Annotated in this window: 806 protein-coding genes, 6 tRNA genes, 3 rRNA genes, 3 other RNA genes and 2 pseudogenes (2 of these 820 cut by a window edge); 440 read left to right on the forward strand and 380 right to left on the reverse strand. The window is 38.0% G+C overall.

The window, feature by feature from the left end; genetic code table 11:
- Both T8I65_RS04305 and htpG read right to left on the reverse strand, forming a co-directional pair.
- Positions 1-455, reverse strand: the 5' portion of a protein-coding gene (locus T8I65_RS04305) for a DUF6503 family protein (RefSeq protein ID WP_322302181.1). Its footprint begins 358 nt before the window's first position; the window shows 455 of its 813 coding nt (coding positions 1-455); its start codon is at positions 453-455; the stop codon falls past the left edge of the window.
- A gap of 71 nt (positions 456-526) precedes the next feature.
- Complete coding sequence (htpG, locus tag T8I65_RS04310; RefSeq protein ID WP_322302182.1) at positions 527-2,413, reverse strand: molecular chaperone HtpG; 1,887 nt, start codon at positions 2,411-2,413, stop codon at positions 527-529.
- 211 nt (positions 2,414-2,624) lie between these two features.
- Between htpG and T8I65_RS04315 the strand changes: the two genes are divergently transcribed.
- A complete protein-coding gene (locus tag T8I65_RS04315; RefSeq protein WP_322302183.1) occupies positions 2,625-3,296 on the forward strand; it encodes a TetR family transcriptional regulator C-terminal domain-containing protein in 672 nt (223 codons plus the stop codon).
- A gap of 10 nt (positions 3,297-3,306) precedes the next feature.
- The gene (locus tag T8I65_RS04320) at positions 3,307-4,614 is read left to right on the forward strand and encodes an AarF/ABC1/UbiB kinase family protein (protein WP_322302184.1); all 1,308 of its coding nucleotides are present in this window, start codon (positions 3,307-3,309) and stop codon (positions 4,612-4,614) included.
- 123 nt (positions 4,615-4,737) lie between these two features.
- Here the strand turns inward: T8I65_RS04320 and T8I65_RS04325 are convergent, their stop codons facing one another.
- Positions 4,738-7,194: a prolyl oligopeptidase family serine peptidase gene (locus T8I65_RS04325; RefSeq protein WP_322302185.1), complete on the reverse strand. Its 2,457-nt coding sequence runs from the start codon at positions 7,192-7,194 to the stop codon at positions 4,738-4,740.
- 135 nt (positions 7,195-7,329) lie between these two features.
- On the opposite strand from T8I65_RS04325, the gene T8I65_RS04330 reads away from it, so the two are divergent.
- Entirely contained in the window at positions 7,330-8,340 is a 1,011-nt protein-coding gene (locus tag T8I65_RS04330) for a beta-ketoacyl-ACP synthase III (protein ID WP_322302186.1), read from the forward strand.
- Positions 8,341-8,387: 47 nt separating this feature from the next.
- On the opposite strand, the gene T8I65_RS04335 is transcribed toward T8I65_RS04330, so the two are convergent.
- The 3 genes from T8I65_RS04335 to T8I65_RS04345 all read right to left on the reverse strand — a co-directional run bounded on the left by T8I65_RS04335 (position 8,388) and on the right by T8I65_RS04345 (position 9,609).
- Positions 8,388-8,585, reverse strand: coding sequence for a hypothetical protein (locus T8I65_RS04335; RefSeq protein WP_298246414.1), 198 nt, complete (start codon positions 8,583-8,585; stop codon positions 8,388-8,390).
- Positions 8,578-8,820, reverse strand: a complete 243-nt coding sequence (locus T8I65_RS04340; RefSeq protein ID WP_141877120.1) for a putative signal transducing protein — start codon at positions 8,818-8,820, stop codon at positions 8,578-8,580. Before T8I65_RS04340 ends, T8I65_RS04335 begins: the two co-directional genes overlap by 8 nt.
- Positions 8,821-8,886: 66 nt before the next feature.
- Positions 8,887-9,609, reverse strand: coding sequence for a hypothetical protein (locus tag T8I65_RS04345; RefSeq protein ID WP_322302187.1), 723 nt, complete (start codon positions 9,607-9,609; stop codon positions 8,887-8,889).
- A 192-nt stretch (positions 9,610-9,801) separates the two neighbouring features.
- Between T8I65_RS04345 and T8I65_RS04350 the strand changes: the two genes are divergently transcribed.
- Both T8I65_RS04350 and T8I65_RS04355 read left to right on the forward strand, forming a co-directional pair.
- Positions 9,802-10,362 (forward strand): fasciclin domain-containing protein, encoded by a 561-nt coding sequence (locus T8I65_RS04350; protein WP_322302188.1) that lies wholly within the window; start codon positions 9,802-9,804, stop codon positions 10,360-10,362.
- Positions 10,363-10,492: 130 nt separating this feature from the next.
- Positions 10,493-11,071, forward strand: coding sequence for a DUF4136 domain-containing protein (locus T8I65_RS04355; RefSeq protein ID WP_322302189.1), 579 nt, complete (start codon positions 10,493-10,495; stop codon positions 11,069-11,071).
- 74 nt (positions 11,072-11,145) lie between these two features.
- Here the strand turns inward: T8I65_RS04355 and pheT are convergent, their stop codons facing one another.
- From pheT to recG, 3 genes are all read right to left on the reverse strand, one after another.
- Positions 11,146-13,578, reverse strand: coding sequence for a phenylalanine--tRNA ligase subunit beta (pheT, locus tag T8I65_RS04360; RefSeq protein ID WP_322302190.1), 2,433 nt, complete (start codon positions 13,576-13,578; stop codon positions 11,146-11,148).
- Positions 13,579-13,710: 132 nt separating this feature from the next.
- A complete protein-coding gene (locus T8I65_RS04365; RefSeq protein ID WP_322302191.1) occupies positions 13,711-14,616 on the reverse strand; it encodes a hypothetical protein in 906 nt (301 codons plus the stop codon).
- Between the two features lie 143 nt (positions 14,617-14,759).
- Positions 14,760-16,859 carry an ATP-dependent DNA helicase RecG gene (gene recG / locus T8I65_RS04370; protein WP_322302192.1) on the reverse strand — a complete coding sequence of 700 codons (2,100 nt, stop codon included), beginning with the start codon at positions 16,857-16,859 and terminating at the stop codon, positions 14,760-14,762.
- A 161-nt stretch (positions 16,860-17,020) separates the two neighbouring features.
- Here recG and T8I65_RS04375 point away from each other — a divergent pair, with 161 nt between their 5' ends.
- Genes T8I65_RS04375 through T8I65_RS04385 form a run of 3 tightly spaced genes read left to right on the forward strand, consistent with a single transcriptional unit; the run spans position 17,021 to position 20,926 of the window.
- Entirely contained in the window at positions 17,021-19,099 is a 2,079-nt protein-coding gene (locus T8I65_RS04375) for a M1 family metallopeptidase (RefSeq protein ID WP_322302193.1), read from the forward strand.
- A gap of 1 nt (position 19,100) precedes the next feature.
- On the forward strand, positions 19,101-20,003 hold the full coding sequence (locus T8I65_RS04380; protein ID WP_322302194.1) for a patatin-like phospholipase family protein: 903 nt from the start codon (positions 19,101-19,103) through the stop codon (positions 20,001-20,003).
- Positions 20,003-20,926, forward strand: a complete 924-nt coding sequence (locus T8I65_RS04385) for a patatin-like phospholipase family protein (RefSeq protein WP_322302195.1) — start codon at positions 20,003-20,005, stop codon at positions 20,924-20,926. The genes T8I65_RS04380 and T8I65_RS04385 overlap by 1 nt, the downstream gene beginning before the upstream one ends.
- On the opposite strand, the gene T8I65_RS04390 is transcribed toward T8I65_RS04385, so the two are convergent.
- From T8I65_RS04390 to T8I65_RS04405, 4 genes are read right to left on the reverse strand one after another with little or no spacing between them, the layout of a single operon-like run.
- A complete protein-coding gene (locus T8I65_RS04390) occupies positions 20,910-21,431 on the reverse strand; it encodes a hypothetical protein (protein ID WP_322302196.1) in 522 nt (173 codons plus the stop codon). The genes T8I65_RS04385 and T8I65_RS04390 overlap by 17 nt on opposite strands.
- Positions 21,432-21,436: 5 nt before the next feature.
- Positions 21,437-23,032: an FMN-binding glutamate synthase family protein gene (locus tag T8I65_RS04395; RefSeq protein WP_322302197.1), complete on the reverse strand. Its 1,596-nt coding sequence runs from the start codon at positions 23,030-23,032 to the stop codon at positions 21,437-21,439.
- Complete coding sequence (locus tag T8I65_RS04400) at positions 23,032-24,306, reverse strand: amidohydrolase (protein ID WP_322302198.1); 1,275 nt, start codon at positions 24,304-24,306, stop codon at positions 23,032-23,034. The genes T8I65_RS04395 and T8I65_RS04400 overlap by 1 nt, the downstream gene beginning before the upstream one ends.
- 10 nt (positions 24,307-24,316) lie before the next feature.
- Entirely contained in the window at positions 24,317-24,853 is a 537-nt protein-coding gene (locus T8I65_RS04405; protein ID WP_322302199.1) for a DsrE family protein, read from the reverse strand.
- A 153-nt stretch (positions 24,854-25,006) separates the two neighbouring features.
- Between T8I65_RS04405 and T8I65_RS04410 the strand changes: the two genes are divergently transcribed.
- The 4 genes from T8I65_RS04410 (at position 25,007) to T8I65_RS04425 (ending at position 29,390) form a co-directional block, all read left to right on the forward strand.
- Entirely contained in the window at positions 25,007-27,328 is a 2,322-nt protein-coding gene (locus tag T8I65_RS04410) for an ATP-dependent helicase (RefSeq protein ID WP_322302200.1), read from the forward strand.
- A 234-nt stretch (positions 27,329-27,562) separates the two neighbouring features.
- Entirely contained in the window at positions 27,563-27,775 is a 213-nt protein-coding gene (locus tag T8I65_RS04415; RefSeq protein WP_141877135.1) for a DUF2945 domain-containing protein, read from the forward strand.
- A gap of 55 nt (positions 27,776-27,830) precedes the next feature.
- Complete coding sequence (locus T8I65_RS04420; protein WP_295179459.1) at positions 27,831-28,451, forward strand: L-threonylcarbamoyladenylate synthase; 621 nt, start codon at positions 27,831-27,833, stop codon at positions 28,449-28,451.
- Positions 28,452-28,553: 102 nt separating this feature from the next.
- Entirely contained in the window at positions 28,554-29,390 is an 837-nt protein-coding gene (locus T8I65_RS04425) for an alpha/beta fold hydrolase (protein WP_141877137.1), read from the forward strand.
- Positions 29,391-29,438: 48 nt separating this feature from the next.
- On the opposite strand, the gene T8I65_RS04430 is transcribed toward T8I65_RS04425, so the two are convergent.
- The 4 genes from T8I65_RS04430 to T8I65_RS04445 form a co-directional block, all read right to left on the reverse strand.
- On the reverse strand, positions 29,439-30,488 hold the full coding sequence (locus tag T8I65_RS04430; protein WP_322302201.1) for a hypothetical protein: 1,050 nt from the start codon (positions 30,486-30,488) through the stop codon (positions 29,439-29,441).
- Positions 30,489-30,618: 130 nt separating this feature from the next.
- Positions 30,619-31,464 (reverse strand): OmpA/MotB family protein, encoded by an 846-nt coding sequence (locus T8I65_RS04435; RefSeq protein WP_141877139.1) that lies wholly within the window; start codon positions 31,462-31,464, stop codon positions 30,619-30,621.
- A 90-nt stretch (positions 31,465-31,554) separates the two neighbouring features.
- Positions 31,555-32,553 carry a glycosyltransferase family 2 protein gene (locus T8I65_RS04440; RefSeq protein ID WP_322302202.1) on the reverse strand — a complete coding sequence of 333 codons (999 nt, stop codon included), beginning with the start codon at positions 32,551-32,553 and terminating at the stop codon, positions 31,555-31,557.
- Positions 32,550-32,999: a type I restriction enzyme HsdR N-terminal domain-containing protein gene (locus tag T8I65_RS04445; RefSeq protein ID WP_322302203.1), complete on the reverse strand. Its 450-nt coding sequence runs from the start codon at positions 32,997-32,999 to the stop codon at positions 32,550-32,552. The genes T8I65_RS04440 and T8I65_RS04445 overlap by 4 nt, the downstream gene beginning before the upstream one ends.
- 83 nt (positions 33,000-33,082) lie before the next feature.
- Between T8I65_RS04445 and holA the strand changes: the two genes are divergently transcribed.
- The 8 genes from holA to T8I65_RS04485 all read left to right on the forward strand — a co-directional run bounded on the left by holA (position 33,083) and on the right by T8I65_RS04485 (position 40,759).
- Positions 33,083-34,087: a DNA polymerase III subunit delta gene (gene holA, locus T8I65_RS04450; RefSeq protein WP_322302204.1), complete on the forward strand. Its 1,005-nt coding sequence runs from the start codon at positions 33,083-33,085 to the stop codon at positions 34,085-34,087.
- Positions 34,088-34,990, forward strand: a complete 903-nt coding sequence (menA, locus tag T8I65_RS04455) for a 1,4-dihydroxy-2-naphthoate octaprenyltransferase (RefSeq protein ID WP_322302205.1) — start codon at positions 34,088-34,090, stop codon at positions 34,988-34,990.
- A gap of 87 nt (positions 34,991-35,077) precedes the next feature.
- Positions 35,078-35,758, forward strand: coding sequence for a metal-dependent hydrolase (locus T8I65_RS04460; protein ID WP_322302206.1), 681 nt, complete (start codon positions 35,078-35,080; stop codon positions 35,756-35,758).
- Between the two features lie 2 nt (positions 35,759-35,760).
- Positions 35,761-36,795 (forward strand): o-succinylbenzoate synthase, encoded by a 1,035-nt coding sequence (locus tag T8I65_RS04465; RefSeq protein WP_322302207.1) that lies wholly within the window; start codon positions 35,761-35,763, stop codon positions 36,793-36,795.
- Positions 36,796-36,802: 7 nt separating this feature from the next.
- A complete protein-coding gene (locus T8I65_RS04470; protein ID WP_322302208.1) occupies positions 36,803-37,717 on the forward strand; it encodes a CPBP family intramembrane glutamic endopeptidase in 915 nt (304 codons plus the stop codon).
- Between the two features lie 69 nt (positions 37,718-37,786).
- The gene (locus tag T8I65_RS04475; protein ID WP_322302209.1) at positions 37,787-38,881 is read left to right on the forward strand and encodes an AMP-binding protein; all 1,095 of its coding nucleotides are present in this window, start codon (positions 37,787-37,789) and stop codon (positions 38,879-38,881) included.
- Between the two features lie 3 nt (positions 38,882-38,884).
- Positions 38,885-39,415, forward strand: a complete 531-nt coding sequence (locus T8I65_RS04480) for a CIA30 family protein (RefSeq protein WP_322302210.1) — start codon at positions 38,885-38,887, stop codon at positions 39,413-39,415.
- A gap of 24 nt (positions 39,416-39,439) precedes the next feature.
- Positions 39,440-40,759 (forward strand): M24 family metallopeptidase, encoded by a 1,320-nt coding sequence (locus T8I65_RS04485; protein WP_322302211.1) that lies wholly within the window; start codon positions 39,440-39,442, stop codon positions 40,757-40,759.
- Between the two features lie 28 nt (positions 40,760-40,787).
- On the opposite strand, the gene T8I65_RS04490 is transcribed toward T8I65_RS04485, so the two are convergent.
- Genes T8I65_RS04490 through T8I65_RS04500 form a run of 3 tightly spaced genes read right to left on the reverse strand, consistent with a single transcriptional unit; the run spans position 40,788 to position 44,930 of the window.
- Entirely contained in the window at positions 40,788-42,434 is a 1,647-nt protein-coding gene (locus tag T8I65_RS04490) for a M1 family metallopeptidase (protein WP_322302212.1), read from the reverse strand.
- A complete protein-coding gene (locus T8I65_RS04495) occupies positions 42,424-43,296 on the reverse strand; it encodes a hypothetical protein (protein ID WP_322302213.1) in 873 nt (290 codons plus the stop codon). Before T8I65_RS04495 ends, T8I65_RS04490 begins: the two co-directional genes overlap by 11 nt.
- Positions 43,297-43,301: 5 nt before the next feature.
- Positions 43,302-44,930 (reverse strand): acyl-CoA carboxylase subunit beta, encoded by a 1,629-nt coding sequence (locus tag T8I65_RS04500; RefSeq protein ID WP_322302214.1) that lies wholly within the window; start codon positions 44,928-44,930, stop codon positions 43,302-43,304.
- A gap of 180 nt (positions 44,931-45,110) precedes the next feature.
- Here T8I65_RS04500 and T8I65_RS04505 point away from each other — a divergent pair, with 180 nt between their 5' ends.
- From T8I65_RS04505 to ettA, 3 genes are read left to right on the forward strand one after another with little or no spacing between them, the layout of a single operon-like run.
- On the forward strand, positions 45,111-45,290 hold the full coding sequence (locus T8I65_RS04505) for a CAL67264 family membrane protein (RefSeq protein WP_141877153.1): 180 nt from the start codon (positions 45,111-45,113) through the stop codon (positions 45,288-45,290).
- Between the two features lies 1 nt (position 45,291).
- Complete coding sequence (locus tag T8I65_RS04510; RefSeq protein ID WP_322302215.1) at positions 45,292-45,768, forward strand: DinB family protein; 477 nt, start codon at positions 45,292-45,294, stop codon at positions 45,766-45,768.
- A gap of 60 nt (positions 45,769-45,828) precedes the next feature.
- Positions 45,829-47,520 (forward strand): energy-dependent translational throttle protein EttA, encoded by a 1,692-nt coding sequence (ettA, locus tag T8I65_RS04515; RefSeq protein ID WP_322302216.1) that lies wholly within the window; start codon positions 45,829-45,831, stop codon positions 47,518-47,520.
- 79 nt (positions 47,521-47,599) lie between these two features.
- On the opposite strand, the gene T8I65_RS04520 is transcribed toward ettA, so the two are convergent.
- Together T8I65_RS04520 and T8I65_RS04525 are read right to left on the reverse strand one after the other, a co-directional pair.
- Positions 47,600-47,836, reverse strand: coding sequence for a DUF1456 family protein (locus T8I65_RS04520; protein ID WP_295181959.1), 237 nt, complete (start codon positions 47,834-47,836; stop codon positions 47,600-47,602).
- A gap of 2 nt (positions 47,837-47,838) precedes the next feature.
- A complete protein-coding gene (locus T8I65_RS04525) occupies positions 47,839-49,131 on the reverse strand; it encodes a DUF2254 domain-containing protein (RefSeq protein ID WP_322302217.1) in 1,293 nt (430 codons plus the stop codon).
- Positions 49,132-49,324: 193 nt separating this feature from the next.
- Here T8I65_RS04525 and T8I65_RS04530 point away from each other — a divergent pair, with 193 nt between their 5' ends.
- Complete coding sequence (locus tag T8I65_RS04530) at positions 49,325-49,768, forward strand: Hsp20/alpha crystallin family protein (protein ID WP_322302218.1); 444 nt, start codon at positions 49,325-49,327, stop codon at positions 49,766-49,768.
- A gap of 52 nt (positions 49,769-49,820) precedes the next feature.
- Here T8I65_RS04530 and T8I65_RS04535 read toward each other — a convergent pair whose 3' ends face one another.
- The 6 genes from T8I65_RS04535 to T8I65_RS04560 form a co-directional block, all read right to left on the reverse strand.
- Positions 49,821-51,041: a hypothetical protein gene (locus tag T8I65_RS04535; protein ID WP_322302219.1), complete on the reverse strand. Its 1,221-nt coding sequence runs from the start codon at positions 51,039-51,041 to the stop codon at positions 49,821-49,823.
- A 92-nt stretch (positions 51,042-51,133) separates the two neighbouring features.
- Positions 51,134-53,137 carry an excinuclease ABC subunit UvrB gene (gene uvrB / locus T8I65_RS04540; protein ID WP_322302220.1) on the reverse strand — a complete coding sequence of 668 codons (2,004 nt, stop codon included), beginning with the start codon at positions 53,135-53,137 and terminating at the stop codon, positions 51,134-51,136.
- 70 nt (positions 53,138-53,207) lie between these two features.
- The gene (locus T8I65_RS04545) at positions 53,208-54,857 is read right to left on the reverse strand and encodes a T9SS type B sorting domain-containing protein (protein ID WP_322302221.1); all 1,650 of its coding nucleotides are present in this window, start codon (positions 54,855-54,857) and stop codon (positions 53,208-53,210) included.
- Positions 54,814-57,570 (reverse strand): T9SS type B sorting domain-containing protein, encoded by a 2,757-nt coding sequence (locus T8I65_RS04550; protein ID WP_322302222.1) that lies wholly within the window; start codon positions 57,568-57,570, stop codon positions 54,814-54,816. Before T8I65_RS04550 ends, T8I65_RS04545 begins: the two co-directional genes overlap by 44 nt.
- A gap of 25 nt (positions 57,571-57,595) precedes the next feature.
- Complete coding sequence (locus T8I65_RS04555; protein ID WP_322302223.1) at positions 57,596-58,432, reverse strand: ABC transporter permease; 837 nt, start codon at positions 58,430-58,432, stop codon at positions 57,596-57,598.
- Positions 58,432-59,337 carry an ABC transporter ATP-binding protein gene (locus T8I65_RS04560; protein WP_322302224.1) on the reverse strand — a complete coding sequence of 302 codons (906 nt, stop codon included), beginning with the start codon at positions 59,335-59,337 and terminating at the stop codon, positions 58,432-58,434. The genes T8I65_RS04555 and T8I65_RS04560 overlap by 1 nt, the downstream gene beginning before the upstream one ends.
- Before the next feature lie 94 nt (positions 59,338-59,431).
- Here T8I65_RS04560 and T8I65_RS04565 point away from each other — a divergent pair, with 94 nt between their 5' ends.
- The gene (locus T8I65_RS04565) at positions 59,432-60,496 is read left to right on the forward strand and encodes a hypothetical protein (protein ID WP_322302225.1); all 1,065 of its coding nucleotides are present in this window, start codon (positions 59,432-59,434) and stop codon (positions 60,494-60,496) included.
- A 45-nt stretch (positions 60,497-60,541) separates the two neighbouring features.
- Here the strand turns inward: T8I65_RS04565 and T8I65_RS04570 are convergent, their stop codons facing one another.
- Genes T8I65_RS04570 through T8I65_RS04595 form a run of 6 tightly spaced genes read right to left on the reverse strand, consistent with a single transcriptional unit; the run spans position 60,542 to position 66,347 of the window.
- A complete protein-coding gene (locus T8I65_RS04570) occupies positions 60,542-61,600 on the reverse strand; it encodes a nucleoid-associated protein (protein ID WP_322302226.1) in 1,059 nt (352 codons plus the stop codon).
- Between the two features lie 51 nt (positions 61,601-61,651).
- Entirely contained in the window at positions 61,652-62,170 is a 519-nt protein-coding gene (locus T8I65_RS04575) for an IS1096 element passenger TnpR family protein (RefSeq protein WP_322302227.1), read from the reverse strand.
- A gap of 24 nt (positions 62,171-62,194) precedes the next feature.
- On the reverse strand, positions 62,195-63,220 hold the full coding sequence (locus tag T8I65_RS04580; protein WP_322302228.1) for a COX15/CtaA family protein: 1,026 nt from the start codon (positions 63,218-63,220) through the stop codon (positions 62,195-62,197).
- 19 nt (positions 63,221-63,239) lie between these two features.
- Complete coding sequence (locus T8I65_RS04585) at positions 63,240-64,676, reverse strand: CCA tRNA nucleotidyltransferase (protein WP_322302229.1); 1,437 nt, start codon at positions 64,674-64,676, stop codon at positions 63,240-63,242.
- Positions 64,677-64,678: 2 nt separating this feature from the next.
- Entirely contained in the window at positions 64,679-65,248 is a 570-nt protein-coding gene (locus tag T8I65_RS04590; RefSeq protein ID WP_141877170.1) for an L-threonylcarbamoyladenylate synthase, read from the reverse strand.
- Positions 65,223-66,347 carry a glycosyltransferase family 4 protein gene (locus tag T8I65_RS04595; RefSeq protein ID WP_322302230.1) on the reverse strand — a complete coding sequence of 375 codons (1,125 nt, stop codon included), beginning with the start codon at positions 66,345-66,347 and terminating at the stop codon, positions 65,223-65,225. Before T8I65_RS04595 ends, T8I65_RS04590 begins: the two co-directional genes overlap by 26 nt.
- A gap of 90 nt (positions 66,348-66,437) precedes the next feature.
- Between T8I65_RS04595 and T8I65_RS04600 the strand changes: the two genes are divergently transcribed.
- From T8I65_RS04600 to T8I65_RS04610, 3 genes are read left to right on the forward strand one after another with little or no spacing between them, the layout of a single operon-like run.
- Positions 66,438-67,559: a glycosyltransferase family 4 protein gene (locus T8I65_RS04600; RefSeq protein ID WP_322302231.1), complete on the forward strand. Its 1,122-nt coding sequence runs from the start codon at positions 66,438-66,440 to the stop codon at positions 67,557-67,559.
- The gene (locus tag T8I65_RS04605) at positions 67,556-68,353 is read left to right on the forward strand and encodes a glycosyltransferase family 2 protein (protein WP_322302232.1); all 798 of its coding nucleotides are present in this window, start codon (positions 67,556-67,558) and stop codon (positions 68,351-68,353) included. The genes T8I65_RS04600 and T8I65_RS04605 overlap by 4 nt, the downstream gene beginning before the upstream one ends.
- Entirely contained in the window at positions 68,350-69,105 is a 756-nt protein-coding gene (locus tag T8I65_RS04610; RefSeq protein WP_322302233.1) for a lipopolysaccharide kinase InaA family protein, read from the forward strand. Before T8I65_RS04605 ends, T8I65_RS04610 begins: the two co-directional genes overlap by 4 nt.
- On the opposite strand, the gene T8I65_RS04615 is transcribed toward T8I65_RS04610, so the two are convergent.
- Genes T8I65_RS04615 through T8I65_RS04625 form a run of 3 tightly spaced genes read right to left on the reverse strand, consistent with a single transcriptional unit; the run spans position 69,102 to position 72,054 of the window.
- Complete coding sequence (locus T8I65_RS04615; RefSeq protein WP_322302234.1) at positions 69,102-70,172, reverse strand: CDP-glycerol glycerophosphotransferase; 1,071 nt, start codon at positions 70,170-70,172, stop codon at positions 69,102-69,104. The two genes, T8I65_RS04610 and T8I65_RS04615, sit on opposite strands and share 4 nt — an antisense overlap.
- Before the next feature lie 2 nt (positions 70,173-70,174).
- Positions 70,175-71,203, reverse strand: coding sequence for a glycosyltransferase family 9 protein (locus tag T8I65_RS04620; protein WP_322302235.1), 1,029 nt, complete (start codon positions 71,201-71,203; stop codon positions 70,175-70,177).
- 35 nt (positions 71,204-71,238) lie between these two features.
- Positions 71,239-72,054 carry a 2,3,4,5-tetrahydropyridine-2,6-dicarboxylate N-succinyltransferase gene (locus tag T8I65_RS04625; protein WP_322302236.1) on the reverse strand — a complete coding sequence of 272 codons (816 nt, stop codon included), beginning with the start codon at positions 72,052-72,054 and terminating at the stop codon, positions 71,239-71,241.
- 86 nt (positions 72,055-72,140) lie between these two features.
- On the opposite strand from T8I65_RS04625, the gene ruvX reads away from it, so the two are divergent.
- The 3 genes from ruvX to T8I65_RS04640 are packed head-to-tail and all read left to right on the forward strand — an operon-like array spanning position 72,141 to position 73,665.
- Positions 72,141-72,548, forward strand: coding sequence for a Holliday junction resolvase RuvX (gene ruvX, locus T8I65_RS04630; protein WP_322302237.1), 408 nt, complete (start codon positions 72,141-72,143; stop codon positions 72,546-72,548).
- A 43-nt stretch (positions 72,549-72,591) separates the two neighbouring features.
- Positions 72,592-73,182, forward strand: coding sequence for a peptide deformylase (gene def / locus T8I65_RS04635; RefSeq protein ID WP_322302238.1), 591 nt, complete (start codon positions 72,592-72,594; stop codon positions 73,180-73,182).
- 57 nt (positions 73,183-73,239) lie between these two features.
- On the forward strand, positions 73,240-73,665 hold the full coding sequence (locus tag T8I65_RS04640; protein WP_322302239.1) for a DUF5606 domain-containing protein: 426 nt from the start codon (positions 73,240-73,242) through the stop codon (positions 73,663-73,665).
- Between the two features lie 100 nt (positions 73,666-73,765).
- Here T8I65_RS04640 and T8I65_RS04645 read toward each other — a convergent pair whose 3' ends face one another.
- Together T8I65_RS04645 and smpB are read right to left on the reverse strand one after the other, a co-directional pair.
- A complete protein-coding gene (locus T8I65_RS04645) occupies positions 73,766-76,231 on the reverse strand; it encodes a DUF5686 and carboxypeptidase regulatory-like domain-containing protein (protein WP_322302240.1) in 2,466 nt (821 codons plus the stop codon).
- A gap of 45 nt (positions 76,232-76,276) precedes the next feature.
- On the reverse strand, positions 76,277-76,732 hold the full coding sequence (gene smpB, locus T8I65_RS04650; protein ID WP_322302241.1) for an SsrA-binding protein SmpB: 456 nt from the start codon (positions 76,730-76,732) through the stop codon (positions 76,277-76,279).
- 109 nt (positions 76,733-76,841) lie between these two features.
- Between smpB and T8I65_RS04655 the strand changes: the two genes are divergently transcribed.
- Positions 76,842-77,594, forward strand: a complete 753-nt coding sequence (locus T8I65_RS04655; protein ID WP_322302242.1) for a DUF6503 family protein — start codon at positions 76,842-76,844, stop codon at positions 77,592-77,594.
- On the opposite strand, the gene T8I65_RS04660 is transcribed toward T8I65_RS04655, so the two are convergent.
- A complete protein-coding gene (locus T8I65_RS04660) occupies positions 77,587-78,111 on the reverse strand; it encodes a phosphoglycerate mutase family protein (protein ID WP_322302243.1) in 525 nt (174 codons plus the stop codon). The genes T8I65_RS04655 and T8I65_RS04660 overlap by 8 nt on opposite strands.
- Positions 78,112-78,136: 25 nt before the next feature.
- Positions 78,137-79,234, reverse strand: coding sequence for an esterase-like activity of phytase family protein (locus T8I65_RS04665; RefSeq protein WP_322302244.1), 1,098 nt, complete (start codon positions 79,232-79,234; stop codon positions 78,137-78,139).
- Between the two features lie 114 nt (positions 79,235-79,348).
- Here T8I65_RS04665 and T8I65_RS04670 point away from each other — a divergent pair, with 114 nt between their 5' ends.
- Complete coding sequence (locus T8I65_RS04670; protein WP_322302245.1) at positions 79,349-79,534, forward strand: CsbD family protein; 186 nt, start codon at positions 79,349-79,351, stop codon at positions 79,532-79,534.
- Between the two features lie 52 nt (positions 79,535-79,586).
- Here the strand turns inward: T8I65_RS04670 and clpB are convergent, their stop codons facing one another.
- Positions 79,587-82,190 (reverse strand): ATP-dependent chaperone ClpB, encoded by a 2,604-nt coding sequence (clpB, locus tag T8I65_RS04675; protein ID WP_322302246.1) that lies wholly within the window; start codon positions 82,188-82,190, stop codon positions 79,587-79,589.
- Positions 82,191-82,359: 169 nt separating this feature from the next.
- Between clpB and ytxJ the strand changes: the two genes are divergently transcribed.
- Positions 82,360-82,758, forward strand: coding sequence for a bacillithiol system redox-active protein YtxJ (gene ytxJ / locus T8I65_RS04680; RefSeq protein WP_322302247.1), 399 nt, complete (start codon positions 82,360-82,362; stop codon positions 82,756-82,758).
- A gap of 72 nt (positions 82,759-82,830) precedes the next feature.
- On the opposite strand, the gene fahA is transcribed toward ytxJ, so the two are convergent.
- Positions 82,831-84,120 carry a fumarylacetoacetase gene (gene fahA / locus T8I65_RS04685; protein WP_322302248.1) on the reverse strand — a complete coding sequence of 430 codons (1,290 nt, stop codon included), beginning with the start codon at positions 84,118-84,120 and terminating at the stop codon, positions 82,831-82,833.
- 110 nt (positions 84,121-84,230) lie between these two features.
- Here fahA and glyA point away from each other — a divergent pair, with 110 nt between their 5' ends.
- Positions 84,231-85,505 carry a serine hydroxymethyltransferase gene (gene glyA, locus T8I65_RS04690; protein WP_322302249.1) on the forward strand — a complete coding sequence of 425 codons (1,275 nt, stop codon included), beginning with the start codon at positions 84,231-84,233 and terminating at the stop codon, positions 85,503-85,505.
- Between the two features lie 54 nt (positions 85,506-85,559).
- On the opposite strand, the gene T8I65_RS04695 is transcribed toward glyA, so the two are convergent.
- From T8I65_RS04695 to T8I65_RS04710, 4 genes are all read right to left on the reverse strand, one after another.
- Positions 85,560-85,697: a DoxX family protein gene (locus tag T8I65_RS04695; RefSeq protein ID WP_322302250.1), complete on the reverse strand. Its 138-nt coding sequence runs from the start codon at positions 85,695-85,697 to the stop codon at positions 85,560-85,562.
- Positions 85,698-85,754: 57 nt separating this feature from the next.
- On the reverse strand, positions 85,755-85,940 hold the full coding sequence (locus tag T8I65_RS04700) for a hypothetical protein (RefSeq protein ID WP_322302251.1): 186 nt from the start codon (positions 85,938-85,940) through the stop codon (positions 85,755-85,757).
- A 92-nt stretch (positions 85,941-86,032) separates the two neighbouring features.
- Positions 86,033-86,434, reverse strand: a complete 402-nt coding sequence (locus T8I65_RS04705; protein ID WP_322302252.1) for an acyl-CoA thioesterase — start codon at positions 86,432-86,434, stop codon at positions 86,033-86,035.
- Positions 86,434-87,498 (reverse strand): glutaminyl-peptide cyclotransferase, encoded by a 1,065-nt coding sequence (locus T8I65_RS04710; RefSeq protein WP_322302253.1) that lies wholly within the window; start codon positions 87,496-87,498, stop codon positions 86,434-86,436. The genes T8I65_RS04705 and T8I65_RS04710 overlap by 1 nt, the downstream gene beginning before the upstream one ends.
- An 87-nt stretch (positions 87,499-87,585) precedes the next feature.
- Between T8I65_RS04710 and ffs the strand changes: the two genes are divergently transcribed.
- From ffs to fsa, 3 genes are all read left to right on the forward strand, one after another.
- Positions 87,586-87,684: signal recognition particle sRNA small type (ffs, locus tag T8I65_RS04715), an RNA gene on the forward strand.
- Positions 87,685-87,728: 44 nt separating this feature from the next.
- Positions 87,729-88,550 (forward strand): SDR family oxidoreductase, encoded by an 822-nt coding sequence (locus T8I65_RS04720; RefSeq protein ID WP_322302254.1) that lies wholly within the window; start codon positions 87,729-87,731, stop codon positions 88,548-88,550.
- A gap of 48 nt (positions 88,551-88,598) precedes the next feature.
- A complete protein-coding gene (gene fsa / locus T8I65_RS04725; protein ID WP_322302255.1) occupies positions 88,599-89,255 on the forward strand; it encodes a fructose-6-phosphate aldolase in 657 nt (218 codons plus the stop codon).
- Positions 89,256-89,300: 45 nt separating this feature from the next.
- Here the strand turns inward: fsa and T8I65_RS04730 are convergent, their stop codons facing one another.
- Complete coding sequence (locus T8I65_RS04730; RefSeq protein WP_322302256.1) at positions 89,301-90,713, reverse strand: hypothetical protein; 1,413 nt, start codon at positions 90,711-90,713, stop codon at positions 89,301-89,303.
- A 167-nt stretch (positions 90,714-90,880) separates the two neighbouring features.
- Here T8I65_RS04730 and T8I65_RS04735 point away from each other — a divergent pair, with 167 nt between their 5' ends.
- Entirely contained in the window at positions 90,881-92,506 is a 1,626-nt protein-coding gene (locus tag T8I65_RS04735; RefSeq protein WP_322302257.1) for an ABC-F family ATP-binding cassette domain-containing protein, read from the forward strand.
- Positions 92,507-92,572: 66 nt separating this feature from the next.
- Here T8I65_RS04735 and T8I65_RS04740 read toward each other — a convergent pair whose 3' ends face one another.
- Entirely contained in the window at positions 92,573-94,930 is a 2,358-nt protein-coding gene (locus T8I65_RS04740; protein ID WP_322302258.1) for a TonB-dependent receptor domain-containing protein, read from the reverse strand.
- A gap of 292 nt (positions 94,931-95,222) precedes the next feature.
- Between T8I65_RS04740 and T8I65_RS04745 the strand changes: the two genes are divergently transcribed.
- The gene (locus T8I65_RS04745; RefSeq protein WP_322302259.1) at positions 95,223-95,585 is read left to right on the forward strand and encodes a CoA-binding protein; all 363 of its coding nucleotides are present in this window, start codon (positions 95,223-95,225) and stop codon (positions 95,583-95,585) included.
- On the opposite strand, the gene T8I65_RS04750 is transcribed toward T8I65_RS04745, so the two are convergent.
- Entirely contained in the window at positions 95,562-97,001 is a 1,440-nt protein-coding gene (locus T8I65_RS04750; RefSeq protein WP_322302260.1) for a sodium:solute symporter, read from the reverse strand. The genes T8I65_RS04745 and T8I65_RS04750 overlap by 24 nt on opposite strands.
- A 77-nt stretch (positions 97,002-97,078) precedes the next feature.
- Here T8I65_RS04750 and recR point away from each other — a divergent pair, with 77 nt between their 5' ends.
- The 17 genes from recR (at position 97,079) to T8I65_RS04835 (ending at position 110,444) form a co-directional block, all read left to right on the forward strand.
- Positions 97,079-97,696, forward strand: a complete 618-nt coding sequence (recR, locus tag T8I65_RS04755) for a recombination mediator RecR (protein WP_322302261.1) — start codon at positions 97,079-97,081, stop codon at positions 97,694-97,696.
- A 217-nt stretch (positions 97,697-97,913) separates the two neighbouring features.
- Positions 97,914-99,242 (forward strand): dihydrolipoamide acetyltransferase family protein, encoded by a 1,329-nt coding sequence (locus tag T8I65_RS04760; RefSeq protein ID WP_322302262.1) that lies wholly within the window; start codon positions 97,914-97,916, stop codon positions 99,240-99,242.
- Positions 99,243-99,356: 114 nt separating this feature from the next.
- Positions 99,357-100,133 (forward strand): 3'-5' exonuclease, encoded by a 777-nt coding sequence (locus T8I65_RS04765; protein ID WP_322302263.1) that lies wholly within the window; start codon positions 99,357-99,359, stop codon positions 100,131-100,133.
- Positions 100,134-101,084, forward strand: coding sequence for a carboxypeptidase-like regulatory domain-containing protein (locus tag T8I65_RS04770; RefSeq protein ID WP_322302264.1), 951 nt, complete (start codon positions 100,134-100,136; stop codon positions 101,082-101,084). It abuts the gene before it with no gap.
- Between the two features lies 1 nt (position 101,085).
- Complete coding sequence (locus tag T8I65_RS04775) at positions 101,086-101,967, forward strand: carboxypeptidase-like regulatory domain-containing protein (protein WP_322302265.1); 882 nt, start codon at positions 101,086-101,088, stop codon at positions 101,965-101,967.
- 1 nt (position 101,968) lies between these two features.
- Entirely contained in the window at positions 101,969-102,583 is a 615-nt protein-coding gene (locus tag T8I65_RS04780) for a fumarylacetoacetate hydrolase family protein (protein WP_322302266.1), read from the forward strand.
- A gap of 6 nt (positions 102,584-102,589) precedes the next feature.
- Entirely contained in the window at positions 102,590-102,931 is a 342-nt protein-coding gene (locus tag T8I65_RS04785) for an Hpt domain-containing protein (RefSeq protein ID WP_322302267.1), read from the forward strand.
- The gene (locus T8I65_RS04790) at positions 102,928-104,187 is read left to right on the forward strand and encodes a competence/damage-inducible protein A (RefSeq protein WP_322302268.1); all 1,260 of its coding nucleotides are present in this window, start codon (positions 102,928-102,930) and stop codon (positions 104,185-104,187) included. The genes T8I65_RS04785 and T8I65_RS04790 overlap by 4 nt, the downstream gene beginning before the upstream one ends.
- 227 nt (positions 104,188-104,414) lie before the next feature.
- The gene (rpmB, locus tag T8I65_RS04795; protein WP_026915534.1) at positions 104,415-104,654 is read left to right on the forward strand and encodes a 50S ribosomal protein L28; all 240 of its coding nucleotides are present in this window, start codon (positions 104,415-104,417) and stop codon (positions 104,652-104,654) included.
- Between the two features lie 29 nt (positions 104,655-104,683).
- Positions 104,684-104,866, forward strand: a complete 183-nt coding sequence (gene rpmG / locus T8I65_RS04800) for a 50S ribosomal protein L33 (protein WP_057480125.1) — start codon at positions 104,684-104,686, stop codon at positions 104,864-104,866.
- 7 nt (positions 104,867-104,873) lie between these two features.
- Complete coding sequence (locus tag T8I65_RS04805) at positions 104,874-105,023, forward strand: DUF4295 domain-containing protein (protein WP_084509775.1); 150 nt, start codon at positions 104,874-104,876, stop codon at positions 105,021-105,023.
- Between the two features lie 140 nt (positions 105,024-105,163).
- Complete coding sequence (ftsY, locus tag T8I65_RS04810; RefSeq protein WP_322302269.1) at positions 105,164-106,117, forward strand: signal recognition particle-docking protein FtsY; 954 nt, start codon at positions 105,164-105,166, stop codon at positions 106,115-106,117.
- Positions 106,117-107,751 (forward strand): amidase family protein, encoded by a 1,635-nt coding sequence (locus T8I65_RS04815; protein WP_322302270.1) that lies wholly within the window; start codon positions 106,117-106,119, stop codon positions 107,749-107,751. Before ftsY ends, T8I65_RS04815 begins: the two co-directional genes overlap by 1 nt.
- Complete coding sequence (locus T8I65_RS04820) at positions 107,744-108,025, forward strand: hypothetical protein (RefSeq protein WP_299153575.1); 282 nt, start codon at positions 107,744-107,746, stop codon at positions 108,023-108,025. Before T8I65_RS04815 ends, T8I65_RS04820 begins: the two co-directional genes overlap by 8 nt.
- Before the next feature lie 200 nt (positions 108,026-108,225).
- Complete coding sequence (gene rimO, locus T8I65_RS04825) at positions 108,226-109,578, forward strand: 30S ribosomal protein S12 methylthiotransferase RimO (protein ID WP_322302271.1); 1,353 nt, start codon at positions 108,226-108,228, stop codon at positions 109,576-109,578.
- A 15-nt stretch (positions 109,579-109,593) separates the two neighbouring features.
- Positions 109,594-110,007, forward strand: coding sequence for a hypothetical protein (locus tag T8I65_RS04830; protein WP_322302272.1), 414 nt, complete (start codon positions 109,594-109,596; stop codon positions 110,005-110,007).
- Positions 110,007-110,444, forward strand: a complete 438-nt coding sequence (locus tag T8I65_RS04835; RefSeq protein ID WP_322302273.1) for a hypothetical protein — start codon at positions 110,007-110,009, stop codon at positions 110,442-110,444. Before T8I65_RS04830 ends, T8I65_RS04835 begins: the two co-directional genes overlap by 1 nt.
- 223 nt (positions 110,445-110,667) lie before the next feature.
- On the opposite strand, the gene T8I65_RS04840 is transcribed toward T8I65_RS04835, so the two are convergent.
- The 3 genes from T8I65_RS04840 to T8I65_RS04850 are packed head-to-tail and all read right to left on the reverse strand — an operon-like array spanning position 110,668 to position 116,816.
- The gene (locus T8I65_RS04840; protein ID WP_416173207.1) at positions 110,668-113,502 is read right to left on the reverse strand and encodes a M16 family metallopeptidase; all 2,835 of its coding nucleotides are present in this window, start codon (positions 113,500-113,502) and stop codon (positions 110,668-110,670) included.
- Positions 113,492-115,975: a M14 family metallopeptidase gene (locus tag T8I65_RS04845; protein WP_322302274.1), complete on the reverse strand. Its 2,484-nt coding sequence runs from the start codon at positions 115,973-115,975 to the stop codon at positions 113,492-113,494. The genes T8I65_RS04840 and T8I65_RS04845 overlap by 11 nt, the downstream gene beginning before the upstream one ends.
- Positions 115,976-116,030: 55 nt before the next feature.
- Positions 116,031-116,816, reverse strand: a complete 786-nt coding sequence (locus T8I65_RS04850) for a dienelactone hydrolase family protein (RefSeq protein ID WP_322302275.1) — start codon at positions 116,814-116,816, stop codon at positions 116,031-116,033.
- Positions 116,817-116,956: 140 nt separating this feature from the next.
- Between T8I65_RS04850 and bshC the strand changes: the two genes are divergently transcribed.
- Entirely contained in the window at positions 116,957-118,573 is a 1,617-nt protein-coding gene (gene bshC / locus T8I65_RS04855; protein ID WP_322302780.1) for a bacillithiol biosynthesis cysteine-adding enzyme BshC, read from the forward strand.
- A gap of 1 nt (position 118,574) precedes the next feature.
- Positions 118,575-119,939, forward strand: coding sequence for a pyridoxal phosphate-dependent decarboxylase family protein (locus T8I65_RS04860; protein WP_322302781.1), 1,365 nt, complete (start codon positions 118,575-118,577; stop codon positions 119,937-119,939).
- A 3-nt stretch (positions 119,940-119,942) separates the two neighbouring features.
- Here the strand turns inward: T8I65_RS04860 and T8I65_RS04865 are convergent, their stop codons facing one another.
- Positions 119,943-120,668: an SIMPL domain-containing protein gene (locus T8I65_RS04865; RefSeq protein WP_322302276.1), complete on the reverse strand. Its 726-nt coding sequence runs from the start codon at positions 120,666-120,668 to the stop codon at positions 119,943-119,945.
- A gap of 86 nt (positions 120,669-120,754) precedes the next feature.
- Here T8I65_RS04865 and guaA point away from each other — a divergent pair, with 86 nt between their 5' ends.
- The 4 genes from guaA to T8I65_RS04885 are packed head-to-tail and all read left to right on the forward strand — an operon-like array spanning position 120,755 to position 125,260.
- Positions 120,755-122,284: a glutamine-hydrolyzing GMP synthase gene (guaA, locus tag T8I65_RS04870; RefSeq protein WP_322302277.1), complete on the forward strand. Its 1,530-nt coding sequence runs from the start codon at positions 120,755-120,757 to the stop codon at positions 122,282-122,284.
- 21 nt (positions 122,285-122,305) lie between these two features.
- On the forward strand, positions 122,306-124,330 hold the full coding sequence (locus T8I65_RS04875) for a LysM peptidoglycan-binding domain-containing protein (RefSeq protein ID WP_322302278.1): 2,025 nt from the start codon (positions 122,306-122,308) through the stop codon (positions 124,328-124,330).
- On the forward strand, positions 124,320-124,721 hold the full coding sequence (locus tag T8I65_RS04880; RefSeq protein WP_322302279.1) for an OsmC family protein: 402 nt from the start codon (positions 124,320-124,322) through the stop codon (positions 124,719-124,721). Before T8I65_RS04875 ends, T8I65_RS04880 begins: the two co-directional genes overlap by 11 nt.
- Positions 124,718-125,260: a DUF922 domain-containing protein gene (locus T8I65_RS04885; RefSeq protein ID WP_322302280.1), complete on the forward strand. Its 543-nt coding sequence runs from the start codon at positions 124,718-124,720 to the stop codon at positions 125,258-125,260. Before T8I65_RS04880 ends, T8I65_RS04885 begins: the two co-directional genes overlap by 4 nt.
- On the opposite strand, the gene T8I65_RS04890 is transcribed toward T8I65_RS04885, so the two are convergent.
- The 4 genes from T8I65_RS04890 to T8I65_RS04905 form a co-directional block, all read right to left on the reverse strand.
- Complete coding sequence (locus T8I65_RS04890; RefSeq protein ID WP_322302281.1) at positions 125,257-126,207, reverse strand: nitronate monooxygenase; 951 nt, start codon at positions 126,205-126,207, stop codon at positions 125,257-125,259. The genes T8I65_RS04885 and T8I65_RS04890 overlap by 4 nt on opposite strands.
- Positions 126,207-127,787 carry a S8 family serine peptidase gene (locus T8I65_RS04895; protein ID WP_322302282.1) on the reverse strand — a complete coding sequence of 527 codons (1,581 nt, stop codon included), beginning with the start codon at positions 127,785-127,787 and terminating at the stop codon, positions 126,207-126,209. Before T8I65_RS04895 ends, T8I65_RS04890 begins: the two co-directional genes overlap by 1 nt.
- A gap of 25 nt (positions 127,788-127,812) precedes the next feature.
- Entirely contained in the window at positions 127,813-129,000 is a 1,188-nt protein-coding gene (gene mnmA, locus T8I65_RS04900; RefSeq protein ID WP_322302283.1) for a tRNA 2-thiouridine(34) synthase MnmA, read from the reverse strand.
- 111 nt (positions 129,001-129,111) lie between these two features.
- Entirely contained in the window at positions 129,112-129,507 is a 396-nt protein-coding gene (locus T8I65_RS04905; RefSeq protein ID WP_322302284.1) for a lipocalin family protein, read from the reverse strand.
- A 186-nt stretch (positions 129,508-129,693) separates the two neighbouring features.
- Here T8I65_RS04905 and T8I65_RS04910 point away from each other — a divergent pair, with 186 nt between their 5' ends.
- A complete protein-coding gene (locus T8I65_RS04910; protein WP_322302285.1) occupies positions 129,694-130,704 on the forward strand; it encodes a fasciclin domain-containing protein in 1,011 nt (336 codons plus the stop codon).
- Positions 130,705-130,776: 72 nt separating this feature from the next.
- On the opposite strand, the gene yidC is transcribed toward T8I65_RS04910, so the two are convergent.
- The 6 genes from yidC to T8I65_RS04940 form a co-directional block, all read right to left on the reverse strand.
- A complete protein-coding gene (gene yidC / locus T8I65_RS04915) occupies positions 130,777-132,630 on the reverse strand; it encodes a membrane protein insertase YidC (protein ID WP_322302286.1) in 1,854 nt (617 codons plus the stop codon).
- Positions 132,631-132,675: 45 nt separating this feature from the next.
- Positions 132,676-134,316 (reverse strand): CTP synthase, encoded by a 1,641-nt coding sequence (locus tag T8I65_RS04920; RefSeq protein ID WP_322302287.1) that lies wholly within the window; start codon positions 134,314-134,316, stop codon positions 132,676-132,678.
- 111 nt (positions 134,317-134,427) lie between these two features.
- On the reverse strand, positions 134,428-134,619 hold the full coding sequence (locus tag T8I65_RS04925; protein WP_416173211.1) for a DUF3820 family protein: 192 nt from the start codon (positions 134,617-134,619) through the stop codon (positions 134,428-134,430).
- Positions 134,620-134,664: 45 nt separating this feature from the next.
- Positions 134,665-135,033: a response regulator gene (locus tag T8I65_RS04930; protein ID WP_322302289.1), complete on the reverse strand. Its 369-nt coding sequence runs from the start codon at positions 135,031-135,033 to the stop codon at positions 134,665-134,667.
- Positions 135,030-135,899: a histidine kinase gene (locus T8I65_RS04935; protein ID WP_322302290.1), complete on the reverse strand. Its 870-nt coding sequence runs from the start codon at positions 135,897-135,899 to the stop codon at positions 135,030-135,032. Before T8I65_RS04935 ends, T8I65_RS04930 begins: the two co-directional genes overlap by 4 nt.
- Before the next feature lie 15 nt (positions 135,900-135,914).
- Entirely contained in the window at positions 135,915-136,502 is a 588-nt protein-coding gene (locus T8I65_RS04940) for a carboxymuconolactone decarboxylase family protein (RefSeq protein WP_299153624.1), read from the reverse strand.
- A 227-nt stretch (positions 136,503-136,729) separates the two neighbouring features.
- On the opposite strand from T8I65_RS04940, the gene T8I65_RS04945 reads away from it, so the two are divergent.
- Positions 136,730-138,265, forward strand: coding sequence for a GH3 family domain-containing protein (locus tag T8I65_RS04945; protein WP_322302291.1), 1,536 nt, complete (start codon positions 136,730-136,732; stop codon positions 138,263-138,265).
- Here the strand turns inward: T8I65_RS04945 and T8I65_RS04950 are convergent.
- From T8I65_RS04950 to T8I65_RS05005, 12 genes are all read right to left on the reverse strand, one after another.
- Positions 138,262-138,843 carry a hypothetical protein gene (locus tag T8I65_RS04950; protein ID WP_295182579.1) on the reverse strand — a complete coding sequence of 194 codons (582 nt, stop codon included), beginning with the start codon at positions 138,841-138,843 and terminating at the stop codon, positions 138,262-138,264. The genes T8I65_RS04945 and T8I65_RS04950 overlap by 4 nt on opposite strands.
- A gap of 221 nt (positions 138,844-139,064) precedes the next feature.
- Positions 139,065-139,523, reverse strand: coding sequence for a DUF4168 domain-containing protein (locus T8I65_RS04955; protein ID WP_322302293.1), 459 nt, complete (start codon positions 139,521-139,523; stop codon positions 139,065-139,067).
- Positions 139,524-139,658: 135 nt separating this feature from the next.
- A complete protein-coding gene (locus T8I65_RS04960) occupies positions 139,659-140,108 on the reverse strand; it encodes a DUF1801 domain-containing protein (protein WP_322302294.1) in 450 nt (149 codons plus the stop codon).
- Between the two features lie 38 nt (positions 140,109-140,146).
- A complete protein-coding gene (locus tag T8I65_RS04965; RefSeq protein ID WP_322302295.1) occupies positions 140,147-141,331 on the reverse strand; it encodes an MFS transporter in 1,185 nt (394 codons plus the stop codon).
- 60 nt (positions 141,332-141,391) lie between these two features.
- Complete coding sequence (locus T8I65_RS04970; RefSeq protein WP_322302296.1) at positions 141,392-143,296, reverse strand: alpha/beta fold hydrolase; 1,905 nt, start codon at positions 143,294-143,296, stop codon at positions 141,392-141,394.
- A gap of 83 nt (positions 143,297-143,379) precedes the next feature.
- On the reverse strand, positions 143,380-143,739 hold the full coding sequence (locus T8I65_RS04975; RefSeq protein WP_322302297.1) for a cupin domain-containing protein: 360 nt from the start codon (positions 143,737-143,739) through the stop codon (positions 143,380-143,382).
- Between the two features lies 1 nt (position 143,740).
- Complete coding sequence (locus tag T8I65_RS04980; RefSeq protein WP_322302298.1) at positions 143,741-144,553, reverse strand: alpha/beta hydrolase; 813 nt, start codon at positions 144,551-144,553, stop codon at positions 143,741-143,743.
- A gap of 41 nt (positions 144,554-144,594) precedes the next feature.
- On the reverse strand, positions 144,595-145,875 hold the full coding sequence (locus T8I65_RS04985; protein ID WP_322302299.1) for a hypothetical protein: 1,281 nt from the start codon (positions 145,873-145,875) through the stop codon (positions 144,595-144,597).
- A gap of 136 nt (positions 145,876-146,011) precedes the next feature.
- Complete coding sequence (gene arsB, locus T8I65_RS04990; protein ID WP_322302300.1) at positions 146,012-147,064, reverse strand: ACR3 family arsenite efflux transporter; 1,053 nt, start codon at positions 147,062-147,064, stop codon at positions 146,012-146,014.
- Positions 147,057-147,671 carry a protein-tyrosine-phosphatase gene (locus T8I65_RS04995; RefSeq protein ID WP_322302301.1) on the reverse strand — a complete coding sequence of 205 codons (615 nt, stop codon included), beginning with the start codon at positions 147,669-147,671 and terminating at the stop codon, positions 147,057-147,059. The genes arsB and T8I65_RS04995 overlap by 8 nt, the downstream gene beginning before the upstream one ends.
- 9 nt (positions 147,672-147,680) lie before the next feature.
- Positions 147,681-148,145, reverse strand: a complete 465-nt coding sequence (locus tag T8I65_RS05000) for a DUF6428 family protein (RefSeq protein ID WP_322302302.1) — start codon at positions 148,143-148,145, stop codon at positions 147,681-147,683.
- A gap of 46 nt (positions 148,146-148,191) precedes the next feature.
- Entirely contained in the window at positions 148,192-148,527 is a 336-nt protein-coding gene (locus T8I65_RS05005) for a metalloregulator ArsR/SmtB family transcription factor (RefSeq protein WP_322302303.1), read from the reverse strand.
- A gap of 231 nt (positions 148,528-148,758) precedes the next feature.
- On the opposite strand from T8I65_RS05005, the gene T8I65_RS05010 reads away from it, so the two are divergent.
- Positions 148,759-149,697, forward strand: a complete 939-nt coding sequence (locus T8I65_RS05010; protein ID WP_322302304.1) for a L,D-transpeptidase — start codon at positions 148,759-148,761, stop codon at positions 149,695-149,697.
- 39 nt (positions 149,698-149,736) lie between these two features.
- Positions 149,737-150,495: a hypothetical protein gene (locus T8I65_RS05015; RefSeq protein WP_322302305.1), complete on the forward strand. Its 759-nt coding sequence runs from the start codon at positions 149,737-149,739 to the stop codon at positions 150,493-150,495.
- Here the strand turns inward: T8I65_RS05015 and T8I65_RS05020 are convergent.
- The gene (locus T8I65_RS05020; RefSeq protein WP_322302306.1) at positions 150,488-151,285 is read right to left on the reverse strand and encodes an HAD family hydrolase; all 798 of its coding nucleotides are present in this window, start codon (positions 151,283-151,285) and stop codon (positions 150,488-150,490) included. The genes T8I65_RS05015 and T8I65_RS05020 overlap by 8 nt on opposite strands.
- A 195-nt stretch (positions 151,286-151,480) precedes the next feature.
- On the opposite strand from T8I65_RS05020, the gene T8I65_RS05025 reads away from it, so the two are divergent.
- Positions 151,481-153,919 carry a TonB-dependent receptor gene (locus T8I65_RS05025; protein WP_322302307.1) on the forward strand — a complete coding sequence of 813 codons (2,439 nt, stop codon included), beginning with the start codon at positions 151,481-151,483 and terminating at the stop codon, positions 153,917-153,919.
- Between the two features lie 52 nt (positions 153,920-153,971).
- Positions 153,972-155,093 (forward strand): PepSY-associated TM helix domain-containing protein, encoded by a 1,122-nt coding sequence (locus T8I65_RS05030; RefSeq protein ID WP_322302308.1) that lies wholly within the window; start codon positions 153,972-153,974, stop codon positions 155,091-155,093.
- Positions 155,094-155,098: 5 nt separating this feature from the next.
- Here T8I65_RS05030 and T8I65_RS05035 read toward each other — a convergent pair whose 3' ends face one another.
- On the reverse strand, positions 155,099-155,455 hold the full coding sequence (locus T8I65_RS05035) for a phage holin family protein (protein WP_141877250.1): 357 nt from the start codon (positions 155,453-155,455) through the stop codon (positions 155,099-155,101).
- A 51-nt stretch (positions 155,456-155,506) separates the two neighbouring features.
- Positions 155,507-156,151: a SanA/YdcF family protein gene (locus T8I65_RS05040; protein ID WP_322302309.1), complete on the reverse strand. Its 645-nt coding sequence runs from the start codon at positions 156,149-156,151 to the stop codon at positions 155,507-155,509.
- Between the two features lie 120 nt (positions 156,152-156,271).
- Between T8I65_RS05040 and T8I65_RS05045 the strand changes: the two genes are divergently transcribed.
- Positions 156,272-156,904: an NAD(P)H-dependent oxidoreductase gene (locus T8I65_RS05045; protein WP_322302310.1), complete on the forward strand. Its 633-nt coding sequence runs from the start codon at positions 156,272-156,274 to the stop codon at positions 156,902-156,904.
- On the opposite strand, the gene ribB is transcribed toward T8I65_RS05045, so the two are convergent.
- The 11 genes from ribB to T8I65_RS05100 all read right to left on the reverse strand — a co-directional run bounded on the left by ribB (position 156,901) and on the right by T8I65_RS05100 (position 168,520).
- Entirely contained in the window at positions 156,901-158,049 is a 1,149-nt protein-coding gene (gene ribB / locus T8I65_RS05050; protein WP_322302311.1) for a 3,4-dihydroxy-2-butanone-4-phosphate synthase, read from the reverse strand. The genes T8I65_RS05045 and ribB overlap by 4 nt on opposite strands.
- A 31-nt stretch (positions 158,050-158,080) precedes the next feature.
- Complete coding sequence (locus tag T8I65_RS05055) at positions 158,081-159,526, reverse strand: LptF/LptG family permease (RefSeq protein ID WP_322302312.1); 1,446 nt, start codon at positions 159,524-159,526, stop codon at positions 158,081-158,083.
- A gap of 1 nt (position 159,527) precedes the next feature.
- Positions 159,528-160,169 carry an outer membrane lipoprotein carrier protein LolA gene (locus T8I65_RS05060; protein WP_322302313.1) on the reverse strand — a complete coding sequence of 214 codons (642 nt, stop codon included), beginning with the start codon at positions 160,167-160,169 and terminating at the stop codon, positions 159,528-159,530.
- A gap of 10 nt (positions 160,170-160,179) precedes the next feature.
- Positions 160,180-162,561 carry a DNA translocase FtsK gene (locus T8I65_RS05065; protein ID WP_322302314.1) on the reverse strand — a complete coding sequence of 794 codons (2,382 nt, stop codon included), beginning with the start codon at positions 162,559-162,561 and terminating at the stop codon, positions 160,180-160,182.
- 702 nt (positions 162,562-163,263) lie between these two features.
- The gene (locus T8I65_RS05070; protein ID WP_322302315.1) at positions 163,264-163,629 is read right to left on the reverse strand and encodes a diacylglycerol kinase family protein; all 366 of its coding nucleotides are present in this window, start codon (positions 163,627-163,629) and stop codon (positions 163,264-163,266) included.
- Positions 163,629-164,129 (reverse strand): thiol peroxidase, encoded by a 501-nt coding sequence (gene tpx / locus T8I65_RS05075; RefSeq protein WP_322302316.1) that lies wholly within the window; start codon positions 164,127-164,129, stop codon positions 163,629-163,631. Before tpx ends, T8I65_RS05070 begins: the two co-directional genes overlap by 1 nt.
- A 125-nt stretch (positions 164,130-164,254) precedes the next feature.
- On the reverse strand, positions 164,255-164,503 hold the full coding sequence (locus tag T8I65_RS05080; RefSeq protein ID WP_141877260.1) for a DUF6952 family protein: 249 nt from the start codon (positions 164,501-164,503) through the stop codon (positions 164,255-164,257).
- Positions 164,484-164,798: a thioredoxin family protein gene (locus tag T8I65_RS05085; RefSeq protein ID WP_322302317.1), complete on the reverse strand. Its 315-nt coding sequence runs from the start codon at positions 164,796-164,798 to the stop codon at positions 164,484-164,486. Before T8I65_RS05085 ends, T8I65_RS05080 begins: the two co-directional genes overlap by 20 nt.
- A gap of 37 nt (positions 164,799-164,835) precedes the next feature.
- Positions 164,836-165,474 (reverse strand): peroxiredoxin, encoded by a 639-nt coding sequence (locus T8I65_RS05090; protein WP_141877262.1) that lies wholly within the window; start codon positions 165,472-165,474, stop codon positions 164,836-164,838.
- A gap of 202 nt (positions 165,475-165,676) precedes the next feature.
- Positions 165,677-167,149 carry a Na+/H+ antiporter NhaC gene (nhaC, locus tag T8I65_RS05095; protein WP_322302318.1) on the reverse strand — a complete coding sequence of 491 codons (1,473 nt, stop codon included), beginning with the start codon at positions 167,147-167,149 and terminating at the stop codon, positions 165,677-165,679.
- A 156-nt stretch (positions 167,150-167,305) separates the two neighbouring features.
- Positions 167,306-168,520 carry an aminotransferase class I/II-fold pyridoxal phosphate-dependent enzyme gene (locus tag T8I65_RS05100; protein WP_322302319.1) on the reverse strand — a complete coding sequence of 405 codons (1,215 nt, stop codon included), beginning with the start codon at positions 168,518-168,520 and terminating at the stop codon, positions 167,306-167,308.
- 177 nt (positions 168,521-168,697) lie between these two features.
- On the opposite strand from T8I65_RS05100, the gene T8I65_RS05105 reads away from it, so the two are divergent.
- The 4 genes from T8I65_RS05105 to T8I65_RS05120 all read left to right on the forward strand — a co-directional run bounded on the left by T8I65_RS05105 (position 168,698) and on the right by T8I65_RS05120 (position 172,052).
- The gene (locus T8I65_RS05105) at positions 168,698-169,156 is read left to right on the forward strand and encodes an Lrp/AsnC family transcriptional regulator (RefSeq protein WP_322302320.1); all 459 of its coding nucleotides are present in this window, start codon (positions 168,698-168,700) and stop codon (positions 169,154-169,156) included.
- Between the two features lie 101 nt (positions 169,157-169,257).
- Entirely contained in the window at positions 169,258-170,661 is a 1,404-nt protein-coding gene (lpdA, locus tag T8I65_RS05110) for a dihydrolipoyl dehydrogenase (protein ID WP_322302321.1), read from the forward strand.
- A gap of 70 nt (positions 170,662-170,731) precedes the next feature.
- Positions 170,732-171,727 carry a hypothetical protein gene (locus T8I65_RS05115; protein ID WP_322302322.1) on the forward strand — a complete coding sequence of 332 codons (996 nt, stop codon included), beginning with the start codon at positions 170,732-170,734 and terminating at the stop codon, positions 171,725-171,727.
- A gap of 91 nt (positions 171,728-171,818) precedes the next feature.
- Positions 171,819-172,052, forward strand: coding sequence for a hypothetical protein (locus T8I65_RS05120; RefSeq protein ID WP_322302323.1), 234 nt, complete (start codon positions 171,819-171,821; stop codon positions 172,050-172,052).
- Positions 172,053-172,329: 277 nt separating this feature from the next.
- On the opposite strand, the gene T8I65_RS05125 is transcribed toward T8I65_RS05120, so the two are convergent.
- Positions 172,330-173,673 carry a DEAD/DEAH box helicase gene (locus tag T8I65_RS05125; protein ID WP_322302324.1) on the reverse strand — a complete coding sequence of 448 codons (1,344 nt, stop codon included), beginning with the start codon at positions 173,671-173,673 and terminating at the stop codon, positions 172,330-172,332.
- A gap of 60 nt (positions 173,674-173,733) precedes the next feature.
- The gene (locus tag T8I65_RS05130; protein ID WP_322302325.1) at positions 173,734-174,618 is read right to left on the reverse strand and encodes an aldose 1-epimerase family protein; all 885 of its coding nucleotides are present in this window, start codon (positions 174,616-174,618) and stop codon (positions 173,734-173,736) included.
- Positions 174,619-174,701: 83 nt separating this feature from the next.
- Between T8I65_RS05130 and T8I65_RS05135 the strand changes: the two genes are divergently transcribed.
- The 7 genes from T8I65_RS05135 to T8I65_RS05165 all read left to right on the forward strand — a co-directional run bounded on the left by T8I65_RS05135 (position 174,702) and on the right by T8I65_RS05165 (position 184,357).
- On the forward strand, positions 174,702-175,238 hold the full coding sequence (locus T8I65_RS05135; RefSeq protein WP_322302326.1) for an NAD(P)H-dependent oxidoreductase: 537 nt from the start codon (positions 174,702-174,704) through the stop codon (positions 175,236-175,238).
- On the forward strand, positions 175,239-176,531 hold the full coding sequence (gene pabB / locus T8I65_RS05140) for an aminodeoxychorismate synthase component I (RefSeq protein ID WP_322302327.1): 1,293 nt from the start codon (positions 175,239-175,241) through the stop codon (positions 176,529-176,531).
- 42 nt (positions 176,532-176,573) lie between these two features.
- Positions 176,574-177,887, forward strand: coding sequence for a tRNA lysidine(34) synthetase TilS (gene tilS / locus T8I65_RS05145; RefSeq protein ID WP_322302328.1), 1,314 nt, complete (start codon positions 176,574-176,576; stop codon positions 177,885-177,887).
- 102 nt (positions 177,888-177,989) lie between these two features.
- Positions 177,990-179,843 carry a CocE/NonD family hydrolase gene (locus tag T8I65_RS05150; RefSeq protein WP_322302329.1) on the forward strand — a complete coding sequence of 618 codons (1,854 nt, stop codon included), beginning with the start codon at positions 177,990-177,992 and terminating at the stop codon, positions 179,841-179,843.
- 8 nt (positions 179,844-179,851) lie between these two features.
- Positions 179,852-181,666 (forward strand): DUF885 domain-containing protein, encoded by a 1,815-nt coding sequence (locus T8I65_RS05155; RefSeq protein ID WP_322302330.1) that lies wholly within the window; start codon positions 179,852-179,854, stop codon positions 181,664-181,666.
- Positions 181,667-181,668: 2 nt separating this feature from the next.
- A complete protein-coding gene (locus T8I65_RS05160) occupies positions 181,669-182,670 on the forward strand; it encodes an aldose epimerase family protein (RefSeq protein ID WP_322302331.1) in 1,002 nt (333 codons plus the stop codon).
- A 37-nt stretch (positions 182,671-182,707) separates the two neighbouring features.
- The gene (locus T8I65_RS05165) at positions 182,708-184,357 is read left to right on the forward strand and encodes a solute:sodium symporter family transporter (protein ID WP_322302332.1); all 1,650 of its coding nucleotides are present in this window, start codon (positions 182,708-182,710) and stop codon (positions 184,355-184,357) included.
- A gap of 80 nt (positions 184,358-184,437) precedes the next feature.
- On the opposite strand, the gene T8I65_RS05170 is transcribed toward T8I65_RS05165, so the two are convergent.
- Together T8I65_RS05170 and galK are read right to left on the reverse strand one after the other, a co-directional pair.
- The gene (locus tag T8I65_RS05170) at positions 184,438-185,478 is read right to left on the reverse strand and encodes a UDP-glucose--hexose-1-phosphate uridylyltransferase (protein ID WP_322302333.1); all 1,041 of its coding nucleotides are present in this window, start codon (positions 185,476-185,478) and stop codon (positions 184,438-184,440) included.
- Positions 185,471-186,646 carry a galactokinase gene (gene galK, locus T8I65_RS05175; protein WP_322302334.1) on the reverse strand — a complete coding sequence of 392 codons (1,176 nt, stop codon included), beginning with the start codon at positions 186,644-186,646 and terminating at the stop codon, positions 185,471-185,473. Before galK ends, T8I65_RS05170 begins: the two co-directional genes overlap by 8 nt.
- A gap of 71 nt (positions 186,647-186,717) precedes the next feature.
- Here galK and T8I65_RS05180 point away from each other — a divergent pair, with 71 nt between their 5' ends.
- The 3 genes from T8I65_RS05180 (at position 186,718) to T8I65_RS05190 (ending at position 190,984) form a co-directional block, all read left to right on the forward strand.
- Positions 186,718-187,446, forward strand: coding sequence for an NUDIX hydrolase (locus tag T8I65_RS05180; protein ID WP_322302335.1), 729 nt, complete (start codon positions 186,718-186,720; stop codon positions 187,444-187,446).
- Positions 187,447-187,516: 70 nt separating this feature from the next.
- Positions 187,517-188,404: a hydroxypyruvate isomerase family protein gene (locus T8I65_RS05185; RefSeq protein WP_322302336.1), complete on the forward strand. Its 888-nt coding sequence runs from the start codon at positions 187,517-187,519 to the stop codon at positions 188,402-188,404.
- A 12-nt stretch (positions 188,405-188,416) separates the two neighbouring features.
- Entirely contained in the window at positions 188,417-190,984 is a 2,568-nt protein-coding gene (locus tag T8I65_RS05190) for a hypothetical protein (protein WP_322302337.1), read from the forward strand.
- Positions 190,985-191,057: 73 nt separating this feature from the next.
- Here T8I65_RS05190 and T8I65_RS05195 read toward each other — a convergent pair whose 3' ends face one another.
- The 5 genes from T8I65_RS05195 to T8I65_RS05215 form a co-directional block, all read right to left on the reverse strand.
- Entirely contained in the window at positions 191,058-193,613 is a 2,556-nt protein-coding gene (locus T8I65_RS05195) for an adenosylcobalamin-dependent ribonucleoside-diphosphate reductase (RefSeq protein ID WP_322302338.1), read from the reverse strand.
- 366 nt (positions 193,614-193,979) lie between these two features.
- Positions 193,980-195,434: an alpha-amylase gene (locus T8I65_RS05200; protein WP_322302339.1), complete on the reverse strand. Its 1,455-nt coding sequence runs from the start codon at positions 195,432-195,434 to the stop codon at positions 193,980-193,982.
- A 64-nt stretch (positions 195,435-195,498) separates the two neighbouring features.
- Positions 195,499-196,656, reverse strand: coding sequence for a SusE domain-containing protein (locus T8I65_RS05205; RefSeq protein WP_322302340.1), 1,158 nt, complete (start codon positions 196,654-196,656; stop codon positions 195,499-195,501).
- Positions 196,657-196,674: 18 nt separating this feature from the next.
- Entirely contained in the window at positions 196,675-198,285 is a 1,611-nt protein-coding gene (locus tag T8I65_RS05210; protein WP_322302341.1) for a RagB/SusD family nutrient uptake outer membrane protein, read from the reverse strand.
- Between the two features lie 26 nt (positions 198,286-198,311).
- Positions 198,312-201,239, reverse strand: coding sequence for a SusC/RagA family TonB-linked outer membrane protein (locus T8I65_RS05215; protein ID WP_322302342.1), 2,928 nt, complete (start codon positions 201,237-201,239; stop codon positions 198,312-198,314).
- A 222-nt stretch (positions 201,240-201,461) separates the two neighbouring features.
- On the opposite strand from T8I65_RS05215, the gene T8I65_RS05220 reads away from it, so the two are divergent.
- The 34 genes from T8I65_RS05220 (at position 201,462) to argH (ending at position 241,043) form a co-directional block, all read left to right on the forward strand.
- Positions 201,462-202,490, forward strand: a complete 1,029-nt coding sequence (locus tag T8I65_RS05220; protein WP_322302343.1) for a LacI family DNA-binding transcriptional regulator — start codon at positions 201,462-201,464, stop codon at positions 202,488-202,490.
- 128 nt (positions 202,491-202,618) lie between these two features.
- A complete protein-coding gene (locus T8I65_RS05225) occupies positions 202,619-204,052 on the forward strand; it encodes an MFS transporter (RefSeq protein WP_322302344.1) in 1,434 nt (477 codons plus the stop codon).
- On the forward strand, positions 204,039-204,719 hold the full coding sequence (gene pgmB, locus T8I65_RS05230; RefSeq protein WP_322302345.1) for a beta-phosphoglucomutase: 681 nt from the start codon (positions 204,039-204,041) through the stop codon (positions 204,717-204,719). The genes T8I65_RS05225 and pgmB overlap by 14 nt, the downstream gene beginning before the upstream one ends.
- The gene (locus tag T8I65_RS05235; protein WP_322302346.1) at positions 204,719-207,025 is read left to right on the forward strand and encodes a glycoside hydrolase family 65 protein; all 2,307 of its coding nucleotides are present in this window, start codon (positions 204,719-204,721) and stop codon (positions 207,023-207,025) included. Before pgmB ends, T8I65_RS05235 begins: the two co-directional genes overlap by 1 nt.
- 48 nt (positions 207,026-207,073) lie before the next feature.
- Positions 207,074-208,942 (forward strand): glycoside hydrolase family 13 protein, encoded by a 1,869-nt coding sequence (locus tag T8I65_RS05240; protein ID WP_322302347.1) that lies wholly within the window; start codon positions 207,074-207,076, stop codon positions 208,940-208,942.
- A gap of 5 nt (positions 208,943-208,947) precedes the next feature.
- Entirely contained in the window at positions 208,948-210,393 is a 1,446-nt protein-coding gene (locus T8I65_RS05245; protein WP_322302348.1) for an alpha-amylase family glycosyl hydrolase, read from the forward strand.
- A gap of 125 nt (positions 210,394-210,518) precedes the next feature.
- Positions 210,519-211,505: a 6-phosphofructokinase gene (pfkA, locus tag T8I65_RS05250; protein WP_322302349.1), complete on the forward strand. Its 987-nt coding sequence runs from the start codon at positions 210,519-210,521 to the stop codon at positions 211,503-211,505.
- A 16-nt stretch (positions 211,506-211,521) separates the two neighbouring features.
- Positions 211,522-212,520, forward strand: coding sequence for a type I glyceraldehyde-3-phosphate dehydrogenase (gap, locus tag T8I65_RS05255; RefSeq protein ID WP_141877294.1), 999 nt, complete (start codon positions 211,522-211,524; stop codon positions 212,518-212,520).
- A gap of 78 nt (positions 212,521-212,598) precedes the next feature.
- A complete protein-coding gene (locus tag T8I65_RS05260) occupies positions 212,599-213,456 on the forward strand; it encodes a BadF/BadG/BcrA/BcrD ATPase family protein (protein ID WP_322302350.1) in 858 nt (285 codons plus the stop codon).
- A gap of 153 nt (positions 213,457-213,609) precedes the next feature.
- On the forward strand, positions 213,610-215,148 hold the full coding sequence (locus T8I65_RS05265; protein ID WP_322302351.1) for a YifB family Mg chelatase-like AAA ATPase: 1,539 nt from the start codon (positions 213,610-213,612) through the stop codon (positions 215,146-215,148).
- A 113-nt stretch (positions 215,149-215,261) separates the two neighbouring features.
- Positions 215,262-216,422 carry a DUF2891 domain-containing protein gene (locus T8I65_RS05270; protein ID WP_322302352.1) on the forward strand — a complete coding sequence of 387 codons (1,161 nt, stop codon included), beginning with the start codon at positions 215,262-215,264 and terminating at the stop codon, positions 216,420-216,422.
- Entirely contained in the window at positions 216,419-217,639 is a 1,221-nt protein-coding gene (locus T8I65_RS05275) for an Nramp family divalent metal transporter (protein WP_322302353.1), read from the forward strand. Before T8I65_RS05270 ends, T8I65_RS05275 begins: the two co-directional genes overlap by 4 nt.
- Positions 217,636-218,376, forward strand: a complete 741-nt coding sequence (gene pxpA / locus T8I65_RS05280; protein WP_322302354.1) for a 5-oxoprolinase subunit PxpA — start codon at positions 217,636-217,638, stop codon at positions 218,374-218,376. The genes T8I65_RS05275 and pxpA overlap by 4 nt, the downstream gene beginning before the upstream one ends.
- Positions 218,377-218,378: 2 nt before the next feature.
- Positions 218,379-219,110 carry a 5-oxoprolinase subunit PxpB gene (gene pxpB, locus T8I65_RS05285; RefSeq protein ID WP_322302355.1) on the forward strand — a complete coding sequence of 244 codons (732 nt, stop codon included), beginning with the start codon at positions 218,379-218,381 and terminating at the stop codon, positions 219,108-219,110.
- Entirely contained in the window at positions 219,103-219,957 is an 855-nt protein-coding gene (locus T8I65_RS05290; protein WP_322302356.1) for a biotin-dependent carboxyltransferase family protein, read from the forward strand. Before pxpB ends, T8I65_RS05290 begins: the two co-directional genes overlap by 8 nt.
- Before the next feature lie 250 nt (positions 219,958-220,207).
- Positions 220,208-220,600, forward strand: a complete 393-nt coding sequence (locus T8I65_RS05295) for a hypothetical protein (protein WP_322302357.1) — start codon at positions 220,208-220,210, stop codon at positions 220,598-220,600.
- A gap of 8 nt (positions 220,601-220,608) precedes the next feature.
- Positions 220,609-221,346 (forward strand): hypothetical protein, encoded by a 738-nt coding sequence (locus T8I65_RS05300; protein ID WP_322302358.1) that lies wholly within the window; start codon positions 220,609-220,611, stop codon positions 221,344-221,346.
- A 59-nt stretch (positions 221,347-221,405) separates the two neighbouring features.
- Positions 221,406-222,194 (forward strand): sensor histidine kinase, encoded by a 789-nt coding sequence (locus T8I65_RS05305; RefSeq protein ID WP_322302359.1) that lies wholly within the window; start codon positions 221,406-221,408, stop codon positions 222,192-222,194.
- On the forward strand, positions 222,187-222,819 hold the full coding sequence (locus tag T8I65_RS05310; RefSeq protein ID WP_322302360.1) for a response regulator transcription factor: 633 nt from the start codon (positions 222,187-222,189) through the stop codon (positions 222,817-222,819). Before T8I65_RS05305 ends, T8I65_RS05310 begins: the two co-directional genes overlap by 8 nt.
- A gap of 90 nt (positions 222,820-222,909) precedes the next feature.
- Positions 222,910-224,433, forward strand: a complete 1,524-nt coding sequence (locus T8I65_RS05315; protein ID WP_322302361.1) for a bifunctional GNAT family N-acetyltransferase/carbon-nitrogen hydrolase family protein — start codon at positions 222,910-222,912, stop codon at positions 224,431-224,433.
- A gap of 357 nt (positions 224,434-224,790) precedes the next feature.
- Entirely contained in the window at positions 224,791-226,464 is a 1,674-nt protein-coding gene (gene ilvD / locus T8I65_RS05320) for a dihydroxy-acid dehydratase (protein WP_322302362.1), read from the forward strand.
- A gap of 12 nt (positions 226,465-226,476) precedes the next feature.
- Positions 226,477-228,210 carry a biosynthetic-type acetolactate synthase large subunit gene (gene ilvB, locus T8I65_RS05325; protein ID WP_322302363.1) on the forward strand — a complete coding sequence of 578 codons (1,734 nt, stop codon included), beginning with the start codon at positions 226,477-226,479 and terminating at the stop codon, positions 228,208-228,210.
- Positions 228,210-228,749, forward strand: coding sequence for an acetolactate synthase small subunit (gene ilvN / locus T8I65_RS05330; protein ID WP_322302364.1), 540 nt, complete (start codon positions 228,210-228,212; stop codon positions 228,747-228,749). Before ilvB ends, ilvN begins: the two co-directional genes overlap by 1 nt.
- Positions 228,746-230,221, forward strand: coding sequence for a ketol-acid reductoisomerase (ilvC, locus tag T8I65_RS05335; protein WP_322302365.1), 1,476 nt, complete (start codon positions 228,746-228,748; stop codon positions 230,219-230,221). Before ilvN ends, ilvC begins: the two co-directional genes overlap by 4 nt.
- A complete protein-coding gene (gene ilvA / locus T8I65_RS05340) occupies positions 230,221-231,495 on the forward strand; it encodes a threonine ammonia-lyase IlvA (RefSeq protein ID WP_322302366.1) in 1,275 nt (424 codons plus the stop codon). Before ilvC ends, ilvA begins: the two co-directional genes overlap by 1 nt.
- A gap of 335 nt (positions 231,496-231,830) precedes the next feature.
- Entirely contained in the window at positions 231,831-232,463 is a 633-nt protein-coding gene (locus T8I65_RS05345) for a GNAT family N-acetyltransferase (protein WP_322302367.1), read from the forward strand.
- Positions 232,464-232,571: 108 nt separating this feature from the next.
- The gene (argG, locus tag T8I65_RS05350; RefSeq protein WP_322302368.1) at positions 232,572-233,759 is read left to right on the forward strand and encodes an argininosuccinate synthase; all 1,188 of its coding nucleotides are present in this window, start codon (positions 232,572-232,574) and stop codon (positions 233,757-233,759) included.
- Positions 233,756-234,721, forward strand: a complete 966-nt coding sequence (gene argC / locus T8I65_RS05355; RefSeq protein WP_322302369.1) for an N-acetyl-gamma-glutamyl-phosphate reductase — start codon at positions 233,756-233,758, stop codon at positions 234,719-234,721. The genes argG and argC overlap by 4 nt, the downstream gene beginning before the upstream one ends.
- A gap of 58 nt (positions 234,722-234,779) precedes the next feature.
- Positions 234,780-235,574 carry a pyrroline-5-carboxylate reductase gene (gene proC, locus T8I65_RS05360; protein WP_322302370.1) on the forward strand — a complete coding sequence of 265 codons (795 nt, stop codon included), beginning with the start codon at positions 234,780-234,782 and terminating at the stop codon, positions 235,572-235,574.
- 2 nt (positions 235,575-235,576) lie between these two features.
- Complete coding sequence (locus tag T8I65_RS05365) at positions 235,577-236,731, forward strand: aspartate aminotransferase family protein (RefSeq protein ID WP_322302371.1); 1,155 nt, start codon at positions 235,577-235,579, stop codon at positions 236,729-236,731.
- A 64-nt stretch (positions 236,732-236,795) separates the two neighbouring features.
- A complete protein-coding gene (locus tag T8I65_RS05370; protein ID WP_322302372.1) occupies positions 236,796-237,743 on the forward strand; it encodes an N-acetylornithine carbamoyltransferase in 948 nt (315 codons plus the stop codon).
- Positions 237,731-238,531: an acetylglutamate kinase gene (argB, locus tag T8I65_RS05375; RefSeq protein ID WP_322302373.1), complete on the forward strand. Its 801-nt coding sequence runs from the start codon at positions 237,731-237,733 to the stop codon at positions 238,529-238,531. Before T8I65_RS05370 ends, argB begins: the two co-directional genes overlap by 13 nt.
- Complete coding sequence (locus tag T8I65_RS05380) at positions 238,531-239,601, forward strand: M20 family metallo-hydrolase (protein ID WP_322302374.1); 1,071 nt, start codon at positions 238,531-238,533, stop codon at positions 239,599-239,601. Before argB ends, T8I65_RS05380 begins: the two co-directional genes overlap by 1 nt.
- A 164-nt stretch (positions 239,602-239,765) precedes the next feature.
- Complete coding sequence (gene argH / locus T8I65_RS05385) at positions 239,766-241,043, forward strand: argininosuccinate lyase (RefSeq protein WP_322302375.1); 1,278 nt, start codon at positions 239,766-239,768, stop codon at positions 241,041-241,043.
- Between the two features lie 64 nt (positions 241,044-241,107).
- Here argH and leuB read toward each other — a convergent pair whose 3' ends face one another.
- The 4 genes from leuB to T8I65_RS05405 are packed head-to-tail and all read right to left on the reverse strand — an operon-like array spanning position 241,108 to position 245,411.
- Positions 241,108-242,223 carry a 3-isopropylmalate dehydrogenase gene (gene leuB, locus T8I65_RS05390; protein WP_322302376.1) on the reverse strand — a complete coding sequence of 372 codons (1,116 nt, stop codon included), beginning with the start codon at positions 242,221-242,223 and terminating at the stop codon, positions 241,108-241,110.
- Positions 242,224-242,232: 9 nt separating this feature from the next.
- Entirely contained in the window at positions 242,233-242,850 is a 618-nt protein-coding gene (gene leuD / locus T8I65_RS05395) for a 3-isopropylmalate dehydratase small subunit (protein WP_322302377.1), read from the reverse strand.
- Entirely contained in the window at positions 242,850-244,232 is a 1,383-nt protein-coding gene (gene leuC, locus T8I65_RS05400) for a 3-isopropylmalate dehydratase large subunit (protein ID WP_322302378.1), read from the reverse strand. Before leuC ends, leuD begins: the two co-directional genes overlap by 1 nt.
- A gap of 6 nt (positions 244,233-244,238) precedes the next feature.
- A complete protein-coding gene (locus tag T8I65_RS05405; RefSeq protein WP_322302379.1) occupies positions 244,239-245,411 on the reverse strand; it encodes a 2-isopropylmalate synthase in 1,173 nt (390 codons plus the stop codon).
- A gap of 148 nt (positions 245,412-245,559) precedes the next feature.
- On the opposite strand from T8I65_RS05405, the gene T8I65_RS05410 reads away from it, so the two are divergent.
- Together T8I65_RS05410 and T8I65_RS05415 are read left to right on the forward strand one after the other, a co-directional pair.
- Positions 245,560-247,104, forward strand: a complete 1,545-nt coding sequence (locus tag T8I65_RS05410) for a hypothetical protein (protein WP_322302380.1) — start codon at positions 245,560-245,562, stop codon at positions 247,102-247,104.
- 8 nt (positions 247,105-247,112) lie between these two features.
- On the forward strand, positions 247,113-247,988 hold the full coding sequence (locus T8I65_RS05415; RefSeq protein ID WP_322302381.1) for a DMT family transporter: 876 nt from the start codon (positions 247,113-247,115) through the stop codon (positions 247,986-247,988).
- A 58-nt stretch (positions 247,989-248,046) separates the two neighbouring features.
- On the opposite strand, the gene T8I65_RS05420 is transcribed toward T8I65_RS05415, so the two are convergent.
- The 3 genes from T8I65_RS05420 to panB all read right to left on the reverse strand — a co-directional run bounded on the left by T8I65_RS05420 (position 248,047) and on the right by panB (position 250,527).
- Entirely contained in the window at positions 248,047-248,892 is an 846-nt protein-coding gene (locus T8I65_RS05420) for a neutral zinc metallopeptidase (RefSeq protein ID WP_322302382.1), read from the reverse strand.
- 50 nt (positions 248,893-248,942) lie between these two features.
- Entirely contained in the window at positions 248,943-249,647 is a 705-nt protein-coding gene (locus T8I65_RS05425; protein WP_322302383.1) for an RNA pseudouridine synthase, read from the reverse strand.
- Positions 249,648-249,708: 61 nt separating this feature from the next.
- Positions 249,709-250,527, reverse strand: a complete 819-nt coding sequence (gene panB, locus T8I65_RS05430) for a 3-methyl-2-oxobutanoate hydroxymethyltransferase (RefSeq protein WP_322302384.1) — start codon at positions 250,525-250,527, stop codon at positions 249,709-249,711.
- A 65-nt stretch (positions 250,528-250,592) separates the two neighbouring features.
- Between panB and T8I65_RS05435 the strand changes: the two genes are divergently transcribed.
- Positions 250,593-251,039, forward strand: coding sequence for a nuclear transport factor 2 family protein (locus tag T8I65_RS05435; protein WP_322302385.1), 447 nt, complete (start codon positions 250,593-250,595; stop codon positions 251,037-251,039).
- On the opposite strand, the gene T8I65_RS05440 is transcribed toward T8I65_RS05435, so the two are convergent.
- From T8I65_RS05440 to T8I65_RS05450, 3 genes are all read right to left on the reverse strand, one after another.
- Positions 251,036-252,061, reverse strand: a complete 1,026-nt coding sequence (locus T8I65_RS05440) for a formylglycine-generating enzyme family protein (RefSeq protein WP_322302386.1) — start codon at positions 252,059-252,061, stop codon at positions 251,036-251,038. The genes T8I65_RS05435 and T8I65_RS05440 overlap by 4 nt on opposite strands.
- A 91-nt stretch (positions 252,062-252,152) precedes the next feature.
- Positions 252,153-253,157, reverse strand: a complete 1,005-nt coding sequence (locus tag T8I65_RS05445; RefSeq protein WP_322302387.1) for an alcohol dehydrogenase — start codon at positions 253,155-253,157, stop codon at positions 252,153-252,155.
- Positions 253,158-253,218: 61 nt separating this feature from the next.
- Positions 253,219-253,905 carry a type II CAAX prenyl endopeptidase Rce1 family protein gene (locus T8I65_RS05450; RefSeq protein WP_322302388.1) on the reverse strand — a complete coding sequence of 229 codons (687 nt, stop codon included), beginning with the start codon at positions 253,903-253,905 and terminating at the stop codon, positions 253,219-253,221.
- Between the two features lie 169 nt (positions 253,906-254,074).
- On the opposite strand from T8I65_RS05450, the gene T8I65_RS05455 reads away from it, so the two are divergent.
- Positions 254,075-255,697, forward strand: a complete 1,623-nt coding sequence (locus T8I65_RS05455; RefSeq protein WP_322302389.1) for a dihydroxyacetone kinase subunit DhaK — start codon at positions 254,075-254,077, stop codon at positions 255,695-255,697.
- Positions 255,698-255,757: 60 nt separating this feature from the next.
- Here T8I65_RS05455 and T8I65_RS05460 read toward each other — a convergent pair whose 3' ends face one another.
- Complete coding sequence (locus tag T8I65_RS05460) at positions 255,758-257,191, reverse strand: L-serine ammonia-lyase (protein WP_322302390.1); 1,434 nt, start codon at positions 257,189-257,191, stop codon at positions 255,758-255,760.
- Positions 257,192-257,408: 217 nt separating this feature from the next.
- Here T8I65_RS05460 and dnaK point away from each other — a divergent pair, with 217 nt between their 5' ends.
- The 3 genes from dnaK to T8I65_RS05475 all read left to right on the forward strand — a co-directional run bounded on the left by dnaK (position 257,409) and on the right by T8I65_RS05475 (position 263,110).
- Positions 257,409-259,340 carry a molecular chaperone DnaK gene (gene dnaK, locus T8I65_RS05465; protein WP_141877334.1) on the forward strand — a complete coding sequence of 644 codons (1,932 nt, stop codon included), beginning with the start codon at positions 257,409-257,411 and terminating at the stop codon, positions 259,338-259,340.
- A 316-nt stretch (positions 259,341-259,656) separates the two neighbouring features.
- A complete protein-coding gene (locus T8I65_RS05470; RefSeq protein WP_322302391.1) occupies positions 259,657-261,216 on the forward strand; it encodes a hypothetical protein in 1,560 nt (519 codons plus the stop codon).
- Between the two features lie 61 nt (positions 261,217-261,277).
- Entirely contained in the window at positions 261,278-263,110 is a 1,833-nt protein-coding gene (locus T8I65_RS05475; protein ID WP_322302392.1) for a cytochrome-c peroxidase, read from the forward strand.
- On the opposite strand, the gene T8I65_RS05480 is transcribed toward T8I65_RS05475, so the two are convergent.
- Positions 263,102-264,349, reverse strand: a complete 1,248-nt coding sequence (locus tag T8I65_RS05480) for an Nramp family divalent metal transporter (RefSeq protein WP_322302393.1) — start codon at positions 264,347-264,349, stop codon at positions 263,102-263,104. The two genes, T8I65_RS05475 and T8I65_RS05480, sit on opposite strands and share 9 nt — an antisense overlap.
- Complete coding sequence (locus T8I65_RS05485) at positions 264,349-264,990, reverse strand: esterase (RefSeq protein ID WP_322302394.1); 642 nt, start codon at positions 264,988-264,990, stop codon at positions 264,349-264,351. The genes T8I65_RS05480 and T8I65_RS05485 overlap by 1 nt, the downstream gene beginning before the upstream one ends.
- A gap of 48 nt (positions 264,991-265,038) precedes the next feature.
- Between T8I65_RS05485 and T8I65_RS05490 the strand changes: the two genes are divergently transcribed.
- The 5 genes from T8I65_RS05490 to T8I65_RS05510 all read left to right on the forward strand — a co-directional run bounded on the left by T8I65_RS05490 (position 265,039) and on the right by T8I65_RS05510 (position 269,750).
- Positions 265,039-265,461 (forward strand): PaaI family thioesterase, encoded by a 423-nt coding sequence (locus tag T8I65_RS05490; RefSeq protein ID WP_141877339.1) that lies wholly within the window; start codon positions 265,039-265,041, stop codon positions 265,459-265,461.
- Positions 265,458-266,603 (forward strand): chorismate-binding protein, encoded by a 1,146-nt coding sequence (locus T8I65_RS05495; RefSeq protein WP_322302395.1) that lies wholly within the window; start codon positions 265,458-265,460, stop codon positions 266,601-266,603. Before T8I65_RS05490 ends, T8I65_RS05495 begins: the two co-directional genes overlap by 4 nt.
- 50 nt (positions 266,604-266,653) lie before the next feature.
- Positions 266,654-268,387: a 2-succinyl-5-enolpyruvyl-6-hydroxy-3-cyclohexene-1-carboxylic-acid synthase gene (menD, locus tag T8I65_RS05500; RefSeq protein WP_322302396.1), complete on the forward strand. Its 1,734-nt coding sequence runs from the start codon at positions 266,654-266,656 to the stop codon at positions 268,385-268,387.
- Positions 268,388-268,455: 68 nt separating this feature from the next.
- Complete coding sequence (locus T8I65_RS05505) at positions 268,456-268,800, forward strand: DUF2853 family protein (protein WP_322302397.1); 345 nt, start codon at positions 268,456-268,458, stop codon at positions 268,798-268,800.
- A gap of 101 nt (positions 268,801-268,901) precedes the next feature.
- Positions 268,902-269,750 carry a S1 RNA-binding domain-containing protein gene (locus tag T8I65_RS05510; RefSeq protein WP_322302398.1) on the forward strand — a complete coding sequence of 283 codons (849 nt, stop codon included), beginning with the start codon at positions 268,902-268,904 and terminating at the stop codon, positions 269,748-269,750.
- Here the strand turns inward: T8I65_RS05510 and T8I65_RS05515 are convergent.
- Entirely contained in the window at positions 269,744-270,199 is a 456-nt protein-coding gene (locus T8I65_RS05515) for a hypothetical protein (protein WP_322302399.1), read from the reverse strand. The two genes, T8I65_RS05510 and T8I65_RS05515, sit on opposite strands and share 7 nt — an antisense overlap.
- Before the next feature lie 132 nt (positions 270,200-270,331).
- Between T8I65_RS05515 and T8I65_RS05520 the strand changes: the two genes are divergently transcribed.
- From T8I65_RS05520 to T8I65_RS05535, 4 genes are all read left to right on the forward strand, one after another.
- Entirely contained in the window at positions 270,332-270,739 is a 408-nt protein-coding gene (locus T8I65_RS05520; protein ID WP_322302400.1) for a DUF2059 domain-containing protein, read from the forward strand.
- A 100-nt stretch (positions 270,740-270,839) separates the two neighbouring features.
- Complete coding sequence (locus T8I65_RS05525; protein ID WP_322302401.1) at positions 270,840-271,679, forward strand: 1,4-dihydroxy-2-naphthoyl-CoA synthase; 840 nt, start codon at positions 270,840-270,842, stop codon at positions 271,677-271,679.
- A 63-nt stretch (positions 271,680-271,742) separates the two neighbouring features.
- Positions 271,743-272,303 carry a hypothetical protein gene (locus T8I65_RS05530; protein ID WP_322302402.1) on the forward strand — a complete coding sequence of 187 codons (561 nt, stop codon included), beginning with the start codon at positions 271,743-271,745 and terminating at the stop codon, positions 272,301-272,303.
- A gap of 82 nt (positions 272,304-272,385) precedes the next feature.
- Positions 272,386-272,970, forward strand: a complete 585-nt coding sequence (locus T8I65_RS05535) for a hypothetical protein (protein ID WP_322302403.1) — start codon at positions 272,386-272,388, stop codon at positions 272,968-272,970.
- Between the two features lie 76 nt (positions 272,971-273,046).
- Here the strand turns inward: T8I65_RS05535 and T8I65_RS05540 are convergent, their stop codons facing one another.
- From T8I65_RS05540 to uvrA (T8I65_RS05560), 5 genes are all read right to left on the reverse strand, one after another.
- Positions 273,047-273,922: an alpha/beta hydrolase gene (locus tag T8I65_RS05540; RefSeq protein WP_322302404.1), complete on the reverse strand. Its 876-nt coding sequence runs from the start codon at positions 273,920-273,922 to the stop codon at positions 273,047-273,049.
- Positions 273,923-274,057: 135 nt separating this feature from the next.
- Positions 274,058-276,457: an alpha-ketoacid dehydrogenase subunit alpha/beta gene (locus T8I65_RS05545; RefSeq protein ID WP_322302405.1), complete on the reverse strand. Its 2,400-nt coding sequence runs from the start codon at positions 276,455-276,457 to the stop codon at positions 274,058-274,060.
- A 189-nt stretch (positions 276,458-276,646) separates the two neighbouring features.
- Positions 276,647-279,460, reverse strand: a complete 2,814-nt coding sequence (locus T8I65_RS05550; protein WP_322302406.1) for a metalloprotease — start codon at positions 279,458-279,460, stop codon at positions 276,647-276,649.
- 76 nt (positions 279,461-279,536) lie between these two features.
- On the reverse strand, positions 279,537-280,226 hold the full coding sequence (locus T8I65_RS05555; RefSeq protein WP_026915679.1) for a TIGR00730 family Rossman fold protein: 690 nt from the start codon (positions 280,224-280,226) through the stop codon (positions 279,537-279,539).
- A gap of 9 nt (positions 280,227-280,235) precedes the next feature.
- The gene (gene uvrA / locus T8I65_RS05560; RefSeq protein ID WP_322302407.1) at positions 280,236-283,067 is read right to left on the reverse strand and encodes an excinuclease ABC subunit UvrA; all 2,832 of its coding nucleotides are present in this window, start codon (positions 283,065-283,067) and stop codon (positions 280,236-280,238) included.
- 384 nt (positions 283,068-283,451) lie between these two features.
- Here uvrA (T8I65_RS05560) and T8I65_RS05565 point away from each other — a divergent pair, with 384 nt between their 5' ends.
- From T8I65_RS05565 to T8I65_RS05600, 8 genes are all read left to right on the forward strand, one after another.
- Positions 283,452-284,456, forward strand: coding sequence for a response regulator transcription factor (locus tag T8I65_RS05565; RefSeq protein ID WP_322302408.1), 1,005 nt, complete (start codon positions 283,452-283,454; stop codon positions 284,454-284,456).
- Between the two features lie 394 nt (positions 284,457-284,850).
- Complete coding sequence (locus T8I65_RS05570; protein ID WP_322302409.1) at positions 284,851-286,356, forward strand: hypothetical protein; 1,506 nt, start codon at positions 284,851-284,853, stop codon at positions 286,354-286,356.
- A gap of 64 nt (positions 286,357-286,420) precedes the next feature.
- Entirely contained in the window at positions 286,421-288,274 is a 1,854-nt protein-coding gene (locus T8I65_RS05575) for a hypothetical protein (protein ID WP_322302410.1), read from the forward strand.
- Positions 288,275-288,370: 96 nt separating this feature from the next.
- Positions 288,371-289,351, forward strand: coding sequence for a hypothetical protein (locus T8I65_RS05580; RefSeq protein ID WP_322302411.1), 981 nt, complete (start codon positions 288,371-288,373; stop codon positions 289,349-289,351).
- A 58-nt stretch (positions 289,352-289,409) separates the two neighbouring features.
- Positions 289,410-291,386: a thrombospondin type 3 repeat-containing protein gene (locus T8I65_RS05585; protein ID WP_322302412.1), complete on the forward strand. Its 1,977-nt coding sequence runs from the start codon at positions 289,410-289,412 to the stop codon at positions 291,384-291,386.
- A 438-nt stretch (positions 291,387-291,824) separates the two neighbouring features.
- Entirely contained in the window at positions 291,825-292,868 is a 1,044-nt protein-coding gene (locus T8I65_RS05590; RefSeq protein ID WP_322302413.1) for a M12 family metallopeptidase, read from the forward strand.
- Positions 292,869-293,303: 435 nt separating this feature from the next.
- Positions 293,304-294,779 (forward strand): hypothetical protein, encoded by a 1,476-nt coding sequence (locus T8I65_RS05595; protein WP_322302414.1) that lies wholly within the window; start codon positions 293,304-293,306, stop codon positions 294,777-294,779.
- Positions 294,780-294,937: 158 nt separating this feature from the next.
- Positions 294,938-296,635 carry a hypothetical protein gene (locus T8I65_RS05600; protein WP_322302415.1) on the forward strand — a complete coding sequence of 566 codons (1,698 nt, stop codon included), beginning with the start codon at positions 294,938-294,940 and terminating at the stop codon, positions 296,633-296,635.
- A 186-nt stretch (positions 296,636-296,821) separates the two neighbouring features.
- On the opposite strand, the gene T8I65_RS05605 is transcribed toward T8I65_RS05600, so the two are convergent.
- Positions 296,822-297,406 carry an ACP phosphodiesterase gene (locus tag T8I65_RS05605; RefSeq protein ID WP_322302416.1) on the reverse strand — a complete coding sequence of 195 codons (585 nt, stop codon included), beginning with the start codon at positions 297,404-297,406 and terminating at the stop codon, positions 296,822-296,824.
- Positions 297,407-297,531: 125 nt separating this feature from the next.
- Between T8I65_RS05605 and glmM the strand changes: the two genes are divergently transcribed.
- Positions 297,532-298,917, forward strand: coding sequence for a phosphoglucosamine mutase (glmM, locus tag T8I65_RS05610; protein WP_322302417.1), 1,386 nt, complete (start codon positions 297,532-297,534; stop codon positions 298,915-298,917).
- Here glmM and T8I65_RS05615 read toward each other — a convergent pair.
- Positions 298,914-299,819, reverse strand: coding sequence for a lysophospholipid acyltransferase family protein (locus T8I65_RS05615; RefSeq protein WP_322302418.1), 906 nt, complete (start codon positions 299,817-299,819; stop codon positions 298,914-298,916). The two genes, glmM and T8I65_RS05615, sit on opposite strands and share 4 nt — an antisense overlap.
- Positions 299,820-299,871: 52 nt before the next feature.
- On the opposite strand from T8I65_RS05615, the gene T8I65_RS05620 reads away from it, so the two are divergent.
- Positions 299,872-300,525, forward strand: coding sequence for a rhomboid family intramembrane serine protease (locus tag T8I65_RS05620; RefSeq protein ID WP_141877362.1), 654 nt, complete (start codon positions 299,872-299,874; stop codon positions 300,523-300,525).
- 6 nt (positions 300,526-300,531) lie between these two features.
- Here T8I65_RS05620 and T8I65_RS05625 read toward each other — a convergent pair whose 3' ends face one another.
- A complete protein-coding gene (locus tag T8I65_RS05625) occupies positions 300,532-301,653 on the reverse strand; it encodes a TlpA disulfide reductase family protein (protein WP_322302419.1) in 1,122 nt (373 codons plus the stop codon).
- Between the two features lie 135 nt (positions 301,654-301,788).
- Here T8I65_RS05625 and T8I65_RS05630 point away from each other — a divergent pair, with 135 nt between their 5' ends.
- Positions 301,789-304,152 carry a GAF domain-containing protein gene (locus tag T8I65_RS05630; RefSeq protein ID WP_322302420.1) on the forward strand — a complete coding sequence of 788 codons (2,364 nt, stop codon included), beginning with the start codon at positions 301,789-301,791 and terminating at the stop codon, positions 304,150-304,152.
- Here the strand turns inward: T8I65_RS05630 and T8I65_RS05635 are convergent.
- A complete protein-coding gene (locus tag T8I65_RS05635; RefSeq protein WP_322302421.1) occupies positions 304,144-305,328 on the reverse strand; it encodes a Pycsar system effector family protein in 1,185 nt (394 codons plus the stop codon). The two genes, T8I65_RS05630 and T8I65_RS05635, sit on opposite strands and share 9 nt — an antisense overlap.
- A gap of 56 nt (positions 305,329-305,384) precedes the next feature.
- On the opposite strand from T8I65_RS05635, the gene T8I65_RS05640 reads away from it, so the two are divergent.
- Positions 305,385-309,101, forward strand: coding sequence for a metallophosphoesterase (locus T8I65_RS05640; RefSeq protein WP_322302422.1), 3,717 nt, complete (start codon positions 305,385-305,387; stop codon positions 309,099-309,101).
- A 65-nt stretch (positions 309,102-309,166) separates the two neighbouring features.
- On the opposite strand, the gene T8I65_RS05645 is transcribed toward T8I65_RS05640, so the two are convergent.
- From T8I65_RS05645 to T8I65_RS05655, 3 genes are all read right to left on the reverse strand, one after another.
- A complete protein-coding gene (locus T8I65_RS05645) occupies positions 309,167-310,042 on the reverse strand; it encodes a mechanosensitive ion channel family protein (protein ID WP_322302423.1) in 876 nt (291 codons plus the stop codon).
- 12 nt (positions 310,043-310,054) lie between these two features.
- Positions 310,055-310,552, reverse strand: coding sequence for a Dps family protein (locus T8I65_RS05650; protein ID WP_322302424.1), 498 nt, complete (start codon positions 310,550-310,552; stop codon positions 310,055-310,057).
- A gap of 95 nt (positions 310,553-310,647) precedes the next feature.
- Positions 310,648-310,968, reverse strand: a complete 321-nt coding sequence (locus T8I65_RS05655) for a phosphoribosylpyrophosphate synthetase (protein WP_322302425.1) — start codon at positions 310,966-310,968, stop codon at positions 310,648-310,650.
- Positions 310,969-311,297: 329 nt separating this feature from the next.
- Here T8I65_RS05655 and T8I65_RS05660 point away from each other — a divergent pair, with 329 nt between their 5' ends.
- From T8I65_RS05660 to T8I65_RS05795, 28 genes are all read left to right on the forward strand, one after another.
- Positions 311,298-312,302 carry a LacI family DNA-binding transcriptional regulator gene (locus T8I65_RS05660; RefSeq protein ID WP_322302426.1) on the forward strand — a complete coding sequence of 335 codons (1,005 nt, stop codon included), beginning with the start codon at positions 311,298-311,300 and terminating at the stop codon, positions 312,300-312,302.
- An 82-nt stretch (positions 312,303-312,384) separates the two neighbouring features.
- The gene (locus T8I65_RS05665) at positions 312,385-313,383 is read left to right on the forward strand and encodes an SDR family oxidoreductase (RefSeq protein WP_416173208.1); all 999 of its coding nucleotides are present in this window, start codon (positions 312,385-312,387) and stop codon (positions 313,381-313,383) included.
- A gap of 24 nt (positions 313,384-313,407) precedes the next feature.
- Positions 313,408-314,136 (forward strand): GNAT family N-acetyltransferase, encoded by a 729-nt coding sequence (locus T8I65_RS05670; RefSeq protein WP_322302427.1) that lies wholly within the window; start codon positions 313,408-313,410, stop codon positions 314,134-314,136.
- Positions 314,129-315,409 (forward strand): nucleotide sugar dehydrogenase, encoded by a 1,281-nt coding sequence (locus T8I65_RS05675; protein ID WP_322302428.1) that lies wholly within the window; start codon positions 314,129-314,131, stop codon positions 315,407-315,409. The genes T8I65_RS05670 and T8I65_RS05675 overlap by 8 nt, the downstream gene beginning before the upstream one ends.
- 3 nt (positions 315,410-315,412) lie before the next feature.
- A complete protein-coding gene (locus T8I65_RS05680) occupies positions 315,413-316,807 on the forward strand; it encodes a nucleotide sugar dehydrogenase (RefSeq protein ID WP_322302429.1) in 1,395 nt (464 codons plus the stop codon).
- Between the two features lie 9 nt (positions 316,808-316,816).
- A complete protein-coding gene (gene rfbB / locus T8I65_RS05685) occupies positions 316,817-317,860 on the forward strand; it encodes a dTDP-glucose 4,6-dehydratase (protein WP_322302430.1) in 1,044 nt (347 codons plus the stop codon).
- Between the two features lie 5 nt (positions 317,861-317,865).
- Positions 317,866-318,738 (forward strand): glucose-1-phosphate thymidylyltransferase RfbA, encoded by an 873-nt coding sequence (rfbA, locus tag T8I65_RS05690; protein WP_322302431.1) that lies wholly within the window; start codon positions 317,866-317,868, stop codon positions 318,736-318,738.
- A 17-nt stretch (positions 318,739-318,755) separates the two neighbouring features.
- Entirely contained in the window at positions 318,756-320,174 is a 1,419-nt protein-coding gene (locus T8I65_RS05695) for an NDP-hexose 2,3-dehydratase family protein (RefSeq protein ID WP_322302432.1), read from the forward strand.
- Complete coding sequence (locus T8I65_RS05700; protein ID WP_322302433.1) at positions 320,171-321,160, forward strand: Gfo/Idh/MocA family oxidoreductase; 990 nt, start codon at positions 320,171-320,173, stop codon at positions 321,158-321,160. Before T8I65_RS05695 ends, T8I65_RS05700 begins: the two co-directional genes overlap by 4 nt.
- Complete coding sequence (locus T8I65_RS05705) at positions 321,153-322,253, forward strand: DegT/DnrJ/EryC1/StrS family aminotransferase (RefSeq protein WP_322302434.1); 1,101 nt, start codon at positions 321,153-321,155, stop codon at positions 322,251-322,253. Before T8I65_RS05700 ends, T8I65_RS05705 begins: the two co-directional genes overlap by 8 nt.
- Before the next feature lie 2 nt (positions 322,254-322,255).
- The gene (locus T8I65_RS05710) at positions 322,256-322,990 is read left to right on the forward strand and encodes a dTDP-4-amino-4,6-dideoxyglucose formyltransferase (protein ID WP_322302435.1); all 735 of its coding nucleotides are present in this window, start codon (positions 322,256-322,258) and stop codon (positions 322,988-322,990) included.
- 1 nt (position 322,991) lies between these two features.
- The gene (locus tag T8I65_RS05715; RefSeq protein WP_322302436.1) at positions 322,992-323,843 is read left to right on the forward strand and encodes a glycosyltransferase; all 852 of its coding nucleotides are present in this window, start codon (positions 322,992-322,994) and stop codon (positions 323,841-323,843) included.
- A 49-nt stretch (positions 323,844-323,892) separates the two neighbouring features.
- The gene (locus T8I65_RS05720; RefSeq protein WP_322302437.1) at positions 323,893-324,708 is read left to right on the forward strand and encodes a glycosyltransferase family 2 protein; all 816 of its coding nucleotides are present in this window, start codon (positions 323,893-323,895) and stop codon (positions 324,706-324,708) included.
- Between the two features lie 72 nt (positions 324,709-324,780).
- Entirely contained in the window at positions 324,781-326,571 is a 1,791-nt protein-coding gene (locus T8I65_RS05725; RefSeq protein ID WP_322302438.1) for an ABC transporter ATP-binding protein, read from the forward strand.
- Between the two features lie 214 nt (positions 326,572-326,785).
- A complete protein-coding gene (gene pseB / locus T8I65_RS05730; RefSeq protein ID WP_322302439.1) occupies positions 326,786-327,802 on the forward strand; it encodes a UDP-N-acetylglucosamine 4,6-dehydratase (inverting) in 1,017 nt (338 codons plus the stop codon).
- A gap of 1 nt (position 327,803) precedes the next feature.
- Complete coding sequence (gene pseC, locus T8I65_RS05735) at positions 327,804-328,997, forward strand: UDP-4-amino-4,6-dideoxy-N-acetyl-beta-L-altrosamine transaminase (protein ID WP_322302440.1); 1,194 nt, start codon at positions 327,804-327,806, stop codon at positions 328,995-328,997.
- Positions 328,987-329,820: an aldo/keto reductase gene (locus T8I65_RS05740; RefSeq protein WP_322302441.1), complete on the forward strand. Its 834-nt coding sequence runs from the start codon at positions 328,987-328,989 to the stop codon at positions 329,818-329,820. The genes pseC and T8I65_RS05740 overlap by 11 nt, the downstream gene beginning before the upstream one ends.
- On the forward strand, positions 329,805-330,701 hold the full coding sequence (locus tag T8I65_RS05745; protein WP_322302442.1) for a Gfo/Idh/MocA family oxidoreductase: 897 nt from the start codon (positions 329,805-329,807) through the stop codon (positions 330,699-330,701). The genes T8I65_RS05740 and T8I65_RS05745 overlap by 16 nt, the downstream gene beginning before the upstream one ends.
- On the forward strand, positions 330,698-331,456 hold the full coding sequence (locus T8I65_RS05750; protein ID WP_322302443.1) for an SDR family oxidoreductase: 759 nt from the start codon (positions 330,698-330,700) through the stop codon (positions 331,454-331,456). Before T8I65_RS05745 ends, T8I65_RS05750 begins: the two co-directional genes overlap by 4 nt.
- Positions 331,441-332,154, forward strand: coding sequence for an acylneuraminate cytidylyltransferase family protein (locus T8I65_RS05755; protein ID WP_322302444.1), 714 nt, complete (start codon positions 331,441-331,443; stop codon positions 332,152-332,154). The genes T8I65_RS05750 and T8I65_RS05755 overlap by 16 nt, the downstream gene beginning before the upstream one ends.
- Complete coding sequence (pseG, locus tag T8I65_RS05760; RefSeq protein WP_322302445.1) at positions 332,144-333,139, forward strand: UDP-2,4-diacetamido-2,4,6-trideoxy-beta-L-altropyranose hydrolase; 996 nt, start codon at positions 332,144-332,146, stop codon at positions 333,137-333,139. Before T8I65_RS05755 ends, pseG begins: the two co-directional genes overlap by 11 nt.
- Positions 333,132-333,683 (forward strand): UDP-4-amino-4,6-dideoxy-N-acetyl-beta-L-altrosamine N-acetyltransferase, encoded by a 552-nt coding sequence (gene pseH / locus T8I65_RS05765; protein ID WP_322302446.1) that lies wholly within the window; start codon positions 333,132-333,134, stop codon positions 333,681-333,683. Before pseG ends, pseH begins: the two co-directional genes overlap by 8 nt.
- Before the next feature lie 15 nt (positions 333,684-333,698).
- Positions 333,699-334,106 carry a MaoC family dehydratase gene (locus T8I65_RS05770; RefSeq protein ID WP_322302447.1) on the forward strand — a complete coding sequence of 136 codons (408 nt, stop codon included), beginning with the start codon at positions 333,699-333,701 and terminating at the stop codon, positions 334,104-334,106.
- 28 nt (positions 334,107-334,134) lie between these two features.
- A complete protein-coding gene (locus T8I65_RS05775; protein WP_322302448.1) occupies positions 334,135-334,557 on the forward strand; it encodes a GNAT family N-acetyltransferase in 423 nt (140 codons plus the stop codon).
- Positions 334,554-335,234 carry a formyltransferase family protein gene (locus T8I65_RS05780; protein ID WP_322302449.1) on the forward strand — a complete coding sequence of 227 codons (681 nt, stop codon included), beginning with the start codon at positions 334,554-334,556 and terminating at the stop codon, positions 335,232-335,234. The genes T8I65_RS05775 and T8I65_RS05780 overlap by 4 nt, the downstream gene beginning before the upstream one ends.
- Positions 335,212-335,922: a PIG-L family deacetylase gene (locus T8I65_RS05785; RefSeq protein WP_322302450.1), complete on the forward strand. Its 711-nt coding sequence runs from the start codon at positions 335,212-335,214 to the stop codon at positions 335,920-335,922. The genes T8I65_RS05780 and T8I65_RS05785 overlap by 23 nt, the downstream gene beginning before the upstream one ends.
- A gap of 48 nt (positions 335,923-335,970) precedes the next feature.
- Positions 335,971-337,011, forward strand: coding sequence for a pseudaminic acid synthase (gene pseI / locus T8I65_RS05790; protein ID WP_322302451.1), 1,041 nt, complete (start codon positions 335,971-335,973; stop codon positions 337,009-337,011).
- A gap of 9 nt (positions 337,012-337,020) precedes the next feature.
- Positions 337,021-338,196 (forward strand): hypothetical protein, encoded by a 1,176-nt coding sequence (locus tag T8I65_RS05795; protein WP_322302452.1) that lies wholly within the window; start codon positions 337,021-337,023, stop codon positions 338,194-338,196.
- 1,553 nt (positions 338,197-339,749) lie between these two features.
- On the opposite strand, the gene T8I65_RS05800 is transcribed toward T8I65_RS05795, so the two are convergent.
- The 3 genes from T8I65_RS05800 to T8I65_RS05810 form a co-directional block, all read right to left on the reverse strand.
- Entirely contained in the window at positions 339,750-340,703 is a 954-nt protein-coding gene (locus T8I65_RS05800; protein ID WP_322302453.1) for a hypothetical protein, read from the reverse strand.
- A gap of 252 nt (positions 340,704-340,955) precedes the next feature.
- Positions 340,956-342,674 (reverse strand): asparagine synthase-related protein, encoded by a 1,719-nt coding sequence (locus T8I65_RS05805; protein ID WP_322302454.1) that lies wholly within the window; start codon positions 342,672-342,674, stop codon positions 340,956-340,958.
- Between the two features lie 66 nt (positions 342,675-342,740).
- Entirely contained in the window at positions 342,741-344,465 is a 1,725-nt protein-coding gene (locus T8I65_RS05810) for an asparagine synthase-related protein (RefSeq protein ID WP_322302455.1), read from the reverse strand.
- Between the two features lie 229 nt (positions 344,466-344,694).
- Between T8I65_RS05810 and T8I65_RS05815 the strand changes: the two genes are divergently transcribed.
- The 16 genes from T8I65_RS05815 (at position 344,695) to T8I65_RS05890 (ending at position 364,115) form a co-directional block, all read left to right on the forward strand.
- On the forward strand, positions 344,695-345,570 hold the full coding sequence (locus tag T8I65_RS05815) for a polysaccharide deacetylase family protein (RefSeq protein WP_322302456.1): 876 nt from the start codon (positions 344,695-344,697) through the stop codon (positions 345,568-345,570).
- Between the two features lie 4 nt (positions 345,571-345,574).
- Complete coding sequence (locus T8I65_RS05820; protein ID WP_322302457.1) at positions 345,575-346,450, forward strand: GNAT family N-acetyltransferase; 876 nt, start codon at positions 345,575-345,577, stop codon at positions 346,448-346,450.
- Between the two features lie 25 nt (positions 346,451-346,475).
- Positions 346,476-347,603 (forward strand): glycosyltransferase family 4 protein, encoded by a 1,128-nt coding sequence (locus T8I65_RS05825; RefSeq protein WP_322302458.1) that lies wholly within the window; start codon positions 346,476-346,478, stop codon positions 347,601-347,603.
- Positions 347,600-348,721, forward strand: coding sequence for a glycosyltransferase family 4 protein (locus T8I65_RS05830; RefSeq protein ID WP_322302459.1), 1,122 nt, complete (start codon positions 347,600-347,602; stop codon positions 348,719-348,721). The genes T8I65_RS05825 and T8I65_RS05830 overlap by 4 nt, the downstream gene beginning before the upstream one ends.
- A 115-nt stretch (positions 348,722-348,836) precedes the next feature.
- Complete coding sequence (locus T8I65_RS05835) at positions 348,837-349,955, forward strand: glycosyltransferase (protein WP_322302460.1); 1,119 nt, start codon at positions 348,837-348,839, stop codon at positions 349,953-349,955.
- A gap of 194 nt (positions 349,956-350,149) precedes the next feature.
- Positions 350,150-351,091, forward strand: a complete 942-nt coding sequence (locus T8I65_RS05840) for a GNAT family N-acetyltransferase (RefSeq protein WP_322302461.1) — start codon at positions 350,150-350,152, stop codon at positions 351,089-351,091.
- Positions 351,092-351,176: 85 nt separating this feature from the next.
- Positions 351,177-352,295 (forward strand): hypothetical protein, encoded by a 1,119-nt coding sequence (locus tag T8I65_RS05845; protein ID WP_322302462.1) that lies wholly within the window; start codon positions 351,177-351,179, stop codon positions 352,293-352,295.
- A gap of 259 nt (positions 352,296-352,554) precedes the next feature.
- Positions 352,555-353,448, forward strand: a complete 894-nt coding sequence (locus T8I65_RS05850) for a polysaccharide deacetylase family protein (protein ID WP_322302463.1) — start codon at positions 352,555-352,557, stop codon at positions 353,446-353,448.
- 49 nt (positions 353,449-353,497) lie between these two features.
- The gene (asnB, locus tag T8I65_RS05855; RefSeq protein ID WP_322302464.1) at positions 353,498-355,399 is read left to right on the forward strand and encodes an asparagine synthase (glutamine-hydrolyzing); all 1,902 of its coding nucleotides are present in this window, start codon (positions 353,498-353,500) and stop codon (positions 355,397-355,399) included.
- A 1-nt stretch (position 355,400) separates the two neighbouring features.
- Positions 355,401-356,564 carry a glycosyltransferase family 4 protein gene (locus T8I65_RS05860; protein ID WP_322302465.1) on the forward strand — a complete coding sequence of 388 codons (1,164 nt, stop codon included), beginning with the start codon at positions 355,401-355,403 and terminating at the stop codon, positions 356,562-356,564.
- A gap of 37 nt (positions 356,565-356,601) precedes the next feature.
- Entirely contained in the window at positions 356,602-357,207 is a 606-nt protein-coding gene (locus tag T8I65_RS05865) for a sugar transferase (protein ID WP_322302466.1), read from the forward strand.
- Positions 357,207-357,815 carry an acetyltransferase gene (locus tag T8I65_RS05870; protein ID WP_322302467.1) on the forward strand — a complete coding sequence of 203 codons (609 nt, stop codon included), beginning with the start codon at positions 357,207-357,209 and terminating at the stop codon, positions 357,813-357,815. The genes T8I65_RS05865 and T8I65_RS05870 overlap by 1 nt, the downstream gene beginning before the upstream one ends.
- A 1-nt stretch (position 357,816) precedes the next feature.
- Positions 357,817-358,962 carry a DegT/DnrJ/EryC1/StrS family aminotransferase gene (locus T8I65_RS05875; protein ID WP_322302468.1) on the forward strand — a complete coding sequence of 382 codons (1,146 nt, stop codon included), beginning with the start codon at positions 357,817-357,819 and terminating at the stop codon, positions 358,960-358,962.
- 3 nt (positions 358,963-358,965) lie between these two features.
- Positions 358,966-360,939 carry a polysaccharide biosynthesis protein gene (locus T8I65_RS05880; RefSeq protein WP_416173209.1) on the forward strand — a complete coding sequence of 658 codons (1,974 nt, stop codon included), beginning with the start codon at positions 358,966-358,968 and terminating at the stop codon, positions 360,937-360,939.
- Entirely contained in the window at positions 360,939-361,706 is a 768-nt protein-coding gene (locus tag T8I65_RS05885) for a polysaccharide biosynthesis/export family protein (RefSeq protein WP_322302469.1), read from the forward strand. The genes T8I65_RS05880 and T8I65_RS05885 overlap by 1 nt, the downstream gene beginning before the upstream one ends.
- A complete protein-coding gene (locus tag T8I65_RS05890; protein WP_322302470.1) occupies positions 361,707-364,115 on the forward strand; it encodes a GumC family protein in 2,409 nt (802 codons plus the stop codon).
- On the opposite strand, the gene T8I65_RS05895 is transcribed toward T8I65_RS05890, so the two are convergent.
- Positions 364,116-364,850, reverse strand: coding sequence for a tyrosine-protein phosphatase (locus T8I65_RS05895; protein WP_322302471.1), 735 nt, complete (start codon positions 364,848-364,850; stop codon positions 364,116-364,118).
- A gap of 71 nt (positions 364,851-364,921) precedes the next feature.
- On the opposite strand from T8I65_RS05895, the gene T8I65_RS05900 reads away from it, so the two are divergent.
- From T8I65_RS05900 to T8I65_RS05910, 3 genes are read left to right on the forward strand one after another with little or no spacing between them, the layout of a single operon-like run.
- A complete protein-coding gene (locus T8I65_RS05900) occupies positions 364,922-366,280 on the forward strand; it encodes a capsule assembly Wzi family protein (RefSeq protein ID WP_322302472.1) in 1,359 nt (452 codons plus the stop codon).
- A 52-nt stretch (positions 366,281-366,332) separates the two neighbouring features.
- Positions 366,333-369,272: a PAS domain S-box protein gene (locus T8I65_RS05905; RefSeq protein ID WP_322302473.1), complete on the forward strand. Its 2,940-nt coding sequence runs from the start codon at positions 366,333-366,335 to the stop codon at positions 369,270-369,272.
- Between the two features lie 24 nt (positions 369,273-369,296).
- Positions 369,297-369,701: a response regulator gene (locus tag T8I65_RS05910; protein ID WP_322302474.1), complete on the forward strand. Its 405-nt coding sequence runs from the start codon at positions 369,297-369,299 to the stop codon at positions 369,699-369,701.
- Here the strand turns inward: T8I65_RS05910 and T8I65_RS05915 are convergent.
- A complete protein-coding gene (locus T8I65_RS05915) occupies positions 369,670-370,782 on the reverse strand; it encodes an endonuclease/exonuclease/phosphatase family protein (protein ID WP_322302475.1) in 1,113 nt (370 codons plus the stop codon). The genes T8I65_RS05910 and T8I65_RS05915 overlap by 32 nt on opposite strands.
- 377 nt (positions 370,783-371,159) lie before the next feature.
- Here T8I65_RS05915 and T8I65_RS05920 point away from each other — a divergent pair, with 377 nt between their 5' ends.
- The 5 genes from T8I65_RS05920 to thrC all read left to right on the forward strand — a co-directional run bounded on the left by T8I65_RS05920 (position 371,160) and on the right by thrC (position 378,741).
- Complete coding sequence (locus T8I65_RS05920) at positions 371,160-372,287, forward strand: hypothetical protein (protein ID WP_322302476.1); 1,128 nt, start codon at positions 371,160-371,162, stop codon at positions 372,285-372,287.
- A 4-nt stretch (positions 372,288-372,291) separates the two neighbouring features.
- Positions 372,292-373,755, forward strand: coding sequence for a magnesium chelatase (locus tag T8I65_RS05925; RefSeq protein WP_322302784.1), 1,464 nt, complete (start codon positions 372,292-372,294; stop codon positions 373,753-373,755).
- Positions 373,756-374,075: 320 nt separating this feature from the next.
- Positions 374,076-376,523 (forward strand): bifunctional aspartate kinase/homoserine dehydrogenase I, encoded by a 2,448-nt coding sequence (gene thrA, locus T8I65_RS05930; RefSeq protein WP_322302477.1) that lies wholly within the window; start codon positions 374,076-374,078, stop codon positions 376,521-376,523.
- Positions 376,524-376,525: 2 nt separating this feature from the next.
- Positions 376,526-377,446, forward strand: a complete 921-nt coding sequence (locus tag T8I65_RS05935) for a homoserine kinase (protein ID WP_322302478.1) — start codon at positions 376,526-376,528, stop codon at positions 377,444-377,446.
- Positions 377,443-378,741 (forward strand): threonine synthase, encoded by a 1,299-nt coding sequence (gene thrC, locus T8I65_RS05940; protein WP_322302479.1) that lies wholly within the window; start codon positions 377,443-377,445, stop codon positions 378,739-378,741. Before T8I65_RS05935 ends, thrC begins: the two co-directional genes overlap by 4 nt.
- Positions 378,742-378,763: 22 nt before the next feature.
- On the opposite strand, the gene T8I65_RS05945 is transcribed toward thrC, so the two are convergent.
- The 7 genes from T8I65_RS05945 to proC (T8I65_RS05975) form a co-directional block, all read right to left on the reverse strand.
- Positions 378,764-379,255 carry a hypothetical protein gene (locus T8I65_RS05945; protein WP_322302480.1) on the reverse strand — a complete coding sequence of 164 codons (492 nt, stop codon included), beginning with the start codon at positions 379,253-379,255 and terminating at the stop codon, positions 378,764-378,766.
- A 55-nt stretch (positions 379,256-379,310) separates the two neighbouring features.
- Positions 379,311-380,801: a S10 family peptidase gene (locus T8I65_RS05950; RefSeq protein WP_322302481.1), complete on the reverse strand. Its 1,491-nt coding sequence runs from the start codon at positions 380,799-380,801 to the stop codon at positions 379,311-379,313.
- A 37-nt stretch (positions 380,802-380,838) separates the two neighbouring features.
- Positions 380,839-382,845: a cation:proton antiporter gene (locus tag T8I65_RS05955; protein WP_322302482.1), complete on the reverse strand. Its 2,007-nt coding sequence runs from the start codon at positions 382,843-382,845 to the stop codon at positions 380,839-380,841.
- 113 nt (positions 382,846-382,958) lie between these two features.
- Positions 382,959-384,827, reverse strand: a complete 1,869-nt coding sequence (locus T8I65_RS05960) for a peptidase M61 (protein ID WP_322302483.1) — start codon at positions 384,825-384,827, stop codon at positions 382,959-382,961.
- A gap of 198 nt (positions 384,828-385,025) precedes the next feature.
- A complete protein-coding gene (locus tag T8I65_RS05965) occupies positions 385,026-386,225 on the reverse strand; it encodes a glutamate-5-semialdehyde dehydrogenase (RefSeq protein ID WP_322302484.1) in 1,200 nt (399 codons plus the stop codon).
- A gap of 34 nt (positions 386,226-386,259) precedes the next feature.
- The gene (gene proB / locus T8I65_RS05970) at positions 386,260-387,033 is read right to left on the reverse strand and encodes a glutamate 5-kinase (protein ID WP_322302485.1); all 774 of its coding nucleotides are present in this window, start codon (positions 387,031-387,033) and stop codon (positions 386,260-386,262) included.
- Positions 387,034-387,068: 35 nt separating this feature from the next.
- Entirely contained in the window at positions 387,069-387,875 is an 807-nt protein-coding gene (gene proC, locus T8I65_RS05975) for a pyrroline-5-carboxylate reductase (protein ID WP_322302486.1), read from the reverse strand.
- Between the two features lie 602 nt (positions 387,876-388,477).
- Between proC (T8I65_RS05975) and T8I65_RS05980 the strand changes: the two genes are divergently transcribed.
- From T8I65_RS05980 to ggt, 5 genes are all read left to right on the forward strand, one after another.
- Complete coding sequence (locus T8I65_RS05980) at positions 388,478-392,137, forward strand: CheR family methyltransferase (RefSeq protein WP_322302487.1); 3,660 nt, start codon at positions 388,478-388,480, stop codon at positions 392,135-392,137.
- A gap of 8 nt (positions 392,138-392,145) precedes the next feature.
- Positions 392,146-394,359, forward strand: coding sequence for an ATP-binding protein (locus tag T8I65_RS05985; protein WP_322302488.1), 2,214 nt, complete (start codon positions 392,146-392,148; stop codon positions 394,357-394,359).
- Positions 394,360-394,420: 61 nt separating this feature from the next.
- The gene (locus tag T8I65_RS05990; protein ID WP_322302489.1) at positions 394,421-394,981 is read left to right on the forward strand and encodes a response regulator; all 561 of its coding nucleotides are present in this window, start codon (positions 394,421-394,423) and stop codon (positions 394,979-394,981) included.
- On the forward strand, positions 394,953-395,519 hold the full coding sequence (locus T8I65_RS05995; RefSeq protein ID WP_322302490.1) for a biliverdin-producing heme oxygenase: 567 nt from the start codon (positions 394,953-394,955) through the stop codon (positions 395,517-395,519). The genes T8I65_RS05990 and T8I65_RS05995 overlap by 29 nt, the downstream gene beginning before the upstream one ends.
- Before the next feature lie 38 nt (positions 395,520-395,557).
- Positions 395,558-397,264: a gamma-glutamyltransferase gene (gene ggt, locus T8I65_RS06000; protein WP_322302491.1), complete on the forward strand. Its 1,707-nt coding sequence runs from the start codon at positions 395,558-395,560 to the stop codon at positions 397,262-397,264.
- Here ggt and T8I65_RS06005 read toward each other — a convergent pair.
- Positions 397,261-397,845 carry a pseudouridine synthase gene (locus tag T8I65_RS06005; protein WP_322302492.1) on the reverse strand — a complete coding sequence of 195 codons (585 nt, stop codon included), beginning with the start codon at positions 397,843-397,845 and terminating at the stop codon, positions 397,261-397,263. The genes ggt and T8I65_RS06005 overlap by 4 nt on opposite strands.
- 95 nt (positions 397,846-397,940) lie before the next feature.
- Here T8I65_RS06005 and wrbA point away from each other — a divergent pair, with 95 nt between their 5' ends.
- Positions 397,941-398,552: an NAD(P)H:quinone oxidoreductase gene (gene wrbA, locus T8I65_RS06010; RefSeq protein ID WP_322302493.1), complete on the forward strand. Its 612-nt coding sequence runs from the start codon at positions 397,941-397,943 to the stop codon at positions 398,550-398,552.
- Between the two features lie 87 nt (positions 398,553-398,639).
- Here the strand turns inward: wrbA and T8I65_RS06015 are convergent, their stop codons facing one another.
- From T8I65_RS06015 to T8I65_RS06030, 4 genes are all read right to left on the reverse strand, one after another.
- Positions 398,640-400,796 carry a M3 family metallopeptidase gene (locus tag T8I65_RS06015; protein WP_322302494.1) on the reverse strand — a complete coding sequence of 719 codons (2,157 nt, stop codon included), beginning with the start codon at positions 400,794-400,796 and terminating at the stop codon, positions 398,640-398,642.
- Positions 400,797-400,879: 83 nt separating this feature from the next.
- Positions 400,880-401,899, reverse strand: coding sequence for an AraC family transcriptional regulator (locus T8I65_RS06020; RefSeq protein WP_322302495.1), 1,020 nt, complete (start codon positions 401,897-401,899; stop codon positions 400,880-400,882).
- A gap of 108 nt (positions 401,900-402,007) precedes the next feature.
- Positions 402,008-404,551, reverse strand: coding sequence for an ABC transporter permease (locus tag T8I65_RS06025; protein ID WP_322302496.1), 2,544 nt, complete (start codon positions 404,549-404,551; stop codon positions 402,008-402,010).
- A gap of 1 nt (position 404,552) precedes the next feature.
- Positions 404,553-405,236 (reverse strand): ABC transporter ATP-binding protein, encoded by a 684-nt coding sequence (locus tag T8I65_RS06030; protein WP_322302497.1) that lies wholly within the window; start codon positions 405,234-405,236, stop codon positions 404,553-404,555.
- A 52-nt stretch (positions 405,237-405,288) separates the two neighbouring features.
- Between T8I65_RS06030 and T8I65_RS06035 the strand changes: the two genes are divergently transcribed.
- Positions 405,289-405,996, forward strand: a complete 708-nt coding sequence (locus T8I65_RS06035) for an arylesterase (protein WP_322302498.1) — start codon at positions 405,289-405,291, stop codon at positions 405,994-405,996.
- On the opposite strand, the gene T8I65_RS06040 is transcribed toward T8I65_RS06035, so the two are convergent.
- Both T8I65_RS06040 and T8I65_RS06045 read right to left on the reverse strand, forming a co-directional pair.
- Positions 405,973-406,359 carry a hypothetical protein gene (locus T8I65_RS06040; protein ID WP_322302499.1) on the reverse strand — a complete coding sequence of 129 codons (387 nt, stop codon included), beginning with the start codon at positions 406,357-406,359 and terminating at the stop codon, positions 405,973-405,975. The two genes, T8I65_RS06035 and T8I65_RS06040, sit on opposite strands and share 24 nt — an antisense overlap.
- A complete protein-coding gene (locus T8I65_RS06045; RefSeq protein WP_322302500.1) occupies positions 406,356-406,898 on the reverse strand; it encodes a hypothetical protein in 543 nt (180 codons plus the stop codon). Before T8I65_RS06045 ends, T8I65_RS06040 begins: the two co-directional genes overlap by 4 nt.
- 393 nt (positions 406,899-407,291) lie before the next feature.
- Between T8I65_RS06045 and T8I65_RS06050 the strand changes: the two genes are divergently transcribed.
- Positions 407,292-407,516 (forward strand): CDGSH iron-sulfur domain-containing protein, encoded by a 225-nt coding sequence (locus tag T8I65_RS06050; protein ID WP_322302501.1) that lies wholly within the window; start codon positions 407,292-407,294, stop codon positions 407,514-407,516.
- A gap of 48 nt (positions 407,517-407,564) precedes the next feature.
- Here the strand turns inward: T8I65_RS06050 and T8I65_RS06055 are convergent, their stop codons facing one another.
- Complete coding sequence (locus T8I65_RS06055) at positions 407,565-408,242, reverse strand: type 1 glutamine amidotransferase domain-containing protein (protein ID WP_322302502.1); 678 nt, start codon at positions 408,240-408,242, stop codon at positions 407,565-407,567.
- A gap of 216 nt (positions 408,243-408,458) precedes the next feature.
- Here T8I65_RS06055 and T8I65_RS06060 point away from each other — a divergent pair, with 216 nt between their 5' ends.
- The 20 genes from T8I65_RS06060 (at position 408,459) to T8I65_RS06155 (ending at position 429,364) form a co-directional block, all read left to right on the forward strand.
- The gene (locus tag T8I65_RS06060; RefSeq protein ID WP_322302503.1) at positions 408,459-408,923 is read left to right on the forward strand and encodes a (2Fe-2S)-binding protein; all 465 of its coding nucleotides are present in this window, start codon (positions 408,459-408,461) and stop codon (positions 408,921-408,923) included.
- A 21-nt stretch (positions 408,924-408,944) separates the two neighbouring features.
- On the forward strand, positions 408,945-411,209 hold the full coding sequence (locus T8I65_RS06065) for a xanthine dehydrogenase family protein molybdopterin-binding subunit (protein ID WP_322302504.1): 2,265 nt from the start codon (positions 408,945-408,947) through the stop codon (positions 411,207-411,209).
- Between the two features lie 5 nt (positions 411,210-411,214).
- Positions 411,215-411,553 carry a winged helix-turn-helix domain-containing protein gene (locus T8I65_RS06070; RefSeq protein WP_322302505.1) on the forward strand — a complete coding sequence of 113 codons (339 nt, stop codon included), beginning with the start codon at positions 411,215-411,217 and terminating at the stop codon, positions 411,551-411,553.
- Positions 411,554-411,633: 80 nt separating this feature from the next.
- Positions 411,634-412,785, forward strand: a complete 1,152-nt coding sequence (locus tag T8I65_RS06075) for a cysteine desulfurase family protein (protein ID WP_322302506.1) — start codon at positions 411,634-411,636, stop codon at positions 412,783-412,785.
- Positions 412,782-413,921 carry an XdhC family protein gene (locus T8I65_RS06080; protein ID WP_322302507.1) on the forward strand — a complete coding sequence of 380 codons (1,140 nt, stop codon included), beginning with the start codon at positions 412,782-412,784 and terminating at the stop codon, positions 413,919-413,921. The genes T8I65_RS06075 and T8I65_RS06080 overlap by 4 nt, the downstream gene beginning before the upstream one ends.
- A gap of 2 nt (positions 413,922-413,923) precedes the next feature.
- A complete protein-coding gene (locus tag T8I65_RS06085; RefSeq protein WP_322302508.1) occupies positions 413,924-414,538 on the forward strand; it encodes a nucleotidyltransferase family protein in 615 nt (204 codons plus the stop codon).
- A complete protein-coding gene (locus T8I65_RS06090; RefSeq protein ID WP_322302509.1) occupies positions 414,528-414,764 on the forward strand; it encodes a MoaD/ThiS family protein in 237 nt (78 codons plus the stop codon). The genes T8I65_RS06085 and T8I65_RS06090 overlap by 11 nt, the downstream gene beginning before the upstream one ends.
- Positions 414,761-415,771 (forward strand): HesA/MoeB/ThiF family protein, encoded by a 1,011-nt coding sequence (locus tag T8I65_RS06095; RefSeq protein WP_322302510.1) that lies wholly within the window; start codon positions 414,761-414,763, stop codon positions 415,769-415,771. Before T8I65_RS06090 ends, T8I65_RS06095 begins: the two co-directional genes overlap by 4 nt.
- Positions 415,764-416,207, forward strand: a complete 444-nt coding sequence (locus T8I65_RS06100) for a molybdenum cofactor biosynthesis protein MoaE (RefSeq protein WP_322302511.1) — start codon at positions 415,764-415,766, stop codon at positions 416,205-416,207. The genes T8I65_RS06095 and T8I65_RS06100 overlap by 8 nt, the downstream gene beginning before the upstream one ends.
- Positions 416,207-417,103 carry a bifunctional molybdenum cofactor biosynthesis protein MoaC/MoaB gene (gene moaCB, locus T8I65_RS06105; RefSeq protein ID WP_322302512.1) on the forward strand — a complete coding sequence of 299 codons (897 nt, stop codon included), beginning with the start codon at positions 416,207-416,209 and terminating at the stop codon, positions 417,101-417,103. The genes T8I65_RS06100 and moaCB overlap by 1 nt, the downstream gene beginning before the upstream one ends.
- The gene (gene moaA / locus T8I65_RS06110; protein ID WP_322302513.1) at positions 417,096-418,088 is read left to right on the forward strand and encodes a GTP 3',8-cyclase MoaA; all 993 of its coding nucleotides are present in this window, start codon (positions 417,096-417,098) and stop codon (positions 418,086-418,088) included. Before moaCB ends, moaA begins: the two co-directional genes overlap by 8 nt.
- Positions 418,088-419,254: a molybdopterin molybdotransferase MoeA gene (locus T8I65_RS06115; RefSeq protein ID WP_322302514.1), complete on the forward strand. Its 1,167-nt coding sequence runs from the start codon at positions 418,088-418,090 to the stop codon at positions 419,252-419,254. The genes moaA and T8I65_RS06115 overlap by 1 nt, the downstream gene beginning before the upstream one ends.
- A 1-nt stretch (position 419,255) precedes the next feature.
- The gene (locus T8I65_RS06120; RefSeq protein WP_322302515.1) at positions 419,256-420,011 is read left to right on the forward strand and encodes a sulfite exporter TauE/SafE family protein; all 756 of its coding nucleotides are present in this window, start codon (positions 419,256-419,258) and stop codon (positions 420,009-420,011) included.
- A gap of 140 nt (positions 420,012-420,151) precedes the next feature.
- Positions 420,152-420,952 (forward strand): 2Fe-2S iron-sulfur cluster-binding protein, encoded by an 801-nt coding sequence (locus T8I65_RS06125; protein WP_322302516.1) that lies wholly within the window; start codon positions 420,152-420,154, stop codon positions 420,950-420,952.
- A gap of 12 nt (positions 420,953-420,964) precedes the next feature.
- Positions 420,965-421,951, forward strand: coding sequence for a xanthine dehydrogenase family protein subunit M (locus T8I65_RS06130; RefSeq protein ID WP_322302517.1), 987 nt, complete (start codon positions 420,965-420,967; stop codon positions 421,949-421,951).
- Between the two features lie 21 nt (positions 421,952-421,972).
- Positions 421,973-424,153 (forward strand): xanthine dehydrogenase family protein molybdopterin-binding subunit, encoded by a 2,181-nt coding sequence (locus T8I65_RS06135; protein WP_322302518.1) that lies wholly within the window; start codon positions 421,973-421,975, stop codon positions 424,151-424,153.
- A 124-nt stretch (positions 424,154-424,277) separates the two neighbouring features.
- Positions 424,278-424,964 (forward strand): TetR/AcrR family transcriptional regulator, encoded by a 687-nt coding sequence (locus tag T8I65_RS06140; protein WP_322302519.1) that lies wholly within the window; start codon positions 424,278-424,280, stop codon positions 424,962-424,964.
- Positions 424,957-426,621 carry a peptidase domain-containing ABC transporter gene (locus tag T8I65_RS06145; RefSeq protein WP_322302520.1) on the forward strand — a complete coding sequence of 555 codons (1,665 nt, stop codon included), beginning with the start codon at positions 424,957-424,959 and terminating at the stop codon, positions 426,619-426,621. The genes T8I65_RS06140 and T8I65_RS06145 overlap by 8 nt, the downstream gene beginning before the upstream one ends.
- Positions 426,622-426,626: 5 nt before the next feature.
- A complete protein-coding gene (locus tag T8I65_RS06150) occupies positions 426,627-427,979 on the forward strand; it encodes an HlyD family secretion protein (RefSeq protein ID WP_322302521.1) in 1,353 nt (450 codons plus the stop codon).
- Positions 427,976-429,364 (forward strand): TolC family protein, encoded by a 1,389-nt coding sequence (locus tag T8I65_RS06155; RefSeq protein WP_322302522.1) that lies wholly within the window; start codon positions 427,976-427,978, stop codon positions 429,362-429,364. Before T8I65_RS06150 ends, T8I65_RS06155 begins: the two co-directional genes overlap by 4 nt.
- Positions 429,365-429,419: 55 nt before the next feature.
- On the opposite strand, the gene T8I65_RS06160 is transcribed toward T8I65_RS06155, so the two are convergent.
- From T8I65_RS06160 to T8I65_RS06170, 3 genes are read right to left on the reverse strand one after another with little or no spacing between them, the layout of a single operon-like run.
- Positions 429,420-429,872 (reverse strand): isoprenylcysteine carboxylmethyltransferase family protein, encoded by a 453-nt coding sequence (locus T8I65_RS06160; RefSeq protein ID WP_322302523.1) that lies wholly within the window; start codon positions 429,870-429,872, stop codon positions 429,420-429,422.
- Between the two features lie 4 nt (positions 429,873-429,876).
- Positions 429,877-430,590, reverse strand: coding sequence for a DUF2490 domain-containing protein (locus T8I65_RS06165; RefSeq protein ID WP_322302524.1), 714 nt, complete (start codon positions 430,588-430,590; stop codon positions 429,877-429,879).
- 9 nt (positions 430,591-430,599) lie between these two features.
- On the reverse strand, positions 430,600-430,770 hold the full coding sequence (locus T8I65_RS06170; RefSeq protein WP_322302525.1) for a rhodanese-like domain-containing protein: 171 nt from the start codon (positions 430,768-430,770) through the stop codon (positions 430,600-430,602).
- Positions 430,771-431,034: 264 nt separating this feature from the next.
- On the opposite strand from T8I65_RS06170, the gene T8I65_RS06175 reads away from it, so the two are divergent.
- Positions 431,035-431,622, forward strand: a complete 588-nt coding sequence (locus tag T8I65_RS06175) for a class I SAM-dependent methyltransferase (protein WP_322302526.1) — start codon at positions 431,035-431,037, stop codon at positions 431,620-431,622.
- Between the two features lie 41 nt (positions 431,623-431,663).
- On the opposite strand, the gene T8I65_RS06180 is transcribed toward T8I65_RS06175, so the two are convergent.
- A complete protein-coding gene (locus tag T8I65_RS06180) occupies positions 431,664-433,067 on the reverse strand; it encodes an MBL fold metallo-hydrolase (protein ID WP_322302527.1) in 1,404 nt (467 codons plus the stop codon).
- A 183-nt stretch (positions 433,068-433,250) separates the two neighbouring features.
- On the opposite strand from T8I65_RS06180, the gene T8I65_RS06185 reads away from it, so the two are divergent.
- Entirely contained in the window at positions 433,251-433,523 is a 273-nt protein-coding gene (locus T8I65_RS06185; RefSeq protein ID WP_322302528.1) for a hypothetical protein, read from the forward strand.
- Between the two features lie 49 nt (positions 433,524-433,572).
- On the opposite strand, the gene T8I65_RS06190 is transcribed toward T8I65_RS06185, so the two are convergent.
- The 7 genes from T8I65_RS06190 to T8I65_RS06220 form a co-directional block, all read right to left on the reverse strand.
- Complete coding sequence (locus T8I65_RS06190; RefSeq protein WP_322302529.1) at positions 433,573-436,788, reverse strand: TonB-dependent receptor; 3,216 nt, start codon at positions 436,786-436,788, stop codon at positions 433,573-433,575.
- Between the two features lie 190 nt (positions 436,789-436,978).
- The gene (locus T8I65_RS06195) at positions 436,979-437,635 is read right to left on the reverse strand and encodes a phosphoribosylanthranilate isomerase (protein ID WP_322302530.1); all 657 of its coding nucleotides are present in this window, start codon (positions 437,633-437,635) and stop codon (positions 436,979-436,981) included.
- Positions 437,636-437,758: 123 nt separating this feature from the next.
- Positions 437,759-438,325, reverse strand: a complete 567-nt coding sequence (locus tag T8I65_RS06200) for a carboxymuconolactone decarboxylase family protein (RefSeq protein ID WP_322302531.1) — start codon at positions 438,323-438,325, stop codon at positions 437,759-437,761.
- A gap of 66 nt (positions 438,326-438,391) precedes the next feature.
- Entirely contained in the window at positions 438,392-438,955 is a 564-nt protein-coding gene (locus tag T8I65_RS06205) for a TetR/AcrR family transcriptional regulator (protein ID WP_322302532.1), read from the reverse strand.
- 182 nt (positions 438,956-439,137) lie between these two features.
- On the reverse strand, positions 439,138-439,614 hold the full coding sequence (locus T8I65_RS06210) for an ASCH domain-containing protein (protein ID WP_322302533.1): 477 nt from the start codon (positions 439,612-439,614) through the stop codon (positions 439,138-439,140).
- Positions 439,615-439,710: 96 nt separating this feature from the next.
- Entirely contained in the window at positions 439,711-440,454 is a 744-nt protein-coding gene (locus T8I65_RS06215; RefSeq protein WP_322302534.1) for a DUF3891 family protein, read from the reverse strand.
- Positions 440,451-441,467, reverse strand: a complete 1,017-nt coding sequence (locus T8I65_RS06220; RefSeq protein WP_322302535.1) for an AraC family transcriptional regulator — start codon at positions 441,465-441,467, stop codon at positions 440,451-440,453. The genes T8I65_RS06215 and T8I65_RS06220 overlap by 4 nt, the downstream gene beginning before the upstream one ends.
- A gap of 189 nt (positions 441,468-441,656) precedes the next feature.
- Here T8I65_RS06220 and T8I65_RS06225 point away from each other — a divergent pair, with 189 nt between their 5' ends.
- The 7 genes from T8I65_RS06225 to T8I65_RS06255 are packed head-to-tail and all read left to right on the forward strand — an operon-like array spanning position 441,657 to position 447,581.
- Entirely contained in the window at positions 441,657-443,111 is a 1,455-nt protein-coding gene (locus tag T8I65_RS06225) for a glycosyltransferase family 2 protein (protein WP_322302536.1), read from the forward strand.
- Positions 443,086-444,147, forward strand: a complete 1,062-nt coding sequence (locus tag T8I65_RS06230) for a glycosyltransferase (RefSeq protein WP_322302537.1) — start codon at positions 443,086-443,088, stop codon at positions 444,145-444,147. Before T8I65_RS06225 ends, T8I65_RS06230 begins: the two co-directional genes overlap by 26 nt.
- Positions 444,144-445,202, forward strand: coding sequence for a glycosyltransferase (locus tag T8I65_RS06235; RefSeq protein WP_322302538.1), 1,059 nt, complete (start codon positions 444,144-444,146; stop codon positions 445,200-445,202). Before T8I65_RS06230 ends, T8I65_RS06235 begins: the two co-directional genes overlap by 4 nt.
- The gene (locus T8I65_RS06240; protein WP_322302539.1) at positions 445,192-446,061 is read left to right on the forward strand and encodes a glycosyltransferase family 2 protein; all 870 of its coding nucleotides are present in this window, start codon (positions 445,192-445,194) and stop codon (positions 446,059-446,061) included. The genes T8I65_RS06235 and T8I65_RS06240 overlap by 11 nt, the downstream gene beginning before the upstream one ends.
- A 15-nt stretch (positions 446,062-446,076) precedes the next feature.
- Complete coding sequence (gene gntA, locus T8I65_RS06245; RefSeq protein ID WP_322302540.1) at positions 446,077-446,715, forward strand: guanitoxin biosynthesis heme-dependent pre-guanitoxin N-hydroxylase GntA; 639 nt, start codon at positions 446,077-446,079, stop codon at positions 446,713-446,715.
- Between the two features lie 10 nt (positions 446,716-446,725).
- Positions 446,726-447,319, forward strand: coding sequence for a hypothetical protein (locus T8I65_RS06250; protein ID WP_322302541.1), 594 nt, complete (start codon positions 446,726-446,728; stop codon positions 447,317-447,319).
- 1 nt (position 447,320) lies between these two features.
- Positions 447,321-447,581, forward strand: a complete 261-nt coding sequence (locus T8I65_RS06255) for a hypothetical protein (RefSeq protein WP_322302542.1) — start codon at positions 447,321-447,323, stop codon at positions 447,579-447,581.
- 49 nt (positions 447,582-447,630) lie between these two features.
- On the opposite strand, the gene T8I65_RS06260 is transcribed toward T8I65_RS06255, so the two are convergent.
- The 8 genes from T8I65_RS06260 to T8I65_RS06295 all read right to left on the reverse strand — a co-directional run bounded on the left by T8I65_RS06260 (position 447,631) and on the right by T8I65_RS06295 (position 455,622).
- A complete protein-coding gene (locus T8I65_RS06260; protein WP_322302543.1) occupies positions 447,631-448,674 on the reverse strand; it encodes an L-dopachrome tautomerase-related protein in 1,044 nt (347 codons plus the stop codon).
- A gap of 64 nt (positions 448,675-448,738) precedes the next feature.
- The gene (locus T8I65_RS06265) at positions 448,739-449,371 is read right to left on the reverse strand and encodes an SDR family oxidoreductase (protein WP_322302544.1); all 633 of its coding nucleotides are present in this window, start codon (positions 449,369-449,371) and stop codon (positions 448,739-448,741) included.
- 34 nt (positions 449,372-449,405) lie between these two features.
- Entirely contained in the window at positions 449,406-450,407 is a 1,002-nt protein-coding gene (locus T8I65_RS06270) for an NADP-dependent oxidoreductase (protein ID WP_322302545.1), read from the reverse strand.
- Positions 450,408-450,412: 5 nt separating this feature from the next.
- On the reverse strand, positions 450,413-450,838 hold the full coding sequence (locus tag T8I65_RS06275; RefSeq protein WP_322302546.1) for a MarR family winged helix-turn-helix transcriptional regulator: 426 nt from the start codon (positions 450,836-450,838) through the stop codon (positions 450,413-450,415).
- 59 nt (positions 450,839-450,897) lie between these two features.
- Positions 450,898-451,317: a DoxX family membrane protein gene (locus tag T8I65_RS06280; RefSeq protein WP_322302547.1), complete on the reverse strand. Its 420-nt coding sequence runs from the start codon at positions 451,315-451,317 to the stop codon at positions 450,898-450,900.
- 131 nt (positions 451,318-451,448) lie between these two features.
- Entirely contained in the window at positions 451,449-451,970 is a 522-nt protein-coding gene (locus T8I65_RS06285; protein ID WP_322302548.1) for a DUF421 domain-containing protein, read from the reverse strand.
- A 91-nt stretch (positions 451,971-452,061) separates the two neighbouring features.
- Positions 452,062-454,188 (reverse strand): catalase, encoded by a 2,127-nt coding sequence (locus T8I65_RS06290; RefSeq protein ID WP_322302549.1) that lies wholly within the window; start codon positions 454,186-454,188, stop codon positions 452,062-452,064.
- 216 nt (positions 454,189-454,404) lie between these two features.
- Positions 454,405-455,622, reverse strand: a complete 1,218-nt coding sequence (locus tag T8I65_RS06295; RefSeq protein WP_322302550.1) for a GAF domain-containing sensor histidine kinase — start codon at positions 455,620-455,622, stop codon at positions 454,405-454,407.
- 240 nt (positions 455,623-455,862) lie between these two features.
- On the opposite strand from T8I65_RS06295, the gene T8I65_RS06300 reads away from it, so the two are divergent.
- Positions 455,863-460,353 (forward strand): ATP-binding cassette domain-containing protein, encoded by a 4,491-nt coding sequence (locus T8I65_RS06300; RefSeq protein WP_322302551.1) that lies wholly within the window; start codon positions 455,863-455,865, stop codon positions 460,351-460,353.
- A 72-nt stretch (positions 460,354-460,425) separates the two neighbouring features.
- Here the strand turns inward: T8I65_RS06300 and T8I65_RS06305 are convergent, their stop codons facing one another.
- The 12 genes from T8I65_RS06305 to T8I65_RS06360 all read right to left on the reverse strand — a co-directional run bounded on the left by T8I65_RS06305 (position 460,426) and on the right by T8I65_RS06360 (position 479,123).
- Positions 460,426-462,270: a cystathionine beta-synthase gene (locus T8I65_RS06305; protein ID WP_322302552.1), complete on the reverse strand. Its 1,845-nt coding sequence runs from the start codon at positions 462,268-462,270 to the stop codon at positions 460,426-460,428.
- A gap of 348 nt (positions 462,271-462,618) precedes the next feature.
- A complete protein-coding gene (locus T8I65_RS06310) occupies positions 462,619-465,600 on the reverse strand; it encodes a histidine kinase (protein WP_322302553.1) in 2,982 nt (993 codons plus the stop codon).
- On the reverse strand, positions 465,578-466,327 hold the full coding sequence (locus T8I65_RS06315) for a LytTR family DNA-binding domain-containing protein (RefSeq protein WP_322302554.1): 750 nt from the start codon (positions 466,325-466,327) through the stop codon (positions 465,578-465,580). Before T8I65_RS06315 ends, T8I65_RS06310 begins: the two co-directional genes overlap by 23 nt.
- A 155-nt stretch (positions 466,328-466,482) precedes the next feature.
- A complete protein-coding gene (locus T8I65_RS06320) occupies positions 466,483-467,844 on the reverse strand; it encodes a hypothetical protein (protein ID WP_322302555.1) in 1,362 nt (453 codons plus the stop codon).
- Positions 467,845-467,861: 17 nt separating this feature from the next.
- Positions 467,862-470,270, reverse strand: a complete 2,409-nt coding sequence (locus tag T8I65_RS06325) for a TonB-dependent receptor (protein ID WP_322302556.1) — start codon at positions 470,268-470,270, stop codon at positions 467,862-467,864.
- A 475-nt stretch (positions 470,271-470,745) separates the two neighbouring features.
- Positions 470,746-471,411, reverse strand: coding sequence for a DNA-binding response regulator (locus T8I65_RS06330; protein ID WP_322302557.1), 666 nt, complete (start codon positions 471,409-471,411; stop codon positions 470,746-470,748).
- Positions 471,412-471,418: 7 nt separating this feature from the next.
- Positions 471,419-473,338 carry a tetratricopeptide repeat-containing sensor histidine kinase gene (locus T8I65_RS06335; RefSeq protein WP_322302558.1) on the reverse strand — a complete coding sequence of 640 codons (1,920 nt, stop codon included), beginning with the start codon at positions 473,336-473,338 and terminating at the stop codon, positions 471,419-471,421.
- Positions 473,339-473,611: 273 nt separating this feature from the next.
- Positions 473,612-474,532: a YitT family protein gene (locus T8I65_RS06340; protein WP_322302559.1), complete on the reverse strand. Its 921-nt coding sequence runs from the start codon at positions 474,530-474,532 to the stop codon at positions 473,612-473,614.
- A 29-nt stretch (positions 474,533-474,561) separates the two neighbouring features.
- Positions 474,562-474,744 (reverse strand): Lacal_2735 family protein, encoded by a 183-nt coding sequence (locus T8I65_RS06345; RefSeq protein ID WP_322302560.1) that lies wholly within the window; start codon positions 474,742-474,744, stop codon positions 474,562-474,564.
- Between the two features lie 114 nt (positions 474,745-474,858).
- Positions 474,859-475,980, reverse strand: coding sequence for a dimethylsulfonioproprionate lyase family protein (locus tag T8I65_RS06350; RefSeq protein ID WP_322302561.1), 1,122 nt, complete (start codon positions 475,978-475,980; stop codon positions 474,859-474,861).
- A gap of 473 nt (positions 475,981-476,453) precedes the next feature.
- Positions 476,454-478,754, reverse strand: coding sequence for an FdhF/YdeP family oxidoreductase (locus T8I65_RS06355; RefSeq protein WP_322302562.1), 2,301 nt, complete (start codon positions 478,752-478,754; stop codon positions 476,454-476,456).
- Complete coding sequence (locus T8I65_RS06360) at positions 478,755-479,123, reverse strand: DUF7009 family protein (RefSeq protein ID WP_322302563.1); 369 nt, start codon at positions 479,121-479,123, stop codon at positions 478,755-478,757. It abuts the gene before it with no gap.
- Between the two features lie 288 nt (positions 479,124-479,411).
- Here T8I65_RS06360 and mobA point away from each other — a divergent pair, with 288 nt between their 5' ends.
- On the forward strand, positions 479,412-480,002 hold the full coding sequence (gene mobA, locus T8I65_RS06365; protein WP_322302564.1) for a molybdenum cofactor guanylyltransferase: 591 nt from the start codon (positions 479,412-479,414) through the stop codon (positions 480,000-480,002).
- Between the two features lie 326 nt (positions 480,003-480,328).
- On the opposite strand, the gene T8I65_RS06370 is transcribed toward mobA, so the two are convergent.
- From T8I65_RS06370 to T8I65_RS06400, 7 genes are all read right to left on the reverse strand, one after another.
- The gene (locus T8I65_RS06370; RefSeq protein ID WP_322302565.1) at positions 480,329-481,189 is read right to left on the reverse strand and encodes a hypothetical protein; all 861 of its coding nucleotides are present in this window, start codon (positions 481,187-481,189) and stop codon (positions 480,329-480,331) included.
- A 3-nt stretch (positions 481,190-481,192) separates the two neighbouring features.
- Positions 481,193-484,873, reverse strand: coding sequence for an ATP-binding protein (locus tag T8I65_RS06375; RefSeq protein WP_322302566.1), 3,681 nt, complete (start codon positions 484,871-484,873; stop codon positions 481,193-481,195).
- Positions 484,857-485,432 (reverse strand): condensin complex protein MksE, encoded by a 576-nt coding sequence (locus tag T8I65_RS06380; RefSeq protein WP_322302567.1) that lies wholly within the window; start codon positions 485,430-485,432, stop codon positions 484,857-484,859. The genes T8I65_RS06375 and T8I65_RS06380 overlap by 17 nt, the downstream gene beginning before the upstream one ends.
- Positions 485,433-486,587, reverse strand: a complete 1,155-nt coding sequence (locus T8I65_RS06385) for a hypothetical protein (RefSeq protein ID WP_322302568.1) — start codon at positions 486,585-486,587, stop codon at positions 485,433-485,435.
- A 434-nt stretch (positions 486,588-487,021) separates the two neighbouring features.
- The gene (locus tag T8I65_RS06390) at positions 487,022-488,005 is read right to left on the reverse strand and encodes a HipA domain-containing protein (RefSeq protein ID WP_322302569.1); all 984 of its coding nucleotides are present in this window, start codon (positions 488,003-488,005) and stop codon (positions 487,022-487,024) included.
- On the reverse strand, positions 488,002-488,334 hold the full coding sequence (locus T8I65_RS06395; RefSeq protein ID WP_322302570.1) for a HipA N-terminal domain-containing protein: 333 nt from the start codon (positions 488,332-488,334) through the stop codon (positions 488,002-488,004). The genes T8I65_RS06390 and T8I65_RS06395 overlap by 4 nt, the downstream gene beginning before the upstream one ends.
- A 7-nt stretch (positions 488,335-488,341) precedes the next feature.
- Complete coding sequence (locus T8I65_RS06400) at positions 488,342-488,551, reverse strand: helix-turn-helix domain-containing protein (protein WP_322302571.1); 210 nt, start codon at positions 488,549-488,551, stop codon at positions 488,342-488,344.
- 533 nt (positions 488,552-489,084) lie between these two features.
- On the opposite strand from T8I65_RS06400, the gene T8I65_RS06405 reads away from it, so the two are divergent.
- Complete coding sequence (locus T8I65_RS06405) at positions 489,085-492,942, forward strand: SIR2 family protein (protein ID WP_322302572.1); 3,858 nt, start codon at positions 489,085-489,087, stop codon at positions 492,940-492,942.
- Between the two features lie 417 nt (positions 492,943-493,359).
- Positions 493,360-497,151, forward strand: a complete 3,792-nt coding sequence (locus T8I65_RS06410; RefSeq protein ID WP_322302573.1) for a hypothetical protein — start codon at positions 493,360-493,362, stop codon at positions 497,149-497,151.
- 159 nt (positions 497,152-497,310) lie between these two features.
- Here T8I65_RS06410 and T8I65_RS06415 read toward each other — a convergent pair whose 3' ends face one another.
- The 4 genes from T8I65_RS06415 to T8I65_RS06430 form a co-directional block, all read right to left on the reverse strand.
- Complete coding sequence (locus tag T8I65_RS06415; RefSeq protein WP_322302574.1) at positions 497,311-497,898, reverse strand: hypothetical protein; 588 nt, start codon at positions 497,896-497,898, stop codon at positions 497,311-497,313.
- Entirely contained in the window at positions 497,899-499,818 is a 1,920-nt protein-coding gene (locus tag T8I65_RS06420) for a DUF4365 domain-containing protein (RefSeq protein WP_322302575.1), read from the reverse strand.
- Positions 499,819-503,061: an Eco57I restriction-modification methylase domain-containing protein gene (locus tag T8I65_RS06425; RefSeq protein ID WP_322302576.1), complete on the reverse strand. Its 3,243-nt coding sequence runs from the start codon at positions 503,059-503,061 to the stop codon at positions 499,819-499,821.
- Positions 503,062-503,200: 139 nt separating this feature from the next.
- Complete coding sequence (locus tag T8I65_RS06430; protein WP_322302577.1) at positions 503,201-503,611, reverse strand: hypothetical protein; 411 nt, start codon at positions 503,609-503,611, stop codon at positions 503,201-503,203.
- 110 nt (positions 503,612-503,721) lie between these two features.
- On the opposite strand from T8I65_RS06430, the gene T8I65_RS06435 reads away from it, so the two are divergent.
- From T8I65_RS06435 to T8I65_RS06450, 4 genes are all read left to right on the forward strand, one after another.
- Positions 503,722-503,901, forward strand: coding sequence for a hypothetical protein (locus T8I65_RS06435; protein WP_219552130.1), 180 nt, complete (start codon positions 503,722-503,724; stop codon positions 503,899-503,901).
- Positions 503,902-503,982: 81 nt separating this feature from the next.
- Positions 503,983-504,765, forward strand: coding sequence for a sigma-70 family RNA polymerase sigma factor (locus tag T8I65_RS06440; RefSeq protein ID WP_322302578.1), 783 nt, complete (start codon positions 503,983-503,985; stop codon positions 504,763-504,765).
- Between the two features lies 1 nt (position 504,766).
- Positions 504,767-505,864 (forward strand): transposase, encoded by a 1,098-nt coding sequence (locus T8I65_RS06445; RefSeq protein ID WP_322302579.1) that lies wholly within the window; start codon positions 504,767-504,769, stop codon positions 505,862-505,864.
- 174 nt (positions 505,865-506,038) lie between these two features.
- Positions 506,039-506,341, forward strand: coding sequence for a hypothetical protein (locus tag T8I65_RS06450; protein WP_322302580.1), 303 nt, complete (start codon positions 506,039-506,041; stop codon positions 506,339-506,341).
- Between the two features lie 155 nt (positions 506,342-506,496).
- On the opposite strand, the gene T8I65_RS06455 is transcribed toward T8I65_RS06450, so the two are convergent.
- The gene (locus T8I65_RS06455) at positions 506,497-507,624 is read right to left on the reverse strand and encodes a hypothetical protein (RefSeq protein WP_322302581.1); all 1,128 of its coding nucleotides are present in this window, start codon (positions 507,622-507,624) and stop codon (positions 506,497-506,499) included.
- A 59-nt stretch (positions 507,625-507,683) separates the two neighbouring features.
- Between T8I65_RS06455 and T8I65_RS06460 the strand changes: the two genes are divergently transcribed.
- Positions 507,684-508,715 carry a hypothetical protein gene (locus tag T8I65_RS06460; protein WP_322302582.1) on the forward strand — a complete coding sequence of 344 codons (1,032 nt, stop codon included), beginning with the start codon at positions 507,684-507,686 and terminating at the stop codon, positions 508,713-508,715.
- A 203-nt stretch (positions 508,716-508,918) separates the two neighbouring features.
- Here T8I65_RS06460 and T8I65_RS06465 read toward each other — a convergent pair whose 3' ends face one another.
- The 11 genes from T8I65_RS06465 to T8I65_RS06515 are packed head-to-tail and all read right to left on the reverse strand — an operon-like array spanning position 508,919 to position 528,330.
- Entirely contained in the window at positions 508,919-510,337 is a 1,419-nt protein-coding gene (locus tag T8I65_RS06465; protein WP_322302583.1) for a TolC family protein, read from the reverse strand.
- Between the two features lie 10 nt (positions 510,338-510,347).
- The gene (locus tag T8I65_RS06470; RefSeq protein WP_322302584.1) at positions 510,348-511,013 is read right to left on the reverse strand and encodes an ABC transporter ATP-binding protein; all 666 of its coding nucleotides are present in this window, start codon (positions 511,011-511,013) and stop codon (positions 510,348-510,350) included.
- Positions 511,014-511,024: 11 nt separating this feature from the next.
- A complete protein-coding gene (locus tag T8I65_RS06475) occupies positions 511,025-513,409 on the reverse strand; it encodes an ABC transporter permease (RefSeq protein WP_322302585.1) in 2,385 nt (794 codons plus the stop codon).
- 19 nt (positions 513,410-513,428) lie between these two features.
- Positions 513,429-514,193: a head GIN domain-containing protein gene (locus T8I65_RS06480; RefSeq protein WP_298247317.1), complete on the reverse strand. Its 765-nt coding sequence runs from the start codon at positions 514,191-514,193 to the stop codon at positions 513,429-513,431.
- 11 nt (positions 514,194-514,204) lie between these two features.
- Positions 514,205-516,616, reverse strand: a complete 2,412-nt coding sequence (locus T8I65_RS06485) for an ABC transporter permease (protein ID WP_322302586.1) — start codon at positions 516,614-516,616, stop codon at positions 514,205-514,207.
- An 18-nt stretch (positions 516,617-516,634) separates the two neighbouring features.
- Complete coding sequence (locus tag T8I65_RS06490) at positions 516,635-519,022, reverse strand: ABC transporter permease (protein ID WP_322302587.1); 2,388 nt, start codon at positions 519,020-519,022, stop codon at positions 516,635-516,637.
- A gap of 2 nt (positions 519,023-519,024) precedes the next feature.
- Positions 519,025-521,442 (reverse strand): FtsX-like permease family protein, encoded by a 2,418-nt coding sequence (locus tag T8I65_RS06495; RefSeq protein WP_322302588.1) that lies wholly within the window; start codon positions 521,440-521,442, stop codon positions 519,025-519,027.
- Positions 521,443-521,444: 2 nt separating this feature from the next.
- Positions 521,445-523,865, reverse strand: a complete 2,421-nt coding sequence (locus tag T8I65_RS06500; protein WP_322302589.1) for an ABC transporter permease — start codon at positions 523,863-523,865, stop codon at positions 521,445-521,447.
- A 20-nt stretch (positions 523,866-523,885) separates the two neighbouring features.
- Complete coding sequence (locus T8I65_RS06505; protein WP_322302590.1) at positions 523,886-526,318, reverse strand: ABC transporter permease; 2,433 nt, start codon at positions 526,316-526,318, stop codon at positions 523,886-523,888.
- 26 nt (positions 526,319-526,344) lie between these two features.
- Positions 526,345-527,022, reverse strand: a complete 678-nt coding sequence (locus tag T8I65_RS06510; protein ID WP_298247311.1) for an ABC transporter ATP-binding protein — start codon at positions 527,020-527,022, stop codon at positions 526,345-526,347.
- 57 nt (positions 527,023-527,079) lie between these two features.
- A complete protein-coding gene (locus tag T8I65_RS06515) occupies positions 527,080-528,330 on the reverse strand; it encodes an efflux RND transporter periplasmic adaptor subunit (RefSeq protein WP_322302591.1) in 1,251 nt (416 codons plus the stop codon).
- 205 nt (positions 528,331-528,535) lie between these two features.
- Between T8I65_RS06515 and T8I65_RS06520 the strand changes: the two genes are divergently transcribed.
- Both T8I65_RS06520 and T8I65_RS06525 read left to right on the forward strand, forming a co-directional pair.
- Entirely contained in the window at positions 528,536-529,882 is a 1,347-nt protein-coding gene (locus T8I65_RS06520; protein WP_322302592.1) for a sigma-54 dependent transcriptional regulator, read from the forward strand.
- Positions 529,872-531,215 carry a HAMP domain-containing sensor histidine kinase gene (locus tag T8I65_RS06525; RefSeq protein WP_322302593.1) on the forward strand — a complete coding sequence of 448 codons (1,344 nt, stop codon included), beginning with the start codon at positions 529,872-529,874 and terminating at the stop codon, positions 531,213-531,215. Before T8I65_RS06520 ends, T8I65_RS06525 begins: the two co-directional genes overlap by 11 nt.
- A gap of 233 nt (positions 531,216-531,448) precedes the next feature.
- Here T8I65_RS06525 and T8I65_RS06530 read toward each other — a convergent pair whose 3' ends face one another.
- The 6 genes from T8I65_RS06530 to T8I65_RS06555 form a co-directional block, all read right to left on the reverse strand.
- Positions 531,449-531,757, reverse strand: a complete 309-nt coding sequence (locus T8I65_RS06530) for a DUF6730 family protein (RefSeq protein WP_322302594.1) — start codon at positions 531,755-531,757, stop codon at positions 531,449-531,451.
- Positions 531,758-531,765: 8 nt separating this feature from the next.
- Positions 531,766-532,635, reverse strand: a complete 870-nt coding sequence (locus tag T8I65_RS06535) for a relaxase/mobilization nuclease domain-containing protein (RefSeq protein ID WP_322302595.1) — start codon at positions 532,633-532,635, stop codon at positions 531,766-531,768.
- Positions 532,632-533,123, reverse strand: a complete 492-nt coding sequence (mbpA, locus tag T8I65_RS06540; RefSeq protein ID WP_322302596.1) for a mobilization protein MbpA — start codon at positions 533,121-533,123, stop codon at positions 532,632-532,634. Before mbpA ends, T8I65_RS06535 begins: the two co-directional genes overlap by 4 nt.
- Complete coding sequence (locus T8I65_RS06545) at positions 533,107-533,973, reverse strand: toprim domain-containing protein (protein WP_322302597.1); 867 nt, start codon at positions 533,971-533,973, stop codon at positions 533,107-533,109. Before T8I65_RS06545 ends, mbpA begins: the two co-directional genes overlap by 17 nt.
- Positions 533,974-534,162: 189 nt before the next feature.
- Complete coding sequence (locus T8I65_RS06550; RefSeq protein WP_322302598.1) at positions 534,163-535,353, reverse strand: VapE domain-containing protein; 1,191 nt, start codon at positions 535,351-535,353, stop codon at positions 534,163-534,165.
- 11 nt (positions 535,354-535,364) lie between these two features.
- Complete coding sequence (locus T8I65_RS06555) at positions 535,365-535,655, reverse strand: helix-turn-helix domain-containing protein (RefSeq protein WP_298247303.1); 291 nt, start codon at positions 535,653-535,655, stop codon at positions 535,365-535,367.
- Between the two features lie 259 nt (positions 535,656-535,914).
- Here T8I65_RS06555 and T8I65_RS06560 point away from each other — a divergent pair, with 259 nt between their 5' ends.
- Both T8I65_RS06560 and T8I65_RS06565 read left to right on the forward strand, forming a co-directional pair.
- Positions 535,915-536,202: a helix-turn-helix transcriptional regulator gene (locus T8I65_RS06560; protein WP_322302599.1), complete on the forward strand. Its 288-nt coding sequence runs from the start codon at positions 535,915-535,917 to the stop codon at positions 536,200-536,202.
- A 3-nt stretch (positions 536,203-536,205) separates the two neighbouring features.
- The gene (locus T8I65_RS06565; protein ID WP_322302600.1) at positions 536,206-537,462 is read left to right on the forward strand and encodes a HipA domain-containing protein; all 1,257 of its coding nucleotides are present in this window, start codon (positions 536,206-536,208) and stop codon (positions 537,460-537,462) included.
- A gap of 717 nt (positions 537,463-538,179) precedes the next feature.
- Here the strand turns inward: T8I65_RS06565 and T8I65_RS06570 are convergent.
- Both T8I65_RS06570 and mnmE read right to left on the reverse strand, forming a co-directional pair.
- Positions 538,180-539,322: a site-specific integrase gene (locus T8I65_RS06570; RefSeq protein WP_322302601.1), complete on the reverse strand. Its 1,143-nt coding sequence runs from the start codon at positions 539,320-539,322 to the stop codon at positions 538,180-538,182.
- Positions 539,323-539,545: 223 nt separating this feature from the next.
- The gene (mnmE, locus tag T8I65_RS06575; protein WP_322302602.1) at positions 539,546-540,958 is read right to left on the reverse strand and encodes a tRNA uridine-5-carboxymethylaminomethyl(34) synthesis GTPase MnmE; all 1,413 of its coding nucleotides are present in this window, start codon (positions 540,956-540,958) and stop codon (positions 539,546-539,548) included.
- A 106-nt stretch (positions 540,959-541,064) separates the two neighbouring features.
- Here mnmE and T8I65_RS06580 point away from each other — a divergent pair, with 106 nt between their 5' ends.
- Positions 541,065-541,403, forward strand: coding sequence for a DUF4870 domain-containing protein (locus tag T8I65_RS06580; protein ID WP_322302603.1), 339 nt, complete (start codon positions 541,065-541,067; stop codon positions 541,401-541,403).
- A 71-nt stretch (positions 541,404-541,474) separates the two neighbouring features.
- Here the strand turns inward: T8I65_RS06580 and dnaN are convergent, their stop codons facing one another.
- The 5 genes from dnaN to T8I65_RS06605 form a co-directional block, all read right to left on the reverse strand.
- The gene (gene dnaN, locus T8I65_RS06585) at positions 541,475-542,593 is read right to left on the reverse strand and encodes a DNA polymerase III subunit beta (RefSeq protein ID WP_322302604.1); all 1,119 of its coding nucleotides are present in this window, start codon (positions 542,591-542,593) and stop codon (positions 541,475-541,477) included.
- Positions 542,594-542,795: 202 nt separating this feature from the next.
- Complete coding sequence (gldG, locus tag T8I65_RS06590) at positions 542,796-544,463, reverse strand: gliding motility-associated ABC transporter substrate-binding protein GldG (RefSeq protein WP_322302605.1); 1,668 nt, start codon at positions 544,461-544,463, stop codon at positions 542,796-542,798.
- Entirely contained in the window at positions 544,460-545,197 is a 738-nt protein-coding gene (gldF, locus tag T8I65_RS06595; protein WP_322302606.1) for a gliding motility-associated ABC transporter permease subunit GldF, read from the reverse strand. Before gldF ends, gldG begins: the two co-directional genes overlap by 4 nt.
- A complete protein-coding gene (locus tag T8I65_RS06600) occupies positions 545,198-545,494 on the reverse strand; it encodes an antibiotic biosynthesis monooxygenase family protein (RefSeq protein ID WP_322302607.1) in 297 nt (98 codons plus the stop codon). It abuts the gene before it with no gap.
- Positions 545,495-546,328: an SAM-dependent chlorinase/fluorinase gene (locus T8I65_RS06605; RefSeq protein WP_322302608.1), complete on the reverse strand. Its 834-nt coding sequence runs from the start codon at positions 546,326-546,328 to the stop codon at positions 545,495-545,497.
- A 208-nt stretch (positions 546,329-546,536) separates the two neighbouring features.
- Here T8I65_RS06605 and T8I65_RS06610 point away from each other — a divergent pair, with 208 nt between their 5' ends.
- The 6 genes from T8I65_RS06610 to T8I65_RS06635 all read left to right on the forward strand — a co-directional run bounded on the left by T8I65_RS06610 (position 546,537) and on the right by T8I65_RS06635 (position 552,595).
- A complete protein-coding gene (locus tag T8I65_RS06610) occupies positions 546,537-547,490 on the forward strand; it encodes a PhoH family protein (protein WP_322302609.1) in 954 nt (317 codons plus the stop codon).
- Between the two features lie 11 nt (positions 547,491-547,501).
- Positions 547,502-548,461: a phosphoribosylaminoimidazolesuccinocarboxamide synthase gene (locus T8I65_RS06615; protein ID WP_322302610.1), complete on the forward strand. Its 960-nt coding sequence runs from the start codon at positions 547,502-547,504 to the stop codon at positions 548,459-548,461.
- A gap of 144 nt (positions 548,462-548,605) precedes the next feature.
- Positions 548,606-550,516: an acetate--CoA ligase gene (acs, locus tag T8I65_RS06620; protein WP_322302611.1), complete on the forward strand. Its 1,911-nt coding sequence runs from the start codon at positions 548,606-548,608 to the stop codon at positions 550,514-550,516.
- Between the two features lie 52 nt (positions 550,517-550,568).
- A complete protein-coding gene (locus T8I65_RS06625) occupies positions 550,569-551,225 on the forward strand; it encodes a hypothetical protein (RefSeq protein WP_322302612.1) in 657 nt (218 codons plus the stop codon).
- Between the two features lie 37 nt (positions 551,226-551,262).
- Positions 551,263-551,910 carry a hypothetical protein gene (locus T8I65_RS06630; RefSeq protein WP_322302613.1) on the forward strand — a complete coding sequence of 216 codons (648 nt, stop codon included), beginning with the start codon at positions 551,263-551,265 and terminating at the stop codon, positions 551,908-551,910.
- Positions 551,911-551,932: 22 nt separating this feature from the next.
- Entirely contained in the window at positions 551,933-552,595 is a 663-nt protein-coding gene (locus tag T8I65_RS06635) for a hypothetical protein (protein WP_322302614.1), read from the forward strand.
- 70 nt (positions 552,596-552,665) lie between these two features.
- Here the strand turns inward: T8I65_RS06635 and T8I65_RS06640 are convergent, their stop codons facing one another.
- The 4 genes from T8I65_RS06640 to T8I65_RS06655 all read right to left on the reverse strand — a co-directional run bounded on the left by T8I65_RS06640 (position 552,666) and on the right by T8I65_RS06655 (position 557,598).
- The gene (locus T8I65_RS06640) at positions 552,666-553,340 is read right to left on the reverse strand and encodes a 3'-5' exonuclease (protein WP_322302615.1); all 675 of its coding nucleotides are present in this window, start codon (positions 553,338-553,340) and stop codon (positions 552,666-552,668) included.
- Positions 553,337-555,259 (reverse strand): DUF294 nucleotidyltransferase-like domain-containing protein, encoded by a 1,923-nt coding sequence (locus T8I65_RS06645; RefSeq protein WP_322302616.1) that lies wholly within the window; start codon positions 555,257-555,259, stop codon positions 553,337-553,339. The genes T8I65_RS06640 and T8I65_RS06645 overlap by 4 nt, the downstream gene beginning before the upstream one ends.
- Before the next feature lie 40 nt (positions 555,260-555,299).
- Complete coding sequence (locus T8I65_RS06650) at positions 555,300-556,382, reverse strand: DNA topoisomerase IB (protein ID WP_322302617.1); 1,083 nt, start codon at positions 556,380-556,382, stop codon at positions 555,300-555,302.
- Positions 556,383-556,509: 127 nt separating this feature from the next.
- Entirely contained in the window at positions 556,510-557,598 is a 1,089-nt protein-coding gene (locus T8I65_RS06655) for a M42 family metallopeptidase (RefSeq protein WP_322302618.1), read from the reverse strand.
- 69 nt (positions 557,599-557,667) lie between these two features.
- Here T8I65_RS06655 and T8I65_RS06660 point away from each other — a divergent pair, with 69 nt between their 5' ends.
- The 11 genes from T8I65_RS06660 to T8I65_RS06710 all read left to right on the forward strand — a co-directional run bounded on the left by T8I65_RS06660 (position 557,668) and on the right by T8I65_RS06710 (position 569,112).
- Positions 557,668-558,429, forward strand: coding sequence for a DUF4294 domain-containing protein (locus T8I65_RS06660; RefSeq protein ID WP_416173210.1), 762 nt, complete (start codon positions 557,668-557,670; stop codon positions 558,427-558,429).
- A 771-nt stretch (positions 558,430-559,200) separates the two neighbouring features.
- A 16S ribosomal RNA gene (locus T8I65_RS06665) occupies positions 559,201-560,730 on the forward strand.
- 99 nt (positions 560,731-560,829) lie between these two features.
- Positions 560,830-560,903: transfer RNA gene (locus T8I65_RS06670), tRNA-Ile, on the forward strand.
- Positions 560,904-561,025: 122 nt separating this feature from the next.
- A tRNA-Ala gene (locus T8I65_RS06675) sits at positions 561,026-561,099 on the forward strand.
- A gap of 233 nt (positions 561,100-561,332) precedes the next feature.
- A 23S ribosomal RNA gene (locus tag T8I65_RS06680) occupies positions 561,333-564,167 on the forward strand.
- 162 nt (positions 564,168-564,329) lie between these two features.
- Positions 564,330-564,439, forward strand: a 5S ribosomal RNA gene (rrf, locus tag T8I65_RS06685).
- The 16S, 23S and 5S rRNA genes sit together here with 2 tRNA genes alongside, the layout of an rRNA operon.
- 223 nt (positions 564,440-564,662) lie before the next feature.
- The gene (locus T8I65_RS06690) at positions 564,663-565,196 is read left to right on the forward strand and encodes a DUF6252 family protein (protein WP_322302619.1); all 534 of its coding nucleotides are present in this window, start codon (positions 564,663-564,665) and stop codon (positions 565,194-565,196) included.
- 6 nt (positions 565,197-565,202) lie between these two features.
- Positions 565,203-566,261, forward strand: a complete 1,059-nt coding sequence (locus T8I65_RS06695; RefSeq protein WP_322302620.1) for a hypothetical protein — start codon at positions 565,203-565,205, stop codon at positions 566,259-566,261.
- 314 nt (positions 566,262-566,575) lie between these two features.
- Positions 566,576-567,976, forward strand: coding sequence for a tetratricopeptide repeat protein (locus T8I65_RS06700; RefSeq protein WP_322302621.1), 1,401 nt, complete (start codon positions 566,576-566,578; stop codon positions 567,974-567,976).
- A complete protein-coding gene (locus T8I65_RS06705) occupies positions 567,977-568,342 on the forward strand; it encodes a sensor histidine kinase (protein WP_322302622.1) in 366 nt (121 codons plus the stop codon).
- Positions 568,343-568,455: 113 nt separating this feature from the next.
- On the forward strand, positions 568,456-569,112 hold the full coding sequence (locus tag T8I65_RS06710; protein WP_322302623.1) for a response regulator transcription factor: 657 nt from the start codon (positions 568,456-568,458) through the stop codon (positions 569,110-569,112).
- Positions 569,113-569,131: 19 nt separating this feature from the next.
- On the opposite strand, the gene T8I65_RS06715 is transcribed toward T8I65_RS06710, so the two are convergent.
- The 3 genes from T8I65_RS06715 to T8I65_RS06725 all read right to left on the reverse strand — a co-directional run bounded on the left by T8I65_RS06715 (position 569,132) and on the right by T8I65_RS06725 (position 571,614).
- Positions 569,132-570,379: an IS256 family transposase gene (locus tag T8I65_RS06715; RefSeq protein ID WP_322300584.1), complete on the reverse strand. Its 1,248-nt coding sequence runs from the start codon at positions 570,377-570,379 to the stop codon at positions 569,132-569,134.
- A gap of 121 nt (positions 570,380-570,500) precedes the next feature.
- Positions 570,501-570,929, reverse strand: a complete 429-nt coding sequence (locus tag T8I65_RS06720; RefSeq protein ID WP_322302624.1) for a DUF4268 domain-containing protein — start codon at positions 570,927-570,929, stop codon at positions 570,501-570,503.
- Position 570,930: 1 nt separating this feature from the next.
- The gene (locus tag T8I65_RS06725) at positions 570,931-571,614 is read right to left on the reverse strand and encodes a ZIP family metal transporter (RefSeq protein ID WP_322302625.1); all 684 of its coding nucleotides are present in this window, start codon (positions 571,612-571,614) and stop codon (positions 570,931-570,933) included.
- Between the two features lie 107 nt (positions 571,615-571,721).
- Here T8I65_RS06725 and T8I65_RS06730 point away from each other — a divergent pair, with 107 nt between their 5' ends.
- Complete coding sequence (locus T8I65_RS06730; RefSeq protein ID WP_322302626.1) at positions 571,722-572,879, forward strand: THUMP domain-containing class I SAM-dependent RNA methyltransferase; 1,158 nt, start codon at positions 571,722-571,724, stop codon at positions 572,877-572,879.
- Here T8I65_RS06730 and T8I65_RS06735 read toward each other — a convergent pair.
- Genes T8I65_RS06735 through rlmD form a run of 3 tightly spaced genes read right to left on the reverse strand, consistent with a single transcriptional unit; the run spans position 572,876 to position 575,540 of the window.
- Positions 572,876-573,580: a DUF6048 family protein gene (locus T8I65_RS06735; protein ID WP_322302627.1), complete on the reverse strand. Its 705-nt coding sequence runs from the start codon at positions 573,578-573,580 to the stop codon at positions 572,876-572,878. The genes T8I65_RS06730 and T8I65_RS06735 overlap by 4 nt on opposite strands.
- Positions 573,561-574,127 (reverse strand): DUF6452 family protein, encoded by a 567-nt coding sequence (locus T8I65_RS06740; RefSeq protein ID WP_322302628.1) that lies wholly within the window; start codon positions 574,125-574,127, stop codon positions 573,561-573,563. The genes T8I65_RS06735 and T8I65_RS06740 overlap by 20 nt, the downstream gene beginning before the upstream one ends.
- A 3-nt stretch (positions 574,128-574,130) precedes the next feature.
- Positions 574,131-575,540: a 23S rRNA (uracil(1939)-C(5))-methyltransferase RlmD gene (rlmD, locus tag T8I65_RS06745; protein ID WP_322302629.1), complete on the reverse strand. Its 1,410-nt coding sequence runs from the start codon at positions 575,538-575,540 to the stop codon at positions 574,131-574,133.
- A 174-nt stretch (positions 575,541-575,714) separates the two neighbouring features.
- On the opposite strand from rlmD, the gene rocD reads away from it, so the two are divergent.
- Positions 575,715-576,998: an ornithine--oxo-acid transaminase gene (gene rocD, locus T8I65_RS06750; protein ID WP_322302630.1), complete on the forward strand. Its 1,284-nt coding sequence runs from the start codon at positions 575,715-575,717 to the stop codon at positions 576,996-576,998.
- Between the two features lie 67 nt (positions 576,999-577,065).
- Here rocD and T8I65_RS06755 read toward each other — a convergent pair whose 3' ends face one another.
- The 3 genes from T8I65_RS06755 to T8I65_RS06765 are packed head-to-tail and all read right to left on the reverse strand — an operon-like array spanning position 577,066 to position 579,532.
- The gene (locus T8I65_RS06755; protein WP_295182344.1) at positions 577,066-577,392 is read right to left on the reverse strand and encodes a CCC motif membrane protein; all 327 of its coding nucleotides are present in this window, start codon (positions 577,390-577,392) and stop codon (positions 577,066-577,068) included.
- Between the two features lie 17 nt (positions 577,393-577,409).
- Positions 577,410-577,703, reverse strand: coding sequence for a DUF2752 domain-containing protein (locus T8I65_RS06760; RefSeq protein WP_322302631.1), 294 nt, complete (start codon positions 577,701-577,703; stop codon positions 577,410-577,412).
- Entirely contained in the window at positions 577,700-579,532 is a 1,833-nt protein-coding gene (locus T8I65_RS06765) for a T9SS type A sorting domain-containing protein (RefSeq protein ID WP_322302632.1), read from the reverse strand. Before T8I65_RS06765 ends, T8I65_RS06760 begins: the two co-directional genes overlap by 4 nt.
- A gap of 77 nt (positions 579,533-579,609) precedes the next feature.
- On the opposite strand from T8I65_RS06765, the gene T8I65_RS06770 reads away from it, so the two are divergent.
- Complete coding sequence (locus T8I65_RS06770) at positions 579,610-579,810, forward strand: hypothetical protein (RefSeq protein WP_322302633.1); 201 nt, start codon at positions 579,610-579,612, stop codon at positions 579,808-579,810.
- The gene (locus T8I65_RS06775) at positions 579,807-580,355 is read left to right on the forward strand and encodes a Smr/MutS family protein (protein WP_322302634.1); all 549 of its coding nucleotides are present in this window, start codon (positions 579,807-579,809) and stop codon (positions 580,353-580,355) included. The genes T8I65_RS06770 and T8I65_RS06775 overlap by 4 nt, the downstream gene beginning before the upstream one ends.
- Here the strand turns inward: T8I65_RS06775 and T8I65_RS06780 are convergent.
- A complete protein-coding gene (locus tag T8I65_RS06780; RefSeq protein ID WP_322302635.1) occupies positions 580,352-581,392 on the reverse strand; it encodes a hypothetical protein in 1,041 nt (346 codons plus the stop codon). The genes T8I65_RS06775 and T8I65_RS06780 overlap by 4 nt on opposite strands.
- An 87-nt stretch (positions 581,393-581,479) precedes the next feature.
- On the opposite strand from T8I65_RS06780, the gene T8I65_RS06785 reads away from it, so the two are divergent.
- Positions 581,480-582,628, forward strand: coding sequence for a cysteine desulfurase family protein (locus T8I65_RS06785; RefSeq protein WP_322302636.1), 1,149 nt, complete (start codon positions 581,480-581,482; stop codon positions 582,626-582,628).
- A 64-nt stretch (positions 582,629-582,692) separates the two neighbouring features.
- Here the strand turns inward: T8I65_RS06785 and T8I65_RS06790 are convergent, their stop codons facing one another.
- Positions 582,693-584,381 carry a M23 family metallopeptidase gene (locus T8I65_RS06790; protein WP_322302637.1) on the reverse strand — a complete coding sequence of 563 codons (1,689 nt, stop codon included), beginning with the start codon at positions 584,379-584,381 and terminating at the stop codon, positions 582,693-582,695.
- Between the two features lie 185 nt (positions 584,382-584,566).
- Between T8I65_RS06790 and T8I65_RS06795 the strand changes: the two genes are divergently transcribed.
- The 4 genes from T8I65_RS06795 (at position 584,567) to rny (ending at position 586,942) form a co-directional block, all read left to right on the forward strand.
- On the forward strand, positions 584,567-584,857 hold the full coding sequence (locus T8I65_RS06795) for a hypothetical protein (protein ID WP_322302638.1): 291 nt from the start codon (positions 584,567-584,569) through the stop codon (positions 584,855-584,857).
- A gap of 6 nt (positions 584,858-584,863) precedes the next feature.
- A complete protein-coding gene (locus tag T8I65_RS06800) occupies positions 584,864-585,157 on the forward strand; it encodes a cell division protein ZapA (RefSeq protein ID WP_141877545.1) in 294 nt (97 codons plus the stop codon).
- Positions 585,158-585,208: 51 nt separating this feature from the next.
- Positions 585,209-585,327: non-coding RNA, 6S RNA (gene ssrS / locus T8I65_RS06805), on the forward strand.
- 52 nt (positions 585,328-585,379) lie between these two features.
- Entirely contained in the window at positions 585,380-586,942 is a 1,563-nt protein-coding gene (rny, locus tag T8I65_RS06810) for a ribonuclease Y (protein WP_322302639.1), read from the forward strand.
- Between the two features lie 69 nt (positions 586,943-587,011).
- Here rny and T8I65_RS06815 read toward each other — a convergent pair whose 3' ends face one another.
- The gene (locus tag T8I65_RS06815) at positions 587,012-587,959 is read right to left on the reverse strand and encodes an aldo/keto reductase (protein ID WP_322302640.1); all 948 of its coding nucleotides are present in this window, start codon (positions 587,957-587,959) and stop codon (positions 587,012-587,014) included.
- Positions 587,960-588,036: 77 nt separating this feature from the next.
- A complete protein-coding gene (gene xerD / locus T8I65_RS06820) occupies positions 588,037-588,933 on the reverse strand; it encodes a site-specific tyrosine recombinase XerD (protein ID WP_322302641.1) in 897 nt (298 codons plus the stop codon).
- A gap of 110 nt (positions 588,934-589,043) precedes the next feature.
- Between xerD and T8I65_RS06825 the strand changes: the two genes are divergently transcribed.
- The 6 genes from T8I65_RS06825 (at position 589,044) to T8I65_RS06850 (ending at position 592,822) form a co-directional block, all read left to right on the forward strand.
- A complete protein-coding gene (locus T8I65_RS06825; RefSeq protein ID WP_416173212.1) occupies positions 589,044-589,649 on the forward strand; it encodes a porin family protein in 606 nt (201 codons plus the stop codon).
- Between the two features lie 131 nt (positions 589,650-589,780).
- Positions 589,781-590,314: a porin family protein gene (locus T8I65_RS06830; RefSeq protein ID WP_322302643.1), complete on the forward strand. Its 534-nt coding sequence runs from the start codon at positions 589,781-589,783 to the stop codon at positions 590,312-590,314.
- A gap of 138 nt (positions 590,315-590,452) precedes the next feature.
- Positions 590,453-590,986 carry a porin family protein gene (locus T8I65_RS06835; RefSeq protein WP_322302644.1) on the forward strand — a complete coding sequence of 178 codons (534 nt, stop codon included), beginning with the start codon at positions 590,453-590,455 and terminating at the stop codon, positions 590,984-590,986.
- 119 nt (positions 590,987-591,105) lie between these two features.
- Positions 591,106-591,630, forward strand: coding sequence for a hypothetical protein (locus T8I65_RS06840; protein WP_322302645.1), 525 nt, complete (start codon positions 591,106-591,108; stop codon positions 591,628-591,630).
- A gap of 51 nt (positions 591,631-591,681) precedes the next feature.
- Positions 591,682-592,107: a type II 3-dehydroquinate dehydratase gene (aroQ, locus tag T8I65_RS06845; protein ID WP_322302646.1), complete on the forward strand. Its 426-nt coding sequence runs from the start codon at positions 591,682-591,684 to the stop codon at positions 592,105-592,107.
- On the forward strand, positions 592,100-592,822 hold the full coding sequence (locus T8I65_RS06850; protein ID WP_322302647.1) for a diphthine--ammonia ligase: 723 nt from the start codon (positions 592,100-592,102) through the stop codon (positions 592,820-592,822). Before aroQ ends, T8I65_RS06850 begins: the two co-directional genes overlap by 8 nt.
- A gap of 160 nt (positions 592,823-592,982) precedes the next feature.
- Here the strand turns inward: T8I65_RS06850 and lpdA (T8I65_RS06855) are convergent, their stop codons facing one another.
- The 5 genes from lpdA (T8I65_RS06855) to T8I65_RS06875 all read right to left on the reverse strand — a co-directional run bounded on the left by lpdA (T8I65_RS06855) (position 592,983) and on the right by T8I65_RS06875 (position 596,863).
- The gene (lpdA, locus tag T8I65_RS06855; RefSeq protein ID WP_322302648.1) at positions 592,983-594,374 is read right to left on the reverse strand and encodes a dihydrolipoyl dehydrogenase; all 1,392 of its coding nucleotides are present in this window, start codon (positions 594,372-594,374) and stop codon (positions 592,983-592,985) included.
- 147 nt (positions 594,375-594,521) lie between these two features.
- A complete protein-coding gene (locus T8I65_RS06860) occupies positions 594,522-595,061 on the reverse strand; it encodes a hypothetical protein (RefSeq protein ID WP_298248212.1) in 540 nt (179 codons plus the stop codon).
- A 16-nt stretch (positions 595,062-595,077) separates the two neighbouring features.
- A complete protein-coding gene (gene msrB, locus T8I65_RS06865; protein WP_322302649.1) occupies positions 595,078-595,470 on the reverse strand; it encodes a peptide-methionine (R)-S-oxide reductase MsrB in 393 nt (130 codons plus the stop codon).
- Between the two features lie 4 nt (positions 595,471-595,474).
- The gene (msrB, locus tag T8I65_RS06870; RefSeq protein ID WP_322302650.1) at positions 595,475-595,963 is read right to left on the reverse strand and encodes a peptide-methionine (R)-S-oxide reductase MsrB; all 489 of its coding nucleotides are present in this window, start codon (positions 595,961-595,963) and stop codon (positions 595,475-595,477) included.
- 27 nt (positions 595,964-595,990) lie between these two features.
- Entirely contained in the window at positions 595,991-596,863 is an 873-nt protein-coding gene (locus T8I65_RS06875; RefSeq protein WP_322302651.1) for an alpha/beta hydrolase, read from the reverse strand.
- Between the two features lie 186 nt (positions 596,864-597,049).
- Between T8I65_RS06875 and T8I65_RS06880 the strand changes: the two genes are divergently transcribed.
- On the forward strand, positions 597,050-597,871 hold the full coding sequence (locus T8I65_RS06880; RefSeq protein ID WP_322302652.1) for a M48 family metallopeptidase: 822 nt from the start codon (positions 597,050-597,052) through the stop codon (positions 597,869-597,871).
- A gap of 61 nt (positions 597,872-597,932) precedes the next feature.
- Positions 597,933-599,255, forward strand: coding sequence for an MFS transporter (locus T8I65_RS06885; RefSeq protein ID WP_322302653.1), 1,323 nt, complete (start codon positions 597,933-597,935; stop codon positions 599,253-599,255).
- A 49-nt stretch (positions 599,256-599,304) separates the two neighbouring features.
- On the opposite strand, the gene T8I65_RS06890 is transcribed toward T8I65_RS06885, so the two are convergent.
- The 4 genes from T8I65_RS06890 to T8I65_RS06905 are packed head-to-tail and all read right to left on the reverse strand — an operon-like array spanning position 599,305 to position 602,247.
- Positions 599,305-600,027, reverse strand: coding sequence for a head GIN domain-containing protein (locus T8I65_RS06890; protein ID WP_322302654.1), 723 nt, complete (start codon positions 600,025-600,027; stop codon positions 599,305-599,307).
- Between the two features lie 25 nt (positions 600,028-600,052).
- Positions 600,053-601,174: a hypothetical protein gene (locus T8I65_RS06895; protein WP_322302655.1), complete on the reverse strand. Its 1,122-nt coding sequence runs from the start codon at positions 601,172-601,174 to the stop codon at positions 600,053-600,055.
- A complete protein-coding gene (locus T8I65_RS06900; RefSeq protein ID WP_322302656.1) occupies positions 601,155-601,703 on the reverse strand; it encodes a DUF4179 domain-containing protein in 549 nt (182 codons plus the stop codon). Before T8I65_RS06900 ends, T8I65_RS06895 begins: the two co-directional genes overlap by 20 nt.
- Positions 601,693-602,247: an RNA polymerase sigma factor gene (locus T8I65_RS06905; protein ID WP_322302657.1), complete on the reverse strand. Its 555-nt coding sequence runs from the start codon at positions 602,245-602,247 to the stop codon at positions 601,693-601,695. Before T8I65_RS06905 ends, T8I65_RS06900 begins: the two co-directional genes overlap by 11 nt.
- A 210-nt stretch (positions 602,248-602,457) precedes the next feature.
- Here T8I65_RS06905 and lon point away from each other — a divergent pair, with 210 nt between their 5' ends.
- The 3 genes from lon (at position 602,458) to rpsA (ending at position 607,757) form a co-directional block, all read left to right on the forward strand.
- Positions 602,458-604,908 (forward strand): endopeptidase La, encoded by a 2,451-nt coding sequence (lon, locus tag T8I65_RS06910; RefSeq protein WP_322302658.1) that lies wholly within the window; start codon positions 602,458-602,460, stop codon positions 604,906-604,908.
- 90 nt (positions 604,909-604,998) lie between these two features.
- The gene (cmk, locus tag T8I65_RS06915; protein WP_322302659.1) at positions 604,999-605,697 is read left to right on the forward strand and encodes a (d)CMP kinase; all 699 of its coding nucleotides are present in this window, start codon (positions 604,999-605,001) and stop codon (positions 605,695-605,697) included.
- 209 nt (positions 605,698-605,906) lie between these two features.
- On the forward strand, positions 605,907-607,757 hold the full coding sequence (gene rpsA, locus T8I65_RS06920; RefSeq protein ID WP_322302660.1) for a 30S ribosomal protein S1: 1,851 nt from the start codon (positions 605,907-605,909) through the stop codon (positions 607,755-607,757).
- 78 nt (positions 607,758-607,835) lie between these two features.
- Here the strand turns inward: rpsA and T8I65_RS06925 are convergent, their stop codons facing one another.
- From T8I65_RS06925 to T8I65_RS06940, 4 genes are all read right to left on the reverse strand, one after another.
- The gene (locus tag T8I65_RS06925; RefSeq protein WP_322302661.1) at positions 607,836-609,119 is read right to left on the reverse strand and encodes a hypothetical protein; all 1,284 of its coding nucleotides are present in this window, start codon (positions 609,117-609,119) and stop codon (positions 607,836-607,838) included.
- Positions 609,120-609,412: 293 nt separating this feature from the next.
- Positions 609,413-610,219: a hypothetical protein gene (locus tag T8I65_RS06930; RefSeq protein WP_322302662.1), complete on the reverse strand. Its 807-nt coding sequence runs from the start codon at positions 610,217-610,219 to the stop codon at positions 609,413-609,415.
- Positions 610,220-610,359: 140 nt separating this feature from the next.
- Positions 610,360-610,791, reverse strand: a complete 432-nt coding sequence (locus T8I65_RS06935) for a response regulator (protein WP_322302663.1) — start codon at positions 610,789-610,791, stop codon at positions 610,360-610,362.
- The gene (locus T8I65_RS06940; RefSeq protein ID WP_322302664.1) at positions 610,778-613,498 is read right to left on the reverse strand and encodes a PAS domain S-box protein; all 2,721 of its coding nucleotides are present in this window, start codon (positions 613,496-613,498) and stop codon (positions 610,778-610,780) included. Before T8I65_RS06940 ends, T8I65_RS06935 begins: the two co-directional genes overlap by 14 nt.
- 254 nt (positions 613,499-613,752) lie before the next feature.
- Between T8I65_RS06940 and T8I65_RS06945 the strand changes: the two genes are divergently transcribed.
- The 6 genes from T8I65_RS06945 to T8I65_RS06970 all read left to right on the forward strand — a co-directional run bounded on the left by T8I65_RS06945 (position 613,753) and on the right by T8I65_RS06970 (position 618,278).
- Entirely contained in the window at positions 613,753-614,754 is a 1,002-nt protein-coding gene (locus T8I65_RS06945; RefSeq protein WP_322302665.1) for an alpha/beta hydrolase, read from the forward strand.
- 96 nt (positions 614,755-614,850) lie between these two features.
- Positions 614,851-615,405: a bifunctional pyr operon transcriptional regulator/uracil phosphoribosyltransferase PyrR gene (gene pyrR / locus T8I65_RS06950; protein WP_322302666.1), complete on the forward strand. Its 555-nt coding sequence runs from the start codon at positions 614,851-614,853 to the stop codon at positions 615,403-615,405.
- The gene (locus T8I65_RS06955; protein ID WP_322302667.1) at positions 615,398-616,330 is read left to right on the forward strand and encodes an aspartate carbamoyltransferase catalytic subunit; all 933 of its coding nucleotides are present in this window, start codon (positions 615,398-615,400) and stop codon (positions 616,328-616,330) included. The genes pyrR and T8I65_RS06955 overlap by 8 nt, the downstream gene beginning before the upstream one ends.
- 8 nt (positions 616,331-616,338) lie before the next feature.
- Positions 616,339-616,671, forward strand: coding sequence for a ribonuclease Z (locus T8I65_RS06960; RefSeq protein ID WP_322302668.1), 333 nt, complete (start codon positions 616,339-616,341; stop codon positions 616,669-616,671).
- 3 nt (positions 616,672-616,674) lie between these two features.
- Positions 616,675-617,598, forward strand: a complete 924-nt coding sequence (locus tag T8I65_RS06965; RefSeq protein WP_322302669.1) for a ribonuclease Z — start codon at positions 616,675-616,677, stop codon at positions 617,596-617,598.
- 173 nt (positions 617,599-617,771) lie between these two features.
- On the forward strand, positions 617,772-618,278 hold the full coding sequence (locus T8I65_RS06970) for a CAP domain-containing protein (protein ID WP_322302670.1): 507 nt from the start codon (positions 617,772-617,774) through the stop codon (positions 618,276-618,278).
- A gap of 99 nt (positions 618,279-618,377) precedes the next feature.
- On the opposite strand, the gene T8I65_RS06975 is transcribed toward T8I65_RS06970, so the two are convergent.
- From T8I65_RS06975 to T8I65_RS06990, 4 genes are all read right to left on the reverse strand, one after another.
- A complete protein-coding gene (locus T8I65_RS06975; RefSeq protein ID WP_322302671.1) occupies positions 618,378-619,856 on the reverse strand; it encodes a S41 family peptidase in 1,479 nt (492 codons plus the stop codon).
- Between the two features lie 395 nt (positions 619,857-620,251).
- Positions 620,252-622,126, reverse strand: coding sequence for an OmpA family protein (locus T8I65_RS06980; RefSeq protein WP_322302672.1), 1,875 nt, complete (start codon positions 622,124-622,126; stop codon positions 620,252-620,254).
- 16 nt (positions 622,127-622,142) lie between these two features.
- A complete protein-coding gene (locus tag T8I65_RS06985) occupies positions 622,143-623,039 on the reverse strand; it encodes a type IX secretion system membrane protein PorP/SprF (RefSeq protein WP_322302673.1) in 897 nt (298 codons plus the stop codon).
- A 12-nt stretch (positions 623,040-623,051) separates the two neighbouring features.
- A complete protein-coding gene (locus T8I65_RS06990; RefSeq protein ID WP_322302674.1) occupies positions 623,052-631,517 on the reverse strand; it encodes an HYR domain-containing protein in 8,466 nt (2,821 codons plus the stop codon).
- Positions 631,518-632,120: 603 nt separating this feature from the next.
- Here T8I65_RS06990 and pdxH point away from each other — a divergent pair.
- Genes pdxH through T8I65_RS07010 form a run of 4 tightly spaced genes read left to right on the forward strand, consistent with a single transcriptional unit; the run spans position 632,121 to position 636,261 of the window.
- Positions 632,121-632,765 carry a pyridoxamine 5'-phosphate oxidase gene (gene pdxH / locus T8I65_RS06995; RefSeq protein ID WP_322302675.1) on the forward strand — a complete coding sequence of 215 codons (645 nt, stop codon included), beginning with the start codon at positions 632,121-632,123 and terminating at the stop codon, positions 632,763-632,765.
- Between the two features lie 3 nt (positions 632,766-632,768).
- A complete protein-coding gene (locus T8I65_RS07000) occupies positions 632,769-633,254 on the forward strand; it encodes a SixA phosphatase family protein (protein ID WP_322302676.1) in 486 nt (161 codons plus the stop codon).
- Between the two features lie 5 nt (positions 633,255-633,259).
- The gene (gene ppk1 / locus T8I65_RS07005; RefSeq protein ID WP_322302677.1) at positions 633,260-635,362 is read left to right on the forward strand and encodes a polyphosphate kinase 1; all 2,103 of its coding nucleotides are present in this window, start codon (positions 633,260-633,262) and stop codon (positions 635,360-635,362) included.
- Entirely contained in the window at positions 635,359-636,261 is a 903-nt protein-coding gene (locus T8I65_RS07010) for an exopolyphosphatase (protein WP_322302678.1), read from the forward strand. Before ppk1 (T8I65_RS07005) ends, T8I65_RS07010 begins: the two co-directional genes overlap by 4 nt.
- On the opposite strand, the gene T8I65_RS07015 is transcribed toward T8I65_RS07010, so the two are convergent.
- Together T8I65_RS07015 and T8I65_RS07020 are read right to left on the reverse strand one after the other, a co-directional pair.
- The gene (locus T8I65_RS07015) at positions 636,258-636,842 is read right to left on the reverse strand and encodes a tRNA-(ms[2]io[6]A)-hydroxylase (protein ID WP_322302679.1); all 585 of its coding nucleotides are present in this window, start codon (positions 636,840-636,842) and stop codon (positions 636,258-636,260) included. The genes T8I65_RS07010 and T8I65_RS07015 overlap by 4 nt on opposite strands.
- A gap of 2 nt (positions 636,843-636,844) precedes the next feature.
- Positions 636,845-638,755: a DNA polymerase III subunit gamma/tau gene (locus tag T8I65_RS07020; RefSeq protein WP_322302680.1), complete on the reverse strand. Its 1,911-nt coding sequence runs from the start codon at positions 638,753-638,755 to the stop codon at positions 636,845-636,847.
- Between the two features lie 113 nt (positions 638,756-638,868).
- Here T8I65_RS07020 and rnpB point away from each other — a divergent pair.
- Positions 638,869-639,184: RNase P RNA component class A (rnpB, locus tag T8I65_RS07025), an RNA gene on the forward strand.
- An 83-nt stretch (positions 639,185-639,267) separates the two neighbouring features.
- Here rnpB and T8I65_RS07030 read toward each other — a convergent pair.
- The 5 genes and pseudogenes from T8I65_RS07030 to T8I65_RS07050 form a co-directional block, all read right to left on the reverse strand.
- Positions 639,268-640,032 (reverse strand): annotated as a pseudogene (locus T8I65_RS07030) (glycoside hydrolase family 16 protein); the annotation flags it as partial.
- A complete protein-coding gene (locus T8I65_RS07035) occupies positions 640,001-640,390 on the reverse strand; it encodes a hypothetical protein (RefSeq protein ID WP_322302681.1) in 390 nt (129 codons plus the stop codon). The pseudogene T8I65_RS07030 and the gene T8I65_RS07035, both read right to left, overlap by 32 nt.
- Positions 640,391-640,406: 16 nt before the next feature.
- Positions 640,407-640,940: an RsmD family RNA methyltransferase gene (locus T8I65_RS07040; RefSeq protein WP_322302682.1), complete on the reverse strand. Its 534-nt coding sequence runs from the start codon at positions 640,938-640,940 to the stop codon at positions 640,407-640,409.
- Positions 640,937-641,779 carry a DUF3822 family protein gene (locus tag T8I65_RS07045; RefSeq protein WP_322302683.1) on the reverse strand — a complete coding sequence of 281 codons (843 nt, stop codon included), beginning with the start codon at positions 641,777-641,779 and terminating at the stop codon, positions 640,937-640,939. Before T8I65_RS07045 ends, T8I65_RS07040 begins: the two co-directional genes overlap by 4 nt.
- A complete protein-coding gene (locus T8I65_RS07050; RefSeq protein WP_322302684.1) occupies positions 641,739-642,401 on the reverse strand; it encodes a hypothetical protein in 663 nt (220 codons plus the stop codon). Before T8I65_RS07050 ends, T8I65_RS07045 begins: the two co-directional genes overlap by 41 nt.
- Positions 642,402-642,524: 123 nt before the next feature.
- Here T8I65_RS07050 and T8I65_RS07055 point away from each other — a divergent pair, with 123 nt between their 5' ends.
- Both T8I65_RS07055 and kdsB read left to right on the forward strand, forming a co-directional pair.
- The gene (locus T8I65_RS07055; RefSeq protein ID WP_322302786.1) at positions 642,525-643,961 is read left to right on the forward strand and encodes an ATP-dependent DNA helicase; all 1,437 of its coding nucleotides are present in this window, start codon (positions 642,525-642,527) and stop codon (positions 643,959-643,961) included.
- Positions 643,962-643,988: 27 nt separating this feature from the next.
- Positions 643,989-644,741, forward strand: coding sequence for a 3-deoxy-manno-octulosonate cytidylyltransferase (gene kdsB, locus T8I65_RS07060; RefSeq protein ID WP_322302685.1), 753 nt, complete (start codon positions 643,989-643,991; stop codon positions 644,739-644,741).
- On the opposite strand, the gene T8I65_RS07065 is transcribed toward kdsB, so the two are convergent.
- The 3 genes from T8I65_RS07065 to T8I65_RS07075 are packed head-to-tail and all read right to left on the reverse strand — an operon-like array spanning position 644,731 to position 647,248.
- Positions 644,731-646,035 carry a deoxyribodipyrimidine photo-lyase gene (locus T8I65_RS07065; RefSeq protein WP_322302686.1) on the reverse strand — a complete coding sequence of 435 codons (1,305 nt, stop codon included), beginning with the start codon at positions 646,033-646,035 and terminating at the stop codon, positions 644,731-644,733. The genes kdsB and T8I65_RS07065 overlap by 11 nt on opposite strands.
- On the reverse strand, positions 646,035-646,733 hold the full coding sequence (locus tag T8I65_RS07070; protein WP_322302687.1) for an SDR family oxidoreductase: 699 nt from the start codon (positions 646,731-646,733) through the stop codon (positions 646,035-646,037). The genes T8I65_RS07065 and T8I65_RS07070 overlap by 1 nt, the downstream gene beginning before the upstream one ends.
- A gap of 5 nt (positions 646,734-646,738) precedes the next feature.
- Positions 646,739-647,248, reverse strand: coding sequence for an SRPBCC family protein (locus T8I65_RS07075; RefSeq protein ID WP_322302688.1), 510 nt, complete (start codon positions 647,246-647,248; stop codon positions 646,739-646,741).
- Positions 647,249-647,410: 162 nt separating this feature from the next.
- On the opposite strand from T8I65_RS07075, the gene T8I65_RS07080 reads away from it, so the two are divergent.
- On the forward strand, positions 647,411-648,256 hold the full coding sequence (locus T8I65_RS07080; RefSeq protein ID WP_322302689.1) for a DUF2911 domain-containing protein: 846 nt from the start codon (positions 647,411-647,413) through the stop codon (positions 648,254-648,256).
- A gap of 51 nt (positions 648,257-648,307) precedes the next feature.
- On the opposite strand, the gene T8I65_RS07085 is transcribed toward T8I65_RS07080, so the two are convergent.
- The 9 genes from T8I65_RS07085 to T8I65_RS07125 form a co-directional block, all read right to left on the reverse strand.
- Positions 648,308-649,279, reverse strand: a complete 972-nt coding sequence (locus T8I65_RS07085) for a Gfo/Idh/MocA family oxidoreductase (protein ID WP_322302690.1) — start codon at positions 649,277-649,279, stop codon at positions 648,308-648,310.
- The gene (locus T8I65_RS07090) at positions 649,276-650,976 is read right to left on the reverse strand and encodes a sodium:solute symporter (protein ID WP_322302691.1); all 1,701 of its coding nucleotides are present in this window, start codon (positions 650,974-650,976) and stop codon (positions 649,276-649,278) included. Before T8I65_RS07090 ends, T8I65_RS07085 begins: the two co-directional genes overlap by 4 nt.
- Before the next feature lie 108 nt (positions 650,977-651,084).
- The gene (locus tag T8I65_RS07095; RefSeq protein ID WP_322302692.1) at positions 651,085-653,574 is read right to left on the reverse strand and encodes a PIG-L family deacetylase; all 2,490 of its coding nucleotides are present in this window, start codon (positions 653,572-653,574) and stop codon (positions 651,085-651,087) included.
- A 68-nt stretch (positions 653,575-653,642) separates the two neighbouring features.
- Positions 653,643-654,182, reverse strand: a complete 540-nt coding sequence (locus T8I65_RS07100; protein ID WP_322302693.1) for a mechanosensitive ion channel domain-containing protein — start codon at positions 654,180-654,182, stop codon at positions 653,643-653,645.
- Positions 654,182-655,069 carry a septum formation inhibitor Maf gene (locus T8I65_RS07105; RefSeq protein ID WP_322302694.1) on the reverse strand — a complete coding sequence of 296 codons (888 nt, stop codon included), beginning with the start codon at positions 655,067-655,069 and terminating at the stop codon, positions 654,182-654,184. Before T8I65_RS07105 ends, T8I65_RS07100 begins: the two co-directional genes overlap by 1 nt.
- Positions 655,070-655,084: 15 nt before the next feature.
- Positions 655,085-655,681: a Maf family nucleotide pyrophosphatase gene (locus T8I65_RS07110; RefSeq protein WP_322302695.1), complete on the reverse strand. Its 597-nt coding sequence runs from the start codon at positions 655,679-655,681 to the stop codon at positions 655,085-655,087.
- Between the two features lie 2 nt (positions 655,682-655,683).
- Complete coding sequence (locus tag T8I65_RS07115) at positions 655,684-656,598, reverse strand: geranylgeranylglycerol-phosphate geranylgeranyltransferase (protein ID WP_322302696.1); 915 nt, start codon at positions 656,596-656,598, stop codon at positions 655,684-655,686.
- Positions 656,599-657,114, reverse strand: a complete 516-nt coding sequence (locus T8I65_RS07120) for a KdsC family phosphatase (protein WP_298247003.1) — start codon at positions 657,112-657,114, stop codon at positions 656,599-656,601.
- Positions 657,098-657,859: a Rossmann-like and DUF2520 domain-containing protein gene (locus T8I65_RS07125; protein WP_322302697.1), complete on the reverse strand. Its 762-nt coding sequence runs from the start codon at positions 657,857-657,859 to the stop codon at positions 657,098-657,100. Before T8I65_RS07125 ends, T8I65_RS07120 begins: the two co-directional genes overlap by 17 nt.
- Before the next feature lie 126 nt (positions 657,860-657,985).
- Between T8I65_RS07125 and ccsA the strand changes: the two genes are divergently transcribed.
- Positions 657,986-661,147, forward strand: coding sequence for a cytochrome c biogenesis protein CcsA (ccsA, locus tag T8I65_RS07130; RefSeq protein ID WP_322302698.1), 3,162 nt, complete (start codon positions 657,986-657,988; stop codon positions 661,145-661,147).
- A 76-nt stretch (positions 661,148-661,223) separates the two neighbouring features.
- On the opposite strand, the gene fumC is transcribed toward ccsA, so the two are convergent.
- Positions 661,224-662,621, reverse strand: coding sequence for a class II fumarate hydratase (fumC, locus tag T8I65_RS07135; protein WP_322302699.1), 1,398 nt, complete (start codon positions 662,619-662,621; stop codon positions 661,224-661,226).
- A 277-nt stretch (positions 662,622-662,898) separates the two neighbouring features.
- On the opposite strand from fumC, the gene T8I65_RS07140 reads away from it, so the two are divergent.
- Positions 662,899-663,408, forward strand: a complete 510-nt coding sequence (locus T8I65_RS07140) for a hypothetical protein (RefSeq protein ID WP_322302700.1) — start codon at positions 662,899-662,901, stop codon at positions 663,406-663,408.
- 123 nt (positions 663,409-663,531) lie between these two features.
- Positions 663,532-663,708, forward strand: a complete 177-nt coding sequence (locus T8I65_RS07145) for a hypothetical protein (RefSeq protein ID WP_026916335.1) — start codon at positions 663,532-663,534, stop codon at positions 663,706-663,708.
- A gap of 52 nt (positions 663,709-663,760) precedes the next feature.
- On the opposite strand, the gene T8I65_RS07150 is transcribed toward T8I65_RS07145, so the two are convergent.
- The 4 genes from T8I65_RS07150 to prfB all read right to left on the reverse strand — a co-directional run bounded on the left by T8I65_RS07150 (position 663,761) and on the right by prfB (position 668,248).
- Positions 663,761-666,262, reverse strand: coding sequence for a TonB-dependent receptor domain-containing protein (locus tag T8I65_RS07150; protein ID WP_322302701.1), 2,502 nt, complete (start codon positions 666,260-666,262; stop codon positions 663,761-663,763).
- A gap of 111 nt (positions 666,263-666,373) precedes the next feature.
- Positions 666,374-666,742 carry a hypothetical protein gene (locus tag T8I65_RS07155; protein ID WP_322302702.1) on the reverse strand — a complete coding sequence of 123 codons (369 nt, stop codon included), beginning with the start codon at positions 666,740-666,742 and terminating at the stop codon, positions 666,374-666,376.
- Positions 666,743-666,753: 11 nt separating this feature from the next.
- Entirely contained in the window at positions 666,754-667,098 is a 345-nt protein-coding gene (gene arsC, locus T8I65_RS07160) for an arsenate reductase (glutaredoxin) (RefSeq protein ID WP_322302703.1), read from the reverse strand.
- A gap of 51 nt (positions 667,099-667,149) precedes the next feature.
- Positions 667,150-668,248, reverse strand: a protein-coding gene (gene prfB / locus T8I65_RS07165; protein WP_322302704.1) for a peptide chain release factor 2 whose coding sequence is annotated in 2 segments (ribosomal slippage) — positions 667,150-668,184 and positions 668,186-668,248 — 1,098 coding nt in all. Because the reading frame shifts where the segments join, the coding sequence is not laid out codon by codon here.
- A gap of 95 nt (positions 668,249-668,343) precedes the next feature.
- On the opposite strand from prfB, the gene T8I65_RS07170 reads away from it, so the two are divergent.
- The 3 genes from T8I65_RS07170 (at position 668,344) to T8I65_RS07180 (ending at position 672,552) form a co-directional block, all read left to right on the forward strand.
- Entirely contained in the window at positions 668,344-670,731 is a 2,388-nt protein-coding gene (locus T8I65_RS07170) for a zinc-dependent metalloprotease (protein WP_322302705.1), read from the forward strand.
- A 197-nt stretch (positions 670,732-670,928) separates the two neighbouring features.
- The gene (locus tag T8I65_RS07175) at positions 670,929-671,957 is read left to right on the forward strand and encodes a GntG family PLP-dependent aldolase (RefSeq protein WP_322302706.1); all 1,029 of its coding nucleotides are present in this window, start codon (positions 670,929-670,931) and stop codon (positions 671,955-671,957) included.
- 79 nt (positions 671,958-672,036) lie between these two features.
- A complete protein-coding gene (locus T8I65_RS07180; RefSeq protein ID WP_141877618.1) occupies positions 672,037-672,552 on the forward strand; it encodes a redoxin domain-containing protein in 516 nt (171 codons plus the stop codon).
- A gap of 45 nt (positions 672,553-672,597) precedes the next feature.
- Here the strand turns inward: T8I65_RS07180 and T8I65_RS07185 are convergent, their stop codons facing one another.
- On the reverse strand, positions 672,598-672,921 hold the full coding sequence (locus T8I65_RS07185) for a YbaB/EbfC family nucleoid-associated protein (protein WP_322302707.1): 324 nt from the start codon (positions 672,919-672,921) through the stop codon (positions 672,598-672,600).
- Positions 672,922-672,985: 64 nt separating this feature from the next.
- Here T8I65_RS07185 and T8I65_RS07190 point away from each other — a divergent pair, with 64 nt between their 5' ends.
- From T8I65_RS07190 to T8I65_RS07200, 3 genes are all read left to right on the forward strand, one after another.
- Positions 672,986-675,112 carry a S9 family peptidase gene (locus T8I65_RS07190; RefSeq protein ID WP_322302708.1) on the forward strand — a complete coding sequence of 709 codons (2,127 nt, stop codon included), beginning with the start codon at positions 672,986-672,988 and terminating at the stop codon, positions 675,110-675,112.
- 70 nt (positions 675,113-675,182) lie between these two features.
- On the forward strand, positions 675,183-676,223 hold the full coding sequence (locus tag T8I65_RS07195; protein WP_322302709.1) for a cysteine synthase family protein: 1,041 nt from the start codon (positions 675,183-675,185) through the stop codon (positions 676,221-676,223).
- A gap of 138 nt (positions 676,224-676,361) precedes the next feature.
- Positions 676,362-677,624 (forward strand): aminotransferase class I/II-fold pyridoxal phosphate-dependent enzyme, encoded by a 1,263-nt coding sequence (locus tag T8I65_RS07200; protein ID WP_322302710.1) that lies wholly within the window; start codon positions 676,362-676,364, stop codon positions 677,622-677,624.
- Between the two features lie 45 nt (positions 677,625-677,669).
- Here T8I65_RS07200 and T8I65_RS07205 read toward each other — a convergent pair whose 3' ends face one another.
- Positions 677,670-678,635, reverse strand: a complete 966-nt coding sequence (locus T8I65_RS07205) for a transporter (protein ID WP_322302711.1) — start codon at positions 678,633-678,635, stop codon at positions 677,670-677,672.
- A gap of 106 nt (positions 678,636-678,741) precedes the next feature.
- Between T8I65_RS07205 and T8I65_RS07210 the strand changes: the two genes are divergently transcribed.
- The 4 genes from T8I65_RS07210 (at position 678,742) to T8I65_RS07225 (ending at position 684,275) form a co-directional block, all read left to right on the forward strand.
- Positions 678,742-679,035, forward strand: coding sequence for a DUF4834 family protein (locus T8I65_RS07210; RefSeq protein ID WP_322302712.1), 294 nt, complete (start codon positions 678,742-678,744; stop codon positions 679,033-679,035).
- Positions 679,036-679,099: 64 nt separating this feature from the next.
- The gene (locus T8I65_RS07215; protein WP_322302713.1) at positions 679,100-681,529 is read left to right on the forward strand and encodes a YfhO family protein; all 2,430 of its coding nucleotides are present in this window, start codon (positions 679,100-679,102) and stop codon (positions 681,527-681,529) included.
- Between the two features lie 8 nt (positions 681,530-681,537).
- Positions 681,538-682,818 (forward strand): glycosyltransferase family 4 protein, encoded by a 1,281-nt coding sequence (locus T8I65_RS07220; RefSeq protein ID WP_322302714.1) that lies wholly within the window; start codon positions 681,538-681,540, stop codon positions 682,816-682,818.
- Positions 682,818-684,275, forward strand: a complete 1,458-nt coding sequence (locus T8I65_RS07225; RefSeq protein ID WP_322302715.1) for a polysaccharide biosynthesis C-terminal domain-containing protein — start codon at positions 682,818-682,820, stop codon at positions 684,273-684,275. Before T8I65_RS07220 ends, T8I65_RS07225 begins: the two co-directional genes overlap by 1 nt.
- Before the next feature lie 82 nt (positions 684,276-684,357).
- On the opposite strand, the gene T8I65_RS07230 is transcribed toward T8I65_RS07225, so the two are convergent.
- Complete coding sequence (locus T8I65_RS07230) at positions 684,358-685,584, reverse strand: hypothetical protein (RefSeq protein WP_322302716.1); 1,227 nt, start codon at positions 685,582-685,584, stop codon at positions 684,358-684,360.
- A 132-nt stretch (positions 685,585-685,716) separates the two neighbouring features.
- The gene (gene uvrA, locus T8I65_RS07235) at positions 685,717-688,506 is read right to left on the reverse strand and encodes an excinuclease ABC subunit UvrA (RefSeq protein WP_322302717.1); all 2,790 of its coding nucleotides are present in this window, start codon (positions 688,504-688,506) and stop codon (positions 685,717-685,719) included.
- Between the two features lie 223 nt (positions 688,507-688,729).
- On the opposite strand from uvrA (T8I65_RS07235), the gene T8I65_RS07240 reads away from it, so the two are divergent.
- The gene (locus T8I65_RS07240; RefSeq protein ID WP_322302718.1) at positions 688,730-689,314 is read left to right on the forward strand and encodes an RNA polymerase sigma factor; all 585 of its coding nucleotides are present in this window, start codon (positions 688,730-688,732) and stop codon (positions 689,312-689,314) included.
- Between the two features lie 58 nt (positions 689,315-689,372).
- The gene (locus T8I65_RS07245) at positions 689,373-689,525 is read left to right on the forward strand and encodes a hypothetical protein (protein WP_322302719.1); all 153 of its coding nucleotides are present in this window, start codon (positions 689,373-689,375) and stop codon (positions 689,523-689,525) included.
- A gap of 27 nt (positions 689,526-689,552) precedes the next feature.
- On the opposite strand, the gene T8I65_RS07250 is transcribed toward T8I65_RS07245, so the two are convergent.
- Complete coding sequence (locus T8I65_RS07250) at positions 689,553-690,212, reverse strand: endonuclease III (protein WP_322302720.1); 660 nt, start codon at positions 690,210-690,212, stop codon at positions 689,553-689,555.
- Between the two features lie 31 nt (positions 690,213-690,243).
- Here T8I65_RS07250 and bcp point away from each other — a divergent pair, with 31 nt between their 5' ends.
- The gene (gene bcp / locus T8I65_RS07255; RefSeq protein ID WP_322302721.1) at positions 690,244-690,696 is read left to right on the forward strand and encodes a thioredoxin-dependent thiol peroxidase; all 453 of its coding nucleotides are present in this window, start codon (positions 690,244-690,246) and stop codon (positions 690,694-690,696) included.
- Between the two features lie 17 nt (positions 690,697-690,713).
- Here bcp and T8I65_RS07260 read toward each other — a convergent pair whose 3' ends face one another.
- The 6 genes from T8I65_RS07260 to T8I65_RS07285 form a co-directional block, all read right to left on the reverse strand.
- The gene (locus tag T8I65_RS07260) at positions 690,714-691,094 is read right to left on the reverse strand and encodes a hypothetical protein (RefSeq protein ID WP_322302722.1); all 381 of its coding nucleotides are present in this window, start codon (positions 691,092-691,094) and stop codon (positions 690,714-690,716) included.
- Between the two features lie 3 nt (positions 691,095-691,097).
- Positions 691,098-692,300, reverse strand: a complete 1,203-nt coding sequence (locus T8I65_RS07265; protein WP_322302723.1) for an alanine dehydrogenase — start codon at positions 692,298-692,300, stop codon at positions 691,098-691,100.
- A gap of 55 nt (positions 692,301-692,355) precedes the next feature.
- Entirely contained in the window at positions 692,356-692,670 is a 315-nt protein-coding gene (locus T8I65_RS07270; RefSeq protein WP_322302724.1) for a hypothetical protein, read from the reverse strand.
- A 229-nt stretch (positions 692,671-692,899) separates the two neighbouring features.
- Positions 692,900-693,046, reverse strand: a complete 147-nt coding sequence (locus T8I65_RS07275) for a hypothetical protein (protein WP_322302725.1) — start codon at positions 693,044-693,046, stop codon at positions 692,900-692,902.
- A 279-nt stretch (positions 693,047-693,325) separates the two neighbouring features.
- On the reverse strand, positions 693,326-693,730 hold the full coding sequence (tsaE, locus tag T8I65_RS07280) for a tRNA (adenosine(37)-N6)-threonylcarbamoyltransferase complex ATPase subunit type 1 TsaE (RefSeq protein ID WP_322302726.1): 405 nt from the start codon (positions 693,728-693,730) through the stop codon (positions 693,326-693,328).
- Between the two features lie 129 nt (positions 693,731-693,859).
- Positions 693,860-695,410, reverse strand: coding sequence for a PglZ domain-containing protein (locus tag T8I65_RS07285; protein WP_322302787.1), 1,551 nt, complete (start codon positions 695,408-695,410; stop codon positions 693,860-693,862).
- Between the two features lie 108 nt (positions 695,411-695,518).
- Here T8I65_RS07285 and T8I65_RS07290 point away from each other — a divergent pair, with 108 nt between their 5' ends.
- The 8 genes from T8I65_RS07290 to T8I65_RS07325 all read left to right on the forward strand — a co-directional run bounded on the left by T8I65_RS07290 (position 695,519) and on the right by T8I65_RS07325 (position 702,358).
- Positions 695,519-696,748 (forward strand): HD domain-containing protein, encoded by a 1,230-nt coding sequence (locus tag T8I65_RS07290; RefSeq protein WP_322302727.1) that lies wholly within the window; start codon positions 695,519-695,521, stop codon positions 696,746-696,748.
- Positions 696,749-696,772: 24 nt separating this feature from the next.
- On the forward strand, positions 696,773-697,798 hold the full coding sequence (lpxD, locus tag T8I65_RS07295; protein WP_141877639.1) for a UDP-3-O-(3-hydroxymyristoyl)glucosamine N-acyltransferase: 1,026 nt from the start codon (positions 696,773-696,775) through the stop codon (positions 697,796-697,798).
- Entirely contained in the window at positions 697,791-699,188 is a 1,398-nt protein-coding gene (locus T8I65_RS07300; protein ID WP_322302728.1) for a bifunctional UDP-3-O-[3-hydroxymyristoyl] N-acetylglucosamine deacetylase/3-hydroxyacyl-ACP dehydratase, read from the forward strand. The genes lpxD and T8I65_RS07300 overlap by 8 nt, the downstream gene beginning before the upstream one ends.
- 5 nt (positions 699,189-699,193) lie before the next feature.
- Positions 699,194-699,979, forward strand: coding sequence for an acyl-ACP--UDP-N-acetylglucosamine O-acyltransferase (gene lpxA / locus T8I65_RS07305; RefSeq protein ID WP_141877641.1), 786 nt, complete (start codon positions 699,194-699,196; stop codon positions 699,977-699,979).
- 6 nt (positions 699,980-699,985) lie between these two features.
- Positions 699,986-700,552, forward strand: coding sequence for an elongation factor P (efp, locus tag T8I65_RS07310; RefSeq protein WP_298247039.1), 567 nt, complete (start codon positions 699,986-699,988; stop codon positions 700,550-700,552).
- A 3-nt stretch (positions 700,553-700,555) separates the two neighbouring features.
- Entirely contained in the window at positions 700,556-701,485 is a 930-nt protein-coding gene (locus T8I65_RS07315; RefSeq protein ID WP_322302729.1) for a UDP-3-O-(3-hydroxymyristoyl)glucosamine N-acyltransferase, read from the forward strand.
- Between the two features lie 5 nt (positions 701,486-701,490).
- Positions 701,491-701,886: a nuclear transport factor 2 family protein gene (locus T8I65_RS07320; protein WP_322302730.1), complete on the forward strand. Its 396-nt coding sequence runs from the start codon at positions 701,491-701,493 to the stop codon at positions 701,884-701,886.
- 106 nt (positions 701,887-701,992) lie between these two features.
- On the forward strand, positions 701,993-702,358 hold the full coding sequence (locus T8I65_RS07325; protein ID WP_322302731.1) for a BlaI/MecI/CopY family transcriptional regulator: 366 nt from the start codon (positions 701,993-701,995) through the stop codon (positions 702,356-702,358).
- A gap of 146 nt (positions 702,359-702,504) precedes the next feature.
- Here T8I65_RS07325 and T8I65_RS15745 read toward each other — a convergent pair whose 3' ends face one another.
- A complete protein-coding gene (locus T8I65_RS15745) occupies positions 702,505-702,588 on the reverse strand; it encodes a hypothetical protein (protein ID WP_416173213.1) in 84 nt (27 codons plus the stop codon).
- 107 nt (positions 702,589-702,695) lie between these two features.
- On the opposite strand from T8I65_RS15745, the gene T8I65_RS07330 reads away from it, so the two are divergent.
- The 15 genes from T8I65_RS07330 to T8I65_RS07400 all read left to right on the forward strand — a co-directional run bounded on the left by T8I65_RS07330 (position 702,696) and on the right by T8I65_RS07400 (position 719,004).
- A complete protein-coding gene (locus T8I65_RS07330; protein WP_416173214.1) occupies positions 702,696-704,339 on the forward strand; it encodes a M56 family metallopeptidase in 1,644 nt (547 codons plus the stop codon).
- Positions 704,340-704,490: 151 nt separating this feature from the next.
- Positions 704,491-705,366: a succinate--CoA ligase subunit alpha gene (gene sucD, locus T8I65_RS07335; protein WP_141877647.1), complete on the forward strand. Its 876-nt coding sequence runs from the start codon at positions 704,491-704,493 to the stop codon at positions 705,364-705,366.
- Between the two features lie 110 nt (positions 705,367-705,476).
- On the forward strand, positions 705,477-706,223 hold the full coding sequence (fabG, locus tag T8I65_RS07340; RefSeq protein WP_026916300.1) for a 3-oxoacyl-[acyl-carrier-protein] reductase: 747 nt from the start codon (positions 705,477-705,479) through the stop codon (positions 706,221-706,223).
- Positions 706,224-706,235: 12 nt separating this feature from the next.
- Complete coding sequence (locus T8I65_RS07345) at positions 706,236-706,436, forward strand: hypothetical protein (protein WP_322302733.1); 201 nt, start codon at positions 706,236-706,238, stop codon at positions 706,434-706,436.
- Between the two features lie 98 nt (positions 706,437-706,534).
- A complete protein-coding gene (locus T8I65_RS07350; RefSeq protein ID WP_322302734.1) occupies positions 706,535-708,571 on the forward strand; it encodes a hypothetical protein in 2,037 nt (678 codons plus the stop codon).
- Positions 708,572-708,585: 14 nt separating this feature from the next.
- Positions 708,586-709,401 carry a prohibitin family protein gene (locus T8I65_RS07355; RefSeq protein ID WP_141877650.1) on the forward strand — a complete coding sequence of 272 codons (816 nt, stop codon included), beginning with the start codon at positions 708,586-708,588 and terminating at the stop codon, positions 709,399-709,401.
- A gap of 210 nt (positions 709,402-709,611) precedes the next feature.
- Complete coding sequence (gene hisG, locus T8I65_RS07360) at positions 709,612-710,475, forward strand: ATP phosphoribosyltransferase (RefSeq protein WP_322302735.1); 864 nt, start codon at positions 709,612-709,614, stop codon at positions 710,473-710,475.
- Between the two features lie 9 nt (positions 710,476-710,484).
- On the forward strand, positions 710,485-711,771 hold the full coding sequence (hisD, locus tag T8I65_RS07365; protein WP_322302788.1) for a histidinol dehydrogenase: 1,287 nt from the start codon (positions 710,485-710,487) through the stop codon (positions 711,769-711,771).
- The gene (gene hisC, locus T8I65_RS07370; protein ID WP_322302736.1) at positions 711,771-712,817 is read left to right on the forward strand and encodes a histidinol-phosphate transaminase; all 1,047 of its coding nucleotides are present in this window, start codon (positions 711,771-711,773) and stop codon (positions 712,815-712,817) included. The genes hisD and hisC overlap by 1 nt, the downstream gene beginning before the upstream one ends.
- Positions 712,814-713,953, forward strand: a complete 1,140-nt coding sequence (gene hisB, locus T8I65_RS07375) for a bifunctional histidinol-phosphatase/imidazoleglycerol-phosphate dehydratase HisB (RefSeq protein WP_322302737.1) — start codon at positions 712,814-712,816, stop codon at positions 713,951-713,953. The genes hisC and hisB overlap by 4 nt, the downstream gene beginning before the upstream one ends.
- Positions 713,953-714,534: an imidazole glycerol phosphate synthase subunit HisH gene (hisH, locus tag T8I65_RS07380; RefSeq protein WP_322302738.1), complete on the forward strand. Its 582-nt coding sequence runs from the start codon at positions 713,953-713,955 to the stop codon at positions 714,532-714,534. The genes hisB and hisH overlap by 1 nt, the downstream gene beginning before the upstream one ends.
- A 1-nt stretch (position 714,535) precedes the next feature.
- Positions 714,536-715,264, forward strand: coding sequence for a 1-(5-phosphoribosyl)-5-[(5-phosphoribosylamino)methylideneamino]imidazole-4-carboxamide isomerase (gene hisA / locus T8I65_RS07385; protein ID WP_322302739.1), 729 nt, complete (start codon positions 714,536-714,538; stop codon positions 715,262-715,264).
- Between the two features lie 51 nt (positions 715,265-715,315).
- Positions 715,316-716,071, forward strand: a complete 756-nt coding sequence (gene hisF, locus T8I65_RS07390) for an imidazole glycerol phosphate synthase subunit HisF (protein WP_322302740.1) — start codon at positions 715,316-715,318, stop codon at positions 716,069-716,071.
- Positions 716,072-716,075: 4 nt separating this feature from the next.
- Positions 716,076-716,696: a bifunctional phosphoribosyl-AMP cyclohydrolase/phosphoribosyl-ATP diphosphatase HisIE gene (hisIE, locus tag T8I65_RS07395; protein ID WP_141877657.1), complete on the forward strand. Its 621-nt coding sequence runs from the start codon at positions 716,076-716,078 to the stop codon at positions 716,694-716,696.
- Positions 716,697-716,715: 19 nt separating this feature from the next.
- Entirely contained in the window at positions 716,716-719,004 is a 2,289-nt protein-coding gene (locus tag T8I65_RS07400) for a choice-of-anchor L domain-containing protein (protein WP_322302741.1), read from the forward strand.
- 28 nt (positions 719,005-719,032) lie between these two features.
- Here T8I65_RS07400 and T8I65_RS07405 read toward each other — a convergent pair whose 3' ends face one another.
- The 8 genes from T8I65_RS07405 to T8I65_RS07440 form a co-directional block, all read right to left on the reverse strand.
- Entirely contained in the window at positions 719,033-719,884 is an 852-nt protein-coding gene (locus T8I65_RS07405) for a pirin family protein (protein ID WP_322302742.1), read from the reverse strand.
- A gap of 6 nt (positions 719,885-719,890) precedes the next feature.
- Positions 719,891-720,631 (reverse strand): NYN domain-containing protein, encoded by a 741-nt coding sequence (locus tag T8I65_RS07410; RefSeq protein WP_322302743.1) that lies wholly within the window; start codon positions 720,629-720,631, stop codon positions 719,891-719,893.
- A gap of 107 nt (positions 720,632-720,738) precedes the next feature.
- A complete protein-coding gene (locus T8I65_RS07415) occupies positions 720,739-721,893 on the reverse strand; it encodes a hypothetical protein (RefSeq protein WP_322302744.1) in 1,155 nt (384 codons plus the stop codon).
- 114 nt (positions 721,894-722,007) lie between these two features.
- On the reverse strand, positions 722,008-722,886 hold the full coding sequence (locus T8I65_RS07420; protein WP_322302745.1) for a cation diffusion facilitator family transporter: 879 nt from the start codon (positions 722,884-722,886) through the stop codon (positions 722,008-722,010).
- Positions 722,887-722,921: 35 nt separating this feature from the next.
- Positions 722,922-723,686: a sulfite exporter TauE/SafE family protein gene (locus T8I65_RS07425; RefSeq protein ID WP_322302746.1), complete on the reverse strand. Its 765-nt coding sequence runs from the start codon at positions 723,684-723,686 to the stop codon at positions 722,922-722,924.
- Positions 723,683-724,501 (reverse strand): DUF1853 family protein, encoded by an 819-nt coding sequence (locus T8I65_RS07430; RefSeq protein ID WP_322302747.1) that lies wholly within the window; start codon positions 724,499-724,501, stop codon positions 723,683-723,685. The genes T8I65_RS07425 and T8I65_RS07430 overlap by 4 nt, the downstream gene beginning before the upstream one ends.
- An 11-nt stretch (positions 724,502-724,512) precedes the next feature.
- Complete coding sequence (locus T8I65_RS07435) at positions 724,513-724,998, reverse strand: GyrI-like domain-containing protein (RefSeq protein WP_322302748.1); 486 nt, start codon at positions 724,996-724,998, stop codon at positions 724,513-724,515.
- Positions 724,999-725,001: 3 nt separating this feature from the next.
- Positions 725,002-727,170, reverse strand: a complete 2,169-nt coding sequence (locus tag T8I65_RS07440) for a S9 family peptidase (protein WP_322302749.1) — start codon at positions 727,168-727,170, stop codon at positions 725,002-725,004.
- Positions 727,171-727,418: 248 nt separating this feature from the next.
- On the opposite strand from T8I65_RS07440, the gene truA reads away from it, so the two are divergent.
- Positions 727,419-728,207, forward strand: coding sequence for a tRNA pseudouridine(38-40) synthase TruA (gene truA, locus T8I65_RS07445; protein WP_322302750.1), 789 nt, complete (start codon positions 727,419-727,421; stop codon positions 728,205-728,207).
- 7 nt (positions 728,208-728,214) lie between these two features.
- On the opposite strand, the gene recQ is transcribed toward truA, so the two are convergent.
- Positions 728,215-730,320 (reverse strand): DNA helicase RecQ, encoded by a 2,106-nt coding sequence (recQ, locus tag T8I65_RS07450; protein ID WP_322302751.1) that lies wholly within the window; start codon positions 730,318-730,320, stop codon positions 728,215-728,217.
- A 137-nt stretch (positions 730,321-730,457) separates the two neighbouring features.
- On the opposite strand from recQ, the gene corA reads away from it, so the two are divergent.
- Both corA and T8I65_RS07460 read left to right on the forward strand, forming a co-directional pair.
- A complete protein-coding gene (gene corA, locus T8I65_RS07455) occupies positions 730,458-731,537 on the forward strand; it encodes a magnesium/cobalt transporter CorA (protein ID WP_322302752.1) in 1,080 nt (359 codons plus the stop codon).
- A complete protein-coding gene (locus T8I65_RS07460) occupies positions 731,528-732,685 on the forward strand; it encodes a lactonase family protein (protein ID WP_322302753.1) in 1,158 nt (385 codons plus the stop codon). Before corA ends, T8I65_RS07460 begins: the two co-directional genes overlap by 10 nt.
- A gap of 28 nt (positions 732,686-732,713) precedes the next feature.
- Here the strand turns inward: T8I65_RS07460 and T8I65_RS07465 are convergent, their stop codons facing one another.
- The 4 genes from T8I65_RS07465 to T8I65_RS07480 all read right to left on the reverse strand — a co-directional run bounded on the left by T8I65_RS07465 (position 732,714) and on the right by T8I65_RS07480 (position 736,821).
- Entirely contained in the window at positions 732,714-733,625 is a 912-nt protein-coding gene (locus T8I65_RS07465) for a succinylglutamate desuccinylase/aspartoacylase domain-containing protein (protein ID WP_322302754.1), read from the reverse strand.
- A gap of 4 nt (positions 733,626-733,629) precedes the next feature.
- Positions 733,630-734,676: a glutathione synthetase gene (locus T8I65_RS07470; RefSeq protein ID WP_322302755.1), complete on the reverse strand. Its 1,047-nt coding sequence runs from the start codon at positions 734,674-734,676 to the stop codon at positions 733,630-733,632.
- Positions 734,673-736,523: a flavohemoglobin expression-modulating QEGLA motif protein gene (locus tag T8I65_RS07475; protein ID WP_322302756.1), complete on the reverse strand. Its 1,851-nt coding sequence runs from the start codon at positions 736,521-736,523 to the stop codon at positions 734,673-734,675. The genes T8I65_RS07470 and T8I65_RS07475 overlap by 4 nt, the downstream gene beginning before the upstream one ends.
- 220 nt (positions 736,524-736,743) lie before the next feature.
- Positions 736,744-736,821: transfer RNA gene (locus T8I65_RS07480), tRNA-Arg, on the reverse strand.
- A gap of 124 nt (positions 736,822-736,945) precedes the next feature.
- Here T8I65_RS07480 and T8I65_RS07485 point away from each other — a divergent pair.
- The 15 genes from T8I65_RS07485 to T8I65_RS07555 all read left to right on the forward strand — a co-directional run bounded on the left by T8I65_RS07485 (position 736,946) and on the right by T8I65_RS07555 (position 753,015).
- On the forward strand, positions 736,946-738,202 hold the full coding sequence (locus T8I65_RS07485; RefSeq protein WP_322302757.1) for a site-specific integrase: 1,257 nt from the start codon (positions 736,946-736,948) through the stop codon (positions 738,200-738,202).
- A gap of 325 nt (positions 738,203-738,527) precedes the next feature.
- A complete protein-coding gene (locus T8I65_RS07490; protein WP_322302758.1) occupies positions 738,528-740,705 on the forward strand; it encodes a peptidase domain-containing ABC transporter in 2,178 nt (725 codons plus the stop codon).
- An 89-nt stretch (positions 740,706-740,794) separates the two neighbouring features.
- Complete coding sequence (locus tag T8I65_RS07495; protein WP_322302759.1) at positions 740,795-742,006, forward strand: HlyD family secretion protein; 1,212 nt, start codon at positions 740,795-740,797, stop codon at positions 742,004-742,006.
- A gap of 10 nt (positions 742,007-742,016) precedes the next feature.
- Positions 742,017-743,720, forward strand: a complete 1,704-nt coding sequence (locus tag T8I65_RS07500; protein ID WP_322302760.1) for a helix-turn-helix domain-containing protein — start codon at positions 742,017-742,019, stop codon at positions 743,718-743,720.
- 101 nt (positions 743,721-743,821) lie between these two features.
- Positions 743,822-743,950: a hypothetical protein gene (locus tag T8I65_RS07505; protein WP_279347017.1), complete on the forward strand. Its 129-nt coding sequence runs from the start codon at positions 743,822-743,824 to the stop codon at positions 743,948-743,950.
- A 63-nt stretch (positions 743,951-744,013) separates the two neighbouring features.
- Positions 744,014-746,182: a prolyl oligopeptidase family serine peptidase gene (locus T8I65_RS07510; protein WP_251740828.1), complete on the forward strand. Its 2,169-nt coding sequence runs from the start codon at positions 744,014-744,016 to the stop codon at positions 746,180-746,182.
- Between the two features lie 150 nt (positions 746,183-746,332).
- Positions 746,333-747,154: an RteC domain-containing protein gene (locus tag T8I65_RS07515; RefSeq protein ID WP_251740829.1), complete on the forward strand. Its 822-nt coding sequence runs from the start codon at positions 746,333-746,335 to the stop codon at positions 747,152-747,154.
- 251 nt (positions 747,155-747,405) lie between these two features.
- Positions 747,406-747,681 carry a helix-turn-helix domain-containing protein gene (locus tag T8I65_RS07520; RefSeq protein WP_251740830.1) on the forward strand — a complete coding sequence of 92 codons (276 nt, stop codon included), beginning with the start codon at positions 747,406-747,408 and terminating at the stop codon, positions 747,679-747,681.
- Positions 747,682-747,768: 87 nt separating this feature from the next.
- The gene (locus T8I65_RS07525; protein ID WP_322302761.1) at positions 747,769-748,332 is read left to right on the forward strand and encodes a hypothetical protein; all 564 of its coding nucleotides are present in this window, start codon (positions 747,769-747,771) and stop codon (positions 748,330-748,332) included.
- Positions 748,316-748,972: an ATPase gene (locus tag T8I65_RS07530; RefSeq protein WP_322302762.1), complete on the forward strand. Its 657-nt coding sequence runs from the start codon at positions 748,316-748,318 to the stop codon at positions 748,970-748,972. Before T8I65_RS07525 ends, T8I65_RS07530 begins: the two co-directional genes overlap by 17 nt.
- Complete coding sequence (locus T8I65_RS07535) at positions 748,969-750,096, forward strand: hypothetical protein (protein WP_322302763.1); 1,128 nt, start codon at positions 748,969-748,971, stop codon at positions 750,094-750,096. The genes T8I65_RS07530 and T8I65_RS07535 overlap by 4 nt, the downstream gene beginning before the upstream one ends.
- A 266-nt stretch (positions 750,097-750,362) precedes the next feature.
- Entirely contained in the window at positions 750,363-750,632 is a 270-nt protein-coding gene (gene tnpA, locus T8I65_RS07540; protein ID WP_251740834.1) for an IS66 family insertion sequence element accessory protein TnpA, read from the forward strand.
- Positions 750,632-750,985, forward strand: a complete 354-nt coding sequence (gene tnpB, locus T8I65_RS07545; RefSeq protein ID WP_251740835.1) for an IS66 family insertion sequence element accessory protein TnpB — start codon at positions 750,632-750,634, stop codon at positions 750,983-750,985. Before tnpA ends, tnpB begins: the two co-directional genes overlap by 1 nt.
- Positions 750,986-751,027: 42 nt before the next feature.
- Positions 751,028-752,506, forward strand: coding sequence for an IS66 family transposase (gene tnpC / locus T8I65_RS07550; protein WP_322302764.1), 1,479 nt, complete (start codon positions 751,028-751,030; stop codon positions 752,504-752,506).
- Between the two features lie 11 nt (positions 752,507-752,517).
- Positions 752,518-753,015: a DUF6398 domain-containing protein gene (locus T8I65_RS07555; RefSeq protein ID WP_251740837.1), complete on the forward strand. Its 498-nt coding sequence runs from the start codon at positions 752,518-752,520 to the stop codon at positions 753,013-753,015.
- Positions 753,016-753,028: 13 nt separating this feature from the next.
- Here the strand turns inward: T8I65_RS07555 and T8I65_RS07560 are convergent, their stop codons facing one another.
- From T8I65_RS07560 to T8I65_RS07645, 18 genes are all read right to left on the reverse strand, one after another.
- Positions 753,029-753,301, reverse strand: coding sequence for a hypothetical protein (locus T8I65_RS07560; protein ID WP_251740838.1), 273 nt, complete (start codon positions 753,299-753,301; stop codon positions 753,029-753,031).
- 54 nt (positions 753,302-753,355) lie between these two features.
- A complete protein-coding gene (locus T8I65_RS07565; protein ID WP_251740839.1) occupies positions 753,356-753,811 on the reverse strand; it encodes a PaaI family thioesterase in 456 nt (151 codons plus the stop codon).
- Between the two features lie 11 nt (positions 753,812-753,822).
- A complete protein-coding gene (locus tag T8I65_RS07570) occupies positions 753,823-754,314 on the reverse strand; it encodes a luciferase family protein (RefSeq protein WP_127137575.1) in 492 nt (163 codons plus the stop codon).
- 119 nt (positions 754,315-754,433) lie between these two features.
- A complete protein-coding gene (locus tag T8I65_RS07575) occupies positions 754,434-755,330 on the reverse strand; it encodes a dioxygenase (RefSeq protein ID WP_262319377.1) in 897 nt (298 codons plus the stop codon).
- Positions 755,331-755,349: 19 nt separating this feature from the next.
- A complete protein-coding gene (locus T8I65_RS07580) occupies positions 755,350-755,733 on the reverse strand; it encodes a DoxX family protein (RefSeq protein ID WP_251740841.1) in 384 nt (127 codons plus the stop codon).
- Between the two features lie 18 nt (positions 755,734-755,751).
- On the reverse strand, positions 755,752-756,177 hold the full coding sequence (locus tag T8I65_RS07585; RefSeq protein WP_251740842.1) for a DUF6526 family protein: 426 nt from the start codon (positions 756,175-756,177) through the stop codon (positions 755,752-755,754).
- A gap of 34 nt (positions 756,178-756,211) precedes the next feature.
- Positions 756,212-756,667 (reverse strand): MarR family winged helix-turn-helix transcriptional regulator, encoded by a 456-nt coding sequence (locus tag T8I65_RS07590; protein ID WP_127137567.1) that lies wholly within the window; start codon positions 756,665-756,667, stop codon positions 756,212-756,214.
- 2 nt (positions 756,668-756,669) lie between these two features.
- On the reverse strand, positions 756,670-757,149 hold the full coding sequence (locus T8I65_RS07595; protein ID WP_251740843.1) for a glutathione peroxidase: 480 nt from the start codon (positions 757,147-757,149) through the stop codon (positions 756,670-756,672).
- A 5-nt stretch (positions 757,150-757,154) separates the two neighbouring features.
- Positions 757,155-757,991: a dienelactone hydrolase family protein gene (locus tag T8I65_RS07600; RefSeq protein WP_251740844.1), complete on the reverse strand. Its 837-nt coding sequence runs from the start codon at positions 757,989-757,991 to the stop codon at positions 757,155-757,157.
- Positions 757,992-758,010: 19 nt separating this feature from the next.
- The gene (locus T8I65_RS07605; protein WP_251740845.1) at positions 758,011-759,042 is read right to left on the reverse strand and encodes an aldo/keto reductase; all 1,032 of its coding nucleotides are present in this window, start codon (positions 759,040-759,042) and stop codon (positions 758,011-758,013) included.
- Between the two features lie 264 nt (positions 759,043-759,306).
- Positions 759,307-759,624 carry a type II toxin-antitoxin system RelE/ParE family toxin gene (locus tag T8I65_RS07610; protein WP_251740846.1) on the reverse strand — a complete coding sequence of 106 codons (318 nt, stop codon included), beginning with the start codon at positions 759,622-759,624 and terminating at the stop codon, positions 759,307-759,309.
- Positions 759,615-759,857, reverse strand: coding sequence for a hypothetical protein (locus tag T8I65_RS07615; RefSeq protein WP_251740847.1), 243 nt, complete (start codon positions 759,855-759,857; stop codon positions 759,615-759,617). The genes T8I65_RS07610 and T8I65_RS07615 overlap by 10 nt, the downstream gene beginning before the upstream one ends.
- Positions 759,858-759,966: 109 nt before the next feature.
- Complete coding sequence (locus T8I65_RS07620) at positions 759,967-760,782, reverse strand: IS3 family transposase (protein ID WP_251740848.1); 816 nt, start codon at positions 760,780-760,782, stop codon at positions 759,967-759,969.
- A 35-nt stretch (positions 760,783-760,817) separates the two neighbouring features.
- Positions 760,818-761,141: a transposase gene (locus tag T8I65_RS07625; RefSeq protein WP_251740849.1), complete on the reverse strand. Its 324-nt coding sequence runs from the start codon at positions 761,139-761,141 to the stop codon at positions 760,818-760,820.
- A gap of 917 nt (positions 761,142-762,058) precedes the next feature.
- Entirely contained in the window at positions 762,059-762,742 is a 684-nt protein-coding gene (locus T8I65_RS07630) for a uracil-DNA glycosylase family protein (protein ID WP_322302765.1), read from the reverse strand.
- 5 nt (positions 762,743-762,747) lie between these two features.
- A complete protein-coding gene (locus tag T8I65_RS07635) occupies positions 762,748-763,839 on the reverse strand; it encodes a YcjF family protein (protein ID WP_322302766.1) in 1,092 nt (363 codons plus the stop codon).
- 197 nt (positions 763,840-764,036) lie between these two features.
- Positions 764,037-764,813 carry a competence protein CoiA gene (locus T8I65_RS07640; RefSeq protein ID WP_322302767.1) on the reverse strand — a complete coding sequence of 259 codons (777 nt, stop codon included), beginning with the start codon at positions 764,811-764,813 and terminating at the stop codon, positions 764,037-764,039.
- Between the two features lie 653 nt (positions 764,814-765,466).
- Entirely contained in the window at positions 765,467-766,108 is a 642-nt protein-coding gene (locus T8I65_RS07645; RefSeq protein ID WP_251740850.1) for an N-acetylmuramoyl-L-alanine amidase family protein, read from the reverse strand.
- A gap of 195 nt (positions 766,109-766,303) precedes the next feature.
- On the opposite strand from T8I65_RS07645, the gene T8I65_RS07650 reads away from it, so the two are divergent.
- The 8 genes from T8I65_RS07650 (at position 766,304) to T8I65_RS07685 (ending at position 773,484) form a co-directional block, all read left to right on the forward strand.
- Positions 766,304-766,591 carry a hypothetical protein gene (locus T8I65_RS07650; RefSeq protein ID WP_251740851.1) on the forward strand — a complete coding sequence of 96 codons (288 nt, stop codon included), beginning with the start codon at positions 766,304-766,306 and terminating at the stop codon, positions 766,589-766,591.
- Between the two features lie 270 nt (positions 766,592-766,861).
- Positions 766,862-769,285, forward strand: coding sequence for a TraG family conjugative transposon ATPase (locus tag T8I65_RS07655; RefSeq protein WP_322302768.1), 2,424 nt, complete (start codon positions 766,862-766,864; stop codon positions 769,283-769,285).
- The gene (locus T8I65_RS07660) at positions 769,269-769,850 is read left to right on the forward strand and encodes a conjugal transfer protein (RefSeq protein WP_251740854.1); all 582 of its coding nucleotides are present in this window, start codon (positions 769,269-769,271) and stop codon (positions 769,848-769,850) included. Before T8I65_RS07655 ends, T8I65_RS07660 begins: the two co-directional genes overlap by 17 nt.
- A 6-nt stretch (positions 769,851-769,856) precedes the next feature.
- Entirely contained in the window at positions 769,857-770,693 is an 837-nt protein-coding gene (locus tag T8I65_RS07665) for a hypothetical protein (protein WP_251740855.1), read from the forward strand.
- Positions 770,693-771,316, forward strand: a complete 624-nt coding sequence (locus tag T8I65_RS07670; protein ID WP_251740856.1) for a conjugal transfer protein TraK — start codon at positions 770,693-770,695, stop codon at positions 771,314-771,316. The genes T8I65_RS07665 and T8I65_RS07670 overlap by 1 nt, the downstream gene beginning before the upstream one ends.
- The gene (gene traM, locus T8I65_RS07675; protein WP_251740857.1) at positions 771,297-772,220 is read left to right on the forward strand and encodes a conjugative transposon protein TraM; all 924 of its coding nucleotides are present in this window, start codon (positions 771,297-771,299) and stop codon (positions 772,218-772,220) included. The genes T8I65_RS07670 and traM overlap by 20 nt, the downstream gene beginning before the upstream one ends.
- A gap of 12 nt (positions 772,221-772,232) precedes the next feature.
- Entirely contained in the window at positions 772,233-773,120 is an 888-nt protein-coding gene (locus T8I65_RS07680; RefSeq protein WP_322302769.1) for a DUF4138 domain-containing protein, read from the forward strand.
- Position 773,121: 1 nt separating this feature from the next.
- Entirely contained in the window at positions 773,122-773,484 is a 363-nt protein-coding gene (locus T8I65_RS07685; RefSeq protein WP_251740859.1) for a hypothetical protein, read from the forward strand.
- A 9-nt stretch (positions 773,485-773,493) separates the two neighbouring features.
- Here the strand turns inward: T8I65_RS07685 and T8I65_RS07690 are convergent.
- The 7 genes and pseudogenes from T8I65_RS07690 to T8I65_RS07720 all read right to left on the reverse strand — a co-directional run bounded on the left by T8I65_RS07690 (position 773,494) and on the right by T8I65_RS07720 (position 783,206).
- Positions 773,494-774,111 (reverse strand): annotated as a pseudogene (locus T8I65_RS07690) (SOS response-associated peptidase).
- A gap of 160 nt (positions 774,112-774,271) precedes the next feature.
- Positions 774,272-775,867, reverse strand: a complete 1,596-nt coding sequence (locus tag T8I65_RS07695; RefSeq protein ID WP_322302770.1) for an ATP-binding protein — start codon at positions 775,865-775,867, stop codon at positions 774,272-774,274.
- Entirely contained in the window at positions 775,867-777,867 is a 2,001-nt protein-coding gene (locus tag T8I65_RS07700; RefSeq protein WP_322300144.1) for an AAA family ATPase, read from the reverse strand. The genes T8I65_RS07695 and T8I65_RS07700 overlap by 1 nt, the downstream gene beginning before the upstream one ends.
- Positions 777,868-777,871: 4 nt before the next feature.
- The gene (locus tag T8I65_RS07705) at positions 777,872-778,087 is read right to left on the reverse strand and encodes a DNA modification system-associated small protein (RefSeq protein WP_322300145.1); all 216 of its coding nucleotides are present in this window, start codon (positions 778,085-778,087) and stop codon (positions 777,872-777,874) included.
- 3 nt (positions 778,088-778,090) lie between these two features.
- Positions 778,091-780,385, reverse strand: coding sequence for a DEAD/DEAH box helicase (locus T8I65_RS07710; protein WP_322300146.1), 2,295 nt, complete (start codon positions 780,383-780,385; stop codon positions 778,091-778,093).
- 3 nt (positions 780,386-780,388) lie between these two features.
- Positions 780,389-782,236, reverse strand: a complete 1,848-nt coding sequence (locus tag T8I65_RS07715) for a site-specific DNA-methyltransferase (protein WP_322300147.1) — start codon at positions 782,234-782,236, stop codon at positions 780,389-780,391.
- A 634-nt stretch (positions 782,237-782,870) separates the two neighbouring features.
- The gene (locus tag T8I65_RS07720) at positions 782,871-783,206 is read right to left on the reverse strand and encodes a hypothetical protein (RefSeq protein ID WP_322300148.1); all 336 of its coding nucleotides are present in this window, start codon (positions 783,204-783,206) and stop codon (positions 782,871-782,873) included.
- 151 nt (positions 783,207-783,357) lie between these two features.
- Here T8I65_RS07720 and T8I65_RS07725 point away from each other — a divergent pair, with 151 nt between their 5' ends.
- Positions 783,358-783,780 (forward strand): hypothetical protein, encoded by a 423-nt coding sequence (locus T8I65_RS07725; protein WP_322300149.1) that lies wholly within the window; start codon positions 783,358-783,360, stop codon positions 783,778-783,780.
- A 1-nt stretch (position 783,781) separates the two neighbouring features.
- Here T8I65_RS07725 and T8I65_RS07730 read toward each other — a convergent pair whose 3' ends face one another.
- The 9 genes from T8I65_RS07730 to T8I65_RS07770 all read right to left on the reverse strand — a co-directional run bounded on the left by T8I65_RS07730 (position 783,782) and on the right by T8I65_RS07770 (position 791,186).
- Complete coding sequence (locus tag T8I65_RS07730) at positions 783,782-785,041, reverse strand: Y-family DNA polymerase (RefSeq protein WP_322300150.1); 1,260 nt, start codon at positions 785,039-785,041, stop codon at positions 783,782-783,784.
- Positions 785,041-785,460, reverse strand: coding sequence for a translesion error-prone DNA polymerase V autoproteolytic subunit (locus tag T8I65_RS07735; RefSeq protein WP_322300151.1), 420 nt, complete (start codon positions 785,458-785,460; stop codon positions 785,041-785,043). Before T8I65_RS07735 ends, T8I65_RS07730 begins: the two co-directional genes overlap by 1 nt.
- 66 nt (positions 785,461-785,526) lie before the next feature.
- Complete coding sequence (locus tag T8I65_RS07740) at positions 785,527-787,137, reverse strand: type IV secretory system conjugative DNA transfer family protein (RefSeq protein ID WP_322300152.1); 1,611 nt, start codon at positions 787,135-787,137, stop codon at positions 785,527-785,529.
- Between the two features lie 11 nt (positions 787,138-787,148).
- The gene (gene mobB, locus T8I65_RS07745; RefSeq protein ID WP_322300153.1) at positions 787,149-788,189 is read right to left on the reverse strand and encodes a MobB family relaxase; all 1,041 of its coding nucleotides are present in this window, start codon (positions 788,187-788,189) and stop codon (positions 787,149-787,151) included.
- Between the two features lie 6 nt (positions 788,190-788,195).
- On the reverse strand, positions 788,196-788,546 hold the full coding sequence (locus T8I65_RS07750) for a BfmA/BtgA family mobilization protein (RefSeq protein WP_322300154.1): 351 nt from the start codon (positions 788,544-788,546) through the stop codon (positions 788,196-788,198).
- A gap of 390 nt (positions 788,547-788,936) precedes the next feature.
- On the reverse strand, positions 788,937-789,386 hold the full coding sequence (locus T8I65_RS07755; protein ID WP_322300155.1) for a JAB domain-containing protein: 450 nt from the start codon (positions 789,384-789,386) through the stop codon (positions 788,937-788,939).
- 76 nt (positions 789,387-789,462) lie between these two features.
- Positions 789,463-789,816, reverse strand: coding sequence for a single-stranded DNA-binding protein (locus T8I65_RS07760; RefSeq protein WP_322300156.1), 354 nt, complete (start codon positions 789,814-789,816; stop codon positions 789,463-789,465).
- 833 nt (positions 789,817-790,649) lie between these two features.
- Positions 790,650-790,726, reverse strand: a tRNA-Arg gene (locus tag T8I65_RS07765).
- A 205-nt stretch (positions 790,727-790,931) separates the two neighbouring features.
- Positions 790,932-791,186 (reverse strand): hypothetical protein, encoded by a 255-nt coding sequence (locus T8I65_RS07770; RefSeq protein ID WP_322300157.1) that lies wholly within the window; start codon positions 791,184-791,186, stop codon positions 790,932-790,934.
- 266 nt (positions 791,187-791,452) lie between these two features.
- Between T8I65_RS07770 and T8I65_RS07775 the strand changes: the two genes are divergently transcribed.
- The 3 genes from T8I65_RS07775 to T8I65_RS07785 are packed head-to-tail and all read left to right on the forward strand — an operon-like array spanning position 791,453 to position 794,664.
- Complete coding sequence (locus T8I65_RS07775; protein WP_322300158.1) at positions 791,453-792,079, forward strand: lipid-A-disaccharide synthase N-terminal domain-containing protein; 627 nt, start codon at positions 791,453-791,455, stop codon at positions 792,077-792,079.
- Positions 792,063-793,679: a glycosyltransferase family 39 protein gene (locus tag T8I65_RS07780; RefSeq protein ID WP_322300159.1), complete on the forward strand. Its 1,617-nt coding sequence runs from the start codon at positions 792,063-792,065 to the stop codon at positions 793,677-793,679. The genes T8I65_RS07775 and T8I65_RS07780 overlap by 17 nt, the downstream gene beginning before the upstream one ends.
- A gap of 13 nt (positions 793,680-793,692) precedes the next feature.
- The gene (locus tag T8I65_RS07785; protein ID WP_322300160.1) at positions 793,693-794,664 is read left to right on the forward strand and encodes a type I phosphomannose isomerase catalytic subunit; all 972 of its coding nucleotides are present in this window, start codon (positions 793,693-793,695) and stop codon (positions 794,662-794,664) included.
- Between the two features lie 21 nt (positions 794,665-794,685).
- Here the strand turns inward: T8I65_RS07785 and mgrA are convergent, their stop codons facing one another.
- Together mgrA and T8I65_RS07795 are read right to left on the reverse strand one after the other, a co-directional pair.
- Complete coding sequence (gene mgrA, locus T8I65_RS07790) at positions 794,686-795,681, reverse strand: L-glyceraldehyde 3-phosphate reductase (protein WP_322300161.1); 996 nt, start codon at positions 795,679-795,681, stop codon at positions 794,686-794,688.
- A gap of 60 nt (positions 795,682-795,741) precedes the next feature.
- The gene (locus T8I65_RS07795) at positions 795,742-796,200 is read right to left on the reverse strand and encodes a hypothetical protein (RefSeq protein WP_322300162.1); all 459 of its coding nucleotides are present in this window, start codon (positions 796,198-796,200) and stop codon (positions 795,742-795,744) included.
- Between the two features lie 307 nt (positions 796,201-796,507).
- Here T8I65_RS07795 and T8I65_RS07800 point away from each other — a divergent pair, with 307 nt between their 5' ends.
- Both T8I65_RS07800 and T8I65_RS07805 read left to right on the forward strand, forming a co-directional pair.
- The gene (locus T8I65_RS07800; protein WP_322300163.1) at positions 796,508-796,735 is read left to right on the forward strand and encodes a hypothetical protein; all 228 of its coding nucleotides are present in this window, start codon (positions 796,508-796,510) and stop codon (positions 796,733-796,735) included.
- 137 nt (positions 796,736-796,872) lie between these two features.
- Positions 796,873-797,658 (forward strand): DUF1206 domain-containing protein, encoded by a 786-nt coding sequence (locus T8I65_RS07805; protein ID WP_322300164.1) that lies wholly within the window; start codon positions 796,873-796,875, stop codon positions 797,656-797,658.
- A 196-nt stretch (positions 797,659-797,854) separates the two neighbouring features.
- Here the strand turns inward: T8I65_RS07805 and T8I65_RS07810 are convergent, their stop codons facing one another.
- The 4 genes from T8I65_RS07810 to T8I65_RS07825 all read right to left on the reverse strand — a co-directional run bounded on the left by T8I65_RS07810 (position 797,855) and on the right by T8I65_RS07825 (position 800,251).
- Positions 797,855-798,292, reverse strand: coding sequence for a DUF1801 domain-containing protein (locus T8I65_RS07810; protein WP_322300165.1), 438 nt, complete (start codon positions 798,290-798,292; stop codon positions 797,855-797,857).
- Between the two features lie 279 nt (positions 798,293-798,571).
- A tRNA-Pro gene (locus T8I65_RS07815) sits at positions 798,572-798,646 on the reverse strand.
- Positions 798,647-798,773: 127 nt separating this feature from the next.
- Positions 798,774-798,858: transfer RNA gene (locus tag T8I65_RS07820), tRNA-Ser, on the reverse strand.
- Positions 798,859-799,015: 157 nt separating this feature from the next.
- Entirely contained in the window at positions 799,016-800,251 is a 1,236-nt protein-coding gene (locus T8I65_RS07825) for an NAD(P)/FAD-dependent oxidoreductase (RefSeq protein WP_322300166.1), read from the reverse strand.
- A 359-nt stretch (positions 800,252-800,610) separates the two neighbouring features.
- Here T8I65_RS07825 and T8I65_RS07830 point away from each other — a divergent pair, with 359 nt between their 5' ends.
- The 17 genes from T8I65_RS07830 (at position 800,611) to T8I65_RS07910 (ending at position 817,734) form a co-directional block, all read left to right on the forward strand.
- The gene (locus T8I65_RS07830; protein WP_322302789.1) at positions 800,611-802,146 is read left to right on the forward strand and encodes an aromatic amino acid ammonia-lyase; all 1,536 of its coding nucleotides are present in this window, start codon (positions 800,611-800,613) and stop codon (positions 802,144-802,146) included.
- Positions 802,139-802,879, forward strand: a complete 741-nt coding sequence (fabG, locus tag T8I65_RS07835; protein WP_322300167.1) for a 3-oxoacyl-ACP reductase FabG — start codon at positions 802,139-802,141, stop codon at positions 802,877-802,879. The genes T8I65_RS07830 and fabG (T8I65_RS07835) overlap by 8 nt, the downstream gene beginning before the upstream one ends.
- Before the next feature lie 2 nt (positions 802,880-802,881).
- Complete coding sequence (locus T8I65_RS07840) at positions 802,882-803,760, forward strand: lipid A biosynthesis acyltransferase (RefSeq protein WP_322300168.1); 879 nt, start codon at positions 802,882-802,884, stop codon at positions 803,758-803,760.
- Positions 803,761-803,762: 2 nt separating this feature from the next.
- Positions 803,763-804,212, forward strand: a complete 450-nt coding sequence (locus T8I65_RS07845; RefSeq protein ID WP_322300169.1) for a hypothetical protein — start codon at positions 803,763-803,765, stop codon at positions 804,210-804,212.
- Positions 804,212-804,625 (forward strand): thioesterase family protein, encoded by a 414-nt coding sequence (locus tag T8I65_RS07850; protein WP_322300170.1) that lies wholly within the window; start codon positions 804,212-804,214, stop codon positions 804,623-804,625. Before T8I65_RS07845 ends, T8I65_RS07850 begins: the two co-directional genes overlap by 1 nt.
- A 1-nt stretch (position 804,626) precedes the next feature.
- Entirely contained in the window at positions 804,627-805,772 is a 1,146-nt protein-coding gene (locus tag T8I65_RS07855; protein ID WP_322300171.1) for a beta-ketoacyl synthase N-terminal-like domain-containing protein, read from the forward strand.
- A complete protein-coding gene (locus tag T8I65_RS07860; RefSeq protein ID WP_322300172.1) occupies positions 805,765-806,367 on the forward strand; it encodes a 3-oxoacyl-ACP synthase in 603 nt (200 codons plus the stop codon). Before T8I65_RS07855 ends, T8I65_RS07860 begins: the two co-directional genes overlap by 8 nt.
- Entirely contained in the window at positions 806,360-806,617 is a 258-nt protein-coding gene (locus tag T8I65_RS07865; protein WP_322300173.1) for a phosphopantetheine-binding protein, read from the forward strand. The genes T8I65_RS07860 and T8I65_RS07865 overlap by 8 nt, the downstream gene beginning before the upstream one ends.
- 3 nt (positions 806,618-806,620) lie before the next feature.
- Positions 806,621-807,802, forward strand: coding sequence for a beta-ketoacyl-[acyl-carrier-protein] synthase family protein (locus T8I65_RS07870; RefSeq protein WP_322300174.1), 1,182 nt, complete (start codon positions 806,621-806,623; stop codon positions 807,800-807,802).
- Positions 807,795-808,862 carry a beta-ketoacyl synthase chain length factor gene (locus T8I65_RS07875; protein ID WP_322300175.1) on the forward strand — a complete coding sequence of 356 codons (1,068 nt, stop codon included), beginning with the start codon at positions 807,795-807,797 and terminating at the stop codon, positions 808,860-808,862. Before T8I65_RS07870 ends, T8I65_RS07875 begins: the two co-directional genes overlap by 8 nt.
- Positions 808,852-809,616 (forward strand): polysaccharide deacetylase family protein, encoded by a 765-nt coding sequence (locus T8I65_RS07880; protein ID WP_322300176.1) that lies wholly within the window; start codon positions 808,852-808,854, stop codon positions 809,614-809,616. The genes T8I65_RS07875 and T8I65_RS07880 overlap by 11 nt, the downstream gene beginning before the upstream one ends.
- Positions 809,603-810,229 (forward strand): outer membrane lipoprotein carrier protein LolA, encoded by a 627-nt coding sequence (locus T8I65_RS07885; protein ID WP_322300177.1) that lies wholly within the window; start codon positions 809,603-809,605, stop codon positions 810,227-810,229. The genes T8I65_RS07880 and T8I65_RS07885 overlap by 14 nt, the downstream gene beginning before the upstream one ends.
- A gap of 6 nt (positions 810,230-810,235) precedes the next feature.
- A complete protein-coding gene (locus T8I65_RS07890) occupies positions 810,236-810,595 on the forward strand; it encodes a hydroxymyristoyl-ACP dehydratase (protein ID WP_322300178.1) in 360 nt (119 codons plus the stop codon).
- Positions 810,596-810,667: 72 nt separating this feature from the next.
- Positions 810,668-811,864, forward strand: a complete 1,197-nt coding sequence (locus T8I65_RS07895; protein ID WP_322300179.1) for a DUF2062 domain-containing protein — start codon at positions 810,668-810,670, stop codon at positions 811,862-811,864.
- On the forward strand, positions 811,864-814,815 hold the full coding sequence (locus T8I65_RS07900) for an MMPL family transporter (protein ID WP_322300180.1): 2,952 nt from the start codon (positions 811,864-811,866) through the stop codon (positions 814,813-814,815). Before T8I65_RS07895 ends, T8I65_RS07900 begins: the two co-directional genes overlap by 1 nt.
- The gene (locus T8I65_RS07905; protein WP_322300181.1) at positions 814,816-816,474 is read left to right on the forward strand and encodes a C45 family autoproteolytic acyltransferase/hydolase; all 1,659 of its coding nucleotides are present in this window, start codon (positions 814,816-814,818) and stop codon (positions 816,472-816,474) included. It begins immediately after the preceding gene.
- Positions 816,475-816,480: 6 nt separating this feature from the next.
- Positions 816,481-817,734, forward strand: a complete 1,254-nt coding sequence (locus T8I65_RS07910) for a phenylacetate--CoA ligase family protein (protein ID WP_322300182.1) — start codon at positions 816,481-816,483, stop codon at positions 817,732-817,734.
- On the opposite strand, the gene T8I65_RS07915 is transcribed toward T8I65_RS07910, so the two are convergent.
- The 6 genes from T8I65_RS07915 to tsaD are packed head-to-tail and all read right to left on the reverse strand — an operon-like array spanning position 817,726 to position 822,923.
- Positions 817,726-818,919, reverse strand: a complete 1,194-nt coding sequence (locus T8I65_RS07915) for a class I SAM-dependent methyltransferase (RefSeq protein ID WP_322300183.1) — start codon at positions 818,917-818,919, stop codon at positions 817,726-817,728. The two genes, T8I65_RS07910 and T8I65_RS07915, sit on opposite strands and share 9 nt — an antisense overlap.
- 4 nt (positions 818,920-818,923) lie before the next feature.
- Positions 818,924-820,012 (reverse strand): AI-2E family transporter, encoded by a 1,089-nt coding sequence (locus T8I65_RS07920; RefSeq protein ID WP_322300184.1) that lies wholly within the window; start codon positions 820,010-820,012, stop codon positions 818,924-818,926.
- A gap of 23 nt (positions 820,013-820,035) precedes the next feature.
- Positions 820,036-820,539 carry a TrmH family RNA methyltransferase gene (locus T8I65_RS07925; RefSeq protein WP_322300185.1) on the reverse strand — a complete coding sequence of 168 codons (504 nt, stop codon included), beginning with the start codon at positions 820,537-820,539 and terminating at the stop codon, positions 820,036-820,038.
- A 2-nt stretch (positions 820,540-820,541) separates the two neighbouring features.
- On the reverse strand, positions 820,542-821,189 hold the full coding sequence (locus T8I65_RS07930; RefSeq protein WP_322300186.1) for a DUF4159 domain-containing protein: 648 nt from the start codon (positions 821,187-821,189) through the stop codon (positions 820,542-820,544).
- Positions 821,186-821,899 carry a 16S rRNA (uracil(1498)-N(3))-methyltransferase gene (locus T8I65_RS07935; protein ID WP_322300187.1) on the reverse strand — a complete coding sequence of 238 codons (714 nt, stop codon included), beginning with the start codon at positions 821,897-821,899 and terminating at the stop codon, positions 821,186-821,188. The genes T8I65_RS07930 and T8I65_RS07935 overlap by 4 nt, the downstream gene beginning before the upstream one ends.
- Before the next feature lies 1 nt (position 821,900).
- Entirely contained in the window at positions 821,901-822,923 is a 1,023-nt protein-coding gene (tsaD, locus tag T8I65_RS07940; RefSeq protein ID WP_322300188.1) for a tRNA (adenosine(37)-N6)-threonylcarbamoyltransferase complex transferase subunit TsaD, read from the reverse strand.
- A 130-nt stretch (positions 822,924-823,053) separates the two neighbouring features.
- Between tsaD and T8I65_RS15750 the strand changes: the two genes are divergently transcribed.
- From T8I65_RS15750 to T8I65_RS07955, 3 genes are all read left to right on the forward strand, one after another.
- Positions 823,054-827,343, forward strand: coding sequence for a translocation/assembly module TamB domain-containing protein (locus T8I65_RS15750; RefSeq protein ID WP_416173195.1), 4,290 nt, complete (start codon positions 823,054-823,056; stop codon positions 827,341-827,343).
- Between the two features lie 182 nt (positions 827,344-827,525).
- The gene (gene pfkA / locus T8I65_RS07950; RefSeq protein WP_322300189.1) at positions 827,526-828,512 is read left to right on the forward strand and encodes a 6-phosphofructokinase; all 987 of its coding nucleotides are present in this window, start codon (positions 827,526-827,528) and stop codon (positions 828,510-828,512) included.
- Complete coding sequence (locus T8I65_RS07955; RefSeq protein WP_322300190.1) at positions 828,512-828,877, forward strand: methylglyoxal synthase; 366 nt, start codon at positions 828,512-828,514, stop codon at positions 828,875-828,877. Before pfkA (T8I65_RS07950) ends, T8I65_RS07955 begins: the two co-directional genes overlap by 1 nt.
- Here the strand turns inward: T8I65_RS07955 and T8I65_RS07960 are convergent, their stop codons facing one another.
- Both T8I65_RS07960 and T8I65_RS07965 read right to left on the reverse strand, forming a co-directional pair.
- Positions 828,878-829,261, reverse strand: a complete 384-nt coding sequence (locus T8I65_RS07960; protein WP_322300191.1) for a RidA family protein — start codon at positions 829,259-829,261, stop codon at positions 828,878-828,880.
- A 10-nt stretch (positions 829,262-829,271) separates the two neighbouring features.
- On the reverse strand, positions 829,272-831,920 hold the full coding sequence (locus T8I65_RS07965; protein WP_322300192.1) for a putative LPS assembly protein LptD: 2,649 nt from the start codon (positions 831,918-831,920) through the stop codon (positions 829,272-829,274).
- A gap of 186 nt (positions 831,921-832,106) precedes the next feature.
- Here T8I65_RS07965 and T8I65_RS07970 point away from each other — a divergent pair, with 186 nt between their 5' ends.
- From T8I65_RS07970 to bshA, 7 genes are all read left to right on the forward strand, one after another.
- Positions 832,107-833,231: an N-acetylmuramoyl-L-alanine amidase gene (locus T8I65_RS07970; protein ID WP_322300193.1), complete on the forward strand. Its 1,125-nt coding sequence runs from the start codon at positions 832,107-832,109 to the stop codon at positions 833,229-833,231.
- Positions 833,232-833,287: 56 nt separating this feature from the next.
- Positions 833,288-834,241 (forward strand): MlaD family protein, encoded by a 954-nt coding sequence (locus tag T8I65_RS07975; RefSeq protein ID WP_322300194.1) that lies wholly within the window; start codon positions 833,288-833,290, stop codon positions 834,239-834,241.
- Positions 834,242-834,248: 7 nt separating this feature from the next.
- The gene (locus T8I65_RS07980; RefSeq protein WP_322300195.1) at positions 834,249-835,589 is read left to right on the forward strand and encodes a (Fe-S)-binding protein; all 1,341 of its coding nucleotides are present in this window, start codon (positions 834,249-834,251) and stop codon (positions 835,587-835,589) included.
- 29 nt (positions 835,590-835,618) lie between these two features.
- Positions 835,619-836,410, forward strand: a complete 792-nt coding sequence (locus T8I65_RS07985) for a (Fe-S)-binding protein (protein ID WP_141877711.1) — start codon at positions 835,619-835,621, stop codon at positions 836,408-836,410.
- Positions 836,411-836,490: 80 nt separating this feature from the next.
- Entirely contained in the window at positions 836,491-836,976 is a 486-nt protein-coding gene (locus tag T8I65_RS07990) for an ABC transporter ATPase (protein WP_322300196.1), read from the forward strand.
- Positions 836,976-839,903 carry a glycoside hydrolase family 3 N-terminal domain-containing protein gene (locus T8I65_RS07995; protein ID WP_322300197.1) on the forward strand — a complete coding sequence of 976 codons (2,928 nt, stop codon included), beginning with the start codon at positions 836,976-836,978 and terminating at the stop codon, positions 839,901-839,903. Before T8I65_RS07990 ends, T8I65_RS07995 begins: the two co-directional genes overlap by 1 nt.
- Before the next feature lie 3 nt (positions 839,904-839,906).
- Entirely contained in the window at positions 839,907-841,037 is a 1,131-nt protein-coding gene (bshA, locus tag T8I65_RS08000; RefSeq protein WP_322300198.1) for an N-acetyl-alpha-D-glucosaminyl L-malate synthase BshA, read from the forward strand.
- 45 nt (positions 841,038-841,082) lie between these two features.
- Here the strand turns inward: bshA and T8I65_RS08005 are convergent, their stop codons facing one another.
- The gene (locus T8I65_RS08005) at positions 841,083-841,580 is read right to left on the reverse strand and encodes a hypothetical protein (RefSeq protein WP_322300199.1); all 498 of its coding nucleotides are present in this window, start codon (positions 841,578-841,580) and stop codon (positions 841,083-841,085) included.
- A 134-nt stretch (positions 841,581-841,714) separates the two neighbouring features.
- On the opposite strand from T8I65_RS08005, the gene T8I65_RS08010 reads away from it, so the two are divergent.
- The 5 genes from T8I65_RS08010 (at position 841,715) to T8I65_RS08030 (ending at position 849,619) form a co-directional block, all read left to right on the forward strand.
- The gene (locus tag T8I65_RS08010) at positions 841,715-844,636 is read left to right on the forward strand and encodes an FAD-binding and (Fe-S)-binding domain-containing protein (RefSeq protein WP_322300200.1); all 2,922 of its coding nucleotides are present in this window, start codon (positions 841,715-841,717) and stop codon (positions 844,634-844,636) included.
- 108 nt (positions 844,637-844,744) lie between these two features.
- Positions 844,745-846,703: an ATP-binding protein gene (locus tag T8I65_RS08015; protein ID WP_322300201.1), complete on the forward strand. Its 1,959-nt coding sequence runs from the start codon at positions 844,745-844,747 to the stop codon at positions 846,701-846,703.
- Between the two features lie 4 nt (positions 846,704-846,707).
- A complete protein-coding gene (locus tag T8I65_RS08020; protein WP_322300202.1) occupies positions 846,708-847,094 on the forward strand; it encodes a response regulator in 387 nt (128 codons plus the stop codon).
- 122 nt (positions 847,095-847,216) lie between these two features.
- On the forward strand, positions 847,217-848,281 hold the full coding sequence (gene aroC / locus T8I65_RS08025; protein ID WP_322300203.1) for a chorismate synthase: 1,065 nt from the start codon (positions 847,217-847,219) through the stop codon (positions 848,279-848,281).
- An 18-nt stretch (positions 848,282-848,299) separates the two neighbouring features.
- Positions 848,300-849,619, forward strand: a complete 1,320-nt coding sequence (locus T8I65_RS08030) for a dicarboxylate/amino acid:cation symporter (RefSeq protein WP_322300204.1) — start codon at positions 848,300-848,302, stop codon at positions 849,617-849,619.
- On the opposite strand, the gene T8I65_RS08035 is transcribed toward T8I65_RS08030, so the two are convergent.
- A complete protein-coding gene (locus tag T8I65_RS08035) occupies positions 849,616-850,029 on the reverse strand; it encodes a thiol-disulfide oxidoreductase DCC family protein (RefSeq protein ID WP_322300205.1) in 414 nt (137 codons plus the stop codon). The genes T8I65_RS08030 and T8I65_RS08035 overlap by 4 nt on opposite strands.
- 2 nt (positions 850,030-850,031) lie before the next feature.
- Positions 850,032-852,218, reverse strand: a complete 2,187-nt coding sequence (locus tag T8I65_RS08040) for an endonuclease MutS2 (protein WP_322300206.1) — start codon at positions 852,216-852,218, stop codon at positions 850,032-850,034.
- A gap of 47 nt (positions 852,219-852,265) precedes the next feature.
- Here T8I65_RS08040 and ung point away from each other — a divergent pair, with 47 nt between their 5' ends.
- Entirely contained in the window at positions 852,266-852,931 is a 666-nt protein-coding gene (gene ung, locus T8I65_RS08045) for a uracil-DNA glycosylase (protein ID WP_322300207.1), read from the forward strand.
- 19 nt (positions 852,932-852,950) lie between these two features.
- Here ung and T8I65_RS08050 read toward each other — a convergent pair whose 3' ends face one another.
- The 7 genes from T8I65_RS08050 to T8I65_RS08080 form a co-directional block, all read right to left on the reverse strand.
- A complete protein-coding gene (locus T8I65_RS08050) occupies positions 852,951-853,517 on the reverse strand; it encodes a hypothetical protein (protein ID WP_322300208.1) in 567 nt (188 codons plus the stop codon).
- 12 nt (positions 853,518-853,529) lie between these two features.
- The gene (locus tag T8I65_RS08055) at positions 853,530-854,390 is read right to left on the reverse strand and encodes a substrate-binding domain-containing protein (RefSeq protein ID WP_322300209.1); all 861 of its coding nucleotides are present in this window, start codon (positions 854,388-854,390) and stop codon (positions 853,530-853,532) included.
- Positions 854,383-856,440 (reverse strand): polyphosphate kinase 1, encoded by a 2,058-nt coding sequence (ppk1, locus tag T8I65_RS08060; RefSeq protein ID WP_322300210.1) that lies wholly within the window; start codon positions 856,438-856,440, stop codon positions 854,383-854,385. The genes T8I65_RS08055 and ppk1 (T8I65_RS08060) overlap by 8 nt, the downstream gene beginning before the upstream one ends.
- Before the next feature lie 73 nt (positions 856,441-856,513).
- Entirely contained in the window at positions 856,514-857,383 is an 870-nt protein-coding gene (locus tag T8I65_RS08065) for a nucleoside phosphorylase (protein ID WP_322300211.1), read from the reverse strand.
- 1 nt (position 857,384) lies between these two features.
- Entirely contained in the window at positions 857,385-858,314 is a 930-nt protein-coding gene (locus T8I65_RS08070) for a DUF1835 domain-containing protein (protein WP_322300212.1), read from the reverse strand.
- A 27-nt stretch (positions 858,315-858,341) separates the two neighbouring features.
- Entirely contained in the window at positions 858,342-858,698 is a 357-nt protein-coding gene (locus T8I65_RS08075) for a translation initiation factor (protein WP_322300213.1), read from the reverse strand.
- Between the two features lie 3 nt (positions 858,699-858,701).
- Positions 858,702-859,652: an isopenicillin N synthase family dioxygenase gene (locus T8I65_RS08080; RefSeq protein ID WP_322302791.1), complete on the reverse strand. Its 951-nt coding sequence runs from the start codon at positions 859,650-859,652 to the stop codon at positions 858,702-858,704.
- Positions 859,653-859,777: 125 nt separating this feature from the next.
- Here T8I65_RS08080 and T8I65_RS08085 point away from each other — a divergent pair, with 125 nt between their 5' ends.
- From T8I65_RS08085 to T8I65_RS08150, 14 genes are all read left to right on the forward strand, one after another.
- Complete coding sequence (locus T8I65_RS08085) at positions 859,778-861,784, forward strand: dehydrogenase E1 component subunit alpha/beta (RefSeq protein ID WP_322300214.1); 2,007 nt, start codon at positions 859,778-859,780, stop codon at positions 861,782-861,784.
- A 130-nt stretch (positions 861,785-861,914) separates the two neighbouring features.
- Positions 861,915-862,076 (forward strand): DUF1328 domain-containing protein, encoded by a 162-nt coding sequence (locus T8I65_RS08090; RefSeq protein WP_026916217.1) that lies wholly within the window; start codon positions 861,915-861,917, stop codon positions 862,074-862,076.
- Positions 862,077-862,157: 81 nt separating this feature from the next.
- The gene (locus T8I65_RS08095; RefSeq protein ID WP_322300215.1) at positions 862,158-862,640 is read left to right on the forward strand and encodes a lipocalin family protein; all 483 of its coding nucleotides are present in this window, start codon (positions 862,158-862,160) and stop codon (positions 862,638-862,640) included.
- A 14-nt stretch (positions 862,641-862,654) separates the two neighbouring features.
- Positions 862,655-863,359 carry an OmpA family protein gene (locus T8I65_RS08100; protein WP_322300216.1) on the forward strand — a complete coding sequence of 235 codons (705 nt, stop codon included), beginning with the start codon at positions 862,655-862,657 and terminating at the stop codon, positions 863,357-863,359.
- A 76-nt stretch (positions 863,360-863,435) separates the two neighbouring features.
- The gene (locus T8I65_RS08105; RefSeq protein ID WP_322300217.1) at positions 863,436-864,560 is read left to right on the forward strand and encodes an NAD(P)/FAD-dependent oxidoreductase; all 1,125 of its coding nucleotides are present in this window, start codon (positions 863,436-863,438) and stop codon (positions 864,558-864,560) included.
- Positions 864,553-865,260, forward strand: coding sequence for a methyltransferase domain-containing protein (locus T8I65_RS08110; protein ID WP_322300218.1), 708 nt, complete (start codon positions 864,553-864,555; stop codon positions 865,258-865,260). The genes T8I65_RS08105 and T8I65_RS08110 overlap by 8 nt, the downstream gene beginning before the upstream one ends.
- A 4-nt stretch (positions 865,261-865,264) precedes the next feature.
- On the forward strand, positions 865,265-866,317 hold the full coding sequence (locus tag T8I65_RS08115; protein ID WP_322300219.1) for a type III polyketide synthase: 1,053 nt from the start codon (positions 865,265-865,267) through the stop codon (positions 866,315-866,317).
- The gene (locus T8I65_RS08120; protein ID WP_322300220.1) at positions 866,311-867,105 is read left to right on the forward strand and encodes an SDR family oxidoreductase; all 795 of its coding nucleotides are present in this window, start codon (positions 866,311-866,313) and stop codon (positions 867,103-867,105) included. The genes T8I65_RS08115 and T8I65_RS08120 overlap by 7 nt, the downstream gene beginning before the upstream one ends.
- Positions 867,106-867,116: 11 nt before the next feature.
- Complete coding sequence (locus T8I65_RS08125; protein ID WP_322300221.1) at positions 867,117-867,563, forward strand: 3-hydroxyacyl-ACP dehydratase FabZ family protein; 447 nt, start codon at positions 867,117-867,119, stop codon at positions 867,561-867,563.
- Entirely contained in the window at positions 867,560-868,834 is a 1,275-nt protein-coding gene (locus T8I65_RS08130; protein WP_322300222.1) for a beta-ketoacyl-[acyl-carrier-protein] synthase family protein, read from the forward strand. The genes T8I65_RS08125 and T8I65_RS08130 overlap by 4 nt, the downstream gene beginning before the upstream one ends.
- A 3-nt stretch (positions 868,835-868,837) precedes the next feature.
- Positions 868,838-869,089: an acyl carrier protein gene (locus T8I65_RS08135; RefSeq protein ID WP_322300223.1), complete on the forward strand. Its 252-nt coding sequence runs from the start codon at positions 868,838-868,840 to the stop codon at positions 869,087-869,089.
- Positions 869,086-869,637: a 4'-phosphopantetheinyl transferase superfamily protein gene (locus tag T8I65_RS08140; protein WP_322300224.1), complete on the forward strand. Its 552-nt coding sequence runs from the start codon at positions 869,086-869,088 to the stop codon at positions 869,635-869,637. Before T8I65_RS08135 ends, T8I65_RS08140 begins: the two co-directional genes overlap by 4 nt.
- An 81-nt stretch (positions 869,638-869,718) precedes the next feature.
- Positions 869,719-870,435, forward strand: coding sequence for a hypothetical protein (locus T8I65_RS08145; protein ID WP_322300225.1), 717 nt, complete (start codon positions 869,719-869,721; stop codon positions 870,433-870,435).
- A 342-nt stretch (positions 870,436-870,777) separates the two neighbouring features.
- Entirely contained in the window at positions 870,778-872,763 is a 1,986-nt protein-coding gene (locus T8I65_RS08150) for an aconitate hydratase (protein WP_322300226.1), read from the forward strand.
- Between the two features lie 65 nt (positions 872,764-872,828).
- Here T8I65_RS08150 and T8I65_RS08155 read toward each other — a convergent pair whose 3' ends face one another.
- Complete coding sequence (locus T8I65_RS08155; RefSeq protein WP_026916205.1) at positions 872,829-873,128, reverse strand: HPF/RaiA family ribosome-associated protein; 300 nt, start codon at positions 873,126-873,128, stop codon at positions 872,829-872,831.
- A 190-nt stretch (positions 873,129-873,318) separates the two neighbouring features.
- Between T8I65_RS08155 and T8I65_RS08160 the strand changes: the two genes are divergently transcribed.
- The 5 genes from T8I65_RS08160 to T8I65_RS08180 all read left to right on the forward strand — a co-directional run bounded on the left by T8I65_RS08160 (position 873,319) and on the right by T8I65_RS08180 (position 875,822).
- Positions 873,319-873,774, forward strand: coding sequence for a nucleoside deaminase (locus T8I65_RS08160; RefSeq protein ID WP_322300227.1), 456 nt, complete (start codon positions 873,319-873,321; stop codon positions 873,772-873,774).
- A gap of 27 nt (positions 873,775-873,801) precedes the next feature.
- The gene (locus tag T8I65_RS08165) at positions 873,802-874,656 is read left to right on the forward strand and encodes a formate/nitrite transporter family protein (protein ID WP_322300228.1); all 855 of its coding nucleotides are present in this window, start codon (positions 873,802-873,804) and stop codon (positions 874,654-874,656) included.
- A gap of 68 nt (positions 874,657-874,724) precedes the next feature.
- Positions 874,725-874,928 (forward strand): hypothetical protein, encoded by a 204-nt coding sequence (locus tag T8I65_RS08170; protein WP_322300229.1) that lies wholly within the window; start codon positions 874,725-874,727, stop codon positions 874,926-874,928.
- Positions 874,925-875,416, forward strand: a complete 492-nt coding sequence (locus T8I65_RS08175) for a DUF4251 domain-containing protein (RefSeq protein WP_322300230.1) — start codon at positions 874,925-874,927, stop codon at positions 875,414-875,416. The genes T8I65_RS08170 and T8I65_RS08175 overlap by 4 nt, the downstream gene beginning before the upstream one ends.
- A 46-nt stretch (positions 875,417-875,462) precedes the next feature.
- Positions 875,463-875,822, forward strand: a complete 360-nt coding sequence (locus tag T8I65_RS08180; RefSeq protein WP_322300231.1) for a DoxX family protein — start codon at positions 875,463-875,465, stop codon at positions 875,820-875,822.
- Positions 875,823-875,824: 2 nt separating this feature from the next.
- Here the strand turns inward: T8I65_RS08180 and T8I65_RS08185 are convergent, their stop codons facing one another.
- Positions 875,825-876,304, reverse strand: a complete 480-nt coding sequence (locus tag T8I65_RS08185; RefSeq protein WP_322300232.1) for a peptide-methionine (S)-S-oxide reductase — start codon at positions 876,302-876,304, stop codon at positions 875,825-875,827.
- Positions 876,305-876,366: 62 nt separating this feature from the next.
- Between T8I65_RS08185 and T8I65_RS08190 the strand changes: the two genes are divergently transcribed.
- Entirely contained in the window at positions 876,367-876,987 is a 621-nt protein-coding gene (locus tag T8I65_RS08190; protein WP_322300233.1) for an SOS response-associated peptidase, read from the forward strand.
- Here the strand turns inward: T8I65_RS08190 and T8I65_RS08195 are convergent.
- The 11 genes from T8I65_RS08195 to T8I65_RS08245 all read right to left on the reverse strand — a co-directional run bounded on the left by T8I65_RS08195 (position 876,984) and on the right by T8I65_RS08245 (position 888,882).
- Positions 876,984-878,018 carry an MBL fold metallo-hydrolase gene (locus T8I65_RS08195; protein WP_322300234.1) on the reverse strand — a complete coding sequence of 345 codons (1,035 nt, stop codon included), beginning with the start codon at positions 878,016-878,018 and terminating at the stop codon, positions 876,984-876,986. The genes T8I65_RS08190 and T8I65_RS08195 overlap by 4 nt on opposite strands.
- Positions 878,019-878,020: 2 nt before the next feature.
- Positions 878,021-878,458 carry a PepSY-like domain-containing protein gene (locus T8I65_RS08200; RefSeq protein ID WP_322300235.1) on the reverse strand — a complete coding sequence of 146 codons (438 nt, stop codon included), beginning with the start codon at positions 878,456-878,458 and terminating at the stop codon, positions 878,021-878,023.
- Positions 878,459-878,523: 65 nt separating this feature from the next.
- Positions 878,524-878,922, reverse strand: a complete 399-nt coding sequence (locus tag T8I65_RS08205; protein WP_322300236.1) for a response regulator — start codon at positions 878,920-878,922, stop codon at positions 878,524-878,526.
- Positions 878,923-879,057: 135 nt separating this feature from the next.
- Positions 879,058-881,946, reverse strand: coding sequence for a PAS domain S-box protein (locus tag T8I65_RS08210; protein WP_322300237.1), 2,889 nt, complete (start codon positions 881,944-881,946; stop codon positions 879,058-879,060).
- Between the two features lie 229 nt (positions 881,947-882,175).
- Positions 882,176-885,010 (reverse strand): pitrilysin family protein, encoded by a 2,835-nt coding sequence (locus T8I65_RS08215; RefSeq protein WP_322300238.1) that lies wholly within the window; start codon positions 885,008-885,010, stop codon positions 882,176-882,178.
- A gap of 46 nt (positions 885,011-885,056) precedes the next feature.
- A complete protein-coding gene (locus T8I65_RS08220) occupies positions 885,057-886,115 on the reverse strand; it encodes an AI-2E family transporter (RefSeq protein WP_322300239.1) in 1,059 nt (352 codons plus the stop codon).
- A 147-nt stretch (positions 886,116-886,262) separates the two neighbouring features.
- Positions 886,263-886,457 carry a cold-shock protein gene (locus T8I65_RS08225; protein WP_141877756.1) on the reverse strand — a complete coding sequence of 65 codons (195 nt, stop codon included), beginning with the start codon at positions 886,455-886,457 and terminating at the stop codon, positions 886,263-886,265.
- Positions 886,458-886,554: 97 nt separating this feature from the next.
- On the reverse strand, positions 886,555-886,749 hold the full coding sequence (locus T8I65_RS08230) for a cold-shock protein (protein WP_141877758.1): 195 nt from the start codon (positions 886,747-886,749) through the stop codon (positions 886,555-886,557).
- 100 nt (positions 886,750-886,849) lie between these two features.
- Complete coding sequence (locus tag T8I65_RS08235; protein WP_141877758.1) at positions 886,850-887,044, reverse strand: cold-shock protein; 195 nt, start codon at positions 887,042-887,044, stop codon at positions 886,850-886,852.
- 65 nt (positions 887,045-887,109) lie between these two features.
- Positions 887,110-888,072: an acyl-CoA desaturase gene (locus T8I65_RS08240; protein WP_322300240.1), complete on the reverse strand. Its 963-nt coding sequence runs from the start codon at positions 888,070-888,072 to the stop codon at positions 887,110-887,112.
- A 348-nt stretch (positions 888,073-888,420) separates the two neighbouring features.
- Positions 888,421-888,882: a cold-shock protein gene (locus tag T8I65_RS08245; RefSeq protein ID WP_141877760.1), complete on the reverse strand. Its 462-nt coding sequence runs from the start codon at positions 888,880-888,882 to the stop codon at positions 888,421-888,423.
- Between the two features lie 325 nt (positions 888,883-889,207).
- Here T8I65_RS08245 and T8I65_RS08250 point away from each other — a divergent pair, with 325 nt between their 5' ends.
- Positions 889,208-890,218: a zinc-binding alcohol dehydrogenase family protein gene (locus T8I65_RS08250; protein WP_322300241.1), complete on the forward strand. Its 1,011-nt coding sequence runs from the start codon at positions 889,208-889,210 to the stop codon at positions 890,216-890,218.
- 60 nt (positions 890,219-890,278) lie between these two features.
- Here the strand turns inward: T8I65_RS08250 and T8I65_RS08255 are convergent, their stop codons facing one another.
- From T8I65_RS08255 to T8I65_RS08265, 3 genes are all read right to left on the reverse strand, one after another.
- Positions 890,279-890,851 (reverse strand): Crp/Fnr family transcriptional regulator, encoded by a 573-nt coding sequence (locus tag T8I65_RS08255; RefSeq protein ID WP_322300242.1) that lies wholly within the window; start codon positions 890,849-890,851, stop codon positions 890,279-890,281.
- A gap of 101 nt (positions 890,852-890,952) precedes the next feature.
- Positions 890,953-891,156 (reverse strand): dodecin family protein, encoded by a 204-nt coding sequence (locus T8I65_RS08260; RefSeq protein ID WP_141877763.1) that lies wholly within the window; start codon positions 891,154-891,156, stop codon positions 890,953-890,955.
- Between the two features lie 159 nt (positions 891,157-891,315).
- The gene (locus tag T8I65_RS08265) at positions 891,316-891,933 is read right to left on the reverse strand and encodes a hypothetical protein (RefSeq protein WP_322300243.1); all 618 of its coding nucleotides are present in this window, start codon (positions 891,931-891,933) and stop codon (positions 891,316-891,318) included.
- 144 nt (positions 891,934-892,077) lie between these two features.
- On the opposite strand from T8I65_RS08265, the gene upp reads away from it, so the two are divergent.
- On the forward strand, positions 892,078-892,737 hold the full coding sequence (gene upp, locus T8I65_RS08270) for a uracil phosphoribosyltransferase (RefSeq protein WP_322300244.1): 660 nt from the start codon (positions 892,078-892,080) through the stop codon (positions 892,735-892,737).
- Here upp and T8I65_RS08275 read toward each other — a convergent pair.
- A complete protein-coding gene (locus T8I65_RS08275; RefSeq protein ID WP_322300245.1) occupies positions 892,734-895,007 on the reverse strand; it encodes a BamA/TamA family outer membrane protein in 2,274 nt (757 codons plus the stop codon). The two genes, upp and T8I65_RS08275, sit on opposite strands and share 4 nt — an antisense overlap.
- On the reverse strand, positions 894,997-900,030 hold the full coding sequence (locus T8I65_RS08280; RefSeq protein WP_322300246.1) for a translocation/assembly module TamB domain-containing protein: 5,034 nt from the start codon (positions 900,028-900,030) through the stop codon (positions 894,997-894,999). The genes T8I65_RS08275 and T8I65_RS08280 overlap by 11 nt, the downstream gene beginning before the upstream one ends.
- 417 nt (positions 900,031-900,447) lie before the next feature.
- Here T8I65_RS08280 and T8I65_RS08285 point away from each other — a divergent pair, with 417 nt between their 5' ends.
- The 9 genes from T8I65_RS08285 to T8I65_RS08325 all read left to right on the forward strand — a co-directional run bounded on the left by T8I65_RS08285 (position 900,448) and on the right by T8I65_RS08325 (position 910,353).
- Positions 900,448-901,296 carry an OmpA/MotB family protein gene (locus tag T8I65_RS08285; RefSeq protein ID WP_322300247.1) on the forward strand — a complete coding sequence of 283 codons (849 nt, stop codon included), beginning with the start codon at positions 900,448-900,450 and terminating at the stop codon, positions 901,294-901,296.
- A 127-nt stretch (positions 901,297-901,423) separates the two neighbouring features.
- Positions 901,424-901,747, forward strand: a complete 324-nt coding sequence (locus T8I65_RS08290) for a hypothetical protein (protein WP_322300248.1) — start codon at positions 901,424-901,426, stop codon at positions 901,745-901,747.
- Between the two features lie 200 nt (positions 901,748-901,947).
- A complete protein-coding gene (locus tag T8I65_RS08295; protein ID WP_322300249.1) occupies positions 901,948-902,457 on the forward strand; it encodes a DUF4402 domain-containing protein in 510 nt (169 codons plus the stop codon).
- Positions 902,458-902,659: 202 nt separating this feature from the next.
- Positions 902,660-903,142: a DUF4402 domain-containing protein gene (locus T8I65_RS08300; RefSeq protein ID WP_322300250.1), complete on the forward strand. Its 483-nt coding sequence runs from the start codon at positions 902,660-902,662 to the stop codon at positions 903,140-903,142.
- Positions 903,143-903,228: 86 nt separating this feature from the next.
- A complete protein-coding gene (locus T8I65_RS08305) occupies positions 903,229-903,726 on the forward strand; it encodes a DUF4402 domain-containing protein (RefSeq protein WP_322300251.1) in 498 nt (165 codons plus the stop codon).
- A 25-nt stretch (positions 903,727-903,751) separates the two neighbouring features.
- Positions 903,752-904,564: a molecular chaperone gene (locus T8I65_RS08310; RefSeq protein ID WP_322300252.1), complete on the forward strand. Its 813-nt coding sequence runs from the start codon at positions 903,752-903,754 to the stop codon at positions 904,562-904,564.
- Positions 904,551-907,250, forward strand: a complete 2,700-nt coding sequence (locus T8I65_RS08315) for a T9SS type A sorting domain-containing protein (RefSeq protein WP_322300253.1) — start codon at positions 904,551-904,553, stop codon at positions 907,248-907,250. Before T8I65_RS08310 ends, T8I65_RS08315 begins: the two co-directional genes overlap by 14 nt.
- A gap of 4 nt (positions 907,251-907,254) precedes the next feature.
- Positions 907,255-907,755: a DUF4402 domain-containing protein gene (locus tag T8I65_RS08320; protein WP_322300254.1), complete on the forward strand. Its 501-nt coding sequence runs from the start codon at positions 907,255-907,257 to the stop codon at positions 907,753-907,755.
- 15 nt (positions 907,756-907,770) lie between these two features.
- A complete protein-coding gene (locus T8I65_RS08325; RefSeq protein ID WP_322300255.1) occupies positions 907,771-910,353 on the forward strand; it encodes a hypothetical protein in 2,583 nt (860 codons plus the stop codon).
- 2 nt (positions 910,354-910,355) lie between these two features.
- Here the strand turns inward: T8I65_RS08325 and T8I65_RS08330 are convergent, their stop codons facing one another.
- Positions 910,356-910,856: a GreA/GreB family elongation factor gene (locus T8I65_RS08330; protein ID WP_322300256.1), complete on the reverse strand. Its 501-nt coding sequence runs from the start codon at positions 910,854-910,856 to the stop codon at positions 910,356-910,358.
- Between the two features lie 131 nt (positions 910,857-910,987).
- Here T8I65_RS08330 and T8I65_RS08335 point away from each other — a divergent pair, with 131 nt between their 5' ends.
- Both T8I65_RS08335 and T8I65_RS08340 read left to right on the forward strand, forming a co-directional pair.
- Positions 910,988-912,799 (forward strand): SLC13 family permease, encoded by a 1,812-nt coding sequence (locus T8I65_RS08335; protein WP_322300257.1) that lies wholly within the window; start codon positions 910,988-910,990, stop codon positions 912,797-912,799.
- 24 nt (positions 912,800-912,823) lie between these two features.
- The gene (locus tag T8I65_RS08340) at positions 912,824-914,047 is read left to right on the forward strand and encodes a glycosyltransferase (protein ID WP_322300258.1); all 1,224 of its coding nucleotides are present in this window, start codon (positions 912,824-912,826) and stop codon (positions 914,045-914,047) included.
- Between the two features lie 76 nt (positions 914,048-914,123).
- Here T8I65_RS08340 and T8I65_RS08345 read toward each other — a convergent pair whose 3' ends face one another.
- Positions 914,124-915,458, reverse strand: a complete 1,335-nt coding sequence (locus tag T8I65_RS08345; protein ID WP_322300259.1) for an aspartate kinase — start codon at positions 915,456-915,458, stop codon at positions 914,124-914,126.
- 101 nt (positions 915,459-915,559) lie between these two features.
- On the opposite strand from T8I65_RS08345, the gene T8I65_RS08350 reads away from it, so the two are divergent.
- Positions 915,560-916,204, forward strand: a complete 645-nt coding sequence (locus T8I65_RS08350; protein ID WP_295179869.1) for a hypothetical protein — start codon at positions 915,560-915,562, stop codon at positions 916,202-916,204.
- 2 nt (positions 916,205-916,206) lie between these two features.
- Here the strand turns inward: T8I65_RS08350 and T8I65_RS08355 are convergent, their stop codons facing one another.
- The 4 genes from T8I65_RS08355 to T8I65_RS08370 all read right to left on the reverse strand — a co-directional run bounded on the left by T8I65_RS08355 (position 916,207) and on the right by T8I65_RS08370 (position 919,556).
- Complete coding sequence (locus tag T8I65_RS08355) at positions 916,207-916,359, reverse strand: hypothetical protein (protein ID WP_322300260.1); 153 nt, start codon at positions 916,357-916,359, stop codon at positions 916,207-916,209.
- A gap of 163 nt (positions 916,360-916,522) precedes the next feature.
- Positions 916,523-917,599: a transporter substrate-binding domain-containing protein gene (locus T8I65_RS08360; RefSeq protein WP_322300261.1), complete on the reverse strand. Its 1,077-nt coding sequence runs from the start codon at positions 917,597-917,599 to the stop codon at positions 916,523-916,525.
- Positions 917,600-917,633: 34 nt separating this feature from the next.
- A complete protein-coding gene (locus tag T8I65_RS08365; RefSeq protein WP_322300262.1) occupies positions 917,634-918,041 on the reverse strand; it encodes a hypothetical protein in 408 nt (135 codons plus the stop codon).
- Between the two features lie 48 nt (positions 918,042-918,089).
- Positions 918,090-919,556 carry a Gfo/Idh/MocA family oxidoreductase gene (locus T8I65_RS08370; RefSeq protein ID WP_322300263.1) on the reverse strand — a complete coding sequence of 489 codons (1,467 nt, stop codon included), beginning with the start codon at positions 919,554-919,556 and terminating at the stop codon, positions 918,090-918,092.
- Between the two features lie 199 nt (positions 919,557-919,755).
- Here T8I65_RS08370 and T8I65_RS08375 point away from each other — a divergent pair, with 199 nt between their 5' ends.
- Both T8I65_RS08375 and T8I65_RS08380 read left to right on the forward strand, forming a co-directional pair.
- Positions 919,756-920,187 (forward strand): FKBP-type peptidyl-prolyl cis-trans isomerase, encoded by a 432-nt coding sequence (locus T8I65_RS08375; RefSeq protein ID WP_295179859.1) that lies wholly within the window; start codon positions 919,756-919,758, stop codon positions 920,185-920,187.
- A gap of 143 nt (positions 920,188-920,330) precedes the next feature.
- Complete coding sequence (locus tag T8I65_RS08380) at positions 920,331-920,741, forward strand: OsmC family protein (RefSeq protein ID WP_322300264.1); 411 nt, start codon at positions 920,331-920,333, stop codon at positions 920,739-920,741.
- 32 nt (positions 920,742-920,773) lie between these two features.
- Here the strand turns inward: T8I65_RS08380 and T8I65_RS08385 are convergent, their stop codons facing one another.
- The 3 genes in view from T8I65_RS08385 to T8I65_RS08395 are tightly spaced (at most 2 nt apart) and all read right to left on the reverse strand, a layout consistent with a single transcriptional unit that may run on beyond the window.
- Positions 920,774-921,463 (reverse strand): N-formylglutamate amidohydrolase, encoded by a 690-nt coding sequence (locus tag T8I65_RS08385; RefSeq protein WP_322300265.1) that lies wholly within the window; start codon positions 921,461-921,463, stop codon positions 920,774-920,776.
- Positions 921,460-922,680, reverse strand: a complete 1,221-nt coding sequence (locus T8I65_RS08390) for a carboxylate-amine ligase (protein ID WP_322300266.1) — start codon at positions 922,678-922,680, stop codon at positions 921,460-921,462. The genes T8I65_RS08385 and T8I65_RS08390 overlap by 4 nt, the downstream gene beginning before the upstream one ends.
- Before the next feature lie 2 nt (positions 922,681-922,682).
- Positions 922,683-922,746, reverse strand: the 3' end of a protein-coding gene (locus T8I65_RS08395; RefSeq protein ID WP_322300267.1) for a RimK family protein. 1,388 nt of this gene lie beyond the right edge of the window; only the last 64 of its 1,452 coding nucleotides appear in the window; its start codon lies off the right edge, out of view; it ends in the stop codon at positions 922,683-922,685.

Below are 922,746 nucleotides of genomic sequence, written 5' to 3' on the forward strand. Positions count from 1 at the left end.
TCAAGCTTACGCTGACTTGATTCTTCCCAAACGGTACCTGGATCTGTAAGTTTAAAAGGCATTGCAAAGAAATATTGCCAGGTGAAAATATCAAAACGAGCGCCATCTGTAGGACTGGAATCTGGTGAAATAGCTACTTCACTTCCATCAAATACGATGGTAGAACCATTATTTTTCTCGATTCTGATCCCACTTGAGTTGGTATTCATAGCCAGTTTTGCATTCAGTCTTTCTGAACCTCCAAAATTAAGCTGAATATCAAAGGAAACGGCTTCCTGCATTTTAAAGGCAGATTTGTTGTGAGCCTCTTCTATATTTTCAGAAAAACTTAAAACCTGCGGAGGTCCGGCGCCATCTCCAATGCCATTATCAGGTTCCACGGGTATTTTTTCTTCGGAAGAATTCTTACAGCTTACGATGCTGACAATTAAGAATAGAACGATCAATTTCTTCATGGTATTTAATTTACTGGTTAATAAAAAAAGCCGCTGTAATTCAGCGGCTTTGTTAGTCGGAAGTAAAGTGATTACTTTACCATATCGAAACTTCTTTTAATAAAATCAGTGAGTTCTTCACCTTTCAAAAGATTTTGAGATAATCTTGCCAGGTCAAGCGATTGCTTGATCAAGCGTTGTTGTTTTTTCTCAGTTTTGGTGTTTAGAATAGTATTTATCAACTCGTGGTTGGTGTTAACAACAAGGTTATACATTTCAGGCATATTGCCCATTCCAAACATACCGCCACCACCGGTTTGCTGCATCTCTTTCATTCTACGCATAAATTCCGGTTGCGTAATGATCAATGGCGCTGCAGTGCTATCCATCGCTTCCATCTGGATCGTATACTTGTCCGCAGGAATTACTTTTTCGAAATCACCTTTAAGCTGTTCCTTTTCTTCATCAGATAATTTTGAGATCTTCTCATCATCTGTCTTAATAAGGTTATCTACATGATCTGAATCTACTCTTACAAAAGAAATATTTTCATGAGAGGTTTCAAGCTTTTGAAGCAGGTGAGAGACGATAGGGCTATCCAGCATTAGTACTTTGTAGCCTTTATCCTTAGCTGCCTGGATATAACTATGTTGCTCATCTTTGTTAGAAGCATATAGAACCACCAGTTTATCATCCTTATCGGTTTGATTGTCCTTAATCGCTTCCTTGAGTTCTTCAAAAGTGAAGAATTCGTTTTCTGTTGTTGGATACAACGCGAATTTATCAGCTTTTTCAAAGAATTTATCTTCTGAAAGCATTCCGTATTCGATCACGATCTTAATATCATTCCATTTTTTCTCGAAATCCTCTCGATTGTTGTTGAATAAGCTTTTCAGTTTATCTGCAACTTTACGTGTGATATAACTCGATATTTTCTTAACAGCACCGTCAGCCTGTAAATAGGATCTTGATACGTTAAGTGGAATATCTGGAGAGTCAATCACTCCACGAAGCATCGTAAGGAATTCCGGTACGATACCTTCTACATTATCGGTTACATAAACCTGGTTCTGGTATAACTGGATTTTATCCTTCTGGATATTCATATCCTGAGCCATTCTAGGGAAATAAAGTATCCCTGTCAGGTTGAAAGGATAGTCAACATTTAAGTGAATATGAAATAATGGATCTTCGAATTGCATTGGATACAATTCCTTATAGAAACCATTATAGTCTTTTTCCTCTAAATCTGTTGGTTGCTTTGTCCAAGCAGGATTTGGATTGTTGATAATATTATCAACGGTTTTTGTTTCCGGCTTGGCATCCTCTTTAGCATCTTCAGGGAGTGGTAAGGTTTCTTCCTTAGTACCAAACTTAATTGGTATAGGCATAAACTTATTATATTTTACCAAAAGTTCCTGGATTCTATTCTCTTCCAGAAATTCTTTATCCTCATCGTTAATATGAAGGATCACTTCAGTCCCGTGAGTGGATTTTTTAGCATCTTCAAGTGTGAACTCTGTAGTACCTTCACAAATCCAGTGAGCCGCAGGTTCATCTTTATGAGACTTAGTTAGGATCTCTACTTTGTTCGCTACCATAAAAGCAGAATAGAAACCAAGACCAAAATGGCCTATTATTCCACTGTCTTTTGCAGAGTCTTTGTATTTGTCAAGAAACTCTTCAGCTCCAGAAAAGGCAACTTCATTGATATATTTCTTAACCTCTTCTTTCGTCATCCCAATACCCTGATCAATAATATGCAGCGTATTGTTTTCCTCGTTAACTTTTACTTCTATCGTAGGATTGCCGTATTCAACGTTAGCTTCACCTAGACTACTAAGGTGCTTTAATTTTAAAGTCGCATCGGTTGCATTTGAGATCAGCTCCCTTAAAAAGATTTCATGATCACTGTATAAAAACTTTTTAATAAGCGGAAATATGTTTTCAACAGACACATTTATTTTTCCGGTTGCCATATAATTTGATTTAAAATTTTGTTCGGTTTGAGAGATTCAAAAAAAATACCAATAATGCTTTGCTGTCAAACTGACACCCTATGTAATGAAACATGTAAAAATACGTCTAAGCCATTGTATTTAGCTGAATGAGAACTTTTAACAAAGTTTTGTTTATCGAATAGCCTAAATACTTAAACAAAGTAGTATCTTTGAAAAAGAAATAAGAATTATGGCAAAGGCAACAGGAAATAGTAAGGTGAAGAAGAAGCCAAGTGAGGACAAGTTAATAGCAATTTACATGGATTACGTACTTGTGAATGAAAGTACTCCGAGAAGTGTATATAAGTTTGCGAAGGAAAATGATATAACCGAACAGGAGTTTTACGAATTCTTCGGAAGTTTTGATGGTTTAAGAAAGAAGATCTGGGATAAGTTTTTTGATAATACTCTATCTGTCATGGAGAAGTCACCAGATTATCACTCCTTCAGTAATCGTGAAAAGCTACTCACATTTTTCTATACATTCTTTGAAGTTTTAACTGCAAACAGAAGTTACGTACTCTACGCACTTAGTGAGCATAAGGATCGAATGAAAAACCTTGAACAACTTAAAGGTTTACGTAGGAAGATGCGCAGTCTCGCCAAGGAATTAATTTCTGATGGTAATAGTGAAAAATCGTTTAAACTATTCGAGCAGAGTGAAAGCATTTTTAGCGAAGGAGTATGGGTTCAATTCTTATTCCTGCTAAAATTCTGGATAGAGGATAATTCCTCATCTTTTGAAAGTACAGACGTCGCAATCGAAAAATCTGTACATACCGTATTTGATCTATTCGATAACACTCCTTTGGAGCGTGTGGTAGACTTCGGAAAGTTCTTATGGAAAGAACGAATGGCCTAATTAAAAGAATATGAAAACTATAGATAAAATTCCGACAGGCAAAATAGGCCGTACCAGCAAACTGGTTCAGACCGGTGTTAAGATTGGTGGGAATTACATCAAATATTACGGCAAAAAGGCATTCAATTCTGAACTAACACGTGATGAGTTGGATGAGGATAACGCTACAGATATTTATGACGGACTTAAAAGTTTAAAGGGAAGCGCTTTAAAGGTAGCTCAAATGCTATCCATGGAGAAGAATTTACTTCCCGGTGCATACGTAGAAAAGTTTAGTCTGGCGCAATTCAGCGTGCCGCCCCTTTCAGCTCCATTAGTTAGAAAAACTTTTAAGAAATATAACGGAGCATATCCGGAAGAACTATATGATACTTTTGCAACCCAGTCGGTTAATGCCGCCAGTATCGGTCAGGTACATAAGGCGACAAAAGATGGGAAAAAACTTGCTGTGAAAATCCAATATCCGGGGGTTGCAGATAGTATCAGTTCAGATCTTGCGATGGTAAAACCAATTGCTCTAAAGATGTTCAACCTTTCAGCAAAGGATTCTGAAAAGTATTTTAAGGAAGTTGAAGGAAAACTTTTGGAAGAAACTGATTATATTCTGGAAGTGAAGCAAAGTAAGCATATTTCCAAGGCGGCTGCTCACATTCCTAATATCAAATTTCCGAAGTATTATGAAGATCTTTCCAGTGAAAGAATCATTACTATGGACTGGATGAATGGAATGCATCTTAGTGAGTTCTCAAAACAGAATATATCACAGGAGCTTGCAGACAAAGTAGGACAGGCACTTTGGGATTTTTATATGTTCCAGATTCACGGACTTCAGATGGTACATGCAGATCCACATCCGGGAAATTTCATGGTGGATTCTGAGAATAACCTGATCGCCATTGATTTTGGTTGTATCAAGCAAATTCCAGATGATTTTTATACTCCTTATTTCTCAATGACAGATCGTAATAATCTTGATAATTCAGATTATTTCCACGGAAGATTATTGGAACTGGAAATTCTTCAGGAAAAGGATACAGATAAGGAGAGAAAGTTTTTCTCTGAAATGTTTTACGAGATGTTTGCGATGTTTTCAACTCCGTATCAATCTGAAGTATTCGATTTTACTGATAAAGAATTCTGGGATAATCTTTCCCAGCTAAGCGAAAAATATTCTAAAGACCCAGAATTACGTCGTATGAATGGAAATCGAGGAAGTAGGCATTTCCTTTATATGAGCAGAACATTCTTCGGTTTATATAATTTGTTACATGATCTCAAAGCTAAAGTTGAGGTTAATAAGTTTAGAGGACTCCTCTAATGGTTGATTTATTGGTTAGGTTGAAGAGAGCGTAGTTGTTGGTTGCAGCTGCGCTTTCTTTTTTGGTACTAAAAAAGCCCCCGGTCTATCCCGGGGGCTTTTTATTCCGAAGAGAAAAAAATATTAATTCCCAGCTTCCTGCTGTTCAGTATTAGATTCAATTTCTCTATTCTTCACATATTTTTCCAGCCATTGATCCTGTTCCCATAATACGTGCAGTACAGATTCCTTTGCGCTATAACCATGACTTTCCTTAGGTAACATCACCAATCTTGCAGTTGCTCCTAATCCTTTAAGTGCATTAAAATAACGCTCACTTTGCATTGGATAAGTTCCTGAGTTATTATCTGCTTCCCCATGGATCATCAATAACGGAGTATCCATTTTTTCTGCATGCATAAAAGGAGACATGGTATTATAAATTTCCGGAGCTTCCCAGTAATTTCTTTCTTCACTTTGAAACCCAAAAGGGGTAAGGGTACGATTGTAAGCACCACTTCGAGCGATTCCTGCAGCAAAAAGATCTGAATGAGAAAGCAGGTTAGCAGTCATAAAAGCGCCATAACTGTGTCCGCCAACGGCTACTCGATCACGATCTACAAATCCTCTTTCATCCACAGCATCTATAGCCGCTTTCGCATTTGCTACCAATTGCTTTCTGAAAGTATCATTAGGTTCTTCATCACCTTCTCCTACAATTGGGAACGATGCATCATCAAGCACTACATAACCTCTGTTCACCCAATAAACCGGTGAACCGTAATAAGGATAAGTAAAATCATTAGCATTGGAAGTGTTCTGAGAAGCTGAATTTTTGTCCTTGAATTCTCGTGGATATGCCCACATGAACATAGGGAGTTTTTCCGGATTAGACATATCATAACCGGCAGGAAGATATAGAGTGGCATTTAGTTCCAGACCGTCATCTCTCTTATAAGTGATGACTTCTTTATGAACGTCTTCCAGGGATTTGAAAGGATTCTTGAAATTGGTGATCTGGGTGAGTTTATTCTTAGAATCTATATCCCGTATAAAGTAATTCGGGTACTCGGTAGAAGATTCAATACGAACCAGTATCTCACCTTTATCAATGTCCAGTGCTTCCACAAGGCTTTCTTTTTGATCTTTTAGTTCAGATTGGTAAATACGTTCAGTTTCTCCAGAACTTAGATCAATTTTGTCCACGAATGGAAATTGTCCATCCTCTGTAAAACCTGAACCCATTAGAAAAGCTTCATCTTTATCAAGTTCAAGAACAGAACGTCCCCATTTATTTTTGGACATTACGAATCTTCCTGGATCGCTGTATACATCCTGATAATTTCTGTCAAAAATGATTTCCGGCTTCTGGGAGGCATTAGATGGATCAAAAACATAAGTTTTCGTATTCCTGGTATTCCACCAGTAATCGTTCGCTAAGGCAATATCATCATCGCCCCAGGTGATTCCGCTTGCACGATTCTTAAGTTTGATGAGTGATTTCCCTTCACCTTTAAATGGCGCTTCAACCTGAAAATATTCATCTCTGTATTCAACTTCTTTTTCAGGATCTCCACCATCAAGAGCCACAACATAAGTTAAGGTTGCTGGACGATCACTTCTCCAGCTCCAATCTCGTTTGCCTTCTCTTTCGGCCATAAAACCTTTTGGCAGATCCTCAATGAGCGGTACTTCATTGATCATATTTACCAGTTGCCCATTCTTATCGTATATACTTGTTTCTGAAGGGAATCTGTAATATGGAACCAGGTATGAAAATGGTTTTTTTAAATGTGTAACCATTACATATTCTCCATCTGGCGAGAACGAAATATCAGAATACATTTTGGGAGCCATCCATGACGAAACTGTACCATCCAGATTTACTTTCATGATCTCAGATCTGGCTAATTGTTCGAAATTATATTCATCATTAGGATTCTTCAGTAGATCCTGATAAGTTCTGTTCTGTGCCTCTTTTCCATCGCTAACCGAAATTGTTGGACCCGAGGGAACCGAAGTTTCGGTATCGATTAGTGCTTTTCTATCTTCAGGAAGGGTAGTGACCAGAATAGCAGAATTATCTCTAAACCAGTTCACGGTGCTGCGCATATTCGCATTAAGATTGGCCTCGGTAAGCTTTCTTGCAGCAGCATTTTCAATATCGAGTACCCAAAGTTCTACTCCAGTATCTGTAGTATGGGTAAATGCCATCATACTTTCATCTGGTGACCAGGAGAAATTGGTAAGACGAGGGTTTTCCGGAAGTCCGTTTACTTGTACCGGTTCTTTTGCTTTTACAGATTTAACTTTGAAGTTATTGTAATAACGCGCCCTGCTATTAATATTGGTCACGGGATTTATTCTCAAACCACCCAGGCGTAATTCTTCTTCGCTTAGTTCAGCTATACTTTTAAATTGATCCCGGTAGAGGAAGATCATCATTTCTGCATCACTATCTATTAGTGTGGAAGGTGCCAGGGGAACATCGATAAGTTCAAGGATTTCCTGCGGTGGTTTCTGGTAGTCCAGGTTTTCCTGACCAGCCATTCCATTAAGGAACAGAAAGGATCCCGCCAGACATAACAAAAGTCGGTTCATAATGTGAATTTTAGATTTGAATTTAAATGATTACAAGCTCAATTGTAGTGTTAATGTTTCTTATATTGCGCGTCGGAATTTTCGCAAATTCATTAAATTTAATAAGAATTATTTTTAATATCATAATTTTTACCCATGTATCAAACAAAAATTGCAGGATTAGGAAAATATGTACCGGAAAATATTGTCACGAACGATGATCTTTCGAAACTGATGGATACGAACGATGAGTGGATCACCGAGCGTACCGGAATTAAAGAAAGAAGACACATCAAGAAAGGAGATGGCAACACTACTGCAAGCATGGGAGTGAAAGCTGCCAAAATTGCCATTGAAAGAGCTGGAATCTCAAAAGACGATATAGACCTTATTGTATTCGCAACATTAAGTCCAGATTACTATTTTCCTGGGTGTGGAGTTCAGGTTCAGGAAATGCTGGAGATAGATACCTGTCCTGCCCTGGATGTTCGTAACCAGTGTAGCGGTTTTATTTACGCAGTTTCAGTAGCAGATCAATTCATCAAGACGGGAATGTACAAGAACGTACTGGTAATTGGTAGTGAGAACCATAGTGGTGGTCTTGATTTTACCACCAGAGGACGATCGGTTTCAGTTATTTTTGGTGATGGGGCAGGAGCAGCCGTTCTCACGAGAAGTGATCACAACGGGCAGGGAATTCTTTCCACACATTTACATTCTGAAGGGAAACATGCACTTGAATTGTCACTAAAGGGACCAAGTACTAATCACTGGGTACCAGAGATCATAGCAGAGAATCCACAAGGAGATGATATTCCTTACTATCCATATATGAATGGGCAATTCGTGTTTAAAAATGCGATCCAGAGATTTTCAGAAGTGATCAATGAAGGGCTTAATGAAAACGGACTTTCAATTTCAGATATTGATATGCTTATTCCGCACCAGGCGAATTTGAGAATTTCTCAATTCGTTCAGCAGAAGTTTAAGCTGGCAGATGATAAGGTTTATAATAATATTCAGAAATATGGAAATACCACTGCGGCTTCTATTCCCATTGCTCTTACTGAAGCCTGGGAACAGGGTAAAGTAAAAGAAGGAGATACCGTGGTGCTGGCTGCTTTTGGAAGTGGTTTCACCTGGGGAAGTGCGATTATTAAATGGTAGTAAAAAAATTGAAGTAAAAAAGACCGCCAATTGCCGGTCTTTTTTACTTAAACACCTTTATAGTATTTATATAGATCGTAAATTCCGAAGAGAATAAATCCCGCGGCGATCGCAGTTCCAAAATTATCGGTTTCTATCGCAGTTAGTTTTTGATAGAGTCTAAAGCTTCCGTAGCAAATAAAGACGATCCCGAGGATAAGATTCCATTTATTACGTTGAGGTCTTTCTTCAAGTTCATTATTCATTATCGAAGTCATTTGGGAATGTAGACTTAGCGATTTTCAAAGCTTCGTCGAAATCTTTTTCAAAAACGAATAATAATACCATTCCGTGTGTGGAACCAAAACCAGCAAGTCTGGCCGACTCTACATCGTTTCTCATTCTCGAGTGGATATTGCTTTCGCCAAAAAGTTCCTGCAGGTATTGCACATTTGTTTCCGGTCCGGTATAGACTCTTTTATATTCTTCTGAAGTACTCATATTTTACAAGATAAGATTACAAAATACGAATATACCGAAGTATTCGGCTACCTCATCAAAATTTAATTAAGCGTTGAAATATTTACTGTCCCAAATTTCTGTACTAAAGTTTTTCCCCATTTTGAAACCATAGAAAATAGAGATACCGGCAAACCATTTGAAGATAAAAAAGAATATCATGAAAAACTGAGTAGTAGATTGCTGCGGACTAAATAAACCGTCGGGAACTAAAAGTGCGGTAAGAAAGCTGGTGATAAGTAATAGCGCAAGAAAATTCTCAAGAGTTTTAAATGGCCACATGAATAGTCTTCTTAAAGGATGGAGATCATTTCCCCATTTATGAATCAGGTAATAATAATCATTCCCCATTGGAGCGAATAATAATGGATCATCAGCATTCTTCAGTTTAAATAACTTGGAAGGAGCAATGATCTTAAAACCTTTTAAAGTAGTGTCATGTTCATTCTCCAGACTTTTGATCCTGGTGATCGCTTCGTACGGAATTTCAGATTTAAACAGTCCGGAATCCAGGAATCTAAGTCTGTAAATCACACATAACTTATAAATATCATCTTTGTGATAAATTCGGTTTGATTCCAACAGGTCGAAATTAAGATCATTCGATTCCTCGTGTATTTCCTGGAGATTTTTATGAATAGTTTCTTCACGGAAGTTGTCCTGCATCAGGATCTCTCGAACCTCATCCATGATCAACTGCTCATCGATACGTTTACTCCGTGTTTTATTTAATTGATGCTGTAGATTCGTGCGGGATATTTTCAACTTCATGTTCATAGTCTTTAAGCTGGACTAAATTAATTATTAAGCTCAAGACTAACAACGACTTACTGCATTCTTTGTGCTAATAATCAAAACTTTAGGAGATGTTCTATCTTGTTAAAAGAATCCCAATTGCCTTCAATTTAAAAACCGTTGAAGCAGCCTACGCGTAACTTAGATACATAATCAAAACAAATAGTTATGAAAAAGTTACAATTACTAAGTTTACTAAGTTTTTTATTCATCGCGACTAGCGGTATTGCTCAAAATTCAAAGAACACTAAAATGGTTGGAGGAGCTGAAATGTACCCAACTAAGAATATCGTACAAAATGCGGTTAATAGTAAAGATCATACAACTCTGGTTGCTGCGGTAAAGGCTGCTGAACTGGTAGAGGTATTGAGCAGTGATGGACCATTTACAGTATTTGCTCCAACAAACAAGGCTTTTGAAGCACTTCCAGAAGGAACAGTAGAGACTTTGCTAAAAGAAGAAAACAAAAGTAAATTACAGTCAGTTTTGACATACCATGTTCTTGCAGGAGACTTTAAAGCTGCAGACATCGTAAATGCTATCAAAAAAGGAAACGGAAAAGCAACTTTCAAAACAGTAAGTGGTGCAGATATCACTGCTATGATGGATGGAAAGAATGTAAAGGTTAAAGATGCTGCTGGTAATGTTGCTACTGTAACAATTGCAGATGTAAATCAATCAAACGGAGTGATCCATGTAATTGATACGGTTCTTTTACCAACAAAATAATTCAGAATTTCTGAAATTGTGAAAAAGCGGCTGTTAGCCGCTTTTTTCAGTTAAATAAACGTCAAACCGGGTCTGTAATTTTACTATTCTGTTGTTTCCGGTTACATTCAGAACTACTAAAAAAAAAGCTATGAAAAATTTGAAAACATTTCTCGTTATAAGCATTGTGGCACTTACTCTTGGTTCTTGCGGAAGTAGTGCTCCAACTGCAAAAGACGATCTAAAACAATTAAAATCTTACGACACTTATGCATTCCTGGCGAATAAGGATACGATCTTAAATCGTAAACTGGATAATAAGGCGATCAATTCAACGATCGTTGCGACCATCAATGCGAACATGAAAGAAGAAGGCTTTAGTCTTGATAAGCTACAACCTGATGTTCTCGTATATGTTCACCCAATGTTCGATGAAAAGGTAGCCGTAAATGCAAATCCTGTTTATACCAATTATCCATATTATAAGCCGGGATTCTTTATTGGGTCTTATTACGAAGATTACCTGTACGAAAACTATTTTACGGTACAAAGAATTAGTGGTTCCAGAGTGAAGCAGGTGCCGTATCGTGAGCGCTCGATCGTGATCGATCTAATTGATCGAAGAACGAACGAGATCTTATGGAGAGGAACTTCCGAAGAGACTATTGAAACTAAGAGAATGGATCGTGAGATTCGTGAATATGTGGATGAGATCTTTAAGGATCTGTAATTTCACGATGATTTAAAGCAAAAAAAACCGTACTCGATGTACGGTTTTTTTGTTTTAATACTACATAGCGAATATTAGCGTAATTCTGCTTTTAATTCCTTTTCAAATCTATACTGAAGCTTACTCATCATCTTATCTACTTGCTTATCTGTAAGCGTTTTGTTCTCGTCCTGGAATACAAAGCTTACTGCGTAACTTTTCTTGCCTTCCGGAAGGTTCTCACCTTCGTAAACATCAAAAAGGCTAACGTCTTTCAATAATTTCTTTTCCGTTTGTTTTGCGATTTGATCGATCTCATCGTAAGTCACAGAATTATCAAGAAGCAAAGCAAAATCTCTTCGCATGCTAGGATACTTCGGAATAGCACTAAACTTATTCTGATGTTGTTTAGCAGCTTCTATGATTTCATCCCAGTTAAAATCTGCGTAAACCACTTCCTGATCTATATCAAATTTCTTCAGAATTGACCTTTTAACCACACCAAAGTCTACCAGTTTCGATTTCTTCGTACTCATCTGAAGGCTTTCAGAAAATACCGAGCTTTTACCGGTTTTGGTTTTAAGCGTATTCAAAATTCCTAATTTTTGAAAAATCGACTCGATCACCCCTTTCAGGTAAAAGAAGTTTCCAGCCGGGAAATTCGGAGAATTCCAGGTCTCAGAAGTTCTGTTACCAGACATGAACAACGAAAGATGTTTCTTTTCTTCCCTGCCACTTACAAAGGAATGGTATGTCTTTCCAAATTCGAAAATGCGAAGGTTAGCTCGTTTTCGGTTTAGATTGTAACTAATAGCTTCCAGCCCTGAAAAAAGCATGGTTTGTCTCAAAACTGAAAGATCCTGACTTAGAGGATTTAACATTTTCACCTGGTACTCATCTTTAGCATCATCGCTAAAGTCATTATAAGCCGGCGTTGTGAGGGAGTTAGCCATGGTTTCATAGAATCCCTGTCCTATAAGCTGCTGAGCGATAAGATTCTGAATCTTATAATCCTCATATTTAGAAGTGTTCGCTACAGATAGGCTTAGTTTATCGCCAAATTTGATATTATTGTAACCATAAACTCTAAGGATCTCCTCGATCACATCTGACTCTCTCTGCACATCCACACGATAAGAAGGGATCGTAAGACCCATCCCGGTTTCTGTAACATTATTCACTCTGATCTCAAGAGAAGCAAGAATAGATTTTATAGTTTCTTCCTCAAGATTTTCACCAATAAGTTTGTTAACCTTCTCAAAGGTTAGAAAAACCTGGAAGTCTTCGATCTTTTTGAAATAAAGATCATCAATATCGCTGGTGATCTCACCTCCGGAAATTTCCTTAATTAGCAGTGCAGCTCTTTTTAAAGCATATTCTACTGAATTGATGTCAATTCCTCTTTCAAACCTAAAGGAAGCATCGGTATTGATCGCGTGTCTTTTTGCGGTTTTTCGAACGCTTACAGGGTTGAAATACGCACTTTCAAGAAATATTTGTGTAGTACCTTCGGTCACTCCGCTTCCAAGTCCGCCAAATACTCCGGCGATACAAAGAGGCTTTTCAGCATCACAGATCATAAGGTCTTCAGCATGTAATTCGCGTTCGACTTCATCTAATGTTGTGAATTTAGTTCCTGCCTCAACGGTTTTAACATTGATCTCGTTACCTGCGATCTTACCGGCATCGAACGCGTGTAGGGGCTGTCCCAGTTCATGCATTACATAATTGGTGGCATCTACAATATTGTTCTTTGGAGTAAGTCCAATCGCTTTCAATCTATTCTGAAGCCACTTCGGGGATTCACCAACCTTTACATCAGATATCGTTACTCCGCAATATCTAGGAGCAAGATTAGAATCATCTACTTTTATCTGGATCTTTAAACTTCTGTTATCAACATGAAAACTACTAACTGAAGGGGTGATGAGTTCAAGAAATTTACCCTGTTGCTGGTAGCCTGCTTTTAAATCCCGGGCAACGCCCCAGTGACTCATTGCATCTGCACGGTTAGGGGTTAGGCCAATTTCAAAAACTTCGTCGTTCTCTACCTCAAAAAGCTCAGCAACCGGAGTTCCGGGATCCAGCTCATTATCCATCACCATAATACCTTCGTGACTCTGGCCTAAACCAAGTTCTTTTTCAGAACAGATCATTCCGTAGCTTTCTTCACCACGAATTTTTCCTTTTTTGATCTCCCAGCTTTCACCTTTTTCATCATATAGTACTGTACCAATAGTGGCTACCGGAACTTTTTGTCCTGCTGCGATATTTGGAGCACCACAAACGATCTGTACTTCTTCACCATTTCCAAGATTCATCCTGGTGAGGTTCAACCTGTCTGCATTTGGATGAGCTTCACAGCTTAAAACGTGACCAACTACAACGCCGGCCATACCTCCTTTTACACTTTGAAAAGTATCAATACCTTCTACTTCCAGACCAAGATCTGTAAGAAGTTCTCCGGTAGTCACTGCATTTTCAGGTAGTTTGATAAACTGTTTTAGCCAGTTATATGAAATCTTCATGGATTAGTCTTTTTCAGCCAGCAAAGATAGTATTACAGATGGTTTTGTCATAATCTAGAATCCTATTTTGTAGACCACAAAAAACAAAGGAGACCATTAGTGTCTCCTTTGTAGTTTTGATATTGAAAATCTTTAATCTTTACGGGTGAGATTCATGGTTCTGGATTTGTTCCATCCACCTTCGGTCTCTTCATAAACTGCCCATTTAACGGAGCCGTCTTCTTTAGAAATATCGTGCTTGAATCTAAGCTGCTGATTGCTTTCATCTAGATAACTCTCTACGATCTCGTATTGATCTGGTCCCATTTCCTTTACTTTCATTTTTGAATTTGAAATTCCTTCAGGCGCATTTCTTCGCATAAAGACCACATCAAATTCATCTTCCAGTGGATTGTATACCATGACTCTTTTACAACACGGCTTATTATCACCTGTATCATGATCCACAACCAGCATGGAACCGGCCTCATCAAAAGAAATACGGTTCGAACTATTGGTCGTGTTCATAACTTCACCATTCTGGTAAACCTGGGTTTCATTATTCCAGTTTCCAATTAGAAAATTAAGTTGTTCGTCCCTGTTTTCGATAATAGCAATCTTAGCCAGACCTGCTTCCATGATCAAATCATCCTGTTCATGATCATGCTTTTCAGCAATAGCAAGAGACTTTTCTATGTATTTAACTGCTTCATCTTTTTTATCCATTTCCAGTAAAACATCAGAAAAGGAATCATAAGGATTGGCTTCCTGTGGATATTCATCGATCTGAGCCTGGAATAACATTTTTGCGGCTTCCAGATCATTTTCTTCCTGCATCAATCTGTATGCTAGGATATTCAGAGGTTCAGCCATGCCTTCGTAAGCGGTATTTGGATTGTTCTTCTGGTAGTTCTCCAAAACAGCTTTTGCACCCTGGTTCTTATAGACCTGGTAAAGTTCATCTACACTTGACTGCGCCTGATCCTGCGCATTCATACTAAGAATTAGAAAGAATAATAATGTTCCAATTCCCCATTTAAGTTTAAAATTTCTGCCCATGATATATTGAATTTTATGGTTATACCGAAGCTATAAAGGGCATTCTAAATTACAGAATAGGTTGAGGCTATTTCCCGGGGGTAAGTCTTCTAAAGATAAATAAAAATTTAATCAATTGATTGTCAGTAGCTAATAAGATTCGGTTAGCTAATGTAATTCCAGATCGTTTTGTTCTTGACCAGGCGTGAATAGGCGTTTTTCACAGTGCTGTTTTTTTCATTCTCAAGGTTTGGATCTTCTTTGAGCAACCTGTTGGCATAAAATCTGGCTGATTGCAGAATTGCATTATCCTTCACGATATCTGCGATCTTTAAATTAAGAACCCCGCTTTGCTGAGTTCCCATAAGATCACCAGGACCTCTTAGCTTCAGGTCAACTTCAGCGATCTCAAAACCATCGTTGGTAGAAGTCATTGTTTCCAATCTCGTTTTACTATCGTTGGAAAGTTTATGACCCGTCATAAGAATGCAAAAACTCTGTTCAGCACCACGACCAACACGTCCTCTTAACTGGTGCAACTGCGAAAGACCAAATCTTTCAGCACTTTCTATGATCATCACACTGGCGTTAGGAACATTTACGCCTACTTCGATTACGGTAGTGGCAACCATAATATCTGTTTGACCTATTACAAAACGATCCATTTCAAAGTCCTTGTCGGCAGGTTTCATCTGGCCGTGAACAATAGAGATCTGGTTGTCTGGAAATTCTCTGGCGATACTTTCATAGCCATCCATAAGATCCTTATAATCCATTTTTTCAGATTCCTGTATAAGCGGATATACGATATAAACCTGGCGGCCTTTCTGAATTTCATCCCGAATAAAAGCAAAAACCTTTAAGCGATTGCTATCATAACGCTGAACGGTTTTAATAGGTTTACGACCAGGAGGTAATTCATCAATGACCGAAATATCCAGATCTCCATACAGACTCATAGCCAGAGTACGCGGAATTGGAGTTGCAGTCATCACCAGAACATGAGGTGGAATATGGTTCTTCTTCCATAGCTTGGCTCTTTGGGCCACTCCAAAACGATGTTGTTCATCGATCACGGCAAGACCAAGATTCTTAAATTTTACTTTGTCTTCAAGAAGAGCATGGGTGCCAATGAGAATATGTATCTCTCCAGATTCCAGTTGTTCATGGATTTCCCGGCGCTCCCTGGTTTTGGTTGATCCGGTAAGCAATCGAATATTCAATTTTAGTTCTATACAAAGTTCTACTAAACCATGATAATGCTGAATAGAGAGAATTTCTGTAGGAGCCATTAAACATGCCTGGAAATTATTATCGAGCGCAAGGAGCATGGACATCAGGGCAACAATGGTTTTACCGGAACCTACATCTCCCTGTAATAGCCTGTTCATCTGGGCGCCGCTTCCCATATCTCCTCGAATTTCCTTGACCACACGTTTTTGAGCATTGGTAAGTTCGAACGGTAAATGATTACTGTAAAAGTCGTTGAAAATATGACCTACTTTGTCAAAATTGAAACCCTTGATCTTTTGTTTATGCATGAGGTTTCTGCGCAGTAATTGCAGTTGCACATAAAAAAGCTCCTCGAATTTAAGTCTGAACTGCGCTTTTGCCAATAGCTCCTGGTTCTTCGGAAAATGAATATTGAATAGCGATTCTGCTTTTCCCAGAAGTTTTAGTTCTTCCAGTAATTCCGGATTCAGACTTTCAGAAAATTTCATCCCGGTTTGTTGCAGCACTTCCTGCATCAATTTCATGATCACTCTATTAGTAACTCCTTTCTTCTGAAGTAATTCAGTAGAAGGATATACCGGTTGCATGGCGACCCTTAAATTCCTCTTATAATCTGATACCAGTTCAAGCTCCGGATGTGGCATACTGAACATCCCACTGTAAAAATTTGTTTTTCCGAAGATGACATAAGGCGTATTCAATTTGATGTTTTCCCTTATCCATTTATGGCCTCTAAACCAGACCAGCTCCATTCTTCCGGTGTCATCAACAAAGTCGGCTACAAGGCGTTTGCCTTTCTTCTGTTCAACCATTTTTAGATGGACGATCTTACCAACAATTTGTACTTCAGAAGAATTTTGCTGCAGTTGTGCGACCTTATAGAAACCTGTTTTATCTATATAACGATTAGGGAAAAAATTGATGAGGTCTCGATAGGTGCTGATGTTGAGTTCCTTCTTAAAAAGATCGGCCCGGTTGGGACCAACTCCTTTAAGATACTCAATAGGGGTTTGCAGCAGGTTCTGGATCATAAAAACGAAGATATTAAATACGTTTGATTTACATGGGCGGTGGTGTAGAAACTCGTTTTAATCTTCAGGAATATCTCATAACAGCTTCAATTTTTTGTAATTTGCACAAGATATTTTTATTCTGAATGCGATATTTAACTGCACTTTTTTTAATTCTGAACATGTCCCTTATACATGCTCAGAAGATTCGTGATCACCAGGTAGAACGATTTGATTTTCAGAAAGTGGATGCTCACCTTAACATTGATCCGGCTCGACAAAAGATCGAGGGAGAAGTTCTGTATTCGATAGATGTGCTTTATCCTGATGATAGCTTGTTTATAAACGGGAAGGATATGCAATTCGAAAATGTACAGCTGGATGGTCAAAGCATTGATTTTTCAGTAGATACAGAAGGAATTTATATTCTTCATGACTTCAAGGTGAACGATAGTATTTCCCTGTCACTTGATTATGAGGTAACACCAAAAAAAGCTGTCTATTTCATCAATTGGAATGATGCTGATATTGCCGAAGAAGAAAGGCAGGTTTGGACGCAGGGCCAGGGAAAATACACTTCCAGCTGGTTGCCAAGTGTCGATGATATGAATGAGAAAGCAGAATTTGACCTTTCTTTTGAATTCCCCGTTTCCTACGAACTCATTGCTAATGGTGAAAATATCAGCAATGAAATTATAAACGATTCCGTTAGACTGTGGAAATTCAATATGGAAGAACCTATGAGTTCTTACCTGGTTGGTTTCGCAGCAGGTAAATATCAATCCAAAACCAACACTTCAACTTCAGGAATTGAGATCCAGAATTATTATCTCCCGCAGGATTCTTTGCTTCTGGAGCCAACTTACAGGCATTCTGCGGAAATCATGGAATTCTTTGAACAGGAAATTGGTATAGCGTATCCATGGAGTAATTATAAGCAGATTCCCGTAAGAGATTTTCTGTATGCTGGAATGGAGAATACAGGAACTACTATTTTTTCTGAATCTCTTATGGTGGATTCCATTGGTTATCATGATCAAAACTATGTGAATGTAAATGCGCATGAGCTGGCTCATCAATGGTTCGGAAATCTGGTTACCGAGAAAAGTGGAAAACATCACTGGTTGCACGAAGGATTTGCCACTTACTATGCATTGTTAGCTGAGAAAGAAATTTTTGGAGAGGATTATTTTTACTGGAAATTATACCAGTCGGCAGAGGTTTTAAAGGAATTAAGCGATTCAGGAAAAGGACAGAAATTATTGTCTTCAACTGGGAGCTCCAGTACTTATTATCAAAAAGGAGCCTGGGCATTACATATTCTAAGAGAAAAAGTTGGTGAGGAAGCTTTTAGAAAGGGCATAAAAAGTTACCTCGAAACTTATGCTTTTAAGAATGTGGAAACCGATAATTTTCTTGCGGAAATGGAACTTGCTTCGGGAATGGACCTTACTCAGTACAAAACTGACTGGTTAGAACAGTCAGCTTTTAAAGCTAACCAATCGCTGAATGTTTTAAGAGAATCAGAATTTATGAAATCTTACCTTGAGCTTGCTGCCTTACGAGAAACTCCGCTAGAAACAAAATTTGGATATCTGGATAAAATCCTGGATTTCCCTGTAAATGATTATTTAGGGCAGGAGGTTGTCTATCAGCTTGCCGGAGAAAATTCAGATTTAGGCAGAAGCTTATATATAAAAGCATTTGAATCTAACAACCTATATGTAAGACAGGCGATTGCTACCAGTATGCAAACAATTCCGCAGCAACTGCAATCCAACTTTGAAAGTTTATTAGATGATGAATCTTATCTCACCATCGAAAAAGCATTGTTCAAATTATGGGAAAGATTTCCGCAGAAAAAAGCAGAATATCTGGAGAAATCCAGGAATATTGACGGATTCTATAATAAGAATGTACGTATGCTTTGGCTAACCTTGAGCCTGGTAACTTCCGAATTCGAGCCGGAAAAAACTTCTGAATATTTTGAGGAATTATCTGGATACACAAACCCATCATATCCTTTTGAAGTAAGGGAAAATGCTTTTGGATATCTATACCAGTTAGGAACTTTTAATGAAACTAGTTTGCAGAGCCTGTTAAGGGCAACAGATCATCATGCTTACCGGTTTCGGGATTTTGCAAGACAATTGCTTGATGAATTGATCGCAAATGAGGAATATCGAGAGAAATTGATAAATGTGTCTTCAGCCTTAGAGGAGAAACATAGTAGATATTTGAACTCTAAAATTTCAGGTTAGGATGAGAGCACTCGTAATTTCAGGAGGAGGAAGCAAGGGAGCTTTTGCCGGCGGAGTTGCGCAGTATCTTACTGAAGATCTAGGCCGCGATTATGATCTATTTATAGGGACGTCTACTGGAAGTTTGCTCCTTTCTCATATGGCTTTGCATAAAGCAGAGAAAGTTAAAAAGGCTTTTACCAGCGTCAATCAATCCAGTATTTTTAGTAGCAGACCATTCCTCATCAAAAAGAAGCATGGGCAGGAAACCATCACGATCAATCACTTTAATGTTATTCTGAATTTTCTAAAAGGAAGCAAAACCTTCGGTGATAGTTTAAATCTCAAAACCCTGCTTCAGAAGACTTTTACAAAAGAAGAATTTAAGCAACTGAAGGATAGCAATAAGGAAGTCGTGGTTACAGTTTCTAATCTCTCTCTGAATGAGGTGGAGTATAAGAGTATCAAGGACTACGATTACGATGCATTTATAGACTGGATCTGGATTTCCTGCAATTACACGCCATTTATGAGTTTGGTCACCAAAAATGGATGTGAGTATGCCGATGGTGGACTGGGAAGCATGGTGCCAATTGAGGAAGCGATTAAGCGAGGTGCGACAGAGGTGGATGCGATCATTCTTCAAACTGAAGTAACTTATTTTAACAGGATGCCTTCAAAGAACGTATTTTCGCTTATTACCAATCTTTTCGCATTTATGCTGGACAGGATCGAAACTCAGAATATCAGGATTGGGAAATTTTCTGCCGCGAATAAGGATTGTATTATCAATTTTTATTATACTCCAAGCGTTCTAACTACGAATTCTCTTATTTTTGATAAGGAGAAAATGAGGGAATGGTGGGAGAGTGGCTATGAGTTTGCCAAATACAGAAATGAAGAAATTAACGAAATTGAACCTTAATGCGTGCACTGGTTATATCTGGAGGAGGAAGTAAAGGCGCCTTTGCCGGCGGCGTTGCCCAACATCTAATTCAGGAACAAAAAAGAAGGTATGATCTTTTTCTAGGAACCAGTACCGGCAGTTTGCTTATTCCACACCTGGCCGCAGGAAACATCCAGAAAGTTTACGATATCTATACAAATGTCACGCAGAGAACGATCTTTAGCGTCAATCCTTTCGTAATCAAGAAAAAAGATGGTCGGGAATATGTGACGATCAATTACCTGAATACCGTCTGGCAATTTATAAGACAGCGCCGAACCTTTGGGGAAAGCAAAGCTTTACGGAGAAGCATTCGAAAGAACTTTTCTCAGCAGGATTTCAACGAGCTTAAATCCAACATTAAAGATGTGGTCGTAACGGTGTCTAATCTATCCAAGAACAGGGTGGAATATAAATCTATTCACGATTTCGAGTACGACGATTTTTGCGACTGGATCTGGATAAGTTGTAATTATATACCTTTTATGAGTCTCGCGACTAAAGATGGCTTTGAATATGCAGACGGTGGTCTTGGATGTGTGGTTCCAATCAGAGAGGCCATTAAACGCGGAGCAACAGAAGTAGATGCGATCATTCTGGAAGCTGAAAACATGGAATACAATAAAGTTCTAGGTAAGAATCCTTTTTCATTAATGGTCAACCTCTTCGGTTTCTTGTTGGACCAGGTCGAATATCATGATATCGTGGAAGGAAAACTTGCCGCGATGAATAAAAAGGTAAAGCTGAATATCTACTATACACCAACCAAGCTAACAGAAAATTCTCTTGTTTTCAACAAAGAAGATATGACCGACTGGTGGCAACAGGGTTTTGAATATGCCGAAAAGAAAGAGATGGAGCGTAAAGCTGCGAAATCTTCGTGGTTTAAGCTAGGTTTCTAACTTCCTGTTTGATAAAACCTAATGCAGCCTCGGTAGGTGCTTGTTTTTCCATCGTTGCCTCAAGAATAATTTTTCTAAGATCATCTGGATTCGATACGGTTTCTTTATCTGAAGCATTTCTGATCATGCTAATCATCGCATTTTTTGATGTTCTTATATAGTCCCAGCATTCGTTGCTAACATAGATTTGCTGCGCTAGATTATGCTCGAATTCCTGTTCAATATTAGCTATTAATAAACTTGTATAAGCCGAAACATCTTCAGCTACAGGCTCAACCCGAAATAGTAATTTACTTGGAGATATTCTTTCCAGAAATAAGGTAAGTCTTTCGTATGCCTGTAATCTTATGGGTAGCGAAGTTTTCTGTTTTTCTCTAAGCAGTAAAAACCTTCTACGATTTTCCTCATTACTGGAATAGGTGTGAAAAAAATAAAAACTTACCAAACCCACGATCGCTGCGGGGAGAATTCCATAGATCAATTGAAAAACATCAAATTCGTTCATAAGTATTAATGTATAGCGTCTTCAGTTATTTGTAGCGATTTTAAATCAAGGTTACCACCCAAGTGTGGACATGTCACTAATTCTGGTACAGACTGGAAATTTACTTTATCCTTAGTATATCCAAAAGTAGATTCTAATGTATTTGAAAGATTCTTATCACTTAAGTTGATCTCGATATCGTTGGTAGTGAATTGTGCGGGATGTTCATGACCACAAGCATGAGTAATTTGAAGCAGCTCTTTTCTGAATTTTACAAAGTAGAAATTGGTACGCATGGATTTATCTGCAATATCAATACCTCTTTGCAGCCATTTATTCTGAGTTGCAATTCCGGTAGGACAGGTATTAGTATGACAGCTTTGAGCTTGTATACAGCCAATGCTCATCATCGCTTCCCGGCCAACGTTGATACAATCTGCACCTAAAGCAAAGGCCATAGCAGCTTTTGCAGGGAATCCGAGTTTACCAGCCGCTACAAAAACGACCCTATTGGTAAGTTCATATTCCTGAAAGATCTTGTAAACATCACTAAAACCATAGATCCATGGTACTGAAACATGATCTGCGAAACTTGGTGGCGCAGCACCAGTACCGCCTTCACCGCCATCTATGGTAATAAAATCGGGTCCGTGATTTTTAGATTTCATGATGCCGGCAAGTGTATGCCAGTCATCAAGATTTCCAATTGCAGCCTTAATTCCTACCGGAAGTCCTGTAGCCGCTGCAATTTCCTCAAGAAATATAATCATATCTTCAAGGTTGCCAAATGCCGAATGGTAAGCCGGTGATAGAACATCCTTCCCCATTGGAACTCCACGAATTTCTGAAATCTCCTGTGAGATCTTTTTTGCTGGAAGAACACCTCCTTTTCCAGGTTTTGCTCCCTGAGATAATTTAAGTTCGATCGCTCTAACTTGTGGATTTTCCTGTACTAGTTTGACTAGTTTGGACATGTCGAAATTCCCCTGTTCATCTCTGGTTCCAAAATATCCGGTTCCTATCTGGAAAACAACATCTGCCCCTTTTTTGTGGTAAGGAGATAATCCGCCTTCACCAGTATTGTGATAAGCTCCTGAAAGTTTACAACCTTCGTTCAAAGACTCTATAGCCTTTGCTGAAAGTGAACCATAACTCATTGCTGATACATTAATTATTGAAGCCGGTCTAAATGGTCTTTTCCGCTTATTGTAGGTTCCCATTGCTTTCGCGCAGGGGATTAATCCGGAGTTTTTCTGGTTTGGATGCCCTGCAGGTAATTTATAAGGTAGAATGGAATTTTTTACAAAAATATAGTGCGAAGAATACATGTCCTGGTCTGTACCGAATCCTTCATAATTATTTTCATTTTTTGCTGAAGCGTATATCCAGCCTCGTTCACGCCGGTTAAAGGGTAATTCTTTCCTGTTATTGGCTACTAGATATTGCCGTATTTCAGGTCCAATGCTTTCCAGGAAGTAGCGTAGGTGTCCAACCACCGGAAAATTGTGCTTTATAGTATGTTTCCGATTAAAGAGAACATCATTAATTGCGATGATTATTAATATGAGTAGTATCCATCCCCACCATGGAATAGACGATAAGAAGCTTAAAATTTGATCCATTAGGAATTGCTTAAAAAATCAAGAGTTAATTGTGTCATTATCTTTACACCAAGTAAAAGTCCGCTTTCATCAATATAGAAGTCGGGAGTATGATGTCTTGTAGGTTCGGCATTTTCAGGCATTCCACCTAAAAAGAAGTAAAATCCTGGGACTTTTTCCTGAAAATATGAAAAATCTTCTCCACCGGTGGTTGCCTTCATTAAATTTACGTTCTCTTTTCCGGCAACATTTTCAAGAGTGGGAAGCATCTGTTGGGTCAGGGCTACATCATTAAATGTGATCGCGGTATTATTCTGAATATCGATCGTGGCAGAACCACCGTATGCCTTGGCAATTGCCGGTACGAGTTCGCGCATTCTGGACAGGATCACTTTTTTGTTTCTTGGATCTAAAGTTCTAACGGTACCAATTAGTTCGGCGGTCTCAGGAATAATATTAAATCGCACACCGCTGGTGATCTTTCCAACTGTGATCACAGAAGCCGACTCAGTTAAATCTGCATTTCTGCTGATGATCGTTTGCAGGCCATCAATGATTTTGGCAGAGATTAAAATTGGATCCACACCACTCCATGGAGCTGAACCATGCGCTTGTTTACCCTGAACATTGATCACAAATCTTTCCACTGCTGCCATGGTACCTTCAGGTTTATACTTGATAGTTCCCACTGGAGTAGCAGCGTTAATATGCAATCCAAAAATGGCATCAACTTCAGGATTGTCAAGAACACCTTCTTTGATCATTAGCGCAGCTCCACCTTCCTCACCTGGTGGTGGTCCCTCTTCAGCAGGTTGGAAAATAAATTTTACAGTGCCATTAATTTTATCTTTATGCTTTGAAAGAATTTCAGCAACACCCATAAGAATTGCGGTATGAGTATCATGCCCGCAAGCATGCATAACGCCTGTTTGAGAACCTAAGAATTCTATAGTTTTGGTTGACTTAAATTCCAGATCATTTTTTTCTGTTACCGGGAGCGCATCGATATCTGCTCTAAGAGCCAGGGTTTTACCAGGCTTGTCACCTTTTAAAATTCCTACGACTCCGGTTTTTGCGATTCCAGTAGTAGTTTCGATACCAAGTGACTCCAGATGTGCTGCTATCTTTTTAGCGGTCTCGAATTCACGATTGGATAATTCCGGGTTTTCGTGAAGATCTCTTCGCCAATCGATCACCTGATCTTCTATATTCTGAAAATCAGCTTCAGGAATATTCTGCTGCGCCTGAAGGCCAAGTGTTGCCAGAAGAATGCTTAGAGTAATTATATATTTCATATTAGAAAGTTTAGAATTTGATCAATTGATAATCATCTGCCTGAAGCTGTAAAAGTGCTGTCATTGCTGAAAGTGCATACTTAATATCTTTATGGACATTTTCAGGATCTACATTATGATGTGCTGCGCTCTGGCCGCATACGATAAGTTCTACTCCGGCATTTGCCAGTGCTGTAAATAGCGGAGTATTCGGATTTTTTTCAGTTCCAGGATAAGCCTCGGAATACGAAGTATCATCGAGAACATCTTTAGTAGCTGAACCATGAAAGACCAGAGCAAGGTGCATATTTTCAGGATCTACTCCAGCTTTTTCATGCATATTCAAAAATCGAGCAGCTGTTTCTACCAGTTTATTGACTTCAGCAGGATCGAAATTCCTATCGATATCAAATACTACTTTGTATACCAGATTGGTATCTACTTTAAATTCGGCATGAGGAACAGTAATGGTTTTGCCGTATTCAGGAATAACATTTCCAGCTTCAAATTGCTGGGCAATAGATAGATTTACCCAAAGGATAGTAAATAGCAAGATCAATTTCTTCATGGAAGTAGGATGCAATAATGTTGAATTTTTAAAGATATTAAAATATCGTGCAATGGTTCAGAAGACTTCCTTAATGTTTAAAAATCGGTTCGATACGGGTTTAGTTTTTTGAGCATTTTAGTTACCTTTCAGCATTAATAAAATGGAGAAGATTTGGAAGCTTACTTAGCTGAATTAAATGATGCACAAAGGGCCCCGGTGCTGCAGAAAGACGGACCAATGATTGTTATTGCCGGTGCGGGATCTGGTAAAACAAGGGTGTTAACCTACAGGATCGCTTACCTGATGAATCAGGGCGTAGATGCGTTCAATATTCTTTCGTTAACCTTTACCAACAAGGCAGCACGAGAGATGAAGCAGCGTATTTCCAAGATCGTTGGAAGTAGTGAAGCTAAGAATCTCTGGATGGGAACTTTCCACTCGGTTTTTGCTAAAATGCTGAGGTTCGAGGCAGATAAACTTGGATACCCTTCAAATTTTACCATTTACGATACTCAGGATTCTCATTCTGTGATACGAGCGATCATAAAAGATATGCGTCTGGACAAGGATGTGTATAAATACAAGCAGGTTTATAACCGAATTTCTTCTTATAAGAACAGTCTTATCACGGTAAAGGCCTATTTCCAGAATCAGGAATTGCAGGAAGCCGATGCCATGTCCAAAAAGCCAAGATTGGGTGAGATCTACCAGCAATATGTGGATCGCTGTTTCAAGGCGGGCGCGATGGACTTTGATGATCTGCTTCTAAAAACGAATGAATTACTGAACAGGTTTCCGGATGTCCTGCATAAATACCAGAGTAGATTTAAATACATTCTGGTGGATGAGTACCAGGATACCAATCATTCTCAGTATTTGATCGTAAGAGCACTTTCAGATAAATTTCAGAATATATGTGTGGTAGGTGATGATGCGCAGAGTATCTATGCATTTAGGGGTGCCAATATTAACAATATTCTGAATTTCCAGAAGGATTATGACAATGTACAGATGTACAGGCTTGAGCAGAATTACAGGTCTACCCGAAACATTGTACATGCTGCCAACTCAATTATTGATAAGAATAAGACCAAGCTGGATAAGATCGTATGGACTGCGAATGATGACGGGCCAAAGATCGTTGTGAACAGATTACTTACAGATGGCGAAGAGGGGCGTTACGTTGCTAGTTCTATCTTTGAGAACAAAATGCAACAACAGCTTAATAATGGTGATTTCGCCATCCTTTACAGAACCAATGCACAGAGTAGGGCGATGGAAGACGCACTACGAAAGAGAGATATTCCATATAGAATTTATGGCGGACTTTCATTCTACCAGCGAAAAGAGATCAAGGATGTACTCTCTTATCTCAGACTTATACTGAATAATAAGGATGAAGAAGCTCTTAAAAGAGTGATCAATTATCCAGCACGAGGAATTGGCCAGACCACAATGGACCGACTTTCTGTAACCGCCAATCAGCATAACAGGTCAATTTTTGAAGTTATTCAGAATCTGGATAAACTTGATCTTAAGATCAATCGTGGAACGCAGACTAAACTGGAAAATTTTGTAAATATGATCCAGAGTTTTGCCATTTCTAACGAAACTATGGACGCTTTCCAAATTGCTGAAATGGTGACCAAGAAGACGGGGCTGGTTCAGGAACTTAAAAAAGATGGTACACCTGAAGGAATTGCCAGAATTGAAAATATAGAGGAATTACTTAATGGTATCAGGGATTTCGTTGAAGGCCAGCGAGAGATCGCAGACGCAACTGGTTCTCTATCAGAATTTCTTGAAGACGTAGCACTTGCTACAGATCTTGATAATGATACCGGGGATGATGATCGTGTTGCTTTAATGACCATTCACCTGGCCAAAGGGCTGGAATTTCCTTATGTATATATCGTCGGAATGGAAGAAGATCTTTTTCCATCCGGGATGAGTATGAATACCAGAAGCGAACTTGAAGAAGAACGCCGATTGTTCTATGTAGCTATAACCAGGGCCGAGAAGCAGGCATATCTTACCTACACACTTTCCAGGTATCGTTGGGGTAAACTTGTAGATGCCGAGCCTAGTAGATTTATTGAAGAAATCGACGAGCAATACCTTGAAACTTTAGTGCCACAGGACGATTATAAGTACAAGCCTTTGATAGATACAGATATCTTTGGGGACGATGTGGATAAGAGCAAATTAAGACAAAGCAAACCCAGAACAGGTACTCCACCTCCAGCTCATAAACCTTCAGAAGAACAGTTGCGTAAACTTAGAAAACTAAGACCAGCTGCGAAAGAACCGGAGAAAGCTATGAACACTTTGAATCTTTCCGCAGGGGATGAAGTGGAACATATGCGTTTTGGAAAAGGTAAAGTTCTTAAACTTGAGGGTGTTGGCCAGGATCGAAAAGCTGAAATCGAATTTGAACAGGGCGGTATCAAGAATTTACTCTTACGTTTTGCCAAGCTGAAAATTCTTTCTTAAAAATTCCTAGGATTACTGTAGAAAATACATATATTAGCTCAGAGTCGTATTAATCCCTACATTTTTACAACTCCAAAAACCAAATAAAAAACAACGTTTTTATAGAGACCTGCTTTTAGGTCTCTTTTTTTATGCCTGTTCAGGAATACGTTAATCTTCCTCTAAAACACTGTTAGCGATTTATTTAAATTTCTTCAGAAGATTGTTCTATCAACTATCTTGAAAAAAAAAGTTATGATTAAAGAAGGAAGTAAAGTAAAATGGGAATGGGGAAATGGAACTGCGGAAGGAAAAGTGCAAAGTACATTTACCAAGAAAGTGACCCGAACGATCGATGGAAATGAAGTGACCCGCGACGGAGAAGAAGGCAACAAAGCATTGTATATCGAACAGGAAGATGGTAGCAACGTGCTTAAACTTGAAAGCGAAGTTAAAAAGGCGGACTAAATCATTCCAATTACGCGGAATATCTTAATTTTAAGAAGATCAAAAACATACTAATATGGCTGAACTTCTAAGAATTTACGATGAAAATCCCGCACCAAAACATATAAATAAGGTAGTAGAAGTCCTTAAAAAAGGAGGACTTATCATTTATCCTACAGATACTATTTATGGTTTGGGATGTGATATTACCAATAACAGTGCACTAGAAAAGATTGCCAGGATCAAGAACGTTAAACTGGAGAAAGCTAATTTTTCCTTTGTTTGCGAAGATCTTAGCAATCTTTCTGATTATGTGAAGCAAATCGACACAACTACCTTTAAGATACTTAAACGATGTCTACCGGGACCGTACACTTTTATACTCCCTGGTGGAAACAATCTCCCAAGTGTTTTCAAAAAGAAAAAAACAGTCGGGATCAGGGTTCCAGATAATTCCATTTGCCAGGCGATTGTCAAAGCTCTTGGAAACCCAATAATTTCAACCTCAATTCGGGATGAAGATGAGGTGTTGGAATATAGTACAGATCCAGAATTGATTCGGGAGAAATGGGACAACCTGGTGGATTTGGTGATCGATGGTGGTTACGGCGATAATGTTGCTTCAACCGTAATTGACCTTACAACGCCAGAACCGGAAGTAATCCGGGAAGGGAAAGGTTCCCTTGAAATCATGTAAAATTTTAGGATTTCCCAAACTTTCTAGTTAATTCGCTATTAAAGCTTGTTCAGGGTTTTTCAAACTCGGTATGAGATAGTAACTTAAAAGAAAAATTAAATTATGAGTACATTAGAAACTACAACTGAAGTTAAGGGGCAACCTATTAATTTATATTATGAAGACTATGGTGAAGGTAAACCGGTAATTTTAATTCACGGTTGGCCATTAAGTCATAGAATGTGGGAATACCAAATAGAATCTATCGTTGAGGCAGGATTTAGATGTATTGCCTACGATCGTAGAGGTTTTGGAGCAAGTGATAAGCCTTGGACTGGATATGATTATGATTCGCTGGCGAAGGATTTAAATGATCTAATTACTAAATTAGACCTTACAGATGCTACGATTGTCGGTTTTTCAATGGGTGGAGGGGAAGTAGCCCGCTATATCGCAAACTACGGAACTTCTAAATTGAGTAAAGCAGCATTAATTTCGGCGGTGCCACCATTTATGCTGAAGACTGATGATAATCCTGATGGTTTGGATGCAGAGACATTTGAAGGTTTTAAAAAGAATCTTAGAAAAGATCGTCCCGGATTTTTATCAGAATTTGGAGACCAATTCCTGAATTTCGAAGACAATTCAGATCGAATTAGTGAAGATATGGCGCACTATTACTGGTCTATAGGATGTCAGGCATCACCGAATGCCACGTTGGAATGTGTAGACTCTTTCGGAAAAACAGATTTTAGAGAAGATCTGAAGAAATTTGATATTCCTACGCTAGTTGTTCATGGTACCGCAGATCAAGTAGTACCTATTGAAATGTCTGGAAAAAAGAGTGCTGAAATGATAGCAAATAGTGAATACCACGAGGTGATGGATGCTCCTCACGGTCTTGTTCTGACTCACACTGCAGAGTTTAACAGATTACTCGTAGATTTTCTTAAGAAGTAATCTGTAATTAACTTAATGAATGAAGCCCTCTAGCGAGGGCTTTTTTTATTACATAGATTCTAAAAACGCCTTATGTATTTCTGAAGGCTTTCCTGGTTTTCCTTTCTTTTTCTCAGAGAACGCCAGTTCGAAACCGCTTTGGGCTGCTTTTAATCTTTGAGCAGGTGTTCCATGATGACCTGGGCTTTCAGTAAAACAATCTCCAGAATTATAGCTCATGTCGAAAAATGATTCGAGTCGCTTCCAATTATAAGTTGCACCTCTTTTATGTCCTAGAAAATAAGCTGCTGCAAAATCGGCTTCTAATTCTAGCAAAAGCTCAGAATTTTTTGTGTAGTCATTCTCCCATTGTAGGTTGTACTCGAATTGGGCCTGGTGCCACCATTCGTGAGCGAGGAGTCCGCTAAAGGCTATTTCTCCGGGAATTCCTGATTCTTCCAATAATTCCAATATACCATCACTTATGACAAGAAGACCATTTGATCTTGTAAATGCATTGAGGGCGAAGAAGGTATTTTCTGGGATCTGGCTACTATTCTGATAAGCTTCAATGATTTGCAAAGCTTTAATTCTCGCTTCTGTAGCATTACGAATGCTACGATCAAAACTTTCGATCATATCTGCTAATTGCTGAGGATCTTCCAATGTTGCGGTATGCTGTCCATTTAAATAAATCTGCCGGTCAAGCTGCCAGAACTTCTGAAGTTCTCGCACTCGCTTAACTTCTAGACGATTGTATTGTCCATCGCTGCCATAATAGTTTGGACCTATGTAATGAGTAACATACTTTCTGTGAAGGTCTCTTAAATAGAAGACCATCTCAACATCAAAATATGGATCTTGAATTAAACTCTCGAAATTCTTCTGAAGTAGATTTTGAAACGAAGTAATTTCGCATGAGCTATTCTTAGCTGGTAGATTTACACTTTCAGATAAAGAGAAAGAACTGAGATCAATTTCCTGAATTTCAAACTCAGCTGAAGTATAATTGTTATCTGTTGATTCGGTCCGAGTTTCAATAGACTCAGAGGAGCAGGATACCTGGAACAGGTAGAGGCCTAGAAAAAGTATTCCACTACTAATTTTGAGTGCTTTCATAATTAGTGATTTAGAGAGTAGGGAATACTACTAAAATAATATAAAACGTTGAATATCAGATGTTAAATCTGATAAATAAAAAAAGCCTCTGCAATGCAGAGGCTTTGATATATAGAAAAAAGGTTTCTTATTAGTTAGACTGAGAACTAGCTTTCTCCATTCCATCTTCGATCATACTGTAGAATTGATCAAGTTTAGGAAGAACAACAATTCTTGTTCTACGGTTCTTAGCACGACCTTCAGCAGTTTCGTTGCTTGCAAGTGGTACATAGTAAGATCTACCTGCAGCAGTCATACGCGCTGGCTCAACACCAAACTCATCCTGAAGAACACGTACTACAGAAGTTGCACGTTTCACACTTAGATCCCAGTTATCTTCGAACATAGAAGTGCTAATAGCTTTGTCATCTGTATGACCTTCTACCATAAATTCGATATTTGGCTTGTTGTTTACAACAGTAGCTACTTTACCAAGAACTTCTTTCGCACGAGATGTTACGTTGTAACGACCACTATCGAAAAGTAATTTGTCTGAAATAGATACGTAAACAACACCTTTCTCAACATTGATCTCGATATCCTCATCGTTTAAGTTACCAAGAGCTCCTTTAAGACTGGTTACAAGAGCAAGAGTTACAGAATCTTTCTTGTTCATTGCATCTTGCATAGAACGAATTGCAAGGTCTTTTTCTTTAATACTTTCTAAAGAACGTTCCATGTTCTCAGCTTCTTTCTTAGAAAGAGTTGCCAAGTTCCCAACGTTGTTCAATAAAGCAGCATTTGTATTATTTAAGTTTGCAACCTGGCTATTTAGACGCTCTTTTTCATCAAGACAGGAGTTCAATTTTACTGTAGCAGTATTTAATTGATCCTGAGTTTCACGTTGTTTTGTTTCAAGTTCATTGTATTTTTTCTGTGAAACACATGAAGATAGCAAAAGGGCCGCAGTAGCCGACATTAGCATGATTTTTTTCATAACTAGTTTCTTAAATTTTAAATTGTTTAGAGGCCAAAAATATCAAAAAAATAGCAAGGTGGAAAGCTATTTTAACATTTCCTTTCTATATTATTTTTCTAGTTCACCATAGCGTGCCTTTCTAAGGATAAAATGTTGATACACAATAGAACGCAATTTATAATATCGCTCAATTTTAAATTGATCGGGACGCTTTTTTCTAATCTTGTTAAATGATGAATAGAAGCTGCCATGAGCTTTTAAAATTGCCGTAAAATGATCCACTTTTCCTTCGCTTAAAAACTTTAGAGCAGCAACTCCGTCAAGGATCATTCTTCCGAATAATATTGGGAGTAAATCTGTCGATTTAAGGTTTTTCAGCAGTAAAAAAAGACCATTTCTAAAATTATAATAGGTTTTTTTGGGATCCATACTTGATAAGGTCGCTCCACCTACGTGGTAAACGACAGAATCTGCTGTATATTTTATGCGATATCCCATATTCTGAATTCTCCAGCAAAGATCTATTTCTTCCTGGTGAGCGAAGAAGTCTTCGTCAAGTCCGCCAGCTTCCTGGTAAACTGAATTCCTAATGGCAAAGCAGGCACCTGAAGCCCAGAATATTTCATGGTTATCATCATACTGTCCTTTATCTTCCTCCATTTTCTGAAAGATCCTTCCCCGGCAGAAAGGATATCCAAATTGATCAAGATAACCACCGGCTGCACCGGCATATTCAAAATGATCCTTTTTCTTGTAATCCAGTATCTTTGGCTGAATTGCCGCTACATCTGCTTCTCTCTGAAAGATTTCCAGTATTGGAACAAGCCAGTTGCGGGTCACCTCCACATCACTATTTAGTAAAATGATAATTTCTTCGGAAACCGACTTTAAAGCCTCGTTATATCCACCAGCATAACCATTATTCGATTTATTCTGAATAATATTTACCTCTGGGAAGCTGATCTTTAATACCGCTACAGATTCATCTGTAGAATTATTATCGGCTACGTAAATTTGCGCCTCTTCAGAATTTGTAATAACCGAAGGCAGGAATTTTTTCAACAGATCTTTCCCGTTCCAGTTGAGGATAACTACAGCTATATTCATGCTCGTTGATATTCCGGTAATTCGGTTAGAAAAATATAAGTTTCCTTTTCATAATCCATCTGGCAAAAGTAATGTTCGATTCCATTAGTTACCATCAAATAATTTGCCTTTAAGCTCAGGTTATACCTGGCGATCTGGTCGAACGTGTCCTGGGTGATTTTAATTTTTGGTGCTTTACATTCCACGATAATATGGATATTCCCTTTTGGCTCGAACACAACCACATCATACCTTTTGGTGAGACCGGCGATCTTTATTTGCTTTTCAACATTGATAAGACTTACCGGATAATTTTTCTCTTTTTCCAGAAACTTCACAGTATGCTGACGTACCCATTCTTCAGGTGTAAGGATGATAAACTTTTTCCGTAGATCGTCAAAAACAGCTACTTTATTTTGATTATTTTTGAACCGAAATGAGTAGGATGGAAAATTCAGCTTCTGCATTTTTCAAAAGTAATGAAGATTATTCAGTGATAAAATATCACCTTCAGTTTTCCATCAATTCATAAATCGCCGTAAACTCCTCTATGGACGAAGCCAGAAAAATTGTAAACGAGATTAAGCAAGGTGATATTAAACCTATCTATTTCCTGATGGGTGAGGAAACCTTTTATATAGACGGAATTTCAAATTATATCGCAGACAATCTTCTTTCCGAGGAAGAAAAGGGTTTTAATCAAATGACCCTCTACGGAAGAGATACGAACATCGAGGAAATCGTGAGCAATGCCAAGCGGTATCCAATGATGGCTGAAAGGCAGGTAATTATTGTAAAAGAAGCTCAGGATCTTTCCAGAACGATCGAAAAACTGGCAGATTACGCTGAAAATCCTCAGCCTACCACAGTATTGGTGATGTGCTATAAATATAAAAGGATCGATAAACGCCGGAAGCTGCATAAAACCATTGCGAAAACTGGTCTTATTTTCGAAAGTAAACGACTTTATGAGAACCAAGTGGGGGACTGGATCATGAAGACCATGAAAAGTCGGGGATATTCAATTTCTCCAAAGGCCTCTCAAATGCTGGTTGAATTCCTGGGAACAGATCTCGGGAAGATCGATAATGAACTTCAAAAGCTTCAGCTTATTTGCAAAAAGGAAACGCTTATTAGTCCGGAGATTATTGAAGAAAATATAGGGATTAGCAAAGATTTCAACAATTTCGAATTGCGTAAAGCGATTGGAGAAAGAGATAATTTAAAGGCGCATAGAATAATCAATTATTTTGCTCAGAATCCTAAAGACAATCCACTGGTAGTGACCATTAGTCTGCTATTTTCCTATTTTTCTCAGATCCTGCAATACCATGGCCTTAATGACAAATCCAAAGGAGCAGTTTCCAAACAATTAAAAATAAGTCCCTATTTTGTGGGTGATTATATCACCGCCGCGAGAAACTTTCCAATGAAAAAAGTAAGTAAGGTGATTAGCGATTTGCATGAAACTGATGTGAAAAGTAAAGGTGTAGGCGCTGCCAATGTTTCACAGGGAGATCTTCTTAAAGAACTTCTTGTAAAAATCATGAATTAAATGAGCAAATTTTCAACCTGGGTTGGTGCGGCAAGGCTGAGAACACTTCCATTATCTATATCAGGGATAATTGTAGGAAGTAGTATCGCTGCACAACAGGGCCAGTTCAACCTCGCAATTTTTAGTCTCGCTCTGGGAACTACTCTTGGATTACAGATCCTTTCTAACTTTGCTAATGATTATGGTGACGGGGTAAAAGGAACCGACAATGAGGACCGGATTGGTCCCATGCGTGCCTTACAAAGCGGGATCATTACTCAGAAGGAAATGCTTAATGCGATGGTTATTACCGCGGTTGCAACTTTTATACTTGCTGTATTACTGATCTATGCTTCTTTCGAAGACAAAAACTGGATCGCTGCGCTGGTGTTTTTAATATTGGGAATAGGTGCTATCGTCGCTGCGATCAAATACACGGTCGGAAATTCGGCTTACGGATATCGCGGTAGAGGGGATATTTTTGTTTTTATATTTTTTGGATTGGTTGCCGTCTATGGTAGTTACTTTTTATATACACATGATCATAACTTTGTAAGCTTCTTTCCGGCAGTAGCTATTGGTTTTTTAAGTGTCGCGGTTCTCAACCTTAATAATCTTAGGGATAGAATTTCAGATGCGAAAGCTGGTAAAAATACGCTGGTTGTGAAATTGGGAGAGCGAAAGGCGAAGAATTACCATTACCTGTTAATTATTGGAGCTTTGTTCTTTATGTTGATCTATTCAGCAATGGTTTCCAGGGAACTGGATGATTTTATGTATCTGCTAGGTTTTATTCCGCTTATCTTTCATTTGATGCGTGTGGATAAGAATGACAACCCTAAAGATCTGGATCCCGAGTTAAAGATAGTGGCGCTTTCCACATTTGGAATCTCAATTCTATTTGCGCTAGGACTTGTGCTCTAAGGTTTAAGTTTAACAAAACTATATAGCCTACTAATTATAGGAATTTAGCCGAATCCTTATTTTTATAAAAACCGAAAAACTCATTTTATGAAAATTACATTTTACGGACAGAATTCGCTCGCTCTCGAGATTGGAAATAAACACATCATCGTGGATCCTTTTATTACCGGAAACGATCTTTCCAAGGATAAAGTAGATATTAAAGAATTAAAGGCTGATTACATTTTGCTAACCCATGCGCACGAAGATCATGTGCTGGATGCTGAAGCGATCGCTAAAAATACGGGCGCCAAGATTGTGAGTAACTACGAGATCGCTAATCATTATGGAGATAAAGGCTTTGAGGTACATCCCATGAACCATGGTGGTAGCTGGGATTTTGACTTCGGAAGAGTTAAATATGTGAATGCTTTGCATACCAGTTCATTTCCTGATGGCAAGTATGGAGGACAACCCGGCGGTTTTGTGATCGAAACTGATAGCGGGAATATTTATATCGCCGGTGACACAGCTTTGACGCTCGACATGAAATTGATACCCATGAGAACTAAAATTGATCTTGCTGTTCTTCCAATTGGCGACAACTTTACCATGGGTGTAGAAGATGCCATCCTCGCCAGTGATTTCATCGAATGTAATCGTATCCTTGGATGTCACTATGATACCTTCGGTTTTATTGAAATTGACCATGATGATGCTAAAAAGAAATTTGCAGATAAGGGTAAAGATCTTCTACTGCTCGATATTGGTGAATCTGTTGAAGTATAATTATGAAAGCTTCTTACAAACGATACCTTTTAAATTTCAAACGCCCCAGTGGAACTTCCCGGGGCGTTCTTACTGAAAAAGAAACGTGGTTTCTGAAGGTCGAGGATAATGATAAATACGGTATAGGTGAATGCGGAATTCTAAGATCATTGAGTTATGATGATCGTCCAGATTACGAGGATAAACTTCATTGGGTTTGTGAAAATATCAACCTGGGAAAGGAAATGCTATGGGAAGAATTACGCGAATTCCCCAGTATCCAGTTCGGAGTTGAAATGGCGTTTCGCAGCCTCGATTCAAGCACTCCTTTCGAATTATTTCCTTCGGAATTTACTCAGGGAAAGGATCATATTCCAATAAACGGACTCATCTGGATGGGTGACAAGGAGTTCATGAAAAAACAAATTTCAGAAAAAATCGAACAGGGTTTTCGTTGTATTAAACTGAAAATTGGGGCGATAGATTTTGAAACTGAAATTGAATTACTGAAATCTATTCGGGAAAATTTTTCGGCAGAATCCATGGAGTTAAGAGTAGATGCAAACGGAGCTTTTCATCCAGCTGAAGCCTTGCAGAAATTAGAGCGGCTTTCAAAATTCGACCTTCATAGTATTGAACAGCCCATAAAGCAAGGCCAAATACCGGAAATGACCAATTTATGCTCAAAGACGCCAATTCCAATTGCACTCGATGAAGAATTGATAGGAGTCAGAGATGTAACAGAAAAGGCTAAACTGATACAAACTATACAACCACAATATGCCATTTACAAACCAAGTTTGATTGGTGGAATGCAAGGCACTCAGGAATGGATCGATATCTGTGAAGCTAACCAGGTGAAATGGTGGATCACCAGCGCGCTGGAGAGCAATGTAGGACTCAATGCAATTGCGCAATGGACTTACACGCTGAATACAGATCTTCCCCAAGGTTTGGGAACGGGTGGTTTGTATACAAATAACTTTACCAGTCCGTTGCTGGTGCAGGATGGTAAAATTCAATATGATCCTCAGGTAAACTGGGATTTTAAATTTTAAGTAAACTATGTTTATAGCGCAAGCGTTCAAATACGAATATTCTTTCTGGAGATATCTGGTGATTCCGATTCTGTTTTTTGGGTTAATGTCCCTTAATTATGTAGCGGTTGAAATGCTGGATCTAGATGTGAATGAAATGATGCGGCAACAAATTGAAAGTAAAGGTTCCAATAGGGTCCTTTTCGAGAATTTACTGTCATTTCTTGTGTTTCTTGCCGGGCTGTTACTTTGGGTCAAATATGTTCATAAACAACCAATTAAAACCCTGACCACCAGTCGGGAAAAAGTGGACTGGAGTAGATTCTGGTTTGCCTTTGCCCTAGTTGCCGTATTCAACATTGGAATTACTGTTCTGGATTATTATTCGAATCCGCAGGATTATGTCTTTAATTTTCAATGGGAACCCTTTTTATACCTTCTGTTGATCTCAGTCTTTCTGATTCCTATTCAAACGAGTTTTGAGGAATATTTCTTCAGAGGCTATTTGATGCAGGGGATAGGTGTGCTTGCTAAAAACAGATGGATCCCTTTGGTGCTTACTTCTGTGATTTTTGGTGGCTTGCATTATTTTAATCCTGAAGTAACCAAACTGGGTAACATTATTATGATCTATTATATTGGAACTGGTTTTATGCTTGGGATCATGACCTTGATGGATGAGGGAATGGAGCTTGCTTTAGGATTTCATGCTGCGAATAATTTAATAACAGCCTTACTTGTTACTGCCGACTGGACTGCATTCCAGACGAATTCTATCTTAAAGGATGTCTCAGAACCTTCTGCAGGCTGGGACGTGTTGATTCCTGTCTTGATCATATACCCGATCTTCCTTTTCATCTTTGCCAGGAAATATAAATGGAATAACTGGTCTGAAAAACTCTTCGGAAGAGTGAAAAGACCTGAAAATGTAACAATTACTTAGGATATTCAGGAATTTAATTGCAAATTCTTAACTTTAAGTAATCGGTGAATGTCCAACTTAGCTTGAAGTATGAATAATAATTACAAGATTCCTGAAACTCACCCTGACTTTAGGTTGAATAAACGGCACTTCACAAATGCCGAATTGAAGCATATCGCTTATAGTTATATCAAGGAAGGTGAGCCGTTTGAACAGCAAATTGGTAATTTCCTGCTAGATTGGTTAAAACCGACAGATTATATTGAAGTACATACTTCCGGGTCTACGGGAAAACCTAAAAAGATCAGGCTTACCAAGGAGCACATGATCAACTCTGCACTAGCGACTTCAAAATTCTTTAAACTTCCTAATCACACCAAAGCATTGTTGTGTCTTCCTGTAGATTATATAGCGGGGAAAATGATGCTGGTAAGAGCAATGTTTTTAGGTTGGGACCTGGATTCGGTTCCACCATCATCAAATCCCTTCGATCAGTTATTCAAGGTCTATGATTTTTCAGCCATGACTCCTTTTCAGCTGGATAATTCTATAGGAAGGCTTCACCTGGTGAAAAAACTTATCATAGGTGGTGGAGCAGTTTCACCGAGGTTACGAAAAATGCTGGTGGATATAGATACCCGGATTTACGAAACCTACGGAATGACGGAAACCTGTAGTCATATAGCCGCAAAACGTTTAAATCCTACGAAGAAGAAAGTATCAAAAGCCTTTAAATTATTACCAAATGTAAGTATTACTAAAGACGACCGCGATTGTCTTGTGATCAAAGCTCCAAAAGTACTGGACGAGGAAATCGTTACCAACGACGTTGTAGAGATCATTACCTATAAAAAATTTATCTGGAAAGGGAGATATGATAATGTGATCAATTCCGGAGGAATAAAGATCTTTCCTGAAGAAATAGAACGTAAGATCAATAAGAAACTGGATCATCGATTCTTTATCACTTCAATGCCAGACGATGCTCTGGGTGAAAAAGTTATCATGTTCGTGGAAGATGATTTTTCCGAAGAAAGAATAACTGAGCTTAGGGAAATGGTGGACAACATGAAATCGCTTGGGAAATATGAGAAACCAAGAAAGATCTATTTGATCGCTAAATTCGAAGAAACTCCGAACGGTAAGATTCACCGTGAAAATACAGCTAAAAGTAAAGTGGCTTAAATTATGATTAGAATTACTCTTATCATTATAATCCTGTTCAGTGTGAATGAAAAACTAATTTTCGATTTTAATTCTGATACCAAAATCAGTAACTGGGTGGTAGTGGAAGATCGCGTCATGGGTGGTAGATCCAATGCAGAGATTCATCTTACCGATGAAGGCCATGCTAAATTTATTGGTAATGTTTCGCTTGAAAACAATGGAGGTTTTGCTTCAGTACGACATCGATTAAATGTTGAAGGAGTAAAGAATTTCAGTAAAGCAGTGATAAGGCTTAAAGGCGATGGTAAGAATTATCAATTCCGACTCAAGAACAAATTGAATGATCGTCACTCCTATATACAGGAATTCTCTACTAATGGTGAATGGCAGGAAATTGAGTTTGATTTAGCAAAAATGTACCCTGGGTTTCGAGGTAGAAAATTAGATATCCCCAACTGGGACCATGATATCATACAGGAAATCACCTTTCTTATTGGCAATAAAAAAAATGAAGAATTCAGTTTATTAATAGATTATATTCGACTGAAATAAATCCATTCCCATCATCTTATACTTATGCGTTATTTACTAGGTTTTATACTTTGTATGCTCACTTTTAGTGCTCATACCCAAATACTTTCAGAAAAAGATCGCGCCTCTGTTCGCGATGAGATACTTGCGGAGCGATTTGATAAGCTTCTGCCTGACTTGATGGATCGAGCTGAAATTGATATGTGGGTGATCATTTCAAGAGAATATAATGAAGACCCTGTGATGAAAACCATGCTACCCTCAACCTGGCTAAATGCGAGAAGACGAACCATGCTGGTTTTTTCCAGAAAGGGAGATTCTATAGAAAAACTTGCGGTCGCCCGTTATAATATTGGCGATGCCATCAAGTCTGCCTGGGACAAGGAGAAGCAGCCCGATCAATGGAAAGCTCTCGCAGATATCATTAGCTCACGAAATCCAGAAAAGATCGGGATCAATATTTCTGATAATTATGGTCTTGCAGACGGATTGGTTAAAACCGACTATGAGGAACTTCTAAAAAGTTTACCGGAAGAATATCATTCGAGGTTGATTTCTGCGGAAGATCTTGCCGTAGGTTGGATAGAAACCCGAACTCTTAAAGAGATGCTTCTATTTAGTTCACTTGTGGAACTTACGCATGAAGTCATTGAAGAAGCTTTTAGTACTAAAGTAATAGAGCCGGGAGTGACTACTACAGATGATGTGGTTTGGTGGTTACGACAAAAAGTGACCGATCTGGGACTGGAAACCTGGTTTCATCCAACTGTGGATATTCAGAGGAGCAACGAGCAACTTGTAGATCATATCACTGCATTCTCTGATGAAAATGGAAGCGATATTATTCTGAAAGGGGACTTGCTTCATTGTGACTTCGGAATTTCATATTTAGGTTTGAATACCGATTGCCAGCAAATGGCTTATGTTCTTCAGGATACCGAAACTGAAGCTCCACAATTCTTACAGAAAGCCCTGGCAAAAGGAAACAGGTTACAGGATATTCTAACTGAAAATTTTAATACTGGCAGAACAGGAAATGAAATTCTGGCTGCGAGTCTTGAAAAGGCAAAAGCTGAAGGTTTAAAACCATCGATCTATACACATCCACTTGGGCTTTACGGGCATTCTGCGGGACCAACGATTGGCATGTGGGATCAACAGGGTGGAGTTCCCGGAACTGGGGACTATCCACTATATGAGGACACGGCCTATGCAATTGAATTAAATACTGAAGTGAACATCCCCGAATGGGATAAGGATATAAGAATTATGCTGGAAGAGGCAGGGTTCTGGGGGAAAGAAGGCTTTCGATATGTGAATAAGAGACAGACATCTTTAATCTTGATCGATCCCTCTGCGGAATAAAAAAAAGCAGCTTTTCAGCTGCTTTTTTTTATTTAATTTTCTCTACCTGAACATAGAATTCCAACTCGTTCAGTGTGATTTCATCCAGTTCTTCACCGGTTTCCATACGTTGCCATTCGGAAGTTGCATCCAGTCTAATCTCCTCTTCATCTATAAAAATATCTACAGGCATGCTGAAATCAATGACTTCTGCTTTCCATTGATACTGGAAGTGATCATCGCCCTGCTTTAGTTGTAGTACCGGTAATGCCGAATGTCGCAAATATTGATCGAAAACCGGTTTCAAATCCACATTGGTAGCTTTATCGAAAAAGGCCTCAGTATCTTCTGTAGTAATGGTTTTATGTCTGTAAGTGCTCGTATAGTCGCGCAACGTGTTCCACCATAGTTCGTCATCATCGTAAATACTTCTAATCATATTCAGAAGATTTGCACCTTTAAAATACATGTCTCCGGAACCTTCAGAATTGACGCCATAGTCTCCAATAATTGTGTTGTTGTTACTGACTCCTCGTCTTGTCCCTTTCAGGTATTCCTGAGCTTTATCTTTACCCCAGCGGCATTCTACATAAATAGATTCAGTATAACTGGTAAAGCCTTCCTGTATCCACATATCTGCAATATCCTTAGCGGTGATGCTATTCCCATACCATTCGTGACCAGATTCGTGGATGATAATGTAATCCCAAAGTAGTCCAATTCCCGTTCCGGATAGATCATTTCCAAGGTAACCTTTCATATACTCGTTCCCATAAGCCACAGCCGACTGGTGTTCCATTCCTAAATAAGGAGTTTCTACGAGTTTAAATCCATCTTCTTCAAAAGGATAAGGACCCATTTTTTCATAGAAACAAGCCATCATATCCTGCACCTCTTCGAATTGGTTTTTTGCTTTATCGAGGTTGTAAGGCAGGACATAATAATCCAGATTAAGGTTTTTAAATTTATCAGAGAAATGAGTATAGTTCCCAATATTGATCATGATATTGTAATTGTTAATGGGACTTTTTACTACCCATTTCCACTTCGTGTATCCATCATTCAACTCCTCTTTTCCTAGAAATCTTCCGTTGGAGACATTCATGAGTCCGTTTGGTACCGCAATATCAATTTGAGCAGCATCCGGTTCATCGCTTTGATGGTCCTTGTTAGGATACCAGAGACTTGCGCCGGTACCTTGCACTGCAACTCCAACCCATGGGTTTCCGTCTTCATCGGTATCCCAGATAAAACCTCCATCCCAGGGTGCGTTCTTAGCTACAATAGGATTTCCGCGGTAATAAAATTTAATAGAGTCTGAAGTTCCCTCATTTAAGGCTTCATCAAAATTTACAAATACCGCGTTGTACTTACGGGTGAACTCCAGTTTTGTATTTTGATGTATAATAGAGTCTATTTGCATGTTCTCGAATAGATCCAATTGCATCACTGGTAGAGAGCCAAGAACTTTAAAATGAATAGTATTACTACCTGCAATTGATTGTGCGTCTGTATTCACTTTAAGATCCAGGTGATATTTTGTAACATCATAATTGGATCTTTCAGGTCGCAACGAGCCTCTTAAAGTATCAGCTTCAGTATAAGTAGTATGATTTGAACCAACTACCTGAGCCTCCAGGTTCATTGATAAGAACAATGAGACCAGCAAGCCGACAAATAATAATTTATTCTGCATGGATAACAAATAATTGAGCATTAGGATCCTCTTCCAGTTTCTCCTGCATGCTATTGGTTAATTCGGTAAAACTTTTCAAAGACTGACCTTTGCAAACACCATACGAGTAATGATACTTCAATAGTTCCAGATCTTCTTCAGATAATCTTCTATAGGAGCTACAAGCAGATAATATACTTTCACAGTTGAGATCCTTACTGGAAGCGAAATATCCCAGGGATTTGAAAAAATGGTATTTCAGTAGATTTTCTTTCAGAAGATTATTGGTAACCACTGCAGTATTCACTTTTAATGAAGCTTTATAGATCTGACTTTTGCCATTCCAGCTGACATAGTAACCACTTTTATTACCAATTCGAGGTTCATGTTCTGTCTTGTGATCTTCGTTCAAATAATAGACAATATAATTGCTCTTCTCCCGAATAAAATTCCGACTAATTTTGAGAGAGTCAACCTCGCTGGATAGTTTTTCAGCAAAATTCATTAGAAATCTCACATCATCTTCAGGTACGCTTTTATCAAAGTAGATACGAATATCATCTTTCCAGTAGCGCATCAACCTTGAAGAATCAACCTTATTTTCTGTATCGTATACCACCGCTTTGTAGGTGTTAAGAAAAGCCGGATCTTTAGGTTCGTAGCGGACCTGTTTCTTATCGCGAAAAGGATCATAGTCCATTGGCACCTGAACCATGGAATCACCATTTATATAGCGAACATCTACAGTATCAGGAATAGATTTGAACTGTGAGAGATATACTGTTTTAGGAATATATTTCCTTGAACGTCTCAGGCCAATCGTGTCCTGAGCGTATCCCTGGCAGACCATCATTATGATCAAAAGAATTATCAGTTTCTTCATAGAAATCAGGTTTGGATAACACCCATATTGAAATCTTTCTCAATCGGGGCGTGGTCTGCAGCTTCTATTCCCATCGAGATCCATTTCCGGGTATCTTTAGGTTCTATTACTGCATCTGTCCATAGTCTGGCTGCTGCGTAGTATGCTGAAGTTTGTTCATCATACTTCGCTTTAAGCTTTTCGAAAACTTCCTTTTCTTTTGCTTCATCTACCTTTTCACCTTTCTTCGCCAAAGAAGCGGTTTCGATTTGTGCCAGTACTTTTGCAGCCTGAGTTCCTCCCATCACCGCAAGTTCTGCACTTGGCCATGCAGCGATCAACCTTGGATCATAAGCTTTCCCGCACATTGCGTAATTTCCAGCTCCATAGGAATTTCCTAAAATAATAGTAAATTTTGGTACTACCGAATTACTTACAGCATTTACCATTTTTGCACCATCTTTAATGATCCCGCCGTGCTCACTTTTACTTCCAACCATAAAACCGGTCACGTCCTGAAGAAAGACCAGCGGAATTTTCTTTTGGTTGCAATTTGCGATAAAGCGTGTTGCCTTGTCTGCGGAATCTGAGTAGATCACTCCGCCAAACTGCATTTCGCCTTTTTTCGTCTTTACGATCTTACGCTGATTCGCTACGATACCAACAGCCCAACCATCAATACGAGCATAACCGGTAATGATCGTCTGGCCATAGCCTTCTTTATATTCTTCAAATTCAGAATTATCAACCAATCTTTCTATGATCTTATGCATATCGTATTGATCACTTCTTTTCTTCGGAAGAATTCCGTAAATCTCATCTGGATCTTCTTTAGGTTTTACAGACTTTTTGTGGCTAAAACCAGCTCTGTCAAAATCCCCAATCTTATCCATGATATTCTGAATCTTGGTAAGAGCATCTTTATCATCTTTCGCTTTGTAATCTGTTACTCCGCTAATTTCTGAATGAGTTGTAGCTCCGCCAAGAGTTTCATTATCGATACTTTCACCTATGGCAGCTTTTACAAGATAACTTCCGGCAAGAAAGATACTACCTGTTTTTTCTACGATAATCGCCTCATCACTCATAATTGGAAGATAAGCTCCACCAGCGACACAGCTACCCATTACGGCGGCGATCTGGGTAATTCCCATACTGCTCATTACCGCATTGTTTCTGAAGATTCTTCCGAAGTGTTCTTTATCAGGGAATATTTCATCCTGCATTGGAAGAAAAACTCCTGCGCTATCCACCAGGTAGATAATTGGAAGTCGGTTTTCAATAGCAATCTCCTGTGCTCTAAGATTCTTTTTTCCTGTTATAGGAAACCATGCACCGGCTTTTACGGTAGCATCGTTTGCCACCACGATACATTGTTTCCCAGAAACATGACCAATCTTCACTACAACACCACCTCCAGGGCAGCCACCGTGTTCTTCGTACATTCCTTCACCGGCGAATGCACCGATCTCTATAGCTTTTTCAGCATCATCAAGTAGGAAATTGATGCGCTCTCTCGCAGTCATTTTGCCTTTCGCATGATGCTTTTCTATTCTTTTCTCTCCACCACCTAATTTTACCTTGGCAAGTTTCTGTCTTAATGTGGAAACCAGTAACTTGTTATGATCTTCATTCTTATTGAAGTTGATATCCATTATTTTGAATTTATTACAGGAATTTGATTATTTTAATGTGATTAATTCGAAATTAATCTCCTTTCTGAATAATTTTTAAGAATTCTCACTCAGAAATGACTTTTGCTAAAATACAAAAAGACTACAATTCTTCAGATTAATTGCGCTAATTATAATTACAAGGACACTAAAATCGCATCTATGGCAATGAACAAAAACACCATCTTCGCATGGGCCTCTTTTCTCACCTTTTTAGTTGGTGCAGCATTAGTATTATTAGGAGTATTAAAATATAAGGAATATGCCATCGGATTTTCGGTTACCGGGATAGGGTTCTTCTTTATTTCATGGGTGTTTAATGCTTTAAAGGGTCGTATATAATATGGATGTAGATGTTGTAAAGAAGCAAATAGCGATACATCTGGATGGCGGAAAAGCATTTATGCCAATTCAGAATTTGATCACGGAAATCCCCTTTGGAAAAATAGGAATACGACCTCACAATTTGCCTTATTCTATTTACGAATTGTTTTATCACATTGTATTTGCACAAAAAGATATTCTGGATTATTCTAATAGTAAAGATTATTCAGCAGCTAACTGGCCTAAGGATTACTGGCCTGAAAAGCAAAAGCCGGATAATGAAGAGGAATGGGAAGACCTTAAGAATCAGTTCTTTCAGGATAGAGAGAGCTTAAAAAGCTTTTTTACTTCTGAAGAAAATGCCCTGGATGATGTTGTCCTGAATTCAACGGAACATACAATTATAAGACAGATTATGCTGGTAATTGAACATAATGCTTACCATACTGGACAATTACTTTTGTTATGCAGATTATTGGAAATCCATGATAATTGATTTCTCTGAAAATTTCAGGATATTTGCACTCGCAATCAATTGAAAATTAATTACAAAAATATGTCAGACGATAAAAAAGTGATCTTTTCGATGTCTGGTGTGACCAAAACCTTTCCGAAGGCAAACACACCGGTATTGAAAAATATCTATTTAAGTTTCTTTTATGGCGCTAAGATCGGGATTCTTGGTCTTAACGGTTCGGGTAAATCTACCCTGATGAATATTATTGCCGGGAAGGATACGAACTTCCAGGGTGATGTGGTGTTCTCTCCTAATTATACGGTTGGAATGCTGGAACAGGAACCAGAACTTGATGATGAGAAAACGGTGCTGGAGGTTGTAAAAGAAGGTGCTGCGGAAACTGTAGCAATCCTTGATGAATACAACAAGATCAATGATATGTTCGGTTTACCGGAAGTTTATGAGGATGCAGATAAGATGCAGAAACTTATGGATAAGCAGGCGGAACTTCAGGATAAGATCGATGCCAGCAATGCCTGGGAACTTGATACCAAACTGGAAATCGCGATGGATGCTTTGAGAACTCCAGAGCCAGATAAAAAGATCGGAGTACTTTCAGGAGGAGAGAGAAGAAGAGTTGCTCTATGTAGATTACTACTTCAAGAACCAGATGTCCTTTTACTTGATGAGCCTACCAACCACCTTGATGCAGAATCTGTACACTGGCTGGAGCATCACCTGCAACAATATAAGGGTACTGTGATCGCGGTAACTCACGATAGGTATTTCCTTGATAATGTAGCTGGATGGATCCTGGAACTTGACAGGGGAGAAGGTATTCCATGGAAAGGAAACTACTCTTCCTGGTTAGATCAAAAATCTAAACGTCTTGCTCAGGAGCAGAAACAAGCAAGTAAAAGACAGAAAACCCTTGAGCGAGAGCTTGAATGGTCAAGAATGAGTCCGAAAGGAAGACAGTCCAAGCAGAAGGCGAGATTGAAGAATTACGATAAACTTCTTAGTCAGGATCAGAAGCAAATGGATGAAAAGCTGGAGATCTACATTCCAAACGGACCACGATTGGGAACAAATGTGATCGAGGCTAAGGGTGTAAGTAAAGCTTTTGGAGATAAACTTCTTTATGAAGACCTGAACTTCCAGTTGCCACAGGCAGGAATTGTTGGGATTATTGGGCCAAACGGTGCAGGTAAAACCACGATATTCAAAATGATCATGGGAGAGGAAGCTCCAGATAAAGGATCTTTCAAGGTAGGTGAAACTGCCCAGATCGCTTACGTTGATCAAAGCCATTCCAATATAGACCCTGAAAAGACCATCTGGCAAAACTTTAGTGATGAACAAGAGTTGATCATGATGGGCGGTCGCCAGGTTAATTCAAGAGCTTATTTGAGCAGGTTTAACTTTAGCGGTAGCGAACAGAATAAGAAAGTGAACATGCTTTCTGGAGGAGAAAGAAACAGGTTGCACCTGGCCATGACTTTAAAAGAAGAAGGAAACGTTCTGCTTCTGGATGAGCCTACCAACGACCTTGATGTAAACACGCTTCGTGCTTTGGAAGAAGGTCTGGATAACTTCGCTGGATGTGCTGTAGTAATCTCTCACGACCGTTGGTTCCTGGATAGGATATGTACGCATATTCTGGCATTCGAAGGAGATTCGCAGGTATACTTCTTTGAAGGTAGCTTCTCAGATTATGAAGAGAATAAGAAAAAGCGTTTGGGCGGTGATCTTATGCCGAAACGTATCAAATACAAAAAACTGGTTCGCTAAGAATTAGATTTTTCACAATTAAAAAGAGGAGTTGAAATTTGTTTCAACTCTTCTTTTTAATTTTTTATAAAGTCTAAAGCTACTTCTTCTTCGGCATTGGGCCGCGTAAGTGAATGATGAGGCCATCTAGAAAGTTCCGAAGGAATTGATCTCCACATTCCACATATTTATCATGATCTTCTCTTCTGAAGATCGCTCCAAGTTCACTTTTACTCACCTTGAAATCCACGAGTTCACAAATCTTAACGATATCATCATTAGTAAGTTTGTGAGCAACTCTTAGTTTCTTAAAAATATCATTGTTTGTTAGCGCCATGCTTATGTTGTTTGTAAATTAAAACGTTTCACCAGATTCGTAATAGTGTTAATATCCACTTCATTCTGAATAGAACTTCTGGCGTCTATAAGTATATTCTCAGCCTCCTTTCGCAGGCATTCAGAATATTCATTGTTATGTTTTACCTGTTTTTCAAGATAATAGAACATTAGAAGTAATTTCTGCACCAAAGTTATATCATGTTTGCAATATGTACGAATCGAGGCCATGATATTATACAAAAGATCTTCAAAATCGATCGTGTTTATTTTAATGTAAGCTTCTTCATCTCTAAAAATATAGCTCGTATCTCTTTTTTGCATTCTCAAGGCAAGGAGTTCAGTAAGATAATCGATCCCATTGATCGCAGTACCTGGATCATTAATTCCTGGAGACATTGCTTTTACAATGATCTCGGTCATTTGTTTGAAAGCAAGGGTATAATTATCGGCCACCAGTTCCTCTCTCGAAAAATTGAAGTTAGATAATATCAACTTTACGATCTTCTCGTCAACTTCCTTGCTGACTCTAAACAGCGGAATACCGCTAAGAACAAATATACCTTTGACCGGTAAAATATGAATCTTTACATCATGTTCTATGCATATATCCACGAGATTGGTAAATGAAATATTTTGAAGATACCCGCTTTGTTCGCTATGATAATTTTTCCAGTTCTCTGTCTCCGGAAATTCAATTTCCTTAAATTTTTGTTTGTCTACAAGTTCCTGTAGCCGGTCTTTAGCCACCCGGTATATATTCTGAAGGATATTGCTAATCTGAATACTTTGCGAAATATTATGAATAAAATAAATGAAAGAATAAAAGCATACCACCGTTTGAAGAATTCCTAGCAGCACAGCTACCCCGGGTAATTGATACTCATCTCCGGTTGGTTGTATAGCAAATAGTACGAATATGCAGTAAAGGATCGTAAATAAGAAGATTCCGAGGATTATCTGATGCCGTTTGTCACTAATCAATCCCGGTAGTAATCTGGGTGTAAAATTACTGGAGGCGTTACTGAGTAGTAACATGACCATAGAGAAACTGAAAACCATCATCGAAATAAGTCCGGAAATCAGAGAACTCAGGATGGTCATGGCAGTATCACCATTATCGATTACAAGTTGAGGAATATTTTCTACGAGGTATTTGGATATTCCGCGATTTTCCAGATACAGCATGAAGAAAGCGAAATTGAAACCAAAAAATGCTAACAATGTAGGGTAGAAGGCAATCTTGCTTTCCAGTACATTAAAGAAAGAAAGAGTACGATTATAAAGTTGCTTCATACAATTGAGATTGAGCATAAAATTAAGCAATCATTGATTAGCAGTCGGATTTTTGGTAGAAAATGGTTAAGAGAGACATTATGACATGTTTTAAATGAATAAAAACGACAAAAAGGCATGTTTTTCTTGATGGTACCGGAATTGCTATTCCTTTTATGAAATTAAAATGATTAATAATCTAAAACATAAAACTATGAGTCTTATTAAGCGAAATGAAACAGGTTGGTTGCCATCAGTTATTGATGATATGTTCAAAAATGACTGGCTTGGTGGAACTACGAATGTGAACAGTATTGGAACCAGTATTCCGGCAGTAAATATCAGAGAAACTGAGGACAGTTTTTCTGTTGAAGTTGCTGCTCCAGGAAAAGTGAAAGAGGATTTTAATATAGAACTTGATAATGATGTTCTAACTATTTCTTCGGAAGCTAAAAAGGAGGCTGAGAAATCTGAAGAGCAGGGTAGATTTACTAGAAGAGAATTTAGCTACAGTAATTTTAGAAGAGCTTTTAGTCTTCCAGATTCTGTAGATAGCAGCAAAATATCCGCAACCTATAAAAATGGTGTTCTGGAAATTGCTCTTCCGAAGAAAGAAGAAGCGAAAGTACAGGCTAAAAGGTTGATCGATATTTCGTAACCAATGGTAGTTTGATTAGTTAAAGTTGAAGAGCGCTCTACGGAGCGCTTTTTTACTGACTTAAAAGTATCCACCTGTTTCCCGCACTCTGAATTGTAAAGATCTGTCCAGACTTGATGCTAGGAACTTTGGCGTTTGTTCTTGGATCGAATAGGTCATCACCTCCTGTAAACTGGAAAAACTTTTCAGAATTTCCAGGCCAGTTGATAAGACGTAATATTCGTCCTTTATTTGAAGCAGATGCAGGCATGATCAATCCGGTAACCTGATTATTAATTCTCAGGGTTCCTACGTCATCAGTTATTGCATAGTCGGCTACAGCACTGGTTGTAGAGCTGTAATTTTCGAAGCCAGCATTGGTCCAACTTACCTGTCCGTTTGCATTGATAGACATTACCTGACCTTCTGTACCTCTATTCAAAGGCAGTACATATTCAGTTTCCGGACTGGTTCCTATTCCTATTCGTCCGTTAAAGTAGCCGGCGTACACATTGCTGTTTGCATCTCCGGTAGCAATACTGTAAATCCCGAAAATATTTCCCACGCCCTGAATGGATCCAATTTCAGAATAGATCCCGTAGTTATTACTTCTCGCTCCAAAAGTTCTTCCAACGCGGTTGTATATTCCGTAGATATCATTCGTGCCGGTATTCTGATAGGTTTCGTTGAATATTCCATAATGAATCCCAAGACCCACACCACCAACATTGTTTTTAATTCCATATTTGTTACCGTTGGTAGCGCTTCTATTGTCACTAAGAATTCCGTAAGTGGTAAGGTTATCTGTAGCGGAGTTCGCGTTATCTACCTCAAGACCTTTTTTAAGCCCGGTATCTTTGCCCGAAGCGATGGCAATTTGCAATCTTGAGGAAATCTGATCTGTACCAATACCCATGCTGGCTTCGCGAAATATGGGTTCTGTAATATTATTCGGGGAGACAGTCGTTCCGGTTTTATAGAAGTTTGCTGTATTAGTTTCTGCAGCGATCGCTTTCCATTTCTTTTCCATAGCATTCCAGAAATAGAATCCTTCTGGAAAACCGCTAACGCTTTTACTTAAAAATACCAGCATTCCATGTTGCTCTTCCGAAGGTAAAACAATTGGAAATTTCGCAATTCTTGGTATTAAGATACCATCAATACTTGCTGGATCTGCAGTGTTAGTCGCCACAATATCCAACTGTGCTTTAGGCTCTGAGGTTCCAATTCCTACCTGTGCCTCGAGTTGAGACATCATCATACCCATTAAAAACAGGCATATAATTTTTTTCATGAACAAACAATTTAGCTTGCCATAGAAGTGGATCTAGGGACGAATTGGGTGATCCAAATATATACGAATAATCAACACTGCAACTATTTATTTTAGTCGCTATCGTTAATTTTTCCCTGGAGTATTTTGATTTCATCTCTCAACTTGGCGGCCTGCATAAAATCCAGTTCCTTTGCAGCCGTTTCCATAGCTTTTCGCTTCTCCCGAACTTTCTTTTCCATCTGTGGCTTGGTGAGATATTCGGCTTCAGCTTCAGCAGCTTTTAAGTCGGTGTGTTCCTCGTCACCATAAATATCCAGTTTTTGCTTAACCAGGGCACTGTCAAATTTCTTATTTAGTTTAGTAGGAGTAATGTTGTGTTCCTTGTTATAATCCATCTGCTTCCGGCGACGATACTCAGTCTGGTCGATCGTTTGCTGCATACTATCTGTTATTTTATCTGCATACAGAATAGCTCGTCCATCCACATGTCGGGCAGCTCTACCAATGGTCTGAGTTAAAGATCGGTTACTTCTCAAAAAACCTTCTTTATCTGCATCGATGATCGCAACCAGGGAAACTTCTGGTAAATCCAGGCCTTCACGCAGTAGGTTTACACCTATAAGAACGTCAAAGATTCCGCGTCGAAGATCCTGCATGATCTCTACGCGTTCCAACGTATCAACATCAGAATGTATATAGCGACAGCGTACATCGATGCGCGTCAGATATTTCGCCAGCTCTTCCGCCATCCTTTTAGTAAGCGTAGTAACCAGGGTTCTTTCATCTCTTTCTACTCGAACATGAATCTCTTCAATTAGATCATCGATCTGGTTTAAACTTGGACGCACTTCCACAATGGGATCAAGCAAACCTGTAGGTCTAATAACCTGTTCCACATACACTCCTTCACTTTTCTGAAGTTCATAATCTGCTGGAGTCGCACTTACATAGATTACCTGATTCTGCAGGGCTTCAAATTCCTCGAATTTCAATGGTCGGTTGTCCATCGCAGCCGGGAGTCGGAATCCATAATCAACCAGGGTCTCTTTTCTAGAGCGGTCACCACCATACATGGCGTGAACCTGCGGAATGGTTACGTGACTTTCGTCTACGATCATTAAGTAATCATCTGGAAAATAATCCAGCAAACAGAAAGGTCTGGTACCGGGAAGACGTCCATCCAAATAGCGAGAGTAATTCTCAATACCCGAGCAATAGCCAAGTTCCCGTATCATTTCAAGATCGAAATTCGTTCTTTCATCCAGTCTTTTTGCCTCTAGAGTTTTACCAATATCAGAGAAGTATTCAACCTGCTTCACCAGGTCATCCTGAATTTGATGGATCGCACCTTTTAAAACATCAGGTGAGGTCACGAACATATTCGCAGGATAAATATTCAATCGTTGATATTTCTCGATAACATCATTAGTTCCTGGATCGAAGGCTTCGATCTCCTCAATTTCATCTCCAAAGAAGTGGATTCTGAAAGCACTATCGGCATAACTTGGAAACACGTCTACCGTATCACCTTTTATTCTGAAATTTCCATGTGAAAATTCAGCCTCTGTTCTGGAATAGAGCGACTGCACCAGGCTATGCAAAAATTTGGTTCTGCTAATTTCCATATCTCGTTCTATGGAAACCACGTTCTTTTTGAATTCAACAGGATTACCAATCCCGTAAAGACACGAAACTGAAGCAACCACGATCACATCGCGTCTTCCGCTTAGAAGAGAAGAAGTGGTGCTTAAACGTAACTTTTCGATCTCCTCGTTGATGGAAAGATCTTTTTCTATGTAGGTTCCGGAAGTGGGTATAAAAGCTTCTGGCTGGTAATAATCATAATAACTCACGAAATACTCTACAGCATTCTCCGGGAAGAACTGCTTGAATTCTGAATATAGCTGGGCGGCAAGGGTTTTGTTATGTGCCAGCACGAGCGTCGGCTTTTGCACCTCTTCAATAACATTGGCGACCGTAAAGGTTTTACCAGAACCGGTTACTCCCAGTAACGTCTGGAACTGTTCGTCTTTATTGATCCCGCTAACGAGTTGTTTGATAGCATTGGGCTGATCTCCCGTAGGTTTATAATCAGATTTTATATCGAATTTCATGAGGCAGTCTTCCTTTTTCCTAGCCCGACGAAATTAAACAATTACAGAGCTTTATTCAAGTTTTTGGCATTTACCTAACAAGTGAGAAATGCCCCTTAAATTCCTGTCCAGTTTGTAATAAGACGCGAAACCAGTAGTCATCTGCTGGCATAGGCTTGCCATCAAATGTGCCGTCCCAGCCTTTGCCTGCCGCAGTTAGTTTTGAAATTAATTTTCCGTAGCGGTCAAATATGCTAATCTTATTGGAGGCAGCCGTTTCGCTGCTAATACCATTTAACTGCCAGGTATCATTGATCCCATCCTGATTTGGTGTAAAAAAGTTATCATACCCAATGATAGCAATTTGGGTTTTGATAATAGCGCACTGCTTCAGGTCACGGATGTAAAGATCCTGAAAACCAGAAGTTACATTCTCAAAAGTAGTACTCGTTTGAAAAGGACCATCTTCGCTTCCTATAGAATATTCATATGCTTCTGTGTTCGGCAAACTTATTTCAACAGTATTACTATTAGAATTGATAACAGGCTGAACGAGGGAAAAGCTTTCCACATTGGGAGGTTCATTTAGAATAAGTTCTATTCTGGTAATATTAAAGCAATCTGGACTCCCTGCTTCGGAAGTTCTTGCAAACAGGCTCTCTGCTCCGGCTGAAGTATACAAACTTGAAATAGCGTTGGAATTTTCCCGGGCGGCATTTTCCGAAATGAAAAAGACTATATTGTGAGCTCCATTGATTCCATTCAGGATTTCGTTATAAAGATCGCTTAACTCAAAATCAGCGAGATTATCCTTGTCCAGATCGCATTGCTCAAATTCTAAATTTTGAGCAACCAGAGGTCCATCATTGATGGTCAGGGTGAAGTCTGTGATCTTGGAACAACCGGTAAGATCATTTTCGATTCGGGCAAATATGGGTCTACTTGGGACGTCACTTGTATAAATATCGCTCAATGCATTGATACCATCAGTAGCATCGGCAATGGTCTCATGGTAAGTTAGTGTAGTACTATTCTGAATATTAATAACTGGTGTATTCTGGCTAAGATCGAAAATCGCGCTGCCATTTGCGTTACAGGTTTCCAGATCTATGCCTTCATTATATTGCGGACCATCAGGAAAAGGAAATCCGCCGGTAGTAGCTGTTCCTGTCCATTCCAGTTCAAACGGACTGTTTCCCACAGGTCTGTCTATCACGATAAAATAAGTTTCCCCGGGCTGTACATCTAGATTTGCAACAAAGCTATCACCATCTGGTCCAGGTCCTTCGCTTGTTTCTGTCGATCTGGGGTTTAAACCGGTGAAATTGGATGCTAAACCTGCGGCATTAGGATTTGTGGTAGAACAGCGAATAGCGTTTCCAAGGTTGTTACAGCTGGCATTTGGGCCAAAAATAAAGAAATCGTAATCTACATTAATATCGCTGCTGGTAGGTTTTAAATTGAAGCCCAATGATCCTGCTTTGGTGATTTCGATCTCCAGCCAGAGAGAGTTAGTTTCCTGGCTTGCACAATGGTTGGTGCCATTGAGTTCCTGGGTACCTATACCATCTGCATTGCTGGATATCCTGCCATCACCACAAATTTTAATCGCTCCACTACAATCACTTGCAGGATTCTGAGCGCTTGAAAGTGCTGAGAAGAAGAGGAAGAGAATTAATAATCTTAATAATTTCATGTTATTCTCTAATAAGGGAGAAATGTCCTTTAAAAATTTTACCATTTTCGAGGCTTACTTCAAACCAGTAATCATCTGCCGGCATTGGTCTGCTATTGAAGTTACCATCCCAGCCCTTAGTTTCTTTAGGAAGCATGGCTAGAATCTTCCCATACCGATCATAAATTATAATCTTCTGAAATTTGAATCCGGGTTCAGAAATATCGTAAGGTCTCCAAAGATCATTCGAACCATCATTGTTTGGAGTGAAAAACGGCGGATGTCCATATAAAGTAACCTGCATTTCGCCTGTTGCACATCCCATACTGTTCTTTATATAAATAGTATGTTGTCCTCCAGGAACTCCTCGAAATTCCGGATTGGATTGATAGGGTCCGTTCTTATTGTCCAGGGCGTACACCGTATTATCGTCGGTTGAATTGGTGAAAATTAAGAGATCATTTTCGCTGCCGTTATTGGAAATCTCTATTTCAGAAATTTCAGGAGCTTCAAATTTTTCAACATTAAAATTGATAGATCTTCCGCAGCCAGATTCCTTTAATGTGAGGCTTAAAGAATAGCTGCCAGAATCGTTTACCTCAATGGTTCTGCCAGTTTCGCCGGTACTCCATAAGTAATCGAATTCATCAGGATTGGCAAGATCAAGATCATTACCAAGAATTACCGGGAAATCTGCTGCGCAACCATTCAGGTTCATCAGAGATTGAACTGCCGGGAAACCGGTCATTTCCAAATCTATACTGCCAAATCCATAGCAAATATTATCTGCATCTGCCCTAATATATAAGGTTTTTGGACTCGTAACATAATTATCAGGCAATGTATTAGTGCCAAGAATCGCATCATCTTCAGAAGTATGAAAGCTCAGCCGAACATCAGGGTTTAAGTCAAGATCGGTCATGGCATTTTCAGCAATGGTACCCAAATTATATTCAGCGGTCCCATCTCCCAGATCACAGCCTGTAGCTGTTTCCAGTGATAGATCCACACTTTCGGTAGTTTGGAGCCTGAAACTTTCTATATCGTAACACTCACTTCCGAAGCCACTAATTTTCACAAAAACCTCTTCATTAGGAGCGTTGTTCCGGTAAATGTTATCCAGGGTAAGTTCGTTGTTCATATCGGCAATAGCATCTGCCTCACTTCCGTAGAAAAATAGTTGAATACCCGTTTGGCCCTGTGATAACTCTTCCTTCGCAAGCTGAAGATTAAAAGTTGCAATCCCATCTGTTGGATCTGAATCCTGGACATCACATTGTTTCAGGATAAAATCTGATGGAACATTGGGAATCTCAAAAATAGTCACTTCTTCACAAACCGGGTCCTGAAGAATTCCATTGATGATCCCTGTAAGACTCACCGTATAAGTTCCTGTGGCACTGTAGGTGTGCATAGGTGCTGAGGCAGTTGAGGTGGCACCATCTCCAAATTCCCATATAAAGGCATCATATTTCGAAGCATCTCCTGCGGTAAATTCTGTAGTCTGTCCCAGGCAGATATTCTCATACTCAAAATTATTATTGAAGAGAGACTGCACAAATGGGGGCAGACCGAGCCTAACAACTTTGGGAGAAATATCTAAACTGTTATGTCGGTAATTTACGTTTACAGCGTCTTCTTCGGGTTCATTGATCACAGACATCAGGTTCCATCTAACGAAGCCACCATCAGTAGAGTAGCCAGCACGATATATCTTGCCATTGGGCGCTAATTGTAAGGCTCCAGCAACATTTCTGGAGGAATTTATCAAGGAAGCGGAAGAAGCAATATCTGTAGCTTCGAGATCAAATTGATATAACTCACCATTTTGTAACACATCTTCTGTATTATAATTATTGGAAGTTGCATAGAGTTTAGTGGATTCCGGAGAAAATTCTATGCCGTAAGGATAGGCATTGGCCAGGAGCAATTTTTCATTGGAAACTCTACCGCTAAGATCATTAAAATCGTATAGAAATACCTTTCCGGTTTTCTTAGCACCTCCCGACCGCGGACTCCCAATGCTGGTTCCACTATAAGCCGCAGCCAGGTAATTTCCATTTGGAGAGATCTTCATATAACCCGGAGCTGTAACGTTTAGATCCTGTTCGTTGATCCTGGGAGGGAAATTGTTATTGATAGTGGAAATGACTGCGTTCGTATTTACTCCTGCGGAACTTACTCTAAATGAGTAGAATTTATTAGTAAACTGAGTGACCACCCAGTACGAAACACAATCTCCCGCGATCACTGCGGAAATCTTTTCAGAACTTTTGAATTCTTTTTCTACTGGATCTGAAGGATCGTAGGTAACCAGGTGAGTATTCTTTGTACCAGCAATAATACCGCCATTTCCATTGTCAAGACTCATGTCTACTTCAGAAAAATGAACACCTTCAATAGGATCATTAGTTACCCGAAAGTAATCTGGTTTATCCACGGTAAAAATATAATAGAACCCGGGATTTGCAGGCTTTGGAACAATGATCGCCGATTGCGTACTGGAAACATTTCCTTTAAGATCACTCCCATTTAACATTACCTGATGATTGCGATTGTAAACCGTTGAACCATCAGTATAAAAAAGAAGATTTCCGTTTCTGTCTGAGATACTTGCAGAACCTTCGATAGTGTTCAGAACACCGTTAGTAAGCGGAACCGCCTCGCCTGAAGTAAAGGATAATCCAGCGCCTACACCAAAATACCAGTTTGCTGCTTCCTGCTGGCCGCACATGAGTGTCGGCAGCAGGAATATGGCAAGGATGATTTTCAACTTCATACTAACGTAAAGCTATAAAATAAGTCTATAAATCACGCTTCTTAAGTAGAAATAATGAAAGGTATACAAATATGAAAACCCAGGCGATCACGATGAGTAACTGGTACCAGTGGATGCCATAATCTTTATCCAATTCTCCGCCAATCTGGTTGGCCGCTGTTTGTACTGCATTCAACCTGGAAAATGGTTCTAAAACAAGATTGCTCATGGATTCCAGAGGGAAAAACTGCATAATATTGGTTGCAATATCGGTTCCTTTAAAGACCTTGAAATTAAGAACGGCGTACACGATTCCTTCAAAAATTGCCCATACTACCAGGAATCCCAGGGCGAATGCAGATCTTTTGATCAGTATTCCAAGAAACATACAGAATGCAAAGAACCCGGTAAGTTTAACAAAGTAAGCCAGCAGATATTCCAGGTCTGAAACTACTATTGAAAATTCAGTAAAATCTGAAAAGGAGTACCCAAGGATAATGGTTACTAAAAAAAGGAAGATCGTAGATATTCCTGAAAACACCAGTACTGTTAGAAATTTGGAAAGAATGAATTCCTTTTTGCTCAATCCATCAATTAAATTCTGTTTGATCGTACGGTTGCTGTATTCGTTCGACATCATGGAAACGATGACGATCGCAAGAAAGATCTTCAGCAGGGCAGCGATATAACTATTAAAATGCCATATGTAAGGAAAATTGAAAATTCCCTGGTCTGCAACTCTAAACTGTATCTGGCCAATATTGAACTCAATAGAAGCGATAAGCGCAATAAATGTGATGAGTATAAAATAAGTGATAATCAGGATCCTGGCAGATCTGCTATATCGTAATTTATTGTATTCTATTTCGAGTAAACGTAACATTATGCTTCGGCGGTTTGATTGGTTAATTGAAGGAATTGTTCTTCCAGGCTTTCTTTACGCTTTATCAAAAACGATAAGGACAATCCCTGGTCAAATAAATACCGGTTGATCTCTTCTGCTTCCATTGGTTCGTCGAGGAAAGCGGTAAGCGTTCCTTCTTTGTCGGTGATCTTACCAATTTTTGGATGCCTTTCGAGCAATTCCTGAAGTCTTATCATGTTGCCGGCCTTTAGTTCAAAGAATCCGTGACTGCTAACGATTTCGTCAACGGGACCGCTATATAGTTTTACGCCTTTCCGAATAATAACTACATGAGAACAGACCTTTTCTACTTCATCAAGTAAATGTGATGCCAGCAAAATGGTAGTTCCACCAGAGGCGATCTTTCTTATGATCTCCCTAATCTGGTGAATTCCCTGTGGATCGAGTCCGTTTGTAGGTTCATCCAGAATTAGGATTTCAGGATCGTTGAGAAGCGCCGAAGCGATCGCCAGACGTTGTTTCATACCCAGTGAAAATGTTTTGAACTTACTGTCTTTTCTATCAAGCAAGCCAACGATCTCCAGTTTTTCCTCGACCTTGGCTTTGTTAGTGCCTTTGATCTTGCAAACCAGTGCCAGATTTTGTGCCGCAGTCATATAAGGATAAAAGTTAGGATGCTCTATAATGGCCCCCACCTTTTTCAAAGCATTATGAGTAGAGGTATTGCCATCGAACCAGCGAAAATCGCCCGATGTTTTATTAACGACATTGAGAACCATTCCAAGGGTTGTGGATTTACCGCTTCCGTTAGGTCCAAGTATACCGTAAACGTTACCTTTTTCAATGCTGAAACTCAGGTTGTCCACGGCGGTCATTCCGCCAAATTTTTTGGTGAGATTGTTTAGTGTTAGTATTGTTTCCAAGATTGATGAATTGTTTGATATGTGTTGACGAAGTTAGACTTTTGTTACAAGTTTTAGCATATTAAGCTTATTTTTGAGCAAAACGAGGGATTTTATGGAAGAAAAACTGATGTCACAAAAGAAGCCGGCGTTCCCCGTGAACGAACGCTTTAACCGTTATCTTCAGAAATATAACCGTAATACCAAGATTCCAGTTTTTTATGATGATCTCCTCAGGTTTTCAGGTTCTGTAGTGGTGTATGACCAGCACGATGAGGATACGTTCTGGGTACGTTGTTATTATCCTGAATTTGAGCGTGTAGAGATCGATAACAGTCTTAAAAAAGTATATACCATCCTACACTCCGATGGTAGTGATGATTCTCTTAATTATCTGAATGTCGATGCGATCGATTATTGCACCTTTGGAAATTCAAAACCCTTCAGAATAAAGGTTCGGAATATTCTGAATGATAGTTTCACCTATTTCTATGTGAAAAAAGCTGATGCTTCTAGGTTATACGGACTCGAATTCGAGCACTTACTTTCTCCACACAGGATTAATTTTCTGGTTTACAAAGACACCCTGATTGAAGAGCATATTGCGGGAATTCCCGGCGATGTATTTATTGAAGATCATTTGCCAAAATGTGATCTTCGGGCAAAAACCCAGATCGCCAAGCAATTCGTAAAGTTCAATGAGCGCTGTACTGTACGATTATTAGGTGATATGAGATCTTATAATTATGTGGTGATCCCAACTCATGATTTCGACCATGTAGAGTATCAGATTCGCGCAATCGATTTTGATCAGCAGTGTTTCGAGGGTAACTTGAAAGTATACCGTCCCCAGTTTTTTAAAGAGAACTTCCAGATGGTACAATTGGTTTCAGACAAACTTGAGAACTCATCTATAGAACAATACAGAAAAGAAGAGCGTTCCTTGCTGGCTAAAAGAATGATCAATACGCAGAGCAGGTATAAAGAGCTCATTCGTTGCATGATCAATGATCATGTGTCTACCAAGGATAATGTGAAAATGCTTAGAAATCAACTGTATGCCTTCTCTAAGGATATGAAGTTTAAAAGGGCAAGTACCATGGGACAGATCCTGCGAACCGCGCTGGATTTCGTGAGAAGAAATTATGAAAATGTAAATACTCAGCGTATGCTGGATTAAAAAAAGCGGTGAAAAATTCACCGCTTTTTTTGAGTCTTTATTATTCTATTTCTTTTCCTCTTTGTTGAAGTAAACGAGGTAATAATACATCTGCTTATCTTCATCCCATCCTTTTTCCACGAATTTTTCAGCCGACTCTGCGCTTACAAAATCCATTTTGATCTGGATGTTTGTGTCCAAGGTGATCACGTTTTTGATCTTCTTACGTGCATCTGTTACCGCTTTGTTCGCGATGGGGAAGTTAGTAAGATCTTCAACTTTATATTTCGGAGCTTTTTCAGTTTTATAATTCTGAAATTCGGGGATAAGATCTGGATTATCGATCACAGAATTGATATAATTTGACTCCTCGAAGTCATCGTTCTTAGCGAAGTAATCCATACTTCGGTTCATGAACATTACTTCCTGTTTTTTATCTTCCGCAGGCAAGACCACGTCCTTGGCAAAATTCTTGGCAAAGTTCAGGTAGTTCTTGGTGAAGTAATTCTCATCTGCCAGCACATCCACACCTAAAAAGTTTTCCAGCCAGTATTTCGTGTCATAGCGATTGGAATCAACAGAAAGAATTTTAAAACCTTCTGCCTGGTTGCTATTGAAGATTATAGCGCCTTTATCCAGTTTCTGTAAATTCACTCCCTGCTGCACGACCATTTCCAAATTGCTCTGGCTTTGTTCAAATTGCAGGAAATCGTGCTTCAACTCAGATTTAAAGATGCCAATAGCCGGCACTTTCACATTATCCAATTGCATTCCTTCAAAGTAAACGACATAAACTTCACCGCTTTTAATATGCGGATGAGTAGATTGTTCATAAAGCAGGGTTGCTATCTTCTTGGAATATTCATGGGTGTTATAAGGATCGTTAAAGATCTTGTTGGAAAGATCGTATAATTCGTTGAACTCAATATCGGTTTCATGATGAAAACGATAATATGATTCCTCTTTTTCGCGAAAAGGCTTCAGGAAATACTCCTTGATAAGAGGTTTGATCTCATCATCAAGTTTGAAGGTAGAAGCGGAAAGAAAGATATTTTCACCGCGATTCTTATTTCCAACCCTATGGATAGATAGCGATTCTATCTGCGCATTAAAAAGATTGATCATATATTTCTGAAGTTATTTTAAAAGTTAGTTTTCTTTCTGAAGTAATGCTACTTAATTCCAGTTCTCATCGAACTCGAAATCATCGTATCCATCGGTTCCGTAACTATCACCAAAACCGTCGTCATCTGGTGAGCCATCTTCATTTTCACCTGTAAATTCCTTTTCCGGAGCATCATCAGGGATCTGTCCATGAACATACATGAGGTTTGGATAATCTGTACCTTCTTCAGCTTCTGCAATTTGAGCAAGCTCTACAAAGAAAGTCCACATTTTCAGAAAATCATACACGTAGATAAGCTTTGTTTCCTTTTCAGAAAGAACACTATCCAGCGTTGTCTCATTCATCAATTTGATAGAAGTATCATTTCCACTCATATCGAACTGGTGAATTTCTTCACCCTGGTTCCATTCCTTGTCACTTATGTAAAAAGAAGCCATTTCAGTTCCGTCGAATCCAAAAGACTGAACGATAGTGTTATGGAGATCTTCCAGTGTGCTGTCATGTAACATTTCGATGTCTCTGAAAACATCTTCCTTAGCATCTAAAATTACACGAAATCTATATATCATATCTCAAAAAATTGGAGGGCAAAGTTACGTTTTTTTAATCTTTTCAGGCGCATAAATAGTCTCCATTAACAGGTAGAATTGAACACCAAATAGGAGGGAGGCTATCACCAGGTGAAGTGGTTGTGACAAAAAGGGGAAGTCGAAATTATACATGGCGACTCCAGTTGCAACTTCCAGTAAAATAAAGGCGATTACCCAATTCACCCGTGACTGGAATAAGTTATTCTGGCGATTTTTCCACCATAAGAATACATTCAAAAGCAGCACTATTATAGAGAAAGATCTGTGAATATAAAAAGTAAGATTCGGGTCGGCCAGCCATAATTCTTCAGTATTATAGCCGAAATTTCGAACCTGCTCATCTACAAATTGTCGAACCTGTGTGCCCATCACCACCTGTATGAGCGTTAGGATCACAGCGACAACTAGAAGATTTTGAAACGTATTGGTTTTAAATTTTCCTGAAGTGTGCTCCCGGCTTATATATAAAAGGTATAGCAAAACGGCGACGATCACCAGGGCCATTACCATATGAATAGTGATCTTGGCCGGTGCCAGTACCGAATATACCACTGTAGCTCCAAGCCATGCCTGGAATCCCATCATAAATACGCTAAGCCAGGATAGGATCGTGATCCTTTTACTTTTTCTGAATTTTTTAAACGACAGTATTGCCATGATCAGGACGGCAATTCCTGCTAGAGCTCCTACAAGCCGATTGATATATTCTACCCACGTATGAGTTGGGTTGAAAATGGCATAGTCATGCTTTTCATAGCTTTCCCAGTTATTCGAATTATAGTTTTCTGCTGAAGTAAAATCTGAAACGGCAACCTTTAAGGTTTCATCTACGATGATCACCTGTCCTTCTTTATAAGCTCTGTTCGGCTGAAATTTAATTTCTGAAACTTCAGAAGGAGGGATGTAGTATCCAAAGCATTTTGGCCAGTCAGGACAGCCCATGCCTGAGCCGGTCATTCTAACCACGGCGCCGGCAACTATTACAAGATAAACCAGGATTAACGAGATTTTGACCCAATTTCTATACATAGCAATATTTATTTAAAGCCTAACTTTTTTCCGCAACGCTCAATCCGAGTTTGTTACCCATCTTCAGCATAAAATCCATGGCAGCGTCACGCTCATTCGGAATTTCACCTTCAAGGATCGCCTCTTTAATGGCATCCTTAATTTGTCCAACTTCACGACTAGGAGTGATCCCAAATGTGCTCATAATTTCTTCGCCACTTACTGGTGGCTGGAAATTCCTAACATGATCTCGTTCTTCCACTTCTTCGATCTTTTGCCGAACCAGTTGAAAGTTGTTATGATATTTTCTGAAGCGTTTGGGATTTTTGGTCGTGATATCGGCCTCACAAAGGGTCATAAGGTCTTCTATGTGATCACCGGCATCAAAGATAAGTCGTCGCACGGCAGAATCGGTCACATGATCGTCTGCTACCGCAATAGGTCTCGAACTCATCAACACCATTTTCTGGACGAACTTCATTTTCTCATTTAAGGGAAGTCGCAACCGCTTAAATAATTTGAAGACCATTTTCGCGCCCACAAACTCGTGACCGTGAAAGGTCCATCCAATTTTCTTATGAAATTTCTTGGTTGGAGCTTTTCCAATATCATGTAGTAATGCGGCCCAGCGCAACCAAAGATCATCGGTATTCTTTGCAATATTGTCTACAACTTCCAGAGTATGCCAGAAATTGTCTTTATGGGTCTGTCCTTCTACTTCATCAATCCCCTGTAAAGCGGTAAGCTCAGGTAAGATCTTAGCCAGAAGGTCAGCTTTAAATAATAGTGATAGACCTTTGGAAGGTTTTTTACTCAACAGGATCTTGTTAAGCTCATCCATGATGCGCTCTTTTGAAATGATCTTGATCCTTTTATTATTTCTTTTAATTGCTGAAAGTGATTCTGCTTCGATCATAAAATTAAGCTGCGAAGCGAATCTAATGGCGCGATACATTCGAAGTGGATCGTCTGAATAGGTGATATCAGGATCTAAAGGTGTTCTAATGATCCTGTCCTGAAGATCTTTATAACCATTAAAAGGATCGAGCAGGTCTCCAAAACCATTTGCATTCAGTTTTAAAGCCAGTGCGTTGATGGTAAAATCACGCCTGTTCTGATCATCTTCCAGGGTTCCGTTTTCTACGATTGGTTTGCGACTATCCTTGCGATAACTTTCTTTCCTCGCACCCACGAATTCGATCTCCATATCATTAGCTCGAAGCATGGCCGTGCCAAAATTCTGAAAAACCTGAACCTTGGGCTTGTTTGGTAATAGATCTGAAACCTTTTGTGCAAGTTCGATTCCGCTGCCAACTGCTACGATATCAATATCTTTAGGTTCACCGCGCTCAAGAATATGGTCACGTACAAATCCACCAATCACATAGGCGTCGACTTCAAGCTCATCTGCAGCCTGGGAAATAACAGAAAAAATTTTATGATGTAAAGCTTTGCTGTAATTATGGTATTTCGGCATCTTTATTTGCGTATCACACTCACCTGCCCATCGTTACTTAACTTGATAATTGCTGATGGTTTTAGCGATTTTTTTGAACGCTGCAAATTTACTACATAGTCTACACCTTTTAAAATTTGAGGTGTGATTTGATCAAAGGATTGTGGTGTAGGCTGGCCGCTGACATTCGCCGAGGTAGATACCAATGGACGTTTTAATTTTTTAATAAGGTCTGAGCAAAAGGTGTCTCTTACTACGCGAATTCCAAGAGATTCATCATCGCTTACCAGGTTTTCTGCAATATGTACTGGCTTGTCATAAATGATAGTCGTAGGTTTCTTTGCATACTTCAAAATATCGTAGGCAGTTTCAGGCACATCTTCCACATATTGTTCCAGCATTTTGAAATTTGAAACCAGGCAAATTAGTGCTTTAGATTCTTCTCTTTTCTTGAGCTGAAATATCTTGTCCACTGCATTCGCATTCGTAGCATCACAACCTATTCCCCAAACTGTATCGGTTGGATAAAGTATGATACCACCTTTTTTTAAAACATCTATGCAATTTCTAACTTCCTGTTCCATTTTTTCCATAAAGCACTTCTTTATATTGAGCCAGTGTGTTGGCCGCCATTCTTTCGGTTGTATAATTTTCAAGGAGTCGCTGGTATGAAATCTTTGTAAACTTTTGTTGTAACGACCTATCCTGGGACAAAAGTACTAATTTATTGGCCAGGCTCACCCCATCATGCGGTCTACTTAGAAAACCATTTTCTCCATTCGTAATTATTTCTGGAATGCCACCAACTTCCGTAGCGACCACAGGAACCTTATAATAGAAGCTTTCATAAATAAATTGCGGAATACCTTCACTTTGGGAGGTCATCAAAGAAATATCGAATTGAGGAATGAGCACTGAAGCATCGGGTATAAATCCTGAAATATGACAATATTTCTCGAGTCCTTTTTCTTTTATTCTTTTCAGATAATTCACAGTACGATCGGTTTTGCTACCAATAACGAGGAAATGATAATTAGTAAGTCCCATATTATTGACAATATGATCTATTGTATTCACCCAGGTTTCAAGGTTTTTTGCTCGAATATGATTAGCGATAGTTCCTACCAGTATCGCATTCTGCGGAATATCATATTTCGGCCTTAATAAGATCTCGCTTTTGTTTTCCTTCGGAGCGCTTGTACCGTGATATACCGTAACCAGTTTTTCCTGATTCATTACCTTTTCTGAAGTGATCTGCCGGGTAATATCAGACACGCACAGAATTTTTTTGATCTGGGCATGGTTATATTTATACAGCGTTCTTTTCCGATCCTTTATAGGAAACGATGTTTTTTTACTAAGAATATAGGGTGGTAGACTTGCTGAAAGATACGTCGCCATGATCGAAAGAGTAAGTGCCGTAGTATCGTGAATATGTATCAGGTCGATCTTATGTTTTTTGCAAAGCAATATGATTTTCCAAACGAATCGCAGGTCTACTTTCGTGGATAGCGGGGCAGGACAGACTTCAATACTTTCCCGTTTTAAACGCTTGAGAAGTTCTGATCCTCTACAGCATAAAACTAAATGATTTACCGAATCCATTTCCTTGCAAAGATTCAGAATATGATTTTCTCCACCTCCCCATCGGCTGGCGGTAGAAATATGCAGTATTCTGGGCTCTTTTCTCAAGTAGGCGAAGTTAGCAACAACAAACTTAAAAAGTATGATAATTTTGGCCTTAAGCAGCAATAATTATCTTTGCGTTAAATGTTCAAGTAAATGAGGGTACTACATGTTTCGGGTGCAAGATCCTGGGGAGGTAATGAGCAACAGCTTATGTATCTTATGGATGAGCTTCCAGGCTTCAACGTAACTCAAAAGCTATTCTGTTTTAAGAATACACGATTAGAGGAAGAAGCATCTAAAAAGGATGTAGAGATACTATCTGTGCCGTACTGTAAGCCCTATTCTTCGGAATATAGGAATGAACTAAACAGGATCGTTGAGGAAAACAAGATCGATATCATTCATTTACATACCAGTGATGCAGTCACCGGATACGTGGTAACAGATCTTCTGAAGAAGTTAAAGACCAGAACCTTATTTGCCCGTAAAGGTATTCGAGGTAAGAAAACCAGCTTACTTAGTAAGTACAAATACAATTACCGGAATATCGATACCATATTATGCATCTCTGAATATGTGAAAACTCACTTCGGAAAGATCTTAAGCGATCGAAACAAAGAAAAGTTAGTAGTCGTTTATAACGGGATTAAAGTACAGGATTCCAGACCGGAACCAGATTTTCAGCTTAGGGAAAAATATAAGATTCCAGATGATGTATTTTTGCTGGGGAGTATAGCGAATCATACTGCTGCCAAAGATCTGGGTGTTCTCATAGAAACCATTAACAAGATCGTCCATGAGCACGGCATCAAAGATATCCGACTTGTACAAATGGGTGATTTTTCCAAACTGACTCCCGGTTTTAAATCGATGATTGCTGAAAGGAAACTGGAAGAGTTTATCATCATGACCGACTTTCAAAAGAACGCCTTTTCATTTTTCCCGCAATTTGATACGTTTGTCGTCACTTCAGAGCGAGAAGGAGGGCCATCATCTCTAGTAGAAGCGCTCTATTATAAAGCACCTATTGTAAGTACAAGGGTAGGAGTGGTAGATGAGGTAATTGAAGATGGTGTGAATGGATATACTGTGCCAATTAAAAGTCCGGGATTGATGGCTGAAAAAATATTAAAAATTAAAAATAATCCAGCGTTAAAAACTCAGTTCGCAGATAAGTCTTACAGGATTTTTCTTCAGAAATTTACAGCTGAACGTTACGGGGAGGCTACCTTTGCGGTCTATAAAGATATGATGCAAAAAGAACTACGTCGATGAAAACAGCCCTGCTTGTTTCAACATATAACTGGCCTGAAGCCCTCTTGCTTATTTTTAAAAGTATTGAAAACCAATCGGTTGCTCCAGATGAGGTTCTAATTGCAGATGATGGTTCTGCTGAAGAAACTACAAAATTGATCAACGAATTTAAAAAGCAGAGTAACTTAAAAATACATCACTTCTGGCATGAAGACAGAGGCTTTCGTAAATCTGAGGCTTTGAACAAAGCTATTGCAGGTAGTAAATCAGATTATATCGTACAGATAGATGGAGATTGTATCATGCATCCTGATTTCATTAAAGATCACCTTGCGATCGCTGAGAAGAAGGTGTTTTTATTTGGATCCAGAGTTAACATTACGAAGGATTTGAAACCAAAAGTACTTGAGGATAAGATCATAGATTTTCATTTTTTAAGTGCTGGTATCAAAAAAAGAGGACGCACGATCAGAATTCCTTATTTGCGGAACAGGAATGTGAAAAGTCTTGATTTCAGCAATAAGGTTCGTGGTTGCAACTTATCATTCTGGCGTTCAGATTTCCTCGAAGTCAATGGGTATAACGAAGATATTTCTGGCTGGGGAAGAGAGGATTCCGAACTTGTTTTAAGAATGCTCAATGCAGGAATAGCTGGGAAAAGATTGAAATATGGAGGAATTATATATCATATTTACCATCCTGAAGCATCTAAAGATCAATTGGGATCTAATAATGAAATTCAGCAGGCGACCATTAGTCAGAAAAAACAAAAGTGTGAAAACGGAGTTTCAAAATATTTAATTTCTTCAGAATGAAAGCTGTTTTCTCAAAAAACTACCAGCAACAATCTGGTTTTATAAGGCAATGCATTGAGAACTTTAATTCTACAGGTAAGGTTCTGGCTGAAGGGCGTAATGAAATACGGATCTTTGAAAAGGATGCTCAGCAATTCAATATTAAATCCTTCAGGATCCCCAATACTGTAAACAAGATCGCTTATAAGTTTTTTAGAAAGTCAAAGGCACAACGATCATTCGAGTATGCCAGTATTCTTGAAGAAAAAGGAATAGGAACGCCGGCTCCGGTGGCTTATTTTGAAAATCCTACGTCTATATTCTTTCGCGAAAGTTTTTATGTGTGCAAGCATTTGCAAGCGCATCTTACCTTCAGAGAACTGGTGACCGATCCTGATTTTCCAGATCACGAAAATATCCTGAGAGCTTTTACCAGATTCACTTATGATCTGCATCAAAAGAATATTCAATTCCTGGATCATTCGCCTGGCAACACATTGATTATTAAGACTGGAACATCTTACGAATTTTTCCTGGTCGACCTTAATCGCATGAATTTTAAAAAGCTGGATTTTGAAGAAAGAATGCAGAATTTTTCGCGTTTAACTCCTAAGGAGGAGATGGTAAAGATTATGGCTGATGAATATTCAAAATTGATCAGAATTCCAAAAGCTGAAGTTTTTGAAAGAATGTGGTTTCATACGGAGCAGTTTCAGCATAAATTTCAAAGAAAAAAGGCACTGAAGAAGAAATTAAAATTCTGGAAGCGCTAATCTTTTGGTGTGTATGGCATTTCGCGATAGGATCTTAGACTAAAATAATTAAGCTGTCTTCTAATCTTGAAGCGTCTAACGAGATTTAATGGTTTCAATTTAAATTTCTTTTTGTCTTCATGTAGAAAATTGATGCAGGCATCAATCACTCTGCCGCTTGACTCTCCATCGAAATATGGGTGCGTAAAGTTTACATAATCTTCAATTGCCTTGGCTAGAATCTCTGATGGATTAAAAGCATGTTCGATGGCACTTTTGATGCCCGAAGCATCGGTAATATCAATAAGGTGTGATGATGGTTTATTGTTTCTGAAGGTTACTACCGGCTTTTTTTGCAGCATAAATTCGGTAATGGCAGAGGTGGTATCAGAAAACATTATATCTGCCTGGCGAAACAGTGGTATGATATCTGGAGTTTCTATATACTCAAAATCTGTATGCTGTATAGATTTAATTTTTGCAATTTTATCTGCTGCCATCTTTGGATGTAAGACAACCAGAAATTTGTACTTCCCGGTTTTTGATATTCTTTCCAATTCATTAATTACAGTCTCATGATACGTCCAGCTATATTTAGGCGAAAAAGTAGAAGAAACAAGAATGGTTGGCTTTCGGCGTGGCTGTTCAGGTATTTGAAATAATGGATCGACCTTGGACCAGCCAGTTTCCTGAACCTGGAAATGAGGTTTAGTTTTCTGAATTTCCTTGAAAATACTGGTTGTTGAAGGTCCCTGTGTACAGTACAGGTCGAAAAATCCGCGAATTCTGAAATGGCCTTTTTTAAAACTGTGTTTATTGGCCAAAAATCCATGAAAAATTTGAACTTTTAAACCGGGAATAAAATCGGCCACAACATCTGTAATAGTTAAAACAATATGAGGTTCGTAGGATATCACTTTCCTGATATCCAAAAGAAGATCACCAGCTTCCGGAAAAAACTTTTTTGGTTCGTCCAATTCTGAAAACCATTTTACTTCAAAACCTCTTTTTCTAATTTCATTTTGTAGCGGTTCACCGATGGGTAGAGCGTACGTGTGACTTATATAGATAAGGAAGCGATATCTCATGTTTAATTGAATTTAATAAAAACCTTTAATTTAGACAATACAAAATCTGGCTTGAATTCTTTATAAAGAATGGAAGATTCTTTGTTTATTGTTTTGGAAGCTTTTCCAGCGAAGAGCTTAGGTCTAAAATCGCGTAAATGAACGCTATAATTGCGGTCACCTTCAAAACTGGACCAGGCTGCTTTAGTAACCTGGGGTGAGAAGATAGCGAAGGTTGGAATGTCAAGAGCTTTCGCCATATTGATTGCTCCACCTTCATTACCAATTAGTGCGGTGCATTGTGAGCACAATGCAAGAAATTCCCTTAAACTTTTACCGAAAATATCTGGTCTGGAGACTTCTTTTGCTTTTTCTGAAAGTAAATCTATAACACTATCTACCTGCGCTTTTTGTGAAGGAATGTAGTTGTATAATAGCGTACAATCTTTTTCAGATGCAATGAAATTCAATACTTCAGCCATATAGTTTTCAGGATATGTCTTATTATAACTACTTCCCAGAATAGAGATCATATAAATTGGCCTGGTCGTATCAACTTTTTGGGTTGATAAATAATTCTGCGCCCAATTGATTTCTTCAGTAGTGAGATAGACTTTAGGTTTAATAGGAGACAAATCCTTTATACCTAAAGGATGCAATAACTTTAACCTGTTTTCTATGGCTAAGCCTGCTGAAGACTGAGGTCTGGAATCATATTTTATAACGTGAAGCAATAGAGGTTTAGTGTACCATTTTTCGATGCCGATTCTGATTTTTGCACCGGTCGCATATGCAAGCAAAGCTGAATAAGGTTTGGAATATGCATCGATCACGATATCATAATCAGTCTTTTTAAGCCTATTTCCAAATTTTAATAAGCCCGCGAACCCCTGATGCTTTTCAGGTTCGAAATTTATAATATTTGAGATATCAGGATTGTTCTCTACAACGGGCGTGGTATGCTTGTAAATTAGATAATCCAGCTGAGCGGTCGGGTACTCTTTCCGAAGTGCCTCAAATAAGATTGAGGACATAAGTACGTCCCCAATCATTTTCATCTGTATTACAAGTATCTTCAAACCTATTGCTAAACTGCCACGTTATACTCACGTAGAGCATCATTCAATGATGTTTTCTTGTTCGTGGATTCTTTTCGTTTCCCAATAATAAGGGCGCACGGCACCTGGTATTCACCTGCAGGGAATTTTTTGGTGTAACTTCCAGGGATCACTACAGATCTCGCCGGAACATAGCCTTTAAATTCTTTTGGTTCATCGCCGGTTACATCAATGATCTTGGTAGATGCTGTAAGTACCACATTTGCACCAAGTACTGCTTCTTTTTCCACACGAATTCCTTCTACCACAATGCTTCGGGATCCAAGAAATGCATTATCCTCTATGATTACTGGCGCTGCCTGAAGTGGTTCCAGAACTCCGCCAATACCAACACCACCACTTAAATGAACATTCTTACCAATTTGAGCACAGCTTCCAACGGTCGCCCAGGTATCTACCATGGTACCTTCATCCACATAAGAACCGATATTTACATAACTTGGCATTAGAATAACGCCAGATGAAATGTAAGCACCATGTCTTGCTACAGCATTAGGTACAACTCTAATTCCTTTTTCTTTATATCCTTTTTTCAAAGGCATTTTATCATGATATTCGAATATACCGGCTTCCAGAGTTTCCATTTTCTGGATCGGGAAGTAAAGTACCACTGCTTTTTTAACCCATTCATTCACCTGCCAGCCATCTGTTACCGGTTCAGCAGTTCTAAGCTCTCCCTTGTCTAGAAGGTCGATTACCTTACGGATAGCATCTGTAGTTTCAGTATCTTTTAGAAGGTCACGGTTTCCCCATGCCTTTTCAATTGTAGCTTTCAACTGGTCCATTTTGTAATTTTTTTCAAATATAACAGCTATCAGTCAATATTTATGGACAAACCAATATAAACCTTACCTTTGCCTAAATTTTGAAGATGGGCAGAATTTTAGCGCTTGATTATGGTACTAAACGAACGGGAGTCGCCGTTACAGATGAATTGAAAATGATCGCATCTGGTCTTAAAACGGTAGAAACACCTGAGCTGCTGAATTTTCTGAACACCTATTTTGAGAACGAGAATGTAGAAAGAGTTTTAGTAGGTGAACCAAAACGAATGAATGATATGCCTTCTGAAAGCGAAGTACATATCCAGGAGTTCCTGAAGAAGTTTACTGAAAAGTTTCCAGAGATGCCTCTGGAGCGGGTTGACGAAAGATTCACCAGCAAGATGGCGGTTCAAACCATGATCGATAGCGGACTGAAAAAGAAAAAGCGGAGAGATAAAGCACTCGTGGATGAAATTAGTGCCACGATCATTCTTCAAACCTGGCTTTATAAATAGAACAATGACGGCTTTGAAAATAGAAAGTCGAAAAATATATAGAATGATTTTACCAATTGTAGCTTACGGGGATCCCGTTCTAAAGAAAAAAGCTAAAAATATTGACAAGGATTATCCAAAACTGGAAGCTCTGATCGATAATATGTGGGATACCATGTACAATGCTTATGGTGTTGGACTTGCAGCTCCTCAAATAGGTCTTCCTGTTCGAATCTTTATGATCGATCCAGCTCCTTTCGCCGAAGATGACGACTTAAGTGATTCTGAAAAAGATGAATTGAAAGATCTTCGTAAAGTTTTTATCAACCCGGAGATCACAGAAGAAAGCGGTGAAGAATGGGCTTTTAGCGAAGGTTGCCTTAGTATTCCAGACGTTCGGGAGGATGTGTTTCGTCAACCCGATATAACTATCGAATATTATGACGAAAACTGGGAAAAGCATGTCGAGCAGTATAGCGGTTTAGCTGCAAGGGTCATTCAGCATGAATATGACCATATTGAAGGTGTACTGTTTACAGATAAGCTTTCTAGTTTAAAGAAAAGATTGATTAAGAGTAAATTAGGCAATATCTCGAAGGGAAAGATCAACGTAGATTACAAAATGCGTTTTCCGAATGCGAAAAAAGCCCGTTAAAGGCTTTGATAATTAAGTCTGGGACTTGATATTTGCCAACCTAAATTTAAAAAGACTATGGGATTAGATAAAATTCTTGCTATTTCGGGAAAACCGGGACTTTATGAGCTTACCGCGCAAACAAGAGGCGGCTTTGTTGCTAAATCTATGCTAGACGGCAAGAAAATTGCCGTAAACATGCGTCACAACGTAAGTATTCTTAGCGAGATCGCAATCTATACCTACACAGAAGAGATTCCGTTAGGTGAGGTTTTTCAAAAGATTAGTGAAAAAGAGAATGGAGAAAAAACGATAAATCACAAGGTTTCCAAAAATGAAATGGAAGCATTCTTTTCGGAAATTCTTCCTGATTATGACGAAGATCGTGTGTACGCCAGTGATATGAAAAAGATCATCCAGTGGTATAATCTTTTAGTGGAGAATGGAATGACCAGCTTTGCGAAAGAAGATAAAGCTGAAAAAAATACAGACGAAGAGGAATAGTTTCTTCCGAATTGATATTAAAAAAAAAGGCTGAAATCATCGATTTCAGCCTTTTTTTTGTTTTAAATAATCCTGAAGTATGTGATACAGGTATTTCAGTTTAGAACTTCAAACCAAAGATAAAAGCGCCCTCTCGCTGACCGTTAAAATCTGAAATCACATAGTCCAGTCTTAAAAAACGGTATTTTCCGAAGCCAATATTATCGAGACCTATAGAATATTCAGAATAAGGAGCTCTGTTGTCTGTCGTTAAGCGATGTGCACCCAGAATAAGGTTATAGTTCAATTTATTGATAAGCGGAATCTTGCCCAGGAACCAACCCTGAAAATCATGTTCCGCATGAAATTCAGCATAATTCTCATTAGTGCTAAAATTATAGTAAGGCATCAGGTTAAAGGCTCCCACGTAACTGCCGAAACCAATTCGTGTCTGGTTCGCATTAAAATGCTGGTAGTCTACCAGGCTAATACCTTCCGCATTACTGAATAGTCCGCCGTTGGCCATATATTGAAAAGTCCCTTTATTGCCAATTTTCACGCTTTGTTCTACTCTGGCCTTAAACTGATTATAATTGAACTGCTCCTCGCTTGCTCCAAATCCGCTTTCCCATGAAATATTCAATTTTGGATACTTGTTCTCATATACATTATATCTCCCATTAGGATAGCTCATATATTTCTGACCAAAGCGTATTCCGAAATCCAATCTGGACTTAAAAAGATGATGATCCTCAAATAAACTCGTTCCAAAGCTGTTTGCCTGTAGAGGATTGTTAGAAGTGTATTCCCGATCCTCCCAGTCGATAATCACATGATCTGTAGAATTTGATAGAGCCGTTCTGTCTTCCCATCCCAGTTCGCCAAAGATTCTTAAACCTGGAAAGATATCCCTGCCGTATGCAGCTTTAGCAAAGCTTCTTTCAAAAAGCTTCATATAGTTTCTTTCGAAAAATATCGTCGTGATACTATTCAGCAATGGGGAAATAGGTTCGTTTGCATTGATCTGCGCGCTTTCCACACCTCCGGAAAGTCTCAAAAAATCCTTGCTGTAATTATTGAACTTTTTCTCAAAACCACCGTTTAAGCGCAATCTGTCTTCACTTAGTCCATAATCTATATCTGTAAAGACTCTCCAGTAGTTCTCCTGATCCTCGCCGGTACGTTGTGTGTAATTCACTGTAATATCAGTATTCCAGCCCTGTACCGTATTAAAACCTATTCCTGATACTGGAGCACTAAAACTAAAGGATCTGTTCTTCCAGCTATTTCTATAACTATATCCAAAAAGCACATCGGTTATTCCAAATTGATTTCTTTCGGTATCTACAGAATCCTGGTATTTTTTGGTACTGCGAACTTCCTGGATGCTGTCTTTTTTTACATAATCATTAATTTCTTCTGAAGTAAGGGGTACGGGACGTACTTTTTCCCAGAAAACGGAATCCTTTTCGTTCGCATTCTGTGAATAGCTTAAGATCTCTTTTCCGAAGCTGTTTTTAGAAAAACCAGGATCGAAATCATAATCGCTGTAGACTGCCGTAAACCTTCCGTTCCCGCCAAATCCAAAGATCTTAAAACTGAAATCCACGCTTTGGGAGATCTGGATAAAGAGCTTGTTTTCTTCAGAATATTTGAAATTCTGCTTAAATACTATTTCTTCGATTGGCGCAACCTGTATGGCGGTACCGGTAGTGGTAAGATCGATGCCATAAATTTGCCAGAGGTCTTCCACGATATAGACAAAACCAGAGAATACACGGTCCTGTTTACGCTTTGGAGTGACTTTGATCTTATTAATCAGATTGCCCCGGTCATCAAAAAAAGTACCTGCCAGCTTGTAGCGATAATAGTTAAATCCATAATCTGCTAACGGAGAAACCATTTCGCTGTTTAAATTAATGGTGTTCTCGTAAAAAGAATAATAAGCTTCCTGGGCCGAGTTGAGGCTAAAACCATTGTCATCTCCAGAAACCTTGGAAGCAATGATATTTTCCTTAAAGTCATCTGGTTTTTGGAATGAGATCTTGGAGATGGTTTCACTTAAGTAAACGATTCCGCTTCTGGTGGAATCGAGTCCGCCGCCAAGATCACCAATTTCCTGGCCCATAATTTTCTCAGGAGCATTTTCAATTCTCCATAACCCCCTGGAATAAAAATCGGCAGTAAAACTTTCCAGTCGGTTTGAATTTTGCTTTCTATTTTCAATCGCTAGCCGCATGATCCTGTTGGCTGGATTCTCATCATTTTGTATGGTAACTTCATCCAGATTGGTGCTCTCTGAGCTCAACCGTATATTGAGTTCGTAAGGAAATTGGGTGATATTGACCTTTTTCTTCTGAGTTTTAAATCCAAGGAATTGAAATACGATCACGTATTCACCAGTTTCCTTCAGTTTAAGTTCATACAGGCCTTCATTGTTGGAAGTCGTTCCGATATTACCAGATTCTGTGTAGATGTTCACATAAGGTAGAGGCTCATTATCTTCCGAATAAATTTTACCGGTAATTTGAGCAGAAAGGCTGGAAAATGCCACAAAAAGGCAGAGTCCAAGTAGTTGTTTTAGCATGAGGTAGTTTTCAGATGCTAAATAAACGCAAAAAGTTGCAGTAAATTATTTGTAGTCCTTCTGAATTCTATCCAGGCGTCTTTTATTATCACGATCTTTAATCGTATCCCGCTTATCGTAAAGCTTTTTACCCTTTGCCAGTGCGATCTGTAGCTTTGCCAACCCGCGATCGTTAATGAACATTTTTAGAGGAATTATGGTCAATCCCGAATTGGTCACTTCTTTTTCCAGTTTACGTAATTCTCTTTTTTGTAATAAAAGTTTACGTTCACTTTTTGGATTATGATTAAAATGAGTGGCATGAGAATATTCCTCCACATGCATATTGATCACAAATAGCTCGTGATTATTAAATTCACAAAAACTCTCTGCGATGTTCGCTTTCCCTTCACGAATTGCTTTAATCTCGGTACCCGCAAGCTTGATCCCGGCGGTATACTTATCCAGAAATTCATAATTGAACTTCGCTTTTCGATTCTTGATGCTTACAGAATTCTTCATAGGTCACAAAAATACAAGCTTTAAGCTAAAAACATACTAAAGCAATTTTAAAATTAGCGGTGAGGAAGCTGATCAAAGTTTATTATCTTTGCGAACTCAAAATTCTACTATGAAACGTTTGCTTCCAGCCTTAATTTCTCTATTTATAATTAGCTGTGCAGAAAAAGAAAATACATTGACGGCAGATGAGATCGTTCAGAATGCTATAGAAAGATCTGGCGGCAAATTATACGAAATGGCGGAGATCGACTATACTTTTCGTGGTAAAGAATACAAGAGCTATAGAAAGGGTGGTGAGTTTAGCTATACTCGAATCATGACAGATACCTCAGGAAATAGAGTGGTAGATGTTCTAGATAACGATGGGCTGAATCGAATGATTAATGATAGTAATGTTGTGGTCCATGATTCTTTAATGCTGCCAATCGGCAATTCCATTAACTCAGTCAACTATTTCGTGCATTTACCTTACGGACTAATGGCTGAAGCCGCCAACAGGCAGTTAATAGGAAAGGATACCATCGCAGGAAGGGAATATTATGAGATCAAAGTCACTTTTTCTGAAAATGGAGGAGGAACAGATCATGAGGATGAATATATGTACTGGATCGATACTCAAAATTTTGAAGTAGACTACCTAGCCTATAATTTTGAAGTGAATGATGGTGGTGTAAGATTCCGGAAAGCTTTTAACCACAGGGTGATCGAAGGAATTAGCTTTGTAGATTACGAGAATTATGAATATAAAGATATTGAAGTTCAGCTAACTAAACTGGATAGTCTTTACCAGGAACGCGAGCTGGATCTCCTATCCATTATAGAGACAAAAAATATTCGGGTAAAACTGGATAGTATTAATTAATGTAAAGTACCTGGTCTAGAATTTCTTTATTCGGAAGTATTTGCACAATAAATAAAGCTCCATTCTCGGTATCATCAATATTTGCATATTTTTCCTCGCCAAGGATATCATTTACGAACTGCGGAGTCGTGTTACTATGTCCTACCACCAAAACGCGCTTTCCATGCGTTCTTTTCCTGAATTCTTCATCAAATCCATTGCTGGCATTATAGTTTTCGATCGACAATTGCTTACTACCTGCAATTGGAGCGCCTGTTTGCAAGGTGCGTTTATAATTTGTACTCAAAACTATATCAAGGGGTATATCCTTTAAAACTTCAGCCCAGCGTTGTGCCCTTTTCAAACCTTCCGCAGTTAGGTTTGGATCTTTTTCATTTTTATTGCTGCGATCTTTTTCAGCATGTCTTATGAAATAGTAGGTAGTTGTCTCCTGTATAGTATTGTTTTCAATATTTTCTTCGGAATAGATTCCACAAAGAAGAATGAACGGAAGTACTATCTTAAGAATTGTAGACATAGGAAAGATTTTTTAGGATTGTAAATTACTCTGAAATATTTATTTCCATGAGAATAAATTGATTCAACTGCCTAACGAAAGAATTAAAATTATTGTCGGCTACCAGGACCAAACTGCGTTTTCCGTTTTCCAGTTCCGGTCCAAAACACATGCCCTCGATATTATCAACAATCCCATCGGTTAGCTGATCTTCTACAGACTTAAAGTTGAAAATAAGCTTCTTTTTTGCCGTTTGATACTTAGCCTTTCGAAGCGAATTCTCGTTTAGGGTATTAGTAGCTTTGCTTGCATCTACATCAAAGATTTTCACCGTGTTCCCGTGGGAACCATAACCGGCAGAATAGGAGCGTTCCATCACCAGAAATCGATCTTGAGTATATTCAAGGATCTCTGTGATTCCGTTCAGCGCAAAATAATTAATAGGCAGCTTCGCGATTCCTTCCAGTGGATAGACAAATTGAGAAACCGGATTTCCGGTTTCAGTATCAAATTTGGTGATCCTGGAGTGGGAACGTGAAGGAAAGATCTTTGGTTTCGAAGAGTCCTTTTCTAATGGTAATTCTGTAGCGACCCAAACTCCAGATCCATCGACGCTTCTGGTAATACCTTCAAAAACTCCGTTATTTCTCGGTTTTTGCTCGTTTTTAGATCGAAAATGTTCTGGAATACTATAAGATCGGAGGATTTCCCCTTGAGCATTAGTTTCATATATTCCAGGATCTCGTCTATCTGAGATCAAACCTTCGCTGACTATGAGAAAGCCGTTATTTCTTGGATCATAGCGCAGACCTTCAAGATCTAATACTACTTTCGAATATTCTTTAGGCCTGCTAATCTTTATAAGATCAGTAATCGCGATATTTTCGATTTTAGAGTTGGCTAATTCGATATCGGCCTGGTAAATTCTTGGATTGGATGCCTGATCGCTGATCAGGTAAAATTTTCCGTTTGCGTAGTCTATTCCCGAGAGTCCACCAATTTTTGTGTCTTCAAATTCCAGGTTTTCATCGATTACAAATTCATCCAGATAATTAAGACTTACCTGATCATTCTCTATTCTGGAGGTGACGGCGCAGCTGCTAAAAATTAAAATTGAAAAGAGAGAAAGTAGTCGAAGTTTCATAGTGAGTTTTGGCGAAATCAAAAATAACAAATCCTTAAGACAAAAATAGGACTTCCTTGGGATGCTAAGGCCTATGCTATGAATACATTTATGTATTAACCAAAATCAATCGTTATGAATGAAGATCAAAGAGAAGGAAAATGGAAACAGATCAAAGGACAATTCAAACAAAAGTATGGAGATCTAACCGATGATGATACTACGTATTCCGAAGGGAAATTTGATGAGATGTTAGGTCGTATGCAGGAAAAAACTGGAAAGTCTAAGGAGGAATTGAAGAATGAAATTGATAAGTGGTAGATTGAATAGTTGAAGAAAAAAAAGGCGGTAGAAATACCGCCTTTTTTTTTGATTAATTTTCTGAAAGTTCTTCCTGGTTTCTAAACACCAGTTCTTCGTTGAATTCATCCAGAAGAATGATACTGTCTGTGCTAATATTGCCAGATAGGATTTCCTTGGATAGTTTATTAAGTACTTCTCTTTGCACTACTCTTTTCACGGGTCGGGCACCAAATTGTGGATCAAAACCTTTCGCAGCGAGATAATCAAGTGCTTCATCTGTAGCATCCAAAACTATATGTTGCTTTGCGAGCATTTTCTTTACGCCTTTCAATTGCAAGCTCACAATCTGCCTGATGTCTTTTCGAGTAAGCGGACTAAACATTACAATATCATCGATCCTGTTCAGGAATTCTGGTCTAACAGTTTGCTTCAGCAATCCAAGTACATCCACTTTAGCAGATTCCATCGCTGCATCTACATCCTTGATAGCTTCAAATCTCTCCTGGATGATCTGGCTCCCCATATTGGAAGTCATCACAATGATGGTGTTCTTGAAGTCTGCAACACGGCCTTTGTTATCTGTAAGTCTACCTTCATCCAGAACCTGAAGTAAAATATTGAAAGTATCAGGATGCGCCTTTTCGATCTCATCTAGTAAGACTACAGAATATGGTTTTCTTCGCACTGCTTCAGTAAGTTGTCCACCTTCATCATATCCAACATATCCCGGAGGTGCCCCAACTAATCTGCTAACCGAATGTCTTTCCTGGTATTCACTCATGTCGATCCTGGTCATCGCAGATTCGTCGTCGAACAGGTATTCCGCAAGCGCCTTGGCCAGCTCTGTTTTACCAACTCCGGTTGTTCCCAGGAACAGGAAAGATCCAATTGGTCTGTTTTGATCCTGAAGTCCGGCACGACTACGGCGAACTGCATCGCTAACGGCGATGATCGCTTCATCCTGTCCAACCACACGCTTATGAAGGTCATCTTCTAATTTGAGTAATTTTTCACGATCGCTTTGAAGCATTTTAGTCACCGGAATTCCGGTCCACTTCGCAACTACTTCCGCGATATCTTCATTGGTAACTTCTTCCTGGATCAATGATTTCTCACTTTGATTTTCAGCAACGTTCTGTTGTAGCTTTTCTAGCTTCTCCTGCGCTTCCTTGATCTTTCCGTAGCGAATTTCAGCTACTTTACCATAATCACCTTCCCGCTCAGCTTTTTCAGCTTCCAGCTTGAAATTTTCAATATCAGATTTTAGTGTTTGAATATTGTCCACTACATCTTTTTCGCTCATCCACCTGGCGTGAAGATCATTTCTTTCTTCTTTAAGATTTGCGAGATCTGCTCTCAGCGTTTTAAGTTTCACTTCATCTTTCTCACGCTTAATTGCCTCGATCTCGATCTCCAGCTGCATGATCTTTCTATCCAGTACATCAAGTTCTTCCGGCTTGGAGTTGATCTCCATACGTAATTTAGAAGCAGCTTCATCCATTAGGTCAATAGCCTTGTCTGGAAGGAACCTGTTCGTGATATAGCGCTGAGATAATTCCACCGCAGCGATGATCGCTTCATCCTTAATTCGAACCTTATGGTGAGTCTCGTATTTTTCCTTGATCCCACGTAATATGGAGATCGCGCTTTCAATGTCTGGCTCTTCTACGTATACCTTTTGAAATCTTCGTTCCAGCGCTTTGTCTTTCTCGAAGTATTTCTGGTATTCATCAAGAGTAGTAGCACCAATTGCTCTTAGTTCACCTCGAGCGAGAGCCGGTTTAAGAATGTTGGCAGCATCCATGGCACCCTGACCACCACCTGCACCTACAAGCGTATGTATTTCATCAATAAATAATACAATGTTGCCATCGCTGGAAGTCACTTCCTTTATCACCGCTTTAAGTCTTTCCTCAAATTCACCCTTATATTTTGCACCCGCAATAAGCGCTCCCATATCCAGGGAGTAAATGAGTTTATTCTTAAGGTTTTCGGGGACATCACCATCTACAATTCTATGCGCAAGTCCTTCTGCTATCGCCGTTTTTCCAGTTCCTGGTTCCCCAACCAGCATTGGATTGTTCTTGGTTCTTCGAGATAGGATCTGTAGAATTCTACGAATTTCCTCGTCCCGACCAATCACAGGATCCAGCTTTCCTTCCTCAGCAAATTTGTTGAGGTTTCTTGCGTACTTATCTAAAGATTGATAGGTTTCTTCAGCACTTTGAGAAGTTACTTTGTCTCCTTGTCTCAATTCATCAATCGCAGCTTTTAAGCCTTTCTCGGTAGCTCCCTGATCTTTTAGCATTTGAGCAACTTTACTGGAAGATTTGAAGATAGCAAGAATCAAATGCTCAATAGAAACATATTCATCTTCCATCTTTTTGGCAATGCTGGTAGCTTCATTCACAGTCTTCCCCGCATCCCTGGATAGCATGATATCTCCGCCACTTACCTTCGGAAAGCTCTCCAGACTTTTTTCCAGTATCTGCCCGAAGAGAGAAATATTAATATTTAGTTTTTTCAGTAGAAATGGAGTTACGTTTTCGTCGACCATAGTGATCGCTTTGAAAAGGTGTTCATTTTCTATCTGTTGGTGGCCCAATTCCTGAGCAAGCTGCTGAGCTTGCTGGATAGCCTCTTGTGATTTTATAGTAAAATTATTGAAGTTCATCTTAAATGTTTTTCAGAGTAGGTCAATCAATATACCAAATTCGAAAACCGACATTAAGGCAGTTCAAATACAGATATTAGCGACAAAAAGGCAGTTTGACTAAAATAAAATTAACCTGAATTTGATTTTATTAAAATTAGATAGATTTACTTTTGTAAAAAAGAAGATTATGGGATTATTCGATAAAGTATTTGGTGGAGAAAAAGGCACTTCTGAAAAGAAAGAGAACAATGTGCCCTGGAATCCACTTACTGAAATTTCTCAATTAGATGAGTTGGAAAAACTATCAGAAAATAAGACTGTTGCTATCTTTAAGCATTCTACAACTTGTGGTATAAGCAGGATGGTTTTAAAGAACTTCGAAGCAGAATATGAGCAGCAATTAAATGACTCTGTAGATCTATATTTTCTTGACTTAAAAGCTCACCGGGATATTTCCAATGGAATCGCAGATAAATTTTCTGTAAGACATGAGAGTCCGCAAATGGTGGTGTTAAAGAACAGGGAAGTAGTACATCATTCTTCTCACCAGGCAATTTCAGTAGATAAATTAAAAGAGCTGGCTTAGTAAGAGCTCACTATATAATTAAAAAGCCCGAAGATTTATCTTCGGGCTTTTCTTATGATATAAGATTTTATCTTATTTTTTCTTTGGTTCGTAGACCGGTAACAGTTTACTGCGAACTTCACCAAATCCAATTCTGGAAGTTTCGTTCTGGCAATATCCTCGCATGATTACTGTATCATGATCTTCTACAAATTTACGTTCTGAACCGTCCTTTAGTTTGATTGGTTTACTGCCACTCCAGGATAGTTCCAGCATAGATCCGAAAGAATCTTCAGACGTTCCTGAAATAGTTCCAGAAGCCATCATATCACCGGAATTCACAGGGCATCCATTAACCGTGTGATGTGCCAGTTGCTGACTCATATTCCAGTATAGATACTTAAAGTTCGATTTTGATAAGGAATTCTCCTCGCCACCTTCTGGTTGCAGGGAAACTTCAAGATTAATATCAAAACTCTTTTCTCCGGAGTATTTTAAATATGGTAATAATTCTTTTTCAGGTTCCGGGCTCGCTGTTCTAAATGGCTCTAAAGCGTCCATAGTAACGATCCACGGTGAGATGGAAGATGCAAAGTTCTTAGCTAGAAACGGTCCCAAAGGAACGTATTCCCACTTCTGGATGTCTCTCGCGCTCCAGTCGTTGAACAAGACCATCCCAAAGATGTATTCTTCAGCTTCATCAACAGGAATTGGTTCTCCAAGGTGATTCGCATCTGTTGTAATAAAAGCCATTTCCAATTCAAAATCCACTCGTTGTGATGGACCAAATACAGGTTCGTCTGAATCTGCTGGTTTTGTTTGTCCCTGTGGTCTGTGTACAGGAATTTCCGAAGGAATAATAGAAGAACTTCTTCCATGGTATCCAACGGGAATATGCAGCCAGTTTGGAAGCAGTGCATTGTCTGGATCACGGAACATAGTACCAATGTTGGTCGCATGTTCTTTAGAACTGTAGAAATCGGTATAATCACCTACCTGTACAGGCATTTGCATTTCAATTTCATCCAGTGTGAATAGAACAGTATTTCTGTGGTCCTGGTTATCCTTCAGCTTAGCGTTCTCAGCGTCGAAAATATCAGCAATTCGGTTTCTAACCAGTCTCCAGGTTTTCTTTCCGTCAGAAATAAAATCATTTAGAGTATCCTGCAGGAATATATCGTCTGTCAACGGTATACCTTCAAAATATCCCAGTTGATGCAGAGCACCAAGGTCTATAGCGTAATCACCAATTCTGGTTCCAATGGTGATGATATCATCACGAGTAAGGAACACTCCAAACGGAATATTTTGAATAGGGAAATCGGTATCGCCAGGAATATCCAACCAGGTTTTTCTATTTGGATCATTAGCGGTAATTGACATAAAAAATGTTGGTTTTTTGTTAAAATCTAGTTGTCTCAAATATATTATTTTCCTGTAATTAACCGAATGTATTTCTTACTTTTACCGAATATTTAACTTAAAAATTTGTGATGCAAAAAGACACCCAGATATTTGATTTAATTGCGAAGGAAAAGGATCGCCAGTTGAATGGTTTGGAACTAATTGCGAGTGAAAATTTTGTAAGTGACGCCGTGCTGGAAGCAGCAGGATCTGTACTTACAAATAAGTATGCTGAAGGCTATCCGGGAAAGAGATATTATGGTGGCTGTGAGATCGTAGATCAGGTAGAGCAACTTGCTATCGACAGATTAAAAGAATTGTTCAATGCTGAATATGCCAACGTGCAACCACATTCTGGTTCACAAGCAAATACGGCAGTTTTCCATGCCTGTTTAAAACCCGGAGACAAGTTTCTTGGTTTTGATCTTTCACATGGTGGGCATTTAACGCATGGTTCTCCTGTGAATTTCTCCGGAAAATTATATGATCCTGTATTTTACGGGGTAGATAAGGAAAGCGGTTTGATCGATTATGATGCCGTTGCTGAAATTGCGAAGAAGGAGAAGCCGAAAATGATCATTGCAGGAGCATCTGCTTACAGTCGTGAAATAGATTATAAAAGATTCAGGGAAATAGCTGATAGTGTTAATGCAATTCTACTTGCAGATATCGCACACCCAGCTGGATTAATCGCCAAAGGTTTGATCTCAGACCCTATAGAGCATTGTCATATTGTGACTTCTACCACGCATAAGACTCTTCGTGGTCCCCGTGGAGGGATTATTATGATGGGGAAAGATTTCGACAATCCTTTTGGAGAGAAGCTTAAAAATGGAAATCTAAAGAAAATGTCGGCTTTACTGAATTCCGGGATCTTTCCAGGAAACCAGGGTGGACCTTTAGAGCATATCATTGCTGCGAAAGCGATCGCTTTTGGAGAGGCTCTTACAGATGAATTTCTTCATTATACAGTACAGGTAAAGAAAAATGCAAAAGAGCTGGCTAAAGCTTTCGTGGGTAAGGACTACCAAGTAATTTCAGGAGGGACAGATAATCATATGATGCTTATCGATCTTAGAAATAAAGGTGTAAGTGGTAAGGAAGCAGAAGAGGCACTTAGTAAAGCAGATATTACCGTGAATAAAAATATGGTGCCTTTCGATGATAAATCACCTTTTGTAACCTCAGGAATTAGAATTGGAACTCCGGCAGTGACCACACGTGGTCTTGTAGAGCAGGATATGCTAAAGATCGTTGAGTTTATCGATAGAGTCATCACTAATATTGAGAGTGATGAAGAATTGGCTAAAGTTAAAAGCGAAGTAAATACAATGATGAAAGATCTTCCATTATTTAAAATGTAAGATCTTTTAGATTCAGATAAAGTAAAAGCCATTCGAGAGAATGGCTTTTTATGTTTATAGAAAATATATGGCGATACACATGAGCAGAACAATGATCGCAGGTATATTTTTACTTAAAGGATCGCTAATCTTAAGGTGCATTATGATTGCGCCCAACATCATTATAGCTAGCCCAATCGCTGCAGGATCCACTAGGTATTCCAGGGAGATACCTGTAAGTAAGGCTATGGCCAGTGTAATCTTTATAAATCATACAATGTATACCATTACTTCAGGCAGGCCATAAGCTTGAAACTCTTCCTTCATATTCCCGGCATTACCACCCCTGTAACTGGTTTTGCTATTGAATCTAAGTAGCCAGACATTAAGAATTCCGAATCCAACTATTATTTGTAATATTATTTTTACGATCTCCATGATATTATTTTTCAGCAATATAGAGATGTTTATCTATAAATAGAAAAGTTTAAACAAAGTTTAAGAAGGAATAAAGTTAATTGACAAGAAAATTAACCTTTTATCAGCGTTTACTGGAATATCTGCTTGAGCTCATCAGAAATGCGCTGTGGTTTTTTTGTTCTTTGATCTAGTAAACACCAGGTAGTTTTGGCTTTCGCCAGTAGTTTTCCGGAATCATTATTTTTGATCACTACTTCCCGTATGGAAGTTACATGTGTAGTGTCAATAATTCTTGTTTCCAGCAGGATTTCATCATTGAGAAGAGCTTCCATCTTATAATCGATCTCATGTCTTACCACAACCCATGCTAGCCCTGCTTTCTGCTCTTCGGAAGCGCGGGACTCCCAATGCTCTTGTGCTACATCCTGAATCCATTGCACATAACGCACGTTGTTGACATGCTGCTGATCGTCTAGATCATCTTCTGAAACAGTAATGTATTTTTGATATATTTCGGAGTTTACAGACATTATTTCTCCATGATTTTTACTTCAAACAACGTATCCCATTTTTTACCGGTTACATAAAGTTTTCCGGTAGCAGCATTGTAAGCGATCCCGTTAAGAACATCGTTATTTGGATCTAAAGAATCTTTATTGCCCAGTTTATCCTGTAGTCCTTTAAAGTTAATAATACCTTCAATGGCTCCATTTTCAGGATTGATCATTGCAACACTGGGAAATTGATATGTGTTTGCGTAGATAAGTCCATCCACCCATTCCAGCTCATTGAATTTTGACTTAATAGCAGTATTGGTAGTTGGCTGGATATAACTTTTTTCGGCCAGGGTTTCAGGATCAAGGATCCAGATTTTCTCAGACCCATCACTTTTGAATATTTTTTCCTCGTTGTTACATAAACCCCATCCTTCCTTACTGGAATTGTACGCAAATGTGCCTTGTCTTTCGAAGGTGTTTGGATCATAGATAAATCCCTGACCTTCCTTCCAGGTTAATAACAGTAAACGGTCGTCCAAAATTGTAATTCCTTCAGCGAAATATTCATCTTCCAGGCTTATCTCTTTATACACTTCACCAGTTTCCAATTCGGTTTTGCGCAATTTTGATTTGCCGTACTGTCCAACGCTTTCGTAAAGAGTATCATTATGAAATTCAAGTCCCTGCGTGTACGCGTCAGTTTGATGTGGATACGTATTAACGATCTCGTAGGTGTAAACTTTCGGAGCGTTTGCGCTCATTATTTTTATGGACTTCTGAAGAGTGTCTTTTGTCGAATCATAATACACCACAGCAATAAGTTCTTGGTTTCCCAGTAAAACTGAATTTAGTTCAATTGACAGGTCTGAAGTGTTGCCAGTTGCAAGACGCTTTGTGCCTATAAAATAAGCGACCGAATCAAAACTTTTATTTTCCTTGCCTGTAATACTCGCTTTTAGAGTTTCGTTCTGGCTGAATTCCTTCTTCTTTTCAGAAATATTCAGAGAAAAATCAGATTTTTTATTTCCATTATTGCTTCCGCAGGAAAAAATAAATATGCTTAAAATAAAGAGTAACAGGAAGTTAAATTTTTTCATGTCAAAATAGGCTTGAATACTGAGCTAAATTAACCAATTCAGGATAAAAAAAGCTTGCGAAAAGTTACAAAGATTGTATATTTGCACCGGCAAGTCCCACACAACCAGCTCCTGCTGAATCCCCCAGGGCGGGAACGCAGCAAGGGTAGGCGGTCGTAGCGGTGTGATGTGGGTCGCTTGCCATTTTTTGTTTCTACAAAGTCCTAAAATTTATTGCATATTTGTGCGGTATGAAAAAGGGGAATTCTTCAGAAAAAATCGTACTTATCACCGGCGCTTCCTCAGGAATTGGTAAGTCAATCGCAAATTATCTTAGTCGGCAAAATTTCAAAGTTTATGGAACCTCACGTTCGCCTCAGAAATCTACGGATGAAAGCTTTACATTTTTACAATTAGATGTAACCAGGGAAGATACTATTAAGCTGGCTGTTGAAGATGTTATCGCCAGAGAAGGCAGGCTGGATATTCTGATCAATAATGCAGGAGTCGGTATTACCGGACCTTTGGAAGAGACTCCGGAAGATGAGATCAAGAAGGCTTTTGAGACCAATTACTACGGTCCGCTTAGAATGATCAAAAATGTACTGCCTTATATGCGTGATCGCAAATCTGGTCTTATTATTAATGTTACCAGTATTGCTGGTTATATGGGATTGCCATATCGTGGAATATACTCTGCAACTAAAGGTGCTCTTGAAATCACTGCTGAGGCTTACCGAATGGAAATTGCTCAGTTTGGAATTACAATGACCAATGTAGCGCCTGGAGATTTTGCTACTAATATTGCTTCTGGAAGATATCATGCCCCCGTTTTACCAACTTCACCTTATAAGAAAGTATATGGTGAAACACTTGATCTTATGAATCAACATGTTAGTGCAGGGCAGGATCCGCAACTAATGGCAAAGGCTATCCTCAAGATTATTAAGGATCCAGAGCCAAAAGTGCACTATCGGGTAGGCGAAATGTTGCAAAAAGTGTCTATCAAGCTAAAGGCATTACTGCCAGACAAACTTTACGAGAAGATGCTTATGAAGCATTATAAATTGTAATTTTGAGGAGCTTTTAAAATTAAACAACACAATTAATTCTATACAACTATGAAATTTTTTATTGATACAGCGAATCTGGATCAAATCAAAGAAGCACAGGCTTTAGGTGTGCTGGATGGTGTAACAACCAATCCATCGCTAATGGCGAAGGAAGGTATTACCGGGAAGGACAATATTATCGAGCATTACAAAAAGATCTGTGAGCTAGTAGATGGAGATGTTAGTGCAGAAGTTATTTCAACCGATCTTGATGGAATGATCAAGGAAGGTGAGGAGTTGGCAAAACTACACGACCAGATAGTGGTGAAGATCCCAATGATTAAAGAAGGTGTAAAAGCATTAAAATACTTTAGTGACCAGGGAATTAAGACAAATTGTACGCTGGTATTTTCAGCAGGGCAGGCGCTTTTAGCTGCAAAAGCTGGAGCTACTTATGTTTCTCCATTTATTGGAAGGCTTGATGATATCTCAACAGATGGTTTGAATCTTATTGCAGATATCAGACTTATATATGATAATTATGGATTTGAAACTCAGATCCTGGCAGCTTCAGTAAGACACACCATGCATGTACTGGAATGTGCGAAAATTGGAGCAGATGTTATGACTGGACCTATTTCTTCTATTGAAGGCTTATTAAAGCATCCTTTGACCGACATTGGTCTTGAAAAATTCCTAGCAGATTATAACAAGGGAAATAAGTAAGACTAGATTAAATATTATAAAAGGCTGCCGAGAGGTGGCCTTTTTTTATTGGGCAATGAATTTTTCTAATTCTTCCTCAAAATCGGAATTGCCAAATTGAATATCGCCTTTAACGATAATAGCGTCTTTATTCACGAAGAATAATTTATTTAAATATCTACGATTGGAATCTTTGGTAATCTGTCTTCGCGCTATCTGATATTCAAAAGATTTATCATAGCCAAAGGTCTCCAGTGTTCTAAGCCATTCTTCCCGCTCGTTGATGTCTACATTCACCCCTATAAAGTCCACTTGCGGATACTTATCTCTTAACGAACTAATAATATTATGTTGCCAGCGATGATGCGCAGGAGCATAAAGAGACCAGGCATAGGTGACTGTAGGTTTGTTGATTATTTCACCATATTTCAACTCTTTCCCTGAAGTGTTGACAGCCCATAGATCTGCAAGTGATTGGCCATTTAAATAAACTTTTTGAATTTCAGCAAGGTCACGAGCTTCTTCGATATGTGTGTACTCTATATCCTTTAGTAATTGTAATATGGAGTCTATCCTACTAACTTTTTCAGAATTAACGATCGCGAGCGTAGCAAGTCTGTCTAAAAATTCATTTTTCAGTGATTCAATATTAGAAAGAGAATCAATTAAGATCATTCTTCTTTCAATATTCTTATAGGAATTGATATTATAGCAATCCTTGTGTTCGTTATGCGTTCTCGTACAGTATTCGATCGCTTTTGATCTCAGGTAGTCATCAATAAAATTTGTATACACGTAATAATCCTGTAGTTCACGATTATTAAAATCTATCTCCTTACGGTAATTATTGAAGTCTTCTGGAATCTGGTCTCTGTAATCTCTACGATATTTATTGATTAGAAAAGTATATCGTTCTCTAAGATCAAAATATTCGTAATCTATACTTGCTCGAGCCACTTCAAGGAATTCTTCTGAAAATTCCCTGTCTTCTGAAAGTGTATTCAGCTTATTAATTCTTTGCTGCCTGATGGAATCAGTAATTCGGGCAAATTCTGAAGGTGCTATCTTGTAGTAAGTAAGAATAAGGTCATTATTCTGCTCATTCTTAAGAAACATGTCCAGCAGAAAATTACTTTTCTCAGCACCGGCGCCGCTAAAATTCAAAGACTCATCGAAAGAAAGTGTATTCAGGTAAATTAGAACACTGTCACCAGGCTCCATATACATGATCTGGCTTTCAGGAGGATGGTTAAAAGTGTAAATTCCAGCTTCCAGTTTAGGATAATTCTTTCCAAACTGATTCTTTGCATCCAGAAATAAGGTGTCTATGATCTTGTTCTCTTTTGAGATCACCACAAAGTCAGTTTCAGGGTTATTGATCTGACCGCCGAGATAAATTGTACCATTCTCATTGGAATCATTTGTACATCCACTGAAAATAAGCGCGCAACAAAGTGAAAGAAAATAAAAGTATTTCATTCCGTGTATTGGTATGAAGCTTTTCGGTCACTTCATTTTTTAACAAATATATTCTGTGCACCTGCGGAGCTGTGTTAAGTGTGCGTTAAAACGTATTTTTAAAACGTTAATCTTTCTTAGTAAGCTCCATAATAGCTACTTTTGCAAAAAATTAATTTTTATAGTTTATGCTTTCAGTATCAAACCTTTCTGTACAGTTTGGAAAAAGAGTTTTGTTTGACGAGGTGAATACTACTTTCACCCAGGGAAACTGTTACGGAATCATTGGTGCCAACGGTGCCGGTAAATCTACTTTTTTAAAGATATTATCTGGTAAATCTGAACCTACTTCCGGTCATGTTCATTTGGAACCAGGGAAGAGAATGTCTGTTCTGGAACAAGATCACAACGTATACGATGATTACCCGGTACTGGAAACAGTAATGCGTGGTAATAAGCCTCTATTTGCAGTGAAAACTGAAATGGATGCTTTATATGCCGATTATTCTGATGAAAATGCAGATAGAATTGGTGAATTACAGGTTTCTTTTGAAGAAATGGATGGATGGAACGCTGAGAGTAATGCGGCTTCCATGCTTTCGAATCTTGGGATCAAGACAGATATGCATTATGCACAAATGAAGGATCTTGATGGTACACAAAAGGTACGTGTACTTTTAGCACAGGCACTTTTTGGAAGTCCTGATGTGCTGATCATGGATGAGCCCACCAACGACCTGGATTATGAGACGATCACATGGTTGGAAAATTTTCTTGCGAACTATGATAATACGGTGATCGTGGTTTCTCATGACCGTCACTTCCTTGATTCGGTTTGTACGCATATTTCTGATATTGACTTCGGAAAAATCAATCACTTCTCAGGAAACTATACTTTCTGGTACGAGTCTTCCCAACTTGCAGCAAGACAGAGAGCACAGCAGAATAAAAAATCTGAAGAAAAGAAGAAGGAACTTCAGGAGTTTATACAGCGATTTTCTGCCAACGTGGCGAAGAGTAAGCAGGCTACTTCCAGAAAGAAAATGATCGATAAGCTTAATATTGATGAGATCAAGCCTTCCAGTAGAAGATATCCTGCTATCATTTTCGAAAGAGAGCGTGAAGCTGGAGATCAAATCCTGAATATTGAAGGTTTAGAAGCTAGTCTAGAAGGAGAAACTCTTTTCAGGAATATTAATATCAACCTTGCGAAAGGAGATAAAGTAGTGATTTACTCTAAGGACTCCAGAGCTACTTCAGCCTTCTACGAGATCATCAATGGAAAACAGGATGCTGTTGCAGGGAAATTCCAGTGGGGTGTGACCACTTCTCAAAGCTATTTACCAGCAGATAATTCAGAATATTTTGAATCAGATCTTACATTGGTAGACTGGTTGAGACAATGGGTGAAAACAGAAGAAGAGCGAGAAGAAGTTTATATACGTGGATTCCTTGGAAAGATGTTATTTAGTGGTGAAGAAGCCCTGAAAACCTGCAAAGTTCTTTCTGGAGGAGAAAAAGTGAGATGTATGTTGAGTAGAATGATGATGATAAGAGCAAACGTTCTTATGCTTGATGAGCCTACAAACCACCTTGACCTGGAATCTATTACTGCTTTTAATAACTCACTTAAGAACTTTAAAGGTACGGTGATGTTTACAACGCACGATCATGAATTTGCACAAACACTTGCAAACCGTGTGATCGAATTGACTCCTGGCGGAGTTATTGACAGGTATCTAAGTTTTGATGAATATATGAACGACAAAACTATTAAAGAACAACGAGAGAAAATGTATGCGGTAAAAGCTTAATACAATTCGAACATGTAGAAAAAGCCTGAAGAAATCCTTCAGGCTTTTTTGTTGGCTATAACAATTTTAAAACATCCCGCCACCGTCATTATCCTTATCTCGATCCTTACGCTGTAGGCTACGGTTCTTTCCACCGCCAAATCTATAAGAGACTCCCAGGTATACGGTTTGAGTTTCTCCTTTAAATCGTCCAACCTGATCAAAAGGTCTGCCGGCCAGGATATTGAATTCCTGAGTGTCAAAAACATCATTGAAATTGAGACTTACAGTAGCACGGTTATCATCGAGGAAGTTGTAACGGGCTCCAAGATTCATAAAATACATATGGTCGATGTCGTATTGAAGTGATTTCATTTTGCTTCGGTAGAAACCAAAAGCAGAGAAGGAAAGAGTCTCTGTGGCTTTGAAATTATGGCTGGTTCTAAAAGTGAAGGCGGTATTGTCTATTTCAGCAAATTCAGTTCCTACCAGTCCGCTAAAGGTTTGTTCATAAAGCTCAAAACCGGAGTTGGTACTCCACCATTTTGTAAATTTGTAGTTACTCGAGAATTCTAAACCATACATATCTGCATCTCCAGAATTCTGAAAAGTTAGAAACAGAGAGCCAGGTTCATTATCAAGCTCCGTGAAAATCTGATTAATTTCATCTACCGTTCTTCGGAAGAAAACACCTGCGCTAAGGCTTCCCTTGCGTTCAATTTTACGTGTATAATTAAACTCGAATGAATTGGTAAATTGTGGATCCAGCTCAGGATTCCCGGCAACAATAAGTCTTGGAGACGATACTTCCCTAATTGGATTGATCTGGCTGAAACCTGGTCTGTCGACTCTCCTACTATAACTTAAATTGTAGGTGTTCTTTTCATCTGGAGTAAAGTTTAAGAAGCCTGTAGGGTAGACCGTGAGATAGTCATCTTCATAGACACGTTCACCCTGAAAATCTGCTGTCACCTGGTAGCTCTCCAGTCTGGCACCAACCTGGTAACTCCATTTTTCAAAGTTCTGGCCAAAAGTGGAATATAAACTCAGGATATCACGATCATAGATATAATCGGCATTTGTAAACTGCGGATTGGTAGTGTTATAATCATTTTCAGTTTCTAGTAACCTGGCTTCTGCACCAAGTTCCAGGCGGGAAACATCATTTAAAGGATTGGTATAGTCAATATTGGAAATAAAATTTCTTCGGTCTTCAAATACCCGATCGATATATGGAATTAATTGAAGATCATTCTGGGCGAAATTAATATCTGCAACTTCATCTCCGTTATAATTATTGAAATCTGCTTCAAACTGAATCTCATGACCATCTTTTTCAAAATTGTGATCATATAGAAAATTATAGCTGGCATTGCTGTTATCGTAATTTACGTCCAGAAACTGGCGAAAGTTTCTTGACGCCCCATTAAAATCTGTAAAACTCAAAGCGCCAATTGGTCCGCCGTCATAAAGGTTCTGATTGGTATAAATACTGAAGGTATTATTGTCATCGAGATAGAAGTCAACGCCGATTTTGTACAAATAAGAATTATTTCGGTTTTCAACTTCAAACTCCTGTAGACTTTGAGATTCGGGAAGAAATATAGTTCCGCCGTTTTCGCGATCTCCAAAATTGCTTCCCAAGTTTCCGAAGAAATTGAATTTGCCATTACGATAATTCATGTCGAGTGACCCATTAAATCTTAGGTTTTCACCGTAGGTAAGACCGGTATTTAAATTGCCGTTAAAGCCATTAGTTGCATTTTTATGCAGTACAATATTAATTATTCCACTCATGCCTTCGGGATTGTATTTTGCTGAAGGATTTGTGATAAGCTCTATACTTTTAATGGAGGTGGAGGGAATTTGCTTTAGTAGTTGTGCAGGATCCATGTTAGTAGGCTTGCCGTCCACCAGAATTCGCACGTTGGAATTCCCGCGAAGAGAAATATTTCCATCCTGGTCTACATTCACAGATGGTATATTTACCATAATTTCTGAAGCACTGGCACCAGTTGTCATAAGATCTTTCCCGATATTAATGACTTTGCGATCCACTCGCTGTTCGATGGTAGTCCTTTCAGCAACTACTAGAGTTTCATCGAGCATGGCCACATCGGGTTCCAGGTAAAGAACCCCGATTTCGATATTGGTTCTTCGCTGTTCGATCACAATGTCTCTACGGAAAGTCTTGTAGCCTATGAATTGCACCTTTAATTCATAGGTTCCGGCCTTAAGATTTTCTACGATAAAGCTGCCGTCTTCAGCTGAAGTAATACCGGTGACAAGTTCACCTTCAGCATTATTAATGATAATCGTGGCATAAGGGATCGCTTCCTGGAGTTCGGCATCCATGATAGTTCCTGAGACATTTCCATTGGGATCGGTTTTAGCACTTGCAATTGATAAAAAGCTTAAAAATAAGCATAGAATTAACTGTTTCATTTTTTGATTGATTAGATGATTAATTATAACATATTACCTTGCAATGCATAATAGATGAAGCTATGTATTACAAAATGTGATGATACTACCTATAAGACGACTAAAAAATTCTCTTGTTACAATTATTTAAAAATAACCTGCGTTCATCAAGAAGATCAACGCAGGTTTGTGATATCATGGTCATTAACACTAACCATCATAATTAAATCGATGATACCACAAAGGGCGCTCCTCAATTTAAAGACTGATCTATCTAGAGATTGTTACAGTAAAATTTATTTACTTTACCATTATGAAGAAGAAAACACTGGTTCTGGGTGCTTCCTTAAAACCCAATAGATATTCCCATCTCGCCATTAACAGACTTGTGAAATTTAAACAACCTACTGTGGCAATTGGTCTTAGAGAAGGAACGGTAGATGGTGTAAAGATCCATACAGAAATGGAAGATTTTGAAGACATCGATACCGTTACCCTATATCTTAATGCGAAAAGACAGGAACAGTATTACGATTATATCATATCACTGAATCCAAAAAGAGTGATTTTCAACCCTGGAACTGAAAACCCGGAGCTATACACATTGCTTCGGAAGAATAATATCTACTTCGAAAATGCCTGTACGCTGGTACTACTTTCTTCTCAGCAATATTAAGCCTAAGAAAGTTAGAAAACCATTCAGAATCAGGATAAAGAATCCAAATTCGAATCCAAACCAGGTAAGACTGTTTACGCTGATGATGTAGGAAAGAACCGGAGCAAGAATGGCAATTGGCGGCACTAGTTTATCTTTTACCTGCCACTTCGTAAAAAGTCCAAACGCATACAGACCAAGTAATGGCCCATAAGTGTAACCAGCGAACTGAAACAATTTGTTGATCACACTTTTATCAGCGATCGCATATTTAAAGGCAAGCATCACCAGGACTAATAATATGGAGATCGCAATATGAATTTGCTTTCTTATCCTAATCTGTTTCTTCTCATCATATTTTTTTTCAATATCCAGGATATCGATACTAAAGGATGTTGTCAGACTAGTAAGAGCGCTGTCAGCACTGGAATAGGCGGCAGCGATAAGTCCCAGGATAAAGAAAACTGCTACGGCAAAACCAAGATTACCGCTGGCAGCTATCGCCGGAAATAATTCATCCTTCGTTTCGGTAATACCATTAAGATCGGCATAATCGGTTAAAAGTACTCCTAATGCCAGAAACAGGAAGTTTACGAAAACCAATACAATGGTAAACCAGAACATATTTTTCTGCGCATCTTTCAGGCTTCTGCAGGTAAGGTTTTTCTGCATCATATCCTGATCCAGACCAGTCATGACGATAGCGATGAACGCCCCGGAAAGGAACTGTTTTACAAAGTGATCTTTGCTTTTCCAATCGTCGAAGAAGAAGATCTGGGAATGCTCACTTTCTGCTAAATAATTCATAAGATTTGCTACAGAGAACCCGAGATCTTCAGAAATAAAATAGATGGTAATCCCCAGTGCTAGCAGCATAAAGAAGGTTTGCAGGGTATCTGTCCAGACGATGGTCTTAATCCCACTTTTAAAGGTATACAGCCAGATAAGCAGGATGGTGATAGAAACCGTGATGTAATATGGAACACCTAAAGCATCAAATACGATAAGCTGTAGCACATTCGCCACCAGGAAAAGCCTGAAACTTGCACCAACAACACGGCTTAGCAGGAAAAAAGAAGCGCCTGTTTTATACGAAGCATTCCCAAATCGGGTATCTAGGTAAGTATATATGGAGGTAAGGTTAAGCTTATAATAAAGTGGAAGTAAAGCCTGCCCAATCACCGCGTATCCAACGGTATATCCAAGTACGACCTGGAAGTAACTAAAAGAGTCGGTTTCAACGGTGCCGGGGATGGAGATAAAGGTGATCCCACTCAGCGAAGCACCAATCATTCCGAAAGCTACCAGATACCAGGGAGCCTGTTTATTCGCTTTAAAAAATTCAGCATTACTGCCTCCTCTTCCAGTGAAGTAGGAAATAAGAATAAGTACTGCAAAATAGGCGGCGATTAGAATAAGTACCTGGTATGGTTGCATAATTTTTCTTTAAAGCGGGCAATTTACAAATTAAGCTGAAGCTAATTTCATACGGCAAAAAAATCATAAATTCGCGTATGGATTTTTCATCAAAATTACTGGAACAGGCAGTAGACGAAATGTCTCAGTTGCCGGGAATAGGAAAGCGAACAGCGCTAAGACTGGTACTTCATTTACTGAAACAACCGGAGGAGCAGACCTCCAGGCTGTCAAAATCCCTGCTCGATCTACGCGAGAATATTAAGCTTTGTAGTAATTGCTTCAACATTAGCGATACCGAGCTTTGTGAGATCTGTGCGAATCCTAACCGCGTTTCAGAAATTGTATGTGTGGTCGAAGATATTCGCGACGTGATGGCTATTGAGAATACCGGACAGTATCGGGGGCATTATCATGTACTTGGAGGAAAAATAAGTCCTATGGATGGGATTGGACCTTCGCAGTTAACAATAAAAGATTTGATTGAAAAGGTTCGAGAGGGGAAGATCGAGGAGATCATATTCGCCTTGAGCAGCACGCTTGAAGGTGATACAACGAATTTCTATATTTTCAAGCAACTGGAAGGAACCGGAATCAAAACCTCTACGATCGCCAGAGGAATTTCTGTAGGAGATGAGCTGGAATATGCAGATGAGGTGACCTTAGGAAGAAGTATAACGAATAGAATTCCCTTTGAAAATAGCCTGAAAAGCTAGAACTGGCGTAGAAACTAATAATAACATGAAGCATAAATTTATGCGAATCTTTTTCAATTACGTTGTTGAAATTGTAATTTTAGCGGGAGTTTGATAAGTATACTTGTTTGAAAGAATGTCAGTATAATTCAATTTTATTGATTTTTTAATACTTAATAAGTGTTAATTTGATTAAATTCGCAACCTGAATAATAAAAATCGCATCTGATTTAACGATATGGCAAAATTTGAATTGAAGTTACCTAAAATGGGTGAAAGTGTTGCAGAAGCAACCATAACAAGCTGGCTTAAGGAAGTTGGAGATGCTATTGAAATGGATGAGCCGGTACTTGAGATCGCTACAGACAAAGTTGATAGTGAAGTCCCTTCAGAAGTCGACGGGACCCTTGTGGAAAAACTTTTCGAAGCTGATGATGTGGTAAAAGTAGGTCAGGTGATCGCTATTATCGAAACCGATGGTGATGAGGATTCTTCTTCAGAAGAACAAGAGGAAGAAGCAGCTCCGGCTGAAGTAGCAGAAGTTTCTAAATCTGTTGAAACTGCCAAAGAAACTGCTTCCGCAGAAACTAGCGTAGATTATTCAGATTCTGATAAATTCTATTCTCCACTAGTAAAGAATATCGCGAAGGAAGAAGGGATTTCACTTTCTGAACTTGATTCTATAAATGGAACCGGAAAAGATTCGCGAGTTACCAAAAATGATATTTTAGAGTACGTAGAGAACAGAAAAAAAGGCGGAAATGCAGCAGTGACGGAGTCAGCTCCTAAAGCTGCCGAATCTAAAGATCTTGAGCAGAAAGTATCCAGCCAACCAGAACCTGTAGTTAGCGGGGAGGATGAGATCGTCGAGATGAGCAGAATGGGTAAAATGATCGCTCATCATATGGTGGACAGCGTTCAGAAATCTGCACATGTACAGTCATTTATTGAAGTAGATGTTACAAATATCTGGAACTGGAGAAATAAGCATAAAAATGAATTTCAGAAGAAAGAAGGAGAGAAACTAACTTTCACTCCAATCTTTATGGAAGCTGTGGCAAAAGCAATTCGCGATTTCCCAATGGTGAATATTTCTGTGAACGAAGATGCTACTAAAATTATCAAGAAGAAAAATATTAATCTTGGAATGGCTGCGGCGCTTCCAGATGGTAATTTGATCGTTCCAGTGATCAAAAATGCAGACAGGCTCAATCTTGTTGGAATGGCGAAGGCGGTAAATGACCTGGCTAATCGTGCAAGACAAAATAAATTGAAACCAGATGATATCCAGGGAGGTACTTATACGGTAACCAATGTTGGTACTTTTGGAAGTATTATGGGAACTCCCATTATCAACCAGCCACAAGTAGGAATTCTTGCTCTTGGTGCAATTCGTAAAATGCCAGCGGTGATAGAAACGCCTGATGGTGATTTTATTGGAATACGATACAAGATGATACTTTCTCACAGTTATGATCACCGTGTGGTGAACGGCGCCCTTGGAGGTCAGTTCGTTCAGCGTGTGGCTCAATACCTTGAGGGATTCGACAAGGATCGCGAAATTTAGATCCTGAATAATATTTGAAAAGCCGGACGTTGTTCCGGCTTTTTTTTATTTAAAACAGTTCGGGTTTTGTGGCCCGGCATCAAATTATACTATTTTTACAAAAATAATTCGACGATGGAACTTAAACTTACCAGGCCTATTTGCTTTTTTGATCTCGAAACTACGGGAACTAATATTTCCAAAGACCGTATTGTGGAAATGGCAATACTCAAAGTCTACCCAAACGGTAATAAAGAAAGCTATACCTGGCTGGTAAATCCAGAATGTGAGATTCCAAAAGAGGTGATCGCAATTCATGGCATCGATAATGAAAAAGTGGCGAATGAGCCAACCTTCCAGCAACTGGCAACGAAAGTTCATGATCTTATCAAAGGATGTGATCTTGCCGGCTATAACTCCAATAGATTTGATATACCATTACTGGCTGAGGAATTGCTTCGTGCGGGAATTGATTTTGAGATGAAGAATGTTGTTGCCGTAGATGTTCAAACGATCTTCCATAAAAAAGAACAGCGTACTTTATCTGCTGCTTACCAGTTTTACTGCGGAAAAGAACTTGAAGGCGCACATGGCGCAGAAGCAGATACCGAAGCGACCTACGAAGTATTAAAATCTCAGTTGGATCGATACAACGATCTTGAAAATGATATGAAATGGCTGGCAGATTTCAGCTCCCGCAAGAAGTTTGCAGATTTCGCCGGATTCATAAGTTTCGATAAAAAAGGAAGAGAAGTGTTTTCTTTCGGGAAGTATCGCGGGAAGCAGGTAGAGCAGGTGCTTGAGGATGAACCGGGATATTTTGGCTGGATGCAAAATGCAGATTTTCCACTTTACACTAAGAAAGTGCTTACGGCTATCAAATTGAGAAAGCTAAATACCAAACTATCCTGATTGAAAACTTCTGCTTTACTCTTTAACTTTTTTCTATTTACTGCCATTGGTGTAGCGCAAAACTTAAGAATAGCGGGAAGAGTAATAGATAGTGCTACTAGCCAACCCCTGCCTTACGCACATATCATGTTTGAGAATTACAGGCTTGGAACCAGCACTGATGAACAGGGCATGTTTGCATTCAATGTTGCAGACAGCCTGAAGAATGAAATGCTCATTTTTACTCATGTTGGCTACGAGCAGGAATTACTGAAAATCTCTGATCTGGAAAAGCAGCGATTGGTACCAATGAACGCACTTACCGAAGGTCTGGGAGAGTTGATGATCACACCTGTTCAGGATAATAGGTATTTTACTTACAGGCCTGATTGGCGCTTTGAAACTGTTGGGATTGGAAATATGAATGCTGCGCTTTATCCTTCCACCATAGCGCGTTATTACCCAAAACCTGAAAAGTTTGATGCAGCTGCTTTTATAAAAGAGATCACCGTTTATTTTTATGCTACGGAAGAGCAAAAAGGTTTAAGTCCGAAATTTCGTATTCATTTGTATAATGTAAACGAAAACGGACTTCCAGGAAAGGATATCACCCAGAACATCGTTGTCACCAAACCAGTAGGTAAAAATAAGGTTGATGTCGAATTGCTTAACCAGAAAATTCAGATTCCTGAAGAGGGTTTTTATATAGGTCTGGAACATCTTTTCATTAAGGAGAACGAGTATTTCGAAGTGAAGGATTACTATATCAATAATGAGCTAGTAGCAGAAGATTATAGAAATAAGCGTTATGGACCAGTTTATAAAGGTGTGTTCACTCCTGAAGAATCCAACTTTAAAGTATACTTTTTCGAACCCGGAGGCTGGGTGGATATTAGAACCTGGGATATTACGTATGATGACAGGGAAGGTAAATATGTAATTCCTGAATTTAAAATCAAAATCACCAATTAGTATGAGAAGGTTCTACACCATTTTGGTTTTGCTGGTTATAGCTATTTCTTCAAATGCTCAAGATGGAATAATTGATGGAGTAGTGGTCGATTCTGTTACCAAAGAGGCTTTGGCGTTTGCTAATATCTATGTGTTAAATACCACTCTGGGAACTACAAGCAATGAAAATGGTTATTTTCAGCTTAAGGAACCTAATGCAGGCCAGAATCTTCGCTTTGGATATGTGGGTTACAATTCAAAAGATATCACCTATGTCAATAAACAGTTGGATACTATATTTCTTTCCTCAAATAAGGAAGAGCTAAACGAAGTAGTTGTTCAGGCTCCTTCACAAGATAAAACCATTAAAATAAACGGCTCAAAATCAAAAGGTAAGTTAGGAATCTCAAATTCAGGAGATGATGAAGGAGCTCACATATTTTTACGCTATTTCCCTAAGCCATCTGAATTTAGAGATAAAGCGGCTTACCTGAATTCTGCAGAATTCTTTCTTTTTAAAGGTATAGGTGGTGTCAAACGTAATTATATTTTCCGGATCCGAATCATGAGACTTACTGAAGATGATGAACCAGGTTATGATCTAATTGATAATATTACTTTAACGGGAAGGCCTGGATCAAAGATTCTTGTAGATCTTGAGCGAGAAAGAATTCTAATTCCTGAGAATGGGTTTCTGATAGGGGTGGAAGGCTTGCAGATTGATCAGAATTATATAAGAACTTCTAAGTTGCTTCTTGAAAATGGTAAGTATAAAGAATTAAAAAGGTACGGTCCTACATTTAAGGTCGTAGAATCAAAAGATCCGGTTTACTACCTAAGTAGAGGAGAATGGAAAAAAATGCAAATGCCGGTACCGGCAATGAACCTTATAATCACCAATTAGCATGAAAATTATTTGCGTAGGTAGAAATTATACAGATCATATTTCAGAATTGAAAAATGAGAAGCCAGAGGAGCCTGTGTTATTTCAAAAGCCCGATACTTCGATCTTATTGAAAAAGCAGCCATTTTTTATCCCAGATTTTTCTAATGATATTCATTATGAAGTAGAGGTTTTGGTGAAGATCAAGAAAATAGGGAAACATATTCAGGAGAAATTTGCACACAAATATTATGACGAAATAGGACTGGGAATTGACTTCACGGCCAGGGATCTTCAAAATAAATTAAAAGAAAAAGGACTGCCCTGGGAGAAATCCAAAGCTTTTGATGGTGCTGCTGTGATCTCAGACAAGTGGTTGCAAAAAGAGGAACTACCTGCGGTAGATGCACTCAATTTCAGGCTCGAAAAAAATGAAGCAGTAGTACAATCTTCATCAACCGCTCATATGCTTTGGAAAATTGATGAATTAATTGCTTATATTTCGTCGTATTTCACCCTTAAAATTGGTGATATCATCTTTACAGGAACACCTGCCGGAGTAGGAAATGTCGCTACAGACGACAGATTAACAGGTTACCTGGAGAATCAACAAATGTTTTCTATCAAAGTAAAATAATTTTAAATGAGTAACTATAATCTTGACGACGTTAAGGAAATGGCTGGCGGCGATGAAGAATTTTTATTAGTAGTAGTCCAGACTTTTCTTGAGGAAATTCCGCCAGATGTCGCTGCGATGAATGAAGCCATTGATAATGATAATCCTTCCCTGGCTTACCAGTATGCTCATAAAATGAAACCGAACCTACAAATGTTTGGTCTAAATCTGATGGAGCAGATTAAAGTAATTGAAGCCTGGTCTAAGCATGGTCAAAGAAAAGATGAGGTGCCTCAAGCTTCAGAAATTATCACTAAGAAGGTTGACGTTGCTACAGAAGCTTTAAAAAGAGATTTTAATTTAGGATGAAAGCTGAAATCGTAACCATTGGTGATGAGATCCTAATTGGACAGATCGTGGATACAAACTCGGTTTATATTTCCAAGCAACTTAATAAAATTGGGGTAAGCGTTCACCAGATCACTTCTATCCAGGATAATCGCGAACATATTTTGCAAACCTTAGAGGAGGCTTCGTCCCGAGCAGATATCATAATTATAACTGGTGGGTTAGGCCCAACTAAAGATGATATTACTAAGAAATGTCTCTGCGAATTTTTTGATGATAATCTTGTAAAAAACGACAAAGTTCTCCATCATATTGAAGAGCTTTTTGAGAAATATATAGACACTCCAATTTCAGACCTAAACCGGGAGCAGGCGATGTTGCCGTCCAAGGCAATTGCATTGCATAACGAATATGGAACCGCTGCAGGAATGTGGTTTAAAAAAGGTGATCAGGTCTTTGTGTCTATGCCGGGCGTGCCATATGAAATGCGCGGACTCATGGAGCACGAGATCATCCCACGAATAATGTCTGAATTTTCCAGACCGGTTATTCTTCATAAAACCGTTATTACCCTGGGGCTTGGAGAAAGCGCAATCGCCGAGCGTATAGAGGCCTGGGAGGATCAATTACCTGCACATATTAAGCTTGCTTATTTACCTAATCTGGGTAGAGTGAGACTCAGGCTTAGTGCACGAGGAACAGATCATAAGGAGTTGGAAGCTGCCATTGATGAACAGATTCTTGAATTGCGTAAGCTCGTTGGGGAGATCATGTATGGTTTTGAGGATGATGATCCAGTGGAAATGGTCATTGCAAAGTTGCTTGAAAAGAATAACTGGACGCTTTCTACTGCGGAAAGTTGTACAGGAGGTCGACTTGCTTCCAGGTTTACAGAAGCGCCAGGTTCCTCGAAGACTTTTAAAGGAAGCATGGTATGTTATGCAACCCAATCTAAAATTGATCTGCTCGATGTTCCGGAAAAGCTAATAAAAGAAAAGTCTGTCGTAAGTGCTGAAGTTGCCAAAGCTATGGCAGAAGGTGCTCGTAAAAAGTTTGATACAGATATTGCGGTGTCTACTACAGGCAATGCCGGACCTGAAAAAGGTGATAGCAATGCAGAAGTCGGTACTGTTTTTATTGGACTGGCTACTCCCGGGGAAACACATGCATTTGAATTCATGTTTAGCAATCACCGGGAGAAGGTGATAGGTAAAACAGTGAACAAAAGCCTACAGATCTTACTTGAACAAATACTAAAACTTCAGGCTACAGATTGAAACTCAATCTAATATCTTAAACTTTTTTAAAAATTGGTATTTGATCCTTTGATCATTATCATTAAAAAAATGTATTTTTGCATCCGCTCAGGCTCAATGGCGGTACTTAACGGCGATTCAAGAAGAATATTTTCGGAGTAAAATATTTTTTTTCATTTTGTTGTCTGTTAGGTAAAAAAATCGTTAATTTGCAGCCTGTTTTGAAATAACGAGAAAAGTATAGAGCAATGTCAAGAGTTTGTGAACTTACCGGGAAAAAAGCAATGGTTGGGAATAATGTTTCTCACGCCATGAACAAGACTAAACGTAAATTTAACGCCAATCTGGTTAAAAAACGTTTTTTCCTTCCTGAAGAAGATAGATGGATCACTTTAAAAGTGTGTACATCTGCATTAAAAGATATCAATAAAAAAGGCATTTCTGCCGTAATTAAGGAAGCTAAAGCAAAAGGATTTCTTCAGAAATAATCCCAAGCAGCACCTAAAAATATTTCACAATGGCAAAGAAAGGTAACAGAGTTCAGGTAATTCTAGAGTGTACAGAGCATAAAGCAACTGGACAACCAGGTACTTCAAGATATATTACTACAAAAAATAAGAAAAATACACCGGATAGAATGGAGTTGAAGAAATTCAATCCTATTCTTAAGAAAATGACGGTTCATAAAGAAATTAAATAATTGAGTCATGGCAAAGAAATCAGTAGCATCTATTCAAACAGGATCTAAAAGATTAACCAAAGCAATAAAAATGGTTAAATCTGAGAAAACCGGTGCCTACACATTTGTAGAACAAATCATGGCTCCGGAAGACGTTAACGACTTCTTGAAGAAGTAAGTATCGCTCACAAACGATTTTAAATAATCATAAAAAGCCGTCCTGGATTTATTCTGGACGGCTTTTTCTTTTTATGTATCTTTATTGCCGATAAAAAGGGGCTGAATGGCTTCTTTTACATATTAACCTGCCAGAATAAAATGAGTTTATTTAAAAAGATATTTTCTAAAGAGAAAAAAGAAAACCTTGACAAGGGACTGGAAAAATCCAAAGCCAGTTTTTTTGATAAAATGAGCAAGGCAGTTGCCGGAAAGACCAAAGTTGATGAAGAGGTTTTGGACGATCTGGAAAATGTACTTGTAAGTAGCGATGTGGGAGTTGCAACTACCATTAAGATCATTAATAGAATTGAAGAGCGCGTTGCCCGGGATAAATACCTTGGTACAGATGAGCTGAATAAAATTCTACGTGAAGAGATCGCAGCATTACTTTCTGAAACTAACAAGGGTGAAGGTTCGGAAATTAGCCTTCCTGAAGGGAAAAGGCCATATGTAATTATGGTAGTAGGTGTAAATGGTGTTGGTAAAACCACTACTATTGGGAAACTTGCCAATCAATTCAAGAATTCAGGAAAAAAGGTAGTACTCGGAGCTGCAGATACTTTTCGCGCCGCCGCTATAGACCAGTTACAAATCTGGGCTGATCGTACAGATGTACCAATCATTAAGCAGAAAATGGGAAGTGATCCCGCTTCAGTTGCATTTGATACCGTGCAAAGCGCTGTGAAGCTGGGTGCAGATGTGGTTCTTATTGATACTGCCGGAAGATTGCATAACAAGGTGAACCTGATGAAGGAACTTACCAAGATCAAAAGAGTAATGCAAAAAACCATTCCAGAGGCACCTCACGAGGTGATGCTGGTGTTGGATGGTTCTACCGGGCAGAATGCTTTTGAGCAGGCTAAGCAGTTTACTGCGGCTACAGAGGTAACTTCACTTGCTGTTACTAAATTGGATGGTACGGCGAAAGGTGGTGTGGTGATCGGGATTAGTGATCAATTTCAAATTCCTGTAAAATATATTGGAGTAGGAGAAAGAGTGGAGGATTTGCAGGTTTTCAATAAATATGAATTTGTAGACTCATTCTTTAAATAATGAAACAATTATTTCTCCTTTTAGTGCTGGGAACTCTGCTGACTTCCTGTAAAAATGATCCACAAAATTCAGAAGAAGTTCAAAACGCTGAAGATTCTACTTCGGTTTCTTCGGAAGAGCGGGAATTTAAAGTTCTGGATTCAGAATATATTACGGCAGACAGTTTATGGGTGCCATTTGAAAAAGATTTAGATGAATTTACTTCCGAAGTTTATGAGGAAGTAAAAGCTTTGGTTTTTGAAAAATCTATTCCGGAAATTCAGGAATCTATAGCCGCAGGAAAACTCACTTACGAAGAACTATCTTTGTTTTATTTAACCAGAATCAGAGAATATGACCGTGAAAACGAGCTTTCTCTAAATTCGGTGATTTCTCTGAATCCTGATCTTATTACTGAAGCAAGGAAAAAAGATGAGCAACTGAAGAACTCAAACAACAATCATCCTATTTACGGGATTCCGGTACTACTGAAGGATAATATCAATACGAAGGCTATGCCAACTACGGCTGGTGCTGAAGCCTTGAAAGGTAATCAAACGGGTGATGCGTTTATAGTGGAGCGACTTAAAAAGAATGGTGCACTTATACTAGGCAAGGCCAATCTCAGTGAATGGGCTTATTTCTTCTGTGGTGAGTGTCCAAGCGGATATTCGGCAGTTGGAGGACAAACCCTGAATCCTTATGGTAGGAAAATTCATGATACTGGCGGATCAAGTTCTGGTAGCGGAGTAGCGGTAGCTGCCAATCTCGCTCCTGTAGCAGTGGGTTCTGAAACTTCCGGTTCTATCTTATCACCATCAAGCTCAAACTCCATCGTAGGATTAAAGCCTACAATTGGTTTGTTGAGCCGCGGCGGAATTGTACCAATTTCAAGCACTTTGGATACTCCAGGTCCTATGACCCGATCTGTGATCGATAATGCGATCTTACTTTCTGCTATGACCGGAGTCGATTCAGAAGATCCTGCTTCTTCTGCAGCAAAACAACTCTCGAATCTTTACAAGGATCTTAAAAACTCCAGTCTTAAAGGAAAACGATTTGGAGTGATCAAAAGTTTAAAGTCAGATTCACTGTACATGAGGGCACTGGCTGATCTTGAAAAAGCCGGCGCGACTATTATAGAATATGAAGCGGAAGAGATCGATCTTCCAAATTTTTTAAGATTACTGAACCTGGATATGCAAAAAGATCTTCCAGAATATTTTCAGAAATATGGTGGAGAAGTTGATTTCAAAAATGTTCAGGATGTTGTGGATTACAATGCCATGGATTCAGTACAAAGAGCTCCTTACGGGCAGGCTTTATTTCTGGGAATCTTAAAGGATTCAGCCAGTACAGAGGAATTTGCAGCGATCAAGGATACTTTAAAAACCAACGGTACGCGATTCCTGAGCAAACCAATCAAAGAGCATAATCTGGATGCGATTATCTCTATTAATAATTATCATGCTGGTTATGCTGCGGTAGCGAAATATCCGGCGATCACGGTTCCTATGGGATACACTGAAGAAAATCAGCCAATGGGAGTAACCTTTATAAGTGAACCTTTTTCAGAAAAGCAATTGCTGGAATTTGCATACGCATTTGAAAAGACTTCCAAACGTAGAAAAACACCGAAGGATTACAATGAGTGAAAAAGCAGACAGATACCTGGTCCTGATTTCCAAAATCATATTTTTTTACAGCATCTTCTTCGTAGTGATGAAAGTTATTTCGATGTTTCAGGGGGCTTGGGTGATTCCAAATTTAATTTTATCTCTGCCCTATCTAGTTTTTGGACTGGTTGGCGGTTATATGGTAAAATATAACAAGTATCACTGGGCATATGTAATTGCCGGAGTTATCTTAATAAGTATCGTACGCTATTACGAAGTAGAGTGGATGCTTCAGCTTCAGGAACGTTTTTGATAGTCAAAGCACTAAATCAATATTTTCTACTCTGGATCTTAGCAGAAAGTTTAGGCCTGCACTCGCGACCTATAGAAACCTGAATTAATCCCAATTAGTTTATTCAGCTTAAAATTAGGTGTATAAATTTTACACCTTATCTTTGCACCCGCTTAGATTTCTGGATTCAGATCTGTTAAGCATTTAGAAAGCAATATATTATGAGGACGAAATCGCTTAAAAAGAATAGAATTAATGTAGTAACTCTGGGTTGTAGCAAGAATGTTTACGATTCAGAAGTTTTGATGGGGCAGCTTCAGGCGAATGATAAAGATGTGGTTCATGAAGGCGAAGGTAATATCGTAGTGATAAATACCTGTGGTTTTATTGATAACGCAAAGGAACAGTCCGTTAATACAATTCTGGAATTCGTTGAGAAAAAGCAGGAAGGTTCTGTAGACAAAGTGTTTGTAACCGGATGTTTAAGTGAGCGTTACAAACCAGATCTTCAGAAGGAAATTCCAGACGTGGACCAATATTTTGGAACTACTGAACTGCCAGGATTGCTTTCAGCTCTGGAAGCCGATTACAAACATGAACTTATTGGCGAGCGTCTAACTACTACACCAAAAAATTACGCATATCTAAAGATTGCTGAAGGTTGTGACCGTCCATGTTCATTTTGTGCTATTCCATTAATGCGTGGTGGACATAAGTCGACACCAATCGAAAACCTTGTGATAGAGGCAGAGAAACTTGCTGCGAACGGAGTCAAAGAACTTATTTTGATCGCTCAGGATCTTACCTATTACGGTCTGGATCTATATAAAAAGAGAAATCTGGCGGAATTGCTCGAGAATCTCGTAAAGGTTGAAGGTATTGAGTGGATTCGTTTGCATTATGCTTTTCCAACGGGGTTCCCAATGGATGTTTTGGATGTAATGAACCGAGAACCTAAAGTTTGTAATTATCTTGACATTCCTCTACAGCATATTAATGATGAACTTCTGAAGTCCATGCGACGAGGAACTACTCATGATAAAACCACTAATTTGCTTAAGAAATTTAGAGCAACTGTTCCAGAAATGGCGATTAGAACTACACTAATCGTTGGTTATCCAGGTGAAACTGAAGAAAATTTCCAGGAATTGAAAGAATGGGTCCAGGAAATGCGTTTTGAAAGACTTGGATGTTTTACTTATTCTCATGAAGAGAACACTCATGCATTTAATCTTGTAGACGATGTTCCTCAGGAAGTGAAGCAGGGGCGTGCAAACGAGATCATGGAAATTCAGTCACAGATCTCTTGGGAACTTAATCAGCAAAAGATCGGGAAGATTCTTAACGTCATCATAGACAGAAAAGAAGGCAATTACTTTATTGGTAGAACTGAAGCAGATTCCCCAGATGTTGATAATGAGGTTTTGATAGATGCCACGACAGTATATTTGAAGACCGGTGATTTTTACGAAGTTGAAATTACAGATGCCGCCGACTTTGATCTTTACGCAAAGCCAATCAACGTAGAAACCAAGAAGCCTGTTCGTAAAGAACTTAAGATCCGCACAGTCTAATTTAAAAACCTAGATTTGAATAAAATAGAGAAAACTCCACATTTTCTTAGAGGGAATATGCCATATTTTCTTGGTGGTTTCTATGTCCTTATGGGTATCGCGGCATACTTCAGTATAGGTGATTCATTTTATCTTTCTTATTTACCATTAGGAATTATAGCCGCTGTAGTTGGTTATTTCCGAAGAGAGAATAGAAAGGAATTTATCAAGTGGGACAGTAAGAAGATCGTGCTTCAGGATCAAATCAATGGTAAGAAATCGTATTCCTGGACAGCGGTGGATGACTTTATAATTAGTGAAGAAAACCTGCTCATCAAATCTGGCCCTGCTGATGGTGTTTATTTCGAGATCAGAGAATTTTCACAAACCGATATAGCGAAACTAAGATCTGCCTATCCCGAATTTGCAAACCTAAAACACTCCGCCTGATGCAGCGTATAAGCAGGAAGCTAAGTTTTTTTAGAAGGAATCAGTTTCTGTTATTTGGTGTTTTCTGGACTTTAATGAGCATTTTTTACCTACTCTCTCAATTACTAGTAGAGGAAGACGGTACTTTCAACTATTATATGAGTTTTGGATATTTTGTAATTGGGCTGCTCTATTTTTATCAAAACTACCGATATGGACACAAAAAAGGAGAGTTTATAGAGTGGAACGATACTGTGCTAAATTACCAGCAAAACTTCGGAAAATTTTATTCTTTTAAGTTAAACAGCCTTATCAATATTACAGTAACCCGAGAGAATTTAATTATCAAGGCTCAAAATGCGCAAGGCACTATGGCTTCGCTTAAGGGATATTCTGAAGAAGATATAGCTAAACTAAGGGGAAATTTGATAGTATGTAGCCAGTTTTCTTCGCTGTGAAAATAAAACTGAATCAGATAATTAATGATCATTTTCGGAGTAAAAAAGCAGAGGGCATTTTATTCAATTATCTCTTCGATCTGAAAGTAAGAAAAAGAGACCATCGGCAGATATTTTGCTATAGATAACTCCATGTGCTGTTATTCTAAAATTCCTGACGATTACCATAAAAAAGGCAGGAACTCTCGTTCCTGCCTTTTTTATAATCATATCTTATTATCTACTATTCGTCCTCATTAAGCAAAACTGGATCACCATATCCAAGATCCTTCAGTTTCTCTAACTGAGTTTCAGCATCACCAACAATAAGGAAATACATTTTTTTAGGATCAATATATTTCTTCGCCAGCTCCTGAATATCCATCACCGTCATTTCCTCTACCTGCTGCTGTTGTTCAGCAAGATAATCGTCGTTATAATCATAATCGCTAATTTCTTTGAGCATATTTAGTTTTGCGCCCAGAGTTTCAAATTTCCTGGTGCTGCTTTTAGTCATATAGCTTTTAGTAACCTCAAGATCATCCTGAGTAAAAGTATCGGCATAATCTGTAAGAATGTCGCGGATCAATTCAGTTGCTTCATAAGTTATATTGGATCGAACCCCACTGGAAATAAGGAAAGGGCCAATGTAAGATCTATCTTCGAACCTGGAACGAATTCCATAGGTATAGCCTTTTCCTTCTCTAAGTTCCTGCGTAAGCCTGGATGCGAAACTTCCACCACCAAGCCTGTAATTCATCACCTCTGCTGCATAAAAATCCTTATCACTAGCGCTTAATGCCGGAGCACCGAATGTTAGAACAGATTGTTTCGCACCCGGAACATCATAAAAGTAAATCTGAGATTTTTCAGGTGCTTCAAATTCTGGAATCTCCGGGAAATCTACAGTTTTTGGAGGCCAGGAAGCCGAAATTGCTTTTAGTGAATTCTTCGCCTTTTCGAGATCCAGATCACCTACTACAAGATAGGTAGCGTTTAAGGGTGAAAGATTTTCAGAATAATAAGCTTTTAGATCGTTCAGCGTGATATTCTCCACACTTTCTGTAGTTCCCATTTCATTCATGGAAAGAATACTGTTTTCACCATACACAAGTTTTCGAAATTCATTCGAAGCAATATTGTTAGGATCTCCTTCCTGCTGTTTGATCCTGCTAAGGGTTTGTTGTTTAATAAGTTCGAACTCTGACTCATCCCAACGTGGTTGAAGCAGCATCTCATCTACAAGTTTCATCGTCTCGGCGTAATTCTTTGCCAGTGTATTTCCAGTGATACTAATTTTCTCTTCCGAAGAACTTACATAGATACGCGCTCCCAAAAGTTCGATTGCTTCCTCCAGCTCTGCCGGAGTTTTTTTAGCGGTACCACGATTCATCAAGTTCGCCAGAAGATTTGCTACTCCTGCTTTATCTTTTGTTTCCAGTAACTGTCCGCTTTTGATTTCAAGACTAAATTGTACTAGGGGCACTTCTTTATTGGTAATACCCATCACTTTTAGTCCGCTTGGCATTGTCGTTTTCCAGATCTCCGGAATTTCCAGTTCAGGTTTTGCTGAATATGGAGGTTCAATGCTGCGATCAAAGCTAGAGGCTGTTTTTGGATAATCTACAGCCTGTGATGCATCGAAATCTTCTTCAGCTCCTTCCACGATCTTTTCTTCTACCACTTCAGCTTTTTCTGAATTTTCCAGAGCAAGATCCAATTGATCTTTTGGAACAAAACTGGTGGCAACATAATGCTGATCTTTTATATATTTTCTGAAGACTCTCATAACATCTTCCGAAGAAACCGCCAGTAATTTTTCGATCTCTTTGTTGATGAAATTGGGATCATTTGCAAAGATATCATACTGTGCTAATTGAAAACCTTTGCCAAGAACACTTGAAATGGAGTTATAGAAATTTGTCTCCAAACCGGCTTTAATTCTCTTAAGATCTTTCTGCGGGATGCCATTTTTATCGAATTCGGCAAGTCCTTCCTCGATTACAGACTGAACAGAGTCAAGGTCCTTTCCGTCATATGCCCGAACCTGAAGCATTAACTGCCCCGAAAGTTCAGAAGTGTAATTGAACATACTCACATTACCAGAAAGTTTGGCTTCTTCCACAATCTTCTTATACAAAGGAGCATTTTTACCATCAGCCAGGTAGCTGGTCAATATTTCCAATGCAAAGCTATCTGGATGGTACGAGTATACTGAAGGCCAGGCTAGTGTAAGCTCAGGCAGTTTCGCGAAATTGTCTTCGTGATATAATTTTTTAGTGTTATCGAGACTAACAAGCTGTTTTTCCTGTTCTTCGATCTTCTCTCCACGCGGGATCTCATCAAAGTATTTGTGGACCCATTCCTTTGCCTGGTCTTTATCAAAATCACCTGCGATGGTCAGGGTTACATTGTTAGGAGTATACCATTTATTATAAAAATCCTTTACATCCAGCAAGGTGGCGTTCTGAAGATCATCCAGACTTCCAATCACCTGCCAGTTATAGGGATGATCTTCTGGATACAGGTTTTTGTCGATCACATAAAAAGTATGTCCATAAGGCCTGTTATCTACTCCCTGGCGCTTTTCATTTTTAACAACCTGCTTTTCCTTGGCAAGAACCGGTTCTGTAACCGTATTGATAAAGTATCCAAGTTTGTCTGCTTCTGCCCAGATCATTTTTTCCAACGCATCTTTTGGTACGGTCTGGAAATAATTGGTGCGATCACGACTTGTAGAGCCATTGGCACCGCTACCACCAATTCTGGCGGAGAGTTTGTCCAGTCCACCTTTTCCAAGGTTCTCAGATTCCAGAAACAGAAGATGTTCAAATAAATGTGCAAATCCTGTTCTGCCTTCTTTTTCCCGGGCACTACCCACGTGAGCGGTAAGAGCTACTGCTACGACAGGGTCTGATTTATCTTCGTGCAGTATCACCTTTAGTCCATTTTCAAGGGTGAAAGTTTCGAAGTCCACCGAAAACTGATTCGTTCCTCCCTGGGCAAAAACCATGGTATTCGCCACCAGAAAAAAGCATAAAGCAGATAAAAATTGTCTCATTTTCATATTAGTAATCATATCCTCTATTATTTGTTAGGAATAATGCATTGGTGAAAAATAACTTTCCGTTTTCCCAGAAAGCTCTGAATAGTGGATTGTCCACCATATAAATAATAATACCTCTACCTATGTTTTCTTCACCGAAAATAAGTGAGTTCTCAAGCTTTTTCTGAGCTTCGCTACCGGCAAATCCTGAAACGACTTCAGGTTGCTGAATGTAAGCCACGTTAGAGCCTGAATTTAGAAGCTCATAACTATCACCGCTAAGTTTTAAGCTGAAGTAAGTATCGTCATACCCAAATGCCAATGGGTGACTTGGATCTACCGAAGTTTTTACGATACTACCGGTGATCATATTCTTCACATATTCTCTTTCTCGCTGTGTATAGGGAATAAGTTTATCGGCAGTTTTTAGTGTATCCTTTTTAGATTCTTTTGCTTCGATCCCAAAACTGTCTTTACCTGCAAATGCAGAAACAGCATCCCCAATCGCAATGATCTTTCCACCACCACGAACCCAGTTCTCAAGCATTTTTAAAGTATCCTCATCAAGAAAACTGGAGTAATTCCCTGAAGGTATCACCAGCACATTTAGTTCGTCCAGTATACTGGAAGAAAGATTACCCGTTTCCAATGGAATTACCGGATACTTCAAATCCTGTTCGAAAAAGTACCAGATCTCTCCAAAATTAAGCGAAGAAACCTGCTCACCTCTAAGGAGTCCAACTTTTTGCTTATTAATGATCTTTATATTACCTGAACCAAAATCGGGTCCTTTATCTGAAAAACCTGTATTAGTGGCTACGAGTTTTCGTTGCATGTTATTGGCGATCTCTACCACCTTCTGCTGAAAATTTTCAATAGCTGAATTATCACTTTTAGAAATGATAAGGCTGCCGGGATTAAAATCTGCTCCGGAATTTCTAAATTGTTTTTCGCTGAATCGAACCTTGATGTCATTTCTAATAAGTTCAGCCAGAAATCTCGCATCCTCCATGCTATTCCATTTTGAAAGGAATGCTGTAGCTTTAGCGTTCGCTGTATTTTGCTTGAAAGTTTCAGGATTATTAGGATTACCATCAATGGTTTTAGAACTGGCAACGGTCTCCAGTCCGTAAGCATAAGGCAAGCTCCAGGCGGTAATATCATACGTAAGAGAATCCACAAGTTTGGCTTTAGGTTCGAAAAGCACTTTGATCATTTTCGATTTTGGCTGATTCGCAGATACCAATAACGTTTTTTCAGAAGATTCAAGATTTCCACTTTTTGAATCCTGATAAGAATAACCTTTAATATTTCCTGAATTGGCAAAACTATATTTGATCTCGTGCCTGTCAAGCAGATCAGTTAAAGCGTTGATCTTATCCTTTTCGCCATTCATTGCATAGGTTTTAAATTCTGAATTACCTTCTGTAAAAAAATCTGCAAATTCTGAAACCAGTTCAGTAGCATTTTCTGAAGCCATTTCCACCGTGGAAATTCCAGTAGTAAAATGATGTTCAATGCGATCTTTTAAAGTTAGAATATAACCTTCGTTGGTTTGAACCCCCAAACCAGCACGACCATGACCAGCCTGTTCGTAGGTCATCCCAATGGCACCCATATAGGTTGGATACGTATCTCCGTAGCTTGGGTATAGCAGGTCAAATTGTTCTCCTGTAAAATATAACCAGCCATTATCATCGAAATATTTCGCATGATTTTTTCCAATTCTTGTCTGAAAATCACGCTGAAAGTCGGTAATGATCTCATGAAATGGTTCAGCAGCAGGAGCGAAATAATAAGGGTCGTTGATATCCTGTTCGTGGAAATCTACATGGATATGCGGCATCCATTGATTGTAAATCTTCAAACGTTGTCTTGTTTCTACCTGCGTTGCCCAGGCCCAGTCACGATTTAAATCAAAAAGATAATGATTAGGTCTTCCTCCGGGCCATGGCTCGTCATGCTCAGCAGAAAACTGACTAGTATTATAAGGAGTTGCTTTTACCTGGTTGTACCAGTTTGCATAACGGTCACGACCATCGGGATTGACACAAGGGTCAATGATTACCACTGTATTTTCCAGAAGTTCTCTCTTTACGGTAACCAGTTCATATAGAGTTTTCATTGCAGCCTCGGTACTGGAGGCTTCGTTACCATGTACATTGTAGCTTAGCCATACGATCGCTTTATCAGAAGTTTCATTAGCATCGGTTAGCCCGGCATTCGCAAAATGCTTCCGCTTGATGGACTCCATGTCCTGTATATTTTCTTCCGAAGAAATAATGGCATAAGTAAGTGGTCGACGTTCGTTGGTAAGGCCGTACTGCTGGTAATTTACCAGATCAGAATTTTCAGCTACATGCTCAAAATAGTCCACGACATTTGCGTGCCTGCTAAACTGAGAGCCCAATTCGTAACCAAGAAACTGCGACGGACTTTGAACCTCCTGTCCAGTTATTGTTGTAGTAATTACAATGAGAAAGAATAAAAAGAATCTGATTTTCAAAATTTTAGATTTTCAAAAGTGAATGCATCCAAAATTAAGTAAAAAAAGTCGCGATTTAATCCCAAACTTCATCCTGTAGCCAACTAGCAGCATTTTGCAGATATGGAACATAATTACAAGACTCATAATGCGTTAGACCAGGAGCTACTTCCAAAGTGACATTTGTGCCAGCCTCCTTGGTTGCAGCAACCCATTCCTGAGTTTCAGCAACAGCAAATAATTCGTCGTTCTCCCCATGAATAACATAGAGTGGAGTTTCTATGGTCCTAACACTGCCGTTAGAACTGAAAGTACTGTAACTGCTGGCCATTGGGATAGATGCAGTAAAGATTTCCGGATAAACTTCAGCATAGAACCAGCTGCCATTTCCACCATTACTGTAACCTGTTACCACGGTTTTATTTCTGTCAACATTCAAATATTTCTGAGTTAGATACATAAGACCGATAACGAGATCCTGGTTAAAAGCGCTGTTCCAAAGCTGCGTTCCTCCATTAGGACTTACAATAATTGGATCCAAGGCGGCGAATCCAGGCTCGGCATAACAGGCAGTGTTTTTATGAGCATTTGCATTTCCGCTTGCTGCACCATGAAGAGTTAGCACAAGAGGTCTTTCAGAAGACGAAGCATTTTCCGGGATGATCACTCTAAAATTCCATGAACTCCCGTTAAGGTTTTCCAGCGATACGTCGTTAATCCCTGGTTGCAGGTTCAAGGTCTGAAAATCTGCTTCAAGATCTTCAATGCTTCTGCGATCTGGTGTTGGAGCGTCATCATCACTCGAACATGATGTGAATGAAAATGTGATTAACAATACGAAAATTAGTCGTTTCAAGATCATGAGCTCCTGTTTTTGATTGATAACCGGAATTTATGAATTTTATAGATGTTAAGTTAATTGTAAAGAATAAATATGCGGCTGGTCTCGATTTAGTTTCCTTCCTAAAAGGTTTTATCTTTACGGCAATTATAAACAGGTTGATGTCTACAGATCATATAGCTTATCCCGATACCAATTATTTTACGCCATTAATCCTGGATTATCTTTCAGAAAAGGAAAGTCTTGGACATTTGTATCATCGTTTTCCTAAAATTGAAAATTTCAGGGCTCAGATCGATGAAAAATCCAAATCTTATAACAATTCTATTCGTAAGGATCTGGTGGAAGTTCTAAAAGAGCAGTATTCAGGTCTTAAAGTTTCTGAGATGACATCTGGCAACATCGATCTTTTATCTTCAGAAAAGACATTTACAGTGGTCACTGGTCATCAGCTTAATCTATTTACGGGTCCGCTTTATTTTCTTTATAAGATAGTTTCCACGATCAATCTTACCAGGAAGTTAAAAGAAAAACATCCGGAAAATAATTTTGTACCGGTATACTGGATGGCTACAGAGGATCATGATTTTGAAGAGATCAATTTCTTTAATCTACACGGAAAAAAATTCAAATGGAATAATGCCGAAAAGCGGGCAGGAGCGACTGCTGTTGGTAAGCTTTCTACGGAAGGGCTTGAGGAAGTTTTTAAGCTTTTTTCTGCTGAGATTGGTGGAGGAACTAATGCCGAAGAATTGAAGGAAATGTTCCAGAAAGCATATTTGGAGCACAATAACCTGACCGATGCCACGCGCTATCTGGCGAACAGGTTATTTGGCAAAGAAGGTCTGGTCATCATAGCAGCTGGAGATTCCCGATTAAAAAAGCATTTTTCCAGCCATATTAAGAATGAATTACTTGAGGAGTCTTCCTCAAAAGCGTCGCAAACTGCCATAGATTCTCTGGCAGAATTGGACTATAAAGTACAGGTAAATCCGCGAGATATCAATTTATTTTATCTTAACGAGGAGATCAGGGAACGTATCGTTAAAAGAGATGCTCGGTATTATGTTTATGAAACAGAGATAAGCTGGAGCAAAGAAGAAATACTTGCAGAAGTAGATGCACACCCGGAACGTTTTAGTCCAAATGTCATGATGCGACCACTCTACCAGGAAGTGCTGCTTCCAAATCTTTGCTATATAGGTGGAGGAGGCGAACTTGCTTACTGGTTGCAGCTAAAGAATTATTTTGAAGCTGAAGATGTGGTTTTTCCAATGTTATTACTTCGGAATTCAGCATTACTGCAAACTGCTAAACAAAATGCCAAACGCAGAAAACTCGATATTTCACTGAAGGAATTATTTCTGAAACAACATGAACTGATCAATCGCAAGGTTCGGAAAATCAGTAATATCAACATTGATTTTTCAGAACAGAAAGAGCATTTGATTCAGCAATTTCAACAAATGTATGAGCTGGCTGAGAAAACCGATAAATCTTTTATTGGTGCAGTAAAAGCGCAGGAAGTAAAGCAGCTTAAAGGTCTTGACAATCTCGAAAACCGGCTCCTGCAAGCTCAAAGAAGAAAACTAAAGGATGAAGTAGAGCGAATCGCCGCGCTGCAGAATGATCTATTTCCAAACAGAAGTTTGCAGGAGCGGCAAACAAATTTCTCTGAATATTACGATGAATACGGTCAGGAACTTATCGAGCGCCTTTTAGCAGAATTAGATCCTTTAGACGCAAACTTTAAAATTATCACTTTTGGAAAAGAATAGAATGCATACCATAGATATGGATCTGGTTGAAATGACGCTGGATGTTATGAAGTATGCCATTGATCGTATATCTAATGTAACTCCGGAACTTGGCGCACCGAAGAAGGAGGAAGAACTTTTAAGGTTGGTTGGAGAAACTATAACTCCGGAAGGTATTGGAGGTGAAAGTGCATTCCAGTTATTTAAGAACGTACTGGTCAAAGCAACGGTACCTATCGATCATCCAAGGCATCTGGCGTTTGTCCCTGCCGCACCAACCAGGGCTGCGATCATGTTTGACCTGGTGACTTCAGCTTCCAGTATTCATGGTTCTTACTGGATGGAAGGAGCCGGTGGTATTTTTTGTGAAAACCAGGCGATGAAATGGCTGGTAAGTTTAACCGGTCTACCGGAAACTGCCTTTGGTGTATTTACAAGTGGTGGTACAGCTGCAAATCTTTCAGCATTAGTTACCGCAAGAGAGGAGTGGAGAGAACAAAGGCCAGCTCACGCCAGAGAGAGAGCACTTTTGATCACTTCAACAGGAGCGCATTCTTCAATAAAATCCATGGCAAAAGTAATGGATGCAGATGTTCACCTGGTGAAGTCAGATGAAGAATTTTTATCGGGAACTGCACTTCAGAAGGAATTGGAAAATTTAAGTGAACAGGATAGAAACAGACTTTTCGCCGTGGTAGCAACGGGTGGAACAACCAATGCCGGGATCATAGATGATCTGGAAGGAGTGGTAAATATATGTGCCGAAGAAAATATCTGGTTACATGTAGATTGTGCTTATGGAGGTGGAGCGCTGGCTGCAGACTCGGTTAGACATTTGTTTAAAGGCATCGAGGAGGCAGACAGTATTACTATAGATCCTCATAAATGGCTGTTTTCACCTTACGATTGTGGCGCGGTGATCTACAAGAACCTGGAACTAGCGAAAAAAGCACATTCTCAAAAAGGCGCATATCTAGAAATATTTAAGGACGAGGGAGCACAAGGATTCAATCCTGCAGATTACCAGATCCAGCTTACCCGTAGATTACGCGGGATGCCATTATGGTTTTCACTGGCGATGCATGGTACTAACAAGTATAAAGAGGCCATCGAACGAGGGATAGAACTTGCAAATATTGCCGCTTCCAAAGTGGAACAGAATGATTTGCTTGAACTGGTACGTCCAGCAAGTTTATCTGTAGTCTTATTTAAAAGAAAAGGATGGTCTGCGGAAGATTACCGTGACTGGACCTACAAAAATCACAATTCAGGATTTGCATTGGTCACGCCGTCTCTGTGGAAGGATGAAAGCGTGGTTAGATTCTGCTTTATTAACCCTGATACTACTGAAGATGATATTGAGCAGATATTGGCTACTTTAGACTAATTGCTAATCTATTTCATATTCAAGCCGCATTGTTATCGATGCGGTTTTGTTTTTATCTGCCGTGTTATATGCACCACTCCAGCTAAAATCCTCGCCGCTATTCTGGCCGGTGATCTGAAACACACCCATATTGGCATTTTTTAGATCGCCTAGATTTTCTCCGGTGTTCGCTGCGATTTTCTCTGCACGTAGTCTGGCATCCTCCGTAGCTTTAGAGATCATTTCAATTTTGAGATCGGCTATTTTGGTATAGTAATACCTGGGAGGAGAGGAATTGAACTGGACGCCTTTATTTAGTAATTCTGTGATCTCACGTGACACATTTTCGATGAGCTCTACATTGCTACTTTCAATTTTCACAGGTTGGGTTAGTTCGTAACCCTTGAAAATACTACCCACATAATTACCATTTTGATACTGATTCTCTTGCTGCTCATTAGTTTGAACCGAGTTAAAGACAATGTTCTCATCCTTGATCCCTTTTCCTATGAGATAGGATCTGACAATATTTTTATCCTGATCAAGTTGATTATAAGCCGCTTCCAAATTTGGAGAATTTCTGCTGAATCTACCTTCCCACACTATCAGATCTGAAACAAAGTTTTCACTACCCGAACCCGTCACCGAAATGATACCATCGGGATTCGCTCTGGAAACGTAAGCATCACCCAGAAAATAGGCTGCAACCATGATCGCAATGGCAAAAATTATAGCACTTAAATATTTCATATTTGGCAGAGTCTTAATGCATTTTAAATATAGAAATTTTCCATCTTCCTTTGCCGGCTTTTTTACCTAAATTCCTATTTTTGCGCATGCAAAACAACGTACTCATCCTAGACTTTGGTTCGCAGTATACACAGCTTATCGCAAGGCGTGTTAGGGAACTGAACATTTACTGCGAGATCTATCCATACTCGAAAATTCCAGAAGATTTATCAGGTTTTAAAGCGGTTATCCTTTCAGGAAGTCCATTTTCTGTAAGAGCAGAAGATGCCCCGCATCCAGATCTTTCACAGATTAGAGGTAAATTGCCTATGCTGGCAGTTTGCTATGGAGCTCAATATCTTGCTCACTTTTTCGGTGGAAAAGTAGAACCTTCAGATACCAGGGAATTTGGAAGAGCGAATCTTTCAGTGATTAAGGATGCAGAATTGTTGTTTGAAGATATCAAAGAGAATTCACAGGTTTGGATGAGTCACAGTGATTCTATTATAAACCTTCCTGAAAATGCGGTTAGACTGGCGAGTACTTCAGATGTGCTGAATGCAGCTTACAGAATTGAAGGGGAAGAGACTTACGCAATCCAGTTTCATCCAGAAGTTTATCATTCCACAGATGGTAAACAATTACTGGAGAACTTTCTTGTAAAGATCGCTGGTACTGAGCAAAGCTGGACGCCTGGCGCTTTTGTTGATCTAACAATTTCAGAATTAAAGGAGAAAATTGGAGAAGACAAGGTAGTTCTGGGTCTTAGTGGAGGTGTGGATTCTACGGTTGCTGCCGTATTATTACACCAGGCTATTGGCAAAAACCTGTACTGTATTTTCGTTAATAATGGTCTTCTTCGGAAGAACGAATTCGAAAGTGTACTGGACCAGTACAAGGACATGGGGCTCAATGTAAAGGGAGTGGATGCTTCGGCACGATTTCTGGATGCATTGAAAGGTCTATCAGATCCTGAAGAAAAGAGAAAAGCGATCGGGAATACTTTTATTGAAGTTTTCGATGATGAAGCTCACGAGATCAAGGATGTTGTTTACCTGGCACAGGGAACTATCTATCCAGATGTGATCGAGTCGGTTTCAGTTAATGGCCCTTCAGTAACGATCAAGTCACATCATAATGTAGGAGGATTACCCGATTTTATGAAGCTGAAAGTGGTAGAGCCACTAAGAATGCTATTTAAAGATGAGGTAAGAAGAGTAGGAAAGGAACTCGGAATCGATAAGGTATTACTGGGCAGACATCCATTTCCAGGTCCGGGACTTGCGATTAGAATTCTTGGTGATATAACGGTAGAAAAAGTGCGAATACTTCAGGAAGTAGATCATATCTTTATACAGGGACTAAGAGACTGGATGTTGTATGACAAAGTTTGGCAGGCAGGAGCGATCTTACTACCCATACAGTCGGTAGGAGTCATGGGTGACGAAAGGACTTATGAACAGGTTGTAGCATTGAGAGCTGTGGAATCCACAGATGGTATGACTGCAGACTGGGTGAATTTACCTTACGAGTTCTTGCAAAAGACTTCGAATACAATAATTAACCGGGTGAAAGGCGTTAATAGAGTAGTCTATGATATTAGCTCCAAACCACCTGCAACTATAGAGTGGGAATAAAATCTCAAAAAAGATAAAAGAATGAAGTACCTATTTGTGTTATGTTTCCTTTTCCAGGTGATAAGTATGTCTGCAAACGCGCAGTCGTACAAATATCATACTGTGAAAAAAGGTGAAACTGTGTTTAGTATCTCCCAGTCTTACAGTATTGATGAGGAGGATATTTATAAATACAACCCGGAAGCAAAGAACGGGATAGGGATCGATGAGAAACTCGTTATTCCAATTTCTGAAAATAAAACTGAAGTATCTACAAATACAGAAACTTCAGCTACATCTGTATCTTTTAAAGAACACCAGGTAAAGAAAAAGGAGACGCTTTATAGTCTTTCCAAGGAATACGGCGTTAGTATCGATAATATTAAAAGGTATAATAAGCAGTTATATTCCAAGGAGCTCCAGATAGGCGAAACCATTCAAATTCCTGTGGGTAATATTCCTGCCCAAAATGTGGTGGTAACGAATACTCCGCAACCAGCATCACAAAATCAGTCAAAAGAAGCTCCGGTCGAGAAACCTGTAAATACTAAAGTTTCCAGTAGTTCGCAAAACTTCAAGACAAGAGAGCATATTGTACTTCCGCAGGAAACCAAATATGGGATTGCGAGAAAGTATGGGATGACACTTAAGGAGCTGGACGAGATGAATCCTAAAGTAGAAATATTACAGCCTGGAATGATGATTCGCGTTGGTACTGCTGTATTGGATGAGGAACCGGTGATCATTACGGATGATCGTTTTCGGTTTTATGAAGTGAAACCGCAGGAAACACTTTACAGACTGTCTAAAAAGTTTGAGGTATCTCAGGATTCTTTGATTAGATTGAATCCTGCACTAACTGAAGGATTGAAATTCGGGATGGTCCTTAAGGTTCCAAAAAAGGATGGAAATTCTGGAGATGATGAGAATGACCAGTATACTGGTATGGAAGCAGGTTCGCAGTCTAAAGTAGATCTAAAATCTTTTATCAATAATCGCGATACTAGGGAGATCGCTTTAATGTTGCCATTTCATCTCGACAAGATTGATGCCGATTCAATTCCTACCTACCGTAACGCTATTCTCAATGAAAGAGTGATACGAATTTCTCTTGATTTCCATAGTGGTGTTCTAATGGCTGTTGAGAAAGCGAAAAGCATGGGGATTTCTACAAAACTTAAGGTTTATGACACCAGAAGAAACACGGATGAAGCCTCAAACATTCTTAGAACCAATAACTTCGATAATGTAGATGCTGTAATAGGTCCGCTAATTCAGGATGTAACAGAAACTGTAGCTGGAGCGTTGGAGAACAGGAACATTCCTGTAATCAATCCGCTTAGTAATCGTAGTATGAAGGGCTACGGAAATTTATTCCAGTCCAGACCAAGCGAGGAATTCCTAAGATCTAAAATGGTCGACTATATCGCTAGAAACGCGACTGGAAAAAATGTTATTGTTATTGCCGACTCAAAATCTTACGCCATCAAAAATGAATTGATGAGTGCGGTACCTTCAGCGAGAACAGTAAACCCATCAGATAATTTTATTTCCGAAGCAAAACTGGCAGAAGTAATGTCTTCAGGAGAAAATTGGGTGATTCTGGAGTCTGAAAATATGAACCTTATAAGTAGTGTTGCTGCTGCTTTAAATAGGTTAACAAGAAATAATAAGATCACGTTACTTACTACCAATAAGAATAATGGTTATGAGAGCGATGTGATCTCCAACAATCATCTTGGAAAATTGAAACTTCATTATCCTTCAGTAGATAAAGAATTTGATACCCAGCAGGATGATGAGTTTGTAAAAGACTACGCTAAGAAATTCAAAGTTCAGCCAAATCAGTACGCGATGCGTGGATATGATCTAACAATGGATATCTTATTAAGACTGGCTTCTGCGGAAGATCTATACGAAAGCTTCGAAAAATACCCAGGTTATACAGAATATTATGAGAGCAAATTTCATTATTTGATGAAGCCCGAAGGTGGATACATCAATGATGCGATCTATATTTTAAACCTGAATGAAGATCTAACTATAACTGAAGCAAATGACCTCTAAAGTTACATACCTCGGAAATTTAAGAACAGAAGCTGAACATTTACAAAGTGGATCTAAAATGATCACCGATGCTCCTGTGGACAATCATGGAAAAGGGGAAGCTTTTTCCCCAACAGATACGGTGGCAACGGCACTTGCTTCCTGTATGCTTACGATTATGGGTATTAAAGCCAGTGATCATCAAATGGAAATTAAAGGTACTACCGCTGAGGTTACCAAGGTGATGACCGATAAGCCTCGAAGGATTTCGAAAATTGAGATCAATATAGTTGTAAAGGGAAGCTTTGGTGAAAAGGAGAGGAAGATCCTGGAGAACGCGGCACTTACGTGCCCGGTCTATCATAGTTTGCATGCAGATATCGAAAAGCCGGTAAATTTCAAGTATTCGTGAGGAAATTTCTTCTCGCCTTATTTCTCTTCGGAATTGTCCAGATAGGTTGTTCCCAGGAAAAAAGAAAAATTGAATGGGCAAGTATAGATCGTCTTAGCTGGCAAAATTTTGAGGCTTCTCCAGATTATTCTATAGATTTTTCTGCAAATACGAATTCCGGGATGAGCTATTCCTGGAATTATAGTACAAGGACTGGAAAACCTGAGCTTACCCATGAAGTGAAGAGTAATTTTTATCCGGATCTAAGCTGGGTAAAGGATGTGAATAATCCAGCATACTTACTCGCTCACGAACAACTGCATTTTGATATAACCGAATTACATGCCCGCAAACTGAGAAAGCGACTTGCTGAATATGAAATAGGCAGAAGGATACGACAGGATCTTAAAAGACTTTATAACATCACTGAAGCCGAAAGGGTCGCCATGCAGAATCGTTTTGATAAAGAGACTTCACATAGTGAAAATAAGGAAGCAGAGTACCATTGGAGAAAATTTGTGGCTTCTCAATTAGCGGAATATGAAGTTTACGCGCTTTAAAATTGTTGGGAAGCGACTTTAGTTTCTTCAAATTCAGAAATCATTTCCTTTACGATTTCAGCTGCAGGTTTGATCTCGTTGATCAATCCAGAAACCTGGCCTATTTCAAGTTCACCTTCTTCCAGATCGCCTTCATACATCCCTTTCTTTGCTCTGGCTCTTCCGAGTAATTTGGTAAGATCTTCTTTGCTTGGAGATTTTGTGTAAAGTTCCTGAACATCTTCAAAAAACTTATTTTTTAGTAATCTTACTGGTGCAAGTTCTTTAAGGGTAAGTACAGTGTCACCTTCTTTCGCTTTCACTACCATTTCCTTGAAATTCTGGTGAGAACTTGCCTCAGGAGTTGCAACGAACCTGCTTCCAACCTGTACAGCATCAGCTCCCAGCACCATTGCTGCAAACATTCCTTTTCCATTGCCAATTCCTCCAGCTGCTATTAGCGGTATATCGATCTTTTCACGAACCATAGGAATCAATGTAAAAGTGGTGGTTTCGTCACGACCATTATGACCACCAGCTTCGAATCCTTCAGCAACAATAGCATCTACACCAGCTTCTTGAGATTTTACAGCAAATTTCACACTGCTTACTACATGTACCACTTTAATCCCATAACTTTGTAAGTGAGAGGTCCAGGTCTTAGGATTCCCGGCAGATGTAAATACGATCTTAACGCCCTCATCAATGATTATTTCCATAATCTTATCAATATCAGGATAGAGCATAGGTACGTTTACCGCAAAAGGTTGTTTGGTAGCCATTTTACATTTCTGAATATGCTCCTTAAGGATCTCAGGATACATAGAGCCTGCCCCAATAATACCAAGTCCTCCGGCATTCGAAACGGCACTGGCTAATTTCCAGCCGCTTGCCCAGATCATTCCAGCCTGTATCAATGGATATTCAATCTCGAAAAGTTCAGTGATTCTATTGTGCTTAAAACTCATTACTTTTTGATAATAAGAAATTTTTCAGTCGTGTTTTCAGATTCAAACATAGCAATATAAATTCCACGAGAAAAGCCGGAAAGATTAATTTCTGAAGAAACGCTGCGTTCGCTTAAGACCATTTTCCCGGCTGTATTGAAAATCTGTATATTATAATTGGTTTCTGGTCCGGCAAATTTCAGAAAATCTTCTACTGGATTTTGATATAAAATTAATTCCGAAGAATTAGGTGCTACAGGATTTGCGTTGGTTGAAAAGTCTGAAATTCCATAACCCAGAAAATTATTGGTAGAATTGCTAAGATGTCCAATATCTCTAATTAATTGCATCACCTCGAAATTTGTCCATTCCGGGTTTAATTGCCAGAAGCATGCAATAGCTCCTGCCATGATCGGACTGGAAAATGATGTGCCATTCACGCCAACGAGCCTATCATCTTCGTTAATTGCTGCGACCTCAATAGCCTGAGCGACCACATCTGGTTTAATTCTCCCGTCTGCTGTAGGTCCAATAGAACTAAATGGCGCATAATTACCTGAAGGATCAACTCCGCCAATGGCCAGGACATTTGCATCTGCAGGAGCACTAATGATTCTAAAATAATCCTCGTCTCCACGGTTGCCCGCTGAAGTGACCACAAGCATTCCTTTTTGCATAGCCATATTAGCTCCTCTTGAAATAAAACTTGTCTGCCCATCCATATCATTCGGAGCATAACTATAAGCCTGGTTATCATATAAAGTGTATCCCAGGGAAGTATTAATGATATCGACGCCCAGACTATCAGCTTTCTCAGCTGCTTCCACCCAATAGGCTTCCTCAACTGGAGTCTCGGTAGCAGCAACTTCGGTAACAAAAAGATAATAAGCAGCATCTGGCGCAGTGCCTATATAAAGATTCTCTCTAAAAGCAGCCATGGTAGAAAGTACCAGCGTCCCATGACTATCCAGAGTGTTTGCGGAATAATCCTCTGAGCGATTCGTAAAATCATATCCACCCAGTAAATTGTTGTTGTTCCTTAGGTTCTGAAATGATAAGAGCGAATTCACATTTGGAAAACCAGAGTCCATCACGGCGATGATCATTCCATTTCCTGTTAGATCCTGCTTATGTAAATTCTGAAGATTAAGCATTCTAACCTGGTTAGCGGTTGAAGCATAATTGAAGTCTATTTCTGATTCAAGCTTATTCTCGTTGCTTTTCTGCGGAATGCTTTGACTCCTGTTAGATAGCTCTTCAAGGAACTGGACATTGGCAACATGATCTAAACTTTCTAAAACCTCAATAGCATTTCGTTCACCTATAACATAAACGCAATTAAACCATTTGGATTTAGCCTTAATTTCGAAACCAGATCTTGTTTTAAGATCGCTAATAAAAGGTTCATGAACCGGAACATCAAGAAAGTCAATAGTCGTACCTCTCAATAATTTACGTTCGTAAGCCCTTTGAGAAAAAAGATTTGCGGGAGTTTCGAGTGCTTCAACTGCATTAGGTTTGTTTGTAAAATAAACAAAAGCGTGTTCCTGCGCTAAAGCACAACTGGAAATAAAAAAGACAAGTAGGAATATTTTTTTCATAGCAAACTGCCGGCAGACAAGTAAGTTACGAAATTACCCCAGAACCCAGCAGTTCATCTTTGCTATACCAGGCTACAAACTGACCTTCAGTGATCGAAGCTTGTGGTGTTTCAAAAACCACATACATTCCATTATCAGTTTGATGTAAAACTGCTTCCTGCAAAGGCTGGCGGTATCGAATACGAGCTTTAACTTTCATCTCTTTTCCATTTCCTATAGCCAGGTCCTTGCGAACCCAGTGCACTTCATCGTTTGAAATGAACAAAGCCTGCCTGTAAATCCCGGGATGGTTCTTGCCCTGTCCCGTATAGATCACATTTTCGGTCACATCGGTATCGATCACGAATAAAGGTTCCGGAGTACCACCTACAGCCAGACCTTTTCGTTGTCCTTTTGTGAAATAATGTGCACCTTGATGATTTCCTACAACTTTGCCCTGATCTTTGCGATAATTGTATTTTTTAGATAGAAACTGCAGTTCCTCTTTTTTAGATGAAAAACTTAATTCTTCCTCGTTGTAAATATCATCTTCGGAAGAAACCTCTACGATAACCCCTTCTTTCGGTTTTAATTTCTGCTGGAGAAAGTCTGGAAGTCTTACTTTACCGATAAAGCAAAGTCCCTGAGAATCTTTTTTATCAGCAGTTACCAGATCCTGTTCTGAAGCGATCTTTCTTACTTCAGATTTCTGAAGTTCTCCAATAGGGAAGAGGGTTTTAGAAAGCTGATCCTGAGTTAACTGACATAGAAAGTAAGACTGATCTTTATTAGAATCCATTCCAGACATAAGCTGGTATATGGTTTCACCATCCTTTTCAAATTCAGATTTTCGGCAGTAATGCCCGGTAGCCACGTAGTCTGCACCCAGAGACATAGCTATCTTCATAAAAACATCGAACTTAATTTCGCGATTACAAAGTACATCTGGATTCGGAGTTCTACCTTTTTCGTATTCGTTAAACATATAGTCAACGATACGTTCCTTGTATTGTTCGCTAAGATCTACGGTTTGAAAAGGGATACCTAGTTTTTCTGCCACCAGCATTGCATCATTACTATCATCCAGCCAGGGGCATTCATCTGAAATGGTCACTGTATCATCATGCCAGTTCTTCATAAAAAGACCGATCACTTCATATCCTTGCTCTTTCAATAGGTATGCTGAAACACTGGAATCTACACCTCCGGACAAACCAACCACTACTTTTTTCATAGGTATCGTAACTTTTCTTTGACTTATATAAAAGTCGGATAAGAAGCCGCAAAATTACGAAATAAAAAAGGGTAGCGAAAGCTACCCTTTTCAATAAAATTTTGGTGCGGATTATTTTTCAAAAGTAAGCGATGAAGTTGGAAGATCATTTGGGGTAAACGTAAAACGATTACCATCAAAAGATACATTACCAGTAAGTTCTCCAAATCCCGGTACCGTGAAGGTATACTGGGAACCGGAGGAATTACTCCAGTCTCCACTAGAAGATTCAGATTCACATTCGCCACTGACATTCGTAAAAAATTCTGAGTCAGCAGTGTTATCGGCCTTAAAGCTAAGATATGACTGGCTGGAACATTCATTAATTGATAACCCAGGGACATTATTAGCTTCGACAAGAAACCATGTTCCCAGGATCGATTCGTCGTTATCCACTCCTGCATCATCGTCATCACTACAGGAAGCAAGGATTCCTGTGAATAGTAATAATATTAAAATCTTCTTCATAAATAGGTATTTAGGTTTCTCAAATATAAACAAAGTTTATTCGAATTCATGGATTGATATAATCTGTAAGTGTTTGAATATCTTAAAACTAAACGTTTAATGAAATTTAACAAAGATTAAACAGAGTTATGGGAAATTCAGTAGTAGATTTATGTGATCAAAAATTTTAACTAAAATTCAAATGATATGAATTCAATTCTCAAAAACTCAAAAATTAGTATTCTATTGCTGGCAATCTGCTTCAGTTTTACAGCATGTGATCAAGACGATGACTTCATGACTTCAGATGATGTCATGGAAACTCCAGACCCAACAGATGATGTGGTAGAATCCAACACCATAGCAGATTTTGTGGTTGCTAATGAAAATTATTCTTCACTTTTAGCCGCTTTAGAGGCTACAGGATTGACCTCTACGTTTACAGGTGACGATGTTTACACGGTGTTTGCTCCAGATAATGATGCTTTTGCCGCTTTCCTTGATGAAAATGGATTCAATGCTCTGGAAGATGTACCAACAGATGTTCTTACTCAGGTTCTATTGAACCATGTACAAATGGGGGAGATCAGGTCTTCAGATCTATCTACCGGATATATAGAAAGTATGTCTACAGCTGGACCTGACGGTGAAAATTTAAGTATGTATATCAATACTGAAAATGGTGTGGTTATTAATGGTGTAAGTACTGTTGAAACCGCAGATGTTGAAGTGGATAATGGAGTGATACACGCTGTAAGCGATGTGATTGGATTACCTAATGTGGTAACTTTTGCACTTGCAGATCCTACTTTTGATACCTTAGTGGCTGCATTGACTAGAGAAGATTCTTATACATTTGTGTCTACTCTGCAAGCTGCGGATTCTCCAGCTCCTTTTACTGTCTTTGCCCCTACAAATTCAGCTTTTGGAGATCTTTTGACTGAACTTGAGCTTGAGGAACTTGGAGATCTGGATGCTGAAACGCTGGCTACAGTGCTTAGCTACCATGTTCTAATAGATATGAATGTAACGTCAGATGAGCTTGAAGATGGTATCGTAGTAACTTCACTTCAAGGTGAGGATTTCACTATAAATCTTGGTGATGCTGCAACCATTACTGATGCAAACGGAAGAACCTCAACGATCATCGCTACAGATGTTCAGGCTACAAATGGAGTGATCCATGCAATTGATACTGTTATCTTACCTACGCTATAACAGAGACTCAGAACAAATAAAAAAGCCTCCGCATTTGCGGAGGCTTTTTTATTGAATATTTCTCAGAAGTAATTATTTACCCTTTTGTTTCTTTTGCTGCTCTTCAGCCTGCTCCATCATTTCCTGGAACTTTCGGGTGAACTTATTCTGTTTTTTAGGTTTTTTCTTGTTTTCCTGGATCTTCGCATGAATCTTATCTTCGTCTACGATCACATATTTGATCACTAACATGATCCCAATCGTAATAAGGTTCGAAGTAAAGTAATACAAGGAAAGTCCACTCGCATAGTTGTTGAAGAATACCAACATAAACAATGGAGATAGGTACATGAGGAACTTCATATTAGGCATTCCCGGCTGTTGATTCGCCTGCATGCTTTGCCCGGTAGTCATCATCATATAGATAAAGATAGCTACAGAGGCAAGTATCGGGAACAAACTTACATGATCACCATAGAATGGGATATGGAAAGGTAGTTCTGCGATCACATCATAGCTGGAAAGATCATCTGCCCATAAGAAGCTTTTCTGTCTAAGCTGAAATGCACTTGGGAAGAACTGGAACAAGGCGTAGAACACCGGTATTTGCATAAGCGCTGGCAAACATCCACTCATAGGACTGGCGCCTGCTTTGCTATACAGCTTCATGGTTTCCTGCTGCTTTTTCATCGCATTATCCTTGTACTTCTCATTCAGCTCATTGATCTCAGGTCTTAAGATCTTCATCTTAGCCTGAGATAAATAAGATTTGTAAGTCACGGGAGAAAGAACAATTCTAACCACGATCGTCATGGCAATAATCGCCAGACCGTAACTTGGAAGAACGCCTCCTAAAAATGCAAAGAATGGAATGAATAGATATTTGTTGATCCATCCAAAAATTCCCCAACCTAGCGGAATAATTTCATCCAAATTTCTATCATAATCATTCAGGATCTTGTAATCTGAAGGACCATAATACCAGTTCATATTGTAGTTAAGTTCACCAGCCTTTAGTTCCAAAGGAATGCTGGAAGCAAAGGTCTTGGTGTAAACAGTATCGATTTCTTCATCTTCAACAAGATTCTCTACTTCGAAACTTGCAGTTGTAAATGGTGTGTCTGTTAGTAAAATAGAGGAGAAGAAGTGTTGTCTATAAGCGATATAACTTATGTCCTCATCATCGTCATCACCATCACTTAAACTGTCATCATCACCACCATCATATTCCCAGATAAGATCAGTGTACCTGTTCTCATAAGAAATACTCTTCGCATGACGGTATCCTTTCAATTTCCAGTCAAGCACAGGTGTTGCTGAAGAATTCAATACACCGGTTAGTCCTTCGGAACGTACGCTGAAATCCAGCATATATTCTCCAGGTCTCATTGCGTATCGGTATTCCAGGTACTCATCTTCTGAAACCTTTAGTTTCATAGATAAGATCTGGTTTCCATTGTTTTCAGTTAACTCAGGTTCAAAATATAGATCTTCCGTATTAAGAGTTCTTCCATCAGTAGTATTTAAACTCATGTTCATGGAAGCATTCCCATCCTTAATAAGGTATACTGGAATCGAATCGAAGGTCTTGAAATTCTTCAGTCTTGCTTCTTCGATGTAACCACCTTTATTAGAAACTCTTAGTTCCAGCAGGTCATTTTCTATCGTCGTAGAACCTCCTTTTGCTGAAGACAGTGTTTCAGAATATCCAAAAGCACCCAAACGTTTTTGAGCATTTACAAGAGCGGTCGAGTCGCTTGCTGGTGTGGCTGTGTTTTCTTCGAACTCAGGAGTTGTTTCTTGATCTCTATTGATGTTTTCTTCCGTAGTAACTTCATCTACGCTCTCCGTTTCGTCTGGAGTGTTGTTGTAAAGCATCCAGAGAAGGATACCACCAATTAAAATAAATCCAATGATGGATTGGACGTCAATTTTCTTTTCTTCCATTACTTAGTATTGCTTAATCTACCCAGTCAAATAAACGACCAGTTTCTATTTCTGCGCCATTTTGGCACTTTGTCTCTTTTCTGAATATTCTAATGCAGCTTTTACAAAAGAGACAAACAGTGGGTGTGGACTAGCCACGGTACTCTTATATTCGGGGTGATATTGAACACCAACAAACCATGGATGGTCTGCGAGTTCAATCACTTCCACCAGTTTTGTTTCTGGATTTATACCGGTACTTAGCATTCCTGCATTTTCCAGTTGTTCCTTATATTGATTGTTGTATTCGTAGCGATGACGATGTCTTTCTGAAATCATGTCTTTCCCGTAAGCGTCATGAATTACAGACTTCTTACTCAGTTCACAATCCCACGCACCAAGTCTCATCGTACCACCTTTGTGTGTAACTTCTTTTTGATCTGCCATAAGATCGATTACCGGATGCTTGGTCTCAGGATCCATTTCAGAAGAATTCGCACCTTTTAATTTAAGTACGTTTCTGGCAAACTCGATGACAGCCATTTGCATTCCAAGACAGATCCCTAGAAATGGTAAATTGTTTTCACGAGCATATCTCACCGCATCGATCTTTCCTTCGATACCACGTTCTCCAAATCCTGGTGCAACCAGAACTCCGTCAAGATGACTTATTTTATTGTGGATCGTACTGTCGTTTATAAATTCTGAATGAATGTATTCTACCTTCACCGAAACTTCGTTCTCGGCTCCAGCATGAATAAAAGATTCAAGTATAGATTTATAAGAATCCTGAAGTTCAACGTATTTTCCAATCAGTCCAATATGCACTTCAGCTTTCGGATTCTTATGTCTTTTCAAGAATTGATTCCAGCGATCAAGGTTAGGAGTAGAGTCGGTAGGGAGATCCAGTTTTTTCATAGTTACTGTATCCAGACCTTCCTTAAGCATCATGTTTGGCACATCATAGATTGTTCTTGCATCGATACTTTGTATCACAGCTTCCTGTCTCACATTACAAAAGATAGCCAGCTTTCTTCTTATATCATCTGATAGTTCATGCTCGGTTCTACATACCAGAATATCGGCTTTGATACCGCTTTCCATCAAAGTTTTTACACTATGCTGAGTTGGTTTGGTTTTCAATTCTCCTGCAGCAGAAAGATATGGAACAAGAGTAAGGTGAATTACCAGAGCATTATCATCACCGAGCTCCCATTTTAGCTGTCTTACTGCTTCAATATATGGCAGGGACTCAATATCACCTACAGTTCCTCCAATCTCAGTGATCACAATATCGTATTCACCATTCTTTCCAAGAATTTGTATCCTCTCCTTGATCTCATTGGTGATATGAGGAACTACCTGTACTGTTTTTCCTAAAAATTCACCACGTCTCTCTTTTTCGATGACGCTCTGATAAATTCTTCCGGTAGTTACATTATTTGCCTGTGAGGTATTTACATTGAGAAAACGCTCGTAATGGCCTAGATCAAGATCTGTCTCAGCTCCATCTTCAGTCACATAACATTCTCCGTGCTCGTAAGGATTTAAAGTTCCAGGATCTACATTTATATATGGATCCAGCTTCTGAATAGTTGTTCTAAAACCCCTAGCCTGTAATAATTTCGCCAGAGACGCGGCAATAATTCCTTTTCCAAGAGAGGAAGATACACCGCCTGTGACGAATATATACTTGGTATTGGCCATTTTAAGTCGTGTTTGTTGTGTTGTTATTCAGGGCGCTAAATTACAAAGAAGAATAGAAAAACCGCTTACTTTGAAGTTCTAATCTTAAGAGGTTTTTAACAGGAGAAGATCCTATTTTCTAAGCCGGGGATAGCGCATTCGAATTTGTCTCAAGAGACCCTCGAGACTATTAACTTTCAGTTCATAAACCTGTTGCATCTGGTCTCCAAGTTTTCCCTGTGGAAATCCTTTTTGTCTAAACCATACATAATATGGTTCGGGGATATCTGAAAGATAGACACCTTTATATTTGCCAAAATGCATCTGGGCATAGGCTAATTCCAATAATTTTTGAGGATCTGGTTGCAATCAGGAAGCTTTTAAAAGTCCCGAAAGTTCGGAAAACTTCTGCTTATTCATGGGCTTCACCATATATTTAATTACTGCCGGATAATCCTTAGCCTTATCTACATCGATCTTACTGGTGCTTGAAGTAAGAATGATGATACGGTGCCTGCAATTCCTGCTTTGTAACATTTCCAGAAACTCCCAGCCGTTCATTTCTGGCATATTGAGATCAAGAAAAATTATTGCATCACTGTCTTCAGATACAAACTCGATAGCTTCACACGGGTTCGTAAAATCTTTTACAGTACCTTGATATCCCTCGATTTCAAGAAGTTTCTTGGTAATAAAATTCGAAATTGGCTGGTCATCTACCAGGTAGATCTTACTCATAATTCTTCAGCTTTTAAAGCCACTATTTCTTTAGATGCCATATCTACCACTTCTTTTAAAACCACATCCAGTTCGTTCACGGTCGATTCAAGTTTTGGCATCATTTCAATTTTAAATGTTTCGGTATCCACTAGTTCTGCCAGCTGCACTATGCCTTGTATTCTTGATAAAGGCTCACGAACGTTGTGGGCGTTAAGTGCAGAAATATGAAGTAGCTTCTTATTTTTTGTAGCAATAGATTCGGTTCGTTTATTAATGGTCTGCTGTTGATTTTTTACGATCGTTTCGATTTGCTCATTCTTAAGCTTAATGGTCTCATAAGCTTCGGTTAGATTTTTATTCTGAATAGCGAGCTGCTTCTTAAGATAGATCTCGTTGAACTTGGATTGTATGCAATCAACTACGAGCTTCAGAATATCAATATCTCCTACCGAAAAGGTCATATGTTGATCGGCTAACAGTGATACGATCACCTTTGAGTCAGTCTTATCAAATGCCCATCCCCAGAGTACCGGATCAAATAGATCTGATCTTTCTATCTTATTCTTCAGGAGTTTTTCTGGAATACTTCCGGTAAGTAACGGAATGCCCGTTTCTTTAAGATCTCTCTCGTAAGGAAATATCTCGGTTTCCGATTCAAAATCATACCAGATGTTACCAGAGAACTGTTCAACGATGAAATTATCTTTTTCCCGAATAATACACATCCTTAAGATCCTGAAATTAATAAGATACTTCAGGTTTGTCTTACAAACATTGGCGATCTCTTCCAGGTTCGAACAACGATTTATGCCGTTGGCGAACTTAGAGTATGCTTCATAAGTGATCCTGTAAAGCTGGGAAGTATTACTGCTAATGTCCTGCATCGTAAAAGGAAACCCTTATTCCGGAGTTTCTAAAAGTTCGTTATCGATCTTTATTCCAGATACATCTGCAATCGTATTCAGCATGTTTACCAGGTCTGCCTGAGCCATAAGCTCCTGGATTTCTCTCTTTGTAAAACCTGCTTTTTCCAGACTATTAAAATCTTCATCAGAAATATCTGAATGATTTAAAGCTGCTTTGGTAACGATCTGTACAGCGGTTCGGTAACTTACCGGCATCGACGGACTATTGATATGTTGTGTAGCTTTAAAACCTTCATCTTCTGAGATCATACTACTCATACTATCTGCAAAGATGCCGTGTGCATGAGAACAATAATTGCAACCTCTTTCTTTCGAAACGTTGTAAATGATCAATTGCTTTAATACGTTAGGAACTTCACCTTCCATAAGCGTATTCTTTAATTTGCTCCAGTTCCCTTTAAGTAGAGTCGCATTATCGCCCTGGCATTTAAACCAGTTTAAAACGAAGGGAAGTTGTAAGGTTTTTTTAGTATCGTCGTAAATTGTTTGAACTTCCGGAGAAGCTTCATCGTAGGAAACCATTCTATAACGAGACTGGTTCTGGGGTAAAGTTTGATTCATGTAGTTGTAATGGCTATAATTATACTTCGGACTGTAAATATTACAGTTATTTTTTGCATTTCATCGATGTTCGAATGCATTTAACTTTTTCCTCTAAAAATACTTACTAATATAAAAAAATAAGTAAGATAAAGCCTACAATATTACTGAGTTAAATATTTTGTAATCTTTAGCCTGTGAGCTATTGTATTTTTAGTTTTGATCAGATTAAAAACTACTTACAGAAAATGGCAATATTCGGTTCTATAATCAAGAGTTTAATTGATATAAAAGATTCTTTTACTACAGAAGGTGATGCTAATACCGAGCAACTGGATGTTTTAAAAAGTCTGTTGGATAAGGCAAAAGATACGGCCTTTGGAAAACATTATAAATTTGCAGAAATCCTTAAGGCAGAAGATGTGGAAAAGAAATTTGCACAGAGAGTACCTTATTTTGATTATAACAAGATCGATAAAGAATGGTGGCATTTATACCACGAAGGCGAAACAGATGTTACCTGGCCTGGTACACCACCATATTTTGCTTTAAGTTCTGGAACTACTGGTAAAACCAGCAAAAGAATCCCGGTGACTGAGGATATGGTTGATTCCATTCGGAATGCCGGAATACAACAGGTGAGTGCTCTTAGCCATTTTGATCTTCCAGCAGATTTCTTCGAAAAAGAAATCATGATGTTGGGAAGCTCAACAGACCTGCAAAAAGAAGGAGATCACGAGGAAGGGGAGATTAGTGGTATTAGTGCCAGTAATATTCCATTCTGGTTCAGAGGTTATTATAAGCCAGGCGTAGAGATCGCTAAGATCGACGAGTGGGACGAACGTGTGAAGAAGATAGCAGAAACCGCAAAGGAGTGGGATATAGGAGCATTAAGCGGGATTCCATCATGGATGGAACTCATGCTAAAAGAAGTTATTAAATATCATAATGTTGACAATATCCACGAGATCTGGCCTAATCTACAGGTCTATACTTCAGGTGGAGTTGCATTTGAACCATACGAAAAAAGTTTTAATGCGTTACTTGGGAAACCGGTACAGGTTATTGATACTTATCTGGCTTCCGAAGGATTTTTGGCGTTTCAGCAAAGACCGAATACGCATTCAATGAAGTTGATCACCAATAATGGGATTTATTTTGAGTTCGTACCGTTCAAGCCAGATTATATTAATCAGGATGGTTCACTAACCGATGATGCGCCGGTAATTTCTATAGACGATGTAGAAGAGGAAGTTGATTACGTATTATTGATCTCGACCGTGAGTGGAGCCTGGAGATACATTATTGGTGATACTATCAAGTTTACAGATAAGGAAAAGCATGAGATCAGGATTACCGGGAGAACGAAATTTTTCCTGAATGTGGTAGGATCTCAACTTTCAGTAAATAAAATGAACGATGCTGTTCAGGAACTTGAAGAAGAGTATGATATCAGGATCCCGGAGTATGTAGTTTCAGCTAAGCGAGGAGAAGACAACGAATATTATCATTACTGGTATTTAGGAACAGAGGATCCTGCAGATGCAGATAAATTATCTAAGAGTCTGGATAACGCCTTGAAAAATGCCAATAAGAATTACAAGGTAGCACGTGGAAAAGCCCTGAAAGGTGTTCGTGTTCAAACTATAGATCCTAATACTTTCCATGAATGGAACGCGGCTAATAAGAAAAAAGGTGGTCAGGTTAAAATGGAAAAAGTAATGAATGAAGAGAAGTTCGCTGAATGGGAAAAATTCCTTGAAGATCTCAAATCGAAGAACTAGTCGATAACTTCTTCGTGAATTTCATCAATTAGTACCATGATCTCTTCCTGAGATAGATATAAATCCTGGATCCTGCTCTTATAGCTTTCACTAAGCTTAGAGTGATTCAGGATAAAATCTTTAGTAGCAATAATATTCTGTCCTAAACCGTGATTCACGGCATACGTATCTGCGGCTCTTTCAGCTTCACGAATGTAGTTATTAGAGGTCACGTAGCGAATTCCAAACCATAACATGTCTATGGCAGATCGATCGCGATAGTCCATCACATGACCAAGTTCATGACCAAGCCAACCTATTAAAACTTCAGAAGGGACGTCCTTTACGCTAAAGGTCTCATCTTCGATCTTGAATTTTTCATTTATATAAATAACATAGCTTCTATTCTTCCTGTTTTTGAAGAATCCGCTCAACTTTGGCTGAGCCTGCATAAATGACTTTTTTATGTTCTTTTTGAACTTAAATTCAATTGGGGTGTCTTTAAGTTCCGGGTAATGAGAGAGCGCTACGTAGGTTTCACGCCATATATTATCTGGTACAATCTTATTGCTATACTCTAAACTGTCCTTTTGATGCATGTTCGATTTCTGCTGGGCATTGCACCACGTAAACATCATCATGATTATGATAATACTGAATCTGCTTTTTTGTAGGCTTGCCATAGTTATTTAATATTTTTAAAATTACAACAAAATTGATGCCTCTGGAACATTCGAATTTTAAAATAGCCTTAAATGTTTCGATCACAGGCAAAAAAAAAGTGGGCACAGCCCACTTTTCTATTTTCAGAAACTATAAATTAGCCCTGTAGTGCCTTCTGTAATCTTTGTTGAAGTTCAGGATCTTTTTGTAGTGCCATCACCAATTGTTGGTAACGTTCCTTACTAAGATCACTTTCACCGATTAATTTCTCCATTCTCTGCTGAAACTGTGGTTGGATCTCTTCCAGTTCTGCAACTACGATCTTGTACTGTTTTGATTCAGCTTCAGTTGTTTCAACCTCTTTATTTGGATCCATATTCGCCTGATGGATTTCATTGAATCGTTGAAGATCCAGTTCCTGTTCCTGGACAACCTGTATCATCTCTTGTTGAGCTTCCTGATTTACCATTCTCATTTTTTGAAAAACTTCAGCAAATTCAGTTAATTCAGAATCGGTTACCTCTATTTGTTGTTGTGGTAGTGGTGCATTTTGAGCATTCACCGTTGCTGTTCCCAATGCGAAGATCATCGCAATTCCACCTAATATCTTTTTCATAAATCTTTTATTTTATATTTAAGCTCGTGAACTTACAGTATTCAGTAAAGCTCACCAATTCTTTAAGAAAGATGATGAAATACTTAAGACAGGTTTAACTGCAGTGACTCAAATCTGTTAAACCTTATACGTCTTTCAACGATTTTGATAGAGTGTGATCCATTCTTCAACAGAGATTCTGGTCATAAGCTCACCGATAAGATGATAAGGAATTTGCTTAATATTCTTAAAACGAACACAACTTTTTCCCATATCAGGTTTTTTTCCAGTAATACTTTTATAGCTCTCTATAAACCAATTTCTCAACTCAGCATCTGCATAAATACCTGAATGATATAGCACAAGGTAATTTTTTTGATTAGCAAGATGGGCAAAGGGGAGTGGTAGCTTAGGATCACAATGATATCCTTCCGGAAATATAGAATGAGGTACCACGTAACCTATCATTTTATAATTCATAGTTTCCTCAAAGCCTTTTGGTAGATTCTCCAAAATTGTCTTTCTCAAATTTTGAAGTGCTTCTCTTCTTTCTGCTGGGACTTCGGAAATATACTGCTCTGGAGTATTGGCTTCAATTTGCATCATCTTATTTTCTTAAATATAAGAAATGCCGTTGATTCCTTTTATAAACTTTTGCTGCTGAAGTTTTTAATATAAAGAACTCCCAGAATAGGACCTGCAGCGAGTATCAGGAAGATATATTGCTGCTGAAAAAAGTCCTGACTAAAATCAACAATTTGAATACTTACAATAGTGATCGCATATCCTATAGAGTTGACTAATGTAAGTGCAGTTCCCCGACCTTCAGCAGGAGCAGATCTAGCGATAAGTGTTGAAAACAAGGGAGAATCGGCAATTACCATCACACCCCAGAATATCAGAAAAATAATAAAGAACACTTCCGAAGCAAATAATATTAGCAACGGAGAAATGAAGCAACATATCCCTGAAAAGGTCAATGCTGTTCTGGCAACTCGGGCCACCCCGAATCTCTCAGATAAAATACCACTAATAGCACAGGCCACCGCTCCAGAACCAATTATGAGAAAACTATAAAGAGGAATATTCGAGATACTATCAGGATGAAAATGATTGTAAATTTTCAACATAAGAGGGATAAAAGCCCAAAAGGCGTAGAGTTCCCACATATGACCAAAATATCCAAATGCAGAGCTTCGAAAATTTGAATTTCTGAAAAGGTTTAGAATATCTGGTGAATTTTTTACCTGATGAGGTTTTCGAAATGGTCCATCGGGCACCAAAATCTTGAGGAGAAGTCCGCCCAGAAGCGCCAATGTGCTAGTGCTAATAATAACCATATTCCAGCTTAACTCAACAATTTCGTTGGTAGCTTTTAATAAATGCGGAAAACCAGTACCCAGAACCAGCGCACCCACCAGAAAGCCCAGAGATCTGCCCAATCCTTTCTCGAAGTGATCTGAAGCTATTTTCATCCCAACCGGATAGATACCCGCCAGGGAGAATCCTACCAGAAACCTAAGAATCATAAGACTATACAGGTTGTTCTCTTCCAGGATCGTGGAGAGATTGAAAATTGAGCCGAAAATGGCACAGAGAAAAAATACCTGGGTAGGAGAGAACTTATCTGAAATGCTTAAAAAAGCAAATAATAAGGTCCCGAGAATAAATCCAGATTGTACTGCAGAGGTAAGTAAGCTTAGAGCATTGGAAGATAACTTAAAAACTAAAATTAGTTCTGGCATTACCGCATTACCCGCGAACCATAATGAGGTACAGCAAAATTGAGCAAATACAATAACAGGTAATATCCGGGAAGGTACTTTCAAAAATGTGTTGTTTTCTTACTGGATATAACCTGTTTCATTGCATTTAGCTAAGTAGCTAAATTAATCTTTTAATACATTATCGGGCGTCGTTACATCCTCGTCTTTTAAATACTTGTCTAAAAAAGCAAGAATTTGCCGGTAGCCTTTGATCTCATTTTCTTTTTTAATGAAGCCGTGACCTTCATCTGGGAAGACCATATATTCCACAGGAACATCGTTCGCTTTTACTGCCTCCACGATTTCATCAGATTCAACCTGCAGTACTCTTGGGTCATTGGCGCCCTGTAAAACCATAATCGGGTTCTTTATATTTTCAGCATGGAACAGAGGAGAGATCTTTTTAAGTCTTATGGAATCTTTTGTAGTAGGATCGCCTAATTCATCATACAGTGCTTTCCTAAAAGATTCCCAATACGGCGGAATAGATTTTAATGTTCTCAGCCAGTTGGTGACCCCAAAAATATTCACACCTACTTCAAATTCATCTGGCTCGAAGGTCATTGCAGCCATTGTCATATAACCTCCATAACTCCCGCCAATGATTCCAATCTGGTCTTCATTGATATAATCCTGGGATGCCAGCCATTTCTTTCCATAGATCACATCCTGAAGATCTTTTTCTCCATGATTTTTGTCATCCATTTTATAAAAGCTAGCTCCATAACCACTACTGCCCCGGTTGTTTACGGCGAGCACAGCGTACCCATGATTCACTAAATATTGTAAAAGAGCAAAATACCCTACACGGGATTGTCCACCTGGTCCACCATGTACCCATACCAGGGCCGGTTTTTTATTATCTGCAGTAGCATTGAGAGGTTTGTAATAGATCGCTGGTATTTCTAAACCATCAAAGGACTTATACCTTACCACCTCAGCCGAAACCAGGTCGACTGGATCTATTTCCGGATTTAAAGTGCTGGTTAATTTTTTAATTTCCTTAGTCTGAATATTGTAAACGTAAATATTATTTGGGGTTTTAGAAGTTCCAACCGTAAGTCTTAATAGCTTTTCACTATCAGAAAAATTTGCAGCCACTATATTGCCATCCTCAATCTCTGGTAATTCCAGTGGAGTCTGGCTGGCATTTTCCCATAATAGTAATTTATTTGTCCCGTCTTCGTTAATAGCGATCACTCTATAAGTGTCATTTTCACTCAAACTGCTGTACATTACATCCCAGTTCGTTTCGTAAATTACATCAGACTTCTGGGTATCCAGATCATATGCCATTAATCGGCTAAATTCACCGCCGTGATTGGTTGTATAGTAGAGCTCTGTCTCGTCTTTGTTAAAACCCGTACCACTATAATAAAATCCCGGTTTGGATATTTCAGTTAGTTCCTCCGTCTCTGTATTTAGTAAGAATAATTGATTTTCGCTGGTTGTGATCTCATTGGATAATACAAGGTATTTTCCTGAAGCTGATATATCAGAAACCATATAACCTTTCTCATTCTTATAGAGCATTTTTGGTTCCCAACTGCCAATTTCCATGGTATATACGTCAAAATATTGCGCGTCTCGCTTGTTTGAAAGATAATACAGGGCAGAATCAGTATCGTTCCAGCCACCGAACTCGGCTTTTTCATTTTCTCCCGGAGTCAGTTCCTTAGAGGTTCCATCGGATTTTAATAAGTATAAATGGTTAATTTCATTCCCTCCTTTATCTGCGGAATATAATATGTCTCCTGAGCCTGGTACATAATCCACCGCAAATAAAGATTCGTTTTCAGAATTAGTGACAGCGGTCTTGCTTCCATCTGAAATATCTATTTCATATAGATTAAATATTCCCGACTCATCACTGCTTATCAGGATTTTGGATTCATCTGGAGAGAAACTACCACCCGTAACACGAGTGTTTTCATAGAATTGCTCAATACTGTATTCTGTAGGTTCTTGCTGAGCATGTACACTTAGTATGGCAGCAATAAAAATAATAAGGAAACTGGTCGATTTCATTTTTTTGCGAATTAGTTAGACATTGTGTTGGTTATCAGACTAATATACGAAAATTGGAACTTCAAATACGAGGTTGTTCAGAACTATAAATGTTTCTGATTGTTATTGGTGAGTTCGTGTTCTTCATTCCCGGTATGTTTGGTCGCTGCCGGTTCAAATAGCATTACCTGAACTTCATTTTCAGCGATGGGCTTATGCTCAACGCCCTTTGGAACAATGATGAACTCACCAGGATTGAGGGTGACAGAGCTATCCCGAAATTCGATCTTTAGCACTCCTGAAATGACCCAGAATAATTCGTCCTCTTCATCATGGGTATGCCAGATAAACTCACCTTTGAGCTTAGCTAGTTTAACCTGCTGACCATTTAATTCCCCAACGATTCTGGGATTCCAGTGATCCTGGAACTGGTCTAATTTTTCCTGAATATTGACTTTTTTCATTTTATTCAATTGGTTCTATCAGCCATTGGTAGGCTTCGCTGAAATTCTCTCTCCACAACTTCTCATTATGTTCTCCGTCTTCGACTAATTTTACAATTAAGTTTTGGGGTTCAAAACCTTTTGAAATTAGAAGGTCTTGCATAGTATTCACTTCCTCGACCATGGAATCTGACTCTCTTTTCCCTGCAAGTATATAAAACTTCTGATCGTTTGTAATTTCTGAATTTTTTACTTTTTCATAGATCTGTTCACTAAACCAGAAACTGGGCGAGAAGACACCTATTTTACTGAAGACTTCAGGATATTCAAATGCGGCATAGAAGCTAATTAGTCCACCGAGCGATGAACCAAAAATTCCTGTATTTGCTTGATCTGCCAGGGTACGATAGCTTGCATCTATATGCGGTTTAAGAGTATATCTTATAAAATCAACATAATTCTTCCCATTCCCACCGCCGTATTTTTCGTTTGGATAAGGAGTAAGTTCTGAAATTCTTTTGTCCCCACCATGTTCAATGGCTACAATGATCGCTTTTTCCGAATGAGTTTCGTCCAGGAATTCATCAACATTCCATTCACCAGCATAAGCGGTAGAATCGTCAAAAACATTCTGTGCATCGTGCATATAAATGACTGGATATTTCTGCTCATCCAAATCATAATTTGCAGGAAGATAGATCCATATCTTTTTATAGCTATTTAATTGGGGTGCCTCTATCTCAAATGTTTTTACATTTTTAGAAAGTGTACTCTGGGCCATTAGTAGCGTAGGGCAGAAGAAGCTTAATAAAATGATGGAAAAGAGATTTCTCAATGAATGATGTATTAATAAATATCAAAAATACATTTTAAGATCTAATTCTCAAGATCGCAGTCAAAGCAGGCAAGTTGGGAAGAACTTAGTTCGAGATCTTCAGATCCTTTTAAAGCTTCACTCAGTTTCCCCTGTTCTTTTATTTGCTGAAAGAATTGCATAGCATATTCCTGAAGCTTATTCCTGCGGCTTTTTAGTTTTTCGGTGATTTCTTTTTCGTTGAGCTTTCTGATTTGTTCTGGCCAGGCTTCAAACGCATTAGCTATTATTTCATCGCTCAAACTTTTCTGAAGTTCATTCGCTTGCTTTATGAACATATCTTCCGAAGTATTGGAGAGGAAATAGCGGTCGAAGGGATAAACCAGGCCGGGCATATGATCGATCTCTTTCTCAAATGGTCGAACCAGTGGCTCAACATTTTTATTTGTAATTATGGAAGGTAGCAAACCAGAAATGTTAAAAAATGCATTGTCTCTATCGCCGGCAACTGGTGTTGCGATATTTCCCCGATCAGATTTCTGGATTACCCAGCCCCACTGCTCAGCGTGACGATCCCAGTCACCTATGAGTAAATCGAATAATCTTACTTTTATCAAAGCATCTTGATCAACTAAGATCTTTGCTTTTGATTCAAATTTTAATTTCTGAAGGTCTTTGGTTTCAATAATTTCTGAAACATTTTTCAGTGAAGTCCAATTGCCTTTGCTTTCGGTTTCATATTCAAGAAGGAACAGTCGGTTGCCAAATTTCTTATTAAAATCACCCAGTACTCCTTGCTTAGGGATAAAGACCATTCTGGGATGTGTATGTAGAATGTCAAGTTTCTGAGCTAACTCTGCTACGAGGATCGCCGCGTAGGGATGTTGTGCAGATATGCCATCTACAATAATATTCTCAAGGCCAAGATCTTCTGCGATTTCAGGAATAATTTTCTCAGGATCTTTGGTGACACTACGCAAGGTATAAATGATATCATTCTTCGAGCGTAATTTTAAGGAATGCGTTTGTTTACCTCCGCCTTCTTTGATGATTTCAATGCCACCGTAGAGGGTATCCAGAAAAACAATTGGAAATTTCACTTTTTCAGACCAGGCATCGCGATAGTTACTTCCCTGCACTAAATCCTTTAGAAGATTAGCTTCATATAAAGTGCTTGGAGCGATTAAAACCGAATCATGGTTTCTGAAATTTGTTCTTTGAAGCTCTTCCAGATTAGAAATAGTGCAGGTCTCAAAAGTTTTCTGGCTGCTGGAAACAGATAGGTAGATCAAACCAATGAGGATGATGACTACTCCCAAAAAAATAATTAAAACCTTCTTCATACTGCTTTCAGCTTAATAAAATAAAACTAAGGTTTTCAACCCGTAATATTTCAGCTAAAAGCGTTATAAAATTGGTAAATTCTATCAATTTGCTATGTTATTTCCACAGAGCTAAACTCATCAGCCCTTAAGATCTTCAGGCATGCTTAACTGCGGTATCCCTGTAAAATCTCTTCTTCAACCAGAAAGAAACCTGAACCAGTAAAATTAGGGCTGGCACTTCTACAAGCGGACCAATGACTCCTGCAAATGCCTGACCGCTATTTAAACCAAATACTGCAATGGCAACCGCGATCGCCAGTTCGAAATTATTTCCAGCTGCCGTAAAAGCAACAGAAGCATTCCTTTCGTAGCTGGCTCCAAGCAATTTACTTGCGAAAAAGCTGATCAAAAACATAAGGCAGAAATAAATAAGTAGCGGAACCGAGATGAGTAAGACATCAAATGGAATTTCAACAATTAAACTACCCTTCAGCGAAAACATCAAAACGATGGTGAAAAGTAAGGCAATTAAGGTTATAGGTGAAATTGCTGGGATAAAACTGTTTTCATACCAGGATTCCCCTTTTAGACGCACCAGAATAATTCGGCTTAAGATACCTAACACGAAGGGTATTCCAAGGTAAATTAAAACACTTTCTGCAACGCTTTCAATAGAAATATCTACAATGGCAGAATCGAATCCGAAGAAAGGGGGAAGCCAGGTAATAAACACCCATGCATAAAAACTGTACGCGAAAACCTGGAAAATACTATTCAGCGCTACCAGGGCTGCTCCGTATTCACTACTACCTTCAGCGAGGTCATTCCATACCAACACCATTGCGATACACCTGGCAAGTCCTATTAATATAAGTCCGATCATATATTCCGGATGATCGTGCAAAAAGGTAATGGCAAGGAAAAACATCAAAAAGGGCCCGATGATCCAGTTAAGTACCAGAGACAGCGTCAAAATTTTTACATTTTTAAATACTTTGGGCAGGAGCCTGTACTTCACTTTCGCTAGTGGAGGGTACATCATAAGGATGAGTCCAACGGCCAGTAACCAGTTTGTAGACCCGGAACTCATTGCATTAATTTGCTCTGGAATCGCAGGGATTATATTGCCCAGGATCACACCAATAGCCATAGCAAGAAAGATCCACAGCGTTAGGTTTTTATCAAGAAAGTTTAGTTTTTTAGCCATTGGAGTTCGCTTTTTTAAAGGCATATAACATTTCAGAACCTATCTGGTCACTTCGTTCCATATATTTCTCTGCCATTTCAACTGTATCATCAAAGCTCTTGGGATCTTCGTAGTTCAAGGGTATTCTGGATTCTGCACCAACTATGAACGGGCAATTCTCATCTGCATGGCTGCAGGTCATTACCGCAGCAAAGTTCTTCGTCGGGTTCTTTTCATCGTCAAATACCTTTGAATAAAAAGTATTCGAACTCACACCAGTATCCACCGTGATCTTTGGATTGTTGCCAGATTTCTCATCAATTCTAAAACCAGATGTACTCAAAGTTGAAATGGCCTGCGGGAAGAAAGCAGTAGCTTCTGTTCCGCCGGAATAGCACCTGGCTGGCACTTCATAATAATCTGATGCCGCCATAGCCCATGCTTGCGCCAGCTGACTTCTTCGGGAATTATGTGTACAGATGAAATTGAGTTTTAATGCCTCTTTTGAATTGATTTTATTAGAAATAAATTCAACTAAAGGTTGAAGCACCTTCATTCTCTCTTCGGAAATTGATAATTTTTCAAGTTCCTTGATCTTTGAAGTAAGTTCTGGAAATATATTGTTCATAACGATTAATTAACAGCAACCTGAATTTGGAGAGCATTGTTGCTCCGATACGTTTGCTAATTTTACTTTTGGTTTGGATTCTGGAATTCCACAATTATCTTTTGCCAGGCAGTCGGTTTGCGTATTTAAGAGAAGGAATTTTTCTCCGTCAAAATCAAGGTGATATTTATTAATGCTTTCGCCCTGATATTCCACTTCGATTTCAACATCCTGAAGGTTAAGTTTGTCCTCAGCAATAGAAATGATTTGCATTAATTTATCAGGATGCAATTGGTGATCGTAATCATCTGCTTCCCAAAGCTGAAATGATATTTTACGCTCATTTCTCATTACGCCACCACAATCGATAAAATTCTTACGAATACTTCCAACTTCAGTCACGTGGAAGTGAGAAGGTACAAGCTCACCTCCTGGTAGTTTAAAATAAAGTCGGCTTAAGTTCTTAAGTTCTTTTTTAAATTCTGATAAAAGCATAGTCTTCAGTTTATCGTAATATTACGATGTTAATATTTAAATTTTTTTAGCAGCAATCCTTCGGTTCGGGAGTCTTTAAACCATCAAATAATACATTCAGTAATTGCTGAATTTTGTACCAGTTGGCCGTATCTATACAATAACTAACAGACACTCCTTCAATGGATCCCTGAATAATTCCGGCATTTTTCAGCTCACGTAAGTGCTGACTTATTGTAGCCTGGGCGAGACCAAGTTCGTTCACCAGATCTCCGTTAATACACCTATCAGATTTCAGAAGAAATTGAAGAATAGCAATTCTTGCAGGATGAGCCAGTACTTTGGCATAGCATGCAAGTTCATTCTGTTCTTTAGAAAATAGATCGGTCTTCGTAACTCCCATTCGATATAATTATATTGCAATATTACGATGAATAAATAACTACACCAACATTAATTGAAATCTTTCCAGACATTTTGAAATATGCTCTAAATCTTAAAATATTAGGAATACTTATATAGAAATGCTCTTAAAATTGGTTAATTATCATAAAGCCAACAAAGCCTTAACTCAGGATTAGCAGTAGATACGCGTGTTCAAATGTATTTTCGTTTAAAACTAACTACAATTACAATGAACAGTTCAATCACACCTTTTCGTTATTTAAGTCTACTAGCCGGAATTTTGTTGTTCTCCTGTAATTCCAATTCACAAATTCAGGAACCAGTAAAGGAAGAGCAATCTCAGGAATTGAGTATGAAAAATCCCGTTATCAAAAGGGAAGCGAAAATTTTCCGAAAGGAAGTGAAATACATCGTGGATTCATTAAAATCTCGTGAGACTATAGATAGTTTGCTTAGTAATTATAACGACGACGAACTGAAAACAGTTCTTGCCATAAATCGTATCGAAAAAAATAAACTACGTCCTAACCGCCCACTCGTAATTCCAGAATGTGCTGCGGAAGAATTCAACAATTATAGTCCGTTTCCTGAAGATCTTCAAGAATTGCATTGTATTCCAAAGACAGTTTTGATTAACAAAAGAGTCCAGGCATTTGCGCTTTACGAAAATGGCGAATTAGTTAAATGGGGACCGGTAAGTACCGGGAAGGGTTCAACTCAAACTCCGGCAGGACTTAACTACGGGAATTATAAGGCGAAAAGAAAAGTAAGTACAGTAGATGCTTCATGGATACTTCCATATTATTTCAATTTTATGAATTTTGAGGGTGTTGGTGTGCACCAGTATGCACTTCCAGGATATCCAGCAAGTCATGGATGTGTAAGATTATACATGGATGACGCCAAGTATATTTTTGATTGGGCTAGCATGTGGGAGCTGGAAAATTCAGACATAGAATACAACGGAACGCCTTTTATGGTATTTGGAGAATATGACCATTCCGCCAACAAACCATGGTTAGACCTCAAACAAAATATGAAAGCGAATGATCTTACTCAGGATGAACTGAATACGATCAGGGAATATGTAATTGATTACCAGGAAGATCCAAAGAACTATCACAATATTGTTTCGAAAACGAAGGATGCTGAATTAGCCGATGCATAAAACTTAGTTTTCTTAAATTAGCCGGTAAAGATCATTACTATGTATAGCAATAATTTTTACCGGTTTTTTTGGGCGCTTATATTTTCTGTTTCTGCTATTAGTTCTGCCCAGGAGGTAGAAATTATGGTAAGAGCACAGGCTGGCGATGCAAAATTTATAGGTTCTTCTATTGGTGGAGCTAAAATTCTAATCATGGATGCTCTAACCAATGAAATTCTTGCGGAAGGCATAACAAAAGGAAGCACCGGTAATACTGCAAAGATCATGAAGCAGGCTCAAATAAGAAGGAAGCGAATTACCGATGATCAAACTGCAGGTTTTAACGCTAAGGTTCAGATAGCAGAACCAAGATTTGTAACTATAGAAGCTTACGCACCCTGGAACAAGAAGCAGGCTCGTGTAAAATCAAGTACGCAATTATGGCTGCTTCCTGGTAAAGATATCACCGGGGAAGGTATCATCCTGAAAATACCAGGATTCGTAGTGGATATTGTTACGCCTCAAACACACCAATCCTATTCCAGTTCAGAAATTAAATTTCAGGCAAATATTGTAATGATGTGTGGTTGTCCCATTACCAAAGGAGGTCTATGGGACGCGAACCAGTATGAAGTGAACGCAATCTTAAAAAGTGAGAACATGGATACCAAAACCGTAAAAATGGAACAGGAGGGAGGTTCCAGTAATTTCTTGGGAAAAGCTAATTTAGAAAAAGGTTCGTACGAATTAATCATCCAGGCATTTGATCCTGTTACAGGAAATACCGGGGTAGATCGTACTAATTTTATGGTTAACTAAAACTTGCGAGTCCCAGATCTGAGATCGTTCTAAGCACGCCATGCTCATTATTGTCATGACTGGTAATGAACTTACTGGCCTCTTTAACTTCAGGATGAGCATTTTTCATAGCGTAACTATGAGCTGAAACTTTCATCATTTCGAGGTCATTCAGATAATCTCCAAATACCAAAGTTTCTTCTTCAGTAAAATTCATTTCCTTTTGAATTCCTTTGATAGCATTTCCTTTATTTGCATTTAGCGCTGTGATATCTATGAATATCTTTGCGGCGATCGCAACCTTGAAACGGTCTGTATAATCGACAAAATGTGGATAGGTATTATCTTCAACTCCATTGAAATTGCAGTACGTAACTTTCAGATAGGTATCATCCACTTCCGTAAGATCTTCCACAACTTTCAAACGTTCATAAAACTGAGAAATATGATCAATGAATTTCTTGTCACTCGTTTCTATATAAGCTGAATCTTTTCCGCAGAGCACAACGTAGGTATCTTCCAGTTTTCGGCCCATCTCTATAAAATTAATGGCAGCGTTCTTTTCTATGGGATTCACATAGAGTTCTTTACCCTTAAATGATACATAAGTTCCATTCTCTGCGAAGAACATGGTGCGATGCTTAATCCTTTCAAATTTGCTTTCCAGATTATAAAACTGTCGGCCGCTGGCAATGGAAAATTGTATTCCCTTAGCACTCAATTCTTCCTCCATTCTCCAGAAGTCAGGATGAATCTCGTGCTGGTCATTTAGGAGGGTGCCATCAACGTCGGTTACTATAAACTTAATCATATCTGCAAATTTAGAAGCTGCGAAAATACTATAATCAATTTGGGCGGACTTTAATATTATATTAATTCTGAAGACTTTCAGAATCAAATATTTAGAATATTTTATTTAAAATTGTTCTAAATAAGGTTTTTAAATTCGGAATGACGTAGTATGTTTGTGTCACTATTTATATCAAGTCTAAATAAAATTAAACAGATGAATCATAAATTACTACTACTAGTTATCTTTTTCGGTTACACCGCATTAGCTCAGAATTCTGGAAATATCAAGGGAAAGGTTACTAATTTAAAAGGGGAGGCGATTTCTCCAGCGAATGTAGATGTTCAGGGTACAGGAATGGGAACAGAAACAAATCGAGAAGGTGCTTATATAATCGAAGGCGTTCCTGATGGTAATTATCTTCTAAGAGTGTCTTATGTTGGATATGAGCCAAAAGAAATCGCAATTACAATTCAGCCGGGCAAAACGACCAGTCTTCCCAATATTGTATTGAGATCTAGTGAAGAACAGCTGGAGGAAGTAATAATCCAGGGAAATGGGAACTCAAATAAATATGATCGTGCTAAAAGCGCATACGTTTCAAAATTACCATTAAAGAATATTGAGAATCCCCAGGTTTATGACAATATAACTGCAGAATTACTTGAGGAGCAAATCGTTACAAATTTTGATGATGCTTTAAAAAATAGTTCGGGAATAACCAAATTATGGGAATCTACAGGTAGAGGTGGAGATGGCGCAGGGTATTATTCACTTCGAGGTTTTCCTGTACAGCCAACTATGGTTAATGGCTTGCCAGCTCTTACCAATGGCAGTCCGGATCCCGCAAATATTGAAAACATCGAAGTGATAAAAGGGCCTTCCGGGACTTTGTATGGGAGCAGTCTTATTTCCTACGGAGGCTTGATCAATATCACCACAAAAAAGCCATATGATTATTTCGGCGGAAATATTAATTATACGCTAGGTAGCTATGGACTCAACCGGGTGGCAGCAGATGTAAATACACCATTAGATGAAGATGGAGATGTAGCTCTACGAATTAACACTGCATATCATACTCAAAATTCTTTTCAGGATGCCGGGTTTTCAAAATCTTTTTTCTTCGCGCCATCTTTATGTTACCAAGTAAACGACAGACTATCTTTTTTAATCAATACTGAATTTTATAGTGGCGAGTCAACTAATCCTACCATGCTTTTTGTAGATAGGGGAGCACCTTTGACAGTAACTAATATTGAAGAATTAGGTTATAACTCGAATAGGTCTTACACCAGTAACGATCTAACTTTAAAAAATCCTACTTATAGCCTACAGGGTCAGATGAATTATATATTGTCAGAGAACTGGACTTCTCAAACTGCTGTTTCTCGTGGAAGTTCAAAGTCTGAAGGCTATTATTCATATCTCTACGAAACCACCAGATTTTACGAAGGTTTGGATGAAGGAGTAGTGTTTACGCGGTATATGAATAATCAGAATTCCACAACTCTGACTACAGACTTTCAGCAGAATTTTATTGGTGATTTTGAGATCTTCGGAATGAGAAACAGAATGGTAGCGGGCTTGGACTATTTTCAACGCGAAACCATAGATAATGGAACCGGTTATGTGGGCAACGGAAATATTTATATTGGAAATGCGAGTCTTCAAAATGTGAACGAGAGCGTTTTTGGTATTACTGAGCAAGCGAATTATATCACAATTGGAGATAGTGGTATCCTTTCCACAGCGGCAGTTGACGGTCTATTGGTCAATACAAATCGAAATAATAATATTGTAAAGGAGGATATCTATAGTGCTTATGTGTCGAATGTAATAAATATTACTCCGGCTTTATCTGCCATGGCTAGTTTACGAATAGACCAGTTTGAAAACGACAGTAATAGCCAAACGGCGCTTTCACCAAAATTCGGAGTGGTTTATCAGCCAATTATAGACCGGGTTTCCATATTTGCCAATTATATGGATGGTTTTAGTAACGTAGCACCTTCAGAAGTTATTAATCAGGATACAGGTGAAACAAACAGAATAGCTTTTGATCCTGAACATGCCACTCAATTCGAAATTGGAACCAAGCTGAACCTTTTCAACGATAAACTTTTTGCAACCCTGAGTTACTATGATATTCAGGTTGAAAACATTGTATTAGGAAATGGTATTAATGTGAATCAGGATGGAACTCAATATAGTCGTGGTTTTGAAGCCAGAATAACTGCAAGTCCAGTAGATGGGCTAAATGTTATAGCAGGCTTTAGTCATAACGATAGTGAAGTCACTGAAGCTTCAGAAAATGATGATTTCCTCGGAAGAAGACCGGAATCTGCCGGACCTGAGACTCTGGCTAACCTTTGGGCAAGTTATAGATTTACTTCCGGTATAACTGAAGGATTTGGTTTTGGATTAGGAGGTAACTACGCCAGTTATAACATGATTTTTAATCGTAATACTGCGGGAATATTTACGCTTCCATCTTATACAGTAATAAATGCAGCTGTTTTCTACGACGTGGATAAATTTTTAATTAACCTGAAATTAAATAATCTAACGAATGATGATTATTTTAATGGGTGGTCTACTATAAATCCGCAGGCACCTAGAAATTTCGCCGCAGCACTTACTTACAGATTTTAGAATTGATTTAGCCTGAGATCGCCAATGTGGCGATCTCCTTTTTTGGAACATTATGAAGAAAAAACAAAGAAAAAATACACTTAGGAAATGGGCTGGCAGGATTCATCTCTGGTTAGGTCTGTTAACAGGCATCATTGTATTTATAGTCGCGATTACCGGATGTATCTATGTATTTCATGACGAAATTAAAGATACTATCTACGACTACCGCTTTGTAGAACAGCAGCAGAGTGGATATTTGCCACCTTCAGAAATTAAAGAGATCGTACAGTCGAAATATCCCGGAACTACAGATGATTTTGTGCTCTATGCCGGGCAGGACAGGCCAGTTGCGGTGTACGGAGTATATGAAGAAACCCCATATTACTATTACTTAAATCCATATACTGGTGAATGGTTATATTCTCAGGATTTTACGAAGGATTTTTTCGAGATCGTAAAGGCATTGCACATGTATCTTTTGTTACCTGAAGAAATTGGCCGACAGGTGGTAGGTATTTCAACTTTGATATTTATTCTGATGATGATCACGGGAGTTATACTTTGGTGGCCAAAGAAGCTTAAGAATTTAAGAAAGAGTCTGAAAATAAAATGGAATGCTCGTTGGAGAAGAGTGAATTATGACCTGCATAATATCAGCGGATTCTATCTTCATATTCTTGCTATTGTGGTAGCGATTACTGGTTTATACTTTTCCTATGATTGGGTAAAAGATGGACTTTATTTTGTGGGAAATCTCGGGGAAGATGTAGAAAGCGATCATCATATCGAAAATATCGTTCAGAAACCCCGAATTTTAGAGGAGCCTATAGATATAGCTTTTGTTGAAACTCAAGAGAAAGCGCCTGGACATGAAATGTATTTTGTGTGGACAGAGGGTGATCATCATCCCGTAGTTACCGGTGCCTATACCGAGTCCCTGGACTACGACCATCAATCTAACTATTATTTCCATCCACAAACTGCTGAATTACTTCAGGAACAGCCATATGAATCTAAAAGTACTGGTTTAAAGCTACAGGAAATGAGTTATGGTATTCATACAGGTCAGTATTTTGGAATAACCGGGAAGATCATCGCCTTTATCCTGAGCATTTTTGTCGCAAGCTTACCTGTTACAGGATTTATAGTGTGGTGGGGAAGAAAAAACCGGGTGAAGCATCTCACCCGGTGATATTTTTAAAATAAGAGTGCATCTACAATCGCTCCTACAATTGCGATAAGGATCGCTAACCATAAGCTTGGTAGAAAACCTTCAGTTTTGAAATCTGAAGTTAATTTGTCTGCTATTTCTATTACGATTGCATAGGCGACCACACGGGTTATAAAGCCCAGTCCAAGGAAGTAGAAAATTCCGAGAGTAGCAATATTCAATACGGCGGTAAGTAACCAGCTCAATAGGAAGCTTAATACTCCAATGATCAATGCAACAATTAGTGCAGATTTAAAGCCATTAAGATGAACCTTACTCAGGAATTTCGCAGCGATGAGCAGGACAACTGCATCCAGCACGATATGGATGATCCATTGTAACATAGTTTTGGTTTTATAGTTAGTTACTACGAATATACTTAAAAAAGCTTCAGATCAATCTACAGAAGAATCGAGCCTGTATTCCATCGTACTTGGTTCTTTATTGGTCAAGACCTCCCAGAGAGCCTTGACATTTGCAAGTTTTTCTCTTTGCTTCAGCCTGTATTCGGTTTGGTAAGCACGTTGATCTGCCGTAAAACCAAAGTAATTGAATCCCAACTGACCTGAAATGAAAAGAGCCCTGGGTAAATGGAATTTCTGGGTAACCACAGTAGCATTCTCTATATTAAAAAGTTTTCCCGCCCTGTACATGCTGTCATAAGTATCCAATCCTGCGTGATCTGAAGTGATCTGGTTTTGAGGAATACCTCTTTCTCTGAGGTAAGCGACCATGGCAGCGATCTCATTATAATCTTCGGTTCGATGGTCACCGGTGACGTGGAAATTTTTGACCTTATTACTGCGATATAATTTAATAGCAGTATCTACGCGGTCCTGTAAGATTGGAGATAGTTTACCATCAGAATGAACACTTGCACCCAGGATAATTACTGTCTCTCGAGGTGGTATTTTGGAAATATCAGAATAAATGTCTTCCGAAGTGTGTCTCAAGAAAATGGCTTCAATACCAAGGATGGTAAAAATGATAAGCACAATTCCAATGACAGAGAATAAGATGAATTTTTTAAGTTTTTTCATTTCTCTGGATGAATATAGGGTCGAAGATAGCCATAAATAATTGGATGTATCAGATTAATCGATAGCTAACGTAAATGTTCTTTTCATCATTGTGTACCTTTGTATTTCAAGATCATAATTATGAGTAATCTAAAAGCGCTGAACTGGCGTTATGCCACTAAAAAGTTTGATGATTCCAGAATTCTTTCCGAAGAAAAACTGGAGATCTTAAAACATGCATTTAATCTCACTGCCACTTCATATGGATTACAACCATTAAAAATGCTTGTAATTAGCAATAAAGAGACTCAACAGCAGCTTACAGAATTCTCCATGAATCAGCAGCAGGTAAGTACCGCTTCTCATGTACTGGTGATTTGTACTGAAAAGAATGTGGATGAAAAGTTTATATCGGGATACTTCCAACGTGTCAAGAATTTGAGAGACACACCAGATGAGGTTTTACAGCCTTTTCATAATTTTCTGGTAGATGACTTTAAGAATAAAGCGATCGAAGAAATTGAAGCCTGGGCGCGTAATCAGGCATACCTGGCTTTAGGAACACTATTAACCGTATGCGCTACTGAAGAAATAGACGCCTGTCCCATGGAAGGTTTTGAGCCTGCAAAATATGACGATTTCCTAAAACTTGGCGATAGAAACCTGCAGTCGGTACTTGTGCTTCCTGTTGGATATCGTGCTAAGGATGATTTCTTTTCAGAATTAAAAAAGGTGCGTCGCCCATTGGACGAAGTGATCATCGAAATGGATTAATACTCTACGTATTCTTTGATCTCCAGACCGTAACCAATCATTCCAACTCTTTTAGTCTGCTGGGAATTGGACAACAATCTGATCTTATGAATCTCAAGGTCATGTAGGATCTGAGCTCCAATTCCAAAATCCTTATTGTCCATTTTCACTGGAGGCGCTTTAATTTCTCCTTGTTTCTGACTTTCTTTTAATTCTGTTATACGAAATAAAAGGTTTGGAGATGGGTTAGCCGGATTGATAAAAACGATGGCTCCACGTCCTTCATCATTGATCGCCTTAAACATTCCATCCAGTTTTTTATCTGCATTATTGGTCAGAGTTCCAAGGATATCATTGTTTACCATGGTAGAATTCACTCGCACAAGAATGTCTTCATCGGTTTTCCATGAACCCTTGGTCAATGCTATATGAACCTGTGAATTGGTAGTTTGCTTGTAAGCGCGAAGCCTGAATTTACCAAATCTTGTATCAAGTTCAAAATCTTCCTTTTTCTCAATTAGACTGTCATGCTGCATTCTATAAGCGACAAGATCTTCAATAGAAACGATCTTTAAATCAAACTTTTTAGCGACTTCCAGCAGCTGAGGTAACCGCGCCATGGTTCCATCTTCATTCATGATTTCCACGATGACTCCGGCAGGTTCGAAACCAGCAAGTCTTGCAAAGTCGATCGCTGCTTCTGTATGACCTGTTCTACGTAAAACTCCACCTTCTTTGGCTTTCAGCGGAAAAATATGTCCTGGTCTATTAAGATCCTGAGGTTTTGTTTCGGGATCTATCAGGCTTTTGATGGTTTGAGCTCTGTCTGAAGCTGAAATACCCGTAGTAACACCTTTTCCTCTCAGGTCAACCGAAATTGTAAAAGCGGTTTCCATAGGATCGGTATTGTTACCAACCATCATTTCCAGTTTAAGATCATTACATTTTGGCTCGGTCAAAGGAGCGCAAATGAGTCCGCGGCCATGAGTAGCCATGAAATTGATCATTTCTGGAGTAACCATTTCTGCAGCGGCAAGAAAATCACCTTCATTTTCTCGGTCAATATCATCTACTACAATGATCACCTTTCCGGCGCGAATATCATCAATAGCTTCCTGAATGGTATCTAGTTTGACCTGATACTGGTTATTTCCTACCTCTGCCATAGTTCCAATTTTATGGCTGCAAAGATATTTATTATGATTTACTTTTGTTCCGAATCGCTCCGGCTTTTTTGAAGAGTTTTTTTATGGGATCTGTAAGACTGTCAAAGACAAGTAATCCTTGATCTGTCGTTGCTCTGTAAGTGAGAAAAACACCAAGTGGAAGCATGATCCAGGTAGGCAGCCATGTAGCCACAAACGCAGGAACACTTCCATTTTCTGCTGAATTCTTCGTGAATATCCCAATAAAGTGATAGGTAAGAAACAGTAGGATCGCAACCACGATAGGTAAACCAATTCCGCCTTTCCTGATAATAGCCCCAAGTGGAGCGCCTACAAAGAACAGTACGATACAGGCAATTCCAAGAGCATATTTTTCATGTAAAGCGATTTCGAATTTATTGATCTGTTTTATATTATTTTTAAACTCTTGCTTCTGCATTCCAAGATGGGCAATAGCGCTGTTCACAGTTCCCAAAGCCAGGTTAGAAATTTGTGCTGCGTCGTAAGTATTGTAATGGGTTAGAATACTTTCATCTGTAGAAACGATGGTATCTTTTGGTTTTAAATTATTCTGAACATTCACGATCCCGGAGCGGTCGTACATATTAGATTTAAGACTAGCCAATTTGGTGTTGTAGTTCACTGAAAATGAATCTATACTTTCGCTCAATTCTGAAATCTTCAACATTCCGTGGGTGGAATTATAGTTTTGATCCTCCAGATCCACATTATTAAAATTCGAGAGATCAATATTGATGATATATTCATCAAAATACGTCTTTGTAAATGGTTTTCTTTTCCTCTTTTGATAGTCTGAAGGTGTTACTTCATCATAGTAGTTCCCTTCCTTCAGAATAAGTGAGAGTACATCAGAATTAGTACTTCCAACCAGTTCGCCTTCCCTCGCTTTGATCACCGTAGTATTGCCACCATTTTTCTCCTTCTGATGAATAATCACATCGGTAAGAAACTGATCATTCTCACCACTTTTTTCTTCTACCTTAATATTAAAGGTTCCAATGTCATTAAAGATTCCTTCAGAAATAGCCATGGCCGGCTTTAACTGGGCAATATTCTTCCGAAGATTGATAGATTTAAACTCTGCTGCGGGAATGACATTATTGGCGAAAAAGAAAGCTGTAAGACTTACCAAAACTATAAAAACAGTAAGGCTACGCATTGCACGACCCAGGGAAATACCTGAAGACTTCATGGCAGCAAATTCATAATTTTCAGCAAAAGAACCGAAAGTCATGATGGAAGTAAGCAGGATTGTAAGTGGTAATACTAAAGGCACCAGCTTGGGGGAGAAGTAAAGTAAAAATTTCAGGATTACTTCTGTATCCAAATCTTTACCAGCAAGTTCACCTATGTACAGCCATATCGTTTGGAGTACAAAGATGAACATCAGTATTATAAAGACCGAGAAAAATGTTTTTAAAAAGCTGGTAAGTATGTACCGGTCGAGTATCTTCAATTTAGTCTAATCTATTGATATAAAAGTCGCTGTATCTAGCTTCGTTAAAGGTAAATAGATTTTTTGCAAGTGGTTGATCTGTCTTGAAACTTTTCACTGTGATCGTCACTTTAGTCCCATTCTCCTGGGTCTGGATCATATTGTAAATATGCTTGGTTTGAGTATCGATCCCAAGGAGAATGTTTTTGATCTCAGCTTTGCTATCCTTTGGTGTAAGTTTTACATACTGGATCTCTCTGCCTTTTACATTCTGGGTGATATCCATTTTGTAGTTATACCCATTTTGATAAAATGTGAACATTTTCGAAGGTGTGATACTGTTGCTATCTTCCTCAACATAATTGGAAATGTTAATCTCCTCGTCTTCTGGAATGATGGTATAGATCTTTTTCCCGTCAAACATCTGCGTGGTCCCCATTAAATTCAACAGGTATTTATCCCCGTCAATACTAACATCTCCGCGAGTTTCCTGGCTTACATTCTCAGCTTCGTTTTCAAGTGAATACTTGAATTCTATGACCATATTGTCATAATTCTTCACCTTTGCTGAAACTTCATTTAGTAATTTCTGAGCTTTTGATGCTTCCTGCGCCTGTACTCCAAAACTGAGTATAGCTGCCAAAATAAATACTAATCTTTTCATTCTAATTTTTTTAGTCTGGTTTTTCATTTAATAGTTGATCGAGCGCTACCATATCTGTAATTAAAACCTGTCTTGCCTTACTTCCTTCAAATGGACCAACGATGCCAGCGGCTTCCAGTTGATCTATTATTCTACCTGCACGGTTATAACCAAGTTTTAATTTACGCTGAAGCAAAGAAGCCGAGCCCTGCTGGGCAGTTACGATCACTTCGGCAGCCTCACGAAACAGCTTGTCTCGCTCGCTCACATCTATATCAAGTCCTGTGCCACTTTCCTCGCTTTCATATGCAGGAAGTTGGTGTGCTTCAGGGTAAGCTTTTTGCGATCCAATGAACTCGGTGATCTTGTCTACCTCCGGAGTGTCCACAAATGCACACTGCAGTCTTTTCAACTCATTTCCCTGTGTAAATAACATATCTCCACGACCAATTAGTTGGTCTGCTCCCTGGCTGTCCAGAATAGTTCGGGAATCGATCTTGGACGTTACTCTAAAAGCGACTCTGGCCGGGAAGTTTGCCTTAATGATACCGGTAATAACGTTTACCGAAGGTCTTTGTGTTGCGATGATCAAATGAATTCCAATGGCACGTGCAAGCTGAGCCAGTCTGGCGATAGGAGTTTCAACTTCCTTCCCGGCCGTCATGATCAAATCTGCAAATTCATCTACTACTAAAACGATATACGGCAGGAATTTATGTCCGTCATTTGGATTTAACTTTCTTGCCTTAAACTTCGTATTGTATTCTTTTAAGTTACGGCACATGGCATCCTTTAAAAGATTGTATCGATCATCCATTTCGATACACAAAGAATTCAGGGTGTTGATCACCTTTGTATTATCGGTGATGATCGCTTCACCATCATCCGGTAATTTTGCCAGGTAGTGGCGCTCTATTTTGTTGAATAAGGTAAGCTCCACTTTTTTAGGATCCACGAGTACAAATTTTACTTCTGCCGGATGCTTTGAATAAAGTAGGGAAGTAAGAATTGCATTTAAACCAACAGATTTACCCTGTCCGGTAGCACCAGCCATTAGCATATGCGGCATTTTCGCCAGGTCAACTACAAAAGTCTCATTACTTATAGTTTTTCCCAAAGCAAGCGGTAACTCCATTTCTGCCTTCTGAAATTTAGGCGAAGCGATCACCGAGCGCATGGATACTATGCTGGCATTTTTATTTGGTACCTCAATACCAATGGTTCCTTTACCTGGAATTGGAGCAATGATCCTGATGCCAAGTGCAGAAAGCGAAAGAGCAATATCATCCTCAAGATTCTTGATTTTGGAAATACGAATCCCGGCTTCAGGGACGATCTCATATAAAGTTACTGTTGGACCAACGGTTGCTTTGATCTGCGCAATTTCGATTTTATAGTTCTTTAGCGTATCGACAATACGATTCTTGTTTTCCTCCAGTTCTTCCTGGTTGATCGTGATAGTGCCGCCATAATCCTTAAGTAATTCGATCGTTGGGAATTTATAATTCTTCAGCTCAAGGGTTGGGTCAAATTCACCAAAATCCTTTACCAGTTTTTGACTCAGGTTATCTTCTTCTTCCTCTTCAGGAGCAGCTTCAACTTCCATAGCCACATTATCCTCTTCTACCGGAGCTTTGACTTCCATCTTCGGAATAGCTTCCGGGCTGGTCTTTTTCTCAGGTTTCTTTTCTGGTTTACTGCTTAGGTCAACTTCTGCAGGTTTTTCTTCATCTTTTGGTGTGACTACTTCTTTTTTCCATTCGAGTTCTTCATCAGTTTCTGAAACATTTGCCTGATGCTTTTGCATCGCAGTCTGAAGTTCCTGTTTTCCTGTATTAAGGTAAGATCCAACCAATTCAGGAGTAATCTTTAGTCGAATTGCGAGGTAAGCAATTAGAAGAAATAGCATTAATAGAATGCTTCCGAAGAAACCCAGATAATCCTGTAAAAAATCATTGGTTTCATATCCGATTCTACCTCCCAGAAGTGCATTCTTTTCAGCAAAATAACCAAGAACTATGGAGATCCAGACCATCACGAGTATTCCCCAGAACCAGTATTTTCTCAAATTGGAGATTTTAAATCCTAAGAATAAATAGATGCCACTTAGCAGTATTAAAAATGCGATGGAGAAAGAGGCTAGTCCGAAGCCTTTGTAGACAAAAAAGTCACTTACAGATGCACCAAATTTACTCAACCAGTTCCTGGCTTCCACGTCACGATTCCCCAGTTCCTGAAGTACACTCTGATCTGCCTGCCAGTTAAAAAGAAAGGAAATAAAGGCAACTATAAGTCCCAGACCAAATAGCATAAGAAAACTTCCAAGCACTACTTTTTGCTGCCTGTTGAGGCTCAAAGATAGTTTACTGGTTTTTTTAGTGGTTTTCCTGGTCTTAGGTTTCTTTTTGGCCATAGGTAGGTTGACGATTTTCGGCAAAAATACAAATTAGCCTTATCCAAATTAAGGAAAAAAAACTTCATTTTTCAAAGTTGCCTCGATTACTAGTCGTAAACGACTGGTTTTACTATTTATTCTTTAAGTAGGGTAGGAGTGCTGCTATAAATTTATCGAAAGCTTCTATACGTGGTAAGTGTCCGGTATCTGGAATTTCCACCAATTTCGCTTTCGGGATTTTTTGCGGTTATTTCCCCGAGCTGATATTATAATTCCATACTTGCTTCCCAGGTTTTTATCTAAGGCTGTTCGATCTTCGGTTCATATGATTAATAATGTTGGCATTTGTAGATCCTTAAATTCATATACCACAGGTTGGGTAAGAATCATTTCATAGGCTTTCCGAATCCTGTCTGGTCTGGAACCAGCACATTAAATCCTGATTTTTGAAGAGTATCTATGGTAGTCAGCCAGTATGCGCCGTTGAAATTCTTGCTATGTAATAAGGTCGCAGTTTCACCAATATGATTCTCCGTCTCTATCTACATATTGGCGATTGTAAAGGTGCTTTTCTGAATATGAAGCTTAAGAAAATCTACGTCACAAGAATATTCGTAATTCTCCAAATCCATGTCCAGTTCCTATAATTCCTGAGTTGTAAAAATCAAAATGGTACACAGGCAGAGACTATATAACAGACACTGCTTCCTTAGTAAGAAATTAAGTGGTTATATATGGAATATAAATAAATCCGGCGATGACGATTGCAATGATTGCAGCGATAAAAACAGCACCTGCAGCAATGTCTTTAATATGTCCAATCTTATTATGAAAGTCGGGATGTACAAAGTCTGCCATTGCTTCTATGGCTGAATTCAATCCTTCTGCAGACATGACCATTCCGATTGCTACAAATTGAAACATCCATTCTGTTCTGGTAATATCAAAATACCATCCCGCGATGCAGACCAGAATTGAAATGACAAACTGCACCTGAATGCTGGCTTCGTAGCGAAGCAGCAGTAGTGCACCTTTTAAGGCGTATCCTCCTCCTCTGATTCTCTTTCCGAGGAAAGTGTTTTTCATTATAACAGGGTTTTCAGCGCAGCAAGATAGTCTGGTTCATCCTCAATTTTAGGTACTTGCTGGGAATGTATCACTTTAGCATCTTCATCAAGAACAACCACTGCACGAGATAGCAAACCTTCAAAAGGTCCATCAAGAATTTCAACACCATAATCTTTACCGAAGTTTCTATCACGAAAATCTGATAAGTTTACTACCTGGTTCAATTCTTCATCACTTACAAATCTTTGTTGAGCAAAAGGTAAATCCCTGGAAATACAAAGTATCACCGTATCCTTTAATTCTGATGCTCTTTTATTAAAATTACGAACAGAAGTCGCACAAACTCCTGTATCTATACTTGGGAAGATATTAAGAATAACTCTCTTTCCTTTATAATCATCGAGGGTTCCAATCGAAAGATCAGATTTAATTAACTCAAAATGAGGAGCTTTCTCGCCAAGTGCTGGAAGCGAGCCGTACGTAGTTACCGATTCTCCACCAAGTTCAATCTTTGCCATTTCTATACATATATTAGATTGCTAAATTTATAGGATTGTCTTTCGGTTATTACTAAAATTATCATAAAACAACAAAGGCCATTCCACAATGAAACAGCCTTTGTTATTTGAATTGTCAGAAAAGATTATTTGTCTATAGACCCTAACACTTTTTTGACGAAATTATTAGCAGCATCTCTTTCAGGAGTACCGTCTTCTATCATTTTATGCACTTCTACAGCCCCACAAAGATTGGTAAGTAATTCTCCAATCACGTCCATTTCTTCTTCAGAAACTGAACGGTGCTCAGTAAAACTTTCAAGAACATCAATAGTACTTTCAAGTTTGTTAACTTCGTTGTTTCGCTGTAAATGCTTAATTACTGGTAACTTCATCTACTAAGCTTTTTAATTGGTCAAACTTGTTAGTTTGAACCTGATTCTTAAAACTTCCATTTTTAAAAGTTGCAAACGTTGGAAGGTTATCAACTTTCGCCAGTTTTCTTGATTCCGGATACTTTTCAGCATCTACAAGAATAAACTGTGCATTTTCATGCTCTGCAGATAACTTTTTGAATTTTGGCTTCATTAGACGACAGTTTCCACACCATCCCGCCATGTACTGTACAACAACAGTATCATTATCGTTTACAATCTCGCTTAAATTATCCTGATCTAATTCCTTAATCATAGCAATTTTTTTAATGTTATTAATTCAGGGGTACTTCTTAGTTAAGGCTTAAGTATGAAGCAACACCTTCGCGGTCTGCATTCATTCCTTCTTTACCTTCTTCCCAGTTCGCTGGACAAACCTCACCTTTTTCCTGTACGTGCGTATAAGCATCGATCAATCTTAGGAATTCGTTTACGTTTCTTCCAAGTGGCATATGGTTCACACCTTCATGGAAAATTGTTCCTTCCTCATCAATAAGGTAAGTTGCTCTATAAGTCACATTATCACCTTCAAGAGTTACAGCACCTGTTTCATCATCATAAGTTTCGCTCATGATATCAAGAATATCAAGTCTTGAACTTAGGTTACGGTTGCTGTCTGCAAGAATTGGGTACGTTACACCTTCAATTCCACCATTATCCTTAGGAGTGTTCAACCAGGCAAAGTGAACTTCAGGAGTATCACAAGATGCTCCAACTACCATTACATTTCTCTTTTCGAACTCAGCCATTGCATTTTGAAATGCATGTAGCTCTGTAGGACATACGAAAGTAAAGTCTTTTGGGTACCAGAATAAAAGAACTTTCTTGTTGTTCTTCTGAGCTTCTTCCAAAATATTCAGTTTGAAAGTATCACCCATTTCGTTCATCGCGTCTACACTAAGATTTGGAAATTTTTTTCCTACTAAAGCCATAATATTATATCTTTTAAAATTAAAAATGTTCTTTTTCTACGGTGCAAAAGTATCATCTTCACTGCGTTTTCAGGACATTTCAAATTTTATGATTTTATCACACAATAGAGTATGTCTATGCACTATAAAATCAACGATAGCGGTACTCTATAATCATCAAATGCTCAGAAATTTAGCATTTAAGTTAAGATTTTGTCAATGATTACTTGGTAGAAATTTTTCTGATTTTAAGTCCGATGGCAGCGAAAAGAAGGGTCATAAACGGACTCAGATAATTAAAGAATGCGTAACCGGCATAGGAAAGCACAGGAACACCCAAAACTCCACTATGATAAGCTCCACAAGTATTCCATGGAATAAGTACAGAAGTTACTGTTCCAGAATCTTCAAGGCTACGGCTAAGATTTTCCGGTGCAAGACCTTTATCCTTATAAGCTTTTGCAAACATTTTTCCCGGTACTACAATAGCCAGGTATTGGTCTGAAGCGGTAACGTTCAAAGCAAGACAACTAAATACGGTACTTGCAAACAACCCAAAGGTGGTATGGAAAAGATTTAGAAGAGCTTTGCTAATTCTGGATAGGGCCCCAATTGCTTCCATAATTCCACCAAATACCATGGCGCAAATGATTAGCCAGATAGTTCCTAGCATTCCCTGCATTCCGCTGGAAGCAAACAGGTCATTAAGAGTTTCAGAATCGGTTTCTACAGCAGTGTCTACCGTAATGGCATTCATGAGCCCTTTATATCCACTTATAAAATTGAGTTCATTCATTCCACTTACTGCCAGTACAATGTCTGGTTGTACAATAAGAGCGGCAACCGCTCCGGCAAGAGTTCCAACCAGCAAGGCTATAAGCGGGGATGTTTTTTTAACGATCAGAAATATTACAATCACCGGTACAATGAATAACCATGGCGTAATGGTAAAGCTTTTTTCAATGGACGCCAGTATTGCTGAAGTATCTGTAGTTCCACTTGTATCCAGATTAAGTCCAATAATTATAAAAGCGATAAGGGTAATTGTGATCGTAGGCACTGTGGTTAATGCCATGTATTTTATGTGCGTAAAAAGATCTGTTCCCGCCATGGCCGGAGCAAGATTCGTAGTATCACTTAAAGGAGACATTTTGTCCCCAAAATAGGCTCCGGAAAGAATTGCACCCGCCGTCATGCCCAATCCAATTCCTAGCGCATCAGCGATCCCGATCAGGGCAATACCAACGGTAGCTGAAGTTGTCCAGCTACTCCCCGTAGCTACGGAGATCACAGAACATATAACCACACAGGCAGCCAGAAAAATCGTAGGATTTAGAATTAATAGTCCGTAATAGATCATGGTAGGAATAATTCCGCTTATAAGCCAGGTTCCTGCGAGAGCTCCGACCATTAAAAGTATAAGGATCGCTCCGGAAGTGCTTTGAATATTGCCTGCAACTTCATCGACCATGGTATCAAACTTTACCTTATTGAAGTAACCAACGATCGCAGCAACAGCTCCTCCAAGTAATAGAATGAACTGGTTAGAACCTCCAAGAGCATCATCGCCAAAAACGAAAACATTGAATGCTAGCATAGCAACAAGAATAAGTACCGGAATTAACGCTTCCCAGATACTTAATTCCTTATTCTCAATTACAGGTTCATTTTGAGGATTTGCAGCAGAGTTTTCCATTCAGGAGATTCTATTTTTATGGCATAAATAAAGCCTTAGGGTATTCTGAAAATCGTCAGATTTACCTTAAGGCTTGAAAATTTATAACCGGTCGTTAATATTGTTCATTTTTTTATGAACGTAATTTTACGACATTCGGCTTAATCCTGCAAAATTTTAGACCATTTCAGCACACAGGATGCCGACTTCTTCCATACAGGCTTTCATCATTTGGTAAGTTCTTGCGATATCATTATCCAACCCTATGGAAAATCGAATTAAACCATCACTTAATCCCATTTCTTTCTGCTCTTCTTCAGGAATTTCCGAAGAGGTTGAAGTTCCAGGTGCGCTGAACAGGGTTTTGTAAAATCCTAAACTTACAGCAAGATAGCCAAGGTTTCTTTCCTGCATAAGTTCCATTAATTCATTGGCTTTGTCCAGTGAACCAACATCTAGGGTCAACATTCCACCAAAACCATAAGATTCGTTCATCATGTTTTTAAAAGTTTCATGTCCTGGATGGGATTCCAACCCCGGGTACACGGTTTTCAATCCATCTTCCTGAAATTTAAGAGCCAGGAACATCGCATTGTGACTATGTTGCTTCATGCGAATGTGCAGGGTTCGTAAATTCTTCAGAATAGAGGCAGCACGCAGACTATCCATAGTAGGTCCTAGTAGCATAGCAGCGCCATCATTCACATTTCTAAGGTCATTTATAAATTCCGTAGTGCCACAAACGACTCCGCCAACAGTATCACTGCTACCGTTGATAAATTTGGTTAAACTATGAATTACCACATCTGCACCTAGTTTAATCGGACTAACAGAAAGTGGTGAGAATGTATTGTCAACTACCAGTTTGGAATTAGAACCTTTTGAAATTTTAGCCAGTGCTTCAAGATCTGCGATCTCCAACAAAGGATTGCTAACACTCTCGCAGTAGATCACTTTTGTATTCTTCTGAAGCGTATTCTGCACCAATTCAGGTTTCGTGATATCTACAAATGTGGTTTCAATTCCAAACTTGGGAGCGAAATTCTTCAGAAATGCATAAGTACCGCCATAAACGGTTCTGCTACAAACAATATGGTCACCGGCATTGCAAAGCTGCATGAGCACCGATGTGATCGCGCCCATCCCGGAAGCAGAAACGTTAGCAGATTCTGTTCCTTCCATTGCCGCAAGTGCTTCCCCCAGATAAAGATTGGATGGAGAGGAATGCCGGGAATATAAGTAACATCCTTCAGCATTACCTTCAAAGGTATCAAACATGGTTTTAGCAGTAAGGAAAGTGTAAGTTGAAGAATCGGATATAGAAGGGTTAACACCTCCAAATTCTCCAAAATATTGTAATTCCTGAATGCGATCTGCTGGTTTGTATTTCATAATTTCTGAATTTATATATCCAAATTTCATTCAAAACCGCTCAAGAACAAGCAACATGTCTTTCAATAGAATATAAAACTATATATTATTTATATTTCAGATTATATATCTAATTTAGAGCCACAATAATATTTTTTACCGTAAAATTATAAGTTCAGAATTCCTTAAAACAAGCGTATGAAAATTGATGAGCTGGATAAAAGAATATTGAAGCATCTTCAGGAGGATAGCAAAAAGACGAATAAGGAGATCGCGAATGACCTGAAACTTTCAGTTACTGCAATTTACGAACGTATTAAAAAGCTGGAACGTGATGGAGTCATATCGAAATATGTTGCATTAGTAAATCCGGAAAGTGTCGGCAAGGGTTTTATGGTTCTTTGTCAGATCAAACTGATTCAGCATAAAAAAGACATACTTACAAAATTCGAAAAGGATATCACCAGTCTGCCCGAAGTTATTGAATGTTTACATGTGAGCGGAGACTATGATTATATTTTAAAAGTGTTGGTAAAAGACATGCACGAATATCGTGAATTTATGGTCGCTAAGCTTACCAGCCTGGATCATATTGGGAGTACAAAAAGCGTCTTTACGATCAATAAAGTGAAGCAAAGCACGATCATTAATCTGTAAATCTTAAAATTTTATTAGGACTCTCAGGTGCATTGGTCATTGTAGAGAATAGTCGTACTTTTGTATTCAATTTGTTCAAAAATTAGTAAAAACATACAATTATGAGTACATATGATGTTGCAGTTATAGGATCGGGACCAGGTGGATACGTTGCTGCGATTCGCTGCGCACAACTTGGGATGAAAACTGCGATCATAGAGAAATATTCCACACTCGGTGGGACCTGTTTAAACGTAGGTTGTATTCCAAGTAAGGCTCTACTTGATTCCTCTCATCACTTTGAGGATGCGATCAAACATTTTGAAGACCATGGTATCGAAATTCCGGGAGAGGTAAAACTTAACCTGGAAAAAATGATGGATAGAAAATCATCTGTTGTTCAGCAAACCTGCGACGGAGTGAAATTTTTGATGGACAAGAACAAGATCGATGTTTATGAAGGTGTAGGTTCTTTTGAGGATAAGACTCACATCAAGATCGAAGGTGAAGGAGATGCCAAAACTATAGAAGCTAAGAAAATCATCATTGCTACAGGTTCTAAGCCGGCAAGTCTTCCTTTTATTAAACTGGATAAGGAAAGGGTGATCACTTCTACGGAAGCGCTTAAACTTAAAGAAGTTCCTAAGCATATGATCGTAATTGGTGGTGGTGTGATCGGGCTTGAACTTGGGCAGGTTTATCGCCGTCTGGGAGCTGAAGTAACTGTTGTTGAATATTTAGATCGCATCATTCCTACTATGGATAGTGCGCTTTCCAAAGAGCTTCAAAAAGTTCTAAAGAAGCAGGGAATCAAATTCCATGTAAGTACCAAAGTGAAGTCTGTGGAGAGAAACGGTGACGAGATCACCATAAAGGCAGATGACAAAAAGGATAAAGAAATCGAGATAAAAGGAGATTACTGCCTTGTTTCTGTAGGTAGAAAACCTTTTACAAATGGTTTGAACGCAGATGCTGCAGGAGTTGATCTTGATGATAAAGGTAGAGTGAAGGTAAACGAGCATTTACAAACCAATGTAGATAATATCTATGCAATTGGAGATGTGGTGCGCGGTGCTATGCTTGCTCATAAAGCTGAAGAAGAAGGAACTATGGTTGCCGAATTGATCGCGGGTCAAAAACCTCATATAGATTATAACCTGATTCCGGGAGTAGTTTACACATGGCCTGAAGTTGCTTCAGTTGGCAAAACTGAAGAGCAATTGAAGGAAATGGGAGTGAAGTATAAGGAAGGTAAATTTCCAATGCGAGCACTAGGACGATCAAGAGCCAGTGGAGATATTGACGGACTTATTAAGATCCTTGCTGATGAAAAGACCGATGAGGTTCTTGGAGTGCACATGATTGGCGCAAGAACTGCAGATCTTATTGCTGAAGCGGTTACAGCTATGGAATTCAGAGCTTCTGCTGAAGATATCGCGCGAATGAGTCATGCTCACCCGACTTATGCCGAAGCTGTTAAGGAAGCTGCTCTTGCCGCTACTGAAAACAGAGCTTTGCATATCTAGAAGAAGATAAATTACAATATATTTTTAAGCCCGGACGTTATGATGTCCGGGCTTTTTTTATATTGGTCAAATGAAGTTCCAATTATTTTATCTTCTATTAGTATCCCAGTTCATAAGCTTCGGTCAGTTTTCGGCGAAAGAGATAGAAAAAGGCTATAAATTCTATAATTCTCATAATGGAATTTTTCAAAATAACACGAAATTTACCATAAACCCCAATCAAATTGAGAATGTTTGCTATTACATAAATCTAGACTCGATCTTAGCTAACTTTAAATCATTTAGTCCCGATAACTTCGATAAATTAGATATTGTTTTTTCCGAAGATCAGGTAAACACTTTGAATAGAAAACTTCAACAAATAGTCAAAGTAGAACTTGATCCTGAAAAACTTGATTCGCGGTATATCATAGGAGAATTTGCTGTAACAAATGAATCATTTCCAGTTTTTCAAAAATCTATTGATGGTGTGGAATATGCCTTTATATATCAAAGTAATCTAACGGTGCCTGAATATTCCAGATTGTTGATATACGAAGAGAGAGATGAAGATTGGGTTGTTTTAGGCTTTGGTCAGTTACCTTTATTTGACAAGGAGGGAATGAGGGAAAGAATTCAAAAATTTCCAGAGGAGTACCAGGTGATCAACAGTATTTTATTAGGAACAAGGGATCTAATTCAGCTTGAGTTCGTTGAAATTGACAGGATTAGTAATGGGTATTCTGCAGAATCTTTTCAAATACCAGACAATATCAAAAATAAACTGGATAAGGATGATCTTAGAAAGATGATGAATTTTCTTAATAATGCCGAAACTGGTAAGATGGATATTGCCCACTTATTTGATGGTCTGAAAGTATTTCCAGAATCCGAAATTGATAATTGCGGGAAAACTATAATTCGATTAAGTAGACCTTATTTATTTGAAGTGGAGGGTGAGAAATATGCTTTAATATATTCTTCTATTATATCTTCACCGCTAAACTCGGGAGCTAGTATTAAGCTACTTAAAAAAAGTAATGGACTTTACGAATTGATTGCATCACCTATGCTTTGGGTAAGTTAGTCTATTCAATGTCCTCATTCGAGCAGCAATTAATCTAACTAAAGCCGGGCACAAATTCCGAAAGAACATTTCACTTATTAATCAATTGGCATTGATCGCATTAGTGATTGGACTCTTTACGCAATTTGTTGGCCTGATACAGATCTTTGATGCTTTTGAGTCTCTTGATAACGTGAACCCGGCAATATTTGCAGCAGGACTTAAAGTGAGTTTACTTGCTCCATTATTCGGTGGATTTACCTTTTTGTTTGGTAGGATCTCCAGTTTTATTCTCAACTGGATCCGAAAGTCTGATCTCGATGCCAACACGACCCAAACTTACTAGCTCTTATCAATTATCATTATGCGAACAGCCATAACCCTGAAGGATAACAACGTGCAGCAAATTTTATGGCGCTTTATTATTTTTCATTTTCGTAGAGAAACATTCACTACATTTAACCGTTAATTCTAATTTTAGAAATCATGGCAAAAGAAAAATCACCTTCAAAGAATTCAGCTAAGAAAGAACCTGTACTGAGTTTAAAAGAAAAGAGAGCAGCGAAGGCAGCAAAGAAGAAAAACAGATCATAAACATAAAGGAGCGCAAATGCGCTCCTTTTTTATTTTTTCCATCTCCGGTTGGCGTTCTTGTCACCACGGGTTTTTGGTTTCTTATATTTCTTGGCAATTTCCCGGCGATAACTACCTCCAAGATTTACCTTTTTGTTCTTGTCCTTTTTCTCGTGAAAGGCAGGTCCTGCTTCCTGATCATCTGAATGCGGATTATAAATCTCTATGGATCTTGGCTTTTCTTCCTCGATCAATTCTGTAGAAATTTCAACAGCCTCCGGGATCGAATGTTCCGGAATTTGCATATCCATCAGGGTTTCGATCTTTTCGTAATTTTCGGCTTCAGCTTCGGTCTTGAAAATGATCGCAACACCTTTCTTTTCTGCCCGACCGGTACGACCAATACGGTGCATATAGTTTTCAGGATAATGCGGAGTGTCAAGGTTGATCACGTGTGATACATTCTCGATATCCAGACCACGAGCCATGACATCTGTAGAGATCATGATACGCGTACGACCTTCAGCAAATTCCTGCAGACTGTTAAGTCGGTAATTCTGACTTTTCCCTGTATGAACCATACTTACCTGATGCCTGAATTCGGCATTAAGAATATCGTATAGTTTATCAGCAAAACGCTTGTCGGTCGTGAAAATAAGCACTTTTTTATATTCATCCTCATCGGTGAACAGCTCTTTAAAAAGATTTGCCTTTGTGTTGAAGTTAGGAACTTTATAAGCTCGCTGCTCTATATTTTCAAGAGGTGTACCACTTACGGCAACAGATATTTTCTCGGGAGTTTTGAAGTTTGCGTCGATCATCGCTTCAACGGTTTCGGTCATAGTTGCCGAAAACATGATGCTCTGCCTGTTCTGCGGAAGCAATTCGAGGATATTATTCACCTGGAACTTAAAACCAAGATCCAGCATCACATCTACTTCATCGATCACGAATTTCTGAATGGATTTTAACTGAACAGCTCTGCGCAGCACAAGATCATACAATCGTCGTGGAGTTGCTACCAGGATGTCCTGTCCCTGCATTAAATCCTGGTGTTGCGTATTAATGTTCACGCCACCATAGATTCCTGAAATTCGAACATTAATATACTTTGCGATCTTTTCTATCTCTTCAACAACCTGAACAACAAGTTCACGTGTTGGCACAAGAATTAAGATCCTGGGGTTTTTTTGTTCCGAATATTTGAGCATTCTCAACATTGGAAGCAAATAGGCAAAGGTCTTACCAGTACCCGTTTGTGCGATCCCAACAACATCCCTTCCAGACATGATCGATGAAAACGCCTGTTCCTGGATTGGAGTAGGTGTCTGGAAATTAAGATCTTCCAGTGCATTACGCAATGGAGTGTTAAGGTTTAGATCCTGAAAGCTCAAAGTATAAGTTTTTATTTTTGCAAAGGTACTGCTTAACGTGCTAACCTGCACATTTATATACTAGTAAATGCGAATCTGGTAACTAGCCTTAAAATCATCATTCACATTCAGCACCTCATTCCCGGCTTTTTCTTTGAAATTTTTACTGGCATCTGCAAGATCTGTATAGCCAAGCCATGGTTCTATGCAAACATAAGCTGCGTTTGGCTTAGCCCAGATCCCAAGGTCCTTAAAATCTTCAAATTCAACTCCCAAAATAGCACCTTCAGTTTTGCTATGTAGATCAACTTTTTTTGATTTGATACTTCGGAAGATCAAAGCGTCTTTATCAAAGAGATCTGGTCTAAGCTGAAGGTTCTGCTCATTTTCAAGTATCACTTCCGAATTCTCACCAAGTAAACCGTTTTCATCAAGGATCTCTGTCGTAAGGTTTAGTTTCTGGTCAAACTGAAGAGAAAAATCCTCAATTTTTTCATCTTCAGAATAGAGAATATTGAAGGCAGGATGACCTCCAAGTGAAAAATATAAAGGCTTTTCATCAAGATTAACAATATGATGCTTTACTTCCAATTGCTTATCCTTCAGAATAAAGTAGATCCTGAAGGTAAATTTAAATGGATACATCTTCAAAGTTTCTTCAGAATAAAGAAGCTCGAAAACAAGCTGATCTTCAGTTTTCTCTTTTAGTCCTATCTGGTCGTTATGCCGAATAATCCCATGTTTGGGTAAACTATAAGTTGCGCCTTCAAATTGATATTCCCCATCTTTCAGCATTCCAATAATTGGAAAAAGATTAGGCGCATGACTTCCCCAAACATCTGGATTTGCCTGCCAGATATGTTCTCTTCCAGATTTTTTATTCAGAATACTGCAAAGCTCGGCGCCAGTTTCCAGAACTCCGATCTTTAGATGTTCATTCTCTATATAATGAGTGGTTTTGTCCATAAATTTTATCTCAGTTGCTCTCTTACCAGATTTTTAAACGAAAAGCTAAGATAAATTTTCAGTAATTTTAGAGAAAATCAAACATGAAAAAGATTCTCGCATTCGCCGGTTCTAACAGTAGTACTTCCATAAATCAAAGACTTCTGAATCATATCACAGGACGTATCCAGGGGCATGAAATTAAAATACTTCAATTAACCGGTTTTCCTTTACCAGTTTATGATGAAGATATCGAAAAGGAATCGGGAATTCCAATGAACGCAAAGATCATTCACAATCATATTCTTGATCACGATGCCCTGATCATTGCCGTGAATGAGCATAATGGGACTGCTTCTGCATTTTTTAAGAATATCATTGACTGGTTATCCCGGAATCAAAAAAACTTTCTTGAAGGGAAAAAGATCCTTTTGGTAAGTACTTCTCCAGGTAAACGCGGAGCCAAAGGTTCTCTGGATTATTGGAGTGATATCTTCGGAAGATTTGGCGGCGATGTGATCGAAAGCTTTAGTTTTCCATCTTTCCAGGATAATTTTGAAGATGCTAAGGTGACAAACGAAGTGCTGGATATGGGAATTGAAGATGTGCTTACTACCTTTGCGCATCAAATCGAAGCTTAATTGAGAACAAAAAGATCTTTTGCCGTACAGGATATGGCAGATTTCAAGGAGAAATTACTCACCTGGGGAAACAGTTTTCCGGATATCGTATGGCTGGATAGTAATCTGGATTCTTCGGAAAATACCGAATTTGAAGCAGTACTTGCTGTAGAAGCATTTACCGCTATCAAAACCGATTATCAAAATGCCTTCGATAAACTGAAGGAATACCAGCAAACTACTAAGGACTGGATTTTTGGTTATTTAAGCTATGACCTAAAAAATGACGTAGAGCGACTAAAATCTTCTAATTACGACGGACTTCAATTTCCGGATCTTTACTTTTTTCAGCCTCAAAAACTAGTATTTTTAAAAGATAATATAGCCGATTTTATATACCTGAGAATGGTAGATGACGAAATTGAAACTGATTTTGAAGAGCTTCAGAAGCTTAAGCTCAAAACTGAAAAATCTGAAGGAAAAATAGTAATACAATCCAGAATTACTAAGGAGGAGTACCTTGAAAAGGTGGGAGGAATGCTGGAGCATATTCATCGCGGAGATATTTATGAAGCGAATTTATGCCAGGAATTCTTCAGTGAAAATGTGGATCTGGATGCATTTTCTATTTACCAAAGTCTTAATGAGATCTCAACACCTCCTTTCGCTGCATTCCTGAGACTTGAAAATATCAATTTGGTTTCGGCTTCTCCGGAGCGATATCTGCGGAAAAAAGGTGATCAATTGCTTACTCAGCCAATTAAAGGAACTGCGAGAAGATCTGCTGATCCTGAGGAGGATAAGGAAATAGCTCTTAATCTGGCGCGGGATCCAAAGGAAATGTCAGAAAACGTTATGATCGTGGATCTTGTTAGAAATGATCTTTCCAGGATCGCTGAAAAAGGTTCAGTAAAAGTGGATGAACTATGTAAAGTTTATTCTTTTAAACAGGTGCATCAAATGATTTCTTCAGTCACCGCTACGATCGCCAAAGGCATTGAACCGGTTGAGTCTTTACGAACCAGTTTCCCCATGGGAAGCATGACCGGAGCACCCAAAATTTCAGCAATGAAAATCATAGAGAAGCTGGAAAGTACTAAACGGGGACTCTATAGCGGCGCCGTGGGTTATTTCTCTCCAGAAGGTGATTTTGATTTCAACGTGGTGATTCGCAGTATTCTTTATAATTCTACAAATAAGTATCTGTCATTTTCAGTAGGAGGAGCAATTACTGCAAAATCGAATCCTGAAAAAGAATATGAAGAATGTCTGTTGAAATCCAGGGCATTACGTGAAGTTCTGGAGAACCTTTAAGCAGCTTTTCATTAAATTCAGGCTTTGTATATTTGAGTAGATATGGAAAAAGCCTTCAAAAAGATCATCAAAGAAGAATACCCTTTTCTTTGCACCAATAAGTTGTTGATCGCCGTAAGCGGTGGTGTGGATAGTATTGTTCTGGCACATCTATGTAAGATGTCAAAAATGGAGTTTTCCATCGCACATTGTAATTTCAATCTTAGAGGAGAAGAAAGTGATGCAGATGAAGCATTTGTGAAAGAACTTGCAGAAAAAATGGAAGTCCCATTTTTCACTCAAAGTTTCAATACGCTGAAGTTTGCTGAAAATGCTGGTATCTCTATTCAAATGGCTGCCCGGGAATTGCGTTACAACTGGTTTGAGGAACTTTCAAATTCCATGGAGTTTGATTACACCTTAACTGCACATCATGCGAATGATAATCTTGAGACTTTTTTGATCAATCTAATTCGTGGTACCGGCCCGGAAGGTTTGCAGGGTATAAAAGATAAACATCATCAACTTATAAGACCACTAATCAATTTTTCCAGGTCTGAGATCGAGGAATTTGCCAATACTGAAAGCTTGAAATGGCGGGAGGATTCCAGCAATGCTTCAGATAAATATATGAGAAACCGTATAAGACATCACATGGTGCCACTTATGCAGGAACTTAATCCGCAATTGCTCGAAAGTTTTGCGAAAACTCAGCAACACTTGAACGAAAGCATGGAGCTGGTAGAGGACTATATGAGTCTGCTTTATCCAAAGATCATCAGCCGGGACGTATTTGGATATGCCCTGGATATTGCCTTTTTAAAGAAAGTGCCTAATTCGAAGCAGGTACTTTATCAGCTGCTCAAATCATTTGGATTTACCGAGTGGAACGATGTTCATGATCTTATGGATGCACAGACAGGTAAAATGGTGCTTTCAGATACTCACAGGCTTATTAAGGATAGGAATAGATTATTGCTGACTGAAATTCAGGATGAGTCGATCAACATGGAATATCAACTTGAAAAAGGGGAGGAGTTCGTAATGATCCCTGAATTTGGAACTCTGCATTTGACCGAAGTTGAAAAATTTGACAAGTCCGCAACCTACAGTATTTTTGTTCCTATTCGAAAACTTAAATTTCCTTTGCTGATCAGGAAATGGAAAGAGGGTGATTTCTTTGTTCCCTTCGGAATGAAAGGTAAAAAGAAGCTGAGTGATTATTTTAAAGATGAAAAATTCAGTTTACCACAAAAGGAGCAAACCTGGCTACTGTTTTCCGGAGAAGATCTTGTCTGGATTATCAACCAACGTGCAGATAATCGCTTTTCCGTAGAAAAAGGAGATCGGGAAATCCTTAAAATCAGCTTCAGCTAAGAGAATTGACATATTTAATACGTACAAGCTCTTGTTTTTCCTGAATTCCTTCAGGAATACTTACCTAATTTCTATCTTTAGACGCTTTATAAAAATATTCGAATGAAAATATTCAATACTTCCCTGTTTTCAGTATTACTTCTATTTATACTGAATCCCTTAAGTGCTCAAAATGAGACAGATTACGATGTCAAAGCCCATTATGATAAAATGGAAGTGGACATTCCCATGCGAGACGGTGTCAAACTCCACACTACGATCTACACTCCAAAAGATACGTCATCTGAATATCCAATGTTGATGCAGCGAACTCCCTATAGTTCCCGGCCTTATGGTGAAGATCAGTTCAGATCCAAAATCGGTCCTAATGAAATTATGATGAAAGAAGGGAATATCATTGTTTACCAGGATGTACGCGGTAGATGGATGAGTGAAGGGAAATATGATAATATGCGTGCATTTATTCCGAATAAAAAAGGGAAAGAGGTAGATGAAGCCAGCGATACTTACGATACGATAGAATGGCTGATCAATAATGTGGAAAATAACAATGGAAAAGTTGGAACCTGGGGAATTTCTTATCCAGGATTTTATAGTACGTATTCACTTTTGAGTGGGCATCCAGCTCTTAAGGCAGCATCTCCTCAAGCAAGCATCGGTGATTTCTTCTTTGATGATTTTCACCATAACGGTGCTTACTTGCTGAGCTACTGGAGAGCTACGGCGGTTTTTGGATATCAGAAAGATACTCCTGTAGATACCAGCTGGTATGACTTTCCAGAATTGAAAACTCAGGATCAATACCAGTTTTTTATGGATGCGGGTCCTTTGAGCAATCTCGATGAATATTATAAAGAAGATAACGAGTTCTGGCAACAATTAAAAGAACATCCAAATTATGATGAGTTCTGGCAAAAACGAGGGATCGTACAGCATATGAAAGATATAAAGCCGGCGGTTATGATCGTGGGCGGACTATTTGATGCGGAAGATCTGTACGGACCTTTCAATATTTACAAAAGCATAGAAGAAAATAGTGATAATCATAATATGATTGTTTTTGGTCCCTGGAGTCATGGTGACTGGGCTAGGGAATCTGGAAGACAATCTGTTGGGAACGTCTATTTTGGTGATAGTATATCCACTCACTTTCAAAGAGATTATGAAACCGAATTTTTTAATCATTTTCTGAAGAAAAAAACTAAGGATGCTTTGAGGTTGCCTGAAGCACATATTTATGATACAGGAGCTCGCGAATGGAACGATTACGCTGAATGGCCGCCGAAGAATACTATGGAAAAAACCTGGTATCTGGGAGCTAAAGAGAAATTATCAGAGACTACTTCAGATCACGAAGAAACATTTGTGAGTGATCCGGCGAAACCAGTTTCTTATAATAATGAGATCAAAATGGTCTTTACTCCAAGGGAATATATGTCTGGAGATCAGCGTTTCGCAGCTAGGAGACCAGACGTTCTGGTATTTGAAACTGAAGTCCTGGAAGAAGACATGAAAATGACCGGACCCATTGAAGCGATGCTGAAAGTGGCGACAACGGGAACTTCAGCAGACTGGGTTGTGAAATTGGTGGATGTTTATCCTGAAGATGCAGAGAACTACGAAGAAACCATGCCTCATCTTAAAATGAGCAATTATCATATGATGGTTCGTAGTGAGGTGATGCGCGGCAGATTCAGAAATAGTTTTGAGAACCCGGAAGCATTTGAGCCTAATAAAAAAACCGATGTAAGTCTTACGTTGCAGGGCGTGAATCATACCTTCAAAAAAGGACATAAAGTACAAATCCAGATTCAGAGTACATGGTTTCCACTCATCGATCGAAATCCACAGACCTATGTTGATAATATCTTTGAAGCTGAAGAGGAAGATTTTCAGAAACAAACACATACGATCTATGGAGATTCAGCCATTAAATTTTCAGTTTTAGAAGAATAAATCTTAGAATGAAAAAATCAGTTTACCTATTACTATTCGGAATTTTGCTAAGCTCATGTGGTAATGAAAAGCAAAATTCAGATTACTCTGAAGAGGAGCAGCAAAACGCTTCCGAAGAAATGAACGCTTACTTTGCGCGTGAGTTTGAAAAAGAAGTTCAGGAATCTCCAGAGACCCAGACCCGAAGAGGGTTGAAGACAAATTATGATCAATGGGATGATTATTCCAATCTCAAATATGCGGAAGATCTTGAGCAGGCGCGCGAACGTATGGATTATCTGGATCAGGTAGATGTAGCGGCTCTGGATGAAGATACCAGGTTGAGCTACGATCTGTATCGCAGGCAGGTTCAAAATGAGATCGATGATTATGATTTCAGGTTCTACAATTATCCTATTGAACAAATGCACGGACTTCATGCAGAACTTCCTGCTTTTTTAATCAATATGCATCGCATAGATTCCATTGGAGACGCCAGGGCTTATATTGCCAGACTGGAAGGACTTGAGAAAGTGATGAAAGATGTGATCGAACAGTTACAGCTTAGAGAGCAGAACGGAATTATTCCGCCTAAATTCGTTTTCGACAGAACACTTGACGCTTCAAGGAATATTATCAAAGGAAAGCCATTTTCGAAGTCGGCTAATGCAAGTGCCTTATTGGAAGACTTCACCACGAAGATCGATCAATTAAATCTGGAAGATGCAGAGCGAACAAAACTGGTCAATGCTGCGGAAGAGGCACTGGTAGATCATGTTCAGCCGGCTTACCAGAGTTTGATAGATCATTTGGAGAATCAGCAGTTGCGCGCTACTGAAGAAGCGGGTGTATGGAAATTCCCAAAAGGGGAGGAGTTTTATGAACTTGCTTTAAAAAGAGTAACTACCACAAATCTTTCCGCAGAAGAAATTCACCAGATAGGATTAAGTGAAGTAGCTCGAATTCATTCAGAAATGGAGAAGATCATGGAACAAACAGGTTTTGAAGGTAGTCTTCAGGATTTCTTTGATTTCATGAAAAACGATGAGCAATTTTATTTTGCAGATACGGAAGAAGGTAAAGAACAATATCTTGCAGAGGCTAAACAGGTCATTAGTACTATGAAAACAAGGCTTCCGGAGTTGTTTAATACCATGCCTGAAGCAGATATCGTTGTAAAAGCGGTAGAACCTTTTAGAGAAAAGAGTGCTGGTAAAGCTTTCTACCAACAACCCGCTTTGGACGGCTCCCGCCCCGGAACTTATTATGCGAATCTTTATGATATGAAAGCGATGCCCAAATACGAAATGGAAGCACTTGCTTACCACGAAGGAATTCCAGGCCATCATATGCAGATCGCTATTGCCCAGGAACTTGATTCTATACCAGATTTTAGAAAATTCAGCTTTTACACTGCTTACGTGGAAGGTTGGGGATTATACAGTGAATATATTCCGAAGGAAATTGGATTCTATAAAGATCCGTATTCAGATTTTGGCCGGCTTGCAATGGAACTATGGAGATCCTGCAGGCTGGTAGTAGATACCGGGATTCATGCAAAAAAATGGACAAGGCAGGAAGGTATAGATTATTATCGTGAAAATACACCAGCCGCTGAGAGTGCCTGCGTTAAAATGGTAGAACGACATATCGTAATGCCAGGGCAGGCGACGGCTTATAAAATTGGGATGAATAAGATCCTGGAACTTAGAGAAAAGGCAAAAACTGAACTGGGAGAAGAGTTTGATATCCGTGAATTTCACGATGTTGTATTAACAGATGGTGCTTTACCGCTTACGATTCTGGAGACTAAAGTGAACAACTGGGTACAGAGCAAAAAATAAGTATGTTGAAAACAGTACAGGAAGAAGATCTAAAGATCATCGAGTTAGAAAATGGGCAGCAGAGCAAGCTAAAGATTTTGAACCTTGGAGCGACATTGTTTAGCTTTAGTATAAAAGACAAGAGTGACAAGCCGGTAGAAGTTGTTGCAGGTCCTGCTAAGATCGCAGATTATATTAGTGAAACTTACTGGGAGCACAATAAATGTTTTGGAGCCAGTATTGGTCGTTTTGCGGGAAGAATTGCTGAAGGGGAATTCAGCATTGGAGAGGAAGATTTTAAGCTGGAGGAGAATTTAGACAATGCGCATTTACATGGAGGAGCAAATGGTTTTCAAACGAAAATCTGGGAAATCAAAAAGATCACAGAAGCACCGAATCCTTCGGTAAAAATGACTTACGTAAGTAAGCATATGGAAGAAGGTTACCCTGGCGAAGTCAAAGTTGAGGCGACTTACACTCTGACTGAGGATAATCATGTGAAGCTTTCCTACCGCGCCAAAACAGATAGAAATACGATCATTAACCTTACCAATCATACCTACTTCAATTTGAATGGTGGAGGAAGTATTAGTGATCATTTTATGCAGGTTAATGCTTCCAAGATCCTGGAACTGGATGAAAATAACCTACCGACTGGAAATTTGACAAAACTCAGGGATCATCCTAAGGACTATCGCGAGAATAAATTGCTTGGCAACAGGGAACTCGATGATGTTTATGTACTGGATGTGATGGAAAATGAAGTGCAGGCACAATTATTCGCTCCGCTCACCGGGATCAAGCTAAAAGTGATGAGCAATCAGCCCGTTGTAGTCATCTACTCTCCGGAAAGTCTTCCGGCAGATATGGTGTATCTTAATAAGCTGGATGAAAATTTTCCAGCGGTCGCGATCGAAGCACAAAATTATCCTGATGCTCCCAATTTCAGAAACTTCCCTAGCAGTCTGCTAAAACCGGGTGAAGTCTATGAAAACAACATCGTTTTTGCTTTTTCTGTGAAATAATAATTCTATATTTATCCGAAGATTTTAAGAAAAGATTATGATAGGAATTTTATCCTTCGTTGGATTTACAGCACTCGTAGCTATTATCGCATATTTCGCAACCAGAAGAACTGATGAGTCCACCAGTGATGGTTATTTCTTAGGTGGTAGGAGTCTGACTGCCGGCGTAATAGCAGGTTCGTTATTACTAACAAATCTCTCTACCGAACAGATCGTAGGATTGAATGGAAGTTCATATGCCAATGGTTTATCGGTGATGGCCTGGGAAACTCTTGCCGCTATCGCGATCGTTGTTACCGCGATTTTTTTACTACCAAGATATTTAAAAGGAGGTCTCACAACGGTTCCGCAGTTTCTGGCTGAACGATATGATGTTACCACTAAAACACTTACTTCAGCCCTATTTCTTACAGGTTATGTAGTTGTCTTACTACCAATTATTCTCTATTCTGGATCTGTAGCGATTAGCGGGATGTTTGACGTTCCTACTCTTTTAGGAGTTTCAGATGATGCAGCTATAAAGATCTGCGTTTGGGGAATTGGAATTATTGGTTCTATTTATGCTGTTTTTGGCGGATTGAAAGCAGTCGCCGTCTCTGATAGTATAAACGCAATCGGACTATTAATTGGAGGGATTCTGGTACCTATCTTTGGACTTGTGATCATTGGAGATGGTAGTTTTCTTGAAGGTATCACAACGCTAACAGAAACTAATCCTGAGAAATTCCAGTCCATGGGAGATGAGACCAGCCCGGTTCCTTTCCATACTCTTTTTACAGGAATGATGCTGGTACAACTATTTTATTGGGGGACTAATCAACAGATCATTCAACGTGCTCTGGCTGCTAAAAACCTGAAGGAAGGACAGAAAGGTTTAATGCTGGCTTCTTTCATCAAAATCCTTGGGCCGCTAATTGTGGTTCTTCCCGGTATCATCGCTTTCCATATTTTTGGTGCAGATCTTGAAAATGGAGATGAAGCATATCCACTTTTGGTGAATAGAGTATTACCAGGTTATTTGATTGGATTCTTTGCAGCTGTTATTTTTGGTGCTATTCTAAGTTCCTTTAATAGTGTACTGAATAGTTCGGTAACCCTCTTCGGAATCGATATTTATAAGCAACATATAAATAAGGATGCTAATGAGAAAACCATAGTTCGTTATGGTAAAATCTTCGGAATAGTGCTTGCCGTTGCTGCAATGTTCATCGCTCCTTTAATAGCCAATGCAGGTAGTTTATTCGATTATCTTCAGGAGGTAAATGGAATATATAGTATTCCAATTTTAACGATCATTGTAGTTGGCTACTTAACCAAGTATGTTCCAGCTATTGCCGCAAAAATCGGACTTATATCAGGATCTCTATTATATATCTTAAGCCAGTTTGGACTGAAGCCGTACCTAGCTGAAAGTGCTTTAGAAGATGCCGCTGCCAGTGGAATTACAGATGCCGCAGAATTAGCAGCAATTGAAGCAAGTGCCTATCCTCACTATCTGGATGTCATGGCAATTCTTTTTGCTTTGAACGTTGTAATCATGCTGGTTATTGGAAAGTTGAGACCTCGAAAGACACCTTACTTACAGGAACATACAAAACAAGTGGATATCACGCCATGGAAATTTGTGAAACCGGTTGGTTTTGCAATTATCGTTATAGTAGTTGGGGTATATGCATATTTCGCATAACACCAAACAAAGAACTATAAACAAAAAACCCTCGAAAGATCGATCTTTCGAGGGTTTTTTAAGTTACAACATGTTCTGAATTAGCTCTTTTTATAATGTTTTTCAGATTGTGCATTCAGCATCTTCACGGCTTGTTCTGCGGTGATGTCTCGCTGAGGTCCTGCAAACATCTCATAACCAACCATAAACTTCTTAACCGTGGCAGATCGTAATAATGGTGGATAGAAGCTCATATGAAAGTGCCATTCAGGATGGTCCTTGCCATTGGTTGGGGCCTGGTGTATCCCGGAAGAATATGGAAATGACGTTTCAAACAGGTTATCATACTTAGTAGTTACCTTTTTTATAATATCTGCAAAAGCAATCTCTTCTTGTTCATTAAGATCTGTTATTTGCTGAAGATGCCTTTTAGGAATGATCATCGCTTCGAAAGGCCATACTGCCCAGAAAGGAATTAAGGATACGAAATGCTCATTCTCATCGAGAATTCGTTCTCCAAAGGCCAGCTCCTGATTTAAATAATCACCAAGAAGGCTGAAATTGTTCTTTTGCCAGTATGCTATAAATCTCTCAGATTTCTTTGAGATTTCGGTTGGGATGGACGATTGCGACCATATTTGCCCATGAGGATGCGGATTGCTACAACCCATGATAGCACCCTTATTTTCAAAGATTTGGATGTAATTGATGTCTGGATTTTTCACTAGCTCAGCGAACTCGGTTTTCCAGATCTGCACAACCTTCTTGATTTCTGAAACCTCCATCAATGGAAGAGTCAGCGAATGATCTGGAGAGAAACAAACAACTTTGCAAATTCCCCTTTCAGTTTCAGACTTTAATAAACCCTGCTCAAAATTTAATTCAGGAGTATCTGGCAACAGGGAGCTGTAATCGTTTATAAATGTATAAGGTTCAGAATAATTCGGATTCGTTTCTCCGCTTGCCCTGGTATTTCTTGGACATAGATAGCAACCCGGATCGTATGAGGCATTCTGGCTGGTTTTATTCTCTTCGGTTTTACCCTGCCATGGTCTTTTTGTGCGATGCGGAGAAACCAGTATCCATTCACCGGTCAAAATATTATACCTGCGATGAGGTAGTTTGTTTATTTCATTATTCATGGGATACCAGTTTTATAATTTCTGTTCCGGCTGATGGTGCTACTTCAATTGCTTCCGGATAGATCTTGAATCTTTCAAAATACGCTTCGGCAACTTCAGTAATATAGCCTTCAACGTTTTCAGAATTGATAAGATTAATGGTGCAACCACCAAAGCCACCACCCATCATTCTGCTTCCATAGATAAATTCTTTTTCTTCAGCATAATTAACCAGAAAATCAAGTTCCTGGCAACTCACCTCATATTGATCCTGCAAGCCGCGATGAGAAGCATACATCAATTTCCCTAATGCCTGAAGATTATTATTTCGAAGTGCCTCTGCAGCTGCCTGCACACGCTCGTTCTCCTGTAGGACATATAAACAGCGTTGGTAAGTTTGCTCTGTAAGTTCTGATCGATAACTTTCTAGCAAGTCAAAATCCACATCTCGTAAGCTTTTTATTTGCGGATTCTTCAATTGAATTATCCTGATCGCTGCTTCACATTCCTCACGCCTGGAATTGTAATCACTGTCGGCCAGATTATGAGAAACCCTTGTATCTAAAAGGAGCAGTCTAAAATTTCCAAGATCTGCAGGAATATATTCAGTAGCAAGACTTCGGCAATCCAGTTTGATAAAATGATCCTTTTTACTGAGAATGGAAGCAAATTGATCCATGATTCCGCAGTTGGAACCTACAAACCTATTTTCGGCACGTTGAGCCATCTTTGCGATCTCAATTTTGCTCAAATTCAGATCAAATAATGCATTAAGGCCTGCACAGAATCCACATTCCAGTGCTGCGGAAGAACTTATCCCGGCACCGGTAGGAAGATCGCTGGAAATTATACAATCAAAACCTTCCAGCAATTTATTCTCCTGCAGAAGTTCGTGAATGATCCCGAGTAAATAATCTCTCCAGTCGCTTTGCTTTGTTAAGGGCTGGTCGATGTGAAATTCAAATCCATTGCTAAAAGTGTCACTATATATTCTGCAGAAGTTTTCCGTATCATTTGTTCTGAATTTGAAACTTATATGCTTATCGATCGCTGTGGGCATTACGAAACCTTCATTATAATCTGTATGTTCTCCAATCAGGTTGATTCGACCAGGAGAATTAACGAGTAATTTCGGTTGGAAATCATCAAAAACCGAAGGCTTCGTAGAAAAAGATCTGATATTTGTCAAGACTTGATTAATTTTGAGTAATTCAAATATAATAAACGTCATACTTACATTTATTATTTCAGAATATAATTATGCACACTAAGAACTCACAACTGGAAGTTTTTGAACCAACAGATCTGTACCAGATCAGGGAGAAAATGTATGTCGCGACAGACTGTATCATTTTTGGCTTTCATGAAGGTAAGCTTAAGTTGCTGGTATTCGAGCGTCAGGTAGAGCCCTTAAAAGGTTCCTGGTCACTTGTTGGTAGCTTTGTACGGCTTGATGAAGATCTCGAGCTGGCAGGGCAGAGGGTTTTGAGAGAGGCTACTGGATTGAACGAGGTTTTTATGCAACAATTAAAGACCTATGGTAAACAGGACCGTGACCCGGGCTACCGTTGTATTTCTGTAGCTCAATACGCTTTAATTAGAGTGGAGGATTATATAGACAAACTGGAAAAACATTATGGTGCCCGCTGGTTCGAAATTGATGATCTTCCCGAATTAGTTCTGGATCATGATCAAATGGTACAGGATGCATTGGAACAACTAAGACATAACGCGCGTCACAGACCCATTGGTTTTGAGCTGTTGCCAGAGAAGTTTACCATTCCACAGTTACAGAACCTTTATGAAGCGATCTACCAGAAGCCACTGGACGCGAGAAACTTCAGAAAAAAAGTATTATCTCTGAATGTTTTAGAAAAACTGGAGGAAAAAGATAAATCGGGTAGTAAACGCGGTGCTTTTTTGCATAAATTCAATAAAGAGAATTACTTACAATTATTAAAAGCTGGATATAATTTCGAGATTTTTTAAAATCTGAAAATAGTTTCTTTAAATAATTGTATGAATTACATTTATTATTAATTTAGAAAAACATTTCAGGATGGCTAAAGATCAATCTCGTAGAAAATTATTAAAGAACCTGGGTATTGGAGCAGGTTTACTTGTTATTCCATCATTTTCCAATGCATCCGGTTTCGATGTTGCAATTAATAATTTACAAGACCCTACTTCAAAGATTAATCATTCTGTTTGTCGCTGGTGTTATGCCGATATTCCCCTTAAGGAGTTTGCTAGAGCCTGTAAAGAATTGGGAATTAGTGCTATTGATCTTTTAAAACCTTCAGAATGGCAAATTGTACAGGAGGAAGGTCTAAAATGTTCCATGGCAACCGACGATTTTATCAGTTTGACCGATGGATTCAATGACCCTGAAAATCATCAGAAATTGCAATCTGCTTACATAGAACTCATCGACAAAGCTGCAGATAAGAATATTCAGAATGTCATCTGTTTTTCTGGGAGTCGGCGTGGGATGGATAATGAAACTGGCTGGAACAACTGTGTAGACGGATTAAAGCCTTTATTGGACCATGCTAAAACTCGTAATGTCACCCTCGTCATGGAATTGCTGAATAGCAAAGTAGACCATCCAGATTATATGGCAGATCATACGTCCTGGGGAGCCGAACTTGCCAAAAGACTGGACCGACCAAACTTTAAACTGCTCTACGATATCTACCATATGCAGATCATGGAGGGTGACATAATTCGAAACATTAGAGAATTTCATCCTTACATCAATCATTATCATACCGCGGGAAATCCCGGAAGAAACGAGATCAATAATTCTCAGGAATTAAACTATCCTGCAATCATCCAGGCGATTTATGATACCGGTTTTGATGGTTATATCGCTCAGGAATTTATTCCAACCTATGAGAATAAACTAAAAGCGCTTGAAGAAGCCATTGGAATTTGTACTATCTAAACATAAATTTTAATGACTCAAAATATCAAATCGATCACAGTTCTTATATTACTGATTTTTAATATTAATACAGCTTTCTCTCAAGTAACTACAGTTGTAGACGAAAAGGGAATAATTCGATGGGAGCCTTCCGGAGAGGAAGTAAAAGGTTTTGGAGTCAATTATTCGGCACCATTCGCACATGCTTACCGTTCTGCTGAAAAACTTGGGCTTGATATCAAGGCCGAAATTGATAAAGACCTCTACCATTTTTCCCGGCTTAATTTTGATCTGTATCGTCTTCACGTCTGGGATACAGAAATTAGCGATGCAGAAGGGAATTTACTGGAAAATGAACACCTGGATGCGTTCGATTATTTGCTGAGTGAACTTAAGAAACGCAAGATCAATTTTGTGATCACTCCAATCGCATACTGGGGAAATGGCTGGCCGGAACCAGATGAAGATACTCCGGGATTTTCGAATAAGTATGGCAAGGAAGGAAGCTTGACCAATCCCAAAGCGATCGCTGCCCAGCAAAACTATCTTACGCAATTTATGAGCCACGTGAATCCATATACAGGAATTGCGTATAAAAATGATCCAAATCTCATCGCGGTTGAAATCAGTAATGAACCACATCATCGCGGCACTCCTAAGGAGGTAAAAGAATTCATTAATAAACTCACAAAGGCCATCCGGGATTCCGGTTCTCAAAAACCTGTCTTTTATAATGTCACCCATAGCGTTCACCTTGCAGACACTTATTTTGAATCAGATATTCAGGGTGGTACTTTTCAATGGTATCCAACCGGACTTGGTTTTAAGAAGGAAATCCCGGGAAATTTACTTCCCAATGTCAACGATTATAATATTCCGTTCAGCAATGTCATCGAAAATAATAACGCCGCTAAACTTGTGTATGAGTTTGATGCTGCCGATGTTAATAGATCATATATCTATCCCGCAATGGCACGCAGTTTTCGAGAAGCGGGAATTCAGATCGGGACGCATTTTGCCTATGATCCATCTTTCCTGGCATATGCGAATACTGAATATAATACCCATTATATGAACCTCAATTATACTCCGCATAAGGCTTTAGGTCTTATGGTCGCCGGGGAGATCTTCCATCATACCAAACTGGCCGAAGATCAGGGAACCTATCCCGACAACTTAAAATTTGGAGATTTTCTTATTCAGTATGAGGATGATCTAGCGGTCTATAATTCTGCGGAAAAGTTTATTTACACGAATTCAAATGCTGAAAAGCCTAAGGCTATTTCAGAATTAAGAGAAATTGCGGGTCACGGTAGTTCTGAAGTGATCGAATATGGAGGGAAAGGAGCTTACTTTCTTGATAAACTTGAAGAAGGAGTCTGGCGTCTGGAAGTAATGCCCGACCCATTTCTTATCCAGGATCCCTTCGGAAATAACAGCCTTGACAAAACGATATCTGTGATCAAGTATAATTTGAACGAAATGGAAATTAATCTTCCTGGACTTGGTGAAAATTTCGATTTCAAACAGATAAATACTTCGGAATCTGAAGTTCAAAAAGCCAAAGGTGGTGCAATATCAGTTTTACCCGGCACTTATATTCTTTCTGCTGAAGGGAAGGATTTTGAATTTGAAAATTTTGAGGGAGAGTTCCGTTTGGAAGTCGATAATTTTGTGGCAGTAGAAGAGTCGGTTGACCGTACATATGTCCTACATAAAGCCACAAATGCCGCGGAAGCAAATCAGAGTTTTTGTATCGAAGCAGTGATTGTTTCGAATGAGGAGATTAAGAAAGCCGAAATATGGTTTCAGAATGGGAATATTTATGAAGCAGTACAAATGAAAGCAAAAAATCAATACGATTATTCTGCTGAAGTACCGCAAAATTTACTTGTTCCAGGAACACTTACTTACCACATCATTCTGGAAACTGAAAATGGAAAACTAACATTCCCTGGAAACGTTTCAGGTAGTCCGGAGAACTGGGACTTCTATTCTGAAGATGCATATTCTACTCGTATCTACAATAAAGGTTCTGCCATCTCACTTTTCGATGCTTCTGTGGATGCACATATGGTAGTTCATTCATGGAAGCCCGGCAATAAAGTTGTTCCCATAAATTCGGTTGAAGACGAATTTCAGGTAAGACTGGATCAATTATTTTCACTAGATATTGAGAACAAAAACGCAGCTCCAATTTACGATTACTCTTTTCGGTATAATTTTCAGAAGAAAATAGGAGCAAGGCTTCCTGGAGATCAGAAGGAACTTATCATCAAGGCACGTAACCTTAAATTGGGTACAGAGAAACTTCAGGTAGCTTTATTAATGAAAAACGGTTCAGCTTTTGGTAAAATAATCGAATTAGATCAAGATTTAAAAGAAATAAGGATCAGACTGGATGAGCTTGAGCCAGTGAAAACGGTTACGTTGCCACGTCCTTACCCGGGTTTTTTATCCTATTATTTTGAGCATCAGAATCCGGAAGATTTTGATCTTCAAGAGGTGGAAGCACTTCAGTTTTCTATTGGTCCGGGGATCGAGCGTGAAAATCTTCAGAAATCACATGAAATTGGTATTGTAAAGGTCAATCTCCAGTAGTAGAAATATCTATACAAAAAAAGGTCTCGTTCTCACGAGACCTTTTTTCAGTTTAACATTTACAACAATTAAATTATCCACATTTAGAAGAGCCACAATCTTTACAGGTAAGGCAACCTTCCTGGTAAATAAGATTTGAGGAATTACAGTTATTACATTTTTCCTTCTTAGCGACCGTCCCATCTGCGATAAAACGTTTAAGAGCGCGAACCACCCCATTCTTCCATGTGTTAATAGATTCGCTGTCCAATTGCAGACTGTTAATAAGGTCCACAACCTTGTCGATAGACATTCCATGACGTAGTGTACTTGAGATCAATTTCGCGTAATTCCAGAATTCCGGATTGAATTTATGCGAAAGTCCTTCGATCGTGGTTTTGTAACCACGTTTATTCTCGTACTGGAAATCATAACGTGAAGATCCATCTTCATTTCTTGCTTTGATGATATAGCCTTCAGTTACCCAGCGAGGGATAAGGATACCTTCTTCATCATCTGCAAAACCGGTAAATATCTCATATGGTCTGTCATCTACAAGTCCGATAAATGCGATCCATTTATCCTTATTGTTCTGGAAACGAACCACATCGGCTGTTAGAACTTCTGGTCTCTTGAGAGGGAAAGATCCGGAAGTCTGTTCCTCATCTTCCTCTTTTTTCTCATCGTTAGAGATTAAAACTCCAGATCTTGAACCATCACGATAGACAGTAACACCTTTACAACCAGCTTCCCATGCTTCCAGGTATAGTTTTCCAACCAATTCCTCTGTCGCATCGTTTGGAAGGTTAATGGTCACACTAATAGAGTGATCGATCCATTTTTGTACAGCTCCCTGCATTCTCACTTTGCTAAGCCAGTCTACATCATTAGATGTTGCCTGGTAGTAAGGAGAAAGTTTAACAAGTTTATCTAGTTCTTCGTTCGAGTAATTCTTATCGGTATCGTATCCTTTAGCCTTCATCCATTGCTTAAAACGATGGTGGAAAACTACATACTCTTCCCAAGAATCTCCCACTTCATCCACGAAATCTACGCGTGCTTCCTTGTCATTAGGATTTACTTTTCTTCTTCTTTTGTAAACTGGTAGGAAAACAGGCTCAATTCCAGAAGTAGTTTGCGTCATTAGACTGGTCGTTCCGGTTGGAGCGATCGTTAAAAGCGCGATATTTCTACGACCATACTCTAGCATGTCGTAATACAACTTTTCATCAGCTTCTTTTAATCGAAGAATGAATGGGTTGTTTTTCTCTCTTTCTGAATCAAATATCCCAAAAGCACCTCTTTCTTTCGCAGTTTCTACGGAAGCTCTATAAGCTTCAACAGCGATATTCTTATGAATGTCTACAGAGAAATCGATTCCTTCCTTACTACCATATTTAATACCTAAACCGGCAAGCATATCGCCTTCCGCAGTAATACCTATTCCGGTTCTTCTACCTTCATGTGCTTTTTTACGGATATTAAGCCAAAGATTTTTCTCAACAGCCTTTACTTCTTCATTTTCTGGATCTGCATCGATCTTACCAATGATATTGTCGATCTTTTCCAGTTCAAGATCAATGATATCATCCATAATTCTTTGTGCAGCAGAAATATGTTTTTTAAATAGTTCGTAGTTGAAATGCGCGTTGTCTGTAAATGGCTCTTCTACATAAGAAAACAGGTTGATCGCAAGCAAACGACAGGAATCGTAAGGGCAAAGTGGGATCTCTCCACAAGGATTGGTAGAAACCGTTTTATATCCAAGATCTGCATAGCAATCTGGCACAGATTCGTTGATCACCGTATCCCAGAATAGAATTCCAGGTTCAGCCGATTTCCATGCGTTATGTACGATCTTCTTCCAGAGTTTATCTGCCTCGATCTCTTTTGAAACCTTTGGCTCTGCGGAAAATATCGGATATTTCTGAGTATAATTGGTATTGTTCTTTACAGCTTTCATGAACTGGTCATCGATCCTAACCGAAACATTGGCACCTGTAACTTTGCCCTGCTCCATTTTAGCGTCGATAAAATCTTCTGAATCAGGATGATTTACAGAAACCGAAAGCATCAAAGCTCCACGACGTCCATCCTGTGCTACTTCTCTTGTAGAATTGGAGTAACGCTCCATAAATGGAACGATCCCGGTAGAGGTAAGCGCAGAGTTCTTTACGGCCGATCCCTTAGGACGTATGTGAGAAAGGTCATGACCTACACCACCACGTCTTTTCATTAACTGTACCTGCTCCTGGTCGATCTTCATGATCCCACCATAAGAATCTGAATTTCCATCATTTCCTATAACGAAGCAGTTAGATAACGAACCAACCTGGTAAGGATTCCCAATTCCAGCCATAGGACTTCCCTGCGGAACGATATATTTAAAATCCTTGATAAGATCGAAAACTTCGTCTTCGGTCATAGGATTTGGATACTTTTTTTCAACTCTTGCGATCTCGCTGGCGATACGTCTGTGCATATCGTTTGGAGTGAGTTCATAAATATTCCCGTCAGAATCTTTAAGGGCGTATTTATTTACCCAAACTCTGGCGGCAAGATCGTCGCCTTTGAAGTATTTTAGTGAAGCTTCGAAGGCCTGTTCCTGAGTATAAGTCTTTGGAACAACTGGATTTTCCTGTACAGGCATAAAAATGAGATTTTTAGGTTAGAAATGCTCTAATCGGCTGGTATAAAACTAGGCATTATTTCCGGACAATTAACAAAGCGTTTAGAAAAAGTTTTCAAACAAAAACGGTTAATTAACTGATAATCAATTAACTAAATATTTACTAACAATAAAAAGTTGACAAATAATGAAAACATTTAATTTAAGGTTTGGAGTTTCTATACTATTGAGATTCAGCAGTAGAAATAGGGGGTGAGCATCAAAATTAGGCTAAATTAAATGCTTTTTGTAGAGTATTCCAGAGAAAAAGTAACAAAAAAAAGAGGCCTCACAAATTTGTGAGGCCTTCTTTGAATTAACACCTATGAAAATTCAAAATAAAAATTTTTATTCTGTAATTGACCAGATCGAATATCCATTTGCAGGAGCCTCGATAGTCACCGCTCCATTTTCATCGGAGGTAGGGGAATATGCTGAATTCGAACTATAATCCTGTAAGGTAACATTACTCCAGTTCGAACTTACTGTTCTTCTTTTTGTACTATTATTGATGCTAATATAAAGAATTAATCCAGGATTAGTACCTGATCCATTTCTTTTCATAACATATTCATCCTGATCTGCATAAAGTAACTCGGTGTCACCAGTTGCAAGGCTATTATGAATCGAAATTAACGTCTTTAATTCATCTTTAAATTCTTCATTCTCATAATCTGAATAGAAGATCGTAGGATAACCAGGATGAGTTAAGATATAGGCATAAGCCTTCATTTTATTGGAACTCATGATATAATTATCCTCGTTAGAGTCTTTTTCGGTATCATGATTTGCAGTAAAGGTTACCGCATCTTCAGGATTTGTTTTCCAAAGCATATCACTCTCGAGAATACTAAGATTTTCAAATCTGTCCAGACTTTCTTCCAGTTTGTAAAACGTAGAAAAATCAAAAGCAGGTGATCCTGAAGCTTCGATCCAGTCACGAAGCACATCTGGATTTCCATCGAAATTTTCTCCTACAGAGAATCCTCCAACGGCCTCATTCCACTCTTTTACTACCCATGGTTCGAAACCTTTAACGTAATCAAAACGCCAACCATCAAATCCCATTACGTTCCTGTAATATTTCGCTACTGAATTCTCATCCTTCCAAAGCCAGTCCTGAACTCTTTCTCTATGGTGATCAAGATTGGTCTCTTCATAAAAAAGACTTCCCGGATCATACTGGCTTACACTATTTGGGTAAAAATCCTCGTAAGTTCTGTTGAACATCCCTGAAGCATTTCCATTCGCTTCATCAAATAAAGTATAAGTATCGTAATCCCGGTAAGGATTGTATTGCAAACCTCCACCAGAATTGTGATTCAGGACAATATCTGCGATTACTTCAATATCATTGCTATGGGCTGTGGCGATCAAATTCTCAAGTTCTGTTCTTGAACCGAATCTTGTTTCTACAGTTCCATGCTGGTCATAATTACCAAAATCGAAATAATCTGAAACATCATATCCCATGGAATAGCCACCAGATTGTCCTTTAGCGGGAGATGGTATCCAGATTCTGTCTACACCAGCTTCAGACCATTCCGGCACTTTTTCAGAAAGGTTGTCCCACCAGGCAAATCTTGGTTCTACATCCCAATAAAATGCCTGCATCATTACCCGGCTGCCATTGTCCAGAGATGCCAGGTCCAAAGCCTGAGGCTCTGATGGAGCAGGGATTTCTGGGGTACCGGTTATATCATCTGTCTCGTCCACGATGTCATCTGAATCATCACCGGAGCACGAACCTATAAAGAGTGCCCCACCAAGCAGGAGACTGCATAAAAATTTATTAGTATTCATAATTAGTTCAGTTTAAAGAAAAAAAAGGGGCTAATTAAATTAGCCCCAGTATAAAATAGGTTGATTATTCTCCTGCAGGAATAAGAATATATCTTGCAGTTAGGTCATTGAACCAGATATCATAAACTCCTGCGGTTACAGGGATATTTGGATCATTTGCATTGGCACCCTGACCGCTGATTGGTGTACTTGCACCCCAGCTAACATCCCATGCGTTGTTTGCTCTGAACTTAAGTTCACCGTCAAACAATTCCACGTCATTCATGTACCAGATGTGAGAATCAAAATCTGACTGGGTCATATCCATATCATCATTCCAACCTTCGTCTGTACCTGTAGTAGCAGTACCAATAATACCTACCATATCGTACATTGTTGCTGCAGAAACATCCATAGCTTCGAAAGTATAGGTCATGTCTTCAGTGTTTAATGATAGCGTGTAGTATGCGTCATCTTCTACTGAAAATGCAGCCGGATCATCACTATCACCTGTATTTACACCCAAAGTTCCGTCGGTACCACCCCATTGCGGTTGCCATGCTCCAGGAGTTTCAAGTAATTTGAAACCTTCTACACCATCACCACCAGCAAATCTTCCAGTAAAGTTGAAAATGTTGTCATTTTCAGGATCTCTGAACATTGGCGTATTGTTATTGTTGTTGTTCCATCCAGCGGCAGTTGCATCTCCTACAAAGAAAAGATTCATTTTTACTGAATTTTCTTCTTCTTCGATTACCGCTTCAGGAAGTACAACTCTTAGAGACATTACTTCAGAAGTTGCGTTAAGGCCGTTGCTTCCATCAGTTCCGGCATAAGCGCGAACTCTGAAGTAGATATCTCCTGCATTTGGCATTTCGGTTTCAGGATCGTTATCCAAACCTGCTTCCGTAGCCAAAGACATTAATTGGCTAACAGTAACTCCAAGATTATTTTCTCCCGTCGTTCCAATGATATTGAATGAAGAAAAGTCTGCATCAGAGGAACCCTGAAGTTCATAAGTAACAGTGGTTGGAGCATCAAAATCAACTTCACTCCATACAAATCGCTCAGCGATATTGTTGGCAGTTTCAGAAGTGAGGGTGTAAGATTCTGCGGTAGAGCTCATAAACACGATCCCTTCTGGATCAGGTTGAGCTGTAAAAACCACATCATCATCATGTTCACAGGATGTAAATCCTACGAATGCGATCATTATTAATAAGAAAATTGAAAACTTTTTCATTGTTGTAATAGTATTTTGTTAGTATCCTGGATTTTGTGTCAAATTCGTGTTCACTCCCAGATCTGAAGCCGGGATCGGCATTAGATCTCTAAAAGACTCTGTAGTAGTTCCCTGTGGGACACCACCTTTGAATGGCCATACACCACCATCAGAGAATTGTCCAAATCTTATAAGATCGGTTCTTCTGTGTGCTTCCCAGTAAAGCTCTCTCGCTCTTTCTTCCAATAGGAAGTTAAGGGTAAGATCTGATGTTGAGATATTGTTACTGTCATTGTTAAAAGCTCTTTCTCTCAACTCATTGATATAATCTACAGCTGTAGATTCGCTTCCTCCACCACCTCTAACTACGGCTTCAGCATACATTAGGTAAGCATCTGCAAGGCGGAACATAGGGAAATCTGTATCTGGAAAATCTCCTGTAGGGTCTGATCCTGCGTTTCCATTCACATCTACGTTCTTATATTTAGCAACGGCATAACCATCAGTGAAATTGGAAATATTACTGATCTCTTTAGACTGTCCATCTGTATAGAAAATAGCTCTTTCATCAGCTACTGTTTCAATATCATCATCTTCATTCTCAAGGAAATCATTGATAAGGGCAGAAGTGGTTCTTAGACCGGCCCATCCACCGTTAATTCCAAAGTTATCGGGATCCATAGATCCTCCAACTGCTGCATGGATGATAAAGGTCATTCCTCCATAAGCCTGAGTGTTGATCCCGTCAAAAGTGATCGGGAAAATGATCTCGCTCTGTGCTCCGTTCATATTGTTATCTGCAAGGAATAACTTCTGGTAGTCATCAACTAAAGTAAATCCTGAGTTGATTACCTTTTCAGTGTAAGTGATCACATCTGAAGATCTATCAGATCCAGTGTACTTTTCTGAATTCTGGTAAAGTTTTGCAAGTAACATCCAGGCTGCTGCCTGATCTGCACGGCCATATTCATTAGTGCCGGCAGCGGCTAGTTCACTCTCGATCGCTAAAAGTTCATTTTCAATATAAGTGAAAAGCTCTGCTGAGTTTGTTTGCTCCGGAAGGAACGCACCAACAGGATCCTGCTCTGTAACGAAAGGAGGATTTCCATAAAGGTCCAGTGCATGCCAGTAGCTTAATGCTCTCAGGAATCTTGCTTCTGCACGATATACCTGTATATCTGCCTGTGTTGCAGCATCCACACCACGACCTTCAACTACTGAAGTTTCAGTTTGTCTAAGGAATTCGTTAGACTGTGCGATCTGGTACATAATTCTGGAATACATTGTACGAATAAATTCGTTTCCTGATGTCCAGTTCTGATTATGTAGATCTTTGATCGTTCCATCATTCCATCCAATAACTGCTTCATCTGTTGTAAGTTCCTGTACCATCCAGTACAACCGCATGTATTGTGAGAATCCTTCATCTAATCCAGAAAGATCGGCATCACCGGCAGGACCATCCTGACCACTAATTGCAAAACCTGCATATAGCTTAGCCAAAAACTGTTTGTAAGCTGCGGGGTCTTCAAAAGCTGAAGCCGCAGTTTCCCTGTTATCCTCGGGAGTTAGTTCCAGATCGCTTTCGCATGACCATAGAACCGCCATTCCGAAGAGAATAAGGAAAGTAGATTTAAATTTATTAAACATAGTTCTAGTAATTTTTCTATTATTCATTAAAAAGCAAAGTTCAATCCAAGTACGAATCTTCTTGATCTTGGGTAGAAGTTGTTATCAATTCCACCGAAAACTTCAGGATCAAGCCCATCGTAATCTGTGATCGTAAGCACGTTTGTTGCAGTTAAAGAAGCTCTGAAATCAACTTTTTCTCCTGGGATCGTATATCCAATACTTACGTTATCAAGTTTCACGAAATCTGCAGCCTGCAAGTAGTAATCTGAGAAGAACTGACTGTTTACAAAACCTGATTCCAATACATTCGAGTTAAAGTTCGAGTAGTAATTTTCAGGAGTGTTTGTTCCAGCTTCTATAAAACCATTTGCAGATTGCGTGTTGTTATAAATATAATTTCCAAAACTTCCTCTAAAAGTAAAGCTGAAGTCAAAGTCCTTATAGTTCATGGTGTTGGTAAGACCCATATAGTAATCTGGTGTCGCTTTCTTGTATGGCTGCTTATCTGCTTCTGTGATCTGGTTATCACCATTTACATCTACATAGGCACCTTCAATTGGCTGCCCGGCATCATTATAAACCTGTCTGAACACAAAGAAAGTAGTAGGATCAAATCCTTCTTTCCAAAGCTGAATGTTGTTTCCAACACCACCACTAATTCCACCCTGTGGGATAAAGAAGTTTGCATCATCACCCAAAGAAAGTTCTGTGATCTCTAATTCCTGGAAGGAAATGTTATAACCTAAGGTCCAGTTGAAATCTTCAGACCTGGCGATATCACCACTTAATCCAATCTCGATACCTTTACTTACAGTCGTACCAACATTCGTTAGTAATTGATCTGAAAGGTTAGCTCCTGCTGGTACTGGTACGGTTGCGATAAGATCTTTAGTTTCTCTGTAATATCCATCCACAGAACCACTCAATCTATTATCGAATAGACCAAAGTCTATACCTGCGTTATAGTTGATAAGACTCTCCCATTTGAGGTCTTCATCATACTCTTCAGGTCTAATAGTACCAATGAACTCATTTCCAAATTGGTATCTCGCACCACCCTGACTAGGTGTGTAAAGACCTAAATACCCATAGTTTCTTCCAATTTCGTAGTTTCCGGTTTCACCGTATCCACCACGAAGCTTCAATTCATTAAGGATTCTTGAATCTTCAAGAAATTCTTCATTATGAATTTTCCAACCTATAGAGGCTGCAGGGAAATATCCCCAACGATTGTCTGGAGAAACTCTAGAAGAACCATCGGCACGAATACTACCAGAGATCAGGTACCTGTTATTAATATCGAAACTAGCTCTCGCGAAGTAAGACTCTAAAGAGTTCCTGTTAATATCTCTTGGAAGTGCTCTAATTTGATCCTGCTCAGTTCCAAAAACATTGCTAGTAGAGTAAAATTCCTGGTAAGAATGACCTGCTGTTACATCAACATCTGTTTCAAAGAAACCAAGTTCTGTTTTATAGTTTAAATAAGTATCAAGAAGAAGGTTACGGTTTATATTACTATAATCTTCGAATTGATCGATATTAGAAGTGTTGGATGCTGCAAATACCGGAGTAAATTTATCCCCATCAGCTTCAGCATAATCAAAACCAGCACTTACTACTGCTTTAAGACCCGTTAAGAAAGGAACTTTATATTCAGCATTCAGGTTCGTAATAGAACGCCTGGTCTGGTTCTGGTCTGTGGTTTGCTCTAAAAGAGCGATCGGGTTTCTGGTTGCAAGATTTTGTTGCGTGATCTCACCTCCTGAAAGTCTGTTGAATTCAAAGAATCCACCAAATGGAAGGGTATCATCATAAATAGGTTGAGTAGGATCGAATGCTACTGCAGATCCAATGGCACCACCATTCGAAAACTTGTTCTTATCTAAAGAGTTCTTCGAAGTAAGAGTCAGTTTTAACGAATTGTCGAAAAGATCCTGGTTCAAAGAGATATTAAAAGCATTACGCTCGTAATAATCTTTTCTGATAACTCCAGTTTCAGCAGTATGGTTAAAGTTCAAACGATAGTAGAAATTCCCGATACCCTGTGTAGCTGTAAAGTTATGAATAGCTCCTACTGAAGTTTCATAGATTTCATCCTGCCAGTCTGTATTTGCATTTCCTAATAAAGAAGGATCTGTACCTTCAGTATTGTTGATCAGGTTTCTAAACTCATCTGCATTTAAAACGTCTACTTTATCCAGAACATTCCCAACAGAAGTTTTTAGATCATATGTAAACTGAAATGGAGAATCCTTTTTACCTTTTTTGGTTGTAATAAGAATTACCCCGTTCGATGCTCTGGAACCATAAATAGAAGTGGCTGCAGCATCTTTTAATATAGTGAAATCTTCGATTTCATTTGGGTTTATAGAATTTAGCGCGTTTCTTGAACCGGCAACTCCACGTTGATCCAAAGGTACACCATCAACTACGATCAAAGGATCGTTAGAAGCCGATAGTGAAGAACCACCACGTATTCTAATAGTTCCTCCCTGTCCTGGAGCTCCACCACCCGGGGTGATCTGTACTCCGGCAGATTTACCAGCGATCAGCTGTTCCGGGGCAACAACTGCGCCCTGGTTAAAAGTTTCTGAAGAGATCTTCTCTACGGCTCCGGTCGCATCCTGCTCAGAGGTTGCTCCATACCCAATTAGAACGACTTCGTCCAGCGTAGCAGCATCCTCATCAAGAGTAATGTCTATAGTAGACTGACCTTCGTAAGGAATCTGTTGCGTTACAAATCCTATAAAGGAAAAAACAAGTACGTCTTCATTAGATACATTAGATATGGTATAATTACCATCAAAATCGGTCGTTGTACCATTGCTGGTACCCTGAACAATTACGTTCACACCTGGAACCGGAAGGCCTGTGGCAGTCTCTGTCACATTTCCGCTAACGGTGTTTTGTGCAAAAAAGCTCATTGGTAGCATGAACAGCAAAAACAATGTGCTTTTAATTAAATTCCTCATAAAATTATTATTGGTTTTTGATAAAAATTAACCTTATACTTTTACTTCCTGAGGTTAAATGTATGTAAATTCAAATCCAATATTTGGCGAAACCCAACTATTACTGGGACGAAAACGTTTTCGTGTTGAAAACTTTTTCTTCTTAAGAGATTCATAATCAAATAATGCTAATTTTGCGAGATCGAAAATATATCCCGTCTAAATCACGAATATCCGAATAGAATGAAGCCCAAACTAACCCTGAAGAAAATTGCCAAAGAGCTTGATGTGTCTATCTCCACCGTTTCAAAAGCACTTCGAGACAGCTCGGAAATTGGCGAAGAAACACGTGCCAAGATCAAGGCTTTTGCAAAACACTATAACTATAAGCCTAATAACATAGCATTAAGTCTTAAGAATCGGAAAACCAAGACAATAGGGATAATTATTCCTGAAATTGTACACCATTTCTTTACTACAGTAATTAGTGGAGTGGAAAAAGTGGCCAATGAAATGGGATATAACGTTTTGGTGTGCCTTTCAGATAATTCATTTGACAAAGAGGTTCTGAATATGGAAATGCTGGCGAATGGAAGTACCGATGGGTTTATTTTGTCGCTTGCCAAAGAAACCATGCAAAAAGGGGATTATCATCACCTTGCGGAAGTGATCAACCAGGGAATGCCTTGTGTGCTTTTCGACCGTGTAGCTGAAGATATTTCTTGCGATAAGGTGATCATTGATGATGTTACCGGAGGAAAAAAAGCTGTTCAGCACCTGATTGATATAGGCTGCAGGAAGATCGCTCTTATTTCTACCGTTGATTATGTAAGTGTGGGTAAACTGCGTACGCATGGTTATAAACAGGCTTTAGCTGAAAATGGTATAAGTATTAATGAAGATCTTATTCTCAAGATCGAGGAAATGGAAGACAGCGAAAAGGAAATAGAAGCCTTTCTGAAGGAACGAGACGTGGATGGAGTCTTCGCTGTGAATGAGCATTTCGCCATATCTGCAGTAAAGTCTATTCAGGATCAGGGAAAAAAGGTACCTGATGATGTTTCTGTAATTGGCTTTACAGATGGTGAATTGTCCAAACGATTTATTCCTAGTTTGACAACGGTAAGTCAGCATGGAATGAGAATGGGAGAGGAGTCTGCCCGACTGTTAATCGAGAAACTTGAACGCACACCTACTGAGGATGATTACTACAAAACTATTATTGTTGAGACAGGTTTGGTGTTAAGAGATTCAACAAAATCTGGGAAATAGCCTTTTCGTTTTAAAAAAACTATATCTTTGCCGTAGTTGAAATTTATCAGAACTTATATTTTTACTTCCTACCTTTTATAAGTTGTGATAAGTCATAGTGCTTATCGTAGAACAATTAAAATCACGATATGCAAAAACCCCGTTTAAAGTTTTGGGATATCTGGAACATGAGTTTCGGATTTCTGGGTATACAATTTGGTTTCGCGCTGCAAGGCTCGACCATGTCCCGTATATTCGAAACATTAGGTGCTGAGAAGGATAACATTCCATTATTATGGATCGCTGCTCCACTGGCAGGCCTTATCGTGCAACCAATTATTGGTTATTTAAGCGATAATACCTGGCATAAAAGTTTAGGTAGAAGAAGACCATTCTTTCTTCTTGGAGCCATACTTAGCTCCATTGCTCTTTTGCTAATGCCATACTCATCTGCAGTATGGATGGCAGCAGGATTGTTACTTGTTCTGGATGCCTCCATTAATATTTCTATGGAACCATTCCGCGCTCTTGTGGCAGATAAATTACCAGATTCTCAAAGAAGCTATGGATTCGTTATTCAGACATTAATTATAGGGATTGGAACCTGGGTAGCAAGTAACCTCCCTAAATTCATGAACAATGTGCTTGATATAAGTAATGAAGCCGCTCCGGGAGTAGTTCCAGAGTCAGTTCGAGTCGCATTTATTGTTGGAGCCGTTGTCTTTATAGGTTCTATTCTGGTGACCATCTTCACCACCAAAGAGTACACCCCAGAACAAATGCAAAAATTCGAGGATGGCGATGAACCTGAGAAAGATAAGGGTATGGTCAAAACTATTCTGGGAACCTACGCTCTAATGCCTAAGATCATGAAAAAACTGGGTGTAGTTCAGTTTTTCTCGTGGTTCGCGTTTTTTGCTATGTGGACTTTAGCAAACCCAGCACTTACCAGTCATATTTATAATGCACCGAAACCTCAGATAGAAGAATTCGCCCAGCTGGATAGTGAAGGAGAACTTCAGTATGACGCAGACAGGGTGATTTTATTTCAGGATGACCAGGCGAGATTGGAATATTCAGAACAGGATAAGAGCTACAATGAAGCCAGTGATGATGTAGGATCCAAAATGGGAATCTACGGACTATCTTCCATGGCCTTTGCTTTGCTGCTAACCTTCTATACTTCAAGATTTGCGATCAATCGTAAACTCGTACATATGGGAAGTTTGATTCTAGGAGGAGCTGGGTTTTTATTAATGTATTTTATTCCGGGTGAGCCAGAAATGCTGTATGTATGCTTTGTACTCATTGGTTTTGCCTGGGGAAGTATACTTTCCATGCCTTATGCGATGCTGTCAAGTTCAGTAGCATCATCAAAAATGGGCTTAATGATGGGTGTTTTCAATATGTTCATCGTGATTCCACAAATTATTGCAGCACTTGGAGGTGTTGTATTTCTACAAAAACTTATTGGAGAAGAATCGATCCATGCGATGACCGTGGCAGGTGTATTCCTGTTATTCGCGGCATTTTCAAACTTATTAATTACAGATAGAAAAGCTATTAAATATGACCCAGCATAAAACGAATACAAAAGCTGCCGTAATCTTCGATCTCGACGGAGTGATCGTTGATACGGCAAAATTTCATTTTCAAGCCTGGAAAAAACTGGCTAATGATCTTGGTTTTGACTTTACTCAAGAGCAAAACGAGCAATTAAAGGGAGTGAGCAGAGTGGAGTCTTTAAAAAAGATCCTGCGCTGGGGAAATATGGAACTTTCTGAAGAAGAATTTACTAGACAGATGGCCTTGAAAAATGAGAATTATCTGGGCTATGTGGAAAAAATGGATGAATCTGAAATTCTTCCGGGAGTTAGAAAAATCCTTGACTATTTAAAGCAGAACAATATTCCTTTTGCTTTAGGTTCTGCCAGCAAGAATGCGCGCCGAATTTTAAAGCAGATCAATTTGTATGAAGATTTTGATGCGATCGTAGATGGAACCGATGTTTCAAAAGCGAAGCCAGATCCGGAAGTTTTCCTGATTGCCGCGGTTAAACTTGGTGTACAAGCGCATAACTGTGTGGTATTTGAAGATGCTCTTGCAGGAGTTCAAGCGGCCAATGCAGGAAATATGACGAGTATCGGTATTGGCTCAGCCAGTGTTTTAGGCGAAGCAGATCATGTCTTTAATGACTTTACCGAGATCGAACTAGAATTTATTGAAAAATTATTGAGAAACGAGAAGTAATGAATCAGGATTATATAAAACCGGACGAGTGGTCCATCATTGAAGAAGAATTTGACGCAGGCAGGGTAAAATCCTCTGAAAGCCTTTTCAGTATTGGAAATGGAGCTATGGGACAGCGTGCAAATTTTGAAGAACAGTATTCCGGACCAAGTTTCCAGGGAAGTTACATTGGAGGGGTTTATTATCCCGATAAAACCAAAGTAGGCTGGTGGAAAAATGGTTATCCCGAGTATTTTGCGAAAGTATTAAATGCTCCTAACTGGATTGGAATCAATGTTTTCGTAAACGAAGAACCACTGGATCTGTTCACTTGTAAATCGGTTAAGAACTTTCGTCGTGAATTGAATATGAAAGAGGGAACACTTTCCAGAAGTTTTGAAGCCGAGCTTCCAAACGGAATTGAAGTGGAAGTAAAAGCTTTGCGTTTCGTCTCTATTGTTGAAGACGAGCTGGGATCGATAAAATTTGAAGTAACTCCGCTAAATCAGGATGCTGAGATCAGGTTCGATCCTTATCTTGATGGTAGTATTACTAATACAGATGCAAACTGGGAAGAACGATTCTGGGAAACTCTTGAAGTAAAGGAAGACTCTGAGCGTGGTTATATCGTTAGTAAAACTCTGAAAACCGGTTTCCACGTTGGAACCTTTATGCAGTCTGAAATTTTACTGAATAATGAGAAAGTTGCCACTGAAGCAACTTCTTCAGTTGGAGAAGATCGCATTTCATTTGCTTATAAAGTAAAGACTGCGAAACAGGAAACAGCTGCTATTATAAAGTATGCTGGTTATGTTTCAGATATGAACCATAAGAAAGAGCAGTTAACAGAGGCGGCAGGCAACGTACTTGACTCGGCTACTTCTAAAGGATTTGAATCTTTAAAGAAAGATCAGAAAGAAGCCTGGGCTTCGATCTGGGAAATGGCAGACATCACAATTTCCGGCGATGTTAAAGCTCAGCAGGGAATCCGTTTTAATATTTTTCAGCTTAATCAAACTTATTTAGGAAAAGACGATCGACTAAACATCGGTCCAAAAGGATTCACTGGTGAAAAGTATGGAGGTAGTACCTATTGGGATACAGAAGCCTATTGTATTCCTTTTTATATGGCGACCAAAGATCAGAAAGTAGCCCGAAAACTACTTACGTATCGATATAATCATCTTCAGAAAGCAAAGGAGAATGCAGAAAAACTAGGCTTTTCGAATGGTGCCGCGCTTTACCCGATGGTAACTATGAACGGCGAGGAATCCCATAATGAGTGGGAGATCACTTTCGAGGAGATTCATAGAAATGGTTCCATGGTCTTTGCGATCTATAATTATGTGCGTTACACCGGCGACTTCAGTTATATTCCTGAAAAAGGATTGGAAGTAATGATCGCCGTAGCCAGATTCTGGCACCAAAGATCAAATTTCAGCAAGGATAAGAATAAGTACGTGATCCTTGGGGTGACCGGTCCTAATGAATACGAGAACAATGTTAACAATAACTGGTATACTAACTACCTTGCTAAATGGTGTATCGAATATTGTCTTGAAACAATCAATAAGGTAAAAGATGGTCACCAGGAAGATTACGCGAGAGTGATGGGTCTAACAGATCTCAAGGAAGGTGAATTAGCCAAATGGAGAGAAGTTGCTGAAGAAATGTACTTCCCGTATTCTGAAGAACTCGGCGTATATCTGCAGCAGGATGGTTTCTTGGATAAAGAGATCATCCCGGTAAAAGACCTGGAGAAAAAACATAGACCAATTAACCAGAAATGGAGTTGGGATAGGATTCTTCGTTCCTGTTACATTAAACAGGCAGATGTGCTGCAGGGATTCTATTTCTTTGAAGATCATTTCAGCAAGGAGCAACTCGAGAAGCATTTCGATTATTATGAGCCGCTAACGGTTCACGAATCTTCGTTATCTCCGTGTGTACACAGCATTCAGGCTGCGGTTCTGGGAAGAATGGAACAGGCTTATGAATTTTATGTGAGAACTTCAAGATTGGATCTTGATGATTACAACAAAGAAGTAGAGGAAGGATGTCATATTACCAGTATGGCTGGAACCTGGATGAGTATTGTAGAAGGTTTTGGAGGTATGCGTGTGGAAAATGACCAGTTGTCATTTAAACCACAAATCCCTGAAAACTGGAATGCCTATTCTTTCAAGGTAAACTTTAGAGACCGTATTGTCAAGGTTTCAGTTTCGTCCAAGGGGACCGAGTTCTCTCTGGAAGGATCAGAATCGCTGGATATCCTGGTAAATAATAAGGTGCTTACTTTAGTTCCTAACGAACAAATTACGGCTTAGTAATACTGGCTCTCTTTTTAGAAAGGGAGCCTTTTTTATTGAAATCATATGAGAAATATTTTAATGTTATGTGGTCTGATTATCGGGCTACAGGGATTTGCTCAAATCGAGCGCGTGGAACCACCAAACTGGTGGACAGGTTTTGAACAGGATAGTTTGCAGTTAATGCTCTACGGTAGTAACATAAGCGCTGCGGAAGTATCTTCAAATTACCAGGGAGTTGAAGTGCTGGGAACTGAAAAAGCAGATAGCCCGAATTATTTATTCGTAAATCTTGTAATTACTGAAGCTGCCAAACCTGGAAGCATGAAACTGAATTTCAAATTTGAAGACGGTTCTTCTGAAGCTATTGATTACGAATTAAAAAAACGCGAACAGGCTGCTGAAGATTTCGTAGGATTTGACAATTCTGATGCAATCTACCTGATCACTCCAGACCGTTTTGCTAATGGTGATTATAGTAATGATGTAAACGAAAGTCTTAACGAGAAAACTATTGATCTCGAGGATGATTATGCCCGCCATGGCGGTGACATTCGTGGAATTATAGATCATCTTGATTATATCGATGATATGGGATTTACTGCTATCTGGTCTTCTCCGTTATTGATCAATGACATGAAGTCCGGCTCTTATCACGGTTATGCAATGACCGACTTCTATAAAGTAGATCCACGTTTTGGAACTCTGGAAGAATATAAAGAACTGGCACAAAAGGCAGACGAAAGAGGTATCAAATTGATCATGGATATGGTGGCAAACCATAGTGGAGTTGAGCATTGGTGGATGGATGATCTTCCATTTAATGACTGGATCAACTACCAGGAAAAGTTTGAAAATGATGAGCAGTTGATTTATTCTAATCACCGTAGAACTGCGAACCAGGATCTATATGCTTCCGAAGCAGATAAAAAGGTGATGAGCAATGGTTGGTTCGTGGAAACAATGCCCGATTTGAACCAAAAGAACCCGTATCTGGCGAAATATATCATTCAAAACAACATTTGGTGGGTGGAAACTTTGAAGCTGGGAGGTATCAGGCAGGACACATATCCTTATCCAGATATGGAATTCATGAGTGAATGGGCCGGAGCGATCATGAAGGAATACCCGAACTTCAACATTGTTGGGGAAGAGTGGTCTAATAATCCACTGCTTATTCGTTACTGGCAGGATGGTATTGAAAATGGATATGATTCTAACCTGAAGTCTACGATGGATTTTGCCATGCAAACTAATATCGTAAGAGGACTGAATGAGGAATCTGGCTGGGACACAGGATTGCAACGTTTATATGACGGGCTGGCGAACGATTTCGCTTATGCTTCACCTGAAAATATTATGATCTTTCCAGACAATCATGATATGAGCAGGATCTATACTCAGCTTAATGAAGATGTGGAAAATACGAAGATGGCGCTTAGTTATATTCTCAGCCTTCCGCGTATCGCGCAGATTTACTACGGAACTGAAATCCTTATGAACGATACTGCAAAACCAGGTGATCATGGTCTTATCAGGACCGATTTTCCTGGTGGCTGGAAAGATAGCAATAAGAACGCATTTACCGGTGAAGGACTTTCCGAGGAAGAAAAAGATATGCAGAATTTCCTTAAAACGATACTGAATTATAGAAAGTCCAGTAATGCCATTCAGGAAGGAAATCTGGTACATTTTACACCACAAAATAAAATCTACCTCCTCTCAAGAACTTCTGGAGATGAGACGATCGTGCTTATCCTCAATAAAAATGAAGAATCTGTAGATCTGGATCTTTCCAGGTTTGCTGAACTTGAACTTGAAGGAATGCAGTTTCAAAACCTTTTGACCAACGAAAAAATAACCTGGGATAAAAGCCTGAAACTTCCATCACGTGGAGCATATTTTTTCACAACAAAAATGAATAATTCAAACTAATACACATGAAGAAAATAACCTTTATACTGGCTCTTATGATTCTATTTGTTTCCTGTAGGAATGAAACAGATCAGCCAGAGAATGCAGAGAATAAAACTGCTAAAGACTCACTGGCGCCAGTGAATGACGAGATGCTCGAGTCGGCTATAATTTATGAAGCGAATATCAGGCAGTACTCGCCAGAAGGTACTTTTGATGCTTTTACCCAGGATATTCCACAGCTTAAAGAACTTGGAGTAAAAGTGATCTGGTTAATGCCAATGTATCCTATTTCCATGAAGAAAAGGAAAGCGACCGGAGATAAATCCATTGAGGATATTGAAGATCCGGAAGAGCGTAAAAAGTATCTGGGAAGCTATTATGCAATTTCAGATTATAAGGCGGTAAATCCAGATTTTGGCACCATGGAGGATTTTGATGAACTGGTTCAAACTGCCCATGAAAATGACATGTATGTTATTCTTGACTGGGTGGCAAATCATACCGGCTGGGATCATGCATGGATAGAAGAGCATCCAGAATATTATACTAAAAATGATAAAGGTGAGATTACAGATCCTATTAACGATGCAACCGGAGAACCATGGGGCTGGACAGATGTTGCTGATCTAAATTTCGATAACGAAGGTTTAAGAGAAGCGATGAAAAAAGACATGCTTTTCTGGATCAAGGAACACGATATTGATGGTTACCGTGCAGATGCTGCGCACTCGGTTCCTACAGATTTCTGGGAAGATATCGCTGCTGATCTGCGTGAAGTAAAGCCGGTTTTCATGCTGGCTGAAGCAGAAAGTTCTAAAGAATTATTTCACAATGCTTTCGAAATGGGATATAACTGGGAAGGTCACCATATTATGAATAGTATCGCGCAGGGAGATAAAACTGCCAAGGACTGGGATGATTATATGCAGAAGGTTGATTCTACGTTTCAGGAAGATGATTACCTGATGAATTTTGTAACCAATCATGATGAGAATTCATGGGCTGGAACCGTAGAGGAAAGAATGGGAGATGCTTCGGAAGCGATGCTAGCCATGACCTATACATTACCGGGAATGCCTTTGATCTATAGCGGACAGGAATATGATATGAATAAAAGACTGGAGTTTTTTGTAAAAGATACCATTCCGAAGAAAAAAGGGAAAGTATATCCATTACTCGAAAAACTTGGTAAATTAAAAACTTCCAATGTGGCACTGCATGGAGGGAAATCGGCTGCCTCTTATAATGATGTTGAAACATCTGCAGATGAGAAGGTGCTGGCGTTCAAAAGAGAGAAGAATGGAGAAACTCTTTATTATATAGCAAATATGACTGCGGAACCTATAGAATTCTCAGCAGAAATTGAAGGTGATTTTACAGATTATATGAGCGATTCTGAAATGAAACTTACTAAAGATCAACAGATGAGTTTTAAGGGCTGGGAATACCGAATTTTGATAAATAAGTAATTAAACTGCCAATAAATTGAAAAAAGCCACATTATTGTGGCTTTTTTTATTAGTTATTAACCGAAAACGTTTTAGTTTTTTCCGAAATTAGGTAATTGGTTTGAAAGAAGTTAGCTTTGAGGGTAATGGTTGAAAAAATTAGAAACATCGCTGTTCTAACTTCCGGAGGAGATGCTCCGGGAATGAATGCTGCTATAAGAGCAGTTGTTCGTGCCTGTTCATTTCATGATCTTGAGTGTACAGGAATATTTCGTGGTTATCAGGGGCTTATCGAAGCAGATTTTGAGCCACTTGATGCACGTTCAGTTAGAAATATAATCAATAGAGGAGGGACTTTTCTAAAGTCTACCCGTTCCAAAGAATTTCAGACTAAAGAAGGTCGTCAAAAAGCATACGATAATCTCAAAGCAAACAATGTAGATGCGCTTATCGTAATTGGTGGAGACGGTACTTTCACCGGTGGACAACTATTCAGTAAAGAATTTGGTTTTCCGGTAGTGGGAATTCCTGCAACCATTGATAATGATATCAATGGAACCGACTTTACTCTGGGTTACGATACTGCTTTGAATACAGTCGTTGAGGCGATCGATAAGATTCGTGATACGGCAAGTTCTCATAACAGGTTGTTCCTGGTAGAAGTGATGGGACGTGACGCTGGTGATATCGCTTTAAATAGTGGTATTGGTGCTGGCGCTGAAGAAATTTTGATACCTGAGGAAAATCTGGGTGTGGAAAGATTACTGGATTCTCTTAGAAAGAGCAAAAAGACTGGTAAAACCTCCAGTATCATCGTGGTTGCAGAAGGAGATAAGAGCGGGAAGAATATTTTCGAACTCGCCTCATTTATAGAAGAGAACCTCGATGAATACGAAGTAAGAGTTTCTGTTTTAGGTCATATACAGCGTGGAGGTTCTCCAAGTTGTTTTGATCGTGTTCTGGCTAGTAAGCTAGGAGTTGGAGCAGTAGAAGCTTTGATGAACGGAAAAACTGAGATCATGGTAGGAATTCACCACCAGAAAGTCGTAAACGTAGATTTACTAACGGCGATTAAAGGTGAAGCAAAAATAGATAAAGAATTACGGAGGGTGGCAGACATCACTTCGGTATAATTAAAAACCAAAGAAAATGAGTACTAAAATTGGAATTAATGGATTTGGTCGTATTGGAAGAATTGCTTTCAGAATTGCGGCGCAAAGCGAAAAAGTAGAAGTTGTAGCTATCAACGATCTTCTTGATGTAGATCATTTGGCATATTTACTGAAGTATGATTCGGTTCACGGAAAATACGCAGGTTCTGTTGAAGTTAAAGACGGAAGTCTTATCGTTGACGGAAACAAAATTAGAGTTACTTCAGAAAAGAACCCGGCAGACCTTAAATGGGGTGATGCAGGAGTTGATGTAGTAATGGATTGTACTGGAATTTTTACAGATCTTGACAACGCACAGGCTCACCTTGATGCTGGTGCTAGAAAGGTTGTAATTTCAGCTCCTTCTAAAACTGCTCCAATGTTCGTAATGGGAGTAAACCACCAGGACGTAAAGGCAGATCAGAATATCGTATCTAATGCTTCCTGTACTACTAACTGTCTTGCACCACTTGCAAAAGTGATCGATGATGAGTTTGGTCTTGTAGAAGGATTAATGACTACTGTTCACGCAACTACATCTACTCAATTTACTGTAGATTCTCCATCTAAGAAAAACTTCAGACTTGGAAGAAGCGCAATGGCGAATATCATCCCAAGTTCAACTGGAGCTGCAGTAGCAGTAACGAAAGTAATTCCTTCTCTTAAAGGAAAACTTACTGGTATGGCATTTAGAGTTCCAACTACAGATGTTTCTGTAGTGGATCTTACTGTTAAGACTGAAAAGTCTACTAGTTACGAGGAGATCAAGGCTGCTTTCAAAAAGGCTGCTGAAGGAGATTACAAAGGTGTAATTTCTTATACTGAAGAAGAAGTAGTAAGCCAGGATTACGTTTCAGATCCACATACCTGTAATTTTGATGCTGGTGCTGGTATCGAACTTAATGACAAGTTCTTCAAGCTAATCGCATGGTACGATAACGAGTATGGATATTCTTCTAAGCTTGTAGATCTTGCAGCTCACGTAGCTTCACTATAATTCATTCTGAATAAAAATAAATAGCAGTTCGGTGTTACAGCTGAACTGCTTTCTTTTCAATTTAATCCATCTCAGAACATGATATTGATTGCCGATGGCGGGTCCACAAAATGTGACTGGATCTTACTGAACAATGAGGGTGAGCAGATTTTTAAAACCAGAAGTAAAGGTTTAAATCCTGCTGTTTTTAAGGAAGCTGTTCTTGAAGAACGTCTTGCCGAGAATCCTGAACTTGCTGAAGTAAGAGATACGATCGAAAAAGTACATTTTTATGGTGCCGGTTGCGGTACACCTACACCTACTGAACTTCTTAGAAGCATCATCGCGAACTATTTCACGAATGCAGACGAGGTAGAGGTGATGGAAGACACCGTAGCAGCTGTCTATGCTGCGACTACCGAACCTGGGATCGTATGTATTCTTGGTACTGGATCTAATAGCTGTTATTTTGATGGTGAAAACATTACTCAGGCAGTTGCTTCTCTCGGCTATATTCTAATGGATGAGGCCAGTGGTAATTACTTCGGAAAAAGACTGATTCGTGATTATTACTATAAACGAATGCCTCCTGAAATTGCTGAAAAATTTGAGCAAAAGTTCGACCTCAATTCAGATACCATTAAGATGAACCTTTATCGCAAGGATAATCCTAATACGTATCTCGCACATTTCGCAGAATTTATTTTCACGAATGAGCGTAATGGATACTTCTATAAGTTATTACATGAAGGTCTTTCAGATTTTGTTCACTCGAGAGTGATGAGCTATCCACAGGTGACATCTGTTCCTGTACATTTTATAGGTTCTATTGCATATTTTAGTCAGGATATTATAAAGGCAGTTTTACAACCTTACGGGATTGAAGTTGGTAATATCGTGAGAAGACCAATTGATGCATTAATTGAATACTACCGTCAAAATGTGATCGGTAAATAGTACAACTCATTTTCATAAATTAGAAAAGACTCGCAGATTGCGGGTCTTTTTTTTATGAAAAATTTGGCTATACAACTCACTGAAGGTGTATCACTTGTAAGTTTAAAATGTACATTTAGCGGCGTTTAACGACCCTACATATTATGCGATTTTATGCTTGTAAAAGTTTATGGAAGTGCTGTTTTTGGTGTGGATGCCACCACGATCACTATAGAAGTTAATGTAGCTTCAGGTATTGGATACCATCTTGTAGGCTTACCAGATAATGCAGTCAAGGAATCCAGTTACCGGATAACCGCCGCCCTGCAGAATAACGGTTATAAATTACCAGGGAAAAAGATCATCGTAAACATGGCACCGGCCGATCTAAGGAAAGAAGGCTCAGCTTATGATCTTAGTTTCGCCATGGGCATTCTGGCCGCATCTGAACAAATAAAAGCGATCAATATTTCAGAATATATAATAATGGGCGAATTGTCCCTTGATGGCAGCCTCCAACCTATTAAGGGAGCACTTCCAATCGCAATTCAGGCTAAGAAAGAAGGTTTTAAAGGTTTTATTCTGCCTGAACAAAACGCCAGAGAAGCAGCGATCGTGTCAGGTCTGGATGTGTTTGGAGTAAGTAACATCAAGGAAGTGATCGATTTTTTTCACTTAGGTAAGCAGCTGGAACCTACCATCATTAATACTAGAGAAACATTTTTCCAGGATCTCGACAATCTTGAACATGACTTCGCCGATGTGAAAGGCCAGGAATCTATAAAGAGGTGTATGGAGATCGCCGCTGCGGGAGGCCATAATATCATTCTTATTGGACCGCCAGGTGCTGGAAAAACAATGCTCGCTAAAAGATTACCCAGCATTCTACCACCAATGACTCTGCAGGAAGCACTGGAAACTACTAAAATCCATAGTGTGGCGGGACGAATCAAAGATAATGTTGGTCTGCTGGCTCAACGTCCATTTAGGAGTCCGCATCACACTATCTCTGATGTCGCTCTTGTTGGCGGTGGTGGATACCCACAACCCGGAGAGATCTCGCTATCTCATAACGGCGTGCTATTTCTGGATGAGCTTCCCGAATTTAAAAGAAGTGTATTGGAGGTTATGCGGCAACCTCTGGAAGACCGCGAGGTTACCATCTCCAGAGCTCGATTTACCGTTACCTATCCTTCCAGTTTTATGCTTGTCGCCAGTATGAACCCAAGCCCAGGTGGATATTTTAATGATCCCGATGCGCCTGTATCTTCATCTGCCTATGAAATGCAACGATACCTGGGGAAGATCAGCGGACCGCTACTCGATAGAATCGATATTCATATTGAAGTAACTCCAGTTCCATTTGATAAACTTAGCGAAGAACGCAAAGGCGAATCCAGTAAATCTATTCGTGAGAGAGTAAGTAAGGCCAGAAGCATTCAATCTGAAAGATTCCTGGATCTGGAAAATGTGCATTATAACGCACAGATTGGTCCAAGGCAAATAAGAGAGCATTGCCAGTTGGATGATGCTTCGAAGACGTTGCTGAAAACGGCAATGGAAAAATTAAACCTTTCTGCACGGGCTTACGATCGTATTTTAAAAGTTTCCAGAACAATTGCAGATCTTGCTGGTAGTTCTCAAATACAGGGAGAACATATAAGTGAAGCAATACAATATAGAAGTCTGGATCGTGAAGGATGGCTGGGTTAATATCTTGAGTTTTAATTAACGAAACCTTTGTCTGTTTTTTATATTTTTGGATAAAACCTACAAAATCAATCTGTAAATTTCGAAATTCACCGAAAGAGACGCAATAAAAACCAATGAAACAACTCCTTTTAGCCTCCGTATGTTTGCTTATTTTATCCTGTAAAGGAAATTCAGAAGATCCCGGGAAAGATCCGGGAGATACTGACACTTTGATAACGGAGAATATCCTGCCAGATGCACTCAAAACTACCGATAAAGTAACATTGAATATTACTGAAGCTAACAACCTAGCAGAATTACCATTGGCTTGTTTAAATACGGAATACCCTAATAAATTGGGACAAACTCTGGAAAATAAGAATGCGATGGATGAACCTCATGTCTTGCACCCGGCTTTTTACGGATGTTTTGACTGGCATTCGTCTGTTCACGCCCATTGGTCACTGGTAAGTTTGCTGAAGCAGTTTCCGGAGCTTAAGAAGAATGAGGAGATTCGTGAGAAGTTGAAAACCTCTCTCTCTTCAGAAAATATTAAAGGAGAGGTTGCTTACTTCAACCGTAAAGAAAGCACTACATACGAACGTACTTATGGCTGGGCATGGTTGCTGAAATTATCACAGGAGCTAAAGTCCTGGGAAGATCCTCTTGGGCAGGAACTTGCTGCAAACCTTCAACCACTTACAGATCTAATAACTACGCGATTCATTGAATTTCTTCCGAAGTTAAATTACCCGGTAAGAGTAGGAGAGCATACCAATACTGCATTCGGACTTACATTTGCTTATGATTATGCAGAAGCAACCGAAAACAAGGAATTAATGGAAGTAGTTAAGAAAAGTGCACAGAGTTTCTTCCTGAATGACGACAACTGCCCGGTAAGCTGGGAGCCAGGAGGGTATGACTTTATATCGCCCTGCCTGGCAGAAGTAGATATTATGAGAAGAGTTCTTCCTAAAAGTGCTTTTAACCTTTGGATAGAAGATTTCATGCCGCAATTGAAAAACGAAGATTTTGAAATGGAAGTTGGTGAAGTTTCAGATAGATCTGATGGTAAACTGGTTCATCTGGATGGACTGAACTTTAGCAGAGCCTGGATCTTCTCTGGTCTTGCCAATCAATACCCCGAAAAATTCGGTCATTTAAGAGCTTTAGCGAATGAGCATGTGGCCTATTCGTTTCCAAACGTTTCCGGTGACGGTTATGAAGGTGGACACTGGCTCGGAACTTTTGCAATTTATGCTTTGCAGGAATCTGGAAAGCAACCCGTAAAATGAAAAACTTCTTCAGAAATCTAGGTCCTGGAATCCTTGTTTCTGCTGCATTTATTGGTCCAGGAACCGTTACCGTATGCAGTCTTGCAGGTGTGGCCTATGGTTATAGTCTGCTATGGGCTTTACTTGTTTCCTTAATTGCCTGTATCGTGTTGCAGGAGATGTCTGCCAGGCTTGGCCTGGTAACGGGCAAAGGTCTAAGTGATTCCATACGTCAATCCATAACATCTCCAGTATTCCGAATAGTAGCGCTAATTCTAATTTTTTCTGCAATTGTAATTGGGAATGCCGCTTACGAAGCTGGTAATATATCTGGAGCGGTCATGGGTGTGCAAAGTATCCTGCCTATTGAGGAAATATCAATTTCTGGAAATGTTATCAATCTTTGGAGCTTTATAATTGGAGGTTCCGCATTTCTACTGCTTTACCTGGGAAGTTATAAGAAGCTGGAAAAAGTATTTATAGGATTGGTAGTTTTAATGAGTCTTGCTTTTATTATCACAGCTTTTCTCACCCAGCCCTCCTGGGCTGGAATTCTTCAAGGCTTTGTGCCGACATCCATAAGTGATGAAATTCTCACGATCATCGCATTGGTGGGAACTACCGTGGTACCTTATAATTTGTTTTTACATGCATCTTTGGTTGGTGAGAAATGGACAGGTGTCAAACATCTTAAAACTGTACAGAGAGAACTGGTGTTTTCGATCATTCTTGGTGGACTCGTTTCTATGGCTATCTTAATATGCGCAGCTTCTTCCGGATTGAGCTCAATTGATGATGTAGCTGGTCTGGCAGTAGGACTGGAGCCATTGTTTGGAAGTATGGCAACTACATTTCTAGCGATCGGATTACTGGCAGCTGGGATCACCTCGTCCATAACAGCCCCTTTGGCAGCAGCTTATGTTGTGAAAGGTTGTCTTGGATGGAAGGCTGGAATGGCCGACTGGAGGTTTAAAGCTGTGTGGATGAGCATAATTATTCTAGGTGTGTTTTTTAGCTCCCTGGGAATTAAACCGGTCGAGATCATTCAGTTTGCGCAGGTAGCTAATGGAATTGTGCTTCCAGTTATTGCAATATTCCTCTTATGGATCGTCAATCAGGAATCAATTCTGGGTAAATTCAGAAATTCAGCCTTTCAAAACATAATTGGTATCTTGGTAATTGCCCTGGCTATATTCCTGGGCGCGAAATCAATTTATACAGTAATACAGAATTTATGATGAAACAAACCATCCATATAAATTGTGATCTTGGAGAAGGAGGAGAGTTTGACGAGAAGTTAATGCCACTTATTTCTGCCTGCAATATTGCCTGTGGAGGACATGCCGGAAACCTTGAAACCATGCATAGAACTGTAAGGCTGGCTCTTGAAAATAACGTAGAAATTGGAGCTCATCCATCCTATCCAGACCGGGCAAACTTCGGAAGAAATCATATGGAAATGACTGCTGAAGAATTGAAACTTTCCATCGAAGGACAGGTACTAAGTCTGAAGCAAATTGTGGAATCTGAAGGGGGGAAATTAAGTCATGTTAAATTGCACGGTGCTCTCTATAATGATGCTGCTAAAGATAGGAATATTTCCAAAGTAGTAATGAGGAGTCTTGAAGATCTTGGAGATGATTTTAGGCTGTTCGTGCCTGTAAATTCCCAGCTGGGAGAACTTGCTTTAGGCAGATTTGAACTCTATTATGAAGCATTTGCAGATCGAAATTATGAGAAAAATTATGGTTTGGTTCCTCGATCAAAATCGCATGCGATCATCGAGGATAGGAAGATGGTTTTTCAACACGTGAGAAGTATATATAATGAGAACAAAATCCTATTGCAAAACGGTGAATTTTTGGAGGCCCAGGCAAACACATTTTGCGTGCATTCTGATACTCCTTCAGCGGTGGAGATTCTGCAGTATTTACAACGTAAATTAGCAGCGGAAAATATCTATATTAAATCCTGAAAATGATCAATTGGAAGAGTGTATCGAAATTGGGAGATCGCGGAATTTTGATAGAATTCCCTCAGGAAATTTCAGAAAAAACGCTTCAATCGATACTGGACACAAAAGCTAAGCTATCAAAAATAAAACTTGAACAAAAGGTTGAAATAACTAACACATACAACTCGATACTAATAAGTTATCCTTTAACTATAAGAGATGTCTATAGTGAGTTGAATAAGGTTTCCGAAGCTCTTGGAACTACGAATATATCAAAAAATATTAACAAGCGAATTTTCAAGATCCCAGTTTGTTATGAGGCAGAATATGCTCCGGATCTGGACGGTGTAGCCGCGCTAAAAAGGATGAAAAAAGACGAAGTGATTTCCCTTCATTCCACTCCGGAATACCTCGTGTATTTTATCGGCTTTTTACCTGGCTTTTTATACCTGGGTGGAATGGATAAAAAAATTGCAACTCCGCGAAAAAACATTCCTCGCAAAATCGTTGAAAAAGGTAGCGTTGGAATTGCGGAAGATCAAACTGGAATTTATCCACAGGAGAGTCCGGGTGGATGGCAAATAATTGGTAGAACACCACTGGATTTTTTTAATGTGAAAAATGAAATTCCCAGTCCATTTATAGCTGGAGATTTTGTGCAATTTTATCCTGTAAGTAATTCGGAATATCTCCAAATTAAAGAAAAGGTGAAGAATGGAATTTATGAATTCGAAATCGTCAAATCCAATGGGTGAAATAGTTGTCAAACAGCCAGGATTATTCTCCACGATTCAGGATTTCGGAAGATATGGATCTAGAAAATATGGTGTTCCTGAGGGTGGAATCATGGATAGATATGCCTTCAAGATCTGCAACCTTATTCTCGGGAATTCTGAAAATGATGCAGTATTGGAAATAACTTTTTTAGGGCCTGTTCTTGAATTTAGGACTGCTACGAATATTTGCGTTGGAGGAGCAAATCTTACTCCGAAGATTAACAATTTAGAGATCGAATTAAACACTGCTTATCAAGTAAAGGCTGGAGATATTCTTTCCTTCGGAAAAAGGAAATCTGGATTCCGGTCCTACCTCGCGATTAAAAATGGTTTTCAATCTCCGCAAATTCTGGGAAGTCGAAGTTGGTTCGAAGCTGTTACAGGAAATCATAGACTTCAGAAGAACCAGCTTTTACATTATCAAACTTCAGAACCTATCAGCAAAAATCCTCATTCAGCTATACACGTAAATACAGATTACCTCAATTCAGAAATAATCGAAACTTATGAAGGACCAGAATTTGGAAAACTACCAGAATCTGTACAAAAGCATATTTTTCAGCAGAAATTTAAGGTGAGTGGTGATAGCAACCGGATGGCTGTACAATTTGAAGAATCGATAAATAATGACCTCAAAGGCATTCACACTTCCCCGGTCATGCCTGGAAGCGTTCAACTTACCCCATCAGGAAATCTGATCGTGCTTATGAGGGACTGTCAAACTACGGGAGGTTATCCAAGGGTTTTACAGCTATCAGAGTATGGAATCCAGGTGCTTTCTCAAAAAATGCCCGGCGAAGTTGTGCAATTTTGTGCGAAGTCTTAATACCTGTAAATAGCAAAAAGTGCCAACTAAGTTTATTAATGCTATAGAAAAGACCCTACTCAGAACTACAACTAAACTATGATTGACACTTTTTTTGTCCCCAAAACATCTTAGATAAACTAAAATGACTCTACAAATATAGGTACAGTAGTAGCTGTAGAGTAGGGGAATTTTCCCCTTTCTTGCAGATAAGCTCAATTTTATTATTAGAAATTATATTTTAGAGGCAGATAATCAAACCCTTATAATCGTGAATCCACCAAAAAAGTGCATTACTGTTCAAAGAGCTAAAGAACTTCAAAAGGAATGGCGTGAAACCAGGTCTGTAGTTACTACAAATGGGAAAGAACATAAAGATACCTGTGAGTTCCATTTTGATCTGGAAGAACTTCAGGAATATATCAACTACGTTCGTGAAAAATCTCAACAAAATAAAGCGGAAAGGCCAGGAATCAATGTCTGGCTAGGTGCATATCAGGCTGAGGGTGATAAACCTAGTCTAAATACCGTGTTTTTCTCTGCAACGCGTAAAATGAAAGCAGAAGAGGAAGATGGTTCTGGAAGAGATTACCTCGAAAATGATGATATTGAACCAATGAATACTGTAGGAGGTATGTGGCCTCCCTTACCATATAAAGGCTAGGATTTTCTGTGATAAAATTCATTATTGAAAACAAGCTGTACATAGGATATCTTATGGAGTTCCTTGCAGCTTGTGCTGGAACAATACACCTCATAAAAGCACAGAATTTAAGAACTGGCGTAAAACTTTTTGTTGGATTCCTTTGGTTCAATTTTTTCTACGACCTGCTTGGCATGTACCCAATCTGGGCATATTATGATAATTACCAGTTGGCACCTTTTTTAAAAGACACTGCTTTTGCACGTAATTTCTGGTATTATAACAACTTTTATGTTATAAAGTATATCGTGCTGGGGCAGTTATTTATTTTGCAGTTAACCCATCCTGAAAGTCAGAGTCTAAGGAAAATCCTTGATAAGCTAAAATGGGCCTTTGTTGTCTACAGTGTTATATGCTTTGCAACTTTTGGCAACTATTTGTATCAATATGACTATACAGTCATCATATTTGGAACTTTCTTTCTCGTAGGATGCATTATGGCATACCTCATTCAAATGCTTCGTACAGATGAAATTCTTCAATTTAAGTCTGATGTAATTTTTTATATCTCAGTAGGGCTTATCCTTTACGAATTATGCATTGCACCAATTAATATTTATGGAGGATATTTCAATGAAGGTAATATGGAATTCGTCCAGTTCTATGCACGTATTCTCAGGTACGGGAATATTTATTTATACGGAATTTTTATTATAGGTTTTCTAGTAACTTTGAGGAATGGAAGAAAAACTGATACCTTAGCTTAGAATTAATGTTTGATTCTAATAGCTAAATTAGGTTTACCAGTATTTAAAATCCAATAGAAATGCTTCGGAAGGAAGAGATCATTCTAATTCTCTATTTTATACTGGTGATCGTTCTACTCACCGTATTCACCGTTTTTTTTGTGATCACTTATCAGAAGCGGAAGAATAAGATCTTACAGGAGAAATTTGAGGCAGAACAACAATTTTTAATAGAACTCAATAATACGAAGATAGAGATACAGGAAGCTACATTGAAGAATGTAAGCTGGGAACTCCATGATAATATCGGTCAGTTACTATCTGTGGCCAGTATCCAGTTGAACATACTTTTAAAAAGATCCAGTGAGAATGCCGCTCCAGCAGTTACAGAGATCAAAGAACTGGTGGCAAATTCATTAAATGAAGTTCGTTCACTCTCCAGAACTCTAAATAATGAAGTAATTCATACAACCGGGTTACACAAATCTGTTCGAGACGAGCTGGATCGTTATAATCGTATGGATATCCTGCAGGCAGAATTGGAAATTACAGGTGAATCCCGGGAAATTAAACCTGAAAGTGAGATCATTATATTCCGGATCATGCAGGAGTTTTTTAATAATGTCATCAAATATGCCGAGGCTTCTTCACTTCAGGTTCAGTTAAACTATCTGGAAGATTCACTGCAGATCCATGCAAAGGATAACGGAAAAGGTTTCGATGATTCTGAAGTAGAAAAAGGTTCTGGAATAATCAACATGTATAGCAGGGCCAAGCTAATCAATGCTAAAATTGATATCCAAAGTAAAGTTGGAGAAGGAACTTCTCTGAAATTAAACTATCCTATTCAAATAACCAGCAATGTCTAAAAATATAAGCATAGTCGATGATCATAAGTTGTTCGCAAGTTCATTGCGGGTTCTGGTGAATTCCTTCGAAGGTTTCAAGGTGCTTAATTATTTTAAAAATGGTCAGGAGCTTGTAGAGCATGTGCAAAGTGGCCTGGAACTTCCTGATGTTTTATTATTGGATATGAGAATGCCAGTAATGGACGGTCTACAGACAATGACCTGGTTAAAAGAACATCACCCAGATCTTAAAGTTCTGGCCCTCACTGTAGATCAGGAAGATGAAACGATCATCAGGATGTTGAAACTCGGTGCTCGCGGATATCTTCTGAAGGATATAGATCCTGATGAATTCGAACTAGCTTTAAACAGGATCGTTGAAACAGGTTATTATACGAATCAGTTGATTTCTGAAGCTTATAGAAATGAAGGAAAAGCTGAGAAGTATGAAGTTCTTACCGGCAGGGAGCAGGAGTTTTTAAGTTACGCCTGTAGTGAGCTTACTTATAAAGCGATCGCTTCAGAAATGAATCTTAGTCCTAAAACTGTTGAGAATTATAGGGAGAGTCTTTTCAGCAAGTTACGGGTTAAGAGTAGAGTAGGCCTGGTTATGGTTGCCATTAAAGAAGGGTATTTCAAGATCTGAAAATTTAAGAATACTTTATATCAAAAGCAGCTTTGCGCCATTACATAATTCGCGAACTGCAGTATCTTCGTACTTTCAAATTAAATATTCGTGATAGATTCAGCAAAAATAGAACTTCGAAATTTACAGGTCAAGGATTACGAGGAATTGAAGATTTCCATGGTCAAGAGTTACCAGGCTATGCCAGATGAATACTGGAGCAAGGCTGAGATCAAAACCTTGATAAGTAAGTTTCCTGAAGGCCAGTTGTGTATCATTATAGATAATCGCATAGCGGGATGTGCGCTTTCAATTACCGTGGATTATGACAAGTTTGATGATAATCACACCTATGAGGAGATCATTGGGGGAGAAAACTTTTCCACGCATACTAAAAATGGGAATGTTCTCTACGGAATCGATGTATTTATTCACCCTGAATTTCGCGGAATGCGATTGGGTCGAAGACTCTATGAAGCTCGAAAAGAATTATGTGAGCATTTAAATCTGAAAGCGATCGTTTTTGGAGGTAGAATTCCAAATTATGCAAAATATGCAGATGAGTTAACACCGAAGCGATATATAGAGAAAGTAAAATTGCAGGAAATTCATGATCCTGTTCTATCATTTCAGTTAAGTAATGACTTTCACGTAAAGAAAGTGATCAAGGGATATCTCTCCGGAGATCACGAATCCAAGGAGTTTGCTACGTTAATGGAATGGAATAACATCTATTATTCTAAACCTCAAAAGCTGGTAAATACTACCAAAACGGTGGTTCGACTTGGGCTTGTACAATGGCAGATGCGTTTGTTTAAAGATTATGAAGCGCTGGTTTCCCAGATCGAATTCTTTGTGGATGCTGTAAGTAATTATCAGAGCGATTTTATACTTTTTCCAGAGCTTTTCAATGCACCTTTAATGGCTCAGTTCAATCATCTTTCTGAACCGGAAGCCATTCGCGCGTTATCAGACTATACCGAGAAATTGCTGGAAACCTTCCGTGAGTTCGCTATCAATTATAACATTAATATCATTACCGGAAGTATGCCAATGCCGGAAGGTGAGCACATGTACAACGTAGGATATCTTTGCAGACGGGACGGAAGCTACGAACGCTACGAAAAATTGCATATCACTCCGGCAGAAGAAACTGCCTGGGGGATGAAGGGTGGTAATAAACTGGAAACCTTTGATACCGATTGCGGAAAAATTGGAGTACTCATTTGCTATGATGTGGAATTTCCTGAAGTTTCACGATTACTGGCCGAGGAAGGTATGAACATATTATTTGTACCGTTCATGACCGATACTCAAAATGGATATTCTCGGGTGAAGATCTGCGCTCAGGCCCGTGCAGTGGAAAATGAATGTTATGTCGCAATCGCAGGCTCCGTTGGAAATCTGCCGAAGGTAGATAACATGGATATTCAGTACGCTCAAAGTGCTGTATTAACACCTTCAGATTTTGCATTTCCAGTAAACGGAATCAAAGCGGAAGCCACTCCTAATACTGAAAGTACGTTACTGGTAGATGTCGATCTGGATCTTCTAAAGGAGTTACACAACTTCGGAAGTGTTCGAAACATGAAAGACAGGAGAAAAGACCTATATTCTTTACGAAGAAAAAAATAGAATATTCAACTGAAAATGAGGAGGTTTTAGAACTTTTTATTAGTTTTAAACCATGATTAGTATTGTTGAAAAATTCGTTGTGGCGGTGTTGGAAATTTTGTTCTAAAAAGTTTCTACATTCCATTTTATCATAAGCTCATGAAGCCACCATTTCTGGTGGCTTTTTTTATGCCGGTAATTTTAATTTCGGCTCAGATATAGTTCCAGAGATCGTAAATAAAAGCCAATTAAACTGCTGATATTCAATTAAATACGTAATAAGTCCTTCAATTAGCGTTCATTCAGTCATTTAATATCACGACTTAAGGTGTTCGAATCCCAGTATTTTTAATTCTTACAGAACAGAATTGAAATTTAATGAATACCAAATATAGCAGCACCATAACGCAAAGTGATTCTCAACCAGCTTCCCAGGCCATGCTTCACGCCATTGGATTGAGCAGGGAAGATCTCAAAAAACCTTTCGTAGGGATAGGAAGTACCGGGTATGAAGGTAATCCCTGTAACATGCATCTCAATGATCTTGCAAAAGAGGTTAAAAAAGGGACTCAGCAAGCCGGTATAAACGGACTTATTTTTAATACGATTGGCGTAAGTGATGGAATTTCCATGGGAACTCCAGGAATGCGTTTTTCTCTTCCCTCTAGGGATCTAATTGCAGATTCCATGGAAACAGTCGTTAGCGGAATGTCTTATGACGGACTCGTAACTGTAGTTGGCTGTGACAAGAATATGCCAGGTGCACTCATGGCAATGCTAAGATTAAACCGTCCTTCGGTATTAGTGTATGGAGGAACGATCTCTTCTGGTTGTCATAATGGTAAAAAACTAGATGTGGTTTCGGCTTTTGAAGCCTGGGGTTCTAAGGTTTCCGGGGAAATGCAGGAAGAGGAATATCAACAGGTCATCGAAAAAGCCTGTCCTGGTGCCGGAGCATGTGGTGGTATGTATACTGCAAATACTATGGCTTCAGCAATTGAAGCTCTGGGAATGAGTCTGCCATTTAACAGCTCTAATCCTGCAACCGGTCCTGAAAAGGTGAAGGAAAGTGTAAAAGCTGGAGAAGCTATGCAACTGCTACTTGAAAAAGATCTCAAACCTAAAGATATCGTATCTGCCAAATCTCTTGAAAATGCCATTAGATTATTGACCGTACTTGGTGGTTCTACCAATGCTGTGCTGCATTTTCTGGCGATCGCTAAAGCTGCGGATATCAATTTTGGATTAAAGGATTTTGAAAGAATTTGTGAAGAAACTCCATTTCTAGCAGATCTTAAGCCTAGTGGTAAATACCTTATGGAAGATATTCACAGGATTGGTGGAATCCCGGCCGTCATGAAGTACATGCTGGAGAAAGGACTGCTCCACGGGGATTGCATGACGGTTACCGGAAAAACCATAGCAGAAAATCTTGAGGAGGTAGAATCTATGCCTTTTGATCAGGATATAATATACCCGGTAGAGAAACCTATTAAAGCGACAGGACATATTAGAATACTATACGGGAATCTCGCTTCTGAAGGTTCCGTAGCAAAAATAACAGGAAAGGAAGGTTTGAAATTCCACGGTAAAGCGAAAGTTTTCAATGGTGAATATGATGCCAATGAAGGGATTTCATCTGGAAAGGTACAAAAAGGTGATGTAGTCGTCATTAGATATGAAGGTCCTAAAGGTGGTCCTGGAATGCCGGAAATGCTAAAACCTACTTCAGCAATTATGGGAGCTGGTCTGGGTAAGAATGTGGCTTTGATCACCGATGGTAGATTTTCTGGAGGAACTCATGGATTTGTCGTGGGGCATATTACTCCGGAAGCGCAACAGGGCGGACTAATTGGATTGCTGAAAGATGGCGATGAAATAAGTATTAATGCCGAAACAAATAAAATCGAAGCTCATTTGAGTGATGAAGAAATAAGTAAGAGAAGAGCAGTATGGAAAGCGCCCGCATTCAAAGCAAAAGGAGGCGTGCTTTATAAATACGCGAAAACAGTAGCATCAGCATCAGAAGGTTGCGTGACAGATGAATTTTAATTAGGTGGAAATATGGAGGTTAAAACAGCAAGTTTCGAAAAGCAAAGCACGAAAAAAAGCCTGACCGTATCAGGAGCAGAGGCGGTGATAAAATGTTTGCTCGAAGAAGGTGTGGATACTATTTACGGCTATCCGGGAGGGGCGATCATGCCTGTATATGATGAACTGTATAAATATCAGAAAGAAATTCACCATGTGCTCACCAGGCACGAACAGGGAGCAACGCATGCTGCCCAGGGTTACGCCAGAGTTTCAGGAAAAGTAGGTGTTGCTGTAGCAACTTCTGGTCCGGGAGCTACCAATCTTGTAACAGGTATTGCAGATGCGCAAATAGATTCTACTCCAATGGTTTGTATCACTGGTCAGGTTGGGTCCCATCTTCTGGGTTCAGATGCTTTCCAGGAAACCGATATTGTAGGTATTTCCACGCCGGTAACTAAATGGAACTACCAGATCACCAATGCTGCAGAGATTCCGGAAGTAATGGCGAAAGCTTTTTATATCGCCAGGTCGGGAAGACCAGGACCGGTACTAATCGATATTACCAAGGATGCCCAGTTTGCCTCGTTGGAATTCAGTTATAAAAAATGTTCTGGAATAAGAAGTTATCAGGCGATCCCGGAATTAAATCTTCTGGAAGTACAACGCGCTGCAGAAGTGATCAATAATGCTAAAAAACCAATGATCGTTTGGGGACAGGGAGTGATTCTGGGAGGAGCTGAAGATCTATTCAAACAGGTTGTAGAAAAATCTGGAATTCCTGCAGCGTGGACGATTCTGGGACTTTCGGCATTACCAACAGATCATCCATTGAACGTGGGAATGGTGGGCATGCATGGAAACTACGCACCAAATATGCTGACCAATGAATGCGATGTTTTAATTGCTATTGGGATGAGGTTTGATGACCGGGTTACCGGAAATCTTGAAAAATATGCAAAACAGGCGAAGATCATTCACTTTGAGATCGACCCGGCTGAAATTAATAAAAATGTACACGCAGATTACCCGGTTCTGGGGGATGTAAAAGAAAGTCTTAAGGCATTGCTTGAATTACTGGAGCCATATTCTCATAAGGAATGGCACCAGAAGTTTAAGGATATGTACAAAACTGAATATGAGAAAGTCATTCAGGGAAATTTAGATGTAAACAAGAAAGATCTGGGAATGGCTGAGGTGATTCAGGAAGTAAATATTCAATCTAAAGGAGATGCGATCATTGTTTCAGATGTTGGTCAGCACCAAATGGCAGCCTGCCGTTATGCGAAATTCAATCAGTCAAGAAGTAATGTTACTTCCGGGGGATTGGGAACTATGGGATTCGCTTTACCAGCAGCCATTGGTGCAAAAATGGCAAAACCAGAAAGAGATGTTGTCGCTGTGATAGGTGATGGCGGTTACCAGATGACCATTCAGGAATTAGGAACGATTTTCCAGACCAAAGTTCCGGTCAAGATCGTGCTTTTAAATAATGGATTCCTGGGAATGGTAAGACAGTGGCAGCAAATGTTCTTTGATAGGCGTTATGCTTCCACAACAATGGTGAATCCGGATTTTATTACGATCGCCAAAGGTTATCACATTAAAGCAAACCAGGTGACCGAAAGGAGTCAGCTTGAGTCGGCAGTAAAAGAAATGATGCAAAGTGATGAAGCCTATTTCCTTGAAGTGAAAGTTGAACAGGAAGAAAATGTGTTCCCAATGATCCCAACCGGAGCATCAGTTTCAGAAATATTATTAGAGTAATGGAAAAACAGAACTATACAGTTTCGATTTATACCGAAAATAATCTTGGTCTACTTTCCAGGATCGCGGCTATCTTTTTGAAAAGACATATCAATATTGAAAGTATTACGGCTTCCCCCAGTGAGGTGACTGAAGTGATGCGCTTTATTATTATTGTAAAGGTTTCCGAAGAACAGATCAAGAAGATCGTAGGACAGATCGAAAAGCAGATCGAGGTGATCAAGGCTTTTTATCATACCGATACTGAAACGATTTACCAGGAAACAGCTTTGTATAAAATCAAATCTGAAGATTTTCTGGATGACCATAATATTCAGGATTTTATTAAAGAGACCAATGCGCGAATTGTAACCGTGACCAGGCAGTTTTTTGTGATAGAAAAGACCGGAAAACGCAATGAGGTCGATCAGCTTTATGAAAAACTAAAACCCTACGGACTCATGCAATTTGTAAGATCTGGAACCATCGCTGTTACTAAGAACGAAATGCCGATATCAGGAATACTAGAAAAATTTAATACCACAAACTCATTATCATGACCAACTATTTTAACAGCCTTTCCAAAGCTGAAAAACTCGATCAATTAGGTACCTGTAGATTTATGGAACTGGATGAATTCAGTAATGAAGCAGATGCTTTAAAAGATAAGAAAATAGTCATTGTGGGCTGCGGTGCGCAGGGTCTCAATCAGGGACTTAATATGCGTGACAGCGGTCTGGATATTTCATATGCACTTAGAGAAAGCGCGATCAGGGAAAAACGTCAATCCTGGAAAAATGCTTCAGAAAATGATTTTACGGTTGGAACTTATGAAGAATTGATCCCGGATGCAGACCTTGTAATCAACCTTACTCCAGACAAGCAGCATACCTCGGTGGTAAAGGCCATCCAGCCGCACTTAAAGCAAGGAGCTGTTTTATCCTATTCTCACGGCTTCAATATCGTGGAAGAAGGAATGAAGATTCGGGAGGATGTTACCGTGATCATGGTCGCTCCAAAATGTCCCGGGTCTGAAGTTAGAGAGGAATACAAACGTGGTTTTGGAGTACCTACATTGATCGCAGTTCATCCTGAAAATGATCCTAAAGGTATAGGGCTGGATTGGGCGAAAGCCTATGCTTATGCCACAGGTGGTCATCGCGCCGGAGTACTGGAATCTTCTTTTGTTGCTGAAGTAAAATCTGATCTTATGGGTGAGCAAACTATCCTTTGTGGTGTTTTACAAACCGGATCCATTCTAACTTTTGACAAGATGGTTTCTGAAGGTTTGGATAAGAATTATGCAGCAAAACTAATTCAGTATGGTTGGGAAACGATTACCGAAGCATTGAAGCACGGCGGAATCACCCAGATGATGGACAGACTATCTGATCCTGCAAAGATGAGAGCCTATGAAATTTCAGAAGAACTAAAGGAAAAAATGCGTCCGTTATTTCAGAAGCATATGGATGATATTATTTCCGGAGAGTTTAGTAGCAGGATGATGCGGGACTGGGCGAAAGATGATACCGAGTTGCATACCTGGAGAGCTGAAACTGAGAATACAGCTTTTGAGAAAACTGAAGCAACTTCAGAAGAGATCACAGAACAGGAGTATTTTGATAAGGGAGTTCTACTGGTTGCCTTTGTGAAATCTGGGGTGGAACTAGCCTTTGAAACGATGGTAGATGCAGGGATTATCGAGGAGTCAGCTTATTATGAATCCTTGCATGAAACTCCCCTTATCGCGAATACCATCGCCAGAAAAAAACTATACGAAATGAACCGCGTAATTTCAGATACTGCGGAATATGGATGTTATTTATTCGATCATGCAGCCAAACCATTGATCAAGGATTATGTGAATTCTCTGGAACCTGAAGTTGCCGGAAGAAAATTTGCTTCAGAAGATATAGGAGTGGATAATGAGGAATTGTCAAAAGTGAATCAGGAGATCAAAGAGCATCCCGTAGAGAAGGTAGGCGCAACTTTACGATCTGCGATGACTGCAATGAAGAAAATATACGCTTAATGGAAACTCTGCTGGAAAAGGATACGATTTACAAACCTAGTCTTAAAGCGGTTAAAGAGGCTTCGGAAAGGATCTCAAAGGTGGTGCTGAAAACTCCTTTAGCTGAATCTTTTACCTATAGCAAGCGCTTGGATGCAAAGGTAATGCTGAAGCGTGAGGATTTACAACAGGTTAGATCCTATAAAATTCGTGGAGCCTATAATAAGATCTCCAGTTTACCACAGGAACAGCTTGAAAAAGGTGTGATCTGTGCCAGTGCCGGCAATCACGCTCAGGGTGTTGCCTTTGCCTGCAATAAGCTCAAAGTTAAGGGTGTGATCTATATGCCTGGCACCACGCCACAACAAAAGGTGGAGCAAACTGAGATGTTTGGTGGTGAATGGGTGGAAGTAGTGCTGAAGGGTGATACCTATGATGATTCCTATAAGAGTGCTATGGCTCATATGGCTGAAAAAGGACTTATTTTCATTCATCCTTTCGATGATGAAAAAGTTATTGAAGGTCAGGCGACCATTGCCCTGGAGATTCTTGAGCAAGCAAATGAACCTATAGATTATGTTTTTGCTCCACTAGGCGGTGGTGGACTCCTGGCAGGAATTTCTTCCATGTTCAAGGAACTATCGCCCAATACTAAGATCATTGGCATCGAACCGCAGGGTGCACCATCAATGAAAACCTCTCTAAAAGAAGGTAAAGTGGTCGAGCTGGATCATATTGAACGATTTGTAGATGGCGCCTCTGTCCAGAAAGTTGGAACGCGAAATTTTGCTATTTGTAAGGAAAACCTGGATGAAATGATCACAGTGCCGGAAGGAAAGATCTGCCAGACCATCCTTGATCTCTATAACCAGGATGCCATGGTAGTGGAACCGGCCGGAGCCATGGCGATTTCAGCTTTGGATCTCTATGCTGAAAAGATCAAGGGGAAGAACGTTGTTTGTATCGTTAGTGGCAGTAACAACGATATCATCCGGATGGCCGAGATCAAGGAACGTGCATTATTATATTCTGGATTAAAACATTATTTCGTAATCGTTTTCCCTCAAAGAGCAGGGGCCTTAAAGGAATTTGTAGCAAAAGTCATGGGACCAAATGATGATATTACTCATTTTGAATATTCTAAAAAGCATAACAGGTCGAACGGGCCAGCGGTTGTGGGTATTGAGCTGAAGGATCCAGCTGACTTTGAACCCCTGGTAGAGAGAATGAAACAGAAGAATTTTTATGGGGAATATTTGAATAATAATCCAAATTTATTTCAATTTTTGATCTAGAACTGCCTGTACCTTAAAAATTTATATACATTTGTAATATGATTTCGATCAATAAGATAATATTAGTCCGTTTCAATTTCAGGCCCCGCCGCCGCTTCTAGGCAGCACCCCGAAACGACTTTTTATTATTATTATCTTACATCCCAATTTTGAACTACATAAACGGCATAGAATACAAACTTAATATCAGATCATTTTCTGATATTTCCCCTATGCGCCGCCGTTTTCCCCGTCGCACGTAAGTGCGTCTATTTATCTATGGAACTTAGGTGAGTCCGGTTCCGCTCTCGAAAACCCAGATCAAAATTTAATTTCCAACATAAATCTTTTAGCAGATGAAAATTCTCATTGCTAATAAATCTCACGCTTCCTATGCTGAGATCATTTGTAATACTATCGAAGAATCGGCAAAGGTTCGTGGTACCGGTATTGCGCGCAGAACTCCTGAATATATCATCAAAAAGATGGAGAAGGGAAACGCTGTGATCGCTCTCAAGGAGGAAAAGTTTGCCGGTTTCTGTTATATAGAAACCTGGAGCCACGACAAGTATGTGGCTAATTCCGGACTCATTGTCCATCCCGATTTTAGAAATCAGGGACTGGCGAAAGATATCAAAAATGTCATTTTTGATCATTCCCGTAAGAAATATCCGGAAGCTAAAATATTCGGGATCACCACAGGTTTAGCAGTCATGAAGATCAATTATGATCTGGGCTATCAACCGGTCACCTTTTCTGAACTTACCGATGATGAGACATTCTGGAAAGGATGCCAGACCTGTAAGAATTACGATGTACTTACCCGAACAGATCATAAGATGTGTTTGTGTACAGGAATGATGTATGATCCCGAGAAGAAGAAAAATCCTAAGATGGTCGAGAAGCCTAAAAGTAAATTCAACGAAAAGGCATTTCAGCGATTAAAGCATATCAAGCAAACTCTTTTCTATAAGAAGGAAAAGGGTTGAATGCAGATACGAAAACCCGAACTGGATTTGTAAAAGATCCTTCAGTGTAGAATGAAAGTTAAATCGACCTGAATTATTGCTGGTTGAATCATAGAATAATAGTTAGTTATGAAAAAAGTAGTTATAGCATATAGTGGAGGACTGGATACCTCATATTGTGCAAAATATTTATCTGAAGAAGAAGGTTTTGAAGTTCATGCCGTAAGTGTGAATACCGGAGGATTTTCAGAAGAAGAAATAAAAAATATTGGTGATAACGCCAAAAAGATAGGAGCGAGTAGCTACAAAAATATCGATGCGGTCAACTCCTTTTACGAAAAAGTGGTAAAATATCTCATTTTTGGAAATGTGCTTAAGAATGATACCTATCCTTTATCTGTAAGTGCCGAGAGGATCGTACAGGCCATGGAAATTGTGAATTACGCAAAAAAAACAGGTGCTGGATATATCGCCCATGGTAGCACCGGTGCAGGTAACGACCAGGTTCGATTTGATATGATCTTTCAGATCATTGCTCCAGAAATACAGATTATAACTCCAATAAGAGACAAACAACTAAGCAGACAGGAAGAGATCGAATACCTTAAAAGTAAAGGGGTTGAGATGAACTGGGATAAAGCAAATTATTCAGTTAATAAAGGCCTTTGGGGAACCAGTGTTGGAGGAGCAGAAACTCTGACTTCAGAAAAACCATTGCCGCAAGAGGCTTTCCCTTCTCAATTGGAGGAAAAGCAACCAAAGCAAATTAAGTTATCATTTACAAATGGTGAGCTCACTGCTATTGATGGAACTGAAAATGAACCTTTGCAGAATATAGAAATCCTCGAAGGTATCGCTTCAAAGTATGCAATTGGGAGAGACATTCATGTAGGTGATACGATCATAGGAATTAAAGGTAGAGTAGGTTTTGAAGCAGCTGCAGCACTTATCACTATTAAAGCGCATCATCTTCTAGAGAAGCATACGCTAAGCAAATGGCAATTACAACATAAAGATTATACCTCGAACTGGTATGGGATGCATCTGCATGAAGGATTATACCTGGATCCTGTAATGAGAGATTTCGAAGCCCAGTTACAGAGTTCTCAATCCAAGGTCACGGGTGACGTTTTTGTAAGCCTGAAACCTTACCATTTTACGCTGGATGGGATTAGCTCACCGAATGATCTTATGAACAGCAGCTTTGGGAATTATGGTGAAGAGAACAAAGCCTGGACAGCCGAAGATGCCAAAGGATTTATTAAGATCCTTTCTAATTCTGGAATGATATACCAACACGTAAATCAGGATTCATGATAGAGGCAGGAATTATTGGAGGAGCAGGTTATACTGCGGGAGAATTGATCAGGATCTTATTATACCATCCTGAAGTAAACCTGAATTTTGTCTACAGTACTTCTCAACCCGGCAAGCCTGTTCACAGTATTCACCAGGATCTTATTGCAGAGACTGAACTTAAGTTCACTAACCTGATCAATAAGAAGGCAGACGTGGTTTTTCTTTGTCTCGGACATGGGAATTCTAAAAAGTTTCTTTCAGAAAATGAGTTTTCAGAAAGAACGAAGATCGTAGATCTAAGCACAGATTTCAGAATGAAATCGAACGATCATACTTTTGTTTATGGACTTCCGGAAATAAATAAGGATAAGATCCAGTCTGCGAGTTTTATTGCGAACCCGGGATGTTTTGCTACAGCGATTAGCCTGGCGATTCTTCCATTGGCACAGGCAGGTTTATTGCTGGAAGACGTACATGTGAATGCCGTAACTGGTGCAACCGGTGCTGGTACTTCGCTTTCTAAAACAACACATTTTACCTGGAGAGACAATAATTTTTCAGCTTATAAAAGCTTTGAGCATCAGCATTTGCAGGAAATCGGGCAGAGTCTAAAGCAGCTACAGGAATATCATAGTGCCGCGATCAATTTTATTCCGAATAGAGGGAATTTTTCAAGAGGTATTCATGTAACAGCATACACAAAATTTGAAGGTGACCTGGAAAAGGCAAAATTGATGTATTCCGAATTCTATAAAAATGCTGCATTCACTTTTGTTACTGATGAGGAATTGCACTTAAAACAAGTCGTGAATTCTAATAAGTGCCTGTTGAGGTTGCAAAAATTTGATGACAAATTATTGATTACAAGTGTGATCGATAATTTACTGAAAGGTGCTTCAGGACAGGCTGTTCAAAACATGAATCTAATGTTTGGCTTTGAAGAGAAAACAGGTTTGAATCTAAAAGCAAGTTATTTCTAAAGTTCAGAATTAGATGGATTTTATCTATTACACAAGAATGATTGATAATTAAAGCGATATGAAAATAGCAATTATAGGTGCTGGGAATCTGGGTGTTTCCATTGCGAAGGGCCTCATCTTCAGTAATGCGTTTACGACGCTTTACCTAAGTAAAAGAAAGATTGAAGATATCCAGGAATTTGAAGAATATGCAAAGGTTCATGTAAGTTCAGATAATCTGGAAGCAGTTAGAAATTCTGATATTCTGATCTTTGCCGTTCAGCCCACGCAGTTTGAACGCATTCTTGAGGAGATCAAAGACGAACTTACAGATAAGCATGTTTTGATCTCAACAGTTACCGGTTTTAGGATTCCCAGAATCGAAGCTATCATTGGTAAGGAGCATTATATCATCAGGTCAATGCCCAATACGGCAATCGCTGTTGGGAAATCCATGACCTGTTTGTGTAGTAATGAAGTAGGTGAAAAAAGGATAAAGATCGCTGAAGCTATTTTTAACAGACTGGGAACAAGTATTATCATTCCTGAGAACAAAATGCAGGCAGCAACGGTTATTTGTGCCAGTGGTGTTGCTTTCTGGCTGCGTTTAATACGTGCGACCACTCAGGGAGCTGTACAACTTGGGTTTGATGCGAAAGAAGCTCAGGAGCTCTCTATGCAAACCTGCCTGGGAGCCGCTAGTCTTTTGATAGAATCCGGTAAACATCCGGAGGAAGAGATCGACAAGGTTACCACTCCAAGAGGCTGCACTATAGAAGGTCTTAACGAGATGGAACATAACGGCCTGAGTTCCTCACTAATTAAAGGAATACAAGCCTCTTTTAAAAAGATTAATACAATATCAGACCAGTAATTATGGAGTTATTTGATGTTTACCCGTTATACGATATCACCCCGGTAAAAGGCGATGGATGCTATGTTTATGATGAAAGCGGCAGGAAATACCTGGATTTTTATGGAGGTCATGCGGTCATCTCTATTGGTCATGCGCATCCAGACTATGTACAGGCCATACAAACTCAGGTGGCGAAACTTGGGTTTTATTCCAATTCCATCAAAAATCCCCTGCAAAATGAACTTGCTGGTAAACTGGAAGAAATTTCTGGAATTCAGGATTATACGCTGTTCTTATGTAGCTCTGGAGCTGAAGCGAATGAAAATGCACTAAAAGTTGCTTCTTTCCATACGGGCAAGGACAGGATCATTTACTTCGAGAATGCTTTTCACGGTAGAACTTCTGGCGTAGTGGCGATTACCGATAATGAAACTATCAAAGCACCATTTAATAAAGGTCATAAGGCTACCCGATTGGCATTTAATAATATAGCTGCATTAGAAACTGAATTTAGAAAAGGGGATGTTGCGGCGGTTATTTTTGAAGTGATCCAGGGTGTTGGCGGACTGGATGAAGCAGACTCCGGTTTCTACAAGGCTGCGGCCGATATTTGTAAGGAGTACGATGTCATGCTAATCGCAGATGAGGTACAGTCTGGTTTTGGTAGAACCGGTGATTTCTTTGCTTTTCAGAAGCATGGCATCAGGCCAGACATTATTAGTATGGCTAAAGGGATGGGAAATGGCTTCCCTGTCGGCGGAATTTTGATCGACCGTAATATTCCTCCTCGCTACGGAATGCTGGGTACGACTTTCGGCGGAAATCATCTTGCATGTGCTGCGGCGATTTCAGTTTTAGATACTATCAAAGAAGAAAACCTGATGCAGAATGCTGCTGAAGTTTCAGAATATATCCGGGAGGAAGCAGCTAAGATTTCAGAAATAAAAAAGATAAAAGGTCGTGGTTTGATGATAGGACTGGAGTTTGACTTTGAGATCGCTGCACTTCGGAAGGAATTACTATTTGATTTCCAGATTTTTACAGGGGCTTCATCTAACAAAAAACTACTGCGAATCCTTCCACCATTAAATATTCAGAAAGAACATTTTCAGGTCTTTTTTGAAGCTTTACAACAAGCATTGAAAAATCAAAAAATAAGCTCCGAAACTTCCTGAGGAATATTTCAGAAAAAATAATTTGCAGAGTTAGTAAACTTCGGTTTTCAGAAAAAATATAAGAATGAAAAACTATATAAACCTATCAGATATTGAGGATCTTAAAACATTGATCCATGACGCAAGAGGTATGAAATCGAATCCTTCAGAAGAAAAACCTGGAAAAGGTAAGACTCTGGGGATGTTATTCTTCAATCCAAGTCTTCGTACCCGTCTAAGCACTGAAAGAGCTGCCAGATTATTGGGTATGGAGGTGATGGTCATGAATGCTGACAAAGATGGTTGGGCTTTGGAATTTGAAGATGGTGCGATTATGAATTCAGACAAGGCAGAACATATAAAAGAAGCAGCTGCTGTACTTTCACAATATTGCGATATCATCGCGGTACGGGCATTTCCAGGCCTTAAAGACAGGGAGAAGGATGAAACTGAAGTGGTGATGAATAGTTTTAAAAAGTACGCTTCAGTTCCCATAGTGAATCTGGAAAGCGCTACTGGCCACCCGTTGCAGGCTTTAACAGATGCGATTACCATTCAGGAATTAAGTGGGAAATCTCGACCAAAGGTAGTATTGACATGGGCTCCGCACCCAAAAGCCTTACCACCATCTGTAGCGAATTCTTTTACTGAAGTGATGCAGAAAATGGAAGTTGATCTTGTGATCGCTAATCCTGAAGGTTATGATCTGGATCCAAAAATTCGAAAGAATGTTCGTGTGGAGCATGACCAGAAAAAAGCCTTTAAGGACGCCGACTTTGTGTATGTAAAAAACTGGAGTAGTTATGAAAAATACGGTCAGGTACTCGAGGTCGAAGAAAATTGGACCGTAGATCAGGCTAAATTAAAGAAAACCAATAACGCAAAAGTGATGCATTGTCTTCCTGTTAGAAGAAACGTCGTGATCGCTGATGATATCCTGGATAGTGATAATTCTATTGTGATCCAGCAGGCGAATAACAGAACCTATGCAGCACAAGCGGTGTTAAAAAAATTATTGGAATGCTCGAAATAGTTCATAATCCGGCGACAGATGTTCTTAATGTCATTAAAATAGGAGGTAAGCTCATCGAAAACCAAGAGCTGCTCGATTCTTTCCTGAAAGATTTTGTTCAGCTGAAAGGTCCTAAAATTCTTGTACACGGAGGTGGAAATAAAGCTACTGAAGTCGCAGGAAAATTAGGCTTTAAAACTCAGATGGTTAATGGCAGAAGAATTACGGATAAGAATTCTATGGAAGTGATCACGATGGTTTATGGCGGACTTTTAAACAAAAGTATCGTTGCAAAATTGCAGGGAAATAAACAAAACGCGATCGGACTTTGCGGAGCAGATGCTAACGTACTAATTTCTAGAAAACGTGAAGTTAAAGAAATTGATTATGGCCTGGTAGGGGATGTGGTCAAGGTAAATACAGAATTTATCAAATCACTCTTGAAACAGGAGATCGTGCCCGTATTTTCAGCGATTTCTTCTACGGAAGAAGGTGTTTTGCTGAATACTAACGGAGATTCGGTAGCTTCAGAAATAGCGATTGCCATGAGCAATATCTATACAACCCAGCTGTTTTACTGTTCAGAAAAGAAAGGAGTTCTAAAGAATGTGGATGATGATACTTCAGTAATTGCGGAGCTGAATTCAGATGATTATCAACAATTGAAAGCATCTAAAGTGATCACAGATGGGATGTTGCCAAAACTTCATAATTGCTTTGAAGCCATCAATAGAGGAGTTTCCACCGTTTATCTAGGAGATGCTGAGCTTTTGAAAAAGGGTGCAGCACATACAAAAATTGTAAACTAATGCAGATCAAAGAACTTCAGAAGGAAGCATTGCAACTATTGCAGAACCTCATCAGGACCCAATCTTTTTCAGGAGAAGAAGATAAAACAGCAGACTGTCTTGAACGATGGTTTACAGACCACAACATTCCGCATCAGCGAAGCCTCAATAATGTCTGGGCGACCAGTAAGCATTTCGACGATACAAAACCAAATCTGTTGCTGAATTCACATCATGACACGGTAAAACCAAATTCAGCTTATACCAGAGATCCTTTCGAGGCAAAAATAGAAAATGGTAAATTGTATGGTCTTGGTAGCAATGATGCGGGGGGCTGCCTTGTTTCTCTGTTGGCTACATTCACTTATTTATATTCCGAACAGAATTTAAATTATAATATCATTTTCGCCGGAACCGCTGAAGAGGAGATTAACGGAACGAATGGTATTGCAGAACTATTACCAAAATTACCGAAGATAGATGTTGCTATTGTTGGGGAACCAACCCTGATGAATCTTGCAGTAGCTGAAAAAGGCCTTATTGTTTTCGATGCAGGAGTAAAAGGAACTCCTTCGCATGCAGCTCATCCAAATACTGATAACTCGATCTATAAAACTGCGCGAGTTCTAAACTGGTTCGAAAATTTTAAATTAGAGAAGGTCTCAGAAAGTCTGGGAGAAGTGAAAGTGACAGTCACGCAGATCAAGGCTGGAAGTCAGCATAATGTAGTGCCCGCTAAGACGCATTTGGTGATCGATGTTCGGGTAAACGATAAATATTGCAATGCAGAGATCGAGCAAATATTAAAAGAAAAAGCGCCAGTAGATGAGATCACTGCGAGAAGTTTAAGATTGAATTCGTCTTCGATTCCACAAGATCATGACCTTGTAAAAGCAGGAATAGAAATAGGGATGGAAACTTATGGCTCGCCAACACTTTCAGACCAGGCGATGTTGAGCTGTCCTTCACTAAAATTAGGACCGGGAGATTCTACCAGATCACATTCGGCTGATGAATTTATTTATGTAAAGGAGATCGAAGAAGGTATTGAAAAGTATATAAAATTGCTTGAAAAAACACTTAGGAAATAATATCACTGAAATTGTTGCACTGAGCCTGTCGAAGTGCGACAAGCTCAGTGCAGCGATGGTAATAATGTTAGGCTGAAATTGTTCAACTTCTCATAAGATCTTAAATTCAGAAATTCAGCGAAGTCAAACCAGTTCAGGATAACGGATATTAAAAAATAAAAACTATGAAACTTTGGGATAAAGGCATTTCAATAGATAAGCAGATCGAGAAATTTACCGTGGGAAATGATCGTGAACTCGATATGCATCTAGCTAAATATGATATACAGGCATCTACAGCGCACGCGAAGATGCTGGGGAAAGTTGGAATTCTGGATGCACAGGAAGTAGATTTATTAGTTTCAGAATTGGAGCTATTGAATCAGCAACTCGAAAAAGGTGAATTTAAGATCGAAGAAGATTTTGAAGATGTGCATTCCAAAATCGAATACGAACTCACTTCCAAACTGGGAGATACTGGAAAAAAGATCCATACTGCCCGATCAAGAAATGATCAGGTGCTTGTAGCTCAACAATTATATTTTAAAGAAAACCTGCTGGAGATTTCTGGAAAGACTAGGAATTTAATCGATGTACTTTTAAACCTTGCCGAGGAACATAAGGAAAAATTGCTTCCCGGGTACACACATCTACAGGTGGCGATGCCTTCATCTTTTGGTTTATGGTTTTCAGCTTACGCAGAATTATTAATTGATGATCTATACTTACTCGATGCAGGGTTGAAGATCGTGGATCAAAATCCGCTGGGTTCTGCTGCAGGATATGGCTCTTCTTTTCCTATAGACAGGGAATTTACCACCAGGGAACTCGGCTTTGCAACCCAGAAATACAATGTTGTAGCTGCCCAGATGAGTAGGGGGAAATGTGAGCGAACGGTTACTGCCAATATCTCCTCTCTTGCAAACACACTTTCCAGGTTCGCTATGGATATTTGCTTGTATATGAGTCAGAACTTTGATTTTATCACTTTTCCAGATGAATTAACAACCGGTTCCAGTATCATGCCGCACAAAAAAAATCCCGATGTTTTCGAACTCGTTAGAGGAAAGTGTAATAAGCTGCAGGCTATCGCAAATGAGATGATCCTAATCACTAATAATCTTCCAAGTGGATATCACAGGGATTTCCAGCTTATCAAAGAGAATAGTATTTATGCGGTGGAAAACATCAAAGAAATTCTGGACGTTTTCACCTATTCCATCAGCAAGATCATTTTGAAAAATATCGATATCAGGGACGAGAAATATAAGTATTTGTTTACCGTAGATAGTATCAACGAACTCGTGATAGGAGGTAAGTCATTTCGGGATGCATACCAGATCATTGGAGAACAGGTCCAAAATGACACTTATGAAGCTACCGAAGGCATGCAGCATACTCATTCCGGTAGTAAGGATAATCTTTCACTAAATATGATCAGGACAAAATTGCAGCAGTTATAAAACGACACGCCTCCTGAAAACCTAAATTTACAGGAGGCTACTGTCTACAAACATGAACTAAAATTTAAATAATGGTCGTTTGCCCTAAACTCAGGTTTTCCTTATTTACAATATGATTTTCAGTGTCACTAATGACGCTTTCCAGAAAATCTCCAACCCTTTCGGTTGAGTAATGATTATCCTTGTTAATGTCTATAGTACAAACATTCAGTTTTAGGCTGAGATCTACCGCCATCCTAACCGTTTCAGCTTCAGTTTTAAGTCCTAAATGATCCAGTAGCATCGCAGCAGAAAGTACAGAAGCCAAAGGATTTGCAATTCCCTGCCCGGCGGCCTGTGGATAAGATCCATGTATGGGTTCAAAAACTGCATTTTCATTTCCTATGGAAGCAGATTCCAATAGACCAATGCTACCACCAATAACACTCGCTTCGTCTGAAATAATATCACCAAACATATTTTCGGTCAGAATCACATCGAACTGTCTGGGATTCAGGATCATTTGCATGGCTGCGTTATCCACGAATAAGTAGTCCACTGCTACTTCAGGGTACTCCTTAGCGATTTTAGTAACCGTTTTTCGCCATAAACGCGATGTTTCCAGTACATTAGCTTTATCTACAAGCGTTAATTTGTTCCTCCTTGTTTCCGCAGCTTTAAAAGCGAGATGAGCTACGCGTTCAATTTCTTCTACGGAATAGGTGCAAAGATCTGAAGCGCTTTGACCATCTTCTGAAGTGCTTTTCTCGCCAAAATATATTCCGCCGGTAAGTTCTCTGAAAATGATCATATCTGCTCCCTCAATATTTTCTCTTTTAAGCGGAGACTGGTGTATAAGACTTTCGTGAGCTTTTACGGGCCTAATGTTAGCGAAAAGACCTAGTTCTTTTCTAAGGCGTAACAAGCCCTGTTCCGGCCTTACTTTCGCCGAAGGATCATTGTCATATTTAGGATCACCAATCGCCCCAAAAAGCACAGCGTCAGATTTTTTACAGAGTTCCAGTGTTGTCTCAGGCAATGGATCCCCCAACTTATCAATTGCTACCGCGCCAACTTCAGCTTCTTCAAAATTGAACTCATGATCAAATCTATCTGCAACAGCCTTCAGCACTTTCATTGACTGCTGTGTTATTTCAGGACCAATCCCGTCTCCGGGAAGTACAGCTATATTATATTTCATACATTATTTTTATAAGGTTTCCTGTGGTACAGGTTCTATGTCTTTACGTTTCTGCTCAAATTTCTCGATAGCTTCCAACTTACTCGTTAAAAAATCTATATCATCATATCCATTAATAAGGCAGGTTTTTTTGTAGGGATCTATGTCAAAAAGTTCTTTTTCAGCAGAACCTTCAATTTTTATAAATTGATTCTCAAGATCTATGATGAATTTTTCTTCCGGATCTTTCTCTACTGAAATAAACAGCTTACGAAGAAAATCGGGACTTACCTGAACTGGCAGAAGTCCGTTATTTAATGCATTACCCTTAAAAATATCTGCAAAGTAACTGGACACAACAGCTTTAAAACCATAAGCTTTTATAGCCCAGGCGGCATGTTCACGGCTTGATCCACATCCAAAATTATTTCCGGCGATCAATATGGAACCTGAAAACTTATCCTGGTTCAATACAAAATCCTCACTTGGATCTCCATTTTTATCATAACGCCAGTCCTTAAAAAGATTTTCACCAAAACCAGCTTTGTCTGTCGCTTTTAGAAAACGAGCAGGAATGATCTGGTCAGTGTCCACATTTTCATCATCCAAAGGAACGGCGGTATCTGTAAGTGTTATAAATTTCTCCATTAGTTCAATGTTAGCGTATAATCTGAGATCTTTCCTGAAATAGCAGTCGCTGCGGCGGTCAATGGACTTGCCAGAATTGTTCTGGAACCGGGTCCCTGCCTTCCTTCAAAATTTCTATTACTGGTGGATACACAATATTCACCTTCCGGGATCTTGTCATCGTTCATTGCCAGACATGCCGAACATCCAGGTTGTCTTAAGGTAAAACCGGCTTCTTCAAATACCTTGTCCAATCCTTCTTCTTTGATCTGTATGGCCACCTGCTGACTTCCGGGAACGATCAAAGCATTTACATTTTCTGCTTTCTTTTTTCCTTTGATATAAGATGCAGCAACTCTAAAATCTTCAATTCTGGAATTTGTGCAACTACCAATAAAAATATAATTGATAGGTTTATCCAGTAAAATTTCTCCCGGCTTGAAATTCATATAGGCTAAAGCCTTAGCATCGCTTTTATTTCCTTCCACAGGAATACTTCCGGTGAGTTTAATTCCCATTCCCGGGTTTGTTCCGTAGGTGATCATGGGTTCTATGTCTTCAGCATCAAACGAATATTCCTGGTCAAATTCTGCTTCCGGATCAGTTTTCAATGTTTCCCAGTAAGCGGTCATTTTATCGAAATCAGCGCCTTTAGGAGCAAATTCTCTGCCTTCCACGTAATCTATCGTGGTTTGATCTGGAGCAATAAGGCCACCACGCGCTCCCATTTCTATACTCATATTACAAACCGTCATCCGGCCTTCCATAGACATTTCTTCAAACACTTCTCCCGCGTACTCACAAAAGTAACCGGTACCTGAATTTGTTCCCAGTTTACTGATTATGTATAGGATTACATCCTTAGGTAAAACTCCCTTCTTCAGTTTACCATTCACATTCACCCGAAGCTTTTTTGGTTTTTCTACCAGTAGACACTGGCTTGCAAAAACCTGAGTTACCTGGCTGGTTCCTATTCCGAAGGCAATCGTTCCAAAAGCACCATGAGTAGAAGTATGGCTGTCACCGCAAACTATGGTCATGCCGGGCTGAGTGATTCCCAGCTCCGGGGCCATAACATGAACGATCCCATTATAGGGATGTCCCAAGCCATAAAGCGTAATATCGTTCTCTTCACAGTTCTGACTCAACTCTTTTAGTTGCTTTCTGGATAAAAGATCTCTGACCGGTAAATGCTGATCCTGGGTTGGCGTATTATGATCTGCCGTAGCCACGATCTGTTCCGGCCGAAATACGGGAATGTTTCTTTCCTTCAACTCATTAAAAGCCTGAGGACTGGTCACTTCGTGTATCAAATGTTTATCGATATACAAAATGTCCGGCCCGTTAGGTATGCTTTCCACAACATGGGAGTCCCAAATTTTATCAAATAAAGTTTTCTTCATAACAAATCAGGCAATTGCTCGTGAACTCTTTTTGAAGATATCCATGATCGTATGAATATCGGTATCTGCTACCTGTTTCTTAGCATCTGCAAAGCTCAGGAACTCTAAGTAAACATGATCCAGTTCTATTTTTGTTAGATCATAACCCATTTTCTTGGCTTTGTAGGCAAGTGCCGCTCTACCACTACGGGCAGTTAAAACAATAGCCGACTCGGTAACCCCGACATCGGCTGGATTAATGATTTCATATGTTTCTCTATTCTTGATGACGCCATCCTGGTGAATACCAGAACTATGTGCAAATGCATTGGCACCAACGATGGCTTTGTTTGGTTGTACGAACATACCCATCTCTCTCGAGACCATATTACTGGTGTCGTATAGCAACTGCGGATTAATATCTGTATTCAAATCAAGATATGGATGTTGTCTTAAGATCATAACGACCTCTTCCAAAGCCGTATTCCCAGCACGTTCTCCTATCCCATTGATGGTGCATTCTATCTGCCTCGCTCCATTGGTAATACCGGCAATTGCATTGGCAGTAGCCAGTCCAAGGTCATTATGGCAATGGCAGGAAATGATCACATTTTCGATTCCAATCACATTTTCTTTTAAGTATTTTATCTTTCTGCCATATTCTTCTGGTAAGCAATATCCTGTCGTATCTGGAATATTTATTACGGTAGCACCGTTTTTAACGGCTTCGGTGCAAACCTTTGCCAGGAATTCGTTTTCAGTTCTTCCAGCATCTTCCGCATAGAATTCAACATCGTCCACGAAGCTTTTAGCGTAAGCTACGGCTTCACCAGCTCTTTCGATGATCTCTGGACGGCTGGACTTGAACTTATATTTAATATGAGAGTCTGAAGTTCCTATTCCTGTGTGAATTCTGGGCTTTCGGGCATATTTGAGCGCATCTGCAGCAACCTTGATGTCGTTTTTAACGGCGCGGGTAAGTCCGCAAACTGTCGCATTTTTTACAAGTTTTGAGATTTCGGTAACAGATTGAAAGTCGCCAGGACTTGAAACCGGAAAGCCTGCTTCAATAACATCAACACCAAGTTCATCGAGTCGTGCAGCGATCTTCTTCTTCTGTTCAGTATTCAATTTGCAGCCGGGGACTTGTTCTCCGTCCCTCAATGTAGTGTCAAAAATTTCTACCTTTTCAGTACGCATGTGAGATTTATTTTGCTTTATCTTTAACTAATGTATCAGTCTCACTACAAGTTTTCTGGTCACAGTTTCAAGATGTTACAGTAATTAAAACGAAGGAAAAAGTACATAACTAACTGAATTACAAAGAACTAGTAAACCTGCTTTTACAATGACCAATGATCTAACCGAAAATCTGTTTTCTTTAATCAAATCTTTATCTGCTTCAGAAAAAAGACAGTTTTCGCTTTATGTTGGAAGAATTGGGGTGAATTCAGACTCAAAATTCCTGAATTTATATAAAGTAATTTCAAAACAGAAAAAATACAATGAAGCTGAAATTCTTGAAAATACCAGTATTACGAAGCTTCAGCTTTCCAACGTCAAAACGCATCTATACAAGCAGCTTTTAATTTCTCTAAGGCTCAATCCAGCACACCAGAGTATTCCGGTTCAAATTCGGGAACAACTTGATTTCGCCTATATCTTATATCACAAAGGTTTGTATAAGCAGAGCTTAAAGTTGCTGGACAAAGTGAAGTTGCTGGCACTAAATTTTGAAGAGAAGAACCTTGCTTACGAAGTTCTGGAGCTTGAGAAGATCATAGAGTCGCAGTATATCACCCGGAGTATGAATAACAGGGCAGATATACTTATTCGTCAAACCCGAGAGATCAGTGCGCTAAATTCATTGTGGGGAGATCTATCGAATCTTTCTTTGGAATTATATGCAATATTTTTAAAACAGGGCTATTGCCGTACTGAAGAAGAAGCAATTTCCATCAAGGAATATTTTAAAAAGCAACTTCCCGATTATACATTTTCAGAGCTTGGTTTTCGAGAGAAATTATGGGTTTATAAATCCCATATGTGGTATAGTTTTTTAATTCAGGATTTTCTGGGCTGTTACCGCTATTCGATGAAGTGGAAAGAACTTTTCGTAGAATATGATCATATGATCCCCGTGCATCCTGTTTCTTATTTAAAAGGTAATCATTACCTGCTGGAATCACTGTTTTATTTAAATCATACAGAGCTTTTTGAAAAGACTTTGATCCAATTAGAAAGTTCCTTACGAGATGCACAGATCCCACATAATGATAATATTGCGGCACTTTCTTTTCTCTACGTCTATTCCAATAAACTGAATTTAAAGTTTATGAAAGGGGAGTTTGGAGATAACCAGGAGCTCGTCAAAAAGATCACAGATAAGATCACAAAATTCAAGGGCAGGTTGGATGAGCATCATATCATGGTATTTTATTACAAAATCGCCTGTTTGTATTTTGGGGATGGAGATAATAAAAAATGTATCGCTTTTCTTAAAAAGATCATCTCTAACAAATCATTGGGAATGAGGGAAGATCTTATGTGTTTCTCCCGAATTCTCAATCTTGTAGCACATTATGAGGCTGGACTCGATTATCATCTTGATCATCTTGTGAAGTCCACTTACAAGTTTCTTATTAGAATGAACGATCTGCATGAGGTTCAGAAAGAGATGATCAAATTCCTAAGAAAGCTACCGGATGTTTCTCCTCTTGATATTAGAGATGAATTCAAAAAACTACATGCTGTTCTCAAAGTTTTCGAGCAACATCCTTATGAAAGAAGGGCTTTTCTATACCTGGATATCATTAGCTGGCTGGAAAGTAATATTGAAAATGTTCCGGTAAAAACTATCATTCAGCAGAAAACTGCCGCATCTTCGCGTTAAATTAAGATATGACCGCACCAAAGTCTACCAATATTTCGAATATTCTAATGCTCAATCTGGCGGTGTTGCTTATAAGCACATCTGGAGCCTTAGGTCGTTATATCACTTTAGATCCCATAATCACCATTTTCTATCGATGTGTATTGGCAGCTGTTATATTTTATGCGTACTGCAAATGGCAGGGAATAAGCCTGAAAATCGCTTCGACAAAAGATGTGCTAAAAGTGATTACTGGAGGACTGCTTATGGGAGCGCACTGGGTGACTTATTTCTATTCCCTTAAATATTCCAGCGTTGCCATAGCTTTGTTATCCTTATTTACATATCCGGTTGTCACAGCATTTCTGGAGCCACTATTATTTAAAACCCGATTCAATAAGATCCATGTTGCACTGGGATTTTTAGTGCTGTTCGGGGTGTATTTTCTGAGTCCCGATTTCGATCTTGAAAACAACTCGTTTATAGCCGTACTCTTCGGAATTGCATCTGCAGTATTTTATTCTCTTCGGAATTTACTAATGAAAAAAGAGATCGAACGCTATAATGGTTCCACATTAATGTTCTACCAGATACTGGTGGTCGCTTTAGTTCTGTCTCCTGCTTTCTTTTATTCTGAAGTTGACAAAGTTCTGGAACAATGGAAACCACTACTTACGCTTGCTTTGCTTACGACCTGTATTGGGCATACCTTATTCTTGAAGAGTTTTAAGAATTTTAGTATAACTGCGGCGAGTATCATGAGCAGTATACAACCGGTTTATGGTATCGCGCTTGGAGCTATGTTTTTGAACGAGATCCCTTCAGCAAAAACCATGATTGGTGGTTCACTGATCATAAGCGCCGTTATAATAGAAAGTCTTAGTTCGCTAAGAAGCAGAAAATAATTTTCCGGGTATAAAAAAACCACTTGGATAAGTGGCTTTCAATATTATTCAATTGCAGTTAGTTTAAGACTTCTTTGAAAGTATCTCCCTGTCTTATATCTCCGGTTCGGTATCCACGCATAAACCAGGATTTACGTTGTTCTGAAGTTCCATGAGTAAACGAATCTGGATTTACTCTTCCACTGGTTCGTTTCTGTATTGCGTCATCACCAACAGCATTCGCGGCACTCAACGCTTCTTCGATATCTCCTTCACTCAAATACTGCTGATTCTCCTTCGTCCATACTCCTGCATAGAAGTCGGCTTGGAGCTCAAGCGCTACAGATAGTTCATTAGCTTCAGTCTGACTCGATTGCCGCTGAAGATTACGAACTTTTCCAGCCGTTCCCATCAAATGTTGGACATGGTGACCTACTTCATGAGCCATAACATAGGCAACCGCGTAGTCACCACCTTTGGCACCAAATCTTTGTCTCAACTGATCGAAAAAAGTAAGGTCCATATAGATTTTCTGGTCTGCAGGGCAGTAGAAAGGTCCGCTTGCAGAAGACGCACCACCACAGGCTGTTTGAACAGCATCGCTAAAAAGAACAAGACCAGGTTCCTGATAATTCATATTATTTTCAGCAAATATATCATTCCACACATCTTCAGTATCAGCAAGAACAGTAGCGACAAATTCTCCCATTTCCTTTTCTTCCGCAGTAAGTTCTCGGGATTCAGTCTGGGAACTGCCAGATCCTTCCAGTTGTTGTAAAACTGAAACATCACCATCGCTAAGAATAAACTGCGCAATAACGAAAATTACACCTATAATTCCTCCACCGGCAATTAATTTACCTTTACCAGAGGAACCTCTGCGATCTTCTACATTCCCGCTTTGTCTACGACCTTGCCATTTCATATTTAAATATTTTGGTTAAAAATAGTAAAAAGGCAGAATGTAAATTCTAATTAAATCATAATTGCATCCCAGATAGGATCTTTTGGAGGAGGAGCCGTGATATGGATCTCTTCTTTTTTCACGGGATGTATAAACCTGAGTTCTCTAGAATGAAGATGAATACTGGCATCGCGATTACTACGATCAAATCCATATTTAAGATCTCCTTTTATTGGACATCCAATAGCAGATAACTGACTCCTTATCTGGTGATGTCTACCTGTGTGAAGGTCTATTTCCAACACATAATAACGATCGAGTTCTTTGATCAATTGATAGTCTAGGATCGCTTTTTTAGAATCAGGAACTTCATTCTTATGAGCATAGGATTTATTCTGTTTGGAATTCCTTTTGATAAAATGAATAAGCTCATCACTTTCTCTTGGCGGTTTTTCCTTAACCACGGCCCAGTAAGTTTTTTTCGCGTCCTTATCCTGAAATAATTTATTGAGTCTTGGAAGTGCTTTTGAAGTTTTTGAAAACAGGACGATCCCGCTGGTAGGCCTATCCAGCCTGTGAACCACGCCTAGGTAGACATTTCCTGGCTTGTTATATTTTTCTTTGATATAACTTTTAACCACTTCAGAAAGTGGTTTGTCACCTGTCTTATCTCCCTGGACAATATCACCCGGTCTTTTGTTGACGATGATAATATGATTATCCTCGTGCAGCACCTGCAGATTATCTTTTGTGGAAATTATTTTATCTGAACTCAATGGTTAAGTTTTGTAAAGAATTAGAACGATCCAATCAATCGATCAACACTATATTTTAATTCTAATATTGTTCATCATCTGAAGGGAACGCGCTGCTTTTCACATCATCTCTGTAATTCTGAAAAGCTTTGGTCATTTCTCCGTGAAGATCTGCATATCGTCTAAGGAATCTTGGATTAAACTCATGAGTCATACCAAGCATATCGTGAACAACCAGTACCTGACCATCTACACCATTTCCTGCACCGATCCCAATCACCGGGATGGATAAACTTGCGGCAACTTCTTTGGCCAGCTTTGCAGGCACTTTCTCAAGAACAATAGCAAAACATCCAATTTTTTCAAGCATCAGGGCATCTGCCTTCAGTTTTTCTGCTTCCTGTTCTTCCTTTGCACGAACCGTATAAGTTCCAAATTTATAGATGGATTGTGGTGTTAGTCCAAGATGTCCCATGACCGGAATTCCCGCGTGCATAATCCTCTTGATACTTTCTTTAACTTCCTTTCCACCTTCAAGCTTTACGGCATGTCCACCACTTTCTTTCATGATCCTAATTGCGGAGCGCAAGGCCTCCTTGGGATCACTCTGGTAACTTCCAAAGGGAAGATCAACAACTACCAGGGCACGATTGATCGCTCTAACAACACTGGTTGCATGATAGATCATCTGGTCCAGGGTAATTGGAAGGGTGGTCTCATGACCTGCCATTACATTACTTGCAGAATCACCTACCAAAATCACGTCTATACCTGCGCCATCCACGATTTGAGCCATAGTGAAATCGTATGCCGTAAGCATGCTGATCTTCTCACCGTTGGACTTCATATCTACCAGTGATTTTGTTGTTATTCTCTTGTACTGTTTTTTGGCAACCGACATTCGCGTAAATTTTAATTTCAGTAAAAGTAGTAAATTCGTGGAGCACTGTCAATAATCCTCGACTTATGAAAAACTTAATGTTTCTGGCGTTTATATTTATTTGCTTCAGTAGTCATGCACAATCGAACAATCCAAAGCAATTGGTCATCGATTTTTTCGAGGCTTTTCATGAGCAGGATACCGTAAAGCTTAAAACTTTTGCTACGGATTCACTTCAGCTGAAATCTGTCAGTAGGAATGCTGAAGGTAAAACAACTATCAATACTTCAGCTTATTCAGAATTTGTAAAAAGTATAGCCTCTATTCCGAAGAATGTGAGATTTGAAGAAAAAATACATGAGTATAGAATAGAAGAAAACGGACTGCTGGCGACAGTTACAACGCCTTATACCTTCTATTATAAAGGCGAGAAATCACACTGCGGAACCAATATTTTCAACTTGGTAAAGATGGATGGTATCTGGAAGATCTTATTTTTAATGGATTCCCGGAGCAAGCAGAGCTGTGATTAAATATCCTTTACACACCGAAAACCAGTATGCTCTAAACCAGTATCCGGAACTGAACTCATTCTAGCCGAAACACGATAGCCGCTGCAATAACTTTCAGCACATAAAAAGGAACCACCGCGTATCACTTTTTCCTGCTCCATTTTATAGTAGTGCTTGAAATATCCATCTTTCATTTCAGAAGTTCTGGAGTACGCATCGGCATGATAGGTGTCCAGGCACCATTCCCATACGTTTCCTGTAGTTTCATACAAACCAAAATCATTTGCAGGAAAGCTTTTTACAGGTGCTATTTTTTCAAAATTATCCTCACCAGTATTCTTTTTTGGAAATTCGCCCTGGTAAAAATTCGCATGTTGCGCGGCAATGTCGAAATCATTTCCCCAATGGTAAGTAAGAGAATCACGACCTGCACTATTAAAATATTCAAATTCAGCTTCTGTTGGTAGTCTTTTACCAGCCCATTTAGCATAGGCCATTGCATCATACCAGGAAACCTGCACCACGGGATAGTTCTCCTTACCTTCAATAGAAGAGTCGGGACCCTGCGGATGTTGCCAGTTCGCACCTTTCACAAATTTCCACCACCACTCGGGATTATAGGGATCAAAAACCAAAGCTCCAGGTTCGTAGGTCTTCCCGTTAAGCTCAAAACTTCTTTCTGCAGTAGTAACATAACCAGTAGCTTCAACGAATTGAGCAAATTCGGCATTGGTAACTTCAGTTTTATCTACATAAATAGGTTTGATCTCCACTTTATGGACTGGTAATTCATTTTGTTTAGCCTCTTCAGATTTTCCACCCATCAAATATTCTCCACCACCAAGTTTGATCATGTTTTCGGTAGAGGAGGAGTCGGCTCTGGTTTTGATATAGGAAATCTCCTTAAGATATTGTTTATGATAATCTGAAACCTTACGGGTTTCAGTAGGTTCTACTGCCTGGATGGGGCCATTTGATTTTTCTTCTTTACACGATGTGAATAGAAGACTTGATATTAAGAAAATGAAGATGAAGTTTTTCACGCTTGTCCTGATGAATGAGTTTCAAATATAAACATAAAAAAACCGGAAAATAAATGCTTTTACTTTCCGGTGATTCTTCTTAATTTAAAATTTACATCTTCAGTACTACTCTAAACCTGGCCTTATTGTTCATCATCTGGTCAAAGGCTTCAGCAACATTATCAAGACTATATTCTTCGATCATAGGTTTTGTGCCGGTCATTGCACTAAATTTTAGGGTATCCTCAGAATCTATAGCTGTTCCACTAGGCCATCCAGCGGCAGATTTTCTTCCCATAAGCAATTGCATTGGAGAAACTTCTATAGGTTCGCCTGTTGCGGCCACCATAAGTAATTTTCCGTCTATTCCTAAACCATCTACTATAGATGTGATTGCATCGCTATGAGGAGCTGTAGCAAGGATTAATTTTGCCCCTCCTAATTTCTGAAGTTCCTCTGCACCGTTTTTTTCGTTCGTATTTATAAATTCATGAGCACCCAACTTGGATGCAAGCTCTTTTTTGTTGTTACTATGAGAAACTGCTACAGTGCGCATTCCCATTTTCGCGGCATATTGAATAGCAAGATGTCCCAGTCCACCAATTCCCTGAACGGCAACTACATCACCTGCTCGTATTCCTGAATTTCTCAAAGCGTTAAAAACAGTGATTCCAGCACATAATAATGGCGCAGCTTCAGCTGAAGAAAGGTCTTCTGGAATATTGGCCACAGCTTCCTGAGGCGCCGTCATGTATTCTGCGTAACCACCATCGTAGGAAATCCCGCTTACCTTGGCATTCTCACAACTTATAAAGTCACCGCGACGACACGGCTCACATTCAAAGCAATGACCACCATGCCAGCCAACTCCAACGCGTTGTCCTTTTTCCCATTTGGAAACATCCTTTCCAATTTCTTCTATAATTCCCACAACTTCGTGCCCGGGAATTCGAGGATATTCAAGACCTGGGAAACCGCCTTCTTTTACAAAATTATCGCTATGGCAAATCCCACAAGCTTCAACTTTGATTAAAATTTCGTTTGCTGAAGGACTTGGTTTATCTACATCTTTAATGATAAAATCTCCTCCTGCTTCTTCAATTACTGCTGCTTTCATAACTTTTATTTTTTGGTTTCAGAAGTTACAAAAAGTGAAAGGGAATGCTTTTAAGGCTTTGTTAATTTGACAGGGTTAAGGGAAGTATAAAAAGCAGTACCATAGAATTATTCATGCTGTGCATTAACATAGGCCAGATTAGTCCTCGATTCTCCAATTTAATTTTTCCGAAGAAAAAGCCTGCAATGATACGAGGGAAGATCATTATGAATAATATCAGGTCAATTTGAAAAGTATCTACATAATTGAAAATATGAACAAAGCCGAAAATGATAGCACCTAGGATCCAGTTGATCAAATAATACCGGTGTAGCCAGTAACAGGTTTTTCTAAATATATGTTCCGGGATCAATTCCCCTAAGGCATAAAAAGCAAGCAGCAAGGTCCCGCCAAGTACACCATATTTAAGAATCCAGTGAGCTTCTTCTGGGATTAGTGCGATACCTATCATAAATAGCACACAGCAAAAAAAGAATTTGAGACTGAATTCTGTAGGTTTAAGTAAACTTCGGAATATGCCTTCCTCCATGACCGGAGCGAAAATGGCCGCCATAAAAGCAAATTTCCATGGTTGTGTTTTTAATAATTCGAAGATCTCGGTTTGCTGATATTTATCGTAATCAAAAGATGGAAATGTAGATTGAAGAGCGGCCAGTAGTATGAAGAAAAGGAAATAGCAACCAAGCATCTTTCCGAAATTAGTGAGCAGGTTGAAAATCTTAAACCTCAGGCTGGCTTCTGGCGGCATTTATAGTAGCGTTTGAGTCTGCAATATAAGAAGAGCAATAGCAGAAATAAACCTTAAAAAATGTAAATGTGTTCTAAATTAATCTTTAGTCTGAAAACTTTATGAATAGATTAAGGCTCATCAAAAAGCTGAGATTTTCGTGTTTTTTATCTTTAAGAAAAATAGGATTATGAAGTTTTTTATAAATGAAGCAGATCAGGTTGTAAATGAGGGAATAGAAGGATTGCTCACCAATCCTAAGCTTACCAGACTGGATAATTTCCCTGAGGTTCGAGTAGTTCTGCGGAAGGATTGGGATAAATCGAAAGTAGCAATTATTTCTGGCGGTGGATCTGGACATGAGCCGACTCATGCAGGATTTGTTGGAAAGGGAATGCTTACGGCAGCAGTATGTGGTGATATTTTTGCTTCTCCCTCGGTAGATGCAGTGCTTTCAGCAATTATAGCGACGGCAGGAGATAAAGGCTGTCTTTTGGTAATCAAGAACTATACAGGAGACAGACTTAATTTTGGTCTTGCGGCAGAGCAGGCCAGAGAAATGGGTTATAAAGTTGAAACGATTATCGTAGGAGATGATATAGCTTTGGGAGAGGAAACAGAACAAAGAGGATTAGCCGGAACGCTTTTCGTGCATAAATCGGCGGGATATATATCTGAAGAAGGAAAGTCTCTTGAAGAGATTTTAGAGCTGGTAAAGAGAGTTGCGCAAAATTCATATTCCATTGGTCTTTCTTTAGAAGAAGGACACAAATTTCAGGGAAAAGAGGATTCTCGTTTAGATGAATCTGAAGCTGAACTGGGTCTTGGAATTCATGGTGAACCGGGTGTTGAAAAGATAGCCGTGGCGAAAGCTGATGAGCTTATGGAAACTGCAGTGGAAAAACTTCAGGAATATACAAGCGGAGCTGAGTACGCACTTATTTTGAATAATCTTGGAAGTGTTACTCCGGTTGAAATGAATGTTTTACTGAATTCTTTCAGTAAAACTTCTATGGCAAAGAATGTAAAACTGCTGGTAGGTCCCGGAAGTTTTATGACTTCACTGAACATGAAAGGTTTTTCTATCTCTGTGGTGAAACTGGATGAGGAAATTAGTGAAGCTTTAGTGGCAACATGTGATCCAGCATCCTGGTTCATTAGCGAATATGGAGAAGCCAGCTCGATCAAGAGTCCGGAACTTCCGGAAACGCTTCCTTTTGAATCTTCGGAAAATGCCAGCACTAAGAAGTTGCTTAAGGAAATTGCTGAAGAATTGATCGACATGAAAGATGAGATCAATGCTCTGGATGAAAAAGTAGGAGATGGTGATGCCGGTTCTACCTTTGCAAGTGCTGGTAAGAATGTACTGGAAGTTATTGACAGGTTGCCATACGCCAAAAACTGGGAATTATTTATAAGTATAGGAAGAATATTTTCCAGAGAAATAGGAGGTTCCAGCGGTGTACTTTTTTCACTCTTATTTACGAGAGCGGGAAACGCATTGAAAGAAAATGATGACCTGGGAAAAGCTCTATTAAGCGGATTGGATAAAATGAAGGATTATGGGGGCGCGAAACAAGGGGAGCGTACGATGATAGACGCTCTGCAACCAGCTTTTGAAGCGATCGCTAATGGTGAAAGTATGGAGAAGGTAAAGTCGGCTGCACGAAAAGGAGCTGATGCCACTAAAGAAATTACCGATACTAAATTTGGTAGATCTTCTTATCTCTCAGAAGATAGTTTGAAAAATGTTCCAGATCCGGGAGCAGAAGTTGTTGCCAGGGTTTTCGAAAAACTGGCAGCTATTAAATAATTGAAGTTAAAATGATAACCCACCTTGAAATATAATCAGGGTGGGTTTTTTCTTTAAGTATTAGCAATCACTAAGGCTTACTTTTACTGCAAGACCACCTTCAGATGTTTCTTTATACTTTTTATTCATATCCTTAGCGGTTTCCCACATCGTCTCGATCACTTTATCCAGTGGAACCTTCGCGCGACTTGCATCACTTTCCATGGCAATTTCAGCAGCATTGATCGCTTTGATCGCTCCCATGGCATTTCTTTCTATACATGGAACCTGTACTAATCCAGCAATAGGATCACAGGTTAAACCTAAATGATGTTCCATTGCAATCTCACTGGCCATTAAAACCTGTTCCGGGGTTCCTCCCATCAATTCGGTCAAACCACCAGCGGCCATCGCTGATGAAACTCCAATCTCTGCCTGGCAACCACCCATGGCTGCAGAAATGGTAGCTCCTTTTTTGAAAAGGCTTCCTACTTCGCCAGCAACCAGCATAAATCTTTTGATATCCTCGTAAGTAGCATCGTGATTTTCGATACAGAGGTAATACATCAAGACAGCCGGCACAGTTCCCGCACTACCGTTAGTGGGTGCAGTAACAACTCTTCCCAGGGATGCATTAACTTCGTTTACACTTAATGCAAAGCAAGTAACCCATTTAAGGATCTGACGGAATTTCACTTCGGTTTGTCGAATTGCAGGAATCCAGTCCTCTACATTGGTATAGGAAGTATCACCAATTAAACGCTGATGCATTTCAAAAGCGCGTCTTTTTACGTTGAGGCCACCGGGAAGTGTACCTTCAGTATGACATCCAATATACATGGACTCCAGCATTACATTCCAGATTTGTTTGAAGTTTGCATCGATCTCCTCGTCTGTACGCAGAGAACGTTCATTTTCAAGTACAATTTCTGAAATGGTTTTATTTTCCTGTTTACAAAATGCCAGTAATTCAGTTGCCTTTTCAATGGAGAAAGGGAAATTCTGAAAATTCTTCATTTTCTTGCTGGCGTTCTTGCGTTCTTTTTTAACTACGAATCCGCCTCCAATGGAATAGAACGAAGAAGAAGTTTTCTTGCCATTAAATAAACATGCTCGAAATGTCATTCCGTTAGGGTGAAATTCGAGAAATTTTCTATTGAATTTTATATTTTCAGCGATAGAGAATATTATCTCTCGTTCTCCATTTAATAATAATCTGCCAGTTTCACGAACGTTGCTAATCTCGGAATCGAGGATCTCAATATCCATAGTTACAGGGTCATGTCCCAGCAATCCCAGAACCGTAGCAATATCTGTGGCGTGTCCTTTCCCGGTAAGACTTAAAGATCCATAAAGATCTACATGAATCTTTTCCACCTGGTCGAACCTTTCTTTAGACTTCAATTCAGCGATCCAGCGTTGAGCTGCCCGCCATGGTCCAAGAGTATGAGAACTGGATGGACCAACGCCCACCTTCAGCATATCAAAAACGCTAATGCATTCGATTTTTCGCATTCAGATAAAATTATTTGAGCACAAAAGTAAGGATTTGATAAAGCTACCCATATATAATTGCGAAAATAATATTCCGAAGAAATCAAAGGAGAATAACTCAGAAATGACAGAGTTGAATTTTAAAAATGACAGTCTGTCATAAGAAAAGCGCTGGCATAATGATTGACTTCAAGTGAGTGTAAAATTGATAAACTAACATAAAACAAGTTATATAGTTATGAGTAAAATAATTGGAATTGACTTGGGTACCACTAACTCCTGCGTTGCCGTAATGGAAGGTAGTGAGCCGACAGTGATACCTAATGCCGAAGGAAAAAGAACAACACCATCTGTAATTGCATTTGTAGAGGGTGGAGAAATAAAAGTTGGAGACCCTGCAAAGCGTCAGGCGGTTACTAACCCAACTAAAACAGTAGCTTCTATTAAAAGATTTATGGGAAACAAATTCTCAGAATCTGAAAGAGAAGCGGGTAGAGTACCTTATAAAGTAACTAAAGGTGATAATGATACTCCACGTGTGGATATCGATGGTCGTCTTTATACTCCGCAGGAACTTTCAGCAATGGTACTTCAGAAAATGAAGAAAACTGCTGAGGATTATCTTGGACACGATGTAACGGAAGCTGTAATTACGGTACCTGCATACTTTAATGATTCTCAACGTCACGCAACAAAAGAGGCTGGTGAGATCGCAGGTCTTAAAGTAAGAAGAATTATAAACGAACCAACCGCTGCAGCACTTGCTTACGGACTGGATAAAAAATCTCAGGATCAGAAGATCGCTGTGTATGACCTTGGTGGTGGTACATTTGATATATCTATTCTTGAATTAGGTGATGGTGTATTTGAAGTACTATCTACAAACGGTGATACTCACCTTGGTGGAGATGACTTCGATGAAGTATTGATCGACTACCTGGCTGATAGCTTTCAGAAAGCAGAAGATATCGACTTAAGAAAAGATCCAATGGCACTTCAGCGTTTGAAGGAAGCATCTGAAAAAGCGAAGATCGAATTATCATCTTCTACTCAAACAGAGATCAACCTTCCATACGTAACTGCAACATCTAGTGGACCAAAACACCTTGTAGAAACTATCACAAGATCTAAGTTCGAGCAATTAGCTTCTGAACTTGTAACAAGATCTATGGAGCCGGTAAAAAAGGCACTTAGTGATGCAGGTCTTTCCAAGAGTGATATTGATGAGGTAATTCTTGTTGGTGGATCAACCCGTATTCCTAAGATTCAGGAAGAAGTTGAAGCATTCTTCGGAAAAAAACCTTCTAAAGGTGTAAACCCAGATGAGGTTGTAGCAATTGGTGCTGCTATTCAGGGTGGTGTACTTACAGGAGATGTTAAAGATGTATTGCTTCTTGATGTAACTCCACTTTCTCTAGGTATCGAAACTATGGGAGGAGTGAACACGAAATTAATCGAGTCGAATACTACGATCCCAACAAAAAAGTCACAGACTTTCTCTACGGCGGCAGACAATCAGCCTTCAGTTGAGATTCACGTACTTCAGGGAGAGCGTCCAATGGCGACAGATAATAAGACGATTGGTAGATTCCATTTAGATGGTATCCCACCAGCGCAAAGAGGAACTCCTCAGATTGAAGTAACTTTTGATATTGATGCTAACGGTATCATTAAAGTAAGTGCTACAGACAAAGCAACTGGAAAATCTCAGGATATTCGTATCGAAGCTTCTTCAGGATTAACTGAAGAGGAAATCGAGAAAATGAAGAAGGAAGCTGAAGCAAATGCTGAAACCGATAAGCAGGCTAAAGAAAAAGTTGATAAGCTTAACGAAGCAGACAGCATGATCTTCCAGACTGAAAAGCAACTGAAAGAATTTGGAGATAAGATCTCTGAAGACAAGAAGAAGCCAGTGGAAGAAGCTTTAGAAGAATTGAAAAAAGCTTACGAAACCAAGGAGATCGAGCAAATTTCTCCAGCTTTAGACAAATTGAATGAGGCATGGAAGACTGCATCAGAAGAAATGTACAAAGCTCAGGCAGAAGCTCAGGGCGGTCAGCCAGGCGGACCACAGCAAGGTGCCACAGGCGCTGAAGGTGGAGCAGCAGATGGTGGAGCCTCTCAGGGTGCAGATGATGTTGAAGATGTTGATTTCGAAGAAGTGAAGTAATTCACATTCAGTATATTTAAGAAAAACCTCGCAGAAATGCGGGTTTTTTTTGTTTTGGGCCTGGTCTATCCATCTTTCTATGCAGTTGCAAACTGGACCGTATCTATAACAGTTATCTTACAATTTGCACTATTCTCTTAGCGGTTTTTAATATTAAATAGGTTTCCGCAATATGAATTTTTCTCGAATTAAAGCAAACTTAACGCCTTAACCTAAAAGTGATTTTAAGATAATTTAAGTACCACAGTGGCTTAACATGTTGGCTGAGTTCAAACTGTATTTTTATCACAACTAAACAACTTAAATTATTTTTCAAATGAACACAATTACAAATTTTATGGGTCGGCTATTTTTACTAGCCGCCTTATCATCGGCAATCAGCGGTTGTGAAGCTGAAGACGGTGTAGATGGTACAAATGGAACCGATGGCCAGGACGGTGTTGATGGCATCAATGGAGAAGATGGCGAGGATGGAGAGGATTTCACACCAGCTCCCGAAATATTCGAAAATAAAAGTGCGGTAGATCCACTAGTTACCATGTCGTCTCAATTCAGCTTCGTTCAGGCTTATTCTTTACTGAGTACACCAGATGTGGTAGGAGATGATTTTCAACTGGCAGGTTCTGCTGATGGAGCAGGATTTCTAAAAGACGGTGACGGTTACATGTACGTGGTGAACTGTGAAGATAGCTATGCAGTTGCGAGAATTAGGTTTGACCAATACATGAACCCAGTAAGCGGAGACTATCTATTAAACTCAGGTGTTTCAGATTATGCGCGTCAATGTTCTGCTACTATGTGGGAAGCCAGTATTCATGGTGGATCCAAAGATCTTTTCCTTTCAGCTTCAGAAAGTATCAATTATGATGTAAAAGGGATAGACCCATGGGTTGAGAATCCAACTCCTCAGGCAGATTTCGGACTTGATGCCCTTGGTGAATTTTCCTGGGAGAACGCTGTGCCACTTCCTAAGGATGCGTACTCTGGAAAGACTGTGATCATTGGAGGCGATGATGATTCATCTGGTTCTGAAGGACAGGTGGTACTTTATTATTCTGAAAATGCTGATGATGACCTGGAAAACGGGAAGATCTATGTGCTTCGTGCGAAAGAAGTTTCAGATGGAATGGATGGCAAACAAGCTGTAGAATCTGATGTTGTATATAATGAGTCAAGTTTTGATCTTCAATCAACCTACGAAGTAGAATTTGTGGAGATCGAGAATGGTAAGGATCTTACCAAGGATGAAATGGAAACTGCCAGTTCCAATGTGCTTGCTACTCAATTTATGAGAGTTGAAGACGTGGATTATCAGAAAGGAGCCGATTCTAATGCTAGAAATGTATATTTCGCGGTAACCGGTAGAGGTCCAGGCAGAGGTACTTATAATGACTGGGGTACCGTGTATAAATTGGAGCTGGACGAAAACTCTCCGCTTTCAGGGAAACTTACTCAAATAGTTAGTGGAAATACAGATACCAACAACATGGATGGAAATTTAGGAGCGTTGCAAAGTCCTGATAATATCTGTGTTACTGAAAATTTCGTTTATATTCAGGAAGATCCCAACAGCTTTAGTAGAGGACATTCTGCATATATCTATCAGTCAGATCTAAACGGACAGAATATTCAGCATGTGCTTGAACTTATTGTAAGACAGGACCTGGATCCAGATAATTCTACAGGTTTTAGTGGAGAATTTGGTTCATTAATAGATGTTTCAGACAAAATTGGAGAACCGGGAACTTTTCTTCTCGCTGTACAACCGCACTATTGGGAAAGTAGTGATTTCATGAATTTAGACGGTCATACCAATGCCGAACGTGAAGATGACCAGGCATCGCAAATAGTTTTACTAAGAGGATTACCAAGATAATTCCAATTTTAGTTTCTACAGGTCTTCGTTCTTACGAAGACCTGTTCTTATTTATAGAAATATGTTCAAAAAAATACTTCTGGCAATCATTCTAATTGCCCAGTTTTCATGTAAGCAAGAATCGGAATATCTTGCTCTCAATTCTGAAAATAATCAGGGCTGGGATCAGGCTCACAGATTCTACCAGAATTCGTTAAATAACAGTATTCAACATCTATCTGAAATTAAAAGTAATGGTCTGGATGATCCTTCTAATAAAGAGCTTTTTAAGAAAGCAAGACAGGAATGGAAAAAAGCTGAACCCTTTGCGTCGTATTTAAATCCTGCAGTGGGACATCGTGTAAATGGACCTGCACTTCCAGTCTTTCTCGAGGATAATTCCAGGTTTATGCCGGCGGTTGGATTGCAAAAGATAGAGGAAAGTATTTATAATAGGGAAGTTACAGAGCAGGAATTTCAGGAAGAACTGAAAGTTACCCTGGGATTAATGGGAAACCTTCAGAAAAATATAGTCAAGCGAGAGCTCACCACAGAACGCTTTTTTATTGCAACTCAGCAACAATTACTCAGGATCCTTAGTCATTCGATCACTGGATTTGATACTCCTGTTAGTCATCTGGGGATAGAGCAGGCGGCGGTCTCGTTTGAAGCCTTGAATGAGGTGTATGCTCTAACACTTCAAAAAATCATCCAGCAGAAGGATATAGATTTAGATAAAAGATTTCAGCAAAAGCTTATAAGTTCAGTTAACTACCTGGAAGAAAATACAGATTTCGAGAGTTTTGATCGTTACGAGTTTACCAGAGAGTATTTAAACGATATCACCAGTTTATGGCTGCAAATTAGAAATACTTCAGGACTGTGGGAAGGTACTGCCAATCAACCTTTCAATTTCAATGCACCAACATTTTTTGAAGAGGATAGTTTCAAGCCTGAATATTTCATGCAGAATGTAAACAGAAAGAATTCTGAAATGAAAGTAGCGCTTGGCGAGAAATTATTTTTCGAGAAAAAGCTTTCGAAGAATAGACGTATGGCCTGCGCGACCTGTCATCTTCCTGAAAAGGCCTATGCAGATGGGTTGACTTTCAGTAAAGATAATCAGGGAATGGAACTTAGTAGAAATACACCTACCCTTATTAATTCGGTCTATCAGCGAGGATTCTTCTGGGATGGTAGATCTGAAGGTTTGATGGAACAAATCTCTTCAGTATTTACTAATAAAAAAGAATTTGATACCGGAGTGCATGAATTTTCCGAAGAGATTTTACAGGATTCCACCTATCAGGAAATCATCCAGCAGACTTTTGGTGGTATTCCGCGGGGTAATACAGAACTTATCAAAGCATTGTCTGCATATATTTCCACGCTGAATGGAATGAATAGTAAATTTGACCGTAATATTTCTGGCAAGGAAAGCACCTTTACAGAGCAGGAAAAACGCGGATTTAATTTATTTGCCGGCAAGGCTCTGTGTGCGACCTGTCATTTTTTACCCCTCACCAATGGAACCGTTCCGCCATTCTATACTGAAACCGAAAAGGAGATCATAGGTGTTCCAGAAACAGCTGCGAATAATAAGCTGGACGATAATACCGGTTTTTATTGGAGCTACAGAGTTGAAGAGCATAAAGGAATGTTCAAAACTCCAGGAGTACGAAATATAGCTTTAACTGCTCCATACATGCACAACGGAGTTTATACGAATCTTGAGCAGGTAATTGACTTTTACAATAAAGGAGGTGGCGCTGGATTAGGCTTTGATCTGCCCCATCAAACCTTACCCTTTGATAACCTGGAACTCAATGAAGACGAACAGGCAGCTCTGGTAGATTACTTAAAAACGCTAACGGATACTAAGGTAACTGGTAACAAAAATGACCTTTCAATTTAGCAAAGTATAGATATAAACGATATTGAAGAGAACCAGCACCACAAGGCAGCATAAACTAAAAATTCGGTACTGCTTACCAGGCTGGTCTTCTTTTCTCATATTATTGCCGGTCACGAGTTTATAATTGAACCATGCGAGCAAGGGAGCTGATAGAAATGATAAGGCTGTAGCGAAATCTATCAGAATCGTAAATGTCATACTAAAATAAGAGAGGATTACCAAGGCTACAGCCGGAATGATAAAAATTGCCAGTTGGTAGGAATTCCATTTTTCAGATGTTGTTGCCTCAGGTTTTTCGATCATATAAACTTCGGAAAGCACCCGGGGAAATGCATCTGTGACCGCAAGGGTAGTAGAGAACATAGCGATAAGGGCTGCGATGGCAACCAGTGTTTCGCTCCAGGGTCCCAAAGTAGCTCCGTAAAGCGCTACCAACTGTCCAGAAAACTCTACACCGTTCCCGGAAAATTCTGTATTTGAACCGAACATAATAAGTGCTCCCATTAGAAAAAATAGCAAACCAATAATTGCAGCGGCCAGGTAACCAACGTTAAAATCTGCAAATGCTTCCCTGATACTTATTTTCCCTGCGGATACCGATTTTTCCCTGGTCCAGATCGAATGCCATACAGCGGCATCTAACGGAATTGGCATCCAGCCCATAAATGCAATGATAAAAGCTATACTTGCGGTATTCCAGATATCTGGTGATGCAATGGATAGCGAACGATCAAGCCTCCCGTCACCAAACGCCAGCACGACTGCTATCAAAGTAGCTAACCCAAGTAAACTAACGATGAATTTCATGGATTTGTCCAGCGCCGGGTATCTTCCAATAAGTAGTAAAGCGATACAAATAGCAGAAATGATAAGACTCCAGCTAAAAGTTCCCCAGGCCATTCCAAAAAGTCGTTCAGCAAGACCTGCGGTTACGATCGTAACTGCAGCCTGAATAATGAACATGCTACCCACCGTAATAAAGATAAACAGTGCATAAGGCAATTTACCAAGACGCCTGTAACCCTGAATGAGATGTTCGCCTGTGGAAGCAGCGTACCTGGGACCGAATTCGAGAAATGGATATTTAGTAATGCACGCGAGCAATAAGATCCAGATGAGTAAGAATCCGTAATCTGCACCGGCTCTGGTCGCCTGTACTAAATGCGAAACTCCAATTGCGGCTCCGGCAAGCAAGAAGCCCGGACCCAAAGATCTCAAAATGGATCTACTTTTCGGCATTAGCTGGTTTTAGCAATTTTAGTGATAATTTCCTGGTTTAGTTCGTGTCCACCTTCAAAAGCATGAATATTGATCTCCTCCCCAAATATTTCCTTCAATCTTGATTCTTCAACTTCTATAATTCCTTTTTTGAGGTACTCATCCCGTGTTCCGTATATAAAATGAAAATTGGTTTCTTTCAGAAACTCGAAATCTGCCTTATTAAGTTCTTGTGGTACTTTTCCGGAGTGCATAATAAGATTGGCGCATTTAATTTTGCGTCTGGCTACGAACCTGGTAGCGACAGAAACACCTTGTGAATATCCAAGAATATTCAGTTTATGAACATTTGAAAGATCTTCAGCATCATAAACAGCGTAAAGATACTTCAGCACGTTTTCAATCTCAGCTTCAAGATTCTCCCGGGTAAGCCAGGAAGCGCCCATATGCCTGTATTCTCCATTGAGATAATATTTCGATTGAGCCTGGGGAGCAATGATATAATTTTCAGCATCCAGATGATTAAACTGCCTTATAAAATACCTGCTTAAATATCCAATTCCGTGGAGAACCAGCCATACAGTTCTGGTATTTTCAGAATGTTCATTCAAGGTAGAATAGGTGTTGTGAATGGTATAAGAAAGACTTTTCTCCTTACTCATGGTTGTCGCAGGTTTTGTATTTTTACAAATAAACCAATCTTTTAAAAGATGACGAAGGAAGAAGTACTGCAACTTTCAAAAAAGGTCTGTAAGAACACACTTATGGAAACCCTTGAAATAGAGTTTTCTGAAATTGGGGAAGATTACCTGATTGCTAAAATGCCGGTGAATTCCAGAGTTCATCAACCTGATGGAGTTTTACATGGCGGTGCGACGGTAGCCCTGGCAGAAAGTGTTGGAAGTATGGCTAGTTATGTTTTTCTGGATACCGATAACTTTTTTATTCGGGGTATTGAGATCGCTGCTAACCATCTTAGAAGTGTAAAAGAAGGATGGGTTTATGCCAAAGCGACTTTTATTCATAAAGGTAGAACCACGCAATTATTTGAAATAAAGATCACAGATGAGGAGGATCGCCTGATCTCCCTGGTGAAGTTAACGACTATTGCTCTTCCAAAAGAAACCAAATGATCACAGAAGAAGAATTATTTACCAGTATAAGAACTCAGACCGAGAAACAATTTCCGTTTGTCGCTTATCGGAAACCTGGGGAAAATAGTGTAAAGCTGATCTGTCAAACCTCTGCGGAAAGCTATAGTGGCGAAGGCCTGGACACGCCGGGATTTGTATTTGCTGCCTTTGATTCTCTGAATCAATCCCTGCTTATTCCTATTGCTGAAGCTGAAGTTTCTAATTGTAATTACGAAAACCGACCAGTAAGTCAGCCAGTTCCGCCACAGCCTGAACAACCTATGCCAACAAGGAATTCTCAGGACCAGATAAAGCATGAACAATTAGTGCAGTCTGGGATCGACCAGATCAAAAATAGCAGTATTGATAAGATCGTACTAGCGAGAGCTGAAAAGGTAAATGTTCACGATCCCGATCCCATTCCCATTTTCAGAAGATTACTCGACAGGTATGAGGAGGCTTTCGTCTATTTCTGGTATCATCCGGAAACCGGCACCTGGATGGGCGCTACTCCGGAAACTCTTCTACATTCTGAGCGTGACAGATTTAAGACGATGGCTCTTGCCGGCACCCAGCTTTTCGAAGAAGGTTCGGAAATTATCTGGCGTAAAAAGGAAATTGAAGAGCAGGCTATTGTCACCAGCTATATCGACAAAGAATTGCAAAAGATTTCAGAAGTAAAAGAACTGAAGATCGGAGAGCCTTATAATGTAAGAGCAGGAAACCTGTTACATATAAGAACCGATATTCAGGGGTCTTTTGATTCCAGTTCTGCACTTTCAAGAATCGTGACGGCGCTTCATCCAACACCGGCGATCTGTGGTATACCGAAAGCTGAGGCACTACAATTTATTCTTCAGAATGAAGAAATGGACAGAGAATATTATAGTGGATATCTGGGCGAAGTTCAACTCAGCAAGGAAGTGAAGAGGAATTCTAACCGAAGAAATCAGGAAAATCAGCAATTTGCTTCGATTTCCAGAGTTTCTAACTTGTATGTAAATCTTCGCTGCATGAAACTGGAACAGGATATCGCAAAGATTTTTGTGGGTGGTGGCATCACTAAAGATTCCAATGCAGGTGAAGAATGGCATGAGACGGTAAATAAATCTGTCACCATGCGTAGGGTTCTTGTTAAATAAGCTTCAAAAACTCTTTCCAGCTTAGACGTAAATACTAATTTTGGGAGTCTATGAAATATTCAAAAATTCCGGTAGCGAGATCTGTGGTAGCTCTTTGTGTTGCCAAGAATATAAAACATGTAGTAATTTCACCAGGTTCGAGAAATGCGCCCTTAACGATCGGTTTTACGCATCATGATGATATTACAGCTTATAGTATTGTAGATGAACGCTGTGCAGCATTTTTCGCACTGGGAATTGCTCAACAGAAAAGGACTCCTGTGGCACTGGTATGTACTTCAGGTTCAGCACTGCTAAATTATTATCCGGCGATCGCTGAAGCATTTTATAGTGATATTCCATTGGTGGTAATTTCCGCAGATCGTCCCATAGAGCGTATTGATATTGGTGATGGACAAACCATCAGGCAGAAGAACGTTTTCGAAAATCATATCCTGTATTCTGCCAATCTCTATTCTGAACTGGTACTGGAACATCAATCTGAAGACGTCAAGCTTCAGCAGAAACAATTTGAAGCACGTAAACATAACGAACGGGAAATTAACCTGGCTTTAAATAAGGCGATAGAGGATAAAGGGCCTGTTCATATTAACGTGCCTTTCTACGAACCACTATATGATACGGTACAACATATAGAAGTAGATCCTTTACAGATCCTTCCCGAGCTAAATGAGAAACACTATTCAGAAGCACAATTGAACAGCTATGTACAGGAGTGGAATAGCGCCAAACGTAAGATGGTGATCGTCGGGGTGGCCCAGCCAAACCTTATAGAACAGCGGTTTCTTGATATGCTGGCTAAAGATCCCAGCGTGATCGTTTTTACTGAAACCACATCGAATATTCATCACCCAGATTTTTTTACCAGGATCGATACTTTGGTAGGACCTATTGAAAAGGAAGGAAATAAAGAGGAATTATTCAGAAAATTGCAACCTGATATTTTGCTCACTTTCGGCGGAATGATCGTTTCAAAAAAGATCAAAAACTTTCTGAGAAATTATAGTCCTAAGCATCACTGGCATGTAGATTCTAAAAAGGCCTATAATACCTTCTTTTGTTTGAACAAACATTTTGAGACAGAAGTAAATGATTTCTTTCACTCATTCATGCCACTTACTGAGACAGTTGCCAGCGATTATGGAAATTTCTGGAAAGATATAAAATCCAACAGGCAGAATCGTCATGAAGAATATATGTCTGAGATTCCTTATTCAGATCTTAAAGCGATGCAATTGATCGTGCCAGAGGTGCCAGATCACAGTATCGTGCATTTCGCGAATAGTTCTACCATTAGATATGCGCAGTTGTTTGAATGGGATCGAAGTCTGAACACTTTTTGTAATCGAGGAACCAGTGGGATCGATGGTAGTACATCAACTTCTGTTGGAGCAGCAGTAGCTTCAGATAAACCTGTTCTGTTCATAACTGGTGATCTAAGCTTTTTCTATGACAGCAATGCACTTTGGAATGATCATATACCATCCAATTACCGCATAATTTTACTGAATAATAGTGGTGGAGGTATTTTCAGAATATTGCCGGGAAATAAAGATTCAGAGAATTTTGATACGTATTTCGAAACTACTCATGAATTGCAGGCGAAACCTGTTTGTGAGCTGTACGGTATTGACTATTCGAAAGCTGCCAATGAACAGGAAATAGAGGATGAATTGAAAGCTTTCTTTGATACTTCTGAGAAACCTAAACTGCTTGAAATTTTTACTCCGCGTAAAATGAACGATAAGGTATTGCTGGAATATTTTAGTTTTATGAAATCTTAGTCGGCTGCTATAGGCTTCTTTTTTACTTTTTTATTAACTTACCTGAGCTAAAACTTAAAATTTAGATCATGAGTAAACTTGATGAAAAAGTAGGTCAGTATATCGATGACCTTAAAACCAAAGTGGGAGAGGATAATCCTGATGTGGATCTTCTGCGGAAACTGGCTCAATCCATGGGTCCAAGTATTTATAACGCCGATGCTGAAACTGTTGCGGCTTCCAGTAAATCTGAAGTTGAAACAGTAAAGAACAACTTCGTTATGAAAAAACTTGGAGTGACTGATGGAGAGAAGGCAGACGAAGCGATCGATCAGGTGATGGAAAAGTATGGAAAATCAAATCGTAATAAATACAGAGTGGTAATTTACTATCTTCTAACCAAGCATTTTGGTAAAGAAAGTATGTACAAATAAGCTACTTCAACCATATATAAAGATCCGTTTGTGTGATAATCTCATAAACGGATTTTTTTATTGCTGATTAACAGTATCTTTGTATGCTAAATTTTTAGACTATGATCAGGTTAGGAGAATACCATGAATTAAGTATTATTAGAGAAAGTGATCACGGTGTGTATCTTGAGAATGATGCCGGTGATGAGGTGCTTTTGCCTAATAAATACGTTCCTGAAACCTGGATGGTCTATGATAAGATCAATGTTTTTGTGTACTTGGATCATTCAGAAAGACCGGTAGCAACAACTTTGAAACCTAAGATCAAGTTAGATCAATTTGAAAGTCTTACCTGTGTTGAGGTTAGTAAATTCGGGGCATTCCTGGATTGGGGACTGGAGAAGCATCTTTTTGTTCCATTTAAGGAACAGGTGATCCCTATGCAAAAAGGAGAGCGCTATCTTGTGTTCTGTTACCTGGATCTTGAAACAGAACGACTTACTGCATCTTCCAAAGTACATGCATTTCTTGATAATTCTGAACTTACCGTGGAACCATTTGAAGAGGTGGATCTAATCGTAAGTAACGAAACCGACCTTGGTTTTAATGTGATCATTAACCAGTTGCACTTAGGTTTGATCTATCACGATGAAGTCTTTAAAAAATTGCGAATTGGTGATTCTCTAAGAGGTTTCATCAAGAAAATAAGAATAGATAATAAGATCGATATCATGTTGCAAAGGCCGGGATATCGAAGTATCGAGCCAAATGCTCAGAAAATTCTTGATAAGCTCGAGTCTTCCGGTAGTTTTATTGATCTAACAGATAAGTCTGATCCTGCAGATATCAAATCCAGATTGCAAATGAGCAAAAAGAGCTTTAAAAAAGCAATTGGTAGCCTTTACAAGAACAGGCAAATCGATCTGAATGAAGACGGAATCACTTTAAAAGAGGAAGAGCAGGATCAATAGATATATCGATACGGAGTATTATATCTTCTCACTCCATAACTACGCTGATTGTAATTGTTCAGGAAAGGATTGTAGAATGGGTTGCTAAAAGAATCATTTCTATCTCTAGTCTGGATATTTCCCGTTACTTCAAATATTTTCTTTTCTCTGGTTCTCTGCGGAAGCGGAGATCCAAGGTCAATTTCGCGGGTAATTTTATTTCTATTTGATTTGTCTATGATCGCCAGCATATCGATCTGGTCTTTCTGAATATCATTCCGCAGATGCATAAAAGAACCATCAGAAATATTAAATTCTGAAGGTTGCTGCCAGTTAAAACTGAAATCTTTCCAGTCGTTTTGGATACCACGATTGCCAATTTCGAAGTCCTCACGATCCCAATACCCGAATTCCTGGGCAGAAGTACTAAAACCTGCCAGCAAAAAAAGTAGGATGTAAAGAATTCTCATGATCAGTTTTTTCTGAAGAATATCAAAAATGGTGCAAAAACATTAAATATGTTCCAATTCTTTTAGAAATTATTGAAACAGTTTTGTAAAAACGATTATTTTCACTTCCAAATTATAAAATCGAACACAAATATGAAAAAATTAATATTAAGTATCGGAGTTGCGTTTATAGGATTTTCCTCTATGGCGCAGGAGCAAATGACTTCAGAAGAAACAAAAGCGATTAAATTAATAGAGCTTACTTCAGGTCAGCAATTTGATATCATGACCGAGCCGATCGTGAAAATGGTTGCTGAAGACAAAAGAGAAGAATTTAAGAAAGAACTTTCTGCCAGCACTGAGGAATTGTATAAGAAAATGGCGGTGATCTATACTGAAAAGTTTACAGAAGAAGAACTTGATGAGATTCTTGCATTCTATGCTACACCGGTAGGGGAGAAGATGGTTGAACTTACTCCAGACATTACGAAAAAAGCCATGGAGATAGGCCAGGCCTGGGGAATGGAATTACAACCTATGATGGCAAAATATATGCAATAATCATTTCTTGAGTATGATCTAAACCTGTTCCCTGGAACAGGTTTTTTTATCTACTTTCTGAAGTGAACTTAAAACTTTATTTTTACTGAAAACTATTTGTATGGCTACGATAAACTGGAAAACAGTACGTGAATATGATGATATAACTTACAAGAAGGCAGATGGGGTTGCAAGAATTGCATTCAACCGACCTGATGTTAGAAACGCTTTCAGACCAAAAACAACTTCAGAGCTTCTGCATGCTTTTCAGGATGCACATGAAGATACTTCTATTGGAGTGGTACTACTTTCCGCTGAAGGACCTTCTACAAAAGATGGAAAATGGGCATTTTGCAGTGGAGGAGACCAGAAAGCGAGAGGTCACCAGGGTTATGTTGGTGAGGATGGCTATCATAGACTGAATATTCTTGAAGTACAGCGCTTAATTAGATTTATGCCAAAAGCAGTGATCTGTGTGGTTCCCGGTTGGGCAGTAGGTGGAGGTCACAGTTTACATGTGGTCTGCGATCTTACGCTGGCTTCTAAGGAACATGCGATCTTTAAGCAGACAGATGCAGACGTCACCAGTTTTGACGCCGGATATGGCTCTGCATACCTTGCAAAGATGGTGGGACAGAAAAAGGCCAGAGAGATCTTCTTTTTAGGAAGAAACTATTCTGCTCAGGAAGCTTATGAAATGGGAATGGTGAATGCCGTGATCCCACATGAGGAGCTTGAAACTACCGCATTTGAATGGGCACAGGAAATTTTAGCAAAATCACCGACCTCTATCAAAATGCTGAAATTCGCCATGAATCTAACCGATGATGGGATGGTAGGGCAGCAGGTATTTGCCGGAGAAGTCACTAGACTGGCTTATATGACAGATGAAGCTAAGGAAGGTAGAGATGCATTCTTAGAGAAAAGAAAACCGAATTTCGAAAAGAAGTGGATTCCATAGAGAATTCACGCAACCATTTCAGGAAAAGAACGTCTTTATAGCAGAACTAAATTTTAGATGATTATGAGATTCTCCAAAATAATATACAGATTCTTTGTTCTATTTCTAACAGTTGTAAGCTTTAGCTCATGTAGTAGCGATGACAATTCTGATAGTGAAAAGGAATTCGTTGGTGAAAGTGGCATCAATTCTTCAGAAAGCAAAGATCTATGGCTTTCATTGAAAAGTACTAATAAGGATAGTTATAAGTATACCATAGAAACAGCATCCTGGACAGGCTTCGCTACTTCAACTACAATTAAGGTTGAAAATGGGGAAGTGGTAAGTAGAGAATTTATCTCTACCCAGCCCCAGGAAGAGAATCCAGCCGAAACTGAAATTGTAGAAGAATATATAGAAACAGAATCTGATCTTGGAACTCATGAGAGTGGAGCAGATATTCTGACCATAGATGAACTATATAGCCTTTGTTTTGCAGAGTATCTGACTGTAGATACTGATTCCAACCTTATATATTTTGATACTACTTCTGAAGGAGTTATCAATACTTGTGGCTATGTAAATAAGAATTGTGCAGATGATTGTTTTGTTGGTTTTAAGCTGACTGACTTTACCTGGTTATAGGATTATTTAAAACCTGATGTTTAATTATAATTTCACGGTTTTGGGTAAAAACTATATTTTTATACAGACTTAAAACTTCAATATGAAAAAGCTGCTTATTCTGATGTCAGTATTTCTGATTTTTGCGTGTTCCGAAGATTCGGATTCAGGAATTCTTGATCAGGAAGTTCTAAAGGAGAAACCTGAAGTGGTTGAAGAAGCTACTGAGGAAGAAACTGATACCGAATCCGAAGCCGAAAGTGACGCTGACACCGACGATAAGGAAGAAGACTCAGAAACCGAAATTGAAGTAGAACTTCCACAAGTTTGGAAATTATTTAAAATGAGCTGTAGTCATACCGAAGAGTGCACAAAGGAGGGAGATGAAATGGATTTCCAGGATACTTATACCTTAAGGGAAGATAAAACGGTTGAAAAGATCAGGAGCAGGCAGAATGATACGATAAAGGTAGAAGGAACTTTTAAAGTGACTATATCGTATTATGATACTCCGGCTTATACACTGCAATATGATGGAGAACCTACTATAGAGGATATTGAGATCTATTCAAGTTGTATGAGTAGGGAAGAATATCTTTATGTGATTCAGGATGACGAAAATATCCTGATAAATACTGTGGATGATTGTGGTGGACCTAGGATGTTCTATAGCAGGGAAGATCAATGAAATCAATGAACTACGACCATAGATAAAAAAGCCGTGTAGAAATACACGGCTTTTTTAGTCCTGATATATCTGGAATTTAATACGTTCTTTTAATTAAGTCATCAATTTTTGCTGCAATTTCCTCATGAACCTCCTCCTGCAGAAAATGTCTTGATGAAAGCAAATGAGTTTCCTGAGTATCGGTTAATTCCTTCAGTTCTTTGCTGAAATGTTCGTAGGTTAGAGCCGGATCATCCTCACCCCATACTGCCTGAATTGGATAGTCTACATTTTTCAAAGCAGTCTGTACTAAATTCTGAAATTCTTCAGTTTGGTTGAAATTTCTCATAAGTTTCAGAAAAGCTTTTCCATCATCTTCTCTTTTCAGAAGATCAACATATGCTTTTATTTCCGCAGAAGAAGAGCAGGAAGAATCATTGACGCCCATTTGAGAAAACATAATTGGCCAGGTAGCGTGAGTGATCGAAATTAATTCGGCTTCACCTAAAACTTTTTTCTCGAATGGTCGCATCACCAGTGGCTTCTTGAAATTCTGAATATTTATCATGGTATTCAGTATAGTAATCGATTGTACCTTTTCAAGATTCTTGGCAGCTAGCGCAAACCCAACAGGACCACCAATGTCATGAACAACTAAATGAAACTTTTCAATGTTTAATTCTTTTAGACAGTCTGTAAGGAAGTCGGCGAAATTATTGAATTCATAATTAAAATCTTCCGGCCTGTCGGTAAGACCAAGTCCGGGAAGATCCACAGATACACCACGACGACCTTTCTCAACTAATGAATCTATAACTTTTCTATATAGAAAGGAGGAAGTAGGCACCCCATGAACGCAAAGAACCACTTCACCACTTCCTTTGTCCAGAGCGAATGTGTTGATACCGTTAATGTCAAAATATTTCCCTTCTCGTTCGTGATTTTTGATCACGTCTTCAATTTCCTTACCCATAATCTTTATTATTTGAATAATTATAAAGCTACGATCTTAGAAATAAGTCTATCGAAAGCACGTCTTAAAGTGTGCTTAAAGAAAACAAAAAAGCCGCGAATGAATCGCGGCTTATACACTAACAGATAGATTTCACTATCGTAGTTTCGGATATTTATTCGGATTCGTTTCGTGCATGATCGCATACACTTTTTCGAAAATATCTTCCGCAGATGGTTTGGAGAAATAATCACCGTCTGTACCGTAAGCTGGCCTATGTTCTTTGGCGCTTAACGTTTGCGGTTTACTGTCCAGGTATCTATATGCATTCTGTTCATCAAGAACTTTCTGCAAGATATAGGCTGAAGCTCCTCCAGGAACATCTTCATCGATTACCAGTAGTCGGTTTGTTTTCTGAACACTTTTTACGATGTCATGGTTAATATCAAAAGGTAATAAAGACTGAACATCGATCACCTCGGCGTCAATATCAACCTGAGCCAGTTCCTTCGCTACTTCTTCAACGATTCGCAAGGTAGAACCGTAGGAAACAAGAGTGATATCTGTACCTTCTTTTAAAGTTTCAGTAACTCCAATAGGTGTCTTGATATCTTTTAGGTTCGTAGGTAGCTTTTCTTTAAGTCTATATCCGTTTAGGCACTCAATCACTAATGAAGGAGTATCTAATTCAAGAAGATGATTGTAGAAACCAGCAGCTTTCGTCATGTTTCTAGGAACAAGAACATACATTCCTCTTACAAGATTAAGAATACCGGCCATTTGTGAACCACTATGCCAAATACCTTCCAGGCGATGCCCTCTGGTTCTAACGATTAGTGGTGCCTTCTGCATTCCTTTAGTTCTGTAGTGAAGGGTTGCAAGATCATCACTCATTCCTTGAAGACAGTACATTACATAGTCAAGATACTGGATCTCTGCAATTGGACGTAATCCTCTCATTGCCATTCCAATTCCCTGTCCAAGTATAGTTGCTTCTCTAATTCCGGCATCAGAAACTCTGAATTTCCCGTATTTATTCTGAAGTCCTTCAAGCCCCTGGTTTACATCACCAATTTCACCTGCATCTTCACCGAAGATCAAAGCATTTGCATGATTTTCAAAGATCTGATCGAAGTTGTCTCTTAATATAATTCGAGCATCAACTTCATCTGCTTCCTCATCATATTCAGGCAGTACTTCTGTTGATGTGTTTTCTTCGATATAAAGATGTGAACTGTATTCACCTTTATTCTCTTCCCCAAATTCACTTAACCAATTTAGCAATTCATCTTTTTCAGCAGAAGATTCACCTATTGTATATCTCAAGGTTTGTCTTGCAGCAGAAATAAGATCTTTCTTTAAAGGTTCTCTGTCATTCGCAATATTCTCCTTAAGAGAATTGATAAAGTTCCCGTTAGAACTATTACCAGCTACTTTACTGAGAAGTTCTACTACTTGCTTCTTTCTAGCTAAAGTTGGCTTTAGATAATTGTTCCAGGCGTTGCTTTTAGCGGTTCTTACCTGTTTTTTGATCTCTTTCTCCATCACTTCAAGATCTTCAGCATTGGAGAAATTATTTTCGATGATCCACTCGCGGAACTTCACATTACAATCATGTTCTTTCTCCCAGTTTAATCTGTCTTCAGATTTATATCTCTCGTGAGATCCTGAAGTTGAGTGACCTTGCGGCTGTGTTAATTGCTGTACATGAATTAAAACCGGGCAATGCTCTGCACGTGCAATAGACGATGCTTTTTCATAGGCATCTACCAAAGCTGGATAATTCCAGCCTTCTACTACTATGATCTCATATCCATCATGTTCCTCATCACGCTGAAAGCCTTTAAGGATTTCAGATATATTTTCTTTTGTAGTTTGATGCCTGGCGTGTACAGAAATACCATACTCGTCATCCCAGACACTCATCACCATTGGTACCTGCAAAACACCGGCAGCATTAATGGTTTCCCAGAAATGACCTTCACTTGTACTGGCGTTCCCAATGGTTCCCCATGCTACTTCGTTTCCATTATCTGTAAATTTCTCGGCAGAAATTCCATCAACATTTCTATAGATCTTGGAGGCCTGAGCAAGACCAAGTAGTCTAGGCATTTGCCCGGCAGTAGGAGAAATATCTGAACTGGAATTCTTTTGTTCCATCAAGTTTTTCCATTCTCCATTCTTATCGAGGCTATGTGTCATAAAATGACCTCCCATCTGTCTACCGGCAGACATTGGTTCATTTTCCAGATTTGTATCTGCATATAAACCAGCAAACAACTGCTCCGGAGTAAGAGCGCCTATAGCCATCATAAAAGTTTGATCACGATAATAACCCGATCTAAAATCACCATTCTTGAAAGCTTTGGCCATCGCCAGTTGTGGTACTTCCTTTCCATCACCAAATATTCCGAACTTCGCCTTCCCGGTAAGTACTTCCCGTCTACCTAAAAGACTACATTCTCTGCTGGTGACAGCAATTTTGTAATCTTCAAGTACCTGAGACTTGAATTCATCAAATGAAATAGAATTTTCAGTTTGTGTTTCGCTTTGCATGAACATTATTTTGAATAGTAGCAAATGTAGCGAAAATCAAAATTATACACAATTCAAATTTTGACCACAAAACTGATAATAATTCAATTTTAACCTTTATTTATTATTTATTTCAGAAATAATAGGCTTGAGATCCAAAATTTGTTGACAAAAACGAAATTGTTCTGAGTATAACGTAAGGGAGTATATTTAATACCAACGTCTTGTAAAAAGTTTGATAATGGTGCCAATATCTAGGGAAACGATGAACCTGATCTTTTCATCGTAATTTTCCTGAGCCACTTCCCAGCCAAGATTCGAGTAAACGGGAAGAAACAGTTCAAAATAATCCTGAACCAGACTCATACGTATACCGGAATCGTAAAGTAATTTCCCATTTTCATGCCGATTCTTTACAATACCCACATCACCATAAGCGTAAATCCATTTCCAGATATTGGTACTTGCGTTCATAGTGGTGATCCATTCATTGGCATATTCCGGTTGCAGTTGAGATTTAAAGCCTCCTTCAGCAACAATGATCTGTTGGCTGAATAATCCGCTTCCCTGACTTCTTCCGTAGTAATTATAGTCAAAAAGATAATCTGTAGGACGATCCAGCGCAAAACTGAAGTAATCATTATTACGGGCATCATTGTATAAAAATGTTCCTCCAAAGAACCTTAAATTGATTTGCCTGTTATTGGTAAACAATTTTCTGTACTCTGCCGTGACTGCTATTTTACTGAACTTATCTGATAGCTGGTAATCGAAAGATGCAGTTAGATGCTTTAGAAAGTTAGGATTGCTATAGCTGTATTTTACATTCAGAACATTATAGTCTGGCTGAAGGAGGGGATCCTCAGGATTTTGATCCCGATGAACATTAATATTTCTAATCAATAAACGCTGACTTTCATTACTCCTTAAATATGAGTTTCTGAAAGCGAAGACAAGAAACGGACTGTACTTCTGGTAGAATAGATTATATCCATACGAATACCGTGAACCGCCAATACCATAATAGATAAGGTACAGGTCATTATTCTCGAACTGATGGGCGTTATAAAATGATGCCGACCCAACAACAGTTTCACTGCCAAAACCATATTTTGGAGAAAGGGAAAAGTTGAAAGTTTTGCTCAGGACTGTTTTGTTATAAAGTTTGGGTCCAATGGAAATACCATCATACAGGTTAAAATCAAATTCTGGCATAAAAAAGATCTGGTTGTACCTTGGATCTTCAATATCCTGAAGTAATCTGAATTGTATAGGCTTATTGAGGAGCGTGGTTACTCTCTTGTAATTGTTTCTTTGATTAAACTCCGGGATCTCTGCTTCATAATTTAAAGCAAGTCTTTCGATATCCATTCGGGGTATAGTAACGGTTTTGGTATCCCGAACCTTTTCGACCCAGGTCTTATAGATCGATTTTCCGTCCTTAAGTCCGTAGAGACTAATAGGCATTTCGTTCTGCCTTAAATTTTGAATTCGAACATCCAGAGAATCGTCCTCTCTTTTTGTTACCTTCTGAATCTTGAAATCAATTTTAGTGTTGCTTCCTACGTAATCTTCAAAAAACCATGAAATATCTTTCCCAGCATTCTTCTGAAGGATCTCTGCAAACTGATCATCGCTAGTAGGTTTCAGTTTATGATTCTTATAAAATTCACCAATCGATTTCGATACGGTCGAGTCTCCAAGAAACTCTTCGAGGTATTTGATCCCCACACCAGCTTTATAGGCGTTTGCGATATTCTTATTGAATTTGACCAAAGAATCCTGGCTGGTATTTAGTGGCTGATCAATATTCATCCTGGCTACGTTCATGTACAGGAACTGGTATTGATCGTTAAATTCAAGATCTGCAGCATGAAACCAGCGAATTCCAATAATGTCACTTAAGTTCCCAATAAGTTTCATTTTTGGATAATAAGTATCCACGTAATCGATCATTAATGAAACCAGAATAGCATCGGTCACCCATTTCTCGGTTCTGGGATTGATAAAAACCGAATTCTGGAGATAGTAATTAGTTACAGTTTTGAATAGTTTTAGATCATATTGAAATCCGTCGGGAAAAGGACGTATAAAACCTGGTAATTGATTTAGTCCGTAAATTGGACTATTCTGATAATCTTCCTGGGTAATAAAGATATTTTTATTAGGATAGCTTCCCAGCCGATCTTCAAGAAAACTGAAAGTTCGGGAGAGCAGCTTTGTTTTGTTTTCCAGCTCAATATCTTCATCACGAATATTGGTTATGACCTTATTCGAGTTTGCAGGTAGAGATTCAAAAATGTAAGTGTTGGTTAAGTACATTTTGCTGTCCACGCGTTGGTCTCCGCTAAAATGAATGGTCTTAAAACCTTTTCTGGTTTGGGTGCGGGTAAGGTCTAATGCTGAAGCTGCATAATATTCGGTAGGAATATCGATATCGATCTCAATGCTATATGGGCTTACATATTGGGTGCCGAGATCTTTGTGACTGTAAAGTTTCCAACCGTTATCCAGTGGGGCAGGAGTCATGTACCAGTAACGCAATTTGTAATTCCCTTCGCCGTCCCGACCAAATCGGGTGAATTTATCATCAGGAATTTTTAAGTTGTATTGAAGATTTAAGGTAATAGAATCTCCGGAGGCCAGTGGTTCGGGGAGAAATACTCGAACTAGATCTTCAATATTGCCGGGACGATCCCATTCCAGAGAGGATCCTTCAGCAGAATTAATAGACTCAATAGTAGTATGACCACGTTCTTCCTGCCTGGCAAAATGAAAGCGGCGGGCAAAATCTTCGGCAAACCTTTTCGCCAGAGGAGAAGTCTTGGAACTAAATGCATTATTCCAGTCATTCAGGTAGATACTTACCAGTTCCCTTTCTTCAGTGTTAACAAACGTAATTTGCTGGTCGATTTCAATAGTATGAAGACTGTCAACCAGCCGGGCGTTCACCTTCATGGCATTTTGTGCAGAAAGCCAGAACGGGAATAGTAAAACAAGAAAGAAACACTGAAGGTATTTCAACGAAATTAAAGTTTAGTGCTGATAAAAATCAGATCTAAATATAAACAAAGTTTGATACCTTCAGTAGTTGAAAATATTAGAAATTCGGGCTTAAGTTATATTCATCGTAGAATTTATCCAGGATGTCTATTACTTCGTCTTCAGTATCTACGACCTGCACCAGATCAATATCTGCAGGACTAATATTTTGAAAACTATCAAGAAGGGTAGTTTTGATCCATTCAACAAGACCACCCCAGAATTCTGTTCCTACAAGAATGATTGGAAACTTATCGATCTTATGTGTTTGAATAAGAGTGATCGCTTCGAACAATTCGTCGAGCGTTCCGAAGCCACCAGGCATTACTACAAACCCCTGGGAATACTTTACGAACATTACCTTTCTAACGAAGAAATAATCAAAATCAAGACTTTTATCGTTGTCTATATATGGATTGTCGTGTTGCTCAAAAGGAAGATCAATATTAAGTCCAACAGATGTACCGCCGGCAAGATGAGCACCTTTGTTACCCGCCTCCATGATCCCGGGACCACCACCAGTGATCACGCCATAGCCATGATCAACGATCTTTTTCGCCACTTTTTCGGCCAGCCCGTAATATTTCATATCTGGTTTAGTTCGTGCAGATCCAAAAATAGAAACGCAAGGTCCAATCTGACTTAGCTTCTCGTATCCATTCACGAATTCACCCATTATCTTAAAAATCGCCCAGGAATCATTCGTTCTTATCTCGTTCCAGGCTTTATTGCTATTTGCTGCTTTCATATGGTTGGTTTAACTCATTTCCTTTTTCAGGAAGCGAGCAGTGTAACTTTTAGTATTTTTAATTAATTGTTCAGGAGTGCCGGTTGCGACAACTTCACCGCCACCTTTACCACCTTCATATCCTATATCTATGATATGATCTGCCATTTTGATCACATCCATATTATGTTCTATTATAAGGACAGTATTTCCTTTATCTGTAAGCGAATTTAGGACATCCATCAAAACCCTAATATCTTCAAAATGCAGACCGGTCGTTGGCTCGTCCAGGATATAAAAAGTATTTCCTGTATCCCTTTTAGAAAGTTCGGTCGCCAGTTTTATCCTTTGAGCTTCTCCACCAGAAAGTGTTGTGGATTGTTGTCCTAAACTAATATATCCCAGTCCAACATCCTGAATTGTCTTCAATTTTCTAAATATCTTCGGAATGTTCTCAAAGAAAGGAGTAGCCTCATTGATGGTCATTTCCAGCACATCTGCGATAGATTTTCCTTTATATCGAATCTCCAGAGTCTCACGATTAAAGCGTTTCCCCTGGCAGGTTTCACATTCTACGTAAACATCTGGCAGGAAATTCATTTCGATCACACGAAGTCCGCCACCTTTACAGGTTTCACATCTCCCGCCTTTTACGTTAAAGCTGAATCTTCCCGGTTTATAACCACGAATTAGCGATTCAGGTGTTTTGGCAAAAAGATTTCGCACTTCAGAAAATACGCCGGTATAAGTAGCTGGATTAGAACGCGGGGTTCGCCCAATAGGACTTTGGTTAATATCGATCACCTTGTCTATATGGTCCAGACCCTTTATAGTTTTATAAGGTTTAGGAACCTTAACTCCATTAAAATAATGAGCATTCATAATAGGGTAGAGGGTCTCATTGATCAAAGTGGATTTCCCACTTCCTGAAACACCGGTTACCGCAATCATTTTTCCTAACGGAATTTTAATGCTCACATTCTTCAGATTATTTCCTGTCGCACCTTTCAATTCGATCGACTTCCCATTACCTTTTCGTCTTTTCTGCGGAATAGCGATGGCTTTTTTACCACTCAAATAATCTGCCGTTAGCGTAGAATGATTCAGCAGTTCTGAAGGAGGCCCTTCGCTAATGATCTCACCACCATATTTCCCGGCACGTGGTCCAATATCGATCACGTGATCTGCCCTTTCTATCATATCCTTGTCATGCTCCACAACGATTACAGTATTCCCGATGTCTCTCAATGATTCAAGAGAATTGATCAGTTTTTCGTTATCCCTTTGATGCAGTCCAATACTTGGTTCATCAAGAATGTACAGAACACCTACGAGTTGGGATCCAATCTGTGTAGCAAGTCTTATACGTTGTGCTTCTCCTCCGGAAAGTGATTTGGAACCACGATTTAAATTAAGGTAGGTAAGACCTACATCTACCAGAAAGGCGATTCGGGCGCGAATTTCTTTTACGACCTCTTCACCTATCTGTAATTGTTTAGCTGAAAGCTTTGCTTCGATGTTTTCGAACCAATCGGCAAGATCTGAAATATCAAGATTAGCAAGTTCGGCAATATTTTTATCATTTATTCTAAAGTATAAAGCTTCCTTTTTTAATCGTGAACCTTCACATTCCGGGCAATCTACCTTGTCCATGTATTCCTTAGCCCATCTGCGTAAAGAAGTGGAATCGTTGTTTTTAAAGGTTGTTTCAATAAAGCTTGCTACACCTTCAAAATCGATCTTGAAATCGCGGGTGATTCCTAAAGCCTTGGATTCCTTGGAGAATTTTTCCTTTCCTCCATATAGGATCATCTCTAATGCTGCCTTCGGAATCTTATTGATAGGATCATTAAGACTGAAATTAAAGCGTTCAGCTATAAGTTCAAGTTGAGAAAATACCCAGTTCTTTTTTTGAGGCCCATGAGGTTCCAGACCTCCGTTTTTAATGGATTTCTTAGGCTCCGGAATAATCTTGTCAATATTTACCTGGTATAAAGTACCTATCCCATTACAATTAGGGCAGGCTCCCTTAGGCGAATTGAAGGAAAAGCTGTTTGGTTCTGGATTAGGGTAACTTATTCCAGTAGTAGGACACATAAGATTCCTGCTAAAATATCGAACCTCACCACTATCCTGATCGAGGATCATAAGAGTATCCTCCCCATGATACATGGCAGTTTTGATGCTTTCATCAAGTCTTTTATCTGCTTCGGGCTTTTCTTCAATTTTCAAGCGGTCTACAACAATCTCAATATCATGAGTCTTGTATCGATCCAGCTTCATGCCTTTTTCAATATCTACCACTTTTTCATCTGCCCGAACTTTGATAAACCCCTGCTTGGCAATAGACTCGAACAATTCGCGATAGTGACCTTTCCTGCTTCTTATAATTGGTGCAAGAATATTTACCTTTTTGCCCTTAAAATCCTGTAATATCAGTTCTTTGATCTGGGAGTCTGTATAGCTTACCATTTTCTCACCGGTCTTATAACTGTAAGCTTCTCCAGCTCTGGCAAACAATAATCTTAGAAAATCATAGATCTCTGTGATCGTTCCTACAGTACTCCTTGGATTTTTACTGGTTGTTTTCTGTTCTATGGCGATCACTGGGGAGAGACCTTCAATTTTGTCCACATCCGGGCGTTCCAGGCTCCCTAAGAACTGGCGGGCATATGCGGAAAAAGTTTCAATGTATCTACGCTGTCCTTCAGCATAGATCGTATCGAATGCGAGTGAAGATTTACCAGATCCCGAGAGACCTGTAATCACAACTAGCTGTTCCCTGGGTATGGAAACATCTATATTCTTAAGATTGTGAACTCTAGCTCCTAATACTTCGATACTGTCTTCAAATTTCGCCATACATTTTTTCAAGATGGCAAAGTTACTTATTGTAACGCTATTAGGAAAGCCGAAGTCAAAGTACTGTTGTTAAGATACCTGTAATTTTTTGTAAGAAAGAATGTAGCAGAAAGTTGTTAAGCCAATCTTAATTTTAATAGTAATTTCAGTTTTCCAGTCGATGAAGTAAGTTAATATTGTTAAGAAAACCTAAATACCTACATTTTATATAACTGATTGTCAGAGTAATATTACTATAAAAATTTTATCTCTGGATTTACAGCTACTATATTTGAGTATCCCTAAAAATGTTCCCGATCTGTTCATGATCATTTAGAAGTGTAACTGTAACCCTACTCAGTTGCAATTGGAGCTTGTTTATATTTATTTAATGTTTGAGAGAAAATGCAAAAGAAACAATTACTTATTGTAAGTAAGAATGAATTGCTTATCCAGGAACTTGTTCAGGGTTTGAGCACCATGTTTGATGTTTCCATAGAAGGATCTATACATGTAGCTTATCACAGGGTACTTAACTTATTACCAGATACGATTGTTTTCGACAAAACTTCCTATCGTAAACCTTCAGATTTTAAGAATCTGAAAAACTTTAAAGCAACCCACTTTCTAAAAAGAGCACATCTTGCAATCTATGGAAGTCCATTGGAAATTAAGATGATGGCAAAACGATACAAAGATCTTGTAGATGAGTATCATTCTACTGCCACAGGTTTAGAGCAATTGGTTTCTAGAATCGCTCGCACTGCAGAACAACATAAACTTAATTACTGGCATGAATGCTTTATGGGTCTATTTCACTTAATGAATCAACCCGTGCTACTGCTGGAGAGAGACCAGATAGTTAATATGAACGATGTCGCAAGAAATACATTCAGGACCAGTGAGGAAATGTTGGATATTACAGATATCGTGAGACCAGATGCTAAGAATACAATAAGGGAATGTTTGCGCAAATTTGCAAAAGGTAAGCATATGCATGCTACAAATGAAACCACTCTCAGGATCACCAGTCAGAAACTTAGAAATGCACGTATTACGCTTTCAAAATTGACTCCTAAAATTCAGGATACTTATATTATGCTGATTGATTTTATGGGTGATGAATATTGTCTTCGAGACAACGTGGGATCTACAGCTACAGAAGTTGAAAATTCTCTGTCAATGACAAAATGTATGGAAGAGGAGAATTTCACAAGAAGAGAAAAAGAGATCATTACACTTTTATGTAAGGGCTATAAGACCAAGGAAATTTCAGAAGCACTATTTATAAGTCCTAAAACAATAGAGAAACATAGATCGAGTATTATAAAAAGAACAAATTCAGATACGATCCTCGAAAGTATTATTTACGCTATCAATCACAACCTGGTTGAAATGCCAAAGTCTTAAAGCATTGTTAAACAGAGTTTTTAAGATAAAAAATAGGGGATTTCCCCTATAAATTTGAGGAACACATTTATATATATTTACATAGATTTCTAAAAGAGGTTGCCCCCATCTTCACAAAATCTTTCCTACACTAAGATCGCCCCCGATCCCTACTACTTGATAAATTGAAAAGAATCATCTCATTTGAGATACCATATATTATTTATTAACCATTCGAAAATTTATTAACCAAAACTCTGTAATTATGAAGTAGATAGTCACTCCCACCTGGTTCAATCTGAACCGGAAAACTCGTAAGATTAGATCTTAAGAACCTTTATCCATGAACATATATCGTTCCCTGGACCAGACATTTATTAACCATTCTCAAAATTTTAACCTAAACAATTTAATTATGAAAAAATTTAATTTATACCTCATGATACTTTCGATGTGTGCTTTACTGTTCACTGGATGTAGTGCTGAGGATACGAAAGAAACTCTCAATGATTCATCGCCCACAGCTACATTGTCTTTTGGAGCAGTATTGAATCAGGCAGAAAGAGCTCAGGCCGATCAAAAAGATCATTTAGCAGATTTTCCTGTATGTTCCGATGCAACACCGGATCATGCACGTTATGTACTATCCGGTCCTGTTAACGTAGGGACAATGCAAAATCCTGCGGAAGTTAAAATTAGTTCGAATCCAGGAGATTACGACAACGACGGAGAGGATGAATTCTTCACCTTAGAGTCTGATGATCTAGAACTACCGGAAGGAAACTATACTCTCGAATATTTTGCAGTCTATGATTCCAATGATATTCTAATATGGGTTGCTCCATTAGAGGGAGAAGATTTAGCTAACTATGTTGATAATCCAATATCCTCTAATGGATTCTTTTTATCTGCTGGAACTAAGAAATATTTAGATGTAGACGTTTTATGCTATGACCAGCGTATGGTCAATGAATATGGATATTTATTCTTCGAATTAGAAACTTTTAAAGCGATAGATTTCTGTGTATTCGGAAATTACTGTGATGAAAATGGGCGTCACTTCGTTGCACGCTATAGTGTAGATGTATGGGTTTATGAGAACGGCGCTAAAGGTGAACAGCTTTATAACGATGTAAAGAATAATGTGGCATTAGTAGACGGTGAATATGCTTCCGAGCCAGTTTGTTTCGCTTTACCTGATACGAGTGCAGATGATGAGTATTATTTTGAAATTACTCTTCTAAATGGACCTGGTTATTCTAGTGATGATGCAGGTACAATAATTCGAGAAGGAGTAGTAACCGAAGCTGAGGTAAGATCATTCTTTGATGGTGATGATAATCTAGATTACTATCACTTTAGAGAAGGTGAAGAAGATTGCGGAGATGATAATGTTCCAATTTTTCCAGATCCAACAGATGATGCGATGGTGTATAAATCGTGTTTAAAGTCTTTAAATGACTCTGGCGTGGTGGCTTTTGTATATGCTAAACTTGAAGGAAACAAACTTACTACAAACACCTATGGTTTTGATACTACTCCAAACCAGATGCACCCGCAACACATTCATGGTTTTGAAGATGATAGGAATTCAACTTGTCCTCCTGAGAGTGCTGCCGACGATAGAGAATCCGGTACTGCGGAATTTCCATTTGAAGATAATAGATTTATAACTATTCCAGAAGGTGCGCCATTTTATGGACCGGTGCAGTTATCTCTAAATTATGCAGACGATAGCTTCCCAATGTCAGATAATACAGGATATTTTTCATATCAGAGAGTCTTTATGCTTGATAATACCACGAAGAATCTCATAGATCCTCTTCAGCAAAAAGCGGTGGTTCTTCATGGTAGAATGGTAGATGGCTCTTACATAGCTACGCTTCCTGTTGCCTGCGGTGAACTTGAGAAAGTAAATTAACATTATTGGTCTTCCCAAAAATTGGGAAGACCTTTTTTTTGGACACATACAAACAATTTATATTATGAAAAAATTTAACGAGTATATGGCTGTGATTGCCATATTCGCGATGCTTTTTACATCGTGTACCAAGGAAGAATCTAGCGACGGTATAGCATCTTCGCCAGAGATGGGAACAATTTCATTTGGGACAATGCTAAATGAACTAACCGAGCAGGCACTTCAAAAAAACCATCTTGCTGGGTTCCCGATATGTTCTGATGCCGATCCATCTTATGTTGAGATAGAAATAAGTGGTGATGGGTATGATGGTCCTGAAAGATTGGAAATACCACTTAGCGATGCACCTGCAGACTATGACGATGATGGAGAATTGGAATATTTTACATTAGAAGCTGAAGAACTTGAACTCCCCGCAGGAACCTATACACTTGATTTCTTTGCAGTTTATTCAGCAAATGATGATTTAATCTGGGTAGCTCCTTCAATTGGAGGAACATTAGCAGAGTATGTAGACAGTCCTTTACCAACTGTTATTAATCTAGCAGCTGGGACTAAAAAATACGTAGATGTTGAAGTTTTATGCTATGACCAGCGTATGGTAAATGATTACGGATATTTATTCTTTGAACTAGAAACCAATACAGCTCTTGACTTCTGTTTCTTTGCAAATTACTGTATCGGTGATCGTCATTTCGTGGCAAATTATAGTGTTAGCATATGGTTAGGTGATGATGAAGATGGAACACCACTTTACACAAATGTACCTGCGCCCGTTAACAGCGAAGGAGAATTTTCTGCAGATCCTCTATGTTTTGCATTACCATCTCGTCCTGATGGAGTGGGACCCGAAGAAACATATTTATACTATGAAGTTACTCTTGAACCATGGAATGGATATTATCCAAACCCTGGAGATGATGTAATTAGTGGAACACTTAGCCAAAATGATATCGAAGGAAACTTTGATGGAGATGATAAAGTTGACTATGAGCATTTGAAATTTGGATGTGAACCAGACCAAAATACATGTCCTGGACAGGATAACGATGATGATGGCCAGGGTGCAAGTTGTGATAACTGTCCAGATGACTTTAATCCAAATCAAGAAGATTCTGACAATGACGGGGTAGGAGATGCATGTGACAACTGCAAAGACAATCCCGGTGATATCTTTGGTTGCCCTGATGATGCTTGTATAGGAGATGATCCTGATGAAGACGGAATTCCAGCTTCATGTGATATTTGTGAACTTGGGGATGACAATGATGATGAAGATTTAGACGGAGTTCCAGATGCATGTGATGACTGTGTAAATGAACCTGGAAGCCCTGATAATGCTGGATGTCCAGATGACTCATGTATAGGAGAAGATTCTGATGGCGATACTGTACCAGATAGCTGTGATATTTGCGAAGATGGAAATGACTTAATAGACGAGAACAGAAATGGAATTCCAGATGATTGTGAAAATCCCAGTGGTGGTGGAGCATGTGAAACTGCTTTTATGTTTGGTGATACACCAATTAATTCATTAAGTAATTCGAACAGATGGGGTTGGGCAGAATTGTTCGATGAATCAGATGGAAGTTCTCAAACTTTCAAAATTTGGGCCGGAGCAGGACAGAATAAAACCTCAAAAGGTACTCATGTAGGTAATGCAACCGTAAGCTTAAATGAAGATGGCGATGTTGAGTTAGACATTGATATTTTTACAGATTATAGTTTTGATGAACTGCATGTGAATCTATCAGAGGCGATGCCTTCAGGAAATACCGCGAAAGCCCCAGGACAATACAATCGTAATGGAGAAGTAAATGCAAATCAAACTGAATATACGTTTGACTTCAATAATTCTGATGGAGACTTCTGGATTATCGTACATGCAGTTACCTGCGGAATAATAGATAATGATTAACTGTTTACTAAACCGGTCGTATAATTACGGCCGGTTAAATCTAACCTGATTTTAAATGTTAACCATTTTCAACATTAACCTTATAAACATAAAAAAATGAAAAAATTTAAAAATTATTTAGCTTTAGTAGTGGTAGCTGCTTTAGTTATGACCGGATGTAGTATAGAAGAGACTTCTTCTCCGGAAATTCAAGACGAAAATATGGCTTCGCTTTCTTTTGGAGCAGTATTAAATGATCTAATAAATGACTCACAGCAAAGAGCTCACCTGTCAGGTTTTCCAGAATGTTCAGATGCAGCCCCAGCCTATGTTGAGGTAATAATTACCGGAGCAGGTTATGACGGTCCAGATCCACTAATCATTGAGGTTAGCGATACACCTGGTGACTATGATGACGATGGTGAGGCCGAGTATTTTACATTAGAAAGTGATGAGCTTGAACTTCCTGCAGGTTCATATATGCTAGAAGACTTTGTAGTCTATGATGATGATGATAATTTAATCTGGATTGCACCAAAAGATGGATCAGCTATGGCTAATTATGTTGATGATGCACTTCCAACAGCAATAACCTTAAATGCGGGGACTAAAAAATATGTAGATGTCGAAGTTCTTTGCTATGATAAACGTATGGTTAATGAATATGGATATTTATTCTTTGAACTTGAAACTAATATCGCCTTGGATTTTTGCTTCTTCGCGAACTATTGTGATGAAAATGGACGTCACTTTACAGCGATGTATTCAGTAAATATATGGTATGGAACAGATGATACTGGAGCTGTACTTTACTCTGGTGTAAGCCCAACTCCACAGCAAACAAATGGTGGAGAATACTTTACCGAACCATTATGTTTTGCATTACCTATGCCTGCAGAGGGGGTAGATGATGATGAAGATTATCTATACTATGAAGTCACTTTAATGCCATGGGCTGGTAATTATGGTACGCCTCCTACGATTGTAGAATCAGGAATGTTAAGTCTTGACGATATTGAAGATAACTTCGATGGAGAAGATGATGTTGATTACGAGCACATCAAATTTGGATGTGAATCTGAGGTTCAACCTCGCTAAAACTCTAATCCAGGAGAAGTAACCAACTTCTCCTGGATTAATTAACCAAAATCGAATTATGATGAAAATTTATAAAAAAATATTAGCGAGTATACTTTTGCTTTCTCTGCTTTTTACTTCCTGTTCAAAGGAAGAAGATAATGGGGATATCAATAATGATTCAGAAATGGCAAATTTATCATTTAGTACAATCCTTCTTGATTTCAATACCACACGATCTCAACAGAAAGATCATGTTGCAGATTTCCCAATTTGCTCCGAAGCTGATCCCGCTTATGTCACAGTAATTTTAACGGGTGAAAATTATGAAGGTCCTGAGTCTCTTAACATACCATTGACCGATTCTCCAGGAGATTACGATAACGATGGTGAGGCAGAATATTTCACTTTGGAGGATGATAACCTTGAATTACCGGCTGGACTTTACACGTTAGAAGAGTTCACGGTATACGATGAAAACGATAATTTAATTTGGGTGGCTCCCACTACGGATGGATCTTTAGGTTCCTACGTAGATTCACCATTACCAAAAGATATAAACTTAGTAGCTGGTACAAAAAAATACGTAGATGTTGAAATGCTGTGTTATGATAAGAGAATGGTAAATGAATATGGTTATTTATTCTTTGAATTGGAAAACAACTTAGCTTTAGACTTCTGTTTCTTTGCCAATTACTGTGATGAAAATGGGCGACACTTTACTGCAGACTATTCTGTAGATATATGGTATGGAGTCGATGATTCAGGAATTCCTTTATATACTAATGTTGGACCAACACCCGCTCAACACGAAGAAAGTGGTGAATATAATACTGATCCACTATGTTTTGCATTGCCAGAATTGCCTGAAGGTCTTGACGAAAATGATCCATATGTATATTTTGAAGCAACACTTTCCGATTGGGATGATAACTATGGAGATGTTGATCCATTAATGATTTCGGGTACATTAAGTTATTCAGATATCATTGCGAATTTTATTGGTGATGAAGCTGTTGATTATAGGCACCTACGGTTTGGTTGTGGGGATGACGGTGGTGAAGTAGGCTGTGATCTGGATGATCCAGACGATGACTGTGATAATGATGGTGTTCCGAATAGAGAGGATCAGTGTCCTGGCGAAGATGATACTATTGATGTTGATGAAGATGGAATTCCAGATTGCATTGATGATTTAATTGACAGTGATAAAGATGGTGTAGCGGATTCTGGAGACAATTGTCCTTCTATTCCCAACTCAGATCAAAATGATTCGGATAGCGATGGAATTGGCGATGCGTGTGATGATGACTTTTGTGATATTAATAATGCTAACTTAGACTGCGATAATGATGGTGTTCCAAATGGAGTGGATCAATGTCCAGGTGAAAATGATACTATTGATGTTGATAATGACGGGACTCCAGACTGTATTGATGAATTAATCGATAGTGATGGTGATGGTGTTCCAGATTCAGAAGATCAATGTCCAGGTGAAAATGATACTATTGATGTTGATAACGACGGGACTCCAGACTGTATAGATAATTTAATCGATAGTGATGGGGACGGAATAGCAGATTCTATAGATGACTGTCCCAATACACCAGCTAATACAACAGTAGACGAAGATGGCTGTGAAATTGTGCCAGAAGTTTGCGAAATAGGTATAGCTGACCAAGGTTGTAGTAAATATTTCTTATCTGAGACTGATGGTTTTGTTGAAATTTCTCAACCAGATGGTGCGATACCAGATCCATATTTCTTAATTCCTGAAGGTGGTGGTTTCGATGATAGGATAGGATCAATTACAATTCAGTTAAGCGATGACCTGAAACCAGTGGTCACTATTAATTTAAATGAAGGGTACTTGGCAGATGATTATGTAATTGAAGTTCGTGATGAGAGCGGAAGTGAAATTTCATGTGTAGCACAAATTGGTGTAGATCCCCCATCAGGAAACAATCCTGATATTTTTGAGAATTTTACCACGACAGCTAATTTCGATTATCCATTTCAAGTAAGTATAGAGGTAAATGCCTGCACCACAGATTAAAAGGTGAAGAATTGACCCGTATAAATTAATTAACCGGGGGGTGACTAATTGTGCGGGTTAAATACTCATTCCACTGTGGAATGTGTGGAGCTGTCCGGAGTTTTCCGGACAGCTTTTTTTTTGAAAAAAATTAAAAAAAAACACTAAGTGAATTGAAAATAATTATATGTTAGAAGCTGAGGCTCAATAATATATGTAGGAATTATCTTCCTAGTAAAACGACAACACCTCTAATATCAATCATTTCAGCGTTCATTTATGTCAAATCTTAAAGCAGTTTTTTCTCGTCTAAAAACCAGATAACTATGAGAAGATAAAAGTTTGTAAGAAATTGACTGTTAAAAGTTTAACTAAAAATGAAGTTAAAATTTATGGAACGAACCTTGTAAAAGCCTGAATGAAAAACGAAGTAAAATAAAATTTAAACAAAACCTACTTATGAGAAAATTGAAATTATTCTTCTGTCTACCAGTATTATCTTTATTTGCTTGTAGTGATGACCCCATATCAGAAGAAATTCAAGTTGAAAATCAAAATCAAACAGAAAAAGTTAACTCGAATGATCCTTTGGTAGAAGTTGCCTATCCTGATTCCAAAGGAAATGTTACAGATATTTACTATACAGGTATGAAAATGCCGGTTGAAAACGTGAATGGTAAGTATATATACCAAGGTGATATCATTATCCCCAAAGGGAAGTCATCTAAGAGTCCGGTACAACTTATTTACGACTTCGAAGACATACCATCCAACAAGAGTGTCGGGAGAACCTCAGCATATTGGACAGATAACGTTGTTTACTATGAAATAGATGGAAGTCTACCTAATAACGATAGAGTATATGATGCAATTAGCCATTGGGAAGCGAATACTAACATAGAGTTTGTTAAGCGTTCGGGCCAGTCTAATTACATTTATTTTACTCCTGGGTCTGGATGTTCGTCATACGTTGGAATGACTGGTGGGAGGCAGGAAATTACACTTGCCAGTGCATGTTCTACAGGAAATACTATTCATGAAATAGGTCACGCTGTTGGTCTATGGCATGAACAAAGTAGAGTTGATCGAAATGATCATATCACTATTCATTGGGATAATATACAAAGCGGTAGAGAGTATAATTTTGAGACCTATGCTGCAGGAGGCTATGATGGCGATGAGTTTACAAGTACTCTAGACTTTGGTTCTATAATGATGTATAGCGCTTATTCATTTTCAAATAATGGACAACCTACTATTACAAGAAAAGATGGGTCCCTTTACGGGGCACAAAGAAGTTCTCTATCAAATGGAGATATTGAGGGAATCAATTCTATGTATCCGGCAAATAACGAAGGAGAAACTGGAAATAGCTACATTAATGGTGAATACTATACTATAAGTGGTTTGACTGTTCTTCGCTATTCTGATGCTTGGTTCTATTATAGTAGCAATGGATGGAGAGAAGTTAGATTGTATAACGGATTTTGGTATTGGGCATAGTTAAAGTTAAAGCCTAAATTTGAAAAACCCGATTATTGAAAAATAATCGGGTTTTTTGCGTAATACAATTTGAGTAAGTAGATGAACTAAGGACTATTAATTTTAGAAAAATTTTTAATTTATTAGACCAAAGTTATATTGACAAATATAATATACTGCTTTCAAAAAGTTAATTCTATTTAGAGTAAATTATTATTTATAGCTAAATACACTAGTTTGAACATTTATTCCAGTACAAAAGTACTTGTTTAAATATTTTTAACTTAAAATTAACAAAAAATACGTGTTTTCCCCCATAGCATTGATTGTTAATATTTTATAGATTTACATATCTAATAATTACACCCTACCAACGTAATTTCACCCTATACAACTCTACCCAGAGTGTGACCTGCTTTTGTTAATTGAACTAACTAATCAATTAATCTGAAAATCATGAAGAAATTACATCTTCTTTTTTCAGCTATAATCGCTTTATTTCTTTGTACAGTCTCTTGTGAAAAGGATGAGGTGGTTAAAGTTGAAAAATCAATTACAGGAACACTCTCTTTTAATAGCCTAACCAACCCATTAAGCGACGCAGTTTCCAGATCATTCTTAGATTCGAATATTCCAGAATGTAAAAATGTGACTCCTAAATTTGTTAGGATTTCCTTAAAATATTTAAACCCTGATACGCAAAACTGGGAATGGTATAAAAACTCAAACAATTCCAAGATAGAGATACAGGTAAACCCAAATGGTACAGATACCGATGGAGATAACGTGCCAGATTCCTGGTTTACCATGGAATCTTTAGATCTAGAATTAAGGGCAGGAAAATATTCATTGGAATATTTTGCTATCACCGAGGGATCTGGCAATTCTGCAGAAATTTTATTTCTCGCTCCACGAATTCCTGGGAATTATCCATCTCAAGAGATAAGCCCTATACTGTTCCATAATTTTGTTGATAAACCTTTACCTATAGAAATTGAAATACGGTCTGGAGTGAAATATTACCAGCCAGTTGAAGTATTATGTTATGAGGATGACTATTTCTTTAATTTTGGATATTTATTTTTTGACTTTACAACAGATGATTTACCTAGTATTTGCGTTTATGGAAACTATTGTTATAAAAATGGCAAACATAGTCCTGCACAGTTCAAAATTAAAGTATGGAAAGATGAGATAAATACTTCAAACCTTTTGCTTAGTGCCGAAAATAAAGTAAAATCTTTCATTACAGAAGATGGAAGCACTCAATATTATGCAGAAGCAATTTGTTTTCCTTTGCCGGACTATCCTACATACTATGCCAAAATTTGGTTAGTAAAAAGTGGAGAAGATGATATTTTAATAAGGCAGGGCTCATTTACAAAGGAGGATTTGAAAAATTTATATGATGAACAAAATGAGATCTCGCTATATCATTTTAGAGAAGGTTGTTGTGAAACACAAGACAATGTTACTCTATTAGAGGATACAACAAATGCTGATGAAGATTGTGCAGAGCCTGAAGATCCACCTGTGATAGATTGTTCCGTTTGCGACAGTTATAGTGGGAAGGTACATGAAATAAGCTTCAAATACACAGGTTCGGAAGATATAGTTCTAAGCGTTAACTATCAAGGTAGTGGAAATGAGTATGAACCACTAAGTAATATTACAGTAGCTCCCGGTGATATTATCAATATTACAGGAGCGTTTGATCATGCATCACATGGACTCATCATCGGTAATAATCTAGTATTTGAAATTAAAGATAAGTCTGATGAATACTTACATACAAGTTGCTCACAAATACTGTATTTAGGTTTGAATACAAAGCTGGATAATAACAGTGATAATAGTTCTGGTAATGACGGATCCTTTCAAATTACCAGGATTAAGATGAGTGGAGGCGCAGAATGTCCCAACCCAGATTAATATTTAATCTCGTATATGGGTGCTATAGCAAGTACTCTCAATAATTTAATCCCTACTTCAATTTATTATATACAACAACCCATAGAAGGTGTTTCATAACACCTTCAGGGGAAACCATACATACTCAATTCAATTAATAACCAATTAAATTTTAAATTATGAAACATTTTAAATTATTTTTCACTTATGCCGCATCTGCTGCATTGATGTTTACATCTTGTAGCAAAGATGAAAATGTAACACCAGATTCTCCGGATCCTGCAGAAATTACTTCTTTAAACTTTAATGTTCAACTAGAGGATTTTGAAACAAACCGATCGCAGATAAACAAAGATCATATACTTGGCGATGGAGAAGTACCAAGCTGTAATAATGAAGATACAGAGCCTGCTTATATTCGAGCTGTAATTGAAAAACCAGGTGGAGGATTTGTAGATGACGGAGATGCCGGTAATGCAGAAGCTGTAGATATCAGAATTATTCCAGCTAGCAGTGATAGCGATAGTGATGGGATGGATAATTGGCTTACTTATGAAGAGCCTTTCCTAGAGCTTCCATCAGGACTTTATGAATTGCTTTATTTTGATGTACGAAACAGCAATGGAGATGTTCTATACCTTGCACCTTCCAATGATGATACGTACGGACCTGCAAATTTTGAAAACTTTGTAGATAATCCTCTACCTCATACTATCGACTTAGAGACAGGTACAAAGCATTATGATGAGGTGCAAGTACTTTGCTATGATGAGGTTTTTGCTGATTCTTATGGGTACCTTTTCTTTGATTTTGAAATGCTGCCTTTACAGTATATCTGTTTATTCGGTAATGAATGTAATGATGTTGGTCGTCATTTCCCTTCCAATTTCAGGATTAAGGTATGGGAATATCCTTCAAACGATCAAATAGGAGATTTAAATTTTGACGATGATGATGCTTTGGTAAATGCTACCAATGATGTTGTTAGAGAAGGTGGAATTGTAGTACAGGCCGATGCTTTATGTATTCCATTACCAGATCGTCCAAACGTAGACGAAGTTTTCTATGCAGAACTTTATACTATTGATGGAGGTGGTAATGAGACCTTGATTAGAAGAGGTGATTTTAGTGAAACTGAAATCGATGACCTTATTAACGAGGGAGATGATCAAGCAGTTCCAGGTACTCAGAAATACTGGCACTTTAGAGAAGGACCTTTCTGTGGTGAAGATTCAGATCCTTGTTTATTAAGCGGAGTTACCGAAGATTGGGTTCAGGACTTTGAATCTGGTGCACTATTACCAGGAACTGGGACCGATTATATTGATGTAGACACTAATAATGATGGTGTATATGATGGATCTGATACACCTGGTTTACCAGCACCTTTTGGAGGGTACCTAATAACAAATAATCCAGAAAATTATTACTCAGGCTTTGTAGGACCTCAGGCTGGTGATGCTGGTGATTTTATAGTTTTTGATGGCCATCCAGATAATTCTGAAAAAGTGTATTTTACCAGAAATACTCCAGATCTTTGTGAGGGAGACAATTATTACGTAAGAATGCGTGTGAAAGATATTAGCTCTCCAGATGGTTTAAATGAGGCTAGATTAAAAGTTGTATATAGATCTGGAGATCCAGAATCTGCGACCCAGGCAGGATTGTTCACAATTGATGACTTATCTAAAGATTCGAATTCAGCATGGACCACCGTTGGATTTATAATGACTGCAACCGAGGATGGTGAAATGATTATTAGAATTAGAGATAAGGAAGATGCAGTTTTTGGGAATGATTTTGCAATGGATGATATCATTTTTTCCAATGATCCAACTATTTTAAATGGGGTTACACATATTAACCCTGTGAACTAGGTAATTAATGGAAGGGAATGAAAGACTCCCTTCCAACTATTCGAAAATCGTAATAAAGAATTGTGTGTGTAAACTTTAGAATTTCATCAATTTTCATACTTTCTACGCTGGGGGGCGGTTATATAAAATTGAGGATTGATATATTTCGAAGTTGATTGAGAGCCGTTAAACAACGGCTCTTTTTTTTTATAATTCTCGAATCTGTTTTTGACTAAATTGGAGAACGTCTTCAAAGAAATGACGGAATTCATTTTCAAATTCATCATAATATAACTCCAGTTCATCTGTAGCCTGATCCATACCAGATTTTAGCTTCGTTCTTTTATTCATACCATTCAAGACACTTTGAATTCCATCAATAGAAGCATAACTTAAAAGCCAGTTTTGTTCGATCATATATGGGAGAAAATTCTTGACATTAGAAGGAAGAACCTCGTAGTTAAGCTTCAATAGCTCATAGAACTGTATGGTATATTCCGCCAATGGTATATCACAATAGTCTTTCCAGTTCGCTGCTAAGAAATGATCGTAAAAAATGTCTACGATGATGCCACTATAATGCCGGTATCTTTCAGACAAACGATGACTACTCTCTTTGAAAACTGGATGAGTATCGGTATAAAAGTCGATCGCACGATGTAGAATTATACCTTTTTGAATTTGAAGTCCATATTTTAGATATTTTTTCCCCTTTATAGAATCTGCCATAAAATTGCCAATCTTGACCAGATCGTCATCACCAGATAAATATATATGTGCCAGAAAGTTCATGCGGGAATATACGAATTAAACAGGGCCAGGGTTAATATTTGTTAAGTTTTGGAAAGTACGGGATGACACAATTATATTTGTTAAAATTTCTTACAGGTCCTATCAGGATCTATAAATAACTAATAATGACATTAATAAAATCAATTTCAGGGATTAGAGGAACTATTGGTGGAAAAACCGGTGATAACTTAACCCCTTTAGATACAGTAAAATTTGCCGCAGCTTATGGTATGTGGTTAAAAAATAACTCAACCAATAAGAATCTTAAGGTTGCGGTAGGAAGAGATGCGAGAATATCTGGAAAAATGATCCAGGAACTTACGATGAATACCCTAACTGGTCTGGGAATCGATGTAATCGATCTAGGCTTGTCTACCACTCCTACAGTAGAAGTCGCTGTACCCTTGGAAGATGCTGATGGTGGAATCATACTTACTGCCAGCCACAATCCTAAACAATGGAACGCTTTAAAATTATTAAATAGTAAAGGAGAATTTCTTGACGGAGAAGCTGGAGCCAAGATTCTTGAAATAGCAGAAAGTGAAAATTTTGATTTTGCTGAAGTTGATGACCTTGGAGAGATCACAGTGATCGATAATTATATCGACAGGCATATTGAAGAAGTCCTGAAGCTTAAACTAGTTGATGCTGATAAGGTTTCTTCTGCGAAATTTAAAGTAGCTGTGGATGCAGTGAATTCCACAGGGGGAATTGCTATTCCAGCACTGCTGAAGAGAATGGGCGTAGAGGTGATCGAATTATACTGTGAACCAAATGGACATTTTCCACACAATCCAGAACCTTTAAAAGAGCATTTAATCGATATCTGTTACTTAATGAAAAAGGAGAAGGCAGATCTTGGGATCGTAGTAGATCCAGATGTAGATCGTCTTGCTTTTATAGACGAAAACGGTGAAATGTTTGGTGAGGAATATACATTGGTCGCATGTGCAGATTATGTATTGTCTAAAACTTCCGGGAACACTGTTAGTAACCTGAGCTCATCCAGAGCATTAAGAGATATTACAGAGAAACATAATGGAGAATATAATGCCAGTGCAGTAGGTGAAGTGAACGTGGTTCAGCTTATGAAAGATTCAGACGCAATCATTGGTGGTGAAGGTAACGGCGGAATCATCTATCCGGAAGCACATTATGGCAGAGATAGCCTCGTGGGAACAGCCTTGTTTCTTACATATTTGGCAGAAAAGAAAGAGTCGGTTTCTTCAATAAGAGCAAGTTATCCTTCTTATTATATGAGTAAGAATAAAATTCAGCTGACTCCAGATTTGGATGTTGATGGTGTTTTGAAAGCGGTTGAAAAAAGACACGCTTCAGAAGAAATTTCTACAGTAGACGGAGTAAAAATCGATTTCCCGGAGAACTGGGTTCATTTAAGAAAATCCAACACAGAGCCAATTATCAGGATCTATACTGAAGCAAAATCTCAACAGGAAGCAGATGAGCTGGCGCAGAAAATGATATCTGAAATTGAGCAAATCATAGCCTAACTTACCCTGGTAGCTCCTTCTGGAACAGGTTCATTTCTATGTTTCCAGCGTTTATGCGTCCATAGATAGTACTCTGGTTTCTCACGAATTTGCTTTTCGAGAAGTTCAAAAAACTTTTGAGTAATAAAATGCTCCGGTTCTTCCGGGGCATTTTCAGTTATAGGAACCAGCGTAGCTTCATAAAATCCTCTACCGGTTTTTTCCACATGTAGGTATATGACATTAAGATCCAGACCACGAGCCAGTTTTTCAGAACCTTCAAAAACAGGCACAGAGATTCCCATAAATTTCATCCATAGATTAGAACGCTGAAGTCTTGGGGATTGGTCGGCGATCATAGCGTAAATACCTCGCAATCCTTCTCGCTCATTTTGGATGATTCTCTTAGTCGCTTTATGAGTATTAACAAGCTCTCCACCAAGCTTACTACGTATCTTGCGAACCATATCATCAAAATACCTGTTCCGTATTTTTTTATAGATTCCGAAGGATTTATATTTGAGTCCGTAAAGTTGTAGCGCAATAATCCATTCATAACTAGCGTAATGTGCGCACATTAGGACAATACTCTTGTTTCTGCTTTCAATCTCTCTTAAAACTTCAAGATTAGTGAATTTGAAGCGCTTTTGAAGTTCTCTATCACTAATGGAAAGACTTTTGATCATTTCCAGAAACATATCACACATATGCCTGTAGAAAATTTTTTCTATACGTTTCAAATCTTCGGAAGGCTTATCTGGAAACACCATTCTTAAATTCTTTTGAACAGTACTTCTGCGATAGCCTATGACTCTAAAAACCAAGATATATATAAAGTCTGAGAATATATAGAAAATACGAAACGGAAGAATGGATATAAGCCAAAGTAGGGGGTAAACAAGCCAGAAAACTAATCCTTGCATAAAAAAACTTTCCGCAAATATATGGTATATTTGAAATTAAACTTTAGTAAAAATGGGAGAATTGAGCCTGGTCACGCTGGTGATCATAGCGGCAAATGCATTAATTTCTTTTAAAGGTTTTAGCGATGAGACCTTCTTCAACAAGTACAAATTCAGTACTTCAGATATTCAGAGAGGTTCTAAATTTCAAATATTCACATCGGGATTCCTGCATGTAGATACAAGCCACCTTTTTGTAAATATGCTAACACTCTATTTTTTTGCAAATGTGGTTATCTGGCAGTTAGGCTCTGTAGCTTTCCTCATTATATATCTTGGGAGTCTATTGCTGGGAAATTTATTATCCTACTATTTCCATAAGAATGATCCGTACTATACTGCCGTAGGTGCCAGTGGCGCTGTAATGGGAATTCTTTATTCTGCCATACTACTACAACCAGACATGACGCTTGGTTTATTCTTTATCATACCAGTTCCCGCTTATATATTCGGAATAGGATATCTGCTTTATACTATTTACGGAATGAAGCGCAGAACAGATAATATTGGTCACGATGCACATTTTGGCGGTGCTACCGGTGGATATATTCTAACGATGATTCTGGCTCCCTGGGTGCTGGAAAGTCACTTGCTAATGGTTATTTTATTAGCTGTGCCTATCGTAATATTGTTCTTTCTTCAAAGAACCGGGTATCTTTCTAAGTAAATAGAATTAATTCAGTAGTTCGCCAATCTTTTCAGCTAAGGCATCACCACGAAGATTTTTTGCCACAATGATTCCATCTTTATCAAGAATATAGGTCGCCGGGATTGCTGTGATTCCGTATAACCTAGCTACGGGATCCTGCCAGAATTGAAGATTGGAAACATGATCCCATTGTTCAAGTTTATCATCTTTGATTGCCTGTACCCATCGATCCTTCTGTCCTGGTCGATCCAGACTTACGCTAATGATATTTAATCCTTGATCTTTGTACTTGTTGTAAGTGTTAACCAGGTTTGGATTTTCTACTCGACAAGGTTTACACCAGGCTGCCCAGAAATCTACTACAGTAACCTGACCCATCCGATCAGAAAGTGCAAGCATTTCGCCATCTGGAGTAGGAGCTTCAAAATCTGGAGCCTTAGACCCCGTTTCAGCATTTTTCATCTTCTCTAACTCGCTCTTCAGATCTTTTGCCATATCAGTTTGCTTGATACGATCTGACACTTCACCGAACATATCGCGAACTTCCTTGGAGCTATGACTTTTTGAACTCAACATATCAGTAAGCAAGGTTACAGCAAGAAATGTATCTGTATTTCGGCTAAAAATCTCTTCTTTAGCTTTACGATCATTGTCTTTAAGCTCGGTTTCAGTTGCCTGAAGACTTTTTAGTTTTGCAGTATCCTTCTGTATCATTGCAGTTCTCGCTTCCTTCTGCATTTTCCCAATCTTCCGGTTCATTTCTTTCATGTGATCCAAATATTCATAAAGCGCTTCATTTTCTTGTCCACCGCTCACACGTGAGCTACGAATACTGTCCTTATTGATGTTGAATTTCAGTTTTTCGTTCTCAGCAATAAATACAAGATTACCATTAACTCCTTCGATACGTAAAAAACTAAGTGCAGGTAGATCCATTTCTTCCATGTCCAACTCAAATTTCTCATCCTGAACAATGGCTGTATCTACTGCTTTTGGTGAACGAGTCTTTCCGTCTAATTCTGAGATATAGATTTTTGTACCATTTTCAACACCTTTTACTTCACCGCTTAGGTAGTAACCTTTATCTTCTCCACATCCAGTTAATAGGAAAATTACGGAGCTGAATAAGAATAAGAATTTCTTCATTTTTTATGTCTATTTCTGCAAAAATAATGAACTCAGGCCTCATTCTAATGACGTTCTTATAAATAAATGTTAATTTCAAGGCGTTGCTCTTTCAAGGCTACATTTACATTTAATTTTACCTTAAATTATCAAGTTATGTTGCAGCAATTAAAAGATTTTCCATTCGATATACAGATCAGTTTTCATAAGGTGATCGAAGAGTATCAAAAGGAGCTTGATGAGATAGAAAGTGAGATTTCTAGGGAATACATGCAAAAAATGCTTGACCATGTAAGTCAGTTCCCGGAATTATCTGAAGGGTTTTCAGACCCAAAACTTTTAAAGAAATATCACGCCCCCATTAATATCTTGCTGGATGATCTGTTTCCGAACATATTGTCTAATAATGAGATCAAAGCTGCAGCAGTTCCATTCCATAATATTCTCTTCAACGTTTCCAAACGACTGAAAGCTATTTTGAATAATGCCGGAAAGGATTTCAATTTGAAGTTCAGGCATATGGACGAAGAGTTGATCTATATCTTTTCTAGTATACAGATATTGAAGTCCTATGGTTATAAAATAGATATTTCGAGACCTCTGTACTATGACATTCCAGATGAAGATGGAATAAAGCGTCATTACAGAATATCTATGAATGCCGACTTTGTTGATATTATTCGTAAAGATGAAGCGCCGGAAATTACTCAGAAAGATGTAGACATTTTATTGCAAAATGTGGATGATATCGAGCTCTGGAAGGAAAAGATTCCTCCTCACAGCCATATTTTTAAAGGTTTTACCATCGTTAATCTGACCGATGTTACCATAGATGATGCTATTTCAGAATTAAAAACTACGTTGCTTTTCGAAGAAGTGAATGAAGAGGAGGAGTTGGCCAAACTTCAGGAGATATTCCGTTCAATTTATAATATATCAGACCTTCGGGTTGGATTTACCGTTTTCAATAAAAAAGAGATGGTATTTGAAAGAATGGATAATAAGGAGGCACAGAGCTTTATCCTTGACGAAGTTTTGATGAATGATTGTGAGTCGGGTATTTGTGAGAAAGGATTCAAAACCCTGATAGATGATAATGCCTATTTTACTATTTCCAATGTCGAGTCTTATGCGCGTAAATATGATAATTTACTATCTAAGAATCTCATTAAGAACGATGTGAAGAGCTGTCTCTTGGCTCCGGTTGCTAAGAATGGTAAGCTTCTGGGAATATTGGAACTGGCCTCGAGTAGGAAGAATGAGCTAAATAGTATTAATGCTATAAAGCTAGACGATATCCTGCCTTATATCGTGACTACGGTGGAGAGAAACCGGAATGATTTTGAAAACAGGATAAAAGCAGTAATTCAAAGTGAGTGTACCTCTATTCATCCAAGTGTTCTTTGGGTGTTCGAAAGAGAAGCCAAAAAGTTCATAAAGGATCTGGATAAGGATGGACTTGCTTCTTTCAAGGATATTACCTTTAAGGATGTTTTTCCATTGTATGGTCAAATAGATATTGTCGCATCTTCGGAAGCTAGGAATGATGCGATCAAACGTGACCTAATGGATCAGCTCGAGATCATAATGAATATTACTGATAAGGCTTATAAAATTGAAGAGCTTCCTATATACGACCAGGTTAAGTACCGTGTGTCAGATTTTAAAGAAGAATTACAGGATAGACTGAATGCCAGCAGTGAACAGAAGGTTTTTAATTTATTGAAGAAGGAGGTAAATCCTTTAATGAGCCATTTGAGAAAGCAATCTGAAGAAATCAAAGAGCTTGTTGAGGAATATACGAGCATGCTCAATCCTGAAACTGGACTGGTCTATAATCATCGTAAGAAATATGATGAGACAGTACAGCAAATAAACCGTACTATGTCCCGCTATATTGATAAAAGGCAGGTCCAGGCTCAGAACATCTACCCACATTATTTTGAGAGATATAAGACGGATGGTGTAGACCACAATATGTATATAGGGGCATCAATGGCAAATAAGAAACCTTTCAACAAGGTTTACTTGTTTAATTTGAGATTGTGGCAATTGAGCACTATGTGCGAAATGGAGAACAGGTTTTATCAATTACAAGAAAGAACTCCAGTGATGCTCGAAGCAGCATCCCTGATTCTCGTTTTTAATAGTACGATGTCTATTAGATACAGAATGGATGAGAAAAAATTCGATGTAGATGGAACTTATAATGCGCGTTATGAGATCATTAAAAAACGTATCGATAAGGCATTTATAAAGGGTACAGAGGAACGTGTAACTCAAAAAGGGAAACTCACAATCGTATACTCTCAGGCAAGTGATGAGCGAGAATATTTACAGTATATTAAATACCTACAAGCGAAGAATTACTTTGGTGATAATGTTGAATTATTAGATCTGGAAGATGTGCAAGGAGTGGTAGGACTTAAAGCAATAAGGGTGAACATATTATATTCACCCGATTCCAATCATCCAGAAAGAACGATCAATTATGAAGATCTAATGGAAGAACTACATTAAGTAAAAAGCCAGAATAAAGGCGATTACCGAAATAATTATTCCTAACATAAATACCGTATAAGTCATTCTTAGTAGAAAATACTTTCGATGTAGTACCTTACCTAAAAGGTGAAGATCGAGCATCAACATTTCGTATACATAATCTTTATCCTTGATCAACTGGTTCATACCCCATTTAAATTGATCAAAAGGCATCTTGTGGTAGTTTCCGAAGAATAAAAGATTCACATTCCGGTTCTTAACCTGTTCTTTAGTGAACTCTCCGGTTGTAACATTTGGCCGGGTAGAAAGGATTGAAAGAATTATTGATGCAACACTAAAAAGTACCAATACTAAACTTGGTATAAGTAAGTGTTTGTTGGACTCTGCTTCCAGTTTAGGGATTAGGTTGGCAAGTGCCAGTGAGATGATGATCGCATTTACCGAAAGCAATATATTGGCTTTCGTATCGGCAATATCACTCAGTTTGATATGGTTTCGAAGAGTAACCCTGAACAGCGTCTGGATACTTCTCTCTGGGTTCTCATTCTTATATTTAGCCTTCATTCGGGCCTTATGCTCTTCTTTCTTTAATTTCTTTTCCTGCTTATTCTTATCTTCTATCAGCTCCAGCAGATTTTCCTCCTTCTTTGGGTTCCATTCCTGCAAGGCATAATCTGTATAAAAAGTATGCTTTTCAGTAAAAACATGGATATTCTCCTCGAGCCATTCGGAATTAGTGAAATTCTTGATATTATGCATTTCAAGTTCCTGCCTCAGGAATTCACTGGTTTCTTCAAAGTATTCCTTACCAAAATGTGAGCTATCGGCATCACGTATTATTTTCTCACCAGGCGTTTTTGGAATATTGCTGAAATTGGTTACCAGAATATATTGCTTAACCAAATCTATAAGATCCTGTGTAGCGTTCTCCTTCAGAAGAAATTCCTCCGCGATCTCTGCACTCTTGTCTTCATGCCCTCTGTAAGTATGAATATAACCGGTATCATGAAGCCATGCAGCAAGGAGTAACGCCTCCTTGTCTTTAACATTAATTTCAGAATTCTCGATTAATTCTTTAGTACTTTTAACCACACGCTGAGTATGCTGGTAGTTATGATAAATAAAGGTGTTAGGTAACTTTTCTTTAAATAAATCTTCAACAAATTTTTCAGCTTTCTCAACGAGATTATTCATACATGAATTTTTTATTCCACGGACCAAATTACAAAAAATATTGACCACAGTTTTCTATGAAAAAAGTTAAACTTTTCGCCGGTATTCTTACCACTTTACTGGTCATTTCCTGTGCCAGCCTGGAGCCAAAATATAGGGATGGAGAACCAACCTCAGATTTTGGATATCCTTCTTCTAAAGAGATCGAAAAATCCTTTTACCTGCTGGGTGATGGTGGTTATTCACCCCCGGGAGGTTCTTCATTGGGTCTATTGGCATTTAAATCCTACCTGGATTCAGTAAAGAAAACGGAGAATATTTCCATTTTCCTAGGTGATAATATCTATCCTGACGGGATGCCTGCTGAAGGTTCTTCGGGAAGAGAAGAGGCTGAATATCGGTTAGACGCACAACTGGATGCGATCGAAAATTACGAGGGAAAAGTTGTTTTCATACCTGGAAATCATGACTGGTACAATGAAAAGCTGGAAGGTCTTGATAGACAGAAAGATTATTTGAAAGATAGATTTGAAGATATTCTGGTTTGGAGTCCGGAAATAGGTTGCGGAATGGAGTCTATCGAAGTTTCTGAGAATATCCAGATGATTGTCATAGATTCCCAATGGTATTTAGAAGATTGGAATGACAATCCCAAGATCAATGATAATTGTGCACAGATCAAAACGCGGGAAGCAATGTTCCTGGAAGTAGAATCTGAGATCAAAAAGAATCAGAATAAAACCATTTTAATCGCACTTCATCACCCAATCTATACGAATGGCGTACATGGTGGGCAATATACTTTCGACAGGCATATATATCCTTCACAAAAGAAAATCCCTCTTCCAATTTTAGGGTCTTTAGCTACATTGATCAGAACAACTGGTGGTGTGTCTATACAGGATGCTCAGAACAATCGATATAAATCTCTGGCAACACGCTTGAGTACCATTGCACAAGGTTCTTCGCGAGTGATCTTTGCTTCGGGACACGAACATTCCCTGCAGTATATTGAGCATGATAGTGTGAAGCAAATCGTTTCGGGTTCCGGTTCCAAAGCTTCTTATGCGACATTGAGTAATGACGGATTATTTGCATATCCGGGTCAGGGATTTGCGGTACTAGATGTTTTTAAGGATGGATCTTCCTGGGTAAGTTTCTACGGAAATCAGGAGAACAAACCTAAGTTACTTTATCAAACTGAAGTTTTGGAGACTCCTGTACCATTCGAACTTCAGAATTATCCAGATGAATTCCCTGAAACTTATACGACATCAATTTACCAGGAAGAGGATACTGAAAAAAGTCCGGTTCATGAAACAGTTTGGGGTGAACGCTATCGGGAACTTTATGGTACTGAGATCACTTTGAGAACTGCAGACCTGGATACGCTTTATGGCGGATTGGAAGTAGTTCGTGAAGGTGGCGGACATCAAACCGTATCACTTAGAGTGAAAGACAGGCAGGGAAGAGAATATAATATTAGAAGAGTTCGAAAGGACGCACTAAGATTTTTACAGAGTGTAGCCTTTAAAAATCAGCCTGTAGAAAACAAATTAGAAAATACGGTAGCAGAAAACTTACTTACAGATTTCTATACCGCTGCACATCCATTTGGCTTTACGGCAATTCCAGAGCTCAGTGAAGCTGCAGGTGTTTATCATACCAACCCGGAAATATTTTACCTGCCTAAGCAAGAAGCACTAGGAAAATACAATTCTGTACATGGTGATGATATTTATATGATCGTTGAAAGACCAGAAGAAGGTTGGAAAGGCTACGAATCCTTTGGGACTCCAGATCATGATATTGTAAGTACATCAGACATGCTGGAAAGACTGCGAAGAGATGAGAAATACTTGCTGGATGAGTCAGTATATGTTCGCTCGCGTCTGTTCGATATGCTTATTGGAGATTGGGACAGGCATCAGGATCAATGGAGATGGGCCGAAATTGATGAAGGGGATAAGCACGTATTCAAAGCTATTCCGAGGGATAGAGATCAGGTATTCAGCAATTTTGATGGAGCGTTTTTTGGGACATTAAGAGCGATCACAGGATTTGCCAATCAATTCGCTGTGTATGGAGATGACATTAAAGATGTAGAATGGTTCAATATCGCAGCAATGGGGTTAGATAGATCACTACTTCAGAATACTGGAAAAAATACCTGGATAGAGCAGGCGGAGTACATTAAGGAAAATGTAACCGATGAAGCTATTCAGAAGGCATTTGCTAATTTACCCGAGGAAACCACGGGTGAGGCTACTCAGGAACTTATAAAAAACGTTCAGGGGAGAAGAGATAATTTGGTTGATATCGCAAATAGATATTACGAAAAACTTGCGGATCTCGCGATTGTAACCGGGACAGACAAAGATGATTTTATAGATATTGAAAGGTTGACCGATGGAAACACCCGGGTAACCATTACTCGTAATAAGGATGGAGAAAGAGCTGAAATTCTAAGCGATAAAGTCTATAAGAAAGATGAGACCAATGAGATCTGGGTTTATGGACTTGATGATGATGACAAAATTTTTGTAAAAGGCGAGGGGAAGGCAGCTATATTTGTACGATTGATTGGAGGTCAGAACAATGACGAATACACAATTACAAATGGTTCAAAATTAAAGCTTTATGATCATCAATCGCTACCGAATACTATTAATGAATTAGACAACGCTAAACTTAGGCTAACAGATAATTACGAGATCAACACGTATGATAAGGATAAGAAGACCTTCGCGTCTGGATCCATCTTACCTCATTTTAGCTATAATCCGGATGATGCTTTTAATTTTCAGCTGGAATATGTGAAGGCCATCAATAGTTTTAAGCGAAATCCTTTTACCTCTCAGCATACTGTTTCTGCGGAATATCATTCAGCAACAAATGGCTTTGAGTTAGGTTATGAAGCGGAGTTTGCTAATATCGTTGGAAAATATAATCTACAGTTAGGAGCTAATTTCCAAAGTCCAGATTATTCAGATAACTTCTTTGGCTTCGGAAATGATACCGAGAATCCTGAAGATGAATTAGGAATGGATTATAACCGAGTAGGAATTAATGAGATTTCAGCAAAAGCTGCATTAGTCAATAAGACTCCTTTTGGTAGCTTTTTTGGATTCACAGCAACTTTTGAGTCCATTGAAGTAACCGAAAACGATAATCGTTATTTAACTGAAGTAGTCACCAATTCAGAAGAAGATATTTTTCAGAGGAAACATTTTGTGGGTCTTGATGCAATGTATCGATATGAAAGTTATGACGATGTTCAGGTTCCTACCAGAGGGATGTTGTTTGAGCTGAACCTGGGTGCAAAACTTAATACTGCAGATGTTGATCGCCAATTTGGTTATTTCAAACCGTATATGGGTTTTTATAACGCACTTACCCGGGATAGAAAGCTTGTTTTGAAGACAAGGGCAGAAGCACATATTAATATGGGTAATGAATTTGAATTTTATCAATCGGCACAATTAGGTGCGAACAGCGGACTAAGAGGTTATAGATTTGAGAGGTATTCAGGGAAGAGTTCCTTTGGTACTGGTGCAGATCTTAGGTATTCGTTCGATACGGTATCTACGAACTTTCTGCCTTTCCAGCTCGGGATCTATGGAGGTTACGATCTAGGTAGGGTATGGGTGGATGATGAGTCCAGTAACCAGTGGCACGATAGTTATGGTGGAGGATTATGGATTAATAGCGCAGATGCCATACAAGCTAGAGCCAGTATTTTTGCCGGAAGTGAAGGTCCAAGATTACAATTTAGCCTGGGATTAAAGTTCTAAGTTCGAATCAAGAGCAAAAAAAACCGGCTATATAGCCGGTTTTTTTTATTTATCAAAGATCAAATTTAATCCTTATTGACTGACAGTTTATTCGTAAAATCGATCGTTCTAATTGGGAATGGAATATTGATTCCTTTAGCATCGTAAGCTTTCTTAATAGCAATAATCGCCGTGTTCTGAGCGATAAGAATATCTCTATTCTTCGTAACATCTGTCCAGAATCTCAAGACGTAATTAATCGAGCTATCACCAAATTCCTGGAACATCAATTCAACTTCTTCATTTCCCCTCTGCGGAAAAATATCCTCGATAGTTTTAATAGTTAAGTCTCTTACTATTTCTAAATCTGAAGAATATCCAACTCCACAATTTACAAATACTCTTGAACGAGCAGTGCGAGAGTAGTTTTTAAACGGCTCTTCAATGATCTTTCCATTTGGAATGATCACATAATTATTATCTGATTGCTTAATGACAATATTCCTAAGATTGATCTCCATAACCGAACCTGCATATCCATTAGTTTCCACCCAATCACCAATCTGTAATTCCGGAAGAAAACTTAGTATCAAGCCCGAAAACGTATTGTTTAAAGTACCTTGCAAAGCAAGACCGATAGCTAAACCAACAACTCCTGCCGCTCCTAAAACTGAAGTTAGGACAGTATCTAGGTTTAGAAGTCCTAATGCAATAAAGAAACCAATCAGGATTACAATTGCTTTGATCACTTTCGTGGCCATCTGGCGTATGGAATCCTGTTTGATACTTCTGGCGAAGATCTTATCGAATATTTTACCGACATACTTCGCGAGAAAAACAAATATGATAAAAACTACCACCGCGAGAAGGAAGTTTGGAAGACCAAGAATTATGGTATCCAGCCATCCCTCTAGTTTATCCCAAATACCTTTAACTGAATCCTGAAGATTAAATTCCTGCATACTTTAAGTTGCTTATTTCTTAACTGGTTTATGCTGATCTGAAGTTTTCATTTTCCATGCATCCAACATCCAGCTAGTTTTCTCTAACTCTCTAATATAAGCACCGATTAGATCAATTGTACCTTCATCTCCAGATTTATCAGCAATTTCCACCACTTTTCTCATTTGTTTAAGCAGTAGTCCGTGATCTTCGAGTAAGATTTCAATCATTTTACTATCGGAAATATCACTAGGAGATTCTTTTAAATTAGAGTCTTTAAGATATTCACTCATGTTACTGGTAGGCTGATATCTTAAAGTGAGAATACGCTCAGCTATTTCATCAACTTTAAGCTTAGCTTCGTCATACAATTCTTCGAATTTTTCATGCAGATCGAAAAAGTTTTTTCCAATTACATTCCAATGAAAATTTCTAAGTTTCTGATAGTATAGATGATAATCGGCTAACAATATATTCAATTCAGTAACCGTTTTTGCAGTCTTCTCTTTATCTAATCCTAAATAATTCATAGTTTTTATTTATAGTTTTTTAATGTTCAATTCAAAAATATAATGATCATGCCTAAACCCAAATTATAATCGGTGGTTTAGTAGAATTTTAACCATTAATCTATAGGTCTGTGATCCTTCAGATCCAATTTCTTCATCATTTCCTTAGAAATCTGTCCGCTGGAAATCCCATATCCGTCAGTAAGAACACCTTTCTGACCATTAGTGGTGGTGATAGCATACAAAATCGAATTATCGTCGGGATTACTCATTCCTTCGAAGCGCAGGACTTTATCTACTTCAAATTCTTCAACACCGAAGGTTGCATTTTCTGACTTCAGTTCGATCTTTTCATCGAGTAGGTTAAAATCATGCTTGTAACCCTCTTCGAGTTTTAGTTTGTTTATAGCTTGAGATAATGTTCCGTAATCTTTCATGGTTGTTTAATTTTAGTGAATGTAAATTACGACGATAGCAGATTATGAACAAGAGCTTTGACGTGTTTAGGATAAGTTTAACTGAGTGTTTATAAGGGTTTTCGGCATGATCATCAGTAATTTGATGATACATGTTCTTTAGATTAAAGAACTAAATATCTCTAAGTCGTTAATGGTCGTAAGAAACAGGCAGTATGATAGAAAAGGAAACAATTCGTTCAAAAAGGGATAACTACAAAACCGTAATTTATTCTTTTCTTTGCAAATTGGCATTTGAAGGCAGGCAATTCCGCAGCAATTATTGAATTAATTTATTTCAACAGTTTATTATGAAGAGTAAAATAACCTTAAAAGAGCTTTCAAAATTACTTAATGTGAGTGTTTCTACGGTTTCAAAAGCACTTCATGATAGTCCGGAAATTAGTCCTAAAACAGCCGAGCGAGTAAAGGAGTTAGCAAAGCTTCACAACTACCGGCCAAATCCGGTAGCGGTTAATTTGAAAAAAAGTAAGACAGGAACGATTGGTGTTGTGATTCCAAATATTTCGAATAGCTTTTTTGCCAGAGTTCTATCTGGAATTGAAGCTCAGGCTCAACAATATGAACAGCAGATCATTACATATATATCCAATGAGTCACTCGATCGCGAGAAACAAATTTGTGATCTTCTGACTTCCGGAATGGTTGACGGAGTTTTAATTGCAGTTTCAGAGGAAACTCAGAAAAAGGCAGAATATGATCATCTGTTTGCCCTTTTAGATTATGATATTCCAGTAGTTGTCTACGACCGAATCAACCTGGATCTACCTGCAGATAAAGTGGGCGTGGATGATGAAAAGAGTTTTTATGACGCTACGAAATTCTTTAGAGCGAAAGGTTTGGAGCGAATTGGGATTGCTTCAGCCATACACCATGTTGGAATTGGAAAGCTAAGGATATCTGGTTACCAGAAGGCGATGGACGAATTGGCAGTATTCACAGCACGGAGTAGCAGCGAGGGAACTTTGAAGTCCAAAATTGAAAAGCTCTTAGTTACAGATAAAGTTGAGGCTTTACTCTGTACAGATTTTGAAAGCGCGATCATCACAACAAGAGTGGCTTATGAACAAAACATCAAAATCCCGGAAGATTTAAAGATCATAGGCTATATTAATAAAGACATCGCAGAATATCTAACACCATCACTTAGCTATATCGAACAGCATCCATCTGAGTTAGGAGTAAAAGCGGTAGAAGTCCTTAATCAAAGAATTTCTGGAGATATCGCTGCCGGTAAATTTGAAGAGAAAATAATTGCAACAACTATGGTTCATTTGGAATCGAGTAAATTTTAGGAACTAATTTATTTAAATTTCCTTTAACAATACTTAAGATTGAAATTCTATCTTTGCAGATTGATAATTAAAAACTCACAATTTGATAACTGATTCTCAAAAGGATCTATTAAAATCGTCAAAAGTATTGGTGACAGGTGGCGCAGGATTTATAGGTTCTAATCTTTGCGAAAAGCTTTTAGAATTTGGCGCTGAAGTAACCTGCCTTGACAATTTAGCTACAGGTCATAAACATAATATTGAGCCATTTTTAGAAAATACTAAATTTAAATTCATTGAAGGGGATATTCGAAACCTGGAAACCTGTCTTGAGGCTACTAAAAATCAGGATTTCGTTCTCCATGAAGCAGCCTTGGGTTCTGTTCCAAGGTCAATTAATGATCCTATAACTAGTAATGATGTTAATGTTTCAGGTTTCTTGAATATGCTTGTCGCATCTCGTGATAATGGAATCAAACGATTTGTGTACGCGGCAAGTTCATCTACCTATGGTGATTCTGAAAATCTCCCAAAAGTAGAGGACGTTATTGGTAAACCTCTTTCACCCTATGCTATCACTAAATATGTCAATGAGCTTTATGCTGATATATTCAAAAAGGCATATGGTCTAAATACGATTGGACTCCGTTATTTCAATGTCTTCGGAAGACGTCAGGATCCTAATGGAGCTTACGCAGCAGTCATCCCAAAATTTGTGATGCAGCTGATGAAAAAGGAAAGTCCTGTGATCAACGGAGATGGAACTTATTCCAGAGATTTCACCTATATAGATAATGTTGTGCAGATGAACCTTCTTTGTTTGGTTACAGATAATGAAAAGGCTTTAAACGAAGTATATAACACTGCAGTAGGTGATCGTACAAACTTAAAGGAATTGACGCACCTCCTGAAGCAAAATCTGGCTGAATACGATTCAGATATTGCAGAAGTAGAAATTAAACATGGTCCCAATAGACCTGGAGATATTCCACATTCGTTGGCATCGGTAGAGAAGGCTAAAAAATTACTTAATTATAATCCCACACATAGAATTGAAGATGGTCTAAAAGAGGCTACTCATTGGTATTGGGATAATTTATAAATCCTATTCGTAATTATTATTTCAATGGAGAGACCATATAAAATTTTAGAATGGGATACCAACTTTTTTAAGTTCAAGGTTGCAGAAGTGAAAAAGAATATTTTAAATAATTCAAAATCACGCGAAATAATTCTCAACTCAATGATTGAGGATGAGATCAAATTAGGATATTATAGTTCTGGAATTAAGTTAAATTCAGAAATATCTTCAGGTTTTGATATCAATTTAGTTATCCACAGAGTTCCATTAATACGAAAAATTAAGGATGAGTTTCCTTTTCACGCGAATATTAGTTTTTATGAAGAAAATGAACCGAATAAAGCATTAGTTGAATTAGCTCAATTAGCCGGTAGACAAGGTAGATTTGGTTTGGATCCAAGAATACCGAACGAGGTTTGCGATGAGATATTTAGAAATTGGATTAAAAATTCTGTGAATAAAAAATTAGCTACTCATACTCTTGTATATAGAGAAAATTCTGAAATAGTTGGTTTTGCTACAATCGACATTAAAAATGGTCGCGGTCGTACTCCATTATTTGCTGTTAAAAGAGAATATGAAGGTAAAGGCATTTCCTTTGCATTAATGAGGGCAATGGAATCAGTGTTGAAAAGAGAAGGTTGTCCAATTGTAGTGGGGGGTACCCAGAAACTGAACGAGAAAGCTTTAAAAGTTTATGAAAGGTATGGTCTCATTCCGCAAAAGCCTGAATTTATTTATCACTTATGGAATAAAAATTTAGAGAATGATTAAAAAAAAAATAGCAGTAATAGGATTAGGCTACGTTGGGTTGCCACTTGCAAGACTTTTTTCAACTAAATTTGCTGTGGTTGGTTTTGATATTAACTCGGCGAGAGTAAAGGAATTAATGTCTGGTCATGATTCTACCCTTGAAGTTGAAGATGAAGTTCTAAAAGTTTCTCTCAAACAGGACAATTCGGATGCAAATGGATTGTTTTGTTCAGCAAATCTGGAAGATATAAAAGATTGTAATTATTATATCATTACAGTTCCAACTCCTGTAGATAAAAATAATAGACCCGACCTTACTCCTTTATACAAAAGTAGTGAAACTGTAGCAAAGGTTCTATCTAAAGGAGATGTAGTTATTTATGAATCAACTGTTTATCCTGGAGTTACCGAGGATGAGTGTGTTCCCGTACTCGAGAAACATTCAGGTTTAAAGTTTAATGAAGATTTTTTCGTAGGATATTCCCCAGAAAGGATCAATCCAGGAGATAAGGAGCATACTGTAGAAAAAATTCTTAAAGTAACTGCTGGTTCCACACCCGAGATAGGAGAACAGGTAAACAGTCTGTACGCTGAAGTAATTACAGCTGGAACTCATCTCGCTCCAACGATTAAAGTGGCTGAAGCGGCAAAAGTTATAGAGAACTCTCAAAGAGATATAAATATAGCGTTTGTAAATGAATTGGCTAAAATCTTTAACATGATGGGTATTGATACTCAAGATGTTCTGGAAGCTGCTGGTACGAAATGGAATTTTTTACCTTTTAAACCAGGATTGGTGGGGGGGCATTGTATTGGAGTAGATCCTTATTATCTTGCACAGAAAGCACAGGAAATTGGGTATCATCCGGAAATCATCCTGGCGGGAAGAAGAATGAATGATAGTATGGGTCAGTACGTAGCTTCGGAACTGGTGAAGCTCATGCTTCAGAATGACATCAGAGTTAAAGCTTCGAAAATCTTAGTTTTAGGAATCACTTTCAAAGAGAATTGTCCTGACGTTAGAAATACTAAAGTTGTGGATGTTATCAAAAGTTTGAAGGAATACGGAGTGGAGATAACTATTCATGATCCACTAGCTAGTCCTTCGGAAGTGAAGCATGAGTATGAACTTGATACAGTTAGGGTGGTGCCGAAAGACAAATTTGATGCTATCCTAATGACAGTTGCTCATAAAGAATTTCTCAAACTAGACTTGGAAGAACTGAAAAAACCTACTTCTGTAGTATATGACGTAAAAGGAGTTTTAGGTGATAGATGTGACAAAAAATTATAATAGATGATAGTCAAGAATATTTGTTGCATTGGTGCGGGATATGTTGGTGGGCCAACAATGGCGGTAATAGCTCAAAAATGTCCTGAAATCAATGTCACTGTAGTAGATATTAATGAGAAAAGGATTGATGCATGGAATGATGAAAATGTTGATAATATTCCAATCTATGAACCAGGGCTTTCTAATATTGTTAAAGAGGCTCGAGGTAGGAATCTTTTCTTTTCGACACATGTAGATGCTGCGATAGATAAGGCAGATATGATTTTTATATCCGTAAATACGCCAACTAAGACATACGGTATTGGCAAGGGTATGGCGGCTGATCTAAAATTTATCGAGCTATGTGCCAGGCAGATTGCTCGTGTTGCTACAACCGATAAAATTGTAGTTGAGAAATCTACTCTTCCAGTTCGAACTGCTGAAGCACTTAGAAATATTTTAGATAATACTGGAAATGGTGTTAGGTATCAAATCTTATCTAATCCTGAATTTTTGGCTGAGGGAACAGCTGTGGCTGATTTAATGAATCCAGATAGAGTATTAATAGGAGGAGATATTGATTCGGTCGAAGGAGCTGAAGCTGTAGAAGCTTTAGTAGATGTCTATGCACATTGGGTTGATCGCGAAAGGATTTTGACTACGAATGTTTGGTCATCTGAATTGTCAAAACTTACAGCTAATGCTTTTTTAGCTCAACGTGTTTCAAGTATAAATTCCCTTTCTGAATTATGTGAAAAAACCGGTGCAGATGTGAATGAAGTAGCAAAAGCTGTTGGTATGGATTCCAGGATTGGCTCTAAATTTCTACAATCATCAGTTGGTTTTGGTGGATCTTGTTTCCAAAAAGACATTTTAAACTTGGTTTATATAGCTAAGTCTTATGGACTAAATGAAGTTGCAGATTATTGGGAACAGGTAATTACCATGAATGATCACCAGAAAAGGCGATTTGCTGCAAATATAGTTAAAACACTATTTAATACTGTATCAGGAAAAAAAATTGGAATATTAGGGTGGGCCTTTAAAAAAGACACTAATGACACTAGAGAGTCCGCTGCAATATATGTGGTCGACTACTTGCTAAATGAACAGGCAGAAGTTGCTGTTTATGATCCGAAGGTTAAGGCAGAGCAAATTTACGCGGATCTCGATTATTTGAATACAAGACAGGAAGCTGAAAATAGAGCTCGGGTGACAATTGTCAATTCTGCTCCAGAAGTTGCAGAAAAAGCACATGCTATAGCGGTATTAACGGAATGGGATGAATTTCAAGAACTCGATTGGAAATCGGTTTATGGTAATATGCTTAAACCGGCATTTTTATTTGATGGTAGACGACTTTTGAACCGAGTGGAAAAAGAGAAGATTGGATTTGAATTTTATGCAATAGGAAGTTAATTAAATATCATGAATATATTAGTTACAGGAGGTGCAGGATTTATTGGTTCACACGTCGTAAGGTTATTAGTAAATAAATATCCAGACTATCAAATTTTTAACTTGGATGCATTGACTTATGCTGGAAATCTTGAAAATCTAAAGGATATAGAGTCAAAAAGTAATTATACCTTTTTAAAGGCTAATATTAATAGCGCTAAGGTAATCAATGACCTGTTTGAAAATTACAAATTCGATAAGGTAATACATCTCGCAGCAGAATCACATGTAGATCGTTCTATAAGTGACCCATTAGTTTTTGTAAAGACCAATGTAATTGGTACCATGAATCTACTGGATGCTGCATTAGCAAACTGGAAAAATAACTTTGTGGGGAAGCTTTTTTATCATATAAGTACAGACGAGGTTTATGGTACGCTTGGTGAAACAGGGTTATTTACCGAAACAACTTCTTATGATCCAAATTCTCCATATTCTGCTTCCAAAGCAAGTTCAGATCATTTCGTGCGGGCTTATGGTGAAACATATGGCTTGCCTTATATTATATCAAATTGTTCCAATAATTATGGACCTAATCAATTCCCTGAAAAATTAATACCTCTATTCATTAACAATATTGTGAACAATAAATCTCTTCCCGTCTATGGAGATGGTAATTATACCAGAGATTGGCTATTCGTGAAAGATCATGCTGAAGCAATCGATCTTTTACTGCATAAAGGTGGTATTAAGGAAACCTATAACATAGGAGGATTCAATGAATGGAAGAATATAGAACTTGTTCAATCACTATGTAAAATAATGGATAAAAAATTGAATAGGATTGAAGGGAAATCTGCTGATTTAATTACCTACGTCAAGGATAGGCCAGGCCATGATAAGCGATATGCTATTGATGCTGGCAAGATTAATGGTGAATTGGGATGGAAGCCATCTGTAACTTTTGAAGAAGGTTTAGAGAAAACGATTGATTGGTATTTAGAACATCAAACGTGGTTAGGGAATGTAACTAAAGGAAAATATAGGGAATATTATAACGAACAATACAAGTAACACCAATGAAAGGAATTATTTTAGCAGGAGGGAGTGGTACCAGATTATACCCAATTACGATCGCTGTGAGTAAACAGTTACTCCCAGTTTACGATAAACCTATGATTTATTACCCCCTCTCGGTTTTGATGTTGGCGGGGATCAAAGATATTTTATTCATAACTACTCCTGCTGATCAGGAAGTATTCAAAAAATTATTAGGTGACGGAACTCATTTGGGATGTAATTTTGAATACGCAGTCCAGGAAGAGCCTAATGGACTGGCTGAGGCTTTTATCATCGGGGAGAAATTTATAGGTGCTGAGAAGGTAGCTCTAGCCTTGGGAGATAATATATTTCATGGAAATGGTCTCGTAAATTTATTAAGAAGTAAAACAAAAGTTGATGGTGCTTCGATTTTTGCTTATCCAGTAAAAGATCCACAGCGGTATGGAGTCGTAGAATTTGATAAGGACAAAAAAGTTATAAGTATTGAAGAAAAACCTCGTTCGCCAAAATCTACATTTGCTGTACCTGGTTTATATTTTTACGATAATAATGTGGTAGAATATGCCAAAAAAGTAGTTCCTTCCGATCGGGGTGAAAAAGAAATTAGCAGTATCAATCAAATGTATTTGGAGAACGATTCTCTTGAGGTAGGCGTTATGACGAGGGGAATGAGTTGGTTTGATACTGGCACGGTAGAATCTTTAGATGATGCTACAGAGTTTATAAGGGTTCTTCAGAATCGTCAGAGTACAATGATTGGTTGTATAGAAGAAGTAGCTTATTTAAGTAAATTTATTGATAAAGATTCACTAGCCAAGCTTTACAAGCAATATGGTAAATCTAAGTACGGTGCTTACCTTAAAGAAATAGGTGAAACTATTTTGCAGTAATTCATGAAGAAATCCCAATGGAGAGAAGATTAAATAAAATATTCTTAAAAAGTCTTTTAGAAAAGAAAAATTCAATTGTTACAACTAATGAAGCTCTCAGGTGGATTAAGAGGCAGAATGAAATAATAAAAGTTGAGGTAGAACAAATTGCTTTCTCAGAATTAGAAAACTGGGGTTTTGACGACCTCTCTTTAAGGCATCATTCGGGGAAGTTTTTTTCTATAGATGGGCTTTCGGTAGCAACTAACTACGGTGTTAAAGGTCACTGGAATCAACCAATAATTAATCAACCTGAAATAGGTTACCTCGGTTTTATCACCAAAGAGTTCCATGGTGTTTTGCATTTTTTAATGCAAGCTAAAGTTGAACCTGGCAATATCAACTATGTACAACTATCACCAACTTTACAAGCAACTAAAAGTAACTATTCCCGAGTTCATAAAGGTAAGTCACCAGCGTACTTAGAGTACTTTCAAAAAGCTGCAAGAGAAAATATTTTATTGGATCAATTGCAATCGGAACAAGGTGGTAGATTTCTCAAAAAAAGAAACAGAAATATTATAATTACTGTAGATGAGGAAATTGATGTTTTAGAGAATTTTATTTGGTTGACCTTAGCTCAGATAAAGGAGCTGATGCTAAAAGATAATATTGTTAATATGGATACTAGAACGGTAATCTCTGGGATACCGTTAGGTGATTTTCAATACGAAAGTTTGAATCTGGTAAGTTCCATTTCTGAAATATCTTCTCACGAATTCACTAACGGTCTTTTAAAATCCTGTGCTTATGATGTTAAGACTAAAAATACTTTGAATGATATAATTCTCTTTATTACTAACCACAAATGTAATTATGAGTTAGATGTGTCAAAAATTCCATTATCTGCTTTAAACGACTGGGTAATTGACGACACTAGTATTCGTCATATAGATCGTAAGTACTTCGAAATTATCGCTACCAAAATTAAGATTAGTAACCGAGAAGTTGTTGACTGGTCACAACCAATGGTGAAACCGACACAAGATGGTATTTGCGCGTTTATCTGCAAAAATATAGATGGTATTCTGCATTTTCTTGTTCAGGCAAAGTTAGAATGTGGAAATTTTGACGTCATAGAATTGGCGCCTACTGTACAATCCTTGACGGTAAAAGATAATGGAGAGTTTGAAAATACTGTTCCATATCTTAATTATGTGTGCGAAGTATCAGAAAATAAAATTTTATTTGACACATTTCAATCTGAAGAAGGAGGTAGATTTTACAGAGAGCAGAATCGAAATATGATAGTTTTTGCTGATGAAGATTTTCCTACCGAGACTCCGGACAATTTTATATGGATGACATATAGCCAGTTGCAAACTTTCATAAAGCATAACAACTATATAAATATTCAGGCCAGGAGTCTTATGGCTGCATTATCATTTGATTTATGAATAAAAAAGTTTCAAAGATAAGAATTGGGGTTTTAGGTACGGCAAATATAGCCCTTAGATCATTAATACCCGAAATCCAGAATTTACCGGATAATTATGAATTTGTAGGAATCGGAACAAGAAATATTCATGAGGCGGAAAATGTCCATTCTACGAATTTTCAATTTTATGATGGTTATGATTCAATTCTTGATAAGGATATTCTAGACGCTGTATACATTCCTCTTCCCAACTCACTTCACTACCCTTGGGTGAGGAAGGCACTGGAAAAAGGGTTACATGTATTGGTGGAGAAATCATTGGCTTGTAAATATGAAGAGGTTAAAGAGCTTAATGAAATCGCGAAAGAATCTAATTTAGCCCTGGTGGAGAATTTCCAGTTCAGATTTCATTCCCAATTGTCGGAAGTCTTGAATATTATCGATAACGATCTCATTGGAAACCTTAGAATTATCAGAAGCACATTTTGTTTTCCACCTTTTCCAGATCCAGATAATATTCGCTATAAAAAAGAACTTGGAGGTGGTGCCTTGTTGGATGCGGGAGCTTATCCCATAAAACTATCTCAAATTTTATTGGGTTCTGAAATTTATGTTTCTTCTGCTAAAAGCAATTCTAATAATAAATTTGATGTAGATATTTGGGGAGGGGGCATGATACAGCAAGAGAACGGTGACTTGTTTACGCAGATTGCTTTTGGTTTTGATAATTTTTATCAGTGTAACTTGGAGATTATTGGTTCTAAGGGTAAACTATATACTAATAGAATTTTTACAGCTAAGGAATCCTTCAAACCACAGATTATATTAGAAACTCATACTGACGGGATTAGAACAATTGAATTAGAGTCTGATAACCATTTTGAGAATATGCTCATTCATTTCTATGAGTTAGCAAATGGAATTAAGGATAAAAATATTGAATATTCGCAAAATATTAATCAGGCCCGCTTATTGGATGAATTTAAAATTAGGTCGAATGAATAATAAAAGAAAACCCATTTTTGTAACCCAACCTACATTGGCTCCATTGCAGGAATATACAAGTTTATTAGAAGAAGTTTGGACCTCTGGTATCCTTACACATAACGGCCCAAAAGTACAATCCTTAGAAGCAAAAATGAAGGAGAAGCTTGGTCTATTTAACTTTAGTTTGGTTTTAAACGGGACGGTAGCTATACAAATGGCTATAAAAGCATTACAATTGAAAGGGGATATTATCACAACACCTTTTACCTGGGTGGCAACCATAAGCGCTATACATTGGGAAGGCTGTAATCCTGTGTTCTGTGATATAGATGCCGAAACCCTAAATATTGATGAAGATAAAATAGAGAGCCTTATTACAGAAGACACTGTAGCAATTATGCCTGTACATGTTTTTGGAACAGCTTGCAATGTTGAAAAAATTGAAGCTATTGCTAAAAAACATAATTTAAAAGTAATCTATGATGCGGCCCATGCCATTGGTAGTACTTACAAAGGTAAAAGTCTGTTACAGTACGGAGACATTTCTGCGACAAGCTTACATGCAACTAAATTATTTAATACTGGAGAAGGCGGAGCTTGTATAACAAATTCCTTAGAACTTCAAAGAAAGTTAGAGAGGATACGTTTCTTCGGTCATAATGAAGATAAGGAAGTTGTTGAGGATGGGTTCAATGGAAAAATGACAGAAATTCACGCTGCACTGGGAATCGCTAATTTAAAATATTTTGATGATGTATTGAAAGATAGGAAAGAAAAGTATTTGATGTATCTGGACCTTCTAGATAAATCAGAAAAATTAAAATTTCAAAAAATTAAAGAGAATGAAACGAATTACTCTTATTTTCCAGTAATATTTTCTTCCGAAGAAGAACTTCTTAAGGTGGAAAAAGCTTTGAATGACAAAGATATCTTTCCTAGACGTTATTTTTATCCTTCCGTTAATACGTATACAAAAATTTTAAATCATCAACCTACTCCTATATCAGAGGATATTTCCCAAAGAATTATGTGTCTTCCTCTTTTTTATGATCTAACCCCAGCAGAGATAAAATCTATTGCAGAAATTATCTTACAAAAACTTGAACATTAAGCATGAAAAGGATACTGGTTATTATAGATAATCTTCAGCAATATGAAAGGATCCAATCTTTAATTGATAAGGAAAATAGAACAAATTTAAATTTTGATTTTTATCATAGCAATATTCCTACTGCTATTTGGGAGCATGCAGATTTCAAAAATCAAAATAAAATTTTAGATGTAAACCAAAAGACTGATTGGATATTGGATAATTATCATATGGTTGTATCGGTTCATTGTTATCAATTCTTTCCTGCTAAATTAGTTAATGGAGTTCGTTGTGTTAATATTCATCCTGGATATAATCCAGTGAATCGTGGTTGGTATCCTCAGGTATTTGCAATTATCAAAGACCTTCAGATAGGAGCAACAATTCACGAAATGGATGAAAAATTAGATAATGGTCCCATTATATCCCGGAAATTTGTGAAGAAATTTTCGTGGGATACTTCTCTTACTCTATATAATCGTGTTTTAAATGCTGAAATGGAATTATTGGAAGAAAATTTTGATTGCATATTCGATGGCACTTGCTCAACTGAAAAACCAGAGGCTGGAGGTAATTTCTTTTCAAAGCGTGACTTTAATGAATTGTTGGAAATTGATTTGAATGAGACTGATTCTTATAGAAATATCATAAACAGACTTCGAGCTTTAACCCATGGTAGCTATAAAAATCTATATTATACTGATACAGAAACGGGTAAAAAGGTTTTCGTTAATTTATCTTTAACTCCCGAGGATTAAAATGAAAAAAATTAAGGTTTCTGCTTGTATTATTACGTATAATCACGAGAAATTCATAGAAGATTGTTTGGAAGCGGCCATTAGTCAGAAGCTGGATTTTGATTATGAAATAATTATTGGCGAAGATAAATCTACAGATAACACGTTAGCTATTTGCAAAGAGTATGAACGTAAATATCCTCAACTTATAAGGGTCATCGAGCGAGATCAAAATCTAGGAATGGTTGGGAATTGGTTATCAACCTTAGAAGAATGCGATGGGGATTACATTGCACTCTGTGAAGGAGATGATTTTTGGACGGACAGACATAAATTGGAGAAGCAGGTGAATATACTTTTGAGAAATAAGGATTATACAATTTGTGGGTCTAAAGTGCAAAGTTTAAATGAGTCTAAGGTTCAAAAAGAAAGTGAAGGTAAAGCTTATGGAGAAATCAATTTAGATCAGGTTTTAAGAAAAAATCAATTTACTACCTGCACGGCTGTAATAAAAAAATCAGCATTAGATCTACCACCATGGCAAAATTTCAATAATTTTTTCACTGTAGATTGGCCAATATGGTGCAGTTTATTGCGATATGGAAAAGGATTTAATTTAGAGAGTGTGACTGCTCAATATAATATCCATGGAGCGGGGGCAACTTCTGGTAGGGATAGAGTTAACACTTTAAAAAATAAGCTAGAAGACAGAATCCTTATGATGGAAAATTTTCCAAATAAGAAAGATATCATTAAAAGGTATGGACTGAAAATTATTTTCCATTACACGTGGAAATCTTTATTAGGTAGAAAGGCTTTTTACAATGCGCTTTTGAAAAATAAGAAATTAGTAAAGTCTTATATTTTAAAGTAAATCCCAGTTACTGGTCCTAAGGGGATTAGAATTAATTTAAAACAAACTTATGAAACCGGATGTTGGAGTAGTAATTGTGACCTACAATCGCATAAATCTGCTTAAGATCACTTTATGCAAGGTGCTGGCACAAACTTTCCCCAATATGGAAGTTCTAGTAGTGGATAATTGTTCTACTGATGGCACTGAGGATTTTTTAAATTCATTGGATAATGTTTCTATTTTACCCTTACCGGAAAATCTGGGTCCTGCAGGTGGATTCCATGAAGGTATCAAGCATTTTGCTGAAAAATCTAATGTTGAATATGTTTGGCTAATGGATGATGATTTCTTCCCCTTTGAATCCTGTCTTGAAAACTTACTAACCATTGCAAATAATAATACTATGGTTTTTCCATATATAAGAGAAAAAGATTTTATATCCAGAAGAGACCCTGGATGGTGGGGTGTTCTTATTCCAATTTCAATTATAAAGAAAGTAGGTTATCCAATGAAAGAATTGTTCTTCTGGACGGAAGATTCTGAATACCTTCTGCATAGAATTAGAGCAAAATATAAATATAAAGCTGAGTGGGTACCTGCGGCGAAAGGAGTACACTTTACCAAGCGAGAGACAAATCATCGTCCACCCTGGAAATTTTATTACGAAACTAGAAATATGCTCTATATGCGTTTGTATGAGAGGGATATTACCATACAAAGATCATCAAAACTGGTTAAAAGTTGGGTGAAACTATTGGGTAGCATTCTTTTAAAGGAAAATAACAAAATTGAAAAGTTAAAAATGTTTTTCCGTGGAACCAAAGACGGAATTCAGCAAAAACTTGGGAAAAAAGTAGATCCTATTACAGGACTGTATTCTTAAACTGCAGTATTGGTCTCTCAAACTGTATGTACTATACTTATAAAGTTTACAAAATGAATAAATAAACTTGTTTTGATAAAAAAAATTATTAAAAAATATTTTACCAGTTTCGCATATTTTTATTCCTATTTAGGCTATAGGGTTTTCATCTTGGTTGGACTAAGCATTTTTGTAGGTATATTAGATGGACTTGGTTTGACCATGTTTCTTCCTCTGTTGCAAATGGTAAACGATTCTTCTGAAGTGGATCCTGAGGCTTTAGGGAAATTACAATTCATAGTCGATTTTATCAATGATATTGGTTTTAGCCTAAATCTGGTTTCCATCTTAGCATTTATGGCCATTTTCTTTCTTGCTAAAGGTTTGGTACAATATGCATCAGGAATTTATTCAGTAAATGTTCGAGAGTGGTTTATCAAGAACTTGAGACTAAACAATATTAAATGGCTGAATAGCCTAAAGTATAAGTACTTTGTAATGTCTGATGTTGGTAGAATTCAAAATACTTTGACGGGGGAAGTAGACAGAGTTGCAGCTTCTTATTTCAATTATTTCAAAGCTTTGGAATTTGGGGTGCTAGTGTTTGTTTATATGACCTTTGCTTTTCGAATTGATTCACAGTTTGCAATTCTGGTTACAGTAGGAGGTGTTTTAACAAATTTCCTCTATAAATCTCTTTATAAAAACACAAAAAATGTTTCCCGAACGCTTACGGGAGAAAATAATGTATTTCAAAGTTTGGTAATCCAAAATGTCGCCAATTACAAATATTTAAAGGCCACCGGTTCTCTGGAATCCTACGGAAATAAATTGAGAGAATCTGTAAATAAAATTAAATCAAGTAATAAGCAAATAGGAAAATTGGATGCATTGTTATTTGCGGGAAAAGAGCCAATTCTAATATTCGTTCTGGTTACGGTAATTTATATTCAAACATCCTTTTTTGGATCAGATCTTGGACCTATTTTAATTAGTTTAATATTTTTTTACAGGGCATTGACCAATTTAATGCAAATGCAGACTAGATGGAATAAATTTTTAGCCGTCTCAGGATCTCTGGAGAACATGACGGCGTTTGGTAAAGAACTTCGATCTAATAAGGAAAAGAGAGGAACTCTTAAACTTGAAGTACAAATTGAGAAGATGGAGCTCTCAAAAGTAAATTTCTACTATAATGAAACTGCGATTCTTAAGAATATTTCTTTAAATATCCAAAAGCATGAAAGTATTGCTTTTGTAGGAGAAAGCGGGAGCGGCAAAACCACCTTAGTAAATATTATTGCGGGATTACTGCCTATAGATAATGGGAATTACTTTCTTAATGGAGAAAGTATAGAGAAAATTGATAAACGAAGTATTCAGAAAAAGATTGGGTATATCACTCAAGATCCTGTGATTTTCAACGACACCGTTTTTAATAATATTAGTTTTTGGGATGAGGATAATGAATCCAATAGAGAGCGATTTTGGTTGGCTGTCAAACAGGCATCCATTTTAGGCTTCATTAATGAGCTTACGGATAAAGAAAATACTATATTGGAGAATAATGGAGTTAATCTTAGTGGGGGACAACGACAAAGAATTTCCATTGCTAGGGAATTATATAAAAACGTCGAAATTTTAATATTGGATGAGGCGACTTCCGCTTTAGATTCAGAAACTGAAAAAGCAATTCAGGAGAATATAGATGAACTCAAAGGAAACTATACTATTTTAATTGTAGCCCATAGAATTGCTACAATTAAAAATGCAGATAGAATAGTAGTTATGAAGAAAGGAGAAATTTCAAATGTAAATACATTTTCTAATTTAATAGATGAATCTCCATACTTTAAGAAATTGGTCGAACTACAAGAAATTTAAATGCAAACTATCAAAATACTTCAGAAATTATAGCCGTTAAAAATTCATTATAGTTTTCTGAATAACCTAAGTAGTTTTATTCACTTCTAACATTCAGTCAAAATTTGTTTGGTAACAGGTTTCTATCTTTGTTAAATTTAATTTAAAAAAAAACTAGTGAACCTGTAACCACTTTAATCTCTTTACTTTTAAAGTTTTAAAAATAATTAAAAATATGTTCGATTTAACTGGTAAATCTATTTTAATAACCGGCGGAACAGGTTCCTTAGGAAAAGCCTTAACTGCTCATATTCTTAACAAACATTCAAATCTCAAAAAGCTAGTCATTTTTTCTCGTGATGAACAAAAACAATTTGAGATGGCACAGGATTATCCTGTTAATGAATACCCACAAGTAAGATTCTTTATAGGTGATGTGCGAGACGAAGCTAGAGTAAAACGAGCATTAAAAGGCATCGATTATGTAATTCACGCAGCCGCAATGAAACATGTGCCCATTGCAGAATACAATCCCATGGAATGCGTTAAGACCAATATAATGGGCGCTGAAAATATTATTAATGCATCTTTAGAAACCAGCGTTGAACGTGTAGTAGCACTTTCAACTGATAAAGCTGCTGCACCTATTAATTTATATGGTGCAACTAAATTGGCGTCTGATAAGTTATTTGTGGCGGCAAATAATATTACAGGATGGAATCCGATTAAATTTTCAGTGGTTCGGTATGGGAATGTAATGGGTTCCAATGGATCGGTGATCCCATTTTTCCTTAAAAAGAGGAATGAAGGGGTTTTACCAATTACTGATCCTACCATGACCAGATTTAATATTTCCCTGCAAGGTGGGGTAGATATGGTGATGCATGCATTAGAACATGCATGGGGTGGTGAAATCTTTGTTCCGAAAATTCCTTCGTATAAAATTACTGATATCGCAGAAGCTATAGGTCCTAATTGTGAAAAACCTGTTGTAGGAATTCGGCCAGGGGAGAAAATTCACGAGGAAATGATAACCGATTCAGACTCTTACTATACTTACGATCTAGGTAAATATTATACTATACTACCTGCTACTCATAAATGGAAATTAGAGGAATTCATCGAAAAATTTGATGCGAGTAAAGTAGCGCCCGGGTTTCAATATAATTCTGGCGAAAATGATGAATGGGAATCTGTAGATAACCTTAGAGATTTAATTAAAGAACACGTAGATCCAACATTTGAAGTATAATATGAATCATCCTATTCCATACGGCCGACAAAATATTACAGAAGAAGATATTGAAGTTGTAATTGAAACTCTAAAATCAGATTATCTTACCCAAGGGCCTAGAATAGCTGAATTTGAAGAATCCTTTGCCGCTTATGTAGAAAGTAAATATGCAGTTGCGGTTTCTAATGGGACTGCAGCTCTTCATCTTTGTGCCATGTCTCTAAACATTCAAACAGGAGATAAAGTCATAACTACACCAATAACTTTTGCTGCCTCAGCAAATTGTATAAGATATTGTGGCGGCGAAGTAGTATTTGCAGATATAAATCCAGAAACATATTTACTGGATATAAATAATGTTAGGGATTTATTGGAAAGTGCCCCTAAAGGTACTTATAAAGGAATAATACCTGTCGATTTTGCCGGTAGAGCAGTTAATTTAGAGGGATTTAAGAAGCTTGCAAATGAGCATGATCTATGGATCATTGAAGATTCATGTCATGCGCCTGGAGGGTTCTTTGTGGATTCCAAAGGAAATAAACAGTTATGTGGTAATGGGAAATTTGCCGATCTGGCTATCTTCTCCTTCCATCCGGTAAAACATATTGCCTGTGGAGAAGGTGGGATGATTACTACAAACGATAAGGATTTATATGAAAAACTTTTAAAATTACGAACTCATGGTATTACCAAGAATGAAGATGCTTTCGAGAATTCTATAGAATTTGCAGGAGGTACTGCAGAGGACAACACTTTTCCAAACTGGTATATGGAAATGCAGGAATTGGGATACAATTATAGATTAACCGATTTTCAGGCAGCACTCGGAAGCAGTCAGTTAAAACGTGCTGATGAGGGACTTGAGAAGCGTAGATTTCTGGCTGATAGATATAATAAAGCTTTTGCTGATAAAAATTTCATCAAAGGACAATCTGGTGTAATAGAGGGGCATGCATACCATTTATATGTTCTTGAAGTAATTGATAGACTTGGTTTATATAACTACCTGAGAGAAAATAAAATTTTTGCGCAAATTCATTATATCCCTTGTCATTTAATGCCGTATTACCGTGATTTAGGTTGGAAAACAGGAGATTTGGCTAAATCTGAAGAATATTATCGAAATTGTATTAGTTTGCCTATGTATCCAACTCTAACAGAGAATGAACAGAATTTTGTGATAGATAAGATCAACAAGTTTTATGAAGCTTAATGAAAAGGTAGGTTTAGGAACAGTTCAATTTGGTTTGCCTTATGGCATTTCGAATAAAGCAGGTCAAACCGATTCTATAGAAGTTACAAAGATTTTAAAAACGGCTAAAACTTATAAAATCCAGGTTTTAGATTCGGCAAGCGCTTATGGGAATTCAGAGGATGTCTTGGGACAAAATGATTTGTCTTCCTTTAAAATGGTATCCAAATTTATGCCAGATAGTTTGGAAGATATTTCCGACCAACTCGAGACCAGCTTAGAAAAGCTTGGTATTCAAAAGTTGCATGGTTATCTTGCTCACCGTCCTTTAAATATATTAGAGAACCCAGCGCAATGGGACAAATTGCTAGAGTTCAAAAGTAAATCTAAAGTAGATAAGATTGGTTTTTCCTTAAATGAACCTATGGAGCTGGAACAATTAATTGATAAGGGTTATATCCCAGATCTCATTCAGGTTCCTTATAATTATTTTGACAGAAGGTTTGAACCTTATATAAAAGATCTCAAAAAAGAGGGTTGTGAAATTCATACAAGATCAGCTTTTTTACAAGGTTTATTTTTCATGAACCCAAATAGATTAGATGATTTCTTTGAAGAAGTAAAATTGCCTATAAGTCAGTTGCAGAAAAAAGAGTTTTTAAATGGAGCCCTCTTAAAATTTGCCGTACAACAACCATTTATTGACAGGGTAATTATTGGTGTTGAAACTAACAAGCAGCTTGTAGAAAACCTTACTAATTTAGAATTAGCTTCAATACTTCCAGAGTTGCAATATAAGATAAACGAGAATATTTTAATTCCTTCACGATGGCCAAAAAATTAAAGTTAGGTGTTATTGGAATGAGTGAAGGGAACGGGCATCCCTACTCCTGGAGTGCTATTTTTAACGGCTATGGAGAAGAGGATATGCGAAAATGTCCATTTCCGGCTATACCAGAGTATCTTTCTAAGCAAAATTTTCCAGAGGATAGTTTGGGGGATTTCGGTGAAGTCACACATATATGGACTCAGGAGATTGCCACCTCAAAGCATATTGCAGCTGCTACTAATATTAAATACATAGTTGAAAATTTAGAAAACATGGTTGGTGCGGTAGATGCAGTTCTTCTGGCTAGGGATGATGCAGAAAATCATTACAGCATGGCACTTCCATTTTTGAAAGCTGGAATACCTATTTTTATCGATAAACCTTTGGCTTTATCTGTATTTGAAGCTAACAAGATTTTAAATGAACAGCAATTTGAAGATCAGGTTTTTACCTGTTCTTCAATACGTTTTGCTGATGAATTAAAGTTAACCGAGAAGGAAAAGGACAGTATTGGGGAAATAGTTCATGTAGAAGCAGCTATTCCAAAAAAATGGGATACGTATGCCATACATTTAATAGAACCGATTGTTTCCCGCCTTCCTGAGAGAGGTAAACTAATAGATGTTAATATCATTCAAAAAAAACATTTTATAAATTGTATGATTGAATGGGAAAATACTACAGCCTATATTAAAGTTACTGGGGATACTTTGGTGCCTATTAAATTATCTTATTACGGATCGAAGGGGGTAATAGAAAAGGATTTCAAGGATTCTTTCGCATGTTTCAAAAATTCTTTGAAAAAATTTGTGGATGTCCTAAGTGGAAAAGAAAAGAATATTCAAAGAGGAGAAACTTTGGAAATAATTCAAATTTTGGAAAAAGGTAGGATATGAAAAGTATTTTAATAACAGGGGGAAGTGGTAAAGTAGGATTTCAACTTGTAAAACACTTTTTGAATAATGGGTTTGAGGTAATAACCACCTCTACTAATAGAGAACGTTTTTTAGATAAAAAACAACCTGAGTTATCAGGCTATGATCTGGATAATTTTAAAGTGATTGAGGTGGACTTTACAAAGGTCGATGCCTTGAATTTAATTAGAACATATATTCAATCTAATAAAATAATCTTAACGCATGTCATCCATAATGCACGATCACTTGGCTTCTTAAAATTAGAAGAAGATAAAACTATTTCTGCGGAGAATTTTTCGGGAGAATTATATATGGATGTTGTTTTTCCATATCGACTATCTATGGGATTAATTAATAATACGTCTCATAAACTTGAAAATATAATTTTCATCTCATCAATGTATGGAGTAGTGGCACCCACTCCATCTTTGTATGATAACTTCGAAGAATCGTCTGCAGTTCATTACGGCGTTTCTAAAGCAGCCCAAATTCATTTAACTAAAGAACTGGCAGTTCGTTTAGCTCCTAAAATTAGAGTTAATTGCGTTAGTTTTGGAGGTATAAAAGGCAGAACAGATGAAAATTTTGAAAACCGCTATAAAAATTTAACGCCACTGCAAAGGATGCTAGAGGAAGAGGATGTAGTAGGACCGATTGATTTTCTGGTTTCTGATAATTCCACTAATATGACTGGGCAAAATATAAAAGTTGATGGAGGATGGACAATTTGGTAGATCAAAAAATTATTGCAGTAATTCCTGCAAGAGGCGGTTCTAAAAGAATACCTAAAAAGAATATTATAGAAATTTGTGGAAAACCAATGCTAGCCTGGACAATAGAGGCTGCACTCCAATCTAAATATATCGATGAGGTTTTATTGAGTACAGATGATGAAGAGATTGCAGAAGTAGGACGAAAATTTGGTGCTAAAGTACCATTTTTACGCGATACGAATGCAGATGATCATTCTCCTATAAGTTTAGCAACGATTAGGGCGGTAAGCCAGTGGGAGGAAGGTGGACATGGAGAACCGGAGATTGTCATTCAATTAATGGCCAATTGTCCAATCCGGGATTCTGAAGATATTGATGCAGCGATTGAAAATTTTGTCGACAAAGGTATTCAGTACCAGATTAGCTGTTTTAAATATGGATGGATGAATCCTTGGTGGGCTCATAAATTAGAGTCCAAAGGAAAAGCCACTCCAGTGTTTAAAAATGAAGAAAGGATAAAAAGATCTCAGGATCAACCAGACCTTTACTGTCCTACCGGTGCAATTTGGATAGCAAATAGAGAGAGTCTTCTTCATGCAAACAGTTTTTATGGTCCAGAATACAGCTTTTATCCCATGCACTGGATAAAGGCTATAGATATAGATGAATATGAAGATTTAGAAATGGCAGAATATTTTTTGAAACTTCATGAAAAATAGGGTATATATAAGAGCTGATGGAAACCCAAAGATTGGATTGGGACATATTGTAAGATGCCATGCATTAGCAAAAATGCTAGAAGGTTCCTTTGATGTATCATTCGTAACTAAATCCATTCCAACTGATATTGAAGCCACTTTTATTACCGAAGGTTTTTCAGTAATTAGAATCGCAAAAGAAGCTGAGTTTTTCAATCTTCTCACAGGTGATGAAATTGTAGTACTGGATCATTACGATTTGGATTCTACTTATCAGAAAAGAATTAAAAAAGCTGGTAGCAAATTGGTCTGTATAGACGATTTGCATGATAAAGAATTTTATGCTGATTTAATAATAAATCATTCACCAGGAATTACTCCAGATAATTATCTAGCACAACCATACACGAAATTTGCTTTAGGCCCGGCATATGCTTTACTACGGCCAGCCTTTCTTCAAGCTACTAGAATTGAAAAAAAAATTGAACAAGTTAAACATGTATTAATTTGTTTTGGAGGTTCAGATTTTAAAAATCTTACAAAATCTGTTTTGGAAGTAATTGCTGAAAATGTTTTGGTAAAAACGATTACGGTAATATTAGGTTCTGCCTATATTCACCGGGAATCATTAAAGGATGTGAGGCAGAAGAACCCGAATATTAATATTTTGTCTTCATTGAGTGAGAAAGAAATGCTTTATGAAATAAGAAAAGCCGATCTTGCCATAATACCATCTAGTGGTATATTACTGGAGGTGCTTGCAGGAGGTGCAATTCCTTTAATTTGCTATTATGCAGAAAATCAAAAAAAATTATTTGATTATTTCGAGTGTAGAGATCTCTTGCCGACGTTTGAGGCTGGCAAATTTGACGGAAATGAATTAAGTACTGTTATTGCAGACATTCAAAACAATAAGATTAAATTAGATGAAATACCATTTCGTAAGGAAATCAGAAATGCTGCTGATAACAATTTAAAAAAAATTAAAAATTTGGTCGATGAGTGATGTTAATTTTATTGAAATAAATGAAGGAGATCTTGAAACAATTAGAAAGTGGAGAAATTCTTCTGAGGTAGGCAAATATATGTACACCGATAATGTAATATCTTCAGATCAGCAAAAGAACTGGTTCGAAAAAATTTCTTTAGAAGAAAATAGCAGATATTGGATGATTGAATATCAGGGGAAAAAACTTGGATTGGTATATATTATTGATATTGATACTTATAACAGCAAATGCTATTGGGGCTTTTACCTTGGAGATACATCTATAAGGGGTGAAGGTATAGGAAAAAAAGTAGAATTTAAACTGCTTAATTATGTATTTGATGACTTAGAGTTGAATAAACTCTGTGGAGAAGTATTAAATTTTAATAAAAGAGTTCTGGAAATGCATTCTAAATTTGGTTTCAAGGAGGAGGGGCTCTTAAGGCAGCATGTCAAAAAAAATAGTGAATTTATAGATGTTACCACAATTGGACTTCTGAAAGATGAATGGAAAGATATTAAAGATGATATCTATCATAAGATTTATAGACCAATTTTATAGATTAAAATTAGTAATATGAAATTTAAATTAGGAGATAAAGCTTGTTTATCTAAAAAATTTTCAGAACGTGACGTTTTAAATTTTTCATCTACCTCGGGGGATGAAAATCCTATCCATTTTGATGAGGATTATGCCGCAAGAAGTAGGTTTGGACAGAGAATTGTTCAAGGCCCTATGGTGACTTCACTAATTGGAGGAATCCTAGGCAGTAAAATTCCTGGACCGGGAACCATTTATTTGAGCCAGGAGACTTCTTTTAAGCAAGCTGTATTTATAGATCAGGAAGTAACGGCATGGGCGGAGATAATTAATATCAGAGAGGATAAACCAATCATAACCTTGAGAACATGGGTAGAGAATGATAAGAATGATGTTGTGATAGATGGTAAGGCTGTGGTCTTTTTTTTAGAGAAAATTGATTAAAATGTAGAATTAGTAAATGGTGCAAAATTTGAGACCAATAAAGGATGAGGATTGTACTTTGTTATTTAAATGGGCTAACGACGAGGATGTCCGAGAAAACTCGCTAGATAGCCGAAAAATAAAATGGAAGCAGCACAAATCCTGGTTTAATCAAAAACTTACTAGTTCTTTTTCTAAAATCTTTATACTTGAATACAATGATTTACCTGTAGGTCAAATTCGATATGACTTAAACGCTAACGGAATTTGGGATATAGATTATTCAATTGATAAAAATTATAGAGGCCTAGGTTTCGGTAGGAAGATGGTTGAACTTAGTTTACATAAAATTACCGGCGAAAAAAGAGCAGTGGTGCAATCAAACAATATTGCTTCCCGTAAAGTTTTTGAACACTTGGGGTTTGAAATTAGTAAAAGTGATGATGAAATAATTGAATACCTTTATAAATGAAAAATTTTATTGTTCTTTCTGAAAAAAACTGGCATAAAGAAATTTACTATAAACTCATAACTAATTTTCCTGACTTTAACTGGACTTTAATTGATGATAAAAATAACTTTTCTTACGAAGAGTTAAAAAAAATAAATCCTGAAAAAATTTTTATTCCGCATTGGTCCTATATTATTCCGGCTAAAATCTTTGAAAATTTTGAATGTGTAGTCTTTCATATGACCGATCTGCCTTATGGAAGAGGTGGAAGTCCTCTTCAGAATTTAATAATTAAAGGGCATACTCATACAAAAATTTCTGCCCTAAGGGTGGAAGAAGGCCTTGATACAGGTCCTGTATACTTGAAAAAGGATTTGCAATTATTAGGTACTGCTCAGGAAATCTTTTTAAGGACTACCACGATAGTGGAAAAAATGATTAATGAAATTATAGAGAGAGATTTAATTCCAAAGAAACAGGATGGAGAAATAGTGGAATTCAAACGACGTAAGCCCGAGCAGGGCGATATTAGCAAACTTCAAGAAATTTTGGAAATTTATGACCATATAAGAATGCTTGATTGTGATGGTTATCCTCTAGCATTCATAGAATCAGAAAATTTTCGTTTTGAATTTTCACGAGCTTCTTTGAAATCCAAAAAAGAAATAATAGCAGATGTTAGAATCATTAAGAAATAAAAGAATATTAGTTTTTGTTGCACATCCCGATGACGAATTATTAGGTGTTGGAGCAACAATGCATAAGCTAATTCATGAGTATGATTGCAAAGTAAGAGCAGTTATTTTAGGGGAAGGGATTACTTCAAGATCTGATAGTAGAGATGCCGCTAAGTGGTCGGATGAGTTGAAAATTCATAGGGATAATATTGAGAGTGCGCGTTCTGCTATAGGTTATGAATCAGTAGGGATATACGATTTTCCGGATAATAGATTTGATACGGTGGCTTTATTGGATATAATTAAAGTGGTTGAGAAAGAAAAAACAGCTTTCCAGCCTGAAATTGTATTTACCCATCATTTGGGAGATGTAAATATTGATCATCAAAGAACTTTTGAGGCTGTATTAACAGCAATAAGACCTCTTAAAGAAGAAAAAGTTCATACACTAATTTCTTTTGAGACACCTTCAGGTACTGAATGGAGAGCACCTACAGATCCAAAGCATTTTGTGCCAAATATGTTTATTGAAGTCTCCAAGAGTAATCTGGAAGCCAAAATAAAAGGAATGGAGAGCTACGAATTTGAAAAAAGGAAATACCCTCATCCCAGATCACCTGAAGCTCTAAAAATTCTGGCTCAACGCTGGGGTATAGTTGCGGGTAAAGAATTTGCCGAAGCTTTTTCCATTGTGAGATTAATTAATTAAAACAATTAGATTTTATTTTTTTAAATAGTTCTGATAATAAAATACCATATGAAAATTAAAAATTTTAATATCGATCATAAAAGTCCTGTATTCATTATAGCAGAACTTTCTGCTAATCATAATGGTAGTCTTAATACGGCTATAGAAACTATAAGGGCTGCAAAAAGGGCAGGTGCAGATGCTATTAAACTTCAGACATATACCGCAGATACAATGACCCTTGATGTGCATAAACCAGATTTCATGTTAAGCCAGGGGACTATTTGGGATGGTAAATATCTCCACGATCTTTATAAAGAGGCTTATACACCCTGGGAATGGCACAAGCGTTTGTTTGAAGTTGCTGAGGAAGAAGATTTAATTTGCTTTTCCTCACCATTCGATTCTACGGCAGTAGAATTGCTTGAAGAACTGAATGTGCCAGCCTACAAAATAGCGTCCTTTGAAATAACAGATATTCCATTAATAGAACTTGTAGCTTCAAAAGGAAAACCGGTTATTATATCCACAGGTATAGCAGATTCTAAAGATATCGAGTTGGCTTTGGATGCCTGTAAAAGAAGGGGAAATGACCAGATAATACTTTTAAAATGTACCTCATCCTACCCTGCTCCTATAGAAGAAGCCAATATGATTATGGTAAAAGATCTCGCTCAGCGGTATAATGTCCTTTCTGGTTTGTCTGACCATACAATGGGGTCTACTGTCCCTATTGTTTCTACAGTGATGGGAGCTAAAGTAATTGAAAAGCACTTTATATTAGATAAAAGCATTGGGGGTCCTGATGCTTCTTTTTCCATGGATGAAAAAGAATTTACAGAAATGGTGAAAGGTGTTAGAGAAGCTGAAAAGGCAATAGGTAAGGTAGATTATAGTTTAACAGAGAAACAGAAAAAAGGTAGGGAATTTTCTCGTTCCCTTTATGTCGCTGAGGATATTGCCAAAGGCGAAAAAATAACTGAAAAAAATATAAGAGCGATAAGACCTGGGTACGGATTACATCCGAAGTATTATAGTGACATTCTTGGGAAATCAGTTATGGAAGATCTTGAAAAAGGAACAGCATTATCATTAAATCATTTCGCTTAGAATTATCATATGAAAGTTATATTTTTCTCTCCAAATATTTTAAGAGACGCTCATAAACAAATTTTTCAATTAGATCGACTTGTTAAAGAGGGATTTGATGTTGTTATGCTTGATGCTACAAGATTCTATGGAAATAAATCGACAGCTACAGAAGAGATTATATTAAATAACAAAATTGAATGTTCTACCGAAGAAGATTTTTATAACTTTAAGCAAAGCTTAGGTAAAGACCCAGTATTGTACGTGGCATTTGATCAGTATATGAATTTTGCGGCTCCTATACTTCGAATTCTAGTAAGGAAACAAGATAAGGTTCTTTCGTATCATACAAAGAGATTTTCTACAGCTCAATTTCCTACTAATAAGCTTAGGATTATATTTGATAAGGTTGTTAAGAAAGCGGATAAAATGTTACCTCTTCATCTCTTTGCACCCATTTATAGATGGAAATATAAGATTTTCATCCCAGATTATTATTTATGTAGTACTAATTACGTAATTCCAACGAAAGCTTATTTAACTATCAAAAAGGATAATAGAATTGTTGTGCATGCAGATGATATAAATAATATTATTAAAGAAAAATCTTCAACTTTTTCAGAAGGTTTGAAAATTGGAGTATTCTTGGATCAGGTATTACCATTTCAGGATCGATTACATCCCAAGATAACTCCTCCAATTCCACATGAATACATAGAATTGTACTATAAGAATTTAGAAAAAACTTTGTGGAAACTTAAAGAGGAATTGCATCTTGATAAAGTAATTATCGCACTTCATCCTGATGCAGTTAAATTGGAGCAGGAACTAGCAGATAAATTCAAAGGATTTGATACTAGGATAGGAGCTACTAATGAACTTATAAAGAATGCTGAGATAGTATTTGGGCATAGTAGTACAGCTCTAGGATTTGCAGTTTTTTACAGAAAACCGGTAATTTTATTTAAAGATGAATTTCTGATGAAAGATTTTGATCTGATTCAAAAATTCACATCGTTCTTCGAAAATGCATTAGGATTCAAACAAATTTATATGGATAAAACCTTTAAGTTGCCAGAAAAACCTTTTCAAATCGATGAGGCAAAGTATGATGATTACATTCATAAGTTTTTAAAAGATAATACTATTCAGGAAAATTCATATTATTATGCAATAAACAAGATCAAAAGCGATTTGAATACCTAAGTTAAATTAAATAGGATTCTTAGAAATTTACTTTATTAAACAAAGTGCTTAAAGTTAAAAGAATAAGATGGGTTAATTCCAAATCTAACTATTTCTTTTCTAAATAAATACAAAGATGCTTTTAGGTGATATGTGATTTCTTATAAGCGCTGAACTCCTATTGATTTTTCATATGTTCAGTAATATCGAGGTATAAATTGCTTAGCTTTAACGCGCAAGATTTGATTACTTCTCCAATTTAAGGACAGTAAATTAAGATCAAAAATAACTTCTTACTGTATGGAGATACGAAGAAGATTCACCTCAAAGTTTAGTATTATAGTAGTTTTAAAGATCAGGGGATTAGTACAGAAAATCGAAACCGCCCAGCACAAGATCACTACCTGATAACAGGAAAATTCAAAAAATGCCCCTTTTTTCTCAAAAAATAGCACGTCCTAGAAATCGAAAGTTGGAGAGGAAAAGGTCCGTACTTAAAATGATCTGTTAGCCTTGAGTAAAGTAGATATTTTATAATACTCCTTTCTTTAAAACCTCTATTAGTACAGAACAATGTCAAAAGGGTTCCAATTCGACAACGTAACCTTTTCATATTCATAGAGGTGGACTATATATGTAATCGCGTGTAGAAGGCTAACGCAATTGAGAGCCGAGGCTACTCATGTATTAACATTATTACCCTCACATTTTCAAGAATGCATAAGTTTGACTTACCTAGCTCACCCGGATACTAATATAAGATCAGCGCAAATAATGTTGATCACTTGAAATACAAGGCTTCAGACCATTATGTTCAGAAAATAAACCTCTATATAAGACAAAGAACAGTATGGTTATACCTAATCATTCCACAACCTGAGATTAAATCATAATTATCAGTCATGGGTAATTGATATTACCAACAATCCTAAGCGGAAGGTTTTCATGTGCTAGTAGCGAAGAGAGTCTTGCACAACCTCTTTATCTAATTAGTCCTTGTCGATCTATGGATTTTCATTGATGTAAAGAAATAGTCTAGGAAGCTATCGGTAAGCATAATCAGCCTGAAATTATTAATATGGATAAGGAAGTAAGTTAGTTTACCTCGAAGGTTTTCATCCCTAGTTATGCTCTAGAGAAATAATTAACTCAAAATGAACGAGAAAGAAAAGCATTGTACTAATATAGCAAGAAAAGTGTACGTTATGGAAGCATCCATCCCAATTTACCAGAATCTGGAATAGAACCATACAAGCAACTCAAAAACATCTTCTGATTATTATAACCATCAAGGAAGGCATCAGGGTATAGAAAATGAAATACCTTATAACCAATATTGAAAACCAGAACAAAGCTGCTTGACAAATGAAAAATGGAAATTTATTTAGCAGCGAACCGAATAAATGGGTTCTTCATAATATCCTGGTCAAAATTTATATTGCTTTAAAATCAAAACTTGTTGAACCATTATATTTAATTGCATCAGATTATAGTATAAAAAAATAGCGGGGATAATAATCCTCGCTATTTTTAAATGGCTAACCTAAATTAGCCAGTCTCAAAAGAAACTTGCTCTACTGAGTCACCATTATAGAAATATCTGCAGAATCTGAACACTCACCTTCTGTCAAAGTGTAAGTGCTGGTATATATTCCAGTTTTATCACTGGCATTTACATATCTATTGGCAAGTTGCTCAATTGTAGGATTCCAGGTTCCTTGTCTACTAACGCCATCCCCTAAAAGTTTACTATATAGAACTTTCAATCTCGAAACGCTATTATAATTAGCCGAGATTTGAGAGGTTGTTAGGTTAATTGAATTGTCTGGGCCCGCGTTTACAGTACATATAGGTTCAGTAGCTTGATCCTTCACTACAGTTATAGCTAATTCAGCTGAATCAATACAGTTGCCGGAACCAACAGTGTAAATAGTAGAATAATACCCGGTTTTATCCTGAGCATTGGTATATCTCGAGGCAATTTGCGCTATGGTAGGATTAAAAGTTCCATTCGTACTAACTCCTTCAGCTATTAAAGTTTTATACAGAACTTCCAATCGAGAAAGAGAATTGTAATTTTCTTCAACCTGCGAAATAGTCAAAACCGTCGAGGTATTATCAGCACCTGCATTTACATTACAAACGGGAACTACATTAACGGTTATTTCTGCAGAATCAGTGCAATCTCCACTATTTACTGTATAAACTGAAGTATAAGCTCCAAATTTATCGGAAGAATTTACATACCTTCCAGCTAAGTCTTGGATAGATGGGGACCATGCTCCAGTACCTCTAACACTTTTAGTTAGTAGGCTGTTGTATAATACCTGTAATCTAGAAACGCTATTATAATTAGCTTCAATCTGGGCAGGTGTCAAATCGATTGAATTATCTGGCCCTGCAAGAGTTGAACAGTCATTTGCGCTAGCATTCACTTCTTGAACTTGCTGATAATCTGTTTCTATGCTCTCTGTAGAGCATGACAATAATGTAGTGCCTAAAAAGGCAATTAGTAAGAACTTTTTCATATTTAAGTATTTAGATTTTAGACAGTAAATGTAAGAGAGAAAAATTAATCAAAGTTGCCGTTTCGAAATAATTAACATATAAATTTAGAATAATAGTTCGATTAATCCGATAATCTGTGTTTTTGTATTTGATGGAATTTCTTTCTCTTTTAGTAAAGGTTTATTTCAAATCTTAGTGGTAAAGTAGATCATACTACTTTTACTTTTTTTTATTTTCAATTTAATTGTAATAATCCTTCTCATTTTTCTAATCTATTCAACAGTCTTACTAACCACATTACTCAACTTTTTATGCATTCTACAGATAATTAGAACCCTAAATCCCAAAACATTATCATCTAACATTAAAGTGTTTCTTCTTTGAGAGAGGAATCTTTTAAAATTAGTAGGAATAGATTGCTTAACTAGCTTTAAAAAAGACTTATTTTTAATTTTCTTCTCTTTATTTTCAATTCTTAGATTTTGAATTACTTGGTTAAGAAAATCTTCTGGAAATATAGCTTTTGCATCGGCAGATGAGAGCTCCTCTTTAATTAAACTAACCATACTTCGTTGTTTTACAATATTTATCACTAAGCCATTCGAGTCGCGCTTGGCATATGGTATATTAATATCGATTTTAGTCATGATTTGTTTAAATAATCTTTTGTCTGTCCTAAGATCGTCAGGCAGCTCTCTCATTACCTTAACAATCTTCTTTGAGAGAAAAGGGTTTATCTGCTCTACATACGGAAATTTCAAATCTGCTAATGCAGATTGGATGTATGGAATTCTATACTGATGGAAGATGCGATCTCTCCAGGTATGAATAGATTCATTTTTTCGTTGAATTAGATAATTGGGTTTTTTTTGTTCCAAGTTTTGAATAAACTCATATTTTTTTAGATTTGAAAAGTCTGAGCAAAGGGTAAGTCCCATAAAACTATTCACAATAAGCGGTGAGAGAATTTTATTATACCCGAAAACTTCATCACCTCGTATAATTCCTTGAACCCCATTTTCATAAAGGTTTTTCCAAATAAAAAATCCATCTAGATACCCGGCTATATGATCGATTCTCCCCTCACCATGTTTCAGGAATTTTTCTATTATTTCGTTAGTGTTTTCTTTGGAAGATTCAGTTGGAAAATATTTATGACATGTATTTAATTTTTCTGCGACTCTTTGTGCAATTATAACATCCCCATTACTATCCTTCATCGCTGCTTTTTCTCCCCATGTGACAGTCTTGAAGGTTTCTTTTATATTTCCAAATTTTTTCAATAAAAGTAAGATAGCTCTGCTGTCATGTCCCCCAGATAGTGTTATATTCCAATTTTGAATTTTGTCTAAATTTTTAAACGTAGTAGCTAACGCATCAAATAATTTTTTTTCTTGTTTTTCAATAGGTAATATTTGAGGATTAAAATTAACTGGATTTGATTTGGTATGTAGCGTCCACAAATTTTTATCTATAACGACAGAGCCATCTGCAGGAACTTTTTCAATTCTTTTATCCCAGGCATGCGAGGGTCCTAGGGAGCCTGTGGAAATAATCCATGGAATTACTAAACGATCAAACTGAAAATTTCCGAGAAATTCTATTATACCTTTTTGGGAAGTTGAAGCAATAAATAAATCATCATCAAAATAGTACCACACGCATCTGGTTCCAAGATTGTCACATACAACCTCAATCTTGTTTTTATTAGATCTGAAAATAGCATAATTTCCATCTGGATAATCAATTTCTGTCTTACGCCAATCTTCATTCTTATGGAAAAGTTTACCTAATAAAACATTTGTACCGTTTTTTTTTAAGTTAGCTGTAGGATTACTTATTCCGTATACATTATTTTTATCACTGAAGAGGAAAGTAGGAGCAGGGCTAATATTATCAGGATTAAAACTATCGCAAATATTTTTGACTTTTCTTTTTTGAAAAGAGTTTTCACAGGGCTTCCTAAAATATACATACAATATTTTTGACATAGAGCATAGGTTTAGTAACTTATAGTTTGGTATTTCGGAGATACCAACTTTGCAATTATACAAACTTTATGGGAGCTTGTAGAAAGTATTATTTCCATCTGCATCTTCATTTAAGATCCGGTTCATTTTAGTTATGACAAGTATTCTAAAACCTAAAGTGAATGGATTTAAATTTGAAGTTTGAAAAGATTTAACTAACTTTTTTTTAAGTTTGAGTGGGAGAATACTTGACAAAATTCTTTTAAATAAATTCATAGGTTTAGTAGGTCGGGAATTCTTTCGTTTTTCAAGTATGTTTTTTACATCCTTAAGAAAAGTTTCGGGGAAAATCCTTTGTGCAGTCATAGACTCTAGTTCTTTTAAGATTTCCGTCACCATTTTTTCTTGCTGAAATAATTCTTCCTTAGGTTTTGTCGCGTCTATTTTAGCAAATTCAATCTCGTTGTCCAATGCTCTTAACAGTTCTTTCATTATTTTCTTTTCATTGCGCTGTTTATCTGGAGTATTTTTTATTTCTTCAACAATAGAATTAACTAATAATGGATCAAACTGTTCTACATAGGGGAATTTGAGATCTGATAGTGCGGCCTGAATAATCGGTATTCTGTAATCTGCTAAAATTCGATCTCGATACTGACGAAGATTTTCAGTTTTTTGGCGTTCTAGCTTTCCTGGAACATATTGATCAAAAGAATTTAGAAAATCATGTTTCTTTAAGTTTTCAAAATCTGAAATTAGCGAGAGCCCCATAAATCTGCGTATATCTAATTCGGATACCGGTTTAAGTCCGCTAAAAAGCTGGTTTCCTCGCAAAATCCCTTCGTATTTATTCTCAAATAAATATTTCCAAATATCAAATCCATTCATGTATGATGAAACATGGTCTATTCTTCCTTCACCATTCTTTAGAAATCTATTTAAAAGCATTTCAATGGGTTCTTGAGAAATTTTAGTAGAGAAAAAGGAATGATCGGTGTTATAATTTAAAGCTAGTTTTTCAGCTATGTATGCGTCAGTCCCGTTTTCGTCATGCGAAACTTTAGTCCCCCAGGTAATGGTTCTTAGTTGCTTATCTTTAGGTTTAAATTTGTTTAAGAGCAGTAGAATTAATCTTGAGTCATGACCTCCTGACAGCGATAATGCCCATTTATTAAGATTAATTTGATGGTTATTTAAGGCATGATAAATTTTTTCCTTCAATCCCAAAGTTTTGAAATTATTTTGTTGATCGTATGAAACAGAATGTAATTTCAATTTCCATTTAGAAATGTCCAAAACCAAGCTAGTTGCGGCAGGGATTCTCTTTATTCTTTGATCCCAACTATATAAAGGTCCCAATGAACCAGTGGAGATTATCCATGGAATTACTTTTTCGTTAAAGCTGAAATTTGATAAAAATTTGATTATTGCTCTCTGGGAAGTTGAACAAATAAAAATTTTATCATCTTTATAGTACCATACTGTTCTTGTACTCAAGATATCTGTGACTACTTCAACTAATTGAGTGTTACTTCTAAAAATAGCATAATTTCCATCTGGATAATATTCTAATGGGTTTTTCCAATTCTTTTGATTATTCAAAATATTTCCTAGGAGGACATTTGTTCCTTCTGTTTGGATAATACTTAAGGGGTTGGATAAACCGCAAATATTGGATCCACTTTGAAAGCAGTATGATGGGTTTGCTTGAATATTATCCGGATTAAGTTCAGAAGTTATTTGTTCTACTCGTTCTTTCGAGTTATCGGGGATCTTTTCATCCCGATAAGTGATATATATAATTTTGGACATTTTTAATTTTTTGGTCGATAATCCTTTTTCAGGCTATAGTATTTCTCTTAGCATACCCAATACTAACTTTTCAGGTTGTGTTTTATTACGGTAAGCTTCTTAATAAAGCTGTAAATGTTTTAGCTTGGTTATGGTATTGGGCGCAATTTAATATATTTGCTCAAAGATAAGCCGGCACAAATATTTTCTCGCGCATGGAGGTGAATCAATATCCCATATTATCAAATTCATGAGATCAAAATTATACAATTTTTTAAATCATTTTTCTTCTATTTATCTTGAACGTTCTTCCTCACCCCTTCGAGTTCTAGCATATCATACGGTGCCTGATAGAGGCAAATTTGAAACCCAGATTCGGTATTTGAAATCTGAGTTTAAAATTATTGATATTAATACACTGCAACTTGCGGCCCAGGGTAAAACAGAACTGTCAAAAAAGTCTTTACTAATAACTTTTGATGACGGCGATTTTTCAGTATATGAAAATGGATTACCAGTATTAAAAAAATATGAATTACCGGCTATACTTTTTGTTATTTCGGGCTTAATAGATACTTATGAAGGTTTTTGGTGGAAGCAAATAGAAAAGTATTATGAGAATGAAGGTGAAACATACACAAGAGCCCGCCAGAAAGTTAATTTATTAAAACAAGTTCCGGAAATAGAAAGACAGAAATACTTAAGTAAAATTCCAACTTTAGATTGTCGCCAATTGAATACTAAAGAACTTGAAGAATTAAGTGTCAACAAAGTTGCAATTGCCAATCATACCCATACTCACCCTATGTTGAATAACTGTTCAGATGAGGAGATAGAAGAAGAATTAAACCAAGTTCAAAAGAGATTTGAAAAGTTGCCGTTTGCTTATTTCAACGTGTTCGCCTATCCTAATGGCAACTGGGATCATCGTACTGAAAAATTAATCCAGAACAAAGGTATTTCAGTAGCTTTTTTATTTAATCATGAATTGAATAAAAAAAGTTTGAATCCTTTAAGGATTTCCCGTATAGCAGTTAATACAAATGATGATTTACCAGAATTCAAAGTGAAAGTCTCGGGTCTTCATTCCAGAATATTGTCTTTAAAAAAATCCTTATCTACTTGAATTTATGAATTTAAATCCGATCAATTATTCAAATGACGTACCTGAGATAGTTGCACTTCTCCGCACCAGTTTAAGTGATAATCATACTACTGAAAATTTTATGTGGAAGCATTATGATAATCCTTTCGGAAAATCCTATGGTTTATTAGCGAGGGATAAGAATATAATTGTTGGTGCGAGAATGTTCATGTTCTGGGAATTTCGCAAAGCGAACAGGGTATTAAGAGCCATACGTCCTGTAGATACCATCACGCATCCAGAATATAGAGGAAAAGGGATTTTTAAAAAACTAACCTTACAAGGGCTTGATGACTGTAAGGGAGAGTATGATTTTGTATTCAACACACCTAATATTAATAGCTTTCCCGGTTATATCAAAATGGGTTGGAATAAATACGATAAGGATTTAAATTTCAAAATTGCATTAACATTTAATCTGAAAAGAAAAGGGTCTATAAAACTTTTGGAACAGAAAGAGTTTGACTTACAAAATATAAATCTAGCATCTCCAGACTTCAGAACTAATTTCTCCGGTAACTATCTGCGATGGCGTTATCTGGATAAATTATATAAGGTAGCTAAATTTGAAAAAGATTCTATACAGGTGTTATTGTTTTACAAATTAGAGAAAATTAAAGGTGTTAAAACTCTAATTATTCAAGATATACTTGGAGATTACCAAATGCATAAATCTGCGGTAACGGCCTTAGCAAATTATATAAATGTATATATTGTTTTTTATCTAAATACGCCATTGCTTAACCTTAATTTTTATATTTCAAAAAAGAGGCACAATTCAATTGTAGTTGTTAAGGGTGATAAAGAAAAGATACCTGCTTCTTTAAGTTTCTCGGCTGGAGATCTCGACGGAAGGCTGTAATTTATAAGCTCAAGAAAAAAAATCTATGAAAGTTTTACTACTAATGAATTCGTTAGGTGCAGGAGGAGCTGAGAGGTCGATGGTTGAATTTGCCAAATTTCTTCATGGCAAACCAGATATTTCAGTTTCCTTTGTATGCCTAGAGCGTCGTAAAATTGGCTTGGAAGAAGAAGTTGAAGATTCTGGAGTAAGAACATTATACTACTGGGGTAAGAAGGGTTATAAAACTAAAAGTCAATTTCTCCTGAAAATTCTAAGATCAGAAAGACCGGATATCATTCATTCTGTTCTGGTAGACTCGAATATTGTGTTACGCTTTGCCCGGCTATTTTACAAAAGTGGCAGTGTAGTGCAGAGTCTGGTTAATACACCTTATTCGCACGAACGTAAGAAAGATAACCAACTGCCGTGGCATAAATTTTTATTAGCAAAACAATTGGATAAATGGACGGCAAGAATGATTCCTGACATTTTTTATCACTCAATTACTAAGGAGGTCTTAAACCATTATATACCTATATACGGGATAAAGAATAATTTTAGGGTAATTTATAGGGGTAGGTATGAGAATAAATTCTTGGGGGTAAAATCAGAAAATAAAAATTTCACTCTTATAAATGCTGGAAGACAGGAGTTTGCCAAAGCTCAAATAGATATACTAAAAGCTCTCAAGTATCTACGTAGTAAATATCAGTTGACAGATATAAAATTTCAATTGCTAGGTAGACCCGGCCATTATACAAAAAAGATAAATGACTTTATTGCTGAAAATGATCTGGAAGATCAGGTAGAGATCCCGGGATTTGTAAAAAATGTGGAAGAAAGATTGGTGAAAGCTGATGTATTCGTTTTTCCATCCTATTATGAAGGTCTTGGCGGAGCACTTATTGAAGCTTTTGCTGCAAAACTTCCCTGCATTTGTTCAAACATACCAGTATTAAAAGAGGTGGTAGGAAGTGAAAAAGGTGCGCTATTTTGTGATCCTGGCGATTATCAGAAGCTTGGAGATAATATTTATCAATTATATAATGATGAAAACTTGAGAAAAGAGCTCAGTGAATATTCCTATACAAATTTTGAAAAAAAATATAAGTTAGAAAAAATTAATACTGAAATGTTACAAATGTATAGGGATTTAATAAAGTCAAAATGAAAATACTCCAGTTGGTAACAAAAAGACAGTATCGTGGCGCCGAAGTATTCGCTGCAAACCTAAGTAAAGAATTGCTTTTACTAGGACATGATATAATTTTTGTAGGCTTATATCGAAACGACAGTAATGTGTTGGAGGTTTCTGGCGCTCATCATGAAGATTTGGTTGAAGCGGAAAGAACATTTTCTGCTACGTTGATTAAGAATCTCGTAAAATTGATAAGGAGAGAACGCCCGGATGTTATACAGTGTAATGGTTCAGATACATTGAAATATATGGTTGCGGCTTCTTATTTTACTTCCTCCATTCCTATTACATATCGAAATATAAGTATGATAAGCGTCTGGTTAAACGGTTCTTTAAAAACCTTTGTTTATAGAAAGATGTTTGAACGCATAGAGCATGTAACTTCCGTAGGGTCAGAGGCGGCTGAAGATTTTGTAGTAGCTTTGCAATATCCTAGGAAACAGATTTCAGTAATAAGAAGAGGGATACCGTTAAAAAAAATTGAGCAATCAAGTATAGCTCCTATAAAGGAGGATTTTGGAATGAAATCTGAAGATAGGATCGCTGTGCATATTGGCAATTTTAGTTTAGAGAAAAACCATGAGTTTTTACTGGAAGTTTTTAAAGAGATCAAAAAAATCAATAATCGCTTAAAATTAGTAATGGTAGGGAATGGCGTGCATTTTGAAAATATTAGAAACAGAATTCAGGAATTTAATCTTCAGGAAACAGTTTTTGTGACAGGTTTTAGAAGTGATATTCCAGAAATTCTTGCCGCTGCACACTGTTTTGTATTATCCAGTAAAGTAGAAGGGGTGCCGGGAGTAATTCTTGAAGCAGCCGCTCAAAAAGTTCCTACGGTGGCCACCAATGTAGGTGGTGTTAAAGAAGTTTTAATTGATAATCAAACCGGTTTTATTATAGATGACTTTAATAAAGAAAAATTTGCAGAGAAAGTAATAGAAATTCTAACTAATGAAACTTTGCAGTTAAAACTTGGTTCTAATGCTTATAATATGGTTGAAATGGATTTTAATCCGGTTAAGAATGCCATCAAATTTGAAGATCTATACAGAGACCTAATGAAGGGCTCTCAAACGACTTATCCTTAATTTGAAGATTCCTGAGAGATGTTAAAGTCTTATCAAATCTCGGGTTATACGCTGAACTCCTTCTTTTAATAATTAATTTTGAAGCTGGGTCAATCAAACAACCAATTTCTATCAAATGAGAAAGATAAAAGTACTCCACATTATCAAATCATTGGGTCGTGGAGGAGCAGAGATGTTGTTGCCAGAAACACTAAGACTTCATAATAAAGAAAAATTTGAGTTCGATTACGTTTATTTCCTTCCCTGGAAGAACCAGATGGTTAAGGAAATTAGCGAACAGGGAGGGAAAGTTATATGTATAGAGGCAAATAATAATCTCAGTTTACTCTCAAAGTATAATGAAGTTGCTAAATACTGTAAGAAAAATAATATAGATATTATTCATTCTCATTTACCCTGGTCTGGTTTTCTCTCAAGGCTTGTTTATAAACAAACTGGCATACCTCTTATTTATACCGAACATAATATTCAGGAGCGCTATCACGTAGCAACTAAAAAATTAAATGCCTTTACATTTAATTGGCAAAGTAAAGCTATTGGTGTTTCTGCTGATGTTAGTAAATCTATATCGGAAAATATCAACCCGGATATTTCAGTACAAACCCTATTAAATGGCGTAAATACCCAGAAATTTTTTAGGGATGAAAAAGCTGCAAATAATATAAAAAGGAAATATAAAATCCCCAAGAATGCATTAGTGGTTGGAAATTTAGCGGTTTTCAGAGAACAAAAAGATCTGGTTTCTTGGGTCAAAGCTTTTAAGGTCATTAATGAATCAATGCCGGCCGTATATGCTTTAATAGTTGGTGCTGGCCCAAAACAATCTGAAATTCAAGAGCTTATAAAAGCACTTGATCTCGAAGGAAAAATTATTCTTCCGGGATTACAAACTAATACCGTTGCCTATCTATCTGCTATGGATATATTCATGATGAGTTCCCAGTTTGAGGGATTGCCCATAGCCTTACTGGAGGCCATGAGTATTGGTTGCGCTATTGTTTCAACCAAAGCCGGGGGAGTGGTGGAAGTCATAGAACATAACAAAAATGGACTATTGAGTGAGGTTGGAGATTCAAAAATGCTTGCAGAGAATTGTACTAAAATATTAAATAATACTTCTTTAAGGAAGATGCTACAAGCAGCAGCGCGAGAAAGAGTAGTAGATGCCTTTAGCCTGGAAAATATGGTAGATGAATTAGAGAGGTGCTATATGGAGCTAGCACCAAAAAATTAATAGTTGGTAAAATTTCGCATATCTATTGATTCTCGATATGAAAAGCTTATTATTTACTGGCTTTATGAATCTCTTAAATTTTTTTTAAAAACCTATAGGTAAGTTTAAGACTCCAGTTCATATCAGGTTTCTTTTTAAAACTGTATTTGAAATTCTAATATTCAAGTGAAATTATAATATAGAAATTGTTACTTATGGAAATTCGGGAAGCTGATGAATATGATATTCCTAAAATTGTCAAGGTTTTAAAAGCCAGCTTGGGAGAAGATCAACTAGAACTTTCAGAAAAAGTATGGAAATACAAGCATCTAGAGAATCCATTTGGAAAATCTATTGTTTTAATTGCTGATGAAAATAAAGAAACTATAGGAGTTCGTGCATTTATGCGTTGGGAATGGCAATTCGGGAAAGAAAAATTTCAAGCATTGAGAGCGGTAGATACTGCTACTCATCCAAGCCATCAAGGGAAGGGAGTTTTTAAAAAATTAACTTTGAAAGCTGTTGAAAACTCAAAAGCAAATGATTATCATTTTATATTTAATACTCCAAATGAGCAAAGCCGGCCGGGCTATTTAAAAATGGGATGGAAGGAGGTTGGTAAAATACATGTAGGAATAAAGCCTTCTTTCTCATTTTTGAAATTTAAAAATACTGGCAAATCTTATGAAATTAGAAAAAATATTACCAATGAGCATTTAGATAGCTTATGTAGAGAATGGAATAATAAATTAGCAGCTAAACCTGGTTTATTTACTCCTAAATCTGCTGAGATGCTTAGGTGGCGTTATGAAGAAAACCCACTACAGTCTTATGAAGTTCTCGCTGATAACGGGTATTATTTAGCTGCTTATGTGAAAAAAAGAGGTAGTTTTAAGGAATTCAGGGTAGCGGAGTATATTTATGATGAAAAATTATTGAGTAAAAAGGAACTAAAAACAATTATAGATAGATTGGTAAGTAATTTTAGCTGCCAGATGGTTAGTTTTTCCCCAAATTTATTGAAAATGTCTGGTAAAAAAGGGCATTTTGGACCAGTATTAACCCTTAATACTCTCAATGTAGAAGATATCCAAAATGAGGAATTTTTAAAACTTACTAATTGGAATAATAGCCTGGGAGACTTAGAATTATTTTGATATGCTAGGAGTTCTCTTCTTAATAATACTATTTTTCGCTATAAATCAGGTGATATTTAATATTTACCAGAAAAGGCATAGATTCTTGGATAAGAAGAAAATGAATCTTCTTTATTTTTATCATCTAATCTTTTTTGGCGTTTACCTATGGTATGCTTACAATAATCCTTCCGATTCAAAAGGATATTATGCCAATGTTAATATTCATAATGGATCTTGGTTTGAATTGTTTGGAACTGATACCGATTTTATTGATTTTTTAGCTTATCCTCTCAATTCCATCGGTTTTAGCTATGAGATGCAAATGCTGTCTTTCGCTTGGTTAGGGTATTTAGGTTTCTTCTATGCCTATCTATTCTTTAGGGAAAAAATACCAATCAAAATAAAAGCTTTTAAATCTATCGATCTTTTAACGCTTATACTGTTTTTGCCAAACATGCATTTCTGGACTGCTTCATTAGGTAAAGGTTCTACTATCTTTTTTGGATTAATGATGTTTACTTATGGAATAGTAAAACCGGGATCCAGGATATTTTTACTCATTTTGAGCTCGTTCATTATATATCACATTAGACCACATGTTTTTATGTTTGTTGCTGTGGGAGCAGTAGCCGGATATATGAGTGGAAAAGAGCAGATCCCTTTTTGGCAGAAGGCCTCTGTTTTTGTAGTATTAATTGGAACATTACTTTTAGTACAGGATCAAATTTTAGCTGTAATGGGTTTACAGGGTTCTGAAAATTTAATCGAAGATTTCCAGGCACAATCTGAAGAACGTTCAGAAGATTTGAGTGACGCCGGCTCTGGGGTGGATATGTCTTCTTACCCACTTCCACTCAAATTATTCACATTTTGGTTCAGACCTTTATTTATCGATGCGCCTAATGCATTGGGTCTGATAGTTTCAGTAGAAAATTTAATCTATCTTTTACTTTTTTTTAAAATTCTAAAAAAGGATTTTATCAAGTTCATTAAGAAGTCTCCGGCAGTGGTTAAGATGAGTTTCGTAATATTTTTTATGACCTCTTTCGCAATGACTTTCGTCATGTCTAATTTGGGGATTATTATGCGGCAGAAGTCTATGGTAATGTATTATATTTTCTTTGTTATTTATTACTACCTGGCACAGAAAAAATATGAAAAGTTCATGAAGTTGAAACGTTTGAAAGAGAAAAGGAAAAACTCAAATTTGACACCAGTTTAAGATGCTAGCGAGCAAGCAAATCTTCTTAATCAATGAAATTTAGATTTAATCTAGTATTTCTTTTACTCTTATTTTAGCCGATCTTGTATTAATATTAAATAGAGCTATTTTCATTTAATAATATTTACGACTTTCTAACATTTACAATTTATAGCTAAATGATTTTAGGAAAAAATTTTAAATAACTATGGGAAATGGATCTTTAGTAATTTCTTTAGATTTTGAATTATTATGGGGTGTCTTTGATAAAGTTAATTGGATGGAAAAAAAGGAGTATTTCCTTAATACCCGCAAAATTATACCTGAAATTCTCAAACTATTTGAAGATTATAATATTGCCTGCACCTGGGCAACTGTTGGCATGCTTTTTAATCAAAATTGGGAAGAATGGAATGCTAATATGCCTGAGGTATTACCAAATTATAAGAATCGGGCTCTTTCTGCATATAGTTATGGCAAGAAAATTCAATCTGAAGAAAACGAGGTATTGTGTTTCGCGCCAGATATTATAAAAAGTATTGTAAATACCCCCAGACAGGAAGTAGCCACCCATACCTATTCTCATTACTATTGCCTTGAACATGCCCAGACTATTCATAGTTTTGAGACCGATCTTCAACAGTGTGTAGACATGGCAATACTATGTGGTGTGAATTTAACATCACTTGTTTTTCCCCGAAATCAATTTAATAAAGAATATTTGAAAGTTTGCAAAAATTTGGGAATTGATAATGTACGTTCTAATCCTACCGATTGGTATTGGAGGAGTACAAAAAACAACTCTATTCTAAATAAAATTTTTAGAACCGGTGATGCCTATGTAGGTCTTAATGATAAGTCCTACAAACAGCCTGAAGACCCTATTAATTTTAACCTACCAATATCTCAAAAAGCATCCAGATTTCTGAGACCTTATTCTACCAATAAAAGATTTAATGATTTAAAATTAAAAAGAATCAAAGGAGAAATGACTAAAGCTGCTCTCAACGGAGAAATTTATCATTTATGGTGGCATCCACATAATTTCGGGAATCACCCGGATGAAAGTCTGGAAGACCTGAAGCAGCTTCTAATTCATTTTGACAATTTGAGAAAAAAACATGGCTATTCATCACTAAATATGGATGATATAGGAAGGCTAGTCAAAAAATAAAATAAGAATAAGCTTTATACTTATATATTTGCAGATTTAAAAAATATCTATGTGCGGAATTAACGGCTTTATTACTAGGGGCCATGTCAGTGAAGAAGGTCTTAGAGAGCAGCTTGAGGGAATGAATAATAAAATTATCCATCGAGGACCAGACCAGGATGGGTTTTTTACTGAATCTAATTCGGATTATTCAGTGGCTATGGCTATGCGCAGACTATCGATTATTGATTTAGGTACGGGAGCTCAACCTATTTTCAGCAAGGATAAAAAAGCGCTCATTTTTTTTAACGGCGAGATTTATAATTACCGGGAATTAAAAGATGTTTTATTAGAAAAGAATCACGAGTTTAAAACAACTTCAGATACAGAAGTGATTTTGAAAGCCTATGAGGAATGGGGTACAGAAAGTTTCGGGATGTTGGATGGTATGTTTGCTTTTAGTATTTATGATAAATCTAAAAATAAAATATTTATAGCCAGAGATTTTTTTGGAGAAAAGCCATTGTATTATACCAAAACTGATAGCCAGCTAATTTGGGGATCAGAATTAAAATCGCTCGTTAAAGAATTATCCCAAAAGCCTCAGATTTCAAAAGAAGGCCTAAATCTTTATTTCAGGTTAACCTATATTCCTGCGCCATATTCAATTTATGAAGGAGTTCATAAGCTGGAGGCCAATCACTATATGGAGATAACGCTTGAAAATTTCCAAGCGAAAACTTTTCCTATTAAAGATGATAAGTTCCTTTCTATAGATCCTGAAATATCATTTAAAGAAGCGAAATCTAAAACACACGATCTGGTGCTTGAGAGTGTTAAAAGTAGATCTGTAGCCGATGTTCCTTTGGGAACTTTTCTTTCTGGAGGTGTGGACTCATCTGTGGTTTCTCTGGCTCTTTCTAAACAAGTCAAAGATAAGATAGATACTTTTTCGGTAGGTTTCGAGAAAAAATCCTTTGATGAAACAGATAAATCCCGTACCGTAGCTAAGTTGATCAATAGTAATCACCATGAATTTATCATTTCTGTAAATGACTTAAAGGGTAATTTAGATGAGATATTGCTCAATTTTGATGAACCATTTGCAGATTCTTCTTCACTTCCTACTTATCTGGTAGCAAACAAAACCAGACAACAAGTTAAAGTAGCTCTGACCGGAGATGGTGGAGATGAAATTTTTGGAGGATATAATAAGTACTATATTGGTAAGATGAACCAGAAATACTCATCGGTTGTACCAAAACCTATACATACTAAACTAAAAGCGGTAGCAAATACGGTGCTAAGTACAAAAGATGATAAGCGTGGAACTCGATTTAAATTGAGAAAATTGATGAATGCGATCAATTATGAAGGTGATTTCTATTATAATATAATTTCACTCGCTTTTCAGGAAGAAGATGTAGCGCAATTGCTCAAAGATAAATGGGTGAAATCAAAAGTCTTTCAACCTTACAAAAACACTATCAATAATAAAGCTGAGAAGCTAACAGATTTTCGTAATATCGATAGGATTTTAAGTCTGGAAGGGGATATGCTGGTTAAAGTAGATCGTACGAGTATGCTGACTTCTTTGGAGTCACGGGCTCCTTTTTTAAATAAAAAGCTTTGGAACTTTACTGCTCAGTTACCAGAAGGTTATTTGATGAAGGGATGGAATAAGAAATATATTTTGAAAGAAGCTTTTAAAGAGTATTTCCCGAAAGATTTTTTAAATAAATCTAAAAAAGGTTTTGGCGTACCCGTAGGAGATTGGCTTAGAGGGTATTTGAAACCTGAGTTAAAATCTTATATAGATAATCACTTCTTGGAAGAACAGAATTTATTCGAGAAAGAGTTTGTACGGAATCTAGTGGAAAATCACATTAGCGGAAAACAGGACAATACTTTTAGAGTGTGGGCTTTCTTTTGTTTTCAAAAGTGGTATAAAGTAACTTACTTGACTTTATAAGATGCAAAAGCTTGTTCGTGTCACCACTATACCATTGTCTCTGGAAAAACTTCTTGAAGGACAACTTACGTTCATGAGTCAGCATTACCAGGTTATAGCCGTTGCTGCAGATGAAAAGAGACTCGAAAAATATGGAGTTGATAATAATGTAGAAACCTACGCTGTAGAATTGACTAGAGCAATAACTCCTATTGCTGACCTTAAAGCTGTATTTAAACTCACTAGTTATTTACGCAAAGAAAAACCTTTGATTATTCATAGTCATACTCCTAAAGCAGGTATCATTAGTATGCTAGCTGGTTGGCTCGCAGGTGTTCCAATAAGGCTACATACAGTTGCAGGTTTACCATTGCTAGAAGTAAAGGGTTTCAAAAGAAGAATTTTAGACTTTGTAGAGAAGCTTACTTATAAGCTAGCTCATAAAGTATTTCCAAATTCTTTTGAATTAAAGAAAATCATTCTTGATTTAAATTATGCAAATGAATCTAAATTGAAGGTGTTAGGGAATGGAAGCTCAAATGGGATAGATACGACGTATTTTGATCCTCAACGATTTACAGAAGACTTCAAATCAGATTTAAGGTCAAAATTTGGTATTCCACAGGAAGATATTGTTTTTGTCTTTGTAGGGAGATTGGTGAAAGAGAAGGGTATTGAAGAACTTGTGCGTGCTTTCAATGAACTTAGAGTTAGTTCACCGAAATGTAGTTTGCTGCTAATTGGCCCCTATGAGCAGGATCTGGACCCAATTTCCGAAGAAATAATTCAGGAAATTGAAAAAAATCCGAAAATCATAACTACTGGTTACGAGCTGGATGTTCGACCATATTTTGCAATTGCAAATATTCTAACTTTTCCATCGTATCGAGAAGGTTTTCCAAATGTAGTTTTACAGGCGGGAGCCATGTCATTACCAGCAATCGTTTCTAATATTAATGGTTGTAATGAAATCATCCAGAATGGTGAGAACGGAATTATCATACCGGTAAAGTCGGAAGAAGCGCTGAAGGTTGCTATGAAAAAATTAGTCGATGATATAGATTTAAGAAGTCAGCTAACATTAAATGCTCGGCAAGTAATTCAAAAAAAATATGAGAGAGAGTACTTTTGGCAAATTCTGTTAAAAGAATACAAAGAGTTAGAAAGCTCTCTGAAACATGATTAAATTCGCGCCCTAGCTGAAGTATGTCTGAATTAACTGAATGTATAGAAATTTAATTAAACCAATCTTTGATTTTTTAGCTGCTGTTATAGCGCTGGTACTTCTAAGTCCGGTTTTAATTGTCGTCACTATATTATTATATCGGGCAAACAACGGTAAGCCATTTTTTTATCAGGCGAGACCTGGTAGAAATGGGGATATTTTCAGAATAGTGAAGTATAAAACCATGACTGATGAAAAGGATCCAACGGGCAATCTGTTACCGGATTCAGAACGATTAACCAAAATTGGTAGTTTTGTTCGAAAGACTTCAATTGATGAAATACCACAATTGTTTAATGTTCTGAAAGGTGACATGAGTATTGTTGGTCCAAGACCATTACTTCCTCAGTATCTAGAGCTATATAATGCCGAACAACTAAAACGGCATGAAGTTAAACCGGGAATTACAGGATGGGCGCAGGTAAACGGGAGGAATGCAATAAGCTGGCTCAAAAAATTCGAATATGATGTGTGGTACGTAGAGAAGCAATCATTTTTTCTGGATCTTCAAATATTATTAAAAACTATCAAAAAAGTTGTAATTTCTGAAGGAATAAATGCGGATAACATGGCTACCACAGAACCTTTTAACGGTAACAATTAATGATTTTATTTGGGGCAAGCGGACATGCAAAAGTAATTCTTGATATTATCAATTCAGGAACTGGTGATACCGTAGATTATATATTAGATGATAATTCTGAAATATTTGATTTAGCTGGTTTTCAGGTCGATCATGCAGTTGATAGAAACATCCTTCAGACGAACAATACAATTGTTGCTATTGGAGATAACAAGATTCGGAAGAATATTTGTGTAAAATATAATATAAAGCTACATGAGGCATTGATTCACAAAACTGCAACTGTTTCAAAAGCAGCGACTGTGTCAAAAGGATCTGTTGTCATGGCTGGAGCTGTAATAAACCACTCAGCGAAAATAGGCGAAAACAGCATTATTAATTCGAATGCTATCATTGAACACGATGTAAGCATCGCTAAATTTGTACATGTATCGCCAAGTGCAAGTGTGACTGGAGGAGTAAGTATTGGAGAAGGCTCCCACATTGGGGCTGGAGCTTCAATTATTCCAGGAATAAAAATTGGCAAATGGGTTACAATTGGTGCAGGCGCCGTTATATTGAAGGATGTTCCAGATCATGCCGTTGTGGTTGGGAATCCAGGCCGAATAATTAAATACAATAAGAATTAATATGGCAAACGATAAGATCTGGTTATCCTCCCCGCATATGGGTGGTAATGAGTTAAAATATATTCACGATGCATTCGATGAAAACTGGATAGCACCTTTGGGTCCAAACGTTACTGGATTCGAAAGTGATATTAAAAAATATCTTGGTGGAAATGTTGAAGTTGCTGCATTAAGTTCTGGTACGGCTGCCTTGCATCTTGCTCTAATTATGCTTGGTGTTTCGAATGGAGATGAAGTGATATGTCAAAGTATGACCTTTGCAGCTTCTGCCAATCCTATAAAGTACCTGGGTGCCACTCCAATATTTATTGATAGTGAATCTAAAACTTTGAATATCTGTCCTGATCAGCTGGAGATGGCTATAGAAGATAGAATAAAAAGAGGAAAAACGCCGAAAGCTATTATTGCAGTTCACTTATATGGAATGCCATATCATGTAGATCGAATTAATACCATTGCAGATAAATATAACATTCCAGTCATTGAAGATGCGGCAGAAGCACTTGGGAGTACATACCGTGGTAAGAATTGTGGCACCTTCGGCGAATTGGCTATTTTGTCATTTAACGGTAATAAGATCATCACAACGTCTGGTGGTGGCGCCTTGGTTACTAAGACTGAGAAAATGAAACAAAAAGCTGTTTTTCTCGCAACTCAGGCGAGGGATGATGCTCCGCATTACCAGCATAGCGAAATTGGTTACAATTATAGATTGAGTAATATTTCTGCAGGAATTGGTCGTGGACAAATGGAGGTTTTGGATGAAAGAGTAAGTGCAAGACGTGAAATGTTTGAATTTTACGTAAATTTATTCCGGGATGTTGAAGGTGTTAGGTTGTTTTCTGAACCATCTACAGATTATTTCAGTAATCATTGGTTAAGCGTTTTAACTATTGATAGTGAGATTACTGGGTTCACTAGAGAAGACTTAAGAGAATCACTTGCTGCTTTGAATATTGAATGTCGACCACTTTGGAAGCCTATGCACATGCAACCTGTTTTTGAGGATAGTCCGTTTTACGGCACGGGAGTTGCTGAAACCATGTTCGACAATGGACTCTGTTTGCCAAGTGGTAGCAATCTGTCGGATAATGATAGATCCAGAATCAGTAATGCAATTAAAAGTCATTTGAAAAAAGACCAATAGACTATGGGGAGCATAAGAAAAGCCCTTTCCAACATAATATCAGGTCCTGATAATTCTTTAGATATCCGAAATCTCAGATATCTTCCTAGGTGGGCAATTTTGATGATCGATATAGGTCTGGTTACTATCTCAACGATTTTAACCATTTTTATACTTTTAGATCTATCTCCTTTCCAGTATACATTATTAAATTTTTATGAGAAAGCACTTCTGGTGATCACCATGAACGTCGGTTTCTTTTTTGTCTTTAAAACTTATGCCGGAATTATAAGATATTCTTCAAATGTGGATGCTTTGAAATTGCTACTTTCCACTTGTAGTGCTTTCATCGGTTTGGTTGTGATTAATTATGCATCTTACTTTTTAATAGGTCAGAAAATCTTTTTAATTGGTGGACTACTGATCAATTTATGGATATCATTTTCGCTATTATTCCTTTTCAGACTTAGTGTCAAGCAATTCTACGAATATTTTAAAATTCTTCAGAAAAATGAGTCTCTCATTAATGCTGTTATCTTAGGGGTTGATGAAAATGCGATCTCTATAGCAGGTGCGCTTGAAATTGAACATCCCCGTCGATTCCGAATTGTGGGATTTCTAACACAGGATTCACACAAAAGACTTCGAGTACTGGATAAGCCAGTTTTAAAGCATACCAAAAAAATTCATGAAGAACTAAATTCTCTTGGAGCTGAAGCAATCATATTTTCAGAACACACACTTTCTTCTGAAGAAAAATTTAAATTAGTAGAAGAGTGTTTGGAACACGACATTGCAATTTATAATGCTCCATTAGTTTCCACCTGGGGCGGTGAACCGATAGCCAATAAGGTAAAAACGTTGCAGATTGAAGATCTTCTGGATAGAGAACCTATTAATCTAGAAACTCAGAACAAAATTGAGCAATTAACCAACAGAACAATCCTGGTTACTGGTGCAGCAGGTTCTATTGGTAGCGAGATCGTGAGACAGGTTGCTAAATATGATCCAAAACGTTTGATAATATTGGATCAGGCCGAAACACCTCTTCATAATTTACAATTGGAGGTGGAATCCAAGTTTCCTGACCTAAACTTCAAAGTAATTGTTTGCGACGTAGGGAACCAAAAGAGATTGGAACTTATGTTCCAGAATCAAGACATTGATGTGGTTTATCATGCAGCAGCATATAAACATGTACCGTTGATGGAAAGTAATCCCCATGAAGCTGTGTTCGTTAATATCCATGGAACCAAAAATCTCGCGGATCTTGCCGTGAAGTACAATGTAGGACACTTCGTTATGGTTTCAACAGATAAAGCGGTTAATCCGAGTAATGTAATGGGCGCTTCTAAAAGAGCTGCTGAAATGTACGTTCAATCCTTATTTCATAATCAGCTTCAAACTGGTATAGGATCTACAAAATTTATAACCACTCGTTTCGGTAACGTTCTAGGTTCTAATGGTTCGGTTGTACCGCTTTTCAAGAAACAAATAGAGAAAGGCGGCCCTGTAACTATTACTCATCCTGATATCATTCGATATTTCATGACCATTCCTGAAGCTTGCCAGTTAGTTCTGGAAGCGGGAGCCATGGGTAAAGGGGGCGAAATATTTGTTTTCGATATGGGTGAGCCAGTGAAAATTATGGACTTAGCCATCAAAATGATAAAACTTGCAGGTTATCAACCAAACAAGCATATTAAGATTAGAATTACTGGACTAAGACCAGGTGAGAAATTATATGAAGAGCTATTGAATGATGATAGTCAAACGCTTCCAACGCATCATAAAAAAATCATGATTGGGCAGGAGGTTGTAAGAGATTACGAAGGTATCAACGAGAATATTCTCAAGATAATAAAATCTGCTACTAAGTTGAAAAATGATAAAGTAGTTGCTAAACTTAAAGAGTTAATACCGGAATTTAAGAGCAATAATTCATCTTACGAAAAACTGGATAATTTAAATCAAACCAAAAAATCAGGAATTAATTAATGAAGAAATTATTAATCATTGCAGTTATATCTAGCTGTTTATTCAGCTGCGCTACTAAAGACCAGGTAGTCTATTTTAATAATGTCAAATCATTAAATGGTCAGCGCAACTTATTAGAATATGAACCGAAAATTGAAAAAAATGATGTTCTAAGAATAAATGTTTCTTCATCCTCAATTAACCCTGAAATTGTAGCACCCTTTCAAATGAACCAGCAAGGTGGGCAATCTTCAGGAGGCGGAGGTCAAAGTCAATCTCTAACTGGTTATTTAGTTAGTCCTAAAGGAACTATTAATTTCCCGGTACTGGGTACTATTGACGTAGAAGGTTTAACCAGAACTGAGATACAGCAAGATTTAGAAACGAAAATAGCGGATTATGTAATTGATCCTGTTGTTGACGTGAGGATAGTTAATTTCAGTATTACAGTTTTAGGAGAAGTGGGCAATCCAGGAAGGGTTCAAATTAATGACGGTAGAGTTACGATGCCAGAACTTCTCGCGATGAGTGGCGATATTAATTATACTGGGAAACGTCAAAATATAAGAATTATTAGAGAAAGCAATGGTGTGAAATCTGTTGGATTTATTAATATGACAGAAACAGATTTATTTAGTAGCCCATACTACTATCTCAAGCAGAATGACATAGTATATGTAGAGCCTACTTACGCAAGAATGAAGTCTGCTGGTTTCTTTGGTAATCCAGGAGCAATTATAGGCCTTATAAGTTCAATTATTGGTTTAGTGTTTATATTTACAAGATAAATGGAAGAATTCAACGATTTTACTGTAGAAGCAGAGGAGTCAAATTTTGACCTAAAAGCAGAACTATACAAATATTTAGCTCATTGGAAATGGATAATTTTTGGCCTCATAATTGGAGTTGTATTTGCTTATTTATATAATAGGTACACTATTCCTAAATATAATACACAAGCTACAATGATTATTGTAGATGATGAGAAGAAAAATGCTATGAATGCTACGCCATCGGGCGGTGGAGCTATTTTTTCACTTGAAGACGATGGAATACAGAATCACATAGAGAAATTAAAATCAAAGCAACTGGTTGAAAGTGTTGTTGATGAACTGGATCATAATGTAAGTTATTTTATAGAAGGTAATGTAATTACTGTTGAAGCATATCGATCTAGTCCTGTTTTGATCAAATTTATCACAAATGATAGTGTAGTAAATACTATTTCAAGAGATTTTGTTGTGACACCTACTTCAGAGACATCATTTAGACTTGAGGATGAAAGTCTGGAGTACAATGCTGATCATAAAATTGGTGAAATAATTGATCTGTCTGGCCTTAAGTTTGTTATTTTGCCTAAATCAAGTAAGGAGCAAGATAGTTTTGGAAAAACAAGGTCAATAAATATTGTGATGGAACCTGTGAGGGACGTTGCTGCAGAATATATATCTAAATTACAAATTACTCAAAAAGGACAGGCTAAGGACATTTTATCACTTAGCTTGGTTCAAAACACTCCGGAGAAATCCCAGGATTTTCTTAGTAAATTAATGGAGCGCTTTAACGAGGAGGGAGTTAAGAATAACCAAGAAGTCGCGGAAAATACTACTAAATTTATCCAGGATAGGTTAGAAATGATTACCACAGAGTTAGATTCTGTAGAAGTCAATATTGCTGATTTCAAGAGAGATAATCGAATCATGGACGTTAGTAGTGGTGCGTCTGAATTTCAATCGAAATTTTCTACTGCTGAACAGGAGATTTTCAACTTGGAAACTCAATTGGAACTCTTGACATCTGTAGAAGAATTGTTAAGAAGCCAGGGCGAATATGAGTTACTGCCGGAGATTGGAATAAATAAAGGTGGAGTATCTGGCTTGGTGGCTTCTTATAACTCTTTAGTAGTAGAACGGAATGTATATCTAGAGGGTGGAACTGAAAAAAACCCTATAGTGAAGACCTTGAGTGAACAACTCGATGGTTTGAGAAATAACCTCTTCGAGAATATTCAAAGTACAAGAAATTCCTTAAATATACAATTACGAGAACTTTCTAAAAGGGAAAATGTTGCCCAAGGACAATTTAGCGCCTTTCCAGGATTAGAGAAAGGTATGCGAAATATAGAACGTCAGCAACAAATTAAAGAACAATTATACCTCTTTCTGTTACAACGTAGAGAAGAGGCAGCAATATCTTCTGCTGCGACAGCAGCAGTTGCACGCATTATTGACCAACCGTATACCAATAATGATCCTGTGGATCCAGCACCATGGCTAATATTAACTGTTGGTTTTTTAATTGGTCTAATTATTCCAATTCTAATAATATTCGTGAAGAACTTCCTAGATACGAAAGTACATCATAAGGGTGATTTGAATACGTTACTGAAACATGTTCCGTTTTTAGCTGAACTGCCAAGAATTAAAGCTGAGGACGTAGATATCATTCAGTTAAATGATAGATCTCCTTTGGCAGAGTCTTTCAGGATCCTGCGCACCAATTTAGCGTATCTTGTGCAAAACAAAGATAAAACAAGAGGTGACGTAATATTTGTGACCTCTACTATCAAAGGTGAAGGTAAAACATTTGTTTCATACAATTTATCCAGGACACTAGCTAGTAGCAGTAAAAAGGTTCTCTTAATTGGAGCAGATATAAGAAACCCTAAACTTCATAGATATACGCAAAACACAATTGGTGCTAAGGAAAAAGGATTATCAGATTTTTTATATGACTATGATGTAAATTCTGCTGATGTCATTTCTTCAACAAATGATGGGGATATTCCAGTAGATGTAATCCTATCTGGACCTATTCCTCCAAATCCAGCAGAACTTTTAATGAATGATCGCTTGGAATTTTTAATTGAAGAGTCGAAGGTGAAGTATAATTATATTATAGTGGATACCGCACCTGCAATGATTGTGACCGACACTTTGTTAATTAGTCAATTAGCTGATTATACACTTTACGTTACAAGAGCAGATTACACCGAGAAAGCACTTCTGGATTTCCCGAAAGATTTAAAGAAACAAGGTAAGCTTAACGGTCTTGCTGTAATACTCAACGATATAGACTATTCAAAATTTAGTTATGGCGCACAATATGGTTATTCCTATGGATATGGATATGGATATGGTGAAGAAAATGTATCTAGATGGGGTCGAATTAAAAAGCGTATTTCTAACTCTAGCTAGCTAATGCTGCAGAAGTTCGCGATTATTATCGCAAATTCGTAGGATGTTTTGAGTATATTTATTCGGAACTTTGATTTCTTTAATTTTCTCGAGATGCGTGAGTTTATGAACATCACTACAAATGTATTCAATTAATCCGTTTTCAATTAACTGGTATGCCATCTTCTGTATACCTTTCCCATAATGATTGGATAAGGATAACATATTTATTTGCATTAGACATCCTCTCGTTTTTAGCTCTTTGTATTTACTAAGATCTTTAGAATGCATGTAAGTATATCTTTCAGGATGGGCTAGTATTGGAATTTTAGAGTTATTCTGTACTTTAAAAAGAATTTGAGTCAGGTTAATTGGAGCTTGAAAGTAGGACATCTCCACCAGAACCTTATTTTCAGTTATTGTAAGTAGGTCGTTACTTTTTAAAATTTCTAGGAAGTGCTGATCCATCATATATTCAGCAGCATAGGTTAGTCGTTTTGGCCCCGCCTTTTCTTGTAGAATTTTGTTATAAGCTTCTTCGATGGTGAAGGGCGTATTTGGATAATATTCACCGATAATATGTGGCGTAGCAACAATTTGATTGATTCCTATCTCTGAGAAGCTATTAAATATTTTTCGTGAGGTTTCCACGCTGTCAGAACCGTCATCAATACCCGGTAACGTATGATTATGAAAGTCTGGAATTCCTTCAATTAAGTCAATTAAGAATTTACTTCTATTAAATATTGATAACATTTGAATTATTTTACTGTTTAAAATTACAAATTTAAGTTCTAAATAGTAATATTTGCAACCTAAGTAGAAGTATGAAGTATCCTTTTATTCTTTACATTTTATTAATCCTTAGCTTAAGCTCATCTGGTCAGGATTATATCAATCTTGAGGCTAAAGGAACTGCAGGAATTTATAGTAGTTCGGAATCTCCATTTTGGATGCATTCTAATCGAAGAGGAAGAGTAGATGAGAAAACTTTTTATAGCGGATTATTATCGGGTTCGGTTATCTTTAATAAAGATAATTCAAGTTCGTTTCAGTTTGGAGGTGGACTTCTATATAAGGATGGATATGATGATGGATTTAAAATTGACGAGGCATATTTCAGTTACGTTTCTCCAAAGATTAGAGTCGATATTGGTAAACGACAGCGAACAGATCTTTACCAGGGTTTAAGTGTTAGCAATGAAAGTATTCTATGGTCGCTGAATGCGTCGCCGTTTCCAGGAATATCTATTGAAACAGTTGAACCAGTCTTTTTTAATTTTAAGGATTACGGACTGGGGTTTAAATTTTCCATTGGAGAATACCTATTAGATGATGAGCGATTTATTGATAATACAAGGTTGCATCATAAAAGTGGACATTTAGTTTATAGAACTCAGAAAGATTTCGAAGTCAGTCTCGGGTTACAACAATTCGTGCAATGGGCAGGTGTTTCAGAGGAATTTGGAAGACTACCAAAGACCCTAGAAGACTATGGACGTGTAATCACAGGTAGAGCTGGAGTCGATGACGTGGGAGGTGAGGAAGTGAACGCTCTTGGAAATCAGATGGGGAGCTATGAATTGAAGATCAGGACCAGAATCAATGATTTGGATGTTGAATTGTTTTACAACCATATCTTTGAAGACGGGTCCGGTTTGAAATTAGGAAATTTCCCTGATGGCCGTTATGGAGTCTACATTGAAGATAATAGAGATACCTTCTGGGGTAAAGACTGGATAAGATATTTTATATACGAATTTTACTATACTAAGAATCAAAGCAGAGACCGGAAGAGTTCGGCCATCGATGGCGCTGATAATTATTTTAATAATAATCTTTACCAATCAGGTTGGACATACCAAAATAGGGTCATTGGGGTGCCATTGATATTACTGAATGATGATCGTTTTAGAATAGGGACTAATATTCTTACGGTTCATCACCTCGGGTTAAAGGGGGCTTTATTAAAGAATAATTCTTACCAATTTTTACTGAGTTATAGAGTAAATTATGGTCTTAAAGATTCGTTCTACAAACCAACTGCACGTGTAGTTTCATCCTACCTGGAAGTTGAGTTAATGAAGGGCGATTATAACCTGTCTGCCTTTGTCGCTTCAGATATTAAAAACGTAGATCAATCTAATTTTGGTGCAGGCCTCATATTCTCCAGATCCTTATTTTAGGTCAAGCTCAAATTTTTTTGTATTTTCCTAAACCCAAACCTACTATCGTATCTTGAATTACGTTTCTATAAATTCTATTACAGAAACAGTGATTACCTTAAGTTATGCTAAGGGTGTCATTGCGTTTGATAATTCTGCAGCACAATTTTTCGAGGAAAACTTTTCTTCGGAAATTAGTCTGCGATGTACGCTATTTGCCCTTTTTCCTTCAGAACTTGCCGCACAGATCAATGAAAAAATGACCTTTTGTAAGAAAGGTCGCTTTCAAACCCATTCGTACCAGAAGGATTACAACTCGTCTGTCTTTAGTTTTTATATAGCACCAATTATAGGTGATGACAGTAAAATTAGTAGTGTTTCTTTGTCAATAGAAAAGAATGACAAGACCTATAGAAAGAAGGAAGACCTGTTATTGAGAGAATTAAATTACAGTTCACAATTTTATACAAATCTTTTTTATCACAATCCAGATGCGGTTTTTCTCTTTGATCAAGAGGGAAAGTTCATAAATGTAAATGCACAATCTGCACAATTAGCCGAAACTACCGAAGAAAAACTGTTACAAATGCACTTTTTACCGTTCATTCCTGAAGCAGAGAAGGACCAGGTTTTAAATTACTTCGGAAGAGCTCTACACGGCGAGTCTCTTGATTATCAGTGTAGTTTTGTTACGGCTAAAGGTAACCATAGAGTACTGGAGGTTAAAAACTTTCCAATTATATTTCAGCAAGAAATTATCGGGGTATACGGAGTTGCAAAAGATATTACAGAGAAGCTTGAAATTGAGCGTAAGCGACGTGCAGATAAACAAATGTTGCGGGCTATAATCGATAATATTCCAGATTATATTTTTGTAAAGGATCGGAATAACCGTTCTATCCTCACCAACAAAAAATTTGCGAATATTATATTAGGAATGAATGATCTACAAGCCAACTCAAATATCACTCCGCTAGACTATTTAGAGGAAACCAAAGCTAAAAAAATCATTGCCGATAATGATTTGGTAATGAATTCAGGTAAAGCAGTTTACAATCGCCAGGATATTGTTGAAAAAGGTGATGGCAGTCAGGAAATGGTACTACTAACAAAAGTTCCTTTGAAAGATGCGGAAGGTAATGTAATTGGTTTAGTAGGGATAGCAAGAAACAACACAGATGCTTTTCTGCAGAATAAAAGAAAGGATCTAATTCTCAAAACATTGAAGGCTTTTGGGGATAAAAGAACATTTCAGGATGCAACGATCAAAACCCTTGAGATATTCAGTAGTGAATTAGGCTTTGACTATGCAGAAGCCTATAAACTAAGTGCAAATAAAATAGAATTGATTCGAACAGCTTACTGGCCTGAAAATATAGATCTTCAGAAAGGAGATTCTGAGAGCGTTCGTTATAAAAAAGATGAAGGTCTGCCAGGTAAAGTATGGGCTTCTATGAGTATCGAAATTATTCATAAGGAGGATAATACAGGTCTGCTCAAAAATATGATGCTAAATGAATCTGAATCAATACAAACTGCGGTTGGAATACCTATAATATTGCAAGGACGTTTGATCAGTATTCTTTGTTTTGGTTCTAAAGTTCACCGAAAAAAAATAGAACAATCTATATACACAGATGTTAGTATTCAGATAGCCTCGGCTATGGAAAGAAAACTGAGTCAGAATCAATTGTCAGACTTCTTTGAATATTCTCCAAACTTAATAGCGGTGATTGGGCTGGATGGATTTATTAAAATGGCGAATCCTGCTTTCGTGAAAACTTTTAATTATAGCACAGCTGAAATTTTATCACAACCATTTTCCACTTTCATTCATCCTGATGACCTGGATAAAACTTTCGAAGCTATCAATCTAATTTCTATTGGAGGAGAAGATTTCGAAATTCGCTGCAGGCAAAAGAATGGAGATTATATCTGGATATCCTGGCGTTTTTCAAGATTTTTTGAGAACGAAAATATAGTATACATCTATGGAACTAATGTCACCGCTATCAAAGATCATGAATCCTTACTAAGAAATAGTGAGAAGCGATTTAAGGCCCTGGTTCAGGAAGGTTCAGATCATATTGCAATTCTGGACCGTGAATGGAAATTTATTTATAATAGCCCAGGTACAGAGCAACTCTACGGCTTGTCTATAGATCAATTATTTCACACTTCTTTCGAACATAGCGTATGTCATGATGATTGGCATAACATTGCCGGTATTCTGGAAGGTCTCAAAGATGGACAAAGATTGCAACTGCCAAGTTATAGAGTTAAGGATCAGGATGATAATATCCATTGGATCGAAACTATTGCAACAAATCTTTCTAACGATGATGCAGTTGGCGGAATTGTACTCAATTCGAGGGATATTACAGAATTTATACTTCAGGAACGCCAGCTAATTGAAAGTCTTAAGCGTTATGATATAGTGGCCAAAGCTACAAGTGATATTATTACCGATTATCATATAGCGACTGGAATTATGAAAGTTAGTGACACCCTGGAAAAGGTTTTTGGTTGGACTTCTGAAGAGGGTACTTTTACTTCGGAATGGTGGAATGATAAAATTCATCCTGAAGATTATAAAGAGGTAAGAAACTCTGCACACGATCTTATTGAAAATAAGATTCAGAATCTAACTATTGAATATAGATTTCGATGCGCGGATGGTTCTTATAAATATGTCTTGGATCGAAGTCATTTGATGTTCGATGCTGAACAGAGACCAATAAGGATCATCGGCTCACTGCAAGATATCACTGAAAGAAAGAGTCATTTAATTGCCATTCAAAACCATAATAAGCGATTAAAAGAGATAGCCTGGACTCAGTCACATGTAGTTCGTGCGCCACTCGCAAAGATCATGGGACTGGTAGATTTGATGATGAACTATCGAGAAGATTTAGATAACATCGATGAAATACTAGAAAATATATTAATTTCAGCGAATGAATTGGATGCTATCATCCGAGAAATTGCTGTGAAAACTGAAAACGAATTGTAGCAATCCCCAAAATTACCCTAATATATGTTACGTACTATAATCATTGACGATGATGATATTGTCACCTTCCTACAAAAAAAGATTGTATCTAAAAGTGGACTGGATACTGATCCCTTAGTGTTTAAAGATGCGCATAAAGCTTTAGAATTTCTGGAATATGAAGCCAGTGAAGATCAGGAATACTTGATTATGCTTGATATAAATATGCCTGCTATGTCTGGATGGGAATTTTTAGACCACATCAAAAAATTGCCTTCAGATGAACGCTTGCATGTAGTGATGGCAACTTCCTCTATAGATCGCAAAGACAAACGTGAAGCGGCAAATGATCCACATGTAGTGGATTTTATCGAAAAACCTCTTTCAGCCAGACATTGTGAAAAGTTAAAGGGAATCTCTAAGCTTGCACCCTATTTCCAATTGAGCTAAAGGGAATCTTCTCGATTAGAGGATTTGCAGTTTTAATTTTTTCTTCGGCCCAATCCTTTTCCTCTTCATCAGGTGCATCAGTGTCCTCATTGATCGCGCCCGCAATAGGTTCATGATTTAGCTTAATATACATAGGGAAGTGGTCTGAACCAATACTTTTCTCCCGTGCGATCTCTATAAGTGTAAAGTCTCTTGTATGAAATACGTGATCCAGAGGCCATCTTAATAATGGATAATCTGCGTGAAAAGTATTGAAGAAGCCTCTCCCAATCCTTGGATCCATGAGTCCGCTCAACTTCTGAAAAAGTCTTGTTGTTCTTGACCAGGCTACATCATTCAGATCACCAAATACTAGAGTAGTATGTTTTTCACTGTCGATATCACGACCTAACATCAAAAGTTCGGCATCTCGGTTAGTACTGGTATCACTTTCCGTAGGGCTGGGCGGCATTGGGTGTAAACAGTGAATGTTCACTTTCTTGCCACTTCTAAGTACTACCATTCCATGTATGGAAGGAATATCGTGCTGTACCAGATATCTTACTTTAATATCTTCCAATTTAAGTTTGGAATATAAGTGCATTCCATAAAGATTATCCATTGGAATTTTGACAGTATACTTATAGTCTTTTTCAATTACCGACATTTCATCTTCCCAGCGTTGGTCAGATTCCAGAGTAAGTAGAACATCCGGATTTCGCTCCTTTACCAATTCGATAAGCTTATCGCTGCGCTTATTGGGAGTTAGTACATTACTAACTAATATAGAAATAGAAGCATCCGGATCGCTGCCTTTAAATTTCATAACCTGCTTCTTAGAAAGATAGGTATATGGATAAATTTTCACGAATTGATAAAGCAGACTAATGAAAAGCGCAGCTATGGCAATTAAATGCCAATCTTTACTGAAGTCGTAAACAAAGACAGAAGCAATAATTACACAAATGATCAGGAAGCTTATCTGAATCCTTGGGAAATCAAATCCACGAATCCACCATTGATCAAATCTGGTCGCTGATGCTATCGTGGGAATACACATAACTACTGTAAAAAAGATCAAGATAATCTCTCCTATGCTCATACTGGTCGTTTATGGTTGGTTATTAAGTGTAGGTTAATTCATTAGAGAATCATCCTTTCCCTGTTATGCAGTGTAAAATTGTACTACAGGCCTCTAAGATAGTATTTGCATCGCAACTGTAAAAGAGAGCCTGAGTGCCGGAAGAATCGGGACGCTTTAAACTAATTATGATCATATTCCAGAACCCTTGTGAATACGAGCCTCCAAAGAATAATTTCAATTAACTTACTTGTAAACACCACAGCATAGGCATTGGAATTTGTGACAAAAATAACATCCGAAGTTGAGAAAGTAACTTATCTAAGTTAACATAACTTTAGTCTCTGTGCATCTTCAGGTGTTTTTAGATTCTTCCGAAAAGCATTAATTTTATTATTATGAAAAAGAAGGAGAAAGAAGTAAGGGGCTTCGTTTTTAATAAATTCGAAGAACCTGAAAAGTCTGTATTCGACAGGCTTTTCGATATCTTTAAAGAGATTATTACCCACACCTCAGGAGATCTCGAAGAGGCTTTAGACTGGCTTAGACAATTGGATGAAGAGTATCAACTTACAACTGATGATTATACGATCGATGATTTCGTTGAAGAGCTGAAGCAGAAAGGTTACATTAAGGAAGAGATAGAACCAGATGGCAGCGGAGGAATGAGCATTACGGCGAAAACCGAACGCGCTATAAGAAAGCAAGCGCTGGAGCAGATCTTCGGAAGATTAAAAAAAGGTGGCGCAGGAAATCACAGAACTAACAAAACAGGTCGGGGAGATGAGCACACGGGTGACTTCCGGCAATACCAGTTTGGAGATTCTTTAAGTAGAATTTCTGTGACAGAAAGTCTTCGGAATGCACAGATAAACAATGGAATTGGTGAATTCAGCATGTCTGAAGAAGATCTGGTGGTAGAGGAAACTCATTTCAAATCACAAATGAGCACTGTACTTATGATCGATATTAGTCACAGTATGATCCTGTACGGCGAAGATCGTATCACTCCGGCAAAGAAGGTAGCAATGGCACTTTCAGAATTAATAACTACCCGATATCCTAAAGATACCCTGGATATCCTGGTCTTTGGAAATGATGCCTGGCCGATTTCCATTGCAGAATTACCATATTTAAAGGTTGGTCCTTATCACACCAATACCGTGGCAGGACTTGAATTAGCTATGGATCTTCTACGCCGAAAGAGAAATACCAACAAACAGATCTTTATGATCACCGATGGGAAGCCTAGTTGCATCAGGGAAAAGGATGGAACATACTACAAGAATAGTGTTGGACTGGATCCTTATGTAATCGATAAATGTTATAATAAAGCGAGGCAAGCAAGAAAGCTCAGAATTCCTATTACAACATTTATGATCGCCCAGGATCCATACCTTACCAGGTTTGTACAGGAATTTACCGCTGCTAATCAAGGGAAAGCATTCTATACTGGGCTTAAAGGTTTGGGTGAAATGATCTTTGAAGATTATGAATCGAACAGAAAAAAAAGAATTAGAGGATAAAGCTATGAATACAAACGATATCAAGACACTTGGAGCATTAAAATCTTCAGGTTACCAGACTAAGAGTATTAAAGACGAACTTAGAGATAACTTAAAAGTCAGAATAAAAGAAGGTAAAAAAGCTTTTGAAGGAATACACGGGTATGATTATACGGTGATCCCGGAGCTTGAGCGTGCCATTCTATCAAAACATAATATTAATTTACTAGGATTACGCGGACAGGCAAAAACAAGGCTGGCCAGGCTTATGGTGAATTTACTGGACGAATGGATTCCGGTAGTTGCAGGTTCAGAGATCAACGATGATCCTTTAAAACCAATTAGCCGTTATGCTCAGGAAAAGATCGATGAGGAAGGTGATGAAACACGAATAGAATGGATGCATCGTGAAGATCGGTTTTTTGAGAAGCTGGCGACTCCAGATGTTACCGTAGCAGATCTGATTGGTGATGTAGATCCAATCAAGGCTGCTAATTTGAGACTGAGTTATGCTGACGATCGTGTGATTCACTACGGAATGATTCCCCGGGCGAACAGAAGTATTTTTGTAATCAATGAGCTGCCAGATCTACAGGCTAGAATTCAGGTTGCTTTATTTAATATTCTTCAGGAAGGTGATATCCAGATTAGAGGGTTCAAATTACGTTTACCATTAGATATGCAATTTGTATTTACAGCCAACCCTGAAGATTATACCAACAGAGGAAGTATTGTAACTCCGCTGAAGGACAGGATAGGATCTCAAATTCTAACCCATTATCCACAGAATATCGATATCGCCAAAACCATTACGGCACAGGAAGCAAAAAAAGACTGTAGACAGGAAGATACAATTAAAGTTCCCGAGCTTGCGAAAGATCTTTTAGAACAAATTAGTTTTGAAGCCAGGGACAGTGAATATATAGATCATAAAAGCGGTGTTAGTGCAAGGATGAGTATTACCGCATTTGAAAATTTACTGAGTACTGCCGAGAGACGCATCTTAAAAACCGGAAGTGAAGAAACTACTTTACGATTTGGTGATTTTCTCGGAGTGATTCCTGCGATCACTGGAAAAGTGGAACTCGTTTATGAAGGAGAGCAAGAAGGTGCAGCATTTGTAGCCATGGAACTTATTGGTGCAGCGGTAAAAACATTGTTCCCGGAGTATTTTCCGAAGATCGAAAAGCTTCAGAAGCCAGACGCAACTACACCATATGATGATCTGGTAGAATGGTTTTTTGAAAGTTCAGGTTTCGAATTGCCAGATGATCTAAGTGATTCAGAATATAAAGAACAACTAGATTCTATTGAACCTCTAAATGAACTTATTCAGAAGTATCAACCGAATATTGAAAATTCAGATAAATATTTTATGAAAGAGTTCTTATTATGGGCTTTGGTCGAACATAAAAAGTTAAGTAAACAGCGTTTTTCTAAAGGTCTTAAGTTTAAGGATCTCTACGGAAGTTACATTAGCGGATTATAATCTGTATTTTTAAATAATTAATAATCAGCCTGATAATTTGAATTATCAGGCTTTTTTCTGTTCTATTTTGAGAATTCCATAAATCTTCAATTCATTAAGGTTTAAAATTTTGTCATGTAGAATTATTAAATACCTTTAAAATAAATAAGACCAGAATCGTGAATTTTTCAACTTCATTTATTGACATGATCCAGGAAGAAATCTACTCTTCTGCAGTGACTATGTTTATCACGATTACAGGTATTACCCCTTGTGGGGTCCTAGCTATATAATACTCGTCCATACCTAATTTTATTTTAATCATTTAAATAATTTCAGCCATGCAAATCCTGAAATTTGGGGGGTCATCTGTATCCTCTCCAGAGAGAATCAAGTCATTATCCAGGTTAGTTCAACAGTATAGTAAGAATGAAAAAGTCGTTGTTGTTTTTTCAGCATTTGGAGGTGTAACCAATGATCTTCTAAGTGTAGCTACACTTGCCCGGGAGCGCGATGATTCCTATAAAGAACTTCTGACTTCTATAGAAAAAAGACATTTGGATGCGGTTCGGGAATTGTTGCCTGTCGACCAGCAGAGTGCTGTCTTAAGTAAGGTGAAATCATTTATAAATCATCTGGAAACGCTCTGTGAAGGGGTTTTTCTGTTAAGTGAACTCTCAGATAAAACGACTCATGTGATCTCCGGTTTCGGAGAAATGCTTAGTACCGAAATCATTTCGGCTTATCTTAAGTTGAGCGAAAAGAATACATTATTGGTAGATGCACGAGAACTTATTGTTTGCCGCAACTTTAAGGAAAAAGTGCAGGTAAGCTACGAACCGTCGAACACTAAGATTCGTCAATATTTTAATAATCATGATGCTCAGATCTATGTAGTTCCTGGTTTTATTTCGAAAAATTCTGAAGGCGTTCCCAGTACTTTGGGAAGAGGTGGATCAGATTTTACTGCGGCGATCCTCGGTGCAGCCCTCAATCTTAAAAAAGTGTATATCTATACAGATGTGAACGGAATGTACACCGCAAATCCAAATTTGGTTTCACAGGCCTATCCATTGGAACATATCTCGTATGAAGAGGCCATGGAGCTTTCTCATTTTGGTGCCAAAGTACTTTATCCTCCAACTTTGCAACCGCTTATCAATCAGAATATTGAAATCCATATAAAATCTACGTTCGATCCTGAAAATCATGGAACAGTAATTTCCCGGTCCAGTAAAAAGAACTTTAGATGGGTTACCGGTATCACCCATATCGATGCGATCAGTCTGCTGAACGTGGAGGGTAGTGGCATGGTTGGTATCCCAGGGTTTTCTAAAAGACTTTTTGAAGCGCTTTATTTATCAGGGATTAATGTTGTGCTTATCACTCAGGCTTCTTCGGAACATAGTATTTGTATCGCAGTAAGGGATGAAGAAGCTTTGGAAGCTAGAAATGTATTGAATGATGCATTTGAAGCTGAAGTTTCTTCCGGTAAGATCAAAGCCGTAAAAATTGAAGATGATGTTGCGATTATTGCTCTGGTAGGTGATCGTATGAAAAGTCATCATGGTCTTAGTGGTAACATGTTTAGTGCTTTAGGACATAATAATATCAACATCAGGGCAATTGCCCAGGGTGCTTCAGAGAGAAATATTTCAGCTGTCATTGCGAAAAAGGATGTAACTAAAGCTCTAAATCTATTGCATGAAGAGTTTTTTGAAGTGCCTTCTAAAGAATTGAATTTGTTCATTACCGGAGTAGGAAACGTGGGTGGTAAACTTTTACAGCAACTTCAGAAGCAGGAAGCATATTTACTTCAGAAGTTAAGATTGAAAGTTCGGGTTCTGGGAATCTCAAATTCCCGAAAAATGCTCTTTTCTGAAAATGGTATCGACCTGAACTCCTGGCAGAATGATCTAGCTAACGCTGATGAATGCTCACCAGAAGCTTTTTTTGAATCTATTAAAAACTTAAACCTGCGAAACAGCATATTTGTAGATAATACTGCGAGTGTAGTAATTGCCGGGTGGTACAAACATTACCTCAGAAACTCGATTTCGGTAGTTACCTGTAATAAGATCGCCTGCGCAGATTCTTTTGAAAACTATCAGGAATTGCAGGATCTTGCCAGGGAATATGGAGCTTCCTTTCTTTATGAGACTAATGTTGGTGCAGGGTTGCCAATTATAGATACACTACAAAATCTAATGGCTTCCGGAGATCAAATCAGGAAGATCCAAGCGGTACTCTCCGGGAGTTTGAATTTTGTCTTCAATAATTATAAAGCTGAAGAGCCTTTCCATAGTATTGTACGTCAGGCGATGGAAGAAGGGTTTACCGAGCCAGATCCAAGAATTGATCTTAGCGGAGTAGATGTAGCTCGAAAGATTTTAATTCTGGCCAGAGAATCGGGACTTAGCCTTGAACTGGAGGATATTGAAAAAGATAGTTTCTTATCTGAAGCCAGCCTGAATGCGGCAGATAATGCTGAATTTTTTGAGATCATTGAGAAAGATGAAGCAAGCTTTCAGAAAATGTATCTTGAAGCAGAAGCTGAAGGTGCCGAACTTAAATATGTAGCTCAATTAGAGAACGGAAAGGCAAAAGTCGGGTTGCAAAAAGTTCATGCGCAACATCCTTTTGCGAATTTGAGTGGGAGTGATAACATTGTACTGTTCTTTACAGAACGATATCCTGAGCAGCCATTAATTGTAAAAGGAGCAGGTGCGGGGGCAGATGTAACTGCCTCGGGAATATTTGCAGATGTGATAAGAATCGGTAAACGATAGTTATGGAAGAAATTAAAATATTCGCTCCGGCTACGGTCGCTAATTTATCCTGTGGTTTTGATGTACTTGGATGTTGCCTGCAGAACGTAGGTGATGAGATGCTGGTAAAAAAGAATGATCTAAATGAGCTTCGTATTACTAAAATTACTGGCGCAGATCTTCCAATGGAAATTCATAAGAACGTTGCTGGTGTTGCCGTTCTCGCTCTTCTGGAAAGACTTGGTTCGAAGCAGGGTTTTGATATCGAGATCGATAAAAAGATTCGGTCTGGAAGCGGAATTGGGAGTAGCGCTGCAAGTTCTGCAGGAGCGGTTTATGCAGTTAATAAACTTCTTGACGATCCTTTTACTAGCAAGGAGTTGATCGAGTTTGCGATGCAGGGTGAATTACTTGCCAGTGGAAATGCTCATGCAGATAACGTTGCTCCGGCTTTACTAGGTGGCTTCAGTCTGGTTAGAAGTTATGATCCACTGGAAATTCTTGGACTACCTGCACCTTCCGAGATAAGAATGGTCGTTCTTCATCCAATGATAGAAATTAAAACCCGGGATTCTCGAGCGATCATAAAACAGAATGTTACCCTGGCATCGGCCATTGCTCAATGGGGAAATCTGGGAGCTTTTGTCAGTGCGCTTTATACTAATGATTACGAGCTTATGGGAAGAAGTCTACACGACGCTATTGTAGAACCTGTTCGTTCCATTTTGATCCCATACTTCGATGACTTGAAAAAACATGCTTTAGATAAAGGAGCCCTGGGCTTTGGAATCTCGGGTTCAGGACCTTCAGTTTTTGCTATGTGTAAAGGTGATACTGCCGCAGAAGAAGTGAGGTCAGGTTTCATCACTTTTCTTAAGGATAAGGATATGGGATTTGAACTGCATGTTTCAGAAATTAATAAATCAGGAATCAGAATATTATGAAGTACTATAGTCTTAACAATAAAGAACATCATAGCGATTTTGAAAATGCGGTGGTACGCGGACTTGCACCCGACAAAGGACTTTATTTTCCAGAGAGGATTCCGCAGTTATCGAGCGAATTCATAAGCAACCTGAAGAGCCTGAATTCCACAGAAATTGGGATGCATGTCATTTCTCCATTCGTTAGCAATGAAATTCCTGAGACTGAGCTTCAAAAAATCCTGGAAGAAACGCTTTCCTTCAATTTTCCGGTGAAAAAGATTGAGCCAGATGTTTCAGTGCTGGAATTATTTCACGGTCCAACCCTGGCCTTCAAGGATGTAGGAGCACGATTTATGGCGGGTAGTCTTGGCTATTTTATTAAGAAGGGAAATTTAGGAAAGGTCACCGTATTAGTAGCAACTTCAGGTGATACCGGTGGTGCTGTAGCCAATGGATTTCTGGGTGTTGATGGGATTGATGTAGTTATTCTTTACCCTAAAGGAAAAGTGAGTGAAATCCAGGAGAAGCAATTAACTACTCTGGGAGAAAACATACAGGCGATCGAAGTTGATGGAAATTTCGATGATTGCCAGGGAATGGTAAAAAAAGCTTTTCTCGATAGTGAAATCACAGATCGCCGGCAACTTACCTCAGCGAACTCGATCAACCTGGCTAGATGGTTACCTCAAATGTTCTATTACTTCCTTGCCTACAGGCAGTTAGAAACAAAAAATAAGGTAGCTTTTTCAGTGCCAAGTGGAAATTTTGGAAATATTTGTGCAGGACTACTGGCAAAAAAGATGGGGTTACCTATAGATACATTTGTCGCGGCTAATAATGCCAATGATACGGTAACCAGGTTTATGGAATCTCAGGATTACCAGGCTAAACAAAGTGTCCAGACCATTTCGAATGCTATGGATGTGGGTGATCCCAGCAACTTTGTGCGTATCCTGGAATTATTTGGACATCACTTTAAAGATCTCAAAAAACATTTGATGGCTATGAGCTATACCGACTCCGAGACTAACACAGCCATTAGATCGGTTTACGAAAAACACAATTATTTGATGGATCCTCATGGAGCTGTTGGTTATCTTGGTCTTAAGGACTTTTTGAAGATAAATTCTGAATATAACGGCGTGTTTTTAGAAACAGCGCATCCAGTCAAATTTCTGAAAACTGTAGAAAAAGCTTCTGGAGCAAAAGTAAGTATACCCGAGTCTATAGCAGGAATTCTGAATAAAAAGAAGAAATCCTTTCAGTTAAGCACGTATGGCGAGTTGAAAGAATTTCTTCTGGAAGATTATTAATAATAGAATGTAAGATGACTTACTATTTGACCTTGTTCAGGGTAATACTTCCTATACAATTCTCAGCAGCTCCGCAGGGATCAAAATTAAATGTGAGAGTATTTTGTTCCAATTTAAAATTGAAACTCCATTCTACTTCTTGTTCATTTAAACTTAATTCCTGCAGAGATTGAAGAGCTCCAGAATCATTTTGAGAAATCCATCTGTCTGATACTAAGGAAAGTCGGTTGTTGCTGATTGTAAAAGTTCCGAGTTCCTTGAACATATACCCGGCAATATCTGAACTTTCCGTAGCTCGAATGAAAGTATAACTTTCGAATTTATTGTTATTCAGGAATTTATACTGAATCACATACTCGTAGTTCAAATTTTCATCCAATTCATCAAACTCAATAGGATCTAACGGGGAAGTCTTTTCCCAGATGCCTTCGATTGCAGTGTCTGATATAGTTTCGTCATCACTAGAGCATCCAGTAAGAAATAAAACGGAGAATAATATCAATAAATTCTTCATGAGATATACTTGTTTCTTATTAGATGCTTCAACATGAATATAGTTGCGTTAGAAATTAATATTTAGCCGACTGCTCCTTTACTGGCAGCGTATTATTGATAAAATCGCGAAGATCATCATTCGCTTTTTGGAGATCCTCGCTTCTCAGGTACATCATATGTCCGCTTCGGTAACCTTTAAAACTAAGACGATCTTTCATTCTACCACTTTGATCAAGTTGCCACATGCTGTATTTCGCATTGAAATAGGTGGTAGCCCCATCAAAGTAACCAGATTGAATTAGAACATCCAGATTAGGGTTTTGCGCCATAGCCTGTCTTAGCATCTCTCCGGAATTATTTCCACTACGATCCCATGGGTGAACAGGGCCGAACATAAAGTACTTAAGATCACTATTGAACTGAAGATCATTTCGTAAATAATGATTGATCGCAGGAGTAAAAGAGTGTAACCATGAAGTCAACTCTGAGTTGTAATCTGGAGAATCCCCTGAGTTCCTGGCGTCGAGACCTTTGTAACGAGAATCCAATCGGCCAACGGTGTAACCCTCTTTATCTCTTAATAGTTCTTTCCAGAAATACTGAAAAGGTACTTCCATATTATTCTGAAGAATGACCTCCTTTTTAATACCGGAATATTCAGCCATTTTTTCTGCGACTTCGTTCTTTTTTTCAGCGTCTACAAAACCACCTTTCATAAGAACCGGCAAAAGTTCATTGATCGCATAAGACTCTACTTCCGGTAACAGCTCTTCAAGATCTTTTTGTTGTAGTGTTGAAGGTAGCATTTTATGGTACCACGCAGCCGCGGCAAAGTAAGGAAGCCTGTTGGCTACCTCAACCGGACCTTCCCGATCTATACCAATTTCAGTAGGAGAAACGAGAATTACGCCGTTTAAATACATCCACTGACTATTTTGCAATTCCAGAGCCAATCCAGAAACACGGGTGGTTCCATAGCTTTCACCAATGAGGTATTTTGGTGATAGCCATCTATTTTTTCTGGTTACAAAAGTACTTAGCCATTCAGCCAGATACGTGATATCTGCCTGCACTCCAAAAAACCTCTCTTTGTCAACATTACCTTCAGCATCTGGGATAGGTCTTGAAAACCCTGTATTTACGGGGTTCACATAAACGATATCTGCCACGTCCAGAATAGAGTGCGGATTTTCTTTAATTCCGTAAGGTTGCACAGGAAAACCTTCATCATCGATCTTCAAAACCCTTGGACCAGTATAGGCAATATGCATCCAAACGGAAGCAGAACCGGGTCCACCATTAAAGGAAATGACCAATGGGCGGTCTTCAGTATTATTTATATTTTTACGCTTATAATAGGTGTAAAATAGACTGGCAATTGGAGTTCCGCTTTCATTCCAGAGCGGCATCATACCAGTTTCCGCAGTATAGTCAATAGATTTCCCATTTATTTTTACTGAATGACTGGTACTCACCATAGTGTCCTTTGGAATCTCAACTTTTTGTGCCACGGCACTGGAAGAGAAGAAAGTAAATGCGAGAATGAGTAAATGTATTTTTTTCATATTTGGTTTAAGTATTATTGCTGAAGAGCATATTAATTTACTTGAAAGAAAGTTGGTCATTTAGATGGTTGATATTACTTGGATGACCAAACAGGTATAATAAATCACCTTGTTCAATAATTGTTTTTGGTGAGATCTCAGTTAAATACCTGCGATCTCTCTGTATCGCAAGCAAGGTGACCTGGAAGTTCTTTCCAATACCAGAATCTTCGATGGATTTTCCTACGATCTGCCGGTTGTCCCGATTCACTTTTAGAGTAACGATCTCCCTGTTCGGAATGTTCAGGTGTTGCAGGGCAGGGGAGTGCGGTCTTTTCTTCATGGAAGTCAGCATCTCATAATCTGAAGATCTAATCTGGTTGATAAACTCCTGGATTTCATCAAAGGGCACAAGATATTTCTTTAGAACCCTGGTAAAGATTTCGATGGAAGTTTCAAATTCTTCCGGGATCACTTCGTCTGCTCCCAATCTCAGGACTTCTTCCATTTCTTTGACATACTTGGTACGAACAATAATAGTAGCGGTTTTGGTTAATTGTCTTATCGAAGTAAGCATTTTCCTGGTCGCACCAGCATCTGATATTGCAATTACGATAACCCTGGCTTCCTGCACATGCGCATGTTTCAGGATCGTTGTATTGATCGCGTCCCCGAATATTACAGGTTCTTTAAGCTCTTTTGCTTTATCAAATGCTTCCGGATTTGCATCAATGATCACATATGGAATTTCAGCCTTTTGTGCAGCTTTGGATATGTTGGAACCATTGATCCCGTATCCAATAAGTACAAGATGATCCTTCAGATTCTCTTCGGAAAATTCCTCATCAGCCTTAGTGCTTCTCTTAATGTTTTCCAGTCTTTTTCTAACTGCTGGAGGAATCGGTGCCTTCAGAAGTGCATAGGTGATCCTTGGAGCAGATTCAATCAGGAAAGGAGTAATACCCATCGTAATAATAGAAATGGCGAGGAAGTACTGATAAATATTTTCAGGAATAATACCACTTTCTTTTCCTACTCCAGAAAGTAACAGGGAGAATTCACCAACCTGGAAGAGACTAAATATAGCCAGGAACATGGTTCTAGCTGGAAACTTCAGAATAAGTACTGTAACTCCAATAACAAGCATTTTTAATAATACAACCGCGAGTACAAGACCAATAATGATCAGAATATTTTCAGCAAAGAAATCAAGGTTCAGCAGTGTCCCTACAGAGATAAAGAAAAAGCTTATAAATATTTCTCTAAAGGGTAATACGTTAGCGGTAGCCTGGTGACTGTAATCTGATTCAGAAATAATGAGTCCGGCGAAAAACGCTCCCAAAGCTAATGATAAACCGACCGTAGAAGTTAACCATGCCACCCCAAAACAGAATACGACGACCGTAAGAATAAATAATTCCTGGTTCTTTGTCTTTACGACCCATCCAAAGATCTTAGGCGCGACATACTTTGCAAGAATATATACGATCACCAATACCAGTAAGATCTTTAAGATCATGATCCCTACTGTGGTAAGAATATTTGGAGTTTCTCCGGCAAGCAAGGGTGTAAAAAGCATCATAGGAACTACCACGATATCCTGGAAAATAAGGATTCCCAGACCTATTTTTCCATGTGGTGTGGAAATTTCCCCTTTCTCCTGAAGTAGTTTTAAAACGATCGCCGTACTACTTAAACTAAACAGGAACCCCAGGAAAATAGAAGTGTTTAAAGGTAATCCCAAGGCGGTTGATATTCCAGCAGTAGCAAGAATGGTACCTCCAACCTGTAATCCACCACCAAGAAATATGATCTTCTTGATGGACGCCAGACCTTTTAATGATAATTCGATCCCAATAACGAAAAGCAGGAAAATAATTCCTATTTCTGAAAGCAATTCTACATCATGCTGCGAACTAATTAAATTAAAAGCATGCGGGCCGGCTATGATTCCAGCAAGAAGAAATCCCAGAATTGCTGGTAGTTTCAACTTCTGGAATACGAGAATGATCACGATCGATAATCCTAGTATAATAACAATATCCTGAAGGATTGGAATTTCCATATTTTGGCTGTTAATTAGTTTTTAAAGATAAAAATAATGCGAGAGCGACTCTAGCATTTAAACAAAAAAGCGGCAGTAAAAACTGCCGCTCTATATGAAATACCTGGATTTGATTAACCCTTCAACCAGGCATTTCGCAATTCAATTTTATCACCATCTGCATTCTGCACTTCACTTAAAGTCATTTGGGTATCCATAGGTGTAGATACTTTGGCTTTTAACTGCATTTCTTCTTCATTTCGAACAATGGTCATGGTAAAGTCATCGCCTTCTTTCCATTCCTGGGACTTGCGTATAAGTTCATAAACATTCTGAATAGAATAATCCTCACCATTTACGCTTTTCATCACGTCACCGCCTTCAACTCCAAGCTCCTTCAGGAAAGTATTAAACTCTGTATCTCCACGGAAAACGATCTCCTTGGTTTCCTGATTTGCAGTGATGTAAGGTTGCTGACCTTTCAGAAAGAAACCAACTTCCGTCATCTGCTCCTGTTCCTCAATTCCAGCCTTTGCAAAAAACTCGTCATAAGGAATTGGTGTTTCACCGGTAACATACTGGTCAAAGAAATTCTGAATTTCAGGATATGTAAGTTCAACGATCGTAGGAATCAATTCATCATCATTAAATGGTTTGTCTTTCCCGTACTTAGCATTCAATTTTTTCATAAGATCCAGAATTCCCATATTTCCACCGCTAAGTTCCCTTAGCCTGATGTCAAGAGCCATTCCTATAAGCGCTCCCTTCAGGTAAACATTGTAATAGGAATCTTTATACTCATCTGTAAGTATTTTTTCACTCATTACGGTAAAAGGAACGGTGTCATCAAATCTCTGTGAAGTTGTGATTTTTTGATTCATTCGCTTATAGAACTCCTTGTTATCTATAAGTCCTTGATTTACCTGGAATAGATTCGCGAAATATTCTGTTACACCTTCATAAAGCCATAAATGCTTGGACATTTTGGGATCATTATAATCGAAATAATGAACCTCGTTAGAATGAATTCCAAGTGGCGTAATAATATGGAAAAATTCATGCGATACGATATCGGTCATGCTCTTATCCAGAGAAGATGCATCCATAGACTCAGGCATTACCACCACTGTTGAGGTATGATGTTCCAGAGCTCCATAATTCGAAGCATCTCCTTCACCTTCGGAAAGGTAAACAAGGATGGCATATTTATCTGTAGAGTTTATGTCGCCAAGAAATTCCTTTTGTGCACGGATCATTTTCTCCATTCCAGGCTTTAAAGTCTGAGCCGAATGTTTTTCATTTGGTGAATAAACACTAAGTAAAACCTGCATGTTTTCTACCATGAAACTGGTAGTATCTGGCTTTGAATACAGGATCGGGTTATCGATCACTTCAAAATACCGATCCAGGTTGTAAACATCTGTCTTAGCGTTTCCTGCTTCAGAATTTTTAGTGGAAGCAATAGTAAGAGAAGTTCCTGCTACAAGATCTTCAGGACGTACGATCTCTAGCTGATATTTCTTTTCAGTCATTCCGTCGAAATAACCTACGAAACCATGAAGATTCAAAAGGAAGTTTTTATTCTTTAAAATATTCGTTCCTGCCATGGAATAAACACCGCCTTCTTCTTCCCAGTCGAAAGAGTCGTTTACCAGGTACATAACTTTATCAAGGTTTGCCGCCTTTTCAATCTTATAACTATTATCATCCAGCTTTTCGAAGCTCAATTCGTTTCCTTTATAGTCAATAGCTTTGAAGGATTCTGTAAATTTTCCGTAGTTATCTTCAGAATAAGTTCCGGGAACAGTTTTCGGGATATTGAATATGGTAGATTCGGTTTTAAATTCTGCCGGGTCTACGGTAACCCATACTTTGTCATTTTGAACGTTTACCAGATCAAGTTGAGCCAGAACTGGCTTTTCAATAGTTGCCTGGGGATTTTTCTGAGTCTTACAAGCGAACAACATTGAAGCTGCAGCCAGACCCATCACAAATTTTTTCATATATACTTTTGTTTTCTATTTATAAGACTAAACAGCCCCTTAAACGTTACAGTTATTGATTTAATTATATACCAGATCTAATTATTGAAGACGTTGGAAATTCAGTTGAATTGTTTAACGCGAAACATTTTATTTTCGAAATCTAGACATAAAAAAAGCCTGGCATTTGCCAGGCTTTTTAACTTATATAGATTGAGATTATACTCTTACATGTCCTTCACCCAATACGTAATATTTATTGGTAACCAATTGTTTAAGACCTAAAGGTCCTCTATGGTGAAGCTTGTAGGTTGAAATTGCAAGTTCAGCTCCAACGCCCATTTGCCCACCGTCGGTAAAGCGGGTGGAAGCATTGTGATATACTGCTGCTGAATCTACCTGCTCCATAAATGTGGTTGCTTCTTCTTTATCTGTTGTAATGATCGAAGCAGAGTGACCTCCAGAGTACTGGTTGATCTTCTCAATAGAATTATCAAGTCCGTCTACAGCTCCAATCACAATTTTCATCGCTAGAAACTCCTCATACCAGGTATCTTCAGATTGTACTTTAGCTTGATCTGTAAGAACTTCAGAGACTTTATCATCTACCAGAATTTCAACTTTATTATCGCTGAATAATTTTTCCAGTTCTTTCAGTTTAGATTCATACCCTTCAATATTAGTATCTACCAATACCTTATCTAAAGCATTACAACCTGAGATCTTGTCGATCTTAGCATTCAGCATTACTTTTTTGGCGATATCAAAATCGGCATTTTTAGAAACATACAGGAAGTTGTTTCCTCGTCCCGAAACTAACACTGCTCCGGTTGCATGTTCTTTCACAAACGCGATCAATCTCTCGCCGCCACGTGGTACGATAAGGTCTAATTGCTCTGGTGGATTTTTCAGAAATTCCTGAGTTTCGGTTCTATCCAGGTGTAAAAGTTTGATCCACTCCTTACCTAATCCGTTTTCTTCAAGTGCTTCATGCCAGCATTCCTCAAGTATTTTGTTACTTTCAATTGCTTCCTTACCACCTTTCAGATAGATCCTGTTGTTTGCTTTGAAAGCTAGAACAGCCGCTTCAATAGTCACATCGGGTCTGGATTCATAAATGATCATGATATTTCCAAATGGAGCCGTTTTGTTCGTAATATCCAGTCCAGTATCCAGTTTTCTATGTTCGATTACCTGGCCAACCGGATCATCCTGTTCCATCACCTCTTTTACAGACTGGATCATGCCGTCTACTTTTTTCTCATCAACGATCAATCGGTCATACATAGCCCGATCATCTTTCGTAAAGGCATCCAGATCTTTTTTATTCGCTGCTATAATTTCCTGGCGTCTTTTGTCCAGAATATTCATCATAGACTTAAGTACGTTATTTTTAGTATCTGATTTTATCAACTTCATTTCTTCGTATCTTTAAAATTATATTAATTATTTATTACGAGGTAAACTTCGTACCTACAGGTTTTCCGGCCATTATGTCCAGAATCACATCTTCACGTTTACCGTTAGCGATATAGGTTACAATGCCTTTGGCTGCAGTACCTTTAGCGATCTTGATCTTGGATTCCATTCCTCCTCGACCTTCGCCTTCACCTTTCTCAGATTGCTGAACGTATTTTTCTACATTTTCATCAATCTGTACTTTATTTAATTTTTCTGAATCGTCATGCTCAGGATGTCCAGTATAAAGACCATCTGTATCACTAAGGATAATTAGCTTTTCAGCGCCGATCAATTCTGCAACTAAACTAGCTAGTTCATCATTATCAGAGAACATAGACATAGTTACTGAAACAGCATCATCTTCATTCGCGATTGGAATAATTCCTTCAGATAACAAGGATTCATAACAATTGATCATATTCTCACGGTGTATTCCCGGGCTAAAATCTCTTTTGGTAGCTAATACCTGTGCGCATCGCATTCCGTAGTCATGAAAAATGCTATAATAATGACGCATCATTCTAGGTTGTCCTACAGAAGAGTACACCTGCCTACGTTTGCTAGCGTCTTCAATATTAATCTGTCCTAGAATTTCTTTACCTGCAATTGCAGATCCGGAAGAGACGAGGACAACCATGATATCTTCTTCATATAATGTTGCGATCTGTCGCACCAAACTTTTCAATATTGGTCCCAAAATTCTGTTGTCCTTGTTGGTCATCACATTGGTTCCAACTTTCACGACAATTCTTCTTTTCTTATCCATTATAGATGTTTTGGTTATTAGGTTTTGTAAGTTGATTATTTTTCTTCTCCGAGTTCAACGGCTCTGTCGAAAGCAGCGTAGGCTGCATCCTTAATAAGTTCCTTAACATTATTATCATCCATAGAATCTAATGCTGCCCTGGTAGTTCCTCCTTTCGAGGCTACACGGTCCATCCAGGTGTCTGGGCTTAGATCATTCTGGTTGAAAAGTTCCACGGCCCCTTCAAAAGTCTGGCTTACTAATACTTTGGAGTCATTTTTACTGAAGCCCATTTTAAGAGCAGCTTCCAGCATCGAATTCATAAAATAGAATACATAAGCTGGTCCACTACCTGAAATACCAGTAGAAGCATCAATAAAATTTTCATTCTTTACGTGTATAGATTCTCCAGTAGTATCCAAAAGATTACGAACCATTAGAAGTTCCACTCTGGAAACTTCCTTGGATTCTGTATAGGAAGTGACTCCCTTTCCTACCTGTGCTGGTAGATTGGGCATAGATCTAACCACTTTCTTAACACCCAATCCATTCTGAATTTTCTCTATGGTGATACCAGCCATTAAGGAAACAAATATCTGATCCTTGTTTACCATTGGCTTCATTTCCTCAAAAAGCTCATCACAGTGATAAGGCTTAACGGCGACAAAAACCATATCAGCCTTGGGCAGGCATTCCTCAAGTGATTCATAAACATCAAAGTGATCCAGGTCTCTAAGTCTTGCAATCACATCTGCTGATTTATCGAATACCATAAGATTTCTCCTGTTAAGCATGGCAGATTGTGCCATCCCTTCAGCGTAAGTTAATCCCATGTTTCCTGCTCCAATTACTAATGTTTTCATATTTGGTATTTTAATTCAAATAATATCGACTTTTTGTCGAACGATTTCGATTACTATAGTGCAATTACCATGCGATAGGACTCAAAACACGTAGCTTACCCCCTAGATGACCGTTAATTTAGCCACATTCCATAAGAATTAGCATTAATAAAAACTTAAAATCTATTTATGAAATCCTGACTTATTATGGATATAATATCCAATATATGTGTAGTTGACTGCTAGGTATTCAAATATTTATAAGGATCCTGCTGCATTCTTGCGAGATTCGAAACAATACAATAGGAGAAAATTCGAGAATTGTTCAAGAGCCTTAAAACTATGTTAAACATTGGTTTCAAAAATAGGCTATAGCGCAATTTTGTCAATTAGCTGTAAGAATGGCAGAACCATCAGTGACCCTGTTAATAAGGCCTTAGCGACAAATTCACTATCTCAGTAAGAGAATCTGGAAGATGAATAATGTGAAAAGCACCGTAAACACTGATCATATGCCGCAACAATTGTGGGAATCGAGTTACTCGAAATCGAATATTTTTTTTATAATTACGAATTGCTAAAAGCCTAAATGGCTAATCTTTAATTATCTACTACTCAGATTAATGGAAAGTACAGGAGAACGCTCAAGTGTTACGTCTGAATCAAAAATTGAAAAGAACCAAACTCGCATTATTGCCGTAGGAGCTAGTGCTGGCGGTTTAGAAGCTCTAAAGGCGTTTTTTGATACTATAGATGCTAATGATGTAAATGCTTATGTAGTAATTCAACATTTGTCACCAGATTACAAAAGTATGATGGGAGAATTACTGAAGAAGAATACAAAATTGCCAATAATTCAGATAGACCACGAGATGCAGGTGAAACCAGGGCATGTTCACCTGATCCCTCCCGCGAACAACCTCAAACTTGATGGTGACCGGTTAATTTTAATAGAGAAGCCTAAAAGTCAGACCCTAAATTTACCTATTGATATGTTTTTTGAGTCTCTCGCGAAACAGCGAAAGGACAAAGCTATTGGGGTGATTTTGAGCGGTACTGGAAGTGACGGCACTCGAGGCACGCGAGCACTTAAAGAGAATGATGGTATGGTGATGGTGCAGGAGCCAGAAGAGGCTAAATTTGATGGTATGCCCGTTAGCGCCATAAGTACAGGGCTTGTAGACTATGTCCTTTCTGTAAATGAAATGGGGCAGGAGCTCAAAAGATTCATTAATACACCTCCAATATTTCATTCAGAAGATGGTAATGCTGACTTCAACCAAAATGAACTTGAAAAAATTCTGAATTACGTTGATAAAAAGTCAGGATTAGATTTCAGAGAATATAAGTATGCTACTCTGGCGAGAAGAATTGCCAGAAGAGTAAATATTTGTAATTGTAATAATCTCAATGGCTATCTTGATTATTTAAAGAACAATGATGAAGAGGTTGAAATTCTTTACAGAGAATTCTTAATTGGAGTTACTAAGTTTTTCCGGGATGAAGAAGTATGGAACATTTTACGAAATGATGTTTTTCCCGAAATGATTAGAAATAGGAATAATGGTGACGTTCTAAAGATCTGGGATGTTGGTTGCAGCACCGGTGAAGAGGCATACTCATTTGCTATGTGCCTGCTCGAAGAATTGCAGAGACAGGATAAAAATATTGAAATTAAAATATTCGCTACAGATATTTCCCAGGCACACCTGGATATTGGTAGCAAAGGGCTTTATCCGGAAAGTATCGTCGCAGATGTTCCAAAGGATCTTTTACTAAAATACTTTTTAAGTAAATCTGAAGGGTATCAGGTTTCAGATAAATTACGAAGATCTGTCATTTTCTCCAGGCATAACATTATTAAAAATCCGCCCTTCAGTAATATGGATATGGTGGTATGTCGTAATCTTTTAATCTATTTTCAAAATAGTATTCAGAAGAAGGCGATGAATGTGTTGCATTATGCATTAAAGAAGGATGGTGTTCTGGTTTTAGGAACCAGTGAAAATCCACATTCACTAAAAGACCAATTTTCTGAAATTGACCGTAAATGGAAAATTTTCAGAAATAAAAAGATTAGTAAGCGCTTAAAGAATGGAGTTACTCATGCATCCCAAACAAATAGCGACAACTCCAGGATTTTAGAGAATAACGCTAAACGGGAACGCAAAAATCGTGGCGCTCAATCCAATCCTATTCGACAAAAGCTTCAGCATGAACTAAATGAAGCTATTCTAGGACAGTTTGGCGGTGCTGCAGTTTTCGTAGATACAGATTATAATATACTGCAGGCGGTTGGCGAATTTAGAAAATATGCAGCTTTACCTGTTAGTGGATTTTCGATCAACTTACTGGATATGCTTGACTCCAGTTTGAAATACGTAATTCAATCTACGTTTAATAAAGCCCTGGAATCTAATGAAGTTGCCGTATATAAAGATGTTGTTATAAAAAAAGAGCATGACAATTTTGGCGTAGATGTGATCATTAAGCCCTTAAAAGAATACGCTCTGGAGGATGAGATCAATTACGTAATAATATTTGTTGAAACGGATATCGATTTATCGAAGATTCAGGAAGTTGAAAAAGTGAGTCCTTCTAATCAAACCAAGGAGTATGTTAGCAACCTTGAAAATGAGCTGAAACGTACCCGGGAAGACCTGCAAACTTCGCTAGAGGAAATTGAAACCAGTAATGAAGAACTTCAGGCGGCAAATGAGGAACTACTTGCATCTAATGAAGAACTGCAAAGTACCAATGAAGAGCTTCAAAGTGTCAATGAGGAAATAAATACAGTTAATGCAGAGAATGTTCAGAAAATGGATGATCTCGCAGCACTAAATGCTGATATGAACAATCTCTTGAAAAGCACTGATATTGGCGTGATCTTCCTGGATTCCCAATTCAATATTAGGAAATTTACACCGGCCATCAAAAGACTTTTCAATTTGTTGGATAGCGATATAGGTAGACCAATAGATAATTTTACCATTAGCTTTGGTCTTATACGTAAAAGGAGCTTTATCGATCGTTGTAAGAGAGTACTGGATACTGGCAAAGTGCTTGACAAACATATCATTTCAAGAGAAGGTCGCAATTACCTTCAGCGAATTTCTCCTTATTTAAACTCTGAGAATGAGCGGGAAGGGGTGGTGATCACCTTCATAGATATAGAAACCATTCAGAAGTCTAAAGAGAAACTTGCGGCTAGTGAAAAACGTTTTAGATCCTTTTACGAAGATGATCCTGTACTACACCTGAGTGTAGATCCAAAATCTTCAGAGATTGTACAATGCAACCGCAAAGCTGTTCTAAAATTAGGGTATAAGGAAGAGCAAGAGTTGATAGGTAGATCTATACATGAATTCTTCGTTAAAGACTCAAAAGTTTCATCTACGAAACTTAAATCTCGCATCAAGAAATCTGGAGAGATCATTAATATCGAGCAGAATATGATTACCAGAAATGGTAGTATTTTACCGGTAATTTTAAATGCAACCGCTGAAAAGGACGAAGCTGAAAACCTTAAAACCATTCGCTATACCTGCGTGGATATTTCAGCTTTGAAAACAGCAGAAGCCAAACTTCAGGAACAAAAAAGTGACCTGGAAAGAGCGAACAGAGATTTGGAGCAATTTGTTTCCATTTGTTCTCACGATCTACAGGAACCATTAGCAACAATCAAATTTGGTAGCGATGTTCTGGGAAAAATGTACGCCAAACATTTGGATGAAAAAGGAGAGAACTATATTAAGTACATCAAAAATGCTTCAGACAGGCTTTCGGAACAGATAAAGGCACTTCTGGAACATTCCAGAATTGGAAAGAATGGAGCAAAAGAACTGGTTGATATAAAAGAGGTTGTAGAAATAGTGAAATACGATCTGGGAAAGAGCATTAGGGATACAGATGCAAAGATCAATATTGGTTCGATGCCTCAAATCATGGGTTATGAAGTAGAACTTAGATTGTTATTCCAGAATCTTATTAGTAACGCTATAAAATACGTTCCAAAGGAGCGAAGTCCAGAGATCAGGATTTCTTCTTATCGTGAAAATGATTATTGGGTATTTTCCATCATGGATAATGGTGTAGGAATCTCAAAAGAAGACCAGAAAAACATTTTTACAATTTTTAATCGTGTACCTGGAAATGAGGATATGGAAGGAACAGGAGTTGGACTGGCACACGTAGAAAAGATCGTATTGCTGCACGAAGGTACCATCTGGGTAGACTCTCAGGAAGGAGTAGGAAGTACCTTTTATTTTAAACTGAAGGCTTAAGTATTTTAATGACAGAAGAGAATAAGTACCCGGTAGAAGTAGACCTTAGTAGTTGTGAAAAGGAGCCTATTCATATTATAGGTACCACGCAATCGCATGGTTTGTTGATAGCTTCATGTATCAAGACAGGTGAGATCACACAGGTTGGAGAGAATTCTGGCCATATCATTGGTATTGCTTCAGACGAATTACTAAAACTCAATATTTCTGATATTTTATCTTCGGAAGTGCTTAAAAATATCAATGAATCACTGCTGAAGGATGAGAGACTGGAAGTTGAAGAGTCCCTGGTCAATGGTAAGAAATTTATCATTATCCCACATTTAAGCGGTAATTCTCTAATTCTGGATATTGAACCCACCCATGAAAAGAAGGATACTTTTGATTTTCAGAGGGAGTTATCCGGATTACTGAATACATTATCTGCAAGTGATAACCCTCAACAGCTTTGTCAGGATGCAGCCAATCTTACCCGCCAGATTTTTCAATATGACCGTGTGATGGTCTATAAGTTCGATGATGAGTGGAATGGAAAGGTGATCGCGGAAGCAAAGACTGATGATCTGGAGCCTTTCTTAGGACTACAGTATCCGGCAAGTGATATTCCGAAGCAGGCGAGACAATTATTTTTTAAGAACAGAGTGCGTATTATTACTGATGTTAATTACAGTCCAGTAAAAATAGTTCCTCAAATCTCACCTGCAAGTAGCGAACCTCTAGATATCTCGAAATCTAAACTAAGAGGTGTATCACCAATTCATATTGAATATCTTCAAAACATGGGGATTGGTGCGAGTTTGACCGCGGCATTGATCAGTAATGGTAAATTATGGGGTTTGCTGGCCTGCCATCATCAGGAGGCTAAATTTGTGAGTTACTACGAGAGACAAACCTGTGAATTTCTAATCCAGATATTTTCGAATGAACTTTCACTAAAGAACTCCAGTACATTTTTAACTAAAATAGGAAAGATAGAAAAGGTAGCAGGACAACTTATGGATCAGGTCTTGAGACATGATTCCATCAAAAAAGGACTCGCCACTAATGAGCTTAAACTTACAGATCTTATTGAATCTTCTGGAGCTGCAATCGTAATAGACGGGAAGATCAAGTTAGTTAGAGAGACACCATCCAAAAAAGAAGTGAAAACACTTATCAAGAAGTTTTTGAGTAAACAACAAGATAATATATTCCATACTAAGAACTTAATGAGCTTACATCCAGAAGCTAAAGCTTACAAAGCAACTGGGTCGGGTATTTTAAGTTCTCGATTGGGAAATGACAATAAGAACTATTTGATCTGGTTTCGTCCTGAAGTAATTCAGCAAATTGACTGGGGTGGCGATCCCAATAACAAGGCATTCTACGATTCAGAAAAAAAGCGGCTGACTCCGCGTAAATCTTTCGAGAAATGGACCGAGAATTTGAGCGGTGTAGCAACTGCCTGGAATGATTATGAATTAAGCGGCGCCAGAAAACTCAGTAAAAATGTTAATTACGTTATTCTTGATCATCAAAAACGTAACATAGATAATCTTAATGAGAAGTTGGTAACTGCTCATAAGGAACTTGAACTTTTCAGCCAGGGTCTTTCGCACGATTTAAAAGCGCCTTTACGTGGAGTAGATGGTTATGCTCATATTTTAAAGGAAGATCACTTCAGCAGTCTCAATAAAGAAGGGAGAATGGCGGTAGATACGATCCTGTCTTCGGTTCAGGAGATGCAGGATCTAATTGATAATATACTCTCCTTCGCCGGGGTCTCAAATGAGAATATTAATAAACAGGTCGTCGCTACAGATACCATGGTGAGTGATATCCTGACGTCATTTAATATAAAGTCCAACTTTAGTAAAACTTCTGTTAGTATTGATGAGTCTTTACCAAAAATGCTGGGAGACAGAAGGATGCTGGGTCAGGTCTGGTCCAATCTAATTGCCAATGCTTTGAAATATAGTGAAAGAAGTTCCAGTCCAGCAATTGTAATAGGGTATAGTCTGCAAGAAAACATTACTGTATACCATATCAAGGATAACGGGATTGGTTTTGATCCAAAATATAAAGAGGAAATTTTCAACTTATTTTCAAGACATTCGGGAGATAATTACCAGGGCACCGGAATTGGATTAGCGATCGTAAAAAAGATCATCGAGAAGCATAATGGTAAGATCTGGGCAGAGAGTGACCCTGGTAAAGGCTCAACTTTCTACTTTCATGTTTAACTTTTAGCAATTGTTTCATACTTAGTTTTAGATTATTTTCGCTTTTGATATAAGTGTAGTCATGATCCACAGAAAACTTAACATACTTCTGGTTGAAGATAACGAGAATGATATCTTTCTCATTAAGCGACAAATTTCAAAGATCGTAGAGGAACCTGTGATCGAAACCACAGATAATCTTCAGGATTGTAAACGATTACTTTTGAACTTCGCGCCAGACGTGGTCCTTTCAGATTATAATTTGCCCAACTGTACAGGCCTTGATGTGCTGACTACCGTGCAGGAATTTGATGATTCCATTGGATTTATCTTTATTACCGGAACTATCAACGATGAGGAATTAGCGGCAAACACTATTTTAAATGGAGCTTCAGGTTTTATTCTTAAAAAGAATATTAACAGCCTGAGTGAAAAGCTGGAGCCTCTGCTAAAAAAGATAGTCATTAATATGACCTCAAAACAGGAGCTTAGAAGTATGATTCGCCAGAACAAAATCACGGTGAACAAGATCTATGATTACCTGGACAAAATGAATTCTGAAGATCAGGCTCAGAAAGAGAACATCAATAAGATCAGGGAAGCGATCGGTAATTTTGATACAGATAGAAACGATGCTGAATAAATTACGGGAAGCAACCAAAGCTCAACATGAGGCGTTGGAAGGTGAAAATCTAGCCAACAAGATCATGGATCATAGTATTACTGAAGAAGAGTATAAATTACTTCTGCTCCAGAATTATGCTGCTTATGCTGCTACTGAAGATCCTATAGCCAGCCATCTAAAAAATTATTCTTCTACAAAAACCGATGCGATCAAATTGGATCTTTCAAGCCTTGGAATAGATAAGGCTGAAACTTCTCTTGAATTTCAATGTGAAAATGATGCAGAAGCTATAGGTGCAGCATATGTTGTAGAAGGTTCTGCAATGGGAGGTTTAATGATAGGGAAGGAGCTGAAGAATTGTCCTCATCTTGAACATTTACCAGATCAACAATTTTTCAGTGGAAAAAGAGACCAGATCAAAAGCTGGAATGAATTTCTAAAGTTTCTTCGGAGTAAGGACTTTTCAGAAGATCAAAAAGAAACTGCTGCCAGAAAGGCTCAACAAACTTTTGATTTGTTTGAAGAAGCATTCAAAATTGAATTAATAAAATTATAAAGTCCTTCTCAGGACTTTTTTCATTAAAACGCGTTGCTATGTATAAGATAACACTACTTCTACTTGTATTTTTCTCGGTTCAGCAACTTGATTTGCAGGCACAATCGGGAAGAATTCCTGTGGAAGCCGAAAATGGGATGGTGACAAGCTCACATTACCTGGCTTCAGAAGCAGGTGTGGAAATACTCAAAAAAGGAGGAAATGCTATCGATGCTTCTATCGCAACTGCTTTTACATTAGCTGTGACTTTGCCTTCGGCTGGTAATATTGGTGGCGGAGGATTTTTGCTTTATAAACCGAATGCAAATAAGGCAACCGGATTCAACTTTAGAGAAAAAGCTCCCCAAAAAGCTACAAAAACTATGTTTCTTGGAGAAGATGGTAAAGTTAAAGATAACTCGAACCATGAAACGACATTATCTGCAGGAGTTCCGGGAACTGTTGCTGGATTATTTCAGGCACATTCCAGTTATGGAACAATGGATTGGGCTAGCCTGGTTCAACCTGCGATCGATCTTGCCCAGAATGGATTCACGGTATATCCAGATCTGGCCAGATTTTCTGAGTGGGTTTACGATAACAAAGAAGAATATTCAAGTACTGCCGCTGTTTTCCTGAATAGCAACGGAGAAGCTTACCAAACGGGCGATACCATTATTCAGAAGGATCTTGCTGAATCTCTTATAAGAATCCGTGATGATGGAGCTGATGGTTTTTATGGCGGTAAAACTGCTCAGCTAATTCATGATTTTATGAAGAATACTAATGGTATTATTACCAAAAAGGATCTGGAAGATTATGTGTCGGAAGAAGTAGAACCGCTCGTAGGAAATTATCGTGGAAATGAAATTATCGGGATGCCTCCTCCAAGTTCTGGTGGAACTGCGATCATAGAAATGCTAAACATTCTTGAGAATTATGATCTTAAGGGATACGGACTTAACAGCGCTCAGAGCATTCATTATATTAGTGAAGCCATGCGACTAGCTTTTGCAGATAGAGCTCAATTTCTTGGGGATCCGGATTTTAATCCAGAAATGCCTTTGGATTCACTCTTATCGAAATCATACGCTCGTAACTTAAGATCGGGCATTAAGAAAAAGACAGCTTCCGTAAGCGATTCTGCAAATTTTAATAAGAAGCATCTTCAGTTTGAAAGCGAGGAAACTACCCATATTTCGGTGGTCGATAAAGAAGGCAATGCTGTTTCACTTACTTATACATTGGAACATTCGTATGGAAATAGGATCGTAGTAGAAGGCGCAGGTTTTCTTCTAAATAACGAAATGGGTGATTTTAATGCGATTCCCGGCTTAACAAATTCAGAAGGTAGAATTGGAACAGAGCCTAATCAAATCGCTCCCGGAAAACGAATGCTTTCAAGCATGAGTCCAACCATCGTAGAGAAAAACGACAAGGCTACTATCGTAATTGGATCACCAGGTGGCCGAACTATCATCAATACTGTTCTACAGGTTATTCTGAATGTTGTAGATTATGATCTGGATATCGCAAAAGCTATCGAATCACCAAAATTTCATCACCAATGGTTGCCTGATATGATCACTTTTGAAGAGTGGGGTTTTTCACCAGACACGATAGAGATTTTAAAATCCTACGGGCATGAAACAGGAACGCGATCTTCACAAGGTAGAGCTATGGGAATTTTCATAGATCCTGAAACTGGTGTTTACCAGGGTTCTGCCGATTCCAGAAGCTATACAGGTAAAGCGCTTGGATATTAGAAATTTACGCTTTTTATTTCTCGCACTTCACCACTATCTAAATTATCGAGTCTTTCATTGGCGATACGAACTCTTACCAGTCTTAAAGTAGCAAAGCCAACTGCTGCGGTCATTTTTTTTACCTGTCTGAACTTGCCTTCGGTAAGAGTAATACTTACCCAACTGGTGGGCCCGTGTCGTTCGTCCCGTATTGGTTTGCTCCTTTCAGGGAATTCTGGTACTGTATCCAATTTAAAAACCCTGCATTCTTTAGTTTGATAATTTTTGCCCTGAATGCCTATCTCAACACCTTTGCGAAGTTTAGCAATGGCATCTTCTGAAATTTCACCATCAACCTGTACATAATATTCCTTTTCAGAATTACCGGCGGTAACCTTTGTGCTAAGCTTACCATTTGTCGTCAATAATAAAAGTCCTTCAGAATCCTTATCCAGTCTCCCAATAGACATGGTACCTTCAGGAAAATCACCTAGCTCTCCCAGAAGCTTATGTTTTCCTACCTTTCTTTGGTTAGTTATAAACTGACTCAAATAACCGTATGGTTTATAGATCTTAAAATGCCTGTGATAATTAGAAGTCATAATTGTAGTGAACAATAGAAGATTTATCAAAACTTTAAAAGTTGTTTTGAACGAATCTACTTAAGTTAATAGGAAACAAATTTAAAATCTTATTTATGAAAATTGCTATAATATATTACAGTGCAACCGGTACAAATCATCAAATGGCGAAGTGGGCAGCAGAAGCTGCAAAGTCTAATGGGGATCATGATGTTCGACTCCGAAAATTAAAGGAAACTGCCCCAATGGAAGCTATTGAATCAAATGATGCCTGGAAAAAACACTATAAGGAAACACAGGACGTTGAGGTTGCAGAGCTGGACGATCTTGATTGGGCAGATGCAATAATTTTTAGTATACCAACCAGATATGGAAATTTACCTTCTCAGCTTCAGGCATTTTTTGATACCACGGGAGGATTATGGAGTAAAGGAAAATTGATTAATAAAGTCGTTTCGGGTATGACCAGTGCGCAAAATCCACACGGTGGTCAGGAAACTACGCTACTCTCACTTTATAAAAGCATGTTTCATTGGGGAGCTATCGTTGCTGCTCCTGGATATACTTCAGAAGAACTATTCAAAACTGGAGGTAATCCTTATGGTTTTAGTTCTGAAGGAGGAGTGGATAATCTTAATGAGCAATCTAAAACTTCTATAACGCATCAGGTAAAACGCACTATAAATATTGCTGAAAGTATTAAAAGCGGAATGAGTAATGCTTCATAGATAGTTAGTAAAATCTTAAGACGTAGATCCAAAACAAAATAAAGCCCTGAAACTTCAGGGCTTTATTTAATATCGAAAGTTTTGAACTTATTCTTCGGTAGTTGAATTTTCAGGAATAGGAAAACCACGATCACGCATTAACGCATCAATTTCAGCATCCCTTCCACGGAATTTCTTATAAGCTTCCCCAGGATCCATCGCATTTCTAGGAGCAAAAAGGTATTTCACCAGCTTCCGCGCAACTTCCTTATCATAGAAACCACCTTCAGCTTCAGCAAAAGCTTCCGCAGCATCAGCAGTTAAAACATCTGCCCATAAATATCCGTAATATCCTGAAGCATAGCCTTCTCCAGAGAACACATGTCCAAAATGAGGCGTTCTATGACGCATTACGATCTCCTCCGGCATATTCAGTTCTTTTAAAGTTTCCTTTTCGAATTTGGCAGGATCGATCTTGTCTGGATCTGTTGTGTGATATTTCATATCCATGATCGCAGAAGCCAAAAATTCGGTCGTACCAAATCCCTGGTTGAAAGTGGAAGCCTTTTTGATCTTTGCTACTAAAGCTTCAGGAATAACTTCATTAGTTTCGTGATGTCTTAGAAACTGGTTGATAACCTTGTCTGTAGACAACCATCTCTCCAGTAATTGCGATTGAAATTCAGTATAATCACGTACGCCACCATTTAAGGTAGGATACTCCACATTAGCTGATAGAAAGTGCAGGGCATGGCCAAATTCATGGAAAAATGTTTCTGCATCATCCCAGGAAACCAATACTGGCTCACCCGGAGCAGGTTCGATAAAGTTTGAATTGTTAGAAGCCAAAACTGGTTTTTCACCTGTTAACTTCGTATAACCTCTGTAAGTAGTTGCCCAGGCTCCAGAGCGTTTTCCCTGTCGAGCATAAGGATCTAAATACCATAATCCTACAATATCACCCGAATCTTTATCACTAACTTCCCAGACGTTCACATCCTCATGAAAGACGGGCACACTATTATTCTCTACAGGAGTAAAAGCAAAATTGAACAACTCACCAGCAGTAAAAAATAAGGCCTGGGTAAGATTTCCTAGTTCCAGGTATTGTTTTACTTCTTCGCTATCCAGGTCATATTTTTCTTTTCTAACCTTTTCAGCATAGAATCTATAATCCCATGGTTTGATAGTAATATTTGCATTTTCAGAATCTGCAACCTTCTGCATGTCTGCTACTTCTTCTTTTACTCTTGCTAAAGCCGCAGGCCATACCTGCATCATTAGATCCATGGCATTTTCAGGATTTTTAGCCATGCGATTCTGTAAACGCCACTGTGCGTAATTATCAAAACCAAGTAATTCCACACGCTCATCTCTAAGCTTCAGGATCTTTTGAATAGTCTCTTTATTATCGAATTCATCATTATTATCTCCTCGGGAATAGTAGTTCTTCCATACTTTTTCACGTAGTTCTCTTTCCGTAGAATAGGTAAGAAATGGATCCATGGAAGATCTTGTATTGGTAACTGCATAATAACCTTTATGATCACGGTCCTCAGCAGCTTTGGCGGCAGATTTCACAAAGGATTCCGGCAGTCCGCCAGTTTGTTCCTTTGTAAGATAGATCACATAATTCTCTTCATCTGCCAATACGTTACTTGAAAACTTAGTATATAGTGCAGAAAGTTCCTTGTTGATCTCTGCATAACGTTTTTTGTCTTCCTCACTTAGGTCGGCTCCCTGCATAGCGAACTCTTCATAAACCAAATCGATGACTCGTTGTTCTGCGGAATCTAATGGCTTCTTCTGAGAATTCTCATAAACCGTTTTAATTCGTTTAAATAAAGCTTCATTCTGGCTGATCTTCGAGGAATACTCTGAAATCTCTGGAGCCAGTTCTTTCTGAACAGCTCTGAATTCCGGGCTGGAAACATTGCTGCTATAGATACCATAATAGGTAAAAGCACGATCGAGTTCCTTACCTGCTTTTTCCATTGGAATAATGGTGTTTTCAAAGGTAGCTTCAGCAGTATTGTTAGCAATCTTATTGATCTCTTCCAAATGCAACTCCATTCCCTTGCGAATAGCTGGTTTTACAAGTGAAACTTCCATTTTGTCAAAGGCTGGAACTCCTTCATAAGGGCCCTGCCATTCTTTAAGTAATGGATTTTGCATAATTTCTTGGTTATTTTCCTGAGCATTAGACTGACTAATTAGTGCAAATAGCGCGATCATACTCAAGCCTGTTCGTAATTTCTTTTTCATATTTTATATTTATTCGAAGTCTTTTAACATACCGAACCAAAGCGAGGCTTTAAATATCCCGGTAAGTCAATTAAATTTATATATTAATTTGATGGTAATTCATTTTTGGAAAGTACTTTCCTTGGAGAAACTCCATATTTTTTCTTGAAGATCTTTGAAAAATAACTTCGGCTGGATAATCCTAATTCATAAACAACCTCACTAACGTTCTTTTTGCCTGAAGAAAGCATGTGTAGTGCTCTTGTAAGTCGTATGTCACGCACATATCCATTCACGGTTTTTCCATAAACCTTCTGAAAAACTTCCTGAAGCTTGTTCGTGTTAACGCCGGCGATTTGTGCCAGTTCGTTGACAGTTCCAGCCTGGGCGAGATTGGAATCTATGTACTTAACAACCTTTTCTACAGCCGCCCGGTCTTTATCTTTTAGTTCATTTTGAGTTTGCTGATCCTCCTTTTTAAAATGATTCAACATATAGCTCAGGATCTCCAGAGATTTTGCTCCCACAAAATTAATCCTCGGAAACCCTGTAAGATCACAAGTTTCAATTTCCTTGATAATTTCTGAAGTCTGGAGGCTAATGTTGCCCAGGTTTGAGACCCTGTTGTGAGCCTGTACATCACTAAACAATTTGTAGAAAATTGGCTCAAGTTCATGAAGGTCAAAACTGAAGTATTCCTGGAATTTTAAACGGTCAATTTCCAGGTAACATAGGGTTGTTTCTATATCCTTCTTCAAAGTAATATTATAAGTCTCTTTACTTTTTGGAGCGGCAATCACGAATTCATGATCTTTAACAAGATCTTCAGCATCTATAAAATCAAAACTACTACCAATCATTCCGTCCAGACAATAAATAAATCGAATCGGCTTTATAGTTGGATGGGAAATCCTGAGTTCTGTGTCTTCACGAACTGTCACATGATACATATATAGACCTATACCATTTGGAAAATTAATTCCACGAATGTTACCATCACCAATAGGTTCAGGTATCAATAAGGAGAATTCGCCAAGTTGTTCTGAATGATCTATTCCTAAAGTCTGTGCAAGTTCAGGAATAAAATCATCCACATCATTTATTTCTAAATGATAAGTCTTCATAAAAATCAAGTTAGTTTGTTAACTCATACAAGGTACACAGCGGCTTAAACTATCACGGCTAAAGAATTGTTAAATTCATTTTGACAATGTGAACACTATCAGTTTAATTTATCCTAACCCCTTCCGAAGAACAGCGAGAGGAGGACTTTTTACCACACTATAACTATTTGCAAGTCCAATAATTACTACTAACGCGGTAATCGCCGGGAATACTACCAAAAACGGAATCCATGAAGGAACAAATGTAGTATCGAACAGGAAATAACCAATGAGGAAACTGGAGATCAAGGATAGTAATATTCCAGATAAGCTTCCCAGGATTCCCAGGAATAAGTATTCAAGACCCAGGATTTTTAAGATCTGCCTGTTCTTGGCACCAAGGGTTCTTAGTAGTACACTTTCACGAATTCTTTGATATTTACTGGTTCTAACAGCACCAATAAGAACGATGATACCGGTAAGAATACTGAAAAATGCCATAAAATTTATCAGCCAGGATATCTTACCAAGAATTTCTTCTACAACTTTTAGAACTTGTCTTAGATCAATAATAGTCACATTCGGGAACTCCTGAACCAATTTCTGCTGAAGCTGCGCCGAGGAATTATCATCTTCAACCCGCGTTGTCATCACCGTGAATTGCGGAGCATCTTCCAGAACACCGGTAGGGAATAAAATTGAAAAATTTATCTGCATATTACTCCAGTCCACTCTACGAATACTCGCAACTTCAGTTTCCAGCTGAACACCCTGAACATTGAAAATCATTTTGTCTCCAATATTGGCTTCAGCATCTTCAGCGAGATTATCACTTATAGAAATAGGAATAGGACCTTTTCCAGTAAAATTAGCTTTCCATTTTCCTTCCAGAATTTCTTCCCCTTCAGAAAGAGAGTCCCTATAGGTAGTTCTGAATTCGTGATCCAGAACCCAGTTATTGATCGTACTGCTAGTATCCTCACGAATCTCGTTTGCGCTTCTACCTTTCAACTTAATGATACGCATAGTTACGATGGGGATGTTCTGTAATAGCTCCAGACTACTGCTGTCAATTACCTGTTTAACCTCATCCTTCTGCTCACTTTGAACGTCCAGCAAGATCATATTTGGAGTATTCTGCTGGCTTTCCAATGTAGTTTGAGCCAGAAGCAGATCCCTGGTAAAGTATAACGTACTAATTAAAAATGTTCCAATCCCAATGGCAAGAATGAGAATGAGTGTTTGATTCTGTGGCCGATAAAGGTTTAAAACACTTTGTCTTGCCGGGAATCCCCAGTTCTTCGGAAAATACCTTTTCAGTAATTTCATAATTAAAGCTGCAAATCCGCTTAAAATTGCGAAGGTGATTGCCAGTCCCAGAACGAACCAGATCGCATATAGCCAGTTATCGAGTAACCAGAATGCAAAGATCCAGATAAAAATTATGACTGCGATTGACACCAGAATCTTATACTTTTTGTTCGATTCCGCAGATTGCTGCATGCGTAAAGTCTGCAGCGGAGAAATATCCAGGGTGGTAAGTAAAGGGTATAGTGCAAAAAGAACCGACATGCTTACTCCAAGTATAATTCCTGTAATTATTACTACAGGTGAAATTTGGAGATCTATCTCTACCGGCAAAAGATCCTGTAACAGGTAGGGAAATAATTCCTGCAATCCGAGTCCTAAAAGCGTTCCAATGATAGAACCGATCAATCCAATAACGATCACCTGAATTAAGAAGATTTGAAAACTTTGTTTTCTTGAAGCACCAAGGCATTTCAAAATAGCGATCGATGCAACTTTTTCTTTTATATAGATATGTATGGCACTGGCGATTCCAACACATCCAAGTAATAACGCAATAAAAGCAACCAGGTTCAGGAATTTTGCAAAATTTTCATATCGTCTTCCTAATCTCTGACTAGTGGATAGGTGAGTGTCCAGATCTGCATCATTCGCATCGAGTATTGGATCAAGTTCTTCATCAAACTTCTCCATATCAAGACTTTCCGGAGCGGTAAAATAATACCTGTAATCAATGCGGCTACCGGTTTGAACCAAGCCAGATTTCTCAATGGCAGAAAAGGGCACCAATAGGGGAGGAGCTATAGAACTAAAAATGCTGGAACTGCCGGGAACATTGTTCAATGCTCCACCAATTTCTAAACTTGTATTTCCAATTTTTACAGTATCGCCAATTTCAATTCCCAATTGTAGCATGACCGTGGCATCCACCAGTGCAACTTCAGACTCTCTGAAATTATTACCGGCTTCGGGTGGTGTAGTTTCTATTTCACCATAAAATGGAAAACCGCCTTCTATTCCCCGAACCTGCATTAGTTTTGTTCCCTGGTTTCCAGGAAACGCTGCCATAGATGCAAAACTTATCTCTCTGGCTTCCGCGCCTCCAAGGGAATCGATGATTCCGTAAACTTTTTCCGTAGGAAGTTTATCACTGTCAATAATATAATCGGCGCCCATCAGGGATTTCGATTGGAGTGAAATATTACGTTTGAGGTTAGCGCTAAATGACTGTATAGAGACTACTGCAGCAATTCCAAGTACGATAGATGCAATAAATAGAAATAATTTTCGACTACTTGCTTTCCCATCCCTTAAAGCCATTTTTATTAACCATGGGAAGCCGGCGCTTGATCTTTCAGAACTCATATTACTCCTGGATTTGTAATTCCTGAACTTTTCCCCCTCGAAGCTTAAGAATTCGCTGTGTTTTTTTAGCCAGTTCCATATCATGGGTAACTATTACCAGGGTGGTCCCCAGGTCCTTGTTCAGCGTTAAAAGTAGATCGATTACATTTTGTCCAGTAGCTTCATCCAGATTTCCCGTAGGCTCATCTGCAAAAAGTATCTTAGGTTTGTTACAGAATGCACGGGCGAGTGCAACTCTCTGTTGTTCCCCTCCAGACAATTGTGTTGGGTAATGATTCATTCTATCCTTCAAACCAACTTTTTCCAAAAGGGCTGTAGCTTCATTTTCTGCACTTGAATCTCCCCGAAGCTCCAATGGAACAGCAACATTTTCAAGTGCGGTAAGGGTTGGGATAAGCTGAAAGTTCTGAAATACAAATCCTACATGCCTGTTTCTTAAGGCAGCGCGATCATCTTCATCTAGCTCACTTAGATTTTCGCCGCAAAGTTCTATAGTACCTTCATCACTTCGATCAAGTCCTGCACTTAAGCCAAGTAAAGTCGTTTTCCCACTACCTGAAGGGCCTACGATAGCAAAAGTTTCTCCTTCTTCAATATCAAAATTGATCTTGTCCAGGATGACCAGCTTTCTATTACCATTATTATAAGTTTTGCTGAGATTTTCAACCCTTAAAATTTTTGCCATCTTAGTTCTTTTAATTTTCTTTACTCGGGCCAACAAAATAAGAAATGATTTTATGAATACTGCACCTATCTTTCGAAGCTTTCAAATCTTTGCGCTTAGTTTTGTTTTACTGCTGAATCTTTCCTGCGGAAATGAAAAAAAATCAGACACAGCTGAGGAGAAATCTGCCACTGAAGAAGCTGAGAATAATTCAGAAGAAGAGAATTCTAAAACGATCCTGTTTTTTGGGGATAGTATTACTGCAGGCTATGGGCTTGAGACCGATGAAGCTTTCCCGAATTTAATTCAGCAGCGACTGGATTCTCTTAGGTATGATTACACAGTAATTAATGCCGGGCTTAGTGGAGAGACTACCGCCGGAGGACTTAATCGGATCGATTGGGTGCTAAAACAAAATGTAGAGATCTTTGTTCTGGAGCTAGGTGCGAATGATGGATTACGTGGTGTTCCTTTAGCCGAAACCAGGTCCAATCTTAATAGGATCGTGGATTATGTTCAGGAGAAAAATTCAGAAACTAAGATCATTCTTGCCGGAATGCAGATCCCACCAAATCTTGGGGAAGATTATACCACAGAATTCAGAGACCTATTTCCAGAACTAGCTGAAAAAGAGAACATCTATTTAATTCCATTTATACTGGAAGGTGTAGCAGGTGATCCGGATCTCAATCAACAGGATGGTATTCATCCAACTGCTGAAGCTCAGCCAATTTTAGTAGAAAATATCTGGGAAACTTTAGAACCCCTTCTTAAAAACTAATTGCTGAAACCCAAGGCTAGCAAAAAATGCGATCGCAGCAGTAGTTCCTAAACTTCCACCAAAACCTTCAAAGAATACTCCGGTACAATAAAATAGTATTCCGAAGAAAATAGATGATAAGATAATAATGCGATTCCTGGTCGCGATCTCTTCCGAAGCCATACCAACAAAACTTGCACCCATAATAACCAGGGGTAAGGTCTCCCGCAGAACTTCAGAGATTGGCGTATAGATCAATAATCCTCCTGTGATGCTCACCAGAGAAGAAGCGATGACAGCACCCAGATTTAAACTATTGTTTAAGGTATAAGTGAGCTGACCTGAAAGTACACTACAGCCTAATATCAGTAGTAGATTCATCATAATAGCATGTAAGTTAAAAGGCTTACCAAGCTTACTCCAGCAAATGCGATGCTACCAAGTTTCCCTGCATAACCGTTAAAATTCTCACGTGTAAGAATGAGTATATTTCCAGCGAAAAATGAGGCTAGTAATATAAATAGATAATTGCCCGCCAATACCGGAGGAGTCATTCCTACAAAAGCACCGCAGTAAATTGCTGGAGAAGCGATCTTAGTTAAAGGTCTATCTATAAACTTCGGTAGAATTCCGCCAAAAAGTCCAACAATTCCGGCAGAGAGTACCGCTGAAAGTTCAAATCGATCCTGTAGAAGAAAGGTTACAAGTCCACCTAAAATTGCAAATATGATCGTTGTTATGTGTATATCCTTTTCTACCAGTTCGTTTCTCCTCGAAAAATTATGGAAATAAAAATAAAGAAGTAACGAACTGATAATCACAAGCGGTATAAGCTGAGAAATCTGGTACTGACTCTCAAAGACTGCGATTCCAATAAAGAGCGTGTGGAATAACAGGAAAATGAATTTAGATAAATATTTCATTGGTACAAAGGTCTGAAACAGTACCCAAAACTTTCATTATCCACAGGAATTCTTCAGTTTTGTGATTTTGATAACTAAATTTATAATTTTAACAAATGTTCATTTTTAAAAAATATAAATTAATCATTATTTTTAGCCAGATCTATTAATTATTTGATTTTGAATTGTGTAAAAGTTCTGGCCACATTCTATTCTATCATTTTAAAATGAATTTAAACTTTTGCTTTTTTTAATCTAATGATGCTTATAGATTTGTTTCGATAATGTTCACTTTCGAAAAAAGCTTCTTTCCAGAAGCTTTTTTCTTTTTGTGGAGTGAATCAAACAAGCACCTAAAATAGAAAGAGTCTAAACCTGCTTTGAAGTATCTTCGTATTTCAACCAATAGAAATTATGGCGAAAACAAAACTAACAGTCAACAGTAACGGATCTCTAAAAGTAGAAGGAGATTTTGAAATCGTAGATAAGAATGGAAATGTATATGACCTGGGTGGAAGAGACCTGGTTTCAGTATGTAGATGTGGATTATCGAAGAATAAGCCATTTTGCGATGGTGCTCATAGAAATCATTTTGAGCACGAAGCAATAGCTTTCGACTTACCTCCAAAAAAGAAATAAAAAAAGCCTCTGACTTTTCAGAGGCTTTTTTTCTGTAGAATTAAATTCTTATTTCAGCATCTCATATAACCTTGAAGCAACTGCTCCAGAAGATTGCGGATTTTGTCCTGTGATTAAATTACCGTCTGTTACAGCATATTCGTTCCAGTCAGCTTCCTTAGAATAGATTCCTCCATTTTCCTTAAGCATATCTTCTACTAAGAAAGGCACAACATCGGTTAATTGAACCGCTTCTTCTTCGGAGTTTGTGAACCCGGTTACTTTTTTACCTTTTACAAGAGCGTTTCCGTCCTTCGCTTTTACATTTTTCAAAGCTGCAGGTGCATGACATACAAATGCAATTGGTTTTCCGGCATCGTTAAAGCTTTCAATAAGCTTAATAGATTTTTCATCATTAGACAGATCCCAAAGCGGTCCATGACCTCCAGGATAAAAGATTCCATCAAAATCTTCTTCCTTAACATCAGAAAGCTTGTGTGTATTATTGATCACTTTCTGAGCAGCTTCATCGTCTTTGAACCGTCTGGTGTCTTCCGTTTGATTATCTTCAGAATCACTGGTAGGATCAATAGGTGCCTTTCCACCTTCGGGCGTTGCAACGGTGATTTCAACACCTTTGTCTAATAGGCTATAATATGGATTAGCGAATTCTTCGATCCAGAAACCAGTCTTGTTTCCAGTATCTCCTAATTCATCGTGTGATGTAAGTACAAATAAAACTTTCATAATAATATTTTTTTGGTTTATTCTCAAGTTCCAACTTAATGTTCACTCAGAGAATTAATTAGGACAAATTTAAGTATGTGACTGGCGTTTTAAGTTGATCTAAATCAATAAGACTGGTTAAAATCTTGTTAGACATTATAAGGAATTAGCCAGCTAAAAGTTCTGAATACTGGTTTCGCTTTGAAAAATTGCGTAGTTTTTAGGAAAATTTAAGATATGGCGGTAATTACTCTTAGCATTAATGATAAAGAACATTCTTTTGATATAGATCCTAACACACCATTATTATGGGTTTTGAGAGATCACTTAAATCTTGTAGGTACCAAGTTTGGCTGCGGAATCGCTCAATGTGGCGCCTGCACTGTACATTTTAATGGCAATGCGATAAGATCGTGCCAGTTACCCATATCTTCGGCAGCAGGGAATAAGATCACTACTATTGAAGGTCTATCTGAAAACGGAGACCATCCAGTGCAGAAGGCCTGGTTAGAACATGATGTTCCGCAGTGTGGATACTGCCAGGCTGGGCAGATCATGTCTGCAACTGCACTGCTGAACCGGAATCCAACTCCTACAGATTCTGAAATAGAGAATGCTATGAATGGGAATATTTGTAGATGTGGAACCTATACCCGGATCAAAGCAGCCATTAAAACCGCATCCAGTTCTCAGAAAGTTTAATTATAGTCAAAGAAGATCAACATGAATAAAATAAAAACAAGATTTGGGCGTAGATCCTTTATAAAGAGTGTCTCTATCGCGAGTGGCGGACTAATAATTGGCTTTAACTGGATGGCTTGTAAAGGCCCGGCCAACGAAGGTAGTGAAGAACTGGCGATGCAAATGCCAGATGAATGGTTCGAGTTGAACGGCTATCTTAAAATTGGGGATAATGGTATCGTAACCATCTATTCACCAAACCCTGAAATTGGACAGAATGTAAAGACTTCCATGCCTATGATCGTGGCAGAGGAACTTGATGTAGACTGGAATAATGTAATTGTAGAGCAGGCTCCGCTTAATACTGAAATTTTCACGAGGCAACTTGCAGGTGGAAGTCAATCTATAAGACAGGGCTGGCAATCTTTAAGAACAGCTGGTGCCACTGCAAGACATATGCTGGTTGCAGCGGCAGCAAAACAGTGGGAAGTCCCTCAGGAAGAAATTACGGTAAACAATGGTATCATCGAACACGCCAAATCCGGACAGAAAATTGGATTTGGAGATATTGCAAAATCGGCAGCCTCTATTGAAGTTCCGGAGGAAGTAAACTTAAAGGAAAATACAGATTTTAAGATTATTGGTACATCCAGAAAGAACGTAGATGCGAGGAAGATCGTAACCGGACAACCTTTGTATGGACTAGACACCCAAAGAGATGGAATGCTTATCGCAATGGTGATGCAGCCGCCAGCCTTTGGAATGGAATTTAAAAATATGAATGCTGAAAAGGCCAAAGGCCTACCCGGTATTACTGATATTTTTACTATCGATACCTATCCTGAAGATATGGAGAAGGAATGGAGCGATGTTGGTTCATTCTCGAAACTTGTGGTTATCGTTGGAGAAACCACCTGGCAGGTGATGCAGGCAAGAAAAGAACTGGATGTTGAATGGGATCTAAATCCTGAACTTACCAAAGAAATCGAAATTCTGGAGAAGTCGGCTGGAATGCAGGATGCAAGCGGACTCGAAAGTAGCGATGTTCATAACTCATTAATGGTAGAAGCGGGTAGTAAAAATGCTGAAGTTGTAAGGAAAGATGGAGATCCTGAAAAAGCATTTAAAAATGCGGCGAGAGTGATCGAGAGGTCTTATACCTGCCCGTTCCTGGCGCATAATTGTATGGAACCAATGAATTTTTTCGCAAATGTTTCCAATGGGAAAGCAGAATTAATTGGTCCTATACAAACTCCGGAATATGCTGAAAAAAGCGTACAAAAGCGTCTTGGGTTGGATCTTGAGAATATTGATATTCAGATGACGCGAATGGGCGGAGGCTTTGGAAGAAGACTTTACGGTCATTTTCTGGTCGAAGCAGCGGTGATTTCAGAAAAGGTGGGTGCACCTATCAAACTCGTGTATACACGTGAAGATGACATGACCAATGGTGTTTACCGGCCGGCTTATCATGTAACTTATAAGGCTGCATTGGATGCTAATAATCAACTAACTGCTTTCCATGTAAATGCGGGAGGTATTCCTGAAAGTCCGCTTTTCGCCAATAGATTTCCGGCAGGAGCTATTGATAATTACCTAGCAGAAAGCTGGGTGGTCGACTCCAATATTTCTGTTGGAGCTTTTAGAGCACCAAGGTCGAATTTTATTGCCGGAGCCGAGCAATCTTTTCTCGATGAACTTGCTGAAGAAATGGGGAAGGACCCTATAGAATTCAGATTAGAAATGCTGAAAAAGGCGAAAAGTAAGCCAGTTGGTGAAAACAACGATTACGATCCGGAAAGATATGCCGGGGTTTTAAAACTGGCCAGGGATAAATCAGGCTGGAATTCGAATTCAACAATGGCCAGAGGGGTTTCGGCTTATTACTGTCATAATTCTTATGTTGCCCAGATCCTCGATATGACCGTTGAAAATAATCAGCCTCTTATAGATAAAGTGACCTGCGCTGTGGACTGCGGAATCGTGGTAAATCCTGAAGCTGCTAAGAACATGGTGGAAGGCGGTACTATCGATGGAATTGGTCATGCTTTATTCAGCGAAATGACCTTTGCTGAAGGTATTCCGCAACAAAGCAATTTTGATGGCTACCGACTTATAAGACATAAAGAAGCTCCTAAAAAGATTGATGTTCATTTCGTAGAGAACGGTATCGATCCAACAGGTTTGGGAGAGCCGCCTTTCCCGCCTGTTCAGGGAGCATTGGCGAATGCCTTATACAAGGCGACCGGAAAAAGGTTTTATAAGCAACCGTTTATCACCGGTTTGCAGGGCGATCTTAAGACCTGATGTCCATGAAAAGTATCAAGGTGAAATGCTGGATCGAGACTAATGGAGATAAATTCTATGGTCCCGGTCCGCATGAATTACTTCAGAATATCAAAGCTGAAGGTAGTTTGTCCAAAGCAGCAGAAAAGATGCAGTTATCATATCGCAAAGCCTGGGATATTGTTCAGCAGTTAAATAAGCATTCCGAAAAACCTTTGGTAATATTAAGAAAGGGTGGAAAGACCGGTGGTGGTGCTGAGGTTACTATGTATGCAAAAGCAGTAATGGAAGCTTACAATAAACTTCAGAAAAAACTACAGGAAGTCTCAGAAGAAGAAAAACAGCTGCTTGAAATCTTAAATTAAAACTAAAACTGAGAAATTTAAAGCCTTGTTTCATAGTTTTAAAGTCCGATATATATTTAAATACATAACGCTTAAAGCATTTGATACAACCCGCGAAAATATATCTTGATTATAATGCCACCACCCCGGTTCGAAAAGAGGTGCTGGAAAAGATGCTGCCATATTTCACTCAGAATTTTGCAAATCCTCATAGTGATCATGCATTTGGTTGGGATGCCAGTGAGGCATTGGAACGGGCAAGAAAGCAGGTGGCAAATTTGATCAATTCCAAAACTTCAGAAATCACTTTTACTTCAGGAGCTACGGAAGCTGCTAATCTTGCTTTGCTTGGGTTTGCAAAAGAAAACAGAAACAAAGGAAAACATATAATTAGTTGTAAAACGGAGCATAAAGCTATTCTGGAAACACTGAATGCGCTTGAGAATGATGGGTATGAAATTAGTTATGTTGAGGTCAATTGTGACGGAATAGTGGATTTGAAACATTTTCAAAGTTTGTTGCGACCAGATACCAGTATGGCAGTGATGATGCTGGCTAATAATGAAACTGGTGTAATTCAGGATATCACTAAAATTTCAGAATTGGCGCATCAGAATGGTAGCGTGTTAATGAGCGATATCACTCAGGCAGTCGGTAAAATTGACGTTGATTTAAAAGCTCTGGGAATAGATCTCGCAATTTTTTCGTCTCATAAGATTTACGGACCTAAAGGAGCAGGTTCATTATATAGTTCCTCGAGAATCGACTTAACCAGGTACATGTATGGAGGGAATCAGGAAAATGGAATTAGGCCTGGAACTGTGAATGTTCCGGCAATAGTAGGATTTGGTTCTGCTGCGGAATTGTCAAAAAAGGAATTGCAGGAAACTTCAGAAGAACTTTTATTGCTACGTAATAATTTTGAAGAGCAGCTTCAAGGTTTGGAGAATATCCAGATAAATGCCAGAGATCAGGATCGACTTCCAAATACCATTAGTTTTAGCGTTCACAATGTTGAAGGAGATGCATTCTATCGCAGAATGAACAGGATCGCGATCTCAAGAGGTTCAGCCTGCACTTCCAATATAATCGAAGCTTCGCATGTCCTGACTGCTATGGGATTTGAAAAGAGTCTGGCGCTGGCTACCTATCGTGTTAGTCTGGGTAAAACTACAACGCAGCAAGAGCTGAACCTGGCATTTGAAAATATTCAAACTGCGATCAATAGTATGAGAAAAACGAGCCTGGTATGAGAGAAATGGAAGCAATTGTAGCAGAATATAACAAGCTGAAAAATGAGGAAATATCCTGCGTTCTGGCGACCGTGGTTCATGTGGAAGGTTCTTCTTATCGCAGAGCTGGTGCGAGAATGTTAGTAGATGAATTCGGCAATCTCACCGGGGCTATTAGTGGTGGATGTCTCGAAGGCGATGCACTTCGAAAAGCTCTACACGCTATGCATCAGCAGAAGAATAAATTGGTTACTTATGATACCAGTGATGAGAATGATGCAGTAATTGGCGCACAATTAGGGTGTAATGGAATTATTAAGGTATTATTTGAAGCAATTGATTTTGAAAATGGAAAAAATGCTTGTGAATTACTTCAAATTGTAACAAAAACCGATAGAAAAGCTTCAATTCTGGTGGAATTCGACCTGGAAGAAACCAGTTTCCAACCTGGAACCACTGCTTTGATATATTCTGAAGATAAAATGTTCACTTCAGCTGAAATAGATCAAGAAGTGTTAATTGAAGCTTCAGAAGTTATTCAGAATAAGCGATCTACTATTCTGAAGTTGGAGCGAAACGGAACCAGCAGAATTAACTATATCCAGTTTTATGATCCACCGGTTAAGCTGGTTTTGATAGGTGCGGGGAATGATGCAATGGTCCTGGCTAGCCAGGCAGAACTTCTGGGGTGGAAGATCATTATAGCAGATGGGAGACCAACTCATGCGAATATAGAACGATTTTCCTCAGGTTGCCAGGTGATCGTGAGCAGGCCGGAAGAAACTTTAGAGAATATTGAGATTGATGAAAGAACCTGTTTTGCACTTATGAGTCATAATTATAATTATGATCTCGCAGTCCTTAAATTATTGCTTAATAAAAGAGAAGTTCCTTATATAGGTATTCTGGGTCCGCTTAAAAAATGGGAACGTATGAAGAATGATCTGGATCACGCAGGGATACAAATCTCCAATGTCGATGAGGAACGAATTCATGCACCAATAGGCTTTGAACTGGGAGCTGAAACACCAGCCGAGATTGGTTTGTCCATTTTAGCAGAAATCCAGGCAGTACTAACCGCTTCCAGCGCTAAATCTTTGAAATATAAAAACTCGCCAATTCACGAAAGGACAACTTCAGAAACATTGAGTATTTAGAGATGAGTAGTAAAAGATCAAATATTGCCGTTCTAATTCTCGCTGCAGGTTCTAGTAAGCGATTGGGAAAGCCAAAACAATTGGTGAAATTCAAGAATAAAACGCTGCTACAGCATAGTATCGATGTTTCAGAAAATTTAAACCTTTCAGAAAGAATAATTGTTCTAGGCGCGAATTGGAAAAAAATATTAAATGAGGTTGAACTGAAAAATCATAAACTTTTAATCAATAGCAACTGGCAGGAAGGCATGTCGACAAGCCTTAAAAAAGGACTGGAAGAAATTCAAAATTTGCATCCTGCTATTGAGAATGTACTCGTATTATTATCAGACCAACCATTTATAAGTGAGTCGTTTTTAAAGAAATTTATAAATACACACTTTACAGCAAATTGCCTGGCAACTTTTTCAGAATACCGAGAAATTCCAGGTGTCCCAGCAATATTTTCCAGCAAAATCTTCCCTGACCTTATGAAGATCGAAGGTGATCGTGGTGCAAGAGACCTGATTAAGAACGGACTTACTAATTATCAATTGGTGCCATTCGAGAAAGGTATTGTAGATATTGATACTGAAAAAGATTTGCAATTTTTAAAACAACTAGAGCATGAAGCTTAAACTTAAATACTTCGGAAAACTCGCTGAAACTGCAGGCTTACAGGAAGAATATAAAGAATTGGAGAGTGCAGATACATTGGCAGAACTCAAAAGAATAGTATTCGAGGAATATAAATTTGATGATTCTGAAACAATTCAGGTAGCAGTGAATCAGCAACTTGATGAATATAAAACTTTAAAAGAAGGAGACGAGATCGCATTTCTACCTCCTTTCGCAGGAGGATGAGATACGACAGGCAAATAGCTTTGGATGATATTGGGATTTCCGGACAGGAAAAGCTCAGGAATGCCAGTATTCTAATCGTTGGGATGGGCGGTCTTGGCTGTCCCGCCGCAACTTATCTTGCTGGAGCTGGGATAGGCCGACTTGGCTTGCTTGATCACGACAGCGTGTCTATCACAAATCTGCACAGGCAAACATTATATGCTGAGGCTGATACTGGTAAGAAAAAAGTAGAGGTTGCTGCCGAAAAATTACGGGCATTGAATTCAGAAGTTTGCCTGGAGATCTACGATGAAAGGCTGACTATTTCTAATGCCCGCCAACTAATCGCCAATTACGACCTGATCATTGACGGGACCGATAATTTTGAAACTAAGTATTTGATCAACGATACCTGCTTACTGGAAGACAAAGCCTGGATCTACGCTTCGGTCTATAAACATGAAGGTCAGTGTTCTGTTTTCAATTATAATAATGGACCAAGTTACCGATGTTTATTTCCGAAGATAGCACGTGAAAATATAAGTTGTGAAATTACGGGAACCCTTGGCATGTTACCTGGAATTTTCGGAATGTACCAGGCCATGGAAGCTGTGAAAATCATCCTGGGAACCGGAACGATATTATCTGGAAAACTTAAACTTCAGAATTTAATGCTTCAACAGGATCAACTTATTGAGATAAAAAAACGACCGGAGCAGATCACAATGATACTGGAAAAAGGTATTCAAAGTATGGCCACTAACTGTGTTTTGAAAGATACAGATCAGTTTTACCTGGATGTTCGAGAATTGCATGAAGAGCCGTTGATCGAATCTAAAAATGTACTTAGAATCCCACTTCAGCAATTAGAGGAACGGGTGGAAGAAATTCCGAAGGATAAAGAGGTACAGGTATTTTGCCAGTCTGGAATTAGAAGCCTACGTGCAAAGGAGTTATTAGAAAATAAATTCCATTTTGGGAATCTTAAAAATGTTTCCGGTGGAGTTCAAACAATTATAAATGGATAAGAAAAAACCTAAGAAGGTATTTGTACAAGGAGCAATTCCTCCTGAAAAGATCGCGAAATCCATCGCGAATCATCAGTCCAAAACCAATATTGGTGCACATAGTATCTTTCTTGGTCAGATTCGGGCAGATGAGGTGGATGGTAAAATAGTTCAAGCCATAGAATATAGTGCCTATGAAGAAATGGCGGAACAGGTTTTTCATGAAATAAGGGAAAAAGCTTTCTCAAAGTTCGATATCACCTGCGCTCATATTTATCATAGTAAGGGTAGGGTAAATTCGGGAGAGATTTGTTTGTTCGTTTTTACGTCTTCGGCTCATCGAAAGATAGCGATAGAGGCATGTAATTTTTTCGTGGAAGAGATCAAAGCGAAAGTACCCATCTTTGGAAAAGAACTTTTTGAGGACGATTCTCACCAATGGAAAGTAAATAAATAATGGTAGACATAACACACAAAATAAATACCCTGAGAGAAGCAACAGCCTTGGCGGTTGTGAAAACTTCTTCGGAAGAGACTATCAATGCGATTCGAAATAATACGGTGCCTAAAGGAAATGTTTTCGAAATGGCTAAAGCTGCCGGACTTTTAGGGGTGAAGAAAACTCCTGATTTGCTTCCAGATTGTCATCCTTTGCCTATCGAATATACTGGTATTCAATATGAGATTAAGGATCTTGAGATCCATATTTCGGTAGAGGTGAAAACGATCTACAAAACCGGTGTTGAGGTCGAAGCTATGCATGGAGCCAGTATCGTCGCGCTGACCTTATACGATATGCTGAAACCCATCGATAAAAAGGTGGAAATTGGCAGTATAAAATTGCAGCAAAAGAAAGGCGGTAAATCCTCCTTTAAGATCAATTCTGAAGGGATTACGGCCAGTGTGATTGTATGTTCCGATACTATTTCGAAAGGGAATGGTGAGGATAAGGCTGGAGAAGTGATCCTTTCCAAACTGAAGGATTTGAACATTCCTGGCACAAAATCCATCATTGCAGATGAACCTTCAGAAATTAAAACAGCTTTGGAAAACGCCGAAGGAAACCTGGTAATTTTCACAGGTGGAACTGGGGTAAGCGATCGGGATAATACTCCCGAGATAATTAGCAAGATGTTGGACAAAAATATACCCGGTGTAGAAGAACAGATTAGAAGTTATGGACAACAACGTATGCCCTTTGCTATGCTGTCAAGATCTGTAGCAGGTGTAATGAACGGAAAGCTTGTACTTGCGTTTCCAGGTTCCACCAAAGGCGCTGCAGAATGCATGGATGCCATATTTCCGCATGTTTTGCATGCGTTCAAAGTTTTAGAAGGAAAGAGACATGATTGAAGAAAGAAAGCAGATCGTAGACAATTTTGGTAGGCCACATACCTACTTGAGGATCTCACTTACAGATCGCTGTAATTTGAGGTGCTTTTATTGTATGCCAGAAGATGGAATTCAGCTAATGGATAAACCCAGTATTATGACCCTGGAAGAGATTATTAGCCTGGCGACCAGCTTTAGAGACCTTGGAGTAGATACCATTCGGCTTACGGGTGGAGAACCTCTGGTTCGGAAGAATTTTGGGCATCTCGTGGAGGAACTTTCCAAATTGGGAGTGACCTTAAAGATCACCACTAATGGTATTGTACTGCATAAATACCTGGATCTTTTTCAGAAAATAGGTTTAAAAAAGATCAATTTCAGCCTTGATACCCTAGATAAGGCAAGGTCGATTTTTATAACAAAGCGAGACTTTTACGACCGTATTATGCAGAACCTGGAGAAGGCGCTTGAAATGGGTATGCAAATCAAGATTAATATCGTGCTGATAAAAGGAGTAAATGATGCCGAGATCAATGATTTTATTGCACTTACAAAGCATAAGAATCTGGTTGTAAAATTCATAGAATTTATGCCTTTTAAAGGAAATGAATGGGACTGGAGTAAGGGAGTAAGTAAACAGGAAATACTGGATACGGTCGAGAAAAAATTTGGAGAGATAGAAGTACTCGAAAATCCTAAGCATAGTACCAGTACAAATTTCAAAGTGGTAGGTCATACTGGAAGCTTTGCCATTGTTAGCACGATCACCAATCCTTTTTGCAGCGAATGTAACCGGATTAGAGTTACTGCCGATGGAAAAATGAAAAACTGCCTGTTTGCCAATTCTGAAACCGATCTACTCAGTCCTATGCGGGCAGGTGAAGAATTAAGTCCGATTATTTTAAACGCTATTAAATCCAAGAAACATAGCCGGGATGGTATGGATGTGAAGATGGATGCAGAGCATTATGAACAAAACCGGTCTATGATCTCAATAGGAGGATAATGGTAGAAATTCAGGAAGCATTAGAAATTATTAGATCACAGCATGTACAGCTGGATACTGAAGTAGTGGGTCTTAAAGATTCACTTGACAGAGTTTTGGCTGAAGATCTAAAAGCAGACATCGATCTGCCGGGTTTCGATAATTCGGCTATGGATGGTTATGCTTTGGGTGGTCTTCAGCAGGAATATAAGGTCGTTGGTGAAGTTGCTGCAGGTGATTCGAAAGAGTTCATACTTAAGAACGGTGAAGCAGTTCGAATCTTTACCGGTGCAAAAGTTCCGGAAGGTACTTCTGCAGTGATCATGCAGGAAAAAACGGAGGTTAAACAGAACTTACTTATTCTTGAGGTGTTACCAAAAGATGGCCAATGTATTCGAAAAAAAGGTGAAGAGCTAAATAAAGGTGAGCTGGTATTTAGCAAGTCGTACCAAATTACTGCTGCCGGAATTGGAATGCTAGGTAGTCTTGGGCTCAATAAAGTAAAAGTATTTAAGAAACCCGTCATTCAATTGATCACCACCGGGAATGAACTGGTCGCTCCCGGAGAATCATTGCATGCTGGGCAGATCTACGAATCCAACAGTGGTGCTATAGAAGCGGCATTGAAAAGCAAAGGATTTTCCAGTTCAGCAAGCAGGAAGATCAATGATGATTTTGAATTGATCAAAACTGGAATTTCGGAAGCTTTAGAAAATACGGAGGTACTCATTCTTTCAGGAGGAATTTCGGTGGGAGATTACGATTTTGTAAAGCAGGCACTGGAAGAAAACGGGGTAGTGGAGCTATTCTATAAGGTGAAGCAAAAGCCCGGAAAACCTTTATATTTTGGAAGGAAAGGAAACCAATTTGTATTTGCGCTGCCTGGAAATCCCGCGTCTTCTCTTAGTTGTTTTTATATCTATGTATTACCGCTTTTACAAAAGCTTAGCGGACTTCCAGGTAAAGGCTTGCTAGAACTCAATTTGCCAATTTTCAGCGATTTTCACAACAGGGGAGACCGTCCAGTCTTTCTGAAAGCTAATATTGACAATAATTTTGTAGAGATTCTAAACGCACAGGGATCTTCAATGATAGGTTCAATGGCAAAAGGAAATGCACTGGCATTTGTTGAAGCCAATGAAAAAATAGGGAAAGGATCATTAATTAAAACATTTTTGATCTCCTAACATGCCTCTGGAATACCTGCCATTGTTATTTTTCTTAATCGCGCTATTCTATAGTTCGGTAGGGTTTGGTGGAGGTTCCAGTTACCTGGCCATACTAAGCCTCGTCATGACCGATTTCTATGAGATTCGTTCTACCGCTTTAATATTGAATATCTGCGTTGTTTCTATCAGCACCGTTGTTTTTGCGCGAAATGGTGTATTAAAACCTCGTATTCTATGGCCATTTTTTGTACTGAGTATTCCCCTTGCCTACGTGGGTGCGCAGATAAAATTATCACAGGATATTTTCTTTATAATTTTAGGATTTGCACTTCTAATGGCAGGCGTTTTTATGTGTCTCCGCTTTTGGAAATCTCCGCATGTAACTACGGAATTCAACAATTTTAAAAAGGCAATTTTAGGCGGAGGTATTGGATTATTATCAGGTATTTCCGGAATTGGTGGTGGAATTTTCCTTTCGCCTGTACTCAACCTAATGAGGTGGAAGGATGCACGTATCATCGCCTCCCTGGCTTCAGTATTTATACTCGTAAATAGTATCGCTGGATTAGTGGGACTACATATGGCTGATACTTTTAAACTTGAGACAGATCTGCTTTTGAAATTAATCATAGCTGTAGTTTTAGGGGGAATAATTGGTTCTTATCTAAGCAGTAAAAAATTCAATTTGAGGCTACTCGGAATATTGACTGCTGTCCTGGTATTTTATGTTGGACTGCGACTTATCTTAAAGTTCGGACTTGATTTAAGCATCTGATATTTTCTATTTAATAATAAACTTTGGTTAAAAAGAATTGCGATTGGTTCGTTAACGCTCGCTGTTAACAGTTCAGTAACATTTCCCAAGTCTTATTTCTGTAATTTTAAAGGGTAGACTTACCTCCAAAAAATAATTACATGAAAGATTTAGATAAGTGGAATGCCAAGGTTGAGGCAGATGACTTCACCGATGATGAAAAGAAGGTTTTTGATGAAATGGGGCTGAAAGGCACTTCAAGGAGAACCTTTTTAAAGCAGGTCTCAGTGGCAAGTATGAGTCTCTGGGCAACTTCATATTTTACTAATGATCTGTTTGCTAGCACTATGGAAGACCTTCCGGAAGAAGCACGGGTTTTATTAAATGAAGTAAAAGTGAATTTGCGAGTGAATGATATGAGCAAACCACTAAATATCGATTCTAGAATGAGTCTGCTCGATGCACTCAGGGAGCGGCTTGCTCTTACCGGTACAAAAAAAGGTTGTGACCATGGGCAATGTGGTGCATGTACAGTAATGATCGATGGTAAAAGAAAACTTTCCTGTTTGACTCTTGCAGCAACCTGCGACGAAAAAGAGATCACCACAGTAGAAGGTCTTGCCAGCGATGGAAAACTTCATCCTATGCAGGAAGCTTTTGTGAAACATGACGGCTACCAATGCGGATATTGTACTCCTGGACAGGTTTGTTCTTCTGTAGCATTACTGGAAGAAGCTAAGAATGGGGAAGCCAGTTATTTAACTGAAGATCTGAAAACTATCAAAAAAGACCTCAAACTTTCCGAAGCAGAAATCAGAGAGCGTATGTCTGGAAATATTTGCCGTTGTGGTGCTTATAATAATATTGTACAGGCCTTTAAGGAGGTTCATTCCGGAGATAGTGAAATGCCAACCTGGGAATTTGCTACCCAGGAACAAATGAAAAATGTAAAGAACGCTTAATACCAACCAGATATGAGACCATTCACTTATACGAATGCCAAAAATACACAGGAAGCTTTGCAGGAAACTACTGCAACGACACATTACCTGGCCGGAGGAACTAATCTGGTGGATCTAATGAAAGAAGATGTAGAACGTCCCGATCAATTAGTGGATGTAAATAATCTTGAATTCAATAAAATTGAAAAGAATCAATCTGGAGGCTGGAGTCTTGGAGCGATGCTAAATAACTCTGATACTGCGAATCATCCGGATATCCGTCAGAATTATCCGTTACTATCCATGGCTATGCTATCTGCTGCGACTGCACAGATCAGGAATATGGCTACTAATGGAGGTAACTTACTACAGAGAACCAGATGTCCCTATTTCTTCGAGACTTCAATGCCCTGCAATAAAAGGGAACCAGGTTCTGGTTGTGGCGCAATTGATGGAATGAATGCAGTACACGCAATTTTTGGTTATAGCAAGGAATGTATCGCTACACATCCTTCAGATATGTGCGTTGCCCTTGCCGCTATGGGAGCTGAAGTTGAAGTTCAAAAGACAGACGGTTCCAGTCGCAAAATTCCATTCAACGAGTTCCATAGGTTGCCGGGTGATAGACCTGAAAAAGATACTACCCTCGAAGAAGGAGAATTGATAACTGAGATACATTTATCTTCTCCGGAGTTTTCGGATAATTACTATTACCTGAAGATTCGAGAGCGTTCAAGTTATGCTTTTGCGCTTATTTCAGTGGCAGCTGGATTATCCATTCAAAATGGGATGATTTCCAAAGTTGGTCTGGCCATGGGTGGAGTTGCTCACAAACCCTGGAAACTTTCAGAAGCTGAAGATTTTCTTAAGGGTAAAAATGCGAATACAGAAAATTTCGAGAAGGCGGCAGAGCTGGCTTTAAAAGACGCTAAACCATTTGAGAAGAATAAATATAAGGTCGAGATGGGTAAGAAAGCTATAGTGCGGGCACTCGAGCAGGCTACAAATCGAACAGCATAACCAATTTCAAAAATTTATAAGATGAAGACAATGAACAAAACTGGAGTTGGTGCAGCGATAGACCGGGTAGAAGGACATTTGAAGGTTACCGGGAAAGCTACCTATGCTTCAGAATTTCCTATAGAAAATAAAGTTTACGCACAGGGTATTAATAGCACCATTGCAAAAGGAACTATTGTTTCTGTAGACACTACTGAAGCTGAAAATGCTGCCGGCGTACTGGCGGTAATTACCCACAAGAACGCTGAAAAGCTTAACGATTTCAAGAAAGATCGCTATCAGATCGCTACAGATACTATTGCACCGGTGCTTCAGAGCAATAAAGTGCATTATTACGGCGAGTATGTAGGAGTTGTGGTTGCTGAAACTTTCGAGCAGGCTCAATATGCTGCGAGACTGGTTAAATTCGAATATAGTAAGGCAAGCGATCCTGCGATACATTTTGATAAACAACGGGATAATGCATTTTTTCCGAGTGAGGATTCAGATTATTCTCGTGGTGATATGGATAAAGGGCTTGCTGAAGCAGATGAGGTGATCGAGCAGACGTATATAACGCCGATCGAACATCATCATCCCATGGAACTTCATGCGGTGATTGCCGAGTGGAATAATGGGAAGGTGACTGCTTATGCTAGTCAGCAAATGGTGGAAGATGCAACTATTGCTATTTCAGATACTTTCCAGATTCCGCAGAAGGATGTGAGAGTGATCGCGGCATATGTTGGTGGAGGATTTGGTTCCAAACTTAATGTAGAGCGGCATGTAACTCTGGCGGTTATGGCGGCTAAGAAGGTGGGCAGGCCTGTGCAGGTTACAGTAACCAGAACCCAGATGTTCACTAATACAGGTCTTAGACAGAAGAATGAGCAAACGATGAAGATTGGTGCTAAAAAGGATGGAACCATGACAGCCTTATCTCATGATACCCTGTCGCATACTTCACCTAATCTTGTTTACCAGGAACCCTGCGGAATGGTTTCAAAAATGCTTTACAACAGTCCGAATGCCAAGGTGACCGAGCGACTGATGCCCATGAACCTGCAAACACCGTTTGCCATGAGAGCTCCGGGAGAAGCAACTGGAAGTTTTGCACTGGAATCTGCAATGGATGAAATGGCCTGGAAGTTAAAGATGGATCCTTTAGAGTTCAGGATCAAGAATGATACTCAAACAGATCTTCATAAGAATCAACCTTTCTCCTCCCGATTACTGGTAGAATGTTTGCGCATTGGCGCTGAAAAATTTGGGTGGAAAGATCGTAAGGATCAACCTCGAACTAATGTAAAAGGAAACTGGCTTGTAGGCTATGGTGTTAGTGCGGCTTCCAGAAATTCACCTTATCGTAAAACTCACGCAAAAGTACTTCTGGAACTTGTTAAAGATAAGGTAGAAGCAACTATTCAAATGGATGCGACCGATATTGGTACAGGCACTTATACGATCGTAGCTCAAACTGCTGCGGAATATCTTGGAATTCCAGTAGAACAGGTCAAAGTAGAACTTGGAGACTCTAACTTCCCCGTAACTCCTGGGTCTGGAGGATCGTGGGGTGCTGCATCTTATTGTAATGGAGCAAGAGCTGCCTGCGAAAATGCAGTCATGAATCTAAAAGACAATAGAAGTATTCCTAAAGATCAGGAAGTTGCCCTAACTGAACTTTTAAAGCAGAACCAGATTACCAAATTTGAAATGACCGGAATGGCCGAGCCTTCTACGGAATTTGAAAAGCATTCTGTATTCTCTTTTGGTGCTAACTTCGCAGAAGTGTGGGTAGATAAAGACACAGGAATGTGGAGGATCGAAAGAATGGTAAATGTTGGTGCTGCCGGAAAAATTCTAAATCCAAAAACTGCATACGGACAAATAATTGGTGGTCTCACCATGGGTGCTGGAATGGCTATAGCCGAAAAAACAGATGTTGAACCAAATTTCGGAAATTTCATTACCCGTTCCTTTGCAGATTATCATGTACCAGTCAACCTTGATATGGCGAACATTGACGTTATCTTTCTTCCAGAAGAAGATAAGATTGCTAACAAAATGGGAATCAAAGGAATCGGGGAACTTGGAATTACCAGTGTCGCCGCTTCACTATCGAATGCCATTTTTAATGCTACTGGTAAAAGAATGCGAGAGCTACCCATTACACCTGAAAAACTAATAGAAGCACCGCTAGAACCCGGTGTTCAGGAAGTTTAAAATTACAACCCGGAAGATATTCTGGGTTTTTTTATGACTAATGAGAGTTTAACAACTGTTAATTAAGATGTAAACTATCATATATTAATAGTAATACTATTAGATTTGCCTTAAATAAGATTAGGTGGATAAATTATATCAGAATATTAATATTTCGGTGAATTCAGAACTATTTCTAAAAGATCCTGAGTCCAGCGAGTTGGGGAAAAAGATCGTAGGTCAGGGAATCCTTCTCATTGATGATATAGGTTTTGAGAAGTTCACCTTTAAAAAACTAGGTGTCAAGATCAAGTCAAACGAAAGTTCGATCTATAGATATTTCGAAAACAAGCATAAGTTCCTGGTATATATAACCAACTGGTTCTGGGGCTGGAAAGAATTTCAATTGACCATGTCCACCTATGGGATTTCAAACTCCAATGAAAAATTACTGAAAGCCATCGAGGTGATCACGCATCCTGTTGTTCAGGATTTTAGATTTCAGCATATAAATGAGGTTGCCCTGAACCACATTATCATCAATGAATCTTCAAAATCTTATCTTACCAAAGAGGTGGAAACAGATAATAAAGAAGGTTATTTTTCCATTTACAAAAGACTGGTCACCAGAATTGCGGAAATGATTTCTGAAGTATCTTCAGATTATGAATATTCTCTTAGCCTTTCCAGCATGGTTCTGGATGGCGCCTTACATCAGCATTTTCTGAAAGACCATATTCAGTCGATAACAGACTGTTCAGAAAAGAAAAGTGTATCCAATTATTTTAAAGACCTCGTGATCAATACCCTAAAAATTGAACTCAATGGCTGAAGAAAAAATGACCGCCTGGCAGCGCTTCGTTGGCCTGCTTAAGCTTGATAAAAAAGATTTTCTGCAAATTCTTTATTATGCAATTTTCGCCGGATTGGTAAACCTTTCGGTACCATTAGGAATCCAGGCTATTGTAAACCTTATTCAGGGTGCTCGTATTACGACTTCATGGATAATTCTGGTAATTTTAGTGACTCTAGGGGTTGCATTCGTTGGTGTGCTTCAGCTAATGCAGATTAGGATTCTGGAGAACATTCAGCAGAAAATTTTCACCAGGGCCTCCTTTGAATTTACCTACAGATTTCCGAAGATCAAGATGTCTGAGCTTGAGAACTTTTATCCTCCGGAGCTCGCCAATAGATTCTTTGATGTAATCACCATTCAGAAGGGAATAGCCAAATTGGTACTGGACTTTCCAGCCGCAATTTTACAGATCGTTTTCGGATTAATACTGCTTTCACTGTACCACCCTTTCTTTATTTTCTACGGAATATTACTCGTGCTTCTTATATATCTGGTATTCAGATTCACAGCTAAACGAGGTTTGCATACAAGTATCAAAGAATCCAAAATGAAGTATAAGATCGCTCATTGGATTCAGGAAGTAGCCAGAACCTTAATTAGTTTTAAGGTAGCCGGGAAGACTAAACATGCTATTAATAAGAATGATGCACTGGTAACAAAATATCTTGAAGAGCGGGAGAGCCACTTCCAGGTACTTAAGCTTCAGTTTATTCAAATGGTTGGTTTCAAAACTCTGGTTACTGCCGGTTTGCTTTTAATTGGAGGTTTCCTGGTGCTTAATCAGCAAATGAATATCGGGCAGTTTGTAGCAGCAGAGATCATTATACTATTGATTATTAGCTCTGTGGAGAAAATGATCATGGGGCTTGAAAACTTTTACGATTTACTGACTTCCCTTGAAAAACTTGGTGAAGTAGTTGATAAAAAACTTGAAAGATCTGGTGGGGATACTTCTTTTGCTGAACATAAAGACCTGGAAATTGAACTTAAAAATATTGGTTTTAAAACACCTGATGGGCAGGAAGTTCTCAAGGATATTAATTTAACGATCAAGGCAGGGGAGAAGATACTGCTTAAAGGTCCAAATGGTTCCGGGAAATCTTTATTACTAAGGATCATTGCGGGACTGGTAGAGCCAACCCAGGGAAAGATTTACGTGAACGGGATTTCGTTGAGGAATATAGATCTCAACTATTATCATGGTTTGCTTGGGCAGTCGCTAACAGAGGAATCACTGTTTGAAGGTACTTTATTCGACAATCTAACTTTCGGTGATGATACGATTACTAATTCTGCGATCTTTTCAGTTTTAGATAAAACTGGTCTAAAAGAATTTGTACGCCAACAACCCGATGGTCTGGAAACCTTAATTTATCCTGAAGGTATGAAATTACCTCATACCATCGCCAAAAAAATCATTTTAGCCAGAACCTTATTGCGGGATCCAAGATTGTTGATTTTGAATGAACCTTTACACCAAATTGATTATGAAGATGAGAAACGTATTGTAGATCATCTAATGTCTGAAGATCAACAATGGTCTATCATAGTTGCCAGTGGAGACGAAGTATGGCAGAATCGTTGTAATCGTCATATCATTCTTCGGGATGGTAAACTTGAATCTAATCTTTAAAGACTATGCTTAATATCACCAGAAATCCATTGAATGAGCAGGTTGACCTAAGTCAATTCAAAGCCGGGAAAAAGGTTCTGCATACAAGACACTTTAAATACTTCAACAGATTCCTGAAGTTCTCTGCGATCTTCGGCGTTATCGTACTTTTTCTTCCGTGGACCCAGACGATATCAGGAAATGGTTCTGTGACTACTTTAAGTCCAGAGCAAAGACCACAAACAATACAGTCGGTCATTCCTGGTAAGATCGAAAAATGGTTCGTAAATGAAGGAGATTATGTTGAAAAAGGAGATACGATCCTTCATATAACCGAAGTTAAAAACGAATATTTTGATCCATCGCTGGTAGAAAGAACTGGTGATCAGGTAGCTTCCAAGTCTAATTCCCTGAAATCCTATGATCAAAAGATCTCTGCTTTAGGCACGCAATTACAGGCCTTAGCACAGGAACGGGAACTTAAGCTGGAACAGGCAAGAAACAAATTGGAGCAGGCAAAACTGAAAACTAAAAGTGATAGCATTGACCTGCAGGCTGCTAAAACAAATCTGAGCATTGCTGAAACTCAGTTTAATCGTACTAAAACCCTTCAGGAAGAAGGTTTGAAAGCGATGACCGATGTAGAAGAAAAGCGACTTAAACTACAGGAAACTCAGGCGAAACTAATTTCGCAAGAGAATAAGCTAATGGCAAGTAGAAATGATATCATTAATGCCAGGATCGAAATTAATCGTACTGCTGCAGAGTATAGTGATAAGATTTCCAAGATTCAAAGTGATCGTTCCTCTGCAGAATCAGGTAAATTCGATGCTCAGGCTGAAGTGAGTAAACTCCAGAACGCTTATACGAATTATGAAATGAGGCAGGATCTCTACTATGTCAAAGCGCCGCAGAACGGGTATATAAACAAGGCTATTAAAGCCGGGATCGGTGAAACTTTTAAGGAAGGAGAGCAGCTGGTAAATATCATGCCTTCAGATTATGACCTCGCCGTGGAAACATTTGTAAAGCCAATTGACCTACCATTATTACATAAAGGTGAAGAGGTTAGAGTACAGTTTGATGGTTGGCCTGCGATCGTATTCAGCGGTTGGCCGAATGTATCTTACGGTACTTACGGTGCAAAAGTGGTTGCTATAGAGAATTTTATTAGTCCGAATGGGAAGTACAGAGTACTACTGGCACCAGATGAAAATGATCACGATTGGCCAGATGCTTTAAGAGTGGGTTCCGGGGCGAATACTCTGGCGCTACTGGAAGACGTGCCTATCTGGTATGAATTATGGCGACATTTAAATGGTTTCCCTCCAAATTATTATACTCCGGAAAATAAAACTGAAACCGACAAGAAGAAATGAGTTTAAACAAGACTTTTCTTATTGCCTTGCTTTTTCTGCCTATGTTACAATATGGCCAGACTCAGGATAGTATTGTTCTGAATTTTGAAGAATACCTGCAGATGGTAAAAACCTTTCATCCGGTAGTTAGACAGGCCAGACTGAAAGCCGATCTTGGTGATGCTGAATTGCTAAAGGCTAGAGGTGGCTTTGACCCGAAGATAGAAGCTAATTATGATCGAAAGGACTTTAAAGATACCCGGTATTTTGACCTTTTCAATGCAGCTTTTAAGATCCCAACATGGTATGGAGTTGAACTGAAGGCAAAATTTGAACAGAACGAAGGTTTCTATTTGAATCCGCAGAACAATGTACCAGATGATGGTTTATTTGCAGCAGGAATTTCTGTACCTATAGGACAGGGTTTGTTTATCAACGAGCGTATGGCTGCTTTAAAACAGGCAAAAGCATACCAGCAGCAATCTCTTGCAGATCAACAACTGGCGGTGAACAAAGTTCTTTATGACGCATCTGTAGCTTATTTTGACTGGATTAGCGCGTATAGGGAGCTTAAGTTGTACAACAACTTTATTGAAAATGCGCAGTTTCGATATGACGGAATCCTTTCCAGTTTTGAAGTAGGGGATAAGCCTGCTATTGATACTCTGGAAGCCGATATTCAAATACAGGACCGTAAGTTAAGCCTGGAACAGGCACGATTGAAGTTTTTCAAGGCTTCTCAACAATTAGGAACTTATTTATGGGCTGAAAATAATACACCTCTAGTAACTAGGGAACGTGTATATCCTGAGGATGCGTTATTTGAAAATAGCACGATTCCTGCCGAGTTCTTAAGTGATACTGAAATTCCCACGCACCCGAAAATTCGGTCATTGGAGTATAAGGTAGAAATTCTGGAATTTGACAGAAGATTGAAAGCAAACAAATTACTCCCAAAGCTGGATCTGGAATACAATTTTTTAAGTGGCGATCCCGATATTTTAAGAAGTTTTGTCAATGAGAATTATAAAGTTGGTGTAAACTTCAGTATTCCTTTATTCCTTCGGAAAGAACGCGGGGATCTACAAAAATCGAAAATCAAACTTCAGGATGCAGAATTAGAATTATATAGCGAACAACTCAATCTTCAGAATAAAATAAGGGCGCTGAAAGAACAATTTTTGTCTTACCAGGAACAGGTGTTGATGATCAATCAACTTGTAGAAAATTACGAAATCATGCTTAATGCTGAAGAACGAAAGCTGCAACTTGGCGAAAGTTCTGTTTTCCTCGTCAATACCCGGGAAAAAAGTTTGATAAGTGCACGACTGAAGCAAATTAGCGTGCAGGAGAAACTCTGGAACACCCGCGCTGAACTTACTCAGGTTCTGGCAATTCTGGACTAATTTATTGGTATCTGCTTCAGAAGTTGGTAATTAATAAGGGGTAAATCTGGAATTATTAAAGAAATCTTGGAGTGTGTCGCGAATATTCAGCATACTCCGGATACTTCAGTAGTAATAAACGCTCTTCATATTTTGATTTGAAGTAAAATAGAATAAACAGCAGTACCGTAATGATCAGTCGAAATACCGATTCAGAAAAAATTCCGAAGCTAGAAGCAGAGAGAACTATTGAAGTATAAATTGGATGCCTGGATAGCGAAAATGCATCTTTGGTAATCAATTTCCCGCTATCTACTGGTGTAGGGAACACAGACAACATATTTCTAAATTGAAATAGCGTAAAAAAAGCCAGCCCAATCCCTAATATTCCGGGAATTAAACCGATCATTCTTAACCAATCAGGGATATTTAATCTAAAGAGATCTACCGGTATAAAATAAATAAGGAATAATAGTAACTGCAGGCCTACGAAATAGTAATCCTTCACCTGTAAATTCCCAAAGCGCATCAGTCTAAAAGGTATAACTTAAGATGGCATCCCAAATATGCCTGTGCAGGTTATTTCCAGATCTAGGTAACACAATAAAATGATAGCCAGAGGTAATGTTCAGGCCTTTCGCTATTCCTATTTGCGGTCCTATAAAAATCCAATTTTGGTCTACTGTGTCTGGTAAGATCCCAGAATTAAAATTTAGAAATAACTCATCGTACGCGACTATGGATATGTTAGGGTTTTTCAAGACATCTATACTAGCTGTCAAGCGGTATCTGAGTCGGGTTTGATAATTACTACCATCAATTAGTTCCTGGCCACCACGCTCTACGATAGCATCGATAAAACGTTCTTCTACTCTCAATCGATGATTAAAATTCATCAATCCAATTTCGTGGTTCAGTGCCACCTGTTGCCAGAGATTATGCTCGTAAAAATCTGGTTTGGCGATGTTGATATTTTGATCATTATGCAAGTAACTATACCCGGCAGCAAAACTAAAAATACTATCGAGTCGATAGTCGACAGATGGGCGAATTACAGTTTGTTCGTGATACTTAAGAAAAGAAGTGGTACGATGATGATATTCGAGCCTTACATTCCAGTCCTCGCCAATATTCTTAGTTAGAAAAGCAGCATTCCAGCTACCGTATTCCTGTCTATCCTGAGTATAACCTGAAATTGTAAAGCCTAATATTGAGAGTAAGATGATTGCGTAATTTATTTTTCTCATGAATTTTGTTTAGAGATCATAACCTGAGATTCCTCCTCTTAACTCATAGATCTTCGTAAATCCGTTGCGCGACAAAAGCCTGGCTGCCTTCATACTTCTCATTCCCGACTGGCAGTAGAGATAGACAGGCTCAGATTTTGACCAGTGAAAAGATGCTTGTAGAAAATTATTCTTTTGCATAAGGTCATGATTGATCGCGCCAGGATTACACCGTTAGCGAATTCTCTTTTTGTACGTACATCAATAAGTTTCCCAGAATTTTTTGATATGGCTTTCTTGAAATCATCCGGATCTAACCTGACTATGTTATGATTTGTGTTTTGCTGACTTAGAAATAATCTTCGGAAGAGGTTCATCTAATTTTTTTACAAAAGTAAGATAGAATTGCTGCCTGTTGAGTAACATTAGTTGCTTCTCTATCTTTGTTCCGAAAATAAGACTCCAATGGAAGAATCACAAATATTTCAGTATATACAAAATATGGATATCTACCTGATCGACCAGATCATGAAGCAGAAGTATAAGCGAAGCGATAGAATACTTGATGCAGGTTGTGGTGAAGGTAGAAATCTAAGATGGTTCGCAGGATTCGATTATAATATTTGGGGAATTGACATGGACCTGGAAAGATTGCGTTTAGCGAAGGAAATTTTCCCAAAATTGCAGGCGAGGTTGATGCCTGCAAAACTTTCAGAAATACCATTTCCAGATGCTCATTTTGATCATATTATTTGCAGCGCTGTACTTCATTTTGCTGAAGATGAAAATCATTTTTATAGAATGTTTTCAGAATTGATAAGAGTTCTGAAGCCTACAGGAAGTATTTTTATTAGAACAGCTTCTAATATTGGTTTGCTGAAGGCTACAGTAGAGTTATCTGATTCATATAATGATTGGAAAGCAGGCTATTATTTAGACAGGGAGACTATTTCTCAATTAATCAACAAATACGATCTCAAACTGCTGGAACCTGTAAAGACTACGAATGTTCAGGATATTAGAGCAATGTCAACCCTGGTTTTACAAAAGTAAAGGCGATCAAAATGACCGCCTCATGTATTTAAAATTATCGCTTATAGCGTCGATGGACATACATAGTCCGTCGTTTCTAGACCAGCTTCCCTGATGGCTTTAAAACCACCCTGTACATCGACAAGATTATGAATTCCCCTACTTTTTAAAATTGATGCGGCGATCATACTACGGTAACCACCCGCGCAATGAAGATAAAATTTCTCATTTTCAGGGTATTCTGATAGGTGCTCATTTATCTCGGAAAGAGATGTGTGAACTGCATTAGGCAAGTGTTCAGATTGAAATTCGCCTGGTTTTCTTACGTCAAAAACAGGTGCATCTTCTACAATTGACTTCAGGTCTATCGCACTGATCGTTTCCACAGTATCGGTTTCCTTAGAAGCATCGATCCACGATTTGAAACCACCTTTAAGATAGCCAATGGTATTATCGAAACCTACTCTGGACAATCTGGTGATCGCTTCTTCAATTCTGTCTTCATCACCAATTAATAGAATTGTTTGTGCAACGTCTTTTATAAGATCGCCTACCCATGGGGCAAAACTGCCATCAAGACCTATGAAAATCGAGCCTGGAATATGTGACTTTGCAAATTCATCCTGGTGTCTAATATCCAGCATTACTGCAGCTGTCTCATTCGCAGCCGCTTCAAATGCTTCAGGACTTAGTGCCTGCAATCCTTTAGCCATTACTTTATCGATACTTTCGTAACCTTCTTTATTTAGCTTAACATTCATTGGAAAGTAGGCAGGAGGAGGTAGCAATCCATCAGTCACTTCTTTCACAAATTCAGCTTTGGTCATATCTGCTCTAAGAGCGTAATTCATTTTCTTCTGGTTACCCAGGGTGTCCACCGTTTCCTTTATCATGTTCTTTCCACAGGCAGAACCTGCTCCATGGGCGGGATATACTATAATATCATCTGCAAGCGGCATGATCTTTTCCCGCAGACTATCAAATAGTATTCCTGCGAGTTCTTCCTGGGTCATACTAGCGGCCTTTTGCGCAAGATCTGGACGGCCAACGTCTCCAAGGAAAAGTGTATCTCCTGTGAATAAGGCGTGGGCCTTACCATTTTCATCCTTCAGTAAATAGGTCGTGCTTTCCATCGTATGTCCAGGAGTATGCAGTACTTTGATCGTCAACTTACCAAGGTTAAATTCCTGTCCATCTTCAGCAACGATCGCTTCAAATTCTGGATTCGCATCTGGCCCGTAGATGATAGGTGCGTTTGTTTTTTCTGAAAGCGTTACGTGACCCGAAACAAAATCAGCATGAAAATGTGTTTCAAAAATATAGCTAAGTTTTGCGCCAGCTTCAGTTAACCTGTCCAGGTATGGCTGAACTTCCCTTAGCGGATCTATAATAGCGACTTCTCCATCACTTTCTATGTAATAAGCGCCCTGAGCCAGGCATCCCGTATAAATTTGTTCGATTTTCACAATAGTAGCGTTTAATAAAGCAAAGATAGGACTGCAAAATGAAAGCAAAAGTAACATTGGTCACCTAAAGCTGTTTTTACTGCCAATCGTGTGCTTAACAAAGAGATAATGCTAGCCCGCTTTTATTAAAATAGCTGAAACACCAATTCAAAACAGAGCAATTAAATTTCCATAAACTAATGTATGAACGTACAGCAATTTATCGATACTCTATTTAACCTGTTTAGAAATGGTAAGAAAACCCATACCTTTTATATAGAAAAACGATTAAGATTTGGTAAATACCATGTACTGCATTTGGGAAATTGTGAATTGTTACCGGATGAAAACGGAAGAGTGGAAATAGGAAGTGGTAGTGATACTGATCTGATGCTTGTAAAGGCGAACCAGCATTATGAATACGTCAAACTTTGCAGGGAATGCTGTGAGTTAACTAAATCTGAATTGAAAGCATAAAAAAAGCAGCCCTGTAATGGCTGCTTTTCTGTAATTGAACTCATTAGCATTAGAAAATATAACGTAATCCAACCTGAGCCTGCCATCTTGAGTCAAGACTAAAGTCATTGGCAAATGTTCTGGTCTGGCCACCGAATGTATACACAGGTGTATTGGTGTCATCCACGAATACTCCAACAGGTTGATCATTAACAGGTCGTTCGATCACACCCCAGTCTGAGCTAATCAGGTTTCCGAAATTAAGGATATCGATACTAAACTGGATCGTATTTGTTTTTTCACCAACCTTAAAGTTGTAGTCCTGAAGGAATTTCACATCCCAGCGTCCTCTCCATGGACTCAAAATATCATACTTCCCTGCATAATCACCACGATTATCATTCAAATATTCATCCTGTTGAATAAATCTTTCAAAAGCTTCTCTTTGCGCAGCTTGTTCCTCAATACTTCCTGTAAACTGGTATTGCTGAAGTTCAGACTGAGTTGGAATATAAATAAGATCATTCAAAACAGATCCGTCGTTGTTGATATCTCCGGAATAGGTGTAAGAGAATCTTCCTCCCTGGGCATACTCGTAAAATGCACCGATAGATGTTCTCCATCTGTCATCCTTTCCGTAGAAAAATTGCTTGTTCAACTGCCCTACAATACGATGTTTGTCACCATATCTTGAAGGAGTGCTCACAGCCCTGTTTACGTTGCCAATAGCCGGATTCCTGTCATAAGCATCACTGGAGATCTCAGCATCAAGAGAGCTGGCATCTTCAGATTTTAGATAATTATAGGCAACACTTGCAAAAAAGTCTTTTTCAAAGTTCTTGCTTAACTTCACAGACCAGTTGAAGGAATATCCAACATCTGTATTTGTGAATACATAAGCATTGGTTACTCCACCAAACTCGTTCACTGCACGATCACTAGTCTGGTAAACCGGACGATTGTCCACACCATTTAAAGCTCCAGTTGGAGTTGAAAGACCATAATTTCTAACCATTTGTGCGTTTAGATCTTTTGTATAAATAAGGTCTGTCGTTGCAACAAGTCCGTTTTCAAACTTATAATCTGCTCCCAGACTATTTCTCCATACCTGCGGAAACTGGAAATCTGGTGCTGTAGTTTGATAGAAATAAAACGCAGGGTTTGCTACCTGGTTTCCTATCCAAACGAAAGGAAGTCTACCTGTGAAGATTCCTGATCCACCACGAAGCTGTAGCTGATTATTCCCCATTACATCCCAGTTAAAACCAACTCTTGGAGACCATAATAGTTTATTGGAAGGTAATTCAAGACTATTTAGATTCAGCGCATCACCGTCCTCATTGTAGTAAGTGATTCCTGGTTGATAATCTCCATTTGGAAAAGTACCACCGGCAAGACGGTCAATGTTTTCCTGGATCCTATCTTCAGTATCAAAATAAAGAGGTTTGTCAACTCTTAACCCGTAAGTAAATGTAAAATCATCAGTTATTTTCCATTTATCCTGAGCATAAAGAGCGAACTGTCCAACATTAGTTTCAGCAAGTGCCCAACTGTCATTAGCATTTCGACTATCAAATGTATTCTGCGCATTTTGAAGTGCTGCTCCAATAGTTCCATTATTCACTGCCTCTTCAAATGAAGTTCCAGGATTATTAGGATCTATTCGTACACTGGTAAAAGCATCGAAAAATGTACTTACGGGACCTGTGCCTAAAGTAGCATCCCCATTGTAATCGTATGCTCCAAGGTTAAATGAGTTGTCAAATTCAAATTTTTCAAAACTAGCACCAAAAGTAAAGGTGTGATTTCCTTTAACCATGTTCAGGTTATTGGTGATCTGGTAAACGTTTTGATCAAGTCTGTTATTTATGGAGAAAGGTTCGTGACCTGCTACGATATAACGCACACCATCTTGCTGAATATTAATTGGTGGAGCAGGAGCAGAAAAAGGATCACGACTATCGTCAAAATGAGTATATCCAGCCTGGAATTTATTAGAAATATTATTTCCAAAGTTAGAGTTAAGTTCAATTAACCAAGAATCGATCTTGTTGTTGATCCTGTAGCCTGAATTTCTGAATTGCAGGGTAGTAAGGTCTGGACCTCTTCGGCCAATAGCTTCCGGGTTAGCCGGTAAATCTCTGGATGCATCAAGGAAGTTATAAATTACAGCCATTCGATGATTCTGGTTAATGTTCCAGTCAAGCTTCAGTAATCCTTTAGTTGATTCAGTATCAAAAGTATAACCTTCATAGGGTCCGGTTTCATAACCCAAAGTTGAAAGCTGATTGGAAACGAAATCAAGATCTTCCGCAGAAACTCTGGAAACATTTGATCCTGTAAGACCTGGTCTGCCAGCTACGAAATTAGATCCAAGATCCTGACGTTCGTCTCTCTCGAAATTGGCAAATACAAACAATTTATCTTTGATTATTGGTGCTCCTATACTAACACCGTACTGGGCTTGTGTTAGATCTGGTACGATAATATCATCGCCACCAACCTTATCTCCGGTCATATCTTCATTACGGTAAAAACCGTAAACAGTTCCCTCGATCTCATTGGTACCACTTTTAGTCACAGCATTAACAGAAGCTCCGGTAAAACCAGCCTGAGTTACATCGTAAGGTGCTGTAGATACCTGAATCTGGTCTATAGCATCCAGCGAAACCGGTTGTGCATTAGTTTGACCACCAGGAGTAGCGGCATCCAGACCAAATGGGTTGTTAAAGATCGAACCATCCAGGCTAAAGTTATTGAACTGGTCATTACGACCACCGAACGATCCGTTGCTGGAAGCTGTAGGTTCTAAACGATAAAAATCTGATGCTGAACGAGAGATTGTAGGTAGCGTTTTTAATTCTTTACGACCAATGTTAGTTTCAGCTCCAGTACGATCAGAGTTAATGATCTGGTTCCTGGTAGCAGTAATGATAACCGCATCAAGTTGAGTAGCATCTGCTACCATATTCACATCTACATTGAAAGTTTGACCAAGATTAAGGTTAACGTCTTCTAAAATTGAAGTCTTGAAACCTACAAAACTAGCAGAGATGGTATAAGGTCCTCCAACTCTAAGGTTCAATAAGGTGAAATCCCCATCAAAATTTGTAACGGCACCGTATTGAGTACCTGTTGGTGTGTGAACAGCTGTAATGTTCGCACCGGGTAGCGGAGTTCCCTGGTCATCGACTACGGTTCCACTAATCTCTGCTGTGGTAACCTGCGCCTGGGCTCCAAAATTTGAAAATAATGCTACTAGTAGCAGCAGTAATAATCTTTTCATGTCGTTGTTGTGTTGTGTTAAAAATTTGTGAATTTTTCGCAAAATTAGAGTAAAATCCAATTTCTGCAAGCAATTTCCGAATTTTATAATTTGTTGTACAACGACTGGTAAATTTACAGAGTTAACGCAAAGGACTAACAGTTATTCCTGGGTCATCAAAAGACCAACAAATGTTTTGGATTTTAGAATTTCACTGCTTTAGATTGCTGAAAAATTTGAGCAGCTTTTTAGAGTCTAAACGATCATTAGTTCTAACGCCACTACAAAGATCCACTCCAAATGGTTTAACAGCTCTGATTGCTTCCTGAATATTCTCAGGTTTTAAACCTCCAGCGAGGTAAACCGGAATATCCAGACTATCAATGATCTGCCTGCTTATTTTCCAGTTATGAGTTCGGCCGGTACCTCCGAGTTCTTTAACTGCCAGTCCAGGATTTCCGCTATCCAGTAAGATGGTATCAACGTAGCTGGAAATTTTTTGTGCTTCCCGTATTGCTTCGGAACCAGTCACATGAATGACCTGTACTAATTGAACCTGATTCAGGTGGTCTCTGATCCTTTTATATTCTGAAAGTTCTATTCGATCAACCAGTTGTATGACTGATGTATTCACTTTTCGATAGTGAGCTATTATATTTTCAGCTGAAGTTTCGCTGGTAAGCAGGAAAGTTTCAATACCGGGAGGGATCTCCTGAACAATTTCAGCAATTAGCCGATCGTCAATAATTCCCGGACCGCTAGGCATAGGTCCTACTAAACCAATTGCATCTACACCCGCATTAATGGCGAGTTTTGCCTCGGCAACACTGCTTATGCAGCAAATTTTGACTTTTGGAAGATAACCCAAATTCGAAAGCTTAAAATTAGGATCGAAATTTAAGGATTAGGATCTTACCGTACTAATATGAAAAAATTGAAACAAAAAAGAGCAGCCATTTGGGGCTGCTCTTTTCTAAATATGTCTGCAATATTATGCGTTCCACTTAAAAGACTCAAAACCTTTATCGATTGGAGTCTCAGCAATGTGATTTGTATAGTTGCTAATCACTTTTTGAGAAAGGCCTAGTACAATATCAAGCAATTGTCTTTGAGAATAACCTGCATCATAGAATTCCTGGATCTCAGGTTTAGAGATATTTCCACGATTTTTGGTAAGTGTGAGGGTCGTATTTCTAAGAACCTCAAGCTTTTCAGAAGGGAGTTTTGTTTTTTCACGCAGGGCATTGCTAATAGCATCATCAACTTTCATCGCTTTGGCAATGGCCGTGTGAGCAGGAACGCAATAATGACACTCGTGCTCTACATTAATCGTTTGCCATACTACAGTTAATTCATCCTTGTCAAATGATGAGTTTGAGAATAGCTCATGCAACTGTTGGTAAGCATCTAAAAGTTGTGGTGAGCCTGCAAGTACTGCATGCAAATTGGGTACATATCCGTAAGCTTTTTCAGATTTTTCTAAAAGTGCTTTTCCGCCTTCCGGAGCAGATTCTTTCGTATGTACAGTTAAAATGTCTGTGTTCTTTTCAGTATTCATAATTATCAATTTTTATTAAAGTTTGATCGTATCTAAACGACCGTTTAGTTTCAGGGTAAATTTTTTTTATAAGTTTTTAAATATGTTCTCTATATAATGTTTTAATTGTTCTTCAGAAAAAATTCTGGTGGCAGAGGAAAGTCCGAACATCGATATCAGGAGATAATCCGCTTGTTCTTCGATCATATCCAAATCGAAATTTCCTTCATTCTTAAGTTTATCAGCAAACACCTGCTTGATCTCATCAGTAAAAATTTTTAGAACCTGCGGAATTTCCTCTTCGCTTTCTAAACCAATTTCATTCGCGGTGTTGGTGACCAGGCAGCCCTTACCATGTTTAGTGTCTCTCGTGAAATCTACAAAATCGTAAAAGTATTCCTTGATCGCGGGAATCCCATCGGTTGACTTTACCAGTTTATCTACAAGCACGAACAATCTTGATTTATAACAATCCAGACTTTTTAGAAACAGACCATCTTTATTGCCAAAGCTGGAATAGATAGAGAACTTATTAATTCCCATTTCTTTTTCGAGCATTTGCATCGATGTATTCGCATAGCCGTTTTTCCAGAAAAGATTCATTGCCTTTTCTGCTACTTCTTTCTCGTTATATTTTTTTGCTCTTGCCATAATGCTGGTACAAAACTAACCAATCGTTTAGTTTAAACCAAAAGCTTTAAGACAACCTTATCATCCAGATTTTCACTAATAAGCTCGGTTACCGTAGAAATTATAGTCTGCACTCTATTTTATTTATTAATATTGGAATAATACTAGACACTTCTAGTTTCATCTATTATACCGTTTGAAAATCAAACCTCACTATAAATTCTTCGAAAATGTTCACATACGATGATCATGTTCTCATCAAATTCATCATTGTAACTTTCCATCTCCCGTTCGTAATAAGCCAGATGCACTTTCTTCCAATATTCAAGCGACTTATCCCCCTCACCTTCAATTTCAGCAAATTCTGCGGTAATTTTATTAAAAGCTACGTGTTCTACTTTAGTAGTTTCGATAATTGCCTTTGGATTTCCAATCCAGTCTGTTACAATTGCGAGATCGTCAACTTTCGGTAGACACTCTTTATGCTGATTGAACCACCACCGGGAAGTAGCCGTGGCTTTTTTGATGTCTTTGACTACCAGATCTGCGCATTCATCTGCATCCTTCTTATTATCACAAAAATAGTAGTGTGGAGGAATTGTCTTCGTAGAATAGTCAGGGTTAGAACTTAGAAACCTGTTCCAAAACTTTTGAATATCGGACTTAGTATTCGTATTCATGCCTTTTTGTGTAGTTGTAAGCATTACTAAGATCACTAGAAAATTTCAGTTAGCTACATATTTCAGCTTAATGAATCAACTTAGCTCTATAAGTATTCATTTTAATTTACTAATCTTCCAATGCCTCAGACTAATTGGAGTATTCCGAAGACAATCTTCAAATTCTTTATTTCCGGAGAATGACGCCTTTTCTAGCATTTTGTATTCACAACTTAACTCGAAAGAATCCTGTTCAAAAATCCACGGTTCTATAAAGATGTCGTCAGCTTCATTTCTTGAGATCACATATTTGGTATTCTGAATACTTGTGTTGATTTCAAGTTCCCGATTTTTGGCGGGTACTCCATTCTGGCAAAGGATAAGTGAACATCTATCTGCAAATACCATGATCTGGTAAAGGTCATGTACCTCCTGGTCAGCCATTGAATTTACTTTCATGAGTTTCTTTATTTCCTCACGGATCTCATTCATAAAACGATGGATCATTTTGCTTTCTTCAGAAAGATCCTTGTATAAGAACTCCAGGTGTTTCATGACTAATATAGTGACCCAACTAGACTTAAGTTTAGCTTGTTCCAGTAACCTGCGACTTCTTTTAATGATCTCGTTAATATTTCTGTCCTCATCGAGAAAATCCTGAGGAGTACCAATATTGGTTAGGTAATCCTTTTCTCTGAAGTTTAATTGCCGGTCATCATGTTCTACGATCGCAGTGAGGGTAGCTACCCAATTTCTACCTTTAATATCTGGTTTCAGCTGGTCTGCAATTTTACCTGCCAGCAATCCATGCGCAGAATGTGAGAATATCTCCCAACCATCAGCATTAGAATTTACGATCATACTTTATCCTTATTTCTTACAGCAGTTGGAGTCATTCCATACTTTTCTTTAAAGATCTTGGAAAAATGACTTCGGCTGTTGAGACCAATTTCATATACGATCTCACTAATTGTTTTACTGGTTTTCAGCAATAACAGCATAGCGGTTTCCATCCTTTTACGTTGAATGTATTCATGAACCGTGCAATTGAAAAGTATTTGAAAACCTTCCTGTAATTTGGTTTCGGTTATCTCAACCGATTGGGCGAGCGAGCTAATATTGCCAAGTTCTGCAATATTCTTATCTATTTGGAAGATCACCTGTTTCACTTTTTCCAGATCTTTCTGCCTTATTACATTTTGATGATCCTCAGGCTTACTGTCATCCCGATAAAGCATAAGCATAAATGTAAGAAGCTCCAATGCTTTCGCCCCGTGATAACTTACTCTTTCCAGTCCAGGTGTAGTAAAGTCTCTTAATTCCTGAATTAAATGGGACATCTTAAGACTATATTGAGTATGGTGATAAAGGGTACGCATCGCATTAGTATCTGCAAATATTCTGTGATAGATATCATCCATTTCTTCCAGAGGAAATGTAAGTTGCTCTACAAATTTCTTTCTATCAACATCCAGCACAACTACAGAGATCGTCATACCTCCCGGAAACATGATCTTATTACCGCTTCCACTATTCGCCCCAATTATTACTGACTGATCCTTCTCTATGTGATGCACGATATCTTCATCCCGGAACCTATGATCCAGGCGGCCTTCTATAACATATATAAATTTAAAAGGATGCACCAGATCACCATGGAAATCTAAACAGGTATCTTCCTTTAAATTTGTTTCAAATCTAAAAATACCGACACCGTTAGGAAAATTTATACCTGATATTATACCATTCCCATGCTCGTTGGAAAACTCGATATAAGCTTCTCCATAATTCTCTGTATAGTCCGTTTCAAAAACAGATGCTAGTTCTTTTAATATTGATTTGGCTGACGTTTCAGCAATTTTGATGGTTTGCATTATTAGTGGTCGGTTTTTCTAATACTAAAATATTAACAACTGTGTATTCCTTGAGTATTCTAGAGTTAAACCTTTCCTAATTAGAAGAATATCGTTAAGCACAAATGTAAAACCGCACACAATCATGCGTTACTTCCACCAAATTCGTAAAAAGAAAAAGAAATTTTGAAAGTATCTCAAAACATTTTAATGCTTTGCTATGTCATGATCCTTGCGGTGATATTATCCTATTTTGTGGTGGGTTTTGAAACGACTTTGATCATATTTTTAAGCCTGTTAAGTCTTCTAATGTTAGTAGAATCGATTGTTAGAGTCAGATTCTGTAGGCGACAGAATAAATCGTTGTCGAAATCTTCAAAATTCGAAAAATCGCCGAAAGTTTCAATACACATTGCTATTTGCAATGAACCTTCAGATTTGGTTATTAAAACAGTTCGGGCGGCTCTTCAGCTTAACTATGAGAATTATGAGATCGTAGTACTGGATAATAACACTTCAGATAAAAAGCTATGGAAACCGGTTCGGGAATTTTGCAACAGATATCCCGAAAAGATTATATTCAAACACTTCGACAGGCTTGATGGATACAAGGCTGGCGCATTGAACCAATGCTTAAAGCTAATGCATCCGGATACCAAATATATATTCACTGTAGATGCCGACTATATACTGAAACCAGATAGTCTTTCCAAAGCTGTAGCAACTATTGATGGTACTAATGCAGCAGTGGTTCAATTCCCTCAGCATTATACACTTCATCATGAACGCCATGGTTTATTCAACGAATTGGAACACTTTTTCAGTGGTTATGCTCAGGCGGGAAATCGAAGTCTTTCCACTTTACCAACTGGCACCTTAAGTATGATAAGAGTAGCATCACTACTTTCTGTTTCAGGGTGGCCTACAGAATCCCTGACTGAAGATGCACACCTCGGAATAAAATTCCTGTCTGAGAAGTTTACAACCTACTTCTCAAATCAAATTTTAGGGCAGGGAGTTATGCCAGGAAGTATTGCAGATCTACGCAAGCAAAGACATCGATGGGTATATGGAAATACACAGTGCTTTTTGAAATTTTGTAGCCTTCGTGTAAAGGATCAATGTAAACTATCTGTATTTATGCAATTATCTGCGTGGGTGAATTTACTGTCATTTCCTATCGCGTTCAGTTTGCTTTATATACTGGCAGAAATATTTACGAACTGGCAAATTTCAGACTGGATTCCCATGCTTATCTTAGGTCAGTTTAGCATTTACATCTTTGGCAAATTGTTTTTATTCCTATCTAATCGAAAAAACACTTTTCAGTATAATTTTAAAGCATTTTTGATTCACATTGCCCTAAGTTTTGAGATGGCTTTTTCTCCCATTATGGCTGTAGTAGGAATGCCGGCAAGTTTTGTAACAACCAGCAAATTCGCTTCTGTTTCAAGTCTCAAACATATTCCGCTCAGGATTCCGGCACTATTACTCATCATGACGATATTGTTATTTGCCGTCGGAAAAACCGGGATTGCAATGTATAGTCTTCAGGTAAGCCTACTCTTTCTACTATCAGGAATTTATCTCTATTCTGAATTTACGCCTAAAACCATTAATCAACTAAAAATAATCCCAGATGAAAATAGCCATTCTCGCGCATAATAAATTTCCCATTGCCGAGCCATATTCCGGTGGTTTGGAAATGATCACTCACCAGCTGGTACAAACGCTTATGGAACGAGGCCATGAAGTTCATTTATACGCGCTATCCGGCTCAGATCCTCAATTTGATGTGACTTCTCTGGACCTGGTTCAAGTTGCGAATAAAGAATTGACAGAATCTAAAATGGATGAACTTATGTATAGAAATGTACTGGAGATCATCGAATCTATTGATTATGATGTAGTGCATAATCATAGCATGCACGAATTACCAATAATTTGGGGAGCCAGTAGCAGGCATCAATTTCTAACTTCTTTTCATACACCGGTTTTTGATAGCATTCACGCGGGCCTTCATAGTCTCTTCGGAAGAGATCATAGTGAAAAATTTAGCGTAGTAAGTAAAAAACTTGGTAAGACTTATGCTCACTTACTTCCGGAAACAGAAGTAGTCTATAACGGAATCGACACTGCTGCGTGGACCTTTTCCAAATCTGCTGAAAAAGATAAACTTTGCTGGATTGGTCGAATTTGCAAGGAAAAAGCACCACACCTGGCTATAGATTATGCCTTGAAAGCAAATAAGAATATTGTCCTGGCCGGACCACTTAGCAATTCTCAATATTTCAAAGAATATGTAGAGCCGAGATTAGAGCTGGAAGGAGTGGAATATATTGGACACCTTAAGCATAAAGGGTTAAATAAATTGATTGGTTCTTCTGAAGTGACCTTATTTACCAGTGTATGGGACGAACCTTACGGACTCGTAATTGCTGAATCACTCGCTTGTGGAACTCCTGTTGTATCTTTTAATGTAGGAGCTGCTCCTGAAATTTTAACTAAGGAAACCGGCGTTCTGGTTGACCTTGAAGATGAAGCAGGATTTATAAATGCAATCCATTCGAGTTCAAAGCTGAATAGAAATCATTGTCGTCAAAGAGCTATCGAATTTTGCGATAAAGCACAAATGGTAGATGCTTATGAAAATCTTTACCGAAAAATGATCTCGGAAAATCTGAAAAAAATTGCGGTATGATAGGGTATTACGCACATCAGCATGGTAGTGGTCATCTTAATTTTGCCCGCTTGTTTGCAAAGGTTTTTGAGAATGAAATTTGCACTTTTAGTAGTTTGAAAAAACCGGAGGCCTTGAAAGGCCAATTCGTGCGGCTGGCAGATGAAAATCCAGATGGTACGGTAAGTTTCAAAAACCAGATTGCAGAACCAGATTATTTGCATTACAGTCCGGTGGGACAAAGATCTATACAATTGCGAAGCGCGCAGATCTTGCAGGAAGTTGTGAAAAGGAACATCCAATTTATGGTTGTTGATGTAAGCGTAGAAATTGCAGCTTTGATGCGAGTTTCTTCAATTCCTTATGCGTACGTCAAACTTCCAGGTCACAGGGATGATGCGGCACATATACAGGCTTTCCAGGGAGCTGTATTTGTTCTTGCATATTACCCTGAAGAATTTGAAAGCGAGCAAACACCTGAGTGGCTTCGGAAGAAAACGATCTACCTGGGCTTTATTACAGATCGAAAGATTGGGCAGCAAATAACGGCTCCTTCAGAAGGAGTGAATAACATCCTCGTAATTAGTGGAGGAGGAGGAAATGAAAGACTTCTACAGGCGATTGATCTACTTCCGGAACGTTTTACTTCCGCAGAGATCAAAGTTATCGGGATGCCAGAAGAGATCTTCACCATTTCCAGGATCAGGAACTGTGGTTATGTTCAAAATTTCCAGAATTTATTAGAGCAAGCTGATCTTGTCGTGGCGAATTGCGGACTCAACTCCGTAACCGAAATCTTGCAAGCTAAGAAAGCTTTTGTGGCGATCCCGGAGGATAGGCCCTATAATGAGCAGGAAACTACTGCGACCCATCTATACCAGCATGATCTGGCGATAGATCCAAATTCTATATTTGAACTGGATGATTCAGAAATATTAAAGCATAGATCGTGGGATGTCGATGATGATCTTCGTGCGATTAATAAACTAAAAATACATTTAGATGGGAATTATGATCGGTTACCATTAATTCCAGAACTATTTGCAAACCAACAACAGGAAGAACATGCAGAATAAGATAAAATTTTCAGTGATCACGATCGTAAAGGGACGGGAAGCACATTTATATAATTTACTACAGGGCGTTAAAACAAGTAGACTGCAGCCCGATGAGATTAGGATCGTGGCTATTGATGAGGTGCCAGACTTAAACGTTTTTAAGGATTTACCAATAGAGATTTCGCAAATTAGTTCTAAGGGCGCTAACCTTCCTATTGCTGAAGCAAGGAATATTGGAGCTGAAAATGCCAAATTTGATCACTTAATATTTCTCGATGTTGATTGTATTCCACATCCAGATTTTTTTGATGATATGATCACACAAGGTCTGGCTCATAAAACTTTAATTATGGGAAATCCATATTATCTTGAGAGTAGCATTCCGCAGAATTTTGAATTGAGCGATCTGGAAGATCTAAGTGCTGCTCATCCAGCCCGACCCGAGATCAGTGAACTAGTCGAAGCCAGTGATTATATGCTATTCTGGAGCCTCGCTTTTTATATCCCGAAGCAGTTATTCAAAGTACTTGAAGGTTTTGATCCACAATTTACAGGCTATGGTGCAGAAGATACAGATGTGGCTATGAAGATGCGTCAACTTAAATGTATCTATCCTTTACTATTATCACCAGCTAAAGTCTACCACCAGCAACATCCGGTGCATTCACCACCTGTTCACCAGGTAGAAGCTATCGTGATAAATGCGCGAATATTTTACGAGAAATGGGAAAGATGGGTCATGGAGAACTGGCTCGAGGAATTTAGAAAGCTAGGTTTGATACGATGGGAGGCAGATGGAAGTACTATTGAAATACTGAAGCAACCAGATAAGGGTTTAATCGAGCAGTCCTACCAGCCAGAGGCTGCATATATGTAGAACTAAAACTGAACGATGATGAAAACGAAAGAGAAATTTGAACACTGGATCCTTGAGGAGGATCATCCTTGTATCATGGCGCAAACTGTATTTAGCCAGGAACATGTAAAAACCAAACAATACGGCAAATTGGGAGATCCCCAGCATACAAAAACTTTGCTTAAGGATCTTGAAAAGTATATCGCCGAGTATGATTTTGAAACAAACGATTTTAAATCCTTGATCGCAGTTTTTCCGGATTCTGATATTGCTACGGAAGATCAATTTGAGCAATTGTTATGGAAACAGCTGGAAGAAATCGAAAAGATTGATACTGAAGACTGGGACCCATCAGTAAGCAGTGATCCAGAAGATGATAATTTTAGCTTCAGTATTGCCGGAAGATCTTTTTATATTGTAGGGATGCATCCCAACAGTTCGAGAAAGGCTCGCAGAAGTCCGTATCCTTCCATAGCCTTTAATCTGCATGCGCAGTTTGAGAAATTAAGGGAAATGGGAGCTTACGAAAAAGTTCGTGATAAGATTAGAGATCGGGATAAAGAATTACAGGGAAGTATGAATCCTATGCTAGAAGACTTTGGATCATCCAGTGAGGCAAAACAATACAGTGGTAAGGCAACCGGATCAAACTGGGTTTGTCCATTCCACCAATAAGAACAGAATTATGAGAAATTTTTTTAGCGACAATAGAAAGGCAATTTACGGCGGAATAGTAGCTACCGTATTTACTGGGATAGGTATATTTCTTCTGGGTCAGCTTTCCGGTTACGAAGCTAAAAAACTTATTGAATCCTCTCACAGTGGTCTAAATATGCTTTGTAATACGATCACTCTTGCTTCTGCCACCATACTTACTTTGCTACTAACACTTTTGGGAATAAGTACTGGAACTGAATCCAAACTTAAAAATGAGCATTATTATCAGGTTCTGGATATTGCAAAACTTGATACGGTGCTTATCATAAGTGCTCTTGTGATGTTTCAACTATTCAATATTCAAATCACAGAAGCCGATAACGTACCCATGACCTGGTATTCTACGATATACTGGGCGAGCCTTTGTTGTACCTCTATTTTAAGCGGAATGATGATCACAGTAGTTCTAATGCTTTATACTACCATCAATACGATCATTCACATTGTTGGATTGAAAAATGATCATAGGTTGATTACTACTGAAGAGGAGGAAGAGAAAAACGAAGAAGAGAAAAACGAGAAAATAAAAAAAGAAAAAGAGAAGATGTCGAACGAAAATTAATATGATGAATACTACAGCTAAACACTTGCAAACAATCAATTCGATTCTGTCCAAAAAACAACTAAGTAAGAAGGAATTTCAATTTCTAAATGGAATTGATGCAGATCATGTGAGAAGTATATCTATCACCACAGATGGTGGCTTTGATCCTAAAACGGGAGAATTTCATAAAGAAGATCGCCCATTGAATTACAAAATCCGACTCAAATATACGGATGCGGGAAATCTTCGGTTTAAATGTTTACATGCAGAGAAAGCATAAAAAAAGCAGATCAATATTTGATCTGCTTTTTTATTAGGATTCCCTAAGTCTATAGCTTAATTCTATAAATGCTGAAATCCATATTAGAAATATCACCTTTCACCTCATTGATCCTCGAATTTGTAAAATATAGATATCCATTATAAATACTAAAAGTATCTGCCCAACGTATTTTCTCACCCTGTGCAAGGACTTCCTGCTCTCCCGAATTGGTGTTATATCGCATGATCGCATTATTTTCGAGATCTGCCAGGTAAAGCATTCCATCGGAATTTAGAATCATTCCGTCTGGTGCAGTAGTTTTTGCAACTTCCTTTACGGCTTTCTGAATCTCTTCCTTAGATCCATCGCGAAGAATTTTCGTAGGTACAGTATAAAGAGTGTAGCCCGTTAAGGAATGGTAGTAAAGTAGACCTTCAGCTTCATCCAGTGCAATTCCATCCGAATGTATCGTGTTCCTATACTGTTTTCCATTGATCGTCAATTCATCGGTTTCGGCAAGGGTAGAGTAGTGGTCGCTTAAAACACGTTGACTTTCACCAGTTTCCAAATCAATAACTACTAAACCCGCATGATTTGAATCAGTAAGATAAATGTGATTATTCATTCTATCAACACGCAGATCATTGATATAAGAATCCCTGTAGAAACTATCATCTCCTAATTCATAAATATGTTTCAATTTGTTAGATTCGAGGTCAAAGACAAATATTCGTGGATTACTCACCACTCCTTTAAATAGCGGATTTCTCGTATCCAGGACGAACAACTCTTCTTCAGAAGAAATGACAGATTGCACCGCCACAAATATGGAGTCCTGATCTTTATCTCCAACTTTCCAGGAATTCCATTGAGCGTTGGGATAGGGTGCAGCCTCTCTGTTTTCACCGATCTCCACTACAGAATACTCGACATTCCTACGCCATCTTGGAAAATTCGCGAAGATCCTTCCTGTATCGCTAAGGCTAATTCCTGTAACCTGCTGCCCCTTAAAATCCGCTACTTTTTCCAATGCAGATTGGGGAACTATCGCCTCCTGGCCAGTTACATTCTGGGAAAGAACTATCAGGGCTAAGAGTAATATTTTTTTCATAGTGAATTAGTTAAAAAAGAAAAGAACTGAAGTTCATTCAGTTCTTTTCGAATATGTTGGTTGATTATCCTTTTACTGCATTGTTAATCTCTGTATCACCAGATAGAATTTCAAAAGTTTGATTACTTCTTACATCATCATCGAGAACGGCTACCAATGTACGGGCAACGTCTGCTCTGGAGATTTCACCCATTTCTGAAAACTTTTCTTCTAGTTTGATCTTGCCAGAAGCCTCCTTGTTGTTCAATGATCCTGGTCTTACAATCGTGTAATTTATACCACTGGATCTTAAATGTTCATCGGCATTCTGTTTTGCTTTAAGGTATTCGTGCAGATCTTCGCTTACTGAAGGATCATCTGCTCCCATAGAACTTAACATTACAAATTTCGAAGCTCCTGAACTTTTAGCTGCATCAGTAAGTTTTTTAGCTCCTTCCTGGTCTACACCTATAACGTTCTTACCACCAGATCCAGCAGCAAAGATCACCTTGTGTGCATTTTGAGTGGTATGGCTCAGGTCTTTCTCCAAATCGCCCAGAATAGTCTTTACATTTTGAGATTCGAACTCTTTTTGCTGTTCTTCTTTTCGTACCATCGCTATTGGTTCATATTCTGAAGAGTTTTTAAGTAGATCAATAATAATTTTTCCTGTAGTTCCGGTTGCTCCGGCAACTAATACATTTTTTCCTTTACTCATAACTATTACTTTTAATTAACAATTTCTAAATTATTTACTTGTTTTCGAAGGTTTCGGCAAGACTCACGATAACTTTACCCTGGGCTCTGCCCGTAGCAAGATATTCGAAAGCTTCAACTGCTTTGTCGAAAGAATAGACCAGGTCAATAACCGGTCTAATTGTTCGGTCTTCCACCATCGTTTTGATTTCCTTAAGCTGAGGTGCATTTGGCTGCATCCAGGTTAAAGTATAATGTGCAGATTTTTCCTCAATAAGTTTGCTCAGCTTTTCTGGCATTTGATAGTCGGTCATTCCCATTTGCTTAGCCGTTTTATCATCTGGCGGTCCAACGATACTTGTCACTTTTCCACCATCTTTAATGATCTCAAAAGCATCGAATGTATATTGATCACCAAGAGTATCGAATACGATATCCAGGTTGTTCGCAACTTCCTTGTAATCTTCATTCTTATAATCGATCACTCTATCTGCACCGAGTGCTTTAACCCATTCCACATTCGTATCACTTGTGGTAGTATAAACTATAGCACCTATAGATTTTGCATACTGAATCGCAAAGCTACCTACGCCACCAGAACCTGCATGGATGAGTATACGATCGTCTTTTTTGATATCAGCTTTCTGAAGCGCCTGCATTGCGGTAAGGCCGGCAAGTGGCAAAGAGGAAGCCTTTTCGAAAGTCACGTTTTCAGGTTTATGTGCGATCACATTAGCATCTACAGCTACAAATTCAGCTACAGTACCCATGTATTCCTGTGGTACACGCCCATATACTTCATCTCCAACTTTAAAGTTTTTAACTTTACTCCCAATTTCTACGATTTCTCCGCTCATATCATAGCCAATCCCTGTTGGAAGATCCAGTTTCAGCATATCTTTTAGATGACCCTGAACTAATTTGTAATCTATTGGATTTAGGGCAGCAGCTTTTACAGCAACTAAAACATCATTATCGGCAATTTCGGGTTTACTGGTTTCAGCAAATTCAAGACCGGTCTTAATTTCTCCGTATTTCTTTATTTGTAGTGCTTTCATATTTTTTATTTTTCTGAATTTATATTCATTTCCTTTTCATTGTTCAATATATCTATCCAGGAATCAAGTGTTTTCTTTAATAACATAACATCTGTGACCTGCACGTCTTCATTGAGTAGTTTCCCAAGTAGATCTTTAGGAATATTCCTAGCTTGTTCTTTATAACCAAGTCCCTTCCTGGTTAAATTGACTTTTACCGTTCTTTCATCTTCGGAAGAACGGGTACGTAACAGTAAACCATTTTTTTGCATTCGCTGAATGAGAGGTGACAAGGTATTAGTGTTGAGTAATAGTTTCTTTCCAATCTGATTGACAGATTGTTCATCTTTCTCCCAGAGTACAAGCAATACAAGGTATTGAGGGTAGGTTAGACCCATGGTGTCCAGGTAAGGTTTGTACGCCCTTGTGATCAATCTAGATACAGAATACAAGGGAAAACAAATTTGATTTTCTAATTTTAGATTCTCATGTTCTTCCATCATTATCATTTCTAAGAATTTCTCCAGGCAGTCCATGCGCCAGTAGACCATAAAACCCAGGCTATAAGTACGGGCTGAAAAAACAATCTTATAAGTCTTGCTCTATCTGAATCCAGAACTCCAAAAGCATCTTTACCATCTACATATTGCGCGATATTTCCCGGAAAGATCAATACAAAGAAAATTGCCAAAAACCAGCCAACCTTAACACGCTGATTTTTCCAGAAGAGTAGGGCAAGACCCAGAATCATTTCAACGATCCCCGAAAGTATAACCACTAGATCTTTGCTCATTGGCACCCAGTCTGGAACTTGCGCCTGGAAATCCACGCGGTTAAAACTTAAATGACTAAATCCTGCGTAGATCATGAAAACTGAAAGTAGTATTCGGAAGATATTCTGTAGGGTAGTAGTTTCAATATAATTCTTCATAACATTTGTTCTACACACGATTATGTCGTGCACGATGCTAATGTAGGTTGAATGAATCGTTCTGGCTACAGACTTACCAAAAGTTTAACTTTAGTCTGCATTCTATGTTGTCTACAGAAGACTAGTTATTCTTATTTTCTCTGTACATCCTTTAACAGCCAGTCATTTACAGGTCTGTTATCATGGGAGTGGATCACCACAATATTTCCAGTTGTTTCAAAGACTACTGCTTTTACATCTTCCAGTTCTACGATATTTGCTTCTCTTAATTTAGAACGAAGGTCGGTTACCGTAACTCTTGCTTTGGTAAGATTATCGTGTAAGATATCCTTTCCATCCATTAAAAGCAATGGAGAGTTATCTATAGCTTCTCTGAAAAAATCCCATCTACGTAAATAAGCTGCGACTAATTGAAAAAGGTATATAAAGAAGAGTCCAATCATGCCTTCCGGAAGGGTCACAGAATCAGATAGTACCGTGGTGGCCAGCATCGATCCCACAGCAACGGTCATCGCAAAGTCAAAACTTGACATTTTTGAAAAGCTTCTTTTCCCGAAGATCCTGGTATATATGATTATCGATACATAAATTCCCAGACAGGAAATTATAATTGCTAAAGCAGAATTCAATGTTAAATCAAACCATTTTTCCATAACTAGATACTTTTAAAAATTATTTAGTTCGTTACATGTTCAAATAAAAAAACCGCTGGTTTTCACCAGCGGTTTTTCTTCCTATATACATTTAAACAGGTATAGACATTGCTTCTTTTTGCCTAGACCAGTTTCTGTGAGCAGCGATCTGTTCAATGAACTTTTCTGGAGTTTCATCAATTAAAACTGCTGCATCTTCCTTGAACTTATCCAGATATGTATTCTCTATCTTATCCATCACCTCTTTGTCTATTGCAATTGCTTTGCAATGTTTCAGAGTTTCATTGACGAATTTTGCCGTTTTAGGAGCTTTGTTTAAAGCTTCCAGGCTTTTGCTACCACCAGGAATATATATTGCATCAAATAGAACACTTTCCGTAGTTAACAAAGCTGCATCCACTTTATGACTTTTGCCCTCATCACATTTTATAGTACCACCATGAGGGGCTAGTAATTGAACCATTGCTCCTTTATCTTCTAAAGCTTTTTTCATTTTACCCATAGACTCACCATCAAAACCATCTCCTAAAAGAAAACCGATTTGGCGTGTAGCGATACTGTCAGATTTTAAATGCGTAAGGCTAAGTGCTTCAGATTTATCAAGATAATTCTTTTTCTTAGGTGGCTGATGCTTATCTACATCGGCATCTGCGCCTATAGCTTTATTTACCGGACCATCAATTTTATTTGGAATCTCCATACCCAATCCTTCAGCAACCTTAGCTGCAAGACCCTCATCGATCTGGTTAATGATATAAAGCATACGTTCTTTGATATGATCATAGGTACATTTTCCAATTTCGAAAGTATATGCGTCTGCAACGTGATCCTTTTCCCAGTCGGTTAAACTTCTATAGAACATCGCTGGTTGAGAATAATGATCATTGAAACTCTCGCTTCTAGCTCTGGTCTTTCTACCGTCAATTCTTTCTTCATAAGGAGTGAATCCACCTTCAGCCATTTTTGCAAGATGCGGGCAACCTCCACCAATTGAATTAGGGAAATAAGCCGTCTTACCTTTGTTGATTGTCATTCTCATATGAGCGTCACGCTGATTGTTATGAGTCTCGTTCACCGGGCGGTTAATTGGTAATTCGTGGAAGTTAGGACTTCCCAGCCTTGATAACTGTGTATCTGTATATGAGAACAATCTACCCTGTAATAATGGATCGTTAGAAAAGTCTATTCCGGGTACGATATGACCTGGGTGGAATGCAACTTGCTCAGTTTCTGCAAAGAAATTGTCTGGGTTACGGTTTAAGGTCATTTTACCAATACGTTGTACTGGTACCATTTCTTCGGGAATCAGTTTTGTTGGATCCAGAATATCAAATTCGAACTTATGTTCATCTTCTTCAGGAATGATCTGTAGTCCAAGTTCCCATTCAGGAAAGTGTCCCGCATCAATGGCATCCCAAAGATCTCTTCTATGGAAGTCGGTATCAGCGCCATGAATTTTCACTGCTTCATCCCAGGTTACGGAATGTGTACCTAATAATGGCTTCCAGTGGAATTTCACGAAATGTGACTTGCCTTCAGCATTTACCAATCTAAAGGTATGAATACCAAAACCTTCCATCATTCTAAAACTTCTTGGAATCGCACGATCACTCATAACCCATATATGGTTGTGCAGTGTTTCGGTAGTTTGGGATACGAAATCGTAGAACGTATCATGAGCAGACGCTGCCTGAGGAATATCTCTATCCGGCTCTGGCTTTACGGCATGAATTAGGTCTGGAAACTTCATGGAATCCTGAATAAAAAACACAGGCATGTTATTTCCTACAAGGTCAAAGATTCCTTCCTCTGTATAAAATTTCACGGCGAATCCACGAACATCTCTCGCCAGGTCTGCAGAACCTTTATTTCCCGCTACAGTTGAGAATCTTACGAAAACAGGTGTTTTCCTGTTGGTATCTGTGAAAATTGGCGCCTTGGTATATTTATCCATACTTTCATATAGTTCAAAATATCCATGAGCTCCACTTCCTCTCGCATGAACGATCCTTTCCGGAATTCTTTCATGATCGAAATGTGTGATTTTCTCTCTTAATATAAAATCTTCCAGGAGTGTGGCCCCCCTTTCACCGGCTTTCAGGGAATTATTAGTGTCGTTCACCTTAACACCCTGATTAGTGGTCATCGTTTTACCTTCAGCATTTTTTGTATCCCGGGACAGATCCTGGGATTTTTTGTCCTTTTCTTTCTCACTCATCTTTGAATTGATTTATCATTATGGTTGTACTAAAATTACCAAGTAATATTGAAACTGATGTGCGGTATTGAATCGCTTCTTGGCCGTTGAAACGATTTTAGCAGAATTATAACAAAATGGTGCTTGTCTTTGGAATCTCTTAACAGATCCAGCAAATTACTTTTAGCAATGCCAAAGCTTAAAGAATTTGCTGTGGCATTAACTTTCTATTGTATTTTAATTCCAGGTAGGTTTTTCCAGAGAAAAATTAAAGGTAGTTCCTTTGTTCAAAGTGCTCTGCACTGAAATTTGGCCATTCATGGTATCCACCAGTTTTTGAACTGTGCTCAGTCCAATTCCATGACCTCGCTCATCTGGGGTTCCTTTTACGTTAATTACAGTAAACAGCTCAAATATTTGTTCCAGGTTTTCTTCAGGAATACCAATCCCATTATCTGAAACAGAAAAATGGTAGAACGCGCCATTTTCATAGCATTCTATATTAATTACAATCTCTTCAGCATCATTATATTTCAAACTATTGCTAATCAGGTTCATCATGATCTGTCCCAGTCCTGCTCGATTAACGCGAATCTTTAAATTTTCTTCCGGAAGGCGAATATCACAATTGGAATCTATATGTAATAGATCGATAGTATCCTCAAGTAGATCATTCAGAAAGAATTCTTTTACTTCCGAAGGTTTTGAACCATCTTCAGAATAATATTCGAGTAAACCAGTGATATATTCACTTAATTTTAATCCGGAGTTTTTAATGTAATCGAGATATTCTTTCCCCTTTTCATCGAGTACGCTGGCGTATTTAGCTTTTACGATATCTGAGGTAATGATCATGTTCGCCAGGGGCATTTTAAGATCATGGCTTACATTACCAGCAAATTCACGAAGGATCTTATTATTTTCAAGCTGATTGCTCTGCGCCTTTTTTAATTCAGTGTTCTGTAGATGATATTCATATAAGATCTCTACCTGTTTACCCAAAGCAATCAATGATTTTTTTTGATGTATGCTTAATTTCTTAGGTGTTTTGTTGATCACACACAGCGTTCCCAGCGGTAAACCTTGCTTATTCAAAATTGGAACTCCGGCATAAGATCTAAAATGGGTTTCCTCGTCCAGCACAAGGGGATTATCTTCAAAGCGAGAATCTTCCAGAGCATTGTCCACCTCGAAAACCTTGTTAGGTTCCAGGATTGCATGTCCACAAAATGAAACATCACGGCCGGTTTGATCTGCTCCCAGACCTTTTTTAGACTTGAACCATTGAATGTCCTTATCCAGAATGGTAAGCAGCGCTACAGGAGTACGACAAATTTCACTGGCCAGGGTCGTAATGTTATCGTAGGATTCTTGAGGGAGTGAATCTAGCAGGCCAAGTTGTCGTACACTTCGTAATCTTAGATCTTCGTTTTCCGGTATATCGGGTTTCTTCATATAAGTAGCATATCGAAGGTTTAAGGTGATGCTGTATTTGGTCGGATTTCAAAAGTACGTTTCCTAACGCCGTTCCGCAAATTGTCAAACTCAATTTCGGATGTACAATAAATGAAGTTTTCAAGGTTTAGAATGACAGATTTATGTTCAAAAATAGTCCTAAAGCAATAACTTCTGAATTGGTTGATGAGCTCTGAGAATCTCTATATCTTTAATTTTTTGAAAAAGAAAGATAAATCTATGCGCATTGTTAATGCTTACCAGAATAACCTGAAGAATATAAGCCTCGAGATCCCTGAGAATAAATTAATAGTTCTTACCGGACTATCAGGTTCAGGAAAATCATCGCTCGCAATGGGAGTTATCGGCAATGAAGGTTACAGGTTCTTCCTGGAAAGTTTGCCTACATATAATCAACAGAATGCGAATCTTATTCCTACTGCGGAAGTTGATGATATCGAGGATCTTCCTCCGGTCATAAAAGTTGAGCAGTCCAAGAGGTTTCAATCCATTAATACCACCTTCGGAACCCTTTCTGAACTTGCTTCGGTTTTTAGGATACTTTTTGCACGTTATTCTGGGAGTAAGCCAATGAGTAAATCTTTATTCTCTTTTAATCACCCTAAAGGTGCCTGTGAAACCTGTCGAGGAATTGGTGAAGCTGAATATGTTGATATTAAAAAACTGGTTGGTGATGAAAACAAGACCTTAAGAGAAGGAGCAATTACTACCACTTTGCCCGGTGGTTATATCGTCTATTCTCAGATCACTGTTGAAGAACTTGACAAAGTATGTCACGCACATGGATTTAGCGTGGATATTCCCTGGAAGGACTTAACAGAAGAGCAAAAAGATGTCGTCATGAATGGAAGCGATCGCCTGAAGGTTTTTTACGGTAAACATACTCTCGAATCAAGATTACGCTGGGAAGGCTTTAAAGCGAAACCAAGAGAGGAAGGTTATTATAAGGGAATGCTTCCAATTATGCAGGATATTCTTAGAAGAGACCGGAATAAGAACATTTTGAGGTTCGCTAGTTCCAGTATCTGTCCCGCATGCCATGGTGCCAGAATAAAGCCAGATCACCTGAAATTCAGATGGCAAAAGAGGAATTTTGCTGAATGGATGGATATTCCACTATCGGAATTACATAAACTTTTAGATAGCCTGGAACTTAAGGGTGGAGAACAGGACCTAGTTTATAAGATCCAGGTACAACTCAACGATCTGGTACAATTAGGAATGGGTGAATACTGTTTAAGTACGCCAAGTTCTAAGATCTCTTCTGGAGATGCGCAATGTGTGAAATTGATCAAACAGGTAAACAGCAACCTGCAAGGTATATTATATATTTTCGATGAACCTTCCATTGGCCTCGCAGAAAATTATCAAAGGCATTTACGTCATATTCTACAAAGATTGATCGCCAGGGGAAATACGGTAATGGTTGTGGAGCATGATCTTGGTTTTATTCGTTCCGCAGACTGGATCATAGAATTAGGTCCTGAAGCCGGAAACAATGGAGGAGAGATCATCTTCAACGGTCCAATAGATCAATTTTTAAAATCTGATTCCATATCCAGTCCTACTCTCGAAGAAATGAATGCTTCGGAAGAAGTTACTTCAAATGTTTCAAGTAGTTCAATAGCTACAATAAGGGCGGAAGCAGGACGACTGACCGTCATAAGTCGGAAGAATGAAACGATCGAAAAGAAGCTTCAGAAAATTTCCAAAGAAAGAGATTTGAAACTGGTTACAGTAAGTGATCAGCCCATAGGTAAAACTCCGCGTTCCAACCCTGCGACCTACACCGGCTTAGCCGATAAGATTCGTGATCTTCTGGCCAAATCAGGTGACGCAAAGACTCGCAAATTAGGTAAAGGTTCGTTTTCATTTAACAATAAAGCTGGCAGATGTACAGAATGTGAAGGTGCCGGTGTGATTAGTCTTTCTATGAATGTGATGGGGACGATCAATCAGGTTTGCCCTGTTTGCAAAGGTAAGCGCTTCAAAAAGGAAGTGCTGGAAGTGAAATGGAATGGGAAGAATATTGCAGACATTTACAATCTAAGCATATTAGAAGCAATCGATTTTTTCGCAGTAGACAGGAAAATATTAAATATTCTCAAACTGATGAAAGACTTAGGATTGGAATATTTAAAATTAGGGCAACCTTCCAATACCTTATCTGGAGGAGAAGCCCAGAGAATCAAATTGACCAAGCATTTTGCCAAACCTTCCAGGGACAATATTTTAATCCTTGAAGAGCCTAGCATTGGACTGCATCAGCGTAATGTGCGACAATTAATTACCGCTTTACATAAGCTAAAAGAACAAACAGATGGTATCGTATGTTTTGAAAATCATGAACTTTTTAAATTGCAGGCTGATTCTTTCTTCGATAATTCTCAAGCTGTACTGGAGACTTCTAAACCAGAATTAGAGATCCAGCAGAGAGATGAGATTAGAATTAGGGGAGCGCGTACACACTACTTAAAAGATCTTGATCTTAAATTGCTGAAGAATAGGTTGAGCGTGGTCACCGGCATCTCGGGATCTGGGAAATCTTCTCTTCTTATAGATACGCTGCATGCGTATGGGATGCAGGAGATGACAAGGCAATTTTCAGCATATCAACAGTCCAGGGTTGGGGTAAACTTTCAAATGGAAGTCGATCAAATCGACGGTTTAACACCTACAATCTGCGTGACCCGAAAAGTGCCAAATTTCACCAATAGGTCTGATCTTGCCAAGCAAACTGGGATCGATAAGCTTTTAAGATTTGCTTTTTCCAGAAAAGCGGAGTTTGAGGGAGAAGAACTTTCAGCCAGTCATTTTTCCAACAATCATGAACTTGGCAGGTGTAAGATCTGTGACGGCCTGGGCGAGGAACTGCTACCAGATGTCAAGAAGCTTGCACCCAATACTAATTTAAGAATTTCAGATGGAGTTTTTGAACATAATAAAGCGCTTTCCTACTATGGGCAGAGGGACAGCCAGTATATGGCAATACTCGAAAAAGTAGGGCAGGAACATGGTTTTGACCTGAATACTGCATTCAACCAATTTTCCGAAGAACAGCAGAAGATCATTTTTGAAGGAACCGGAGAGAAAGTCTGGGAAACTCAGTGGAAGTTCAGAACTAAAACGAGGGAAGGAATTCAGCAGGTCAGAATGAAATGGGAAGGCCTGGATAATTACCTCAAGCAGGAATATTATAAGACCCGAAAAAATAAATTAATTGCGAATTTAACTGCTCTATTCACCCCGGCTATTTGCAGCAATTGCTTCGGAAGTGGACTAAATCCGGAGAGATTGAAATTTGAGATTGGTGGCCTATCTATTCGCAAGATCAAGAACCTTGATTTTTCTGGACTTGAACAGTGGATTCAGAATGCAAACACTTATCTGGAAATCGATCAGGAATTGGTTGAAAAGATTAGGCCATTTATTGAAAATACGGTACATAGGGCAACTCAGCTGCATATAGATCATCTTCAGTTAAACCGAAAATCTCAAAGTTTATCTGGTGGTGAAAACCAGCGGGTGGCTTTGATCACCCAGTTAAATAGTCCGTTGAAAGGCGTTACTTATCTTCTGGATGAACCTTCCGCAGGACTTTCGGGACATAATATTCCAGATCTTATAGCGATTCTTAAGGAATTGGTAGCCAAAGGAAATACAGTACTTGTAATCGAACACAATAAAGAGATCATCCAGGCGGCGACCGAGCTAATTGAAATTGGTCCTAAGGCTGGGAAAAATGGCGGACAAATTACTTTCCAGGGAACACCAGAAGACTTTGTAAAGAAAGAAAGTACCCATGCCTATTTCAAAAGACAAGATGCCGGATTCGAGTTTACTTCTGAAAGTGAGCGAAAAATTGAAATAAAGGGAGTTTCGCGTTATAATTTGCAACGCAACTGTTTAGAAATTCCAGTTGGAGGGATCACTGCACTTAGCGGAAAAAGTGGAATTGGTAAGACAACACTGGTCAAGGATATCATTATTCCTTCTATTAGAGATCAGAAACCGGTTTATTGTGAGCAGATAGTTTATCCTGAAAATTATAAAAATGCCTATTATTTTGAGGCAAAGAAATTAAGATCACATTCCGCCACATTACTGGTTTCTTACCTGGATTTCCTAAAGGATATTGGAAAGATCTTTGCTGAAAATTCGAAATTAAAACCCAAGGATTTTACTTATAAAACAAAGACGAGTCAGTGTCCCGATTGTAAAGGTAAGGGTTACGTGGAAACGAGTCTTGATGTTACTGCCAATGCTGTGGAAACCTGTGAAACCTGCCAGGGACAGCGGTACAAACCAGAAATTCTCGAACATACGATTTATAGTAAGAATATCGCTGAGGTTCTTAATGTGGATCTTCATGGCTTTAAGGCCTGGTTGAAGGAACATGGTCAACTTGAGAAATTATGGGAGGTTCTGGAAAAACTTCAGGAAATAGGTCTTGGTCATTTAAATTTGGATCAGCCTATTCAAAGCCTGTCTTCAGGAGAGAAGCAGCGTCTATTATTGCTGAACTGGTTGTTGCAAGGTAGCAAAGATGTACTATATATACTTGATGAACCTAGCACTGGCTTACATTATGAAGATATAGATTTGCTCCTAAAGATTTTGAAAGATTTAAGTATTGAAAATGATATTCTGGTGATCGACCATAACCCTTATTTACTGGAGAAAATTGGAATCGGTTTAGAGCTGAAGTAGCATTACTATAAAAAAAGATCCGGTATGAAGATTTAATTTCTTACCGGATCTTTAACTAAATAAGCTATAGCTTTATTTGATATCTTCTACGAACTGAGAAAATACTTTTTTATGCATCTCAAGATCAAGATCTGGTGAAACTGAAACTCTCGCAATGTAATCCTTGTCATCTTCCTTTGTTGTACCCTGCGTTGAGGTAGCTGGTATCGTCCAGTAACAACCTTTTAACTGACCGTAACTTACACAATACTTGCTTTCTTCAGGAATCCTGGTGATCATCATAGTGATCAGTTTTTGATTCAGGGATCTTTTGTAAGATTCACGATCTGCAGCGGTTTCTCCTTTTGTAGGAAGGTCAAGAGAAAATACGGAAGGTGTGAAACCTGCAGCAGCTAATTCTTCAGAAACAAAATTGATCTTTGCTTCGGGAAGTTCAGATTTAATGAAATTCACAAATTCACGGGTATTCTTATAGGCATCTGCAATTCTTTGATTCATGGACGGTAATTGTTCCGCTAGAATTTCGACCTGCAGAGAGGTTGCTTCATTATCGCATACTTTCAAATGCGTATCGATCTTATCCATCAATTCGGCAGCTTTTTGATTCGCCACGGCATAACCGGCCGTACATTTCCCACCACTCGGGAATTTGGATCCACTCACGTAGGAAATTACCCTGATTCCGGCAAGAATACCATCCTCATTGCAGAACTGTACATTCGGACAAAAGGTTTGATCCAGAATAAAAACAGGATCTACAGCAGCTTCACCATCTGCAGTCTTACGGGTTTTCGCCAGAACTTCCTGTAGTTTTTCAAGTTCGGGAACTTCAACACGTGGATTGGTAGGAATTTCAGCAATGATCAGCGGCACTGCATTTTCATTTGCAGCCTGATTCAGCACTTTGTCGGTGCTCTGGACCATATCATTATCACCATCTACCGGTAGATCCATGATCTCAACATTATCCAGACAGGCGGCAACGCGACGAGCCTGATCATTAGTTCCCCCATAACAGTTTGGTGGCACAATAATTCGAATGCCTTTACCTGGATGTTTGGCTAAGGCATCATCGATAAGCCCCATCATGATCGCGTACTGCATGGAAAGACCACAAGAGCCTACAAGAACTTTTGAAGTTGTCGCAGTGATCTTCTGAACTTCTTCGATCACTTTTTTAAGATTGACATCATCTTTCTTCGAATTCTCTTCGGAAGAAAGGTTTACCAGTCTGTGTAGTAATTTATGAGTATCGGCCGGAGTCATCGAAATCGTTTCCCTTCTACGTACATGCTGAATTTCAGAAATATAAGAAGCATTCTTTTCGCCATTTACAATAATTACACTACCCAGTTCCTGCTGAAGGCTTAGCAGAAAATCAATATTTTTATCAATATTCAGATCTTTTAGATCTGCTTTTGAAGTGATATAAATGCTACTACCATCAAAATCTGGAATTGATTCACCTTCTTTGATCTGTAAGGTCTCAAATTCATATCCATATACACTTCGGAAAAGCTCAAAATTGAAATGTTCCGGAAGGTTTTCAGAATAAATTATTTGCGTGTTCTTCTTCTCAAATAAATTCTTCCGAAGTACAGCCAGCAGAGGAGTAGTTTGAGATGAAAAACCAACAATATGATCAGATTTCAAAGCATTCAATTTACCCACGTACCATTCTAGAATAGAGGAAAGAGGATGTCCTAATCTTATGTAGTCATAGGCGGTTGGAAGCTCAGCTAGTTTTTCAGCACTATGATCATTATTAGTGTATAATGCCTCAAACTTCTCCAGAAACTCGGTTTTAGCCAGATCTTCATTATAAATATCCAGTCTGTGAGTAGTTAATTTCACCCAGTCTTCGGGAATGTTCGGGAGTATGTTTTCAATATAATTGGTCACTTTAGACTTTTCCATTACCTGTAATTTTAGATAGGCGGGAATATAGTTCAAATCACTTATTTTAAGAAAAATTACGATCGCAATTCTCTATGTGGATATTAGGAAAACAAAAAATTTTTGGATGAAAATGAAAACTGTAGAAATATTATCTGAGATGGTTAATAGGATGCACGTTGTAAACCCTGGAAGTGAAAAAGTTAGAAAAGCGGCAACTGTAATTCAATTATAGTTTATGACCCTACTCATAAAATACAATTAGATGTTACATCTTATATAGCAGCTACCGCCATCTAATTTTTGGTGAATTTATAACTTATGTTCACTATAAAATTACCGAATTAGTAAACGTAGGGATTTCTTAAGCTATCGTTGTAAACGCAATTTCAGGCTCACTACAGTACCTTTTTCAGGCTCAGATTCAATTTTCAGCGCATCTTCAATATCATAGTCTAAAAGGGCGAGTCTTTCTTTTACTAAGTTTAAACCTTTGGAGTTATGCAGCGGATTCTTTCCAGCCGTCGAAAAACCAGAACCATTGTCGATGATTTTGCAGCACAGAGCATGCTCATCCAGCTTTTTAAAAACTATATCCAGTTTTGGATCTATGCTTTCAACGGTAAATGCATGAACAAATACATTTTCGACAAATGTTTGAAGAATCATGGTAGGAACCTCTACATCGTAAGTGTCGATCGTAGGATCCAGCTCGAAATGAACCTCTACAGTATTGTTCATCCGTGTGTTTTCCACCCGTATGTAAGATTGTAAGTATTCGATTTCTTCAACCAGTAAAATTGTTGGTTTGGTACAGTGGTCAAGATTGAGGCGAATGAGTTTGGCAAAATCACCCAGGAATATCGTGGCGTTATCGATATCGCTATCCATGATATAATTCTGAATGGAATTCATGGCATTGAAGATAAAATGCGGATTCATTTGGGCGAGTAAAGCTTCCATTTTAGTTTCTTCAAATCTTCTTTGAATAGCTCGTTTTTGCCGTTCGAATCGTTTGTTCTTAGCAAGTTCATATTTATAGATCGCGTATACTATCGCCATTATTGCCAGAAAAATGTAAGTAAAGAACCACCAGGTTTTCCAGAATGGCGGTTTAATATTGAAGTTAAGAACGTTCTGAGAGTACGTTAATCCTGTGCTGGAATCCAGAACACGAACCTGCACTTCATATTTATTAGCTGGAAGGTATGGCAATAAAATTTCAGAATTGGAGGTTGGAGTACTCCATTCTTCATCCTGATTTAGCCTGTATTGATATTGTAATTTCTTAGGATATGGATGTGTATTGGTCGAAAAATTGAGCAGCACAGTATTCTCATCGTAATCAAGATCGAGATCATTTAAAGTATTTTCAGGCAGATCGTATACGCTATTATTAATAGATAAATCTTTTAGTTGAATTTCGATTACACGATTTGATGATGCAAGAATTTCTTCGATGTTGACCCTTAAAATCCCGTTTTCACTTCCAATATGTAATTCATCATTCGCAATTTTACTACTGAAAAAAGGCTGTTCCAGGCCTTGTTCTTCATCCAGAAAGATGATTCTGTCTTCCTCCACCAGCGTAATTCCGCGCTCGGTACCTATTATAAGCGTTGTGTCATAAGAATTTAGAAACGAAATGGTGTTTCCCTGGATGCTGGCTCGAGGAATTTTGCGTACTATTTCAAAGGATTCAGGCCTATCCCGAATAATGTATACATCACCAAATTCACTGGAAATAGCGAGATTGTCATTATAAGATATAATATGCCGAAGATTTTTTTCCTTCCAGATTTTAGAATTTAGTAAAGACTTGAAACGACCTTCCTCGTATCTATAAAGACCAGAAAATACTGATGTGAAATAGGTTTTATTTTCAGTTTGTAGACTGCTAACCACCATGGTTGGTGTATCCTTATGGTCTTGTGGATAATAATGGTATGAGAAGGTTTCCAGGTCGTTGTACACCCTAACACCACCATACGGATTGGTTTCGATCAATCTCCCATCGTTCGTGAAATTGATCTCTTCTGAATGTAATGGCAAATATGTATCCAGTTTTCCATCTTGATTTACCGCAAATAAGCCAATATTAGCATTTATCCAGTACTGGTTATTTGAAGTTTTGATATCATAGAAATTAATATCGCTGGCCGCAGTAGAATAATCCAGTTCGTAAAAATGATCTTCATGCTTTGGAAGTGGTAGTGAAGTGGTATCGATATAATTCTGTTGCCAATTCTTGAATTTTCTCAAAGGAATATCGATCGAATCACTAGAGGATATTATCTGAATACCTTCGTCATGAATATAAGCTGAAGTTCCATTGATCTTTGCAAACCCCTTTATATAATGCCCCTTCAGTTCCTCGAATTTTATTAAAGGTTCTAACTGGATCTCGTAAAGTCCCGAGTTCAAAGTTCCTACGTATAATCTTTGAAATAATGCATCATAAGCGAGGGAAAATATGTCTTTACCTGGTATCCCAAAGGAATTTGAGCGATTGCTGAAATCTTCATTCAGTTCGAAAACACCCCCATTACTGTCATAAATTCCCCAGGCTGCGGCATAGATAGTAGCGTCCCTCGTTTTTACATAATCCCAGATTATTGAACTCCCAAGTTCTTCTGAAACAAGGTCTTCTGATTTTATATATTCTGAAATTTCAGATTTAGTATAATGCCCCTTATTACTGCTGAGGATACTGCTATTATCAACGAATGCAGAATAGATATACTTTTGATCGTTAACCTGGTTCAGACTGAATGACCCTTCCGAAATGACTTTAAATACTCCGGTTCTGTAGGTTGTAACATAGAGTTCCTCTTCAAATTCGAAAAATCCGGAAACTCTTAGTAGAGCCTCAGACCCCTCATTTTTCCAGGACTGTGTATCAAATGTTTTCAAATCAACTCTTGAAACACCATCACTAGTTCCAACATACATATAATCTTTGTATGGAAAAAGATGTACGATCTCATCATGAACGAGTCCGTCTTTTGTAGAAATGATCTGGAAATCATCACCATCATAAACACTTATCCCGCCACCGTAACTTCCAAACCAGATTCTGTTCTGCTTATCCTCAGTGATCGCCCAGCAACTATTCAGGGCCAGACCATCTTCTTCAAAATAGCTTTGAAAAATATTGTTCTGTTTACTTACGATCCCGTTTTCTGTTCCTATCCATAACACATTTTTGCTATCAACGAACAGTGCGCGGACGGCATTATTGGGCAGTTCATTCGCAGCAGAATAGTTCCTGGAGGGAAAGTTCTGAGCCCAGATGCACTGGACACAGAAAAGAAGGCATATAAAGCTTCTATTGATTTTGTAAGATAGCATTGATGAATTCCTCTTCTTTACGAAAGGAAACCGGAAGTTTCTCTCCGTTGGTTAACTCAACTTCCTTGTTCGCTTTATGGTAGCGCACAACAAAGTTCAGGTTGATGACATAACTTTTATGTATTCTTAGAAATGCTGAAGGGAGGATTTCTTCTACAAACTTAAGTGTTTTTGTGGCAGTTTTGGTAGTTCCATCAATACCTTTGATCGAACAATAATTACTTTCGGCCTTACAATAGAGGATCTGGTTAGAATGAATTAGCTCAAAACCTTCCAGCGTAGGAAAGGCAAGTTTCGCTATATTTTGATCATTTACATTCAAATTTTCCAGCAGTAACGTCAATTTATCTTTTGTAGATAATTTTCTTTTTCGTTCCTCAAAACGCTTGATCGCATCACCCAGGTCAATATGATTGATAGGTTTCAGGATATAATCCAGAGCACTCTGCCTTATGGCCTGAACAGCGAAACGGTTATGAGCGGTGGTAAATATCACTTCAAAATTTATAAGATCGAATTGCTTGAATAATTCAAAACCACTCTTTTCAGGCATCTGAATATCAAGAAATACCAACTCAGGCGCATGGTTATTTATAGCAACAACGCCAGAGTCAACAGAATGGCACTTGGCTACAATATTGAATTTGTTCGGAAAATATCTTAGAAGCGTTTTTTCAAGTACATTTTGTGCACTTAGCTCGTCGTCGATTATAACTACTTTGATCATGCCATAAACTTACATATTTGCAAAGATATGACCATAGGGTAAAAGCTGTAAAAAAGTCGCAAGACTTATTGAGCTTTTATAATGCAAAAAGCCACTATTATAAATAGTGGCCTTTCGCCTTCAGAAAACAGAATAATGTGGTTGAGTTATTACACTTAGAACGCTCCTATAAAGTGACTACCCTGAGTGTTCACCAGTTCAGCACCTTTAGTAACTTCTGCAGTCTCGGTATCAACAATATAAATGTTTCCATTTTCGCCAACCGGAGCCTGCGTAAGATAAATTTCGGTACCATCTACTGCAAATCCCTGGTATTGGAAAAGGTAGAAATTAGGGTCGTAAGGAATAGCGTCGATCTTTTGTGCTGTCTTGGAATTCAGGTCTATTAAAGCAAAATATCCCTGTGCACCAGCAACACCTTCAGCCGATCCGGCATGTCGATAAGCAAGCACAGCCTTTCCATTCGATGTTGGTCTCCATGCAAGGATATAAGCATCATCTACGCCTAGAGCTTCGTCAAGATTGAATACATAAGAGTCATCATATTCATTATCTGAGTCGATCTTTAAAATATGTGAACCTTGTGGATCACCCTGATTTGCCTGGTATACACTTCCATTATATTCAAAGGCATTTATGCTACGATACCCGTTAGTATTACCAAGTCCAACTTCAGAAACGATCACTTCAGGGTTTAGAAGAGATGGATAATCAAGAACAATAGATCTGGAGGCTAAAACTTCACCATTATTATCTCTCTCTCCAGTTTCTGGATCTACCTTACTAAGTCTCGCACCAATATAGATTTTATCACCCGCTGCATTTAGAGTTGGCATATCGATTCTTGAGATGTAATACCCTGCAGCTTCATCTTCAGCAGAAAGAGGTACACTATGTTCCTGAAATTCCTTGATTGCAGAATTTTGCAAATCCAGGGTTACAATTCCCATGGTAGCTTCAGTACGAACATAAAAATCATCTGATGAATCGTCTGGAGTATCATTATCACTAAATTCGTTTTCAGTATTTACATATACTGCAGCTCCGGTCTGGTCTCCATCAAAAAGTTTGATCCATCTTGGTGCAGATCCTACATAGGGAGCAATACTGATCTCAGAACCTGTTTGTTCGAAATTTTGTCCACCTAGAACATTGTATTTTGTGTAGTTTCCACCAGTATCCCCGGCATAGCTAATATTGAAAATAGTGCTTCCATCTTCTGAAGCCTGTAAACGTGCAGTTCGATTCGACGGAACAATAAATCCATTTTCAAATGGTTCTATAGAAAAGTCAGGATTTTTTGCATCTTCGCTTGAAACTGAATAGATTAAAGTTCCTCCATTTCCATCACCTGGCTCTTCGCCCATTTTTGCTGCAGCAACGGTAATCCAGCGGCTTTCGGTCTCTGGTTCACGAATAATATCATCTGTGCTATCGTCGCTACTACAGGAGGACATAAGTCCAACGACTGCTATCGCGCTAAAAATTGACTTAAAGTTGAAATAATTACGATTCATGTTATGAGTAATTTTGGTTAGAATTTATTTAATGAATAGTTTAATTTTAAGTAGAATGCTCTTCCAGGTTTTTGAACTGAAAGATTGTCAAAAACAGCCTCGTCTAAAATGTTCTTTACGTCGAAGCTTACTACAATATCCTTCCGAGGAAATGTAAAGCTCAAACCGAGATCATGAGTAAGCTGTTGTGGTACTTTAAAAAAGTCGTCTCCAACAGTATTAGGCCCTTGAGGCACCAAGTATGAAAATTCATCTGTGAAGTACATATTGTAGAAAAGATCCAATCTCGATTTCTTCTGAAGTAGATTTTTAAGCGTATATCTGGCATTTCCACTCATAGTAAGAAATGGAGTATTTGGCACATCAATTTCAGATCCCCTGTTATCGATTTTAAGGTCAAAACGGGAAACATTGAAATTGAAATCCAGATTGTTATTGTAGGAGTAATTGAATTGTGCATCAAAACCCTTGGAAGTTCCGCTGCCCTGGTTCACGTATAAGATCAATTCATCATCTACATTCAGGGACGTTTCAATAGGCAATCCAATTCTATCTTTAATGTTTCGTAGAAAAAGATTCGTGGTTATTCCTATCCTGTGTCTTTGGTAATTAAAAGTACCTAATCTTAATCCTACATTGAAATTGTTACTTTGCTCTGGGTTGATACTAGAATTTGCTACCACATTATCTCCATCATTTCCAAAGATTTCAGTTTCTTCTGGTAGTCTAACGGCCTTTTCCGCAGAGGTGAGAAGCATTACTTCTGGAGTTATCGCGTAGGATAGTGCAAATCCATAACCTTCATATTCTTTATTGCTACTTACGGTCTCGTTAACTATTCTCCTGTCGCCAGTAATATCTATTACGAAGGCAGGATCTGTACTAATAGTTTTCTGCTGATAATATTTTCCAAAAATGCTACTCTTCAGTTTATTTTCGAAAGCATTTAATTCATACGTAAGCGAAATAATGTTTTTGCGCAGATCTCTTGTACCTACAAAGCTATTTTCGAATTCAGAATCCAGTGCATCACTGTCTTCGCGATCTATGGAACTATACAAATGATTGACTAGAAAAGTATGATTATCTGTAATGGAGTAGGAGAGTCCGGTTCTTATAGAAGCAACATTTCTGTCAATTTTAGCGAGGGTCGGGCCTCCTTCTTGTTGGGAGCCCCAGGTATATTGGTATTCATTTCCTCTAAAATCTATGGCTCGTTCTCCATTCCAGCTGTAAGCCCAGGCAAGAGTATCTGTTACCTGGCGGTCACGTTTTCCATAATAAGCATTTACTTTAGCGTCCAGACCATCTGTAAATAAATCTGATTTTTGATAACTCAGATTTGCTAAAGCAGCCTGTGATACAAAAAAGCGGTCTTTATAGGGAGTAATGGTCATAAATGCTCCATGCTGAACTTCTTTGTAATCATCAGATCCAGTGAAGCCAACAAAAAGTTGATCTGCCCACGAAACATCGGTATATCCTAATTGTACAATCCCACCTGTAGAACGATATGCATCATTGAACCTTCTTGCAGTAATAGGAGTTTGAACTCCTCCAAGACCTGTAACTACAACACTTCTGCCGGAAACTTCGTAATCATTATCTGAATAATTGTGAAAACCTGATGCTTTTATGGTAAATCCGCTATCATCAAAGCGATACAAACCATTCATCGAAGCCTGGAACGTATTAAATGATCCATATGAAACGGAGGCATTTAAACTGGTGTTCATAGATTGATTTAATACAATATTGATGGCACCACCCAAAGCATCGTCAGACAGATGTCCGGGAACCACTCCCTTATACACTTCAATTTGCTGGATAAGTGATGGCGGAATACTATTTAAATTGAAAGATGAACCAAAAGTAGAAATTGGAATTCCGTCAATAAATATGCGAACAGCACTCCCGGATAGTCCATTCAGACTAAATTGAATATCTGATCCTAAACCACCATTTTGTCTGAGTTTGACTCCAACCGTATTATTAAGAAGTTCAGTAGTCTGAATATTTCTTTGGCTAGCTTCTTCAGTATTAATGACATTGATAGCAAAACCAGTTTTCTCAAGTTTCGTTTTTTTGGATTCTCCCTGAATTGCCACTTCATCAAGTTCATAATCACCTTCATTCTTTAGCTGAATATCATGTGTTACATAATTTGAGTCTAAAATTACCTGATGAAAACTTACGGATTTATTGGTGTTAACTTCCAGAAGATATGTACCTGTAGGTACATTCTTAAATAAATAGATCCCATTCCCATTTGTACGGGTAGTTCGACTATAATTTGGTCGACTTAATTTTATCTCGGCATTCGCTACGATATATTTATTAGCATCAGTAATCTCGCCTTTTAGTTGCGACTGACTAAATAAAATCGTTGGTAGTATAAGTATAAGTATTAAAATCGTTCGGGTCATTGTAGTAGTAATTCAGGACAAAATTATACCTATTTAGACTAAATCCAAATAAAAATAACAGCAAAAATCATTTATTTCGCATCAATTTGAAATACAGGTAGATATAATGTTAAAATGTAGAAGGGGACTCGTGGTTGAATTTTATTAGACACTTTTGAGCAGATCGCACTGGATCAATTGAATTGAAGTGATTCTACAGTTAACTGTGATGCAGATTTTATCAATTAAAAATACTGAGTAATTTAAAATTGATTATTCTCACTTTTCAAGGAGTTCCTATTGCAGCCAGGATTGGTGCCTTGCATGCAAAATAGTTTTCTTTTGAATGGTTAAAAGAAATGTCTTGTGGAAATGCTCAATGGAGAAAGTTAAACCTGTGTAATAATTCGAAGGAGATAATTATAAGATGAGAGCGATATAAACAAACTATTTGCAGGTAGGAGGAACAGCTTGGAATCTTTCGCTATTACTTGTATTATATCAATTGCAGATCCTTCATGATAGATATCAAATGCGGATTCGTATTCGCTTTAAATTCATCCCTCAATTCCTTCAGCCTTTTTTCGATCGCACTTTTACTACTTGGCTTGATATTCTTATCTTTTAATTCCTTTTGAATTTCGTCCTGGGTAAACCCATTTGCGAGATATTTTACAATATTGATTTCGAAATCATTTAATGTAAGCACGTTTTTCTGGTTTAGTATCTTTTCAATCGACGGAGAGTTATAGGCAGCCCCTTCATTCAAATTCAGGATTGCCTCTTTCAACTCTTTTAGTCCGCTTCGGTCTTTACAAATATAGGCATCTATATTACCGCTTGCCCAGAGTTCCCTGACTGTTTGAGGATGGTCTTCTATAGAGTTCACGATAACTTTAAGTTGAGGATCTTCGAGTTTTAATGCTGCGATCAGTTCTTTTCCGGAAGTCAGTTTTTCTTCCCGGTAATCTGGTTTGAAGGAAAGATCACATATTAATAGGTCATAAGGTTTGCCTTCGTGAATGGCTTTTTTTGCCAAAAGCCAGGCTTTATCACAATATTGCGCGTGATCTACCTGAGCAATTTTCAAGTCTTTTAAAACAAAAGCGACAGCATGATTTATACTGTCCATATCTTCAGCAACCAGAACTTTTTTAAACATGTGAAAATTATATGGGAATTTGAATTAAAACCTTCAATCCTTTTTCCTGTTCAGTTTCAAAATTAAGTTTTCCTTTGATAGAAAGAATACGGTTTTCCATATTTAGAAAACCATTACCAGATTGCAGACTTTGACGTGAAGTACCTATTCCATTATCAGAATACTGAATGTGCAACGTTCTGTTTTCTTCGGAAAATACAATAGCTACCAAACTGGCTTTACTATGTTTGTTCATATTGATCATGATCTCCTGAAGGACACGGTAAAGAATGATCTTTTTCTCCGGGCTTAAGCTTTTCCAGTTGATACTATTTTCCCCGCGAAGAATTAGTCTTGCATCCGCTGGTAAACTGGAACTAAGCGTGGAAAGTAAATGGGGTAAATAGTCTGCTCCTGTTGGTATACTACTGTTTTCCCTGGAAATATTACGTGTCCGGTTATAAATGTTTTCCAGCTTATCCATGAGTGTATTTGGAGCAATCGTATCCATGCCGCTCATGACATTGTAGACATCGTTTGCCAGTTCATCGTGGATCTTCTTGGAAATTCTGGATTCTGTACGATGCGCTTCGCGAATTTTATCCCTGGTATGTCTTTGTCTTAAATAATAGAAGCCGAATCCACCACTAACTAAGACCAGCAAACTTCCTAATGATAATATGATAATCTGGTCCTGCAGTTGCTCTTTCTCTATAGCCTGTAGAGCCGTTTGATCTTGTAATTGATCGATCTCTAATTCTTTCTGTTCTTCGTCAAATGTAATTTTAGCGAACATATTTTTAGCCTGAATACTTTCCGTACGTATGCTATCACTCAGCTCAATATAGCGTGTTGATAGTTCTTTGACCGACTCCATAGGCGATAGCTGGATCAACTTTTCCATGGCATTTAATTGAGCCGATTTACTATTGAGTTCCCTGGCAGTGAGAAACAGGCTATCTGCATAGAGTTTTGAAATATACTCATCACTATTCCGGTAATAATTAGCCAGATGATCATAACTGGCCAGAAGGCCATTTTTACCTTTGTTTAGTAGTCTTATATTCCTTGCTTCCAGCAATTCATCTTCCACATTAGTGGTAGAATCCTGCAACCACCTGGTGTAAGCCAGATTATCTAAGAACCTGGCCTTAGAGAGAATATTCGTTGATTCAGATCTACGAAGGATGTTTTCAAAAACAGCTATGGCTTCATTGTAATTCTTTTGATCCTGGAGAGAAAGTGCAATATTATTCAAATTACTTAAGCTATCTTTCACATTGGCAGCAAATCTTAGAGCATTTTGCCATTCGATGACAGCATCTTTGTAGAAACCCTGGTTACGGTATGCCGTTGCAATAATATTGTAAGCGGTACTAAAGTAAGTGGAGTCAATGGGATCCAGTAATTTGAGAGCTTCAGCAGCAGTTTCTTGAGCTCCGGTATAATCTGTTAATCTGCTTTGTGCATTAGCCATTTCTATGGCTCTTTCGCCGGCATTAGCAGAATCCCCGTTAGCCAGGTGTAATTCTTTAGAGACAAATGCATTCCTAAAATGTTCTTTATAATTATTTAAAGAGCGATGAATAATAGCTTTCCGGTAATATCCCAATGCTTCAAAGTGTGTATTATTAGTGGACCTAGCCTTTTCAATCATCTGGTCTGAATAGACCATAGAACTGTCATATTTCTTTAAACGATTATTAGAGTAAATTATCCCATCCAGTAACCATAGGCTTATAGTATCATTATTAAATTTTCCATTTGCCAGACCTTCCTTGAAAGTCTTTAGCATTACAGGGGCATCTTTAGCCTTTAACCCTTGCTGAAAATAATATTCTCCGGTTCCTGGTTTGATTTCTTCTGAATTGTTTTCAGAAGCCTGGTCACAAGCGATCAGGCTTAGACAAAGACAGAGGTAGCTCAGGAAATACTTTGAGATTTGCATTTAGCGAAAATATATAAAAACTGAGGAACCCAGAATACTTAATTGGAAAGTTTGAAAACTAGCAAAGAATGCAAGCCATTCCAGCCTTTGAAGACGAATTCCGAAGATCTTATAAAAATATTATGTCACGAAATGGAGCAAAATCTGAAGTTTATAAATCTCCATATAATTCTAACTATTTCTAATATAAATAATCACTTTTACTTCGGAATATCTAAATTTTAAAAATCAGTTCTTCTGAACATTATCGGGCCAGCTTCAGAATAATTAATATCAAATATCGATCTCATTATTCCGGAATAAGGTAGGGGAGAGCTCTCTTTGTTTGCTTCTCGTTAAATATTTCCGAAGAACGCCTCCAGAAACTCTGTTTACATCAAATTCTATAACAAAAGCATCCTTATCCACTTCGTGCAAAATTCTGTAAGCCTTTTTGGTGTCTATCCTGTTTACAACTGTATGGATGATCTTGAGATCCTGCTTTTCTCCCTGACTTCCGTAACCTTTACTACCGTTATAGATCGTTAAACCCTGACCTATGTTCTTAAGCAAAGCGATTTGCATTTCCTTAGATTTTTCAGTAACGATCATGAGTCCGACATAATCCTCGAAGCCTTCCAGAATAAGGTCTATAGTTTTTGCAGTAATAATATAGGTTAACACAGAGTACATGGCGACCTCGATCGAGAATAGTAAACTAGCCAGTAAAAAAAGCACCACATTGAACCAGAAAATGATAAGACCAATGGAAATTCCTGTTTTTTCATTGAGGAAAATACCCAGGATCTCGCTCCCGTCCAGAACAGATCCGTTTTTTATGGCGAGGCCAATTCCTGCGCCCAGAAATAAACCCCCGAATATTGAAATAAGCAATTTATCATCTGTGATGGATTGAAAGTTCTCGAAATGAATAATTAGGGAAAGTACAAGTACTGAAATGATTGACCGTATCACAGTTTTTCGTGAGATGGTAAACCAGCCTATGACAAAGAATGGTATGCTAATGATTGGCAGAATAATTGAAATTTCTATCCCTGTGAGTTTGCTTAGAAGAATTGAAATTCCGGTTACTCCGCCATCAAGAAAGCCGTTGGGAAGCAAAAAAGCTTTTAGTCCAAGGCTGGCCAGAAAAACTGCGAGTGCCAGCTGACCAATTTCCCAAACCAAATTTGCTTGTAAAAATCTTTTTATCATACAGTACGGTTCTTATTGAAATGAACCTCTCAGTTACCTTTTTCTGCTGATTTTATCTTATCTATTTCCTTCAAAATTTCATTGGCTGCATGCATTTTATCGTCACTCAATTTTCTATTACTGGTAGATAAGCGATGAGCTTCCTCAAGAAGTTGTTTGTATTTTAAATTTAATTTTTCAACTTCAGATTTCTTTTTAAATAAACCGAACATAACTTTTTCTTTAAATATAGGCTAAAGTCTTAATTATCCGGGTATTTCGAGGGGTTCTTTTATATCGTTAAACCAAATGTTGCGCTCTATTTCTGAAGGTTCATTGAAGGTTATCTAATATTTCAGCTTTGTTAGCTGGCATTGTATTTTTTCACCTCTGGCGGCTGGTTTGCCAGGTTCTTCAGCACATTCACACAACATTGTAGATCCGTAGTCATTGAGTTTTTCATGAGCGTCGGAGCGTGCCCAAATGGATACAAGCGCATTTTCTTCCGGATCTTCTTCACAGTCCCCGTCAATTTCAAATGCATGAATAGTATTTTCGTAAAAATAGACCAAAGGATCCCGATCATACGATGAAGTGGTCCACATTCTGAATTCATCAGGCATTCCCGTATCAAACTGAACAACTCGTTCATTTTCATTTTCTGAAATGGTTTTCAACTTTTCGTTAGTATCCCTGATGGCAAAAGTTTTAAATTGATTTACACAGGATGGCTGGCGCATCGTATAATACAATTCAGAAGTAGCGTGGTTATGGTAAGGATATAAAGTGTTCACCGCCTGAACGGTCATTCCAACCTCGGCACCAACTTTTTGTCCGTTAACCTCTTCAATGCGTAACAATCCCCAATGTCCCAGGATTTCAGCATAAGCATATCCACCTCTTACATTTGCGAAATTTTTTTGATTCCTGTCACTTTCTTCAGCATACATTGGGAACCAGCCTACAGACGCCCAAAGATTTGGTAGTGATCTGGCACTTACATCATAAGGGAAATTTCTAGGTGACTTTACCTTTTCACCGGTCACCATTTTATAGAAATTCTCAGAGAAGGTATAACCTTTAGCTTTCACTTCTGGATCGCTAACTTTAGTTTCAAAAAATTCTTGAAAAGTGGTCCTGTCAAGCCATTTTGCGACTTCAGATCTTGCCTCCAGTTCACCGCCGGGACTATAGAGCCAGTCAACATTTCCTCTTGCAGCGAAGCATGCTTTTGCAGCTTCAGGATTGTGCAGGATCTGGTAAATGTTCTTGACCATTAATTGCATATCGCGACGCTCCATCACACATAACTGACTAATTCCATCCACAGTTTCATAAGTTGCCACGTCTGAATCAATACACGAACTTCCATCTGGAGAAGTTGTCAAAGCCACCGCATAGGCTTCAAGATATTGCAGGGATTCTTCCCATAAAATATCGATATACTTCTGTTCCTCTTCGGAATACACTTCAGATTCTTCCAGGCATTTAAATTTTACATTTTTCAGATCTTCGGGATTGATAAAATCCGGAATTTTCTGTGCATAACTGGAGGTAATAGAACTAAGGAAAGAAGATAGTACTCATGATATAATTATAATTGTTGCTTCTCATTATGAATTTAGTTTTGTGACCAGAGAGATTTGTAAACTTTTAGTTGCCAGAAAAAATAGTAGGCATCTGGAAACAGTTGGTTCTATCTCTAAAATAGTTCAATTTTAATAAACTATTAAAGTTCTATCACTTCGGAAATATCTATCTGTATAATTTTACTTCCGAAGGACATGATTAAATTTTATCAACAGTCAGGCTTCAGGTTCGAGCTGAATTCTGAAGATTATGATTATTCCTGTTTTCAAGTAGCTTCCTTATTCCAGTTAGTTAGAGAAATCAATGTTAGCTCTTTTGAGAGTAATAAAAATTTCAATCAAATTAAGATCAACTAACTATCCTTTTCAATTTGAATCTTCACAGATTTGCTAATGGGTGTATTACTGCGCTCTGCAAAATGGTTGTAAGGAACGAGCGGATTGGTTTCCGGGAAATATGCTGCGATATTACCAGCTGGGATTTTATAAGGCAGTACTTTAAATTTGTAGGCGGTTCTTTTCTTGCCGTCATATGTGCTGGTTAAGTTCACAATTTCGAATTTCTTCAAATTGCGTTTTTCCATATCCTGCTCATTTATAAATATCACTCGACGCTCATTATATACTCCGCGATACCTATCGTCTAAGCCGTAAATAGTGGTATTAAACTGGTCATGACTTCTAATGGTCATCAACATTAATTCATCTTCCTGTAGCTGATGATCTGGAAGTTTATTTATAGTAATTTGTGCTCTGCCATTTGGCAGCATACTAAAATCTCTATGCCGTGCATTGTTTGGAAGGTAATATCCAAAACCTTTAGATCGCTCACTGGTCTTCTCAAATCCTTTTGCTACCAGATCTATTTTTTCCCGAATGAGTTCGTAATCTTCTCCCATTGCTTTCCAGGCCACAGAATGATTTCCTTTAAAAAAAGTATGACCTAGATTCCCCACAATTTCTGGTTCGCTCATAATATTGCTGGAAGCAGGTTTTAGAACACCCTTAGATTGCCGGATTCGTCCCATACTACTTTCCATTGTCAGGAAACGCGGATTTCCGTTTTTCTCATCTTTTTCAGATCTTCCAAACGTAGGCAGAATCAATGCTTTTTTACCTGTTACCAGGTGCGAGCGGTTTAATTTGGTACTAATTTGCACCGTTAGCTTACAATTTCTCAGTGCCTGTGCAGTATAATCTGTATCTGAAGCGGCCATTAAAAAGTTACCTCCAAGAGCGATAAAAACATTGGCTTTCCCTTCGTGCATCGCCTCCATAGATTCTACGACATCGATTCCCTTTTCAGTTGGCGGATCAAATCCCATATATTTTTTAATACGCTCATTAAGATCTTCATCTACAAAGTGCATTATTCCCACACTTCTATCGCCCTGCACATTACTATGACCACGCACGGGGCAGGTACCGGCATTTTCCTTACCAATAGCTCCTTTTAGAAGCAATAGGTTCACGTATTCCCGAATGGTCTCCACACCATTTTTATGTTGAGTAAGTCCCATGGCCCAACAGACAATAATTTTGGTCTTTTTGGCAAGTACATCTACTGCTTGATTTATTTTTTCATTAGAAACTCCCGTTAAAGCGAGTAATTCTTCTTCATCGAAGGATTTTAGATCGTCTATCAATTCTGAATATCCTTGAGTGTAGTCTTTTAAAAATTCATGGTCAAAAACCGTTTGATCTAAAGCATCTTTTTCAGCAAGACGTTTGAGAATTAATTTTACCAAAGGAATATCCTGGTTGATATTGACTGCTAAGTGTAAGTCGGCAATATCTTCACCGCTACCCAGTAAACCCTTTACGTTTTTGGGATTTTTAAAATTAACCAGTCCGGTTTCTTCTAACGGATTTATAGCAATAATATAGCCGCCGTTTTCCTTGCATTTTTCGAGTGCCGAGAGCATTCTTGGATGATTAGTTCCCGGATTTTGTCCTGCGATTATCACCACTTCAGCTTCATAGAAATCTTCCAGTTTCGTACTTCCTTTTCCAATTCCAAGGGTTTCATCAAGGGCGACTCCGCTAGATTCATGGCACATATTGCTGCAATCTGGCATATTATTAGTTCCGAAAGCACGAACAAACATTCCGTATAAAAAGGCAGCTTCATTGCTGGAACGCCCGGAAGTATAGAAAATAGCTTCATTTGGAGAATCTAGACTGCGTAATTCTTCGGAAATTAATTCAAACGCGTCCTGCCAGGAAATACTTTCGTAATGAATGCTACCTTCACGTAAAACAAGCGGTTCTATAAGTCGGCCGAATTTATTTAGCTGAAAATCACTTAATTCAGAAAGTTCTTCTACTGAATATTTCTGAAAGAAAACGGCATCAATATGACTATGCGTAGCTTCATCTGCCAGCGCTTTTGCTCCATTCTCACAATATTCCCCAATTTTAGAAGGATGTTCGGGATCTGGCCAGGCACAGCTAGGGCAGTCAAAACCATCTTGCTGATTGATCGTAAAGAGAGCTCGCATGGAATCCACAACTCCCATTTCTTTGAAGGTGTGCTTTACGGTTTCCCTAATTCCTAGTTTTCCTGCAGCATGGGTTACTGGATCTTTAAATTCGAGTTCCTGAAATTTAACGGGTCCTCTGTGATTTACGTTTCTATCGATTTTCTTTTCCATCTAGAGCGCAAGAGATTTTGGGTTTGGATAATTATTAGATTCGTCTTCGCCGCGATCTTCCAGACAGGTAAAATCTTTCTCGAGGAGGATGTCTATAGTTTTGCCATTAGAAGTGACTAAAGTATGAGAAAATCCTACCCGGTTGTTAGTTTCCCAATTTTCAATGAGTGAATCTGAAATTTCTAAGGAGATCTTATTATTTGCAAAATGAATATTTAACTGCTCAGTTGTTGCAACTTTCACTTCATAAGCGAAATCCAGGTTTGGGAAATTTGTGATTTCTTCAATAGATCCTTTGGTGCATAATTGTTCCACTTCATTTTTCGTCAATCTATACCTAACCGAATTACCTCGAATCCTTATTTTCATATGAATGTGATTTTATTGGCTGCTGACTTTTTCAAACAACCATTTAAAGTTAAGCCTATTGGTTTTAATTATGGGTAAGAATATTACCGTAAATAAACCTTTTAAGGTGCTTTTAAGGTTTGTTGTAGTTTATGATTGATTCGGAATAAGAAACGATGTAAACAGTCTGGGTTTCGAGCTGTAATTAATCAATTAAGTGTTTGCTCATTTACACTAGATCCAGATTTCCAAACCGAAGTTTGTCTTTTCCGAATTAGCTTATTTTTATATTCTGAAATTCAATTGAAAGTGATAGAAAAAGAAGCGATCGAGGTTTTTATACTTGCAGGAGGAAAAAGCAGAAGAATGGGAACAGACAAAGGTCTGCTCAATTTTAAAGGAACGCCCATGATAATGCATATCATAAAGCTTCTCGACAAATTAGACTTGAAAACTAGTATTATTAGTAGTAACCAGGAATATTTAAAATTCGGTAAACCTATGTATACCGATCTTATTCCGAAGAAAGGACCACTAGGGGGATTATATACTGCTATTGAATACTCTAATGCTCCAATGGTTCTATTGCTAGCTTGCGATATGCCTTCAATTAATAGGAAAGGAATACAGAGTTTGATGACTGTAGCCGAACCCGGGAAAATAGCTATAGCAACTGATAGGACACAAATCTCTCCGCTTTTTGCATGCTATCCGAGATCATTAAAAGACAAGGTGGTGAATGCACTTTTAGCCGATGAACTAAAAATGCAGGATTTTATTTCAAAGCAATCTCATGTCGTTTTAGATCTAAACTCACTTGGGAATAAAGAGATCTTACAGAATTTAAATACTATAGAAGAATTGAAAGCTGCTGAAAGCATGGGAAATGCTGATGATTAGTTGTTATGATTATTAGACATATTTTACCAATTCCCGCTACTAAGCTCTTAATACTGAAGCTAAAGGTTGAATTTTAGCGCTTATAAAATTGGTGATATTCGTTTTTTTTCTATTTCCCAATACAGAAGTTATCAATTCCCGGTTTCATTGGGCTTAGCCGATAATGAGGTGTAATCCAGGTACAAACCCATTTTCAACATCTCAAGATAAATTGAAATTTGCTGAGAAATATTTAGTCTTTTCTTTCTTTACTGATTTTTATGTAATGAATATTTTACTTAATAAACGTAAATTGAGTTAATTTTATAGTTCGGGTTTGTTTTTTTTTATTTTTCAGACTCTACAATTAATCTTTCCTGATCTAACCCTTTCTTATATTTATGAAGCAAACTAATAAGACTTAAGATTTCTACTTCATCAATCCTCGAAATATTAAAGTTAATTTTTTGAGTATTATATCTTGTTCGACTACCCGAATTCTTTAATAGTTCCTCTAAACCTTCAGGAATAAAAAACCGGCTTTTATCAGGGAAATTTTTTTGGTATTCATTTAAATAAATGCCGATTCCGGCCATATCAAAATCACCAAAATGGAGATAATTATTGGGTATGGATTTCATCCAGGTAATGAAATCTTTATTTTGGCTTTGGGGATAGCGGTTTATAAATAACGGACGGATATTTTTAAACAAATAAGCCTGTCCCTTTAATCTTCTAAAATTCTCAGAATTTTCTACCCCCACAATGGTGACATCGGGAGCAGGGATAAATTTTTCGAAGTCATAGATGAAATTGAAAATTCCCTCTACAGGTTCGATTAAAATTTCTTCTGAATTTAATGTTGCAGGAATAGGAGTAAGGCTGTTCACTAAAAATCCTTTAAAGGTCCGAACGGACTTTAGTTTAGAATCCCCTGTGACATTCACAAGGAATGCACGTGAGCTATCGCCTTCCTCCAAAGCCGCAACGTAGGCTTGCAGATCTTTAATGGAAAATCTGGTGTGGAGGTACAAATCCAGCTTTTCTTGATTGGCTAAGCCCACTGTTTTCCTGATCTTCCCGGTTCGAAATAAAATATTTTCCTGAATGAGATCTTCAATTACAGCGTGTTTAGCGGCACTTCCGGGGAGTATCGTACCATTAGATAATTCTAAAAGAACTTTTGCTATGCGAAGAGGAAGTTTCATATACTACAGGCTTTTCGCTGCCGGTACCTTTTGTACCAGTCGTTTTACCGTGGTGAAATTTTTGCTGTTTTTGGACAGGATGTAGGTGTAGCGGTATTCCGTTGCGTTGTAACTGGTGGGAGAACCGTTGATCAACAGGATATTCCGGTCATTGGCAAATTTCAGAATACCTTTTACATTGTTGGGGTGAAGCCTGCCAATCTCATCCATCATGCAGTGAAGCTTGAAATCCTTAAACTTTTTTGAAGCATTGTCCTTAAACACATTCAGCAGCATAATATTGATCATTGCTTTCACCAGCACATCGGTTCCTTCAGACCCTACGTTGGAAAGCTTTTCCACCCATTGGGAATCATTGTCATTTTCAACGATCCTGAATTCCAGCCCAAAAGAATCAGAAAGTTTCAGTTCATCCGCTTTAAAAAGGTTGATCTCTGTGAGTAATTGCTTAAGCAGCTTTACCGCCCGGGCATTACTGGAGTTCTGATCATCTGAAGAAAAAAGATTGGTTTCACCCAATTGCATTCCGTTTTCATCATTGAAGGCTTTTATTTCAAGCAGGATCTTCATGATCTTATTGGAACTTTCCACGGTTCTCATCGCCATACTTTTTATAGCCCCTACAAAGTTTCTGTTTTCAAAATCTGAATTGATCTTTTGGATTACCCGGTTAATCTCTCCTTCTTTAGAAAGCATTTCCCCGGTCTCTTTTCCAATTTGCCTTATAATGTGTGAAAAACGTTCATTCACCCGTACTTCATATTCTGCAATTTTATCTTCCTCTAAGAATTCCTTTAGGTCTTCGGCAAAATTCAGGTAATTATTGGTGCTGTTGAAGCGGGTTGGGAAATTGAATATGTTATCTTCGGCAAAATTTCCCGCAAACCTGGTAATTGCTTCCTGCAGGGTCCTTAGTTTTTCAATGCCGGAATAGTGTTTTTCTGTTATGTTTTCAATCATTTTGCTTCCGCTAAGGGCTGTTTTGTCCTTTTCATTAAACTGATTTAAAAGCCTCTCAACTTCGGGAAACCATTGCAGCTTCCTGAAATCCTCATACTTCTCCAGGTCCTGCAGGATCTGTCCCAATTGATTTTTCAGTTCTTTTACCTTTTCTGTCTTATTTTTAAGATCTTCGAGAAGGTGGTGTTCCTTACTCCTGTATTCTGCTTCTGTTCCTTCCAGTTCTTTATTTAATAATGATCGGCGGTTCCTGAGGTCGGGTTCTTTATCAAATAATTCCCGCTTGTCCTTGTGATATTCAATAACCAGCGTATTATTGGATTCAATAAGATCCAACTCCAGGTCTATTTCCTCCAGATTTTTGTCAATTTCTTCGATCCGCCCGGTATCTGCTCCTTGTTTATCGAGTTCAGATTTCTCCTGCGCTTTTATCTCTTTTGTTCGTGAGGCAATTTCCTTTTCTCTTTCTTTTACCTGTTCATTCAATTGCTGAAGAAGGTATTTTAAATTTGCTTTCTCCTGAAGCAGCAGGTCTTTCTTTTCTTTGATTTTAGCTGAAATTTCTCTCTTTAGCCTTGCTAGTAATTTGTCCAAAGCATCTTTCGCGTCCTGTTTTTCCGCGGCTAAATTTTTCCGGTCCTCCTGAAGTTTTTCCAGGGCCTTTGTTTTTTCTGCAGCTGCTTTTTGCTTCAGTTCATGAAGTGAATTTTCTTTTTTAGTAAGCTTCTGTGAAAATTGCTCCTTTTGATAGCTATTAGAGGAAATCTGTTCCTTCAGGCTATTGATCTTGGGACGGAATTTTCTTTTTAAATTTTCCTTTACTTTTTCCAGGTTTTCTACGGCTTCTTTTTTCCTTGACTGTAGTTTTTCCGCTTCTTCTGAAAGTTCCTGAATTTTCTCCTCATATTCTTCCAGAGTTTTTACCTGTTTGTCAATAGCGCTTAGATCAAGCTGCACCCCATAAAAGCTACCAGAATTTCCCTCGCTTAATTGGGGACTTAGATCTTTGCTGAAGAGTATGTTATCTTCATCCACCACTTTTCCAATAGAGCTATGCCAGTTTGGAAGGTTCGTGTTGAGCCATTCATAAAAAGAGCCTTTGCTGTCATCTATTTTTCTTTGAACGGTCTCTATTTTTTTATTGGTTTCCTGAAGTGATCTTTCCAGATCATCTAATATAGCCTTAGAACCATTTTCTGCCTTTGCATTTTCCAGTTCCCATTCTTTTTTCAGGTGGTCTTTTTCCTTTCCGGAATTTTCTATGGTAGCTTTGGCAGTAATTATTTGTTGTTCCAGATCTTTTTTCTCCTCTTCCAGGGCTTTTGTTTCAGACTTAAAAAGAGGTGTATGTTTAATTTTTACTTCTTTAATTTTTAATTCCTGTAAGGAGTAGTCTTTATCCTGCATTTCATTTTCAGCAAGTTTGATTGCCTCGCGGTGCTGTTTTTCTATCTGTGCGATCAGGTTCTCATATTTTTCCTGCAGGTTTTCTTTATAAGTGCCAAAGCTCTCCTGGTGCTCTAGTCTTTCCCCGGTGATCTTATTTTTAAATTTTTCAAGTTGCGTTTCAAGTTGATCCAGCATGGCCCGGTATTGTTGTTCAATGGCCTCGAATTTCCCGGTAAGCAGCTTTCGTTCCTCCTCTAAGTTTTGTTTGTTGAAAATTAGGCCCGACTTTCTTTCAGCCCTGGATAAAATGGTTCTAATATTTTTGGCTTCGTAAACCTTATTTTTCTCTTTCAGCTCTTTAAGTTGACTGGAGATAATTCCAATGTTTGTTTGCAGTTGTTTTTGGTTTTTTTCAAAGTTGGCTTTAAGAGCGTTCAGACGATCCCCGGCTTTTGTTTCCGCCACCGTGGCTTTTTCCAGTTCCTTTTCTATTTCAGGCCTGGTGGATTTGACACTATTAAGGAACCAGCCTAATTGTCTGGAAGAACTTTTCTTTTCCTGTTCCACAAATAAATAGGAACGGTTGGCGGCGGCCACAGCTTCAGCCTGGGAACGCACGATAATCTTTCCGGCTTTGTTTTTTTGGGACCAGATCTTTATATCATTCAGCTCTGTTTCAAAATTCCGTAAGTGGTTGTGGGCATAGGTGCTTAGATCGATCTTTATCTCTTCCTCGCTTAGGGATTTTATAATGGTTTCTTTGATAAAAGCGGCATCCAGTTTAGAATTCAAAAATACATTCTGAATGGTTCGCGGAATATTCTGATACTGCCTGCTTTCCAGAAGAGCATATTTTCTGAATTCAGTTGCCAAACCTTTGTTGTTTCCGTAGAGAATATTGCGATAATCCTCGTAATTGCTGATAATCTTTGTATAATAGACTTCCCTTCCAAAAGCCGTTGTCTGTTCAAAAGTGGGAAAAGCTTTTCCGGTGTCATCTATAAAGTATTTCTTATCATACCTGGCATCAAAGAAACGAAACGCCACCCGTCCCTGAGATTTAAAGGCTATAACAGAATAGATGATATCCTCGCGTTTTACCTCAAAAATGATATACGAATTTTGATAGGGAAAATAATATTGATCAAAGTTCTTTTTTTCACGTGGAATACCCAGCTTTGTTTTATCGGCATTATAAAAGAACAGGATAGCTCTTAACAAAGTACTTTTTCCTACGCCCTGCGTACCTATTAGATGGACATTTCCATCTAGGCTAATTTCTGCATATTGTGCCGCAGCACTGTTTATAAAGATAATTTTATTCAGGGATCTCATTGGCGATATCTTCAGGGATATGTAAGGACATAATTAATTCTTCCAGGTACTCAAAGGAGGATAGCACTTTAAAGGTGTTAGTAATCTCATCCTGCAATTCCAAAAAATTGTCTTTTAATAAGTAGTCAACGAGTTTGGAAACAGCTTCTGTGTGATTAGCTTTTTTTGTGATCCTTTTCAAGGAAGTCAGTTTCGATTTAAGGTCGACATCGGTATTCAGGCGCACGGTAATATCTGCAATGTTAAACCGAAATCCGGAGCCAAAAGAATGATCATAGGTTTTAAAAAAATCCAAAATATCTATCCATTTAAAAGCGATCTCGATTTTACGCTCCAAGTTCACTTTTGTTTCATTTCTACTGAAATAAAAGTATCCATTCCCTTTTTCCAGAATAAAATTGATATTCTCGAAATAGGAGACGAGTAGCTCGAAATGATCTTCATCCTCCAAGACATTAAATAATTTGCGATCAAGATCTTTGGAGCTGTTAGAACAAATAAATTTTCCTTTGCTCAGCACTTCAAAGATCTCAGCCGTATGTTTAGGGAATTCCTGCATTTAATTCGATTTTGGGTAAACAAGTGTGTATTCAATATCCTGAAAAGTTTCATAGCTGGATGTGATCTCAAATAGTTCTTCATACTGTGATATCAACTGGCAATAAAGGGTCACCCGCTCTGCAAAAGAAACTTCTTTTAAAAAGTCGTAGTTCATTAAAAAATTAAAGAGATTATTTCCGGTAGCCATAAAATTGTTTTTCACCTCTTCCAGGTTGATCAAAACTTCCTCCTGTATTTGGGTATCCAGTTGATCGCGAGAAATGTTTTCAGCTACTGGAATCTTTATTTCTGCTTTTGTTTTGATTCGGCTGCTAATTCTTTTAATAGTCTCAAAAGCTTCATCTGTGGCCAGGAAATCGGGGGAAAGCTTTACAGGGTAGGTTGGTTGCTTTTCAAAGACCAATAAATTATGTTGACTTAATACTTTTATAATATCAGTACCAGCTTGAATAATAAACTGATCTTTCAAATATTTTACTTTCCGCAGTTTTTCTAAAATTCCACTTTGGTATTTTATCTGGTTCAGGAATTCGATGATCTGTTTTTCCGTTTCAATTAGATTGTGGGAGCATTCAATAAGATCGTGTTTGACCTGGATAATTATACCAATAAGTTCTTCATCCAATGCGGCTTTAAAGAATGTTTTCTCTTCGCTTGAAATTAACTTTTCGGTTTGATGGATTAGGTCTAGAATATCCCTTCTTTTAAGATCCAGGTTTTCCAGTTTTGCTTTCTTGTTCTTGTAATTGGGCTCGTTTTTAAAAGTAGTATCAATATTTCTTCGCAGATCAACCACATTTTTCAGAGTGTTTAATGCGATCTTTTTGAAAGTATTCTTTATAAACCTGAGGTAATTGTATCTCCTTATCTCATTTTTCTCATTCAGGAAATAATCAATATTTTCACGAACACTTCTAATGTTTTCATTGATATAGGAAGTATTGATTTCCTCATTTACTCCCAGTACATTTTCAAAAAACTCTAGGTACTGTGTATCAAGTTCAAGGTAATCTCCATTTTTATAAATAACCGAATGGTCTATAAGGAACTGAATCTTTTCCTCCTTATAATCTACCATCTCCAGTGCATAATCAAAGCGGTATGCCAGGGATTTTCTCTTGACGAACATTTCTGACAAAAGCTTTTCCTCCATTTGGAGGGCCCTGAGAAGTTCTCTTAAATTAGAAAAGGTGTTCATATAAAATAATAACCAGCAAAATCGGGAATTTTTATTTCATTACCATATTTTTTTCCAAGGTCTATCCAGAATCTGAATATTTACTGCCTTGTTTATCAGTAGGATTTTCTTTTTCCCTAAAAGTAGGAAAAGTTTGGAGGGACTAATAACCTATTCCTTTATATTGGAAACCATTAGTTTCAGGAAAAAGTTCCCGATTGCAGCGCTCCCGCAAACCAGGAAGGAGTTGATATATAGGGGTCCTATATGAATTAGGTTAGGGCAGGATGCATGTTATTAACCGATTAGGAAACTATTTATGTAAAATAGTCCGCCCGTCAGAGTACTAATTTTTACTTTCTTCAATCTTTAGCAACCTGTTCTTTTATTTCCAGAATTTAAACTATAGATTATAATTCCTCTTTAGTTAGTTTTTTTAATCGGGTTTGATAGGCCTGCAAATAGTTCCTTTTTGTTTTTTCGTCTAAAAAGGAAGCCATAGTTAGCGTATCTACCTGATCGGAACCGTTGAGCAAGGAAGCCATGATACTATTAAGCTGTTTCGAAGAGAGGCCTACATGTTCGGCCAGGACTTTAAATTGTCCGGCGACATGGGTTTGGACCAGGTGGGCTGGTAGTATACCGCCGTCTAATGCAAAATCACTATCCTCAATATGAATACGAGTATTCAGCAGGTCATATGCCGGACTTAAGCGGTGATCTCCCATGGGGGTTTCCAGGATCGCAAAATTCTTCAGGTGTGCATCACCGTTGGAAAATAGATAGTTGAACAACATGAGTTTAAATAATTTGGGAGTTTCCACGCGATAAGCCGGTAAAAATTTTTTAATCAGCTGAAATAGCTCTAGGTAATTCCCCTCATACTTATAATGTTCACCCTGCGTCTGAGGTGTTTTTCCGGCAAGAGACGCAAAATCTTCTTTAGCTTTTTTGATACCATCGCTCTTTACATCAAAACGTTTGGTAATATAAGCTGGAGCACCATTCTTAAAAAAGATTAGTGCATTCTCAGCAGTTTCAATATCAAATACCTGGCGCGCAATTTGCATGGTCAGGTGCTCATTTGCGGGCATTTGCTCGCGTTTTTTTCCGGAATTTGGAATAGGTTTTAAAATATATTGACCGTGTTCCCCTTCTTGAATCAGGCGCAGCTTATTTTTTTCTAAAAGCACTGAAAATTTTTCCTGTACCCCGGATATGGCTATACGCTTTTGATTGTCTTCAAATAGTTGATCTGTGGGTTGATTAGAGTTGGGCGCATCATAGGGAAGAACATGAGACACCTTACGACCTTCAAAAACACGTTTTAAACACGTTCTGCTATAGGTGTCAAAATTCGGGGCAAGGGTTCCAGGGCAATGGTCTATTTTCATACAGATTCTTTTATTTTTTCGACGGTGATGGCTCCCACGGTATCATAGCGAGCGGTAGTCATGAGAATACCAAAATAATCATCGGTATCCAGACGCTTGGCCTTACATACTTTTTGCCGGTTAGTTCCTTCCGGAAGCATATTATAAAAAAAAGGAAACAGGTATTTAGAATGATACACCGGCTGAGACCTTGGCAGGGTAAGACTAATAGAAGGATTCTGGGGATCGGATAGCCACATTTCCAGATACCGGAAGGTAAAACTACCATCATCATGTTGTTTCAGGATACCCGCTTTCTCACCTTTATAATAAATGGCTGCTTGTCTCATTTAAGATTTATATATTTTTTACCTGAAGAGTAATTTCCAAACCTAAAATATCGGTGATTTTTTGTAGTGATTTTAGGGTAGGGTTGGCCTGACCAGTTTCAATTTTATATATGGTATTAATTCCAAGATCCGCTATTTCTGCTAACTGGAACTGGGTAATTTTCATATTATCACGTCGCTCCTGAATAAGTAATCCGATTTTTTCTACTGCTGACATTTCGTATGCTATTTTTATTCCCCTTAATCCACACTGTAGTGTGGAATGAAAAGTCGAAAATTACAATGTAAACAAAAATACACTAAAAAACACACTTTAGTGTGAAATAGGATGTATTTTTCTGATAAATTGTATAAATTACCCTCAAAATCACAGTATAATGTGATTCTCGGTGGTTTAAAATAAGAAAAAAGCGAGGAAATAAGTGCGATAAGATAAGGAGGCCTTTTCCCCCCTTACACTACTTAAAGAATATTTTAAAGATCGGGTTGTTTATTTTTTAAGTAGTGTAAGGCAAAGGTCGTCAATTTTTTATTAAAAGCAATCACCGGAAGGATATACCTCGCAAATAGAATAGGTCAGGTGGGATTTTGGTTAAAAATATTATTTCAGAAATAATCAACGGGCCTCTTACTGAATGCTTTCAAATGCAGATTAACGTAAAATAAAAATTTCCAAAATGATAAATTAGTAAAAATTAATTTACATTATGAGTAAATCCGAATTAATCATAAAATAGTCTAATCCACTCCATGCCTTCCAAAGAAATCACCCAATTAAAGCATTTAAAAGATAAGCTCCGAAATCAGAAAATGTCTGTGTTAGTGGGCGCTGGTTTTAGTAAGAATGTAAGTAATATTTTTCCTTCCTGGTGGGAGTTACTGTATGATATGACATATTTTTTATTCGAATCGGATATTGAGGAATCCTGGAAGGATTTTAAGGTCAAAACGAAAAAACCCGGCGAGAGAAAGAAATTCATTGACCAGAAAATATCCTACTATATTTCAAAGACGGGTTATTTAAATATTGTCTCAGAATATCTTAAAAGAAAAGGCATCCGAGAAGCTATCACCTCATATATCGAAGAAAAAACACCCAACATCATCAGAGAAGGAAAGCATTCCTTTTTGGTAAATTCTTTAGGTGGAAAAAACAATAAGATAGTACTGAAATCCACGATGTTGTCTCAACATAGGTTGTTGTTACAGCTTCCCTGGAACAATATTTATACAACGAATTATGATAAGTTATTAGAGGAGGCTAATGATTCCTTAACTGCCAACAGTATCGATAATGAAATTTCTGAAATTCAACACGAGATTGATGTCCTTGAGAAGGAGGAAGCTACCCATCGAAGTAACTTAAGCAGATTGAAAGCAGAAAGAGATTCGCTTTCAAATAAAATAACCAGGCTGGAAAAAGATCCTAAACTGATGATGCCGATAGAAGAGAATCTGGAAGAATTAAAAGGCGATTTAGACCATAAAGATTCGGAGATAAGGAAATCCGAAATCCGTTTAACAGGGGTTCTAAAGAATATTAAGGATAAGGAAGCAGAGTTGCTGCAATTAAAAAAGGCACAGGAACTTTGTATTTCTACCGTGACAAAAGCTTCCGAATTAAGCATTAAGCGAAATAAGAATATCATCAAACTCCATGGAACTCTAAGAAAGAATGAAACCTACGGTTTCGATAATGATATCCAGAAGCAATATGTGATTGCTCAGGAGGATTACGACACCTATCCTGTAAAACATGAGGCATTTACTCAGTTAATGCGAATTTCTCTTTTGCAGGAATCTTATTGCCTCATCGGTTTCTCCGGGGATGATACCAATTTTCTGGAATGGATAAAATGGGTCCGGGAGATACTTCGCAGCAAAGAAAGTACGGATGATGACTATCAAATCTATTTGATCGATGTACAGGCTTCCCCGATTCCGAAAGAAAAAAGCCTCTTTTATGAAAATCACAGTATTTTCCCCATCAGATTAATGGATGATAAGGTCATTGATTTTTTGGAATCTAAAACCGGACGTTCGGTAACGTCTCGCACGAAGATCAAGGATGTCATTGAATTATTCTTTCAATACTTGAGAGGCAAGCATCAGGTAAACGTGGCAAAAGCAACCTTTGAGCACCTACAGTACTCAAAATATAAAAGAGCCTGGGAAATGCTTCCTCTTTTCACCAAAGGTGATCCTATTAATTTCCAGACATATCAAAATAGTTTAAAAAGGATGGTATCAGTGGAGCCATTTTCCTTATTTCCTTCCTTACATTTTGTTTACTCACACGATAAGCAACGATTCCTGTTTCATGCCTTACCATTACTGGAGAAAGCATCAACAAAAAAGGATAAAGAAACAGTATTAAATCTGATACTAATTGCATTACAGGATTGTTATTTGGGCGCTACTGACTTTGTATGGGAGCAAAAAAGCGAAGAAAAGATTACCGAATTTTTTGAGCGAAGCTCAAGTGCTATCCGTAATAAGTTTTTAAAGTTAAAACTTCGAGAAGCAGTCTTAAAATGTGAGCCTTGTCCATTTGAGAAAATACTTCACCGGCTACCGAAACGAAAAGATGATAAGATCAAATATGAAACATTGCTTCTAAAAGCCTTTCAGTTTGATTTCAAACATTTAAAAAAAGCCTTAAAGGCTTGGAATCCGAAAGGTAATTATCTGCTTAAAAAAACCGGATTACTTACTCTTTTCGATACGCGTTGGGCCTTTGAGTATGTCAAGGAGGAATTGGAACATTCCGAGCTCACCAATCAAGAAGAGTTATTTGTTTTAGAAATGTACCGCTATCTTCATCGGAGTTTATACCACACCAGCGAGAAGGAACTTATGGAAGCCATTCAGGGGTATAAAAATGCTGGCTTACGATCCATCTTTGATAATATTGATCACCTGACCGAAAGTATCAATAAGAATAAAATAAATCTTAAACGATACGGTGAAGGGCGTTTTAATGTTTCCCAAAGCATGACGTTTTCCAATGACTTTACGCCGGCTCAAAAAGGAGCACAGTTTATACAGCTATTATTAGAAAACGGGTTACCGGTATCAGTCGACCACATGAATCTAAAAAATCATGGTCAATGCTATCCACTATTTAGGGCAGTTTATAAGTATTTACCTTACCCGGTCATCTTTTTTGCATTACAATTTTCTGAACAAAAAATTCTCAGAAGATTAGGGCAGGATTATGCATATACAGAAGGATCTGATTTGGATTTGGATCAGATTCTCCAAAGGTTACTCTCCTCTTATCAAATGGAGGCGACTCCTCATCGATTCAAAGAAGGAATTTTATTTTTTACCTCGGAGTTGTTTATCGCTACAGATCCAGAAACATGGGAATTGGATTTTGAAAAAATTTGGAAGCTTGACGATTTTCAAAAAAGGGTCTATAGAGATCGTTGGGAGGCCGAAAGGATATTTATGACTGCTGGGCTCCCATATATAAAGAACTCTGATATAATTACCAGAATTATCATTTCCATTATAAAAACTCCGACCTCAAATATATCAGTTGAATTTTTATATAATCTGGCAAATAACCCTTTGCTTGAAAACAGAGGATTTCACTTACAAACTGCGGAGCTAACAAGAGAATTAGATTCACTTATAGGCGTCATGGACCAGGATGAGAATCATATATTCATGTTAGGTAATTTATCTTCCATTTTAAACGAAGCTCAAAAAAATCAAATTTTTCAAATGATAAAATCTGTTGAATTTGAAGCTATCAGGAATGAAAGGGTATGGTCAATTTTGATCTTTTTCTCCAAGGGAAACCAGTCGGTTCTTGGAAAGATTAAAAATGCTATTCTTCATAATAATAAGTTATTCAATGCAGGTTTCAAAGATAAAAAGTCGCTTTCTTCCGGTATTAATTTTATTGAAATATCCCGCCTTTCAAATTTCTATAGATCGGTCCATATCCAATGGTCTAAAAAGGAAGCCAGGGAAATTTTCAAGAAGATAAAATCCGAACTTACCAAGATCGAAGACTGGCTCAGTAAAAGAGACCATGACTTCAAGTTTATACTTAAAGAAATGCTATTATTTCTTGAGAAAGAAGAAAAGCATTTAAGTACTGAACCGGATTACCAGGAAGTACTTAAAAAGATACATGCTCTACATACCGAACACAGGGGGTATAATTCCTTGGTCGAGGGAATTTTAGCTACGGATCCTTCTGAGGTGATATGGGCCTTGAATGAATTATCCACGGAACTTTATGAGAAAAAATCTATTCGAAGTGTTAGTTTTGAAGTCGGTACAACCTTAAATAAACTCTTAACTCAAGCACCCCCTTCTTTAGAGGAAGCTTTAAAATACTTAGTCAATTGGATAACCCATAAAGATCTGGCTACAGAATTCAAAGCATATCACCATTTGATTAGCAGTGTTTTGGATAGATATACCAAGGATGAATTGGAGGATTGTAATAAACCCTATGTCTATAAGCAACTGATAGACATTGCTCAGGTATTGGAGGAGTGGGGTGTGGATACAGAAAGTGTAGTACACTGGAAAGATTATGCCTTGCAAACTTCCTTCAATAATATCCGATTTGCTACTAACCCTTGACTGATTAAGGGCAATAAATTCAATTTTATGACTCAGGAAACGGACAATGCATTAAATAGCGTTTTGGATTTTTAATTTTAAAATTTCCTAGTTGATAGAAGAATATACGGAATGAGAATTTTCAAAATTGTAATACTATGTGTAATATCCTTATGAAAACAAGGCTTAGTTGATATTGAGGTGTAATATAGGTGTACTTCTTTGATTTGTTATAACTGTTATTGGTTTACAAAATTATTTACCCATACCAAAAAAAGAAGTTTTTTATAAAACATTTGGATATTTTTGTTCTGCAAAGATAATAGAGGTGAATGGAATTCAGAAAATACTAATTCCAATCGCAATTTTTTATAAATCTTGTTACCCATTCATAAATTGATATCTTCGGAATTTAGAATTATATTCTGAATATCATCTATGAATACCATCACAGCCGATCAAATCAACCAGTTGGATTCCTCTCAATTGCCGTATCTATTATTGAAATTATTATACAATGAGCATCTAAGATATCACTTCCCCAATGTCTATATAAGCGTTCCGGAGAATATCAACAGAGCAGACGGTGGTGAAGATGGTCGATTGCAAACAAGCGATTCAAAAAACTCTCAGTGGATTAAAAACACTGACACCTTATTTCAGAGTAAGGCTGCAAAAATGCAGGTTAGCAAATGTCATGATGAAGTTCTGACCAAAAAGAAAGTCCTTAAACCCCGGGTTCGCGAAATTTTAGATAAAAAAGGGACTTATCTTCTCTTTACTAATGATTTACTAGTCCCAAATGACATCATCCCAAGAATAGCGGCTTTACGAAACGGGATCAAACAGGGGAAACTAAATGAAGGGTTATCGGAGGAGAATGCTGGTAATTATGCTGAGGAAGCAAAGCTGGAAATAATGGATGCCAATCTAATTCGAGACTGGACTAATCAATATATTACAGCGGTATCTTATGTCCAAAGATGTACACATCAAACTAAGCCTTTAGGTCTATTTACTTATGAAGAATTAAATTCATATCCTCATGAGGAGTTCAAATCCAACGATGACATTAATAAAATTATTAAGGAAGTACGTAAAATAATATATGAAGGGCAGCATGTGCGTATTGAAGGAGTATCAGGAATCGGTAAAACCCGATTGATCAATGAGGTATTCAATCCAGGTGAATTGAAAAATGAATCTTTTGACTTAATTCGAAAAGCCATTTCCGAACAAATGGTCTATTTTAATATTTCCGAAAATGCCAATGAAGTTTTAAATTATGTGAGGAGTCATGCTCAAGATCTTCAGGCTATTCTAGTCCTTGATAATTGCCCTCCTGATTTGCATATTAAATTTCAGGCGGAATGTGATCGTTATAATAGTCAACTAAAGATAGTTTCTTTGGATTTCGATCAACTTGCTCCGCGATATTCTAATACGGTTGCCATTTTTGAATTAAAAGATGAATTTTATAAGTCAATCACCGAACAGATCTTAACAGAAAAATATCATGGCGTACTTACCGATGCGGCTATTCGGTATCTTATCGATTTCTCAGAGGGAAATACGAAAATGGCCATTGATTTTGCCAACGCTACAATCAAGGATCAGAATCTTCATGAAATGGTCGATAATGATTTGATCAAAAAACTACTTTTTGGTCGCAATGATATAGTTGAAGAGGAATTCAGGATTTTAAAAATTTTAGCCATTTTTAAAGTGTTTGAATACCCAGGAATTGAATTATATGAGATAGATCGATCTCGGTATGATCAGTTACTGGAAGGGGTTGAATTTATATCAACTTTCTTCAAAATATCCAGAGAACATATTGAAAAAACAATCAAAAAATTTTTATTACGCGGGAATATTGAGCGTAGAGGAAATAAAATTATGGTCAGACCCAATGCATTAGCTTTGAAACTGGCGATTATTTTTTGGGAAGAAACTAGTCTTTCGGGAGGAGAAAATTTTATAAATTCTATCCCAAAATCCTATCAAGTTCCAATCGCAGAGCAGTTACAAAATTTGAAAGGAGCACAACATGCCAAAACTTTAGTAGGTCAATTATGGGGTTTTGATGGAAATTTTTCAACCGCGGAACTTTTAAATTCTAGAACGGGTTCACATCTTTTCCGCTCGGTTGTTATTGTGAACCCAGAAGCGACTACTGAGACCCTGGTTAAACATTATCTGAATAAGTCTAAGAATGACCTAAAGGGGGTGAAAGAAGGTCGTCAAAACCTGATTTGGGCCCTGGAGAGACTTTGTTTCAGAAAGGCTGTGTTTTATGATGCTACAAGAGTATTGATGTCTTTTGCGGTTTCAGAGAATGAATTCTTCTATAGCAACAATGCGACGAGTTATTTCAAACAACTTTTCAGCTTTCAGTTGGCCGGAACGGAAGTAGCTTATGTCGATCGTATTCCAGTACTAAAATGGGCCTTAGATAAAAAAGATTTTGACTTTGATAAATTAACACTAGAAACATGTGCTTCGGTACTCAATAAAACCATATACCATCGAATGATAGGAGCGGAGCATGAAGGGGGAGCAACGCCTTTAAAGGATTATGAACCAAAGACTATGGCGGAAGTGTATACCTATGTTGACGAGTTGTTGGAAATCTTAAAATGCTTTTTAGATTCTTCCAGTCAAGAATTACGACAAATCAGCCAGAAAGCTCTTGTCGGTTGTTTAAATGACTTGGATCGGTTAGGTTATGATGTTACCCAGTTAGGATCCTGCCTAAAAAAAATTGTTAATAACCCTATTGAGAAAAAAGAGGTCTTAGGCTCTTTAAATATTAGTCTAAATTCTCCGCATTCTTCAGACAAGTTAAAAGCATTGGTTGTAGAATTTATCGATTCGCTTGCCCCACAAAGTATTCCTGAAAAAATTGCGCAGATCGTTTCCGATCCTTATGTATACAATCGAGGAGAGGATCACGTGGAGCATAAAATAAAAACAATTAATTTAGCGAGGGAGATTCATGAAGATAGAATCTCGCTTGTTCCCTATGTGAAAAATTTAATGATAGGAACCCAATATCAGGGGTTAGAGTTTGGAGAATCCTATGGAGATATTCACGGATATGACCAGAAATTGCTAGACGCTATCCAGGATTTTCTGATGGATGTGGAAATTACGGCCTCTTGGAATACAGCCTTTTTAACGGGGTATTTGAATAACTTGCAAAAGTCTGAGGTACAAAAGGTTTTTAATCGATTTGTTGATCAGAAATCAGCTTTCGCTTTTGTGATTTTTCAAACGATGTCTCCGATACTTACCAACGCCAAAAAACTTTTAGATTTAATCGATGAAGGCGCAGATCCGGAGATGTATCGATTTGCCCGTCGTGAGCTTGCTAAATTGCCCCTCGATGAACTTGTCGAATACTTTCAAAACATGGAGGAACGTGATGAGTCCACAAAAGCACAAATTATTAAAATTGTTTATTGGTATATCAAGGATCATCAGAGGGAGGAATTAATGCAGGAAACCGAACTGGTAGAATATTTAAAAGGTTTTGTCAGACGCTCCAACCTGCTTGAGTTAGTATTAAATTCGAAGTTTACAGAATTTTATGAGTGGGAAGAATTAATGATATATCTTTTAACGGTGGATAGAACTACAGCAACTTTTGTGGCTCTCAATATCACCGAGACTTATAAAAATCGGGGAATAACCCAAAAGAGCGGTTATCATATCGCTAATGTAGCCAATAGTTCCTTAGTAGCTAACTGGGATGCTGCATGGCCTGTATATGGGGATCTGTTGATTAAAGAGGGGGAGGCTCTATTTTTTTCGGAGATTTTTGACATGAACTGGGTGACAGGAATTGAAAATTCCCATCCTTTTTTCAAGAATAAGAAACAGCGTAAAAAACTCGAAATATGGCTCCTTGACAATCCTCGAGCAGCAAAATGGATGATTCGCTATTTACCATTATATGGTGACGCTAATGGCTGGTTTTCATTGACAAGAAACCTTATAGATACTTTTGGAGAGGATCCTGATTTTTTGAATACTCTATCTAATAATTTACATTCTATGATGACCGCTGGTTCTCGCATACCCTATTTAAAATCGAGAATACGCATTCTTAAGGAACTAAAAGATCATGATTTTGAAAATATTCGATCTTGGGTTACAAGGGAAATTGAACATTTTGAAAAGGAAGTTAAAATGGAAAAAATTCGGGATGAAGAAACTGGACTATAATTTCTGACATACCTTTCAAGATCAAATCATTACCAGCTATATGGTGAAAATTATAAATGGATTTCCATAACAGTGCAATTCTAATTTATTTCCGGGAGCTAAAAAACCAGGTGATAGATTTTCATTATTAAAATCTTTACAATGTGTTCTTAACATCAATCAATGAGTTTTAAATCTGTTGTAATAATGCAATTTTAACTGTACTGCGGTATATACTTCAAACAGGTAGAGTTCTGTTGAGCCTTTAATAGGTAGCAGCGAGACCTGACATTCTTCTCTTAATATTTTTTTGAAAGGTCCTGAAAACTTATCAAAGTCAAGTTCTTTTCTGGTGCCTGAGTGCTCAATACCTTCTATTTCATTGTGAAATTCTTTACCCATTGTATAACTTAAAGAAGATGAGAAATGATTTGATCCCTTTATATGTTGATGAATACGTTTTACAACACCACGTGAAATACCTGTGTAAAATGGCTCATCATTTAGCCAAAACAAATAAATCCCTTTGAAATCTTCATCTTGCTTTAATTGAGGAATTAAGGTTTTTAAGAATTTTCGAGATGTCGCATTCCCAACTCCTTCTTTGCCGAAGTTTTCATAAATACTTATAACTCTTGACTTGTCAGTAAGCTTAGCCAGCATTGGAGAGAAATTTTCTGTTATTTCATCAAATCCCCGAGTTTCATCAGGTAAGAAATTTGATGGCCAGTGATCTTTTAGTTTTATTTTTGCACTTTTACTCTCCATCTATTTAGATAACTTGATTATTTTTGGTTTTTCTCCATCCCAGAATCTCATTTCAAATGGATATTCTTTAGGATCCCGAATAATATTTTCTACCATAGAGATAAATTCTTCTCCTTTAAAGTCTTTGTAATCTTCTAAATTAATAAGACGATCTAAAGCTTTCAAAAAGTCATTGCGACAGTAGAAAAATCCTGTATTTACTATATCGTATAGGAGATTTTTTTCCATTTCTTCATACGTGCATAAAATACTAACAAATGCCCAAATTGTTGAATTGTTTTTAATAAGAATCGCTTGAAAAAGAATGCTTAAAAAATAGCCTTGTGGATTAACATTCTTTAAATAATATTCTGTCATCAAATACCAAGCTGTTGGATAAATAGCATCTAAAAATAATACTTCGAAGATTTTGTCGAACTGCCTTAGTTCACTTTCAATTAATCCTGTAAGCTTCTCATTTGCTGCAAATTCTTTTCGTTCTTGATGTTCAATACCGATAACATTTATTAAGAAGTGTAGTAACGTGAACTTAATATTAAATTCATATTTATCGTGTTTTTTGTCTTCAGCAAGACTATCATTTGCCGTGAGAAATTTGTCAAAATATTCAAAAGCTAATTTATAATCCCCAGAATACATCAACGCATCTCCGTAAGTGCCTAAAAGAAAAATATTTTCTTTTTCTAATGGTATAGCTTCCTTGTATAACGATGCGCTACATTTATACCTCCTAATTTGAAATAATAAACCAGCTAATTCCCTTTTAAAATAAAAACGATCCAAATAAGAACTATCTGTTTTGATAGCTTTATTATAGTAATGGAGAGCTTTGTCCAAAATGTAATGGGATTTATAATAACTACCATAATTATAATATGCCGTACTTAAAAAGCTTTGATTATTATGCTTTATACAAAGTAAAATTAATCTGTTGTAAAATTCTTCAATCTTTGGTCTGTCTATAAAATTATTATTGCCTAAAAAGACAATTGCTTGTAAAAAGCTTTGATTTATCAAATCATCTGACAAATAAATCGAATCAATTATTTTGGGTAGAAAAATATTGTCGGTATCACAAGCTATTAATTCGGGTAGGATATATGTTAGAATTGGACTGTGCATTAAAAAACTATCCAATAAATTGTATTCACTTATTAGTTGTTTTAAATCTTTCCGTTTTCCGGTATTAGCTAAAAAAAGAACTAAGGCTTTATGCAAAACATCTAAAAGAAAATCTTCATCAATATTTTCTAATTTTTCATCCCAGCCTATCGAACTACCAAAAGCTGATTTTAAATTTAAAACCAATTGTCCTTCTAACAGATTTATTTCAAGAGATGCTTTTGATTTGTCCCTTGATAAATTTATCAATAAATGCCTCTCTCCAATCGCAGCGGATAGAATTCTTTTAAACTTGATAGGTCCAGAAAGGTGATTTATAAAACCTACTACAGGAAAGCTAAATGATTTACTGGTGTAATGAGATAAAGTTTCTAAATCATGATGAATTTTATCTGAACTATCAGTATTCCAGCACTGTGCATCATTAAATTTTAAAGTATAGGATTTATTCTTTGAGTTGGATGATAAGAATGCATAACGTTTAATCCAGTCAAAGTAGTATTGGTTGTCATCAGCGTTATATCTGAATATAGCTACTGGTAAATCATAATTAGCCAGTTGCCTGATCTTTTTGATAGGCATATTAATTGACTTTTTTGCTGATATTGATTTACTGTCTGTTGCTTTTAATTGTATCCAAAAAACTAATCCTGTAGGTTGTTCATTATCATCAAATATCTCCACCTCAATATCAATACCGTAATCTTTTCCCTTCTCCCTTATTACCCATTGATCTGGAAAGATATTTCTTAATTGGTGAACACTTTTCTCTTCTAAAATATGGGTTTTGCTTCTCATTCAACTATTTTCAACAATTACAATTTCTTCATCTGAAAGCCCATATAGCTCATAAACTTTTGAGTCAATCTCTTTTTCTATTTGAGCTATTTGTTTCTGAAGGTCTAAAGCTTTTCTCTTGTTTTCTTCAAAAAGTTCCATCCATTCAAATTCATCTTTTTTGTTAAGCGTAGCAATAGGTTCGAGATTGTCCTTTACTCTTAATTTATTGGTGGCTTTTATTGCTTTGTTAAGTTCTTCCATGAAAGTTGCAAAATCTAAATCATACCAACTTTCTAGTTTGCGTTGAAGTCTGTGAAATTGTAGAGTACCTTTAATATAATTCTGAAATCTATGATCTAAATTTTGAAGATCATTCACGTCCTTTATTATCTTACCTGTTGCATTATTAAAGTATTCTTCATTTTGAAATTCTGGTATAGGTATTTGCTCGAAATATTGTGGCTTTACCTCAATATATCCACCGCTTCTAACAACACAGATGGATTTAAGAAACTCCCAAACTATTTTAGAATTAAGCACACATAATAGGGTTCTATTGTCAGAAGGAAGAAATACCGCAGGTGCATTAACGTAAGTTCCTTCGGTATCTAAACAAAATTTATTTGAATTTTGGAGGTTAGGAAAGATGATCTTGGGTTGCTCGAATAATTCATAATAAGCACAATTCCTCAATTCCCACCAATAATCGCCTTGATCATAACGTTTTTTAGCACGTTCCATAAAAGGCATCAAATGTGAAAATATTTCGGCATTATCAGTTGATACCCCTTTTAACCTTTCGTCTTCGGTTTCTAAGTTTGAATATTCTTCGTTAGTCGATTTACTTTCAAATAAAATTAGGTTTTGTGTAGCATCTTGAGTTTTCCATTTTTTTATCTCTTTTCCTTCAAAAATCGGTTTGATATGTTCTTCATTGTTGAAATCATCTTGTACAATAAACGCATCATTCAGTCCTGTAATTAAACCCCGATATGATTTTCCAAATCTTTCTTTAATAGTATTTAGAGTAGATAATTTTTTGAATAATTTGGATTTTTCAACAGATAAAAAAGACCAAGAATTGGGTTCAAGGGTTTCTTGTAACACACTTATACTATCGTGTACTTCAATATTAATAACGTTGCTTTGTGATGATTTGGGGATTTTTATGTATTTGAATTTATTGTTATTTGGATCATATTTATCAAGGATTATTATTACCGGATAGGTGGTTGCTCCATCAAATATTTGTACTTCTGTAAAATCTATATATTCTTTAAACCGTGTTTCGTTATTCAAATAATCTCGCAATACTTTACCAGCAGTTGTCTTGTCAAATGTATTAGATATATAACCCATCAAACCTTTCTCATTAATAAGGTTTGACCCCAACTCGTAGAAGTAGGCGAATAAATCGCTTGAGGGATGAAATACTTTATAGTTCTTTTCAAAATAGCTGATAAAATCCGTCAAAAGCTCTGCACGCACGTAGGGTGGATTCCCAATCACCACATCAAAACCACCATCGGCAAAGACCTCGGGAAATTCATTTTCCCATTTAAATGCTTTATGACCAGCCATATTTTTACTATCAATAAGGCTATTGCCACATTTGATATTGCTGCTTAAATCATTTAATTTTCTTCGTGGTTGTGCGGTACGTAGCCAAAGCGAGAGTTTGGCGATCTCTACACTTTCCTGATTAAGGTCAACGCCATAAATATTCTTTTCTAAGATGGTGTTTTCAATATCTGGAAACTGCAAACCACCACCTAGAATTTTGGTTTTCAACTCATCAATATAGTTATGTTCTTTAATTAGGAAATCAAGTGCCTGGTTTAAAAATGCTCCAGAACCGCAAGCGGGATCACAAATTGTCAACTGCAAAAGCCAATCACGATAGCTGTCCAGAGTTTCCAAAAGCTGTTTTTTGGTATTTTGATGTGTGCCTTTTTTGACTTCAAAATAATCTGCCTCTTTAAAACCTAGCTCTATCTTCTTTTCCTCACAAAGTTTGCCAACAGTATTTTCTACGATGTATTTGGTAATATACTTTGGTGTGTAAAAAACTCCATCTTTTTTGCGCTTACTGGTCTGTTTGTCAAATTCACCGCCTTCAATCTCTGCGTTTACACTTTCAATTTCGTTAAGGGAGTTCTCAAAAATATGTCCTAGGATATTTACATCTACTTGGCTTTCAAAATCATAATTGGACAATTTGATGGTGTATTTGTACAATAAATCATTATCAATTTCAAGGGCATCTAGTATAGTATCGGGTTTAAACAAGCCGCCATTATAAGCGTAAATTTCTGCGCGTTTTTGTGTTCCTATGCGCCCAATGTCCAGAAAATTAAAATATTGCTTAAAAAGGCCATATAAAGGGCGTTCATCGCCAAAATCCCAATCGTCCTTCCATTTGTTTAATATTTGAAGTGTAGAATTAGAGGGTAGTAGCATTCTGTCTTCTGCAAAAAAGATAAACAGGAAGCGGTCTATAAGTTTTTGGGACTTTTGAAAAAGAGTGAGCTTTACATTCTTTTCAAGACGCTGAATATCCTCTAGATCATCTGTACGCTCGGTTTCACTTAATTTTGCCTTTACAGTTTTTGCATTATTCCGTACCAGGTCTCTATAGATTTCACGCTTAAATATGGAATAATCTTTGTAAAATGCCTTTGTAATTTCTTCTTCTTCTGCAATAGATGCTTCCTTAATTTTAAGTGGTACATTATTATGTACTTTATTAATATGTAAGCATAGATAGAGCAGGGCAAACCGGCTTTTCGAAAGCGTAAACAAATCGAATTCTTCAAATTCGGTTGCATCATTGATATAAAAACGTAGCTTTTCAAAGTTTGAGGTTATTACATACACACAACCTTTTTGATTGGCTTTATAATCAAAGGCTTGACGACGGATGCTCTCTAAATCCTTTGTGTTAGTGCCTTTTAATTCAATAACACCTATTGCCACATCATCCTTCAAAATAGCACCGTCCGCTTTTCGTGCGTTTCTTTCGTTTTTGAACTCGGTTGTTAAATTTGAGTTGGGATTTGGAAATAGGGTATAACCTAAAATATTAACGAACAACTCATTTAGAAAAGTTGCTTGGTATTGTTCCTCTTTAGCACTTTTTATATTTTCTTGAATAGTTGTGTTCCAGAAGTATTTTTGATATTTCTTATATGCTTTGTCAACTATTTTTTCATCAAGCAAAGCGAGATGTGATTTTAGAACTGATGCTTGGAATAATGCCATTAAATGCTATAGGGGTTACTGATTTATCAAAAATAAGAAAAGTAACTCGGCATTAACATTTTATTTATACACAGGACATCAACATCTTCATGGGGATACAAAAAAAATTATTGGGATTTCAATTTTTTAAGGTATAATCTTAGTTATTTGAAGTGCTCTCGAGTTCGGTAATACGTTTTTGAAGTATCGATTTTGTCTCTTTTAACGAGTCATTGGCGTCTTCTAAGGCGTTATTAGCTTTTTCCAATGCATCTAATTGATTTTGAAGATTCACTAATTTTTCGCGTAGGACTTCTGGATCAGTTTCTTTAATGATGGAAGCGGCGGAATCCTTTTGTAGCATTGGACCAGTACCAGTTAAAATCCATTCAGCACTATATCGGGGATAATTATCAACCAAAGCCAATAACCACTTTGCCTGAATATCCGTGCCTTTATTTATAGCTCGAGATAGTACACCTTTACTAGCACCAATGGTCTTTTCCAAATTGGTAATACTAATCCCTTCATTTTGGGCAATATCTATAAAAACTTGTAAAATATTCCTCATACAGAAGATAATTATCTTCAAAAAGTTAGTTTAGTTGAAAATTATCAACTATATTTGGTTTTGTTCCCAACAGCGGAACAATTCACTGAACAGGCAAACTTACGTAATTTATGAAGAAAACTTATAACACGGGAGTAGTAAAAGCCCTTGCTTGTAAATATAAAGTGACTCCTCGTTACATAAGATATTGTCTTAGCGGTGATAGAACTCCGGTATATGCAGATGAATTAATTGCAGAATATCATAAAATGTTAGAACAAGTAGAAAAGGCATTGAAGTTCGGGAAATAGGTTTCTAGAATTTTTAAAAAAAACAGAAATTCACTTCAGGTACACATTGTCTAAAATCATTAAATAAACAAGAAAGTTCTTATGTCAATTGATTATCATGAATTACTATCAACAGGGTACCCTTGTGCTTTCGAAAAAATTCATGCCAGGTATAGCCATATGGTTTTCTGGCTTGGGAAAGGAATTATCAGCGATGATTTCGTGGTAGAATCTTTAGTGCAGGATACCTTTTTAAAGTTATGGGCCAACCGGGCTAAGATTAAATCAGAAAAACATCTCTTTTTCTTTTTAAGAATGGTGATGAAACGGGAATGTTATACCTATTATACTAGTCCTAAGCATAAGTTTTTTAGAAAAATTAATGCTTTAGAAAGTTATGAAAACTATCAGGATTACTTAGCCGGCTATGATCCAAAAGATGATGTTCAAGTCCGACAAGAACAAGAAGCTCAACAGGAAGCCTTTGAACAAATTACAAAAGTTTTACCGCTACTAAAACCAGAAAGAAAACGCCTGATAGAACTTTGTTTAAAATACGGATTTAAGTATAAATCTATTGCCAGGGTCATGGGTACCAGCATAACCGATATCAGTAACGAGGTGAAGAGGGCTATTGAAGATATTAAAGTAATCATCAAACAGGGAAGTCAACTTGAAACAATATCTAAACCTACTAAAGCTATCAAAGGCCAGGAAATGTCCGAAGAGCAGGAAAAGGTTTTGGAATTACGCCTGATACAAAAGTTTTCCTTTTCTGCCATTGCTGATGAGCTTAAGCTTTCCCAGGAAGAAGTTCATAAGGAATTTATAGCCGCATATAAGTATATGCAGGTGAAACGTGAGGAACAATTAGAATCGGCTTAAGATGGAAAAGACAACGATGAAACTCACTCGAAAGATACAGCTACTCGTGGATCTACCGACGAAAGAGGAGAGGAGGGAAGCACTGGACAAACTATACCAGTGGCAGAACCGTAGTTTTAAAGCCGCTAATCTTATCGTGTCACATTTATATGTGCAGGAGATGATCCAAGAGTTCTTTTATTTATCCGATAGGGTGAAGTATAAACTGGCAGACGAGAAAAAAGATGAAGATGGCATTTTGAATCGTTCCCGGATGAATTCTACCTACCGTGTGATATCTGATCGGTACAAAGGAGAGATCCCTACCAATATATTAGGTAACCTAAATAAAGCTTTAATTAGCACTTTCAATAAAAATAAGCAGAAGTACTGGAAAGGTGAAGCTTCATTGATGAATTTCAAAAGAGATCTGGCTTTTCCGTTTGATATGGAAGGCATTAGAGGATTAACCTATAACGAAGAGAAAAAAGCATTCTGTTTTCGTTTATTTTCAATCCCTATGAAAACCTACTTAGGAAAAGATTACACAGATAAACGTAGACTGCTAGAGCGGTTAGTAGCAGGCGAAACTAAGCTCTGTGCCTCGCAGATTCAACTGAAAGATAATAAGACCTATTTACTGGCGGTCTTTGAAATTGAAAAGGAAAAGCATCCTCTAAAACCTGAAGTTATAGCCCAGGCTTCTTTATCCCTTGAACACCCTATTGTAGTTAAAACAGGTAAGGTAAAACTTAGCATTGGTAGTAGGGACGAATTTTTATATCGAAGGTTAGCAATTCAGGCGGCACGAAAAAGGGCAGAGGTAGGAGCTACTTTTTCCAGATCAGGACAAGGAAGTAAGAGAAAAACAAAAGCAGTACAAAGATTCCATGAAAAGGAAAAGAATTATGTAAGTAATCGCCTCCACGTATATAGCCGGAAATTGATAGATTTCTGTGTGAAACACCAGGCAGGAACACTAATTTTAATAAACCAGGAAGATAAGATAGGCATTGCCAAAGAGGAGGAATTTGTCCTTAGAAATTGGAGTTATTATGAGCTGACCACTAAAATAAAATACAAGGCAGAAAAAGCCGGCATTGAACTTATTATAGATTAAGTTTTTGGTTTTGAGGGTGCTTGTACACCCGTAAGGTGAGGTTTGTTATAACACTCACTAAATGCGAATAGCATATACAACGGCGTGGGCTTTCTTATTTTTTTTGGTCATAGTATATGGGAATTCTGTTAGGTTTTCGAATTTGAAAGTAGGTAGAAAGAGAATCATGTATATTTGAAAAAACTCATAAAAAACTACATCGTGGGATTAAATGCCTTAATATCTTTGGATTTAAAGAATAACTCAGCCGAAACAAAAGAATTTTTTGAACAGGAAATGGTCAAGAAAGAATGGTCAAAAATTAGGGAGGTAAAAGATACCTGGGTATCCAGTTTTAATGAAGATGTCCATAGAGATCAAGCCCTAAATGTAATTCAGGAGGATATCAAAAGTATATTGGAAAAGTTAGAAATGGACAAAATAAGTTTAGCAGTTCAATTAGCTACGGAAGACATCGTGTTTGGGGAATTCAACTAAAATTTGTAATAAGTAATATACCGAATATTTTTTAAAAATTATTTGCATGAAGATCTGCTTCTTCATGCGGGCTGAGAACGTTTTTCACGTAAAAACTTTTGGCAATAGAGCTAGAATACACTAGTTATAGGTTGAAATAGGTATATTCCAAATAATCACTTCCATAATTTGAGAAGCTTGAATGGATCAATATCTGAAAAGAGCTCATCATCGGTCTGAATAAGAGGATCCAGCCAATCGACTTTTTGAAATCCAAAGTGCAATAATTCTATGTTCTCTTTGGTTAGCTGATCGTCTTTTTCTAATTGAGCTTCATATTCATAAAGAAATTTTCTTAACTTATTTGCCTCATTCCATAGCTCTGATTTCTGTCTTAGATCTTGTAATAGGTTAATCTCATTATCAATTAATATCTGTCTTTCTTTTTCTAAACGTTCTTTCTCCTTTTCCTCCTCCTCTCGTTTCTTACTTTCAATTTCCCGTTGTCTTTCTGCTTCAGCTTCAATCTCCAACCATGCTATTATTGCAGATAATTTATTTTCAAGTTTGATGGTTTTAGCATCGTTCCAGGTTTTACTATAATAATATTCACCGGTATTTATGGCTAGCATGCCGGTAGGTTCCGATTTATATTCTTCACCATATTTGCCAGGAATTTTGATTCTTTTATTCTTTTCCGAAATACTGATCTCTATTTCAATTCCGTATAATTTTACGAAAGAATTATACCTTCCGAAGGTCAATTCATGACCCCTGGCATTGAGGTTTTTCAGTAATACATTAAATAATAATAAAGCTCTGCTCAATTGTTTTTTAGAAATATAGCAGCGAATTGGTCCTGGATAATATCTTGCATAGTAATCAAGATCCTCTGGGACTTTAACATCTTTATTATACCATTTTTTGGTGTGTATTAAAACTGGATCTAACATGTTTGACAGTTTTTCTGGAATGGAGAAATTTGTTCGGGAATCAGCTTCTATTTCCAAAATTTTTTGATCCATTTCAGTGAGATCTCCAAAATCCCTATGATCACCTTCCGGTCGGAGGTATAGCTCAATGTTTGTTTCATTATCTATGGAATTAAGCCGTGGCTTTTCAATCTCCTTTCCATATTTCTTTTTCGACCAGTAACCGTTAGGAGGTAATGGTATTTCATTTCGTTCACATATCCTTTTAAAACTGGCATACGAAACCATATATTTTTCAGTGAAATAGGTTCGTGGATGTTCCCATATCGCGGAAAATAGCTCCTTCCTCGTGAGTTTAATCTTTTTATGCATGGCTAGATAATCAGAATGAAAATTTACTATTTTCACCACTTTAAAACCTAACGCTGAACATGTTAAAATTTTCAAGATTTCACCTTTTACTTATCCTTAGTTTAATCCTTGTGTCCTGTTCTAAAGATTCCGAACCCAATGATGAAACACTGCAACCTGAAGAACAGGTAATAGAGGATAAGTTTCAATATATTGCTCTAAGAAATGATGGCAAACTTTTTACTATTGGAGATCAAAGTGGTGTAGTGGAGCCGGCAGGAAGTATACCGAACTTGGAGTTTAATACTATATTCAATGCGGTAACCTCTTCTTCAGAAAATACTTATATCTACGAATCATGGTTTGATCCACCACAGCCAAGATTATTTATCCGTAATCGGCGGACCGAAAATAGTGAAATGGTAAGATTGGAATTTCCGGAAGAGTTCGGAAATATTCCCGGCTTTATGTCCTTGGATTGGGATGAAACTCAAAATAGTCTGATAGGGATCATTAGACATGAATTTGATAGTCCTTCAACAGATAAGCCTGTAAAAATTGCCAGAATAGATCCTGATACGTATGAGATACAGGTTTTAGAAAATCTAGATTTAAATACACTGGGTTATCAAAATGTATTCTCCTCCCAATTGATCGATCAGAAAATATATGTTAGCGCATCGAAGAATTCCCGAATAAGCGATGCGGATCTTTTGGAAGTTGATCTTTCCAATAAAACCATCAAGGTTTTATCCCAGGACAGTATAGAGACAGGTCTCGTGAATCTGGCTGCTATACCAAATACTAATAAATTACTTGGTTTTGCTCCTCAGCTAAATACAGGTTATGCGGGTGCGGTAAAACCATATATCTATGATATAACCACGGAAGAGTTAATTTTAATTGATGCTGTACCTCGAATTTCCGGGCTACATTTCGCGAATAAGACATTTGTAAATGATGATTCGAAGGAGTTAATTGCGTTAATTGCAAGGGAAGGTCATGGCCTTTTTAAGTATGACTACCAAACAGGAGAATTCGAGATAATACCTGTTAAGAATCCAGAGGATCTTTCATCGATGGTTGCTATTATTGATGTTATCAAGTTATAGGATAATTATAGAAAATTGAATTTTTTAATAATCAATTATAATTTAATAGCTGCAGCAAGCAGGAAATTTTAATTAATGTACATAGGTGAGTTTAAGGCCCCATCTCTACCGTAACTAACCTTGAGCATAGGGCGCATTTATGATATCTACTCAAATCAAAGAAAATAGCTACTAAAACGAGTAGGGGATAAGGAATAGAACAATTAACTGGAAAAATTGGCACCTCGATAATAATCCAGAATTTTAACCCGGATTAAAAACTCATACTTGGTATTCGCCAGATTAATCCTCGAGCGATCGAGGTTGTTTTTGCTAATGATATATTCCACAAGATTGGAGACTCCATTCTCAAAACGGATTTCATTTACTCGATAAGATTCCTCGTAAGACGCGACCTGTTCTTGTAAAACGAAGTAGTTATCATATGCTGCCTGCATGGCATTATAGGCTTGCTTAATGGCCTGCTCATATTGATTTTTAGTGTCTTCCAGCTCTAGCTCCGTATCTTTAAGTTGAATCTTTTTTAGAGACACCTCTCTTTTAGCCCTGAAACCGTTGAAAACGGGAATATTAATACTTACTCCGGCAACCGAACTGAGGTTGTTGTTTAATTGATCGATATATGGAATATCCTGTTGCGAAAACTGGCTCTGGTTTGATTGTACCGCGTAATTGATTCCATCTACATTTATAAATTGACCGGTTTCAACTATCTGTGTACCGGTTTCGTTGAGCAGGCTGGCCAGGCTGGAATAATTAGTATTTAGCTGTGCAAACAGGGAAACTTCAGGCAAATACAGGGATCTTGCTACGGCAACGTCTTCTGTCGCTCCATCCAGTCGCAATTGTCTTGCTCTAAAAACCTGCAGGTTGTCCAAGGATTCTGAATAAACTTCTTCCGCAGTAAGATCGTATGCTGTAATTTGAGGTAATACCTGCAAATCTTTAATGCTAATTTCAGCATCGGTATTTAGCAATTGAGCAAGTTCCAGTTTAGATTGTTTCAACTGATTCTCAGCTGCGATAACGGCAGACATGTCATTACTTATCTGTCCTCGTATATCTGGATAGTTCGCCGGATTACCTTCGCCCTGTTCATTCAGCGTTTGAACACGATCGGTTTGCTGTTTTGTACTTTCAAGCCTTAGTTTAGCTAGTTCCAGTAGATCACGGTTATTAAGAATCTGAAAATAAGCCAGGGTAACGTCAAGAATCAATTGTTGCTTATCGGATTCTTTTTCGGCTTCAGCGGCTTTCATATTATAACGATCCCGTTGAATACTGTTTCTTAGTTCAAAACCATTAAAAATCCGGGCATTTAATCGCAAACCGGCATTACTAAAACTAAACTGCTGGTCAATCACATCGTTTGTGTAAGGATCTATACTCCGCCCTTTATTTACAGCATAACTGTAACTTCCGTTAATAGTTGGTAGCACCTGGGACTTCGTTGCACGAAAATTGAGTTTTTCGGTTTCAGACCGCAAATTGGATCTTTGGAAATTGATGTTATAATCGATGGCCAGTTTAATACATTCTTCCAACGATAATTCGTTTTCTGAAGAATTCTGTGCAGTTAAAACGTTTGTGATGATAAGAAATAGAATGATGAATTTTTTCAAAATAATGGTTTTATAGTTTTGTGGCGCTTCCGTCTAAAAGATGAATAGTTCGTGAACCATATTCGGCATTGCTTTCAGAATGAGTCGCCTGGATGATGGTGACGCCTTCCTGGTTTAATTCATTGAAAAGCTGCATGATTTCGTCGCTTTGTTTGGAGTTGAGATTTCCTGTAGGTTCGTCGGCAAGAATTAATTTAGGTTTAATGATTAGTGCACGAGCAATACCCACAAGTTGCTGCTGCCCGCCGCTTAACTGATGCGGGAAAAGATCCTTTTTACCAACAATGTTGAAGCGATCCAGCATATCTGCGACCAAAGCTTTTCTTTCTGAACTTTTTACATTTTTATAGAGTAGGGGAGTTTCAATGTTTTCATATACGGTTAGATCGTCCAGCAAATGATACGCCTGGAAGATAAACCCGATATTCTCGTTGAAGATCTCTGTCCTTTTTTTCGGTTTAAGCTGATGGATCGCTTCGTCTTCAAAATAATATTCACCTTCCTGAAATTCATCCAGCATAGCAATGATATTCAGCAAAGTAGATTTACCAGAACCTGAAGGTCCCATGATAGAGAGAAATTCTCCCTGTTCGACAATCAGACTTAGATCGTTCAGTAGAAAAATTCTTTTTCCACCAGATTTTACCCATTTATAAAGGTGATTTAATTTAAGCATTAGTATATTTTTTAATCGTTTTTTAAAGAATTAACAGGATTAGAAATCGCTGCTTTAAGGGCTTGGAAACTTACCGTTGTAATTGCTATCAGTAGTGCGACCAGCCCGGCATATAGAAAGATTTGCCAATTGATCTCGATGCGGTACACAAATTCCTGAAGCCATTTATATGCAAGCCAATATGCCAGCGGGAAAGCGATAATGAGTGCAATGAATACTAGTTTCACAAAATCTTTGGAAAGCAGTCCAATAATACCAGTAACGCTGGCACCTAATATTTTTCGAATTCCAATTTCCTTAGTACGTTGTTCCGCCATAAATGCGGCAAGTCCAAAAAGTCCCAGGCAGGCTACAAAAATTGCAAGTCCGGCAAAGATGATTGCAACGGTCGCCGTGCGACGATCCCTGGCATACATCTGTTCTACATTCTTATCCAGAAAGGTATAATCGAATGCAGAAGAAGGTATTACTTCCGTAAATTTACTTTGGAATTTATCCAGCGTAACCGGCAATTCATCACTTTCAAACCGAACCAGCATATACTGAAGGGGCTCAAAACCATTATTAAAAGCATAACCACCAATTGGAGAACGTAGAGATGAAAAATTGAAATCATCTACTACCCCAATAACGTAGGCATTAGGCCCCAGTTGGGCAATTAGATTCTTACCAATGGCTTCTTGTGGTTCTATTCCAAGGAATTCCACTGCTTTCTTATTGAGTACGACATCTACTATTGAATCGCCTTCCTGTTTAGTTGCCGGTAAATCTTTTCCAGCTAGAAGTTCCAGTTGAAGTGTTTCCACAATTCCACCCGTGGTACGATTAGTTTGCAGAGACATCGCTTCGTCTGAATTCATATTTCTATAAAGCGCCCGGCCGCTAACGCTGATTCCCGGAAAACCCTGGGCCATAGTCGTAGACGAAACTTCAGGCAGACTTTCAAATTCATCAAGTAGGGTTTGCTTTTCATTTTCAGAATTTACAGCAGCGATTGAGATCGCCACGGTATTATCAGGATTGTATCCAAGATTTTTATTCCTCATAAACTCCAGCTGATTATAAATCACTATCGCACTGATGATCAATATCACAGAGGCGGAAAATTGAACCACCACGAGTCCTTTTCTTAGGACCGCTGTAAAACTATTTTTATTGGTGCCAGACCTGATCACTTCCATCGGGGAAAATTTAGAAAGGTGAAATGCAGGGAACGATCCCGCGATGAGCGTGGTGATCAACCAGATTGCGATGAGGGCGATGACAAATTCAGGAGACCATAGAAATTTAGTGGAAAGATCTACGCCAACGATACTTTCAAAAAAAGGAATCGCCAAAACAGTAAAAATCAAAGCAAGAAATATAGACAGCAGAGTGACAAAACTTGTCTCAGTAAAGAATCGTAAGATCAATATTTTGCTGGATGCACCAAGCGTTTTATTGATCCCTACGTCTTTAGTACTTTTTTGTGATCTCGCCGTGGCAAGATTCATATAATTAATACAGGCGATCAATAAAATTAAAATAGCCAGTAAGCTGAAATTTCGAACTTCCTCAATACTTCCCGTTTTTGAGGAGAAAGCACTTTTAATATTTGCAGAGTAGAGGTGCATTTTCTCTAATGGTTGCAGCGATAAGGTATACCATTGGTGTTCTTTTTCCACATTAGCATCAACAAGTTGTTGCATTTTTTTGGTAACCTCTGTACGGTTTGCTTGGTCGTTCAGTAGAAAATAAGTTTCAAAACTGGCATTTCCCCAGGTAGGATCATTATAAAAACCTACAGAATTAAACGAAGCGATCATATTACCATCCAGGCTGGAATTTTCCGGAAAGTCCATATAGACCCCGGTGATCTCCATTTTTTTCTTATTGTCTATACCAATCGTCTGGCCAAGGGGATTCGTATTTCCAAAATACTTTTCAGCGGTAGATTTAGAAATAACAATGGTATTAGGTCTTACCAATGCACTTTTTGAATTTCCGTAGATAAATTCAGGTTGAAAAATATCCAGGAACTCCGCATCTGCATAATATAATTTTTGCTCGGTGAATTGCTGATTGTTGGCTTCAATAGACGCGGTTTTTCCGAAATCATGATCCCATAATCTGGCAGATTTCTGTATTTCCGGAATTTCATTAGCAGCAGCGGGCTTTAGTGCAGCGGGCACTGTTGCCCAAACTTCATTATCTCGCTCCTGCGAGGTATTGAAGATCACCCGGTAGATCCGGTCTTTTTGGGCATACATCGTATTAAAACTTCGCTCCTGCAATACGAACAGGAACAGTAAGATGGTTATGGTTAATCCAATCGAAAGACCAAGAATATTGATGAAAGAGAATGTTTTATCGGCTTTGATTCTTCGCCAGGATATTTTGATGAAATTTTTAAGCATAGATGATTTTATAAAAGATTTAATCGATTTTCTGAACCACGGTTTCTCCTATTTTGAGTCCGTTATTCACTTTCGCATCGCCTTTGTACTGAATTCGGGCTTCTCCGAAAGCTGAAACCTTCAGTTTCTCAGAAACATTTACCACAATATGATTGTTGCCATACGCTGCGATTTTGGTTTCGGAAGATGGAAGATCAATTGCATTTACTTCGCTTTTTCCGTAGCATCGATAGCGCTGAAAATCAACATTACCAGCTTTTACTTCCAGGTAACTTTCTCCATAAATGGCTACTTTAAAATCATCTGCAGTAATACTTTCAAAATATACTTTTGGAGAGCCGTAAATATCAAGGTCAAAATCTTCTACGCTGATGGCATCTTCAAAATTGATCACTTCTTCACTACGAATTTCCGCAGCTTCCAGTTTTTTATAATAGACGGTGATGTGAACCTCCGTACCATTATAAATAGAACGATCCATTTCACGACCGTTTATCTTCACTTCCTCTTCTTTGGCAACGATCTTTGCGTCTTCCAGGTAAATATGAAGTTCTTTACCATCTACCTCAATATTGATCTTTTCGCGTTCTACTTTTGTATTCTGAATAATTACCGATTCGGTATCAGCTTGTTTGAAATCCACTTTTATATATGGACTTATAGTGACTTCTGAAAAACTGGAAACTTCCACAGTTTCAGATTGAGCATTAGATAGACCGAAATTTAAAAGGGCTAGAATTATTGGGATGAGCATTTTGTTCTGAGTTAAGATTGATTTTTTCATAGTTGTTATTTTTATTCGGTTTTCAAACTTTTTATTGGATTGGCACTGGCAGCTTTAAAACTTTTAATTCCGATGGTTAAAAAAGCGATTCCCATAGTGATCAATGCTGCCAGCAGGAATAACTCCCATTGAATGTCTATTCGGTAAGCGAAATCCTGTAACCACTTATTCATCAGGTAATAACTAAGGGGAAAAGCGATGACAAATGAAATACCCACCAGTTTTATAAAATCTTTAGATAGCAAGGCTACAATTTGTGTTGCTGAAGAACCCAGTACTTTCCTTATTCCTATTTCTTTAAATCGTTGTTCTGCTGTAAACGTCACGAGTCCGAATAAGCCTAAACAGGCCACAATAATGGTTAGAACTGCAAAAAGGCTAAGAAGGGTTCCCATTTTACGTTCTTTGACATAGGTATAGTTATAAGCATCATCCAGTACACTGTAGTCCAGTGCTTCTTTGGGATTGAATTGATTCCATGCAGTATCCAGGTTCTCAATAATCCCGGACATATTTGCTGTCTTAGACCTAATAATAATTCCGCCGTAAGGATTGTTTTTCAAAATAAGCGGTTCTATTTCCTGGTGGAGAGATTTCCAGTTGAAATTTTTAATCACCCCAATAACCGTGATGTCTCGAAGACCTTCATCAGTGTCCCGTTGAAACGTTTTTCCCACGGCATCTTTCCCGAACCCAAGGATCTCTGCGGCTATTTCATTGATGATTACCTTATTATTTTCATTTCCAAAATCATCAGAAAAATTTCGACCCTGCAACAATTCCATCCCCATGGTTGGAATGTAGTTCTCGTCTATATTATAAAAATACATGCGGCGAAGAAATTCACTATTCTGGAAAATTCCGCCAACCTCGTTATCACTTTTACCGGTTGGAACAAATGCAGAATGCGTAACACTGGCTACTCGCGGATTATTTTCAATTTCCTGTATGAAATTATCTTCATTGTTCTTTAGGAGGTAGGTATTTCGAACTACAAGTAGCTGATCTTTTTCATATCCCAGGTCCTTATTCTGAATATAATTCATCTGTTTTCTAACCACCAAAGTCGCGACTATGAGTCCTGCGGAAATCACAAACTGGAAGATTACCAGGCCACTGCGTATACCAGAACGTTGGCCATTTCCTGAAAATTTAGCTTTTAGGGCATTCAACGGATTAAACGAGGAAAGGTAGAATGCCGGATAACTACCCGCTAGAAGAGTGATAAGTAGGATCAATCCGAAAAGATATAACAAGTAAACAGGTTTTAGAACAGAGGTGAATTCTATAGCTTTACCCGCCAGCTGATTGAAAAATGGAAGCGTAAACGCGAAAAAAGCAATAGCCAGCACAGTGGCGACCAAGGTGGAAATAAACGCTTCTGCCAGAAACTGATAAATCAATTGATTTTTATTAGAACCAAGTACTTTTCGTATTCCAACTTCTTTAGATCTTTTAGAAGCTGAAGCGGTAGCTAGATTCATAAAATTTATACAAGCAATCACTAGCATAAAAAGGGCAATAGCGCTAAAAATATAGATGTACTTGATATCTCCGCCTTGTTCCAACGTGGTGGAATCAGAAAAATCTGAATGTAAATGTATATCTGTTAATGGCTGGAGAAAAAGTCCAATGCTATTGTCTTTTTGAAATTCGTCATAAGACATTCCGATGGCATCCATCATTTGCGGACCCATATATTTCTTATTGATCGCGGGAAGCTTGGTTTCGACTTCACTAATAGCGACTCCTTCTTTAAGAACCAGATAGGTAAAAAAATCAGATTCCATCCAGCTGGTTTTCCTGGCTTGGGCATATCCTAATGTAGAAACAAACAGATCAAAATGAAAATGCGAATTATCTGGAATATCCTGCATGACCGCAGAGATAGTTAGTTGTTCCTCTCGGTTAGTGACGGTAATTGTTTTTCCGATAGGATCTGCATTTCCGAAGATGTTTTCCGCCAGGGTTTCAGATATAACTACGGTATTCGGCTTATTTAGAGGGTTGTCTTTTTTTCCGTTAGTGATAGGAAGTGTGAAAACATCAAAAAAGTTAGGATCTACATAACCTAAATTGCTTTGCCCGTAGTAAGATCCGTTATACTCGAGCCTGTTATTATAAGATTTTGCAAGACGCGTAGCATTAACTACTTCCGGAAGATCATTTTTCAGTATTTGTGCCACCGGGGCCATCACTACTGCTTCTTTCATCTCTTCGCCATTCACATTGGCATTAAAAACAACCCTAACAATCCTGTCAGCTTTTTCATTGTACTGGTCAAAGCTTAATTCATCAGAAACATATAGTATAATCATGATCACCGATGCTATTCCCACTGCAAGGCCAACTATATTGACCATGGATGTGCCTATGTTCTTTTGGATATTTCTCCAACCAGTTTTTAAATAGTTTTTAATCATGATGAATAGTGTTGATGATTATTCAGTTCTTAAACTTTTTACCGGGTTTTTCATTGCGGTTTTTATAGTTTTCATACTTACCGTTAAGACCGCTATTCCAAAAATAGAGCCTGCTGCCACTATAAAAATCCACAGGCTTAGCTCGGTTTTATAGGCGAAATTCTCAAGCCATCTATCCATTGCGTACCAACCTAGAGGAATAGCAATAAGGATGGCCAGTATTAGTAGCATCATAAAATCTTTGGTAATAAGAGCCACTATACTTGAGACCTTAGCGCCCAGAACTTTCCGAATTCCAATTTCTTTATCCCTTTGTTTAATCGTAAAAGCAGTAAGGGCAAATAACCCCATCACGGAAATCAGCACTGCAATAATTCCAAAGAAATTCAGGATTTTTTGAAGTCTGAAATAAGAGATAAATAATTGCTGAAAATTGCTGTCCAGGAATGTATATCGAATAGGAAATTGTGGTTCTATAGATTTCCATTTGGTGGAAATAGCAGCAACCGTAGCCTGGACTTTATCTGAATTTAATTTCAGTAAAATCGCTCCGCCAGATTGATACATACAGGCTTTATTTTCGATAGTATACACCATTGGCTTAATTGCAGATTCAAATCCGTGCACATTAATGTCTTTAACGATCCCCACTATTTTCACATCACCTTCATCGCATCCGCCAAATGAGATCGTTTTTCCCAAAGGATTCCCTACACCCAATTTTCTTGCAGCAGTTTCATTAATAACTGCACTGCGCGTGTTTTGGTCGGCATAACTATCATTAAAATATCTGCCGTTTATCAAAGGCACTTCTAAAGCTTCGAAATATTCAGTACTCACTTTCACCGATCCCATGCGTACTTCTTCTCCTCTAAATTGAAAATTGTAGGTAGAGGAATCTGCAATTTTATCTCCTGGAACCGTGGTAGTTTTCACAACATTGCTCACTCCGGGAATAGCTAATAATTCTTCTCTGGTTTTCTGAAATCCCTGTTCCCGGGTTGCCTGTGTGGTTTCAATACGCAATATCTGGTCTTCGGAGAAGCCTTTATCAGCATGTTGCATATAATCAAGCTGCTTATTTACACCTAGAATTGCCACAATAAAAAAAGCGGTTACTACAAATTGAAATACCAGCAAGACATTCCGAAGCCCTGTCCGTTTATTTCCGCCAGAAAAATTATCTTTTAGAACATTGATGATATTGAATCTTGAAAGATAAAAGGAAGGGTAAATCCCCGAGAGCAGTATGATCACTATTAAACAGATTCCTATTTGACCTAAAAGCACCCAGGAATTTTGCTGCCAGAAATTAAGCTGAAGGTTGAGAGCGTTATTTACATAGGGTAGGAATAACAAAATTAATACCGCTGCAATCACAAAGCTTATCATGCATTGCAGTGCAGTTTCTACCATGAACTGAAAAACCAGACTTCTTTTCCCTGACCCCAGTACTTTTCTTACTCCAACTTCTTTGGCGCGGCCAATAGATTTCGCGACGTTGAGATTGCTGAAGTTGACAGCACCTGCAAGGAGTAGTAAGACGGCAAGTATAAAAAGTATCGATAGCGTTTCAATATTGCTTGTACCGTATTTGGAAAAATTCTGAATATCGGGTACGGCGTCCGTAAACAGTGTGAATCTATCTCCTGTCTCTAAATAAGCTTTATTTAAATCTTCGTCTTTTTTTATTCTCTCTTCAAAATATATACGATTAAGATCTTCTTCCAACTGCGTAGAAGCTATGTTCTGGTTTACTTTGATATAGGTCTCATAGGAATGATTATTCCAGAAAAAATTCTGTTTCTCATAAGGATCCCGCATGATTAAATGAACCTGGCGGTGTGAAGGTGTCTTTGGTAATTGAATAATTCCCGTGACCACTCCCTCCATGGCATCAAAAACTTTGACGGTTTGTCCCATAGGATTGGTTTCACCAAAAAGAGTGGTAGCTAGTTCCTTACTTAGAATGACTGAATTTGGAGCATTTAGCGCAGTACTTCTATCACCCTGGAGAAGTTGATAAGGGAATACCTTTAAAAAAAGAGAGTCTGCAGAGGCAAAGCCTTGATGATAAATACGTTTACCATTTCCATTAATCAGCACTTCGTATTCACCAGCTCCCTGCATAGAGGTGGACGCCTCGATCTTTGGATACTTTTCGCCTAGAAATGAAGCTAATGGTGCAGGAGTTTGATTTTGTACATCACCATCATTTTCCATGCTCACGCGGTAGACATTTTCCAGTTCTGGTGACCAGGTGTCATAGCTTAGCTCATAATTCAGGTACAAAAGCACGATTATAAAACTGGCCAAACCAGCAGATAAACCTGCGATATTTATCAAGGTATACGATTTCGTATTCCATAAACTTCTCCACGCTATTTTGAAATGATTTTTAATCATGATTATTCAGTTCTTAATGATTTAACCGGGTTCTGCATAGCCGCACGAATAGTTCTAAAACTAATTGTCAATATGGCGATAATGAGTGCAATAATTCCAGCTGCAGCAAAGATCCATAGGCTCAAATTCATTCGGTAGGGATAATTCTGAAGCCACTCGTTGCTAAAATACCATGCAATTGGAGTTGCAATCAAAAAAGCAACGACAACTAGTTTTAAGAAATCTGTAGTTAGCAAAACAGTGATTTTTCCAACACTAGCACCTACAACTTTACGAATACCTATTTCTTTTCTTCTTTGGGAAACAACAAGTAACGATATAGCGAAAAGTCCCACACAGCTAAGAATGATGGCGATTATAGACCCAGCAGTAATCATGGTAGTCATGTTGCGCTCTTTCTCTAGGGTACGGTCAATATTTTCATCTAAGAAGGAACCTAGAAATTCAGCATTAGGTTCAATTATATTCCAAGCAGTTTTTACTTCATTAAATGAATCTGATAAATTGTTGGGCGATACTTTTACATATGCATACCGTAAATTCCAATTTGGATTTAAGAAAATAGTAAGTGGTTCTACTTCCTTATCCAAGGATTGGAAATTAAAGTCTTTAATTATTCCAATTACTGAATACTGCCGGTCTTCCATGATACCAAGACGTGCCGTCAAAGGCTCCTTTTCATCTAACTCTTTGGCCATAGCTTCATTAATGAGCACAGAGAGACTGTCTGACGCTCTTGCATTATCAAAGCTTCTTCCCTGCATTATTTCCAGATCTACAGTTTTTGAATAATCTTTATCTACTATTAAAATGTTAGTTTTTACCACACGTCCTTTATGTTCAAAACCTGTTACACTGGTGGTAGTAGAACGGTCCTTTCCTATTCCGAGGATATTATTACTTGCTGAAACACTAATTACTTCAGGTTTATTCTGGAGTTCATTTCGCAGTAGTTGCATAGCCTGAAAGTCTTCTCGTTTTCCGTTTAGTGGAAAAGCGATGACCTGTTCTTTATTGAAACCTAGATCTTTGTTTCTCATAAACTCAAGCTGATTCCATAGCACCAGCGTCCCACTAATAAGAAGAATTGCTATACTAAACTGGACTACTATAAGAGCATTTCGCAACCTGTTACCTCCATTTACCTGAATCTTTCCTTTTAAAGCTTTTAGAGTGCCAATTTTACTCAAGAGAAGTGCAGGATACCCGCCAGCGATTAAAGTAATTATAACTAGGGTAACTATAAACCCGATAATATTCGTCAAACTAACAATATCAGAAAAAGTAGCTTTGGTGTTAAATAAAGTCTGAAATGGCTTTAGTAGTAGATTGGATACGAACAACCCAATTATCAGTGCACTCAGAAATATAAGTATACTTTCTCCCCAAAATTGAAAGAATAGTTGACTTTTATTAGCACCGAGAGTTTTACGCATTCCTATTTCACGTAGACGCCGTGAACTTTTAGCAATGTTCATATTGATAAAATTAACGCTAGCGATAAATAGGATTAAGAATGCTATCGACAAGATCAGATATGGATAGATTCTACTGGGTACAGCCATCCCGTTTTCTATCTTTACGAAATTTAGGTCCTTTACAGATAAGAGTCTTTGCTGAATATACTGACCGTCTTGGTTAGGCTTTGCACCATCTCTCTTGGCATTAGTAATATCATTTTGGTAATGTAGATTTGTAAAATCCTGGGTAGCGTTTTCGAATTGATGAGGAGAGATTCCTTTTTCCAGCTGCAGATAAACTTCGTGGTTGGAATTATCCCAACTTCCAACATTTCTTTCATAAGCATGGTACGGTTGACTTTGAAAATTAAGTGCGATATCGAAAGAGATATTACTTTCTACAGGAACATCTTCCATTATTGTAGTTACTGTGAAAGGAACTTCCTTTTCATCAATAAAAATATTGACCAATTTACCTAATGCTTCCTTTGTTCCGAAAAGTGTTTTCGCAGCTTTTTCAGAAAGAGCAATCTCTGATTTTCCAGAAACCGGATTTTGATCACCTTTAATAATTGGAAAGGTGAATATGGAAAAGAATTCAGGATCCACAAAGGCAGATTGTAAATGCACCTGGTTTTCACCGATACTAGCTAAAACACTGCCACCATTAAAGCGAGTTATACTTTTAACTCCCGGAACTTCATCTTGCAATGCTTTTGCGAAGGGTAGAGGTTGTGCGATTCCTGGCTGTGGCCCCTTTGGGGTATACTCTGTGCGATAAACCTGATAAATAGTATCCGCATTTTCGTGGAATTTGTTATAAGAAAGTTCAAAAAGTGCATATACTGTTAGAAGAATGGCTACTCCGAAAGCAACGGATAGGCCAAATAAATTCAGGAATGTATAGGTCTTCTCTTTCCAGAGACTGCGCCATGCGATTATAAAATAATTTTTTATCATAACTATTCTGTTCTCATATTCTTAATTGGATTGGAAACTGCAGCTTTTATTGCCTGGGAACCTACCGTAAGAAGCGTTAATAGTAAAGCCACGGTTCCAGCTATAACGAATACATACCATTCTATACTTATTCGGTTTGGAAAATCTTCTAACCAGTTAGACATTAAGAAATAGGCGAGAGGCGAAGCAATTAGAAATGCAATCAACACTAAACCGATAAAATCTTTGGTGAGCAGTTGCACTATATTTCTCACATTTGCCCCAAGAACTTTTCTGATCCCGATTTCTTTTTTCTTTTGTTCAGCTACAAAGGAAACGAGGCCGAATAGTCCAAGACAACTAATTAGAATTGCTAGTGCGGTAAATACAACAGAAATTGTCGCCAATTTTTTTTCTTCAGCATATAACTTCTCTACTTCTTTATCTACAAAATTGTATATAAATGGCGTGTTAGGATTTATGCTTTCCCAGGAACGTTTTAGGTTTGCGAGGAGTGTTTCAAAATCTTCAGTATCTGTACGTAAAATAATCCAGCCAGGTTGGGTTTCGTTATATAGTAACAATGGCTCAATGGCATCTTTCAAAGTTCCAAATCGATAATCTTCGGTAACACCAATAATTTCGTACGAATCGGACTCATCGCCATTAGTGTCTACAAGTCTGGATCCAACCGCTTTATCAAGAGGAATTCCAAAAGCATCAAGGGTTGTCTGATTAACCAATATCTGATTTCCATCGTTCGTGTTCAATCCTCGACCAACCAGCAGTTTGGTTTTAACAGTTTCAAGGTAATTTGGGCTTACGCCGTGATAGTGAACCAACGTGCGATCTTTAAGACTACCACCTGGAAGCGTCATACCCATATCTCCCATAATAAACTCAGTGGGATAATAATTGGATCCCGCAACATTCCCGATACCACTGATGGATTCAAAACTTTCCTTTATTGCCTTAAACCTTCTCGAAACAGTTTCTGTTCCCAAACGCATAGCGATAAGGTTTTCTTTACTAAAACCCATGTCCAGTTTCTGGGAATATTTCACCTGCTGAGTGATAATAATAACGGAGCTTATTAGTCCTATCGAAATTACGAACTGGAACACCACTAGCGCTTTTCGAAGGTCACCATTGCCTAGATTCAGATTCACTGATGATTTTAAAACTTTGATGGGTTTAATACCTGATAATATAAAAGCAGGATAAATTCCGGCTATAAGCCCTGTTAGAATTCCTAGCAGTAAGAGAGCAATCAGGATTTTCCAGTCGAACAAAGCGGTGAAACTGATATTACCCTCAGTGATTGTGTTCACAAAAGGCAATACCATTGAAGTGAATGGGATACTAATTAAGGATGCAAATAACGAGAGTAATAGCGATTCCCCTAAAAATTGCTTTATTAAGGAACTTTTGTCAGCTCCAATAACCTTTCGTACCCCAATCTCTCGGGCCCTTTTACCTGCACGCGCTGTACTCAAATTAATAAAATTGATACAGGCAACTAGCTGAATAAATAGCGCCAGAAGAAGTAGAACGTATAAAAAGTTAATATCAGAAACAGGGCTAAGCTGATTGCTTATATCTTTTGAGTATAAATGAATATCAGTAATATTCTGAAGATTGAGCGATTTATGAAAACCAACCATCGCAAAATCCTTTGCGCCATGTCTTTGCAGGAATTCTGAAAATTTTCTCTCTAGATTTTCAGGACTTGCTCCCGGCTTCAATTTCACATAGCTCATGGCAAAATTTTCTGTAGCGAAATTTTGTACATTTCTAACGTGCTGCCCGAGTCCGCCAGAATTCATTGTAAGAATATAATTTGGTCGAAGATGTGAATTACCAAAATCTTCCCTAAATACCCCGGTTACCACCAGTCGCTGTTCCTCATCGCCACTTCCTAATATGAGGGTTTTATTTAAAGCTCCTTCATCTCCGAAAAATTTTCGGGATAATGATTCTGAAAGTACAACCGTATTTGGCGCGGTAAGCGAAGCTTTAGATGTGCCTTCCACAAACGGATAATCGAAAATTTTAAAGAATGTAGAATCAGCTAAATAACCCCGGTTCTCATAAAAAGATTCACCAGATTCAGGATTCCGAAGCAGACCTGCATTGCCTGAGCCAAAATATACCACCCTGGTAGCTTCGGAGACCTCTGGAAAATCCTCTTTCATCGCGAATGCGATGGGTGGTGAAGTTCCAGCAGAGAGTTTACCTTCATTATGTTCTTTTATAGATGTATTAATTCGGTAAATAGAGGAGGAATCGGAAAATTGTTGGTCATATCCAAATTGAGCAAAAACGTAAACCAGAATGCTTAGGCAGCAAACAGTTCCAACTGTCAAACCCAGTAGATTTATAATAGTCTGCAATTTGTTTTTCTGAAGACTTCTCAACGCTATTTTTAGATAATTCTTTATCATGATGGACTTTTAGTGATAATTTACTCTGTTCTTAAGCTTTTAACGGGATTCGCAATCGCCGCCTTAACACTTTGATAGCTTACTGTTATTATAGCTACAGTTATAACCAGGAGTGCTGAAAAACTTAATATTTCCCAACCTATCTGAATGCGGTATGAAAAATCTTGTAACCACATATCCATAAAATACCATCCAAATGGTATAGCAATAAGAATAGCAATTGCTACAAGTTTTAGAAAGTCCGTTGTTAAGTCTATAGTAATTTGGCTAACACTGGCACCTAAAACTTTCCGTACTCCTATTTCTTTCGTTTTATTTTGGGCGTTGAATGCGGCTAGAGCAAAAAGGCCAAGACAAGCGATAAATATTGATAAGCCTGTAAACACTATAAAGATTCTGCTCAGACGACGTTCCTCTTTGTAGGATGCTTCAAATGCGTCATCCATAAAGCGATAATTGAAAGGTTGCCCAGGAGCTCTTTCTGTCCAAAGGTTTTCAATATTGGTAAGGACGCTGGTAAGATCATTTGTTTTTAATTTGATGGCCATAGATCCACTAGATTTATCAAGGAATAGTCCAAGAGCACCTATATCTTCACGAAGGGATTCATAATGAAAATCTTTAATTACGCCTATGATATGGTAGAATTCAGGGTTTTCACGTTCAACCTCTTCGGTAACTCTTACACCAAGAGCTTCCTTTGCGTTTAGACCCAATGTTGCTAGTGTAGATTCGTTAATGATAAGGGCAGTAGAATCTGCTGCAGTTTGAGCATTAAAATTACGACCGGCGATTAACTCAAGGTTTAATGTTTTCAAATAATTTTCATCCACATTCCAGGTTTGCATTTGGATGGCATACTGTTGATCCATGGCATTTTCCCTGAAAAGGGAGCTGTTAGATCGTGCAGATGGGGTTGGCATGAAACTACTCACTGTAACACTTTTAACAGAACTCAGATTGATTATATCCTGTTTAAGCGCATTTAGGTTTTGTTCAGCAGCATATGCGTCATTGATCACTAAAACCTGTTCTTTCTCAAAACCCAGATCTTTATTTTGTATAAACTCCAATTGCTGAAAAACAACCAGGGTACCAACAATCAAAAAAACAGCAACTCCAAACTGGAATACAACGAGCATGCTTCTAATATTCCATTTATTATTGTTCTTTACGCTATATCCTTTAAGTGTATCTACTGGAATAAAACGGGATATAACAAAGGCTGGATAACTACCAGAAAAAAGTGCGAGGAGAAATGTGATGCTTAAAAGTGTAACATAGAATAAAGGCTCTGTAAAAGGTATACTAATATTTCTACCAGCTATATCATTGAAAAATGGTAAGGCAATAAATGCTATTATGATGGCTAGAATCAATGAGCTAAAAACTACAATGCCAGATTCTGTTAAGAATTGCACTATTAACTGAACCCTGTTGGATCCTAATGTTTTACGTATTCCTACTTCTTTGGATCTTTTTAGGGAATGCGCGGTGGACAAATTCATAAAATTTACACATGCTAAAAAAATCAAGAAAAATCCAATAAATGATAGAATATAGATGTTTTGGATCGCGCCTTTTTCGCCCATTTCAAGCTGATTTTCAGAATAAAGATGAATATCAGTTAGTGCTATTGTATGATACCTGATGTAATTTCCGGATGCTGCGAAAGATTCCTTTGTCATTCCTGGAAACGTTTTTTGAGCCCAGGGCAGGACGTACTTATCTAGCAAACCGTCTAGCTGTAGCTGAAAATTATCAAGATTGGTTTCTGGCGATAGTTTGATGTATGTATAATAGTTGTGGCTACCCCAAATATTTTCCCGTGAGGCAACATTTCCCGCCATGGCCATAAACATGCTGTAATCCTTGAGGAAAGAGTTTTCAGGAAGATCTTCCATTACACCAGTCACAATATAGGTGTCTTCATTATTCAATAAAAGCCTCTTACCTACAACGTCGACACTTCCAAAATGATTTTCTGCAGCCGTTCTGGTCATAACCAGCGTATTGGGATCTTTTAGCGCCGATTCTCTATTTCCGTTTATTAGTTCGAGACCGAACATTTCGAAAAAGCTAGAATCTACATAAGTGGTAGAAAGCTCTTTAAGATTGGTGGTTTTATCGATATTTCTAAATAGGTTACTTCCCAGGGTCCTAAAGCGGACAGTATTTTCAACCTCAGGAAAATCTTTTTTTAAGGTTTGCGCCATTGGTGGAGATGTTTCACCGCTTTTAATTTCTGCCCCACCGAATTTGATATCCATATCTATTCTATAGATACGGTTAGCATCTGCGAACATGTCGTTATAATGCATCTCTTGATAGATGTAGAGAGCAATTAACAAACTTCCCGCCATTCCTATAGCTAGTCCTAAAGTGTTGATCAAGGTGAAAAAGGGCTGCTTTTTCAGACTTCTCCAGGCGATTTTGAAATAATTTCTGAACATGTTTTTTTGATTGATGAATGAACCCCTTAGACTAATACATTTTCTGTTACCTTTTGCCCGTCCAGCATCCTGATGATACGATGACTGAATTTAGCGTCGTGCTCACTGTGGGTAACCATGATGATGGTGGTTCCTGCTTCGTTGAGTTCGGTTAAAAGGTCCATTACTTCGTTTCCGTTGCTACTGTCTAGGTTTCCGGTTGGCTCATCGGCAAGTATGAGTTTTGGATTGTTCACCACAGCCCTGGCAACTGCCACTCTTTGTTGCTGTCCTCCCGATAATTGTTGTGGAAAATGTTTTCTACGGTGCATAATTTGCATCTTTTCAAGAACCTGATGAACACGTTCTTTCCGTTCGGCAGGCTTTACGCCGGTATAGATCAAGGGCAGCTCCACATTCTCAAAAACACTAAGTTCATCAATGAGATTAAAGCTTTGAAATACGAAACCTATATTGTGCTTTCTAAGCTTGGCTCTCTGGCGCTCATTAAAGCCTGCGACTTCCGTACCGTTGAATAAGTAGCTACCTCCATCGGGATCGTCTAGTAATCCGAGTATATTCAGTAATGTTGATTTTCCACAACCGGAAGGTCCCATGATGGCAGCAAATTCTCCTTCTTTAACTTCAAAGGAAAGTTTATTAAGGGCGATGGTTTGTACCTCTTCGGTTGTGTAATATTTTTCGAGGTTGGTGATTTTTATCATTTTTAATTGATTTATCTGTAATTTTTTATAGACGTTATTAATTTCAAATTCGTGACATTATTCCAAAACTAACTCTTCGATATCTCCAAAGTTAGAATAGCTGGAGGTAATCACTTTGTCTCCTGGTGCAATTCCTTCCAGGACTTCGTAATATTCAGTATTCTGGCTGCCAAGGCGAATCTGTGTTTTATAGGCTGTTTCTCCATCTTCGGAAACTTTAAAGATCCAGTTTCCTCCTGTTTGCTGAAAAAATCCTCCTTTAGATACCAGCACTGCTTCTTTCTCCTGACTCAGCGCCAGTTTAATCTGAAGACTTTGTCCACGACGTATATTCTCCGGGACACCATCAATAAAATGCATATCTACCTGGAATCTTCCATTAGAAACCTGGGTATAAACTTTCTTGATCTCCAGTGCATAAGATTCTCCGTTGAAATCGAAAGAACCACGCTGGCCGGTAAAAATCCTGGAAATATAATGTTCGTCAATTTCAGCACGAACCTTATAACCACTAATAACATCAATTTGTCCCAGGCGTTCACCTTTTTGCTTGGATTGTCCAATTTCGGCATCAAGCGCAGTAAGCTGCCCATCAACCGGAGCTTTCACTACTAAATCTCCTACTTTTCTGCGCATTAGCTCCAAAGCTTTTCTAGTTCTTTCATAAGATTCACGAGCCTGCTGCGATTCCTGTTTACTGGAAGTTGAATCCTGAGCCAATACTTCCCTTGCCAGCTGGAATTTCTCTTTTTGATAATTGAAATTATTTTCAGATTCTATATAATCCTGCCGACCAACGGCTCCTTTGTCTAGCAGTTTTTTATTGAGCTGATATTTACGTTTAGCTTCGATCAGATTATTCTCTACGTCGGTTAGATTATTCCTTTTATTAATGGTGTTTTGTCTGGCAGCATTCTGAGAGATCTGCATTTGTGTAAGTAAATTATAAACCTGGGTTTCCTGGTTTACGAGGCTTAGTTCGAGATCGGTATTAGACAATCGAATTATAGGTTCTCCTTTTTTCATCATCGCGCCGTCTTCCACAAAACGTTCTTCCACGCGACCACCTTCCATCGCGTCCAGATATATAGTATTGATTGGCAGTACCACACCGTTCACAGGAATATTTTCCTGGAAATTACCATTTTGAACTTCGCTTATGCTAATTCGTTCTTTTTCTACGTTCAGTTTAGAATTTCCGGTAGAGGAAAAAAGGACAAAAAGTATCAAAGCGGCAATAATAATACAGCCGGCGATAATTCCTATTCTTTTGGGTGTGAAGCGTTTCTTTTCTAAAGGTATGTCCATAAAATAATTGTTTCCTCTTAATTGATAGTTAATATGATGCCATAAGTTTAAAACGCGTTATATCAGTAAGTTATGTTTTATTTTAAACTTTAAGGTGTTCGATTTTGATACACTGTATGTTCGGTGACAATACAATTTTAAGCTTAAATATATTTCTGCTTTTGAAACTCGATCAGCCTCTAAAGAAAATCGTAATATTGTGTCTATGCAGCTAAAGGACGCTAAAATACTGGTGATAGACGATGATACAGACGTGCTAACGGCGATGCGGCTATTGTTAAAACCTTTTGTAGCTGAAATTTTAACCGAAAAGAACCCCGGAAATCTTACGTCGATCATTTCTGAAAAGAAATTTGAAATTATCATTCTTGATATGAATTTTAATGGATTGGTGAACACCGGGAACGAAGGTATTTTCTGGCTAAATAAGATAAAAGACATTGATCCGGCTACCGATGTGATTCTCATTACTGCTTATGGTGATATTGATCTTGCCATTCGTTCATTAAAAGAAGGAGCCTCAGACTTTATCGTGAAACCCTGGCAGAATCAGAAAGTGATTGAATCTATTCGAGAAATGCTTCAGAATAGAAAAACAGCCGGTTCAAAATCACTAAAATCGAATACGAAAGGAGAGAAAATAGTGGGGGAGAGCGAGGAAATTCAGCAGGTTTTTTCTAAAATAAAAAAGGTTGCTCCTACAGATGCCAATGTTCTAGTTCTGGGCGAGAACGGTACGGGTAAAGACCTTGTGGCTAAAGCAATTCATGAAAACTCCAAGAGGAAAAATAAGGCGTTTATAAAAGTAGATGTTGGTGCACTCACTTCCACTTTATTTGAAAGCGAATTATTTGGATATAATAAAGGAGCATTTACTGATGCTCGTGAAGATCGAAAAGGTCGTTTCGAAGCTGCCAATGGAGGCACATTGTTTTTAGATGAGATTGGTAATATTAGTCTTAGCCAACAGGCAAGGTTGCTTACGGTGCTGCAGAACAGGTATATTACTCCATTAGGATCGAATGAAAGTATCCCTGTCGATATTCGGTTAATTTGTGCTACGAACCTGGATATTTCTGAACTTTCTGATGAAAATAAATTTAGAAAAGATCTTATCTACCGCATTAATACAGTAGATCTTATTATTCCTCCTCTGAGGGCCAGAGGTACTGATGTGACTTTGCTAACCAGGTATTTTCTGGACCAGTATTCAGAAAAATATGATAGAGGACCTTTTAAATTGGAACAGGGATTTTTAAAAAAGCTGAAAAATCATGCCTTTCCTGGAAATGTAAGGGAATTACAATTTGTAATTGAAAGAGCTGTGATTATGTCCGAGTCCAATTTACTAAGAGCTAGCGATCTTTCCTTTTCACCCATTGAAAGCAAGCTGCAGTATGAAGAAATTAACGATATGCGTTTGGAGACTGTTGAGAAGAATACAATTCTAAAGGTGATCGATAAGAATAAGGGAAATATTTCAAAATCGGCAAAGGAGTTAGGTATTACTAGGGCCGCCTTATACCGTAGACTAGACAAATATGACCTTTAAAAGCTGTCATACAGGCATTTTCCTACGTATTTTAATCCTTGTCGGACTGCTTAGTACGGGATTGTTTTGTTTTTTTAAGCTATGGTATATAGCAGGCATTTTCAGCTTGTTGCTCACTATCATCTCAGTTTACGAATTATTCAGATTTCTAAGTAAGCGATTTGAAGTCATCGATGATTTTTTTGAATCGGTTAAGTACCGTGATTTTTCCCGACAGTATCTAGCTGAAAATAAAACTAAAGATATACGACTATTTTATGAGGGGTTTAATACTGTAAATGAAGTTGTACGTAAGATAAATTCTGAAAAAGAGACACAATATCTTTATCTTCAAAAAATACTGGAACTTGTCGATATCGGTATTATGGCATATGAAACTGAAAGTGGAAAGGTGCTTTGGTCCAATGGCTCATTTCAGAACACCCTTGAATTTCCTTCCTTTAAGAATATCAGTTTTGTTTCGAGCCGAAACCCTGAAGTTTATCAACTAATTTTCGACAAATTTTATCCGAAGCCTACCGCGATAGAAATAAGTGTGCAAAAAGAAACTATTAAGGTGCTTCTTTCTAATAGCATTTTTCAAATAGGCGACAAGTGTTTTAAGCTCGTGGTACTTCACAATATAGAAGACACGTTAAATAAAACCGAATCTGAAGCTTGGAAAAAGCTATTAAGTGTGATGACCCATGAAATCATGAATTCCATTGCACCAATTTCTTCCCTTGCCAATACTTTAAAATTCCAAGTACAAATACATCAGGAAAATCCAAAAACTAATAAATTGGACATCGAGGATTTGGACGCTGGTCTTTCGAGTATTGAAAAACGAAGTGAAGGTTTACTGAAGTTTGCTAAAACGTACCGCAGCCTCAATAAAGTTACAAGCTTGAACCTTGAGAAAGTCTTGATTAAGGATGTTTTTGATGATTTAGAACATCTTATGAGGGCTCAGCTAAAAAATAAGCATGTAGCGCTAGAATTTAGGCTTGCAGATGAAGCACTGGAGATAGAGATAGATACATATCTTATGGAGCAGGTCATAATCAATCTTATTCTAAATGCTGTGGAAGCATGTGAAAGAACAGAAAAACCAGAAGTAATTGTGATGGCTGTAAAAAAACCGAATGGCAAGATATTGATTGCCGTCATCGATAATGGGTCAGGAATTCCTCTTGAAATTCAAGATCAGATGTTTGTCCCATTTTTCACTACAAAAGAAAAGGGGAGCGGTATAGGCTTAAGCCTATCCAGGCAGATCATGACCTTACATGGCGGCAAAATTCAAATTGACAATTTGCATGAGAAAGGAGCCAAAGTTTCTTTGGTATTTTAGTTATAAGAGAATCAGGTTTTTTTATCGATTTAAGTCATGTTTTTCTATACTCCATTTATAGGGGAACGGTTTAGAAAGGAATATTAATCAACAGCTTTAATTTTTTTACCATTCTCTGAATTCGCTTAACCTTAGGTTTTTTCAGTATTAACTACTACACGAATTTGAGTAATGCTATATCCAATTTAACGATACTTTGAAATTGGGTACTTTATACAGTAATATAGTTCAGGTTATATTTTTAAGAATAAGGTATATGTTAGAATCACATTAGTTAGTAATGATGCAATAAAAAGTATTAAAGCCCATAGAGGATATGTTTTAGATTTTTGCAAGTTTCCTCCTAGATTTTTCATTTCCTTGATATGATTAGCTACTATATCATCTAGATACAACTGATTTTGTTTGAACAAGTTTTCTAAGCCACTTATATCGACACCTATATTCTCCGCTTGAATTTTTTTTAGTAACTCAACAGTTTTCTCAAACTGGCTAATTTCTGAAACTAACAGTTCACTTAATTGTTCTAATTTCGTCATCATTATTTAATTTAAATTCCCATTCCAATATCTATTGTCTTTGAGATCGTTTTTTTAATTACTTCTTTTACCATTGTCCGCAACATGCCGGTAGAAAGTTGGACCGTTTTACCTGCTAATTGTAGCGTAGTATTTTCATTTATAAACTGTTTTATGTTTTTATCCCCGGATAGTTGTTTGCCAATGTTCCCTCCGGTCATGCTACGATGTACTTCGCTGCCTTTAAGGTTATAGTTATCGAATTCGAATCTAAAACCCTGAAGTTTATCAGCCTTGTTGATACTGGGAATTACCTTCACACCGTTAGTTTCCATTGCTTTGATATAATCCTGGAACGTTCGGGGTTTAAATTGGCGCATGGTTAGATCATGCCTCCTTTTAATCTCCGTTCTAATGGCTTGTAGGTTATGATCTTTTTCCCACTGTACCTGTTTTACAGTTGTCAACTGCATTCGATCGGCAACTTTCTCTGCTGCTACTTGACTTCTTTTACCAATGAAGCTATCATTATAAGCCTTGCCCTGGAAATCAATTCTATTTACATATAAATGAATGTGTTTATGAGCCTTGTCTAGATGAACAAATCCAATAGCCTGACGATCTTTAAGTCGCATTTCCTTCATAAATTCCTGGCATACTTTAGATAGCGCTTTTTTATCCAAAGTTTTTCCGTCTTCAATAGTGGGACTAATGATAAAGGAGAGAGTATTCTTTTCACAATTAATGTTTAGATCCTGTGTTAGTTTAAATTCTGCTGTAATCTCTTTAGGAGAATCTCCCGCTATATTTTGAGCATAGACTACCTGTGCATTTTTTTCTTGATCCCAGCCATATTGCATACTTACCTGGGTATGTGAAATGGCTTTTCCCTTACCTATCATCGGTTTAAATTTTGAAGGTGGCTTTTTATTTCCTCGGCTAACTTATATACGGTACCGGATAATTTCGGATCCTTTTTCCGGAACATATTTCCGATAGATTTAAAATTGTTATGAAACTTCAACAGTGTTTTATAAATCTCAATCTGATCATCAGAAAGTCTTTCTTTGATCTCTTTTTCATAGATCGCCCTTCTACAGAATTCACTTAACGAAAGTCCGCTTTGTTTTGCTCTAACTCTCAGCATCTTCTTTTCATAGATAGAGCATCTAAATTTTATAAATTCACTTTTGCCCTTAAACCTCTCTCTTTTGTTATTGCGACCATCGGGAGTAATCAAGATTGTGCCCACAGGCACACATCTTGCATTATCTTCTAAATTTGTAGCAGGCACTATAAGTTCTTTCTGATCCTTTTCAGACTTTGGAATTCCCTTAATTTCCTCAGTTCCAAATTCTTTCTGATTGATGCTATTATACTTTTCCAACATGGCTTATTAATTTTTCGTTTAGATCGGAATAGCCGGAGTAAAATTGACTGTTATCAGAAACGTTATCATAATGTTCTAAGAGTCTTCTTGTTGCATTTTCTCCTGCTGAATCATTATCCAGGAATAACAATACTTCCGAATATTTGTAGAATAATTGGTCGATGTCTTTGATAAAAGCCAATGAATTAAGTACAATACAATCAGAATTTTTTACGATATCTGTCTTCATAACGGCCAGAGATAGAAAATCAAAAATCCCTTCTGTAACTAATAATCGATCTGAAGAATGTTGGATAGAACTATATGATTTTGGAGAAGAGGAATTTTTGTAATACTTGTTTCTGAGTTCCCATCCACCTAAATGATTTTTCAGTCCTATAGCGAAATATTGCTGGCAATTAATCTCATACCAAACTTCCTTGCAATAGGTTCCTGCAACACTTAATGGAATACCCCTTGACATAATATAATTAAGCAAGGCTGGGTGATTTAGGTTGAGGCAACGATTGACAGATATACTATTTTTTGGATGCTTCGTTTTTACAACCATTGGCGGGCAAAAAGAAAAGTCAAATTCACCCTTGGACAATAAGATAAGGGCATCATGAAACGAACACCTCTTGATGCTTATTATAAGGTCAATCGTGTTACCACCCTTTCCTAGTCCGTAATCGTACCAAAGATTTTTATTTAAAGAAACATTGAAAGAGGCTTGCGTTTCTGACCGAAGGGGACTCAGAAACCAAGCTTCTTTTTCCGATATTTTGGTGGGGTAGTGCCCTAATTTCGCGAGTGTTTTTATGATACAAATATTACGGGCGCTACTCCACGATATAGTTTTTAAGTTCATTTTTTCGATTTTTAATTACCCATCTACCCAGGTCTGTGACACGTTGGGTTTTAGAGTTGCTTACTTAATTGTTATATCTACCAATTACCTCAGTAAGATGGGTAATTATTCAATTTTCTTAATTACCCGCTATAAACCCTCGTATTCAGTAAGGTGTCAGTAGTGTGAGGTAATTGGGTAAATTATATTTTATAATCTCTCTAAAGGGGAGTTCTCAAACAGAGGTTTTATAAGGTAACCGTAAACTCTTCCTTTCGTGGATTTAATTCTTTCGTAGCCCAGTGCTTTTAATGCACGACCCATACTATACATATTTAGTCTGGGATTAATACTGTTCAATTTTATAACTAGATCTGAAGCAGTTTTAAAATCTGCCGTATCGTTACTTTGTGTATAGTATTTACATAGTAGTTCTTCCTCCATACTGCATTCCTTGTATGTTTTATTTCTTTCTTCATTTTCAGCAATATCCTTTATAGTCAACTCAGGATAAAAGTTTTCATCTATATAAGCTAGATGATACGCCTGAGACCAGACCTTATTAATATCAACCTTACTGGAGTAACGAAAATCTATTTTACCATCCAATTCAAAACAGAGCCATCTCACCGATCCAGTTTCATCATTTAGGAATGTTGCACGGTTAGTGGAACCTATAAAACTACATGTACGGTACAACGTAGTATTTCTTTTTTCATAGGGAAGTCTTTCATTAATCATAGTTTTTGAGAAATAAGCCTTTAAGGCATTTATTTCTTTTTTTGCTAGAATTGATAACTCATCAAGATTGATCAGAAAGTTTCTAGTTAATTGAATTCTAGCATCTTTATCAGTATTCATATCTTCTGCAAAGTATTTAGATAGAGTTGGTGGGCTTAAAAATCTACACCAAGTTGATTTTCCAGAATTTTGGTGGGGATGTACCAGAACCAAGCATTGCTTATTAAAATAATCCTCCTGCAAGGCGCATTTCACGGAACGCACAAGCCATTTTTTTAAATGATAGAGGAACAGTACAGGTTCTTTTATAGGGAGATATGATGCTAAATCTTTGATATGATCCTCACCATTCCAATTAGGCAATGATTTGAAATATTCCGAAATCGGATTGAATTTGGATATAAAATGAGATTTTAGATAGATTTCAAGCTTTGCAGGATTCACTTCAATATTTGATTGCGCCAGTTCTATTAGAAAGGAATTCGTCTCAAGGATCTCCCATTGGTTCTGATCTTTAAGAGAAATCTGGAATTCATGTCCTAATTCATCAAATCGAATGTCATATTTGACTAGCACATAATCATTAATGGTGTCGTATATAGTTTTCTTCTTATGCTCCTTTACTCCGTATATTTTATCATGGGATATAGCCATTTTCATGAGCTTATTTATTAGAACCTTTTTTTATTTCTAAAGGCATAGTTAACTGCCTCTGTTTTTATTTCATCTATGGATTTTCTTTGATTTGATAGTAACCAGTCATCAAGTTTCTCTTTTGAGAAGAAAATCATTTTACCCCTGGGCTTAGAAAAAGGGATCTCACCTTTGGCGGTTAGCTTATATAAATAGCTCTGTGAGATCCCGGTATAATCGGAAGCTTCTTCAAAGTTGAGAACATTTTTGTGGGTACGTACTAGTCTTTCAATGCGATCCAGTTGTTCTAAGATTTTTAGTATTTCCATAATTCAAATTTTTAAATTAAGAAGAGGAGCAATTACTCCTTTGATCGGTGAATTCTAGAGCTAAACTAGGAACGGAAACTAAAGGTATTGTATGCTATGGGTGCGGGGTATGTAAAATGATAGATGTGGTATGCATTAATTGGAAATTAAGAGAAAGGGATATCTTTAATTAGAAATATTTAAATGCTATTATAAGAATAGTCCCTAAATGTTGTTTATCTACAACATATAATATATTTTTGTTGAAAATAAGCGACAAATGAATTCTAAGAAAGCATTAATCCTTCCTAAATATCAAAAAATATTTGATGGAATAGGAGAGAATATTAAACTTGCTCGCAAACGAAGAAAATTAACTGCGGAGCAGGTCGCTGAAAGGGCGGGTGTGCATCGTGCTACCCTCTATCGAGTAGAAAAGGGAGATCCTTCAGTTGCAATGGGAATCTATTTCAATGTGCTCAAAGTATTAAATCTTGAAAAGGATTTTGTTAACATTGCAAATGATGATAAACTTGGTCGTAAACTTCAGGACTTGGATTTGCTCTAAATTATGGCGGAAGGAAAAATCGATATATACGTTTATGCTGACTGGAAAGGATTAGAAGCTCCCACCGAGATCGGAGTACTTTCAGCACAATTTGCTAAAGCCAAAAAAGCATTCAGCTTTAAGTATAATAAAAATTGGTTGAAGCGCAATTCTTATCAATTCCTCGACCCTGACATTAATTTTTTTTCAGGGCCACAATACCCGTCAGATAAAGAAAATTTCGGAGTTTTCCTGGACAGTATGCCCGATACATGGGGAAAGACATTGATGAAGAGAAGGGCTGCACAGGAGGCCAGATCAAGAAATGAAAAAGTCCCCAAACTCTATGAAATTGATTATTTATTAGGTGTATATGATGAAAGTAGAATGGGAGCTTTACGATTCAAGACTGATCGCGAGGGACCATTTTTAGATAATGATACTATGAATCCAACTCCACCATGGTCATCTCTAGGCGATTTGCAGGAGGCGGTATATCACCTTGAAAGTGATTCTGAAAATGATGCGATTAGACAATGGCTTGCCGTTCTGATTGCTCCGGGATCTTCTCTGGGAGGTGCCAGGCCAAAGGCTAATGTATTAGGAAAAAATGGAGATCTCTGGATTGCAAAATTTCCTTCTAAAATGGATACAATTGACAAGGGTGCATGGGAATTCCTAATATATAGGTTAGCTCTTGATTGTGGGATAGAAATGGCGGAATCAAAAATTGAAAAAATTTCAGGGCCTTATCATACATTTTTGACGAAAAGGTTCGATCGTCAAGAAGGGGAAAGAATTCATTTTTCTTCAGCAATGACAATGACCGGTAATACCGAAGAATCTTTAAAAACTGCTAGTCCAAGTTACCTTGATATTGTGGATGTAATAGAAAATTATGGTATCAATGTGGAGGAGAATTTACATAAATTATGGCGTCGTTTAATTTTTAATATTGCTGTATCGAATACTGATGATCATTTAAGAAATCATGGTTTTATACTACATGAAAAGGGATGGGAATTATCTCCGGCATATGATATAAATCCTTCTGTGGATAAAGATGGACTTGCATTAAATATTGATACAGATGATAATGCCCTGGATTTCGACCTTGCAATAAGTGTTGGAGAATATTTTCGATTAAGTCAGGATGAAATGGATCAAATAATAGAGGAAATTTTATCTATAGTAAGTAATTGGAAATCTTTGGCTCAACAGATAGGAATTGCTAATAAGGAACAATTAATTATGGAACCGGCTTTCAAAGCTGAGTTCTAATGCATAGTCTAATTGAGACTCTGGAAAATTGAATTCAAAACTTCATTTTGTTTCGATATAGGAGTGCGGGTAGGAGCATTTTTCAAGGTGTTATAATTGTATTTTTTGCCATCCGGTCTAAGGATTAATCCAGAGGTATTAAATAGATTTTTCAGGGTGATTGAATTATTGGGAAATGTTTTAATAAGAAATTCGTAAAATTCTCTGCAGCTGGGACCATCCATTTTCAGGTGAATCTTTGAACTATGTCTATTCCAATCCTTCAGTAAAACATTTTTAAAATCCGCTATAGAAGTTTCTTCTTGGTCAATCAGATTAAACCGGATCATCTCATTATATAATCGGTTTATTTGAATATCTGAAATGGATAAGTTGAAATTAAAGGAAGGTTTAGCAGTTTTGATTCTTAGCTTTTCTGAAAAAGAAGATTTAAAATTTTCTCTCCAGGAAGTAAGACAGAAATATAATCCTAATAAATAGACTAATACAATTATAAGCTGGACGGCGAGATTTGAAGTTTGATTTGATTGATGAAAATTAAACATCAAATGCATAAAACTTAGTCCAGTAATATGAAATAATAATCGTGGTTTTTCAATTGAATTGGCCAAGCTTAAATTTTCATTTAAAAATTGTGAATAGATAACGGGAAGATAATGAATAGCTAAACGACTATAGACGTAAATAAATGCAAAGCAAGATAGATATGTAATTATATTAAAATTCATAATTTATATGAAGCTCTGGTATTAGATAGGCTGCTTCTTTTTTCTTTTTATCTACAATCTTCGCATAAACCTGAGTGGTTCTGATTTCTTTATGGCCAAGTACCTTTGAAACCGTATAAATATCTGCTCCATTTTCAAGTAGGAGTACTGCATGAGTATGTCTTGCACTATGAAAAGTAATATGCTTAGTGATACCTGCTCGCATACACCATCTAAGAATTTCAGCATTAAAATGAGCCCCATATTTTAAACCTTGGAAAACCCTATCATTTCCACTCTTCCTTTTACCTAACAAGTTCCTAGCCTGATCTGAAAGATACTGGTATTCCTGGCCTTTAGTTTTCTTTTGCGTAAAGATGAGTCGGGAACCTTCATCTTCATCTCTAACTTCGGCCCAGTTTAATTTATTAATATCGCTCCATCTTAATCCGGTTAAGCAACTAAATAAAAATGCATTCTTTAAAACTTGGTGCTTGCACCTTGCTGTAGCAAGTTCCTGTAATTCTTCATGTGTTAAATATTCTCTTGAGGTTTCTCCCTGTGCAAAACCTTTTACTGTTGTCGCAAAGTTCCTGCTAGTATAACCATCATCGAATGCATTTCGCAAGGCAGCCTTGAATTTGTTATAATATGTATATTTTGAATTTTGAGATAGGGGAGTACTAGATTTAGTTCTAGCAGTTTTGTTTAAATGCTTTTTGAATCCCAAAACAAATTCCTCATCTATGTCCTCAAAGGTTATATTCCTTTTTTTGCAGTAATCTTCAATATGGTTCTGCGCTGCGTCCCAGTTGTCATAATTACCTTTGCTCTCATAGCGTTCTTCCTTTAATTTATCGTAATAAGTTAGGAACAGCAATTTGTCCTTTGATCTATCCTTAATGCCATATTTACCCTGTGCGTATTCAGCTCGGCGGATGGAAAGAATCTGTTCAGCTCGTAAAAGCGTTTCATCGTTTTGTTTTCTTTCAAATGCATTTTGAGGATTGATATAGAGGTATTCTTTCAAATATTCAAACTCTCTATTATGAGTCTGCTTCCCCTTTTCATCTCTGGTATTGCCTTTATAATATTCGATATAAAGACTATGTTTTCCTGAAGCCAGTTTTTTCTTTTTTAGCTTGATTTTCATACGACCTTGATTTTCATAAAGATACATAAAAATTTTTATTGAGGTGTACCAAATTACACCTCATTGCCCTTTTTTAACTTTGAGGTGTACCAGAGGTGTAAAATAAGGTGTACCAAGGGTATTCTAAGGGAAAATATATAAAATAAAACAGAGGCTCTGAAGCCCCTGTTTAATAGGTTTTAAGTGTATTTGATTCAGTTTAATATCAAATAATATCTTCTGTTTATTTTCCAATACAGAAATTAGCAAATATATTACCCAGCAAATCATCGTTAGTAATTTCACCAGTGATCTCACCAAAATGATGTAAGGCCTGTCTTATATCAATAGCTAAAAGATCTCCGGAAAGGTCAGCATTTAAACCATCTTCTACTTTATTGATCTCTTCAAGTGCTTTTAATAACGCAGCGTAATGTCTACTATTGGTTACAATAGTATCACTATTTCTAAGTGCCCCGGTATTTACAAATTCCAGTAATCTTTCTTTTAATTCTTCTACACCAGTCCCTGTTTTGGCGGATAAAGGCTGGAAACTTGTATTCGAAATAAATCCTAAATGAGTCTTTAGATGATCAAGTTCTTCGGAAGTCAGTCGATCAGTTTTATTAGCAATAATGACGATTGGTTTCTGAGGGAATTTGTTCTTGATCTTTTCAATTTCAATCAAAACCTGCTTTAACCTTTCTTCATCATTTTCTATGCGGGAACTATCGACCAGGTAGACCACAACCTGAGCCTGACCAATTTTTTCAAATGTTTTCTTGATCCCAATACTTTCCACCACATCCTGGGTCTCTCTGATCCCGGCAGTATCTATAAACCTGAATCCCACCCCGCCAATACTTAGTTCATCTTCTATCGTATCACGAGTTGTCCCTGCAATATCTGAAACGATGGCTCTTTCTTCGTTTAGAAGGGCGTTAAGCAAAGTAGATTTACCAACATTTGGTTCGCCTACGATGGCAACTGGAATTCCGTTTTTAAGGACGTTTCCTGTTGCAAAAGAATCAATCAATCTTTTAAGAACGGTCTGTATCTTCGCAACAAGGGATTTAAATTGATCTCTGTTTGCAAATTCTACGTCTTCTTCAGCAAAATCAAGTTCAAGTTCAATAAGAGATGCGAAATTCAGCAATTCTTCACGTAACTTCTGGATCTCATTAGAGAATCCACCTCGCATTTGCTGCATGGCCATCTGGTGAGAAGCGGCATTTTCAGAATTAATAAGATCAGCAACAGCCTCTGCCTGGCTAAGATCCATTTTTGCATTTAAGAACGCGCGTAAGGTAAATTCTCCAGCTTCCGCAGAACGGCAGCCTTTTCTAATTAATAATTGAATGATTTCTTGCTGAATATAGGGACTCCCATGACAGGATAGTTCCACGGTTTCCTCACCGGTATAGGATTTCGGAGCGCGAAAAACCGAAACTAACACTTCATCGATTGTTCGCTCTCCATCTACCACATTTCCAAGATGAATGGTATGAGTAGGCTGCGATGAGAGCTCCTTCCTACTTTTTGCTTTGAATAATGGGGTAACTATATTAATGGCATCGGGGCCGGAAACTCTAATTACAGCAATGGCACCGGCTCCTGATGGTGTTGCAAGAGCAACAATAGTATCATTCAATTTCATGCGGCAAATTTATGAAAGAATTCATTGGTCTAGCAAATTCTGTAACAAACATAGGTTTTTACCGTCTTTTAAGTAGAATACATCACTAACCATCAAAAATCAAAAAATGAGAGAAGACAATCAATTACTGGTCATCACACATCTAAGTCAGTTACTTGACCTGGTGACCGGCATAGGAGGATTTATTGTTCCGCTAATTATATGGACCACCCAAAAGGATAAAGTGGCGGGGATGGATATGCATGGCAAAATGATCATCAATTTCCAGATCAGCATTTTTATTTATAGCATTATCTGTATTCCATTAATCATTTTTCTAGGTCTGGGAATCATCTTACTAATTCTTGTTGGTTTGCTAGCACTAGTTCTACCTATTCTGAATGCGATTAAAGTAAGCAATGGAGAAATGCCATATTATCCTCTTACCATACAGTTTTTAAAATAGTATTGCTGAAGCATAAAATTAAAAAAGCCCGTTCGATCGAACGGGCTTTTTCTATGATTTGAGAATTTTGTTTAGCTATTAAGCATTACCGGCATAACCAGCATGGTAATTTTTTCTCCAGGGTCAAGCCCATCTACAGGAGTTAGAATTCCAGCTCTGTTTGGTAAGCTCATTTCAAGCATCACCTCGTCTGCTGTAAGATTTCCTAACATCTCGATAAGGAAGCGTGAGTTAAAACCAATTTGCATATCGTCACCCTGGTAATCACAGGTCAAACGTTCTTCAGCTTTATTGCTGTAATCCACATCCTCAGCTGAAATATTTAATTCAGCCCCCGCGATCTTAAGTCTTACCTGGTGCGTGGTTTTATTAGAGAAAATCGAAACCCTTCTTACAGAACTCAGGAATTGATTTCTCTCTATAGTAAGTTTGTTTGGGTTCTCTTTAGGAATTACCGCTTCGTAGTTAGGATATTTTCCGTCGATCAATCTACAGATTAACTGAGTATCATCGAAAGTAAATTTAGCGTTCGAATCATTGTACTCGATCAAAACTTCAGATTCACTTCCTGCCAGGATTCCTTTTAAAAGATTCAAAGGTTTCTTCGGCATAATAAATTCTGCTGCTTCATTCGCCTGAATGTCTTCACGTGAATATTTCACAAGCTTATGAGCATCTGTCGCTACAAAAGTTAATCCGTCTTCCTTAAACTGGAAAAAGACACCACTCATTACTGGTCTGAGATCGTCATTTCCTGAAGCAAATATTGTTTTGCTAATTGCTGAAGAAAGAATATCGGCTTCCACGATCGTACTGCTAGGTTCATCCAATGCAACCGGATTCGGGAACTCCTCACCATCGGCATATGCAAGTGCATATTTACCATGGTTCGAACTCAATTCTATTGTGTTATTGTCTTCAACTACAAAAGTTAGAGGCTGCTCCGGAAAAGTCTTCAAGGTATCCAGAAGAAGTTTTGCAGGAACTGCGATCTTTCCTTCTGAATCTGACTCTACTTTAAGCTTTGCAGACATGGTAGTCTCAAGATCTGAAGCAGATACAGTCAATTCGTCATTCTGAAGGTCAAAAAGAAAATTATCTAAAATTGGTAGCGTATTGCTATTATTGATTACCCCTCCAAGTATTTGTAGCTGTTTCAGCAGGTAATTGCTGGATACAATAAATTTCATCGGCTTTTATTGATTTATTTTGAATCAATTACAAATATATTTTAATATGTAGAAATTGACCCTTTAAACCCATAGTTTTTATTAACAGAAATTATCTTATTGTTAGATCTAAATAGCTGTAAAATAAATTGTTACAGATTTTTATTTAGTAATAATTGTTAATATGTTCAAATTGAATACCCCGTAGGCTTCTATCGAAGTTTTAAAGTATATATCTTCGTTTACGGAAGTAGGTAAGGGCAGCACCAAGTAGTACAAGCATTAACAATGGTGCACCAATAGCAATGACCTGCCACATTTCACGTTGCGCGGCAACTTTGTCCTTGTTTAGAAATGCCAGATTGATCTCTTTTGTCCTCACGTCCACCAGTCCCGAGTCATCCAGCAGATAGTTGACAGTATTAAGCAAAAACTCTTTATTGCCATAGGTCATCCCCGTATACCGTTCAAAACCAAGTTCCAATGGTTTTCCTTGCTGAAGTTCGTTCTTTATCACATCTCCATCAGAGATCACCACCATTTTGGTATTCTCGCTGTTATCCAGGTGCGTAGTCTCAAAAGGCTTTAATCTATTGTTGTAAACAGATTTAAAACTGCCTTCCAGTAATACTGCCAGAGGTTGTTCACCGGCAGTATAGCTTTCCATTACTGGCTTTGAACCTATAATATCCAGTCCAATTTGCAGCGGAACGCCTTCAAGCTTTGTTTTTGGAGAACTGCTAAGTAAAACAGTTTTCTCAAGGTCATTCTTCAAAAGATCGATTGGGTTGGCGTAATTAAATTTTACCGCTTCGATATTGTTGACAATTGGATGATTGGCCATAGAACTTGTAAGCGGACTATAATACCATGGATATGGATTAAAGCGGGTTTCATTTCCAGTTCCACTCGCAAGAATGATAGGAGCTGAGTACAGGTCATTCACCAGTTCAGAATTTATGCGAAGGCCATAAGAGAAGAAATAGTCACCAAGATTTAAATTTCTTGGTAAGGCAAGAGCTGAACCCCTCTCATTAAATAGGCTGTCATTCTCCATACTGGTCATTTCTGCAAGCCAGAGCATTTTGCCGCCATTCATTAAATATTGATCGAGCACATACTTCTCCTTTTCAGAATAAGGGATTATGGGTTTAGCTTCGATCACCAAATCATAAGACTTTAGGTCTTCCAGCGTTTTCTGCGGATTACTTGCTACCGAATCCAGCGTAAAAGGTGCTAGGAAATAATATTCCTGTACGGTTTTGATAAAGTCTGCTATTCTCGCGTCTGGAAGCTCTCCGTTCCCACGCATCACCGCGATCTTTTTTTCTCTTGGATAAATAAGTTTGTTTAAACCGTCAGCAAAAGCATATTCTAATTGCTGTACGGAAGAATTCACTCGCTCCTCATCGGTTGCTCCAATCTGGTTCTTCAGCAAAGGAATTTTGACCGTTTTATCTTCGAAATTTGCAATAGCCCAGGGGAAAATGATGGTCTCGCTATTTTTTCCGTTCTCTTGAACATTGAGTCGGGCAGGAGTCATCCCTAATTTATAGAATTCTTCAGCAATGGCATTGGCATCATCACCTTCAGCTAAAGGATCGATAAAATTGAATTTTATATTCGAATTATAGGCAGCAAACTCCTCAAGCATTTGCCTTGTTTCTTCTTTTAACCGTCTGAATTCCGAAGGAAAACTACCCTCAAGAAAAACATCGATAATAATAGGAGAATCCACATCGTCCACTATCTCTTTGGCTGCTGAAGATAGGCTGTAACGCTGGTCTTCGGTAAGATCCAGTCTTGTAAAGTAATTGGCAGCAATTATGTTAAGTACGATCAAAATGATCACAAAAACCAATAAACTCGATATGTTCTTATTACGGATCATCTTCGGTTTTTTGCTGATGAAATATTTACCTGGGTAAGCTTCAGAAATAAAGCGATCACACTAACAAAATAAATGAGATCGCGAGTATCTAATACACCGCGGCTAATACTGCGATAATGATAACTTATTCCGAAGTATTCCAGTAGATAGGTAAAATCGCCTAAAATGTTGATCGTGGCGAGTGCTTCAAATGCATAATAGATGGCAAAACAAAGAAAAACTCCCAGTAAAAAGGCCACAATTTGATTGGAAGTAGTACTGGAAGCATAGGTGCCTATTGCGGTATAACTTGCTGCCAGAAAGATCAAACCTAGATAAGATCCAATAGTTGCACCCGTATCAAAATTGTAGGCTATCTGTCCCAATTCTCCGATAGCTAACAAATAAATTATGCTTGGAATGATAGCAAGAAGAACCAAAATTAGTGCGCCAAAGTATTTACCAAATACAAGATCCCAGTTACTAATAGGGCGGGTTTGCAAAATCTCCATGGTTCCCATTCGCTTTTCTTCGGAATAGCTGCGCATACTTATCGCAGGAATAAGAAATATAAAGATCCATGGTGCCAGATCAAAAAATGGTTTAAGATCTGCAAAACCACTATCCAGGATATTGTAACCTCCACTAAATACGAAAAGGAACAGTCCGCTAACCAAAAGAAAGATACCAATCACCAAGTAACCGGTAAGGTTTGCAAAAAATGATTGTATTTCTTTTTTTAAGATCGCGAACATTTAGTCCAGGCTTACAAGTTTATCGACGCTCCAGGCCTCAGGTTTTGCATTAAAATGAACTTTCGTTTCTGCCCAAACCTTTTTAAATAGATCTGAATGCCGATAGTTCTCCAAAGCATTTTCATCTACCCAGTAACTATACGTAAAAAATGTATTCGTATTGTTTTTATCACGGTATAGTTCCAAAAATTGACAGCCTTCAAAATTTCTGATCTTTGATTTTACCTGCTCAAAGTTGTTCAGAAACTCTTCGATCTTATCTTCCTTAAAGCCCATTTTCACAATTCTTACGAACATCTATTCAAAATTTATGGTTACAGTATCAAGGTATTCCAGACCAAATAAACTGGCCGCACCACCCACTGTATTGGGATTACTTTTATAAATGGCCAGTTCAATATAGCCGGCAGAATTGAACACTGCCAGCTTCTTGCCATCTTCTTCTTTGCGATTTTCCTTTTCTACCTCAAAATTAATCGCATGACTGTAAGTTTCATAGATCGCATCGAAATTATGTCTGCGTGCACTAATTTTAAACGGTCGGCCTTTACCAGTACTTTCAAACAATTTCCGAGAAATATTTGTGATCACATTTCCGTAGTTATCAATATAGATCACGTGTCCCAGTATCTGGTTCTTTTCACTATTAATGATGGGTTCGAACTGTTTGAGATGTTTAATTTGCTCAATATTCTTACCAATGACTTCCAGAGTTCCTCCCCGGGAAATATGACAGGCTACTTTTACAAAAACGTCCAGTACAGGGAAATTGGTTTGTATCTTATCATGTATATTGATTTCCACGATTTTCTCCGGTCTTATTTCTGAAGCTAATAAAGAAAGTATCCCGTTGTTGGCACAAATAAAGTAGTGGTCATCCAGTTTTACTGCGAGATGTTTATTCTCTGGTGTAAGTTCTGAATCGATCCCAATAATATGAATACTTCCCTTCGGAAAACTTTTATAGGCGTTCTTGATGATATAGGAAGCTTCACTAATATGGAATGGTGAAACCGAATGCGAAATATCAACAATTCTAACATCACTTAGCTCATTGTAGATAGCACCTTTAACCGCTCCAGCGAAATAATCCTTTTCCCCAAAATCGGTTGTTAAAGTGATGATTGCCATAGGCGATTGTTAATATTTTTTTAACCTGAAACAGGTAATTTTCCTTAAGTTTGTATAGGTAGCGAATATAAATTTTATTTTAGTGATTCGCTCGAGGATAGCAGTCAAAAGTAACGCTTTTCTCAGCCCAAAATTAGAACATACAAATACGAAGGACAAATAAATTCTAACTGAAAAATTCACAATGCTTCATCTAAAATTCTAGCTTTTGAACGAACTTCTTATTGAACTCTCAGAAATTAGCCCACGCGAATTCTTCGGGCAACAGAACGAACATATCGAATTACTAAAAAAATACTTTCCCAAGCTCAAAATAGTTGCCAGAGGTAATAAAATTAAAGTTTTTGGCGATGAAGAAATGCTGGAGGAGTTCGACAAGCGTTTTTCCATGTTGATGGATCATTTTGGAAAGTATAATAAACTGGACGAAAATACAATTGAAAGAGTTCTCACTAGCGAAAGTGAAGAGGATTATCAAACCACTAAAGAAAGTGGCGAGACGATCGTTCATGGTTTAAGTGGAAAGGTGATCAAAGCTCAAACTGCGAATCAACGCAGGATGGTAGAACTTACCAAAAAGAATGATCTTATTTTTGCCATTGGACCGGCCGGAACCGGAAAGACCTATACGGGCGTAGCACTCGCGGTAAAAGCTCTTAAGGAGAAGCAGGTCAAAAGGATCATTCTTACCAGACCCGCCGTAGAAGCAGGTGAAAATCTTGGATTTCTGCCGGGTGATCTTAAAGAAAAACTGGACCCTTATATGCAGCCATTATATGATGCTTTAAGGGATATGATTCCGCATGAAAAGCTCGAGCTATTTATTGAAAAAGGTGTTATCCAAATTGCACCCTTAGCATTTATGCGTGGTAGGACTCTGGATGATGCTTTTGTGATCCTTGATGAAGCACAGAACACTACACACGCTCAAATGAAGATGTTCTTAACCAGAATGGGAAAACATGCGAAATTTATGATCACGGGTGATCCGGGACAGATCGATCTGCCTAGAAGAACTATTTCAGGTCTTAAAGAAGCACTACTGGTGCTAAAAGATGTGAAAGGTGTTGGTATGGTTTATCTTGATGACAAGGATGTAATTAGACACCGACTGGTTAAAAAGATCATTGCCGCTTATAAAACAATTGAACACAACGACTAAATTTTCAACTCGTGAAGAGTAATACCATAATTAGAACAGACTTTCAATTCCCGGGACAAAAATCGGTTTACAAAGGTAAGGTAAGAGATGTATATACCCTGGAAGGTGACAGGTTGTTAATGATCGCATCAGACAGGCTTTCAGCTTTTGATGTGGTAATGCCAAAAGGGATTCCATTTAAAGGTCAGATCCTTAACCAGATCGCTACAAAAATGATGGAAAAAACTGAAGACATCGTTCCGAACTGGTTGGAAGCCACACCAGACCCTAATGTAGCAATCGGGAAAAACTGCGAGCCTTTTAAGGTTGAAATGGTTATTCGTGGTTATCTTTCTGGTCACGCTGCCAGAGAGTATAAAGCAGGGAATAGAGAATTGTGTGGAGTTAAGATGCCTGAAGGAATGAAGGAAAATGATAAATTTTCTGAACCTATAATCACTCCTGCTACAAAAGCAGAAATGGGAGATCATGATGAGGATATTTCCAGAGAGGACATTATAGCTAAAAATATCGTTTCAAAGGAAGATTATCTTCAGCTGGAAGATTACACTCGTAAACTATTTCAAAGAGGATCTGAGATCGCTGATCAACAAAACCTGATCCTGGTAGATACTAAGTATGAATTTGGAAAAACTTCCGAAGGAAAAATTGTATTGATAGACGAAATACATACGCCAGATTCTTCTAGATATTTTTATAAGGAAGGGTATGAAGAAAGACAGGCTAAGGGGGAGGCACAAAGACAACTCTCTAAAGAATTCGTTCGGCAATGGCTTATAGGTGAAGGTTTTCAAGGACTTGAAGGCCAGGAAGTACCTTTGATGAGTGATGAGTATATTGAAACTGTTTCTGAAAGATATATTGAGCTTTATGAGAATATTACCGGCGAAACTTTTAAAAAGGCAGACATTACTAATATTGACGCTAGAATTGAACAGAACGTTCTCAAATATCTCGAATCTCAAAAATAATATGTACAGAAGATGAACATTTCTATTAATTATGTAATTGATACCATGATTTTTTAGCAGATCCTTTTTCTGATTGCTCAGTATTTAATATTTTTAGTGAAAACCGGTAATTCCGGTTTTCTTCTTTTATAAACGATATTATTTATGAGTAACTATCATATAAAGAACCTGGAAGAATATTTTCAGGTATACCGCAAATCTATACGTGAACCTGAAAACTTCTGGCAGGAAGTTGCTGAAGAACATTTTACCTGGAGAAAAAAATGGGATAATGTCCTTAGCTGGGATTTTAGCAAGCCGGAAGTTAAATGGTTTGAAAATGCTAAGCTGAATATTACTGAAAATTGCATAGATAGACATCTACTCGCGAAAGGAGATAAAACCGCTATTATATGGGAGCCAAATGATCCTTCGGAAGAAACTTTGAAAATCAGCTATAGGGAGCTACATAAAAAAGTAAGTCAGTTTGCAAATGTTTTAAAAGCAAACGGCATCGAAAAAGGGGATAGGGTATGCATTTATCTTCCTATGATTCCCGAACTGGCTTATTCAGTTTTAGCGTGTGCAAGAATTGGAGCAATACATTCTGTGGTGTTTGCTGGATTTTCAGCTTCGGCTCTGGCCGCCAGAACGCAGGATGCCGATTGTAAGATGATGATCACTTCCGATGGTTCCTTCCGAGGAGATAAAACGATTGATCTTAAAGGTATTGTTGATAAGGCACTTGATAGTTGCCCAAATGTCGAAAAAGTACTGGTTGCTAAAAGAACAGGGGCTAACATACATATGGAAGCCGGAAGAGATGTATGGCTGGAAGAGGAAATGTCTAAAGCCGCTGATACCTGTACTCCTGAGATCATGGATGCAGAAGATCCACTTTTTATATTATATACCTCGGGATCTACAGGCAAACCCAAAGGTATGTTGCACACGACTGCAGGATACATGGTTTATTCAGCTTACACGTTTAAGAACATATTTAACTATCAGGATGATGATGTCTATTGGTGTACTGCCGATATTGGATGGATTACAGGGCATTCGTATATAGTTTATGGTCCGCTTTTAAATGGTGCTACCACCCTGATGTTTGAAGGTGTTCCATCATATCCGGATTACGGTAGATTCTGGGAAATTGTAGAAAAACATCAAGTAAATCAGTTTTACACGGCACCAACAGCAATTAGGGCTTTAGCGAAGAAAAACCTGGACTTTGTCAATAAATACGATCTTTCTTCTTTAAAAGTGCTGGGTACAGTAGGCGAGCCAATTAACGAGGAAGCCTGGCACTGGTACGATAATAATATTGGAAAGAATAAAAGTCCGATAGTTGATACCTGGTGGCAAACGGAGACTGGCGGTATCATGATCTCTCCAATACCCTTTGCCACTCCTACAAAACCAACCTTTGCAACTTTACCCTTCCCTGGAATTCAGCCTGCTTTAATGGATGAGCATGGAAAGGAGCTTAAAGGAAATCAGGTAGATGGCAGGTTATGTATAAAATTCCCGTGGCCTTCCATGGCGAGAACAATATGGGGAAATCACGATAGGTATAGAGATACTTATTTTTCTGCTTTTGCGAACAAATATTTTACTGGTGACGGAGCGATGCGTGATGAGGTTGGTTATTACCGAATTACCGGTAGAGTAGATGATGTAATTATAGTTTCAGGACATAATTTAGGGACTGCACCAATTGAAGATGCTATCAATGAACATCCGGCGGTAGCTGAATCTGCTATTGTTGGATTCCCTCACGAAGTAAAAGGGAACGCTCTATACGGATTCGTTATTCTGAAAGAATCTGGAGAATCCAGAAATCACGATAATTTAAGAAAAGAGATCAATCAGCAAATCGCTGATAAAATTGGGCCTATAGCAAAACCAGACAAAATACAGTTTGTGGAAGGTTTACCGAAAACCAGAAGCGGTAAGATTATGCGTAGAATTTTACGAAAGATCGCAAGTAATGATACTTCTGATCTTGGGGATACTTCAACATTGCTAAATCCTGAAGTTGTTGAGGAAATTATAGAAGGATATCTCAAATAAATTATATTCGGCACCGTTATTGATGTTATTTTTTAAATTAAATCGAAAAATCATGAAGAACTATTTACTTATTCTATTTATTTCATTTTCACTGACTCAAATTCATGCCCAGCAGACTCAAAATGTGGAAATGAACGGTATGCAGATATTTACCAAGGATAAAGAACCGGATAAAATGACCGGATCTCCTTATTATGAAGATGATTTCATCATTGGAAAAGTCATGGAAGATGATAGAAAGGTAATGATGTTAATGCGTTATAATGCCTTGGAAGATATGGTTGTTTTACGTCCGAATACTAACTCTACTAAGGAATATGTATTGCCAAAGAAAAAGTCTATAAAGTACGATTTTGGAAATTATACCTACTTTATTGATCGACTGGAGACGGAGGAAGGTGAATTAGAAGCGTATTTCGCGAAATTTCATCAAGGTAAGCACTCAATATTCGTAGGACAACCAAATGCAGATTATACTCCCGCGAAAAAAGCAGCAACCAGTTATACTCAGGATAAACCAGCCAATATAAAAGTTGAGATGGTTTATTATATTTCTATTGATGGAGCACCTTTCAAGGAAGTTCGTTTAAAGGAAAAAGATCTCGCAGATCTTTTTGATTCAGATAGAATGGAAGATTACTTTGATGATAAAAAGATCAAAACCGAAGAGGATGTAGTTGCTATGCTGAAATTTTATGATAACATATAAATCTTTTACGATGATTATAAACAAAAAGATTACTACGATGAAATATTTTATAACAATTGCATTTTTATTTTTTGCGTTTTCCATTAAGGCACAGAGTTTTTTGAATGGAGCTATGGCGACCTACAGTCCTGCTGAACCTGAAAAATATACCGGATCGCCATTTTATGAAAAGGAGTTCGTGCAGGGTGTAGTTAAGAATGGTGATGGTGATTCTCAATATTTAATGATGAGATATAATGCTTTACAGGATGTAGTGGTCCTCAAATTGAGGCCCCAAAGCACTGAACTATTTTTATTGCCTCCTGTTACGGATATTATGTATGAAACGGAAGATTACACATATATGTTAAATGATTCTGTAAGCAATTTACCTGCCTCTACTAAGTATTATGCTAACTTTTTCAAGGGAGAAAGAAGTCATTTAATTGGAGTTCCAACATTAGATCTTAATTCAAAAGAAAAAGCGAAAACGGGTTATCAGGACGACATCCCTGCAAATTTCCAAGTAGATATGGAATATTATCTTTCCGTAAATGGAGGAGAATTTGAGAAAATTAATTTTCGCACAAAACGATTAGCGAGTTTATTCAAAAATTCTGACATGGAAAATTATGCCGCAGATCAGAAAATTAAAAATGCTGATGATGTAGTATCCTTATTGAAGTATTATGAGAATCTTAAATAGTTGTATAACCAAAATAACCAAAATGAAAAATTTCCTATTCTTACTTGCAGTTTTAATTTCTGCCAATGTTATTGGCCAGCAGAATAATGTTTGGAGTGTGTACGATGGCACTGATATTATACCACGGCTTGAAGTTCCAAATAACGATAGGGAATTTTTCACATTTGAAGGCTCACCGTATTTCGAAAAAGATTTTGTCTATTCGGTGGCTGTGAATGATAAAGGTGCATCTGAAAAAGTTCTAGTGCGTTATAATATTGTTGCAGATGCACTTCATTTGAAGAAAGATAAAGGATCGAAAGAAATTTTGGAGATGCCTATCGCTCGGGATGTTGTATTTGCATTAGATGATTATAAATATATTGCCAGAATTGATGGAGATAAAATCCCTGGAGAAACGAATTATTTCGCAGAATTTTATAAGGATGATCATTCGCATTTTATAGGTATACCCGGTCTTAAACTGATAGAAGGTAACATTAGAGGGCATCAAAATGACTACTACAAAAATGGAAAGTTTGAGGTACGAATGGATTATTATATCTCTCTAGATAATGGAGATTACAAATTATTGAATTTAAAAGGTACTACTAAAAAGAAATTCGAGGAAGCACTATCAATGGTGAGTTTCTTGGATAAAAATAAAAATATCACCGAAGCATCGCTTTACAGTTTTTTAGAATAAATTAAAGCCACCTCAATCTTTATCAATTAAAACTTTTGTTGAAAGTATAAAGCCCCAGAACGGGGCTTTTTTAATATCTATATCTAAGTAATTTTCGAATCTTGATATTTTTCGCGTCGATCTTTGCTATTAACTTCATAAATATTAGCGCTGTAATAAAAGCGTCACCAGAAGCAGTGTGCCTATCCGTAAGATCTATATTATAATCTTCAGCGATCTCATCCAATGAATACACTTTATTCTTATCTATAAAATTTGTAGCTATTCTGGTTTTTTTATAAAGAATGGCGGTATCTAAGAATTTATTCTGAAGGCGAGGTGAACCGTTTCTTTCTAATGCTTTATTCATCATGTTTTTGTCGAAACCGGCGTGATGGGCAACAAGTATGGAATTCCCGACATATTCAATGAAATGTTCTAAAGCTTCAGCTTCCGGTAACTGAGCAAAACGTTCGTTTTTTATTATTCCGTGGATTTTTACAGTTTCAGGATTAAAGGTGTTCTGCTTTAGATAGACTTCAAAATGATCTTTCACTTTTAACTGATTATTCTGAATAGCGACCGCGCCTATGCTTAAAATTCGATCTTGGTTTATATCGAATCCGGTAGTTTCGGTATCAAAAATAACAAATCGTTGATCTGCAACATCTTCAGCTTTATCTTTATCAAATAAAGAAAGATACCTGGTAAAATATTCTGGCAGATCTTCCGGTTGCTCATATTTTTTGAACCATTCTCGAATCATGAATAATAAGTAGTTTCAAAACGAATCTTGATAAGCTCCTGAATTTCTTTAATGGATTTAAAGCAACGCTTTAATTTGATCTTATCCTCTTTTCCAAGATCTTCAAGATTTATAAATCTACCATTATCCTTATTTTTAAGACCTTGTTTTGTTCTAAATTTAATAAGTGCTTTGGAAGAATAGGCGCAAGCCTGGTAGATTTCTTTGTTGTTTGGTTCCAACTGGGCCAGTTTTTCAAATCTTTCCGCAGTATTACTAATATTCTTAACTCGGTGTTCCAGAATTAGAAGTCTCGCTGCATCTGTAAGGGGCATGATTCCGCGTTTTTTAATATCAAAAAGATCCTTTTTTTCTCCATCATGTTCTACTAAAAATTGCCTGAAGAATCCTAAAGGAGAAGGATTCCGCAATGCTTGTGCCGCAAGACGATTCAAGAAATTGCGATTTCCTTTTAAAATATCATAGACATGATCTGAAAGTTCATTGGTTAGCCTCGATTCACCATAACTAATGTCATAGTCGAAAAATATCTGACAGAGTAGAATTTCGTCATTGCCTGAAGTAGTAACCCAGTTCGAAAATTGATCCTTCCATTCAGATAAAGACAGGCAGTATTTTTCATTCCGGGCCATCATCTCCGCTGGGCAAAATTGATAGCCAATGATATTAAGTCTTTTAGTGACCTTTCTGGCTAGTTTGAGAAAATAGGCTCTTACTTCTTCCAGTTCTTCTTCCTCAACATTTTCGAATACCAGCGCATTATCCTGATCTGTGAGTAGTAATTGCTCCTTTCTTCCCTGACTACCCAAAGACATCCAGCTAAAGTTACACGGTAGTGGTTCCTCCATTTTATCGATGCAACGGGAAATTGTTCTTTTGATGGTTGCATCATTTAATTCGAAAATAATCGTACTAATGTGGGATACCGGAATATTGCTTTTAATATATCCATCGAGCAACAGCATGATCTTTGTTCTAATTTTCTTAAGCTTTTTTGTTGAATTCGCTCGATTGATTGCTTTCATCAATACAGCAGGATTATTACCCTGAGAAACGATAATATCATGTTCAGAAACAATTCCTTTTACTTTTGTATTTGGAGTACCATCTTTGGTAATGCATATATGATTGATCTTATGTTTCATCATCGTTAGCTGCGCCTGTGCTATGGTAAGGTTCTTCGAGTAACAGATCACTGGAGAATTCATGACTTCGAAAATGTCACTGGTAATGGGCAAAATGCCGGTAGCGACCAATTCTCTAAAGTCCACATCAGTAACGATTCCAACAGGCTTTTTATCTTCCACCACGATAACAGATCCAACCCTGCGCTCACTCATAAGGGTAGCTGCTTTTTGAATACTGGTGTTCCTGGATACTGTCACCATTTTCTTGACAATCGGGATAGGTTGAAGCTCAAATAAAGGATCTTTATTTAGCTGAATATCATCTTCATCTGAAAATAATCTCCCACGGTGTTTTTCTGAATAGGGGTTACGGGTATTCGAAGCAAAACTTTCCATTAGAAAATCCCCTACTTCAGGATTGTTGACGGCATAAGGTTTGAAAAGATTCAACGGAATTCCATAGATGATACTTTCTTCATCTGTGATGGCATTGATCTGGTAATTTTTTTTTGCAAACAAGGGTCGCAATCCAAAAATATCACCTTCATCACATTTATCAATAGTTTCAGGTTCTTTCGATTCTTCAACCTTCTGAAGGTCTACGGCTCCTTTTTGAACTATATAGAATTGATCATGAACTTGCTCATCTTTTCTGAAGATCATTTTACCAGCCTCGAAATAGAAAACCGTAATTGATTCTGAAATCTGAAGTAATTCAGATTTTTCCAGAAGTGAAAATGGCGGATAATTTTCCAGGAAATCGGCGATACGAGCGGCAATGGAATTTGTCATATTTCAAATTTATCCGAAAATTCGACAATACACCTCTAGATTAGTCAGCAATTTCTATCTCGTAATCTTTGATAAGCTTATAGATTGCTTTTTCAGTTTCTGAAAGTTGAATGTATTCAGGTTTTATATCTTCTTTCACCTTTTTGAAGTATGGTTCTATCTCTCCGTTTTCATAAGTTTCAATCACTTTTGGATGAACATAGTAACTTCTGCAAACAGAACGTGTGTTGCCAAGGCCTTCAGCAGCAGCATCAAAACCAATAAGAATGTTCTTTTTGTTTTGCTTTTCTTCTTCCGTATATCCTAATTCGTGCAGGGTTTCAAAAAATATTTTAGTGGCAGACCAGGTTCTAAAGTCTTTAGCCGAGTACATGTCGCCACTAATCTCATGGATATAACCGTTGATCATACCGCTATCTATGGTTTGCTTAACACCATTCTCATTATAGAACTTGAAAAGTTCCCATCCAGGAATCTCCTCACATTGATTGATTAATTTAATTAGTCTTTTATCTTCTACTGAAATAGAATGTTCTTTCCCTTTCTTTCCTATGAATTCGAATTTGAGTCCGTCTTCCATAGTTTTAACATGCTTGGTACGAAAAGTAGATAGGCCATAAGTCTTATTATTCTTTGCATAATACTCATTACCAATCCTTATATGAGTTTCCTCCATAAGTCTAATGATCAAGGCGAGAACCTTGCGCTTGGGCATTCCTTTAAGATTGAGATCTTCATCCACCTGCTTTCTGATCTTTGGTAACATCTTCCCGAATGCAGTCATTTTGAAAAACTTCGTCTGATTTCGAACTTTGGACCAGGTTGGGTGATACATATATTGCTTGCGCTCCTTTTCATCTCTTCCTACTACTTGAAGATGTCCATTATGTAGATGCGTAATCTTTACATTTTTCCAGGCTGGCGGGATAACAAGACTTTTTATACGCTCAATAGTTTTCGTGTCAGTAACTTTTTCGTCCTTACGATAGTATGCAAAACCGCGTCCTACTTTCTTCCTGCTTATCGAGAGTAAGTTTTCATTTACATATCTAAGATTCGCAAGTTTTACGGCTTCATGAGTATCACTCATCATTACTTCTACATCATCAGGCGATAGCGTCATTCTTTTTTTGTTTAAATATAGGATGAAATTGAGCACTTCCGAATTAAAGAAAAGTGAAAGTTTAAGGTTTCAAAATAAAAAACTCCCTGATTACAGGGAGTTTAACAACATCTTGAGAAGTGTTCAATTAGTCAAAATAACTAAATGTATCTCCGTCCTTTATTTTCAACAATGATTCATATATAAGATTGATCACATTTTCAACATCATTCTTGTGCACCATTTCAACGGTTGTATGCATATAGCGCAAAGGTAAAGAGATCAATGCCGAAGGAACACCGCCATTGCTATAAGCAAAAGCATCGGTATCTGTTCCTGTGAATCTTGATGAAGCATGTCTCTGGAAAGGAATTTTCTTTTCTTCCGCAGTATCAATGATCAACTCTCTTAGTTTATTTTGTACCGCCGGAGCATAAGAAATTACTGGTCCGTCACCAATCCTATTAAGTCCGTTGGTTTTCTTTTCGATCATTGGAGTAGTGGTGTCATGAGTGACATCAGTTACTATAGCAACGTTTGGCTGAATACGATGTGTGATCATTTCTGCACCACGAAGACCAATTTCTTCCTGAACTGAATTGGTGATATAAAGTCCGAACGGTAATTTTTCGCCTTTTTCTTTTAATAATCTGGCAACCTGTGCAATCATAAAGCCACCAATTCTATTATCCAGAGCGCGACATACGAATTTGTCCTTGTTCAGAATAAAGAATTCATCAGGATAAGTAATAACACATCCTACGTGAACACCCAGAGCTTCAACTTCCTCTTTATTCGTACATCCAACATCTATACAAATATTGTCCATTTTTGGGGACTGTTCCTTTTCCTTGTTGCGGGTATGGATCGCCGGCCATCCAAAAACTCCTTTAACGATACCATTCTTAGTATGGATGTTTACACGTTTAGAAGCAGCAATCTGGTGATCACTACCACCGTTTCTAACTACATATATAAGACCCTCGTCTGAGATATAATTTACATACCATGAAATTTCATCAGCATGACCTTCTATAACTACCTTATATTTAGCTTCTGGATTTATCACACCAACTGCAGTTCCATAAGTATCAGTAATGAATTCATCCACGAAAGGTTTCAGATATTCCATCCATAATTTCTGGCCTTCAGACTCATATCCTGTGGGAGCTGCATTATTAAGGTATTTCTCTAGAAATTCGAGGGATTTTTGATCCAGTACTTCAGTTTTATCCATAGTTTCTTTTAATTTTTACGAATTTAAAAAATTTAGATTGGAGAGAAGTGGCTATTGACTAATTTTGGAATGGTTTTAGCAAAAAGAAATGATAATCCAAATTTAAAATTTATAGTGATTCGTATATTTTACATCTTACTTTTACTTACTTCAGCTACAGTAGTAGCTCAATCTGATACTTTATCAAGGCCTATGGATTCTACGGAAGTCGATACGTCCATGACCACACAGTATATGATTATTGCAGGAGATTCGATTCCCAGAGAACTTATTGACCTGGAAGAAGTGGTGCTTTTGAGACGACTGAAGTTTGATAGTAATGCGGATAGAAAGCGTTACCTTATATTAAGGAGAAAGACCAGAAAAGTGTATCCTTATGCTAAAATGGCTTCGGAAAGATTACTTACGCTCAATTCCAGGTTGGACGACATAAAGTCAAGACGCGCCCGTAAGAAGTATACCAAGATCGTTCAGGATTATATTGAAGATGAATTTTCTGCTGAATTAAAAAAGCTAACCAGAACTGAAGGTCAGATTCTGGTAAAGCTTATCCACCGTCAAACTGGAACAACAGCTTTTGAACTCGTAAAAGATCTCAAGAGTGGGTGGAGAGCTTTTTGGTATAATACAACTGCCAGTATGTTTGATATTTCCTTAAAGGAAGAGTACGACCCGAAAAATAATCAGGAAGATTTCCTGATAGAAGATATCCTACAAAGATCATTCAGGGATAATATTCTGGAAAGACAATCTTCTGCATTGGATTTTGAATATCTTGATCTTAGTGATAAGTGGAATAAAAAACAGGATTTAAGAAAAGCTTTAAATTAATTTTAAAGATCAGTATTTGATCTTCAACCACTTATAAATAATCTTGTGTTTATTTTATATTTTTTTTCAAAAAGTCATTGTGTAATTAAAATTGGGGTGTATATTTGCAGCCGCTTTGGGAGCAAGGCGTATGTTCGTTGAGAGTAGTAATGGTGGGTGATGTGAAAGGATCTGGCTTTAAAAAATTAAACTAAAATTTATTAAATTTTAGTTTGGTAGAAAGAAAAAAGTTAGTGTATATTTGCAGCCGCTTTGAGAGCAAGGCGTGCGTTCACTGAAAGGGTTTGTAAAGGGTAGGCTATTGTTGGTCTAAGGCAAAAAAATAAAAATTAAATTTCTTTAAATTTTATTTGGCTGGAGAGTAAAACTAGTTTTATATTTGCACCCGCTTTAAAAACGAAGCGACGTTCTTAAGAAGGTTGGCGGAGTTTAAAGGTAGGAAAGCTTTAGAAAAAGAAACTAAAAATTTTATTAAAAAAGTTTTGGTGGATAAAGAAAAAGCGTTGTATATTTGCACCCGCTTTGAGAACAAGCAAACGTTCAAAAATTACAGATTGAAATTACTGAAAACCACCGGATGGGGTGAGAGAATAAGGTTCGATTCCTTAGGTTTTAACAAGACAGATTGGGAGACCAATTAAAGTTCATTGATATATTGAATTGACAAAGGGTTTTATCTTTAATTAGATAGAATCAAGTGTATAAGAATTAAGACTAGAAAAGTCATACTGAGCAATTTCTTTAGTAATTGTTGAATATATTTAAGATTTAACGATGAAGAGTTTGATCCTGGCTCAGGATGAACGCTAGCGGCAGGCCTAACACATGCAAGTCGAACGGTAACAGGAATTAGCTTGCTAATTTGCTGACGAGTGGCGCACGGGTGCGTAACGCGTATACAATCTGCCTTTAAGCGGGGAATAGCCCATGGAAACGTGGATTAATACCCCATAGTATGTAGACTTCACCTGGAGATTACATTAAACATTTATGGCTTAAAGATGAGTATGCGTCCTATTAGTTAGTTGGTAAGGTAACGGCTTACCAAGACCGCGATAGGTAGGGGTCCTGAGAGGGAGATCCCCCACACTGGTACTGAGACACGGACCAGACTCCTACGGGAGGCAGCAGTGAGGAATATTGGACAATGGAGGCAACTCTGATCCAGCCATGCCGCGTGCAGGAAGACGGCCCTATGGGTTGTAAACTGCTTTTATACGGGAAGAACCACATCTACGTGTAGATGCTTGACGGTACCGTATGAATAAGGACCGGCTAACTCCGTGCCAGCAGCCGCGGTAATACGGAGGGTCCAAGCGTTATCCGGAATCATTGGGTTTAAAGGGTCCGTAGGCGGGATAATAAGTCAGTGGTGAAAGTCTGCAGCTCAACTGTAGAATTGCCATTGATACTGTTGTTCTTGAATTATTATGAAGTGGTTGGAATGAGTAGTGTAGCGGTGAAATGCATAGATATTACTCAGAACACCTATTGCGAAGGCAGATCACTAATAATATATTGACGCTGAGGGACGAAAGCGTAGGTAGCGAACAGGATTAGATACCCTGGTAGTCTACGCCGTAAACGATGGTTACTAGCTGTTCGGCTCGATTGAGAGCTGAGTGGTTAAGCGAAAGTGATAAGTAACCCACCTGGGGAGTACGTTCGCAAGAATGAAACTCAAAGGAATTGACGGGGGCCCGCACAAGCGGTGGAGCATGTGGTTTAATTCGATGATACGCGAGGAACCTTACCAGGGCTTAAATGCAGTTGGACAGGTCTGGAAACAGACCCTTCTTCGGACTAATTGCAAGGTGCTGCATGGTTGTCGTCAGCTCGTGCCGTGAGGTGTCAGGTTAAGTCCTATAACGAGCGCAACCCCTGTGGTTAGTTGCCAGCGAGTCATGTCGGGAACTCTAGCCAGACTGCCAGTGCAAACTGTGAGGAAGGTGGGGATGACGTCAAATCATCACGGCCCTTACGTCCTGGGCCACACACGTGCTACAATGGTAGGGACAGAGGGCAGCTACCCCGCGAGGGGATGCGAATCTTTAAACCCTATCACAGTTCGGATCGCAGTCTGCAACTCGACTGCGTGAAGCTGGAATCGCTAGTAATCGCATATCAGCCATGATGCGGTGAATACGTTCCCGGGCCTTGTACACACCGCCCGTCAAGCCATGGAAGCCGGGGGTACCTGAAGTCCGTCACCGTAAGGAGCGGCCTAGGGTAAAACTGGTAACTGGGGCTAAGTCGTAACAAGGTAGCCGTACCGGAAGGTGCGGCTGGAACACCTCCTTTCTAGAGCTTTGCATGTTTACATGCAAGCGACAATTAGTAAAGGGAAGTTTAGAAGGCCAATTTGGTCTTGATTCTTATGTCAATTCGGTTATTATGGACAGTCTCATAGCTCAGCTGGTTAGAGCGCTACACTGATAATGTAGAGGTCGGCAGTTCGAGTCTGCCTGAGACTACTTGAAAGAGTAAGCCATCAGGTTTATAAGTTCATTTGAAAAACTGAAAGGAAATTTTAGAGGTTGAGTAGCCGTTATAAGTACTGTTAACTAATAACTGGTTAGCTGGATACTAAAATAATGGGGGATTAGCTCAGCTGGCTAGAGCGCCTGCCTTGCACGCAGGAGGTCATCGGTTCGACTCCGATATTCTCCACGATTCCTAGAGATAGAGTGGGTTATAGTTTTTACAAACAACCAGGAAACATAAGTTTTTAGTTTGTAAGATCATCGAGACTCTATTGTGAATACGGGAAAAAAGTTCATTGACATATTGAAGAAACAAAGAATACGAGAACACTATTAGATAGAAATATTTAATATAAGTAATACATTATAATACTTCTGTTCTAGCGCAAGTTAGGATAGATTAGAGCATTAAGCAAAGCGCATACAAGCTAGATAAGGGCGTATGGGGAATGCCTAGGCTCTCAGAGGCGAAGAAGGACGTGATAAGCTGCGAAAAGTCGTGGGGATTGGCACATACAAATTGATCCGCGAATATCCGAATGGGGCAACCCACTATATTGAAGATATAGTATCCGCAAGGAGGCGAACCCGGAGAACTGAAACATCTAAGTACCCGGAGGAAGAGAAAACAATAGTGATTGCGCTAGTAGCGGCGAGCGAACGCGCAGAAGCCCAAACCAATGAGTTTACGGACTTATTGGGGTTGTAGGACTGCAACATTGTTTGTACAATGAATTAGAACAAGTTGGAAAGCTTGGCCAAAGACGGTGATAGCCCGGTATAGGAAAGTTGATATAAAGCATAGCAGTATCCTGAGTAGTGCGGGGCACGTGAAACCCTGTATGAATCCGGCGGGACCATCCGCCAAGGCTAAATACTCCTGAGAGACCGATAGTGAACCAGTACCGTGAGGGAAAGGTGAAAAGAACCCTGAATAAGGGAGTGAAATAGATCCTGAAACCATACGCTTACAAGCGGTCGGAGCCCTTTAGTGGGGTGACGGCGTGCCTTTTGCATAATGAGCCTACGAGTTACCGTTGCCAGCAAGGTTAAGCAGTTCAGCTGTGGAGCCGTAGCGAAAGCGAGTCTGAATAGGGCGCTTTAGTTGGTAGTGGTAGACGCGAAACCGTGTGATCTACCCTTGGGCAGGTTGAAGCTGTGGTAACACATAGTGGAGGACCGAACCCGTTGACGTTGAAAAGTCTTGGGATGACCTGAGGGTAGGGGTGAAAGGCCAATCAAACTCGGAAATAGCTCGTACTCCCCGAAATGCATTTAGGTGCAGCGATATAGATAGTTTTATAGAGGTAGAGCTACTGATTGGATGCGGGGGCTTCACCGCCTACCAATTCCTGACAAACTCCGAATGCTATAAAATGTTTCATATCAGTGAGGGCATGGGTGCTAAGGTCCATGTCCGAGAGGGAAAGAACCCAGACCATCAGCTAAGGTCCCAAAATATATGTTAAGTTGAAGAAACGCGGTTGAACTGCCCAGACAGCTAGGATGTTGGCTTGGAAGCAGCCATTCATTTAAAGAGTGCGTAACAGCTCACTAGTCGAGCGGTTCGGCATGGATAATAATCGGGCATAAACATATTACCGAAGCTATGGACTATAGTTTACTATAGTGGTAGGGGAGCATTGTAACAGAGATGAAGGTGAGTCGCGAGGCTTGCTGGATTGGTTACAAAAGAAAATGTAGGCATAAGTAACGATAATGCGGGCGAGAAACCCGCACACCGAAAGACTAAGGTTTCCTCAGCTATGCTAATCAGCTGAGGGTTAGTCGGGACCTAAGGCGAACCCGAAAGGGGTAGTCGATGGACAAGCAGTTAATATTCTGCTACTTGCCCCACGTTAAAGCGGACGGAGGCGTAAATTTGGTGCGTACTGACGGAATAGTACGTTGAAGGGAGTGGTAACACCCCGATAGTACACAAAAGCTACGGCCGGCGTGATAATCCAGAGGAGCGACTTCCAAGAAAAGCGAGTGGAGGCAACCCGTACCCTAAACCGACACAGGTAGTTGGGATGAGAATTCTAAGGTGCTCGAGAGATTCATGGCTAAGGAACTAGGCAAAATTGGCCCGTAACTTCGGGAGAAGGGTCGCCCCCCTTATGGGGGGGGCCGCAGTGAAAAGATCCAGGCGACTGTTTATCAAAAACACAGGGCTCTGCTAAATCGAAAGATGACGTATAGGGCCTGACACCTGCCCGGTGCTGGAAGGTTAAGGGGAGATGTTAGCATTAGCGAAGCATTGAACTGAAGCCCCAGTAAACGGCGGCCGTAACTATAACGGTCCTAAGGTAGCGAAATTCCTTGTCGGGTAAGTTCCGACCTGCACGAATGGTGCAACGATCTGGATACTGTCTCAGCCATGAGCTCGGTGAAATTGTAGTATCGGTGAAGATGCCGATTACCCGCTGTGGGACGAAAAGACCCCGTGCACCTTTACTATAGCTTAGTATTGACTTTGAACAAGTGATGTGTAGGATAGGTAGGAGACTTTGAAGCTGCATCGCCAGGTGTGGTGGAGTCGTTGTTGAAATACTACCCTTTACTTGTTTAGAGCCTAACTTCCAACGGAAGGACAGTGCTTGGTGGGTAGTTTGACTGGGGTGGTCGCCTCCAAAAGAGTAACGGAGGCTTCTAAAGGTTCCCTCAGCACGCTTGGTAACCGTGCGTAGAGTGCAATGGCAAAAGGGAGCTTGACTGAGAGACATACAGGTCGATCAGGTACGAAAGTAGAGCATAGTGATCCGGTGACACCGCATGGAAGGGTCATCGCTCAAAGGATAAAAGGTACGCCGGGGATAACAGGCTGATCTCCCCCAAGAGCTCACATCGACGGGGGGGTTTGGCACCTCGATGTCGGCTCGTCACATCCTGGGGCTGGAGAAGGTCCCAAGGGTTGGGCTGTTCGCCCATTAAAGTGGCACGCGAGCTGGGTTCAGAACGTCGTGAGACAGTTCGGTCTCTATCTACAGTGGGCGTTAGAAATTTGAGTGGACCTGATCCTAGTACGAGAGGACCGGATTGGACGAACCTCTGGTGTATCTGTTGTTCCGCCAGGAGCACTGCAGAGTAGCTACGTTCGGAAGGGATAAGCGCTGAAAGCATATAAGCGCGAAACCCACCACAAGATGAGATTTCTTTAAAGGACCGTGGGAGACTACCACGTTGATAGGCTATAGGTGTAAAGGCAGTAATGTCATAGCCGAGTAGTACTAATAATCCGTAAAGCTTGATGCGCGATGGCTCTGAGGCCTTAAAACCTCAGAGCCGCCAAATGCTTATTTTATAGTTGTAGTACAGGTACTTGTAACTTTTTTGTTTCTTTAATTATGTCAACGATATTAGTTCTAATCTAAGTAATTAGAACAGTTTTAAGCTCGAAGCTTATAACTTACCTTTTAAGGTGGCTATAGCAACGGGGCTCACCTCTTCCCATCCCGAACAGAGTAGTTAAGCCCGTTAGCGCAGATGGTACTGCTGTATTGTGGGAGAGTATGTCGTCGCCTTCTTCTTTAAAACCCTTCATCATATCGATGAAGGGTTTTTTTATGTAATAATGTGAAGGAAACTTAAGTTAGATTCATCCTTTACAATGACTTGCGCCTTTCCTGATTTCTTTCCTTATAATGTACATTAATCCCAATTACTTCAATTTTAGGGCAATTGCCGTATTGAAACGAAACACTCCTCTTCTTAGTTTTATCCTTCAATTATTAACCTAATCTCAATAATATGAATGGATTTAAGTTTTTTAAACAGTGTCTTTTGTTACTGGCACTCTTCAGTTTAACCTTATCAAGTTGTTCTAAAGATGATGATGAGAATGCCTCCGGCGATGGCGGTGGAGAAATGACTGCCAATATTAGTGGCGTGGGTTCTTTCAAGTCATTTCCAGCATCATCCAACGCTGTAAAACAAACTATTGCCTCCACAAGCACAATGCTGGTTGTACAGGGTACTAATTCCGATGGTCATGGCATTACTATGACAATTATGGGATATACCGGCGAGGGAACCTATGATTTCACTTTTGGATCTGTTAACTCAAGTTCTGCGATTTACACGAAAACCGATGTAAACAATCCTATGGATACTCAAAGCTGGTCTTCCCAGTATATGACTGGATCCACAGGAACTATCACTATTTCAGAAGAAACAGATCAAGGTGTTGAAGGAACCTTCAGCTTTAAAGGCAAAAACGGAAATGATGACACTATAAAAACAATTTCTGAAGGTAAATTCAACGTTAACTTTTTTTCCAATTAAAGAATTATGAAAAGGATCATCGTATTATTTATTATTTCAGTTATTGCTACCAACAGCTTTCACGCTCAAAGTCTGGGTGATTATAAACCCTGGATCACAAAGTATGGAACTAAAAAATTTAAAGATGCCAACCAAAAGGTTTATATAAGTGAATTTAATATTCATTATCAAATCTATAATGAAGTTATAGATTATAAACAAGGTGGAAAGATGTTCCACAGTGGTGTTAAAGGCGATGCTACTGCGGAACTTGCTGTGGGTCTTGGCGGTGTTAGTGAGGAAGCTTTGATAGCTACTACAGATAAGTTATACCAGGAATTTACCGAGTTACTCAGAGCAAAAGGATTTACCATCTTATCCTCCGCAGATGCTGCGAATATCGAAGCTTATTCCGGCTGGGCTAAGTCTACGGGAGGTGAAGTAAGAAAATCTACCATCCCGGGAATTGTCACCGTTAGTCCCACTGGATATGACTATTATTATAAAGTGAATAATAAGGGAGAAGAAAAGAAAAAAAGCAAATTTGCTGCGGCTATGGGTAATACTAACGATAAAAATGTTTCTAAAGAACTGAATGACGCAATTGTAGCCAATGTAAATCTTTATGTAATTTTCGCCGACTATGGTAGTGGTTTTGCCCCTGGTGGTGCCAAGGTCAAAATTAAACCAGATCTGAGATTGACAGATATTTATACTGTGGCAAACAAGAAAACTAAGGGTTTTAGGTTTAAAGGTTCACAAACGAAAGATAACGTAAATAGTAAGATCACCTTCTTTTCAGGTAAAATGGGAATGAATGCCAAGGCTAATTTTATAGGAGCGCTCAAAAAGCCTATAGAAATAGACGGAGTGGTAAGCGAAGATAAATTAGTAACATCTGCCTACGGAGATATCGACATGGTTGGTACATCGAACGCTTATTTTAAAATCTATAGTGCCGAATCTAAAACCGTAAACGATCTTAAAACTCTGGAAGTTGATGGTGATAAATATGCAAATGGAAGCTATATGGCCTGTAAAAAGATGCTGCTTGACCAAACCAATACTTTCCTCTCCAGCTTTTAACCTTTGAGTTTATTCATACAGGGCCGATTTCTTCTATCGGCCTTTTTATTTTTTACAGCTATGCCAGTGATAATCATATTTTGCTTTCTTCTCCTGTTAGCGATCGCCTCTGAGTTAAAAAAAAATAGAATATCCCGGCAGGCATGCAACACAGATATTAGTAACCTTCAATCACGAATTTTGTATCTGGAAGCACTGAAAGATCGTAGGGAAAACTGCCTGAGGCAGTATAATTTACTGAAATTCAATATTTCAGCTGTAATTAATTGTTTGAATAGTTTAAATTAGTAATCAACTAACCAATCAATTTTCTTATGAAGCAACGATTACTGCTCGTAATTTTTGTTTATACCTTAAACACGATGTTCGCTCAACAACAAGCGAAAATAGATTCTCTGAATTCCCTTACTCTCCAAAATTCAGCAATTTCCTCAGAGACTTTGTTAAAAATTTTTCAGCTCAATCTTGAGAATTCCAAGGTACTGGAATACGATCGTGGTATTGCGGGTTCTTACTGGCAGCTTTCAACCTTACATGCATACAAAGGCGATCTTGATATTTCAATAGACTATATGCTGAAGTCGATCAAAGTTTACGAAAAGATTGGTGATAGGGAAAAAGTGGCAGATGGTTACGGGGAGCTGGGATACCGTATGAAAAGGGAAGATCTGGATAAGGCCCAGGAATACATGTTGAAGGGTAAAAGGATTGCTGAAGAGCACAATTATGAAATGGTAATGAGCCGTATTTATAACAATTATGGTGTTATTAAAGAAATGAAGGGGCAGTTGGATAGTGCTGAATTTTATTATAGAAAAGGTCTTAAAAAAGTTCTTAAAATAGATTTTAAAACCGGTATTCCTTATAGTTATAGCAGTCTGGCCGGAATTCTGGCGCAGCGCGGTGCATATGACAGTGCAAGATATTATTTTGAACAGTCTAGATCATTACGTATCGATATTCAAGATCGTAAAGGAATTGCTGAAAATTATACCCAAATTGGAGAGGTGTATCTCGAAGAGGGCAATCCGTCTTCAGCTATCAAAAGCTTTCGTCAGGCTATTCCATTAGCCCTGGAAGAAAATTATAATTTCCTGGCTCAGTATACCTATCAGAAAATGTCTGAAGCATTTAAATTCAGGAATAATACGGATTCTGCATTATTTTACCTTGAAAAGTATAATGTCTTTAAGGATAGTATCAACTCCATTGACGTGAAGGAGAAGATTGCGGAATTGAATGTGGAGTTTGAAACGGAGCAGAAAGAAAATGAAATTTTAGCACAACGGGCGAAACTGGCCGAAAATGAACTTCAGCTTCAGAAAAGAAATTTTATCATCGCTGGAATTTTAATTCTTACAGCACTTTTAGCCGTACTGGCTTATCTGGTTCTTAAAAGACAAAAGTCAGAAAAAATAAGGTTGAAAAAAGAAGGTGAACTACAAGTAGCGATCGCCGAGCTGGATACACGTAATAAACTAGAGAAGCAACGTCTAAGGATAAGCCGCGATTTGCATGATAATATAGGCTCTCAGCTAACGTTCATCATCTCAAGCCTGGACAACCTGAAGTACAGACTTAAGGATTCTGATGCGATCATACTAAAAAAAATCGATCAAATTTCTACATTTACTTCCACCACCATCAATGAATTGCGGGATACCATCTGGGCAATGAACAAAGAAACTATTACCAGAAATGAATTGCATGATTGATTGAAAGACTTGATCTATCAAGCCAAACAGTCCAGTGAAATGATTGATTTCGAACTAAACTTTGATCCTGGTCTATTGAAGATTGAATACTCAGCATTAGACGCCATAAACATGTATCGTATAATCCAGGAATCCTTAAACAATGCGATTAAGTATTCAGAGGCATCGACAATTAGTGTAGAGGAGATCTTGAATGATTCTCGTATTGAATTTGTCATAAAAGATAATGGAATTGGTTTTGATCCTGAGGACACTGGAATAGGCTTCGGGTTGCTTAATATGCAGAAACGGGCAAAGGAGAGTAACATTGATCTGGAGATCTGGTCACGACCAGGGAAGGGAACACGAGTTACTCTCCAAAAATAGGTAGATTGACGTATTGTAAATAAACAGAAGTCCTGCTAGATTTAGATATCCAATTATTGGGGATTTGGATACACCTAATTCCGCAGGTACTAATAACCTGCGGAATTTTTCGAATGAAGAATATTAACTTAGCCATATTAGACGACAATATTTTTCTCATCAAAGCTCTTGAAGAGAAGATATCATTCTTTGATGATTTACATCACAAATTTTCCTTTACTAAAGGCCAGGATTTGCTAGAAAAATTAGATGAAAACTCCAACCTGGACTTAATTCTTATGGATATAGAAATGCCAGGATTAAATGGCATTGATTGTACGATGCTGCTCAAACAAAAATTTCCTCACATAAAGGTTTTAATTCTCACAGTATTTAATAATGACGAATATATTTTTAATGCAATAAAAGCAGGAGCAGATGGATATTTCTTAAAGGATACGAAACCAGAAGATCTTTATAAGGGAATCATAGAAACTATCGAAGGTGGTGCTGGCATGACCCCTGCCATAGCAAAAAGAACTTTACATCTACTAAGAAATCCTCAGGCGATTAAAAATAAAAAACTTCAGGAAAAGGTTTCTTTGTCTAAACGGGAAATCGATGTTCTGGAATATTTAGCAACTGGTTTGAGTACAACGGTCATTGCTGATAGGCTGTTTCTTTCATCAAACACTGTTCGAAAGCATGTAGAAAATATCTATAAAAAACTTCAGGTACATTCCAAGATTGAGGCAGTAGATGTTGCCAGGAAATATAACATGGGAGTGTAATTTAAACTCTGTCCGGTCCTCAGCCCCTCCGGGGGGTACCCCCCGGAGGGGCTGTGCTCAAATCGAGCGGCATGCGGCCCTCAAATTTAATAAAAAATTGTTGGGCGGTCGTTGCCCAGTTCTGTAATGGCGATGTCCACTTCTTCTGAATGTTCATGGTCGCCAGATAGATCAGCTTCATAAGGGCCATGTCGCTGGTGAACGCGCCCTTGGTCTTGGTCACCTTCCGCACCTGCCTGTGGAACCCCTCTACGGCGTTGGTGGTGTATATAATCTTCCTGATGGGGGCGGAATATGCGAAGTAGCTCGATAGGTTCTCCCAGTTGTCGTTCCAGCTCTGGATGACCACCGGGTACTTCTTGCCCCATTTTTCCTCCAGGTCCAGCAGTTCGTCCTCGGCCTCCTCCTTGCCGTTGGCCCTGTATACCAGTTTCAGGTCGCGCATGAACTCCTTTTGGTCCTTGGAGGCTACGTACTTGAGCGAGTTGCGTATCTGGTGCACGATGCACAGTTGGACATCGGTCTTTGGAAAGATGCTCAGGATGGCATCGGTGAACCCTTTCAGGTTGTCCGTACAGGCTATCAGTATGTCCTGGAGCCCACGGTTGTTCAGGTCGGTGAGCACTTGCAGCCAGAAATTGGCCCCCTCGCTTTCCGAGATGTACATGCCCAGCACGTCCTTATGGCCGTTTTTGTCGATTCCCAGTATGTTGTAGATCGCTTTGTGGCGGACCTTGCCGTCCTCCTTGACCTTGTAGTGCATGGCGTCCAGCCAGACGATACAGTACATCACGTCCAATGGCCTTCGCTGCCATGCCTTGATATCGGGTATGATCCGATCGGTGATATCGGTCAGCACGCTGTGCGAGATCTCGGTATCGTACATTTCCTTGATATGGGCGCAGATGTCCCGATAGCCCATCCCCAGACCGTAGAGGCCGATTATCTTGTCGGCCAGGTTGTCCGCCAAAATGGTCTGTCGCTTTTTTACGATCTCGGGCTCGAAGCTGCTTTGGCGGTCCTGGGGCGTTTTGATCTCGAAAGTACCCACACCGGTCTTCAGGGTCTTTTTGCCCTTGCCGTTGCGCTTGTTGCCCTTGAGACGCTCATCATCGTCAAGATGAGCCTCCATCTCGGCCTCTAGGGCCTTGTCAAGGAAATTTTGGAGCAGCGGTGCAAAAGCGCCGTCCTTGCCGAAAAGGCTTTTCCCAGTCGTAAATTGTTCAAGTGCTTTTTTTTCAATGTTGTTCAGTTCTTCCTGTGTCATTTTTCAATCTGTTTGAATATTAATATAAAAAATCTATTCAGACAGAGTTTAAATTACACCCTCTATAACATTATATAATTGCCAGGATCTACAGGGTACAGCAGTCCTTTATAGAAATGAATTAATTTTTTAAAAAGTCTTCAAAATCTTCAAAAAACTCCTCCATCTTCAGCATATTTTCAGCCAAAAATTCTTTTACATCTGGCCAGTCTTTCTGGCGATGTATATTGACTCCTTCTTTTTCTACAAAAATTCTTGAGATCATTTTACCTTCCGGTAATTCGTATTCTTTTTCATACTGAATATTGGGAAGATAAGATTCGTTAAGAACCGTTTTTAGTGATTCTAATTTTTCGAAGTAGTAACTTCTGATAAATTTATCCTGGTCGATGATGTCAAGCGATACCATGGCAAATTTTCGTGTAAAGGAAAATTTTAATTGAATCTCCTTTATTTTGGTATTGTACAAAAGCCATTTATGAGGAAACTCTTTACCGCAGCTGGTCCAGAATTCCTGTCTGATCTTTTTTGATTCTTCGTGGGAAAACATATTAGATAAAATAAGCAAGTAAAATCCCTAATATTATAACTCCCAGTTTAGAAGCATTGAAGGAATGATTTTTAGAGGATTCAAATAGGATCGTAGTAGATACATGAAGAAAAATACCAATAACTACTCCGTTGATCTCATCTGCATATTGGCCAATTTCAGGAATATTGTTTTTGAGCCAGTTTCCAAGGGGCGTCATGGCAGCGAATAAAGCCAGGAATATAAAAACCTTTGGTTTGCTGAGTTTACTCTGTACCAGGAATACTGAAAGAATTGCTGCAACGGGTATTTTGTGGATTACAACGCCATGCAAAAGGTGATTATCATGATCCATAGGAAAACCTTCAAGCAAAGAATGTACACTCAAACTAATTAGAAGTGTAATTGGAAATGCTGCAGAATCTTTATTATGGTGCATGTGGCCATGTTCGGCGCCTTTCGACAAAAATTCCAGCACAATCTGCAATAGAAGTCCTAGCATGATGAATACACCAATATCCTCATTAGAAGAACCATAAACTTCTGGAAGCAATTCCAAAACAGTTACAGCTAGAAGATATGCTCCACTAAATGCAAGTAATAATTTGAAGCCCGAAGAACTTCCTGGTTTTAAAAATACTGAAATGATATATCCAGCGAGAACAGCCAGGATGGGTAACAGGTAAATATATAAGCTTTCTGGCAACTTGAAATTCAATTAGGACAGGAACCAAGGTTTAGATTGAAGTATCCTGTAAATATTATAGTATGGGGCAAAATTACTTTATTTTTGTGGTTCTTTAAAGCAGTACTATGGATAACTACAGAATGATCGCCAAGACTTTATTTGGCTTCGAATCGATATTGGCAAAAGAACTTTTGGATCTTGGCGCAATGGATATCAAAGAGGGTAACCGAATGGTGAGTTTTGTTGGTGATAAAGGCTTTATGTACAAAGCCAATTTATGTCTGCGCACCGCTATTAAAGTTTTGAAGCCATATGAAAGCTTCAAAGCAAATTCTGAACAGGAACTTTACGATAATATCAAAAAACTACCATGGGAGAAATTTTTAGATGTGGAAGGTAGTCTTGCTATAGACTCCGCTGTGCATTCTGATATTTTCACGCATTCACAATATGTAGCTTTAAAATCCAAGGATGCAATCGTAGACAGATTCAGGGAGAAATTTGGTAAAAGACCAGATGTGGATCTTGATTTTCCAGATTTAAGAATTAACATCCATATTGAGAATAATTTCTGTAATGTATCTTTCGATAGTTCTGGAGATAGTCTGCACAAACGAGGTTATAGAACAGCGACCAACATCGCACCTATAAATGAAGTTTTGGCCGCGGGCATGTTATTGATGTCTGGATGGGATGGACAATGTGACTTTTTAGATCCTATGTGCGGTAGTGGAACAATCCCAATTGAGGCAGCTATGATAGCGTGTAATATTCCGCCAAACCTAAATCGTAAGGAATTTGCATTCGAAAAATGGAATGACTGGGATGAAGATCTTTATGAAAAGATTGAAGCTTCAGCAATGAAGAAGGTGCGTGATTTCCATTTCAAGATCAGAGGTTATGATAAGGCTCCTTCCGCAGTAATGAAAGCGAAGGATAACGTGAGCAATGCCAATCTGGGTGATTTTATTGAAATTGAACAGAAGAGCTTTTTCGAAAGTGTAAAGCAAAATGAGGGTTATCTACATATGCTTTTCAATCCACCGTACGGTGAGCGACTTGAGATCGATATTGAAGATTTCTACGGAAAAATAGGGGACACCTTAAAACAGGGATATCCTGGTACCCATGCCTGGTTTATTGCAACCAATTTTGAAGCGATTAAAAGTGTTGGGCTGAGAGCTTCCAGAAAGATAAAATTATATAACGGACCACTTGAAGGACGTCTTCTGAAATATGTACTCTACGAAGGTTCGAAGAAGAAGAGTAAGCAGGTAGATTAACTCCTTGCTTTTTTATAGAATGGGATCATGTAACTAATGGAGTAGCCAAAACCTGCTCCAAATTCACTGGCATCATAAGTTCTTCCAAAACCGGGAATCGCAAGATTATCCAGATTATTAGGTTCGCTCTGACTAATTCTTCTCTTGAGCTGAACGTTGGCAGATAAGTATAGATTATTAATTATCTCCACCTTGATACCTACCATAACTTCAGCCCAGCTTGCCGTAAGTCCGGTAGATTCAATTTCTTCAGTATTGATATTTACACCATAATAATCTGTCGAAGTATAGATAGTATATTCTTCCAGTGTTTGTGAAAAAGTGGCGAAACCATAACGAACACCCACAAAAATAACATTTTGCATATCCAGCCAATTCTCATAGGCATTGTAATCTCCACCCAGCTTTATATAGCTTCCATTGGATAGGGTTTGAATATTATCCCCTACAAAAGTTATCTTTTCGTTTCCAAGTTCTGCAGCAACATAAAAATTGTCGTAGAAACGATAGTCTCCAACTAATTCAATACCACTATAATTGTCATCAAAGAAACTTCTTATGGGTTTACTAATATCTACTCCAACCCGAATCCCGTACTTTTCATTGTAATTTATGGTATCCTTTATGCTAGATTGTTCCTGAGCGCTTGAAAGGAGTGACGTGCAAAAAATTAGAATGAAACTAGAAAAATATCGAAACATGGGCATTATTTTGATCGTCAATATTAGTTTCCAGAATCTGTATGTTTTGCATCCAGGAATCGTCTTCGCCACCTTCTAAATTTACCTTTAAGCCAATGTAATTAGCTTTATAGGCGCAGGCACGATTTAAATATTCCTCCTGGACGGTATATGAAAAACGTAGAATATCTGTGTTTTGCGCATTTTCTTCGTCTTCCTCTTCATCAGGATCTTCTCCTTCTTCAAGAGTTTCCGCAGTATTTAATATAAATTCAAGGTTCGTTTCACCAGAATCTGTTCGCAACGGGATCGCAATACTATCCTGTGAATATCTAAAATAGGTGATGGTGCTGCTATTACTTCTAATGCTAACAAAAGTGGTGTCATCTCCAACCTCACGAATACTTAAATTCTGAGGAGCTTTGGTTAACTGCTGATCTTCAATATCATAAAACCTCAGAATCAGAAATGGAGTGATATCAGCCGATTCCGGACAAATATCATCTCTCTGGCATCCGGCTAGAAAAACCAAAGAAAGTAAGCCAAAAAGTAAATACCTGATGTTCATTTATTATCGTTTTTCCAGAAGGACAACATTTTCCACATGGTGAGTTTGGGGAAACATATCCACGGCTCTAGTTTTGGTAACCTTATAATGTTCATCCATCAAAGATAAATCTCTGGCCTGTGTCGCAGAGTTGCAGCTAACATACACAATTTTTTCAGGCATTATTCCCAGAATTTGAGCCACTACATCTTTATGCATTCCATCGCGTGGTGGATCTGTAATGATCACATCAGGTTTACCATGTTTTGCGATAAAACTTTCAGTAAAAACCTTACGCATATCTCCAACATAGAACTCCGTATTTTGAATATTGTTGCGTTCAGCATTTTCCCGTGCATCTTTGATTGCTTCAGGAACAGCTTCAACCCCAATTACTTTTTTCGCATTTTTAGCTACAAATTGTGCGATGGTACCAGTCCCAGTATAGAGGTCATACACCAGTTCGTCACCTTTAAGATCTGCATATTCCCGTGTGATCTTGTATAAGTTGTAAGCCTGCTCAGAATTAGTCTGGTAAAAAGATTTAGCATTGATCTTAAATTTAAGACCTTCCATCTCCTCAAAAATATGGTCGCGACCCTTGAAACAGATAACTTCCTGATCGTAGATCGTGTCATTTCCTTTATTATTGATCACATATTGTAATGAAGTGATCTCTGGAAATTCGATACTTAAAGCATTAAGGAGTAGTTCTCTCTTTACTTTATCTTCTTCATAGAATTGTATAAGTACCATGAGCTCCCCGGTGGAAGTGGTTCTAATCATGAGGGTACGCAACAGGCCTTCCTGGCTTCTAGTATTAAAGAAAGAGATATCATTATTAGTAGCGAAATCTCTGGTGTAATTTCTAATGGCATTACTAGGATCAGCTTGTAAATGGCATTTTTTGATGTCCAGTATTTTATCCCACATTCCCGGAATATGGAATCCAAGGGCATTACGATCTTCAATATTCTCACCACTTTGAATTTCATCTATGGTGAGCCATCTACTGTCGCTGAAGGAAAACTCCATTTTATTCCGGTAAAAATAGATCTCTTCACTTCCAAGAATTGGAGTTACCTCAGGCAATTCAATTTTACCCAGGCGCTGGAGATTATTGATCACCTCGTTCTCTTTATATTCAAGCTGAAACTTATATTCCATGTTCTGCCATTTGCAACCTCCGCAGGTTCCAAAATGCTGGCAAACAGGTTCTGTTCTTTTATCTGAAAACTTATGGAACTCTACTGCAGTTCCCTGGTAATATGATTTTCTTTTTCTGGTGGTTTGAATATCTGCAACATCGCCGGGAACGGCATTGTCTATAAAGATCACTCTACCATCTGGAGACTTACCAATTGCCTTACCTTTAGCTCCGGCATCTACTACTTCAATTTCAGTAAATAACTTGTTCTTGTTTCTTCTTGCCATAGCGCAAAAATAGGATAATTAACAAGATTTAAAGAGAGGCCAGTTGAAATTTTCAGCAAACATTTAGTAATTTGCAGCAATTCGAATTTACGGGATGATTTCTCTCCAAATAGCGCTAATTCATGCGGAAAAGTAGGAATAACCAAACACTAATTCAAAAAATTAAGAACTAACATGCCATTACCTAAAGTCAATTCTTCAGATGAAGCGATACAACTGGAAGATCAACATGGAGCCCATAACTACCATCCATTACCTGCAGTATTAAGTAAGGGGGAGGGTGTTCATGTCTGGGATGTTGAAGGCAAAAAATATTATGATTTTCTATCGGCTTATTCCGCAGTAAATCAGGGGCATTGTCATCCAAAGATCGTTGGAGCAATGTACGAACAGGCGTCTAAACTGGCTCTTACTTCAAGAGCTTTTCATAATGATGTTCTTGGAGCTTATGAAAAGTATGCTACAGAGTATTTTGGTTTCGATAAGATCTTACCAATGAATACTGGTGCAGAGGCAGTGGAAACAGCTATCAAGATTGCTCGTAAGTGGGCTTATGAGAAAAAAGGTGTGAAGGAAACAGAAGCGCAGATCATTGTTGCTGAAAATAATTTCCACGGAAGAACCACTACGATCATTTCTTTTTCGAATGATGAGGGAGCCCGTAAGAACTTTGGTCCTTATACACCAGGTTTTATCAAGATCAATTATGATGATGTAGATGCTCTGGAAGAGGCAATAGAAAATAATCCGAATATCGCTGGTTTTCTTATTGAACCAATCCAGGGTGAAGCAGGTGTTTATACGCCTACAGATGACTACATGAGAAGAGTGAAGGAGATCTGTAACAAGAATAACGTATTGTTCATGGCAGATGAAATACAAACAGGGATTGCCAGAACTGGTGGTCTTTTGGCTGTTTGTGGGCACTGTACTTGTGAAAATCATTGTGAAAGACAGGAAGAAACTTATAGCAAACCTGATATTCTTATTTTAGGTAAAGCACTTTCTGGAGGGAATTACCCGGTATCTGCAGTACTTGCAGACGATGAAGTGATGGAAGTTATTAAGCCAGGACAGCATGGTTCTACATTTGGAGGTAACCCGGTTGCCGCTGCCGTGGCTGTCGCAGCGCTGGATGTGGTAAAAGACGAGAACCTTATTCAGAATGCTAGAAAGCTAGGTAATTTGTTCAGACAACTGCTGGATGATTATATCAAGGAAAGCAATATTGTGGAACTTGTACGAGGACGCGGCTTACTAAACGCTATCGTAATCAACGATTCTCCAGATAGTACAACTGCCTGGGATATATGTATGGCGCTTAAAGCGAATGGTTTACTGGCTAAACCAACGCACGGTAATATTATTCGTTTTGCTCCACCATTAGTGATGAATGAAGAACAATTAAGAGACTGTGTCAATATTATTGTCAAAACTCTAAAGCAATTCGAAAAGTAAATTGCATTACAATACATAAAAAAAACCCGCTTAATAGCGGGTTTTTTTATTCTAGATCAACAGGCTATTACCCACCATATTCTCTTAAAATCTCTCTTTGCATTTCTTCTACACCTTCCATACCGCCGAAAACAATTAAACTTACAATAGTAATTAGAATAGAAATCCCACTAAGTACAAGACCTATAATTGCCAGTATTTTCCCAGTCTTCACATTATTATATCCCGTATATAAGTGAGGATCTGTATTGTAAATTTCCATTGCACGCTTAGACATCACTAATGCGATAATTCCGAAGATGATTCCGGCAATTCCATAGCAGCAGCAACCTACGATCGATAAAATTCCGAAGACGAGGATTAGGGTTGAATTTGGTAATTCTCTTTGTTCCATTGGTAGTTAGTTATTGGTTAATTAAATATATAAAGCATTTTGTACAGGTAAGCTCCGGCGATGATGACCCCGTTAAAAATTATAAGACCAATTTTAATAGTATGGTCATGCCGGAATTTAAAAAACAGATTAAAGATGACAAAAACTAGTAATAAAATAATACTATAGATGGCAGGATACATGTAAAAAGCAGCTTCAAAATTACCTTGAAGCAACAATGCTACAGAACGCTGCGCTCCGCATCCGGTACAATCAATACCAAAGACGCTTTTGTTCAGGCAGGGTAGCATGTATTCTTCTATCGAACTCAATTACTGACTCTTACTTTTTTGCTGATCTCTATTTGATCATTAGTTTTTACCTTTACAATATAAATAGCATTACTCAAATTACCGGTAGGATATAAAAATTCTTTTTCTCTGTTTTGCAGAAACTTCTGGTATACCTGCTTTCCCTGTAGATCATAAATGCTTACCTGTGTGATCCAGCTGTCGTAAAATAGTTTTATTTCAAGTTGCTCCTGCTTATTATTCTGAAATATTTCTATAGAATTAAGGAGAACGCGTGGTGGTTTTGAGTCGAACACTTTTAAATCTTCTGTCTCAGGATCCTGAGTATTATTACCTTCATTAGATTCTTCTGCCGCCGATTCCTGTTCTTCATTATTCTCATTTTCATTAGTCTGCTCAGCATTCTCTTCTTCTTGAGGAGGTAATTTTTCAATGAAACTCAGGTAAAACCGGTTTTTGTAATTTCCTTCGGATAGGCTTAAGCTTAAACTACCAGAACGTATACCGAAATACAGATTCTGTTCAGCATCATAAATAAAGACTCGATCTGGATCAAAATTTTGTAGATCTGAAATGCTAAACTCCACTTCTGTATTTTCCTTCAGTTGAAGTAGTAGTGGAATAAGTTTTTCATCAATTTTTGGCTGAACATTAATAACATAATTGATATCATTCAGATTCCAGAAAATGTCATTGGATTTCTGTTCTATACTTTTAGCATCCATACCATGATCAACCTGATCTGTAGACCTTTCATCAAAGCCAAGAACCAGATTTTTTTCGTGTAAAGCATTGAAGGTAATTTTTAAAGTCAGAGTAGTACTCGATGGTCTCTGTGAAGTCTTGAAGATCGGGATCTGATCATCACCCTTATAGATCCTCTGATTATTTGTGAAGCGTATTATTCCATCCTGCTTTCCAATAACCATAAATCCCTGGCCAATTGGCGACGGACTCCTATTGACTTCTGCTCCACGAAACAGCTCTACATCAGCGCTATTTCTGAAAATTGGAGGTGCGTATTGTCTTAATCCTGGAGAATATGTACCATAGCCTCCTACATAATCTGATAGGTAGTGAGAATTAACTTCAGCTTTTGAATCCCAGAAATAGGCAATTCCGGTAGTAGCTATATTTTCAAGTAAGAATCGATCCAGATCAAACAAGGAGGGATAAGGATTTCCTATAAGCAGAATTTGGTCTTTTTTAATAGGTATTTCAATCAAACCATTATTGGGAATGCCTCTAAAATCGTAAAGCTGGGCATTTTCAGGATTAATTGCTTCAGAATTGATAACTCTTAGATCCAATCCATTTACTCCTTTCATGCTGAAACCTTCACCTGGGAAGAGATCGAATTGATTTCCCAGATATTGCCAGTTCGAATAACCGGTTCCAGAGAATGCATAAAGCCATCTATTCGATATTTGCAGTGGATCAGATTTACCGTTAAGATCTGAACTGAGGGAAACTTTTTCCGAGTTTAATACATCTTCTGGTGCGAATATATAATCGATTAAACTTTGCTCTGTACTTCTAACGGCTACAGGTAAACTCCAGTAATTATAATCATAAGCTGAAGACGTGCCGCGTTGATACACTGAAAGTTTTCCAGTACCTGTATTCTTATTGTAATCAGTTTCTCCCTGCAGCAGTCCGGCATTGTTTCGAAGGTATATGCCAGCTTTAGTTCCAGGATCTTTCTGATCTATATTTATTTCCTGCTCCACATAAAGCAGCCTGTTCTCTACATAGAGGTAATGCTCTGCTTCCGCAGAAGATGTGACAGATAATTGTGCAAATACAGAGCTCGCACTAAAAATCAGCAGAAAAAGCAAGGTGTGCTTCACGAAAGCTATAAATTTGCAATAAATGTAATCATTAATCGAATTCACCGAATTCTGTGATATGATTTAATTGTTTGAAAATGAATAATTCTCAGGTTCTAAATACGATACTCATCTTTATTGGTGGTGCGCTGCTTCTATATGCTATATCTGTTGACGATGTAAGTCCGTACTTTAAAATAATAGGTCTGGTCATTATTATGCTTGGTCTTTACCGCGCGACTAACTTCTGGGTTGCAACTAAGGATGATCACGAAGGGCAAGATGAAAGTGATAAATGATGCTGAAAAAAGGTGATAGAGTAGAGGTGATCGATGATGCCCTTGCCGGGGTGGTTCAGGATGTTCAGAACGATAGTATTACTATAAAGACTGAAGATGGATTCTTGATGAACTTTGAAGCCCAGGAACTGGTTAAGATTGAAGATTCGCTGGCTATAGAAGATGTGTCAGATTTTGATATGGAGCAGGTAATCAAGCAAAAAACACCTGATAAGCCAAGAAGATCAGAACGAATTAAGCCTAAGGAACGTATTGCTCCTCCTATGGAAGTAGATTTACACATTCATCAATTGGTAAAATCCAGCCGACATATGTCTAACCATGAAATGCTGAATTTACAGCTGGATCATGCCCGTCACAAACTGGAATTTGCCATTCAAAAGCGTATTCCGAAGATCGTATTTATACACGGCAAAGGCGAAGGTGTACTTAAAATGGAGCTGGAATATCTTTTAGGAAGATACTCGAACGTAAAATTTTACGATGCAGATTATCAGAAATATGGTCTTGGCGCTACCGAAGTATACGTCTTTCAGAATGCTTAATTAGAAGTTTCTTCATCGGTTTCTTCTGTTTCCTCAGTATTATCATCCTCTTCTTCATCGTTGCAATCTTGGTCTGTGTTGGGACATTGTAAGAAAGGAACGCCATTCTCATTCAGCGAACCTAACTGGTAGGAACTAAAGCCAATGGTTTCTCCAGATCCATCATCTTTCCTTTCAAGGTTGAAATTACGTAGCGTCACCTGATAACCGTAATTCCTTGTGATATTGTGTGGAATATATTCATTATGCTGGAAAAATTCAGTTTGCTGATCATTTAGATAATTTTCTAGACCATCCCCGGTGCTGCTGAATAATTCAGGATTAATAAGTCCGTCTTCCTCGCTTACTTCCAGTCTCGTTTCCACACCATCTCCATCATCATCATCATCCAGATAGTTAGGGATACCATCTGTGTCCGTATCAACCTCTCCATTATCATCCAATATGGAATCTTCGTTGATAGCACGTTCTCTTTCAGTAAGTACGTTATCACCATCATCATCCACGTCCAGGTAATCTGGAATTTCATCACCGTCTGTATCCTGATGATTAATTCCATCTGGATCCCAACCTTCCTGTAAATTAGAGAGACCATCGTCATCTGGATCTGCATCTCCGGTTTCGTCTGTAAACCTGGTAGCGATGGTCACAGTTCCATCAGAACCACTCTCATACTCTGTTGTTGGCACCGGTTCACTTGGAGGAACTACCTGGCAGAAATAGTTGCCGCCATCAATCTGTCCATTATATATACGGTAAATAACCTTGTTGGTTCCACTTAGAGAGAAAGTGATGTTTTCAGAAGTGTTGGTAATAAACTTTCCAGAATCATCTGTAGTAATATCGCTATTATTAAATTCCAGGGAAATCGATTCGTTTACATCATCATTATTAGTAGCATAGATCACGAACTTATTCGGGCCTTCACAAAACTGAAGTGTACTGTCCTCAAAATCAAAGTCGGTTACAATTATATCTCCATCATCACAGGAAGTAAACAGGCTTAGCAGCGCAATCGCGATCAAAAAACGTTTCATTCTATTGCTTTTTAAACAAAAATACAGGAATCAAAGATATGAGGAAGAGATGTAGGAAGTTATTTTATTTCCATTAATTTTGCGGCCATGAAAAATGTCTATTTTGATTCTGCAGCTACCACCCAGATTCGGGATGAGGTGGTCGATAAAATGACCAGCGTTTTAAAAGAAAACTATGGAAATCCATCTTCCACACATAGCTTCGGAAGATCTTCCAAAACCCTGATCGAGCAGGCCAGAAAATCTGTTGCTAAGATTCTTAATGTAAAAGCATCTGAGATCGTATTTACTTCCGGAGGGACTGAAGCAGATAATCTTGCTTTAAATTCTGCCGTAAGGGATCTGGGTGTTCGAAGGATCATTACTTCCAAAATCGAACATCACGCGGTACTTTATACTGTTAATCAACTTCAGGACTGTTTTGATGTCGAGGTAGAATATGTTTCCCTGGATTCCAAAGGTCATGTGGATCTAAAAGATCTTGAAGAACGATTAAAATCTTCAGACTCTAAGACACTGGTAAGCCTGATGCACGTGAATAATGAGATTGGTAATATGCTGGATCTCAAAAAAACCGCGCAACTCGTAAAATCCTATAACGCACTTTTTCATTCGGATACCGTACAATCTGTGGGTCATTTTGAGCTTGATTTCGAAGAAATCCCTGTCGACTTTACCGCGGTAAGTGCTCATAAATTTCATGGACCAAAAGGTGTTGGCTTTGCGTATGTGCGTCGCAACTCTGGTTTAAAACCATTAATTTTTGGTGGGGAGCAGGAACGAGGTCACCGTGCAGGAACTGAAGGTGTACACAATATTGTGGGTCTGGAAGAGGCTTTAAAACTTGCTTACAAGGATCTGGAGAAAGAACAGGCTTATGTGAAAGGTTTGAAACAACACTTTATAGATAAGCTAAAGCAGGAGATTCCTGGTGTAAGTTTTAATGGTGCCTGTGAAGATCATACTCAAAGTACATATACTTTATTGAACGTTTGTCTGCCTGTAACCCAGGAAAAGGCTTTGATGCTTTTGTTTCAACTGGATCTTAAAGGGATCGCCTGTTCAAAAGGGAGTGCCTGCCAGAGCGGGAGTGACACTGGTAGTCATGTGCTAAACGCATTTTGTTCTGAAGAGGATTTGAAAAAACCTTCCCTGCGTTTTTCATTTTCCCGATACAATACTAAAGAAGAAATCGACTATGTAGTAGCGACTTTAAAAGATTTTATAGAAAGCTAAACTATAATCCAACTATAAAAAAGCCCGGATCATAGATTCGGGCTTTTTCTTTTTTATATAACTATTATTTTCTGAAGAACTTCGCGGTGTAAGTAGTTGTATTGCCAACATTATCATTCACGATGATCTTTAGATCATTCTCAGTTTCGGTCACTACATCATCTGAAAAGTAATGCGTGAGTGTATTGTTCTTGTATTCGTATTCCATTAAAATGAACTTCCCATTCACTGTTGCTCTGAAATCCTGAATTCCTGAAAGATCATCTGATATTTTAACTTTCAAGGTTTCATTACCAGAAATCCACTGACCATCGTAGAAATTAACCGGTCTAACGCTCGGGGCATTCGTATCCTGTGCTAATCGATAATTACCAAATGTTCTGGTGCCTGTGGTAAAGCGATTTCCTTTCTTATAGGTTGTCGAGTAGTTCAACCTGCCATTATTTGAAACACGTGCAATAAATGTTTTTGCTTTATCTTCTTCGGAAAGTTCACTTACATCAAAACCTATGGTGAAGTTTTTATGTAAAGGTATCTCATCGCGATGTACCGTTACTACATCATCACTGAAGTTGATATCAAGATAAGTATCATTATATAAACTACCACCAGGAATATATATATCCATTTTTCCTCCTTTGGCAGATAGTCCATTTTCACTGGAAGCCAGGTATTCCGTTTCCAATTTTTCTCTTTTAATGATCTTATCACTAATCTGTCCTTTGATTGGAATGCGGATAAGCTTTTCATTGCCTTTAAGATCTGTCACTCTTATGGTATATTGATAATCGAGACTATCTTTAATATTCAACAGTCCGTCGTTTTGCATATTTCCGTAGATACTTAAAGGATTACTTTGAGTTTTATAAAGACGTTGTATTCTACTTCTATTGGTGGCATAGTATTCATAATCGATCAACTGATTAAGATGCCTGGTTTCAGCGAAAGAAAACTTTTCGAAGTTTATTTCGAAAACTTCTTCTCCATTCAGGTTTGATTCTATTTTAAAAACACCATTCTGATTGTAAGCGCCATCTTGCTGATCTACAGTGGTAATACCAAAACCTATTTCACCACAAGCTTTAACTTCGGGAACTGCAAATGTTCCGTCATTTTGAGGGATCAACTTTAATTTTTGTCGGTTTTGAGAATTATTTACATGTGCATCTTCACCAAGAGGATAGGCGAAAATTCCCTGAATCATAGGCGGTTTTGAGTCGGCAACATCCAGACCAAATAATTGAGCATTCATTGGTCGCTGGCTTCCATCCCTGATTTCGAAATGTAGATGCGGGCCTCCGCTACCACCTGTATTTCCGCTATAGGCGATCAACTCTCCTTTTTCAACTTTAAGTTCACCAGGTTCAGGGAAAAGTTCTATTTCGTAAGATTCCTTAGCATATTGCTGTTTCCGCAGATAATCCTTCAGCTTTGGAGATAACTTCTGAAGATGTCCGTACACTGTAGTGTAACCATTTGGATGCTGGATATAAAGAGCCTTTCCGTAGCCATAATGCTGAATATTGATTCGGCTAATATAACCTTCCGCAGCAGCATTTACCTCAAGACCTTCACGCTGCTGGGTTTTAATATCTAGTCCGCTATGGAAATGATTGGACCTTAATTCACCAAAGGTTCCAGCGAGAACGATGGGTACATTAAGCGGATTTTCAAAATAATTCTGAGGTAATTCTTGTTGGGAGTGAACCTGAATACAGATAAAGGATAACAGGAATAATAAGGCTTTCTTCATAGATCTGGGGACTTTTTCATTTTCAAAGCAGCTGTAAAGTTAATTAAAGTTCTATCAATATTAAATGGCTTGCCTACAGAGAATTACTAACATTGTTCATTATTATTTTAAATCACCTGAAAAAGTATTGGGATATTTCAAAGCGTATGTTAACTTTGTAAGGGTTCACATCGGTTTTAGCGATTATGAGTGATATGACAGAAATAGTTGATAACCTGGAGAATAAGATTAGTAAGCTCCTTCATAGATATGAATCTGTGAGGCAGTCCAATAAATCTTTACAAGAGGAATTGATTTCTGTAAGATCTGAATATGAGAAGCTGGAGGAGGATTTACAACTTTCCAGAGATCAAATTCAAACTCTAAAAGCAGCGAACGCGATGCTTGGCAGTACCGAACATAAGACAGAAACGAAGCTCAAAATAAATAGCCTGATTCGGGAAATCGATCAGTGCATCGTTCAGTTATCTGAATAATTTAGGATGGAAGATAAACTGAAAATTAAAATATCGATCGCAGACCGCGTGTATCCGTTAACCATTCAGCCCAGCCAGGAGGAAGGTTTGCGAAAGGCAGCGAAAAAGATCGAAGCGATGATCAAACAGTTTGAGCAGAATTATGCTGTGCGCGATAAGCAGGATGTATTAGCCATGTGTGCTTTACAATTTGCGGCTCAAACAGAGCAGAAGAATATAGATAAGTCGAGTGAGATGATTGAAGCAGAAGATAAGTTAAAGGAACTTAACGATCTGTTACAGGAACATTTAAGCTCATAAGTTCTTAAAATATAATAAAGGTTACTGCCTGTATTAGTGCTTTTTTGATAAACTCAACACGAATTCTTTAAAGAGGGTAAGTCTATGTTGTAAAAGCGTGCCGTGTCCCTTTACCGGGAGAGCGGATTCTTGATCAGCTTGTTAGCCCTAAACTTGATTTTAAGGAGTTTAATCCAAAACACAGCTAATACAGGCTTTTTTTTTACATCTAATTCAATATAAATGGAAATACTTATAATAATTGTTGCAGCAGTGGTAGGCCTTGCGTTGGGTTTTGCGATTGCAAAGATGCTTGAGAAGAAACAGGCTTCTAATACTATTATCAGCGCAAAAAAAGAGGCAAATTCTATTATAAAAGAAGCCAAAGCAGAAGGGGAGAGCATTAAAAAAGATAAAATTCTTCAGGCAAAAGAAAAGTTTATTGAATTAAAGTCTGAGCATGAGAAAGTGATCTTATCCAGGGATAAGAAAATTGGTGATGCAGAAAAGAGAATAAAGGATAAGGAGTCTCATGTCTCTAATGAGCTTAGCAAAAACAAAAAACTAAACAAAGATCTTGAAGGTAAACTTGCAGATTATAATCATCGTGTAGATTATTTAGATAAGCGCCAGGAAGAGATCGATAAACTTCATAACAGTAAAGTGCAGCAACTGGAGGTTATCTCCGGACTTTCTGCGGAAGATGCTAAGGCACAACTTATAGAATCACTGAAGGATGCTGCTAAGGCAGACGCTATGTCTTTGATCCAGGATACGGTTGAAGAGGCAAAATTAACTGCGCAGCAGGAAGCGAAGAAGATCATCATAAACACCATTCAGCGAATTGGAACTGAAGAAGCTATTGATAATTGCGTTTCAGTATTCAACCTGGAAAGTGATGATGTAAAAGGCCGGATTATTGGTCGTGAAGGTCGAAATATTAGAGCTTTGGAAGCTGCTACGGGAGTTGAAATCATCGTTGATGATACTCCAGAAGCAATCATTTTAAGTTGTTTTGATTCTGTTCGTAGAGAAGTTGCGAGATTATCACTTCACAAATTAGTGACCGATGGTAGAATTCACCCGGCACGTATTGAAGAAGTAGTTAAGAAAACACGTAAACAGATCGAAGAAGAGATCATTGATATAGGTAAAAGAACTGTCATCGATCTTGGTATTCATGGTTTACAGCCAGAATTGATTAAAATGGTAGGAAGAATGAAATATCGTTCTTCTTATGGGCAGAACCTGCTACAACACTCTAGAGAAGTCGCCAAACTTTGTGGAGTCATGGCTTCAGAACTTGGTTTAAATCCAAAATTAGCTAAGAGAGCAGGATTATTGCATGATATTGGTAAAGTTCCGGAAACGGAAACTGAAGTTCCTCACGCGATCCTTGGAATGCAATGGGCAGAGAAGCATGGCGAAAAGCCGGAAGTGTGTAATGCTATTGGAGCTCACCACGACGAGATCGAAATGAATTCACTATTATCACCAATCGTTCAGGTTTGTGATGCTATTAGTGGTGCCAGACCGGGAGCAAGAAGACAGGTGCTTGATTCTTATATTCAGCGTTTAAAAGATCTTGAGGAAATAGCCTTTGGTTTTGGCGGAGTTAAGAAAGCTTACGCTATACAGGCTGGGCGTGAACTTCGAGTGATCGTTGAAAGCGAGAAAGTTTCTGATGATAAAGCTGCGAACTTATCTTTCGAGATCTCCCAGAAGATCCAGACAGATATGACCTATCCAGGACAGGTGAAGATCACCGTGATCAGAGAAACTAGAGCAGTCAATGTTGCAAAATAAAAAATGGAAGTATTTATAAAAAAAAGGCCGTTCGTAAGAACGGCCTTTTTTTATTTGAGTTCTGTATTCTTAATCATTATAGATGTTCTCATATGAGTTTCCTTCCATCTCAAAGAATTTCCCGGTAACATATCTAAAGTGATCATCAAGATCTGCGATCTCTTTAAGATCATCTTCGTCCAGTTGGAAACCGGCACTTTGTAGATTTTCCTTTATCCTACCTTCATTAGTGGACTTTGGAATAACAGCAGTACCTCTTTGCTCACTCCATTTGATTAGGATCTGTCCAGCAGAAGCTCCATGTTTTTTTGCAATTTTATTTATCACAGGATTTTCAAGTAGAGAAGGTTCGTCATCAGCTTTCATTTCGTCGCTACGATCACCACTACCCAGCGGAGAATAACCAGTGACATTGATCCCATTTCTACTACAGAATTCCAGCAGTTTATCCTGTTGCAAATAAGGATGAAGTTCAACCTGATTCATTTCAGGTGCATGGTCGGTATCGTTCATAAGCTCCTCTAGTTTTTCAATACTAAAATTGGAAACTCCAATATGCTTTACCAGGCCTTGCTCTTTCGCTTTGATCATTTCCTTCCAGGTCTCTATGAGTGGTACTTCCTCAAGAGATAAGAAATCTTCCGCTTTTTCAGGAAATGATACATCAGGTTTGAAAGCTACCGGCCAGTGAATAAGGTAAAGATCAAGATACTCCAGCTGTAAATCTTTTAAAGTCTGTTTTAGAGCTGGGATAACATCTTCTTTTTTATGAGCATTGTTCCATAATTTAGAAGTAACCCATACATCTTCCCGTTTGATATCACCTTTACCAAAAACTTCAGCAAATGCTTCACCAACTTCGGCTTCGTTGCCATAAGTGGCAGCACAATCAATGTGTTTATATCCATTGTTCAGGGCAATCTTCACGGCGTTCGCTACTTCACCTTTTTCAGATTTCCATGTTCCAAGACCTATGGCATCCATATGGTCTCCATTCTTAAATTTTAAAGTCTTCATAATTCAATTTTTTATGAAGTTAAGGATTTATAGAGGGAGCGAAAAGTCCTGAAATTGGTTTAGCAGAACTTTAATATCTAGCGGCGGGGATGGAAGCTTTCCATGACTTCTCTCAAATGCGATCTGTCTACATGTACATAGACTTCAGTAGTGGTAATGCTCTCATGTCCTAACATTTGTTGAATGGCTCTTAGATCGGCTCCATTTTCCAGTAGATGGGTTGCAAAGGAATGGCGAAAGGTATGCGGACTCACATTTTTACTAATACCGGCTTCTTTGGTGAGTTTTCTTACGATCGTGAAGATCATAGCCCGCGTTAATTGCCTTCCCCTTCTGTTCAGGAAAAGTGTATCGCTGTATTCGTCTTTTATTGGCTGATGTGGACGAACTTCATCTTTATATAGCGTGATGTATTTCATGGTGTATTCTGAAATAGGAACAAATCGCTGTTTATTCCCTTTACCGGTAATTTTAATAAAGCCTTCATCGAAGAACAGATCAGACATTTTGAGTTCGGTAAGTTCAGAAACACGTAATCCACAGCCGTATAAGGTTTCAATGATGGCTCGATTTCTTTCGCCTTCAGCTTTACCAAGATCTATCGCCCGTATAATTCTGTCAACCTCTTCCGTAGATATAATATCGGGAAGTTTTCGTCCTGTCTTTGGTGATTCAATAAGTTCCATAGGATTTTGCTCCCGGTAATTTTCAAAAACCAGGTAATCAAAAAAGCTTCGCAAACCGGATATCAATCTTGATTGAGAACGGGCATTTATGCTTGAAGAAACATCATAAATAAACTTTTGAATGAGTTCTTCGGAAATTTGATCGGGACCTACTTCAATTTTATTAACATTAAGGAACTTCTGAAGTTTTCTTACGTCTAATTGGTAGTTCGAAATGGAATTATCTGATAATCCACGTTCAAGCTTAAGGTAGTTGGTATAATCCTTTAAGGCATGCTCCCATTTCATGTGTTAAAGATAGCAATTACGGGGTATCAGTCTTAATAATACTTTAAGCTTGCGTAACTTTTTGTTAACAGGTTGTATCCTACTTTTGGCGGAAATAAAAATTAATCATGATGAAAAAAACAGTTTTATTAGTAGCCGTTGCGTTGATGGGATTTGTATCTAATTCGTTCGCACAGGAAAGTTGGAGTTTTGGTGTTAAGGGTGGTGTAAACTTCTCTACCGTAACTGGAGATTACTTCAATGATCCAAGTCATAGAACAGCATTTAATGTTGGTGTTCTTGCTGAAATTCCTGTAGCAAATAGACTATCTATACAACCAGAGGTATTATACTCTGCTCAGGGATACGATTTTGCATCGATCGATGAAGACAACATTTTCGATATTGACGACAACATTGAATATCAATTAGATTATATCCAGGTACCGGTACTTGCTAAAGTATACGTGACCGATGGATTGAGTGTTCAGGCAGGTCCTTCTTTTAACTTCAATGTGAACGAAGAAATCGATTACTCTCCGACTGATAACGGTGGGGATATCGATCTTGAAGATCAGGTAAAAGATTTTGAAATTGGTGGTGCTGCAGGTTTGGAGTACAAACTTAACAACGGATTCTTTATTCAGGGTAGATATACTTACGGTTTTACCGAAGTATTTGATGGATCTGATGCTCATAATTCAGTTTGGCAGGCAGGTATTGGATACCAGTTCTAGTCTCCGAAAAATTAGTAGAGAAAAGCGGACGTTGTCCGCTTTTTTTTTTATGCCAAGAATTTTGAAGGAAAATTTCTACATGCATATAATATGATTAGTTTTGGCGGTCTAACTACAAATTCAATCACGAAATGTTAAAAACAATTATGTGTGCGATGGCATTCACCATGCTGTCATTATTTTCCTTTGCGCAGGAATCAACTTTTGGTCTAACCGCAGGGTATTTAAATGCCGAATTCAAAGTGAGCGAAGAAACTGTAAGCTTCTCTGATGACGGCTCAGGTTTTTATGTTGGAGTTCTAGCCGACTTCGAACTTAACGAATCATGGCATCTTGTTCCTGGAGTAAATTATGGTAGAGTGGAAGAGACCAATCTTTTATTTATTCCCGTAATGGCGCAGTACCATATCGCGAACTCCGGAGTCTTCCTTCAGGTCGGGCCACAAGCGACATTGAATCTTGAAGATGATCCAGGTGAATACACAAACACAATTGGTGTGGATGCAGGTTTTGGTGTAGGATATGAGATCAATGAGAATTTCTTCGTTGAAGCTAAGTACGCGCTTGAACTCACAAACCGATTCGCAGATAGGGTAAGGGAGATGGATGATGACTTTAAACTGAATTTAAATACGTTCACCGTTGGAGTAGGCTATAAGTTCTAGATTTTTCTTTTCTAAAGCCTTGGAACCGAAGAGATTCTCTTCGGTTTTTTTATTTATAAACGTTAGTGGATAATATTTCAGAATGAGCTTCGTTTTCCTTGCTATACCTTACATCTAACCTATTTAAATTATTATTTAATGTTTAAAAAAATCATTTTGATCGCAGGATTTGCAATCCTCTCTTTGTCATCTTTTGCTCAAGAAACTTCTTTTGGAGTTACAGCTGGTTATTTAAATTCAATCTATTCCGTAAAAGATGAAGTTTATAACTATAATCTCAGTGAATCCGGATACTATGTTGGTGCCTTTCTGGATATTAGCCTTAATGAATCATTAAGTCTTGTGCCCGGTGTAAATTATTCAAATTCTCATGATTCTAATATGCTGTATGTTCCCCTCATGTTGAAATATAGTATAGCTGATTCCGGTTTCTATCTTCAGGGTGGGCCACAGGCATCTATAATTTTTGATGAAGAACGCGTTAGACATAATCAGGATTTTGGTATTGATCTGGGTTTCGGACTTGGATATAATATTAACGAACATTTTTTCGTGGAAGCTAAATACTATCACGAGGTCACGAATAGATTTAAAGATCATGAACTTCATATGTCCAATGACCTCAAAGAAGGAATAAATTCATTGATGATAGGAGTCGGCTACAAATTCTAATACATTGAAAAATTTAAATTTTAAAGCGAAGATTAAATCTTCGCTTTTTTTTAGAATAAACCTGAATCAATTTCGTTATTATTGTTATTACGCTTACGACTACTAAAACCTATCTAATTATGCTGAAATCTTTCAATATCTTATTGATCCTTGCTATATGTTCTTCCATTCTTGTGGCTCAGGAAAGGGAAGAATCTCCATTAACACCTGAAGAAAATCGTGCTAAAATCAATTTTGAAGGTCAACAGGGACAGGTAAAATATTATAATGATAGCAACCTGGAAGCTGATACTTTCGATCTTGGTGAAATAGTGCCGGGCTTGAAATTACAGCCTCATCAGGTGAGGTATGAGAACCCGACCAGTAAGACCGATATTATGGGATATAATCTAAAATATCAATTAGGTAATTCAGACTTTTCAATAATGGCGGGCGGTCAGGAGATCATCTATTCAAGTATTGACGGTACGAGAGACTATGATTTTACCACAGGTCTTGGTGTAGATTATGAAGTAAATAAAAACACTTCTTTAGAAGCCAATTACTTTTTTGGTTTTCAGAATCTAAATTCGGGGAAGGCGGTTTCTCCTGTGCAGTATATACCTCTACAACCTTTAAATTTCAAATTCAAAACATCATTCTAGAACTGCTTAGCCTATTCTTACTTTTTCTTCAGAATTGATTATTTTCACCTTATGAAATTATTGATATTAAACGGGCCTAATCTTAATCTGTTAGGAACCAGGGAACCTGATACTTACGGCAGCAAAAGTTTTGAAGACTACTTTTCAGAACTTCAGTTCAAATTTAGAAACATTGAGCTTTCTTACAATCAAACCAATATTGAAGGGGAGCTTATAGATATGATCCAGAAGGGACAGGAAGATTTTGATGGCATCATTCTCAATGCTGCTGCTTATACTCATACTTCAGTAGGAATTGGTGATGCAGTCGCAGCAATTAATATTCCGGTGGTAGAGGTCCATATTTCCAACACTTTTTCCCGTGAGGATTTCAGGCACAAATCCTACATTTCACCTAATTCGAAAGGTATTATTGTTGGCTTTGGTCTGCAAAGTTATGACCTAGCCATTCAAAGTTTTCTAAAGGACGATGAATAAAGCTTATATCAACTGGAGCAGTGGAAAAGATGCTGCAATGTCTTTGTACTACGCCCGGAAGAACAGGGAGCTGCAAGTTGGAAAGCTGGTAACGAGTCTAAGTGCAGATGTTGATAGAGTTACCATGCACGGAGTGCGTAGAGAATTGCTGCTTCAACAGGCTCAATGCATCGGTATGGATTTACAAATTATAGATCTTCCTGCTAATGCGGGAATGGAAACCTATAATCAGAAGATGGCTGAGGCTACAAATCAGTTAAAATCAGAAGATTTTTCTCATGCGATTTTTGGCGATATATTCCTTGAGGATCTACGAACCTATCGTGAAGAGCAATTACAGAAAGCTAATGTTCAGGCGGTCTTTCCTTTATGGAAACTCAATACAAAGGAATTGATTCAGCAGTTTATAGATCTCAATTTTAAAGCAATCGTGGTTTGTACCAACTCCAAAGTGCTCGATGATTCTTTCTGCGGAAGACTTATCGATAAAGAGTTTGTAAATGACTTACCCGAGAATGTTGATCCCTGTGGAGAAAACGGGGAATTTCACACCTTTGTTTACGACGGACCAATTTTCGAAAAACCTGTTAAGTTTGAAGTAGGAGAGAAGGTAAAGCGATCCTATTCTTCTGCGAAAGATGAAGATAATTGTCATAGCGATACTGAAAAATCCTGGGATACAGAATTTTGTTTTTGTGATCTTCTTCCGAAGTAAAATTTCCAAATAGTATCTATTTCGCTAAGCTGAATTTAACTTCAGTAGAAGCTAGAAATATGATCATCGTGATTCTTTGTATAGTCTAGCATATATCGCATTAAAATAAAAAACCCGCCTTCATCTGAAAGCGGGTTTTAATATATAATATGTTTGCTTATTACAAGTGGATCACTTCATCGTAAGCAGCAGCTACAGCTTCCATTACCGCTTCACTCATCGTTGGGTGTGGGTGAACTGCTTTTAGTACTTCATGACCTGTAGTTTCAAGCTTTCTACCTAAAACCGCTTCTGCGATCATATCAGTTACTCCGGCACCAATCATATGGCAACCTAACCATTCACCATACTTAGCATCAAAGATCACCTTAACGAAACCATCCTTCTTACCAGATGCGCTCGCTTTTCCTGAAGCTGAAAAAGGGAATTTCCCAATTTTCAATTCATAACCAGCTTCTTTTGCCTGCTTTTCAGTCATTCCAACTGAAGCAATTTCCGGAGTAGCATAAGTACATCCAGGAATGTTTCCGTAGTCAAGTGGTTCTACATCCATTCCTTTGATCTTTTCAACACAAAGAATCCCTTCCGCAGAAGCAACATGCGCCAGAGCTGGTCCGGCTACTACATCTCCAATTGCGTAAATTCCTGAAACATTTGTTTGATAAAAATCATTCACGAGAATCTTGTCCTTGTCTGTCTTGATCCCAAGATCTTCCAGGCCAATATTTTCGATATTAGTTTTAATTCCAACTGCAGAAAGTACTATGTCTGCTTCCAGAGTTTCTTCTCCTTTTTTGGTCTTTACTTTAGCTTTTACTTTATCACCAGATTTCTCAACGCTTTCTACTGAAGAATTCGTCATTACTTTGATGCCGGCTTTCTTGATGCTTCTTTCAAATTGCTTGGAAACTTCTTCATCCTCTAAAGGAACAACGTTAGGTAGATATTCCACCACCGTTACTTCTGTTCCCATAGAATTATAGAAGTGCGCGAATTCCACACCAATCGCTCCGGAGCCAACGACGATCATTTTCTTTGGCTGCTTTTTAAGAGTCATTGCTTCACGGTAACCGATCACTGTTTTACCATCTTGCTTAAGATTTGGCAATTCTCTTGATCTTGCTCCAGTTGCAATGATGATATTATCTGCCTGGTATTCAGTTTTCTTGTCTTTACTGTCGGTAACCTCTACTTTTTTACCAGATTTAAGTTTACCATAACCTTCAAGAACATCAATTTTGTTCTTCTTCATTAAGAACTGAACACCTTTACTCATTCCATTGGCAACATCTCTGCTTCGTTTTACTACCGCATCAAAATCCTTATCTGGATTTTCAAGTTTTAAACCATAGTCTTCAGCATGTTTCAGGTATTCAAAAACTTCAGCACTTTTTAATAATGCTTTGGTTGGAATACATCCCCAGTTAAGACAAACTCCACCAAGACTTTCCTTCTCAACAATAGCGGTTTTGAAACCTAGTTGAGAAGCACGAATGGCAGTTACATATCCACCTGGGCCACTACCTAGAACTATAATATCATATTTAGTCATATTCAGAATATTTTGATTCGGTTAACGAAGTTGCGAATTTAAGGAATTTCAGCTTAAACTAAAAGCTGAGAAGACCCATTATAATATGAAAAAAGCCCATCAAATACTGATGGGCTGTTGTTGTAAATTTGTAACTAGAACTTTAAACTATTTAAGATCTAAACCGAAACGTTTCTGTACCTGCTCAAAATTTGAAAAATCAACATCTGCGTTGGCTTCAAACGTAGCAGATGGAAGAACTACAATTCTGAAGGTTTGATTTTCTGTAAATTGACTGCTAAGACCGCTCAAATCAAAATTCCCATCTATTATTATTTCTATATCCGAAACAGTGTAATTAAAAACATACTGTATTGTTCCTTGATTCAGAAAGAAATTTTGAGGAATTTGGCTCCATGAATCTATAGTGCCACCGTCCTCTGCATCTAAAATTTCCAAGCGATAAATTAAAACTGCATCTGATTCCGGTTCGAATGTAGCCACTTCGTCTGGAATGTCAAATACTTGTGAGTAATAATTGACATCGGCTAAATACTCAAAATCAATTGTTCTTTCATAAGTATATCCAAGACCATCCAGCCCATCTACACCATCCTGTCCCGGAGGTCCTGGAGGTCCAACTTCACCGTCTGAAGAACATGCGACGATCGTACTTGCTATTAAAATAAGTGATAGTAATTTTTTCATGATAAATTGGATTTAGTTATTGATTAAAGTTGATGCTGGCCGAATTCACGCAAAAGCGCTGGCCGGTCTCTGTAGGACCATCATCAAAAACGTGGCCAAGATGGCTTCCGCAGTTAGAACAAAGGATTTCAGTGCGTATCATTCCAAATGTTCTATCCTGAATATACTCTACTTTTCCATCAATCGCATTGTCGAAACTTGGCCATCCACATCCACTTTCAAATTTTGCATCACTCTCAAATAATTGCTCTCCGCAGGCCGCACACTGATAGTCACCATCTTCAAAATGAAGATTGTACTCACCAGTATGCGGTGCTTCAGTTCCTTTTCCTCTTAAAACTCTATACTGCTCAGGAGAAAGTTTTTCTTTCCACTCCTCTTCAGTCTTTTCTATATTATACTTCTTCATATTATTACTTTTTTGGTTCGAAGTCCATAGCGACTCCGTTGATACAATGTCTTTTTCCCGTAGTTTCTCTGGGACCATCATTAAAAACATGACCAAGATGTCCACCACACTTAGCACAATGCACTTCATCACGCTGGTAACCTAATTTAGAATCACTTCCATAGGCAACACCGCCTTCGATCGCACGATCAAAACTTGGCCATCCGGTACCGCTTTCAAATTTGTGCTCATTCTCGTATAATTCATTTCCACAAGCAGCGCACACGAAGATCCCAGGTTCTTTAATATCCAGTAGATCACTACTATAAGGTCTTTCTGTTGCCGCCTCTCTCAAAACTGCATACTCCTGTGAAGTTAATTCTGCTTTCCATTCCTCTTTGGACTTGGTTACTTCGTAGGATTTGGAACTTTCCTTAGTAGAATCTTTCTGTGCATTTCCGTTACAACTAAACAGAAACGTGGCCATTAGGCTTAGTATTAAAAACTTTTTCATCTTTTAATTTTTTCTTTAAAATTACAATTATTGTGCCGCTATAAAACTTGTAATTTTGTTAATTACTTCAGGATTACCTAGTATCCTGCGGTGTCCAAGGTTTTCGGTGATCATCAATTCACTATTCTCCAGAACCTCATCAATCTCGTAAGCCGAATTCACTTCAACATCCACATCATGTTCGTCGTGAATAATAAGAGTAGGAGTAAACACTTCTTTGGCAGACTCTGCACCAGAAAGTGCGTCCATATCCTGTTTAAATTTATTGTCCAGATATGCTTTCATCTTCCTAGCAACCTTATCGTTCATTTTCATGTTAGCAGCAAAGTTTTTAGTGATCTCGGTAACGTTATTTGCCGTTCCAATCAATATTAGCTTGTTGGTTTTTAATCCATCCTTTATAGCTCTAAGAGATGACATACCTCCAAGAGAATGTCCGATTACAGCTTCAAATGGACCATACTTATTATCCAGAAATTTTACAGCTTCAATAAAGAAAGGCATCATGCTCATTTTCCCGTCGGCTTTTCCATGTCCTGGAGCATCAAAGCTTATCGTTTGATAGCCCATTACTTTTAATGCTGAAGCAATTTTAGCCAGCTGAGTTCCCCGGCCGCTCCAGCCATGAACAAGCAGAACTTTCTTACTTGACTTTCCATATTTGTAGGTCACGATTTCTCGGTTCACTGAAGGAACTATTACCTTTTCCTGTTCTGTGTTTTCATCCATTTCCTTTTCTCTCTCCGGAAGTTTATAACGGAAAGGAGTAAGAAATAGCTTCGCCGCAAATCTGCTGGCCAGAAACGGACTTACTTTCGTTAGAATTTGGGATGTAGTTAGAATATACTGCGGAACCAATAGTCTTTGAACCGGTATGCTGTCTTTAGTATTTTGAGTCATTTTGGGTGCGTTCTGGTCGTGAGTCGGCTTTCATACGTTGTTTGTAATATGCTTTGAAAGCCTTGTGAATACTGCAAATATCAACAATGGTATTGTTTTTGAAACTGCTTTTATTGTTAAATCATACTTAATTCAACTCGAGCAGGTTTGCTGCTTTTGTACTTTTAGGTATCAAAAACCAACGATATGAAAATTAAGAATGCCTTATTAGGTTTAAGTGTACTGCTTATGGTGGTCTCATGTAAGACTAATCCATTTACTGGAGAGAAAAATTTGAACTTTGTCTCCAATGATCAATTGTTCCCAACTTCTTTTGAACAATACAATCAATTTCTGAACGAAGCCGAAGTCGTGAATAATACGGAAGAATCCAGAAAGGTTAAAAGACTAGGAGAAGATATTGTAACTGCTGCTGAAAGATATTTGAACGCCAACGGTTACCAGGGTTTTATGAATGACTTTAAATGGGAGTTCAATCTTGTAAAAGATGATCAGGCCAACGCTTTTGCTATGCCTGGTGGAAAAGTTGTCGTTTATACAGGTATTTTGGATGAAGCTCAGAATACAAATGGTCTCGCTACAATCATGGCTCATGAGATCGCCCATGCACTTGCAGATCACGGTGCTCAAAGAATGAGTGCAGCTCAATTACAACAATTAGGAGCAGTAGCTGGAACAGTAGCTGTTAGTGGTCGTAGTGAAAGTACGCAACAAATTTTTGCTCAGGCATATGGATTAGGTACGACAGTAGGAGTAATGCTCCCTTTTAGCAGAAGTCATGAGTCTGAAGCTGATAGAATTGGGTTAACACTTATGGCAATTGCTGGTTACGATCCTAGGGAAGCTCCTGAATTATGGAAAAGAATGCAAGCTAATAGTGGCGGGCAGGCTCCACCAGAATTTTTGAGTACTCACCCTTCGAATGCAACAAGGATCAACAATTTAACTCAGTGGGCTCCTGAAGCTATTGCTGAAGCGAAAAAATACGGATCTACTACTTTTAAATAAGTTATCTTAAAATTAAAATTGAAAAGCCACCGGTCTCGGTGGCTTTTTCTATTTTTAGTGCATGAAGCAATTACCTAAAGGCAGCAAAAAGCTAATTCACGCATGGGCTTTTTATGATTGGGCCAATTCAGTTTATAGTCTGGTTATCTCCTCGGCAATATTTCCAATATTTTATGGTGCCCTAACGATCGTAAAGGATTCCGAAGGGAATATCATCAGCGATACGGTTAGCTTTTTAGGTTTCAACTGGAATAATGATACTCTAATTAGTTACGTTACAGCCGCTGCATTTCTTGTGGTTAGTTTTCTTAGTCCATTTCTGTCTGGTATTGCCGATTATGTTGGAAACAAAAAGAACTTCCTGAAATTCTTCTGTTATCTCGGAGCCGTATCCTGCATAGGTTTGTTCTGGTTCAATCTTGAGAATCTCTGGTTCGGCTTGCTTTGCTACTTTCTTGCACTTATTGGATTTTGGTCCAGCCTGGTGTTCTATAATTCATACCTGCCAGATATCGCCTTTAATGATCAACAGGATAAAGCAAGTGCGAAGGGATTTTCCCTTGGCTATTTGGGTAGCGTGATACTACTTGTGCTTTGCCTAATCATGATCTTGAAATACGAATGGTTTGGCTTTGAAGATGAAGGTTTGCCTACACGACTTTCTTTCGTACTTACGGGAATCTGGTGGATCGCCTTTAGTCAGTATACCTATTATTATCTTCCAAAAGGTAATAAAAAAGCTCGACTTACAAAGAATGTACTATTCAACGGGTTCAAGGAATTGAAAGGTATCTGGTTTAAGATCAATCAGAATAAACAATTGAAGCGCTATTTAGTGGCATTCTTTGTTTACAGTATGGCTGTTCAAACTATTATGTTGATCGCGACTTATTTTGGGATCGAAGAACTGGAATGGGGAGAACAGGATGCAACTACAGGTTTGATCATAAGTATTTTGCTAATTCAGCTTGTAGCGGTGCTTGGAGCTTTTTTAACCTCGCGACTAGCCATTAAATATGGAGATGTTAAGATCCTGATTTTTATCAACCTGATTTGGATAGCAATTTGTGGGTATGCTTATTTTATTACAACTCCGCAACAATTTTATGTAGCAGCAGCTTCAGTAGGTTTGGTTATGGGTGGGATCCAATCACTATCAAGATCTACTTATTCCAAAATGTTACCAGAGAATGCTGTAGACACTGCCAGTTATTTTAGTTTTTACGATGTAGCAGAAAAGATCGGGATCGTGATCGGGATGTTCATGTATGGTTTGGTAGCTCAAATTACTGGTAGTATTAGAAGTTCAATTCTTTTCCTGGTAGTCTTCTTTATTGCCGGAGTATTTTTATTAATGCGTGTACCTAAAAAGCATCCAAAATAAAAAACCTGCCAGAAGACAGGTTTTAATATTACAGCAATTTTAATACTTATTAGTAGCTGGAAACACTTCCGGAACCATTCGTTTTAAAACTTTGTTTTTCCGGATCACCTTTGTATACTATATCTCCTGAGCCACTCACATTTGCTTTCAAACTTGAAGAAGCGTAAACCATAACATCCCCTGAACCGGAAACTCTTGCTTCAACATTTTTGGCTCTCAAATCGAATGCGTCAAAATCACCGCTTCCGGTTACGTTACATTCAAAATTGTCACTACTACCTTTGATCTTAATGTCACCCGACCCGGTTACATGACCTTTCAAATAATTTGTTTGTATATCCAGAACCATATCTCCAGATCCTGTAACACTCACGCTCAATCTTTCTTCTGAAAGTTGATCCTGTGTCCAGATATCCCCGCTTCCAGTAAGCGAAATGTCATTCACACTTTTTACGGGAACAGTAATGAGCAGATCTTTTCTAGTCTGAAGGTTAACGCCTTTTTCTGTAGAAATTTTAAGCGTACCATTTTTTACTTCCGTAAGTATATATTCCTGAAGATTACTTTCTGCAGCAACTTTGATATTTCCTTCAGTTCCCGAAACTAATTTTACGTTCATGGATCCAACCACATGAATTTTTTCATATTCTGAAGTATTCCTGGTTTCAGTTACCATATCTCCGTTTCCACGAATTTTTTTACTGCCCCATTGTGCGTGGGCAGAGGTGAAGGCAAGAAGGAAGAAGGTTGATAGTAATAGTGCTTTTTTCATAATAGTTATTTTAATTGATGATTAATTATTCTTTGCTAAATTTTACGCTTCCATAACTAGTCGAAATATCGATCCTTGCTCCAGAACCAGAACCATAGTTTCCGGAGATGGATTTACTAGTGTTTTTTTCATTGGTACGGCGAACATCCAAACCATCTGTTCCGTTAATGCCGCCATAACTGGTCTTTACGTCAAAACTGAACGTCATTTCCCGATCATAGCCCAAATGAACACCAGCATAATCGGTGTCAATATTCACAGATTTGGTACCATTTACTATTTTTTCGATATGCAAAGATCCATAATCAAGATTGATGTCTGCAGAAGTGAATATCCTGTCTACTTTGGTTGTTAAGTAATCTCCATTCCCAATGAGGACCTTTACTTTGTTGATCTCAATACTTCCATAATCACAGTTAAAATCAAGTTTGGTCACTTTCCGAATTCGGGACTTGGTATAATCTGCATTTACCAATAATTCTTCGGCTTCTCCAATTTCATAATCTGAATAGTCCGCATCAATTTCAGCATTGGTAACAAATCCAATTCGGCTGCTTCTGCTATAATCAAAATTCAGAATATTAGAGCGGCCATTTAACTCACCAACGTCTATCTTTCCGTAGTCACAATTGATATCAGTATTCCCAAAAGTTTTGTCGATGTAGATTCCGCCGTAATTATTATCGAGAGTAAGATTGTTGTTCTCCGGAGCGCGAATCACGTAATTCACTTCCATGTTCACATTGTCGAATCCATCAAAAATATTCTTCCACCAGGACCTGTTTTCCTTAGAGAATTTGGTAGTTGCCGTCACTCCTGAAGAATTCTGTTCAAATTCCACTCGTATATCATTGAGTTTGTCTTCCACATCATCCTCATCGTTCCCATTGGTTTTGATGGTAACCTCAATAAGAACCCGATCTTCTTTCCAGGTCACAATATCGATGTTCCCGTAACTATTGTTAATATTGAGATCACCATTCGTCTTTACGTCAAATTCCTTCCTTATCGTCTTTTTTCGGGTGTGTTTGGCTTCTTCAATAACAGATGCTTCAGTCGTAATTTCAGGCTCTGTGCATTTGCTTTCAGGGTACATGTTGGTAACGAGCACCATGAGGAATAGGATGCTAGATAGTATTGCTTTCATAATTTTGATTGTTTAATGATTTGATGTTTTCAACTTGTTCTAAAACTTGGCTAAGTAGATCTATTCGCTGCTGGAAATTTTGAATCATGGCGTGTATCACTCTTTTATCATTTCCACTTTCTAGAAGATCATTCTCCATTGTTTTATATCGATTTTCCAGTTTTTTTAATTGCTGAAGGGCATCCTTGATGATCGCCTGAGTTTCAGGAGTAGCTTCCGCATTTAGAGCGATGAGTTCTTTTTCAATTAATCCTGAATAAAATTGCTGAGTCTGCCTCATTTCAGGAGAAATACTTGCCAGATCTGATTGGTTTTCCTGGTTAAAATTATTGGATAGTAACAGCACCAAGGCCAATACTGCAGCGATACTCAATAATCCTATCCAGATCTTTCCTGAGTTGCTCCCAGCTTTTTCTGACTTTTTAGTTTTTTCCAGCTTACGGGCAAACTTTTCGCGATGATCTGTTTGCGGTTCTTCGATGTCAAAATTTGCAGACTCGAAGAATTCTTCAAATTCATTATCTCTCATGTTGCTGCAATTTTTTTCTTAAACTTTCTTTAGCTCTGGAAATCATCGTTCTACAGTTTCCGTATGAAATTTTCATAATCTCACCAATTTCTTCCTGATCAAATCCTTCAATAAGATGTAGTGTTAGACAAACTCTGTAGTTTTCTTTCAAATTCTTTAATGCGTTAAGCACTAATTTCACTTTGTCATTGGTATAATCATCGATTACCAAACCACAAGAGTCCTGTTCATTTCTTAGCTCATCATTATAAGAAACCTCCGCCAACTTTTTGGATTTGTTCAAAGCAGTGATACTTTGATTGATCACGATACGTTTCAGCCAGGCACCAAAGGTGGCATCCTCGTTAAAACTTTCTATTCTTGTAAAGGCCTTTAAAAACGATTCCTGCATAATATCTTCAGCTTCAGCAGAATGTCCTGTAATTCTATAGGCGGTATTGTACATTGCTTTGTAATACCGATCATAGATTTCCATCTGCGCACGTTGTTCTCCTTGACGGCAACGGGCAACAAGATCATTAATATGTGTGATGGTTGGTGTCAATTAATGTCTGGTTTCTATATTAAAGATGGGAATAATTAAAGATTGTTACACTTTCTGAAAATAAATTTATAAGTAAGGCGTGGCATAGGAATTGAATATTTGATATTGCAAAACTATAGAAAGCTCCAATGCATTGCATTTCAAGGCTTTTAACGAACGTCACCAAATTACTTAAATTTAATCTGGTGACAGTTTGACTTAAATACAATTATGGCTAAAACAAAGTTTACTAATATTGACAGTTTGTCATTTCAGGGAATAGATGAAGATGCAGAATTGATTCCTTTAATGACACCTGAAGATGAAGAAGAAATTAATAAAGAAAATCTTCCGGAAACCTTACCAATTCTACCTCTTAGAAATACGGTTTTATTTCCAGGAGTTGTAATTCCTATTACGGCGGGTAGAGATGCTTCTATTAAGCTTATTAATGAAGCGAATAATGGAAGTAAGATCATTGGCGTCGTTTCTCAGAAGGACGAGGAAGTAGAGAATCCAACTTCAAAGGATATTAATAAGGTTGGAGTAGTTGCACGTATTCTTCGAGTGTTGAAAATGCCTGATGGTAATACAACAGTTATTATTCAGGGTAAAAAGCGCTTCCAGATCACACAGGTGGTGACCGAAGAACCTTATATGAATGCTACCGTCGCTGAGGTTCCTGATAATCGTCCTGAGAAGGATAATGCTGAATTTGGAGCGATCATAGAATCTATCAAGGACCTTGCGCTTCAAATTATCAAAGGGAGTCCTAATATTCCTTCGGAAGCTTCCTTTGCGATCAAAAACATAGAAAGTAATTCTTTCCTTATCAATTTTGTTTCTTCTAATATGTCTCTATCTGTTTCTGAAAAGCAGAAGTTACTGGAGATGAACGATCTTAAAGAAAGAGCACTTTCCACGCTGAAGCATATGAATACTGAGAACCAGAAACTCGAACTTAAAAATGATATTCAGAGCAAGGTTCAAAGTGATATGAGTCAGCAGCAAAGAGAATATTTCCTTCACCAGCAAATGAAGACCATCCAGGAAGAGCTTGGGGGAGTTTCTCATGAAGGTGAAATTGTAGAAATGCGTGATCGCGCAAAAGACAAGCAATGGGATGAGGATGTTCAGAAACATTTTGAGAAAGAACTTTCCAAGATGCAACGTATGAATCCGCAGGTTGCAGAATATTCCATACAAAGAAATTACCTGGACCTGTTCCTGGATCTTCCATGGAACGAGTTTAGTAAAGATAAATTCGATCTAAAAAGAGCTAAGAAAATTCTTGATCGTGATCATTATGGTCTTGATGATGTGAAAAGAAGGATCATAGAATATCTTGCAGTTTTAAAGCTGCGAAACGATATGAAGTCTCCAATTCTTTGCCTATATGGACCTCCCGGAGTTGGTAAAACTTCTCTTGGAAAGTCGGTAGCGGAAGCACTTGGTAGAGAATATGTGAGGATTTCTTTGGGTGGTCTAAGAGATGAAGCAGAAATACGCGGACATAGAAAAACCTACATTGGTGCTATGCCAGGTAGAATTATTCAAAGTTTAAAGAAAGCCGGAACCAGCAATCCTGTTTTTGTTCTGGATGAGATCGACAAATTAAGTATGGGAAATGCTGGAGACCCTTCTTCAGCATTACTCGAAGTACTGGATCCTGAGCAGAATTCAGAATTTCATGACAACTTCCTCGAGATGGGATTTGACCTATCCAAGGTGATGTTTATCGCTACCTGTAATTCATTGAATACAATTCAGCCAGCACTAAGAGACCGAATGGAAATTATCAATGTGACAGGTTATACGATTGAGGAGAAAGTAGAGATCGCAAAAAGACATTTACTTCCGAAGCAATTAGAAGAACACGGTCTGACTGCAGAACATCTTAAAGTTGGTAAAAAGCAACTTGAGAAAATTGTTGAAGGTTATACCCGGGAATCTGGAGTGAGATCTCTGGAGAAACAAATAGCCAAAGTGGTTAGATATGCAGCCAAGAACATTGCAATGGAAGATGAATATAATATCAAATTAAACGAAGAAGATATTATTGAAATTCTTGGAAGTCCCAAAATGGAGCGTGATAAATATGAGAACAATGATGTTGCTGGTGTAGTTACCGGACTTGCCTGGACTCAGGTGGGTGGTGATATTTTGTTTATCGAATCTATTCTTTCTAAGGGTAAGGGGAATCTTAGTATTACCGGAAATCTGGGGAAAGTGATGAAGGAATCGGCCACTATCGCTATGGAATATATCAAAGCGAACGCAGATGATCTCGGAATCGATGCCTCAATTTTTGAGAAGTATAATGTACATATACACGTCCCAGAAGGCGCAACCCCTAAGGATGGTCCTAGTGCAGGTATCACCATGCTTACTTCTCTTGTATCCCTATTTACTCAGAAGAAAGTTAAAAAGAGTATTGCCATGACCGGCGAGATCACTTTACGAGGAAAGGTTCTACCCGTTGGCGGAATTAAGGAAAAGATCCTGGCGGCCAAAAGAGCCCGTATTAAGGAATTGATCCTTTGCGAAGAAAATAAGCGAGATATCGAGGAGATTAAGGACGTATATTTAAAGGGTCTAACCTTTCATTATGTAAGGGATATGAGCGATGTCATAGATATTGCCATTACCAAGCAGGCGGTAAGAAACGCTAAGAAATTATAGACTAAGAAGCCCCGAAAGGGGCTTTTCTTTTGGATATATACCTAGTAAAAAGTTTAAAAATTTACCTTTGTAATTAGAAGTTTAGAGAATATGAGCAAGAAAATAACGATCGCCATCGACGGCTTTTCTTCAACGGGCAAAAGCACTGTTGCAAAAGGACTGGCTAAAAAATTGAATTATGTATACGTCGATACCGGCGCCATGTATCGCGCGGTGACTTTGTATATGATGCGAAAGCTATTTGTTTCAGATACTAACTTCGATGAAGAAGCGATCATCAGGCATTTGCCTTTTGTTAGTTTAAAATTCATTTTCAATGAAGAAAAAGGTTTTGGTGAAATGTATCTGAATGGTGAAAATGTTGAGAAAGAAATTCGATACATGGAAGTTTCGGAACAGGTGAGTAAGGTTGCAGCTGTTACAGATGTTCGAAAAATGCTTGTAGACCAGCAGCAGGAGATGGGAAAAGAGAAAGGTGTTGTCATGGATGGGCGCGACATAGGGACCGTAGTTTTTCCAGATGCTGAGCTAAAGATCTTTATGACAGCTTCTACTGAAAAAAGAGCCCAACGAAGATACGATGAGCTTATTGAAAGAGGTGATGAGGTGGAATTTGACGCGGTCTTGAAAAATGTGAAGGATCGTGATTTTATGGATTCAACGCGGGAAGATTCGCCGCTAATCCAGGCTGAAGACGCCGTGGAATTTGATAATTCTGAAATGGACCTGGAAGAGCAATTTGATAAGATCTTAGAGATCGCTAATAAACGAATTGATGAGGTGAGCTAGTCACTTGATTTATAAAGAATAAAACCTCCGCAATTAATCTAAGTATTAGTTGCGGATTTTTATTTAGTTATGTATTTTTGCACTCCTTTTTTGGCAGAATACCGGGAATCCAAAAAGGGTTGAAAATCAAAACTATAAACAACTTCTGTAGTTTCTGTTTTGCTGAAAGATTTCCGAAGAAACACAGAATACAAATTTAGGAGTCAGTAATGGCTGAAGAAAACACAAACAAAGAATCTCAGGAAATCGAAGTACAAGATGTTGCCGGTATGGCAAATGAGTCTCAACCTGACGCAGAAACGCAACAGGCAAACCCTGAGAAATTTCTAGAAGAATTTAACTGGCACAATTACGAAGAAGGAATTGATCCTATCGACGATAAGAAGCTGGAAGAATTCGAAAAACTAGTAGCTGAAAATTTCGTTGACACTTTAGATGACGAGGTTGTAACAGGAAAAGTAATTAATATTACAGATCGTGATGCAATCATTGATATCAATGCAAAGAGTGAAGGTGTTATTTCTCTAAACGAATTTCGTTACAACCCAGACCTTAAAGAAGGTGATGAAGTTGAAGTACTTATTGACGTTCGTGAAGATTCTACAGGTCAGTTGATCCTTTCTCACCGTAAGGCGAGAGTGATCAAGGCATGGGAAAGAGTAAATACAGCACATGATGAAAGTCTTGTTGTAAATGGATTCATTAAATGTCGTACCAAAGGTGGTATGATCGTAGACGTATTTGGTATTGAAGCTTTCCTTCCAGGATCGCAAATCGATGTGAAGCCAATTCGTGATTACGATGCTTACGTTGGAAAGAACATGGAATTCAAAGTTGTAAAGATCAACCACGAATTTAAAAACGTTGTTGTTTCTCACAAAGCGCTTATCGAAGCAGATATCGAAGAGCAGAAGAAAGAGATCATTGGACAGCTTGAAAAAGGTCAGGTACTTGAAGGTACTGTTAAGAATATTACTTCTTACGGTGTATTCGTTGACCTTGGAGGTGTTGATGGACTTGTTCACATTACAGACCTTAGCTGGTCTAGAATCAACCATCCAAATGAGATCGTTGAACTAGATCAAAAACTTAACGTTGTAATTCTTGATTTTGATGAGTCTAAGTCTAGAATTCAGTTAGGTCTTAAACAACTTAGCCAGCACCCATGGGATGCGCTTAGCGAAGATCTTAAGGTTGGTGACAATGTAAAAGGTAAAGTAGTTGTAATCGCAGATTACGGTGCATTTATCGAAGTTGCTGAAGGTGTTGAAGGTCTTATCCACGTTTCTGAAATGTCTTGGAGCACGCACTTGCGATCAGCTCAGGATTTCGTAAATGTTGGTGATGAGGTTGATGCTCAAATCCTTACTTTAGATAGAGAAGACAGAAAAATGTCTCTTGGTATCAAGCAATTGAGCCAGGATCCATGGACTGATATCACTACTAAATATCCTGTTGGGTCAAGACATGAAGGTATCGTTCGTAACTTCACTAACTTCGGAGTATTCGTTGAGTTAGAAGAAGGAATCGACGGACTTATTTATATCTCTGATCTTTCATGGACCAAAAAGATCAAGCACCCATCTGAGTTTACAAACGTAGGTGATAAGCTTGAAGTTGTAGTTCTTGAACTGGATGTTGATGGTAGAAAACTTAGTCTTGGTCACAAGCAGATCGAAGATAACCCTTGGGATAAGTATGAAGCCGACTTTGGAGTTGGAACAAAACATACTGCTGAGATCACTGAGATCGTAGACAAAGGTGCAACTATCGACTTCAATGAGGATATTACTGCATTCGTTCCACAGAGACATCTGGAGAAAGAAGACGGTTCTAAACTTAAGAAAGGTGAAGAAGCAGAATTCCAGATCATTGAATTCAATAAAGAATTCAAAAGAGTGGTAGCTTCTCATATGGTAATTCACAAAGAAGAAGAGCAAAAAATCGTTAAGCAGGCTGCTAAGAAATCAGCTTCGCAAAACAAGGACAACGCCACTACAATTGGTGATGTTAATGCTGATCTTCAAGCGTTGAAAGACAAGATGGAAGGGAAGAGCTAATTAACTCTCTCAGACATTAAATATAAAAACCTCCTTAGTTCGATAAGGAGGTTTTTTTTATATTCAATTTATCCGTTCTTAATTGGATATTATTTCCGCTTCATTTCCGGTTAATAGAAAAGATGAACTGCCTTTATCTTCCTGAGCTAAAATTTCTCCACTCACTTGATAATTGCCTTCAGGTAAGATGATTCTAACCTTCCATTCTGGCTGAAGCTGACTAATTTTAAAAGAAACTTTATCATTCAATTTCGAATAATGGATCGAAAGTGAGTTCTGCGCTATTTTTACATTTTCCAGAGAAACATTTTCCCACTCTCCTGGCATTTGTGGTTTGATCGTTACAAGTTTTTCGGAAGCCATTGGATCAATCCCAAAGAATTGCTGAATAATTGGAATTGCATAGCTGTAAATGGTCCATGCCTGAGTGATCATCCCATAATCCGGACTTACTTCGTACATACTTCCAGGGAAGGCATAGCTGAACGAACGGGTCATTTTCTTAAGATAACTCAATGCTTTATCAGGCCGGCCATAATTGTTTTCAGCAATTGCCTGAACTCCGGTTGGAAGTGTCATTACAGCCCCTGTATAGGAAAAACTTTTACTTCCTTTGAAACTTTCATTTCCTGTATCTGATGATTCATCGCGGTCTATCCCTGTTACAAATACCCCAAATGGATTCGTGTAAATTTCAGCTGTCTTTAGGGCTTTAATAGCTTTGGAAGAATCTGCTATCTTCATTTCCATTGGAGTATTTACCACCCAATTATGGTGTAAAACGAAAGGGCGCGACTCGGCAGAGGGATTATTCTGGATATAAGCCTTTGTTTTCTTCAATTCTGATACAGACCAGGGTTTATTTAAGGTATCGGCTCTTACGATTGCATCATCAATTAATCTCAAAGCCTGGGAATCAGTACCAATGAAATCTGCGAAAGATTGAAATTCTTCAGACCAGAAATCGGAATTGATCTTGCGTTTTAAACTTTCGGAAATACGTTTGTAATCTTCACTTAAAGCATCCTGATTCAATACTTTAGCGATTAGAGAAGCATCCTCGAATCCTTTCTGGGTATAAGAAGCAACATCGATCATTTCACTATCCAGTCCATGAATTTCCATCATTCCAAAGCCATCCGGAAAAAGATTTTTATTGGCATCGTTTTCGTTCATTAACCAGTTTAGACCTTTTTTAATGGTGGGAAAATATTTATTGAGGAAGCTATGGTTACCGTTCCATTTATAGATCTCCCAGATCAACGAAGCGAACTGTGGGGTTTCATTAATATTTCCATTATTAAAAACAGCCCCATTTGTGGACAGTTCGTGGATAATACGGCCGTTTGAATTAATCGCCATAGATACGCTATCTAGTAATTTGATGGTTTTATCGACCGCTTCGGTCTGGCCAACCGCCATAAATCCTCTCAATGCGTATTCGCTATCTACTCCAAACCACCAGGGGTAGTCTGGTACACCAGCGGTTATACCAGTTCCAATTTCAGGAACAGTCTGTACAAGCCATTCACAGTTGTACTTTAACCATTCAAATGTTTGCTGTATATTTTTATCTGAAATGGTTAACTTTGAATTTTGTGCAATCTGCTTGTATTTCTCCTTTTTATAGGTGATTTCACTTTTCAGGTTATTTTTTATATGGTTAAGATCCTTGAGAGAGTTTGAAACGGAAGTATATGATCCGGCAAAAAAAAAGTGATCATTTCAGACTCCCCAGGCTCTATAGACAGATCATAGCCAAGAAGTGTTCCTGTCCCGATGCCACGATACTTCTTAGGGACATTTTGGTGATAGTCTGATTTTCTATCAGCTTTAAAGACCGCACTCCACGGGTTTATACTATCATTAATAATCCAGTAGTCATGATCACCGTGGTATACAGCACGATCTGGTGAATCCACCATATTAGTTCTTTCTCCCAGCCAGGTTGGTCTCAGATCTGAATATGCACTGAAATTAAATTTTAAGTTTCTCGATTCAGATCCTGTATTTTTAAGAATGAACTGAATGGCCAGACTTTGTGTTGTGTCAGATACAAATTGCCATCGTTCTATTTCAATTTGTTTTTGCGCAAAATTGAAAGAATGCAGGCTGGCATATGGATAGTTAGTAAATAGTGCTGCATTATTTAATTCCAGGCTGTCCTGTTCTATTATAATCTCTGCTGAGACACCGTCAAAAAGTTTGATAGGATGATTCCAGATTCCACCCATCTCTCCGTTAATATGCCATCCTATTTCAGGAAATGAGCCATCTTGATAGCCAACCATATATGTTCTTCTTCCTGAGGTAACAAACGGTGAATTTAGATAGGATTCTTTACCATTTATATGAGTTGATTCTTTTAAATGATCTTTTATCCTTACTTCATTCTGAGATATCACAAAATTGGAGAGAAAGATTATAGTTAGAAATGAAATTTTGTCAATCATATTGGACATAACAATATTATTTATCATCTTAATTTAAGGACAAATTCGCAAGTGAGTCATCTTATGACCTAATCTGAATATAAAAATTGCGAGTTACCGGACGAAATTTCTGATCGAATGTTCAGGAAGCTGTTAGTTCTTCTGTAAAATTACTTTTCTGACCTATTTTCTGTTGAGAATATATTCTTCTGAAAGTTATTCATTAAATCCATGAGTTGATCTGCTTTGATAGGTTTAATAAGATAATTATCTACTTCACCATAACTCTTTGCCCTTTCTACATCATCTGGATCTACTGAAGAAGTTACTATATATATAACGACCTTTTTTGAACTTGGAATAGTTATGAACTCATCCAGAAATTGCCATCCATCCATAATTGGCATATTCAGGTCCAGTAATATAACATCCGGAACTGATTTATTAGATATCATGATAGGCCGTAATTTGGTAATTGCTTCTTCACCATTTTTAAATACCATAATACTCTCGGCAAAATTTGCCATTTCCATGATCCTTTTTGTGCCATAGATAAAAATTGGATCGTCATCTATAATACAGGCTATATCAACTTTTTTCATAATTCTTTAAATAGATTGAGAAGGTCGTTCCATGTCCAGGTGCACTTTCAACCTGAACTTTACCGTGTAGGGCTTCAATTTGATTCTTCGTAATGAATAACCCAATTCCTCTGGAGTCCTTATTTTTATGAAAGGTTTTATACATTCCAAACAATTTTCTCCGGTGTTTTTTAAGGTCTATACCAAGGCCATTATCTTCAATATCAATTTGAACAAATCCATCGTCTAGTATTCTCGCGCTTAATTTTACAAAAGAATCTTTTTCTAAAGAGCTGTATTTTAAAGCATTGGTCATAAAGTTTAGAAGTATGCTATCTATATATGCCGGAACTCCTAATACATAAATATCATCTGGAATGATGTTTTGAATATCAACCATTTCTCTCAGTGCAATGGCTGAAATTGAATGTTTGATATTTTCTGCACTTTTGTAAAGATTTACAGCATCTAAATTTTCTTCAACGGCAGTATTGATAAGTGTGACTTCGTTTAGATGTTTAATTGTTTCCGCTAAATTGTTCGATGCATTATTTAAATGAGAGAAGATTTCGTTCTTTTTTAATTCTGGGTAATCACTCATCGAAAGATCTAGGAGCATCCCAATATTACTGGAATGTGATCGTAGATTGTGAGAAACTATATGAGCAAAGTTTTTTAGTCTCGCATTTTGTTCCTGAGTGATGGTCATCACGCTGGAAAGTTCTTCCTGTACTAGTTTTAAATTTGTAATATCGATAGCCATAAAAAGGTATCCTGTATTCTCGCCGTTCTCTGAAATTGCTGTAATTGCCAATTGTACAGGAAATTCTGTACCATCTTTTCTAACGTAGGTCCAATCCTTATTTTTGAGCTTTTTACTGTTTGAAATCTTTTTCAAAAACTCAGGGAGATCATAGTTTTCATAATCACTGAAGAGGTTTTTCGAGAAGGATTCAAGTTCGTTAGATATATGAATTGAGGTTATGTTCAATTGCTGCGAGACTTCAGTCTGGGTATATCCAAGCATCCTTTCAGCTCCTTTGTTGAAGGATTCTATGCGCCCTTCAGAATCTGTTGAAATGATACTAACATGCGTACTTGCGTTGAAGATCCCTTCTAGTTTCCCTAAAGTTAGTCGCAGTTTTTCTGAAGCGATTTTTTCTTTAGTAATATCTGTAATTTGTGAAACAAAATGCAGTGGTCTGCCTTTATGATCCCGAACCAGTGATACGGCAAGTTTGATGAATACGATCGATCCGTTCTTATGGAAATATCTTTTTTCCATGTGATAAAATTCTCGTTCCCCGGCAACCAGCTCATTGAGTAAGCTTAAATCGGTATTCAAATCATCCGGATGGGTAATATCCTGAAATGTTAGTTTTCTGAGCTCTTCTTCATTATACCCTATTATATTGCAAAGACTCTTATTTACACTAAGCCATTCCCCACTAATATTCAGAATTGCCATTCCAATGGCGGCATGCTCAAAACTGCCCCGAAATGTCTGCTCACTAATACGCAATTTCTTTTCTGCAGTTAGCCTATGATTAATATTGTGCATAGCTACTACCGCTCCAGCAAGTTTACCATCCTGATCGAAAAGCTGAACACCGTTTACAGATACTGTAATTTCTTCTCCATAAACAGGTCGTATTCTAATCACTTCATTAGCGATCGGCCCGGTACTGAGTGCTCTTATAAGTGGAATTTCGTGCTGTTCCAGAGGTCGCGTGCCATCGGCATTATACAAACCATAATGACGGGATAGCTCTTCTACAGGAACAGGATTTGCAGGTAAACCATGCCAGTTTTTCGTAGCTTGATTAAACAACGTGAGTTTGCCTTCAGCATCACAAGCTACGATACCTACATCAACACTTTCCAGAACCTTCTCCATTAGTTCTTGCTTGCGGTGGTTTTCAGCCTGGCTATTTTTAATTTCAGTAATATCTGCAGTATGCATAATAATACCTCCAATTTCGTTTTCAGGATTGTACCATGGCCGTACTTCCCACGTAATCCAGTTCTTCGAACCATCGGCACGTACAAAACATTCTTCATCTTTACTATGTATAGCCCCGCTAAGGCATTCCTTATGGATTTGTTTCCAGTCTTCCCCAATTTCAGGAAAGATCTCATAATGTGATTTGCCCACCACATCGATATGTTCAATATTATAATCTTTTAACCACCTTTTTGAAACTGCTATATATTTCAGATTGTTGTCAAACATTGCAATTGCAGAGGGAGCCTGTTCTATAAATAACCTTTTGAGTTCAAACCTTTTTTTCATCTGGCTAATTTCCTCGCTGCTAATTCCTCCAACGATACTGCTGGATAATTGCTGAATAACATTCTGCTTCTGTTCTTCCAGTGCGAATATTAATGAATGGTTAGCTGACTGAATTACTTTATAGGTAAAATTACTGAAGTGATCTTTGGATGTTTTAAGTTTAATTTGTCCGGATTTAACATCACTCTTGGGAATATTAGAAAGTAGTATATTCCAGCTGTACAATTCCAAAAGGTCTTCAACTTTTTTCTTTTCAAGGATATGCACGGGGGCGGCAAATCCAAGGTTTCGCAGAATCTGAGTATTAAACCAGATAATTTTTGGTTGCTCCGGCTTGTATATCAAAAATCCGTGCAAGCCAAATTTTTGAATAAATTCGAAAACTTGAGGTTCTCGCATAATTAATGAGATCTCGCTGTCTCTCACGCTCTGCATATTAAGTTGATTAGTGTAGATTGGGGGTGTCTCTTACTGCAATTAAAATAATTTCTTCCATTTAAGCAACTTCTATTAACTTTAAATAGACATGTTCCTATTATTTAATCGATAAAGGCTCAAAAAACAAAGATAAATGCTGATTAACCAGCTCTATGTTCTTCAGGTTAGAGCAGTCTATAAAACTTCTTTTTCGGATAGATTTAGCTTAAGTTGAAGCAAAGAGGTTAATCAAATTTCAGTAATATTGAAGCATGAAAAAAAGATACTGGATTGTGCTTATTCTCGTGGTGGTTCTGGGGGTTACATACTTTACCGGACCAGTTCCAGAAGAACCGGAATATGATTTACAGCTTCCGATGATAGCTTCCGGTCTTAAAAATCTGGATGCTTATATTAACGATAGAGAATCGAAAAAACCTACCCGTAAGGATAACCAGGCTCGTATTGAATGGTTTGGAGAATCACCTGTTAAAACTGAATATAGCATCATTTATCTTCATGGTTTTGCCGGTAGTTACCGGGATGGTTATCCGGTAAATAAAAACATTGCCAAGAAATTAAATGCAAATATTTACTATGCTCGCTGGGCTGGTCACGGACTGGAGCCTCAGGCAAGTCTGGATGATTTTAATGGAGAGAATGCCTGGCAGTCTGCAAAGGAAGCTTTGGCCATTGGAAAGCAGATTGGGGAAAAGGTCATTATAATGAGTACGTCTACTGGAGGAACTCTGGCGTTTAAGCTTGCTGCTGAATTTCCTGAAGATGTTCATGCTCTCATAAATATGGGGCCAAACCTTGAGGATGATCAACCCGGTACTTTTGTGTTGAATACTCCTTGGGGCTATGAGATTGCGAGCTTGATAAGCTTCGGGGATAACAGGAAAATTGAGCATGAGCAAAAAATCGCTACTCAATACTGGGATACCATATATCCTTCACGGGCTCTGGTAGATCTTCAGGTTCTCGTCGAAACCACAATGATACCGGAGACATTTAAGAAAGTGAAATGTCCAGTACTAACTTTATACTATCATAAGAACTTCATACAGGAAGATGAACATGTAGAAGTGGATATCTATGAAAACATTCATAAATTATTGAGCACTCCAGACTCAATGGTAGTTTTGAAACCACTGGCCACCCCGGAAACTCATTTCGTAGGGAGTGATATAAAATCAAAGGATACAGAGATCGTTGAAAACGCTATTGAAGAATTTCTGAGAAATAAACTAGATATAAATATATATGAATAGTTTTCAGCAGTGGAATGATAAAACGATCAGACTATAGTTTAGTAAAAGATCAATCCAAAAAAAGCCTTACTTTTGTTTCAATCTACAACCAGTTTTATGAGCCGCAAAGTTCTTTTAGACTCAAATCAACTTGATATCATTCTTCACAGGTTGGCCTGTCAATTAGTAGAAAAGCATACAAATTTTGAAAATACCGTACTTATAGGGATTCAGCCGCGTGGAATATACGTTGCTGAAAGGATTATCAACATCCTGAAAAGTGAGTATGGATTGGATCACTTGAAAACTGGTCAGCTTGATATTACCTTTTACCGCGATGACTTCAGAAGAGGTGAAAAACCTTTGGAAGCGAATAAGACCAGAATAGATTTCGTAGTGGAGGATAAGAATGTAATTTTTATTGATGATGTCCTGTACACCGGCCGAAGCATTAGAGCGGCACTAACTGCTATCCAATCCTTCGGAAGACCACTCGAAATTGAATTGTTAAGCTTGATAGACAGGCGCTTCAGTAGGCATTTGCCAATTCAACCAGATTACACAGGAAGACAGGTAGATGCGATCAATGACGAGAAAGTAAAAGTAAGCTGGAAAGAACAGGATGGAGAAGATGCGGTTTATTTAATTGCAAAAGACTTGGATCATGAGTAGTGAATTAAGTGTAGATCACTTATTGGGAATCAAATATCTTCAGCAGGAAGATATAGAATTAATATTTAAGACTGCAGATCATTTTAAGGAAGTGATCAACAGACCTATCAAAAAAGTACCATCGCTTAGAGACATTACCATTGCAAACCTCTTTTTCGAAAATAGTACAAGAACCAGACTTTCTTTTGAACTGGCAGAAAAAAGGCTAAGCGCAGATGTTATAAATTTTTCTGCAGCGTCCTCTTCAGTAAAAAAAGGAGAAACCCTAATCGATACTGTGAATAACATCCTTTCGATGAAGGTCGATATGGTCGTGATGAGACATCCAAATCCTGGAGCTGGAATATTTCTTTCACGGCATGTAAACGCCAGTATTATTAATGCCGGAGACGGAGCCCATGAGCATCCTACCCAGGCTTTGTTAGATTCCTATTCTATTCGTGAAAAGCTTGGGGATGTAAGCGGGAAGAAGGTCGTTATCGTGGGAGATATTCTTCACAGCCGGGTAGCCCTTTCCAATATTTTTGCACTAAAGCTTCAAGGTGCCGAAGTCAAAGTGTGTGGACCCAAAACCTTGCTGCCAAAACATATTGAATCTCTGGGGGTAAAGGTTGAAACTAATCTCAAAAAAGCTCTGGATTGGTGTGATGTAGCAAACATGCTGCGCGTTCAGAATGAGCGTATGGATATCAGTTATTTCCCTAGTACAAGAGAATATGTAAAGCAATTCGGACTTAATAAAAAGATGCTGGATAGTCTCAATAAGGAAATTGTGATCATGCATCCCGGACCAATAAATAGGGGAGTGGAGATCACTAGCGACGTGGCAGATTCTGAACATGCGATCATACTTGATCAGGTACAAAATGGGGTTGCGGTGAGAATGGCAGTAATTTATTTGCTCGCATCCAAGATCAAACAATAAAAGAAATTATGAAAAGAACCGAGAAAGATAATTACATACTTATCGCTGCTGAAGATGCAGAGCTTAAAGACTTTACGAGTGAGTTAACCAAACACCATCACGATTTTGAATCTTCTAATATTGTTGTGGATTTAAGTAACTACAAGAATTTAGAGAATCATCAGCTGCTGGCATTTCTGGAAGTATCCAATTTGCATAGAGGAGCGAACAAAAGTTTTGTGATTGTTAATGATGCATTGGGAATAGATGAATTACCAGAAGAATTAGTCGTAGTTCCCACATTGCAGGAAGCAGAGGACATGATACAAATGGACGAGATCCAGCGTGATCTTGGATTCTAAAGAATGGGTAACAGCCAGTTAAAAATAACGATCCTTGGCTGTTATGCCGCTACTCCCAGAAGTTTCACTAATCCAACCTCCCAAGTACTTGAGATTAAAAGCCATCTTTTTCTAATTGACTGTGGGGAAGGTACTCAGGTAGCTTTGCGTAAGAATAAAATTAAGTTCTCCAGGATCAAACATGTATTTATCTCCCATCTTCACGGTGATCACGTCTTTGGGCTAGTAGGACTTGTCTCTACATTTTCTTTACTGAACCGGGAAACAGAACTTCACATTCATGGACCCAAAGGCATTAAGAAATTTATTACCGTACAACTTCAACTAAGTGGTGCATGGACTAAATACCCATTAATCTTTCATGAACTAAGCTCTAAGCATTCAGAGGTTGTTTTGGAAGATGAAGAAGTTACCGTAAGTACAATTCCTTTGAAACATAGAGTCTATACCAATGGATTCTTATTTCAAGAAAAGCTAGGTGATCGAAAGCTATTATTAGATGAAGCCCAGCAAAAAAACATTCATTATACGCTATTTAAAAGTTTAAAAAAGGGCAAGGATGTCACTTCGGAAGATGGCATCCTTATAAAAAATGATTTGGTCACTGAAGATCCGGCTGCACCTTTATCCTATGCTTTTTGCAGTGATACAGTGTATGATCCTGAAATAGTTCCATTAATCCAGGAAGTGTCTGCTCTTTATCATGAATCAACATTTCTAGAAAGCGAAGCGGCGCTCGCAGTTCCTACAAAGCATAGCACTGCAAAACAAGCCGCTAAAATTGCTAAACTTGCCCGGGTAGGAAAGCTTGTTCTTGGACACTATTCTACTCGCTATGGAGATATTAATAAATTTAAGGAGGAAGCTATCACTGTTTTTCCAAACGTGATTTTGGGCGACGACGGACAAGAAATAACCGTTGAATAACTCTCCACTATTTTTCGAAACACGTCTTTAATCGACATACATCCAGATAATTAGACGTATATTCCTACAGTTTATGTTAAATTTTACATATAATTACTGGAAATTATAGCAGTAGATGTTTTTCATCGATATAATATGTACATTTATCATCCCAATCTAAATGAACCTCTATTATGACAAAATTTTATTCACACGGGATAATCTTGATTTTATGTACTCTATTTCTTACATCTTGTTCCAAGGATAATTCTGAAGATGATGTAACCGGGTATGATCAAACTGTAACCAGTCGTGCTTCTTATGAATATAGTGCACTGGAAGTTGAGATTTTAGAAGATCTTAATATTTATAGAAAAGCTAATGGGTTGAGTGAATTACAGCCACTTGCTGAAGGTTCAATTGAATCTGAAGATCATAATTACTACATGATAGATGCAGGTGCGGTTAGCCATGATAATTTTTCTGATAGAGCTTCCTATTTAATGAATGCAGTAGGGGCGAGTAAGGTAGGAGAAAATGTAGGTTATGGATATAGAACTTCTGAAGCAGTGATTAATGCATGGCTAAAGAGTAGAGGACATAAGGATAATATTGAAGGAAATTATACTCATTTTGGAATATCTGTTAGACAGGATGCGGAAGGGAAAAATTATTTCACGAACATATTTGTAAAAAAATAGTACAATATATACCCCCCAAATCTAAAAGGGAACAGGCTAGAGGCTGTTCCCTTTTTTTATTTCTCAATTAAATTTTAGCATCTATAAATCAATGATGCATTACTGAATTACGGCTGGGATACGATCAATATACATCTTCTGAAAGTCGGCATTATTCATCCCGCTTTCGCCAAGAAGCTTAATTTCCATTCTGTTTACTTTTGTCTTAGAAATGCTGGTTCGTCCCAGAATGCTATTGATGGCAATTTCCAGAAGAGGTTCTGAAGGTTCGCCAAGAACTCCAAGATTATTCAGATCCTCAATATACTCTACATCCGGTTGTAACCCATTGATGTAATCTGAATTACCATCCACATTAATCGATTTGAATACCAGTGGCTGCATAGCATAAGTATGGTTTTCACTGGCACCTTCTCTAGTGTAGTCATCACTATCATAAAGGGTCACTGAAGCCTGGAATTTTCCTGCCGTACGATCTCCGATCTGGTTTACGGTAATATATGGATCAAGGCCATTGATGATAAGTTCGCTGGCAGATGCACTGGACCTTGATGTTAGTACATAAACTTCAGATAAGTTCAAGCTGTTTATCGATGAACCGCTTCTAACATTTCCATCAAATCTATTTAGTAAAGCTTCAGGATTCTGAGCTTCATAGTAGGTTTGATATTTATCATTCCACTGCTCCTGCATAAAGATCTCTCCTTCGAACTGTCCGGTGATCATGCTGGCCAGGTCAACGGCAGATTGCACAGAACCTCCACCATTGTATCTTAGATCTACCACCAAGTCTGTAACGCCGTTGGCCTGAAATTCAGCGAATACTGCATTGAGATCATCATCGAAGCTTGCCGTAAAGCTATTGTACATCAGGTAGCCAATTTTTCTACCATCTATATTCAACGTTTTAGCAATATATACCGGGTTTTCGGTATATGCATCATCAGTTAGATTCACAACCTGATCTGTGACAATGATTTGGTTCTCCTGGACGTAAGCAACGTTAATGCTAAAACTATCCTGACTTATAAGTTCTATAAAATTTGAAGAGGTCAATTGCTGACCATCAATTTCAGTAAATACAGTACCACGGGTCAAACCTGCTTCATCTGCAGATGTTCCGGGTAAAACATATCGTATAAAACCAAAAACAAAATCTGAATTAGAGATCTGCCCAATACCATACTGGATACCAGTAGCTCCACTCATTCCTTCAAATCTTTCCTCAAGTTCATTATAATCATCAGTTATGAAGCTGAATCTGTCAAAATCTGCAGTTAGATCATCGAAGAGAGATTCTGGTGAAGACGCTTCTGCAAGAAATTCTGTTTTTTCCGTTGTGGTTGAGAAATAATTATCTGCTAGTTCCGGAACATTCTCTTTATATAAATAGATCTCGTTTAGACCATTATAGACAAAGCTTTCTACCTCTATAGCTTCATCAACCGGATCTTCATTCTCATCGATAACATTTTCAGGAAGATTGGGATTTCTTTCGGTAGGTGTTTCTTCTTTCTCACAGGAAGAAAGAATTCCAAAACTGAAAAGAAAGATCACTATTTTACTTTTTATACTCATGTGTTTCATTCTTATAGTGGTACAACGTGTAAAACTCACTAATTGTGCCATTTTTGTTCATTAATATATACGAGCAATGATGAGATCCAGTTTAATTTTAGATTTTTAGATATCAAAAATGATTTATGAGTAGGATGAGATAACACTTAGGAGAGTAAAAATAGTGATTTAAAAGGGACTTGATAAAGAAGGGGATAAGCTTAACAAGCATTGAATACCTTCTATGATTGAATTTTTTATCTGAAAGTTTCTAGTTGTAATCTCTAAAATCGAAAAAGGTTCAGGCTAGAGGCTGAACCTTTTTCTTTTCAAATCGATTTGTTGGGGTCGATTTATTTATCATATCAACTTTTGTCGATACCCCAGCTTCGATTCTGGTAGGGTCTTAAAATATCTTATTTAGATTCTTTCATTTCAACAACACTAAACATAGATCGTCTGTTTAGTTGATGATCTTTTTCTGAACATCTGTCGCAATCTATGGCCGGTTTATTCTCACCATAGCCTTTGTATTCCTGAATTCTATCTTCAGCTATGCCATTAGCAACCAGGTAGTCGAAGGTTGATTTAGCTCTACGTTCGGCCAGTTTTTCGTTATACGCATCTGTTCCTCTACGGTCTGTATGAGAACCAATTGCTATTACGAGTTCTGGATACTCATCCTTCATTAAGGCTACAAGTTTATCCAGCTCTTGTGCTGCATCTGGCCTTATATTCGATTTGTCGAAGTCAAAATATATATTGTCAATTTCAGCCAGATATTCAACGTCCTTAACTGGGTTTAGCTGAATATCATATTTCAGAGTATTAATTTCATCACTCTCTCTGGTATCTATAATTCCTTTAAAAGTTTCGTATCTAATCTCTTTTGCTTCAACTGGAAACTCTAGATTTCGGTCAATTTCAGTCTCGTAATAACCTTCTTCATTTGTTTCAAGAAATGCAAGTTCCTCACCATTTTCATCCATGATCCTAACTGTTGCAGAACTTATTGGATTTCCATTTATAGCATCAGATACTGTTCCTGCAACCACTAAAGGATTCATCTTGTTAAAAACGAAAATATTATCATTATCTCCTTCCCGGTTACTTGAAATATAACCTTCTTTAGAATCTTCCACCTGGAAATAAGCGAAGTCATCAAGACTACTATTAATGGTCTCTCCAAGATTCTCTACAGTTTCACTTCCTTCTTCTAATCTGAAGATATCGAATAAACCTAAGCCGGCATGTCCATTAGAAGAGAAGTAAAGAGTACCATCAGTATCCATAAACGGAAAGGTCTCATCAAATTCTGTATTTACGGGCGCTCCAAGATTTTCTACAGAGCCATATGTGTTGTCTTCATTGATCGCTACTTTATAGATATCTGTTCCTCCATTTCCATTGGGCATATCTGAAGTAAAATAAAGTGTTTTGCCATCTCTAGACAAGGAAGGGTGACCAATGGAATATTCATTGCTATTAAAAGGTAATTCCTTTACGTCCATCCATGTACCATTGGTGCTGGTAGCTGAATACAATTTTAAGTGATTCGTTTTATCCTTATCTCTTTTTCCTTCCTTATTTCTGAAGTAATTATTTCTGGTAAAATATATAGTACTGCCATCTGGAGAAACTACTGCTGGACCATCGTGAAGTTTGGTATTAATATCACCCTGAATAGGCATAATGTTCCCTGTTTCTGAATCCATCACATAAATATCCAGAAATGGTTCCCCATTCCAGCTATACGTTTTCTCTTTTACGTCTACATCCTGAGCTCTGGCGGAAACAAAATAGACAGTTCCATCCATCTCGAATACTCCAAAATCACTAACTTCAGAATTGAAATCTGCTGGCTGAAGTTTATAAGTCGCCATGCTTTTATATTCATCCTTATTCAGCATGGTTTGTATTCCATCAGAATCTCTTCCTGTTTCCAGGTATCGTTTTAAGAAAGTTCTGGACTCATCATATCGCTTAACTCCGCGAAGAGCCTGTGCATACTTATAGTAATATTCTGGAGATATAGTCGTGTCTTCAATAACATCTCCGTAATAAAATACTGCATTTTCAGGACTTCTTAGCATCATATATGCATCACCCAAACGATTTGAATTATAAGTGACGTTATAATCATCTTCAATTAGATCCTTGTAAACTTCAGTAGCTTTAAGATAAGCGAAGTCTTTGTATAGCCTGTCTGCTTTTTTTTGTTTCCCACTTTGAGCCTGCATCCCAAGGGAACAGATAAAGATAGAAAGGAAAAATATGTAGTAGTTTTTCATAATCTATAGACTTTGGTTAGAAGAAACGTGGAGATTTGTATCTGGTATTTTCAAATCTGAATTCGTAAATAAGAATGAATTCATGAGATCCTGAAGTATATGGCTGAATATCTGAAATTGAATATTCATACGCATAACCTGCTCTGAAGCCTGGAAACAACTGCACATCCAGAAAAGCACCAATGGCATCATCTATTCTATAATTTGCTCCCAGGTAAAACTTCTCATTTAATATAGCCGTAGCGGTCATGTCTACTGAAAGCGGTGCTCCCTGAGTGGCCTTCACCAGAGTGGAAGGACGTAGTTTCAGGTTATCGCTTAGATCAAACACATAACCAGCTGTTAAGTAATAATGCACTTGTTCGAGTGCACGAAACTCGTCAAGTTCATTGTTATCCTTATTGATCAGTTTTGGAGCAGATAAACCAACATACCAGTTCTGTGCTGAAAGATATGCACCCGCTCCAAAGTTTGGTGTCCATCTATTGAAGTCATCTGCAAAAAATGGATCTGTTCCAATAGTAGGATCATCCAGACCATAGTAATACGCTCCAGCCTTAAGTCCCAGTCTTAAGGACACATCTGCACTTAGGTCTACCCTATAAGAGAAGTCACCATAAACAAAAGTGGTATTTTCATCACCAATCTTATCATTGATAACCGATAATCCTAAACCGATCTTGTCATTTCGCAACGGCGAGTTAATAGAGAGCGTTTGCGTTACCGGTGCTCCATCTACACCAACCCATTGGTTTCGGTTAAGTGCAGTAATCGAGAACCCATCTCTACTACCTGCATAAGCAGGGTTGATAGAAACCGTGTTATACATGTATTGAGTAAACTGAGGGAGCTGCTGCGAAAATCCTGGGGCCGCAACAAATAGCATTAATATAATTAGATAAACTTTTTTCATGGTTTCCCTTTTTTATTTAGTTCCTAAGTAAATATAACCTTGAATTGGTTCGAAGTTACCTTCTCTTATTTCCAGAACATAGAAGTATGTTCCTGATGGCAATTGATTTGAGCTTGTGAATGACGAGTCTGAGTATCCATCCCAGTTATTCTGGTAGTTTTTAGCATCGAATACTTTAGCACCCCATCTATTAAATATCTTAAGATCATATGTGAATCCACATGCAATGTCTGTATCTATGGTAAAGAAATCGTTGATGTTATCACCATTTGGAGTTACTGCTTTAGATATGCTATCTCTTACATCTTCAACACTACAGTCTAAAACTACACAGTCATCGTTGATCATTACGGTTACGAATGTACTTTGCGGACAAATCCCTTCGATTTGCAATTCGAAAGTATATGTTCCAAGTTCCAAAGAGCCTGGAGTTACAAATCCGTTTTCAAGTGCTCCGGTGTTATCTGTATCTATCCAGTTTCCAACATCTTCATTATCTGCAATTAGATCGAAAAGATTGAAAGCTGAATCATCGATACAAAGATCAACCACTCCATTATCGATTAATACAATATCTTCAGCAACTGGTTCTGCCAGCACGATCGTAGTAAGATCAGATAATTGACCAAACTCATCCTGAGCAACAACATCATAAGTACCCGGACTCAAGTTTGTAAATATCCCGGTCGCCTGATAGGTTTCACCATCTATGCTATAAGTTAATCCATTTTGAACGTCTACGGTGATCGTTCCTGTTGGTTCTGAACAGCTCGGTTGAAGCACATCTACTTCAGGAGCAGCCGGTGGAGCTGCAGCAGGTTCTTCTTCAACGGTCACTGTAAAGCTACATTCTGAAGTATTTCCTGAAGCATCAGTTACTTCAAAAGTGATCGTGGTTACACCTAAAGGAAACTCTTCACCGGAAGCGATACCATTAGTCATAGTGATGGTCTCTCCAGAACAGTTATCGGTCGTTTCAGCCATACTATATTCCACAATACTGCTTTCTATTCCGAAGCCAACAGTCACTGTGATATTCTCAGGACACTCAACAACAGGAGCTTCATTATCTACAACCGTTACAGTGAAAGTAGAAGTTGAAGTATTTCCGTTGTTATCGGTCGCTGTGTAAGTCACGGTTGTAGTTCCAACCGGGAATTCACTTCCAGAGTCCATGCCTTCGGTCAAAGTAACTTCGGCTAATTCGCAATTATCTGTAGCAGTAGGAGCTTCATAGGACACAACAGCGCCACATATTCCGGTATCATTACTAACGGTTATGTTCTCTAAGGGTTCCAGTTCCGGTGATTGATCATCGGTTACAACAATATCGAATGAACATTCAGAAGTATTTCCTGCAGCATCGGTAACAGTGAATGTTACAGTGGTCGTTCCTACTGGGAAAGTCTCTCCAGTAGCCAGACCAGCAGTTTGAGATACTGTAAATTCTCCAGAATTATCAGATACCTGAGGTGTTTCAAATTCAACAACAGCACCACAAATATCCTCATCATTGCTTATTTGGATATCATCCTGGCAAACGATCGTTGGATCTTCGTTGTCTTCAACTGTTACAGTAAAGCTACATTCTGAAGTATTTCCAGCAGCATCGGTAGCTGTAAAGGTTATGGTGGTAGTTCCAATCTCGAATTGAGATCCGGAAACCGGTCCGCCAGTTTGTTCTACAGTCACCTCGCAATTATCGGTTGCAGTTGCGTTTTCAAAATCTACTATTGCATAAGAAACGCCAGTTTCAGTATCGATAGAGATATTCGCAGGACAGCTTATTTCAGGTGCCTCGTTATCATTTACGGTTACCGTAAAGCTTTCGGTAGTGGTATTTCCAGAAATATCGGTTACAGTATAAGTTACGGTGGTAGTACCAACTGGGAATTGAGATCCGGAAGTAAGACCTTCGGTCACTTCAATAGATTCCAGTTCACAATTGTCAGTTGCTCCAATCATTCCGAAGTTTACAATAGCACCACATACTCCAGCATCGTTGTTAACTGTGATGTCATCCATTTCTTCTGCTACAGGTGCTTCAGAATCTGTTACGATCACATCAAAGCTGCAGAAGCTTGTGTTTCCAGCGGCATCGGTAGCAGTAAAGCTTACCGTCGTATTTCCTACAGGAAATGTTTCCCCTGAAGCAGGACCGCTAGTTTGCTCTAAGCTTACATCACCAGAATTATCAGCTATTTCAGGAAGCGTGAAGCTTATAGCTGCGCCGCATATACCTGGATCATTTTGCTGATTTATAGTTTCAGGGCAAACGATCGTTGGATCTTCGTTGTCTTCGACTGTTACAGTAAAGCTACATTCTGAAGTATTTCCAGCAGCATCAGTCGCTGTAAAGGTTATGGTGGTAGTTCCAATCTCGAATTGAGATCCGGAAACCGGTCCGCCAGTTTGTTCTACAGTCACCTCGCAATTATCGGTTGCAGTTGCATCGTCAAAATCTACTACTGCATAAGAAACGCCAGTTTCAGTATCGATAGTGATATTCGCAGGACAGCTTATTTCAGGTGCCTCGTTGTCAGTTACAGTTACTGTAAAGCTTTCTGTCGTTGTATTACCAGCAACATCGGTTACAGTATAAGTTACGGTGGTAGTTCCAACAGGGAATTCAGATCCTGAAGTAAGACCTTCGGTAACTTCTACAGATTCCAGTTCGCAATTATCAGTTGCTCCAATTATTCCAAAGTCTACAACGGCGCCACATACTCCAGTATCGTTATTAACTGTAATGTCCTCCATTTCTTCTACTACAGGAGCTTCAGAATCTGTTACGATCACATCAAAGCTACAGAAGCTTGTGTTTCCAGCGGCATCGGTAGCAGTAAAGCTTACCGTCGTAGTTCCTACAGGAAATGTTTCCCCTGAAGCAGGACCGCTAGTTTGCTCTAAGCTTACATCACTAGAATTATCAGCTATTTCAGGAAGCGTGAAGCTAATAGCTGCGCCGCATATACCTGGATCATTTTGCTGATTTATAGTTTCAGGGCAAACGATCGTTGGATCTTCGTTGTCTTCAACTGTTACAGTAAAGCTACATTCTGAAGTATTTCCAGCAGCATCGGTAGCTGTAAAGGTTATGGTGGTAGTTCCAATCTCGAATTGAGATCCGGAAACCGGTCCGCCAGTTTGTTCTACAGTCACCTCGCAATTATCAGTTGCAGTTGCGTTTTCAAAATCTACTATTGCATAAGAAACGCCAGTTTCAGTATCAATAGTGATATCCGCAGGACAGCTTATTTCAGGTGCCTCGTTATCATTTACGGTTACCGTAAAGCTTTCGGTAGTTGTATTTCCAGAAATATCGGTTACAGTATAAGTTACGGTGGTAGTACCAACTGGGAATTGAGATCCGGAAGTAAGACCTTCGGTCACTTCAATAGATTCCAGTTCACAATTATCAGTTGCTCCAATCATTCCGAAGTCTACAATAGCACCACATACTCCAGCATCGTTGTTAACGGTGATGTCATCCATTTCTTCTGCTACAGGTGCTTCAGAATCTGTTACGATCACATCAAAGCTACAGAAGCTTGTGTTTCCCGCGGCATCGGTAGCAGTAAAGCTTACCGTCGTATTTCCTACAGGAAATGTTTCCCCTGAAGCAGGACCGCTAGTTTGAAGTATAGTTGCACCTTCAGCATTGTCGGTAAATTCCGGAATTGTAAAGTCTACAACAGCTCCACAAACACCAGGATCGTTGTTAAGATCTATATTTTCTGGACAGGTAATTTCTGGTCCTTCAGTATCATTTACCGTGATCGTTACCGTCGCAGTATCTGTTCCACCGTTCCCATCAGAAATACTGTATTCGAAAGTATCTACACCCGTGAAGCTATCTTTAGGAGTGTATGTTACTGTTCCATTAGTATTAATCACAACCTCTCCATTCTCTGGAGTTGTAGTTTCAGTAACCACAAGATCACCACCGTCAATGTCCGAATCATTATCCAGAACTGAAACGGTTACAGCATTATCCTGATCTGTAATTGCAGCATCATTTACGGCAATTGGATCATCATTAACTGGATTTACTGTAATTGTTACCGTAGCAGTATCAGTTAAACCATCTTCGTCTCTAATCGTATAATCGAAAGAATCGGTTCCGTTGAAGTTCTCATTAGGTATATAAGTAATAGTACCGTCATTGTTGATCACAACCGTTCCGTTTTCAGGAGTTGTAGTAGATACAATTGTAAGCTCATCACCATCCGGATCTGAGTCGTTATCAAGTACAGAAATAATTACTGTGTTGTCTTCGTCTGTCTCAACAGCATCATCTACAGCGATAGGAGCATCGTTTTCAGCACCTACAGTTACTGTTACAGTAGCAGTATCAGTTCCACCGTTACCGTCAGAAATAATGTAGTCGAAAGAATCCGTTCCGTTGAAATTTTCATTCGGAGTATAAGTTACCACGCCATTCTCATCGATAGTTACCGTTCCATTGGCAGGTTCCTTAGCTTCAGAAATTGTTACCGTAAGCTCATCACCATCAGGATCAGAATCGTTATTGAGAACATTGATCTCGACTGGAGTATCTTCGGTTGTTGAAGCTGAATCATCTACAGCGATAGGAGCATCATTTTCTGCACCAACTGTTACTGTTACCGTAGCGGTATCAGTTCCACCGTTACCGTCAGAAATAGTGTAATCGAAAGAATCTGTTCCGTTGAAGTTTTCATTCGGAGTATAAGTTACCACACCATTCTCATCGATAGTTACCGTTCCATTGGCAGATTCCTGAGCTTCAGAAATTGTTACCGTAAGCTCATCACCATCATCAGGATCAGAATCGTTATTAAGAACAGTGATCTCGACTGGAGTATCTTCGGTTGTTGAAGCTGAATCGTCTACAGCGATAGGAGCATCATTTTCTGCACCAACTGTTACTGTTACCGTAGCGGTATCAGTTCCACCGTTACCATCGGAAATAGTGTAATCGAAAGAATCAGTTCCGTTGAAGTTTTCATTCGGAGTATATGTTACCACGCCATTCTCATCGATAGTTACGGTTCCATTGGCAGGTTCCTGAGCCTCAGAGATTGTTACTGTAAGCTCATCACCGTCAGGATCAGAATCGTTATTAAGAACAGTGATCTCAACTGGAGTATCTTCAGAAGTCGAAGCAGTATCATCTACAGCGATAGGAGCATCATTTTCTGCATCAACTGTTACTGTTACCGTAGCGGTATCAGTTCCACAATTTCCATTCGTTATTGTATATTCGAAAGTATCGGTTCCATTAAAGTTATCATTCGGATAATAAGAAAACGTATTATCTTGATTTTGGGTTACAGTACCATTTGACGCCTGAGTGAAAGAAACGATGTCTAATTCTCCATCTTCTGGATTAAGGTCATTAGAAAGAACATCAATATCTACTGAATTGTCTTCATCAGTAGAAGCTGAATCGGTGTTTGCGGTTGCGCCGACTGGCTGATCCTTAATTACTACTGAGGTAGCAGGTGAAATACATCCGTCAGCATTTTTGGCAGTTACACTATAAGTTCCAGCGGCAAGAGCTGTAAAATATCCACTTTCCTGGTAATCAGTTCCATTGATACTATAAGTAAATCCTTGAGTAGTAGTTACGGTAAAAGATCCAGTTGCATTATCACAAGTTGGCTGAACCGTTGCAGAAACTACTGGAGCATCCGGAGTGTTTGGTTGCTCCTGAATTACTACTGAGGTAGCTGGTGAAATACAACCGTCCGCATTTTTGGAAGTTAAACTATAAGTTCCAGCGGCAAGATCTGTAAAAGAACCGCTTGTTTGGTAATCACCGCCAATACTATATTGAAGACCACTTACTGTAGTTACGGTAAAAGATCCAGTTGCAGTTTCACAAGTTGGTTGCACTGTAGCAGAAACAACTGGAGCATCCGGAGTGTTTGGTTGCTCCTGAATTACTACCGAAGTAGCAGGTGAGATACAACCGTCAGCATTTTTAGCAGTTACATTATAAGTTCCAGCGGCAAGAGCTGTAAAAGATCCGCTTGATTGGTAATCACCACCAATACTATATTGAAGACCATCAACTGTAGTTACGGTAAAAGATCCAGTTGCAGTCTCACAAGTTGGTTGCACTGTAGCAGAAACAACTGGAGCATCCGGAGTGTTTGGTTGCTCCTGAATTACTACTGAAGTAGCAGGTGAGATACAACCGTCAGCATTTTTAGCAGTTACATTATAAGTTCCAGCGGCAAGATCTGTAAAAGAACCGCTTGATTGGTAATCACCACCAATACTATATTGAAGACCATCAACTGTAGTTACGGTAAAAGATCCAGTTGCAGTCTCACAAGTTGGTTGCACTGTAGCAGAAACAACTGGAGCATCCGGAGTGTTTGGTTGCTCCTGAATTACTACTGAAGTAGCAGGTGAGATACAACCGTCAGCATTTTTAGCAGTTACATTATAAGTTCCAGCGGCAAGATCTGTAAAAGAACCGCTTGATTGGTAATCACCACCAATACTATATTGAAGACCATCAACAGTAGTTACGGTAAAAGATCCAGTTGCAGTCTCACAAGTTGGTTGCACTGTAGCAGAAATAACTGGAGCAGCTGGAGTGTTTGGTTGCTCCTGAATTACTACCGAAGTAGCAGGTGAGATACAACCGTCAGCATTTTTAGCAGTTACATTATAAGTTCCAGCGGCAAGAGCTGTAAAAGATCCGCTTGATTGGTAATCACCACCAATACTATATTGAAGACCATCAACAGTAGTTACGGTAAAAGATCCAGTTGCAGTCTCACAAGTTGGTTGCACTGTAGCAGAAACAACTGGAGCATCCGGAGTGTTTGGTTGCTCCTGAATTACTACCGAAGTAGCAGGTGAGATACAACCGTCAGCATTTTTAGCAGTTACACTATAAGTTCCAGCGGCAAGATCTGTAAAAGAACCGCTTGATTGGTAATCACCACCAATACTATATTGAAGACCACTTACTGTAGTTACGGTAAAAGATCCAGTTGCAGTTTCACAAGTTGGTTGCACTGTAGCAGAAACAACTGGAGCATCCGGAGTGTTTGGTTGCTCCTGAATTACTATTGAAGTAGCTGGTGAAATACATCCATCAGCATTTTTAGCAGTTACATTATATGTTCCAGCGGCAAGACCTGTAAAAGATCCGATTTCCTGGTAATCACCACCAATACTATATTGAAGATCATTTTCTGTAGTTACGGTAAAAGATCCAGTTGCAGTTTCACAAGTTGGTTGCACTGTAGCAGAAACAACTGGAGCATCCGGAGTGTTTGGTTGATCCTGAATTACTACCGAAGTAGCAGGTGAGATACAACCGTCAGCATTTTTAGCAGTTACACTATAAGTTCCAGCGGTCAGATCTGTAAAAGATCCGTTTGATTGGTAATCACCACCAATACTATATTGAAGACCATCAACTGTAGTTACGGTAAAAGATCCAGTTGCAGTCTCACAAGTTGGTTGCACTGTAGCAGAAACAACTGGAGCATCCGGAGTGTTTGGTTGCTCCTGAATTACTACTGAAGTAGCAGGTGAGATACAACCGTCAGCATTTTTAGCAGTTACACTATAAGTTCCAGCGGCAAGATCTGTAAAAGAACCGCTTGATTGGTAATCACCACCAATACTATATTGAAGACCATTTACTGTAGTTACGGTAAAAGATCCAGTTGCATTATCACAAGTTGGCTGAACCGTTGCAGAAACTACTGGAGCATCTGGGTTCTGACCTGCTGCAACTACGATTCCATCTAAATTTGTACTACACCCTTCTGAATCTGTTACAATTACTGAATAAGTTCCAGGCGCTAAATTCTGGCGGTCCTTTACATTATTGGTTCCAGATAAATCTGTCCAGTTGTAAGTATAGCTCCCTGAACCACCTTCAGTATTGATATCAATACTTCCGTCGTTGCTACTTTCGCAAGTTTCATCTGTCTGGCTATTAACAACAGTAAATAGTGGAGGAACTACTTCAATAGATTGAGCAGTTCCACACTTTGGCTTTATATCATTACGATCTAATGGACAAACCTCATTAGGAGAAGCAGAAGTCCATGCAATTAAAAGATTTGTAATTTCAAGTGTTGTTCCACAGGTATAATTAATTTTATCAAAATTAATTGTTTTAACACCGTTTCCTGGAATTGGACCTTCACATCCACTAATTTCCTCAAAAGAAACAAGAACACCATCAACGTCGTATGCTTTTAGAGTTCCCCAGAAAGCGAATGAGGTTCTTGTTGATTTCGTTTTGTTATTAATAGATACAGCAAGAGTTGGATTCAATTGTGTGTCTCCAGTACAAGTGAAACATGGCTGTAAATTAGTTAATTCCGCTCCAACGACGCTTAAGTCATTAGAAGTACAACTAGTAGTAAAATCCTGGCTTTGAGCTAAGACACTATTACTGCCAAGGCAGATTACTAAAAGTAACGAGAAAAATGAAATAGTAGTTTTCCAAATCATATCAATAATGTTTAGAATTATCAATCTTAGTTGTTATACCGATCTTACTCGATATGGTTTATAATTTTTCAATAGCAATAGTTCAAAAGAGCAAAGTCCTTTGATTGGGGAATACAATAAAATCTGAAAGACAACCTGTAGTTTTGAGGAACTACTTTAGAGAAGTGTGGGGGTGACTCTATTATGGTGCAATTCTGAAGTAAAATTAGAGAGAATAAAGGGCTGAAGTGTGTAATAATCAGCTTTTTAGATATAAAGCGACATAATCTCGTTCAAAGACGGTATCCAATCCTTAGATCGGGTGATAAATTGCAATCTGAAAAATTATCTGTGAGAACTTTGTAGGAATTTAAGAATTATTACAGATCAAATCACTTAAATTTATCGTCTTAATAAGATGTAGAGACCTGATTTACAGTTATAAAACATTTAAAACTTTTGTAGTCCGTTAAATTTTTGAATTGTCTGTAAAAAAGAAGATTTGTGTACAATATCCGACAAAATGCATGTTTTTTGCATGCATCATTAAATGTTTTAGAATCCATCAGAAACATTTCTATCTTACTTTCGAAACTCGTAAATTGCAGGAAAAGCGGCCTAAACATGAACAAAAATCTAAACGATTACCGTAAATCCTACAAAAAAGATCGAATAGAAGATGATGCTATACCTCAGGACCCTCTACAATTCTTTCAGGATTGGTTCAACCAGGCTGATAACTCAGATGATATCCTTGAAGCCAATGCGATGAACATCGCTACGGTTGGAAAAGATATGGTACCAAAGTCACGAATTATTCTATTGAAAGCTTTCGGACTGGTGGGATTTCATTTCTATACAAATTACTCTTCAGATAAAGGAAAGGCTCTGGCTGAAAATCCTAACTGTTGCCTGTCATTTTTCTGGCCAGAACTGGAAAAACAGGTCATCATCCAGGGAACTGCAGTAAAAATTTCCGAAGAAGAGTCGGAAGCATATTTTCATTCGAGACCTAAAGGGAGTCAGCTGGGGGCCATGGCATCAGATCAAAGTTCTGTAATTCCTTCGAGGGAATATCTTGAAGAAAAATTATCCAGTCTTGAAGAAAAATATGATTCAAAAGAAATTCCGAAGCCAAAAGACTGGGGAGGATATGTGTTCCAGCCAGAAATTTTTGAATTCTGGCAGGGAAGGGAAAGCCGTTTGCATGACCGCATACGCTACAAAAAAATTACGAACTCCTGGAATTACGAACGTTTAGCACCATAATCTATGAAGCGATTAATATTAGTAAGACATGGTAAATCATCCTGGGAGAATGAGCTTCCGGATCACAAACGACCATTAAAGAAAAGAGCTTATAAGGATGCTGAGCTGGTTCTAAAAAACTTCCGGAACTTCTATCAGCAAGGTGGATTGTTTTGGACCAGTTACGCAGTTCGCGCACATGAAACTGCGAAGCTTTTTAAGAAGAATCTGAATATAACAGATCCAGATTTTGAAGTAAAAGAAGAGCTTTATACCTTCAATCAAAACGAATTACTTAGAGAGATACAGCAATGTCCTGATGACCGGGATCAACTTATTGTTTTTGGCCATAATCCGGCTATGACAATCCTCGTTAATTTTCTTGGAGATAAGAAATTCGATAATGTTCCAACAACTGGCCTCACGGTGATCGATTTTGAAGCTGATTCATGGCGAAATATTGACAATGGAAAGACCATTTTACATCTATTTCCTAAAAATCTCCGCTAGAATTTATGGCTAACAAGAAATATACGAACCGCGAATTAAGCTGGTTAAGCTTTAATGCGAGAGTTTTACAGGAAGCGGCAGACGAAACAGTGCCCCTGATCGAGAGATTGAGATTCCTGGGAATCTTCTCAAATAACCTTGATGAGTTCTTTAAGGTACGTTATGCCACCGTTAAAAGAATTGATCTTGCCGGGAAAGCCGCCAAAAGTGTTCTTGGCGGAATTAAAGCGAGTAAACTTCTAGAAGCAATTACTAAAATTGTTATAGATCAACAGTCTGAAAGTCTTAAGATCCTCGAAGATATACAGGAAAAGCTGAAGGAGCATAATATCCATGTCATTAATGAGAATGAAGTGACCTATAAGCAGCAGGACTTCATTAAAAACTATTTTTTAAGCAAAGTTAGTCCGGCCCTGGTTACCATTATCCTGAATGAACTTCCTGAAATGCCGTCATTAAAGGATTCCGCAGCATATCTGGCGGTGAAGATGGTGATGGCCGAAGAAGTAGAACAGAAAGATGGGATAAACAGGATCCTAAAGAGAAAAACTAAGGAAAAGCGATATGTATTAATTGAGATCCCGCGGAATATTGAACGTTTTGTAGTACTCCCGGAGGAAAATGGTAAGCAATATATTATTCTTCTTGATGACCTCATTCGGTATAACCTGCATACAATTTTTAATATTTTTGATTACGAAAGTCTTTCGGCACACATGATCAAAATTACGCGGGACGCGGGATTGGATCTGGATAGCGATCTTAGTAAAAGTTTTATAGAAAAGATTTCAGACAGTGTGAAGGACCGAATAAAAGGAGATCCTGTTCGATTTGTTTATGATAAAAATATTGATAGCGAGACTCTTACTTATTTGATGAATAAAATGGGTATCGAATCTACAGATAGTATCATTCCTGGTGGACGATATCACAACAGGAGGGACTATATGGATTTCCCAAGTCTGGGACGGCCAGAGCTACAATTCGAAAAACGGGAACCTTTGCCAATTCCCGGCCTGATTCTTCAAACAAGTGTACTAAAAGGTATTGCTGAAAAGGATTACTTATTGTATACACCTTATCAAAGTTTTGCTTATGTAGTTAAATTCCTGAGAGAAGCAGCCCTGGATCCTAAGGTTAAAACAATTAAAATCACAATTTACAGGCTGGCAAAGATTTCACATATCGCCAGTTCCCTGATCAACGCGGTTAAAAACGGCAAAAAAGTTACAGTTCAAATCGAATTGCGAGCGAGGTTCGATGAAGTGGCGAATATTCGTTACGCCGAACAAATGCAGGAAGAAGGTGTCAATTTGATTTTTGGAGTTCCGGGACTTAAAGTACATTGTAAAACCTGTGTGATAGAGCGTGAAGAGGAAGGTAAACTCAAGAGATACGGTTTCATAAGTACAGGAAACTTTAATGAAAATACCTCGAGGCTTTATACAGATTATACGCTGTTCACTGCAGATGCTGCCATCCTGAAGGAAATAGATATGGTCTTTGAATTTTTTGAGACGAATTACAAGGTGAACAAGTACAAGCACTTGATCGTTTCACCGCACTATACAAGAAATGTTATTTATAGTCTTATCCAGGCTGAAATTGATAATGCGAAGAACGGAAAACCTGCAGGTATAAGGTTAAAGCTGAATAGTTTGTCAGACAATGGAGTGATCGACAAATTATACATGGCTAGCAAGGCCGGAGTAAAGATCAAATTGATCGTTCGAGGAATCTGTTGCCTGAATCCGGGTATTGAAGGAATTAGTGATAACATAGAGGCTATTAGCATTGTAGATAAATTTCTAGAGCATCCAAGGGTTTATATTTTCGAGAATGGTGGAAATCGTAAGGTTTACATTTCATCTGCAGATTTTATGACTAGAAATCTGGATCAACGAGTGGAAATTTCCTGTCCTATTTACGATGAGGATATCAAGCAGGAACTTATAGAAACATTTGAAATTAGCTGGAGTGATAATGTGAAAGCCAGAACACATTGCAGAGGCATGGACAATCCCTATCGACCTACCGATGGTGAAAGGGTTAGATCCCAGTTCGCGCTATATGATTATTATTTAAGAAAAACTGAAATTTACGAATGATCAAACAAAAGAATTTCGCTGCTATAGATATTGGATCCAACGCCGTAAGACTGTTGGTGTCAACTATTACTGAAAAGGAAGGTAAAGAACCAATGTTTCGCAAAACCTCGCTGGTACGTGTTCCTATAAGACTTGGTGCAGATGTATTTCTGAAGAAGAAAGTTTCAGAAAAGAATACCATGCGCATGATCGATACTATGCACGCCTTTAATCTCTTGATGAAATCTCATGGTGTGGAGAAATACAAGGCTTACGCAACTTCGGCAATGCGGGAAGCGACTAATGGTAACGAGATTGCTGCTATAATTAAAGAGAAATCTGGAATTAATATTGAGATCATTGATGGATCTCATGAAGCTGCGATCATCGCCGCAACAGATCTGCATGCACTTATCCAAAACGATTGTAATTATTTATATGTGGATGTTGGGGGTGGAAGTACAGAATACACTATGTATAGTAATGGGAAAACGGTAGCTTCCAGATCGTTCAAAGTTGGAACTGTTAGAATGATGGAGGACCTTGTTGAGCATCATACCTGGGAAGAAATGCGCGAATGGGTGAAAGAAACTACCAGGGATTACGATGATATCGATCTTATAGGTTCCGGAGGAAACATCAACAATATTTTCAAGACCAGTGCGAAGAAGGAAGGAAAGGCTCTTAGTTTGAAGTATATGAAAGACTATGACGAAAAGCTGAATTCTTATACTTACGAGGAGCGAATCACCGAACTGAATCTAAAGAATGACCGCGCAGATGTGATCATTCCAGCTACAAAGATCTATGTAAATTCCATGAAATGGGCTCGTGCCAACTGGATACATGTACCTAAAATTGGACTTGCAGATGGGATAATTAAATCTCTATATAATGATTCTAAGAGGAAAAAGGTCTAACCGTGAATACTTTCCTTTGTTCCCAGATCCTTCATAATCTTAGCTTCAAATTCCAGTAGATCTTCCCATTTTTGATCTACTACTTTCCGGTCTTCGCCATATTGCCGGGCGAACTTCAGGAACATCGTATAGTGGTTGGCTTCGCTTATCATCAAGTCACGGTAAAATTTTGCCAGATCTTTATCTTCCAGTTCTTCAGAAAGTAGTCTGAAACGTTCGCAACTACGGGCTTCGATCAAACCAGCAATAAGAAGACGATGTACCAGTTGAGTGGATCTGCTGCCACCTTTAGGGAAAAACTTTAAAAGTTGTATAACATATTCATCTTTACGATCCCAACCCATTTTAAAACCCATATTTAGCAGCCGGTCGTGTACCATTTTAAAATGCCCCATTTCTTCTCTTGCAAGTGCGGTCATGGCGTTCACCAGGTCAGAATATTCCGGGAAACTTACTATGAGAGAGATCGCTGTAGAAGCCGCTTTTTGTTCACAGTATGCGTGATCAACAAGAATATCTTCAATGTTTTTCTCTGCAATATCAGCCCATCTCGGGTCTGTAGGTAATTTTAATCCCAACATAATTATACATCTAAATCAAAGGTTGCTCGCAATTGGTCGAGTAGAGGATTGGCCTCTTTCAGTTTTTCATATTTTTCCTGCGGAGTAAAGGCGTATTTTTTGGAAACAGCTTCATCTACATGAATGATCAGCTTTATATGCGTATTTCTAAGTCTGGCTTTTAGAAAATTCATTAGTCTGTTCTCTTCCCGTTCAAGATCGATCTTCATCGTTTCATTCGGAAAGGTGAGATGAATATCTCTATTTTCAAGACTGGGTGTTTGCGATTCGAAAATAGATGCGAGAATCTTTTCACCTTTATTCTTCAGTTTTTCTGAATAATTTTTCCATTCCCGTATCATATCTTCTTCGGAAAACTCATCATCCATTACCTCTTCAACAGGCAACATCGCTTTTTGTTTTTCCGCCAGTTCCTTTTTTTTACTAATGCTCTTTAAAGACAGGCCAGATACCTTTTCCCGTTTGATCTCAGGAAGAATCTTTTTCGTTCTAACAGGTTCTTCTTCAGCAACTTTTCTAAATTCCTGTACTTCGGTCTTTTCAGTAGAGTTCGATGTTTGCTTCGGAAGATTTAAAGAATCAAGGTTTGCATCGGTTTCAGCAGCATTAGTCTGAGTTGCGGCTGAAAATTCATTAGAATCCGAAGGACTCTCCTTAGAATAATAAGTTGCCTCTTCTGGTTTAGCACATGATTCCGGTGCTTTTTTAGGATCTGGAAGACCAATTTCTTCAGCAGGAGTAGAGCTGTCATGCTCACTTTCCCTTAGCAGTTCTTTCTTCTCATTCGATATTTGAACCGAATGCTGAGTGAAATGTTCCGGGGGAACTATGTTGCGTTCAGACTTTTTTTTTTGCGTATCGAAAGTGATCGAAGCCAGTTGCATTAAGCAAAGTTCAACCAGCAATCTTTGATTCTGACTCGTCTTATATTTTAGATCGCAGGAATTTGCAAGTTCAATTGCTTCCATCAAAAATTGATGTGAAGTTTGTTGAGACTGTTCAAAATATCGAGCTTTTGTTTGTTCTCCCACTTCTAGCAATTGGATGGTTTTCTGATCCTTGCAAACTAGCAAATCTCTAAAATGAGATGCCAATCCTGCAATGAAATGATGTCCATCAAATCCTGTAGCTAGGATTTCATTAAATTTCAGAAGTAATTGGGGAATATCATTCGCGAGAATCAAATCTGTGACCTGCATATAAGTGTCATAATCCAGAACATTCAGATTTTCTGTAACTGCCTGTCTTGTAAGTTCATTTCCACTGAAACTAACCACACGATCATAGATAGACAGTGCATCACGCATCGCACCATCGGCTTTTTGAGCGATAATATGCAAGGCGTCATCTTCTGCTTTTACACCTTCCTGTTCAGCAATATAACCAAGATAGTTCTTCGCATCTGTTACAGTAATTCTCTTAAAATCAAATATCTGGCAACGAGACAGGATCGTTGGAATGATCTTGTGCTTTTCTGTCGTGGCCAGTATAAAAATAGCATGTTTTGGCGGTTCTTCAAGAGTCTTTAAAAAAGCATTGAATGCAGAAGCAGATAACATATGCACCTCATCAATAATATAGACCTTATATTTTCCAACCTGTGGCGGGATACGAACCTGGTCAATAAGATTTCGAATATCATCCACCGAGTTGTTCGAAGCCGCATCCAGTTCAAATATATTGAAAGCGAAATCTTCGTCTGGAGCCTGAGTACCATCATGATTGATCATTTTTGCGAGGATACGGGCACAGGTAGTTTTACCTACACCACGAGGTCCTGTAAATAACAAAGCCTGGGCGAGATGATTGTTATGGATAGCGTTCGCGAGCGTATTGGTGATCGCTTGCTGTCCAACAACATCTTTGAATGTTTGAGGCCTGTATTTACGTGCTGATACTACAAAATGTTCCATCAAAATCTATTGAACTACAAATATAAAAATCCCAATTCTAATCGAGGTGGACCGGGGTGTTTTTTATGAACAAATGACTTAAGAAATGAACATAATTTGACTTACATTTGCCGGAAGCAGGCCGCCTTATCGCTCCGACATATACCTCGGAGAGGAAAGTCCGGACACCACAGGGCAGTATAGTGGGTAACGCCCACCGATCGTGAGATCAGGACCAGTGCAACAGAAAGAATGTACAGGTTAAGCTGTAGTGAAACCAGGTAAACTCTATGCGGTGCAATGCCATGTAAACCGGCATTTAAGGATCGCCCGTCCGTTGCCGGAGGGTAGGCAGCTCAAGATTAGTGGTAACGCTAATTTTAGATAAATGATAAGGAATCCGATCTTATTATCGGATGACAGAATCCGGCTTACAGGCCTGCTTTTTTATTCTCTATTCGTTGGTACACTCGTACATAATCGATTTTGAATTTCTGCGGAAAATTTGAATCATCGATCTCTCCTGCCCACTTTCCTCCAAGTGCGAGATTGATCAATAGAAAGAATGGCTTTCTAAATGGATTGTTAGTAGTTCCGGCATCTGCAATTTCAAACGTATGATAAACTTCATCATCTACCAGGAATTGGATGCGATCCCTGTCCCAGTCTACTGAATATACATGGAATTTTTCTGTAACAATATCGACGTAAGTAGTATCAGTTTTGGAAACGATCTCATTCTGCTCATTTGCATAATGAACACTTCCATGAATTTCTCCCTGGTTTTTTCCTACATGTTCCATAATATCGATCTCACCAGCTTCAGGGTACTTTACGTCTTTGAAGTTTGAACCTAGCATCCAAATTGCAGGCCAGGATCCGGCAGACTTTGGTAAACTCGCACGAACATCTATTCTACCATATTTAAAATCAAACTTTCCCGAGGTGTGAATACTACCAGAAGTGTAGTTGGTTTCCGGTGTGTTGATGCGATAATCTTTTATCGCAGGATCGTAATCAGGATTTTCAAAATACTCGTTCCTGGCGGTTATAATTAATTTACCGTTTTTAACGCGTACATTTTTTTTTCTTGAAGTGTAATATTGTGCCTCCAGATTTCTAATGAATCCGGTTTCATAACTCCATTTTGTAGGATCTGGTTTTCCCGAATGATCAAATTCATCCTGCCAGACCAGTTTCATTTGTTGGGCATTCATCATAAAACCTGTAAAAAATAGAATAGTAGTAGCGGTTAATTGTAGCCTTCTAAAACTTCGAATTCTGAGAAAGCATCCCATTGGCCCAGGCAAGAGCTTCAGATTTATTATCAAACATCTCGAAAGGAATTGTTGCAAATTGTTTTTCAAAATTAGCAGTAAGGGCACCATCATTTTCACGTAGTACAATTGCGATCCCAATTAAAGATTTTCTTTGAATTAGATCTATATAGATAACAGGATTAACGTTGTACTTGTTCTTCCTATTGCTTATATATACCCATTTTCTATCTCCAAAGTGATCGTAGAAGATTTTCCTCATTTCTTCGATCTGTTCCTTATCAAGAACCTGGTCTTCCTTAATCGTAGAAATCACATATTGTTCATGTAGTTCAAGATCAGCATACGTGAGGTTAAGTCTTCTTACCTGGTGTGTCATAGTATGAAGGTAGTAATTATTCGAAGAAACTAAAAACGCTACTTCCGTACTTTCTCTGATGACTATAATGGGGAAATTGACTTAGATCTGTGTGTTTAGAGTGTTCAATGATCAATGCACCATCCTCGTTTAACAGGTCACGATAAAAGATGATTTCAGCGATCTTTCCAAATTGATCTGTAGTAAAATCGTAAGGAGGGTCGGCAAAAATTAGATCAGATCTTGTAGCTCCTTTTTCAAGATATTTATAAACATCACTTTTAATAGCTATTATTGAAAGCTCCAGTTCTTCAGAAGTCTTCTTTATAAATTTAACGCAGTCAATATGTGCATCTACAGCAGTAATATCTTTGGCGCCGCGGGAACCAAATTCAAATGCTAAATTCCCTGTTCCAGAAAATAGATCAAGTATTTTAAGTTCTGAAATATGATACTGGTTATTCAGAATATTAAATAGCGCTTCCTTAGCCATATCTGTCGTTGGTCTAACCGGCAGTTTTGAAGGAGCGGTAATTCGTCTTCCTTTATGCTTTCCTGATATTATTCTCATGATAGACTTTTAATGTTTAAATATTCGGCCAAAGGATATTTCGGCTTCGCTTCTTCGGAAAAACTGAAAGTATGAAATACGTCTAAAAAGGAAATATTCGTGATGTATCTGTACGCTATATTATATTCTTCTGAATTTTTTGTGATATCACCGAGCAAGATCAATTCAACCTCTTTAGGATCCAACTCAAGTTGTTCCAGAGTAAATAGCAGGAAGTAGATAAAATCTTCTTTAGTTTCAAACTCAAAACTATTAGCGAAGATCAACTTAGAGTTCTGGATCACTACCAATTCGTAATGATGTAAATGAGTATGTAAATAAATCTTGGGTTTTTCCGAAGATTTTATTTTCAGTAGGCTATCTATAAGAATACTCAGACTATGCCGGTATTCAAATTCACCGAACATATCAAAGAAATAATTGATGATATTGGCGTAGGGGATGTACACATTAACAAGTTCATTATTGATCTCGTCATGAGCAATAAAGTCGGTTTTGAGTATTTTGGCATTAAACTTCAGGAAACTTACTGCCTGATCTTCGTCAAACAATTCGGAAGGAACTAGTGTAAAAAGTGTATTGGTGAAAAATAAACTGGCTTCCTGAACCGGTTGCTGAAGAATGGGCTCTTTTTCAATAATAAGTTCTATCCTGGAAAGGACTTTTATAGGATCGAGTTGTTTTTCAAAGTCAAAACTTTTCAAATATTCGATCTCCTGGCGCTCTTTATCCAGGATACAAAAAGAAAGTCCATCCAGGCTAACCTGAATGGACATCTTTTTATTTGCTTTGATATTACTAGTCGTTGTCGCTATCTCCACCATATCTGTCAAACCCATTACCACTGGTACTAACTTCTGTCATACTACCAACGCTAATGTATCTTCCGTTTACATCATCCACAGACTGTACTTCATTTTCCTGAAGAATTAGAGTTCTATCCTGATCTGATAGTACTACAGCTTTAGAAATTCTAGCTTCGAATACTGGAATTTTATTATCACCTTTTTGAATCGTACCTGCTCTAAGTTCGAACTTTTCGTTCACCCCTTCTACAGGAACATTCATCATGGTTTGATATCTTTCTTTATCACCTTTAAACAATGAGTCACTTACTGGCACGAAACCTAAAGTGTCAATGATCACTTTTTCAATGTTCTTATCTACACCGTATGTTTTGGCATACTCTTCGTCTAGCATTACAGTATCACGTCTTTGCGTGATCGCAAATTCAGCAGTGTCAAGGAAACGAACCAGGCTATCCCAGTTACCAGTGAATTTTCCAGTTACTTCCTGATGTGCAAGCTCAGCAGCTCTGATATCCTTAAGATTTTTAATTACTTTGGTATATCTCTTTTCCTTAATCTTATTAAATTGTAGTGGTTCGTAAACCGCGTTGAAAGTAAGATATGCCAGGAAGATAATAACCAACCAAAGAAGTATCTGAATTACAAATCTCATGCTTTTAAAATTTAGTTTAGTTTAAAGGTTAATGGGTTACACGCAAATCTACAACTTTTTTTTATTCGTAAAAGTTTCTGTCATAAAAATCCATTAGTATCTTTGAGTTTTTACGCACTTTCTATGGATATACCCACGCCGGATTCCTTCTTCAAATTACTTATTCAGGACCTTGAATTTCAACCAACCACAAAACAGGATATCGCATTACAAATGCTTTCTAAATTCGTGGTGGAAGGAGGGCGAGATAAGTTGTTCTTACTGAAGGGTTTCGCTGGTACGGGTAAAACTACCATAATTAGCACGCTTACCAAGAACTTATGGAAGATACGAAAGTCCGGAATTCTACTGGCACCAACGGGAAGAGCTGCTAAGGTAATCTCCAATTATTCCAATAAAGAAGCTTTTACCATTCATAAGAAGATCTATTTTCCGAAGAAATCGGGAAATGGGGGTGTTCAATTCACATTACAGCCTAACAAACACAAGAACAGCCTGTTCATTGTTGATGAAGCATCGATGATCTCAGATGACGGTGGAAACTCCAAACTTTTCGAAAATGGATCACTGCTAGATGATCTAATCGAGTATGTCTATGCCGGGCACAATTGTCAGCTTATCTTAATTGGAGATACCGCGCAGCTACCACCAGTAAAAATGGATCTTAGTCCGGCGCTTGAGGAAGAGAAGCTGGGACTTAACTATAATAAGGAGGTTTCTTTTATCGAACTTGATGAAGTAGTACGGCAAAGTGAAGGCAGTGATATATTGCACAATGCGACTCTTATCCGGGAAAGCCTGCAGGAGGAATTCTATGAAAGCTTTCAATTCGAGCTTTCCAGCAATGCCGATGTGATTCGATTAACTGATGGGTATGAGATCATGGATGCTATTCAGGATTCCTATGGCGAGAATGGACATGAAGATACTAGTATCATTGTACGGTCCAATAAAAGGGCGAATATGTACAATCAACAAATAAGATCCCGAATTCTGTTTCAGGAAGATGAACTTTCTCCTGGAGATTATTTAATGGTCGTGAAGAATAATTATTTCTGGATTAAACCGACCAGTGAAGCCGGGTTCATTGCAAATGGCGATATTGTAAAAGTGCTGGAGATCTTTGGATTTAAAGAATTATACGGATTCAGGTTTGCTGAAGTACAGGTGCGAATGGTTGATTATCCTAAAATGAGACCTTTTGAAACGGTCATTATGCTGGATACGCTTACCACGAATACACCTTCGCTTACTTACGAAGAATCAAACCGACTTTATGAGGAAGTCAAAAAGGATTACGCGCATGAAAGGTCTAAGTACAAACAGTTCATGAATGTGAAAAACAATAAATATTTCAACGCTCTCCAGATAAAATTCTCTTATGCTATCACCTGTCATAAGTCCCAGGGTGGCCAGTGGAAAAATGTATTTATCGAGCAACCTTACTTGCCAAACGGAGTAGGGAAGGAGTACTTAAGATGGTTATATACTGCGATCACCCGGGCCCAGGAAAAATTATATCTTATAGGATTCGGGGACGATTTTTTCGCTGGTAAGTAATTCCTATTTTTACATAAAATTTCTCACATGCAAGATTCTTCAAAATTACGTGTTATTGCAATGATCCCTGCGCGATATGAAGCCTCCAGGTTTCCAGGTAAATTGATGCAGGATCTAAATGGCCAGACGGTGATCGCCACAACCTATAAAGCGGCTAAGAGCACCGGGCTTTTTGATGAAGTGTACGTGGTGACAGATGATGATCGTATTTATGATGAAGTGATCAAAATTGGAGGTAAAGTTGTGCGTAGCCAGAAAGAACACGAATGCGGGAGTGATAGAATCGCTGAAGCTGTAGAGAATATGGATGTAGATATTGTTGTAAATGTACAGGGCGATGAACCATTTATTGACACCAATAGTCTAACGAAATTACTGGAAGTTTTCCAGCAGCCAGGTTCCGAAGAAATTGATCTGGCTAGTTTAAAAACTGAACTAAAAGACCTGGAAGAGATCAATAATCCTAATAATGTAAAGGTGATCACCGGCAAAGACCAGTCTGCGTTATACTTCTCAAGATTCCCAATTCCTTATCCAAGGGATACTTCGGTGGATACCGTTTACTATAAACATGTTGGAATTTACGCGTTCAGAAAATCTGCACTAATGGATTTCTATCGTTTACCAATGCTGCCTTTAGAGGCTTCAGAAAAGATAGAGTGCATTCGGTATCTTGAATATGGCAAGAAGATCAAAATGGTTGAAACCAGTGTGAAAAGTATTGGAATTGATACACCAGAAGACCTGGAGAAAGCCAGAAAACTGCTAGCTAATTACTAACAGCTTTCTTATAAGTGTCCAGAGCTCTTTCACGAGCTTCTTTATGATCTACCATTTTCTCAGGATAATCATCGGTGCCAAATTCCGGGACCCACTCCTTAATATATTTGTGGTCCTTATCATACTTATCAATTTGAGTAGTAGGATTAAAAATTCTGAAGTATGGAGTTGCATCCACACCACTTCCAGCAATCCACTGCCAGTTACCAACATTTGATGACATTTCGTAGTCTAAAAGTTTTTCAGCAAAATAGGCTTCGCCCCATCGCCAGTCGATAAGTAAATGTTTGCAGAGAAAGGAGCCAACTAACATTCTAACCCGGTTATGCATGAAACCAGATTTATTCAATTGTCGCATTCCGGCGTCAACCAAAGGATATCCTGTTTCTCCCTTTTTCCATTTTTCAAATTCATCCTTGTTGTTACGCCATTTGATCCTATCGTACTTTGGCTTGAAAGCATCGGTTACTGTATCTGGATAATGATACAGAATTTGCATAAAAAATTCTCTCCAAACTAATTCCTCGAGAAAGGTTTTGTTATGTTCTTTATCTGCATCTCTAACCATTTGACGCACGCTTACCGTGCCAAAACGCAAATGTGCACCTAAGCGTGAAGTTCCTTCCACAGCTGGAAAATTACGTTTGCCTTCGTAATCCATGATCAATCCCGGAGTTACCTGGTAATCTGGAACCTTCAAATCTGATTCCTTAAAACCTATGTCACTCAGACTTAAATTTGGAAGCCTGCTATTTTCATAGAGGTTATCCATAAATCTGGTAGTGTAGTGAAAGTCGAGATCCTTCTTTTTAAACTCTTCCATCCAGAGGTTTTTGTAAGGAGTATAAACTTTATATGGATCACCATCACCTTTAACCACTTCATCTTTTTCGAAGATCACCTGGTCCTTAAAATCACAGAATTCGATCTCCTTCTTTTTCAATAATTCTGAAATCTCCTTATCACGCTCTTTGGCATAAGGTTCGTAATCACGATTGGTGAAAACCTTTTTAATATCATAAGATTCCAGTAGCTCCTTGAATATTTCCTTAGGCTTACCGTGAAACATTGCAATGGAGCTTCCGTTTTTATCCTGAAGCTCGTCACGCATTTTTTGTAGGTTGTCGAAAATAAAGGTAACCCGGGCATCGTCCTCGGGAAGCTTGTCAAGAATTTCAGAATCAAAAATAAAAATAGGCAGCACGGGATGTTCATCCCGTAATGCTGCCTTAAATCCTGCATTGTCATCTAATCTAAGGTCCCTTCGGAACCAGAAAATATTCACTGTTTTCATTAATTAATGTTTAATGTAGACAGACCTCCATCTACTCCTAAAACCTGTCCAGTGATCCATGAACTTTTTTCAGTAAGTAAGAATCCCGCAAGATTCGCAATATCTTTCGCCTGTCCAACTCTTTTTAATGGATGACGTTGATCCATTTTCTTTTTCTTATCATCACTGGAAAGTAATTTTTCTGCCAGTGGTGTATCTGTAAGCGATGGAGCGATAACATTCACTCTGAAATTTGGAGCATATTCCGCCGCTAAGGATTTAGCAAAACCTTCAATTGCGCCTTTTGCTGCTGCAACGCTGGTATGAAACGGCATTCCAACTTTCACTGCTACAGTACTAAAGAACACAAGACTCGCCTGATCAGATTTTTTTAATTTAGGTAATAATCCGTGAACCGCCCTTACAAGTCCGAAGAAATTAAGATTCATCTCTTTTTCGAAGCTCTCAGGTTTCATCATTTTGAAAGGTTTTAAATCTATAGATCCTGGGCAATAAACCAATCCGTCAATTTGCTCCGGTAGATCTACTTCTGAAATATCATTTTCCAGCACATCAAATTCAAAATGCTTCACATGATCTGTGTCCAGATCTCCTTTGGATCTTGAAAGAGCATAAACCTCGTGATCTGCCTTCAGCATTTCTGAAATTTCATTTCCTATTCCAGTGCTTCCTCCTATGATAACTATATTCTTTTTCATAATAATTAATTTAAAATATCGTGTTTCTGAGTCTGGTTTTGAGTATCCGGTTCAGAATACTCTCCATATAACTCAATAAGTTTTTCTCTTCTGTAGTCAAAGATTTCCTTTAATTTAGGTTCTACTAAAATAGGATGCGCCAGTCGTCCAAGAAATCCCATGGGGAGTTTATAATCTACTATATCTTCCATTTCTACACCACCTGGTATTTCCCTAATAAAATGTTTGTGATGCCAAAGGGCATATGGTCCAAATCTTTGTTCATCTATAAAGAATTCACGATCACGAACCTGTGTGATCTCTGTAACCCATTTTGTTTTGATACCAGCTATGGGTGTTACTATATATTGAATTAACTGACCTGGATACATGGGTCTATCGGCGCCTGAAAGTATTTTGAAGCCCATATAATCTGGAGTGATAGTCTTAAGATTTCTTGGATCTGATAAAAACTGCCAGGCTTCGTCCACAGAAATTGGTAATTTTTGTTTGCTTTTTAGGGTGTAAATTTTCATCAGATTGTATTTTTCGTAAAATTACACGCTAAGTTGTTTAAAGTAAAATATAAACAGTTAAACAAAATGTAAATCTGAGTATTATAGATAATTCGGTCTTGATTAGATATTGATTTTGTTAGCTGAATAAACTTATCTTTATTAAAATTTAAACTACTACACATGAAAAGATTATTAGCATTTGCTTTAGTGCTCTGCACTGGGTTTGCAGGGTTTGCACAGGTTGAAGCACCACAGCCAAGTCCGCTTGGGAAAATGGAACAAAAAGTTGGGTTAACCGATATCACGCTTGAATATTCCAGGCCTGCAATGAGAGGTCGTACGATTTTTGGAGATCTGGTACCTTTTGATAAGGTTTGGAGAACTGGCGCAAACCTGAACACGATCATTACATTCTCTGATGATGTAAAAATAGGAGGTAAGGAACTGGCTAAAGGTTCTTACGCTATCTACACCAAAACTCAAAAAGACCAATGGACAGTGATGTTCTATGAAACAACGAATAACTGGGGAGTGCCTCAGGATTGGGATGATTCCAAAGTTGTGCTTACCGCCACTGCAGCCGTAGAGGAGATGCCATTCAAAATGGAGACTTTCACTATCGTGATCGACGAACTAAAAAATGATTCAGCAAATCTTAACTTTCTATGGGAGAATACAGTAGCTATTCTACAAATTGAAGTGCCTACAGATAATCGTACCATGGCTAGCATAGATAAGGTGATGAATGGACCAACGGCTCAGGATTATTTCTCAGCAGCATCTTATTATCATGAAGCTGGCAAGGATATGGAGAAAGCATATACCTGGATTAAAAAAGCCAACGAGATGAGTGAAGGTAAAGCATATTGGATGCTTAGAAGACAATCATTAATCGAAGCTGAAATGGGTAAAACCAAGGAAGCTATTGCTACTGCAAAAAAATCTCTTTCTGCTGCAGAAGCTGCTAACAATGCAGATTATGTAAAAATGAATAAAGAATCGATCGCAGAGTGGGAAGCTAAATAAGCTGAAACACTATTTATTAGAAAAGGCTTCAGTTTGAACTGAAGCCTTTTTTTAATATTCTAATTTAATCTCTTTCCTAATGGAATCCAGTAACTGCATTAATTCCAGTGTGTTCTCTGTAGACCAGATATCACTTTCGGTTTTATTATTCAGAAGCATTTCTCCTACATGCTCCGCTTCGTATGTATAGCCATTATTTTCTACTCCGTAATCACGCACTTCATGCTTCCCATTTTGATGGGTAGTGATCGAAGTTGGTTCATGAAACCTTGAATTCATGATTACTTTAGATTCTTCAAATTCTAAGACAGCTTCAGTAGGAGTCTTTTCCTTAAAAGTTGAAGTGAGTTCTACGTCAATATTCTGGTCATAGTGAAATTTGATATCACAAGATTCGTCAACTCCGGTTTCTGCTAATTGAGCTTCCGCAGTAATTCTATTGGGCATACCGAGTAAACGATAGGCGAGAAATACTGGATAGATCCCAATATCAAGAAGACTGCCGCCTCCTAGCGATTTATTGAACAGCCTTTTAGTTTCGTCGAATTCTGCTGGAAACCCGAAATCTGCTTTTAAAGATTTTAGCTTTCCATATTCCTTATTTTTAAACTTGGTTTCCAGGTCACGAAAGTGGGGTAGGAACGCGGTCCAGAGAGCTTCCATGATAAAAACATTCTTTTCCCTGGCAAGGCTTATCATTTCGCTTGCCTGCTTATAATTTAAAGCAAATGGTTTTTCACATAGTACAGCTTTACCATGTTCAATACATTTGATAGCGAATTCATGATGGAAGGCATGGGGTGTGGCAATATAAACTACCTGAACCGCTTCATCTTTTAACAGCTCCTCATAGCTGCCATAAGAATTCTCTGCTTCAAATTTAGCACCGAATTCTTCGGCTTTGTTTAGATCACGACTTGCTACTGCATAAAGCTTAGCATTAGAAGCATGTTGTAATCCATCACAGAATTTTCCAGCGATCTTTCCAAGACCCAGAATTCCCCATTTTATTTTTTGACTCATGTTGTGCTTACTTGAGGTTTATCATTTCGAAAAAGTTGAATAAGTATCGCTATGGCCATTACCAGTACGCAACCCAGAACATTCAACCATAAGTACGGCATTATATCCATTTTGAAAACAATGATCACGATGATCTGTGTGATAATGGCTGCTATAAAAACGGCATTGCTTCGTACATATTTTATGAAAAATGCCAGTAGGAAAATACCCAGAACATTTCCATAAAAAATACTTCCAATGATGTTTACTAACTGAATTAAGTTATCAAATAGATCGGCAAGACTAGCAAACAGGATCGCAATAGCTCCCCACATTAATGTAAACCATTTCGAAGCTGCCAGGTAATGCTCATCACTTTTATTCTCTTTATGATTTCTTCGGTATAAATCGATCACGGTGGTTGACGCCAGCGCATTTAATTCTGAAGCAGTGGAAGACATTGCAGCAGATAAGATTACAGCAAGCAGTAATCCAATAAATCCCCTCGGAAGATTATTCAGTATAAAGTGAATAAATACGTAATCTTTATCATTGCTTTCTGCTTTCACATCTGAAGCATCAATAAAAGACTTTGCCTCCTCCCGAATTTCAAACTGTTCTTTTTCGAGACTGGAATATTGTTCTCTAAAATTGGCAGTTTCAGTTTCATCCAGTGAAGTTCTCGAGGCATATTCGAGTCCCAGTTCCTTTTTCTTCTCCTGAACTTCATCATGCTCCAGCATAAGATCTTTGTACTGCTCGGCATAATCTGAATTCAGAACAGTTTCGGTCGCCGCGGGATTGAAATTTAAGGGAGCAGAATTGAATTGATAAAAGACAAAAACCATAACTCCAACCAGAAGAATAAAGAATTGCAACGGTACTTTCAGGAGTCCGTTAAAGATCATACCTAACTGACTTTCCCTGACAGATTCACCAGATAAATAACGTTGTACCTGACTTTGATCTGTTCCGAAGTAGGAGAGCATAAGGAAGGTGCCACCAATAATTCCACTCCATATCGTGTACCTGTTGTTAAAATCGAAGCTAAAATCCAGAACATCCATTTTGCCGCTGGTGCCAGCAATTTCGAGCGCTTTCGTGAAGGTTACTTCCTCTGGCAGGTAACTAAGAATTATAAAGAAGGCAACGAACATCCCGGTTAGGATCACGGCCATTTGTTGTTTATGAGTAACACTTACCGCCTTCGTTCCTCCTGAAACGGTGTAGATTATTACCAATACACCAATAACGATCGTAAGATAGGTAAGGTTCCAGCCCAGAACAGCTGAAAGCACGATTGCCGGTGCAAAGATGGTGATCCCTGCCGCCAGTCCGCGCTGAATTAAAAATAGTATAGCAGTTAAAGTTCTTGTTTTCTGGTCGAAACGCGACTCCAGATACTCGTAAGCTGTATATACTTTTAATCTATGATAAATAGGAATAAACACGATACATATAATAACGATCGCAATGGGAAGACCAAAATAGAACTGGACAAAACCCATTCCATCGTGGTAAGCCTGGCCTGGAGTTGATAGAAAGGTAATCGCACTTGCCTGGGTTGCCATAACAGATAAGCCGATGGTCCACCACCTGGCGTCTTTACCTCCTCCAACATAATCTTCAACATTCGAACTTCCGCGAGACTGGTAAACTCCATACCATACGATAAACGCGATCGTACCAATTAGAATGATCCAGTCTATTAATTCCATATTAGGCGAATAGGTTCATGATTAAATAGAAAATTACGATATAAAGAACGTTGGCAATCAATACGATCGTGTAGCTTTTCTTCCACTGGTATGTTTCTGGCTTTCCCATTATTTTCCTATAGAGATCATATTAGCAAAAAGTCGATATGCTCCTGGAACTGCCTCCGGAAATTGTCTGAAAAAACTAAGTCCGGTATAGATATAATATCCTTTCCCGTATTTAGCCACCAGTAAACTTCCAGAAGATGGCTCTTCATTAGGATCGTTCATAGACAATGGAGCTTCAAATTCTGATGACCAGGAATCGGCGAAATATAAACCTCTTTCCTGCACCCAATTCTCAAAATCTGAACTTCCCAGTTTATTCGGGGAATTTAAGAGCACGTGCTCAGGCAGGTTAAAACCGACTTTCGCATTTTCATTGGTTACTCTATCCCGAGAAAGCTGCAGGTTGAAAGGAGCGATCTGGTCTGTAACCAATCCACGATTGGTATTGTATTGCACAATAAGATTCCCACCTTCCTCTATGTAATTGAAAAGTTCTTGTTTCTGAAATTTCAGATCCTCAATAATATTGAAGGATCGAATTCCAAGAACCACGGCATCATATTTTTTTAATGAGTTCGCACTGATTGTTGATGGATCGAGCATCTCAACTTTGTAACCCATCTGGCCTATCGCTTCCGGCACGACATCACCAGCACCGGCAATGTAACCTATAAGTTCGCCTTTTTTCTTAATATCTAATTTTACCAGTTTCAGCTTTGCCTTTTGAATAAGGTTCTGCCTGGGAATATAATCGTAGTCAATCGAAATAACATTTTGATCATACATGTTATTTTCTGTCTCAAGGACTGGATGTAAAGTTATTTCACTTTGACCTTCAGGAGGAAAAATCGAAAATTTAAATGTTTGAGCACCACCTTTCTGAGCAATATTTACATTAAATTGATTTGGTTTGACGCTCCAGTCTCCTTCGGAATTTAATTTTAAAGTTCCCGTTAGATTTGCCTGGTTTGCCAGAATCGTGATCTCAGCAGTTTTAGATTCCGAAGAATTGAAGACGAGAATATCTTCATGTAAATTAAGTTCAGCCTTTGGGATCACCTTAAAATTTTCATAAGTTTCTCCGGAAACCGGGTCGTTGAATTTGTAAAGGATCGGTTTCTCAAAAGTTATGGGCTCGCCATTAATTTCAAGATTAAATATTGCTTTATTCTGAAGTGGTGTTTGAGGTAAACCTCTCAGATTTTGATCATCTACTTTATACATCCCAATGGAACCTTCAGATTTTAACCAGTATGGATTGGTAAAATCTGCATTGCCCGGAAGTCGGAATTCTAAATTCTCGTTCCAGGATGAATTATTGTTCAAACTTTCTGCTGGTTCTATTTTCGTATTATTCGGAACAAGCTCTACGGAAATTAATTTAACCTGAGCAGAACTTCTATTGATAGCTTCCAGTTTTATATTAACTTCTTCTGAAGGTGTTACGGAAGATCGATCTGCAATGGCTTCAAGATATAGTCCGGAACTGGCATAAATGATATCCTTAATCTGTCGGGTTTTTATCTCTCTCCAATGTTTATCCTGAAGATCCTGAATGAGATTGTAGGCTTTTAGAAGTTCTGGTAAACTTTTAGAAGGATCTTCAAAATTGAATTTTTCCTGAACCTTGTATAAAATAGCACCAATTTCATTACCTCCCTGAATTCTATTCCAGCTGGTATCAATTCCGTCGAAAATATTAGAATCATCGGTCGGCATTTCACCTTTGATAAGTTCGATATATTCCATTTGCTTGCCACGACTTCCGGTACTTCCAAAACCCTGTGATTTATGCTGACTTCGACTAAGACTTGCAATCTCGGGATTGGATAGTCCTTTTAATGGAAAGTACGTTCCGGTATCGAATGTCAGGAATCTCGATTTATCAGCTTCTTTAAATGCTTCGGCACCACCATAGAACCATGGTGAGGTATTAAAAAATAGTCTTTTTGGAGCATAGGTGTCAACCAGTTCCAGTTGATCCTGATATTTATTTGTATCACCGGCCAGTTCAAAAGCTTCCACGCTCAGCATGGCAGAAGAAGTGTGGTGCCCGTGAGTACTTCCCGGTGTGCGATGATCAAACCTGTTAATGATCACATCTGGCCTGAATTTTCGAATGATCCAGACAACATCACTAAGAACCTCATTTTTGTTCCAGATTTCCAGTGTTTCTGATGGAGTTTTGGAGTAGCCAAAATCGTTAGCACGGGTAAAAAATTGCTCTCCGCCATCGATGTTTCTGGCAGCCAGTAATTCCTGAGTTCTTATCATCCCAAGCTGCTCTCTTAATTCTGGCCCTACAAGGTTTTGACCACCATCACCTCGTGTTAAGGAAAGGTAAGCAGTTCTGGCATTCACTTCATTTGAGAAATGAGAGATCAACCTGGTGTTTTCATCATCTGGATGTGCTGCCACATATAGAACAGATCCTAGGAAGTTTAATTTCTTAATTTCTGAATATATATCTGAAGAACTCCATTTTTCAGGAGCCTGTGCATTGGAGAAAGTAAAGCCTAGTAAGAATAGGGCAAAAAGTATTTTCCGCATTGAATAATAGGTTTCATCAAATATAAAAGATTTCAAATCGTCCTGAAGCCAATTTCAGATCTTTTAGGCTAGAGAGCATCTTTTCCTTCGTCTTTCCCATCCACCCGATGTTTCAGAGTAACTGCCTTTTGAAGAATAAGATTGTTGGGATACGTGACAAGTTCTCCTTCTCGTGTTCGAAGATGCAGGTGGAAAGCCTTGATATCCTCAATCTCTGCTTCTATATCCAGATCCTTGTCGTGGATCTTAATAGTATCACCGATCTTATATGGAAAGGAAAAGAATAAAATGATCCCACTGGTAACGTTGCTTAGAATAGACCAGATGGCGAACAATGCAACTCCAATTACCGCGAATACAGATGAGAAGATCAATGATAGATCTGTTAATCCAACACCCCAGGCAAGTGCCAGTAGGAATGCCGCGATAAGAATGATAAGAATATTAATGTATTTAAACATCAACCTGGTGCGGGTGATGTTAATCTCGCTTCTTCGACCTACTTTATTTGCAGCCGTTTTCAATAAAAACTGTATGAGGAGCAAAATAAAAAGTACTGCAAGAGAATACAGCAATTCGTCGCGGTAGGTGAGAAGTAATTCCTTCATTAATCTAGTTCTAATTTCTCACGCAAATGTAAATCTTTATTCGAATTCTTATTCCAGTAATCGGTTCTTAATTGTGCTTTTTTAGTGGCGGTGGTCGTTAAAATTTTTGCGTTAGGACTCTTGCCTATCGGAGCTGATTCCTCCCATTTTTCAATAGGAAAAGGCGTCATTTTACCCAGATAAATCTTTAATGTGCGGTTTAGTTCTGGATAGTGTAACTGGTAGATATTATATTGCTCATTGGTAAGAAATTGTCCTTCAGCATTGAAAGCACGTACCGGTAGATGATTCAGTCTTAAAAATTCAAGGGATGGCAGTATTTTAAACGATCCTACCGGAACACGATCAAGGTCGATCCTGAGCAAATTCCATATTTCGTTTTCAAGATGTATGGGATTTAATTTTAAATATTGATCTGCTTCTCCGGCGAAATAGGAATGACTTGTAATATCAAAATCTTCGCGGTTATTTAATTGCATATAAACCTGGCCACACCATTCCTGTACTGAAGCTGAAATTTTTAGCGCATGTTCATTTCCGTCGAGAGGAAAGAAGCTACTCTGCATGATACTGTAAGGATAGATACCTGTATTGAAATTTTTGGTGCTGTTTAGTTTGAGAACAGAAACTTTGTTGAAAGCTTCATCGCTTGATTTTACCTGTTCTGTTACAGAAAAGTCTTCAGTAACATAAATAAGCGTCGCAGTTCCTTTCCGTAGTTCACCATACCGGGATTGTTCGAGATCGTAAGTAGTAATTTCTGCTTTTCCGGAATACCAGTAGTCCTTAAAGTCTTCAGTTAACCTGAATTCGTTTCCGTAGGATTCCCTGTCTGCACAGGAAATGATAAGCATTGAAATCGCGAAAAGTGTAAGGTATCGTTTCATCGTTATGATGACAATTTACGAATTTTCCTCTTTAAGTATGCGTTTCAGGGTTTTATAGACCAGATTCGTAGGTAGACCAACCACATTGAAGTAGCTTCCGCTAATAGATTCTATCCCAATTAAACCTATCCATTCCTGTATTGCGTAACCACCAGCTTTATCGAAAGGTTTATAATTCGTCACATAGAACTCGATCTCTTCTTGGGTAAGATCTGCAAATATTACTTTGGTGGTGTAATTTAGAACTTCCTGCTTATTTCTGTATGTGAAGCATACCGAAGTGATGACTTCATGTTCTTTATCTGAAAGCAGGTTGATCATCTCCACGGCATGATCATGATCTTTTGGTTTTTCAAGTGCCTTAGCTTCACAATACACAATGGTATCACTCGTGATCAATATCTGATTCTCTTGTAGACCCTTGAATGCTTCAGCCTTTAATTTGGCAAGAAAATCTGTGATCTCTTTGCCTTCAAGATCTTCAGGATAGATCTCGTCTACAGAGCGTACATCTATGGTCACAGGTATTAGAAGATCTTCGAAAAATTTCTGTCTTCTGGGAGAGCCTGAAGCAAGAATGATCTCGTAGTCTTTTATTAAATTCTGAATCATAGTTAAAGGATTATAAATTGTAACAGGCCTATAGATAGTAAACCGAAAAATAATACTGCTTTTAGAAGTTTACTTAACCTTGAGTATTCAGATTTCTTTGATGCTGTCCAGATATTTACCTGGAAGAATAATAGGGGAGCGAGCAAGAGAAATAATGCATAGACCACTGCCGCAGTGTTTCCGAAGAGATATTCATAAACATAATAGATCAGGAAACCTATAGGTACAAGCCCTAATAAGAACAATACCTGGTTTGTTCGTTTCTTACCAAGTGCGATGGGCAGTGTTTTATATCCTGCATTGTAATCTCCATCAATATCTTCCTGATCCTTTACGATTTCACGAAGCAAATTCACCAGGAAAGCGAAGATGGAATAATCGATCAAAATTGAGAAGATCGTGGATTGTGTAGGCTGATTCTGCGGAGTGATCGCAGGTAGCAGGTCATAAAGTCCAACACCAATTGGGATGAGGCCTACAATAAGGCTTACCAGAATGTTTCCTATAAGTATGCTTTGTTGAAACTGGGAATTATAAAGATATAATATTGCCGAGCCAAATATAAAGAATGCTGAAAACCCAGGAACACCCACCATATTGGAAACATAAAAACCTAAGCCTACACCAATAATGCTCAATAAAAAGAACATGCGGTATGCACTTTTTTCAGAAATACCGGTTTTAATATAGGTTTTGGATGGCTTATTTTTTTGATCGGCTTCCACATCAAATATATCGTTGATTACGTAACCAGAGGCAGCAACCGAAACTACTGCCAGTACCAGCATGGAAAATCCAAATAGATTTAAGGTGATCGCCACATCAAACGGCTCGAACAAACCATATTTAATAAGATACATGGTAAGTGCAATGAATAATAGATTCCCTGGTCTTATCAGCTTCAAATAATCCAGCATTTATGAATTCTTTTCCATCCATTTTCCCTGAACTTTCATCACTTGCTCGATCACGTCACGAACACAGCCTTCCCCGCCATTTTTATGAGATACATACAACGAAATTTCCTTTAATTCTGCAACTGCATCCTGAGGGCAACAAGGCAATCCCACTAATTTCATAGGATAGTAATCTGGAATATCATCACCCATGTATAAGACCTGCTCCGGTTTAATGTCGTAAATGTCAAAGAATTCATCCATTTGCTCCACTTTATCGTCCACTCCAAGATAAATATCGGTAATACCAAGCCCACGAAGTCGCTCGCGAACCCCTTCATTTTTACCGCCACTAATAATACATACGGTAAATCCAGCTTTTAGAGCCATTTTCATAGCATAACCATCCTTGGTATTCATAGTTCTTAAAAGCTCGCCTTTGGTTGAAATCTGTAATGAACCATCGGTTAATACGCCATCAACATCAAATACGAATGTAGTGATCTGGTTGAGGTATTCTTTATAACTTTTTTCCATGTGTTTTTTGAATAGAGTCGGTTAGTGCTTTATAAATTATTTGTCGGTCCTCATTCAGCATTTGTAAATGAGTTTCGATTGTTTTTTCGTCGTTTCTTAGGGCTGGACCAGTTTGAGCGTCATATGGTGGCAGATCCTGAATCTTATCGAAAGTCTCCTGAATAAGCGGCCTTAAAATATCAAATGGTAATTCGTTTTCATGGCAATAATCTGCCGCTATGGTAAACAGGTGATTTGTGAAATTGTTCACGATCACTGCGGAAAGGTGCAAGGCTCGTCGTTGTTCCGAATTTACCTCGAAAACCTTTGAAGATATTATATTTCCTAACTCCTTCAGTTTCGCAAGATTTTCTTCTGAATTAGCCTCGATACAAAGAGGAATATTTGAAAAACTTACTTCCTTATTTTTACTGAAGGTTTGCAATGGATAGAATATTCCGAAGTTATTTAACATCGATAAATTATCCATCGCTACACTGCCGGAAGTATGAACTACAAGTCCCTTGTTAATACTTAATTTTTGAGCGACCTCAGAAATTGCTTCATCTCGCACCGCAAGAATGTAAATATCTGCTTCAGCCAGCTTAGCGTAATCACTTATGACTTCAGTAGTATTTCCAATAAAGTCTAATTTTTCAGGTTTCCGGCTAAACAATTGTATCACATCAACTTCAGGCGTTAACTTGAAGTTTTGGTATAAATGAATACCAACATTGCCGGCACCCAGGATGACTACTTTTATCATGCGGCTAAATTACCAAAAATTTCAAGGTATAGAAATTAACAGGTGTTGACTTGAGATTCGAGGTTTTAGCCGCTAAAAAACGATAAAATATCGTTAAATTTGCAGCCGTTAAAAAGACACTTTTTCATGCAGAAAAAAATAGCCTCTATCCTTTTTTCTACCCGAATAATGGCCGTCCTGTTTATCATCTTTGCAATTGCCATGGCCATGGGAACATTTATAGAAAGCTGGTACAGTATCGAAACGGCAAGAATTCTAATTTACAATACCTGGTGGTTCGAAGGGATCATGTTATTTCTTCTTATCAATTTCGTTGGGAATATCAAGCGATATAAGCTTCACGAAAAAGAAAAATGGAGTAGTTTATTACTGCATCTTTCCTTTATTCTCATCTTAATTGGAGCATTTGTGACCAGGTACATTAGCTACGAAGGGGTGATGCCAATTCGTGAAGGCGAAACTACCAATAAGTTCATGACCTACGAGACGTACCTGACCTTCTTTATAGATGGGGAGATCGATGGGGAGGCGAGAAGAAGAGTGCTACAGGAAGATGTTCTTTTTGGTCCTGAAGTTGAAAACGACTATGTTCTTAATACCGATTTTAACGGCACACCTGTAAAATTTGAAGTCACGAATTTTATTCATGGTGCAGAAGAAGCTCTGGTTCCTACAGAGGATGGCGAGAATTATCTTAAGATCGTAGAAGCAGGGGACGGTTCAAGACACGACCATTATCTTAAAGAAGGTGAGGTTAGCAATATCCACAATACTTTATTTACGCTTAATAGTCCGCAGGATGGCGCTATCAATATTCAGCTTACTGAAAATGGGGAATACCAGATAGATTCTCCATTTGAGGGAACCTATATGCGTATGGCAGATCAAAAGCAGGGAACTTTGGTTAGTGACTCTACACAAACTCTTATGTTGAGGTCGCTTTATAATATTGGAAGCATGCAATTCGTAATCCCGGAACCAGTGGTTACCGGAGAATATGATGTGGTGCCTACTAACCCTAAAACGAAGCAGGATCTTGATGCTGTAACGCTGGATATAACAGCCAATGGTAAAACAGAAACGATCACATTGCTGGGCGGACAGGGAACTGTAGCAGATCCACAGGCGATCAATTTTGACGGATTGGAAGTTTTTGTTAATTACGGCAGTATTGAAAAAGAACTGCCATTTGCTTTGAAACTGAACGATTTCATTGCAGAAAAATACCCTGGTACTGCAGATAGAGCAACACCTGGTTACGCAAGTTTCAGGAGTGAAGTGGAGATCGTGGAAGATGGAGAAAAACCTGAGCCTTATTCTATTTATATGAATCACGTACTGGATCATAAAGGTTATAGATTTTTCCAATCAAGTTTTGACCCGGATGAAAAGGGTACAGTACTTTCTATAAACCGTGATTTCTGGGGAACCTGGATCACTTATATAGGTTATTTCTTATTGTATTTCGGACTTATGTGGATATTGTTTGACAAAGGTTCCCGTTTTGGTAATCTAAAAGTGATGCTGGAAAAGATCAAAGACAAGAAAAAGGCATTGGCAGTAGTAGCATTAATGCTAATGTCATCTGTTGGTTTTTCTCAAGATGATGATCATGCTCACAATCAGAATTCGAAACAGCAGATCGATAGTATCATTGTATCTAATGCTGTGAAAGAAGAGCACGCCGATAAATTTGGAAGATTGATCATTCAGGATGCCGGAGGAAGAATGAAGCCTGCAAATACGTATTCTTCAGAATTACTTCGAAAATTAAGTAAAAGTGATACTTATGCCGGTTTAAGTTCAGACCAGGTGCTGGTTTCTATTACTGAAAATCCTGCATTCTGGTACCAGGCACAGGTTATTTATGTAGAAAAGAAGAACGATAGTCTGCACCAGATCCTTGATGTAGAAGAAGGTAGAAAATACCTTGCTTTGATGGACTTTTTCGACGAAAAAGGAGGTTATAAACTTTCTCCTTACCTGGAAGGTGCTTATAAAGCAGCTGTTCCGAATAAATTTCAGAAGGATTTTATAGAGACAGATAAAAAAGTAAATCTTTTATATCAGGCAGTACAGGGAAAAGTACTGAAAATATTCCCTATTCCTGAAGACGAGAATAATAAATGGGTTTCCTATCCCGAACTGGATGAAACCAATTTCACAGGAATGGACTCGGTTTATACAAAGCAGATCCTTCCGCTATATATGAGTGCTCTTAAAACTGCACGGGAGACCAGCGATTACGAAAAAGCAGATCAGTATCTGGAAAGCATTCAAAGCTTTCAGGAGAAATTTGGGGGAGATGTGATGCCTTCCGAAGATAAAGTGAATGCTGAAATCTTATACAATGAATATGATGTCTTTAGAAACCTGTTCTGGATGTACATGCTTGCTGGTCTGGCCATGCTGGTATTTGTGATTGTCCAGATCTTTAAGGACAATAAAATTATACGAGCTCTTATTTATACCGGTGCGGCGGCGATCATCATTCTTTTTGTAGTGCATACGGCAGGACTTGCGGCCAGGTGGTATATCTCTGGACACGCTCCCTGGAGTGATGCGTATGAGTCGATGATCTACGTGGCTTGGGCTACTATGTTCTTTGGGCTGGCCTTTGGTAGAAAATCAAATCTTACGATCGCATCTACTGCTTTTGTGGCCTCCATGATTTTAATGGTTGCCCACTGGAACTGGATGGATCCGGCAATTGCCAATCTACCGCCGGTACTAAATTCATATTGGTTAATGATCCATGTGTCTGTTATCGTTGGTAGTTATGGTCCGTTTACATTAGGAATGATCCTAGGCGTGGTTTCCTTAATTTTAATGATCCTTACCAATGACAAGAACAAGAAGAAAATGGACATTAATATAAAAGAGATCACGATCATTACTGAAATGGCATTGACCGTTGGTTTAGTGATGCTGACTATCGGAAACTTCCTGGGTGGCCAGTGGGCTAATGAGAGCTGGGGACGTTACTGGGGCTGGGATCCAAAAGAGACCTGGGCTTTGATTAGTATTATGGTATATGCTTTTGTGATCCATATGAGATTGGTTCCAGGTTTAAGAAGTAGATGGTTTTTTAATCTAATGGCGATCATTGCTTTTGCAAGTATTATGATGACCTATTTTGGAGTGAATTTCTACCTAAGTGGTTTGCATTCCTATGCGAGTGGTGATAAGGTTATCACTCCAACATTTATCTATTATACCTTAGGTGCTGTAGCAATTTTAGGTACTGTATCCTACTTTAAATACCAGAAACACTTCGCTAAGAAGTAGATAAATTTTTAAAGATCTTGACATAAAAAAAGCCTGCTTTTAGAAGCAGGCTTTTTCATTTTTATTGAAAACTTGATTACTTAAGATTTCCAACCATATCTTTTGGATCTACCCATTCATCAAATTCTTCATTGGTAACATATCCCAGATTGGCAGCTTCTTCTTTTAAAGTAGTACCATTCTTATGAGCTGTGTTAGCAATTTCAGCAGCTTTGTAATATCCTATTTTAGTATTCAAAGCAGTAACCAGCATCAATGAATTATTTAGATGCTCTTTTATACGTTTATCGTTGGCTTCGATTCCACGAGCACAATGTTCCTCGAAAGAAAGACAGGCATCACCAATAAGCTGTGCACTTTGTAATAAAGCGTTTGCCATTACCGGTTTAAATACGTTCAGTTCGAACTGTCCCTGCATTCCTCCTACGCTCATGGTTACATCGTTCCCCATGATCTGTGCACAAACCATGGTAAGAGCTTCACACTGGGTTGGATTAACCTTACCAGGCATGATCGAAGAACCTGGCTCGTTGGCTGGAATATTAATCTCTCCAATACCACTTCTTGGTCCGGAAGCAAGCATTCTGATATCGTTTCCAATTTTGTTCAGCGAAACAGCAATCTGTTTCAGGGCTCCATGAGTTTCTACAAATGCATCATGAGCTGCCAATGCTTCAAATTTATTTCCTGCAGAAATAAAAGGCATCTCCGTAAATTTCGCAATAAATTCAGCAACCCTTTTTGAATATCCTTTTGGAGTATTAAGTCCGGTTCCTACTGCAGTTCCACCTAAAGCAACTTCAGATAAATGAGGTAAAGTATTTTCCAAAGCTTTGATGCCATAATCTAACTGAGCAACGTAACCGCTGAATTCCTGACCAAGGGTTAGGGGAGTAGCGTCCATAAAATGGGTACGCCCAATTTTCACGGTATGCTTGAATTCTTCAGATTTCTTTTTTAGAGTATCTCTTAGTTTTTTCAAACCTGGAAGAGTATTCGTAGTCACTTTTTTATACGCAGCAATATGCATTCCGGTCGGGAATGTATCGTTTGAAGATTGAGATTTATTCACATCATCATTTGGTTGAAGTGTTTTTTCCCCTTCACCAATATTCTTACCTGCCATCTGGTGAGCTCGGTTTGCGATCACTTCGTTCACATTCATGTTGCTCTGTGTACCACTTCCGGTTTGCCAGATCACCAATGGAAACTGATCATCGTGTTTACCTTCCAGGATCTCATCACAAACCTGAGCGATAAGGTCTCTCTTTTCCACAGGGAGAACACCAAGTTCACAGTTTGTATATGCAGCAGCTTTCTTTAAGTATGCGAAACCATATATAATATCAAGTGGCATGGAGGACGCAGGTCCAATTTTGAAATTATTTCGGGAACGTTCAGTTTGAGCACCCCAGAGTTTATCTGAAGGAACTTTAACTTCCCCCATGGTATCTTTCTCTATTCTATAGTCCATATTTTAAAAATTGGTTGTGTCGCAAAGTTAATATTTCGATAATCTTATTAATCTAAAAAAACTTTAAAATTGGTGGTTCTTTTATTCTGAATTAATTTGATGGTAAATCGGCTTTTGATCACTTGAAAAAGACCTAAAACTCTATAAATTATAGATTATCCGTATGGTTTAAAATATTGTGATACAGCATTTTAAGTATTAAATAGGGGGAAAATCCCTTTTCATTGCAGCATAACTAGCTTTATCTTTAGACTATTGTTTAACTAAATTCATAATAATGAAAAAACAGCTAGTATTACTCGTTTTTTCATTAGTAGTTTCAATATCCCTCGTAAGTTGTAGTACTAATGATGATGGTCCTGCAGATTCAGATCAATTTCTGAATGCTGATGTAAACGGAGTTCTTTTTAACTCATCTAATAATTCTGCTGCTCTTAGCTTCCGTAAAGATTACAATTCCCTGGGAACAGTTAGTTTGTACGTACGATCTATTTCTGATCGTGGCGAGATTCTCGATTTTCAGATCGAAAATTTTACCGGGATTGGAATTTACAGGCTTGGCGACCAGGTTTATAACAAGAACTGGATAAGTTATAGTACTCACGATCATGATCTTTGGGCGATAATGCCTAATGGTGCTCTAAACGACAGGACTAACTATATCGAGATCACGAGTAATTCTGATGATCGTATTGAAGGAAAGATTTCCTGTAGTAAATTGTGGAATGAACAACAAAGTAGCTATGCACCAATTGAAGGGCAGTTTAAACTTAATATTCGGCTTTAAATACATCAATCAAAAGGCGAACAATTCCCTAAGTTTAATAATTCTTCAAAAAGTGATCAAATTCCTGTGATAAGCGATCAGGTATTTATATCTTTGACCTGATTTAAATCAAACTTTACCATTATGTTCGAATTCGATCAATACCTTGGATTTTTAGCGTTCCTTACGATATTAACGATGGGTTTCTGGCTTATGATCTTCCTGGTAGCTTTCGTTCCTTATTGGATCGGTGGGTCTGTTGGAGAATTGATCAAAGAAAAACGTGAAGCTCGTAAAAAAGCTAAAGCGGAAAAAGCATAAAAAAAAGGGACTTATTTAAGTCCCTTTTTTTATTTCCTGTCATACCAGATTATTAGTATGCCTCTTCATCGAAATCTTCGTCACCACTTCTACGGTTCTGTCTTTGTTTTTTCTGGTTGAATCTATAGATCATGGAAACTGTTATGTTCTGACCCTGTCTCCACTGGAATTCACTATCTCTTTCATACGTATCGGTTAATGTATAAGAATCTCTTTTTCTGGAGTTCAAAAGGTCACGCACGTTCAAAGAAATCGTCGCCTTTTCCTTGAAAATATCTTTACTGAATGCCAGGTCTAAAGAAAGAATACCTTCCTGAGTTCCCTGTACACCTTCGGCTGCACCTCTGTAAAATGCATTTGTTTGCCAGTCAATCTTAGCAGGAAGTGTCACTTTAGAACTAAAACGAGCGAACCAGCTATTGTTTTCAGCGTCATAACTTCTACCGTTATAATCACCTTCAGTTTTAAATCTGAAGAAATTAAAACTACCATTCAGTCTTAACCAGTCTGCAGGGTTATATAATAAGCCTAATTCAGCACCTGTACGGTCATTACTGGAAAGGTTTACCGGGATTGTACGTACGATATTCGTTCCAGCAACATTGTCTTCAATTCTTTCGAAAGAATCGGTTTCATGCTGATAATATATAGAAGAGGTCAAGGTAAGCTTCTCCCATCGTTTCAGGTATCCAAGGTCAAACGCATTTGAGTATGCAGGACTTAGATTAGGATTCCCCTGAAATACATTATTTGTACTACTACGAGAAGGGAAAGGATTGATGAACCAGCCTCTTGGTCTGTTGATCCTTCTGTTGTAACCTAAAGTGATGTTTTCTTCTTCAGCAACCTCGTAGATAAGGTTTACAGTTGGAAATAACCCCAGGTAATTATTGTCAAAATCTGTATCAATAGGTATACCAAAAGCTTCTTCTAATTGGGCATCTGTAAGTTCACTTTCGATCTTACCTTTTAACTGCGTATTTTCTAATCTCAACCCGAGTAAAAAGGATAATTGTCCAAATTTACTACCGTATTGAGTATAGAGAGCGTTTACATTCTCGGTGTAATCGAATTCGTTGGTTAATGTTTCATTCAGAATAAAATTACCGGAGTTCACATCCTCCTGAAACAATTCATAGTCTGTTACTTCATTTTCAAAATTACCACGGTAACCGGCTTCGAATTGAGAATCTTCCCCTAATGGAAGAACGTAATCTGTCTGGATCAAAATTTCTGTTTGATCTTCGATCTGGTTGACGTTCTCACCAATCAAAGCAAAGTCTATATTTCCAGGATTGTTAAAAATATCTTCTGTAATTCTGGTAGCCTGAGTTTCACCATCAATTTCATATTGGAAATCTGCCGTAAGGGTATGGCCTTTATCGTCGAAGTTATTGATGTAGTTCAAAGCAAATTGCCAGCTGTTATCATCTTCTTCCTGTCTTTCTCGACGTTCAGTCTGCAGGACAAGACCAGCATCACTCGTGAAGTAATCTGAATTATTAGTAGTTATATCCACATCATTACCACCTCTGTAGAAAATTGTTCCTGTTACAGATGATTGATCGTTCAGAAAATACTCCATTCCAAAGTTGGTGTTGAAATTCCTGCTCAGCCTATCGATATCCCTGTCTTCATAAATTCGGGAATAATCTGTAGAACTATTTTCAAAATATCTGGTATCAAAAAATCCGCCTCCTGGAGATTCATTATATCGAACTCCGGTCGTTGTAAATAAATTGAATTTTTCTGTACGGTAATTAAGGTTCGCATTTGCACCTGCATTTGTTGGTGTACCAACGTTCACCGTGAAAGAACCATTAAAACCTAGCGTTTCCTTCTGAGTAAGAATTATATTCAGAATACCTGCCGTACCTTCTGCATCATATCTCGCCGAAGGAGAAGTAATTACCTCCACACGTTGTATGGCATCAGCAGGTAAATTATTTAGAACATTGGTGTCACCAAATCCAGCCATAGCTGAAGGTTTACCATTAATAAGAATTTTCACGTTCTCATTACCACGAAGGCTAATTCCGCCATCGATATCCACGGTAACAGAAGGTACATTGTTCAAGGCATCACTAACAGTTCCACCAGCAGTGGTAAGATCTTTTCCAATGTTGTAAATCTTCTTGTCAAGTCTAACATCTACCTGGGTAGTTTCTGCCCGAACAACTACTTCATCGAGATTTTCAGATCCCAGTCCTAGTAGAATTGTTCCCAGGTCCAGATCTGAATCTACATTTCGGTTTTTAAATACTTTAGATTCGTAAGAGATAAATTCTACGGTGATCGTATAGGTACCTTCCTGCACCGTGATCTCAAATTCACCATCTATATTGGTAACAGTTCCATCTACTTTTGAAGGATCGTTGGTATTCTGAACTGCGACAGTAGCATATTCCAGAGGAACATTTAGCTCGTCGTCCAGAACCTTTCCGGAAATGGTGTATTTTTTAAGAGGTGAAGGGCCCTGAGCGTAAGATTTAAAACTCAGCAAGCCGATGAATAGGAATAATAAACTTAGGGTATAGATCTTTCGATTGGTCATTATATATTTTTACCCTATGACCACAGGAAACTCACTTAGTTTAATGAACGAGGGTTAAAATATTGTTAAGCGCTAAATTTGGTTTAATAAACAATTGCAGCTATTTGTAAATCAGGATTTTCTGGTAAGCTGTTTATTTAGATGAATATAATTTTCGAATTGCTCCTCATCGAGAAATCTTTGAAGTGATTTGTATTCACTCTTCTGGATAGTTTTCAATTTATTCACTTGCTGACCAGTTCCTAAACTGGAATTAATGATCTCGTTTTTCTTAATCGTGTATTCTATGATCGCATCTTCCAGAAGTTGCGTCTGTCCCAAGGTCAGGTTTAACTGATTTTTCCAGGTTAGAGCAAGCTCAGCGGCGATCTCTCTAATTTCCCTGCGATTTTTTTCGTGAATATGGATCTGGGAGTATACGAAACCAGCTACTGCCGCAGCGGCCAGACCAATAATTGTAATCCTGTATTGTAGTTTCATATGAATAGTAATTATAGCAATTTATCAATTTCAGTAGCAGGTCTTCCAACTACTGCATTTTTATCATTTTCAACAATTGGCCTTTCAATCAATTTAGGGTTTTCCACCATAATATGGATTAATTCATCCTCACTTAGATCTTTCCCTTTATAATTCTCTTTCCAGATCTTTTCTCCGGTTCGCATCAATTGAATAGGGGTATAACTCAATTTCGTGAGTAGCTGTTTAAGCTCTTTTGCTGAAAGTGGCTCTTTAAGGTACTCCCTGATTACAAATTCCTTACCAGAATTCTTCAGAAGTTCGAGTCCTTCTCTGGATTTCTTACATCTTGCGTTATGGTAAATAGTATATTTCATCAAGTCTTAATATAAACATTTCAGATTAAACAATAAAAGCTTTAATATGAACTAATCTTCATTTTTCTGACCCATCATCATCAGAAAAGCTTTCAGAAAAGGATCAATAGCGCCGTCCATTACAGCATCAACATTTCCGGTTTCTTCCGCAGTTCTAACATCTTTCACGAGCTTATAAGGATGCATCACGTAATTACGGATCTGTGAACCCCATTCTATCTTCATTTTAGAATCTTCGATTTCTCTTCGTTGCGCCTGTCTCTTCTGAAGTTCAATTTCAAATAACTGACTCTTCAATAATTGCATCGCCTTGTTCTTATTTTCAAGCTGAGACCTGGTTTCAGAATTCTCGATAACGATTCCAGTTGGCTCATGACGAAGACGTACAGCGGTCTCCACTTTATTTACGTTTTGTCCACCTGCTCCGGAAGATCTCATCGTTTCCCAGCTAAGATCTGAAGGATTGATGTCAATTTCTATAGTATCATCTACAAGCGGGTAGACATAAACAGAAGCGAATGAGGTGTGCCGTTTGGCATTACTATCAAAAGGAGAGATCCTCACAAGCCTGTGCACTCCATTTTCACCTTTTAGCCAACCAAAGGCGAATTCACCTTCGATTTCCAGTGTAACCGTTTTAATTCCAGCTACATCACCGCCCTGGTAATTTAATTCTCTGATCTTATACTTTCGCTTTTCAGCCCACATCATGTACATGCGCATAAGCATTTCAGCCCAGTCGCAACTTTCAGTACCACCAGCACCCGCAGTAATTTGCAAAACCGCGCTCATGCTGTCTCCTTCTTCGGAAAGCATGTTTTTAAACTCAAGGTCTTCAATAAGATCAAGAGCTTCGTCATTTCTTTGCTGTACATCTTCCGCAGAAGCCTCATTCTCCTTATAGAACTCGTAGAGAACCTCAAGATCTTCTACTAAAGTTTCAGCTTTTTCATATTCATTTACCCAACTTTTTTCAGCATTGACCTCTCTCATTATCTGTTCAGCCTTTTTGGGGTCATTCCAGAAGTCTGGAGCAAAGGTCTTTTCCTCCATGTTGGTTATTTCAATCTTTTTGGCATCAATGTCAAAGATACCTCCTTAACGCAACCAGGCGCTCTTTGAGATCTCTTATGTTCTCGGTAGTAATCATATGTTCGATTTCACGTAAAAATAGAATTTAGGGGTGTTTCGGGAAAGTATTTAACGAATAATTTTTAGATTTAGACGGCTTTAAAAAATCCAACTATGCGCTATTTCTTATCTATCTTTCTGGCATTCAGTATCTCCATATCCACGAACGCCCAGTTCCTTGAGAAAAAAGAGGATCTTAAATCTTTTAAGGGGTTTTTTGATTTTCACTATAACGAAAATAAGGACGAGATCTACCTGCAAGTAGACCGTTTGAATACCGCTTTTTTATATACCCAGTTCTTAACCACCGGAGTAGGATCAAATGATATAGGACTTGACAGGGGACAACTAGGAAATACGAAGGTTCTGGAATTTAGAAAAGCAGGTAATAAACTTCTATTGGTAGAGCCTAATCAAAATTACCGCGCGATCACTACAAATCAGGCTGAAAAGACTAGTGTAAAAGAAGCTTTTGCAGAGTCGGTCATATTTGGTTTTGAAATCAAAGAGACTATAGATTCAACTTATGTCATTGATTTTACACCGTTTCTATTGGAAGATGCCCATGGTGTTAGTGAGAAGCTTAAGAGAGGTAAATTTGGTTCCTACAGCCTCGACAAGTCCAAAAGTGCTCTTAGCCTGGATCGCACTAAAGCCTTTCCAGAGAATGTGGAGTTTGAAGCGCTTCTTACATTTTCGGGGAAACCTACAGGAAGAACAGTAAATTCGGTGGTGCCAGACGCCAGTAATATTACCGTTAAACAGCATCATTCTTTCGTGAAGTTACCAGACGATAATTATAAGAAACGACTATTCGATCCCAGAAGCGGTGCGATCTTTATTTCTTACCAGGATTATGCAAGTCCGGTTTATGAACCAATCACAAAACGTTATGCGATAAGGCATAGGCTGGAAAAAAAGAATCCAGATTCATTAGTAAGCGAAGCTGTTGAACCTATTATTTATTATTTAGACCCTGGAACTCCTGAGCCCGTTCGCTCTGCTTTACTGGAAGGTGCATCCTGGTGGAACGAAGCTTACGAAGCCATTGGTTATAAAGATGCCTTTCAGGTTAAAATGCTGCCTGAAGATGCAGATCCACTCGATGTAAGATATAATGTGATCCAGTGGGTTCATAGATCTACCAGGGGTTGGAGCTATGGAGCAAGCGTTGTAGATCCAAGAACTGGTGAGATTATTAAGGGGCATGTTAGCTTGGGTAGTTTGAGGATTCGCCAGGATTTTATGATTGCACAGGCGCTTTTAGATAAGCCCTTTGCAGAATCTGATGATAATATTGAACCTATGATGGAACTTGCGCTAGCCAGGATTAGACAGTTGTCTGCGCATGAGGTGGGCCACACAATAGGTTTTGCTCATAACTTTGCAGCAAGTACTAGTGACCGAGCCTCTGTAATGGACTACCCTCATCCACAATTCAGTTTGAAGAATGGCGAAATTTCTGCGGAAGATGCCTACGCTAAAGGAATAGGGGAGTGGGACAAGGTTACCGTTCAATATAGTTATGGTGATATTCCGAAGGGAGAGAACGAAAGTGAATATTTAAATGAAACTCTTGAAGAAGCTAACAGAAACGGACTCATTTTTATATCGGATGCTGATGCCCGGGCTGCAGGTGGAGCAAATGCACTCGCTCACTTATGGGATAATGGTAAAAATGCGGTTGATGAACTTGAAGATGTTTTAAATATTCGCAAACAGGCAATACAAAACTTTTCAGCTGATAATATTAGAAATGGAGAACCATTTTCTGTATTGGAAGATGTTTTTGTACCGTTGTATTTTTTCCATAGATACCAAACTGAAGCTGCAGTAAAACTTGTGGGCGGACTCGAATATGAGTACGCGGTTAAAGGAGCGGATAACTTAAACGTGAAAATTCTGGATGGTAATATTCAGAAGAAAGCGATTAAAGAGATATTGAAAACTCTTAAAGCTGAAGAAATTGCAATTCCGAAGGAAAAACTGGAGCTGTTTCCACCACGTGCATTTGGATTTGGTCGTGACCGCGAAAGTTTTAAAAGCAATACTGATGTTGCGTTTGATTTGTTAGGGGCTCCTGCGACTGCGGCAGGTATAACCATGCAATTCCTTTTCCATCCAGCAAGAGCTGAAAGATTAATTCAGCAAAAGGCAGTAGATAAAAACAATCCAGGTCTGGAGTTTTTATTGCAGGAAACTGTTGGCAATACAATCAAGTCAGTTTATAAAGATGAATACCTGAATACGGTTCAGCAAACAGTAAACTTCGTGGTTTTTAAACACCTTCTCAATCTTGCTGCTAACGATAAATCCACGAGCCTGGTTAAATCGGTTGCAAACGCTGAAATTGACGGGCTACAACAATGGCTTCAGAAGAATGATATCTCAGTAAACAGAGAAATGCTGAGAACTATCAAAGAATTCAGGGAGCATCCAGAGCAATTTCAGTTAAAAATCAATATTCCGAAGATACCCGATGGATCACCTATTGGTAATTAATCGGTAATTCTTAGTATCGTGCAATTTGAGAGGTTTAAATTTGAAGTATTAATACTGCGACCCATAGAGTGCCCGTGCATTGCGCTCATTCTATTTATAATAATGTCTATAGCAAATAGATGTGCCATTTATTCAATTTGAAATACCGCTGAAAGAAATTTTAAGTTTTTACCTTAGCAAGCAGCAAAACTTATTTGATGAAAGAAATAGATTTACGAAGTGATACCGTAACCAGGCCAACAAAAGAAATGATGCAGGCGATGATGACTGCGGAAGTTGGTGATGATGTATATAAAGAAGATCCGACTATTAATGCTTTGGAGAAAAAGCTAGCAGATATGTTCGGAATGGATGAAGCTTTATTTTTTCCTACGGGAAGCATGGCGAATCAGGCTGCGATTAAACTACATACGCAACCCGGAGAGCAACTCATTTGTGATAAGTGGGCGCATGTATTCAATTATGAAGGTGGTGGTGTTTCCTTTAATAGTGGTGTTTCCTGTAAGCTTGTGGATGGAGATCGCGGGATGATCACTGCTTCCCAGGTAGAAGAAAATATCAATGCTCCAGATTTTTATCATAGTCCGTTGACTACTCTTGTCTGTCTGGAAAATACTACGAACAAAGGAGGTGGAGCATGCTATGAGCTTGAAACCATCCAGGAGATTCGTGAAGTGTGCGATCGTCATGAACTTGGATTACATCTTGATGGAGCCAGACTTTTCAATGCTTTTGCTGAAAAAGATTATACTCCCAAAGATTTCGGAAAAGTTTTCGATACCATTTCGGTTTGTCTTTCTAAAGGTTTAGGGACTCCAATGGGTTCAGTGCTTATAGGAAAGAAATCCCTGATGAAAAATGCCATTAGAGTGCGAAAAGTTCTTGGAGGAGGAATGCGCCAGGTAGGTTTTATGGCTGCCGCAGGAATTTACGCTCTGGATAATCATCTTGAGCAGCTGAAGAAAGATAATGATCGCGCATTAGAACTTTCAGAATTATTGTCAAAACAGCCTTATGTAAAGAGTCTTGAACCAACCGAAACCAACATTATCATATTCTATCTGAAGGATGATGTTAAAGAACTGGAGTTTATGCAAAAGCTCGATGAGAAGAACATACGAATAAGTAATATGGGACAGGGAAAACTTAGAATTGTAACTCATCATGATTATACAGAGGAGATGCACCAATTCTTTAAGGAAACCTTGCAGAAAATACGTTTCTAGAGTTTCTTAACTAAATATTAGCAGGGCTTTACCACAGAAGAAATAGACTTTCCTGTAATTTTCGGAAAAACTTAAAGCAATGAAAAATTTAAGACCAAGACAGGCAGTTCCAGAACTTATAGTAAAAACTACTAATGGTATGGACTGGAACCTTAGAGATAACCAACCTGAGAATTTCACCATGCTTATTTTTTACCGGGGTATACACTGCCCGGTTTGTAAAAGCTACCTTGAGGAATTGAACACCATGGTAGACGATTTTAAAGATAAGGGCGTCAATATCATTTGTGTAAGTTCCAATACTAAAGAGTTAGCTGAGAAAACTGTGGAAGAATGGGATGTTGATAATCTCACTATAGGTCATAGTTTTGATGTAGAAGATGGAAGAAAGTGGGATTTGTATGTATCTGAAGGGATTAAGGATTCTGAACCTGCTGAGTTTGTAGAACCAGCTTTATTCCTAATAAGACCTGATAGTACCTTATATTCAGCGAGTATTCAGTCTATGCCATTCGCAAGACCACAATTTGTGGATCTTATAAAGTCGATCTCTTTTGTAAATAAAGAAGATTACCCTGCCAGGGGAGAGGCATAGTAATTTTAGAATAAACATAAAAAAAGCGGGCTGTGCCCGCTTTTTTTATTTGAACATATCCATTCCTGGAATGTCTGGCATTCCATCTTTAGCTGCAGAACCAATTTCAGCTTCGTTAATATCTGTCGCCTTTTTGATCGCTTTGTTCATGGTAAGAACCAGGTAGTCTTCCAGTTGTTCTTTATCATCCAGTAATTGCTCGTCAACACTAATGTTTTTGACTTCCCGATTTGCTGTGATGGTCACTTTTAGCAGTCCATCTGCAGATTGTTCATCTATTAATACTGTATCAAGTCTCTTCTTGGTTTTCTCTACTTTTTCCTGGGCTTCTTTCAGCTTATTCATCATGCCCATCATATCTCCAAACATATATTTATCATTTTAAAAATTGGTAAGCTCAAAATTACTAAATTAAGGTTTGAAATATGCCATTATGAAAAGACTATTCGTTATTCTGTTAGGATGCATTACATTTGCAAGCGCTCAAAAAAACAATGATTTGGAAAAGAATTTGCAGGCTCCGATCGCCAAAAAGATCGAGAAAAAATTAGAGAAGCATGGTGATGTGCGTATCGATAATTATTTCTGGATGAATCAGCGGGAAGATCAGGAAGTACTGGATTATTTGAATGCTGAAAATGCATACAACGATCAAATGACTGCTCATACTAAAGATCTTCAGAAGAAATTATTCCTGGAGATGAAGGGCCGCATTAAAGAAGATGACGAGTCTGTTCCTTATAAGTTAAATGGTTACTGGTATATAACCCGGTTCGAGAAAGGATATGATTACCCGGTTTATAGTCGTAAGAAGGAAACTCTTGAGGCAGACGAAGAAGTGATGTTCAATGTGAACGAGATGGCGAAAGACTTCGACTACTATAGCCTTGGAGGTCTTAATGTTTCACCAGATAACACAATGGTGGCTTTTGGAACCGATACGGTAAGCAGAAGACAGTATACCATCAGGATCAAAAACCTGGAAACAGGTGAGATCTATGATGAAAATATTGAAAATACTACAGGTGGTTCCACCTGGGCGAACAATAATAAAACGCTTTATTACACTAAAAAGGATCCTCAAACTTTAAGATCTTTCAGAATTTACAAGCACATTTTGGGAACAGATCCTGAAACCGATGAGCTAGTATATGAAGAGGAGGACGAAACCTTCAATTCCTACGTTTACAAATCCAAATCAAGGGAATATATCATTATAGGATCTCATAGTACTTTAACTACCGAATACCGGATTCTTGACGCTAATACGCCGGACAAAGAATTTAAAATTTTCCAGCCTCGTGAACGCGGACTTGAATATAGCATCGCTCATTACAAGGACAATTTTTATATAGTCACCAATAAGGATGATGCCACGAATTTTAAATTAATGAAGACTCCGCTTGCTAAAACTGAAAAGGAGCACTGGGAAGATGTGATTCCTCATCGAAAGGATTTCTTGTTAGAGGATATCGATATTTTCCAGAAATACCTTGTAGTAAGCGAGAGAACAAACGGACTTAATAAGATAAGAATCATCGAGTGGGAAGGGAATAAAGAATACTACATTCCGTTCGATAACGAAACCTATACTGCCTACACTTCCATAAATCCTGATTTTGACACAGACTTGTTGAGGTATACTTACAACAGCCTTACTACTCCAACTTCAGTCGTGGAGTATAACATGAAGACCGGAGACAAGACAGTTCTAAAAGAGCAGGAAGTACTTGGTGGAAATTTTGATAAAGATAATTATACTTCAGAACGTATCTGGGCTACAGCAAAAGATGGCACTAGCATTCCTGTTTCATTAGTTTACAAAAAGGGACTTCAGAAGGATCAAAAAAATCCCCTTCTGCAATATGCTTATGGTTCCTATGGTTCTACAATTGATCCATACTTTTCAACTGTTCGATTGAGTTTACTGGATCGCGGATTCATTTACGCCATTGCACATATTCGAGGTGGTGAATATCTTGGCAGGGAATGGTATGAGAATGGAAAACTTTTTCAGAAGAAAAACACATTCACAGATTTTATAGATGTTTCTGAATTTCTGATACAGGAAAATTATACTTCTTCCAATCATTTATATGCCATGGGAGGTTCAGCAGGAGGATTACTGATGGGTGCAGTGGTGAATATGGCTCCAAATTTATATAACGGAGTAATTGCCGCCGTGCCATTTGTAGATGTCATTACTACAATGCTGGATGATAGTATTCCTCTTACAACAGGCGAGTATGACGAATGGGGTAATCCCAATGAAAAGTCATACTATGATTATATGAAATCATATTCCCCATATGATAATGTTGTAAAACAGGATTATCCCAATATGCTAATTACTACAGGTCTTCACGATAGCCAGGTGCAATACTGGGAACCTGCTAAATGGGTTGCGAAACTTAGAGAATATAAGACAGATCAAAACGTTTTGTTATTACATACCAATATGGATGCTGGTCATGGTGGTGCTTCAGGACGGTTTGAAGCGCTTAAAGAAGTCGCGGAAGAATACGCGTTTTTGCTGGATCTTGAAGGTATTAAAGAGTAATTAAAAAATTTGACTTAAATTTGTCGATTAGTAAAATGTGTGAAAATGCATTTTATTTAAAGATCATTTTATGAGAGAAGATTTGCATGTTTACGATAACGTATTGCAATTAGTTGGAAACACCCCGTTGATCAACTTAAATAAAATCACAAAAGATTTCCCCGGAAAATACTCCGCAAAGATCGAAGCTTTTAATCCAGGTCATTCCTCGAAGGACAGGATCGCTTTGTATATCATTGAAGAAGCTGAAAGAAAAGGAATTCTGAAGCCCGGAGATACTATTATTGAAACAACTTCAGGTAATACAGGTTTTAGTATTGCGATGGTGAGTTGTATTAAAGGTTACGATTGTATTCTTGCGGTAAGTTCAAAGTCTTCGAAAGATAAGATCGATATGCTGAAGACAATGGGAGCAAAGGTTCATGTGTGCCCGGCGAACGTTCCAGCAGATGATCCACGCTCTTACTACGAAGTTGCAAAAAGGCTTCATTCTGAAATTAAAGGTTCGGTATATATTAATCAGTATTTTAATGAGCTAAATATTGATGCTCACTTTAATTCTACGGGACCAGAAATCTGGAAGCAAACTGAAGGAACTATAACGCATCTTGTTGCCTGTAGCGGTACTGGTGGAACAATTTCTGGAACTGCGAGATATTTGAAGTCTAAAAATCCTGAAGTAAAGATCCTAGGAATCGACGCATTTGGTTCAGTATTGAAAAAATATCATGAAACCAAAGAGTTTGATAAGGATGAGATCTATCCTTACAGGATTGAAGGTCTTGGTAAGAACCTGATCCCATCAGCTACAGATTTTGACATGATCGATAAGTTCATGAAAGTTAGTGACGAGGATGCTGCGCATACTGCCAGAGAACTTGCGCGTACCGAAGGTCTATTCGTAGGCTATACCAGTGGAGCAGCAATGCAGGGATTGAAACAATATCAAGAAGAAGGTGAATTTGATGAGAATTCTAAGGTGGTATTGATTTTTCCAGATCATGGTTCAAGGTATATGAGTAAGATCTATAGCGATGACTGGATGAATGAGCAGGGTTTTCTTGACACACAAAAAGATTCGAAATCTCAATCCATAGAAATCATCAAATAAAATATTAACAATTATTAACAAAAAGCATCCTGTTCTTTGCAGGATGCTTTTGTTTTTGTTAGATTTCGATGTTTATAATTTACCTTGTAAAATTGGGCCAATTTTCAGTATTTTTGCGGCTCGTCTAAAAAATGACCGATGAAGGATTTATTTGATAAGATTTACAAAGACAAAGGACCGTTAGGAAAGTGGGCGGAACAGGCAGAAGGATATTTTGTATTTCCTAAACTTGAAGGACCTATTTCCAATAGAATGAAGTTTCGAGGTAAGAATGTAATTACCTGGAGTATTAACGATTACCTTGGTCTTGCCAATCATCCTGAAGTTCGTAAAGTAGATGCTCAGGCAGCTGCAGATTATGGATCGGCTTACCCCATGGGAGCCAGAATGATGAGTGGTCATACAGATCTTCATGAAAAGTTGCAGGATGAACTTGCTTCTTTTGTAAATAAACAGGCAGCATACCTGTTGAATTTTGGATACCAGGGGATGGTATCTACTATAGATGCTTTAGTTTCCAAGCAGGATGTTATTGTCTATGATGTTGATGCTCATGCATGTATCATTGATGGTGTTCGTCTTCATCTTGGACAGAGATTTACTTACAAACACAACGATTTAGAAAGTATCGAGAAGAACCTGCAGCGTGCAACTAAGATCGCTGAACAAACAGGTGGCGGTATCTTGCTAATTTCTGAAGGAGTTTTCGGGATGCGAGGAGAGCAGGGAAGATTGAAGGAGATCGTTGAATTAAAGAAAAAATACAATTTCAGACTTTTCGTAGATGATGCCCATGGTTTTGGTACTCTTGGTAAGACAGGAGCCGGAGCAGGTGAGGAGCAAGGCGTGCAGGATGATATTGATGTATACTTTGCAACTTTTGCCAAATCCTTGGCAAGCACTGGTGCATTTATCGCTGGAGATAAAGAGATCATGGATTATTTGAAATATAATCTGAGATCTCAAATGTTCGCTAAATCGCTACAAATGCAATTGGTAGTTGGAGCATTAAAACGTCTGGATATGTTAAGAACAATGCCAGAACTTAAAGAAAAACTTTGGGAGAACGTAAATGCTTTGCAAAACGGATTAAAAGATAACGGGTTCGATATTGGAACTACGCAAAGTTGTGTGACTCCAGTTTATCTGAAAGGAAGTATTCCGGAAGCGATGGCTCTCGTAAAAGATCTTCGTGAAAATCATGGTGTATTCTGTTCGATTGTAGTTTATCCGGTGATTCCTAAAGGTCTTATTCTACTTAGAATGATTCCAACAGCTACGCATACGTTACAGGATGTTGAAGAAACCTTAACTGCCTTTTCAGCAATTAGAGAAAGACTTGAAAATGGTACGTACAAAAGACTTTCAGCTTCAGTAGAAGCAGCGATGTCTAATAAATAAGGATTACAAACATATTCAAAAATGGCCGGAATTTCCGGCCTTTTTTTATTGATCATTATTTTCAGAATCTTCCTCAGCTTCACGACTAAGTTTTCTGCTTCTTGCACGTCTTTTATTTCCTTCATTGGACTCTTCCAGGAATTCATCTACTTTATGTAAATCCAATCGATATGATACCCCGAGAGCAACCTGCCAGCGGGAAGGAGTGTCTTTGAAGTTTACCAGTCCGCTTACATCAAACTGAAGGTTTTCACCCACAAGATAAGCAGCACCTCCACGAAGTAGATCATCAGCGTACAGGTCACTTTTAATTCCCTGATATTCTCCAAAAATCGCAAAGTTAGGTGTGATCGTATGGGTTACTGTTGCAATTCCTGTGTAGGTTCTATATTCCTCGGTTAGCTTATCTGCAATGATATTCATCACCAATACCCACCGTCCCCAATTGTTTTGAGTGATAAGAGCTACCTTCGGACTAAATTTATTCTCTCCTTCGACCAGGTAAGGATTATCACCAAAGGCGAAGTTTGCGCCGGCGTAGATCGAAACTGCAGGAATCAGGGTTTTCCACTTAAACTTTCTGTTCGCATACCAGCTTCGAATGTTTGGTTTCTCCTCTTCCATATTCTTATATGGATCATAGAATAGATATTTAAGACCAAGTGTATTTGACTTAAAATTTCTACCCGAAGTTTCTACTGTATTCCCAAGAAAATTCCGAACGATATCCTGATTCTCAAAAGCACCAGTAAGATTGATTTCAAGGCTTTCCATCAATAGACCGTATCGCAGTTGGTAGTCTATTCCCCAAATGTCGATATCGGCTCCTAAACCTTCATGCATATCGTTTCCAAGGTAGAATCCGGATTCCAGCTGAATCACATTGGTTCCTACAGCGAAAGCGCCCTGTGATTGTCCCGGGCGGTTGGAGTTTATGGTTTCAGTATATTGGGCCTGAGTGGTGAAGACTGCTAATAGCAGAATCAGGCTGAAGATGCATGTATTGCGCATAACTTGCGGAGTTAATTCGATCAAAGATATAAGTTTTATTATAATTTTATTGCTGAAGCTACTTCCAATCTAAGCGCTAATTTTTATTTTTGTCAAAAGTATTAGAATGTTAGAAGCATCCTTATCTGGAGTATTAAAATTTGTACTTGTAGTATTACTTATATATTTCGGATTTAAAATAATAATTCGATTTTTCGGCCCTCTCATTCTCAAATATTTCATGAGAAAAATGGGGAAAAAGTTCGAACAGCAGTTTGGCCAACAATTTGGTCAGCAGTTTGGTGGAGCGGCTTCCAAAAAGTCAAAGTCAAATCCTACAAATATTGGTAAGGAACCTAAAGCCAAATCCAATAAGGATAAAAAGGTAGGGGAATATATCGATTACGAAGAAATTGATTAATTTCGAGACTTAGCAGGTTTTACTTCCCTGCTTTTTAAAATTTTCAGTTTCAAAAGACTCGTGAATGCCTGATATTAAGAAATTCATACCACACCTGCTAGTCCTGGCAGGATTTGTTGTTTTATCCCTATTCTACTTTCATCCTGTTTTGCAGGGAAAGGAAATTTATCAAAGTGATATCATTCAGTATATTGGTATGGCCAAGGAGCAGAATGACTTTAGGGAACAAACGGGCGAAGAACCTTACTGGACAGACTCTGCTTTTGGAGGAATGCCTACCTTCCAATTAGGAGCAAACTATCCGCATAACTACATTAAAAAACTCGATTCTGCATTGAGATTTTTACCCCGGCCGGCAGATTACCTGTTTCTTTATTTTATAGGCTTTTATATTTTACTTCTCTGTCTAAAAATAGATTACCGGGTTGCCTTTGTAGGCTCTCTTGCATTTGGTTTTTCCACTTATCTCATAATAATTCTTGGAATTGGTCATAATGCCAAGGCTCATGCGATTGCGTATATGCCCGTTGTACTTGCCGGTATTATTTCAATATTTAGAAATCGAAATGTTTGGGGCTTTCTGCTCTTAAGTGTTGGGATGGCTCTTGAGATCCAGGCAAATCATTTCCAGATGACCTATTATCTGTTGCTTCTGGTCATAGTTCTTGGTATCGTCTATTTTATAGACGCGTTTAAAAAAGCCTGGATAGGCAATTATTTTAAATCACTCGTAGTTATGGTTCTTGCTGTAATTCTGGCTTTGGCCATGAATGCAACCAGCTTGCTTGCTACTAGCGAATATGCCAACTACAGCACCAGGGGAGAGTCAGATCTAAGCATAGGTCCAGACGGTGCTCCTAAGACAGAATCTGGTCTTAGCTACGATTATATCACGGAGTATAGTTATGGAATTCTGGAGAGCTTCAATTTAATGGTTCCTCGGTTACTTGGCGGAGGTAGTTCAGAAAATATTGGTAGCGATTCCAATTTATACGATGCTATTTTAAAACTTGGAGCTGCACCAGCTCAGGCCAAAGATTTTGCAGAATCCGCTCCAACCTACTGGGGAGATCAACCATTTGTTGGCGCACCTGCATATATTGGAGCGAGCGTCATCTTTCTATTCATTTTTGCTTTATTCCTTATAAAAGGAAGATTAAAATGGTGGATCGTTGGAGGAAGTATACTTGCGTTGATCCTGAGTTGGGGAAAAAACTGGTTTGCCGGTTCCAATCCTATCACCAATCTTTTTATAGACTTTGTACCATTATATGATAAGTTCCGTGCAGTGTCATCAATACAGGTGCTGCTGGAATTATGTTTACCTCTATTAGCGATCGTAGGTCTACATAAATTACTATCAAAGAAAATATCTTCAGAAGATAAATTGAATGCTTTAAAGTATTCAGGTTTTATTTCCGGAGGTCTGCTTATCTTCTTTTTATTTCTGAGTTCAGTATTCGATTTTGCCGGTGCTAACGACTCTTTGTACAGGGAGCAGTTCGGAATGGATTTTATCAATGCTTTGAAGGAAGATAGAAAAGATATTTTCTTCAGTGACGTGATGAGATCTTTACTCTTTACTGGAATTGGAGTTGGTTTGATCTGGGCTTATCTTAAGAACAAGCTACAGTCCAATGTACTTATCGCCGGTTTTGCAATGCTCATACTCGTCGATTTAATTGGAGTGGACAGGCGTTACGTAAATAGTGATGACTTTGTGCAATCCAGAAAGATCGATCAGCCATACGAGCGTTATGCTGCAGATGATCAAATCCTGGAGGACACTACGCACTACCGCGTTTTCGACGTTTCCGGAAGTCCGTTTAATACAGGTCGAACTTCTTTTTATCATAATGCCTTAGGTGGTTATCACGCTGCCAAACCGGGCAGGATACAGGATCTATTTGATTTCTATATCACTAAGAATGATATGGAAATCCTAAGCATGCTAAATGTAAAATATTTTATTGTTCCTACGGAAAATGGAGTACAGGCGCAGGAAAACCCGCAGGCCTTTGGAAATGCCTGGGCGGTTGAAACCATCAAATGGGTGGAAACTCAGAACGAGGAAATTCAGATTCTGAAGGATGTTAACCTGATGAACACCGCTGTTGTTAATTCTGAATTTAAAGACGAGGTGAGTAATGAATTTGTGTATAGTTCCAGCGCTAAAATAGATCTAGTGTCACAGAAACCGAATGAACTCAAATACAAATACGAAGCAGATACAGCTCAGTTTATCGTTTTTTCTGAAAACTATTATCAACCCGGCTGGCAGGCTTATATCGATGGACAGGAAGTTAATCATATTCAGGCGAATTATACACTAAGAGCTATGAATGTGCCTGCAGGGAATCATGATATCACTTTTAAGTTTGAACCTCAGGTTGTGGAAACCGGAAGCACGATCGTTCTTGTAAGCTCTATTCTATTTGGTTTGATATTATTGGGCGGTCTAGGATACGAGATCAAAAATCGTGACCAAATTTAAATCTCTGAATGAAGAAGGCTCTTATTGTTACCTATTATTGGCCACCTGCCGGAGGACCGGGAGTTCAACGCTGGTTGAAATTCGTAACTTACTTAAGAGATTTTAGTATTGAACCTGTAGTATATATTCCAGAAAATCCAAATTATCCTCTTTTAGATAAAAGTTTGGTTGCAGAAATTCCAACGGGAATTAGAGTTTTAAAGCAACCAATATTTGAACCATACAAATTTGCAGAGATTTTTTCCAGAGGTGATTCTAAAACTATAAGTTCTGGAATTATAGCCAAAGAGCAGGAGCAAAGTGCCATTCAGAAGTTAATGTTATTTGTTCGGGGAAACTTTTTTATCCCAGACGCCAGAAAATTCTGGGTCAAACCTTCGGTGAATTATTTAAAGTCTGTGTTGGAGAAAGAAATGTTTGATGTTCTTATTACAACCGGACCTCCGCATAGTCTGCATTTGATTGGTCTTGAGCTTCAGAAAAATTTAAACATAAAGTGGATAGCAGATTTTAGAGATCCCTGGACAGAGATTGGTTATCACAAGAAACTTAAACTCACTAGGTCTAGTAGACAAAAGCATAAAAGCCTTGAGTCTGAGGTGCTCAATAAAGCTGATCATATCATCACTACAAGCTATACTACCAAAGCTGAATTTGAATCTAAAACTACTAGACCTATTCGCGTAATTACGAATGGTTTCGATAAACTTCAGGAGGAGTCAATCACTTCAGAGGATTTTGAGATTTCACATATTGGTTCTTTGCTATCAGGTAGAAGTCCTGATATTTTATGGAAGGCTATCGCAGAGATCGTAGAGGATGATCCAGCCTTCAGGAATAAATTAAAAATTCGTTTAGCAGGAAAAATAAGTTCCGAAGTAAAGGAAAGTATCGAAGAGCTGGGACTTCAGAAGTATCTTCAAATTGAAGGTTATGTTAGTCATAAAGAAGCTCTGGAATTACAAAATAGAGCTTCAATTCTACTACTTCTGGAAATTGACAGTTTAGAAACCAGGGGAATTATACCAGGGAAAATCTTCGAATATTTTGCTGCGAAAAGACCAATTCTGGCTATAGGTCCCGAAAACTGGGAGGCAGGTAAAATGGTTCTGGATACACAAAGCGGCACTTACTTGTTATTTGGTGATAAGGAAAAAGTCAAATCCTGGATTAAGGATCAGTTTTATCAAAAAGAATTACAGGGAATTAAGCGAATAAATAGTGATATTTCACAATATCATCGCAAAGAGCTTACAGGTGAACTGGCAGATTTAATTAATAAGATCTAATGGGAATAATTATTAATCAGTCCATCAAAAATATGGTGACTACCTACCTGGGTTTTGCCATTGGAGCTGTTAATACCTTGTTTCTATTCACCTATTTTCTTACTAAAGAATATTATGGATTGGTAAGTTTTCTCCTTTCTGCAGCAAATCTTATCTGGCCGTTTTTGGTTTTTGGGGTGCACAGCACGCTAATCAAATTCTTTACGTCTTACAAAACTCGAAAAGAACAGGATCGCTTACTTACACTAATGTTGATTCTACCAGCACTGGCGGCTTTACTACTGGGATTAGTCGGTTTAATATTTTATTCAGAATTACTGGAATATTTTAAGGGTGAAAATGAGCTCGTCCAGCCCTATATCTGGTTGATTTTCCTGATCGCTTTTGCAACCGCTTATTTTGAAGTATTTTTTGCCTGGTCTAAGATCTACTATAAAAGTAGCTTTGGTAATTTTATGAAAGAGGTCTTCCATAGGTTTTGCATTAGTGTTCTCCTGCTTATGGTTTATAAGAACTGGATCAGCGTTTCTGCTTTTATCTATGCTATATCCGGTGTTTTCGTATTTAGGATGATTGTAATGGCGTTATATGCTTTTTCCTTACATCCACCAAGAATTAGCCTACATGCTCCTGAAAACCTATCCAGATTACTCAAGTATTCCGCTTTAATACTTATTGCAGCCTCTGTTGCTACCGTGTTGCTGGATCTTGATAAAGTGATGATAGAATTCTATATGCCTATCGAGAATGTTGCTATCTACGGAATTGCAGTCTATATCGCAACTGTGATTTCTGTACCCCAAAAGGCAATGCATCAGATCACACATCCATTGACCGCCGAAATGCTGAACACTAAAGATAAGTCAGGATTGAAAAACCTATACCAGAAAAGTTCTCTCAACCTTCTAATAATTAGCGCGTTGATCTTCATCTGGATAATTACGAATGTAGAAGCCTTATATGAACTTATTCCGCAGCAATATCAAATTTCAGTAGTTGTAGTAATTCTGATTTCAATCGTTAAACTTTACGATAATCTGCTGGGGAATAACAATAGTATTTTATTCAATTCAGATTATTATAGAATTGTTCTTGGTATTGGTGTCATCCTCGTACTGCTAGCGTTTATCCTGAACTATTTCCTTATACCAAAATTCGGACTCGATGGTGCTGCTATTGCAAGTTTTCTTGCCTTCTTTATTTACAATACTTCGAAAATATTCCTGGTTTATATCAAGTTCAGGATTCAGCCTTTTTCGAAGTCTACCTGGTTGATGTTATTGTTAACTCTTGTCTTAACGGCTGGCTTTTATTATATCGATATCTCGACGCTACCAATTCTGAATATATGTTTGAAGGTTTTAATTTCCGGAATTATCTACGGACTAATCATCTATTTCTCCAAGGTTTCTTCGGAAATAAATAAGATGATCGACAAGATCCTGAAATTGTCATAAACGAGAAAACCCCATCCGCAAGGCAGCATCAGGGGTTTTCCAACTAACCAACCAAAAAATTAAATTATGAACTTGTCATCTATTATATATTATTCATATTTCGTGCCGAACTTCTACTTCTTGAAGAATTATTTTTTCTTTCATTCACAGAAGACTTAGACCTGCTCGAAGATCTTGCTCTGGTCGACTCAGACTTCTGTCTGGTTGGACGTTGAGCTCTTGCATTCCTTTCAACAGAACGAGTTTTATTTTGAACTTTAGGAGCCCTTTCAGTGTTTCGTACTGATGTAGAACGATTGGTTTTCTGAACTCTGTTTTTAGCAGACCTTGTATCTAATCGAGAGTTTCTATCTATCGTCCTGGAACTAGTTTTTCGATTATCTGAAGATATACGCCCTTTAGAATTTGTACTTCTTTCAGATCTCGCTCCGTAATCCTTAGACCTGTTATTCTTAATAGGAGAACGTTCAGCAGTGCTTATTCTATTGCTTCTTGAATTATTTGAACGATTCTCATAAGCTTTGGATCTTGCAGCTTGTTGTCTGTTACGAACTAATTGATCGCTTTTACTGGTACGACCACGATATTGAGTAAGATCACGTTTCTGTTTTACCTGCTTTCCGTAGTGATATTGCGCAACACGCTGGGAAGGTCTGTAAAAATTTCTTTTCTGCTTATGTGTGCTGTAATAGTTGTTATAAATCGTTGTGTACTGGTTGTAGCTTACACGATGTGGCTGATAATAAGCTCTGTACGGCTGATTAAATACAATACTAACATTTACCGATGGGCGACGATAGTATGAATGCCATGGTCTGCGAACATAATGGCGGTTGTAACTGTTTATATAGCCTGTTCGTTGAATTACTCTGCCAAGATTGTTATAATGTAATCTTAAGGATCCAACACTAGCAAGCATTCCATAACTATTATAATTCATTACAATATTTCCAGCCTGGATGATTCTACCATAATAATCGTAGTAAACCGGAACACTTTCGATCTGGATTACAGCTCCATAATCATCATATTGAATAAATGGTTCATAGTTGTAACCAGAATTATAGCTAATGTTTACGTTGGGTGTAGAGATGCTTACAGCATTTCCTCTTCGGAAATCGGGATTATAGAAGAAATCGAACTCTCCATTAGGATATACCGCAAATTCAACACCGCCTTCAACAAAAATAAAAGAGTCATTAAAAAGATTAGAGTAGGTAGTAGTTTTGGATATTTCAGAATGCGGATTTTCAGCGCTAACTGACCATCCTACAAAAAGGCAAACGATAAATAAGGTCAGAATTCTCATAGTAGTAGTATTTAAATTAAGAACATTTCTTAACTAAATACAAAGCTCATGCCAAAACCTGAAAATACTGCATACGACGTATTTATCAAGCCCCAGAATAGAGTTTAATCTACTAACAATCAATTTATTATGTTAATTTAACTTTTCTGAAAGGTAGGGTGCGGTAACCGATCTTTTATTTTTAGCAACTTCCTCCGGAGTTCCTGTGGTAATTAAATAACCACCGTTTTCACCACCTTCCACTCCCAGGTCAATCACATGATCTGCACATTTTACAAGATCCATATTGTGTTCAATAACTACTACCGAATGCCCTTTAGATATCAGAGCATTGAAAGATTTCAATAATTTCTTTATATCGTGAAAATGCAAGCCGGTGGTTGGTTCGTCAAAAATGAAGAGAGCTTTGGTTTTGGTAGTTCCTTTAACCAGGAACGAGGCCAGTTTGATACGCTGAGCTTCACCACCTGATAGAGTAGAAGAACTTTGGCCCAGTTGCACATATCCTAAACCTACGTCCTTTAAAGGCTTCAGCTTTTTAACGATCTTATCCTGATCATGATCTTCAAAAAATGCGGTTGCATCATCGATAGTCATATTTAAAACATCATCAATATTCTTATCGTGAAAGCTTACTTCAAGCACATCTTTTTTGAAACGCTTACCATTGCAGGTTTCACACTCGAGATGAACATCTGCCATAAATTGCATTTCAATAGTAACTTCGCCTTCCCCTTTACAGGTTTCACATCTACCACCGTCTACATTAAAAGAGAAATGCTTCGGCTGAAAACCACGTAATTTCGCAAGTCTCTGGGAAGAGAAAAGATTTCGAATATCATCGTAAGCCTTTATATAAGTTACCGGGTTCGATCTTGATGATCTACCAATTGGATTTTGATCTACAAACTCAACACTGCCAAGGTTTTTAAAATTGCCCTCTATTCCTGAAAATTGTCCTGCTTTCTCTCCATAGCCTCCTAATTCTTTTTGAATGGCTGGGTAAAAGATCTTTTTGACCAATGTACTTTTTCCACTTCCCGATACTCCGGTGATCGCAGTAAAAACTCCTAATGGAATTTCGACATCTATATTCTTCAGGTTGTTCTCTCGTGCTCCCAGTATTTTGATGAAATTCTTAGAAGTTCTTCTCTTTTCGGGGACTTCAATATTTTTCTTACCATTAAGATATTCCGCAGTAAGAGAATTAGATTTGAGAATTTGTTTAAGATTACCCGTAGCAACCACGTGACCACCATTGGTTCCGGCTTCCGGTCCAATATCTATGATCTCATCTGCAGCATTCATAATCTCCTCGTCATGTTCCACTACAATGACCGTATTGCCAAGATCTCGTAAATGCTTTAAAACACCAATTAATTTCTCTGTATCCTTAGGGTGTAATCCAATAGAAGGTTCATCCAGGATGTACATGGAACCAACAAGGCTGCTCCCAAGAGAGGTGGCAAGATTGATCCTCTGAGATTCCCCGCCAGAAAGTGTATTGGATTTACGATTTAAAGTTAAATAATCCAGACCTACATTGGAAAGGAATTGAAGTCGGTTTCTTATCTCCTGCAGCAATCTCTTCGCAATTTTCTCTTCGTATTCATCCAGAGTTATATCATCAAAGAATGCTCGAACTTTATCTAGAGGTTTTTCTACCAGATCGGTGATATTGAGTCCGTTTATTTTTACATATTGTGCTTCCTTTCTAAGTCGTTTTCCTTTACAAACTGAGCACCTGGTTTTACCGCGATACCTTGAAAGCATCACCCGATTCTGAATCTTGTTTGCCTTACTCTCCAGAAACTCAAAAAACTGGTTTAATCCTTCGAAATACTGATTTCCATTCCAAACGAGCTCCTTCTGTTCATCACTCAATTCAAAATACGGTTTGTGTATAGGGAAATCAAATTTATGCGAATTCTTAATCAATTGATCCTTATACCAGCTCATACTATCGCCTCGCCATGGAAAAATCGCATTTTCGTAAATGGATAAACCTGTGTTAGGAATCACAAGTTCCTCATCAATTCCTATAACATCGCCATAACCTTCACACTTGGGACAAGCACCATATGGATTATTGAAGCTGAATAAATGAACGTTTGGTTCCAGAAAATTGATTCCATCCAGTTCGAATTTGTTACTGAAGTGTCTCGAGCTGTTATCTGATAAGTTTTCAATGAATAATTCGCCTTTACCTTCGAAAAAAGCTGCTTCAATTGCATCTGCCAGTCGGTTGAAAAAGTCTTCTTCATCCTTTGTAATAATTCGGTCTACTACTAGAAAAGTATCTTCAACTTTTGCTTTTGATAGATCAGTTTCATCGATACGCACTACTGAATCACCTAGCTTTATCCTGCTATAACCCTGCTGAGCCAGTACTTTTATTTTGTTCTCCAGTGTACGACCTTCTTCCAGATGAATAGGGGAGAGAAGAAGCAATTTTTGGCGTTCAGGAAAGGCTTTTACATAATTGATAACATCTGTAACAGTATCCTTTTTAACCTCGTTACCAGAAACGGGAGAATAGGTTCTACCAATTCTGGCAAATAATAATTTTAGATAGTCATAGATTTCCGTAGAAGTACCAACGGTAGACCTTGGGTTAGTAGAATTGACTTTTTGTTCAATGGCAATTGCCGGGGCTATACCTTTAATATAATCTACTTTTGGCTTATTCAACCTGCCAAGAAACTGCCGCGCATAGGAACTAAGACTTTCAACATAGCGCCGTTGACCTTCTGCATAAAGAGTATCAAATGCAAGACTGGACTTTCCTGAACCCGATAGTCCTGTGATAACCACGAGTTTGTTTCTGGGAATTATGGCATTTATGTTCTTAAGGTTGTGCAGCTTTGCACCTTTAATAATGATATTTTTCTTAGGGTCAACATTGGCTATATCTACGGTCATTCTCTCTGGGATAAGGCTGCAAAGTTACTCATTATCAAGCGGAGAAGAAAGCCGGGAAAAGCCTATAGTATTGTTAAAATATTAAGCTTTTGTTTGCATTTCTCAAATTTAAGTTGCTATATTTGGTGCATAACCAAAATTCATAGGCCTATAAAGCACAGTTACTTTTAAACTCTAAATAACCTAATCTCAGGATCTGTTCCTGAAATTTAAAGTAACTGGTATGAATAACACTAAGGTCACCGATGCCTCACTTGTACGTGATTATCTGGAAGGAAACGAGAACGCGCTAGGAACACTTATTAGCCGTCACCAACAAAGAATTTACAGTTTTATTTACTCAAAGGTCTACGACAAAGATATTTCTGAAGATATTTTTCAGGATACTTTCATTAAAGTCATTCGTACTCTAAAGCGAGGTAAATACAATGAGGAAGGTAAATTTCTCCCGTGGGTAATGAGAATCGCGCATAATCTTGTTATTGATCATTTCCGAAGAAATAAAAGAATGCCCAAATTCGATAATAGTGGGGATTTCAATATTTTCTCTGTACTAAGCGATAATGATCTAAATGCAGAAACCCAGATCATTAAAGATCAAATCGAATCAGACGTTCAGGAACTTATTAAAGAGCTTCCGGAAGATCAATTGGAGGTTCTTACTATGAGGATCTATAAAGACATGAGTTTTAAAGAGATTTCAGATCGAACAGGAGTTAGTATTAATACCGCTTTAGGTAGAATGCGATACGCTTTGATCAATCTTAGAAAAATCATTGAGAAACGAAATTTAATCTTAACAAACTAATTTCGCAATATTATGAAGTAAATGCCGTTAATTTATAAATACCAAAAAATAACGGCACATGGGGAAACTCTACTTTAAAAAATCTTCGAAAGAAGAAAAAAATATTCAACCACGTCCAGCAAAGGAAACGATTGAGTTTTTGCTCAGTTATTCCAAAGCACTGAACGTTGTGGAATATCAGAACATGAAGTTTGAAACACTTTTGAACTAAACAAAAACCTGTCATTATTGGCAGGTTTTATTTTTTTATCTTCTTATTATATTCGGCAATTACACTTTTTCTGCCAATAGTTTTAGTAATGATATCCTTATCCAGGTTCCAGGCGCGTGCCGGAGAATACTGTCTCCCATACCAGATTATTTGCAAATGAAGTCGGTTCCATAGATCTTCAGGAAAAAGTCTTTTTGCATCCTTTTCTGTTTGCACCACATTTTTTCCGTTCGTAAGATTCCAGCGATACATAAGTCTGTGAATATGCGTGTCAACAGGAAAAGCAGGAATATTAAAGGCCTGTGCTACTACTACACTGGCAGTTTTGTGACCCACTGCAGGGAGTTCTTCCAAAGCTTCTATACTTTTTGGTACCTGACCATTGTACTTATCCAGAAGAATATGGGAAAGCCCATGTATGCCTTTGGACTTCATAGGAGAAAGCCCAACCGGCCTGATAATATCCCGAATCTCTTCTATGCTTAATTTCACCATTTTTTCAGGAGTATCTGCGATCTCAAATAGTATAGGAGTAATTTGATTGACTTTCACATCAGTGCTTTGAGCAGAAAGTAACACAGCGATCAATAAGGTATAAGGATCTTTATGATCTAAGGGAATTGGAATTTCAGGATAAATTTCATCTAGCGTATCAATTACAAACTGAACCTTTTCCTTTTTGGTCATAAAGCTTTATTTTTAAGCAAAAGTAAGAATTATGACAACATTAAAAGCAGGGGATAAGGCTCCCGATTTTAAAGCTGAAGATCAAGACGGAAATATCATCACATTAAATGATTATAAAGGAAAAAAGCTGGTTTTATTTTTCTATCCGAAAGCGAGCACACCTGGTTGTACTGCGGAGGCTTGTAATTTAAGTGATAATTACGATGCAATGAGTGCAAAAGGTTATGACATTCTGGGCGTTAGCGCCGATTCAAAGAAAAGGCAGCAAAACTTCAGAAATAAGTATGATTTTAAATACCCATTACTTGCAGATGAGGATAAGGAAGTAATCGAAGCTTACGGAGTTTGGGGACCCAAGAAATTTATGGGAAAAGAATACGAAGGCATTCACCGAACAACTTTTATCATTGATGAACAAGGAATGATCGAAGAAGTAATTCAGAAGGTGAAAACCAAGGCTCACGCAGAGCAGATCATGGAATAATGTAAATAACGGTCGATTTATTCGGCCGTTCTTATTTTTACTTTCTGAATCGTAGCAATACTATCGCAATTCTGTATTCTGAATTCTAATTCTTCAGTTTCACGTGTTCCAGTAACATAATAGATATTGCAGGGTTTCGCATCAGTATCACTTAAGTAAAAATCAACGTCTCCATCTTCAAGTACTTCGGAAATATATGAAGTGTCAATTTCTCGGTCCATGAAAACACTTAAAGATTCTTCAGACCATTTTCTTTCTTTGATCTTAATATTTTTCAGCACACGTGCATTAGGAGAGTAATCGCAAGAAGCTTTTTTACCACCCAGAAAGAATATTAATAGTACAATTCCGAAGAATAGTCCGACGCCAAAATAGCCAAAGCGATGTATAAGTTTCATTAACTAGAAAATCAGGAGATTTATATCACGGTAAGAAAGATTGAACCATTCTGCTATCGATTTGTTGGTCAAAATTCCGTGGTAAAAATACAAACCATTACGTAAACCGCGATCAAATCTTAGAGTATTTTCCAAACCACCTTCTTCCCCAATATGTAATAAATACGGGGTAAAAATATTACTTATAGATTGAGAACTCGTTCTGGCGTATCTGGATGGGATGTTTGGAACACAGTAATGAATGACATTATGCTTTTTGAAAATTGGTTCATCATGGCTTGTGATCTCGCTGGTTTCCACACAACCTCCCATATCTATGCTTACATCAATGATCACAGCGCCTCTTTTCATACTCTGCACCATGTTTTCGGTAATGAGCACGGGACTTCGATCCTTTCCACGAACAGCACCAATCACAACATCTGCACGTTTTAGCGCTTTTGATAAATTTTTAGGCTGAATGGTACTGGTGTAAAACGTATTGGTAAGATTCGCCTGAATATTACGCAGTTTCGTAAGGGAAGAATCGAATACTTTGACGCTTGCTCCCAAACCAATAGCCGACCTGGTAGCGAATTCACCTACAGTACCTGCTCCGATAATAACCACTTCAACTGGTGGTACACCGCTAATATTACCAAACATGAGTCCGTTTCCATCGGCATGATTACTCATGATCTCTGAAGCGATAAGTACAGAAGCTGTTCCTGCAATTTCACTCAAGGCGCGCACAATAGGATAGGAACCATCATCATCCCGGATAAATTCAAATCCAAGGGCGGTAATTCTTTTCTCTGCAAGCTTCTGAAAATACTCTTTACACTGAGTTTTAATTTGTAGCGCAGAAATTATGGTCGTTTGCGGATTGATATTTTCAAGTTCCTCCAGGGATGGCGGTTCGATCTTTAAGATGGTAGGGCAGGAGAATACTTTGCGGGTATCTTTCGTGATTTCTGCTCCGGCATCTGAATAATCTTTGTCGCTAAAGCGGGCCCATTTCCCGGCACCGGATTCTATCATCACGCGATGACCGTGTGCGGTAATGGCTGCAACAGCATCGGGACTTAGACAAATTCTTTTTTCCTGGTAAGCGGTCTCTTTTGGTAGTCCTATGAATAATTCACCTTTTTTCTTGTAAATCTCAAGAGTTTCTTCCTGCGGAATCAGTTGTTCTTTAGTAAAAGGTGAAACCTGCTGTTTGCCCATAGTTATTGGTTAAAGCAGTTAAATTACAACTTAATATGGAATTGAAAAATATAATCTAAAGTTTACGGTAGTAGTCTTCAACAAGTACATTGGAATGTTCGATTCCTTCATCATCTTCCTGAAACTCTCTTAGATTTTTTCGGTCCTTATCAGAAATATTTGAAAATACCGAGACCTCTGTTTCATCTAATTCGGATAGATCTAATCCATAAATCCTATCGAAAATTTTTATTCTAATTAGATAAACGACACTTAGTATAACAATAAAAAAAGGAGCGAGATAAATTAAACCGTTGATATCCATTAAAAATTCACCATTCAAATAGACATCATCATAGATGACTGAAACCAATTGATAAGCATACATCACAGCTGGTATTAAGATAACATGATACCACCAATGTTTGCAAGTGAAAAACCAAAGGAAAAGTAGTAATAAAGGAACTAACTTACTGGTATAAGTCCAAGCAGCTGTCATTACATCCTCGTAATAAAGACTCTCGTATGTAAAAAAAGAATTTTCCCAAACTTTACCGCTTGGGAAAATTTCATATATGTAAAATAAATAGGGAGAAAACGCCACTAAAAGGGCGATAATACTACCCGTTAGTAGGAATTCTGATGAGCCTTTTATCGACAGCTTGCTTCTTGATTTCATACTTTGTGTCGTTTTCATTTGTAGTTGAAGTTACAAAAAATCCTGCTCCAAATATTGCTGCTGCGAAAAGTACTGCTTTAAGTTTCATAATATAAGATTTTAATATGGTTGTTTCGTTTTGTTCTGAGACAAACATAGAACAACTTAAAATCCTGTGGGTTAAAACATTAATCGTACCTTTGCGCCCTTTTTCAAGGCAATAAAAACCCGAAAAACCGCTTAAAAAACTTTAAATATGTTAGTTTAAATCTGTTTATAAATCGTTTAACGAATATAAATTAATAAATCAGGTTTATAAAATATCTGCAAAAGTAATAATATTCTTACAAACAATTTTGAGTATCAAATCGACGAAATTTTGATTCCGTTAACTTAACTTTAACATTCTTGAATTCTCTGATACTACCTGAATATGCACATTTTGATGATCATCACTAAGTAGTTTCCCTACTTTTTGTGGCCATTCAATTAAATTCCATGCTCCAGAATCCAGGTAATCTTCAAATCCAATATCTAATGCTTCAATATCTGATTCGATTCTATAAAAATCGAAATGATATACAGCACCCTGATCTGACTCGTAATGGTTAACTAAGGAAAACGTTGGACTGGAAACGGCGTCTTTAACGCCTAATGCTTTAGATAACTCTTTAATTAGAGTCGTCTTGCCTGCACCCATCTCGCCGTAGAAGAGTAGTGTTTTACTCTTTGTATTACGTAGAATGTAATCTACTGCTTGATCCAGTTCGTGAAGTTCGTAGGTTAACTCCATAAATTCAATATGTCAGATTTGGGATGATAAAGATATATAAAAAAAGGATATACTGCTGTATGTTTTTGATAATCAATTAAGTACATCCTTATGTTGTGTATTTCAACGTTTAAAAATGTCGTTTATCGATTATTTTGGGTTCAGGACTACAAATGGGATTACAACTTCTTCTAAGGAAATACCGCCATGCTGATATGTATTTCTATAATAACTTACGTAGTGATTAAAATTATTAGGATATGCAAAAAATAAATCCTCCTTAGCGAAAATATAAGAACTGCTCATATTGATCGTCGGCAGATGTACCGATTTCGGATTCTCTATAGCGAAAACTTCTTTCTTCTCGTAAGTCAGACTTCTGCCTGTTTTGTATCTCAAATTTAAACTTGTATTCTTATCACCAATGACCTTTGAAGGGTTCTTTACATTGATAGTTCCATGATCTGTTGTAATGATCAATTTAAAGCCTTGTTGCTGTGCTTTTTGTATGATATCAAGTAATGGTGAGTTTTTAAACCAGCTCTGCGTTAGGCTCCGATAAGATTTATCATTTGATGCCAGCTCTTTTATTACTTCCATCTCAGTCTTAGAGTGAGAGAGCATGTCTACAAAATTGTAGACGACAACAGTAAGATCGTTGGCTTTCTGACTCTTAAAATTATCTGCTAGCTTTCTTCCCGCCTTTAAACTTGTGATTTTATGATATTCGTACCTCAGGTCTTTTCCTAATCTCTTGAGCTGTTCCCTGAGAAAATCAGATTCGTGTAGATTTTTACCTCCTTCTTCAGTATCGTTCTTCCAGTATTCTGGAAAGAGCTTTTCCATTTCACTTGGCATCATTCCGGAGAAAATCGCATTTCGGGCATATTGTGTTGCAGTTGGCAAAATACTGAAGTAGGCATCTTCTTTCTCCTTCTTATAATGTGTCGTGATAATTGGTTCCAGTGATTTCCATTGATCATATCTTAAATTATCAACCACAACCAGCAATGTTGGCTCTCCAGATTTGATTTCTGGCAGAATCTTTTCCTTAAATAAAGTATGTGACATCACCGGAGGCTCACCACCTTGCTGAAACCAATCCTCATAATTCTTAGATATGAATTTGAAGAACTGATTATTTGCCTCCTGTTTCTGAGATTCCAGAATTTCAAACATACCAGAATCTTCAATTTCTTCTAACTGGATTTCCCAGTAGATCAATTTCTGATATAACGATACCCATTCTTCATAGGAATTCACCTGAGATAATTCCATAGCAATTTTCCGGAATTCCTGCTGGTAGTTGGAAGTTGTCTTTTCAGAGATGAGTCGGGAATGGTCCAGGTTTTTCTTAAGGCTCAATAGTATCTGGTTTGGATTTACCGGTTTTATAAGGTAATCGGCGATCTTAGAACCAATCGCTTCCTCCATAATATACTCTTCCTCACTTTTTGTGATCATGACCACCGGAACCGTTTCGCGACGCTCTTTAATTTCAGCAAGGGTTTCCAGACCAGTAAGTCCCGGCATATTTTCGTCCAGGAATATGATGTCAAAATTTTCCTCTTCGATGAGTTCAAGCGCTTCAGTTCCACTTTTACAGGTTTGAACCTCGTAGTTTTTCTTCTGAAGAAATAATATATGTGGTTTTAGAAGGTCAATTTCATCATCGACCCATAATATCTTTATCGTCATAATTATGATTATTTATGGCTTCCGAAGAGAACCATTATAATTGAAATAGAACTTATTACCGGGGCTAAGTTCATATATGTATCTTTGTTTTGAACATTAGATCATAAAAGCTTGGCTTCACAAACTAAACTCAAAATATTAAACGATCCAATTTACGGTTTTATTACCATTCCTAATGAACGGATCTTTAAGATTATCGAGCATCCTTACTTCCAGAGATTGCGTAGAATTTCCCAAATGGGTTTATCATATCTGGTCTATCCAGGGGCGCACCATACAAGGTTTCATCATGCTCTTGGTTGTGTACATTTAATGCTGAAAGCAGTTAGGATACTCAGGATTAAAGGGGTAGAGATTTCAGAAGAGGAAGAAGAAGCATTACTTATAGCAATTTTGATGCATGATATTGGTCACGGTCCTTTTAGTCATGCGATGGAACACAGCCTGGTGGAAGGAGTAGATCATGAGACCATTTCACTGCTTTTCATGGAGCAAATGAATATTGAATTTAACCAAAGTTTAACTCTGGCAATTCAGATCTTCAAAGGAAGTTACGATCGCAAATTTATGAACCAGTTAATTAGTAGTCAGATGGATATGGATCGTCTGGATTATCTAAAACGCGATAGTTTTTATACCGGTGCTGTAGAAGGTAATATCAATAGTGAACGCCTTATTACCATGCTGAATGTGGTGAATGATGAACTGGTGGTTGAAGAGAAAGGTATATATTCTGTAGAGAAATTTTTGATAGGTAGACGCTTAATGTACTGGCAGGTTTATTTACATAAAACCAGTCTGGTGGCAGAGCAATTGCTAATACGGGTATTAAAGCGGGCCAAGGAATTGATTGGTGAGGGTCATCAATTACATGCCAGTGGTAGTCTATTGTATTTTCTTCAGAATAAAGTAGAAAGGCATAATTTCGATCAGAATACTCTTGAGATGTTTTCGAGGCTTGATGATAATGATGTAATCTCTGCAATGAAGGAATGGATGTATTCAGATGATTTTGTACTCAGTAATTTGTGCGAAATGATCATTAACAGGAAACTTCTGAAGAGTAAGATCAAAAAGAAACGACCTTCCCAGGAAAAGCTGGATCAGCGCAAAAAAGCGCTTCAGAAGAAATATAATATTTCTGAAAAAGAAGCATCTTACTTTGTATTCGAGGGCGAAATCGCAAATCTTGCCTATAAACGAGAAAAGGATAACATTAATATTTTACATAAAAATGGTAAAATATGTGATGTAGTAAAGGTTTCAGACCAGTTTAATCTCAAAGCTCTTACAAATACTGTAACCAAATACTATATGTGTTATCCAAAAGTTAAAGATTAGTTCATTTTTTTTACTTTTGCCAGAATGAAATTTAAAGCAAAACAAATTGCCGAGATATTGGAAGGTAAGGTGGAGGGAAATCCTGAAGCCGAAGTTTCTGAACTTGCCAAAATAGAAGAGGGGAGTGAAGGCTCACTAACCTTTCTAAGTAATCCTAAATATAACAGCTTTTTATATACCACGAATGCGAGCGTTACGATCGTTAACGAAAACTTTGAGGTTGAGCAACCAGTAAATACTACATTGATTAAAGTAAAGGATGCCTACAAGGCTTTTTCAACTTTACTTGAATATTATAACCAGATCAAGCTAAATAAGTCAGGAATTGAGAATCCTAGTTTTATTGCTGAATCTGCTACTCATGGTGACGGATTGTATCTGGGTGCTTTTGCATATATAGGAGAACAGGTGAAACTGGGAGAAAATGTAAAGATTTATCCGAATGCTTATATAGGTGATAATGTGCAGATAGGTGATAACACGACTATTTTTGCCGGAGTGAAGATCTATTCTGAAAGTATTATAGGAAACGATGTGACTATTCACAGTGGCGCGGTAGTTGGTGCTGATGGTTTTGGATTTAGTCCGGGAGAAACTGGTGCGTATAGTAAAGTTCCGCAGATAGGGAATGTTATTATTGAGGATCATGTGGATATTGGAGCAGGAACGACAATAGATCGTGCAACCTTAGGCTCCACGATTATTAAAAAAGGTGTGAAACTGGATAATCATATACAAATCGCACATAATGTAGAAATAGGAGAGAATACTGCTATTGCTGCACAAACTGGTGTTGCCGGATCTACAAAGATTGGAAAGAACTGTCTTATTGGAGGACAGGTAGGAATCGCCGGGCATCTAACGATTGGAGACCGTGTGAAAATACAGGCCCAATCTGGTATTGGTAGAGATATTAAGGATGATGAAATGCTTCAGGGGTCGCCAGCATTTGGTTATGGTGATTATAATAAGTCCTACATACATTTCAAAAACCTACCGAAAACAATGAAATTAATTCACCAACTGGAAAAAAAGATTAATAATGGCTAATAAGGTTTCAAAACAAAGAACCATAAGGGAAGAAATTTCTCTTGAAGGCGTTGGCCTGCATACTGGAAAAGAAGTAACGCTAACTTTTAAACCAGCACCTGTAAATACAGGCTATGTTTTTAGAAGAACAGATCTTGAAGGATCTCCTGAAGTAGAGGCAGATGTCAACTACGTTGTGAATACCCAGCGTGGAACTAACCTTGATAAGAAGGGTGTTACGATCCAGACTTCGGAACATGTACTTGCTGCCTGTGTAGGTCTTGAAATAGATAACTTATACATTGAGCTTAATGCTCCGGAACCACCAATTATGGACGGTTCTTCCAAATTTTTCGTAGAAGCTCTTGAGAAAGCTGGTACTGAAGAACAGGAAGAAGACAGAGATGAATTCGTGGTGACCGATATTATTTGTTATCGTGATGACAACGGATCTGAAATCATCCTTATGCCTGCAGATGAATATCAGGTGACAACCATGGTGGATTTTGGAACCAAAGTACTTGGTACTCAGAATGCTTCAATAGAACATATTTCAGAATTTAAGACTGAAATTGCCGATTCCAGAACATTTAGCTTTCTGCATGAAATTGAAACTTTACTGGAACATGGGCTTATTAAAGGTGGGGATCTAAACAATGCGATCGTATACGTAGATAAAGAGATTAGTGAAGATACTCTTCAGAAGTTAAGAGTAGCTTTCGATAGAGATGATATTTCAGTAAAACCTAACGGGATTCTGGACAACTTAACATTACATCACCCAAACGAAGCAGCAAGACACAAACTGCTGGATGTAATTGGGGATGTGGCTTTAGCAGGTACAAGGATTAGAGGTAAAATCATTGCCACTAAACCTGGACATTATATTAATACCGAATTTGCTAAGAAATTAGCCAAGGTTATCAAAGCTGAAAAGCGTAATAATGTACCAAAGATCGATCTCTCACAACCGCCACTAATGGATGTGAATGATATCATGAATACGTTGCCGCATAGATCTCCGTTTCTTTTAGTAGACAAGATCTATGAGCTTACAGATACTCACGTAATCGGGATGAAGAATGTGACCATGAACGAACCATTCTTTGTAGGTCACTTTCCTGGGAAACCAGTCATGCCTGGTGTTTTACAGGTAGAAGCCATGGCTCAAACGGGTGGAATTTTGGCTTTAAAGTCGGTTCCGGATCCCGAAAACTATCTAACCTTCTTTATGAAGATCGATAACGTGAAGTTTAAAAGACAGGTAGTGCCTGGGGATACTCTAATTTTTAAGCTGGAGTTGCTGGCTCCTATACGTCGTGGAATTTGCCAGATGCAGGGTTATGCCTATGTAAACGGACAATTAGCGACGGAAGCCATCCTAATGGCACAAATTGTAAAATCAAAATAAAAACTATGAACCAACCTTTAGCATATGTGCATCCGGGAGCCAAGATCGCCAAGAATGTGGTGATCGAGCCTTTCGCGACCATACATAATAATGTAGTGATTGGAGAAGGTACTTGGATTGGTTCCAATGTTAGCATCATGGAAGGTGCACGTATTGGTAAGAATTGTAGTATTTTTCCAGGCGCAGTTATTTCTGCGGTGCCTCAGGACAAGAAATTTAATGACGAAGATACGCTAACTGTAATAGGAGATAATACTACCATTCGGGAATGTGTCACCATAAATAGAGGAACTACAGATAGAATGAAGACGGTAATTGGGAACAATTGCTGGATCATGGCCTATTGCCACGTTGCTCATGATTGTATTGTAGGGGATAATTGTATTTTTTCAAATAACAGTACCCTTGCAGGTCATATAAACGTTGGGGATCATGTGGTTCTCGCAGGAATGGCGGCAATTCAGCAGTTTTGCAGCATTGGAAAACATGCATTTGTTACCGGTGGATCTATGGTTAGAAAAGATGTCCCGCCATTCGTAAAAGCGGGTAGAGAACCTCTAAGTTATGTAGGAATTAATTCTATCGGACTTAGAAGAAGAGGTTTTTCTACGGAAAAAATTCGGGAAATTCAGGATATTTATAGAATATTATACCAGAAGAACTATAATAATTCCCAGGCGGTCGCAATCATTGAAGCTGAAATGCAGGCAACTGCAGAGCGGGACGAAATATTAGAATTTATTAAAAACTCACAAAGGGGTATCATGAAAGGATACTTCAGTTCAAACTAAAAACTTATGGCTAGTACCAGTGATATCAGAAACGGTTTATGTATTCGTTACAACCACGATATTTATAAGATCATTGAATTTCTACATGTAAAACCAGGAAAAGGCCCAGCATTCGTTAGAACCAAGCTGAAAAGCGTTACTACAGGAAAAGTTCTTGATAATACATTTTCCGCAGGGCATAAGATCGAAGATATTCGGGTTGAAACTCATAAATATCAGTTCTTATACGAAGATGGCGAATTCTGGCACTTCATGAACGTTGAAGATTACACGCAAATTCGACTTACAGAAAATGCTCTGGATATGCCAAAGCTTTTGAAGGAAGGCGAAGTGGTAACTATTCTTATCAATACTGAAGATAACATGCCACTTTCAGTAGAAATGCCCGGAAGTGTAGTATTAGAGGTTACGCATACAGAACCTGGTTTGAAAGGAAATACCGCTACAAATGCTACAAAACCAGCAACTGTAGAAACTGGTTATGAAGTGAATGTTCCTCTTTTTATCAACGAAGGTGATAAGATCAAGATCGAAACCGAAAAAGGTACTTATAAAGAGAGAATTAAGGAATAATCTATGAAATTCCCTCAAGAACATAAGCTGTCTCAGATAGCAGATCTTATTGATTGTTCGTATGTAGGTGAAGCAGATTTTCTTGTGCTGGGTATGAATGAAATTCACGTAGTAAATCCGGGAGATATCGTTTTTGTAGATCATCCTAAATATTACGATAAAGCACTGAACTCTGCAGCGACTGTTATTCTAATTAATAAAAAAGTGGACTGTCCTGAAGGCAAAGCTTTACTTATTTCTGAAGATCCTTTCCGCGATTTCAATAAGCTTACACGCTATTTTAAACCATTTGAAAAACTGAATGCTACTATCGCAGAATCTGCAAAGATAGGTGAAGGATCTGTCGTGCAACCAAATGCCGTTATTGGAAATAATGTAACTATTGGTAAGAATTGTCTTATCCACGCAAATGTTACCATTGGTGATAATTGTGTGATTGGTGATCATGTGATTATCCATAGTGGAACGGTACTGGGCGGTGATGCATTTTATTATAAAAAGAGACCAGAAGGATTCGATAAACTACTATCCGGTGGTAGAGTAGTAGTGGAGGACCATGTGGAGATAGGAACGAATTGTTCGATAGATCGCGGGGTTACTGGAGATACTACCATTGGTGAAGGTTCCAAGCTTGACAATTTAATTCAGATAGGACATGATACTGTTATCGGAAAAAATTGTTTATTAGCATCTCAAATTGGAATAGCCGGTTGTGTGATTGTAGAAAACGATGTCACTATCTGGGGACAGGTTGGAATTAGAAGTGATGTTCGAATTGCTACCGGAACGGTTCTTATGGCACAATGCGGAGTTTCAAAAGATACAGAACCTGGCACAACCTATTGGGGCACGCCTTTTGGTGAAGTTCGAACAAAACTTAGAGAATATGCGGCGATAAAACAATTGCCGGAGATTGTCAAAAAATTAAAATAAGATTTATGGATCTAGAGACTAAAGATATTGTAACCAAATTTTATGAATCCAACTTCTATAAAGATGAAGAAGTGTTGAAATCCTATCTTCATCCAGATGTTGAATTACGCTGGTACGGTACTACAGGATTCAGAAAATTAAATTTGGATGGTATTTCTGAGATAACGAAAGAGATTTCAGAATCATACGAATCATTGCGGGCTGAGACTGAAAAGATCATCTCTAATGGGAATGAAGCTGCAATCCATTTTACCTATTTCGTTAGAACTATAGAAAACCCCGAAGAAGAAATGCCGCTAGCGCATTTTGTTGCTATGTGGGAGCTGAAAGATGGAAAACTATACAAGGGCACCCAAGTTAGTCAGCTAGGTGAAGAGATCGATGATGATCCCTGGTCATAAAACTTTAAACCCTCTGATTTACAGAGGGTTTTTTTATAATCAAACTCTTCTATGTTTGTAGAATCAAATAATTATTCTACATTTGTAGAGAATCAATATCTGTTTTATGTTACTTTCTAATGCTGAAGAAGAATTAATGCAATTGCTCTGGAAGCAGGAGAATGCTTTTATGAAAGATCTTGTCGAAGCTTATCCCGATCCAAAACCTGCTACGACAACTATTGCAACTTTGCTTAGAAGAATGCAGGATAAAAATTTTGTTGCTTATGAGCAGATAGGCAGGTCCAGAGAATATTATCCAAAAGTGAGCAAGAAAGCTTATTTCTCTAAAAGAATGAATGGGATGATCAAGTCCTTTTTTGATAACTCCGCATCGCAGTTCGCGTCTTTCTTTACTGAAGAAACAGATCTTACGGATGATGAATTGAAAAAATTGAGAAAGCTGATTGATGATAAAATAAAAAAGGACTGAGATGCTGGAGTATATCTTAAAATCTACGGGGTGTTTACTGGTGCTTTTTGGCTTCTATAAATTTTTCCTTGAAGCTGAAAAATCTAATAGACTAAAGCGTTTATATCTCATCTTCATGCTATTATTTTCAGCGATCCTACCATTTATTAGCATTTCTTACGAGGTTGCTGCGAAAGAGTTCGTTGACACTGCGCCGATGATAGTAATACCATCTGAAAACTCATCAGCAAGACAGGGAACTGGTTTTTTAGAACAATATGGGAGTCAGATTTTGCTAGGAATTTACTTGATTGGGTTTATCGCATTTTTACTTCGGTTTTTATGGAACCTTAATAAAATGCGGTTGACTATAAGAACAGGTCAGCTTAAAAAAGAATTACCGTATATCTATGTACTGCTTGGTAATTCCATCAATCCTTTCAGTTTCCTGCATTATATATTTTTCAGTAGAAAGGAATTTAAGAACGCAAAGATTTCAGAAGCGGTGATAGCACATGAAAAAGCGCATGTAGATCAAAAACATTCCTGGGATCTGCTATTTCTTGAATTGGTACATGCGATTTTCTGGTTCAATCCTATATTTATATTTATCAAAAATTCCATCAAATTAAACCATGAGTTTCTAGCAGATGAGCAAGTACTTGCAAAGCATCAAAATCTAAAGGATTATAGTGAACTTCTTTTAGGTTACAGCCGGGGACAGGATCATAATGTTCTGGCAAGTCCCATCAATCATTCATTAATCAGAAAACGAATACTTATGATGACAAAAAATCTTTCAGCCAGAAGGCTGAGTATGAAAATGCTGCTTTTGGCACCTATTCTTGGTGGTTGTATCTATACTTTCAATGAAGAAATTGTAGCGAAGTCAATTGATGAAAACTCGGAATTGATCGAGTTTCAGAAGAAAAATTCGGTTTATATCACAGTGAACAATGAAGATATTCTTTTGTATGACAAGCCTGTATCCCTAAATGATTTTGCAGAGGAGTTGGATAAGCTTACAAAGAACTGGAACGACTGGCAGTTGAAAAATCCATATTTTTATGTAGACTTCGCTAATTCAACTACCGGTTTTATTGAAAAACTTAATGCTGAGTATCGCAGAACTGAGTTATCCAGAAATTCGGGAACTGAGTTTCTAGCTCCAAGCACTCCAGACACAGCCGCAACGCCACCACCACCTCCGCCACCAGCTGTACGGGCTATAGAAGGCAGAGAATCATCAAATAGTACCTCAAATTCAGCTATTGTAGAACAAAGAGACAATCTCTTCAGTATTCAGGTATCAGGCAACACGCTTCGAGTTAATGGTGTGAAAACGAATCCTAATAAGTTAAGTGAAAAACTGGATAAACTTTCCGAAGGGAAAACAGACGAGGAGTTAAAAAATTATAATTTTAGAATGCAAGTGACCGACCCTGCGCCTGGGTTTATGGAATCATTGAACAACGAATTTAGAAAAAGCAGAATGTCCAAAGTTAGCGGTCATGATATTCTTCCACCGCCACCTCCAGTACACCGTGGTGAAGATCATCAAGTTCCCAAGCCACCAAAACCGCCTAAATCAGCAAAACCACAAAAGGCACCTAAACCACCAAAACCACCTAAGAGTCACAAGGCTGCTAAGCCAGGGAAACATGTTACAGTTGAGGAAGAGTTAGTAGCCGCTGAATCCTTAGAGGTCATTTACGCTAAGGAAGAGAACGACATTAAAGATAAGAAGCTAAAGAACAAGTCAAAAGTTAGAGACAAGAACAAACAAAAAGCGGTGCCAAATCCTCCAGGACCGCCAGCCGCTCCAGATCCATTAAAGACAATCAAAGAGATCAATGCAGAGGGTGGAAGTTTTTTCTATAACGGCAGAAAGATATCGGCTAAAAAAGCAACTAAGATTATAGAATCAAATAACTATACGAAGATTGTTGTTAATCAAACAGGAGATTCAAATGGTTTAATGAAGATTATAGGAAGTAGATAATTTTAGAAATCCCGATGCAAACTCATCGGGATTTTTCATTTCAGGTTAATTTTATATCAACTTTAAGGTTTTTTATCGCAATAATCTATAAAATGACTTTAGGTTTTATATTTAAAAACATACTTTTGTGTTCCAAAATTAAAAGACATTTATGAGCGTTTTAGTCAATAAAGATTCTAAAGTAATCGTGCAGGGTTTTACCGGTAGTGAAGGTACTTTCCATGCTGAACAAATGATAGAATACGGTACAAATGTAGTTGGTGGAGTTACTCCTGGTAAAGGAGGGCAAAAGCATCTTGATAAGCCAGTTTTCAATACAGTTTCTGAAGCTGTAGAGCAGGTTGGAGCAGATGTTTCTATCATTTTCGTACCACCAGCTTTCGCTGCAGATGCCATTATGGAAGCTGCCGATGCTGGAATTAAAGTGATTATTACTATTACTGAGGGAATACCTGTAGCAGACATGGTAAAGGCTTCAGATTATATTAAAGACCGTGATTGTAGATTGATTGGACCTAACTGTCCAGGTGTTATCACTCCGGGAGAAGCTAAAGTTGGTATCATGCCAGGTTTCGTTTTCAAAAAAGGAAAAGTAGGGATCGTATCTAAATCTGGTACGCTTACCTATGAAGCTGCAGATCAGGTTGTAAAACAAGGTCTTGGTATCACTACTGCGATTGGTATTGGTGGGGATCCAATTATTGGAACTACTACGAAAGAAGCTGTAGAATTATTGATGAACGATGATGAAACTGAGTGTATCGTAATGATCGGTGAAATTGGAGGTCAGCTTGAGGCTGATGCTGCACAGTGGGTAAAACAAAACGGTAACAGAAAGCCAGTTGTTGGATTTATCGCTGGAGAAACTGCTCCTGCTGGACGTACAATGGGACATGCTGGTGCGATCGTTGGAGGAAGTGAAGACACTGCTCAGGCTAAAAAGAAGATCTTAAGAGAGAATGGAATCCACGTGGTTGATTCTCCTGCTGAAATAGGGATGAAAGTTGCTGAAGTTCTAAAAGGATAAGCAAACCCGAAATAATTTAAAACCCTTCTTATACTGTAAGAAGGGTTTTTTTATGCAAAGCTTTGGGCTTTTGCTATATTTGGAAAGACAATTAACCAAGATCAAGTTATATGAAATTACTACAAGGAAAGAATGCCATCATCACAGGTGGTAGTAGAGGTATTGGAAAAGGAATCGCTCAGGTTTTTGCCGAGCATGGAGCCAATGTCGCATTCACCTATAATTCTTCGGCACAGTCTGCTGAAGATCTTGCAAAAGAATTAGAAGCTAAAGGTGTAAAAGCTAAAGCCTATCAATCTAATGCTGCCAGTTTCGAAGAAGCTCAGAAATTGATCGATGATGTAAATGCTGAATTTGGGTCGATAGACATCGTGATTAACAATGCTGGTATAACAAAGGATAACCTTTTGATGCGAATGAGCGAAGCAGATTTTGACAAGGTGATCGAGGTTAACCTGAAGTCTATATTTAACATGACTAAAGCCGTACAAAGAACCATGCTTAAGCAACGTTCTGGTAGTATCATTAATATGAGTTCTGTAGTAGGAGTGACCGGAAATGCCGGACAATCAAACTACGCAGCATCTAAAGCCGGGATCATTGGGTTTTCAAAATCGATGGCTCAGGAACTTGGTTCCAGAAATATTAGAACAAACGTAGTAGCTCCAGGTTTCATCGAAACCGAAATGACCGAAAAGCTTGATGAAAAAACAGTACAGGGCTGGAGAGATTCTATTCCTTTAAAACGTGGTGGAAAGCCTGAAGATATCGCGAATACATGTGTGTATCTTGGTAGTGATTTGAGTTCTTACGTGACGGGACAGGTGATCCATGTGGATGGCGGAATGCATACTTAATTGAATAATCTTATGAATCTAAAATTAAATTGGAGTCAATGGAAGGGACTTGCGGTGATGGTCTTATCTGGAATCGCCACATATTTGTTGCCTCAGGATTCTCTACTTCAGACTCTTTCGGGAGCATTGATGGGAGTGGGGTTGGCCTTTCTTCTGCAATTTATTCCGTTTAAATGGAGTGAATTAAATTTTAGAAGAAGATCTGCTAATTAAGTGTATGAAACCCAAGGTTTAAAATTAATCGAGCTTTGTGGCTTACAGAATCTGTAATCAGTCTATAATTCGTATTTTCACTATACCAACGTGAATTAATGAACATTCAAATAATATTATTGATAACCCTGGCGCTTTTAATAGCTCTGGGGTTTTCTTTTTACCTGAATCTATATAAAAACACGAAAAGTTCCGGGAACTATGCACTTTTCGGACTTCGTAGTTTTTCTATATTTCTGATTCTTTTACTGCTTGTTAATCCCAAGATCACTCATACTGAACGCTTTCAGGTGAAAGAGAAACTGGTAATATTATCCGATGCTTCAGAGTCCATTAAAATTCTTCAGAAGGATTCTGTGGTTCAGAATTTTCAAAACAAGATTCTCTCTTCAGAAAAATTAAATAATAAATTCGAAATTATCAATTACAACTTCGGAAAGGAACTTATAACATCAGATAATACTTCGTACTTCAGTGAAGACCTCACCAATATTCAGCAGTCTTTAAAACAGGCTGAAGAGCTAATGAATAATAATAAAGGTGTACTTGTTTTACTTAGTGACGGAAATCAAAATACCGGCAGAGACTTTCGATATTATAAATCTTCAGGAACTACTGAAATACTACCTGTAATTATAGGCGACACAAGTAGTTTTGAGGATGTAGCTATACAGCGAATCAATGTAAACAGGTATGCCTTCCTGCATAATAAATTTCCTGTTGAAATTTTCCTGAGCTATTCCGGATCTAATGAACGTACTACAAAGTTGCAGATCCTGAACTCTGGAAAAGTTATCTTTCAGAAGGATATAGAATTTTCTGAAAAGAATAGATCATTGATAATAAATGCTGAACTGGAAGCTAAAAGTATCGGACTCAAAACCTATACGGCCAGGCTGAGCAAATTACCAGATGAGAAGAATGTCAGAAACAACACCGAAAACTTCTCCGTTGAAATTGTAGACGAAAGTTCTAAGATTTTGATTCTAAGTCCAGGTCCTCATCCAGATCTGGGAGCTTTGAAGACTGCTATAGAATCGAACTCACAACGTAAGGTTGAGATTCAATATATTCCTGATTTTAATAATAATGAAATATCTGATATACAGTTATTTGTACTGTACAATGTAAACCGAAACTTTCAAAAAACCTTAGAGTCAATTTCTGGTCTTGAGGCAGGTAAGTTATTCATTACAGGACCCGAAACCGACTGGCAATTTCTGAACGAACTCCAATTAGGGTTCTCTAAAAATAGCATCGATCAGGAACAAGATGTTTTTGCTCTAAAGAACGACAATTTCACCATTTATCAACCAAAACATTTGGCATACGAAGATCTACCGCCTCTACAAATCGCATTCGGTAAAACTGAGGTCGAAGCTAATCGTTACGCAGTACAGTTATACCAGAAAATTCAGGGAGTCGAAACTGATAGTCCGCTTCTTGCCGTTTCCAGATCCAAACCAAAAATCGGTTTGCTTACGGGTGAAAATATTTGGCGTTGGAGAGCGGCAAGTTTTCGAAAATATCAGAATTTCGAGCAGTTCAATGCATTTATCGGCGACCTGGTGCAAAATTTAAGCGCTGTGAAATCTAACGAAAGATTGATCGCAGAGCATCCTCAATCATTTCTGGAAAATGAATTTGTAGAAATAAGCGCTACTTATTACGATGAGAATTACAGCTTCGATTCCGGAGCTAATCTTAATCTCAGTATTTCGGATAGTCTGGGAAATCCTGTTTTAAAATCCAGTCTTGTAGTCAGGAACCTGCAGTATGTGGCAGAGATTGGGAATCTTGCACCTGGGAATTACACTTATAAATTACAGGTTGAAAATACAAATTTGATAAAGAATGGATCTTTTAACGTGCTCAATTATAATGCGGAAGAGCAACAGCAAACAGCAAATCTGGAAGCCATGCAATTCCTGGCATCGAATAATAATTCAACCATGTTTTACGAAGATCAGTTTAAAAACTTTGAAAACTACTTGTTGAAGAATGATAGGCACAGGCCAATTCTGAAAAGCGAACAAAAAACCGTACCTTTGATAGACTGGTACTACCTGCTATTTCTTGTTGTATTTGCCCTTGCCCTGGAATGGTTTTACCGAAAATATAAGGGTCTAATTTAAGTTCAAAAATTTATATGGAAAGATTACCTAAAATTGGTATCCCGTTATTTATCGGGTTAGTCATTGTAATAATTTTACTTGCAAAATCTACTGTAACTATCGATTCCGGAGAAGCCGGAGTTCTTTACAAAACATTTGGTGGTGGTGTTGTAACTGAAGGAAGTCCTCTTTCTGAAGGATTCCATGTGGTTGCACCCTGGAACAAAGTCTTTGTCTACGAAGTGCGTCAACAATCCATCGATGAAGAAATGACTGTATTATCTTCAAATGGTCTGGAAATTAGCCTGGATGCTTCCGTATGGTTTCAGCCAGAATATGAAGCTCTTGGTAAATTACACCAGGAAAAAGGAGAGGCTTACATTCAACGTTTACTTCAGCCAGCGATAAGATCTGCAACCAGGGCTGTGGTAGGACGTTACAATCCAGAGCAACTTTATGCCAGTAAGCGGGAAGCAATTCAGAAGGAAATCTTCGACGAAACAAACCTACTTCTGGAAGATCAATATGTTCAGGTGAATGAGGTTTTAGTAAGAGATGTTTCCTTACCGTCTACGATCAAAGATGCGATCGAACGCAAACTTAGACAGGAACAGGAGTCGCTTGAGTACGAATTCCGACTTTCAAAAGCAGAACAGGAAGCAGAAAGACAAAGAATTGATGCTGAAGGTAAAGCACGTGCGAACACTATTCTTAGTGAATCACTTACAGATAAAGTACTTCAGGAAAAAGGAATTCAGGCTACCGTAGAACTGGCAAAATCACCAAATAGCAAGGTGATTGTTATAGGTTCTGGTGAAGGTGGAATGCCAATTATTCTTGGTGACAATTAATAAACAAATATTAAAAATTAAAAAACTGGTTTTATAATTCAGATTTTTATTTAGCTTTGGCATCACAATGACGAATTTTAATGTACATCACCATCATTTTTTACTCCACGCTCAAGCGAGGTAAATTTGATATGTTGTAACACTAACTATAATATCATAACCCGTTTGAGAAATCAAGCGGGTTTTTTTATTCCTAATATTAACTAAATTATGAGTCAGCAAAAATTAAGAATCGCAGTACAGAAGTCAGGAAGACTTTTTGAAGATTCTATCAAGGTTTTAAAAGATGCAGGTATTTCCATTGATAATGGGAAAGAGCAGCTAAAAGCATCATCGAGAAATTTTCCATTAGAAGTGATGTATTTGCGTAATGGTGATATTCCTCAATATTTGAGGGACAGTGTGGTAGATGTTGCCATTATTGGCGAGAATGTGCTTATCGAGAAGGGAAAAGATATTATTAGAGGAGAGAAACTTGGTTTCTCTAAATGTAAAGTTTCCCTCGCGGTTCCTAAGTTTTTTAAATACAACAATATCAAGGATCTTGACGGACTCAAAATCGCCACTTCCTATCCAAACACGGTTAAAGACTATTTGCAGGAGAAAGGTATCTCTGCCGATCTTCATATCATTAATGGTTCTGTTGAAATTGCTCCTAATATTGGGCTTGCAGATGCCATTTGCGATATTGTGTCCAGTGGAAGTACACTTTTTAAAAACGGACTCAAGGAAGTTGAAGTAATGCTGAAAAGTGAAGCGGTATTAGCGATTTCTCCTAAGATTACTGAAGAGCGTAAGCAGATACTAGAAAAGCTGCAATTCAGATTAAAATCTGTATTGAACGCGCGAACTTCAAAGTATATTCTTCTGAATGCACCTGATGATAAATTGGAAAAGATTATTAGCCTGCTTCCCGGGATGAGAAGTCCAACTGTTTTACCTTTGGCAGAGAAGGGATGGAGTTCGATCCATACCGTGATCAATGAAGATAGGTTTTGGGAAGTTCTTGATGAACTGAAAAGTAATGGTGCTGAAGGAATTCTGGTAGCACCAATAGAAACTATGGTACTTTAATTTACAATGATGAATACGATCAACAATCCTGACAGATCTAAGTGGAACGAAATTTTAAAGCGTCCAACTCAAACGGTTGCCGACATTGAGCAAACGGTGCACAAAGTTTTTGATGAGATCAGGCTTACAGGAGATGCAGCAGTTAGAAAATATACTAAAGCTTTCGACGGAATCGACTTGGAAACGTTTAAGGTTTCGGCTTCTGAAATGAATGCAGCTTCAGATGAAATTTCTCAGGAATTAAAAGAGGCGATAGCACTGGCTAAAAAGAACATCGAAATATTTCATGCAGCACAGAGAACTGAAAGAGTTGTTGTGGAAACTATGAATGGAGTAAAATGCTGGCAGGAAAAAAAGGCGATACAGAAAGTAGGACTTTATATTCCAGGAGGAACAGCACCTTTATTTTCCACTATTTTGATGCTGGCAACTCCAGCAAATATTGCCGGTTGCGAGGAGATCGTACTCTGTACACCGCCAGATAAGAATGGAAACGTAAACCCTGCAGTTTTATATACAGCGAAATTATGCGGAGTAACACAGGTTTTTAAAATTGGTGGAATTCAGGCGATTGGAGCAATGACCTTTGGTACCGAAAGTGTACCCAAAGTTTATAAGATCTTCGGGCCAGGGAATCAATTTGTTACTGTGGCAAAGCAGCTGGCTACAAGATACCAGGTAGCGATAGATATGCCTGCTGGACCATCAGAACTGCTAGTATATGCAGATGATTCAGCGAATCCGGCTTTTGTTGCTTCAGATCTATTGAGCCAGGCAGAACATGGCGTGGATAGTCAGGTGATTATGGTAAGCACTTCAGAAAAAATGCTCGAGATGGTAAGAGATGAACTAGAGAAGCAGCTTAATGAATTGCCTCGAAAGGCCATTGCACGGCAGGCGATTGAAAACTCTAAACTTATTCTGGTAGAAACTGAAGAGACAGCGTTGGATCTAATTAACGAGTATGGACCAGAGCATTTTATAGTATGTTCAGCCAATGAGAATTATTTTGTGGAAAATATTGTGAATGCAGGATCTGTTTTTATTGGGAATTATGCTCCGGAAAGTGCCGGTGATTATGCTTCAGGTACGAATCACACATTACCAACAAATGGTTATGCAAAACAATATAGCGGGGTGAATCTTGATAGTTTTATGAAGCAGATCACTTATCAGAAAGTTACAGAAGAAGGAATTAGGAATATTGGCCCTGCGATTGAATTAATGGCAGAAGCTGAAGGATTACAGGCTCATAAAAATGCTGTAACTCTAAGATTAAAATCACTGAAACAATAATGAATTTCGATCTGAATAATCTCGTAAGGGATAACGTGAAAAATCTTCTGCCATATTCATCTGCCAGAGATGAATATAAGACTGATGGCGAGGCGATGATATTTCTGGATGCGAATGAAAATCCATATGAAAATGGATTGAATCGATATCCAGATCCACAGCAAATACTTTTAAAATCCAAAATTTCAGAAATTAAGCAAGTTTCTGAAAAACAAATGTTGCTTGGGAATGGGAGTGATGAAGTTCTGGATCTCATATTCAGGGCATTCTGTGAACCTGGAACGGATAATGTTATAAGCTTGCCACCAACTTATGGAATGTACAAGGTGCTTTCTGAAATTAATAATGTTGAAAATCGTGAAGTGCTGCTAACTTCAGAATTTGAACCTGATGTGGAAGCGATCCTGGAAGCTGTAGACGCAAATACTAAATTATTGTTTTTGTGCTCTCCAAATAATCCTTCTGGAAATTCTTTCAATGCTGAACTGGTAAAGAAACTTTTAGAATCCTTTAATGGTCTGGTTGTGATCGACGAAGCGTATATAGACTTTTCAGACATTGCAGGATGGTCTCAATCGCTTGATACATATCCAAACCTTATTATTACTCAAACCTTCTCCAAAGCCTTCGGAATGGCAGGGATCAGGTTGGGAATGCTATTCGCTTCAGAAAAGATCATTAAAATTCTGAATAGGATCAAGCCTCCATATAATGTAAATGAACTTACACAACAAAGAGCTTTAAGAGGTCTTCAGAATTATTCAGAAATAAAAAAGCAAGTCATTGATATTAAGAATGAAAGGGAGCGCTTATCTAAAGCCTTAGTTCAACTAAAATATGTTTCCAAAATATACCCTTCAGATGCCAATTTTCTACTCATAAAGGTGGATGATGCAGATCAAAAATATATGGAATTGATCGGTAAAGGTATTGTCGTAAGAAATAGAAGCAAGCAGCCACTTTGCGAAAATTGTCTTCGAATTACGGTAGGAACCGCATTAGAAAATCAGAATTTACTCAAGGCCTTCAAAGAATTAGAATCATGAAAAAAGTATTGTTTATAGATCGGGATGGAACTCTTATCCACGAACCTGAAGATTACCAGATCGACAGTATCGATAAGCTTATTTTTTATCCCCAGGCGATCACTTACCTGAATAAAATAGCCAAAGAACTGGATTATGAACTGGTGATGGTCACCAATCAGGACGGACTTGGAACCGACAGTTTCCCTGAATCAGATTTCTGGCCTTATCAAAATTTTATTATAAGAACTTTTGAAAGTGAAGGCGTAAAATTTTCAGAACAGTTGATCGATCGCACGTTTGCAAAAGATAATGCGAAGACCCGCAAACCCAATACCGGCCTTCTAGAAGAGAAATATTTAAACAATAAAGAATATGATCTTCAGCAATCATTTATGATCGGGGACAGGCTTACAGATATGGAATTTGCCATGAACTTTGGAGGAAAAGGCATCTTTATAGATACGCATGAAAATCTGGCTGCAGATGAAATTTCGAAGGATGAAGAAGAAGTACGTCAACATATTGCTTTAAAAACCGCTTCCTGGAAGGAGACCTATGAATTTTTAAAACTTAAAGATCGTACAGCCGGAATCGAGAGAAAAACGAATGAAACAGATATTAAGATCGATCTAAACCTGGATGGTACCGGGAAAAGCGATATTAGTACAGGTATCGACTTTTTTGATCATATGCTGGATCAACTAGCCAGGCATGGACAAATGGACCTTACGATCCAGGTAAAGGGTGATCTGGAAGTGGATGAACACCACACCATCGAGGATACAGCCATTGCCCTGGGTGAAGTGTTCAATAAAGCACTTGGAAATAAGCTCGGAATGGAACGATATGGCTTCTGTTTGCCAATGGACGATTGTCTTGCCCAGGTTGCTATTGATTTTGGTGGTAGAAACTGGCTGGTTTGGGAAGCAGAGTTCAAACGTGAAATGATCGGTAAAATGCCTACGGAAATGTTCTTTCACTTCTTTAAATCCTTCACAGATGGTGCCAGAGCTAATTTGAATATCAAAGCTGAAGGATCGAACGAACATCATAAGATCGAAGCAATATTTAAAGCCTTTGCCAAAGCGATAAAAATGTCGGTTAAACGAGATACAGAAAAAATGATCCTTCCATCTACAAAAGGAATGCTATAATGAAAATTGCGATTATCGATTATGGGGCAGGAAATATCCAGTCTATAAAATTTGCTGTTCAAAGATTGGGTTTTGAAGCTGTTCTTTCCAGTAATTCCGAAGAAATTCAAAATGCTGATAAAGTTATTTTTCCTGGGGTTGGAGAAGCTGGTAGCGCTATGCGAATGTTGCGATCCACTGGTTTAGATAAGATTATTCCAAATTTGAAACAACCGGTACTTGGAATTTGCCTTGGAATGCAGTTGATGTGTAAATCTTCGGAAGAAGGAAATACTACGGGATTAGGTATCTTCGATGCTGAAGTGAAGAAATTTAATGTGGATCTAAAGGTGCCTCAAATTGGTTGGAATACCATTACCGAACTGGAAGGTAAACTTTTTGAAAATGTGTGTGCAGAAGAATATGTTTACCTGGTGCATAGCTATTATGTTCCGGAATGCAGCGATGAAATTGCCAGAACGAATTACGGTGTTGATTATTCAACTGCTTTAAACAGGAATAATTTTTACGGTGTACAATTCCATCCTGAAAAGAGCAGTAAAACCGGAGAACAGATATTAAAGAACTTTTTGAATTTATAGTATGCGAATTATCCCTGCGATAGATATTATCGACGGCAAATGTGTTAGACTCTCTAAAGGAGATTACAACACAAAGAAAATATACAATGAGGATCCTCTGGAAGTGGCGAAATCCTTTGAAGCTCATGGCATCAAATATCTTCACCTGGTAGATCTCGATGGAGCTAAATCCAGTCATATCGTTAATCATAAAATTCTGGAATCCATTGCCTCAAAAACTTCTTTAAAAGTAGATTTTGGTGGAGGTCTTAAAACAGATAAAGATCTGGAGATCGCCTTTGAATGTGGTGCGAACCAGATCACAGGCGGGAGTATCGCGGTAAAAGATCCGCTGATCTTCAGATCCTGGCTTACCAAATTTGGAGCTGAAAAGATCATTCTTGGAGCAGATGCCAGGAACAAAAAGATCGCGGTTTCAGGTTGGCTGGAAGAATCCAAACAGGAGGTGATTCCATTTATTCAGAACTTCGAAACCGAAGGTATCAAATATGTGATCTGTACAGATATTAGCAAGGACGGAATGCTTGAAGGTCCATCTTTTGATCTTTATGCTGAGATTCTGGACGAAACTAAAGATATTAAATTGATCGCTTCTGGTGGAATATCTCATTTCGATGAACTTCCAAAGTTGCAGGAACTTGGTTGCGAAGGCGTGATCATAGGAAAAGCGATCTATGAGAATCGTATTAGTCTGAAACAACTTGAAAATTATATTTTAGAAAACGAATAGGAGTAGACCACTTAACTAAGAACTACTCAAAAACCTTGAAATTTAAGACCTGTGCTTACAAAAAGAATAATTCCCTGTCTGGATATTAAAAATGGCCGAACGGTAAAGGGCGTCAATTTTATTGACTTGCGTGATGCTGGTGATCCTGTAGAACTGGCCGCTGCTTATGCTGAAAAAGGCGCAGACGAATTGGTGTTCCTGGATATTTCTGCTACTGAAGAAAAGAGAAGAACGCTGGCGAAACTTGTTCTTGATGTAGCAGAGCAGCTTAATATTCCATTTACTGTAGGTGGCGGAATTTCTTCCGTAGAAGATGTAGACATACTTCTGAAGAATGGTGCAGATAAAGTGTCTATAAACTCTTCCGCAGTAAAGAATCCTGATCTTATTAATCAATTATCAGACAAATTTGGGAGTCAGTGTGTTGTGGTTGCTATAGATGCTAAAAATATTGATGGCAAATGGACGGTGCACCTGGTTGGAGGAAAGTTTCCAACAGAACTGGATCTTTTTGAATGGGCTAAGGAAGTAGAAAGCCGTGGGGCTGGAGAGATCCTGTTCACTTCCATGGATCACGATGGTACCAAAAATGGTTTTGCCAATGAAGCGCTTGCTAAGCTTTCAGAAGAATTGAATATTCCGATCATTGCCTCTGGAGGTGCAGGAAATATTCAGCATTTTGAAGATACCTTTAAGGAAGGTAAAGCAGATGCCGCTCTGGCTGCAAGCGTTTTTCACTTTAAAGAAATTGAAATTTCAGATCTAAAAAACAGTCTTAAAAATTCCGGAATTCCGGTAAGAATATAATATTATGGATATCGATTTTAATAAAAATAACGACGGACTCGTTCCTGCTATCATTCAGGATCAGGATACTGGAAAGGTATTGATGCTTGGGTATATGAATGAGGAAGCATACCTGAAAACTAACGAATCCAAAAAAGTGACCTTTTTCAGCAGAACGAAGCAGAGACTATGGACCAAAGGTGAGGAAAGTGGAAATTTTCTAAACCTGGTTTCTATAAAACTTGATTGTGATAAGGATACTTTACTTATCAAAGTACGCCCTGAAGGACCTGTTTGCCATAAAGGAACCGACACTTGCTGGGCTGAGGAAAACTCAACAGAATATGGTTTCCTGTCAGAATTGGAAGGTATTATCGCCAGCAGGAAGAAACTGAGTGAGACACCTAAGGAAAACAGACAGGAAAATGAGAATAGTTATGTGGTTTCATTGTTCGATAAAGGGCTCAATAAGATCGCGCAGAAAGTTGGTGAAGAAGCTGTAGAAGTGGTAATCGAAGCCAAGGATAATGACGAAGACCTTTTCCTAAATGAAAGTGCAGATCTATTATTTCACTATATGATCCTGCTCAAAGCCAAAGGTTACGGACTTGAGGATATTGTAAAAGTTCTCAAGAAGAGACATTAAGATTTAGTTCAAGACATTAATGAGAAAATTGATCCTGCTATTGTTCCTGCCTGCACTGAGTTTCTCTCAAAGCATTCAGGTCGATCAGGATAGATATACTGCACAGGAACTTATTGAAGATGTACTAATTCAAAGTGACTGTATTACAGAGGTGGTTGTGACCAATGTTTCCGGAGCAAATTTTTCAGATGGCAGCAAAAGTTATGGATATTTTGATGCAGCAGGAACAGGATTTCCAATTAGTACTGGACTGGTTCTAAGCACAGGAAAGCTAAAGACCATTACAGAACCTACTTCCAACCTTGCAAATGATTTTCATCCCGCTTGGGATGGTGATAGTCAGTTAGAGGAAGAACTTAATATCGACTCCTATAACGCCACGGTTATAGAATTTGATTTTGTGCCTAATGTAGCCGGCATTAGTTTTCGCTATCTTTTTGCTTCTGAAGAATATCAGTTTGATAATTCGGTGACTTGTCATTTTTCTGATGCTTTTGCCTTTTTCATTCGAAAGGCAGATGAAATTACATATGAAAACCTTGCAGTAGTTCCGGGTACCCAAACTCCTATTTTGAATACGACCGTTCATCCTTTTATCTCTGATAATTGTCCGGCCGTGAACGAAGCTTATTTTGATCGCTTTAATTTTGATGCTGAAACGATTTTCGATGGTCAGACGAAAGTTCTGAATGCTGTCGCAGATGTCATCCCTGGTGAAACCTACCATGTGAAGCTAGTAATCGCTGACGATCTCAATGATAAATATGATTCTGCAGTATTCCTGGAAGCCGGAAGTTTTCGATCCAGTGCAGATCTAGGGCCAGATCGATTGGTTCAGAATAATGATGCTATTTGTCATGGTGAAAGTTTTTTACTTACGCCGGCTACAGCAACTGGAGATCAGGTCGAGTGGTACAGAGATGGTAATCTATTGCAGGATGAGACAGAGAATCAACTTCTTGTAACCGCACCAGGTGAATACTCAATTAAATTAACTTCTACGGAAGGCTGCATTGCGCAGGGTAATGTCATAATAGAATATTATCCTCAAATAGATTACAGTCCTGCGGAACTTGTAGCTTGCGGTTTTTCTGATACTGAAACTGTCCGCTTCAACTTGCTTGAAAGTGTTTCCCAAATTTTGAATCCGAGTCAGAGAACGGTTGTAGAAGAGTTTTTCATGAATAGGGCAGATGCTGAAAACGGAGTTAATCAGATCACCGACCCTGAAAATTACAGTTCTGGTCTGGCAATCGTTTACGGGACTGTTCATGATGGTTTTGGATGTTCTGAAATCGCAGAGATAAAACTTACTATAGCTTCTGAAACCATTTTGAACGCTTTCACAATTTGTTCAGCTGTAGGATCTGGTGATGCTGAGTTACAAATAAACGAGCTTAGAGATCATCTTATTGAACAAAATAATAATGCTTCCGACTTCCAAATTTACTTTAGTAAAGAAAATGCCTTAAATGAGGAATCTGAAATACTAACAGATATTTCATTTTCAGAATTAGAACAGGAAAAGCTATACGTAAAAATTCTTGACCAGGAAGCTTGCTTAGGTTTTGCGGTTTTACCAATTCAAAATGCGGGTGTGGCTGAGCTTGAAGAAGACTTAATATTAAGTTTTTGCAATGCTAATGAAGAACAATTGTTGCTTGATTCTGGTCTGGACTCGAATGCTTCAGAAGATTTTTCAATTGAATGGTTTTACGAAGAGGAGCAACTTCCGCAGTCATCCTCGAAAATTTACATTTCTCAACCAGGAAATTACAGAGTAGAAGTTACAAATCAAAATTCCTGTGTAAGTTCAAGATACTTCGAAGTTAACTTTATAGAAACAGCTATCATTCGGGATGTGAATATAAGGAACCTTACTAATGGATACGAGGTAGAGGTTGGTATCACCGGAAATGCAACCTATGAATATTCGCTAGATGATACCGGACAATTTCAGCAAAGTTCGATCTTTAGTAATGTTTCGCCTGGAAATCATACGGTATATGTTCGAGATACCAAGGCTTGCAGTTTGATTTCGAAAGAATTATCCATATTTGGATATGATCATTTCTTTACTCCAAACGGTGATGGTGTTAATGATACCTGGACTATTCATGGAATATCTGCAGATTATGTCGTGCAAATCTATAGCAGGTATGGTAAGTTATATACCGTGTTGGATCCTAAGAATGCCAGGTGGAATGGTAAGTTTGAAAATGTAGATTTGCCCGCTGGAGAATACTGGTTTAGTCTGATCCAAAACGGCGAAGTTAGCTTGACCGGACACTTCAGCTTAATAAGATAGATTGAACCGGAAAAAATTTGAAATTAAACTAATCCCAGCTACCCATTTTTCCAGAATGAAAATCATCATAAGCCTGCCTGATTTCATCTTCAGAATTCATTACGAACGGCCCTCCAAAAACAACATTTTCATTTAATGGTTTGGCATGACCAATCAATAGTTTACTTTGTACTGAAGCACTGATGTTCAGAATTTCAGAATTATTGGAGAATTCAGCCAAATGTAAGGCAGGCACCAAGATATCATTTACATTTAGTTCTCCAGAAATTACATAAAAGAAGATCGTTTCATCTCTTGGAATTTCCAGTTCCAGTGTCGTGTTTGCATTAAAGTGTACCACAGCGAGATCAACGGAAGTTGGAGTATCAAAAGCTCCACGAATTCCTTTGAAATTTCCTGATACGACCTGAGCATTAATAGATTTTTCATCATTTTCCCAGACGGAGATCTGCTCCTTCTGAAGTCCTTTATATTGTGGTTGCATCATCTTCAGTCTTTGAGGAAGATTCAGCCATAATTGAAGGATCTCAAGGTCACCACCATTCTTTTTAAATTCTTCTGAAGAAACTTCGGCATGTAAGAGTCCGCTTCCGGCAGTCATCCACTGCACACCTCCAGCTTCAATTACACTTTTATGGCCACCGGTATCCTTATGCATGATATCACCATCAATTATAAAAGTAACGGTTTCCATACCACGATGAGGATGCGGGCCAAACGGCAATCCCTGGTTGTTCGCATTATAGGTTTGAGGACCATGATGATTTAAGAAAAGAAAAGGATCCAACATTTGCAACTCCCTGGTTGGCATAGGAGACCAGGTCTTAAGATTCCCGATAGGGCGATATTCGGCCTTATGTAATTTCTTAATATTCCGCATTAGCATCTATTTATTTCTAACATAGATAAGCTTAAAACGGGAATTGGAATTCTCTCTGGATTCTATTTCAAACTTTTCAATAGAATCTATCATTGGAGTCAGCTTCTGAAAACCATAGTTACGCGAATCAAAATTTGGTTGTTTTTTCTGAAGTAAACTTCCAACATCTCCAAGGAACGCCCAGCCATCTTCATCGGCAACATCAGAAATCGTTTGTGAAATAAGTCGGACCACTTTTGGAGTGATCTTGTCTACATTCTGTTTTTTACTCTCCTTGGTTTTTGCCTTATCATTCTCATTTTCATTCTCCTTAGAATTATTCTTCAGGATTTCAATATAGATGAACTTATCGCAGGCAACAATGAACGGATCTGGAGTCTTTTTTTCACCAATACCAATAACTTTCATGCTAGCTTCACGAAGTCTGGTTGCAAGACGTGTAAAATCTGAATCACTCGAAACCAGACAGAAGCCATCAACTTTATTAGAGTAGAGGATGTCCATGGCATCGATGATCATTGCAGAATCTGTAGCGTTCTTTCCTTGGGTATATCCATATTGCTGAATTGGTTGTATGGCATTTTCAAGAAGTACACTTTTCCACTTGTTCAGGTGAGGTTTGGTCCAGTCTCCGTATATTCTTTTGATCGTAGGATTACCGTATTTGGCAATCTCTTCCATCATTTCTTTTATATGTGCTGAAGGAATATTATCTCCATCAATGAGCACGGCTAAGTTTGTATCCATTTTTCTGGTTTGGTTGGATAAAGTTAAGGCTAAATTCAGTTTTTGCTAAGAAGTGGGAATAAAAAAGCCCGGAAAATGTTTCCGGGCTCTATTATTTTTTAAAATTTTTAGAATCTGAATAGCGCATTCATTTTAGATTCTTTTTCAGGCATTAAATAATCCTGGATTAAATAAACGTTTCCACCCATTTCAATGGTTTTCTTCGCCGCCAGATTCATAAGAGAGGTGTTTTCGCTGGTTTGCTCATCATCAATCTCTGTTTTCATGTGATCTTCATCGTAAGTCCCCCATATTTCGGCTCGATTTTCAACAAACAACGTATCGATTCTTCCCTGGTGTATTGCCGACATGATATCACTTGGTGCAGAAGAGGTATTCTCAGTTTGACTTTGTTCTTTATATTTCTCAAGCTTGCTGTCGCGATCCTTATCGAGAAATTTTTCTGCGATTTTCAGGGACTTTTCATGTACTCCCAGAAGATCTGAGTCGTTCGGATTCCCATCTATGACTTCATCCACAAGGTGGTTATAGGTATTAGCCTCTTTGTAAATTGAAAATAGATAGTCCTGACAATAAACGATCAATGGCAATTTTTCCTTATTTAGATAATTTTGAAGCCCTTGATCGACCGCACGAAAAAATTGTTTGATTTCATCTTTTTCATCTCTATCACTACCTCCGTGACCGTGAAACTGAGTTTTCTCTCCTCCAGCTCCCTGCGTTCTAAATTGCAGAGCTTTTTCTTTATAATCATAACCTACACGTTCTTCAAGTTCTGAAGGTGTAAGATCATCGATATCTATTGGAGTTATAGAATATTTACTGGCTTCATATAACTGCACATCACTTATCTGTAAGGCTAGTACATGGAATTTACCATCACCATTCATTGCCGGTATTAATGGTTTCACATAAAATTCTTCGGAAATATACGTGTAAGCTTCAAAATTTACAGGAAGACTGAAGGTTTTGAAATAATCTGGAGCAGCAAAAACCGCCAGTCCATCTGACTGGTGTCTCCAGAAATCTTTGTCATCCAGAAGTTCTTCAAACTTCTTAGACATTGTATCTAATTCACTTTTGTCAATTCCCTGAGCTGAAAGTTTTTTGCTTGCTTCAGTCCAAAGTGAGTGTAAATGCTTGAGATTTTTCTGTTCTAAAACTTCTTTTCCACCACGTTGTGTTGGAATGAAAATAGACACACAAGTGTCATTTTTAAAGTTTGCTAGTTCCTTGAATTCCTTTTCATTTATCATAGACATATCTTTAATTTTTTGGTAGTTAAAAGGTAAGTCTATTGTGAAACACTTCAAAGCGAAAGCCCCGTCCTTACTACTAAATCTTTCTTAATTAGTCTCAAAATATTGTGAACTAGCTTAAAGTTCATCGTCTGGTTCTACGTGGATTAGCACATCTGCGACCTGGGGAACATTTTCCAGAACCTGGTCCTTGACTTCATGCGCAATATCATGACCCTCTTTAACGGTGATATTCGCATCCACAGCAATGTGTAGATCTATGTGGTAGGTCATACCTGTCTTGCGTACGTAACATTTCTCTGTTTCTACCACTCCTGGAACTCCCAGTGCGGCGCTTCTAATATCCATTTCTATATCCTCGTAACGATGCTCATCCATTACTTCTCCCAGAGCCGGTCTAAGTATAAGGTAGGCATTAAACAGAATAAATCCTGAAGCAAAAAGCGCCGCCCAGTCATCAGCATTTTCATATCCATCACCCATTATCAGGGCTATACTTATCCCAACAAAAGCCATAAATGATGTAATAGCGTCACTTCTATGGTGCCAAGCATCTGCTTTAAGAACAGAACTATCTGTTTCATCGCTTTTTTTGGAAACGAACCTATAGGATAATTCTTTAATAATAATGATGACCGCGAGAACTATGAGTGTGTAGGGTTCAGGAACTTCGTGAGGGGTCTGTATGTTTTCAATACTTTCATAAGCAATGATCGTGGCTGAGACAATCAGAAAACCAACAACCATGAACGTAATAAGAGGTTCTGCTTTCCCATGCCCGTAAGGATGATTTTCGTCAGCAGGTTTGTTAGCATAGCGAATACCTAAAAGAACAAGGAAAGAAGAAAAAACATCGGTGGTGGATTCTATGGCATCTGCAATTAACGCATAAGAGTTGCCAAATATTCCAGTAACTGCTTTAGCTATTGCTAATAACGCATTTCCCGCTATACTAAAATAGGATGCCTTAACTGCCTCTTTGTATTCGGGACGCATAGAAGTGAATTGAGCTGCAAAGCTATCAATTTTAATTATTTCAGCTGATTGTAGATCAATAAAATCCCGCTAACGACCATCAGAATGATCAGTAGCTTCCGGAAGCTTGAACTCTTCATACTACTCAGGAATCTTTTTCCAATGATATTTCCTATAACCGCTCCAAGTCCTAAGGCAATTCCGTAGATCCATAATTCGGTATAAAGAAGTCCGAAGAAGGTATAACTGCTAATTTGTGCGATACCGAGGAAGAATGAGTTCGCAGTTTTTGTCGCGATCAGCTCTTCTTTATCGAGCCCCAGATTCAGATAAAAAGGATTGAGAACAGGTCCTAGCGCACCAATTACAGTTCCCAGAATAGAAACTATAAACCCCAATGGTATGAAGTACCATAATCTAACAGGAAATGATCGTTCTTTCTTTCCGAAGCGATATTGAAAAACTGTACTTATCAAAAATATTCCAACCAGAATTTGTAACCAGCCAGCATTGATTCGAGTAAAAAACCAACCGGCGAGTAAAGCTCCAAGTAGAGCGGGAGGAACGTAATACCAGAAAACCTGCCAGTTAATATGTTTCCAAAATAGGATAAGTCGGGCAGGTCTGCCAATAAAAGTACCCAGATTTAATACAGGCGGTGTTTGTGGAGTTCCAATTAGAAAGTTGAGAAATGGTACAAGAACTAATGCGCCACCACCACCTGAGATCGTTGAAATAATAAATGCTACAATGCCTGCCAGGAAGAGAATAAGCAAATAGAACAGATCTATATTTTCAAACATGGATAAAGCGAGTATCATTTCCACCAAACTACAAAAAACCTTGAAAAACGATCCTCATACTTCATCCAGATCAGTGGTGATTTTTTCTTCTGAAAAAGCCCGGAAATTTCTTCCATTAGATCAGAATACGAATGCCATTGATTACAGGATTCCGGCTTTGAGCTCCATAAATTTTTCTTAGGAGCATAGAACAATGCATTATTCTTTTCCAGTTGCTGAAATTCCTGAAGGCTATAATATTGACCACTCTGCAATGTAGCATTAGAATCATTAGAATATAACTGAGCCTTAAAGCATATTTGTTGCTCTATTTCTTCCAGGTTCAGATCGTATTTCTTAAGATAAATTTGAGTTTCTGGATGCTTTAATAACGGTAACTGCCTAGTAGTGATCTTCTCCATTTTTTCCAGAAAAGAATCTTTCCTGTTGGGACCTATTGGCATTTTCTCATTTTGACCTACTTCCGGATCCAGAATATAGATCTTATAAACCAGCTCCACATGTAAAGGTTTATTATTTTGATGATCGTAGAGTAAAAAGTCAAGCTCTCCCAGGGTAATCTTTTCTTGATTGACCTGGATATTGGAAGCAATAAGTTCGTAGCGATTGGAAAATTTAATGGCTATTTCAAAAAAACTTTCCATTCTTTTCCCTAAAACTGAATTCCTGGGGTGATCAATCTTTTCAAGTTCAGCTATTAATTCCTCAGTGATATCTACTTCAGGAAATTCGAAAACAGGAATTTCAGAACCGTATTTATTTCTGATATCTGGAGTTTGTAAAAATCCTGTAAACTGACTTAAAAGGTCTACTTCCGAAGTATTGGATAGCATAGAACGTTTGGCTATTTTGGACTAATCGGGATGTAAATATCTTCGAGAGATTCAGGATCATCTGGTCCTTTATAATCACTTCCCATGATCTCAAAGTGGGGGCGGTGATCAAGCTGATATTCAGATTTAGGAAGCCAGTCCTCAAAGATATATTTCGCGGTTCCGGCAAAGTTCTGTGCGGTTCCACGATGTCTGAAAACGGCATAAAGTCCGGCTTCCAGCTCAAGTCTTTCTAGACCTTCAGGCAATTCTGTATAATCATCTACCTCAACAGCGGCCCATTTTTCAAATTTTGTTTGAGGATCGAATTCGCCTTTTAAAAATGCTTTTTTATATTGTTCTACAGAATACAGATCCCGATTCGCCAGAGATGGTGTCTTTACTTTAATGCTCATAAAACGTTTCCAGAGTACTTCTGTCTTATCATTTGCCATACTGGTTTCCTTGCTTATGCCAGCAAGTTTAACAGCGTCAATTTCTTTTATCTTTGGTTGCATTTATTAAGATTTTGGTCCCAATTCATAATTCTGCGGGGGAGTGGCATTCATCAAATGTTCCACAAAATAATCCCAGCGTCTTCTCATCATATAATACGAATCTTTTCCGAAGCCATGACGCGCATGAGGAAAAATTATCAGGTCGAAATCCTTATTGGCTTCAATAAGGGCATCAACTACCAGATATGTATTATAAGGTGGTACATTATCATCCATTGCACCATGCGCCAGAAGCAATTTACCTTCCAGATTCTCTGCCATGTTCTGGTTGGCTTGTTTTGCATAATTTGAACTACCATCTTCATCTTTGCGCAATAAACCTATATAACGCTCGCCCCAGTCATCCTCATAATTACGGTTATCATGGTTTCCAGATTCAGAAATACCTACTTTATAGAATTCGGGATAATTAAAGAGTGCAGCTGCAGTGGCAAATCCACCACCAGAATGCCCCCAGATTCCAACGCGATCCAGATCCATATAAGGATACTTTTCAGCTAACTGCTTTAAACCACTTATCTGATCTTCCAGTGTATTATCGGCCATATTTCCGTAGCAGGCATCGTGAAAAGATTTTGAACGATTCGGGTTGCAGGTACCATCGATGATAACAACTATAAAACCGAGTTCTGCCAGTGCCTGGTGATCACTCCTGCTTGGATAGAATGAACGGGAACCAACGCCTCCGCCTTGAGGTCCTGGATATATATAGTTTACTACTGGATAGGATTTGTTCTCATCCAGGTGTGTTGGCGTAAACATCAGGCCATAAAGATCCCAATCTCCATTTCTTGACTTTACACTTATTCGCTTAGCAGGTTTCCAGCCATCCGCTTCCAGATCTGTTATATCTGCTTTCTCCAGCTCGGTAATTTGTTTTCCATTTATTTTTTTGAGGACTGCCTTGTTAGGAGTATCTGGTTTGGAATAATTATCTACAAAATACTTCGAATCTGGAGAGATGCTTATTCTATGATTAGCATCTTCAGGAGTAAGATTCTGTAATCTTTTGCCATCAAATCGAATACTGTAGAATTGAGCAAAATAGGGATCCATAGATTGATCCTTCCCATTTGCCATAAAATAGATCATACGATCTTCAGCGTTAAATTTTAAAACTTCAGTAACAACAAATTCACCTTTGGTAATCTGGTTCTTGAGTTTCCCGGTATTAGAATCGTAAAGATATAAATGACCCCAATCATCTCTTTCAGAGTACCAGATGATCTCACTGCTTTCAGGGAAATATTTCCAGTTAATGCTCCCCTGTCCAGACTCATACTGAGTATCTACTTTTTCTTCAAAAACTTCACGAACCTCTCCCGTAGTTGCATTGGCAATTCTGAACTTTGCTATTTTATGGTCTCTTGAAGTTGAAACAAATGCCAGTTCCTTGGAATCCTCGCTCCACTGGTTATCATCGAAAGCTCCAGAGCAACTAATGTCATCGCAAAGAGTTCCTCTTCTTGGATCCTGCGGAATTTTTAATGGAATAATCTCTGAATTTTCTGTATTTATAATAACACGCTCGATCTGAATTACCTTTTCATCACCCGGAAGCGGATATTTCCACTGCTGAAGTTCTGGCGCCCCAACTTTAGTTGAAGCAAGGTACATATCGCTTACATGACGCTGGTCCTGTCTAAAAGTTGCGATCTTTTTAGAGTCCGGAGACCATAGCAAGATTGGCTTATCACTTTTTCTCCAACCGGCATTATCTGTGGCATAACCATAATTTTCGATTCCGTCTTTAGTTAATTGTGTCTCCTCACCAGTAACAGCATCTTTGATCCATAAGTTCCAGTCCTTGATATAAGCTAATTTATTTCCGTCTGGCGAAGCAACTTCTATACGCGAATACCTTCCATTTTCTTCGGAACCTGATTCGATGTTTGCAAGTAATTCTTCTTTGGTAGTAAAAGTGCTTTTGGCACCAGTTTTACTTTTAACCAGAACGAACTCGGAACCATCCCGGGTGGTAACCCGATACCAGAAATTTCCATTTTCCAGCCATTGGGGATAAACGTAGCTCCGGTAAATCTTTTTATTAGTATTATAACTTAAGAACTTTTCAGCATTCGCGTAATCTTCAGCAGTGATGCTATCCTGGTTCTGTGAATTCACACTGGAGAACGTAATAAAAACAATAAGAACTAAAAGGTAGTTTTTCATATTCTATACTTTGAGGATTGGTTTAATTTCAATGTTGATCTTAAAGTTATTGTAGCATATTCATTCCTTATAAATTCTTCCGAAGGATTAGATGCCAAATAATTTTTTTGATAGATTTATTCTGAAAACTCTTATCAGGACTACAATTTAAAGATAATTACTGAAATCTCTGAAACCTGAAGCTCTTGAATCTTTGAGTAACTAGGAATGCGGTTCATTTTGGATATCTTTGCGGGAAAATCAAGCGTTTGTTCAGAAAAAGATTCTTTTATTTTATCAAAGTACAGTATTTAGGCTACCGTTTACATGGATGGCAAAAACAGCCTGATGTAAAAACTGTTGAAGGACTTATCACTAAAACATTTGGCTGGATCATGCCAGATGCAAAATATAAGATTCTTGGAACCAGCCGTACAGATGCTATGGTATCTGCGGAGGAGTCGGCATTTGAATTGTTTCTTGATCATGAACCTCTGGAAGATCTTCAGGAATTCCTTAAACTATTAAATAAAAATCTACCTCAGGATATTCGAGCTCTAAGTATCGAAGAAGTAGATGATAAATTCAATATCATACAGGATTCGAAAACCAAGGAATATGCCTATTTATTTAGTGTAGGTGATAAGTTTCATCCTTTTTGCGCGCCGTTTATGGCGAATTTTCAGGAAGATCTCAATATTGAAAAAATGAAACAAGCCGCTAAGCTCTATCAAGGCCAGCATAACTTTAAGAACTACTGCGTAAGAGTATCTGAAAATAGCACTTTTGAGCGTGAGATGTTAAGATCTGAAGTGGTTGAAAATACGCTTTATACTGCAAATTTCTTCCCTGAAAACTCCTATATATTTCATATCCATGCTGCAGGTTTTTTACGACACCAGGTTCGCTTAATGATGGGAACGCTAATACAGGTAGGGCGTGGAGAATTGAGTCTTGATCAAATTGAAGAAAGCTTAAGACCAGATACCCCGCACTTGCAAATGGACTTTATCGCTCCGGCATCTGGATTGATCCTGAGAAAACTCGAATTCGATTAGCAATCTATTACTTATCAGCGATGATCTTCAGCCCTAATTTTATCGTTTCATAAGGGATGGCTCCTTCAAAATGTTCAAAGTATGCTTTCAATGAATTAGGATCATTAAGATCAGACTTTGCTTTTTTAATCACTTTGAGATCAGATTTTGGAACGAACTGATGCAGGTTGATTTCCTCCTTCTCGTCATAAAGTTTGATTAGGTGTGCGTAGATCGTATTTGTTGAGACACCTTTTTCTTTTGCCATTTTCTCGATACTCAATCCGCGATCATATAATTCCAGTGTTTCCTTAAAGGTGTTAGACTTTTTAGAACGTTTAGTTTTCGGTTTTTTCTCCCTTTTATCTTTACTGAAGGCAATGATCTCTTTAATAAAACGATACCCATAATCTTCCATTTTTTTACGACCAACCCCGTCTATCAGCAGGAATTCTGCATCAGACATTGGACGTTGTTTTTCCATGTCCTTTAATGCTGCATCATTAAAAATGAGGTAAGCAGGAATATCTTCTTCCTTTGCGATGGAAAGTCTCAACTGTCTTAGTTTTTCGAATAGCGAATTAGAAGCTGACTCTTTTTTATCCTTTTCAGCTTTCTCCACTTGCTGTTTAACATCTGCCAGAAAGACCTTCTCTTTACTGAATAGAACTGACTTTGCATTTTCAGTTAACTGAAGATGATTGTTTTTATCAAAAGCGATTTCAAGCAAACCAAGATTGATCAATTGTATAATATACTGCTGCCAGTTTTGCCAGGAAATATCTTTCCCGATACCATAGGTAGAAAGATCCTGGTAATTGTTCTTTCGAACCACTTCATTTTGTGAACCCCTTAGTACATCGATAACTACGGAAATTGGTTCAGAAGCTTTAAGTCGGTAGATACAAGAAAGTGCTTTTTGAGCGATGATCGTACCATCAAAGAACTCCGGTGGATTCCTGCAAATATCACAATTACCGCAATCCTCTTGAAGGTACTCTCCAAAATAACCAAGCAGGATCTTCCTTCTACAGGAAAGTGCTTCAGAATACTGTTTCATTCTGTCAAGCTTTGCCAATTGTACCTCTTCATTCTTTGCATTCGAAGCAAATTTTTGAAGCTGGATCACATCAGCATAAGAATGAAACAAAAGTGTTTCAGATTCCAGTCCATCTCTACCGGCACGTCCAATTTCCTGGTAATATCCTTCCAGGTTCTTTGGCATGTTATAATGAATGACCCAACGGATATTAGATTTATCGATTCCCATTCCAAAGGCGATGGTTGCACAGATGATCTGTTTTTCATCATTGATAAAGTCATCCTGTATCTGCGAACGTTGATCATGATCGATTCCTGCATGATAGGCTTCAGCTTTGAATCCTTTTGCCTTCAGTTTGGCAGCAAGCTCTTCAGTAGTTTTTCGGCTTAGACAATAAACGATTCCACTTTCAGAACTACGATTATTGAGAAACTTAGCGATCTGCTCAAATCTCTTGATCCCAGGTTTTACTTCCAGGCTCAGATTCTTTCTGTCAAAAGAAGCAATATGTTTTTTAGCTGAAGGGATATTCAGCTGTCGGCAAATATCATTTCTAGTAGCTTTATCTGCAGTTGCGGTAAGCGCTAGAATTGGAGTTGAAGGGAACCTGTTCTTAAGATATCCAAGTTGTGTATATGCAGGTCGAAAATCATGTCCCCAACTCGAGATACAGTGTGCCTCATCGATGGCGATTAGACTAACTTTTCCATTTACCAGGAATCGATCAACGATTTGAAGACTTTCCGGAGCAACATAAATGAGTTTAAGCTCTTTATTCTCAATTTGCTTGAAAATAGCTTCACGTTGATCTTCGGTCTGGCTGCTGTTGAGGTAAGCGGCAGGAACACCATTGGCGTTCAAACCATCTACCTGGTCTTTCATAAGTGCTATAAGCGGGGAGATTACCAGCGTAATTTCAGGTAATAAAATTGCGGGAAGCTGATAACAAATAGATTTCCCACCACCGGTAGGCATGATCAACAGGTTATCTTTTCCATCGAATACAGACTGTATGATCTTCTTCTGTAAGGGTCTAAACTTCTCATATCCAAAATACTCCTTCAGAGTATCCAGCAGCTTAACTTCATTCATGGGACAAAGGTAAAATTAAAGGCTCAGAACAACCAGCTGCAAGGTCAATTTTCAGCAGGAATAAATACTGCCTTAGCCAATGTGTTATCAAGAGTATTGACAGATTATTCCTATTTTTATGAAAATTAAAAGTTTATATGGCGAAACGAAGAAAGCTGTTGCTAAGGCGTCCCAAACATACAAAGACGGTAAACCAGGTGCCTGGAACAATGACCTATGTAGGGCATAAAGAATCTTCAGAAACCAAACTGGAAGTGATTGATTATAATGCCGATCAGTACGAAAGGTATACTTCCAATTCGCCAGATGACGCCTTTAATTATGTAGATGAAAAAAGTGTAACCTGGTTTAATATTGACGGACTAAATAATATTGGTGAGATCGAAAAACTGGGGGATTACTATGAATTGCATCCCCTCGTGATGGAAGACATCGTAAATACCGGGCAGCGACCTAAAATTGAAGAATACCAGGATTATCTTTTCATAGTTGCGAAAATGCTTTACCACAAGGATGGTGAAATAGAAAATGAGCATATTAGTATGATCGTTGGTAAAAATTATGTCATCACCTTTCAGGAATCTGATGGTGATGTTTTTGATCCTATCCGTGAACGTCTGGAAACTTCAAAAGGAAGGATAAGAGGTAAGGGAGCAGATTATTTGATGTTTGCGCTTCTTGATGCCATTATAGATAATTATTTCCTAGTGATCGATGATATGAGCGATCGTATCGAACTATTGGAAGAGAGCTTGTTTACAAACAGACCAAGTGATGATATCGTTTACGAGATCCAGGATCTTAAAAGAAATATTCTTCGAATTAGACGTGCTGTATTTCCTCTGCGGGAAGTGATAAGCCGACTGGAAAAAATGGAGAGTGAGATCATAGACCCACATACCGGAAATTATATTAGAGATCTATACGATCATATAATTCAGATATCAGAGAATATCGAAATCTATCGGGAAATGATCTGGGGTCTTATGGATATGTATATGACTACGATAAGTAACAAAATGAACGAGGTCATGAAAGTACTTACCATTATGGCGAGTATCTTTATTCCGCTTACCTTTATCGCTGGAATCTACGGAATGAATTTCGAATATATTCCGGAGTTGCAATGGAAGTATAGTTACTTTGTACTTTGGGGAGTAATGATCATCATATTCCTTTTAATGCTTTATTATTTTAAACGTAAAAAATGGCTTTAAAATTCACCAAGATCGCTAAGATTACTGCATGCAGTGTATTTATTCTGATAAGTTCTAATATTTCAGCTCAATCTGAAGCTGATGCAGACAAGGAAATGAATAAGATGTATGTAGGAACTTATACAAAGAAAGAAGGCCATGTAGATGGTAAAGCTGAAGGGATCTACTTGCTACATCAGGATCCAGATAATGGAAGTCTGACTAACTGCGGGACCCAGGCTAAGATTGTTAATCCTTCTTTCGTAAAGACGGGCCGGCAGGGTAAGTTTCTTTATGCGGTTAGTGAACTGGGACCTGGAGACGATAAGTCTGGATATATATACTCTTACCAAATCCAGGAGAATGGAAACCTTAAGGAAATTAGTAAACTTTCTACCGGAGGACATGCTCCCTGTCATATCGCCCTGGACAGATCTGGAAAGTTTGTATTCGTTAGTAATTATATGGGTGGGGTAGTGGCTACTTATAAAGTTATGTCTGATGGAGCACTTGAAAAGGTCAATGAATTAAAACTTCCTGAAGCTGAAACCGCTCATGCACATACGGTTAAGATAAGTGGTGATAATAGAACGGCATATGTTGCAGATCTGGGTAATGACCGACTTTTAGTGTACAAATTTGATGTTGCTAGTGGAACACTTTCAAAGCACGAAGATTTCCAGGTTCAACTTCCTGAAGGAGCTGGTCCAAGGCATTTAAGTTTGAGTAGAAATGGTAATTTCGTTTATAGCATGAATGAGCTGAATTCTACAGTGACCACCTATAAGGTCTTAAAGGGTGGCGCACTTGAAATTGTACAAACTCTTAGTTCATTGCCAGAAAGTTATTTGGATAAGAATTCTGGAGCAGATATCCATATTGGTAAAGATGGAAAATATCTATATGCCAGTAATCGCGGTCATAACAGTATTGCTATATTTAGTATAGATCAGGTCAACGGAAAATTGAAGAATGTAGATTTTGTTCCGGTAGCGGGGAAGACACCACGAAATTTTGCCATATCTCCTTTCGGAAAATACTTATATGCCGCCAGTCAGGATACTGGAAATATTACCACCTACACGATCAATCCTGAAGACGGAAAATTAAAGATTCAGGAACCTATTTTTGAGATTAAAACTCCGGTATGTCTGGAGTTTCAGAAATAAAAAAAGCAGCCATTTGGCTGCTTTTTTTCTATACGTCCTGTACAACAAAGAAACCATCGTTTCCCTGTGACTGGTAAAGCGGCATGAAAATATAAGCATCCCATTCGCTATAAACTTTCTCGCCGTTCTGTTCGGCTAGTAGTTCGCCTTTTTCAATTTTCTGAAAATTCTCATAACCTTCTTTCATTTTGAAAGTATCTCCATCCTCCAAACCATGGCGGTGAATTATTTCGAAGGTTTTTTGATCTGGAGCGTTCTTTTTGCTGAACCTTTCTACACACTCAGGATAGGTGGAAATTTCAGAAAGATCTAATTGATTTGCTTCCTTCAGAGCCAACCAGATCACCCCTTCGTGATTTTCTTCCGAAGTATCATCTGTATGTTGACCAGCTTCGAACACAAAACCAGTCATTCCGGTTCGGCTTAAATAATGGTCGATGTCTCCCGTAATGATATCACTAAAACCTCTAATGATATAAGTCGGGAAATTATGGGCCCAATCATCATTATCGTTCACTTCCTGCACCGATACATACGGTAAACTTGCGGATGAGGTAGTATGGCAATCCAGAAAATACCTTTTCGTATGTTCTTTTTCAGAATATTCATTTAGTACCTCAATGATCTCGAACATTTCTTTTTGCTCATGAGTTTGAGGATCATTTTTCTGAATATTTTCTTCTGTCCAGGTTCTGTTGAGGTCTTCGTCTATATAACGTTTGTTCTCATTAAGTGCTTTCTGATTCCCGGAAACTCCAACAATTTTACCCTCGATCTCAGGTTTGGTTTTATTCAGTTGTTTAAAAACTTCCTTCAGGGCGAATACACCACTTGGTTCATTTCCATGAATTCCAGCTGTTACGAATAATAACGGGCCTGGTTTTCCTGAAGAATATTCTCCTATTATCCTGTCTACGTTCTCTTCTAGCTTCTCTTTCATAAAATTAATCCATTGTGGCCAGAGTCCTGTTGCTCAACTGACCTTTATACATATTCTTATACTCAACTTTTCTTTCGATCGCCTCGATGATATAATCTGTAAAAGGGGAAAGTCCGATATCCTTAAAATGCTCCATTCCCCCCGGGCTAAGTACATTGATCTCGATCAATTTATCTTTAACAATATCAAGTCCCACGAAAAATAATCCGTCACGAATTAATTTAGGTGCTGTAAGGTCAACGATACGTTGCATTTCCGGAGTTAGCTCACTACTATCTGCAGTAGCTCCAAGGCTGAAATTACTACGGAATTCTCCTTCGCCTGCTACTCTTCTAATAATTGCTTTTTCGCCATCTCTTTCCATGATTTTACCATTTAGTAATAAGACACGCACATCACCATCTTTAACATCTGGTAAAAATTCCTGCGCGATTACGTATCCCTGAGAGCTTAAATGATCAATAATCTGGTTGGTATTTTTCTCATGTTCATCTATAAGATACACATCCTGTCCTCCTGAGCCTTCCAGTGGTTTCAATACCATCTTTTTATTCTGTTTCTCCCAGAAATCTAAAAGTTGATCCTTATCTCTCGTAATGATAGAGGCAGGTTTGATTTCCTGAGGTAACTCTTCGAAATACAACTTATCTATAAAGGCATGCGATAGGGCATAGGCATCATTTAGAACCAGAACATCCAGTTGCTGGATCATTCTACCAAATGCTACTCCAGCTTGCTCAGCCCATTGTCTGCCTTCTTCTTCGGTAGGATTGTTTCTAATAAAAAGGACATCCAGTATCGTGCAATCAATTTGCTTTTTTATAGCCTTAGGACCCTGCAAGGCTTCCAGAAATTTCTTAGTAGACTTGGTTTTGGTATCCCTTGGTGGTTGAGTAGAATTTATAGTGATAGGTTTATCATGATGGAAGTTAAAATCGCCAACACCCATTGCATAAACTTCATGACCTCTTTGATGAGCCATCTGCATTAGCGCGTTCGATGTACCATCTTTCTCTGTTGCGACATCATTTAATACAAAACATATTTTCATTTACATACCATTTGTGGAAGGCTTAAACCATTCCTGATTAATTTCAATTTTTCGAACATTTGTTCACTATGAAGAAACCGGGGTTTTATCCTTAGCGGTTCCAGAACTTTTCTGTCTGTTAATTCCCGGATTATATTTGTGTGCTTAATTCCGTATTTACCGGCTAGCAGAATATCATAATCATCATTATTCTTAAGGTGTTCTTTCAGTAGAACAAGCCCCTTTAAATAAATAATGTCTTTAATAAATCCACCGCCCTGCATGATTCGGGAAGTGATATTGAATGCTCTTTCCGCAGAAAAACCATAATCCATTTTTAATAGTCTGAATATTTCCTGGAAATTCGCACCGTCTATAACTGCCTGTCCTGCCAGCACTCTTCCGGCAAGGATTCTAAGTCTGTTAGCCGTAAGACCATCTACCATAAATTCAGACATTACTGCCAGACCTTCCTGCAGTGGATCATAATCTGCAAGACCAATACTTAATTGCTTAAGAGGTTGTCTGCTTCCATTGTAATGTGTGAGAATATGTGTTCCAACTTCGTGCTGGATGAGTGCCTCCGCCTCGATACGGCTCATTTCATAATCTGCAGGAATGTATAATTCTCCGTGTGAAACCATCATTACGTTCACATCTTTTCGAATATGCACCTTGCAGTTAAAGTTTTCATCCTGTTGTTTAAAATAATCGAACTCCTTACGGGCAAGGCTGCTAAATGCTTTTGCGTCAAGAATATCATTCGATTCGCTATAAGTTTCTTCCGGTACTTCGTTAAGTATGTTCTGAGCCTCTTCACATAATTGTCGATCCACACCTTTATAGAGTCGGATGCTATCATACATAAAGTTGCTGGATCCACGTTCACCAAGCATAGTAATCTGCATATCAAGCTCTTCACGTTTTTCGCGGAATAGAAAGGACATGGCTGGATCGTCAATGTCTTCGATCTTAAGATCGTAAAGTCTGCGTTTTAAAATATCAGGATCAACCGGTAGCAGGCGATAATGATAGTCCAGAACATTCTGGTAGTTACTTTTAAAGAACTCTTCCTTGATCTCATGGATATTTGCAGGTGAAACCAGCCAGAGGAATTGATATGATTTTTCGATATCTGCCAATTGCTTATCAATATCGAATACCACCTGCTTTAGATATTTCCTTCCCAGAGCGTTAAAGCTGGCTACGCCGCCCGTAGTTTGTACCCTGATAAAATCAAAGAAGGACCTGTGCATGGCCTTGATCAGGAAGTCTTTAAAATTTCTAAAAAAGACAGGATATAATTTATTATTCTCATTTCGGTATATGGGCGGAATTTCAAGGCTAACGAGAACAGCTCCACAATTTTTAGCTTCCTCAATACTCATAAGATCTTCGGAACCTTCCGCATGCCTGTGTATGGTATCTACAATCTCTGTATCCAGATACAGGCCAGTAAATACTTCATTTATGGTTAATAGATCCTTCTGAAGGGTTTCTAAACTGGTAGGAAGCTTTTCAGCAGGACCCTTAATACGCAGTTTCTGAGAGTCCTCGGCTCCCGCATAGATCTCGAATAACAAATATGATTTCATTTCTACTGAAAGAAAATCGGAAATAGCAATCAGTAATTTTTGATAGCCTGCAAAATCTGAGTTTCCTATGACCATATAGGAGGATTCACTGGTTATGAACCTTTTAGTTCCTTTATCATTCGATTTTTTCCGGTAGATAACAAGGTAGGGTAATTCTTTTTCAATATGCAAGATTCCCATACCGGGAAGCATGCAGCTTATTTCCTTCTTTTCTTTAAGAATTGTTAAGATTTGTTGAATGGAATTTTCAGATAGATCAGGTATTTCCTGCATAATTTGAAAACTTATATTTTAATCTTCTATAAACGCCATGTTTAGAGAGGATTTGATTGGTTTTATAACATTTAGCTTACTCCAATTTAGGAAGAATTAACCGTTCAAATCCTGTCTGTCATCTTTTGACAAATTTTTATGACGGACTTAATATAAATTAGGAAATGGCGAGGAGACTATTAAAAACAAAAAAGCCTTCCGTGAGGAAGGCTTTTCGTGATGGCACCAGGATTCGAACCTGGGACCGCCTGCTTAGAAGGCAGCATTTTTGAATACATCTGAGTACAAACTAAAGTATAGGAATCTGTAAAACAGCATGTATAGCAGTATTCGACCTCATTTGATAGCGATTGATATCAAAAATATGTGTGCGTAAAGTGTGCGTAATTTTAGCTAAATTTATATTGTAAATAGGAAAGGATATGGCAAGAGCGAGATTAGTTTTAGATACACGGGTGAAGTCAAAATATTCCAATGATGGTCTGTTTCCAATTACTATTAGAATTTTTCATAAAAAACCTCGAATGATCCGTCTTCCGTATAGTACTTCCAAATCTGGTTGGGATGATAAAAATATGTTGCTTAAGAAATCGGCTGTTGCAAATAAAGATGTTGAATGTGATAAAATTAACACCTTAATTTATAACAAACTGCATTTAGCAAAGTCTACAATTTACAATTTAGGAGATACAATCAATATCATTTCTGTTGATACCTTAGTAGAAAACATTAAAAAGTGTTGGGATGAACAACTGGATTCTAAAGTAAAACGAAACTTATCTAATGAAATTACCTTGGATAATTGGGGTCAGATTTTAATCGATCGTAAATTAAAGGCTAATAAACCAGCTACAGCAAAATGGTATAAAGACTCCATCACCGCTTTTACACAATTTAATGAAGGTAAATCGGTGAAGCTATATCAAATTACAGTTACATTTTTGAAAAATTTTGAAATGGAGCATATTTCCAGAGGAAATTCGAAAAACGGCATAAGTTCTTACATAAGAGCTATCCGGGCAATTTATAACAGCGCTTTAAGAGAAGAAAAGTATAATAATTTAAAAAATCCTTTTTTAAATTATAAAATTCCATCAACTGGAAGGACAAAAAAGAAAGCTCTCTCAAAAGAAAAAATTGTGGCTATTAGAAATTTAAAATATGAAAAATTTTCCAATCTCTGGCATACAAAGAACTACTTCTTATGTATGTTTAATTGTAGAGGAATGAACCTTATTGATTTAGCAAAGTTAAGAGTTAAAGATATAAGGAATAATAGAATTTTTTATGGTCGAAGTAAGACGGGAGATCCTTTATCTGTAAAGGTGACCATAGAATTTGCCAAAATTTTAGAATTTTATATTCAGGATAAAGATAAAGACGATTTTATTTTTCCTATCGGATATGATGGTTCCGTTAGCACTTTTAAAAAATATAGATCTGATAGAAGGTTAGTAAATAAATTGCTTAAAAAGATTGCTGAAGATGCAGGTATTGATGAAAAGATCACCTCATATTATATTCGGCATTCCTGGGCAACCATAGCTAAAAATATGGGTATTTCGACTGAAATAATAAGTGAAGGTTTAGGTCATCATTCATTAAAAACTACAGAAATCTATCTCAAAAGTTTTGATAATACAGTTCTGGATGATGCAAATGATTTAATAGTAGCTTAATATATAGCTCTAATTTTCAATAAATTTGTTTTAATAGCCTTTTAGTATATTTCTATTCCAGATTAAATAGCAAGATTACCTTTTTAAAATTTCTGGTATCACCATATCATTTTTTTATTTAAATTTATAAATTCCAATTACTTACGAAGCTCTTTATAATTGCTTGGTAAATTTTTTTTGTGGTCGTGATAAAATCTATTTTCACCCAAAGGATAGATTTGTAGTGTTTTGACGAATAGGCCGTTATTTATAAATAGTCTGTTAATTCGCCTTCCTTCATTTTTGTTATAGATTAATTTAGTGCTTTGATTTTCAATTGGGTGCCATGTTTGGAGCAGTGAATTTTCCGGCTTACCGTCAGCTTGATCAAATGGATTGTGGGCCTACCTGCCTAAAAATCATTACAGAATTTTACGGTAGACATTTCAATATAGATTTTTTACGTGAAATCTCATCCCAACAAAAAGGAGGAGTATCCTTTCAGGGTCTTTCACAAGCAATGGAAAGAATTGGATTAGATTCTGTTGGCATTAAAGCTAACTTAAAGGAACTGATTGAAGATATTCCACTTCCTGCAATTGCTCACTGGGAACAGAATCATTTTTTGGTGATATATAAAACTGATAAACGAAATGTTTTTGTTTCCGACCCGGCCATAGGAAAAATAAAATATTCTCATAATGAATTTCAGGTGCGATGGTCAGGTAAGAATGAAAATGAGGGCGTATTACTCCTTGTCCAACCTAAAGAGGATTTTCTGGATAACGATAATGAAGAAGCTAAGCCGGAAGGAATAGGATTTTTACTCGAATATCTTAGTCCGTATAAAAAATATATAGGACAAATCACCTTGGGTTTATTCACTGCGATGTTAATTCAGTTAATCCTTCCTTTTCTAACTCAAAGCATTGTGGATTACGGGATCAATTATGAGAATCTTGATTTTATATACCTGATCGTTATAGCACAACTTTTTTTATTTCTAACTCGTTCCGTCACAGAGGTGATTCGGGATTGGCTCTTACTGCACATCAGCACCAAAGTTACCATAGCTATGGTATCAGATTTTCTGGATAAACTTTTGAAGCTTCCAATTACTTTTTTTGACTCAAAAACCACCGGCGATTTTATGCAGAGGATTTACGATCATCAAAGAGTAGAGGAATTCCTGAGCGGCCAATCCCTGAGTATATTTTTTGACCTGCTTAGCATAATAGTTTTTGCTTTTGTTTTAGGAATTTTTGATAGTACGATACTTCTAATTTTCTTGATTGGAACTTCTTTGTTTTTAGGGTGGTCTCTTTTATTTATGAAAAAGAAAGAGGTTCTGGATCACCAGCAATTTGATTTGCATAGAAAGGAGCAATCCCATTTACTTCAAATCATTATGGCGGTGATGGAAATCAAACTTAACAATTCTGAAGAAAGAAGAAAATCAGAGTGGGAGATGAATCAGTCCAGGCTTTTTGGATTGCAATCAACTATCCTGAAGGTTGATCATAGTCAAATTAAGGGCGGTAAATTTATTAATGAAATTATGGGCATCCTGATTGTTTTTTGGTCAGCAAAGGCAGTTATATCAGGGGAAATATCCTTAGGTACCATGTTGGCAATCCAATTCATTGTAGGAAGTCTTTACATACCAATTTCTAATACTATCGATTTCCTAGTGGGCTATCAAAAAGCAAAACTTTCTTTAAAAAGATTGGCTGAAATTCACAATCAAAAATCTGAAGTATATCAGAATGAAAGCGTTGGTTTAGAGTTGAGAGGCGATATAAAACTCGAAAATATCTCGTTTAATTATGGGGAACAAGGATCAAACGCTGTTATCAAGAATGTTTCTACAATTTTTCCACACGGAAAAGTTACTGCCATTGTGGGAGCTAGTGGATCTGGTAAGACAAGCCTTCTGAAAATATTATTGAGATTATATAAACCTTGTGAAGGCAGGATAAGTATTGGAAACGAAAATTTCGAACATGTTGAAGTAAACAACTGGAGAAGGATGTGTGGGGTGGTTTTACAGGATGGAATTTTGTTCAATGATACCTTCGAAAGAAATATCACAGAATCAAAATCTGATGAACCATTAAACCAAAAGCGATTAATAGAATCGGTCGAAATGGCCAATTTGACCGATTTAATTAGTTCACTCCCTCTTGGGTATCAGACCAGGATTGGTGAACAAGGACAGCTATTAAGCGGGGGAGAGAAACAAAGACTTTTAATTGCAAGGGCGATATACAAAGATCCTAAATATTTATTTTTTGATGAAGCTACAAGCTCCTTAGATGCTGAAAACGAAAAAGTAATAACAGAAAATCTGAATCATTTTTACCGGGATAAAACAGTAATTATCGTAGCCCATAGGCTATCCACAGTAAAAAATGCAGATCAAATATTGGTAATGAATAAAGGAAATATCGTGGAACAGGGGAATCACCAAGAGTTACTATCTCAGAAAGGTGTTTACTATACATTAATTAGAAATCAACTTTAAATTTAACCATTATCGAAAAATACAAAAAATACAAAAATGATAATATTCTTCAGCGTGAACCCGGTTGGATATTACGGAATGGCACTAAGTTGACATTTGTTTTCTTTGTATTATTACTAATTTCCGCTTCCAATTTTCCATTTAATGAAGTTATTCAAGGAAAGGTAATTGTCACCTCTCAAAATCCACCCGTACATATAAAAGCAAAATCTGTAGGTAAAATTTTAGCGATTAACTACCAACCTGGAGATTTAGTTTTTAAAGGGGATATTTTAGGAGAACTAGAAAATGATTCATACACAAAAGATGTTGTAAATCTACGAGCTAAGTTAGATACCGTTTTCAATATTCAAACCCTCAAAGATTTAAATGAGATTTACCCTCCACATTTAATTTTAGGCAACGACCTTCAATTATATTACAATGCTTTTTTGAGCAATTATCATCATTTGATACTTGAAGCGTCCCTGAATGATCAATCTATTCATGATCATCAAATGAGGCAGGAATTATCAAATCAGCTTTATTCCATTGATAGTAAAAATGAAGAATTATCTATCGCTAAAAGAAATCTTGAAGTCTCGGAAACCAATTATAAGAGGTTCCAAGAATTATTTAATAAGGGGGTGGTTTCTCAGGTTGATCTTGAAAATATAGAAAAAGATTTCTTAATGCAGCAGCGCCAATTTCATTTTTTAAATCAACAGTATAATCAGTTAATATTAGAAAATAAAGGTATACTATCTAGGCTTCAACTTTCAAGTAATACGTCTTTAAAAACTAAGCGTAATCTAGAGGTTGATCTACTATTATCTCAACAGAATTTAATCGGTGCTATCCAAAAATGGGAAGATACCTACCTTTTGAAAAGCCCCATTGATGGCCGATTATCTTATTTTGAAGTTTGGGGAGAATATCAGAATGTAGAAGAAGGAGAATCAGTATATAGTGTTGTTCCCGATATTCAGCAGAATCTGATAGGGAAATGCATAATCCCCATTCGGAATGCAGGGAAGTTGAAAAAAGGGCAGAAGGTAAATTTAAAACTAGATAACTATCCTTATCATGAATGGGGAATGGTAAGAGCCAAGGTAGGATCGATTTCACAAATACCCAAAGGAGGAGACAATCCTGGTTACATTGTTTACTTAACTATCAATGACCTGAAAACCTCTTACGGTAAAGAATTAGAGTTTCATCAGGAATTAAATGGAACAGCAGAAATTTTACTGAAGGAGGTTACACTGATAGAACGGATTTTTTATCAGTTCCGTCATTTATGGTCAAATAGAGAATTTTAAATGATTGAACATGATTTTTTCATCTGTAATAAATCTTTCCCTGTACCGCTTACTGTTATTCGTGGCTTTGACCATATTTATTTATAAGCCATTATTATTTGCCCAGGATAATATAAAACAGAGCACTACTATTTATTCAGTTAATTCATCTTTTACAGAATTGCATGAACTTGAGGCAGCCGCTATGGCAGATTCTAAAATTGACGAACTAAATAAGATTGTAGAAGTCCATTTGCAGAAGGCTAAAAAAGAGAATGATCCTGTTGAACTAGCCAGAGCTTATTACTACAGAATATTGACGGAGAAGCCTGAACGCGCAATTATTTATTCAGATTCCATGATCGAGATTACTGAAAACAGCGAACATCCAAACTACCCGACTCTTGGCTATATTCTCAAAGCAAATGTGCTTTATGATCAGGGTAAATTTCAACCTGCATTAGATAATTTTTTAAAAGCCTATAATCTGGCTTTGGAAAAGAATAATATGGATGATCAGCGTGAAATTTCCCTTGCCATTGCTGCCATAAGGAATATTAACGGGCAACATTACGCCGCCGCCGATTTATATAAGCGATCCCTTAATCTTTTAAAACAGAAATCAAATTCAACTGAAAATTATTACGAGGATTATTCAACTCTGTTATATAACCTCTCACTTACCTACCTGAGATTGTCACAATTGGATACCTCAAAATATTACGTTCAGAAGGGAATTGATTTGTCAAGATTAGAGAACAAAGAAGAAGATTTTAAAGATTTTGTTTTGGTGGATGCTCAGATAAATTTTTATAAAAAGGATTTTAAAAGGGCCAAGGATACACTTCTAAAATATATTGACGATTTTGACGGTACCAGTAAGGCGATCAAGCTTTATTATTTGGGAAAAATTGAAAAAAATTATGGAAATGATAAGGTCGCGCTTACATATTTTAAAACCATAGATTCCATCGTCTCCTCAACAGAGGATCCTTTTAACGAAGTAAAGGATGTTTATCAGCAATTAATAATCAATTCGGTTTTAGAAGACGAAGAAAAGGAACAAATTGGCTATATAGAAAAACTAATATATTATGATAGTGTTTTGTCCTCAGAGCATGAAAATATTGCAAATCAGGCAATAGTTGCTTATGATATCCCGGATCTGAAAAGACAAAAACTTAAAGCTGAAAATCAACTCAAAACAAAAAATTTATATGTGACATTGATTGCTATTCTGGCTGGTCTGGCTGTTCTTATTGGCTTATATTTTTTTATACGCTCCAGAAAAATGAATGCAAGGTTAAAACTTCTTATGGAAGAATCGGAAATGGAAGAGGGAAAATCTAAGGCCATTACAGAGCATCCTTCTTCCATTCCGGAGGAAATTAGAAAGGATATTTTAGAAAAACTGGCTGTATTTGAAAAATCAGATCGCTTTATGAGCAAAGATTTGGATATGTATGGCCTGGCCCAACAAATAGGTACCAATACTACCTATTTGTCCACTGTAATCAATCATTACAAAAAGATGAATTTTCCAACCTACGTCAAGGATTTGAAAATTAAAGCGGCAATAAATCAACTGAGTAAGAATCCTGATTTATTGAAATATAATTATCAAGGTTTAGCGGAAATTTTTGGTTTCAAAACAGGGGAATCATTTTCGAAAGCCTTTTACAAGAAAACTGGGGTATATCCATCTAAATTTTTAAATGAATTAAAATCACGCTAAACAACACGTCATTTATAAATGGAGGGTTAACCTTTTTGCAGCCTGTACCCAAATGTGATTATTTAGTACTGAAATTTATTAATCCATTAAATATTCTAATTATGAAAAAAGAACTAAAAGATTTTAAAGGAAGAGCCCTTAAAAATTTACACCAAATTAAAGGTGGGGGAGAAGATGGTCCAATTGACAGGGATAAGATCAAAACTCCGAAAGTTGGAAAACGAGATTGAAATTAAATCCGTAAAAAAATTCCCGGATCAAAATCCTGATTCGGGAATTTCAAAAAATGAAAAATGAAAAAATATATCAAATATTTTCTATTCTATTCTTTGTGTTTTTTCCTTTCGGTTTCTTTTGCCCAGGAAGGAAAGAGCAATCATTTGGTTTATCCCCAAATCCTCAAAAAACCAACTTCCGAAATACATTATGGAATAAAAGTCTTAGACGAGTATTCAAATTTAAATAAGCTAGAAGATAGTTCGGTGAAAAATTGGTTCAAAGCTCAGGATTCTCTGGCTGAAAAGTATTTTGCTACAAATGACTTAATGAAAGAATATTTAGAGAAATTTAAAAAATACCAAAATAATGCTCAATCCTCCTTGAGTATGGTTCGTATTAGTGAAAATGGAAATTATTTTTACTTAAAATATGATGATAGTTTGGGATATGAAAAATTGTTTTTTAGGGAGAATCTTGCTGATAAAGAAAAAGAATTATTCGATCCTTCCCAGTATAATTCTGGTAATCCGTCAATAACTTATCTAAACCCCTCATTTGACGGAAAAAAGATCGCAATTGGTTTTAATGACAATGGTAGTTTTTCAAGTACAATCTTAATTTATGATCTTGAAACGAATCAGATTTTAAGAGAAGTGATTACAAATATCAATCCCGATTTTGGGGGAATAGAATGGTTGCCGGATAATTCAGGATTTATCTATTTATTTTTTCCGGAAGTAGATAATTCCCAACCGGGTTATAAGAAGAACTCTTTTTCTGTTATTTATAAATTAGGTGAAAACCCCGAAGATAGAAAACCAATTTTCCAGTCTCATTATGACTTACATATTTCTGAAGATTTTTATCCTAAAGTAAAAATAGGATCGAGCCTGGATAATTATATCATTGGTTATATAGCCAGTTCTGATGATTATTATGACAGCTATATAGCTACCATTTCAGATGTCCTACAAGGAAAACCAGATTGGAAACCATTCTTCAAAAAAGAAGATGCGATATTCTACGATCAGGGAGAGGTTCGTGGTGATAAATTTATTTTCCGCCAAGGAAATTTAAACGGGAATCTATTGGGGAAAGTAAGTATCGAAAATCCTGATTTCACTAATCCGGCTGTTTTGGCAGAAGGCAGTAAAGAGAATCCTATTATTAAATTTGAAGTAACAAAGGATAATATTTATTTCGCACGGTCCTTATATGGAGCAAATGTTTCTTTATATGTTCTCAACTCTTCAAATAAGATCAGACAATTACAACCTCCTTTTGATCCCGGTTATGCTACCTTTTTTGGGGAGTCTGTAAAACACAATAATGTTGGGGTGGGTATGGATGGTTGGACTTCTGATTATACCCGCTATTTAATAAATGAAGATGGAAGTTTCTCAAGAGAAGCACTTTCACCTCTATTGGCTTATCCAGAGTTTGAAAATATTATAACGGAACAAATAATGGTTACCTCCCATGATGGGGTAGAAGTTCCTTTATCGCTGGTTTATAAGGAAGGTCTGGAAAAAAAATCAGCAAATGAAGTATTTATGTATGTATATGGTGCATACGGGGAAAGTTTGAGTCCATTTTTCTCTCCTATGTTTTTAGATTGGGCAGCCCAGGGTGGAATTTTGGCATTCCCTCATGTTAGGGGAGGCGGAGAAAAAGGGAAGGAATGGCACAAGCAGGGAATGAAGAATCTTAAATTTAATTCCTGGAAAGATCTTATTGCCTGTACCGAAGCTCTAATAAATTTGAATTTTACGGAACCAGGATTAATTTCACTTTATACCAGCAGTGCAGGAGGGATTACAGCCGGAATGGCTGTAAACGAACGTCCGGATCTTTTTTCTTCCTTTATAGCTGATGTTCCGCGACTAAATCCTTTTGGTCTGGAATCATCCAGCACGGCCAGCAGTACGAGTTACCTTGAGTATGGAACGGTCAAAGACAGTACAGAATTTTCGGGTCTTGTAAAAATGGATCCATACTTAAACATACGGTCTAAAATGGCTTATCCGGCAGTTCTTGTAATGCCGAGCTATAACGATGACCGTATTCCATTATGGGATAGTGGCAAATATATAGCTAAACTGCAAAATAGTAATCAGACAAATAATCCTGTTTTATTGGATATCGACTATCAAAACGGGCATGAAACAGCAGGTGATTATGATGAATCTGTCCGTCTATACAGTAAAATTTTCAGTTTCGCCAAATCCAATATGAAGCGTTAGTTATTTCATCCAGATTAATCAGAGTTTTCCTGTTTTTATTCCGATTGTTTATGAATGCAGCCCATTCATTTATAAAAGCAGATATCTAATATTATTTAAAGTGCAGGAATTACAGGATATTTAAGGTAGTATTTCTTAAATATCAATCTAATGGATTTTCTGATTACCGAGGATGAGCTTAAAAATGAGATTCAGGAAATTGAGCAAACTTTCCTAAATAAGAATGCTGCATACTTTGAAATAATTAACTACTGCCGTAAAGTATTAGAAACCTACCGAAAAGAGATTTATTTAAATGGCTTCCCGGATACTCCTTCAGAAATTCAGTTTTTTAAAAAACAGAAAACGATTCCTTTAACATATCAGATTTATTACGAAAACTTGCTATCCATCGAATTGGAAATTTCATCTATAGACGAATCCTCACAGTCGAAATTTATATCTAAAAAGATTCAAAAGATAAATAGTTTTCTTACTGGGCATAAAAATTTCCTTCGGTATATCGCCCTGGATCAGGAATACATGGATGAGATCTATTTCACCCGAAAATATTTTCATAAAGATCATATTGTTAATTATAGTCATTATGAAAGAGATCCCTTATTCAGCTGCTCCCACGATTTACTTTTGAGTGAATTGAATGCCCGTAATTTCTTGCTCAAATATCTAAATAATAAATTTCGGGTTAAAGAATCTGCTTCCATAGCTTATGAAGAACCTATAAAAATTAACTGGACTTCTTCTAAGGTGGCTCTAACCGAACTGATCTATGCCCTGCAGGTTAGTGGGAGCATAAATAATGGAAATACTACGCTGAAAGAACTGGTGGATATATTTGAGACATTAACAGGCTTAGATCTGGGAGACTACCATCATACTTTTTTAAGACTCAGGAGCCGCTCTGAACCTTTAAAATTTATCGATAAAATGAGAAATTCCATGCTTGAATATATGGAAGAGCTTGATGCGTGAACTTGAACATCCAAGCAGGAGCCAAGTTGGGTATTGGTTTCAATTGAAATAAATCATTTTAGCTTTATAAGCTTAACTATCATTTATATCCTATACTACCATTATTCTTCCTGAAAATCAATTTTGCCAAGTTGGTGATTGCTTGGCTAATTGTTCATTTGTTATCTAACAATTTTGTAATGAAAATCAATTCCAATCCCACTGCTTTAAAAATTATAACCTGCGGTGGGATTGTTTAAAAACAATTCATTATGCCAACGTCAATTATTACTACAGATGATTTAAGGGAGTTCAAAATAGAGCTCCTTGAAGAAATTCAGAAACTACTAGAAAAAGAATCCGGTAATATTTCTAAAAAATGGCTGAAATCCACCGAAGTCATGGAGATGCTAAAGATTAGTTCCGGAACTCTAAATGGTTTTAGAACAAAGGGGATACTACCATATAGTAAGATAGGAGGACTCATTTACTACGATTCAGCTATTATTCAAAAAATATTGACAGATAATCTAATCCAAAATGAATAAGCCATGAATTACATAAAACATTTAAACGCGGTGTTCAAGAGATTTTCTAAGGACTCTAGTCTGAATGCCACTCATATTAGTGTATATATGGCATTATTTCAATCCTGGAATATCCACCGTTTTAAAGAACTATTCTATATCCATAGGGATGAAATTATGGAAATGGCTAAAATTGGCTCCAATCCAACTTACCATAGATGCCTGAGAAAATTACACGATCAAAAATATATTCAATATCTGCCTTCCCATAATCCATATAAAGGGAGTAGGGTTAGGATGTTCATTTTCGATGCAAGCTCTAAACAAGTAGTGGGCAAGCATGAAACAAGTTCAGAACAAGTATTAACTCCTTCAATAAACTTAAATAAACAAAATAAAAACCTTAATAAACTTGAGCTCCCCCAAAGTGAAAATGAAGTATTAATTTTTTTTAAAAATAAAAATTGGCCGGAATTAGAAGGACGAAAATTTTACAATCACTACACTTCAATTGGCTGGTCGGTAAGAGGAAATATTAAAATCACTAATTGGCATGCAACTGCTGAGAGCTGGATGTTGAAAGCAAACGATTTTAGAAGTCAGTCATCAGTATTTCAAAATAGAGACAACCTTAAAACAACTAAATATAAAAATTATGGCGAACCCCTCTAGCATTATAGAAGATGGAATTGAATATTCTCTTGGCAAATATGATGGAAAGAGAATAATTTATGATTTCCCAAAAATCCTAATTTTTCTTGAAGCCAAAGGTAAAATTCTTTTTGGCCAGCATTTTAAAATATTTGAAGAGGATAAAGATATTCTGTTTAAGCTTTCCAACTACTTTATTAAAGACCATATAAATTGTGAAAAGTTGCGGATTGATCCGGATAAAGGAATTTTGCTTTCCGGTCCCGTGGGATGTGGTAAAACGAGCCTGATGAAGCTCATGCGGTATTTGGTGCCCCATCAAAGGAGCTACGTGGTTATGCCATGTAGAAATATTGTTTTTGCTTTTAATCACCTGGGATATAAAACTATTGAAGATTATGGAGATGAAGGTTTTTTCTGCTTTGATGATATGGGCATAGAGCCAATAGGAAGACATTATGGTAGGGATTGTAATGTGATAGGGGAAATTCTGATATCTCGTTATGAACTTTTTCTTCAAACAAATTTAAAAACCCATGGCACCACAAATTTAAGTGCCATGGAAATTGAAGATATGTATGGCTCAAGAGTCAGAAGCCGAATGAAAAAGTTATTCAACCTTATTGATTTTGACTATAATACAAACGATAAACGAAAATGAAAATAGCAACCTTCAATGTTCAGAATTTATTCCATAGGGATAGAAGTTTTTTGGAGAAACCTTATGAAGATTGCTCCGTGGAATGGTTATATGAGATAGATCTTTTATTGGGAAAAATTCATAAATCAGATAAGGATAATGAGCGATTGAGAGAACTTTCATATATGGTAGGGATCGATAATTCATTGCAATTACCCTATGCGGTTATTAAAAGAAAATCAGGGTTTCTTTTTCTAAAAGGAATGAATTATTCTAAAGAATTGAAAGCAGGGGAACTTACTGACTGGAATGGATGGATAGCATTGCAAAATGCACCATTGGAACCTTTAGCCATTGATAATAAAGCGAGAGTGATTGCAGATGTGAATCCTGATATCCTAATTTTGCAGGAAATTGAAGACCGGGCTTCTTTAGAGGAGTTTAATACTGTTGTACTGCCCAAATTTGACTGTGAGCCATTTAAGGATTCATTTGTGGTGCAGGGAAATGATAAAAGAGGGCAGGAAATTGGAATTTTAACCAGGAAAGGATTTGAAATTCAATCTGTAAGAAGTCATATTTTTGATGTTAGCTTATCAGGAAGAAAAATTTTCAATAAAGATTTACTAGAGTACAAAATCCGAACAAAAGAGAAAAATACAATTTTTATTCTTGCCGCTCATTTTCAGGAAACCAGGAAAGATAATGATCTTTCAGGAATTTTTAGACGGGAACAGGCGGAAAATGTTGCTGAGATCTATAAGAAATTACTTGCTGAGGGTAAAGAAAATATTGCAATAGTGGGTACTCTTAATGCTGCATCTTTCTGCAATACCTTAATGCCCTTACTTCAGGAAACCAATTTGAGCGATATTACCAGGCATCACTCCTTTAATGTCGAATTTGATAAAGGAATAGATGCTGGATATTATAGCTTGGGCGCTTACCAGAAAGGAGTAAATATTAAACAAAAGGATTATTTGTTACTGTCTCCGGAGCTTTTCGCCAAATTGAAAAAATGTGGGCTAAATAGAAGAGGAGTTTGGCCCGAAAAAAGACCTATGTGGTCTATTTATCCAAATATTCAACGGAAAAACCAGGCCGCCAGTGAGCATCCTGCAGTTTGGGTGGAGTTGGATATTTAAATTAAATGTTTGAATTTTTTTGTAAACCTATTTCAAGAAATGACATATAGGTTACGGTTACGGTTCGTATGTTTAAGGAGTAAGGGACTCGGATTTGTTGTCTTAGTATTGGTTTATTGGTCAAGTTAATTATTTTCTTTCTACGGCTGCCGCTTATTGGCGATTAACCGTCTTTGTTGGGGCTAGTTATAATGTATGCGTCCGTCTAAGTGCATCTTTTCTGAACCCTTTGTAGATTATAATTTAGCGGTCTAAATATAATCAAAATGACCCGATCTTCAATTGCCACAGAAATGCGTAAGCTAGTCGATAACTATTATGAATCAGGACAAAGCCGATCCTCTTTTGCCCGTAATCACGGAATTAGCAAAGGAAAACTCTGTTATTGGATCCAGAAATTTCCCAAGGAGCAAGTTATAAAGCCCGCAAAAAGTAATTTTGTTTCCTTGTCGGCCGACCCTTCTACCACCCCAACATCCTCCAGGAGTATGCATATCCGTTTAGGTAATGGCGTAGAAATTGAAATTTCCCTGTAATGTTTGCCTTAAGTAGTTCCCTGAATTACCAGCTATATCTTCCTGGTACTGATATGCGTAAGAGTTTCGATGGATTATGTGGGCTGGTCCTTAGAGAATTAGGCCATAGTCCCCAGGATGGTTCAGTCTATATCTTTATCAATAAAGCTCGCAATAAAGTCAAGTTACTGCATTGGCAGTCCGGGGGCTTTGTGTTGTACTACAAGCGCCTGGAGCGTGGCACCTTTGAGTTGCCAAAATACGATGCATCCGTGGGAGGGTTACAGCTGGATTACACCCAACTGGTGATGCTTATCGACGGGGTGGCCATCACCAATATTACCCGAAGAAAGCGCTATAAAAAAGCCGGATAAATGCTGGCATATCTCTAACAAGGGTAGTATTTTAGCTGCCCGATGACCTATCAGGAGCTACAAAAAGAAAACCAGCAACTTCGCCAGTCCAATGAAACCTTCAAGGAGAAGATCTCCGCTTTGGAGGTACAACTCGGACAGCTCTACAAGCTGATCCAGGGCTTTAAATCGGAACGTTTTATTCCTGAAATACTTCAGCAGCAGCTATCGCTTTTTTCTGAAAATTCAGATAAAACCGGGCAAGTAGTCACTCCTAAAGAAACGATCAGCTATACCCGGGAAAAAAAGAAGCACCCGGGCCGTAATACCTTGCCGGAACACCTTCCGGTACGGGAAGTCATTCTTGAACCAGAGGAAGATGTAAGCACGCTAAAAAAAATAGGTGAGGAAGTTAGTGAAACCCTGGAGTATACCCCGGCCAGTCTGGTTAAAAGACGTACCATACGTCCTAAATATGCCAGGAAAAATGAGCAAGGGGTAGTCATTGCGCCACTGCCCACACGTCCTATCGAAAAATCTATTGCCGAAGCCTGTTTATTGGCTTATATCCTGGTGAGCAAGTATATTGACCATTTGCCATTCTATCGTCAGATCCAGCGTTTTAAACGGGAGTTTGGCTGGGAACCTGCCTCCAGTACTTTAAGTGACTGGATGGCGGGTTGTTGCCAGCTCCTGGAGCCCCTCTATAATACCCTGAAACAAAAAATCCTCACAGACGGTTACATCCAGGCTGATGAAAGTCCGATTAAGGTGCTGGATAGTGATAAAAAAGGCAGCACACATCAAGGCTACCAATGGGTCTATCACGACCCCTTGCAAAAACTGGTGCTCTTTAATTACCGTAGGGGACGTAGGCAACATGGTCCCAGGGAATTCCTTGACGGGTATAAGGGATACGTCCAATGTGATGGGTACAGCGTGTATGATAAAATCGGTGTAGATCCGGATATTACTATGGCCGGTTGTCTTGTGCATGCCCGAAGAAAATTTGTAGATACTCGGGATCAGGATAAAGAAAGAGCGGATAAAGCATTAGCCATATTTAGTGAAATTTATAGGCAGGAACGAGCGATCAAAGAAGAAGCAGCTGGTGATGCGGATATGCGAAAAGAACTAAGATTACAAAAGGTGTTGCCACTATTGCAACAGATCAAAACCTGGGTCCAGGAAGAACAGTTTAAGGTGTTGCCAAAAAGTGCTATCGGAAAAGCCATGACCTACTTTTTAAATCAATACCCCAAGTTCGAGGTGATCTTTGAGGATGGCAGGATCGAACTGGACAACAACCTTATTGAGAATGCCATTCGTCCGCTGGCCCTTGGCCGAAAAAATTTCCTGTTCGCAGGTTCCCACAGGGCTGCACAAGATGCGGCCATGTTATATTCTTTCTTTGGTAGTTGTAAAATGCAAGGTATTAATCCCCAAGAGTGGTTAGAGGATACCTTACGAAGGATACCCGATCATAACATCCAAAAGCTGGAAGAGTTATTGCCGGGGTACCACCGTACAGACAAACCATAAAAAACAAAACAATGACCAAAGAGCAGATTAAAGAAAGACAAAAACACCTTCTAGAGCTTACCGGGACCTTTTGCGCCCAGAAACTTGATGGGGAATATTTTGAGCTCTGCGAAAAGCTCATCAAAAAAATGGGCAGGAAAAGGGAAGTCCCTTTTAAAAGGGGAAAACTCGAAATATGGGCTGCTGCAGTAATATATGCCATAGGCTCTATCAACTTCCTGTTCGATAAATCTTTTGAACCCTATATCCCTTCCAAGGAGATCCACGATTATTTTGGCACCAAGCCTACAACAGTATCCAATAAAGCCAGGATCATTAAAGAAATGTTTGATATGTGGCATTTTAGCCCGGAGTTCTCTACTTCCAAAATGGAAGAAGACAACCCTTTTAACAATATGGTTATGGTTGATGATTTTATCGTTCCTGTTGACTCCCTTCCTGAAAATATGCAACAAATGGTACACCAGGCAAGGGCTGAAGGTAAAGACATTACTTTTACTACAAAATAATAAGATGATTAATCTAGCCCAGCAAATGAGCTGAACCCAGATATAAGGCGTAGTTGCTCGGACGGATACAAGAATAATTAGGGGTAAGCATCGGTGTTGGACTGATATTTTGAAATTTACCATCCTTATAATTAGAGAGTTGTTCATATTTTTGCCTGTCATCTTTGGTTGGAGAAGCCCCAAATTTATCTTGTTGCATAAAAAGCCAAAGAGCAAGAATTAAAATGGAAGCTATTACAATAAATACAATCATCACTTTTTTTAATTTTCGAAAAAACTTGTTCATCTTTTTTAGATAGAAAAATTTGATTCATTTAAATTCTTGAAAAAGCCAACACATCTAATCTTTTCCAGAAAGCTTATCACTATTTTCTTTTATTAATTTGCTAAAAACACAACGGGCAACTACTACGGGATTTTCTTGGTGGTCTTGAAAAAGTTGAATATCCACTTTAACGATGGTTTTCCCATCTTTAATCACTTGAGCCTTAGCTTCTATATCGATGGAGGTTGCAGCGTGTAGATAGTCTATGCGCATATCAATGGTATTGAGTTTGTCTTTGGGAGATTGCAGCGTAGTAGCAGCTGCAGTGCCACCTGCTGTATCTGCAATAGCAGCTAAAAACCCTCCGTGCCAACGCTCTTGAATGAAATCTCCAATGAATTCGTTTTTAAAAGGAACGTGAAGATGTGCATAACCCGACTTCACTTCCAAAATTTTTATACCTAATAGTTGATTAGCAGGCATCAATTCTTCAATGCCTTTTTTTAATAACTCAATAAATTCTTTTTGCATATTTTATGGCTTTATTTGTCATTTAATTTGCCGGTTGCAAATAAATAAGACCGCAAGATAATTTTTTTAATGATTTCTTTTTCTTCTTCATTTCGAGGGGCATACACCATAATAAAATTATGAGTAAGATAGCCCATTTTGGCAACTGGGTGTAACTCACCCCAACCTCGGCTTATGACATATTCAGCATCTTTTAATGTTAGACCTAAGTGCATACTGCCATCGGGCACTGGATGAAAGTGAGCAAACTCATTTCCAATCATAAAGGCGTGACAATCATTGCACATTTTGTCGGAAGAGAGACACATAGCTTGGGCTCCGGGAACAGATATTTTGCTGAACTCTTTGTTGATTTCAGGAAGCGAGAATGCCCAATCCATTAGTGAATCAACGAGTTTACGGTCTTCGGGCTGTTGATTCAGCTGCATATGTGGGTTGCTTGGTGTAGTTTTGGGTTTAATCCCATTTCGTAAGGGAAGTTCAAAGGTGTTTTCGTTTATCATATTTTTAGGGATTGATTTTTCATATTTTGTTAATTGTATTTTTCCTTGATTGAAACTGACGCTAAATGAAGTGAAAATCAAAACGATTAATAGTAAGTACCAATAACAGGATACTGTCATTATTGTTTGATGATAAAACTCCTTTCCCCAAAAGCGGGAAGGGAAGACTCTGATTCAAAAAAGTAATGTATTTCATCTTTGGAATCCATCAACCCTAAACTATATAATACAGGCACAAAATGGTCGGGCGTAGGAGCTGCCAGTTTGCCTAATTTATGACTGTTTTGATAATTAATAATGTTAGAGATATTTCTTTTATCTATTTGTTCCTTAACCCAGTTATCATATTCCATCTCCCAACCATAGGGCGAACTATCATTGCTTTGCATTTTTTTCATAGCAAGTGGGAGATTGTGAATTAATGCACCGCTGCCAATGATGAGTACTCCTTTTTCACGAAGTGATTTTAATTGTTTTCCTAACTCGTAATGATATTCAGGTTTTGCATAATAGTCGATGCTTAATTGAAATACAGGCACGTCCGCTTCAGGAAACAAGTGCATAAGCATAGGCCAAGCTCCGTGGTCGAGACCCCAGTCGGTAGTTTCGCTAACCGATGGGATAATGCGTTTTACTTCTTTTGCAATTTCAGGGGAGCCTTTAGCTTTGTAAAATACATCATAATATTCTTTAGGAAACCCATAGTAATCGAAAATCTGTTGCTGTTCAGGCGATACGTTAACAAAAGTTCCTCGGGTACACCAGTGAGCCGAAACCACCAAAGCAGCTTTTACTTCATAATTTTTTTTCAATTCCTTTCCCAATTGAAATAAGGTATTCCAAAAGGTGCGTTCTTCTCTTGAAAGCGGAATATCCATAGGATTGCCGTGCGAAGTAAATAAAACAGGCATCTTTTTTCCTTGAACAGGAAGTTCATCCGTATATTTTCTAAAGCTGCTTAAGGTATTCACAATTGTTAGTCCTAATGTTGCTAATATAAATTGTTTTCGATTCATTATATTCTACTGTTCAAAATTAGGAATTTGATGATGATAGATTTCCATTGAAAAGTTTATTAAACATTTCAGGGATTCTCACCCAAGCAGTTACCCAAATGAACAACAGAACGATGGATTGAAAAGCGTAAGGCTCGTCATTGGCCATATGTACCAATATGGCACCTCCAAAATAAGCACTCAATAACAACACCCCTAAAACAGCGGTGCGAGGTATTAAAAACAACAATACACTTACCAATTCACCTAGAGCTATAATGGTTATCATTGAGCCCAAGCCCCATTTACCGAAATTTTCAACCATTTCGGGGTTGCCTAATAGCTTTTGGCTGGCACTCATTACTAATAAAGCGGTAAGCAATCCTGCCATTACCCAACCTGTAATTTTTCTACTTTTGCTCATAATTGATGTTTTTAAGGTTTAAACTCTATTTTCATCTGCCGTCCAGTTTTTTATGCTTTCTTTTATGGCTTTTGGACTAAGGTTTTCTTTGGCTGCCCGCTCTATCAATGCTGCTAATTCTTTATCTGATGCAAATCTGGTGGCTACCATTTGTGCCATTGTTAATTTATCTTCTAATTCTTCTAATCTGTTGCCTGTCAAAATATAATAGCGTAATCGCAGTTCTGCTCTTATGGTTCTGTCTTGATTTTTTGTGGCATACAATCTAGCTATTAAAGAAGCGAGAAAAACACTTAAAGCTAAAATCAGAAAAAAGATTTTTTCAGTCAGACTGTGGTCAGAGAATAGCAATACAATACTCAATATCACCCCAACGAGCGTGAGCGGTGATAGAATAAAATGATGAAGTGGATTGTAACGGACGTGATTTTTAAAATTTTGCATATTCAATTATTTTTTGGTTATACTTTGTTTAAAATTATTTACAATGATGCTCTTTAGTTAAGGCAATTAGCTTTTGCAAGGTATGTTTCATCTGGTCCATTTCTTCTTGACTTATCCCTGAATGACTAATGGAGCAAGATAATTTTTCAGGTATGTAACTCGCCTTCTTTTTTAAATTTATTCCTTTTTCTGTAAGGCTTATCTCCACTACACGTTCGTCACTACTAGAGCGTTTCCTTGAAATAAAACCTTGACTTTCCAACCTTTTAAGCAAGGGAGTCAGGGTGTTGGACTCCAGCATTAGTTTACTGCCAATATCATTTACCGTCAGGTTTTGGTATTGCCAGAGCACCAACATCGTTAAATATTGAGGGTAAGTAAGCCCCAACTCGTTGAGCAGGGGCGTATAAAGTTTGGTTACCACTCTAGATGCTGCGTATATCGGAAAACAATACTGATTTTCAATTTCTAATTCAGCAGAATTTTTCATTTTTAAAGAATTTTTCGCAGGTAACTTTCCATTTTCTCCGGCTTGGTGGTAGGAGCAAATCGTTTGACCGGCTTTCCGTTTTTGTCAATGACAAATTTGGTAAAATTCCATTTGATGTTGCTACCTAAAATGCCTCCAAGTTTGGATTTTAAATACTTAAAAACGGGGTGAGCATTTTCCCCATTGACTTCTACCTTGTCGAACATAGGAAAACTTACCCCGTAATTAATTTCGCAAAATTCACTAATCTCATTGGCTGTGCCTTGTTCCTGCTTTCCGAATTGGTTGCAAGGAAATCCCAAAATAACCAACCCCTTGTCTTTGTATATTTTATACAAATTTTCCAATCCCTCATATTGTGGGGTAAGTCCGCACTTGCTAGCAGTATTTACCACCACTATGGTTTTACCTTCAAACTCTTTCAAAGAAATGGTTTCTCCGTTAAGTTTTTTTGCCTCAAGTTCAAATAAGCTCGCTTCCATTTTAATTACTTTTTAGTTGGAAAATAAGTTTTGAAAAAGGCTTTCATATCCTTCCAAGAAGCTTTGTCGGCAGCTTCATTGTAGGAAATGGGAAGGTTGAATTTTTCCCCGGTAGCTGTAGATGCTTTATTGGTAAAAGCGTGTGTGGCATCAGCATAAGACTTAAACTGGTAGGTAATGTTGTTGTCTTTCATTTGTTGATGAAAATTATCCACATCAGCTTGCGGCACAAACGAATCACTTTCACCGTGGCAAACCAATACTTTTGTGTTTTTCATTGCAGGACTTGCTTGAAAGCCGGTAAGTCCACCGTGAAAACTTACCACAGTTTCTAAAGGTACCCCTAAGCTGGCAGCAAAAAGCGAAACCGTTCCGCCAAAGCAATAACCTATGGCACTTACTTTTGAAGCGTCCACCTGTTGTAGTTGGGTTACGGCATCATAAGCCGCCTGCATCCGACTTTTTATCAGATTAGGATCGCCATAAAACCTTCCTGCATTGGCCTCTGCATCGGCAGGGTTTTCTACGACCAATCCATTACCGTACATATCTACCGCCAAAGCCACATAGCCTAACTCTGCCAACATTTTAGCACGATTTTTCACATATTCGTTCAATCCCCACCATTCGGGCACTACTAAAATAGCAGCTTGTTTTCCCTTTTGCTTTGCAGGATAATAAACAACGCCATTGAGTGTAACCTGGCCATCTTTATAGGTAATTTCTTCAGTTTTAACCTTGCTTTTTACATTTTCTTTGCTGTTTTGGGCAGTCAGAGTTTCTACACTAAAAAGGAGTGTAAAAAGCAATAAAATGTATGTTTTAAAATTTATCGTATTCATTCTGTTTGGTTTTTAAATTTTATAAAAAGAAATCTCCATTGGCTCTATCCATAGCTGTAAACTGCAACATCCAATAAGGATAAATAGGGTTTAATGCTGTTAGCTCATCCAGGATTTTAACATCTTCTGCATCCATTTCCCAGGTAGTAGTTTTGATGTTGTCTTCCAACTGGTGAGGCTTGGTAGCTCCAATAAGTACGGAAGTTACTCCGGGTTTTCTCAAAAGATAATTTAGGGCTGCTTGTGCTATAGAAGCCTTGTGTTTGTTGGCAATTTTTTCCAACTCATCAACAATAGCATAGCCTTTTTCCGGATCGATTTGAATAAAATTCTGCTCTTCATTGGTTCTTCTTGCTCCTTCCGGCATTGGCTTGTCTTTTCTGTATTTACCGGTTAAAAATCCGCCTCCAAGTGGCGACCAAGGGGTAAAGGCTAGTTTTTGATCCAAGCAAAGCGGTATCAATTCATATTCTACATCTCTGGATATAAGTGAATAAATGGCTTGCAATGAGACGGGTTTTTCCCAATGATTTTTTTCAGCGGTGTTGATAAACTTCATTAGCTGCCAAGCCGGGAAGTTACTTACCCCATAATATCTAATTTTTCCTTGTGAAACGAGGTCATCAAGGGTTGAAATGGTTTCTTCAAAAGGGGTAATAGGATCATAACTATGAAGCACATAATGGTCGATATAGTCGGTACCCAATCGTTTTAAACTATTGTGGCAGCTCTCGATGATGTGTTTTCTGGACAAGCCCACATCATTAATTTCTTTACTCATTCTACCGCGCACTTTGGTAGCAATGATGACATCCTTTCTTTTGTCTTTTACTGCTTTTCCTAAAATCTCTTCCGATTGGCCGTGAGAATACACATCAGCAGAATCGAAGTAGTTGATGCCTGAGTCTATGGCTATGTCCACTAATCGCTTGCTATCTTCATAGCCTAGAGAACCTACCACACTCCAGTAGCCACTGCTACCAAAACTCATCGTTCCCATACAAAGTTCTGAAACTAAAATTCCTGAATTTCCTAATTGATTGTACTTCATAGTGATTTAATTTAAAGTGAATGATAAATATTTAAGTGCAAAAGTATATCTTTGAAGATTAAATCGTAAGCGATATATTTTGTTTTAACAAATTTTAGGATTTTGAAATTTTTTACACTGACCGCTAACGGTTTCGCTTATCGCAAGTGTGCGGAATTTAGCACACGGAGTTGTCAGTTTATTGTTTTGTTATTTGGAGTTCTAAATTATCGATTTTGTTCAAATACCGCATATTTGCGATGAAGCGGTGTTGGCAATTGGCTGCTACTTTGTCTGCTCTATTTTTTCTGGATTTTGCCGAGTATCAAAAACATTTGCAATTTCGATACGGTTTTGTGTCTTATTAATCCAATAAATGATTTTGTAGTTTTTAAAGACTAAGTATCGAAAATCATGCTCTCTTTCTTTAAGAAGAAATTCTTTCTGCCCAATTTCCGGTGTTTTTTCTAAACCAATTGTAGTATCAATAATTCCATTAACCAATTTCGCAGCTACCCTATTGCTGGCTTTATATTTATAGTAATGAAATATATCTTCTAATTTATCCTCAGCTAGTTGAGTCCAATAAACGGTTAACTCCATTTTTGAACTTTTGCTTTTAAGTCACTTGCTTTAGTTAATCTTCCTTTTTTAGAGTCATCTAATGCTTGATCAATTTCATCATTGAATTGCTGCATAGACATGGGTTTCATCTCTTTTTCAAGTAATTCAGCCTTTCTTTTATGCAACATCTTTTCTAAACCATTTATAATTTCCTCATTTTGTAAACGAAGAAATTCTTGAACAAAAGATATTTTTTTAGCCTCTAAATCCATCTTTCTGCTTTTTATCAAAAATACGAATTCTAATTTATTACTTCTAGTTTAGTAGAATTTTTGTGCAGCTGTCTCGTCCTAGAATACGGCTACAGGTTAAACTTGATTTTTACGCTGCATTTTGGTGTACCGCATTAGGTGTTTGATAGTCTAAAGATAAATGTAATCTTATTTCATTGTATAGTTTGATCGCATTTTTTGCGGCTCTTTTAGCATGAGCTAGATCTGTAAAGGTCTGATCGAGGTAAAATTCATCTTTGAGTATTCCGTTTACCCGCTCTGCCAGTGCATTCTCATAGCAGTGATTATCCTCGGTCATGCTTATTTGTACTTTATTCTTCTGAAGGATCTGGGTGTATGTAGTACTGCAATATTGAAAACCTCTGTCGGAATGATGAATAAGCCCTTTGATATCCTTGGCCTGGTATATGGCTTTGTTTAATGCTCTCACACATCCTTTGAGTTCAAGACTGTTGCTAATGTCGTAACCTACAATTTTTCTGGAATGCATGTCTGTAATGAGGGCCAGGTAACAAAAGCCTTTTACGGTTCTGATATAGGTGATATCGCTTACCCATACCTGATTGGCTCTGCTAACTTTAAGTTCTTTGATGATATTTTTGTACTTATGGAACCGGTGCATAGAGTTGGTGGTTTTAGTGCAGTATTTCTTTCTAAGTGTGAGCATATTGTGTTTTCTAAGGATGTTGAATAAAGTATCCCTGCCTACTTTTAGGCGTGCTGTTTCGAAATCATGGTTCAGGGATCTCATGAGTTTCCTGACACCTTCTCTTGGAAGGGATTTGCGTCTTTGTTTGACGATCCTAACGACCTGTCGTTCTACTTCCAGGCGCTCGTCCTCTCTTCGTTTATACTTGTAATAGGCATCTCGTTTGAGATCGAAACACTTGCAAATAGCGGTCAAAGAAGCAAATCCCTTGGCTTTATCTTTAGCCTTAATTAAGGCTTGATATTTAGTTTTTTTTTGAGTTCCACCACTGATTTGTAGCCTAGTTTTTCAGCCGCTACTTCCAGGTATGATTCTTCAATCAAAGCATCCATATCTTTTTTAAGCAAGAGCTTTTTGAGCTGTTCAATCTCTTTCTGAAGTTGCTTAATCCGTGTTATTTCATCTTTAGTGTTCACAGTAACCCTGGTGTTCATAAGGTCTTTCCGATGGTATTTCTTGATCCATTCGTTAATAGTAGAAGGAGCAATCCCATAGAGTTTCCCTAGTTGATACTTGTTTAGTTTACCTGTGGTAAGTTCGTCTAAAATTTTCAATTTGAAGGATTCTGAATACCGTCTGATTACTTTGTCATTTTTGTACATAACTATTTAAAATTATGTAGCCTTTATTCAGGACGGGTCAAGCTTGTTGCCAACGGCCGCGCATAACACAAGTCGCGGGAATCAGGACTCGAATTTGTCGGCTTGTTGTATTTAAATTGATCTCTAAAATAACCATTTTCACTCAACTACCCGCTATTTGAGTTATGCGCTGTTGTGTGCAGCGGAGTGGCATTTTGCAGAAATGCCGCGAGCGTAGTCGCATGGCGGGCCACCATTAGCCAGGTCGAGAAGTAGCCTGGTGGTTTAGACTTATGCATTTTATCCCCCGGGACGGATAATAGGCGTCAGTCTAAATGTCGGATGGCTCCATGGAAGCCTCCCGCTGCGCACCGCTGCTTTTCCCAATTCAGTTGTTGAATGTTAGTTCTTAGATGGAACCGTTGATTTGTTAGTGCTTGGGTGCAGGAGTTGAATTTTTAGTTTTTGAAGTGTAGTTGAATATGGGTTGTTAAGCACAATTATACGTGTTTTCCTCTAGTGCTTCTTTCAGGAGTACCAACTAACTTGGGCAAACTCGCTGGCGTGTCCACGCCTTGAGAGCGAGCTCTCGGCGATGTCCATCGCGCAAGTTTGAACCAAGACTTCTCCTAACGTCAAAGTCTTGTTTAAAAAGCAGCAGTGCTTGCGGGAGACCCTGGGCCATTGCCATCCGCACCAGGCTTTTCGAGTCGGCCGCCCGCCAGACGATTGCATGCAAAACGGTTACGGTTATGGACAAGTAGCGGGAAAAAGAATGTGAATTTGTCGGCTCAACCTTTTGTTTCTTGGTTTTTTAAATTACATTATTTCCTCAAAACCCGCTATTTGCTATAACCGATGTTGTGCACTGGCTCTATCTAAATATACATTTATTTACCATTTACTCTTTTAGCGATGTGATCTATTAATTCTTGTTCCGAGGCACCACTAGACTTGTTTTGTGGATGTGGTAAAACTAGTGCTGGAATATTCTTCTCATCTAATACAAACTGAAATTGTAGGTTATAGTAATTGAGTTTGTTATTAGATTCTATTTTAGAGATCATTCCCTTTTGTTCCCAATTGTCTAGATAACTACGAACCCAATCATCTGTCAAAAATACAACCGCCTTAGGTTTTAAATATATAATTTCTTCTAATAAAAGTTTTCTGCAAAAGCTTGCTTGGAACAATCTTGTCTTATTATTATTGGGTTTTCTTTCGTGTGGAGAAATTTTAAAAATATTAGTCCAATAAATTTTCTCGAAAATTCCTACGTTATAGAGTTCGCCAGTTATTTTATTCAAACTTTTTCCAATAACTCTCCAAAAAGGTGAGCCAGTATATTTGTAGCTATCATTTAACCACTTGAAATCATTCGTTATGAAATTATTTATAGGTTTATCGAAATTCGTAATTCGATTACCATGACCACGATTTTCTCTACCTACAAATAAGATTGAATTATCATCTACATTATTACCTTTATGAAGAATTTGAATACCATGTGTTTGACCTAATGATGGTTTAGACTTTTCAAGAAGTTCGTTATATAGGTTTAAGATTTGATCCATTTGAATTAATTTACGGCTTTTTGTTCTCTAATTTTTAATCTAGATTTAAATTCTTTAATTATTTCTTCGGTGCCGATTTCATTAATATTTTTATTTTTTGTCAGATGATTTAAGGTTCCAATATAAGCCTCTCCAAAAGCAGTAGTTAAGAAAGCTGCTGTGCTAGCCGAAATGGCACCACCTGCAACAGAGCCTGCTCCTGGGAAGAATTTAAGTAAATTTGCAACAATAGTTTTACCAGCTAAAGTAGCTCCTGCTCCTGTAAGAGTTGAAGATACTAAAGTTGCTAGGAAAGATTTTTTTATTTCCATTCCAAAAACAGCAGTAATAGACGCTAACATTCCTACCTGAATTGGAACTAAAGCAACCGCATCGGAAAACGGAATTGGTACTGCTCCAGTTGCAGCAGCAGATGCAGCGGATGCAGCAACAATACCGTGGGCTTTATTTAATTTTTGTTTTACACTTATCTTTTGTGCGGCGGCGAAGGCTTTTTGTTGTCCTTCAGGTATGACTTCCATAGTTAAATCCACTAAATTTTCTAAACCAGTCGGTTGAATTACATGCCCATCATCTAAAATTCTTGAAATTGAATTTGTGCGAACGACATTTTTAGATTGTACCAATATATTTTGAACCTCTGCTCTGAAATCATTATCGGAGATACATTTGGTTATGACTCCTATAACAGGCATATGGTTTGATAGCATTTCACATAATTCAATTTCGGCATCTTCTACTCTGCGACTGTTCTCGTCGATACAGATCCAAGCAGCATGGATATGTTTTTTCGGATCTTTGTCGCTTTTTAATTCTTTTACTAAATCTTCAATTTCCTTCAAGTTATTCTTAAATTCTTTTAATTCTAGACCTCTTGTATCATAAATTGAAAGTGGAATGTCTTCTTTTGTTATTTTTCTTGTATTTTGAGTAACCGGTTTGCCTTGTCCTGTTTCTGCATAGTTACCTTGAAAAACTGCGTTGATTAATGTGCTTTTTCCAACTCCGGTTTTTCCAGCTACAAGAATATTTACTTCACCTCGATCTTTAATAGCTTTTTCTAATTGTTCTTTCACGATTTCAGTTAGGTTGTTCATTTTTTTGATTTTGATTAGTTTTAATTGTTAAAGTTATAATTACTAATTGAGCTTGTGCACAACGGTCCCGGTTATCGCCAGTTGCGGGATTTGGAACGCGGATTTGTCGGTTTAGTTGTTTATTAATTGGTCTCTAAAATAACCATTTTTACCAAACTACCCGTTATTTGCGATGAACCGATGTTGTGCGCTGTAAATTAATCAACTTTCTTATAATGATCTAGAAAGTCCGTTTTATCGAACCTTTTTATTATAAAACCATTACCAATTTTGAAGGACTCTATTAAATAATAAATTGAATCTCCTCCCATATCAAAAAAGATTGGTGTTTTAGCTTCATCCCATCTTTTATGTTGATATTTCCATACCATCAAGTAATAATCGTTTTTGGCGGTGTACGGAAAATATTTTTTCTCGAAATAATCAATATATTTCCATCCGGAATTATCTTTTCTTACTTCTTCTGCTTCTTTTAGTCTTCCTTCTTTTTTTAGTTTTCTGTATTTTGCATCTTCGCGCTTAGCCCAAGCATATTCTACTTCTTCTCCAAAATTTGATTTAATATCACTGAACAATTTTATATTTTTTTGATACGGAATTAGGTCAATTATCCAGATCATTTTTTTATAAAAATTCTCTCTTGATTCTATTTCATTTATTTTAATCGGAGAATGCTGTATTTCAATTACTAAATCTTTATAATCTAGGTAAATATCAGCTATATGTTTTTCACCATTTTCTGGATCCAATTTTACAATCTCCTGATATTCTGAATCAAAGTTATTTTTCCATTCTCTGTGCCATTCAGTTTCTCTTTCGTACCAATTATCACAATCTTGTAAAGCTTTATGTTTCCAATGATTTACTTTTTCTGGTCCGCAATATGATCTAACTTCACTTTTGCAACAAGGACATAATCCTTCAGTTTTTGGAGAAGCTTCTTTTCGAATACCATTTACAAGAGCATATTTCATTTACGGATTTCGATATTTATTGCGCACAACGGTTGCGGTTATCGCAAGTTGCGGGAGTAGGGACGCGGACTTGTCGGATTAACCAATTTCTTTCCTGGTTTCTAAAATTACACTTTTTCGGTTAAACCCGTTATTTGCGATCAACCGCTGTTATTTAAAGTTGCACAAACTAAAAATATGTCTAGAGTTCATATTAATTGAAATATGATTCTATTATATTCTTCCAGTTAAATGCTAATAGGAAAGCGAGCGTGAATAGGAGAAATGGCACTGAGCTTAATACAATCCATTTCGAATTTTTTGAAGCATCTTTTCTTCTCACGAGTTTCAGAGAGTTTAGAAATGACATAACTACAACTCCAACAGTTAGTAGCACGAGAAATAATCTACTATTTTCAAATAACCATTCATTTAAAACTCCTCTAAGGAATTCCGTTATACTGAATATTAGTAAAAGCGAGATACAGAAAATTGAGAAGATCCAAACGGAAAGCTCTTTATAGTCAGTTGTCTTAGAAATGTTGTTATTCATTCTTATTCAAAATCAAGAAATTATTAAACTAAAACTCAAATGTGCAATTTTATATAACTCGTTATATTCATCCAAATATACACTTTTAATCGAGTACGTTCCGGGATAAACGCAGTTCTACCTATTTTATAACACTCAAAATTGCTAGACTTAATTCTTTCAGATTCCTAGGATCACTTAAATATCCTGCTTCAACCGGATTACTCAAAAAACCCATCTCTATCAATAAAGAAGGGGTGCTATCAATAGTTTCCCGCAGTACCTGAAAATCCGAGAATTTTACGCCCCGACTCTTTATACCAGTCCTTTGAGTGACTGATTTTTCAATTTGGTATGCTAGGTAAGTGGATTCATTTAGATTAATGCTATTCCTCCGGGAAACATAAATTTCAATTCCTCTGGCGTTTATAAAAGGGGAGTGGTTGCAATGCAGGGAAATAAATCTATCCGCTTTAAGTGATCTGGCAATTTTAGATCTGTCGCTTAGAGAAATTAAAGTATCTGAATATCGCGTAAGATAAATTTCAAATTTATTCTGGAATACAATTAGATTTAGTTTTTGAAGGTGCAACGCTAATTTCAGCACTACCTCTTTTTCCTGGATCTCATTTACTCCTATGGCTCCGGCATCTTTGCCTCCATGTCCGGGATCGATAACAATAACTAATTTTTCATTTCCTTTCAATTGCGCAGAAATATACTGGGGCATAAGGATTAATCCTGTCAAAATAATGATCCCTACAATTGATCTTAAAAACTGCATGACTTCTGTTTTAATTGTTTAAAAATCAGACAATCAAAACTTCTATTGAGAATATTTCAAAGTTTAACATGAGCTCAAGTTAAAATTTGAACATTTCAATCCATCCCTTCTATTTCATGATAGATTCGATAAAAATTCATTCATCAAGTTGTCATCAACTACCTGTTATAACTAACAGTCAAAAAACGAAACATCATGAAAAGATCTATTTACACTACACTTTTTTTGTCTCTTTTTTCTATTCCAGTTTTCGCACAGATTGGCGGTATAGAAAATTCTGTAGCGGACATTTCCGACACTATCAGAGCAATTTTTCCCATCATTCTCGGAGTGATATTTCTGGTAGGCTTCCTTTTTAATGCCGGCCATTTTTTTGGTGAAAATGCCGATTTGAAAAAGGGAATCACCCGTGTGCTGGTTTTTGTTTTAATCGCCGGAGCGGTGGTTGGAATTTTTACTTACCTCATAAGCATCGTTGTATAATGAAACAGTTCGAGGTATATAGAAATATTAGAAAAGGAGCCATGATTTGGGGACTTCCCATTACGATGTTCGCATTGATTATGATCTGTATCGTAGGCTCACTTATGGTGATTATTTTCTCCTTCAGCTTAACAATGATCATTGGGGTTTTTATTTGTAATACCGGTCTCTATATAATTCTGATCAGGATATCAAGCAATCCCCGGCTTTTTCAATTTTCAAGTGTCTTTCCAGGTATTATCAGCAATAAAAAATCAAGCCTTTTAAATTATGAAGAAAATTAACCTAGCATCCTATTCACCAATCTTTGATATTCAGGATAATTTGGTTTTTGCCAGTAATGGGAACCTGATTCTATGTTATCAGGTTAGACTTCCCGAAATCTACTCATTGTCAGAAAAAGATTTTGATGAACTGCACAGTACTTTCTTTCAGGCATTCAAGTCACTACCTGCATCCTGTGTTATTCACAAACAGGATGTTTATTTAAAGCAGGAGTATTCTTCAGAAAAGCTTCCCAATAAAACTTTTTTGGAAAAGGCTACCCATAATCATTTTAAAGGGCGGGAGTACATAGAACACCAAAGCTATTTGTTTTTCGTGCTGACAAAAAACAAATCCTTAAACAATGCTAAATATAAAAACCCCTTCAGAAACATTTCAAAAACAATTCCTGAGACACTGGAGGAAAATATCCGGGACTTCGTAAGTACGGTATCAGATTCGGTTTCCTATATCAATAATAGCCGTAAGGTCAGCTTAGTTCCTCTTGCTGAAAATAGTATAATGAGCTTTAGCGATTCTTATTTTAATGGTTTCAATGAAGCTTGTGATACCGATATATTGCTTGATAAATCAGGTATACATATAGGAGATAATTATTTCGATTTACTATCCATAAACAGTGAATTGTGTTTCGGGGAGAGTGTTCAAAGCAGCAAAAGAAATGAACACTTTACCTCTGATGATTTTATTTTTCACCAGGGCTTTATTGATGGTTTAGGCCTGACCTTAAATGAAAACCATATAGTAAACCAGATCATCTATCTGGACGATAAACACAAATGGAGAAAGCTGCTGGACAAAAAAATAGAAGAGCTTAACAAAAGTTCCAATTTTGGATCACAAAATAAGGTGGTTCTCCAAAAAATTCAGCATATACAGGATCAGATTAATAACGACGATAGCTCCAGGATTATTCGCGGGCATTTAAACGTCATCTATTGGACAGATGAGGCCAGCAAGTTGCAGAGAATAGCATCCAGAATAAAGGCTGAATTTAAAGAATTGGATATCATACCATACTATCCGGGTGGTGAAGAACGTAAGAACTATTTCCTTAACAGCTATTTCTGTTTCTCCTCTAATTTTTCGAATGAGGATTTATATGTCACCGATCTCAAGCATGCATTGTGTATGCTTATAAATAATACAAATTATAAATCGGATCCAACCGGAATCATTTTTAATGACAGGGAGTATAATATCCCGGTTTTCAAAGATGTTTGGGATGAGAAAAAGAAGCGGATCAAGGCAAGGAATTTTGCAATTTTTGCCCCAACTGGAGAAGGCAAATCCTTTCTGGCCAATAATATTCTCCGTCAATATTTTGAAAGTGGTGTGCGTCTGGTGATCATTGATCTTGGAGGGTCTTATGCCAAATTTGCCAAATTATACCCTGGCAGCTATGCTATTCTACGCTATAAAAAGGGAACAAATTTAGGTATCAATCCATTTTATATAAATGATCTAAAAGATTTAACTCCCCAGCGTCTGGAAGATCTGGCAGATTTTCTTTTCGAATTGTTCGCCTCCGGTTTGAAAGTAACAAAGGAGCAATCGGTTTCCACTAAAAAGATCTTACTCCATTATTATCAAAATGTTCCTATCCCACATTCGTTGGGCAGTTTTTATCGCTTTATAGAAGAGAATCAAAAAGATCTACATGATCAATTAAAAGTTCATCCGGATTATTTTAATATCACTGATTTCCTTCACATTATGTCTGAATATGTAGGAAATGGAATTTATAGTTTTCTATTTAAAGAAGGATTAGATCTAACCTATAAAATTGAAGATAAAAGGCTTATCGTCTTTGAACTGGATGAAGTGAAGGATAACAAGGAGATCCTTTCGGTAATGCTGAAATTAATTAAATCTGCTATACAAAGGACCATCTGGAGAAACCGTGCTGAAAAGGGAATTATCCTTTTTGACGAATTTGCCAAACAACTGAAATTCGAAAACGTCCTGGAAAGCGTGGAGTTTTATTACCAGGCTATTCGGAAACAGAATGGAGCGATAGGGATCATTCTTCAATCTATCAATCAGCTTCCCAATAATTCCACCTCAGCAAGTATCCTGGAGAATACTCAGGTCATTTACAGCCTTCAAAATGAAAAAGGATATGACGAGTTGAAAAAACGTCTGAACCTCTCAATGCATGATTTAAATCAGCTGAAATCCATTAAAAACAACTTTGTCGGCCCCAGGATATACACTGAAATATTTATAAAGATCGGTAAGGAGAGCAATATTTTCCGCCTGGAAGTTCCGAAAGAAGCTTATGCAGCGTACCTGACCGATGGTTGGGAAAATGAAGAGATTATGAGACTTTATGAAAAATATTCTGATATGGAAAAAGCAATAATTGAATTCACATCTAAAAGATCAAACTATGAAATATCAAACTAAAATTGCAGCGCTGGCGATAGTTATTGCCCTAATCATGCCCGCAAGAGTTGCGAGTCAGGGAATGCCAGTTTATGACAACACCAATTTTATAAGTCTTGCAAAATCGCTTATAGAATCGGCCAAACAAACCTCACAATTATTGAAAACAGTGGATTTCCTTAAACAACAAAAGGAAAATCTGGAGAAAGTAAATAATGTGGTAAAACAATTGAAAGCGGTCCAGGAAATCACGGAAAATAATCAACGGCTATTTGATATAGTTCGGGACGATCTCAGGGAGATCCTGAATTCACCGTATATCAAACCGGAAGAAGTGACCCGTATTTCAGACTCCTTTAATTCTATTATTGAAAACTCATTGGAAGATCTGGATTTTATAGACCAGATACTTTCCAGCGATTATTTAAAAATGACCGATGCTGAAAGAGCGGCCATCCTGAAAGAAAAAGAAATGAATTCAAAAGAAATGGTGGCCGAGATCAACCAGAAGACCCAACGCTATCGCGATATCATTTCTTTTCGGGAGATGCAGGATAAAATTAACAAAAGGGAAACTGATTACTAAACGGCTATGGGTATATTTTTAGGAATAGGACTGGAATATGTGGACGCTGTTTTTCAAACTATCAAAAGCAGCGATTTTTCGCAATACACAATTACGGGGATGAAAAGTCTCGGGGTCATGTTGTTTCTGGTAAATATTCTCAAAAAATATAATGAAGGAATTGCCGATAGGGATGGTTATACCTGGGGTTTGAGTCCTGGAGAACTCGCTAAGAATTTTGTGATCGTTTTACTGGTCATATTCTCAACAGAGGTGCTGGGTGTCTTTGATGGTATTTTGGTAGCGATTGAAACCAATTATCGTGATACTGCACCTGCGCTTATACCGCTTCAGCTGCAGGATATTGATATCGAGCAGGATGTAGGTGCCATAGAAGCAGCAAAAAAGGCGATGGCTTTGTTGTATGAAGCCCTGGTAACTCCGCTTTACCCTGTAAAAGTACTTTCATTTATAATCGGATTATTTTTATGGGTATTGGATCTTTTCATTTACCCATTGTTTTTAGCGGAACGTTATTTTCTCCTTGGAATCATGCAGGCTTTTTTCCCATTGATTATTAGCCTAGCCGTTTTTGAGAAATTCCGAAATATGGCCTATAATTTTTTCAGGATGTATGCGGCGGTTTATATGCTCGTTCCTGCATTTTTCCTGGTGAATGTTTTTGTAAACGCTCTCTATGCGGAAATTAATATCAACTTCTGGTCGAATTTGTTAGGATCATCAACCGATAACGGAATTATTAAAATCATCATAGAAGCCGGGTCTATAGCCTTTATCGTATTTCTGAAATTTAAATTATACACACGAGCTACTTCATTCACCTTTAAACTTTTCACCGCCTAATGAAAACAGCCTATCACAACATTTTTAGTGTTCTAAAGATCAATCGCATTATAGTAATTACGGTGGTATGTGGCGCAGTCGTCACCAGCCTGTTTTCTGGTTGGCTGGTATATAACATACACCGTGAAGCTTTAAACAATGCCTTTGCAGTAAGTACAGATGGAGCGGTAATTCCGCTAAAGTGGGTAGATCAGAAAGAAAATTTAAAAGTTGAAGCCCTGGCACACCTGGAATTATTTCATCAATATTTTTATGATATCGATGCCAGTAATTACGTAAAGAACCTTGAGAAAGCACTCTGGTTAGGGAACAGTTCGGTGGACAATGTTTACCGACAGAAGAAAGCCGATGGCGTTTATAACCGCTTACTTCAATATTCCCTAGTACAAAATGTATTGAGCATAAATTCTGAACTAGACCTGGAACAAGTGCCTTTCCATTTTAAGACCACTACCATTTTTGAAATTAACCGGGGAAGTATTGTAGATACTTATGAACTGGTATCTACCGGTAATCTGATTCAGGTGGATCGGAATTTCCCCAATAATACTCACGGAATTTTGATCACCAATTATTTTGAAAACAGTTTAAAAAAGATCGAATATGAAAATAGAAAAGAATAAAGTAGTCTTCGGAAGTATATTGGCATTTGTTATCATTTTTATCGTGTCTTATTCCGTGTTGGTTTTAGGTGATGATTCTGAAGAATTTGAACAATTAAAACAAACCAAGGTACCGGAACTGGAAGAAGAGCAGGAGCAATACAATTCTAAACTCGACGCCATTAATGCGCTCAGGGAAGTCAGGGAAACCAATGCTCCGAGTATTTATGACGAAAAACTAATTGATTCCCTGGGGTTTTATGATCCAGACCTTGAGATTAAGGAAAAGGAACGTATCGTGGATAGTATCTATAAATCGGGCAGAGTTAATTACAGCGAGAACGGCTATCGAAAGACGAAGCCGGATTTAAGAAAGCCTGAAGTACAAATAGCCGATTCCATTATTCCAGAAATAAACGAAAGCCTGTCAGCTAAGGAAATTGGGCTGGAACACCAGTTATTTTTCGCCTCCCAACCTTTAAATAATGAAACTGAAATAGATTTCAATACTGACCCATTTATTTACGCAGAAGTAGACGGCGAGCAGGTAGTGAAAACTAATTCCAGACTGAGAATGCGTGTGATAGAAAATACAGTGATAAATGGTAAACCTGTTCAAGAAAATTCCCTCATCTACGGGTTTATCAGTTTCAAGCCGAATAGGGCGCTAATTGAAATTGAAAACATTCAACATCAACCGGTAAAATTAAAAGCTTTTGACCTTCAGGATGGCAGCGAAGGGATTTATGTTGAAAATAGTTTCCGTAGCGATGCCACCAGGGTAGTCATAGGCGATGTGGTGGAAGATATCAATGTAGCCGGAGTTCCACAGGTTTCAGGAATTAAAGACATATTCCAAAGAAATAATAAGAATATCAAAGTCACTATTACCAATAACTATAAGCTCATTTTAAAGGCTCATTAATATTCTACAATCATGAAAAATTCACTCATTTTATCAATCATTCTCATTTTTCCTTTTGCAATTGTAAATGCCCAGGTCCAAGGCTTTCACAATTCCAAGGATTCCCGATTGGATACCATTTTTGCAAACGATACAAAGAATGTAGCCCTATTTTTTCCCGAACCAATCCAGCAGGGAATTGCGGGTTCCGATAATTTTGTATTGACCTATAACAGGGAAAAAGAACAAACATTTGCACTGCTCCAGGCAACTCCCGGAAAAGAAAGTAATTTACTGTTTATCAGTAATTCAGGTAGTATTTTTTCGTATATTGTAAAGTATTCCGAAGAGCTTCAAAACCTAAATTATTTTATTGAAAAATCAGGGAGTATTGGCAATGTTAACCGGGTTGTGGCTAAGCCTGAAAATGTTGAAATTGAAACTGATTCACCTCTCAATACTCAAATTAAACCATCATTGAATGACCGACTTTATTTTCAGAAGTTTAGTTCTTATTTGTTGAATAAAAATATAAAGTCTGGAATGCTTCGCAAGCGGAATGAAAAAGTTGTTATAAAGCTTGAAAATATCGTATTCCATAAAGAGCATTTGTATTTTGTGATGGAAATACAGAACAGGTCGGCAATAGATTATGAAGTCAACTTTTTGAAGGTTTCGGTTAAAACCCGAAAAAATGAAAAAAGGAAATCCATGCAAAACCTGGTTCTGGATCCGATATTCAAATATGATATGCCGAATAAGATTGGAGTAGGGGAAAGCGCTCGGTTTGTATATGTAATGCCAAAATTCTCCATTGCTTATGATAAATTAGTAATGCTTGACTTAAATGAAAAGAATGGCGAACGGAATATGAAATTGAAAATTAAACAGCGCTTCATTAATAATCCTAATTTCTATTAATATGAAAAATTATGTATTTATCCTGATTCTGGCTATTTGTGTTTCCTGTACTGAATCTCAGATGAGTCCTGCCATGACCGCTCAAAAAGTCGTGGAGAGCTTTTATGCTAAAGATAACTCCCAGTTAAAAAAATATACTACTGCAGAGAGTTATGAGTCCTTCCTTTCTGTACAGGACATGTTTGAAGCTCAAAATTCATCCTCATCAAATTTTAAGGTTCTTGAGGAATCTATAGATGAGAAAACGGCCTGGGTTAAATTTAGTACCAGGTTTGAAGATAATCCTGAAACCTTCAAACTCATCCAGGAAGATGGAATGTGGAAAGTTACTGAAAGCGGGATAAAGGAAACTAGTCCTTTTTAGTTTTTTATCCTAAACCGGTTTTGCTTCCAAATCTACATCATACGGAAAAGCAAAATTTGAAACTTCATTTCCTGTGAGCCATGACTTATGATCTGCAGATTTGAGTACCACGGGCATTCGCTTTTTGTTATTATGGATTTCGCTCATTAGCTCATTGGCTTCGGTGGTTACGATAGAGTAGGAGTTTACTAATTCATTATTCTCAGGATTCTTCCAGGTGGAATAAATTCCTGCAAAGGCAAATATTTCCTGGTCTTTCGGCATAAGCAGATATTTTTGTTTTTCCTTGCCTTTTGGGTCCAGTCATTGCCATTCGTAGTAACCATCTGCTATAATAAGGCAGCGATTTTTGACGGAATTCCTATAAGCCGGCTTTTCCGAAACAGTTTCAATCTTGGCATTTAGGGTCATTTTTTTGATCTTATCATCCTTTGCCCAAAACGGAATCAATCCCCAGTTGAACATTTGAATTTCTCCATGATTCTCATCGGTAATTACCGGTGTTTTCATAAAAGTGAAGGCATTGATCTCATCCATGGGAGAAAACAGCTCAGGCTCTACAAAACGAGCTTCAAACGAACGTTCAATAGCAGCAAGTCTGGAATTCAATTTGGTACGATAACACATATTATTTTATTTTGAATTTACGGAAATTTTAAAACTGAGTGAAAGTTAAAAAAGGCTCATTCATTTTTTTACATATATGAAAAATGATTCAAATTTTAAGTAAAAAAATTCCTTGGATTAGAACTTATAAACATTTCTGATAAGACCTAAGTCATCTTTTTTATATTAGGTGGTTAGTTTTAATTTTCTTGTATTTTTTACCCATTCCCAAGGCTACAGCCGTCGGGTTTTTGATTATTAGTTCTCCAAGGGCAAGACTTGAAATTGCTTCTTTTATTTCCTGGAACTCATTACCAGAAACCCCGAATAAATCCTTAATCACAGCATCGGCTATCGATTGCTGTTTCATAATCAATGGATACTGAGCATTTGCATAAAAATCGAAATATTTAGATTTATAGGCATCCATATTTTGAGTAGCCAGGATAATGCTCAAGCCTTTATTTCTTCCTACGGCAATAAGGTCCCGCAAAGGTTTATTGTCAAAATCAAGCATATAATGCGCTTCGTCAATTATTGTAAAGTGCCTTATTTCTACACATTCATCACTAACAGCTTGCTTAGGCAGGGTCTCATAAATAGTGTTCAGCTTGGAAATTATAAAGTAAACAATTGCTTTTGCTAAAGGACCGTCTTTAGGGAAATTGCTCATATTCACTATATAGCTATCCTTTACAAGGTCTATTGAGTCTACATCTGAAAACAAATTGTTTCTAATCAGCTGCTTAAGTACTGACTTGATACTATCATCCTTCTGACGGTCTTTCTCGGTTTGCAAATTTTGATATTCTTGCAAAATAAGCTCGAAAGTTACCGGCCTATTATGAGTGGTTTTATAAGCTTCAATTACAGCTTCAGAAAGTCTGTTGCTCATATTTGCACTTATACGGGTGTTATCTATTGCGCAAAGTGCATTGGCTAGTTGGGTAGCATAGAGGTTAATTTCATTCTGGGTTTTACCACTGAAATCCTTAAAGGGAGAAAATGGTAATGGCTCCCGAATCGGATCTAATATTGCCGAATCATCTATTTCAAAATGGGAAAACCAGGCTCTGTTTGCCGGATCGGAAAACTCGCCCTTATAATCAAAGAATAAGAAGTTTACAGGATAGGATGTATCTACAGTCAGACTTCGCATCTCACGCATTAATACAGCCAGTAAATTCGATTTTCCAGAACCAGTAGTACCTGCAATTAAAATTTGAGTATTAGGTATATTCCTGCTGTTTAAGTCAAGCGTGGCGGCTATATCATCTGCATAAGAACCTATGTTTAGTTTTAATTCAGGAATTTCACCAAAACTAGCTTTTGATTCGTTGGCTGATACATTTAACCACTCTTCTAAATTATCATCTCTTAAAAGATGATCTAAGCCTCTCAGCATTTCGTAGTTCACCACCCGGCTTTTAAAAGCCTGACTTTCCCAATCTAAATCTTCAAATTGGTGATATCTTAATTTCAATAAGGAAACCCAGGTATTCTGTAAATGAAATTTAGAAAAAGTGGTTTCGTGTATTCGCAATCCTGTTTTAGATATTGGAACTTCCTCTATTTCGTCTATTCTCCTTTTATCAGATAAGGTTAGACCTGCAGCCAAAGCAAAGCGCTGGAGGGTATTATTACTGATATTTAAGGGTTTTGTATCGTATTTATATTCTTTAAGATTTAGCTTTTGTTCTAACTTATTCTTAAGTGGTGTCAGCTTTTCAATTAAACCTTCGCTTTGCCTTATGTTATTTAGTGAAAGATTTTCCATTATTCCGCTATTTCGTAATTAAAATATCCCTCTGTAACTTCTGTTTTCTGTAATTCCTTGTCTCTTTCCAGAGTAAAGACTTTTGAAATAAAGGGTTCGATTTTTGGCAAATCTGACTCTGGTCTTATTTCGCTATCTGAACTCAACAAAATAGTTTGATGGGAAAGTGTTGGGAAGTAATTTTCAAGTAAAGTACTTCTGCTTTTTTCATCCAGAACTCCCATTACAGTATCTATCATTACCGGTGGATCATAATCACCAAACTCGTGTAGCGATTTTAATAATACCTGAACTACTACCTGAGTTGATGCCGTATTTAACTGACTTAGATAAATTTCATTTCCAGCTTTATGGAATAATTTAAAGTTTAGGTTTTTCAAGTCTTCCGAAAGTTCGACTTTACTTATAACATCCCTGTATGCTTCCAGATTAGCATTAAGATCTTCTTTCATCCGCACCTGAATCTGTTCCTTTTTACTCTTTAAAAGTGTATTGGCAATTTTCTCAAATAAAGGCTGCAGCTTTTTTAATCTTTCAAATTTAGGATCTGGCTCTTCGGTGGTAGGGATATCATACTGGTGAATTTTTCGTTCCAGTTTTTCTAATTCCCCTCTCTGATTATCAAGTTCTACTTTTAAGGTTTTAATCTTAGCTTCATTATCCTCAAACTGCTGTATAAAGGAATAATCTTTACCAGAGACCTGCGCCTTTAGGCCTTCAAGTTCCTGTTGAGTTTTTTGAGCATTTTTAATCGCTAAATCCAATTCAGCTTTTCTTTTGTGTAATGCCGGATAAGGATTGTAATAAGGATCGTTTACCAGCTTTTCAAGCGCTTTTATTTCAGCTGATTCAAAAAAGTCATATTTTGATGATTTCTTTTCTGATTTCAATTCTTTTAAAACTGATTCAGCTACTTCAGCAACTGAAACCCCTGAAAGCTTATAACCTTTACCACTTAAATAATTAACCGCTTTGGATAAGATTTCCTGAAGAAAAGGTTCCGAGAGTTTTTCTTTGGCCGATTGCTCATTTTCAGCATTCTCCTTAAGGATTAGGGAAACCTGATTTTTAAAAGCCTGAGCCAGTTTAGGAAGTAAAATATGTGTTTCAAGGTTCCCGTTAAAATCGCTCAAATCGCTTCGGTAAGATTTTTCCTTTTCTTGCAGCTGATCCATCTGAGATTCAAGGCTATTGATTTTATTTTTAAGAGTAGACTCCTGGTTAAGCCCCGCTTTTAAATTATCGTAGACCTCCTGATTAGAAACCGAATAATCTATAGCCTCCTGATGTTCCTCATCTAATTTTTTTATTTCCTCTTCCTTAGCTTTTTTCTCCTCAACTATTGCCAGATATTCCTGCTTTTCCTTTTCCAATTCGAGACTTTGAGCAGTATAATCCTGGGTAAGAGCTTCCGCAGCTTTGGCTAAAGAAAGGTATTTATTGAAGCCCATCGCGTTCTCAATATTTTCCTTAATCACACGCTTTAAGCGATCTTCCTTTAAAAGGTTTCCGGCTTCCATTGCGTCGAATAAAAAATACTTACTCAATTCCTCCGGAAGGTTTGCCTTGATAATCTTATTTACCTGAGCTTCCTGTTCGGCTCTTTGGGTGGGTGGGGTAGCGCTTCCGTAGGAGAAAATAGTTCCGTTCATATTAAGTCTTACACCCTCTACCACTTTCTTTGCAGAATTTAGCATATACTCACGGTGAAGCACATAACTTTGATCCTCATTTAAGACCTTTCCGGCAAAATGAATTTCCAGTTCAATTTTTTTCTCCACCTCATGTAAGGCTCCGGCATTTAATAATTCCACAAAATGCTGTTTCCCGGAGATATTCAATCCATATAAGGCTCCATAAATAGCATCAAAAAAGGTTGTTTTTCCTCCCCCGTTAGCTCCACCGATGAGCACTATGGGTTTGTCAGGATCTGTAGCGATATCAAGATCTAAATTCAAATAGGTCTTGAAGTTTTTGGCTTTGATTTTCTTAATGAGCATAGGACTAAATTTTTTGCAATGCTTTTTCCAATACTTTTTTTAGGGCTTTTTCGTCAAGATCTTCATTCCTGATTTTCTTTTCGTGATATAACTTCAGAATGTCTTCCTGAAGCCAGTCAAAGTCTACTTCATATTCATTACAAAGCGCTTCGATTACCTGCATATCTTCCCGGCGAATGCCGTAATGCACAAACAAAGTATCAAGTCCTTTTTTACTCATAATTTAGTTTTTGGCGGTTATAGCTGAAGGTTCAAAAGCGGTCCAGCCTGTGGAATCGTGGTTGTTTTCGATTTTATTCTCACAATATTTCCAGACACTATAATCAGTAGAACTTCGGGGAACTATTATTCCTCCGATAAGAGGTTGCTCTTCAGAAGTATTTTCATCAAGATAGTCTACCATCGCATTGTGCTTGGCCACAAATTCTTCTTCAGATCCCAAGGTTTTAGTATCAAACAGAGCTATGGTGCCGTCTTTAAGCTTAATGACGAAGTCTACATAAAACCCGCTGGTGAGGCCTTTTCTATTTTCATAGGGTACCGCGAAATGTTCCTTGGTATTTTCTCCATTCTTGTACCACCATTCTATATGCTCTTTATGAGTTTGGAGAAAATCTACAAATCGCACTTCGGGTTTACTGGCATTGTACTGTTCATAAAAAGGTTCCAGGGCGTGATTTTCGGTATCGCGTGGATTGTAATATTCATTATAAATACGTTCTTCAGGCACCTCCCAATCATTTTGCTCTACCCTTCTGGAAGTTTCAGTGGCTTTTTTATGAAGTTTAGCTTGATAGTCTTCCAAGGCCTTGTCAATCAGGGCAACAAATTTGGGTTTATTGTATTCAAACAAAATGATCTTTACCGCTTCAAATTCCGCGATCTGGAAATAAGATTCAAAGAATAATTTTAAAGCCATTTCCATTTGCGGAGTGGAATCTACCTTTGCAAAACCACCTACGTGTTCCCGACAAAATTGCCTGAATAAAATATCCAGTTCTCCCTGAGTCTTGGCGAAACGCTCTTTATCTTCGACAAGGGTTACTCCAACCTCAGCAGCTATCTGCACATCCTTGGGAACAGAGATTTCAATTTTATCGATATTGGTCTCAATCCCTCTTTCAATTAATTTTTCTCTATTGAAATGATATAGACCTTTCCCTCCGGTCTTAGAAGGATCGAGGGTTACATTCCAATTAGTCTCAGCTGAGGCATAAAACACCTTTCTAAAGTCTGAACCTAAACGGTTACGCACAACTTTGGAATTCACATAAAATGACTTTAATGCGATCTCTTCATAAGTCTCTATGCGTTTTGCCTTATTCTGAACTATATAATCAATATCCTCCTGCACGATCTTAATAAGATCTTTGCTTAGGTTGGTATATACATAGCCATTGTTTAAAATAGGATTTGAATAATGCTTTTGCTCTGGCATTCTCAGAATCCTTCCAACAGTCTGAATTCCGAAGGTTTCCTGGTTAATTTCCCTGTAAATCAATAAGACTGATGCCCGGGGACAATCCCAGCCTAAGGCAATGGCCTGTTTAAATAATAATACTTCCGTAAAAGAGTCTTTAGCTTCTATGCCTTCCAGATTGGTCTTTTCGTTGCTTAACCAAACTGCCAGTTTATTATTCTGAGTAGTAGTGCCTTTATAATCCAGAAAAGTTTCCACTTCCTCGATCATCTTTTTATCCAAAGCACTTTCCGTCTTATTATCGTTTGGAAGCTGAATAAGCAGTAATGGGTTGATATCACTCCCCTGGTCCTTATAGGCCTGGGCAATTTCCTCCCGTTTCTTTAAAGCCTCTTCCAGCAAAACCTGGTTCAAACTTCTGCCTTGTTGTTCGTGATGATCTAATTTTGGATTTAAAACCACATTCTTTTTAATCATCTCGGCATCGATCACTTCCTGCCTTTTTATGGTATGACCGTAATCTGACTTATAAGTGGGAGTCGCGGAAACATCAATTTCGATCTTGGCATTTAAATCCCTCAATAACGCCTGTGCTTTTTTACCATCGGCGTGGTAATGAGCTTCATCCAGAATACAAATGATCTCGGTATCATTAAGCATTGCCTGATAAATGAATTTCTTCAGGTCTTTTTCCTGCTCATTTTCCTTGATATAGAGATTGTTCTTTTTATTAACCGATTGCCAGTTAAGGAACAAGACCTCATTAGGTTTCAAGCAATTATCTGTTACATCTTCAAACTGAATAGGTTTGATGGTACGCAGTTCTTTAAAATAATCTTTTAACGCCTGGTAAGACTGTAAATGCAGCTGGTTAGGTGCAAACCAGATAAAGGCTACCTTTCTTTTGTGTATTTCTAGTTTGTCCGGTAGTTCGGTAGCCAATTGATTAAGAAATGCCGACATCGTAACGGTTTTACCGGCTCCTGTGGGAGCCTTTAAAACCATACGTTTGCGAGTGCCGGGTTGTTTTAGTAGCTGGTAAGTATCTTCCAGGAGGCGATTAACCGCCTTTTCCTGATATTGTTTTAGTTGGATCATTGCTTATTGGTCAAATTCAACGGGGGATTCTTCTTCCAATTCCGGGATGAACTCCTTGTTTTGTTTTGGTAAAATATTTTGATAGGCCTTATAAATGGCATCTGGCAGGGCGGCTAGTTCTATATTTTCAGCAATCGCCTCAAACTCCTCGGTATATGGGTAGGGGCCATTGGCAAAGACGTATACTTTAATTTGGGCTTCGGGATTATTCTCAATAAACCTGCTTAGATGAGTTACCCCATCTTCAATATACATATCGTCATAGATCACATACACATAATTCCCGGTGCCGTTAGTAAAGAACTTATGCCAACTGGTGCTTTCCAGTTGGGAAGTCACTTCGGTATAGCAATTTTCTTTAATACAAAGCAACTCGGTAGATAGTTGCGTGAGTTTACGTTTATTGGTAAGGCTGGTTTCGCGTTCTATAAAATCGGTTTTATAATAACGAAGATTGTTTTTTGGATAGAAAGGCATTTCTTTACCTTTTTTATTAACGTATTTATTGATTATTCTTTTAGTCCTAGGATAGGTTACTTCGTCACAAATATTAGCCTCATTATTCGTGGAAATAATACAATTCCTAAAACCGTTATCACTATCATTGAGGGACAGAATTGCTTGAAGTGTTGTGCCGCTTCCGGCAAAAAAGTCTAAGACTTTAATGTCTTTTGGTTTACCTGTGATTTTAATTAAATATCTTACAAGTTCAAAAGGCTTTGAATAGTTAAAATCGAGATCATATTGCTTAATAAAGTCAGCTCCTTTCCTATTAATAAAATTGTCATTGTAATCTCGTGGTGATTTTCCTTTTTTTGACCTGTCGGCTAAATAACTTTTCGTGTAAATATTATATTTAGCTTGGTTGCCTTCCTGATTTAATAAAGGAGTTTGTTTAGATTTCTTAAAAACTAACAAGTGCTTTTTTTCTTCATATGTGGCTTGAGACCATCTCCAGACTTTATCTTCACCAGTTTTTGGAGGTATTTTTGCTCCATCTTCAATTCTGTCCGGAAAAATATTTCCGGGTGGTATGACAAATGAGCCATCAGGACATTTAATAAAATATCTTTGATTCGTGCAGCCTCGCATAGGATCTAACGAAGATTGGTAAAAAGCAACATCATCTCTATATGCTTCTCCTTTTCTAGGTCCATCTTTTTCAATTTTTTTAAATAGACCTTCATTAACTTCATCCATAAAAGCAGACAGTATTTGTCTGTTTTTAGAATATGCTAAAACATAATCCTTACTGGGAGCAAAGTAACTGCCTTTATCTCCTGCTGTTTTTGCTACTCTTGCAACTATCCCCAATTGGTTTTGCTCTGTAAATATTTCATTAAACAAAAGAGTTAGTTGAGCTATTTCATCATCTCCAATTGAACAAAATATAACCCCGTCATTGCTTAATAACTTTTTTGCTATTTCTAATCTTTTACTCATAAAAGAGAGCCACTTGCTGTGACGGAAAGCATCTTCTTTATCTACATAGTTATCATTATATTTAAAGTCATCCTTTTTTCCAGTATTATATGGAGGGTCTATATAGATCAGATCAATCTCTCCTTCGTGAGTAAAGGTTAAGGAAGTTAAGGCGTGTAAATTATCACCTTCAATAAGAATATGATTGGGATGCTTTTCTTTTTCGGTATCATTAATAATGGCTCGTTCTTTCACCTCTTTTAAAACCGGCAGGTGGGTGCGCAGTTGTTCTTCCACATCTTCCTGCTTATCTTCCCAAACCAGCCCATATTTCTTTTTGGTATTTACCAGGTTGATGAGATAGGCTTTTTCTTCGGTAGACAAACCTTCCAGGCTTTTTACTTTATCGAGCAATTCTTTTTTATTCATAAGGTTATGAAGTATTTATATACTAAAAAGCATCACAAACTTCCTTTAGGCTAAAGGTCTTGCAATCCTTAACAATGTAGGGGTTGTTAATTGCCGTACAATTTAGGAAAAAGAATCAGGATGTTAAAACTTGTAAAAAATATCTGTTTTGATTTAATTATATATTTAATGAAGTGTAATCTTATTTTTGAAGTTCACGCATTTTTAAATGAAAATTTAATTTAGTGGCGTATTTCTTAAAAATGTTTCCTATCTCAAATCCTTGTTATCAAATTTTACTTTTTCGTTTTATTTAAATTGTCAATAGTTTTCCTTAAGATCTTACTCCCATCTTAATTGGTAAATAAATCTGATTGCAGCTGAATTTCAGGGGTTAGCCCCATTAACTTGATTCAACTAAATTGTATTTATGTCCCTGCCTGAAGATTTTAAATAGTCCATGTAATGCAGTTTTTATCAAAAAAATACTGGAATTAGTAGGGAAGGGGGGTAAATTAGTATTTGCATGATATTGAGGGAGTTCCGGCCGAAAGGGATTAGTAAAAAAACGACGAATTAAACGCGGTTGGAATCCTGGCGACAAAGTTTTTCAGCTGCAAAATGTAAATAGAATAGCATCCAATTTATAGCGAAATTAGGAATTACTGAATTCTATTATTTGTTCCTGAGTATATTCAATCAGCATTCCGTCTTCACTAATTAATTCTACAAGGTAATTATTACCTCCACCATCATCTATGCACTGAGCTTTATATCCAATTAATTCGGCTTCACCTGCCAGAACTATGCATGGAAAGATTTGACCTTTGGGAAGTTTTGGCACTTCCTTAGCCGGATAAATATATCGCTGGTTATCGGAGGGGATAATATATAAATTACCTTGGTTAGTTGAATCGTAAATTTCCGCTAAATCAAAATGAGCGCCGCTTTTTAATTCAATTTCAGCAATTGGTTTAGTTAAACGTTCCATATTGGAAAAGGATTTTATAGTAATTTTCAGTATTAAATTTACACAACTACAGTTTAATTATTTTTCTTTTAACTTGATTTTCAGAAAAATATGTAGCTTAATTTAATGGTGAATAAAAAGAGATAATTACGCGTAAATTAATATGTTTTAAATGAGAGCGTTATTTTTCAGTTTTCTTTTTGGTGTAGCTTCCGTTTCCTGGGGGCAGGCTACATTCAGTTCCAAATTAACTGAATTGATCACAGTTCCAGCCTCTGCAACATCACCTTATAAATGGATAGACAGGGAGATTATCCTTAAAGATAACTCGATTTTAATCAAAACATACCAAAAAGAAGGAGACACAGATATTGAAATTTGGGATAAAATAGATCCTGAAGTAAACATTTCGAAAAACGAAAATAAATTAATCAGAACCTTTTATACTTTTTTGATTTTTGATAATGTCAGGTTAGAAAGCCTTTTTAGAGTCATAGGTGATAGGGAAGGTGTAGTCTACCTCATTGAAAGGGAATTATTATTAGCGGATGGCAGTGAAGATGAATCTTTAATAACCAGGTATCATGTGAATTAAATTAAGCTTTCACAATAATTACTTCATCAAGCCGGGTTGAATATCTCTTAGAAAGTCTTTCCCGCTTCATTTTCCAGGTGCGGCCAAGATCCTGGCTACCAAATTTTATTTTTCCGTTTTCTGATTTATTTAAGTGGTCAATGGTTTTCATTAAGATCTGATGTCTTGGATCTTCGCTGGTAAATAAATCAAATTGCCGCTGGTTTTCAGGAGTAAGGTCCATTACAATAATTCCGGCTTTCTTGTATTGATATCCCTGCTTATAGATTTTAGATAGTCCAAGCAAGGCAGTTTTTATTAAAACTATACTGGAATTAGTGGGGAAGGGGGTATGCAAAGTAATATTTGCTCGATACTGTGGCAGATCCATTCGAAATGGATTTGTGAGTAAAAAAACATGTATTAAAGCACAGTTAGAATTCTGGCGACGAAGTTTTTCAGCTGCTTTAACGGCATAAGTAGATACTCTTTCTCTTAAATCATTGTAATTTGAATACATTTTCTCAAAAGCCCTGGTAACAGCGATATTTTTTTTGGTTGAAACCTCCTCCAGAGCTAAGGTGGGAAGACCCGATAAATCCTTTTTAAGCCTTAATCCTACAATACTCATATCTTTCCTTACATATTCATCTGGTAATTGGGTGAATTTATAAGCATCATCAATATTCAATTTTAGCAGTCGTTTTTCATGTTGTCTTCCAATTCCCCATACATCACCTATTTTAGTCCATTTCAGGGCTTTTATCCTTTTTTCATCAGTGTCTATAACATACACTCCCTCGGTGCGGTCTGAGAATTTCTTTGCAATTTTATTAGCAACCTTTGCCAGGGCTTTCGTAGGAGCTATTCCAATACTGAGAGGTATTCCGGTAGAAATCTTGACTTTCTGAATAATATCTTTACTGTATTTCTCCAAATCGAAAAATTCACTAAACCCGTCGAATAACAGGAATGCTTCATCTATGGAATAAATTTCAATATCGGGTGTATAGTTAGAAAGAATATTCATCACCCGGTTACTCATATCGCCATAAAGCGCATAATTAGAGGAGAAAACATGCACATTGTTCTCATTAAAAATCTTTTCATAGTGAAAGGCTGGTGCACCCATAGGAATATTTAAAGCCTTTGCTTCATTACTGCGGGCTATTACACATCCATCATTATTCGAAAGTACCACCACAGGTTTATTATTTAAACTAGGATTGAAAACCCTTTCGCAGGAAGCATAAAAGTTGTTGCAGTCTATCAGGGCGTACATTAAAAATATTTTATCACGTTGGTTACAATCCCCCAAATAAGAAAATCATTATCCTTACCTACCTTAATAGGAGGGTAATTTTTGTTTTCAGCAAGTAGCCAGACAATTTCCTTTTCTATCTTTATTCTTTTGACGGTAAACTCTCCATCTATAAAACAAACTGCAATCTTTCCATTTCTGGGTTCTAAACTTTTATTTATGATAAGAAGATCTCCATGGTCTATGCCGGCTCCGGTCATGGAATCACCCTGAACTCTTCCAAAAAAGGTAGCATCCTTATCTTTAATTAATTCTATATTCAAGTCTATATTGGAATCCAAATGATCATCGGCAGGAGAGGGAAATCCGGCAGTTATTCCACCAATAAAAGGGCGAACATAAGAAATGGGGAATAATGAAATTTTAAATATCTCAATCATTCCACAAAGTTATTAAAAGGATATTATCCATAAAATAAGAATAAATCCATATTTTATTATTATGAGCTATTTTTTAATAGGTTTTTCATTCTTACACATGAGTCGAACCTCCCGGTATATTTTAATATAATTCGCATTGATTTCGTCTTCTGAAAAAAACTGATCATTTTTTGGCAGTTGCCTTTGAATATTTTGATGTTGGAAATAAATCTTTTCATCTTTTCCGTCGGCATAGGTAATAAATTCACCTTGTTTTAATCCAAAAAAAGTGTTGGCGCGAACTTTATAAATCTCCTTTTCACCGGTAGAAATTTTCGTGTCAAAATCCAATCCCGTGCCGCGCATCACCGTTTTTGTTTCATCTTTTATAATTTCAAAAAAACGTTCGTAATACCTTGCGGTATCGGGGTCGTTTACTTTACCGAAAAATTGATAGGATAAGTTGCTCAATATCGCTTTGCTGGCTTTATCTCCATACATCATATCGTTCTGTACCTTATCCTGCATCACATAAATTGTTGCGATGTCATAGCTTCTTAAAGTGGCGGGAACGCGATGCATATTCAATAATCTAATGGTGGGTGCCTCCTCAATAAGTAGGAAAGATGGCTGGGCATGACGAACGCTCATCTGCTTTACGACGGTGTGCATGACCGTTGCTATAATTGGGGAGTAAACCGTGTCATATTTCGGATTATTTACCAAAGCGATTACGGCCGGGTTTTGAGAAGCATTAATATTGAGCGGGATATCATCGGCTGCAAGTGCCATGAAAATACGTTTGCTGCTAATCTTCATAAGAGCGTTCGAAAGTGTACTTTTTACTCCGGCGGTTTGCCTCTCGGAGTCCTTTCCGCTAATAAATGCATCCGCAAAGGCCCTTGAAGTCTGGTTCGATTTTAAAAAACCAATAAGCTCATCGGTATTTAGATATTGATAAACAGCTATAAGGTGGGGCAGGGTACAGTATTGCGGAAATGAAACTTTCAATTTCCAGATCAAACCGCTAATCAATCCCTGAGCAGCATCATTAAAAAATTTACCGGTACCTGTAGCGCCTGTTTCCTTTTGTTCTAACAAGTTTTCCAACAGCACACGGGATACTTCATTTATATCCTCTTCATTTTCCATATACTTAGGTGCGATGGGGTTAACACGATGAAAAATTCTATCAAATGATAAAATGTAAAATGGGATATGGGAGTTTTTGAATAGGGGGTAAGCCATTTCGGTGATTTCGTAATCCTTATAATCGTGGATCACCCCACAAAAGGAATGCTTACTGAAATGTTCCAGCAAATTATACACAACGCTTTCTGTCTTGCCACTCCCTGCAGCCCCAATAATAGAAACTCCTCGCTTTATATTTCCGATTTTAAATTTTGATTTTATTGTTTTGAAATGGACTTCGTATTTAGCAGGAATATTCGTTTTTTCCTTTTTAGGCAGAAATACATACATTATCGTATTGCCCAGAATTAAAGGGCAACCTAAATAAAGTGCTACTTTGGCTATTTCATTAAATGATGGAGTAACGGCTAAAATTACCCAAAGCAGAATAGCGGTAAGTAAAGTATTGATGATGAAAGCGTAAGCAGATATTTTATAGACACAATAAAAAATCATACTTACAGCAGTAAGGAGAAAAATAATTGAATAGAGGTTAAAGGTTTCCATATTTGCCTGAATTAAATTCCAATTGAACCGGATCTTAGTGCAACGCCTATGTTTTTCTGTAGAGTTTTAATAAGTTTTACTGTTAGTTGAGCTTTAGACAACGGAATAACCGGAACCATAGGCAGCCCGCTTTCCCGGAGCATTTTCAATGCCAGGGCTTTTTCAGAAGCCGGAAGGCCAATTACCGCTGAAAAATATAACTTGGGATTTTGGATATAGGTTTTACGGGCCTGGTAAGTCTCCACAAAATTACGCTGGTATCCGAAATTTTTATCAAAAGTCTTTTCTGCCGTCTGAAAGAATGCATCTCTGTCAAAACCTCTTTTTATCATCTTACCTTTTATTTCAACTTCAGAAGATTTGTATTTGCTACCCGGGGACAGGCTGACTGAGTTCGAGATATCCTTTCGACTTACGATAATATGGATATGACTTTGATTACCTTCTTTGAGCATTCCCTGTACGATTCGCTTTCCGTTCTGTTGATGAGGAGCCGACTTTTCCAGACGATTAATTTCCAACTCAATTTTCTTGATACTTCCTTCTTTTTCACCTTTTTGTATTTTCTTGATTTCATTTTTTAATTGAATTATTTTAGTAGCATAAACCTGGTTCTCCTTCACCTGGAAATCGTTTCCTTTAAAAGTGCGATGATGTTCGATCTTAGCATAATATTTTATATCGTTAACACTAATTGGGCGACCATTAATTTCACGGTTAAAGCAGGAAGCGTAATCTTTCATAAGTTCCCTTGTATAGCGTTTTAAAGCCTCACTATTGTCTCCCAGTTTTCTAAGCTCATATTGAGATGGATTTACAGTAATAGAGTAAAATTTGGGTTCAATTTTCTTTAATTTAGAAGTATTTGCATCTATTTGCTGTATCACTTCTTCCGGGCTTATATCATCTTCATACTGGTTAAAGAAATTTTCCAATTTTTGATCTTGTTCTCGTTCGGGCATCTGGTTCTCTTTTTTCAAATAATCCACATAGTCTGCTACACTTGGTGAATAATTCCCTCCTAATTTTTGTGCTGAAATAGTGATATACATAATAAATTATTTGTAGAAATCGGGATGAGTATCATCTTCTTCATAATCCCTTATCTGATTTTTATTTTTGGGATCGGCGGCTTCCATAAGGGATTCCAAGATTGCAAGTGTAGGATTTGCTTTGTTCTTTTCTACATCCTTCATTATGGCGATTACTGCATTTATTCTTTTCTTGAAAGTATTTTCAAGCCTTCTTCCTGTAGGGCCGAAATTTTCTTTAGGGGAGATTTCATTGTAATAGAAAAAGTCCAACATACCGGTTAATGCTTCAGAATGAGTCTTGTAATAGGACTTAGAAAATTTTATGAATCGCTGAGCGATTTTTTTCTTGATGGTTATATTTGTAAATTTTTCCATAATTCATCTTTTTATTTTAGCACTTACAGTAAATCTTGACCATTTTGCAGGAATTCCGAGGGCATTTACAGTAAATTGAAAAATTTTAAAAATTCAGGTATTGTATAAGTGTCTAAAAAACAGTTATTTAAAACTGAAAAGGCATGTATAACCTCGCTTTACGGGTTATCCTCTTGCTTTGCCTTTTCGTCCCGCAGGGACAAAAATTTCAAACTATCAAACAGAATTTAATAGCCTTTGAGCAATACGAATAATGAATTGTATTTTTTAAGAAGCAGAAGTTTGTCTTCTTAAATTAATCTTACAAATGGGGTAAATTGATTGCGAAATTTTTAAATAAAAACCGGGCCTTAAAAATTAAGACCCGGTTAAGATTCTGCTTTTGATTGTTTACAATAGACCTTCATCGGCAAAACTAAAATAGTCGCCATCTGGAGTTATTATAAGATGATCAAGGACTTTAATATCAAAAAGGATCGCTGCATTTTTTATTTTTTCGGTTAGTCTTTTATCAGCTTCACTTGGTTTTAAGGTTCCAGACGGATGATTATGTCCAAGTATTAAATTCACCGCCAATGACTTTAAGACAACTGCAAATAAAATACGTAGATCTACAAGGGTACCTGTAATTCCGCCGGTAGAAACTTCAAATATTCCCTTGACTTTATTAGCGTTATTTAATAGCATAACCTTAAAACATTCCTGCAGCCCTATTTGATCCTTGTTCCAGGAACAGAATAAAAGTTCGGTAGCACTTTGAGAAGAAGTTATTTTAGGTGCCTGGCTTATTTTAAAATTGCCCTGATATTTTATCGATATTTCATTAACTTTGGTTTTCATGTTGATCTTGTTTAATTGGATTAATAATGAAAAGAGGGCGAAACTTTGAACGAGGTCGCCCTCTTTAATTTAGAGATTAATTGCTGCCATTATTGGCATTTCCACCCAGCAAAAGAATTTCACTGGCTAAAATTTCGGTCACATATCGTTTCTCTCCTTCTTCAGTTTTATAGGTACGGGAAGTAAGTTTTCCTTCAATGGCGATTTCTTTCCCCTTACCTACATAGTTTTCAACGATCTCAGCAGTTTTTCCCCATGCCACTATATTATGCCATTGGGTGTTCTGCACTTTCTCACCATTGGAATTTTTATAAAATTCGTTAGTGGCAATTGAAAAACTGGCTACTTTTTTGCCGCTTTCAAGGTTCTTGATTTCGGGAGCGTTCCCTACATTTCCGATTAACTGTACTTTGTTTCTAAGTGTACTCATGATTGAAAAAAAATTAAGTTGAAATATTTATGTTTCCCGCTTTCACCCACGGGTAGGTTAAAAAATTTACTTATTGTATCCTGAGCGTTTTCCTTTTTTGATTTTTTAACTTTCTTTCCGCTTCAGTGTTATAGAATTGATAAGATTTCATGATTTCTGATTTAAAATTTACTTCCCGTAGAGCCGTCGCTGTTACCTTTTTTGATGCCCATACAGTTTCATGATTTAGAATTAGAGAGGAGTTATAAAAGGGAAAGCGTAGCCGACCGGTTATGCACTCCGGCTAACTTCTAAATCATGGTATTTTGCATTATAAAAAAGGTGAAACGGGTAGGCTGGGATGGAGTTTTAATAAATTATGAGAAGTAAAAAGAAGTTGAAGTGGAAGAAAGATTATTATAATATACCAATCTGGCGGACTCCGTTCCTTTATGAAATTGAAAGATGGCTAAACTATTTCAGCCGCAATTCTGAATAATGAGCGTTTCAGAAGTTGAAAAAGGGAACGGTGTCTAAGATTTTTTAAGTGAAGCTCTTTTCCCGGAATGTAGTGATAACGAAATGCAGGGGAATGTGCTGAACTATTGTTTGAATAAATATTTTCAATTAATCTATGAAAAGATCACGATTTAAATTTAAGATATCTAAATGTAGGTGTTTGTCTTAAAAAAAAGTTAAATATTAATTAGTGTGCGTAAAGTGTGCGTTTTTGAGAAATTTGACATAAAAAATGGTTTTGGAAAAATGTATATAAGGATAATAAATAGTGTGCGGAGAGGTGTGCGTTTTGATTTATAAAAAAAGGGGTAACCATGTGGAAACCCCTTTATTTATGGTGATGGCACCAGGATTCGAACCTGGGACCGCCTGCTTAGAAGGCAGGTGCTCTATCCAGCTGAGCTATGCCACCATTGTTATTTTCATTATTTCAAATCGTCTGCTTAGAAGGCAGGTGCTCTATCCAGCTGAGCTATGCCACCGATTTGCGGTTGCAAATATAAACCACTTTATAAATTAAACAATGCTTTTTTTGGGAAAAGTTCAGGTAAGTTTAAAAAAATAAAAACTCCCAATCGGAAGTTTTTGATTTTCAGTGTAGATACGGTTTTAGAAGTTTAGCTTTCTCTGATCAATTTTTTTTCCAGACCAACGGCAGCAACTACTAATTGGTGCAGTAAACTTGGATTTTCATCCATTTTTTCAAAAACCTGTATATATAAATGATTGAATCTTCTTATTAATTCAAGTGTTTGAAGTGAAACACTAAAAAAGTTTCCCGATTCGCGAAGCTCTTCGATAGAATCTTTTACAGATTCAATATGAGATATTTCTTCCTCGGTACTCTGGATGTAATGTTCTTGCTGTAGCATACCACTAGTTATTTGGTTAGCCAAGGCAGGTGTATTCTAATAGATTGGGTGTTCAAATATAATTTGATATTTTAATTTATCCCTGAGCCACAGCCACTTTTAGTTGAAGTATGAGAAAAAATCGGTAAGAGGTAAAATATTCCTTAATTCGAATATTATTTTACATTTGTGGTATCGGCCAGAAAAATTCCTTAACATCACTCAAACTATCATTATCCATTGCACTGCAACTCATATAATTTCATAAAATCGCGATATACAGAAGTATGAACGATTGGATAATTTACCTACTGGGATTTATTGCTCAACTACTTTTTTCAGGGAGAATGATTGCACAATGGTTGCTTTCAGAAAAGAATAAACGAGTGGTTACACCTCAATTCTTCTGGCATATTAGCTTGCTAGCATCTTTCTTATTATTCATATACGGATACCTGAGGGACGATTTTGCCATTATGCTGGGTCAGACGCTTACCTATTTCATATACATCAGGAATTTACAGTTACAGGGAGACTGGAATAAGGTAAATAGGTTTGTAAGAGTTTTTCTCTGGATTTTTCCCTTGTTCGTGGTGATCTATGGGTTTAATAACAATCAGTATGACGCTGCAGCTTTATTTAGAAATGTGGATATTCCAATGTGGTTATTGATCGTGGGAACTGCAGGACAGCTTATATTCACCCTCAGGTTTATCTATCAATGGGCTTATTCTGAAAGAAGAAAATCTTCTTCCTTACCACTTGGCTTCTGGATTCTTAGTTTGGTTGGATCATCTTTGATCATCTACTATGCGATCCTTAGAGAAGACCCTGTGTTACTAGCAGGTCATAGTTTTGGTGTTATTATGTATCTTCGAAATATCTATATTCAGAAGAATGAAGTTAAAGGATAATTACTTTCTGCTTTTACTGATTGTTTGCTTCGCGATATTCTTTGTGAATCTCGATGCCATTTTTGTAAATATCATGGAAGCAAGAAATTTTGCCACGGCTCGGGAAATGATCAATCTTGATCACTGGATCTTCACGACCCTGAATAATGAACCACGCTATGAGAAACCGCCTTTACCAACGTGGTTAACTGCTATAGCCATGATGCTCTTTGGAATGAAAAACCTGATAGCCGCAAGATTACCAGCCGCTGTCATGGGAAGCATAGTAAGTATCTTTTTGTATAAACTAGGCTTCAAATTTACTAATAATAGCAAGTACGCATTCATTAGCGGACTTATAGGCGCTACCAGTTTTTATATACTCTTTTCAGGTCGGGATGGCCAATGGGATATTCACACTCATGGCTGGATGATCATGGCGATTTATTTTTTGTTCCAGATCTTTCAGGATTCAGGAAATACCATGAAAAATGCTGTTTTAAGCGGAATCTTTATTGGATGTTCTTTTCTAAGTAAAGGTCCGGTATCGATGTATGCGCTTCTTTTACCATTTTTGATCTCTTTTGGCTTCGTATATCGCTATAAAAGTTTAAAACATTACTGGAAGCCAGTATTGCTAACAGTTAGTATAGCACTGCTAATTAGTGCTTCCTGGACGATCTATGTATATCTTCTAGATACCAGCGCGGTGTCTAAGATTACTGAAAAAGAAACGGGACGCTGGTTAGATTATAACGTAAGACCATTTTATTATTACTGGAGTTTTGTGATCCAAAGTGGTATCTGGACCATTCCGAGTTTCGTGGCACTTTTATATCCCTATCTAAAGAATAAAGTTTTTGATAAGAAAGCTTATACGTTTACCCTTATCTGGACTCTTTGCGCAGTAGTCCTTCTATCTATAATACCCGAGAAGAAGTCCAGGTATTTACTTCCAGTTATGCTTCCAATGGCATTGAATACAGCCTTTTATTTAGAGTACTTATTCCGTAGGTTCGATATGATTCCGAAGAAAGAATCCTGGATCGTATATTTCAATTTTGGACTAATTGCGTTGATCGGACTCTTATTTCCGCTTGCGGGATACTTTTATTTTGGTCAGCAGGTTCAGAATTTTCTCGGCTGGTATATTACGATCTCTGTGACCCTATTCACAATTGGAGTCATGATTTTATGGTATTTAAAGATTAGAAAGATCAAACCAGTTTTCTATCTTACCGTATGGTTTATTATTAGTGTCATATTCTTTGGTTTACCTATAGCTTCTAAAATTGAAAAGAACCCAGCATATCAAAGTATTTCTATTATTGATGTTTACAGGGAGCGCATGGGTGTTAAAGTATATGAATTTAGAGGTTTTACTCCGGAAATGATATGGGAATATGGCCAGCCAATAGAAATTCTGTATGATGGAGAAAGTTATATAAAACCTGCAGAGTCTCAGTTTTTGTTACTGGCTACGGAAGAGGAGAAAGAAGAAGTGATCGAAACTTTTGAAGGTTATACTATTGAAAAAATTGAAGAGATCGATATGAATCCTGTTGGTAATAAGCACAAGGAACGGTTATACAGAGATCTTTACAAAATTGACAAATTTTAAAAAAAATTCAGGCATGGTTGATTATCCTATTAAATTCAGACCAATACTTCAGGAAAAGATATGGGGCGGGAACAAGCTTCGTGATATTCTGAATAAAAAGACCGATAAGGAGAATGTAGGTGAAAGCTGGGAGATTTCCGGGGTAAAAGGCTTTATATCTGAAGTTAGTAATGGTTCAGAAGAAGGAAAAAAACTAACAGATCTTATTAAGGAGTATAATGCAGAATTAATGGGGGAGGAGATTTATAAAAGATTTGGAGATGATTTTCCGCTGCTTATCAAGTTTATTGATGCTAAGACAGATCTTTCTGTTCAACTACATCCTAATGATGCATTGGCTAAGCAAAGACATGATTCCTTTGGGAAAACCGAAATGTGGTATGTGATGCAGGCCGATGAAGGTTCTAAATTGAATATTGGTTTTAATAAGAATACCAATAAAGAAGAATATGTAAATAATCTCGAAAACAAGAAAATTCTCGATATTCTCAATTTCGAAGAAGTAGATAAAGGAGATTCAGTTTTCATAAATACCGGGAAGGTTCATGCGATAGGAGGAGGGATTTTACTTGCAGAAATTCAGCAAACTTCAGATATTACCTATAGAATATATGATTGGGATCGTGTAGATAACGAGGGTAATAGCCGTGAACTACACACAGAACTTGCGCTGGATGCTATAGACTTTGAGAAGAAAGATGATTATAAGCTGGAATATGAGCATGTAGAAAATCAATCTTCAGAAATAGCCAGCTGTGAATACTTCACTACGAACTATCTTCCGGTGAAAGGTAAACTGACAAAAAACCTTTCAAATCTGGATTCTTTTGTTATCTATATGTGTGTTTCCGGCGAAGCTAAAATTACAATCGGTTCTAATTCCGAAGAGCTTGAAGCTGGAGAATCGGTTTTAATCCCAGCAAACACAAATGAAGTGGAGATTTCCGCAGAAAGCGCAGAACTTCTGGAGGTCTATATCAAATAGATTCCAAAAGTTCTGAAAATATCAAAAATTGAGAATATTGTCTATTTCCTTTAGTTCTTCTGTACTAAAATGAATATTTTTGATAGCTTTCAGGTTGTCCTCTAACTGAGACTTTCTACTAACACCAACTAAGACAGACGTTACTCTTTCATCTTTTAGAAGCCATGCTACAGCCATTTGCGCAAGACTTTGTTCACGTTTTTCAGCTAACTCGTTCAGCTGCTGAATTTGTGAAACAACTTCTTCTGTAATTTGTGATTTATCCAGATAACTACCTTCTTTAGCAGCTCTTGAATTCTTCGGAATCCCATTAAGATATTTGCCAGTTAAAATACCTTGTTCAAGAGGAGAAAAGACAATACTTCCAAGTCCGTTTTGTTCCAGAGTATCCATTAATCCATTTTCAACCCAGCGATCGATCATATTGTAACGGGGCTGATGAATTATAAATGGCGTTTTAAGCTCCTTCAGAATCTTGGCGGCTTTGGCCGTGTCTTCAGCATTATATTGTGAAATACCAACGTATAAAGCTTTTCCATCTCTTACGATTTGGTCCAGAGCACCCATGGTTTCTTCCAAAGGGGTTTCCGGGTCTGGCCTGTGATGATAAAAGATATCTACATAATCAAGACCCATTCTTTGCAGGGATTGATCTAAACTCGCGATCAGGTACTTTCTGGAACCAAAATTTCCATAAGGTCCGGGCCACATATCCCATCCGGCTTTGGAAGAAATGATGAGCTCATCTCTATATTGCTTAAAATCCTGCTTAAAGAACTTTCCGAAGTTACTTTCAGCAGAACCGTATGGCGGGCCGTAATTGTTAGCCAAGTCAAAATGCGTAATTCCATTATCAAATGCGGTATGAAGTATTTCCCGCGCATTGTCCTGATCATCATTATCTCCGAAATTATGCCAGAGACCCAAGGAAAGTAAAGGCAACTTTAAACCACTTTTACCACATCTTCGATACTCCATAGTATCATACCTGGAGTCTGCTGCTTTATAATTACTCATATTATGATTTTCCCGGCAATTTAGAGATTTACCGGGCAATGCTAAACATTATGGAGCTAATTAATTTCTGGCGAAAGATAGATATCCGGAATTCCCCTCAGCATTTTCCTCCAGCTTTAAGTTTATCTCAGCACTATTAGCAGAGATGACATCATAAGCATTGGTAAGATCTCCCAGTTTTCCATTAGGGGTGAAAAAGATCATAAAATCGAGATCATTGGAGGGATCAAATTCGGTTCCGTTATCATTGGAGACTCTCCAGGTTCCATTAAAAGATCCAAGGTTGGAATCTGCAATCAGTTCATTCGAACTTTGAAAAATAAATGTATAATTTTTAAGATCATCGGTCTTATTCTGACCGTTTTCAGTAAAACTGGTGATTCGCCATTCAGAATTCAGTAAAATCTCATTTAGAGCGATCATTTCTGTTTCTACCAATTTCATATCATCATTGTCTGTGTCGCAGGATACGATAAAAAACATAGCGAAAATTAATAACAAACAGTTCAATCTTTTCATAGGGTGGGGATTTTTTTGTTCGGTTCAAACGTAAAGTTATAAAGAGAAATAGAATAAATTAAGATATATTTAAGAATTAACATTTAGTCAATTAATACATCTTCAGCTGTATAGCCTTCAAATTTTGTAAGGAGGTCAAAAATTTTAGGATTTCAGTTATAATATTAAGATACCGGATTTGCTTCAATGTTTAGTCTAATTCGTACGCATAGCTAATCTTAACAAAGCCTTAGGCTAAAGCATACGCATTGTACCCTAATTTTACTGTTTAGTTTTCGAATCAGTTAAAGCAAATTTATTAAGAATAATGAACCTGGTTAATATTTCCAAAGACGAGAATTGTTATAAGATCAAAAGTGTCAAATACGTAAAGGTGTTTGGAGCAACTTTGTATAGTTATGACAAACTATTTGTGAAAGAAACAGAATCAGCTCAATGGATAAATCAGAATACTAAAAAGAAAGCTACACAAGCTGAATCTTTCAAATTAAATAAATGGTTGAAAGACCATCGAAAATTTATCGAAAAAGGCTGATTTCTTAATTTTAATGACGAAGGCGTAAGTCTTGAAGCTGAATTAAGCTAAAATTAGCCTAAAGTTTGAGGTATTGTTTAGTCAGACGTTCAATTTCCGATAACTTTAAAATTGATTAACCAATCAAATTAGTTAAAATGAGTAGTAAGAAAAAGAATTTTGCGCGGTTTGGAATGGCTGCGAAAGGTGCAGTTTATTGCCTAATCGGAGTGTTAACAGCAATGGCTGCGTTTGGTCAGGGCGGACAAAAATCGGGAAGTAAGGGTGCATTACAATACTTAGCACAACAGTCATACGGGCAGGTTTTACTTGTAGTTATGGGAATCGGACTTCTTGGATATGTATTTTGGAGAATGTACCAGGTATTTTATAACCCAGGAGAGTTTGAAGACAATCTAAAAGGTTATGGAAAGCGGATAGGATATTTTATTAGCGGACTCATCTATGGTGGTTTGGCTTATTACTCTTTCAAATTGGCTTTCGGTAGTAGTAGTTCAGGTGGTTCTGGCGGAATGATGGGTGGAATCATGTCTGGTTCTAACGGAGATACGATCGCTATCATTATTGGTATAGGTATGGCAATAAAAGCTATCTATGACTTGTATCGGGCATACTCTGGAAAATTCCGAGAGGAAGTGGAAGAAGCAGGAATGGATCAAAAAGAGCAGAAGTTGCTTATTAATGCCGGTAAATTTGGACATACCGCCAGAGGACTAGTTTTAGGTCTTATGGCTTATTTAACATTGAAGTCCGGACTTTCCAGTGGTAGCAATGTTAAAACTCAAACCGATGCATTTAGTTATATTCAGGCAGAATTTGGTTCGGTTGCATTAGGTATAGTTGCCATAGGTCTGGTAGGTTATGGAGTTTATATGCTAATAAAAGCAAAATATCCTTCTATTACTGTAGCCAGTCTTAGATAGAAGCAACATTAGATATAAAAGAAGCCTGTAAATTTAGCGGGCTTTTTTTATGAGTGATTTTATCTGATACCTTACTGATCTCGATTGATTACTCATTAAAACAGCGTTTTTTCAGGTCAATCATAAGAAAATAGTTGTAAAGAGATCTACAAATGGATTATGATGGATGATGCTTAAAGCGCCTGACAATAAACATTTATGCAATACCTAAAAATTTAAGATGTTTGATCTCGTGATACCTCAAGCAAGCTTTAATACATTCCTTTAGTTCATAGATAGGTATTTCCTGGTCTAAATTAAGAATAATAGCTCTGTTTCCTTCAAATCTCAATTTTGGTTCGTATAATAATCGAAAAGTTTCAATCAACCTGCTGGAGCATTGAAAATAGAGTGCATATTGTTCGGGATTTTTTGATTTCCAGTCTATTCTTAGCGTACTTCCAATATTACTCCTGAAAGCGGGTTCGCTCCACTTTAAATTAAGATCTAGCTTGACAACACCTTGAGTTTCCTGAGCAGTTTGAATGATCAGTTCACGTAAGTATAAGAGTCTCTTTTTGGGCAATTGAGGATAAACTTTAAAAGCAGCTTCGAATTCGCGAGAAGTTTGAATCTTTATTGTTTTCGGTTTCACATCAGAATAACTAAGGAATGTAAGCTTCTAAATTAAATAATTTATATATCAGACCTACTGAAGATAAATTAGTTAACCAGTATTTACTGAAATTTTCAATTCCTAAGATTAGATAATCTTCTTATGAAACAATATTGGATGATACCAAAGTGCAATTGGTTTATTAATGCTTGTAAGGTATAATGATCTACCAGGTCCAGAATAAAACGAGCCAGGAATAGGCATCGAAAAAACCTAAAATGAAAAAAGCCTGTCAATCATAAGATTAACAGGCTTTAGTCGGGGTGGCAGGATTCGAACCTGCGGCCTCCTGCTCCCAAAGCAGGCGCGATAACCGGGCTACGCTACACCCCGAAAAGTGAATAGTGTTTTTAGTCTTATCCGTTCCAAACTATCTTATGACATATCCGGGAAGCGGAGGAAATTTATTCCAATTTTCCGGTCGAAAAGAGAATAAAAGAACCACAGACTAAAAATCTAGCGGAGAGTATGAGATTCGAACTCATGCGACAATTGCTCGTCGACAGTTTAGCAAACTGCTCCATTAACCACTCTGGCAACTCTCCATTTATTTAAGAACTTCGCAAGTAATTTTGCGGTTGCAAATCTAAGTTTTACTTACGTACCAACCAAACCTTTTTTATTTTTTTGAAAGAAAATTTAAGCTAAAATTGAGCTGCTTCCCTTAAACTACTTGACTTCAATTAAATAGCCGAAATAATTTTATTGAAACTTTTCTGAATATAAAAAGTTGTGCAAATTTTTGATAGCCTTCTCATGATTTCGAACAAAAGGATTCTTATTATCCCAAACATATCCTGCAAGTACAGAACAAATTTGCATTTTAATGTTTTCACTCGCATTATCAGTAAAAAATATATCCTGTAATCTTCCTGTATACCATTCTTTTACATAGGTGGCGAAAACATTAATAGCCTTTTGTATATGCTCAGTATACTCTTTATCCCAGTTTATAATTTCTCCAGACAATTGCCTTGCCACTAGTTTTGCACTTAATAATCCGCTTTCTGTCGCAAATGCAACCCCGGAAGAAAATACCGGATCGAGAAATTCAGCTGAGTTTCCAGCCAGCGCAAAACCATCACCATGTAAAAGCTGAACATTCTTGGATATACCAGATAGTTTTACAGGCTCAAACAAGTATTCCTGCTTTGAGAACCGATCTTTGTAAAAATCGCACTGACCCAGCATTTGCTTAAACATTTCACTTCTTGATCCTGAGAATGTATTGAACCAGTCGTTTTCTCCTACAAAGCCTAAACTTGTATTCCCATTAGAAAAAGGAATATACCAGAACCAGGCACCCCTCGTAATGATCTCAAATGTAATTTGAGTTTCTTCCTTACCTGGAGGTCGGTTATCTTCCTTTATGTGAGTGAATATGGAGGAATGATCATAAATTTTTGCAGGAGCTTCCAGTTTAAGCAGTCCGGCTAGGACTCGTCCATTTCCACTGGCATCAATTATAAATCTGGAAGTAATGTTGCTTAGAACGGCGTTCGGGTCTTTAGATTCTATAGTCCATAGCTTGTTTTCCCATTTCGCAGAAACCACTTCAGCTCCAAAATTGATCTTCACGCCCCTTTTCTGAATACTTTCTGCAAGTTTCAGGTCGAAATCGGCTCTGGGTACCTGCCAGGTCCAGTCCCAGCCTTCCCCGAACTTTTTACTAAAATCGAATTCAGCGATTTTCCCATTTTTAACGAAACGGGCGCCTGTCTTTTTCTGGTAATTTTGTTCCTGCAGGTCTTCGAGTAATCCGGCTTCAGAAAAATTATCCATACAGCGGGGGATCAAACTTTCCCCAATGGTAAACCTTGGAAAAAACTGCTTTTCCAGCACCAATACAGATACACCGGTTTTCTCCAGGTAACCTGCTGCAACCATACCAGCCGGTCCCGCACCAATTATTACAACGTCATATTCTTTTTTATCCATAATCTGTCAATACAAAGCTAATGGAAAATATGCTTCAGTAGAATTCACCAAAATAAAAAGCTCTGCCAGTTACGGCAGAGCTTTCGTGAGATATAAGCAATCGATCATGCCAATTGGCAGATCTATTGGACTAATGTATCCTATTGAAATTAATTTTAATAGCTGATTCTTCAATGCTAACTGTTTAATAACTTCAGCAATAATTTGATAAAATTCTGGAGAGGTTAAGTTCATAATTATGAAATTATCAATACTTCAAATTTATCCCGCGATTCATACCATATGCAGCTTTCCCACTAAAAATATTACATTTGTCCAGAGCACAATCTTTATATAATCCTGAAATTAAGCAGCTACTTATGATCAACCTGGAGAAGGAACTTACACTCTCAGAATTTCAACAAGTTGTTTTTCAGAGAATAAGGGTGGAATTAGGTGCTAAAGCCAGAGACAGGATTATTCAAAGTCATCAATTTCTTGAGAAATTTTCACGAAATAAGATCATTTATGGAGTAAATACAGGGTTTGGACCTATGGCTCAATACCGGGTTGCGGAAGAAGATTCTGTCAAACTCCAGATGAACCTCATAAGAAGTCATGCTACAGGCGCAGGTGCTGTACTTTCTGAAGTTGACGTGCGGGCATTGATGTTAGCCAGGCTTAATACTCTAAGCTTAGGTAAATCTGGAATCGATATCTCTGTTGCTGAAGTTCTAATTCAATTGATCAATTTAGAAATTACACCTTTGATTTTTGAACATGGTGGAGTAGGAGCTTCAGGCGATCTGGTGCAATTAGCACATCTCGCGCTGGTCCTTATTGGAGAAGGTGAAGTTTTCTACGAAGGTAAACGCAGAAATACTGAAGAGATCTTCAGAGAAAAGAATATTCAGCCAGCCAAGATCACGATTAGAGAAGGGCTGGCGATCATGAATGGAACTTCTGCAATGACTGGGCTAGGCCTGGTCAATATTGTTTACGCAAAACAATTGCTGGACTGGTCGGTTTTTTGCTCTTCTGTGATCAATGAAATCGTAGAAGCTTATGATGACCATCTTTCCGAAGAATTAAATCAGGCAAAACTTCATAAGGGTCAGCAGCAAATTGCTGAGCTTATGCGAAATCACTTAAAGGACTCCGGCCTCACAAGATCCCGAAAGGAAGAACTTTATAATACCGATCATGCAAAAACGGAGTTGTTCAAAGAAAAAGTTCAGGAATATTATAGTTTAAGATGCGTTCCACAAGTTCTTGGCCCTGTAATGGATACTCTTTCACATAGTACTAAAATTTTACTGGAAGAGGTAAATTCTGCTAATGATAATCCAATTATCGACGTAAAGACCGAGCAGGTTTACCATGGAGGTAATTTCCATGGTGATTATATTTCTCTGGAAATGGATAAACTTAGGCTGGTAATGACCAAAACATCCATGCTTGCTGAAAGGCAGATCAACTATTTACTGAATCCAAAACTAAATGACATTTTACCGGCTTTTGTCAATGCTTCGAAATTAGGTTTGAACTTTGGAATGCAGGGTGCACAGTTTCCAGCGGTTTCGACTACTGCTGAAAATCAAATGCTTTCTAATTCCATGTACGTTCATAGTATACCTAACAACAATGATAATCAGGATATTGTAAGTATGGGAGCAAATTCAGCAATGATGACGCGTAAGGTGATCAACAATTGCTACGAGGTTTTAGCTACTGAAATGGCTACGATCCTTCAGGCGCTTTATATACTTCAATATGATGATCGTTTATCTTCAGCGACTACCTTAAAAATTAAAGATCTTAAAATGATTTTTCCACAGATAAAAGAAGACAGAGTTCTATATAAAGACATTCAGAATTTAAAGTTATATCTCAAAACTCATCAGGCTTATGACTAAGAAAAGATTTGCTTTGGTAACCGGCGGTTCTCGCGGAATTGGAAAAGCGATTTGTCTAGCGCTGGCCAAAGATCGTAAACTCAATATTTTATTGAATTACAGGTCTAATGAGGAGGCGGCTCAGGCGGTCAAACGGGAAATTGAATCATTGAACGTTTCCTGTGAACTTCTAAAATTTGATGTTGCAAATCCTTCGGAAGTTGCAGAGAAGATGAGTACGTGGAAATCTGAGAATAAGGATTTCAGTATTGATGTTCTGGTTAACAATGCTGGTATTAGTGACGACGGACTTTTTATTTTTATGTCTGAGAATAGCTGGAATTCGGTTTTAGATACTAGTTTGCAGGGATTTTATCATGTGACCCAGAGCGTTCTGAAGGATATGTTGAGAGCTAGAAGCGGAAGGATCATTAATATGGTTTCACTTTCAGGTTTAAAGGGAAACGCGGGACAGGTAAATTATTCAGCAGCAAAAGGAGCTGTTATTGCGGCTACAAAAGCACTTGCTCAGGAAATTGGGAAACGGAAAGTAACGGTAAATGCCGTCGCTCCCGGATTTATTAATACTGAAATGACGGCAGATTTTGATGCTGAAAAGTTTAAAGAACTAATTCCATTAAATCGATTTGGAGATCCGGAAGAAGTCGCTAACCTGGTAAGTTTTCTGGCATCTGATAGATCTTCGTATATCACCGGCGAAGTGATAAATATTAATGGCGGACTCTACTCTTAATCATGGCTACTTGGAAAGGGAAATCCCGGGGAACTTTACTTGGCTTCAGGATCTATGTAAAAATTATTAAAAGCTGCGGACTGATCGCGGCTTATTTCGTACTCCTATTCGTTGCCGCTTATTTTATCCTCTTCTCTTTTTCTTCAACCCGCAGCACCTATTATCTCTTCAGAAAGAGGCTTGGGTATTCTCCATTAAGCTCGGCTTTTAATGTATATCGCAGTTATTTTACCTTCGGAAGAATACAACTAGACAGGATTGCCATCACCAATGGACTAAAGAACAAGTTTACTTTTGAATTCGATGGCGTTGAATATATAGAATCATTGCTGAAGCAGAAGAAAGGCGGAATCTTGCTCACAGCACATATTGGTAATTTTAATCTTGCCAAACATTTCTTTGAGGAACGTCATGCAGATGCAGTTGTAAATCTGGTAGTAACTGATTTTGAACATCAACAGATCAAGAATTACCTGCAATCTGTCACTGGAGATACAGAGGTGAAAGTGATCGAGATGAAGGATGATCTAAGTCATGTATTCGCGATGAAAAAAGCCTTGGATCATAATGAATTACTGGTATTTGCAGCAGACAGATTTATGGAGCATTCGAGTACTTTGGAAGCTAATTTCCTTGGAGAAATGGTGAAATTTCCGGAGGGTCCTTTCAAACTTGCCGCCAGGAATAAAATTCCAGTTTTGTTCGTACATCTAATGCGAGAAAAGAATTTCCACTATCATTTTTTTGCTCGACCTTATAAAGCTAGCAGCTACACGAAGAAAGAAATTTTAAAATCTTATCTTGACGATCTGGAAAGAATGGTGAGAATATATCCTCACCAATGGTATAATTATTACGATTACTGGAACGATTTCAGTTAGCTATGGCAGAAAACTTATTACATCATCCAATCAGTTCAGCAGAAGAAATTTCTAATCTAATTCCACAAAAGAAACCTTTTGTATTCGTGGACACTTTATTTGAATACACAGATCTTACTGGTGTAACAGGGTTTACAGTCCCGAAAGACAGTCTCATGCTCGATAAGGGTAAATTATCTGAGAGCGGTCTTATTGAACATATGGCTCAAAGTATGTCCTTGCATCGTGGATATCAGGGTACTCTCAGCGGGAATACGAAGCCAAAAACAGGTTTTATAGGTGTGATTAAAACTGTTGAAATTCTTGGGCAGCCTTTGGTTGGAGAGAGTATTACCACCTATGTGGAGATTTTGCATGAGATCATGAACGTGACCTCGGTCTCTGCCCGAACCGAAAATGACAGGGGAGAGGTGATCGCTTTGTCTGAAATGAAAACGGTAACCGTCGATTAATGTCCACATCATTAACTCATACCACAAAACTGAAAGTAAAGTTTCATGAATGCGATCCTCTAAAAATCGTCTGGCATGGAAACTATCTTAAATATTTTGAGGAAGGACGAGAGGATTTCTGCAATTCTCATGGTATTTCTTATCTCGATGCTGAAAGAAATGGGTACGCAACACCTATTGTATTCTCAAGTTGTGAGCATAAGAAACCTTTGGCTTATGGAGATCAGTTTACAGTTGAAACAAGTTTTGAAACTGTTGCTTCGGCAAAAATGATCTTTACCTATAAGATCTTTAAAAATGAAGAATTAATCTGTACGGGGAGAACCGTACAGGTTTTTTTAGATCGAAATAAAGAACTCTCGCTTATAAACCCCGAGTTCTATCAAGCCTGGAAATCAAAAATGAACTTGTAAAATGCAGCAAGTTTTTTTAGAATCTGATAGCATAATTTCTCCTTTGGGTTTTGGTACTTTGGCCAATCTAGGGGAATTGAGATTGCAAAATTCAGCTTTGAAACTTCAAAAGCCTACTTCAAAGTATCCAGCTGGATATTACGCCGGGATTCTTGAAGAAGAATTCATTGATCGTAGTTTTTCCCTGATCGGTAATTGTGATGATTACACAAAGCTGGAAAAAATGCTGATTCTGGCTATAAAGGATGTGATCAATAAAGAAACAATGGTAGATCCTTTCATTACAGGACTGGTGATTGCCACAACCAAAGGAAACATCGATCTATTGAACTCCAATAAATTTGGAAAAGACCGGGTTGAACTCTGGAAAATGGCACAGGTAGTTGCCGACTTTTTCGGATTTAAACAAAAACCAATCGTGGTATCAAATGCATGTATTTCCGGAGGTCTGGCTATAAAAACTGCAGCAGATTTTATTCAGTCAGGGAAGTTTAAAAACGCCATAGTAGCAGCGGGCGACCTGGTTTCAGAATTTGTATTATCTGGTTTTCAATCATTCCAGGCGATGAGCGCGAAGGCATGCAAACCATTTGATGCCGAAAGAAACGGAATCAGTCTCGGAGAAGCTGCTGCAGCAGTATTTATTGATGGGCAAACATCACAGGAACAAAATGTGCAATTTGTTCATGCTGTTACTACCAATGATGCAAATCATATTTCCGGTCCTAGTAGGGATGGTGAAGGTTTGTACCAGGCAATTACCAGACTTAAGCAATTTACAGGTATAATCTCCGAAGAAATTGACGCTATTTCAGCTCATGGAACGGCGACCATGTATAATGATGAAATGGAAGCTATAGCATTCAATAGATCCAATCTCAACGACATTCCATTGCATAGCTTGAAAGGCTATTTCGGGCATACCTTAGGCGCTTCAGCCTTGATCGAATCTATTTTGCTTAAACATAGTTTACTCAATGATGAACTTATCATTTCGAAGAATTTCGAAAGCTTAGGTGTTTCTGCATCCTTAAATATTACTACGGAAGCTACTCAGAAAGAACTTAATATGGCATTAAAAACAGCATCAGGTTTTGGAGGCTGCAATATTGCCATGCTCTTCAAAAAAACTAAATCATATGTCTGAAGATCATTCAATTAAGTTCATCAGAATTAAGGACAATAGGATCATATCTTCTGAAGGTTTGTTGTTTGAAACAAAAAAGGATATAGCGCCCGCTAAATTCATGAGTCAGTCGTATAAATTCTTCGGAATGAATTATTCCAAGTTCTTTAAAATGGACGGACTTAGTAAAGCAGGCTTCATCGCTGCAGAATTACTTTCTGAAAAGATCAAAATTGAGAAAAATACCGGCCTGATATTTTCAAATTCCAGTTCAAGCCTGGACACAGATCTTCGTTTTCAGGAAAGTATGCACGATTTCGCTTCACCTTCTGTCTTTGTCTATACTTTGCCGAATATCGTGCTGGGAGAAATTAGTATCAGACATTCAATTCACTCTGAAAATGCTTTTTTTATTAACGAAAAATTCGATCCGGAACTAATGCTGGATTATGCTGAAATACATTTTAAGAATTTAGCTTGTGAGAATGTGCTTTGTGGTTGGCTAAACTTGCACAATAATGAATATGATGTATTTTTGTGGCACGTCGCCGGTCTTGAAGATCTGCAATCTCAACGGGGACAGTTGCCGAAAATCTACGCTACTACACATGAGTGACCTACATACCGAGCTAAAAAAAAGCATAATAGAACAACTTAATCTGGAGGACATGGAACCTTCAGAAATTAAAAATGATGAAGCCCTGTTTGGAGATGGACTGGGACTTGATAGCATTGACGCCCTGGAATTAATAGTATTGCTTGAAAAAGATTATGGAATTAAACTGACCGATCCCAACCAGGGAAAGGAAATATTTGCTTCAGTAAATACCATGGCTAGTTTTATTGAGAAACATCGTACAAAGTAATTTATGAAAACTGTAGTCGTAACCGGGATGGGCATTGTTTCTGCCATTGGCTCGAGCGTAACGGCTAATCTTCATTCTTTACAAAGTAATGTTCACGGATTATCAAAACCCGCTATCCTAAAAACAAAACATCAATTTCCTGTTGGCGAGATCAAACTTTCCAATGCTGAATTACTGGACGAATTAAATCTCTCTGCTAACTCCGGGATCACCCGTGCTTCCTTACTCGGGATAAAAGCTATTACTGAAATATTTAAAAATACAGATATCGAACCTGATCCAGAAAATACAGCTTTTGTATCTGGAACCAGTGTGGGAGGAATCGATAAAACCGAGGAATATTTCGATCAATTTGGTGAAAATGTTGCTTTAAGAACTTATATACAAGCGCAACATCCAGGTTATACCACCCAAAAGATCGCGGAATATTTTGGGATTAAAGAACATATTACGACCATCAGTACTGCCTGTTCCTCTTCTGCAAATGCTATCATGAATGGGGCAAGGTTGATTCAGTCGGGTAGATTCAGTAAAGTGATCGTGGGAGGAAGTGATTGTCTCACAAAATTCACACTCAATGGCTTTAATTCTCTTCGAATTTTATCAGAAAAACCAGCCAGGCCATTCGATATAAATAGAAATGGACTCAACCTTGGGGAAGCAGCTGCATATCTGGTTCTTGAAGCTGAAAGTAACAGTTCTGGCCAGAAAGTAATAGCCAAAGTCTCAGGAGCGGGTAATGCAAACGATGCTTATCACCAAACTGCCTCTTCAGAAAATGGGGAAGGCGCTTACAAAGCGATGACCGCTGCATTAAGATCGGCAAATTTAAATGCTTTCCAGATCGATTATATCAATGCTCACGGCACTGGCACACAGAATAATGATCTCGCCGAAACCAATGCTTTAAAGCGTGTTTTCGCACAGAATGAAGTTCCTGACTTCAGCTCAACTAAAGCTTTTACAGGTCATACTTTAGGAGCCGCTGGAGCAGTAGAGGCTATTTATTCTATATTGTCGTTACAGAATCAGCAGCTTTTTGCCAACCTTAATTTTCAGGATGTGATGGAAAATGGTTTGGTTCCGGTTACTCAAAAGAAACACGGCAAACTGGATCATGTGATGTCAAATTCTTTCGGATTCGGTGGTAACTGCACCTCGTTAATCTTCAGTAAGCATGCGTAGCTTTTACATCAACAGCGTTTCCACCATTGTAGCACAGCCGGAAGATTTCCTAACTTCCGAAGAAATTCTGGAAGTCCAGGGAAATATCTTAAAAGCCAGTGCACGTAATTATAAGGAATTGATCAAACCCATGATGCTGCGAAGAATGTCTAAAGCAGTGAAAATGGGGATCTTCAGTGCAGTGCAAGCGCTTTCCAGGTCTGGTATTAAAAGTCCCGATGCGATTCTTGTTGGCACAGGTCAGGGTTGTATGCAGGATACCGAAACGTTCATGCAACAAATAGAGGAAAGTGAGGAGCAGTTACTCACACCTACTTCCTTTATACAATCTACCCACAATACGGTGAGTGGACAGATCGCTCTTTTTCTGAAATGCACTGGTTATAATATGACTTACACTCAAAATTCAGTGAGCTTTGAAAGTTGCCTACTGGATGCGCAAATGCAGTTTGAGCTCAATCCTGAAATTCAGAATTTGATCATTGGCGCCGTAGATGAAACTTCAGTGAAATTTACCGGTTTTCAAAAGCTTGACGGTCAAATTAAAGAAGAGGAAATTACAAATACAGACCTACTAAACTCAAATACTCCGGGAACCATTATTTCTGAAAGTGCTGCTTTCTTCAGTATTTCCAGGGAAAAAAGTTCAGGTTCACTGGCAGTTTGTAGCGCGGTTAAAATTTTTAATGAGGTCCAGCCTGATGAAATTGAAGAAAAAGTAATTGATTTTCTGCATGAGAATAAACTGATTCCGAAGCAAATTGACGCAATCGTTCTTGGGAACAATGGAGATATCAGGTTTGATACTTATTATCAAAAACTACAGCAAGGTATTTTTAGTAATGTTCCACAGCTTGGCTACAAATCACTTACCGGAGATAACAATTCTATTTCTGCTATTGGTTGTGCACTGGGCGTTTCTATCCTTCAACATCAACTAATTCCGAAGAAATTCAGGATAAATTCAAAGTCGGCTTCAACTTTCAACCGAATTTTGGTCTTTAACCAATATCTTGGTAGAAATCACGGATTCATCTTACTGGAAAGTCTTGAAATATAAAATTCTTCGAATCATCTTCAGCTTTATACTGCTTGGAAGCGTTCTGGGTGCTCTAAATGGGTACTGGTCTGGATGGTTCATTCTGCTGGTGGCGGTGATATACATTAGCACGATCCTTATACTGTCCACAAATATTCGTTTCAATTTTTTTCAGAATTCGATACATTCCGCAGTGGGAAGGGATGGAATAGGACTCAGTTTTGATGATGGTCCGCATCCAAATACTTTAAAGATCCTGGATATACTGGATGAATTCGAGGTAAAGGCATTGTTCTTTTGCATTGGTAAAAATATAGCGGAACATCCTGAAATCTATCGGGAAATCATAAATAGAGGTCATGTGGTGGGTAATCATACCTTTTCACATTCACGAAAATTCGGTTTTCTCTCAACTCGCGCGATCATTTCTGAAATTCAGCAATGTGACCGTATTGCCACGGAAGTAGGTGGGTTAAAAACGAAATTATTCAGGCCACCATTTGGAGTTATCAATCCCAAGGTTTCCAGGGCAATTCTGGCTACCGGTCACGTTACCATAGGTTGGAGTGTACGACCTTATGATGCGATAACCAACTCGCCGGATAAGATATATAAGCGAATTATAAAAGATCTTAAAGCTGGAGATCTAATACTTTTACACGATAACATCCCTCAAAGCGGCAAAGTGTTGGAACAGTTATTGGTATTTTTGAAGCAGAAAAAATTAAAGGCAATCAGGCCAGATCACTTACTTGATATCGATGCGTATTCTTAAATTTATTTTTATACTATTTAGTTGCCAGCTGTTCGCTCAGAATGCGACATTCTCTACTTCGGAAGCTAAAGCTTTTAAAGAGTCGGTTTCCAGTAAAGCTAAGACCATAGAAAATCTTCAGGCAGATTTCAGGCAGCTGAAGTTTATGAAAACCATGGAAAAGACCATAGAAAGTGATGGTCATATTTGGTATGCTTCTCCTGGGAAACTTAAATGGTCTTATACTTCTCCTTACGATTATGAGTTGCTGTTCAAAGATTCGAGTTTGTATATCACGGTGGACGGTAAGACCAGGAAAATGAATACTGGAAACAGCGAACTTTTCGAAAAAATGGGAGAACTTGTTGCAGGAAGCTTTAACGGTCGCATTCTGGAAATGGATGAATTGTTTGAAACAGACTTTGCCAGGGAGGGAAAATTTGTAAAAGTTACGGTTACTCCAATGGATGAGAATTTAGCTGAAATGTTTTCTGAAATATGGATCTTCTTTAATGTCGAAAAATATATTGAAAAAGTGAAGCTTATGGAACCTTCAGGTGATTATACAGAAATTAAAATGAGTAATTTTATGACCAATCAGAAGATACCTGCTTCGGTATTCCAACTTAAATAACAAGTTTTGAAAGATTTTTATACAATTACCAAGTCTGTAAAAGAGAATGATTTCACGAAAACAAGCCTGAAGATCAATGCGGAGCATGAACTTTACAATGGACATTTTCCCGGAAGACCGGTAACCCCGGGAGTTGTGCTCATGCAGTTATTTAAGGAGGAAGCAGAAAGAATTTCAGAAGAAAACCTTAGTCTTAAGAGAGCTAGTAATGTGAAATTTACTGCTGTTTTTGATCCTACAGATAATGATGAGCTTATTCTAGAATCAAAATTGGAAAAGCAGGGAGCTTACTACGAGCTTAAAGGAATCGCAAAAAGTGAAACCGGTATTATTACTAAGATCAATGCGCTTTACGAGGTGATATAAATTTGTGCTGGCGCAAGCCCATACTCTTTATTTAAATGATATTTTTGCATTAAAGCCAATAATTTGGGTACAATGCCTATTCTTCAAGAGCGTTTTGATGCATTAAGTTGCTGTGTTATTGTTCCTACTTACAACAATGATCATTCGCTTCGTAGTTTCCTAACCGAATTAGTTACTTATACCAGCAATATTATCGTCATTAACGATGGATCGACGGATGCCACCAATGAGATTTTGAAGGATTTTGAATTCCTCGATATTGTGTTGCATGATATAAACAGAGGTAAAGGTATTGCCTTAAAAACAGGTTTTAAAAGAGCAGAGGAGAAGACTTACGAGTATGCGATCACAATAGATTCAGATGGGCAACATTATCCGGCAGATCTGGAGAAGTTCCTTGTGGAGCTTGAAAATAGAAATACCGGTGACCCAGAAATTTTGCTGGTAGGAGATCGAAATATGTCGCAGGCTGGTATCCCTGGACAAAGTAGTAAAGGCAATAGATTTTCAAGTTTCTGGTATTTGGTAGTAACCGCCCAGGAATTAAAGGATACTCAAAGTGGTTACCGACTGTATCCCGTTCGACTTATTAATTCATTAAAACTGATCACCTGGAAATTTGAATTAGAGATCGAGGTGTTGGTAAAGTCGGCTTGGAAAAAAGTAGAAGTAAAAAATATACCTATAAGGGTTCACTACGATCCAGAAGAGCGGGTGACTCATTTTCGTCCATTTTGGGATATTCTTCGTATCGTGTTTTTATACATGTATTTTGTATTGATCAGTTTCTTTTACATCCATCCAAGGAATAAATATCGGGAATTCAAGCGAAAAGGTATTAGCAGGTTTTTTAGAGAGGATATCATTAGAGATCAGGATTCTCCACAAAGAAAAGCAGCCGCCATTGCATTAGGTGTATTTGTTGGCATATCGCCATTTTGGGGTTTGCATACACTACTAGTATTTACTCTAGCAGCCTTACTAAAAGTTAATAAGGCTATAGCCTTTTTATTTAGCAATATAAGTATACCACCTTTTATTCCTGCAATTCTTTATTTAAGTTATCAGTTAGGAAATTTTGTTTCAGGGAATGGTTTTGACTGGCAATTAAACCTGGAAAATTTTGATTCAGGAAAAGATCTTTTTATCGGTTTAACTCAGTATTTAATTGGTAGCATAGTCCTCGCCATTTTTAGTGCGGCACTTACGTGGATCTTATTTTACAGTCTGTTTTCCATTCTAAAACCCAAACAACCAGCAAATAATTAATGTCTAAATTATTTCTGAAACTTTATCAATTCTTGGATGGGCATAAAGGCCTGGCGTTGACCATAGCAGTTCTGTATCTTGGCCTCATGTCCTTTCTCGCTACAGGCATTCAGTTAGAAGAGGATATTACCAAACTAGTGCCGTCTGGAAATGATCAGGATCTGCTTAAAACCATTCTGGAAGAATCGAAGTTTTCGGATAAGATCATTTTTCGGGTAAAAGCTGAAGAGAATACAGACCGGGATAGCCTGGTTTCTTATGCCAATGAAATATCTGAGTTCTTAAACTCAGAGCTTTCAGAACATGTTGCGGGTGTCAAAGGAAAAATTCCGGAACAGGACATCAAACAGATCTATAATTTCGTTCAGTCTAATTTACCAATCTTTTTAAATGAACAGGATTACGCTATAATTGATCATAAGATCGAGGCAGACAGTATAGCTGCAAGTATCGAATCTGGATATAAGCAATTGATTTCACCCACTGGGTTTGTGACTAAAAATTATTTTCTCTCAGATCCTCTTAATATTACGAGTCTTGGTTTGGCACGTTTGCAGGAATTGCAGGTTGGAGACCAGTACGTGCTATATCAGAACTATATTATGACTAAGGATCAAAAGAATATCTTATTCTTTATAGATCCAGTCTATCCTGCTTCAGAATCGAACAGGAATAAGGAATTCACATCAAAACTGGAAGCTAAAATTGCTTCGCTAAATGCTCGATACGATACTATCACAGGAGATTATTTCGGCGGACTCCGTTATTCGGTAGCCAATGCAGAGCAAATTAAACAGGATATTCGAACTACTGTAATGATTGCGATTACGGTATTGATCATTCTACTGGTGGTCTACTACAGGAAATTTTATGTTCCAATTTTGCTATTTCTACCCAGTATTTTTGCCGGAATCACGGCTGTTGCCATTCTTTATATTTTACAGGGATCAGTTTCGGCTATAAGCCTGGGAATTGGCGCAATTCTTCTGGGTATTACGCTGGATTATTCCTTGCATATTTTAACGCATCTTCGAAATAGTTCAGATATCGAAAAGCTGTATAAAGATATTTCGAAGCCAGTCATTATGAGCAGTCTCACCACGGCGATCGCATTTATGTGCCTGGTTTTAGTAAAAAGTGAAGCGTTGCATGATCTAGGAATATTTGCAAGTTTAAGTGTATTATTTTCTTCTTTCTTCGCCCTTGTGCTTATTCCTTTTCTATATAAACCAGAGATCCTGTCCAGAAAGACAACCTTTCTGGACAGGATCTCAAGCCTGGATTATTCCAGAATTAAACCTTTGGTATACCTGCTTTCAGGATTATTTGTAGTATCTCTTTTCTTCTTCAGTAAAGTTGAATTTAATGAAGATCTATCGGAACTTAATTTTCAGCCGGAACATATTAAAAAGGTAGAATTAGAACTGGAAGGGCTTGCTGGAAGATCTGGGAAAACGATCTTACTGGTGGCTTACGGAAACTCCCTGGATGAAGCTTTGTATAGGAATAATCAATTATACCAGGATCTCAAAAGGTTCGAAAATGAAGGTGATATTGAAAACTTCAGCAGTATTGGAGGAGTAGTGCTTTCTACCGAAACCCAGGAATCTCGTATCGAACAATGGAACAGCTTCTGGACTCCTGAAAAACAGGATTTGGTAAAGAATAATATTCAAAAGATCTCAGAAAGCTTTGGATTTAAATCGAATAGTTTTAGCAATTTCGATCAAGTGCTCGATAAAAATTATTCAAGTATAGGTCTCAAGGATTATGAGTTGGCTGGTTCACTTTACATGCAGGATTTTGTATCTCATAATTCTGAAATTTCAACGGTTTCGAGCAGCGTTAATTTACCAGCAGATAAGGTTGAAAGATTTATTAGCTATTTCGAAAATGTTCCAGGAGTTGTAGCACTGGACAGAAAGGCGATCAATCAGAACTTTTTAGGAGATCTTAAAGCCGACTTTAATATCCTAATTCTCGCTTCAGTAGTGGCAGTTTTCCTGGTACTCCTGGTATTTTATCAGAACTTGCTTCTAAGTGTGATCACCTTGCTACCAATCGCGATCACCTGGATCTGTGCCCTGGGAATTATGTATTTTTTCAGGATAGAATTTAATATTTTAAATATCATTATTTCGAGTTTTATCTTTGGTCTCGGGCTTGATTACAGCATTTTTATTACTAATTCGTGCCTCAAAGAATATGAAACTGGTAAATCTGAATTAAAAACCTATCAGGCATCCATCATTCTGTCGGTTATCACAACATTGCTAGGAATAGGTGCTTTGATTTTCGCTAAACATCCGGCTCTGAGATCCATTTCCATTGTTTCAATTATCGGAGTCCTTACGGCGGTTTCGGTAAGTTTTATACTTCAGCGTAGTTTGTTCCGAAAATTGATCTTTCAGCAATTTGGTTCATTATCCTTCAGAAGAAATAAGAAAAACTTTATTTCTGAAAAACTCTATCATAAAGAAGCAATTCTGAAGCATTATCGCTATCACACAACTTATTCTGAAGCTAAAGCTGAATTCAGGCAACAGAGAGAAAAGTTTCTAAAGATATCACGTTATCTTGCTGAAGTGGATGATATCCTAGTTCTGAATTCTGGAATAGGGATCTTACCTTTATTCATCAAGATCAAGTATCCTCAAACCGAAGTATACAGCCTGGAATTGGATGAATCAAAAAGAGTAGCGGCAAGGAATGCTTATAGATTGCGAAATGATAAAATCCATATTCTTGAGAGTGCTCAGGAACTTCCTTTGCTTAATAATTATATAATCCAGGGAGATATTCAGGATTCATCATTGCTCAAAGATCTTTCTAAAAGTGCAGAAATGATGGTATTTCTGGATTCTGAAATGAAAACTCGCTGGTTGCTTGATCAAAATTTTGAACTTACGTATCGACAGAATGATATTCTAATTTATCGTAAACTGACTTAGATGAATAGGTTTATTCTACATTTTCTCATTTTATTAGTTTTCAATTCCTGCGGAATCAAAAAGTCTATGGAGCACAAGCCAGATCTTAGCCGTTTTGAACAAATTGATACCACAAGAATTAAACATTCAGATAGTCTATACAGTTTGGGTAATAACCAGCTCTACCGGAACGATCTTGGCGTATGGGAAATGTATCTTGAAGGAAATGCCCTGGAAAGAGGAGTTGCTCATGGAAGTCTTGGCCGGGAGCTCATACATCACCAGGAAAATGCCTTTATGTCCAAGCTTGAAGAAATGGTACCTTCAGAAGATTATCGGGGATTTCTAAAAACTTTTGTTAGTTGGTTTAACCGAAAACTGTACCTCCATGTTTCCGAAGAATATAAACAGGAGATATATGGGGTTTCGAGGTATGGCCTGAAAAAGTATGATGATTTCGCACCTGCTTATATTCGGATGCTTTATTTTCATGGAGCTCATGATATTGGACATGCTTTACAGGATCTAATGTTGGTGGGATGCACAAGTTTTGCAGCCTGGGACGATAAAACCAGCGATGGAGAATTATTAATAGGTAGGAATTTTGATTTTTATGCAGGTGACGATTTTGGCGAAAAAAAGATCGCAGCATTTGTGAAGCCCGAAGAAGGTCATAAGTTTATGATGTATACCTGGGGCGGGATGATAGGTGCATTAAGTGGAATGAACATGCAGGGCATTACTGTAACTATCAATGCTGGAAAATCCAGAATGCCGCTGGTTGCTAAAACTCCCATTAGTCTGTTGGCAAGGGAAATTTTGCAATATGCCGGTACAATTGAAGAGGCAATTGACATTGCGAAAAATCGTGAAGTGTTTGTTTCAGAATCTATCATGGTTGGAAGTGGAGATGAAAAAAGAACAGTTTTGATTGAAGTCTCGCCGGGTAATTTTGGAGTATATGAAGTGGAGAATCGTGATCAACTAGTTTGTAGTAATCATTTCCAAAGTGAAGCCTATTCTCATGATAAGAAGAATAAGCTAACCCGTGAGGAAGGTCACACTCAGTACCGTTACGACCGAATGCAGCAATTGCTCGATGAGGAGGACAAATTGAATCCATTTAAGGCGGTTGAGATTCTTAGAAATCGGCAGGGTCTGGACGAGCAGTCGATTGGAATGGGCAATGAAAAAGCAATTAACCAGCTCTTAGCGCATCACGGAATCGTTTTTAAACCGGCGGAAAGAAAGGTTTGGGTAAGCTCAAATCCTTACCAGATGGGAGAATTTATACATTATGATCTAAACCAGGTTTTCGCAGATTACGAGAAGGGCATTAAATCGAGCTCAGTGTCAACGAAGGAATTTAATATACCAGCAAGCAGTTTTCTTCAAACCCAGGAATATCAAGACTACGAAGCCTTTAGAGCACTAGAAAACGACGTTAAACGTGACTTGAATGGCGATAAACCTTTAAGTGAGGAGAGTGCCATACAACTTGTGCAACTTAATCCAGATTTTTGGGAGGCGTGGTATTTGGCAGGCAGGATCTATTATGAGAATAAGGATTACAAAAACGCGTTAATTCATTTTAAACAAGCCCGAAAAAGAGAAATTACGACCATTCCAGATTTAAGGGAAGTTGAGAAGATGATCATGAAATCGACCGGAAAAATTTAATTAGAAGTGCAGCAGTCAGATCGAAAAAAGCAGTGGCAAAGAATTCAGCAGCAGCTGAGCTATACATTCAGAACATCCAGATTCTATCAGCGTGTTTTCCAGGAGCATTGCGTACAAGTCGATTGTATCACCAGCTATGAAGATTTTTCAAAATTACCTATAACTACCAAAGAACAACTTCAGCAATATAATGAGGATTTTATCTCCATTCCACAGGAACAGATTATAGATCATGTTACCACAAGCGGTACTCTTGGTGAGCCGGTTTCCTACTATCTTAATGAGTATGATCTCGAAAGGCTAGCTGAGAATGAGTCCCGTTCTTTTAAACTTGCCGGAATTACGAGGCAGGATAAAGTTTTGATCACCACAACACTGGATCGAAGATTTATGGCCGGAATGGCTTATTTTCTAGGTCTTAGAAAATTAGGTGCTGGAGCGATCAGAACCGGAGGTGGTTTGCCGGGATTACAATGGGAAAGTATTTTTAGATTTAAACCAGAATACATTATAGCTGTTCCTTCTTTCCTTCTGAAACTCATTCAATATGCTGAAGAAAATCAGATTGATTATCAAAACTCATCTATTCGGTCGGCAATATGTATTGGTGAACCCCTGCGAACTTCCAACTTTGAGCTGAATAGTCTTGGTCAAAAAATTTCTTCCTTATGGGACATTGAGTTGTTTTCTACTTATGCTTCAACCGAGATGGCTACTGCCTTTACAGAGTGTTACAAGCATAAGGGCAATCATGTCCCGGAAGACCTTATTTTTACTGAAGTCCTTGATCAGGATGGCAATCACGTTGCGGCAGGTGAAATAGGAGAGCTGATAGTTACACCACTAAACGTGCAAAGTATGCCGCTTATTCGTTTTGCCACAGGTGATATGTTAACTTATACAGATACAGCTTGTGAATGCGGCAGGAAAGGAAGACGGTTAGGACCAGTAATTGGTAGAAAGCAACAAAAGATAAAACTTAAAGGGACCAGTCTTTATCCACAGCATATCATTGAAATATTAAACAGGTTTAATGGACTCCAAAATTTCATCATTGAAGTTTCTCTGGATAAAAATGGTGTTGACCGACTTAAAATATTGATTCCGGAAAGTTTCAGGGAAATTGAAAGTCTGAAGGAGCATCTAAAAGCATTCCTGAATGTATTGCCTGAGATTCGCTTAGAAGATTCTAAAACTCTTCAGTATCTTAAATTTCCTGCTAATAGTAGGAAGCCAAAAATCTTTTACGATCTACGTTAATTTTGCCTTTTTACCAAAAATTACGATTTTCTCATCTTCCAGGTTTGTAGTAAAGAAGATGTAATCACTTCCTCCATCCTGAATTCTGTATTTCTTCCGAATATTTTCTACTGAATCTGGAAAATTCCTGGTGGTGATATTAGCTTTTTTATTTTTCAATCTTTTCTTTAGCCTCTTGTCTTTAAAACTCTTAACTTCAGTTATTTGAAATTGACGTCCAGGAAATTCTTTAATCAGTGTTTCCGAAGTATAGATATGAGAATGATCATGCAGTTTTGGAATTCCAAATGTAGTGCTGATTTCTGTGAATAATCCGCTTTTCATGATCGCAGCGTTCGGCTCGTAGAGATAATTTAAAGGTTTGGATAGAACCGTATTCAAGGTTTTTATCTCTGTGTCAAAACTAAACTTTTGCACCTTTTTTCCCTGGAAGTTGATGGTAGTCAGTTTAAGAGCAGATTTCCAGTTCTTTTCAATTAGCCAAAGCAACTCTTTTACCTCATTATTAACCGCAATGACATGAATCTCCTTAACAGAATGAAGTTCACGGAGTCCTGCTGTGATATCGAGGATGGGGGAAGTTTTTAGAAGAATATGATCAGACTTTTCAAGTAAGAAATCGAGTTCTTCTGGAATATCTGGTGTACAATCTGATAAATGGTAGACTTTACTGCCATGTTCATCACGTCTTGCAGGATCTGCATAGATCCAGTCAAATTTCTGGCTGGTTTGCTTTAGTAATTCTAGGCTATCTCCGTAATTGACTCTAATATTTGAAGCCCCTAATTCTCTGAAATTATGATCAGCTATTTCAGAAAGCTCTTTATTCATTTCGTAATACTGAAAACTGTCAAATTTCTTTGCCAGGAAAAAGGTGTCTATACCTAAGCCTCCGGTAAGATCGGCCCCAGAAGAACCTTCTATTAATCCTGATTTATATTCAGCAGTGATCTGAGATGATGTTTGCTCCAGATTAAGTTTAGGAGGATAAAGTATTCGCGGGTTATTAAAAAAAAGTGGAAATTTCTTTTCTGCAATGCGTATGCCTTTTATTTGCGTTGCGATATCCTGAATTTTGATATGGTCGAAAGGGCTACCTTTTAAGATCAGAGCAGGTAGGTCCTTCTTCTGATTCTCTCTTATAAAACTTTGGATTTCTTTCTCTAAAAGTGCCTCCTGAAGCATCTAATTATAGATCTCTGGTTAATCGTTTCACGATCTTGTACTCACTTAAAGATTCTTTAGCGATCACCTTTAGCGCGGTATAAAAAGGAACTGCGACTACCATCCCTGCGATCCCGAACATAAGTCCGGCAATTAGGATAATAAGAAATATTTCAAGTGGATGGGATTTTACACTAGCTCCAAATATCATGGGCTGTGAAATAAAGTTATCTATTAGTTGACAGATTGCATAACCCATCATCACGTAAATCAATCTTGGAAGAATGACGCTACTGAAATCTGCACCAAGAAAACTGGATATCACGAACAAAGCCATTAAAATTCCTGCTAAAAGTGGTCCCAGATATGGAACAAGATTCAGGAACGCGCAAATAAAAGCGATGGCAATAGGATTATTGATCTCAAAGACACTAAGTAAAATGGAGTAGAGGAAGAACAATACTGCAATTTGCATAGTTAATCCTACAAAATATCGACTTAATAGTACCTTGATCTTATTAAAAACTCTTTGAAATTTCTTTTCTTCACCGCGATTGGCAAAAACAAGAATACTATTCAACATTAACTTGGAATCCTTCAGAAAGAAAAAGGAAATAAAAATTATCGAAAAGACAGCAATCATGGTTGTTCCCAGTATTCCGAAGACATTATTTAAGAATTGCGGAATTAGACCAACATCGAAATTTCGTACAAACTCACTTCGTTTAAGACCTTCAATTAAGTTTAACTCGTTAACTCCCAGATAATTATTGACCTGATCGTTTAGATCATTCAGGTCACTCTTAAAAGCTTCAATATCAATCTGTCCTAAATATTTACTTTGTTCAATAATAATAGGAACGAAAACAAAAATAATACCTACAAAGATGGATAGGACCAGCAAAAGCACCGTAATTACAGCTAATTGGTTGGGGAGTTTCAGCTTATTCCGAAGGAAAATTACGACAGGTCTACCAACTAGTGCTATGATACCGGCTATAGCGATATAAACGATTACCGACTGGATTTCCCATAGAAAATAGAGCGCCAGGACGATACCAATCATGATACCTACTGCTCGTAATATACCGTTCGCGAATTCTTTTGCTTTCACAGCGTAAATATATTATTTCTTACTTAACTGCGCACCACTTTTGTAATTTCATACAAAGCAATTCCCAGTGATTGGGCGACATTCATGCTACTGTTTTTTCCAAACATCTCGATATGATATGCAGAGTCACAGTTTTTTAAAATTTCTTCGGAAACGCCGTGCCTCTCGTTTCCGGCTACTAAAAGGATATTTTCAGCCACAAGTTTAAACTCTGAGATAGGCCTACTTTCTGAGGTGATCTCGACCGCAGTCATTCTATAGCCGTTGCTTTTAAGATCGCTAATCACTTGGGTGGCATCTTCGTAAACTTCAAAATCCACTGTAGTATGTGTATTTCTGGCTGTTCTTTTTAATCGGTTACTGTTTAGATTTGGAACGGTTCCATGAAAAATAAGTTTTTCAACTCCAAAAGCATCGGCAAGGCGAAAGATACTGCCAATGTTTGCTTCACTTGTGATGTTGTCTAACAGCAAAATTACTGGAAATTGTATGTTCTCGAAGTTCGTGGTGTCGTGAGTAAGTTGCATAGCTAGTTTTCGAATGCGTATTTGATGATGTTTGCTCCCATTTGCAATGCTTTTAGCCGAATTTCTTCCGGGTCATTGTGAACTTCCTGACTTTCCCAGCCATCACCAAGATCACTTTCTACGGTGTATAAAATCAGTAATCTGCCGTTTTCAAAGATTCCCAATGCCTGAGGTCTTTGCGCATCATGTTCATGGATTTTTGGCAGTCCGTTAGGAAATTCGAACTGATTCCTGAAAATTTCGTGGTTCGCGGGGACTTCCTGAAGATTTTGGTCGGGAAATAATTCTTTTAGCAAAGGCCGGATATACTCATCCATTCCGTAATTGTCATCGATATGCAGGAATCCGCCGCTCAATAAGTATTGCCTGAGATTTTCTTTTTCAACTTCGCTAAATACCACATTTCCATGTCCGGTCATATGCATAAACGGATATTGATAAATATCAGTGCTTCCTGGCTCTACAGTTTCCGGTTTTTCATTTAAAGAAGTTTGTAAGTTCTTATTACAGAATTTAATAAGATTAGGTAGGGCAGTTGGATTCGCATACCAATCTCCACCACCATTATATTTTAGAACGGCAATTTCCTGCCCATTTACCTTAAACGATACCAGCATTAAAAAGAGAATTCCGAATGCGAACTTTTTCATGAATTTTGATTGATGAGTGCGACTGTGTGACATGCTGCAATCGCTGCAGTTTCAGTCCGTAATCTGCTTTCTCCAAGACTTATTTGCTGCCAGTTTTCTTTCATCGCAGTTTTTATCTCGTTGGAACTAAAATCTCCTTCAGGACCAATTAAAATATTGATAGTGCTATTGGCCTTCAATTTATTCTGAAGATAGGGTTTCTTTTCGTCATCCTCGCAGTGAGCAATTAATCTCATACCTTGCATTTCTGTCTGCATTAATTCAGAAAAACTAACAGGGTCGTTCAATTTTGGGAAATGCATATGCAGGGATTGTTTCATAGCGCTCAATAGCACTCGTTGATAACGTTCCAGTTTGACGGTTTTGCGTTCACTATGATCACAAATAACCGGCGTAATTTCGTGCACACCAATCTCCATCGCTTTTTCCAGAAACCACTCATAGCGATCGTTCATCTTCGTAGGTGCAACAATCATATGTAAATAATAGGGTGGTGCTGGCTGACTTTCAAAAGAACTGATATTTGCAACACATTGTTTTACATCAGCCAGTATGATCTGAGCCTTAAATAACATCCCGTTTCCATTAGTAATGCTTAACTCGTCACCTTCAGTTTTCCGCAATACTTTTACAATATGCCTGCTTTCATCCTTCGGAAAAATTACCTGTTTATCGTTTTCTGAAATATTTGGATTGTAAAATAGCTGCATATTATATTTTATATCGCGATTGCGCGGTTACCGAAAAATCGGCAAAATCTTTTTGTAGGTATTTGTGATAGCCAGCGATCCCGATCATTGCAGCATTATCTGTCGTGTATTCAAACTTCGGAATAAAACATTTCCAGCCCCATTTTTTTTCAGCATCAACCAAAGCCTGGCGTATTCCACTATTTGCAGAAACTCCGCCACCAATCGCCACCTGGTTGATCCCGGTGTTTTTTACTGCCTTTTTCAATTTATCCATTAAAATTCCTATGATGGTATATTGAATAGAGGCGCAAATATCTTTTAGATTTTTCTCGACAAATTCAGGATCTTCTTTTGTTTTCTTCTGAATAAAATATAACACAGCTGTCTTAAAACCGCTAAAACTGAAGTTCAGGTCATCAACTTTCGGCTTAGTAAATTGAAAAGCTTTTGGGTCACCTTCTCTGGCGTATTTATCTATTAACGGGCCTCCGGGATAGGGTAGTCCTAATATTTTTGCGCTTTTATCAAAAGCTTCACCAACTGCATCGTCCAGGGTTTCACCAATAACTTCCATATCAAAATAATCTGAAACCTTCACGATTTGGGTATGTCCGCCACTTATGGTCATAGCCAGAAATGGAAATTCCGGCTTGTCAAATCCTTCTTCTTCGATAAAATGTGCCAGGATATGTGCCTGCATATGATTAACCTCGATTAAAGGAACATCCAGACCCATTGCGAGTGACTTGGCAAAAGAGGTGCCTACGAGCAAAGAACCCATAAGTCCCGGACCTCTTGTAAATGCAATTGCAGAGAGATCTTTTTTGTCGATATTTGCCTTTTCCAAAGCCTGATGAATCACCGGAACTATATTCTGTTGATGCGCTCGTGATGCAAGTTCTGGAACAACTCCACCATATTGTTTATGTACTTCCTGAGTTGCGACAATATTGGATAGAATTTTACCGTTGGAGAGTACGGCAGCCGCCGTATCATCACAGGAAGATTCTATAGCGAGAATGTTTATTAAATGATCAGCCATCAGATTTATTTGGGAATAGATATTGTAAATTAGTCGCAAAGTTAAAACATAAAAACGTATCAAAAAATTCTGGAAAATACTAACGAAAACAGTGGTTGCCCTTGTTTTGTTATTCATTATTTTATTGATCGTGTTTTCCATTCCTGCTGTTCAGACTTCAGTAGCAAGAAAACTCACCAATTCTCTTCAGGAAAATAGTGATGTCAATGTAAATATTGGCCGTGTTTCTATTAGTTATTTTGGAGATATTCTTTTGAATGATATTTATGTAGAAGATCATCGTGAGGATACGCTATTTACGGCTAAAGAAATTAGTTCTTCTATTCTAAGCTACTCTAAGCTTATGAGTAACGCTCCAGAACTGGGAGATACAAGAATTGATAGCCTGAACATGCATATGCGCAGGTATAAAGGTGAAGACAGGGATAATCTGGGTATACTTATTCAAAAACTTCAGAAGGAACCAACAGGGGACCCAAAGGATTTTAATCTTACTGCGGAAGATGTACAGATCACGAACAGTCGCTATAGTTTCATAGATGAAAACCTTGATCGCTCTGATGTTCTGGTCGTTGATGATCTTAATATTTATGCAAACGAACTAAGGATTTTTAATTCTAATATAGATATCGATATTGGAATGCTACGCGGCTACGAGCATCGCGGGATTCAGATAGATCAGCTTTCTACGTTATTTCATTACGATCCAAACCGGATGAGTCTGCAGAACATGATCTTGCAAACACCGGGATCTATGGTTAATGCCGATCTTTCTTTTGAATATGACCTATCAGATTTTTCAGATTTTGAAAATCTAGTACAGGTAGAAGCGAAGTTTCGGGAAAGTATCTTAAACTCTAATGATCTTATTACATTTTATGATGGTTTTGGAGAGAATCAACTCGTAAAGTTCCAGACGGAACTTACCGGTACTTTAAATGATTTTCAGTTAGATGGATTCCGACTTCAGGGTCTTGATCGAACAGAGATTTATGGGAATTTCCAGGTTGTTGGTTCTTTTTCAGATGAGCCGAATTCTTTCAAATTAGATGGGAGTTTTTCAGATTTCAATACCAACTACTATGATATGATCAACTTCCTGCCGGGAGCGCTTCAGGGCCAATTGCCTGAAACTCTTCGGGATTTTGGTAATGTGAATATCAAAGGAAATACGGTGGTGACGAACGGCTTTCTGGATGCAGATGTTGTGATAGCCACACAACTGGGATCTGCAGATGCAGATTTTGAACTTAATAATTTCAATAACTCTGCAGCCTCAAGTTATAAGGGTAAACTGATCTTCAAGAACTTTAATCTAGGTCGTTTGATCGGTAATACTCAATTAGGGAAAGCAAGTTTTGATATCGACTTTGACGGGAGAGGTCTGGACCAGGAAAACCTGAATACGCAGTTGAAAGGAACCATTGCTAAACTGGAATTCAATAATTATGCTTATTCCGATATCCAGATTATGGGGAATCTTCGGAATCCTCTTTTTAATGGTTATTTCAAGTCGAATGATCCTAACCTGGAAATGGAATTTAATGGTCTGGCCGATGTTTCAGAAGAAACCAATGTGTATGATTTTGAAGCTTCCGTAGGATATGCCGACCTATACGCGCTCAATTTTGTGAATAGAGATACGGTTTCAGTTTTCAAGGGTGATGTGATCATGAATATGCAGGGAACGAATGTTGATAATGCATTTGGAGATATTCTGCTTCTAAACACGTCGTATAAAAACCAGAACGATCTTTATTATTTCGATGATCTTAATATAGCTTCTACATTTGATGGCCCTGTTCGAACTATTACGATCAATTCCCCAGATGTTATAAATGGAGAGGTAAGCGGTATTTTTAAAGTCAACGAAGTTGGTGCACTAATAGAAAATTCCATAGGTAGTATTTACACTAACTACAAACCTAAAACTATCACGACGAACCAGTATATGGAGTTCGATTTCGATATTTATAACCAGATCGTCGAAGTTTTTTATCCTGAAATTGAACTGGCTCCTAATACATTTATTCGAGGTCGGGTGGAGTCTGATGAATCTGAATTTAAATTAACCTTCAGGTCTCCAAGAATCGATTTCTTTGAGAATATGGCTGAAGACATTAATCTTCAGGTTGACAATACGAATCCTATCTATAATACCTTCTTTGAAGCCGATAGCGTTTCCACCGATCTTTATAAATTTTCAGAATTCAGTTTCATTAATGTGACTCAGCGTGACACGCTGTTCATACGTTCAGAATTTAAAGGTGGAAAGAATAATTCTGATGAATTCAATCTGAATCTATTTCATACGATAAACGAAAACAGTAAGTCTGTAGTTGGAATACAGAAATCAGATTTTAAATTCAAAAACAAGGTTTGGTACCTGAATGAAAATAGCGATCGTAGTAATAAAATAGTTTTTGATAATAGTTTTCGTGACCTGCAGATCGATTCGCTTGTTATGAGTCATAAGAATGAACAAATTCGACTCAGCGGAAATATGCGTGATAGCACCTTTAAAAACTTTAAAATGAAGTTTAGTGAGGTGGATATTGGAAAGATCACCCCGGAAATAGATAGTCTCGACCTTGCCGGGATACTCAACGGCGATCTCGAACTGCTCCAGGAGGATGGTGCTTATTTTCCGGTCTCGAACTTAAATATCAATCAATTTGAGGTAAACGATCTTGTGATGGGTAATCTGGCACTTGATGTAAGCGGAAACCAGGATCTCAGTACCTATTCGGTTTACGCTAAACTTGAGAAGGAAGGTATCGAATCCTTATCTGCCATAGGCGATATCAATGTAAATGGCAGCGAACCAAGGATAGATCTTGAAGTGAATATGAATCGCCTCAACATGGGTGTATTTACTCCTTTGGGAGCAGATGTTCTAACAGATATTAGAGGATTTGCAACTGGAAGAGCCTTTGTAACCGGGAATTACAAAAATCCTGATTTCTCAGGATCTTTATCTTTAGCTGAAGCCGGATTACGAATCCCTTATTTGAATGTAGATCTAGATTTCCAAGAAAATGCAGAGATAGATCTTACCCAGCAGCAATTTGTTTTTGATAACATCGATATTGTAGACACCAAGTTCAATACGAAAGGAACACTGGATGGTTTGATATCGCATCGTAATTTTTCTGAATGGTTTCTGGATCTAACGCTGGTTTCAGACCGGATCTTAGTGTTGGATACTGAAGCCGATGAGGATGCCCTCTATTATGGAACCGCATTTATTGATGGAGAAGCTTCGATCATGGGGCCTACAGATGAACTGGTGATAGAAGTGAATGCGGCTACCGAAAGAGGGACGGTTTTTAAGATTCCGCTAAGTGATACTGAATCTGTTGGAGATAATTCTTTTATAAGATTTTTAAGTCCTGAAGAGAAAGCAGCGCGTCTTGCGGGAGAAGAGATTGAAATTCCCGAAGTAAAAGGTCTTGAACTGGTCTTTGATCTTGATATTACCAATGATGCTGAAGTTGAAGTTGTAGTGGACCAGACCAGCGGAAGTACATTGCGTGGTAGAGGTTCCGGGAACTTACTTCTGGAGATCAATACCAATGGTAAATTCAATATGTGGGGAGATTTTATTGTTTATGAAGGAGTTTATAATTTTAAATATGCCGGACTTGTTCAAAAGGTTTTTACGGTCGAGTCTGGAGGAAGTATAAATTGGGATGGAGATCCTATGGATGCCCAACTGGATGTAAGCGCCGTGTACTCATTGAACGCGAATCCCGCAGTTTTGCTGGAAAACCCATCGGTTAATCGAAAGATTCCTGTAGATGTGGTTATTAATCTACAGGGGGAAATTGCACAGCCTGAGATTGGCTTTTCAATTGACTTTCCAAGTGCTAGCTCTACCGTCAAATCTGAATTACAGTACCGTATAGATGATAGGGCTACTACCGAATTACAGGCTTTATTCCTGGTTACACAGGGAACGTTTTATAGTGAGTTTGGATTACGAGGCGCCGCGATTTACGGGACCCTTGCTGAAAGAGCTTCCAGTATCGTAAACGATATTTTTGCTGATGATGATGGTAAATTCCAGGTAGGTGTCAATTATGTACAGGGTGACCGCACTCCAGATCAGCAAACCGTAGATAGGTTTGGTTTGACGTTGTCCACCCAGATCTCAGATCGTGTTTTGATCAATGGTCAGGTGGGAGTTCCTATTGGAGGAGTGACAGAATCTGTTATAATCGGAGATCTGGAAATTGATTTTCTCTTAAATGCAGATGGTACTTTAAGGGCTTCAGTATTTAACCGGGAAAACAACATTCAGTTTATTGGTGAGGAGATAGGTTTTACGCAGGGAGTCGGGTTATCCTATAACGTGGATTTTGATACTTTTAAGGAGTTGATAAGGAAGATAGCAAGTACTACTATTGAAGGTTTTTGATGATTCAGAAGAAGAAGAAAACGATCCTGCGTCCCCATCAACTGCACCAGCTTTTATGAATTTCAAATCTGAAGAAGAAAATGAATAAAGCTCAAGCTTCAGAAATAATTGAAATCTGGAAGTTCATTTGATTGGCTTCTAAAAATTTAGTTTGTAGTTTTAATCTATTAAGAAAATTACCAATGAGTAAGAAATTGAAAAAAATTGGGGTGATGACTTCCGGGGGAGATTCTCCGGGAATGAATGCTGCAATTCGAGCGGTTGTTAGAACCTGTGCATATTATCATGTTGATTGTATTGGATACTATCGTGGTTTCCAGGGAATGATTGCGGGAGATAGCATTCCATTAACTGCGCGTAGCGTACGTAATACCATCAATCAGGGTGGAACGATATTACAGTCGGCAAGATCCAAGGAATTCATGACCAAAGAAGGACGGGCTAAAGCTGCTGCCAATCTAAAAAAAGAAGGAGTAGACGCTATGATCCTTATTGGAGGTGATGGAACATTTACCGGAGGTCAGGTATTCAGTCAGGAGCATAATTTTCCAGTAATTGGTGTACCAGGAACTATCGATAATGACATATTTGGTACTCATTATACCATTGGTTACGATACGGCATTGAATACAGTTATCGAAGCTATTGATAAGATACGGGATACGGCAAGTTCCCATAACCGACTATTCTTTGTGGAAGTGATGGGTCGCGATGCAGGTTTTATTGCCTTGAATACCGGGATTGGCGCTGGAGCTGAAGAAATTTTGATTCCTGAAGAAGATCTTGGACTGGATAGACTATTGGATTCCCTGGAACGTAGCCGAAGAGCTGGAAAAACTTCCAGTATCGTAGTAGTTTCTGAAGGTGATAAAATAGGAAAGAATGTTTTCGAACTCGCAGAATATGTGAAAGAGAACCTCCCGTTTTACGATGCTCGAGTAACCGTTCTAGGACATATTCAAAGAGGAGGAAGGCCTTCCTGTTTTGACAGGGTTCTGGCGAGCAGGCTTAGTGTAAAAGCTGTCGAACTTCTATTAGATGGTAAGCGAGACCTCATGGTGGGAATGATGAATAATGAAATTGAAAGCTGTAGCCTGGACCAGGCATTAAAAGGGAAGCATAATATTAATAAAGATCTTTTACGTATTTCTGAAATACTCTCAACTTAATGAAGACAATAGCGATCATTGCCCATGACGGGAAGAAACCTGAAATGGTTCAATTTCTGAATCAGTTTAATGAGATCCTGAATTCCAAGGAAATTAAGATCATAGCTACGGGAACTACCGGTGCCAAAACCGAAGCTGCTGGTTATAAAGTAGAAAAGTTACTATCTGGTCCTTTGGGTGGAGACGCTCAGATCGCTGCCAGGATTGCTGAAAAGCAGGTAGATATGGTCATATTCTTTAGAGATCCTTTGGATAAGCATCCTCACGAACCAGATATTTTTATGCTAATGAGATTATGTGACGTACACAATATCCCCTTAGCGACAAATCCTGCGACTGCCAGACTTTTAATTAGAGGTCTGTAGTTAGAATCTAACTGCTATCGCGCTAATTTCAACATTTACAAACTTTGGAAGATTTGCAACTTCCACAGTTTCTCTTGCCGGAGCATTTTCTGAAGCAAAATATTTTGCATAGACATCGTTGATCTTTCCGAAGTTGTTCATGTCACTTATAAAAATTGAAGTTTTGACCACATGATCAAGGGGCAAACCAGCTTCAGTCAATATTGCCTTTAGATTTTCCAATACTAGTGTAGTTTCAGCTTCGAGATCTTCAGTTTTTAGATCGCCGGTTGCTGGATCTATTGCGATTTGTCCGCTAATATATAGAGTGTCTCCAGCGAAAATTGCCTGGTTGTAAGGTCCTATCGGTGCCGGTGCATTGTTGGTTTTAATAATCTTTTTCATAACTCAGTATTTATAAAGTTCTATCTCGATCCCGTCGCTTTTCGTATTTTATATCACTTAAGACGCTTGCCTTTATCCTTATCAGGAAGTTCCATGATTTTCTAGGTCCAAATGGAACCCAGCTAAAACTCATCAACCAGCTATCGAGATCACGTTGAAAACGTAATTGAGTAGGAGTAACACCGCTATTCACAAGGTCGTAACCGGTGCTGGCCCCAATTTTCCACTTTGGTGCGATTTCTATATTTCCATTAAACATTAATGAATGAGCAGATACGGTATTCTGTCGGGCAGAATTCGTATAATTCATAGCATAAGCTACACGAACATCCCATGGTATGTTATAATTGTACCATCCATTTTCGTTCTCCTCCTCTTCACCTTCGAAAGGATCTTCATCGAAAAGACGGCCATCTTCGCCCATTCCTGTTCCGAAGAGATCATCAGGACGTCCACCATTTCTATAGGTTTCATTGTCCATATCATCGGTTTCTTCCTCTTCAACGCCTTCAAAATCCTTGTTAGAAAAAGAATAGCCAAAGTTCACTGTTCCCGAAGTAAGTCGAAATAAGCTTCCGCCGTTCTCAATATTCAGCTTGTCGATCCTACGGTTATTATTATTCAGAGCGTATATATCTAAATTTCCTCCAAAGTTAATATCCAGTTTATTTTTGATCACCGGAATGGACCCACGAAGTGAAATAGGGGACAGGCGCAAGGAGTCTCCCGCAAGGTTATAACTTGTTCCTATACTAAAGTTATTTAGTAAAGTGATCTTTTCAGGTTCTATCGCGGTGCTATCTTTCGACCTAACCTTGGCTTCAATGGTATTGCTTAAGCTGAAGCCTAAAGAACTGGAAAAATTTCTTCCGGGTGCTCCATATAAAGTACCGTCAAATCTCGAATAATCAACAATATCTTCAATGATATTTCCATTTTCATCTTCAGATTCCTGGACAAACTGATCGTAAAAACGATCAAAACCGGGATTGATATTATAACTTACTGAGGGTCTCATGACATGACGAATTGCCTGTATTTTTTTATCCTTTCCGAAGGTTTTCCTACCATATAATGTAGTTCCAAGGCTAGTATTGAAATTATAAGTACGATAAGAGTCAAAACCTTTGATCGTGTCGATCACCACATCATCCAGCACAGGATCATAGGATCTTTCAAAAGTTCTGGAAACCCAGGTTTCTTCATAGCTGGTACCTGTGGAAACACTAAGATATTTGAAAAGTTTAAAGTTTGTGTTTAGCGGAATGCTATGCTGTGCGCCCAGTCTTGCATCATCAAACATCGCCGGAGTAAGAAAAAGGGAATCGGCAGTATTGATCTGGTTCTCTGCCCGTAAATTATACTGAAGATTAATATTTTCAATAAAACCTTTTTTACTACCCGAAGCTGGAGCTAAAGGATAGATACGAGACATACTCAATTGTAGAGTTGGTAAACTAAGATTTACCGAATTAGTTCTGGTATTTTGAGAATGTCGCGCGGCCAGACTCAAATTCACCTGAGGTTCACCGGGAAATGTCTTACTGTATGAAACCGAAGAGTTTAGTTCGTTATTCAGGTAATTTCCTGTGTTGGCTTGATTGATGGATTCGGCATAATACTCGCTGCTCCCTAAGTTTACAGAAGCTGAAAATCTGGAATTTGGACTAGCCTTTGGATCCTGGCTATGAGACCACTGAATGTTATAGCTGGATCTCTCGGCAAAGTCGGGGAAACCTCTTTCGCTCGTGAATAACTTTTCAAACCTTACTCTCGCATTTCCACGATATTTATACCTGTTAGCGTAATTGGATGAAAATTCCAGGGTGTAAGAGCCGTTCGTGTAATAACTACCTAAAGCTAATAGATCCACATAATCACTAATAGCAAAATAATAACCGCCATTCTGAAGATTATAACCATACTGGGAATCTCCAAACGACGGAATAATAAAACCTGATGTTTCCTCATCTGTTAATGGAAAATAACCAAAAGGAAGTCCTAGAGGAGTAGGAACATCTGCAATGTACATGTTTACGAGACCGGTCACGATCTTCTTCTCAGGTACGAACTTGATCTTCCTCGCATAGAAGAAATACTCTGGGTCATCTACATCCTGAGAAGTGGTAAACCGAACATTCTTCATAAAGTAAACCGAATCATTTTCCCGTTTGGTGACCATACCTTTTACATTAAAGTCGGCTTCCTGGGTTCGGGAATTGTAAACCAAAGCTCTTTCAGTATCAAAATTGAACCGAAGTGAATCTGGCTCTACTTTTCTGTTCGCCTGGGTGAAAATAGGTTTTTGGATATAATCTCCAAGGGAATCCTCAATTCCATAGGCGAAAAACTCATTCTTATTATTGTCGATAACGATGAGTCCTGCCTCTATGGTCATATCACCATAGACGATCTTTGCTTCGTTATACAGGTAGATTTTATTTTCTTTTGGACTCAAGCGCATATAATCTTTAGCACTATAATCCACAACATCGGTAATAAACTGGGGCTTTTTGACTGAATCCTGCTTAACAGTATCGGTAACCTGCAAGTTCTGGGCGATCTCTTCAGGTGTAACTGTGGGAGCTATACTATCCTTCTGACTTTCAACAGGGATCGAGTTATTTCCAATCTCCTGCGCATGCAAAAGTGAGGTCATAAATAGCGTGAAAACTAAGCAAAAAAGTGTATTGGGGATATTTGTTTGCAATGCTTTAAGTGCTATTTTTGTACGGATTGGCGTGCTTTTTGCAAATCCAAAATTACATATATTTTTTTAGCTGAGTTTTGAGACTGCAGGAAAAATAGCAATAAAATATTCACCCCACACAAGCGTTAGCTTTCTATGAGAACGAACTTACTTAATCTTTTCGTATTCACAAGCCTTTTCTTTATTACATCAACGGTAACTTTTTCTGCTGAGATCCCTCCTAACCTGGATGAATTTGTAGTAGTTCTGGATGCTGGTCATGGTGGGAAAGATCCTGGTAACATGGGTAATGGTTTTAAGGAGAAGGATATTGCTTTAAGTATAATTCTGAAGATTGGTGCCGAGCTTGAAAAGTATAAGAATATAAAGGTAGTGTATACCAGGAAGTCTGATGTGTTTGTAGAACTATTCGAGAGAGGTAGAATTGCCAATGAAGCGAATGCAGACCTTTTTGTATCTGTACATTGTAATTCTCATAATTCACAAGCTTCAGGAACCGAAACTTTCGTGCTTGGACTTAATAGAAATGAGACTAATTTTGAAGTGGCAAAAAAGGAAAACTCGGTGATCTATCTCGAGGATAACTATGAAGTTACTTATGCTGGATATGATCCTAATTCCCCTGAATCTACCATAGGCCTTACAATTATGCAGGAAGAATATCTGGATCAAAGTATCTTGCTTGCAGATCTTGTTCAGAAGGAATTTACAAATACATTGAAGAGAAAGAATCGGGGAGTTAAGCAAATGGGACTTATTGTGCTACATCAAACCTACATGCCTAGCGTGCTGGTAGAGACTGGGTTCCTTACAAATAACCAGGAGGGACCTTATCTTAATAGTTCAAGAGGGAAGGACGATATGGCCCGGGCGATTACCAATGCTATTCTCAACTATAGTAAAACCATTAATTTAAATACCCTGGAGCAAGTAGCTGCAAGTCAACCTAAAGGAACAGTAGATGAAGGAGTATTACCAGAATCTCAGGTCTTTAAAGATGTGTTGTTTAGGGTGCAGCTGGCGGCCGGTTCAAAAAAACTGGATACTAAGCCTTATAATTTTAAAGGTATGAAGAATGTTAGCAGGGAGAAAGAAGGAAAACTTTATAAGTATTACTATGGAGCAACTTCAGATTATCTAAAGATCCAGAGAATGCACAGCGAGGCAGTAAAAAGTGGATACACAGATAGTTATATCGTAGCCTTTAAGAATGAGGAAAAAATAACGCTTAACGATGCGTTAAAATCAAAGCTAAAATAGAAGAGCTTTTCTATTTTTATTTCTAAATTTGTGCGTATTCACTTAAAAAATTGCTTTTGAAATATTCCAGAGAGGTAAAAACTGCCGTTCTAGCTATCGTGGCGATAGTTATTTTATTGTTTGGTTATAGTTTTCTCAAGGGAGAAAACCTCCTTGCCCAGAATCGAATTTTTTATGCTGAATATGATGATGTAGAAGGACTCTCACCATCTTCTGAAGTTACCATCAACGGTCTTAAAGTTGGCCAGGTAAGCAGCATAGAGTTCAAAGACAATTCAGGTAGACTTGTAGTAAGTTTTACTGTAAAGAATGATTTCAAGTTTTCGAAAAATAGTAAGGTGAACATTTATGGTGGAAGCATCATAGGTGGAAAGTCTTTGGCTATTGTTCCAAATTATGACCAAAAATCTGAATGGGCTGTGTCTGGTGATACACTTCAGGGAGACAAGGAGGAAGGGATCATGGAACTTGTGAATGATAAGTTAACTCCTTTACAGAATAAACTGGAGAACACGATCACAAGTGCAGATTCGATGTTAACGGCCATTACTGAAATCCTTGATGACTCTACAATGAATAATATTCGCGGTACTTTTAAAAATCTTGATGCTACCGTATCCTCATTTAGAGTAACCGCAGATGAGCTTCAGGGTATAGTAAAAGGAAATAGTTCCAAGATCGATCGAACGTTTACTAATCTTGATGAAATGTCTACGAACTTTAATAAGTTTTCAGATACATTATCCACCATGAATATTGGCAAGATCACCTCAGATCTTGAAAAGGTAATTGCAGATTTTGAAGGAATCTCGAATAAACTGAACAGCAAGGAAGGAACCGCAGGGAAATTGATTAATGATGATGCTGTGTATAATAACTTGGATCAGGCAACCAAACAGCTAGAACAACTCCTACAGGATATCAAACTTAATCCAAAGCGCTACGTTCATTTCTCAGTTTTCGGTAAGAAAGCTGGAGATTATGAAGAACCGGAAGATTCCTTAAAATAAATCTATCATGCAAATTGTTTCGCAAATACTATTTGTGATCGCTCTATTAGTGGGCGTTGGCTTTTTCGCCAGAAATATTAAAAGACTTATTCGTAATATCAAATTAGGTCGGGAAATCGATCGAACTGATAATGGTGGAGAAAGATTTGCCAAAATGGCCAGAATAGCCTTGGGGCAGAGCAAAATGGTAAAAAGACCGGTTTCTGGTTTTCTGCATATTATCGTTTACGTGGGCTTTATTATTATAAATATAGAAGTTCTCGAAATCGTTATCGACGGAATTTTTGGTACTCATAGAATCTTTTCTTTTTTAGGTGGTACTTATGATGTTCTCATCGCAAGTTTCGAAATCTTAGCTTTCCTCGTATTTGTTGGAGTAGTAATCTTCTGGATACGTAGAAATGCACTTAACATCTACCGTTTCCTTGGTCGTGAATTAAAAGGATGGCCTAAGAATGATGCAAATTATATCCTGTATTTTGAAATGGTGCTAATGGCATTATTTCTTATCATGAATGCTACAGACTATCAACTGCAAATGAATGGAGCAGATCATTACGCTTCAGAAGCTGGTATAATGGGTAGCTTTCCAATAAGCCAGTTTTTGCTTCCTCTTTTCGACGGAATGAGCAATGCAACTCTTATTATTATTGAAAGAGCTGCCTGGTGGTTGCATATTCTTGGAATTCTGTTCTTCCTGAATTATTTATACTATTCAAAACACTTACATATCCTACTGGCGTTTCCAAACGTATATTTTTCAAAACTGAGTCTTCAGGGGAAAATGGATAATCTGGAAGCAGTTCAGAAGGAAGTAGCATTAATGATGGATCCAAATGCCGATCCTTTTGCAGCTCCTGCGGAAGGCGAGGATGAAGGAGAGCCGGAAAAGTTTGGAGCTTCAGATGTCTTTGATCTCAATCAGGTTCAATTGCTGAATTCCTATACCTGTACAGAATGTGGTAGATGTACTTCTGAATGTCCTGCGAACCAAACCGGGAAAAAGCTTTCTCCAAGAAAGATCATGATGGACACTCGGGACAGGCTTGAGGAAGTAGGTGAGAATGTTACCAAGAACGGAAAGTTTGAAGATGACGGGAAGCAATTACTGGACGACTATATACTTAGAGAAGAACTATGGGCATGTACTACCTGTAATGCATGTGTAGAGGCCTGTCCTGTTGGGATCGATCCTTTATCCATTATTCTGGATATGAGAAGATACCTGGTAATGGAGCAAAGTGCCGCTCCTAATGAATTATCCATAGCGATGACAAACATCGAAAACAATGGTGCACCATGGCCTTATAACCAGATGGACCGTTTGAACTGGGCTAAAGAAAATTAATACATTAGAATTTTATAAAGATCGATAATATGGCGGAAGCACTCAAAGTACCTACAATGGCCGAATATATGGCTGAAGGCAAAAAGCCTGAAGTTCTGTTCTGGGTTGGTTGTTCGGGAAGTTTCGATGATCGTGCTAAAAAAATAACCAAGGCATTTGTAAAACTTTTGCACAAGGCGGGAGTTGACTTTGCTGTTCTTGGGACCGAGGAAAGCTGCACCGGGGATCCTGCAAAGAGAGCCGGAAATGAATTTCTTTTTCAAATGCAGGCTGCTACAAATATTGAGGTGTTGAACGGTTATGAGATCAAAAAAGTGGTTACTGCCTGTCCTCACTGTTTTAATACCATCAAAAACGAATATCCTGCTCTTGGCGGGAATTACGAGGTCATGCATCATACTCAGTTTTTAAAAGATCTTTTGAATGAAGGTCGTTTAAAAGTTGAAGGCGGAAAATTTAAAGGAAAGAGAATTACTTTTCATGATCCATGTTATTTAGGTCGAGCAAATAATGAATATGAAGCTCCACGTGATCTTCTACGTAAGCTTGAAGTTGAGCTTGTGGAAATGCGTAAGTGTAAAAAGAATGGTTTATGCTGTGGAGCCGGAGGAGGGCAAATGTTCAAGGAACCTGAACCAGGAAACAAGGATGTAAACATCGAGCGTACAGAACAGGCCATGGAAGTGAAACCTGAAATAATCGCTGCCGGTTGTCCATTTTGTAACACCATGATGACAGATGGGGTTAAGAATAAGGAAAAAGAAGATAGTATCGAGGTAATGGATGTTGCTGAGATGATTGCCAGCGCAGACGAACTTTAAAATTCTAAAAGTTAAAAGACCAGTCTCTATTTGACTCCAAGGCTAAATCAATTAGATTTGTGTGAATACAAATTTAGCCTATGTTAGTACCATTTGATAGCCTTTCAGAAGATTCAAGAGTTTGGATTTATCAGGCCAACAGATCTTTTACAGAAGAAGAATTACAGGAGATCTCATCAAGATTAGACCAGTTCATTGAAAGATGGACAGCACATGGAGGAGATCTCAAGGCTTCCTACGATATCAAGTACAAAAGATTTATTACAATAGCTCTGGATCAAAAATTGAATGCTGCAACAGGTTGTTCTATAGATTCTTCCGTGCAATTCATTCAGCAGCTGGAGAAAGACTATAACGTTGATCTTCTCGACAAAATGAATGTTTCCTATAAACAAGGAGACTTTGTTGCTTATAAAACACTTACCGATTTCAGAAAAATGGCAAAGGATAAAGCGGTATCCATGAATACGATCGTATTCAACAACCTCGTTAATACCAAAGCCGAATATCTTACAGAATGGGAAGTACCTGCTTCTGAGAGCTGGCATAAACGCTTCATGAAATAATGATATTGAGAACCCTGTCCCTCAAATTACCACTTTTACTTTTTTTAATTTTAAGTCTTGGTGCATTCTCCCAGGTAAAAAATCCTTTGTTTACCAAAGATCATGCTGCTCAAAAACAATGGGTGGATAGTACTTACAACTCCATGAATCTGAAGGAAAGAGTTGGTCAATTATTTATGGCTAGTATCTGGTCCAAAAATGATAATGAAGCCGATACCATTCGCAAACTCATTACTGAAAATCATATTGGCGGACTTATTTTTTCCAAAGGAGGTCCGGTAAAACAGGCTCAGTTAACCAATGAGTTTCAGAAGATGTCTAAGGTTCCATTGCTAATTGGAATGGATGCTGAATGGGGACTTGCCATGCGACTTGACAGCACTTTTGCATTGCCATGGAATATGACACTGGGCGCCATCCAGGATAATCAACTGGTCGAGGAAGCTGGTGCAGCTATTTCCAAGCAAACTAAGAGATTGGGTGTACATTTTAATTTTGCCCCTGTAGTGGATATAAATACCAATCCAGACAATCCAATTATAGGAAATAGATCGTTTGGGGAAGATAAATTTAATGTCACTGAAAAATCTCTTGCTTTTATGCGAGGTATGCACCGCGAAGGAGCACTTAGCAGCGCAAAACATTTTCCAGGTCATGGCGATACAGATTCCGATTCGCATAAGACGTTACCAACGATCAATTTCTCTGCGGAAAGGATCGAACGCGTAGAACTATATCCCTATAAAAAACTAATTCCCGAAGGGCTTAGTAGTATTATGGTAGCCCATCTCAATGTACCTGATTTAGAGCCTACAGATGGCAAACCTGCCTCTTTATCTAAAGATATTATTACAGATATATTGAAGAAAGAGCTTGGTTTTAACGGTCTCATTTTTACTGATGCACTTGACATGAAAGGTGTTTCGAGAAATACGGAACCAGGTGAAGTTGATCTTGATGCATTTAAAGCAGGAAATGATATCCTGCTAATGAGTGAAGATGTTGGCAGAGCTTCTCAAAGTATCATGGATGCGGTAAATGATGGTACTATTAGCGAAAGCCGTTTGGCACTTTCAGTAAAGAAAATTTTATACGCTAAGTATAAAGCTGGTCTTCATGAATTTAAACCGATTAGTACAAATTTCCTGATAGAAGAATTATATACCTCGCGTGATGAAGCTTTACTGGAAGAGCTCTATGAAAACGCTGCAACGCTTATCAAAAACAATAAAGCTGTAGTTCCGGTTAAAGATCTTTCAGAAGAGAACATAGCCTATGTGAACTTTGGGGACGATGATGGTAGCGTTTTTCTTCAGCAGCTAAAGAAATATGCAAAAGTAGATTGGGTTCAGGCAGATAAGTTGGCCTCGCTACTTGTCAAACTGGAAAACTATGATCGTGTGATCGTTGGTTTCCATAAATCGAATAGTAGTCCGTGGGCATCTTATAAATTTTCAAATAACGAATTGGTATGGTTGCATGAGATTGCCCGCAAAAATAAAACGATCCTTGCGCTGTTCGCAAGACCTTATGCGCTGCTTGATGTAAAAAGCTTTACGAATATAGAAGGGATCATAATTGGTTACCAGAATCATCCACTCGCTCAGAAAAAGGTGGGTCAGATAATTTTTGGAGCAGCTCAGGCGAAAGGTCGTCTTCCAGTTAGCATACAAAATGAATTTCCTGCAGGAACTGGTTTCAACACTAAAGATGTTGATCGCTTAGCTTATGGAACTCCGGAAAGCGTTGGAATGAATTCCCATAAACTTCAGAAGATCGATAGTATTATTAATTATGCCATTTCAGAAAAAATGACCCCGGGAGCACAGATACTCGTTGCCCGGCAGGGAAAAGTAATATACCAGAAGAATTTTGGCTATCAGACTTATGAAGAAGAGCTACCTGTGACCGATACTACGGTTTATGATCTGGCATCTCTTACCAAGATCCTGGCTACTTTGCCGCTGGTCATGAAATTGGATGAGAAAGAAGTTCTTGATTTCGATACTACGCTTAGTGAATTACTTCCTTCATTAAAAGGTTCGAATAAATCCAATATTAAGTTGCAGGATATGTTGATGCATTATGCTCGATTACAAGCCTGGATACCATTCTACATCTCTACGCTCGATACTGAAACAAAGGGACTTTCTACCGATTATTATAGCAATTTACCTTCTGAAACTTACAATACACAGGTTGCAGATAATATGTTTATTAGAAAGGATATTGGAGATACCATCATTAATACGATCAGGCTTAGTGATCTTGAGAAAACGAGGTCTTATAAATATAGCGATCTGCCATACTATCTGTTGAAGTATTACCTGGAGAGCTATTATGAATCTTCACTTCAGAATATTACACAGGAACATTTTTACAAATCCCTTGGCGCGAATTATACTGGTTATCTACCTAAGACGAGGTTTGATAGCCTGCAAATCGCTCCTACAGAGAATGATCGATTATGGAGAGGGCAGGTTGTTCGTGGATATGTTCATGACCAGGGTGCTGCAATGCAAGGTGGAATTGGGGGGCATGCAGGTTTGTTTAGTACAGCAAATGACGTCGCGAAGTTGATGCAAACCTATCTAAATGGCGGTTCTTACGGCGGGAAGAAATATTTGCGTAAAGAAACCATTGAGAAATACAATACCTGCTATTATTGTGAGCAGAATGTAAGAAGAGGAGTAGGTTTCGACAAACCACAGCTTGGAAACTCAGGACCAACCTGCAACTGCTTGTCTATGAATAGCTTTGGACATAGCGGCTTTACAGGAACATTCGCCTGGGCCGACCCCGAAGAAGAGATAGTTTATGTATTTTTATCAAACAGAACTTATCCTGATTCAACGAACAGGAAGCTTATCAGGGAAGATATCCGGTCTGAGATCCAGAAAGTGATATACGAATCTATAGATTTCTAATTAATGAAAATTGCAATTGTTTGTTATCCTACTTTTGGTGGTAGCGGAGTAGTAGCCACCGAGTTAGGCTTAGCGCTTTCCAGACGAGGTCATGAGGTACATTTCGTCACCTATAAACAACCTGTAAGGTTGGAAACAATATCCAGTCACATAAGATTTCATGAGGTGAATGTACCGGAGTATCCTTTATTTCATTATCAACCCTATGAGCTTGCGTTAAGCAGTAAACTGGTAAATGTTATAAAGAATTACGGAATAGAACTTCTGCACGTTCATTACGCGATTCCTCACGCTTATGCCGGATATATGGCTAAGCAGATGCTTGCGGAAGATGGAATTGAAATTCCTATGGTTACGACTTTACATGGAACAGATATCACCCTGGTTGGTAATCATCCGTTTTACAAGCCTGCTGTAACCTTTAGTATCAATAAAAGTGATTATGTGACTTCAGTTTCAGAAAGCCTAAAAGAGGATACCCTAAGGCATTTTGAAGTAAAAACAGAAATTGAAGTTATTCCTAACTTTATCGATGTATCTAAATTTCAGAAGAAAACATTTACAGATTGCCAGAGAGAACTAATGGCGGCATCTAATGAGAAAATTATAACACACGTAAGTAATTTTCGAAAAGTAAAGAGGGTAGATGATGTTGTGAAGATCTTCTTCGAAATTCAGAAGTCTGTGAGTGCGCGCTTAATGATGGTTGGTGAAGGTCCGGAAAGAGAAACTGCCGAAAAACTGGTTCGCGATTTAGGTATAACAGACAAAGTATTGTTCCTGGGGCAAAGTAATGAAATTGATAAGATCCTGTGTTTTTCAGATCTGTTCCTTTTACCTTCTGAAACGGAGAGTTTCGGTTTGGCAGCACTTGAAGCAATGGTTCATTCCGTTCCTGTAATCTCCTCTAATACAGGGGGATTGCCAGAGGTCAATAAAGATAATTTCTCAGGTTTTCTACATGACGTAGGTGATGTGATCGCAATGGCAAACAGTGCGATTTCAATTTTGAAATCAGAAGAAGTTTTAAGGAAATTTAAAAGGCAGGCTGGAGAAACAGCAAGGGATTTTGATATTAATATGATCGTTCCCAGGTATGAAGAGCTATATAATAAGGCATTGATTAAAGCATAAAAAAAGGAGCCAATTGGCTCCTTTTTCTTTTTATCTTCTATTCAATTAGAATTGGTATCTAATACCTAAAGCAATATCTGGTGTGAAATCATCGTGATCATCATAGTCCGAAAATCCAATTTCAGGTCTGAAATCTAACGATAGTAAAAGTGGAAAATCGAAATTATATTCGATTCCTACATTACCTGCTAATAACGCAAAAACCCCGTCATTACGATCAATATCACCTCTACGATTGTCATCATAATTACCAAGTCCTGCACCAGCACCTGCATACCAGTTAAAACCTCCTTCAATGTTCCAAACCCATTGGTACAATCCAACAAGCTTGATAGCATCGTAATTGCTGTCATTTCTCCATCCAAGATCGAACTCTAACCTGTTGTTCTCGCTTGTTGCTCTCTGATATGAAACCTCGGCACCAAATCCACCACCGTCACCCACTCTTAAACCAAGAGCGTTTTGAGATATCTGCTGTGCATTTGCCTCATTCAGAAATACAGCTCCAAAAATAAAAGCTGCAAATAGAACTAATTTTTTCATGTTTGATTGTTTTAAATTCATCCCGGCAAATTTATGCCGTTTACCAATATGAGAACGTCCAGGCTAGTAAATGTATTGTTAATATTAATTAAGATTCTGTTAAGTCGGTAAACTGAAACTTCCTAAATTTGAGTATGAAATTGAAAAATTCCCTGCGGCAGCTTGCAAATGAATTAGAAGGAGAGCTATACTATGATGAGCTCTGGAAAACCATTTACGCGACTGATGCTTCTGTCTATCGAGAAATACCGTTAGCCGTAAGCAGACCTAAGTCAAAGCAAGATCTTATAAAACTTATAAAATTCGCCAGGGAAAATAAAATCACATTGATCCCAAGAACTGCCGGAACATCGTTGGCAGGACAATGTACTGGTGATGGTATCATTGTGGATGTCTCACGTCATTTTACCGATATTATTAATGTTGATCCCGAAAGCAAAACAGTAACTCTACAGCCTGGAGTGATTCGGGATGATCTCAACCGGAAACTTTTCAAGCATGGTCTTTTTTTCGGGCCAAATACTTCGACTTCCAACCGCTGTATGATAGGAGGAATGGTAGGTAATAACTCCAGTGGAACTACTTCAATTAAGTATGGTACAACCCGAGACAGGATCAAATCCATCAAAGCACTGTTAAGTGATGGCAGTGAAGTTGAGTTTAGCGATCTTTCTAAAATTGAATTTCAGAAGAAATTAGAGGTCAAAGGACTGGAGGGTGATATCTATCGTAAAATTCAGGATATACTTAATTCAGAAGTAAACAGGGAAGCGATCATCAGTAATTTTCCTCCAATGGAGTTACATAGACGAAATACAGGTTATGCGCTTGATGAGTTGTTGCATACTGAAGCATTTGAGGAAACTGACAGAAAACTGAATATATGCGACCTTATTGCAGGTAGTGAAGGAACTTTGGCTTTTATTACTGAAATAACTTTGAAACTGGATATTCTGCCCCCTTCAGAAAAAGCGATGATCGCAGTGCATTTTCGTTCTATAGATGCCTGTATGCAAGCGGTAGTTCCGGCTATGGAGCACTCGCTTTTTACCTGTGAGATGATGGATAAGATCATTCTTGACTGCACCAGTGATAATTTGAAGTATCGTGAGAATAGATTTTTTATAGAAGATGATCCTGAGGCAATCCTGATGCTTGAGTTACGCGCAGAAACACAGGAAGTACTTGAGAAGAAATTGGAAGCTTTGATGAGTACACTTAAAAGTTCCAATCTTGGTTATGCTTTTCCCGTTCTTTATGGTGATCAAATCGACCTTGCACTCGATCTGCGTAAAGCTGGTTTGGGACTATTGGGTAATATGAAGGGAGATCACAAAGCCGTTGCATGTATCGAAGATACCGCTGTAGCCATCCCGGTACTGGCAGATTATATTGCTGAATTTACAGAGATCATGAAGAATTATGATCAGCAAGCCGTTTACTATGCTCATGCAGGTGCTGGGGAGATTCATCTGCGTCCTATTCTGAATCTGAAAAAATCTGATGATGTTGGGTTATTCCGAAGTATTACGCTGGATGTAGCAAAACTGGTGAAAAAATACAATGGTTCACTTAGTGGGGAGCATGGCGATGGAAGGTTGAGGGCAGAATTTATTGAGCTTATGTATGGGGGAAAAGTGTATTCTCTACTGAAGGATATAAAGTTTGCTTTCGATCCAGATAATATTTTTAATAAAGGTAAGATAGTGGATGCACCAGCTATGGATACCTCTCTTAGATATGTTCCAGATCGCAAAGAACCGCAAATTGAGACCATCATGGACTTTTCTGACGCTGAAGGTGTCCTTAAGCTAGCTGAAAAATGTAACGGAAGTGGTGATTGCCGAAAGTCGGTAGAAGCGGGAGGGACTATGTGTCCTAGTTACAGGGCGACCAGAGATGAAAAAGACACCACCAGGGCTCGTGCAAATGCTTTAAGAGAATTTCTCACGAATTCAGATAAGGAGAATAGGTTTGATCATCCGGAACTAAAGGAAGTGCTGGATCTGTGTATTAGCTGTAAAGGATGTAAAAGTGAATGTCCATCTAACGTGGATATGGCTGCTCTTAAAGCTGAATTTCAATTTCAGTATTACAAATCGAACAAACCTAGTTTAAGGGATCGAACTTTCGCAGGAATCACGAACCAAAACGCCATGGCATCAAAAGTCCCTGGCTTATCGCGATTTGTAATGCAAAACAAATTTACTTCCAGAATTGCAAAAAGACTACTTGGGGTTGCGGTAGAAAGAGAATTGCCTGCAGTTGGAAAGACTACACTTAAAAAGTTTTACCTGGCTAGTAAAAAGTCACTCGAAGTTCAAAATCCCCTTAAAACGGTTTATCTCTTTAATGATGAATTTACCAATTATCTCGATGTAGAAGTTGGTATTGACGCTCTCAGACTTTTAAGTCGGTTAGGCTACCAGGTTCAAATTATCGACCATCCTGAAAGCGGAAGGAGTTATCTCTCCAAAGGATTCCTGAATGAGGCAAAGAAACTGGCCAATGAGAATATTAGAATCTTTAATCCTCTAATTAATAAGGAAACTCCATTGCTTGGTGTAGAACCTTCGGCAATATTAAGTTTTAGAGATGAATATTTAAGACTGGCAGATGATAAGAAGTCAGCCGAGAAACTTGGTGAGAATTGCTTTATAATTGAAGAATTCTTGAAACAAGAGCTGGCAGCGGGTAATATCCGTAAGGATCAGTTTACCACGGAGGCTGCAACTATTAAAATTCATGGACATTGTCATCAAAAAGCGCTATCCAATACCGCCCGAACTTTCGATATTCTCAATATCCCTGAAAATTATAAGGTGACTATCATTCCTTCAGGTTGCTGTGGTATGGCAGGTTCTTTCGGCTATGAAAAAGAACATTATGAGATTAGTATGCGTATAGGAGAAAATTCTCTATTTCCGGCTATAAGAAAGAGTAAGGAGGGCACAATCATTTCTGCGAATGGAACCAGTTGCAGACATCAAATTAAAGATGGAACTGGAAGAATAGCACAACACCCGGTGAGTATTCTTTATAAAGCTCTTGCTTAATAATGTAAAGTTTTGTTAATGCCAGTGTATAATATATTGTGGCGCGTTCAAAACATTAAATTTAGCGTTCGAAAAAATTACAGACTATTTTTATTGCATTGACTGGGAATGAATAAGGATTTACGGATTCAGGAATTAGAAGAAAAGTCGAAGGAGAAAGAACTTAGAATCGCAGAGCTCTTAGCCTCCAATGAACGATTAAAATCTGAAAATGAAAACTTAAAAAACGAAGCTCATTCATTTAGAGAACTAATTCATTCTTCTCCCTCCATGATTACCCTTTTAAAAGGAAAAAATCTGGTAATTCAGGTAGCAAATGAGCCTATTCTGAAATTCTGGCAAAAAGAGAAATGTATATTAGGTAAACCACTCATAGAAGTACATCCTGATATTAGGGAGCTAGGCTTAGAGCAATTACTTCATACAGTTCTTGAATCTGGAGAACCTCAATTTGGCTATGAAATGCCAGTTTATATTACCAGAAGTGATAAACGAGAACTTTCGCATTTTAATTTTGTTTATCAACCTCAGAAAAATAGGAATGGAGAAGTAGAAGGAGTTGCAGTAATTGCTCAGGAAGTAACACCTAAAGCCATTTACCATGAAAAAATTAAGAACAGTGAATTTAGGTATCGCGAACTAATTCATTCTTCCAATTCTCTTATAGCTATATTGAAGGGTGAAGACATGATAGTGGAAATTGCGAACCAGGCAATTAAGGATGTTTGGGGTAAGGGTGACAACGTGGAAGGAAAACCATTATTTAATGTACTACCTGAAATGATCGGGCAGGGAATGCCTGAAATTTTTGATGATGTCTATAAAAATGGACAGCCCTATATTGCTCAGGAACGACCTCTTTTACATCAGCAAAATGGATCATTAAAGCTTGGTTATTTTGATTTCGTTTACCAACCTCAAAAAAATATCTCTGGAGAAATTGAAGGAGTGGCAATAATTGCTCACGATGTAACCAATCAAGGTCTATTAAATAAGAAAATAAGGGAAAGTGAAAAGAAATTCAGAGAACTGGTGAATTTCATACCTCATAAGATTTGTACGACAACTGCCGAAGGTGAACCTGTATTTTACAATAATAGCTGGTTAAATTTTACTGGAAAGACTTCTAATGAATTACTTAAAAATTCATGGTATTCGCTTATATATCATGAAGACAGGGAGTTTATTGGTGAACTTGTTGAAAGTAGCATGAATACCGGACAGGATATTGAGACCGAATTGCGGATTTTTAACAAAGATGGAATACCAAAATGGCACTTAGCCAGAGCAACTGCTATTAAAAATGAAGAAGGCGTAATAAATTCATGGATATCCTCTTGTACCGAAATTCAGAAATTAAAAGATGATGAGAAGCGAAAGGAAAGTTTTCTAAAACTGGTAAGTCATGAACTCAAGACCCCAGTTACTTCAATTAAAGGTTACATACAATTGTTACAATCTATATTACCTGAGAAGGTAGAGGCAGATTCCAGGAATATCCCAGTTAAACCATATTTGCATAGAATAGAGAGCCAGATCGAAAGGCTTATTCGATTAATATCTGAAATGCTTGATCTAAGTAGAATTGAGCAAAATGAACTAATTCTTGAGCTAAGCGATTTTCAATTGAATGAACAGATCGAAACAGTAATTGAAGATCTATCGTTTTCTCATCGTGAGATGCAGATCGATATAAGTCATGAAGAAAAAATCTCAATAAAAGCTGATAAAGAGAGAATAGGTCAGGTAATTACGAATTTAATAACCAATGCCGTGAAATATTCACCCGATACCAAGAAAGTATCGGTAAGGGTTTTTAGGACCGAAGATAATCAAGCTGCAGTAAGTGTGAAAGATTACGGAATAGGTATAGCTTTGCAGGAACAACAGCAAATATTCAAACGTTTCTATAGAGTTTCTGGAAATAAAGATGAAACTTATGAAGGCTTTGGAATTGGGCTTTATCTTTCAAATGAAATTATAGAAAAACATCAAGGAAGAATTCTTGTGAAAAGTGAGCCTGGTAAAGGCTCTGAATTTACTTTTAAATTACCCCTAAATCAATAAACATATGGCTAGAATCTTAATCGTAGACGACGATCAAACAATTGGATTGATGCTTAAAGATATACTTGAGTTTTCTGATCATAATGTAACTGTCTCTCAGCAACCTAAGATTACGAAAGAAAATATATTAAAACACGATATAGAACTGATACTTCTGGATAAGCTTATTTCTGGAGTGGACGGAACAGATGTATGCGCAGAACTCAAAGCAGATGAAGAAGTTGCTCACATACCGATTATTATGATGTCTGCCTTACACAATGTAGGCGACCTTTGTAAATCTGTAGGTGCCGTTGAATTCATCCCTAAGCCATTTGACATGGATACTCTTTTGAATAGAGTATCTGAAGTTCTTGCAAGGGACAATAGCGGAAAGTCCGCCAGCTCATAGAAATTCAGTAATTAACTAATATAATTCCAAATTAAGCAATAGCCTTTTCCCACATTGGGAATATATAGGATTCCACTTTCAAATATGTTCTTAAAAAATTACATTTGTTCAAAATCGAATAAATGGCAGGAAATTCTATAGGCACACTCTTCAGATTAACTACGTTTGGTGAGTCTCACGGTGTTGCTATTGGTGGTGTAATTGATGGATGTCCTGCAGGAGTCGAGCTAGATCTGGACAAAATACAGCAGGACCTGGATAGAAGACGTCCCGGGCAATCTGCAATTGTAACTCAGCGCAAGGAACCTGACACTGTTGAATTTCTATCTGGAATTTTCGAAGGGCAGTCAACCGGTACTCCAATTGGATTCGTAATTAAAAATGCGAATCAAAAATCCAAAGATTATTCACATATAAAAGATACTTACAGGCCATCCCATGCTGACTATACCTACGACGAAAAGTATGGTGTTCGAGATTACCGTGGCGGTGGAAGATCCTCGGCAAGAGAGACGGCTTGCAGGGTTGTTGCAGGTAGTATTGCTAAACAGCTTTTAAGTTCCCTTCAATTTAATGCCTATGTTTCTACTGTAGGTCATATTGAACTGGATAAAAAATATCAGGACCTGGATTTTTCAGAAGTTGAAAAAAATCCTGTGCGATGTCCAGATCCTGTCAAGGCTAAAGAAATGGAAACTTTTATCAAGGAAATTCGCTCCAGCGGTGATACGGTTGGTGGAATCGTTGATTGTGTGATTCAAAATGTTCCTAAAGGTTTGGGTGAACCTGTTTTTGATAAATTACATGCTGAACTTGGTAAAGCGATGCTATCGATCAATGCTGTGAAAGGCTTTGAATACGGCAGCGGATTTGCAGGAACTACTATGAAAGGTAGTGAGCATAATGACCAGTTCAACCAGGACGGTTCCACTAAGACTAATTTGAGTGGCGGTATCCAGGGAGGAATAAGCAATGGGATGGATATCTACTTTAGAGTAGCTTTTAAGCCAGTTGCAACACTTATGCAAAAACAACAAACGATCAATTCCAAAGGCGAGCAGGTGGACATGCAGGGTAAGGGAAGACATGATCCGTGTGTTGTGCCTAGAGCAGTACCCATCGTAGAAGCCATGGCCGCAATAGTGATGGCCGACTATTTTCTTCAGAATAAATCATCAAAAATTTAATAGTAGAACAACAGGTATATGAAAAAACTCGCATTGCACTGGCAGATACTTTTAGGAATGGCCGTAGGGGTCATCTTTGGACTTATTATGACTAATTTTAGTTGGGGACCAGACTTTACAGAGGATTGGATCAAACCTTTCGGAAATATTTTTATTAATGCACTTAAGTTAATTGCAGTGCCATTAATCCTCGCATCTCTTATCAAAGGGATCTCAGATCTTAAAGATATTTCAAAGTTGTCCAAGATGGGTACCAGAACCATTGCGACATATATAGTCACAACCGTGATCGCAGTTTCTATTGGATTGCTCATGGTGAACCTTATCGCTCCAGGGAAAGCAATCTCAGAAGAAACCCGTAGTGATCTTATAGCTAGTTACGAAGGGGATGCCTCGGTTAGAATTACAGATGCCCAGAAACAGAAGGATGCAGGCCCTTTACAGGCCCTGGAAGATCTGGTGCCGAGTAATATTTTTGGGGCGGCAAGCGATAACGGGAACATGCTTCAGGTTATATTTTTTGCGATATTCTTTGGACTCGGACTCATACTTATTCCTGAAAAAACAGCGAAACCAGTTAAGGATTTCTTTGATGGCTTCAATGAAGTCATCTTGAAAATGATCGACCTTATCATGCTAACTGCACCGTATGGTGTTTTTGCCTTACTAGCAGCACTTGTTGTAGAATCACCAAGTGCAGATCTCTTTGCAGCTCTTGCTATGTATGCGCTTACCGTACTACTAGGTTTAGCCCTTATGATAGGAGTATATATTTTACTTGTTTGGATTTTTACTAAAAATACACCCTCATTTTTCCTTAATGGAATCGGGCCTGCACAATTACTTGCTTTTTCTACAAGCTCCAGTGCTGCTACGCTTCCTGTTACGATGGAAAGGGTAGAAGAACACATGGGTGTTAACAAGGAGGTTACTAGTTTCGTGCTTCCAATTGGCGCCACTATCAATATGGACGGTACAAGTCTTTATCAGGCAGTGGCTGCGGTATTTATCGCCCAGGCATTCGGTATGGATCTAACACTAGGTGCACAGTTGGGGATCATCGCGACAGCTACATTAGCATCCATAGGCTCGGCGGCAGTTCCGGGAGCAGGAATGGTGATGCTGGTAATTGTACTTGCCCAGGCTGGAATTCCTGAAGCCGGATTGGCTTTGATATTTGCGGTAGACAGACCATTGGACATGTGTAGAACTACGGTTAATGTTACCGGAGACGCAGCAGTATCATTGATGGTAGCTAAATCTGTGGATATGATGGGACCTCCTAACGTGAAAGACTGGGATGATGATTACCATCCTGAAAATGAGGAAACGGTTTAATCCAGAAACTTAGATTTTAGTTCGGGAGTAGGGATCATGCAATTCTCCTTTTTCCCGAACCATTTATATCTATTGCTGGCTACGAGATCATAAATACTATCTCTCAAGCTTTCAGGTAGAAACAAGAAGTTTTTCAGTAAAGAATATCCTCCATTAAGGTCTCTTGAGATTTCCAGGGCCGCAGTAGATTTTCTATAATAAGCCACACCCGGTTCAATAAGCATAATAGAATCCAGATCTTCAGGATTAAAACCTCTTTCTTCAATAAGTCGTTTCCCGGTTTCACTTTGCAGGGATGCAAATCTAAACTTATCCTTGCGGTCATGTTTTATAATTAACTGTACCGCGTTATTGCAAAGGTTACAAACGCCATCAAACAGTATGATTTTATGTTTGGAAGTAATTTCCATAACTATTTCTTTTTAGCGGATTGTACGAGTTCCAATTGAGCCATGCCAACTGAAGTGGTGAAAATTCCATAATTTACTAGAGCTTTGTCTTTTTCTATTTTATCGATCGTTCCAACTGCTTTTCCATCTTCGAGCCGAACACGATCCCCAATCTTTAATTTAGCTTTTGGTTTATTGGCTTCCTGCTTCTTTAATTGCGTCTCTTTTTTCTTCTCTTCTTTTTTCTTTTCTCGAATAGGTTCAATTTTTTTCTGAACCTCTTTTTTCAGCTGTTCTTCTTTATTTCTCTTTGCTTTAAGTTTCTTGGCGCTTTCTTTTTTTCGTTTGGAATTCTCTATTTCCACCAGCTTTATAAATTCTCCAATAAGCTCTTTTTTCTTCTTATTGCTGAAGTATTTTTCACTTAGATCATTCACCTTTTGACCAAGGTAGATCATACGTTGATTGCTGTCATAAAGCTCCTGATAGCTTTCCAGTTTCTGCTGAATTCTGGTGTTTGTTTCTTCCAGCTTTTCTTTTTCTGCAGCGGCCTTTTGCTCTTTGGTCTTAAGGCTATCGGTTGTTTTTCTAAGGTTGGAGCGCTCCTTCTGAAGGTTCGCAATACTTCGATCAAATCTAATCTTACCACGCTCAACCTTCTTTTTGGAACGATTAATAAGGCTATAAGGAATTCCGTTTTTCTGTGCAACTTCAAACGTGAAAGAACTTCCGGCTTCTCCAACCTGTAGTTTATATATTGGCTCCAGCGTTTTATTATCGAACATCATATTCGCATTGCTCATTTCTGGTAATTCATTGGCCAGTTTCTTCAGGTTAGCATAATGTGTCGTAAGTATACCGAAGGATCCTTTTTCATAGAATACCTCCAGGAATGTTTCAGCTAAAGCACCACCAAGTTCTGGGTCACTTCCCGTACCAAATTCATCAATTAGAAACAATGTTTTGTCATCACATTTCCGGAGAAAGTAATTCATGTTTTTAAGTCGGTAGCTATACGTACTAAGGTGATTTTCTATAGATTGATTATCACCAATATCGGTAAGAACTTTTGAGAACAGGCACATTCTACTATACTCATGAACCGGAATGAGCATTCCGCTTTGAAGCATGACCTGCAAGAGTCCAACCGTCTTAAGTGTGATACTTTTACCACCTGCGTTTGGACCTGAAATAACCATTATTCGGTTATTAGCACCTAGTTCAATGCTTTGTGGAAACGTTTTCTCGTTCTTTTTCTTATTATTCAGAAGTAATAATGGGTGGTAGGCATCCTTCAGAAATAGTTCCCGATCCTTAGTGATCTTTGGTAAGATCCCTTCGATCTTATAAGCGTATTTAGCCTTGGCAGCGATCACGTCCATTTCACTTAGAAGATCCTGATGCTCTACTAGAACTTCGCGATAGGGTCTGGTAAATTCTGTTAGTTCTTTTAAGATTCGTTTGATCTCTTCCTTTTCCTCGTATTCTAAATTGTTCAGCTCCCGGGTGAATCGATGAGTAGCTTCCGGCTGAATATAAACAATACTGCCGGTTTTGGAATTTCCCATGATCCCGCCTTTTACCTTACGGCGATACATGGATTTTACAGCGAGCACCCGCACATTCTCTACAACACTTTCTTTGATCTCGTCTAGATACCCATAACCGTTGTAAGTAGTTAAGGCTGAATTGAAACTTATATTTATCTGCCCCTTTACAGCATTGATCGATCTTCGCAACTGCTGCAAATACGTGGAAGCATCATCTTTCATTTCTCCAAACCTATCAATAACTGAATTAATCCTTTCTACAAGGCTTAGGTCATATTCCAGATGTGAAACAGTCTCAGACAAAGCGGGATAGAGATGCTTATTTTTTCTGAAGAATTTCAGATGATTGTTCACCGTTTCATTTAATGAAGAAATCTTTCTGAAACCTCCAATTTCCAAAACCGACTCTTCTATAGCCAGTAATCGAAGCTCAGGTTCAATACTGTCGAATCCATGATTCGGGATCGCTTCATCCTGAGTTTTGGATTTAACAAATTCGTTGGTTTGATCGAGTCCAAAAACGGTTTTCTGAAAACTCGGGTATGGTTGGATCTTAAGAGCCTTCTCTTTTCCTTGTCCTGTAATGCAAAGTTCGCTTACCTGTGCGCATACTACCGGAAATTCCAAATCATCAAGACTCCTGGAACTAATTTTTATCATATCAATTTTTCCCTACATTTGAGGTTCTACAAAGTTACTCAATTCTCATGAACGTAAGAATAGATCAAAGCTGGAAAAAAGTTCTAAATGCTGAATTTGAAAAGGACTATTTCAAGAATTTAATTCAATATGTAAAAAAAGAGTATACGGAATATAAATGTTTTCCTCCAGGCAGTGAGATTTTCGCTGCTTTTGATCATTCTACTTTTGATAATACCAGGGTAGTTATCCTGGGTCAGGATCCATATCATGGAGTAGGGCAGGCGAACGGTTTGTGTTTTTCTGTTCGTGATAATGTCCAGATTCCTCCTTCGCTAATCAATATTTTTAAGGAGATCGAGACTGATCTAAATAAACCCGCGCCTTCCAACGGAAACCTGGAAAGATGGGCAGATCAAGGCGTACTTTTATTAAATGCTACCTTAAGTGTGCGAGCTCACCAGGCTGGTTCCCACCAAAATAAAGGCTGGGAAGTCTTTACAGATGAAGTGATCAGACTAATTTCCCAAGAAAAAGAAAATGTTGTTTTCATGCTTTGGGGTGGATATGCCAAGAAAAAATCCAAGCTAATCGATAGTTCCAAACATCTTATTTTAACCAGTGGTCATCCTTCACCATTAAGTGCAAATAGAGGATACTGGTTTGGAAACAAACATTTTAGTAAAGCCAACAAGTATTTGCAATCAAAAGGGAAAAATCCAATTAACTGGTAAGCAAACTCAATAATTGCAATTAGAATCTATATCCAAGGTTGACCATAAACTGACCAGCTATTGTTGGTGATCTCTCACTGAACAAGTTTCTTCCTATACCACCGCTTAGGTCTAATAAAAAACCACCTTTAGAAACAAACTTACCGCCCAAACCGAATCCTATGGCAAAGTCGGTATAGTCATAAGTATCATAAATATAATCGTCAACGCCTGCGTCGTAGTAATATCCATCTTCATATTCACCATTGGATAACATTCCAAAACCATGAACATAAAATCCACGCGCATATTTAGAACTAAAGAAATGCTTGTATTTCCCGGTTAATGAGAGCTCTTTATAATAAGCATCATTGAGATAATCATCCTTAGTTGGATGGTAAAAAGCTTCGATCGCCCAGGTAGAATTTTCAGAAATTATGCGTTCATAGGTAATATCCACGATACCGAAGGCAACGAGATTGAAAGCATTCAGACTTAATTCTTGATTTCCGGATTCCCTTGAAATTGCGCTGGAAATACTGTCGTTGGTCTGGCTAAAGCCCAGAGATGTAGCTGCTAAAAGCAAGCAGGTAAGTAAGAATTTCATTTAAGAGGTAGATTATTTAGCCCTGAAATTATGAATTAATTCCTTACAATCTACTTTTTCGGAAATAAGTTTAAGTCTTTTTAAATAGTCCTGAACTTCAATTAGATCCTGATTGGCAATTTGCTGCTGACTCCAATGGGTGAGATCAAGCCATTTACGGATATCTTCCAGTTTCTGTCCGTATCTTTTTGCCAGTTCAACATCTATATTTTTCTGAATTTTAAAATCGCTTGTTTCAGTATTCAAAACATCCAGCATTTGAACAAGCTCATCAGGTTTTTCATCGATCGCATTTTGAGAAGCGGCAATAACAAAACAAGGCCATGGAGTAGGGCAGTCGGCAATAAGTCTGAAGGTATTATTGTCTACCAGAGGTTTTGTAGTAAAATGTTCCCACATAAAATACTGTGCATCATCCTGTCTTAAAGCTTCAATAGCTCCATTTAAATTGTGAACGATTTCGAATTTTAGTGAATCTGTATTCCACCCAACATTTTCAGCATTTACATAGGCCATTAGATGTGAGCCACTTCCTTCACGGCTAATCGCAGCCTTTGAACCCTTAAGGTCATTTATGTTTTTAAAGGAAGATCTACCATCCACATGAATTCCCCAAATAAGCGGACTTCCAATATAATTCTGAATGATCTTACTTTGATTACCATTTATAATATCACGAGTTATACCTTCTGTTAGTATAACTGCTACGTCTATTTCCTCTTCCCGAAGCAAATTACACATCGCTCCTGTACCTTCCGGAACTTCTCTCCATTCGAGGTCTATTCCTGCTTCTGTGAATTTGTTATTCTCTATACAGCGATGCCAGGGTAAATTAAAATGCTCCGGTACACCACCAACTTTGATCTTAGTCATTTGAATGCTTTTCTTTTAAGTAGTCATAAATCGCATATTGCGAACGCACTGTCTCCTCGTTATCTTCTTTCTGAACATAGGTATTGGTTTCGTCTTTATCCTGAATACGAGCTTTCACATTATCCCTTAACTGAAGATGTAGTATATCTTTAAATTCGTTGAAAATATCTTCATCCAGCACTGGAGAAATAACTTCGATCCTGCGATCAAGATTACGACTCATCCAGTCTGCACTCCCATAAAACATCTTTTCGTCACCACCATTTTCAAAAAGATAGATTCTACCGTGTTCCAGAAAACGATCAACTACACTGGTGATATAAATATTTTCACTCATCCCTTCAACTCCTGGAATTAGACAGGTAAATCCGCGTATCAGCATTCTAATTTCTACACCCGCTTCGCTCGCCCGGTACAACAACTCGATCATTTCATCATCTTCAAGGCTGTTCATCTTGGCAGTAATCTTCGCCTTTTTACCATCTCTGGCATTTTCGATCTCGTTGTAGATAAGTTTGGTGAATTCCTGCCGTGTAGAAAATGGAGAGATCAAAAGGTTCTTTTCTCTTGGTATGATTAGTTCCCCTTCCAGTACTTTGAATAGGCGGTCGAGTTCTTTGGTGATCAGTTTATTTGCTGTAAAGATTGCATGATCGCAATAGATTTCAGAGGTTTCTGCATTGAAATTTCCCGTACCAATATAAGCATATCGTACAGTTTCACCCTTCTCCTGCCTTTTTACCAGCATGATCTTGGAATGTACTTTTACCTTTGGAAAAGAATAGATTACATGAGCGCCTTTTTCTTCAAATTTTCTTCCCCAGCTAATATTGTTTTCCTCATCGAATCTTGCTTTGGCTTCCACAAAAACAGTAACACTTTTACCGTTTTCCAACGCCTGCATTAGAGAGTTAGTCAGCTTAGATTCATCGGCTACCCGATAAAGAGAAATACTAATATCAGTGACCTGGTCATCTGCTGCGGCCTGTTCTACAAATTTCTCTACATAGTCAAAAGACATAAAAGGAAAATGCAACGCCTGATCTTTCTCTAAAATAGATTTAAAGTAATCATTACTTTTTTCAAGGGTTTTATGGGGTAGAGGTGGTAGCTTTTTAAAATGAAGATCGCTATTGCTACTTGGGTCAGGAAAAGTAAAGAAGTCTTTAAAATTATGATATTTACCTCCCGGCATCATATCGATCTTCCCTAATTCCAGAAGTTTCCTGATTTTTCTATGAACAGGATCGGGCATGCTTGCATCATAAAGTAATCTCGTAGGCTGTCCATCTGTTCTTTGCTTTAAAGATTCATAGATCTTTTCTGCCAGTACGCCTTCATATATATCGTCAATATATAATTCAGCATCACGGGATAATTTGATTTCATAAATTCCTGTAATATCGCTTTCAGGAAAAATTTTAAACAGTTGATGTCTTAAAATTTCATCTAAATAAGTGATCTGATGTTTATCTGCTTCATCCTTAAAAGTTACGAATCGGCCACATTCTTCTACCGGTATATTAACAATGGCTAATTTATTTTCATCTTTAAAAGTAACCAGAAAATAAAGGATAGAATTTTTTAAAAATAGCTCATTTTCTTCATTCAGATTAACAAGTATTGGATCTAAATGTTGCTGAATGTTCTCCTTAAAATAATCTTCAGCAAAGGCCTTTTGCTTTTGATCGTAATGATCTGCCTCCAGTAAGAATATATTGTTCGCCGCTAGTTCCGGAATGATCTGTTTTTTATAGATATCACCAAACTGATTTTGTTGCTTTTTAACTTCTTCGATGATCTGCTTAGTGATCCTTGAAGGTTTGAGGGCTAGTTTTTTCCTGATACTTTTCTTCACCCGTTTCATTTGGCGGAGTTGAGAAACACGTACACGGAAATACTCATCCAGGTTGGAAGAAAAAATTGCCAGGAATTTCATTCTGTCGTAAAGAGGATTAATTTTATCTGCAGCCTCCTGTAGAACCCTTTCGTTAAAACTCAACCAGTTTAGATCTCGGTGTCTAAAACGGTTTTCATTAGGTTGCGACATGGACATTATTTTGTTTAATCAAAAATACAAAGTAAGCCATGCAGAGCTTTTAATATATTGTTAAATAAGCTGTCTAAGCAACGATCCGTTCAAGACAGTATTTAATAAGATTATCCACAAGTTTTTTAGGATCTGCTGAAAATTCTCCGGTAGCTCTGTTCGCCAATACGGCGTTCATAGAAACTGCATGATGTCCCAGTAATTTGGACATCCCGTAAATTCCTGAAGTTTCCATCTCAAGATTGGTAATAGACCTTCCGTTAAAATTGAAGGCGGCGATATTTTGGTTCATATCTGCCTCAGGAATGGAGTTTCGAAGCACTCTTCCCTGTGGTCCATAGAAACCAATATTCGTAGCAGTAAAACCTTTGACAGTATCTTTAGATGAGAATTTCTCGATGAGTCGATTGCTTCCTTCGACTACATATGGATATGCTTTTTTAGAAGACCAGTTCGTTTGCTTTACAAATTCTTCAGCATAATTAGCCTGTAAAAAACTATCACTTTCATAGAAATACATAAGACCATCAAAGCCCATTGCAAGTTCACTTACCAGAAATGAATCTAATGCGATATCTTCTCTAATAGAACCGGTGGTACCAATTCTAATAATTTCCAAAGCTTTAAGATCATTCTTAACTTCTTTCTTCTGCAGATCGATATTTGCCAGCGCATCCAGTTCGGTTAAAGCGATATCAATATTATCGGTTCCCATTCCTGTAGACATTACGGTGATTCTTTTTCCATCCAGAAGACCAGTATGAGTACAGAATTCACGTTTTATTCGCGTGATCTCGATCTTATCAAAATAGGCACTGATTCTTTCTACTCTCGCCGGGTCACCTACGGTAATTACTGTATCTGCGATTTCGTGTGGTAGTAAACCAAGGTGATATATGGAACCGTCCTCATTGAGGATCAATTCTGAAGCTTTTAAACTCATTCTATAATTTTAATAATCGGTTCAATTCAGGATCATAGAGAAAATCGAATTTTCGAACTCCGCCATAAATCTGTTCATTTGAAAGTTCACGATAGAAGTTCTTTTTCCCATTTAATACCTGAATTCCTTTATCAGTAAGTTGTATTTTATTTTCGTTTTCAGAAAAGAACAGGGAGAGCCTGTCCAGTTTTCTTTGCATCTGGCTATCGCTATACCCATAGTAACCCTGATGCTGAAGAGCGTATCCCAGTAAATGATTTCTACTTGTAATCTCTCTTGACTCTATAAGCTTTAAAATGTTTCTGTCAAGGGAGTTGATCCCTGTCTTACTATTTGGAAACCTTTCAATATGCGCTCTTATGCAGCTTGATAAATACTCAAAATTAGACTTGGTCTTGATTTGTGCTTTTAATTTTAAAGGATCTTCACCACAATACAGTTCCCAAATCAACAATGCAACTTCAATATCTTCAGAAGTTAATGCAATGCTGTTTTCATAATGGTTCTTTAATTCCGAAATTGATAGCTGGCATAAAGGTTGAAATTCCTTGTCGCCCTTGAGTTTTTTGCTACACACAAGAAATACGGGCATATCCATTTTCTTGTTCGCTAGCACCTGAATAGCAGCAAGCATATTGATATGGCAAAAAAGATCATACTCGAACCACAGATAGACTTTGTCATAGTCATCCATGGCTTTTAATCTTTCAACTTCAGAAATAAACCGTTCTTCATAATTTTCCGCAGAGATATCGTATGCCTTCAACAGGAATTTCTTGCGCATTTTGAAGAACTTGTCATTAAGCTTCCTGTTTGTAGGACCTTCACATAAAAGTTCGCGCCATATAATCAATTCACCCGGTAAGTTTAGCTCCTGCATTTGCCCGGCCAAACCATCACCGTTCACTATATGTAAAGTCTTTTCGCTCATATTTGAGATATAAAAAACGTGCTGAAATTAACCTCCAACACGTTTAACCTGATATCCTTGTTTTTGCAGGATCTGCATTATTTTTTCACGATCGTCACCCTGAATAATTATTTCTCCATCCTTGGTACTACCGCCAACGCCACATTTTTTCTTCAGTAATTTCCCTAGCTTTATGAGTTCTTCTTCAGGACCCTGGTAATTCTTGATGATAGTCACCGTTTTACCGCCTCTTCCTTTATTACTGAAATGTGCTTCTAATTGCTGATCCTCTGGAGCGAGTTCTTCCTGGGAATCTCCATTGGTATATGATGTTTCATCAAATTCATCATTGGTCGAAAACACGAAACCTCCCAGATCTTCCAGACCTAATTTCTTTTTCGCCATTATCTATTTTTTTAAGAGACCAATCTCCACAAGACGCTGATGCAAAAATTCTCCTGCAGTAATGTCTTCATATTGTTTTGGATTGTCTTCATCGATACATTCTTCAAGACAGTCAAGTCTCATGTCACTACGAGGATGCATAAAGAAAGGGATAGAATATCTAGGTTTTCCCCATTGATCTATTGGTGGGTTTGTAACCCGGTGAATAGTAGAACGAAGTTTGTTATTGGTATGTCTTTCCAGCATATCCCCAACGTTGATCACTAGTTCATCTTCCTGCGGAACTGCATCGATCCATTCACCATCCTTCCGAAGTACTTGCAGACCTCCGGTAGATGCCCCCATCAATAGAGTAATTAAATTGATATCTCCGTGAGCTCCAGCTCTAACTGCTCCTTTTGGTTCTTCAGTGATCGGCGGGTAATGTATTGGTCTTAAAATACTATTTCCATTACTTGCCCAATGATCAAAATAGTGCTCTTCCAATCCAATGTATAAAGCAAGGGCACGAAGCACGTAAATACCAGTTTTTTCCAGCATTCTATATGCTTCCATCCCAGTTTTATTAAAATCTGGTAATTCTTCCACCTGCACATTTTCAGGATATTCCTCAGACAGTTTCGCATCTTCTGAAGGTTCCTGTCCAAAGTGCCAGAACTCCTTTAAATCTCCTTCTTTTTTACCTTTCGCATGCTCTTTTCCGAAGGAAATATAACCTCTTTGGCCAGCCAGCCCTTCAATCTCGTAGTTCTTCTTAGTTTCAACCGGTAAGTCAAAAAAATATTTTACTTCTTTGTAAAGATTGTCAACCAGACTATCACTCAAAAAGTGATTTTTAAGAGCTACAAAACCTATTTCTTCATAAGCCTTACCAATCTCGTTAACGAACTTTTCTTTTCTTTTAGGATCTTCCGAAAGAAAATCGGCGAGATCTACACTGGGAATATTATTCATTGCCATATAGCGCTTTTAAAATTTTAGGTAACAAACAAAGTTAAGTAAAATTAAGTAATTCATGGATTTTTAGCATCCATTCAACTTTATAATTTTACTTACATTTATCGAACAAATTATAATATATGTCTTCTGTAGATACTTCACAAACCAAAATACTATACAATTCCAGCAATCATGATACCGAGACTCTTCAGGATCTGTATTCTGCGCTATTAAAACCCAGAATGATCGAAGAAAAGATGTTGATCTTGCTGCGTCAGGGTAAGATTAGTAAATGGTTTAGTGGAATTGGGCAGGAGGCGATTTCTGTAGGAGTAACCAAGGCTTTATCCAAGCACGAGTATATTTTACCTATGCATCGAAATCTCGGTGTTTTCACTACCCGTGAAATTCCATTGAAACGGTTGTTCGCTCAATGGCAGGGGAAAGCTTCTGGTTTTACAAAAGGTAGAGACCGGAGTTTTCATTTTGGAACACAGGAATTCAATATAGTAGGAATGATCTCTCATCTGGGACCACAGCTTGGAGTGGCAGATGGTATTGCACTTGCTAGCAAACTCAAAAAAGAAGGATCTGTAACTGCAGTTTTCACTGGTGAGGGTGGTACTAGTGAAGGTGATTTTCATGAAGCACTGAATATTGCCTCGGTTTGGGATCTACCAGTTTTGTTCTGTATCGAGAATAATGGTTACGGACTCTCAACTCCGACTACGGAACAGTATAGATGTAAGGATCTTGCAGATCGCGGTGCTGGCTATGGGATGGAGGCGCATATCATAGATGGCAATAATATTCTCGAAGTTTATGAGAAAATCTCTGCAATAGCTGAAAGTATGCGGAAAGAACCCAGGCCGGTTCTTGTGGAATTCAAGACTTTTAGAATGAGAGGACATGAGGAAGCCAGTGGTACCAAATATGTTCCGAAGGAATTAATGGATGAGTGGCAGGCAAAGGATCCCGTGCTCAATTTTGAAAATTACCTTCTTGAAAATAATATTATATCACTAGATCATATTTCAGGAATAAAAGAAAAAATATTACAGGAGATCAACCAACATCTCGAAATCGCCAATTCTGAACCAATCGTTTCCGCAAATCTGGAAACTGAATTAAAGGATGTGTATGCAAATTATGAATATGAAGAAGTTCAGCCTGCATCTACAACTTCAGAATTAAGATTTATAGATGCCATTGCTGCATCTGTTTCAGAATCTATGGAACGTCACCCCAATCTTGTGCTTATGGGACAGGATATTGCAGATTATGGTGGTGTTTTTAAGATTACCGACGGTTTGCTTGCTAAATATGGTAAGGAAAGAATCCGCAATACGCCCATATGTGAATCGGCAATAGTTAGCACAGCCATGGGTCTATCCATAAAGGGTATGAAAGCTATGGTTGAAATGCAATTTAGTGATTTTGTAAGTTCGGGATTCAATCCAATCGTAAATTACCTTGCAAAAGTAAATTACCGATGGAACCAAAATGCCGATGTCGTCATCAGAATGCCATGCGGGGGTAGTGTAGGTGCAGGACCATTCCATAGCCAGACCAACGAAGCCTGGTTTACAAAAATCCCCGGGTTAAAAATCATCTATCCTGCTTTTCCTGCAGATGCTAAAGGTTTGTTGAATACAGCCTTTAATGATCCTAATCCCGTATTATATTTCGAGCACAAAGCGCTTTATCGAAGTATCAGGCAGGAAGTTCCAGAAGGGTATTACACTGCAGAATTCGGAAAAGCTTCCTTAATTAGAGAAGGTAGCGATGTTACTATAATCACTTACGGAGCAGGTGTTCATTGGGCTATGGAAATTCTGGATGAGTTGGAAGTGGATTCTGCAGACCTTCTGGACCTTCGAAGTTTACAACCACTTGACAAGGAAGCAATTTGTGAATCAGTCACAAAAACAGGAAAAGTGATCGTACTAACAGAGGATTCACTAACGGGTAGTTTTGCTTCAGAAATTGCTGCCATGATCACTGAGAATTGTTTTGAAAGTCTTGATGCTCCAGTATATAGAGTGGGTTCTTTGGAAACACCAATACCATTCGCAAAGGAGCTGGAAAACCAGTATTTGCCAAAGGATCGCTTCAAATTAAAATTACAGGAATTATTGAATTATTAGCAAGCTTTTATCATTAAATTGAGATAATTAAGAATAGTTAACACATTCTCTGTTAAATAATTAATAATCTTTTGTTGACGCCTTACTACTACTGTAATTTAGATTCAACTAATCAATAAATCTATACATTATGGTACGTTTAATCGTCATTTTTCTGATTATTGCAATCGTTGCCGCAATCTTCGGTTTTGGAGGAATTGCAGACGGTGCAGCAGATATCGCGAAGATAATTTTTTACATCTTCCTTGTACTACTGGTAATCTCATTACTAAGTCGTTTATTCAGAAGATAATCGAACAATAACATTTTAAATCCAATGTGCTTCGGAACAATCCTTGTCACATTGGATTTTTACTTTTAAATCAAATCCTACATGAAAAAGATATTTATTTTACTTGCAACAATTGGACTACTTGCTTCCTGTGGAGGAACGAGTAAAGTTGCCAAAGAGGCTAGAAAGAGCTTTGATGGTCAATGGATATTAACAAGTGTTACTTATCCAAATAATCCGGGCCAATTCAATGTGACTCTTTTCAACGAAGCTCAGGCTTCCTGTTTCGAGAACAGTAACTGGGACTTTGTTTCCAATAATAACCGTGGAACTTACACAGTTTCGGGTACAGGTTGTGATGGAGAAACGAACCAGTTCATCTGGTCTATCGATGAAGAGAACACCCCTCAGGGGATATACGATTTTCTTCTGAAGCCTACTAATGAAGATTACAAATCTACGACAGGAAATGAAGGATTCAGACTGAACTTACAGAGTTTAACTGATACTAATATGACCTGGTCACAAACAGTTAGTCTTGATGGCTCACCGTTTACAATCAAAATGAATTTTACTAAACTTTAATTATACAGAAAGCTATGAAAACAGTAATTAATAGAATGTTCGTAATACTTTTTGCATCCACACTTTTATTTGGATGTGATGCAGTACAGAACGCAAATAATAAGCAAAAAGGTGCTGTGATAGGTACTGCAGGCGGAGCCGTAATTGGTGGCGTAATAGGTAACAACACGGGTGATGGTAATACTGCTCTTGGATCCATCATTGGTGGCGTTGTTGGTGGTGCAGCCGGAGCTATTATTGGAAATAGAATGGATGAACAGGCTAAAAAGATCGAGAATGAGATTCCTGGAGCGGAAGTTGAAAGAGTTGGTGAAGGGATTAACGTCACATTTGACGAAAATAGCGGAGTTTATTTCGATACCGAGAAATATGCAATCAACGCAAAATCCCAGGAAACGTTGAATAAGCTCGCTGGTATTTTTAAAGAGTATCCTCAAACAAATGTTCTGGTTGAAGGTCATACCGATAATACAGGTAGTGACAGTTATAACCTAACCTTATCAAAAAACAGAGCACAAGCGGTTACTGGCTACCTTGTAGATAACGGAATTGAAAAAGGAAGATTTACTACAAAATGGTATGGTGAAACTCAACCAAAGTACGATAACTCTACTGCTGATGGAAGAGCAAAGAATAGAAGAGTAGAGCTTGCTATTGTAGCTAATGAAGAATTAAAAGAAGAGGCTAAGGAACAGGCCGAGCAGCAAGATGGTAACTAAGATTTTATTTTAAATTAATTGTGAAAGATCCCGGTTTATGCCGGGATTTTTTATGATTAATAGCTAAATTCAAAAAATGAATTCAAGAGATGTTATTATACTGGGAGGAGGACTAGCAGGTCTTGTAGCAGGGATACATCTCATAAATGCTGGTGCTAATGTTTGCCTGATTGAAAAAGACTCATATCCAAGACATAGGGTATGTGGAGAATACTTGTCCAATGAAGTAAAATCGTATTTGGAATTTCTAGGCCTTGATTTACAGAGTATTCATATCCCAGAACTTGCAAGGATGCAATTTAGCACACAGAGAGGGCATGCACTTGAATGCGAGCTAGATCTTGGAGGAATGGGTATTAGTAGGTATACTCTAGATCATCTTTTATTCCAAAGATTTTTAAAAGTAGGAGGTGAAATTATTCAGACAACTGCTGAAAATTGTAAATTTCAGGAGAACATTTTTTCAGTTCATTGCAAGAACGGTAAAACTCTCGAAGCAAATTTTGTACTCGGGGCATATGGCAAGAGGTCCAGTCTTGACAAGATTCTTAAGCGATCCTTTATAAATAAAAGATCTGCATGGATGGGTGTTAAGGCCCATTACGATAACAAGGATTTTCCTGATGATCTGGTAGCACTGCATAACTTTCGAGGAGGATATTGCGGACTGTCAAGAACCGATCTTGATACTGTGAATGTCTGTTATCTGGCGACTTATGAATCATTTCAGAAACATGGAAATATTAAAGCATTTGAGAACAAGGTTCTTAGCCGTAATCCATTTTTAGAGGATTTTTTTCAGAATTCAACCATGGTCTTCGAAAAACCTTTGAGTATCGCCCAAATTTCATTTGAAAATAAGAAAATGTTCGAAAATCATATGATCATGATCGGGGACGCGGCAGGTCTAATTCATCCATTATCAGGTAACGGAATGGCGATGGCCATACGTAGCGCTAAGCTGGCTTCGGAAGCATTATTAGAGTTCAAGCTAGATCCTAACGACCGGGAAAGAATAGAATCAAATTATACTCATTCCTGGAAAAATAATTTTAGAACAAGAATGAAAACTGGCAGGATACTTCAGAAGGTACTAATGCAGGAAAAGCTGAGTAATATTTCACAAAGTTTTGTACAGCATGTGCCCGGATTACTTCCGAAGATCATAAAACTAACCCACGGAAAAGAAATGCATGTCTAAAATAGATACAACAAAACGATCTCTCGAGCCTGAAATCATGGACGATTTTGACTTTAGAGGTGAAGAATTGAGAATAACTCTGGAGGATCTTGAAAAGGTCAATTCCTGGCTGGGCGGTAATCAAATTAGTATAGATGGTCTGAAGAAACTGGATCTTGATAAAAATACAGAAATCTCAATCGTAGATGTAGGTTGTGGTAATGGAGCAATGTTACGTAAAATAGCAGATTGGGGCAGAAAGGAAAAGTTAAAACTAAAACTTACAGGAGTAGATGCCAATGCATATGCCATCGAGATTGCACAGAATCTATCCAAAGAATATCCTGAAATATACTTTGCAGCTCAGAATATCTTTAGCTCAGAATTTCGCAGCTCAAATTTTGATGTTGTGATGTGTACGCTAACATTACATCATTTCAAGGATTCCCAGATTCCGGAAATTTTGCATCAGTTCTACGATCAGTCTAAAATAGCAGTGATCATCAATGACCTGCAACGTTCAGCAATAGCTTACAGATTGTTTAAAATGTTCTGCGCGGTATTTGTGAACAATGAAATTGCCAGGAAAGATGGTCTCATCTCAATTTTGCGAGGTTTTAAAGAACATGATATAAATAAATATATGAATGCTATTAAAGTTGATACCTACTCGATCGAATGGAAATGGGCTTTCAGATATCTATGGATCATTAACAAATAATAGAATGAGTGTACATATAGTAAACGTTGAAAAGCAATTACCGGAATATTTTCGGGAAACCAAGGATATCATACCTCTGGTAGAAGATTGGCTTGGTGACCAGGATGACAGATTCCGTAGAAAAATTGTTAAGATTTTTGAAGGTGCAGCCGTAGATAGGCGCTATTCGATCATGGATCCTGAGGAAGTCTTTACTGCAACTTCATTTGAGGATAAAAATAATATTTATGTAAGAGAGGTTAAGAAGCTGGGTAGCCAGGTTTTAAAAAAGTCGTTGGCTGCTGCAAACTGGGATGCTCAAAGTATCGATTTTATCATAACCGTAAGTTGTACCGGGATCATGATTCCTTCTCTGGATGCTTATTTGATCAATGAATTAAAATTGAAACAGGATGTTACTCGTTTGCCGGTTACCGAAATGGGATGTGCGGCAGGTATTTCTGGAATGATATACGCTCAAAATTTTTTGAAATCAAATCCAGGAAAACGTGCCGCTGTGATTGCTGTTGAAAGTCCTACGGCTACTTTTCAACTTTCAGATCTAAGTATGGCGAATATGGTAAGTGCCGCAATTTTCGGGGATGGGGCGGCTTGTGTATTACTTTCTTCTGAAGAAGGTCTTGATAGCCCGAGAATTATTGGAGAAGAAATGTACCATTTCTATGATGCGACACAAATGATGGGCTTTGATCTCAAGAATGAAGGTCTGCAAATGATTCTTGATCCGGCGGTTCCTGAAACTATATCCAAGCATTTTCCGAAAATCGTTCATCCGTTTCTCGAAAAACATGGATCTTCTATACAAAAAGTGGATCATTTAATATTTCATCCTGGTGGGAAAAAAATAGTGCAGACAGTTTCTGAACTTTTTGGTAACTTAGGTAAGAATATTGACGATACTCGCGAAGTGTTGAAATTATTCGGAAATATGAGCAGCGCCACGGTACTTTACGTTCTGGAAAGATTTCTGGATAAAGATATTGCTAAGGGTGAACAGGGATTGATGTTAAGTTTTGGACCTGGTTTTTCTGCTCAACGAATTTTGATAGAATGGTAAAAGACTTCAGAAATACAGATTATTGGGCGGTAATACTTGGAGGTAGTAGCGGTCTTGGGTATGCGAGTGCAAAGAAGCTTGCAAACCACGGAATGAATATTATTATAATCCACCGCGACAGAAGATCTGAAATTGAAGATATAGAAGAAGCTTTTGAAAGTATACGTAAAACTGGTGTGGAATTTCGCAGTTTTAATACAGATGCAATTCAGAAGGAGAACCGGAATGAACTCGTTTTAAATATCAAGAAATCTCTTGGTAAGCATGGTAAGGTAAGAACCCTTTTACATAGTATCGCAAAGGGTAATTTAAAACCTATGCTAGGAGATGAACAAACTCTGAGTAATATCGACTTTCAGTTGACCATAGATGCCATGGCATTAAGCCTGTATGACTGGACTCAGGAACTATATAGAAATGACCTTTTCGCGAAAGATGCCCGTGTGATCGCTTTTACCAGTGAAGGAAATAAAAAGGCATGGAAAAATTATGCAGCAGTTTCAGCAGCAAAAGTAACTCTGGAATCCTTAACCAGAGGGATCGCTCTTGAGTTTGCTGAAAAAGGAATTCGCGCAAATTGTATTCAGGCGGGTATAACGGTTACTAGATCTTTCCAGATGATTCCGGGCAATCAAACTCTTAGGGAACATGCTTTGAAACACAATCCATTCAAAAGATTAACAGTCCCGGATGATGTCGCAAACGTTGTCTATTTACTGAGTAAAGATGAAGCATCCTGGATTACCGGGAGTATCATCCCTGTTAATGGTGGTGAGCACTTAATGTAAATTCGCAGTTCTTGAAAAGTATAGAAATAACCTCCAAACTACCTTATTCAGCACCTTTTCTATTCGTAGACGAAATCACGTCTGTCAGCGAGAATACTATTGAAGGTAATTACCTTTTCAATAAATCCCATGATTTTTATCGTGGCCATTTCAAGGTTAATCCTGTAACTCCGGGAGTGATCCTGGCTGAATGTATGGCGCAAATTGGTGTGGTCTCCCTTGGTATCTACTTGTTAAGTAAGCAGAGTGAGGCTTCTGCAACCCCTCGCATCGCTATGACTTCTTCTAATGTGGAATTTATTAAACCCGTTTATCCTGGCGAAAAAGTATTCGTAAAGTCTGAAAAAAAATACTTTAGATTTAATAAATTAAAGTGCGTGGTGATCATGACTGATACTGAAGAAAACATTATATGCCGGGGTGAAATTTCGGGAATGATTTTAAAAGCTGAATCATGAGTAGAAGAGTAGTGATTACTGGATTGGGTGTTGCCGCGCCTAATGCAATTGGAATTGATCAATTTGACCAGGCTTTGAGGAATGGCAATAGCGGAATCAAATTCTACCAGAATCTAAAAGATCTTAATTTCAGTTGCCAGATAGGAGGGAAGCCACCGGTTACTCAAGAGATGATAGACCAGTATTTTAATCCGCTTCAGCAAAAAGGCTTGAATAGCAGCGGACTCATTTATGGAGTGATGGCTGGCGTAGATGCGTGGAAGGATGCCATGCTTCCAATTTCTTCGGAAGAGGATCCAGACTGGAATTCAGGGATCATTTTTGGCACTGGAATCCTTGGAGTCGACAAATTTAGACAAGCGATCCATCTGATTGATGCCGGGAAAACCAGAAGATTGGGAAGCACGAGTGTAATCCAGACGATGGCTAGCGGTATTAGTGCTTACTTAGGAGGAATGCTAGGTTGCGGTAACCAGGTAACAACAAATTCTTCCGCATGTACTACAGGAAATGAAGCGATTATCCTTGGATATGACCGGATAATTTCAGGGAAGGCTCAAAGAATGCTGGTTGGAAGTTGCGGTGATGATGGACCTTATGTTTGGGGAGGATTTGACGCGATGAGGATTCTTCCGGGGAAATACAATGATAATCCAGAAGAAGCTTCCAGACCTATGAGTGCAACTGCTTCTGGATTTGTGCCGGGAAGTGGAGCAGGAGCTCTGCTGCTTGAATCGCTGGAATCTGCTTTGCAAAGAGGAGCAAATATTTATGCGGAAGTACTTGGGGGAGCTATCAATAGTGGCGGTCAGAGAGCTGGTGGAAGTATGACCGCAGCAAATAATGAAGCTGTGCAAAGATGTATAAAGGATGCTATTAGTTTTGCTGGAATTCAGGCTGAAGATATAGACTATATAAATGGACATCTCACAGCTACTACCAGAGATGCTACAGAAATCGAGAACTGGACTTCTGCACTCGGACTTTCAGGAGAAAAATTTCCGAAGATTAATTCCCTGAAAGGCATGACCGGACACTGTTTGAGTGCTTCTGGTTCAATTGAAAGTGTTGCTAGTATACTTCAGATTAAAAATCAATATGTATTCGGGAATATTAACTGTGAAGATGTTCATCCAGATATAATTGATTTAATCGATGGCTCCTGTATTCCGAAGAAAACATTAGATTTTGGTATTAATATCGCAGCTAAAGCCAGTTTTGGTTTTGGAGATGTAAATGCGGTCACTATCTTTAAACGGTATAAAAAATAGCTAATGACCAATCAGGATATAATTTCTAAGATTAAAACAATTGTCACTCCATATACTCAGCGTACAGAAGGCTTATCTGAATTCGATGAAAGCACCAACTTTTTAAATGACCTTGAGATCAATTCTGCTAATCTGGTTGACGTAGTGCTGGATGTTGAAGATGAATTTGATATTGAAATCGACAATGAATCCATGGACGGAATGATGACTGTAGGTGATGCCAGGGATATCATCGTCAAAAAACTGGATGATTGATCATTGGAAATGATATTATAGATCTTGAGATCGCACTGGATAAACCAAGGTTAAAGAATGATCGCTTTTTATCCAAAGTTTTTACAAAGAATGAAATTACGCAAATTCATTTACACCCTAATCCGGAACTGGCAATCTGGAAAATGTGGTCGATGAAGGAAACAGCCTATAAAGCTCATCAAAGACTTTTTCAACTCCCTGCCAGACTTGATCCAATAAGTTATGAATGCGATCTTGATAAGCTATATGTTATAAAAGATAAGAATACATATATAATTAATTTGGAAAACGACGAGAATCAAATTTACTCCTGGCTGGAGTTTAAAAATTTAGAACATATTAAACTCCCATACTCTCCAAATTATAAGTCTGATTTTTTAAAAGAGTTTTCCATTCGAACAGACCTAGATCTTCGAAACATTGAACTCTGTAAAAACAACTTGGGAATTCCAGAATTGTTTGTGAAGAACACCAATAACAGCTTACCTATTTCGATCACCCACCATGGCAGGTTTGCTGCAATTTGCTTTCCGTTAATTAACTGCTAAAAGCAGTTAAACATTTAAAAACTCCATTGTTGTCTCTGCACCTCTTTTGTATCTTCAATCGAGAAATCAAAAATTAAAATTATGAAGCAAGTAGATAAAATGGAGATCGTTCACAGTCAGTCAGCTGAGTTTATTGAACAAGGCGAACAGGGAAAATTTTTGAAAATGATCCCGGATACTTTTCTTATCAAAGGAGATGAAGTGGATGGTAAGTATAATCAAGGTTACGCAATTAGACATTTAAATAGAAGAGACATCCTATTAATTGACGTTGTTGAAAAATCATCAAAAGCTGCGGTAAAAAAATTCGTGGAAGAAGGTTACCAGATCAAAGGTATTTTGATCACCTGTGACGCTATACTTGAGACTGCCTATGCAGATTTGAAAACTATTTCTGAAGATGCTGGTGGTGCTGCTATTTATGCTCATCCAAGAAATAATATTAAGGACGATTTTAAGACAAAAGATATCACAAAAAGAGATCCCGTGCTGGACAGTTTCTCTATCAATATTTTCGATCTTCCTGGTGCTAGTGGCGCTTCTGTAGTTGTTTATTCCGAAATTAATGACGGAATGCTATTTCCAGGAGAAGATGCTGTAGGATCTGATTATTCTTCTGATCTCACTACGTTCTCCAGACCTGAAAAAACTAATGCAAATAACGATTACGGATTAGCTGAGAGCTGGGCTGCTTTCGACACAGAATTCAGCTTTTTATTTCCTCGAAAGGGAAAACCAGGTTTCAATTTAGAAGAAGGAAATCAAATTGATATTCTAAACACTCTTGGAAAGAGCTAGTTTCTGAAGTATCAATATATAATATAAAAGGTTGTTTAGATAGATCTTACACGATCACGATTGCCCTGAATTCAGCAAATCCGTCGATGTAGTTTCTCTCAAAAGCAACCTTTTTTTATGAGAAAACTTGAAACATAAGAGTATGTAGAATCTCCAGAGACCTTATCGATTCAATTTCTGCAATCTTAAAACAAGCTAGAAAATAGCTAACTGAACATAAAGAAAATGCACTACTACCACTAAGCACAAGAATCCAAAAAACACTTACTTAAACTAAGGTTCTGTTAAACTGCTGCTGACTTCAGCTAAAACTTTCTAATTTAAAGAATAAATTAACCAACTATGTCAAAATTGAATGTCACTCAAAAATTAATCAAAGAACATTTACTGGAAGGGGAGATGACTCCCGGGAAGGAAATAGGAATAAAAATAGATCAGGCACTACTTCAGGATGCTACAGGAACTCTTGTACAATTGGAGTTGGAAGCGATGGGACTTAAGAAAGCTCAGACTGAAGTTGCAGTACAATATGTAGATCATAACCTGCTACAAACCGATTTTAAAAATGCTGATGATCACCTATTTCTACATTCTGCAGCTGAAAGATTTGGTCTATGGTATAGTAGGCCGGGAAATGGGGTAAGCCATCCTGTTCACATGCAAAGATTTGGAAAGCCAGGAAAAACCATGGTAGGATCTGATAGTCATACTCCGGCAGCCGGTTCTTTGGGAATGTTAGCGATAGGTACTGGAGGTCTTGATGTTGCGTCAGCAATTGCAGGTCAGCCATATTTCGTAAAGATGCCTGAGGTGATGGGAGTTAAACTAACTGGAAAATTACCAGATTGGGTGAGTGCAAAGGATGTGATTCTGGAAATGCTTAGACGTTACGATGTGAAAGGCGGAGTAGGGAAGGTTATCGAGTATTATGGAGATGGTCTTAAGAATCTAAGCGCCATGGACCGCCACGTGATCGCAAACATGGGAGCAGAACTTGGAGCTACGACTACTGTTTTTCCTAGTGATGAAGAAACAAAAAGATTTTTGAAATCTCAGGATAGAGAATCAGATTGGGTGGAACTGCTGGCAGATGAAGGTTGTGAGTATGAATATCATGATGAAATTATTCTTGATGATCTTATTCCCCTAATAGCATTTCCAACCAGTCCGGGTAATGTTGTTCCAGTTTCTGAAGTTGCAGGTAAAAGTATTAGCCAGGTAGTTATTGGGTCTTCAGCGAATCCTGGACTTAGAGACTTCTGGATCGCTGGAGCAATTGTAGAAGGGAAATCTGTTAATACAGATGTATCATTTGATATAAATCCAACATCAAGACAAATGATTCAGAATATGATCGAGAACAGAGCTTTTGCCAACTTAATCAAGGCAGGAGCAAGGTTTCACCAATCTGGATGTATGGGATGTATTGGAATGGGACAGGCACCAGCATCCGGAACCATCAGTTTGAGGACTATGCCTAGAAATTTTCCAGACAGATCTGGAACTAAAGATGACCAGGTACATTTATGTAGTCCTGAAACTGCGGCAGCTTCAGCGTTAACAGGAAAAATCACAGATCCAAGAGACCTGGAGAAATTATATGATATGAAATATCCTATATTTCAGCATCCTGAAATCGAGATTATTAATACGGATATGCTAGTGGCTCCTCCGGAAGATGGGACAGATGTAGAGCTAGTTAAAGGTCCTAATATTCAATCCTTACCACATATAGACCCTATTCTAAGTGAATACGAAGTACCTGTACTTCTGAAAATGGGCGATAACGTATCTACAGACGAAATATTGAAGGCAGGTGCTGAAGTATTACCCTTCCGAAGTAATTTACCTGAGATTAGTAAGTATGCATTTACCGTTATTGATGAAACCTATTATGATCGAGCAATGGACACTAAAGATAGCCATGGAGGTCATATAGTAGTTGCGAAGGATAATTATGCGCAGGGTTCGAGTAGAGAACATGCTGCAATTGCTCCAAAATACCTTGGACAGGTCGCAGTAATAGCGAATTCTTACGCCAGAATCGCATGGCAGAATTTAGTGAATTTTGGAATTTTACCACTGGAATTTATAGATATATCTGACTATGAAAAGATCGAGCAGGGTGACATCGTGAAATTTGAAAACCTGCAAAGAGATATTAAAGAAAGAAATAACATTAAAGTTGTTGTGAAAAAGGAAAGTGGCAGTGAGGAAACTTTCGAAACAAAACACTCTATGAGTGATAGACAAATTCAGGTTCTACTGAAAGGTGGAATTATAAATGAATTCAAAGAGAAATTAGAGCAGGAAGATTTAACTGCTTAATTCAGTTTAAAAGTAATAAAAAAACCCTCTGAATAGAGGGTTTTTTTATTTTCAAGATCGCAATATTAGTGAGAACTCATTTTTGCCTTACGTTTTTCGCATTGTCTGTCAAGATCACGAACAGTCTCTGCAATTGATGCTTCGTAGGAGTTCTCGTTCGACTGTGCAAATATTTCCGGTCCTGGAGCACTCAATCTAACTTCAGTAATATATCCATTCGGCTTTTGATTTTCATCATGTTTGAAATAGATATTTGCTCTAACAATCCAGTCATATTTATTCTCAAGCTTCTCTAACTTTTTTTCAGTAAAAGCTTCAAGATTTTCACTTTTATCAATGTTTACAAATTCAAATACAGTTTCCATTTAATTCAATTTTTTGATTGTTTAAATTAACCTAATATCTCTTGGGACACCAAGCCTGTTATGGCTCTTTTAGCAAAGTTTTAATAAAGTATTTAGAGCATTCTTATTACTTACTTAAAGTATTTCTAATAAATAGATAAAGAATACAAAACAAGTATTGCTGGGTAGGTTCAATCATTACTTTTGTTATATGAAAACAAAGGACTTACCCAAAAAGATGATGGGAAAAGCTATTTCCCTGGCAAAAGAAGGAGCTGAAAGCGAAAACGGTGGTCCATTTGGAGCAGTGATCACGAAAGGAGAAGAGATCATTGCAGCAACTTACAATAGAGTTTCTGGAGATCAGGACTGCACTCAGCATGCAGAATTAAGAGCAATACAATTAGCTTGTAAACAACTCGGGACTAAAAACCTGGAAGGTTGCGTGTTGTACACCAGTTGCGAGCCATGTATGATGTGTCTTGGAGCAGCCCATTGGGCAAATTTTGACTATATTTACTATGCGGCTTCTGCTGAAGATGCCAAGGAAAATGGATTTTTGTACTCAGATTTGTATTATAACTCTTCTAAGGAAAACAGACATCAGGAGTTCAAAATGATACAATTATGTAGAGACGAAGCGATGAAAGTCTGGATTAAGAAATAAATAATCATTACCCTACTCAAAATAAATATGAATAACGATCAGAAAAATGAAGAAGCTGAAAAAGTAAATAAAGAATTAGACAGTCAGGATTCTCAGGATAAAACCATGACTAAAACACATGGTGAGATCTTAAAAGAACAGATCATTGAAGGTTGTGAAACCTATGATCGTAGTAAGAGTAGCATTCTACTAAGTTCATTTACTGCAGGACTCGAAATTGGTTTCAGTTTTCTTATGTTATGCTCATTATTCAGCTTTCTGGAAGGCAAAGTTGCTGAAGAAACTATATTTAAACTAATAGCTTTCGTTTATCCCATTGGATTTATTCTGGTTGTCCTGGGAAAATCCATATTATTTACAGAACAGACTTCTTTACTAGCATTGCCGGTATTAAATAATCGTAGAAGTGTTTGGAGCTTATTCCAAATTTGGGGAGTAGTTATTTTCGGTAACCTGGCAGGAGGCATGCTTATGGGTCTTACGGTCTCATGGCTTGGCTCCGGATTAAACTTGTTTGAAGCCGAAGTAATTGCTAAAATTGGTGAGCACTTTGTAGACTACGATATACTAACAATCTTTTTAAGTGCTATTATGGCCGGTTGGTTAATGGGCCTTTTAAGCTGGCTGGTCACTTCTTCTAAGGAAACTACGGCAGAGATCCTGATTATTTATTTGATTACCGCAGTAATGGGCTTTACAGGATTGCATCATAGTATCATTGGTCATATTGAAATTTTTGCAGGGATGCTGGTTTCGGATAAGATAACCTTTCTTGTATATCTAAAAACATTGGGAACTGCATTGGCAGGTAATGCTGTTGGTGCAACAGTATTCGTGGCATTACTAAAGTATAGAGCATTTGTATTCAATATCAAGATGTAAAACGAATGTTAAACTCAGATTAATCCTGAGGTTATAGATTTTCAATTAATTAAATTAAGAAAAAAATTATGGCAAACACTAACGATAAAGATCAGGCAGACTGGCAGAAAAATTCAGGAAGACCTTCTAATTTTAATGAAAAAGATGAGAGTCTTTATAAAGGAGAAAATGGTAACCTGAGAGTGAAAAAAGAGAAAGACGGTCTTAGTGATGAAGAGGATCAAACTATTCAGGACACTTTAGATAGTCTCGAAGGAAACGAGGAAGAATGAAGAGGTTAGTTCTTCTAATGTTTGGCTTGTTTAGCTTTATATGCATTTCTTCTTGTAAAAGCACTAAAGATAATACTTCAGATTTGAGTGAGTTACTCACGCTGATTGAATCAAGATCTTTTGATATAGAGAATAACTGGGCCTTACCACTACTTGGCGCTCAGATCAACCTGGTGACTAACGATAATCATTTGAGATTTAGAAAGGATTCAATCGATATATTTTTACCATATTTTGGAGTAAGACAGTTTTCTGGTGGATATAATGCTGAAGCCGGTATTCGTTATGAAGGATTATTAAATGACCTTAAAATAGATTCCAGTCACGCAGATAAAGTGAAATTGAGATTCGAAACCAGTACAGGGACTGAACAGATTAGATATATCCTAACGATGTATCCCAATGGAAAATCTAATTTGCAGTTATTAATGAATCAACGAGATAATATTTCTTATAGAGGTTTCTATTCAAAAGAGGAAGTAAAGTAAAATATCCTATTTTACATAATATAAATTATAGTTCAAACATATATACTTGGAATACTTGAGTACTCTTACATTCTTAGTCTATTTCTCATCTATATCGTTTCTTTTCTTCGGAATAAGTTGTTTCACCACGGAACCTATGAAAACCGAATTTATCCGTTACGGTCTCACGAGCTACCTTAAACTCGTAGGTGCATTACAGATCCTCGGAGCTATCGGTTTACTTGTAGGCTATTATTATGAACCGATCCTGGCAATAAGTTCCGCCATTGGGCTTGCGGTACTAATGATCTTCGGTTACGGCGTCCGCAGAAAAATAAAGGATAATTTTATACAATCTGCACCATCATTTATCTATGCTGTTTTCAATATTTACTTAGCTTATGCATTATACGCCCTTAATTATTAGCATTATTCTTTAAGTAAAGTTTTGAATTCCTTTAAAAGTAAATCCAGTTTAGGCTGTATATATCTGGTGCAAAATGGTCGCTGAGGATCTGTTTGATAGTAATTTCTAATTTCAGCACGTGATTCCTTGAAGCATGCTAATTCATAGGCTCTAGTTACAAACTTTGACCCAGCGCTATTCTCAATTGTCTTCAAAGTTTGCCTGGTTTTTCTCAGCTCTAATTGGTTGTACACATATACAGCCGACCTGTATTTGTGCCGCATGCTATGATCTTTCATACTTTGATGAGTTCTCAAATGGATAAGAATAAGATCTTCCAAAATTACCATTTCTGGATCATAATTCATGATTATCCCTTCGTAAAACTGATCTGGCAATTCCTTAGCAGAAATATATCCCTGTCGTACATTATATACCCCTTTAACAGCTTTGAAAACTGCTTCTGTACACCAGTGGCAACCACCTCCGAGTCCTATTTTCATTAAATTAACTTTTAACTATCTTCTTAGTTTCAACGAATGCTTAAATTTATAAAAAGTGTTTTATGTGTTATCGTACTAAGTTGAATAAAAAGATCTTTTCCCTGGAAAAATCATTGGATGCCAGGTTTTTGGAACCAGATAAATACCAGCCCCAACTAGAGATCAACGCCTTTAGTTTTTCTGAAACTCCTGTAATTACGTACGATAGTCCTGGTGAGATACAAATGTTCCCATGGGGTTTAATTCCCTTCTGGGCTAAAGATGATACTATTAAAAAAATGACTTTAAATAGTAAAATAGAAACTGCAGCTGAAAAACCAGCTTTCAGAAATTCTGTAGATAATAGATGCCTCGTGATTGCTGAAGCCTATTACGAATGGCAATGGCTTGACCCGAAAGGTAAAACCAAACAAAAATTCATATTGGAGCCGAGGGATCAGGAGATATTTGCTTTCGCCGGAATATTCTCTACCTGGAAGAATCCTGAAAATAATAATATCATCAACTCCTACTCTATCCTAACTACAGAAGCCAATGATTTAATGAGCAAGGTTCATAATAATAAAAAGCGGATGCCAGTAGTTTTAAAATCTCAGGATCATAAAAACTGGTTGCAAGGTAGTGATTTAAGAAATTTTGCCTTTCCATATGATGTTCCGCTAACAGCTACCGCTATCGATTAATCATACTGCTTCCACCAGTTTACTTTCTTGCTGCTTTGAATTGTAAATATTTCTCCTGGTTCCGGAATACAATAATTCTGATCCTTTGCCGCATCAATGAATCTTTCTACAGGATCTAACCAGTGATGTAATGAGAGTGCAAAACCGGCCCAATGCACAGGCATTATATTTTTAACCTGTGAATCCCTGGCTGCCTGCACACATTCTTCCGGATACATATGAATTTGCTTCCATTTTTCATCATATTGCCCGCATTCCATAAAGCCAAAATCAAAAGGCCCCAGTCTGTGACCAATCTCCACAAAATGGCTACCGTAACCACTGTCTCCGCTAAACCAGATATTTTCTGTAGCGGTTTTTAGATTCCAACCACCCCAAAGTCCCTGAGCTCTGTCATTTAAACCTCTACCCGAGAAATGTCTTGTTGGTGTAAAGGTAATTTCTATTCCGCCTACATTAATTTTATCCCACCAATCATATTCCTTGATCCTTTCAGGTTCTACACCCCATTTTTCTAAATGTCTTCCTACGCCCAAAGCGGTATGAAAAACTTTAGTTTTATGCTGAAGTTTTTTTATGCTTTCAAGATCGAGATGATCGTAATGATCATGTGATATTAGAACAAGGTCAATCTCAGGAAGTTCGTCCAGTATGTGTAAGGTATTAGTCGAAAAACGCTTAATACTAAATGGTGAAATTGGCGCGGCATCAGGACCGAACATTGGATCTATAAGGATCGTTAGCTCATTTATACGTAGCAAAATTACAGAATGACCGAACCAGATCATCTTACTATCTACTGAAGGCTTTAAAAATTCCTGTAAATTAAAAGCTTTGATCTGAATTTCTTTCGATGGCTGCCGACCATTCTTCTCAAAAAACTGTTTGTACAATAGTTTAGGAATATCTTTGATATGGATATCCATTCCAGTCTTTTTCAGATTCATGAACCTGGCTTCTTTCCAGTTCTCAGATCGCTCGTATCTTTTTATATTCTCTTCGGAAGCATTTGCACCAAATTGATCAAACATAATTATTTAATGATAGTTCCATCTGGTTTGAACATAACATCTTTATTTTTTCCTTTTTGCTTAAACTCCACATCGAAAAATTCACCTTTGGTTGCTGATTCAACATGTTCTACTTCAGTGATCTCATAATTTGAATAATCTCTTTCTATTATTTCTAATATGACCTCGGGAAGTTCCTTCTTCTTCACGTCGTTTTCGGTTTCAACCCAGGTACCATCTGCATTAAAGTCTGCACGATATTTTTCTCCATCCTTCTTAAAATGAGATTCCCAGTAGCCATGATCGTCCTTTTCCCAATCCGGATCATTTTCACCCGGATATTTCTTCTGAAATGCAGTTTTAACTACTTCCGGAACGGTCTCTTCCTCTTCTTTGTTTTCCTGACAGCTCATCACACTGATACTAAGAGCAAACACTCCAGCATATATAAATCTTTTCATAATAGTAATTTATATAAAACTAAAAACTTAATTCCAGGGAGTTTCAAACGAAATCATAAAGTTTCTCAGGAAGAGAGATTCAGATCTAAATCTTGCATCGTAGCTTTCCGAAGTGGTTTAGAAAGAAAGGCTTTGACCATAGGATACCTGACTTTTTCCGGATCGAAATCTTCTATCGCAGATGTTAGAATATAAACTTTAAACATTTTTTTAATGCTGGTATCAAACTTTAAAAATTCATCCAGAAAATCCCAACCAGTCATTGTAGGCATATTCACATCTAAAAAGATGATCATTTTGCGATCTCCTTCATATTTCTTACAAGATTGCAAGTAAGCCAAACCTTTTTCTGGTTCCTGAAAAACCTTAACACGGGCATTGGAATCGAATTTCTCAATTACTAATTTGCAGATTAGATTATTTACAGGATCGTCATCTACGATTATGTAATCATGAATTTTCAATGTCAGTATTTTTATTATTATTAGAAAATTCGATGGTTACTTTAGTCCATTCATTTAATTTACTGTCGATACTGATTTTTCCTCCAATTAGCTCTAGTTGAGTTTTCACCATGAACAGTCCCATTCCCTTGCCTTCTATATGCAAATGCTGTCGCTTGTATAATTGGAATAATTCTTCTTTGTTCGTGCCCAGTTTAATTCAAGACCATTATCCAGGAATATGAGACTATTAAATTCTTTATTCGAGGTACTTGTGATTTTAAGTACTAAATCTCTATCTGGATGTTTGTATTTTATACTATTCAGTATCAAATTATAAAAAACGCTATGCAGGTAACTTCTTGACGTTAGCATGCCTTCCCAATCCTTAAAATCTGTCTTAATTCTGATTTTTTGATTTTCTAAAATGGATCCCGTCATTTGCAAAACATCATCTGTGAGACACTGGAAATTTACATGCTCTCTAGCCCGGTTGTAATCAGCTTTCACTTTTAGAATATTGTTAAGATCACGAACTACCATATCGAGTCGTTCTACATTCTTTAGCATGTCTGATACTAATTTCTCTTTAGTAGCTGAATCTATTTCATCATCTGCTATGATCTCAGAAATACCAATGATATTCGCTACAGGCGCTCTTAAATTATGCGACACTATATAACTAAATTGTTCTAAACCTTTATTGGCACTCACAAGCTCATTTGTATAACTTGTGAGATTCTCATTAAGTTCTCTCAATTTAAGTTCAGACCTCTTAAGCTTGCTTATATCTGAAAATATGCAAATAATTCCGTTAAGCTGACCATCCTGATTTGTTATCCCGGATATTGTAATTTGTACGGGAAAACTTCTACCATCGCTTTTTCTACCATCATACTGACTATGAAAAGTATGATCGTAAGCAACCTTTTCCAATATGTCATTTAATAAATCGGTCTCATGAAGATCTGGAAACATCAATTCTATTAAATTTTCATTTTGAACCTCTTCAAATTTCCATCCATAAATTTTTTCAGCAGCAGCATTGAAGTATTTAATATTGCCCTGGTCATCTGTCGCTACAACTCCCTGTCCAATTCTACTAAGGATGTTTGCTTGAAACTTATTCTCATCTTCAGCCTTTACCCTGTCTGAGATATCAATACCAACACATTGTAATTCTCCCGTACCGTTTTCATTTTCCAGAAATACCATATCCCAGATAGTGGCTTTATGGAGATTGTCCTTTCCAAGTTTTGTAATTTCTAACTGATAATTTTTGAATGGAGATTTTAAACATGTCTCACTAATTTCCATAATTTTATCGTAGTGCCCGGGCAGAGTATCTATCAGGCTGTTTTTGCCAATTGGATCATTGTTTGGATAAAGCCAGCCAAAGTCTTCAATATACCGGTCGTTGCAATAGGTGAAATTACCCTGAAGATCTATTCGTATAAAATAGTTTGTTTGTGATTGAATTAGACTTTTATACCTATTTTCACTAATTGCTAATTTTTCAAAGTTTACTTTTTTCTCTGTTATATCCTGTAAGGTTCCTTTTCCCCCCACTATACTTCCGTTTTCCTCTAAAGGACTAACAATAACATTCAACCATCTAATTTTTGAATTGGAGACTTTTATACGTAGTTCTATATTTTTGGTCTCCCTTCTTACTAAAACGGACTGTTTTAGGTTTTCGAATTTTGGAATATCTTCATCCACCACGAGATTGCGGAACTCGGTTATCTCTAAATCTCTGCAATTGGAAATATCAAGAATACTCGCAACTTCCCCGGAACAATAGACTGAGTTCTCTTTTAGATTAATTTCAAGATATCCAATTCTGGCAATTTTCTCTGCGTACTGTAATTTCTTGGCAGTTTCATTGATCTGGTCTATGTATTTTTTTTGGATCGAAATATCCCGAATAATATTGGCAGTTTTAAGAATCTTTTTGCCATTGCGTTCAATTGGAAGAATGGAAGAAGCTACTTCAGCAGGAAATATTGAACCATCTTTTCTCTTTAGTTGCATCTCAGACTTTGCTTTTCCTGTAACTTCGCGTTCCTTCAGCATTTCTGCCATCTCTTCTTCACTGGTATGAACAACATCGCTTCTGTGCAAACCTATTATTTCAGACTCTTCCATACCCAACATCGCACACATTGCAGGATTTGCAGCGGTAATAAATCCATCGGTTTTAGCAAGAATGATCCCGTCGATACTATTCTCATAGAAAGCTCTAAGCTTTTCATCCTTTTCCCTTAGTTGCCTATCTTTCAATTTTTCTTCAGTGATATCCCGAAACTTTACGATAACACCATCAATACCTTCATCGTTAAAGTGGTTTTTAAAGATACATTTGAAGACTCCTATGGTATCTACTATTTCAATGTTGAGTATGTTTTCTATGCGCTGCTCATTGTGAATACATTCATTAAATAATTCATAGAATTGAATTGGATTCTCGAATTTGATAACCTCATTAATTGTGGATCCCAGCACTCTTGTATGAGCTCTGAATAAATTTTGAATTGAAGGGCTACTATAGGTAATTTTGGCTTCACGGTTTAAGATGCAAACTATTTCATGTGAAGACTCCACTAGTTTGCGAAATCTGTTCTCACTGAACCGAATCTGCTTTTCCATTTGCGAACGTTCCCGTTCTAATTTACATCGGCTAATTGCATTATGTATCGCAGGTACGAGCCTTTCAGGCCTATCCTTAAATAGAAAATCATTTGCTCCCTTCTCCATCAGCTTTACCGCTGCACCTGGCGGCAGAGAGCCCGAAAATATTATAAACGGTAATAAACTATCCTTTTTCCTTACAATTTCCAAGGCATCCTCTGAGTCGAGATCTGGTAGGTTATGGTCACAAAGTATAATATCAAAATGATGATTTTGGAAAAGGAATTCGAATTCATCTCTACGTGTAGCCAGATGAATTTCAATATCAGTTTTCTCCAGATGCCTTGTTACTAAATACGCATCTGTATCTGAATCTTCTACATGTAATAGTTGAATTGATTTCGTATTCGACATACAAGTTCGATCGATTAGGCATTGAATAAATTCACAGTAAGAACTGAAAATATATTCTAGAAATTTTGGATTAGATTGATGATATAACTAAAATACCTAATATTTCTTGTTAACAAAAAATTATGGCTAATTTATTTGTGTTAATTTATTGATTATATGATGATTCTATAAACAAACAGCGCGACAAGGTCGCGCTGTTTATCTTGTTTCAAAAATCTTCTAAATTATTCTACTGAGTAATTTTATTAGCGTAAATGTCAAGTTCAATTACAGGTTTCCCTAATTTCTTTACCTCTTCTAATTGTGTGGCCTTATCCCCTACTACCAGGTAAATCATCTCCTTTTCGTTCAGGTATTCAGTAATAACAGATTTAAAATCTTTTTCTGTCATATTCATTAATTCTTCCTGTTGCGATTCAATAAAATCTTCAGATTTGTTGTACTTACTTATGTCTCTCAGAATACCCAATTTAGCACCTAAACTTTCATATGAACGGGTGTTTTCTTTCAGTAATTTATTCTGAGTAAGTTCTACTTCCGCAGGACCAAAATCATTGGAATAATTTGTAACCATTTCTTCTATGATCTTAAGAGAAGGGAGTGTAGCATTCGCCCTTACACTAGTTGAAATATAAAACGGTGAAATTGTCTCATTCTTAGATATGCCGGAATAAGCACCATAGGTATAGCCTTTTTCTATTCTTAAAGTCTGAAATAATTTACCGCTAGAGCCACCACCAAGAATTTCATTCGCAAAATTTAGCTTACTGGCATCTTCATCATTTTCGGTAAGAACCAGTTTGCCAATCATAATAACAGATTGTTTAGCATCAGGAACATCAATGAAGTATAATGTGCCTGGTTCACCTTCAGCACTTATTTCAGAAGTAGAAATAACAGGAGCTTCAGTCGCCCAGTCGTCAGCCATAGTTGAGATGACATCCAAAACCTGTTTCTGATCCATTGCTCCAGCGATATGGAACTTCGCATTTTCTGGTGATAACTTATCGTAGTAAGATCTAAGATCCTCCATATTAATATCTGCGGTAGTTTTTAATGTGCCGTTTACAGGTACTCCAAAACTATGACTATCTCCATATAAAAGTTTATAGAACGCTGTGGATGCAATCGCCTGCGGATTTGCTTCCCGATCTTTCAAATTTGTTTCGAGAGCCTGTTTTAATCTGGACAATTCGGTTACATCCCATCTCGGTTCCATCAAAATCTCTTCAACTAATTTCATGGTACCTTCAAAATTCTTACTAAGACAGGTTCCTGAAATACTAAAACCTTCATTCCCGGTACTTATGTAGACATTAGCTCCCAATAGTCCAAGAGCTTCTTCCAGTTCAGCCGGAGTTTTATTAGCTGTCCCTTGTAGCATCAAATCACTTAGCAGGTAAGAAACTCCTTCTTTTCCAACTGGATCCAAACGCTGTCCACCTGGAATTGTTATATCAAATTGTACAAGTGGAATTTCATTATTATCAATTCCAAAGACCTGCATCCCATTTTTAAGCTCAGCAGTCCAGATTTCCGGTGACTTAAATAATGGCAGATCACCAAAATCAGGTTCACTACGATCATATTTTGAAGGAGTTTTATCATACACAGCCTCTTTTCCCTGGCTAACTTCTTCGCTAGCTACATCCTTCTTTACTTCTTCTATCCAAACTTCGGCTTCTTCGGAATTTTCTATGGCGAGGTCTATGATTCCTTTTGGAACTACACTGGTCATAATGTAGTGCTGATCTTTAATATACTTATTATAAACGCGCATTACATCTTCTGAAGTTACCTTATTAGTAAGTTCAGCAGTTTTTGTTAGATAGCCCGGATCACCATTAAATTCGTTATCCTGCACCAACTGAAAAGCTTTATTGAGTACGGTGCTAACTCCCTGATATAATCGAGTTTCAAGTTCAGCTTTAATTCTTTTGAGATCATCCTCGCTTACACCAGCTTTCTCAAATCTTGTAAAACCATTTTGAATCGCAATATGCACGCTATCCAGATCTATGCCGGCATTGGCCCTTACTCTAACAACGAACTCACCAGCAAGTTCACTACTGCTTTGATAAGTACTAATACGAGGTGCAAATTTGGATTCTTCTACTACCGTTTGATACAAAGGTGATTTTTTGCTTCCACTTAATAACTGCCCTAAAATTTGAAGAGCGTACATATCCTCATTATAATCTTCCACTGTTGGATAAATCATTCTAAGCTCGGGAAGTTTTGCAAAATTATCTTCGAAGTATAAATTTTTTGTGGTTTCAAGTTCTACGGGCATCGCTTCTATAGGCTCAACCTCTGGTCCTGAGGGAATCTCACCAAACCATTGTCTAACGAGCTTCTTAGTTTCCTCTATTTGAATATCTCCAGCAATGACCAGGGAAGCATTGGCCGCTCCATAGTATTGTTTATAGAATTCCTTTACATCCTCAAGGGTTGCCGACTGTAAATCTGGTAGCTGACCTATAACCGTCCAATTATAAGGATGATCTTTTGGGTAAAGATTTTTCCTTATGATCTCGTCTGTATATCCATATGGAGCATTATCTACACGCTGGCGTTTTTCATTCTTAACGACCTGCTTTTCACGATCAAGGGCAGCCTGCGTAACTGTATTGATCATATATCCAAATCTATCTGAATCGATCCAGAGTATCTTTTCGAAAGCATCTTTAGGTACCACTTCGTAATAAACAGTACCATCGCTCCAGGTTCCACCATTTCTACTTCCACCCCACTCGGGGATCATTTTACGGTTGGCACCCACGGGAACGTTTTCAGAATCGTTAAAACTCATGTGTTCAAAGAAATGAGCAAATCCTGTTTTGCCAGGTTTCTCACGGTTAGAACCTACGTGCATCATGGTAGCAACAGCAACTATTGGATCGCTATGATCCTCGTGTAAAATTACTTCCAGACCATTCTCTAGAGTAAACTTTTCATAATTAAGTTTGAATTCAGGAATTTGCTGAGTTGCTTCTGAAGATTGACCCACACTAACACCAGATAATAAAAAAACTGATATTAGAAAAAAATAAAATTTTCTCATTGAAGAATAAATTAGTTACTCTCCCAAAATAAGAAATTAATAGCAATCAATTCTCTGTGAACTTGGTTTTACTCAGAAGAATACCTAAGGGTTTGGTGGCTTCAATATTGTACAGAATTACTACTATGATACCAAGTACAGGAATTGCGAGAATCATACCAATGATGCCCCAGATCATATTTCCGGCTATTACAGATACAATAATAAAGAATGGATGCACATCCACGCGATCACCTACAATAAATGGTTGAAGTACATAAGATTCTACAAACTGGGTAACCGTAAAGGTGAGAGCGATACCAATAAGTACACTTGTTTCTCCACTACTTAAGAACCCAAATGCTACCGCCATAGTGAACCCCAGAATATTCCCAACATAAGGAATCAATGTCAAGACTGCTGCAATCACACTTACCAAAATAAAATTGTTCACTCCTGAAATCCCCAGGCCTATAGAATATAATACCGCGAGTAACCCCATAAGCATTAATTTCCCAAGTAAATACTGAGATGCAACTTTAATAGATTTTGTAAGAGTATTTTTAATTGATTCCTGTTTGGAATCTGGCATAACTCGCAAAAGAAAATTTTTAAAAATCTCACGGTAAATCAGTAAAAAGAATACATAAACGAATGTGAGAAGATAATTCGCCATAAAACTTGAGAGTCCGCTAAGAAAAGTAGTGATCCTTTTACGCATATCAGATCCCATAGCAGCGCTTTCTTCTTCTTCTTTAGACTGATTAATATCGTCAGGGTCAAGCGGAGTATGTTCTAATGCAAAGGTTTTAAGCTGTTCTATCTTTGGAGTCATTTGCTCCTGGATCTCTGGCCAGTCCTCTGCAAAATTTCTTACCTGCATGCTTACCAAAGCCATAAGTCCTATACTAACACCAAATAGAAGCAGACTGTTTAACATGGCCGCCCATGCTCTTTTCATGTACTTCTCCATCCAGATGCTAAGAGGTAAAACGACGAGACTTAAAATGACAGCCGTAGCCAGAGGAGCAAAAAAACCTTTCGCTTTTACCAGGCCGGCTATTAAAAAGTATATGGAGAGAATTGCTGCCGCTATGTAAAGTATTGCGCGCTTGCCTTTAAACATGAATAATTGATTTTGATTGGTTTGAACAATATCGTAAATGTTTCATGTAATTTTATTAATAAAAACACAAAGAGCTAATGTTTAAAAAAGTTTATAAAAAAAAGCCACCCGTTTAGGATGGCTTTAATTCTATAGATTAGAACGTGCTTAGTCGATTACTTCAACGTTTACAGCATTCAATCCTTTTCTACCTTGCTCAGTTTCGAACTGAACTCTGTCATCTTCACGAATTTCATCGATAAGACCACTAGAGTGTACAAAGATGTCTTCGCTTGTTTCGTCTGATTTAATGAAACCAAATCCCTTGGTTGCATTGAAAAATTTTACTTTACCTTCTTGCATTACTATACTAATTAATTGTTATTGATGCCGGCTCCATTTAAAGATCATCCGGCCGTGATCTATTATTTATAAGTCTCAAACTGAAACCTTGAAATAACTAGTCGATTACTTCAACGTTAACAGCATTAAGGCCTTTTTTACCTTGTTCTGTTTCAAATTGTACTCTGTCATCTTCACGAATCTCGTCGATAAGACCTGTTGAATGTACAAAGATGTCCTCGTTAGAATCGTCAGCTTTTATAAATCCAAATCCTTTTGTTGAATTAAAAAACTTTACTTTACCTTCTTGCATTACTTTACTTATTAATTGTTATTGATGCCGGTTAAATTTAAAGATCATCCGGCCTTGATCTAACCTTATTTATAAGTCTCACACTGAAACTTGAAAATAATTAGTCAATTACTTCAACGTTCACAGCGTTAAGGCCTTTTTTACCTTGTTCTGTTTCAAATTGTACTCTGTCATCTTCACGAATCTCGTCGATAAGACCAGTTGAGTGTACAAAGATGTCTTCGTTCGAATCGTCAGCTTTTATAAATCCAAATCCTTTTGTTGAATTAAAAAACTTCACTTTTCCTTCTTGCATTACTTAATAATTAATTGTTATAAAATGCCATTAAACTTTTGAGATCGTATGGCTTCCGATCTGAACTATCCAACTCGCAATTTATCTACTTTACCTAGTTGACGAAGCATTTTAAAATGCTCTCCAACAGCAGATACAAAGCTGTGTTTATTATGATAAGGCAAACCATATTCTTTGGCGGTCTGCGCTACTATATGTGATATCTTTCTATAATGAACGTGACAAATATTTGGTAATAAATGATGCTCAATTTGATAATTTAATCCACCAATGAACCAAGAGAACAACCTGCTCTTAGGGGAAAAATTAGCAGTTGTTAAAAGTTGATGGCTAGCCCAGTCACCCTGTACAATACCTTTTTCGTCAGGTAATGGATACTCAGTCGTTGGAACAATATGCGCTAACTGAAAGATGGTAGTAATCATCAAACCGGTAACGAAATGCATACTTACAAACGCCAGAACCACGATCCACCATGCCTGAGGTGTCATAATTATTGGCAGAATTAAAACAAAGAAGAACGAAGCCAGTTTCCATCCGATTACAGTAGACAACTGTTTTCTAAATTCTTTACCTTCTTTGAAGAATCCCATTTTCTTGAATTTTGCCATTCTAACAAAATCCTTAGCAGTTACCCAGCTTACCGTAGATAAACCATAGAAAAACCAACTATATAAGTGTTGAAATTTATGGATACTATATCTCTTGGTATGTGGAGTAAATCTTAAGAAAAACGGAGGATTGATATCATCATCAGCCTCTTCTATGTTTGTGAACGTATGATGCAATACATTATGCTGAATTCTCCAGATACTTGCATTGGCACCGATAAGGTTTAAAGTATATCCTAAATACTGATTGACCTTTTGGTTTTTTGAGTAAGAGTTATGAATTGCATCGTGCATGATTCCCATGCCTATCCCAGCCATTCCAAAACCACTTATGATATAAAGTGCGAATAGCAACCAGGTACTTTCTACCATTCCGGTATTCACGATTACTAAAGGAGCTACGAAAGTCAAAAGCATAAGAACAGTTTTCACTATCATGCTAGCATTCGCGTGTTTACTGATGTTATTTTTTTTGAAATAGGTATTTACCCGGCTTCGAAGAGTCTTTGAGAAATCGGATGCTCGTTTTTGAGCGAAAATTGGATTGTTGATACTGGTACTATTAAATTTACAAACTAAATAATGAAGTAAACAAAACTTGAAATATCCTGAAAGGACTAAAAAGTGAAGAGAACTAAAATATTTACTATGGCAAATGTAATCTTTATTATTACATCCACAATATAAATAATCAATTAGTTTTCAAACTTTTACGCTACAGGATACATTCAGTTCTGTATTTAGTTCAATCTCATGGAAGGGAAATTAGTCAATGATCTTAACTCTTACTGCGTTAAGCCCTTTCATTCCTTGCTCCAGCTCGAAACTTACTTTATCATTCTCATCGATTTCATCAATAAGACCACTTACGTGTACAAAGTATTTCTCACCGGTTTGTTTACCTATAATAAACCCAAATCCTTTAGAATGATCGAAAAATGAAACTTTCCCTTCTGTATCGGTAATGATCTCTTCCTCTTCTCTATCTTCTTTCTTAGGGATAGCGATTTCGATATCCTCTACTTCTACTTCTACCTTCTGAGTTGGATCTGGTGGAGTGTCGGTTAAATTACCGTCTGCGTCAACATAAGCGATCATATCCTCAAATGATCCACCTTTGTTGGAATTTTCTTTTCTTTCTAAACGCTTGGCTTCTTTCTCCTTACGTTTTTTAATCTTTTTCTTTTCTTTCTCTCTTTTGTTTTGGGTTTGTCCGGATCTTGCCATTCACTATAAATTAATTAATATTCGTTGAAAATTTCAATGCATTGAACCAACTAAACGAATACCAGAAAAATTTAATGTGTAAGATTATCTTTTGTAGGATTTATTCAGAGAGAGCATTAGCCATTCTAGCCTGCATTAAAATTTTTACAAAGATAGTCATAGCAAATCAATTCTGAAAGCTTTAAATAGTCGAGTTCTGAAAATTTTGTTTTTAATAACTTTTACTTCAGAAAATCACACTCGGCTACCGGTGATATTATCAATAAAGGTTTAATGATAATTGAAGTAAATTTTGATTTTAAATTATTATTTTGAAATAAAAAATATGAAAGCAATTGGATTTACTAGATCACTCCCTATTAGCAATATTTCAAGTCTGAATGAATATGAAAGTGATAAACCTTCCTGTAGTTCTAATGAACTTTTAGTAAAGATTAAAGCAATATCGATAAACCCGGTTGATTATAAGGTAAGAAAAAATTCGGCGGAAAATGAAGAGTTAAACGAACCGAAAATAATTGGATGGGATGCAGCTGGAGTTGTTGAAAATGTCGGCAGTAACGTGGAGAACTTTAGCGTTGGAGATGAAGTGTATTATGCTGGTGACATAACGAAACCTGGTTGTTATGCAGAATACCAATGTATAGATGATGCAATTGTAGCCAAAAAACCAGCTAAGTTAAACTGGATGGAATCTGCTGCCTTACCACTTACTGCCTTAACCGCCTGGGAATGTATTTTTGACAGGATGAACATTGCTGAAGGTGAGGGAAAAGATGAGAAGGTACTCATCATTGGTGGTGCTGGTGGTGTTGGCTCTATTGCGATTCAAATCTTAAAAGAATTGACTCAGTTTGAAGTGATTGCAACAGCATCTCGAGAGGATACAGTTGAGTGGTGTAAAAAGATGGGCGCAGATAGAGTTGTGAATCACCATAAATTGCTAGAAGAACTGGATAAAGAGACAGACTCGATCTCGTATATTCTTAATTTCGCAGATACATCTGGACACTGGGAAGCGATGACAAAATTAATCGCTCCACAAGGTCATATCGCTTGTATCGTAAATACTTCAGAGAATGTAGATCTTAATGTCTTAAAGGAAAAAAGTATAAGTTTTCACTGGGAATTGATGTTTACGAGATCCATGTTTGACACCAAAGATAAATCTAAGCAGCACGAAATATTGACGCGAGTTTCTGAATTAGCAGATACTGGCAAGATTATATCGACTAAAAACAGAGAATTTCATGGTTTGAATGCTGAAGTTTTTAGAGAGGTTCACAAGCTTCAGGAATCTGGCAAATCTATAGGTAAAAATGTAATTGAATTTTGAAGAACACTTTGACCAGATTTATCGAATTCTAACCTACATCTGGAACCAAGGCTTAATGCCTCAAGCAAGTTCCTTTCGAATTCTACTAAGGCTTTCTGGTTTCATCCCTAAATAATTAGCGATATGGTAATTCTGGACACGCTTTTCTATTTCTGGATAGGTTTCACAAAAATCCAAGTATCTTTCTTTATTAGATTTCTCAAGTGATGAAAGGATCCTTTTTCTAAGTGAAACAAATGCACCGGTGGTTTTTAGTCTGAAAAAACGCTCAAATTTCGGAATTCTATTATATAGCTCTTCCAGGAGTGTACGGTTTAAGGATAATAGTTTTGAGTCTTCTATTGCTTCTACATAAAGCTTTGATGGTTGATTCGTAAAAAAGGCTTCAAAATCACTGATCCACCAGTCTTCTATGGCAAACTGGATTATATGCTTATTTCCCTGCTCATCGAGATAGTATGCACGCAAACAACCTTCTACTACAAAATATTCATCTTGTACGGTTTGCCCCGGTTTAATAAGAAGTTCCTTTTTATGAAGAGAAACTTCAGAAAGAATACTTCTGAATTCAGTCTTCTCCAATTCCGAAAGGTCAATTTCCCGGCTAATGTGATCAATGATATCTGCAGGCATCTAATCAATTATTTGCATGCAAATTTAAGCTATTATACTTGAATGTATAAAAAAATGCCGGGCGCAGGCCCGGCATTTTTTAAATATATAAGTTTCTAAAACTAACTAGTTTTATCGAAAGATATTTTAGCATTTACAGCATAAGAAGTAATCTTGTCCCCATCTACATGAGCTTTCATCTCTTTAACGTAGACTGACCTTATATTCTTTACCGTTTTTGCAGCTTCTGTAACTGCTTTTTGTACTGCATCATCAAAACTTTTTTCTGAAGCGGCAATCACTTCAATCACTTTTACAATTCCCATAATTTTAATTTTATTGGTTATTGATTTCAATTTACCAACTTAAAGAAGCTTTGGAAGAATGATTAACAGAAGATTGTCAGGGAACCTTAAGTTCTTGTGAAATTATTCATAGAATCAATACCTAATCTTAAATTTGTTTTCAATTAAACCGGGGATTTTTTAATTTTTGACTACGATCAATTCGGCTTTTGCGCCAGTAAGCAAGTTCCATTCTTTTTTAGCAAGCATCTCCCCTTTTTCACTGAGTACTCTTAGCTCGGCAGTGTTGGGACCAGAACTTCCCTGATTAAGTGCAACAAATTGAATACTATTAAAGCCTTCCTGCAAGTTTACCAATATCGGTTTGAATCCAGCAGTTAGCATAACACTCGCTTCCACTAATTCTCCATTAACGATGATCTGCACCTTGTCGCCATCTATAAATTGATGATCTCTACAGTACACTTCCACAAATCTACCTTGTGTAACTACGTTCCCAAGACTCTGATCAAATCTATATTCTTCTTTGACTTCGGCGTCTTTCGCCCACTTCTCTTTCATGGCATCTGCTTCAGTAAGAAGATTATTAGGGTTTTCTCTAAGGTCTATTGCTTTGGGCTTCTCTTTCAAAAACCGACTTTCTTTTTCAGTATTATCTCTCTTCAGAATAGGAAATCCTGTAGTATTTGACTCTTCAGCTTTAATAACCCGTCCGGTATTCGTGCTTCTTGGGATCTCAATTTGAGAATAGAGGGAAGCAGAGCTAAATATTAGTAGTATGAGAATCAATCTATTCATAGTAAGTGGTTGGTGCAGCATAATTATATCAAAAATACAGCCATTTTTAAACATTAGTAAGAAAACGAACAAATTCAAGTTTGAGTGTGTTCTCTATAGTAAAATAAAAAAAGTAATTTTGAGTATTATAAAAGTCAGATTTACATGCAGGTTCACGAACTATCCCAAAATAATTCTATCGCTAATAAATTTATAAGTCAACTGAGAGACGTACATGTGCAAAAGGACCGCATGCGCTTCCGTAGAAATATTGAGCGACTGGGAGAGATCATGTCTTATGAACTTAGCCAGGAACTCAATTACAATAAGCAAGCGATTGAAACGCCGCTTGGAACTTCTGAAATTGCTCAGCCAGACAATGAGGTTGTGATCTGTTCTATATTACGAGCAGGTTTGCCATTACACCAGGGAATCCTTAATTATTTTGATGATGCTGAAAATTCCTTTATTTCGGCTTATAGACATCATCCCAACAATGATGAGAATTTTGAAGTTCTAGTGGAATATATGGCTTCGCCTTCTCTGGAAGGTAAAACTCTAATTCTGGCAGATCCCATGCTTGCAACGGGAAAATCTTTCGCCAATGTTTTAAAAGCAATTGCCCCAATGGGAAAACCTGCGAAAATCCACCTTGTTTCTGTTATTGGCTCTTCGGAAGGAATTGAATTTTTAAAGTCAGAGTTTCCTGATAACTCTAAACTCTGGATCGCTACGATAGATAATGAACTGGATAAAAATGGTTATATAGTACCTGGTTTAGGTGACGCTGGAGATCTTTGTTACGGTCAAAAACTTCAGCATTAAAAAGGATATCCAATAGCGAAGTTGAACACCGGGCTACCAAAATCATTTACCCATCTTTCACCTTGTGGCTCATTTGGATCATGTATTGGAAACGCAAGGTCGAATCTTATCACGAAACTTTGGATATCTATTCTTAAACCTGCTCCTGCCCCAATTCCTAGCTCATTGATAAAATCTGATTGAAATTGACCTTGTTCAAAACCAGTTTCTTCCTGAGATTTACTATTCCATACATTTCCAGCATCCACGAAAAATGCACCGTTTAAATAAGTGACAATCGGAAATCTATATTCTGCGTTGGCTTCAATTCTAATGTTACCGGATTGGTCACGATATTGCTCACTGTCCTCTACACCCTGAAAGGTACCTGGACCTAAGGATCTGGTTCTAAAAGCTCTAACACTATATGGTCCACCAGAAAAATACTGTTTACTAAATGGCATTACATCTGAATTTCCATAAGGAATCCCGTAACCACCAAATAATCTGGTAGCAATCAAACTTTGATTGTCAAATCTATAATGATAACGAAAATCCATGTCCAGTTTAGCGTATTGGGCATAATCCAGTCCAAAAACTTCATTTTTACCTTCCTCATTTTCAGAACCAATAAGGCTCATGCTATTACCCGCAATATCAAAGTTCGAATTAAGAAAGAATACATGTTTTTTCTTGGTATCTATCATTCCATTATAAGTAAAGGAATAAGTGAGACCAGCTATAAATTCCTGGTCAAAACTACTTTCCAGAATAGGGTTTTCCCTCAGTATTTCTTCAAATTCTTCACTTTCATTACCGAGTCTAATAAAGTTAAGATCTATAGGATTTAATTCATGGGTGACATACCTGTTCGCATTCCAGAAATAACCAAATGCAGCGTTCAGGCTGGTTAGGGTGAATAACTGAGCTCTCTTTAGATAATCTCCACCCAGGCTTATCCTGGTTTTCGGAATATCATATCTGAAGAAATTATTATTGAATTCAATAGGGAAAAGAAGACGTGGCACAATCAGATCATTACTTAGTGCAAAATTCAAAGAATTTTTACCTGGGATTCCGCCATCTCCAAGCTGAACTTCATATCCAAAATTAGCTGAGATATCCAGTCGCTCACCACCTTTGAACAGGTTTCTATTTGAAAAGGTTACTCCAAGATGCGGACCTGCAAAATTGTTAGATTTTGTCAGGGCCTGCAGCTCTGCTTTGATTGCACGCTTTTTTAGTGGTGACAGAAAAATATTAGCTTCAAGAAGACCAATACTGTCCACGGCCAGAGTATCTACTTCATCATACCTGATATTCACAAATTTATAAGCACCTATAGTTCCCAATCTCCTACTAGTTGCTCTAGAGGCTTCCGGACTAAAATTATCTCCAGTTTCAATAAGTAAATATGGGTCTAAATACTTTGGTTTAAAAAACAGTTCATCCTGGAAGTAGTTTTTATCCTCAAAACGCTTATAATTATTGGTAACGCTATCTTCATCTACATTGTAATTTGCATATACATTTACATTGGAGATCCTGTATGGAATAACAGACTTTGCCGGCACATCCTTTTTAAGCCTTAGAAACAGATCAAATTTTTTCTTATCGTATTGGTTTGTATCTGCTTCAAAGATTAAAAAACCGGGATTAAAATTATAAAAACCTTCCCCTTTCAGGAATAGATCGATACGTTCTCTTTCCAATTTCAACTTCGGAAGATCAAATCTCATCCCATCTTCCAGCAGTGTCTTTTCCAGGTTGCTTTTGATCTCACGATACACTAATAATGTGTCATTATCTAGCTGATATGAGGCCATTGTGTAAGGCTCCGGCACATTTAGATCATAATTTACAAAGGCTGTTTTAGCATCTTCATCTTTTATTTCTCCTGAAGTTACATTCGAATAAAAGAAACCTCTGTTTTCCAATCTATTCAGAAGTAATTCTTCCGTATTTTCGAGATCAACATCTGACAGATACACTGGTTCCTCTCCTAATTTTTTATTTAAAAATTTATTGATGATTCCCGGCTTCTCGCGTTGTGCTTTATAATGAAAATAAAGTCCTGGTCTCATTCCCAGGATTTGCGCGTTCGGCTCTGGCCTAAGAACACTCTGCAATTCAGCTTTCAATTGTGGTTTCTCCTTAATCGTGGAATCAGATTCTATACTGATCTCGGCACCGGTATAAAGTGATTCTTCTTCAGGTATGAATTTTTCCACACTGCAGGACTGAAATAGTGCTACAGCTATTAATATGATTACTGAAATTCTAATTTTCATATTCTGTGCTTTCTGTACCTTCTGAACTTTCTGAGTCTTCGTGTTCTTTCTTTTCCTTTTGAACTTCTTCCATCACCGCCTTTTCAAACATGTTCTTGAACTTGTTGAATTCTTTGGTGAAAATTAAGGAAATACCACTCACCACTAACTGCCCGTCAATCACATTTTCATACTGACTTTTACTGAAACCTTTCAATCTCCAGATACCATTCTCATCAAGAAGGTAGGAAATACTTACATTTCCTATAACCGGGCTTGCTTCCTGCCCTGCCTGGTTTCCTCCCTGAATGTCTACGGCACTTCCCACTTCTACGATCAACCTGTCTTCAAGAAATGCTTTCTGAGCACTAATATCTAATTGCGTACGATCCTGAGGCCCGTTGTCACCCTGGTAATCTGTATAACTATCAAGATTAAAGTTCAATTGCAGTCCGCTGTTACCAAGTACTTTGCTTGATAACATGTTTAACTGGTCAGATAAAGCACTATTCAGGTTATCTCTGGCAACATCCATGGTACCACCACCGGCACCTGTACTTCCACCTTCCGGAAAGAACCTGTTTAGAACCAGTAATGAAAATACTTGTTTATTTAACTCCTGTTCCTGGCTGTTCAATTGCTGAACTCTGTTATATACATTTCCGCCGATTGCACCACGTTCATCTTCTGGCATATCTAATCCAAAGGAAATTTTTGGAGCCATAAGATCTCCGTCTACGTTTAGATAAACCAGGAAAGGAATTTCTTGTCTATACATTCCTTCCTGTTCTGGGTCTACAGCGGTTAAACTTGACGACAATAAGCCTGATGCTGCAGTTTCTATTCGATATATTGCTCTTACATCAAGTTGGGCATCAAATGGATCTCCTGCCCAGGATACACGACTACCATCAGCTATATCGAATCGTCGTTTAACAAGGTTATAGAGACTCATTTCATAGTAACCATCGTTGATATTGTAAATTCCCGTAAGAGCAGTTCTACCGTTTGGATACATATTAAAGATTAGATCTCCTTCTCCCTGAACCTGGAAAATATCACCAGTTTCCTGGTTGATAATCACATTGAACTTAGCTCCTTCATTTACAGTTAATCTGGTAAAGATATCATAACCAGAAACTACATAGCTTTCTTCTTCAGTTTCAGTTAGAATATCGTTCGGGTTTTCCTTATTCACAAAAATAACGACCCCATCCCTTTCCTTCATTTGAAGTTCGGTTTCTGGTACTACATACGTAAGATTTGTACTTTTTCGTACATCAACATTCATAGTAACTTTTGGTAGAGTAAGATCACCCTTAATTTGAGCATCCACATCAACAACCGCAGTTCCGTAGAAAAGGTCATTATCCTCTTCCGTAGAATTAATGAGTTTAAAGTTTTCTGCCTGAACATCTAGATCAAATCCTGGGTTTAAGAAAGTTGGCGTACTTACTTCTCCATTGACCACGATTGAATTACTTTCAGCATCAACGATCTCAAAATTATTGAAATACACACCCTGATTATCCATATCAAGCTGCTCATTTGGCAAAGTAAACTGAGAATCTAGCATGGCAATGTTAAAGGAAGCAGCATCAAATTGCAGGTTTCCCTCATAAACTGGCTCTAGTAAAGTCCCATTAAGTTTAAAATTTCCACTGAAGCTTCCATTGGCATTTTTGATCTCTCCCTGAGAAAAACCTTCCAGGGCAGTCATGCGAATTTCATTAAGATCAAGATTTAGATCCAATTTTGCTGAAGGTTCAGCAGCGATATAAGACCCGGTAAGATCCAGGTCGATCTCCCCACCCTTCATCGCCATTTCGAAGTCATACTGACTAAATCCAGAAGAGTTCCCCTGTAAACTTAGAGTTCCCATATCCACGCCTAGCATGGATAATTTGTTGATCTCCATGTCTGCCAGGATACCGGTCTCTCCAAAAGGTTCTTCATATACGATGTTCCCATTCACCTGACCCTGTGCCAGCTTCTCTTCTGGATTCAAATAACTTAGCAGTGCAGCCAACTTAAAGTTTTTAAAGTCAAGGCTCAGATGTTCTTTTTCAACACCAGTTTTATCGTTACTTATACGCATTTCCTGGTCTTCTCTAAACAATCTGAAGTTTTGGAAATTCAGGTAACCTGTATCAAAGCTTAGCATATTAGAATCCTCTATTTGCCACGGATTACCATTTAAAATCAGGTCTTTATTATCGATATGAAATTGCAAGGTATCACCCTGGAAATTCAACTGTGAAGTAGCGTGAACAACCTGGGTAGTGTCATAAACCGAGGTGAATTCAAGATTCAATTTTCTACTCTGAACATCACCTCCAATTATGGTACGCTTTATAGCCAGCGGACCGGTATTTAATTCTTTAAATGCGAACTCGAATTTTAGATCCTGTGGATTGGATCTAAGATCCAGTTTTAAACTATCGATCTCACTATTGAAGTAATTCACAAATGGCACATCGATATTGGCATCCAACCTTCTTTCAGATTCTGCAAAGTCCACATCAATATTAACCGTATCCAGTTTTTGTAGATTAAGAAGGAAGACTTCTGTTATTATTGGTGCTTCACTTATCTTAGCATTCATCTTCATATTAACAGGATTGAAAATAGAGTCCTCCTGATAATTTTCCGTAATATATCTCTTGAAATGTCGGTCTATGGCTGCTGAAAAAGCTGCAGGTGTTGCGTTAGATTTGAGGTCTAAGTTCAGGATTCTGTTATTAATGTCTACGGAAGTAGTATCCTGTCTTACAAATGCATCTGCTTTAAAACTACCTAATAAATAAGCTTTGTTATTATAAACCGCTACTCCGTCGATTATTTCTGCTTCAAGTTCATATTCCGAAGAATTTCCTTCAAACCAGCCCTGTAATTCAAATGCGGCTTTGATCGTTTTTTGGGTGATTCCCAGAGCCTCCAGATCTGCACCATCCAGGTATAAACTAAAATCTACTCTTGGAGAAACAGAATCAAGAGCAACATCCAATTGAGCTTCCATGTCGAGATTTGCATCCTGATATATCAAATTGACTGGTCCTTTTCCGTTTTCGAGTTCCCCGGTTATATCGATCTGCCTGAACTCGTATCCATTATAAGTAAAACTATCTATCGTAGAATCAAGACTCGCATTAAGGTCTGCTACAGAATTTCCACTTCCGGTAAGTTTTATGTCTAATTGCAGATCACCCAGAGCATCATTTTGAAGTAACCTGCCTAAAGATATTCCATCACCCTGAACTTCTGCATCAAAAGCGATCTGATCCCCGAATTCAAAGTTTCCATCCACGTTAATATTCCCATCGGTTGTAGTGATCTTGGCATTTGTGCTAACCTTTTCCATATTACCTTTAAAACTACCATTGATACTGATCTTTTCTGGAATTTGCATCCCAAGATCAGCTTCACTTACAAAGTTTTGAAGATCTTTTCTAGTTGACGAAAGTCTTACATTTGGAAGATTAAAACTTAAGTTTTCTGGGTCCTGCGCATTTACGATACTTCCATTACCCTGAATGTTTGTATTTCTCCAACGTAGGTTTAAATTAGAAAGGTTTAGATTATCGACTTTACCATTAATGGAAAGATTTCCTTTTACTGGTGATTTAGCAAGATTCTTCAAATACTCGTTCTCTCTTAAATCTGGCTGGAAGCTGAAAAATTCGCCAAGGTCCAGATTTATGTTTGAAAGATCAGCCTGCAGACTGGCATTTCCTGGATCTTTCATAAATGCATTCAGGTCATTATAGCTAAGCTGAACATTTCCGTTTAAACTGTTACTAATTCCGTCGAAAGTTATATCTGTGAGCTGTATTTGATCTTTAGTAAGATCTGCTTTAAGATTGAATCGATCTATCTCAATTCCAGAAGCTTCAGTAAAATTAAATTCTGAAATATTTAAACTCGCATTTTCGGGCGCATAAGAAATATTAGAGGCTTGTAAGTCAAGATCTTTAATATCCAAAATATCAGGGTTAAAAGTTCCTTTTTGTACCTGAGCTCCATTCACGCGGTAGAGAATGTTATTATTAGCAAGGTCTATTTCGTCAATATTAATCTTCCATTCCGGCCAAGCAAAAGCTTCAGTCGCACCATTCTCCTGCTCTTCTGTTATTGCTGAAGTAGTATTTTGCTGTATTTCAAGTATGATATCTGAATCATGAAGTTTCAGCAATTCAGAAGAGATAATGCTATCCTTTAGATTAAAATTTGACTGACTTGTTTCCAGCAATTTAATTTTCATATCTGCTGAGAGAGAATCGGGACTGGAATTGTAACTGGCATGAACATCACTAAAATTCAGTTTTCTAATTTCAAAAACAGGTGCGGGACTTGTTTCACCTTCAGAAGGAGGAAAAGGTTTCGTTTGATTATAGGTGACCTGCGCATTATTTAAAATAGCTTCCTCAATAACAAAAGCCATGTTGGTAAGATCTGTTTCAGCAAAAGAAAGCTGGAGTTCACTAAATTTTGCCTTGGTATCTATACCACTCACCTTATCTATATAATCAACATCAAAATCTTTTAGATCAAATTCCCCAAGAGATATCTGCATACTTGAACTAGTCGTGTCTGCCGGGGTGCTTGCAGTTTGTGTAGTATCTGAAGTAAATGCCCTCATTAGTACTTCATAGTTAAATCCTGTAATAGAATCTTCCCGAATAATATTGGCCCGAACACGTCGAGCTTCCAAAGCGTCGAGACTGAATCCATTTCCCTTTATTAAAGGCATAAAAGGGATATTCGCAGTTATGTGTTCGCTATATATTATGGTATCGCCATCTGGATGTTCGATATACAGATCATCAACTTCAATATTTCCGTTGAATTGAATATATATCCTTTCCAGATCGATCTTAGCTCCACTCTTCTCTTCTATGGAGGATATAAACTTGTCTTTTATAATATTCTGTCCCCAGGGACTTCTTACAAATAGAAGGATAAGAATTAATAAAATGAGAATCCCAAGAAAGATCTTCCCTATTATTTTTAAAATCTTGATAAAGCGTGCTTTGGCTGTGCTCAAAAAATGAATTTTAGAAGTTTCCAAAGTTATTGTTTAGATCTATTACGGCGAAGTCATTGTACTAAGTTTACTAATAAACTTCTGTTAAATATCCGAAGTAAGCGCAAAAAAATTTACTTAAACTGGAACCGATTGAGCTTGGGTTGTAGAAATTATCAACAATTTGGAGTAATAATCTACACTATCAAAAAATTAATCGGCTACTTGAATATAGGAGTTCCTGGTCTTCAAATTCATTTCATAGTTGAAACCTGAATACTTCAAACGTCTTGCTATCAGCGATTAATATATTGTAATCGCCAATTTTAAAGGTGACTTACTCGGGGCAGGTAGTCGCGTTATGTTTTCTTATGGCATTATTGTAGCAAGAGATGATGGGTATTAACTAAATAAGAATACTAAGAACTAAACTAAGTTATGAGAAAAGTAATCACAGCTACCGTATTAACCGCAGGTCTTTTGACCTCATGTGTTTCTAAAAAAAAATATGTTGAATTAGAAGGACAACTTAATGATACAAGAAGTACACTTCAAAAAACGCAGGTTGAGAAAGAAGAAATTGAAGAAAAGTATGCACGTATAGAAGAACGTGTTGCTGATTATAATTCCAAGATCAATTCTCTTAGAACCGAGAATGAAGGAATGATGGAAATGAATGATCTCACCGTTATGTCCAAGAAGACAAAAGAGAAAATGAAAACAACAATTGCTAAAATCGATCCTGAAAAGGTTAAAGGTGCAGAAACTTTAGAGGATAGTATCAACCTTGCAGTTTCTTATAATCTTAAGCAGAATATATCTGAAGGAGCTGATGCAGATGATATAGATATTAATGTAGATGAAACTGTTGTGATGATCAATGTTTCAGATAAATTATTGTTTGGTAGCGGAAGTTACAGAGTTACAAAGGAAGCTCAGCCACTACTTAAAAAATTAGCTGAAGTAATCAATAGCGAACCAGCTATGGAAGTTATGATCGAAGGTCATACTGATGATAGAACTATGGTAAAAGAATCCTATCTTCAGGATAACTGGGATTTAAGTGTTCGAAGAGCAACTTCTATTGTGCGAATTCTACAGGATAAGTATAATGTAGATCCTTCAAAATTAATCGCTGCCGGAAGAAGTAGTTACCAACCTTTAGTTGATAATACTAATAAGGACAATATGGCTAAAAACAGAAGAACCCGAATCGTAATTATCCCTAATCTGGATAAATTCTTCGCGATGCTGGAATCGGAAGGGACTATGGCTGACACTGAATAGATTTTTTTTAAAACTATATTATAAAAGAGAGCTTCCGCTCTCTTTTTTTGTTTCCATTAACGGTAGATTAACTTCCCCTTCACTATTTCTCGGTAGATAGCTTTGTATATTTCATAAAACTGAAATTATGAAAGAAGTAAAGACAGAATCCAGTAGTTCGAAATTAATACAGTCAGATAACAAGGATTTACCATACAATCCTGATATCACGCAAGAAGATAAAGAAGCCCTGAATGAGAAAGGTAGAAGTATGAATAAAGGACAGGATAGAGAACTTGATCATAAAGAAAAAGTTGATTTTACACCCGATGAACTTGATATTCCAGCTAGTAATGATTCAAGACCAGAAGATAAAACAGATCTGGTAGATGAGGAAAACATGCAGTTTAATAATAAGGGGGCAAAAGAAGAAGATGTAAAATCACGTGAAAACCTAAATTCTTCTAGATAGGATCTAATTAATAAAATGAATTGAAAACCGCTGTCTGGCAGCGGTTTTTTGTTTCACAAATTAAGCTGTTTTTACTTATTCCTATTAAACCTTTTGAAAGCTGTAAGCGGAATGTTATTCAAATGTTAAATATAAGTGCATTTCATCGATAATATATTGTCTTACATCGATGTTTTATGTTGTTTATCTATATTTGATATATGATGAAGAGAAGTCTCGTGAAATTTTTACTTAGCCTTGTGTTGTTTTTAATCACCTTTGTATCGGTAGCACAAAATAGTGCTACCGCCACTTTCACGGCATCTGTAACCATCGTTAAGCCTATCACATTACAAACAACCAGTAACATGAACTTTGCAGATGTAGATGCTCAATATGGAGGTCAGGTGATACTGAATCCTGATAATAGCAGAACTGCAAATGGTGGAGCAATTCTTAAGAACTCAGCGAATGCAACAGCTGCAAATCTGCAAGTTAGCGGTCAGAATGGTTACACTTATAGTGTCCAGATACCGGAGCAAAATATTAAATTAACTAATGGTACTACCGAAATCATTCTGAAAGATTTTAAGACAGAAATTGATTCAAAAACCTTAGATAAGGATACGCAACTAATAAAGGTTGGTGCAACTCTAGAATTGAAGCCAGGATTAGATCCTGGATCCTATTCCAGCTCTACTCCCATTGCCGTGGTTGTTAGTTATAATTAAAAACTACTACGTAAGGGAGTACTTACAATTTTAATTTATTTAACCGTACTATAAAATCATTTAAAATTGTTAATCTTCTTTCCATTCATCGACACTTAAATGCTACTGAACGATTTTTAATAACATTTCAACGAATAAGTTTGGTTGTAGGACTTCATTAAAGTCATCTTTACGACACTAACAAACCAAAAACCTACTCGTTATGAAAAGAATTGCGCTACTTGCAATGTTATTTGTGTCTGCACTTGGATACTCTCAAGGATCATCAAACGCTACTGCTACTTCAAATGCAATAATTGTGAGCCCGATAAAAATTGAAAGTTCTCAAGATTTAAATTTCGGAAAGATTATAGGCTCTGCTACTGGAGGGACTGTTAGCATTGAAGCTAGTGCTGATGCAACTAGAACTATTGACGATGATATGAATGCACCAGGTAGTACTCCTACTGCCGCAATCTTTGCAGTCACCGCAGAAGCCGGTCAGTTATATTCTGTAGACGTAGAAGCATCTACATTAAAGGCAGATGGTCAAACCCCAATGACTTTGAATCCAACTACCAATTTAACAGAAACTAGTATTTCAGGGAATCGGACTATATATGTAGGTGGAGCGCTGGTTGTAAATGCAAATCAAGTGCCAGATATTTATTCTGGTGACGTTAAAGTTACTGTTAGTTACGAATAAAAAATAATTGATATTATAGAAGAGAAACGCCGTCATAGAAAATGGCGGCGTTTTTTTATCCTTCTATTTAATTGTGACTTCCATTCATGAAAAGATTTTTCTACTCTTTACTTATATTTTTGTGTACGGGCTATTCATTTGCTCAGGTGTCTGCAAGTGCAGTTGTCAATTCAACTGCTGCAGTTGTTGAACCTATTGAAATTACTAAAAGTGTAGATCTACATTTTGGTAATGTGATAAGTGGGTATAATCCCGGTAGAGTAATTCTATCTCCAGAAGGGAGTAGAACGGCTTACGGACTTCAATTATCACCCGGGAATCCTGGGCAGGTAAGTGCTGCTGAAGCCATTGTAAAGCATGGTAGCTATAATTATTCTATTACGCTGCCAGAAAACTTCAAGCTATTTAATGAGAATAATCCTAATCAATTTCTCTTAATAAATGAATTTACCGCCATTCCTGAACTATCTGGAGATGATATCGATATTTTAAAAATTGGAGCAACTTTAAACCTTGAAGCCAATCAGGCAGCTGGATTTTATACAAACTCTACAGGATTCAATGTAACAGTAAGTTACAACTAACCATTATTGGATTAAAAGCCGCCCCATGCAATTAAAATCTACTATTTTTCTTTCTGTTATCTTCATTTTTAATTCTTTCGTGTCTAAGGCACAGGGGGATCTAATGATAATGCCAAAACGCGTGGTATTTGACGGTAGCCAACGAAGTCAGGAAGTGAATCTAGTAAATACTGGTACTGATACTGCCTCCTACGCTATATCCTTTATTCAGTATAAAATGAAAGAAGCTGGAGGATTTGTAGAAATTACTGAACCAGAGGAAGGACAATTCTTTGCCGATAAGAATTTGAGATACTATCCCCGAAGAGTGAGACTGGCACCAAATGAAGCTCAAACTGTAAAATTGCAAATTACTAGGTCCGGCGAACTTGAGAACAGGGAGTATAGATCTCATCTTTACTTTAGAGCGATCGAAAAGCAAACGGCATTAGGTAGCGACGAAGCTCAGAATGATCAAAATGGTATTTCTCTGAATATCAAAACTGTATTTGGGATTAGTATACCTGTGATCATTAAAGTGGGTACATCAACTACTAAAATTGAACTTACCAATATAACTTTTGACAGGGACACCCATAGATTAAGTATAGATTTTGCTAGAAGCGGTAACATGTCTACTTATGGTAACCTAAGAATTATGCATCATACAAAAGATGCAGAGCCCGTTCTGGTTGGTCAGGTTAAAGGGATTGCGGTATATGCTCCAAACCCTAAACGTCGCTTTAGCTTCGAAATACAGGACAAAGAGCATTTTGATCACTCCAAAGGATCACTGCACATAATATATGAAACTGAAGATGGTGATGTAATGGGAAAAAAGGTTTTTGATCTTGAATAAACCAATGTTCTTCTCTCTATTCAGAAATTGTTCTCTACTTATCTTTTTAGTGTTCCTCGCAAACGATTCGTTTGCTCAGGATGCTTTTACTATCAATGACCTGCACACAGTACCTCTAGATTCTACTGAAGAATATTCCTCTGTGACTTTACCAGGGAACGAAAGTCACCTAGTGGTAAATGGAACGCTGCTTGTCTATGGAAATTTAGACATGTCCGGAAATAAGTCCCAGTTTACAATGGGTCCAGATGCAGTAGTGATTGTATACGGGAATTTTATTGGGAGCAATAAAGTAGATATTAGCATTTCATCCTACCTCATTGTGATGGGTGATTTTACACGAACTTCTGGTTCAAATCAGGCTTCCATAGATATCGATAATGGGAATGTGTATATTTTCGGTGAAGTCGATGGCTGGCAGGATGATTTTAATAGTTGTGATGATTATGATGGAGATACCACAGGAGTTGCCGAGACAGACTGTGATTATGGATCTGAAGATAGTTTCGAAGACAATATTTCAAACTTTCCTCCTGCAATTGCAGATAAACTCAATTGTTTTAATTTAGTTAGTCCTGGCAACCAGGTGGGTTGTACAGGTTCTTCTGTTAGCTTTATTACCCAGGTTACCAGTGATCAGCAATTTAGTTATCAATGGCAACAGAAAGTTAGTGAAAACACTAATTATACAGATATCGTTGGTGAAACGTCGAAAGATCTAGTCCTCACGAATATTTCGAGCGATGTGGAAGGTATATTATATAGGGTTAAGATTAAAGCCATATCAAATTCTGAAGATGGCAGCGTGAATGGCTGTAAAGTTACGTTTTCAAAACCTGCACAAATCATAATAAACGATCTTTTCGAATGGTCTGGGGCTATAGGGAACGATTGGAATGATCCATTAAACTGGTTATGTGAGACCATACCAACCCAGGATACAGATGTGACGATTCCTCAGGGATTGCAAAATTATCCAGTTTTGGAAAATGGTGTAGCTGGAAAAGTAAGAAATATTGCGCTGGAGGACGGTAGCAGACTGGAAGTCCTAAATAATACTTTAGAAATATATGGTGAATTGTCAGGCACCGGACTTATTGATGTAGATTCCGGGACTCTAGCATTTAAAGGAAATATGCTACAACAAATCACAAATCCGCCAATTCTGGAAGGTTCCATTCTCAACCTCGAGATTGACAATGCTATTGGGGTTAACAATTATGCGAATCTTGATATTCTTGGGTGGCTAAAAATATCCCGCGGAACCTTCAGTACAGGTAATTCAGTCACTTTAATTAGTACTAATGATCAAACTGCACTAATTGATGGATCTGGGGCAGGTATTATTAGCGGGACCATCAAAATGCAACGTTACCTTGAGTCTGCTTCGGGTTACAAATATTTTGGAAGTCCTTTCAGCGACTCCCGTATTGGTGACTTTAGCAATTATGTGAGTTTGGGCTCAGACTTCCCGAACGTTTATCGCTACAATGAAGGGAAGAAAGATAATGATGGAAATGAACTTTCTGGCTGGGAGGCCTATGATGAAGCAACCAATTCTATGGACCCACTCGAAGGTTATGCCTTTAATTTTGGTACAGATAATTTATCGGTCTACATAGAACTGGAGGGAATAGTGAATAATGGAGACATTAGTAGAGGTCTTAACAGTATCCACGGAAAATATACCAAAGGCTTTCACCTGGCAGCGAATCCTTATCCTTCTCCTATTGACTGGAATAAGGTTTCTGCTATGACTACTAATATTGACAATGCAGTTTATTTTTTCAACTCTACCAGCGGCGAGCAATACGAAGGCACTTACTCCTCTTACGTTGCTGGTGTAAGTTCTACTGGTGAATCCGGAGGCGTAATACCTTCAATGCAGGGATTTTTTGTTCATGCGACCGATGGGACATCGAGTTCAAACCTTACTATGAATAACTCGGTAAGAATAAATGATTTTACGCAGGCATTTTATAAGCAGCAGGAACTGGATATAGCACTTGCGCGTATCACTGCAGGCTTCACTTCCTCTAATGCTGAAGATGCTATAGTTCTCTATGATGTTCATAATGCCACCAAAAAGTTTGATAAGCAGAATGATGCTTTAAAACTAATGAATACGAACACTAAGGTTCCTAATCTATATATAATTACTGAAGATCGCTTTGAAGCCAGTATCAAATCTCTAGAGCTTTCTGAAGAAAAGAACAAAAAGCATATTCCAATAGGACTTAATCTGCAACAAAGTGGTGCTATTGAGTTTAGGTTGAAGGATCTGAAAAACTTTTCTGGTCAGACTTCTATTTATCTGGTAGATAAACATAGAAATACGGTAACAGATTTGCGAGATAAAATTTACCAGGTAAATCTTTCAAAAGGTGTTACAAACGATCGTTTCTACCTGAGTTTTGGTAACGAAAAGCTGCAACTAACAGAACTTGTTTTAGAACCTTTTATTTTGAAAAGTGATGAGGGTTCGATTGGTGTAAGAATGAATTTACATGTGGGGGAAGAAGGTACTATAAGTCTTAGCAATTTAAATGGAAAGATTCTTCAGCATTTTCCCGCTTCAGCCAATTCTGAATTAAATTTTGATCAAATTATAAGCACCGGGGTTTATCTGGTTACTTATACTTCAGAAGCCAGATCATTTACAAAGAAAGTAATCGTGAGAAAATAATTATATGCCATATCCTAATTCCTTTATTTTTATCGTCTTCATGATCGTTTTTTTTCCGAAGCAGATTACAGCACAGGAGAATCCACCAATTCCACTAAATGTACAGGTTAGTACCGCACAGTTCCTCAACTTTGGAAGTTTTGCTGTGGATAATGGTGTGGGAACGGTTAGTGTAGATGCTAATGGGACCAGGGCATGGACGGGCGATGTAAAATTACTTAATAGCGGTACCACGGTCTCCCCTGCACTATTTGATGTTTATGCTAATCCGGGAACACTTGTCAATATTATGCATGATAGTCAGTTTACTCTGAATGGTAGCAGCGGCCAGACCTTAACATTGGAAATCAATAGTTATAGTACCGGAAAAACCTTTATTACCAACGCTGCTTCAGAAATCCCAAATCCAGTTTATGTTGGCGGCACATTAAATATTGGTCCACTCTCTGCAAATGGAGCCGGAAATTATAGTGGTTCTTTCACCCTTACCTTTATTCAGGAATAGTTGAGCTTGAGTTTTATGACCAGAGTTACCCCTACGATTGGCGATTCGTATCAGCGCAAAATTTTCCTATTCTGTTTCTTACTATTCATCTCTAGTGTGGCACTGTCACAGGAATACCCTGCGTATGATGAATTTACAGTAGATATGACTTCCCGGGAACTCGGTACCATGGAAGTTCCTATTGCCATTAAAAATGAAGTCGCGTATATAAGCTTTCTTGAACTTTTTCAACTATTTCAGCTTAAAAGTGAAACAAACGATTCTAATAATACTATTTCTGGCTTCGTTGAAAATATGGATACTACTTATCTGCTCAATCTTGAGAATAATACATTACAAATTGACGGGCAGGAAATTCAACTTCAGGAAGATCAATTTATACAGACAGGCACAATTTTTTATCTTAGATCTGATCTCTTTGGAAAGTATTTTAAACTTCAAACAGATTTTTCTATTCGAGATTTGAAAATTGCATTTAGCACAGAACTGGAGTTACCAATTATCAAGCAAAAGCGTAGAGACAGAGCACGTAAAAACCTGAATCGTACAATTGGAATTCTGGAGCCTGACACTTTGATAGAAAGAAAGTATCCCTTTTTTAAAGGTGGTAATTTGGACTGGGGAATTACTACTACTCAGCAAACTAATGGACAGGATGACAACCGTTTTAACCTGGGACTTGGAACCATGTTCGCAGGTGGTGAAACAAATATTTTGCTGAACTATTCAGACAGAGTTCCGTTTACAAGTAGAAACCAGTTTTACCAGTGGAAGTATGTGGATAATGATAGTAAATTATTTAAACAAGTCACCGCAGGTAAGATCTTCACGGGTGCGACCTCTTCCCTATTTGCTCCGGTGGTAGGTGTGCAGGTGATCAACGCTCCATTGGTCAACCGTCGCTCCTATGGAACTTACATTTTAAATGACTATACCGAACCTAGATGGACAGTGGAACTTTATGTTAATAATATTCTGGTTGATTTTACACAAGCAGATGCTTCAGGATTCTACTTTTTTGATGTACCATTAATGTACGGGAATACAAATATAGACCTCAGGTTTTTTGGCCCATATGGAGAGGAATTATCTGATACCAGGGTCATTAACATTCCATATAATTTTGTTCCCGAAAATGAATTCCAATATTCATTGAGCGCTGGTGTCGTGGAGGATGAAGACAATAGAAGATTTTCCAGGTATACTATGGGTTATGGATTATCCAGGGGAGTAACTATTGGTGGTGGTATCGAATATTTATCTGATGTAATCAGTGGTGAGTACATGCCTTTTCTTAGTACTTCTGTAAGAATGACTTCCAACCTGTTATTTTCAGGAGAATATACCTATGGTGTAAAAGGAGAGGGTATTCTGAGCTACCGAACACCTTCCAGGGTGCAGTTTGACTTAATGTATGCCAAGTATCATGATGACCAGACTGCAATTAATTACAATTACCTGGAAGAGCGAGAATTTAGATTCTCTGCTCCAATACGGATGAAGAATTTTTCAGCTTTCAGTCGATTTTCCCTGAACCAGATCGTCTTGCCTACTACTGAATTTACTACTGCGCAGCTTTTACTCTCCGGAAATCTCTTCGGAATAAGCACCAATTTAACCACATATGGAATTTTTAATTCTAATCTAGAAAATCCTACGATCTACTCTTCTCTTTCCCAGACCTTTCGTTTACCTTACCAGGTGTTATTTTCACCTCAGGTACAATTCGATCTTGGGGATCAATCTTTTAGAAATTTAAATTTAGAATTGGAAAGAGTGATTTTTGAGCGTGGATTTCTTAACCTGTCTTATGAAAATAATGCTCTAAGAGACGCCCACACCTTCGAGATTGGTTTACGCTACGCCTTTAATTTCGCACAAACTTCGGTAACTTCAAGATTAGGAAACCGAAATTCCTCACACATTCAATCTGCTCGTGGTAGTGTTCGCTGGGATGATTCAAACAATTACGTTGCTTTGAGTAATCGTCCAGGGGTTGCTCGAGGTGGAATCACTATTCTACCATTTCTGGATCTAAACGGTAATGGAAAAAGAGACGCCATGGAGAAAGGCGTTTCTGGAATAGAATTAAAAACGAAACCAGGTCTAATAAGCTATAATAAAGATAAAACTGAAATCAGGTTAACCGACCTGCAACCTTACGTAAAGACGATCATTGAAGTGGAGTCAAATAGTCTGGATAATATCGCCTGGAAAGTAAAAAACCCTAAGATCATGGTAGAAACTGTACCTAATCAATTTAAAACTATTGAAATTCCTGTCACTGTGTTAGGAGAAGTTTCTGGATTCGTAAATTTGAAAAGTGACAATACGCTCCAGGGTCAGGGTAGAATTAAGGTTCAGATCTTAGATCAATTTCAAAATAAAGTCACAGAAGTGCTATCAGAAGGTGATGGTTATTTTACATATCTAGGATTAAAACCGGGTAACTATACTGCGCGGATCGATCCATTGCAGTTACAGCAACTAGGGTTCAAAAGCAGTCCTGCATCTTACAATTTTGAGATCGAAATATCAGAGTACGGAGATATTGAGGATACTATTGAATTCAATCTAGAGAAAGAAACAGAAATATAGAACTAGTAGTGTATTTCAAGAATTTCGAGCTTTCGTATTTCGGTACCAAGTTTGAAATCTACAGTTTCACCAACTTTTTTACCTGTAACTGCGCGGGCAATTGGCGCAACAAAAGCGATTTTCTGCTTTTTAATATTAGCTTCATCAACCCCTACGATCTGGAATTTCTGAATTTGTGAACTATCGAGGTTCTTTAATTTTATGTGTGCTCCAAACCGAATTTCATTCTGTGCCTGTTCTTCAGGTTTCAAAACTCGTGCAGATTGAATTCTTTCAGCCAATAATTTCATTTTTCCATCAATCAGGCCTTGAGCTCTTCTTTTTTCTGTATCGTCTTTGACACTTATATTGGATCGCTCGTTTTCAAGCCTTTTTAATTCCAAATGTAGTTCCTGTAGTCCATTTGGTGTCACATAATTTGTAACTCCATCTGGTATCGCCGCACGTGGTGGAATTATCACTGGTTCTTCCTGATCTTCTTCCTTTACAAATCCTCTGCTCATAATTTGTATCTTATATTCTTCTAATTATAGCAAAACCCGAAGGATATGGCTTAACCAACAATCATAAATATTTCTCAAAACCTAACAACGGGTCTGAGAGGATACTACATTTATCAAATTTAATCATCGAAATGAGTCTGGAAATCATTCTTCTTTTTGTGATCATCCTTGGTGTGATCTTTTTATTTGCGCTGGAAATATTTCCGGTAGACAAGATCGCATTTACTATTCTGGGCCTGCTATTACTAACAGATCTTGTTTCTCCGGAAGAAGCTATTTCAGGTTTTTCCAGCCCAGCAACGATTACGGTACTTTGTCTAATGATCATAGCGATCGGGCTCGAAGACAACGGCGTTATTGATCTCCTCGCCCAGGGAATGAGGAAATTGAAAGGTCTGCCTCTGCTTATTATGATCCCTGTTTTTATGTTTATCGCAGGAAGTATTTCTGCTTTTATAAACACAACCGCTGTAGTTTTAGTCTTTGTAAAGATTATTGATGAACTGGCAGAGAAATATGACATCCCCAGTTCAAAATTACTATTGCCGGTTTCATTCGCTGGAATTATAGGTGGTAGTTGTACGCTTATGGGTACTTCTACCAACCTGATCGTAAATGCGGTGGCGGTTAAAAGAGGTGTCGAACGTTTCGGATTCTTCGAATTTAGTTGGTACGGGATCATATTTATGTTCATTACCATTATCCTGGTAAGTTTGATGGCGGGATTTCTTCCGAAGAAAAAACCTAGCGATCTTAATTCGGTTTATAAGCTTGATGAGTTTATTACAAAAGGGATCGTAAGCGAAACTTCAAAACTGATTGGCAAGAATCTTCAGGATATCTTCGGAGACGAAAAAGATTCTATTGAAGTGATCAGGCTTAAACGTAAAGGTGTAATAAATGATCATCCCGGCAGATATACAACCTTAAAACTTGGTGATCAATTACTACTTAGATGCAGTATAGAACAGCTCATTCAACTCAAAGAAGAAGGTGATCTTACAATTATCAGAAATTCTGAGGCTGAAGCTGTAAAACCAATTGTGAACGAGGCTTCAGAAATTGAAGAAAACATTCAGCTTGTAGAAATACTGATGTTACCTAACTCTCCATTAATTGGTAAAAGCATTAAAACTGTGGGCTGGTATGATCTTCATGGAGCAGTTCCTTTGGCGATCAGGAAAAGAAGAAGCTTCAGAAATCCAAAAAGAAGAATTTTCAATAAAAAGTCAGACGATATTGACCTTCGGGTTGGGGATCGTCTTCTGGTGGAAGTAACGCAAAATGACCTGCATGAACTTCAGAAAATGGATAATATTAGTATTCTTCAAAATCATGAGGAAATTAGTCTTGTGTCTAAAAAGAAACGTTCACTTAGCCTCGGAATTTTAATTCTTGTAATTGCTTTATCCGCGTTTTCTATATTCCCAATTCTGAAAAGTGCAGTGATTGGCTGTTTCCTGATGATTCTGCTGAAGTGTATCGATCTCGGGAAAATTTATACGCAAGTAAACTGGCAGATCATTTTTCTGCTGGCGGGTATGATCCCGTTAGGGGTAGCCATGAGTAATACCGGTGCAGATGACTGGATTTCCACAAATCTCTTACTACTATTCGATGGCAAACCAAATTACAGTATTATAGGATTACTATTTTTAGTGACGATGTTCTTAAGCGGATTTATCTCTAACAATGCTACTGCGATCATTATTGCACCCATAGCGATTACCATCGCAACCAAGTTACAACTGGATCCAAAACCTTTTATTTTAGCAGTACTCTTTGCATCAAATTTCAGCTTTTTTACTCCGGTGGGTTACCAGACCAACACAATCATTTATGGAATGGGAATTTATAAGTTCAAACATTTCCTAATTATAGGTGGTGCTTTATCGATTGTACTTTGGATTGCGGCAACCTTCTTACTTAGCAGGCAGTTATAAAAATGTATTTTTGCTAAAAACATTATGTCCAGGTTACTCATCATTGGTTACGTATGGCCAGAACCCAATTCCTCAGCTGCGGGTGCGAGAATGATGCAATTAATCGAATTTTTCAAAGAACGTAGCTATCAAATCACCTATGCAACTTCAGCCCGAAGATCAGAAAATATGGCAGATCTTGACGCATTGGGCGTTAACAGCCGGGAGATCCAGCCAAACAATGATGAGTTTGACGTTTTTATACAAGAACTGGATCCTCAAATCGTTCTTTTTGATCGTTTTATGATGGAAGAGCAATTTGGATGGAGAGTGGATAAATTATGTCCCGAAGCTTTTAAGATTTTGGATACCGAAGATCTGCATTCGCTAAGAAAAGTTAGAGAAACAATCCTGAAAACCGGTCAGGAATTTGATGATGTTTATTTGGATGCTGATATTACTAAACGGGAAGCTGCGGCCATCTACAGATGTGATATTTCTTTAATTATTTCTGAATTCGAAATGAAGCTGTTAATTGAAAAGCTAAAGATCCCAGAACATATACTTTTCTACCTGCCATTTATGATGGAGACGGTTTTTTCTGAAAATAACAGCTACACTGAAAGAAGAGACTTTATAACTATAGGTAATTTTCTTCATGAACCAAACTGGAGAGCAGTTCTAAATCTAAAAGAAAACATATGGCCTTTACTTAGGAAACTCTTGCCAGATGCACAGTTACATATATATGGCGCTTATCCTTCCCAAAAAGTCTGGAATTTGCATAATAAAGCCGAAAGATTTCTAGTTCATGGACGTACAGAAAATGCTCCGAAAGTTATGAGTAATGCCAGAGTATGTCTAGCACCTATTGAATTTGGAGCTGGATTGAAAGGTAAATTAGCAGAAGCAATGGCATGCGGAACTCCTTCAGTAACCACAAGTATTGGTAGTGAAGGCATGGCTGGAGATTTAGATTGGAATGGATTCATTGTGGACGATGCTGTCCAGTTTGTCGAAGCAGCTAAAATCCTGTATACCAATGAGCAACTGTGGAACAAAAAAAATGAACAGGGTTATCAGATTCTGAAAGAGCGATTTGACCAGGACATTCACCAGGCAAGATTCGATAGAAAATTAACCATGACTCTCAAACAGCTTCCGCAGCATAGAAAAGAGAACTTTACGGGTCTAATGATGAAACATCATCTCCAACGAAGCACATATTTTATGTCCAGATTCATTCAGATGAAAAACTCTATAAATTAGAAAACCGCTGGAAGCAATAGCTACCCAACGGTTTTCACTACACAAAAAACAGTTTAACCAAACATCATCAGAAGTATCAAACAATGGCCTCAAAAGCCCTTCTGAACAATTTTTTATTGAGATTTTGCAAAGCAGCAGTCTTATATTTTGTATCTACTAAGAGTGAGATGTTGTTGTTGCTTCCGCCATAAGAAATCATCCTGACCGGTACATCATCCAGAATTTCGAATAATCTTGGAGTTCCACGATCGTCAATTAGTCCCTCACCAACCACACAAATGATACTGTGATCACGATCCACACTAATCTCTCCGTAAGCCTTGAGTTCGCTTAGAATAGGTTCAAGGTTCGAAACATTATCAATAGTAAGTGAAATGGCAATTTCTGAGGTGGTGATCATATCAATAGCGGTTTCATATTTGTCAAAAACCTCAAAGATCTTCCTTAGAAAACCATGTGCCATCAACATCCTGTTAGATTTAATTTTGATAGCTGTAATATTATCTTTTGCCGAAATTGCCTTTAAACCTTTAGTTTCAGAAATTGCAGAAATACAGGTTCCAGGATCGGTTGGCTTAAAGGTATTCTTCAGAAATACCGGGATATTTTTATCGATAACCGGCGATATGGTTTGGGGATGCAAGATCTTTGCACCAAAATAAGCAAGCTCTGCTGCTTCCTCGAAACTTAACTGAGCTACCGGAAAAGTGTTTTCCACTACCCTTGGATCATTATTGTGTAAACCATTAATATCGGTCCAGATTTGTATTTCAGAAGCATTTAAAGCGGCTCCAATGATCGTTGCCGTAAAATCACTTCCTCCCCGGTTAAGCGTCGATATCTCTCCGCGATCATTGATTCTAACGAATCCCTGAGTTATATAAATGGATTCTTCGGCCTGTGATTTCAATTGAGACCGAAGTAAATTACCAACACGTTCTGTATCTGGATTTTCTAGATTTGCAACCTGCATAAAATCCCGTGCATTCAACCATCTATTAGAAATATCATTTTTTGTCAAATAAAAACTGAAGATCTTAGTCAGAATAGTTTCTCCAGTTGTGAGAATCCGACATTCAATTTCCTTACTGAATTCCTGAGTAGCGAGATGCCGTAGTTCCGAAAGTTCAGCTTGCAGAATATCGAATATTTCATTTCTTTCCTTTACTGAATTGAACAATAATTCAATTTCCTGCTCATGCCTGAGAAAAAGAGCTTCCAAAATTTCATCCATCTTAAGCTCATCCCCCTGTTCTACACTACTGGAAAGTTCAACCAGAAGATTTGTAACGCCAGACATAGCAGACAGTACTAATAACTTATCCCCTTCAATATTCTGAATGATACTTGCAACATTCCGGATATTCTCTGCAGAACCTACTGAAGTACCTCCAAATTTTAAAACTTTCATATCTCCCTAATTTCTCTTTGCATAAGTACATATAGATTCAACTGCACTCAAGAAAATTAATCGATTTATATACATTTGCACATTATGTATAATAATTAACAATGAAGACAATTACTACCGTAGTTCATGACATTATAAGACACCAACCATTTCTGGATGATGCAATCGCCAGGGATATTGTAAATTTTAGTGGTCTGGCTGCCGATATTCAACCACAAGTCGAACAGGAAATGCGTAAATCTGTTAAACAAGGAAGTATAATTATGGCACTTCGGCGTTATGCACCACATAGAACCAAGATCAATATGAAGAGCCTGAGAGAATTAGGGGATATTATTGTACGATCTGGAATCACTGAATATACCTTCTTAAATAGTAAGACTATTATTGCAAACAAAGCTAAACTATTGGAGTCTGTAAAGGATCAAACCGGAATTTACCTTAATTACTCCAGTAATTACCAGGAAAGTAATATTCTGGTTTCATCAACTCTTACAGATCTGGTAGAAGATTGTTTCAGAAATGAAGTCAGGGTAACAGTAAAAAAGGAATTGTCTTCGATCACTATTGCGCTGCCTAAGAATAGCTCCCAGACAGTTGGTTTGTATTTCTATATGTTCAAATTACTTGCTTATGAAGGAATTCCTGTTTTCGAAATGATCTCCACATCAAATTACTTCGCACTTTTCCTTGAAAAAGAGTATGTGAATAAGGCATTTTTGCTACTCAATGAAATCAAGGCTTGAGACTACCAGTATTCGTAATAAACACCTGTCATTGCAACGACTGTGAAAACAATGATAAATGCAATCGCTAAATAGATAAGCTTATTAGAATTACTATTATTTTTATTGAAGATGTTTGGGTCTGAAGTGCTATCAGATTCGTTCCCGCTAGGCATATTTTTGGTCGTTTGGTTAGAAATCGACTCCAATATACTAATTATCAATAATTTAATTACATGTTTTTTTATTATTTGAAATTCGATTCAAAAAAAAATGTCATATTAAATGTTGATGATCATTCCTCAGGTTTCAGAAATGACGTAGATATTCCAGAGAGAACTAATTATAATCTTTCACGATACTAGCCCATTCCATTGATTTCAGAATACGAACCAGCACAGGATCAATCATATCCCGATATTGAGAATTCTTCGGAAAGGCATAACTATAATAATCCTTCTTCAAACTTTGCTCAATAATCTCCAGTTCGTTTTGAAGGTTCATTTGTTCAATATGATACCTTAAAATAGGTTCATCATAGACTACTAGAAACGTTTCTTCCCTGGTGAGCTTGTCCAATGCTTCCATCCCGTTATTAACGAGTTCGGTTTCAATTTTATATAAGTCCAGCAATTCCTGTGAGCTTGAACTCTTTACGGTAGTTACTTCAAATCGATCGAGATCCTGAATATTGGTTATTTCTTCATTAATACCTTTTACTGTCAATGAAGACGCGATCCCAGCCGTAAAACTTGAAATTATAATAACAGCCATAAACATCCAGATAAGACCTATGATCCTTCCACCAAGCGTCCTTGGAGACTTATCTCCATACCCAACTGTTGTCATAGTCACTGCACTCCACCAGAATCCCTGTAAAATCCCCCTTAAATTACCTCCGAATTCTTCCTTATTCTTGTTTCTTTCAAAAATCCATACTAAAAAACCAAAGATGAATATGACCAGTAGAAGTAATCCTATAATAGAGAAAAACTCCCAGCTAAATAGATTTTTAAGGTGTCTTAGAGTTTGAGATTCAGATCTTTTTGCGACGCTGGTATGAGAAATAAAGTATGGCTGTGAAAATTCCATACGATGCATACGGTTATCTGTCACTGTGACCGGATTAATACTGAAGTCTACCTCGCCTGCTTCTATACCGTCAAGTAAACTTCCAAGGTCCTCGTATTCTTTGAACTCGTAGTCCAATTGCAGTTCCTCGTTGACCATTTTCCATGAAGCTATACTTAGACCTCTAAATTTACCATTGTGTTTTTCAACAAAAGGAGCGGTTTCAGAAATACCAATGACTACTTTATTATTTTCCGAAGAAAGGCTGTCCTGAGCTATTAGTACGTTGCTCCAGACAGATATAATACATAGAAACAGGATTGTAAACCTGGAATAAGACATCATTTTAAACTTTAAATGAGCTCGAAGATAAACATTCCTATTTTTTCAGCGAATCCTTCTGAAATAAGTAAGCAATATTTAGTTGCTTCTTCCCAAAATCCTTTGCCTTTGAAACATCCTGCCCCATATAGATATCGATCCTTTTTTTCCAGCGATAATGCATTTTGTCTTTGATATAGAAAACACTGTCGAAACCTTCTATTTTGATAGGTGAATTATAGTCCAGTCCCATCTTTAAAAGATCACGGGAAACTGCGATCGCATTCATGCCTGGTCTCAACGTATCTCCCCAGGCAGTAATTCTGGGGTTATTCTGAGTTTGATATTCTACTGAATTATAGGCGGTTGCCGTCACGCAAATTGTATCCCAGTCTTCAACATTTTTATTACCATCAAATGCCGTACAGGCAGTTAGATAGATCATTAGAATAAATCCGAAAATCAAAATCGCAGATTTTTTAAGCCTGTACGTATATTGAGAGTACAGCATCCTTTAAGATAAAGTGAATCCTTCGGGATATTCTCGTTTAACAAATTGATTTGCTTCATCAAAATTGGTGACTTTCATGTTTTCTGAATCCCAGATCATTTTCAGGTCTCTGCCTGGATAGATGATCTGGTCCTTACCGTTCGCGTCCTTTTTCTTATTCTGAATATCATAACCTCGAATGGCGAGATTTGCTATCAATAAAGATTCAGTCAAAGGACCTGCGATATCGAACGGCGAACTTAGTTTTTTATTGCCATATCCTACAATTGCTGCTTCTACCCATTGAGCGTAATGACCATCCATTCCATTTGGCACACGTTCGTAAGTTTCGGCTATATTGACTTCGTCTGATTTTGAGGTAGGTAGTAATCTTGGATTAAGGCCGTAGGTACCACACATCATTTTACCCTTCGTTCCAATAATCAAAGCACCATTACCTCCATCTCCAAATGTTTCTTCAGGACCTAATTCTTCTGGTCGCATAGGTTTGATACCACCATCCATCCAATGAAGTTTGATATCATCAGCACCCGGTGTCTTACCATCAAAACTCATAATCACATGACTGGACGGAGGGCAGCTATCCGGGAAAAAACCTCTCTGGAACTCATCTACGTAGACACTTCCAACGCTACATTCGACTTCTTTTGGATATTTGAGATCCAGAACGCTAAAAGGCGGTTCAATAAGATGACATCCCATATCCCCAAGGGCGCCAGTTCCATAATCCCACCAGCCACGCCAGTTAAAAGGAACCAGGCCATCCACATATTCCTTATGTGGTGCAGTACCAAGCCATAATTGCCAGTCCAGTTCAGAAGGGATTGCACTATTGTTTTTTGGCCAGGGGATTCCTTGTGGCCAGACTGGTCTATTAGTCCATACATTTACTTCCTTAACTTCTCCAATTAGACCTGCATTATACCATTCTTTCATTTTGCGCACACCATCACCTGAAGCCCCCTGGTTACCCATTTGTGTGACTACCTTATATTGTTTTGCTGCCTCTGTAAGTTTTCTGGCTTCATAAATATCATGCGTAAGTGGTTTTTGAACATATACATGTTTTCCACGTTCCATAGCAGCCATGGTTTGAACAGCGTGATTATGGTCTGGGGTCGAAACACTTACAGCATCGAAATTGTTGGATTCTTTATCAAACATTTCCCGATAGTCCTTATAATATCGAGCCTTCGGAAAAGCTTTTCGGGAAGCTGCCGCTCGCCTGTCATCTACATCACATAAGAATGCTATCTCAGCTTTGCCACTTTTGTAGAAACTCATGATATCTGATTCCCCTTTACCTCCTACTCCAATCCCGGCGATCAACAACTTATCGCTGGGTGCTGTAAAACCAGGTCCACCCAGTACATGCCTGGGAACGATCATAAATCCTGAAGCTGCAACGGCAGATTTTTTGATGAAATCTCTTCTGGTGTTTGAAGTATTCTGAAAGGAAAATTTGCTCATTTTATAAGGTGTTGGTTTGGAATTGCTTAAAGTTATCTTTTTTCAGATAATAATACAATTAAACCTTGACTGACATATTGCCGGTAGAATCAGTTATTGTGTCGGGTGTTAAGATCTTCGGCAAGGTCCTTGCACAATTGTACTTGAAAATGGTGGAGAGAATATCGAAGCCTCAATTTGTAATGGAAAATAATATTTTATGAGTCAAGTTAAGCAGAATGATGCCGTAAAGGTACACTACACAGGAAAACTAGAAGACGGACAGGTTTTTGACAGTTCAGTAGAACGTGGAGAACCTATCGAGTTCACTCTAGGTGAAGGACAATTGATTCCTGGATTCGAAGAAGGCCTTATCGGGATGGAAGTTAACGAGAAGAAGACTATCAACATATCTAAAGATGAAGCTTACGGAGATCCAAAAGAAGAATTGATCCAGGAAGTTCAAAAAAACCAACTTCCAGAAGAACTTAAGCCAGAAGTTGGAATGCCATTGGTATCTAAAGGACCTGACGGTCGTGAGATCAACCTGGTAATTACCGATGTAAAGGATGAGACCATCGTAGTAGATGCAAATCACCCTCTAGCTGGAAAAGATCTAATTTTTGATCTTGAAGTAGTTGAGATCAAATAATTGAATAGAAAAGATATTTGAAAAAAGCCCGGTCTATCCGGGCTTTTTTTTTGATTGTCTTTTATAATCTGGTTAAGGTTATGATAATTCTTTTCCATTGATAGTTATGCTCCTTACATTAGATTAAAATCAAAATCTAAGTTATGATAAGAAAAGGATCGGCCGAGTGGAAAGGCTCTTTAAAAGAAGGAAAAGGAACAGTTAGTCTTGAGAGCGGAGTTCTTAAGGATGAACAATATTCTTACAAGACACGTTTTGAAAATGGAAATGGTACAAATCCAGAAGAATTGGTTGGCGCAGCGCATGCAGGCTGTTTTAGCATGCAACTTTCGGCTTTCCTTACTGAGGATGGATATGAACCAAATCAGGTAGCTACGACCAGTGAGATCACATTTGAAGATGGAGAGATCACAAAATCCCATTTGATCCTAACGGCAGACGTTCCAGGAATTGATAAAGATAAGTTCGATAAGATCGCTAATAAGGCAAAGGATAGCTGTCCACTTTCGAAATTGCTTAAAGCAGAAATCACACTGGAATACGATCTAAAATAATACTTTAGATCCCCCGAATTAAAGCTCCTTAATTAAGGGGCTTTTTTTATGCAATCTTCTATAGATTTATATATAGTTTCCTTCATACTCTTTTCCATAATATTTTTAGACACGAATTTTTGATTGACCTCAATTTCGATTCCGACATAATTTTCTGTAAATCTTTTTCTTAGGTAAGTCGTAAAACCATCAGCTTTTCCAAGGTATGGATAGTTTTTGCGAACTCTGTATTTAGATTTATCTATTAGCGATTTTTTAAATTGCTCACTAATCTCCTTCTCTAACTGGACCGTAGGATCATAAAGTATTCCTATATCACAATCTCTTTCAACATCATTAAAAACGGGAGTAAACGAATGGATCGAAAGGTGTACTACCAAATGATTGAATTCATGAAAATCCAGAGTTAAATGCTCAACATGCTGTCGGTAAGGCAAATAGTGTTCTGCTATTATTTGACTCTTCTTAGAATGCTCAAGAATTTTTGAGAACCTGGAAAATAGCTTAGGATGGTGTAAAGATCGATTAGTTTCAATTAGTAATCTTCCAATATCCTGTGCATAACTAGCATTAGATAGAGGTTCTAAATATTTGTACAAATCGTAAGCACCAGGATCATAACCTTCATGAGTATTTAGAACATCTTTCTGTTCTTTGAATAAATAAATGTATTGAGGCGGAATTGCATTCGCAGCATGTTCGCAGGTAATCAGTAATTTCATGGCCGGAACATACGATCAGACTGCAGGCTTTCAGCAATTTTCAAGTAGGTACGTTTTATGTTCGTTTCTGAAAAATCTCCTCTCAAGGATTTTAGAATTCGTGATGATAGACTGCCATTCTGCAATAAGAATTCAATATGATTTTGATGATTGTTAGACAATTTATTACCTACTCGTTTATAGATGTTTTTCCAGATATTTCTAACATCGGCGTCTTTTTCAATATCAAAAATTGCCAGATATCGCTTGTTTGTAATCAGCGTATTTTCAGCGTCTTTAATCACATCATTAAAAATGGAAAATAAATCATCCTCGTGCCAGGCCTTTTGATCTTCCAGAGAAACAAGCTCTTCAGAAACCAGTAATCTTAAAGCTTCCACTATAAAGGCTGCAATCGCAATATCTGCGGAAGGTGTTTCCTGAATGTCGATAACCCTGATCTCAATTGCATTCCTGTCGAATCTGGAAATAGCTCCTCTTGAATTTAAAAAATGATGATCGAGAATTTGCTGCGTATCATACTTTTTGATCGCTTTATTTATTGGATCAAAGATCTTTTCGTCATATTCCTTTTTACTGAAGACCTGTTCAGGTATGACCTTCCCTGTCATATGAGGTATTTCCTTCTGATTGGTTTTATAATAATGCATTCTGGAATCCTTATAGCCAGTGAATTGTCCGTCCAATACCGGTGAGCTCGCTGCCAGACCAGGAATGATTGGAAGTAAAATACGCACCGCTGCATGCAACTTCTCAAATTCCTGATCATTTGCAAAAGGTAAATTGATATGCATACTTTGAACATTGCTCCAACCATGTCCTCTACAATCAAATATCCTATTGTAGAGGTTGTAGATCTCATTCTGATCGTGTGGCCATAATTTTGTTTCTACCAAAGTATCCATTAAAGGATGGCATGCTCCAGCCAGCAATTTTGAATCCATGTTTTCAAGAAGCTTGTTGATTTCCTTTATGTTCTGAAGGAAATCGTTTTCCAAATCTTCCAGAGTGGAAACCGGACCGTTGGTTTTTAGTTCCACTACATGGGCGACAAGCTCATTGCTCCACTCAATCTTGCCGTTTGAAACATCAGATGTTAGAGTACCATTCTTAAGGATAAACAATTCATCAACTGAAGGATTTACCTTCATAGTTTTATTATGCACGAGCATATATTCCAGCTCTATTCCAAAAACTTCAAATAAGTGATATGCCATTCTTAATTTTTTTCTAGTCGGTTTTTAAGAGCAGTAATAATCTCAGTATAGATAATATCACCATAA

It is taken from the genome of Christiangramia sp. OXR-203, assembly GCF_034372165.1.
Taxonomy (GTDB): Bacteria; Bacteroidota; Bacteroidia; order Flavobacteriales; family Flavobacteriaceae; genus Christiangramia.

What these genes read in the sequence shown, in the direction of transcription:
- T8I65_RS06150 (WP_322302521.1), top strand. Translation starts at nt 426,627, where the DNA reads ATGCTTAATATCACCAGAAATCCATTGAATGAGCAGGTTGACCTAAGT.
- T8I65_RS05820 (WP_322302457.1), top strand. Translation starts at nt 345,575, where the DNA reads ATGAATTTAAATCCGATCAATTATTCAAATGACGTACCTGAGATAGTT.
- T8I65_RS08110 (WP_322300218.1), top strand. Translation starts at nt 864,553, where the DNA reads ATGTCTAAAATAGATACAACAAAACGATCTCTCGAGCCTGAAATCATG.
- T8I65_RS05850 (WP_322302463.1), top strand. Translation starts at nt 352,555, where the DNA reads ATGGAAAAAAAGGAGTATTTCCTTAATACCCGCAAAATTATACCTGAA.
- T8I65_RS07740 (WP_322300152.1), bottom strand. Translation starts at nt 787,137, where the DNA reads ATGGAAACCTTTAACCTCTATTCAATTATTTTTCTCCTTACTGCTGTA.
- glyA (WP_322302249.1), top strand. Translation starts at nt 84,231, where the DNA reads ATGCAAAAAGACACCCAGATATTTGATTTAATTGCGAAGGAAAAGGAT.
- clpB (WP_322302246.1), bottom strand. Translation starts at nt 82,190, where the DNA reads ATGAACTTCAATAATTTTACTATAAAATCACAAGAGGCTATCCAGCAA.
- T8I65_RS07085 (WP_322302690.1), bottom strand. Translation starts at nt 649,279, where the DNA reads ATGAGTCAAAAAATAAAATGGGGAATTCTGGGTCTTGGAAAGATCGCT.
- T8I65_RS05985 (WP_322302488.1), top strand. Translation starts at nt 392,146, where the DNA reads ATGACAGAAGAGAATAAGTACCCGGTAGAAGTAGACCTTAGTAGTTGT.
- T8I65_RS05260 (WP_322302350.1), top strand. Translation starts at nt 212,599, where the DNA reads ATGATATTGATTGCCGATGGCGGGTCCACAAAATGTGACTGGATCTTA.
- T8I65_RS04935 (WP_322302290.1), bottom strand. Translation starts at nt 135,899, where the DNA reads ATGCAGGACATTAGCAGTAATACTTCCCAGCTTTACAGGATCACTTAT.
- T8I65_RS07725 (WP_322300149.1), top strand. Translation starts at nt 783,358, where the DNA reads ATGAGAGCGTTATTTTTCAGTTTTCTTTTTGGTGTAGCTTCCGTTTCC.
- T8I65_RS06525 (WP_322302593.1), top strand. Translation starts at nt 529,872, where the DNA reads ATGACCTTTAAAAGCTGTCATACAGGCATTTTCCTACGTATTTTAATC.
- pseI (WP_322302451.1), top strand. Translation starts at nt 335,971, where the DNA reads ATGAAAATTAAAAATTTTAATATCGATCATAAAAGTCCTGTATTCATT.
- T8I65_RS06780 (WP_322302635.1), bottom strand. Translation starts at nt 581,392, where the DNA reads ATGAAACGTTTTTTGATCGCGATTGCGCTGCTAAGCCTGTTTACTTCC.
- T8I65_RS07490 (WP_322302758.1), top strand. Translation starts at nt 738,528, where the DNA reads ATGTTTGGAGCAGTGAATTTTCCGGCTTACCGTCAGCTTGATCAAATG.
- T8I65_RS07900 (WP_322300180.1), top strand. Translation starts at nt 811,864, where the DNA reads ATGTCTAAATTATTTCTGAAACTTTATCAATTCTTGGATGGGCATAAA.
- T8I65_RS08285 (WP_322300247.1), top strand. Translation starts at nt 900,448, where the DNA reads ATGAGAAAAGTAATCACAGCTACCGTATTAACCGCAGGTCTTTTGACC.
- T8I65_RS07935 (WP_322300187.1), bottom strand. Translation starts at nt 821,899, where the DNA reads ATGCAGCTATTTTACAATCCAAATATTTCAGAAAACGATAAACAGGTA.
- T8I65_RS05520 (WP_322302400.1), top strand. Translation starts at nt 270,332, where the DNA reads ATGAAAAAATTAATATTAAGTATCGGAGTTGCGTTTATAGGATTTTCC.
- T8I65_RS04355 (WP_322302189.1), top strand. Translation starts at nt 10,493, where the DNA reads ATGAAAAATTTGAAAACATTTCTCGTTATAAGCATTGTGGCACTTACT.
- moaCB (WP_322302512.1), top strand. Translation starts at nt 416,207, where the DNA reads ATGGTAGACATAACACACAAAATAAATACCCTGAGAGAAGCAACAGCC.
- T8I65_RS04415 (WP_141877135.1), top strand. Translation starts at nt 27,563, where the DNA reads ATGATTAAAGAAGGAAGTAAAGTAAAATGGGAATGGGGAAATGGAACT.
- T8I65_RS04525 (WP_322302217.1), bottom strand. Translation starts at nt 49,131, where the DNA reads ATGAAGCAACTTTATAATCGTACTCTTTCTTTCTTTAATGTACTGGAA.
- T8I65_RS05900 (WP_322302472.1), top strand. Translation starts at nt 364,922, where the DNA reads ATGAAGTATCCTTTTATTCTTTACATTTTATTAATCCTTAGCTTAAGC.
- T8I65_RS06710 (WP_322302623.1), top strand. Translation starts at nt 568,456, where the DNA reads ATGAAGAATATTAACTTAGCCATATTAGACGACAATATTTTTCTCATC.
- T8I65_RS05305 (WP_322302359.1), top strand. Translation starts at nt 221,406, where the DNA reads ATGCTTCGGAAGGAAGAGATCATTCTAATTCTCTATTTTATACTGGTG.
- wrbA (WP_322302493.1), top strand. Translation starts at nt 397,941, where the DNA reads ATGAAAATTGCTATAATATATTACAGTGCAACCGGTACAAATCATCAA.
- T8I65_RS08170 (WP_322300229.1), top strand. Translation starts at nt 874,725, where the DNA reads ATGGCAAACACTAACGATAAAGATCAGGCAGACTGGCAGAAAAATTCA.
- T8I65_RS07265 (WP_322302723.1), bottom strand. Translation starts at nt 692,300, where the DNA reads ATGGGCAAACAGCAGGTTTCACCTTTTACTAAAGAACAACTGATTCCG.
- T8I65_RS05265 (WP_322302351.1), top strand. Translation starts at nt 213,610, where the DNA reads ATGCTTGTAAAAGTTTATGGAAGTGCTGTTTTTGGTGTGGATGCCACC.
- T8I65_RS05780 (WP_322302449.1), top strand. Translation starts at nt 334,554, where the DNA reads ATGAAAAATTTTATTGTTCTTTCTGAAAAAAACTGGCATAAAGAAATT.
- T8I65_RS06250 (WP_322302541.1), top strand. Translation starts at nt 446,726, where the DNA reads ATGAGAAATTTTTTTAGCGACAATAGAAAGGCAATTTACGGCGGAATA.
- T8I65_RS07150 (WP_322302701.1), bottom strand. Translation starts at nt 666,262, where the DNA reads ATGACCAATCGAAAGATCTATACCCTAAGTTTATTATTCCTATTCATC.
- leuD (WP_322302377.1), bottom strand. Translation starts at nt 242,850, where the DNA reads ATGGAGAAATTTATAACACTTACAGATACCGCCGTTCCTTTGGATGAT.
- T8I65_RS07420 (WP_322302745.1), bottom strand. Translation starts at nt 722,886, where the DNA reads ATGCGTCCCGAATACAAAGAGGCAGTTAAGGCATCCTATTTTAGTATA.
- T8I65_RS05000 (WP_322302302.1), bottom strand. Translation starts at nt 148,145, where the DNA reads ATGCTTTTATCAGAATTTAAAAAAGAACTTAAGAACTTAAGCCGACTT.
- T8I65_RS06200 (WP_322302531.1), bottom strand. Translation starts at nt 438,325, where the DNA reads ATGAATACTGAAAAGAACACAGACATTTTAACTGTACATACGAAAGAA.
- T8I65_RS08225 (WP_141877756.1), bottom strand. Translation starts at nt 886,457, where the DNA reads ATGCAAGAAGGTAAAGTAAAATTTTTCAATGCAACCAAGGGATTTGGT.
- T8I65_RS07735 (WP_322300151.1), bottom strand. Translation starts at nt 785,460, where the DNA reads ATGATTGAGATATTTAAAATTTCATTATTCCCCATTTCTTATGTTCGC.
- T8I65_RS08300 (WP_322300250.1), top strand. Translation starts at nt 902,660, where the DNA reads ATGAAAAGAATTGCGCTACTTGCAATGTTATTTGTGTCTGCACTTGGA.
- T8I65_RS04665 (WP_322302244.1), bottom strand. Translation starts at nt 79,234, where the DNA reads ATGAAACTTCGACTACTTTCTCTCTTTTCAATTTTAATTTTTAGCAGC.
- T8I65_RS08055 (WP_322300209.1), bottom strand. Translation starts at nt 854,390, where the DNA reads ATGACTAAGATCAAAGTTGGTGGTGTACCGGAGCATTTTAATTTACCC.
- T8I65_RS05065 (WP_322302314.1), bottom strand. Translation starts at nt 162,561, where the DNA reads ATGGCCAAAAAGAAACCTAAGACCAGGAAAACCACTAAAAAAACCAGT.
- T8I65_RS06625 (WP_322302612.1), top strand. Translation starts at nt 550,569, where the DNA reads ATGAAGAACTATTTACTTATTCTATTTATTTCATTTTCACTGACTCAA.
- T8I65_RS04930 (WP_322302289.1), bottom strand. Translation starts at nt 135,033, where the DNA reads ATGAGTAAGATCTACCTGGTAGATGACCAGCCAATTTCGAATTTTATT.
- T8I65_RS04385 (WP_322302195.1), top strand. Translation starts at nt 20,003, where the DNA reads ATGCGTGCACTGGTTATATCTGGAGGAGGAAGTAAAGGCGCCTTTGCC.
- T8I65_RS06065 (WP_322302504.1), top strand. Translation starts at nt 408,945, where the DNA reads ATGAATAAAATAAAAACAAGATTTGGGCGTAGATCCTTTATAAAGAGT.
- def (WP_322302238.1), top strand. Translation starts at nt 72,592, where the DNA reads ATGATTTTACCAATTGTAGCTTACGGGGATCCCGTTCTAAAGAAAAAA.
- T8I65_RS04620 (WP_322302235.1), bottom strand. Translation starts at nt 71,203, where the DNA reads ATGATTGGGGACGTACTTATGTCCTCAATCTTATTTGAGGCACTTCGG.
- T8I65_RS06300 (WP_322302551.1), top strand. Translation starts at nt 455,863, where the DNA reads ATGCGCATTGTTAATGCTTACCAGAATAACCTGAAGAATATAAGCCTC.
- T8I65_RS05370 (WP_322302372.1), top strand. Translation starts at nt 236,796, where the DNA reads ATGAAAAACTATATAAACCTATCAGATATTGAGGATCTTAAAACATTG.
- T8I65_RS07020 (WP_322302680.1), bottom strand. Translation starts at nt 638,755, where the DNA reads ATGGAACATTTTGTAGTATCAGCACGTAAATACAGGCCTCAAACATTC.
- T8I65_RS06420 (WP_322302575.1), bottom strand. Translation starts at nt 499,818, where the DNA reads ATGAGAAGCAAAACCCATATTTTAGAAGAGAAAAGTGTTCACCAATTA.
- T8I65_RS06795 (WP_322302638.1), top strand. Translation starts at nt 584,567, where the DNA reads ATGAGTGATATGACAGAAATAGTTGATAACCTGGAGAATAAGATTAGT.
- ilvA (WP_322302366.1), top strand. Translation starts at nt 230,221, where the DNA reads ATGGAAACTCTGCTGGAAAAGGATACGATTTACAAACCTAGTCTTAAA.
- msrB (WP_322302650.1), bottom strand. Translation starts at nt 595,963, where the DNA reads ATGAAAAAGTTTTTAATACTAAGCCTAATGGCCACGTTTCTGTTTAGT.
- T8I65_RS07715 (WP_322300147.1), bottom strand. Translation starts at nt 782,236, where the DNA reads ATGAATAAAAAAGAATTGCTCGATAAAGTAAAAAGCCTGGAAGGTTTG.
- ilvD (WP_322302362.1), top strand. Translation starts at nt 224,791, where the DNA reads ATGAATACCAAATATAGCAGCACCATAACGCAAAGTGATTCTCAACCA.
- T8I65_RS06055 (WP_322302502.1), bottom strand. Translation starts at nt 408,242, where the DNA reads ATGAAAGTTTTATTTGTACTTACATCACACGATGAATTAGGAGATACT.
- T8I65_RS05800 (WP_322302453.1), bottom strand. Translation starts at nt 340,703, where the DNA reads ATGAAAAAGTTCTTACTAATTGCCTTTTTAGGCACTACATTATTGTCA.
- T8I65_RS04975 (WP_322302297.1), bottom strand. Translation starts at nt 143,739, where the DNA reads ATGAAAAAAGTCAATATTCAGGAAAAATTAGACCAGTTCCAGGATCAC.
- T8I65_RS07500 (WP_322302760.1), top strand. Translation starts at nt 742,017, where the DNA reads ATGATTTTTTCATCTGTAATAAATCTTTCCCTGTACCGCTTACTGTTA.
- T8I65_RS04740 (WP_322302258.1), bottom strand. Translation starts at nt 94,930, where the DNA reads ATGAAACAGTTAATTCTATGCTTATTTTTAAGCTTTTTATCAATTGCA.
- T8I65_RS08100 (WP_322300216.1), top strand. Translation starts at nt 862,655, where the DNA reads ATGAAAACAGTAATTAATAGAATGTTCGTAATACTTTTTGCATCCACA.
- T8I65_RS06015 (WP_322302494.1), bottom strand. Translation starts at nt 400,796, where the DNA reads ATGAAAAAGAAATTACGAACAGGCTTGAGTATGATCGCGCTATTTGCA.
- T8I65_RS04480 (WP_322302210.1), top strand. Translation starts at nt 38,885, where the DNA reads ATGATTAGAATTACTCTTATCATTATAATCCTGTTCAGTGTGAATGAA.
- hisC (WP_322302736.1), top strand. Translation starts at nt 711,771, where the DNA reads ATGAATTTCGATCTGAATAATCTCGTAAGGGATAACGTGAAAAATCTT.
- T8I65_RS08135 (WP_322300223.1), top strand. Translation starts at nt 868,838, where the DNA reads ATGACCAATCAGGATATAATTTCTAAGATTAAAACAATTGTCACTCCA.
- T8I65_RS06505 (WP_322302590.1), bottom strand. Translation starts at nt 526,318, where the DNA reads ATGTTCAGAAATTATTTCAAAATCGCCTGGAGAAGTCTGAAAAAGCAG.
- T8I65_RS07770 (WP_322300157.1), bottom strand. Translation starts at nt 791,186, where the DNA reads ATGCTACAGCAAGAACATTACATCCAGAGTACCGAGGAAGAAATATCT.
- T8I65_RS05860 (WP_322302465.1), top strand. Translation starts at nt 355,401, where the DNA reads ATGCAAAAGCTTGTTCGTGTCACCACTATACCATTGTCTCTGGAAAAA.
- T8I65_RS05025 (WP_322302307.1), top strand. Translation starts at nt 151,481, where the DNA reads ATGAATCATAAATTACTACTACTAGTTATCTTTTTCGGTTACACCGCA.
- T8I65_RS06295 (WP_322302550.1), bottom strand. Translation starts at nt 455,622, where the DNA reads ATGAAGAAACCCGATATACCGGAAAACGAAGATCTAAGATTACGAAGT.
- T8I65_RS04720 (WP_322302254.1), top strand. Translation starts at nt 87,729, where the DNA reads ATGAAAAAGGGGAATTCTTCAGAAAAAATCGTACTTATCACCGGCGCT.
- T8I65_RS05200 (WP_322302339.1), bottom strand. Translation starts at nt 195,434, where the DNA reads ATGAATACTAATAAATTTTTATGCAGTCTCCTGCTTGGTGGGGCACTC.
- T8I65_RS06565 (WP_322302600.1), top strand. Translation starts at nt 536,206, where the DNA reads ATGGCGGAAGGAAAAATCGATATATACGTTTATGCTGACTGGAAAGGA.
- T8I65_RS07830 (WP_322302789.1), top strand. Translation starts at nt 800,611, where the DNA reads ATGATCAACCTGGAGAAGGAACTTACACTCTCAGAATTTCAACAAGTT.
- T8I65_RS06230 (WP_322302537.1), top strand. Translation starts at nt 443,086, where the DNA reads ATGAAAATAGCCATTCTCGCGCATAATAAATTTCCCATTGCCGAGCCA.
- T8I65_RS05815 (WP_322302456.1), top strand. Translation starts at nt 344,695, where the DNA reads ATGAGATCAAAATTATACAATTTTTTAAATCATTTTTCTTCTATTTAT.
- T8I65_RS08075 (WP_322300213.1), bottom strand. Translation starts at nt 858,698, where the DNA reads ATGGCGAAAAAGAAATTAGGTCTGGAAGATCTGGGAGGTTTCGTGTTT.
- T8I65_RS08030 (WP_322300204.1), top strand. Translation starts at nt 848,300, where the DNA reads ATGAAAAAACTCGCATTGCACTGGCAGATACTTTTAGGAATGGCCGTA.
- T8I65_RS07860 (WP_322300172.1), top strand. Translation starts at nt 805,765, where the DNA reads ATGTCTGAAGATCATTCAATTAAGTTCATCAGAATTAAGGACAATAGG.
- T8I65_RS07680 (WP_322302769.1), top strand. Translation starts at nt 772,233, where the DNA reads ATGAAAAATTCACTCATTTTATCAATCATTCTCATTTTTCCTTTTGCA.
- T8I65_RS07585 (WP_251740842.1), bottom strand. Translation starts at nt 756,177, where the DNA reads ATGCAAAATTTTAAAAATCACGTCCGTTACAATCCACTTCATCATTTT.
- T8I65_RS04465 (WP_322302207.1), top strand. Translation starts at nt 35,761, where the DNA reads ATGAAAGCTTCTTACAAACGATACCTTTTAAATTTCAAACGCCCCAGT.
- T8I65_RS07575 (WP_262319377.1), bottom strand. Translation starts at nt 755,330, where the DNA reads ATGAATCGAAAACAATTTATATTAGCAACATTAGGACTAACAATTGTG.
- T8I65_RS04610 (WP_322302233.1), top strand. Translation starts at nt 68,350, where the DNA reads ATGAAAGCTGTTTTCTCAAAAAACTACCAGCAACAATCTGGTTTTATA.
- T8I65_RS07355 (WP_141877650.1), top strand. Translation starts at nt 708,586, where the DNA reads ATGGAAAGATTACCTAAAATTGGTATCCCGTTATTTATCGGGTTAGTC.
- T8I65_RS04840 (WP_416173207.1), bottom strand. Translation starts at nt 113,502, where the DNA reads ATGATTACTAATATGAAAATGAGACAATTTTTATCTGCTTTATGCTTT.
- mnmE (WP_322302602.1), bottom strand. Translation starts at nt 540,958, where the DNA reads ATGAAATTGAATGATACTATTGTTGCTCTTGCAACACCATCAGGAGCC.
- T8I65_RS06185 (WP_322302528.1), top strand. Translation starts at nt 433,251, where the DNA reads ATGAACGTACAGCAATTTATCGATACTCTATTTAACCTGTTTAGAAAT.
- T8I65_RS07970 (WP_322300193.1), top strand. Translation starts at nt 832,107, where the DNA reads ATGAGAACGAACTTACTTAATCTTTTCGTATTCACAAGCCTTTTCTTT.
- T8I65_RS06115 (WP_322302514.1), top strand. Translation starts at nt 418,088, where the DNA reads ATGGTAGAAATTCAGGAAGCATTAGAAATTATTAGATCACAGCATGTA.
- tsaD (WP_322300188.1), bottom strand. Translation starts at nt 822,923, where the DNA reads ATGGCTGATCATTTAATAAACATTCTCGCTATAGAATCTTCCTGTGAT.
- T8I65_RS04575 (WP_322302227.1), bottom strand. Translation starts at nt 62,170, where the DNA reads ATGATATATAGATTTCGTGTAATTTTAGATGCTAAGGAAGATGTTTTC.
- T8I65_RS06395 (WP_322302570.1), bottom strand. Translation starts at nt 488,334, where the DNA reads ATGAGACAAGCAGCCATTTATTATAAAGGTGAGAAAGCGGGTATCCTG.
- T8I65_RS04340 (WP_141877120.1), bottom strand. Translation starts at nt 8,820, where the DNA reads ATGAGTACTTCAGAAGAATATAAAAGAGTCTATACCGGACCGGAAACA.
- T8I65_RS07105 (WP_322302694.1), bottom strand. Translation starts at nt 655,069, where the DNA reads ATGAAACGATACCTTACACTTTTCGCGATTTCAATGCTTATCATTTCC.
- T8I65_RS08080 (WP_322302791.1), bottom strand. Translation starts at nt 859,652, where the DNA reads ATGAATAATATTCCCAGTGTAGATCTCGCCGATTTTCTTTCGGAAGAT.
- T8I65_RS07120 (WP_298247003.1), bottom strand. Translation starts at nt 657,114, where the DNA reads ATGGAAAAAAGTTATAAAGAATACCTCAACCAGATCACTACATTCGTA.
- T8I65_RS05310 (WP_322302360.1), top strand. Translation starts at nt 222,187, where the DNA reads ATGTCTAAAAATATAAGCATAGTCGATGATCATAAGTTGTTCGCAAGT.
- T8I65_RS06960 (WP_322302668.1), top strand. Translation starts at nt 616,339, where the DNA reads ATGAAAAGAACCGAGAAAGATAATTACATACTTATCGCTGCTGAAGAT.
- T8I65_RS05380 (WP_322302374.1), top strand. Translation starts at nt 238,531, where the DNA reads ATGCAGATCAAAGAACTTCAGAAGGAAGCATTGCAACTATTGCAGAAC.
- T8I65_RS08035 (WP_322300205.1), bottom strand. Translation starts at nt 850,029, where the DNA reads ATGGAAATTACTTCCAAACATAAAATCATACTGTTTGATGGCGTTTGT.
- T8I65_RS06800 (WP_141877545.1), top strand. Translation starts at nt 584,864, where the DNA reads ATGGAAGATAAACTGAAAATTAAAATATCGATCGCAGACCGCGTGTAT.
- T8I65_RS04995 (WP_322302301.1), bottom strand. Translation starts at nt 147,671, where the DNA reads ATGAACAATATATTTCCAGAACTTACTTCAAAGATCAAGGAACTTGAA.
- T8I65_RS08085 (WP_322300214.1), top strand. Translation starts at nt 859,778, where the DNA reads ATGTCTTCTGTAGATACTTCACAAACCAAAATACTATACAATTCCAGC.
- T8I65_RS05435 (WP_322302385.1), top strand. Translation starts at nt 250,593, where the DNA reads ATGAAAAACTTAATGTTTCTGGCGTTTATATTTATTTGCTTCAGTAGT.
- T8I65_RS04850 (WP_322302275.1), bottom strand. Translation starts at nt 116,816, where the DNA reads ATGATCTTGAAACGACTAATTTTCGTATTGTTAATCACATTTTCATTC.
- T8I65_RS06770 (WP_322302633.1), top strand. Translation starts at nt 579,610, where the DNA reads ATGAATAATTCTCAGGTTCTAAATACGATACTCATCTTTATTGGTGGT.
- T8I65_RS06435 (WP_219552130.1), top strand. Translation starts at nt 503,722, where the DNA reads ATGAAGAAAACTTATAACACGGGAGTAGTAAAAGCCCTTGCTTGTAAA.
- T8I65_RS08350 (WP_295179869.1), top strand. Translation starts at nt 915,560, where the DNA reads ATGAAGACAATTACTACCGTAGTTCATGACATTATAAGACACCAACCA.
- htpG (WP_322302182.1), bottom strand. Translation starts at nt 2,413, where the DNA reads ATGGCAACCGGAAAAATAAATGTGTCTGTTGAAAACATATTTCCGCTT.
- pseC (WP_322302440.1), top strand. Translation starts at nt 327,804, where the DNA reads ATGAATCATCCTATTCCATACGGCCGACAAAATATTACAGAAGAAGAT.
- T8I65_RS07865 (WP_322300173.1), top strand. Translation starts at nt 806,360, where the DNA reads ATGAGTGACCTACATACCGAGCTAAAAAAAAGCATAATAGAACAACTT.
- T8I65_RS07140 (WP_322302700.1), top strand. Translation starts at nt 662,899, where the DNA reads ATGAAAAAACAGCTAGTATTACTCGTTTTTTCATTAGTAGTTTCAATA.
- T8I65_RS06310 (WP_322302553.1), bottom strand. Translation starts at nt 465,600, where the DNA reads ATGCTATCTTACAAAATCAATAGAAGCTTTATATGCCTTCTTTTCTGT.
- T8I65_RS06260 (WP_322302543.1), bottom strand. Translation starts at nt 448,674, where the DNA reads ATGAAAAAAATATTACTCTTAGCCCTGATAGTTCTTTCCCAGAATGTA.
- T8I65_RS06890 (WP_322302654.1), bottom strand. Translation starts at nt 600,027, where the DNA reads ATGAAAAAAGCACTATTACTATCAACCTTCTTCCTTCTTGCCTTCACC.
- T8I65_RS07145 (WP_026916335.1), top strand. Translation starts at nt 663,532, where the DNA reads ATGTTCGAATTCGATCAATACCTTGGATTTTTAGCGTTCCTTACGATA.
- T8I65_RS06425 (WP_322302576.1), bottom strand. Translation starts at nt 503,061, where the DNA reads ATGGCATTATTCCAAGCATCAGTTCTAAAATCACATCTCGCTTTGCTT.
- T8I65_RS08155 (WP_026916205.1), bottom strand. Translation starts at nt 873,128, where the DNA reads ATGGAAACTGTATTTGAATTTGTAAACATTGATAAAAGTGAAAATCTT.
- T8I65_RS04495 (WP_322302213.1), bottom strand. Translation starts at nt 43,296, where the DNA reads ATGAAGAAACTGATAATTCTTTTGATCATAATGATGGTCTGCCAGGGA.
- T8I65_RS07985 (WP_141877711.1), top strand. Translation starts at nt 835,619, where the DNA reads ATGGCGGAAGCACTCAAAGTACCTACAATGGCCGAATATATGGCTGAA.
- T8I65_RS06210 (WP_322302533.1), bottom strand. Translation starts at nt 439,614, where the DNA reads ATGAATACGAATACTAAGTCCGATATTCAAAAGTTTTGGAACAGGTTT.
- yidC (WP_322302286.1), bottom strand. Translation starts at nt 132,630, where the DNA reads ATGGAAGAAAAGAAAATTGACGTCCAATCCATCATTGGATTTATTTTA.
- T8I65_RS05745 (WP_322302442.1), top strand. Translation starts at nt 329,805, where the DNA reads ATGGCCAAAAAATTAAAGTTAGGTGTTATTGGAATGAGTGAAGGGAAC.
- T8I65_RS04865 (WP_322302276.1), bottom strand. Translation starts at nt 120,668, where the DNA reads ATGAAATATTTAAGTGCTATAATTTTTGCCATTGCGATCATGGTTGCA.
- T8I65_RS08345 (WP_322300259.1), bottom strand. Translation starts at nt 915,458, where the DNA reads ATGAAAGTTTTAAAATTTGGAGGTACTTCAGTAGGTTCTGCAGAGAAT.
- T8I65_RS06930 (WP_322302662.1), bottom strand. Translation starts at nt 610,219, where the DNA reads ATGTCCAATATGATTGACAAAATTTCATTTCTAACTATAATCTTTCTC.
- T8I65_RS08375 (WP_295179859.1), top strand. Translation starts at nt 919,756, where the DNA reads ATGAGTCAAGTTAAGCAGAATGATGCCGTAAAGGTACACTACACAGGA.
- T8I65_RS08230 (WP_141877758.1), bottom strand. Translation starts at nt 886,749, where the DNA reads ATGCAAGAAGGTAAAGTAAAGTTTTTTAATTCAACAAAAGGATTTGGA.
- arsB (WP_322302300.1), bottom strand. Translation starts at nt 147,064, where the DNA reads ATGGCTAAAAAACTAAACTTTCTTGATAAAAACCTAACGCTGTGGATC.
- T8I65_RS07345 (WP_322302733.1), top strand. Translation starts at nt 706,236, where the DNA reads ATGAATCTAAAATTAAATTGGAGTCAATGGAAGGGACTTGCGGTGATG.
- T8I65_RS05755 (WP_322302444.1), top strand. Translation starts at nt 331,441, where the DNA reads ATGGACAATTTGGTAGATCAAAAAATTATTGCAGTAATTCCTGCAAGA.
- T8I65_RS04445 (WP_322302203.1), bottom strand. Translation starts at nt 32,999, where the DNA reads ATGCAGAAGCTGAATTTTCCATCCTACTCATTTCGGTTCAAAAATAAT.
- T8I65_RS06160 (WP_322302523.1), bottom strand. Translation starts at nt 429,872, where the DNA reads ATGCGCTTTGGGAATTTACAGGTGAAGGATTACTATTTCGTAGGCCTG.
- T8I65_RS07415 (WP_322302744.1), bottom strand. Translation starts at nt 721,893, where the DNA reads ATGTCTATGATAAATGAAAAGGAATTCAAGGAACTAGCAAACTTTAAA.
- T8I65_RS06535 (WP_322302595.1), bottom strand. Translation starts at nt 532,635, where the DNA reads ATGATAGGTAAGGGAAAAGCCATTTCACATACCCAGGTAAGTATGCAA.
- T8I65_RS07600 (WP_251740844.1), bottom strand. Translation starts at nt 757,991, where the DNA reads ATGAATACGATAAATTTTAAAACATACATTTTATTGCTTTTTACACTC.
- T8I65_RS06895 (WP_322302655.1), bottom strand. Translation starts at nt 601,174, where the DNA reads ATGAAAGCAATACTATCTAGCATCCTATTCCTCATGGTGCTCGTTACC.
- T8I65_RS05470 (WP_322302391.1), top strand. Translation starts at nt 259,657, where the DNA reads ATGAACACAATTACAAATTTTATGGGTCGGCTATTTTTACTAGCCGCC.
- T8I65_RS05510 (WP_322302398.1), top strand. Translation starts at nt 268,902, where the DNA reads ATGATCAGGTTAGGAGAATACCATGAATTAAGTATTATTAGAGAAAGT.
- T8I65_RS07070 (WP_322302687.1), bottom strand. Translation starts at nt 646,733, where the DNA reads ATGAAAAAGAATATAGTTATCATAGGAGGAAGCACTGGAATAGGAAAT.
- T8I65_RS08070 (WP_322300212.1), bottom strand. Translation starts at nt 858,314, where the DNA reads ATGAGCGAAAAGACTTTACATATAGTGAACGGTGATGGTTTGGCCGGG.
- T8I65_RS07410 (WP_322302743.1), bottom strand. Translation starts at nt 720,631, where the DNA reads ATGGATACAAACTTAGCCGTGCTCATTGATGGAGATAATATTCCTTCA.
- T8I65_RS08050 (WP_322300208.1), bottom strand. Translation starts at nt 853,517, where the DNA reads ATGAAATTCTTACTTACCTGCTTGCTTTTAGCAGCTACATCTCTGGGC.
- T8I65_RS05945 (WP_322302480.1), bottom strand. Translation starts at nt 379,255, where the DNA reads ATGAAGAATTTATTGATATTATTCTCCGTTTTATTTCTTACTGGATGC.
- T8I65_RS07315 (WP_322302729.1), top strand. Translation starts at nt 700,556, where the DNA reads ATGAAATTCCCTCAAGAACATAAGCTGTCTCAGATAGCAGATCTTATT.
- T8I65_RS05965 (WP_322302484.1), bottom strand. Translation starts at nt 386,225, where the DNA reads ATGAAGTTGATAAAATCAGATACTAAAAATAACGTACTTAAGTCTATG.
- T8I65_RS05635 (WP_322302421.1), bottom strand. Translation starts at nt 305,328, where the DNA reads ATGAATAATCTCGTTGAGAAAGCTGAAAAATTTGTTGAAGATTTATTT.
- T8I65_RS06050 (WP_322302501.1), top strand. Translation starts at nt 407,292, where the DNA reads ATGGCGAAAACAAAACTAACAGTCAACAGTAACGGATCTCTAAAAGTA.
- T8I65_RS06070 (WP_322302505.1), top strand. Translation starts at nt 411,215, where the DNA reads ATGAAAAGTATCAAGGTGAAATGCTGGATCGAGACTAATGGAGATAAA.
- T8I65_RS05525 (WP_322302401.1), top strand. Translation starts at nt 270,840, where the DNA reads ATGGCTACGATAAACTGGAAAACAGTACGTGAATATGATGATATAACT.
- T8I65_RS08200 (WP_322300235.1), bottom strand. Translation starts at nt 878,458, where the DNA reads ATGAAAAGATTTATATATGCTGGAGTGTTTGCTCTTAGTATCAGTGTG.
- T8I65_RS06630 (WP_322302613.1), top strand. Translation starts at nt 551,263, where the DNA reads ATGAAATATTTTATAACAATTGCATTTTTATTTTTTGCGTTTTCCATT.
- T8I65_RS05480 (WP_322302393.1), bottom strand. Translation starts at nt 264,349, where the DNA reads ATGCCGAAAAGTAGATCCATTTTGAGATCTTTGGGTCCGGGCTTCTTG.
- T8I65_RS08260 (WP_141877763.1), bottom strand. Translation starts at nt 891,156, where the DNA reads ATGGGAATTGTAAAAGTGATTGAAGTGATTGCCGCTTCAGAAAAAAGT.
- kdsB (WP_322302685.1), top strand. Translation starts at nt 643,989, where the DNA reads ATGCAAGATTCTTCAAAATTACGTGTTATTGCAATGATCCCTGCGCGA.
- T8I65_RS05060 (WP_322302313.1), bottom strand. Translation starts at nt 160,169, where the DNA reads ATGAAAAGATTAGTATTTATTTTGGCAGCTATACTCAGTTTTGGAGTA.
- T8I65_RS06520 (WP_322302592.1), top strand. Translation starts at nt 528,536, where the DNA reads ATGCAGCTAAAGGACGCTAAAATACTGGTGATAGACGATGATACAGAC.
- T8I65_RS07250 (WP_322302720.1), bottom strand. Translation starts at nt 690,212, where the DNA reads ATGACCAAAAAGGAAAAGGTTCAGTTTGTAATTGATACGCTAGATGAA.
- T8I65_RS04425 (WP_141877137.1), top strand. Translation starts at nt 28,554, where the DNA reads ATGAGTACATTAGAAACTACAACTGAAGTTAAGGGGCAACCTATTAAT.
- mbpA (WP_322302596.1), bottom strand. Translation starts at nt 533,123, where the DNA reads ATGTTGGAAAAGTATAATAGCATCAATCAGAAAGAATTTGGAACTGAG.
- T8I65_RS06775 (WP_322302634.1), top strand. Translation starts at nt 579,807, where the DNA reads ATGATGCTGAAAAAAGGTGATAGAGTAGAGGTGATCGATGATGCCCTT.
- T8I65_RS06445 (WP_322302579.1), top strand. Translation starts at nt 504,767, where the DNA reads ATGGAAAAGACAACGATGAAACTCACTCGAAAGATACAGCTACTCGTG.
- msrB (WP_322302649.1), bottom strand. Translation starts at nt 595,470, where the DNA reads ATGAAGAAGTATAATATAGAAAAGACTGAAGAGGAGTGGAAAGAAAAA.
- T8I65_RS05010 (WP_322302304.1), top strand. Translation starts at nt 148,759, where the DNA reads ATGAACAGTTCAATCACACCTTTTCGTTATTTAAGTCTACTAGCCGGA.
- T8I65_RS05920 (WP_322302476.1), top strand. Translation starts at nt 371,160, where the DNA reads ATGAAAAAGAAGGAGAAAGAAGTAAGGGGCTTCGTTTTTAATAAATTC.
- T8I65_RS07510 (WP_251740828.1), top strand. Translation starts at nt 744,014, where the DNA reads ATGAAAAAATATATCAAATATTTTCTATTCTATTCTTTGTGTTTTTTC.
- T8I65_RS05740 (WP_322302441.1), top strand. Translation starts at nt 328,987, where the DNA reads ATGAAGCTTAATGAAAAGGTAGGTTTAGGAACAGTTCAATTTGGTTTG.
- gap (WP_141877294.1), top strand. Translation starts at nt 211,522, where the DNA reads ATGAGTACTAAAATTGGAATTAATGGATTTGGTCGTATTGGAAGAATT.
- ccsA (WP_322302698.1), top strand. Translation starts at nt 657,986, where the DNA reads ATGCAGAAAAAAATAGCCTCTATCCTTTTTTCTACCCGAATAATGGCC.
- T8I65_RS04345 (WP_322302187.1), bottom strand. Translation starts at nt 9,609, where the DNA reads ATGAAGTTGAAAATATCCCGCACGAATCTACAGCATCAATTAAATAAA.
- T8I65_RS06510 (WP_298247311.1), bottom strand. Translation starts at nt 527,022, where the DNA reads ATGATAAAAATCACCAACCTCGAAAAATATTACACAACCGAAGAGGTA.
- lon (WP_322302658.1), top strand. Translation starts at nt 602,458, where the DNA reads ATGGCTAAAACAAAGTTTACTAATATTGACAGTTTGTCATTTCAGGGA.
- T8I65_RS04485 (WP_322302211.1), top strand. Translation starts at nt 39,440, where the DNA reads ATGCGTTATTTACTAGGTTTTATACTTTGTATGCTCACTTTTAGTGCT.
- T8I65_RS05910 (WP_322302474.1), top strand. Translation starts at nt 369,297, where the DNA reads ATGTTACGTACTATAATCATTGACGATGATGATATTGTCACCTTCCTA.
- T8I65_RS07710 (WP_322300146.1), bottom strand. Translation starts at nt 780,385, where the DNA reads ATGATCCAACTAAAACAATATCAGGAAAAGGCGGTTAATCGCCTCCTG.
- T8I65_RS06860 (WP_298248212.1), bottom strand. Translation starts at nt 595,061, where the DNA reads ATGAAAAAATTACTATCACTTATTTTAATAGCAAGTACGATCGTCGCA.
- T8I65_RS08165 (WP_322300228.1), top strand. Translation starts at nt 873,802, where the DNA reads ATGAATAACGATCAGAAAAATGAAGAAGCTGAAAAAGTAAATAAAGAA.
- rny (WP_322302639.1), top strand. Translation starts at nt 585,380, where the DNA reads ATGGAAATACTTATAATAATTGTTGCAGCAGTGGTAGGCCTTGCGTTG.
- T8I65_RS04420 (WP_295179459.1), top strand. Translation starts at nt 27,831, where the DNA reads ATGGCTGAACTTCTAAGAATTTACGATGAAAATCCCGCACCAAAACAT.
- T8I65_RS07110 (WP_322302695.1), bottom strand. Translation starts at nt 655,681, where the DNA reads ATGATTCAGAATTTAATAAAAGACTACGAGATCATTCTTGCTTCAGGC.
- T8I65_RS08185 (WP_322300232.1), bottom strand. Translation starts at nt 876,304, where the DNA reads ATGAAAATAGGACTCGGAGGTGGTTGCCACTGGTGTACAGAAGCAGTT.
- T8I65_RS06005 (WP_322302492.1), bottom strand. Translation starts at nt 397,845, where the DNA reads ATGACTTCTAATTATCACAGGCATTTTAAGATCTATAAACCATACGGT.
- T8I65_RS05630 (WP_322302420.1), top strand. Translation starts at nt 301,789, where the DNA reads ATGTTGCAGCAATTAAAAGATTTTCCATTCGATATACAGATCAGTTTT.
- T8I65_RS07670 (WP_251740856.1), top strand. Translation starts at nt 770,693, where the DNA reads ATGAAAACAGCCTATCACAACATTTTTAGTGTTCTAAAGATCAATCGC.
- T8I65_RS08150 (WP_322300226.1), top strand. Translation starts at nt 870,778, where the DNA reads ATGTCAAAATTGAATGTCACTCAAAAATTAATCAAAGAACATTTACTG.
- xerD (WP_322302641.1), bottom strand. Translation starts at nt 588,933, where the DNA reads ATGAAATGGGAGCATGCCTTAAAGGATTATACCAACTACCTTAAGCTT.
- T8I65_RS07405 (WP_322302742.1), bottom strand. Translation starts at nt 719,884, where the DNA reads ATGCGGAATATTAAGAAATTACATAAGGCCGAATATCGCCCTATCGGG.
- T8I65_RS05185 (WP_322302336.1), top strand. Translation starts at nt 187,517, where the DNA reads ATGGCTAAAGATCAATCTCGTAGAAAATTATTAAAGAACCTGGGTATT.
- T8I65_RS08385 (WP_322300265.1), bottom strand. Translation starts at nt 921,463, where the DNA reads ATGAAATTACTGATTACCTGCGAACATGCTGCGAATGCAATTCCGCCT.
- fabG (WP_322300167.1), top strand. Translation starts at nt 802,139, where the DNA reads ATGACTAAGAAAAGATTTGCTTTGGTAACCGGCGGTTCTCGCGGAATT.
- T8I65_RS06475 (WP_322302585.1), bottom strand. Translation starts at nt 513,409, where the DNA reads ATGCTTAAAAATTTCATCAAAATATCCTGGCGAAGAATCAAAGCCGAT.
- T8I65_RS06240 (WP_322302539.1), top strand. Translation starts at nt 445,192, where the DNA reads ATGCAGAATAAGATAAAATTTTCAGTGATCACGATCGTAAAGGGACGG.
- T8I65_RS04970 (WP_322302296.1), bottom strand. Translation starts at nt 143,296, where the DNA reads ATGAAATCGACCAGTTTCCTTATTATTTTTATTGCTGCCATACTAAGT.
- T8I65_RS07190 (WP_322302708.1), top strand. Translation starts at nt 672,986, where the DNA reads ATGAAAAGACTATTCGTTATTCTGTTAGGATGCATTACATTTGCAAGC.
- T8I65_RS04985 (WP_322302299.1), bottom strand. Translation starts at nt 145,875, where the DNA reads ATGAAGAAGGTTTTAATTATTTTTTTGGGAGTAGTCATCATCCTCATT.
- argG (WP_322302368.1), top strand. Translation starts at nt 232,572, where the DNA reads ATGAAAAAAGTAGTTATAGCATATAGTGGAGGACTGGATACCTCATAT.
- T8I65_RS04380 (WP_322302194.1), top strand. Translation starts at nt 19,101, where the DNA reads ATGAGAGCACTCGTAATTTCAGGAGGAGGAAGCAAGGGAGCTTTTGCC.
- T8I65_RS04760 (WP_322302262.1), top strand. Translation starts at nt 97,914, where the DNA reads ATGGCAAAATTTGAATTGAAGTTACCTAAAATGGGTGAAAGTGTTGCA.
- T8I65_RS08145 (WP_322300225.1), top strand. Translation starts at nt 869,719, where the DNA reads ATGAAGCAAGTAGATAAAATGGAGATCGTTCACAGTCAGTCAGCTGAG.
- T8I65_RS08335 (WP_322300257.1), top strand. Translation starts at nt 910,988, where the DNA reads ATGAGTCTGGAAATCATTCTTCTTTTTGTGATCATCCTTGGTGTGATC.
- T8I65_RS04790 (WP_322302268.1), top strand. Translation starts at nt 102,928, where the DNA reads ATGAAAGCTGAAATCGTAACCATTGGTGATGAGATCCTAATTGGACAG.
- T8I65_RS08240 (WP_322300240.1), bottom strand. Translation starts at nt 888,072, where the DNA reads ATGCTTTTGACTTTCGTAGCTCCTTTAGTAATCGTGAATACCGGAATG.
- T8I65_RS08190 (WP_322300233.1), top strand. Translation starts at nt 876,367, where the DNA reads ATGTGTTATCGTACTAAGTTGAATAAAAAGATCTTTTCCCTGGAAAAA.
- T8I65_RS04775 (WP_322302265.1), top strand. Translation starts at nt 101,086, where the DNA reads ATGAGAAGGTTCTACACCATTTTGGTTTTGCTGGTTATAGCTATTTCT.
- T8I65_RS06555 (WP_298247303.1), bottom strand. Translation starts at nt 535,655, where the DNA reads ATGGAAATACTAAAAATCTTAGAACAACTGGATCGCATTGAAAGACTA.
- T8I65_RS06925 (WP_322302661.1), bottom strand. Translation starts at nt 609,119, where the DNA reads ATGGCGATTAATTCAAACGGCCGTATTATCCACGAACTGTCCACAAAT.
- T8I65_RS07040 (WP_322302682.1), bottom strand. Translation starts at nt 640,940, where the DNA reads ATGAGAATAATATCAGGAAAGCATAAAGGAAGACGAATTACCGCTCCT.
- T8I65_RS06045 (WP_322302500.1), bottom strand. Translation starts at nt 406,898, where the DNA reads ATGAAATATTTATCTAAATTCATTTTCCTGTTATTCCACACGCTCTTT.
- T8I65_RS06660 (WP_416173210.1), top strand. Translation starts at nt 557,668, where the DNA reads ATGGTTTTAGCAAAAAGAAATGATAATCCAAATTTAAAATTTATAGTG.
- T8I65_RS06370 (WP_322302565.1), bottom strand. Translation starts at nt 481,189, where the DNA reads ATGAAACTTCCTCTTCGCATAGCAAAAGTTCTTTTAGAATTATCTAAT.
- T8I65_RS07460 (WP_322302753.1), top strand. Translation starts at nt 731,528, where the DNA reads ATGGCTTTAAAATTCACCAAGATCGCTAAGATTACTGCATGCAGTGTA.
- T8I65_RS06970 (WP_322302670.1), top strand. Translation starts at nt 617,772, where the DNA reads ATGACAAAATTTTATTCACACGGGATAATCTTGATTTTATGTACTCTA.
- T8I65_RS08220 (WP_322300239.1), bottom strand. Translation starts at nt 886,115, where the DNA reads ATGTTTAAAGGCAAGCGCGCAATACTTTACATAGCGGCAGCAATTCTC.
- recQ (WP_322302751.1), bottom strand. Translation starts at nt 730,320, where the DNA reads ATGAATGAAGTTAAGCTGCTGGATACTCTGAAGGAGTATTTTGGATAT.
- T8I65_RS06030 (WP_322302497.1), bottom strand. Translation starts at nt 405,236, where the DNA reads ATGGCAAAAATTTTAAGGGTTGAAAATCTCAGCAAAACTTATAATAAT.
- T8I65_RS07015 (WP_322302679.1), bottom strand. Translation starts at nt 636,842, where the DNA reads ATGTTGGGATTAAAATTACCTACAGACCCGAGATGGGCTGATATTGCA.
- T8I65_RS05450 (WP_322302388.1), bottom strand. Translation starts at nt 253,905, where the DNA reads ATGCCGCCAGAAGCCAGCCTGAGGTTTAAGATTTTCAACCTGCTCACT.
- T8I65_RS04435 (WP_141877139.1), bottom strand. Translation starts at nt 31,464, where the DNA reads ATGAAAAAAATCATGCTAATGTCGGCTACTGCGGCCCTTTTGCTATCT.
- T8I65_RS06985 (WP_322302673.1), bottom strand. Translation starts at nt 623,039, where the DNA reads ATGAAAAAAGTTTATCTAATTATATTAATGCTATTTGTTGCGGCCCCA.
- sucD (WP_141877647.1), top strand. Translation starts at nt 704,491, where the DNA reads ATGAGCGTTTTAGTCAATAAAGATTCTAAAGTAATCGTGCAGGGTTTT.
- T8I65_RS05080 (WP_141877260.1), bottom strand. Translation starts at nt 164,503, where the DNA reads ATGAAGTTACCAGTAATTAAGCATTTACAGCGAAACAACGAAGTTAAC.
- T8I65_RS07240 (WP_322302718.1), top strand. Translation starts at nt 688,730, where the DNA reads ATGAATAACACTAAGGTCACCGATGCCTCACTTGTACGTGATTATCTG.
- T8I65_RS05415 (WP_322302381.1), top strand. Translation starts at nt 247,113, where the DNA reads ATGACCGCACCAAAGTCTACCAATATTTCGAATATTCTAATGCTCAAT.
- T8I65_RS05555 (WP_026915679.1), bottom strand. Translation starts at nt 280,226, where the DNA reads ATGAAAGCAGCAAATAGCAATAAAGCCTGGAACGAGATAAGAACGAAT.
- T8I65_RS06785 (WP_322302636.1), top strand. Translation starts at nt 581,480, where the DNA reads ATGAAAAATGTCTATTTTGATTCTGCAGCTACCACCCAGATTCGGGAT.
- T8I65_RS05290 (WP_322302356.1), top strand. Translation starts at nt 219,103, where the DNA reads ATGGGTGAAATAGTTGTCAAACAGCCAGGATTATTCTCCACGATTCAG.
- T8I65_RS08355 (WP_322300260.1), bottom strand. Translation starts at nt 916,359, where the DNA reads ATGCCTAGCGGGAACGAATCTGATAGCACTTCAGACCCAAACATCTTC.
- T8I65_RS06235 (WP_322302538.1), top strand. Translation starts at nt 444,144, where the DNA reads ATGATAGGGTATTACGCACATCAGCATGGTAGTGGTCATCTTAATTTT.
- T8I65_RS07200 (WP_322302710.1), top strand. Translation starts at nt 676,362, where the DNA reads ATGAAGGATTTATTTGATAAGATTTACAAAGACAAAGGACCGTTAGGA.
- T8I65_RS04710 (WP_322302253.1), bottom strand. Translation starts at nt 87,498, where the DNA reads ATGAAAAAATTTAACTTCCTGTTACTCTTTATTTTAAGCATATTTATT.
- T8I65_RS06690 (WP_322302619.1), top strand. Translation starts at nt 564,663, where the DNA reads ATGAATGGATTTAAGTTTTTTAAACAGTGTCTTTTGTTACTGGCACTC.
- T8I65_RS04600 (WP_322302231.1), top strand. Translation starts at nt 66,438, where the DNA reads ATGAGGGTACTACATGTTTCGGGTGCAAGATCCTGGGGAGGTAATGAG.
- T8I65_RS07205 (WP_322302711.1), bottom strand. Translation starts at nt 678,635, where the DNA reads ATGCGCAATACATGCATCTTCAGCCTGATTCTGCTATTAGCAGTCTTC.
- T8I65_RS04330 (WP_322302186.1), top strand. Translation starts at nt 7,330, where the DNA reads ATGTATCAAACAAAAATTGCAGGATTAGGAAAATATGTACCGGAAAAT.
- T8I65_RS08175 (WP_322300230.1), top strand. Translation starts at nt 874,925, where the DNA reads ATGAAGAGGTTAGTTCTTCTAATGTTTGGCTTGTTTAGCTTTATATGC.
- T8I65_RS05180 (WP_322302335.1), top strand. Translation starts at nt 186,718, where the DNA reads ATGCACACTAAGAACTCACAACTGGAAGTTTTTGAACCAACAGATCTG.
- T8I65_RS07065 (WP_322302686.1), bottom strand. Translation starts at nt 646,035, where the DNA reads ATGAAAACAGTGAATATTTTCTGGTTCCGAAGGGACCTTAGATTAGAT.
- T8I65_RS04320 (WP_322302184.1), top strand. Translation starts at nt 3,307, where the DNA reads ATGAAAACTATAGATAAAATTCCGACAGGCAAAATAGGCCGTACCAGC.
- T8I65_RS05670 (WP_322302427.1), top strand. Translation starts at nt 313,408, where the DNA reads ATGGAGAGACCATATAAAATTTTAGAATGGGATACCAACTTTTTTAAG.
- T8I65_RS05650 (WP_322302424.1), bottom strand. Translation starts at nt 310,552, where the DNA reads ATGAATTATTTAGGATTAGATAAAGAGAAGACTGCAAAAACGGTTACT.
- T8I65_RS04880 (WP_322302279.1), top strand. Translation starts at nt 124,320, where the DNA reads ATGACCTCTAAAGTTACATACCTCGGAAATTTAAGAACAGAAGCTGAA.
- T8I65_RS08390 (WP_322300266.1), bottom strand. Translation starts at nt 922,680, where the DNA reads ATGGCATATCACTTATTTGAAGTTTTTGGAATAGAGCTGGAATATATG.
- nhaC (WP_322302318.1), bottom strand. Translation starts at nt 167,149, where the DNA reads ATGGAAAACTCTGCTGCAAATCCTCAAAATGAACCTGTAATTGAGAAT.
- T8I65_RS06285 (WP_322302548.1), bottom strand. Translation starts at nt 451,970, where the DNA reads ATGGAAAAATGGTTTGATTTAACATTGAATTCTGCTTTAGCAATTATA.
- T8I65_RS06875 (WP_322302651.1), bottom strand. Translation starts at nt 596,863, where the DNA reads ATGACTCAAAATACTAAAGACAGCATACCGGTTCAAAGACTATTGGTT.
- T8I65_RS07330 (WP_416173214.1), top strand. Translation starts at nt 702,696, where the DNA reads ATGCGGTTGACTATAAGAACAGGTCAGCTTAAAAAAGAATTACCGTAT.
- guaA (WP_322302277.1), top strand. Translation starts at nt 120,755, where the DNA reads ATGCAAAACAACGTACTCATCCTAGACTTTGGTTCGCAGTATACACAG.
- T8I65_RS07400 (WP_322302741.1), top strand. Translation starts at nt 716,716, where the DNA reads ATGAGAAAATTGATCCTGCTATTGTTCCTGCCTGCACTGAGTTTCTCT.
- T8I65_RS05865 (WP_322302466.1), top strand. Translation starts at nt 356,602, where the DNA reads ATGTATAGAAATTTAATTAAACCAATCTTTGATTTTTTAGCTGCTGTT.
- T8I65_RS06170 (WP_322302525.1), bottom strand. Translation starts at nt 430,770, where the DNA reads ATGCAAAAGAATAATTTTCTACAAGCATCTTTTCACTGGTCAAAATCT.
- T8I65_RS05225 (WP_322302344.1), top strand. Translation starts at nt 202,619, where the DNA reads ATGCAAAAACCCCGTTTAAAGTTTTGGGATATCTGGAACATGAGTTTC.
- ppk1 (WP_322302677.1), top strand. Translation starts at nt 633,260, where the DNA reads ATGGCTAACAAGAAATATACGAACCGCGAATTAAGCTGGTTAAGCTTT.
- T8I65_RS07050 (WP_322302684.1), bottom strand. Translation starts at nt 642,401, where the DNA reads ATGAGATTTGTAATTCAGATACTTCTTTGGTTGGTTATTATCTTCCTG.
- T8I65_RS07730 (WP_322300150.1), bottom strand. Translation starts at nt 785,041, where the DNA reads ATGTACGCCCTGATAGACTGCAACAACTTTTATGCTTCCTGCGAAAGG.
- T8I65_RS06130 (WP_322302517.1), top strand. Translation starts at nt 420,965, where the DNA reads ATGAGACCATTCACTTATACGAATGCCAAAAATACACAGGAAGCTTTG.
- T8I65_RS05980 (WP_322302487.1), top strand. Translation starts at nt 388,478, where the DNA reads ATGGAAAGTACAGGAGAACGCTCAAGTGTTACGTCTGAATCAAAAATT.
- T8I65_RS06135 (WP_322302518.1), top strand. Translation starts at nt 421,973, where the DNA reads ATGAAGACAATGAACAAAACTGGAGTTGGTGCAGCGATAGACCGGGTA.
- pseH (WP_322302446.1), top strand. Translation starts at nt 333,132, where the DNA reads ATGAGTGATGTTAATTTTATTGAAATAAATGAAGGAGATCTTGAAACA.
- T8I65_RS04910 (WP_322302285.1), top strand. Translation starts at nt 129,694, where the DNA reads ATGAATTCAATTCTCAAAAACTCAAAAATTAGTATTCTATTGCTGGCA.
- T8I65_RS06645 (WP_322302616.1), bottom strand. Translation starts at nt 555,259, where the DNA reads ATGACAAATTCCATTGCCGCTCGTATCGCCGATTTCCTGGAAAATTAT.
- T8I65_RS06550 (WP_322302598.1), bottom strand. Translation starts at nt 535,353, where the DNA reads ATGAAAATGGCTATATCCCATGATAAAATATACGGAGTAAAGGAGCAT.
- T8I65_RS06270 (WP_322302545.1), bottom strand. Translation starts at nt 450,407, where the DNA reads ATGAAAGCACTACAAATAAAGAAATACGGAGAAATTAAGACCGGTCTT.
- T8I65_RS04440 (WP_322302202.1), bottom strand. Translation starts at nt 32,553, where the DNA reads ATGAATATAGCTGTAGTTATCCTCAACTGGAACGGGAAAGATCTGTTG.
- T8I65_RS04940 (WP_299153624.1), bottom strand. Translation starts at nt 136,502, where the DNA reads ATGAATCAAACTTTACCCCAGAACCAGTCTCGTTATAGAATGGTTTCC.
- T8I65_RS04505 (WP_141877153.1), top strand. Translation starts at nt 45,111, where the DNA reads ATGGCAATGAACAAAAACACCATCTTCGCATGGGCCTCTTTTCTCACC.
- T8I65_RS05505 (WP_322302397.1), top strand. Translation starts at nt 268,456, where the DNA reads ATGAGTAAACTTGATGAAAAAGTAGGTCAGTATATCGATGACCTTAAA.
- T8I65_RS04815 (WP_322302270.1), top strand. Translation starts at nt 106,117, where the DNA reads ATGAAACAATTATTTCTCCTTTTAGTGCTGGGAACTCTGCTGACTTCC.
- T8I65_RS05365 (WP_322302371.1), top strand. Translation starts at nt 235,577, where the DNA reads ATGGAGTTATTTGATGTTTACCCGTTATACGATATCACCCCGGTAAAA.
- T8I65_RS07570 (WP_127137575.1), bottom strand. Translation starts at nt 754,314, where the DNA reads ATGATAAACGAAAACACCTTTGAACTTCCCTTACGAAATGGGATTAAA.
- T8I65_RS05115 (WP_322302322.1), top strand. Translation starts at nt 170,732, where the DNA reads ATGAAGTTCCAATTATTTTATCTTCTATTAGTATCCCAGTTCATAAGC.
- pdxH (WP_322302675.1), top strand. Translation starts at nt 632,121, where the DNA reads ATGAACAAAAATCTAAACGATTACCGTAAATCCTACAAAAAAGATCGA.
- T8I65_RS06655 (WP_322302618.1), bottom strand. Translation starts at nt 557,598, where the DNA reads ATGGATAAAACTGAAGTACTGGATCAAAAATCCCTCGAATTTCTAGAG.
- T8I65_RS04645 (WP_322302240.1), bottom strand. Translation starts at nt 76,231, where the DNA reads ATGCTAAAACAACTACTTGGACTCTGCCTTTTTGTGGCATTTTCCAGC.
- T8I65_RS05585 (WP_322302412.1), top strand. Translation starts at nt 289,410, where the DNA reads ATGATGAAAATTTATAAAAAAATATTAGCGAGTATACTTTTGCTTTCT.
- T8I65_RS07475 (WP_322302756.1), bottom strand. Translation starts at nt 736,523, where the DNA reads ATGCAGGAAATACCTGATCTATCTGAAAATTCCATTCAACAAATCTTA.
- rimO (WP_322302271.1), top strand. Translation starts at nt 108,226, where the DNA reads ATGAGGACGAAATCGCTTAAAAAGAATAGAATTAATGTAGTAACTCTG.
- T8I65_RS05530 (WP_322302402.1), top strand. Translation starts at nt 271,743, where the DNA reads ATGAGATTCTCCAAAATAATATACAGATTCTTTGTTCTATTTCTAACA.
- T8I65_RS05045 (WP_322302310.1), top strand. Translation starts at nt 156,272, where the DNA reads ATGAGTAATCTAAAAGCGCTGAACTGGCGTTATGCCACTAAAAAGTTT.
- T8I65_RS08325 (WP_322300255.1), top strand. Translation starts at nt 907,771, where the DNA reads ATGACCAGAGTTACCCCTACGATTGGCGATTCGTATCAGCGCAAAATT.
- proC (WP_322302486.1), bottom strand. Translation starts at nt 387,875, where the DNA reads ATGAAAACATTAGTAATTGGAGCAGGAAACATGGGATTAACTTACGCT.
- T8I65_RS06090 (WP_322302509.1), top strand. Translation starts at nt 414,528, where the DNA reads ATGAAGCTTAAACTTAAATACTTCGGAAAACTCGCTGAAACTGCAGGC.
- T8I65_RS07800 (WP_322300163.1), top strand. Translation starts at nt 796,508, where the DNA reads ATGAACCTGGTTAATATTTCCAAAGACGAGAATTGTTATAAGATCAAA.
- thrC (WP_322302479.1), top strand. Translation starts at nt 377,443, where the DNA reads ATGAAGTACTATAGTCTTAACAATAAAGAACATCATAGCGATTTTGAA.
- pxpA (WP_322302354.1), top strand. Translation starts at nt 217,636, where the DNA reads ATGATGAAACAAACCATCCATATAAATTGTGATCTTGGAGAAGGAGGA.
- T8I65_RS04670 (WP_322302245.1), top strand. Translation starts at nt 79,349, where the DNA reads ATGAATGAAGATCAAAGAGAAGGAAAATGGAAACAGATCAAAGGACAA.
- T8I65_RS04750 (WP_322302260.1), bottom strand. Translation starts at nt 97,001, where the DNA reads ATGCAACCATACCAGGTACTTATTCTAATCGCCGCCTATTTTGCAGTA.
- T8I65_RS04500 (WP_322302214.1), bottom strand. Translation starts at nt 44,930, where the DNA reads ATGGATATCAACTTCAATAAGAATGAAGATCATAACAAGTTACTGGTT.
- T8I65_RS08020 (WP_322300202.1), top strand. Translation starts at nt 846,708, where the DNA reads ATGGCTAGAATCTTAATCGTAGACGACGATCAAACAATTGGATTGATG.
- T8I65_RS08010 (WP_322300200.1), top strand. Translation starts at nt 841,715, where the DNA reads ATGAAATTGAAAAATTCCCTGCGGCAGCTTGCAAATGAATTAGAAGGA.
- lpxD (WP_141877639.1), top strand. Translation starts at nt 696,773, where the DNA reads ATGAAATTTAAAGCAAAACAAATTGCCGAGATATTGGAAGGTAAGGTG.
- T8I65_RS04565 (WP_322302225.1), top strand. Translation starts at nt 59,432, where the DNA reads ATGGAAGAAAAACTGATGTCACAAAAGAAGCCGGCGTTCCCCGTGAAC.
- bcp (WP_322302721.1), top strand. Translation starts at nt 690,244, where the DNA reads ATGACAACATTAAAAGCAGGGGATAAGGCTCCCGATTTTAAAGCTGAA.
- ilvB (WP_322302363.1), top strand. Translation starts at nt 226,477, where the DNA reads ATGGAGGTTAAAACAGCAAGTTTCGAAAAGCAAAGCACGAAAAAAAGC.
- T8I65_RS04405 (WP_322302199.1), bottom strand. Translation starts at nt 24,853, where the DNA reads ATGAAGAAATTGATCTTGCTATTTACTATCCTTTGGGTAAATCTATCT.
- T8I65_RS04820 (WP_299153575.1), top strand. Translation starts at nt 107,744, where the DNA reads ATGAGTGAAAAAGCAGACAGATACCTGGTCCTGATTTCCAAAATCATA.
- T8I65_RS05190 (WP_322302337.1), top strand. Translation starts at nt 188,417, where the DNA reads ATGACTCAAAATATCAAATCGATCACAGTTCTTATATTACTGATTTTT.
- T8I65_RS06940 (WP_322302664.1), bottom strand. Translation starts at nt 613,498, where the DNA reads ATGCAGAGCGTGAGAGACAGCGAGATCTCATTAATTATGCGAGAACCT.
- T8I65_RS04875 (WP_322302278.1), top strand. Translation starts at nt 122,306, where the DNA reads ATGAAGTACCTATTTGTGTTATGTTTCCTTTTCCAGGTGATAAGTATG.
- argH (WP_322302375.1), top strand. Translation starts at nt 239,766, where the DNA reads ATGAAACTTTGGGATAAAGGCATTTCAATAGATAAGCAGATCGAGAAA.
- T8I65_RS07805 (WP_322300164.1), top strand. Translation starts at nt 796,873, where the DNA reads ATGAGTAGTAAGAAAAAGAATTTTGCGCGGTTTGGAATGGCTGCGAAA.
- T8I65_RS07855 (WP_322300171.1), top strand. Translation starts at nt 804,627, where the DNA reads ATGCAGCAAGTTTTTTTAGAATCTGATAGCATAATTTCTCCTTTGGGT.
- T8I65_RS06145 (WP_322302520.1), top strand. Translation starts at nt 424,957, where the DNA reads ATGGCTGAAGAAAAAATGACCGCCTGGCAGCGCTTCGTTGGCCTGCTT.
- T8I65_RS07840 (WP_322300168.1), top strand. Translation starts at nt 802,882, where the DNA reads ATGGCTACTTGGAAAGGGAAATCCCGGGGAACTTTACTTGGCTTCAGG.
- T8I65_RS07125 (WP_322302697.1), bottom strand. Translation starts at nt 657,859, where the DNA reads ATGATAAAAGTAGTCATCCTGGGTGCCGGCAATGTTGGTATTCATTTA.
- T8I65_RS07595 (WP_251740843.1), bottom strand. Translation starts at nt 757,149, where the DNA reads ATGGAAGCGAGCTTATTTGAACTTGAGGCAAAAAAACTTAACGGAGAA.
- T8I65_RS05915 (WP_322302475.1), bottom strand. Translation starts at nt 370,782, where the DNA reads ATGAGCATAGGAGAGATTATCTTGATCTTTTTTACAGTAGTTATGTGT.
- T8I65_RS06880 (WP_322302652.1), top strand. Translation starts at nt 597,050, where the DNA reads ATGAAAATTAAGAATGCCTTATTAGGTTTAAGTGTACTGCTTATGGTG.
- T8I65_RS07230 (WP_322302716.1), bottom strand. Translation starts at nt 685,584, where the DNA reads ATGAGAATTCTGACCTTATTTATCGTTTGCCTTTTTGTAGGATGGTCA.
- T8I65_RS06375 (WP_322302566.1), bottom strand. Translation starts at nt 484,873, where the DNA reads ATGAGATCCCTGAATAAAATTATCTTTATAAACAGTGCTGCGGCACAA.
- T8I65_RS06080 (WP_322302507.1), top strand. Translation starts at nt 412,782, where the DNA reads ATGAGAGAAATGGAAGCAATTGTAGCAGAATATAACAAGCTGAAAAAT.
- T8I65_RS07320 (WP_322302730.1), top strand. Translation starts at nt 701,491, where the DNA reads ATGGATCTAGAGACTAAAGATATTGTAACCAAATTTTATGAATCCAAC.
- T8I65_RS08305 (WP_322300251.1), top strand. Translation starts at nt 903,229, where the DNA reads ATGAAAAGATTTTTCTACTCTTTACTTATATTTTTGTGTACGGGCTAT.
- T8I65_RS04430 (WP_322302201.1), bottom strand. Translation starts at nt 30,488, where the DNA reads ATGAAAGCACTCAAAATTAGTAGTGGAATACTTTTTCTAGGCCTCTAC.
- T8I65_RS08090 (WP_026916217.1), top strand. Translation starts at nt 861,915, where the DNA reads ATGGTACGTTTAATCGTCATTTTTCTGATTATTGCAATCGTTGCCGCA.
- fumC (WP_322302699.1), bottom strand. Translation starts at nt 662,621, where the DNA reads ATGGACTATAGAATAGAGAAAGATACCATGGGGGAAGTTAAAGTTCCT.
- T8I65_RS05155 (WP_322302330.1), top strand. Translation starts at nt 179,852, where the DNA reads ATGAAAAAATCAGTTTACCTATTACTATTCGGAATTTTGCTAAGCTCA.
- T8I65_RS08330 (WP_322300256.1), bottom strand. Translation starts at nt 910,856, where the DNA reads ATGAGCAGAGGATTTGTAAAGGAAGAAGATCAGGAAGAACCAGTGATA.
- T8I65_RS04545 (WP_322302221.1), bottom strand. Translation starts at nt 54,857, where the DNA reads ATGGTAAAATTTTTAAAGGACATTTCTCCCTTATTAGAGAATAACATG.
- panB (WP_322302384.1), bottom strand. Translation starts at nt 250,527, where the DNA reads ATGTCGGTTGCCAAAAAACAGTACAAGAGAATAACAACAAAATCACTG.
- T8I65_RS08005 (WP_322300199.1), bottom strand. Translation starts at nt 841,580, where the DNA reads ATGAAAAAATTAGTTCTATTTGCAGCTTTTATTTTTGGAGCTGTATTT.
- T8I65_RS07115 (WP_322302696.1), bottom strand. Translation starts at nt 656,598, where the DNA reads ATGCTGGATTATTTGAAGCTGATAAGACCAGGGAATCTATTATTCATT.
- T8I65_RS06945 (WP_322302665.1), top strand. Translation starts at nt 613,753, where the DNA reads ATGAAAAAAAGATACTGGATTGTGCTTATTCTCGTGGTGGTTCTGGGG.
- T8I65_RS07720 (WP_322300148.1), bottom strand. Translation starts at nt 783,206, where the DNA reads ATGGAACGTTTAACTAAACCAATTGCTGAAATTGAATTAAAAAGCGGC.
- T8I65_RS06600 (WP_322302607.1), bottom strand. Translation starts at nt 545,494, where the DNA reads ATGTTCGTAAGAATTGTGAAAATGGGCTTTAAGGAAGATAAGATCGAA.
- T8I65_RS05495 (WP_322302395.1), top strand. Translation starts at nt 265,458, where the DNA reads ATGATCACAGAAGAAGAATTATTTACCAGTATAAGAACTCAGACCGAG.
- T8I65_RS08320 (WP_322300254.1), top strand. Translation starts at nt 907,255, where the DNA reads ATGCCATATCCTAATTCCTTTATTTTTATCGTCTTCATGATCGTTTTT.
- T8I65_RS04805 (WP_084509775.1), top strand. Translation starts at nt 104,874, where the DNA reads ATGGCAAAGAAATCAGTAGCATCTATTCAAACAGGATCTAAAAGATTA.
- T8I65_RS07580 (WP_251740841.1), bottom strand. Translation starts at nt 755,733, where the DNA reads ATGAGCAAAAGTAGAAAAATTACAGGTTGGGTAATGGCAGGATTGCTT.
- T8I65_RS06500 (WP_322302589.1), bottom strand. Translation starts at nt 523,865, where the DNA reads ATGATAAAGAATTATCTAAAAATAGCGTTGAGAAGTCTTCAGAAAAAC.
- T8I65_RS04780 (WP_322302266.1), top strand. Translation starts at nt 101,969, where the DNA reads ATGAAAATTATTTGCGTAGGTAGAAATTATACAGATCATATTTCAGAA.
- T8I65_RS07525 (WP_322302761.1), top strand. Translation starts at nt 747,769, where the DNA reads ATGGCATTATTTCAATCCTGGAATATCCACCGTTTTAAAGAACTATTC.
- hisIE (WP_141877657.1), top strand. Translation starts at nt 716,076, where the DNA reads ATGGATATCGATTTTAATAAAAATAACGACGGACTCGTTCCTGCTATC.
- T8I65_RS06635 (WP_322302614.1), top strand. Translation starts at nt 551,933, where the DNA reads ATGAAAAATTTCCTATTCTTACTTGCAGTTTTAATTTCTGCCAATGTT.
- T8I65_RS06215 (WP_322302534.1), bottom strand. Translation starts at nt 440,454, where the DNA reads ATGATCGTAAATTCTAATGCTGATGGTTGGGAGATATTCTCACATTCT.
- T8I65_RS06345 (WP_322302560.1), bottom strand. Translation starts at nt 474,744, where the DNA reads ATGTTCGGTTTATTTAAAAAGAAATCTGAAGTTGAAAAATTAAATTTA.
- T8I65_RS08130 (WP_322300222.1), top strand. Translation starts at nt 867,560, where the DNA reads ATGAGTAGAAGAGTAGTGATTACTGGATTGGGTGTTGCCGCGCCTAAT.
- tnpB (WP_251740835.1), top strand. Translation starts at nt 750,632, where the DNA reads ATGTTTGCCTTAAGTAGTTCCCTGAATTACCAGCTATATCTTCCTGGT.
- thrA (WP_322302477.1), top strand. Translation starts at nt 374,076, where the DNA reads ATGCAAATCCTGAAATTTGGGGGGTCATCTGTATCCTCTCCAGAGAGA.
- T8I65_RS04530 (WP_322302218.1), top strand. Translation starts at nt 49,325, where the DNA reads ATGAGTCTTATTAAGCGAAATGAAACAGGTTGGTTGCCATCAGTTATT.
- T8I65_RS04660 (WP_322302243.1), bottom strand. Translation starts at nt 78,111, where the DNA reads ATGTCTACAATTCTTAAGATAGTACTTCCGTTCATTCTTCTTTGTGGA.
- smpB (WP_322302241.1), bottom strand. Translation starts at nt 76,732, where the DNA reads ATGAAGAATTCTGTAAGCATCAAGAATCGAAAAGCGAAGTTCAATTAT.
- T8I65_RS07885 (WP_322300177.1), top strand. Translation starts at nt 809,603, where the DNA reads ATGCGTATTCTTAAATTTATTTTTATACTATTTAGTTGCCAGCTGTTC.
- T8I65_RS05205 (WP_322302340.1), bottom strand. Translation starts at nt 196,656, where the DNA reads ATGAAAAAGTTTTCAATTTTCTTATTAATAATGATCGCATTCGTAGGA.
- T8I65_RS08040 (WP_322300206.1), bottom strand. Translation starts at nt 852,218, where the DNA reads ATGATAAAAATTAGTTCCAGGAGTCTTGATGATTTGGAATTTCCGGTA.
- pheT (WP_322302190.1), bottom strand. Translation starts at nt 13,578, where the DNA reads ATGAAGATTTCATATAACTGGCTAAAACAGTTTATCAAACTACCTGAA.
- T8I65_RS06850 (WP_322302647.1), top strand. Translation starts at nt 592,100, where the DNA reads ATGAATAAAGCTTATATCAACTGGAGCAGTGGAAAAGATGCTGCAATG.
- T8I65_RS05925 (WP_322302784.1), top strand. Translation starts at nt 372,292, where the DNA reads ATGAATACAAACGATATCAAGACACTTGGAGCATTAAAATCTTCAGGT.
- pfkA (WP_322302349.1), top strand. Translation starts at nt 210,519, where the DNA reads ATGGTTGAAAAAATTAGAAACATCGCTGTTCTAACTTCCGGAGGAGAT.
- T8I65_RS08370 (WP_322300263.1), bottom strand. Translation starts at nt 919,556, where the DNA reads ATGAGCAAATTTTCCTTTCAGAATACTTCAAACACCAGAAGAGATTTC.
- efp (WP_298247039.1), top strand. Translation starts at nt 699,986, where the DNA reads ATGGCTAGTACCAGTGATATCAGAAACGGTTTATGTATTCGTTACAAC.
- T8I65_RS05035 (WP_141877250.1), bottom strand. Translation starts at nt 155,455, where the DNA reads ATGTTACAATGGATCATCCATATCGTGCTGGATGCAGTTGTCCTGCTC.
- T8I65_RS08275 (WP_322300245.1), bottom strand. Translation starts at nt 895,007, where the DNA reads ATGAAAATTAGAATTTCAGTAATCATATTAATAGCTGTAGCACTATTT.
- T8I65_RS07210 (WP_322302712.1), top strand. Translation starts at nt 678,742, where the DNA reads ATGTTAGAAGCATCCTTATCTGGAGTATTAAAATTTGTACTTGTAGTA.
- holA (WP_322302204.1), top strand. Translation starts at nt 33,083, where the DNA reads ATGGACGAAGCCAGAAAAATTGTAAACGAGATTAAGCAAGGTGATATT.
- T8I65_RS07850 (WP_322300170.1), top strand. Translation starts at nt 804,212, where the DNA reads ATGTCCACATCATTAACTCATACCACAAAACTGAAAGTAAAGTTTCAT.
- T8I65_RS05210 (WP_322302341.1), bottom strand. Translation starts at nt 198,285, where the DNA reads ATGTTTAATAAATTTAAATCTACTTTCCTTATTCTCTTCGGAATGGCG.
- T8I65_RS05935 (WP_322302478.1), top strand. Translation starts at nt 376,526, where the DNA reads ATGGAAGAAATTAAAATATTCGCTCCGGCTACGGTCGCTAATTTATCC.
- T8I65_RS06815 (WP_322302640.1), bottom strand. Translation starts at nt 587,959, where the DNA reads ATGAAGACTTTAAAATTTAAGAATGGAGACCATATGGATGCCATAGGT.
- T8I65_RS07785 (WP_322300160.1), top strand. Translation starts at nt 793,693, where the DNA reads ATGGTTGATTATCCTATTAAATTCAGACCAATACTTCAGGAAAAGATA.
- T8I65_RS07915 (WP_322300183.1), bottom strand. Translation starts at nt 818,919, where the DNA reads ATGCTTCAGGAGGCACTTTTAGAGAAAGAAATCCAAAGTTTTATAAGA.
- T8I65_RS06325 (WP_322302556.1), bottom strand. Translation starts at nt 470,270, where the DNA reads ATGACCCGAACGATTTTAATACTTATACTTATACTACCAACGATTTTA.
- T8I65_RS04315 (WP_322302183.1), top strand. Translation starts at nt 2,625, where the DNA reads ATGGCAAAGGCAACAGGAAATAGTAAGGTGAAGAAGAAGCCAAGTGAG.
- T8I65_RS05835 (WP_322302460.1), top strand. Translation starts at nt 348,837, where the DNA reads ATGAGAAAGATAAAAGTACTCCACATTATCAAATCATTGGGTCGTGGA.
- lpdA (WP_322302648.1), bottom strand. Translation starts at nt 594,374, where the DNA reads ATGACTAAATATGATATTATAGTTCTAGGTAGTGGCCCAGGTGGATAT.
- gldF (WP_322302606.1), bottom strand. Translation starts at nt 545,197, where the DNA reads ATGTTCGCGATCTTAAAAAAAGAAATACAATCATTTTTTGCAAACCTT.
- T8I65_RS05600 (WP_322302415.1), top strand. Translation starts at nt 294,938, where the DNA reads ATGAAACATTTTAAATTATTTTTCACTTATGCCGCATCTGCTGCATTG.
- T8I65_RS05090 (WP_141877262.1), bottom strand. Translation starts at nt 165,474, where the DNA reads ATGGCTTTAGTAGGAAAAAAATTTCCAAATCTTAGTGTAGACGCGATG.
- rpsA (WP_322302660.1), top strand. Translation starts at nt 605,907, where the DNA reads ATGGCTGAAGAAAACACAAACAAAGAATCTCAGGAAATCGAAGTACAA.
- T8I65_RS05895 (WP_322302471.1), bottom strand. Translation starts at nt 364,850, where the DNA reads ATGTTATCAATATTTAATAGAAGTAAATTCTTAATTGACTTAATTGAA.
- T8I65_RS08340 (WP_322300258.1), top strand. Translation starts at nt 912,824, where the DNA reads ATGTCCAGGTTACTCATCATTGGTTACGTATGGCCAGAACCCAATTCC.
- T8I65_RS07780 (WP_322300159.1), top strand. Translation starts at nt 792,063, where the DNA reads ATGAAGTTAAAGGATAATTACTTTCTGCTTTTACTGATTGTTTGCTTC.
- aroC (WP_322300203.1), top strand. Translation starts at nt 847,217, where the DNA reads ATGGCAGGAAATTCTATAGGCACACTCTTCAGATTAACTACGTTTGGT.
- hisB (WP_322302737.1), top strand. Translation starts at nt 712,814, where the DNA reads ATGAAAAAAGTATTGTTTATAGATCGGGATGGAACTCTTATCCACGAA.
- T8I65_RS06405 (WP_322302572.1), top strand. Translation starts at nt 489,085, where the DNA reads ATGCCTTCCAAAGAAATCACCCAATTAAAGCATTTAAAAGATAAGCTC.
- T8I65_RS05580 (WP_322302411.1), top strand. Translation starts at nt 288,371, where the DNA reads ATGAAAAAATTTAAAAATTATTTAGCTTTAGTAGTGGTAGCTGCTTTA.
- T8I65_RS05750 (WP_322302443.1), top strand. Translation starts at nt 330,698, where the DNA reads ATGAAAAGTATTTTAATAACAGGGGGAAGTGGTAAAGTAGGATTTCAA.
- recR (WP_322302261.1), top strand. Translation starts at nt 97,079, where the DNA reads ATGGATTTTTCATCAAAATTACTGGAACAGGCAGTAGACGAAATGTCT.
- T8I65_RS06515 (WP_322302591.1), bottom strand. Translation starts at nt 528,330, where the DNA reads ATGGACATACCTTTAGAAAAGAAACGCTTCACACCCAAAAGAATAGGA.
- T8I65_RS07425 (WP_322302746.1), bottom strand. Translation starts at nt 723,686, where the DNA reads ATGATACTCGCTTTATCCATGTTTGAAAATATAGATCTGTTCTATTTG.
- T8I65_RS04655 (WP_322302242.1), top strand. Translation starts at nt 76,842, where the DNA reads ATGAAACGTTTGCTTCCAGCCTTAATTTCTCTATTTATAATTAGCTGT.
- T8I65_RS07520 (WP_251740830.1), top strand. Translation starts at nt 747,406, where the DNA reads ATGCCAACGTCAATTATTACTACAGATGATTTAAGGGAGTTCAAAATA.
- lpdA (WP_322302321.1), top strand. Translation starts at nt 169,258, where the DNA reads ATGAGTACATATGATGTTGCAGTTATAGGATCGGGACCAGGTGGATAC.
- T8I65_RS07870 (WP_322300174.1), top strand. Translation starts at nt 806,621, where the DNA reads ATGAAAACTGTAGTCGTAACCGGGATGGGCATTGTTTCTGCCATTGGC.
- T8I65_RS06720 (WP_322302624.1), bottom strand. Translation starts at nt 570,929, where the DNA reads ATGTTTTCCCACGAAGAATCAAAAAAGATCAGACAGGAATTCTGGACC.
- T8I65_RS05015 (WP_322302305.1), top strand. Translation starts at nt 149,737, where the DNA reads ATGTATAGCAATAATTTTTACCGGTTTTTTTGGGCGCTTATATTTTCT.
- T8I65_RS08105 (WP_322300217.1), top strand. Translation starts at nt 863,436, where the DNA reads ATGAATTCAAGAGATGTTATTATACTGGGAGGAGGACTAGCAGGTCTT.
- T8I65_RS06480 (WP_298247317.1), bottom strand. Translation starts at nt 514,193, where the DNA reads ATGAAAAAATCAATCTTAACTCAGAACAAAATGCTCATCCCAATAATT.
- dnaK (WP_141877334.1), top strand. Translation starts at nt 257,409, where the DNA reads ATGAGTAAAATAATTGGAATTGACTTGGGTACCACTAACTCCTGCGTT.
- uvrA (WP_322302717.1), bottom strand. Translation starts at nt 688,506, where the DNA reads ATGACCGTAGATATAGCCAATGTTGACCCTAAGAAAAATATCATTATT.
- rpmG (WP_057480125.1), top strand. Translation starts at nt 104,684, where the DNA reads ATGGCAAAGAAAGGTAACAGAGTTCAGGTAATTCTAGAGTGTACAGAG.
- T8I65_RS04625 (WP_322302236.1), bottom strand. Translation starts at nt 72,054, where the DNA reads ATGGACCAGTTGAAAGCTACAATTGAAAAGGCATGGGGAAACCGTGAC.
- T8I65_RS05680 (WP_322302429.1), top strand. Translation starts at nt 315,413, where the DNA reads ATGATAGTCAAGAATATTTGTTGCATTGGTGCGGGATATGTTGGTGGG.
- T8I65_RS06385 (WP_322302568.1), bottom strand. Translation starts at nt 486,587, where the DNA reads ATGGAGGAAAAGCTTTTGTCAGAAATGTTCGTCAAGAGAAAATCCCTG.
- T8I65_RS05515 (WP_322302399.1), bottom strand. Translation starts at nt 270,199, where the DNA reads ATGAGAATTCTTTACATCCTACTTTTTTTGCTGGCAGGTTTTAGTACT.
- tilS (WP_322302328.1), top strand. Translation starts at nt 176,574, where the DNA reads ATGGAAAAAGCCTTCAAAAAGATCATCAAAGAAGAATACCCTTTTCTT.
- T8I65_RS06490 (WP_322302587.1), bottom strand. Translation starts at nt 519,022, where the DNA reads ATGATTAAAAATCATTTCAAAATAGCGTGGAGAAGTTTATGGAATACG.
- T8I65_RS06955 (WP_322302667.1), top strand. Translation starts at nt 615,398, where the DNA reads ATGAGTAGTGAATTAAGTGTAGATCACTTATTGGGAATCAAATATCTT.
- T8I65_RS05830 (WP_322302459.1), top strand. Translation starts at nt 347,600, where the DNA reads ATGAAAATACTCCAGTTGGTAACAAAAAGACAGTATCGTGGCGCCGAA.
- ilvC (WP_322302365.1), top strand. Translation starts at nt 228,746, where the DNA reads ATGACCAACTATTTTAACAGCCTTTCCAAAGCTGAAAAACTCGATCAA.
- T8I65_RS04390 (WP_322302196.1), bottom strand. Translation starts at nt 21,431, where the DNA reads ATGAACGAATTTGATGTTTTTCAATTGATCTATGGAATTCTCCCCGCA.
- T8I65_RS05950 (WP_322302481.1), bottom strand. Translation starts at nt 380,801, where the DNA reads ATGAAAAAAATACATTTACTCATTCTCGCATTTACTTTCTTCTCTTCC.
- T8I65_RS07590 (WP_127137567.1), bottom strand. Translation starts at nt 756,667, where the DNA reads ATGAAAAATTCTGCTGAATTAGAAATTGAAAATCAGTATTGTTTTCCG.
- T8I65_RS06835 (WP_322302644.1), top strand. Translation starts at nt 590,453, where the DNA reads ATGTTTAAAAAAATCATTTTGATCGCAGGATTTGCAATCCTCTCTTTG.
- rfbB (WP_322302430.1), top strand. Translation starts at nt 316,817, where the DNA reads ATGAATATATTAGTTACAGGAGGTGCAGGATTTATTGGTTCACACGTC.
- T8I65_RS07640 (WP_322302767.1), bottom strand. Translation starts at nt 764,813, where the DNA reads ATGAAATATGCTCTTGTAAATGGTATTCGAAAAGAAGCTTCTCCAAAA.
- T8I65_RS05960 (WP_322302483.1), bottom strand. Translation starts at nt 384,827, where the DNA reads ATGAAAAAATTTGTGATGGGTCTGGCTGCAGCTTCAATGTTGTTCGCT.
- T8I65_RS05700 (WP_322302433.1), top strand. Translation starts at nt 320,171, where the DNA reads ATGAATAAAAAAGTTTCAAAGATAAGAATTGGGGTTTTAGGTACGGCA.
- T8I65_RS06035 (WP_322302498.1), top strand. Translation starts at nt 405,289, where the DNA reads ATGAATACTGCACCTATCTTTCGAAGCTTTCAAATCTTTGCGCTTAGT.
- T8I65_RS08250 (WP_322300241.1), top strand. Translation starts at nt 889,208, where the DNA reads ATGAAAGCAATTGGATTTACTAGATCACTCCCTATTAGCAATATTTCA.
- T8I65_RS07175 (WP_322302706.1), top strand. Translation starts at nt 670,929, where the DNA reads ATGAAAGAAATAGATTTACGAAGTGATACCGTAACCAGGCCAACAAAA.
- T8I65_RS04835 (WP_322302273.1), top strand. Translation starts at nt 110,007, where the DNA reads ATGCAGCGTATAAGCAGGAAGCTAAGTTTTTTTAGAAGGAATCAGTTT.
- T8I65_RS07170 (WP_322302705.1), top strand. Translation starts at nt 668,344, where the DNA reads ATGCGCTATTTCTTATCTATCTTTCTGGCATTCAGTATCTCCATATCC.
- T8I65_RS04785 (WP_322302267.1), top strand. Translation starts at nt 102,590, where the DNA reads ATGAGTAACTATAATCTTGACGACGTTAAGGAAATGGCTGGCGGCGAT.
- traM (WP_251740857.1), top strand. Translation starts at nt 771,297, where the DNA reads ATGAAAATAGAAAAGAATAAAGTAGTCTTCGGAAGTATATTGGCATTT.
- pxpB (WP_322302355.1), top strand. Translation starts at nt 218,379, where the DNA reads ATGATCAATTGGAAGAGTGTATCGAAATTGGGAGATCGCGGAATTTTG.
- upp (WP_322300244.1), top strand. Translation starts at nt 892,078, where the DNA reads ATGCAGGTTCACGAACTATCCCAAAATAATTCTATCGCTAATAAATTT.
- T8I65_RS05655 (WP_322302425.1), bottom strand. Translation starts at nt 310,968, where the DNA reads ATGAAAGATTACGGAACATTATCTCAAGCTATAAACAAACTAAAACTC.
- T8I65_RS05545 (WP_322302405.1), bottom strand. Translation starts at nt 276,457, where the DNA reads ATGCAAAGCGAAACACAAACTGAAAATTCTATTTCATTTGATGAATTC.
- corA (WP_322302752.1), top strand. Translation starts at nt 730,458, where the DNA reads ATGGCGAAACGAAGAAAGCTGTTGCTAAGGCGTCCCAAACATACAAAG.
- T8I65_RS06830 (WP_322302643.1), top strand. Translation starts at nt 589,781, where the DNA reads ATGTTAAAAACAATTATGTGTGCGATGGCATTCACCATGCTGTCATTA.
- T8I65_RS05410 (WP_322302380.1), top strand. Translation starts at nt 245,560, where the DNA reads ATGACCAATGATCTAACCGAAAATCTGTTTTCTTTAATCAAATCTTTA.
- T8I65_RS06545 (WP_322302597.1), bottom strand. Translation starts at nt 533,973, where the DNA reads ATGAACTTAAAAACTATATCGTGGAGTAGCGCCCGTAATATTTGTATC.
- T8I65_RS08265 (WP_322300243.1), bottom strand. Translation starts at nt 891,933, where the DNA reads ATGAATAGATTGATTCTCATACTACTAATATTTAGCTCTGCTTCCCTC.
- T8I65_RS07610 (WP_251740846.1), bottom strand. Translation starts at nt 759,624, where the DNA reads ATGGAGTTAACCGTTTATTGGACTCAACTAGCTGAGGATAAATTAGAA.
- T8I65_RS04590 (WP_141877170.1), bottom strand. Translation starts at nt 65,248, where the DNA reads ATGGAAAAAATGGAACAGGAAGTTAGAAATTGCATAGATGTTTTAAAA.
- T8I65_RS06470 (WP_322302584.1), bottom strand. Translation starts at nt 511,013, where the DNA reads ATGCTTAAATTAAATCACCTTTATAAATGGGTAAAATCTGGTGGAAAA.
- T8I65_RS05720 (WP_322302437.1), top strand. Translation starts at nt 323,893, where the DNA reads ATGAAACCGGATGTTGGAGTAGTAATTGTGACCTACAATCGCATAAAT.
- T8I65_RS07685 (WP_251740859.1), top strand. Translation starts at nt 773,122, where the DNA reads ATGAAAAATTATGTATTTATCCTGATTCTGGCTATTTGTGTTTCCTGT.
- T8I65_RS08210 (WP_322300237.1), bottom strand. Translation starts at nt 881,946, where the DNA reads ATGTCGAATACGAAATCAATTCAACTATTACATGTAGAAGATTCAGAT.
- lpxA (WP_141877641.1), top strand. Translation starts at nt 699,194, where the DNA reads ATGAACCAACCTTTAGCATATGTGCATCCGGGAGCCAAGATCGCCAAG.
- T8I65_RS05570 (WP_322302409.1), top strand. Translation starts at nt 284,851, where the DNA reads ATGAAAAAATTTAATTTATACCTCATGATACTTTCGATGTGTGCTTTA.
- mobB (WP_322300153.1), bottom strand. Translation starts at nt 788,189, where the DNA reads ATGTATATCACTATTTCAGCACAAAAATTAGGAGGGAATTATTCACCA.
- T8I65_RS06935 (WP_322302663.1), bottom strand. Translation starts at nt 610,791, where the DNA reads ATGAAAAAAGTTGATATAGCCTGTATTATAGATGACGATCCAATTTTT.
- T8I65_RS07930 (WP_322300186.1), bottom strand. Translation starts at nt 821,189, where the DNA reads ATGAAAAAGTTCGCATTCGGAATTCTCTTTTTAATGCTGGTATCGTTT.
- T8I65_RS04350 (WP_322302188.1), top strand. Translation starts at nt 9,802, where the DNA reads ATGAAAAAGTTACAATTACTAAGTTTACTAAGTTTTTTATTCATCGCG.
- T8I65_RS05040 (WP_322302309.1), bottom strand. Translation starts at nt 156,151, where the DNA reads ATGAAAAAACTTAAAAAATTCATCTTATTCTCTGTCATTGGAATTGTG.
- T8I65_RS06290 (WP_322302549.1), bottom strand. Translation starts at nt 454,188, where the DNA reads ATGAGTGAGAAAGAAAAGGACAAAAAATCCCAGGATCTGTCCCGGGAT.
- T8I65_RS06410 (WP_322302573.1), top strand. Translation starts at nt 493,360, where the DNA reads ATGAATACCATCACAGCCGATCAAATCAACCAGTTGGATTCCTCTCAA.
- T8I65_RS05485 (WP_322302394.1), bottom strand. Translation starts at nt 264,990, where the DNA reads ATGAGTAAGGAGAAAAGTCTTTCTTATACCATTCACAACACCTATTCT.
- T8I65_RS06455 (WP_322302581.1), bottom strand. Translation starts at nt 507,624, where the DNA reads ATGCATAAAAAGATTAAACTCACGAGGAAGGAGCTATTTTCCGCGATA.
- T8I65_RS05695 (WP_322302432.1), top strand. Translation starts at nt 318,756, where the DNA reads ATGGAGAGAAGATTAAATAAAATATTCTTAAAAAGTCTTTTAGAAAAG.
- T8I65_RS07990 (WP_322300196.1), top strand. Translation starts at nt 836,491, where the DNA reads ATGTTAGTACCATTTGATAGCCTTTCAGAAGATTCAAGAGTTTGGATT.
- T8I65_RS06225 (WP_322302536.1), top strand. Translation starts at nt 441,657, where the DNA reads ATGCTTTGCTATGTCATGATCCTTGCGGTGATATTATCCTATTTTGTG.
- T8I65_RS07825 (WP_322300166.1), bottom strand. Translation starts at nt 800,251, where the DNA reads ATGGATAAAAAAGAATATGACGTTGTAATAATTGGTGCGGGACCGGCT.
- T8I65_RS06155 (WP_322302522.1), top strand. Translation starts at nt 427,976, where the DNA reads ATGAGTTTAAACAAGACTTTTCTTATTGCCTTGCTTTTTCTGCCTATG.
- T8I65_RS05990 (WP_322302489.1), top strand. Translation starts at nt 394,421, where the DNA reads ATGATCCACAGAAAACTTAACATACTTCTGGTTGAAGATAACGAGAAT.
- T8I65_RS07180 (WP_141877618.1), top strand. Translation starts at nt 672,037, where the DNA reads ATGAAAAATTTAAGACCAAGACAGGCAGTTCCAGAACTTATAGTAAAA.
- dnaN (WP_322302604.1), bottom strand. Translation starts at nt 542,593, where the DNA reads ATGAAATTTATTGTATCCAGCAATTACCTGCTGAAACAGCTACAAATA.
- T8I65_RS08115 (WP_322300219.1), top strand. Translation starts at nt 865,265, where the DNA reads ATGAGTGTACATATAGTAAACGTTGAAAAGCAATTACCGGAATATTTT.
- T8I65_RS05795 (WP_322302452.1), top strand. Translation starts at nt 337,021, where the DNA reads ATGAAAGTTATATTTTTCTCTCCAAATATTTTAAGAGACGCTCATAAA.
- T8I65_RS07325 (WP_322302731.1), top strand. Translation starts at nt 701,993, where the DNA reads ATGTTACTTTCTAATGCTGAAGAAGAATTAATGCAATTGCTCTGGAAG.
- ruvX (WP_322302237.1), top strand. Translation starts at nt 72,141, where the DNA reads ATGGGCAGAATTTTAGCGCTTGATTATGGTACTAAACGAACGGGAGTC.
- T8I65_RS06900 (WP_322302656.1), bottom strand. Translation starts at nt 601,703, where the DNA reads ATGAGAGATAATGAATTTGAAGAATTCTTCGAGTCTGCAAATTTTGAC.
- T8I65_RS05135 (WP_322302326.1), top strand. Translation starts at nt 174,702, where the DNA reads ATGAAAAAGATTCTCGCATTCGCCGGTTCTAACAGTAGTACTTCCATA.
- bshA (WP_322300198.1), top strand. Translation starts at nt 839,907, where the DNA reads ATGAAAATTGCAATTGTTTGTTATCCTACTTTTGGTGGTAGCGGAGTA.
- T8I65_RS06715 (WP_322300584.1), bottom strand. Translation starts at nt 570,379, where the DNA reads ATGACACAGGAAGAACTGAACAACATTGAAAAAAAAGCACTTGAACAA.
- T8I65_RS06825 (WP_416173212.1), top strand. Translation starts at nt 589,044, where the DNA reads ATGAAAAAAACAGTTTTATTAGTAGCCGTTGCGTTGATGGGATTTGTA.
- T8I65_RS06060 (WP_322302503.1), top strand. Translation starts at nt 408,459, where the DNA reads ATGGCGGTAATTACTCTTAGCATTAATGATAAAGAACATTCTTTTGAT.
- T8I65_RS05170 (WP_322302333.1), bottom strand. Translation starts at nt 185,478, where the DNA reads ATGAATAATGAAATAAACAAACTACCTCATCGCAGGTATAATATTTTG.
- cmk (WP_322302659.1), top strand. Translation starts at nt 604,999, where the DNA reads ATGAGCAAGAAAATAACGATCGCCATCGACGGCTTTTCTTCAACGGGC.
- T8I65_RS04765 (WP_322302263.1), top strand. Translation starts at nt 99,357, where the DNA reads ATGGAACTTAAACTTACCAGGCCTATTTGCTTTTTTGATCTCGAAACT.
- T8I65_RS07650 (WP_251740851.1), top strand. Translation starts at nt 766,304, where the DNA reads ATGAAAAGATCTATTTACACTACACTTTTTTTGTCTCTTTTTTCTATT.
- pseG (WP_322302445.1), top strand. Translation starts at nt 332,144, where the DNA reads ATGAAAAATAGGGTATATATAAGAGCTGATGGAAACCCAAAGATTGGA.
- T8I65_RS07775 (WP_322300158.1), top strand. Translation starts at nt 791,453, where the DNA reads ATGAACGATTGGATAATTTACCTACTGGGATTTATTGCTCAACTACTT.
- T8I65_RS04490 (WP_322302212.1), bottom strand. Translation starts at nt 42,434, where the DNA reads ATGCAGAATAAATTATTATTTGTCGGCTTGCTGGTCTCATTGTTCTTA.
- rocD (WP_322302630.1), top strand. Translation starts at nt 575,715, where the DNA reads ATGCCATTACCTAAAGTCAATTCTTCAGATGAAGCGATACAACTGGAA.
- T8I65_RS06580 (WP_322302603.1), top strand. Translation starts at nt 541,065, where the DNA reads ATGAGAGAAGACAATCAATTACTGGTCATCACACATCTAAGTCAGTTA.
- T8I65_RS05240 (WP_322302347.1), top strand. Translation starts at nt 207,074, where the DNA reads ATGAGAAATATTTTAATGTTATGTGGTCTGATTATCGGGCTACAGGGA.
- T8I65_RS06040 (WP_322302499.1), bottom strand. Translation starts at nt 406,359, where the DNA reads ATGATGAATCTACTACTGATATTAGGCTGTAGTGTACTTTCAGGTCAG.
- glmM (WP_322302417.1), top strand. Translation starts at nt 297,532, where the DNA reads ATGACATTAATAAAATCAATTTCAGGGATTAGAGGAACTATTGGTGGA.
- T8I65_RS07665 (WP_251740855.1), top strand. Translation starts at nt 769,857, where the DNA reads ATGGGTATATTTTTAGGAATAGGACTGGAATATGTGGACGCTGTTTTT.
- T8I65_RS07260 (WP_322302722.1), bottom strand. Translation starts at nt 691,094, where the DNA reads ATGAAACTTATACATCGCTTTGGCTATTTTGGCGTCGGACTATTCTTC.
- T8I65_RS06840 (WP_322302645.1), top strand. Translation starts at nt 591,106, where the DNA reads ATGCTGAAATCTTTCAATATCTTATTGATCCTTGCTATATGTTCTTCC.
- T8I65_RS04945 (WP_322302291.1), top strand. Translation starts at nt 136,730, where the DNA reads ATGGCAATATTCGGTTCTATAATCAAGAGTTTAATTGATATAAAAGAT.
- T8I65_RS05535 (WP_322302403.1), top strand. Translation starts at nt 272,386, where the DNA reads ATGAAAAAGCTGCTTATTCTGATGTCAGTATTTCTGATTTTTGCGTGT.
- gntA (WP_322302540.1), top strand. Translation starts at nt 446,077, where the DNA reads ATGATGAAAACGAAAGAGAAATTTGAACACTGGATCCTTGAGGAGGAT.
- T8I65_RS06025 (WP_322302496.1), bottom strand. Translation starts at nt 404,551, where the DNA reads ATGAGTTCTGAAAGATCAAGCGCCGGCTTCCCATGGTTAATAAAAATG.
- T8I65_RS05705 (WP_322302434.1), top strand. Translation starts at nt 321,153, where the DNA reads ATGAATAATAAAAGAAAACCCATTTTTGTAACCCAACCTACATTGGCT.
- T8I65_RS05150 (WP_322302329.1), top strand. Translation starts at nt 177,990, where the DNA reads ATGAAAATATTCAATACTTCCCTGTTTTCAGTATTACTTCTATTTATA.
- ettA (WP_322302216.1), top strand. Translation starts at nt 45,829, where the DNA reads ATGTCAGACGATAAAAAAGTGATCTTTTCGATGTCTGGTGTGACCAAA.
- T8I65_RS06560 (WP_322302599.1), top strand. Translation starts at nt 535,915, where the DNA reads ATGAATTCTAAGAAAGCATTAATCCTTCCTAAATATCAAAAAATATTT.
- T8I65_RS05595 (WP_322302414.1), top strand. Translation starts at nt 293,304, where the DNA reads ATGAAGAAATTACATCTTCTTTTTTCAGCTATAATCGCTTTATTTCTT.
- T8I65_RS06430 (WP_322302577.1), bottom strand. Translation starts at nt 503,611, where the DNA reads ATGAGGAATATTTTACAAGTTTTTATAGATATTGCCCAAAATGAAGGG.
- T8I65_RS06125 (WP_322302516.1), top strand. Translation starts at nt 420,152, where the DNA reads ATGAAAGATTTAGATAAGTGGAATGCCAAGGTTGAGGCAGATGACTTC.
- T8I65_RS05645 (WP_322302423.1), bottom strand. Translation starts at nt 310,042, where the DNA reads ATGCAGGAATTTAATCTTCAGGATTCAGTTAAAGGTATTTGGGATAAA.
- T8I65_RS04920 (WP_322302287.1), bottom strand. Translation starts at nt 134,316, where the DNA reads ATGGCCAATACCAAGTATATATTCGTCACAGGCGGTGTATCTTCCTCT.
- asnB (WP_322302464.1), top strand. Translation starts at nt 353,498, where the DNA reads ATGTGCGGAATTAACGGCTTTATTACTAGGGGCCATGTCAGTGAAGAA.
- T8I65_RS04955 (WP_322302293.1), bottom strand. Translation starts at nt 139,523, where the DNA reads ATGAAAAAGATATTAGGTGGAATTGCGATGATCTTCGCATTGGGAACA.
- T8I65_RS08235 (WP_141877758.1), bottom strand. Translation starts at nt 887,044, where the DNA reads ATGCAAGAAGGAAAAGTGAAGTTTTTTAATTCAACAAAAGGATTTGGA.
- T8I65_RS05070 (WP_322302315.1), bottom strand. Translation starts at nt 163,629, where the DNA reads ATGAAAAACACTTTCCTCGGAAAGAGAATCAGAGGAGGAGGATACGCC.
- T8I65_RS06990 (WP_322302674.1), bottom strand. Translation starts at nt 631,517, where the DNA reads ATGATTTGGAAAACTACTATTTCATTTTTCTCGTTACTTTTAGTAATC.
- argB (WP_322302373.1), top strand. Translation starts at nt 237,731, where the DNA reads ATGCTCGAAATAGTTCATAATCCGGCGACAGATGTTCTTAATGTCATT.
- T8I65_RS06390 (WP_322302569.1), bottom strand. Translation starts at nt 488,005, where the DNA reads ATGAAAATAGACCATTGCCCTGGAACCCTTGCCCCGAATTTTGACACC.
- T8I65_RS05345 (WP_322302367.1), top strand. Translation starts at nt 231,831, where the DNA reads ATGAAAATTCTCATTGCTAATAAATCTCACGCTTCCTATGCTGAGATC.
- T8I65_RS04950 (WP_295182579.1), bottom strand. Translation starts at nt 138,843, where the DNA reads ATGCATCAAAAGGACAGTTTAGAGTATAGCAATAAGATTGTACCAGAT.
- T8I65_RS06530 (WP_322302594.1), bottom strand. Translation starts at nt 531,757, where the DNA reads ATGATGACGAAATTAGAACAATTAAGTGAACTGTTAGTTTCAGAAATT.
- T8I65_RS06735 (WP_322302627.1), bottom strand. Translation starts at nt 573,580, where the DNA reads ATGTTTCGATATTTTTCTAGTTTCATTCTAATTTTTTGCACGTCACTC.
- T8I65_RS06380 (WP_322302567.1), bottom strand. Translation starts at nt 485,432, where the DNA reads ATGCAGGAATTCCCTAAACATACGGCTGAGATCTTTGAAGTGCTGAGC.
- T8I65_RS04550 (WP_322302222.1), bottom strand. Translation starts at nt 57,570, where the DNA reads ATGAAGTTGAAAATCATCCTTGCCATATTCCTGCTGCCGACACTCATG.
- ppk1 (WP_322300210.1), bottom strand. Translation starts at nt 856,440, where the DNA reads ATGTCGCAACCTAATGAAAACCGTTTTAGACACCGAGATCTAAACTGG.
- argC (WP_322302369.1), top strand. Translation starts at nt 233,756, where the DNA reads ATGATAGAGGCAGGAATTATTGGAGGAGCAGGTTATACTGCGGGAGAA.
- ytxJ (WP_322302247.1), top strand. Translation starts at nt 82,360, where the DNA reads ATGGGATTATTCGATAAAGTATTTGGTGGAGAAAAAGGCACTTCTGAA.
- T8I65_RS07630 (WP_322302765.1), bottom strand. Translation starts at nt 762,742, where the DNA reads ATGGATCAAATCTTAAACCTATATAACGAACTTCTTGAAAAGTCTAAA.
- T8I65_RS05130 (WP_322302325.1), bottom strand. Translation starts at nt 174,618, where the DNA reads ATGGACAAAACCACTCATTATATAGAGAATGAACATCTAAAGATCGGA.
- T8I65_RS07225 (WP_322302715.1), top strand. Translation starts at nt 682,818, where the DNA reads ATGGGAATAATTATTAATCAGTCCATCAAAAATATGGTGACTACCTAC.
- T8I65_RS07000 (WP_322302676.1), top strand. Translation starts at nt 632,769, where the DNA reads ATGAAGCGATTAATATTAGTAAGACATGGTAAATCATCCTGGGAGAAT.
- T8I65_RS05565 (WP_322302408.1), top strand. Translation starts at nt 283,452, where the DNA reads ATGCAAAAGAAACAATTACTTATTGTAAGTAAGAATGAATTGCTTATC.
- T8I65_RS05220 (WP_322302343.1), top strand. Translation starts at nt 201,462, where the DNA reads ATGAAGCCCAAACTAACCCTGAAGAAAATTGCCAAAGAGCTTGATGTG.
- rpmB (WP_026915534.1), top strand. Translation starts at nt 104,415, where the DNA reads ATGTCAAGAGTTTGTGAACTTACCGGGAAAAAAGCAATGGTTGGGAAT.
- T8I65_RS08120 (WP_322300220.1), top strand. Translation starts at nt 866,311, where the DNA reads ATGGTAAAAGACTTCAGAAATACAGATTATTGGGCGGTAATACTTGGA.
- T8I65_RS07010 (WP_322302678.1), top strand. Translation starts at nt 635,359, where the DNA reads ATGATCAAACAAAAGAATTTCGCTGCTATAGATATTGGATCCAACGCC.
- T8I65_RS04570 (WP_322302226.1), bottom strand. Translation starts at nt 61,600, where the DNA reads ATGATCAATCTTTTTAATGCGCAGATAGAATCGCTATCTATCCATAGG.
- T8I65_RS06095 (WP_322302510.1), top strand. Translation starts at nt 414,761, where the DNA reads ATGAGATACGACAGGCAAATAGCTTTGGATGATATTGGGATTTCCGGA.
- T8I65_RS05890 (WP_322302470.1), top strand. Translation starts at nt 361,707, where the DNA reads ATGGAAGAATTCAACGATTTTACTGTAGAAGCAGAGGAGTCAAATTTT.
- T8I65_RS05105 (WP_322302320.1), top strand. Translation starts at nt 168,698, where the DNA reads ATGAAAATTGATGAGCTGGATAAAAGAATATTGAAGCATCTTCAGGAG.
- T8I65_RS05020 (WP_322302306.1), bottom strand. Translation starts at nt 151,285, where the DNA reads ATGATTAAGTTTATAGTAACCGACGTTGATGGCACCCTCCTAAATGAC.
- T8I65_RS06980 (WP_322302672.1), bottom strand. Translation starts at nt 622,126, where the DNA reads ATGAAAAACTACTACATATTTTTCCTTTCTATCTTTATCTGTTCCCTT.
- T8I65_RS05675 (WP_322302428.1), top strand. Translation starts at nt 314,129, where the DNA reads ATGATTAAAAAAAAAATAGCAGTAATAGGATTAGGCTACGTTGGGTTG.
- hisD (WP_322302788.1), top strand. Translation starts at nt 710,485, where the DNA reads ATGAATACGATCAACAATCCTGACAGATCTAAGTGGAACGAAATTTTA.
- hisA (WP_322302739.1), top strand. Translation starts at nt 714,536, where the DNA reads ATGCGAATTATCCCTGCGATAGATATTATCGACGGCAAATGTGTTAGA.
- T8I65_RS07485 (WP_322302757.1), top strand. Translation starts at nt 736,946, where the DNA reads ATGGCAAGAGCGAGATTAGTTTTAGATACACGGGTGAAGTCAAAATAT.
- T8I65_RS04960 (WP_322302294.1), bottom strand. Translation starts at nt 140,108, where the DNA reads ATGATGCAAATTGAAGCCAATACTCCAGAGCAGTATATTTCCGAAGTC.
- T8I65_RS07435 (WP_322302748.1), bottom strand. Translation starts at nt 724,998, where the DNA reads ATGCAACCAAAGATAAAAGAAATTGACGCTGTTAAACTTGCTGGCATA.
- T8I65_RS05625 (WP_322302419.1), bottom strand. Translation starts at nt 301,653, where the DNA reads ATGAAGAAATTCTTATTCTTATTCAGCTCCGTAATTTTCCTATTAACT.
- uvrA (WP_322302407.1), bottom strand. Translation starts at nt 283,067, where the DNA reads ATGGCGAAATTTGAAGACAGTATCGAAGTATTAGGAGCTAGAGTTCAC.
- T8I65_RS07980 (WP_322300195.1), top strand. Translation starts at nt 834,249, where the DNA reads ATGCAAATTGTTTCGCAAATACTATTTGTGATCGCTCTATTAGTGGGC.
- T8I65_RS06485 (WP_322302586.1), bottom strand. Translation starts at nt 516,616, where the DNA reads ATGATTAAAAACTATTTAAAAACTGGTTGGAGAAATATCCAAAAGAAC.
- pgmB (WP_322302345.1), top strand. Translation starts at nt 204,039, where the DNA reads ATGACCCAGCATAAAACGAATACAAAAGCTGCCGTAATCTTCGATCTC.
- T8I65_RS07440 (WP_322302749.1), bottom strand. Translation starts at nt 727,170, where the DNA reads ATGAAAAACTACCTTTTAGTTCTTATTGTTTTTATTACGTTCTCCAGT.
- T8I65_RS07185 (WP_322302707.1), bottom strand. Translation starts at nt 672,921, where the DNA reads ATGTTTGGAGATATGATGGGCATGATGAATAAGCTGAAAGAAGCCCAG.
- T8I65_RS06740 (WP_322302628.1), bottom strand. Translation starts at nt 574,127, where the DNA reads ATGAACATCAGGTATTTACTTTTTGGCTTACTTTCTTTGGTTTTTCTA.
- T8I65_RS06975 (WP_322302671.1), bottom strand. Translation starts at nt 619,856, where the DNA reads ATGAGTATAAAAAGTAAAATAGTGATCTTTCTTTTCAGTTTTGGAATT.
- T8I65_RS05615 (WP_322302418.1), bottom strand. Translation starts at nt 299,819, where the DNA reads ATGCAAGGATTAGTTTTCTGGCTTGTTTACCCCCTACTTTGGCTTATA.
- T8I65_RS04605 (WP_322302232.1), top strand. Translation starts at nt 67,556, where the DNA reads ATGAAAACAGCCCTGCTTGTTTCAACATATAACTGGCCTGAAGCCCTC.
- T8I65_RS07300 (WP_322302728.1), top strand. Translation starts at nt 697,791, where the DNA reads ATGGCTAATAAGGTTTCAAAACAAAGAACCATAAGGGAAGAAATTTCT.
- T8I65_RS06640 (WP_322302615.1), bottom strand. Translation starts at nt 553,340, where the DNA reads ATGATTCGAGAATGGTTCAAAAAATATGAGCAACCGGAAGATCTGCCA.
- T8I65_RS05810 (WP_322302455.1), bottom strand. Translation starts at nt 344,465, where the DNA reads ATGTCCAAAATTATATATATCACTTATCGGGATGAAAAGATCCCCGAT.
- T8I65_RS07845 (WP_322300169.1), top strand. Translation starts at nt 803,763, where the DNA reads ATGGCAGAAAACTTATTACATCATCCAATCAGTTCAGCAGAAGAAATT.
- T8I65_RS04325 (WP_322302185.1), bottom strand. Translation starts at nt 7,194, where the DNA reads ATGAACCGACTTTTGTTATGTCTGGCGGGATCCTTTCTGTTCCTTAAT.
- T8I65_RS07215 (WP_322302713.1), top strand. Translation starts at nt 679,100, where the DNA reads ATGCCTGATATTAAGAAATTCATACCACACCTGCTAGTCCTGGCAGGA.
- ung (WP_322300207.1), top strand. Translation starts at nt 852,266, where the DNA reads ATGAACGTAAGAATAGATCAAAGCTGGAAAAAAGTTCTAAATGCTGAA.
- hisG (WP_322302735.1), top strand. Translation starts at nt 709,612, where the DNA reads ATGAGTCAGCAAAAATTAAGAATCGCAGTACAGAAGTCAGGAAGACTT.
- T8I65_RS05030 (WP_322302308.1), top strand. Translation starts at nt 153,972, where the DNA reads ATGAAGAAAAAACAAAGAAAAAATACACTTAGGAAATGGGCTGGCAGG.
- T8I65_RS05540 (WP_322302404.1), bottom strand. Translation starts at nt 273,922, where the DNA reads ATGGGTAAGGAAATTGAAGACGTGATCAAAAATCACGAACGAGAAGGG.
- T8I65_RS06755 (WP_295182344.1), bottom strand. Translation starts at nt 577,392, where the DNA reads ATGGAACAAAGAGAATTACCAAATTCAACCCTAATCCTCGTCTTCGGA.
- T8I65_RS07555 (WP_251740837.1), top strand. Translation starts at nt 752,518, where the DNA reads ATGACCAAAGAGCAGATTAAAGAAAGACAAAAACACCTTCTAGAGCTT.
- T8I65_RS05100 (WP_322302319.1), bottom strand. Translation starts at nt 168,520, where the DNA reads ATGAAATACAAACCAGCAGATCGCATTCAGGAATTACAATATTTTGGA.
- T8I65_RS06360 (WP_322302563.1), bottom strand. Translation starts at nt 479,123, where the DNA reads ATGAAAATAAGGATTCGAGGTAATTCGGTTAGGTATAGATTGACGAAA.
- tpx (WP_322302316.1), bottom strand. Translation starts at nt 164,129, where the DNA reads ATGGCAAAGATTGAACTTGGTGGAGAATCGGTAACTACGTACGGCTCG.
- pyrR (WP_322302666.1), top strand. Translation starts at nt 614,851, where the DNA reads ATGAGCCGCAAAGTTCTTTTAGACTCAAATCAACTTGATATCATTCTT.
- T8I65_RS06205 (WP_322302532.1), bottom strand. Translation starts at nt 438,955, where the DNA reads ATGGCAAGAGCAAAAAAATATAACGAGAAAGAAGTAGCAGAAAAGGCA.
- T8I65_RS05955 (WP_322302482.1), bottom strand. Translation starts at nt 382,845, where the DNA reads ATGGAAATTCCAATCCTTCAGGATATTGTTATTATACTAGGATTATCG.
- T8I65_RS06400 (WP_322302571.1), bottom strand. Translation starts at nt 488,551, where the DNA reads ATGTCAGCAGTAGAAAAAATCGGATTACTTATTCAGGAGCGACGTGAT.
- T8I65_RS07275 (WP_322302725.1), bottom strand. Translation starts at nt 693,046, where the DNA reads ATGAAACTTAAAGCAGTACTTTTCGCAGCAGCAATATTTGGAGCAGGA.
- T8I65_RS08290 (WP_322300248.1), top strand. Translation starts at nt 901,424, where the DNA reads ATGAAAGAAGTAAAGACAGAATCCAGTAGTTCGAAATTAATACAGTCA.
- T8I65_RS05275 (WP_322302353.1), top strand. Translation starts at nt 216,419, where the DNA reads ATGAAAAACTTCTTCAGAAATCTAGGTCCTGGAATCCTTGTTTCTGCT.
- T8I65_RS07045 (WP_322302683.1), bottom strand. Translation starts at nt 641,779, where the DNA reads ATGGGTTTGACAGATATGGTGGAGATAGCGACAACGACTAGTAATATC.
- T8I65_RS07605 (WP_251740845.1), bottom strand. Translation starts at nt 759,042, where the DNA reads ATGAAGTACAATCAATTAGGAAATTCAGGAATTTTAGTTTCAGAACTT.
- T8I65_RS06100 (WP_322302511.1), top strand. Translation starts at nt 415,764, where the DNA reads ATGGATAAGAAAAAACCTAAGAAGGTATTTGTACAAGGAGCAATTCCT.
- T8I65_RS08065 (WP_322300211.1), bottom strand. Translation starts at nt 857,383, where the DNA reads ATGAGTTTAAAAGCTTCAGAATTGATCCTCAATGAGGACGGTTCCATA.
- fahA (WP_322302248.1), bottom strand. Translation starts at nt 84,120, where the DNA reads ATGTCAATTACCGCTAATGATCCAAATAGAAAAACCTGGTTGGATATT.
- hisH (WP_322302738.1), top strand. Translation starts at nt 713,953, where the DNA reads ATGAAAATTGCGATTATCGATTATGGGGCAGGAAATATCCAGTCTATA.
- ribB (WP_322302311.1), bottom strand. Translation starts at nt 158,049, where the DNA reads ATGGCAGAGGTAGGAAATAACCAGTATCAGGTCAAACTAGATACCATT.
- T8I65_RS07925 (WP_322300185.1), bottom strand. Translation starts at nt 820,539, where the DNA reads ATGCAACTTACTCACGACACCACGAACTTCGAGAACATACAATTTCCA.
- T8I65_RS08380 (WP_322300264.1), top strand. Translation starts at nt 920,331, where the DNA reads ATGATAAGAAAAGGATCGGCCGAGTGGAAAGGCTCTTTAAAAGAAGGA.
- T8I65_RS04335 (WP_298246414.1), bottom strand. Translation starts at nt 8,585, where the DNA reads ATGAATAATGAACTTGAAGAAAGACCTCAACGTAATAAATGGAATCTT.
- T8I65_RS05455 (WP_322302389.1), top strand. Translation starts at nt 254,075, where the DNA reads ATGAAGTTTTTTATAAATGAAGCAGATCAGGTTGTAAATGAGGGAATA.
- T8I65_RS07515 (WP_251740829.1), top strand. Translation starts at nt 746,333, where the DNA reads ATGGATTTTCTGATTACCGAGGATGAGCTTAAAAATGAGATTCAGGAA.
- ggt (WP_322302491.1), top strand. Translation starts at nt 395,558, where the DNA reads ATGTATAAGATAACACTACTTCTACTTGTATTTTTCTCGGTTCAGCAA.
- T8I65_RS04585 (WP_322302229.1), bottom strand. Translation starts at nt 64,676, where the DNA reads ATGCCGAAATACCATAATTACAGCAAAGCTTTACATCATAAAATTTTT.
- T8I65_RS06175 (WP_322302526.1), top strand. Translation starts at nt 431,035, where the DNA reads ATGGAAGAATCACAAATATTTCAGTATATACAAAATATGGATATCTAC.
- aroQ (WP_322302646.1), top strand. Translation starts at nt 591,682, where the DNA reads ATGAAATTATTGATATTAAACGGGCCTAATCTTAATCTGTTAGGAACC.
- T8I65_RS07695 (WP_322302770.1), bottom strand. Translation starts at nt 775,867, where the DNA reads ATGGAAAATCTTTCACTAAATAACATAAGGCAAAGCGAAGGTTTAATT.
- T8I65_RS08310 (WP_322300252.1), top strand. Translation starts at nt 903,752, where the DNA reads ATGCAATTAAAATCTACTATTTTTCTTTCTGTTATCTTCATTTTTAAT.
- T8I65_RS06460 (WP_322302582.1), top strand. Translation starts at nt 507,684, where the DNA reads ATGTTAAAATTTTCAAGATTTCACCTTTTACTTATCCTTAGTTTAATC.
- acs (WP_322302611.1), top strand. Translation starts at nt 548,606, where the DNA reads ATGAGTAACTATCATATAAAGAACCTGGAAGAATATTTTCAGGTATAC.
- leuB (WP_322302376.1), bottom strand. Translation starts at nt 242,223, where the DNA reads ATGAAATATAATATAGCTGTACTTCCCGGAGACGGGATTGGTCCTGAA.
- T8I65_RS05215 (WP_322302342.1), bottom strand. Translation starts at nt 201,239, where the DNA reads ATGAGGAATTTAATTAAAAGCACATTGTTTTTGCTGTTCATGCTACCA.
- moaA (WP_322302513.1), top strand. Translation starts at nt 417,096, where the DNA reads ATGATTGAAGAAAGAAAGCAGATCGTAGACAATTTTGGTAGGCCACAT.
- T8I65_RS06730 (WP_322302626.1), top strand. Translation starts at nt 571,722, where the DNA reads ATGGATAACTACAGAATGATCGCCAAGACTTTATTTGGCTTCGAATCG.
- T8I65_RS05245 (WP_322302348.1), top strand. Translation starts at nt 208,948, where the DNA reads ATGAAGAAAATAACCTTTATACTGGCTCTTATGATTCTATTTGTTTCC.
- T8I65_RS08095 (WP_322300215.1), top strand. Translation starts at nt 862,158, where the DNA reads ATGAAAAAGATATTTATTTTACTTGCAACAATTGGACTACTTGCTTCC.
- T8I65_RS07565 (WP_251740839.1), bottom strand. Translation starts at nt 753,811, where the DNA reads ATGCAAAAAGAATTTATTGAGTTATTAAAAAAAGGCATTGAAGAATTG.
- bshC (WP_322302780.1), top strand. Translation starts at nt 116,957, where the DNA reads ATGTCTACAGATCATATAGCTTATCCCGATACCAATTATTTTACGCCA.
- T8I65_RS07965 (WP_322300192.1), bottom strand. Translation starts at nt 831,920, where the DNA reads ATGACCTCACTTTTGCATGCGCAGGAGATTGGAAATAACTCGATCCCT.
- T8I65_RS04895 (WP_322302282.1), bottom strand. Translation starts at nt 127,787, where the DNA reads ATGAAAAAAATATTCCTACTTGTCTTTTTTATTTCCAGTTGTGCTTTA.
- T8I65_RS05270 (WP_322302352.1), top strand. Translation starts at nt 215,262, where the DNA reads ATGAAACAACTCCTTTTAGCCTCCGTATGTTTGCTTATTTTATCCTGT.
- T8I65_RS06650 (WP_322302617.1), bottom strand. Translation starts at nt 556,382, where the DNA reads ATGACGCTATCGCCTGATGATGTAGAAGTAATGATGAGTGATACTCAT.
- T8I65_RS06330 (WP_322302557.1), bottom strand. Translation starts at nt 471,411, where the DNA reads ATGTTTAAAAAAGTTCTGGTTGCTGAAGATATGGACAGTATAAATCAT.
- T8I65_RS06695 (WP_322302620.1), top strand. Translation starts at nt 565,203, where the DNA reads ATGAAAAGGATCATCGTATTATTTATTATTTCAGTTATTGCTACCAAC.
- rlmD (WP_322302629.1), bottom strand. Translation starts at nt 575,540, where the DNA reads ATGGCAAGAAGAAACAAGAACAAGTTATTTACTGAAATTGAAGTAGTA.
- T8I65_RS04640 (WP_322302239.1), top strand. Translation starts at nt 73,240, where the DNA reads ATGGGATTAGATAAAATTCTTGCTATTTCGGGAAAACCGGGACTTTAT.
- T8I65_RS04365 (WP_322302191.1), bottom strand. Translation starts at nt 14,616, where the DNA reads ATGGGCAGAAATTTTAAACTTAAATGGGGAATTGGAACATTATTATTC.
- T8I65_RS07095 (WP_322302692.1), bottom strand. Translation starts at nt 653,574, where the DNA reads ATGCGGAAAATACTTTTTGCCCTATTCTTACTAGGCTTTACTTTCTCC.
- T8I65_RS07080 (WP_322302689.1), top strand. Translation starts at nt 647,411, where the DNA reads ATGAAAAGATTATTAGCATTTGCTTTAGTGCTCTGCACTGGGTTTGCA.
- T8I65_RS05165 (WP_322302332.1), top strand. Translation starts at nt 182,708, where the DNA reads ATGATAGGAATTTTATCCTTCGTTGGATTTACAGCACTCGTAGCTATT.
- T8I65_RS04615 (WP_322302234.1), bottom strand. Translation starts at nt 70,172, where the DNA reads ATGAGATATCGCTTCCTTATCTATATAAGTCACACGTACGCTCTACCC.
- T8I65_RS05880 (WP_416173209.1), top strand. Translation starts at nt 358,966, where the DNA reads ATGGGGAGCATAAGAAAAGCCCTTTCCAACATAATATCAGGTCCTGAT.
- T8I65_RS07245 (WP_322302719.1), top strand. Translation starts at nt 689,373, where the DNA reads ATGGGGAAACTCTACTTTAAAAAATCTTCGAAAGAAGAAAAAAATATT.
- gldG (WP_322302605.1), bottom strand. Translation starts at nt 544,463, where the DNA reads ATGATCCGTAATAAGAACATATCGAGTTTATTGGTTTTTGTGATCATT.
- T8I65_RS04520 (WP_295181959.1), bottom strand. Translation starts at nt 47,836, where the DNA reads ATGGCGCTAACAAACAATGATATTTTTAAGAAACTAAGAGTTGCTCAC.
- T8I65_RS07615 (WP_251740847.1), bottom strand. Translation starts at nt 759,857, where the DNA reads ATGGATTTAGAGGCTAAAAAAATATCTTTTGTTCAAGAATTTCTTCGT.
- proB (WP_322302485.1), bottom strand. Translation starts at nt 387,033, where the DNA reads ATGGATAAGAAAAGAAGAATTGTCGTGAAAGTTGGAACCAATGTGATG.
- T8I65_RS05875 (WP_322302468.1), top strand. Translation starts at nt 357,817, where the DNA reads ATGGCAAACGATAAGATCTGGTTATCCTCCCCGCATATGGGTGGTAAT.
- T8I65_RS07195 (WP_322302709.1), top strand. Translation starts at nt 675,183, where the DNA reads ATGAGAGAAGATTTGCATGTTTACGATAACGTATTGCAATTAGTTGGA.
- T8I65_RS04735 (WP_322302257.1), top strand. Translation starts at nt 90,881, where the DNA reads ATGCTTTCAGTATCAAACCTTTCTGTACAGTTTGGAAAAAGAGTTTTG.
- T8I65_RS08195 (WP_322300234.1), bottom strand. Translation starts at nt 878,018, where the DNA reads ATGTTTGATCAATTTGGTGCAAATGCTTCCGAAGAGAATATAAAAAGA.
- arsC (WP_322302703.1), bottom strand. Translation starts at nt 667,098, where the DNA reads ATGAAATATACTATTTACCATAACGCAAGATGTAAGAAATCCAGAGAA.
- recG (WP_322302192.1), bottom strand. Translation starts at nt 16,859, where the DNA reads ATGATCCAGAACCTGCTGCAAACCCCTATTGAGTATCTTAAAGGAGTT.
- T8I65_RS07755 (WP_322300155.1), bottom strand. Translation starts at nt 789,386, where the DNA reads ATGAAAACCAAAGTTAATGAAATATCGATAAAATATCAGGGCAATTTT.
- T8I65_RS05420 (WP_322302382.1), bottom strand. Translation starts at nt 248,892, where the DNA reads ATGAAATGGCAAGGTCGTAGACAAAGCGGGAATGTAGAAGATCGCAGA.
- T8I65_RS07995 (WP_322300197.1), top strand. Translation starts at nt 836,976, where the DNA reads ATGATATTGAGAACCCTGTCCCTCAAATTACCACTTTTACTTTTTTTA.
- T8I65_RS05460 (WP_322302390.1), bottom strand. Translation starts at nt 257,191, where the DNA reads ATGCGAAAAATCGAATGCATTAGCGTTTTTGATATGCTGAAGGTGGGC.
- T8I65_RS04580 (WP_322302228.1), bottom strand. Translation starts at nt 63,220, where the DNA reads ATGTATAGAAATTGGGTCAAAATCTCGTTAATCCTGGTTTATCTTGTA.
- T8I65_RS06495 (WP_322302588.1), bottom strand. Translation starts at nt 521,442, where the DNA reads ATGATAAAAAATTATTTTATAATCGCATGGCGCAGTCTCTGGAAAGAG.
- T8I65_RS05605 (WP_322302416.1), bottom strand. Translation starts at nt 297,406, where the DNA reads ATGAACTTTCTGGCACATATATATTTATCTGGTGATGACGATCTGGTC.
- T8I65_RS08245 (WP_141877760.1), bottom strand. Translation starts at nt 888,882, where the DNA reads ATGGCAAGATCCGGACAAACCCAAAACAAAAGAGAGAAAGAAAAGAAA.
- T8I65_RS06340 (WP_322302559.1), bottom strand. Translation starts at nt 474,532, where the DNA reads ATGATAAAAAGATTTTTACAAGCAAATTTGGTTTGGGAAATTGGTCAG.
- T8I65_RS05660 (WP_322302426.1), top strand. Translation starts at nt 311,298, where the DNA reads ATGAAGAGTAAAATAACCTTAAAAGAGCTTTCAAAATTACTTAATGTG.
- T8I65_RS07705 (WP_322300145.1), bottom strand. Translation starts at nt 778,087, where the DNA reads ATGAGTAAAAAAGGACTTGATACTTTGTTTGTGCATTACGGCATTCGC.
- T8I65_RS04860 (WP_322302781.1), top strand. Translation starts at nt 118,575, where the DNA reads ATGCATACCATAGATATGGATCTGGTTGAAATGACGCTGGATGTTATG.
- tsaE (WP_322302726.1), bottom strand. Translation starts at nt 693,730, where the DNA reads ATGGAGTTAACCTACGAACTTCACGAACTGGATCAAGCAGTAGATTAC.
- ilvN (WP_322302364.1), top strand. Translation starts at nt 228,210, where the DNA reads ATGGAAAAACAGAACTATACAGTTTCGATTTATACCGAAAATAATCTT.
- T8I65_RS07635 (WP_322302766.1), bottom strand. Translation starts at nt 763,839, where the DNA reads ATGAACAACCTAACTGAAATCGTGAAAGAACAATTAGAAAAAGCTATT.
- T8I65_RS07895 (WP_322300179.1), top strand. Translation starts at nt 810,668, where the DNA reads ATGCCTATTCTTCAAGAGCGTTTTGATGCATTAAGTTGCTGTGTTATT.
- T8I65_RS05805 (WP_322302454.1), bottom strand. Translation starts at nt 342,674, where the DNA reads ATGTCAAAAATATTGTATGTATATTTTAGGAAGCCCTGTGAAAACTCT.
- T8I65_RS06265 (WP_322302544.1), bottom strand. Translation starts at nt 449,371, where the DNA reads ATGAGTAAAGGAAAAAATGTATTAGTTGCCGGAGCAACCGGAACTACA.
- T8I65_RS06605 (WP_322302608.1), bottom strand. Translation starts at nt 546,328, where the DNA reads ATGGCAATCATCACTTTAACAACCGATTTTGGGGAAAAGGATTATTTC.
- T8I65_RS06315 (WP_322302554.1), bottom strand. Translation starts at nt 466,327, where the DNA reads ATGATCAAAGTAGTTATAATCGACGACGAGCTAAGTGCACAAAATGTA.
- T8I65_RS06190 (WP_322302529.1), bottom strand. Translation starts at nt 436,788, where the DNA reads ATGAAAAGATTATTACTGCTGCTACTAGTAGCATTATTTTCAAATTTT.
- T8I65_RS05640 (WP_322302422.1), top strand. Translation starts at nt 305,385, where the DNA reads ATGAAAAAAGTTAAACTTTTCGCCGGTATTCTTACCACTTTACTGGTC.
- T8I65_RS06440 (WP_322302578.1), top strand. Translation starts at nt 503,983, where the DNA reads ATGTCAATTGATTATCATGAATTACTATCAACAGGGTACCCTTGTGCT.
- T8I65_RS04745 (WP_322302259.1), top strand. Translation starts at nt 95,223, where the DNA reads ATGAAGAAGAAAACACTGGTTCTGGGTGCTTCCTTAAAACCCAATAGA.
- T8I65_RS07700 (WP_322300144.1), bottom strand. Translation starts at nt 777,867, where the DNA reads ATGCTCATTAAGAAAATCAAAGCCAAAAACTTCAAGACCTATTTGAAT.
- T8I65_RS05575 (WP_322302410.1), top strand. Translation starts at nt 286,421, where the DNA reads ATGAAAAAATTTAACGAGTATATGGCTGTGATTGCCATATTCGCGATG.
- T8I65_RS06255 (WP_322302542.1), top strand. Translation starts at nt 447,321, where the DNA reads ATGATGAATACTACAGCTAAACACTTGCAAACAATCAATTCGATTCTG.
- T8I65_RS07155 (WP_322302702.1), bottom strand. Translation starts at nt 666,742, where the DNA reads ATGAAACTACAATACAGGATTACAATTATTGGTCTGGCCGCTGCGGCA.
- T8I65_RS04705 (WP_322302252.1), bottom strand. Translation starts at nt 86,434, where the DNA reads ATGTCTGTAAACTCCGAAATATATCAAAAATACATTACTGTTTCAGAA.
- T8I65_RS07655 (WP_322302768.1), top strand. Translation starts at nt 766,862, where the DNA reads ATGAAGAAAATTAACCTAGCATCCTATTCACCAATCTTTGATATTCAG.
- T8I65_RS05405 (WP_322302379.1), bottom strand. Translation starts at nt 245,411, where the DNA reads ATGCGTACTGAAAAGGTAGAAATTTTTGACACTACATTGAGGGACGGA.
- pfkA (WP_322300189.1), top strand. Translation starts at nt 827,526, where the DNA reads ATGAGTAAGAAATTGAAAAAAATTGGGGTGATGACTTCCGGGGGAGAT.
- T8I65_RS04475 (WP_322302209.1), top strand. Translation starts at nt 37,787, where the DNA reads ATGAATAATAATTACAAGATTCCTGAAACTCACCCTGACTTTAGGTTG.
- proC (WP_322302370.1), top strand. Translation starts at nt 234,780, where the DNA reads ATGAAAATAGCAATTATAGGTGCTGGGAATCTGGGTGTTTCCATTGCG.
- T8I65_RS06165 (WP_322302524.1), bottom strand. Translation starts at nt 430,590, where the DNA reads ATGAGAAAAATAAATTACGCAATCATCTTACTCTCAATATTAGGCTTT.
- T8I65_RS06355 (WP_322302562.1), bottom strand. Translation starts at nt 478,754, where the DNA reads ATGGAAAAGAAAATCGATAGAAACGTAAATCACAGAGGACCCGTTAAA.
- T8I65_RS05590 (WP_322302413.1), top strand. Translation starts at nt 291,825, where the DNA reads ATGAGAAAATTGAAATTATTCTTCTGTCTACCAGTATTATCTTTATTT.
- mnmA (WP_322302283.1), bottom strand. Translation starts at nt 129,000, where the DNA reads ATGAAAAAAGTAGTGGTTGGTTTGTCCGGAGGTGTAGATTCCAGTGTT.
- T8I65_RS06700 (WP_322302621.1), top strand. Translation starts at nt 566,576, where the DNA reads ATGAAGCAACGATTACTGCTCGTAATTTTTGTTTATACCTTAAACACG.
- T8I65_RS07075 (WP_322302688.1), bottom strand. Translation starts at nt 647,248, where the DNA reads ATGAAAATTTACACCCTAAAAAGCAAACAAAAATTACCAATTTCTGTG.
- T8I65_RS07645 (WP_251740850.1), bottom strand. Translation starts at nt 766,108, where the DNA reads ATGCAGTTTTTAAGATCAATTGTAGGGATCATTATTTTGACAGGATTA.
- T8I65_RS04510 (WP_322302215.1), top strand. Translation starts at nt 45,292, where the DNA reads ATGGATGTAGATGTTGTAAAGAAGCAAATAGCGATACATCTGGATGGC.
- T8I65_RS05235 (WP_322302346.1), top strand. Translation starts at nt 204,719, where the DNA reads ATGAATCAGGATTATATAAAACCGGACGAGTGGTCCATCATTGAAGAA.
- T8I65_RS05160 (WP_322302331.1), top strand. Translation starts at nt 181,669, where the DNA reads ATGTTGAAAACAGTACAGGAAGAAGATCTAAAGATCATCGAGTTAGAA.
- T8I65_RS05445 (WP_322302387.1), bottom strand. Translation starts at nt 253,157, where the DNA reads ATGAAAGCAGCAGTAATTGAAGAAGCAGGAGGAGATTTTATCATTAAA.
- T8I65_RS04470 (WP_322302208.1), top strand. Translation starts at nt 36,803, where the DNA reads ATGTTTATAGCGCAAGCGTTCAAATACGAATATTCTTTCTGGAGATAT.
- T8I65_RS05715 (WP_322302436.1), top strand. Translation starts at nt 322,992, where the DNA reads ATGAAAAAAATTAAGGTTTCTGCTTGTATTATTACGTATAATCACGAG.
- T8I65_RS07760 (WP_322300156.1), bottom strand. Translation starts at nt 789,816, where the DNA reads ATGAGTACACTTAGAAACAAAGTACAGTTAATCGGAAATGTAGGGAAC.
- T8I65_RS07100 (WP_322302693.1), bottom strand. Translation starts at nt 654,182, where the DNA reads ATGAAGGAATTACTTCTCACCTACCGCGACGAATTGCTGTATTCTCTT.
- pseB (WP_322302439.1), top strand. Translation starts at nt 326,786, where the DNA reads ATGTTCGATTTAACTGGTAAATCTATTTTAATAACCGGCGGAACAGGT.
- T8I65_RS07220 (WP_322302714.1), top strand. Translation starts at nt 681,538, where the DNA reads ATGAAGAAGGCTCTTATTGTTACCTATTATTGGCCACCTGCCGGAGGA.
- T8I65_RS06790 (WP_322302637.1), bottom strand. Translation starts at nt 584,381, where the DNA reads ATGAAGAAAGCCTTATTATTCCTGTTATCCTTTATCTGTATTCAGGTT.
- T8I65_RS07535 (WP_322302763.1), top strand. Translation starts at nt 748,969, where the DNA reads ATGAAAATAGCAACCTTCAATGTTCAGAATTTATTCCATAGGGATAGA.
- T8I65_RS05885 (WP_322302469.1), top strand. Translation starts at nt 360,939, where the DNA reads ATGAAGAAATTATTAATCATTGCAGTTATATCTAGCTGTTTATTCAGC.
- T8I65_RS05085 (WP_322302317.1), bottom strand. Translation starts at nt 164,798, where the DNA reads ATGATTAAGGAATTAGATCAGGATAATTTAAGCGAGATTGTAAACGAT.
- T8I65_RS07055 (WP_322302786.1), top strand. Translation starts at nt 642,525, where the DNA reads ATGGATATACCCACGCCGGATTCCTTCTTCAAATTACTTATTCAGGAC.
- T8I65_RS05710 (WP_322302435.1), top strand. Translation starts at nt 322,256, where the DNA reads ATGAAAAGGATACTGGTTATTATAGATAATCTTCAGCAATATGAAAGG.
- T8I65_RS07350 (WP_322302734.1), top strand. Translation starts at nt 706,535, where the DNA reads ATGAACATTCAAATAATATTATTGATAACCCTGGCGCTTTTAATAGCT.
- mgrA (WP_322300161.1), bottom strand. Translation starts at nt 795,681, where the DNA reads ATGAGTAATTATAAAGCAGCAGACTCCAGGTATGATACTATGGAGTAT.
- tnpC (WP_322302764.1), top strand. Translation starts at nt 751,028, where the DNA reads ATGACCTATCAGGAGCTACAAAAAGAAAACCAGCAACTTCGCCAGTCC.
- T8I65_RS05785 (WP_322302450.1), top strand. Translation starts at nt 335,212, where the DNA reads ATGTTAGAATCATTAAGAAATAAAAGAATATTAGTTTTTGTTGCACAT.
- T8I65_RS04535 (WP_322302219.1), bottom strand. Translation starts at nt 51,041, where the DNA reads ATGAAAAAAATTATATGCCTGTTTTTAATGGGTATGATGATGTCTCAA.
- T8I65_RS05005 (WP_322302303.1), bottom strand. Translation starts at nt 148,527, where the DNA reads ATGGGAGTTACGAAGACCGATCTATTTTCTAAAGAACAGAATGAACTT.
- T8I65_RS08215 (WP_322300238.1), bottom strand. Translation starts at nt 885,010, where the DNA reads ATGAGAAAATTTTATTTTTTTCTAATATCAGTTTTTTTATTATCTGGT.
- T8I65_RS07505 (WP_279347017.1), top strand. Translation starts at nt 743,822, where the DNA reads ATGAAAAAAGAACTAAAAGATTTTAAAGGAAGAGCCCTTAAAAATTTA.
- T8I65_RS08295 (WP_322300249.1), top strand. Translation starts at nt 901,948, where the DNA reads ATGATGAAGAGAAGTCTCGTGAAATTTTTACTTAGCCTTGTGTTGTTT.
- T8I65_RS07430 (WP_322302747.1), bottom strand. Translation starts at nt 724,501, where the DNA reads ATGCTATCCAATACTTCGGAAGTAGACCTTTTAAGTCAGTTTACAGGA.
- T8I65_RS06570 (WP_322302601.1), bottom strand. Translation starts at nt 539,322, where the DNA reads ATGAAAATCAAGCTAAAAAAGAAAAAACTGGCTTCAGGAAAACATAGT.
- T8I65_RS05490 (WP_141877339.1), top strand. Translation starts at nt 265,039, where the DNA reads ATGACGAAGGAAGAAGTACTGCAACTTTCAAAAAAGGTCTGTAAGAAC.
- T8I65_RS08255 (WP_322300242.1), bottom strand. Translation starts at nt 890,851, where the DNA reads ATGCCTGCAGATATCATTGATCACATTAGCCGGGAAATTGACCTTTCG.
- T8I65_RS07090 (WP_322302691.1), bottom strand. Translation starts at nt 650,976, where the DNA reads ATGGAATTAATAGACTGGATCATTCTAATTGGTACGATCGCGTTTATC.
- menA (WP_322302205.1), top strand. Translation starts at nt 34,088, where the DNA reads ATGAGCAAATTTTCAACCTGGGTTGGTGCGGCAAGGCTGAGAACACTT.
- T8I65_RS05195 (WP_322302338.1), bottom strand. Translation starts at nt 193,613, where the DNA reads ATGCCTGTACAGGAAAATCCAGTTGTTCCAAAGACTTATACTCAGGAA.
- T8I65_RS07465 (WP_322302754.1), bottom strand. Translation starts at nt 733,625, where the DNA reads ATGAAAGAGAAGCTAGAAGAGAACGTAGACAGGATAATAGGAGAATAT.
- T8I65_RS04400 (WP_322302198.1), bottom strand. Translation starts at nt 24,306, where the DNA reads ATGAAATATATAATTACTCTAAGCATTCTTCTGGCAACACTTGGCCTT.
- T8I65_RS06320 (WP_322302555.1), bottom strand. Translation starts at nt 467,844, where the DNA reads ATGAATCGTAATTATTTCAACTTTAAGTCAATTTTTAGCGCGATAGCA.
- ftsY (WP_322302269.1), top strand. Translation starts at nt 105,164, where the DNA reads ATGAGTTTATTTAAAAAGATATTTTCTAAAGAGAAAAAAGAAAACCTT.
- T8I65_RS07795 (WP_322300162.1), bottom strand. Translation starts at nt 796,200, where the DNA reads ATGAAAAGATTGAACTGTTTGTTATTAATTTTCGCTATGTTTTTTATC.
- T8I65_RS06220 (WP_322302535.1), bottom strand. Translation starts at nt 441,467, where the DNA reads ATGCAAACCATCAAAATTGCTGAAACGTCAGCCAAATCAATATTAAAA.
- T8I65_RS07660 (WP_251740854.1), top strand. Translation starts at nt 769,269, where the DNA reads ATGAAATATCAAACTAAAATTGCAGCGCTGGCGATAGTTATTGCCCTA.
- T8I65_RS04555 (WP_322302223.1), bottom strand. Translation starts at nt 58,432, where the DNA reads ATGTTACGTTTACTCGAAATAGAATACAATAAATTACGATATAGCAGA.
- T8I65_RS05475 (WP_322302392.1), top strand. Translation starts at nt 261,278, where the DNA reads ATGTTCAAAAAAATACTTCTGGCAATCATTCTAATTGCCCAGTTTTCA.
- T8I65_RS07560 (WP_251740838.1), bottom strand. Translation starts at nt 753,301, where the DNA reads ATGAACAAGTTTTTTCGAAAATTAAAAAAAGTGATGATTGTATTTATT.
- T8I65_RS07530 (WP_322302762.1), top strand. Translation starts at nt 748,316, where the DNA reads ATGGCGAACCCCTCTAGCATTATAGAAGATGGAATTGAATATTCTCTT.
- T8I65_RS05825 (WP_322302458.1), top strand. Translation starts at nt 346,476, where the DNA reads ATGAAAGTTTTACTACTAATGAATTCGTTAGGTGCAGGAGGAGCTGAG.
- tnpA (WP_251740834.1), top strand. Translation starts at nt 750,363, where the DNA reads ATGACCCGATCTTCAATTGCCACAGAAATGCGTAAGCTAGTCGATAAC.
- T8I65_RS08015 (WP_322300201.1), top strand. Translation starts at nt 844,745, where the DNA reads ATGAATAAGGATTTACGGATTCAGGAATTAGAAGAAAAGTCGAAGGAG.
- T8I65_RS06085 (WP_322302508.1), top strand. Translation starts at nt 413,924, where the DNA reads ATGAGTAGTAAAAGATCAAATATTGCCGTTCTAATTCTCGCTGCAGGT.
- T8I65_RS04375 (WP_322302193.1), top strand. Translation starts at nt 17,021, where the DNA reads ATGTCCCTTATACATGCTCAGAAGATTCGTGATCACCAGGTAGAACGA.
- T8I65_RS06335 (WP_322302558.1), bottom strand. Translation starts at nt 473,338, where the DNA reads ATGCAAATCTCAAAGTATTTCCTGAGCTACCTCTGTCTTTGTCTAAGC.
- T8I65_RS06965 (WP_322302669.1), top strand. Translation starts at nt 616,675, where the DNA reads ATGGGTAACAGCCAGTTAAAAATAACGATCCTTGGCTGTTATGCCGCT.
- rfbA (WP_322302431.1), top strand. Translation starts at nt 317,866, where the DNA reads ATGAAAGGAATTATTTTAGCAGGAGGGAGTGGTACCAGATTATACCCA.
- T8I65_RS04395 (WP_322302197.1), bottom strand. Translation starts at nt 23,032, where the DNA reads ATGGATCAAATTTTAAGCTTCTTATCGTCTATTCCATGGTGGGGATGG.
- T8I65_RS04730 (WP_322302256.1), bottom strand. Translation starts at nt 90,713, where the DNA reads ATGAAATACTTTTATTTTCTTTCACTTTGTTGCGCGCTTATTTTCAGT.
- T8I65_RS07905 (WP_322300181.1), top strand. Translation starts at nt 814,816, where the DNA reads ATGAATAGGTTTATTCTACATTTTCTCATTTTATTAGTTTTCAATTCC.
- T8I65_RS06885 (WP_322302653.1), top strand. Translation starts at nt 597,933, where the DNA reads ATGAAGCAATTACCTAAAGGCAGCAAAAAGCTAATTCACGCATGGGCT.
- T8I65_RS07035 (WP_322302681.1), bottom strand. Translation starts at nt 640,390, where the DNA reads ATGACACACCAGGTAAGAAGACTTAACCTCACGTATGCTGATCTTGAA.
- T8I65_RS08360 (WP_322300261.1), bottom strand. Translation starts at nt 917,599, where the DNA reads ATGATGTCTTATTCCAGGTTTACAATCCTGTTTCTATGTATTATATCT.
- T8I65_RS05620 (WP_141877362.1), top strand. Translation starts at nt 299,872, where the DNA reads ATGGGAGAATTGAGCCTGGTCACGCTGGTGATCATAGCGGCAAATGCA.
- T8I65_RS07960 (WP_322300191.1), bottom strand. Translation starts at nt 829,261, where the DNA reads ATGAAAAAGATTATTAAAACCAACAATGCACCGGCACCGATAGGACCT.
- menD (WP_322302396.1), top strand. Translation starts at nt 266,654, where the DNA reads ATGAAATATTCAAAAATTCCGGTAGCGAGATCTGTGGTAGCTCTTTGT.
- T8I65_RS06305 (WP_322302552.1), bottom strand. Translation starts at nt 462,270, where the DNA reads ATGGAAAAGTCTAAAGTGACCAATTATATTGAAAACATACTCCCGAAC.
- T8I65_RS05870 (WP_322302467.1), top strand. Translation starts at nt 357,207, where the DNA reads ATGATTTTATTTGGGGCAAGCGGACATGCAAAAGTAATTCTTGATATT.
- T8I65_RS07955 (WP_322300190.1), top strand. Translation starts at nt 828,512, where the DNA reads ATGAAGACAATAGCGATCATTGCCCATGACGGGAAGAAACCTGAAATG.
- T8I65_RS06415 (WP_322302574.1), bottom strand. Translation starts at nt 497,898, where the DNA reads ATGGAGAGTAAAAGTGCAAAAATAAAACTAAAAGATCACTGGCCATCA.
- T8I65_RS07875 (WP_322300175.1), top strand. Translation starts at nt 807,795, where the DNA reads ATGCGTAGCTTTTACATCAACAGCGTTTCCACCATTGTAGCACAGCCG.
- leuC (WP_322302378.1), bottom strand. Translation starts at nt 244,232, where the DNA reads ATGAAGAAAACTTTATTTGATAAAATTTGGGACTCCCATGTTGTGGAA.
- T8I65_RS04925 (WP_416173211.1), bottom strand. Translation starts at nt 134,619, where the DNA reads ATGCATTTTGGCAAATATAAAGGTGTCTATCTTTCAGATATCCCCGAA.
- uvrB (WP_322302220.1), bottom strand. Translation starts at nt 53,137, where the DNA reads ATGAAATTCGATATAAAATCTGATTATAAACCTACGGGAGATCAGCCC.
- T8I65_RS06120 (WP_322302515.1), top strand. Translation starts at nt 419,256, where the DNA reads ATGCCTCTGGAATACCTGCCATTGTTATTTTTCTTAATCGCGCTATTC.
- T8I65_RS06280 (WP_322302547.1), bottom strand. Translation starts at nt 451,317, where the DNA reads ATGAAGAATTATATTGAAACTACTACCCTACAGAATATCTTCCGAATA.
- T8I65_RS04905 (WP_322302284.1), bottom strand. Translation starts at nt 129,507, where the DNA reads ATGAAGAAGATTTTAATATTATTACTATTCACAGGAATCCTTGCTTCC.
- fsa (WP_322302255.1), top strand. Translation starts at nt 88,599, where the DNA reads ATGAAATTTTTTATTGATACAGCGAATCTGGATCAAATCAAAGAAGCA.
- T8I65_RS05770 (WP_322302447.1), top strand. Translation starts at nt 333,699, where the DNA reads ATGAAATTTAAATTAGGAGATAAAGCTTGTTTATCTAAAAAATTTTCA.
- T8I65_RS04460 (WP_322302206.1), top strand. Translation starts at nt 35,078, where the DNA reads ATGAAAATTACATTTTACGGACAGAATTCGCTCGCTCTCGAGATTGGA.
- T8I65_RS08160 (WP_322300227.1), top strand. Translation starts at nt 873,319, where the DNA reads ATGAAAACAAAGGACTTACCCAAAAAGATGATGGGAAAAGCTATTTCC.
- T8I65_RS05840 (WP_322302461.1), top strand. Translation starts at nt 350,150, where the DNA reads ATGGAAATTCGGGAAGCTGATGAATATGATATTCCTAAAATTGTCAAG.
- T8I65_RS07750 (WP_322300154.1), bottom strand. Translation starts at nt 788,546, where the DNA reads ATGGAAAAATTTACAAATATAACCATCAAGAAAAAAATCGCTCAGCGA.
- T8I65_RS07470 (WP_322302755.1), bottom strand. Translation starts at nt 734,676, where the DNA reads ATGAAAATATGTTTTGTATTAAATGATGTCGCAACAGAGAAAGATGGT.
- T8I65_RS06020 (WP_322302495.1), bottom strand. Translation starts at nt 401,899, where the DNA reads ATGAAGACTTATCATTTAGAAATAAATGATGTGGATGATTTTATTCCT.
- T8I65_RS04890 (WP_322302281.1), bottom strand. Translation starts at nt 126,207, where the DNA reads ATGAGTTTTAAGCACAATAGAATCACTGAACTTTTCGAGATTGAATAT.
- fabG (WP_026916300.1), top strand. Translation starts at nt 705,477, where the DNA reads ATGAAATTACTACAAGGAAAGAATGCCATCATCACAGGTGGTAGTAGA.